General features: G+C 68.4%; 804 protein-coding genes, 7 tRNA genes, 1 other RNA gene, 7 pseudogenes and 5 riboswitches (1 of these 824 running past the window's edge). Of the genes and pseudogenes, 530 read left to right on the plus strand and 289 right to left on the minus strand.

What is annotated here, in order from left to right:
* Both V2J18_RS03395 and V2J18_RS03400 read left to right on the plus strand, forming a co-directional pair.
* On the plus strand, positions 1–214 hold the final stretch of the coding sequence (locus V2J18_RS03395; RefSeq protein WP_336130971.1) for a TSCPD domain-containing protein. Its footprint begins 572 nt before the window's first position; the window shows 214 of its 786 coding nt (coding positions 573–786); its start codon lies off the left edge, out of view; the stop codon is at positions 212–214.
* 572 nt (positions 215–786) lie between these two features.
* A complete protein-coding gene (locus V2J18_RS03400) occupies positions 787–2031 on the plus strand; it encodes a delta-60 repeat domain-containing protein (protein WP_336130972.1) in 1245 nt (414 codons plus the stop codon).
* Between the two features lie 203 nt (positions 2032–2234).
* Here the strand turns inward: V2J18_RS03400 and V2J18_RS03405 are convergent, their stop codons facing one another.
* Complete coding sequence (locus V2J18_RS03405) at positions 2235–3563, minus strand: S41 family peptidase (protein WP_336130973.1); 1329 nt, start codon at positions 3561–3563, stop codon at positions 2235–2237.
* 673 nt (positions 3564–4236) lie between these two features.
* On the opposite strand from V2J18_RS03405, the gene V2J18_RS03410 reads away from it, so the two are divergent.
* Together V2J18_RS03410 and V2J18_RS03415 are read left to right on the plus strand one after the other, a co-directional pair.
* The gene (locus V2J18_RS03410) at positions 4237–4530 is read left to right on the plus strand and encodes a hypothetical protein (RefSeq protein WP_064748044.1); all 294 of its coding nucleotides are present in this window, start codon (positions 4237–4239) and stop codon (positions 4528–4530) included.
* A gap of 428 nt (positions 4531–4958) precedes the next feature.
* Complete coding sequence (locus tag V2J18_RS03415) at positions 4959–5780, plus strand: hypothetical protein (RefSeq protein ID WP_064748043.1); 822 nt, start codon at positions 4959–4961, stop codon at positions 5778–5780.
* A 27-nt stretch (positions 5781–5807) separates the two neighbouring features.
* Here V2J18_RS03415 and V2J18_RS03420 read toward each other — a convergent pair whose 3' ends face one another.
* The gene (locus V2J18_RS03420; protein ID WP_186442585.1) at positions 5808–6602 is read right to left on the minus strand and encodes a CPBP family intramembrane glutamic endopeptidase; all 795 of its coding nucleotides are present in this window, start codon (positions 6600–6602) and stop codon (positions 5808–5810) included.
* Between the two features lie 254 nt (positions 6603–6856).
* Here V2J18_RS03420 and V2J18_RS03425 point away from each other — a divergent pair, with 254 nt between their 5' ends.
* From V2J18_RS03425 to V2J18_RS03445, 5 genes are all read left to right on the plus strand, one after another.
* Positions 6857–7336, plus strand: a complete 480-nt coding sequence (locus V2J18_RS03425) for a hypothetical protein (protein WP_064748041.1) — start codon at positions 6857–6859, stop codon at positions 7334–7336.
* Between the two features lie 653 nt (positions 7337–7989).
* Positions 7990–10041 carry a hypothetical protein gene (locus tag V2J18_RS03430; RefSeq protein WP_064748040.1) on the plus strand — a complete coding sequence of 684 codons (2052 nt, stop codon included), beginning with the start codon at positions 7990–7992 and terminating at the stop codon, positions 10039–10041.
* Positions 10042–10097: 56 nt separating this feature from the next.
* On the plus strand, positions 10098–11141 hold the full coding sequence (locus V2J18_RS03435; RefSeq protein WP_261370112.1) for a glycosyltransferase family 2 protein: 1044 nt from the start codon (positions 10098–10100) through the stop codon (positions 11139–11141).
* Positions 11138–12187, plus strand: a complete 1050-nt coding sequence (locus V2J18_RS03440; RefSeq protein ID WP_064748039.1) for a glycosyltransferase family 4 protein — start codon at positions 11138–11140, stop codon at positions 12185–12187. The genes V2J18_RS03435 and V2J18_RS03440 overlap by 4 nt, the downstream gene beginning before the upstream one ends.
* The gene (locus V2J18_RS03445) at positions 12174–13157 is read left to right on the plus strand and encodes a hypothetical protein (protein ID WP_336130974.1); all 984 of its coding nucleotides are present in this window, start codon (positions 12174–12176) and stop codon (positions 13155–13157) included. Before V2J18_RS03440 ends, V2J18_RS03445 begins: the two co-directional genes overlap by 14 nt.
* Here V2J18_RS03445 and V2J18_RS03450 read toward each other — a convergent pair.
* Together V2J18_RS03450 and V2J18_RS03455 are read right to left on the minus strand one after the other, a co-directional pair.
* Entirely contained in the window at positions 13133–14320 is a 1188-nt protein-coding gene (locus V2J18_RS03450; protein WP_064748037.1) for a hypothetical protein, read from the minus strand. The genes V2J18_RS03445 and V2J18_RS03450 overlap by 25 nt on opposite strands.
* Before the next feature lie 127 nt (positions 14321–14447).
* Entirely contained in the window at positions 14448–14933 is a 486-nt protein-coding gene (locus V2J18_RS03455; RefSeq protein ID WP_336130975.1) for a hypothetical protein, read from the minus strand.
* Positions 14934–15722: 789 nt separating this feature from the next.
* Here V2J18_RS03455 and V2J18_RS03460 point away from each other — a divergent pair.
* The 11 genes from V2J18_RS03460 (at position 15723) to V2J18_RS03510 (ending at position 33261) form a co-directional block, all read left to right on the plus strand.
* The gene (locus tag V2J18_RS03460) at positions 15723–17360 is read left to right on the plus strand and encodes a ShlB/FhaC/HecB family hemolysin secretion/activation protein (RefSeq protein WP_336130976.1); all 1638 of its coding nucleotides are present in this window, start codon (positions 15723–15725) and stop codon (positions 17358–17360) included.
* A gap of 66 nt (positions 17361–17426) precedes the next feature.
* Positions 17427–27938: a hemagglutinin repeat-containing protein gene (locus V2J18_RS03465; RefSeq protein ID WP_336130978.1), complete on the plus strand. Its 10512-nt coding sequence runs from the start codon at positions 17427–17429 to the stop codon at positions 27936–27938.
* Between the two features lie 384 nt (positions 27939–28322).
* Positions 28323–28730: a hypothetical protein gene (locus V2J18_RS03470; protein ID WP_336130979.1), complete on the plus strand. Its 408-nt coding sequence runs from the start codon at positions 28323–28325 to the stop codon at positions 28728–28730.
* Positions 28731–28930: 200 nt separating this feature from the next.
* Entirely contained in the window at positions 28931–29563 is a 633-nt protein-coding gene (locus V2J18_RS03475; RefSeq protein WP_141233447.1) for a hypothetical protein, read from the plus strand.
* Position 29564: 1 nt separating this feature from the next.
* Complete coding sequence (locus V2J18_RS03480; RefSeq protein WP_141233446.1) at positions 29565–29831, plus strand: hypothetical protein; 267 nt, start codon at positions 29565–29567, stop codon at positions 29829–29831.
* Between the two features lie 108 nt (positions 29832–29939).
* Positions 29940–30434: a hypothetical protein gene (locus V2J18_RS03485; RefSeq protein ID WP_141233445.1), complete on the plus strand. Its 495-nt coding sequence runs from the start codon at positions 29940–29942 to the stop codon at positions 30432–30434.
* Complete coding sequence (locus V2J18_RS03490; RefSeq protein ID WP_336130980.1) at positions 30431–30880, plus strand: hypothetical protein; 450 nt, start codon at positions 30431–30433, stop codon at positions 30878–30880. Before V2J18_RS03485 ends, V2J18_RS03490 begins: the two co-directional genes overlap by 4 nt.
* 187 nt (positions 30881–31067) lie before the next feature.
* Positions 31068–31454, plus strand: a complete 387-nt coding sequence (locus tag V2J18_RS03495; protein WP_336130982.1) for a hypothetical protein — start codon at positions 31068–31070, stop codon at positions 31452–31454.
* A 277-nt stretch (positions 31455–31731) separates the two neighbouring features.
* A complete protein-coding gene (locus tag V2J18_RS03500; protein ID WP_336130983.1) occupies positions 31732–32187 on the plus strand; it encodes a hypothetical protein in 456 nt (151 codons plus the stop codon).
* Between the two features lie 254 nt (positions 32188–32441).
* Positions 32442–32972: a tetratricopeptide repeat protein gene (locus V2J18_RS03505; protein WP_336130984.1), complete on the plus strand. Its 531-nt coding sequence runs from the start codon at positions 32442–32444 to the stop codon at positions 32970–32972.
* 127 nt (positions 32973–33099) lie between these two features.
* Positions 33100–33261 carry a hypothetical protein gene (locus V2J18_RS03510; protein ID WP_336130986.1) on the plus strand — a complete coding sequence of 54 codons (162 nt, stop codon included), beginning with the start codon at positions 33100–33102 and terminating at the stop codon, positions 33259–33261.
* Positions 33262–33473: 212 nt separating this feature from the next.
* Here V2J18_RS03510 and V2J18_RS03515 read toward each other — a convergent pair whose 3' ends face one another.
* Positions 33474–33923, minus strand: coding sequence for an RrF2 family transcriptional regulator (locus tag V2J18_RS03515; RefSeq protein ID WP_064747698.1), 450 nt, complete (start codon positions 33921–33923; stop codon positions 33474–33476).
* 106 nt (positions 33924–34029) lie between these two features.
* Here V2J18_RS03515 and V2J18_RS03520 point away from each other — a divergent pair, with 106 nt between their 5' ends.
* Both V2J18_RS03520 and V2J18_RS03525 read left to right on the plus strand, forming a co-directional pair.
* Positions 34030–34962, plus strand: a complete 933-nt coding sequence (locus V2J18_RS03520; RefSeq protein WP_336130987.1) for an NAD(P)/FAD-dependent oxidoreductase — start codon at positions 34030–34032, stop codon at positions 34960–34962.
* Between the two features lie 68 nt (positions 34963–35030).
* A complete protein-coding gene (locus V2J18_RS03525) occupies positions 35031–36458 on the plus strand; it encodes a phospholipase effector Tle1 domain-containing protein (RefSeq protein ID WP_064747696.1) in 1428 nt (475 codons plus the stop codon).
* Between the two features lie 73 nt (positions 36459–36531).
* Here V2J18_RS03525 and V2J18_RS03530 read toward each other — a convergent pair whose 3' ends face one another.
* A complete protein-coding gene (locus V2J18_RS03530) occupies positions 36532–36816 on the minus strand; it encodes an NO-inducible flavohemoprotein (protein WP_336130988.1) in 285 nt (94 codons plus the stop codon).
* A 305-nt stretch (positions 36817–37121) separates the two neighbouring features.
* Between V2J18_RS03530 and V2J18_RS03535 the strand changes: the two genes are divergently transcribed.
* Positions 37122–38255, plus strand: a complete 1134-nt coding sequence (locus V2J18_RS03535) for a peptidoglycan DD-metalloendopeptidase family protein (protein ID WP_336130989.1) — start codon at positions 37122–37124, stop codon at positions 38253–38255.
* Between the two features lie 18 nt (positions 38256–38273).
* On the opposite strand, the gene V2J18_RS03540 is transcribed toward V2J18_RS03535, so the two are convergent.
* The 16 genes from V2J18_RS03540 to V2J18_RS03615 all read right to left on the minus strand — a co-directional run bounded on the left by V2J18_RS03540 (position 38274) and on the right by V2J18_RS03615 (position 59511).
* Positions 38274–39041, minus strand: a complete 768-nt coding sequence (locus tag V2J18_RS03540; protein ID WP_336130990.1) for a class I SAM-dependent DNA methyltransferase — start codon at positions 39039–39041, stop codon at positions 38274–38276.
* 16 nt (positions 39042–39057) lie between these two features.
* Positions 39058–40266, minus strand: a complete 1209-nt coding sequence (locus V2J18_RS03545; protein WP_336130991.1) for a cytochrome P450 — start codon at positions 40264–40266, stop codon at positions 39058–39060.
* Between the two features lie 11 nt (positions 40267–40277).
* On the minus strand, positions 40278–41000 hold the full coding sequence (locus V2J18_RS03550) for a tRNA-dependent cyclodipeptide synthase (RefSeq protein WP_336130993.1): 723 nt from the start codon (positions 40998–41000) through the stop codon (positions 40278–40280).
* A 452-nt stretch (positions 41001–41452) separates the two neighbouring features.
* The gene (locus V2J18_RS03555) at positions 41453–42220 is read right to left on the minus strand and encodes a YdcF family protein (protein WP_336130994.1); all 768 of its coding nucleotides are present in this window, start codon (positions 42218–42220) and stop codon (positions 41453–41455) included.
* A 4-nt stretch (positions 42221–42224) separates the two neighbouring features.
* Positions 42225–43478 carry a glycosyltransferase family 4 protein gene (locus tag V2J18_RS03560; RefSeq protein WP_336130995.1) on the minus strand — a complete coding sequence of 418 codons (1254 nt, stop codon included), beginning with the start codon at positions 43476–43478 and terminating at the stop codon, positions 42225–42227.
* A gap of 5 nt (positions 43479–43483) precedes the next feature.
* Positions 43484–45136, minus strand: coding sequence for a heparinase II/III family protein (locus V2J18_RS03565; RefSeq protein ID WP_336130996.1), 1653 nt, complete (start codon positions 45134–45136; stop codon positions 43484–43486).
* A complete protein-coding gene (locus V2J18_RS03570; RefSeq protein WP_336130997.1) occupies positions 45133–47292 on the minus strand; it encodes a bi-domain-containing oxidoreductase in 2160 nt (719 codons plus the stop codon). Before V2J18_RS03570 ends, V2J18_RS03565 begins: the two co-directional genes overlap by 4 nt.
* An 86-nt stretch (positions 47293–47378) precedes the next feature.
* Positions 47379–48482, minus strand: a complete 1104-nt coding sequence (locus V2J18_RS03575) for a glycosyltransferase family protein (RefSeq protein WP_336130998.1) — start codon at positions 48480–48482, stop codon at positions 47379–47381.
* Positions 48479–49810, minus strand: a complete 1332-nt coding sequence (locus V2J18_RS03580; RefSeq protein ID WP_064747686.1) for a hypothetical protein — start codon at positions 49808–49810, stop codon at positions 48479–48481. Before V2J18_RS03580 ends, V2J18_RS03575 begins: the two co-directional genes overlap by 4 nt.
* 16 nt (positions 49811–49826) lie before the next feature.
* On the minus strand, positions 49827–50360 hold the full coding sequence (locus V2J18_RS03585) for an acyltransferase (protein ID WP_064747685.1): 534 nt from the start codon (positions 50358–50360) through the stop codon (positions 49827–49829).
* Between the two features lie 7 nt (positions 50361–50367).
* The gene (locus tag V2J18_RS03590) at positions 50368–50889 is read right to left on the minus strand and encodes an acyltransferase (RefSeq protein WP_079248142.1); all 522 of its coding nucleotides are present in this window, start codon (positions 50887–50889) and stop codon (positions 50368–50370) included.
* On the minus strand, positions 50886–52178 hold the full coding sequence (locus V2J18_RS03595; protein ID WP_064747683.1) for an oligosaccharide flippase family protein: 1293 nt from the start codon (positions 52176–52178) through the stop codon (positions 50886–50888). Before V2J18_RS03595 ends, V2J18_RS03590 begins: the two co-directional genes overlap by 4 nt.
* A gap of 37 nt (positions 52179–52215) precedes the next feature.
* The gene (wecC, locus tag V2J18_RS03600) at positions 52216–53475 is read right to left on the minus strand and encodes a UDP-N-acetyl-D-mannosamine dehydrogenase (RefSeq protein WP_336130999.1); all 1260 of its coding nucleotides are present in this window, start codon (positions 53473–53475) and stop codon (positions 52216–52218) included.
* A 144-nt stretch (positions 53476–53619) separates the two neighbouring features.
* Positions 53620–55983: a non-hydrolyzing UDP-N-acetylglucosamine 2-epimerase gene (gene wecB, locus V2J18_RS03605; RefSeq protein WP_336131001.1), complete on the minus strand. Its 2364-nt coding sequence runs from the start codon at positions 55981–55983 to the stop codon at positions 53620–53622.
* 841 nt (positions 55984–56824) lie between these two features.
* The gene (locus V2J18_RS03610) at positions 56825–59044 is read right to left on the minus strand and encodes a polysaccharide biosynthesis tyrosine autokinase (protein ID WP_064747681.1); all 2220 of its coding nucleotides are present in this window, start codon (positions 59042–59044) and stop codon (positions 56825–56827) included.
* A 32-nt stretch (positions 59045–59076) separates the two neighbouring features.
* Entirely contained in the window at positions 59077–59511 is a 435-nt protein-coding gene (locus V2J18_RS03615; protein WP_064747680.1) for a low molecular weight protein-tyrosine-phosphatase, read from the minus strand.
* Positions 59512–60340: 829 nt separating this feature from the next.
* Here V2J18_RS03615 and V2J18_RS03620 point away from each other — a divergent pair.
* Both V2J18_RS03620 and V2J18_RS03625 read left to right on the plus strand, forming a co-directional pair.
* Positions 60341–61444: a polysaccharide biosynthesis/export family protein gene (locus tag V2J18_RS03620; RefSeq protein WP_336131003.1), complete on the plus strand. Its 1104-nt coding sequence runs from the start codon at positions 60341–60343 to the stop codon at positions 61442–61444.
* Positions 61445–61924: 480 nt separating this feature from the next.
* Entirely contained in the window at positions 61925–62428 is a 504-nt protein-coding gene (locus V2J18_RS03625; protein ID WP_336131004.1) for a GNAT family N-acetyltransferase, read from the plus strand.
* 56 nt (positions 62429–62484) lie between these two features.
* On the opposite strand, the gene V2J18_RS03630 is transcribed toward V2J18_RS03625, so the two are convergent.
* The 3 genes from V2J18_RS03630 to V2J18_RS03640 form a co-directional block, all read right to left on the minus strand.
* Entirely contained in the window at positions 62485–64593 is a 2109-nt protein-coding gene (locus V2J18_RS03630) for an NHL repeat-containing protein (RefSeq protein WP_336131005.1), read from the minus strand.
* Positions 64594–64854: 261 nt separating this feature from the next.
* The gene (bla, locus tag V2J18_RS03635; RefSeq protein WP_336131006.1) at positions 64855–65754 is read right to left on the minus strand and encodes a class A beta-lactamase; all 900 of its coding nucleotides are present in this window, start codon (positions 65752–65754) and stop codon (positions 64855–64857) included.
* A gap of 267 nt (positions 65755–66021) precedes the next feature.
* A complete protein-coding gene (locus V2J18_RS03640) occupies positions 66022–66375 on the minus strand; it encodes a winged helix-turn-helix transcriptional regulator (RefSeq protein WP_336131007.1) in 354 nt (117 codons plus the stop codon).
* A 123-nt stretch (positions 66376–66498) separates the two neighbouring features.
* Between V2J18_RS03640 and V2J18_RS03645 the strand changes: the two genes are divergently transcribed.
* The 7 genes from V2J18_RS03645 (at position 66499) to V2J18_RS03675 (ending at position 74227) form a co-directional block, all read left to right on the plus strand.
* Entirely contained in the window at positions 66499–67062 is a 564-nt protein-coding gene (locus V2J18_RS03645) for a GFA family protein (RefSeq protein WP_336131008.1), read from the plus strand.
* 375 nt (positions 67063–67437) lie between these two features.
* A complete protein-coding gene (locus V2J18_RS03650; RefSeq protein WP_336133051.1) occupies positions 67438–69081 on the plus strand; it encodes a M28 family metallopeptidase in 1644 nt (547 codons plus the stop codon).
* 388 nt (positions 69082–69469) lie between these two features.
* On the plus strand, positions 69470–70105 hold the full coding sequence (locus V2J18_RS03655) for a hypothetical protein (RefSeq protein ID WP_141233440.1): 636 nt from the start codon (positions 69470–69472) through the stop codon (positions 70103–70105).
* A 56-nt stretch (positions 70106–70161) separates the two neighbouring features.
* On the plus strand, positions 70162–71541 hold the full coding sequence (locus tag V2J18_RS03660; protein WP_336131010.1) for a hypothetical protein: 1380 nt from the start codon (positions 70162–70164) through the stop codon (positions 71539–71541).
* Between the two features lie 17 nt (positions 71542–71558).
* Positions 71559–72071 carry a hypothetical protein gene (locus V2J18_RS03665; RefSeq protein WP_336131011.1) on the plus strand — a complete coding sequence of 171 codons (513 nt, stop codon included), beginning with the start codon at positions 71559–71561 and terminating at the stop codon, positions 72069–72071.
* 116 nt (positions 72072–72187) lie between these two features.
* Positions 72188–73102 (plus strand): LysR family transcriptional regulator, encoded by a 915-nt coding sequence (locus V2J18_RS03670; protein ID WP_064747705.1) that lies wholly within the window; start codon positions 72188–72190, stop codon positions 73100–73102.
* A gap of 144 nt (positions 73103–73246) precedes the next feature.
* A complete protein-coding gene (locus V2J18_RS03675) occupies positions 73247–74227 on the plus strand; it encodes a cyclase family protein (protein WP_064747671.1) in 981 nt (326 codons plus the stop codon).
* 24 nt (positions 74228–74251) lie between these two features.
* Here the strand turns inward: V2J18_RS03675 and V2J18_RS03680 are convergent, their stop codons facing one another.
* From V2J18_RS03680 to fabR, 4 genes are all read right to left on the minus strand, one after another.
* A complete protein-coding gene (locus V2J18_RS03680) occupies positions 74252–74725 on the minus strand; it encodes an SRPBCC family protein (protein ID WP_336131015.1) in 474 nt (157 codons plus the stop codon).
* Entirely contained in the window at positions 74722–75069 is a 348-nt protein-coding gene (locus V2J18_RS03685; protein ID WP_336131016.1) for an ArsR/SmtB family transcription factor, read from the minus strand. The genes V2J18_RS03680 and V2J18_RS03685 overlap by 4 nt, the downstream gene beginning before the upstream one ends.
* On the minus strand, positions 75066–75755 hold the full coding sequence (locus V2J18_RS03690) for a glutathione S-transferase family protein (protein ID WP_336131018.1): 690 nt from the start codon (positions 75753–75755) through the stop codon (positions 75066–75068). Before V2J18_RS03690 ends, V2J18_RS03685 begins: the two co-directional genes overlap by 4 nt.
* Before the next feature lie 334 nt (positions 75756–76089).
* Positions 76090–76788, minus strand: coding sequence for an HTH-type transcriptional repressor FabR (fabR, locus tag V2J18_RS03695; protein ID WP_064747667.1), 699 nt, complete (start codon positions 76786–76788; stop codon positions 76090–76092).
* A 69-nt stretch (positions 76789–76857) separates the two neighbouring features.
* Between fabR and V2J18_RS03700 the strand changes: the two genes are divergently transcribed.
* A complete protein-coding gene (locus V2J18_RS03700; RefSeq protein WP_336131019.1) occupies positions 76858–77964 on the plus strand; it encodes a ferredoxin reductase in 1107 nt (368 codons plus the stop codon).
* Positions 77965–77971: 7 nt separating this feature from the next.
* Entirely contained in the window at positions 77972–79111 is a 1140-nt protein-coding gene (locus V2J18_RS03705) for a fatty acid desaturase family protein (RefSeq protein WP_064747665.1), read from the plus strand.
* Positions 79112–79420: 309 nt separating this feature from the next.
* On the opposite strand, the gene V2J18_RS03710 is transcribed toward V2J18_RS03705, so the two are convergent.
* Positions 79421–80158 (minus strand): glutathione S-transferase family protein, encoded by a 738-nt coding sequence (locus V2J18_RS03710; protein ID WP_336131020.1) that lies wholly within the window; start codon positions 80156–80158, stop codon positions 79421–79423.
* An 88-nt stretch (positions 80159–80246) separates the two neighbouring features.
* Here V2J18_RS03710 and V2J18_RS03715 point away from each other — a divergent pair, with 88 nt between their 5' ends.
* The gene (locus V2J18_RS03715; RefSeq protein WP_222423747.1) at positions 80247–81179 is read left to right on the plus strand and encodes a LysR substrate-binding domain-containing protein; all 933 of its coding nucleotides are present in this window, start codon (positions 80247–80249) and stop codon (positions 81177–81179) included.
* A gap of 282 nt (positions 81180–81461) precedes the next feature.
* Here V2J18_RS03715 and V2J18_RS03720 read toward each other — a convergent pair whose 3' ends face one another.
* Complete coding sequence (locus V2J18_RS03720) at positions 81462–81938, minus strand: Lrp/AsnC family transcriptional regulator (RefSeq protein ID WP_064747662.1); 477 nt, start codon at positions 81936–81938, stop codon at positions 81462–81464.
* Positions 81939–82181: 243 nt separating this feature from the next.
* Here V2J18_RS03720 and V2J18_RS03725 point away from each other — a divergent pair, with 243 nt between their 5' ends.
* Both V2J18_RS03725 and V2J18_RS03730 read left to right on the plus strand, forming a co-directional pair.
* Complete coding sequence (locus V2J18_RS03725; protein WP_336131022.1) at positions 82182–82799, plus strand: glutathione S-transferase family protein; 618 nt, start codon at positions 82182–82184, stop codon at positions 82797–82799.
* Between the two features lie 143 nt (positions 82800–82942).
* Positions 82943–83395: a hypothetical protein gene (locus V2J18_RS03730; RefSeq protein WP_336131023.1), complete on the plus strand. Its 453-nt coding sequence runs from the start codon at positions 82943–82945 to the stop codon at positions 83393–83395.
* On the opposite strand, the gene V2J18_RS03735 is transcribed toward V2J18_RS03730, so the two are convergent.
* The 3 genes from V2J18_RS03735 to V2J18_RS03745 all read right to left on the minus strand — a co-directional run bounded on the left by V2J18_RS03735 (position 83368) and on the right by V2J18_RS03745 (position 85566).
* Positions 83368–84258 carry a sterol desaturase family protein gene (locus tag V2J18_RS03735; RefSeq protein WP_336131024.1) on the minus strand — a complete coding sequence of 297 codons (891 nt, stop codon included), beginning with the start codon at positions 84256–84258 and terminating at the stop codon, positions 83368–83370. The two genes, V2J18_RS03730 and V2J18_RS03735, sit on opposite strands and share 28 nt — an antisense overlap.
* Positions 84258–84752, minus strand: coding sequence for an SRPBCC family protein (locus V2J18_RS03740; protein ID WP_064747658.1), 495 nt, complete (start codon positions 84750–84752; stop codon positions 84258–84260). Before V2J18_RS03740 ends, V2J18_RS03735 begins: the two co-directional genes overlap by 1 nt.
* Before the next feature lie 133 nt (positions 84753–84885).
* Entirely contained in the window at positions 84886–85566 is a 681-nt protein-coding gene (locus V2J18_RS03745; RefSeq protein WP_064747657.1) for an SIR2 family NAD-dependent protein deacylase, read from the minus strand.
* A gap of 175 nt (positions 85567–85741) precedes the next feature.
* Between V2J18_RS03745 and V2J18_RS03750 the strand changes: the two genes are divergently transcribed.
* The 5 genes from V2J18_RS03750 (at position 85742) to V2J18_RS03770 (ending at position 90540) form a co-directional block, all read left to right on the plus strand.
* The gene (locus V2J18_RS03750) at positions 85742–87259 is read left to right on the plus strand and encodes an amidohydrolase family protein (protein WP_336131026.1); all 1518 of its coding nucleotides are present in this window, start codon (positions 85742–85744) and stop codon (positions 87257–87259) included.
* A gap of 362 nt (positions 87260–87621) precedes the next feature.
* Complete coding sequence (locus V2J18_RS03755) at positions 87622–88314, plus strand: HAD family hydrolase (protein WP_336131028.1); 693 nt, start codon at positions 87622–87624, stop codon at positions 88312–88314.
* A 146-nt stretch (positions 88315–88460) separates the two neighbouring features.
* Positions 88461–88883, plus strand: coding sequence for a RidA family protein (locus V2J18_RS03760; protein WP_336131029.1), 423 nt, complete (start codon positions 88461–88463; stop codon positions 88881–88883).
* A 142-nt stretch (positions 88884–89025) separates the two neighbouring features.
* On the plus strand, positions 89026–89577 hold the full coding sequence (locus V2J18_RS03765) for an HD domain-containing protein (protein ID WP_336131030.1): 552 nt from the start codon (positions 89026–89028) through the stop codon (positions 89575–89577).
* Positions 89578–89661: 84 nt separating this feature from the next.
* On the plus strand, positions 89662–90540 hold the full coding sequence (locus V2J18_RS03770; RefSeq protein WP_336131031.1) for an aldo/keto reductase: 879 nt from the start codon (positions 89662–89664) through the stop codon (positions 90538–90540).
* Positions 90541–90561: 21 nt separating this feature from the next.
* Here V2J18_RS03770 and V2J18_RS03775 read toward each other — a convergent pair whose 3' ends face one another.
* Complete coding sequence (locus tag V2J18_RS03775) at positions 90562–90963, minus strand: YciI family protein (protein ID WP_336131032.1); 402 nt, start codon at positions 90961–90963, stop codon at positions 90562–90564.
* Positions 90964–91219: 256 nt separating this feature from the next.
* On the opposite strand from V2J18_RS03775, the gene gnd reads away from it, so the two are divergent.
* The 4 genes from gnd (at position 91220) to V2J18_RS03795 (ending at position 95320) form a co-directional block, all read left to right on the plus strand.
* Positions 91220–92161 (plus strand): phosphogluconate dehydrogenase (NAD(+)-dependent, decarboxylating), encoded by a 942-nt coding sequence (gnd, locus tag V2J18_RS03780; RefSeq protein ID WP_425605935.1) that lies wholly within the window; start codon positions 91220–91222, stop codon positions 92159–92161.
* A 327-nt stretch (positions 92162–92488) separates the two neighbouring features.
* Positions 92489–93742, plus strand: a complete 1254-nt coding sequence (locus V2J18_RS03785) for a family 8 glycosyl hydrolase (RefSeq protein WP_336131034.1) — start codon at positions 92489–92491, stop codon at positions 93740–93742.
* Positions 93743–93962: 220 nt separating this feature from the next.
* Positions 93963–94439: a hypothetical protein gene (locus V2J18_RS03790; RefSeq protein ID WP_064747650.1), complete on the plus strand. Its 477-nt coding sequence runs from the start codon at positions 93963–93965 to the stop codon at positions 94437–94439.
* A 101-nt stretch (positions 94440–94540) separates the two neighbouring features.
* Positions 94541–95320, plus strand: a complete 780-nt coding sequence (locus V2J18_RS03795) for an N-acetylmuramoyl-L-alanine amidase (RefSeq protein WP_186442566.1) — start codon at positions 94541–94543, stop codon at positions 95318–95320.
* A gap of 93 nt (positions 95321–95413) precedes the next feature.
* Here V2J18_RS03795 and V2J18_RS03800 read toward each other — a convergent pair whose 3' ends face one another.
* Both V2J18_RS03800 and V2J18_RS03805 read right to left on the minus strand, forming a co-directional pair.
* Positions 95414–95989: an NADPH-dependent FMN reductase gene (locus tag V2J18_RS03800; RefSeq protein WP_064747649.1), complete on the minus strand. Its 576-nt coding sequence runs from the start codon at positions 95987–95989 to the stop codon at positions 95414–95416.
* Between the two features lie 280 nt (positions 95990–96269).
* Complete coding sequence (locus V2J18_RS03805; protein WP_336133053.1) at positions 96270–97556, minus strand: APC family permease; 1287 nt, start codon at positions 97554–97556, stop codon at positions 96270–96272.
* 468 nt (positions 97557–98024) lie between these two features.
* Here V2J18_RS03805 and V2J18_RS03810 point away from each other — a divergent pair, with 468 nt between their 5' ends.
* Entirely contained in the window at positions 98025–98216 is a 192-nt protein-coding gene (locus tag V2J18_RS03810) for a hypothetical protein (protein ID WP_064747648.1), read from the plus strand.
* 167 nt (positions 98217–98383) lie between these two features.
* Positions 98384–99187 carry a lytic transglycosylase domain-containing protein gene (locus V2J18_RS03815; protein ID WP_336131037.1) on the plus strand — a complete coding sequence of 268 codons (804 nt, stop codon included), beginning with the start codon at positions 98384–98386 and terminating at the stop codon, positions 99185–99187.
* 132 nt (positions 99188–99319) lie between these two features.
* Here V2J18_RS03815 and V2J18_RS03820 read toward each other — a convergent pair whose 3' ends face one another.
* Positions 99320–100456, minus strand: coding sequence for a PQQ-dependent sugar dehydrogenase (locus V2J18_RS03820; protein WP_425606096.1), 1137 nt, complete (start codon positions 100454–100456; stop codon positions 99320–99322).
* A gap of 252 nt (positions 100457–100708) precedes the next feature.
* On the minus strand, positions 100709–101212 hold the full coding sequence (locus tag V2J18_RS03825; protein ID WP_064747645.1) for a hypothetical protein: 504 nt from the start codon (positions 101210–101212) through the stop codon (positions 100709–100711).
* A gap of 263 nt (positions 101213–101475) precedes the next feature.
* Here V2J18_RS03825 and V2J18_RS03830 point away from each other — a divergent pair, with 263 nt between their 5' ends.
* The 5 genes from V2J18_RS03830 (at position 101476) to V2J18_RS03850 (ending at position 118699) form a co-directional block, all read left to right on the plus strand.
* Positions 101476–101664, plus strand: coding sequence for a CPXCG motif-containing cysteine-rich protein (locus V2J18_RS03830; protein WP_064747701.1), 189 nt, complete (start codon positions 101476–101478; stop codon positions 101662–101664).
* A gap of 61 nt (positions 101665–101725) precedes the next feature.
* Positions 101726–102892 (plus strand): winged helix DNA-binding domain-containing protein, encoded by a 1167-nt coding sequence (locus tag V2J18_RS03835; protein WP_336131040.1) that lies wholly within the window; start codon positions 101726–101728, stop codon positions 102890–102892.
* 297 nt (positions 102893–103189) lie between these two features.
* Positions 103190–103555, plus strand: a complete 366-nt coding sequence (locus tag V2J18_RS03840; RefSeq protein ID WP_336131042.1) for an EF-hand domain-containing protein — start codon at positions 103190–103192, stop codon at positions 103553–103555.
* A 952-nt stretch (positions 103556–104507) separates the two neighbouring features.
* The gene (locus V2J18_RS03845) at positions 104508–114992 is read left to right on the plus strand and encodes an OmpA family protein (protein ID WP_336131043.1); all 10485 of its coding nucleotides are present in this window, start codon (positions 104508–104510) and stop codon (positions 114990–114992) included.
* Positions 114993–115009: 17 nt separating this feature from the next.
* The gene (locus V2J18_RS03850; RefSeq protein ID WP_336131044.1) at positions 115010–118699 is read left to right on the plus strand and encodes a TonB-dependent receptor; all 3690 of its coding nucleotides are present in this window, start codon (positions 115010–115012) and stop codon (positions 118697–118699) included.
* On the opposite strand, the gene V2J18_RS03855 is transcribed toward V2J18_RS03850, so the two are convergent.
* On the minus strand, positions 118654–119007 hold the full coding sequence (locus tag V2J18_RS03855; protein WP_336131045.1) for a hypothetical protein: 354 nt from the start codon (positions 119005–119007) through the stop codon (positions 118654–118656). The genes V2J18_RS03850 and V2J18_RS03855 overlap by 46 nt on opposite strands.
* A gap of 39 nt (positions 119008–119046) precedes the next feature.
* Between V2J18_RS03855 and V2J18_RS03860 the strand changes: the two genes are divergently transcribed.
* The 3 genes from V2J18_RS03860 to V2J18_RS03870 all read left to right on the plus strand — a co-directional run bounded on the left by V2J18_RS03860 (position 119047) and on the right by V2J18_RS03870 (position 123849).
* Positions 119047–120894, plus strand: a complete 1848-nt coding sequence (locus V2J18_RS03860) for a prealbumin-like fold domain-containing protein (protein WP_064747814.1) — start codon at positions 119047–119049, stop codon at positions 120892–120894.
* Between the two features lie 1579 nt (positions 120895–122473).
* Positions 122474–122857, plus strand: a complete 384-nt coding sequence (locus V2J18_RS03865; RefSeq protein ID WP_141233455.1) for a transposase — start codon at positions 122474–122476, stop codon at positions 122855–122857.
* Positions 122858–123138: 281 nt separating this feature from the next.
* Complete coding sequence (locus tag V2J18_RS03870) at positions 123139–123849, plus strand: HAD family hydrolase (RefSeq protein WP_064747816.1); 711 nt, start codon at positions 123139–123141, stop codon at positions 123847–123849.
* Between the two features lie 157 nt (positions 123850–124006).
* On the opposite strand, the gene V2J18_RS03875 is transcribed toward V2J18_RS03870, so the two are convergent.
* Positions 124007–124240 (minus strand): hypothetical protein, encoded by a 234-nt coding sequence (locus tag V2J18_RS03875; protein WP_141233456.1) that lies wholly within the window; start codon positions 124238–124240, stop codon positions 124007–124009.
* A 122-nt stretch (positions 124241–124362) separates the two neighbouring features.
* On the opposite strand from V2J18_RS03875, the gene V2J18_RS03880 reads away from it, so the two are divergent.
* From V2J18_RS03880 to V2J18_RS03905, 6 genes are all read left to right on the plus strand, one after another.
* Complete coding sequence (locus V2J18_RS03880) at positions 124363–125586, plus strand: Insecticial toxin (protein ID WP_186442574.1); 1224 nt, start codon at positions 124363–124365, stop codon at positions 125584–125586.
* Between the two features lie 107 nt (positions 125587–125693).
* Positions 125694–126251 carry a relaxation protein gene (locus V2J18_RS03885; RefSeq protein ID WP_425605936.1) on the plus strand — a complete coding sequence of 186 codons (558 nt, stop codon included), beginning with the start codon at positions 125694–125696 and terminating at the stop codon, positions 126249–126251.
* Positions 126252–126683: 432 nt separating this feature from the next.
* Positions 126684–127163 carry a hypothetical protein gene (locus V2J18_RS03890; RefSeq protein ID WP_336131046.1) on the plus strand — a complete coding sequence of 160 codons (480 nt, stop codon included), beginning with the start codon at positions 126684–126686 and terminating at the stop codon, positions 127161–127163.
* 228 nt (positions 127164–127391) lie between these two features.
* Positions 127392–127862, plus strand: coding sequence for a hypothetical protein (locus V2J18_RS03895; RefSeq protein ID WP_064747819.1), 471 nt, complete (start codon positions 127392–127394; stop codon positions 127860–127862).
* 56 nt (positions 127863–127918) lie between these two features.
* Positions 127919–128536 (plus strand): hypothetical protein, encoded by a 618-nt coding sequence (locus V2J18_RS03900; RefSeq protein WP_064747820.1) that lies wholly within the window; start codon positions 127919–127921, stop codon positions 128534–128536.
* A gap of 81 nt (positions 128537–128617) precedes the next feature.
* Positions 128618–129148, plus strand: a complete 531-nt coding sequence (locus tag V2J18_RS03905; protein WP_064747821.1) for a GNAT family N-acetyltransferase — start codon at positions 128618–128620, stop codon at positions 129146–129148.
* Positions 129149–129153: 5 nt separating this feature from the next.
* Here V2J18_RS03905 and V2J18_RS03910 read toward each other — a convergent pair whose 3' ends face one another.
* A complete protein-coding gene (locus V2J18_RS03910; RefSeq protein WP_336131048.1) occupies positions 129154–130986 on the minus strand; it encodes an ABCB family ABC transporter ATP-binding protein/permease in 1833 nt (610 codons plus the stop codon).
* Between the two features lie 225 nt (positions 130987–131211).
* Here V2J18_RS03910 and V2J18_RS03915 point away from each other — a divergent pair, with 225 nt between their 5' ends.
* On the plus strand, positions 131212–131991 hold the full coding sequence (locus V2J18_RS03915; protein ID WP_064747823.1) for a penicillin-binding transpeptidase domain-containing protein: 780 nt from the start codon (positions 131212–131214) through the stop codon (positions 131989–131991).
* 79 nt (positions 131992–132070) lie between these two features.
* Here V2J18_RS03915 and rtcR read toward each other — a convergent pair whose 3' ends face one another.
* Positions 132071–133678, minus strand: coding sequence for an RNA repair transcriptional activator RtcR (gene rtcR, locus V2J18_RS03920; protein WP_336131049.1), 1608 nt, complete (start codon positions 133676–133678; stop codon positions 132071–132073).
* Positions 133679–133910: 232 nt separating this feature from the next.
* Here rtcR and V2J18_RS03925 point away from each other — a divergent pair, with 232 nt between their 5' ends.
* The gene (locus V2J18_RS03925; RefSeq protein ID WP_336131050.1) at positions 133911–135143 is read left to right on the plus strand and encodes an RtcB family protein; all 1233 of its coding nucleotides are present in this window, start codon (positions 133911–133913) and stop codon (positions 135141–135143) included.
* Positions 135144–135234: 91 nt separating this feature from the next.
* Positions 135235–136257 carry an RNA 3'-terminal phosphate cyclase gene (gene rtcA, locus V2J18_RS03930; protein WP_336131051.1) on the plus strand — a complete coding sequence of 341 codons (1023 nt, stop codon included), beginning with the start codon at positions 135235–135237 and terminating at the stop codon, positions 136255–136257.
* A gap of 47 nt (positions 136258–136304) precedes the next feature.
* On the opposite strand, the gene V2J18_RS03935 is transcribed toward rtcA, so the two are convergent.
* Together V2J18_RS03935 and V2J18_RS03940 are read right to left on the minus strand one after the other, a co-directional pair.
* A complete protein-coding gene (locus tag V2J18_RS03935) occupies positions 136305–136754 on the minus strand; it encodes a hypothetical protein (RefSeq protein WP_336131052.1) in 450 nt (149 codons plus the stop codon).
* 136 nt (positions 136755–136890) lie between these two features.
* Positions 136891–138099, minus strand: a complete 1209-nt coding sequence (locus tag V2J18_RS03940) for a polymorphic toxin type 44 domain-containing protein (protein WP_064747827.1) — start codon at positions 138097–138099, stop codon at positions 136891–136893.
* A 384-nt stretch (positions 138100–138483) separates the two neighbouring features.
* Here V2J18_RS03940 and V2J18_RS03945 point away from each other — a divergent pair, with 384 nt between their 5' ends.
* Positions 138484–138717: a hypothetical protein gene (locus V2J18_RS03945; RefSeq protein ID WP_141233458.1), complete on the plus strand. Its 234-nt coding sequence runs from the start codon at positions 138484–138486 to the stop codon at positions 138715–138717.
* Positions 138718–138815: 98 nt separating this feature from the next.
* Here the strand turns inward: V2J18_RS03945 and V2J18_RS03950 are convergent, their stop codons facing one another.
* Positions 138816–139262: an SAM-dependent methyltransferase gene (locus V2J18_RS03950; RefSeq protein ID WP_064747829.1), complete on the minus strand. Its 447-nt coding sequence runs from the start codon at positions 139260–139262 to the stop codon at positions 138816–138818.
* Between the two features lie 94 nt (positions 139263–139356).
* Entirely contained in the window at positions 139357–140805 is a 1449-nt protein-coding gene (locus V2J18_RS03955) for a hypothetical protein (protein ID WP_336131053.1), read from the minus strand.
* Between the two features lie 494 nt (positions 140806–141299).
* On the opposite strand from V2J18_RS03955, the gene V2J18_RS03960 reads away from it, so the two are divergent.
* Genes V2J18_RS03960 through V2J18_RS03970 form a run of 3 tightly spaced genes read left to right on the plus strand, consistent with a single transcriptional unit; the run spans position 141300 to position 143066 of the window.
* On the plus strand, positions 141300–141461 hold the full coding sequence (locus V2J18_RS03960) for a hypothetical protein (protein WP_336131054.1): 162 nt from the start codon (positions 141300–141302) through the stop codon (positions 141459–141461).
* A 35-nt stretch (positions 141462–141496) separates the two neighbouring features.
* Positions 141497–142450 (plus strand): DNA-processing protein DprA, encoded by a 954-nt coding sequence (locus V2J18_RS03965; RefSeq protein WP_336131055.1) that lies wholly within the window; start codon positions 141497–141499, stop codon positions 142448–142450.
* Positions 142419–143066 carry a hypothetical protein gene (locus V2J18_RS03970; RefSeq protein ID WP_336131056.1) on the plus strand — a complete coding sequence of 216 codons (648 nt, stop codon included), beginning with the start codon at positions 142419–142421 and terminating at the stop codon, positions 143064–143066. Before V2J18_RS03965 ends, V2J18_RS03970 begins: the two co-directional genes overlap by 32 nt.
* 131 nt (positions 143067–143197) lie before the next feature.
* Here the strand turns inward: V2J18_RS03970 and V2J18_RS03975 are convergent, their stop codons facing one another.
* Both V2J18_RS03975 and V2J18_RS03980 read right to left on the minus strand, forming a co-directional pair.
* Positions 143198–143410, minus strand: coding sequence for a hypothetical protein (locus tag V2J18_RS03975; RefSeq protein ID WP_336131057.1), 213 nt, complete (start codon positions 143408–143410; stop codon positions 143198–143200).
* A 339-nt stretch (positions 143411–143749) separates the two neighbouring features.
* Positions 143750–144202: a helix-turn-helix domain-containing protein gene (locus V2J18_RS03980; protein WP_336131058.1), complete on the minus strand. Its 453-nt coding sequence runs from the start codon at positions 144200–144202 to the stop codon at positions 143750–143752.
* Between the two features lie 560 nt (positions 144203–144762).
* Here V2J18_RS03980 and V2J18_RS03985 point away from each other — a divergent pair.
* The 33 genes and pseudogenes from V2J18_RS03985 to V2J18_RS04145 all read left to right on the plus strand — a co-directional run bounded on the left by V2J18_RS03985 (position 144763) and on the right by V2J18_RS04145 (position 190254).
* Positions 144763–145092, plus strand: coding sequence for a hypothetical protein (locus tag V2J18_RS03985; RefSeq protein WP_336131060.1), 330 nt, complete (start codon positions 144763–144765; stop codon positions 145090–145092).
* Positions 145089–145610 carry a hypothetical protein gene (locus V2J18_RS03990; protein WP_336131061.1) on the plus strand — a complete coding sequence of 174 codons (522 nt, stop codon included), beginning with the start codon at positions 145089–145091 and terminating at the stop codon, positions 145608–145610. Before V2J18_RS03985 ends, V2J18_RS03990 begins: the two co-directional genes overlap by 4 nt.
* A gap of 905 nt (positions 145611–146515) precedes the next feature.
* Positions 146516–146884, plus strand: coding sequence for a hypothetical protein (locus V2J18_RS03995; protein WP_336131062.1), 369 nt, complete (start codon positions 146516–146518; stop codon positions 146882–146884).
* Between the two features lie 295 nt (positions 146885–147179).
* Positions 147180–147929, plus strand: a complete 750-nt coding sequence (locus V2J18_RS04000) for a replication protein RepA (RefSeq protein ID WP_336131064.1) — start codon at positions 147180–147182, stop codon at positions 147927–147929.
* A gap of 729 nt (positions 147930–148658) precedes the next feature.
* Positions 148659–149186, plus strand: a complete 528-nt coding sequence (locus tag V2J18_RS04005; protein WP_336131065.1) for a hypothetical protein — start codon at positions 148659–148661, stop codon at positions 149184–149186.
* Positions 149183–149614 carry a hypothetical protein gene (locus V2J18_RS04010; RefSeq protein ID WP_336131066.1) on the plus strand — a complete coding sequence of 144 codons (432 nt, stop codon included), beginning with the start codon at positions 149183–149185 and terminating at the stop codon, positions 149612–149614. Before V2J18_RS04005 ends, V2J18_RS04010 begins: the two co-directional genes overlap by 4 nt.
* Positions 149611–149988, plus strand: coding sequence for a hypothetical protein (locus V2J18_RS04015; protein ID WP_336131067.1), 378 nt, complete (start codon positions 149611–149613; stop codon positions 149986–149988). The genes V2J18_RS04010 and V2J18_RS04015 overlap by 4 nt, the downstream gene beginning before the upstream one ends.
* On the plus strand, positions 149985–150365 hold the full coding sequence (locus tag V2J18_RS04020) for a hypothetical protein (protein WP_336131068.1): 381 nt from the start codon (positions 149985–149987) through the stop codon (positions 150363–150365). Before V2J18_RS04015 ends, V2J18_RS04020 begins: the two co-directional genes overlap by 4 nt.
* Positions 150365–150826, plus strand: a complete 462-nt coding sequence (locus tag V2J18_RS04025) for a hypothetical protein (RefSeq protein ID WP_336131069.1) — start codon at positions 150365–150367, stop codon at positions 150824–150826. Before V2J18_RS04020 ends, V2J18_RS04025 begins: the two co-directional genes overlap by 1 nt.
* Positions 150827–151135: 309 nt before the next feature.
* The gene (locus V2J18_RS04030; RefSeq protein WP_336131070.1) at positions 151136–151831 is read left to right on the plus strand and encodes a terminase small subunit; all 696 of its coding nucleotides are present in this window, start codon (positions 151136–151138) and stop codon (positions 151829–151831) included.
* Between the two features lie 104 nt (positions 151832–151935).
* Positions 151936–153015: a hypothetical protein gene (locus V2J18_RS04035; RefSeq protein WP_336131071.1), complete on the plus strand. Its 1080-nt coding sequence runs from the start codon at positions 151936–151938 to the stop codon at positions 153013–153015.
* A gap of 90 nt (positions 153016–153105) precedes the next feature.
* Positions 153106–154548, plus strand: a complete 1443-nt coding sequence (locus V2J18_RS04040; RefSeq protein WP_336131072.1) for a terminase large subunit domain-containing protein — start codon at positions 153106–153108, stop codon at positions 154546–154548.
* A gap of 9 nt (positions 154549–154557) precedes the next feature.
* The gene (locus V2J18_RS04045) at positions 154558–156636 is read left to right on the plus strand and encodes a portal protein (protein WP_336131073.1); all 2079 of its coding nucleotides are present in this window, start codon (positions 154558–154560) and stop codon (positions 156634–156636) included.
* A 17-nt stretch (positions 156637–156653) separates the two neighbouring features.
* A complete protein-coding gene (locus V2J18_RS04050; protein WP_336131074.1) occupies positions 156654–157637 on the plus strand; it encodes a hypothetical protein in 984 nt (327 codons plus the stop codon).
* 194 nt (positions 157638–157831) lie between these two features.
* On the plus strand, positions 157832–158896 hold the full coding sequence (locus V2J18_RS04055; RefSeq protein WP_336131076.1) for a nucleoid-associated protein: 1065 nt from the start codon (positions 157832–157834) through the stop codon (positions 158894–158896).
* Positions 158850–160172, plus strand: coding sequence for a hypothetical protein (locus V2J18_RS04060; RefSeq protein ID WP_336131077.1), 1323 nt, complete (start codon positions 158850–158852; stop codon positions 160170–160172). Before V2J18_RS04055 ends, V2J18_RS04060 begins: the two co-directional genes overlap by 47 nt.
* Positions 160173–160364: 192 nt before the next feature.
* Positions 160365–161480 (plus strand): phage capsid family protein, encoded by a 1116-nt coding sequence (locus V2J18_RS04065; RefSeq protein WP_336131078.1) that lies wholly within the window; start codon positions 160365–160367, stop codon positions 161478–161480.
* A gap of 48 nt (positions 161481–161528) precedes the next feature.
* Positions 161529–161924, plus strand: coding sequence for a hypothetical protein (locus tag V2J18_RS04070; protein ID WP_336131079.1), 396 nt, complete (start codon positions 161529–161531; stop codon positions 161922–161924).
* Between the two features lie 53 nt (positions 161925–161977).
* The gene (locus V2J18_RS04075) at positions 161978–162376 is read left to right on the plus strand and encodes a hypothetical protein (RefSeq protein ID WP_336131080.1); all 399 of its coding nucleotides are present in this window, start codon (positions 161978–161980) and stop codon (positions 162374–162376) included.
* Positions 162377–162403: 27 nt separating this feature from the next.
* A complete protein-coding gene (locus tag V2J18_RS04080) occupies positions 162404–163072 on the plus strand; it encodes a phage adaptor protein (protein WP_336131082.1) in 669 nt (222 codons plus the stop codon).
* A 2-nt stretch (positions 163073–163074) separates the two neighbouring features.
* Positions 163075–164406, plus strand: a complete 1332-nt coding sequence (locus V2J18_RS04085; protein ID WP_336131083.1) for a hypothetical protein — start codon at positions 163075–163077, stop codon at positions 164404–164406.
* A complete protein-coding gene (locus tag V2J18_RS04090; RefSeq protein ID WP_336131084.1) occupies positions 164403–164597 on the plus strand; it encodes a hypothetical protein in 195 nt (64 codons plus the stop codon). The genes V2J18_RS04085 and V2J18_RS04090 overlap by 4 nt, the downstream gene beginning before the upstream one ends.
* Positions 164598–164606: 9 nt before the next feature.
* Positions 164607–165221 carry a hypothetical protein gene (locus tag V2J18_RS04095; RefSeq protein WP_336131085.1) on the plus strand — a complete coding sequence of 205 codons (615 nt, stop codon included), beginning with the start codon at positions 164607–164609 and terminating at the stop codon, positions 165219–165221.
* Positions 165222–165223: 2 nt separating this feature from the next.
* Positions 165224–167116: a hypothetical protein gene (locus V2J18_RS04100; RefSeq protein WP_336131087.1), complete on the plus strand. Its 1893-nt coding sequence runs from the start codon at positions 165224–165226 to the stop codon at positions 167114–167116.
* A gap of 36 nt (positions 167117–167152) precedes the next feature.
* The gene (locus V2J18_RS04105) at positions 167153–167641 is read left to right on the plus strand and encodes a hypothetical protein (protein ID WP_336131088.1); all 489 of its coding nucleotides are present in this window, start codon (positions 167153–167155) and stop codon (positions 167639–167641) included.
* Positions 167642–167643: 2 nt separating this feature from the next.
* On the plus strand, positions 167644–168540 hold the full coding sequence (locus V2J18_RS04110; RefSeq protein ID WP_336131089.1) for a hypothetical protein: 897 nt from the start codon (positions 167644–167646) through the stop codon (positions 168538–168540).
* Positions 168537–169991, plus strand: coding sequence for a hypothetical protein (locus V2J18_RS04115; protein WP_336131090.1), 1455 nt, complete (start codon positions 168537–168539; stop codon positions 169989–169991). Before V2J18_RS04110 ends, V2J18_RS04115 begins: the two co-directional genes overlap by 4 nt.
* Positions 169991–170746: a hypothetical protein gene (locus V2J18_RS04120; RefSeq protein WP_336131091.1), complete on the plus strand. Its 756-nt coding sequence runs from the start codon at positions 169991–169993 to the stop codon at positions 170744–170746. Before V2J18_RS04115 ends, V2J18_RS04120 begins: the two co-directional genes overlap by 1 nt.
* An 820-nt stretch (positions 170747–171566) precedes the next feature.
* The gene (locus tag V2J18_RS04125; protein WP_336131092.1) at positions 171567–173456 is read left to right on the plus strand and encodes a hypothetical protein; all 1890 of its coding nucleotides are present in this window, start codon (positions 171567–171569) and stop codon (positions 173454–173456) included.
* Positions 173457–173459: 3 nt separating this feature from the next.
* Complete coding sequence (locus V2J18_RS04130; RefSeq protein WP_336131093.1) at positions 173460–174884, plus strand: hypothetical protein; 1425 nt, start codon at positions 173460–173462, stop codon at positions 174882–174884.
* A complete protein-coding gene (locus V2J18_RS04135) occupies positions 174881–188320 on the plus strand; it encodes a PLxRFG domain-containing protein (RefSeq protein ID WP_336131095.1) in 13440 nt (4479 codons plus the stop codon). The genes V2J18_RS04130 and V2J18_RS04135 overlap by 4 nt, the downstream gene beginning before the upstream one ends.
* Positions 188321–189189: 869 nt before the next feature.
* Positions 189190–189657 (plus strand): annotated as a pseudogene (locus tag V2J18_RS04140) (7TM diverse intracellular signaling domain-containing protein); the annotation flags it as partial.
* Complete coding sequence (locus V2J18_RS04145) at positions 189634–190254, plus strand: GGDEF domain-containing protein (RefSeq protein ID WP_336133056.1); 621 nt, start codon at positions 189634–189636, stop codon at positions 190252–190254. The pseudogene V2J18_RS04140 and the gene V2J18_RS04145, both read left to right, overlap by 24 nt.
* Positions 190255–190537: 283 nt before the next feature.
* Here V2J18_RS04145 and V2J18_RS04150 read toward each other — a convergent pair whose 3' ends face one another.
* The 12 genes from V2J18_RS04150 to V2J18_RS04200 all read right to left on the minus strand — a co-directional run bounded on the left by V2J18_RS04150 (position 190538) and on the right by V2J18_RS04200 (position 204277).
* Complete coding sequence (locus V2J18_RS04150; protein ID WP_336131096.1) at positions 190538–191014, minus strand: hypothetical protein; 477 nt, start codon at positions 191012–191014, stop codon at positions 190538–190540.
* Positions 191015–191017: 3 nt separating this feature from the next.
* Positions 191018–195577 (minus strand): RHS repeat-associated core domain-containing protein, encoded by a 4560-nt coding sequence (locus tag V2J18_RS04155; RefSeq protein WP_336131097.1) that lies wholly within the window; start codon positions 195575–195577, stop codon positions 191018–191020.
* On the minus strand, positions 195564–196187 hold the full coding sequence (locus V2J18_RS04160) for a DUF416 family protein (RefSeq protein ID WP_336131098.1): 624 nt from the start codon (positions 196185–196187) through the stop codon (positions 195564–195566). Before V2J18_RS04160 ends, V2J18_RS04155 begins: the two co-directional genes overlap by 14 nt.
* 112 nt (positions 196188–196299) lie before the next feature.
* Complete coding sequence (locus V2J18_RS23125; RefSeq protein ID WP_425605937.1) at positions 196300–196524, minus strand: carbon storage regulator; 225 nt, start codon at positions 196522–196524, stop codon at positions 196300–196302.
* A 332-nt stretch (positions 196525–196856) separates the two neighbouring features.
* On the minus strand, positions 196857–197516 hold the full coding sequence (locus tag V2J18_RS04165; protein WP_336131099.1) for a hypothetical protein: 660 nt from the start codon (positions 197514–197516) through the stop codon (positions 196857–196859).
* A gap of 86 nt (positions 197517–197602) precedes the next feature.
* Positions 197603–200026: a Tle-like phospholipase domain-containing protein gene (locus V2J18_RS04170; RefSeq protein WP_336131100.1), complete on the minus strand. Its 2424-nt coding sequence runs from the start codon at positions 200024–200026 to the stop codon at positions 197603–197605.
* 27 nt (positions 200027–200053) lie between these two features.
* Positions 200054–200947, minus strand: a complete 894-nt coding sequence (locus tag V2J18_RS04175; RefSeq protein ID WP_336131101.1) for an ankyrin repeat domain-containing protein — start codon at positions 200945–200947, stop codon at positions 200054–200056.
* Between the two features lie 91 nt (positions 200948–201038).
* A complete protein-coding gene (locus tag V2J18_RS04180; RefSeq protein ID WP_336131102.1) occupies positions 201039–201554 on the minus strand; it encodes a hypothetical protein in 516 nt (171 codons plus the stop codon).
* Positions 201555–201570: 16 nt separating this feature from the next.
* Positions 201571–202068, minus strand: a complete 498-nt coding sequence (locus V2J18_RS04185; RefSeq protein WP_336131103.1) for a DUF4189 domain-containing protein — start codon at positions 202066–202068, stop codon at positions 201571–201573.
* The gene (locus V2J18_RS04190; RefSeq protein ID WP_336131104.1) at positions 202065–203213 is read right to left on the minus strand and encodes a TrbL/VirB6 family protein; all 1149 of its coding nucleotides are present in this window, start codon (positions 203211–203213) and stop codon (positions 202065–202067) included. Before V2J18_RS04190 ends, V2J18_RS04185 begins: the two co-directional genes overlap by 4 nt.
* Before the next feature lie 28 nt (positions 203214–203241).
* A complete protein-coding gene (locus V2J18_RS04195; protein ID WP_336131105.1) occupies positions 203242–204003 on the minus strand; it encodes a hypothetical protein in 762 nt (253 codons plus the stop codon).
* Positions 204004–204151: 148 nt separating this feature from the next.
* A complete protein-coding gene (locus tag V2J18_RS04200; protein WP_336131106.1) occupies positions 204152–204277 on the minus strand; it encodes a hypothetical protein in 126 nt (41 codons plus the stop codon).
* Positions 204278–204737: 460 nt separating this feature from the next.
* Here V2J18_RS04200 and V2J18_RS04205 point away from each other — a divergent pair, with 460 nt between their 5' ends.
* Positions 204738–205364 carry a response regulator gene (locus tag V2J18_RS04205; protein WP_336131108.1) on the plus strand — a complete coding sequence of 209 codons (627 nt, stop codon included), beginning with the start codon at positions 204738–204740 and terminating at the stop codon, positions 205362–205364.
* A 202-nt stretch (positions 205365–205566) separates the two neighbouring features.
* Positions 205567–205911, plus strand: coding sequence for a helix-turn-helix domain-containing protein (locus V2J18_RS04210; RefSeq protein ID WP_336131109.1), 345 nt, complete (start codon positions 205567–205569; stop codon positions 205909–205911).
* A gap of 98 nt (positions 205912–206009) precedes the next feature.
* Here the strand turns inward: V2J18_RS04210 and V2J18_RS04215 are convergent, their stop codons facing one another.
* A complete protein-coding gene (locus tag V2J18_RS04215) occupies positions 206010–207077 on the minus strand; it encodes a site-specific integrase (protein ID WP_336131111.1) in 1068 nt (355 codons plus the stop codon).
* A gap of 120 nt (positions 207078–207197) precedes the next feature.
* Between V2J18_RS04215 and dusA the strand changes: the two genes are divergently transcribed.
* Both dusA and V2J18_RS04225 read left to right on the plus strand, forming a co-directional pair.
* The gene (gene dusA, locus V2J18_RS04220) at positions 207198–208187 is read left to right on the plus strand and encodes a tRNA dihydrouridine(20/20a) synthase DusA (protein ID WP_336131113.1); all 990 of its coding nucleotides are present in this window, start codon (positions 207198–207200) and stop codon (positions 208185–208187) included.
* A gap of 13 nt (positions 208188–208200) precedes the next feature.
* Positions 208201–209139 carry an arginine deiminase-related protein gene (locus tag V2J18_RS04225; protein WP_336131115.1) on the plus strand — a complete coding sequence of 313 codons (939 nt, stop codon included), beginning with the start codon at positions 208201–208203 and terminating at the stop codon, positions 209137–209139.
* Positions 209140–209194: 55 nt separating this feature from the next.
* Here V2J18_RS04225 and V2J18_RS04230 read toward each other — a convergent pair whose 3' ends face one another.
* Positions 209195–209365: a hypothetical protein gene (locus tag V2J18_RS04230; RefSeq protein ID WP_336131116.1), complete on the minus strand. Its 171-nt coding sequence runs from the start codon at positions 209363–209365 to the stop codon at positions 209195–209197.
* On the opposite strand from V2J18_RS04230, the gene V2J18_RS04235 reads away from it, so the two are divergent.
* The 3 genes from V2J18_RS04235 to V2J18_RS04245 all read left to right on the plus strand — a co-directional run bounded on the left by V2J18_RS04235 (position 209364) and on the right by V2J18_RS04245 (position 212081).
* Positions 209364–209711 carry a hypothetical protein gene (locus V2J18_RS04235; RefSeq protein WP_425605938.1) on the plus strand — a complete coding sequence of 116 codons (348 nt, stop codon included), beginning with the start codon at positions 209364–209366 and terminating at the stop codon, positions 209709–209711. The two genes, V2J18_RS04230 and V2J18_RS04235, sit on opposite strands and share 2 nt — an antisense overlap.
* A gap of 60 nt (positions 209712–209771) precedes the next feature.
* Positions 209772–210455 (plus strand): response regulator transcription factor, encoded by a 684-nt coding sequence (locus V2J18_RS04240; protein WP_031372686.1) that lies wholly within the window; start codon positions 209772–209774, stop codon positions 210453–210455.
* Positions 210456–210671: 216 nt separating this feature from the next.
* The gene (locus tag V2J18_RS04245) at positions 210672–212081 is read left to right on the plus strand and encodes an ATP-binding protein (RefSeq protein WP_064747833.1); all 1410 of its coding nucleotides are present in this window, start codon (positions 210672–210674) and stop codon (positions 212079–212081) included.
* A 325-nt stretch (positions 212082–212406) separates the two neighbouring features.
* Here the strand turns inward: V2J18_RS04245 and V2J18_RS04250 are convergent.
* Both V2J18_RS04250 and V2J18_RS04255 read right to left on the minus strand, forming a co-directional pair.
* A pseudogene (locus V2J18_RS04250) lies at positions 212407–213208 on the minus strand (M90 family metallopeptidase).
* Positions 213175–213459, minus strand: coding sequence for a hypothetical protein (locus V2J18_RS04255; protein WP_336131119.1), 285 nt, complete (start codon positions 213457–213459; stop codon positions 213175–213177). Before V2J18_RS04255 ends, V2J18_RS04250 begins: the two are co-directional and overlap by 34 nt.
* A gap of 165 nt (positions 213460–213624) precedes the next feature.
* Here V2J18_RS04255 and V2J18_RS04260 point away from each other — a divergent pair, with 165 nt between their 5' ends.
* The 9 genes from V2J18_RS04260 (at position 213625) to V2J18_RS04300 (ending at position 221321) form a co-directional block, all read left to right on the plus strand.
* Complete coding sequence (locus V2J18_RS04260; protein ID WP_336131120.1) at positions 213625–215463, plus strand: DegV family protein; 1839 nt, start codon at positions 213625–213627, stop codon at positions 215461–215463.
* A 95-nt stretch (positions 215464–215558) separates the two neighbouring features.
* Positions 215559–216230, plus strand: a complete 672-nt coding sequence (locus V2J18_RS04265) for a glycerol-3-phosphate acyltransferase (protein WP_336131122.1) — start codon at positions 215559–215561, stop codon at positions 216228–216230.
* On the plus strand, positions 216230–217225 hold the full coding sequence (gene birA / locus V2J18_RS04270; RefSeq protein WP_336131124.1) for a bifunctional biotin--[acetyl-CoA-carboxylase] ligase/biotin operon repressor BirA: 996 nt from the start codon (positions 216230–216232) through the stop codon (positions 217223–217225). Before V2J18_RS04265 ends, birA begins: the two co-directional genes overlap by 1 nt.
* Positions 217222–217980 carry a type III pantothenate kinase gene (locus V2J18_RS04275; protein WP_064747838.1) on the plus strand — a complete coding sequence of 253 codons (759 nt, stop codon included), beginning with the start codon at positions 217222–217224 and terminating at the stop codon, positions 217978–217980. Before birA ends, V2J18_RS04275 begins: the two co-directional genes overlap by 4 nt.
* A gap of 22 nt (positions 217981–218002) precedes the next feature.
* The gene (locus V2J18_RS04280; RefSeq protein WP_336131125.1) at positions 218003–218788 is read left to right on the plus strand and encodes an SPOR domain-containing protein; all 786 of its coding nucleotides are present in this window, start codon (positions 218003–218005) and stop codon (positions 218786–218788) included.
* Positions 218789–218895: 107 nt separating this feature from the next.
* A tRNA-Thr gene (locus V2J18_RS04285) sits at positions 218896–218971 on the plus strand.
* Positions 218972–219449: 478 nt separating this feature from the next.
* Positions 219450–220373 carry an arginase gene (gene rocF / locus V2J18_RS04290; RefSeq protein WP_064747249.1) on the plus strand — a complete coding sequence of 308 codons (924 nt, stop codon included), beginning with the start codon at positions 219450–219452 and terminating at the stop codon, positions 220371–220373.
* Positions 220374–220625: 252 nt separating this feature from the next.
* Complete coding sequence (locus V2J18_RS04295; RefSeq protein WP_064747248.1) at positions 220626–220775, plus strand: entericidin A/B family lipoprotein; 150 nt, start codon at positions 220626–220628, stop codon at positions 220773–220775.
* Between the two features lie 345 nt (positions 220776–221120).
* Positions 221121–221321 (plus strand): CsbD family protein, encoded by a 201-nt coding sequence (locus V2J18_RS04300; RefSeq protein ID WP_064747247.1) that lies wholly within the window; start codon positions 221121–221123, stop codon positions 221319–221321.
* Positions 221322–221415: 94 nt separating this feature from the next.
* On the opposite strand, the gene V2J18_RS04305 is transcribed toward V2J18_RS04300, so the two are convergent.
* Positions 221416–222237: a hypothetical protein gene (locus V2J18_RS04305; RefSeq protein ID WP_064747246.1), complete on the minus strand. Its 822-nt coding sequence runs from the start codon at positions 222235–222237 to the stop codon at positions 221416–221418.
* Between the two features lie 246 nt (positions 222238–222483).
* Here V2J18_RS04305 and V2J18_RS04310 point away from each other — a divergent pair, with 246 nt between their 5' ends.
* From V2J18_RS04310 to V2J18_RS04325, 4 genes are all read left to right on the plus strand, one after another.
* A complete protein-coding gene (locus V2J18_RS04310; RefSeq protein ID WP_336131126.1) occupies positions 222484–223815 on the plus strand; it encodes a tryptophan--tRNA ligase in 1332 nt (443 codons plus the stop codon).
* Positions 223812–224135 carry a hypothetical protein gene (locus V2J18_RS04315; RefSeq protein WP_336131127.1) on the plus strand — a complete coding sequence of 108 codons (324 nt, stop codon included), beginning with the start codon at positions 223812–223814 and terminating at the stop codon, positions 224133–224135. The genes V2J18_RS04310 and V2J18_RS04315 overlap by 4 nt, the downstream gene beginning before the upstream one ends.
* A gap of 88 nt (positions 224136–224223) precedes the next feature.
* A complete protein-coding gene (locus V2J18_RS04320) occupies positions 224224–225162 on the plus strand; it encodes an MBL fold metallo-hydrolase (protein ID WP_336131128.1) in 939 nt (312 codons plus the stop codon).
* Positions 225163–225259: 97 nt separating this feature from the next.
* Positions 225260–226426 (plus strand): GGDEF domain-containing protein, encoded by a 1167-nt coding sequence (locus V2J18_RS04325; RefSeq protein WP_336131130.1) that lies wholly within the window; start codon positions 225260–225262, stop codon positions 226424–226426.
* A gap of 31 nt (positions 226427–226457) precedes the next feature.
* Here V2J18_RS04325 and V2J18_RS04330 read toward each other — a convergent pair whose 3' ends face one another.
* From V2J18_RS04330 to V2J18_RS04370, 9 genes are all read right to left on the minus strand, one after another.
* Positions 226458–226844: a VOC family protein gene (locus V2J18_RS04330; RefSeq protein ID WP_336131131.1), complete on the minus strand. Its 387-nt coding sequence runs from the start codon at positions 226842–226844 to the stop codon at positions 226458–226460.
* Positions 226845–226923: 79 nt separating this feature from the next.
* Positions 226924–227850 (minus strand): hypothetical protein, encoded by a 927-nt coding sequence (locus tag V2J18_RS04335; protein WP_141233402.1) that lies wholly within the window; start codon positions 227848–227850, stop codon positions 226924–226926.
* Between the two features lie 34 nt (positions 227851–227884).
* Positions 227885–228694, minus strand: coding sequence for a M23 family metallopeptidase (locus V2J18_RS04340; RefSeq protein ID WP_222423731.1), 810 nt, complete (start codon positions 228692–228694; stop codon positions 227885–227887).
* Between the two features lie 298 nt (positions 228695–228992).
* Positions 228993–230354 carry a dihydrolipoamide acetyltransferase family protein gene (locus V2J18_RS04345; protein WP_336131134.1) on the minus strand — a complete coding sequence of 454 codons (1362 nt, stop codon included), beginning with the start codon at positions 230352–230354 and terminating at the stop codon, positions 228993–228995.
* Between the two features lie 67 nt (positions 230355–230421).
* A complete protein-coding gene (locus tag V2J18_RS04350; RefSeq protein WP_064747239.1) occupies positions 230422–230787 on the minus strand; it encodes an SH3 domain-containing protein in 366 nt (121 codons plus the stop codon).
* Between the two features lies 1 nt (position 230788).
* On the minus strand, positions 230789–231820 hold the full coding sequence (locus tag V2J18_RS04355; RefSeq protein WP_336131136.1) for an alpha-ketoacid dehydrogenase subunit beta: 1032 nt from the start codon (positions 231818–231820) through the stop codon (positions 230789–230791).
* Entirely contained in the window at positions 231817–232890 is a 1074-nt protein-coding gene (gene pdhA, locus V2J18_RS04360; protein WP_064747237.1) for a pyruvate dehydrogenase (acetyl-transferring) E1 component subunit alpha, read from the minus strand. Before pdhA ends, V2J18_RS04355 begins: the two co-directional genes overlap by 4 nt.
* Positions 232891–233353: 463 nt before the next feature.
* A complete protein-coding gene (locus V2J18_RS04365) occupies positions 233354–236914 on the minus strand; it encodes a Calx-beta domain-containing protein (RefSeq protein WP_336131137.1) in 3561 nt (1186 codons plus the stop codon).
* A gap of 256 nt (positions 236915–237170) precedes the next feature.
* Positions 237171–240740 (minus strand): lamin tail domain-containing protein, encoded by a 3570-nt coding sequence (locus tag V2J18_RS04370; protein WP_336131138.1) that lies wholly within the window; start codon positions 240738–240740, stop codon positions 237171–237173.
* A 176-nt stretch (positions 240741–240916) separates the two neighbouring features.
* On the opposite strand from V2J18_RS04370, the gene V2J18_RS04375 reads away from it, so the two are divergent.
* Together V2J18_RS04375 and V2J18_RS04380 are read left to right on the plus strand one after the other, a co-directional pair.
* Complete coding sequence (locus V2J18_RS04375) at positions 240917–241795, plus strand: tryptophan 2,3-dioxygenase (RefSeq protein ID WP_336131140.1); 879 nt, start codon at positions 240917–240919, stop codon at positions 241793–241795.
* A gap of 378 nt (positions 241796–242173) precedes the next feature.
* A complete protein-coding gene (locus V2J18_RS04380; RefSeq protein ID WP_064747234.1) occupies positions 242174–243712 on the plus strand; it encodes a peptide MFS transporter in 1539 nt (512 codons plus the stop codon).
* Between the two features lie 322 nt (positions 243713–244034).
* Here the strand turns inward: V2J18_RS04380 and V2J18_RS04385 are convergent, their stop codons facing one another.
* On the minus strand, positions 244035–244601 hold the full coding sequence (locus V2J18_RS04385; protein WP_336131142.1) for a MarR family winged helix-turn-helix transcriptional regulator: 567 nt from the start codon (positions 244599–244601) through the stop codon (positions 244035–244037).
* Positions 244602–244699: 98 nt separating this feature from the next.
* On the opposite strand from V2J18_RS04385, the gene hppD reads away from it, so the two are divergent.
* The 6 genes from hppD to V2J18_RS04415 all read left to right on the plus strand — a co-directional run bounded on the left by hppD (position 244700) and on the right by V2J18_RS04415 (position 251402).
* The gene (gene hppD / locus V2J18_RS04390; protein ID WP_064747233.1) at positions 244700–245791 is read left to right on the plus strand and encodes a 4-hydroxyphenylpyruvate dioxygenase; all 1092 of its coding nucleotides are present in this window, start codon (positions 244700–244702) and stop codon (positions 245789–245791) included.
* A 156-nt stretch (positions 245792–245947) separates the two neighbouring features.
* A complete protein-coding gene (gene hmgA / locus V2J18_RS04395; RefSeq protein WP_336131143.1) occupies positions 245948–247246 on the plus strand; it encodes a homogentisate 1,2-dioxygenase in 1299 nt (432 codons plus the stop codon).
* A gap of 221 nt (positions 247247–247467) precedes the next feature.
* Complete coding sequence (locus V2J18_RS04400; protein WP_064747231.1) at positions 247468–248106, plus strand: hypothetical protein; 639 nt, start codon at positions 247468–247470, stop codon at positions 248104–248106.
* 120 nt (positions 248107–248226) lie between these two features.
* Entirely contained in the window at positions 248227–249240 is a 1014-nt protein-coding gene (locus tag V2J18_RS04405; RefSeq protein ID WP_064747230.1) for a sodium:calcium antiporter, read from the plus strand.
* Positions 249241–249300: 60 nt separating this feature from the next.
* A complete protein-coding gene (gene nhaA / locus V2J18_RS04410) occupies positions 249301–250539 on the plus strand; it encodes a Na+/H+ antiporter NhaA (protein ID WP_336131145.1) in 1239 nt (412 codons plus the stop codon).
* Positions 250536–251402, plus strand: a complete 867-nt coding sequence (locus tag V2J18_RS04415; protein ID WP_064747226.1) for an SDR family oxidoreductase — start codon at positions 250536–250538, stop codon at positions 251400–251402. Before nhaA ends, V2J18_RS04415 begins: the two co-directional genes overlap by 4 nt.
* A gap of 637 nt (positions 251403–252039) precedes the next feature.
* On the opposite strand, the gene V2J18_RS04420 is transcribed toward V2J18_RS04415, so the two are convergent.
* A complete protein-coding gene (locus V2J18_RS04420; RefSeq protein ID WP_336131146.1) occupies positions 252040–252912 on the minus strand; it encodes a DMT family transporter in 873 nt (290 codons plus the stop codon).
* Between the two features lie 68 nt (positions 252913–252980).
* Between V2J18_RS04420 and V2J18_RS04425 the strand changes: the two genes are divergently transcribed.
* Positions 252981–253394 (plus strand): hypothetical protein, encoded by a 414-nt coding sequence (locus V2J18_RS04425; RefSeq protein ID WP_336131147.1) that lies wholly within the window; start codon positions 252981–252983, stop codon positions 253392–253394.
* A gap of 6 nt (positions 253395–253400) precedes the next feature.
* Here V2J18_RS04425 and V2J18_RS04430 read toward each other — a convergent pair whose 3' ends face one another.
* The 3 genes from V2J18_RS04430 to V2J18_RS04440 all read right to left on the minus strand — a co-directional run bounded on the left by V2J18_RS04430 (position 253401) and on the right by V2J18_RS04440 (position 255408).
* Positions 253401–253886: an Mpo1 family 2-hydroxy fatty acid dioxygenase gene (locus V2J18_RS04430; protein WP_336131148.1), complete on the minus strand. Its 486-nt coding sequence runs from the start codon at positions 253884–253886 to the stop codon at positions 253401–253403.
* Between the two features lie 73 nt (positions 253887–253959).
* Entirely contained in the window at positions 253960–254295 is a 336-nt protein-coding gene (locus tag V2J18_RS04435; RefSeq protein ID WP_336131149.1) for a DMT family transporter, read from the minus strand.
* A gap of 183 nt (positions 254296–254478) precedes the next feature.
* Positions 254479–255408 (minus strand): phosphoribosylaminoimidazolesuccinocarboxamide synthase, encoded by a 930-nt coding sequence (locus tag V2J18_RS04440; protein ID WP_064747219.1) that lies wholly within the window; start codon positions 255406–255408, stop codon positions 254479–254481.
* Positions 255409–255594: 186 nt separating this feature from the next.
* Between V2J18_RS04440 and V2J18_RS04445 the strand changes: the two genes are divergently transcribed.
* The 13 genes from V2J18_RS04445 to V2J18_RS04505 all read left to right on the plus strand — a co-directional run bounded on the left by V2J18_RS04445 (position 255595) and on the right by V2J18_RS04505 (position 267599).
* Positions 255595–255933 carry a J domain-containing protein gene (locus V2J18_RS04445; RefSeq protein WP_064747218.1) on the plus strand — a complete coding sequence of 113 codons (339 nt, stop codon included), beginning with the start codon at positions 255595–255597 and terminating at the stop codon, positions 255931–255933.
* A gap of 113 nt (positions 255934–256046) precedes the next feature.
* Positions 256047–256721, plus strand: a complete 675-nt coding sequence (gene rpe, locus V2J18_RS04450; protein ID WP_336131150.1) for a ribulose-phosphate 3-epimerase — start codon at positions 256047–256049, stop codon at positions 256719–256721.
* Between the two features lie 219 nt (positions 256722–256940).
* Positions 256941–257414: a ribonuclease E activity regulator RraA gene (rraA, locus tag V2J18_RS04455; protein WP_336131151.1), complete on the plus strand. Its 474-nt coding sequence runs from the start codon at positions 256941–256943 to the stop codon at positions 257412–257414.
* A gap of 295 nt (positions 257415–257709) precedes the next feature.
* Positions 257710–258675 carry a lipid kinase YegS gene (yegS, locus tag V2J18_RS04460; protein ID WP_336131152.1) on the plus strand — a complete coding sequence of 322 codons (966 nt, stop codon included), beginning with the start codon at positions 257710–257712 and terminating at the stop codon, positions 258673–258675.
* A gap of 145 nt (positions 258676–258820) precedes the next feature.
* Positions 258821–260296 (plus strand): anthranilate synthase component I, encoded by a 1476-nt coding sequence (trpE, locus tag V2J18_RS04465; RefSeq protein WP_336131153.1) that lies wholly within the window; start codon positions 258821–258823, stop codon positions 260294–260296.
* 542 nt (positions 260297–260838) lie between these two features.
* On the plus strand, positions 260839–261021 hold the full coding sequence (locus V2J18_RS04470) for a hypothetical protein (RefSeq protein ID WP_064747212.1): 183 nt from the start codon (positions 260839–260841) through the stop codon (positions 261019–261021).
* Positions 261022–261273: 252 nt separating this feature from the next.
* The gene (locus tag V2J18_RS04475) at positions 261274–261948 is read left to right on the plus strand and encodes a winged helix-turn-helix domain-containing protein (protein ID WP_336131154.1); all 675 of its coding nucleotides are present in this window, start codon (positions 261274–261276) and stop codon (positions 261946–261948) included.
* The gene (locus V2J18_RS04480; RefSeq protein ID WP_336131155.1) at positions 261945–263303 is read left to right on the plus strand and encodes a sensor histidine kinase; all 1359 of its coding nucleotides are present in this window, start codon (positions 261945–261947) and stop codon (positions 263301–263303) included. Before V2J18_RS04475 ends, V2J18_RS04480 begins: the two co-directional genes overlap by 4 nt.
* 482 nt (positions 263304–263785) lie before the next feature.
* Positions 263786–264367, plus strand: a complete 582-nt coding sequence (locus V2J18_RS04485; protein WP_064747210.1) for an anthranilate synthase component II — start codon at positions 263786–263788, stop codon at positions 264365–264367.
* 120 nt (positions 264368–264487) lie between these two features.
* Complete coding sequence (gene trpD, locus V2J18_RS04490) at positions 264488–265522, plus strand: anthranilate phosphoribosyltransferase (protein ID WP_064747209.1); 1035 nt, start codon at positions 264488–264490, stop codon at positions 265520–265522.
* A gap of 201 nt (positions 265523–265723) precedes the next feature.
* Positions 265724–266065: an antibiotic biosynthesis monooxygenase family protein gene (locus V2J18_RS04495; RefSeq protein ID WP_064747208.1), complete on the plus strand. Its 342-nt coding sequence runs from the start codon at positions 265724–265726 to the stop codon at positions 266063–266065.
* On the plus strand, positions 266062–266856 hold the full coding sequence (gene trpC / locus V2J18_RS04500) for an indole-3-glycerol phosphate synthase TrpC (RefSeq protein WP_064747207.1): 795 nt from the start codon (positions 266062–266064) through the stop codon (positions 266854–266856). The genes V2J18_RS04495 and trpC overlap by 4 nt, the downstream gene beginning before the upstream one ends.
* Positions 266853–267599 carry a haloacid dehalogenase-like hydrolase gene (locus V2J18_RS04505; RefSeq protein WP_336131156.1) on the plus strand — a complete coding sequence of 249 codons (747 nt, stop codon included), beginning with the start codon at positions 266853–266855 and terminating at the stop codon, positions 267597–267599. Before trpC ends, V2J18_RS04505 begins: the two co-directional genes overlap by 4 nt.
* A gap of 159 nt (positions 267600–267758) precedes the next feature.
* Here the strand turns inward: V2J18_RS04505 and V2J18_RS04510 are convergent, their stop codons facing one another.
* Positions 267759–268220 (minus strand): global regulator CLP-associated N-acetyltransferase, encoded by a 462-nt coding sequence (locus V2J18_RS04510; RefSeq protein WP_075575036.1) that lies wholly within the window; start codon positions 268218–268220, stop codon positions 267759–267761.
* 6 nt (positions 268221–268226) lie between these two features.
* The gene (gene crp, locus V2J18_RS04515; protein WP_079248094.1) at positions 268227–268916 is read right to left on the minus strand and encodes a cAMP-activated global transcriptional regulator CRP; all 690 of its coding nucleotides are present in this window, start codon (positions 268914–268916) and stop codon (positions 268227–268229) included.
* Positions 268917–269131: 215 nt separating this feature from the next.
* On the opposite strand from crp, the gene speD reads away from it, so the two are divergent.
* On the plus strand, positions 269132–269926 hold the full coding sequence (gene speD / locus V2J18_RS04520) for an adenosylmethionine decarboxylase (RefSeq protein ID WP_064747203.1): 795 nt from the start codon (positions 269132–269134) through the stop codon (positions 269924–269926).
* 204 nt (positions 269927–270130) lie between these two features.
* Here speD and coq7 read toward each other — a convergent pair whose 3' ends face one another.
* Both coq7 and V2J18_RS04530 read right to left on the minus strand, forming a co-directional pair.
* The gene (coq7, locus tag V2J18_RS04525; protein WP_064747202.1) at positions 270131–270772 is read right to left on the minus strand and encodes a 2-polyprenyl-3-methyl-6-methoxy-1,4-benzoquinone monooxygenase; all 642 of its coding nucleotides are present in this window, start codon (positions 270770–270772) and stop codon (positions 270131–270133) included.
* Positions 270773–270964: 192 nt separating this feature from the next.
* A complete protein-coding gene (locus V2J18_RS04530) occupies positions 270965–272119 on the minus strand; it encodes a (Fe-S)-binding protein (RefSeq protein ID WP_336131157.1) in 1155 nt (384 codons plus the stop codon).
* 169 nt (positions 272120–272288) lie between these two features.
* On the opposite strand from V2J18_RS04530, the gene rplM reads away from it, so the two are divergent.
* From rplM to V2J18_RS04545, 3 genes are all read left to right on the plus strand, one after another.
* Positions 272289–272717, plus strand: coding sequence for a 50S ribosomal protein L13 (rplM, locus tag V2J18_RS04535; protein WP_064749136.1), 429 nt, complete (start codon positions 272289–272291; stop codon positions 272715–272717).
* A 15-nt stretch (positions 272718–272732) separates the two neighbouring features.
* The gene (gene rpsI / locus V2J18_RS04540; RefSeq protein ID WP_064749137.1) at positions 272733–273125 is read left to right on the plus strand and encodes a 30S ribosomal protein S9; all 393 of its coding nucleotides are present in this window, start codon (positions 272733–272735) and stop codon (positions 273123–273125) included.
* A 75-nt stretch (positions 273126–273200) separates the two neighbouring features.
* Positions 273201–273275 (plus strand) — tRNA-Gln (locus tag V2J18_RS04545).
* 99 nt (positions 273276–273374) lie between these two features.
* Here V2J18_RS04545 and V2J18_RS04550 read toward each other — a convergent pair.
* Entirely contained in the window at positions 273375–273854 is a 480-nt protein-coding gene (locus V2J18_RS04550) for a GNAT family N-acetyltransferase (protein ID WP_336131158.1), read from the minus strand.
* Between the two features lie 216 nt (positions 273855–274070).
* Between V2J18_RS04550 and V2J18_RS04555 the strand changes: the two genes are divergently transcribed.
* Both V2J18_RS04555 and V2J18_RS04560 read left to right on the plus strand, forming a co-directional pair.
* Positions 274071–274643: an ECF-type sigma factor gene (locus tag V2J18_RS04555; RefSeq protein WP_075575218.1), complete on the plus strand. Its 573-nt coding sequence runs from the start codon at positions 274071–274073 to the stop codon at positions 274641–274643.
* A 37-nt stretch (positions 274644–274680) separates the two neighbouring features.
* On the plus strand, positions 274681–277509 hold the full coding sequence (locus V2J18_RS04560; protein WP_336131159.1) for a protein kinase domain-containing protein: 2829 nt from the start codon (positions 274681–274683) through the stop codon (positions 277507–277509).
* Positions 277510–277649: 140 nt separating this feature from the next.
* Here the strand turns inward: V2J18_RS04560 and V2J18_RS04565 are convergent, their stop codons facing one another.
* On the minus strand, positions 277650–279626 hold the full coding sequence (locus V2J18_RS04565) for a M23 family metallopeptidase (protein ID WP_336131161.1): 1977 nt from the start codon (positions 279624–279626) through the stop codon (positions 277650–277652).
* A 388-nt stretch (positions 279627–280014) separates the two neighbouring features.
* On the opposite strand from V2J18_RS04565, the gene V2J18_RS04570 reads away from it, so the two are divergent.
* Entirely contained in the window at positions 280015–280995 is a 981-nt protein-coding gene (locus V2J18_RS04570) for a fumarylacetoacetate hydrolase family protein (protein WP_336131163.1), read from the plus strand.
* Positions 280996–281273: 278 nt separating this feature from the next.
* Positions 281274–281933, plus strand: a complete 660-nt coding sequence (maiA, locus tag V2J18_RS04575; protein WP_336131165.1) for a maleylacetoacetate isomerase — start codon at positions 281274–281276, stop codon at positions 281931–281933.
* A 92-nt stretch (positions 281934–282025) separates the two neighbouring features.
* Here the strand turns inward: maiA and V2J18_RS04580 are convergent, their stop codons facing one another.
* Positions 282026–283141, minus strand: a complete 1116-nt coding sequence (locus V2J18_RS04580) for a PilT/PilU family type 4a pilus ATPase (RefSeq protein WP_064749144.1) — start codon at positions 283139–283141, stop codon at positions 282026–282028.
* Between the two features lie 96 nt (positions 283142–283237).
* On the opposite strand from V2J18_RS04580, the gene V2J18_RS04585 reads away from it, so the two are divergent.
* The 12 genes from V2J18_RS04585 (at position 283238) to V2J18_RS04640 (ending at position 297392) form a co-directional block, all read left to right on the plus strand.
* Complete coding sequence (locus V2J18_RS04585) at positions 283238–283615, plus strand: DUF4398 domain-containing protein (RefSeq protein WP_075575217.1); 378 nt, start codon at positions 283238–283240, stop codon at positions 283613–283615.
* The gene (locus V2J18_RS04590) at positions 283612–284235 is read left to right on the plus strand and encodes a hypothetical protein (protein ID WP_336131168.1); all 624 of its coding nucleotides are present in this window, start codon (positions 283612–283614) and stop codon (positions 284233–284235) included. The genes V2J18_RS04585 and V2J18_RS04590 overlap by 4 nt, the downstream gene beginning before the upstream one ends.
* A gap of 434 nt (positions 284236–284669) precedes the next feature.
* Positions 284670–284888, plus strand: coding sequence for an HP1242/YdcH family protein (locus tag V2J18_RS04595; RefSeq protein WP_064749147.1), 219 nt, complete (start codon positions 284670–284672; stop codon positions 284886–284888).
* 324 nt (positions 284889–285212) lie between these two features.
* The gene (locus V2J18_RS04600) at positions 285213–286583 is read left to right on the plus strand and encodes a pyridoxal-phosphate dependent enzyme (protein ID WP_336131169.1); all 1371 of its coding nucleotides are present in this window, start codon (positions 285213–285215) and stop codon (positions 286581–286583) included.
* A gap of 239 nt (positions 286584–286822) precedes the next feature.
* Positions 286823–288004, plus strand: coding sequence for a cystathionine gamma-synthase (locus V2J18_RS04605; protein WP_064745887.1), 1182 nt, complete (start codon positions 286823–286825; stop codon positions 288002–288004).
* Positions 288005–288052: 48 nt separating this feature from the next.
* Entirely contained in the window at positions 288053–289396 is a 1344-nt protein-coding gene (locus tag V2J18_RS04610; protein ID WP_064745921.1) for a glycosyltransferase family 4 protein, read from the plus strand.
* A gap of 87 nt (positions 289397–289483) precedes the next feature.
* The gene (locus tag V2J18_RS04615) at positions 289484–290278 is read left to right on the plus strand and encodes an ABC transporter permease (RefSeq protein WP_087960642.1); all 795 of its coding nucleotides are present in this window, start codon (positions 289484–289486) and stop codon (positions 290276–290278) included.
* Positions 290275–291507, plus strand: coding sequence for an ABC transporter ATP-binding protein (locus V2J18_RS04620; protein ID WP_064745888.1), 1233 nt, complete (start codon positions 290275–290277; stop codon positions 291505–291507). Before V2J18_RS04615 ends, V2J18_RS04620 begins: the two co-directional genes overlap by 4 nt.
* Before the next feature lie 99 nt (positions 291508–291606).
* Entirely contained in the window at positions 291607–292998 is a 1392-nt protein-coding gene (locus V2J18_RS04625) for a methyltransferase domain-containing protein (RefSeq protein WP_336131173.1), read from the plus strand.
* The gene (locus V2J18_RS04630) at positions 292995–293915 is read left to right on the plus strand and encodes a GDP-mannose 4,6-dehydratase (protein WP_336131174.1); all 921 of its coding nucleotides are present in this window, start codon (positions 292995–292997) and stop codon (positions 293913–293915) included. The genes V2J18_RS04625 and V2J18_RS04630 overlap by 4 nt, the downstream gene beginning before the upstream one ends.
* Positions 293912–294886, plus strand: coding sequence for a GDP-mannose 4,6-dehydratase (locus V2J18_RS04635; protein ID WP_064745891.1), 975 nt, complete (start codon positions 293912–293914; stop codon positions 294884–294886). The genes V2J18_RS04630 and V2J18_RS04635 overlap by 4 nt, the downstream gene beginning before the upstream one ends.
* Before the next feature lie 46 nt (positions 294887–294932).
* Positions 294933–297392, plus strand: coding sequence for a glycosyltransferase family 4 protein (locus V2J18_RS04640; protein WP_336131176.1), 2460 nt, complete (start codon positions 294933–294935; stop codon positions 297390–297392).
* 96 nt (positions 297393–297488) lie between these two features.
* Here V2J18_RS04640 and V2J18_RS04645 read toward each other — a convergent pair whose 3' ends face one another.
* The 7 genes from V2J18_RS04645 to V2J18_RS04675 all read right to left on the minus strand — a co-directional run bounded on the left by V2J18_RS04645 (position 297489) and on the right by V2J18_RS04675 (position 305091).
* The gene (locus V2J18_RS04645; protein ID WP_336131178.1) at positions 297489–299633 is read right to left on the minus strand and encodes a DUF7024 domain-containing protein; all 2145 of its coding nucleotides are present in this window, start codon (positions 299631–299633) and stop codon (positions 297489–297491) included.
* Positions 299634–299779: 146 nt separating this feature from the next.
* Positions 299780–300205: a GtrA family protein gene (locus V2J18_RS04650; RefSeq protein ID WP_075574902.1), complete on the minus strand. Its 426-nt coding sequence runs from the start codon at positions 300203–300205 to the stop codon at positions 299780–299782.
* Entirely contained in the window at positions 300202–301155 is a 954-nt protein-coding gene (locus tag V2J18_RS04655; protein WP_336131180.1) for a WxcM-like domain-containing protein, read from the minus strand. The genes V2J18_RS04650 and V2J18_RS04655 overlap by 4 nt, the downstream gene beginning before the upstream one ends.
* Positions 301152–302102 carry a glycosyltransferase family 2 protein gene (locus V2J18_RS04660; protein WP_064745895.1) on the minus strand — a complete coding sequence of 317 codons (951 nt, stop codon included), beginning with the start codon at positions 302100–302102 and terminating at the stop codon, positions 301152–301154. The genes V2J18_RS04655 and V2J18_RS04660 overlap by 4 nt, the downstream gene beginning before the upstream one ends.
* Positions 302090–303184, minus strand: coding sequence for a DegT/DnrJ/EryC1/StrS family aminotransferase (locus V2J18_RS04665; RefSeq protein WP_064745896.1), 1095 nt, complete (start codon positions 303182–303184; stop codon positions 302090–302092). The genes V2J18_RS04660 and V2J18_RS04665 overlap by 13 nt, the downstream gene beginning before the upstream one ends.
* Positions 303185–303403: 219 nt before the next feature.
* A complete protein-coding gene (locus V2J18_RS04670) occupies positions 303404–304345 on the minus strand; it encodes an electron transfer flavoprotein subunit alpha/FixB family protein (protein WP_064745897.1) in 942 nt (313 codons plus the stop codon).
* A complete protein-coding gene (locus tag V2J18_RS04675; RefSeq protein ID WP_336131182.1) occupies positions 304345–305091 on the minus strand; it encodes an electron transfer flavoprotein subunit beta/FixA family protein in 747 nt (248 codons plus the stop codon). Before V2J18_RS04675 ends, V2J18_RS04670 begins: the two co-directional genes overlap by 1 nt.
* Before the next feature lie 457 nt (positions 305092–305548).
* On the opposite strand from V2J18_RS04675, the gene V2J18_RS04680 reads away from it, so the two are divergent.
* Complete coding sequence (locus V2J18_RS04680; protein WP_336131183.1) at positions 305549–307123, plus strand: glycosyl hydrolase family 28-related protein; 1575 nt, start codon at positions 305549–305551, stop codon at positions 307121–307123.
* Positions 307124–307134: 11 nt separating this feature from the next.
* Here the strand turns inward: V2J18_RS04680 and V2J18_RS04685 are convergent, their stop codons facing one another.
* A complete protein-coding gene (locus V2J18_RS04685; protein WP_075574904.1) occupies positions 307135–307944 on the minus strand; it encodes a D-hexose-6-phosphate mutarotase in 810 nt (269 codons plus the stop codon).
* Positions 307945–308078: 134 nt separating this feature from the next.
* Between V2J18_RS04685 and V2J18_RS04690 the strand changes: the two genes are divergently transcribed.
* Positions 308079–309491 (plus strand): mannose-1-phosphate guanylyltransferase/mannose-6-phosphate isomerase, encoded by a 1413-nt coding sequence (locus V2J18_RS04690; RefSeq protein ID WP_064745900.1) that lies wholly within the window; start codon positions 308079–308081, stop codon positions 309489–309491.
* 88 nt (positions 309492–309579) lie between these two features.
* On the opposite strand, the gene V2J18_RS04695 is transcribed toward V2J18_RS04690, so the two are convergent.
* Positions 309580–310491 (minus strand): ATP-grasp domain-containing protein, encoded by a 912-nt coding sequence (locus V2J18_RS04695; RefSeq protein WP_336131184.1) that lies wholly within the window; start codon positions 310489–310491, stop codon positions 309580–309582.
* Positions 310492–310623: 132 nt separating this feature from the next.
* Between V2J18_RS04695 and V2J18_RS04700 the strand changes: the two genes are divergently transcribed.
* On the plus strand, positions 310624–311364 hold the full coding sequence (locus V2J18_RS04700; RefSeq protein ID WP_336131185.1) for a CoA transferase subunit A: 741 nt from the start codon (positions 310624–310626) through the stop codon (positions 311362–311364).
* Positions 311365–311467: 103 nt separating this feature from the next.
* Positions 311468–312100: a CoA transferase subunit B gene (locus V2J18_RS04705; RefSeq protein ID WP_336131186.1), complete on the plus strand. Its 633-nt coding sequence runs from the start codon at positions 311468–311470 to the stop codon at positions 312098–312100.
* A 116-nt stretch (positions 312101–312216) separates the two neighbouring features.
* On the opposite strand, the gene V2J18_RS04710 is transcribed toward V2J18_RS04705, so the two are convergent.
* Positions 312217–313869, minus strand: coding sequence for an electron transfer flavoprotein-ubiquinone oxidoreductase (locus V2J18_RS04710; RefSeq protein WP_336131187.1), 1653 nt, complete (start codon positions 313867–313869; stop codon positions 312217–312219).
* A gap of 232 nt (positions 313870–314101) precedes the next feature.
* Here V2J18_RS04710 and V2J18_RS04715 point away from each other — a divergent pair, with 232 nt between their 5' ends.
* Positions 314102–314692, plus strand: a complete 591-nt coding sequence (locus V2J18_RS04715) for an alpha-ketoglutarate-dependent dioxygenase AlkB family protein (protein ID WP_336131189.1) — start codon at positions 314102–314104, stop codon at positions 314690–314692.
* 9 nt (positions 314693–314701) lie between these two features.
* Here the strand turns inward: V2J18_RS04715 and V2J18_RS04720 are convergent, their stop codons facing one another.
* The 6 genes from V2J18_RS04720 to V2J18_RS04745 all read right to left on the minus strand — a co-directional run bounded on the left by V2J18_RS04720 (position 314702) and on the right by V2J18_RS04745 (position 320675).
* On the minus strand, positions 314702–315889 hold the full coding sequence (locus tag V2J18_RS04720; protein ID WP_336131191.1) for a glycoside hydrolase family 16 protein: 1188 nt from the start codon (positions 315887–315889) through the stop codon (positions 314702–314704).
* A 169-nt stretch (positions 315890–316058) separates the two neighbouring features.
* Positions 316059–316718: an ABC-type transport auxiliary lipoprotein family protein gene (locus tag V2J18_RS04725; RefSeq protein ID WP_336131192.1), complete on the minus strand. Its 660-nt coding sequence runs from the start codon at positions 316716–316718 to the stop codon at positions 316059–316061.
* Positions 316715–317656, minus strand: coding sequence for an MlaD family protein (locus V2J18_RS04730; protein ID WP_064745907.1), 942 nt, complete (start codon positions 317654–317656; stop codon positions 316715–316717). Before V2J18_RS04730 ends, V2J18_RS04725 begins: the two co-directional genes overlap by 4 nt.
* A gap of 46 nt (positions 317657–317702) precedes the next feature.
* Entirely contained in the window at positions 317703–318626 is a 924-nt protein-coding gene (locus tag V2J18_RS04735) for a CPBP family intramembrane glutamic endopeptidase (RefSeq protein ID WP_336131193.1), read from the minus strand.
* Positions 318623–319474 carry an ABC transporter ATP-binding protein gene (locus tag V2J18_RS04740; RefSeq protein ID WP_336131194.1) on the minus strand — a complete coding sequence of 284 codons (852 nt, stop codon included), beginning with the start codon at positions 319472–319474 and terminating at the stop codon, positions 318623–318625. The genes V2J18_RS04735 and V2J18_RS04740 overlap by 4 nt, the downstream gene beginning before the upstream one ends.
* 79 nt (positions 319475–319553) lie before the next feature.
* Positions 319554–320675 carry an ABC transporter permease gene (locus V2J18_RS04745; RefSeq protein ID WP_336131195.1) on the minus strand — a complete coding sequence of 374 codons (1122 nt, stop codon included), beginning with the start codon at positions 320673–320675 and terminating at the stop codon, positions 319554–319556.
* 200 nt (positions 320676–320875) lie between these two features.
* Between V2J18_RS04745 and V2J18_RS04750 the strand changes: the two genes are divergently transcribed.
* Positions 320876–322144: a threonine/serine exporter family protein gene (locus V2J18_RS04750; protein ID WP_425605939.1), complete on the plus strand. Its 1269-nt coding sequence runs from the start codon at positions 320876–320878 to the stop codon at positions 322142–322144.
* A gap of 81 nt (positions 322145–322225) precedes the next feature.
* On the opposite strand, the pseudogene V2J18_RS04755 reads toward V2J18_RS04750, so the two are convergent.
* The 3 genes and pseudogenes from V2J18_RS04755 to V2J18_RS04765 form a co-directional block, all read right to left on the minus strand.
* Positions 322226–322705 (minus strand): annotated as a pseudogene (locus V2J18_RS04755) (H-NS histone family protein); the annotation flags it as partial.
* Positions 322706–323183: 478 nt separating this feature from the next.
* Positions 323184–324899 (minus strand): proline--tRNA ligase, encoded by a 1716-nt coding sequence (locus tag V2J18_RS04760; protein WP_336131201.1) that lies wholly within the window; start codon positions 324897–324899, stop codon positions 323184–323186.
* 150 nt (positions 324900–325049) lie between these two features.
* Positions 325050–325535 (minus strand): DUF4124 domain-containing protein, encoded by a 486-nt coding sequence (locus V2J18_RS04765; RefSeq protein WP_425605940.1) that lies wholly within the window; start codon positions 325533–325535, stop codon positions 325050–325052.
* A gap of 111 nt (positions 325536–325646) precedes the next feature.
* On the opposite strand from V2J18_RS04765, the gene pssA reads away from it, so the two are divergent.
* The 3 genes from pssA to rimI are packed head-to-tail and all read left to right on the plus strand — an operon-like array spanning position 325647 to position 327270.
* On the plus strand, positions 325647–326429 hold the full coding sequence (pssA, locus tag V2J18_RS04770; RefSeq protein ID WP_336131202.1) for a CDP-diacylglycerol--serine O-phosphatidyltransferase: 783 nt from the start codon (positions 325647–325649) through the stop codon (positions 326427–326429).
* Entirely contained in the window at positions 326426–326776 is a 351-nt protein-coding gene (locus V2J18_RS04775) for a hypothetical protein (RefSeq protein ID WP_336131203.1), read from the plus strand. Before pssA ends, V2J18_RS04775 begins: the two co-directional genes overlap by 4 nt.
* Positions 326773–327270 (plus strand): ribosomal protein S18-alanine N-acetyltransferase, encoded by a 498-nt coding sequence (rimI, locus tag V2J18_RS04780; RefSeq protein ID WP_064745915.1) that lies wholly within the window; start codon positions 326773–326775, stop codon positions 327268–327270. The genes V2J18_RS04775 and rimI overlap by 4 nt, the downstream gene beginning before the upstream one ends.
* Positions 327271–327606: 336 nt before the next feature.
* Here the strand turns inward: rimI and V2J18_RS04785 are convergent, their stop codons facing one another.
* The 3 genes from V2J18_RS04785 to V2J18_RS04795 all read right to left on the minus strand — a co-directional run bounded on the left by V2J18_RS04785 (position 327607) and on the right by V2J18_RS04795 (position 332557).
* Entirely contained in the window at positions 327607–330429 is a 2823-nt protein-coding gene (locus tag V2J18_RS04785) for a valine--tRNA ligase (protein ID WP_336131204.1), read from the minus strand.
* 111 nt (positions 330430–330540) lie between these two features.
* Positions 330541–330966 (minus strand): DNA polymerase III subunit chi, encoded by a 426-nt coding sequence (locus tag V2J18_RS04790; protein ID WP_064745917.1) that lies wholly within the window; start codon positions 330964–330966, stop codon positions 330541–330543.
* Between the two features lie 118 nt (positions 330967–331084).
* On the minus strand, positions 331085–332557 hold the full coding sequence (locus tag V2J18_RS04795) for a leucyl aminopeptidase (protein ID WP_064745918.1): 1473 nt from the start codon (positions 332555–332557) through the stop codon (positions 331085–331087).
* A gap of 235 nt (positions 332558–332792) precedes the next feature.
* On the opposite strand from V2J18_RS04795, the gene lptF reads away from it, so the two are divergent.
* On the plus strand, positions 332793–333875 hold the full coding sequence (gene lptF / locus V2J18_RS04800) for an LPS export ABC transporter permease LptF (RefSeq protein ID WP_064745919.1): 1083 nt from the start codon (positions 332793–332795) through the stop codon (positions 333873–333875).
* Positions 333872–334972 carry an LPS export ABC transporter permease LptG gene (gene lptG / locus V2J18_RS04805; protein WP_336131205.1) on the plus strand — a complete coding sequence of 367 codons (1101 nt, stop codon included), beginning with the start codon at positions 333872–333874 and terminating at the stop codon, positions 334970–334972. Before lptF ends, lptG begins: the two co-directional genes overlap by 4 nt.
* Positions 334973–335607: 635 nt before the next feature.
* Here lptG and V2J18_RS04810 read toward each other — a convergent pair.
* Positions 335608–336081: an RDD family protein gene (locus V2J18_RS04810; RefSeq protein ID WP_064748865.1), complete on the minus strand. Its 474-nt coding sequence runs from the start codon at positions 336079–336081 to the stop codon at positions 335608–335610.
* Positions 336082–336204: 123 nt separating this feature from the next.
* Between V2J18_RS04810 and xerD the strand changes: the two genes are divergently transcribed.
* The 19 genes from xerD (at position 336205) to V2J18_RS04905 (ending at position 358649) form a co-directional block, all read left to right on the plus strand.
* Positions 336205–337146, plus strand: coding sequence for a site-specific tyrosine recombinase XerD (gene xerD, locus V2J18_RS04815; RefSeq protein ID WP_425605941.1), 942 nt, complete (start codon positions 336205–336207; stop codon positions 337144–337146).
* A gap of 560 nt (positions 337147–337706) precedes the next feature.
* The gene (locus V2J18_RS04820) at positions 337707–338591 is read left to right on the plus strand and encodes a DsbC family protein (protein ID WP_064748863.1); all 885 of its coding nucleotides are present in this window, start codon (positions 337707–337709) and stop codon (positions 338589–338591) included.
* Positions 338592–338809: 218 nt separating this feature from the next.
* Positions 338810–342838, plus strand: coding sequence for a phosphoribosylformylglycinamidine synthase (gene purL, locus V2J18_RS04825; RefSeq protein ID WP_336131207.1), 4029 nt, complete (start codon positions 338810–338812; stop codon positions 342836–342838).
* A gap of 113 nt (positions 342839–342951) precedes the next feature.
* Complete coding sequence (locus V2J18_RS04830; protein WP_336131208.1) at positions 342952–343173, plus strand: hypothetical protein; 222 nt, start codon at positions 342952–342954, stop codon at positions 343171–343173.
* Positions 343173–343703 carry a hypothetical protein gene (locus V2J18_RS04835; RefSeq protein ID WP_336131209.1) on the plus strand — a complete coding sequence of 177 codons (531 nt, stop codon included), beginning with the start codon at positions 343173–343175 and terminating at the stop codon, positions 343701–343703. Before V2J18_RS04830 ends, V2J18_RS04835 begins: the two co-directional genes overlap by 1 nt.
* A 775-nt stretch (positions 343704–344478) precedes the next feature.
* Positions 344479–346194, plus strand: a complete 1716-nt coding sequence (gene gspE / locus V2J18_RS04840) for a type II secretion system ATPase GspE (protein WP_064748876.1) — start codon at positions 344479–344481, stop codon at positions 346192–346194.
* Positions 346195–346320: 126 nt separating this feature from the next.
* Complete coding sequence (gene xpsF, locus V2J18_RS04845; protein ID WP_064748859.1) at positions 346321–347538, plus strand: type II secretion system protein XpsF; 1218 nt, start codon at positions 346321–346323, stop codon at positions 347536–347538.
* A gap of 215 nt (positions 347539–347753) precedes the next feature.
* Positions 347754–348188, plus strand: coding sequence for a type II secretion system major pseudopilin GspG (gene gspG / locus V2J18_RS04850; protein ID WP_064748875.1), 435 nt, complete (start codon positions 347754–347756; stop codon positions 348186–348188).
* 146 nt (positions 348189–348334) lie between these two features.
* Positions 348335–348769, plus strand: a complete 435-nt coding sequence (gene xpsH / locus V2J18_RS04855; protein ID WP_336131211.1) for a type II secretion system protein XpsH — start codon at positions 348335–348337, stop codon at positions 348767–348769.
* Positions 348766–349221, plus strand: coding sequence for a type II secretion system protein XpsI (gene xpsI, locus V2J18_RS04860; protein ID WP_064748858.1), 456 nt, complete (start codon positions 348766–348768; stop codon positions 349219–349221). The genes xpsH and xpsI overlap by 4 nt, the downstream gene beginning before the upstream one ends.
* Positions 349218–349895 (plus strand): prepilin-type N-terminal cleavage/methylation domain-containing protein, encoded by a 678-nt coding sequence (locus V2J18_RS04865; protein WP_064748857.1) that lies wholly within the window; start codon positions 349218–349220, stop codon positions 349893–349895. Before xpsI ends, V2J18_RS04865 begins: the two co-directional genes overlap by 4 nt.
* Positions 349895–350881, plus strand: coding sequence for a type II secretion system minor pseudopilin (locus V2J18_RS04870; RefSeq protein ID WP_079248255.1), 987 nt, complete (start codon positions 349895–349897; stop codon positions 350879–350881). The genes V2J18_RS04865 and V2J18_RS04870 overlap by 1 nt, the downstream gene beginning before the upstream one ends.
* Entirely contained in the window at positions 350878–352041 is a 1164-nt protein-coding gene (locus tag V2J18_RS04875) for a PilN domain-containing protein (RefSeq protein ID WP_064748856.1), read from the plus strand. Before V2J18_RS04870 ends, V2J18_RS04875 begins: the two co-directional genes overlap by 4 nt.
* Positions 352031–352702 carry a type II secretion system protein GspM gene (gene gspM, locus V2J18_RS04880; RefSeq protein WP_064748855.1) on the plus strand — a complete coding sequence of 224 codons (672 nt, stop codon included), beginning with the start codon at positions 352031–352033 and terminating at the stop codon, positions 352700–352702. The genes V2J18_RS04875 and gspM overlap by 11 nt, the downstream gene beginning before the upstream one ends.
* Positions 352692–353522, plus strand: a complete 831-nt coding sequence (locus V2J18_RS04885; protein WP_336131213.1) for a hypothetical protein — start codon at positions 352692–352694, stop codon at positions 353520–353522. The genes gspM and V2J18_RS04885 overlap by 11 nt, the downstream gene beginning before the upstream one ends.
* Before the next feature lie 9 nt (positions 353523–353531).
* Complete coding sequence (gspD, locus tag V2J18_RS04890) at positions 353532–355787, plus strand: type II secretion system secretin GspD (RefSeq protein WP_075575194.1); 2256 nt, start codon at positions 353532–353534, stop codon at positions 355785–355787.
* A 74-nt stretch (positions 355788–355861) separates the two neighbouring features.
* Positions 355862–356701, plus strand: coding sequence for a glycosyltransferase (locus tag V2J18_RS04895; protein ID WP_336131214.1), 840 nt, complete (start codon positions 355862–355864; stop codon positions 356699–356701).
* On the plus strand, positions 356685–357596 hold the full coding sequence (locus tag V2J18_RS04900; RefSeq protein ID WP_425605942.1) for a glycosyltransferase: 912 nt from the start codon (positions 356685–356687) through the stop codon (positions 357594–357596). The genes V2J18_RS04895 and V2J18_RS04900 overlap by 17 nt, the downstream gene beginning before the upstream one ends.
* A 159-nt stretch (positions 357597–357755) precedes the next feature.
* Entirely contained in the window at positions 357756–358649 is an 894-nt protein-coding gene (locus tag V2J18_RS04905; RefSeq protein ID WP_064748851.1) for a DUF1444 domain-containing protein, read from the plus strand.
* On the opposite strand, the gene pyrF is transcribed toward V2J18_RS04905, so the two are convergent.
* From pyrF to lpxO, 5 genes are all read right to left on the minus strand, one after another.
* Entirely contained in the window at positions 358633–359445 is an 813-nt protein-coding gene (gene pyrF / locus V2J18_RS04910) for an orotidine-5'-phosphate decarboxylase (RefSeq protein ID WP_064748850.1), read from the minus strand. The genes V2J18_RS04905 and pyrF overlap by 17 nt on opposite strands.
* Positions 359446–359537: 92 nt before the next feature.
* Entirely contained in the window at positions 359538–360275 is a 738-nt protein-coding gene (map, locus tag V2J18_RS04915) for a type I methionyl aminopeptidase (protein WP_064748849.1), read from the minus strand.
* Between the two features lie 28 nt (positions 360276–360303).
* The gene (locus V2J18_RS04920; protein WP_336131215.1) at positions 360304–360618 is read right to left on the minus strand and encodes a hypothetical protein; all 315 of its coding nucleotides are present in this window, start codon (positions 360616–360618) and stop codon (positions 360304–360306) included.
* Positions 360619–360632: 14 nt separating this feature from the next.
* Positions 360633–362294 carry an energy-dependent translational throttle protein EttA gene (gene ettA, locus V2J18_RS04925; protein WP_064748848.1) on the minus strand — a complete coding sequence of 554 codons (1662 nt, stop codon included), beginning with the start codon at positions 362292–362294 and terminating at the stop codon, positions 360633–360635.
* Positions 362295–362602: 308 nt separating this feature from the next.
* A complete protein-coding gene (gene lpxO / locus V2J18_RS04930) occupies positions 362603–363505 on the minus strand; it encodes a lipid A hydroxylase LpxO (RefSeq protein ID WP_064748847.1) in 903 nt (300 codons plus the stop codon).
* A 235-nt stretch (positions 363506–363740) separates the two neighbouring features.
* On the opposite strand from lpxO, the gene glyA reads away from it, so the two are divergent.
* From glyA to thiL, 9 genes are all read left to right on the plus strand, one after another.
* The gene (gene glyA, locus V2J18_RS04935) at positions 363741–364994 is read left to right on the plus strand and encodes a serine hydroxymethyltransferase (protein ID WP_336131218.1); all 1254 of its coding nucleotides are present in this window, start codon (positions 363741–363743) and stop codon (positions 364992–364994) included.
* Between the two features lie 132 nt (positions 364995–365126).
* On the plus strand, positions 365127–365645 hold the full coding sequence (gene nrdR, locus V2J18_RS04940; protein ID WP_064748845.1) for a transcriptional regulator NrdR: 519 nt from the start codon (positions 365127–365129) through the stop codon (positions 365643–365645).
* Between the two features lie 182 nt (positions 365646–365827).
* Positions 365828–366922 carry a bifunctional diaminohydroxyphosphoribosylaminopyrimidine deaminase/5-amino-6-(5-phosphoribosylamino)uracil reductase RibD gene (gene ribD, locus V2J18_RS04945; RefSeq protein WP_064748869.1) on the plus strand — a complete coding sequence of 365 codons (1095 nt, stop codon included), beginning with the start codon at positions 365828–365830 and terminating at the stop codon, positions 366920–366922.
* Between the two features lie 74 nt (positions 366923–366996).
* Positions 366997–367776, plus strand: a complete 780-nt coding sequence (locus tag V2J18_RS04950) for a class I SAM-dependent methyltransferase (RefSeq protein ID WP_064748844.1) — start codon at positions 366997–366999, stop codon at positions 367774–367776.
* Positions 367777–367941: 165 nt separating this feature from the next.
* Positions 367942–368109, plus strand: a riboswitch (FMN riboswitch).
* 170 nt (positions 368110–368279) lie between these two features.
* Positions 368280–368888, plus strand: a complete 609-nt coding sequence (locus tag V2J18_RS04955) for a riboflavin synthase (protein ID WP_064748843.1) — start codon at positions 368280–368282, stop codon at positions 368886–368888.
* Complete coding sequence (gene ribB, locus V2J18_RS04960; RefSeq protein ID WP_064748842.1) at positions 368885–370030, plus strand: 3,4-dihydroxy-2-butanone-4-phosphate synthase; 1146 nt, start codon at positions 368885–368887, stop codon at positions 370028–370030. The genes V2J18_RS04955 and ribB overlap by 4 nt, the downstream gene beginning before the upstream one ends.
* Before the next feature lie 88 nt (positions 370031–370118).
* Positions 370119–370586, plus strand: coding sequence for a 6,7-dimethyl-8-ribityllumazine synthase (gene ribH / locus V2J18_RS04965; protein WP_064748841.1), 468 nt, complete (start codon positions 370119–370121; stop codon positions 370584–370586).
* On the plus strand, positions 370583–371044 hold the full coding sequence (nusB, locus tag V2J18_RS04970; protein WP_064748840.1) for a transcription antitermination factor NusB: 462 nt from the start codon (positions 370583–370585) through the stop codon (positions 371042–371044). Before ribH ends, nusB begins: the two co-directional genes overlap by 4 nt.
* Positions 371045–371117: 73 nt before the next feature.
* Positions 371118–372122 carry a thiamine-phosphate kinase gene (thiL, locus tag V2J18_RS04975; RefSeq protein ID WP_064748839.1) on the plus strand — a complete coding sequence of 335 codons (1005 nt, stop codon included), beginning with the start codon at positions 371118–371120 and terminating at the stop codon, positions 372120–372122.
* Positions 372123–372209: 87 nt separating this feature from the next.
* On the opposite strand, the gene V2J18_RS04980 is transcribed toward thiL, so the two are convergent.
* The 4 genes from V2J18_RS04980 to V2J18_RS04995 are packed head-to-tail and all read right to left on the minus strand — an operon-like array spanning position 372210 to position 375963.
* Entirely contained in the window at positions 372210–373595 is a 1386-nt protein-coding gene (locus V2J18_RS04980; RefSeq protein ID WP_064748867.1) for an FAD-binding oxidoreductase, read from the minus strand.
* The gene (locus tag V2J18_RS04985) at positions 373592–374137 is read right to left on the minus strand and encodes a metal-dependent hydrolase (RefSeq protein WP_064748838.1); all 546 of its coding nucleotides are present in this window, start codon (positions 374135–374137) and stop codon (positions 373592–373594) included. The genes V2J18_RS04980 and V2J18_RS04985 overlap by 4 nt, the downstream gene beginning before the upstream one ends.
* 40 nt (positions 374138–374177) lie before the next feature.
* Positions 374178–374588 carry a YraN family protein gene (locus V2J18_RS04990; RefSeq protein ID WP_064748837.1) on the minus strand — a complete coding sequence of 137 codons (411 nt, stop codon included), beginning with the start codon at positions 374586–374588 and terminating at the stop codon, positions 374178–374180.
* On the minus strand, positions 374572–375963 hold the full coding sequence (locus V2J18_RS04995) for a penicillin-binding protein activator (RefSeq protein WP_425605943.1): 1392 nt from the start codon (positions 375961–375963) through the stop codon (positions 374572–374574). Before V2J18_RS04995 ends, V2J18_RS04990 begins: the two co-directional genes overlap by 17 nt.
* Positions 375964–376038: 75 nt before the next feature.
* On the opposite strand from V2J18_RS04995, the gene rsmI reads away from it, so the two are divergent.
* The 17 genes from rsmI to lpxC all read left to right on the plus strand — a co-directional run bounded on the left by rsmI (position 376039) and on the right by lpxC (position 395641).
* Positions 376039–376869, plus strand: coding sequence for a 16S rRNA (cytidine(1402)-2'-O)-methyltransferase (gene rsmI, locus V2J18_RS05000; RefSeq protein WP_064748836.1), 831 nt, complete (start codon positions 376039–376041; stop codon positions 376867–376869).
* Positions 376870–376992: 123 nt separating this feature from the next.
* An RNA gene (gene rnpB, locus V2J18_RS05005) (RNase P RNA component class A) lies at positions 376993–377352 on the plus strand.
* A gap of 807 nt (positions 377353–378159) precedes the next feature.
* Complete coding sequence (gene mraZ, locus V2J18_RS05010) at positions 378160–378606, plus strand: division/cell wall cluster transcriptional repressor MraZ (RefSeq protein ID WP_064748834.1); 447 nt, start codon at positions 378160–378162, stop codon at positions 378604–378606.
* A gap of 11 nt (positions 378607–378617) precedes the next feature.
* Positions 378618–379715, plus strand: coding sequence for a 16S rRNA (cytosine(1402)-N(4))-methyltransferase RsmH (gene rsmH / locus V2J18_RS05015; RefSeq protein ID WP_087960739.1), 1098 nt, complete (start codon positions 378618–378620; stop codon positions 379713–379715).
* Positions 379712–379975 (plus strand): cell division protein FtsL, encoded by a 264-nt coding sequence (gene ftsL, locus V2J18_RS05020; protein ID WP_031371593.1) that lies wholly within the window; start codon positions 379712–379714, stop codon positions 379973–379975. The genes rsmH and ftsL overlap by 4 nt, the downstream gene beginning before the upstream one ends.
* A gap of 119 nt (positions 379976–380094) precedes the next feature.
* Positions 380095–381948: a peptidoglycan D,D-transpeptidase FtsI family protein gene (locus V2J18_RS05025; protein WP_075575193.1), complete on the plus strand. Its 1854-nt coding sequence runs from the start codon at positions 380095–380097 to the stop codon at positions 381946–381948.
* Complete coding sequence (locus V2J18_RS05030; RefSeq protein ID WP_336131226.1) at positions 381945–383417, plus strand: UDP-N-acetylmuramoyl-L-alanyl-D-glutamate--2,6-diaminopimelate ligase; 1473 nt, start codon at positions 381945–381947, stop codon at positions 383415–383417. The genes V2J18_RS05025 and V2J18_RS05030 overlap by 4 nt, the downstream gene beginning before the upstream one ends.
* Positions 383414–384805, plus strand: coding sequence for a UDP-N-acetylmuramoyl-tripeptide--D-alanyl-D-alanine ligase (locus V2J18_RS05035; protein WP_336131227.1), 1392 nt, complete (start codon positions 383414–383416; stop codon positions 384803–384805). Before V2J18_RS05030 ends, V2J18_RS05035 begins: the two co-directional genes overlap by 4 nt.
* Positions 384795–385880 carry a phospho-N-acetylmuramoyl-pentapeptide-transferase gene (gene mraY, locus V2J18_RS05040; protein WP_064748825.1) on the plus strand — a complete coding sequence of 362 codons (1086 nt, stop codon included), beginning with the start codon at positions 384795–384797 and terminating at the stop codon, positions 385878–385880. The genes V2J18_RS05035 and mraY overlap by 11 nt, the downstream gene beginning before the upstream one ends.
* The gene (ftsW, locus tag V2J18_RS05045; protein ID WP_064748823.1) at positions 385880–387157 is read left to right on the plus strand and encodes a putative lipid II flippase FtsW; all 1278 of its coding nucleotides are present in this window, start codon (positions 385880–385882) and stop codon (positions 387155–387157) included. The genes mraY and ftsW overlap by 1 nt, the downstream gene beginning before the upstream one ends.
* Positions 387154–388230: an undecaprenyldiphospho-muramoylpentapeptide beta-N-acetylglucosaminyltransferase gene (gene murG / locus V2J18_RS05050; protein WP_064748822.1), complete on the plus strand. Its 1077-nt coding sequence runs from the start codon at positions 387154–387156 to the stop codon at positions 388228–388230. The genes ftsW and murG overlap by 4 nt, the downstream gene beginning before the upstream one ends.
* A 181-nt stretch (positions 388231–388411) precedes the next feature.
* Complete coding sequence (murC, locus tag V2J18_RS05055) at positions 388412–389857, plus strand: UDP-N-acetylmuramate--L-alanine ligase (RefSeq protein ID WP_064748821.1); 1446 nt, start codon at positions 388412–388414, stop codon at positions 389855–389857.
* Positions 389854–390831 (plus strand): D-alanine--D-alanine ligase, encoded by a 978-nt coding sequence (locus tag V2J18_RS05060; protein WP_064748820.1) that lies wholly within the window; start codon positions 389854–389856, stop codon positions 390829–390831. The genes murC and V2J18_RS05060 overlap by 4 nt, the downstream gene beginning before the upstream one ends.
* Entirely contained in the window at positions 390828–391568 is a 741-nt protein-coding gene (locus V2J18_RS05065) for a cell division protein FtsQ/DivIB (protein WP_075575192.1), read from the plus strand. The genes V2J18_RS05060 and V2J18_RS05065 overlap by 4 nt, the downstream gene beginning before the upstream one ends.
* Complete coding sequence (gene ftsA / locus V2J18_RS05070; RefSeq protein WP_064748818.1) at positions 391565–392800, plus strand: cell division protein FtsA; 1236 nt, start codon at positions 391565–391567, stop codon at positions 392798–392800. The genes V2J18_RS05065 and ftsA overlap by 4 nt, the downstream gene beginning before the upstream one ends.
* 331 nt (positions 392801–393131) lie before the next feature.
* Complete coding sequence (gene ftsZ, locus V2J18_RS05075; RefSeq protein ID WP_064748817.1) at positions 393132–394361, plus strand: cell division protein FtsZ; 1230 nt, start codon at positions 393132–393134, stop codon at positions 394359–394361.
* Between the two features lie 365 nt (positions 394362–394726).
* Positions 394727–395641 (plus strand): UDP-3-O-acyl-N-acetylglucosamine deacetylase, encoded by a 915-nt coding sequence (lpxC, locus tag V2J18_RS05080; protein WP_064748816.1) that lies wholly within the window; start codon positions 394727–394729, stop codon positions 395639–395641.
* A 256-nt stretch (positions 395642–395897) separates the two neighbouring features.
* Here lpxC and V2J18_RS05085 read toward each other — a convergent pair whose 3' ends face one another.
* Positions 395898–396344 (minus strand): DciA family protein, encoded by a 447-nt coding sequence (locus tag V2J18_RS05085; protein WP_064748815.1) that lies wholly within the window; start codon positions 396342–396344, stop codon positions 395898–395900.
* A 7-nt stretch (positions 396345–396351) separates the two neighbouring features.
* On the opposite strand from V2J18_RS05085, the gene V2J18_RS05090 reads away from it, so the two are divergent.
* The 3 genes from V2J18_RS05090 to V2J18_RS05100 all read left to right on the plus strand — a co-directional run bounded on the left by V2J18_RS05090 (position 396352) and on the right by V2J18_RS05100 (position 401667).
* Complete coding sequence (locus V2J18_RS05090; RefSeq protein WP_064748814.1) at positions 396352–397281, plus strand: peptidoglycan DD-metalloendopeptidase family protein; 930 nt, start codon at positions 396352–396354, stop codon at positions 397279–397281.
* 608 nt (positions 397282–397889) lie between these two features.
* A complete protein-coding gene (gene secA, locus V2J18_RS05095; RefSeq protein WP_064747894.1) occupies positions 397890–400607 on the plus strand; it encodes a preprotein translocase subunit SecA in 2718 nt (905 codons plus the stop codon).
* A gap of 106 nt (positions 400608–400713) precedes the next feature.
* The gene (locus tag V2J18_RS05100) at positions 400714–401667 is read left to right on the plus strand and encodes a Nudix family hydrolase (protein WP_064747895.1); all 954 of its coding nucleotides are present in this window, start codon (positions 400714–400716) and stop codon (positions 401665–401667) included.
* Positions 401668–402302: 635 nt separating this feature from the next.
* Here the strand turns inward: V2J18_RS05100 and coaE are convergent.
* Genes coaE through pilB form a run of 4 tightly spaced genes read right to left on the minus strand, consistent with a single transcriptional unit; the run spans position 402303 to position 406830 of the window.
* Complete coding sequence (gene coaE, locus V2J18_RS05105) at positions 402303–402917, minus strand: dephospho-CoA kinase (RefSeq protein ID WP_064746434.1); 615 nt, start codon at positions 402915–402917, stop codon at positions 402303–402305.
* Between the two features lie 4 nt (positions 402918–402921).
* The gene (locus V2J18_RS05110) at positions 402922–403809 is read right to left on the minus strand and encodes a prepilin peptidase (protein ID WP_064746435.1); all 888 of its coding nucleotides are present in this window, start codon (positions 403807–403809) and stop codon (positions 402922–402924) included.
* A 21-nt stretch (positions 403810–403830) separates the two neighbouring features.
* Positions 403831–405102, minus strand: a complete 1272-nt coding sequence (locus V2J18_RS05115) for a type II secretion system F family protein (protein ID WP_064746436.1) — start codon at positions 405100–405102, stop codon at positions 403831–403833.
* A gap of 3 nt (positions 405103–405105) precedes the next feature.
* A complete protein-coding gene (gene pilB / locus V2J18_RS05120) occupies positions 405106–406830 on the minus strand; it encodes a type IV-A pilus assembly ATPase PilB (protein WP_075574968.1) in 1725 nt (574 codons plus the stop codon).
* Positions 406831–406964: 134 nt separating this feature from the next.
* Between pilB and V2J18_RS05125 the strand changes: the two genes are divergently transcribed.
* Genes V2J18_RS05125 through V2J18_RS05150 form a run of 6 tightly spaced genes read left to right on the plus strand, consistent with a single transcriptional unit; the run spans position 406965 to position 412421 of the window.
* Complete coding sequence (locus tag V2J18_RS05125; protein WP_064746437.1) at positions 406965–407816, plus strand: glycosyltransferase family 2 protein; 852 nt, start codon at positions 406965–406967, stop codon at positions 407814–407816.
* A 14-nt stretch (positions 407817–407830) separates the two neighbouring features.
* The gene (locus V2J18_RS05130) at positions 407831–408937 is read left to right on the plus strand and encodes a UDP-N-acetyl glucosamine 2-epimerase (protein ID WP_064746438.1); all 1107 of its coding nucleotides are present in this window, start codon (positions 407831–407833) and stop codon (positions 408935–408937) included.
* Complete coding sequence (locus tag V2J18_RS05135) at positions 408928–409773, plus strand: polysaccharide deacetylase family protein (RefSeq protein ID WP_336131236.1); 846 nt, start codon at positions 408928–408930, stop codon at positions 409771–409773. The genes V2J18_RS05130 and V2J18_RS05135 overlap by 10 nt, the downstream gene beginning before the upstream one ends.
* On the plus strand, positions 409770–410450 hold the full coding sequence (locus tag V2J18_RS05140) for a class I SAM-dependent methyltransferase (RefSeq protein WP_141233329.1): 681 nt from the start codon (positions 409770–409772) through the stop codon (positions 410448–410450). Before V2J18_RS05135 ends, V2J18_RS05140 begins: the two co-directional genes overlap by 4 nt.
* Positions 410447–411502 (plus strand): hypothetical protein, encoded by a 1056-nt coding sequence (locus V2J18_RS05145; protein ID WP_336131238.1) that lies wholly within the window; start codon positions 410447–410449, stop codon positions 411500–411502. Before V2J18_RS05140 ends, V2J18_RS05145 begins: the two co-directional genes overlap by 4 nt.
* Positions 411495–412421, plus strand: a complete 927-nt coding sequence (locus V2J18_RS05150) for a lysylphosphatidylglycerol synthase transmembrane domain-containing protein (protein WP_336131239.1) — start codon at positions 411495–411497, stop codon at positions 412419–412421. The genes V2J18_RS05145 and V2J18_RS05150 overlap by 8 nt, the downstream gene beginning before the upstream one ends.
* A gap of 82 nt (positions 412422–412503) precedes the next feature.
* On the opposite strand, the gene V2J18_RS05155 is transcribed toward V2J18_RS05150, so the two are convergent.
* From V2J18_RS05155 to V2J18_RS05175, 5 genes are all read right to left on the minus strand, one after another.
* Positions 412504–414396 (minus strand): hypothetical protein, encoded by a 1893-nt coding sequence (locus V2J18_RS05155; protein ID WP_336131240.1) that lies wholly within the window; start codon positions 414394–414396, stop codon positions 412504–412506.
* A gap of 126 nt (positions 414397–414522) precedes the next feature.
* Positions 414523–414936, minus strand: coding sequence for a pilin (locus tag V2J18_RS05160; protein WP_336131241.1), 414 nt, complete (start codon positions 414934–414936; stop codon positions 414523–414525).
* A 371-nt stretch (positions 414937–415307) separates the two neighbouring features.
* Positions 415308–415739: a pilin gene (locus V2J18_RS05165; protein WP_064746445.1), complete on the minus strand. Its 432-nt coding sequence runs from the start codon at positions 415737–415739 to the stop codon at positions 415308–415310.
* Positions 415740–416511: 772 nt separating this feature from the next.
* Complete coding sequence (locus tag V2J18_RS05170) at positions 416512–417927, minus strand: sigma-54-dependent transcriptional regulator (RefSeq protein ID WP_336131243.1); 1416 nt, start codon at positions 417925–417927, stop codon at positions 416512–416514.
* Between the two features lie 93 nt (positions 417928–418020).
* On the minus strand, positions 418021–419646 hold the full coding sequence (locus V2J18_RS05175) for a sensor histidine kinase (protein WP_336131245.1): 1626 nt from the start codon (positions 419644–419646) through the stop codon (positions 418021–418023).
* A gap of 219 nt (positions 419647–419865) precedes the next feature.
* On the opposite strand from V2J18_RS05175, the gene sucC reads away from it, so the two are divergent.
* From sucC to V2J18_RS05200, 5 genes are all read left to right on the plus strand, one after another.
* The gene (sucC, locus tag V2J18_RS05180; RefSeq protein WP_336131247.1) at positions 419866–421032 is read left to right on the plus strand and encodes an ADP-forming succinate--CoA ligase subunit beta; all 1167 of its coding nucleotides are present in this window, start codon (positions 419866–419868) and stop codon (positions 421030–421032) included.
* Between the two features lie 12 nt (positions 421033–421044).
* Positions 421045–421920: a succinate--CoA ligase subunit alpha gene (gene sucD / locus V2J18_RS05185; protein ID WP_336131249.1), complete on the plus strand. Its 876-nt coding sequence runs from the start codon at positions 421045–421047 to the stop codon at positions 421918–421920.
* A 119-nt stretch (positions 421921–422039) separates the two neighbouring features.
* Positions 422040–422330, plus strand: coding sequence for a CopG family ribbon-helix-helix protein (locus tag V2J18_RS05190; protein ID WP_064746453.1), 291 nt, complete (start codon positions 422040–422042; stop codon positions 422328–422330).
* On the plus strand, positions 422327–422623 hold the full coding sequence (locus V2J18_RS05195; protein WP_336131250.1) for a type II toxin-antitoxin system RelE/ParE family toxin: 297 nt from the start codon (positions 422327–422329) through the stop codon (positions 422621–422623). The genes V2J18_RS05190 and V2J18_RS05195 overlap by 4 nt, the downstream gene beginning before the upstream one ends.
* Before the next feature lie 21 nt (positions 422624–422644).
* On the plus strand, positions 422645–424282 hold the full coding sequence (locus tag V2J18_RS05200) for an NAD+ synthase (RefSeq protein ID WP_336131251.1): 1638 nt from the start codon (positions 422645–422647) through the stop codon (positions 424280–424282).
* Positions 424283–424526: 244 nt separating this feature from the next.
* Here the strand turns inward: V2J18_RS05200 and V2J18_RS05205 are convergent, their stop codons facing one another.
* The gene (locus tag V2J18_RS05205; RefSeq protein ID WP_087960661.1) at positions 424527–425429 is read right to left on the minus strand and encodes an outer membrane protein assembly factor BamD; all 903 of its coding nucleotides are present in this window, start codon (positions 425427–425429) and stop codon (positions 424527–424529) included.
* Between the two features lie 106 nt (positions 425430–425535).
* On the opposite strand from V2J18_RS05205, the gene rluD reads away from it, so the two are divergent.
* From rluD to clpB, 7 genes are all read left to right on the plus strand, one after another.
* Positions 425536–426510 (plus strand): 23S rRNA pseudouridine(1911/1915/1917) synthase RluD, encoded by a 975-nt coding sequence (rluD, locus tag V2J18_RS05210; protein WP_064746460.1) that lies wholly within the window; start codon positions 425536–425538, stop codon positions 426508–426510.
* Positions 426507–427280, plus strand: a complete 774-nt coding sequence (gene pgeF / locus V2J18_RS05215) for a peptidoglycan editing factor PgeF (RefSeq protein WP_064746462.1) — start codon at positions 426507–426509, stop codon at positions 427278–427280. Before rluD ends, pgeF begins: the two co-directional genes overlap by 4 nt.
* Before the next feature lie 8 nt (positions 427281–427288).
* Positions 427289–428104, plus strand: a complete 816-nt coding sequence (locus tag V2J18_RS05220; RefSeq protein WP_336131252.1) for a PA3715 family protein — start codon at positions 427289–427291, stop codon at positions 428102–428104.
* A 14-nt stretch (positions 428105–428118) separates the two neighbouring features.
* Complete coding sequence (locus tag V2J18_RS05225) at positions 428119–428805, plus strand: DUF4166 domain-containing protein (protein WP_336131253.1); 687 nt, start codon at positions 428119–428121, stop codon at positions 428803–428805.
* A 278-nt stretch (positions 428806–429083) separates the two neighbouring features.
* Entirely contained in the window at positions 429084–430679 is a 1596-nt protein-coding gene (locus tag V2J18_RS05230; RefSeq protein WP_261369995.1) for a hypothetical protein, read from the plus strand.
* A 54-nt stretch (positions 430680–430733) separates the two neighbouring features.
* Complete coding sequence (gloA, locus tag V2J18_RS05235) at positions 430734–431264, plus strand: lactoylglutathione lyase (protein WP_064746466.1); 531 nt, start codon at positions 430734–430736, stop codon at positions 431262–431264.
* 332 nt (positions 431265–431596) lie between these two features.
* Positions 431597–434182 (plus strand): ATP-dependent chaperone ClpB, encoded by a 2586-nt coding sequence (clpB, locus tag V2J18_RS05240; RefSeq protein WP_336131254.1) that lies wholly within the window; start codon positions 431597–431599, stop codon positions 434180–434182.
* A 492-nt stretch (positions 434183–434674) separates the two neighbouring features.
* Here the strand turns inward: clpB and V2J18_RS05245 are convergent, their stop codons facing one another.
* Positions 434675–437050, minus strand: a complete 2376-nt coding sequence (locus tag V2J18_RS05245; protein WP_064746469.1) for a TonB-dependent receptor plug domain-containing protein — start codon at positions 437048–437050, stop codon at positions 434675–434677.
* Positions 437051–437283: 233 nt separating this feature from the next.
* Positions 437284–437522: riboswitch (cobalamin riboswitch) on the plus strand.
* A 113-nt stretch (positions 437523–437635) separates the two neighbouring features.
* On the opposite strand from V2J18_RS05245, the gene btuB reads away from it, so the two are divergent.
* The 15 genes from btuB (at position 437636) to V2J18_RS05320 (ending at position 454710) form a co-directional block, all read left to right on the plus strand.
* The gene (gene btuB, locus V2J18_RS05250; protein ID WP_425605944.1) at positions 437636–439510 is read left to right on the plus strand and encodes a TonB-dependent vitamin B12 receptor; all 1875 of its coding nucleotides are present in this window, start codon (positions 437636–437638) and stop codon (positions 439508–439510) included.
* Positions 439511–439558: 48 nt separating this feature from the next.
* Entirely contained in the window at positions 439559–440209 is a 651-nt protein-coding gene (locus tag V2J18_RS05255) for a hypothetical protein (protein WP_425605945.1), read from the plus strand.
* A gap of 43 nt (positions 440210–440252) precedes the next feature.
* On the plus strand, positions 440253–440864 hold the full coding sequence (locus tag V2J18_RS05260; RefSeq protein WP_336131255.1) for a hypothetical protein: 612 nt from the start codon (positions 440253–440255) through the stop codon (positions 440862–440864).
* A gap of 23 nt (positions 440865–440887) precedes the next feature.
* Complete coding sequence (cobO, locus tag V2J18_RS05265; RefSeq protein WP_336133066.1) at positions 440888–441511, plus strand: cob(I)yrinic acid a,c-diamide adenosyltransferase; 624 nt, start codon at positions 440888–440890, stop codon at positions 441509–441511.
* Between the two features lie 104 nt (positions 441512–441615).
* On the plus strand, positions 441616–442884 hold the full coding sequence (locus V2J18_RS05270; RefSeq protein WP_425606097.1) for a cobyrinic acid a,c-diamide synthase CobB: 1269 nt from the start codon (positions 441616–441618) through the stop codon (positions 442882–442884).
* A 64-nt stretch (positions 442885–442948) separates the two neighbouring features.
* Positions 442949–443866 carry an adenosylcobinamide-phosphate synthase CbiB gene (gene cbiB, locus V2J18_RS05275; RefSeq protein WP_336133067.1) on the plus strand — a complete coding sequence of 306 codons (918 nt, stop codon included), beginning with the start codon at positions 442949–442951 and terminating at the stop codon, positions 443864–443866.
* Between the two features lie 140 nt (positions 443867–444006).
* Positions 444007–444154: riboswitch (cobalamin riboswitch) on the plus strand.
* A 242-nt stretch (positions 444155–444396) separates the two neighbouring features.
* Positions 444397–446499, plus strand: coding sequence for a TonB-dependent receptor (locus V2J18_RS05280; protein ID WP_336131257.1), 2103 nt, complete (start codon positions 444397–444399; stop codon positions 446497–446499).
* On the plus strand, positions 446481–448019 hold the full coding sequence (locus V2J18_RS05285; RefSeq protein ID WP_336131258.1) for a PepSY domain-containing protein: 1539 nt from the start codon (positions 446481–446483) through the stop codon (positions 448017–448019). The genes V2J18_RS05280 and V2J18_RS05285 overlap by 19 nt, the downstream gene beginning before the upstream one ends.
* Before the next feature lie 119 nt (positions 448020–448138).
* On the plus strand, positions 448139–449155 hold the full coding sequence (gene cobD / locus V2J18_RS05290) for a threonine-phosphate decarboxylase CobD (RefSeq protein WP_336131259.1): 1017 nt from the start codon (positions 448139–448141) through the stop codon (positions 449153–449155).
* A complete protein-coding gene (locus V2J18_RS05295; protein ID WP_064746476.1) occupies positions 449152–450636 on the plus strand; it encodes a cobyric acid synthase in 1485 nt (494 codons plus the stop codon). Before cobD ends, V2J18_RS05295 begins: the two co-directional genes overlap by 4 nt.
* The gene (cobU, locus tag V2J18_RS05300; protein ID WP_336131260.1) at positions 450624–451181 is read left to right on the plus strand and encodes a bifunctional adenosylcobinamide kinase/adenosylcobinamide-phosphate guanylyltransferase; all 558 of its coding nucleotides are present in this window, start codon (positions 450624–450626) and stop codon (positions 451179–451181) included. The genes V2J18_RS05295 and cobU overlap by 13 nt, the downstream gene beginning before the upstream one ends.
* Complete coding sequence (gene cobT, locus V2J18_RS05305; protein WP_064746478.1) at positions 451178–452266, plus strand: nicotinate-nucleotide--dimethylbenzimidazole phosphoribosyltransferase; 1089 nt, start codon at positions 451178–451180, stop codon at positions 452264–452266. Before cobU ends, cobT begins: the two co-directional genes overlap by 4 nt.
* Positions 452267–452312: 46 nt before the next feature.
* On the plus strand, positions 452313–452948 hold the full coding sequence (locus V2J18_RS05310; protein WP_075574969.1) for a histidine phosphatase family protein: 636 nt from the start codon (positions 452313–452315) through the stop codon (positions 452946–452948).
* Positions 452945–453688, plus strand: coding sequence for an adenosylcobinamide-GDP ribazoletransferase (locus tag V2J18_RS05315; RefSeq protein WP_336133068.1), 744 nt, complete (start codon positions 452945–452947; stop codon positions 453686–453688). The genes V2J18_RS05310 and V2J18_RS05315 overlap by 4 nt, the downstream gene beginning before the upstream one ends.
* 98 nt (positions 453689–453786) lie before the next feature.
* Positions 453787–454710, plus strand: a complete 924-nt coding sequence (locus tag V2J18_RS05320; protein ID WP_336131261.1) for an AraC family transcriptional regulator — start codon at positions 453787–453789, stop codon at positions 454708–454710.
* A 281-nt stretch (positions 454711–454991) separates the two neighbouring features.
* Here V2J18_RS05320 and V2J18_RS05325 read toward each other — a convergent pair whose 3' ends face one another.
* The gene (locus V2J18_RS05325) at positions 454992–456596 is read right to left on the minus strand and encodes a PKD domain-containing protein (protein WP_336131262.1); all 1605 of its coding nucleotides are present in this window, start codon (positions 456594–456596) and stop codon (positions 454992–454994) included.
* A gap of 414 nt (positions 456597–457010) precedes the next feature.
* Between V2J18_RS05325 and prmC the strand changes: the two genes are divergently transcribed.
* Both prmC and pip read left to right on the plus strand, forming a co-directional pair.
* On the plus strand, positions 457011–457895 hold the full coding sequence (prmC, locus tag V2J18_RS05330) for a peptide chain release factor N(5)-glutamine methyltransferase (RefSeq protein ID WP_336131263.1): 885 nt from the start codon (positions 457011–457013) through the stop codon (positions 457893–457895).
* 233 nt (positions 457896–458128) lie between these two features.
* On the plus strand, positions 458129–459070 hold the full coding sequence (pip, locus tag V2J18_RS05335; RefSeq protein ID WP_336131264.1) for a prolyl aminopeptidase: 942 nt from the start codon (positions 458129–458131) through the stop codon (positions 459068–459070).
* A 165-nt stretch (positions 459071–459235) separates the two neighbouring features.
* Here pip and V2J18_RS05340 read toward each other — a convergent pair whose 3' ends face one another.
* The 4 genes from V2J18_RS05340 to V2J18_RS05355 all read right to left on the minus strand — a co-directional run bounded on the left by V2J18_RS05340 (position 459236) and on the right by V2J18_RS05355 (position 461903).
* A complete protein-coding gene (locus V2J18_RS05340; protein WP_336131265.1) occupies positions 459236–459577 on the minus strand; it encodes a hypothetical protein in 342 nt (113 codons plus the stop codon).
* Positions 459578–459723: 146 nt separating this feature from the next.
* Positions 459724–460221, minus strand: a complete 498-nt coding sequence (locus V2J18_RS05345; protein ID WP_064749723.1) for an NUDIX hydrolase — start codon at positions 460219–460221, stop codon at positions 459724–459726.
* A gap of 144 nt (positions 460222–460365) precedes the next feature.
* Positions 460366–461295, minus strand: coding sequence for a 5'-3' exonuclease (locus V2J18_RS05350; RefSeq protein WP_336131266.1), 930 nt, complete (start codon positions 461293–461295; stop codon positions 460366–460368).
* A gap of 23 nt (positions 461296–461318) precedes the next feature.
* A complete protein-coding gene (locus V2J18_RS05355; protein WP_336131267.1) occupies positions 461319–461903 on the minus strand; it encodes a nitroreductase family protein in 585 nt (194 codons plus the stop codon).
* Positions 461904–462078: 175 nt separating this feature from the next.
* On the opposite strand from V2J18_RS05355, the gene V2J18_RS05360 reads away from it, so the two are divergent.
* Positions 462079–464328, plus strand: a complete 2250-nt coding sequence (locus V2J18_RS05360; protein WP_261370211.1) for a DUF1631 domain-containing protein — start codon at positions 462079–462081, stop codon at positions 464326–464328.
* 246 nt (positions 464329–464574) lie between these two features.
* Positions 464575–465690, plus strand: a complete 1116-nt coding sequence (locus V2J18_RS05365) for an NAD(P) transhydrogenase subunit alpha (RefSeq protein WP_336131268.1) — start codon at positions 464575–464577, stop codon at positions 465688–465690.
* A gap of 344 nt (positions 465691–466034) precedes the next feature.
* Here V2J18_RS05365 and V2J18_RS05370 read toward each other — a convergent pair whose 3' ends face one another.
* The 3 genes from V2J18_RS05370 to V2J18_RS05380 are packed head-to-tail and all read right to left on the minus strand — an operon-like array spanning position 466035 to position 467530.
* Positions 466035–466493: a DUF3106 domain-containing protein gene (locus V2J18_RS05370; protein WP_064749718.1), complete on the minus strand. Its 459-nt coding sequence runs from the start codon at positions 466491–466493 to the stop codon at positions 466035–466037.
* Positions 466494–466499: 6 nt separating this feature from the next.
* Positions 466500–466919 (minus strand): hypothetical protein, encoded by a 420-nt coding sequence (locus tag V2J18_RS05375; RefSeq protein WP_141233595.1) that lies wholly within the window; start codon positions 466917–466919, stop codon positions 466500–466502.
* Positions 466916–467530, minus strand: a complete 615-nt coding sequence (locus V2J18_RS05380; RefSeq protein WP_079248351.1) for an RNA polymerase sigma factor — start codon at positions 467528–467530, stop codon at positions 466916–466918. Before V2J18_RS05380 ends, V2J18_RS05375 begins: the two co-directional genes overlap by 4 nt.
* A gap of 224 nt (positions 467531–467754) precedes the next feature.
* Between V2J18_RS05380 and V2J18_RS05385 the strand changes: the two genes are divergently transcribed.
* Positions 467755–468051, plus strand: coding sequence for an NAD(P) transhydrogenase subunit alpha part 2 (locus tag V2J18_RS05385; RefSeq protein WP_336131269.1), 297 nt, complete (start codon positions 467755–467757; stop codon positions 468049–468051).
* A 142-nt stretch (positions 468052–468193) separates the two neighbouring features.
* Positions 468194–469630, plus strand: a complete 1437-nt coding sequence (locus tag V2J18_RS05390; protein WP_064749721.1) for an NAD(P)(+) transhydrogenase (Re/Si-specific) subunit beta — start codon at positions 468194–468196, stop codon at positions 469628–469630.
* A 192-nt stretch (positions 469631–469822) separates the two neighbouring features.
* On the opposite strand, the gene V2J18_RS05395 is transcribed toward V2J18_RS05390, so the two are convergent.
* Entirely contained in the window at positions 469823–470329 is a 507-nt protein-coding gene (locus V2J18_RS05395; RefSeq protein WP_336131270.1) for a hypothetical protein, read from the minus strand.
* 94 nt (positions 470330–470423) lie between these two features.
* Positions 470424–471293: a helix-turn-helix domain-containing protein gene (locus tag V2J18_RS05400; protein ID WP_336131271.1), complete on the minus strand. Its 870-nt coding sequence runs from the start codon at positions 471291–471293 to the stop codon at positions 470424–470426.
* 284 nt (positions 471294–471577) lie between these two features.
* Between V2J18_RS05400 and pdxR the strand changes: the two genes are divergently transcribed.
* Positions 471578–473023: a MocR-like pyridoxine biosynthesis transcription factor PdxR gene (pdxR, locus tag V2J18_RS05405; RefSeq protein WP_336131272.1), complete on the plus strand. Its 1446-nt coding sequence runs from the start codon at positions 471578–471580 to the stop codon at positions 473021–473023.
* A 593-nt stretch (positions 473024–473616) separates the two neighbouring features.
* Here pdxR and V2J18_RS05410 read toward each other — a convergent pair.
* The gene (locus V2J18_RS05410) at positions 473617–474069 is read right to left on the minus strand and encodes a hypothetical protein (RefSeq protein ID WP_336131273.1); all 453 of its coding nucleotides are present in this window, start codon (positions 474067–474069) and stop codon (positions 473617–473619) included.
* 101 nt (positions 474070–474170) lie between these two features.
* On the opposite strand from V2J18_RS05410, the gene sufT reads away from it, so the two are divergent.
* From sufT to V2J18_RS05460, 11 genes and pseudogenes are all read left to right on the plus strand, one after another.
* Complete coding sequence (sufT, locus tag V2J18_RS05415; RefSeq protein WP_064750028.1) at positions 474171–474722, plus strand: putative Fe-S cluster assembly protein SufT; 552 nt, start codon at positions 474171–474173, stop codon at positions 474720–474722.
* 399 nt (positions 474723–475121) lie between these two features.
* The gene (locus tag V2J18_RS05420) at positions 475122–476921 is read left to right on the plus strand and encodes a S8 family peptidase (RefSeq protein ID WP_425605948.1); all 1800 of its coding nucleotides are present in this window, start codon (positions 475122–475124) and stop codon (positions 476919–476921) included.
* 506 nt (positions 476922–477427) lie between these two features.
* Positions 477428–479200 (plus strand): S8 family peptidase, encoded by a 1773-nt coding sequence (locus V2J18_RS05425; protein WP_336131274.1) that lies wholly within the window; start codon positions 477428–477430, stop codon positions 479198–479200.
* Between the two features lie 523 nt (positions 479201–479723).
* Positions 479724–481499, plus strand: coding sequence for a S8 family peptidase (locus V2J18_RS05430; RefSeq protein WP_064749773.1), 1776 nt, complete (start codon positions 479724–479726; stop codon positions 481497–481499).
* Positions 481500–481791: 292 nt separating this feature from the next.
* Complete coding sequence (locus V2J18_RS05435; RefSeq protein ID WP_064749771.1) at positions 481792–482289, plus strand: hypothetical protein; 498 nt, start codon at positions 481792–481794, stop codon at positions 482287–482289.
* Positions 482290–482684: 395 nt separating this feature from the next.
* A pseudogene (locus V2J18_RS05440) lies at positions 482685–483989 on the plus strand (M12 family metallo-peptidase); the annotation flags it as partial.
* Positions 483975–484604 carry a PKD domain-containing protein gene (locus V2J18_RS23130; RefSeq protein ID WP_425606098.1) on the plus strand — a complete coding sequence of 210 codons (630 nt, stop codon included), beginning with the start codon at positions 483975–483977 and terminating at the stop codon, positions 484602–484604. The pseudogene V2J18_RS05440 and the gene V2J18_RS23130, both read left to right, overlap by 15 nt.
* Before the next feature lie 282 nt (positions 484605–484886).
* Complete coding sequence (locus V2J18_RS05445) at positions 484887–486902, plus strand: PKD domain-containing protein (protein ID WP_336131276.1); 2016 nt, start codon at positions 484887–484889, stop codon at positions 486900–486902.
* A gap of 624 nt (positions 486903–487526) precedes the next feature.
* Positions 487527–489539 carry a proprotein convertase P-domain-containing protein gene (locus tag V2J18_RS05450; protein ID WP_186442614.1) on the plus strand — a complete coding sequence of 671 codons (2013 nt, stop codon included), beginning with the start codon at positions 487527–487529 and terminating at the stop codon, positions 489537–489539.
* A gap of 251 nt (positions 489540–489790) precedes the next feature.
* Entirely contained in the window at positions 489791–492073 is a 2283-nt protein-coding gene (locus V2J18_RS05455) for a M14 family zinc carboxypeptidase (RefSeq protein WP_336131277.1), read from the plus strand.
* 439 nt (positions 492074–492512) lie between these two features.
* A complete protein-coding gene (locus V2J18_RS05460) occupies positions 492513–494171 on the plus strand; it encodes a M20/M25/M40 family metallo-hydrolase (protein ID WP_336131278.1) in 1659 nt (552 codons plus the stop codon).
* A gap of 262 nt (positions 494172–494433) precedes the next feature.
* Here V2J18_RS05460 and V2J18_RS05465 read toward each other — a convergent pair whose 3' ends face one another.
* The 5 genes from V2J18_RS05465 to wrbA all read right to left on the minus strand — a co-directional run bounded on the left by V2J18_RS05465 (position 494434) and on the right by wrbA (position 500049).
* Positions 494434–497343: a serine/threonine-protein kinase gene (locus V2J18_RS05465; RefSeq protein WP_336131279.1), complete on the minus strand. Its 2910-nt coding sequence runs from the start codon at positions 497341–497343 to the stop codon at positions 494434–494436.
* Between the two features lie 9 nt (positions 497344–497352).
* Positions 497353–497973, minus strand: a complete 621-nt coding sequence (locus V2J18_RS05470) for an ECF-type sigma factor (RefSeq protein ID WP_336131280.1) — start codon at positions 497971–497973, stop codon at positions 497353–497355.
* A 525-nt stretch (positions 497974–498498) separates the two neighbouring features.
* Positions 498499–498984 (minus strand): asparaginase domain-containing protein, encoded by a 486-nt coding sequence (locus V2J18_RS05475; protein WP_064747348.1) that lies wholly within the window; start codon positions 498982–498984, stop codon positions 498499–498501.
* Between the two features lie 115 nt (positions 498985–499099).
* Positions 499100–499459 (minus strand): DUF2069 domain-containing protein, encoded by a 360-nt coding sequence (locus tag V2J18_RS05480; protein ID WP_064747347.1) that lies wholly within the window; start codon positions 499457–499459, stop codon positions 499100–499102.
* Positions 499456–500049: an NAD(P)H:quinone oxidoreductase gene (gene wrbA, locus V2J18_RS05485; RefSeq protein ID WP_336131281.1), complete on the minus strand. Its 594-nt coding sequence runs from the start codon at positions 500047–500049 to the stop codon at positions 499456–499458. The genes V2J18_RS05480 and wrbA overlap by 4 nt, the downstream gene beginning before the upstream one ends.
* A 98-nt stretch (positions 500050–500147) precedes the next feature.
* Here wrbA and V2J18_RS05490 point away from each other — a divergent pair, with 98 nt between their 5' ends.
* From V2J18_RS05490 to V2J18_RS05500, 3 genes and pseudogenes are all read left to right on the plus strand, one after another.
* Positions 500148–501413, plus strand: coding sequence for a YihY family inner membrane protein (locus V2J18_RS05490; RefSeq protein ID WP_064747345.1), 1266 nt, complete (start codon positions 500148–500150; stop codon positions 501411–501413).
* 2 nt (positions 501414–501415) lie between these two features.
* A pseudogene (locus V2J18_RS05495) lies at positions 501416–501988 on the plus strand (TlpA family protein disulfide reductase); the annotation flags it as partial.
* 107 nt (positions 501989–502095) lie between these two features.
* Positions 502096–502365: an acylphosphatase gene (locus V2J18_RS05500; protein ID WP_064747344.1), complete on the plus strand. Its 270-nt coding sequence runs from the start codon at positions 502096–502098 to the stop codon at positions 502363–502365.
* 100 nt (positions 502366–502465) lie between these two features.
* Here the strand turns inward: V2J18_RS05500 and V2J18_RS05505 are convergent, their stop codons facing one another.
* Entirely contained in the window at positions 502466–503311 is an 846-nt protein-coding gene (locus V2J18_RS05505) for a DUF2145 domain-containing protein (protein WP_064747343.1), read from the minus strand.
* A complete protein-coding gene (locus tag V2J18_RS05510; RefSeq protein WP_064747342.1) occupies positions 503308–503661 on the minus strand; it encodes a hypothetical protein in 354 nt (117 codons plus the stop codon). Before V2J18_RS05510 ends, V2J18_RS05505 begins: the two co-directional genes overlap by 4 nt.
* Positions 503662–503863: 202 nt before the next feature.
* On the opposite strand from V2J18_RS05510, the gene V2J18_RS05515 reads away from it, so the two are divergent.
* The gene (locus tag V2J18_RS05515) at positions 503864–504625 is read left to right on the plus strand and encodes a helix-turn-helix domain-containing protein (protein ID WP_064747340.1); all 762 of its coding nucleotides are present in this window, start codon (positions 503864–503866) and stop codon (positions 504623–504625) included.
* 209 nt (positions 504626–504834) lie between these two features.
* Here V2J18_RS05515 and ppk2 read toward each other — a convergent pair whose 3' ends face one another.
* From ppk2 to hemA, 7 genes are all read right to left on the minus strand, one after another.
* Positions 504835–505632: a polyphosphate kinase 2 gene (ppk2, locus tag V2J18_RS05520; RefSeq protein WP_064747338.1), complete on the minus strand. Its 798-nt coding sequence runs from the start codon at positions 505630–505632 to the stop codon at positions 504835–504837.
* Positions 505629–506006, minus strand: a complete 378-nt coding sequence (locus tag V2J18_RS05525; RefSeq protein WP_064747357.1) for a helix-turn-helix domain-containing protein — start codon at positions 506004–506006, stop codon at positions 505629–505631. Before V2J18_RS05525 ends, ppk2 begins: the two co-directional genes overlap by 4 nt.
* Positions 506007–506011: 5 nt before the next feature.
* Entirely contained in the window at positions 506012–506530 is a 519-nt protein-coding gene (gene moaB / locus V2J18_RS05530; protein ID WP_064747336.1) for a molybdenum cofactor biosynthesis protein B, read from the minus strand.
* Between the two features lie 47 nt (positions 506531–506577).
* Positions 506578–508302 carry an O-linked N-acetylglucosamine transferase, SPINDLY family protein gene (locus tag V2J18_RS05535; protein ID WP_336131282.1) on the minus strand — a complete coding sequence of 575 codons (1725 nt, stop codon included), beginning with the start codon at positions 508300–508302 and terminating at the stop codon, positions 506578–506580.
* Between the two features lie 22 nt (positions 508303–508324).
* Positions 508325–508783: a GNAT family N-acetyltransferase gene (locus tag V2J18_RS05540; protein ID WP_064747332.1), complete on the minus strand. Its 459-nt coding sequence runs from the start codon at positions 508781–508783 to the stop codon at positions 508325–508327.
* Between the two features lie 286 nt (positions 508784–509069).
* Positions 509070–510152 carry a peptide chain release factor 1 gene (gene prfA, locus V2J18_RS05545; RefSeq protein WP_064747331.1) on the minus strand — a complete coding sequence of 361 codons (1083 nt, stop codon included), beginning with the start codon at positions 510150–510152 and terminating at the stop codon, positions 509070–509072.
* A gap of 60 nt (positions 510153–510212) precedes the next feature.
* A complete protein-coding gene (gene hemA, locus V2J18_RS05550) occupies positions 510213–511523 on the minus strand; it encodes a glutamyl-tRNA reductase (RefSeq protein ID WP_064747329.1) in 1311 nt (436 codons plus the stop codon).
* Positions 511524–511855: 332 nt separating this feature from the next.
* Here hemA and V2J18_RS05555 point away from each other — a divergent pair, with 332 nt between their 5' ends.
* The 54 genes from V2J18_RS05555 to V2J18_RS05820 all read left to right on the plus strand — a co-directional run bounded on the left by V2J18_RS05555 (position 511856) and on the right by V2J18_RS05820 (position 556213).
* Positions 511856–513511: a tetratricopeptide repeat protein gene (locus V2J18_RS05555; protein ID WP_425606099.1), complete on the plus strand. Its 1656-nt coding sequence runs from the start codon at positions 511856–511858 to the stop codon at positions 513509–513511.
* A complete protein-coding gene (gene lolB / locus V2J18_RS05560) occupies positions 513508–514509 on the plus strand; it encodes a lipoprotein insertase outer membrane protein LolB (RefSeq protein ID WP_075575044.1) in 1002 nt (333 codons plus the stop codon). The genes V2J18_RS05555 and lolB overlap by 4 nt, the downstream gene beginning before the upstream one ends.
* Positions 514510–514547: 38 nt before the next feature.
* Positions 514548–515435 carry a 4-(cytidine 5'-diphospho)-2-C-methyl-D-erythritol kinase gene (ispE, locus tag V2J18_RS05565; RefSeq protein WP_336131283.1) on the plus strand — a complete coding sequence of 296 codons (888 nt, stop codon included), beginning with the start codon at positions 514548–514550 and terminating at the stop codon, positions 515433–515435.
* A gap of 18 nt (positions 515436–515453) precedes the next feature.
* Positions 515454–515530 (plus strand) — tRNA-Gln (locus tag V2J18_RS05570).
* A 105-nt stretch (positions 515531–515635) separates the two neighbouring features.
* On the plus strand, positions 515636–516595 hold the full coding sequence (locus tag V2J18_RS05575) for a ribose-phosphate diphosphokinase (RefSeq protein ID WP_064747326.1): 960 nt from the start codon (positions 515636–515638) through the stop codon (positions 516593–516595).
* A gap of 174 nt (positions 516596–516769) precedes the next feature.
* Positions 516770–517429, plus strand: coding sequence for a 50S ribosomal protein L25/general stress protein Ctc (locus V2J18_RS05580; protein WP_064747325.1), 660 nt, complete (start codon positions 516770–516772; stop codon positions 517427–517429).
* Between the two features lie 59 nt (positions 517430–517488).
* Entirely contained in the window at positions 517489–518070 is a 582-nt protein-coding gene (gene pth, locus V2J18_RS05585; RefSeq protein WP_336131284.1) for an aminoacyl-tRNA hydrolase, read from the plus strand.
* A gap of 83 nt (positions 518071–518153) precedes the next feature.
* Positions 518154–519245: a redox-regulated ATPase YchF gene (gene ychF, locus V2J18_RS05590; protein ID WP_064747323.1), complete on the plus strand. Its 1092-nt coding sequence runs from the start codon at positions 518154–518156 to the stop codon at positions 519243–519245.
* Between the two features lie 136 nt (positions 519246–519381).
* Positions 519382–519467: transfer RNA gene (locus V2J18_RS05595), tRNA-Tyr, on the plus strand.
* Between the two features lie 99 nt (positions 519468–519566).
* Positions 519567–519640 (plus strand) — tRNA-Gly (locus tag V2J18_RS05600).
* Positions 519641–519684: 44 nt separating this feature from the next.
* Positions 519685–519760: transfer RNA gene (locus V2J18_RS05605), tRNA-Thr, on the plus strand.
* 71 nt (positions 519761–519831) lie between these two features.
* On the plus strand, positions 519832–521022 hold the full coding sequence (tuf, locus tag V2J18_RS05610) for an elongation factor Tu (RefSeq protein WP_064747322.1): 1191 nt from the start codon (positions 519832–519834) through the stop codon (positions 521020–521022).
* Between the two features lie 147 nt (positions 521023–521169).
* Positions 521170–521245, plus strand: a tRNA-Trp gene (locus V2J18_RS05615).
* A gap of 97 nt (positions 521246–521342) precedes the next feature.
* Positions 521343–521723, plus strand: a complete 381-nt coding sequence (gene secE, locus V2J18_RS05620; RefSeq protein WP_064746590.1) for a preprotein translocase subunit SecE — start codon at positions 521343–521345, stop codon at positions 521721–521723.
* A 13-nt stretch (positions 521724–521736) separates the two neighbouring features.
* A complete protein-coding gene (gene nusG / locus V2J18_RS05625; protein WP_064746589.1) occupies positions 521737–522312 on the plus strand; it encodes a transcription termination/antitermination protein NusG in 576 nt (191 codons plus the stop codon).
* A gap of 252 nt (positions 522313–522564) precedes the next feature.
* Entirely contained in the window at positions 522565–522993 is a 429-nt protein-coding gene (rplK, locus tag V2J18_RS05630; protein WP_057948565.1) for a 50S ribosomal protein L11, read from the plus strand.
* Positions 522994–522996: 3 nt separating this feature from the next.
* On the plus strand, positions 522997–523695 hold the full coding sequence (gene rplA / locus V2J18_RS05635) for a 50S ribosomal protein L1 (RefSeq protein WP_064746588.1): 699 nt from the start codon (positions 522997–522999) through the stop codon (positions 523693–523695).
* A 569-nt stretch (positions 523696–524264) separates the two neighbouring features.
* Positions 524265–524798, plus strand: coding sequence for a 50S ribosomal protein L10 (rplJ, locus tag V2J18_RS05640; protein WP_064746587.1), 534 nt, complete (start codon positions 524265–524267; stop codon positions 524796–524798).
* Positions 524799–524869: 71 nt separating this feature from the next.
* Positions 524870–525244 carry a 50S ribosomal protein L7/L12 gene (rplL, locus tag V2J18_RS05645; protein ID WP_064746586.1) on the plus strand — a complete coding sequence of 125 codons (375 nt, stop codon included), beginning with the start codon at positions 524870–524872 and terminating at the stop codon, positions 525242–525244.
* Positions 525245–525581: 337 nt separating this feature from the next.
* Positions 525582–529745 (plus strand): DNA-directed RNA polymerase subunit beta, encoded by a 4164-nt coding sequence (gene rpoB, locus V2J18_RS05650; RefSeq protein WP_064746585.1) that lies wholly within the window; start codon positions 525582–525584, stop codon positions 529743–529745.
* A gap of 118 nt (positions 529746–529863) precedes the next feature.
* Positions 529864–534087, plus strand: coding sequence for a DNA-directed RNA polymerase subunit beta' (rpoC, locus tag V2J18_RS05655; RefSeq protein WP_064746584.1), 4224 nt, complete (start codon positions 529864–529866; stop codon positions 534085–534087).
* Positions 534088–534541: 454 nt separating this feature from the next.
* Positions 534542–534916, plus strand: a complete 375-nt coding sequence (rpsL, locus tag V2J18_RS05660) for a 30S ribosomal protein S12 (protein ID WP_064746583.1) — start codon at positions 534542–534544, stop codon at positions 534914–534916.
* A gap of 80 nt (positions 534917–534996) precedes the next feature.
* A complete protein-coding gene (gene rpsG, locus V2J18_RS05665; RefSeq protein WP_064746582.1) occupies positions 534997–535464 on the plus strand; it encodes a 30S ribosomal protein S7 in 468 nt (155 codons plus the stop codon).
* A gap of 141 nt (positions 535465–535605) precedes the next feature.
* Positions 535606–537723, plus strand: a complete 2118-nt coding sequence (fusA, locus tag V2J18_RS05670) for an elongation factor G (RefSeq protein ID WP_064746581.1) — start codon at positions 535606–535608, stop codon at positions 537721–537723.
* Positions 537724–537877: 154 nt separating this feature from the next.
* A complete protein-coding gene (gene tuf / locus V2J18_RS05675; RefSeq protein WP_064747322.1) occupies positions 537878–539068 on the plus strand; it encodes an elongation factor Tu in 1191 nt (396 codons plus the stop codon).
* 516 nt (positions 539069–539584) lie between these two features.
* Positions 539585–539896: a 30S ribosomal protein S10 gene (gene rpsJ, locus V2J18_RS05680; protein ID WP_022968186.1), complete on the plus strand. Its 312-nt coding sequence runs from the start codon at positions 539585–539587 to the stop codon at positions 539894–539896.
* A 10-nt stretch (positions 539897–539906) separates the two neighbouring features.
* Complete coding sequence (gene rplC, locus V2J18_RS05685; RefSeq protein ID WP_064747321.1) at positions 539907–540560, plus strand: 50S ribosomal protein L3; 654 nt, start codon at positions 539907–539909, stop codon at positions 540558–540560.
* Between the two features lie 6 nt (positions 540561–540566).
* Complete coding sequence (gene rplD, locus V2J18_RS05690) at positions 540567–541178, plus strand: 50S ribosomal protein L4 (RefSeq protein WP_425605950.1); 612 nt, start codon at positions 540567–540569, stop codon at positions 541176–541178.
* Entirely contained in the window at positions 541175–541471 is a 297-nt protein-coding gene (gene rplW, locus V2J18_RS05695; RefSeq protein WP_064747320.1) for a 50S ribosomal protein L23, read from the plus strand. The genes rplD and rplW overlap by 4 nt, the downstream gene beginning before the upstream one ends.
* A 10-nt stretch (positions 541472–541481) precedes the next feature.
* Positions 541482–542309 carry a 50S ribosomal protein L2 gene (rplB, locus tag V2J18_RS05700; protein WP_221671602.1) on the plus strand — a complete coding sequence of 276 codons (828 nt, stop codon included), beginning with the start codon at positions 541482–541484 and terminating at the stop codon, positions 542307–542309.
* 6 nt (positions 542310–542315) lie between these two features.
* Positions 542316–542585, plus strand: coding sequence for a 30S ribosomal protein S19 (rpsS, locus tag V2J18_RS05705; protein ID WP_057943874.1), 270 nt, complete (start codon positions 542316–542318; stop codon positions 542583–542585).
* 10 nt (positions 542586–542595) lie between these two features.
* Entirely contained in the window at positions 542596–542931 is a 336-nt protein-coding gene (gene rplV / locus V2J18_RS05710; RefSeq protein WP_056176302.1) for a 50S ribosomal protein L22, read from the plus strand.
* Positions 542932–542944: 13 nt separating this feature from the next.
* A complete protein-coding gene (gene rpsC / locus V2J18_RS05715) occupies positions 542945–543688 on the plus strand; it encodes a 30S ribosomal protein S3 (RefSeq protein ID WP_064747317.1) in 744 nt (247 codons plus the stop codon).
* Positions 543689–543694: 6 nt separating this feature from the next.
* The gene (rplP, locus tag V2J18_RS05720; RefSeq protein WP_055902334.1) at positions 543695–544108 is read left to right on the plus strand and encodes a 50S ribosomal protein L16; all 414 of its coding nucleotides are present in this window, start codon (positions 543695–543697) and stop codon (positions 544106–544108) included.
* Positions 544108–544293: a 50S ribosomal protein L29 gene (gene rpmC, locus V2J18_RS05725; protein ID WP_064747316.1), complete on the plus strand. Its 186-nt coding sequence runs from the start codon at positions 544108–544110 to the stop codon at positions 544291–544293. The genes rplP and rpmC overlap by 1 nt, the downstream gene beginning before the upstream one ends.
* Before the next feature lie 9 nt (positions 544294–544302).
* Positions 544303–544572, plus strand: coding sequence for a 30S ribosomal protein S17 (rpsQ, locus tag V2J18_RS05730; protein WP_064747315.1), 270 nt, complete (start codon positions 544303–544305; stop codon positions 544570–544572).
* A 15-nt stretch (positions 544573–544587) separates the two neighbouring features.
* On the plus strand, positions 544588–544956 hold the full coding sequence (gene rplN, locus V2J18_RS05735; protein WP_064747314.1) for a 50S ribosomal protein L14: 369 nt from the start codon (positions 544588–544590) through the stop codon (positions 544954–544956).
* Between the two features lie 16 nt (positions 544957–544972).
* Positions 544973–545287 (plus strand): 50S ribosomal protein L24, encoded by a 315-nt coding sequence (rplX, locus tag V2J18_RS05740; RefSeq protein WP_064747313.1) that lies wholly within the window; start codon positions 544973–544975, stop codon positions 545285–545287.
* A gap of 11 nt (positions 545288–545298) precedes the next feature.
* Positions 545299–545841, plus strand: a complete 543-nt coding sequence (rplE, locus tag V2J18_RS05745; RefSeq protein WP_057948545.1) for a 50S ribosomal protein L5 — start codon at positions 545299–545301, stop codon at positions 545839–545841.
* 15 nt (positions 545842–545856) lie between these two features.
* Complete coding sequence (rpsN, locus tag V2J18_RS05750; protein ID WP_064747312.1) at positions 545857–546162, plus strand: 30S ribosomal protein S14; 306 nt, start codon at positions 545857–545859, stop codon at positions 546160–546162.
* A gap of 152 nt (positions 546163–546314) precedes the next feature.
* The gene (gene rpsH / locus V2J18_RS05755) at positions 546315–546713 is read left to right on the plus strand and encodes a 30S ribosomal protein S8 (RefSeq protein WP_064747311.1); all 399 of its coding nucleotides are present in this window, start codon (positions 546315–546317) and stop codon (positions 546711–546713) included.
* Positions 546714–546728: 15 nt separating this feature from the next.
* Entirely contained in the window at positions 546729–547256 is a 528-nt protein-coding gene (rplF, locus tag V2J18_RS05760) for a 50S ribosomal protein L6 (protein ID WP_064747310.1), read from the plus strand.
* A 66-nt stretch (positions 547257–547322) separates the two neighbouring features.
* The gene (rplR, locus tag V2J18_RS05765; RefSeq protein WP_064747309.1) at positions 547323–547676 is read left to right on the plus strand and encodes a 50S ribosomal protein L18; all 354 of its coding nucleotides are present in this window, start codon (positions 547323–547325) and stop codon (positions 547674–547676) included.
* Between the two features lie 166 nt (positions 547677–547842).
* Entirely contained in the window at positions 547843–548382 is a 540-nt protein-coding gene (gene rpsE, locus V2J18_RS05770) for a 30S ribosomal protein S5 (protein WP_064747308.1), read from the plus strand.
* Positions 548375–548572, plus strand: a complete 198-nt coding sequence (gene rpmD, locus V2J18_RS05775) for a 50S ribosomal protein L30 (RefSeq protein WP_064747307.1) — start codon at positions 548375–548377, stop codon at positions 548570–548572. The genes rpsE and rpmD overlap by 8 nt, the downstream gene beginning before the upstream one ends.
* Positions 548572–549015, plus strand: coding sequence for a 50S ribosomal protein L15 (rplO, locus tag V2J18_RS05780; RefSeq protein ID WP_064747306.1), 444 nt, complete (start codon positions 548572–548574; stop codon positions 549013–549015). The genes rpmD and rplO overlap by 1 nt, the downstream gene beginning before the upstream one ends.
* Positions 549016–549022: 7 nt before the next feature.
* Positions 549023–550396 carry a preprotein translocase subunit SecY gene (secY, locus tag V2J18_RS05785; RefSeq protein ID WP_064747305.1) on the plus strand — a complete coding sequence of 458 codons (1374 nt, stop codon included), beginning with the start codon at positions 549023–549025 and terminating at the stop codon, positions 550394–550396.
* A 232-nt stretch (positions 550397–550628) separates the two neighbouring features.
* Positions 550629–550985, plus strand: coding sequence for a 30S ribosomal protein S13 (gene rpsM, locus V2J18_RS05790; protein WP_064747304.1), 357 nt, complete (start codon positions 550629–550631; stop codon positions 550983–550985).
* A 13-nt stretch (positions 550986–550998) separates the two neighbouring features.
* Positions 550999–551391 (plus strand): 30S ribosomal protein S11, encoded by a 393-nt coding sequence (rpsK, locus tag V2J18_RS05795; protein WP_057948535.1) that lies wholly within the window; start codon positions 550999–551001, stop codon positions 551389–551391.
* A 14-nt stretch (positions 551392–551405) separates the two neighbouring features.
* Positions 551406–552035: a 30S ribosomal protein S4 gene (rpsD, locus tag V2J18_RS05800; RefSeq protein ID WP_036111747.1), complete on the plus strand. Its 630-nt coding sequence runs from the start codon at positions 551406–551408 to the stop codon at positions 552033–552035.
* Positions 552036–552190: 155 nt separating this feature from the next.
* A complete protein-coding gene (locus V2J18_RS05805) occupies positions 552191–553189 on the plus strand; it encodes a DNA-directed RNA polymerase subunit alpha (RefSeq protein WP_064747303.1) in 999 nt (332 codons plus the stop codon).
* A gap of 283 nt (positions 553190–553472) precedes the next feature.
* Positions 553473–553847 (plus strand): 50S ribosomal protein L17, encoded by a 375-nt coding sequence (gene rplQ / locus V2J18_RS05810; RefSeq protein ID WP_064747302.1) that lies wholly within the window; start codon positions 553473–553475, stop codon positions 553845–553847.
* Positions 553848–554223: 376 nt separating this feature from the next.
* Positions 554224–554724, plus strand: coding sequence for a disulfide bond formation protein B (locus tag V2J18_RS05815; protein WP_336131285.1), 501 nt, complete (start codon positions 554224–554226; stop codon positions 554722–554724).
* Between the two features lie 97 nt (positions 554725–554821).
* Positions 554822–556213 (plus strand): class II 3-deoxy-7-phosphoheptulonate synthase, encoded by a 1392-nt coding sequence (locus V2J18_RS05820; protein WP_336131286.1) that lies wholly within the window; start codon positions 554822–554824, stop codon positions 556211–556213.
* Positions 556214–556441: 228 nt separating this feature from the next.
* Here the strand turns inward: V2J18_RS05820 and V2J18_RS05825 are convergent, their stop codons facing one another.
* The 8 genes from V2J18_RS05825 to typA form a co-directional block, all read right to left on the minus strand.
* On the minus strand, positions 556442–558073 hold the full coding sequence (locus tag V2J18_RS05825; protein ID WP_425605951.1) for an amidase: 1632 nt from the start codon (positions 558071–558073) through the stop codon (positions 556442–556444).
* A 59-nt stretch (positions 558074–558132) separates the two neighbouring features.
* Entirely contained in the window at positions 558133–559302 is a 1170-nt protein-coding gene (pqqE, locus tag V2J18_RS05830; RefSeq protein ID WP_336131287.1) for a pyrroloquinoline quinone biosynthesis protein PqqE, read from the minus strand.
* Positions 559299–559601 carry a pyrroloquinoline quinone biosynthesis peptide chaperone PqqD gene (gene pqqD, locus V2J18_RS05835; protein ID WP_336131288.1) on the minus strand — a complete coding sequence of 101 codons (303 nt, stop codon included), beginning with the start codon at positions 559599–559601 and terminating at the stop codon, positions 559299–559301. Before pqqD ends, pqqE begins: the two co-directional genes overlap by 4 nt.
* Complete coding sequence (gene pqqC / locus V2J18_RS05840; protein WP_336133071.1) at positions 559598–560338, minus strand: pyrroloquinoline-quinone synthase PqqC; 741 nt, start codon at positions 560336–560338, stop codon at positions 559598–559600. Before pqqC ends, pqqD begins: the two co-directional genes overlap by 4 nt.
* Positions 560339–560406: 68 nt before the next feature.
* Positions 560407–561321 (minus strand): pyrroloquinoline quinone biosynthesis protein PqqB, encoded by a 915-nt coding sequence (gene pqqB / locus V2J18_RS05845; protein WP_064747352.1) that lies wholly within the window; start codon positions 561319–561321, stop codon positions 560407–560409.
* Between the two features lie 64 nt (positions 561322–561385).
* Positions 561386–561469 (minus strand): pyrroloquinoline quinone precursor peptide PqqA, encoded by an 84-nt coding sequence (gene pqqA, locus V2J18_RS23135; protein WP_036111709.1) that lies wholly within the window; start codon positions 561467–561469, stop codon positions 561386–561388.
* A gap of 142 nt (positions 561470–561611) precedes the next feature.
* On the minus strand, positions 561612–562085 hold the full coding sequence (locus V2J18_RS05850) for a DUF2127 domain-containing protein (RefSeq protein WP_064747297.1): 474 nt from the start codon (positions 562083–562085) through the stop codon (positions 561612–561614).
* A gap of 268 nt (positions 562086–562353) precedes the next feature.
* Positions 562354–564183, minus strand: a complete 1830-nt coding sequence (gene typA / locus V2J18_RS05855; protein ID WP_064747296.1) for a translational GTPase TypA — start codon at positions 564181–564183, stop codon at positions 562354–562356.
* Positions 564184–564800: 617 nt separating this feature from the next.
* Here typA and V2J18_RS05860 point away from each other — a divergent pair.
* The 5 genes from V2J18_RS05860 (at position 564801) to V2J18_RS05880 (ending at position 569234) form a co-directional block, all read left to right on the plus strand.
* The gene (locus tag V2J18_RS05860; protein WP_064747294.1) at positions 564801–565295 is read left to right on the plus strand and encodes a peptidylprolyl isomerase; all 495 of its coding nucleotides are present in this window, start codon (positions 564801–564803) and stop codon (positions 565293–565295) included.
* 347 nt (positions 565296–565642) lie between these two features.
* Positions 565643–566848 (plus strand): pyridoxal phosphate-dependent aminotransferase, encoded by a 1206-nt coding sequence (locus V2J18_RS05865; RefSeq protein WP_064747928.1) that lies wholly within the window; start codon positions 565643–565645, stop codon positions 566846–566848.
* A gap of 50 nt (positions 566849–566898) precedes the next feature.
* Positions 566899–567288 carry a glutaredoxin family protein gene (locus tag V2J18_RS05870; RefSeq protein WP_064747929.1) on the plus strand — a complete coding sequence of 130 codons (390 nt, stop codon included), beginning with the start codon at positions 566899–566901 and terminating at the stop codon, positions 567286–567288.
* Positions 567289–567382: 94 nt separating this feature from the next.
* Complete coding sequence (locus V2J18_RS05875; RefSeq protein ID WP_336131289.1) at positions 567383–568369, plus strand: malate dehydrogenase; 987 nt, start codon at positions 567383–567385, stop codon at positions 568367–568369.
* Between the two features lie 190 nt (positions 568370–568559).
* Positions 568560–569234 (plus strand): LuxR C-terminal-related transcriptional regulator, encoded by a 675-nt coding sequence (locus V2J18_RS05880; protein WP_336131290.1) that lies wholly within the window; start codon positions 568560–568562, stop codon positions 569232–569234.
* A gap of 31 nt (positions 569235–569265) precedes the next feature.
* Here the strand turns inward: V2J18_RS05880 and V2J18_RS05885 are convergent, their stop codons facing one another.
* The 4 genes from V2J18_RS05885 to V2J18_RS05900 form a co-directional block, all read right to left on the minus strand.
* Positions 569266–571908 (minus strand): hybrid sensor histidine kinase/response regulator, encoded by a 2643-nt coding sequence (locus V2J18_RS05885; protein WP_336131291.1) that lies wholly within the window; start codon positions 571906–571908, stop codon positions 569266–569268.
* 138 nt (positions 571909–572046) lie between these two features.
* On the minus strand, positions 572047–573258 hold the full coding sequence (locus tag V2J18_RS05890) for an OprO/OprP family phosphate-selective porin (protein WP_336131292.1): 1212 nt from the start codon (positions 573256–573258) through the stop codon (positions 572047–572049).
* A 124-nt stretch (positions 573259–573382) separates the two neighbouring features.
* Complete coding sequence (locus tag V2J18_RS05895; RefSeq protein ID WP_425605952.1) at positions 573383–574705, minus strand: dicarboxylate/amino acid:cation symporter; 1323 nt, start codon at positions 574703–574705, stop codon at positions 573383–573385.
* A gap of 74 nt (positions 574706–574779) precedes the next feature.
* Positions 574780–576132, minus strand: coding sequence for an MFS transporter (locus V2J18_RS05900; RefSeq protein ID WP_261370107.1), 1353 nt, complete (start codon positions 576130–576132; stop codon positions 574780–574782).
* A 317-nt stretch (positions 576133–576449) separates the two neighbouring features.
* Here V2J18_RS05900 and V2J18_RS05905 point away from each other — a divergent pair, with 317 nt between their 5' ends.
* The 6 genes from V2J18_RS05905 (at position 576450) to V2J18_RS05930 (ending at position 585324) form a co-directional block, all read left to right on the plus strand.
* Entirely contained in the window at positions 576450–578795 is a 2346-nt protein-coding gene (locus V2J18_RS05905) for a TonB-dependent receptor (RefSeq protein WP_336131293.1), read from the plus strand.
* A gap of 326 nt (positions 578796–579121) precedes the next feature.
* Positions 579122–581017, plus strand: coding sequence for a propionate--CoA ligase (gene prpE / locus V2J18_RS05910; RefSeq protein ID WP_336131294.1), 1896 nt, complete (start codon positions 579122–579124; stop codon positions 581015–581017).
* 124 nt (positions 581018–581141) lie between these two features.
* Positions 581142–582200 (plus strand): suppressor of fused domain protein, encoded by a 1059-nt coding sequence (locus V2J18_RS05915; RefSeq protein ID WP_336131295.1) that lies wholly within the window; start codon positions 581142–581144, stop codon positions 582198–582200.
* 88 nt (positions 582201–582288) lie between these two features.
* Positions 582289–583176, plus strand: coding sequence for a methylisocitrate lyase (gene prpB, locus V2J18_RS05920; protein ID WP_336131296.1), 888 nt, complete (start codon positions 582289–582291; stop codon positions 583174–583176).
* 169 nt (positions 583177–583345) lie between these two features.
* Entirely contained in the window at positions 583346–584497 is a 1152-nt protein-coding gene (prpC, locus tag V2J18_RS05925; protein ID WP_336131297.1) for a bifunctional 2-methylcitrate synthase/citrate synthase, read from the plus strand.
* Positions 584498–584802: 305 nt separating this feature from the next.
* On the plus strand, positions 584803–585324 hold the full coding sequence (locus V2J18_RS05930; protein WP_064747939.1) for a hypothetical protein: 522 nt from the start codon (positions 584803–584805) through the stop codon (positions 585322–585324).
* 279 nt (positions 585325–585603) lie between these two features.
* Here V2J18_RS05930 and V2J18_RS05935 read toward each other — a convergent pair whose 3' ends face one another.
* The 3 genes from V2J18_RS05935 to V2J18_RS05945 form a co-directional block, all read right to left on the minus strand.
* On the minus strand, positions 585604–586215 hold the full coding sequence (locus V2J18_RS05935) for a glutathione S-transferase N-terminal domain-containing protein (RefSeq protein ID WP_336131298.1): 612 nt from the start codon (positions 586213–586215) through the stop codon (positions 585604–585606).
* 181 nt (positions 586216–586396) lie between these two features.
* The gene (locus V2J18_RS05940) at positions 586397–586855 is read right to left on the minus strand and encodes a cell wall hydrolase (protein WP_064747941.1); all 459 of its coding nucleotides are present in this window, start codon (positions 586853–586855) and stop codon (positions 586397–586399) included.
* 778 nt (positions 586856–587633) lie between these two features.
* Positions 587634–589700: an oxidoreductase gene (locus V2J18_RS05945; RefSeq protein WP_336131299.1), complete on the minus strand. Its 2067-nt coding sequence runs from the start codon at positions 589698–589700 to the stop codon at positions 587634–587636.
* Positions 589701–589880: 180 nt separating this feature from the next.
* Here V2J18_RS05945 and V2J18_RS05950 point away from each other — a divergent pair, with 180 nt between their 5' ends.
* The 4 genes from V2J18_RS05950 (at position 589881) to fusA (V2J18_RS05965) (ending at position 597780) form a co-directional block, all read left to right on the plus strand.
* Positions 589881–591323, plus strand: a complete 1443-nt coding sequence (locus V2J18_RS05950) for a hypothetical protein (RefSeq protein WP_336131300.1) — start codon at positions 589881–589883, stop codon at positions 591321–591323.
* 3 nt (positions 591324–591326) lie between these two features.
* Entirely contained in the window at positions 591327–592346 is a 1020-nt protein-coding gene (locus tag V2J18_RS05955) for a hypothetical protein (RefSeq protein WP_336131301.1), read from the plus strand.
* The gene (locus V2J18_RS05960; RefSeq protein ID WP_336131302.1) at positions 592339–595146 is read left to right on the plus strand and encodes an AAA family ATPase; all 2808 of its coding nucleotides are present in this window, start codon (positions 592339–592341) and stop codon (positions 595144–595146) included. Before V2J18_RS05955 ends, V2J18_RS05960 begins: the two co-directional genes overlap by 8 nt.
* Positions 595147–595719: 573 nt before the next feature.
* The gene (fusA, locus tag V2J18_RS05965) at positions 595720–597780 is read left to right on the plus strand and encodes an elongation factor G (RefSeq protein ID WP_336131303.1); all 2061 of its coding nucleotides are present in this window, start codon (positions 595720–595722) and stop codon (positions 597778–597780) included.
* 56 nt (positions 597781–597836) lie between these two features.
* On the opposite strand, the gene V2J18_RS05970 is transcribed toward fusA (V2J18_RS05965), so the two are convergent.
* Together V2J18_RS05970 and V2J18_RS05975 are read right to left on the minus strand one after the other, a co-directional pair.
* Entirely contained in the window at positions 597837–598859 is a 1023-nt protein-coding gene (locus V2J18_RS05970) for a zinc-binding alcohol dehydrogenase family protein (RefSeq protein ID WP_064747945.1), read from the minus strand.
* Between the two features lie 97 nt (positions 598860–598956).
* Positions 598957–600204, minus strand: a complete 1248-nt coding sequence (locus tag V2J18_RS05975; protein WP_336131304.1) for an SGNH/GDSL hydrolase family protein — start codon at positions 600202–600204, stop codon at positions 598957–598959.
* A gap of 137 nt (positions 600205–600341) precedes the next feature.
* Between V2J18_RS05975 and V2J18_RS05980 the strand changes: the two genes are divergently transcribed.
* Positions 600342–601250 carry a LysR family transcriptional regulator gene (locus V2J18_RS05980; protein WP_064747947.1) on the plus strand — a complete coding sequence of 303 codons (909 nt, stop codon included), beginning with the start codon at positions 600342–600344 and terminating at the stop codon, positions 601248–601250.
* A gap of 10 nt (positions 601251–601260) precedes the next feature.
* Here the strand turns inward: V2J18_RS05980 and V2J18_RS05985 are convergent, their stop codons facing one another.
* Complete coding sequence (locus V2J18_RS05985) at positions 601261–602517, minus strand: MFS transporter (protein ID WP_186442578.1); 1257 nt, start codon at positions 602515–602517, stop codon at positions 601261–601263.
* A 101-nt stretch (positions 602518–602618) separates the two neighbouring features.
* Here V2J18_RS05985 and V2J18_RS05990 point away from each other — a divergent pair, with 101 nt between their 5' ends.
* A complete protein-coding gene (locus V2J18_RS05990) occupies positions 602619–603533 on the plus strand; it encodes a LysR family transcriptional regulator (RefSeq protein ID WP_064747948.1) in 915 nt (304 codons plus the stop codon).
* 905 nt (positions 603534–604438) lie between these two features.
* Here the strand turns inward: V2J18_RS05990 and V2J18_RS05995 are convergent.
* Positions 604439–605230, minus strand: a complete 792-nt coding sequence (locus V2J18_RS05995) for a DODA-type extradiol aromatic ring-opening family dioxygenase (RefSeq protein ID WP_336131305.1) — start codon at positions 605228–605230, stop codon at positions 604439–604441.
* Between the two features lie 224 nt (positions 605231–605454).
* Between V2J18_RS05995 and V2J18_RS06000 the strand changes: the two genes are divergently transcribed.
* From V2J18_RS06000 to V2J18_RS06025, 6 genes are all read left to right on the plus strand, one after another.
* Positions 605455–606909: a bifunctional 2-methylcitrate dehydratase/aconitate hydratase gene (locus tag V2J18_RS06000; protein WP_336131306.1), complete on the plus strand. Its 1455-nt coding sequence runs from the start codon at positions 605455–605457 to the stop codon at positions 606907–606909.
* Between the two features lie 248 nt (positions 606910–607157).
* Entirely contained in the window at positions 607158–608252 is a 1095-nt protein-coding gene (locus V2J18_RS06005; protein WP_425605953.1) for an OmpA family protein, read from the plus strand.
* A 470-nt stretch (positions 608253–608722) separates the two neighbouring features.
* On the plus strand, positions 608723–609802 hold the full coding sequence (locus V2J18_RS06010) for an OmpA family protein (RefSeq protein ID WP_425605954.1): 1080 nt from the start codon (positions 608723–608725) through the stop codon (positions 609800–609802).
* Positions 609803–610049: 247 nt separating this feature from the next.
* Positions 610050–610574 (plus strand): hypothetical protein, encoded by a 525-nt coding sequence (locus V2J18_RS06015; RefSeq protein ID WP_336131307.1) that lies wholly within the window; start codon positions 610050–610052, stop codon positions 610572–610574.
* Positions 610575–610687: 113 nt separating this feature from the next.
* Positions 610688–611425 (plus strand): pseudouridine synthase, encoded by a 738-nt coding sequence (locus tag V2J18_RS06020; RefSeq protein WP_336131308.1) that lies wholly within the window; start codon positions 610688–610690, stop codon positions 611423–611425.
* A 266-nt stretch (positions 611426–611691) separates the two neighbouring features.
* Positions 611692–612210, plus strand: a complete 519-nt coding sequence (locus V2J18_RS06025; RefSeq protein WP_336131309.1) for a hypothetical protein — start codon at positions 611692–611694, stop codon at positions 612208–612210.
* Positions 612211–612333: 123 nt separating this feature from the next.
* On the opposite strand, the gene V2J18_RS06030 is transcribed toward V2J18_RS06025, so the two are convergent.
* The 4 genes from V2J18_RS06030 to tdh form a co-directional block, all read right to left on the minus strand.
* Positions 612334–614997 (minus strand): prealbumin-like fold domain-containing protein, encoded by a 2664-nt coding sequence (locus tag V2J18_RS06030; protein WP_336131310.1) that lies wholly within the window; start codon positions 614995–614997, stop codon positions 612334–612336.
* Positions 614998–615949: 952 nt separating this feature from the next.
* On the minus strand, positions 615950–616354 hold the full coding sequence (locus tag V2J18_RS06035; protein ID WP_064746169.1) for a hypothetical protein: 405 nt from the start codon (positions 616352–616354) through the stop codon (positions 615950–615952).
* Between the two features lie 77 nt (positions 616355–616431).
* Positions 616432–617628 carry a glycine C-acetyltransferase gene (kbl, locus tag V2J18_RS06040; RefSeq protein ID WP_336131311.1) on the minus strand — a complete coding sequence of 399 codons (1197 nt, stop codon included), beginning with the start codon at positions 617626–617628 and terminating at the stop codon, positions 616432–616434.
* 112 nt (positions 617629–617740) lie between these two features.
* Positions 617741–618775, minus strand: a complete 1035-nt coding sequence (gene tdh, locus V2J18_RS06045) for an L-threonine 3-dehydrogenase (RefSeq protein ID WP_186442487.1) — start codon at positions 618773–618775, stop codon at positions 617741–617743.
* Positions 618776–618921: 146 nt separating this feature from the next.
* Here tdh and V2J18_RS06050 point away from each other — a divergent pair, with 146 nt between their 5' ends.
* From V2J18_RS06050 to V2J18_RS06060, 3 genes are all read left to right on the plus strand, one after another.
* On the plus strand, positions 618922–621075 hold the full coding sequence (locus V2J18_RS06050) for a S46 family peptidase (protein WP_336131312.1): 2154 nt from the start codon (positions 618922–618924) through the stop codon (positions 621073–621075).
* Positions 621076–621296: 221 nt separating this feature from the next.
* Positions 621297–623396, plus strand: a complete 2100-nt coding sequence (locus V2J18_RS06055) for a S46 family peptidase (protein WP_186442489.1) — start codon at positions 621297–621299, stop codon at positions 623394–623396.
* Positions 623397–623850: 454 nt separating this feature from the next.
* Positions 623851–626046: a S46 family peptidase gene (locus tag V2J18_RS06060; RefSeq protein WP_064746164.1), complete on the plus strand. Its 2196-nt coding sequence runs from the start codon at positions 623851–623853 to the stop codon at positions 626044–626046.
* A 471-nt stretch (positions 626047–626517) separates the two neighbouring features.
* Here V2J18_RS06060 and V2J18_RS06065 read toward each other — a convergent pair whose 3' ends face one another.
* On the minus strand, positions 626518–626745 hold the full coding sequence (locus V2J18_RS06065; protein ID WP_064746163.1) for a DUF6289 family protein: 228 nt from the start codon (positions 626743–626745) through the stop codon (positions 626518–626520).
* A 239-nt stretch (positions 626746–626984) separates the two neighbouring features.
* Positions 626985–627215 carry a DUF6289 family protein gene (locus V2J18_RS06070; protein ID WP_064746162.1) on the minus strand — a complete coding sequence of 77 codons (231 nt, stop codon included), beginning with the start codon at positions 627213–627215 and terminating at the stop codon, positions 626985–626987.
* A 400-nt stretch (positions 627216–627615) separates the two neighbouring features.
* On the opposite strand from V2J18_RS06070, the gene serA reads away from it, so the two are divergent.
* The 18 genes from serA to V2J18_RS06160 all read left to right on the plus strand — a co-directional run bounded on the left by serA (position 627616) and on the right by V2J18_RS06160 (position 645613).
* Positions 627616–629178 (plus strand): phosphoglycerate dehydrogenase, encoded by a 1563-nt coding sequence (serA, locus tag V2J18_RS06075; RefSeq protein ID WP_064746161.1) that lies wholly within the window; start codon positions 627616–627618, stop codon positions 629176–629178.
* Positions 629179–629180: 2 nt separating this feature from the next.
* Positions 629181–629825 (plus strand): histidine phosphatase family protein, encoded by a 645-nt coding sequence (locus V2J18_RS06080; protein WP_064746160.1) that lies wholly within the window; start codon positions 629181–629183, stop codon positions 629823–629825.
* A 91-nt stretch (positions 629826–629916) separates the two neighbouring features.
* Positions 629917–630522: a hypothetical protein gene (locus V2J18_RS06085; RefSeq protein ID WP_064746159.1), complete on the plus strand. Its 606-nt coding sequence runs from the start codon at positions 629917–629919 to the stop codon at positions 630520–630522.
* A 143-nt stretch (positions 630523–630665) separates the two neighbouring features.
* Positions 630666–631946, plus strand: a complete 1281-nt coding sequence (folC, locus tag V2J18_RS06090) for a bifunctional tetrahydrofolate synthase/dihydrofolate synthase (protein WP_064746181.1) — start codon at positions 630666–630668, stop codon at positions 631944–631946.
* Positions 631947–632081: 135 nt separating this feature from the next.
* On the plus strand, positions 632082–633197 hold the full coding sequence (locus V2J18_RS06095; RefSeq protein WP_064746158.1) for an SPOR domain-containing protein: 1116 nt from the start codon (positions 632082–632084) through the stop codon (positions 633195–633197).
* Positions 633198–633329: 132 nt separating this feature from the next.
* Positions 633330–634133, plus strand: a complete 804-nt coding sequence (locus V2J18_RS06100) for a CvpA family protein (RefSeq protein ID WP_064746157.1) — start codon at positions 633330–633332, stop codon at positions 634131–634133.
* A 236-nt stretch (positions 634134–634369) separates the two neighbouring features.
* Complete coding sequence (gene purF, locus V2J18_RS06105; protein ID WP_064746156.1) at positions 634370–635839, plus strand: amidophosphoribosyltransferase; 1470 nt, start codon at positions 634370–634372, stop codon at positions 635837–635839.
* A 22-nt stretch (positions 635840–635861) separates the two neighbouring features.
* Complete coding sequence (locus tag V2J18_RS06110; RefSeq protein ID WP_064746155.1) at positions 635862–636665, plus strand: ferritin-like domain-containing protein; 804 nt, start codon at positions 635862–635864, stop codon at positions 636663–636665.
* A gap of 98 nt (positions 636666–636763) precedes the next feature.
* Entirely contained in the window at positions 636764–639199 is a 2436-nt protein-coding gene (locus tag V2J18_RS06115) for a S9 family peptidase (protein WP_336131313.1), read from the plus strand.
* A 292-nt stretch (positions 639200–639491) separates the two neighbouring features.
* Positions 639492–640100 carry a DUF416 family protein gene (locus V2J18_RS06120; RefSeq protein WP_336131314.1) on the plus strand — a complete coding sequence of 203 codons (609 nt, stop codon included), beginning with the start codon at positions 639492–639494 and terminating at the stop codon, positions 640098–640100.
* Between the two features lie 53 nt (positions 640101–640153).
* Positions 640154–640648 (plus strand): DUF7919 family protein, encoded by a 495-nt coding sequence (locus V2J18_RS06125; RefSeq protein ID WP_064746152.1) that lies wholly within the window; start codon positions 640154–640156, stop codon positions 640646–640648.
* A gap of 38 nt (positions 640649–640686) precedes the next feature.
* On the plus strand, positions 640687–641067 hold the full coding sequence (locus V2J18_RS06130; protein WP_064746151.1) for a hypothetical protein: 381 nt from the start codon (positions 640687–640689) through the stop codon (positions 641065–641067).
* Between the two features lie 13 nt (positions 641068–641080).
* Positions 641081–641431: a hypothetical protein gene (locus tag V2J18_RS06135; RefSeq protein ID WP_064746150.1), complete on the plus strand. Its 351-nt coding sequence runs from the start codon at positions 641081–641083 to the stop codon at positions 641429–641431.
* Between the two features lie 62 nt (positions 641432–641493).
* On the plus strand, positions 641494–641868 hold the full coding sequence (locus tag V2J18_RS06140) for a hypothetical protein (RefSeq protein WP_064746149.1): 375 nt from the start codon (positions 641494–641496) through the stop codon (positions 641866–641868).
* A gap of 22 nt (positions 641869–641890) precedes the next feature.
* A complete protein-coding gene (locus V2J18_RS06145; RefSeq protein WP_064746148.1) occupies positions 641891–642106 on the plus strand; it encodes a hypothetical protein in 216 nt (71 codons plus the stop codon).
* 241 nt (positions 642107–642347) lie between these two features.
* Positions 642348–642578, plus strand: coding sequence for a hypothetical protein (locus V2J18_RS06150; protein WP_064746147.1), 231 nt, complete (start codon positions 642348–642350; stop codon positions 642576–642578).
* 84 nt (positions 642579–642662) lie between these two features.
* Positions 642663–642989 (plus strand): hypothetical protein, encoded by a 327-nt coding sequence (locus V2J18_RS06155; protein ID WP_064746146.1) that lies wholly within the window; start codon positions 642663–642665, stop codon positions 642987–642989.
* 356 nt (positions 642990–643345) lie between these two features.
* A complete protein-coding gene (locus V2J18_RS06160) occupies positions 643346–645613 on the plus strand; it encodes a TonB-dependent receptor (protein WP_336131315.1) in 2268 nt (755 codons plus the stop codon).
* A 106-nt stretch (positions 645614–645719) separates the two neighbouring features.
* Here the strand turns inward: V2J18_RS06160 and V2J18_RS06165 are convergent, their stop codons facing one another.
* Together V2J18_RS06165 and lpxH are read right to left on the minus strand one after the other, a co-directional pair.
* Complete coding sequence (locus tag V2J18_RS06165) at positions 645720–646856, minus strand: lysozyme inhibitor LprI family protein (RefSeq protein WP_336131316.1); 1137 nt, start codon at positions 646854–646856, stop codon at positions 645720–645722.
* Positions 646857–646877: 21 nt separating this feature from the next.
* Positions 646878–647612, minus strand: a complete 735-nt coding sequence (gene lpxH / locus V2J18_RS06170) for a UDP-2,3-diacylglucosamine diphosphatase (RefSeq protein ID WP_336131317.1) — start codon at positions 647610–647612, stop codon at positions 646878–646880.
* Between the two features lie 136 nt (positions 647613–647748).
* Here lpxH and gltX point away from each other — a divergent pair, with 136 nt between their 5' ends.
* Positions 647749–649146, plus strand: a complete 1398-nt coding sequence (gene gltX / locus V2J18_RS06175; protein ID WP_064746142.1) for a glutamate--tRNA ligase — start codon at positions 647749–647751, stop codon at positions 649144–649146.
* Positions 649147–649186: 40 nt separating this feature from the next.
* Complete coding sequence (locus V2J18_RS06180; protein WP_064746141.1) at positions 649187–649684, plus strand: transcriptional repressor; 498 nt, start codon at positions 649187–649189, stop codon at positions 649682–649684.
* On the opposite strand, the gene V2J18_RS06185 is transcribed toward V2J18_RS06180, so the two are convergent.
* From V2J18_RS06185 to V2J18_RS06195, 3 genes are all read right to left on the minus strand, one after another.
* Complete coding sequence (locus V2J18_RS06185) at positions 649681–650925, minus strand: MFS transporter (RefSeq protein ID WP_064746140.1); 1245 nt, start codon at positions 650923–650925, stop codon at positions 649681–649683. The genes V2J18_RS06180 and V2J18_RS06185 overlap by 4 nt on opposite strands.
* 151 nt (positions 650926–651076) lie before the next feature.
* The gene (locus V2J18_RS06190; protein ID WP_064746139.1) at positions 651077–651517 is read right to left on the minus strand and encodes a MarR family winged helix-turn-helix transcriptional regulator; all 441 of its coding nucleotides are present in this window, start codon (positions 651515–651517) and stop codon (positions 651077–651079) included.
* Between the two features lie 193 nt (positions 651518–651710).
* Positions 651711–653882 (minus strand): TonB-dependent receptor, encoded by a 2172-nt coding sequence (locus V2J18_RS06195; protein ID WP_336131318.1) that lies wholly within the window; start codon positions 653880–653882, stop codon positions 651711–651713.
* Between the two features lie 100 nt (positions 653883–653982).
* On the opposite strand from V2J18_RS06195, the gene V2J18_RS06200 reads away from it, so the two are divergent.
* From V2J18_RS06200 to V2J18_RS06210, 3 genes are all read left to right on the plus strand, one after another.
* Positions 653983–654393, plus strand: a complete 411-nt coding sequence (locus tag V2J18_RS06200; protein ID WP_064746137.1) for a MerC domain-containing protein — start codon at positions 653983–653985, stop codon at positions 654391–654393.
* Between the two features lie 173 nt (positions 654394–654566).
* Positions 654567–654752: a 30S ribosomal protein THX gene (locus tag V2J18_RS06205; protein WP_064746136.1), complete on the plus strand. Its 186-nt coding sequence runs from the start codon at positions 654567–654569 to the stop codon at positions 654750–654752.
* A 179-nt stretch (positions 654753–654931) separates the two neighbouring features.
* On the plus strand, positions 654932–655570 hold the full coding sequence (locus tag V2J18_RS06210) for an autotransporter outer membrane beta-barrel domain-containing protein (protein ID WP_064746135.1): 639 nt from the start codon (positions 654932–654934) through the stop codon (positions 655568–655570).
* A 244-nt stretch (positions 655571–655814) separates the two neighbouring features.
* Here V2J18_RS06210 and V2J18_RS06215 read toward each other — a convergent pair whose 3' ends face one another.
* The 3 genes from V2J18_RS06215 to hutI form a co-directional block, all read right to left on the minus strand.
* Entirely contained in the window at positions 655815–656669 is an 855-nt protein-coding gene (locus tag V2J18_RS06215; RefSeq protein ID WP_336131319.1) for a DUF6348 family protein, read from the minus strand.
* A complete protein-coding gene (locus tag V2J18_RS06220; RefSeq protein WP_336131320.1) occupies positions 656666–657805 on the minus strand; it encodes a dipeptidase in 1140 nt (379 codons plus the stop codon). The genes V2J18_RS06215 and V2J18_RS06220 overlap by 4 nt, the downstream gene beginning before the upstream one ends.
* Positions 657806–658076: 271 nt before the next feature.
* On the minus strand, positions 658077–659330 hold the full coding sequence (gene hutI / locus V2J18_RS06225) for an imidazolonepropionase (protein ID WP_261369974.1): 1254 nt from the start codon (positions 659328–659330) through the stop codon (positions 658077–658079).
* 79 nt (positions 659331–659409) lie between these two features.
* On the opposite strand from hutI, the gene V2J18_RS06230 reads away from it, so the two are divergent.
* Positions 659410–660714 (plus strand): formimidoylglutamate deiminase, encoded by a 1305-nt coding sequence (locus tag V2J18_RS06230; RefSeq protein ID WP_336131321.1) that lies wholly within the window; start codon positions 659410–659412, stop codon positions 660712–660714.
* 177 nt (positions 660715–660891) lie between these two features.
* Here the strand turns inward: V2J18_RS06230 and V2J18_RS06235 are convergent, their stop codons facing one another.
* The 3 genes from V2J18_RS06235 to V2J18_RS06245 form a co-directional block, all read right to left on the minus strand.
* Positions 660892–661413, minus strand: coding sequence for a methylated-DNA--[protein]-cysteine S-methyltransferase (locus V2J18_RS06235; RefSeq protein WP_064746131.1), 522 nt, complete (start codon positions 661411–661413; stop codon positions 660892–660894).
* A complete protein-coding gene (locus V2J18_RS06240) occupies positions 661410–663017 on the minus strand; it encodes a DNA-3-methyladenine glycosylase 2 family protein (RefSeq protein ID WP_079247976.1) in 1608 nt (535 codons plus the stop codon). The genes V2J18_RS06235 and V2J18_RS06240 overlap by 4 nt, the downstream gene beginning before the upstream one ends.
* Before the next feature lie 360 nt (positions 663018–663377).
* On the minus strand, positions 663378–664619 hold the full coding sequence (locus V2J18_RS06245; RefSeq protein ID WP_336131322.1) for an alkaline phosphatase family protein: 1242 nt from the start codon (positions 664617–664619) through the stop codon (positions 663378–663380).
* Between the two features lie 143 nt (positions 664620–664762).
* Here V2J18_RS06245 and V2J18_RS06250 point away from each other — a divergent pair, with 143 nt between their 5' ends.
* Together V2J18_RS06250 and V2J18_RS06255 are read left to right on the plus strand one after the other, a co-directional pair.
* The gene (locus tag V2J18_RS06250) at positions 664763–665323 is read left to right on the plus strand and encodes a YybH family protein (RefSeq protein WP_336131323.1); all 561 of its coding nucleotides are present in this window, start codon (positions 664763–664765) and stop codon (positions 665321–665323) included.
* Positions 665324–665424: 101 nt separating this feature from the next.
* Entirely contained in the window at positions 665425–665739 is a 315-nt protein-coding gene (locus V2J18_RS06255; RefSeq protein WP_336131324.1) for a hypothetical protein, read from the plus strand.
* A 117-nt stretch (positions 665740–665856) separates the two neighbouring features.
* Here V2J18_RS06255 and V2J18_RS06260 read toward each other — a convergent pair whose 3' ends face one another.
* The 3 genes from V2J18_RS06260 to V2J18_RS06270 all read right to left on the minus strand — a co-directional run bounded on the left by V2J18_RS06260 (position 665857) and on the right by V2J18_RS06270 (position 668559).
* Positions 665857–666852 (minus strand): hypothetical protein, encoded by a 996-nt coding sequence (locus V2J18_RS06260; protein WP_336131325.1) that lies wholly within the window; start codon positions 666850–666852, stop codon positions 665857–665859.
* A 111-nt stretch (positions 666853–666963) separates the two neighbouring features.
* The gene (locus tag V2J18_RS06265; RefSeq protein ID WP_064746128.1) at positions 666964–667821 is read right to left on the minus strand and encodes an N-acyl homoserine lactonase family protein; all 858 of its coding nucleotides are present in this window, start codon (positions 667819–667821) and stop codon (positions 666964–666966) included.
* 153 nt (positions 667822–667974) lie between these two features.
* On the minus strand, positions 667975–668559 hold the full coding sequence (locus tag V2J18_RS06270) for a TetR/AcrR family transcriptional regulator (RefSeq protein WP_064746127.1): 585 nt from the start codon (positions 668557–668559) through the stop codon (positions 667975–667977).
* Positions 668560–668703: 144 nt separating this feature from the next.
* On the opposite strand from V2J18_RS06270, the gene hutU reads away from it, so the two are divergent.
* Complete coding sequence (gene hutU / locus V2J18_RS06275; protein ID WP_064746126.1) at positions 668704–670374, plus strand: urocanate hydratase; 1671 nt, start codon at positions 668704–668706, stop codon at positions 670372–670374.
* Between the two features lie 201 nt (positions 670375–670575).
* Here the strand turns inward: hutU and V2J18_RS06280 are convergent, their stop codons facing one another.
* Positions 670576–671019 (minus strand): SRPBCC family protein, encoded by a 444-nt coding sequence (locus V2J18_RS06280; RefSeq protein ID WP_336131326.1) that lies wholly within the window; start codon positions 671017–671019, stop codon positions 670576–670578.
* Positions 671020–671257: 238 nt separating this feature from the next.
* Here V2J18_RS06280 and V2J18_RS06285 point away from each other — a divergent pair, with 238 nt between their 5' ends.
* Positions 671258–672682, plus strand: a complete 1425-nt coding sequence (locus tag V2J18_RS06285) for an MATE family efflux transporter (RefSeq protein WP_064746124.1) — start codon at positions 671258–671260, stop codon at positions 672680–672682.
* Between the two features lie 37 nt (positions 672683–672719).
* Here V2J18_RS06285 and V2J18_RS06290 read toward each other — a convergent pair whose 3' ends face one another.
* From V2J18_RS06290 to V2J18_RS06305, 4 genes are all read right to left on the minus strand, one after another.
* Positions 672720–672956 (minus strand): hypothetical protein, encoded by a 237-nt coding sequence (locus V2J18_RS06290; protein WP_141233297.1) that lies wholly within the window; start codon positions 672954–672956, stop codon positions 672720–672722.
* Between the two features lie 65 nt (positions 672957–673021).
* Entirely contained in the window at positions 673022–673372 is a 351-nt protein-coding gene (locus tag V2J18_RS06295) for a VOC family protein (RefSeq protein WP_064746122.1), read from the minus strand.
* A 43-nt stretch (positions 673373–673415) separates the two neighbouring features.
* Entirely contained in the window at positions 673416–674291 is an 876-nt protein-coding gene (locus V2J18_RS06300) for an alpha/beta hydrolase (RefSeq protein WP_079247975.1), read from the minus strand.
* Positions 674292–674485: 194 nt separating this feature from the next.
* Entirely contained in the window at positions 674486–675451 is a 966-nt protein-coding gene (locus tag V2J18_RS06305; RefSeq protein WP_064746120.1) for a CsgG/HfaB family protein, read from the minus strand.
* Between the two features lie 401 nt (positions 675452–675852).
* Between V2J18_RS06305 and V2J18_RS06310 the strand changes: the two genes are divergently transcribed.
* The gene (locus tag V2J18_RS06310; protein ID WP_064746177.1) at positions 675853–677013 is read left to right on the plus strand and encodes an AAA family ATPase; all 1161 of its coding nucleotides are present in this window, start codon (positions 675853–675855) and stop codon (positions 677011–677013) included.
* A 74-nt stretch (positions 677014–677087) separates the two neighbouring features.
* Here V2J18_RS06310 and V2J18_RS06315 read toward each other — a convergent pair whose 3' ends face one another.
* Positions 677088–678029 (minus strand): LysR family transcriptional regulator, encoded by a 942-nt coding sequence (locus V2J18_RS06315; RefSeq protein WP_064746119.1) that lies wholly within the window; start codon positions 678027–678029, stop codon positions 677088–677090.
* Positions 678030–678174: 145 nt separating this feature from the next.
* Between V2J18_RS06315 and V2J18_RS06320 the strand changes: the two genes are divergently transcribed.
* From V2J18_RS06320 to V2J18_RS06330, 3 genes are all read left to right on the plus strand, one after another.
* Positions 678175–679185 carry a zinc-dependent alcohol dehydrogenase family protein gene (locus V2J18_RS06320; protein WP_336131327.1) on the plus strand — a complete coding sequence of 337 codons (1011 nt, stop codon included), beginning with the start codon at positions 678175–678177 and terminating at the stop codon, positions 679183–679185.
* 202 nt (positions 679186–679387) lie between these two features.
* The gene (locus V2J18_RS06325; protein ID WP_064746117.1) at positions 679388–679939 is read left to right on the plus strand and encodes a GNAT family N-acetyltransferase; all 552 of its coding nucleotides are present in this window, start codon (positions 679388–679390) and stop codon (positions 679937–679939) included.
* A complete protein-coding gene (locus V2J18_RS06330; protein ID WP_336131328.1) occupies positions 679936–680502 on the plus strand; it encodes a GNAT family N-acetyltransferase in 567 nt (188 codons plus the stop codon). Before V2J18_RS06325 ends, V2J18_RS06330 begins: the two co-directional genes overlap by 4 nt.
* Positions 680503–680571: 69 nt before the next feature.
* On the opposite strand, the gene V2J18_RS06335 is transcribed toward V2J18_RS06330, so the two are convergent.
* From V2J18_RS06335 to V2J18_RS06350, 4 genes are all read right to left on the minus strand, one after another.
* Positions 680572–681657: a DNA methyltransferase gene (locus tag V2J18_RS06335; protein WP_336131329.1), complete on the minus strand. Its 1086-nt coding sequence runs from the start codon at positions 681655–681657 to the stop codon at positions 680572–680574.
* The gene (locus V2J18_RS06340; protein WP_064746114.1) at positions 681644–682780 is read right to left on the minus strand and encodes a radical SAM family protein; all 1137 of its coding nucleotides are present in this window, start codon (positions 682778–682780) and stop codon (positions 681644–681646) included. Before V2J18_RS06340 ends, V2J18_RS06335 begins: the two co-directional genes overlap by 14 nt.
* Positions 682781–682954: 174 nt before the next feature.
* A complete protein-coding gene (locus tag V2J18_RS06345; protein ID WP_336131330.1) occupies positions 682955–684379 on the minus strand; it encodes a nicotinate phosphoribosyltransferase in 1425 nt (474 codons plus the stop codon).
* A 73-nt stretch (positions 684380–684452) separates the two neighbouring features.
* Positions 684453–685508 carry a bifunctional nicotinamide-nucleotide adenylyltransferase/Nudix hydroxylase gene (locus tag V2J18_RS06350; protein ID WP_064746112.1) on the minus strand — a complete coding sequence of 352 codons (1056 nt, stop codon included), beginning with the start codon at positions 685506–685508 and terminating at the stop codon, positions 684453–684455.
* 135 nt (positions 685509–685643) lie between these two features.
* On the opposite strand from V2J18_RS06350, the gene V2J18_RS06355 reads away from it, so the two are divergent.
* Entirely contained in the window at positions 685644–686639 is a 996-nt protein-coding gene (locus V2J18_RS06355) for a hypothetical protein (protein WP_261369973.1), read from the plus strand.
* Positions 686640–686894: 255 nt separating this feature from the next.
* On the opposite strand, the gene V2J18_RS06360 is transcribed toward V2J18_RS06355, so the two are convergent.
* Positions 686895–687122, minus strand: coding sequence for an RNA-binding S4 domain-containing protein (locus V2J18_RS06360; RefSeq protein ID WP_064746111.1), 228 nt, complete (start codon positions 687120–687122; stop codon positions 686895–686897).
* 185 nt (positions 687123–687307) lie between these two features.
* On the opposite strand from V2J18_RS06360, the gene V2J18_RS06365 reads away from it, so the two are divergent.
* Positions 687308–688300 carry a zinc-dependent alcohol dehydrogenase family protein gene (locus tag V2J18_RS06365; protein WP_064746110.1) on the plus strand — a complete coding sequence of 331 codons (993 nt, stop codon included), beginning with the start codon at positions 687308–687310 and terminating at the stop codon, positions 688298–688300.
* Positions 688301–688349: 49 nt separating this feature from the next.
* Positions 688350–688739, plus strand: a complete 390-nt coding sequence (locus tag V2J18_RS06370; RefSeq protein WP_336131331.1) for an MAPEG family protein — start codon at positions 688350–688352, stop codon at positions 688737–688739.
* Between the two features lie 3 nt (positions 688740–688742).
* Here V2J18_RS06370 and V2J18_RS06375 read toward each other — a convergent pair whose 3' ends face one another.
* The gene (locus V2J18_RS06375; protein WP_064746108.1) at positions 688743–689000 is read right to left on the minus strand and encodes a GIY-YIG nuclease family protein; all 258 of its coding nucleotides are present in this window, start codon (positions 688998–689000) and stop codon (positions 688743–688745) included.
* Positions 689001–689217: 217 nt separating this feature from the next.
* Between V2J18_RS06375 and V2J18_RS06380 the strand changes: the two genes are divergently transcribed.
* On the plus strand, positions 689218–690237 hold the full coding sequence (locus tag V2J18_RS06380; protein ID WP_336131332.1) for a fatty acid desaturase: 1020 nt from the start codon (positions 689218–689220) through the stop codon (positions 690235–690237).
* Between the two features lie 141 nt (positions 690238–690378).
* Positions 690379–690693 carry a metalloregulator ArsR/SmtB family transcription factor gene (locus V2J18_RS06385; RefSeq protein ID WP_064746106.1) on the plus strand — a complete coding sequence of 105 codons (315 nt, stop codon included), beginning with the start codon at positions 690379–690381 and terminating at the stop codon, positions 690691–690693.
* 164 nt (positions 690694–690857) lie between these two features.
* Here V2J18_RS06385 and V2J18_RS06390 read toward each other — a convergent pair whose 3' ends face one another.
* Positions 690858–691901: an SRPBCC family protein gene (locus V2J18_RS06390; RefSeq protein ID WP_336131333.1), complete on the minus strand. Its 1044-nt coding sequence runs from the start codon at positions 691899–691901 to the stop codon at positions 690858–690860.
* The gene (locus tag V2J18_RS06395) at positions 691898–692905 is read right to left on the minus strand and encodes an acyl-CoA desaturase (protein ID WP_336131334.1); all 1008 of its coding nucleotides are present in this window, start codon (positions 692903–692905) and stop codon (positions 691898–691900) included. Before V2J18_RS06395 ends, V2J18_RS06390 begins: the two co-directional genes overlap by 4 nt.
* A 146-nt stretch (positions 692906–693051) precedes the next feature.
* Here V2J18_RS06395 and V2J18_RS06400 point away from each other — a divergent pair, with 146 nt between their 5' ends.
* Both V2J18_RS06400 and V2J18_RS06405 read left to right on the plus strand, forming a co-directional pair.
* Positions 693052–693927 carry a helix-turn-helix transcriptional regulator gene (locus V2J18_RS06400; RefSeq protein WP_336131335.1) on the plus strand — a complete coding sequence of 292 codons (876 nt, stop codon included), beginning with the start codon at positions 693052–693054 and terminating at the stop codon, positions 693925–693927.
* A gap of 30 nt (positions 693928–693957) precedes the next feature.
* Positions 693958–695028 carry a serine hydrolase domain-containing protein gene (locus tag V2J18_RS06405; RefSeq protein ID WP_336131336.1) on the plus strand — a complete coding sequence of 357 codons (1071 nt, stop codon included), beginning with the start codon at positions 693958–693960 and terminating at the stop codon, positions 695026–695028.
* A 10-nt stretch (positions 695029–695038) separates the two neighbouring features.
* Here the strand turns inward: V2J18_RS06405 and V2J18_RS06410 are convergent, their stop codons facing one another.
* Positions 695039–695533: a GreA/GreB family elongation factor gene (locus V2J18_RS06410; protein WP_336131337.1), complete on the minus strand. Its 495-nt coding sequence runs from the start codon at positions 695531–695533 to the stop codon at positions 695039–695041.
* A gap of 106 nt (positions 695534–695639) precedes the next feature.
* Entirely contained in the window at positions 695640–696209 is a 570-nt protein-coding gene (locus V2J18_RS06415; protein ID WP_336131338.1) for a hypothetical protein, read from the minus strand.
* Positions 696210–696402: 193 nt separating this feature from the next.
* On the opposite strand from V2J18_RS06415, the gene dbpA reads away from it, so the two are divergent.
* Positions 696403–697824, plus strand: coding sequence for an ATP-dependent RNA helicase DbpA (gene dbpA / locus V2J18_RS06420; protein WP_336131339.1), 1422 nt, complete (start codon positions 696403–696405; stop codon positions 697822–697824).
* A 30-nt stretch (positions 697825–697854) separates the two neighbouring features.
* Here dbpA and V2J18_RS06425 read toward each other — a convergent pair whose 3' ends face one another.
* Positions 697855–698250, minus strand: a complete 396-nt coding sequence (locus tag V2J18_RS06425) for a DoxX family protein (protein WP_064746101.1) — start codon at positions 698248–698250, stop codon at positions 697855–697857.
* Between the two features lie 366 nt (positions 698251–698616).
* On the opposite strand from V2J18_RS06425, the gene V2J18_RS06430 reads away from it, so the two are divergent.
* From V2J18_RS06430 to V2J18_RS06440, 3 genes are all read left to right on the plus strand, one after another.
* Positions 698617–700038 (plus strand): M1 family metallopeptidase, encoded by a 1422-nt coding sequence (locus V2J18_RS06430; protein WP_336131340.1) that lies wholly within the window; start codon positions 698617–698619, stop codon positions 700036–700038.
* A gap of 160 nt (positions 700039–700198) precedes the next feature.
* Entirely contained in the window at positions 700199–702631 is a 2433-nt protein-coding gene (locus tag V2J18_RS06435; RefSeq protein WP_064746100.1) for a TonB-dependent receptor plug domain-containing protein, read from the plus strand.
* 132 nt (positions 702632–702763) lie between these two features.
* Entirely contained in the window at positions 702764–703123 is a 360-nt protein-coding gene (locus V2J18_RS06440; protein WP_336131341.1) for a TfoX/Sxy family protein, read from the plus strand.
* A 583-nt stretch (positions 703124–703706) separates the two neighbouring features.
* Here the strand turns inward: V2J18_RS06440 and V2J18_RS06445 are convergent.
* A complete protein-coding gene (locus tag V2J18_RS06445) occupies positions 703707–704606 on the minus strand; it encodes a LysR substrate-binding domain-containing protein (RefSeq protein WP_064748664.1) in 900 nt (299 codons plus the stop codon).
* 135 nt (positions 704607–704741) lie between these two features.
* Between V2J18_RS06445 and V2J18_RS06450 the strand changes: the two genes are divergently transcribed.
* From V2J18_RS06450 to V2J18_RS06460, 3 genes are all read left to right on the plus strand, one after another.
* Complete coding sequence (locus tag V2J18_RS06450; RefSeq protein WP_064748663.1) at positions 704742–705038, plus strand: cupin domain-containing protein; 297 nt, start codon at positions 704742–704744, stop codon at positions 705036–705038.
* 296 nt (positions 705039–705334) lie between these two features.
* Positions 705335–706270 (plus strand): DMT family transporter, encoded by a 936-nt coding sequence (locus V2J18_RS06455; RefSeq protein WP_079248239.1) that lies wholly within the window; start codon positions 705335–705337, stop codon positions 706268–706270.
* A 304-nt stretch (positions 706271–706574) separates the two neighbouring features.
* Entirely contained in the window at positions 706575–707471 is an 897-nt protein-coding gene (locus V2J18_RS06460; RefSeq protein ID WP_064748662.1) for a cyclase family protein, read from the plus strand.
* Positions 707472–707489: 18 nt separating this feature from the next.
* Here the strand turns inward: V2J18_RS06460 and V2J18_RS06465 are convergent, their stop codons facing one another.
* The gene (locus tag V2J18_RS06465; RefSeq protein ID WP_336131342.1) at positions 707490–708419 is read right to left on the minus strand and encodes a LysR family transcriptional regulator; all 930 of its coding nucleotides are present in this window, start codon (positions 708417–708419) and stop codon (positions 707490–707492) included.
* 85 nt (positions 708420–708504) lie between these two features.
* On the opposite strand from V2J18_RS06465, the gene V2J18_RS06470 reads away from it, so the two are divergent.
* Positions 708505–709155 carry an NAD(P)-dependent oxidoreductase gene (locus V2J18_RS06470; RefSeq protein WP_064748661.1) on the plus strand — a complete coding sequence of 217 codons (651 nt, stop codon included), beginning with the start codon at positions 708505–708507 and terminating at the stop codon, positions 709153–709155.
* Between the two features lie 84 nt (positions 709156–709239).
* Here the strand turns inward: V2J18_RS06470 and V2J18_RS06475 are convergent, their stop codons facing one another.
* Positions 709240–710142: a DUF72 domain-containing protein gene (locus V2J18_RS06475; protein ID WP_336131343.1), complete on the minus strand. Its 903-nt coding sequence runs from the start codon at positions 710140–710142 to the stop codon at positions 709240–709242.
* Positions 710139–710564, minus strand: a complete 426-nt coding sequence (locus V2J18_RS06480) for a VOC family protein (RefSeq protein WP_336131344.1) — start codon at positions 710562–710564, stop codon at positions 710139–710141. The genes V2J18_RS06475 and V2J18_RS06480 overlap by 4 nt, the downstream gene beginning before the upstream one ends.
* A 114-nt stretch (positions 710565–710678) precedes the next feature.
* On the opposite strand from V2J18_RS06480, the gene V2J18_RS06485 reads away from it, so the two are divergent.
* Positions 710679–711029, plus strand: a complete 351-nt coding sequence (locus V2J18_RS06485) for a GFA family protein (RefSeq protein ID WP_336131345.1) — start codon at positions 710679–710681, stop codon at positions 711027–711029.
* Between the two features lie 239 nt (positions 711030–711268).
* On the opposite strand, the gene V2J18_RS06490 is transcribed toward V2J18_RS06485, so the two are convergent.
* From V2J18_RS06490 to V2J18_RS06505, 4 genes are all read right to left on the minus strand, one after another.
* Positions 711269–711538, minus strand: coding sequence for a hypothetical protein (locus V2J18_RS06490; protein WP_064748659.1), 270 nt, complete (start codon positions 711536–711538; stop codon positions 711269–711271).
* Positions 711522–713873, minus strand: a complete 2352-nt coding sequence (locus V2J18_RS06495) for an FdhF/YdeP family oxidoreductase (RefSeq protein ID WP_336131346.1) — start codon at positions 713871–713873, stop codon at positions 711522–711524. Before V2J18_RS06495 ends, V2J18_RS06490 begins: the two co-directional genes overlap by 17 nt.
* On the minus strand, positions 713870–714745 hold the full coding sequence (gene fdhD, locus V2J18_RS06500; RefSeq protein WP_336131347.1) for a formate dehydrogenase accessory sulfurtransferase FdhD: 876 nt from the start codon (positions 714743–714745) through the stop codon (positions 713870–713872). Before fdhD ends, V2J18_RS06495 begins: the two co-directional genes overlap by 4 nt.
* A gap of 172 nt (positions 714746–714917) precedes the next feature.
* Positions 714918–716792 (minus strand): DUF885 domain-containing protein, encoded by a 1875-nt coding sequence (locus V2J18_RS06505; protein ID WP_064748670.1) that lies wholly within the window; start codon positions 716790–716792, stop codon positions 714918–714920.
* A 1092-nt stretch (positions 716793–717884) separates the two neighbouring features.
* Here V2J18_RS06505 and V2J18_RS06510 point away from each other — a divergent pair.
* Complete coding sequence (locus tag V2J18_RS06510; protein ID WP_336131348.1) at positions 717885–720536, plus strand: TonB-dependent receptor; 2652 nt, start codon at positions 717885–717887, stop codon at positions 720534–720536.
* Positions 720537–720849: 313 nt separating this feature from the next.
* Entirely contained in the window at positions 720850–721698 is an 849-nt protein-coding gene (locus V2J18_RS06515; protein WP_336131349.1) for a DUF4349 domain-containing protein, read from the plus strand.
* Between the two features lie 356 nt (positions 721699–722054).
* Here the strand turns inward: V2J18_RS06515 and V2J18_RS06520 are convergent, their stop codons facing one another.
* Positions 722055–722351, minus strand: coding sequence for a hypothetical protein (locus V2J18_RS06520; RefSeq protein WP_336131350.1), 297 nt, complete (start codon positions 722349–722351; stop codon positions 722055–722057).
* Between the two features lie 104 nt (positions 722352–722455).
* Between V2J18_RS06520 and speG the strand changes: the two genes are divergently transcribed.
* Entirely contained in the window at positions 722456–723073 is a 618-nt protein-coding gene (gene speG / locus V2J18_RS06525) for a spermidine N1-acetyltransferase (RefSeq protein WP_336131351.1), read from the plus strand.
* Between the two features lie 36 nt (positions 723074–723109).
* Here speG and V2J18_RS06530 read toward each other — a convergent pair whose 3' ends face one another.
* Together V2J18_RS06530 and V2J18_RS06535 are read right to left on the minus strand one after the other, a co-directional pair.
* Positions 723110–724063 (minus strand): peptidylprolyl isomerase, encoded by a 954-nt coding sequence (locus V2J18_RS06530; RefSeq protein ID WP_425605959.1) that lies wholly within the window; start codon positions 724061–724063, stop codon positions 723110–723112.
* Between the two features lie 58 nt (positions 724064–724121).
* Complete coding sequence (locus tag V2J18_RS06535; RefSeq protein WP_336131352.1) at positions 724122–724586, minus strand: DUF1579 family protein; 465 nt, start codon at positions 724584–724586, stop codon at positions 724122–724124.
* A gap of 196 nt (positions 724587–724782) precedes the next feature.
* On the opposite strand from V2J18_RS06535, the gene V2J18_RS06540 reads away from it, so the two are divergent.
* Positions 724783–725148, plus strand: a complete 366-nt coding sequence (locus V2J18_RS06540) for a PadR family transcriptional regulator (protein ID WP_064748652.1) — start codon at positions 724783–724785, stop codon at positions 725146–725148.
* Positions 725145–726116 carry a sensor domain-containing protein gene (locus V2J18_RS06545; protein WP_261370141.1) on the plus strand — a complete coding sequence of 324 codons (972 nt, stop codon included), beginning with the start codon at positions 725145–725147 and terminating at the stop codon, positions 726114–726116. Before V2J18_RS06540 ends, V2J18_RS06545 begins: the two co-directional genes overlap by 4 nt.
* A gap of 86 nt (positions 726117–726202) precedes the next feature.
* On the opposite strand, the gene V2J18_RS06550 is transcribed toward V2J18_RS06545, so the two are convergent.
* The 3 genes from V2J18_RS06550 to V2J18_RS06560 all read right to left on the minus strand — a co-directional run bounded on the left by V2J18_RS06550 (position 726203) and on the right by V2J18_RS06560 (position 729108).
* Positions 726203–726595 (minus strand): hypothetical protein, encoded by a 393-nt coding sequence (locus V2J18_RS06550; protein ID WP_336131353.1) that lies wholly within the window; start codon positions 726593–726595, stop codon positions 726203–726205.
* 294 nt (positions 726596–726889) lie between these two features.
* On the minus strand, positions 726890–728134 hold the full coding sequence (locus V2J18_RS06555) for a polyhydroxyalkanoate depolymerase (RefSeq protein WP_064748666.1): 1245 nt from the start codon (positions 728132–728134) through the stop codon (positions 726890–726892).
* A gap of 365 nt (positions 728135–728499) precedes the next feature.
* Positions 728500–729108 (minus strand): class I SAM-dependent DNA methyltransferase, encoded by a 609-nt coding sequence (locus V2J18_RS06560; RefSeq protein ID WP_336131354.1) that lies wholly within the window; start codon positions 729106–729108, stop codon positions 728500–728502.
* Between the two features lie 299 nt (positions 729109–729407).
* On the opposite strand from V2J18_RS06560, the gene V2J18_RS06565 reads away from it, so the two are divergent.
* Positions 729408–729830: a CopD family protein gene (locus tag V2J18_RS06565; RefSeq protein WP_064748649.1), complete on the plus strand. Its 423-nt coding sequence runs from the start codon at positions 729408–729410 to the stop codon at positions 729828–729830.
* 174 nt (positions 729831–730004) lie between these two features.
* Here the strand turns inward: V2J18_RS06565 and V2J18_RS06570 are convergent, their stop codons facing one another.
* Positions 730005–731714 carry an alkaline phosphatase gene (locus tag V2J18_RS06570; protein ID WP_064748648.1) on the minus strand — a complete coding sequence of 570 codons (1710 nt, stop codon included), beginning with the start codon at positions 731712–731714 and terminating at the stop codon, positions 730005–730007.
* A 258-nt stretch (positions 731715–731972) separates the two neighbouring features.
* Between V2J18_RS06570 and V2J18_RS06575 the strand changes: the two genes are divergently transcribed.
* The 4 genes from V2J18_RS06575 (at position 731973) to V2J18_RS06590 (ending at position 735372) form a co-directional block, all read left to right on the plus strand.
* A complete protein-coding gene (locus V2J18_RS06575; protein ID WP_075575177.1) occupies positions 731973–732377 on the plus strand; it encodes an ArsR/SmtB family transcription factor in 405 nt (134 codons plus the stop codon).
* A gap of 177 nt (positions 732378–732554) precedes the next feature.
* Positions 732555–733889, plus strand: coding sequence for a dicarboxylate/amino acid:cation symporter (locus tag V2J18_RS06580; protein ID WP_064748647.1), 1335 nt, complete (start codon positions 732555–732557; stop codon positions 733887–733889).
* Between the two features lie 158 nt (positions 733890–734047).
* Positions 734048–734650, plus strand: coding sequence for a hypothetical protein (locus V2J18_RS06585; protein ID WP_141233513.1), 603 nt, complete (start codon positions 734048–734050; stop codon positions 734648–734650).
* Positions 734650–735372 carry a hypothetical protein gene (locus V2J18_RS06590; RefSeq protein ID WP_064748645.1) on the plus strand — a complete coding sequence of 241 codons (723 nt, stop codon included), beginning with the start codon at positions 734650–734652 and terminating at the stop codon, positions 735370–735372. Before V2J18_RS06585 ends, V2J18_RS06590 begins: the two co-directional genes overlap by 1 nt.
* Positions 735373–735411: 39 nt before the next feature.
* Here the strand turns inward: V2J18_RS06590 and V2J18_RS06595 are convergent, their stop codons facing one another.
* On the minus strand, positions 735412–735900 hold the full coding sequence (locus V2J18_RS06595) for an NUDIX hydrolase (RefSeq protein WP_064748644.1): 489 nt from the start codon (positions 735898–735900) through the stop codon (positions 735412–735414).
* Positions 735901–736153: 253 nt separating this feature from the next.
* Here V2J18_RS06595 and V2J18_RS06600 point away from each other — a divergent pair, with 253 nt between their 5' ends.
* Entirely contained in the window at positions 736154–737566 is a 1413-nt protein-coding gene (locus V2J18_RS06600; protein WP_064748643.1) for a M16 family metallopeptidase, read from the plus strand.
* Positions 737567–737576: 10 nt separating this feature from the next.
* Positions 737577–738998: a M16 family metallopeptidase gene (locus tag V2J18_RS06605; protein ID WP_087960733.1), complete on the plus strand. Its 1422-nt coding sequence runs from the start codon at positions 737577–737579 to the stop codon at positions 738996–738998.
* Between the two features lie 91 nt (positions 738999–739089).
* Here V2J18_RS06605 and V2J18_RS06610 read toward each other — a convergent pair whose 3' ends face one another.
* The gene (locus tag V2J18_RS06610) at positions 739090–739536 is read right to left on the minus strand and encodes a hypothetical protein (protein ID WP_064748642.1); all 447 of its coding nucleotides are present in this window, start codon (positions 739534–739536) and stop codon (positions 739090–739092) included.
* A gap of 16 nt (positions 739537–739552) precedes the next feature.
* The gene (locus V2J18_RS06615) at positions 739553–739963 is read right to left on the minus strand and encodes a hypothetical protein (protein ID WP_336131355.1); all 411 of its coding nucleotides are present in this window, start codon (positions 739961–739963) and stop codon (positions 739553–739555) included.
* Between the two features lie 115 nt (positions 739964–740078).
* On the opposite strand from V2J18_RS06615, the gene V2J18_RS06620 reads away from it, so the two are divergent.
* From V2J18_RS06620 to V2J18_RS06640, 5 genes are all read left to right on the plus strand, one after another.
* A complete protein-coding gene (locus V2J18_RS06620; protein WP_336131356.1) occupies positions 740079–740678 on the plus strand; it encodes an NADPH-dependent FMN reductase in 600 nt (199 codons plus the stop codon).
* Between the two features lie 2 nt (positions 740679–740680).
* On the plus strand, positions 740681–741175 hold the full coding sequence (locus V2J18_RS06625; protein ID WP_064748634.1) for an acyl-CoA thioesterase: 495 nt from the start codon (positions 740681–740683) through the stop codon (positions 741173–741175).
* A 199-nt stretch (positions 741176–741374) separates the two neighbouring features.
* Positions 741375–741655: riboswitch (cobalamin riboswitch) on the plus strand.
* Between the two features lie 199 nt (positions 741656–741854).
* Entirely contained in the window at positions 741855–746243 is a 4389-nt protein-coding gene (locus V2J18_RS06630; protein WP_336131357.1) for a cobaltochelatase subunit CobN, read from the plus strand.
* Between the two features lie 73 nt (positions 746244–746316).
* The gene (locus V2J18_RS06635) at positions 746317–746751 is read left to right on the plus strand and encodes a MotA/TolQ/ExbB proton channel family protein (protein WP_336131358.1); all 435 of its coding nucleotides are present in this window, start codon (positions 746317–746319) and stop codon (positions 746749–746751) included.
* The gene (locus V2J18_RS06640) at positions 746748–747044 is read left to right on the plus strand and encodes a DUF2149 domain-containing protein (protein WP_064748631.1); all 297 of its coding nucleotides are present in this window, start codon (positions 746748–746750) and stop codon (positions 747042–747044) included. Before V2J18_RS06635 ends, V2J18_RS06640 begins: the two co-directional genes overlap by 4 nt.
* A 526-nt stretch (positions 747045–747570) precedes the next feature.
* On the opposite strand, the gene V2J18_RS06645 is transcribed toward V2J18_RS06640, so the two are convergent.
* Positions 747571–748305 carry a C40 family peptidase gene (locus V2J18_RS06645; protein WP_261370140.1) on the minus strand — a complete coding sequence of 245 codons (735 nt, stop codon included), beginning with the start codon at positions 748303–748305 and terminating at the stop codon, positions 747571–747573.
* Between the two features lie 152 nt (positions 748306–748457).
* Complete coding sequence (locus tag V2J18_RS06650) at positions 748458–749036, minus strand: C40 family peptidase (protein ID WP_079248233.1); 579 nt, start codon at positions 749034–749036, stop codon at positions 748458–748460.
* Between the two features lie 132 nt (positions 749037–749168).
* Here V2J18_RS06650 and V2J18_RS06655 point away from each other — a divergent pair, with 132 nt between their 5' ends.
* Together V2J18_RS06655 and V2J18_RS06660 are read left to right on the plus strand one after the other, a co-directional pair.
* Positions 749169–749648, plus strand: coding sequence for an FKBP-type peptidyl-prolyl cis-trans isomerase (locus V2J18_RS06655; protein ID WP_064748629.1), 480 nt, complete (start codon positions 749169–749171; stop codon positions 749646–749648).
* Between the two features lie 143 nt (positions 749649–749791).
* Positions 749792–751048, plus strand: a complete 1257-nt coding sequence (locus V2J18_RS06660; protein ID WP_064748628.1) for a DUF418 domain-containing protein — start codon at positions 749792–749794, stop codon at positions 751046–751048.
* A gap of 79 nt (positions 751049–751127) precedes the next feature.
* Here V2J18_RS06660 and V2J18_RS06665 read toward each other — a convergent pair whose 3' ends face one another.
* Positions 751128–752726, minus strand: a complete 1599-nt coding sequence (locus V2J18_RS06665) for a M4 family metallopeptidase (RefSeq protein WP_425606100.1) — start codon at positions 752724–752726, stop codon at positions 751128–751130.
* Positions 752727–753318: 592 nt separating this feature from the next.
* On the opposite strand from V2J18_RS06665, the gene V2J18_RS06670 reads away from it, so the two are divergent.
* The 5 genes from V2J18_RS06670 to V2J18_RS06690 are packed head-to-tail and all read left to right on the plus strand — an operon-like array spanning position 753319 to position 760294.
* Positions 753319–754614, plus strand: coding sequence for an NAD(P)/FAD-dependent oxidoreductase (locus V2J18_RS06670; protein ID WP_064748627.1), 1296 nt, complete (start codon positions 753319–753321; stop codon positions 754612–754614).
* The gene (gene gorA, locus V2J18_RS06675) at positions 754611–756005 is read left to right on the plus strand and encodes a glutathione-disulfide reductase (RefSeq protein WP_064748626.1); all 1395 of its coding nucleotides are present in this window, start codon (positions 754611–754613) and stop codon (positions 756003–756005) included. The genes V2J18_RS06670 and gorA overlap by 4 nt, the downstream gene beginning before the upstream one ends.
* Positions 756006–756062: 57 nt before the next feature.
* The gene (locus V2J18_RS06680; protein WP_336131360.1) at positions 756063–758180 is read left to right on the plus strand and encodes a S9 family peptidase; all 2118 of its coding nucleotides are present in this window, start codon (positions 756063–756065) and stop codon (positions 758178–758180) included.
* Positions 758181–758190: 10 nt separating this feature from the next.
* On the plus strand, positions 758191–759009 hold the full coding sequence (gene hutG, locus V2J18_RS06685; protein ID WP_064748624.1) for an N-formylglutamate deformylase: 819 nt from the start codon (positions 758191–758193) through the stop codon (positions 759007–759009).
* Between the two features lie 31 nt (positions 759010–759040).
* Entirely contained in the window at positions 759041–760294 is a 1254-nt protein-coding gene (locus V2J18_RS06690) for a winged helix-turn-helix domain-containing protein (protein ID WP_064748623.1), read from the plus strand.
* A gap of 24 nt (positions 760295–760318) precedes the next feature.
* On the opposite strand, the gene V2J18_RS06695 is transcribed toward V2J18_RS06690, so the two are convergent.
* Positions 760319–760672 (minus strand): hypothetical protein, encoded by a 354-nt coding sequence (locus V2J18_RS06695; RefSeq protein WP_336131361.1) that lies wholly within the window; start codon positions 760670–760672, stop codon positions 760319–760321.
* A gap of 216 nt (positions 760673–760888) precedes the next feature.
* On the minus strand, positions 760889–762790 hold the full coding sequence (gene parE, locus V2J18_RS06700; protein WP_064748621.1) for a DNA topoisomerase IV subunit B: 1902 nt from the start codon (positions 762788–762790) through the stop codon (positions 760889–760891).
* A gap of 345 nt (positions 762791–763135) precedes the next feature.
* Here parE and V2J18_RS06705 point away from each other — a divergent pair, with 345 nt between their 5' ends.
* The 12 genes and pseudogenes from V2J18_RS06705 (at position 763136) to V2J18_RS06760 (ending at position 772329) form a co-directional block, all read left to right on the plus strand.
* Entirely contained in the window at positions 763136–763546 is a 411-nt protein-coding gene (locus V2J18_RS06705; RefSeq protein WP_336131362.1) for a globin, read from the plus strand.
* 236 nt (positions 763547–763782) lie between these two features.
* Positions 763783–764010 carry a hypothetical protein gene (locus V2J18_RS06710; protein WP_064748619.1) on the plus strand — a complete coding sequence of 76 codons (228 nt, stop codon included), beginning with the start codon at positions 763783–763785 and terminating at the stop codon, positions 764008–764010.
* Positions 764011–764215: 205 nt separating this feature from the next.
* On the plus strand, positions 764216–764602 hold the full coding sequence (locus tag V2J18_RS06715; RefSeq protein ID WP_064748618.1) for a DUF488 domain-containing protein: 387 nt from the start codon (positions 764216–764218) through the stop codon (positions 764600–764602).
* 172 nt (positions 764603–764774) lie between these two features.
* A complete protein-coding gene (gene pyrG / locus V2J18_RS06720; RefSeq protein WP_336131363.1) occupies positions 764775–766433 on the plus strand; it encodes a CTP synthase in 1659 nt (552 codons plus the stop codon).
* Positions 766434–766535: 102 nt separating this feature from the next.
* Complete coding sequence (kdsA, locus tag V2J18_RS06725) at positions 766536–767369, plus strand: 3-deoxy-8-phosphooctulonate synthase (protein WP_336131364.1); 834 nt, start codon at positions 766536–766538, stop codon at positions 767367–767369.
* 120 nt (positions 767370–767489) lie between these two features.
* Positions 767490–767750 carry a helix-hairpin-helix domain-containing protein gene (locus tag V2J18_RS06730; protein WP_336131365.1) on the plus strand — a complete coding sequence of 87 codons (261 nt, stop codon included), beginning with the start codon at positions 767490–767492 and terminating at the stop codon, positions 767748–767750.
* Positions 767747–769033, plus strand: a complete 1287-nt coding sequence (gene eno / locus V2J18_RS06735) for a phosphopyruvate hydratase (RefSeq protein WP_336131366.1) — start codon at positions 767747–767749, stop codon at positions 769031–769033. Before V2J18_RS06730 ends, eno begins: the two co-directional genes overlap by 4 nt.
* 20 nt (positions 769034–769053) lie before the next feature.
* Positions 769054–769413 (plus strand): annotated as a pseudogene (gene ftsB / locus V2J18_RS06740) (cell division protein FtsB); the annotation flags it as partial.
* A gap of 142 nt (positions 769414–769555) precedes the next feature.
* Positions 769556–770233: a 2-C-methyl-D-erythritol 4-phosphate cytidylyltransferase gene (ispD, locus tag V2J18_RS06745; protein WP_336131367.1), complete on the plus strand. Its 678-nt coding sequence runs from the start codon at positions 769556–769558 to the stop codon at positions 770231–770233.
* 115 nt (positions 770234–770348) lie between these two features.
* A complete protein-coding gene (gene ispF / locus V2J18_RS06750; RefSeq protein WP_336131368.1) occupies positions 770349–770828 on the plus strand; it encodes a 2-C-methyl-D-erythritol 2,4-cyclodiphosphate synthase in 480 nt (159 codons plus the stop codon).
* Positions 770825–771922 carry a tRNA pseudouridine(13) synthase TruD gene (truD, locus tag V2J18_RS06755; RefSeq protein ID WP_336131369.1) on the plus strand — a complete coding sequence of 366 codons (1098 nt, stop codon included), beginning with the start codon at positions 770825–770827 and terminating at the stop codon, positions 771920–771922. The genes ispF and truD overlap by 4 nt, the downstream gene beginning before the upstream one ends.
* A 173-nt stretch (positions 771923–772095) precedes the next feature.
* Positions 772096–772329, plus strand: coding sequence for a hypothetical protein (locus V2J18_RS06760; protein ID WP_064748611.1), 234 nt, complete (start codon positions 772096–772098; stop codon positions 772327–772329).
* Positions 772330–772376: 47 nt separating this feature from the next.
* Here the strand turns inward: V2J18_RS06760 and V2J18_RS06765 are convergent, their stop codons facing one another.
* A complete protein-coding gene (locus V2J18_RS06765) occupies positions 772377–772955 on the minus strand; it encodes a Smr/MutS family protein (RefSeq protein WP_079248232.1) in 579 nt (192 codons plus the stop codon).
* A 256-nt stretch (positions 772956–773211) separates the two neighbouring features.
* Positions 773212–773979, minus strand: coding sequence for a helix-turn-helix transcriptional regulator (locus tag V2J18_RS06770; protein WP_064748610.1), 768 nt, complete (start codon positions 773977–773979; stop codon positions 773212–773214).
* 105 nt (positions 773980–774084) lie between these two features.
* Here V2J18_RS06770 and surE point away from each other — a divergent pair, with 105 nt between their 5' ends.
* The 5 genes from surE (at position 774085) to V2J18_RS06795 (ending at position 777570) form a co-directional block, all read left to right on the plus strand.
* Positions 774085–774882 carry a 5'/3'-nucleotidase SurE gene (gene surE / locus V2J18_RS06775; protein WP_336131370.1) on the plus strand — a complete coding sequence of 266 codons (798 nt, stop codon included), beginning with the start codon at positions 774085–774087 and terminating at the stop codon, positions 774880–774882.
* Positions 774879–775559 (plus strand): protein-L-isoaspartate(D-aspartate) O-methyltransferase, encoded by a 681-nt coding sequence (locus V2J18_RS06780; protein ID WP_064748608.1) that lies wholly within the window; start codon positions 774879–774881, stop codon positions 775557–775559. The genes surE and V2J18_RS06780 overlap by 4 nt, the downstream gene beginning before the upstream one ends.
* Positions 775560–775584: 25 nt before the next feature.
* Entirely contained in the window at positions 775585–776196 is a 612-nt protein-coding gene (locus V2J18_RS06785) for a YqaA family protein (RefSeq protein WP_336133073.1), read from the plus strand.
* 82 nt (positions 776197–776278) lie between these two features.
* On the plus strand, positions 776279–777076 hold the full coding sequence (locus V2J18_RS06790; RefSeq protein ID WP_336131371.1) for a peptidoglycan DD-metalloendopeptidase family protein: 798 nt from the start codon (positions 776279–776281) through the stop codon (positions 777074–777076).
* 14 nt (positions 777077–777090) lie between these two features.
* On the plus strand, positions 777091–777570 hold the full coding sequence (locus V2J18_RS06795; protein WP_336131372.1) for a hypothetical protein: 480 nt from the start codon (positions 777091–777093) through the stop codon (positions 777568–777570).
* A 55-nt stretch (positions 777571–777625) separates the two neighbouring features.
* On the opposite strand, the gene V2J18_RS06800 is transcribed toward V2J18_RS06795, so the two are convergent.
* From V2J18_RS06800 to yhbY, 3 genes are all read right to left on the minus strand, one after another.
* Positions 777626–778231, minus strand: a complete 606-nt coding sequence (locus V2J18_RS06800) for a hypothetical protein (protein WP_336131373.1) — start codon at positions 778229–778231, stop codon at positions 777626–777628.
* Between the two features lie 759 nt (positions 778232–778990).
* On the minus strand, positions 778991–779365 hold the full coding sequence (locus V2J18_RS06805; protein ID WP_336131374.1) for an Mth938-like domain-containing protein: 375 nt from the start codon (positions 779363–779365) through the stop codon (positions 778991–778993).
* A gap of 113 nt (positions 779366–779478) precedes the next feature.
* Positions 779479–779784, minus strand: a complete 306-nt coding sequence (gene yhbY / locus V2J18_RS06810) for a ribosome assembly RNA-binding protein YhbY (protein WP_064748604.1) — start codon at positions 779782–779784, stop codon at positions 779479–779481.
* 78 nt (positions 779785–779862) lie between these two features.
* On the opposite strand from yhbY, the gene rlmE reads away from it, so the two are divergent.
* From rlmE to V2J18_RS06895, 17 genes are all read left to right on the plus strand, one after another.
* Complete coding sequence (rlmE, locus tag V2J18_RS06815) at positions 779863–780510, plus strand: 23S rRNA (uridine(2552)-2'-O)-methyltransferase RlmE (protein WP_336131375.1); 648 nt, start codon at positions 779863–779865, stop codon at positions 780508–780510.
* Positions 780511–780677: 167 nt separating this feature from the next.
* Positions 780678–782525, plus strand: a complete 1848-nt coding sequence (ftsH, locus tag V2J18_RS06820) for an ATP-dependent zinc metalloprotease FtsH (protein WP_425606101.1) — start codon at positions 780678–780680, stop codon at positions 782523–782525.
* A gap of 283 nt (positions 782526–782808) precedes the next feature.
* Positions 782809–783711, plus strand: a complete 903-nt coding sequence (gene folP / locus V2J18_RS06825) for a dihydropteroate synthase (RefSeq protein ID WP_336131376.1) — start codon at positions 782809–782811, stop codon at positions 783709–783711.
* A 1769-nt stretch (positions 783712–785480) separates the two neighbouring features.
* Positions 785481–785801, plus strand: coding sequence for a hypothetical protein (locus V2J18_RS06830; RefSeq protein WP_336131377.1), 321 nt, complete (start codon positions 785481–785483; stop codon positions 785799–785801).
* 427 nt (positions 785802–786228) lie between these two features.
* Positions 786229–787218 carry a tRNA (adenosine(37)-N6)-dimethylallyltransferase MiaA gene (miaA, locus tag V2J18_RS06835; protein WP_336131378.1) on the plus strand — a complete coding sequence of 330 codons (990 nt, stop codon included), beginning with the start codon at positions 786229–786231 and terminating at the stop codon, positions 787216–787218.
* A 161-nt stretch (positions 787219–787379) separates the two neighbouring features.
* Positions 787380–787652: an RNA chaperone Hfq gene (hfq, locus tag V2J18_RS06840; RefSeq protein ID WP_064748599.1), complete on the plus strand. Its 273-nt coding sequence runs from the start codon at positions 787380–787382 to the stop codon at positions 787650–787652.
* A 91-nt stretch (positions 787653–787743) separates the two neighbouring features.
* Positions 787744–789042 (plus strand): ribosome rescue GTPase HflX, encoded by a 1299-nt coding sequence (hflX, locus tag V2J18_RS06845; protein ID WP_064748598.1) that lies wholly within the window; start codon positions 787744–787746, stop codon positions 789040–789042.
* 137 nt (positions 789043–789179) lie between these two features.
* Complete coding sequence (gene hflK, locus V2J18_RS06850; RefSeq protein WP_064748597.1) at positions 789180–790289, plus strand: FtsH protease activity modulator HflK; 1110 nt, start codon at positions 789180–789182, stop codon at positions 790287–790289.
* Positions 790286–791149, plus strand: a complete 864-nt coding sequence (gene hflC, locus V2J18_RS06855; RefSeq protein ID WP_064748596.1) for a protease modulator HflC — start codon at positions 790286–790288, stop codon at positions 791147–791149. Before hflK ends, hflC begins: the two co-directional genes overlap by 4 nt.
* A 6-nt stretch (positions 791150–791155) precedes the next feature.
* On the plus strand, positions 791156–791344 hold the full coding sequence (locus tag V2J18_RS06860; protein WP_064748595.1) for a DUF2065 domain-containing protein: 189 nt from the start codon (positions 791156–791158) through the stop codon (positions 791342–791344).
* 497 nt (positions 791345–791841) lie between these two features.
* The gene (locus V2J18_RS06865) at positions 791842–793590 is read left to right on the plus strand and encodes a hypothetical protein (protein ID WP_336131379.1); all 1749 of its coding nucleotides are present in this window, start codon (positions 791842–791844) and stop codon (positions 793588–793590) included.
* 378 nt (positions 793591–793968) lie between these two features.
* Positions 793969–795261 carry an adenylosuccinate synthase gene (locus tag V2J18_RS06870; RefSeq protein WP_064748593.1) on the plus strand — a complete coding sequence of 431 codons (1293 nt, stop codon included), beginning with the start codon at positions 793969–793971 and terminating at the stop codon, positions 795259–795261.
* A gap of 747 nt (positions 795262–796008) precedes the next feature.
* Positions 796009–796887 carry an ankyrin repeat domain-containing protein gene (locus V2J18_RS06875; RefSeq protein ID WP_336131380.1) on the plus strand — a complete coding sequence of 293 codons (879 nt, stop codon included), beginning with the start codon at positions 796009–796011 and terminating at the stop codon, positions 796885–796887.
* Between the two features lie 29 nt (positions 796888–796916).
* Positions 796917–799325: a Tle-like phospholipase domain-containing protein gene (locus tag V2J18_RS06880; RefSeq protein WP_336131381.1), complete on the plus strand. Its 2409-nt coding sequence runs from the start codon at positions 796917–796919 to the stop codon at positions 799323–799325.
* A 273-nt stretch (positions 799326–799598) separates the two neighbouring features.
* Complete coding sequence (locus V2J18_RS06885; RefSeq protein WP_336131382.1) at positions 799599–800429, plus strand: NAD(P)H-dependent oxidoreductase; 831 nt, start codon at positions 799599–799601, stop codon at positions 800427–800429.
* Positions 800430–800722: 293 nt separating this feature from the next.
* Positions 800723–801385 carry an ankyrin repeat domain-containing protein gene (locus V2J18_RS06890; protein WP_064748591.1) on the plus strand — a complete coding sequence of 221 codons (663 nt, stop codon included), beginning with the start codon at positions 800723–800725 and terminating at the stop codon, positions 801383–801385.
* A 123-nt stretch (positions 801386–801508) separates the two neighbouring features.
* Positions 801509–802717, plus strand: a complete 1209-nt coding sequence (locus V2J18_RS06895) for a Tle-like phospholipase domain-containing protein (protein ID WP_336131383.1) — start codon at positions 801509–801511, stop codon at positions 802715–802717.
* Positions 802718–802781: 64 nt separating this feature from the next.
* On the opposite strand, the gene V2J18_RS06900 is transcribed toward V2J18_RS06895, so the two are convergent.
* Positions 802782–803246, minus strand: a complete 465-nt coding sequence (locus tag V2J18_RS06900) for a carboxymuconolactone decarboxylase family protein (protein WP_222423768.1) — start codon at positions 803244–803246, stop codon at positions 802782–802784.
* 266 nt (positions 803247–803512) lie between these two features.
* Between V2J18_RS06900 and V2J18_RS06905 the strand changes: the two genes are divergently transcribed.
* Positions 803513–804424 carry a sigma-70 family RNA polymerase sigma factor gene (locus tag V2J18_RS06905; RefSeq protein WP_336131384.1) on the plus strand — a complete coding sequence of 304 codons (912 nt, stop codon included), beginning with the start codon at positions 803513–803515 and terminating at the stop codon, positions 804422–804424.
* 45 nt (positions 804425–804469) lie between these two features.
* Here the strand turns inward: V2J18_RS06905 and V2J18_RS06910 are convergent, their stop codons facing one another.
* Entirely contained in the window at positions 804470–805312 is an 843-nt protein-coding gene (locus V2J18_RS06910; protein WP_336131385.1) for a type 1 glutamine amidotransferase domain-containing protein, read from the minus strand.
* Positions 805313–805338: 26 nt separating this feature from the next.
* On the minus strand, positions 805339–806031 hold the full coding sequence (locus V2J18_RS06915) for a type 1 glutamine amidotransferase domain-containing protein (protein WP_336131386.1): 693 nt from the start codon (positions 806029–806031) through the stop codon (positions 805339–805341).
* 95 nt (positions 806032–806126) lie between these two features.
* Between V2J18_RS06915 and V2J18_RS06920 the strand changes: the two genes are divergently transcribed.
* Both V2J18_RS06920 and V2J18_RS06925 read left to right on the plus strand, forming a co-directional pair.
* A complete protein-coding gene (locus V2J18_RS06920; protein WP_064748583.1) occupies positions 806127–807026 on the plus strand; it encodes a LysR family transcriptional regulator in 900 nt (299 codons plus the stop codon).
* Between the two features lie 206 nt (positions 807027–807232).
* Positions 807233–808036: a MipA/OmpV family protein gene (locus V2J18_RS06925; RefSeq protein ID WP_222423767.1), complete on the plus strand. Its 804-nt coding sequence runs from the start codon at positions 807233–807235 to the stop codon at positions 808034–808036.
* A gap of 150 nt (positions 808037–808186) precedes the next feature.
* Here the strand turns inward: V2J18_RS06925 and V2J18_RS06930 are convergent, their stop codons facing one another.
* A complete protein-coding gene (locus V2J18_RS06930; RefSeq protein ID WP_064748582.1) occupies positions 808187–808678 on the minus strand; it encodes a hypothetical protein in 492 nt (163 codons plus the stop codon).
* A gap of 166 nt (positions 808679–808844) precedes the next feature.
* On the opposite strand from V2J18_RS06930, the gene V2J18_RS06935 reads away from it, so the two are divergent.
* Positions 808845–809189, plus strand: coding sequence for a hypothetical protein (locus tag V2J18_RS06935; RefSeq protein ID WP_064748581.1), 345 nt, complete (start codon positions 808845–808847; stop codon positions 809187–809189).
* A gap of 19 nt (positions 809190–809208) precedes the next feature.
* A complete protein-coding gene (locus V2J18_RS06940; protein ID WP_141233509.1) occupies positions 809209–809577 on the plus strand; it encodes a hypothetical protein in 369 nt (122 codons plus the stop codon).
* A 240-nt stretch (positions 809578–809817) separates the two neighbouring features.
* Here the strand turns inward: V2J18_RS06940 and V2J18_RS06945 are convergent, their stop codons facing one another.
* Positions 809818–810171 carry a hypothetical protein gene (locus V2J18_RS06945; protein WP_064748580.1) on the minus strand — a complete coding sequence of 118 codons (354 nt, stop codon included), beginning with the start codon at positions 810169–810171 and terminating at the stop codon, positions 809818–809820.
* A gap of 280 nt (positions 810172–810451) precedes the next feature.
* Positions 810452–811234, minus strand: coding sequence for an AraC family transcriptional regulator (locus V2J18_RS06950; protein ID WP_186442603.1), 783 nt, complete (start codon positions 811232–811234; stop codon positions 810452–810454).
* A 327-nt stretch (positions 811235–811561) separates the two neighbouring features.
* Here V2J18_RS06950 and V2J18_RS06955 point away from each other — a divergent pair, with 327 nt between their 5' ends.
* Both V2J18_RS06955 and V2J18_RS06960 read left to right on the plus strand, forming a co-directional pair.
* Positions 811562–812236 (plus strand): hypothetical protein, encoded by a 675-nt coding sequence (locus V2J18_RS06955; protein WP_075575170.1) that lies wholly within the window; start codon positions 811562–811564, stop codon positions 812234–812236.
* Positions 812237–812480: 244 nt separating this feature from the next.
* A complete protein-coding gene (locus tag V2J18_RS06960; RefSeq protein ID WP_336131387.1) occupies positions 812481–813659 on the plus strand; it encodes an alpha/beta fold hydrolase in 1179 nt (392 codons plus the stop codon).
* On the opposite strand, the gene V2J18_RS06965 is transcribed toward V2J18_RS06960, so the two are convergent.
* On the minus strand, positions 813660–814175 hold the full coding sequence (locus V2J18_RS06965; RefSeq protein WP_064748576.1) for a GNAT family N-acetyltransferase: 516 nt from the start codon (positions 814173–814175) through the stop codon (positions 813660–813662).
* 259 nt (positions 814176–814434) lie between these two features.
* Here V2J18_RS06965 and V2J18_RS06970 point away from each other — a divergent pair, with 259 nt between their 5' ends.
* From V2J18_RS06970 to V2J18_RS07040, 15 genes are all read left to right on the plus strand, one after another.
* Positions 814435–814905 (plus strand): hypothetical protein, encoded by a 471-nt coding sequence (locus tag V2J18_RS06970; protein ID WP_064748575.1) that lies wholly within the window; start codon positions 814435–814437, stop codon positions 814903–814905.
* A gap of 220 nt (positions 814906–815125) precedes the next feature.
* The gene (locus V2J18_RS06975; RefSeq protein WP_186442602.1) at positions 815126–816013 is read left to right on the plus strand and encodes an alpha/beta hydrolase family protein; all 888 of its coding nucleotides are present in this window, start codon (positions 815126–815128) and stop codon (positions 816011–816013) included.
* Between the two features lie 422 nt (positions 816014–816435).
* The gene (locus V2J18_RS06980; protein WP_336131388.1) at positions 816436–817116 is read left to right on the plus strand and encodes an HvfX family Cu-binding RiPP maturation protein; all 681 of its coding nucleotides are present in this window, start codon (positions 816436–816438) and stop codon (positions 817114–817116) included.
* A 91-nt stretch (positions 817117–817207) separates the two neighbouring features.
* Complete coding sequence (locus V2J18_RS06985) at positions 817208–817783, plus strand: HvfA family oxazolone/thioamide-modified RiPP metallophore (protein ID WP_336131389.1); 576 nt, start codon at positions 817208–817210, stop codon at positions 817781–817783.
* A gap of 73 nt (positions 817784–817856) precedes the next feature.
* Positions 817857–818699, plus strand: coding sequence for an HvfB family MNIO-type RiPP peptide maturase (locus V2J18_RS06990; RefSeq protein ID WP_336131390.1), 843 nt, complete (start codon positions 817857–817859; stop codon positions 818697–818699).
* A complete protein-coding gene (locus tag V2J18_RS06995; RefSeq protein ID WP_336131391.1) occupies positions 818699–819472 on the plus strand; it encodes an HvfC family RiPP maturation protein in 774 nt (257 codons plus the stop codon). The genes V2J18_RS06990 and V2J18_RS06995 overlap by 1 nt, the downstream gene beginning before the upstream one ends.
* Positions 819469–820137 (plus strand): ferric reductase-like transmembrane domain-containing protein, encoded by a 669-nt coding sequence (locus V2J18_RS07000; protein ID WP_336131392.1) that lies wholly within the window; start codon positions 819469–819471, stop codon positions 820135–820137. Before V2J18_RS06995 ends, V2J18_RS07000 begins: the two co-directional genes overlap by 4 nt.
* Complete coding sequence (locus V2J18_RS07005; protein ID WP_336131393.1) at positions 820134–820967, plus strand: alpha/beta fold hydrolase; 834 nt, start codon at positions 820134–820136, stop codon at positions 820965–820967. The genes V2J18_RS07000 and V2J18_RS07005 overlap by 4 nt, the downstream gene beginning before the upstream one ends.
* Positions 820968–821018: 51 nt before the next feature.
* The gene (locus V2J18_RS07010) at positions 821019–821516 is read left to right on the plus strand and encodes a thioredoxin family protein (RefSeq protein ID WP_064748568.1); all 498 of its coding nucleotides are present in this window, start codon (positions 821019–821021) and stop codon (positions 821514–821516) included.
* 74 nt (positions 821517–821590) lie between these two features.
* Entirely contained in the window at positions 821591–822331 is a 741-nt protein-coding gene (locus V2J18_RS07015; protein WP_336131394.1) for a response regulator, read from the plus strand.
* Complete coding sequence (locus V2J18_RS07020) at positions 822328–823656, plus strand: ATP-binding protein (protein WP_336131395.1); 1329 nt, start codon at positions 822328–822330, stop codon at positions 823654–823656. The genes V2J18_RS07015 and V2J18_RS07020 overlap by 4 nt, the downstream gene beginning before the upstream one ends.
* A gap of 186 nt (positions 823657–823842) precedes the next feature.
* Entirely contained in the window at positions 823843–825432 is a 1590-nt protein-coding gene (locus V2J18_RS07025; RefSeq protein ID WP_336131396.1) for a hypothetical protein, read from the plus strand.
* Between the two features lie 484 nt (positions 825433–825916).
* A complete protein-coding gene (locus tag V2J18_RS07030; protein ID WP_336131397.1) occupies positions 825917–827002 on the plus strand; it encodes a hypothetical protein in 1086 nt (361 codons plus the stop codon).
* Positions 827003–827067: 65 nt separating this feature from the next.
* Positions 827068–827427 carry a hypothetical protein gene (locus V2J18_RS07035; RefSeq protein WP_336131398.1) on the plus strand — a complete coding sequence of 120 codons (360 nt, stop codon included), beginning with the start codon at positions 827068–827070 and terminating at the stop codon, positions 827425–827427.
* A gap of 47 nt (positions 827428–827474) precedes the next feature.
* Positions 827475–827930, plus strand: a complete 456-nt coding sequence (locus V2J18_RS07040) for a GFA family protein (protein ID WP_336131399.1) — start codon at positions 827475–827477, stop codon at positions 827928–827930.
* Positions 827931–827979: 49 nt separating this feature from the next.
* Here V2J18_RS07040 and V2J18_RS07045 read toward each other — a convergent pair whose 3' ends face one another.
* Positions 827980–828627 carry a class I SAM-dependent methyltransferase gene (locus V2J18_RS07045; RefSeq protein ID WP_064748561.1) on the minus strand — a complete coding sequence of 216 codons (648 nt, stop codon included), beginning with the start codon at positions 828625–828627 and terminating at the stop codon, positions 827980–827982.
* Positions 828628–828812: 185 nt separating this feature from the next.
* On the opposite strand from V2J18_RS07045, the gene V2J18_RS07050 reads away from it, so the two are divergent.
* A complete protein-coding gene (locus tag V2J18_RS07050; RefSeq protein WP_064748560.1) occupies positions 828813–829082 on the plus strand; it encodes a hypothetical protein in 270 nt (89 codons plus the stop codon).
* A gap of 8 nt (positions 829083–829090) precedes the next feature.
* Complete coding sequence (locus V2J18_RS07055; RefSeq protein ID WP_336131400.1) at positions 829091–829456, plus strand: hypothetical protein; 366 nt, start codon at positions 829091–829093, stop codon at positions 829454–829456.
* 147 nt (positions 829457–829603) lie between these two features.
* Here V2J18_RS07055 and V2J18_RS07060 read toward each other — a convergent pair whose 3' ends face one another.
* The 4 genes from V2J18_RS07060 to V2J18_RS07075 form a co-directional block, all read right to left on the minus strand.
* Positions 829604–830767: a cystathionine beta-lyase gene (locus tag V2J18_RS07060; protein ID WP_336131401.1), complete on the minus strand. Its 1164-nt coding sequence runs from the start codon at positions 830765–830767 to the stop codon at positions 829604–829606.
* A 350-nt stretch (positions 830768–831117) separates the two neighbouring features.
* Positions 831118–831450, minus strand: coding sequence for a hypothetical protein (locus tag V2J18_RS07065; protein ID WP_064748557.1), 333 nt, complete (start codon positions 831448–831450; stop codon positions 831118–831120).
* Positions 831451–831517: 67 nt separating this feature from the next.
* Entirely contained in the window at positions 831518–832294 is a 777-nt protein-coding gene (locus tag V2J18_RS07070; protein ID WP_064748556.1) for a LytR/AlgR family response regulator transcription factor, read from the minus strand.
* Complete coding sequence (locus V2J18_RS07075) at positions 832287–833573, minus strand: sensor histidine kinase (RefSeq protein WP_064748555.1); 1287 nt, start codon at positions 833571–833573, stop codon at positions 832287–832289. Before V2J18_RS07075 ends, V2J18_RS07070 begins: the two co-directional genes overlap by 8 nt.
* 449 nt (positions 833574–834022) lie before the next feature.
* Between V2J18_RS07075 and V2J18_RS07080 the strand changes: the two genes are divergently transcribed.
* The 11 genes and pseudogenes from V2J18_RS07080 (at position 834023) to V2J18_RS07125 (ending at position 845215) form a co-directional block, all read left to right on the plus strand.
* Complete coding sequence (locus tag V2J18_RS07080) at positions 834023–838810, plus strand: RHS repeat-associated core domain-containing protein (protein WP_336131402.1); 4788 nt, start codon at positions 834023–834025, stop codon at positions 838808–838810.
* Positions 838811–838879: 69 nt separating this feature from the next.
* Complete coding sequence (locus tag V2J18_RS07085; RefSeq protein ID WP_336131403.1) at positions 838880–839248, plus strand: hypothetical protein; 369 nt, start codon at positions 838880–838882, stop codon at positions 839246–839248.
* Positions 839249–839336: 88 nt separating this feature from the next.
* Positions 839337–840161 (plus strand): annotated as a pseudogene (locus V2J18_RS07090) (RHS repeat-associated core domain-containing protein); the annotation flags it as partial.
* Entirely contained in the window at positions 840153–840662 is a 510-nt protein-coding gene (locus tag V2J18_RS07095; protein ID WP_345786512.1) for a BPSL0067 family protein, read from the plus strand. The pseudogene V2J18_RS07090 and the gene V2J18_RS07095, both read left to right, overlap by 9 nt.
* Positions 840663–840684: 22 nt before the next feature.
* Positions 840685–841041 (plus strand): STY0301 family protein, encoded by a 357-nt coding sequence (locus V2J18_RS23140; protein ID WP_425606102.1) that lies wholly within the window; start codon positions 840685–840687, stop codon positions 841039–841041.
* A gap of 207 nt (positions 841042–841248) precedes the next feature.
* Positions 841249–841743, plus strand: coding sequence for a hypothetical protein (locus V2J18_RS07100; RefSeq protein ID WP_336131404.1), 495 nt, complete (start codon positions 841249–841251; stop codon positions 841741–841743).
* A gap of 415 nt (positions 841744–842158) precedes the next feature.
* Complete coding sequence (locus V2J18_RS07105) at positions 842159–842419, plus strand: hypothetical protein (RefSeq protein ID WP_336131405.1); 261 nt, start codon at positions 842159–842161, stop codon at positions 842417–842419.
* Between the two features lie 14 nt (positions 842420–842433).
* On the plus strand, positions 842434–842628 hold the full coding sequence (locus V2J18_RS07110; RefSeq protein WP_336131406.1) for a hypothetical protein: 195 nt from the start codon (positions 842434–842436) through the stop codon (positions 842626–842628).
* 608 nt (positions 842629–843236) lie between these two features.
* The gene (locus V2J18_RS07115) at positions 843237–843473 is read left to right on the plus strand and encodes a hypothetical protein (RefSeq protein ID WP_336131407.1); all 237 of its coding nucleotides are present in this window, start codon (positions 843237–843239) and stop codon (positions 843471–843473) included.
* 285 nt (positions 843474–843758) lie between these two features.
* Complete coding sequence (locus V2J18_RS07120; RefSeq protein ID WP_336131408.1) at positions 843759–844511, plus strand: hypothetical protein; 753 nt, start codon at positions 843759–843761, stop codon at positions 844509–844511.
* Positions 844508–845215: a DUF2846 domain-containing protein gene (locus tag V2J18_RS07125; protein ID WP_336131409.1), complete on the plus strand. Its 708-nt coding sequence runs from the start codon at positions 844508–844510 to the stop codon at positions 845213–845215. Before V2J18_RS07120 ends, V2J18_RS07125 begins: the two co-directional genes overlap by 4 nt.
* Before the next feature lie 85 nt (positions 845216–845300).
* On the opposite strand, the gene V2J18_RS07130 is transcribed toward V2J18_RS07125, so the two are convergent.
* Positions 845301–846302 carry a diguanylate cyclase domain-containing protein gene (locus V2J18_RS07130; RefSeq protein ID WP_336131410.1) on the minus strand — a complete coding sequence of 334 codons (1002 nt, stop codon included), beginning with the start codon at positions 846300–846302 and terminating at the stop codon, positions 845301–845303.
* Between the two features lie 817 nt (positions 846303–847119).
* Between V2J18_RS07130 and V2J18_RS07135 the strand changes: the two genes are divergently transcribed.
* The 3 genes from V2J18_RS07135 to V2J18_RS07145 are packed head-to-tail and all read left to right on the plus strand — an operon-like array spanning position 847120 to position 853898.
* Positions 847120–849957, plus strand: coding sequence for an RHS repeat domain-containing protein (locus V2J18_RS07135; protein WP_336131411.1), 2838 nt, complete (start codon positions 847120–847122; stop codon positions 849955–849957).
* Positions 849958–849966: 9 nt separating this feature from the next.
* Complete coding sequence (locus tag V2J18_RS07140) at positions 849967–853629, plus strand: RHS repeat domain-containing protein (RefSeq protein ID WP_336131412.1); 3663 nt, start codon at positions 849967–849969, stop codon at positions 853627–853629.
* Positions 853626–853898, plus strand: coding sequence for a hypothetical protein (locus V2J18_RS07145; protein WP_064750079.1), 273 nt, complete (start codon positions 853626–853628; stop codon positions 853896–853898). Before V2J18_RS07140 ends, V2J18_RS07145 begins: the two co-directional genes overlap by 4 nt.
* A 138-nt stretch (positions 853899–854036) precedes the next feature.
* Here V2J18_RS07145 and gcvP read toward each other — a convergent pair whose 3' ends face one another.
* Positions 854037–856907 carry an aminomethyl-transferring glycine dehydrogenase gene (gene gcvP, locus V2J18_RS07150; RefSeq protein WP_064750078.1) on the minus strand — a complete coding sequence of 957 codons (2871 nt, stop codon included), beginning with the start codon at positions 856905–856907 and terminating at the stop codon, positions 854037–854039.
* A gap of 210 nt (positions 856908–857117) precedes the next feature.
* Positions 857118–857211, minus strand: a riboswitch (glycine riboswitch).
* A 263-nt stretch (positions 857212–857474) separates the two neighbouring features.
* On the opposite strand from gcvP, the gene V2J18_RS07155 reads away from it, so the two are divergent.
* From V2J18_RS07155 to V2J18_RS07180, 6 genes are all read left to right on the plus strand, one after another.
* Positions 857475–857930: a VOC family protein gene (locus V2J18_RS07155; RefSeq protein ID WP_336131413.1), complete on the plus strand. Its 456-nt coding sequence runs from the start codon at positions 857475–857477 to the stop codon at positions 857928–857930.
* Positions 857930–859216 carry a multidrug effflux MFS transporter gene (locus V2J18_RS07160; RefSeq protein WP_064750076.1) on the plus strand — a complete coding sequence of 429 codons (1287 nt, stop codon included), beginning with the start codon at positions 857930–857932 and terminating at the stop codon, positions 859214–859216. Before V2J18_RS07155 ends, V2J18_RS07160 begins: the two co-directional genes overlap by 1 nt.
* 144 nt (positions 859217–859360) lie before the next feature.
* Complete coding sequence (locus tag V2J18_RS07165; protein WP_064750075.1) at positions 859361–860044, plus strand: vWA domain-containing protein; 684 nt, start codon at positions 859361–859363, stop codon at positions 860042–860044.
* Positions 860045–860057: 13 nt separating this feature from the next.
* The gene (locus V2J18_RS07170) at positions 860058–860816 is read left to right on the plus strand and encodes a PP2C family serine/threonine-protein phosphatase (protein ID WP_336131414.1); all 759 of its coding nucleotides are present in this window, start codon (positions 860058–860060) and stop codon (positions 860814–860816) included.
* A gap of 4 nt (positions 860817–860820) precedes the next feature.
* The gene (locus V2J18_RS07175; RefSeq protein WP_336131415.1) at positions 860821–862251 is read left to right on the plus strand and encodes a hypothetical protein; all 1431 of its coding nucleotides are present in this window, start codon (positions 860821–860823) and stop codon (positions 862249–862251) included.
* Positions 862248–863843 (plus strand): hypothetical protein, encoded by a 1596-nt coding sequence (locus V2J18_RS07180; RefSeq protein WP_336131416.1) that lies wholly within the window; start codon positions 862248–862250, stop codon positions 863841–863843. The genes V2J18_RS07175 and V2J18_RS07180 overlap by 4 nt, the downstream gene beginning before the upstream one ends.
* A gap of 90 nt (positions 863844–863933) precedes the next feature.
* Here V2J18_RS07180 and V2J18_RS07185 read toward each other — a convergent pair whose 3' ends face one another.
* Positions 863934–865331, minus strand: coding sequence for a hypothetical protein (locus V2J18_RS07185; RefSeq protein WP_336131417.1), 1398 nt, complete (start codon positions 865329–865331; stop codon positions 863934–863936).
* Between the two features lie 398 nt (positions 865332–865729).
* On the opposite strand from V2J18_RS07185, the gene V2J18_RS07190 reads away from it, so the two are divergent.
* Entirely contained in the window at positions 865730–866125 is a 396-nt protein-coding gene (locus V2J18_RS07190; protein WP_336131418.1) for a ribonuclease domain-containing protein, read from the plus strand.
* Positions 866126–866854: 729 nt separating this feature from the next.
* Here V2J18_RS07190 and V2J18_RS07195 read toward each other — a convergent pair.
* Positions 866855–868240: a hypothetical protein gene (locus V2J18_RS07195; RefSeq protein WP_336131419.1), complete on the minus strand. Its 1386-nt coding sequence runs from the start codon at positions 868238–868240 to the stop codon at positions 866855–866857.
* A gap of 388 nt (positions 868241–868628) precedes the next feature.
* On the opposite strand from V2J18_RS07195, the gene V2J18_RS07200 reads away from it, so the two are divergent.
* Positions 868629–869150, plus strand: a complete 522-nt coding sequence (locus tag V2J18_RS07200) for a hypothetical protein (RefSeq protein WP_064750069.1) — start codon at positions 868629–868631, stop codon at positions 869148–869150.
* A 56-nt stretch (positions 869151–869206) separates the two neighbouring features.
* Here the strand turns inward: V2J18_RS07200 and V2J18_RS07205 are convergent, their stop codons facing one another.
* The 5 genes from V2J18_RS07205 to V2J18_RS07225 form a co-directional block, all read right to left on the minus strand.
* Positions 869207–869641, minus strand: a complete 435-nt coding sequence (locus tag V2J18_RS07205; RefSeq protein ID WP_064750068.1) for a hypothetical protein — start codon at positions 869639–869641, stop codon at positions 869207–869209.
* A gap of 27 nt (positions 869642–869668) precedes the next feature.
* Positions 869669–872992, minus strand: a complete 3324-nt coding sequence (locus tag V2J18_RS07210; RefSeq protein WP_336131420.1) for an nSTAND1 domain-containing NTPase — start codon at positions 872990–872992, stop codon at positions 869669–869671.
* A 344-nt stretch (positions 872993–873336) separates the two neighbouring features.
* Positions 873337–873558: a hypothetical protein gene (locus V2J18_RS07215; RefSeq protein WP_064750066.1), complete on the minus strand. Its 222-nt coding sequence runs from the start codon at positions 873556–873558 to the stop codon at positions 873337–873339.
* Positions 873559–873720: 162 nt separating this feature from the next.
* Positions 873721–874362, minus strand: a complete 642-nt coding sequence (locus V2J18_RS07220) for a peroxiredoxin family protein (RefSeq protein WP_336131421.1) — start codon at positions 874360–874362, stop codon at positions 873721–873723.
* A 134-nt stretch (positions 874363–874496) separates the two neighbouring features.
* Complete coding sequence (locus V2J18_RS07225; protein ID WP_336131422.1) at positions 874497–875396, minus strand: DMT family transporter; 900 nt, start codon at positions 875394–875396, stop codon at positions 874497–874499.
* A gap of 97 nt (positions 875397–875493) precedes the next feature.
* Here V2J18_RS07225 and V2J18_RS07230 point away from each other — a divergent pair, with 97 nt between their 5' ends.
* Complete coding sequence (locus tag V2J18_RS07230) at positions 875494–876276, plus strand: helix-turn-helix domain-containing protein (protein ID WP_064750064.1); 783 nt, start codon at positions 875494–875496, stop codon at positions 876274–876276.
* 86 nt (positions 876277–876362) lie between these two features.
* Here V2J18_RS07230 and V2J18_RS07235 read toward each other — a convergent pair whose 3' ends face one another.
* Complete coding sequence (locus V2J18_RS07235) at positions 876363–877841, minus strand: amidohydrolase family protein (RefSeq protein WP_336131423.1); 1479 nt, start codon at positions 877839–877841, stop codon at positions 876363–876365.
* A gap of 205 nt (positions 877842–878046) precedes the next feature.
* Here V2J18_RS07235 and V2J18_RS07240 point away from each other — a divergent pair, with 205 nt between their 5' ends.
* Positions 878047–880242, plus strand: a complete 2196-nt coding sequence (locus V2J18_RS07240; protein ID WP_336131424.1) for an AAA family ATPase — start codon at positions 878047–878049, stop codon at positions 880240–880242.
* Positions 880239–881198 carry an HNH endonuclease family protein gene (locus V2J18_RS07245; protein WP_336131425.1) on the plus strand — a complete coding sequence of 320 codons (960 nt, stop codon included), beginning with the start codon at positions 880239–880241 and terminating at the stop codon, positions 881196–881198. Before V2J18_RS07240 ends, V2J18_RS07245 begins: the two co-directional genes overlap by 4 nt.
* 284 nt (positions 881199–881482) lie before the next feature.
* On the opposite strand, the gene V2J18_RS07250 is transcribed toward V2J18_RS07245, so the two are convergent.
* Positions 881483–883492, minus strand: coding sequence for a M2 family metallopeptidase (locus V2J18_RS07250; RefSeq protein ID WP_336131426.1), 2010 nt, complete (start codon positions 883490–883492; stop codon positions 881483–881485).
* Positions 883493–883628: 136 nt separating this feature from the next.
* On the opposite strand from V2J18_RS07250, the gene V2J18_RS07255 reads away from it, so the two are divergent.
* Both V2J18_RS07255 and V2J18_RS07260 read left to right on the plus strand, forming a co-directional pair.
* A complete protein-coding gene (locus V2J18_RS07255) occupies positions 883629–883898 on the plus strand; it encodes a hypothetical protein (protein ID WP_141233636.1) in 270 nt (89 codons plus the stop codon).
* A gap of 107 nt (positions 883899–884005) precedes the next feature.
* Positions 884006–884314 (plus strand): hypothetical protein, encoded by a 309-nt coding sequence (locus V2J18_RS07260; RefSeq protein ID WP_064750059.1) that lies wholly within the window; start codon positions 884006–884008, stop codon positions 884312–884314.
* A gap of 267 nt (positions 884315–884581) precedes the next feature.
* Here the strand turns inward: V2J18_RS07260 and V2J18_RS07265 are convergent, their stop codons facing one another.
* The 5 genes from V2J18_RS07265 to V2J18_RS07285 form a co-directional block, all read right to left on the minus strand.
* On the minus strand, positions 884582–885055 hold the full coding sequence (locus tag V2J18_RS07265) for a hypothetical protein (protein WP_064750058.1): 474 nt from the start codon (positions 885053–885055) through the stop codon (positions 884582–884584).
* Positions 885056–885168: 113 nt separating this feature from the next.
* The gene (gene minE, locus V2J18_RS07270; RefSeq protein ID WP_064750057.1) at positions 885169–885447 is read right to left on the minus strand and encodes a cell division topological specificity factor MinE; all 279 of its coding nucleotides are present in this window, start codon (positions 885445–885447) and stop codon (positions 885169–885171) included.
* Between the two features lie 4 nt (positions 885448–885451).
* Complete coding sequence (gene minD, locus V2J18_RS07275; protein WP_064750056.1) at positions 885452–886261, minus strand: septum site-determining protein MinD; 810 nt, start codon at positions 886259–886261, stop codon at positions 885452–885454.
* Positions 886262–886286: 25 nt separating this feature from the next.
* Positions 886287–887213, minus strand: coding sequence for a septum site-determining protein MinC (gene minC / locus V2J18_RS07280; protein WP_425605963.1), 927 nt, complete (start codon positions 887211–887213; stop codon positions 886287–886289).
* A complete protein-coding gene (locus tag V2J18_RS07285) occupies positions 887126–887752 on the minus strand; it encodes a GNAT family N-acetyltransferase (RefSeq protein ID WP_064746293.1) in 627 nt (208 codons plus the stop codon). Before V2J18_RS07285 ends, minC begins: the two co-directional genes overlap by 88 nt.
* A gap of 142 nt (positions 887753–887894) precedes the next feature.
* Between V2J18_RS07285 and V2J18_RS07290 the strand changes: the two genes are divergently transcribed.
* From V2J18_RS07290 to V2J18_RS07310, 5 genes are all read left to right on the plus strand, one after another.
* The gene (locus tag V2J18_RS07290) at positions 887895–889085 is read left to right on the plus strand and encodes a sensor histidine kinase (protein WP_064746292.1); all 1191 of its coding nucleotides are present in this window, start codon (positions 887895–887897) and stop codon (positions 889083–889085) included.
* Positions 889082–889735, plus strand: a complete 654-nt coding sequence (locus tag V2J18_RS07295) for a response regulator (RefSeq protein WP_064746291.1) — start codon at positions 889082–889084, stop codon at positions 889733–889735. The genes V2J18_RS07290 and V2J18_RS07295 overlap by 4 nt, the downstream gene beginning before the upstream one ends.
* A gap of 353 nt (positions 889736–890088) precedes the next feature.
* Positions 890089–891180: a polyketide cyclase gene (locus V2J18_RS07300; protein WP_336131427.1), complete on the plus strand. Its 1092-nt coding sequence runs from the start codon at positions 890089–890091 to the stop codon at positions 891178–891180.
* Positions 891181–891572: 392 nt separating this feature from the next.
* Positions 891573–891953, plus strand: coding sequence for a DUF423 domain-containing protein (locus V2J18_RS07305; protein ID WP_064746289.1), 381 nt, complete (start codon positions 891573–891575; stop codon positions 891951–891953).
* 1 nt (position 891954) lies between these two features.
* A complete protein-coding gene (locus tag V2J18_RS07310; protein WP_064746288.1) occupies positions 891955–892653 on the plus strand; it encodes a DNA-3-methyladenine glycosylase family protein in 699 nt (232 codons plus the stop codon).
* Positions 892654–892929: 276 nt separating this feature from the next.
* Here V2J18_RS07310 and V2J18_RS07315 read toward each other — a convergent pair whose 3' ends face one another.
* The 6 genes from V2J18_RS07315 to V2J18_RS07340 all read right to left on the minus strand — a co-directional run bounded on the left by V2J18_RS07315 (position 892930) and on the right by V2J18_RS07340 (position 896489).
* Positions 892930–893733 carry a M15 family metallopeptidase gene (locus V2J18_RS07315; protein WP_336131428.1) on the minus strand — a complete coding sequence of 268 codons (804 nt, stop codon included), beginning with the start codon at positions 893731–893733 and terminating at the stop codon, positions 892930–892932.
* 62 nt (positions 893734–893795) lie between these two features.
* On the minus strand, positions 893796–893978 hold the full coding sequence (locus V2J18_RS07320; RefSeq protein ID WP_064746286.1) for a DUF4177 domain-containing protein: 183 nt from the start codon (positions 893976–893978) through the stop codon (positions 893796–893798).
* The gene (locus V2J18_RS07325) at positions 893975–894160 is read right to left on the minus strand and encodes a type II toxin-antitoxin system antitoxin (RefSeq protein WP_064746285.1); all 186 of its coding nucleotides are present in this window, start codon (positions 894158–894160) and stop codon (positions 893975–893977) included. The genes V2J18_RS07320 and V2J18_RS07325 overlap by 4 nt, the downstream gene beginning before the upstream one ends.
* Entirely contained in the window at positions 894157–894522 is a 366-nt protein-coding gene (locus V2J18_RS07330) for a hypothetical protein (protein WP_064746284.1), read from the minus strand. Before V2J18_RS07330 ends, V2J18_RS07325 begins: the two co-directional genes overlap by 4 nt.
* Positions 894523–894533: 11 nt before the next feature.
* Entirely contained in the window at positions 894534–895397 is an 864-nt protein-coding gene (locus V2J18_RS07335) for an SPFH domain-containing protein (RefSeq protein ID WP_064746283.1), read from the minus strand.
* 156 nt (positions 895398–895553) lie between these two features.
* Positions 895554–896489, minus strand: a complete 936-nt coding sequence (locus V2J18_RS07340; RefSeq protein WP_336131429.1) for a hypothetical protein — start codon at positions 896487–896489, stop codon at positions 895554–895556.
* 161 nt (positions 896490–896650) lie between these two features.
* Between V2J18_RS07340 and purT the strand changes: the two genes are divergently transcribed.
* From purT to V2J18_RS07355, 3 genes are all read left to right on the plus strand, one after another.
* Complete coding sequence (gene purT, locus V2J18_RS07345) at positions 896651–897850, plus strand: formate-dependent phosphoribosylglycinamide formyltransferase (RefSeq protein WP_336131430.1); 1200 nt, start codon at positions 896651–896653, stop codon at positions 897848–897850.
* A 40-nt stretch (positions 897851–897890) separates the two neighbouring features.
* A complete protein-coding gene (locus tag V2J18_RS07350; RefSeq protein ID WP_064746280.1) occupies positions 897891–898277 on the plus strand; it encodes a hypothetical protein in 387 nt (128 codons plus the stop codon).
* A 144-nt stretch (positions 898278–898421) separates the two neighbouring features.
* Positions 898422–898781: a hypothetical protein gene (locus tag V2J18_RS07355; RefSeq protein WP_064746279.1), complete on the plus strand. Its 360-nt coding sequence runs from the start codon at positions 898422–898424 to the stop codon at positions 898779–898781.
* Between the two features lie 759 nt (positions 898782–899540).
* On the opposite strand, the gene V2J18_RS07360 is transcribed toward V2J18_RS07355, so the two are convergent.
* The 3 genes from V2J18_RS07360 to V2J18_RS07370 all read right to left on the minus strand — a co-directional run bounded on the left by V2J18_RS07360 (position 899541) and on the right by V2J18_RS07370 (position 902213).
* On the minus strand, positions 899541–900770 hold the full coding sequence (locus tag V2J18_RS07360; RefSeq protein WP_336131431.1) for an endonuclease/exonuclease/phosphatase family protein: 1230 nt from the start codon (positions 900768–900770) through the stop codon (positions 899541–899543).
* Positions 900771–900900: 130 nt separating this feature from the next.
* Positions 900901–901347 carry a hypothetical protein gene (locus tag V2J18_RS07365; protein WP_336131432.1) on the minus strand — a complete coding sequence of 149 codons (447 nt, stop codon included), beginning with the start codon at positions 901345–901347 and terminating at the stop codon, positions 900901–900903.
* Positions 901348–901478: 131 nt separating this feature from the next.
* On the minus strand, positions 901479–902213 hold the full coding sequence (locus tag V2J18_RS07370) for an arginyltransferase (protein WP_064746277.1): 735 nt from the start codon (positions 902211–902213) through the stop codon (positions 901479–901481).
* A 151-nt stretch (positions 902214–902364) separates the two neighbouring features.
* Between V2J18_RS07370 and V2J18_RS07375 the strand changes: the two genes are divergently transcribed.
* On the plus strand, positions 902365–902997 hold the full coding sequence (locus V2J18_RS07375) for an EF-hand domain-containing protein (protein WP_064746276.1): 633 nt from the start codon (positions 902365–902367) through the stop codon (positions 902995–902997).
* Positions 902998–903214: 217 nt separating this feature from the next.
* Here the strand turns inward: V2J18_RS07375 and V2J18_RS07380 are convergent, their stop codons facing one another.
* The 5 genes from V2J18_RS07380 to V2J18_RS07400 all read right to left on the minus strand — a co-directional run bounded on the left by V2J18_RS07380 (position 903215) and on the right by V2J18_RS07400 (position 908806).
* On the minus strand, positions 903215–904501 hold the full coding sequence (locus V2J18_RS07380; RefSeq protein WP_064746275.1) for an RNA polymerase sigma factor: 1287 nt from the start codon (positions 904499–904501) through the stop codon (positions 903215–903217).
* A gap of 391 nt (positions 904502–904892) precedes the next feature.
* Positions 904893–905744 (minus strand): hypothetical protein, encoded by an 852-nt coding sequence (locus V2J18_RS07385; RefSeq protein WP_075574940.1) that lies wholly within the window; start codon positions 905742–905744, stop codon positions 904893–904895.
* A 1-nt stretch (position 905745) separates the two neighbouring features.
* A complete protein-coding gene (gene tesB / locus V2J18_RS07390; RefSeq protein WP_064746274.1) occupies positions 905746–906645 on the minus strand; it encodes an acyl-CoA thioesterase II in 900 nt (299 codons plus the stop codon).
* A gap of 84 nt (positions 906646–906729) precedes the next feature.
* Positions 906730–908052, minus strand: a complete 1323-nt coding sequence (locus V2J18_RS07395; RefSeq protein ID WP_336131433.1) for a TolB family protein — start codon at positions 908050–908052, stop codon at positions 906730–906732.
* A gap of 181 nt (positions 908053–908233) precedes the next feature.
* Positions 908234–908806 (minus strand): N-acetylmuramoyl-L-alanine amidase, encoded by a 573-nt coding sequence (locus V2J18_RS07400; protein WP_064746272.1) that lies wholly within the window; start codon positions 908804–908806, stop codon positions 908234–908236.
* Between the two features lie 40 nt (positions 908807–908846).
* Between V2J18_RS07400 and V2J18_RS07405 the strand changes: the two genes are divergently transcribed.
* From V2J18_RS07405 to V2J18_RS07430, 6 genes are all read left to right on the plus strand, one after another.
* A complete protein-coding gene (locus V2J18_RS07405; RefSeq protein ID WP_336131434.1) occupies positions 908847–909347 on the plus strand; it encodes an MOSC domain-containing protein in 501 nt (166 codons plus the stop codon).
* Positions 909348–909414: 67 nt separating this feature from the next.
* A complete protein-coding gene (locus V2J18_RS07410) occupies positions 909415–909960 on the plus strand; it encodes a YqiA/YcfP family alpha/beta fold hydrolase (protein WP_336131435.1) in 546 nt (181 codons plus the stop codon).
* On the plus strand, positions 909957–912128 hold the full coding sequence (gene rlmKL, locus V2J18_RS07415; protein WP_336131436.1) for a bifunctional 23S rRNA (guanine(2069)-N(7))-methyltransferase RlmK/23S rRNA (guanine(2445)-N(2))-methyltransferase RlmL: 2172 nt from the start codon (positions 909957–909959) through the stop codon (positions 912126–912128). The genes V2J18_RS07410 and rlmKL overlap by 4 nt, the downstream gene beginning before the upstream one ends.
* 55 nt (positions 912129–912183) lie before the next feature.
* Complete coding sequence (locus V2J18_RS07420; protein WP_064746268.1) at positions 912184–912777, plus strand: class I SAM-dependent methyltransferase; 594 nt, start codon at positions 912184–912186, stop codon at positions 912775–912777.
* A gap of 296 nt (positions 912778–913073) precedes the next feature.
* Positions 913074–913934: a pirin family protein gene (locus tag V2J18_RS07425; protein ID WP_064746267.1), complete on the plus strand. Its 861-nt coding sequence runs from the start codon at positions 913074–913076 to the stop codon at positions 913932–913934.
* A gap of 287 nt (positions 913935–914221) precedes the next feature.
* A complete protein-coding gene (locus V2J18_RS07430) occupies positions 914222–914470 on the plus strand; it encodes a hypothetical protein (RefSeq protein WP_064746266.1) in 249 nt (82 codons plus the stop codon).
* 300 nt (positions 914471–914770) lie between these two features.
* Here V2J18_RS07430 and aqpZ read toward each other — a convergent pair whose 3' ends face one another.
* The 7 genes from aqpZ to mfd form a co-directional block, all read right to left on the minus strand.
* Positions 914771–915481 carry an aquaporin Z gene (aqpZ, locus tag V2J18_RS07435; protein WP_064746265.1) on the minus strand — a complete coding sequence of 237 codons (711 nt, stop codon included), beginning with the start codon at positions 915479–915481 and terminating at the stop codon, positions 914771–914773.
* A 218-nt stretch (positions 915482–915699) separates the two neighbouring features.
* The gene (locus V2J18_RS07440; protein WP_141233306.1) at positions 915700–916137 is read right to left on the minus strand and encodes a hypothetical protein; all 438 of its coding nucleotides are present in this window, start codon (positions 916135–916137) and stop codon (positions 915700–915702) included.
* Between the two features lie 138 nt (positions 916138–916275).
* Positions 916276–917133, minus strand: a complete 858-nt coding sequence (locus V2J18_RS07445) for a pirin family protein (RefSeq protein ID WP_064746263.1) — start codon at positions 917131–917133, stop codon at positions 916276–916278.
* 181 nt (positions 917134–917314) lie between these two features.
* Complete coding sequence (locus V2J18_RS07450; protein WP_064746262.1) at positions 917315–917704, minus strand: hypothetical protein; 390 nt, start codon at positions 917702–917704, stop codon at positions 917315–917317.
* 116 nt (positions 917705–917820) lie between these two features.
* Positions 917821–918384: a histidine phosphatase family protein gene (locus tag V2J18_RS07455; protein WP_064746261.1), complete on the minus strand. Its 564-nt coding sequence runs from the start codon at positions 918382–918384 to the stop codon at positions 917821–917823.
* Between the two features lie 26 nt (positions 918385–918410).
* On the minus strand, positions 918411–918902 hold the full coding sequence (locus V2J18_RS07460; protein ID WP_336131437.1) for a GlcG/HbpS family heme-binding protein: 492 nt from the start codon (positions 918900–918902) through the stop codon (positions 918411–918413).
* Positions 918903–919264: 362 nt separating this feature from the next.
* Positions 919265–922711, minus strand: coding sequence for a transcription-repair coupling factor (gene mfd, locus V2J18_RS07465; protein WP_064746259.1), 3447 nt, complete (start codon positions 922709–922711; stop codon positions 919265–919267).
* Between the last annotated feature and the right edge of the window lie 35 nt (positions 922712–922746).

Genomic DNA, 922746 nt, shown 5'->3' on the forward strand with positions numbered 1-922746 from the left:
CCGCGCCTACGAAGACCGCGCAAAAAAAAACTCTGACGTAAGCCAGACGGCCCCGCTCGCCGACGACGCCCGCAACGAAGACGTCGCCGTCACCGGCGAAGGCGCTTCGTTCCCGCCCACCGCGACCATGTGCCACAAGTGCAGCACCAAGGCGGTGGTGATCATGGACGGCTGCGCGACCTGTTTGAACTGCGGGTACAGTAAGTGCGGTTGATGCGCGGCGGGTGAGGCGGGCGCTGCGGCCTTTTACGCGGGCGCCTAAAAGTCGCTAGTACTCCATGGGGCTCTCCGGGGCCCCATTTCTTTTCCGACGAATTCCTTCTGCCAGATAAGGCGGTCGCGCTGGCTGCGACAGGTCGCGATGCGAAGTTCGTTTCCCTGTCCGCGGATCGTCTCAACGACGGAGATTTGCCTGGCGCATACTTACCGAGGGGACGTTGAATGTTCGCGCGAATTCGGGGTCTGCTCGCCGTCGCGCACCTAGGCAGGGTCCGGGCCGAGAAGCAGGGCCACGGGTGAGGCAGGTCCAGTGCATGCGGTGAGTGCGGCTGCCAGGAATGGTTCGTCGGTGCGATGGGCCAGGCTACGCCGCGTCGCACGGCCGCTTGCGCGATGTCTGTCATCAAGCACGGATACCTTTGGCGGACGATGCTGCCGTCGCAGCCGCTTTCATGATATTGCGCGCTCGGCGCGCCGCCGCCGCACAACGCAAGCGGCGGCGGTGGGCCGAACCAAGAACGGACTCAATCACATCAACAGGGAGAAAACGCAGTGATCAACAATACGATGAAGGTATCGTTTGGCATGGCCCTCGGCGCCATCGGCGCATTCGCAATGCAGGCACAGGCCGCATCGCTGGACCCGACGTTCGGTACGGGAGGCATCACCTCCACTGCGTTCGGCAACTACGGCGCCGCCGCCCGGGTGGCGATCCAGCCGGACGGGCGGATCGTGGTCGCCGGCCAGACGGCGCTCGGCGAATTCGCGCTGGCGCGTTATACCGCCAATGGCGTACTGGATACGAGCTTCAACGGCACCGGCAAAGTCGCTACCGCGCCCTCCGGCAGCTGCTCGGGGCAGGCGCGCGCGCTCGCCCTGCAGGCGGACGGCAAGATCGTCGTGGCCGGCACCTCGTGTCCGAACTTCACCTCCACCCGCAACTTCACGGTTTATCGCTACAACGCGGACGGTTCGCTGGATGCCAGCTTCGGCAGCTCGGGCAAGGCGACGGTCAACTTCTACGCCGGCGCTTCGGAGGCCTATGCCGTCGCCGTGCAGGGAACCTCCATCTGGGTCGCGGGTTATGCCGGCTCCGGCTTTGCGTTGGCGCGCCTCACCAGCGGCGGCACCTTGGACTACAGCTTCGGCGGCGGCACCGGCACCGTCACCTCGGCGGTCGGCACCGGCTCCGCGTTCGCCAACAGCCTGGTCATCCAGGCGGACGGCAAACCCGTGCTGGCCGGCTACGCGTCGAGCGGCGGCACCGTGTTCGCGTTGACGCGTTACACCACGAAGGGCGTGCTGGACACCACGTTCGGCACTGGAGGCAAAGTCCTGACCCATGTCGGCGGCACCTCCGCCGGCAACGCCGCCATCGCCACCTCGCTGGCGATCCAAAGCGACGGCAACCTCGTCGCCGCCGGCTACGCGAAGGGTGCGAGCGTCGACACCTACCGATTCGCCGTGGTCCGTTACACCAGCGCCGGCGCGCTGGACAGCTACTTCGGCTCCGGCACCGGCAAGGTGCTGACCGCCATCGGCAGCGGCGATGCGGTCGGCAGCGATGTCGCCATCGACGCCAACGGCGGAATCGTCGTCGGCGGCTACTCCCAAGCGGGCATCTACCGTCAGTTGACCTTGCATCGCTACGATTCGTTCGGCAATCCGGACGCCAGCTTCGGCCCGGTCGTCACCGCCGTCGGCAGCGCGAATGCCGCGGTTCAAGGGCTCGCCATGCAAAGCGACGGCAAGATCGTCGTAGCGGGCTACGGCAACTCGCCGGCGGCTTTCGTGGTGGCGCGTTACCAGTAGGCCGACGCTCGCAATCGCAGACCCAATGGCTGCATCGGGAAAGCCCCTTCTCGCCCCCCTCCCGCACGCCGCGGAGGGGGCGGGTTCGTGGCCCGGCTGATTCCGAGCCGACCGCGCGGGCCAGCGAATGCGCCGGCCCGCGCCAATCAATCGGGACGGAGGGATCTGTCGATTCCCTTCGCCCCTGCAGTCCGCAACGTCGGCTACCGCTTCGACGTGGTTCCTGCCGATTGCAGGCTATGCCCCCGGCGATGGCGCTGCACGTCTCCGTCCGAGTGGCGCACTTCCAGCGCTTCCACCCGGCCGTTGGCATTGCGCTGGAACACCACGCGCTGGCTCGGGTTCTCCAGCACGGCGAAGCTGTCGTTGCCCAGCGGCAGCAGCGTGCGCACGGGCCGACGTCCCTGCTGCAATACCAGGCGATCCTGGGCGGTGCCGACGGTCATCATCCCGTAGGTGCCGGCATAGTCGTCGGCTGGTACAGGCGGCGATGCCCCGGCTTCGGCGCGCAACGCGTCCAGGGCCCAGCGGGTGTCGATGGCCGACTCCGGCGGCAGGCCTTTGCCGAGCGCCGCCTCCAGCGCCAGGCGACGCGCCGTGACCAGGGCGGCCGCCGGCTCCGCCACGACGTCCGGCGTCACGCCGCGACCCTCCCAGTTGGTCTTGGTGATCGGATTGATCGGCGTGGCAAAGGACACGAACACCGAGAACCCACGCCCCGCATCGACGTCGCCGCCCGGATTGGCGGCGCCCATGCTCGCTTCGCCGACGACGGTGGCGCGCTTGGCGCTCTGCAGCGTGTACGCGAACGCCTCCGCAGCCGACGCGGTGCGCGCGCTGGTCAGTACGAACAGCGGCGTATCCAGGCGCGGCTGCGGATACCAGTCGAGCGGCGCTTCGCTCATCGTGCGATCGCGGCCATGGAAGGTATTGAAGATGTCCGCGTCCTTCCTGACGAAGGCGCTGCTGAGGTAGCCGACCATCTGCGGGGCGCCGCCGCCGTTGTCGCGCAGATCGATGATCAGCGCATCGGTACCGGCGAGCAGCTGCAATGCCGCTTCGATGGCCTGGCGCTCGGGCTGCCCGGCGACGCCGAATTCGAACGGTGCGAACCCGCGCAGATCGATATAGCCGACGTTGCCAGGCAGCACCTCCGCGCGACGCACCCCGTAGTTGCCGCGACGGTGCTTGGCCTGCGGCTGCGTCGGCGACATCACCGGGCTATCCGCGGTCGCCTGCGCACGCGGTGCGTCCGTCCAGCCCACGCGGAAGTGCCGGTCGAACGGCTGCAGTTTGACGGTCAATGCGGACGCGAGTTCGCGTTTTTCGGTGAGCGTGTCGAACTCGCCCTTCGCCGCTGCGCCGCGCAGGTCGGCCGCGATCCGCCTGGCCCGCGCTTCGTCGAAGTAGTTCTGCTCGATCGCGCGCGCCACGTCTTCCACGTGCGAGCGAGGCGACTCGCGTGCCAGGCCGGGAAAGGCGTATGACAGAAGGGCAAGTGCAAGCCCGGCAAAGGCGGGAGTATTGCGCATGAGGTTCTCCTTGGTCGCTGGTGAGCGGTGCGATCAGGGAGATACCGGGACGTGTCGCCCGGTTGCAGCTCGAGGCGGCGGCGGTGAGGGTTTGGGACGAACCGTCGTTTCCGAGGGCCGAACGGCCATCTTTGGGAAGAAGGGAGTTGCCGTTTCGGCATCGGTGCGCACAGCGCGGAGGGCGCCGGTCGGGCTGTAGGCGTTGGGGCCGCCAGGGCGGGCGGCACAGGGCCGCCGCCTTGTTCGGAATGAGCGTGTCGCTCGAAGTCATCGGCGAAACCATCGGCCGCGCGCTCGGCCCGTCCGTTGAATCGCGTGGGCGCGATCGACTCGGTTGATTCGCCGATTTCGCTGGCGCGAGTACGGCGGCTTCCAGCGCGCGCTTGCGAGTCACTGGCTGTCGATGCGGCCGGACCTGCTCGCCGATCTCGAGCGGCCCGACTGTTACCTCGCCCGATCGCAGCGCGTACCGAGGCGGGCTCGCCTGCGGCGCAGGGATCGGGACCTTCGCGTATCGGAAGCCCTCGCGCATGCGCCGTCGGACGGCCGTCCTGTGTAGAGTGAGTGCCTCTCCGGCGATGCGTCCTTACGCGGCGGGCCTCGGGCAGCGGTTCCCGGCTTGTGCGAGGCGAGCGTCGGCCCGGCCCCAGCATTCGGACCAGGACGTCGACCCGTGCGAGCCAAGATCGCCTTCTTCTCCGGTTTCCTCGTTGCCGCCGCCGTCGCGGTTGCGGTCAACGCGCTGCCGTACTGGCGCACCCGCCAGGCCTATCGCTACGACGGGCAGGAAGTGGCCGGATTTCCGTTCGTGTTCCGCCGGATCGGCGGCGACTGCGCTGCCGGGGCCTGCGAGAACTACGGCTTGCACCTGGGCTATTTCGCCGCCGATCTGGCCTTGGGACTGGCGTTCGCGGTGCTGGCCGGCGTCATCGCTACGGCGATAGCGCGCAGGCCGCGCGCCGCCTGAAGGCGGATTCCGGCCGCATCGCGGCTCTGTGCCGGCTGCGACGCACACAGCGACGTGTATCGACAGGTCTCGTGCCGGGAACCCGCTCGTCGAGGCGGGCCCTGCGCCGTCGGACTGTCCCGCAGCGCAGGCCAAGGCCATGACGATGGGACTGGGGTCCGCTCGAGCCTGCGCCGCGCGGTGCCGCGTCGTTGCGCTCGCCCGATGCGCGGGTCTGCTTGTCCGCCGCGGCGGCGGCACGCTTCACGCTCATCGCGTCGGGGCGTTGTTACCGACGAGTTCGTGCCGCCGCCGGCCGCAACCGCCGCCGCAGCGCGGCTGTCGCCGACGACCGCGGCCACGGCTTCGGACCGCTGCGCACGGTAGAAGGGTCGTGTCTTGCGCGTCATCCGGCCATCCCGCCGCCCACGACCCGACAGGACACTGCCATGAGCCGCATCATCTATTCCGGGTCACCGAACAACCCGCGCTGGAGCACCGATCAGGTCATCTTCACGATGACGCAATACCAGACCGGCGGTCTGGCGCCGCGGCAGCAGATCAATTTCGGCGCGGCCAGCGCCGCGGCGATCCTCGGCCCCGACCTGTGCATGCCCGGGGTGCAGGGCAACAACGTGCCGACCGCCGTGGGCGCGCCATGGGATGCGCAACTGCCCGCCGGACCGGCCGAAACGTTCACCACCGACGGCAATAACAACTGGGTGCGCGCGCATCTGATCAACGGCCGCTGGGGCGGGCCGGGCAATACCTGGCAGAACCTGACCCCGCTGACCGCGACCGGCAACGCCAACCACGCGACGGTCGAGGGTTATATCGATGCCTATCTCGCCGCCTGTCGGCAATTCGAGACCTCAGGCCAAGGCCAGCAGCCGGTCTGGTACGGCGTGTACTACTGCGTCCAGGCTTCGCAGGACCCGTGGTCGGACGCGAACACTACCGCCGATACCAACCTGTACTCCTATGCGCCGGCGTTCATCAAGATTTCCTGGCGCGCCGTCACGATCACCAAGCCGGTCAATGTCTCGCCCCAGGCCGCAGCGGCCAACATCGACAACTACCCCATGGCGGGCGTGGTGAATTTCCCGCAGGGCTTCCAGCTGCCGCAGTTGCCGGCGGTCATGAACGGCGCGGCGACGCTGCCGGCGGCCGGCAACGTCGCCGGCGGGGCGGTGCTGGGCGCATTGCCGGCCAACTTCCCGGTCGCGCAGGCCAACGGTTTCGACGGTTGGATCGAGGTCCATCAGGACTGAACCACCGCGACGAGGCGGGCCGGGCACTCAGCGCTCGGCCTGCCTGGTCGGGCCCGGCGCCGCGGCTTCGGCCGCGACCGGCATCGCCGCATCGCGATGGGCGAAGAAACGCCAGTGCACGGCGACGAACGCCGCCGTCACGATCAGGTACGTTCCGAGGCCCTTGGAACCGCCGGGCAACAGGCTGCCGTCGACCGACGGGAACAGCGCGCCGAGCACGTTGGCGTGCACATTGGCCGCCCAGTGCAAGGCGACCGCCGGCCACACCGAGCCACCGCCGCGCTCGACCAGGTAGACCAGGAACACCGACCAGACGGCCAGATAGCCGACGTAGCGCAGCGACGATTCGACGCTGCCGAACACCGCCGCGCCGAACAGCGGCACATGCCACAGCGACCATGCCGCAGCGATCAACAGCGCGGTGGCCAGCGGGCTCAGGCGCTGCAGCAGGGCGGGTTGCAGATAGCCGCGCCAGCCGAACTCTTCGGCCAGCGGCCCGGTCACGATCGCCGCAGCCAGCGTCGTCGCCAGCCCGATATCGAACGCCGGCCGCAGCGCGTTCAACGGTATGCCCTGTATGAGCAGATAGCCCGCGCCCAGTGCCGGCGGGATCAGCGCGGCCGCCAAGATCCAACGCAGCGTGCCGCGCAGGCGCAGGGTCCGCCGGCACAGCGCGGCCAGGCCTGCGCGGCCGCCTTCGGCCCAGGCGGCGGCGAAGCCGGCCAGGCTGACGAACAGCGGGAACAGCCACAAACTCAACGCGGCGTGGTCCAGCAGGGACCAGCCCAGCCAGGGAACGGCGAAGGCGACAGCGAAGAACACGGATACACCGACGAGCTGGCGACGCGGCATGAAGTCCCCGTAAGACGATGCGCCCGGCGACGCCCGAGCGAACGACGATGGTCGGCAACTGCGCCGGCAAGGTCAATCTGTTCCGTCGCCGCAGTCCGGGTTTCGTCGCCAGCGGCGCAGGCACGTCGTGGCCGACCTCGCGACGGCGCTTGCTATGATCCGCAGCGCCGGCGCGCCGACCCCGGGTGCGCCGTCTCCATCCCCTCCAATGACGAAGGAACGTTATGAGCAGGAAGCGGTTTTTCGGTTCGATCTGGCTGGCCGCGGCGTTGTGTTCGTCGAACGCATCGGCCGAGGACACGCCGGCGCCCGCGATGGAGCCCGCCGTCGCCGCGCCGACGGACCCGCGCCACGTGCCGAAGTTGAACATCCGCTGGGATTGCGGCGAATGCGAGCGCAACGACAAAGTGCCGCCGCTGATCGAACAGGCCTACGCCGAGGAAGCGGCGGAGAACCAGGCCCGCGTATCCGACAGCGACGTCGCCGAGGTCGCCATCGTCGACATCCGCCAGCGACCGCCCGGCGTGCGGGTGATGTTCGGCGTCATGGCCGGCCGCGATCGCCTCGGCTTGCGCGTCAAATACCGCGACCGCGTTTTCGAAGTGTCCGACACCTCGGCCAATATCGTCATGGGCCTCAACCACTTGTCGGCCTCGGTGGGCAAGAGCGTGTTCGAGGAATTGAGTACGAACGCGAGTCGTTGACCTGCGTCAGGCAATGAATCGAAACGCATGTGTCGCGATATTCGTGACACATGCCTTTGGCCAGCACACACCGAACATCCGATAAGTCGCGCCATATGGCCGGTTGCGCTGTGCACTACCGATGCGGCAACCGGTCGGTACCCTGTTGCGGCGCCGGCCGCGGATCAGTCGGGTCGGCGCAGCCTGCAAGCGATGCGGAATCGAACAGGCTGGATGCGATGTCGCGTCCAGCGTTGTGCCGCGTTGCATCGGCGTACGTCGTGTCGCTGAGCCCTGGGATAAAGAGCGCTATGCCAGCAGTTGCTGGTGTCTTGAAGCTCGCGCCTTGCGGCTGTGCCGGGCGGCCATCGTATCGATCGCGTCGCGGCGGGTGGGCGCTGCCGCGCGAGGTCGGTAAACGGTGTGGTCGGCGAAGGAACGGCGCAATCTTGGCGCTGCCCACGGTACAGGCAAGGCGAGTGTGGGTGGCCGCCATCGGCGCGAAAGTGCGTTGGGTGCCGATCGCCGCCGGAAGGCAGTCTTCTCCTCGGCGACGCGCAGCGCTTGAACCTGCGACCGCGGTATCAATTTTACGGAGATGGCGAAGCTTGACGCACTATGTAGTTCGCCGTTTTTCCGCTGAGTAGACTCGTTTGCACAGGCGAGGGGATTCGATGGAATACCTGAAAGCACTGGCGGAGTTCGGCATATGGACGGCCATTTACCCGTCGGGGCTGGGAGTCATCGCTCTTGGCGGCGAGAAGATTCGCGTTCTAGCTCGCAATGCTTTGGTCACTCTATGCGTTGGCAGCGCGGCATGGACCGTATTGCTGATCGCGTTGGCGCTGTCCGGGCTGTTCTTCCCGGTAGCGATCGGCATTCTGGGGTGGGGGGTGACGATAGTCTTTCTCGTCGATCCGCATCGCCGTCGCGCGATGCGCGACGCGCTTCCGGATTGGCGGTGGTCGCTCGTACCGGTTGCGCTGATCGTTGTGGTCGCGGGGTTCCTGTATGCAGGCTTCCCCAAACAGAGTCTGCTCGGGGAGCGCGACGAAGGCATCTACGCCCAGCACGCGCTGCACTTGCTGCGTGCCGGAACATCCAGGATCGACCTGCAGCGGCTCGGGATCGCAACCGATCCGGCGGTGGAAGCGATCGAACAAGGGCGATCGCCGGAACTACCCGGTATCTACCCCACCGGCACGGCTTGGACTTACCAGTTCTCGGCGGCGACGCCGGTCTGGATGGCGATGCTTGGTGCGCTGCTGGGGCCGTTGGCCATCTTCCGTCTCAACGCGGTGATCGGCGTGCTCAATTGCCTGGCTTTCTATGCCTTGGCGGTACGCTGCCTCCCCCCGGGACGGCGACATTGGGCGGTGGCGGCCTTGGCCGCGTTCGCATTCCAGCCGGCGCAGGTCTGGATATCGCGTAACAGTTTGAGCGAGCCGTTCTGCGCTTGGTTCGTTCTAAATGGATTGTGGATCGCTGCGTTCGCGATTTCGCGACGGTCGGCTGCGCTGGGTTGGTTCGGCGGCGCCATGCTGGGCATGTCGACGCTGGTGCGCATCGATGCGGTCGTATTCTCGCTGACGGCATCTTTGGCTGCGGTGTGCTTCGTCGCGATCGACCGGACGCGCGGTCGAAGCCTGGCCTCGGTCGCCATTTGCATCGCAGCGGGATGTTCGTTATCGACCGTTCTGGCCTTGCTCTATTTCGCCGTCTTCGTGCGTCCCTATCTGATTGGGTTGGCCGATCTCGTATTGCCGGCATTGTCGGCGTCGCTGTCCTGCTTACTCGGCGCCTGGTTGTGTTCGCGAATGCGGTTTCAACCGCTGTCGCTGCGCGCGTCGAACGCGATGGCGTGGTGGGCCGCTGCCGGATTTCTCGCGGTGTTCGTCTATGCGATGTGGATTCGGCCGTCGGTGCAACCCTACGCGCTGATCGAATCCAAGCTGGTTCCGCATCTGAACGGAACCCGAGACTATCGAGAGATCAGCCTGGGCAATCTTTCGGCCTATCTGGGCACCTGGGTGGTTCTTGCCGCAGCTTTAGGGGCGGGGGTTGGGTTGTGGCGGGTGCTGAGACGGCCGACCGCGATCGCAGCGGACTGGATGATGCTGTTCTTGTTCGTCCCGATGACGATCTATCTTTGGCGGCCGATGATTTCGCCGGATCACGTCTGGGCTGCGCGCCGCTGGGTGCCGACGGTTTTTCCCGCGATTCTGGTGTTCGCGGCGATCGGGGCGGCGTTGGTCGGCTCGCTGGCGCCTCGTCGGGTGCGGACCGTCGCGATCGCTGCGGTGTCGCTGGCGCTGAGCGCGCATTTGCTGTGGCAGCAACGTGAGTACCTGTTCTTGCGCGAAGACCGCGATATGGTGGCGCAGATCGAGGCGATCGCCGGTTTCCTTCCGGTCGACAGCGTGAGCTATGTCGCCGGCTCCGGTCCTCTGGCCAGCGCCTTGCTCAGCGGCTTCGGCCGGCCGGTAGCGATGTTGCCGGCACAGCCGCAACCGCTGAGTGCCGAGCGTTTGGCGCGCTACGGAGGTTGCGCCGGTAGGCCCTGCGTCATCGTGCATCCCAGCAACCAGGCGATTGCGGGTTCCGGCGCGAGAACGCTGGCCGAGCTTCCGATCGTCCGTGTCCGTCGCAATACCGCTTTCCATGCTCCTGCACGCGGCGTTCACCAGGAGCGAAGTGATTGGCGCATCACCCGGATTGAACCGTAGGCGGGACCGCGCTCGGCGCGGCTCCGGCTTGCCATGGACTCTGCGAGGTAGTCGCTATGAACGTGCATCGCTTCGTTCGTTTCGAGAGCGTCGCGGGACCGCTCACGCCGGCCGCTCAGGCAGCGGAAGCCGCCGCCGCCGCGCGCAAGCCGATCAAGCTCGTGATTCAGATTCCATGCCGAAACGAAGCCAGTCAATTGCCGGCGACGCTGGCCGCGCTGCCTCGAATACTGCCCGGCGTCAACGAGGTGGAATGGCTGGTGATCGACGACGGTTCCGACGACGGTACCGCAGCCGTTGCGGTCGAGCATGGCGCGCATGTGGTGCTGCGCCTGAGCGAGCATCATGGCCTTGCGCGAGCGTTCGCGGCCGGATTGGAGGTCGCCTGTCGACGCGGGGCCGACATCGTCGTCAACCTCGACGGCGACAACCAGTACGATGCCCGGGCGATGCCGGCGCTGGTCGCCGAAATCCTCGAGGGGCGTGCCGACATCGTGATCGGCTGCCGGCCCATCGATCGCATCGCGCATTTCTCCTGGGCCAAGAAGCGCTTGCAAAACATCGGCAGCAGCGTGGTCCGGGCCGTGGCCGGCGTGCGAGTCGACGATGCTACCAGCGGTTTCCGCGCGTACAGCCGCGAGGCGGCGCTTCGGCTCAATGTGTACTCGCGCTACACCTATACGTTAGAGACGCTGATTCAGGCCGGGCAGACCGGGTTGCGGGTCGGTTCGGTGCCGGTCGGGGTCAACCCGCCGACCCGTCCGTCGCGTCTCATCCGCAGCATTCCTGTATATGTCGGTCGTTCGGGGCTCGCCATTCTGCGTGCTTTTCTGACCTATCGGCCGCTGGAGTTCTTCCTGTTGCCTGCAGCCTTCAGCGGTCTGGCCGGCGTGGGAATCGGCGCGGGGTTCCTGTTCGAGTATGCGCGCGGCGACGGGCAGGGCCATGTGCAGTCGCTGATACTCGCGGCGGTGCTGATCCTGTGCGCTGGCGCAGCGACGACGATCGGCTTGTTGGCGCACCAGTTGGCGGTCAATCGGCGGTTGCTCGAGGAGCTGCAGCAGGATCGGAGGCGAAAGGAGTGGCGGGCGGCTCCATGAAGTCGGTTTGGTACCTGTCGCGGAAATTTCCGCCCAGTCAGGGCGGCATGCAGCGGCTCAGTTTCCATATCGCCGATCAGCTGCGCGCGCGCTCGCCGGTCACGGTAGTGAAGTGGGGGCGGGGGCAATGGGGCGTGCCTTGGTTCGTGCTGTGGGCCTCGATGCGGCTGGTTTGGGGATTGGGGCGCGGTGAGGTGCGGCTGCTGCTGCTCGGCGATCCCGCGTTGAGTGCGTTGGCCTGGCCGGCGCGCTGGATGGGCGTACCGACCGCGGTCGTGGTGCACGGTCTGGACATCGCGTTCCCGGCGGGCTGGTATCAGAGCTATCTGCGGCGACACTTCGATCGTCGCTTCGACCGCTACATCTGCATCAGCCGCCATGTCGGGGGGATGTTGCGGGAACGCGGCGTCGCGTCCGACCGGCACACCCTGATCCATCCGGGCGTAGATACCCTGCCGCCGTCCGGAACCGAGCGCGATCCCCAGTCGCCGGTGCGATTGTTGATCCTGGGGCGTTTGGTGCGCCGCAAGGGCGCTCTATGGTTCCTGCGCGAAGTGATGCCACGTCTGCTTGAGCGCGCGCTGCCGGTCACGCTGGACATCGTAGGCGACGGGCCCGACCGAGCGGCGTTGGCGACGGCGATCTCGGAACTGGACTTGCGTGCCACGGTGAGTCTGCACGGGGCGGTCGACGAATCCGTCAAACTGGGCTTGTTGGCGCGCTGCGATCTGGTGCTGATGCCGAACATCCGCGCTCCCGGCGATCCGGAGGGCTTCGGCCTGGTGGCACTGGAGGCGGGCGTCAGCGAACGCTACGTCCTGGCCGCGGACCTGGAGGGGTTGCGCGATGCGATCAGCGAACCCCACAACGGCCGTCTGTTGCCCAGCCAGGACGGTGCCGAGTGGTGCGCGACAATTGCGAAACTGTGCGCGGATCGCGATGCTCTGCGAGCGTTAGGCCGCCAAGCGCGCGAGTTCGTCGGCTTACATCATTCCTGGAGCGAGATGGGTCGGCGTTACCACGAGTGCCTGAATGAGCTGCTCTGAAGCCCGGCGCAGCCGCTTGCGCGGGTTCGGCCTGTTCCTCGGCCTGGCGGCGCTGGTCTGGGTGGTGACAGAAGCGTCCGGACGCAGTCGCGAGTTGGCCTGGCTGCTGCAGGATCTGGCCGCCGGTCGCTTTGCGGCATCCGTCGCCTGCTGCCTGGCGAGCCAGATTTTGTTCGCGGCCGCATGGCACGTGCTCGCCCGCAACGGCTGGATCGGAGCTCGCGCCATCGGCGATATGTCTCGCTGGGCGCAAAGCCTGCCGGGGAAATATCTGCCCGGCAAGATCTGGCAAGGCGTAGCGCGCGGAGCGCTGTACGCCGACGGCGATACCGCTCCGCGCGGCGTGCTGTTGTTGTTCCTGCGCGAACAGTGCCTGTCGCTGGGATTGTGCGCGGCGATCGCGGCGACATACGCGCCTGCGGCTCTCCCGCCGAGAGCGGGCGCATGGTTGCAAGTGGGGCTGGCATGCGGCGCGGTCGCGTTGACCTGGGCGGGCATCTGGCGCCGATGGCCGATAGCGATATCGCCGCGTTCGTCGCGATTGTGGAGCGGACGGTCCCGCGTCGGCCCGTCCTATCGCGCGTCGGCGCTGGCCTGGTTGTTGCAAGCCGGAGCGTACTCGGCCATGAGTGCGGGGTTCGTCGTGCTCGCCGGCGGTGGGGACATGCCGCTTGCTGGTTCGCAGGCGGCCGCTGCGATGTGCCTGTCGGGTCTGATCGGCGTCGCCGCCCTGTTCGTGCCGGCCGGTATAGGCGTGCGGGAGGCCGGTCTGGTATGGGGGCTGGCGCCATGGGTCGGTACGGCCGAGGCGGCCGGCCTAGCCCTGATGTGGCGTCTGGCGATTACCGGTGCCGAAGTGATGTTCTCCGGCGCCGGTTTTCTGCTGCCGCTGGTCCGGCCCTTGCGAGCCGCGGGTCCCGGACCGGGCCGGGACCTGCGGACCGATCAGAACTCTTCGACGCCCGAGTGACCGACGAAAAGAGGCGGGTTGGAGCCGTTTCCGCTTTCGCAGGTCAGCGAGTACGACAACAGCAGCGCCAACAAGCCTCGCGACTCGACCTTCAGTACCCACAAGCCGTTAGCGCCGTCGTTGCGGGTACTGCGTTCGCCCAGATATACCTTCTGGAACGAGCTGATGTCGTTGCCGCCGGCTACGACGTTGCCTTGCGGATCTTCCAAGCGCATTTCCAGCTGCGAGGCGTTGGCGCCGTTGATCCGGCATTGCACCCAGTCGGGATGCTGTAGGTACAGGCCGTACCGGTCCTGGCCGCTGATCAGGCCGAGCACCGAGCCTAGCGCGCTGGTCGTGGACAGGCCGACTTTCTTGCTCCTCAGGTCGTCCGGATCACTTTCCTTGGCGATGCGGAAGTCGCCGTCGAAGCGCTGATTTTCCTGCAATGTGCAGTATGCGACGAAGCCCGGGTTGGAGCCGGCCGTGGTCTCATTGAACACCGCCTGCACGTTCTCGTAGTCGCCGGCCGGCGCGCCGACGTGGCTGTGCACGTCGAGGAAGCGCAAGGTCTCGTTGGCGCTCAGGCTGGTGACCTGCTGATTGCCGAGCTGCGCGCCGCTGGCCGTGCGCAGCGACCAGGTGACCTCGACCGGTTCGCCGAGAGAACCGACGAAACAGTTCGACTGGTAGCCCGGGGCCGCCGCCTGGCGACGCAATCCGGCGACGATCGACGAACTCGCGCCGCCGCCGGTCAGCGAACCGATCTTGAACCCTTCCACCGAATAGCCGGCGCCGGTGAACGATTGCACGCGCGCATAAGCCGAAATCGGAACCGTGGTGGCGCTCTGTTCTGTCAGCGAAAGCTGGCCGTAATTGCTGGTGGAGCTCGGCGTGATGCCGCACAGCGATGCCAGCGATCCTTCGACGACGGCGCCAGGGGCGACGCTGAGCGTGGTGCAAAGGCGCGGACCCGGAAGAGGGGTTCCGGTCGCGCCGTAGTACTCGACGCGCACGCTCGCGTTGGTGGTTCCGGCATTTCGGACATAGATCGTCGATACATAGCTGGTGCTGCTGACGACTAGCGGCATGCGCACGGTGGTTCCGTAGCCGTCGCTGCTTTGCGCGAACGCATTGCCGGCCAAGAGCGCGCCGACCAGCAGGCAGTGCTTGTAGGCTTTCATTCGCATCCTCTCCTGTACTTCATCCTGTCCATTCGTGGCCGTGGGCCTCGCCCACGGGTCGTTGCTCCACCGAGGCGCCTGTTGTCGGTCGCCCGGTCTTGCCCGCATCGCCGCCGGACCGGAGGCGTCACTGATTCAACAGCGATTCGGGGAAGGGCTTGGTACCGTCGAGTACGGCGGCGATGTCGGCGCGGCTGACGCCGTAGATCTGAGACACGGCCTCCGGGTGGGCGCGCATCTCGGCCAGCAATTGTTGTTTGAGCTGATCGCGTGCGCCCGGGGAAAGGGCAAGCCCTTGGTTGTAGACGATTTCCTGCGGTTTTCCGTCCGGGCCGATGAACGTCCGCGGCGGTTGAGCCTGCGGCGCAGCGCTGCGGACACGCTCTTCCAATGCGGCCTGAGCCGGCGCCACCGCGGAGCCTATGGGCTCGTCAGCGTGGCGCGCGTCCGCGAGGTCGCGTTGGGCGTCGTGCGCAGTCGGCTGGATGGCGGACGCGGAATCTGTCGTCGAACGGTCGCTGTAGAACGGAATCCGGACGGTACTGGTTAAGAGAAACAAGGCAGCCAATGCGATGGTTGCGGCCAACAGTGCGCGTATCCGCGTCGATGCCATGAGTTGCTCCTGTCTTGGGCGGCGATGGCCGGTCGCGACGCGATACGCGTCGGCGTTCCAATACTGATCCGCAGGCTTGCGTACGTTTCCGGTTTTATCTTTTCGGTAAAACGAAGAACGTGACCAGGCCGGGCAAAGCGGTCCGAGCCCGAACGGTCGTACCGAAGACTGGAGACGCGAGCCAATGTGAACTGAGCTTCGTGTCGCGCGCCGGTCCGCGGCGGGATGAGACCGGTGCGTGGCGCTTCATCGATGGAAATCGTCTGCGATCCGAAGGGTCGGATAGGAACGGTGAGCGAGCGTGAGCTGAGCCCTTGCCGGTGCGAAACCCGTCGACTCGCTCGTAGCTGAGCGCGATGCGGGGCAGTCCGTGCGCCGATGCATCGATGAACGGCGGGACGGACGAGATGAGATCCATCGTCGACCGCATTGGATAGCGACACCAGGGTCTTTGACGAATGTGTCGCATAGCCACACACACTAAACGCCGGCTATACGACGGCGACGAATCAATGTGACTTCACTTGGTCTGGACCGACGCTGCCGTTGCGGCTGCTAGATTCGATTCGACGTGACCTTCGTAACGAAGCGAGATGAATGTGCTTCGGCGAAGGCGGGTAAGTCGTTGCAGGCAGTCGAGTCGGTTGCGTCATTGCCTGGCTCGCCGTTGCTGAGCCAACGGCTCGAACGGAATCGGGCTACAGGAGCGATCGAGTGAAGCAGGGGGCGCGGGGCAACCACGACCGCCGTTGGCGGCGGTGCTGGGCCGGATGTGTACTTGGTGGGGTCGTGGCGACGGCCGGCGCGCAGACGATCGATCCGGGCGAACGCGAGTTGACGCGGCAACGCGAGCGCGAGCGCGCCTTGCGCGAACAACAGGAGCGGCGGCCGGACGTGCGCCTGGAATCGGGCGCGGGCCGTGAGCAGGAGCGATTGCCCGATAACGAAACGCCGTGCTTTCCGATTCGCGAACTGCGTCTGTCCGGCGACATGGCCCACGAGTTCGCGTGGGCCGTGCGCGCGGCCGAGTTGCCGGCGGCCGGCCCTTGCCTGGGCGCCGGCGGCATCGATGTGCTGATGAAGCGGGTCCAGAACGCGATCATCGCCCGCGGCTACATCACCACCCGCGTGCTGGCGCCGCCGCAGGATCTCAACAATGGCGTGCTGACCCTTGCCGTGGTCCCGGGGCGGATCGAACAAGTGCGCTATGCCGAGGGCGCGGATGCGCGTGCCCACTGGTCGAATGCCTTGCCGGTACGCTCGGGCGAACTGCTCAACCTGCGCGACATCGAGCAAGGGCTGGAGAATCTGCAGCGCGTTCCTACCGCGACCGCCGACATCCGCATCGCGCCCGCCGACGGCGAGGGCGCGGCGCCGGGCGAAAGCGATCTGATCGTCGCCTGGCAGCAGCGCTCGCCGCTGCGCGTCAATCTCGGCCTGGACGATGCCGGAAGCGAAGCGACCGGCCGCTTGCAGGCCAATGCGACGCTGTCGGTCGACCACGGATTGGCCCGCAACGACCTGTTCTACCTCAATCTCGGCCACGACGCGTTCAACGGTCGCGGCCGCGGCACCTCCAGTTGGACCGCGCATTACGACGTCCCGTACGGCTATTGGTTGCTCGGCGCGACCGCCAGCGGCTACGAGTATCACCAGACCGTCGCGGGCGACCGTCAGGACTATCGCTACAGCGGGTCGAGCCGGAACGCCGAACTGCGCCTGGCGCGACTGCTGTTCCGCGACGCCCGCAGCAAGTTCGGCGCCTACGCGCGCGGCTGGTGGCGCGAGTCGGACAACTTCATCGACGACACCGAGATCGAGGTGCAGCGCCGGCGCAACGCCGGCTGGGAAGCGGGGCTGACCTACAAGCGCTTCATCGGCCGCGCCATCGTCGACGCCAATCTTTCCTATCGTCGCGGTACCGGTGCCTTCGGCGCCCTGCCGGCGCCGGAGCAGGCGTTCGGCGAGGGGACCTCGCGCATGAAGTTGATCGCCGCGGAGTTGCAGTTGACGGCACCGTTCCAGGTCGGCGCGCAGTCGCTGCGTTACACCGGAAGCTGGCGCGGGCAGTGGAATCGCACGCCGTTGGTCCCGCAGGACCGCTTCGCGATCGGCGGCCGTTACACCGTGCGCGGTTTCGACGGCGAAGCCGCGCTCAGCGGCGAACGCGGCTGGCTGTGGCGCAACGAGCTGGCGCTGTCCCTGGGCGGGCCGCACGAACTGTATCTGGGCGCCGACGTCGGCCATGTCGGCGGGCCGTCCGTGGCATGGCAGTCGGGCGACCGCCTCGTCGGCGGCGTGATCGGTCTGCGCGGGCGCTGGCGCCGTTTGAGTTGGGACGGTTTCGTCGGCGCACCGATCTCAGCGCCGCGCGGTTTCCCAGGCGCCTACACCGTCACCGGCTTCAACCTCGCCTGGTCGTACTGAGCGGCAACGTCCGCTCACGGATTTTCCCTCGGATTTCAGCTGTATTCGCAGTCAAGGAAGCACGTCATGAACCGCATCTACCGCCTGGTCTTCAATTGCGCCCTGGGCGTCTGGCAGGTCGCCTCGGAACTGGTGAGCGCGCCGCGCGGCGGCCGCAGCGGCGGCGGACGCGCAACGGCCCCGAGGCTGCGAGCGATGACCGGCGCGCTGTGGATCGTCTTGGGGGCCGCGACGACGTTGCCGGCCTGGGCGCAGATCGTGGCCGACCCGAACGCGCCGGGTAGCCAGCGGCCGACCGTGCTGCAGGCGCCCAACGGCGTGCCGCTGGTGAATATCCAGACCCCGAGCGCGGCCGGCGTATCGCGCAATACCTACCGCCAGTTCGATGTCGACCGCGAAGGCGCGATCCTCAACAACGCGCGCGGCAGCGCGCAGACCCAGCTCGGCGGTTGGGTGCAGGGCAATCCCTGGCTCGCAGGCGGCGGCGCCAGGGTGATTCTCAACGAGATCAACAGCGCCAACCCGACCCGTCTGAACGGTTATGTCGAAGTCGCCGGGCCGCGCGCGGAGGTGGTGATCGCCAACCCGGCCGGCATCCAGGTCGACGGCGGCGGCTTCATCAACACGCGCCGCGCCACCCTGACCACCGGCGCGCCGATCCTCACCGGCGGCAGCCTCGACGGCTATCGGGTCGAAGGCGGGGCGATCGGCATCGGCGGCGCCGGGTTGGATGCCGGAACGACGGACTACACCGACCTGATCGCGCGCTCGCTGCGGATCAACGCCGGAGTGTGGGCGCAGCAGCTGCAAGTTACCGCGGGCGCCAACACGGTCAGCGCCGATCACCGCAGCGTCGTCGCGACCGCCGGCAGCGGCGCCGCTCCGGCGTACGCGCTCGACGTCGGCGCCCTGGGGGGCATGTACGCCGGCAAGATCGTCCTGCTCGGCACCGAACACGGGCTCGGGGTGCGCAATGCCGGCGCGATCGGGGCGCAGGCCGGCGAACTGAGCCTGAGCGCCGATGGTCGGCTCAGCAACAGCGGCCGGATCCAGGCGCAAAGCGATGCGGCGCTCGATCTGAGCGGCGGGGTGAGCAACGCCGGCACCGTCAGCGCTGGCCAACAGCTGCGCATCGCCACTCCGGCCGATCTGGACAACAGCGGCGGCACGCTCAACGCGCGTCGCCTGGAGCTGAGCGCACAAAGCCTGAGCAATCGCGCGGGCGCGATCGAACAGACCGCGCTGCAGGCGCTGCGGCTGGAGGCGGGTGCGCTGAGCAATCGCGAAGGCGGACGGATCGGTCTGGCCGCGTTGTCTTCGGGAGGCGGAACCGGCGGGGCCGGCGGTACCGCCGGCGGCGACAGCGGCAGCGGTACCGCCGCCGGCAGCGATCCCAGCGCACCGGCGGTGGCGCCGCCGCCGATCGTGCCGCTGGCCGATGGCGTGCTGCGCATCGGCGGGTTGCTGAACAACGATGCCGGTTCGATCCAGGCCGGCAGCGGCATCGTCCTGAACAGCGGCAGCGGTTTGAACAACGACGGCGGCGAACTCGGCTTGGCCTCGTTGACGGTGACCGCAGGCGATGTGAGCAATCGCGGCGGCACGCTGGCGGTGCAGGGCGAGGCGCAGCTGCAGCTCGGCAACCTGATCAACGACGCCGGCCGGCTCAGCGTCGGCGGCGCGCTTGGACTGAACTCGCAAAGCTTCAGCAACCGCGGCGGCGAGCTGCTGCACGGCGGCGGCGCGGCGAGCCAGTGGCGGGTCGCCGGCACGCTGGACAACCGCGGCGGCCGGGTGGCGAGCAACGCCGACCAGCTCCAGCTCGATGCCGGCCGTTTGCTCAACGAGCAGGGGCGGATCGAACACGCCGGCAGCGGCGGGACGATTCTGAACCTCGGCGACTTGAACGGCGCTGGGGGTCGCATCGCCGGCGCGGGCGCGTTGCGACTGCGCGCCGGCGTCGTCGATCACCGTGGCGCGACTCTGAGCGGCAACGCCGTCGACGTCGCGGCCATGCACTTCGACAACCGCGGCGGCACGGTGCAATCCGGCGGCGCAGCGATGTTCGCAGTCGACGGGCGGTTCGACAACGACGCTGGGACCGTCGCGGCGACGAACGACCTGAGTTTGCGCGCCGCAAGTCTCGGCAACGCCGGCGGCAGCCTGCAATCGGCCGGCAATGCCGCGATCGAAGCCGCCACCGTGCAAGGCGCCGGCGGCACGATCGGCAGCAACGGCGCACTGTCGCTGCGTGGCGGCGACGTCGATCTCAGCGCCGGCACCACCTTCGCCCGCAACATCGATGTCGCCGTCGACACCTTGTCGACCGCAGGCGGCACGCTGCAGTCGGCCGGCGAGCTGACCATCGCCGCGGCCACGGCGATGGACAACGCCGGCGGCCGCATCGTCGGCGCCGGCGACATGGCGCTCGCCAGCGCCGCCTTGAACAATCGGGCCGGCACCATCGAGCACGCCGGCGCCGGCACCCTGGCGATCCAGGCCACGAACCTCACCGGCGCCGGCGGGACGATCGGCAGCAACGGCGCGCTCGACCTGCGCGGAGGAACCCTCGATCTCAGCGGCGGCCAAACCTATGCGCGCACGATCGCGCTGCAGGCCGATGCGCTGAACCATGTCGGCGCCACACTGCAGGCCGGCGACACCGCGTCGCTGGCCGTTCGCGACACCCTCGACAACAGCCAAGGCCGGATCGCGGCCAGCGGCGATACCCGGGTGCAGGCCGGCACCCTGGTCAACCGCGGTGGCGCCATCGAGCACGCCGGTACCGGCACGCTCGATCTGCAGGCGATCGTCGTCGACGGCGCGGGCGGCCGCATCGCCGGCAATGGTCAACTCAATCTCTCCGCGCAGTCCGTCGACTTGCGCGCCGGCGACACCTACGCCCAGCGCATCGACCTGCGCGCCGTCGACCTGGTCACCGCCGGCGGCCAGCTCAGCGCCGGCCAGGACGCGTTGCTCGCGATCCAAGGCCGCCACGACAACACCAGCGGCCGCATCGCCAGCGGCGGCGAACTGCAACTGCAATCGAGCGCGCTGATCAACCAGGCCGGCCTGATCGCGGGCGCGGCGACGGTGCGGCTCGACACCGGCACGCTCGACAACCGCCAGGGGCAGATCCAGAGCGGCGGCGCCGCCGCGGTGACGGTCGCGGGCGCGTTCGACAACAGCGCCGGCAGCGTGATCGCCCAGGACGACCTTAGCGTCGCCGCGGCCAGCCTGGACAACGACGGCGGTACCCTGGCTTCGGTTGCCGGAGCGGTCGCGCTCGATATCGGAGATGCGTTCTCCAACGTCGGCGGCCGGGTTCAATCCGCCGGCGTGCTGTCGCTGCAGTCGCAAGGCCTGGACAACCGCGGCGGCGACATCGCCGGCGGTGCGGTTACGCTCGACGCCGGCAACGGCGCGTTGCTCAACGACGGCGGGCGTATCGCCGGCGCGCAGAGCCTGCGCATCGACAGCGGCGCGCTCAGCAACGACGCCGGCCTGATCCAGGCGGGCACGGCGCTGGCGATCGACACCCACGGCCAGGCCCTGAGCAACGCCAACAGCGGCAGCGACAAGGGCATCAGCAGCGGCGGCACCTTGCAGGTAAGCGCGGGCGCGCTCAGCAACAGCGCCGGCACCGTTTATGCCGGCGGCGCCGCGACGTTGCAGGCCGTGAGTATCGTCAACAACGGCCAGATCGGCGGCCGCGACACGCTGGCGCTCACCGCCGGCGGCATCGACAATCGCGGCGGGCAGATTCAGGCCCTGGGCGATACCCGGCTCGATGCCGGCGCCGGCGTCGTCGACAACCAGGCGGGCCTGATCGGTTCCGCGACGAATCTGAGCCTCAGCGCGGCGAGCCTGATCAACCGCAACACGCTCGGCGCCAACCAGGGCGTGGTCGGCGGCAGCGTCACGGTCGTCGCGGATACGCTCGACAACGCGAGCGGCCTGCTCAGCGCCGACCGCGATCTGCTCCTGCGCGGCGGCGGCACGATCGACAACCGCGGCGGCCAGGTCGCCGCCGGCGGCACGCTCGATGTCCGCGATCCCGGCTTCACCCGCACCCTCGACAACGACAGCGGCCGCCTTGCCGCCGGCGACCTGCTGACCCTGCAGCTCAAGCGCCTCAGCGGCAACGGCAGCCTGGAATCGGGGCTCGACGCGACCATCGCGCTTGCCGACAGCTACGACCACCAGGGCAGCCTGCTCGCCAACCGCGACCTGTCGTTGTCCACCCAGGGCGACCTGCGCAACGCCGGCCGGATCGCCGCCGGCGGCAACCTGAACCTGAGCGCGAACGCACTCGACAACGCCGCCAGCGGCGAAATCACCGCCGCCAACGGCAGCGCGCGGATCGTCGTCGCCGGCAGGGCGACCAATCGCGGTGTGATCGACGGCGCCGATACCCGCATCGACGCCGCGCGCATCGACAACCTCGGCAGCGGCCGGCTGTACGGCGACCATCTCGCGCTGGGCGCGGCCGAGATCAACAATCTCGAGGAAACCGTCGCCGGTACCACCCGCGCCGGCACCATCGCTGCGCGCCAGCGCCTGGACATCGGTGCCGGCACGCTCAACAACCGTCGCGAAAGTTTGATCTACAGCGGCGGAGACGCGGCCATCGGCGGCGCGCTCGACGCCGCCGGCCTGGCCGCCGGCACCGCCGGCGCGGTCAACAACACCAGCGCGCTCATCGACGTCGCCGGCGATCTGAGCATCGATGCCAGCGCGATCGTCAACCTGCGCGAGAACGTGTCGATCGCCCAGTCCACCACCACCCGTGCGCCGACCCGCCTGGACCAGCCGTACTGGCGCAACAACGGCAGCAACGCCACCACCAACATCCGCAGCAGCAGCAACTACACCGCCTACGAGGTCTACTACCTCGACCCGGCGGATATCCTCGAAGACACGCCGCACATCACTCCCGATGGCGTGCAGCTGCGCAAGGCAGTGGTGCGGCTGAATCCGCAGACCAGCGCCTACTACTTCGCTCGCGGCGGCATGTACGCCGCGCTGGGCGAGCGCTCGCGCCTGAGTGCGGTCGACGGCACGGTGACGATCTACTACACCGGCCGTCAGGAGGCGCAGTCCAACCCCGACCAGGGCGGCAGCGACGATCCCTTCGCCGAACTGGCTCAGCCGCAGCCAGGATCGCCGGCCTTCGTCTACCAGAGCGACAGCCTCAGCTACTCCAGCGCCTACGGCACGTGCAGCAACGACTGTGTGCAGCTGTGGACCGCGTTCGACTACGACGACCCCGACCACACCCTACTGGTGCCGCAAGGCACCGGCGGCGGCAGCCTCGGCGACAACGAGGAATACCGGATCGCCACCCCGACCGTCACCGAGGACACGATCGCGCCCGGTATCGGCAGCGATGCGGCGATCCGCTCCGGCGGCGCGATGAATCTGCGCGTCGACGACCTGCAGAACCGCTACGGCCAGATCGCCGCCGGCGGCGATCTGAGCATCGCCGGCCACGGCGGCGCCAGCCAGGTCGTCAACGTCGGCCAGACCCTGTACCGCACCTACGACTTCAACAACGTCAGCCACGGCTACAACGGCACCACCCGCGCCTGGACCGCGCCCTCGCTGTCCGAGCAGATCGGCCAGCTCGGCGGCACCATCACCAGCAACGGCACGCTGAGCGTCGAAACCAGCGACTTGAGCAACCTCAACCTAGGCCGCAATGCGCCGGGCGTGGTCGATCCCTCCGTCTTGCTCAACCTCAATGCCGGCAACGCGCGCGGCAGCGGCGGCGCCAGCAGCTTCGTCCTGCAGCCGGGCGCGGCCGCGATCGAAGTCGCGGCCAACCCGGCCCCCAACGCCGGCGGTCCCGGCGGCGGCGCGGCGAGCGGCGGTGCGAACGAAGCGCCCGCGATCGTCCGCACCTTGCCGGCCCACTTCGCCCTGCCGGGCAGCAGCCTGTTCCGCCTGACCGGCAACGGCAGCGGCTACCTGGTGGAAACCGACCCGCGCTTCGCCAACTACCGCCAGTGGTTGGGCTCGGACTACCTGTTCGGCCTGCTCGGCGCCGATCCCACCCACCTGCATAAGCGCCTCGGCGACGGCTACTACGAACAGCGCCTGGTCCGCGACCAGATCGCACAGCTCACCGGCCGCCGCTTCCTCGACGGCTACGCCAGCGACGAAGACCAGTTCCGCGCGCTGATGAACGCCGGCGCCCTGTTCGCGCAGCAATACGGCCTACGCCCGGGCATCGCCTTGACCGCCGAGCAGATGGCCCAGCTGACCAGCGACATCGTCTGGCTGGTCGAACAGACGGTGACCCTGCCCGACGGTACCACCGCCACCGTGCTCGCGCCGCAGGTGTACGTGCGCGTGCGCAAGGACGACCTGCACCGCGACGGCAGCCTGATCGCCGGCGACGCGACCCGGCTGAAGCTGCAGGGCGACCTGGTCAACGGCGGCCGCATCGCCGGCCGCACCGCGGTCGCGATCACCGCCCAGAACGTGCACAACCTCGGCGGCCTGATCCAGGGCGGCGACGTCGCGGTGACCGCCCAGCAGGACCTGATCAACCGCGGCGGCGTCATCCGCGGCGCCGACCGCTTGGTGGTCGGCGCCGGCCGCGACCTGATCGTCGAAGGCAGCAAGGATTACGCTCCCGACCGCCTCGCCGGCCTCTACGTCAGCAACCCGAACGGCGTGCTGCTCGCCAGCGCCGGCCGCGACCTGTCCGTACTCGGCGCCGCGCAGGTGCGCAGCGCCGGCGACGCCGCCCTCAGCGCCGGCCGCGACCTGAGCATCGCCTCCCGCGCGGGCGAGGTCGCGACCACCGGCTACGGCAAGAACCGCGACAGCAAGCAAGGCCTCGATACTGCCGGCGTCAGCGCCGGCGGCAACCTGATCCTGTCCGCCGGCCGCGACGTGCAACTGACGGCGGCTCAGCTCGAAGCCGGCCAGTCCGCCGCGATCGTCGCCGGGCGCGACATCGTCAGCTCCACCGTCACCACCACCGACACCAGCGACCGCCACGTCGATGCGGGGCGGACGAAGACGACGGCGCATACCTCGGATGAGACCTTGCATGGGACGGCGATCAAGGCGGGGGGCGATATCGCGATGCAGGCCGGGCAGGACATCACCCTGCAGGCGGCTACGGCGGTGAGCGATGCGGGCGGCATCGCGTTGGCGGCCGGGCGCGATGTGAAACTGACGGCAGCTCAGGAGCGACACGATCAAGTCCAGGACAGCACGACCAAGAAGTCCGGCTTCCTGAGCAGCAGCACAAAGACCACCCACGACGAGTCGCACGCCAGTCTGGCGGTCGGCACCACGCTCAGCGGCGAAACCGTCGATATTTCGGCGGGACGCGACGTCAGCGCGCAGGGAGCGCAAGTCGTCGGCACCGGCGATGTGCTGGTGGCGGCCGGCCGCAATCTGACGCTGGATGCGGCGCAATCGACCTACAGCGAGGCGCACAGCCAGACCCAGAAGAAATCCGGACTGATGAGCACCGGTGGGGTCGGCATCATGCTCGGCAGCCGCAGCTTGGCGCAGACCCAAAGCTCGACCGCCACCGAAGCGGTCGGCACGCTGCTGGGCAGCACCGACGGCCGGGTCACCCTGGTGGCGGGCCAGGACGTGAAGATCCGCGGCAGCGATGTGATCTCGGCGGCCGGCACCGGCATCGTCGGCAAGAACGTCGTCATCGAAGCGGCCGAGCAGCAATCGCAGCAGACTTATACGTCCAAGTTCCAACAATCGGGCCTGGAGCTGAGCCTCAGCGGCACCGCCATGACCGCCGCCACCAGCGCGTATCACAGCGCGAAACGGGCCGGCGAAACCGACAATGGCCGCCTGAAGGCGCTCAACGCAGCGGCGGCCGGTTATGCGGCTTACGACGCCTATGAGCTGGGCCAGAGAGCCGCCAGCAATGGTGGGAAGTCCGCTGGCGGCCCGCAGAACGAAGCGATCAATCTCAAGCTCGGCATCGGCAGCCAGAGTTCCAGCAGCAAGACCGAGCTGAGCCAGACCACCCAGCGCGGCAGCAACATCCGTAGCGGCGGCGATGTCGCGATCGTCGCGACCGAGGGCGATCTGACCGTCACCGGCAGCAAGGTCGCCGGCCAGAACGTGCTGCTTGATGCCGCGCGCAATCTGACCCTGCAGTCGGCCAAGGAGACCAGCAGCCAGCACTCGACCAGCAAGAGCGGCGGCGGTGGGGTCGGCGTGCTGGTCGGCCAGAGCGGCATGGGCTTCTACGTCGAGGCCAACGCCAGCCGCGGCAAGGCCGATGGCGACAGCGTCACCCACGCCGAGACGACCATTGATGCGGCCAACACGCTAGTGCTGCGCAGCGGCGGCAACACCACCTTGCGAGGCGCGCAGGCCCGCGGCGAGCAGGTCATCGCCCGCGTCGGCGGTGATTTGAGCCTGATCAGTCAGCAGGACACCGATCACTTCAAGAGCAAAGACCAGTCGGCCGGCGGTCAGGTCGTGATCGGCGTCGGCAGCAGCGCCAGCGTCAGCTACAACCAGAACAAGATCGACAGCGACTACAAGAGCGTCACCGAGCAGACCGGCATCGTCGCCGGCAAGGGCGGTTTCGATATCGAGGTCGGCGGCACCACCACCCTGACCGGCGCGGCGATCGCCAGCGCAGCCGATGCGGCGCGCAACCGCCTCAGCACCCAGGCGCTGGTCGCGACGGACCTGCAGAACTCCGCCAAGTACAGCGCCAGCAGCGTCGGCGGCACGGTCGGCACCAACGGCGGTTCGCCCAATCTCGGCATGCCGCAGAAGGACGATGCCAGCAGCACCACCCGCAGCGGCATCAGCGCCGGCACCCTCGACATCCGCGGCGGCGATACCGGCGCGGTCGCCAAGCTGGATCGCAGCCTGACCGATTTGCAGCAAGCCGGGCTGAAGCCGATCTTCGACGAAAAGGAAGTTCGCGAGCGGCAAGAAGTGGGTGCGTTGGCGCTTCAGGTCGGCATGCAGACGGCCGGCACTATCGCCCAAACGATGCAGACGCGCGCCATCGGCGATCTGCAGGCCGCCGAAGCCAGCGGCGACCCGGCCGCGATCGACGCCGCCCAGCAGCGTTTGCAAAGCTGGAGCGACGGCGGCACCTACAAGGCCCTGCTCCACGGTATGACTGCGGCAGCGGCAGCGGCCCTGGGCGGCGGCGACATCGGCGCCGCCGCGTTGGGCGCGGCCGGCGCCGAGCGGACCAAGGGAGCGATGGCGAGCTATCTGGACCAGCAAGGCGTCGCCTACGGCAGTCCTGCCTACAAGACCTTGATGGAACTCGGCAGCGCTGCGCTGGGCGGCATGATCGGTAGCGGCAGTGGTGCGGCGTCGGCGCTGGCGGGGGATCAGTACAACCGGCAACTGCATCCAGATGAGATCGCCTGGATCAATGCCAACGCTTCGCAGTTCGCTTTCGAAGCAGGCAATATTCCGATCGACGAAGCCAAGCGTCGATTGATTCTGGAGGCAGCGGCGCAGGTTGATGCTACGACCAACCAAAGACTCAACGAGCATCGCCCCATCACCGATCAGGTCGATGAAGAAGCATTGTCGTTCTTGACTAAGAATCGCCCCGGATTCGATTGGGGTAAAGGATTCGAAGAGCCTGACACAACCCGGTATCTCGACCACGCCCGGTTCCGCGACCAGCTCGCTGGTGATGTCGACGCGTTCCAGCAGGTCTATAACACGCTGCAGGGAGGAGGGCTAAGCCAGGGCGACTTGCGCTACATCTATGGCAGCAGCCTGCTCAACTGGGCAGATGGCGTTCACGCCAGGAGCGGTTTACAGCTAACTGCCGCTCTTGGTGCGAGCGGAAGCGCTGGAGCGTTGGCGGCAGCGGGAACCCTGAGCGCCGGTGCCGCAATGAGTCTGGGGAACAGTCTCGTCGTTAGGTGTTTGAGCAATCTGCTCGGATGCAACGGAATTGGTATCGCAGGAATGGAAATCCTGATGGGCGATGCTGCGCCATCTACCGGTCTAGCTATTCCGGTCGGAAATCCGGTGGGGGCGGGTGGTGCGGCATCTGTAGTCGACGATTTGGCGAAGCGCGTGGCCAACAAAGTTGACCGTATCGTCTACGAAACTGATGCCCTCAATGTCTTAAGGGACGATATGCTGGCCGGGGCGGGCGGAAAATGGCCGGTAGTTAACGAGGCGGTCAGCGCTTCAACCGTTCAGCAGAGTACGCCAACATCGTGTGGTCAGGCTTGCGCCCAAATGCTGCTTGCTGATCGTGGAACGGCGATCGACCAAACGCAATTTGGGCTGGGATTGACGTCTCCTCAAGGGTTGGCTGCAAATCTGAACAGGATAGATGATGGGTGGATAGGGGCAGGTGTTGATCCATCTAGTTTTGATGCCTTAAACAAGACGGGCTCGTGGGCGGCGATGATGTGGGAAAGAGGTAGCAGCTACGGCCATTGGGTAGTTGTTGATGGGTTAAATGATGGTGGAATGGTGGTGGTGCGTGATCCGTTCAGTGCAACCCGCTATCTGATGAAAAAAGACGATTTCGATAATGCATGGAGTGGTTACAGTGTATTCAAGCCAGAATCGAAGCCTTGACCTTGTGTTGAACTCAATAACTTATACGGAGAGCGAGTCGGTGGTGTATCGCGCATCTGTTGACGGCGCGGAGATTGAATTCCGTGCGGCTGTATCAGACATTGCTGGGATTAGGTCCGTGGTAATGTCTGATGACTTTGAGAGCTTTCTCAGGCCTTTCTGTAGAGCCGACCCAGCCATTGTTAAGCGATTGATTAAGCTGACATGGGCTGTGATCGAAGGAGACTCGCCGGTTTACCCTGTGCATGTCTAGCAACTCGAATACACGTTGAATTTTTGACGTCGCCCAACAGCGCCTGCGGAACTGGAGCGGCGGCAACAACAAAGCTCCGCTGCACGGCGTGACCGCGGCGGCGACATCGGTGCCGCGCTGCGCTGGGCGGCATGATCGGTAGCGGCAGTGGTGCGGCGTCGGCGCTGGCGGGGGATCAGTACAACCGGCAGCTGCATCCGGACGAGATCGCCTGGATCAATGTCAACGCTTCGCAGTTCGCTTTCGAAGCAGGCAATATTCCGATCGACGAAGCCAAGCGTCGATTGATTCTGGAGGCAGCGGCGCAGGTTGATGCTACGACCAACCAAAGACTCAACGAGCATCGCCCCATCACCGATCAGGTCGATGAAGAAGCATTGTCGTTCTTGACTAAGAATCGCCCCGGATTCGATTGGGGTAAAGGATTCGAAGAGCCTGACACAACCCGGTATCTCGCCACGCCCGGTTCCGCGACCAGCTCGCTGGTGATGTCGACGCGTTCCAGCAGGTCTATAACACGCTGCAGGGAGGAGGGCTGAGTCAGGGTGACCTGCGCTACATCTATGGCCGCGGCCTGCTCCATTGGGCCGACAACGTCACTTCCAGAAGTGCTGGCCAGGTCGGCTTGTTCCTTGGGGCCACAGGCGCTACCGGAGTGACCGCAGCGTTGGCCGGCCTGACTCTTCCAGGAGTTGCTGCCCGATGTTTTTCCAGCCTCGCTACGTGCAACGAGCTGGCCGTGGCTGCGATGGAAATGGGAATGGGCGATGCAGCTTTTGCGTCTGGAATAGCCATACCTGCAGCTATTGGGGGTAGTAAGGTTGTCGCTGGTGTATCAGATGATCTAGTGAAACGTGCTGCTCAAGCAGCAGACGACCTGGCAAGAGAGATTGAAGGCATAACGCAGGGAGGCACTGCACTCGTTACCCGCGCCGGCAACGCTACGTTTGAGGTCGGAAAGGCAATGGATGATCTCAGTGCTACTGAGCAGCAAGGGTTGAGAATATTATTAGCTCTTGGATATGACGTGCATGTGCCGTTGGAGGCAAGTAAAAGAGGGGTTTCTGGAATGCCGACTTCGGAGTTCGTAGTGGAGGGGTTGGGGAGGGTGGATGTATACGCGCCAGAAAAACCTAGTGTTATTGCAATTGCTAGGGAAGTTGAGGCGAAGGTTTTTTCCGGGCAGGCTGATTCTGTTGTGGTTGTAGTTCCTGTTGGCTTCAGTAATTTCGACATGTACAAGGCTGCTGCGGCTGCTTTCATGAAAGTAAGGCAAGGGCGCCAAATACCCCTTGATAGACTAATTTTCTCGCAAAGGGGGAGGGTCGTGCAGTTCGATCGGATGGTTGTTGAAAACCTATTGAGGCGGTGAGATGGCAAAATTTCTGTGCAAATGTTTGCATGTAATTGGCCTGGTGCGAACGCCAGCGCCTGAGCAGTACACGATGATTCCAAATGTTGTCTTGTATGATTTGGTGGATCGCGTCGAGAAAAAAGATATGAGTGGAAATGCCCTGATTGCCGAAGTGGATAGGACTGGGCAGGATGTTATTCATTGCCCGAAATGCGGCCGGGTGTGGATTAAGGGTTTTGATGAGGTTGTTTACAAAGCTTATGTTGTGGAGGTTGATAGCGAATGACCGCCTCCCTTTCTGATTTCTAATTCTGGGTTCGCGGTAGTCGCCGGCACCCACCTGCGGCTATAGAGCTGGAGCAAGGGCGGCGCCAACAAGGCTGTGCTGCACGACATGACCGCGGCCGCAGCGGCGGCCCTGCGCGGCGGCGACATTGATGCCGCCGCGTTGGGGGGCATTGCAAACAGTGTAGGAGCTGCTGAAGGTCTGACGCTTCCCGGAATGTCTAGGCCGGTGCGAGCGATCAACCCCAATTTCCCACCAAGTCAGGCCGGCGTCGACGCGATGAACAGTGTGGGCATTCGCAATATGGCGAATGACATACGGTGCGTTGATTGCAACGAAATCGCTGAGTCGATGCTTCGGACGAGCAATGGCGAAGGGCGAATACTTGAAGCCCGGCCGTTGTCGTCCGGTAATCTGAATGTCTTTGAGAACGGCTCGTTAGAGCCTGGGCAGTGGTATCACCAGGTCTACACGGATGGGCGATATGTCTTTGATCCTCGCTTGTCACCGACTCCGGTCCCGAAGGGCGACTGGTTGCAGCACATCCGTGGGATCAATCCTGATAGGGTAATTTTCCCAAGCAAACCAAAGGGATTTCCGTGAGCAAGAATCTTGCTAAAGGCGACGAGATTGTGAGCCTGTTGAGGGAGGTTTCTGAACTCGACTGGGCCAGAAATTCCTTCAGTCGGGTTGTGTATAGAGCGGCGCAGGGAGAAGTTGCTGAGGATCGTTCAGCGGAGCCTCCGTATACGAGCTTCAGATTTAAATCCGAGCAGCCAGGACTGTTGGAGGCTCTCGGTCGCGCTGTAAAAAGCTACACCGGAAAGGTTGACTGGGTTCTAGTCTCTCATGATCGAAGCCCTTCAGCAGGTATCAATTGGACCATCTGCCCAAAGCTAACCGTGGGCTTGGATGCTGAGATCAGGAGCAGTGGTCTCACAGTACAGCAGTATTTTCGAGAGCGGATGCCCGAGTTCGGCGTTTCGGCCTATGAGGATATGGTTGATTTTGTTGCCTATTTGAGGCAGTGCACTGTTCCTGCATGCTGAGTTCGACCGGCATAGCCGGGCAGTGGTGTTTTGGCGCGTCAATGTTGAGGGGCCTCTTCGTTATCGATCAGCTCGGAAAGCCAATTTCAAATAATGTGCCATTGGTGAAGCCAACAGAAACTGTTCACACCGGGATTCCCTTGGATGTCCGTAAGGCTCTCACGCATTTCACGAATTCAGATTAATTATGAATTCATCATATTTTAAAATGATAATCGACGCGGGGTGCGGTTCCGAGAAGGGGTTGTCGCTTCCCTCGGATGTGTCTGAATGGTTGTTTTTTCGGCATTTCTGGGGTCAGGTTAATATTCGGTTTGGTGTTTCTTTTTCTCAGTATGAAGAAGTCATGCCGGAACGCTTAGTCGGAGAGGTTGTGGATGCTGCTCGTAATTTAATCATGGAGGCGCTGAGTGCGTTACCGACGTCTGTTCGTTTCTGCTGCGGTTGGGATGGTGATAAGAATGAGCTGTTCTGCGAGATCGCAAGAGACGCCATTGTAAAGGCGCTTTTGGAGCTGGCAGCTTTCCTCGATGAGGCCAAGTTATTAAAGGCGGGCGTGTACTGTCAGCTTTGAACTTTGTTGTGCGATGTTTTCGATCGCTGTACACGATTCGGGTGCGTCAGGGGGGTATCTGTCGAGGTGTTTTATATGAAAAATAGCGAATAATTGATATTTTTTATTTGGTAGGCTTGGAAAGTTGGGAGGTAAAATGGATAGTGGAGGCGTATCAGGTAACGGGGTCGTTCCTTCGCGCCTTCAGGTCGATCTGCGCTCGCTTGTGGGATATAGGGTTGTGAGCCTAATAAGGTACAGTTGGTGGGCTCCCGATGAGGCGGAGCAGGAGTGCCGATTGGCTAGCAAGGATGTTTTTTCGTTGACATGTGGTCCGGCAGCAATCGCATTTGATTCAGGCATTATTCTGGGGGTTGCGAGCGATCCGTCCAAGAACTCGGTGTCTGTTTGGGTAGAGCGAGATCGGGCTGATCTGTCCGTCTGTGGGGGCACGCTCTCCTGCGATGAAGAGCTGCATCCAATTTCCGCCAATGATCCAAAGTTCGCATCTTCATTTTGGCATCGAGTGATTGGTGCGCAGGTCAGAGCAATTTCCCTCCTTGTTCGAAAGCCTAGAACCGCTCGACTTGCCGAGCTTCCGAACGAAGTTGGATTATGCTTCTTGTTGGATTCAGGCGCGAGAGTGATTGCGGCTCACGGGCTTCACGATGACTCAGATGATTTTGCGATCATCCAAGATGATTTTGTTTTGGAACGAATTTGCGCGGAGCTGAATGAGGTTCAGATAGGATAGTGTCGCAAGAATGCACTCCGTCTTTGACCGCCGAGCAGATCGCCCAGCTGATCAGCGACATCGTCTGGCTGGTCGAACAGACCGTGACTCCGTCCGAGGGCCGCACCGAGACCGTGCTCGCACCGCAGGTCTATGTGTAGCCGAACCTTGGTCAGAGCGGTCCTCGCTTTTCGTTGATTGCGCTCAATGGCACACATTCAAAACGCATATAGCAGCGTGCTAGTTTCGCGTTTCTGCGCCACTAAGGGGGAAACATGAAGGCGTTTATCGCCGCCGCTGCGGCGGCCTTGTTCGTCGTCGGTACTGGTCCAGTCCACGCCGCAAAGAAACCCCAGCCCACGCCTACGCTTTATCAGGGCAAGCCCAACGAAGACGCCGCCAAAGCCCTGCTCGAAGTAGCGTTAGTCCAGTCCGGAAAAAACGGCAGCTGGGAGCGCATCGGCGCCGGTCGGGTGTATTACCTGGGCGGGTTCAAGGCCGAGGGGCAGGCGGTGTTCGATGCGATCCTGGCGGGCGAGCACGAGGACAGCGATGTATATCGGATCGCCCGGGTATATGCCGAGGCCGGCGAGTGGGCCCGGGCGAAACCGTTGTTCGACAAATTCCTGGCCGGCAATCGCGACGATGCCAAGGCGCTGGCCGAGGTCGGTGCGCATTATCTGATGCAGGGCGACCGGGCGACGGCCGAACGAATGTTCGAGCAGGCGTTCAAGCTGAGCGACGACGATCCCTGGGTCACCGAAAACGTCGCCGGCGCTTATCTCGGGGTGAAACCGCAGGAGTAAGCTTCCGCTGCGCAGACCTTCAGCGGCGAGGTCTGTGCACCTTCGTCCTTTCGATCCATCGCGCTGTCGGAGCTGCCATGGCCGATTATTCCTGCGTGATCCGCCTTCCGGGGCCGATCGAAGCATCATGCGAGCGGGTGTTCTCGGCCGTGCTACGTCTCGGCGCGGGTTTGGCGAATCCGGCGACGGCAGGATCACCTCGTGGGGCGAGGAGGGCGACTACGTCGAGTCGCTGGACTACCACGATGTGCTGTCGAAAGCGTTGCGTGGACGCATCCGCAACGTGTAGTTCTGGGCCGGACCCGGCGAGGGCCTGTTCGTTTGCTGGGCGCCCAGCGCCGCCGGCGTGGTTTACGGCATTCCCTTGAACGGCGTCTCCGAGCCGCTGCCGCGGCGATTGGTTGCCGCATTGTCGGAACCGGTCTGGGCTGAGCGGGCGCAGGGGGCGTACGGGAGCGCGCTGTTGGAACTGCGCAAGGACTGAGCGTCGGGCCGGTTCGCTCAGAGTTCGTGCGTCCAGCCGCCGCGTGCCTTCAAGCGGCGGTGGAAATCGGCCGCCAGGTCGGCCAGCTTGATCGCGGCGAAGCGGGCCAGGACGGTGGCTTCGGCTTCGGCCAGGGCCGAGTCGATGCGTTCGTTGACCGCCTGTTCGACCAGGCATTTGGCTTTGCGGTCGGCGACGCCGATCGCGAACAGGCTGGGACTGCCCAAGGCCCGGTGCACGTCGAGCAGGCTGATCTCGGACAGTTCGCGCGCCAGGACCCAGCCGCCGCCGGGGCCGCGTTCGGCGGTAACGATGCCGTGTTCGCGCAGGCCGGCCAGGGTGCGGCGGACCACGGTGGGGTTGGTGCCGAGCATGCCGGCGATGGTCTCGGAGGTCGCGCGCTGCTCATGGCTGTCCATGTGCACCAGCACGTGCAGCATCCGCGACAGGCGGCTGTCGAGTCTCATGGGCGGTCGCCGGATCGGGTCCAGCCAAATCATATCATATGAAGTTGCATATTGCCGTGGTGCATCTTATATTGATCCTTCAATTGTTACGAATTGGAGATCCGTCATGGGTGTCGAGGGTTCGGACTACGAGGTCGTGGTGGTCGGCGGCAGCTTCGCCGGCCTGTCGGCGGCGTTGATGTTGGCGCGGGCGCGCAAGCGGGTGCTGCTGATCGATGCAGGGCGGCCGCGCAACCGTTTTGCCGCGCACTCGCACGGGGTGATGGGGCACGATGGCAAGGCGCCGGAGGAACTGATCGCCGAGGCGTTGGCGCAGTTGATGGGCTATCCCAGCGTGAGCCTGAAGCAGGCGACCGCGACCGCGGCCGAGCGCACGGCCCTGGGCTTCGCTCTGCGACTGAACTCCGGCGAGCGCGTGTCCGGGCGCAAGCTGGTGCTGGCGACCGGCGTCCGCGACGTTCCGCCCGATCTGCCCGGCCTGCGCGAGCACTGGGGCCGCAGCGTGCTGCATTGTCCCTACTGCCATGGCTTCGAATACGCCGGCCGTCCGCTCGGCGTGCTCGCGACCGGCGACATCAGCCTGCATCAGGCGCTGCTGATTCCGGAGTGGGGGCCGACCACTTATTTCACCCAGGAGCTGACCGACCCCGACGAGGCTGCGCGCCGGCAACTGCAGGCGCTGGGCGTGCGGATCGAGCCGGTGCCGGTGATTGCCCTGCAAGGCGAAGGGGCCGCGCTGTCCGCGGTGCTGCTCGCCGATGATCGAACGCTGCCGATAGACGCCATGTTCGTCGCGCCGCGGATCGAGCTGACCTGCGATTTGCCGCTGCAATTGGGCTGCGAACTCGCGGACGGTCCGCTCGGGCCTTATCTCAAAGTCGACGAACTCAGGCGGACTTCGGTGCCGGGCGTGTTCGCCGCCGGCGACTCGGCCGCGCCGATGCACAGCGCGGCGATGGCGTTGGCGGCCGGTGCGATGGCGGGGCTGAGCGCGCACCGGGCGCTGCTGGAAGAACGGCCCGGAATGCTGGCGGCCTAGCCTTGTCGTTCACGCCGCCTGCGTCCGCTCGTTAAGGGAAGCGTCCCTTATACGAATACGAGGCTGCGATGTCCTGGGTACCCCAAGCGGAAGATCTGGCGCTGTACGATGCGGCGCGCGAAGAAATGCTGGGGCTGCGGATTCCGCTGTTCCTGCAGCCGGACGGCGTCAACGAGCGCATGTTCGTCGCCGCCTTCGACGGCACCGGCAACGATGTCGCCCAGCAGCCCGACGCCCCGACCAACATCGCCGCGATCGCGCGCCAGATCGAGGTGCGCGACGATCCGCGCATCGTCGTGTCGTACCTGGCCGGTCCGGGCACGCAGAGCAGCGCCCGCGAGCGCGTGCGCGACAAACTGACCGGATCGACCTATGGCGCGCGCATCGACGAGATGTATGCGCGCTTCGCGCGTCAGGCCCGGGCCTGGATCGAAGAAGATCCGGCCGCGAAGATCCGCCTGGTCACGATCGGTTTCAGCCGCGGCGCAGTGCAGGCGGCCGGCTTCGCGGTGCTGGTCGGCGAACGCGGCGTGACCGCCAGGAACGGCCAGCAGTTGCGCAAGCCGGCCGATGTGCCGCAGGCGATCGGCCTGTTCGACCCGGTCGCCGCCGGCACGCCACAGAAGAACGACCGGCGCTTGCCGGACACGGTGGTGTCCGGTTTCCAGCTGCAGTCGCGCGACGAAGAACGCATCGACTTCCCGCTCAATCCGATCCTGCCGCCGGGCTTGACCGAAAACGGCCGCTTCCTGTCGGTGGTGCTGCCGGGCTCGCATTCCGATGTCGGCGGCGGCTACGCCGGCGGCGGCCTGGAAGCGCAGGCCGGCGATCTGATGATCGACTACCTCAACGGTCTCAGCGCGGTGCCGTTCCTGGCCCGGCGCAGCGTTCCGCTGGACGATGCGAGCAACAGGCCTCATCAGGAAGAACTGGTGCCCGGCTCCGGCGACTGGCGCCGCACCAAAGGCAATCGCCAGCTCGACGGCGGCCGCGACAAGAACCTGGCGCCGCCCGACATGTATCGCGACGGCAGCCTCACCTGGTGGGGCAAGCCGCGCATGCAGGATCGCAGATACGTTTACAACACCGGTGCGTGGCCGCTGGAAGGCGAACGCCGCAACGACACCAAGGCCGGTCTGCAGTATCGATTCATCGATCCGTTCCGCGGGCCGCCGACCGTAGCGCCGCGTCGTCGGCGCGGCAATGCCGTCGACTTGCTGCTGCAGAGCATGCAGAAGGCGGCGACCCTGCGCGACGAGAACGGCCTGGTCAACCTCTTCGACGGCGAGCGGGTGCGTCTGGCGGCCTTCGCCGCCTGGGTCGCGGCCTCCGCCGGCATGACCCGGATCGACCGGATGCGGCTGGAGGGGCCGACCGAAGTGGTGATCGAGCAGAACGTCGACGGCCAAGGCTCGGCCGGCTTCGATTTCGACCGGGCCGTGCGGACGCCGGTGGAAGACAGCAACGCTGCGCTGCAGAACGCGCTGGACGGCTGACGTTTACAAGACGATGCCGCGAACGGGCCGGGCCGTACGGCCCGTGCGCGGCGGCGTAGCTATCGGGGGCGATTCACGCTGCCAGGGCCTCGTCGCTGGGACCGAAGAACTCACAGCGGATGCGTTCGCCCGGCACGCCGGCATCGACGGGTTCGCGCACGAAGCGGCGCATGAACGGGTGCGGCCTGCACAAATAGACATCGGCCTGGTCGAGCGGCGTGTGGGCGCGCAGCCAGCCGCTGTCGATCAGGGCGCCGACATCGACATTGCGGGTCTTGCCCGCGACATCGCCGATGCTCGATTCGCAATGGACCCTGGCCGCGCGGAGGCGGACGTAGCCGGAAGCGAGATGGCGCACACCGTGTCCATGGCATGGCTGGCGCTGTTGGCTGTGCCGTGGAATCAGTAGATTCCGACTGCGGATGATGGCAGTACGGGCAGGAATCGATAAAGGTTGAAGCAGAGCCCGACCTGCTTTGGACTTCTCCCGAATCCCGAATCCCGAATCCCGAATCCCGAATCCCGAATCCCCGCCAAAAGGCTTAGTACGACAGTCATGCAGCGCGACCGGGCCGGGCGTGGGATCATGCCTTGACTCGTGCCGGCCCGACGGTTGCCGGCGCGGTCCTCCGCCTCCTTGTCGCCTCCCCGGAACCCTTCACGATGCTGCGCTCGCTCGCCTGCACTTTAGTGTTGCTGCTGTCCGCATCGCCCGCCGGCGCCGCGGCGATGAACGAATCCCTGGACATGGCCGTGCCGCAGGCGCCGGCGCCGTTGCGGGTCGAGGGGCGGCAGCGGTTGATGTACGAGCTGCACCTGACCAATTTCAGCAGTGCGCCGTGGGAGCTGCGGCGGGTCGACGTGCTGGACCGCGACGGCGGAGCGGTGCTGGCCGGTTTCGCCGGCGCCGAACTGGCCGCGCGCCGGCAGTCGATCGGCGCTGCGGCGGCGACGCCGGCCGATGCCGCGTTGCGGCCGGGCGAGCGCGCGGTAGTGTTCGTCGAATTCGATCTGCCCGCCGGGACCCTCGCGCCGGCGGCCTTGCGCCATCGCATCGGCTTGCTCGGCGCACAGGGCGAAGACGAGATCGAGGGCGCGCCGGTAGCGGTAAGCGAGCCTTCGACCCTTCTGCTCGGTCCGCCGCTGCGCGGCGGTCCTTGGGCGGCGGTGCATGCGCCGCAGTGGCCACGCGGCCACCGGCGCGTGTTCTACACCTTCGACGGCCGCGCCCGCCTGCCCGGACGGCATGCGATCGACTGGGTCGCGGTCGACCGCGCCGGCCGTATTTTCCGCGGCGATCCGGACCGCACCGCGAACTCGCTGGGCTATGGCGCCGATGTACTCGCGGTCGCCGACGCCGAAGTCGTCGCCGCGCGCGACGGCGTCGCCGAGCGCGCGACCATCTCCGGCCACCGCAAAAATACGCTGGACCTGGCGCCGGGCAACTATCTCGTGCTGGCCCTGCCGGATGGACGCTATGCCACCTACGAGCACCTGCGTCCGGGCAGTCTGCGCGTGCGGGTCGGCGAGCGCGTGCGCCGTGGCCAGACCCTCGCCGCGCTGGGCCACACCGGCGATTCCACCCGCCCGCACTTGCACTTCCATGTGTCCGACGGCGCCCGCCCCCTGGCCTCGGAAGGGCTGCCGTTCGTGTTCGAGCGTTTCGAACTGCTCGGGACCTATCCGCAGATCGATCGGCTCGGACGCGAGCCCTGGCAGGCGCTGGCGGCCGGCACCGAGCGCGAACGGCTCGGCGAGGCGCCCGCTTCCAACAGCGTGGTGATGTTCGCCAAGTGACCGGCGCGCGGGTACGCGTCAGCGCTGCGCCTCGACGATCATCGCGTGCGGGCAGTGCAGGTAGTTGTGCCAGAACTCGCTCGGCTGCACCTCGCGCCCGCTCTCGGCCAGCACCGGCGCGTGCCAGCGCAACTGGGCGAAACCGGCCTCGGCGAAGGCGCGCTCGTGCGCCTCGCGCGACCAGTAGAACGCGTCCAGGTCGAGTATGTGTCCGCCGAACCAGGCGTGCAGATGCACCGGTGCCCCCTCGTACAGGGCCGGTGGCGCGCTGAGTTCCATGCCGTAATTGCGATACCAGCCCGGTTCGCGCGCGAATTCCGGATTGAGCACTGCGGCGACGAAGCGGTCGCCGGGCGCGGACAGGGCGTGGAAGGCGGTGCGGCAGATCGAGGTGAGGCCGTGCAGGGTCGGCGCGTAAGGCAAGACGTAGATCGCGGTGACCAGATCGAAACGCTCGCCCAGATCGTCGGCGATCGTATCCGCGGCGCGGGTGGCGTCGCGCCAACGGTAACCGATGCCCAGCGGCGTGCGGTCTTCGCGCCGACGGGCGTAGTCGATCATGCCTTCGGATACGTCCAGTCCCATGACCCGGCGCGCGCCGCGTTGGGCGATGGCGCGGGTGTACAGCCCGCTGCCGCAGCCCAGGTCGAGCACGCGCAGGCCGCCGGTATCGCCGAGTACACGCAGAACGCTGTGCATCTCGATGTGCTTGCGGAACGGCATCTGCTCGATGCTGTCTTCGTAGGCGTCGGCCAGGGCGTCGAACTGACTGTCGGCGTGGTTCATGAACGGCTCCTCGTGATTACCAGGCGACCGGCAGACTGACCGGGCGGATGAACAGGATGTTGCGCTCCCATGGAATCTCGCTTGCCGGCAAGGCCAGGGCGAGGCGGGGGAAGCGCTCGAACAGCAGGCGGTAGGCCGATTCCAGAAACACCCGGGTCAGCGACGAGCCCAGGCAGAAATGCGGGCCGCTGCCGAAGGTGGCGGTGCCGTCGGTGTCGCGGTGGATGTCAAACTTTTCCGGATGCCGGTAATACTTCGGGTCCCAGGTGACGCCCAGCATGGTCGCGCACACCGCTTCGCCGCGGCGGATCAGGCCGTCGCCGACCGTCACGTCCTCGGTCGCCACGCGCGGCAGGCCGAGCACGCCGTTGTGGTGGTAGCGCAGAACTTCCTCGACCGCGCGCGGCCACAGCGCGGGGTCGTCGATGCATTGGCGCAGTTGCTGCGGGTGTACGAGCAGGGTCAGCAGGCCGGTCGACAGCGGCGGGATCAGCGGTTCGGAACCGGTGACGAACAGATAGCAGACCGTGCCGACCAGTTCCTGCTCGCTGATCCGGCCTTCGCGTTCGGCCTGGATCAAGGCGCCGATGGGATCGTCGTGATGCGGCTGATCGCGGCGCAGTTCGATCACCCGGCGGGCGAAGTCGATCACCTGGGCCGTGGCCTGGGCGACCTCCTCGGCGCTGGCTTCGTAGTTGGTCTGGGTATGGAAGTATTCCAGGTAACGGGCGCGGAACTCGACCGGAACCTGCAGAATGTCGCAATTGCTGTGCAGCGGCAGCAGGTTGGAATAGGCCTGCATCAGGTCGACCGGATTGCTGCCGGCGGCCATCGCATCGAGCAGGGATTGCGCGTGGCGTTCGATCAAGGGCCGGTAGCGTTCGGCGCCGGCGCGGGTGTAGAACGGACCGATCACCTGCCGCACACGGGTGTGGTCGGGCGGGTCGAGGTTGAAGATGCCGCCCGGCACGGCGGTGAAATCTTCGCCGACGAAGCGCGGCGCGCCGTGAAAGGTGAGGTTGCGCGAGAAACGCCGGTCGCTGAGCACCATCGCGATGTCCTGCTTGCGCGTAAGCATCCACGCCGGGGTGCCGCTGGGCAGGCGGATCGGGCACAGCGGTCGGTGCTTGCGCGCCCAGGCGATGGTTTTCGGCGGCGTGCCCAGCGGGCCGATCGGGAAGGGGTAGTCGATCAACTCGGTTTGCTGTTCCAGCGAAAGCGTCATGGCGGCGGCACTCACGGCAGGCGGTGGACACTGACATAGCCCTGGCCGCGGTGGCGCGGCAGGGCGTCGTCGCGTTCGAGCAGGGCATGGACCAAGGGGATCGGACGCGGATAGACGAACACCGAGCTGGCGGCGCCGAAGATCGACGGACTGTCGACGAGGAACGGCAGCTCGGCCAGCGCGTACTGCACGGCGTACTGCACGGCGGAATCCGACGCCGCTGCTCCGCCGCTGCCTGCGACCGCGCTGCGGGCGGCGCTCTCGCAGGCCTGGTGCAGCCAGGGCTCGCGGCGGCTGCGTCGTTCCAGCTCGCGCCGCAGATCCAGATAGGCGGCGCGATCCTGCAGCCGGGTCCAGGTATGCACCCGCTGTTCCGGCCGGTCGATGCCGCATTCCTGCAATTGGCGGGTCGCGGCATTGCGCAGGGCGTTGAGTGCATGACGCAGGCGGCGCACGGCATCGAGCGGACGCGCGCCCGCGGCGACCAGAGTGTGGGCGGCTTCGTAGCCGGGCAACAGCACGTCGATGCGGCGGAAGTGACCCACGCCCCAGGCGACCAGGCCTTGCACCGTGTGAGGATTGAACCCGCCGTTGAACGGACTCAGCCCGATCACGGCATGCTCGGCGATGTCGAACAGACGACGGCAGTGTTCGGTATAGGGCTGGGCCCGTAGCGAGGTTGGCGGCGATGCAGGAATGCAAACAGCGGACACATCGGCGTTCGGCAGATTCATCGCGGGACTCCGGTGGCGTAAAAAGGACGACGTCCCACCGCTGCAAACGCATCTGGCACGGAAGCGACAGGCGTCGTTGCGGCCGCGGCTGGCGCCGCGCTGCGCAGGTGCAGGTGCAGGACGGGGACGAGAGCGAGCACCGCGACGCGACGCGCCCATCGGCGTCGCGTCGGACGGGGTGCATCTCCACTTCGTTCGGCGCAGAACTTACTCGCGCACGCAACGTCGAACCGTGATTGAAATCGCCGGATCGCGCGCGCCGATAGTGTGCTATCTGACTGAATTCAGAGATAAGTGAGCGTCGGTGATCGGCCATCGCGAAGCGTCGTGCGAAAGCCGATCGGCGTCACTGCTATCCCGAAAGATTCGCTCTCCGGGCACGGACTGGCGCGGTGCGACGCAGTTTCGCGGTGCGCCCTGTTCGCAACGCGTGCATTCAGCGGCGGGCTTCGCTAATGCAGCGTGTCCAGTCTGGCGACGCACAGGCCGGCGGCTTCCTTGAGAAAGCGCCCGCTGCGTCGCAGCGCGCGTGGCGACGGTCGCCACGGCGGCAGTGCGTCGCTGAGCGGCGTCGCCGCGGTGGCGATGCCCTGCACGCGCCAGCCGGCGCGTTCGAACGTGCGTACGGCGCGCGGCAGGTGCTCGGGCGAGGTGACCAGAATGATGTCGTTCCAGCCGCGCGCCGCGCCGATCGTCCGACTGAAGCCCGCGTTGTCCGCGGTGTTGCGGCTGCGGTCCTCCAGCACCAGTGCCGACGCCGGCACGCCGAAGGCTCGGATCGAATCGGCCATGCGCCGTGCTTCGCTGCTGCCGGGCGTATGCGCGGTCGGTCCGCCGCTGAGCAGGATCTGCGGCGCCAGGCCGCGTTGCCACAAGCGCGCGCCGAGCGCGAGCCGATTGCCGGCCAATTGCGGCGCGGCCGCGTCAGCGGCCTCGTACTGGTCGGCGCGGCCGATATCGCCGCCGAGTACGACGATCGCGTCGGCGCGCCGCGCCCGGGTTTCGCTCAGCGCGGGATAGCCGCGTGCGAGCGCCGCGGCGAGGCCGTCGGCGGCGACCGGCAGCGACCACCACAGCGTCCACAGCGGTGCGATCAGCAACAATGCCAGCGCGCAGCGCCGCCAGCGCAGCGCCGCGGCGAGCAGCGCCAGCGCGGCCAAGCCGAGCGAGCCGTGCAGCGGCTCGAGCGGCCAGCGCAGCAGCTCGCCGAGCCCGCTCATCGGCTCACTTGGAGGCGCGCAGCAGTCCGCCGCTGTCGTCGTCGAGCAAACGGCTGAGCGCGTCGGTCATCAGGGTCGCCTGGCGATCGCGGGAGTAAGCCGGTGCCGCGGCCAAGCTGGCCTCGCGCAGGCGACGCATGCGCTCGGGGTCGGCGGCCAGTTCGCGGATGGCCTCGGCCATCGCCGCGCCGTCCTCCGGCGGCACGCACACGCCGCAGCCGGTGCTCTCGACGATCCGTGTGGCCTCGCCGCGCGGAAGCGACATCAGCGCCGGAATGCCCATGCCCATGCCTTCGAACAGCTTGGACGGGATCACGCTGCTGAACACAGGCGTGTCGCGCAGCGGGATCAGCGACAGATCGCACAGGCTCCACAGCCGCGGCATCATGTCCTTGGGCTGACGCGGAATCATGCGCACGTTGTGCAGCCCGCGCTCGGCGACCAACTGCTCGACGCGGGCGCGTTCGGCGCCGCTGCCGGCGAAGAAGAAGGCGATGCGCGGCTCGTCGCGCAGGCGCTCGACCGCGTCCAGCACTTTTTCCAGGCCGTGGGCCATGCCGTGAGTGCCGAGGTAACCGACGACGAAGCGGCCGTCCAGGTCGTACTCGCGCGCCAGGGCTTCGTCGCGCGGGCCGGGCCGATAGCGTTGCAGGTCGACGCCGTTGAGCACCACATGGATCTTGCCGGCGTCGACGCCGCGCTGGATCAGCTCGTCGCGGAAGCTCTGGGTGACCGGCACGATCGCGTGGGCGCTGCGGTAGAGGAACATCTCCAGCTTTTCCAGCACCCGGATCGCCGGGCTGCGTTGCATCGCGCCGACCGCGGTGATCGATGCCGGCCACAGGTCGCGCAGTTCGAACACGAACGGGCGTCGGCGCAGCCGTGCCAGCGCCCAGCCGCCGAGCGCGCAGAAGAACTGCGGCGAAGTAGCGACGATCACGTCGTGGCGGCGCTCGAACAGGCCGAATCCGACCGAGGCCGCCATGAAGCTGAGGTAGTCCAGGGTGCGCTTGGCGAAACCCTCGTTGGCGGTGATGTAGGTCTTGACCCGGACCACGCGGATGCCGTCCAGCGTTTCCATGCTGCGCCAGGCGTTGCGATAGCCGGGAAACAGCTTGCCCTCGGGGAAGTTCGGCGCGCAGGTGATCACCGTGACCTCGTGCCCGGCGCGCACCCAGCGCACCGCGTGTTCGTAGGTACGCGTGGCCGGCGCGTTGCCTTCCGGCGGGAAGTTGTCCGTGAGAAACAGAATGCGCATGAGCTTCAGCTGGTCCAGGTGAACACGATGGCGGCGCTGCCGGTGTCGCGCGGCACGGCGACTTCCAGCACGTCGCAGGCTTCGCTGCGGCCGAAGCCGGCGTGATAGGTGCTGGCGGCGACGTGGGTGCTCAGCCCCTCGGGCTCGCTGCGCCAGCGCAGCGCCTCGATGCCGTCGCCGGCGACGCGCGCAGCGCCGATGCGCAGGCCCGGCGGAGTACGATAGCGCGCGACGGCGCGGGCGAAGCGGCCCTCGATGCGGTCTTCCACCCGCAGTTGGTCTTCCTGCAGGCGCCACCGGCGGCAATGCACGGCGCGGCCGGGCAGGCGCTTGTAGCCGTCGTGCGCGGCTTCCAGCCAGACCCCGCCGCTGTCCTGGCCATGGCCGATCGCGAACGGCAGGGCGCGGCGGGCGACGCGGAAACTGCTCCAGACCTCGGAGGAGTCCTGGTCGTCGATCTGCACCGTGTTGTGCGCGGCGGTGCCGCGCTGCCACAGGCGCTCGGCGCCGATGTCGTAACGCGAGGTGCCGGCGTTCACCAGCACCCGGCGCCCGCGCAGGGACAGCTCGAAGCTCAGGGTATCGGCGTGAGCGTGGCCGGGCAGGTAGTTCGGACCGACTTCGCCGATATCGGCGATCAGCACCGCCTCGCCGTACTCCAGGCGCGCGTAGCCGGACTCGGGCAGCAACTGCAGGGCCTCGCCGGAGCGCTCCGGCGGAGTCAGCCCGAGCGAGCGCGCATAGTCCTGCAACGGCGCCAGTTCCGGCGCGATGCCGTGGGCGGCGTCGTTGAAGAAGGCGATGCCGCCGTCGGGATGGGTCATGACCGCGAGCCAGCCGAGCATCGATGCGGCGCGTGTCCGCCACAGTTCCAGATCCTCGCGCGACACCGCCGGAGCGTAGCGTTCGCCGAGCTGGATCAGGTCGAGCAAATCCTCGAGCAGGATCGCGTGGTACATCGGGCTGCGTTCGAAGTGACCGCCGTCGGCGAGGATCTGCTCGCCGATTTCGCGGCGCATGCCGCGCAGGCCGATGTCGAGCCAGCGCGCGCCTTCCTCGCCGTCGAAAAACAGGCCGGCGAACAGCAGGGCTTTGTAGTTGGCCCACAGATGATTGCCGAGCAGGTGCCGTTCCAGGCGGCCGGCCAGATAGCGGGCCTGTACGGCGAGGCTGTCGAGCGCGGCTTGGCGGGCGGCGTCGTCGGCGGGCGCGTGACCCGACAGCAACCACTTGATCCAGTTGACGGTGCGCAGCGACAGGCAATACGGCTCCCAGCCGTTGCCGGCGCCGGGTGGATTGGACGCGATCCAGCCGCGCACCAGGTCGGCGTGCCAGCCGGCGCGCGCCGCCGCGCCGTCGGCGACCAGATCGTCGAAGTAGTGCAGGTTGTACAGCCACAGCTTGGGCAGGGCGCGATCGTTCCAGTCGCCGTTGCGCAGATCGTGCTCGGCATTGAGAAAACGGAACCGGTTCGGGCCCAGCATCGACGGCGCGCGCGCGCAGCCTTGCCACTGGCCGCGCGCCGGCATCGCCGGTGGCGCGGGCGACAGGTCGATGCGCGGCCGGTGCAACCGGTGCCAGGCACGGCCGTAGATCTGCACCGGGCGCAGATGGCGCACGGTGTACCACAGCCGCAGGGCGCGCGCCGAGGCGTTCATGCGCGGACCGCTGCGTCCAGTTCGATGGTCGCGCGGGCGACTTCGAACAGTTGCTCGGCCGGGATCGGCGAGTCGCCGCGCGCCTTGACCGCGGCCATGAAGGCCTGCGCGCAGTCGTTCTGGCCCTTGTCCTGGCGCCACAGGTTCATCGATTTGAAGCCCGGCCAGCCGTAGCCCTTGAGGCGGCGGAAGTTGTCCAACTGCAGCACCCGGCCCGCGGTGAAGACTTCCAGGCGCTCCTTGGGGAAGCTCTTGTCGCCGTTGGCCAGGTAATGCACGGTTCCGAACGAGCCGTCGGCGAAACTGAGGCTGAAGCTGACCCGGTCGCTGCGGATGCCGACGCCGGGCACGTTGCCGACCGCGGTCAACTGGTGGCCGACGATCGGCGCGCCGGCCAGGAAGCGCAGCAGGTCGACGAAGTGGCAGGCTTCGCCGATCAGGCGGCCACCGCCGGCCTTGGGGTCCTGGGTCCAGTGGTCGGCCGGAATCGCGCCGGCGTTGACCGTCATGATGAAGCTCTTGGGTTCTTGGACGCCGGCTAGCAGCGCGTGCATCTTGCGCACCTGCGGGGCGAAGCGGCGATTGAAGCCGACCATCAGCACCGGCGGACGGCCGTACACCGCGCAGTCGGCGTAGGCCTTCTCGATCTCGGCCAGCTCCTCGAGCGTCATGCACAGCGGCTTTTCGACGAAGACATGCTTGCCCTGGCGCAGCGCCTTGGTGGTCAGCGCGGCGTGGCTGCCGTGCTGGGTCGCGATCACCACCGAATCGTTGCCGCTGTCGCGCAGGGTCGCGTCGGTGTCGGTGCTGGCGTTGCGGAAGCCGAACTTGCGGCCGAAGTGCACGCTGCTGACCCCGCCGCTGGAGACCACGGTGTGCAGCGAGGCGCCGGCCTTGGCGAAGGCGGGGATCAGCACCCGGCCGGCATAGTTGCCGGCGCCGATGAAGGCCACCGAGCCGTTGCCCGGAGCGGCCGGCGCGGCGGGCGCCTGCACCGCGGCCGGCAGCGGCACGGTGCGGCGCAGCGGCGTGGCCAGCGCGTCGTCGGGACGGCCGTAGTCGAGCAAGATGCCGAGCGAAGGTTCGGCGCCGCCGAGCACGGCGTAGGCCTGCTCGGCCTCGGCGATGGCGTAGCGATGGCTGACCAGCGCCTGGGTCTGGATCGAACCGGCCGCCATCATGTCGAGCATGGCCTCGAAGTTGCGCTGCTCGGTCCAGCGCACGAACGCGACCGGGTAGTCGTTGCCGCGTTCTTCGTAGGACGGGTCGTAGCGGCCCGGGCCGTAGGAACAGGAGACCTGGAAACTCAATTCCTTCTCGTAGAAGTCGGCGCGCGACAGTTCCAGGCCGGTGACGCCGACCAGGACGATGCGGCCGCGCTTGCGGCACATGTGCGCGGCCTGCGAGACCGGTTCGTTGCTCTTGGTCGAGGCGGTGATCAGCACCGCGTCGACGCCGCGGCCGCGCGAGAACGTCTGCGCCGCCGAGACCGGGTCCTCGCCCTTGGACAGGTCGACGGTGTCGGCGCCGTAGCTGCGCGCCAACGCCAGCTTGGCCGGGTCGAAGTCGATGCCGAGCACGCGGCAGCCGTGCGCGCGCAGCAGCTGCACGGTGATCAGGCCGATCAGGCCCAGGCCGGTGACGACCACCGCCTCGCCGAGGGTCGGCTGGACCAGGCGAATGCCCTGCAGGGCGATCGCGCCGAGCACGGTGAACGAGGCGGCCTCGTCGTCGACGCCGTCGGGGATGCGCGCACACAGGTTGGCCGGCACCGCCACCACTTCGGCATGCTTGCCGTTGGAGGCGACGCGGTCGCCGACCTCGAAGCCGTTGACCCCGGCGCCGACGCCGATCACCGTGCCGACGTTGCAATAGCCCAGCGGCAGCGGCTGGTCGAGTTTGCTGCGCACCGCGTCGATGGTGGTGGCCAGGCCGTCGGTGCGGACCTTCTCCAGCACCATGCGCACCTTGTCCGGCTGCTGGCGCGCCTTCTGCAGCATGTTGGCCTTGCCGAACTCGACCAGCATGCGTTCGGTGCCGGCCGAGACCAGGGTGGTGCCGGTTCGGATCAGCAGATGGCCGGGCTTGAGCGCCGGGACCGGGACGTCGACGACTTCGGTGCTGCCGTCGCGCAGATTTTGCAGGACCTGTTGCATGGTGGTTCCAGTACGAAGGGGGAAGGTGGGGCGTCGCGGCGGGGCGGGCGGCGATGCGCTATCGGTTGACGGGCGTCATGGCGGCCTCAGCGTTTCCGGCTCAAGCCGGCGCATTCGGCGATGACCCGCGCCATCGCCGTGTCCCAGGCCTCGTAGCGCAGGGTGCGCAGGCCCGCGCGGCGCCGTTCCAGCGCCTGCGGATCGGCGTCGATGCGCAGCAGTTCCTGGGCCAGGGCGCGACCGTCGCCGTACTCGCACAGGAAGCAGGCATCGGCGGCTTCGAACGGCTGCGACGTGTCCAGGCCGGGATTGGTGACGAACGGAATCTGCAGCGCCGCGCAGTCGAACCACTTGTTGGGTTCGGCCAGGCGGTTGATCTCCAGCGCCGGGTCGTAGAAGGCCAGCACCAGGTCGGCGCTGAGCAGCAGGGCCAGCGCGTCCTCGTTGCTGACGATGCCGCGGTAGCGTTCGCCGAGCAGTTCGGCCAGACGCTTGGCGTCGTCGCCGAGCAGGCGACCGGCGGCGACGAAATCGATCCGGTCGCCGACCGCTTCGACCGCCTCGCGCATCATCTTCGCGCCGCGTTCGGGCGAGATCAGGCCGCTGATCAGCACCCGCAGGCGGCCGTCGCGCGGCGGCATGCCGGCGACCAGGCCGCGCGCGCGCTGGATCACATCGCTGTGCGGGGTATTGTGGACGATGCGGATGTTGCCGCCGTCGCCGTCGACCGCGCGCGAGGCGCCCGGCACCACGTGCAGGGTGGCGCGGCGGCCGACGAAACGTTCGATCGTCTCGATCAGGCGCTTGACCGGCTTGGGCCAGGCATAGCTCTTGGACAGCTTGTCGCGGTCCAGGAACACGTACTGGCAGTCGCGCAGGCTGGCGACCAGCGCGCAGGGCAGGGCCGCGTCCAGGCGCGAGCAGAAGTACACTCCGGCGCGCGGTTGCAGGAACACGCGCAGGGTCAGCCAGGCCACCCACAGCGCATAGCCGAGCGCGTTGATCGCGCCCCCGCCCCAGGAACCGAAGCTCAACAGCACCCGCACCTTGGGCAGCGCGGCGGCCTGCTTGTCGCGGCTCCAGATCCAGAACTCGTACGGGATCGCGGCCGCGTCCAGCACCTGCGACAGCTTGCTCAGGTATGGATTCTTCAGATAAGGATTGCCCTGGCCGAGGATGATTGCGTTCATGCCGTCACCCCGCGCATGCGGATCGGGCGATTGCCCAGCCAGGTGACCGCGAACAGCAGCAGCACGGTGATGAAATAGCGACTCCAGCCGCCGAGCAGTTCCATATACAGAAATCCGGAAGAGAACATGAAGATCGAGAAGCTGTAGACGACCACGCCGACCGGCGTGACCTCGCGCCGTCGCGCGTAGAGATTGCGGATGCCGGCCAGGCAGGCGCCGTTGACCAGGCCGAACAGCACCAGGCCGAGCAGGCCGAAGTTCATGTAGCCCTCGGTCGGCAGTCCGGTGGTGTAGGAGGTCAGCTTCTCGCCGTCGAGGGTGTAGCTGCCGGGGTAGATCATGTTGCGCAGCGCCGGGCCGCCGCCGAACGGCTTGTCCGGCCAGAACGCGCGCGGAATCGGGTTGAGCGCGGCGGCGACCACGGTGGCGCCGTAGACCGGGTCCCAGTCGCGTTCGTGCTGGGCCAGCCAGACCAGGTTCTCGGCGTTGCCGAACGCGCCGTTGAGGCCGTACACCAGCAATTGCACCGGCCCTTCGCTGGTCACGCTGGAGGCGTCGGCGCTGTCCAGGGTGGTGCGGATCTTGGCCCAGGCCGACAGGCCCAGGGCGATCGCCAGCATCACCGGCAGCAGCATCAGTGCGCGGCTCATCCGGCCCTTGAAGATCGACAGCGAGGCGAACAGCACGATCGCGATCAGGATGAAGACGAAGTTGCGGTTGCCCATGGCGACGAAGGCCACCGCGACCACCAGCACCACCGCGCCGATCGGCAGCAGCCGCCAGCGCGACATCGGCCGTCCCGGCGCGCGCCGCGAAGCGAAATAGTTGGTGACCAGGATCGCTGCGTAGCAGATCGCCGCGAACGCCAGCACCACCGCCGGGCCCATGCCGCGGCGGATCATGATCCGGTCCTTCATGTAGTCGGCCAGGTCGTAGGCCGACACCGTGCGCGCCAGATACAGCACCGCACACATCGCCGGAATGCCGACCAGCACCAGCACCCGCCGCCGTTCGCGCTTGGTCAGCGCGCGCACCTGCGGCAGGGCGGGGCGCGCGCCGCCGCCGGCGAGCAGATAGCCGCCGATGCCGGACAGGCAGAACACCAGCGAGAACAACAGGGCGAACAGCTTGGCGTCGGTCGAGTAGTAGAACGGATAGGTCTGGACTTGCTGCAGTTCCTTCAGCCAGGGAATGAAGCCGTAGATGAAGGCGACGGTGAGGACGAAGGCCAGGATCGGATTGACGAACAGGCGATCGAAGCGGCCGCCGATGCGCGCGAACGCCAGCAGTCCCAGGCTCATGAAGAAGATGACGTAGAGCGTCGCCAAACCGGTCCGGCCTCCCTCAGTCCTGCTCGGTGATGTCGCGGCGGAAGATCTCGCGCGCGGGGTTGCCGGCGTAGACGGCGAAATCCGGCACGTCCTCGGCCAGCACCGCGCCGGCGCCGACGATGGCGCCGCGGCCGATCCGCCGCACCCGCGGCAGCACGGTCGCGCCGGCGCCGATCCAGGCGTAGTCCTCGATCTGCAGCGGCGAGAACTCGATCGGATTGCGGTGCCAGTCGGCATGGCCGCGCCGCACCGCGTGGTTGTGGGTGAACAGCTTGGCGCCTTCGGACACCGCGACGTGATCGCCGATGCGCACCCCGCCGGAATAGTCGATGTAGCTGTCGGCGCCGAGCTCGACGCCGCGGCCGAACGAGATCGCGGCGCTGTCGCTGCGATGCGCGGCGACCACCATCACCCGGTCGGACACGCTCATCCCGGCGGCGCGGAAATGCCAGGCGTAGATGCGCGTGCGCAGGCCGCGCAGCCCCGGCAGGCCGAAGGCCGACAGGGTGCGGGCGATCACGTAGGCGGTCTTGGACAGGGACGACATGCGCGCCTCAGCCGGCCCGGACCCGGTCGGGGTAGAGCTTGGCCACGTACTCGGTCACCGAGCCGACGATCTGGCCGGGGCTGCCGACCACGATGCTCAGCGGCGGGATCTTGCCGCGCACCACGCTGCCGGCGCCGATGATGCAGCCCGGGCCGATGTCGGCGCCGGGCATGATGATCGAACCGGTGCCGACGAAACTGTAGCGGCCGATCGAGACCGGCTTGACCCGGATCTCGGGCCGTTCGAAGCGCAGCCCCAGTTCCTTGGCCGCGGTGTGCACCGCGGCGTCGTGGGTCAGGATGCGCACGTTGCTGGAGATCGTGCAGCCCTCGCCGAGCCGGATCAGCGAGTAGTCGGTGCCGTCGAACCAGATCTTGGCCGACAGGTAATTGGGCATGCCGTCGATCTGCGCGCCTTCCGACTTCAGGTACCAGGTGAACAGGCGCGTGACCAGGCCCGGCTTGATCAGCCAGCCGACCCGGATCGCGCCGAGGATCACGGATTTCTTCAGCAGACGTACGACTCTCATGGGTTACTCCGTGCCACGGCCTTCCAGCGCAGCTCGTTGCGGTTGAACAAAGCGAAGGTCAGCAGCTGCAGCACCGAGGCGACGAAATAGGCCTGGGCCAGGCCGGCCGCGCCGCCGTGCATACGCAGGGCGACCGCGGCGGCGGCGAGCAGAACCACGCAGAACACCGCGTTGCCGGCCAGCAGGATGCCGGGCCGTCCGTCGGCGGTGGCCTTGCGCATCAGGATCGTGGTAGGCGCGGTCGCCACCACCGAGGCCAGCAGCCATTGCAGCGGTTGCACCGAGCCGGCATAGTCCGGGGCGAAGGCGTGGATCGCCGGCGGTGCGGCGAAACCGGCGAACAGGGCGATGCCGCCGGTGATCGCCAGCAGCAACAGCATCGAGTGGCGCAGCACCGTCGAGGCGCTACCGCGGTCGCCGCGCGCCAGCGCCGAGGACAGCATCGGCAAGGCCGCGTTGGCGACCACGCCGATGCCGAACAGCAGGATCGAGCGGGCCTGATTGCCGAGGGCGAAATTGCCCAGCTCGACCGCGCCGTCGCCGGTGTGCGACAGCATCACCATTACGATCCACATCGCGGGCACGGTCAGCAGGCCGGCCAGCGAGGACGGCAGGCCGAGCTTCCACAGCACCGTCCAGTCCTCGCGCCGGGTCGCGCGCAGCGACAGGCGCAGGCCGTGTTCGCGCCGGTAGCGGCGCAGGCCGCGTTCCTGGCCGAGCGCGATCACCGCCTGCGAGAGCACGTAGCCGTACACCGCCCAATGCAGGTCGTGGCGCATCGCCGCCAGTACCATGATCGCGAACGCGACCGGGGCGCTGGCGATGTTGGCGTAGGCCTGTTCCTTGACCCGATGCAGGGCCAGGGCGACGCCGTTCTGGACTGCGGTGACGAAGCCGGCCAGCACCAGCAGGCCGGCGCTGGCGTAGACCGGCGTCAGCGCCGCCGAATGGCCGACCCAGCGCGCCAGCAGCGGCGACAAGGCCACGATCAACGCCGCGAACCCCAACGCGATCAGCAGCGCCGAGCCGTACGACACCGACAGCGCCACCTGCAACCGCTCGCGCGGGCCGTCCACCGCCTCGGCGACGATCTTGGTCGCCATCTGGCCCAGGCTGAGGGCGCAGAAGGTGGTGAACAGCAGCGCGGTGGTCTGGATCAGGGTGAACTGACCGAAGGCCTCCGGCCCCAGCAAGTAGGCGACCAGCAACACGCCGGCGAAGATCGCGCCGCGCGAGGCCATGGCGCTGATCGCCGAGAGGCTGGCGGTGGTGATCAGGCGGCGGATCATCGGAGATCGGTCATGTCGGTGCGGCCGGCCGGCGGGCTCAGGTCCAGATGCCCTTGGTGTCGACCAGGCGCAGATGGGTCGGCGCGGCCTGTTCCTTGAACGGCTTGTGGTCGACCAGCAGCAGACCGATGTCGGCCTGGGCGCTGGCGGTGGGGAAGTCCACCAAGATCACGTTCGGCGACGACTTGAGCTTGTCCGGCAGCGCGTCGATGTGCGGCTCGACCGCGAGCACCTTGCCCGGATGGCGCGCGGCGAGCTCGATCGCGATGTCCAGCGCCGGGCTTTCGCGCAGGTCGTCGATGTCGGGCTTGAACGACAGGCCGAACACGGCGATGGTCAGGTGCTTGTCTTCCTTGCCGGCGGCCTTGGCCTCGGCGATCGCGGCGTCGACCTTGTCCATGACCCAGTGCGGCTTGCTGTTGTTGACCTCGCGCGCGGTGCGGATCAGGCGCGCTTCTTCCGGTGCGCTGTCGACGATGAACCAGGGGTCGACCGCGATGCAGTGACCGCCGACGCCCGGGCCCGGCTGCAGGATGTTGACGCGCGGATGGCGGTTGGCCAGGCGCACCAGCTCCCAGACGTTGATGCCGAACTTGTCGCTGATGATCGACAGTTCGTTGGCGAAGGCGATGTTGACGTCGCGGAACGCGTTCTCGGTCAGCTTGCACATCTCGGCGGTGCGCGCGTCGGTGACGATGCATTCGCCGCGGACGAAGGCGCGGTAAAGCTCGCACGCGCGCTCGGCGCAGCGCGGGGTCATGCCGCCGATGATGCGGTCGTTCTCGATCAGCTCGCGCATCACGTGGCCGGGCAGCACGCGCTCGGGGCAATAGGCGACGTTGACGTCGGCTTCGACGCCGGTCTGCTGCGGGAAGCTCAGGTCCGGACGCGCGGCGGCCAGCCACGCGGCGAGTTGTTCGGTGGCCCCGACCGGCGAGGTCGACTCGAGCACGATCAGATTGCCCTTGGCCAGCACCGGCGCCAGCGCCTTGGCGGCGGCTTCGATGTAGCTCAGGTCGGGCTGGTGGTCGCCCTTGAATGGAGTCGGCACCGCGATCAGGAACGCATCGGCGGGCTGCGGCGTGTCGGTCGCGCGCAGCAGGCCCTTGTTGACCGCGGCGTATACGGCGACGTCGAGCTCGGGCTCGAAGATGTGGATCTCGCCGCGGTTGATGGTCTCCACCGCGCGGGCGTTGACGTCGACGCCGATCACGCGCTTGCCGGCGGCGCAGAACGCGGCGGCGGTGGGCAGGCCGATGTAACCCAGGCCGATGACCGAAACGGTTTCGAATTGCATAAGAACTCCGAGGTTGCTCCCGTGGAGCGGGGGGATGCGGCGGCGCGGGCGGCCGGTTCGTTCAACGCACAAGGCGGCGAAGGATCTCGCCGCCTGTGCGTCGCGCGCGCCGGAGCGGCCCGCGCCCGATGGATGGGGCGCGGATCAGGCGGCCAACTGCGAGACCTCGACCTTGATCGCGGCCAGCGCTTCGACGATGCGCTCGCAGGCCTTGCCGTCGCCGTAGGGGTTGTGGGCGAAGCTCATCGCTTCGTAGGCCGAGCGGTCCTGCAGCAGGGCGCTGACGCCGTCGGCGATCAGCTGGCGGTCGGTGCCGACCAGCTTGACCGTGCCGGCGGCGACCGCTTCCGGGCGCTCGGTGGTGTCGCGCATCACCAGCACCGGCTTGCCCAGCGAGGGCGCTTCTTCCTGGATGCCGCCGGAGTCGGTGAGGATGATGTGGGCGGCGTTCATCAGGTACACGAACGGCAGGTAGTCCAGCGGCTCGATCAGGTGGATCTGCTTGATGTCGCGCAGCAGGCGGTTGACCGGCTCGCGCACCTGCGGGTTGAGGTGCACCGGATAGACGATGTCCACGTCCGGATGGCGCAGGGCGATATCGCGCAGCGCGTGGCAGATGCGCTCGAAGCCGCCGCCGAAGCTTTCGCGGCGATGGCCGGTGACCAGGATCATGCGCCGCTTCGGGTCGAGGAAGGCGAACTGCTGCGACAACTGCTCGCGCAGCGTATCGGTGCGCTCGATCCGGCTCACCACTTCCTTCAGCGCGTCGATCACGGTGTTGCCGGTGATCGAAATACGGTCGGCGGCGATGCCTTCGGCGCGCAGGTTCTGCATCGACAGATCGGTCGGGGCGAAGTGCATCGCCGCCAGCGCGCCGGTGAGCTTGCGGTTGGCCTCTTCCGGCCACGGCGAGTACAGGTTGCCGGTGCGCAGGCCGGCCTCGACATGGGCCACCGGCACCTGCTGGTAGTAGGCCGCCAGGGTGGTCGCCATGGTGGTCGAGGTGTCGCCGTGGACCAGCACCACGTCCGGCTTCAGCTCGGCGAGCACCTTCTTCATGCCGGTCAGGATGGCGGTGGTGATGTCGGTCAGGTCCTGGCCCGGTTTCATGATCGCCAGGTCGTAGTCGGGCTGGATGTCGAACAGGCTCAGCACCTGATCGAGCATCTGCCGGTGCTGGCCGGTCACGCACACGCGCGCCTCGAAGCGGGGGTCGGCGTTCAGCATCAGCGCCAGCGGCGCCATCTTGATCGCTTCCGGACGGGTGCCGAACACGCATAGGGTCTTGATCTTGCGCGGCGCGGCCACCGCGGCGGCGGCCGGCATCGACGACGGCAGCTTGGTCACCGCGGACGCGTCCTCGGCCAGACCGGTGCGCGCGAGGGCGGGCAAGCCGGCGCCGTCGGGCAGGCTCAGGCCCGGCGCGTGGGCGGCTTCCAGTTCCATCGCGTCGTTCTCCGGACGCCAGTTCGGCAAGCGCGGCTCGAATTTCCAGCCGTGGGTCAGGCCGACGGTGTAGGCGATCAGCAGAGCGGCGAAGATCGCCAGGTTCACGCCCAACGGCAGGTTGCGCAGGCTGTAGCCGATCGCTGCCAGCGTTGTCGCGGTCACCACCAGGATCGCCAACGCGATGCGCGGCGAGCAGCCGCTGTCGAGCAGCATGTAGTGCAAGTGCTGGCGATCGGGCTTGAACGGCGACAGACCCTTGCGCATGCGCCGGTACATCACCGCCAGTGTGTCCAGCACCGGCAAGGCCACGCACCACAGCGCGTCGGCCGCGTCCAGGCGCGCGCCGCCGCGCTGGCTCAGGTAGACCAGGCTCCAGGCGAGCAGGTAGCCGATCGCCATGCTGCCGGCGTCGCCCATGAAGATCTTGTGCCCGCGCCACAGGCCGAGATTGGCGAACAGGTAGGGCACGATCGCCGCGAACAGCACCGGCAACAGCGGCAGCGAGATCGCCGAAGGCGCGATGCCGTCGGCGAACAACATGATGGCGACGATCGAAGTCAGGGTCAGGCTGCCGGCGAGCCCATCGATGCCGTCGAGCATGTTGAAGGCGTTGATCAGGCCGACCACGCCGATCACGGTCAGCGGCAGGCCGAGCAGGCCGAGCGAGATCGGGCCGGTGCCGAACAGGTTGCCGAGGTCGTTCAAGTACAGGCCGCTGCCGGTCATCATCAGCACGCACGCGCCGGTCTGCACCAGCAGACGCGCGCGAACGCTGAGATCCTTGGAGTCGTCGATCGCGCCGACGATGACGATCAGCGCAGTGCTGCCGAGGAGCGACAGCGTGAAACGGTCGGCGAGACCGAGGAAGGCCGCGCCGCACAGCAGGCCGGCGAAAATCGCCAGCCCGCCGATCAGCGGGATGTCGCCTTGGTGCCGCTTGCGTTGCCCAGGGCGGTCGACCAGGCCGAAGTTCTTGGCCAGGGGGCGCATCGCGTATATGGCGATGCCTGTGATGCACAGCGCCAGCGCGCAGGCGATCGCGATCTTGGTGTCCAGCATGACGTGAGGTCCGGGGAATAAGTCTTCGTTAGACAAAGCCAACGATCGCCGCCCCCCGCGGTCGATCATCCATCCTGTGTACTGAGTTTTCTTGGAGTTGTGGTGGTGCCGCAGCCGGACGCAGCGGCGAAGCCGCGTCGGGCGAAGTGATGCCGGGTTGTCGCTGCAGTGGTTAGGGGTGAGTGAAGTGGCGCGTCCGTCCGCCGAGGGTTCGATGCGCTACGTGGTGCTTGTGGTGTTGCTTTGTGCCCGATCTTTATGACATCTCGTCGGTCTGCGTCCGCGTCGCGCTCCCCCTACGAGTGCGCGCGGACTGCTGTTTGGTGCGAATAGACTGCCATTCGTCGCGCGATCAATACTGTGAAACCGTAAGGCTTTTTGTTGAGCAGTCGCGGTGACGGGGTCGATTCGTGCGCGAATTTGATTTGTGTCAGCTGCGATTCATGCGAGAGATTACGGTTGCGGTCGTCTATCAAGTTGCGTCTGCGATCCATGGCGCGAAATAACGTCGGCGTTACGCCGCAATGTGCGATCCGACGACGACCTATCGCGTTTACGCATTGCATAAGTCGTCTTATGCGATTTCGCTATCCGCAAATGAATCCGCAAAAATGCCCTGTTTTCGTGGGGCTTTTCTTCACTCGGGCGCACGGAGGAGGGGCGTTGCCACGATTTTCGTTTTGCATCCGTTCATGGTGGCCTGTCGATTTTGCGAGCAGCTTCGCGAAGCCGGGTGAGCGAGCGTGCACGATGCGCGAGCGGCGGTGGTGCGTCGCTTAGACGAATCATGGATGGGCGATGCGTTCGAGCGCGGCTGCGGCGCGCTCGAACGCGGCGTCGATCATTTTTCGATCGGCGCGTACTCGTAGCCGTAGGCGTGATAAGCGCCGTGCCGGCGTTCGACCGCATTGAGGATCGAGCCCTTGAGTTCGATGCCGTTCTGCTCGAAGCGCTGCTTGGCCACTGCGATGTCCTTGACGGTGTTGAACCCGAAGCGCGCGACCAGCAGGTTGGTGCCGGTGTGGCGGCCGACGATGGCCGCGTCGGTGACCGCCAGGATCGGCGGCGTATCGACGATCACCAGATCGTAGCGCTGCGACACGCTGCTCAGCAGCGCGGCGAAGTTCGGGTGCATCAGCAGCTCGGACGGGTTCGGCGGAACCTGGCCGCGTGCGATGAAGTGCAGACCGTCGACCGACGAGGCGTGCACCGCCTTGTTGAAGTCGATGCGCCCGGTCAGCAGGTCGGACAGCCCTTCCTGTCCGTTCAGGCCCATCACCCGGTGCAGAGTGCCGCGGCGCAGGTCGGCGTCGATCAGCAGCACGCGCTGGCCGCCTTGCGCGATCACCGTGGCCAGGTTGGTCGAGACGAACGTCTTGCCGGCGTTCGGACTGGCGCCGCAGATCATCAGGACGTTGTTCTTGGCTTCCAGGCGCGCGAAGTGCAGGCCGGTGCGCAGCGCGCGGATCGCTTCGATCGCCAGATCGCCCGGCGCGTCCACCGCCAGCAGTCGCGCCCGGCCGGACTTCGACGGCGTACGCGACTTCTTGTCGACGCTTTCGTGGTCGCGTTGGTAGGAACTCAGCGGAACCGAGGCGTACACCGGCAGGCCGAGCTGCTCGATTTCCTTGGCGTCCTCGATGCCGCGGTTGAGCAATTGGCGCAACAAGATCCAGGCCACCGCCAGGGCGCCGCCGAGGAACGTGGCGATGGCGACGATCATCAGCCGCTTGGGCTTCACCGGCTGGCTGACGTCGACCACGGCGCGGTCGACGATGCGCGCGTTGCCGACCGTGCCGGCACGGGCGATATCGAGCTGCTGAGCCTGATTGAGCAGATTGGTGTAGGTCTGGGTGCCGACCTGGACGTCGCGGGTCAGGCGCAGCAGTTCCTGCTGGGTCTCCGGCAAGCCCTCGATGCGCTTGCTCATCTCGTTCTTGCGCCCTTCCAGTTCGCCCAGCTGCGCCATCAGCGCGCGATAGGCCGGGTGCGCCGGAGTGTAGCGGCGGCTGACTTCGGCCTGCTGCATCTTCAGCTGCGAGATGCTGGTGTCCAGCGAGACGATCTGGTCCAAGTAGGACTTGGTCTCCAGGCTGATGTCGACCGAATGCGATTGCGACTGGTAGGCGTTGAGCGCCTGTTCGGATTTCTCCAGCTCGCGGCGCACGTTCGGCAGTTGTTCCTTGACGAACACCAGCCGGTTGGCGGCTTCGGCGGAATTGCGTTCGACGTTCTGGCGAGTGTATTGACGGGTGATCGCGTCCAGCGTCGCGGTGGCCTTGGCCGGATCGCCGAGCTCGTAGCTGAGCTGGATGATGCCGGAGTCCTTGGCTTTCTCGCCGGCGGTGAGGTTGCGCTGCAGGGCGTTGATGATCGCCAGCGTCTGCAGCTTGACCACCTCGAAGCGCATGCCCGGATTGGCCGTCAGCTCCTTGACCGTAAGCTTGACGCCGCGGCCGCTGGCCTCTTCGCCGACCTTGCCGTTGAGCAGCAGGCCGCCGTCTTCGTCGTAGAGGCGGTACGCGCCGGCATTGTCGGCGATCAGCTCCAGCTCGGTGCCGACCAGCGCTTCGGGCACCGACAGCTTGAACACGTCCAGACGCTCGCCGCCCCAGCCGTAGCCGTCGAGACCGAACCAGGGTTCGGCGACCGAGCCGGGCGCGGCCGGTTCGTAGCGGCGCGAGATCACGCCGCCGATCAACGGAAACTGCTTGGGCTCGACCTGCACGTCCAAGCGCAGGTCGTCGACCGCCTTGCCGAGCACGGTGCGCGAGGTCAGCAGGGCGATTTCGGTCACCGCCTGCGGCGCCGAATCGGTCAGCACCTGCGAGACCGCGTCCAGGCCCGGCAGGGTCGGCGTATTCGGCTCGACCTGGATCATCGCGTTGGCCTGGTAGACCGGCGGCGCGAGCAGGGCGTAAGCGGTGCCGAGGGCGAAGCCGGCCGCGGTCACGCCGACGATCAGCCACTTGTGGTCGATCAGCGTACCGAGCAGCGCGGCCAGGTCGATTTCTTCGTTGCCGTCCCGTTGAGCGTCGAGGGCGGCGGAACTGGTCGGCATGGGGTGAGGGCCTTAAAAGTTGGAGTCCTACGTCATAAGTAGGGCACCCAGCTACTCACCCCTGAGTTGATCAGCTGGTAGGCCCGTTCGAACGCGCTGCGCGACTGGCGGTAGGGGTCCGGAATGCCGGCGTCGTCCAACCACTTGCCCAGCAGAAACGTTTTCCCCCGCGCATGCGGCGCAAGCGCCAGCACGCCGTCGAGGTGTTTACGTTCCATCGTAAGGATCAGGTCGGCGGCGTCGACGATCTCGCGATCGAGCTGCCGCGCCTTGTGCGGCGTGCCGTCCAGGCCATGCTCTTGGAGCAGCGCCTGGGCGGTGGCGTCGATCGGATAGCCGCGCAATGCCGCCAGCCCGGCCGATTCGACGACGATGTCCTTGCCTTGCATTCGATGCCGCAGCAGCACTTCGGCGGTGGGGCTCCGGCAGATGTTGCCGATGCAGACCATCAATACCCGTTTGAACACGCGCGTTACGTCTCACCGTTGAACTACGACGCGCGGACGCGCCGACAGCGTTTGCTTGATGGCGCGAACGGACCCGAAAGGCCGTTCGACCGACAGTGAACCGAACAGCGACGCATGCCGACACGCGGGGGCCGCGATGCTGCGGTGCATCGAATTACGACGGTGCGGAATGTACGAGCCGCCTCCGGCAGGGTCAACCGCCATCGCCGGCGCGACCGTCGAGACGTGACGCCTGTCACCAGCGAACCTTCGCCGAGCGCGCAATGGCGAACGCGACTTCGCGCGTGGCCGATCCCCGCGGCTGCGGCGTTTCGGGCCATCGCAGCGCGCCGCGGCCATGCAGGTGAACGAAAACCGAACGGCCTTCGCCGCGACGCATCGCGGCGCGACGGCGTCATCGTCGCGTCATGCGCTGTCGGCGCCCGCAATCGCCGCTGAATGAAGGCTCGCGGCGAGGATTCATAACTGTGATGCGATGCTCTTACCGAAGCCGCCGCATCCCGCCGCAGCCGCCGTCGCTGGCTATACTGCGCCCAGGGGCTAACTCGCGCGATCCGTTCGCACGCAACATCAGGAGTCATGTCCCGCCATCAAGATGCGTCCCCGACCGCCGTCCAACGCGCCGACCGATCGGGTTTCCGCCAAGGCTGCGCCAGTTCCGGCTCAGCGCTCCACTTTCGACGTCCGCTCTTCGCTGCCCAGGCGGCGCTTGGCGGGTTTTCGCGCTCGGCTCCGGTTGTCGCACCGCAAGGAAGGCGGTGCGGCCGGCGTCGCAGCGTGCGTTTGCGGCTCACCACGGCAAGACCACGACCTAGAGACAGATTCGTTCATGAGAAAGCTTTCAGTTGGCATGGCGCTGTTGGCCGCCATCGGACTCAACGGCTGCATGTGGGCGCCGGGCCAGCACATGAGCCCGAATCAGCTGCTGCGCGGCGATGCCCTGCAGGCCGACGAGGTCGAGTTGTTGCCGATCAACGCCCAGTTGGTCGCCAGCGAGCGCGCCGCGGTGGACACCGCGGCGGTGCCGGCGGAGCTGTTGGACTACCAGCCCGAGGCCTACCGCATCGGCGCCGGCGACACCTTGTACATCACCATCTGGGATCACCCGGAGCTGACTTCGCCGGCCGGCAACCAACAGCAGCCGGCCGCCAACGGCCGCCTGGTGCGCCCCGACGGCACCTTGTTCTACCCCTATGTCGGCGTGATCCAGGCGCGCGGCAAGACCATCGAGGAACTGCGCTCGCTGATCACCCAGCGCATCGCCGCGGTGGTCGAATCGCCGCAGGTCGACGTCACCGTGATCGACTACGGCAGCCAGCAGGTGACCCTGCAGGGCGCGTTCGTGAAGACCGAGCGCCAGCGCATCACCGCCACGCCGCTGACCCTGGCCCAGGCGATCGGCGCGGCGACCATCGACCCGATCCGCGCCGACCTGTCCGGGTTGGTGTTGACCCGCAACGGCCACCAGTACCCGCTCGACCTGGACGCGCTCAACCGCAGTTCGGTCGCGCCTGACATCTACCTCAAGGCCGGCGACCACATCTATCTGCCGTACAACGACCGCAAAGAAGTCTATGTGGTCGGCGAAGTGGTGCGCCCGGCGGCGATCGGCTTCAAGACCACCGACATGAGCCTGAGCCAGGTGCTCGGCCGTGCCGGCGGGCTCAACCCGCTGACCGCCAACGGCAATGCGGTGTACGTGATTCGCGGCGGCAATCAGGATCTGCGCGAGCAGCCGGCCAAGATCTATCACCTTGCGGCCAAGTCGCCGGCGACCTTCGCCCTGGCCAGCCAGTTCTCGGTCAAGCCCGGCGACGTGGTGTTCGTCGGCCCGGCCGGAGTCACGCGCTGGAACCGCTTCGTCAACCAGTTGCTGCCGTTCTCCAACATCCTGAACAACTCGGCCAATACCCAGGATCTGCTGGAGCGCTAAGTCGCCCCGCCTTCCGACTGGATCTTTTCCCCTTTGGAAGGGGCGGGGGGGATGGGTTCTTGCTTGTATGCATGATGACGAGCCCTTCTCCCGCTTGCGGGAGAGGGGGGGGAGGGCCCGGCAGCATCGAAGCACTCGCTTCGCGCCTGCGGCGCGACCCTCGCCCCGGGCCTCTCCCGGCAGCGGGAGAAGAGGGCGTAGCGATACATGACGCTGAGGCCTGTTTCGGCTACCGCTGCTGCCGAAGCGTCGCTACCCGTGCCCCCATCCCGCCGCGTGACCGAGGTCGTAGCCCGCATGTGCCCGGGGCGCGGAACGCATGCGCAGGGGGCGCGCGACGTGCCCGCCCGCACGAACGCAATGTGCCGATGTGGTCGCTCGCGATGTGCGCATTCGATGACTCCCGGCTGAAAGCGGACAAGCCGCCGCCGCGCACGCGGCCTACAATGCGGCTTGCACTCCGTCGTCGTAATACCGTCCATGATGCTGCGTAGCCATCGCCTGTCCTTGCGCCCCGTGCTCGCCTCCGATGCCGACGCCCTGCAGGCCGTATTCGGCGATCCGCAGGCGATGCGCTACAGCCGCATCGGCGCGCAGCCGGCGCCGTACGCAGCGAACTGGATCTCGCATCTGACCCACGAACGCGGGCTCGGCACCTGGGCGCTGGTCGAACGCGCCGGCGAACAGGTCATCGGCTATGCCAGCCTGACGGCGGTACGTCCCGGCGACGGCGGCCGCGAGGCCGAACTGATGCTGCGCCTGGCCCCGTCGTGGTGGCGGCGCGGCTATGGCCGCGAGGCCGCACAGGCCTTGCTCGATCATGGCTTCGGCAGCCTGGGCCTGCGCCGCATCGTCGCCTCGATCGACCCCGATCACGAGGCCGCCGACGCTTGGCTGCGCCAGCTCGGCCTGCAACCCGCCGGCGAACTGATGCTCGCCGGCGACCCGCGCCCGGAGCGGTTGTACGCGATCGAACGCGGCTAGGCCGCGCCCGTCCCGACCGGCAAAGGCCGGCGCGAAGCATCGCAGGCGCCGTCCGCTTATTGCACCCGCACCGCCAGATCGCGTCCGGCCGTGGCGACGTTGCCGCTGTAGTCGCGCGCGGTGATGCGCAGCAGGTAGTCGCCGGCCGGCAGTTCGCTCGGCGAGTACGAACCCGCGGTCAGGCGGCCGTCGCGCACGGTGTTGCTGACCATGTAGCGGAAACGGGTGATCGCGCTGCCGTGCACGGTGATGCCGCTGTCGGGCGCATAGGCCACCTTGACCGCGTCGTCGGCGGCCGGCATGCGGTCGAACTGGATGTTCATGCGCGGGCTTTCGTAGCCGGGCAGCGGCTGGCCGGCCGCGGTCAACCATTGATAGCCCAGCGCGTACAGGCCGAGCCGGCGCCGTGGCAGGTTGCGGTCGACCTGGTCCCAGGCCTCGACCACGATGTGCACGCCGGGCAGGGCGCGCGACAGCAGCAGGCGGCCGTCCTGGCGTTCGGCCAGCGGTTGCTCCGATGCATCGAGCAACTGGATGCGCTCGATCCGCGGCGGGTAGCGGTCGGCATAGTTGACGAATCCGAGCAGGGCGGCGTTGCGTTCGTAGCCGAACGGCCCGTAGGCCAGGTGCACGTGCGCCATCGGATTGATCGTGCCGAGCGCATCGCCGGCGGCGAAGCGGGCGCCGCGGCGCACGCGCACGCGCGGCTTGGCCCCGGCATCGTCGGTCAAGGCCTGGAAGCGCTGTGGATCCAGCGACTGGCCTTGCGCGGTGCGGCCGACGCGCATGTGGATGTAGCTCAGCGCATCCAGCATCAGGCCTTCGCCGAGTCCGCCATAGCCCCAGGCCGCGGCCGGGTTGCCGACCTTGGCGTCGGCGATCGCCAGCACCTGCTGGCCGATATCGCCGCGGATGTCGAGGCCGCCGTGCAGGTGATGGCGGCTCTCGCCGTGGCCGTCGCCGCGCACTTCGCCGAGCGTGCCGACCACTTCGTGCCAGCCGTCCTGCGGCCGCAGCGGCCAGCGACCGGCGGTGGCGGGCAAGGGATTGTCCAGCGACGGGCCGATTTCCAAGGGCAGCGCCGAAGCCGGCGTCGAGGCAGTGGCGATGCGGTGCACGCGATAGCTGGCGGCATCGTTGACGTAGAGGCCGCCGGCGCCGTCCAGCGCCAGGCCCGAAGGACGCGGCAGGCGTTGCGCCTGTTCGCGCCCGCTGATCGGCTGCCATTGCCCGCTGGGCTTGAATTGCAGCACTCGGCCCCAGGTCATTTCGCCGACGTAGAGCAGGCCGTCGTGGGTCAGCGCCAGGCTGATCGGGCGATGCGGTGCGCCGGTGTCGCTGTCCGGGCCGGTGCCGGGCAGGGTGCTGACCGTGCCTTGCGCATCGATGCGGCGGATCGCGTCGTTGCGGGTGTCGGCGACCCACACCGTGCCGTGGCGATCGACCGCGAGCGCGGTCGGGGTGTCGAAGCGCGCCAGCGCGCCGGCGCCGTCGGCGAAACCCGGATGGGCGCCGCCGGCGACGGTGGCGACGCTGCCGTCGCGGCCGATCACGCGGATGCGGTCGTTATAGGTGTCGGCCACGAAGATGCGGCCGTCGGCGGCGACTGCGACGCCGACCGGGCCGTCGAACTGAGCCTGTGCGCCGGGGCCGTCGCGGTAGCCCGCGATGCCGGTGCCGGCGACCGTGCTGACCACGCCCTGCGGGCTGATGCGGCGGATCGCATGATTGCCGGTGTCGGCCACGTAGAGATTGCCGGAGCGGTCGAAGGCCAGGCCGGAGGGGGTGTGGAACTTCGCCGCCGCGCCGCTGCCGTCGGCGAAGCCCTCGGTGCCGCCGGCGAAGCTGACGACCTGGCCGTCCGGCGCGATCCGGCGGATGCGGTTGTTGTCGCCGCCGTCGGCGATGTACAAGCTGCCGTCGCCGGCGCGCGCCAAGCCATAAGGATCGGCGAAACGCGCCTGCGCCGCGGCGCCGTCGCGCAGTCCGGCGATGCCGTCGCCGGCGATCGACTGCAACTGCCCCTGCCAGCCGAATGGCGTCGGCGCCGGGCCGCGCGGCGCGGCAGGCGCCGATTCGCGTCCCTGCCACTCGTAGACATAGGTTGCGGCCAGGGCCGCCGCGGTCAGGCCGATCGCCAGCCACAGCCAATGGGTTCGGGTCATGCGCATCCTCGTTGCGCGCGCCGTCCGGGCCGGCGGCGCCTTCGCGAATCGGCCGATTCTAGAACGCGGCGCGGGGTCCGTGTCCTGCTTTCCGCCCTTCCTGTAGGAGCGGCGTGAGCCGCGACCACCGAAGCGATGCACTGCCACGCGAGCCGCCGAAGCGATGAAGGCCCACATCGCGCGCGGAGTCGGGCGTCGGCAGACGCGCTTGCGCGCACCGCTGCGACTGTTGCCACTGACGCCGCTGCTACAAGGGCCGGTTTACAGCCAGATCTGCGCCAGGGTCCGCGCGACCTCGGCATGCACCTGATCGCGGCCGGCCGCGTCGATCTTGCCGGCGCCGGTCAGGTAACAGGTCAGCAGCACCGGCTTGCGCGGCGCGGCCGGCCAGATCGCGGCGAGGTCGTTGGCCGTCGTGTTCGCGGTGCCGGTCTTGTCGCCGACCTTGAGCCCGGCCGGCAACCCCGCGCGCAGGCGCTTGTCGCCGGTCTTGTTGGCCACCAGCCATGCGGTCAGCCGTTCGCGCGAGGCCGGCTTGAGCGCGTCGCCCAGCACCAGCGTGCGCAAGCTGTCGAGCATGGCATCGGGCGAGGTGGTGTCGCGCTCATCGCCGGGCCCCACTACGTTCAGCTCGGGCTCGATCCGGTCCAGGCGCGTGACCGGGTCGCCGATGCTGCGCAGGAAACGGGTCAGCCCGGCCGGGCCGCCGATCAGCGGCAGCAACAGATTGGCCGCCGCGTTGTCGCTGAGGGTCATGGTCGCCTCGCACAAGGTCGCGACACTGGCGCCGACACCGACTAGCGGCTCGGTCGTCGGCGAGTGGGCGATGATGTCGCTCTTGGCGATCGGCAGCGTGCGCTGCAAGTCCAGCTTGCCGCGGTCGACCTCGCGCAGCACGGCGGCGGCGAGCAGGAACTTGAAGGTGCTGCACATCGGGAAGCGCTCGCCGCCGCGCCAGCCCAGGCGCTGGCCGTTGCCGGTGTCCAGTGCGGCCACGCCCAGCCGGCCGCCGCTGTCGCGTTCCAGCCGGGTCAGCTGCGCGGTCCAGTGCGCGCCGATCTCTTTCGCCGGCGAACGCGCCAGCAGGGCGAAACTGGAGCCGCCGAAACCGGCGGCGAGCAATACGGCGCTGCTGCGTTGCAAAAAATCGCGTCGATGCATGGAAGTCTCTCCTCGGGGAGCGGCGATTATCGAAACCGCCGCGCGATCACCGCAAACGACGATTTCTAAGGGCTGCCGAAAGATTTTCTTGCGGCGCCCGCTGCCGTCGCGTGAGGACGCCGCCTTCCTTGTCGGAGCGGCGTGAGCGGCGACCGAGCGCAGCGATGAAATACCACGCCGACTGCCGAAGCGAGCATCGATGGATAAGGCCCGCGCATCCGGGGTTGGGCCAATACGCTCGCGTACATCGCTACGCTCGGTCGTCGCTCACGCCGCTCCTACAGGGGAGGCATCGCGCTGCGCCAGGCGCGCTTCGTGCGCCTTGCCCCAGGCCGACATCGCCGCGACCGCCTCGTTCAACCCGACGCCGTACTCGGTCACCGAGTACACGACCTTCTGCACTACGCCCGGAAAGACCTCGCGCCGGATCAGCCCGTCGGCTTCCATCTCGCGCAACTGCTCGGTCAACACTTTCTCGCTGATCCCCGGCAGCGAGCGGCGCAGTTCGCCGAAGCGGTGCGGCGCCAGGTTCACTTCCCACAGGATCATCGTCTTCCACTTGCCGCCGATCACATTGAGCGCGGTGGCCAGGCCGCAACCGTCGCCGGGCAGGCGTTTCATCGCGCGGGCTCCTTACGTGCAGGTAAGCGCTTACCGGAAAGTGGCTAATTTACAGGGCCGGGCGCCGGCGGGCACGCTGTGCGGCGCGCGGCGATCCGCCGCGGACGCAGCCAGGAGCAGGACGTGAAGCCCCATACCGCGATCGACGCCGATGCCGCACCTGCGGGCCGCCACTGCGATTCGGGAAATGCGCGAAAGGCCGCGGCTACCGATGTCGGCACTGCCCGAGGCGCAAGCCTGGAAAACACCGCATCCGCTGCGGCCCGGGCCGCCGAATCGACCGCAGTCGCCGAAGCGGCAGGGCCCGTACGCGTCGCCGGCTGCGCCTGCGGCGAGCTGAGCGCGACCGTCTACGGCGAGCCGCTCAGCGTTTACGCCTGCGCCTGCCTGGAATGCCAGCGCGCCACCGGCTCGGCGTTCTCCTATCGCGCCCGTTACGCCAAGGACCGCATCGTCGTCGAAGGCGAACCGCGCCGCTGGCGCCGCAGCAGCGACGCCGGCCGCTGGGTCGAGCATTGCTTCTGCGGCCGATGCGGCGGTCTGCTCTACATGGAAGCCGAAGCGCTGCCCGAGGCCGTGGTGATCTCCGTCGGCGCTTTCGCCGACCCCGATTTCGCCGCTCCCGGAGCGCTGCATCGGAGCGCGCGCCGCCACCGCTGGTACGACCCCGGCTGCCGTTTGCCGTAAAAACCGATGCCTCTGCAGGAGCGGCGTAAGCCGCGACAACCGGCGCGGCGGAATACCTCGCCGAGCGCCGAAACGAGATCGATGGACGGGACTGGCGGATCGCCGCTGCGACCAAGGCGCAGGCCTACACCGTTGCGTTGTCGCGGCTTACGCCGCTCCTACCAAAGCGGCCCTGCCGCGTTGCGCAGCGGCGCGTCTTCCCTCTCTGCCTTCACGCCAAACTACGCAAATTCGCCTGCCACCCCAGCACCATGCCCTCTGGCCGATGGACCCGCCCCGGGCGGCTGGCTAGTATCGGCCCGACCACCCGAGGGCCTCCCCATGAAGTTGCCGATCGCCACACCGTTGGCGGTGCTCTGCGCCGCCGTCCTGTCGATGCCCGCTTTCGCCGCCAAGCCGGCCAAGGCGCCCAAGCCGCCGAAGGCGCCGACCTTCGACACCAAGCGCCTGTCCGAGGAAGTGAAGGTGCTGTCCTCCGACGAGTTCGAAGGCCGCGGCCCCGCCACCGCCGGCGAGACCAAGACCATCGACTACGTCGTCGCCCAACTCAAGGCGGCCGGCGTGCAGCCCGGCGGCGACCTCAAGGACGGCAAGCGCCTGTGGACCCAGGCCGTGCCGCTGCTGCGCTCCAACATCGAGGGCTCGCCCAAGCTGACCGTGACGGTGAAGAAGAAGTCGCGCGCGCTGACCCAGGGCAACGAAATCGCCGTGCGCGCCGCGCTCAACGGCGCCGACAACGTCGCCTTCAAGAACGCGCCGCTGGTGTTCGCCGGTTATGGCGTCAGCGCGCCGGAGCGCGACTGGGACGACTTCAAGGGCGTCGACCTCAAGGGCAAGATCGCGGTCGTGCTGATCAACGACCCGGATTTCGACACCGGCGAAGGCGACTTCGGCGGCAAGGCCATGACCTACTACGGCCGCTGGACCTACAAGTACGAGGAGGCCGCGCGCCGCGGCGCGCTCGGCCTGCTGATCGTGCACGAGACCGAGCCGGCCTCCTACGGCTGGGCCACGGTCAAGAACTCCAACACCAACACCATGTTCGACGTGGTCCGCGACCAGCCCGGCAAGGCCCATCCGACCATGGAAGGCTGGATCCAGCGCGACCTGGCGGTGAGCCTGTTCAAGAGCGCCGGCCTGGACTTCGAAAAACTCAAGCAGCAGGCCTGGACCCGCGAGTTCAAGCCGGTGACGCTGAAGGGCGTGACCCTGTCGGCCAACTACGCGGTCAAGAGCGAAGTCATCACTTCGCAGAACATCGTCGGCCGCATCGACGGCAGCAAGAAGCCCGACGAGACCGTCATCTACAGCGCCCACTGGGACCACCTGGGCGTCGGCGCGCCCGACGCCAAGGGCGACACCATCTACAACGGCGCGGTCGACAACGCCACCGGCACCGCCGCCCTGATCGAGATGGGCCGCGCCTTCGCCAAGGGCAAGAAACCGCAGCGCTCGGTGGTGTTCCTGGCCGTGACCGCGGAAGAGAAAGGCCTGCTCGGCTCGGAGTACTACGCCTCCAAGCCGCTGTACCCGCTGGCCAAGACCGTCGCGGTGATCAACACCGACGCGCTCGACCCGACCGGCCCGGCGCGCGACTTCACCACCTCCGGCAGCGCCAAGCAGGAACTGCTGGACGAGCTGATCGCCACCGCCCAGCGCTGGGGCCTCACGTACGTCACCGACCCCAAGCCCGAGGCCGGCCACTTCTTCCGCTCCGACCACTTCCCCTTCGCCAAGCGCGGCGTGCCGGCGGTGTCGTTCGGCTCGGGCGAGGACAAGGTCGACGGCGGCGTCGAAGCCGGCAAGGCCGAGAGCGACGCCTACGTCAAGGACCGCTACCACCAGCCCGCCGACCAATGGGAAGCCAGCTGGAGCTTCACCGGCATGGCCCGCGACCTGCAGATCCTCTACACCCTCGGCAACGACCTGGCCAACTCGCGCCGCTGGCCGAACTGGGCCCAGGACTCGGAGTTCCGCGGGGCGCGGGATGAGACGGCGGGGGAGCGGGCGGGGAAGTAACCGGCTAAGCCAATCGGCATCCGCCGGCGCTCGATCGAGGCCGCGGGGAGCTTGGCTCCCCGCGGCTTTTCAATGTCCGGACTCGCTAGGAAATTCTTGCCACGGACATGTACTGCTCTTAGTTGAACTCATCGGCTCACGTCGGTCGGCACCTTATGTCCCGTACTCGGGTGAGCGATTTCGCGCAAGCTGTTATCCATAGCGCAACTGAAAGTACGCCTTGCAGCCTCACCGCGCTTAAGGCAGCCTCACCACAGCCCCATACGGCATGGAGTGATGTGTGAAACGGAGCCGATTCGCCTGGCCGCTATGGCTGACGCTGGGCCTGGGCGCGTTGTCCGCCTGCGCCCAGCCATCAGGACGCGAACCCAAGGACCAGGAGCCCGCCATGGCCGCGAACGACCCGGGCGTTGCCGCTTCGGTGGAGGCCGTCGAGGCGGCCGAACGCATTCACCAGGCACAGATGCGTGCCAATCCCAAGCCGCCGGTCAAGAAGATCCCGCGACGAAATGCGGTTGCTCCTGCCGTTTCGGTTGAACAGTTGCGCACCAAGCTGTTGCGTCTGGTATCCAGCTTGCACGCCCCGTTGGATACCGAAGCCGCTCACGTAGGCAGTGTGTTTAATATCGACTTCGTTCCCGAGTTGTTGGCTATCCGCGAAGGCGATGCCGTAGGCGAACTCCGTGATCTGGGGTCGTACTGGGTGAGCGTGATCGGCCTGTATAAGGGAGCGCCGGGAAAGAGCGTGGAAGTTACGTTCGGCCCGAAGCGGGTGCCGGGGCAGCGATCTACGCGCTGCACGTTCGATTTCAAGCCTTTCGCCGACGAACTGGCAGCGATGGGCTATAGCATGGGAAAGAGCGGCGTCAGGCATCTGGAGCGTTGGGGCTTCGTTCGTCCTTCGACCTCTGCCGGAACATCGATCTATGTCGGCGTGCACCTTTATCGTGTCGACGACGGCAGCGAAGAGGGGCGGGCATGTGTTTCGAGCGTAGATGTAAATGTTGATCGGAGCCAGGGATGAGCGATGTTCCTCCTAGGGTTCAGGGTCTAATCGAGGCAATGCAGAAACGGCCAGGCGTGAGCCGGGCCGATATCGACAAGGTCGAGGCCGCTATCGTCAATTCTCCGTATCTGGCGATCATGCTCGACCGAGCGGCGGCGAGCGGCAGGTTGGCCGGTATCGGCGTGAGCGACAAACCAAACCAGGCTGGAAGCTACGACCACCGCAGTCGATCCATTCTGCTGTCGCCCAGCACCCTGAATGATCCTGCATATACGCCGCTTCAACAGGGCGATCTGTTGACGGCGACCTTGGGTCACGAGTCCTCGCACGCCATACGGTCCGTGGTGGCGTTGCAGGCGCTCGATAGGTTCGCTCAAACCGTCCAGCTTCGCCTTCAGGAGTCGACCGGGAACGAGTCCCACATCGATCTGACATCCGCTGCGAAAGAGTATCTGAACGAGGTTCGGTACAACGAGGCTTTGGCGGAACAAACAGGCCTCAATGCGCTGGCCAGCAGGATTCGGGTTGAGAATGATCTCTCGTTCGATCCGAATGAATTCGCGAAACGTGCTGTCATGGTCAGCTCTTGCGCGACGCGCGAAACCGCTGAGCGGGCCGTGCTGGCCTCGGGCATCCGGCTCAACGCGGCCGGCTATCAGGATGCGAAAGACCCGACCGCTGTCGAGGCCATTGCGCGGTGCTACCACGATGCTGCCGATTCGTTGGGTCGGCACGGCGAGTCCGGCTATCGGAACTACAACGGCGTCGATGTGATTCGGGTGATCGCCGAACGTTGGCATGCCGAGGACGCTTACGCCCGCGCCAACGGCAAATCCGCCGCCGATGTCCGCTTGAACATGGCCGAGTTGGAGCTGGACATCGGCAAGATCGAACGCAATGGCCTGGACCTGGACGGGCGCTCGTTCGGATTCACCGACACCAGTCACGGCAGGCTGCAACTGGCGACGGCGCATCACACCGCGCTTGGCGAGGGGCCGGATGCGCTGCGTGCGCTGGCGGGCGAGGCCGAGGCCAAGAACGCCGTTCTGCCCGCCCAGCGAGCGTTCGCTGCTCCGGAGCCGCCCGAACTGGGCACGATCTTTTCCGCCCTGCGCGCCGATGGGCGCTGGGACGAAACGCAAAGCCGCAACATCGCCGCGGCTTTGCTGGTGGAGCACAAGGCCGATCCGCTCAGTCAACGGCTGGACCGGGTCACCGTCGGCCGGCCCAGCGCCGCCGGCGAGACCTATGTGTTCGCCGAGTATTTGCCGCATGGCGACCGCGAACCCCGGTTCGCGACCCGCGTGGAAGCTTCGCAGGCGGCGCAGGTTCCGGCAGAACGAAGCCTGGCCCAGGTGGAGCAGCTCGGTTTGCAGCAAGCGCAACAGCACGAGCGCTCGCAGGAATTGGACGCGCCGGCCCAGGGCGTGCCTAGGATGTCGCTCCAGCATTGAGGCCAGGCCGCGCCCGCATGCCTTTCAACGCCGAACGCACCGAAACCGCCGAAACCCTGCTGTGCCAGCCCGAGCGCTTCCCCAGCCTGCCCAAGCGCGACCGTTACTGCCGCCGGCTGTTGCTGTGGCGGTTCCCGGCGTTCGTTCCTTACTCGTCCTGGGCCCTGTTCGTCGAGCGCGAGGCCTGCTGGGTGCGGCGCCTGGAGCACGACCGCACGCGCGGGTTGGCGCTGGACGCCGCCGGCCCGGACCTCTACGGCGCCGAGGCCCGGATCGATCCGGCCGAAGCCGCCGAACTGTTGGCGCGCTTCACCGCCCTGTCGGTGCCGATGTTCCTGCCGACCCGGCGTTTCGGCCTCGACGGCGTTCGCTACGGCGTCGCCTTCGGCGACGGCTGGTGCGGTACCGAGGCGACTTGGTGGTCCGATCCGGGCGAGGCCTGGCGCCCGCTGGCGGAAGCCTATGAGCGCACGGTCGAGCGGCTGGAGGCCGTGCTGCCGACCAGCACCCTGCGCCGGTCCGTGGAGTAAGGACTCTGGCGGACGCAGAGCCGGCGCGCCATCGGGGCGGGCGCGACCGGAGCCGGCGTGTTGGCTGGATGCAGCGGGCCGCCGACAATGGCGGCCCGCTTTTTCTCGGCCGCCCCATGGACTCCTTCGCTCTCATGCGCTCGTTCCGACGCATCGTCGAACTCGGCGGGCTGGCCAAGGCGGCGGACGACCTGGGCGTGTCGGCGGCGGGCTTGAGCAAGCAGTTGCGCGCGCTGGAGTCGCACCTGGGCGCGGTGTTGATCCAGCGCACCACGCGGCGGATGGGCTTGACCGAGGTCGGCGAGGCCTACTACCGCGAGTGCGTGCGGTTGCTGGACGAACTGGATGCGCTGGAGGCTTCGGTGCGCGGGCAGTCGCAGCAGGTGAGCGGGCGCTTGCGGGTCAATGCGCCGCTGTCGTTCGCGCTCAGCGTGCTGTCGCCGTTGCTGGCGCGGTTCCTGCAGCGTTATCCGCAGTTGCAGTTGGACCTGGTGCTGGAAGACCGCTTGCTGGACGCGGTCGCCGAGGGCTTCGACGTGTCGATCCGGTTGCGCGCGCAGTTGCCGGATTCCTCGCTGATCGCGCGCCGGCTGGGGCAGGCCTGCCAGATGCTGTGCGCGTCGCCGTCGTACCTGGCCGCACACGGCGTGCCGGCCGATGCCGGGGCCTTGTCCGCGCATGCCGTGCTGCACTACAGCCTGGCCGAGCCGCCGGGCGTGTGGCCGCTGGAAGGACCGCAGGGGCCGGTGGTGGTGCAGGGCCTGCCGCGCGCGGCGGTCGGCAACAGCCTGGTGCTGCGCGACCTGCTCGAGGCCGGGCTGGGCATCGGCGCGCTGCCGTCGTTCCTGGCCCGGCCGTCGATGGCGGCGGGCAGGCTGGTGCAAGTGTTGCCGGATCATCGCTTCGCGCCGAGGCAGGTGTATGCGGTGTACCCGACCGCGCGCCATCTGCAGCCCAAGGTGCGGGCACTGGTCGAGTTCCTGGCCGCGGAACTGCCGCCGTTGCTGGAACCGCCGCCGGCCGATTGCTGAGCGCGGGCGAAAACTGTCGCAACCCGGGCGCGCTGTTTCGTCGCAGGGACGAGGCTCATCCTGACGTCGTTCCGGCGCTGCGGTTCGCGGCGCCGGCCCCCACGTCAGCGCCGCCCACGAGGCCGGCGCGTTTCAGGAGCCGAAATGAAACTGCGTACCCTTCTGCCGACCCTGGGCCTGCTGGCCCTGGGCGTCGCCGCTTCCGTCCAGGCCGCCGACCGCGTCGGCACCAGCCCCTGGGGCCCGAACGACGAGATCGGCCGGCTCAACCTCATCACCTCGCAATCGCGCGCGGCGATCCTGTCGCGGGTGCAGGGCGAGCGGGCCTACGACCTGGCCACCGATTACTACATCGGCATGCCGAGCTGGCAGGCCGCGGGCGACCCGCACTACCAGTTCTGGATGACCCACACCCCGCGCGGCACCATCGCCGACGACCCGATGGGCGTCGGCCGCGAGATGAACCACAAGGTCAGCTACACCGGTGCGGCGTTCTCGATGTACAGCCATAGCGGCACTCACATCGACGCGCTCAACCACTTCGGCCTGGACGGCAAGATCTGGAACGGTTTCAGCGCCGACGAGCACCTCGGCGACCGCGGCTGGAAGAAGACCGGCATCGAGAAGTTCCCGCCGCTGATCGCGCGCGGCGTGCTGATCGACGTGGCCGCGGCGCAAGGCCTGCCGATGCTGCCGGAGAACTACCGCATCACCCGGCAGGATCTGCGCAATGCGCTGGCCAAGCAGAAGCTGCGCCTGCAGCGCGGCGACGTGGTGCTGATCCGCACCGGACGCATGCAGCGCTTCGGCGACGCCGCCGGCTACATGGCCAACCCGCCCGGCCTGGGACTGGACGCGGCGAAGTTCCTGGTCGAAGAGGGCGGGGCGATGATCGTCGGCGCCGACAACCTGAGCCTGGAGACCTTCCCCTCGGAAGTGGCCGGCGACTACATCCCGGTGCATACCTACCTGCTGGCCCAGCACGGCGTGCCGATCATCGAACTGGTCGCGCTGGAGGAACTGTCGCGCGACAAGGTCTACGAGTTCGCCTTCATCGGCGGGCCGCTGAAAATTCGCGGCGGCGACGCCGCGCCGCTGCGGCCGATCGCGTTGCCGGTGCGCTGAGCGCGGCGAGTGCGGAGCGTGCGCTCAGTGCGCGCGCTCCGCCTCGTGCAACAGCAAAGCGAGCCGGTCCAGCCCTTCGGCGGTGCCGCGGATGCGCGCCTCGCGGTCGTGGTAGCCGTCGAGGAAGGCGACCTGCTCGGTGAAGCGCAGGCGCGTGCCGGCGCCGCCGGGCTCGAACTCGACCGTGGCCAGCGACACCGACAGGCGCTGTTCGCCGACCTGCATGTGATAGCCGTAGATGATCCGGCGGTCCGGCACGATGTCGAAGAATCGGGCCTGGAACAGGTGTTCGACGCCGTCCGGGCGGCGCACCCGGTTGAGCTCGTGGCCGCCCGGGCGGAAGTCGAGTTCGTAGCCGGTGTTGACCATGCCGTCGTGGCAGACGAACCAGCGCCGCTTGGCTTCGGGGGTGGTCCAGGCGCGGAACACGCGCGCGGGCGTCGCCGGCAGTTCGCGTTCGATGACGAACTCGGTGTGGACGGTGGTCGCAGCGGTCACGGCATGTCCTCGTCGGCGGTATCGAGCAGGTAGCGTTCCAGGGCGTCGAAGTGCGCGTTCCAGCGCGCCTTGCGTTCGCCGACCCAGGCCTCGGCGCGGGCCAGCGCATCCGGAGCGAGGCGGTAGGTGCGCACGCGCCCGTCCTTCTGCGACAACACGATGCCGCCGGATTCCAGCACGGCCAGATGCTTGACCACCGAGGGCAGGGCCATCGCCAGCGGCCTGGCCAGCTCCGACACCGACGCCGGGCCTTCGCTGAGCCGATCGATCATGCGCCGGCGGCTGTCGTCGGCCAGGGCATGGAACAGCCGATCCAATTGCTGCGCGTCCCGGCTGCGGTTCATGCCGGCGCGTCCTCGCGCAGGAACCGCGCCGGCATCGCCTCGCGGTAGGGGAACATATCGAAGTAAGGCCGCGCCTCGGCCAGCACGCGGCGCACCGAGGGCCGCGCCAGCAGGCGTTCGAAATAAGCGTGCAGGCGCGGGTGCCCGGCGGGGAACGGTTCGACGACGCCGGCGTAGAACAGCGCCGGCGTCGCCGCGCAATCGGCCAGGCCGAACTCGTCGCCGCAGATCCATTCGTGCTGCGCCTGGCGTTCGATCATCGCGTAGGCGGTGGCGAGGGTGGCGCGCGCTTCGGCGACCCCGCGCGGATCGCGCTCGTGTTCGCCGCGCAGGCGGTCGAGCACGATCTTCTGCATCGGCGCATGCACGTACAGATCGAAGAAGCGGTCCCACAGGCGCACGTCGAGCGCGCGCTCGGGGTCGGCCGGCAGCAGCGGCCGCGGGCCTGGGTAATGGCGTTCCAGGTACTCGACGATGATGCTGGTCTCCGGCACCGTGCGGGCGCGCGCTTCGTCGCGCAGCAGCGGCATCTTGCCGACCGGCCACAGCGCGAGGAAATCGGCCTTGGCGCCGGGGTCGGCGAGGTCGAGCAGGTGGTTCTCGAACGGCGTGCCGTGTTCGTACAGCGCGATCAGCACCTTGTGGCAGAACGAGGCCAGGGGATGGGCGTGCAGGTGCAGGGACATGGCGTGGGTGGCCCTATGGTTTCCTGTTTGGCTAAGTGTTGGCTCAAGCCGGCGGTCGGTGCAAGAATAGTTTCCGGGTTGGCTTAGTTTTCCGACAGGCGGTCAGAGGGCGGGCGTCGGTCGGCCCACGGGTGCGACGTCTGTGGTGGCGGCGATCGCGACGGGCGCGTTGCCGTTGGGCCCATTGGAAACCAGGCGGCGACCGCGCAGCGGGCGCCGGGAATTCGAGCTTTTGCGGTAGCTGCGGGGCTTAAGCGCAAAGGCAACGACGAATTCCCCCTGGTTCGCTTTCGAAGGGGGAATGCCTCGGTGGACGATGGACGAAGGCCGGCGATCAGCCCGCCGCGCGGCCCCGCTGCGCCATCGCCCGCGACCCGGCCAGGATCATCCGCACCATCGTGCTCATCTCTTCGATGAGTTCGCGGTCCTTTTCCGGCGTCATGTCCATCGCGGTGGCGCCCATCGCGAAGACCAGGCGGGTGATCGAGCGCGCGACCAGAGCCGGTTCGTGCAGGGTCACGCCGTCGTGGGCGGCCAGGCGGATCAGGTCGACGCGCAGTTCCTCTTCGAAGAACGACAGTTCGCGGTCGACCGCGCGCTTGAACGCGTCCGAGCCGACCGTGCCTTCGCGCAGCAGTACGTGCAGCAGTTTGTCGTCGGCGCGCAATTGCTCCATGAACGCCTCGATCGAACTGCGCACGGCGCTGCGGCGGGTCGCGACGCGCTGGCGCGCCTCGCCGACGATCTTGCGCAGCGACTGGCCGGCCAGGTCGATCAACGCCACCGCCAGTTCGTCGGTGTCGCGGAACTGGCGGTAGAAACTGTTCGGGGCGATGCCGGCTTCGCGCGCGACCTCGCGCAGGCTCAGGCTGGACACGCTGCGATGCGGGCCGATCAGCTTGAGCGCAGCGGCGATCAGGTCCTCGCGCGAAATGGTCGCCTTGCGGCCCGGGTGCGAATCGACGTCGATGTCGGTAGGAAAGCGTTGGCTCACGGGCGGCGGGCTGGCGGGCGCAGGGTCGGCAGCCGACATGATACTCCCTATGCTGAATTGCTATACACGTGTGCATATATATGTGCAGATATGTGTATAGTGATGCCCATGAACGCTGTCGTCCGCCCCTCCGCCCACCGTCCGCGCAGCCCTCTGCGGCGCCTGGTCGCCCCTTTCGTTAAGCCGCAAGTCTTTGATTTTTGGGCATCCAGGCTCCATCCGACCTGGAGCTGGGAGCGGCCGCTGGCGCGGATCGAGGCGCGCGAGTCGGCCTCGGCCGACGCGGTGACCCTGATCCTGAAGCCGAACCGGCACTGGCGCGGCTTCGTCGCCGGCCAGCATTTGATGATCGGCGCCCGCATCGACGGCGCCACCGTCTCGCGCAGCTACAGCCTGTGCGACGCGCCGCGCGCGGACGGCCGCATCGCGATCACGGTCAAGGCGATCGAAGGCGGGCGCCTGAGCCGGCATCTGCACGACCGCGCCCGGGTCGGCGATGTGCTCGAACTGGGGCCGGCCTTCGGCGAGATGGTGCTGCCCGAGCGCGTCGACGGCGCTTGGCTGTTTCTGGCCGCGGGCAGCGGCATCACGCCCCTGATGGCGATGCTGCGTGCGCTGGCCCAGCGCGGCATGCCGGTGCCGCTGACCTTGCTGTACTGGGCGCGCCAGCGCGAGGAGCTGTGCTTCGTCGACGAGTTGCGCGAACTCGCGGCGACCCATCCGAATTTTGAGTTGCGCCTGCTGCTGACCCGGCAGGCGCCGCAGCATCCCGGCGAGGCCGGCGGCCGCATCGACGCCGAATCGCTGGCGCAGCATGCGCCGGACTGGGCGCAGCGGCGCATCTACGCCTGCGGCCCGGGCGGCTTCGTCGCCACCGCGCGCGAACTCACCGCGGCGCGCGCCGTCGGCTTTGCCGCCGAAGCTTTCACCCCGCCGCCGCGTAGCGACGACGACACCGGCACGGTCGAAGTCGAACTGGCGCGCAGCGGCCGCCGCCTGCAATTGCCGCGCGGCCAATCCCTGCTGAGCGCGCTGGAAGCGCAGGGCCTGTCGCTGGCATCCGGCTGCCGCATGGGCCTATGCAATACCTGCGCCTGCGGCAAAGCCTCCGGCACCACCCGCCATCTGCACACCGGCGACGTCCACAGCGAGCCGGCGTCCGCGCTGCGCCTGTGCGTCAACGCCGCCAGCAGCGACCTCGTCCTCGATCTGTAAGCCGACCATGACTTCGAAACCACGCAACCGCGCGCTGGGCGCGCAGGAACTCGATCGCTTCGGCGAAGAACTCGACGCGCTGCGCGCGCGCACCCTGGCCCAGGTCGGCCGGGTCGATGCGGCCTACATCCGCCGCGTGGTCGCGGCGGTGCGCTGGTTCGGCCTGGGCGGACGGCTGCTGCTGTTCGCCGCCGCTGCGGGCCTGGCGTTCGGCCTGGGCTGGCTGCTGTGGACCGCCGCGGTGCTGGGCACGTTGTCGCTGGCGTTGTCGAAGATCCTGGAGAACATGGAGGTCGGCCACAACGTCATGCACGGCCAGTACGACTGGATGCGCGACCCGCACCTGGACGGCAAGACCTACGAATGGGACATCGTCGCCACCGGCGACAACTGGCGCAAAACCCACAACTACCAGCACCACACCTGGACCAACGTGCGCGGCATGGACGACGACATCGGCTACGGCCTGTTGCGCCTGTTCCCGGAGCAGCGCTGGAAGCCGTTCTTCCTGGCCCAGCCGCTGATCGCGGTGGTGTTCGCGCTGCTGTTCGAGTGGGGCGTGGCGATACAGGACCTGCGCCTGGGGCGCTGGCTGACCGGCAAGACCAAGCACCGGGCGATGTGGCGCAAGTTCGTGCCGGTCGGGCGCAAGATGGGCAAGCAGTTGCTGAAGGACTACGTGCTGTTCCCGCTGCTGGCCGGCCCGTTCTTCCTGCCGGTGCTGCTGGGCAACCTGGTCGCCAACCTGATCCGCAACGTGTGGACCTATACGGTGATCTTCTGCGGCCACTTCACCATCGACGCCGAAGTGTTTCCGAAGGAATCGGTGCGCAACGAGTCGCGGGGGCATTGGTACCTGCGCCAATTGCGCGGTTCGTCCAACCTCACCGGCGGCAAGTGGATGGACCTGATGACCGGCAATCTGAGCCATCAGATCGAACACCATTTCTACCCGGACATCCCGGCCTGGCGCTATGCGGCGATGGCGGTGGAAGTGCGCGAAATCTGCGGCCGCTACGGCCAGCACTACGACACCGGCTCGCTGCCGCGGCAGTTCGGCGAAGTGGTGTGGCGAATCCTGCGCCACGCCTGGCCGAGCCGCCCGCGCGCGCGGCGTCCCCTGGTACGGGCGGAAGCGCAGGCCTGAGGCCCGTGCGGCCGGCGATGGCCCGATGCGGTCTCGGGTGGATGGCTGTGCCCGCGACGTGAGCCAGAGCATGCGCATGAGCGCAGTCGCGACCCGCGCAGCGATCGCCGCAATGGCGAAAGCAACAGCAACGCCGCGACCACCGCACGCGGTCGCCGCGGCTTTTTCCAGAGCGGGCAACGGCAGCGGCGCTGTCGATGCGGCTACGCTCGGGCGGCGGCCAACTTCGCCGTAGCGTCCCCCTTCGAAAAGGGAGCGGGGGGGGGGCTGGCCTTCGCGTTCGCGCCAGCCCATCCCCCCGCGCATCGCTCAAGCCGCCAAACGGTAATCCGCGATCGCCTCCTCCAGCGCGACTTCGCCCTGGAAGCCGCTGGCGCTGACCGCCGGGCGCTGCTGCTCGATGGCGTGGGCGAAGATCACCGCCGGGTCGGCTTCGAGCTGATCGAACAGGCGCTGCAGGTTGGGGTAATCGCGGCGGTCGACGACGCTGTGGTACTTGGTCCAGCGCGCGATGCCGGCGAAGTAGGCGTCGGCCAGGGTCGGACGGTCGCCGAGCAGCCAGCGCTTGTCGCCGAGCATGGCCTCCAGCTTGGCGTGGGCCTGCACCACCCGGCCGCGGCCGTACTCGACCAGGGCCTCGCGCGAGGCTTCGTCGACTTCGTGCTCCAGCACATGCCACAGCGACGAGAACGAACCGAAGAAGGTGGTGTTGAGGAAGGCCAGCATCCGGTTGAGCTCGTCGAACTGCGGCGTGCCCTGGGCGAAGGCGATGCCGCGCTCGATCGCCCGCGCGCCGATGTGGTTGAGGATGGCCATGCTCTCGGTGACCACGTCGCCCTGGGCGCTGACCAGCACCGGGGTCTCGCCGACCGGGTTGAGGGATTTGAACGCAGTGGTGTGGATCTGCTCGGGCATCTCGACCCGGGCCAGACGGTACGGCTGGCCGGCCCATTCCAGGGCGACAAGGGAACCGAACGAGCAGCCGGACGGCACGCCGTAGAACAGGATCGGAACGGCGGCGGTCGGGGCGGTCTTGGCAGCGGACATTTGCATTCTCCAGTGAGAGGTGTGGGCCCGTCGTTGCGGGGTGAGCTCACTGTAGGTGCGTGGACTTTCGGCGTGTAGTAAGCGAAAAATGGACTCAAAGTCCACATATGTGTACTTTGCGGGCATGCTCAATCTCAACGATTTGGTCCTGTTCGCTACCGCGGTCGAGCAAGGCGGCTTCGCGGCGGCCTCGCGCCGGCTGGGCGTGCCCAAGTCCACGGTCAGCAAGCGCGTGGCCGCGTTGGAGGACGAACTGGGCGTGCGCCTGATCCATCGCACCTCGCGCAGCTTCGTCCTGACCGACACCGGCCAGGCCTTCCACGAGCACGCGCGCGCGGCGCTGATCGAGACCGAAGCCGCCGAGAGCGTGGTCCGCCGTCGCGCCGCCGAACCCAGCGGACGGGTGCGCATGACCTGCAACGTGCCGGTCGCGCAGGAGTACCTGGCGCCGCTGCTGCCGGAACTGGCGCGACGCTATCCGCGTCTGCATCTGCAACTGGACGTCAGCGATCGCATGGTCGACGTGGTCCAGGACGGCTACGACATCGCCGTGCGCAGCCATTTCGCGCCGCTGCCGGATTCGGGCCTGATCCAGCGCCAGGCCTCGGTCGAGGACATCGTCGTGGTCGCCGCGCCGGCGTATCTGGCCGAGCGCGGCGAACCGCGAACGCCGCAAGAGCTGGCCGGGCACGACGGCCTGCTGACCGGCCAATCGGGACGCGGCGCCTGGACCCTGAGCGATGCCGCCGGCGCCACGGTGCAGGTCGAACCGCAGCCGCGCATGACCGCCAACGAGGGGCGGGTGCTGACCGCGGCAGCGGTCGCCGGCATGGGACTGACCTGTTTGCCGGCGAAGATCTGCCGCGCCGAGCTCGGCGACGGCCGTTTGCGCCGGGTGCTGCCGGACTGGCATGCGGGTCGGGTGACCACGACCCTGGTGATGCCGCACCGCCGCGGCCAGTTGCCGGGCGTGCGCGCGACGGTCGAGTTCCTGATCGAGTGCCTGCGCGAGCCGGCCTGAGCGGCGTCGTCAGGCCGGCTCCGGCGCCGCGCCTTCGTGATCGTGAGCAGCACTACGCTGTGCGCGTCGAGCGCATGGCGCTGGCGCAACGCCGGATGGGCCGCGGCGCGCCACAAGCCGGCCAGGCCGGCGCTGCCGGACGGCGTGCTCGCCGGCCGTAGCCGGCCATCGCGTCGGCGACCACCGGGGCGTTCGGATCGTCGGAGGTGTCGGCGATCAGCAGCCCTTCGCCGCGCACGGCCGCGGCGCGCGCGACCGGCACCGCACGCGGCCGCGCCGTGCTCAGTCGTTTTCGTCGAGCGCGACCGGGATGGTCAGGCCGCGCTTGACCAGGCTCAGCGCCACATGGGTGGTGAAGCGCTTGATGTTGAGATTGTCGGCAATCATGCGCAGCATCAGCGCGTCGTAGTTCTCGGTGTCGGGGGCGGTCACCACCAGCACGAAATCGGCCTCGCCGGTGACGTAGAACACCTGCTGCACCTGCGCCTGCGCCGCCAGCCACTTGCGCAGCTGCGCCAGCAGCTCCGGACGCTCGCGTTCCACCTGCAAAGCGACGATGAAGAAGGTCGGCTTGCCGACCTGCCTGGGGTCGAGCACCGCCGCGTCGCGCTGGATCACGCCGTGTTCGCGCAGCTTGCGTAGCCGGCGCTGGATCGCCGAGGGCGACAGCGCGACCTGTTCGGCCAGGCGCTCGGCGGTCTGGCCGGCGTCTTCCTGCACCAGGTTGAGCAATTGACGGTCGAATCGGTCTAGTTTCATGGTCCAGGCATCTTAGGGCGGCGCGACGCGGAAAATCCGCATCGCCGGGCAGGCGATCGCGGCGAAACCGCGCCGCCGCGCGGCTAGGATTTTCGCCTCATCCCGGGGCGACGTCATGGACTTGCCGGCACTGCAGCGTTTCGTCGACGGCAACTGGCAGGAGCGGGTCCTGCACGACGCGGCGTATGCCGACACCGGCTGGCCCGCGCCTGCGGATTTCCAACGAGCTTGCGGAGACCGCCGATGCAATTGCTGTATCAAACCCACTCGCCGTATGCGCGCAAGGCGCTGGTATTCGCCCACGAAGTCGGCCTGGCCGAGCGGATCGAGGTGATCCACCACGAGACCAGCCCGACCCTTCGCAACGATGCGGTGTATGCGCAGAACCCGCTCGGCAAGGTGCCGGTGCTGTTGCGCTCCGGACTGCCGCCGCTATTCGACTCGGACATCATCTGCGCCTATCTCGACACCTTGCACGACGGCCGCAAGCTGATTCCGGCCGAAGGCGAGGCGCGCTGGCATGTGCTGCGGTTGCAGGCGATCGCCCAGGCCCTGGCCGATTTCGGCATCAAGGTACGCTGGGAAACCGTGCGCCGGCCGGAAGCCTTGCGCTACCCGGCGCTGCGCGACGGCTATGCCCGGAAGCTGATCGAAAGCTACGACTGGCTCGAGCGCGAGCTCGACGACCGGGCGCCGCTGCACGTCGGCCATATCGCGATAGCGACCGCGCTGAGTTGGCTGGAGTTCCGCGAACTGCCCGGCTTCCGCGCCGGCCGGCCGCGCCTGAGCGCCTGGTTCGACGCCTTCGAGCAGCGCGATTCGATGCGCGCCACGCCGCTGTCGGGCGAGACCCACGATTGAGTCCGCGCTGGCCTAAGCCGGCACGGCGCCGCGTTGGCTGGAGCAGACAGGGGCTCGGCGCGGCGCAAGCCGGCGCCGGCGAGGACGCGCGCCGCAGCGGCGCCGCCCCTGCGGCGATCGCGCGCGAGCGGGCTGGGGGGCGCATGAAAACTCTGTTCGGCGGTTTGATCTCGATGATCCTGCTGGGCGTCTACGTCCATCTGATCAGCGTGGCGGTGCGGGTGGTGGACTGCGTGTCCGGTCCGGGCTGCACGCTGTATCCGCTCAGCTATTTCAACGACGGCATGGCCCAGGCCTTGTCGGTGATCGGCGGCCTGGTGTCGGCATTGGTGATCGCCGAGCTGGCCTTGGCCAAGCCCGGCGAAGCGCCGGGCGCGCGGGTGCTCGATGCCGGCGCGTCGGCCAACGCGACGCGCGCGGTGACCGTGGTCTCGGTGCTGTACGTGCTGGTGTGGATCGGCGCCGGGCTGTGCGCCTTCCTGGTCGGCCTGTACCACCCCAAGGAACTGCCGGCGCTGACCACGCATGGGCAGGCCTGGCTGGGGCTGGCGGTGTCGGCCGCCTATGCCTACTTCGGGCTCTCGCCCAAGACCTGAGTCGCCGCCTCGGACGCCGCCGCGCTCGCGCGCAGGTGCGAGTGCGAGCGCTCCGGCGGACCGAACAACTGCCCCAGCGCGCCGAGCAGGCCGCGCGCGCGCCAGGCGTCGCCGAACATCGCGATCCACTCGTGGAAGGTCAGCCGGATCGGATTGTGCCCGCGCACCTGGCCGACGATGCCGTACTCGCAGGGCACGGCGTCGTCCTCTTCGGTGTAGGTGCCGAACAGCTTGTCCCAGACGATCAGCACGCCGGCGAAGTTGCGGTCGATGTACTGCGGGTTGCGGGCATGATGGACGCGGTGGTGCGAGGGCGTGTTGAACACCTTCTCCAACCAACCGAGCTTGCCCACCGCCTGGGTGTGGACGAAGAACTGGAACGCCAGGTTGATCGCGACCACCGCGACGATGTGGCGCGGCTCGAAGCCGATCCAGGCCAGCGGCAGCCAGAACAGCCACATGCCCGAGATCGGATAGGTCAGGCTCTGCCGGAACGCGGTCGACAGGTTGAGCCGCTCGGAGGAGTGGTGGGTGACGTGCGAGGCCCACAGCCAACGGATGCGGTGGCTGGCGCGGTGGAACCAGTAATAGAAGAAATCCTGGGCGACGAACAGCGCGGCCACGGTCCAGGGCGAGGCCGGCGGCAGGTCGAACAGGCGGTGCGCGTAGACCGCGTAGTACAGGCCGATCACCAGCAGCCAGGCGATCGCGTCGCTGGCCTGGTGCATCAGCGCCAGCGCGGCGTTGGAGGCGGTATCGCGCAAGCTGTAGCGTTCCGGCGCGCGCCGCCGCCAGTACCAGGCTTCGGCCGCGATCAGAATCAGGAATATCGGCGCCAGGCCGAGCAGGATCCACTCTTCCATCAACGCCGCTCCGCGCGCCAGGCTTGTTCCAGGGTCTGGGCGATGCGCTCCAGGCAGCCCCGCATCGCCGGCTGCATCGCTCCGCGCAGCACCGGCCACGCCAGCGGCCAGGCCCAGGGACCGGTCAATTCGAAATCGTAGCGCCAGCTGACCCGGGTCGCGCCCGGATCATCGGCCATCGCCTGGAAGCGCCACTCGGCGCGGCCTTCGCGCGCCAGCCACGACAGCGGCGCGGGCAGGTCGTACAAGGTGTAGGCATGGCGTTGGGGAGGTTCCAGCGCGGTGATGCGTTCGTGCAGTACCGCGCCGCGCAGGTCGCGTACTTCGCGCACTGCGCCGACTTCGACCGGGCCGAGCGGTTGGATCCGTTCCAGTCCCGGGATCGGGCCGTAGCCTTCGAACAAGGGCGCAAAGCGGTTGCCGTCGAGCACCAGCGCGTACACCGCGGCGGGGGCGGCGGCGATGCTGCGTTCGGCGAGCAGGCGGAGGTGCATGCGGCCAGTCTAGGCAGGCGTTGCCGGCAAATCCACGCACCGGCGCGGGTTCTGCGCAGGCCGGCCGGTTTCGCCGACGGCGAGGGGAGCGGCGCCGCGCCGCGGGCGCGCCCGGTACGGCGGCCGAACGGGCTCAAGCCAGCCATTGCTCGACCAGCGGCGGCACTACCGCGGTCGCGGTGCCTTCCAGGAAGCGGTAGCCGCGCGGGATCTCCTGCGGCTCGGGCGAGACGAACCAGCGCTCGGCCGAGAACGGCGCATAGGCCACCAGGCCAGCGGCGGGATAGACGCTCAGCGAGGTGCCGATCGCCAGCACTTTGGACGCGGTGGAGAAATGCATTTCCGATTCGTCCATGTGGCGCACCGCTTCGCCGAACCAGACCACGTCCGGGCGCAGCTGGCTGCCGCGTTCGCAACGGTCGCCCAGTTCGATGGCCGGGCCCTTGAGCGGATAGATCCGCTCCGGCAGCGCAGTGCTGCGCGCCTTGAGGATTTCGCCGTGGACGTGGACGACTCGGCTGGAGCCGGCGCGTTCGTGCAGGTCGTCGATGTTCTGGGTGATCACCACCACCTCGTACTTCTCTTCCAGCCGGGCGATGGCGCGGTGGGCGGCGTTGGGCCGCGCCGCCAGAACCGCCGCGCGGCGCTCGTTGTAGAAGCGCAGCACCGTGGCCGGGTCGCGCTGCCAGCCCTGTGGCGAGGCGACGTCCTCCAGCCGGTGCCGGTGCCACAGCCCGCCCATGTCGCGGAAGGTCTTCAGACCGCTTTCGGCGCTGACGCCGGCGCCGGTGAATACGACGATCTTGTCTTTCATGGGGCTCTCTCGCCGGGCGGCCGCATCGGCGCCGCCTTGCTCGAACTATCCTGTTTCAACTATATCGCCGTGCGGCGCATCTGTTGTTGCGCGGCCGGGCGGTCGCGGCGGCGCGGCGTGCGGGATGGCCGGCGCTGCGCCTATGCTTCCAATGGCGCAAACGGGAGAGAGCAGCATGAGCAAATGGGTCCGGATCGGCGTCTCCAGCCTCGTGGGCCTGTTGGGCATCGGGCTCGCCGCGGCGCCGCCGGCGGCCGCGGCGCCGCGCGACGAGGCGCGTTGGGCGATTCGCGACGTCACCGTGATTCCGGCCGACAACGACGAAGTGCTGCGCCATCGCACGGTGCTGATCCGCGACGGCCGCATCGCCCGTATCCTCGACGCCGGCGCGGTCTTGCGGCCGCAGGACGGCGAGGTGGTGGACGGGCGCGGCAAGTACCTGGTGCCCGGCTTCGTCGACGCGCACGTGCATCTGGCCAACGAGGGCGCGATCCGCGCCAGCAAAGACCCGGTGCTGGCGGGGCTGCCGCTGGACCAGGGCCATCGTTACGACCGCCGCATCCTGTTGAACCTATTGCGCGCCGGAGTCACCGGTGCGGCCAACCTCGGCGGCAGTGCAGCCAGCGACGACAACCTGCTGTGGCTGCGCGACGAGATCGCCGCCGGGCGCATGCCGGGCCCACGCCTGTATGTCGGCAAGCGCATCAACGGGCCGCGTGCGGCGGTCGCGGCCAAGCCCGACGGCGCGGTGCCGGCCTCGACCGTCGATGCGCCGACCACCGCCGCCGACGGCATCGCCGCGGTGCGTCGGGCGCGCGAACGCGGCTACGACTTCATCAAGCCGTACCAGTTCCTCAATCGCGAGACCTACCGCGCCGTGGTCGAGGAAGCGCAGCGGCAAGGGCTGATCACCACCGGCCATTTGCCCGAGCTGGGCTGCGCCGATTGCGCCGACCGCGCGTTCGCCTTCGCTCATCCCCTGAGCAACATCGCACACAGCGAAGAGCTGGCTCGCTACGCCCGCGTCGGCAGCGGCCTGGCGCCCGCCGACATCGACGCCCTGGCGCAGGCGGTGGCGGTCAGCGGCGCCTCGGTCACGCCGACCCTGGTCACGCTCAAGACCATCGTCGCGATGTACGTGCAGCGCGCGGTGCCGGCGGTGCCCGGCGACTGGGCGCAGCGGGTCGATCCGGTCACCCGACGCGAGTGGAACCCGCCGGCCAACCGATATCTGAGCGAGGCCTTCCGCGCCCAGGACGGCGCCGACAGCTTCTCCGCCGGCTACGACTTCGCCCGCGTGCTGACCCGGCAACTGTGGAAACGCGGCGTACCGCTCACCGTCGGCACCGATGCGGCGCTGCCCGGGCTGGCGTTCGGCGTATCGGTGCAGCAGGAAATGATCGAACTGCGCGAGATCGGCCTGAGCCCGGTCGAGGTATTGCGCGCGGCGTCGATCAATGCGCACCGCCTGTTCGATCCCGAGCGCGGCCGTGGCGCGGTGCGCGAAGGCGAGCGCGCCGATTTGGTGCTGTTGGACGCCGACCCGCTGGCCGACATCCACAACGTCGCGCGGGTCGCGGGCGTGTTCGTACGCGGGCAGTGGTGGCCGCAGACGCGGATCGAGGCGGCCCTGGCCGAGGATGCGGCGTTCGAGCGCGGCCTCGCCGAGCGGCTCGCGCCGCAGGCCGAATAGGCCGCCGCAGGCGGCGCTGAGCAGCGGTGCGCGGGCCGCGGGCGAGGGCAGAACGCGACCCCCTGCCGCGCGCCCCCGGAGGGGCGTCGCGGCAGTGCCGTCCTGGCAGGGATCGCAAAAGGCGACCGGCGCCCGCGACTGTCCATGTCTCTGTGGCGATCCATGCCATCGCATCGGTCTCGATAGAACAATCACGGGGTGCGCCGGCGCAAGCGGACAGCGCGACGCGTACGGATGTTTTGTAATGTGAGGTCCGTCACGCGCCGACCGATTCGCCGCGACCGCGCGCCGATCCGGCCACCGTCACGACGCGCAACGGCCTGGCTGCGGATAATCGGCGCCGGGCCAACGGGAACCACGGCGTGAAGCGATTCGATGCCCTGCTCATCGATTTCGACGGCGTACTGCGCCGGTGGCCGGACGACGACCACCTCTTGGAAGCCGCGCATGGCTTGCCGCCCGGCAGCCTGCGGCGCACGGCGTTCGCGCCGGAGCTGCGCGACGAGGCCTTGCTCGGCAGGATCAGCGACGAACAATGGCGCGAGCGGGTCGCGCATGACTTGCAGCGCGCGTATCCCCACAGCGCAGCGGAGCAGGCGGTGATGCGTTGGTCGGCCGCGGTCGGCGAGCTGGACCGCGAGGTGCTGGCCCTGCTCGACGCCTGCCGGCCGGAGCTGCGGCGGGTGCTGGTGTCCAACGCGACCTCGCGCCTGCCGCGCGACCTGCAGGCGCTGGGGCTGGCACAGCGCTTCCATGCGGTGGTCAATTCCAGCGAACTCGGCCATGCCAAGCCCGACAGCTACTGCCTGCTCGCGGCCTTGGCCTATGCCGGGGTCGAGGCCGGCCACGCCTTGTTCGTCGACGACGATGCGGCCAATGTCGCCGCGGCCGTGGCATTGGGCGCGCACGGCCATCATTACCGCGAGCCGGCCGGTTTGCGGCAGTGGTTGGAGGAGGCCGGCGCGTTGTGCCTGGATGCGCAGACGCCGATCTGGCGCACCGGGGAGCGATCGGCCAGCAACGACGACGACGAGCGCAGCCAGCGCCAGCGGTAAGCGGGCGCAACGCAGGCGCATCGGCGAAGATGCGCATGTCACGGGCGCGCGGGGTGGATCGTCGTATCCCGACAGGCGGCGGAAGCCGCCACCCGCGCGCCGGATTCTCGGCCGGGCCGAACCCATTCCCCATCGCAAGGATTCTCATGAACGCTGTCCGCAATGCATCCGTCGTCGCGCTTCGCAATCCCGCCGGTCTCTACGACCCGGCGCCGAACGGCTATTCGCACCTGGCCGAAGTCGCCGCGCCGGCGCGCTGGTTGTTCGTCGCCGGACAGGGCGGCGAGACCGCCGACGGCGCGCTCGATCCGGATTTCCGCGCTCAAGTCCGCCAGGCGCTGCGCAATCTGCTGACCGCGCTGAATGCGGCCGGGGCGCAGGCCGAAGACGTGGCGAAGCTGACCGTGCTGGTGGTCGACCACGACGAAGCGCGTTTGCACGTGTTCGGCGCTGAGCTGGCCGCCGCGTTCGGCGACCATCGCCCGGCCTGCACCCTGATCCCGGTGCCGCGATTGGCTCTGGACGGCATGCTGTTCGAGATCGAAGCCCTGGCCGCGATCGCGGCCTGAGCGGCCTGACGGCGCTACAATGGCGGCACGGCCTGCGCGGTTCCGCGCCTCGGCCGTCCCTTTCGCTCCCGACGCGCCGCGCAGCTTCCGCTGCGTGGCGCCTACGGCTGAGCGCAGGCCCGCGCACCGCCAGGAGAACGCCATGCCTTCCAGCCCGAACCCCCGCGACACCGCCTTGCTGATCCGCGCCGCCGCCTTCGCCGCCGAGCGGCACCGGCGCCAGCGTCGTCGCGACACCGAGGCGTCTCCCTACATCAATCATCCTATCGCGCTGGCCGACGTGCTCGCCAACGAGGGCGGCATCGACGATCCGGTGGTGCTGTGCGCGGCCTTGCTGCACGACACCATCGAGGACACCGAAACCACGGCCGCCGAGATCGAAGCCGCGTTCGGCCCGCGCATCGCCGCGGTGGTGATCGAGGTCAGCGACGATCGCGGCCTGCCCAAGAGCGAACGCAAACGCCTGCAGATCGAGCACGCCGCGCGGGCTTCGCGCGAGGCGCAATGGGTCAAGCTTGCCGACAAGATTTGCAACCTGCGCGATCTGCTCGCCGCCCCGCCGCAGGACTGGCCGCCGGAACGCAAGCGCGAGTACTTCGCCTGGTCGGCGCAGGTGGTCGCCGGGCTGCGCGGGGCGCACCCGACGTTGGAAGCGGTGTTCGACGGATTGCTGGCGCGGGTGGACGAACTCTAGCCGCCTGCGCCCGGCCGCCAGTCGCCGCTAGACTGAGCGCGAATCCCGAATCCCGAATCCCGAATCCCGAATCCCGAATCCCCAATGGCCAACCTGCAACTGTCCCCCATCGTCGCCGGCGCCTGGCGCATGCGCGACTGGAACTTCGACCTGAGCCAGCGCCAGCGCTGGATCGAGGCGGCCCTGGAGCTGGGCATCGACAGCTTCGACCACGCCGACATCTACGGCGACTACACGGTCGAAGGCCTGTTCGGCGAAGCGTTGGCGGTTTCGCCAGGATTGCGCGACCGGGTTCGCCTGGTGACCAAGTGCGGGATCAAGCTGACCTCGGCACAGCGCCCGCAGCATCGGATCAAGTCCTACGACACTTCGCGCGATCATGTCGTGGCTTCGGTCGAGCAGTCGCTGCGCGCTTTGCGCACCGATCGCGTCGACCTGCTGCTGATCCACCGGCCGGATCTGTTGATGGACGTCGACGAACTGGCAGCGACCTTCGATGCGCTCAAGGCCGCGGGCAAGGTGCTGCACGTCGGCGTGTCCAACCACAGTCCTTCGCAGCTGGCCCTGTTGCATGCGAAGCACCGGTTGGAGACGCATCAGATCGAATGCTCGCCGCTGCACCCGGCGCCGCTGGACGACGGCACCCTGGATCAATGCCAGGCCCTGGGGGTGCGGCCGATGATCTGGTCGCCGTTGGCCGGCGGACGCTTGTTCGGCGGCGGCGACGAACGCGCCGAGCGGGTGCGCGCGGTGCTGGCCGAGCTGGCGCCGCGCTACGGCGACGCCTCGGCGGCGACCCTGGCCTACGCCTGGTTGCTGCGCCACCCCTCGCGGCCGTGGCCGATCACCGGCAGCGGCCGCATCGAAGGCTTGCGCGAGGCGACCGCCGCCTTGTCGCTGCGGCTCAGCGCCGAGGATTGGTATGCGATCTGGCAAGCCGGGGCCGGGCGCGAGGTGGCCTGAGCCGCCTCGCGCCGCGGCCGCTCAGGCCTGCGCCGCTTCCGCGCCCGCTGCGGCCTGCAGCTCGGGCGGAAAGTCCTCGAACTCCTGCACCCGGCGCACTTCGATGATCTCGTTCGGCGAAGCGGGGCAACGCTTGGCCCACTCGATCGCCACCTCGCGCGAGGCGACGTCGATCATCCAGTAACCGCCGAGCATTTCCTTGGCTTGCGGGAACGGACCGTCGACCACCCGCGGCTTGCCGTCGGCGAAGCTGATCCGGGCGCCGGTCGCCGGCGGGTGCAGGCCTTCTCCGCCGATCAGTACGCCGGACTCGAACAGGGCGGTGTTGTAAGCGGTCATCGCCGCGACCTGTTCGACGCTGGGCACGGCGTCGGCGGCGGCGGTTTCGTAGCCCTGGGGGATCATCAGCAGCATGAAGCGCATGGAGGTATTCCGTTGAGGTGGGAAGGAGCGCGGCCGGATCGCCGCTCTTGCCTAGGCGACGAACCGGCGCAGCGCGGATCGACATCGGCGGTAAAGTTTTTTTCGATCTTTTCGGTGCGCGCCCGGATGGGAGCCTGGACCGCAGCGTTGCAGCGGTCGCGATTGCGGCCGGCCGGGCTGGACCCACGTGGGGAGCGATCACGACGGATTACCGCGCAAGCCGCGACAATGGCCGCGCACCGCAACGGCGCCGCCGTTGCGCAACGAACGCAATCAAGGAGACGGCATGGATCTGGGTATGGTCGGTCTGGGACGCATGGGCGCCAACATGGCCGAGCGCCTGGTGCGCGGCGGGCATCGGGTGACGGGCTACGACCCCGGCGCGGCCGCGCGCGAACAGGCTGCGGCGCGCGGCATCGCGCCGGCGGCATCGTTGCAGGAACTGGTCGCGGCCCTGCCGGCGCCGCGCGCCGTGTGGCTGATGGTGCCGGCCGGCGCGCCGGTGGACGCGACCTTGGAGGCCTTGTTGCCGCTGCTGTCGCCGGGCGACACCGTGATCGACGGCGGCAACTCCAATTACAAGGACACCCAGCGTCGCGCTGCGCGCCTGGCCGAGCACGGCCTGCACTCTGTCGACTCGGGCACCAGCGGCGGCATCTGGGGGCTGAAGGAAGGCTACAGCCTGATGATCGGCGGCGAGGACGCGGCGGTGGAGCGCTTGCGGCCGATCTTCGAAACCCTGGCGCCGGCGCCGGAGCGCGGCTGGGGCCGGGTCGGACCGAGCGGCGCCGGTCATTACACCAAGATGGTCCACAACGGCATCGAGTACGGCCTGATGCAGGCGTACGCCGAAGGCTTCGCCATCCTCGGCCGCAAGGCCGAGTTCGGCCTGGACCTGGAGCAGATCGCGCAGATCTGGCGCCATGGCAGCGTGGTCCGTTCCTGGCTGCTCGACCTCAGCGCCGAGGCCCTGGCCAAGAACCCGCGCCTGGACGGCATCGCGCCCTATGTCGAAGACTCCGGCGAAGGCCGCTGGACCGTGGCCGAAGCGATCGACCTGGACGTATCGGCGCCGGTGATCACCGCCTCGCTGATGGAACGGCTGCGCTCGCGCGAGAAGGATTCGTTCGCCGACAAGCTGCTGGCGGCGATGCGCAACGAGTTCGGCGGTCATGCGGTGCGCAAGCAGGGCGATTAGGGAGTCTGGATCGGGGATAGGGGATAGGGGATAGGTAAAAGCCGAGCCTGCAAAAACTCTCGGTTTTACCAATCCCCAATCCCCAATCCCCAATCCCCAATCCCCGCTTCACCGATTTGTGCAGGCCGGCATGCCGGCTTCACACGTGCGGTCACGGCGGCGGTAATACAGGCGCGTTAGCCTGCGCTCGCGTCCGTCGCGTCAGCGAACGGACGCCGTCGCCGTCCGCTTTCCCAATCCGTCGGTGCTCACGCGTCCGCCTTGTGCGGTCGTGCGCAGGAGGCTGCGCGCGGCGATTCGCCCCTCGTCCCCTTCGGAGAAGCCGCCATGTCCGCTCTATCGCGATCCCTCCCGCGCGCGCCGCTGCGCCGTGGTCTGTACGGCCTTGCCCTGGCGCTGTCCGCCGCCCTGCTCGCCGGCAACGCCGCGGCCGCGCCGAACTTCCCGTTCGGCAGTCATCGCCAGCCTTATGTGGCCGGCACGCTGAGCCCCAGCGTCGGCCGCGCCGCCGCCGATCAGTCGACGGCTTCGTTCTACCGTACCTGGAAGCAACGCCACCTCAAGCCGGGCTGCAAGGCCGGCGAGTACCGGGTGGTGGCGAACACCGACGATGCTTACGTGGTCTCCGAGGGCCAGGGTTACGGCATGCTGATCACGGTCATGATGGCCGGCAGCGACGCCGAGGCGCAGACCTTGTTCGACGGCCTGCACCGCTATAACCGCAACCATCGCAGCGAGATCGACTCGGACCTGACCGCCTGGGCGCAGGACGCGTCCTGCCGCAACGTCGGCGGCACCGCTTCGGCCACCGACGGCGACCTCGACATGGCCTATGCGTTGCTGCTGGCCGATCGCCAATGGGGCTCGACCGGCTCCGTCAATTACCTGGCCGAGGCGCGGCGGACCATCGCCGCGATCCGGCGCAGCAACATCCATCCGACCACCAAGCTCACCCACCTCGGCGATTGGGTCGATTCCGGATCGCCCGTCCGCTACAACGGCAGCCGCAGTTCCGACTGGATGATGGGCCATTTCCGCGCTTTCGCCTCGCGCCTGGGCGACAGCTATTGGACCGGCGTGCTCGATGCGCACCAGGCCGCGCTGGCCGACATGCAGAGCCGCCACGCTCCCAATACCGGCCTGCTGCCGGATTTCGTGGTCGACACCCACACCCGCGCGCGGCCGGCGCCGGCGGAGTTCCTCGAAGGCGCCTACGACGGCTATTACTCCTGGAACGCCGGCCGGGTGCCGTGGCGGATCGGCATCGACGCCGCCGCCAGCGGCGATGCCCGCTCGCGTACTGCGGCGCGCAAGCTCAGCCAGTGGATCCGCTCCAAGACCGGCAACGACCCGGCCCGGGTGCGTAGCGGCTACAAGCTCGACGGATCGGTGGTGGAGAACTACAACAGCATGTTCTTCACCGCGCCGTTCGCGGTCGCCGCGACGGTGGACCCGGACGGGCAAGCCTGGCTGGACCGGTTGTGGAATCACATGGCCACCAGCAGCGCCGGCGACTACTACGGCGACAGCGTGCGCCTGTTGTCGATGCTGGCGGTGTCGAACAACTGGTTGCGTCCTTGAGCCGCGCCGGCCGGAGCGGCGCGCACCGCTCCGGCCGGACTGCAACGACGCGCCACTTTGCCGATCATGGCGACAAATCCTATGGAGTGTGTCGCCAGTCGCGGTTAGGATCGAAGCGCCGCCGGGGGACGGCGGCACCATCATCCACGGAAATGCCGGGGTCGCTACGGCGATGGACCGGCTGCGGCATTCGCGCCGCCACAGACGAGGCAAAGGAACCATGCGCAAAATCGTACTGACCCTGATTCTGGCCGCGGCCTGTGCCGGCGCCGCGGTGGCCGCTCCCGAGCGCGTGCCGTTCGACGCCCAGGCGGTGATCACGCAACAGCAGCAGATCCGCGCCGATATCGAAGCCAAGCGCGGCGCTTACGGCAAGCTCGATATCGCCACCCGGCAGGAAGTGCGCGAGCGCCAGGACAAGCTGCTCGAACTGCTGAACGGTCGCAGCTACGAACAATTGAGCGCCGATGAGCAAGACCAGGCCCGCTTGCACATGGCGTGGATCGAATACGCCGGCAAGCAGGACGACGATCGCCTGGTCTGCGAACGCATTCGGACCACCGGCAGCAACCGGGTCGAGCGCGTGTGCAAGACGGTGGCCCAGCGTCGCGAAGAAAAGGCCGCAAGCAAGAAGAACGCCGACAGCGTCTTGCAAGGGCGCGGTTTGAGCCCCTGCGGGCCGGACGGCTGCCAGTAATCGCACGCACGCGCCCGGCTCGTAGCCGGCGGCGCGCATTGCCGTGATGGCGCGTCCGCGCCATCATCGGCGCTGCGACCGACCCCGAGAGCGATTCCGGCGTGAGCGCTTGCGTTTTCTCCAGACGAAACGTTGCCGCGCTGTGGCTGGCGGCGTCGTTGGCCGGCTGCGCCACCGTGCAGCCGGCGCACAACCCGTTGGCGCAGTGGCGCGGTTCGCCCAACCACAATGCGCGCAAGGCGCAGCTGATCGTGCTGCACCACACCCAAATGGAGAGCGCCGAGCGGGCTTTGCTGACCTTGCAGACGCGCAACTCGCAAGGTCCGGTCAGCGCCCATTATTTGATCGGCGAAGACGGCCGCATCTACCAGTTGGTCGCCGACGAAGCTCGCGCGTGGCACGCCGGCGCCGGCCGCTGGGGCGATCTGACCGACCTCAACTCCGCTTCGATCGGAATCGAGCTCGACAACGACGGCAGCGAGCCGTTCGCGCCGGCGCAGATCCAGAGCCTGCTGCGCCTGCTCGCCGACCTGACCGCGCGCCTGGGCATCCCGCCCCACGCCATCGTCGCCCACGGCGATCTCGCGCCCGGGCGCAAGAGCGACCCGAGCGCGCTGTTTCCCTGGCAGCAGCTGGCCCAGGCCGGCTATGGCCTGTGGCCGCGCGAGCCGCGCGCCGAACCGCCGCCGGGTTTCGACCCTTGGGCGGCGCTGCGTCTGATCGGTTACGACCTGAGCGATCCGGAGGCGGCGCTGGCCGCGTTCCATCGGCGCTATCGCGGCCACGAAGAGCGGCAATGGCAACCGGGGGACGCCGCGGTGCTGTACGACCTGCAGCTGCAACGGATGGCCTTGCCGGACTCGACGCCGACGGCCCGCTGAGCGTTCGGGTCCCCGTCCAAGCTCCGCTGCGGCGACGCCGCAGGGAATCGGACGCGGCGGGCGGTGTCCGCGAAGGCGCGCAACCCGCCGGAGTCAGGCCGCGGCCTCGTACGGCAGGACACTGCGCGCTTCGCGCAGGGCGCGCGACCACCAGCCCAGACGCGCGAGCAGCACGCTCATGGCTTCGTGCGCGGCTTGCGGATCGCGCAGTTCGCCGTCGGCGCCGAACAAGCGCCGCGCATGCATCAGGTGCACGCAATCGCGCAGGGTGACGGCATGCAGTTCGCCGTAGACCTGGCGCAATTGCTCGACCGCGCGCATGCCGCCGGAACTGGCGCCGTAGCTGACGAACGCCACCGGCTTGGCCCGCCAGGGCTCGTAGCAAGCGTCGATCAGCGCCTTCAGCGGCGCGGGATAACCGTGGTTGTATTCCGGAGTGACGACGAGAAAAGCGTCGGCGCCGTGCAGGCGCTGGCGCAGTTGCTGCAGGCGTGCCTCGTCGCCGCGCAGCAAGGGGCCGGCCAGGGGCCAGTCGGCCGGATCGATGCGCTCGACCGCGTAGCCGCCGTGGCGCTGGACCCGCCGCTGAGCCCAGTCGGCCACCACGTCGCAGAACCGGCCCTCGCGCGTGCTGCCGTAGATCAGCGCCAGTCGGATATCGGAATTCATCGGAAGTTTCGCGGCAGGGAACATGACCGCAGGCTAGGACCTCAGCTTTGGTTGAGGTCAAGCGGCGTCCGCGGCGGGGGCTCGCGCGCTGTCGCGGTCGTGTCCGCGAGCGCCGGCGCGCGAGGGTAAGGCGGGCGGTCCGCGCAGACGCTGAGCCGGGCGTCATCGTCGTCCCGGGGCCGCGCCGCTGCGGCCGCATCGGCCGGGGCGGTCGCGCCTAGACGGTCTGCGCATCGCCGCGCAGCGATGCGAAAACCCATGGACGAACGGGCGGCGGAACTCAGGCGCCCGGCGCGCGGCGGAACTTGTAGATCACCGCGCCGATCGCCAGCGCGATCGCCGCGGCGATCAGGTTCTGCGCGCTGGCGCTGGCCAGCAAGCCCAGCGACAGCGCGATCGCGGCCAACGGGATCAGCGGGCCGCCCGGCAGGTGCAGCGCGCCTTCGCGGCCGCGATGGCGCTTTTGCAGCACCAGCACCGATACCGCGGTGCCGATGTAGGTGCACAGGCGCGCCACCACCGACAGCAGCGCCAGTTGCTTGAACGAGCCGGTCAGGGCCAGCACCAGGGCGATCGCGCCGAGCAGCAGCACCGCCCGCGCCGGCGTGCGGAAGCGCGGATGGATCGCCGACAGCGCACGCGGCCCGTAGCCGTCCTGGGACAGGGCCAGCAGATAGCGCGGCCCCATCATCACCGTATTGCTGTTGGTGCCGAGGATGGAGATCGCCGCGCCGACGGTCAGGATCAGCGCCAGCGCGGTGCCGCCGAACTGCGCCGAGGCTTCGGCCAGCGGACTGGTGGACTGGGCGATCCCCGGCAGAGTGCCCAGCGCGACCAATTGCACGCTGAAATAAATGATGGTGACCAGGACGATCATGGTCAGCAGCGCGAACGGCACGTCGCGGCGCGGGTTGCGGTACTCGCCCGCCGCGGCCGGCAGGTTTTCGAAGCCGGCATAGGCGAACAACAGCAACAGGGCGGCTTCGCCGAGGTGGTCGACCGGCATCGGCGCGTCGCTGCGCAGCAGGCTGGGGTCGACGTAGAACGCGCCCAGCACCACGAACAGCAGCAAGGGCAGCAGCTTGCCGATCGCCAGGGCGACGCCGGCGCGGGCCGCGGTGCGTACGCCGAGCACGTTGATCAGCACCAGCAGGCCGAGCGAGCCGGCGACCACGAACACCCGCGCCGCGCCCTCGCGCGCCGCCGGCCAGAACAGCCCCACCGCTTCGGCCAGGCCGTTGCTGAGCGAGGCCGCGGTAGAGATGCGGGTGACCAGCAGCATCCAGCCCACCTCGAAGCCGGCAAAGGGACCGAAGGCCTCGCGGGCATACAGATAGCCGCCGCCGGGCTGGTCGAAATAGCTCGCCGCCTGGGCGTAGCACAGCACCAGCAGGGCCACGGCGAAACCGGCCAGCAGCACCGCCCACAAGCTGGCCGGGCCGAGCAGGGCGGCGGCGGTGGCCGGCAACAGATAGATGCCGCTGCCGATCACGTCGTTGATCGACAGACCGACGATCTGCCAGCGGCTGACCGCGCGGACGGTGCCGGTGCGGCCGTCGTCCGAGATCGGGGCCGCGTCGGCGGCAGGCAGGGACGAATCGGGCGCGTGCGGCGTCGGCTGGCTCAAACGATGGTTCCCCTCGCTCGTGGCGGATGCGGCCGAGGCTGCGGAGGAACGCAGGCGTGCCGGTTCCACGCCACCTTAGAGCCTGGGGGCGGCGGCTTTCAATCCGCACTGCGGCATCTGCGGCCAACGACGGGGCATAAGCCGCACCGGGGCCGGTTCGTAAACGTTGTGTTGGGTTCAGCGCGCCCGCGCGCCCGGCGGCGGCGTCGAACGCGCAAGCGGTCACGGTTCGGACGCGGGCGCTAGCGCGGATCGCCGCGCAGGGGGTTAAGGAATCGTCGCGATCCGATTCGCGGCGGCGGCGCGGTTCATTCAGGCGACGGCAGTGTCGAGACGCGCACCGCAACGGCGCGCACCGAACGGCGCTTCGCGCCGTAGCCAGGATTTCGAACGGAGGTAGACCGCACCATGAAGATCGATACCCGCACTCCGCTGTACGCCTTGGCCGTGTTCGGCCTGCTCGGCCTCACCGCCTGCGCGAGCAAGGGCGAGACCACCGACGCGCCGGCCGCATCGAGCACGCCGCCGGCCGCCGAGGCCGCACCGGCCGATGCGACCACGACCCCGCCGCCGGCCAGCGGCGACGGTTCCGGCACCTGAGTGCGAGGCGACGGGGCGGTGCGCCGCCCCGTCGCGTGCGGTTGCCGGTTCGGCGCCGGGGCGTGCGAGTCAGCAGGCTGAACCGGTCTTCGCGATCATGAACGTCCGTCGCCGGGCATGACCACCGGCGCTGGCGCGACGGCGGTGGCGGCCTAGAATCGCGCCCCATGAGCGCCTGTTCCGCCCGTGTCGTCCCCATCGCCCTGGCCGCCGTGCTGGCGGTCGCGGTATGGGCGCTGCCGGGCGCGGCGCAGGCGCGCACCGTCTACCGCTGCGTGCGCGACGGCACCGTCAGCCTGGCCACGGCGCCGGAGCCCGGTTCGCGCTGCGAGCCGCGCGAGATCGCCGACGACGCGGTCAAGCTGCCCAACCTGTGGGGCGAGATGGGCGTCATCAACGGCTCGCTGTACGAGCGGCAACAGGACGGCAAGACCGTCTACAGCACGCGCAAGTTGCCCGGCTCGGTAAGGGTGATGGGCTTCACCGTGGAAACCCCGCCGGGCGAACCGGCCCACACCGGCCTGGGCAAGGTCGGCAAGCCGCAGACCGACAAGTTCACCGGCCAGTTCCGCGCCGCGGCCAAGGCCAACGGTCTCGACGACGCCTGGCTGCGCGCCATCGCCCACGCCGAAAGCGGCTTCGACGCCAAGGCGGTGTCGAGCAAGGGCGCGCAGGGCGTGATGCAGCTGATGCCGGAAACGGCCAAGGAATACGGCGTGGTCGATCCGTTCTCCTCGGCTGAGTCGATCGCCGCCGGCGCGCGTCATCTCAAGAGCCTGATGCGCCGCTACAAGGGCGACCTGGTGCTGGCCGCGGCGGCCTACAACGCCGGCATCGGCACCGTGACCCGCTACGGCGGCGTGCCGCCCTACCGCGAAACCCAGGACTACATCGCCAAGGTGCAGGCGCTGCATCAGTTGTACCGCTTGGCCCTGGGTACCGGCACGCCGGCCTTGCGCGCGGCGCAGTGAGAGCCAAGCGCAGGGCAGCGAGGACGAAGCGAAAGCCGCCGCTTTTCTGCGTTCGTGCCGGTTTCGGGGCGTCGCAGCGAGAAGCGAGCGCGACCTGCCGCTCGCTTCTAGCTCCCTTACGCACGCCCTTGCTTACAACGGCGTGAGCCGCAGCAGTCGCGCATTGCTGCCGTCTTCCAGCAACCAGACATCGCCGTTCGGGCCTTGCTCGACTTCGCGGATGCGCTTGCCCATCGGGAAGCGTTCGGCCTCGGCGGCGCCGCTGCCGCTGAAGGTCACCCGGATCAGCGCTTGCGAGGCCAGGCCGCCGATCAGGCCGCTGCCGTTCCAGGCCGGAAAGCGGGTACCGGAGTAGATCACGAAGCCGGCCGGCGCGATCACCGGTGTCCACCACTTCTCCGGTGCGTTGAGGTCGGGGCGGGTGCTGTGGCGCGGAATCGGCGTGCCGTCGTAATGATCGCCCTGCGAGACCAGCGGCCAGCCGTAGTTGCTGCCGCGCTCGATCAGGTTCAGCTCGTCGCCGCCCTTGGGCCCCATCTCATGGGTCCACAAGCGGTTCTGCGAGTCGAAGGCGATGCCGAGCAAATTGCGATGGCCGTAGGACCACACCGTCGCCGCGACGCCGCCGCGGCTGTAGAAGGGGTTGTCGGTGGGCACGCTGCCGTCGTCGTTGAGGCGGATGACCTTGCCGAGCGGAGAGTTGAGATCCTGCGCCGGGTCGAACTTCTGCCGCTCGCTGGAGGTGATCCACAGCTTGCGGTCGGGGCCGAACGCGAGGCGGTGCCCGTAGTGGTTGCTGCCGCTGACCTTGGGCTGACGCCAGATGATCGTCTTCTCGGTCAGCCATGCGCCGGTAGCGCCATAGCCGAGCTTGGCCCGCATCACCGTCGCGCCGGCGGTACCGCTGGTGCTGCCGCGCTCGGCGTAGCTGATGTAGATCAGCTTGTTGGTGGCGTATTGAGGATGCAGGATCACGTCGCCGAGCCCACCCTGGCCGCCGTAGGCCACCGCCGGCGTTCCGCTGACGGTGATCGCGCTGCCGCCGAGGGTCTGCAGTTTGAGCGCGCCGCGCTTCTCGGTGACCAGCAGGCGGCCGTCGGGCAGGAAGGTCATCGCCCACGGTTCGTTGAAACGCGCGACTTCGGTCGCGGTGAACGGCGGCGCTTTGGCGGTTTCGGCGCCTGCGTCCTGCGCGGAGGCGTTGGCCGAATGGACCGCCGCCACGGCGGTGGCGCCGAAGAGCGCGGCGAAGCAGACGGTGGAGAGCATCGAGCGTTTCATTGCGGATCTCCGTGTTCGATGGCCAGGTCGGGGTGGGAAAGCCGGCCGAGATTGACATCGAACCCGACCCGGTCTTGCGACCGGTTCGGCAGTTCGCGGCGCAGGCGCAGGCGCCGCGGCGAACCGCAAACGCGATCACGCGCGCAATGCGGACACCGCGCTACGCAGATGTGAGGATGGTGCGCGCCGCGGGAGGCGGTGCGGCAAGAAAGCGGTCCGACCGGACGCCGGCCGACGGGCTCAGGCCAGCGCTTTGGGGGCGTCGAACGGCAGCAACACGGCGCCCGCGGTGCGCGCGAGCACGCTGGCTTCGGCCTGGGTCAACAGGTCGCGGTCGCCGTCGATCACCACCAGGATTCGGCCCTGGCGGATCTGATCGTCGAACTTGCGTCGAATCGGATCGGGCAACGCCGATCCCATCAGCGCCGAGGCCCAGCAACCGACCATCGCACCGGCGGCCGCGGCCGCCGCCGCACCGGCGATGGTCAGGCCGATCGGCGTCACCACCACGGCGACCAGGCCCGCGAGCAGCCCGGCCGCTCCGCCGTAACCGGCGCCGCGCAGCGCGGCCGGCATCAGGTCGGTGTCGGCCTCCTTGCGTTCGTTCGGTATCGATTCCAGCTCGATGTCGGAGCGGGCGATCAGCAGGATATCCGCGTCGTTCACGCCAGCGTCGCGGGCGGCGTCCATGGTGGCCTGCGCGGTGGCCAGGTCGGGCGTGCTGAATACGTGGCGGGTCTTCATGTCGGGTCTCCGGACACGAGTCGCTGCGCCGTCGTCGCGTCGCGGCGGACGCGGTTCGCCTGAACCGGCACGACGGCCGATGCCGGTCCGGGCCGTACTGCTACGAGCATCCGCCGCTTCGGGTTAGCGCGGGGTGAGCGGGGCGCGGCAGGCGACGGACGGCGCCGGGACGCCGCTGGGATGAGGGCCGTCACTGGACGCTGCGCGGCGGCCGTCGCATGCTGCCGCCGCGTTCCGTCGAGATCCGTCCGCAGGAGATCAGGATGTTGCCCGGCGTCGAAGTCCAATGCCCGTACTGCGGCGAAGCGATCGTGCTGCTGATCGACGACTCCGCCGGCGATCAACGCTATATCGAGGACTGCCAGGTCTGCTGCCGGCCGATCGTGGTCGATGTGCAGCTGGACGAGGATGGCGTACCGGACGTGACGGTCCATGCCGAGGACGAAGCATGACCGCGTCACTCGAGCGCTGCGCGAACCGTCTGCCGTTCGGGTCGTGCGGACGCCGGAGCCGATGAGCCCGAACGCGCGTCGCAGTTGTGCCGCCGCAACCGGCGGCGCTGCCGGGGGGCTGGATAGGCGAGCGCTCAATCGCGCGCTGCTGGCGCGGCAAAGCCTGCTCGAACGCAGCGACGAGTCGCCGCTGACGATGATCGAGCGCCTGGTGGGATTGCAGGCGCAGGCGCCGAATCCGCCGTATCTGGGCTTGTGGACGCGGCTGCGCGGGTTTCGCATGGAGCAGTTGAGCCAAGCTATGCGGGCGCGCCAGGTGGTGCGCGCGACGATGATGCGCGGCACCCTGCACCTGGTCAGCGCCGCCGACTACCGAGCATTGCGGCCGGCGCTGCAACCCACGTTGCAACGCCTGTCGTTGCGCAGTGGGCATGCGCGGGCACTGGACGGGCTCGATCTGGCGGACGTGCGCGAAGCCGGCCGCGCCGTCCTGCGCGGTACCGCGCTGAGCGCGAAAGCGCTCGGCGAAGCCTTGCGTGCGCGCTGGCCCGGGCACGATACCGGCGAGCTCGCGCTGCTGGTGCGCGGCGCCGAGCCGGTGGTGCATGTGCCGCCGGCGGGGTTGTGGGACGAGCATGCGCCGGCGCGTTTCGCCCTGGCCTCGGACTGGCTCGGCGTGGACATCGGCGAAGACGGCGGCGACGAGGCGGTCGATGCGCTGCTGCTGCGCTACCTGGCCGCCTTCGGCCCGGCCAGCGCCCGCGATGCCGCGGTATGGTCTGGCCTGACGGCCACCGGCGAGCGCCTGCAGCGCTTGCGTCCACGCCTGTGGAGCGGCTGCGACGACACCGGTACCGAACTGTTCGACCTGCCCGGGGCGCCGCGTCCGGATCCGGCCCTGCCGGCGCCGCCGCGGTTGCTGCCGGAGTTCGACAACGTTCTGCTTGCCCATGCCGAACGGTCGCGGATCTTCGACCCGGAACGGCGTAGCGCGATCTTCACCCGCAACGGCCTGGTTGCGGCGACCTTTCTGGTCGACGGCTTCGTCGCCGGCACCTGGAAGCTGCAACGCAGCGCGGCGTCGGCGACGCTGTCGATCGCCCCGTTCAAGCCGCGCCTGCCGGCGGCGGTGCGCGAGGCCTTGGAACGCGAGGCGCTGGATTGCATGACGGTGGTCGCCGGCGAATGCGCCCGGCACGAGGTGCGCTTCGTCGCCGCCGACCCGTGAGCGCCCAGCGTTCGTAAAGGTTGTGTTGTGTTCAGGCGCCAGGCGCCGCGGCTAGCGCCGCAAAGCTCCGCTCGGGTCACGTTTTAGCGTCCGCGGTGGACTCGCGGGCGGGGCGACCTAACGCCATTCGCCTGGGCTGTGGTTAAGCCAACGTAGCTTTAACGGTTACGGCGCCCGATCGGTTCAGAACCGCGGCGGCAAGGTGGGTCTCGTGCGGCAGGCGCCCACGGCGGACACCACGCCACCGGCCGAGGGCCGCGCGATCCGCATCCTCTTAATAAGCATCAGGAGACTCCGATGAATCTTCATTCCCGCAAGTCGCTGCTCGCTGCTCTGGCCGTGGTCGCTTCGTTGTCCGCCCCGCTGGCGCTGGCCCAGTCGGCGCCGACCGCGAGCGATGCGGCGTCCCCGGCGACCGCCGCCCAAAGCGAGACGCCCGCCGCCGGCCAGCCGGCCGCCGCGCCGCAGAAGAAGAGCTGGGCCGATGTGGACGGCGACAAGGACGGCAACCTGAGCAAGAGCGAGGCCGCGGCCGTGCCGGCCCTGGGCCAGGTCTTCGATCAGGCCGACGCCGACGCCAACGGCTCGCTGACCCCGGACGAATACAAGTCTTATGTCGCCAAGGTCCAATCCAGCGGCGGCCCCGGCAATAGCGGCGGCTGACCGCGCTGCCTTGGGGGCAGATTTTCCTGCGTGGTGTGAGGGCGGCCTTCGGGCCGCCTTTTTGTTGTGGGGACGGTCAGTCCGGAGCGGCCGGACGGGGCTGCGGCAGGCAGGGGCGCCGCGGACGCAACGCAATGGGGGCGGGGCAGCGGCCGGCCCCGAGGGCGGGTGGGGGTGGAATGATGGATTCTTCCGAGAGTCTCCCCAGCCATTGAGTTAAGTGACGCAGTAGACATTCAGGTGACGAACGGTCGCCATTTAGCACAGATTTGCGTGCAGGCTGGTTGCCATCGGCAATAGCAATCGGCCTCAGAGAGGCGGATCGTTGCACGGAAATTGAGCGCCCAATCATATTTCTGGGCCTAGAGCCCCTCGGCGCTCAAGCCGTCCCGTGCGATCCGACATCGGGCTCGATTCGGAAAGCCGGGGTCGCTCCCCTTGCGGAGCGCGCTGCTTATCAAGGAAAGACGCGATACGAGTCCCGGGGGGAGGGGTATGGCTCGTGGCGAATCTGAGTGCCCGTTCCTGATTTCTTCGTTCACGCGGACTGCTGCCGTCCCCGCGAGGGGGCGGCGTGCGCGCGTTTCTGGCCGCGATTCGGCAGGGGTGATTTTGAGACGCAAGTCTCTAATTGTCGAAAACTGTGACGGAACTGACGCTTTGCGGCAGTTGTCGTCAGCGGCGTTGATATCGGTATCACCGGTTTTACGAATTGAGACGCATGGCACGGAATTTGCGTTGGCAGGCTGCGTGGCCACGGCCTTTTTTCCTGATTTGCCGAATTCGCCTGTTCAGGCAGGTGAGGCGCGATATCGGGTCGAGCGTTGCAGCGGGATCCCGCCTGCGACGGTCGTCCCGGGCAGGAAAGCGGTTTCGGTTTTCTGAATCTGTGAAGTGACACGTCGCCCGTCCCTTGAGTTGGGGAACCGGCGACAACCCGGGAGTAGACAGCGTGATCGCCAAATTCCAAGCCCTCGCGACTGCGGTGAGCCGTCGCCTGATCATGCCGGCAGCGGTCGTTGCGACGTTGCTGTTCTCTTCCGGACCCGTTGCTGCGCAAACGGCTTCCAATACCGCGACCGTCCAGCCGCCCAGCGGCGTGACCGACCCGACCTGCAATGTCGCTAATCCGCCTTGCAACAGCGCGATCGACAGCGACTCGATCCTGCCGACGCTGACCCTGGTCAAGACGGTGACCAACGACAACGGCGGCACGGCCGTGGCCACCGCCTGGACCCTGCAGGCGGCCGGACCGACCAATATTTCCGGCGCCACCGGCGCCACCGCCGTCACCAACGCCCCGGTGCAACCCGGCGCCTACACCCTTTCCGAAACCGGCGGCCCCAGCGGCTATACCGCCGGGACTTACAGCTGCGTCGTCAACGGCGGCGCGCCGGTTTCCAGCAATTCCCTCACCCTGGCTTTCGGCGACGTCGCCACCTGCACCATCAACAACGACGACCAGGCGGCGACGCTGACCCTGGTCAAGACGGTGACCAACGACAACGGCGGCACGGCGACGATCAACGACTTCCCGCTGACCGCGACCGGTCCGACCACGATCACCGGCGTCAGCGGTACCGCGACGGTGACCAATGCGCCGGTCAGCGCCGGCGTGTACACCCTGACCGAAGCCAGCGTGGCCGGTTACACCGCCGGTAGCTGGAGCTGCACGGCGGGCACCTTGTCGGGCAACAGCCTGACCCTGGCCAACGGCGAAAGCGCGACCTGCACGATCGTCAACGACGACCAGGCGGCGACGCTGACCCTGGTCAAGACGGTGACCAACGACAACGGCGGCACGGCGACGATCAACGACTTCCCGCTGACCGCGACCGGCCCGACCACGATCACCGGCGTCAGCGGTACCGCGACGGTGACCAATGCGCCGGTCAGCGCCGGCGTCTACACCCTGACCGAAGCCAGCGTGGCCGGTTACACCGCCGGCGCGTGGAGCTGCACCGCGGGCACCCTGTCGGGCAACAGCCTGACCCTGGCCAACGGCGAAAGCGCGACCTGCACGATCGTCAACGACGACCAGGCGGCGACGCTGACCCTGGTCAAGACGGTGACCAACGACAACGGCGGCACCGCCACGATCAACGACTTCCCGCTGACCGCGACCGGCCCGACCACGATCACCGGCGTCAGCGGTACCGCGACGGTGACCAATGCGCCGGTCAGCGCCGGCGTGTACACCCTGACCGAAGCCAGCGTGGCCGGTTACACCGCCGGTAGCTGGAGCTGCACCGCGGGCACCTTGTCGGGCAACAGCCTGACCCTGGCCAACGGCGAAAGCGCGACCTGCACGATCGTCAACGACGACCAGGCGGCGACGCTGACCCTGGTCAAGACGGTGACCAACGACAACGGCGGCACGGCGACGATCAGCGACTTCCCGCTGACCGCGACCGGTCCGACCACGATCACCGGCGTCAGCGGTACCGCGACGGTGACCAATGCGCCGGTCAGCGCCGGCGTCTACACCCTGACCGAAGCCAGCGTGGCCGGTTACACCGCCGGTAGCTGGAGCTGCACCGCGGGCACCCTGTCGGGCAACAGCCTGACCCTGGCCAACGGCGAAAGCGCGACCTGCACGATCGTCAACGACGACCAGGCGGCGACGCTGACCCTGGTCAAGACGGTGACCAACGACAACGGCGGCACGGCGACGATCAACGACTTCCCGCTGACCGCGACCGGTCCGACCACGATCACCGGCGTCAGCGGTACCGCGACGGTGACCAATGCGCCGGTCAGCGCCGGCGTCTACACCCTGACCGAAGCCAGCGTGGCCGGTTACACCGCCGGCGCGTGGAGCTGCACCGCGGGCACCCTGTCGGGCAACAGCCTGACCCTGGCCAACGGCGAAAGCGCGACCTGCACGATCGTCAACGACGACCAGGCGGCGACGCTGACCCTGGTCAAGACGGTGACCAACGACAACGGCGGCACCGCCACGATCAACGACTTCCCGCTGACCGCGACCGGCCCGACCACGATCACCGGCGTCAGCGGTACCGCGACGGTGACCAATGCGCCGGTCAGCGCCGGCGTGTACACCCTGACCGAAGCCAGCGTGGCCGGTTACACCGCCGGTAGCTGGAGCTGCACCGCGGGCACCCTGTCGGGCAACAGCCTGACCCTGGCCAACGGCGAAAGCGCGACCTGCACGATCGTCAACGACGACCAGGCGGCGACGCTGACCCTGGTCAAGACGGTGACCAACGACAACGGCGGCACGGCGACGATCAGCGACTTCCCGCTGACCGCGACCGGCCCGACCACGATCACCGGCGTCAGCGGCACCGCGGCGGTGACCAATGCGCCGGTCAGCGCCGGCGTGTACACCCTGACCGAAGCCAGCGTGGCCGGTTACACCGCCGGTAGCTGGAGCTGCACCGCGGGCACCCTGTCGGGCAACAGCCTGACCCTGGCCAACGGCGAAAGCGCGACCTGCACGATCGTCAACGACGACCAGGCGGCGACGCTGACCCTGGTCAAGACGGTGACCAACGACAACGGCGGCACGGCGACGATCAGCGACTTCCCGCTGACCGCGACCGGTCCGACCACGATCACCGGCGTCAGCGGTACCGCGACGGTGACCAATGCGCCGGTCAGCGCCGGCGTGTACACCCTGACCGAAGCCAGCGTGGCCGGTTACACCGCCGGTAGCTGGAGCTGCACCGCGGGCACCTTGTCGGGCAACAGCCTGACCCTGGCCAACGGCGAAAGCGCGACCTGCACGATCGTCAACGACGACCAGGCGGCGACGCTGACCCTGGTCAAGACGGTGACCAACGACAACGGCGGCACCGCCATGATCAACGACTTCCCGCTGACCGCGACCGGCCCGACCACGATCACCGGCGTCAGCGGTACCGCGACGGTGACCAATGCGCCGGTCAGCGCCGGCGTCTACACCCTGACCGAAGCCAGCGTGGCCGGTTACACCGCCGGCGCGTGGAGCTGCACCGCGGGCACCCTGTCGGGCAACAGCCTGACCCTGGCCAACGGCGAAAGCGCGACCTGCACGATCGTCAACGACGATCAGGCGGCGACGCTGACCCTGGTCAAGACGGTGACCAACGACAACGGCGGCACGGCGACGATCAGCGACTTCCCGCTGACCGCGACCGGCCCGACCACGATCACCGGCGTCAGCGGCACCGCGGCGGTGACCAATGCGCCGGTCAGCGCCGGCGTGTACACCCTGACCGAAGCCAGCGTGGCCGGTTACACCGCCGGTAGCTGGAGCTGCACCGCGGGCACCCTGTCGGGCAACAGCCTGACCCTGGCCAACGGCGAAAGCGCGACCTGCACGATCGTCAACGACGACCAGGCGGCGACGCTGACCCTGGTCAAGACGGTGACCAACGACAACGGCGGCACCGCCACGATCAACGACTTCCCGCTGACCGCGACCGGTCCGACCACGATCACCGGCGTCAGCGGTACCGCGACGGTGACCAATGCGCCGGTCAGCGCCGGCGTGTACACCCTGACCGAAGCCAGCGTGGCCGGTTACACCGCCGGTAGCTGGAGCTGCACGGCGGGCACCCTGTCGGGCAACAGCCTGACCCTGGCCAACGGCGAAAGCGCGACCTGCACGATCGTCAACGACGACCAGGCGGCGACGCTGACCCTGGTCAAGACGGTGACCAACGACAACGGCGGCACCGCCACGATCAACGACTTCCCGCTGACCGCGACCGGTCCGACCACGATCACCGGCGTCAGCGGTACCGCGACGGTGACCAATGCGCCGGTCAGCGCCGGCGTCTACACCCTGACCGAAGCCAGCGTGGCCGGTTACACCGCCGGTAGCTGGAGCTGCACCGCGGGCACCCTGTCGGGCAACAGCCTGACCCTGGCCAACGGCGAAAGCGCGACCTGCACGATCGTCAACGACGACCAGGCGGCGACGCTGACCCTGGTCAAGACGGTGACCAACGACAACGGCGGCACCGCCACGATCAACGACTTCCCGCTGACCGCGACCGGTCCGACCACGATCACCGGCGTCAGCGGTACCGCGACGGTGACCAATGCGCCGGTCAGCGCCGGCGTCTACACCCTGACCGAAGCCAGCGTGGCCGGTTACACCGCCGGCGCGTGGAGCTGCACCGCGGGCACCCTGTCGGGCAACAGCCTGACCCTGGCCAACGGCGAAAGCGCGACCTGCACGATCGTCAACGACGACCAGGCGGCGACGCTGACCCTGGTCAAGACGGTGACCAACGACAACGGCGGCACGGCGACGATCAGCGACTTCCCGCTGACCGCGACCGGTCCGACCACGATCACCGGCGTCAGCGGTACCGCGACGGTGACCAATGCGCCGGTCAGCGCCGGCGTCTACACCCTGACCGAAGCCAGCGTGGCCGGTTACACCGCCGGTAGCTGGAGCTGCACCGCGGGCACCCTGTCGGGCAACAGCCTGACCCTGGCCAACGGCGAAAGCGCGACCTGCACGATCGTCAACGACGACCAGGCGGCGACGCTGACCCTGGTCAAGACGGTGACCAACGACAACGGCGGCACGGCGACGATCAACGACTTCCCGCTGACCGCGACCGGTCCGACCACGATCACCGGCGTCAGCGGTACCGCGACGGTGACCAATGCGCCGGTCAGCGCCGGCGTCTACACCCTGACCGAAGCCAGCGTGGCCGGTTACACCGCCGGCGCGTGGAGCTGCACCGCGGGCACCCTGTCGGGCAACAGCCTGACCCTGGCCAACGGCGAAAGCGCGACCTGCACGATCGTCAACGACGACCAGGCGGCGACGCTGACCCTGGTCAAGACGGTGACCAACGACAACGGCGGCACGGCGACGATCAACGACTTCCCGCTGACCGCGACCGGCCCGACCACGATCACCGGCGTCAGCGGTACCGCGACGGTGACCAATGCGCCGGTCAGCGCCGGCGTGTACACCCTGACCGAAGCCAGCGTGGCCGGTTACACCGCCGGTAGCTGGAGCTGCACCGCGGGCACCCTGTCGGGCAACAGCCTGACCCTGGCCAACGGCGAAAGCGCGACCTGCACGATCGTCAACGACGACCAGGCGGCGACGCTGACCCTGGTCAAGACGGTGACCAACGACAACGGCGGCACGGCGACGATCAGCGACTTCCCGCTGACCGCGACCGGTCCGACCACGATCACCGGCGTCAGCGGTACCGCGACGGTGACCAATGCGCCGGTCAGCGCCGGCGTCTACACCCTGACCGAAGCCAGCGTGGCCGGTTACACCGCCGGTAGCTGGAGCTGCACCGCGGGCACCCTGTCGGGCAACAGCCTGACCCTGGCCAACGGCGAAAGCGCGACCTGCACGATCGTCAACGACGACCAGGCGGCGACGCTGACCCTGGTCAAGACGGTGACCAACGACAACGGCGGCACGGCGACGATCAACGACTTCCCGCTGACCGCGACCGGTCCGACCACGATCACCGGCGTCAGCGGTACCGCGACGGTGACCAATGCGCCGGTCAGCGCCGGCGTCTACACCCTGACCGAAGCCAGCGTGGCCGGTTACACCGCCGGTAGCTGGAGCTGCACCGCGGGCACCCTGTCGGGCAACAGCCTGACCCTGGCCAACGGCGAAAGCGCGACCTGCACGATCGTCAACGACGACCAGGCGGCGACGCTGACCCTGGTCAAGACGGTGACCAACGACAACGGCGGCACGGCGACGATCAGCGACTTCCCGCTGACCGCGACCGGCCCGACCACGATCACCGGCGTCAGCGGCACCGCGGCGGTGACCAATGCGCCGGTCAGCGCCGGCGTGTACACCCTGACCGAAGCCAGCGTGGCCGGTTACACCGCCGGTAGCTGGAGCTGCACCGCGGGCACCCTGTCGGGCAACAGCCTGACCCTGGCCAACGGCGAAAGCGCGACCTGCACGATCGTCAACGACGACCAGGCGGCGACGCTGACCCTGGTCAAGACGGTGACCAACGACAACGGCGGCACGGCGACGATCAGCGACTTCCCGCTGACCGCGACCGGCCCGACCACGATCACCGGCGTCAGCGGCACCGCGGCGGTGACCAATGCGCCGGTCAGCGCCGGCGTGTACACCCTGACCGAAGCCAGCGTGGCCGGTTACACCGCCGGTAGCTGGAGCTGCACCGCGGGCACCTTGTCGGGCAACAGCCTGACCCTGGCCAACGGCGAAAGCGCGACCTGCACGATCGTCAACGACGACCAGGCGGCGACGCTGACCCTGGTCAAGGTGGTATCCGGCGGTTCGGCAACGGCGACTGATTGGACACTCAGCGCGACTGGGCCGACCACCATCAGTGGTGCCGGTGGAGCGACGGGTGCTGTCGATGCTGGTACTTACGTGCTGGCTGAAGCAGGCGGTCCCGCCAACGTCACCTACACGGCTGGCACCTGGAGCTGCACTGGAGGAACGCTTTCGGGTAACGATCTGACGTTGGCTATCGGCGAGACGGCAACCTGTTCGATCACCAATACCTATGTTCCGCCGGCGGTGACGGTGAACAAGACGTCGACCCCGGCCGGTCCGGTCGCGGTGGGCGACACGATCACCTACACCCTGACCACGGTGGTGTCGAACTCGCAGACCACCGGTGTGACCACGCTGACCGATACGCTGGGCACGGGCCTGACGTTCGGTGCGGTGACCAACGCCGGCATCTACACCTGCAGCAGCAGCGGTGCGAACAACGTGACCTGCACCCTGCCGGCCAACACGGCGCCGGGCAGCTATGCGGTGAGCTACACCGCGACGGTGAACGCGTCTGCGACGGGCAGCGTGGGCAACACGGTGGTGCCGACCGGCCCCGATAACCCGGGTTGCGGCACCTGCACGACCAACACCCCGGTGACCCCGTCGGCGGTGACGGTGAACAAGACGTCGACCCCAGCCGGTCCGGTCGCGGTGGGCGACACGATCACCTACACCCTGACCACGGTGGTGTCGAACTCGCAGACCACCGGTGTGACCACGCTGACCGATACGCTGGGCACGGGCCTGACGTTCGGTGCGGTGACCAACGCCGGCATCTACACCTGCAGCAGCAGCGGTGCGAACAACGTGACCTGCATCCTGCCGGCCAACACGGCGCCGGGCAGCTATGCGGTGAGCTACACCGCGACGGTGAACGCGTCTGCGACGGGCAGCGTGGGCAACACGGTGGTGCCGACCGGCCCCGATAACCCGGGTTGCGGCACCTGCACGACCAACACCCCGGTGACCCCGTCGGCGGTGACGGTGAACAAGACGTCGACCCCGGCCGGTCCGGTCGCGGTGGGCGACACGATCACCTACACCCTGACCACGGTGGTGTCGAACTCGCAGACCACCGGTGTGACCACGCTGACCGATACGCTGGGCACGGGCCTGACGTTCGGTGCGGTGACCAACGCCGGCATCTACACCTGCAGCAGCAGCGGTGCGAACAACGTGACCTGCACCCTGCCGGCCAACACGGCGCCGGGCAGCTATGCGGTGAGCTACACCGCGACGGTGAACGCGTCTGCGACGGGCAGCGTGGGCAACACGGTGGTGCCGACCGGCCCCGATAACCCGGGTTGCGGCACCTGCACGACCAACACCCCGGTGGCCGCGCCTGCGGTGAGTTACACCAAGACCGCAAGCACGGCTGGCCCGGTGGTGGTGGGCGACACTATCACCTACACGCTGACGGCGGTGGTGACCAACTCGCAGCTGACCACGGACCTGGTGCTGACCGACACGCTGGGCACGGGCCTGACGTTCGGTGCGGTGACCAGTGCAGGCTCGTACAGCTGCAACGGCGCCAATCCGCTGGTGTGCACGCTGCCGACGGGCACGTTGCCGGGCACTTACGCGGTGTCTTACACCGCGTCGGTGAATGCTCAGGCGACCGGTTCGGTGAACAATGCCGTGACTGCCAACCAGGGCACCTGCACCACCACCCCGTGCGGCACCGAGACCCCGGTGGCCACGCCTGCGGTGACCTACGAGAAGACCGTCAGCACCGCCGGTCCGGTCGTGGTGGGCGATACGCTGACCTACACCCTGACGGTCACGATCAGCAACGCGCAGACCACCGACGTGACCACCCTGACCGACACCATGGGTTCGGGTCTGGACTTCGTCGCGGTGACCAATGCCGGTCCGTTCACTTGCAACGCGGCCAATCCGCTGGTTTGCACGCTGCCGTCCGGTACGGTGCCGGGCAGCTACGCCATGAGCTACACCGCGCGGGTCAATGGCCAGGCGGGCGGTACGGTCAACAATGCAGTGGTCGGTACCGGTACCGATGCACCGAGCTGCTCGACGGTCGGTTGCGCCACGGTGACCGAAGTCGCGCCGCCGGTGGTGACCTACAACAAGACTGCGAGCACCCAGGGCCCGGTGGCGGAAGGCGACACGATCACCTACACGCTGACCACCACCGTGGGCAATGCGCCGACGCGCAATGCTCTGACCCTGACCGACACGCTGGGCTCGGGCCTGGACTTCGTCGCGGTGACCGGCGGCAACGGCTACACCTGCAATGCGGCCAACCCACTGGTGTGCACGCTGCCGGCCGGTACGGTCCCGGGCAACTACACGGTGACCTACACCGCGCGGGTCAACGCGCAGGCGTCGGAGACGGTCGACAACACCGTCGTCGGCACCGGCACGGACAACCCGACCTGTCAGGGCAGCTGCACCACCAGCACCACGGTGGCGCCGCCGCCGACCCTGCGGGTGATCAAGCAGGCCTCGCCGCGCGACGTGAAGATCGGCGACCTGGTCCGCTACACGGTCACGGTCGAGAACACCGGCACCGTCGATGCGACCGATGCGACCCTGGTCGATACGCCGCCGGCCGGCTTCAGCTTCGTCGACGGCTCGCTGAGCGTGGCCGATCGCGACGGCGCGGGCCGCCTGGTCGGTACCTATCCGATCCAGGTCGACCAGGTCGACATCGCCGCCGGTGAGCGGGCGACGTTCACCTACCTGCTGCGGGTCGGCGCCGGCGTGCGTCCGGGCATCCACACCAACCATGCGCTGATGCGCGACAACGGCAAGGTGGTCTCGAACGTGGCTACCGCCGAAGTCCAGCTGATCGCCGATCCGCTGCTCGACGAGTCGCTGATCCTGGGCACGGTGTTCGACGACCGCGACGGCGACGGCTGGCAGGACAGCGCGGCCATGGACGGGATCAAGGTCCAGGGCGGCTTCGCGCCGGAGGCTTACGTGCCGAACTCGACCACGGTTGATCGCGGCGCCGGTCCGACGCCGGAACCGGATGCGAGCTCGCCGATGCTGCACGGCATCGCCCTGGGCAGCATCGCCGGCCGGCAGTCCGACGCCGATCCGGTCTCGGCCCACACCGTGGTGATCCGTCAGCGCCTGAACGCGTTGAGCTTCAACGACGAGTTCACGCTGACCACCCAGCAGGGCGTGACCGTGCGCATGGACGCGGCCGGCGCCACCCGGATCGAGCGCAGCGGCGATGCGGCCAAGAACCTCACGGCTGCGGCGCCGACGGTGGAACGTCGGGTCAGCCAGGGCGAGGGCGGCTACGTGGTCGACTACGTCGTCAGCAACACCGGCGTGGACGAACGCGGCATCCCGGGCGTGCGCATCGCTTCGGTGGAAGGCCTGCTGATGGAGACCGACCAGTTCGGCCGTTACCACCTGGAGGGCGTCGATGTCGGCACCCTGGAGCGCGGCCGCAACTTCATCCTCAAGGTCGATCCCGCGACCCTGCCGCCGGGCAGCGTGTTCACCACCGACAACCCGCTGGTGCGTCGCGTCACCCCGGGCCTGCCGGTCCGCTTCGACTGGGGCGTCAAGCTGCCGGCCGGGCTGATCGAAGGCGGCCAGGAGCAGGTCGAGATGGAACTGGGCGAAGTCTTCTTCGCCCCGGGCAGCGCCGAAGTGCGGGCGCAGTACCTGCCGGCGGTGGAGAAGATGGCCGAGCAGGTCAAGCGTCACCGCGGCGGCGAGGTGGTGATCGTGGCCAACGGCGATACGCAGTCGCTGGCCTTCGATCGCGCCAGCGCGGTCAAGGATGCGCTGATCAAGCAGTTGCCGGCCGATGCGGCGCAGGCGCTGAAGGTCAGCGTGCGCGGCGACGCCGACGATCCGGGTTCGTTGATCGTCGGCCTGGGCGAGGGCGGCGCGCTGCTCGGCACGGTGTTGTTCGACACCGACAAGTCGACCATCAAGCCGCAGTTCGAGCCGTTGCTGGACAAGGTCGCCAAGGCCCTGGACAGCATGAAGGGCGGCGTCATCGCCATCGTCGGCCACACCGACGTGCGTGCGTCCTACGAGTACAACACCGCGCTCGGCATGCGGCGCGCCAAGGCGGTCTACGAGGCATTGGCTCAGCGGCTCAGCCCCGAGGTTCGCGCCAAGGTGCGGGTCGAGTCCAGTAACGATCCGACAGCCCCTGTCGGCGTGAAGCGGAACTGAGGGGGCGGATCATGAAGATGAAGATGAAACTGCTGGACTACACCCTGATCAGCCTGCTGGCGGGGGCGACCCCGCTCGCAGTCGCGCAGGAGTCCGGGCAAGCCGCCACTCAGGCCGAGCAAGGCGCCGCCGAAGCGGTGAAGTGCACCGAGGCGGCCTGCAGCGGCGAAGACGGCCTGCTGTTCAAGCTGCGCACGCGCAGCTACAGCAAGCCGGTGACCGAGGGCACCAACAAGCAGTCCTCGTCCGAGGCGCTGCAGCCGGACCGCCGGGTGTCGGTGGCGCTGGAGCAGCCGGGCAAGGCGGTGGCGATCGGCAAGTGGTCGGTCAGCCTGCCCAACGGCGGGGTGATCTGGGCGACCGAGGACCCCACCCTCGGCCGTCCGGAGATGAACGTCAGCGCGACCAGCCTGGTCTCGTTCGACGGCACCCGGATCCTCAAGCCGGTGCGCTTCTACGCCTACAACAACTACTCCTCGTTCATCCAGCGCGCGGAAGTGCTGATCTACCGCGCCACCGACACCGACCTGGTCGATCCGCTGGCCAAGGTCGAGCTGCCGGTCGCCGCGGTCAGCGACGTGGAATGGGACGGTGCCCTGCCGGCCGGCTACGCCGCCCGCGCCGGCGACGAATTGCTGTACCTGGTGCGCGCCTACGGCGCCGACGGCAGCGTCGACGAGACCTACCCGCAGCGCATGCAGCTGGTGCGCCCGGAAGAGGCCGAGCGCGGCCTGCAGACCTTGCGCAACGCGATGGAGCGCAAGGACGGCACCGCGCTGGGCATCGACGAGGCGCAGCGCCGCAGCCTGACCGAATCGACCTTCGGCAGCAGCACCCTGCGTCAGCAGAACATCGGCATCTACGGCTCGCGCATTCGCATCCAGGGCCGCAACATCCCCGAGAACTACGCGGTCACCATCAACGGCCGCAGCTTCCCGGTCGACCTGGAGCGCAAGCTGGTCGCCGAGTACCTGGAGCCGATCGGCCGCCACCGATACGACCTGAAGCTCAAGGGCGAGGGCGGCCAGATCGAGCACACGCTCGACATCGACGTCAGCGGCCGCTACATGTTCGCCGTCGCGATCGCCGACCTGACCGCGTCCAAGGGCAGCACCTCCGGCTCGGTCGAACCGCTGGCCGGCGACGAGCACTTCGACAAGGACCTGGTGGTCGACGGCCGCCTGGCGTTCTATCTGAAGGGCAAGATCAAGGGCAAGTACCTGGTCACCGCCCAGGCCGACACCCGCGAGCGCGAAGTCGAGCAGCTGTTCAACGGCTTCTGGAAGGCCGATCCGCAGAACATCTTCCGCCGCCTGGACCCGGACCTGTACTACCCGGTCTACGGCGACGATTCGACCACCTACCGCGACGTCGACACCATGGGCCGGCTGTACGTCCGGGTCGACTGGGACAAGAGCCAGGCGTTGTGGGGCAACTACGACACCGGCATCACCGGCACCGAGTTCGGCCAGTACAGCCGCTCGCTGTACGGCGGCGCGCTGAACTGGCGCAGCCGCCGCAGCACCGCGCTCGGCGAGCCGGGCAGCGAGCTGCGCCTGTTCGGTTCCGAAGCGCAGACCGCGCCCGGCCACAGCGAGTTCCTCGGCACCGGCGGCAGCCTGTACTACCTCAAGCACACCGACGTGCTGCCGGGGTCGGACAAGGTCGTGCTGGAAGTGCGCGACGCCACCACCGGCCGGGTCGAGAACCGCATCGACCTGGTCCGCGGCGCCGACTACGAGATCGACGAGATGCAGGGCCGCCTGCTGCTGACCCGTCCGCTGGCGCAGGTGACCCGCGAGAACATCCCGACCCTGACCCGCGACGCGCCGCTGGACGGCTTCAGCCAGGTGCTGCTGGTCGATTACGAATTCGTGCCCAACGGCTTCGACGCCGACTCGGTGACCGCCGGCTTCCGCGGCAAGCACTGGTTCGGCGACCACGTCGCGCTGGGCGGCACCTACATCGACGAGAACCGCGCCGGCGAGGACTACACCCTCAAGGGCGCCGACCTGACCCTGCAGGCCGGCCGCGGCACCTACCTCAAGCTCGAGCACAGCCAGACCGAAGCCACCAGCGCGCCGATCTTCTACTCCGACAACGGCGGCCTGAGCTTCAGCGAGATCAACTCCGGCCTGGGCGCCCGCGAGGGCAGCGCCAGCGCGGTGGAAGCGCGCGCCAACTTCAAGGAACTGGGCTGGACCCAGCTGGACTGGTCGGCCGGCGCCTGGTGGCGCCAGGTCGACGCCGGCTACTCGATCTCGCGCTACGACATCGGCCAGAAGGTCGAGGAACGCGGTTTCGAAGTGCTGGGCCAGTTCAGCCCGACCTTCAACATCTACGGCCGCTACAGCCGCGCGACCCGCGGCGAGGACGCGCTGACCCAGGCCCAGCTGACCGGCGAATGGCGCATCACCGACGCCACCACCTGGGCGGCGGAAATCCGCCGGGTCGAGGAAGACCGCAACGGCCTGGACGCCGCCGGCGTGCTCGGCGCGTTGCAGTACAAGCACCGCTTCGGCAGCAGCTTCGACCTGTACGGCACCGCCCAGGTCACCCTGGACGACGACGGCGGCCGCTACCGCGACAACGACGCCTTCACCCTCGGCGGCAAGTACGTGTTCGGCAACCTGTCCAGCGTCGGCGCCGAACTGACCACCGGCGACCGCGGCGACGCGGCCCAGGTCAACGCCGAGTACCGCATCCAGCCCGACCACACCGTCTACGGCAGCTACACCTACTCGACCGACCGCACCGACTACGACCCGCTGTTCAACAACCGCCTGAACTCCGGCTGGACCCTGGGCCAGCGCTGGCGCCTGTCGAACCAGGTCAACATGTTCAACGAAAGCCAGTTCCTGAAGGCGCCGAACGAGTCCGGCCTGGCGCATACCTTCGGCATGGATTTCTATCCCAGCCAGGGCTGGAACATCGGCTTCACCCTGCAGAGCGCGACCCTGGACAAGGCGATCGGCGAAGTCGACCGGCGCGCGGTCAGCGTCAGCGGCGGCCACACCTCCAACGACACCCAGTGGCAGAGCAAGCTGGAGTGGCGCGAGGACCGCGGCGCCGAGCAGCGCGAGCAGTGGGTGACCACCAACCACATCACCCACAAGTTCAACGAGAGCTTCCGCGTCGCCGGCCGCTTCAACTACTCCAAGACCACCGACGAGCTGAACCCGCAGGCCGGGGCCAAGTTCATCGAAGGCAACGTCGGCTTCGCCTGGCGGCCGTGGAACACGACCAAGTACGCGCTGCTGGGCAAGTACACGTACCTGTACGACGTGTCGGCGCTGCCGCAGATCGGCGACAACGTGGCCTTCTACGACCAGAAGACCCAGGTGCTGTCGCTGGAGGGCATCTACAACCCGAACCACCACTGGGAGTTCGCCGGCAAGCTGGCGCGCCGCGAAGGCGAGGTGCGCTACGGCCGCCTGACCGGGCAGTGGGCCGATTCGGCCACGACCTTCGCCGCGGTGCAGACCCGCTACGAGTTCGCCGAAACCTGGCACGCGCTGGCCGAGTACCGCTGGCTCGACGTCAAGGACGGCGGCACCCGCCGCGGCTTCCTGGTCGGCGTCGACCGCGACATCGGCCGCAACTTCCGCGTCGGCGTCGGCTACAACTTCACCGAGTTCAGCGACGACCTGACCAACTTCGACTACGACCACAAGGGCTGGTTCTTGAACCTGGTGGGGACGTACTGATAGCGCCGATTGCCGCGAAACGATGCGGTCTCCGACGCGTGAGCCAGGGGGCCATCGGTCGCGATGAACTTGTCGCGACCGGCGGTCCTGCGGTCGGCGACACAGAGATAGTTGGAGACGGTGGCATGAGAATTCGCGCCCGTGTGGTTGTCTGCGTCGGCCTTGGACTGGCGAGCGGCGGCGTTGCGGCCCAACAGGGCATCGGCATCGGAAATGTGGCGACAGCTCCCGGTTTGATCGGGTCCGCGCACCCCAACACGGCCAATCGGGACTGCGCCGCGAATACCGTCGTTGTCGGCGGCCGCCATACGGACCGGGCGATAGGGCCGGCGAATTCCGCCGATGGCATGACCGTCGACTACGATCTGCGCTGCGGGAGCATCAGCACCGACGGCGTGAGCGTCACGGTCGCCAACGACGCCACGTTTACCGATTTCCCGACCTACGACCAACGAGACGTCACGTTGCAGAACACCTGCGCCGCGAACCAGGTCGTCGGTCGGGGCGGCGGTTACGATCGAGATTACCTCGCCCAAGGAACCTGGACCAGTTCCGTCACCCACGTGTGCTATGCCCTGGTCTTGGACGCCAACGATTGGGTCAAGCGCTCCGGCACCGCCTCCGCGACGCAACTCATCGGCAACAACGAGGCCTACGCGGTGCATACGCTTCGCGGCCCGTTCTGCGCCGATACCATCGATACCGTGAAAGTCGGCTATTTGGGGCGTTTGGGCGGCGAGGGCATCGACGGTGTCCAGCAGCGTTGCGGGCAGTTCATCCAGGCGCGCTTTTCCGCTGCGCTGAACTTCGTCGATTTCGCCTGGAGCACGGCCCTCGGCGGCGCCGGCTGGAACGCGCAGCTGACCCACACCAGCGGCAACATGGCGGTACGCACGCCGCGGCCGGCGGGGGTCAACGACCTCACGCAGTTCGAAGGCGCGAACGAGCTCTACGTGATCCCCGGCGCCGGCTATTCGGCCACCCCGATCGCGCCGGCCGGCATCGCCGCCAACACCTATGCGGTGACCACTCCCTGCACCAACGCCACCCGCACCGACGAACAGGACCTGGCCTGCCCGCTGGTGGTGACCGGCCTGCCCGACATCGCGGTCGCGCTGACCACGCCGACGCCGGCCTACAGCAACTACGGCCAGTTGCAGAACATCGTGCTGACCGCGACCAACGTCGGGCCCGGCGCCACCGATGGCGACGATGGCTTCACCGTGGTCGCGACCCTGCCGGCAGGCTGGACGGCCGGTGCGCTGCCGGCCAACTGCACTGCCAACGGCGCCAACACGGTCGTGACCTGCGCGCTCAACCCGACCCCGCTGACCGGCTCGGCCGCGCCCGGCGGCAACGGCGGCACGATCGGCTTCACCATTCCGGTGACGGTCAATTCGCCCACGCTCAGCGGCGCTTACACCGCCAATGCCGCGTTGGGCCGCAGCGTGCCCGATGGCGACGCAGATGCGACCAACAACGATTACAACACTGCCAACGACACCACCAGCGGGCCGTTGGTGTTCCAGAAGCAGCCGATCCTGCGCCTGCGCAAGGCGCTGCCGCTGGGACGGTTCGTCGCCGCGGATCAGTTCCAACTGGATATCGCCGGCACCGGCGGACCGGTCAGCGCCACCACCACCGGCAGCGGCACCACCGCCAGCGGCGAAGCGCTGCTCAACGGCAGCATCGGCGCGGCCTACACCCTGTCCGAGGCCGGCGCGGCCGGCGCCAACCTCGCCAACTACGCCAGCGCCTACAGCTGCAGCAACGCCCTGGCCGGTGGCCAGGCCCCGAGCGGCAGCGGCGCCAGTTTCAATCTCACCGCAGTGGCCGGCGACGATCTCACCTGCACCTTCAGCAATACCCGCACGCCCTTGGCCGATCTGGCGATCACCAAGACCAATACGCCGGTATCGGGGCCGTCCGATCAGAGCAACGACACGCTCAATCGTGGCGCGGCGACGACCTACACCATCGTGGTGACCAACAACGGGCCCGATACGGTGAACGGCGCGGTGCTCAGCGATCCGGCCGGCAATCGCAGCGGCTTGAGCTGCACCGCGCCGCCGGTCTGCACCGGTACCGCCTGTCCGGCGGGATTGACCTTGGCCCAGTTGGAAAGCGGCGTGGCGCTGGGCGCCCTGGCGAACGGCGCGTCGGTGACGGTGACGCTGAGCTGCAGCGTCAACTGAAGCCGGGCGCAACCGTTGGCCCTCGGGGCCGACCCGTATTCCGTCGCGACACACTGCCGGCTTCATCCGCGACGACCATCGCAGCGGTGGTTACGTCAGAAGCGTTTCGCGATGTGATGGCACATTCGTCTACTTCTTGCAGGGCCCGGCGTGGCAGTCGCCGGGTCCTGCAAGACCATTATCGAACGATACGCGCGCAGGTTCGGCTGTCGTCGCCGCGATTGCGGCGGCGGCGATGGCGGGCCGGCTTCAAAATACTGACGTGCACGGTCAATTAGCGACCGACAGCGTTCAGAAGATTAAGTTCCGATGCCGTTCGGCCATCGAAAAACGACGTTTTTCCCACCGCCGCACGCGGCAATCGGCGATGTAAACGTTTCACCGGTCTGTGTCGGATTTATGACTGGGGCTGCTTCTATCTTGTGACGGTTGGCACAAAGTTTGCAGTGATATGGATATCAGCACAATCTGCAAAACGTGATGCGTCCAATGCTTCCATCGTCGATCTCATCGCTTCGCGTCTGCGCCCGCAGCCGTGGCGTGAGCGCGCCGGTGCGTGGCGTCGGCCGTGTGTGGAGCAGCGCGAACCGTGGCATCGGTTCGTTCTTTCACGGCGACAGTGCGATCGGGTTCGCTTTTGATTCGGCGGGCTCAATGCTTGGTCTGCGTTACTTTCGGCTGCGCGAGCGGCGTGTGCGTGAGGATGCGCGCCGGTCTGTGTCGAGCCTCGGTTCGCGCATCGGCCACGCGAGTCGCAACCTCGAATCGAGCTGGATTCGCTCGCGAAAAAAGCGACGACGGCGTGTGGACGAATGTTCCTACCCGTTTGCCGATAAAGAACGGTAGCGTCTGGTAATCGTTGTCAATCCCCCAAGAGTACGTGCGTCCTGCCGGATGCCGTATTCACGATGTCGCTTTGCCTTGTGAAAGACAGCGGCGTCAAATACTTGTGAACACGCGCATGTCGATGCACATATCAATTTTTCATTTCGAATCGCCTCCGGCAGAACGCAGGCTTTCGCGGCTTGGTTTCGATTTCTCACTCGCAAACGGAAGTTCGTTCAATTCTGCGTTGCGTACCGGGGCGCGCTCCGGCGAGGGTACGGGCAGCGAGGCTTCGTCGATTCGATCGTCGATTCGAACGAGCGCAGTGGGTGGAATCGGGTGGAGCCCCCTGTCGCCGAAGCCGTCGCTGGACGCCGTGAGGAAAACGGATCAGTGGGTCCGGCCGCGACACGGGGGAAGGAATCTCCCATACACGTCGGTGCCGGCAGGCTCAACTGAAAAAGCGCCACGGAAGGCGGGCGCAGCCCGTACGTCCATGCCGGCCCTGGAGGTGCCGGCCATCGCGAATGTCGCCGACCGAAGTCGGCCGCTGCCCGAATCGAAGCAGTCCGATTCCAGGGAGGTCATGCACTGCGTCCAGTCGTCCGATCCGTATCGCGTGCGGGATATCGCCCGCCGCTGCGCGGCCGGATTCCCCCATAAGACCTCGAAATATAAGTAGAACGCCGTGTGCACTATCCATCCTTATAACGATCATGTTGACGATGTCGTGGATCAAACGGAGATCGCCGCGATGATTCCCGACGAACACGAAGAATCCATCTACACCCGGCTGGACGCAAAGCAGTGGGCGGCGATCGAAGCCGTGCTGCCGCGTACCGTCTATACCCGCAATACCGACACCGAGGACGCGCGTCGTTTCGTCGAAGCCGCGTTGTGGGTAATGGCGACCGGCCGGTTCTGGACTGAGTTGCCGCAGGCCGTCTACGGTCCCTGGCGCAAGAACTACGTACGCAGCAATCGATGGATTTATCGCGGCATGTGGCAGGCCGTGATCGGCGCGCTGGGTCAGGACAGTGAGCTGTCGACGATGATTTCGCGCTACGTGAAAACCCAGGTCGAACGACACCAGAAACTCGGCCGGCGCAACGATTTCCGCCTCGACGGCGAGGACTGAACCGGCGTTGCGCGTTATGCAGGCGGGTCCGCGGTGCGGCCCGGCCGGCCCCGACAGGAGCGCTGTCCGTACGGGGCGGCGGCGTTCCGGCGTCCGTTCGGGCGCGGGCCCGCCTGCTTCGCCCGGTCCGGTCGTCCGGCCGCCCGCGCCATCCACCCAGGGCCGCACAGGCGGTCGGGGCAGGGCTGGGCGATAATTGCCGCTCTGCGATCCGATCCGCGGCAGGCGGCGGGTCCTCTTCCGGCGGGCGCTGGCCGACCGCCTTCGATCAGGGCGGGACTATGTTGCAACTGGTGGGCTTCGACGGCGACGACACGCTTTGGCACAGCGAGGGGTACTACCAGGAGGCGGCGGTCGAGTTCGAACGCATCCTCTCGGCCTGGGTCGACATCGGCAACGCCGCCATCCGCCAGCGCCTGTACGCGGTGGAGCGCAACAATCTCGCTTTGTTCGGCTACGGCGTCAAAGGCATGGCCTTGTCGATGATCGAGGCGGCGATCGACATCACCCAGTCGCGGATCAGCGCGGCCGACATCCACCGTATCGTGGCTCTGGCCAAGGACCTGCTCGATCATCCGGTCGAGTTGCTGCCCGGCATCCGCGAGGCGGTGGAGGCGGTGGCGCGCGAGCACCGCATCGTGCTGATCACCAAGGGCGACTTGTTCCATCAGGAGAAGAAGGTCGCGCTCAGCGGCCTGGCCGACCTGTTCCACCGCATCGAGATCGTGTCGGAGAAGGACGAGGCGAGCTATTCGCGGGTCTTGGCCGAGTTCGGCGTGGCCCCGCAGGGGTTCGCGATGGTCGGCAACTCGCTGCGCTCGGACATCGAACCGGTCGTCGCCCTCGGCGGTTGGGGCGTGCACATGCCCTACCACGTGACCTGGGCGCACGAGATGGAACACGGCATGAGCGGCGAGCATCCGCGCCTGCAGACGGTCAGCGGCGCCGCAGCGATCGCCGAAGCGATCGCGCGCTTCGATCGCGGGGCTTAGGGCCGCTCGCCTCCGGCCGGATGGACGCCGGCTGCGATCGCCGGCGAGCACTCGACCGGGCGAACGACGGGCGCGCGAGCGTTTTCGACCGGATCGGGTCCAGCGCACCGGCCTGAATCGCGGCTGCGGTCGCGATTTTCTCCAGCAGCGTCCGACCTTATCGGTCCGCCTGTCGCGGACGTCGCCCGGCGATGGCGACATGCGGATGCGCCGTGTTGTGTGCTGCATTCGCGTCGCGCAAGGCGGGCGTCGTCGTCCGGTTCGACGCCGAAACTGTGCCGAATTTCGCGCCGCCGACGATGCGCGGAGCATCGTTCGCGTGCGCGATCCGCCTCGAAAAACGCCGCGCGACCGCATCGTGCGCGCGGTCGGCGGCGGCGACTAAGAACATTCCCCGTGCCCACATCCGGCGCAACGGCCTTTAATGCATATCGGCAGGCGGACGAGCCGCCGAGGGCCCAACACTTACGCGCAGCCCAGGGCGACGGCCCGGCGGTCGCAGGACAAACAGTCTTGGGCGGAAAGCCGCAATTCGAACAGGAGAGTTACATGGGTAAGAACGCCGGCGGCAAGAGCAATGGGGATGTCATCGACAAGGTCGAAAGCGAATTCGTGACGCCGCAGCACCGGCTTGCGATCGAAGAGGCTTCGGTCAAAGGCAAGTTCGCGGTCAGTTTCAGAGCGGCGGGCGCCGCCACGTTGGCCGCTCTCGAAGAAGGCGCGGCGGCCAAGGGGCACGACATTCTCGAGAAAACCATCAAGCAGTCGTCGCTCGCCAAGGCCTATCCGAACAACGCCGCGGAGATGCTGCAAAAGGTGCGCGAGGCCGGCATCGAGGGTTACGTCGGCCATTGGGACAAGGCCAGCGGAGAGCTGAAAGGCATCTATCTCAGCAGCGGCCACGGCTTGGGCGACAAGGTCCAGGGGAATATCTACCCCATCGACATGAACCGGCTGGACGAATCGCTGGCCCCGCTCAAGCAGAACCCGGGCTGGAAGGCGTTGCCGTTCACCGGCGACTACGACATGCACGACATGCTGACGTTCCGCGGTGCCGGTCGGCCGCATACGCCGTTGGTCGATTCCAAGGAGGAACTTGCGATCCGCAAGGGAATCAACCAGGCGGTCGCCGATGTCGACCCCCGGCGCCCGGTCGCGGATACCGAACACAACGTGATCCGCCACGGCCCGCAAGTGAACTTCTCCAGCTATATGCTCGACCGCGAAGCGGGAGTGGTGAAGCGCGACGGCGGCTTCCTCGGCGTGGTCGCCAGGCCCGGCGAGTTTCCGGTGGCGATGGTGGACCGCGGCAAATGGTCGATCATCAACGACTCGAACCAGCTGGCCGGTTACTACCGGAGCGTCGGCGCGCAGATCAAGGAAACCTGGAATCCCGACGGCGTCAGGACCTTCGCCGATGCGGACAAGCCGGGCATGGTGAAGTACGGCCGGCGCGACGAAACGCCCGCGAAACCGCCCGTTCCCGCCGCACCGAAGCCGGCCGGCAACGAGCCTTCCGCGGTGCTCGACCGTATGCTGACGGCCGCGCAGGGCGGCGACCGCGAAGCGTTCCGGCAGGCAACCCAGCAGGCCGCCGCAGCGGCGCCGGGGCGCGAGCTGCGCAACGAGGCGGCGGCGTCGGTCGACCGCCAGGAGCCGTCGCGGACTCAAGCGACGGCGCAACCGCAGCCCGTCGAACAGGCGCTGCCGGGCCCGAGCCAGCCGCGCGTGCGTTGAGCGGGCATCCGCGATCCGGCGCCGATGGGGTGCCGGGTCCGGATCGGAACCGGGATCGGGCAAATGCGGAACCGCCGTCGGAAAACGCCGTGATGCAGCAAGACGAGTTGACCGCGCTGATCGGCAGGACCGCGATCCTGATGGAGCAGTTCGAGCGCCGTTGCGAAGAAATCGAGGCGCATCAACGCACGCTGTGCGAGCAGTTGCAGCAGCTGTCGCAGCGCGCGGTGTGGGCGGTTTGCCAGGCGGCGGACGAGAGCTTGCGCGATCTGTCCGGGGCCGTGACCGGCAAGGTCGAGGACGGCCTGTCGCAACCGGTGGCGGCTTACGAACATCGCTTGCGCAAGGCCGGAACGCTGCTGCGGGAGGGTTCCCAAGGGCTGGCGGCGCAAATCGCCCGCTTGCAGTGGCTGCACCGGCAGTTGGTCTGGAAAGTGGTCGCCGTGGCGTTCGGCAGCCTGCTGTTGTTGCTGGCCGGCGGCGGCTGGTTGTCGTCGCGCTACCGGGCCGATATCGAACGTCAGCGGGTCGGGGCAGACCTGCTGCGCGCCTATAACCGGGCCGACGTGTCTCTGTGCGATGGACGGCTGTGCGCGAACGTCGATCTCAAGGGGCGGGCCTACGGTGAGGACAAGCAATACCGTCCGGTGCGGCCGCGGCGCTGAACCGTGCCTGGCGTGGGGCGGGCGGAGCAGGGCGTGTCGCGCTCGCGCCCGCGGCCCCCGCCGGCCGTTTCGAGGGCGCGGTTGGCGGGGGCGGGGCTTTCGGCACCGTCGCGCCGGGGGATGGGGCACCGTGTAGCCGGCGACGAGGCCGGCATTGCGTTCGCGTTGCGGTGCGTGCGGACGGGGTTCGACGGTCCGCCAGCCCCTGCGGGTTTCGAATCGCATGCCTGAATGCTTCGTGGGCGACCGGCGGGCCGGGCGCCTGCCTGGAGCGGCGGCGGGAGGCGGTTGCAGGCCTTGCGGGGCGCCCGTCCCAACCGCGACTGAGCGGCCGATGGCGACCCCGGAATTGTTCCAAGCCGGTTCACCGTGGCGAAGGCACATTCGCACCGTACCTGCCGCAGAGCAGGTCCCCCGAATGAGGAGACTGCCATGACCGTCCTGTCCCGCTGGCTTGCACCGTTCGTACTCGCCGCCGGTTTCGGCGCAGTCGCCATGGCGCCGGCGCCGGCCCGCGCCGACGACCTCGCCCGAGTGATCGTCGACATCGCCGACGTCATCGTCCGCAACAACACCCCGTACTACCGTTACGGCAATTTCGGCTACAACGACCGCCTGATCGTGGTCCGCGACCGCTACGGCCGTCCGACGTACTACCGCAACGTGCCGCGTTACGCCGACTATCGCTATCGTCCGGGCCCGCCGTACGGCGTCGCCCGCGGCTACTACAACCGCGATTGCAAGCACAACGGCAAGTGCCGGACCACTTACTACGACCCGCGTTACGACCGCCGTTACGATGGGCGCTATAGCCGTTACGACGACCGTTATCACCGCCACGATCGCCACGACCGGTACGGCCGCGACTACCGTTACGACGGCCGCCGCTGGCGCGATCGCGACGACGACTGAGTCCGTCGTCGTCCGGCCTCTCGCGACGGCGCCCTCGGGCGCCGTCGCCGCTTGAGTCGCGGCCGCCCCACGGCGCGAGCCGACCGCCGGCGCCGGCGGGTGCTAGCCTGCCGCTCGCGGTCCGTCGCCGCGACGCTGCCGTCCCGGAGCCGCTGCCGGCCGCGTTCCATCCCGAGCTGTCCACTTCGAGCCGTCCACCGACGGTCGTCCACTTCCGCGAGGCCCGCCATGCCGCATTCCAACCATCGTCGTTCGGTTAACCTCCGTCACCGCCTGGGCCTGGCCGCGGCGCTGGCGCTGGCCGCGACCGCCTTGCCGGGCGCCGCCAGCGCAGGCGGCTCGGTCGATTGCAAGCTCAAGTTCAACATGGCCGGCTGGTCGGTGTTCTACAAGACCGCCTCCGGCAACGGCACCATCACCTGCAGCAACGGCCAGAGCATGGCGGTGAAGATCAACGCCAAGGGCGGCGGGCTGAGCTTCGGCAAGTCGCGCATCGTCAACGGCACCGGCGAGTTCTCCGGCGTGCGCAACATCAGCGAGACCCTGGGCAGCTACGCCAGCGCCGAAGCGCATGCCGGCGCGGTGCGTTCGAGCAAGGCCCAGGTCATGACCAAGGGCGAGGTTTCGCTGGCCCTGGCCGGCACCGGCCAGGGCTGGGACGTCGGCGTCGCCTTCGGCAAATTCACGATCTCGCGCTGAACCGCCGCGCCCGGCGGGCGCGGGCGGGACCGGCGCAAGACCTCGGGAGGTCCGCCATGAACCACGCTTTCAAACGCCGTTTCTTCGCGCTCGCCGCGTCGGTCGCCGCGCTGATCGGCGCCGGCCCCTTGCCCGCGCAGCCAGCCGACAGCGGCTGGAGCCCGCGCAGCGGCGACGTCTGGGTCGATGCCTGGCTCGGCGACATCAACCGCTACGGCGCCCGCTATCGCGAGCCCTTCGTCGACGAGATGGTGCGCTACTACGGCGCGCCGCGCGAACTGGTCGGCGACTTGCTAGGCAATCGCGGTTGGACGCCGGGCGACGTCTATTACGCCTGCGCCTTGGCGCAAGTGTTGGGCCGACCCTGTCGCTACGTGGTCGACGAATGGAACCGCGACCACGCCCAAGGCTGGGGCGCAGTGGCGCAGCGGCTGGGCATCAAGCCGGGTTCGGCCGAGTTCCATCGGCTCAAGCGCGGCTTCGTGCCGACCTACGACCGCTGGGGCCGGCCGATCACCATCGACCGCGAACTGCGCCGCGACTACCCGAATCGGCCGTATCGCGATTACCCGCCGCCCGCGGCGACGGGCAAGGGCCGAGACAAAGCCAAAGACCCGGGCAAGCCGGCCGCCAAGGGCGCCAAGGCGCCGGCCAAGAACGAGCGCCGCTCCTGACACCGCCGACCGCGCAGGCGGGATGCGCGGTGGTCTCCTGCGCAGCGGCCGGGCGGTTCGCGCCCGGTCTATGATGCGGTCATGAACGACGCATCGCCCGGGCCCGGCCCGGCGCCGCTCTCGATCGCCGGCAATGTCCGCGTGGTCGGCTTCGAGCCGCGCTGGCGCGAGGATTTCGCCCGCCTCAACATCGAATGGCTGCAGCGCTGGTTCTCGGTCGAACCGATCGACCGCGAAGTGCTCGGCGACCCGGAAACCCATCTGCTCGCCGACGGTGGTCGGATCCTGTTCGCGGTCGACGACAGCGACCGAGTGCTCGGCACCGTGGCGCTGAAGCGCTACGACGATGGTCTGGTCGAACTGACCAAGATGGCGGTGAAGCCGGCGCTGCGCGGCGGTGGCATCGGTCGGCAGCTGATCGCAGGCGCGATCGCCGCCTTCCACGACATGGGCGGGCGCGAACTGTTCCTGGAGTCCAGCTCCAAGCTCGGCCCGGCGCTGCGCCTGTACGAAAGCGTCGGCTTCCGCCACCGCCCGGCGCCGCGGCCGGGCTCGCACTACCGGCGCGCCGACGTGTACATGGTCTGGGAAGCGGACGCCGCGGGCGATTAGAGGGATCAGGCCGGCGCGACGTCGGCCTGGCGCTGCTGCAGTTCCCACATCTGCGCATAGACGCCGCCGAGCGCGAGCAATTGCGCATGGCTGCCGCGTTCGATGATGCGGCCGGCGTCCATGACCAGGATCTGGTCGGCGTCCATCACCGTCGACAGGCGGTGGGCGATGACCAGGGTGGTGCGGCCGACCGCGAGCCGGTCCAGTTCGGCCTGGATCGCGCGTTCGGATTTGGAATCCAGGGCCGAGGTGGCTTCGTCGAAGATCAGGATCGAGGGGTTCTTGAGCAGGGCGCGGGCGATCGCCACGCGTTGCTTCTCGCCGCCGGACAGCTTGAGCCCGCGCTCGCCGACCGGGGTGTCGTAGCCGTCGGGCTGGTGGACGATGAAGTCGTGGATGTGCGCCGAGCGCGCCGCGGCCTCGACCTCGGCGTCGCTGGCCTCGGGCCGGCCGTAGCGGATGTTGTAGCCGATGGTGTCGTTGAACAGCACCGTGTCCTGCGGAACGATCGCGATCGAGCCGCGCAGCGAAGACTGGGTCAGCTGGCGCAGGTCGCGGCCGTCGATCTCGATCGCGCCGGCGTCGACGTCGTAGAAGCGGTACAGCAGCCGCGCCAGGGTCGATTTGCCCGAGCCGGAATGGCCGACCACGGCCACGGTGGCGCCGGCCGGGATGTCGAAGTCGATGCCTTGCAGGATTTCGCGCCGCGGGTCGTAGCCGAAGCGCACGCCGCGGAAACTCACCGTCGGCCGGCGCGCGTCCAGCACCTGCGCATCGGGAGCGTCGCGCACGTCCTGGCGCTCGTCGAGCAGGCCGAACAGCCGCTCCATGTTGGTCAGCGCCTGCTTCACCTCGCGGTACATCATGCCGAGCATGAACAGCGGCGCCGACAACTGCAGCAGATAGGCGTTGACCAGCACCAGGTCGCCGACGGTCATTTCGCCGGCGACCACGCCGCGCGCGGCCAGCCACATCATCGCGGTGACGCCGAGCGCGACCACCAGGCTCTGGCCGAGGTTGAGCACGGCCAGGGTCTTGATCGCCATGACCTGGGAGTTCTCCAGGTGGCGCAGGTTGTCGTCGTAGCGCAGCGCTTCGTGCTGCTCGTTGTTGAAGTACTTGACCGTCTCGTAGTTCAGCAGCGAATCGACCGCGCGCTCGTTGGCGCGGGTGTCGGCCTCGACCGAGGCGCGGTAGTAGCGGGTGCGCCACTCGGTCACCGAAAAGGTCCAGGCGGCGTAGGCGGCCAGGGTGCCGAGCGCGATCGCGGCGAAGCGCCAATCGTAGATCCACACCAGCACCGCGGTGACCATCACGATCTCGAACAGCACCGGGATGATGGTGTAGATGGTCCAGTCGAGCAGGTCGCCGATCGCACTGCCGCCGCGTTCGACGTCGCGGGCGACGCCGCCGGTGCGGCGGGCGAGGTGGAACTTGAGGCTGAGCCCGTGCAGATGGCGGAATACCTGCAAGGTCACCTGGCGCGAACTGCGCGCCATCACCCGCGCGAACACCACCTGGCGCAGTTCGGTGAACACGGTGACGCCGACCCGCGCCGCGCCGTAGGCCAACAGCAGGCCGACCGGCAGCAGCAGCGGAGTCGGCTGGATGTTGAGCCGGTCGATCAGCTGCTTCAGCGCCATCGGCACGTACAGATTCAGCAGCTTGGCCGCGACCACCATCGCCAGGGCGATCGCGATGCGGCCGACATAGGGGCGCAGATAGGGCAGCAGCGAGGCGATCACCGACCATTCGCCGCGGCGGCCGGCAGCGCGATCGACTGGCGCGGCGCCGTCGGTATCGGCAAGAGGGTCCGGAACGGGAGGAACGGCGGCCATGCGGTCCTGCGGCAGCGAGGGAAGGGCGCAGCATAGGACCTCGACTGTGCTCGAGGTCAAGCGCGGACGCCGCCGGGGTCGAATGCGGCCGGCGGACATGCCATTCTTGGGCCCCGCGGCGACGCCGGGGCAGCCGTTCGCGCCGTGGTCCGGGGCTGCGGCGCCTCAGCCCCAGCGTTCCAGCCCGCCGTTCAATCCCGCCGTCCAGCAAGGAGCTTCGCAGGCATGAGAGCCGTCGCCGCCGCCGCCGTATTGGCCGTTTCCGCATTCGCCTCCGCGCCGCAGGCGCGGGCCGCCGATGCCGAGCCGCGGACCCAGTCCTGCTTCCTGCTCTACGATCTCAGCGCCGGCAACATCGGCCGTCCGCCGACCCAGGCCTGCCAGCGTCAGGTCAGCCCGGCCGCGACGTTCGACATTCCCCATGCCCTGGCCGCGCTCGATGCCGGCCTGATGAAGGCGACCGCGAGCGGCAACGATCCGGGCGTGGAAAGCCTGCTGCGCTATTCGGCCGACGGTTATTTCATCGGCATCGCCGGCCGCCTCGGCCCGACCCGCGAGCGCGAGTACCTCAATCGTTTCGGCTACGGCAACGCCGACGTCGGCCGCGGCGCGGGCGCGTTCTGGAACGACGGCGCGCTGAAGATTTCGCCGAACGAGCAACTGGGCTTCCTGCAGCGGCTGTTCCGCAGCGAACTGCCGGTCGACCGCCAGGCCATGGCCGAAGTGCGTTCGGCGCTGCGCCAGCCTGCCGGCGTGGTGGTCGGCTCGTTCGGCGCGGCGCCGTTCGGGCCGATGCCGTGGCGGCACGATCTGATCGTCTCGGCCAAGAGCGGTTCGGTGGTGATGCAGGAGAAGAAAGAAGCGGTGCGCTGGCTGGTCGGCCATATCAAGCGCGGCACCCGCCAGATGGTGTTCGTCAGCTGCGTGACCGGGCCGCGCACCCTGCCGGAGAACGCCGCCGCTGTGCTGGCCAACCACGAGCTGCGCGAGGCGCGGGTGTTCTGAGCGGTGCCGGTTGCGGGGCGGGCCGGCCGCTCGGCGGGTCGGCTCCGAAGCCGGCGGATCTCGAGGGCGCGCGCCGACGTCAGTCGCGGCGGCGCACCCGCTCCCAATCCAGGCCGAAGCGCGCCAGGTACTTGCGCAGCCGGTCGGCGTCGTTGGTGCTGGCCCGTTGCGCGCGCGAGACCGCGAACAGTTCGCGTCCGGCCTGCGACAGCGAGGCCGCGCCGCGGCAGACCCGCAGTACGTCCTCGAGCTGGACCCGGTCGAAGCGGTCCAGCTCCGCGGCCTGCGCGCCGAGCAGGTCTTGCAGCAGCGACGGTCCGCCCGGTCCCGGGTCCTGCTCGCCGTCGTGCCACTGCCGGCGCAGACGCTGGATTTCTTCCTCGACCAGGTCGGTGCGGATGCGGCCGCCGTCGGCCAGGGTCGCCAGGCGCATCACCGACGCGCCCAGGTCGCGGAAGTTGCCGCTCCAGCGCGCCTCGCCGCTGCGGGCGAAGGCCAGATAACGCTCGCGCGCCTCGCGGTTGAAGGTGACCCGATGGCGGTGCTCGCGCGAATGCCGCTCCAGTTCGAACTCCAGGTTGGGCTCGATGTCCTCGGCGCGTTCGGCTAGGCCGGGCAGGCGGTAGGTCCATAGGTTCAGCCGCGCCAGCAGATCGTCGCGAAAACGGCCTTCGCGCACGGCCTGTTGCAGATCGCGATTGGTGCCGGCGATCAACTGGAAGTCGCTTTCGACCTCCTTGTCGCCGCCGACCGGCAGGAAGCGCTTCTCCTCCAGCGCGCGCAGCAGCATCGCTTGTTCGTCCTGGCCCAGTTCGCCGATTTCGTCCAGGAACAGCAGGCCCTGATGCGCCGAGCGCAGCAGGCCGGCGCGGTCGGCCGAGGCGCCGGTGTAGGCGCCCTTGATGTGGCCGAACAGCGTGCTCATCGCGCCGTCGCCGCGCAGCGTCGCGCAATTGACCTCGACGAAGCGTCCCGGCAGCTGGTGCTTCTGCTTTTTCAGCTCGAACACCCGCTTGGCCAACTGGCTCTTGCCGGCGCCGGTGGGGCCCATCAGCAGCATCGGCGACTTCGAGCGCGTCGCCACCGTTTCGATCTGCTCGATCATCCGGTTGAAAGCGGCGTTGCGGGTGGCGATACCGCTCTTGAGCAGTTCGCGGTCGTGCAGGCGTTGCTCGGCGAAACGCTGGGCCAGGCGGTCGTAACGCGACAGGTCCAGGTCGATCACCGCGTAGCTGCCCGGGGTCTGGCCGCTTTGCTTGCGCGGCGGCGCGGTCTGCAGCAACCGGCCCGGGAACAACCGGCTTTCGGCCAGCAGGAACCAGCAGATCTGGCTGACGTGAGTGCCGGTGGTGATGTGGACGTAGTAGTCCTCGCGCTCGGTGTCGAACGGGTAGGCGCGGACGAAGTCGTGCAGGGCGCCGTAGACGCTTTCGAAATCCCAGGGATCGGCGAGGAAGGTGTCGTGCCGGCGGACCTGGGTTTCCGGCGACACCAGGCCGAGATCGGCGACGACCGATTCTGCCAGCCGGCCGTAGCGGCGCTCGTCCAGCAGCAGCTCGACACGGTCCAGCAACAGGTCCTCGTGCATGCCCAGGGCCACGGTCGGCCGCCACTTTTCCCACCGTCCCGCGCCGGAGCCGGCATCGAGTTGGGTGCCGAGCATGCCGACCACGACCTGGCGTTTCATGGGCTATCCAAAAGTATAAGTTCGTATCTGAAAGTATAGGAATGCGGCCGGATAGAACGCCAATCGATCGATAGGTCTTGCATGAAATATGTTGTTAATCAACAGCTTGTGTTTTATGTCGGCAGGTTGGCACGGCGATTGCTCTAGTACAGGGCAAGTACGGACAGGCAGCATCCCCATCAGGGCTCGCAAGCGCCTGGGCCGGACGCCCGCAACGAAGAGAGCGAACCCCATGAACACCCAGAGCAGCCAGTACGACGTCATCCATGAGCAGGGCGCGGTGCCGATCAAGCACTGGACCCGCGGCGTGCCGCTGGAAGATGAAGCCCGGCGCCAGTTGCAGAACATCGCCAAGCTGCCCTTCATTCACCGCTGGGTCGCGGTGATGCCCGACGTGCACCTGGGCAAGGGCGCGACCGTGGGCTCGGTGGTGCCGACCGTGGGCGCGATCGTGCCGGCGGCGGTCGGGGTCGACATCGGCTGCGGCATGATCGCGGTGCGCACCACCCTGCACGCCGACGACCTGCCGGACCAGTTGGGGCCGCTGCGCGCGGCGATCGAGAAGGCGGTGCCGCACGGCCGCACCGCCGGCCGCGGCGTGCGCGACAAGGGCGCCTGGGCGAACCCGCCGCAGGCGTCGCTCGACCGCTGGTCGGCCTTGCACGAGGGCTTCGAGCGCATCGTCGCCAAGCACCCCAGGCTCGAGCGCAGCAACCATTTGAACCACCTCGGCACCCTCGGTACCGGCAATCACTTCGTCGAGGTCTGCCTGGACGAGGAGAACCGGGTCTGGTTCATGCTGCACTCCGGTTCGCGCGGCGTCGGCAACGCCATCGGCAGCCATTTCATCGAGTTGGCCAAGCAGGACATGCGCCGCTGGATGATCAACCTGCCGGACCAGGACTTGGCCTACCTGCCGGAAGGCAGCGACCACTACGCCGACTATGTGTTCGCGGTCGACTGGGCGCAGCAGTTCGCGCGCAGCAATCGCGAGATCATGATGCGGCACGTGGTCGAGGCGGCGCGCCGGGCGATCGACAAGCCGTTCCAGGCCCAGGCCGAGGCGGTGAACTGCCACCATAACTACGTCAACCGCGAGCATCACTTCGGCAAGGACGTGCTGGTGACCCGCAAGGGCGCGGTGAGCGCGCGCAAGGGCGAGCTGGGCATCATTCCGGGCAGCATGGGCACGAAGAGCTTCATCGTGCGCGGACTGGGCAACCCGGACAGCTTCCACAGCTGCAGCCACGGCGCCGGCCGAGTCATGAGCCGCACCGAGGCCAAGAAGCGGATCAGCCTGGAAGAGCACGCCCAGGCCACCGCGCACGTGGAATGCCGCAAGGACGCGGAGGTGGTGGACGAGTCGCCGGCGGCGTACAAGTCGATCGACGCGGTCATGGCCGCGCAGAGCGACCTGGTCGAGATCGTGCATACCCTGCGCCAGGTGGTGTGCGTGAAGGGTTGAGCCGGCGCGCCAGGGGCGCGCGGCACGACGAACGACAAGAAACAAGGAGCAAGGGCGGCCGGAGGCTCGCCCGAAAGTCATGGACCGCAAGATGGAAACGATACAAATCAGCGGCATCGAGGGCGGCGGGCAATTGCTGCGCACCGCCCTGAGCCTGAGCCTGTGCACCGGCACGGCCTTCGAAATGCAGCATATCCGCGCCCAGCGTTCGCGCCCGGGCCTGATGCGCCAGCATCTGACCGCGGTCGGCGCGGCGGCGCAGGTCGGCCGCGCCCACGTCGACGGCGCCCAGCTCGGCGCGACCGAGCTGCGCTTCATTCCGGGCGAAGTGCGTTCCGGCCGCTACCGCTTCTCGATCGGCACCGCCGGTTCGGCGACGCTGGTGCTGCAGACCGTGCTGCCGGCGCTGTGGCGCTGCGCGGAGCCGTCCGAGCTGAGCATCGAAGGCGGCACCCACAACCCGCTCGCGCCGAGCGCGGACTTCATCGCTACGACTTACTTGCCGGCCTTGCGTCGGTTCGGCGTGGAAGTCGACTTCGCTCTGCGCAGCTACGGTTTCTACCCGGCCGGCGGCGGCAGCGTGCAGGCGCTGGTGCGCCCCTGCGCGCAATTGCAGGTACAGACCTTCGCGCGGCGCGACCCGGCGCCGCGCCTGGAGGCGGCGGTGCTGCTGTCGGCGCTGCACGACGAAATCGGCCAGCGCGAGCTGCGCGTGCTCGGCGAACGCTGGGGCCTGGGCGAGGCGCAGCTGCAACTGCGCCGCGTCGCCCAGGCGCACAGCCCGGCCAACGTGTTGAGTCTGCGCGTCAGCGGCGAGGACCAGCACACCGAGTTGTTCACCGCCTTCGGCGAGCGCGGCGTCAGCGCCGAACAGGTCGCTACCGGCCTGGCGCGGCAGGTTTCGGCCTACCTGGCTTCGCCGGCCGCGGTCGGCGAGCACCTGTCGGACCAGTTGCTGTTGCCGATGGCCTTGGCCGGCGGCGGCGAGTTCACCACCGCGGCGATCAGTGCGCACCTGGCGAGCAATGCCCGCCTGATCGAGAAATTCCTGCCGGTGGAGATCGACTGGACGCGCGAGGCCGAGGATGTCTGGCGAGTGACGGTGCAGTCCTGAGCGCAATGAAGGCGCGGCGGCGTTCGCCGTCGCGCCGGAGCGCGCGGTCAAGGCGTGCGCGGCGCCATGCCGCCGGCCGCCGCGGCCGGGTTGGCGACGCCGGCGCGCAGCCGCACGGCGACGGTGCGGCCGGCGATCGCGGCCGTAGGTTTGTGGGCGATCACCAGGCGCGCTTTCAGGTAGTCGGCGTACAGCGTGTCGGCGCCTTGCCAGCGCAAGTCGACGCCATAAGCGCTGGCGTTGCGGGTGGCGCCGTGCAGTTCGGCCAGCGCCGGCGCGGCGCGCCAGTCTGCGCCGTGGGCGACCACCCGGATCCGGTACACGAACGAGGCGGTGGCGCCGGGATTGGCCTCGGTCAGCACCGCATCGGCGCGCGCGTCGGGCGAAGCGACGCGCGCGACTTCGACATCGGCTGCGGCCGGATCGCGCGCGCAGCCGGCGATCAGCGCCAGCGACAAGGCGGCGACGGCGGCCCAGCGGCGATGCAGCGTGGTCATGGCGAACGGTCTCGGGTGCAGGGCGATGCCGCGCGGCATCGGTGCGGCCAGCATAGAGCACGTGCGGCGCCGCCGGCGCGAAACGAAAACGCCGGCTGGGCCGGCGTTTTCGCAACCGATCCGGCCGGCGCTGCGGTCAATCCGACCACACCCGCCACATGCCCGAGTTGTAATACTCGTAGCCGGCCTTGATCTGCGCCTGGTCGCGCGGATCGTCGCCGTAGCTGCTGTCGCCCAGGTCGTAGGGCTTGCCCCAGCCGTCCTGGGTGGTGTTGGATTCGATCTGCACGTAGCCGGCGCCACGCAATCCGATCTGCTCGGGGATGTCCATCGCCGCGGCGATCACGCCGAAGTGGAAGTTGCCGTAGTTCTCGTACTGCGCGCCCTGGGTCTTGAAGTCCCACGGGCCGCCGCCCTGTACCTGCTCCTTGAACCACAGCATGTCGCCCGGGTTCGGGAACTCGTGCTTGTGGGTGTCGGCGATGTTGGCGTCCATCGACACGCCCGGAGGCGCTTCGGGCACGTTGATCAGCCCAGCCTTGGAGGCCTCTTCCATGCTCAGCACCTTGCCCATCGCCTGGGCCACGCCGTCGATGCTGGCGCCGGCGCCGAGCAGGCCGACGTCGTCGTTCTGCATGGTCTTGAGCTGCGGCATCGCCGCTTCGAACACCGCGGTGCGGGTCGGCAGGTCGGCGCCCTGGGCGGCATTGAGAATGCCGGTCAGGGCGCTGGGGTCGTACTGGTTGGTGCCGGCCGTGCGGCCGCTGAAGTCGACGATATGGCGCCGGCCCATGGCCACGCTCATCACGTCCTGCAGTTGTTCCTTGCTCAGCGAACCGACCGCTTCCTGGAACGCGGCCGGGTCGTTGCCGAGGCTGGCCAGTACCTTGCCGACCGCGACCGTCTCCGCATTGCCCCAGGTGCCCTGGGTGGCGCTGTACTCGTCGCCGATATCGCCCTTGACCGCGTCGATGAAGCCGGTCTTGGCGTCGCTGCTGCCGTGGCTGGCGATCGCGTCGGCCAGCGCTTCGCGGCCGCCGTTGTCGCCGTCGAAGGCGCGCACGAAGCGCGCGGTCTGGGTCGCGTCCATGCCTTCGGCGAGCTTGTTGAACAGATCGCTGCGCTCGCCCTTGCTCAGCGAGCCCATCATGCCGTCGATTTCCTGCGTCCAGTTCTTGATGTCGTCGTCGCTGAGCTTGCTGATGAACTCGTTGCGTTCTTGCGGCGAGAGTTTGTCGACCTCGGCGCTGATCGCGTCGAGGTCTCCCTTGCTGACGTCCCAGTCCAGCAAGCCCTGGCTGAGCCGGTCTTTGGCGGTGGATACGGCGGAGTCGACGCTGCTCATGGGGGAGCTCCTGGCGAAAGTGGCGGCGGCGCTCGCGGCGCGCCGGCGCGGTGCGGTACCGCAATGCAGGGCAGGCTAGGGCGACAGGCGGGCGGCGCGCATTCAGGGGTGACCCTAGGCGTGGCGGAAAAACATCGAATCCGTGACGTTCATCGCGGCCTGGCTGCGGCCGTCGGCCGTACGCGTCGGTGCGGTCGCGCGGCGCACACAGGGGGCCGCGCGATGCCGATGCAGACCGTTTGCGGCAGCGAGGTTTGCGTTGTTTGCCCGCCGGGGGGGGCGAGGGTGAACCACGACTGAGGTCCGGTCGCAGGGCCGGCCGGCCAAGATCGGCGCATGACCTAAGATCGGGTCTCAGTCCCGATGAGATCGAGCAAGACGGTCATGATCCGAATTCTCCTTGGCGCCGCGGCGATGAGCCTGTGTCTGGCTCTGTCCGCCTGCGCTACCGGCGCCGGTGGCGGCGTGGCCGAGCTGTCGCCGGTATGCGCGCAGCAATACCAGCAGGCCTCCGAACAGTCGCGCGGCGTCGGCGAACAGCAGCGCGCGGTCTACACCCACTACGTGTCGCCGAACTGCCGCGAGGAACAGGAGCGACTGGACAAAGCGCAGCGCTGATTCGTCGCGCCGCGCGATCGATACAGGGAGCCGCCGCTGCGCGCGCTCGGCAAGCGCGTGGGGGTGCTCCCCGTCGCCGAGTCGAACGGCGCAGCCGGTCAGATCGAACGCCGCTGCGCCGACAGCCGGATCTCGCGCAAGGGGGCGCCGCCGTCGACGAACAAGCGCCCCTGCGGGGTCAACGCGGCACGAATCCGCGCCAGCGCCCGTTCTGCGGTTTCGGGATGGCGCCCGTCGAGCGCGCCGACGCGCACTGCGAACGCCAGGTCGTAGCGCGCCTCGCCGTCCTCCAACACCAAGTCCTCCACCGCGATCCGGCGAAACTCCAGCCGCCCTCCGGCCAGTGATGCGCCCGATCCGGCCAGCGCTTGACCGATCGCCTTGGCCGAACGGTCGATCGCCAGCACCCGTCCGTCGCCGATCCGCTCCAGCACCGCGCGTGCGGCCGCGCCCGGCCCACAGCCGATTTCCAGCACGCGCAGGCCAGGCCGCAAGGGCAGGGCGCGGACGATCGCGGCCAGGCGGGGCGAGATCGGGGTGGGCATGGCATTCGCTGGCGCGGATGCCCGAAGCGGCGCCATCGGAACGCTGGCCGCCCGATCGGAGCGGCGCAGCGTTCGGGCCCGGGCGGGGATCAGCTCACATGCGCGGCCCGGTGCGCGTGGGCGCGCTGGGATCCGGCGGCTGCGTCGCTTGCTGAGGCGCTTGCTGAGGGGCTTGTTGGATGCGCGCCTGCTGCTCTTGTCGGTCGACCGTCGCCACCGCCTCGTTGCGCAGTTCGCGGCCCGGCGCCGCGGCGGCGGCTTGCTGGGTCGCCTGGCGCAGCGCTTCGCGATCGCCGCCCTGCGCGGCGGACAGCATGCGATCCAGACTCTGCGAGATGTCCTGGGCCGGGTTCGGTGCTTTGGGGACCGGCGGTTTGGGCGGCAGGTCGCTGCTCCATCCGAACTTCACCATGCCCGGCTTGTCCGCATCGGCGAACGACCTGACGCCGTCCGGCTTCCAGGTTTCCTTGAGCACCGCGCCGGACTTGGTGTAGTACTCGGACAGCTCCTGGGCGTTGTTCAGCACCGCCCACTTGCCGCGATTCACGAACGCGACCGGGAATTCGCCCGGCTTGGCGACGGCGCCGACGAATCCGCCGTCCTTTTTCACCACCGACGCTTCGTGATCGATCATGTAGCTGGGAAAATTGACCTGCGGGCCATGGCGGATCACGTTGTGCTCGGTGTCGCGGAACGGGCGCCTGCCGTCGACCTTGGCCACTTCCTCGTTGATCTTGTCGATGATCTGCTTTTCTTCCTTGGAGCCGACCAGCGGGGTATGCGGCCGGCCCGCGCCGCGGAAGGTCAGCATGTCGTGCATGTCGTAGTCGCCGGTGAACGGCAGCGCCTTCCAGTCAGGCTGCGCTTTGAGCGCCGACAGCGACTCGTCCAATCGGTTCATGTCGAGCGGGTAGATCTTGTCCTTGACCTGATCGCCCAGCCCGTGGCCGCTGCTGAGGTAGAGGCCTTTGAGTTCCCCGCTGGCCTTGTCCCAGTGGCCGACATAGCCCTCGATGCCGGCATCGCGGACTTTCTGCAGCATTTCGGCCGAGTTTTCCGGGTAGGCCTTGGCGATGGAGGACGGCTTGATGGTCTTTTCGAGGATGTCGTGCCCTTTCGCCGCCGCCCCCTGATCCAGTGCGGCCAATGTCGCCGCACCCGCCGCTCTGAAGCTGACGGCGAAATTCCCTTTGCGCGAGGCCTCTTCGATCGCGGCGCGGTGTTGCGGCGTTACGAACTCCCGCTCGACCTGGCCGATCACATCGTTCTTGTCGTTCTTTCCCATCGTGTCTTCCTGTTTCGATTCGGCTTTGAGCGTGGCGGCCGGCGGAAAGTTCGGCGATCGCCGCAGCGACGCTCCGTGCGGAGCGTTGGGTTCCGGTGCTGGTCGTGGCGATGCACGGCGAATAGAGCGCCGCAGCAGCGATATCGGAGCGCCTGATCGCGCGCCGGCCATGCGTGGTAGGACGATGCTCTGCATCGTGGTCCGTAGGGGGCGCAGAATAATCTTTGCGATCGCCGTCGTGGCCGAACTTCCGCTCACGCGCCGCATTTCGGCAAGCGACGCGTGTTCCGATCGCGAGACGCGTCACAAATCGATTCGACGTCTGCTCGGGCAGACGGGCGATCCGCGCCGGAACATCGGTGTCCAGGCGCAGCGCTCGGCGGCGGCCGATTAGAGAGCGCATGCGCGCGCCTCGCATCGTGGGAGGGGCGAAGATTTGTTCCGGCGCGATCGATGCGGGTGGCGAACCGCGGTCGGGGGCGTAGCGATCGGCCGGCCGGTACCCGCGCCGCTCGAGCCCCCAGGAACCGGCCCATCCGGCGAGGTCGGCTCCATCCCTCCCCCGAATAGTCTGTCTGTGCGGCTATCCGTCCGCACGTCCGAGTTTGGGTCTGGGGGCCTTTCGGCGGACAATGAGCCGATTCCTCCGCGCGGGCCGCGGCGTCGCGTCCGATCTGGCCGCTCTCGCCGCTCCCGATCCGGCTCGGCGCCCCGGCGGCCGGCTTGCGGGGAAACCCCAGGGACTTTCGTAAATGGCTGATATTTTGAGAGAAACCATCGATCCCGAGGCGTTGAAACTGTCGGTCGCGCCGATGATGGATTGGACCGATTCCGTTATTAATCATGGGTTTAAGATTGCATTGGTGTGCTCTTGGTACAGCTCCGGCGCATGCGGTGCGACCGGTTCGGTGTAGGATTCCCGTTTAGTTAGCCAATGGATCACATGCATATGCTGGCGAACTCATTGATCGCTGATGGGGCTCATAGCAGCCTGCTTGAAGGCGTGTTTACTGCTCCGCCCATCGAGCCCCGAGCCGAAATGTGCGCATACGAATCACTCTGGCTTGGTCAGGGAGCGTGGTTTGCCAACATCGCCACCCTCTTTCGAAACCATCCTGGTGCCGTGCCATCGGAGTTGGTCCCGTCAGCGGAGATCGACTCGATCTGGTCGCGCTTAAAAGGCTCGCTTGGTGACCAGCTTGAAGACGTAGGGATCCGAGTCAATGGTGCGGGCGAGTACCCGGCGAAGCTAAGGGACGCCGATCACCCTATCGAACTAGTCTACTTCCGAGGCGACTGGTCTTTGGTGGATACGCCATGTGTAGCTATCGTTGGTACGCGTTCGCCAAGCGATGAAGGAGCGGCCAACGCCGGGAGAATCGCAAAGGCCCTTGTACGCGAAGGCTTCACTGTTGTATCTGGGCTCGCGAGGGGAATTGATGCCGCCGCACACAGAGCGGCGATTAGCGCTGGAGGGCGGACAATAGCGGTAATTGGAACCCCTTTGTCAGAGGTCTATCCAAAAGAAAACGCCGCACTCCAGGCGCAGATTGCTGAGCAGCACCTAGTCATCTCCCAGGTTCCGTTTTTACGGTATAGCCAGCAGCACTACAAAGCTAACAGCTTGTTCTTCCCTGCGCGGAACGTAACGATGTCGGCATTGACGCAGGCAACGATTATCGTAGAAGCAGGTAATACATCAGGCACTCTGGTGCAAGCTCGTGCAGCGCTGAATCAGGGACGAAAGCTATTTATCCTTGAAAGTTGCTTCCGAGATCCGAAGCTCACTTGGCCTTCAAAGTACCAAGCTCAGGGCGCAATGCGCGTTCAAAACGTCACTCAGATACTTGAGGCTCTCAAGGATGAGACAGGTGGATTTGATGGCTCGGCTGACAAAAATTGAACAAGGATTTGGTCGGCTCGACGCAAGTGATTCATGTTGGCATATCGGAGAGTTCCAGTCCCATGGCGGATGGAGCGCCGGAGAGACAAATCAGCAGATTAAAAATCTCAAGATCGAAGTTCCTGTTCCTCCCAACCGCAAGCGATATAAAGACGAAGCTGTGCGGTATTGGGGTGGAAAGCTTGCCGAGTGTCTTAGCGCTGACGCCATTCGCCGCGATGTAACTTTTGTCCCTGCTCCTTGCTCAAAGCCCGTTGGTCACGCCGAGTACGACGACAGAATAAGGCGTGTGCTTGATGATCTTGCTGGGCGTATCGGTGTGTTAGATATTCGCGAACTTGTTGTCACGCATACCGAGCGTCAGGCACAACACAAGGGCGAGCATAGAAGTTCACCTGCGGAGCTTCTGCAGACGCTTAGACTCAATCCGGCTGCGCTACAACTTCCATTGCGACCAATCGTTTTGATACTTGACGACGTTTTTACGCAGGGGAGTACGTTCCGAGCGCTGAAGACACTCATCACACCTGTGCATGGTGTGCAAGAAGTGGGGGGGATTTTCTTGGCGCGAACAGTTTGGCCCAAGCCGCCAGAAATCGTTCTGCCCGTGTTTTAAGCTCGAGAAAAAGCGCCGAATATCCGGGGGGCGAATTTCGCGCTTCTTTGGTGATATCGCTAATTGGGTGCCTGCGCGACGGATCAGCCGCAGCAGCGCGTCCTGACTTGGGAGCGTCGACCTGCCGACGACTATGCTTTTCGCTGGTTGTCCCACCAATCCGCAACGTCGCGGATGTCTAGTACACCATTGATCGGTCGCGGTGCATCGCCGCGGGAAACCCGATTCTGGACTGCCTTCAACGTTAGATTCGGCAGGTATTCGTTGCGGAACTGTTCCAGCGTCATGCGCGGGCCGTAGTGGCCATACAGAAGCCAGAACGTCGATTTCTCAGCGGCAGCCATTTGCCGCCTCCTCATTGGGTGGCATGACACGCGTGCTCTCTACCGCTCGCTGCAGGTTGGCCAGGAGCGGGAACTGCCGCAAAGGCGTCGATGCGCGATCTTGAGCCGATTGGGTATTGGTCATCGAGCGGACGCTAGACGGGTAGTAGAACTGTCCGACAGTAGTCAGGCCGAGGAACAACTCGACTGTCGTGGTGTCTGCCATCACCTCGCGCCACTTGCTTCCGAGGTGCCAGGGGGAAGGAGCTTGCATCGCTGGCGCTTTGCCTTTAGGTTAAGTATTCTGTACCTTATGGGCCGAAAGGTGCCTCGTCAAGGCCGGGCAGGAAGGGAGGTGTGCTACTTGATGCTCTGAGCCATCTCTGCCAGCAGTGGCGGCGACATGCTCGGCGAATCGGCCAGGACTTTGTAGAGGAGCGCTATGGCGCGGGCTTCGCGTGGAATGCCAGTTCGATCAGGCGCGATAGCTTTAAGGATGAGCTTGAGTCGGTCGACGTCGAGTTCACTTGATCGGACGGTGGCGCGTTGATCGCCAGATCCCGTAGCCAGCCACTCGACGGAAAAGCCCGTTACGGCTTGAATTGCATTGAGGTTCGCGTGGCTTGGAGAGGCAATGCTGTCACTCTCCCATTGACTTACCAAGCTTTTGCTTATCTTGACCTTGGTAATGTTGGAAATGCCTGCCGCAAACGCTTCTTGCGACAAATTACAGTCTAGGCGTGCGTAACGAATCCTTGCGCCAGTCGTTCGTGGATGGGCGACTGCGGCGGTGCGGAGAGGACGCTTAGTCATAAGTTGCCGATCTTGTTAGAAAAAGGTTTATTAAAACGTACCTAAGACAGGATATCTTAACCTATCTATACGTCACCGATTTGCGAATTCCATTGAGGAAGGGATGGAGTCTTAGGTGGTCCAAACCTCGCTACCAATCATCTGTTCCTACATGCCTATAGCGCTTTCTAGAAGCATTCGTCTAGTGAGATAGGTCCGATCGTTGGCAAATAGATCGCGGCTAAGCGGCCCTAACTTAGGTCGCTACAAAGGACGAGTTGGTCCCATGACTTGGAAGGAACATCTGGGTTGAGCGAGCCGCCTAGCTGCCGGAACACATTGTGACGTACGGCACATTTTCAATTCGGGCGCGTAGCCGCTCGGGCTGACTGAGCGGCCAGCATTTAAGTGATGAGCATTGGTGGCATGCGCAGTGATCATTCTTGGCATCCTGACGGCCTGCTTAACGCCGTCGGAACCGCATGAAACTTTTAGTGTAGACGGCCGACGGGTGAATCATTGAAGCTCGCGACAGAAAGAAAGGGGGAGGCCCCCTGAAGAAGAACGAGAAAGGATTTCAAGTGAAGGACACCGAACGCAGCACCACCGTCATCCCGCTTCCTACGCGCCTCAATGTCACCCGGATTCGGCTGGGCAATATCTGGCTTACGGCTTCCGAACTGGTGCGAACCATGGCCCACGCCGAACGCAGCGTCAGCGATGCGCCTTATGTCCTGATGCTCGACTCACAGGGAGACGTTCATGCGCTGCAGTCCGGTGACGCGGACTACGCCACCAGTGTTGGCGCGGACGGATTTGTCTGCACCCTGGACGCGACTACTCAGGTTGACCAACTCGCGGCCAGTTTGCGTGCAGCGGCGCTGCGCCAGGGGGCGCAGGAAATCGCATGAGGGCGCAACGGCGCTATGGCAGCTCGTTGATCCGGAAGATCGAATCGACCGATCAGGTCAAACGCGAACGGGCAAAGCGGCGTGATGTAGAAGCGATGCACGGCCGCGCGCTAGTTCGCTGGGCGAATTTGATGGCTGTTGCAGGTCGCCCGGAACTGGCCTTCCTCCTTCACGTGCCGAACGGTGGAGCGCGCTCAGCGTCAACTGGAGCGGAGCTGAAGCGCCAGGGCGTTCGCAGAGGCGTCTGGGACTACTTTCTGCCCATGCAGCGCCGCCCTGATGAAGCCATGCCTTACGCGGGCCTCTGGATTGAACTGAAGGAGCCTAGTGAACGTCGATCGATCCGCGGTGGACTGTCCCCTCAGCAAATGGCGTTCGGACGGTTCGTTCATGGCCATGGCTTTGCCACAGTGGTCGCTTACGAGTGGACCGAGGCTCGCGATGCACTAGCGGCTTATTTGGACGCTCAGGTAGTGCCGTTTTTTTGGTGTCCATTAGGTACAGAAAACTTAACCTAATCACGGTCGGGTAATGGCTTTGACTGCCAGAGCCGGTCGAGTGATTCCACGTCAAAGGAGTGTCTTCGTGCACAGCGGAAGAAAGGTACGGGCAAATGATGTGACCACCACTCTCCCAAGGTCTGAAAGGGGGCGGGCATGAGCGGCTCTTTTATGACGCGTCCAGAGCGGTCGACCCAACGTCGTCAAGGCCGGGTGCTGGTGCAGAAGGTGAAGGCCTCCGGGGGGTGCTTCTGCTGCACCCATAGGGACCGAAGCAGCGAAGCGTGGGGGCGCGCGCTGTGCGGAAAGGAATCACCCGCCAGATTCCTCAAAGCCGGATGCGACTTCGATCCGGAATACAGCCGCATCTATGGGCCGGAGCAAGTCGAATGACGCCTCCCCAGTCTCATCCCCTCCGGCGCCGCAACGTGGCAAAAATGCTGGCTCGGCTGCATCCCAAAGGTATTACGGAGCCTTTCAACGGCGCGCGCAGTACCGCCCCGCAACGCGAGACCGCGATGGACATTGCTGGCGCATTGGGTGCAGCGGGGCAAGCCGGCCCCGCTCAGCGCCTTGCGGTCCATGTGCTGTGCTTACGGTGGTGGCCCGGGTTGTTCGAAGGCCCGGCCCGCGTTGTGGGTCACCGCACGGTGTTCCCGACCAGGCCGAGTTGGTCTTCTCCCCGCGCCAGCCTACGCGTACCGCGTGATCAACCGGCGCCGATAGAACGCATTCCCGTAGAGCGGCCCGCTGAGACGTCGGTGTTCCAGCACCTGGCGGATCTCGTTGGTGCTCGCATCGCGAGCCGAATTCGACGTGATCGTTCGCGACAGGACGAAGAGTTGATTGAGAGACTGTCTGCGTGGGTACATGGGGGCCCGGCGTCGCCTCTATCGGAAGAGCGATATGGCACGCGCGAATGCTTGGACGACGCGTTGGCCGAACGGGTGCTCGCGCCGGCCTTCCTCGGTGCTTGGTCGCGCGCGGTGATCGAAGAGTTCCGCCGCCCGAACCACTGTTCATCGTGCCATGGCTTCGGCGAGCGCCTACAGCTCATCGGCTTGGGTGGCAACCGCGCCCGCGCGGAAGTCGTCAGCTGCGAGCAATGCATTGGCCAGGGCGTCGTGCCGTGGTCAAAGAAACGCCGCGCGCGGCAGCTATCGATTGGCGAACACCCATACCGTAACTTCCTCAACCCTCATCACGAAGGTGCGTTGGCGTTGCTGCGCGAGTTGGAGCATCGGGGGGCGGTCTTGCTGTTGCGCCACCTGGGCACGGACGGCTCCACATAGGGCTATGGCGATCGACGAAGACCCGGCGGACGCCGGCGGCCGATCCGGGTCTCCCCGCCGCAGGGCACTGCGTAACAGCAAGTCGTTAGTCGCACGCCAAGCGTTTCTATCCGCAACGCGACAATCGCCGCCTAACGGTGGTCGGAAGCAAAGGAAGCTCGCCGAACTCGGCGCCGAGATCCTCGCAGTGCGACCCGCACGCCATGAGGTGGCGTTCTTGCACTCCGCGTTCTGCCGAGTGGGACTGCCCCGATCGCTGCCCGAGGGCGACGTCTTTGAGCGATGCAGTGGAAACGTGGGCCTGCACTTGGAGGCGGGCACCCTTTGGGACGGCACGAAAGACATTAGGCCGGGCATGCCGTACGGCACCCGACCGCGGCTGCTGCTACTGCATCTGATTCGGACTTACCTGCATACGCACCACCGGACCATCGACCTGAGCATGACGCTCCGGCATTTCATGACCCAGACGCTATCCATAGACGCTAGCGGCGGCGAGCGCGGCGGCGGTACGTCGTTCAATGAGCAACTGAGAGCTCTGGCGGCCTGCCGTCTGTGGATTGGGTACGCCGCGGCGTCTGCTACCAGCCGTGTCCAAAGTGCCGATGGCTGGGTATCGGTGTTTGAAGACTTCGCCGTTGAGACCAAGAAATCGGACCCGCGCACGCCGTGGCGAAAGACGATCACCCTCTCGCGCGAGTTCGTGGCCACCTTGCGTGAGTCGGCGGTACCGCTCGATATCCGCGCGCTGCGCGGCATCCAAGACAGCGCGTTGTCTTTGGACGTTTACGCGTGGCTGGCGCACCGACTGCATCGTTTGGAGCATTCGGTCGTCCTCCACTGGGCCAGCCTGCGCGGTCAGTTCGCGCACGAGTACGACGACAAGAAGGCATTCAAGAGGAACTTCAAGAAGAGCATGCACGACGTACTGACCGTGTATCCGCAAGCGAGTGTACGCCCGGTCTTTGGTGGCTACCTACTGCTGCCATCGCCTGCGCCTGTAGGTGTTCTGGAAAAGGATGAGGCCTTTGCGGCGATGAGATAACGCGCCTTCAACCTGGCTGGACGCCCGCATCGACGGATGAGGTGACCGCCAACTTTTTTGCGCTGTCCAAGGCGCATCACCATCCTCTGCGCGGCGTGCTGCGCGGAGGCATTGTCGTGGGTGACATGAAGATCGCGTTCGCCGAAGAAGCAATGACGTGCAATCCTAGGAAACTGTGGAAAAATCTGGGGATATGCTGTGAGTTTAGCGATGAATCAGGACCCCCAAGACGATGAATTAGGACCCCCGATTTGGGGGAATTAGGTCCCCTTCAATGCGATGAATTAGGTCCCCCCTAAAGCTTGTAGTTTTTGCTTGTAGCTTTTGCTTATAAGCTTTGCTTGGTAAGACAGCGCCGTTTCTGTGGATAACTACGGAGGCGACGCGGACGAAGCGAAACAGCGTTCGACGACGGCGGCGCATAGGCGTTGGGTAGGAACTTCTCGCGTGCGCGCCGAGGTCGCTACCGATCTTGAAGATCATTAGGTTCAGAATACTTGACCTAGCGCACCCGCATCCCCTACGCTTCGCCACGCTGGGTTGATTACGCCTCCCCCTCTACCCAGCACCGCCCACTCCCAAGCCTGGGATGGGTTCCCCCCGAAGCCCCCGACCGCCCCCCTCGGTCGGGGGCTTCTTCATTTCGGCCGCAACGGCCGCCTTCCCCAGCGCAGCACGCTACCCGCCAACGCGGTGCGGCGAGCGCAGCGCGTTACCCAGGACGATTCCATGCTCCGTTTACCGGCCACTCCCATCGCGCTGGTGCGCGAAGTTATCGTGCCCGCGCTGGCTCACTTTCCCGCCGCATGGGCGAGTCGAGAAGCCATTGCGCTGCTGGTGGCCATCGCCATCCAGGAGAGCAACTTGGCCACTCGCCGGCAGGGCACGCCGACGAAGCCCGGCCCCGCCCGTGGCCTATGGCAGTTCGAAGTGGCCGGGGCGAGTGGTGTCCTGCAACACCCTGAGTCCCACGCGCAGGCAGGAGCGCTCTGCCGACAAGCCCATATCCCCGCCAGTGCGGGAGCGGTGCATCGCCGCGTCGAAGTGGATGATCTGCTGGCCTGCCGATTCGCGCGCCTGCTGTTGCGCACCGATGCAGCGCCGCTGCCGCCAGCCAACGCGAACGCGGAAGCCGAGGCGTTCGCCTACTACCTGCGCAACTGGCGTCCAGGCGCGGCGCGCACACCGCAAGGGCGCGCGAAGTGCGCGAAGCGCTTCACGCGCGCTTGGCGACTCGCTCTGGAGGCCGTGGCATGAGCGGTCGCTCTACCCAGACCGCTGCTGCGCTCACCAGCCAGGTCGCCGCGGCATCGGGTGCGGCGACGGGCGCGACCCTGCTGGTGCTCGGCATCCCGCTGGAGGCTCTGCTAGCTGCACTGATCGGCGCAGCGTTGAGCTACGTCGCGCGTCCTGCGGTGTCGCACTCAAAAATCCCAGTGCGCCTGCTCGGCATCGTGTCCGACGCCCTGATTGGCGGCTGGCTGTTCGTGATCGTCGTGAAGTTGACGCCGCTCCACCGTTTCGGCGTGGCCGAAATCCCCATCGAAGCGGGAGCGGGCTTGCTGGCGCTCCTGTGGCGTGTGCTGCGCGTGTGGCTGCCGGCAAAGCTAGACCGCGCCTTCGATGCGGTGCTGGCGTTCTGGACGCGGGATCGTGGTCAAGACGGTGAGGGAGGTTCGCAATGATGGCGGTGCTGTCGGTCGTCGATGGCTTGGCCTGCGGGGTCATCGCTTGGGTCTGCGGCGCGCTGTTGTTGAGCGCACACGGCGACCGTGCGCGAGCGATCGCGGTCAACTTCGGGCTCCTGATGCTCGCGGTCGGCACGGTCGCCTTGGCCTTCCTGCCTTCCGCCCAATCTGCCGAGGCGGTATGGGCGCTGCGTGCCGTCAAGTTGGGTGGCGCCGTGGTCGCGGCGGATCTGTACGGCCAACGCCTGGGCTGGGCCGCGCAAGCGCGCGCTGTGTATGGCTGGCTGGCGAACTGTCTGATCCAGGCTCGCATCTTCTGGCGTCGCGTCCGCACGTGGTCTGCGCGCCCGCGCTCCGGCGGTGCAACGTGATCGCGGCCCTCGCCGCTGTCGCGACGGGTGCAGGTCGCTGGGCGGTGATCCTGGCGCTGGGGCTGCTGGCGAGCCTGTCACTCAACTTGTGGCAATGGGAACGCGCGCGCACCGCGCAGCTGCGAATCGAGAACCGCGCGCTGGGTGCGGCACTGACCACGGTCCAGGCCCTCGCCACCGACGCCACGCGCGACAACAAGGCGCTGCTGGCCGAGCTGGACGCGCTGATCGAGCGTGGCCGAACCACGCGTGCCGTCTATCGCCACGCAGCCACCCAAGCGCCTCTGCACGCGCAGTGCGCGCCGGGTGCGGAGCGCATTCAAGCCGTCAACCAAGGGCTCGGGCCGTCCGAGTCCTCTCCAGAGAGAGTGAAGTGATGCAAAAGAACACAGTGGCCACCCCGGTCGAGACCCATGTGCTGATGCTGATGGTGAAACCGGAGGGCGGCGAGAGGACAATGGGACACAAGCGGCCGGAGACCGGGCCAGCTCCGACGTTGGGCCATGGCGTAGCGAGAGCGGCGCAGGCCGAGACATCGCTCCCCATGTCGGCAGTGACCAGCGACCCGAACTCGTTGCCGAGTCCGATTGTCGCGACGTGCGTGGAACTCGGCGAGGAACAACTGATCAGTCATGACCTGATCGATCGCTTGGTCAAGCGTCTGCTGCCGGTGCTGGCGCGCGAGGCGCCGAGCGGCACGGTCACGCCCACCATCAACGCGCTTCCCCCGGTCCTGTCCGCGCAGTCGCCGCTACATTCGGACTTGCAAGACCGAGTGAAGCGGCAACGTGAGATCAATCGACGGCTGCGTAGCCTTCTGGAGCGGGTCGTCGTTTGAACCAGCGCTGTATTGCTTGGGTCGCGCTGGTGATCGCGCTGGCTGGATGCAGCACCGCTCCGAGCGCCGGGCCAACCCCGGCGCTGTGCGATGCGCGCTGCGTCGCTCCATGTGTCGGTGAGCGCGGCGATACCGGTATCCGCTGGCAGTCTGAGCCCGACGACCCGGCCGCATTCGATGCGCTCGGTGAGGCGGTCATCCCGGCATTGACCGAGAAGTTGCGGCGGTGCGAACTGCACCGACGCGCCTGTGAACAATGCTTGCGGCGCTTACACGAGCGCGGCGTGATCGCACTTTAGGCGGAACGTCATGAACGACCCTATCCAAGCCGCGCCCGATGCCGTTCGGGCCGCATACCAAAGGCTTACACCTAAGCGCGCCGCGTTCGCCCTCGCCATCCCTACCGCTCCGAGCTTGGTGCAGGCCGCCGTCAGTGCTGGTTACACCGACAAAGCCGCCAAGGCGAAAAGCAGTGGCTTGGCGCAGCATCCAGACGTGAAGGTTGTTGTGGATTGGCTGACCAGTACGACCCTGGCGGCGGCGCAACTAACGGTCGAAGGCGTCATGCGTGAGTTGGCCGCGCTAGTGTTCGCCGATCCCGCGGCTCTATTTGACCCGAACACGGGAGCGTTGAAGCCGCCCCGCGCTTGGCCAGAGGCGGCCGGCAAGTTCGTTACGGCCGTCGATGTAGCCGATCTCTACGAGGGCAGCGGAGACGACCGAACGAAGGTCGGCGAGGTCCATAAGCTCAAGTTCGCCGACAAGCTGGGGGCAGTCAACACCGCTCTGAAGTTGCTGAACGCATTCCCGGAAAAGAAGAAGGCTGTGACCCATACGCATCGGGTAGGTGTCGTCGTAGTGCCCGCGAAGCAGCCTTGGGGAGACGCGGGAACGGCTGCCCAAGGCTCGGCCGCCCCTCTGGTTTCGCCACCGCTGACCACGTCCACCCAGTTTAGGCTGACTAAATCTCTAATTCGAGACGATAACGGCTCAATTCCAGAATAAACGTCTGTAGCGAATTGCTAGCCTGTAGCCCCTGCTAGCGAAGAGTGGTTCTATTTATGGTGACATCGTTTGGGAAAATCCATTGCTGCAAAGCGTTTCGTCTAATGGACGAAACGCCACGCCTGGACTTTAGCCGGGTCAGCCTCAACATGATGACGGGTAGGCAGACGCAGCTGACCCTGGACACTAATGTGGTCATCAGCATGATCGATTGCTGTAAGACCGATGCCGCTGCTGATGACTCAACACTGAAGAAAAACGGGCTGCTGGAGTTCGTGAATTTTCTGCGTGACTGCAACAGACTGAATCTAGCCTATTGCATAAGCCCTTACTTCGCTCTGATCGAAATGCCTGCTGATCAAGCTGAGGTTGCCGCACAGGCGGTAGAGATTTTTCCTGTTAAGTTTGGACTGACATGGACCGACGCGGAGAATAGCTTGGCGCCTGATCTATCAAAAGTAGGGCGTCGCACAAAAACTGATCGTTACCTGGGGCTGAGGGATGATGAGAGTGTATTTATGTCGCAGTATTATGGCGGCCTTCTTATGCTTTTACTGGTAGCTCGGGATTTTCGCGAGTCGGAGCCATTCGATCAATTCAAGGCGTTCTTGCGTCTGTCGAGAGCCCATCTAGACATCGTTTCATCTCGCATCATCCAGATAGCGAGATTTGTGCTCGCTCCGGCCCAGGTTGAAGGAACGGAGCTCCACGAATTGTGGAAGGACATCGTGTTGAACTTTACTCAGCGCGAAAAGCCACTGCAGCGATACCCATCAAGCTTTCATCAGATGGACAAGGCCGCAATGAACGGTGCTCACGACCTCGTGGTGCTGGACTCAGCCCTTGTCGTGGAGAGCAGGGGATTAGGAGGAGTTGACGCTGATCCATGGCTAGTTACTGGTGATAGGAAGCTCGCTTCATTGGTGCGTGCTATTCACCATGTGGGTCGGGATAGGAGCGAAGCCGGAAAGAGGCTAGAGAGGGATATTCTCGCCCATCACGGCGATTACTGGACAAAAACTGAAATCGAAATTGCGGTCCAACAGCCGCGAATGAGCGGAAAGCTGGATTTAGATTGCCTCAAACGGCAGGCCTTAGCTATCAGGGCGCTCGCTGAAAGAAACACTAGAATTTCGCTCGACTTGCTTGACTCCGCGGTACCGGGTACTCGACGTTCCTTGTGATCCTAACGGTGCAGTCTCAATGGAAAGGCTGTTTCGCAGGTGGGCCTGTTAGAGGAAATGCCGCTGGGGCGACTTTCAAATTACTGACCTATGCAGACCACCTCTGTCGACGACGAGGTGGTTTGGCAGCCAACCGCAAAGCAAGCCGAATTCCTGGCATGCGACGACTTCGAGGTCCTGTATGGTGGCGCGGCTGGAGGTGGCAAGTCCGATGCACTTCTGATTGATGCGTGGGCGCTGGCGCATAACGGTCCCCAACACCCGCAGCACCGCGCGATCTTGTTCCGGCGTAGTTTCCCGGAACTGAAAGACCTGATCGACCGATCGCACGAACTGTATCCAGCGTTTATCGAAGGCGCGGTTTACGACAAGAACGAGCATCGCTGGCGCACGCCCTGGGGTGCGATGGTTGAGTTCGGCTACCTCAATCACGACAACGACCGCTTTAAGTACCGTGGCCGCGCCTGGAATGTCATTGGCTTTGACGAGCTGACGCTCTGGGCTACGCCGGTCTGCTACCTCTACCTGCTGTCGCGCAACCGCACCACGGCGCGCGATCTGCCGCGCTATATGCGCGCCACCACCAACCCCGATGGCGTCGGCCAGCGCTGGGTGATGGAACGATTCGCCATCGAGGAAGCTGGTGGCCCTGCGCGGCTGTCGGTGGAGATGGATTTCGAGGAAGAGGACGGCGCGGGTGGCTACCGCGAGGTAAAGCGAGCATTCCACCGAACCTTTATCCCCGCCAAGCTCGCCGACAACCGTCATCTTCGTGGTACCGGATATCGCGAGACTTTGATGATGCTCCCCCCGGAGGAGCGCGACGCGCTTCTGAGGGGACTCTGGCGCGGCAATCGCGTCGAGGGCGCGTTCTACTTCCGCGAGCTGCAGGCGATGCGTGCCCAGCATCGCGTCGGCAAGGTGCTGCATGTGCCCGGCGTGCCGGTCAACACGTTCTGGGATCTTGGCTACAGCGACTTCAATTCCATCTGGTTCCATCAGCAGATCGGGCTGACGCATCGCTTCATCCGCAGCTACCAGAACAGCGGCTACGGAGTCGATCACTACGTGACGTTGCTGCAAGAACTTCAGCAGCAGCACGGCTACCACTACGGCACGCACTACCTGCCTCACGACGGCGCGCATCACTCCGGTCAGACCGGAAAGACGATGTATCAGCTCCTCAACGAGTCCATGCCAGGGCACAACTTCCAGATCGTGCCGCGCGTCCACGCCCTAATCGTGGGTATTCAACAGACGCGCGCTGCCATGGCGTCTTGCTGGATTGACGACACGGAGTGCGCGGACGGACTGGCTTCGCTGGCCGCATACCGCAAGCGCTACAACAAGATCATCAGCGCATTCGCGGACGAACCCATTCACGACAGCCACTCCAACTACGCCGATGCCTTCCGCCAGTTCGCGCAGGGCTACGACGGCGCGCGGATGGTTATCACGAGTTCGTCGGCCGAATGGAAGCGTAAGTTGGCCTTGGCCCAGCGGGCCGCGCGCCGCAACCACATGACTGCCTGATCCGATTCGATGACCGACACGACCCGCCATCGCGACGTAGCGCGCGAGGTGTTCTGGCGTCTGGAGGAACTGCGCACACGCGGTCACGAGACCTACATGCTCCACGCGCGCCGCCTGGAGGACTACTACCTTGGTGGTGGGCGACAGTGGCGAGCGCAGGATCGCCGCGCCGTCGAGGAAGAAGGCCGACCGGCGCACGAGGTAAACGTCTGCTTGCAGGCCATCAATGCGGCTGCCGGCTATCAGATTCAAAACCGCGTGGACATGGCCTATCTGCCGAAGGGTGGTCGGGCCGACGAAGCACAGGCCAAGGTGCTCTCCAAGGTCATCAAGCACGCCTTGGAGAACACCGAGTATCGGTACGCCGAGACCGACGCCTTCATGGACGGAATCATCCAGCAGCGCGGATACCTCGATATCCGCATGGACTACTCGGATAACGAGGAGGGTGAGCCGCGCATCATTACCCTCGATCCGCTAGACGTGCTACCGGACGCCGACGCCAAGGGCTACGACCCGGATAGCTGGGCCGATTGCACGACCACTCGTTGGCTGACGGCCTTTGAGATCGAGCAGCACTACGGCCGCGCCGCGGCTCAGGAAATCGTGGGGTCGTCGCGCAACTACTGTGACACCGATAACTGGTGGACCGATGTGGGTGTGCGCCGGGAGGGATTCGCTTCGATGCCCCCCAGCTACGCGATGAGTGTGGGCTACTACGGCACGGAAGGTCCGTGGCGTCGCTACCGCATCGTGGATCGACAGGCGAACGAGTATCAGCCGACCTTGGTCGCGCGATGGCCTACGGGTGACCTGCGCATTGTGGAGGGGCTTCCGAGCGAGCATTTGGGCTGGCTGATCGACCAGGGCGTATATGTGACGCGTCGACGCATGCGCCGGGTTCGATGGCAGGTCTGCGCACCGGAGGTCTGCCTGTACGACCAGCTCAGTCCTTACGAGCACATCACGGTCGTTCCTTACTACCCCTACTTCCGGCGCGGTCGCACCATCGGGATGCTGGACAACGCCGTCAACGTCCAAGACATCCTCAATAAGTTCATCAGCCAGTACGCCCATATCGTTAATGCGAGCGCCAACGGCGGCTGGCAGGGCGAAGCCAACGCCCTGGCCAACATGACAGATGAACAGTTTGCCGAGGACGGGGCGCAAACCGGCTTGGTGCTCCTGCGCAAGCCCAATACCCAACCGTTCCAGAAGATCGAGCCGAACCAGCCCCCGACCGGCATCGAGAAAATGATCGAGTTCGCCGCCGGCCACATGCAGGCGGTCACGGCGATCAACGAGAGCTTGAACGGCCAGGGTGGAGCGGACATGAGCGGCGTCGCGATCCAGGCGCGGCAGCACGCGGCGCAGCAAGCGCTGGGCGTCACGCTCGATAACCTGGGTCGCACGCGCAAGCTGGTATCAACCCGAATGCGCAAGCTGGTGCAGCGCTTCATGGGCGGCCCTCGCATCATCCGAATCAGCGAGCCCGACCCGTATGGCGTGGATCGACGCGTTCCGCTTCTGCTGAACATGCCGCAGGAAGACGGCACGATCCTGAACGACCTGACGCTAGGCGAGTACGACGTTACCGTCACCGAGCAACCGTACACCGTCACGTTCGACAACAGCCAATTCGAGCAACTGCGCACGATGGTCAAGGAGATGGGGGTTCCAATTCCCCATCATTTGATCGTGAAGGCGTCGACGTTGGCGAACAAGTCGGAAATTGCGGACGCACTGCGCGAGGCCGAAGGCAAGGCCGATCCGGTGGCCGAGGCAGAAGCGGCGCTCAAGCAAGCGCAGGCGCGGCTGGCGCACAACCAGGCTGTCAGCGAGGCCGTCGAAACCCAGTTCAGCGCGCTGCGTACGGCCGAGATCATTACGACCATCCCCCAAACAGCGGCCATTGCCGACGCGCTGCTGCGATCGGCCGGCTTCGAAGACCAAGACGCCGCGCCCATCGTGCCGAGCGCACTGGCAGGTGGTGAGTCTGGAAGCATCGACCACGCCGAGAACACGTATCCCCTGACGCCCGACAACCCCAATAGGGGATTGACGGCCGGAATGACTGCAACTCCCTAACCTGAAGTCCGACACCTATGCCCGATATCGATCCGACTGACTTGAATCCCCACCGCATCACCGAGGAGCAGCGTGCGGCCTTACATGCCGCTGATCCCGATGCCTTTGATGATGACCTCATCGAGGAATCTGGCGAGGTAACGGTGAGCGAATCGCCGTCCCAGCCCTACGAACCGGTCAGCGTGCCGGAGACCGAGACGGCCCCGCCCGCGCGCGGCTCGGTCCCGATGATTCCGAAACCGCGCCTGGATGAGGTACTCAACCGCGTCTCGGAGCTAGAGCGACAACTGCGCGACCGCGATGCGCGTGACGCCGCGGTGGGCGTTGCCACGCAGGATCGGGACTTCGCTGCGGAGCGCGGTCAGGTCAAGGCGCAGTGGGATGCCGAGATTGCCACGCTGAAGAAGCAATGGGACGATGGCGATCTTGATGCGGACGAATACCATGATCAGCGTGACGCCCTCACCAACAAGTACAGCGAGCGGGGGCACGCGCTAACCGTCGAAGAAGCACGGCACGTCGCAAAGGCCGAACGTGTAGCCGCGAGTCAGCAAGCCGCGCAAGAGGCGGCACAGACGAGTTGGAACCAAAAGATCGCCGAGTGGGTTGCTGCGAACGACGCGTTCATGGCCAATCCGATCCGAAAGAAAGCAGTGGCCGATCTTCTGGCCGAGTTGGATACGCAGGGCGACGGCTCGCTCGACGACGATGCGCTCATCGCGCTGATGCAGGAGCAAGCCTTCGACGCATTCGGGTGGACCGCGCCGGCAGCACGCGCGCCAGTTCCGGCCGTCGACCCACGAACCGTTGCGATACAGGCACGTCATGCGGCTGCGGCGCGCGCGGCGGCAGCGGCATCCGCGGCCCCGCCCCACGTGGCGGGCGGCGCGGGCACGGGAAGCCGTGACCTGATCATCGATCTTGAACAGATCAAGCCGGGAGACTTCAAGAAGATCCCGGAAAGCACCCAGAGAGCTTTACTCGGGGAGGATTTGCCGTAGGAAACTGAGGTGGTGATCGTGTTTTGGCCTGGCCGTTACATGGTTTTGAGCCGCTGGTGGCCTCCTGCAGCCCCGACTTCCGTTTTGGCCAATTTTCTCGTTCAGGTGGGACCCCATCTAACGCTGTGAGACCCGGACTTGAAATAATCGTCGTGCGCGTGATTCCATGCCGACAGTAGCAAAAGGAGGCGCGCATGGGTTTTCTGTCGGATACGGAACTGGACGGGCTCTCGATAGTCCGAATGAATTTTCAAGTGGTTGGCGAGGGGGCGTTTACTCCGAGGCCGGCAATGCCGAGTGTCGAGCAAGCGGATTTTTTCCTCGGCAGGGTGCGCGACATTGACATCTCTGCGGCGTTTTCGTTTGAGCCAACGTCGGAAACGATGGAGATCATACGAGCGATCGCAGCCGGTGATCAAAGATTTGCTAACGGTGCGGTTGCACTGGCTCGTGATTTTGATCGCCAGCATGTGGGCCAGAGTAAAGCGGGGGCATTCTTCGCGTTTGAATTGTCTGCGAACGATCCTGCGGTAAAGCTCTATGCCTTGCTCAAGTATGACTATAGCGAAGTGCTCACTCTTCGCCAGAGCAGTGCGAGAGGGCAGTTGCGTAAGATAGTTCAAGCATTTGTAAAAGATAAGCGTGCGCTGCAAAAATCGGCGCTGATACGTGTCGTAAATGGAAACGTTGAGGCAGAAATATCGGCGACCGACCGCGGGGCTCGTTCGCCGAGCATTACGGATTTTTTCACGCGCTTTTTGCAGGTTAAACGAGAGCGTGATGACGTTGAGTTGAACAAGGCCGCAAGCGACGCATTGCTGGAGATCCTGAACACTGTGCCAGTAGCTCATTGGCCCAGCGGGCGGGCGACGGCGCTATCAACGATGCGAGAAGCATTGCGGACGTCTCGTGAGATTAGTGATGACGTGGTTATCAATGCTGTTTGGGTGGCAGCAGGTCGGCCTAATGACGAAGAGCTAACTGATGCGCTGCGCAAACGAGCGGTTGCAGCGCTGAAAAAGAAAAAAATTTCGGGCTTGAGCTTCCAAACGAACAGCACCGTTTTTAAGGTGGCTTCTAAGCGAAAGATCAGAACTGTGGAAAACGTTCGGATTGAGTTTCCGGATTCGCTCAGTGGAGTGGTCGTAGACACTGCTAAAGAAGCAGATGGCTCCGCTGTTATTACAATCAGAACACAGCAAATTGCGAGTGATGAAGTTGTCACTGAAACCATTGGGAACGTTCGTCAACTTACTTAATGAGGGTGGTCGGGCTGTCGTTTCTGAAAGTCATTTTGCTCAGGTAAGCATCAATGGGCTTTCTTTCGATGACGCAACGCAACTCCTGGCTCTCTTAAGTGGTTTTGGACTAGTAGCCAACATTGTTGATGATGCGGAGCAGGAGTTGGATGCCAACTCGCTGCTGGGAGGAATTGCGCCCTTCAGCGTGACGTTCGCCAAGCCGGAGATAAAAGGTGGAATTGGATTCATCACTACCTTTGCGTTTCAAGGTTGGCTGAAAAATCCGGACATCTCTGGTGTAACCCACGTAGCTGTTGCATGCGCAACCGCTGCATTTGCGACAGAGGCTTTTGTCGTCTCGCCTTGGGAATGGTCGGGGGAATTTACCCCAAAGCCGCAGCGAAAAAGTCCACGCTTGGTTGTAATTATGCGTGGCAGCTCCGCGGTAATTCCTGTGGATATTCGGCCATATCTACTTCACGGCGTGGACGATGCACTTTCGGACGACCCGGTGATGATCGCTTGGAGCGATGCCGCAGCGGATGTATGTGTCGCATCGTTAGCAAGTGAGATCGAAGGTTCTAACGGGAAGTTGACGTTCACAGGGCCGCCCCGACTGGAATTTGACGCGCCCGTGAATGTGGATTCCAAGCGCCTTGTTCAGAGCGATTTTTCGCTCTTACAAGGTGCGGTGCGGTGGGTCTATGCCGTTGAACGAGAGACAGACCTTAAGCATCGTCTGTTTGGACAGGAGTTCTCGCGACTGGCCAATAAGGGCGGAAATTTAGCGGACGAGATGTCCCGAGTTGTCGCCAGTGCCTTAGATGGCGCCAATATTGCGTATGGCTTCAGTGTTCAGGAGATGAGTCGTGAGGCATTAAAAGGCCTTGCTGATCTACGAAAAGCAGTCGCTGATGAAACACAAAAAGCATCAGAGGCAGCTCGGCAGTTGGCTCTCAACGCGGCCGGCGCAGAATTTTATGCGCTAGGCCTTCTCGCTGCGCGGGTAACATCAACAGTCGATCCGTTCATTATCGATTGCATGGCTGCGCTTGGTGTTTTTTACGTAATTGCTGTGCTGTATATCAACTGGCGCTATTTGATTCAGCAGGGCGATCAGCGCAAAGTTTGGAGGGCAAAGCTCTATCGATATCTTACTGACGACGATTACACCGCAATGGTAATTGCGCCAATTTCCCATTCGGAGCGCCTTTTAAGATGGATGATGGTTGTCATTGCTATTCTTTCACTCGTTACGTTTGCCGCTATCTGGGTGATTAATCACGCGGTATAGCTACGCTGGCGATTCGTCCCGCCACTCGCCCGTTGAGAACAACGCTTCCGCAGTGCGTGTCCTGCGATACCAAACGCGCCCCTGGTAGGGCATCCCCGGCCCGCAGCCCCGTCCTGGCTGCGCTTCCGCTTCGACCCGCGACAGAGGTCACGCCCATGACTTGAACCGATATCCCGCCAGGGAGGATTCCCCGTGTCCGTTACCGATTTCGGCCGGCAGCAGCCCCAGCAGAAGCTGGCCTGGGGCCATAAGGCGTACGAGGAGTACGTCGAGAAGTTTTTCTTCACCAAGATGCTGGGCCAAGGCTCCGAGGCCATCATCGAGCACATCACCGAACTGTCCAAGAATTCCAAGGGCGAGGTCGGTGCCTTCTTCCACCTGATTTCCCGCATCACCGGCGGCGGCGTCGTCGGCGACAACCAGCTCAAGGGCCGCGAGCGCACGCTCGACTCGCACTGGCAGCGCGTCAACTTCGACCAGTTGCGCAACGGCATCAAGAACAAGGGCCGCCTAGCTGACCAGAAGTCCGTCCTGCAATTTCGTCGTCCGACTCGCAAGGCGATGGCGCTGTGGCTGGCCGATACCTGGGAAGACCAGGCCATCCTCACGGCCTCGGGCATCAGCTACGCGTTCAACACGGATGGTAGTCCCCGCACCACGCCCGAGGGTCAAGACCCGTGGACGGAGCTGGAGTACGCCAACGATGTTCGTCCGCCGACCGCGAACCGGCATTTCCGCTGGGATGCGACCGAAGGGTTGGTCGCAGGCGATACCTCGGCTGTCGAAGCGGCCGATCTGCCCGTCTACGACATGCTGCCGGAGATCAAAGCGCGCGCCGCTACCAAGCGGATGACCCCGTTGCGGTTGGCGGGCAAGGACTACTTCATCGTCCTCGCGCACGAGAACACGATGGCGCGGTGGTACCGCAACCCGGACTTCCGCAGCGCCATCGTTAACGCGGACGTGCGCGGCGAGGCCAATAAGATCTTCACAGGCGCCATCGTGACGATGAACGGTCTCGTCATTCACCCCTACGCCCGCGTCTACAACACCCTCGGCGCCGCTGCGGGTTTGAAGTGGGGTGGCGGCAACGTCAACGGCTCGCGCACGCTGGTGCTCGGTGCGCAGGCGCTGGCGTTGGCCGACCTGGGCGTTCCGGGTTGGGAAGAGGAAGACGAGGACTACAAGAACCGCTACGGCGTGTCGATCAACAAGATGGGCGGCTGGTTGAAGCCGCAGTTCCCGTCGTCCTACGACGGCGGCAGCGTCGAGGACTTCGGCGTCATGGCGATCGATCACGCGATCTGATCCTTTCGTCGCCTGCAGGCGACTTTCTCCTTCTCCCAGGAATCTCTCATGAGCAAGCCCGATACCGTGGGCGTGCAGTACCTGCGCGTGCGCGTTTTCAACTACACCTTCGCTGACCTGCCTTCGGGCACGTTCGTACCGGCGCTCAAGCTGCCGATGGGTTCGATCCTCATCGCGGCATTCAATCTGGTCGAAAGCCCGTCCAACGCCGGTACGTCCGACGTACTCGACATCGGCACGGCGGCGGCCCCCGCGTCGTTTCTGGACAACAACGACTTCAAGATCGCAGCGAAGACCCAGTTCACGACCTTGGGCGGCCCGTTCGCCCAAGGGCTCGCCCTCGGGGTAACGCGAACGGCGGTCGGCACCTCCGCGACGGCCGGCCGCGGTTGCGTGGTCGTGCAGTACGTCGTGAAGGGTACTGCCGATGAAGTCTACGGCTAGCCCTCCGCTGCGCCTCGCGATTATTTCCTCTCTTACCTTTAAAGGAGAACTCCATGCAGTTTCGCCACCCCGATGGTGCGCGGCTGGCGCTGACGACCGGTCATGTGACGCATGTGGGGCCGGACTGGGCTCCGCTGCATCCGTTGTTTCATGCCGAAGCGCTTGCGCAGGGCTGCGAGTGCGATCAGCGCACGATCCGCACGCGGCAAGTTGTCGTGCCGCGCGCATCGGATTCGGCAGTCAAGGCGCTCGACGAGTCCGAGCTGATCCGCGGTGCGCTCATGACCCTGGCGCAGCGGCAGCACCCCGGCGATCTGACCGGCGATGGGATGCCCGACCTGAAAGTCGTCGCCAGCCTGTGCGGCTTCCGCGCCAAAAAGGAAACCGTCCACGCGATATGGCACGACCTCGTAGCCGCGAGTCTCGCCGACGACACGAACGATGACCCGTAAGCGTTTGCGATCGCCGGAGCCCGAGCGATGAATCTGGCCGCGCTGATCGCGATGGCGCGCGAGCGTCTGGACGACGAGATCGAGCCCTATTTGGTCGGTGACGCCTCGTTGGCCGGTTGGGCGACGGAAGGCGAGCGGGAGGCGTGTCTGCGGGCACGCCTTTTGTTTGACGACGAGCCCGGTGAAGTGACAACCGTGCCGCTCGCGTTGGGACAAGGCGTGTACCGCCTCGACCCGCGCGCACTGTTCGTTGTCTCAGCCAACATTCTTTGGTCGGGCGAGACACGCCTTCACGCCCTCGAACTGAAGGGGCTGGATTGGATTCGCGACCAATCGCGGCGCGTGAGTAGCTTCGGAATGCCAGAGGTACTGGCCGATGATGGGCGTGCTCGGGTGCATGTGTGGCCCCGTCCGGTGCGGCCGGGTCGGCTGCAATTGGCGCTGTACCGCGCACCGATGCGTGCGTTGCTCGATCCTGCGGACGAGCCCGAGATCGCCCCCGAGTATCACGATGGGCTGATCGACTGGATGTTGTATCGCGCCTTCCAGATCAAGGACCGCGAAATCGAAGATGTATCGCGCGCAGCTCTCGCTTTGCGGGACTTTACGTTGCGCTTTGGCGAGCGGCCCACGGCCGATGTGCTGCGCCGGCATCGCGAACGTCGTCGCACTACTACGCGGTACGGCGGTTACTGATCGTGAGCGTTCGCGACGACGAACTGGCCCCTCGGGCCGGTTGGCCGCTGGGTATGAACAACCTTGCGGGTGAGACCGCGTTGCCGGTGACCGACTCCGGGGCGCCGGCCGCAGTGCGCGAGGCCGACAACGTGGATTTCGATGTGGCCGGCAAGCCGCACCGCCGCGATGGCTACACCTTGGCGGTGCCCGGCACACGCGTCCATAGCGCGTGGGGCGACGCCACGTGGCCGTGGGGCTTGTTCGTGAGCGGTGACACGTTGACCGCGTTGCACCCAGACGAACGCTCCGAGCCTCTTGTCGACGGACTTGCGCCCGGTTGGCCAGTGGCCTTTGAGCGGCTCAACGACTCGGTGTTGTGGAGCAACGGCGTTCAGTGCGGTGTGCTTGGCCTGGACTTGGAGGCAATGCCGTGGGCGTGCCCCACGCCGGAGCGCGCCCCACGCATCGAGATAGAGGCCGATGGTGCCCTGGATGCGGGGCATTACCAACTCGCGATGACGTTTCTGGACGCGCGCGGTCGTGAGTCCGGTGCATCGAACCCGATTGCGTTTGAGATGCCGGCGAACAGCCGGCTGCGGCTTTCGCAGTTGCCGCAGCCGTTGGATGTCCTGCGCGTGCCTCGTGTTCGCGTGTACCTGAGTTCGGGACTAGATGGCGTCTTCCGTGTCGCGGCGACGCTACCCGTGGGCGTTACGGACCTGACGTTGACTGAGCCAGCCTCGGGCCGTGCGTTGGAGACATTGAACCTGCGCCCGCTGCCGGCAGGGCAGGGTGTGTGCGTCCACAACGGTCGCCAGTTTGTCGCGCGTGGGGCGGAGGTCTGGTTCTCGCCGCCGCTGCGGTACGGGCTTACTCACCCTGGTCGAGATCGCGTGGGCTTCGCTGGGCGCGTGGATTTGCTCGCGCCGGTCGCCGATGGCAGCGACGGTGCGGGATTGTTCGTCGCCGACGCCAAACGCACGTATTTCCTGGCCGGACCTTCGCCGGCCGAATGGCGCCAAGTCATCGCCTATCCCGTAGGCGCTATTCCGGGCGCTTTGATTCGATTGCCGGGCGAGGTGTGGAACCTGCCGACCAAAGCTCCGTTGCCCGTCTGGATCGCCCGCAATGGCCGCGTCTGCGTCGGATTGCCCGGCGGCCAGGTCATCACGCCGCAACCGCGCGAGGGCTCGCCCGACGCCGTTCTCGATGCCGCTTCGCGCGGCGCGCTGCTTTACCGCGAACACGGCGGAAAGCAACAGCTCATCACCACCCTGCGCGACGCGCAGCCCCAGTCCCTTGCGGTACGGGACCGAGCCATCGCGCGGGTCTACCGACACGACGACCCATGAAGCTGCTGATCCCACCCGAGACCGTGCAGGCCCGTCTGGCGCTTTGCCGCGCCTGCCCGCACTTCCAGGCGCAGTCCACGCCGCTCCCTGGCGGCGGCACCTTGCCGACCGCCAGTTGCGCGCGCTGCGGCTGTTTTCTCCACGTCAAAGCCCGGCTATTCGGACAGCGTTGCCCCGAAGGCAAGTGGTGAAGGAACCTCATGACTCAAGATATTTGGCGCACTCACGCCGACGAGATTGCGCGCGAGTTGCGCAGCCACCGCTACGAGCGAAGCGACGAAGGCCTGCTGTTGACGCGCATGGGCGTGTTCCTGGGCGGCGCCATGAAGGTGCGCGACCATCGCGACGGCCATCAGCAGTGCATAGCGATCGACGCCAACACGTTGCTCGATGAGGGGCTGAACCATTTGCTCAATGTGGGGTTCCCACCTACCGGCGGCTATCCGCAGATCACGCAGTGGTATCTGGCTCCGTTTAAGGGCAACTACACCCCCGACCCGACCCTCACGGCTGCGCAGTTTCCGGTGGCGGCGGACGAGTTCACCGCGTATACGGCCACCACGCGACCGGCGTGGGTCATCCCGCGATTGGCGAGCGCGAAAAGCACCGGCAATACCGGCAACGAGGCCTTGCTGGTTCTGGCGGCGGGTGGTCCCTACAACTTGTACGGGTGCCTGATCGTCTCGTCGTCGGCGAAGGGATCGACCACCGGCACAGGCATGGCGGCGGTGCGGTTCGATCATCCCCGTTTGAACATGGCCGGTGGCGACAAGCTCGGCATCGAGTACGTGCTGACCGCTACCGACGCGGGCTGACCGTGCCGGGTGCCCGCCACACCGACTGGACGCACGTCCATGTGGTCGGCGACCGCAGGCAGGCGGCGGGATACGTTCCGTTCGCGCGCAAGGTGCTCGGCGCGGTGGTCGCGGATGCGGCGCACCTGGGACTGCGCACGCACCAAATGACCCGGCATCTGCCCGATGGCGCGGTGGTGATCGGCGAGCTACGTGGCGGCATTCCGCGCATGACCATCGTGCCGCCGCCGCTGATCCAACGTCCCGTCGATCTGCCGCGCGGAAAAGACGACTTCGTAGTGTGGGCGCGCGACACCGCGCACCCGCAGGGGTTGGATGCCCGGTTCCCGCAGCAGATCCTGCGCCCGCGCTGGACGACCTACTTCCACGAGGCGGCGACCACGGGGTACGCCGAGTTCGCCGGCAAGAAAGGCACGTACCGCGCGCTGTTCCCGGATGGTGTGCGCTATGCCGCGAACGTGGACTGGCGTAGCCAGGACGACGAGCGCATTCAATGGTACGGCCCGTCCACCCGCTACTTCGTCGACGGCTATCGTCGACCGTTGGCGCAATACGGCCGTTGGGTGTTCGGCCTGGGCCAAGTTCTGTTGGACGTGGATCGCTACTGCGAGGCCAGCGAGGTCGAATTCCCGGAGCGAACGGTGATGGGCGCGGCCTTCGATGGTCGCTGGCTGATGGTGATCATGGCCGCCTTGTCCGAGGTGAGCTGGCCGCCTGCGCCACCGCTGGCCGAGCAGCACCCGGACGGCTGGGCCAGCCCGTCGTACTTCATGGGTGAGGTGCCGTTGGCGCTTCGCCGCTTTGAGATGGTCATCGATCCATCAGTGCCTGGGCCGATGAAGCGTCGCGTGGTCGCGCGTTCCCACGAAACACTGTGGGAAGGCGTTGAGGCGCGCGCCACGGTGCCCTGGCATTTTGATGCAACTGGTCGGGTCGCAGTCGCGCACGTGCCGCCGAGTTCGGCGCAGACCGTGCAGCAAGGCGAGGTGTGGTCGCGCCCCTCCGAGGCGCATACGCGGCTGGAGTTGAACGTGACGGCCACGGGCACTGTGCGATTCACGCGCGCGGCGGTCAGTTTGGCCGCTGGCGACGGGGCCGCGGCGACCCTGGCCGAGGACGGCGCGGCCGTGTTGCAGGTCGTGCGCCGTGGGCGGGGGTTCGCCTACCGACTGGACGGCGCTGAAACCGCCGCATGGGAGCTGGGCCTGGTGACGGACCCCACACCAGGCCGGATCGATTGGTGTCGCCGGCAAGTGCTGTGCGCGGATCTGCGCGAAGGCGCGTTGTTGTTGCTGGAGTCGCGGCAAACCTTCGCGGGCGGTCCGTCGCCGGCATTGCGCTTCATTCACCGCGTCGTGCTGTGGCAGCGGGGCGGCGAGACCGTCATTGCACACACGCCGATTGAACGCACCGCATTTACGATGGTTCCGACCTACACCGCCGTGCTGGCGCGGTTGTCGGAAGCGCCGGTTGCGCCGTTGGCATTGGTACATCTGCACGCGTTCGGGCCGTCAAATCTCGGGTTGACCACGAACTTCGGCATGTCGCTGCTTGCGGCGCATCTGACGACGCCCTTCCGAAAAGCCGACACGTTCGGTCAGACACGTATCGCCAACTCGGCGGGCGCATGGCTGGCCATTCGCGACACGTCAGTGAGCGCCAGCAACTCGGCTGCGAATCAACAGATTGACTTTGCCGGCCACACCACGATGCCGGGCTTCGCCAGCGTCGATGGCGTCACGGTGTGTTCGTACAACACCAACATCTACCTCAACGGCGCGGAAGTGATCGCGAACCACGCGACTGGCACGCCACTGAGCGCTTTGACCGGCATTGGCGGTGACCAAGCCCGCTACCACCCCGTGTGGTTGCTGGGAAAGCCCACGCCCGTCTAGTCCACCCCCCCCCCCCCGACCTCTCCGGACCTTTCCATGCTTCTGCTAACGCCAGCGTTGGCCAACTTGCTGTTGGCGCAAATCAAAACCCAGCTCGACGGGGGACGATTGATCCTCTTTGCCGGGGCGGTGCCGCGCAGCGCTGCCGAAGCGCTCGATCTGGTGAATGTGCATACGGAGCTAGTGCGAATCGGCCTCAATGGTTCCGGGAGCGGGCTGACGTTTGACGCACCGATCAATGGCGTCTTGAGCAAAGCGCCCACCGAGGTTTGGCGCGGTACAACCGTATTTGAAGGCGCCGAAGCCACGCAGACCACGCTGACGCCCACCTTCTACCGTTTCTGCACTGCCGGCGACGACGGCCGCGCGCTCGCGGACGCGCTCATCGGCGTGCGCCTGCAAGGCGCAGTGGGCGGCCCCAGCAGCGGGGCCGAGTTGCGCCTGGGCATTGCAACCCTGACGGCCGGCAACGAGCAGCCGGTCGGCGACTTCGGTTGGCGCTTGCCGCAGGCGGCAGGCGGCTAAGCGTGGGCGCGCTGACCAAAACGGCAACGGTCACGGTGACGCGAGGCACGCCAGCGTATCCCGCCGCCCCGGCGATTGGGTTTCATCTGTATGCGACGCCTTCACCGCGTTCGACGGCCTTTCGGCAGAAAGGCGATTTTCCGAATCGACCTGAGCATTTCCGTCAATGGAGCCAACTGGATGCCTCGCCGCCTGATGGCTGGTACGGGCCGATCCGCCACATGACGTTCGTGCGCTTTCCCGGTGTACGTGTGATCGGCAATGGGTATCCCGAGCCCGGTCACGATGGTCCGATTTGGGGTGTGTTTGACGTCCCCACAACGACGGGCGTTCATCGGGAGACGCGGAATTACTACCGCGAAGGCCCGCGTGGCCTGTGGATTCCACGCGACGGCACGTACACCGATCCGCCGGGATGCCAAACCGGAGGGCCGTGCCGCGTCGTCATGCTGTCGGGTTTTCCTGGCCGCGAAGCGGTCCCGGGCGTTCCCGAAGTTGTAACGGTAGACACGCACGACGGCTGGAATGCCGGTGCGAACAGCGTGGACCGTCTCGATGGGGATCTACGCACCGTGTTTCAGGTCGATATCGCAGCAGCCGGTGCCGTGGGGTTCGCTTTGGAGCGTCCGGACGTCGGTCGCTTTGATTTATTGTCGCATGCGTTCTATTTCGATACCGATCCCTTTGACGGGACACGTCGCGTGGCGTGCATGGAGTTCGGACGATGGATGACACCACCGTCCGCCTATACGCGCGACGACGAATTTGAGCTGCGGCGTGTAAAAGGGCTGGTGGCTTTCTCGATCAATGGCACAGGCATTTATGACTCGCCGAACCTATCGACCGGGCCGGTCAACGTCGGGGCTGCGCTGTACTGCGCGGAGGACCGGGTGCTTTGAGCACCATCTTGTTCGAGACGTTGGCGCCGCCGGCTTCACCGGACCCGGCGATTGGCGATAGCACGTTGACGCTGGGCGGCTTCGGATTCGCGCGTGGGTTTGGCGCGGGTGCGCTGGGTGACGGTGAGTTGTGGCTGCAAGCGGCGAATGGAGGCGTAGCGCCGCCCGCCGTCGCCTTCTGCATCGGTGACGGCGCGGTGCAACTGGCGGCTACGTACAGCTTTGGTCGGGGGGTGATGCCGCCCGCGCAAGGCGATGCGGTCGTGGCGGCCGACGGCCGCGGCTCGGCCGCCAGCCAAGTCGGCGACGGCGCGGTGGTGCTAGCCGGATTTGGTAGCGAGTTGCGCCAACCGCCCACCACGGGCGCCGACACCGTACGCTTGAATGCGGGCGTCGAGGCCCACACCCGGCTGTCGTCGATCCAAACCGCGTTGTTGCACGTCAATCTCGCCCTGGCGGCAGCGCCGCGCGCGCGCTGGAGCGGCACTCGGCACCTTCGGGCGCAGGCGAGATTGGGCGATGCGCTGGGCCTCATCCTGCGCGAACTGCTGGTCACGACCGTCGCGCTTGGAGAACACCACCATATATCCGCGATTGCGGTTGAGCAGATGGTCGATGCGCTGCTGCTGGGCGACGCGGTGGAATCCGAGTTGGAAGCACGTGCGCTGATCGCGGAAGCCATGGCCTTGGGTGCGACGCTCGATCCGCTTCGGATCGGCACGTTGGTCAGCGGGTTGATCGTGGGCGGCAGCGTGGCCGAGACCTTGACCGCGACGGTGCGTTGGCTGGACGAGCTGCGCCTGCAGGCGGTACTACGCCCCAGCGTGCTGCGCCTGGTCGTCTTGACCGACCGCGTGAAACTCGCTGCGGCGGTGAGTGAGCGCGCAGAAGTTCAAGTAGTGCTGCGCGACCACCTGGGCGCGATGGTTCGTTTTCACCTGGACTCAGGTGAGTACGTCGCCTGGGTCATGAATACACAAAGCAAGGCGATTTCCCGGTACACGAACTATCCCTTCAACAGCTTCCTGCCCTTGGCGGGCAACGTATACGGGGCGACGGATACCGGCTTGTATCGATTGGGCGGCGACACCGATGCCGGCGAGCCCATCCATGCACGCATCCGTCAGGGCATGTCGGCCTTCGGGTCGCAATTGAAGAAGGCGTTTCCGAGCATGTACCTAGGCTACACCGCCAGCGGCGACCTGCGCCTGAGTGTGGTGGCCGCCGACCCGCGAACCGGGCAGCGAATCGCGCACACCTATCGACTTCGTGCGCGCGCGGCCGACAGCGTGCGCGAGGGGCGGGTCAAGGTCGGGGCCGGTTTGCAATCGGTGTACTTCGACTACGTGATCGAGAACATCGACGGTGCCGACTTCGGTCTGGACGTGATCGAGTTCCTGCCGCTGCGGGTGGATCGCCGCGTGCGCGGTAACAGCAGTGGGAGACGTTGATGACGACCTCAACCAACGGCGGCGTGGCTGGCGAGCCCGTTTGTTTCTGGACGGACTTGCGGGGCTGCACGCAGGAGTGCGAGACCCCGTTGCCGCCGAGCGACTGGACGGCCTCGGGCACTAACGGCCATGTCTTCTTTGTCTCGCCGAACACGATCGGCAACCCGGTACGGATACCGGCCGGAAGTGAAGAGCCGCCCCCAGGTTTCCGGCAGTTGGTGGGCTTTGGGCATACCTTGCAAACGGAAGTAAGCGACGGGTTCTACGGGGCTTACGATGCCAATCCCGAGCAGTACACAGGGGGCGTCGAGAACATCCGGATCGTTCGGATGGCGCTGTTGGACGGCGCCATTCTTGAGACGACGCCGATGCCGGGCGTCTTTCCTGTTGAGCTAGTGAGCCAAGAATCCAACGCGAACACGTACACGTTTCGTGCGAGCTTCAGCGGGACGCTACCGGCCTTTGATCCTGCCTATGCCTGGGGTGTGCTGGCGGACCTTGCGCTGACGAGCACCGACGTTGGTGCACTGCCGATCCGGGTGACGTTCGGCGGCACCTACACGTTCGACGTGCCGACCGTGTTCGTTGTGAATACGGGGGCGTTGGCGTTCCCGCTTGGGCCGCTGGAAAGCGGCGGCATCTCGTACTCGGCTTGGATCAACACCTTGCCGTGCAGTCCGCCCGATGCGGTGGTGAGTATCCGCGTCAATGATGGGCCGCCCTTGTCGCTGGGGTTCTTCCATGGGTGCCATTGACCCACTCGCTAGAGCAGGTCGTCCAAAATCGGCGGAAAATCCCAGAGCCAAGTGATTCGCTTCCAGCCTGGGACCGAAGGGGGCGGCATAACACTCAACTCAGGGCGCCCATGCGGACGCCATTCGTTGTGGTAGCGGACCTCGCCAGTAGACTCATTCTCGAAAAAGGTTTGATAGAACCCGATATCGCGTGGGTGGAACTTTGGGTAAAGCATTGCTGCCGCAAGGGCTCGGTTTGTGTAGTGCTTCTGACTGTTCATAGTTGATTTCTCCGTAATTGGCGTCCACCAAAAAATTTGTGGCGCCTACAATCATTTATCGTCGGAGAAATGCCGAGAGCGGAAATGGTCAAAGTCAGCGGCAGTGGGGGTATCTCACCGTCCGCATTCCGCTCGACGGATGGCGACATTTATCCGTTTCTGATTGGAACTGCCGCAGACCGGGCAGGTCCGCCGCGGCCCGGGCGCTATCCACTTGTTGCCACTCCGACACGCAGCCCAAGCGTGGACGTGTCTGACGACGCTGATCACGCAGCGTGCGAGGTAGATCAGGGCGCGAAGGGTGGACGCGTCGTCTAGAAGATTTTCGATATTCATGGAGGTTGATGGCCTTTGGACGCTCCGTCGAGATGACGGGGCTCGCGTCATTACCTCAAAACGCCGGCTGCTTTCCCTCTTGCGCTTTTTCCGCGGGCTTCTAGCCGCTTGAGGTCGACAAGAACATGCCGATCCCGCGTATGCCTTAGCCATTCGTCTATTGGCTGAGCTGAAGCTGTCGGCGGTCAGCCTCGCCGCGACGGTTCATCCATCGGAACACTCCCTTGACTGATTTCTGCCCGGTCCTCTCGGCGGACCCGGCCGTGCTGTACGTCAGCGACGGCCACAAAACGTTCATGAATCTGGCAACGCGGACTTACGAACTCGCCATCCAACAAAGCGGACAACTCGCCGGGTTTACGGCCCTACCGACCACGTTCACGGTCAACTTCGACTACAACGCTGGTCAAATCCCCTTCCAGCGTCCGCTTCCGCCTCGTGTCGATGCTGCGGATTTCGAGCTGCGCACGCCGCCCGAGCCCGCGCGACCGCCGGTCTTTGAACCGCGAACGCCGGATTTGACCGAACTGCCCGACGAGTCCTTTCCTGCGCCCAGCCTTTCCTACGGGCCGAAGCCGAGCCATCCGAACCTCGTTGCGCCGACACCGCCCCGCCACCCTGGCGCCTTAGTGGTCCCGGAAACCCCTGGCTACGTCATGCCGGCGCTGCCGAGCTTCATCGAGCTGCGGCTGCCGGACGTGCCCGAGATACGCCTACCGCACTTCGATAGCGATCGGCCGGTTTTTGTGGAGCCGCCGTTCAACGAGGCCTGGGCGTTCTCGCCCCAGGCTTACGTCTCGGCATTGCTGGACAAGCTGCGCGGCAAGGTCGGCGCCTGGTTGGACGGCGAGGCCGCATTGCCTCTGGCCATAGAGCGCGCGCTGTTCGAACGCGGCCGTGGCCGCATTGAGCTGGAGACAGCGGCCAGCGTCGAGCAAGCCTATGAAGACTTCGCCGCGCGCGGGTTTACCCAGCCGCCGGGCATGTTGATCGCCCGCATCGATGCCACCCGCCAAGCCGGTCAAAGTCGCCTCGCCGAGTACAGCCGCGAAGTCGCGATCAAGCAGTACGAGGAATCCCTCGCCAACATGCGACTTGCCGTGCAGCAAGGCATCGCCCTGGAAGGCGTGGCGATCAACTTGCACACCGAGGAGCAACGCTTGGCTCTGCAGGCGGCGCAGTTCCTGCGCGACAGCGCCATCGCGGTGCTCAACGCCCGGATCAGTGCCTTCAATGCACGCCTGCAGGCGTACCAGACAGAGGCCCAGGTCTTCGCCGAGCGTATCCGTGCGGAGTTGGCGAAGGTCGAGGTGTTCCGCGCACAGATCGAAGGCGAACGCGCGCGCGGCGAAATCAACGAACAACGTGTGCGCCTCTACGCTGAGCAGATACGAGCGCTCAACGGCATGGCCGATCTGTACCGCGCCCGGGTCGAGGGCGTCAAAGCCCAGGCCGATGTGGAGCGATCGATCATCGAATCGTTCAAGGCCGAAGTCGATGCCTATGGCGCGCGATGGGATGCCTTCGGCAAGGAGTGGGATGGCTACCGCGCGAGCGTCGAAGCCGAGAACAGCAAGGTCACGGTCCATCGCAATTTGATCGAGGCGTTCTCCACCAAGGTCCAGGCGGTCAACGCCGGCAACGGTGCGCGGCTGGATCGTGAGCGACTGCGCATTGCACAGCACGGCCAGCAGATCGCGGTGTTCCAGTCTGATCTGGAGCGCATTCGCGCCTTACTCGCCGCCGAGCAGGCCCGTCTCGGCGCGGTGGCGCAACGCACGGATGCGCAGGCACGCATCTACAGCGCCCAAGGCAGCGTGGAGCAGTCGGCCAGTGCGGCGGCCGATCGCACCTTCCAACTCGGCCTGGAGCGCGAGAACGCGCGGGTCAACACGCAGCTTAAAGCCGCCGAGATCCGCGTGCAGGAGAACATCCAGCTCACCAGCTTGCTGCTGGAGGTTCGCAAGATGCTGGCGCAGGTCATGGGCCAGCTCGCCGCGTCGAGCGCGTCGGCCGTCAACTACAGCGCTGCGGTGAGTAGTTCCCGCAGCGAGGCCAAGTCGTGCAGCACCGACTTCAACTTTCAGGGCGAAATCGCCGATTCGAGTGTTTGATCCGTGGCCGAGAACCCCACACCCCCGCGCCGTCGTGCGCCCAATCCCGAGCTGGACACACTCAACACCGAGTACGGCAAGCTGCGAAGCGGCTTCGATGCCGCCTCGCAGCGCACCCAAACGCTTACCGGCGCACGTAGGCGTTTGGAGGAAACGGCCAGGCCGGAACTGATCGTGCCGCGCAACGAGTTTCAAGCGCCTTATGAAATTTCCAAGGTGCCCAATGGTGCGCGTGCGCTGCGGCAACTGGACGGCCAGCTGGCGCAAGCGGAGGCTGCAAAGCAAGCCTATGCCGCGCCATTACAGCAGATGGCCGGCAAGTACCGCGACTTTACGAATCGGACGCAGACACAAACATTGTTGCGCAGCGCTGGGGCTCCGGTCGCCGCGCCATCCCGAGGGTTGCCCGTCGCCAACGCCGCCCTTGCCCCAGCGTCCACCGACCCAGGCAACCGCAGTGCGAGCGCTGCCTCTGCGCTGCCTAATGCACCGCAGTTGCGGCCCGGTGATGCGAACACGTTCACGGGCGCGAACGGAATCACGCGCGCCGTACCGGGTCTGTTGAGCTCACAGGCGACGGCGGTGCCTCAACGTACCTTGCCGCCCGCGATGGTGGCGCCGCCTTCGACCGCGCCGCGCGTCGCCGATACGACCGGCGGTGCGTTGGAAGGCGCGCGCGTCGCCGCACTCCAGACACGCGCGGATGCGGGTTCGATGGTGACAGATGGCTTTGGTCCCGAGGCGGAATTGATGCGCCGCTTTGAGATTTCACAGGGCAGCTATCAGAACAAGGGGCGGCCGAGTTCGCGCGCCGCCGCCGCGCAGGCGTTGTTCGGGCAGCTGGGCGCGATGAACCAAGCCAGCGCCAGCGGGCAGCAAGCCGCGAATGGCCTGCTGCAATCCGGAGCCAGCGCGCAGAACCTCGCCAACGAGGCGTTTGCACAGCGTCGTCAGGACGCTCGCCGGCTGGAATTCGAAAGCGCAGCGGCGCAGCAGCAACAGGCCGTCGAAGGCCAACGCGTCTTGCGCACTCTCAATACGGCGGACGGCCGAACCGGTGCATTGCGCCAGGACGGCAGCTTCACCCCAATCACCGACGCCGGCGGCCACGCCGTGCAGGAAGTTGTCAAGGCCGACGCGGGTGGGCAGATCACTCCAAAAGATCAACTGGACTATTTGGGCCAGCAGCAAAAGGCCGTTTTGGACAGTTTGTCGCTCGATGAAGATCAGCGCGCGCAGCAGCTCGCCGCGTTGGATACGCGCGCGCAGGCGCTATTCGCGCCACCGGTAGCAGCGGCGCCAGCGCCGGCAGCTGCGACGGGCAAGCCGAGCTTGGATCAGTTTCTCGCACAAGCCCGCAAAGCCAACCCCTCGGCCACCGACGCGCAGTTGACCGCGTTCTATCAGCGTAAGTACGGCACCCCATGACCGATTTGATTGACCCCTTCGACACTCCGGCGACAACCGGGGTGGTGGACCCCTTTTCGCCCGCGGCCACACCGCCGACACCGAAACAACCCGCAACCGGGTTTCTGAGCGCCGCCGCGCGCGGCTTCAAGCGCAGCCTGCCGGAAACGCAGAGCCTCTTGTACGGTGCCGGCGCGGCGTTGGCCGGTGCAGTCGGCGCCGACGAGTGGCGCGATAGTACGCTGGCGAACTACCAGCGCATCGAGCGCGAGCAGGTTCAGCCGCTCCAGAACCAAGCCACGTTCAAAGGCGTGTTGGCGGGCGACGACAGCGCAGGCGAATGGGCCGGCGATGTGCTCGGCAACTTCGGCGGTCAGGCCCTGCAGAGCTTGGCCACGGCGGCGGCCGGCGCCGCGATCGGCAGCGCCGCACCCGGTGCCGGCACGGCGGCTGGTGCCGTGGGTGGCCTGGTTGCGCGTGGAGCAGCCAAGCGGCTGATTACGGAGTCGGTCGAGTCGCTGGTCGCCGATCAGATGCGCAAGGGCATCGCACGCGAGGCAGCCGAAGCGGCGGGCAAAGTCGCGCTGCAACGCCGCTTGCAACAGGTCGGCGGCGCGACCCTGGCAGGATTGGGGTTGAACACTGCGCAGGAAGCCGGCATCGCGTACACCGGCCGCGCCGACGACGCGGCCGAAGCTGGGGAGGGGCTCGATGCAGGCGACGCCTGGCGCGCGCTGGGCGCAGGCGCTGTCGCGGGCGCGGTGGACAGCGCCGCGGAAGGAATCGGCGTGGGGCGTTTGCTCAAGGGCGCGTCCAGCAGCCCGCGTGTCACCCGCCGGTTGCTGGCGGGTGCAACGCAAGGCGCGATCACGGAAGGCGGCACTGAAGGCGTCCAGGCCGCATTGGAGCGTTGGGGCGCACAGCGCGACCTGACCGGCGCCGAGGCGACCGACGACTACATCGAGAACATCGCGGCCGGCGCGTTGGGCGGTGGCGTCATGGGTGCGGCCGGTGGCGTGCGTCGATCGGTGCCGGAAGGTCAGCCGCCGAACGCGCCCACGCTCGCGCTGCCATCTCCTGTGATTTCGGTCGATGCGTCTGGCGAGGCCATCACGCCGGCCCAAGCCTTCCAACAACAGCAAGCGGACGTCGATTTCATACGCCGCCGCCAAGCAGTGGATCTCGCGGGCAACGTCAATCCGGCCCGGCCGTTCCACTCCGCAGCCATCCCTAATGTCGATGCGTTGGTCGATGGCGGGCCAATGGGCGAGTTGGAGCCGTTGTCGGGTGAAAATGGAAAGCTGAGACCACAGGCGCTCGCACCGGGCATGCCGCCGCCCCTGGCATTGCCGCCCCCGGACATCACGATCAACGAGGCGGGTGAAGCCGTCACGGCGGCGCAGACGTTCCAGCAACAGCAGGCGGACGCAGAGTTCGTGCGTAGCCGTCAAAGCACGGGACTCACGGCAGACGTCAATCAGGCGCGCGCGGCGCATCCGGGTGCGGCCCCCAACGAGAGCGACTCTGCGACCTCGCCGTCGCAGCGCCCCCTGCGGCGGTTGTCTATCCAAGGCGGGCCACGAAAGGGATACCTCAATCCCGCTGCGTTCGACGGGACGACCGGTCTTCCCGATCCGAACAATGGCCCGTTGTCGCGCGCGATCAATGTCGCCGCAGAACAGGGCGCTCTCCAAGGGGCGACTGATAGCGCTCAGACGGAACCCGGCACGATTCCGCCGACGCGAGGCTTTGAGTCGCGTCGCGCGGTGGGCGATTGGCGCGGCTCCGCCGCCCCGCAACGCGACACCGCAATGCCGAATCGAGGTGCGGAATCACGCAACGCGCTGCCTGCCGAACCCCCGCGCGCGCCGGTCACTCCCGATCTAGCCACGGTCACGCGCGTGCGCGAGTATCTGGCCGCCCAAGCCGACCGTGGCCCACTGCCGAAGACCGAGCAGTTGGTGGCGGCATTTGGCTTGAACAAGCGCCAGATGGGCGAACTGCGCAGCGAAGTGTTGGTGGAGCGTCGCAAGCGAGTGAATGCCGAAGACGCCGCGATACGGGCTACACGCGCGCAGCAGCCGGCAACGTCCGCCGCTCCGTCGAGCGTACAAGCGGATACGGCTTCCCAGCTTTCGAATAACCCGTCCCCCGCGGCCGTGGCCACGACCGACGAGGACATCCAGACGGTCAGCGCGCCGTCGTCATCGCCTGCGACAGACGCCGCCGCGCTTGAGCACCAGGCTCCCGATACTGCGTTGGCGGATGTGCAGGGCGAGAACATGGCGGCAAGCCACGCTTCGGCGGCGACAGAGCCTGCGAGTGAGATCCCACCAGCGGCATCGATCCCGACCGACTCCAGCTTCGTCACAGCGGACAATAGCGGTGCGACGCAGACCGCTTCGCCGCCTGATGATACGCCGCCGGCCACGGCGACTGTGCCGGTGGTCGCTGCGCAAGCGCCGAGTAAGACTGTTCGGTCGGAAGCGTCTGCAGGCGCCGTCCCCGCCTCTTCTGGCGAGTTTGTACGCGTGCGCGATGTATACGGCGATTCGCACCGCGTGCGCGCCGCCGATCTGAACGGCACCCGCGCCATGTTGCCGACTTATAACGTGGACGGTAAGCGCAGGCTTGGGCGTTCGGTGCTGCGCGATAACCTCGATCAAGACGGCAGTCGCGCGCGGGAAACGTGGAAGGACTTGCGGGAGATTAGCCGCAAGGGCGCCACGTCTGCGGAAAACGTAGGATTCCGCTCACGTCGCGCTGCGCTGGCGGCCATCGAGCAGCACGGTCAATCGCCCGACGACTTCGATTTGGTGTCGCGCGGTGGCGGTCTGGTGGCTGTGCGCAAGCCAACCGGTTCGAACACGCATGCGCCCCCGGCCGTCGCAGCTTCGGCTACGAAACCGCGGTACGACAAAGTGGAAGCGGTCACGCCGGCCGGGCCGCCTACAAATGCGCCGGCAGTTTATGATTCGGCGCCGAAGGCCAAGGAGCAGCGCGATGGGGAACTACCTGAATCAAGTCATCAAAGCGATCGGCCGGGAGAACTTCCAGGCGCTGAACACGAGCGACCTGCCGATTCTGGACGTGTGGAATCTGCTGGAGATCTGGTACGTGGGAAGTCCGAGGAAATTTCGGGCACTCGTGGAAAGCGGCGAACTCGTGCCGCTGTTGAAGAAGACACACCGACACGCGTTGGAAGACGCCTGCGAGACGCGGCTGACGAACCTGCATCTGACGCCGAGCGAGTGCTTGGAAATGGCCGGGCTGCCGCTGAAGCTGTAGCCGCTCCTGCGGACTTCAACCTGACCGACGAACTGGAGTTCCAGGGCGTCGGCGATGTCAAGAAATTCAACCACAACCTCAACGCCATTGCGGTACTGAAGGCCGTTGAGGCACGCGGCACGCCGGCGACGCCGGAGGAACAATCGGCCCTGGCGCGCTATGTCGGCTGGGGCGGTCTGCCGCAGGCGTTTCAACATCCCACTACCGGAGCGGTCAAGAAGGGGTGGGAGCAACGCGTGGCCGACCTAGCAGCGGCATTGTCTGCCGAGGAGTTGGCCGCCGCCGGTCGGTCCACGCAAGACGCACACTACACCGCCCGCAACGTCGTCGATGCGATGTGGAGCGCGGTGGTGCGGCTCGGGTTCACGCACGGCCGTGTGCTGGAGCCGAGCCTGGGCACCGGCAATTTCTTCGGCCGGATGCCCGCGTCCATACGCGCCGTGACCCAGCGAACTGGCGTGGAGCTGGACCCGATCACCGGGCGCATTGCGCGCCTGCTGTACCCCAGATCTAACGTGCAGGTTCGTGGCTTCCACGAACTGCGGGTCGTGCCCGAAAGCTTCGATCTTGTCATCGGCAATCCGCCGTTCGGCGCGCAGTCCGTCCATGACCCGCAGTACCCGGACCTGTCGCGTTTCAGCATCCACAACTATTTCTTCGCCAAATCGATTATGGCGCTGCGGCCGGGTGGCCTGCTGGCGATGGTGGTGTCCAATTCGTTCTTGGATGCGAACACGAAGACGACGCGCCAGTGGGTCTCCGAGCGGGCACGATTCCTTGGCGCGATTCGGTTGCCGCAAACCGCGTTCGCCAAGAACGCTGGAACCAATGTAACCACCGACATTGTTTTCTTGCAGCGGTTGGCGGAAGGCGTGGAATCCAATCCGGAAGATTGGGTGCCGGTGGAGCAAGCGCGGGATGAGCGAGCAGGACAATCGTTCTCGTTGAACCGTTACTACCGCGATCGTCCGCAACGCATGTTGGGTCGCATGGTGTGGAGCACGCACACGACGCATGGAGCGCAAGGTGCGGTGCTAGCGGCGTGGCAGGGCGTGGACCTGGGCCGTGCTCTGGACGTGGCGGTGTCTAAGTTGCCCAAAGCGGTGTACCTCCCGCCCGGCATCCCCATCGAGCAGATGGAGCAGGGCGCGCGGGATGCGGAGTCGGCCGCAATGCCTGCCACTGCGCCCGGCGATCACGTCAAGGTCTACGGCTACTACGTCGATGCCGATGGCACGTTGCGCCAGCGCCAGCCCGATCACAACGGCGAGAAGACTCAGGTCGACGCCGGTCTTAAGGCCACCGAATCCCAGCGTGTCCGCGGCATGGTTGGTATTCGCGATGCGATGCGGCGGTTGCTCGCCGCGGAATTGCTCGAGACCAGCACCGACGCCGAAGTCGCGGACCTTCGCGTTGAACTGAATCGGGTCTACGACGCGTTCACGAAGGTATCGGGCCTACTGTCACGCGATGCGAATAAGCGCGCCTTCCGATCCGATCCGGACGCGCCGCTGTTGCTGAGCCTGGAACGCGATTACGACCGGGGTGTGTCGCGCGAAGCCGCGAAGAAGGCCGGTACGACCGCGCGGCCGGAGTCGGCGCGCAAGGCCGACTTGCTGAGCAAGCGCGTGCAGTACCCGGTCAAGCCGGTGACGAAGGTCAGCGACGCCAAGAGCGCGATGCTCGCCTCGTTGAACGAGCGTGGACGCATCGATATGGACTTCATGCGCGCGCTGTATCCCAATACGACCGCCGATGATCTCATGCGCGAGTTGGGCGATCTGGCCTACGCGCTCCCAGACGGCACGGTGGAACCGTCCGACGCGTACCTGTCGGGCAACGTGAAGGCCAAATTGGTGGCGGCGCGCGCAGCAGCCGAGGCAGACCGCAAGTACCGCCGCAACGTTGATGCCCTGGAGAGGGTGCAGCCGGCCCATGTAGACCCCGCCGACATCTTCGTCCAGCTTGGCACGCCGTGGATTCCCACCAGCGACTACGCCGCGTTCGCAAAGGAGACCTTTGAAGGCGCTTTGAGTGGGCAGCATGTCGCGGCATTGGGCCAGTGGGTGGTCCAGGTCAAGAGTCAGAACCGCGTGCTCAACCACGACCGATGGGGCACCGACCGCATGGGCGCGGAGAAGTTGATGGCCGCGTTGATGATGAATAAGCCGATCACGGTCTATGACGCCAGCAGCTCGCGCGATCAGCCGCCCATCCTCAACAAAGAGGCGACGGCAGCGGCCCAAGGCAAGGCGGCCGAACTGGTGCAGGCCTTCGGCGACTGGATCTGGAAAGACGCGGACCGACGCGAGCGCCTGGCTCGGCACTACAACGACACCTTTAACACGAACGTGGAGCGGGGCTTCGATGGCGCCCACATGAGCTTCCCGGGCATGGCGCGCGGCATATTAGCCAATGGCGAGCTGCGACCGCATCAGTCCGGATTTGCCTACCGCATGATTCAGGACGGCGTGGCCCTGGCCGAGCATGTCGTAGGTGCGGGCAAAACCTACGCATCGATCGCGGGCGTCATGGAGATGCGTCGCCTGGGCCTGTGGCGAAAGCCGATGATCGTGGTGCCGAACCATCTAGTCGACCAATGGTCGGCTGACTTCCTGCGGCTCTACCCCGGCGCGAACGTCCTGGCCGCCAGCCGTCAGGACTTTGAACGCGGCAAGCGGCGGCAACTGTTCGGCCGCATCGCGACTGGTGAGTGGGATGCGGTCATTGTCGCGCATTCCTCGTTCGGCTTTATCCCGCTGCCTGCCGACGCAGAGGAGAACATTCTTAAGGCCGAAGTGCAGGAAATCGGCGAAGCCCTGGATGCGATCCGGGCGAGCGAAGGTAAGAACTCGCTGTCGTTCAAGCAGCTTCAAAAGCGCAAGGACCGCATCATCGAGCGTCTGGACCGCATCTCCGAGCGCAGCCGCGATGACCTGCTGGACTTCGCGGAGATGGGAGTGGACGCCTTGGTGGTCGATGAGGCGCACGAGTTCAAGAACTTGTTCTTCGTCACCACCCAGCGCAACGTCGCCGGCCTGGGCAGTCCCGAGGGCTCCAAGAAGGCCTTCGATCTGTTCGTGAAGATGCGTTATTTGGAAGGGGTCAACCAAGGTAAGAACCGCGTGTTCCTGACCGGCACCCCCGTGTCGAACACATTGTCGGAGGTCTACCACTTCCAGCGTTACCTTCAGTACGGCGCATTGAGCCAGCTCAACGTCACCCAGTTCGACGCGTGGTCGAGCACGTTCGGCGCGATGGTCACCGATTGGGAAATGGATGCGGCGGGGCGGTTCAAAGAGAAGAAGCGCTTCAGCAAATTCGCGAACCTGCCGGAGCTGCGCACGATGTGGCGACAGTTCGCCGATACCGTAACCCGAGCGGATCTGGTTCGCGACGCGCAGGCGCAAGGCCGTCGGTTCCCGCTGCCGAAGATCAAGACCGGCGGCCCGCAGAATATCGTGGTAGCCCGCTCGCCGTTGCAAGCGGCATACATCGGCATCCCGGAGCAACAGTTGGATGGCAACGGTCAGCCGATGCTGGACCCGGAGACGGGGACGCCCAAGGAGCGGTATCCGCGCGATTCGATCATCGGGCGCATGGAGAACATGCCTAAAGACCCGAGCATCGACAACCACCTCAAAGCGACGGGCGATGCGCGCAAGGCCGGGTTGGACTATCGCCTAGTCGATCCGTCGGCTCCCGACTTCGCCGAATCCAAGATCAATGTCGCCGCCGGCAACATCGTGCGGATATGGCAGGGGAACAAAGCCCGGCGTGGCACCCAGTTGGTGTTTTGTGATCTGTCGGTGCCGGCATCGGCGCGGGGCCGGGCGACTGAGGCAGCGCAGGCAAAGGGACCGACGTGGTTCGTGCGCAACGATGCCGGGCACTTGGAGCACGTGGATGGGGTGAAGGTCGCGCTGTCGGCCTGGCCGGAGCGCGTGTTCTTCCTACGCAAGATTCGGAACATCCAACTCATCGTTGATGCGGGCTCGGGCGCAACGGTCGCCCGTGAGTCGAAACGGCAGGATGTGATTGATCTGGCCAATGCCAGGCTGGCCAAGGATCGTGAGCAGTGGCAACGCAGGTTCGAGACCGAGGCGATTGCCTCTGAGGATATCGACGCCTATGTCGCGCGCTGGGAGGCTGAGCAAGAAGCCAAGGAAGGCGGTGCCGCCGACGAAGCAGGGGACGCAGAAGCCGATGCATCTCAGGCGGTGGTCAGCCTGGATGAGCTATTGGCAGACCAAAGCCGGTTCAGCGTCTACGACGATTTGAAGGCGAAGTTGATCGCACAGGGTATCCCCGCTGAACAAATCGCCTTTATCCACGACTTCGCCACCGACCAGCGCAAGGCAGACCTGTTCGCAAAGGTAAATCGCGGCGACATTCGGGTGCTCATGGGGTCGACGGCGAAGATGGGCGCGGGCATGAACGTGCAGCGCAAGCTGGTCGCCTTGCACCATCTGGACGCACCTTGGCGGCCGTCCGACCTGGAACAGCGCGAAGGGCGCATCGTCCGCCAAGGCAACGAGTTTTACGAGGTCGACCCAGACGGCTTCGAGATCGAGATCCTGCGCTACGCGACCAAGCAGACCTACGACGCGCGGCAATGGGAGATTCTGGAGCGCAAGGCGCGTGGGATCGAGTCGTTCCGCGCAGGCGATGCCAGCGTGCGCGAAATCGAGGACGTGACCAGCGAGGCCGCCAACGCGGCCGAGATGAAGGGCTCCGCGTCGGGCAACCCCCTGATTCTGGAATCGGTGCGGTTGCGGTCGGAGGTTCGCAATCTGGAGGCGCAGGAGCGCTCCCATAAGCGGTCGATCCACCAGATGGAAGCCGTGGTCCGTAAGTTCAATGCCGGCAACCACTACAGCTACACCGACCGGGATCGCACCCGCCGAGCCGTTGACCAGCTGGACCGTGACGGCCCCTTTGAGCTGACGTTGGGCGAGCGCACCTTTGACGAGAGAAAAGGCGTTAAGGCCGAACCCGTGCTGGCCGCTTTCAAGCGGGCTACCTCGGCAGACGGCCCGGTTCGCGCCGGCAGCTTCCGAGGGGCAGACATCTGGGTGGATCACCGGGGCGATGCCTTCCGAGTGACCTTGCAGGTAGGCGACTTCACGGTCGGCCAGACGGAGTTTGGACGGGAGGGCATCACGCCCGGTGGCTACGTCAGTCGCTTGGAAAACATGATTGAGCGTTCTGATCGTCTGGTCGCCGAGGCGGAAGCTCGGGTTCAGCAGTTTGAGCGCGAGGCCAAGCAGGCCAGCGAGGAAATGACGCGCGGATTTCCGCAGCAGGGCGAACTGGACGGCAAGCGCGAGCGGTTCCAGAAGGTCGTGGCCGCGTTGCGGGCGGGCAAGCAGGCGGTTGATGGCGACCCTGCGCCGACAGGGGCTTTCAGCCGTCCGCGGCGGCCGGTCGAACGTGGGACGCCAGCGGTGGCGGTCCGTCGAGCGATCGCGCCGATCATCGCGGGCTGGTCGCGCGCGGCCCCTCGCGTGATCGTGGTCGAGACGGGGGGTGACCTGCCAGCGTCCGCTCAATCCCAGGCCGGCTATGCGGACGCGGAAGGCTTTTACGATGGCGAGAGTACGGTTTATCTCGTCGCGGCCAATCTGACCGACGTCGAGCGAGCCAAAGCCGTTCTGGCCCACGAAGCGATTGGCCACTACGGCATCGAGGCCATCACCGGGCCGGTCCTGTGGGGGCAATTGGAATCCACCGTGGACACGATGCGGTCGAGTGGCCGGTATGCGGATTTGTTCGCTGAGATCGATCGCCGCTATCGCGGAGCCAATCGCGGAATCGCCACCCGTGAGGCGATTGCGGTCATGGCCGAGAAGGGAATCCGTAACAGCGTCATTGATCGTGTGATTGCTGCCCTGCGCCGCTTTCTGCGCGCGCTGGGGTTCGATGTAGCATTCAGTGCCGCTGAGCTACGGCAACTGATCGCACAGGCGGCGCGATATGTACGCGACGGTGCCCGCCCCCGTGCGGCACGGCTCGCCGAGGCTCCAGCCTGGTCCAGGCCGGCACCGCGTTTCTACTCGGCGTTCACCGAGTCGGTTCGCAACGCCAAAGGGGCGCCCAAGGTAGCCGCAGCGAGGCAATGGCAACAGTGGTTGGATGGCGCGCAACGTCGGGGCGAGTTTCGCCAAGGTGAGCGTGATTGGTCCGGGGTCGACGAGTGGTTGGCCGCCCGCGACAAAACCACGCGGCAAGAGTTGGCAGATTACGTAAATTTCAACGAACTGGTATTGCACGAAACCGTGCTGTTCGACCTGTCTAAGCCGCTCGGACCGTCAGAGTGGGAAAAGGTCAAGGTACCCGCGGCACTGCAAGCCGATGCCGACAAACTGGCTAAGCACGGATTTGAGGTGGTCCGGCTTCGGGATGATCCGCGTCGCTCCAAACGACTGCAGCACAAAGACAACCCCGGCGTCTTGGTGCCGGCCGATGACTTTTACTGGCTGGTTGACGAAGCGGCGTACCACGCCGCCAGCAACATTGAGATGCACCACGGCGGCTATCGCAAGCTCAAGGAATTGTTCAAGGAGTATTCGTCGAAGGAGGGTGAGCGCTATCGGGAGCTATTGCTGAGGCTACCGGTCACCCAGCGACGTCTTACTTCCGGGCAGCAGCAACGAATTCGCGCGCTCCAGCAGCGTCCCTACAATACGTTGTCCAATGTGGAGCGGATTGAACTGGACGACGCCGCTGAGCACGAGTATTTCTCAGGCCACTTTCCTCAAGACACCAACATCCTGGCGCACGTGCGGTTTAACGAGCGTGTCGATTCGGAAGGCCGCTCGGTTTTGTTCATTGAAGAAATTCAGTCGGACTGGCATCAGCAAGGGCGGCGGGAAGGCTATCGGCCGCGCGGCCCCGATACCGCTGAGGAAGCCGAGTACCGGTCGCTGGTGCAGCGGCTGCGAGCGAGCGAGGTATTGACGCCGGATGAACAGCGACGGCGCAAGGAACTGCACAAACGCGTTCAACCGGGCTGGGATGGCGTGCCAGATGCCCCGATGAAGAACGCCGCCGACTGGTCGCTGCTGGTCTTCAAGCGAATGGTGCGCTGGGCAGTGGATCATGGGATGGATCGGATCGCCTGGACATCGGGCGCGCAGCAAGCCGCTCGCTATGCGGGAACCGATGCCAACCAAGCGCGTCGCGAGCAGGGCTTGGGTACGTTCTACGACCAGTTGCTTCCCAGCACGATCAATCAGTGGGCCAAACGCTTCAATGGTCGGGCCGGTCGCCACGTGTTCGGACTGGTCGGTGAGGCGCAGGAAGGCTCTCATGTGATCGATCTCACACCGGCCATGCAGGATGCGGCGCGCGCGGGACTGCCGATGTTCAGTCGTCCTGACCCGAATCGTTCGGCTTCTCGGTTGGAGTTGTCGGACGAAGGGCGTGAATCCGTGAAGGACTGGCTTGCCAAGCGCGGCGCGGCCAAGTTGACCGATCTCAAGCCGGCGTTGCTGGGCGCGATTCCGATGAACGCCTTGTCGGACTTCGCGCCAAAAAAAATGCCAGGTATCGGCCACTATCTGGAATTGCGCTATCAGCTGGATGCCTATCGCCATCAGCGCTACGTCAAGACCGATGCCATAGCGCAGAAATGGCTCTCCTTTGCAACCGGCGGCGGTGCGCGCGCGCTGGTGCGCCGCGAGCCCACCGCGCAGGCGCGGGCCTTGGCCGACCTGATGCACGACAGCACCGTCGCCGGCGTCGATCCCACGTTGAAGGAGGCGACCTACAAGAAAGATCCGGAAAAGGTGCGGATACACCGTGAGCTTCGACGTCGCTTCGATGCGCTACCGACCGACGGGCAGGAGTTGTATGTGTCGGTGCGCAATGCCTACACCGAGCAAATGAAGCTGATCGAAAAGGCGCTGGCAGAGAATTTGGAGCGGGCCATCCAGATCAACCGAAACCGTGCGGACCGTGAGTATGAAGATCGGCTGGAGGAAATCGAAGAAGATCCCGAGCTGGACGATGCTGGGAAAGCAGAGCAACGGACGCGAGCGGCCCGCCTGCACGCGTCGAGCATTCGCAAAGCCAATCAGCGTGCGAATGCGCAAGTGATCAAGTTGCGGGAGAAATTCGAAGCCCAACGCGTTGACGCGCCCTATTTTCCGCTGAAGCGGTTCGGCCGCTATTTCGCCGTGGTCAAGCGGGACGGCCGCATGGTTGGATTTTCCAAGTTCGAAGGCCGGGCAGAACTGGATGCCTTTGCCGAGAAGATGCGTGAACAAGGGCTGGAAGTCCGGGCCGGTGTAGATGCCGAGAAGACCAGCCTGCGGCAGTCCATCGATCCAGGCTTTGTCGCCGACATTCAGCAAATCCTTGACGACGCGGGTGCGCCCGATTTCCTGCGAGATGAGGTCTATCAGCTTTATTTGGAGCGTCTGCCCGACCTGAGCTTGCGCAAGAGCTTTATCCACCGGAAGAAGGTGCCCGGCTATAACGCGGACGCGCTGCGGGCCTTCGGCAGCGCCATGTTCCATGGAAGCTACCAGCTCGCGCGGTTGAAGTACGCCCTGGAGATGGGTGAGGCGCTAGACGTTGCCGAGCAACAAGCTAAAGAGCACGCACCGATCGGTGGGATGCTGCTTGTCAACGAGTTGCGCAAGCGCCACGAGTTCATACTCAACCCGAAAGGCGGCGCCGCCGCCCAAATAGCCACCAGCGCCGCCTTCGTGTACCACCTGGGCGCGAACCCGGCGCACTTGTTCCTCAACGCCACTCAAACCTTGATGCTGGGGGTGCCGATCCTTGGTTCGCGATATGGGTTCGGTAAGGCGTCCAGCGCGCTGACCAAGGCGGCGCAGGACTTCGCGCGCGGCAAGGGCCATATCGAGCGTGCCGCGCTCACTACAGCCGAGCAGAACGCGGCCAAAGCTTTCGTCGAGATGGGTGTTTGGGAAAAGACCCAGGCCCATGACCTGGCCGGCGTAGGCGACAAGGGGGTCGAGTATTCGGCCGTGCGCCAACGGGTCATGAGTAAGCTGGGCTGGATATTTCATCAATCCGAGCGCTTCAATCGCGAAGTCACTTCCATGACGGCGTACCGATTAGCCCGAGAGGCCGGGGATACCCATGACGCAGCGGTACAGCGAGCGGCCAAACTGACCTACGAGGTGCATTTCGACTACTCCGCGGCGAATCGCCCGCGCTGGATGCAGAGCGACGTGGCCAAGGTGCTGTTCGTGTTCCGCAACTACAACGTCAACCTGATCTACCGCTTATTCCGGGACGTGCATCAATCCTTCCGGGCCGAGTCGCCGGAGGCGCGGGCCGAAGCCCGCCGACAACTGGGAGCCATGATGGGGATGTACGCCCTCATGGCTGGCGTTACGGGCGTCCCGCTCTATGGCCTGGCGGTCATGATGGCAGGGTTGTTTGAGGACGATGATGAGCCGCTCACGGCCGAGCAGCAGTTCGCGCGCGGCACTCGGGAGCTGTTGGGCGAGGATGCGGCGCGCTTGTTGCTCAGTGGTGTGCCTGGAAGCCTGCTGGGCGTGGACGTGTCCGAACGCATTGGTCTACCGAATCTGTGGTTCCGCAGTCCGGATCGGGAGTTGGAGGGCCGAGACGCCTACTTCTTCTGGATGGAGCAGGTGCTGGGCGCGGCCATGGCGATCCCTAAGAACCTGTTTACCGGCCTGCAGCAGGTGCATGAGGGGCATATCGAGCGCGGTATCGAGACTATGGTGCCGGCGTTCGTTCGCTCGCCCCTGCGCGCGTTGCGTTATGCCGGCGAGGGAGCAACGACACTGGACGGACAGTCCATCACCGACGTAACCCCGGCCGGCGTGCTCGCTCAGGCGCTGGGGTTGTCGCCGCTTGCGGTGGCCGAGCAGTACGAGAAGAACAGTGAGTTGAAAGGAGCGGATGCGCGACTGAACAAACGTAGGCAACAGCTCATGAATCGCTATTTCATGGCGGTGAAGCAACGGGACAATGACGGAGCGAAGGAGGTGCTGGCCGAAATTCGGTGGTTCAACCGAGGCAATTCGGCGTACGCGATCACCCGAGAAACGCTGCAACGATCGCAGCAGATGCGCGCTCGTCATGACGCTATGGCGGACCATGGCATTACGGTCACGCGCAGGATGAGGGCATTAGGCCAGGACGGTGCAACCGAACGATAAGTTTCGGTGTGGTTAGCGCGTCGGAAAATACTTAAATCGGCTCGGCGCGGGATAGCAAGACGTGTCCGTGCGCAGTGGGGCTGACCAATGGTCGGGATCGCGGCCAATACGCTGGTAACTGTCTAAACCTCACAAATTTGGCCGGCGCGAAGATCAGCCCCCTCTTGGCCGACGGAGAAACGTGACTCGATCCATCCTCTAGGCGTGGCCGGCTCGATATTCTCCCTATGTGAGATAGGGGAGTCCACCTGGACATGGAGTTGGTTTTGCGCCGCGGGTTGCAGGTCATGGTAATACTGCTTGCCTCCCTATTTACGGCAGGGGCCCATGAGGCTTCGTCATTCACGTTGTCCGAGTTAAACCGGACCGCAAGAGACCAGTCACCTGAGGCTGTGCTGTCGGGCCGCTATCGCGATCAGTTTCTGGCGCTACCTAGTCCAGAAATAAAACTTCAATCCACAGCGCCTCGGTGGTGGCGGCTCACTGCGGTCCGCGATATATCGGCGCAAGGTTCGCCCCAGCTAGTACTGAGCCAGCCGTACTGGAAGCAACTGGAAGTTTGGCGCCCAGGTGACCGAAAGCCAGTTCGCCGGTCTGTCTATGGCCCCGACAAAGACCTCACACATTCGTCGATCGCGCACGTTGTTCCTTTGTCCGATGGGCTACGCGCTGGCGAGTCGGTCTATCTCCGTGTTAGCTCTGCGGATGAAGTGTCATCGACAGTGGCTGTCATGCCGTTGGCAAGAGTTTATGAGCAAGATGTTCAGTTTGGCCGGATATGGACGTTCGTTCTTACATCTCTTGGTGGTGTGGCCGCGCTGGCCCTCATCTTCTGGGTCTGCCTCAGGCAGTGAGGTTACGCGTATCTCGCTCTTACGCTGATCGCGCAAATGATCAGCCTCTCAATTGATGGGGGCGAGTTCCGCAGCTCGGAGTGGCTGTCCGCATTCGCAATGGATCGTCGCACCAACATCCTTCTGAGCACAACGGCTGTGCTGGCGAGTGTGCGCTTCCTCATTTTCTTTCTGGGCTTACCCAGTCATCAGCCCGGCGTTGCTCGCCTGCTCAACATTTGCAGCGCCCTGCTTGGCGCGGTGTTGGTGGTATCGACCGTGCAAGTTTGGTATGCGACGGCGATGGTTGGGAATCTTGTGCTTCTGGTTGTGATCGCGGCCGTCGCCGTCGCCGGTACGAAGGCCATTCGCCGTAGGCAGCGCGAAGCGTACGTGTTACTCGCGGCTTGGTCCCCGCTAATGGTGATACTCGTCGTGAAGGTAGGCAGCCTGCAGCGCTGGTGGCCCATGTACGATTGGTTGCAGTTTGCTTATCCGGCGTCGCTAACGGTCGGTGGGCTAGGGTTACTGGCCGGCCTTTCTCTGAAGCTCTATCAACTGAGTCGTGACCGCGATGCTGCGCGACATCGAGCGACTTACGACGGATTGACGGGTGGGCTCAGTCGTGCCGCCATGGAAGATTCGCTACAAAGCGCCGTGGCTTCAGCCCATGGCAATGGCGTACCTTTGTCGGCGGTCTTTATTGATGTAGACCGCTTTAAGAAGATCAACGACGACTTTGGCCACGCCGTAGGCGATGAAGTCTTGCGTATTGTTTCACTCCGGATGCGAAACAGGCTGCGGGCCGACGACCTGTGTGGCCGATTTGGTGGCGATGAAATGGTAGTGGTGTTCGTGGGTGCTCCCCTAGCGGAGGCAACGAAACGAGCCGAGCAACTGCGTTCCAGCATCACTGACAGCCCGCTCTCGATTGGCGGCCAAATCATCCCGATTAGCTTAAGCATGGGCGTTGCGCAATTGCGACCCGGTGAAAGCTATCAAGACTTGCTGAAACGTGCGGACTCGGCGCTGTACGCAAGTAAAGAGGCGGGGCGAGGCAGAGTCACTGCGCACGATGCAGTGACGGGTGTTTTACTGTAGGCACGTTTCGGAATGCGCCGCGCATCTCAGCGGCCGCGGTGATTCCCGATAGTCTCAGCAGAACAACCAAGGGGAATCGCCATGAAGCCAGTCAAATGCCTTGTCGTATGTGTCGTATTCGTCGGGATGCTCGCGTGTTCGGCATGCCGGCCACCGACCGATCCGACGTTCGCCCAGCAACAGAACGAACAAAAGGGGCGCGGGTGAATACTCGGTCAAAAAAAAAGGCTTCGGACCTGACACCTCCGAAGCCAGTATGTTCACCGTGAGACCGGTGCCTATGCTAGTTCGCGGCCTTCTTGCCAACTTCGAAGCGGAAAGGCTGCGATTTATATTCGCAGTTCCTTTGGTCGCTCAATGTCAGTCTGAACTCGGTAGCCTGATCTTTGCGCGACTCGATGAGGAAACTGAAAGAGTCGCCCGGACGTACGGCCTTCAGGATAGCGGGGGGATAAGAGTCCAAAGTTGGATCTTCGTGCCGCCAGCCAGCAGGCGTGTTGGTTTCGAGATAAGTTGAGTGCGGATGAATCGCTAAAGGTTCGTCGCCATCGAAGGCGGCAAACTTCACTTTGGACTTGGAATTGTTTTGGAATACAAAGCGACTGAAGTCTATCGCCTTGCCCCTAACTTCCTTAGTGATCGGACCGACGTAACTTACTGAACTCAAACTTCGCTGCGCTTCAGAAAGGCTGCACTTTGCGGCAACTGATGCCTGAGGAGCGCCCAGCGCAAGGAGTAGAACGAAGTAGACAGCTTTCATTGCTCACTTGCTCCTATTGTAGAAGACGTGTCTTTTGGTTCGGTCGTATCGATTCCAAGATTCCCAGATCACTTGTTTGGCGCCAGCCGTCAGGAATTCGACCATTTTATTCTTGGCTGCATTGACACATTCCTGTTCGGTTGCGAAGGCCGAGCCCAGTTGGCTGCCTTCAACAGCCTCAGCGCCAGCCCTGGCTCCATCGATCCAGTCATTGATGTCGTTGACATGCTGTAGCTCCTCGCGCTTAGTTTGAGAGCGTTGCTTGTTATCGACCAAGTTCCTTCGCAGATTTATGACGGCGCCCACTTTCACGTCGTACTCGTTGAGAAAATATTGTCCGTCCTGGCATTTGCAAGGGGAATCGACTGTCCAGTCAATCGTGGTGCGTCCCATGAGACCAGAACCGACCTCGCTTCCTTTGGCTCCTGGGTAATTGTAGGTCGTGTCCAGGTTATCGAGGTTCCCAGGGAGCGTTTGATGCGGCAATCTGGTCCACTGGAGTAGACCCATTGGGTCTGCCCACATCAGGGGCGAGCTGGTTACATAATTGTACGTGTTCATGCCGCCAAACAGTCCGATGGGATCGCTTTGCAGATATCGTCCGCTAGAAGGATCGTAGTCGCGATGTAGGTTGTAGTGCGTGCCGCTAATCGAGTCAAATTGTTGCCCAGCGAAGCGCAGATCAAAAATGAACGTTTGGCCATCCAGATCGGGGTCTTGGTTCGGTAGTGAACCGCCGAACACATCCCCTGTCAGATCCCACTTCCATACGGCCTTCTGGCGAACAGGATCGATGATTGTCCGCGGTGTCCCCAGGTGGTCGGCCTGCACATACAGCAGCTTCCCGCCGGCTACGATGCCAATGGGCGCGTCGCCGAGCCAGATCACCTCCTGGCTTGCAATTCCAGCGGCATCGTAGCGACCCATGAAGCGACCGACCGTGTCGTAGGTCGTGTAGTCGATGGCGACGCCGTCCTGGCGCTGTACACGCTCGCCGTTACCGCTATATCGATAGGTCATCACCGAAACGCCGTTGACCTTGACCTCGCTCATCCGCCCAGCGGCGTTATAGACCCACTCCAGCGCAGTTCCCGCGTTGCTGATCGTGTTGCCCGTGGCATCGTAAGTGCGGGCAACACCGCCCCATTGCATCAGTCGATCTGTATCGGATGCATAGAACGATGTCGTGCTGGTGGCGCCGTTCGTTACCTCGGTCATTCGATTGCGGGTGAAGGCGTTGTAGATATAGGTTTTGAGCGGGGCGTTATCGGCGCCGTTCTTGACGGCCGTGAGCTGGTTGAGCGTGTCGTATTCGTACTTGCGTACAGGCGGATTGGATAGGTTTCCGGAGCGGAGCGAAATCAAATTCCCGACCTCGTTGAACTCGAAGCCCAGCGACAAACCATCCGCAGCGCTGTCCTGGATGGAGGTCGGCTGGTAGTTCAGGTTCATCGTCCGGTTGAGCGCACGGCCATTCCCGAACGTCAGCTTGCCCGCTGGGCCGAATGGGTAGTAGGTGATGCTGCTGAGCAGGTTCTCGCTGGCCTGACCCGGCCGAGTCACTACAACACTACCTACGTCGCCCGTGCCGCTGGCTGCGTAAGCGACGCGCATACCGCTGGGATAGGTCATCGCCAACAGTCGGCCGGCCTTCGAATATTCGTACCGCGATACGAAGGTCTTGCCGTTGATGATCTGTACTTTGCGGCTGATGCGGCCATAGCGGTTGTAGCAATACTCGGTGCTACCGCTTCCATCGACGGTACGGACTAATTGCCCGACCGTAAAACGCTCATCCGCAGCGCAGGCTGCCGGTGCGGTGTCGTAGGTATGAGTGACCGTCAAGGCCGCGTCGGCAGGATAGCTAGATGTCAGCTTGCGGCCGAGAGCGTCATAGGCAAAGACGCTGGTGCGGCCGGCCGCGTCTGTGCTCGATGTGAGATTTCCTGCGCTATCGTATGTGTTGGTCGTGGTTCCGGTGGCCGGGCTGGTCAATGACAGCAGATCGCCGAACCGATTACGGCTGTAGGCGGTCTCTCTGCTAAGGGCGTCACTGACAATGGCCAGGCCCCCGCCAGTGTCATAGTTGTAGCGCGATCCATTCGATGGGGGGTTGTTTACGTTCAATAGAGTCGCTGACGGTCGATTAAGCTCGTCGGTCTGCTGGACGGATTGAGTGCCCAGGGCATCCGTCGTGTAATTGGGCGTTCCATTTTTCCAATAGCTGGTCTTCGTGGTTCGACCGTAAGCGTCCTTGACGGCATTGATCCAGCCCAGCTGATTACGAAGCGTTGTGAGCGTTCGGGTGATGGTGCCGGCACTGTCTTTAACATCGGTCTTCTCCGGGCGACCCTCGTTGTCCAACGTGTACTGGATTCGGTCGCCCTTGGAGTTGTAGATGTCGGTGACTCGGCCGGCGGCGTCGTAGTCGAAGCGGGTATAGACCCCATCGGGATCGGTAGTCTTCTTCAAGCGACCGGCTACGTCGTACTCCATCAGGGTGATGGCATCGTCGGTCTCGACGGCGGCATTGCTTCCGCGGACGATTTGTCGCAGGAGGCGACCACGCGGGTCGTACTCGACCTCAGCGATCACCCCGGTGGCGTCCTTGACAGACACGGCCCGACCGGAACGGTCGTATCGCAAATACTCGGTGACGTGACCGAGGGCATTCGTTTCCTTCCAGACATCGCCCTTGCGATGGGTGCAACTACCGCCAGCCGTTGCGCAACCTGCATCATCCAGCGCGTAATAGCTGAAGGTACTGATGTCGCTCACGTCCGTGCGCGGACCGTTGACCCTGATGATCTGGCCAGCGATCGGGCATGTGCCCGCCTGAACGTCGCTGGATTCGCAGTAAACCGCACTGGTAGTCCGCGTCTCGCCTGTTGCGGGGTCAGTCCGCGTCGTTGTCAGCTCCTGACCCCGCGCGTTGTACGTCCACTGGAGCTTTGACCACAAGCTGCCGCTACGGTCATAAACGCGTTCCTCAGTGGGGAGATCGAAAACGGGGTGCCAATCGGTTTGCGTTTTACGCTCGTAGTTGCTGCCCGGAGCGTCGATGCGCTGAACGATCTGGCCCTTTGCGTTGTAGTCGAAATCAGTCTTGCCACCAAAGTCGTTGACTACGTCGGGATACCCGTTTGCGTCGTAGGTGAAGACCGCACTCTCGCTGCAACTATCGGTTGTGCAGACCCGTTGCTTGTCGGTCACCAGCTTTCGACCGTTGATCGTTGTGAACCGGTATTTCATGCGCAGACCGTTGGCATACACAACATCGTTGCCTTCGATGACATAGCGCTCGGCGCCGCCAGTATGCTCGGTTGACACCGGATTGCCGGCGTTGTCGTAGCCAAAGGTCGCTTTGACAGCGCCGGTTTCGTCCAAGATCTGGGTAAGCAGCCCAAACTGGAATGGCTCCGTGCCAGCGTAGTAGCGGTAATCGCGCTTGTACCCCGTAGGCGATAGCACGCGCTCCAGTCGGCGCTCCTTGAATTCGGGCAGTGTCGGGAACAGTGGCGATCCGTAGGTGTAGTCATAGCGGACACCATCGGGATCGGTCACCGACGAGATGAATCCGTCGCCATTGTGCGCGATCACCAGGGAGCGTCCCTGCGCGTCGGCTACCTGGCTGAGCAGACCGCCCGTGTACGTGAGCGTCAGGTGGTATCCATCGAGATAATCGACGGCCATCAAGCGGCCTTGAGCGTCGTAGGTCTCGGTTGAACCGTCTGCGGGGTTCTCCAGTTCCCACATCACCGGAACACCAGCTTCAAGGATGGGGCGCAGCACTACCTGCACTTCCGAGCTGGCTGTCCACAGTCCCCCAACCTTCTTAAAAACGAGCTGCCTTCCGTCGTCTCGGTGGATCGTCGCAATCTTGGCATCCGCCGACATGTCGCGAAATTCCAGGCTGCGGCTGTAGGTATGCCGCCAGTTCTCGCCCAGGCCGACCGTCAGTACCTCGGGCGCGCTGTTGTAGTAGCGGTGGAAGCTGAGGCCGCGACCACCGGTGCCGGCGTAGTCGACCTCGTCTTGGAACTTGTTTTGGGCATTGATAACAATTGGATTGCCGACAGGGTTGTTGCTGCAATCGCTGCAGCCCAGGTTCTTGCCGATGTCTTCTTCATCGGCCTTCAGCGGCCAATAGGAGTTCGCGCTACCATACCAATACGAATAGTTGGTGCGGTAGGGCGGCTCGATATTAGGCGGCAGGTCAAATCGGTTGCCGACTTCGAGATGCACACTCGTCAAAGGGGCGACGGTTTCGATCATCGCCTTCTGACAGTTGGTATGAACACGAATGGTCTGATTGAATCCTCTCGGATCGATAGGCCGCGACGCAGCTTCTTCTAGCACTTCCGCTCTATGTCTCTTGCATTTCTTCATTGCGTCGCGATACGTATAGGTCGGGCCAGCCCCCGCCCAGGTCAAGGGCGGAGCAGGAAACATGGCCTGCCCCGTCTCGGGTGGGAATGCAGCCAGCGCGGCGCTCGGATGCAGGCAGGCCAATGCCGCCGCCAATCCGGCGGTCAGTGGGTGATATCGATTAACAGCCGTCATGGTCCGTCCCTTTGAAAGCGATTGCCGGTGGAAGCATGCTGGGATGCGCGTTTGCTCCCACCATGCGAAGAGATTTAACGGTCGAGTCTCGGCAATCGTGAGATGCGGCCACCAATTGCTCAAAACAGCGTCGCTGCCTATGTGCCTCTAGTTGAAGCAGTTGTCTGATGATATCTGGTTGGTCGGACTCGTTGACCGAGAGCGCGCCGCCGTTGGCGTTGACGATCGTGCATAGCGCGACATTGCACACCTCTTCAAGACCGATCTGACTGCCGTCGTACTCCATGCTGAATCCGATCCCTGAGCAGGTATCAAAGGCCACTTCCTCTAGCGGCGACATCTCGCGAATACGAATTCGGGGAGGGCTTTGTCTGTAGACGCGCTCTAGGACTTGATCGGAATATCGCTTCGGCTTATCAAGCAAAGCGTTGTTCCACAGTTCGTCCAGCGATTGACGCAAAGCGCGCACGCTGCCTCGTTTGTACTCGCGTCGGTACAGTCGATAGTTCGCGAGCATCGGCTCGCAGCACGAGGCCATGAACGACGCACGCTTCCAGTGTGGCGCGTCGGCTAGGGCAAAAAGAACTTCAGATCTAAACTCTCTGAGCATCCTGTGCTTCCCTGCTTGGTCGTAGTTGTACAAAGTGCCTGTCGCAACCTATTGGCCCAGCCCGCCGGCCCCTATTGGCCGGCGGGCGGTCGTCCTGCACCGCGCTACCGCTCTACCGACGGGGGGTACGTCGGAGGGCGCAAGACTTCCTCGGCGGGGACGTACGCGGAGGAAGTTGCGGTACAGGCCGGCTTAAAAGTTCTTCGCGCAGGATGAGAACGTCTCGGGGAGCCGTTATGCCGAAGCGAACCAGTCCGTTTGCACAGCGGAACACACGGACCTCGATGTCTTGGCCGACCTTGATGGCTTGGACCGGCCGGCGGGAGAGAACCAGCATAGGCGCTTACCTCGGCCAGACGCACGGAAAGTGCAAGCCGTACTGATCGCAAGCCTCGCGAAGGTCCAGGCTCGGCACTGGGTCATGGAGCAAAGCCTCAAGTGCCGGCGGCGTCATGAACCGAATGATGCATTCACGCTTCCCGCCGAAGCCGGGCGCCCACACTTCGGTCGTAACGGAATGCTCTAGATGATGGCGCCGCGCACGCGCTCGCGCCGCGCCGATACAGGTCTCTTGGCTAGCGAATGGAATGTGGTCGTCCTCGCCATCAATCGACACACGCCAGTTCAATGAGCCACGGCAGACTGCTTCAAAGGTGACAAAATTGGCGTTTACCATTTTTCATACTCCTTAAGAATTCCGACCTTTCGGACGAATTCTTCGCCAACTAACTGCGGGTGATACGAACGGCCTTCGATCTGGCCTGGATGCCCGAACAGAACTTTGGACTCTTGCTCTTTGCGACTGCACAGCTCAGGGAACGCGGCCCAATAGGTAACGTCGATGATCTCGTGGCTGGACAAGGTCAGCCACGCATGCAGGTTGATCTGCGCAACTGCTGCATTGCCTGGTAGTAGCATTCGCTCCAGTTCTTCTAGGGGCGTATGAAGAAGCTTTTGATCGCCTTGCTGGACATAGCCCAAGGTGTAGACGAGCGGAACCCGAAGCATGCGTTCCAGAAGGCCGCGAACCGCGGTAGTAATTCCGAAACGTTCACGGGCCACCAGATCAGCGCTGATCTCTCCGATATCGTGGCTCAACTCTCGTCGGACCATGGCGATGACTTCTTGCGAGGCGAATCGCGCGGAGGTCGGATCGAAGCGAGACCGGTGTAGCCCCCAAACGAGGGAGCGCGCCTGAGCGGATTCGAACGCAACTTCGTAACGACGCGCGGCGTGCTGCGACGTGTCGCTGCGCTTAGAAGAAAAAAGCCGGCGTATCCAAGGAAGCGTCAGGGGTCGCATATACGCCGGGTGATCAATTCGTGACACAAAGCTCTCCTGGCCGCCCGTTACGGGGCGGTGTGGCTGAGGTCGGATTGGGAGTTGGCTGCGCCGGTGCGTGGAGCAGCGGTTAATCAGCTAATCGATAGCGCGCTCTTTTGCTGTGTCTGCTGCTGCGTTAGTTCGCGCTCGCGCTGCTGTTCCTGCGCGATGGTCTGCGTAGCCGCTTGCAACTTCTGATCAGACTGCTCGACAGGAGTCTTCAATGCCTGTTCGACTGATACCGTTGCGATCTTGCTGGCCGGATCGCCTAGCTTTCCTTCCACCGCATGCATGTTGCCATTCGACCCCAGCAAGACATGGTCAATGCGATTCAATGCATTGGCCGAGAGCGAAGTATTCGTGCTGCCGGGATGCATATCGCGATTGTCCTTGCATGCGGCGGTCAGGCAGCGACTGATGCGTTCACTGCCCTCGTCATAGGGCTTTCCGATGCTTTCATCGATTGCCCGAACGCCGGCACGGGCCTGCTCCAAGAGCGGATGGTTGGGGTTGCTCGGATTGGTGGGACTGTTGGCGCCGGGCGCGGAAGGCGCTGTCTCGGCAGGCTTCGGTGCAGTCAGGTTGGGGAACTGCGCTCGAACTGATTCCTCTTGCGACTGCACGCGGGATGCCATGCTCGGCAGCACCGTCTCGGTCATCAGGTGTCGATCGATGGCTTCGCCGCCTTTAGTCCAAGCGCCATAGGCGAAAACGGTCGTCTGTGTGATATCGACCGCGTTGAGGTTCGACGCCACCCCGGCTGCGCCACCTGCCAATGCGCCGACGCCGGCCCCGACAACGGGGGCGCGCCGCGATACGGCCTGCACGGCGTCACCGCTGGCATCCAGTGCTACATCGGCCGCCACGCCGCTTCCGGCGATAGCGGTGCGCTGCCCGCGCTCGACCACGGCCTGCACACGTTCCAGATCCGTGATGCGACCTTGGGTGAAGTCGCGAATCGCGGTTGCGTCCTCGCGAGCACCCTGTCGTGCCTGAGCAGCTTCGGCCTGGTTGATCTGCCGCGCCGCTTCTCCGGTCTTCTGCAAGTCCGAAGCATTCCGGTCCGCCCACTGTTGAACGCTGTCGGGCAGGATGTCCATGCCCCCGATGCCGCGCAGGACGCTAGCACCGGCATTGGCGCCGCGAGCCTGAACCTCGCCCTGCACTTTATCGACCAATGCTTCCGCATGCCCCGCGGTCTCGCGCACGCGAGCTAGTCCTTCGCCGCCCGTTCGCACGCCCGCCTGTACCGCGCCATGGGAAACGTTGGTAACCACGTCGGAGAAGTCCGCCGCCTTGGCGGTCACCGCGCGGGTTACATCACCGACTCCATCCATCGTCTTTGCCGTGGTTTGGCCCACTGCGTCCGCCACCTGACCCACGGTGTGGCCAACGTGAGCGGCCTGGGTGGTGAGGTACATGGTCTCCAATACAGGCTTGGCGAAGTTCGAGATTTCCGTCAGCGTCATGTCCTGCTTGCGATCGACCAGCTTGCCGCCCTCCCAGACCTTGACCGTGTCCAGGGGTTCGACACGACCGGCGGCCAGCGGCAACTCCCTGAGCAGCTTGCTGGTGTCTCCCTCAGCGAGTTCCTTCACGAACTCCCGGACGGCATCCTGAGCGTGCGCGGGCATCTTCGCGTTCAATTTCGCGGTCAGAAGTTCACGTCCTTCCGGCACGCTCTGCACAAGGTCGCACGCTTCCTTCAGTACACCGGCCAGTTCAGTGCGGTGAATGACATCGAGTCGATTGATGTTGTGCTGTACGCCGTCGTTCAGTAACTCGCCTTTGATCTGATACGAGAGGACTGTTTTAGATGTGTCGTAGACCTGCACGCCAGGATTCTCGCGGGCGAAGCGCGCTGCGGTCTCGGGGTGCAGGCCGGCGGCGTTCCACGTCGTGGCCTGCTGGCCGGTGACGGCCGACATGGCTGAGGACATGCCACCGCCAAGGGAGTGACCCGTGTATTCGGCTTTAAGACCAGCGCGCTGCATAAACGTCGCAAGTTCCATTGCGCGGTCGTAGTAATCGGTCTTGAGGCCAACAGACTGCGGAAAATTGTTTGCGACGAAGTCCTCTGCACTTGTTTCGTGGAGTTTTCCATCCGGCCCCATGACTTCGCCTGCCGAACCTTTTGGCACGATCACCGGCTTGTAGCCGGGACCAAGAATCTGCGGGTCGGGAAGGTAGATTTCTGCTCGGAAGCCCGAATCCGTTGGCTTTAAGTACTTAAGAAGCTCGGCGTCAGCCATATTCGCCAAGCCGGGAGCGGCCTTGCGCAGGAGATCAAGATTCTCGCTGGCACGAATCCAGCCGGGCGGCGATTTCTGACCTTCTTCCGGCGCTTCTTTGCCCATCGCCGACCAATAGGTGTCTTTTGCCAGCACCGCCATGTTGTCGTCGTGGTAGGTGCGTTGCAGTTCGTTGGCTCGGGCGACGGCGGCGGGATCGCCGCTATCGCGCAGGCGACTGACCAGGGCTTGGCGTTCCTTGAGTTCTTCTGCCGTGGGAAACATCTTCGACTCCGTTCGGATGGACCTTGTTTATAGAAGCGGGATCTGACTTTCTTCGTAGGGAAAGCCAAGGCGCTGCCGCATATCACGATACTGTTCGGACAGAGGCGGACGCTTGTAACCGTGCTGGAGTAGCCACTGCTGGCATTTACGTTGCCACGTCGGATCTTTCGGATTCCCCGGATGCCAGAAGATGGCGTCGATGATGTGTGACTGATCAGAGGGGGCGGCCGGATCTCTGATGAAGTTCAACTTGGGGTCGGCGCCATGTTCAAGAAGCCAGAAGGCTTGCATGAACCCGCCGCCCCCTGCGTAGTCCTCCAAAATCGTCGTTCCCTTACTGCGCGCATTGACGTTTGCTCGTCGCTCAACCAGCAGCTTCACGTTCTCCCATTGCTTCCCCGAAATGAATGCCTGAAAAAGCAATGTCTCGTTGTTGGAATTCCGGGTGTCGGGGTTGCCGCCATGATCGAGCAACGCCTTCAAGTAAACGGGGTCGTCAGCCTTTGCCGCCCAAACCATCGCGTTGTTCTTATAGGAAACGCTAACGCTGCCATCCTTGAACTTCTCCACTGTCGGCGTCGGGAAGCGGGCGTTAGGATCTGCCCCGCTCTCCAGCATCGCCTTCAATCCTTGAGGGCTTTTGGTGTAGATCGGCCAGATGAGTAGAGGTAGCCCCTCGGTGGAGAAGATTTTGTCGGGATTGACCCCCTCAACCTTCATCAGTCGCTGAACTTCGGCGACGTTGCCTTGTTCTGAAGCGGTTGCCAGAGCCTGAGCCTTCGGGTTGTTCGGAAACCATAAGGCGGCTTCGGCGCTCCCGGGCGACGATGGGGCAAGACAGCCGGTGAGCACGGCCAAAAGGACTGCCACCGCCCATCGTGCTAGTAGCCCACGGTTAAATTCAGAGCGGACGATGTGCAAGGTGATTTCCTTGTAGTGATAGGTTGTTGATTATCGAGAACAAAGCACATTGGACGTCTGTCAGCACTGATCAATCTAGAACTGGTCGGTGTTAAGAAGAGCGGATGCCTAGGTGGTTCAGTGCCGAGGTAGTCTCGATGTGGGCTGCGCCGAGTTGCAGCGACTTAACTGCTGAGTACAAAGCGCTACATACGAGTAGGAATCGCGCGCCATCTACTAATGCATTCTTCTCGGCGCCAGAGTTGTGGCCGGCGGACGCGACAAACAGGGCGCCGGCCGCTGAAAGGCAAAGAATCGTCGATACCGAGGCGAGCTGAACACTTCTCTTGTCGTACCGATTCAATCCCCGTCGTTCTTGTCCGAAAGCAGCGGGCGACTTGCAGAGAAGCAGGCACCGAATGCACAAAGCAGCGACAACGATCAGCATGATGCCGGTAGCGATAGAAGTCAGCATCGTGACTACCGGCATTCCCACACCGACCTCTGATGTTGCGTAGAGCAACAACCAAGCCGAATTCATGTGTAGGACGAGGGCTAGCAGTACCGCTATCCAGTTCGGACGCAGGAGACGCTCGGTCTCGGTCAGCTCGATCAGGGCCTTATTCATGTTGCTCGCTCCAGACCTATCGAGCCCTTACAGGCAAGCTGCATCCGCTGTAGTACACCCAGCATTCGCCGCTGTTGGACTCTCGGCAGCGCTTCTGACCCGCTGCGATGGCATCCGCCTCGTATGGTGCCCCTTGAGCGAAGGACTGCGTCTTTGAGCTGACGACTGCAGCGCATTGGTTTCGGAAGGTGAGCAGCGACTCACACGCAGTTCCACCACGTTTGACGCACTCGCCAATCGCAGCTTTCGTTGCTTGCCGCTCGGTCTTCATACCTGTGACGATGCCGAACTCACTACCTTGCTTTTGCGATGCAATGGCACCCCAGCGAGTTTCCCATTGAGGCTTGGCCGGCCCACTGTCTGGCATAGGGATACAACTCGCTACTGACTCATTGGAGCCGGTTGAAGCCCAGGCGTTGTTCGGCATCTCCCCCGGCGGGCAGCCACCTTCCGCGTAAGCCGGTCCGGCAATGAAAAACAGACTGGTTAATAGCGCGACAATGAGTCGGTTCATGGCTGATCCTTCCGGACTTCTTCAGGGGACTTGATGCGGTTCTCGTGCTTTGGCGTGGACTGATTCGCTGAATTGTTCATGTGTGTGTAGGTCGAGTTCGGAGTTTGGACCTTTTCCACTTGAGACTGCGGTGCATCGAGGCCTCGCGGAGCGGGACGGTCGTAACCCGCTGAAGACTGTCCGTTTGATCCGCCCTGCCCAGATCTACCGAACGACGAGTTCGCCAAGAAGCTACCAACCTGCCCCTGGAAGAAGTGCGCGGCAATTGGCGGAACCGAGACGATCAGCATAGTCATGATCATCCCGACGCTGCCCTGTTGCATAGCCTGATTGGTGATCCCCTCGGTACTGAGGCCGGGAATGTTCACCAGCTTAGTCAGCCACATGAAGGTCGCGATGCGTACGGTCAGGTCCAAGAGGAGATTTGCGACGAAGCTGAGGACCGCCATGGAGAACAGGGTGCCCAATCCATACTGTAGCCACTTGATGAACATCCCCTTCGTGGCGGGGAACGCAAGAGCGAAGATGAAGAGGGGACCAAGGCCGACCCATAGTGCGATGACGAACTTCCACAGCAGCAGCATCGTGCCCGCCGCGATAGCGGGAGCCGCGGACCCCATGGTTGCCATGAACTTTGCGTTGCGCTTTTCTTCCAGCAACTCGGGATCTGGCTGGATAAGCTGAACGCCGTCGATGGCGGTCATGGCGACTTGAACGATAGCCAGGGATTTATCGATGCTGTGCGACGTGGTCTCGTTGTCCTTGCCCGTGACAAGCTGATGAATCGCCTTGTCCATGTCATTGGTGAGGAACGAGTTCAGACGTATGTTGCCGAAGGCCATCGTCGTGGCGATGGCGAACACAAGCACGATTTTGAGGCCGTCGACGACGAGGCCCATCAGCGGATCGCGCAGTTGGCCGGTCAGCACGCGGTATCCCTGGAACAATATCCACAAGGTCACTAAGCCGAGGCCGATTCCGCCGACGAACCCCATCATTCGGCCCATGAGGGCCAGACCGAAGTCATCGACGCGGGAGCCGATCCAACCGCTGATGAGCCGGAAAAGGGCGTAGTCGGCAAGGCCGCTCTGAGTGGTGGGGGAGAGCCAACGCATCAGGTCGGCGGGGGCGTTCAACAGGTCCATTGCAAGATATCCGTAGGTGCGTGAGGGCTTACTGACCGAGTGCGGACTTGACTACGTCGGTGGGAACGATGCCGTCGAGCGCACCTTTCTTGCCGCGCATGGCACGTTTGGCCAGTCGGGTGTGATCCCACTTAAGCCCGTCGATGTAATCGTCGTATGCCTTCATTCGTGCTTGCCAGTAGTCCAGTTCAAGCTGGTTTCGGGCGACGAACCGGTACGCCTCATTGTCGTTCGCGGCCAGTGCGCCTTGGCTGCCGTTGACGCTATCGCGCTGCCCCTCGATCTGGGCGAACTCCCGACTGCGCTGCATCAGGTTCCGAAGCATGGACACGGACTCGTTGTACTTGGCGTTTTCGGCGTAGACCATGCGTTGGCACACGGCCATTTGCTCATCTACGACGTTTCCTTCCAGCTTCGGCATGGCCTGGCGGAAAGCGCTCGTGAGCTGGTCCCGGATACCGCGACCTGGGCCGGGGCACATATCTTCCATGCCGTAGTCGAGAGGGCGAGGTGGAAAGCTGTCCTCCATTCGTGCTTGGCCGAAATTCATGCGCTGGAGCTTGATGAGCTGCTGCTGGTAGTGGCTCGCGGTCTCCTTCCAGCGCGAGGCGTTCTTGCCGAACTCGGCCGCGTCCTTCGCTATCTGCTGGAGCTTGGCTGCATAGTTGACCGGGTCATTGACGATCATTTGTGCATTGGCTTGACCCCCGACCAAGGCGGACACGATGGCAATGACGAAGGCAGCCCCCCTGACGGAGCGACGATTCACTCTGCTGCATTGATTCTTCATTTCTGACTCCATGTCATATCGAAGGTGCGACGGATTAAGGCGACTTCGCGCTCTGGGGCGCCGTTGGCGGTTCTACGAACGTCAGCAGGGTCGTGGCCCTACTTTTTTAGGGAAAAGTTTCGGCCAATCGACCGCGCGCATCTTTATGTCAGCGCGCGCGCTGGCCCGTAACGGTTGGGTCGCTGAAATCGATTTGTGCGCCTTTCGTTACCGGGTAACGGTGGGCGAAAAAGGCGCCGGAGGCGTGGTCCGGCTTGGTGAGATGGTTGGTCACGCGTAACGCTCCTTGTTGGCTGAATGAACTCCTCCCGAGAACACCCAGCGCGACTACTCCGTGGGACGGTTGATACCTCAGCGACGATGTGGAATGCAAGCCACAGTTTTACGTTGATCGATTTTTGCGGAGAAAGTCGTGTTTTTCTCGACAGCGACTAGACACGGTGTCTAGTTGGTCTTGGACAACTGCGAAAGAGTGCGCGGCGGTCTGCGATTAGGCAGAGGTGATTTCAAATAAAGGCTTGTCTATTTCGAGGCACAAATAGTTACACCGCCACTAGCGCACTTCGCTTTGGCGTGTAGGAAAAATCTGAATCTTGGACGCACTGTCTAGCACTTCTCGTCATGGTGTCTAAAACCCGATGGACGAGAAGCAAATTTGAACAATTAAGTTGCTAGCTCTAGTTCTGATGCGGCTAATTCGCTCCCCCAACGGATAGACTACGCCAGGAGGGCCAATGATCCGCATATTCATCGTCGATGATCACCAACTTATTCGCTCAGGGTATCGGCTCTTGCTGACGAATGCTGCCGGTATTCAAATTGTTGGGGAGGCACAAAATGCATCAGAGGCGCTCACAATTATTCCTCGGGTATTACCCGATCTGGTGATCTGTGACTACGAGTTGCCTGATCAGAATGGCTTGTTCGTGGTGAAACACCTCCTGGATTTCGATCCCAAGCTGAAGATTTTGATTGTTTCTGTAATACGGACCGGGCTGGTTCCTCGGCAACTACTTGCAGCAGGGGCGCTCGGGTACGTAACTAAGGCGGGCGATGCTTCAGTGCTGCTACGAGCCATTCGTCAGGTGGCGAAAGGCGAGCGCTACATTGATGACGCTCTCGATGGGGCAGTGCTTTTCGGTGATCCGATCTTTGATGCACTTAGTGGTCGGTTGCGAGACGTCTTGATCCTGATGCTTGAGGGGAAGCAGAACCCAGAGATAGCGGCGGAACTCCGAATCACCGAGTCGACCATCCGTAGTCACAAGAGTGTGCTGATGGAGAAGGTCGGGGTGATCAGCGAACGCGCGCTGCTGGCTAAGGCCCGTGAGGCGGGGTTCGGAGCGAAGTACGGCAGGTAGCGCGTCGGTCCATGATCACGGGCACCTCTCAGACTGCGTTGTGTGTGTGGCCGCTGCCAGTCCGCGACGGCAGGACGGCTGGGGCTCACGTGGCTGGTGAGCGCCACTGGCGAGCGCCTTAAGGCTCGCATCTTTTGCTGGAAGTTTCCAGCCGGGACATTGCCAGCAGGAATTGGGCGGCCTTCCCCCTAGCCTTATGGGGATGAAGAAGTCCGCAGCGAGCCCTGCGCCTCGTAAGAAGGCGAAACCGAAGGTCAAGGCGCAACCGTCGCCGACGGTCGAGGGGCTGATTGGGCTGAGGATCAAGGAGGCTCGTATCGCGCGGGGTATCAGCCAACATCGGTTGGCTCATGGCATCCCGATGGATCGGGCGCATTTGGGGCAATTGGAAAATGGTCATCACGGTGCCAGCCCCGTGATCTTGGCCAAGATCGCTGTCGCGCTGGGATGTCAGATGGCCGAACTGTTTCCTGACGTCGCAGAGTTGGCCGAGATTGTCGATGTGCGGGCCATCGAGCACGGTCCGCGGCTTGTCGGTGGCCGCTGAAGGCGAGGGAGCTTCAAACCACTGTAATGGCGCGGCCGGTCACGGCCGAAAGATCGCTATGGGGTTGGAGGGCCGATCCGCCCCCCCCGAGACACAGATCAAGCTGCTTCTTCTAAGGCTTCTACCGAATCTGGCGCTCCTTGGGGGGCCAAGTGGGGTAGTGCAGGCTTGTCCCGGTGCAGTGACGCAGGTTTGAGGTTCGTATAGCGCTTGAGCGATTTCCAATCGCGATGGCCGGTCACGATGGAGACTTCGGGGATCTGATAGCCCGCTTCGAACAGCCGTGATGTGCCTTCGTGACGTAAGTCGTGGAACGTGAGGTCGATGATTTCCAGGCGCACGCACGCACGACGGAAGTTGGAGCCGATCGTGTCCTCTTTGTAAGGGAAAATACGCTTACCCTTCTTCGGCTGGCGATCAATGATCTCGGCGCAACGCCCTAGCAGCGGCACCCACTGATTATTGGTGGCCTTCTTCTTCGGGTCTTTTCGAGTACGGATTAGGACCACAGGCTTGTCGCCTGGGCGATAGTCTTCCCAGAGAATCGAAGTAATTTCGCTTAGTCGCATTGCGCTATCGATCGCGAACGGAATCAAGTCTCGCATTGGCGTCGGCGCGAAGTTGTAGCGATAGAACTCCTCAAGGCTCTTCAACTCCGCAGCGGTCGGACGCCGATCTCGCTCGTTCGGGTCTCCAATCATGCCTGTGCGCGCAAGGGTGGGCCGGGCCGCGGCAACGATGTCTGGGATGGTCATGTCCCACAAAGATCGCGCAGCCTTCAACGTCTCTGCGAGGTATCCGAGCTCGACTTGCATCGTCGCTGGTCCGATAGCCTCGCAGCGCTTGGCGGCATGATCGAGTACATCCTGACCAGTCAGGCTCGCAACTTCGCGCTCACCGAGTGATTCTTTCCAGCGCGTGAGATTGCCACGCTTGGTGTCGGCTACCGGCTTGAACTTTTCTAACTCTTTTATATAGCGGTCTATCAGGACCGAAAGGGTAGGGCTCGGGCCTGGCAAGACCTTGCCGGAGCGCAGTGCATCCTCCATGTCTCGCGCCCAGTCCTCTGCCGCCTTCCGGCCGTTGAAGGTCAGGGTCTTGGTAGGATGGCCCTTCAGTCGCACCATCGCGCGCCACTTCTTCCCGCGTTTTTCGATTACAGCCATCTGTTGGTACACCGGATTCCTTGTGGTGCAGTAACGGTACACTGGAGTGGGATTGGAAGGGAATATCAATGACTTAGCGGGATGAAATGCACCGCTTCATGGGTCGGAAAGTAACATAAGATGTTGAATATAAAAGAAATTATGCTTTCCGTCGCCCCGATGATGGACTGGACCGACACCCATTGCCGGGTGTTCCATCGCGCGCTGGCCCCGCATGCGCGGCTGTACACCGAGATGGTGCACGCCAATGCGGTGATCCACGGCGACCGTGCGCGGCTGCTGGCGCTGGACCCGGTCGAGCATCCGGTGGCCTTGCAGCTCGGCGGCAGCGAGCCGGCGTTGCTGGCGCAGGCGGCGCGGATCGGCGCCGAGCTCGGTTTCGACGAGATCAACCTCAATTGCGGCTGCCCCTCCGACCGGGTCCAGGCCGGGCGTTTCGGCGCCTGCCTGATGCGCGAGCCGGGGCTGGTGGCCGAGTCGGTGGCGGCGATGATCGGCGCCTGCGACGTGCCGGTCACGGTCAAATGCCGGCTCGGGGTCGACGACGATCACCGCTACGAGGTGTTCCAGGCCTTCGTCGACCGGGTCGCCGAGGCCGGTTGCGGGCTGTTCGTGGTCCACGCCCGCAACGCCTGGCTCAAGGGGCTGTCGCCGAAGGAGAACCGCGAGGTGCCGCCGCTGCGCTACGACTGGGCCTACCGGCTCAAGCGCGAGCGGCCGCAGCTGCAGGTGATCGTCAACGGCGGCATCGCCGGCCAGGACGAGGCGACGGTCCACCTGGACCATGCCGACGGCGCCATGCTCGGCCGCGCCGCCTATCACGACCCCTACCTGCTGCACCGGCTCGATGTGGCCTGGTGGGGCGGCGAGCTGCGCAGCCGCGCCGAGTTGCTGCGCTCGTTGCGCCCCTATGTCGAGGCGCAATTGGAGCGCGGCGTGTTCCTCAAGCACATGACCCGGCACATGCTCGGCCTGTTCCACGGCGAGCGCGGCGGCCGCGCCTTCCGCCAGGTGCTCAGCGAAGGCGCGCACAAGCCGGGCGCGGACTGGTCGCTGATCGAGCGCGCCCTGGACGTGACCGAATCCTTCGCCGCGCGCGACGCGGCCTGAGCCGGGTGCGGGCATGATCAGCCGCGACCCGCAGGCCTTCTTCGCCCACGCCCGCGGCCTGGCCGCCGATTTCGGCCCGCCGGTGGCGCGCGCTGCCTTCCTGGTCGCGCCGGACGGGTTCGCCCGGGCCGAGCAGTCGGCCGGCGACAATCGCTACATGGCCGCCGCCGAAGGCTTCGACCCCGGGCGCGCCAGCGCCCAGCATCGCGAACTGCACCGCTCCTTGGCCGAGGTCTTGCCGACGGTGTGCTTCGCCGGCGATCCGGACACCCCGGATGCCCTGTTTCCGAACAACGTCTTCGCCACCGGCCGGGCCGACGCCGCCGGCGATCCGGCGCCGGCGCGCTACCTGGTCGGGCGCATGCGCCATCCGGTGCGCCAGCGCGAGGCCGAGCGCGCCGACATCCGCGACTTCTTCGGCCAGGTGCTGGGCTATGCCGAGGTCGACCTGTCGTTGCAGCCGCATCCCTGCGAACTGACCGGTTCGGCAGTGATCGACCGCGCCCGCGGGCTGGGCTACATCGGCCTGTCCGAGCGCTGCGACGAGGCCGGCGCGCGGCTGATCCACCAGGCCCTGGGCCTGCGCGCCAGCCTGCTGTTCGAGCTGGCGCCGGGCGAGTACCACGCCAACGTGGTCCTGGCGGTGCTGGCCGGGCGGGCGGCCCTGATTGCGCCGGCCGGCTTCGCCGACCCGGCGACGGCGGCGGCGATCGCGGCGTTCTATGCGCCGCACGGGATCGTACTGTCGGCGGCCGAGCAGGGCGCGTTCGCAGCCAATGCGATCGCGCTGTCGTCCTATCGGGTCTGGATGAGCGGCGGCGCCGGGCGCGCGCTGAGCGCGGACAGCCGGGCGGCCCTGGCCGCGGCCGGGTTCGCGGTGGTCACCGTCGAGCTGGACGCGATCGAGGCCGGCGGCGGTTCCCTGCGCTGTTGCGTCGGCGAAATTTTCTAGGGGGCTTGAGGACTTCCGGGAAGGATCCGGACCGGGACGGGGCCGGGAATGATTCTCAGCCGCGCACCGGTTCCGGCGCGGCTTGTGACGCGCGTCGGTTCGGGCTGAACACCGGCCACCGCTGCGCGGAAAAGTTCAGATCGGATTCACCGCTGCGTTTCGAAAATGCCGACACGCCGCTAGGTTCGTCCATTATTGTTGCGCAGGGGTCTTCGCCGAACGTCATGAGCATCCGCTCCGCCCGAGTCCTGTCCTCGCTGCTGCTCGTCGCCTCGCTGGCGGCGGCCGGCCAGGCCATGGCCCAGCACGACGGCGACGGACGGCAGTGGCGCGGCCACGACCGGCGCGACGATCATCGCTCCCTGTCGGACGCGATCCGCCGGGTCGAGCGTGAAAGCGGCGGCGGGCAGGTGCTCAGCGCCGAGCGCATCCCCTTCGACGGGCGGGACGTCAACCGGGTCAAGGTCGTCGATTCCAGCGGCCGGGTCCGGGTCTACATGGACGACCCGCAGCAGCGCGGCGGACGGGAGAACGACCGTCCTACACGCCGCGAAGACAGCGATAACGACTAATCTTCGCTTCGACGGCCCTCACGATCCTGTCGGGGCGCCGCAATCATCTAGGGAGTGCCCATGCGAATTCTGCTGGTCGAAGACGAAGCGCCTCTGCGCGAGACCCTGGCCGCGCGCCTCAAGCGCGAGGGCTTCGCGGTCGACGCTGCGCAGGACGGCGAGGAGGGCCTGTACATGGGCCGCGAAGTGCCGTTCGACCTGGGCATCATCGATCTGGGCCTGCCGAAGATGTCGGGCATGGAGCTGATCAAGGCGCTGCGCGACGAGGGCAAGAAATTCCCGGTGCTGATCCTGACCGCCCGTTCCAGCTGGCAGGACAAGGTCGAAGGCCTCAAGCAAGGCGCCGACGACTACCTGGTCAAGCCCTTCCACGTCGAAGAACTGCTGGCCCGGCTCAACGCCCTGGTCCGCCGCGCCGCGGGCTGGAGCAAGCCGACCCTGGAATGCGGCCCGGTCATGCTCGACCTGGCGGCGCAGACGGTCAGCGTCAACGGCGGCAACGTCGACCTGACCAGCTACGAATACAAAGTGCTCGAATACCTGATGATGCATGCCGGCGAACTGGTCTCGAAGGCCGATCTCACCGAGCACATCTACCAGCAGGACTTCGACCGCGACTCCAACGTGCTGGAAGTCTTCATCGGCCGGCTGCGCAAGAAGCTCGACCCGGACGGCGCGCTGAAGCCGATCGAGACCGTGCGCGGCCGCGGCTACCGTTTCGCGATCCCCCGCAGCGGGGATTGAGCCCGACTCCCCGCCGGCGGCGGGGAGAGTGGACAGCGCGCGTGCGCGGGGTGGACGATACGCCCCGCAGCGGCGCTTGAAGACAGGCCGCGTTGCGGCGATTGAAGCGGGCGGGGCGGATGTTCGCCCCGGACCCAGAACCGGATCCAGGAGCGCAACCCGACCCATGCGGCCCGCGTCCCCAACCGAGGCGGGCCCGCCGGCCCCTGCGGCCCGATGAGCTGGGGCCAGCCGCGCTCGCTGCGCGCCCGCCAACTGCTCGCCGCCAGCCTCGGCCTGCTCGCTTTCCTGGCCCTGGCCGGCTATGCGCTGGACCGCGCCTTCCTCGAGACCGCCGAAAGCAATCTGCGCCAGCGCCTGACCAGCTACGCGCTGGCCTATGCCGCCGACACCGACTTCGGCCGCGGCGGCGAGATCATTCCTCCCTACGACCCGCCCGACCCGCGTTTCGACCGGCCCGGCAGCGGTCTGTACGCCGAAGTGATCCTGCCCAACGGGCACTGGGATTCGATGTCGGCGCAGGGGCCGGTGCTGCCCGACGGCGGCATGCTCAAGCCGGCCCAGGAGACCTTCGAGGGGCCGCTGCCGATCACCGAGATCAGCGGCCGCACCGGCGAGGCCTACCGCTACGGCCGCGGCCTGATCTGGAGCGTCGACGGCGACAGCAAGTCGGAATTCCAGTACACGATCTACATCCTGGAGGACACCAGCGCGTTGCGCGCCCAGGTCGCGGTGTTCCGCAAGGCCTTGTGGAACTACCTCGGCGGCGCCGGGGTGATCCTGCTGCTGCTGCAGGCGCTGATCATGCAATGGAGCCTGCGTCCGCTGCGGCGGGTGATCGAGGAGCTCAAGCGGGTCCAGCGCGGCCTGGCCTCGCGCATGAGCGAGCGCCATCCGCGCGAGCTGGAGCCGTTGACCGAAAGCATCAACGCCTTCATCGAGAGCGAGCGCGAGAACCTCGACCGTCAGCGCAACACCCTGGCCGATCTCGCCCATAGCCTGAAGACGCCGCTGGCGGTGCTGCGCGCGCGGCTGGACGACCGCAACGGCGGCGCGCCGATCGACGCCGACCTGCGCGAAGACCTGGACGTGCAGTTGCGGCGCATGAACGATCTGGTGTCCTACCAGTTGGCCCGCGCCGCGTCCGGCGGCCACGCCTTGTTCGCCGCGCCGATCGCGATCGAGCCGCACGCCGAGGAGATCGTGCGCGGGCTGGAGAAGGTGTATGCGAACAAGGGCATCCTGTGCGAGTTCGAACTCGCCGACGCAGTGCAGTTCCACGGCGAACCGGGCGATCTGCAGGAACTGCTCGGCAATCTGCTCGAGAACGCGTTCAAGTGGGCGCGCTCGCGGGTGCTGCTGACCGTGCAGGCCGGCGAGACCGCGGCCAACCGCCGGCCCGGCCTGCTGATCGCGGTCGACGACGACGGCCCGGGGATTCCGCCGGAAAAGGTGGCGATGATCTTGCAGCGCGGGGTGCGCGGCGACGAACGCGTGCACGGCCACGGCATCGGCCTGGCGATCGTGCAGGATCTGGTGCGCGGCTATCGCGGCACGCTCGACGTGACGCCGTCGCAGGAGCTGGGCGGCACGCGCTTCGAAGTGAAGCTGCCGCCGGGCTTGTAAGCGCGGCCGGCCGCCCGCGCTAAGCCGCCCGGCTTCCTGTAGGAGCGGCGTAAGCCGCGACCGCGATGCATCGATCTCGCGCTGTCCTGCATTGCGCATCGATTCTGCTTCGACCGCGAACGGACGAAGCGAGACCGCGGCGATGGGGCGCGGCTTGCGCCGCTCCTACCCCTGGGCCGTACCGCGTTCGTGGACGAGGCAAGCGTTGGCGCGACTGCGCTGCCGTTCTACCCGCGGCAGAGCGTAGTCTCGATGGCTGGAGTCGTCGCCGTTTTTTCTGCGCGGTCCGTGGTCGCGGCTTACGCCGCTCCTACAGAGGGAGGCTTCAGGCGAACGGCGAGGGGCCGTAGAAGCGCTCCAGATGCGCGGCGACCTCGGGCATTTCCTGGCGCAGCAATTGCGGATCGCTGAAGTGGTATTCGGTGGCGACGGCGAAGAATTCTTCCGGCGCTTCGGCGGCGTAAGGATCGATCGCGGTTTCGCGGCCGGCGTCGACCTCCTGCACGAAGGCGTCGTAGGTGCGCTGGAAATCGCGCGCCCATTGCCGCTGCCAGGCGCGCGGCAGCGGCGGGGTGCCGTCGAGCAGGCCGTCGAGCACGTCGAGCTTGTGCGCCATTTCGTGAGCGGCGACGCAGAAGCCCGCATGCGGGTCTTCGCAGTCGGCGCCGACGTCGGCCCAGGACAGGATCAGCGGGCCTTGCTCCCAGGCTTCGCCGATCAGTTCGTCCTGCCATTCGTGCAGCACGCCGGCGGCGTCGGTGTGGCTGCGGTTCACCCGGAACGCGTCGGGGTAGACGATCAGTTGCGACCAGCCGCGCAAGCCCTCTTCGCCGAACTCAAGCAAGGGCAGGCAGCACAGCGCGGCCAACCGGGCGCGCTGCGTCCCGTCCAGGTTCAGTTCGCCGATCGGGCTGATGGTCTTCTCGTGCAGGAAGCGCGCGCTGAGTTCGCGCAGCCGCTGCTGCCGCGCCGGATCCAGCGCCTGCGCCCACGGCAGGGTCGCGACCGTGTCGCGCCAGACGGCGTCGTCGATGGGGCGGGGCGGGCGCCGCAGCCGGCGCAGGAAATCGAACAAGGGCGAACCGTCAGCGGATCAGCGGAACATGCCCGGCAGGAAGTTGTGCCAGCGCGGCGACTGCAGGCGGTTGTTGCTCTCCGAGTCGCTGTGCACGCTGGGCTTGGCCTTGGTGTCGCGCGCAGTCGGCGGCGGCGCCGTGCGGCCGCCCGGCCGCGCCGCCGTGTCCTTGCGCGGCGCGCTGGCGTTGCTGGAGCAGGCGTCGTTCGGGCTGAGCTTGTTGACCTCGCGCGCACCGACCTCCGCAACGGCCAGGGTCGCGCTGGCGAAGGCGAACAGCAGGCACAGGCAGATCCGTAACATGGCGGAATCCCTTGGAGGTCGTCCCGGCCGGCGTCCAGCCACGGGAGATTGCCGACTATAGCGCGAAACCGGGACCGCGTCGGCGGCCCTTCGGCGGTGTGCGACCGGCGGTCGTTGTGCTGCGTCGCAGCAGGCGCCGGCGCGGGTTTGCGCCAGACTCGCGCCATGCCCGATGCCCGCCCGCCGTTGACCGCTCCGGCCCTGCGCCGGGCCCTGATCGCCGGTGCCCGCCGGGTCATCGCCGGGCGCGACCGGCTCAACCGGATCAACGTGTTCCCGGTCGCCGACGGCGACACCGGCAACAACCTCGCCCACACCCTCGGCAGCCTGCTGAACGGGGCGCTGAGCCGGCGCAGCCGGCACATCGGCGAACTGCTGCAACGGGTCGGCGAGGATGCCGTCGACGGCGCGCGCGGCAACTCCGGCGCGATCCTGGCCCAGTTCCTGTACGGCGTCGCCGAGTACGCGCGCGCCCAGCCGGCGCTCGACGCCGCCGCCCTGGCCGGCGCGGTCCGGCACGGCGCCGGGCAGGCGCGCGCGGCGCTGGCGCATCCGGTGGAAGGGACCATCCTCAGCGTCATCAACGCCTTCGCCGACGCCCTCGACGAAGCCGCCCGCGCCGGCGCCGACGGCGGCGACCCGCGCGCCGGTTTCGCTGTCGCGCTGGAGCACGCCCGCAGCGCCTTGGCCAGAACACCGCAGCAACTGGCCTTGTTGCAGCGCGCCGGCGTGGTCGACGCCGGCGCGCGCGGCTTCGTCGATCTGCTGGAAGGCATCGCCGAATTCGTCGACGGCGGCCCGCGCGCGCTGCGCATGCGCGGCGCGCACGGCGCCGCCAACGACGCTTGCGCCGGGCCTCTCGCCGCGGCGGTGCCGGCCGTCCACGACGCGGTCGACCCGCAGCGGCGTTGGTGTTGCGAATGCCTGCTGACCGGCGACGCGATGGATCGCGCCGCCCTGGCCGCGGCGCTGGAAGCGCTCGATGCCGATTCCGTGGTGCTGGCCGGCGGCGCCGCGCGGCTGCGCGTGCACGCTCACGTCGGTGCGCCGCAGCGATTGTTCGACGCCTGCGCCGCGCACGGCGAAGTTGACGGCATGAAGGCCGACGACATGCTGCAGCAGCAGCGCAGCGTCGAGCGCAACCAGCGCGTGGCGGTGGTCACCGACAGCGCCGCCGACCTGCCCGACGAACTGGCCGAACGCCACGCCTTGCAGGTGGTGCCGGTGCGGGTGTCGATCGACGGTCGCGATTACCTGGACAAGACCGCGCTGAGCACGGCCGAGTTCTATCGCCGCATGGCCGTCAGCGCCGACCTACCGCGCACCAGCCAGCCGCCGGCGGGCGATTTCCGCCGCTGCTTCGACTTCCTGCTCGGCCATCGCGCGCAGGTGCTGTACGTCGGCTTGTCGCGCGCGGTGTCGGGCACCCTGCAGGCCGGCGAACAGGCCGCCAGCCGATCCGATCCGCAACGGGTGCGGGTGTTCGACAGCGTCAACGCCGCCGGCGGCCAGGCCTTGCTGGCGTGGCGCGCGGCGGAGCTGGCCGAGGCCGGCTGGGACGCCGCGGCGATAGTCGCCGAACTCGAACGCCTGCGCCCGGCGACCCGGACCTGGGCGATGGCGCGCGACATCACGCACGCGGTACGCGGCGGTCGGATTCCGGCCTGGGCCGGCGCGCTGGTGCGCTGGACCGGCCTGACCCCGGTCGCGGCGATGCGCGGCGACGGCCGCCTGGGGGTGCGTACCGGCCTGTTCGCGCGCGCCGGCGCGGCGCAGGCCTTTGCCCGCTACGTCGCACGGCAGTTGCCCGCCGGCCAGCGCTGGCGGGCGATCGTCGGCCATTGCGATGCGGTCGGGGACGGCGAGCGCCTGCTGGCCGAACTGCGCCGCCGGTTGGCGTTGAGCGAGGCCTGGCTGGTCGAGACCGGCCCCGCGTTGGGGGCCCACGCCGGCCGCGGCGCCTTGCTGGTCTCGCTGCAGCCGGCGCCTGCGCAAGAGGACTGACCGTCCGCGGCGGTTCGCCGCCGGCGCGGCCCGAAACCGGCCGGGTCGGGCTCGGATCGGGCTCGGATCGCGGTCGCCTCGCGCATAATCCGCGCATGCTGCCCACTGCCTCCACGCCCGCCCTGACCGACCTCGCTCCGGCGACGTTGGCCTTGTTGCTGGTCGCCTACGCGATCGGTTCGGTTTCCGGCAGCCTGGTCCTGGGCCGGCGGCGCGGCGTCGATATCCGCCAGCAAGGCAGCGGCAACGCCGGCGGGACCAACGCCTTGCGCACCCAAGGCTGGCGCTTCGCCCTCGGCGTGGTCGCGATCGACATCGGCAAGGGCGCGTTGGCGGCTTGGCTGGCGCTGCGCTACGCCCCGGTCGGCACCGCGCTGTCGGTGACCGCGCACGGCTATCTGGCCGGTTTCGCCGCGGTAATCGGGCATATCTGGCCGATCTGGCACGGCTTCCGCGGCGGCAAGGGCGCGGCGACCGTGGTCGGCGCATTGCTGGTGCTGTGGCCGTTCGCGGTGCCGTGGCTGCTGCTGGTCTGGGGCGCGACCGTGGTGCTCAGCGGCTATGTCGGCCTGGCCACGGTGCTGGCGGCGGCCTGCCTGCCGCTGCTGGCCTGGCTCGGCGACGCCGGCTTGCCGCGCTGGTGCTTCGCGATCGCCGCGGCGCTGCTGATCGCTTTCACCCACCGCGGCAATCTGGCCCGGCTGCGCGCCGGCACCGAATCGCGGTTCGCGCGGGTGCGGCTGCTGCATCGCTGGCGGCGCGGCTGATGGACGACCGCGCTTTGTTGCAACGCCTGATCCAGGGGCCGGCGACCGGCGATGCGCTGGCCAGCGCGGCCGGGCAGACCCGCGCCGCGGTGTGGAAGCGGATCGAAGCCCTGCGCGAGGCCGGGGTCGCGATCGAGGCCAAGCCTGGGCGCGGCTATGCGCTGGCGCAACCGCTGGATCTGCTCGACGCCGAGGCGATCCGCGCCGCATTGCCGGCCGCGGCGCGCGCGCGCCTGGCCGAGCTGGACGTGGCCTGGAGCCTGGACTCGACCAACACCGAACTGCTGCGCCGGCCGACCCCGGCCGACGGGGCGCTGGTGCTGCTGGCCGAACGCCAGACCGGCGGCCGCGGCCGTCGCGGCCGGGTCTGGGCCTCGCCCTTGGCGGCGCATCTGTACCTGTCGCTGGCGCGCAGCTTCGGCGGCGGCCTGGCGCGGCTGGGCGGCCTGAGCCTGGTCGCCGGCATCGCCGCGGCCGAAGCCCTGCAGGGGCTGGGTTACGCCGACGTGCGGCTGAAATGGCCGAACGACCTGGTCGTGACCGACGGCGCCGGGCTGCGCAAGCTCGGCGGCCTGCTGATCGAAGGCGGCGGCGAGTACGCCGGGCCGGCGCGCGCGGTGATCGGCCTCGGCCTCAACGTGCGCATGCCGGCGCAGGCGGCGGCCGCGATCGACCAGCCCTGGTGCGACCTGGCCGGGCTCGCGCCCGGCCGCGCACTGTCGCGCAACGCGGTGGCGGCAGCGGTGCTGGCGCGCTTGCTGCCCGCGCTGGACGAGTTCGACCGCGCCGGGCTGGAGCCGTTTCTGGATCGCTACGCCGCGTTCGACGCACTCGCCGGCCAACCGGTCAGCGTGTACGGCGCCGAGCTGCGCCATGACGGCCTCGCCCTCGGCCTGGCCGACGACGGGGCGTTGCGGGTGCGCCTGGACGACGGCGAAGAGCGCCGTTTCCATGCCGGCGAAGTCAGCGTGCGCCGCGCGGAGCCGGCACGATGACGGCCTGGCTGTTCGACCTCGGCAACACCCGGCTCAAGTGCGCGCCGCTCGGCGCGGACGGTCGTCCGGGGCCGGTCTGCGCCCTGCCGCACCGCGAGGACGACGTCGCTGCGGCGTTGGGCGAGACCCTGCCGCAGGCGCGCATCGACACCGCCTATCTGGCCAGCGTCGCTCATCCGGCCTTGCGCATGGCGGTGCTGCAGGCGCTGACCGCGCGCTGTCGGCGGATCTCGCTGGCGCGCACCCAGGCCGGCTTCGCCCGCGACGGCTTCGGCCGCGTGCGCATCGCCTATGCCGATCCGCGCAAGTTCGGCGTCGACCGTTTCCTGGCCCTGCTCGGCGCGCACGCGCAGCAGCGTGGCGCGGCGCTGATCTGCGGCGTCGGCACCGCGCTGACCATCGACCTGATCGACGAGCAGGGCCTGCACCACGGCGGCCTGATCGCGCCGTCGCCGACCCTGATGCGCGAAGCGCTGCACGCGCGCGCGCCGCAACTGCCCGAGGACGGCGGCGATACGCTCGATTTCGCCGCCGACACCGAAGACGCGCTGGCGTCCGGCGCCAACGGCGCCGCGCTGGCCCTGATCGAGCGCAGTCTCGAGCGCGCGCAGGCGCGCCTGGGCCAGCGGCCGCGGCTGCTGCTGCACGGCGGCGGCAGCGAAGCCCTGGCGCGGTGGCTGCCGGCATCGACCCAGGAACCGGCGCTGGTGCTGGAAGGCCTTGCGATCTGGGCCGGCATCGAGACTCCGGCGTGACGGCTGACGCTAGAATCGGCGCATGCTCGCTCGTGCTCTCATCGTTCTGTTGATCGCGCTCAACATCGGCGTCGCCGCCTGGTGGGTCGCGCGTCCCGCGCCGGCCGTCCCCGCCGAAGAAGCGTTGCCGCTCGGCGTGGCCCGCCTGCGGCTGGTCGGCGAATCCGCCGCTCCCGTTGCTCCCGCCGCGTCGCCCGCGCCTGCGGCGTCGCCGACCGCGCCGGCGCAACCGCCGGCTGCCGCGCCGAAACCGCGGGAATCCGTCGTGCCGGAACCGGCCGCCGCCGCTCCCGCGACCGACCCGTCGGCCCCAACCCCGGCCGAGACCGCGCTGGCCGCGCAGCCCAAGCCGCAGTGCTACAGCCTGGGCCCGTTCGCCGACGCCGTGGCCGCCGACGCCGCACGCGCCAAGCTGCAGCCGCTGGCGCAGAAGCTGACCACGCGCAGCCAGGGCGCCGCTTCGGCCGCGCGCGGTTGGCGCGTGTACCTGCCGCCGGCGGCGAGCCGGGACGCCGCGCAGGCGACCGCGCAGCGCATTCGCGCCGCCGGCTTCGACGATCTGTTCGTGATGGGCGAGGGCGCCGACGCCAACGGCATCGCCCTGGGACGGTTCCGCAACGAAGACTCCGCGCGCAAGCGTGCCGCCTCGTTGAGCCAGGCCGGTTTTCCGGCGCAGGTGGAAGCGCTCGGCGAAACGGCGGCGGCGACCTGGATCGACGTCGCCGCGAGCGCGAGCGACGGCGATGCGTTGCGCCGCGCGTCCGGCGCACAGCGCTGGCGGAGCCTGTCCTGCTCGGCGATGGGCTGATCGCCGCCGCGCCGGCCTGCGCGCCGCGGCGACGCGAGAGACGGTAGAATGGCCGCGCCCCGGATCGCCGCAGGCGCATCTCCCGCGGGCCACGCGACACACAACTTGCCGCTTTAGCTCAGTTGGTAGAGCACTCGCCTTGTAAGCGAGCGGTCGTCCGTTCGATTCGGACAAGCGGCACCACGTGAATCCGGGAAGAAGACAACCGCCCGGCCAACCGCCCGAAGGCCGTCAGCCGACCGGCACTTTTCCTACACCCCCGCCATCGCATCCCCGGTTCTCAAGCGCGACGACCGCTTCCGCGCAACCGCCGGGCCGCGCGAGGCCGAGTGAAGCGAACCGCCCGGCCGGTGGTCCGAAGGCGGCGTGCCGTCCGGCGCGCTCGATCCACACCGATAGCCGCTGACGGCGTATCGTTCCGGCGGCGGGAGCCATGGCTGCTGCCTGCGTCGATCGGCCATATTCCCCCATTGCTCTGCACCGCAGCGCAGCCGCCGCTATTGCCCAGCTCAGCCCCACCCCTGCGCTAGAATGCCCGCATCGTCGGCGGCCGCAGCGCAACGCGCGGCCCTGTTGCGGCGATCGCGCGATGCCGCGGGCATCGTCTGCGTTCACCTTCGATACTGCGGCGCCGTCGCTGCGCGCCGCCAGAGGAATTCTCATGAGTCGTACCTATCCCCCGGTCTCGCTTATCGGCGCGCCCACCGACGTCGGCGCCGGCCATCGCGGCGCGCGGCTCGGGCCCGAGGCGCTGCGCATCGCCGGCCTTGGCGAAGCGCTGAGCGCGCGCGGCGTCGACGTGGTCGATCGCGGCAATCTCGACGGTCCGCGCAACCCCTGGCAGAAGCCGGTGGAGGGCTATCGCCACCTGCCCGAAGTGGTGGCCTGGAACCGGCTGGTGATGGATGCGGTCGGCGCCGAACTGAAGGGCGGGCGCATGCCGATCCTGCTCGGCGGCGACCACTGCCTGGGGCTGGGCTCGATCACCGCGGTCGCTCGCCATTGCCGCGACACCGGCAAGCAATTGCGCGTGTTGTGGCTGGATGCGCATGCCGACTTCAACACCAGCCAGGTCACGCCGTCGGGCAACATCCACGGCATGCCGGTGTCGTGCCTGTGCGGCCTCGGCCCGGAACCGCTGACCCATCTCGGCGGTTCGGCGCCGGCGATGCGCGCGGACGAGATCCGCCAGATCGGCATCCGTTCGGTCGACCCGGGCGAGAAGCAGCTGATCCAGCAGCACGGCCTGGACGTGTACGACATGCGCTATATCGACGAGATCGGCATGCGCCGGGTGATGGAGGAAGCGCTGGAAGGCCTGGACGAAAACACCCATCTGCACGTCAGCTTCGACGTCGACTTCCTCGACCCGAGCATCGCGCCGGGCGTGGGCACCACCGTGCCGGGCGGACCGAATTACCGAGAGGCGCAGCTGGTGATGGAGATGATCGCCGACAGCGGGCGGCTGGCCTCGCTGGACATCGTCGAACTCAATCCGATCCTGGACAAGCGCAACCGCACCGCCAAGCTCGCGGTCGACCTGGTCGAGAGCCTGTTCGGCAAGTCGACCCTGATGCGCGAGTGAGGGTCGCCGTCGCCGCCGCGGCGATGAATCGCGGCTGACGGCGACGCGGCAGGGCATGCGGCAAGGCCTTGTCCGGTCGTGGCGACGGTGCGGATTGCACGCCGGCTTCACATTCGCTCGCGTCTCATGATCGACAGGACGCGACGAGCGCGCGACCGGCACCGGCCACTCATCGACGGCCACCCACCGAACCCAGCCGGACCATCCGCTTTGGTCGTCGGCGGTTCGAATCAGACCGTTCAAGGAGATCCCATGAAGCGTTTGACTGCCCTGTTGCTGCTGGCCCTGTTCTCGATGGGCACCCTGTCCGCGTGCAACACGATCGCCGGCGCCGGCAAGGACGTGCAGAAGGCCGGCGAAAAGGTCGAGGAGACCGCCGAGAAGGCGAGCGACGGCAAGTAAGCCGCAAGCCGCGATGCCTCACGAAAAAGGCCGGAGCGATCCGGCCTTTTTCTTTGCCTGCGGATCATGCGTGGAACGCCGGGCGCCTGCCGATCCCCGGGGTGCGTCATGAGGTGCGGCTGCGCCTCACCTTCGTTCTCGTCATGAATGCGAACCCGCGCACGAATGCGGCTGAAGAGTTCATCCGGTTCACCGAGGTCAATCGCCGGCTAACGCAATCGTGATCGCTCGCGAACGGATGCGCTGCGACACTGGCCACGCGATATCGGCAAGCCCGGATGCGCGCCAGCTGCAATACGCACGCATCGCGCCGAAATCGACATCCCCCAACGAAGGAGTCGAACGATGAACAAAGACATCATTGCCGGCAAGTGGACCCAGCTCAAGGGCAAGGCCCAGGCCAAGTGGGGCGACCTGACCGACGACGTGTTCGATGTCGCCGAAGGCAATTCCGAATACCTGGCCGGAAAGCTGCAGGAACGCTACGGTTGGGAGCGCGAGCGCGCCGAGAAGGAAGTGCGCGATTTCGGCAAGACCTTGAACTGATCGCGCTGCACCGCGGCAGCGACGTCGCTGCGGTTCGACCAAGAACGACGAAGGGCCGGATCCGTCCGGCCCTTCGTCGTTTGCGTCCCCAACCTCACCAGCCGCGCGACGGCGGATCGGCGACGAAACCGTTGGGGAACGCGCGCGGCTGCGGATCGCGGTACGGTGCGCGGTAGCGCGGCACCACGCCGCGCGCGACCAGGCTACGGTAATCGTCGTAGCGCAGTTCCAGCACTTGCGCCGGCGAACGGCTGGCGCGCACGAACTGGGTCTGGCCGACCGGCGACCACTCGCGCGCGCCGTGGCCGGTGCCGATCGATTGCGCGGCGGCGTCGGCCGCGGCCTCGCTCGCCGCCGACGGAGCGGCGTTGCCGGCCGCGCGACGTTCGGCCTTGGCCGCTTCGTCGCGCGCGTACGGCGGGTAGGGCGCCGGCGCCGGGTAGGGATAGCGCGGCTCGCGATAGACCGGGCGCGACTCCTCGAACACCGCGACGCCGATCACGCCGACGTTGTCGGGGCGGCCGGTGCGCGCGGCATAGCTGTCGGGCAGGTCGGTGAACACGAACTGGGCGACGTCGTCGAGCGACTTGCGCCAGCCGTTGATCTCGGTGGACTGCCAGGGGTCGAGCACATAGCCGGCCTGGGACGGATGCGCGGTCTGGCCGGTGACGGCGTTGACGCCGTCGACCGACAACACCACCAGCACGCGTTCGCCGCTGGTGTTGGTCAGGCGCACCGAATAGCGATGGCCGGGCGTGCCGGCGATCCACTGCTGGCCGCGGTGCGGCCAGGCCGGCAGCCAGTCGCCGTTGTCGCGGTCGACCACCGCGACGTCGACCAGCGGGCGTGCGTGCAGCGGGGAGCAGGCGCTGGCGGTCAGGGCGGCAGCGGCGAGCAGGACGAGCGAGCGGAACATGGCGGCGTCTCCGGGGTGGTCGTGAGATCGAACGCGGCAGTGTCGGCAACGGGGTTGCGCGGTCGGCGCCGCGGCGGTCGCGGTCAGCCGCCGCTCAGCCGGGCGGACTTGGGACTGCGGCAGCCCCGCGTGCGCCAGGCGCGGCGGCACCGGCGCCCCGTGTCCGCGGTTCGCACGGCAGGGCGCACCGCCGCGGTCCGGCCCAGGCGGTACACTGGCCGGCCACACGTTGCACCCGCGCCGCCCATGACCCAGACCCGCGTTCTCACCGGCATCACCACCTCCGGCACCCCGCACCTCGGCAACTACGTCGGCGCGATCCGCCCGGCGGTCGCCGCCAGCCTGACCCCGGGCGTGGAAAGCTTTTACTTCCTCGCCGACCTGCATGCGCTGATCAAGGTGCAGGAGCCGGCGCGGGTGCAGCGCTCCACGCTGGAGATCGCCGCGGCCTGGCTGGCCTGCGGCCTGGACCCGGCCAAGGTGTGGTTCTACCGGCAGAGCGAGATCGTCGAGATTCCGGAACTGTCCTGGTTCCTGACCTGCGTCGCCGGCAAGGGCATCCTCAACCGCGCCCATGCCTACAAGGCGGCGGTCGACAAGAACCGCGCCGAAGGCGAAGACGACGACGCGGCGATCACCGCCGGCTTGTTCATGTACCCGGTGCTGATGTCGGCCGACATCCTGGTGTTCAACGCGCACAAGGTGCCGGTCGGCCGCGACCAGATCCAGCACATCGAGATGGCGCGCGATTTCGCCCAGCGCTTCAACCATCTCTACGGCGAGCATTTCGTCCTGCCCGAAGCGCAGATCGAAGAGGCGGTGGCGACCCTGCCGGGCCTGGACGGGCGCAAGATGAGCAAGAGCTACGACAACACCATTCCGCTGTTCGCGCCGCGCGAGCAGCTGAAGAAGCTGATCTATTCGATCGTCACCGATTCGCGCGCGCCGGGCGAGCCCAAGTCGACCGAGGGTTCGGCGCTGTTCCAGATCTACCAGGCCTTCGCCAGCGCCGACGAAACCGCGGCGATGCGCCAGGCCTTCGCCGACGGCATCGCCTGGGGCGAGGCCAAGCAGGCGCTGTTCGAGCGCATCGACCGCGAGATCGCGCCGCTGCGCGAGAAATACGAAGCGCTGATGGCGCAGCCGGAGAAGATCGAGGCGATCCTGATCGACGGTGCCAGGCGAGTGCGCGAGCGCTACGCCGTCGCCTCGATGAAGAAGCTGCGCGAAGCGGTGGGCTTGCGCGATCTGTCGCAGGCCTCTGGCGCGGCCGCGGCCGAGACCGAGACCCGTCGCGCGCTGCCGGTGTTCAAGCAGTACCGCGAGGCCGACGGACGGTTCTATTTCAAGCTCGCCGACGGCGACCGGGTGCTGGTGCAGAGCCAGGGCTTCGCTTCGCCCAAGGACGCCGGCCAGTTGATCGCCGCACTCAAGAGCGGCCGCAGCGATCTGGACGCGCTGCTGGCCGCGGCCGAACCGCTGCAGCCGGCGCAGCGCGAGGAGGCCGCGGCCGCGCTGGCGGCGATCGTGCAAGCCGAAGCGCAGGCCGAAGCGGCCAAGGCCGGCGCCGCGACGTGAGCCGTTTCGTCGAGCTCAACCTGGCGCTGATCCTGTTCCTGCCCTGGTTCGCGATTTTGGGCGCGCTGTTTTGGCTGTACCCGCGCCGGCCGCGCACGCCGGCGCGACAGTTGTTCGATGCCGTGTCGCTGATGGTCTCGGTGTGCGCCTTCGTGCTCGCGGTGCATTGGGCGCACGCCCACGCCGGGGCGAACTACGGTGCGATGTGGCCGCAGATCCTGGCCACGTCGCTCGGCTACGGCGTGTTCCTGGCGATGCTGGCCCTGGCCTGGGCCTTGCGCCGGCATTGGCTGCGGCGCGCTTATCCGCACGGCGATTGAGCCGTAGCGCGGGGCTTTCGACTCAGGTCGCATCGCCGCGCCGCGAGTGGCGGCTTAGACTGGGGCCTTCGTTCCCGCAGGCCCCGCCATGAACGCAGCCTCCGCCGACCACGGCATCGACACCGTCGATACCGGCTTCCACCGCCCGGCGTTCGACGCGGCCTATCTGATCGTCGAGCGCGGCCGCGCCGCCTTCGTCGACTGCGGCACCCAGCATTCGGTGCCCAGGCTGTTGCAGGCGCTGGGCGCGCGGGGGCTGGCGCCGGCCGACGTCGACTGGCTGATCCTGACCCACGTCCATCTCGACCATGCCGGCGGCGCCGGCGCGCTGATGCGGCAGTTGCCGAATGCGCGACTGCTGGTGCACCCGCGCGGCGCGCCGCACATGATCGACCCGGCGCGCCTGGTCGCCGGCGCCACTGCGGTCTACGGCGCGGAGGAAATGGCGCGCAGCTACGGCGACATCGTGCCGGTGCCGGCCGAGCGGGTGGTCAGCGCCGGCGACGGTTGCACGGTGGAGCTCGCCGGACGGCCGCTGCTGTGCGTCGACACGCCCGGTCATGCGCGCCACCACCTGTGCTTGTGGGACGAGCGCAGCCGCAGTTGGTTCACCGGCGACACCTTCGGCCTGTCCTATCGCGAGTTCGACAGTGCGCGCGGGCCGTACGCCCTGCCGACCAGCACGCCGGTGCAGTTCGAGCCGGAGCCCTTGAAGGCCTCGATCCGCGCGCTGCTGGCCCGCGATCCCGCGGCCATGCGCCTGACCCATTACGGCCCGGTCGGCGACGTGCAGCGGCTGGGCGCGGAACTGATCGTGCAGATCGACGCGATGGTGGCGATCGCCCGCGCCGCGCAGGCCGCCGGCGGCGACCGCCATGCGCGCCTGGTCGCGCAGTTGGGCGACTACTATGTCCAGCGCGTGCGTGCCCACGGCTGCGCCCTGGACGAGTCGCAGGTACGGACGATCCTGGCGGTGGACATCGAGCTCAACGCGCAGGGCCTGCAGGTCTGGCTGGATCGCGGTTGAGCCGCGGGCGCGGGCGCGGACGCCGCGCCGAATCCCAGCGCCGGCTGAGCCGGGAGGACGACCCGGTCGCAGTTCGCGGATGGAATCGTCACAGGACATGAATCGAGCGCGACTTAGGCTGGCGGCCGTCACCGCCTGGTCCGGCCCGCCGATGCCCATCGTGCCGCTGCGCCCCAGTCCGTTTCCGTTGCTGCCCGAGCCGCACGACGAGTCGGCGCGGCAATCGGCGTTGGAAGGCTACGAACTGCTCGACAGCGTGCCGGAGGCGGCCTACGACGATCTGGTGCGGCTGGCGGCGACGCTGTGCGACGCGTCGGCGGCGGCGATCGCCCTGGTCGACAACGGCCGCATCTGGTACAAGGCGCGCCACGGCCTGGGCGAAACCGAGCGCCTGCGCTCGCAAAGCATCTGCAGCCAGCTGATCGCCGACGCCGAGCCCGATCGGCTGATGGTGATCGCCGACACCGCCGAGGACCCGCGTTTCGCCGGGCTCGGCCTCAAACTCGACGGACGGCCGCTGCGTTTCTACGCCGGTGCGCCGCTGATGAGTCCCGACGGTTACGCCCTCGGCACGCTGTGCGTGCTCGACCACCGGCCGCGCGAGTTGCGCGCGGCCCAGCGCGACGGCGTGGCGGTGATCGCGCGCCAGGTGCAGCACCTGTTCGAGCTGCGCCGCTATGCGATCGAACAGCGCCGCTTGCTGTCCGAGCGCGAAGCTTTCGCCTTGCAACTGGAGTCGGCCCAGGCCGACCTGCAGCGGCGTCACGAACTGCTCCAGCACAGCGCCCGCCACGACGCGCTGACCGGGCTGCTCAACCGTTCGGCCCTGAGCCAGCTGTTGGGCAGCGAGGATGCGATGGAGCCCTTGCGCAACGCCGCCTACACCTTGCTGTTGGTCGACGTCGATCACTTCAAGCAGGTCAACGATCGCTACGGGCATCTGCTCGGCGACCGCGCCCTGCGCGCGGTCGGCGATGCGGTCGCCGCGTCGATCCGCGAGGGCGACGTGGCGGTGCGTTTCGGCGGCGAAGAGTTCCTGGTGGTGCTGCCGGGCACGCATCTGGCGACCGCGAGCGAAGTCGGCGAGCGCATCCGCCAGCGCCTGGCGCGCGCTTCGCTGCCGTTCGCGTTGACGGTGTCGATCGGCATCGCCGGCGGCGATCCCGCGCGCGACCGGCCCGAGCAGGTGTTCGACCGCGCCGACCGCGCGCTGTACCGGGCCAAGGCGCAGGGCCGCGACCGGCTCGCGGTCGACGAAGGTTGAGCGCGGCAACCACGCGCTCTCGACGCCGGGCTCAGTCCCAGACGTTGGGCGCCGGGCCGCGCTCGGGGTGCTTCATGCGCACGATGCAGAACCGGTGCCCGGTCGGCGCCTGCATCACCCACCAGCGCTTGACGAAGCCGATGCGCGTGGCGCCCAACGCCTCCAGGCGCGCGGCCTCGGCGTCGATGTCGTCGCTTTCGATGTCCAGGTGCACGCGCGAGGGGTGATCGACCATCTGTACTTCGATGTTGAGCCCGGCCGGGCCTTCGGCCAGCGGCGCGTACTGCGCGCCGTCGCCGTCGTAGGCCTGTTCGACCCGGGCCAGGCCGAGCGCGCGGCTCCAGAATTCGGCAGCCTGGTCGATCTCGCCGGTTTCGCAATCGATGATGAATCCGGCCAGGCGGCTGCGATGGGCCATGGCGCTGCTCCGCTGCGATGAGGGACGGCCAGAGTGCCGCGCCGTCGCCGATGCGGGAAGTGCCGGGCTTGCGGTCCGCTCAATGAGGCATCGCGGCGGCGTCGCGCTCGGCTTCGGCCGCGGCGATGCCGGCTTCGGCCTGGCGGTACAGCGCGTAGTCCGCGCGATCCAGGGCGAAGCGCTGCAGCGCGAACAGCGCCGCGCGTCGTTGTTCGGTGGTGATGCGCGCGTCGCCGGCCAGATCGAGCAAGGCGTCGCGCAGGCGCGGCGTGCGTGCGCCGGAGGCTTCGATCCCGGCGACCGCGGCGGCGCGGACGTCGGCCGCCGGATCGAGCAGCGCGCGTTCGAGCAAGGCGGCGCTGTCGCCGCTGCGGTTCCAGCGCGCCGACTGCAGCACCGCGCCGGCGCGCACCGCCGGGTCGGTGTGGCCGGTCAGGGCGACGGCGCGTTCCAGCAAAGGGGCGGCGTCTTCGTCGGCGAGCACGGCCGGTTCCAGTCCGCCGAGCAACTGTGCGAGCAAGGCCGGATCGGTTTCGCGCTGCAGGCCGTCGGCGATGGCGGCGCGCGCCTCGGCGCGATCGAGCGGGAACGCGCGCAGCAACGCATAGCCTTGGTCGCGCACCGCCGGATCGGCGTCGCCGGCGAGTCGGCGGCCGGCCTGCAGGACCTCGTCGTTGGCCACGCCCTGCAGCACCGCGAGCAGGGCGCCGCGGCGGTCGAGGTCGGCGGCGAAGGCGTATTCGCGCAGCAGTTCGCGCAGATGGGCGGGGTCCTGCGCGGCGCGGCGGATCGCGCGGTCGAGGTCTTCGCTGCCGCGTGCCGCGACAGGCGCCGTCGCGAACGACGGCGCCTGGGGGACGCGAACAGGGCCGGGCGTTGCGGCCGCTGCCGGCGTCGCGGCGACGGTGGCGGCGGTACCGGCGTCGTCGCGCGGCAGCAGGCGGCCGATGCCGATGCCGGCCGCCAAGGCGGCGAGCAAGGCGAATCCGAACCTGCGTGGACTCATGGGCGCTCCGTTCGCTGCGACGGGCCCGGCGCGATCAGCAATCCGGCGCGACCCGGCCGTCGGAGCCGGTGTAGGTGTAGGCGTCGGGAATATAGCGGTTGCTGCCGGCGGCGCCGACGTTGTTCCACAGATTGCTGGTGCCATAGGTGCCGGTCACCGACTCGCCGGTCTTCTGGCAGCGGATGGTGACGGCGGCGCCGTTGGCGAGCGAACCGACGATGCTGTAGCCGGTGCCCGGGCCGGAACGCACGTTCAAGGGCGAGCCGCTGGTGCGCACGGTGCCGGCATGGCCTCCGCCGCCGCTGCAGGCGTTGCGGCTCTTGTAGGCGACTTCGTATTGGTCGTAAACGATCGTCGAGCCGTTCCAGACGATCTTCTGGTCGTCGCCGTTGAGCCGCTGTTCGTAGTGCAGATGCGCCGAGATGTTGTTGCCGGGACGGCTGGTCTTGCCGAGCGTGCCGATCTTTTGGCCCTGCTCGACGCTGGCGCCGTTGGCGACGCTGATGCTGTTGAGGTGGGCGTAGTAGGTCTGCCAGCCGCCGCCGTGATCGATCACCACCAACTTGCCGTAGCCGGTGCCTTGGTGCGGGTTGTAGGTGTGGGCGACGCCCTTGGCCGAGGCGACCACGGTCGAGCCGAGGTCGGCGTCGCTGAGCGGACGCGGCTTGTGGTTGAGGTCGACCGCATAGCGCAGGCCGTGGCCGGGGTAGGTGTCGCCGTACCAGGTCTGGCCGCAGGGGAAGGGCATCTGGAAGGCCGGGCGGGCGGCGTGGGCCGTGGGCAGGGCCAGGCCGAACACGGCCAGCGACAGCCCGGTCAGCATCGGACGCAGGGAACGGATCATCGGAAAACCTCTCGAGGGACGATGAGGTGGACAGGCGGAACCGGCGCACGGGCGGCCGGCAGCGGGATTGCGCGCCGACGCTAGCGCGATTCCGTTGCCGTTATTTGAGGGAATTTTCTATTCCTGGATGCCGCGAACACGCCGAGCGTGATCGGGATCGCGGTCGCGGCCAGGGCGGACGCGCGCGGCTGCCGAGCCCCGAAACAACGACGCCGCCCCGAGGGCGGCGTCGCGAGGCCGGCGCTGACTCCGCCGGTCGATGCGAAACGGCGCGCCGTGGCGCACCGCTTGCGGCGACTCAGTTCGGCCGCGCCAGATCGTCGATCATGGCCTTGAGGAAGCGCGCGGCCTCGCCGCCGGTGCAGGCGCGGTGGTCGAAGGTCAGCGACAGCGGAATGACCTTGTGCGACTCGAAGCCGCCCATCACCGGAGTCATCTGATGGCGGCCTTTGCCGGCGGCGACGATGGCCACGGTCGGCGGCACCACCACCGGCGTGGCGTAGCGACCGGCGAACATGCCGAAGTTGGACAGCGAAATGGTGTAGCCGCTGAGCTCGGACGCCGGAATGCTGCGATCCTCGACTTGCGCGCGCAGACGGTTGATCGCTTCGCGCACGCCGCGCGTGTCCAGCACGTCGGCATTGCGCAGCGCCGGCACGAACAGGCCGTCGTCGGTGTCCACGGCGATGCCGATGTCCACGTGCGGGTGCAGGGTGCGGGTGAGCTTGTCGCCGTCGAACCAAGCGTTGAGCGCCGGCACCGCCTTGCATGCGGTCACGATCGCGCGCACCAGGCGGCCGGTGATGTCGTTGCCGGGCGCCCAGGCATGAATGTCGGCGTCGTCGGCCAGGGTGGTCGGCACGACCTTGCTGTGCGCGTCGGCCATGACCCGGGCCATGTTGCGGCGCACGCCCTTGAGCTGCTCGGGCTGGCCGGTCGCGGCCACGCCCGGCGGCTGGGTGCGCATCGGCCGGCCCGATTGCGACAGGGTGCTGCGCGCGGGCGCGGCGACCGGCGCTTCGGCGGCCGCGGCGGCGCGCGGCGCGATGGCGGCGGCCGGCGCGGAACCGATCTTGGCCGAGCCGTCGGCGCTGGCGCGCTTGACGTCGTCCATGCTGACCGTGCCGTCGGCGCCGGTGGCGCGGACCCGGCTCAGGTCGACGCCGAGCTTGCGCGCCAGCGCGCGCACCGCCGGCATCGCCTTGACCCCGCCGACCGCGACCGCCTGTTCGCTGCGCACCGCGTCGGAGGACTGCATGGCGCCGACCACGGTACCGCTGTCGGCGCGCTCGGCGCTTTCGGCCTTGGCCGGCGCGACAGGTTCGGCGGATGCGGTTTGCGCTTGAGGCGCCGGCGCATGACCGCCGCCGTGGTGATGGCCCGTGTCTTGGCCGTCGGCGCGCTGCGGCAGGTTCGGGTCGATCTGGAATTCGGCCAGCATGGTGCCGGTGACGATCACGTCGCCGGGGCCGCCGGCGAGCTTGAGTACCTTGCCGGACACCGGCGAGGGCACTTCGACCACCGCCTTGGCGGTCTCCATCGACACCAGGGTGTCGTCGAGGCGGACAGTGTCGCCGACCTTGACCGCCCATTCGACGATGGTCGCGTCCGGCAGGCCTTCGCCGAGGTCGGGAAGCAGGAAGGTCTTGGTATCGCTCATAACTCGTTGGTCTCTTGAGTAAGTTGGCGACGCGGTCGGGCCGGCGTCGTCCTTGGCATCGGCGCGGTCAGGCGCCGTCGTCGATCGTTCCCAGGTTGCGCGCCGGGACCCAGCCCTGCGCACCGTCCTCGCGTTGCGCCCACCACCAGCCGCCGAGCTCGTCGATCAGGCGCAGCCGCTGGCCGGCCTCGACGTCGAGCTCGCGCGCGTCGTAGTCGCGCAGCGCCTGCGCGCGCAGCGTACCGTCGACAGCGGGGTCGAGCGGGCGCAGCCAGTCCAGCGGCGCCCAGCCGGCGCGGCCGTCGTCGAGCGTGGTCCACACGAACGCCGGCCACTCGCTGTCGCGTTCGCCGAGCCGCACCACCGCGCCGCGCTCGAACGCGATCGGGTCGTGGTACTGGGCGCGGTAGCCGGCGACGACGAGTGCGCGCATGTCAGCCGTGGCCGAGCGCGCGCTTGGCCGCGGCGACGATCTTGTCGACGCTGGGCAGGTACTTCATCTCCAGGCGGAACAGCGGGATGTGGGTGTCGTAGCCGGTGACGCGCTCGACCGGCGCCAGCAGGTCGTACATCGACTCCTCGGCCAGGCGCGCGGCGATCTCGGCGCCGAAGCCGGCGGTCTTGGGCGCTTCGTGCACGATCACGCAGCGGCCGGTCTTGGCCACCGACTCGGCGATGGTGGCGAAATCCAGCGGCTTGAGCGTGGCGACGTCGATGACTTCGGCGCTGATGCCTTCGCCGGCCAGCTTGTCGGCCGCTTCCAGGGTTTCCTTGACCTGCGCGCCCCAGCTGACCAGGGTGATGTCGCTGCCGTCGCGCAGCACGTAGCACACGTCCAGCGGCAGCGCTTCGCCGTCGTCGGCGACCACTTCCTTGTACTGGCGATAGATGCGCTTGGGCTCCATGAAGATCACCGGGTCCGGGTCGCGGATCGCCGCCAGCAGCAGGCCGTAGGCGCGCGCCGGCGAGGACGGCAGCACCACGCGCAGGCCGGGCACGTTGGTGAACAGCGCTTCGTTGGCTTCGCTGTGGTGTTCCGGCGCGCGGATGCCGCCGCCCCACGGCACGCGCAGCACCATCGGGCAGCTCAGACGGCCGCGGGTGCGGTGACGGAAACGCGCGGCGTGGCAGATGATGTGGTCGAGCATCGGATAGACGAAGCCGTCGAACTGGGCTTCGGCGATCGGCTTCATGCCCTGCGCGGCCAGGCCGACAGTGAGGCCGGCGATGGTGGTTTCGTCCAGCGGCGTGTCGAGCACGCGCTCGGGGCCGAACTGCTGCTGCAGGCCGGCGGTGGCGCGGAACACGCCGCCGTTGACGCCGACGTCCTCGCCCAGCACCAGCACGCTGTCGTCGTGGCGCATCTCGTAGGCCAGCGCCTGGGTGATGGCTTCGATCAAGGTGATCGCCGCCGGGGTGGCGACCGGCTGCGCGGTGTCGATCTTGGCTTGGGTGGCGGCGTTCATCGGCGGCCCTCCTGGGCGAGCGCTTCGGCGCGTTGCGCCTGCAGATCCGCCGGCATGTCGGCGTAGAGGTAATCGAACATGGCTTCGACCGGTTGCACCGGCGTTTCCAGATAGGCGTTGATTTCGACGTCGACCTTGGCCGCGCATTCCTCGGCCCAGGCTTTTTCCAGTTCTTCGTTCCACACGCCCTGGGCGGTGAGGTAGGCCCGCAGGCGCGGCACCGGGTCGCGGGTCCAGGCGTCCTTGACCTCGGCCTCGTCGCGGTAGCGGCGCGCATCGTCGGCGGTGGTGTGGTCGTGCAGGCGATAGGTCATGAATTCGATCACGCTGCCGCCGCCGCCGTTGCGCGCCAGCTCGGCCGCGCGGCGCATGCCTTCGAGCACCGCGATCAGATCGTTGCCGTCGACCTGCAGGCAATGCAGGCCGCCGGCTAGGCCCTTCTGGGCCAGGGTCTTGGCGCCGGTCTGGGCCGAGCGCGGCACCGAGATCGCCCAACCGTTGTTGATCACGCACAGGATCAGCGGCAGCTGGTAGGCGCCGGCCGAATTCAGCGCGGCGTAGAAGTCGGTCTTGGACGAACCGCCGTCGCCGCAGCAGGCGACCGCGAGATTCTTTTCCTTGCGCAGCTTGAACGCCAGCGCGGCGCCGGCAGCGTGCAGGCATTGGGTGGAGATCGGCACCGACCAGGCGAAGTCCTTGCGCGGACCGGCGAAGTCGTTGCCGCGCTCGTCGCCGCCCCAGTACATCAGCACTTCGCGCGGCTGCACGCCGCGCATGAACTGCGCGCCGTATTCGCGATAGCTGGGCGCGAACACGTCGTCGGGCTTCATCGAGGCGCCGATGCCGACGTGGGTGGCTTCGTGGCCCAGGCAAGCGGCGTAGGTGCCGAGCTTGCCGGTGCGCTGCAAGGCGATGGCCTTGCTGTCGAAGGTCCGCACGAACAGCATCTGCTTGAACAACGGCAGCAGAACGTTGGCGTCCTTGAACGCGGCCGGAATCTCGGCGACGGGCTTGCCGTCGGCGCCGAGGTATTGGAGGTATTCGATTTCGAACGTCGCGGCGACGGTCATCGGGAAAGGTCCTCACGGAAAAGGGATGAGGTCCGAATCGTTCCGGTCCCGGATCCAGTGCCGGGCGCGCTGGTCAGCTTCAGACTGGCTGGGTCCGGATTCCGCGCATTAAGCCGGGAATTCCGGGCCGGGCTAAAGCCGCGGCGCCCGCTGGACGGGCGCTGCGTCATGGCGCGGATGATACCCAAAGGCGCGTTAAGCGCCGTTGCGCGGTGCGGCATGCAAGTTTCGCCGGAACGCGCTAGACGCCAAATAACGTCAGGACGGCGCGGTATGGATTCGGGCGCTGCCGCACGCCGCGAACGCGCCGCCGGTCGGGTTTCGATCCGCCGCCGGCCGGCGCGCGACCGGCATCGCGCAAAAAAAAGCGCGGCCGGAGCCGCGCTTGGATCTTGCATGCCGCGTTGGCGGGTTTTCGCTGCGGTCGGAACCGGGCGCGGACGCCCGGTTCCGCCGCGGCCGATCACCACCAGCGACCGGTCAGCTGCACGAGGTGGAAGTCGAAATCGTTGAACGGATTCGGATCTTCCACCGCCGACGCGGCCAGGCCGGTCAGCAGCAGTCGGCGATCGAACAGGCCCGGACGCGGCGCGACGATGGCGAAGTCGAAGCGTTGGCTCGCGCCGGCGGCCAGACGCGCGCCTTCGCAAGTGGCTTCGAAGCCGCTGCGCTGCGGCGCGACGGTGCAGTTCCAACCGGCCGGCGCGGCGATGGATACGTTGCCCGCCGGCGCATCGCCGTACAGGGTCACGCTCGGCAGCACCGCGACATCGCCGCCGCGATTGCGCAGGGCGACCGAGAACGCGCCGTTCTGGCCGCCGCGCAACACGCGCGGGCCGTCGACGTCGATCGCCAGGTCGGCGCGCGCGGTGGTCTCCACGTTGACCAGGGCCTGGTCGTTGCCGTCGTTCGGATCGAACGATTGCGCCTGCGCGGCGACCGCCAGGGTGGTGGTCTTGCCGATCATCGCTTCGGTCGCGTTCGCCGACAGCGCGAAGGTCGCGCCTTCGCCGTTGGCCAGGACATCGCGGTTGCAGGCGACGTGGGTCGAACCGGCGTTCACCTGCGGGGTGTCGCAGTTCCAACCCGACGGCGCGGTCACGTTCAGCGCCGGCAGTTCGGCGTTGATCGCGAAACCGATGCCCGGATAGTCGGCCTGTTCCGGACCGGCGTTGTTCAGCGTCGCGCTGAACTGCACCGGACGGCCGACGCGCACCGAGGCGGTCGAGGTCGAGGCGATCACCGCCAGATCGGCGCGCCGGCGCGCATCGACGTAGGCGACCACCGGGTCGTGGTCGGACAGGCGCGAGGGCGAATCGGCCAGGCTGCGGTTGATCTCCGGGAAGTCGGCGTTGATCCGCGCGTGGTCGAGCTTGAGCCCGGCCGCGGCGCCGACCAGGGCCTGGTTGGCGAGCACGTGGTCGATGGTCTGCGCGCTGCCGCCGAAGGTGTAGCTGTAGCGCTGATCCGGCGTTTCCAGATCGCCCAGCTTGACCAGGTTCGGTTCCACCAGGTCGGCGCCATCACCCGGCACCGCGGTCTGGTCGTCGGGCGTCGGCGTGCCGGCGACGGTGTTGATCACGTCGGTCAGGCCGTCGTTGAACTCGAACGCGTTGAAGTCGCCGAGGGTGACGATGCGTTCGGCCGGATTGGCGAGCTGGCGTTCCTGGATGAAACGGGCCAGGAACTCGGCCTGGGCCTGGCGCTTCATGCGCACGCGATGGCCGGCGGCGTCGTCGAGTTCGCTGTCGATCAGCGAGCGCTGATGGACCAGGATCACCGTGACCGGGAAGCTGCGGCCGTCGGCGCCGTGCACGGTCGCCTGCAGCATCAGCGGCGGGCGGTCGTTGAGCTGGCCGCTGCTGCCGTCGGGCTGGGTCCAGGTCGCGTCCTTGCCGACCTGGGTCACCGCCTGCACCTCGACCCGGGCCTGGCCGCCGAAGTCGGCGGTCTTGATCAGGTAGCCGACGTCGATGCCGCCGATGTCGTTGCCTTCCTGCAGGTAGGCGACGTACTTCGGATCGGGGCGGCCGGCGGCGACCGCATCGGCGTTGACGCGCGCGGCGATGTCTTGCAGCGCGGTCAGGTTCTCGACTTCGATCAGGCCCAGGATGTCGGGCTGCTGCAGGTAGGAGATGCCCTGCGAGACCTTGCCGAGGCGGCGCGCGTAGGCCTCCGGGGTCAGCACCGGTTCGCCGATCGCCGGGTCGTTGACCGCGTCGAAGAAGCGCTCGACGTTGTACGAGGCGATGGTGAATTCCCACGGCAGCGGCAGGCGCGAGGCGACCGGCTGCATGCCCTGGGTGATGGTCGACAAGGCGGCCGGATCGCGCAGGATGGTGTAGCGGCGGAAGCCGTAGTCCAGCGGGCCGGTGAGGTCGGTGACGACCGCGCCGGTCGACAGGTTGAAGGCGGTGCCGCCGAGCGCGTCGCTGTCGACGGTGATCAGTTCCGGATTGAAGTCCCAGCGCGGGATCGGCGGAATGCTGCCGCCGCCCGGCGCGGCGTCCGGCGCCTGAATGCCCGGTTCGCGGAACGGACGCGGCACGCCGGTGACGACCACGTTGAAGATGCCGTTGCCGCTGCCGGTGGCGTTGGTTTCGTTCTTCGAACCCTGGGTCGGCGAGACCACGGTGGCGCTGGGGATGACCACCCGCATGCCCTCGAAGCGCTCGAGCTGGTCCAGGCCGCCGTCCGGCGAGGGCAGGGAGGTGCTCAGCGCGACCGCCTGCGGCAGGGTGTTGGGACCCATCACCGCCGGCTGCGACACGAACACGACCTGCACGCCGTTGCCGAGTTCGGTCAGCGGCAACTGGCCCGGGTCGGCGGTCGGGATGTATTCGATCACCTGACCGCTGGCGCGCACGGTGTTGCCGACGGCGGCCGCGGCCGGGACCGGGCTGCCGGTGAACACGAACACGGCTTCGGAGGTGGCCGGGTCGGCGTCGATCTGGTCGTCCGGCGCTTGCAGGAAGAAACCGTTGCTCTTGCGGCCGGTGACGATGCCGGAGGTGTAGACGCGCTGGCCGACCAGCGGCGAGGTCTGGCCGCTGCCCTGGATGGCGTGGATCGCGGTCAGCTCGACTTCGTCGTTGACGATGGTGCCGATCGCTTCGCCGTCGCCGAGGCGGGCGCCGGTCGGCGAACTCAACCGGACGAAGAAGGTTTCGTCGCCCTCGGTGTCGCTGTCGTCGTTGACCTGCACGGCGACGGTGGCGCTGGTCTGGCCTTCGGCGAAGGTCACGGTGCCGTTGGCGACGTTGTAGTCGCCCGCGGCGCTCGCGCTGCCGTCGGCGGTGGCGTAGCGCACGCTGACGCCGCCGGCCGGCGCCGGTTCGGACAGGGTCACGGTGAACACGAACTCGCCGGCGTTTTCCAGCCGCAGCACGTCGCCGATGCTCAATACCGGCAGATTGGCGCCGCCGCACGAGAACGCGGCGCTGGCGCGGTTGCGCGGCGCGGCCGGCGCGGTGGCGAAATCGGCGCCGTTGACGTCGGTATCGGTGCAGCCGTTGTCGGCGCGCAGCGCGGCGAGAATCGCGCTGAGCGTGGCGGTGGGCTGGCTGCCTTCGGCGCAGTTGGTGCCGCTGCCGTAGCCGACGAAGTCGATGCTGCCGAGCGGGCAGGCGCCGCTGAGGGCGTTGTTGTGATTGACCAGGGCGACCTTGCCGGCGCCGCCGGCCATCGCCAGGGTGCCGATCGCGTCCGGCGTCGGCAGGGCGACCGTGCCGCCGCTGCCGTCGGCCTGCTTGATCAGGTAATAGCCGCCCGGCGCGATGGTGCCGGTCAGCGGCGTGCGCGACCAGTTCGAACCGGTGCTGGAGGCGTACTGCACGCTCCAGCCGGTCAGGTCGACCGGGTCGCTGCCGTTGTTGTGCAGCTCGATGAAATCGCTCTTGAGCGTGGCGCCGGAATTGCCGCCGCCGCCGTAGACCTGACTGATGACGACTTGGGCGTGGGCCGATCCAGCCGAAGCCAAAGCCAACAACAATGCCGCCGAAAGGCGGCTGAAGCACTTATCCATGTTTCTCCCCATGTGAACGCCTGGATCCCCCCGGACACGCAGACGGGGTGGATTGTGCCCTAATGCTCACTTCTTGGCGTTGCACGGCGATGACGCCGCGCCTGCGTTTTTTCGACGGCCGTCGCGAACTGCGCCGGCCCGGCCGACTGGCGCCGCTGGACGAGCCCGATTCGGGCCGAAACGGCCGGGGCCGTCCGTCGGCGAAGCCCCCCGGCCGGAGCCGGGGGGCGGTACCGCGGTTCAAACCTGGAGGAACTCAGGGCTGGGGCGTGCCGGCGGCGACGATCGGCAGCGCCATCCGGGCGGCGTTGTTGGCCGGGTCCGGATCGGCGGACGGGGAGGTCACCGAGGCCGCGAGTTCGACCGTGCGCCCGGCCATGGCCGCGTCGGTGGCGCTGCGCAGATGGAACCAATGGCTCTGGTGCCCGGTGCTGTCGACCGGCTCGCCGGTGCAGGCCACGCTGGTGTGATCGCCTACGATCGTGGGCGCTTCGCAGCGCCAGCCCGGCATGACCGCACTGACCTCCAGGTTCGGCCAGGCGCCGGACAGGGCCAGGCCGAGGCCGACCTGGCGCGCCCAGTCCGGGCCCTGGTTGTCCACCGACACCGACAGTTCCAGCGGGCGTCCGGCCTCCAACTGGGATTCGCCGTGCAAGGGGCCGGCCCAGACCCGCAAGTCGGCGTGGGTCCGCGGCACCAGCCGCAGGTGCAGCGGGTCGACGTCGCCGGCGCGCATCGGCACCGAGTCGTCGTCGCGCAGCACCGCCGGGTAGCCGGCATTGCTGCGCAGGCGCTGCACCTGGATCCAGTCGGTGGCGCCGATCAGGCGCTCGTCGGCGAAGGCGTGCTGCAGTTCCTGGCGGCTGCCTTCGTCGATCGAGGAATAGCGCTCGGACTCGGGTTCGGTCGCGGTGAGCTCGAGCAGGTCCGGATCGAAGCGGTCGATGCCGTCGCCGAGCACCATCGTGCTGACGCCCTCGCTCGGCCGGCCGGTCAAGGTGCCGATCGGATCGACCAGGCCGTCGTTGAACGCGTGCGCGTCGAACTTGCCCAGCACCAGCAGCGGCAGCGCGTCGGGGTCGCTTTGCTGTTGCCGCACCCAGCCGGCGATGAACTCGGCCTGCTGGTGGCGGCGGTCGCGCTGCAGTTCGGCTTCCGGCGTATCGGCGTCGCTGCCGGCCATCGGCGCCAGTTGCACCAGCAACAGGCGCTGGCGGAAACGGTGGCCGTCGAGGGAGTGGATGGAGGCATCGATGCTCAGCGGCGCCTGATCGAACAGCACTGCCGCCGGACCGCTGCCGCCCGGCAACAGCGCGTCGCGGCCGACTTGGGCGATGTGCTCCACCACCACCCGCGAGCCCCACGGGCCGACTTGCTCGCTGCGGGCAAGGAAACCGATCTGCGGCTTGAGCGGATCGACGTTGGACAGGGCGATGGCGCGGTACTGCGGGTCGGCATGGCCGAAGGCCACGGCGTCGCGGTTGATCCGCTCGGCCAGGCGCTGCAGCAAGGGCTCGTTCTCGATCCCGGTGATCGCGACCAGATCGGGCATCCGCAGGTCCTCGCGGATGCTGCGCGAGATCTTGCCCAGACGCCGCTCCAAGGCATGCGGCGGCGTCGCCGGCTGACCGGAGCCGGGCGGGCTGTACTCGTCGTAGAGGTCGCTCAGGTCGTAGCTGACCACATGGGTCTGGCGCTGCTGCGGATCGCCCTCCTCGATGCGCGGCGGTGCCGGCGGCGATTCGCGCACGATCAGTTGCGCCTCGCGCTGCAGCATCACGGCGTAGCGGCCGCTGCGTTGGTCCAGCGGACCGATCACGCCGTCGACGCGTGCGCCGACGCCGAGATCGACCGGCGCATGGCCGTCGGCGTCGCTGTCGACGCCGACCACCTCCTGATTGCCGTCCCAGCGCGGCAGCCAGCCCTGGACCTGACCGTGGAAGATCGGCGGATAGCGCGTGCCCGGCTCGCGCATCGGCGCCGGCTGGTCGTAGGGGCCGAGCGCGACGTGGAAGCGGCCGTCGCTGCGGGTGCGTTCCTGCGCGGCATCGAAGACGCCGCCGGTCGGTCCGACCACGCGCACCTCCGGCAGGCCCACGCGCATGCCTTCGAACGCTTCGTAATCCGGCGCGCCGGCGACCGGGGCCCAGGGCAGCAGCGGCGCCGGCGGCAACGGCCGCGGCGACGTCGTCAGCGCAACGACCGCCGGCGAGCCCGCGATCGCGGTCATGGTGCCGCGCATGGGATGGGCGCCGCCGTCGGACAGTTCCGCGACCGTGCCACCGACGCGCACGCGCAGGCCGCGCCATTGCGGATCGGGCCGAGCGCCGGTCTGCACGAACAGTCCCTGCGACGTGTTCGGATCGCCGTCGCTTTCGAACTCTTCGCTCTGCAGATAGAAGCCGTCCTCGCTCAGCGCGGTGACGATGCCTTCGACCGCGACGAACTCGCCGCGCAACGGCGAGATCGCGCCAGGCCCTTGCACCGCCGGAATCGGCACCACCCGCAGATCGTCGTCGAGGATCGTGCTGAAACCTTCCAGGGCGACGCTGCCGTCCTCGCCGATCGCGCCGGACAGGATCTGCGCCTTGATCTTGACCGTTTCGTCGCCTTCGTAGCGGGTGTCGCCGCGCACGCCGAAGCTGACGTGGACGCGGTCCTGGCCGGGGCCGATCATCGCTTCGTACTCGAACGGCAGATAATCCTCGTCCGCGCGGGCCGTGCCGCCGTCGGCCGAGCTCACCCGCACCCGCACGCCGTTGCCGTCGGCCGGGCGATCCAGGCGCAGTTCGATCGGGAACGGCGCGATGTCGGCGTCGCCTTCCTTGAGCGCGATCGGCTGCAGCGACAGCCGCGGCGGCGGTTGCTGCGGATCGTCGTTGACGATGACGGCCTGGAGGTTGAGGTAGTCGCCGTTGGCGGTCACCGCGCCGGAATGGACCTTGATCTGCAGGGCGACGGTCTCGTCGGCTTCGATCAGCGCATCGCCCTTCACCGGCAGGGCGAAGCTGGCTTCGGTCTGGCCGGCGGGGATGGTGCCGCGCAGGTCGATCGGCAGATAGTCCTCGCCCGCACGCGCCGTGCCCTGGCCGTTGCTGAAGACGCTCCAGCTGACGCCGCCGATGCCGGCGGGACGGTCCAGCTTGAGCTTGAACAGGAACGGCGCGATATCGCCGTGGCCTTCGGCCTGGGCGACATCCAGCGCCGACAGGCGCGGCGGCGGGCCGGGCGGGCAGGCGCGCACGGCCGAGTTGCGGGTGCGCGGCGTCGGCGAGCCGATGTTGAAATCGGCGCCGTTGACCTGGGTGTCGACGCAGCCGCCGTCCTTGCGCAACTGCGCGCTGGCGATGCCGGCGGCCGGCGTCGGCGCCGCGCCTTCGGCGCAGTCGATGCTGCCGTAGCCGACGAAGTCGATCGAACCGGTCGGGCAGGACACGTTGATCGGGTTGTTGTGATTGACCAGGGCCAGCTTGCCGTTGAGCTGATTCAACGAAAGATTGCCGGCGAGGTCGTAGGCGGTCAGCGGGCTGGAGCCGACCGAAACGCGCTGGCGGATCAGGAAGTAGCCGCCCGGGGCGATGACCCCGCTCAGCGGCGTGCGTTGCCACGCGTTGGCGCCGTTGACCGGCGCGTAGTGCAGGCTCCAGCCGCTGAGGTCGACCGGCGCGCTGCCGTTGTTGTGCAGTTCGATGAAATCGGCGTTGTAGCGTGCGCCGCTTTGGCCGGCGCCGGCATAGACCTGCGAAACGACCACCTGCGCCTGCGCGGCGCCGGCCAACGCCAAAGCGATGCCGGCCGCGAGGGCGCGGCTTGCGAATTTATGCATGGATTCCCCTTGAGAATGCGCCTGCGGGACGTGCTTGGCAGGCCCGGCCATTGTGCGCTGGGGGTGTCGCACCGGCCGCGACCGTTGCGCTCGTGCGGCGCCGGCGTTGCGCGCGCCGGGCCCTGCGCCGGCTGGGTTTGCGCTACGCTTTGCGCCCCTGCCGCGAGCTGTGCCGTATGTCCGTCGAAAAGAACCAGCGCGAACTGGAAAGCGGTATCCATACCGACCTGCACGGACGCATCACTTACGGCGGCTATCTGCAGCTGGACAAACTGCTGTCGGCCCAGCGCGGCCTGTCCGATCCGCCGCACCACGACGAGATGCTCTTCATCATCCAGCACCAGGTGTCGGAGCTGTGGATGAAGCTGATCATCCACGAGCTGACCGCCGCCCTGGAGCATCTGCGCCGCGACCAGGTCTGGCAGTGCCAGAAGGTGCTGGCCCGCTGCAAGCAGGCGCTGCGCCAGCTGACCGAGCAATGGTCGGTGCTGGAAACCCTGACCCCCTCGGAGTACATGGGCTTCCGCGAGACCCTGGGCCCGTCCTCCGGCTTCCAGTCGCTGCAGTACCGCACCATCGAGTTCATGCTCGGCAACAAGAACGAGGCCATGCTGCGGGTGTTCGCCTACGACCCGCAGGGCCAGGCGGCCCTGGAGCAGGCGCTGGCGGCGCCGAGCCTGTACGACGAATTCCTGATGTACCTGGCCCGGTTCGGCCACGCCATCCCCGCCGAACACCTGCAGCGCGACTGGCGCCGGCCGCACGTCAGCGACCGCGCCCTGCAGCCGGTGTTCGAGCGCATCTACGAGAACACCGACCGCTACTGGCGCGAGTACGCCCTGTGCGAGGACCTGGTCGACCTGGAGACCCAGTTCCAGCTGTGGCGCTTCCGCCACATGCGCACGGTCATGCGCATCATCGGCTTCAAGCGCGGCACCGGCGGCTCCAGTGGGGTCGGCTTCCTCAAGCAGGCGCTGGAGCTGACCTTCTTCCCCGAGCTGTTCGAGGTCCGCACCACGATCGGCGCCGGTCCGGAGCGCGGCGAGGGCTACTGAGCCCCTTCGCGCTGCGGCGGACCGGGTCCGCAGTCCGCCGGCGCGGCCCGCCCGACCGGGCGCCACAGAGGCGGTCGGCGAGCCCGTCCGCACGACCCGTCGGCGCGCAGTCGCCCCTCGACCGGCCTGCGTAGCCGTATTTGCGCGGCCGATCGCCGACGTTCGCCCTTCGCCAGCACCCGAACGGCGAACTTCGATCCGCCCGATGGCGCAAAAATCTCCCCTATTCAGCTGCTTGAGCGGGCGATTGTTGCATCGCAGCACGGCGCGGCGGCTACGACTAAGGTTTGACGGGACCGCCCCGGGCCGGTAAATCTCCCCGGCCCGTGCCGTCGGCGTGGGATTTTTATTCAGTTTCCACACGACAGGGGACACCGCATGAGCGGAGCCGCTACAACCACCTCGGGCCAGGCGCCCATTCCGGAATTCCAGCAGCGACTGGGGCATCCCAAGCCCCTGTGGATGCTGTTCATGACCGAGTTCTGGGAGCGCTTCGCCTTCTACGGCATCCGCTGGGCGCTGGTGCTGTACATCGTCCACCAGTTCCACGGCGGCGACGCCGCCGGCGAAGCGCCGGCCAACCGCATCTACGGCGCCTACCTGGCCCTGGTCTACGCCGCGGCGATCTTCGGCGGCTACATCGCCGACCGCGTGCTCGGCTACCAGCGCTCGATCCTGCTCGGCGCAGTGATCATGTCCGCGGGCCTGTTCATGATCGCCTTGCCCAACGAGCAGATCTTCAAGCTCGGCCTGGCCACGATCATCTGCGGCAACGGCCTGTTCAAGCCCAATATTTCGACCATGGTCGGCAAGCTCTACGCGGTCGGCGACGAGCGCCGCGACTCGGGCTTCACCATCTTCTACATGGGCATCAACCTCGGCGCGATGCTGGCGCCGCTGCTGACCCAGTACCTGGCGCAGAAGATCTTCGGCAGCGAATCGCTGCCGGACTACAAGATCGTCTTCATCTCCGCCGGCGTCGGCATGTTGATCAGCCTGGTGTGGTTCTGGATCGGCCGCGCCGGCCTGCAGGGCATCGGCCGTCCGCCGGAGAACCAGGGTGATCGCCGCAAGGTGCTGTACGTGTTCCTCGGCGCGCTGGTCGCGATCCCGATCGTGTACTTCCTGCTGGCGATGGGCGCCGGCGCGCTGCAGGGCGTGCTGACCGCGATGTTCCTGGGCCTGTGCGGTCTGCTGTTGGTCGAAGGCTTCCGCGAGGGCGCGGTGCAGCGCGACAAGGTGATCGCGATGCTGATCATCTTCACCTTCAACATCCTGTTCTGGATGTTCTTCGAGCAGGCCGGCAGCTCCTTCACCTTCCTCGCCGACAAGATCGTCGACCGCGACATCTTCTCCGGCGCGATGGCGGACTTCGTCTACAGCCTGAGCGGTGAGCGCGTGTTCCCGACCGCCTGGTTCCAGTCGGTCAACTCGATCGCGATCATCACCCTGGCGCCGCTGATCGCCTGGATCTGGGTGGCCATGGGCCGCGCCAATCCGTCGATCCCGCGCAAGTTCAGTCTCGGCCTGATCTTCAACGGCCTGGCCTTCCTGTTGCTGATGTTCGCCCTGGGCAGCCTGCTGGACAACGGCAAGATTCCGTTCTGGACCCTGTTCGCGGTGTATTGGATCCAGTCCATCGGCGAGCTGTGCCTGTCGCCGATCGGCCTGTCGATGGTGACCAAGCTGGCGCCGGTGCGCCTGGTCGGCTTCGGCATGGGCGGCTGGTTCCTGTCGACCGGCATCGGCAACAACCTGTCCGGCATCTTCGCCGGCCACGTCAGCGGCGAGGGCGGCATGACCACGACTTCGGCGTTGGGCGGCTACACCTTCGGGTTCTGGGCGCTGGTCGGCGCCGGCGCGCTGCTGTTCCTGGTCGCGCCGCTGGTGCAGAAGCTGATGCACGGGGTGAAGTAACGCCTCTGCGGCTGCGGCGTCCGCTGGATGCCGCGGTCCGCGCAGCGATCCAAAGGCGACGGCTGCGGCCGTCGCCTTTTTCGTTGGCCCGCCCGATCAAAGCGTCGCCCTTGTAGGAGCGGCGTAAGCCGCGACAACCGCAGCGATGTACGCAAGCGCAACGGCCGCAGCCCGGGTAAACGGGTTTTCGGTCCTGAAGGCGCGCCTGACTTCGGAATGGCGGCGTGGTATTCCACCGCTTCGGTTGTCGCGGCTCACGCCGCTCCTACATCAGCGGACACGCCGCCGGGAACCGCTTCGCGCGATTCCCCATTCCCATTCCCTATTCCCGCTGCCCCACAGCCGCCAACTCCGCCTCGGCCTGGATCTCCAGCTCGTCCAGGCGGTCGAGCAGGCGGAACAAGGCCTCGCGTTCGGCGGTTTCGATCCCGGCCAGCAGGCGCTGTTCGAAGGCCAGGGCCATCGGCGCGACCTCGTCGTAGATCTTGTAGCCGTCGGCCGACAGCTGCAGCACCGAGCGGCGGCGGTCGTCGTCGTGGGTGTCGCGCTCCAGCCGGCCGGCGTCGATCAGGCGCGCGACGGCGCGGCTGACCGCGACCTTGTCCATCGCCGTGCGCTGGGCGACCTCGTTGGCGGACAGGCCCGGGAAGCGGCCGAGCACGGCCATGACCCGCCACTCGGTCACGCTGAGGGCGAAGCGCTCGGAATAGACCCGGGCGATCGCGCCGCTGACCCGGTTGGACAGGACCGAGAGCCGGTAGGGCAGGAAGTGGTCCAGATCCAGTTCGGCATGGCGCGGTCCCGCGCCACGGCGGGCCGGCGCGGAGGCGGGGGCGCCGCTGCGCTGTTCAGGATCGGGCGATTCGGATTGGGACGGTGGTCGATTCATGCTGCACTGTGCCTTGCTTATGGTTTCATGTGAAACTATAACGACCCCTTAGCCAAGGCCGTCCGCAGCGGACCCGGCCGCCACCTGAGAACAATGCCATGAATGCGCAGCCCAACCTCGGCATGCAGGTCACCACCTTCGAGAACCCCCTCGGCATCGACGGGTTCGAGTTCGTCGAGTTCGCCGCCCCGCAGGGCCAGGGCGAGCGCCTGCACGATTATTTCCGCCGCCTCGGCTTCAGCGCGGTGCTGCGCCACAAGACGCGCCCGATCACGGTGTACCGCCAGGGCGGGGTCAACTTCCTGGTCAACGAAACCCCCGACAGCTTCGCCTCGGCCTTCGCCGACGCCCACGGCCCTTGCGCCTGCGGCTTCGCGATCCGCTTCCAGAAGCCGGCGCAGCAGGTCTACGACACCGTGCTCGGCAACGGCGGCGAAGCGGTGACCGAGCGCGCCGACACCCGCGCCATCGACGCGCCGGTGGTCAAGGGCATCGGCGACTGCATGCTGTACCTGGTCGACCGCTACGGCGCCAAGGGCGACCCCTATGCCGACTACGAGCCGATCCCGGGCGCCGAGCAGAACCCGGTCGGGTTCGGCCTGACCTTCATCGACCATCTGACCCACAACCTGTACTTCGGCAACATGCAGAAGTGGTCGGACTACTACGAGCGGTTGTTCAACTTCCGCGAGATCCGCTACTTCGACATCAAGGGCGCCAAGACCGGCCTGGTGTCCAAGGCCATGACCGCACCGGACGGCATCGTGCGCATCCCGCTCAACGAATCCAGCGACCCCAAGTCGCAGATCAACGAGTACCTGGACGCGTACAAGGGCGAGGGCATCCAGCACATCGCCTGCTTCACCGACAACATCTACGACACCGTCGAGGCCATGCGCGCCCAGGGCGTCGAGTTCCTCGACACCCCGGACACCTATTTCGAGGTGATCGACCAGCGCGTGCCGAACCACGGCGAGGACGTGCCGCGCCTGGCCAAGAACAAGATCCTGATCGACGCCGACCCGGAAACCCATCAGCGCAAGCTGCTGCAGATCTTCACCCAGAACGCGATCGGCCCGATCTTCTTCGAGATCATCCAGCGCAAGGGCAACGAAGGCTTCGGCGAAGGCAACTTCCAGGCCCTGTTCGAGAGCATCGAGCGCGACCAGATCAAGCGCGGCGTGCTGTAATCGCCAGGCTTGCGCCGGCGCGCCGCAAGGCGCGGCGACCCGCGCGCACGGCGCCCGCTAGGGCCGCTTGACGCGGCCGCGCGGGCCTCGGCACGTTTACCCGGTACTCGACCCCGATTCTTTCCACGGCTGCGAGCGCAGCGAGCGAAGCGACCCATGGCACCGATCAGCAATGGCTACCAAACCGGTTTCGGCAACGAGTTCGCCAGCGAGGCGATCGCCGGTACCCTGCCGCTGGGGCGCAACTCGCCGCAGCGCGTGGCCCACGGCCTGTACGCCGAGCAGCTGACCGGCACCGCCTTCACCGCGCCGCGCCACGCCAATCGGCGCAGCTGGTTGTATCGCATCCGCCCCGCGGCCATGCACGGCCCGTTCTCGCCCTACGCACAGCCGGCGTTCCACAACGATTTCGGCGACGGCGCGGTGAGCCCGGAGCAACTGCGCTGGAATCCGCTGCCGCTGCCGCAGGCGCCGACCGACTTCCTCGACGGGCTCTACACCATGGCCGGCAACGGCGGTCCGGCGGCGCAGACCGGCGTCGGCATCCACCTGTACGCCGCCAACCGCGACATGCGCGGGCGCTATTTCTACGACGCCGACGGCGAGCTGCTGATCGTGCCGCAACAGGGCCGGTTGCACATCGCCACCGAGCTGGGCGTGATCGAGGTCGAGCCGCAGCAGATCGCGGTGATCCCGCGCGGTGTGCGCTTCGCGGTGAGCCTGCCCGACGGCGCCTCGCGCGGCTACGTGTGCGAAAACTTCGGCGCTTTGCTGCGCCTGCCCGACCTGGGCCCGATCGGCAGCAACGGCCTGGCCAACCCGCGCGATTTCGAAACCCCGAACGCGGCCTACGAGGACCTGGAAGGCGAGTTCGAACTGATCGCCAAGTTCCAGGGCCATCTGTGGCGCGCGCCGATCGGTCATTCGCCGCTGGACGTGGTCGGCTGGCACGGCAACTACGCGCCTTACCGCTACGACCTGCGCCACTTCAATACCATCGGCTCGATCAGCTTCGACCATCCCGATCCGTCGATCTTCCTGGTCCTGCATTCGCCCAGCGACACCGCCGGCACCAGCAACATGGATTTCGTGATCTTCCCGCCGCGCTGGCTGGTGGCCCAGGACACCTTCCGTCCGCCGTGGTTCCACCGCAACATCGCCAGCGAGTTCATGGGCCTGATCCACGGCGTTTACGACGCCAAGGCCGACGGCTTCGCGCCCGGCGGCGCCTCGCTGCACAACTGCATGACCGGCCATGGCCCGGATGCGCAGACCTTCGAGAAGGCTTCGGCCGCCGACCTGTCGCAGCCGCACGTGATCGTCGACACCATGGCCTTCATGTTCGAGACCCGTGCGGTGATCCGGCCGACCCGGCAGGCGTTCGAGGCGGCGCACCGGCAGCGCGACTACCAGGCTTGCTGGGCGGGGCTGCGCAAGCATTTCGTCGCGGGCTGAGCGCGGCCCCGGTCGGCGACGCGCCGGCCCGCGTCACCGACGTGCCGTTTCGATGCGCATCGTTGCGTCGCGCAGGGGCCTCGTGTCGATGATCGCGGCCCGTGCGCGCCTGCACGAGTGCGGCGCCGCGGTGTGCGACGGCGCCGTTCGCGCTGCATTCACGCCAGCGGGCTAGGCTGCACCGGCCCTCGTACCGCGCCGTGCGCACCGGAGTTTCGTCGATGAAGTCGCTGCCGTCCTCGTCCGTTCCGACCTTCGCCTGCGCGGTACTGCTCGCGTTCGGCCTGAGCGCCTGCCAGCGCGAGGCCCCGCCCGCGGCCGAACCGGCGCCACCGGCCGCGAACGCTGCCGATCAGCCGGCCGAAGACGTGCCGCCGGCCACCGCGCCCGCGCCTGCGCCTGCGCCGGCCGATACCCTGGCCCGCTTCGACGGCTACGGCGACCTGCGGTTCGGCATGAGCGCCGAGCAGGCGCGCCAGGCCTGGGGCGGCGAACTCAAGGGCGAGGCCACCCCCGACGGCGGCTGCTATTACCTGCAGCCGCAATGGGCCAAGAACGCCGCCGAGTTCGGCCTGATGTTCGAGAACGGCCAGTTCGTTCGCGTCGACGTCGGCAACGACAAGGAAACCGCGCCCGGCGGCGGCCGCCGCGGCATGAGCGCCGAACAGATCCGCGGCCTGTACGCCGGCCGGATCGAAGAGCAGCCGCACAAATACGTGGAAGGCGCCAGGACCCTGCGCGTGAGCGACGGCGCCGGGGGCAAGGGCGCGCTGGTATTCGAGACCGACGCCGCCGGCCAGGTGACCGCCTGGCGGATCGGCCTGCCGCCGCAGGTCGATTACGTCGAAGGCTGTTCCTGACGCCCGCCGCGCTCGGCGCGGCACATTGGGGCGGAGCGCGGGGGCGGCGCAGCGCAACGACGCTCGGCCGCGGCCGAGTGTGGCTAGAATCCAGGCAACGACCGCAAGGGGAAGACCGTCATGTTCGAAGCCGTCGGCTTGTTCGTATTGGGCCTGCTGCTGCTGGCGCTGGGCGGCGATTCGATCGTCAAGGGCGCCTCGGGCCTGGCCCAGCGCTTCGGCGCCTCGCCGTTCGCGGCCGGGCTGATCCTGGTCGCATTCGGCACCTCGTTGCCGGAGCTGGCGGTCAACCTGCAGGCCTTCGTGCGCGGCCAGCAGGCGCTGGCGCTGGGCAACGCGGTCGGCAGCAACATCGTCAACTTCGGCCTGACCCTGGGCCTGGCCGCGCTGGCGGCGCCCTTGCTGGTGCGCTGGCGGGCACTGGCGCCGCTGCTGGTCGTGCTGTTGCTGGGTACCGTGGCGACCATCGTGCTGGGCCTGGACGGCGCGCTGAGCCGCGGCGAGGGTCTGGCGATGGTGTTGGCCTTCGTCGCCGTGGTCGCGTTCGCGGCCGCCCGCACCCGCCGCGAAGCGCCGGAGCTGCAGGACGCCATCGCCGCGTTCGCCATGACCCAGACCCACCTTGGCCTGAACCTGGTGCGGGTGCTGATCGCGGTGTTCCTGATGCACCTGGGGGCCTATCTGATCGTCGGCGGCAACGGCCTGTGGAACTTCGGCGCGTCGCCGGCGCTGAGCGGCGGCCTGGGTTCGCCGAACGCGGCCATCATCGGCGCGGCGATGGGCCTGTCGCCGCTGCTGACCGGCCTGTTGCCGGTGGCGATAGGCACCGCGCTGCCCGAAGTCGCCGCGGCGATCGCGGCCGCGCGCCGCGGCCAGGGCGACATCGTGGCCGGCCACGTGATCGGCTCCAGCCTGTTCAACCTGCTGATCGTGATCGGCGGCATGGCGGCGCTGCGCAGCGTGCCGCTGCCGGCCTCGTTCGTGCGTTTCGAGCTGCCGGCCGCGGCGTTGTTCGCCTTGATGCTGTATCCGATGCTCAAGGGCGATCTGCGGGTCAGCAAGCGCGAGGGCACGATCCTGCTGGTCGCGTTGCTGGTGTGGATCGGCTTCGAAGTGGCGATGCTGCACAGCTGAGCCGGTGCCGGCGGCCGGTTTTCGCCCGGCTTTGGCGGAGGCTGGCCCTATAATGGGCCGATGAGCGAAACCCACCTCCCACCGCGGCTGCCGCGGCGCGCGTTGCGCGCACTCAGCGAGTTCTTCCGCCTCGAGGCGGCCGGCGGCATCGTCCTGATCTGCGCCGCCGTGCTGGCGCTGATCGCCGCCAATTCGCCGCTGCGCGACGCCTACGAGGCGTTCCGCGCGATCCCGGTGCAACTGCGCATCGGCCCGCTGGACATCGACAAGCCGTTGTTGCTGTGGATCAACGACGGCCTGATGGCGGTGTTCTTCCTGTTGGTCGCCCTGGAAATCAAGCGCGAGGCGCTCAGCGGCCAGCTGGCCGAGCGCTCGCAGCTGGTGCTGCCGATGGTTTGCGCCAGCGCCGGCGTGATCGTGCCGGCCTTGCTGTTCTTCGCCCTCAACCGCGGCGATGCCACGGCCATGCGCGGCTGGGCGGTGCCGACCGCGACCGACATCGCCTTCGCCCTGGGCGTGCTGGCCCTGCTGGGCTCGCGGGTGCCGGTGGCGATGAAGCTGCTGTTGTCGACCATCGCGGTGGTCGACGACCTGATCGCGATTTTGATCATCGCGTTCTTCTATTCGCACGGCCTGTCGGCGACCGCGCTGATCTGGGCCGCGGTGGCGCTGGCGGCGATGTGGCTGCTCAACCGGCGCGGGGTGACCGCGCTGGCGCCGTACCTGGCGCTGGGGGCCGTGCTGTGGGTGTGCGTGCTCAAGTCCGGCGTGCACGCGACCCTGGCCGGCGTCGCCACCGGCCTGCTGATTCCGCACGTCGACAAGCGCAACGCCATCGACGACGAGACCGAGCACTCGCCGCTGGAAACCCTGGAGCACGCGCTGCATCCGTGGGTGGCCTACGCGATCCTGCCGCTGTTCGCCTTCGTCAACGCCGGCCTGGCCTTGGGCGGAATCCAGTTGCAGGACATGCTCGATCCGCTGCCGATGGGCGTGGTGCTGGGCCTGGTGGTGGGCAAGCCGATCGGCATCGTCGGCGCCGCGCTGCTGATGCGCGCGCTGGGCTGGGCGCGGTTCCCGTCCGGCATGGACCTGCGGGCGATGTTCGGGCTCGGCCTGATGTGCGGCATCGGCTTCACCATGAGCCTGTTCATCGCCTCGCTTGCGTATCAGGACCCGTCGCGCTACGACGAAGCGGTACTCGGCATTCTCGGTGCATCGCTGCTGTCGGCGCTGATCGGTTACTTCTGGCTGCGCGCGGTGCTGCCGGCGCGCGGCGGGCAGGGTTCGCACGAATGAAGCATGCGTTGGTGTTCGGCGGCAGCGGCCAGATCGGGATTCCGCTGCTGCAACGGCTCTATCACGCCGGTTGGCGGGTGACCGCGATTTCCCGCCACGAGCAGCACGACCGTCCCGGCCTGCACTGGCTGCACGGCGACCTGGACGCGATGCCGCCGTTGCCGGCGCGGGTCGATGCGATCTTCAGCTGCGGGCCGCTGCTGAAGTTCTCGCGCTGGTACGCGCAATCGGGCATCGAGGCCTCGCGGGTGATCGCGTTCGGTTCGACCAGCGCCGAAACCAAGCGCGGTTCGGCCGATGCCGACGAGCGCCGGGTCGCGGCCGAGCTGCGCGAAGGCGAGGCCAACCTGTTCGCCGCCGCACCGCCGCGCAGCGATGCGGCGACGGTGCTGCGGCCGACCCTGATCTACGGCGCCGGGCGCGACCAGACCCTGACCCGCATCGCCCAGCTGGCGCGTCGCTTGCGTTACTTCCCGCTGCCGCGCGGGGCCAACGGGTTGCGCCAGCCGGTGCACGTGGAAGATCTGGCCGAGGCGGCGTTCACGGCCTATGGCGCGCCGGCGACTTGCGGCCAGGTATATGCGGTGCCGGGCGGCGAAACGCTCACCTATCGCGAAATGGTCGCGCGGACCCTGGCCTGCCTGCGTCCGCCGGTGCGGCTGATCGAGCTGCCGTCGCCGATCTTCAACCTGGCCTTGCTCGCGGCGCAGGCGACCGGGCGCGCGACCGGCCTGGGCGAGGCGGCGGTGCGGCGCATGCGCAGCGACATGGCCTTCGACGCGGCGCCGGCGCAGCGCGATTTCGGCTACGCGCCGCGGCCGTTCCGGCCCACCGCCGAGATGTTCGACACGCCGAGCGAATGAGGCCGGCGCCAGTCGGCGTGGTTGCTTCAGGGGCAAGCAGCGGCGCAAGCCGCGACCGCCATCCCTCAACTTCGCCGCGTCTTGTCCTGCGCCCCCTGTAGGAGCGGCGTAAGCCGCGACCGCCATCCCTCAATCTCGCCGCGTGTTGTCCTGCGCCCCCTGTAGGAGCGGCGCAAGCCGCGACCGCCATCCCTCGATCTCGCCGCATCTTGTCCTGCGCCCCTTGTAGGAGCGGCGTAAACCGCGACCGCATTCTTGCGGTCTCGCGCCGTTGGTCGCTCTAAAGCTCTAAAGCACAGCTTCCGTCCGCAAGCGGCCGGGTTACTTTCTTTGTCCAAGGCGACAACGTCCTACGGGATTTCCTTCGGTCAAAAGTAACCAAAGAAAACGCCATGGCGGTTTCGGATCAAAAGCCACTATGGGGCGAGGTTTTCGCCGGGCTGCTCCGCACAAGCCATCCCTGGCCTGGCTGCACACGGGCCGCATCCCTGCGGCCGCCCTTCGGGGCTGCTGTTGTTCTCGCGAGTTCGTTGCGCCGCCAAGCTCTTACGGCAACGGCAACGGCAACGGCAACGGCAACGGCAACGGCAACGGCGATGGCGATGGCGATGGCGATGGCGATGGACGGCGACGGCGGTTACTTCCCCGTCCGCGACTTGGCCAGGGTGCGCAGGGCGATCGCCAGCACGCCGCCGAGTACCATCGCGCCGCCGATCCACAGCCGCGGGCCGGGGCGGTCGCCCCAGAAGGCGATGCCGAGGGCGATCGCGAACACCGGCACCAGCAGCAGCCAGGGCGTCACCTGCGCTACCGGGTAGCGCTGCACCAGCACGTAGTACAGGCCGTGGCCGAACAGCGAGGACACGAAGGCGGCGTAGGCCACGCCGAGCCAGGCGATCCAACTGACCGAACCCAGCGCAGCCAGGCCGCCGGGTTCCAGGACCAGACTCACGGCCAGCAACGGCGTCACCGCGATCAACGCCGTCCAGCCTTGCTGACTGACCATGTCCAACCCGCGCAGGCCTTTCATCAACACCGTGCCCAGGGCCAGGAACGCGGCCGAGACCAGCATCAGCACCAGCGCCAGCGGCCGATCCAGCACCAGCGGATCGAAGCCCAGCACCAGCACGCCGGCGAAGCTGATCGCGATCGCCGCGCCGGTGCGCCAGGCGAAGCGCTCGCCGAGCAACCACCAGGCCAGCAGCGCGGTCATCGGCACGTAGCTTTGCAGCACGATCGCCGGCGAAGACAGATCGCCGGCGGCTTTCAACGCGCTGAAGCTGAGGCCGAAATGCAGCACGCCGATGCACAGGCAGACCGCGATCAGGCGCGGCCACTGGCCCGGCGGCGGACGCTTGAGCAGGAACGCCAGCGGCAGCGCCAGCAGGGCGAAGCGCAGCGCGGTGAACAGGAACGGCGGAATCTCGCGCAGGGCGAAGGCCGAGGTCAGGAAATTGAGCGCCCAGGACAGGACGACGAGCAGCAGCAGGACGAGATCGCGGACGGGCATGGGGGCGGCGGCTGGGCTATCGTGGCCGGCTGGACGGCGGCCCCAACGGCGGGGCGGAGGACGGCATTGTGGCGCATGACTCGGTAACCCCGCTGCTCGCGGCGGCGGGCGTGTTGTTGGCGGCGATCGCATATTGGACGATCGCGGCCTGGTGGTTGCGCGCCGGCGTGGCGCGCGCGTTCGGCGCGCGGCCGGCGTTCGGTGCGGTGTTGTGGACGGTGCTGTTCGGCGTGGTGGTGTGGGCGATGCTGGCGGTGACCGGTTTGATCCTCGCCCACGGCAGCGCGCTGAGTTCCGGCCCGCTGTTCGCGGCCCTGGCCTTCGTCTTGTCGCTGCTGGCGCTGGCCCTGGGCGTGCGCCTGTTCCTGCCCGGGCCGGACGGCGCGCGCCTGCGCTGGACGCGCGCGTTGGCGGTGTCGCTGCTGCCGGCGCTGTGGCTGTGGGGCGCGGCTCTGGCGGCGGCACGCTATGCGGCCGCCTGAGGGCGCTCAGTAGCGCCAGCCGAGCTTGCGGTACAACTTGGCCAGCACCCAGGCCGGGCCGATCAGCAAATAGGTCAGGTCGGTCAGGAAGCTGGGCTTCTTGCCTTCGATCTTGTGGCCGACGAACTGGGCGATCCAGGCCACCACGAATACCGTCACGGCCGTCCACAGCAGCGCGCTCAGGCCGAAGCGCTGCGCGATCCACCAGGTCAGGGCCGAGAACACGGCGAACTGGATCAGCATGCCCAGTCCGAGCGAGCGCGAAGCGCGGTAGTAGTACAGCATCGCGCCGAACATCGCCGCCGCGGCCCAGATGCCGGGGCGGAACCAGGTGCCGGGCGCGGGGATGCACCACAGCAGGGCGATCACGCTCCACAGGATCGCCGGCACCGCGATCACGTGGATGCGTTGGTTGACGGCGTTGCGGTGGTCGCCGGAGTAGCTGGCGAACCAGCGGTCGATGGGGCGTTGCGTTTCGGCGGCGGTGCTCATGCTCGGCTCCCGGTGGGGCGGAACGGCGCCGGTGTCGGCGGGCGGACGCCCGTACGGCCGGCCAGGGCGACGCTCAGTGCGCCGCGGCTTTCGAGAATAGCTGGATCACCGCCACGCCGGCCACGATCAGGCCGATGCCGAGGACCGCGCCGGCGTCCAGGGTCTGCTTCATGAACAGCCAGCCGATGGCGGCGATCAGGACGATGCCCACGCCCGACCAGATCGCGTAGGCGACGCCGACCGGCACCGTGCGCAAGACCAGCGACAAAAAATAGAACGCGGTGCCGTAGCCGGCGGCGACGAGCAGCGACGGGACGGTGCGGGTGAAGCCGTCGGAGGCCTTGAGCGCGCTGGTGCCGACCACCTCGGCGACGATCGCGATCGCCAGGTAGAGATAACCGATGTTCATGCGATGCCCGTGCGATAGGAGGTGCGGGCAGGGTAGCGCGCATGTTCGGACCTGTATCCGTGACCGACGGGACAGGCGCAGTGTGGCGCGGATCGGTGCGGGCCGGCGCGGCGCGGCGGCAGGTTGGCCGCGGCGCCGCCCTCACTTGGCCGCGGACGCCCCGCGCCGGGGCGTCCAACGGGATCAGTCGACCGAAATCCCGGCCAGCTTCTGCAGCGCTTCGGCGTACTTGGCGCGGGTGCGCTCGATCACTTCCGCCGGCAGGCGCGGACCCGGCGGCGTCTTGTCCCAGTCCAGCGTCTCCAGGTAGTCGCGCACGAACTGCTTGTCGTAGCTCGGCGGGCTGGTGCCGACCTGATACTGGTCGGCCGGCCAATAGCGCGAGGAGTCCGGGGTCAGCATCTCGTCCATGACGTAGAGGCGGCCGTCGGCATCGGTGCCGAACTCGAACTTGGTGTCGGCGAGCAGGATGCCGCGCTCGGCCGCGTAGTCGGCGGCGTAGCGGTACAGGCGCAGGGTGGCGTCGCGCACCGCCTCGGCCAGCTCGGCGCCGACCGTGCGTACCGCGGTGTCGAAGTCGATGTTCTCGTCGTGGTCGCCGACCGCGGCCTTGGTCGAGGGGGTGAAGATCGGCTCGGGCAATTGCTCGGCCTGGCGCAGGCCGCTGGGCAGGGCGATGCCGCTGATCCGGCCGGTGCGTTGGTAATCCTTCCAGCCGCTGCCGATCACGTAGCCGCGGGCGATGCACTCGATCGCGACCGGCTTCAGGCGCTTGGTCACCACCGCGCGCTTGGCGTACAGCGCCGCGTCCACGCCCTCGGGCAGGACCGCGGCGACGTCGATGCCGGTGAGGTGGTTGGGAATGATGTGCGCGGTCTTGCCGAACCAGAAGTTGCTGATCTGGCACAGCATCTCGCCCTTGCCCGGGATCGGGTCGGGCAGGACCACGTCGAAGGCGCTGAGGCGGTCGGTGGCGACCATCAGCAGGCAGTCGCCGCCCGGGGCGGCGCCGGCCGGCAGGCGCTCGGCGGGCAGATCGAAGACGTCGCGGACCTTGCCGCGATGGCGCAAGGGCAGGCCGGGCAGTTCGGATTGCAGCAGTGTGGTCGTCAAGGTGGAAACCCCGATGGCGGTGCGTGGACCCCCTGTCGCCGGTCGCCGGAGCCCGCGAGAGCTCGCGCGCGTGCGCGACAGGGCCGGGCAGTGTACGCCGGCTGGGCGCCGCGTGCAGGTAGACTGGCGTCCGGCGGCCCGGGGCGGGCCTGGGCGGGGCCGCGAAGGCCCGGGACGGCGGGCGCGATGCAGCGCTGGTACGGCAAATTGCTGGGTTTCTTCGCCGGCGCGGCGCTGCTGCGCGCCAACCCCTTTCTCGGCGCGGTGATCGGCCTGCTGATCGGCCACGCCTTCGATTCGGACTGGTTCCGCCTGCGCGGCGACGACCCGTATGCGGCCCTGGGCCTGACCCGCGAGGCCAGCGACGCCGAGGTCGACCAGGCCTACCGGCGCCTGATCGCCCAGTACCACCCCGACCGGGTGGTCAACGCCGCCCCCGAGCTGCGCGAGCAGGCCGAGCGGCGGGCGCGCGAGCTCAATCGCGCCTACGACCGGATCAAGACCCTGCGCAAGAACAGGAAGTGAGCGCATCGGAGACGGCAAATCCCGAGGCCCGAGGCCGGCCGACGCCTGTCCCCTCCACGCTGGCGCCGGCCTTTTGCGGGACAATACCCGCCTGTCCTCCCCGAGCCGCGCCCATGCAATCCACCGTCATCGCCCCTTCGATCCTTTCGGCCAATTTCGCCAAGCTCGGCGAAGAGGTCGACAACGTGCTCAAGGCCGGCGCCGACTGGGTGCATTTCGACGTGATGGACAACCACTACGTGCCCAATCTGACCATCGGTCCGATGGTCTGCGAAGCCCTGCGCAAGCACGGCGTGACCGCGCCGATCGACGTGCACCTGATGGTCGAGCCGGTCGACCGCATCGTGCCGGACTTCGCCAAGGCCGGCGCCAGCCTGATCAGCTTCCATCCCGAAGCCAGCGCCCACGTCCACCGCACCGTGCAGCTGATCAAGTCGCACGGTTGCCAGGCTGGGCTGGTGCTGAACCCGGCCACGCCGGTCGAGGTGCTGGAGTGGGTGCTGCAGGATCTGGACCTGGTGCTGCTGATGTCGGTCAACCCCGGCTTCGGCGGGCAGAGCTTCATTCCCTCGGCGCTGGACAAGCTGCGCCGGGTGCGCGAGATGATCGACCGCAGCGGCAGGCCGATCCGGCTGGAGATCGACGGCGGGGTCAAGGCCGACAACATCGCCGAGATCGCCGCCGCCGGCGCCGATACCTTCGTCGCCGGTTCGGCGGTCTTCAACGCGCCGGATTACGCCGAGGTGATCGGCAAGATGAAGGCGGCGGTGGCGGGCGTGCGCGGCTGAGTGAGGCGCGCGGTTCGGCCGCGGCGAAACCAAACCGCGGCATGACCCGCTGCGCTTCCCTTGCCGCGGCGTACGCCGCAGCTGCGCAGCTTGGCTTCGATCGGCGCCGGTTTCCTCGTGCGGCGCCCGTCGCGGCTTGCGTCGCTGAGGCGCAGGCCGCGGTAGGCGCGGGCGCGACGGCGTGGCATGGTGGCGTCATCGGGCAGCCGGAGCGACGCGATGAACACCTGCGATCTGTGCGATCTCCACGAGGAGCGAGTGCGCGTGCTGGAGTTGCCGCTGCGCGATTACGGCGGACGTTTGGCGTTCGACGGCCGGGTCAGCACGATCAAGGCCTACGAAGACAATTCGCTGGTGCGCGAAGCGGTGGCCGAGGACGGCCGCGGCCGGGTGCTGGTGATCGACGGCGGCGGTTCGATGCGGCGGGCGATGCTCGGCGATCTGCTCGCGGCCAAGGCCTTGGACAACGGTTGGGCCGGGGTGCTGGTGTTCGGCGCGATCCGCGACAGCGGCGCGATCGGGGCGATGGCGCTCGGAGTCAAGGCGCTGGGCGCCTGCCCGCGCAAGACCGACAAGCTCGGCCAGGGCGCGCGCGATGTGGCGGTGGAGTTCGGCGGGCTGGTCATTCGCCCCGGCGAGTGGCTGTGCGCCGACCAGGACGGGGTGGTGCTGGCCGATGAAGAACTGCGCTAGGAGCGCTGGGCGCTAAGCCGCGGGGCGCGCTCGCCCGCACCGGATCGGTCCCGGCGGCCTGACGGTCTGCGTTCCTGCCGGTGCCTGCCGGCGCAACGAAAAAGACGCGGGCCTGGCGGCCCGCGTCCGGAAGATTTGGAGGCAATCCAGCCTCCGCCCGTCGTCCCTGATATGGCCTCCCATATTCCGGATCGACGATGACAAGTGTGTGACATTCGTAGCGAATCTTGATGTTCACCGCGGCTTGAGCCGCGGCTGCTAGCCTCGCCGGACTCCGATCCGCCCAGGAACCTTCATGTCCGCACTGCGTTGGCGCCTGATCCTCAACGGCAAGTCCGCCGGCGACGACTCGCTGCGCGAGGCGGTGGCGGCTTTGCGCGAAGACGGCGTGGCGCTGGACGTGCGGGTCACCTGGGAAGGCGGCGACGCCGAACGCTATGTTGCCGAGGCGATCGCCGACGGCGTCGACAGCATCGTCGCAGCCGGCGGCGACGGCACCCTCAGCGAGGTCGCCACCACGCTGGCGCATCGCGACGAAACCGCCGCGCAGTTGCCCAGCCTGGGCCTGGTGCCGCTGGGCACGGCCAACGATTTCGCCGGCGCGGCCGGCATTCCCGATGCGCCGCACGAGGCCTTGCGACTGATCCGGCGCCGGCCCGCGCAGGCGATCGACCTGATCCGTCTGCAGGCGCCGGACGGCGTGCATTGGGCGGCGAATCTGGCCAGCGGCGGCTTCGGCACCCAGGTCACCCTGGAGACCGACGAGGGCCTGAAGAAGATGCTCGGCGGCCTGGCCTACCTGGTGACCGGCATCGCCAAGCTGGGCCGGATCGAACCGCTGCGCGCGCGCCTGCACGGCGACGGTTTCGATTGGGAGGGCGACTTCATCGCCCTGGGCCTGGGCAATGGCCGTCAGGCCGGCGGCGGCCAGGCGCTGTGCCCGGACGCGATGATCGACGACGGCTTGCTCGACCTGACCATCGTGCCGGCGCTGTCCGGCGAAGTCGGCGCGACGGTGCGCACTTTGCTGACCGAAGGCAAGCACGCCGCCCTGGACCGGATCGCGACCCGCGCGCGCCTGCGCCGGGTCGAGATCGACGCCGCTGCGCCGCTGACCCTCAATCTCGACGGCGAGCCGGTGCAGGCGCGGCATTTCCGCGTCGACTGCGTGCCCGGACGGGTGCGCATGCACCTGCCGGCCGACTGCCCTTTGCTGGCCGCCGCCGGGCCCGCGACGCTGCCCGGCGCGCTCGCCGGCTGACCCGTCGCGCGGCGTGCGCGAAGCGGTTACAGTGTGGCCATGAACGCCTGGGCGAACCCGCACTCCTTCTGCGCCGACGTGGGTTGGCGATGGTGGCCGTCGGCCATCGTCGCTCCTGCCCACTCGCCCATGAAGGAACCGCCGCGTGATCTCGCACGAACTCTTCCAGCAGCAAGCCGCTAACGGCTACACCCGCATCCCGGTCGTGCGCGAGGTGCTGTCCGACCTCGATACGCCGCTGTCGGTCTACCTCAAGCTCGCCGACGGCCCGCATACCTACCTGTTCGAATCGGTCGAAGGCGGCGAACGCTTCGGCCGCTACTCGATCATCGGCCTGCCGGCGCAGCGCGTGTACGCCTTCGCCGGGCATACCCTGTTCGTCACCGAGCACGGCGAACTGGTCGACAGCCGCGTGGTCGAGGACCCCTTCGCCGAAGTCGAACGCCTGCGCACCGAGTACCAGGTGCCGAAGATCGACGGCCTGCCGGGCTTCACCGGCGGCCTGGTCGGCTGGTTCGGCTTCGAGTGCGTGCAGTACATCGAGCGCCGCCTGGCCGGTGGCGAGAAGCCCGACGAGCTGGGCACGCCCGACATCCTGCTGATGCAGAGCGAGGAAATCGCGGTATTCGACAACCTCAAGGGCCGGCTGTACCTCATCGTGCACGCCGATCCGCGCGAGCCGCAGGCCTTCGCCCGCGCCAACCGCCGCCTCGACCAGCTCGTGCACCGCTTGCGCATCGGCGGCGCCAGCTACCCCGAGACGCTCGATCCGGCCGGCCTGGACGAGGGCGACTTCGTTTCCGGCTTCACCCGCGAAGGCTTCATCGAGGCGGTGGAGAAGTCCAAGGAACTGATCCGCGCCGGCGACATCTTCCAGGTGGTGCTGTCGCAGCGCCTGAGCGTGCCGTTCAAGGCGCGCCCGGTCGACGTCTATCGCGCCCTGCGCGCGCTGAATCCGTCGCCGTACATGTATTTCCTCGACGTCGGCGGCACCCAGGTGGTCGGTTCGTCGCCGGAGATCCTGGTGCGCCTGCAGGACGGCGAAGTCACCGTGCGCCCGATCGCCGGCACCCGTCCGCGCGGCAAGACGGTCGAGGAAGATCACGCGCTGGAAGCCGAGCTGCTGGCCGACCCCAAGGAGCGCGCCGAGCACCTGATGCTGATCGACCTCGGCCGCAACGATGTCGGCCGGGTGTCCGAAGCCAGCACGGTCGAAGTCGGCGAGCAGTTCGTGATCGAGCGCTACAGCCACGTCATGCACATCGTCAGCGAAGTCACCGGCCGCCTGCAGCCGGGGCTGAGCTACGCCGACGTGCTGCGCGCGACCTTCCCGGCCGGCACGGTCAGCGGCGCGCCGAAGATCCGCGCCCTGGAAGTGATCCGCGAGCTCGAGCCGGTCAAGCGCAACGTCTACTCCGGCGCGGTCGGCTACATCGGCTGGCACGGCGACGCCGACACCGCGATCGCGATCCGCACCGCGGTGATCCAGGACGGCCGCCTGCACGTGCAGGCCGGCGCCGGCATCGTCTACGACTCCGACCCGCAGAAGGAGTGGGAGGAGACGATGAACAAGGGCCGCGCGCTGTTCCGCGCCGTGGCCGAGGCGGCGCGCGGCTTGTAAGCGTCGCGCGTGCCCCTGTAGGAGCGGCGTCAGCCGCGACCACCCGAAGAGAACGAATACCACCGCAGCCGCCGAAGCGAGGATGCTTGGCGGCTGTTTCGTTCATGCCCGCGGGCTTGCGGCTTCGGTTTCAGCGCTCGCGTACATCGCTGCGGCTGTCGCGGCTGACGCCGCTCCTACAGACGGCCATGCCTCGCGATCGGATGTCCGGGTCGTGTGTTTTTGTAGGAGCGGCGCAAGCCGCGACCACCCGAAGAGAACGAATACCACCGCAACCGCCGAAGCGACGATGCTTGGCGGCTGCTCCACGCCTTGCCCGCGGGATTGCGGCTTCGGCTCCGGCGCTCGCGTACATGGCTGCGGCTGTCGCGGCTGACGCCGCTCCTACAAAGAACGCGCGGCGCGGTTCGCAGCGCCGGCGGATTAAAAAAAGTTCATGCGCAGGAAAGCTGTGCGGCAGGGGCGAGGGCGCAATCTGAGCCGGCGATGGGGACACGCCCCACCGGCCCAGACTCCCAACCCCGAACTGCAAGGAGCTTCCCATGAACGTCCGCAACGCCCTGATCGCCGTCGCCCTGACCGCGTTCGCCGGTTCCGCTTTCGCTGCCGCGCCGACCACGGCCGCCGGCGCCGCGCCGGCCGCGAAGACGGTCAAGCACGCCCACCACAAGGCCAAGAAGGCGGCCAAGCCCGCGGCCGCCGCCACGGCGCCGGCGTCGAAGTGAGCCCGCGCCGGCCGCCGCCCGGCGCGGATCGTCTCCGTCCGCTGCGCACCGCACGACCCCACTGCGTCGGTCGCCGGCCGGCCCGCTCGCCCTGAGCCCCCGAGCCCCACGCATCGTCGGCGTGGGCCCGATGCCCCGCCGGCCGAGCCGGCGGGGCATCGCCTTTGCGTCGCGGCTGATTTACCTCGCGGCCTCGACGGGCGGCGTATCCTGTCGCCGTCCTTGTTGCGCCGTCGCGAGTCCGGAGTCGGCATGCGCGTCCTGATCGTCGAAGACGACCCCCATACCGCCGGTTTCATCGCCAAGGGCTTGCGCGAGGACGGCCATGCGGTCGACCACGCCGACAACGGCAAGGACGGCCTGTTCCTGGCCACCACCGACCCCTTCGACGCGATCGTGCTCGACCGCATGCTGCCCGGGCTGGACGGCATGACCGTGCTGCAGACCCTGCGCGGCGCCGGCAACCGGGTGCCGGTGTTGCTGCTGACCGCGCTCGGCGAAATCGATCACCGCGTCGAAGGCCTGCGCGCCGGCGCCGACGATTACCTGGTCAAGCCCTTCGCCTACGCCGAGCTGTCGGCGCGGCTGGACAGCATCGCCCGCCGCGGCCAGGCCGGCGGCAGCGAGCCGACCCGGTTGCGGGTGGCCGACCTGGAACTGGACCTGCTCAGCCGCGAAGCGCGCCGCGGTGACAAGCGCATCGAGCTGCAACCGCGCGAGTTCCGCCTGCTCGAATACCTGATGCGCCAGGCCGAACGCGTGGTGACCCGGACCATGCTGCTGGAAGCCGTGTGGGACTACCACTTCGATCCGCAGACCAACGTCATCGACGTGCACATCAGCCGCCTGCGGCAGAAGATCGACCAGGGCTTCCCGCGCCCGCTGCTGCACACCGTGCGCGGCGCCGGCTACCGGCTCGGCGCATGAGCCGCTGGCGGCCGTGGCCGCGTTCGACCAGCGCGCGGCTGGCGCTGGCGGTGACGGTGTCGTTCCTGCTCGCCTTCGTCCTGCTCGGCGTCGGCGTGCACTACGCGGTGTCGGCGATGCTGACCCAGGACGCGCGCGAACTGGTGCGGGTCGACGCCGCCGGCCTGGTCGAGTTGTACCGCGACGACGGCCGCGCCGCGCTGCTGAGCGAATTGCGCGAACGCATCGCCGGCGACGAGGACCCGGATGCGGTCTACGCCCTGACCGCGAACGACGGCCGCATGATCGCCGGCGATTACCCGCGCTTGCCCAACCATCGCCGCGGCGCGCGCTGGATCGAATTCACCGAGCGCGACGGCGACGGCGAGCGGCGCGTGGTCGCGCAGTTGCAGCGCCTGCCGGACGGCAGCGTCTTGCTGACCGGCACCCGTACCCGCAGCCAGGACCGGTTCCTGGCGCTGATGCTGCGCACGGCACTGATCGCGCTGGCGTTCGCGGCGAGTCTGGGCGCCTTGATCGGCTGGCTGACCTCGCGCTGGGTGTCGCGCCGGCTGCGCCATCTCGACGACACCGCGGCGCGGGTCGGCCGCGGCGAACTCGGCCTGCGCGCCACCCCCGACGGCAGCGACGACGCCTTCGACCGGCTCGCGCGCCGCTTCAACGCCATGCTCGACCGGATCGAGGAATTGCTGGGCGGCGTGCGCCACGCCACCGACCACATCGCCCACGACCTGCGCACGCCGCTGACCCGGCTGCGCAACCGCCTGGAGGAGTTGCGCGCGCGCGCCCAGGGCGATACCGGCGCGCGCCTGGACGCTGCCATCGCCGAGACCGACCAGTTGCTGCAGTCCTTCGGTGCGCTATTGCGACTGGCGCGGATCGAAGCGCAGCCGCCGGTGCACGACGAGCCGGTGTTGGACCTGGCGGCGTTGGTCGCCGACGCGGTCGAGCTGTACACGCCGATCGCCGCCGAGCGCGGCATCGCATTGCGTGCCGCCGCGGCGGCGCAGGCGCGGGTGCGCGGCGACGCCGACCAATTGTTCCAGTTGCTGGTCAACCTGCTCGACAACGCGGTCAAGTACGCGCCGCCGGCGACCGAGGTCGAGGTCGCCCTGCGGCGCGAACGCGACGAAATCGTGCTGGAGATCGGCGACCGCGGCCCGGGCATTCCGGCCGCGGACCGGGAGCGGGTGTTCGACCGCTTCCAGCGCCTGGAGGCGCACCGCGGCTCGCCCGGTACCGGCCTGGGCATGAGCCTGGTGCGGGCGATCGCGCACCGCCACGGCGGCCGCATCGCGCTGCTGGATCAGGCGCCGGGGCTGCGGGTGCGGGTGAGCCTGGCGAACGCGGACTGAGGCCGCGGCCTGCGGCCGGCCCGGGCGGCGCCGTACGGTCGGGCCGGCGGGGGGCGGAGGGGGGCGGAGGGGCCGGGCTCTCGCGCAGACCCGAGCCCAGCGGTTACAGTAGGGCCATGATCGTTCGCGCAATTCCGCAGAAATCCGCATGGGCCGGCCTGGGCTGGCGATGGTGGCGTGCCGCCTTCGTCCCCGCTTCGCCGACCTCCGAGGATTCGCTGCGTGACCCCGCCTACGACCCCCGTCCCGCCGGACGCTGAATTCCCCCGCCGCGCCCGCGCCCGCGCGCGCCGCCCCGCCGGTTCCGCGCCGGCCGGAGCCCGCTCCGCTTCCCGTAATTCCCCTCTCCACCGGCCTGCGCGCCGGCGCGAGCGCGTGCGCCCGTCCGCGGTCGCCGCGTGCGCCGGGTCGCAGCCGGCGCAACCCGCCGCCGGCATCCTGGCCGGCCCGCACCCCGGCATCCTCCGCATTCGAGGCGCGTCATGTCCGTCCTGATGATCGACAACTACGACAGCTTTACCTACAACCTGGTCCAGTACCTGCAGGCGCTGGGCGCGCAGGTGCGGGTGATCCGCAACGACGAGCTGTCGGCGGACGAGATCGAGCGCCTGGCGCCGGAGCGGATCGTGATTTCGCCCGGCCCGTGCACGCCGGACCAGGCCGGGGTGTCGCTGGACGTGATCCGCCGACTGGGCGCCACCACGCCGATCCTGGGCGTGTGCCTGGGCCATCAGAGCCTGGGCCAGGCCTACGGCGGCCAGGTGATCCGGGCCAAGCGGATCATGCACGGCAAGACCTCGCCGATCCGGCACGAGGGGCGCGGCGTGTTCGCCGGCCTGCCGGACGGCTACGAGGCGACCCGCTACCACTCGCTGGTGGTCGAGCGCGAAAGCTTGCCGGATTGTCTGGAGGTCACCGCCTGGACCGAATTCGAGGACGGCGGTTTCGAGGAGATCATGGGGCTGCGCCATCGCCAGCATCCGGTCGAGGGCGTGCAGTTCCATCCCGAGTCGATCAAGACCGAGCACGGCCATGCCCTGCTGCGCAATTTCCTGCAGCGATGACGGCGCGCCCGCGCTACTCGGTACGCGACCTGCGCCACGGACGCGACGGCGAACGATGGCGAGGCTGAGCCCGCCGTACCCGCCGACCGCCGCACCGTTCTCCTACCAGGCCCCGATCCCATGCCCTTGAATCCGCAAGAAGCCCTGCAACGCACCATCGAGCACCGCGAAATCTTCCACGACGAAATGGTCGAGCTGATGCGCACGATCATGCGCGGCGAAGTTTCGCCGACCATGACCGCGGCGATCCTGACCGGCCTGCGGGTCAAGAAGGAGACCGTCGGCGAGATCGCCGGCGCGGCCACGGTGCTGCGCGAGTTCGCCCGGCCGGTCGAGGTCGCCGACCGCAGCCATTTGGTCGACATCGTCGGCACCGGCGGCGACGGCGCGCACACCTTCAATATTTCCACCGCGAGCATGTTCGTGGTCGCCGCGGCCGGAGCCAAGGTCGCCAAGCACGGCAACCGCAGCGTCTCGTCCAAGTCCGGCAGCGCCGATGTGCTGGAGGCGCTGGGCGCGGCGATCGAGCTGCAGCCCGAGCAGGTCGGGCAGTGCATCGAGCGCGCCGGGATCGGCTTCATGTTCGCGCCGGTGCACCACCCGGCGATGAAGGTGGTGGCGCCGGTGCGGCGCGAGATGGGCGTGCGCACGCTGTTCAACATCCTCGGCCCGCTGACCAATCCCGCCGGCGCGCCGAGCATCCTGATGGGCGTGTTCCATCCCGACCTGGTCGGCATCCAGGTGCGCGTGCTGCAGGAGATGGGCGCGCAACGCGCGCTGGTGGTGTGGGGCCGCGACGGCATGGACGAGCTTTCGCTCGGCGCAGGCACCCTGGTCGGCGAGTTGCGCGACGGGCAGGTGCGCGAGTACGAAGTGCACCCGGAGGATTTCGGCATCGCCATGGCCGCCAGCCGCAACTTGCGCGTGGCCGACGCGGACGAATCCAAGGTGCTGTTGCTGCAGGCGCTGGAGAACCGCGACGGCCTGCCGCGCGAGATCGTCGCGCTGAACTCCGGCGCGGCGCTGTACGCGGCCGGCAAGAGCGAAAGCATCGCCGAAGGCATCGTCCTGGCGCGCCGGGCGATCGCTTCGGGCGCGGCGCGGGCCAAGCTGGACGAATTCGTCGCGCTGACCCGGGAATTGGCGGGGGCGTGATCGCGGCATGCAGGATCGAATCTCTCGTGACCGCACTTTTTCACAGGGGCGCAGGGACAGGGGGCAGCGAGCGGCTCGGCCCCGGACGCGCCGGTTCAACCGGCTCGATGCTGCCGTTGTCGTTCCTTCCTTTGAAAAAAACGGGCAGGGGGGACTTGCCGTTGCCCTTGCTTCTGCCTTCTTCCTGACCCGGGAGCCCGCATGACCGCCCGCTTCGCCCGACTGCCCAGCCCGCCGTACTACGCGGTGATCTTCAGCTCGCAGCGCAACGGCGAGGACGACCCCGGCTACGGCCAGGCCGCGCAGCGCATGGTCGAGCTGGCCGCGCAGCAGCCGGGTTTCCTCGGCGTCGAATCGGTCCGCGGCGACGACGGCTTCGGCATCACCGTAAGCTATTGGGCCGACGAGGCGGCCATCGCGGCCTGGAAGCGCCAGGCCGAGCACGCCGCCACCCGCGCCTACGGGCGCGAACATTGGTACGACCATTTCGAACTGCGCGTGGCCAAGGTCGAACGCGCGTATGGGAGCAAGAGCAGGGCATGAGCGACATCCTCAACACCATCCTGGCGCGCAAGCGCGAAGAGATCGAACAGCGCAGCCGGGTGCGTCCGCTGGTCGACGTGCGCGCGCGTGCGCAGGCGATGCAGCTGCCGACGCGCGGTTTCGTCGATGCGATCAAGCGCAAGCACGCCGCCGGCGAGGCGGCGGTGATCGCCGAGGTCAAGAAGGCCAGCCCGTCCAAGGGCCTGATCCGGCCCGACTTCAAGCCGGCCGAGATCGCGCGCAGCTACGAAGCCGGCGGCGCGGCCTGCCTGTCGGTGCTGACCGACGTCGATTTCTTCCAGGGCAGCAACGCCTATCTCGGCGAAGCCCGCGAGGCCTGCGCGCTGCCGGTGCTGCGCAAGGATTTCACCGTCGATCCGTACCAGATCTACGAGGCGCGCCTGATCGGCGCCGACGCGATCCTGCTGATCGTCGCCGCGCTCGAAGACGGGCCGATGATCGAGATGGCCGGCCTGGCGATGGAGCTGGGCATGGACGTGCTGGTGGAAGTGCACGACATCGACGAGCTCGAACGCGCGCTGCAGACCGACTGCGAGCTGATTGGGGTCAACAACCGCAACCTGCGCACCTTCCAGGTCTCGCTCGACACCAGCCTGGAACTGCGCAGCGCGGTGCCGCCGGACCGCACCCTGGTCACCGAAAGCGGCATCGCCACCCCGGCCGACGTCGCGCGCATGCGCGCGGCCGGCATCGAGACCTTCCTGGTCGGCGAAAGCTTCATGCGCGAACGCGACCCGGGCGCGGCGCTGCAGCGGCTGTTCGCGGCGTGAGCGCGGTCCGGCCCGCGCACTTCCCGCCGGTGCGCGAGGGCGCGCCGCTGGTGGTGTTCGATTTCGATCACACGCTGTACGACGGCGATTCCGGCAGTCATCTGTTCGCCTGGCTGATCAAGCGCTCGTGGTGGCGGATGGCGCTGGCGCTGCTGATCGCACCGGTGGCCGGGCCGATGGTGGCCTGGCTGCCGACCCGCCGGCGCGGCATTTCCGCCTTCGTCTGGATCGGCACGGTCGGCCTGAGCCGGGCGCGCGGCCTGGACGCGATGATCGACCGCTACGTGGCCCTGCACACCGCGCAGATCCGCGCCCGCCTGCTGCCGATCGCCCTGGACGTGCTGCATCGCCACCGCGTGCAGGGCGACCGGGTGGTGGTCGCGACCGGCGCGCCGCCGGAACTGGCGCGGGCGATCCTGGCCTTCGTCGCCCACGAGGACGTGCCGGTGGTCGGCACCCTGGTCGGCCCGCGCCTGGGCGCGCTGGCCGCGCGTCGCCACTGCCATTCGGACATGAAGATGACCATGCTGCGCGAGGTCGGTTTCGACGCGCCGGTGGAGATCGCCTACTCCGACAGCAGCGCCGACCTGCCGCTGTTGAAAGCGGCGCGCGCGCCGGTGGTGGTCAACCCCAAGGCCGGGCGGGTGGACATGTTCCGCCGGGTGCTGCCGCCGGGCACGCCGATCCTCAACTGGGGCTGCCCCGGCCGGGCCGGCGACCCGGTGGCCCCGGCCGAGCTCTGAGGCCGGCGGGGGGCGCCGGCGCCGGCGTGGCCCGGTGGAGGCCGGCATCGGCCCGACACGAAAGCGGTGATCCGCCCTGCGCGGCGGCTTCCCGGGGATTGGCCGGATCGGCCGATCCGCCGATTCGAGGCCGCTGCGGCGGCGCTTCGATAGACAGGGTCAATCGCCGAGGGTCTTGACGAACTTCACCGAGCCGTCGGCATAGCCGCAGCGGCGGTAGAACTCGTGGGCCTCGAGGCGGGCGCTGTTGCTGGTGACTTCGATCCGGCTGACCCCGTCGCGGCGGGCGCGGCGCTCGACCTCGCGCAGCAGCAGGCGGCCGATGCCCTGGCGATAGCAGGAGCGGGCGACCACCAGGGCGGTGATCCGGGTCAGGTCTGCGCCATGGGTCAGCGAATAGCGGGTATGGCTGGCGACCAGGCCGCAGGCGTGGCCGTCGAGTTCGGCCAGCAGCAGGTAGTGGCGCGGGTCGTCGCGGAGCACGGCGATGCGCTCGGCGGCCTCATCGCGGGTGCAGGGGTAGCCGAGCTGGCTCAGCAGCTCGGCCACGTCGCTGGCGTCGCCCAGTTCCGCGAGCCGCACCCGGGGTGCGGTCTCGGCGGACGGTGCGACTCGTCCCATCGGGACTTAGCGGGTCCCGTACAGAACGACGGTCTTGCCGCGGGCGTGGAGCTTGCCGTCGGCCTGCAGCTTCTTCAGCACGCGGCCGGCCATCTCGCGCGAGCAGCCGACCAGGCGCGAAAGCTCCTGGCGGGACACGCGCAGCTGGGTGCCCTGCGGGTGGCTCATGGCCTCGGGTTCCTTGGCCAGGTCGTGCAGGGCGCGCACGATGCGGTCGGTCACGTCGAGGAAGGCCAGGCGGCCGGCCTTGCGGCTGGTATCGAGCAGGCGCCGGGAAATCTGCGCGCCGATCGCGTACAGCAGCTTGGGCGCGTCCAACGACAGCCGGGTCAGCAGCAGGTCGTAGAGGCGCTCGTGGCCGATCTCGGCGAGCTCGCAGGTGCTGCGGGTCCGCAGGATCACCTCGCGGTGGTCGCTCTCGATGAACAGGCCGAGTTCGCCCACGAATTCGCCCTGGCCGAAATAGCCCAGGACCAGTTCGCGGCCGTCCTCTTCTTCGGTGATGATGCTCACCGAGCCGGAGACGACATAATAGAGGGTGCTGGCCGGGTCACCGGGGCGGAACACGTCCGTGCGGGACGGGTAGCGGCGGCGATGGCAGTGGGCCAGGAAACGTTCGATCGTTGCGCCGTCAGGCAACAACGGGCTGTTGGTTCGGCGCAGTGCGGTCAAGGGAGCTACCGGGTTGGCGGACATTGGGAGTGGGCTTCGTCTGTCGGCCGAGCTTAGGGCGATCCGGCCGCTGGGGCAAATCCTGCCCCTGAAAATCCCGGTCCGATAGAGAGCGATGATGGAAGCGCAGAAGCGGTCACGCTTTTGTAATCGACAACGCCCAAAAACGCGGTGCGTTTCCCCCCGGGGCCAATTGCCTCATAATCGCGGCCCTCGCCGTCCGTCCGGATCCTCCTACAGTGGTCAAGCCGTTGCCGCGCCTGCGGTTGCAGGGTTTCAACAACCTCACCAAGGCCCTCTCGTTCAATATCTACGATGTCTGCTTCGCCGCCTCGGAAGACGAGCGCAGGCGCTATATCGAATACATCGACGAGGCGTACAACGCCGACCGCCTCACCCAGATCCTCACGGATGTGGCGGAAATCATCGGCGCGAACATCCTCAACATCGCCCGCCAGGACTACGACCCGCAGGGCGCGTCGGTCACCATCCTCATTTCCGAGGAGCCGGTGATCGACAAGAAGGCCGCCGGCAAGGAGATCATCTCCGACGCCGTGGTCGCGCACATGGACAAGTCGCACATCACCGTGCACACCTATCCGGAAACCCATCCGGACAGCGGCATCGCCACGTTCCGCGCCGATATCGACGTCGCCACCTGCGGCGTGATTTCGCCGCTGAAGGCGCTGAATTACCTGATCGAAAGCTTCGAGTCCGACATCGTGGTGATGGATTACCGCGTGCGCGGCTTCACCCGCGACATCAAGGGCAAGAAGCACTACATCGACCACAAGATCAATTCGATCCAGGATTATCTGGCCAAGAACATCAAGTCGCGCTACGAGATGCTCGACGTGAACGTCTATCAGGAAAACATCTTCCACACGAAGATGCACCTGAAGGAATTCGACCTCGACACCTACCTGTTCGAGGAGAAGGCCAAGAACCTGTCGTTCAAGGAGCGGATGAAGATCGAGGCGCGCCTGCGCCGCGAGATCGAAGAGCTCTACCACGGCCGCAACCTGGCCGATTGAGTCGGTTGCTGCGCCGCAACGCCGAAGCCCGCCGCAAGGCGGGCTTCGCGTTTGCGGGCGGGCGATCGGAACGAGGCCAGGGTCAAGGCAGGAGCAAATCCCCAGTCCCCTGTTTCAACGGGGACTTCGGCGAGGCGGAAGGTCCTGGCCGGCGCTTGCCGCTTCAAGACCAATCCCGAATCCCCAATCCCCAATCCCGGCCGTTCAGATCCTGTAAGCGACCGACTTCATCAGCTTCGACGCCGCCGCCATCAGCGCCGGCACCGGCATCGGCAAGATGCGCGCGCCGGCGGCCTCGGCGTTTTCGGCATGGCGGGCTTCGTCGGCTTTCATCGTGCGCAGGATCGCGCGGCTGCGCTGGTCGCCTTCGGGCAGCGACTGCAGGTGCTCGTCGATATGGGCCTCGACCTGGCGCTCGGTTTCGACCACGAAGCCCAGGTTCCAGCCGTCGCCGCGCAGGCCGGCCAGGGCGCCGATGGCGAAGCTGCCGGCGTACCACAGCGGGTTGAGCAGGCTGGGGCGGCTGTCGAGTTCGCGCAGGCGGTCGGCGCACCAGGCCAGGTGGTCGGTCTCTTCCTGGGCGGCGTGCAGCAGGTGTTCGCGGGTGGCCTCGTCGCGCGCGACCGCGGCCTGGCCGCAGTACAGCGCCTGGGCGCAGACCTCGCCGACGTGGTTGATCCGCATCAGCCCGGCCGAATGGCGGCGCTCGTCGGGCTCCAGCACCAGCTCGGCGGTGCTGCCGGCCGGGTTGGGGCGCTCGGCCGCGGGCGCGCCGAACACGGTGTCGAGGGCGCGCTGCGCTTCGGCCAGCGTGCGGTCCAGGGGGGTGAGGCGGCGGGTCGTCATGAACGCGATTCTACGGCGCGCGCGTCAGGGTTGCGGGCCCGGAGGCGGGTGGACAAATCGTCCGGGACGGGGGCGGCCCGGCCGTCGCTGGGGCGAAAGCCGATGCTCGGGGCGTTGCCTCGGTGCGGCCCGGGTTCCCGCCTGCGCAGGACGGTCGGCAAGCGGATCGAGCCGGGGTGGGGCAGGCGGCGATTACGCCGCTTGCTCCGCGTCCAGGCATTGCGCCAGAAACTCCAGCGGATGCAGCACGGGCAGACCGGTGCCGCCGGCCAGATGCAGGCGGCAGCCGATGTTGGCGCTGAGCAATACCGTCGCGCCGCTGCGCGCGAACTGCTCCAGCAGCGGTGCGCGGAAATCGGCGGCGCGCGCCGGATCGGTCAGCATCTGGCTGCCGGACGCGCCGCAGCAGCCGTAGCCGGCGTCGAGTTCGACCACCTGCAAGTGCGGCACCCGCGCCAGCAGGCGGCGCAGGGCCGGCGCGGAGCGCGACAGGTTGCGTTGGCTGCAGGGCAGGTGCAGGGCCACGCGCTGCGCGGCCGGGCGGAAGCGCAGGCGTTCGCCGTGTTCGGCGAGGAAATCGATCGCGTCGCGGGCGCCGCCCAGCGATCGCGCCAGCGACTCGTGGCAGCCGCTGGCCAGGGTCAGCACGGTCCGGTGGCCGGAGAAGGCGCGGCGGTTGGCGTCGGCCAGCGCCTCCGCGCCGGCGGGGTCGCCGGCATGGGCGTGCAGGGCGCCGCAGCAGCCCTGGCCGGCGGGTGCGTCCAGGGCGATGCCGACGGCGGCCGCCAGGCGAGCCAGCGCCGTACGCAGCGGCCGTTCGTAGGCGCCGGCGACGCAGCCCACGAATACGGCGGCGCGGGCCTGTGGCGTCGGCGCAGACGGGCTGGCGGCGGTCCGCGGCGGCGCCGGCGGCCGCGGCAGCGGGCGCCAGGCCGCCGGCAGGGCCGGGTGGGCGAGCCGGTACAGGCTCAGCGCGGCGCCGAGCAGGCGCGGCCGTGCCGTGAGGGCCTCGATCAGGCGCTGTCGCCACGGCGGCGGCCGGCGCTCGCGCTGACGGCTGCGCGCGGCGACCAGCAGGCTGCCGTACTCGACCCCGGCCGGGCACACCGCCTCGCAGCTGCGGCAGCCCAGGCAGTGGTCCAGGTGGGTGTCGGCGACCACGGTCGCCGGCACGGTGCCCAGGGCCAGGGCCCGCGCCAGCGCGATCCGGCCGCGAGGGGACTCGGCTTCGAGCCGGTCGCGGCCGTAGGTGGGGCAGGCCGGCAGGCACAGCCCGCACTGCACGCAGCGGTCGGCCAGGGCGACCAGCGGCAACGGGTCCGGGGTCGGCGGGCGGGCGGCGGGCATCGGCGCATGCTAGCACCGGGCCGGGTCGACTTGCGGCGGCGGGGCGGGACCGCTATGATCTCGCCTCTTTCGCTCCACCTTTCCAAACGCGAGGCGAAGTTCCGCCCGCCCAGGCCACGCGGCCGGCGTCCGGAATCAGCCCGACCAGTCACCCATAGCAGAATCCTCAATGAAGACCTTTACCGCCAAGAACGAGACCGTCCAGCGCGACTGGTACGTCGTCGACGCGTCGGGCAAGACGCTCGGCCGCTTGTGCTCCGAACTCGCGCGCCGCCTGCGCGGCAAGCACAAGCCTGTCTACACCCCGCACGTGGATACCGGCGATTACCTGGTGGTGATCAACGCCGAGAAGATCGCGGTCACCGGCAACAAGCTGCAGGACAAGATGTACCACCGTTTCACCGGTTACATCGGCAACCTGAAGAGCGAGACCCTGGGCCAGGCGCTGGAGCGCCACCCGGAGCGCGTGATCGAGATCGGCGTGAAGGGCATGCTGCCGAAGAACCCGCTGGGCCGCGCCATGTACCGCAAGCTCAAGGTCTACAAGGGCTCCGAGCATCCGCATGCCGCCCAGCAGCCGCAGCCGTTGGACATCTAAGGTAAAGATACGAACATGGCTATCCAGCAGAACTACGGCACCGGCCGCCGCAAGTCCTCCACCGCTCGCGTGTTCCTGCGCAAGGGCGAGGGCAAGATCACCATCAACCAGCGTTCGATCGAAGAGTTCTTCGGCCGCGAGACCGCGCGCATGATCGTGCGCCAGCCGCTCGAGCTGACCCAGTCGACCGACAAGTTCGACGTTACCGTCACCGTCGCCGGCGGCGGCATCACCGGCCAGGCCGGTGCGATCCGCCTGGGCATCGCCCGCGCGCTGGTCGAGTACGACGAAACCCTGAAGTCCGAGCTGCGCAAGGCCGGCTTCATGACCCGCGACGCCCGCGAAGTCGAGCGTAAGAAGGTCGGTCTGCACAAGGCGCGTCGCGCCACCCAGTTCTCGAAGCGCTAATCTTCGATTACTGCACGTTCCGCGGCTTCGAATTGTTTTTGCAGCCGCGGAATTTTGCGCTAGAATCTGTTCCATAGCCCCGTCGCCAAGCGGTAAGGCATCTGACTCTGACTCAGACATTCGGTGGTTCGAATCCATCCGGGGCTGCCAAACAAGATCGCTGAGGACCGCCAGGTCCAGGCGCAACAAAAAACCCGCCTTTCGGCGGGTTTTTTGTTTTTCGTCCGCGCAAACCGCCCTGCGGCCGATTCAGCCCAGCGGCCGGATCAGGCTGATCTCGTCGCGAAGCGGGATGCCGTGCCGGCCGAGCAAGGGGATCGCGGGGTCGGCTTCGCGCTCCAGGTCGATCGCGCCCGCGACGAGGCGATGCAGGCGGAAGCCGCGCCGCTGATAGAAGCGCAGGGCGTCCAGGTTGTCGTTGGTGGTTCGGGTCAGCAGTGCGCGCAGGCCGAGCGCGCAGGCTCGCCGGGCGGCGAGTTCGACCAGCGCGGTGCCCAGGCCGGCCCGCGGCCGCACGGCGTCGAGAGTGACGATTTCGCTGTGCCCGGCTTCGTCGAGCAGGGTCGCCAGCGCGGCGATGCCGCCTTCGTCGTGGCCGATGAAGCCGGGCAGGGCCGCGGCGTCGATGGCGCGGCCGTCGAGCACGATCGTGGCGTTGCCCCAGCGCGCCACGAGGAAGCGACGGACGGCGTCGCGGTCGGCGGGGGCCAGCGGGCGCAGCGGAATCATGGGCGGCTCGTCGGTCGGTTCATGCGGTCGATCCGCGCGTTCGAATCGGCCGCGGAGGCAAGCCCGAGACTGTACTCGTCGCGGCGTCGCCGGGCGACGCGCGATCCGGCGGTTGGCGCACGCCGCCGCGCATCGCCGCATGCGAAATCGTGGCGGCCGTCGCGTCGGATTGCGCGCGACTGCGCGATGCTCGGCGCGCGCCCGACGTGGGCGCGCATGGACGGCGTCGAGGGGCGCGTGGACGAGGATCTGACCGTTCTGCTGCACGGCTGGCGCGCGGGCGATGCGGCCGCGCGCGACCGCCTGTTCGTCCAGGTCTACGACACCTTGCGCGGCATGGCTGCGGCGCGGCTGCGAGCGCGCGGCGGCGAGCGCACGTTGCAGGCCACGTCCCTGGTCAACGAAGCCTTGATGCGGTTGCTCGGCGGTGCGGTCGACTGGCAGGACCGCGCGCATTTCTTCGCCTTGGCCGCGCTGAAAATGCGTTCGGTGCTGGTCGACGAGGCGCGCGCGCGCGCCGCCGACAAGCGCGGCGCCCATCCGGTGATGCTGACCCTGTCGCATGCCGACCTCGGCGGCGGAGCCACCGCCGGATTGGACGTGCTGGCCCTGCACGAGGCCTTGCAACGTTTGTCCGAACGCGATCCGCGCGCGGCGCGTGCGGTGGAGATGGCGTACTTCGGCGGCATGGCGCAGAACGAGATCGCCTGCGTGCTGGAAGTGTCGCTGCCCACGGTCGAGCGCGACCTGCGCTTCGCCCGCGCCTGGTTGAGCCAACAATTGAGCTGAGCGGCCGGGCGTGCTCGCGCGCGGCGCAGGAGAGCACATGCAGACCGAGCATTGGCGGGAGTTGCGGCGCTTGTTCGATGCGGCCTGCGATCTGCCGCCGCCGCGCTGGCGCGAGACGCTGGCCGGGCTGAGCGAGGACCCGGCCTTGATCGAAGAGGCGCTGCAACTGCTCGGCGCGCAGACCGACGAACTCGGCGCGGTGGCGCGGCCGCTGCAGGCGTTGCTGGAGGCCGGCACGGGCGTGGCCGACGAGGGCGCCGGCGATCCGCTCGTCGAGCCGCGCATCGGCGATAGGCTCGGGCCCTGGTTGCTGGTCGAGCGCGTCGCCAGCGGCGGCATGGGCACGGTGTTCGTGGCCGAGCGCGCCGACGGCCTGTTCCGCCAGCAGGCCGCGATCAAGCTGCTGCGCAGCGACGGCCCGCATGGAGTCCGCATCGACCGCGACGAGTTCGCCCGACGCCTGGCCGCGGAGCGGCAATTGCTGGCCGAGCTGCAGCACCCCAACATCGCCCGCCTTTACGACGGCGGGACCACGCCCAACGGCCAGCCGTACCTGGTCATGGAGTACGTGCAGGGCGAGCCGCTGGACGAGTACTGCAAGCGCCGCCGGCCCGACCTCGAACAGCGCCTGCGCTTGTTCCAGCGCGTCTGCGGCGCGGTGCAGAGCGCGCACCAGCGCCTGATCGTGCATTGCGACCTCAAGCCGGCCAACGTGCTGGTGGCCGAGGACGGCGAGCCGGTGCTGCTGGATTTCGGCATCGCCCAAGCGCTGGACCGGCAGCAGGGCGATCCCGAGCGCGGCAACGCGTTCTGCACGCCCGCCTATGCCAGCCCCGAGCTGCTCGGCGGCGCGCGGGTCAGCGTGGTCAGCGACGTGTTTGCGCTCGGCGTGCTGCTGACCGAACTGCTGGCCTGCCGCACGCTCGGCCGCGGCGTCGGCGACCGCGACGTCGCGGTGCCGACGCCGAGCGAACTGGCCTCGCCGCGCTGCCCCTGGCGCGGCAAGTTGCGCGGCGACCTCGACGCCATCGCCCGGCGCGCTTGCGCGCTGGATCCGCGCCTGCGTTATTCCTCGGTCGAAGCCCTGGCCCAGGACATTCTGCGCCACCAGCGTCGGCGACCGGTGTCGGCGCGCGCGCCGAGCTGGAGCTATCGCTTCGGTCGTTACCTGCGCCGGCACTGGCGCGAAGCCACGGCGACCGCGGCCGTGCTGGCACTGGCGGTCGGTTTCGTCTGGCGGGTCAGCGCCGAACGCGCCCGCGCCGAGCGCGAGGCGGCGGTGGCCGGGCAGGTCAGCGAATTCCTGGTCTCGGCGTTCGACGCCGCCGACCCGAGCATGCGCGGCGCGCGTGCGCGCCAGGACGTCAGCGCGCGCCATGTGCTCGACGCTTCGGCCGCGCGCATCGAGCACGGTCTGGACGAAACTCCGGCGATCCGTGCCCGCCTGCGCGCGGTGCTCGGCCGCGCCTACCGCAATCTCGGCCAGCCGCAACGCGCGGAAGCGCTGCTCGATCGCGCCGCGCGCGAGTTTCTCGATCCGGCCGTGGCGCAGCCTGAGCGCGCCGCGCAGGCGCTGCTGGAGCTGTCGCGTTCGCTCAGCGAACGCCAGTACGGCGCGCAGGCGGTGGCCGCCGCGCAGCGCGCGCTGGCGTTGCGGCAGGGGCAGGCCGACGCGCGCGGGTTGGCCGAGGCCTACGACGTGCTCGGCCTGGCCCGCGTCGCCGACAGCCGCTACGATCTGGCCGCGGACGCGTTCGCGCAAGCGCAGGCCCTGCGGCGCAAGTACGCGATGCGGCAATCGTCGCAGGAGCGCGCGGCGATGCTGGGCCACCTCGGCCAGTTGTACCGCCGCCGCGGCGAACTCGGCCGCGCCGAAGCCGCGTTCCGCGAAGCCCTGGACTTGGCCCGCGCCGACGGCGCGCACAGCGTCGCCGCGCAGGTGCAGCAGTTCTACCTGGCGAAGGTGCTGTTCGGCCAGGGCCGTGTCGCCGAGACCCGGCGCGAGTTGGCGGACAACCTCGGCCTGGCGCGTGACCTGTACGGCGAGCAGAGCGACATGGTCGCCAACATCCACGTCGACATCGCCGATGCGGCTCAGGACATGGGCGATTACCGCGCCGCGGGCGATCACTACCGCGCCGCGTTGGCGATTATGGCGCGGGTGGCCGGCGCGCGCAGCCTGGACTATGCGCGGGTGCTCAACAACTACGCGACGCTCGCCGACGAACGCGGCGACGTCGGCGAAGCCGAGCGGCTGTGGCGCGAGGCGTTGTCGATCCGCCGCGAGCACCTGGACCCTCAGGAGCGACGCGTGCTGCGGGTGGAAAGCTACCTGGGCCGGTTGCTCGCCCGCGCCGGCCGCGGCGAAGAGGCGCGGCCGCTGGTCGAGCGCGCGTATGCGGTATGGCGCGAGCGCTACGCCGACGATCTGGCCGGTGTGCTGACCGCCGACCTGGGCCGGATCGAGTGGCTGCTCAGTCGCGACCGCCTGGACGCCGCCGCGGCCGGGCTGGATGCGATCGACCTCGGCCGCGGCGAGTACAACGCTTTCCTGCTGGCCCGGATACCGGCGCTGCGCGCGGAACTGGCGCAGCGCCGCGGCGACCGCGAGCGCGCGGTGTCCGGCTGGGCGCAGGTGGTGGCCGAGAGCGCCGGACGCAACGGCGAGGCGCAAGTCCTCACCGCCAAGGCGCGGATTCCGTATGCCGAATCGCTGCTGGCGCGCGGCGACCGCGCGGCGGCGCTGGCGCAGTTCGAAGCCGCAGCGCCGTTGCTGCGCAAGGAGTTGCACCGCGACGCGCCGTTGTTGCGGCGGGTCGACGCGCTGGAGCGCGCGGTAAAGTCCGAGAGCCTTGCCGCGCGTTGAGCCCCCCCCCCGCGACGTGCGCCGGCCGGGTGCGGCGCATCGGCGTCGGCATCGGCCTCGATTGCGCGAATGCGCCGTGGCCGAAACGACGAAACGCCGCCCTCGCGGGCGGCGTTTCGCGGCGACGCATCGCTCCGGGCTTACTCGATGGCTTGCACGTCCACCAATCGCAGGTTCTGGGTCGCGTACTTCTCCGACGACTGGAACAGCCCCTGCCAGCCCTTCACCGCCTCCAGCGCGGTGACGCCGCTGCCGGCGCGGTACACGCCGACGTAGTTGCGCACGCCGGCTTCGACGAAGGTGTCGACATCGATCAGGCGGTAGCCGGCATTGGACAGCTCGTGCCACTTGGCGACGAAAGCGCTCCACGAGGGCGAACGCGCCAGCTCGCTGTTGTCGCTGCCGGCGCGGTACACGCCGACGTACTGGCGCTGGCCGTTGCCGAGGTCGAAGCTCTCCATGTCGATCAGGCGCAGGCCCAGGCCCTCGGCGATCTCGCGCTGGTTGGCGAAGGCGCTGTAGCCGGTGTGGCTCCACAGGCCGGCGTGATCGTTGCCCGGGCGGAACACGCCGACGTAGTGGCGCTCGTTGCCGCTGAGATAGGTGGTGAGGTCGACCAGGCGCTGGCCGTCGTCGCTGAGCTCCTTCCACACCGCGGTGAACTGCTCCCAGCTGGCGCCGTTGTAGAGCGCGCCGCCGCCGCTGCCGCGCTTGAACACGCCGACGAAGTGGCGGTCGCCGTTCTCGACGAAGGTGTCGATGTTCTCCAGGCGGAAGCCGTCGCCGACCAGCTCGTTGCGCTTGGCGACGAAGCTGCTCCAGCTGGGCTTGTTGATCCGGATCTCGATCGCGTTGCTCGGGCGCCAGACGCCGATGAAGGTCTTCTCGTCCTTCTCTGCGGCGTCGAAGGGGAACGCGGCGCTGGAGGGATAGATCAGGCTGTAGGGATGCGGCGCGGAGTGGTTACTCAGCGCGGTCCAGTCGCTGGGGTCCATGCTGCCCAGCCCGGCCATCGTGTTGGCTTCGCCGCGGGTCAGGCTCTGGATCTCATCGAAGGTCATCGGGCGCGGACGCTTGTCGGTGCCGACGCACGGCGTGCCGCTTTCCTTGCTTACGTGCACGTGCAGGTGCGGGCCGCTGGAGGCGCCGGTGTAGCCGACCTTGCCCAGGTACTGGCCGCGCTTGACCGTCGCGCCCGGCACCAGCAGTTCGGCCGGGATCGAACCGGGCTGCAGGTGCGCGTACAGGGTGATCTCGTTGCCGTTCTTGAGGTTGAGGAAGTTGCCGCCGCTGGAGTATTTGCCGGTGCTCGGCGACACCGGTGCGGGCTCGAGTTCGTCGGACACGCGGGGGAAGTTCTTCCACTCCGGCAGGTCGTTGAGCGCGCTGCAGACGGTGCCGTCGGTCATCGCGTACACCGGCAGGCCGTAGGCGCGCTGGCCCTCGGTCTGGGTCGAGGTCGCGCCCGGACGCTTGGCGTCCCAGAAGCTGCCGTTCCAGCCGGCGACGCTGGTGTCCAGACCGAACGCCTGGGTGTTGCCGAGGTGATTGCTGGAGGTCTGCCAGGCTTCGTTGGGACGCAGATCGTTGGCGCGGGCGGCGTAGTTCAGCGGGCCGCCCTGGTTGGTGGTGGTGGCCAGCGGCAGCGTCTTCACCACCGGGTTGGCATAGCCCTGCAGATAGACCGCGATCTTGACCGTGGCCGGGTAGGGCGCATTGATCACGATCGGAAACGAGCTCGGTATCTTGGGCGCGGTCTCGTCGGGGTTGTACCAGTTGCAGCGGCAGTTCCAGAACTCGATTTCGGTGCCCGGCGCGATCTCGGCCGGGGTCAGGTAGTTGGAGGCGATCTGGTCCTGGATTTCGACCTTGACGACCTTGAGCGGAACCGTGTCGTTGTTGCGCAGGGTCATGCCCATCGAGATGCGGCCTTGCATGACGCCGCCGACCTTGGCCGGGCCGATCGGTTCGAGCACGACCTTGCCGGCCTCGAGCGGATTGAACACGGTGACGTTCAAGGCCTGGGCCTGGGCGCCGCCGGCGGCGCACAGGGCGAGCAGCAGCGCGGCCGGCAGCGAGCGCAGGGCCAGGAGGGAGGCGGAAGATTGCGATTTCATGATGACGAACTCCTTGTCGGGTTGGGATCGCGCGGGCGCAGAGGGACGTGCCCTCAACCGCCGCGGCGGACGCGCGGTCCGCCGCTACGGCTGGGCCTGCCCCGGTGGACCCGGGCGTGACCACGCCGCGCTTGATCCAAACAACCGGCGAACGGCGCCCGATCCCCTCACGGCGCAGCGAACTTTTTTCGGATTTTTTGCAAGTGTCTGATTCGAAAGGATCGGTCGCCGTCGTCACGGCCCCGGACTCGTCCCGGCCAGCGGCGGCCAGCCGGCTCGGGCGACAATCGCTGCCGCAGCGGGGGCCGGCGCGGCGCCATCGGAATGCCCGGCTAATCCGTTACAATTGAAACCAATCGACCCGAATGCACCGAACCTCGAGGCCTGGATGAAACTCGGATCCCTGAAGGAAGGCGGCCGCGACGGCACGCTGATCGTCGTCTCGCGCGACCTGACCCGCGCCGTGCGCGCCACCGGCATCGCCGACACCCTGCAGCGCGCGCTGGAGGATTGGTCGAACGCGGCGCCGCGCTTGAACGCACTGTCCGACGCGTTGAACGAGGGCCGCGCCGACGGCGCCTTCGAGCTCGACTTCGCCGCCCTGGCCGCGCCGTTGCCGCGCGCCTACGAATTCGTCGACGGCAGCGCCTACCTGCCGCACGTCGAGCGCGTGCGCCGCGCGCGCGGCGCCGAGGTGCCGGAAAGCTTCTACGTCGATCCGCTGATGTACCAGGCGGTCAGCGCCGGCTTCTACGGCCCGCGCGACCCGGTGCGCGTGCCCGACGAGGCCTACGGCATCGACCTGGAGGCCGAAGTGGTGATCGTCACCGACGACGTGCCGATGGCGGCGACGCCGGAGCAAGCCGCCGGGCATATCCAACTGATCGGCCTGGTCAACGACGTCTCGCTGCGCAATCTGATCCCGAACGAACTGGCCAAGGGCTTCGGCTTCCTGCAGTCCAAGCCGCGTTCGGCGCTGAGCCCGGTGTTCGTGACCCCGGACGAACTCGGCGTGGCCTGGCAGGACAGCAAGGTCCACCTGCCGCTGCTGACCCACATCAACGGCGAATGGTTCGGCGCGCCGGAAGCGGGCGTCGACATGCAGTTCAACTTCGCCCAGTTGGTCGCCCATGCGGCCAAGACCCGGCCGCTGTCGGCCGGCACCATCGTGGGTTCCGGCACCGTCGCCAACCAGGACACCTCGCTGGGCGCGTCCTGCTTCGCCGAGCGCCGCACCGTCGAGACCCTGGAGCAGGGCAAGCCGGTGACGCCGTTCATGAGCTTCGGCGACACCGTCCGCATCGAGATGCTCGATCGCGACGGCGTCAGCCTCTTCGGCGCGATCGAGCAGCGCATCGAAAGGCCCTGAGCCACCGCCGGCAGAGCCGCGAAACGGGCCGCGACTGCGGCCCGTTTTCGTTGCTGCGTCCGGCGCGCGCCGTGCGCCGGCGCGATGCGCCGATGCGCTTTCCGCCCGGCGGCGCCGTCGTGCGGCCGAGCGGCGGCCCGATCGCGTGTGCGCCCGGTTAAGGTGCGCGACGCCGGCCGCATCGAAACGGGGCCTGAGTCGCAGGCCGGCGCCGCGGCGACCCCGTGCGCGGCCTTTACTCGTTACTCTTCAACCGTTCCTCAGCCAAGGCAGTCCCGGTGAGCGATCAACTGCGTCTCTATTCGTACTGGCGGTCCAGCGCGTCCTATCGCGTGCGCATCGGCCTGAATCTCAAAGGCCTCGACTACGACATCGTTCCGGTGCATCTGGTCCGCGACGGCGGCGAGCAGCATCGGCCCGACTATCGCGCGCTGAATCCGCAGGGCCTGGTGCCGATGCTGCAGCACGGCGAGCGGCACATGACCCAGTCGCTGGCGATCCTGGAGTACCTCGACGAAGTCTGGCCGCAGGCGCGCTTGCTGCCGAACGAGCCCGGCCGGCGCCAATGGGTGCGCTCGATCGCCCAGACCATCGCCTGCGAAATCCATCCGCTGAACAACCTGCGCGTGCTGCAGTACCTCGACGGCACCTGGAACGTGCCGCAGCCCGAGCGCGACGAATGGGTCAAGCACTGGATCCACGACGGTTTCGCGGTGCTGGAGACGCTGCTCGCCGCGGGTGCGGCCCAGGCCGAGTTCTGCGCCGGCGATGCGCCGGGCCTGGCCGATTGCTGCCTGGTGCCGCAGATGTACAACGCGCGCCGATTCGGCGTGGCGCTGGAGCCGTTCCCGACCCTGCAGCGGATCGAGCAGGCCTGTCTGGCGCTGCCCGCGTTCGAGGCCGCGCGCCCGGAAAACCAGCCCGACCGGCCGGCCTGAGCCGGCGCCGCGCGCGCCAGGGCCCGCAAAACCAAACAGCCGGCGGTCGCAAGACCGCCGGCTGTCGTGTTTTCGTCCGTCCGGCCGTCCGCTCAGTGCGTCGCCGAAGCGTCGTACATGTCGGCGTAAGGATCGTGCTCGCCGCTGCCGCCTTCGGACAGGCGGAACTTCAGCGCCAGGCCGTCGCGCGAGTCGGCGGCCTTGAGCGCCTCCTCCATCTCGATCCGGCCTTCCTTGTACAGCCGGAACAGGCACTGGTCGAACGACTCCATGCCGTCTTCCAGCGATTCTTCCATCGCCTGCTTGATCTCGTGGACCTGGCCGCGACGCATCAGGTCGCGGATGTGCGGAGTGTTGATCAGCACTTCCGCCGCCGGCAGGCGGCGCCCGTCGGTGCCGACCACCAGGCGCTGCGAGACCACCGCCTTGAGGTTCAGGGCGAGGTTCATCAGCACGTTCTTGTGCGCGGCTTCGGGGAAGAAGTTGAGGATGCGCTCCAGGGTCTGGTCGGCGTTGTTGGAGTGCAGCGTCGCCAGGCACAGGTGGCCGGTTTCGGCGAACGCGATCGCCGCCTCCATGGTGGTGGCGTCGAGGATTTCGCCGATCAGGATCACGTCCGGCGCTTCGCGCATCGCGTTCTTGAGCGCGTTGTGGAAGGCGTGGGTGTCCAGGCCGACTTCGCGCTGGTTGACGATCGACTTCTTGTGCTTGTGCAGGTACTCGATCGGGTCCTCGATGGTGAGGATGTGGCCGGCGGTGTTGCTGTTGCGGTGATCGATCATCGAGGCCAGCGTGGTCGACTTGCCCGAGCCGGTGGAGCCGACGATCAGGACCAGGCCGCGCGGCGCCATGATGATGCTCTTGAGCACCTGCGGCAGCTGCAGCTCCTCGATGCTCGGGATGATGCTGCGGATGGCGCGGATCACCATGCCGACTTCGCCGCGCTGCTTGAACACGTTGATGCGGAAGCGGCCCGCGTCGGGCAGGGCCAGGGCCATGTTGAGCTCCAGGTCGCGCTCGAACTGCGGAACCTGGCCCTCGTCCATCAGCGAATAGGCGATCTTCTTGACCATGCCGGCGGGCAGGCCGGTATTGCCGAGAGGGTACAGCCGGCCCTCGACCTTGATGTACACCGGCGCGCCGGTCGTCAGGAACATGTCCGACGCGTTCTTTTCCGTCATCAGCTTAAGGAAATAGCCGATGTCCATGCATTCTTACCCCTTGTTGACGGCGCGTACCGTTGCAAGCACGCTGCCGGCTTCCGACAATGGCCGTGCGATATCCTTCCCGTACGGCGCTCCCCAATGACCGCAAGCTTCGCACACTTTCGTTTGCCGCTGCTGGCCGCAGTTCTCGCTTCGGCCCTGGCCGGCTGCGCGTCCACGCCGCCGCCCACGGGCGAGCTTTCCGCCGCCCGTCAGGCGGTGATGCGCGCCGACGACGCCGACGCCGACCAGTATGCCCCGCAGGACCTCAATGCCGCCCGCAGCGCGCTCAGCGCGGCCCAGGCGGCGATGTCGCAGGGCAAGGACGAGGACGCGCGGCGGCTGTCGCTGACCGCCTCCGCAGAAGCCGACCTGGCCTACGCGCGCAGCCGGGAGGCCGTGGTCCGGGCCGAATTCGACCAGCGCCAGGGCGAGATCGCCGAGTTGCGGCGCCGTCTGCAGGAGGGCGGCCGATGAACGCGCGCCTGTCCGCCTGCCGTCTGGCCCTGGGCCTGGCCCTGATCTGCGCCGGCGGCCTGGCCGCCGCGGCCCCGGCCGAGGACCCCGAGCTGGCCCGTCTCGGCCAGCGCCTGAGCGCGATCGAGGCCCGCCCCGACGCCGCCCAGTTCGGCGCCTACGAGCGCCTGCGCGCCCGCCAGGCCATCGACGCGGCGCGCGAGGCGCGCAGCCGCGACCGCGCCTGGGCTGTGCGGATCGCCGATCGCCGGGTCGAGACCGCGGAAATCGTGTCCCGCACCCAATTGGCCCAGCGCGAGATCGACCGCCTCGACCGCGAGCGCAGCGAATTGCTGGTCGAGGCCAGCCGCCGCGACGCCGAGCGCGCCCGCGCCGAGGCCGAACGCCTGCGGGTGCAGGCGCAGATCCAGGCCGAGGAGGCCGAGCGCCTGCGCCAGGCCGCCGATCAGGAGGCCCTGGCCCGGCAGGAGGCCGAGGGCCTGCTCGACAACGTCGCCAGCCAGCAGGCGGCCAAACTCAAGGCCGCGCGCGAACGCGACGCCGAGTTGGCACGGCAGGAGGCCGAACTGCTCGGTCAATCGCCGGCGGCCCCCAAGCCCAAGCCGAAAAAGAAGAAGTAAGCCCGCCGCCGTCCGGCGGGCGGCGGGGCGGCTCCCGACGAACGGCCGCGCCTGCCGTTGCGGGCAGGCGTCGCCTGCGGCGAGTCGCGCCTGGGGCCCTTGGCGGGGCAGAAATGCTAGTTAAAACAATGGTCTGGGCGGGCGATGGCGGTCGATCCCGGCGAATCTGGCTGGACCCTGAAAACGGTTGCAGCCGGCCTTGCCGGATGTCGGGGACAGGAGTAGGGTCAAACGACCAAGCGATTCCGCAGTCGCTTGGCGAGAGCCAGGCCGATGACCGATACGCCCCTGACGCAGGATCCCGCCGCCGCACACCCGCATGCGGCCGGGCGGCGTGAAGCCGGCGCCGTGTCCCGCCTGACCCACCTCACGCTCCCCCGCGACGCCCTGGTCTCACGGCCGGGGCGTTTGCATTAGTGCTGAAGGAGGCTTTCATGTTCGAAGAACGACCGCAGCCCGAAATCGACGCGCTCATCAAGAGCAATCCGGAGTTCAAGCAGCTCTACCAGCGCCACAAGGACCTCGACAAGAAGGTCATGGACGCCGAGCTCGGCGTGTTGCCGATCGACGACACCACCCTGGGGCAGATGAAGCGCGAGAAGCTGGCTGCGAAGGACCGCCTGGTGCAGCTTTACGAGCAGCAGCACCACTGAAGGATGCTGCGGCGCCGGCGCGAGGCCGGTGCCGCGACGGCGGGGACGGCGATGTCCCGGCCAGGATCGAAGCGGACCCCGACCCGCCCGCGGTCGCGGTCCCCGGCTTAGCGCGGGCGGCGGCGGTCATCCTCGTCGACCGCCGCCGCCCGCGGCTACCACGCCCGCGCCTTGGCGCTCATCGTCCGGATTCGTACCGGAACCGGCGAGCCCGTCGCGACCGCGGCGCCGGCACGCTGCGTTCTCCGCGGCCGGCGGGCGCAGCCCGCGGAGGCCCCGCTAGAATGGCCGGGAACCGCCGCATGGAGCGGCTGCAGGATCCGCATGGCCATTCACTCTTCCGTACTCGAACTCATCGGCAATACTCCGATCGTCAAGGCGCAGCGCCTGGATACCGGCGTCTGCGAGCTTTACTTCAAGCTCGAATCGCAGAACCCCGGCGGGTCGATCAAGGACCGGATCGGTCTGTCGATGATCGAAGCCGCCGAGAAGGCCGGCAAGATCAAGCCCGGCGACACCCTGGTCGAGGGCACCGCCGGCAACACCGGCATCGGCCTGGCCCTGGTCGCCCAACAGAAGGGCTACAAGCTGCTGCTGGTGGTGCCGGACAAGATGAGCCGGGAGAAGATCTTCAACCTCAAGGCGATGGGCGCGCAGGTCGTGCTGACCCGGTCCGACGTCGCCAAGGGCCACCCGGATTACTACCAGGACATGGCCGAGCGGATCGCCCGCGAGACCCCGGGCGCGTATTTCATCAATCAGTTCGGCAACCCCGACAACCCGGCCGCGCACGAGTTCGGCACCGGCCCGGAAATCCTCGCCCAGATGGACGGCAAGCTCGATGCGATCGTGTTCGGTTGCGGCAGCTCCGGCACCATGACCGGCCTGTCGCGCGCGTTCGCCAAGCTGTCGCCGTCGACCGAGCTGGTCCTGGCCGACCCGGTCGGTTCGATCCTGGAGGAATACATCAACCGCGGCACGCTGTCGGACAAGTCGGCGAGCTGGATGGTCGAGGGCATCGGCGAGGACTTCCTGCCGCCGATCTCGGACTTCACCCGGGTCAAGCGGGCCTATGCGATCTCCGACAAGGAAAGCTTCCTGACCGCGCGCGAACTGCTGGAGAAGGAGGGCATCCTCGGCGGCTCCTCGACCGGCACCCTGCTGGCCGCGGCGCTGAAGTACTGCCGCGAGCAGACCGAGCCCAAGAAGGTGCTGGTGTTCGTCTGCGACACCGGCAACAAGTACCTGTCGAAGATGTACAACGACTACTGGATGCTCGACAACGGCTTCATCGAGCGTCCGCGCCACGGCGACCTGCGCGATCTGATCCTGCGCCCGTACTCGCAGCGCGACACGGTCGTGGTCGGTCCCGGCGACCTGCTGGTGACGGCGTACCAGCGCATGAAGCTCTACGACGTATCGCAGTTGCCGGTGATGGACGGCGAGCACATCATCGGCATCGTCGACGAGAGCGACGTGCTGCTGCACGTCTACGGCGACGAGTCGCGCTTCCGCGACCCGGTGTCGACCGCGATGGTCAGCAAGCTCGACAAGATCCCGGTCGGCGAGCCGATCGAGTCGTTGCTGCCGGTGTTCGACCGCGGCCATGTCGCCATCGTCATGGACGGCGAACGCTTCCTCGGCCTGATCACCCGCATCGACTTGCTGAACTTCCTGCGCCGCCGGGTGCAGTGACCGGCCGGCGGGCGGGCGCGCCGCGACGGCGCGCCCGCGTTCAGGACGACCGGGCCGGGCGGCACGCCTTCCACCCGTTCAGTTCGCGACCGGGCGCACAGACTCGGTCGCGCCGGCCGCCACGGCCCGCCTGCACCCCGGCTGAAGTCCCGGCCGGCGCGAAGAGCCCCTCACCGCGGCAATGTTAGAATTCGCGGTTACGCCAAATGGCGCGACATCCAGCGAATGGGACGGATTCAATGAGCCAACAGCAGGCAAAGGGCGGGGCGTCCAAGCTCGGCCTCGGCACTCTCGCGATCCATGCGGGACAGTCGCCCGACCCCAGCACCGGCGCGGTCATGCCGCCGATCTACGCGACCTCGACCTACGCCCAGCGCAGCCCCGGCGAACACCAGGGCTTCGAGTACTCGCGCAGCCACAACCCGACCCGCTTCGCCTACGAGCGCTGCGTCGCCGGCCTGGAAGGCGGTAGCCGCGGCTACGCCTTCGCCTCCGGCCTGGCCGCGACCTCGACCATCCTCGAGCTGTTCGACGCCGGCAGCCACGTGATCGCGATGGACGACGTCTACGGCGGCACCTACCGCCTGTTCGAGCGCGTCCGCCGCCGCTCCGCCGGACTGGACTTCAGCTGGGTCGACCTCAGCGACGTCGCCGCCTTCGAGGCGGCGATCCGCCCCGAAACCAAGCTGGTCTGGATCGAGACCCCGACCAACCCGTTGCTGAAGCTGGTCGACATCGCCGCGATCGCCGCGATCGCGCGCAAGCGCGGCCTGGTGGTGGTGGTCGACAACACCTTCTCCTCGCCGATCCTGCAGCGCCCGCTCGAACTGGGCGCGCACATCGTCATGCACTCGGCGACCAAGTACCTCAACGGCCATTCCGACATCGTCGGCGGCATGGCCGTGGTCGGCGACGACGCCGACCTGGCCGAGCGCCTGGGCTTCCTGCAGAACGCGGTCGGCGGTATCCAGGGCCCGTTCGACAGCTTCCTGGCCTTGCGCGGCCTGAAGACCCTGCACCTGCGGATGAAGGCGCACTGCGAGAACGCGCAGGTCCTGGCCGAGTGGCTGGAAACCCATCCCGCGGTCGAGAAGGTGATCTATCCGGGCCTGAAGTCGCATCCGCAGCACGCCCTGGCCCAGCGCCAGATGCACGGCTACGGCGGCATGATCAGCCTCTTCGTCAAGGGCGGCCTGGACGGCGCGCGGCGGATGATGGAACGCTGCGAGCTGTTCACCATCGCCGAGTCGCTCGGCGGCGTGGAAAGCCTGGTCAATCATCCGGCGGTGATGACCCACGCCTCGATCCCGCCCGATCGCCGCGCCGCCCTGGGCATCGCCGACAACCTGGTGCGCCTGAGCGTGGGCGTGGAGGATGCGGCCGACCTGAAGGCCGAGCTCGAGCGGGCGCTGAGTGCTTAAGACCATGATCGTGGTGCGCTGGAAGCTCGCGTGCAGGAGCGCGCGCCCATGACCGCTGCCGCTTTCGACTCCACCCGCGGCCTGTTGGCGCTGTGGGCCTGGGGGCGCCGGCAAGCCTGGCTACAAGGCGTGTATCGGCTTGTTCCGCAGCGCGCCCGCTACAAGGTGTCGTTCGAACTGGCGCGCCGGGCGAGCCGACGCACCCGCTTCCCGCGAACCGAGTCCTGGTCGCGGCCCATAGCGACGTCCACGCCGGCGGCGCCGGCGGCGCCGGCGATCGGCGCGGGAGCCAACATCCTGGGCTACCTGCGCGGCCAGTTCGGTTTGGCCGAAAGCGCGCGAATGTATTCACGCGCGCTGCTCGATGCGCGTTATCCCGTGGCTCTGTTCGATGTCGCCATCGATCTGCCGCACGGTCTCGACGACCGCAGTGTCGAGGCGCATATCGGCGACGCCACGCCTTACTCAACCAGCATCCTATTCGTCAATCCCGATTGTCTGCAGCCGGCTATGGATCTCATCGGCCCGGCGCGCCTGCGCGGCAAGCGGTTGATCGCCTGCTGGTTTTGGGAGTTGCAGGACATTCCGCACGATTGGTTGCCGGCGATCGAGCTGGTGGACGAAATCATGGTCGCGTCCGAGTTCGTCAAGGACGCCTTCGAGCGGGTCACCGACAAGCCGGTGTTCTGCGTCCCGTTGCCGTTGAGCCCGGTGCCCGACAGCGGCCTGCAGCGTGGCGACTTCGGCTTGCCGGAAGATTCTTTCGTTTTCCTGTGTACGTTCGACTTCAACTCCTGGGTGCATCGCAAGAATCCGTTCGCGGTGATCGAGGCTTTTCGGCGGGCGTTTCCGCAAGGTCGCGATGACGTGCAGCTGCTGGTTAAGTCCAGCAACGGCCATCGCCACCCGGACAAGTTCCTCGAGCTGCTGGCGGCAAGCGCACAGGATCCGCGCATAGTGGTGCGCGACGAAGTCATCGACCGCGCGCATGTTCACGCCCTGCAGCGTTGCGCCGACGTCTACGTATCGCTGCATCGCGCCGAAGGCTTCGGCTTGGGGCTGGCCGAGTGCATGGCAATGGGCAAGCCGGTAATCGCCACCGGGTGGTCCGGCAACGTCGACTTCATGGACCAGGCCAACAGCTGTTTGGTTGGCTATCGGCTGGTGCCGGTAGGCGACGGAGAATATCCGCATCCCGATGGAGCGCTGTGGGCCGAGGCCGATGTGGACGAGGCAGCCGCGCACATGCGGCGCCTGGCCGACGACCGCGGCTATGCGGCGGGCTTAGGCGCGCGCGCGGCGCAGTCCGTTGCGGCGAGGTTATCTCCGCAAGCAGCTGCGGCGGCGCTGATCGCGCGACTCGAAGCCGGGTCGGTCGGAGGACTGAGCTGATGCGTTCCGGTTGCATCATCGGCGCCGCACGAATCGGATCCGCATCGTGCGGTCCGCGCGTCGCCTCGGATTTGGTTGGAGACCTCAATGCGTGACCTGATTCTCGCGATATGGCGCTATCGCTTCTTCATCGCCTCATCAATCAAGAATGATCTGCGTTCGCGTTTCGTGCGCAGCAAGCTAGGCGGCTTATGGATGATCATCCATCCGCTGATGCAGGTGCTGATCTTCGCCCTGATTCTGTCGGAGGTGCTGGCGGCCAAGCTGCCTGGCATCGACAACAAGTACGCCTATGCGCTGTACCTGATGGCTGGAATGACGTGCTGGTCGTTGTTTGCCGAGACCATCTCGCGCTTCCTGAGCCTTTTCGTCGATAACGGCAACCTGATGAAGAAGATGGCGTTCCCGCGCATCTGCCTGCCGATCATCGCGGCTGGCACCACGTTGGTGAACAACGTGTTGTTGTTGCTGGCGATCTTCGCGGTTTTTGCGGTGCTGGGGCATTTCCCCGGCGCCACGGCTTTGTGGTTGCCGTTGTTGATGTTGTTGACCCTTGTGTTGGCGATGGGCTTCGGCATGGTGCTCGGCGTGCTGAACGTGTTCATGCGCGATATCGGCCAAGTGGTGCCTGTGGTGCTGCAGGCGCTGTTCTGGCTGACGCCGGTGGTGTACGTGATCAAGGCCTTGCCGGAGCACTACCATCAGTGGTTCCGGCTCAATCCGATGTATCCGTTGGTGACCAGCTACCAGAACGTGCTCGTGTTCCAGAAGCCGCCGCTGCTGGCGGATCTGGCCTGGTTGTCCGTGTGGGCGGGAGCCTTCATGTTCATCGGTTTCTGGACCTTTCGGCGCGCCAGCCCTGAAATGGTGGACGTGTTATGAATGGCGGCGCATTGCAGGTTCATCGGCTTGGCAAGGCCTATCGGCATTGGCGCAGCGAGTGGCTGCGGGTGGCCTCGTGGTTCGGCCTCTACACCGGCGTCGCGGATGAGCATTGGGTGTTGCGCGACGTTTCGTTCTCCGTCGCGCCCGGCGAGAGCGTCGGTATCGTCGGCCAGAATGGCGCCGGCAAGAGCACCTTGCTCAAGTTGGTGACCGGCACCTCGCGGCCGACCGAAGGCGCGGTGGGCGTGCAAGGCCGGGTCGCGGCGATCCTGGAGCTGGGGATGGGCTTCAACCCCGATCTTACCGGCCGCCAGAACGCATTCCATTCGGCCGGTCTGATGGGCTATTCCGAGTCCCAGATCGCCGCCGTGATGCCCGAGATCGAGCGCTTCGCGGAGATCGGCGAGTACTTCGACGAACCGGCGCGGACGTATTCCAGCGGCATGCAGATGCGCGTAGCTTTCAGCGTGGCGACCGCGATCCGGCCTGACGTGCTGATCGTCGACGAAGCGCTGTCGGTCGGCGACGCCTATTTCGTCCATAAGAGCTTCCAGCGTATTCGCGAGTTCCGCGAAGCGGGAACGACCTTGCTGATCGTTTCCCACGATGCGGTCGCGATCCAGTCGATGTGCGACCGTGCGGTACTGCTGGATGCGGGGCGTTTGGTATTGGACGGGCCGCCGCAGGAAGTCTTCGACTATTACAACGCGATGATCGCGGACAAGGAAAACGCCTCGATCCGGATCGAGGCCAGCCAGGGCCACGTGGCCACCCATTCCGGCTCGGGCGAAGCGGTGTTCGAATCGGTCGGGTTGTTCGACGCACAGGGGCAGCCGGTCGAGTTCGTCGAAGTGGGGGCGCCGCTGACGCTGCAAGCGCGAGTCCGAGCGAACGAAAAAATTCCACGCCTGATTTTCGGCTACATGCTGCGCGACCGGCTCGGCCAGCCGATTTACGGCACCAACACCGACCACACCGCTCAGCCGGTGGAAGGCTTACGCGAAGGCGACGAAATTGTTTTCCGGGTGTGCTTCCAGGCCGATCTGGGCGTCGGGTCGTATTCAATATCGGTCGCTCTGTCGAGCACCGAAACCCATTTGGTCAAGAACTACGAGTGGCGCGACATGGCCGTGCTGTTCACCGTGGCCAACGCTGCCAAGCCGAGATTCGTGGGTCTTGCTTATCTGCCGGCCTCGATCGAGGTCCAGCATAAGCATGGAGCATGAGGCCTTAGCCGCTGGAGCGTGGTTCGCGGTGAGGGCGACCCTGCGATCCGCGCCGGCATCCAATCGAGATCGAGAGAGAGTGACATGAGTGCTTCATTTATGACGTTCGATGTCGGACACGTGCTTCGCCGCGTCCGCAACGAAGTGGCCCGGCTGGGTGGCAGCCCCGAGGCGTTGGGCGGGGATTTTCTCGACGGGGGAGAGGATTCCCTGCCGCGCTGGCGCCCGGTGACGCCTCCGCTCGAGCGCAAGGCAGCGTACACTCTGGGCGAGCTTCTGGCCTATTCGGACGAGGCTTTCATCGAAAATGCCTACATGGCGATCTTGCGCCGCCGGCCCGACGAAGGCGGCGGCCGCGCCTTGACCGAAGCATTGCGCAGCGGTCAGCTGACCAAGATCGGCGCGCTTGGCGAACTGCGCTGGTCGGCCGAAGGGATGCTGTATCAAACCCACATCGACGGGCTACTGGTTCCCTACACTTTCTTCAAATGGTCGCGCAAACGGCTGATCGGCCCGGCGCTGCGATGGGCCCACGCGGTGTTGCGGCTGGGCGACATGCCCAGGCGCGCCGCGGCCGGAGAGGCGGCGCAGAGTCGCGAGACCCGCGAACTGGGCCGCCTTGTCAACACGCTTTCGCTGGCAACCGAGGCGCGCCTGGCGCGCGTCGAGTCCTGGGTGGACGCCGCCACCATCGCCGCGCGCGAGGAGGCGCGGACCGAAAAGACCTTGTTCGAGCGTTTGGCCCGGGTCGAGGCCTGGATCGATGCCCAGGCCGCCGAGAAGGCGGCGAGCGAATCGCGCGAGCAGGCCTTGGCGCCGTTGTACGTGCGCTTCGAGGAGGCGTTTCGGGGCGCGCCGGATTTGATCCGCCAGCGCGCGCTGCCGTATCTGGGAATGGTACAGGCAGCCGGCTTGGGGACGGCTGCCGCGCCGATCGTCGACGTCGGCTGCGGCAACGGCGAATGGCTGGAATTGCTGCGCGACCACGGCCTGGTCGGACGCGGCATCGATACCAACGCGACGTTCGTGCAGAGCTGCCGCGCACGCGGGCTGGATGCAATGGAAGGTGACGCCCTGGCCTTGTTGGCCTCCATGCCGGACGAGTCGGTCGGCGCCGTCACCGGCATGCACATTGCCGAACATCTGCCGTTCCCGGTCCTGGTGCAACTGGTCGACGAATGCCGGCGGGTCATCCGTCCCGGCGGAATGTTGATCCTGGAGACGCCGAACCCGGAGAATCTGCTGGTCGCATCCCACTATTTTTACTTCGACCCGACTCACCGCAATCCGTTGCCGCCGCTGGCGCTGCAGTGGCTGGCTGGGGAACGTGGCTTCGAGCATGTCACGATCGAGCGACTGACCATCGGACGGGAAATCCAGGCGCCGCCGTTGCTGCCCGAAGATGCAGCCGGCGCGGCTTCGATCAACGTCATGCTGAGCTTGCTGCACGCCGCGCCGGATTACGCGATTGTCGCGAGGCGCGGACAATGAGCGCGGCCAAGCGATTGCTCGTGACCGGCGCGACCGGGTTCGTCGGTGAGCACGTCCGCCTGGCCTGCGTCGCCGGCGGCGCGTTCTCGGGGTGGGAGTTCTGTCCCGCGCCCAAGGGCTGGAATATCTTGGAGGCCGAGCGGGTCAAGGCGCTGGTGTCCGAGGTGCGGCCGGACGGTGTGCTGCACCTGGCCGCGCAGAGCTTCGTGCCGCGCTCCTTCGAAGCGCCGCGTGAGACCCTAGAGGTGAACCTGATGGGCACCTTGAACCTGCTGCAGGCGCTGAGCGCGACGGGGTTCAAGGGGCGCATGATCTATGTGAGTAGCGGCGACGTCTACGGCCGAGTCGCCGACGAGTCGCTGCCGGTCGACGAATCCACCCCGGTCGCGCCGCGCAGCCCCTATGCGGTCAGCAAGGTTGCGGCCGAGCACCTGTGCCTGCAGTGGCAGCGCAGCGAAGGGCTCGAAGCCATGATCGCGCGGCCCTTCAACCATGTCGGCCCAGGCCAGGACGCGCATTTCGTACTGCCTGCGCTGGCGCGCCAGGTGGCCGAGATCGAAAGTGGCCGGAAATCACCCGTCATCGACGCGGGTGACATCTATGCTACCCGCGATTTTACCGATGTGCGCGACGTGGTCGCTGCCTATGCGGCCATGCTGGCCTCCGGCGTGGCAGGGCAGACCTATCTCATTGCATCCGGAAGGGAGCGGCGCGTTCGCGACCTTCTGGATGCAATGTGCGATCTCGCCGGCGTGTCGCCGCAGATCAGGCAGGATCCGGACAAGCTCAGGCCCGCGGAACAGCGCCGGATGGTGGCCGACGCGGGCCTGCTGCGCCGGGATACCGGCTGGATGCCGCGTATCGCATTGGAAAACACACTACTCGATATCTTGAACGACGCAAGGAATAAACTATGAGCAGCACCAAGAGCGCATTGATCACTGGCATCACCGGGCAAGATGGTGCTTACCTCTCCCGTCTTCTCCTCGGCAAAGGATACGAGGTGTACGGCGTGCTTGCTCGGCGCAGCTCTGACACGCTGTGGCGGCTTCGCGAACTCGGCATCGACACCGAGGTCCGCTTGCTCGACGGCGACCTGACCGACCTTTCCTCGATGATCCGCGCCATGGAAATCTCGCGCGCCAGCGAGGTGTACAACCTCGGCGCCCAGAGTTTCGTCGGCAGCTCCTGGCAGCAGCCGCTGCTGACCGCGCAAGTCGACGGCGTCGGCGCGCTGAACGTGCTTGAGGCGGTGCGTATCGTCAACTCGCAGGCCCACTTCTATCAAGCCTCTACCAGTGAAATGTTCGGTCTGATCCAGGCCGAGATGCAAGACGAAAAGACGCCGTTCTATCCGCGCAGTCCGTACGGCGTGGCCAAGCTGATGGCGCACTGGGCGACGGTGAACTATCGCGAGAGCTTTGGTCTGCACGCTTCCAGCGGCATCCTCTTCAATCACGAATCCCCGCTGCGCGGCATCGAGTTCGTAACCCGCAAGGTCACCGACGCGGTCGCGCGGATCAAGCTCGGTAAGCAGAAGGAGCTGCGTTTGGGCAATATCGATGCCAAGCGCGACTGGGGCTTCGCTGGCGACTACGTCGAGGCGATGTGGCTGATGACTCAGCAGGACCGGGCGGACGACTATGTGGTTGCAACCGGGTTGACGACGACTGTGCGCGAAATGTGCGAAATCGCGTTCTCCCATGTCGGTTTGAAGATGGACGATCACTTGGTTATCGATCCCAAGTTCTTCCGTCCGGCCGAAGTGGATGTGTTGCTCGGCAATCCGGCCAAGGCAAAGGCCAAGCTTGGCTGGGCTCCTAAGACTTCGTTGGCCGAACTGATCACGATGATGGTCGACGCGGATCTGCGCCGGCTGTCGCCTTGAGGCGGACGCAGCGCGCGGTACACATACGGTCGAGACAGACAGAAATATGAGAATTGCAGTAGACCTTCAGTCTTGCCAGACCGATTCCCGGGACCGGGGCATCGGGCGTTACGCGATGAGTCTGGTCGCGGCGCTGGCGATGGCGTTGCCCGAGGGCGACGAGTTGGTGATCGCCATCGACGGCACCGACGATCGGCGCGCGAGTGAGGTTCGTCGCGAGCTTCGGCGCGCTGGCGTGGGCGCGAAGGTCGTCGCATACAACTATCCGGCGAGCCGTTTCACCGATCAGTCCCAGGATCTGGTGGCGGCCGCCGGAACGTTGCGATCGCAATTCTTCCGTTCTTTGGATCCGGATGTGGTTTTGGTCAGTTCGTTCTTCGAGCTGGGCAGCAACTTCACCACCGAGCTCGACGAAGCGGTGCTCGATGGAATCAAGACCGCAGTCATCGCGTACGATCTGATCCCGCTGCTGTACCCGGACCGCTACCTGCGTCCAGGCGAGTTTGTGTCCAGCTGGTATCCGGCGAAGATCGAACGGTTCAAGAAGTTCGATATGTTCTTTGCCATTTCCAAGGCGACCAAGCGCGATCTGATCGAGCATCTTGGAATCGAGCCGGAGCGCATCCACGTCATCGACGCGGGCTGGGACGACAAGCTCGCTGTGTCGGCGCACAGCGACGGAGTCGATCGGATCACGGAGCTGGGCATCGATAGGCCGTACGTTCTGATGGTCGGCAACGCCGACTGGCGCAAAAACTGCATGGGCGTCCTGCGCGCATTCTCGGATTTGCCGGCCAGCGTTTCCAAGGAACACCAATTGGTGTTCACCCAGGTCGGCCAAGACGTGCGCGATGCGCTGGAGAAGGAGTACGCCCACCTGCGCGACCGGGTGATCGTAGCGGGCAAGGTCGACGAGGCCACTCTGGCCCAGTTGTACCGCCGTTGCCGGGTGTTCTATTTTCCGTCGTTGTACGAAGGCTTCGGCCTGCCTGTGCTGGAGGCGATGGCGTTCAACGTGCCGGTGCTGTCGTCCTCGCTCGGTGCGTTGCCGGAAGTCGTGCACGACGAGCGCGTCCTGTTCGATCCTGCCGATGCGGCGGCGTCAGAGAGGATACTGCGCCGGGCTCTGCAGGACGAGGCGTTCCGCGAGTCGCTCAGCCGCGGAGCGCGCGAGCACGCGCTGCAGTTCACCTGGGAGCGCTGCGCGCGTTTGCTGCTGGATGGGTTGCGCGAGCGGAGCGTCGTCGGATGCGGCGAGGAGCGCTCACCATGGATTCCGCAGAACGAGGACGTTCAGCGCTTCGCTAGGGCGATGATGCAGACCGAGGCGGATTTCGCCGCAGGCTTGAAGTTCGGACTGGAGTCGATCGCCTCGCGCGGCCGGCGCCGCATTCTGGTCGACATCACCGAGGTGGTGAGGTTGGATGCGCGCAGCGGGATCCAGCGCGTGGTACGCAACTACATGGCCGGCCTGTTCCGCGCCGCACATTCATCGAACGACGCAGTGGTCGAGCCGATCTGTTGGACCGAAGACGGCGTCCAGTACGCGCGTAGTTTCGCCCGCGAGCGCTTCGGCCTGGACTGTGAGGGCGCCGACGATCTGGTTCAGGCGTTCGCGAACGACTTGGTCTTCATGGTGGATTCGTCCTGGTGGTCGCCCAGCCGCTTCGACGAGCTGCATCGGCAGGTCGGGCGGGCCGGCGGCGAGATCGTATGGATGGTATACGACCTCGTGCCGATCAATGCGGCGGAGTACTGCGATCCGGTCATGCCACCTGTGTTCTCTCAGTGGCTGGAACATGTCGCCGCGACCGCCGACGGATGCGTGTGCATCTCGGAAGCTACGCGCGCGGACCTGGAGAGGTTCTTCGACGAACTCAAGATCGAGTCGCGGCCGTGGACGCGGAGCCTGCACCTGGGCAGCGATCTGGAATCGGGGCGGGTAGCGGCCCCGAGCGAGCTGGCTGCGGAAGTGATCGAGAAGATAGGGGCGGCCCCGCTATTCGTCGCGTTGAGCACGCTGGAACCGCGCAAGGACTACGCTACGATACTGACGGCATTCGAAGGCCTTTGGGCGACAGGCGCCGATGCTGTACTGGTGATTATCGGCAAACAGGGATGGAACGTCGAAGCCTTGGCGGAGCGCATCCGCAAGCATTCCGAACTCGGCCGGAGGCTGTTCTGGCTGGACGCGGCCGGTGACGGCGATGTGCAGGCGTTGCTATCCAAGGCCACGGCCCTCATCCAGGCCTCGGTCGCCGAAGGCTTCGGGCTGGCGGTGGTGGAGGCCGGCAGCCTCGGCGTGCCACTGATTCTCAGCGATCTCGCGGTTTTCCGCGAAATCGCTGCCGATGAAGCCTCGTATTTCGCAGTAGGTGATCCGGATGGGCTGGCCGGAATAATTTCCCAAAGTCTGCTCACGGGACGGTGGCTAAAACCAGTGGGCATACGCACCATGACCTGGGCCGAGTCCAGCTCGAGATTGCTGGCGCTTCTGATGCGCTGAGCGGAGCGCATCTGTGAGTGGGTTGAGAACCCTTCACTGTGTCGGTCAACTCCTGTATCGGAGTTCATGGCGGCTTGACTGGCGCTTGAAGCGCAGTCAGTCATATTCTATGCGTAAGCGGATCATTCCGATTCCAAGCTTGCGTACGTCCGCGCTGACTCCAAGCCGCTGCGGAGATATCGGCGCCGCCGGAATGAACTCGATGGCGTTGGTGGATTCGCCAACCAAGTCGACAGGCAATCGCACTTCCTTGCCATCTCCGCCGATTCGTAAGGCATAGCTTTGAGTCCCTATTTTGACGACCACTTTGTCGTTCTCGGGCTGGAATGCTCGGGCCGTCAGTATTAGGGAGAACTTCTTAGGCAGCGGCGATATAAGCTCCAACTTGACGCTTGGAGCGATGTTGGCGTCAGACCAGCGCCCCCATTGCTCACGTCCTGAGAGCCCTGTTGCGTCCTTGACGAAATAAGGCCAGCCGTCCTTGGAAAAATCGACTCCCTCCTTGAACGCGAGCCGCTGGGGGGCGCGCGTGGACTCGCCGGCTGCTGCGGGGATGGGGCTGGAGTTCGAGTCATCTGCCGGCTGCGCGGCATCGTGCTTTGTCGGGCCGAACTTGAAGAAAATGATTTCCCCGTCGGTTCGCGACAGGGCTGCCTTAGAGCCGTAACGTGCGGTTAGCTGTGCTAAGAGTGTGTCCGCATGGTCAGCGAAACCGCGGCGATCGATGTAGATGCCGGCAAATCCCATGCGCTCGACAACTTGGAGTTGTGTGGCCAGTGGTTGGCTGGCGAGCGTCCTATAAAACAGGTCTCCTTTGCGACCTTTCATTCCTCCGAAACTCCAGTTCAGCGCCTTTGAATGCAAGAACCCGATGGCGAGCTCATAGCTGACCAATTGGTGCACCGGCGAGGATTCCGGGAACGGCATGTAGGGAAGCTGGTAGATTGCGCTGCCAGGGGGCAATTGCCGTTCTATTTTGGCTATAAACTCGCGATCTTGATCGAACGCCTGTTCTACCTGCACGTTACAGGGTCGGCAGACTGGGGTGGATTGATCGTAAAGTCCCAAGGATCCTAGCGCCAAGCCGCAGCAGCCCAGCGTCAGTCGGCGCTTTGACGTGGGTACAAGGCGCGCAGTGAGGATCTGTATTGCTAGGAAGCAAAGCGAGATCGAGGCGAAGGCGATGAAGACGCTGATGCGGTTCCAGCCACGAATAGACGCGGAGATTGTGGACGAAAAGAGCGTGCCTAGGCCACCGATGGTGCCGAAAGCGAATAGGACCAGGGCTAATAAGGTTAGGAACGCCAATCTTTGGTCGGTGCTGCCTCCGGAAAGCCGAATCAGCAAGATCGCCCCAGCCAAAAGAAATCCTACTGTTCCGAGCGCGCCCAGCGTGGCGGTCGAATTTTCGTTCACCAACGGAAAGCTGGCCCGATAGGTGTTTCCTATCGCCGCCAAACGCGGAACGCGATGATCGGCTCGAGGCAGGATGAGTTGCATCATCTTAAGCCCGTAAACTTCTGACTCCACCGGCGATCTGGCTGCGACCTCGGGGTTAGGGCCGTTAGCCGCTCTGTTCGCCAGGCTGGGCGCAAGGTTCAGCATAGTGCCAATCACAATCAATGCGATAGCGCCGACGGCAGGAAGCGCAACCGTCGCAGTGCGGTTTCGGATGCCGGCTGCTGCTCCGGCGATGCTAAGGACAATAATACCGAAAAACGCGTAATAGACGCCGAAGCAGGCCAGTAGGATTAAGCTGGCGCAGATGGAGATGAGCTTGCAGGGTCCCAGGGTCTTCAGGTTCCCAGACGGTTCTGCAAAAAAAATCCGCAACCCGACATAAAAGAAGAGCGGTACAACAAAGTACCAGGTGTAGAAAAGATGCGGCAGCCTAAGGAAATGAAAAGGTAGAAAAGCAAACGCAAGCGACGCGCTAGCTGCCAGGTTGCGAGACAGTCCCAATGTTCTGAGCACGCAGAACGCGGCGATGAACGTCGCTGGAAAACCCAGTAGGAAGTAGAGATTGAAAGCCGACTGATAGCTGCCGGTAATGGCGCCAAGCAGTTTCAGCAACGCGAGGTTGGCTGCGTCTGAGTTTGGATAGTCGAGAAAGTTCGAACCAAATGGGTAGCCGTTGCGGGGATTATCCGATAGCCAGCCCTCCATGACACGCTGGATCATCCAAGAATGGCTCAATCCATCGCCGGAATAGACGTAAGGATAGTTCAGGTTCGGCAGCAAACCTTCAGGCCATCCTGACATTAGAATGCTGGCGAGTACGAAGCTGAAGATCGCTCCTAGCGACCACCACCTCCAATCGGATGCAAACACGCCTCGTATCGACGCAGGCCTGAAGGGCTGTAAAGGAGGCTGGGCGATTTGTGGCTTCATCGTGTCCGGCTCTCGTCAGAACGTTGTTTGTCAACCAAGGCGCCGGCTTTGCGGAGCACGAACTTGTTCATCAGATAAGTTATTGGAACCATCGCTGCGGTCACGATTAGCGGCCCTAGCGATTCTGGGACATGGGCAAATTCGATTATTATTGCCAGAAGTGCCGCCGACGCTGCGTACTGGACGATATAGACGATAGGATAGGCCAGCAGTCCCTTCCACGACATCGGTACTTTGAACACGAGAGTCGAATTGACCCAGTACGCGAACAGGATGCCAAGCGCGTAAGCGATCAGGTAGGACACCTGATAGCTCATCAACGTGTTGAGTGCTAGGTAAACTGTGTAAGTGAAACCCGTGTTCGCGACGCCTCCGACCAGGAAGCGCAACCAGCGCTTGGTCTGGAATCGAGGTTCGATCATCGCTGGGACGCTTCGCGGCGCGCCAGTTTCATAAATTCGGAATAGTCTCGAATATAATCGTCGGCTTCGTACGGATGCGATGCGAACACCAGTAGAACAGCGTCGCTGGAGTATTTGTATTGAATGCCCCAGGTCATCGGCGGCAAGTATATGCCCTTGTCGGGCGAATCCAACAGCACCTCACAGCGGGACTCGCCGTCGTCGGCCACGACCGCGCAACTGCCTTTTACGCAAATCAGGAACTGTTCGCAGTGATGGTGCGCATGCTCGCCGCGAGTCTTTTCGCTGGGAACGTCAAACACCAGGAAATAGCGCTTTGGTTCGAACGGAATGTCCTTGAGGAACTCGCCGACGGTCAGCGCGCCTCGCATGTCTTGGACAGATTTGAAGCGGTGCAGGGTGACTCCCTTTACCCCCACGGAAACGATCGATGGGCCGCTGTCCGGATTGCTGTTGGTCGTTTTTTCGTTAGGCGCTGATGCGTTCTCTACGTAACCGGCAATGCGCGCTGGCGAGCCGTAGACGATGGCGTAGGGTGGAACAGACTTAGTTACAACCGCGCCGGCGCCGACCATCGCATGGCGGCCGATAATTACCCCTGGCAGTATCACCGCTCCGCCGCCGACCGATGCTCCGGTTTCGATATGGGTTTGAAGAAACCGATCCGGATAGACTTTTGAGCGTGGAAACTTGTCGTTAGTGAACGTCACGTTGGGGCCGATGAAGACATCGTCCTCCACGCAAATGCCGTCCCACAGGTATACGCCGGACTTGACGGTGACCCTATCGCCGATTACCACGTCGTTCTCGACAAAGGTATGGGCGCATAGATTGACGTCGGCGCCAATGCGAGCGCCAGCTAGAACTACTGCTGACTGCCATATCGTCGTGCCCGCGCCGATTTGCGTGGTCTGCACGTCCGCGGTTTCATGGATCTTGACATTGTTCATTGCGGTTCCCGATCGTTGGCGTGTTTCATGCTTACTACGGCGAGGGGGCGTTGTTTGCTGTTTTCATATCCTCGCCAAGCGTAAGTACCAACCAGCCCAAGTCCCAATAAATTCAGTGTGCCGAAAAACAGGACGACTAACATGGTTGCGGCGTAGCCCGGTACAGCGATGCGCCCGCTTAGCGATGCGATCAATACGATCGCGCCCAGCACAAATGACAAGGCTGATCCCGCCGCGCCAGCACGGATCAGTAGTTTGATGGGGTAGTCGGTGAAGGCGAACACGCTATCCATCATGTATTCGACTTTCTTGCGCAGAGTCCAAGCTGATTTTCCGTGCTCGCGCTGGAGGCGCTCATAGCTGACCAACTTGCGTCGGAAGCCCAGCCAGAAGATCAATGCGATCAGGGACGAGCGCGATTCCTCCAGCCGCAACAGCTGATCTCGGAAGATCTGGTTACACCCGAACACGTCCACGCCGCCTTCCGGCATTTCGCGCACTACCAAGCGACGGTACAGTCCCCAAAACAGGCCCGAGGCCATTCGGGACAGCAGCGGATCCTTGCGGCCTGTACGCGTTCCGATCGCAACGTCGCATTGGTCGGATTCCAGCGTCTTGAAAAAGGTGATCAGCAGTTCCGGCGGCTCCTGTAGATCGGCCGCCATGACCCCGAAATAACGGCCACACGCCGCTTCGAGCCCGGTGCGGATCGCCGGGAACGAGCCGAAGTTACGCGAGTGCGCCAACAATTGTGCGGGAAATTCGAGCCCGTCCAGCGCTGCGCTCAGCAGCGCGTACGACTGGTCAGGGCTGCCATCGACGACGAAGACTGCTTCCATTCTTCCGCTCAGCTCGCGGTTCATGGTTGCAAGTGTCAGCAGCAGCTGAGGAATCGACCCTTCGTTTTTGTAGACCGGGATGACCGTGCTGAAAGTTACGGTTGCCATGAGTTAACGCTCGCAACGACTTGTTCGATTTGCGCGTCGGTCATTTCCGGATAACAGGGGAGGGTCAGGATTTCCACCGCCAGACGCTCGGTGTTCGACAAGCGGACATCGGCGTAGCGGTCGCCGAATACCGGCTGGCGATAGTCGGGGACTGGATAGTGGATATCCGACGCGATGCCCTGCGCGCGCAAGTGCTGCCGCAAGGAGTCGCGCTGCGCGCTGCGCAATACGTACAAATGGCCGACGTATTCCGGGCCCGCGGCGGCGGGCGGTTCGACTTGTGGATGGCAAATGCCGGCGTTGTAGCGCGCGGCGATTTCGCGACGGCGCTCGTTTCCGGCGTCCAAGCCCGGCAGGAACGTGGACAGAATCGCGGCCTGCATTTCGTCCAGTCGGGTGTTGCGTGCGCCGTCGAATTCCACGTTGTACTTGTCGGTCCAGCCGTACTGGCGAAGGCGGCGGATGCGTTCGGCGACGTCGGCGTGCCGAGTGGTCGCAGCACCGCCGTCGCCAAGGGCGCCAAGGTTCTTGGTGGGATAGAAGCTGAAGCTGGCAGCGTCGCCGAAGGTGCCAACCATGCGGCCCCCGACCTGCGCGCCATGGGCTTGAGCGCAGTCTTCGAGCAGCTTTGCGCCGCTGCCGGCGCAGAGTTGGGCGATCTGGGAGATTTCCGGGGTCGCTAGGCCATAGAGGTGGGTCACCACGACGAACCTGACGCCGGCGGCGATTGCACGTTCGACTTCGATGAGCGAGACGTTGCGGGTATTCAGGTCGACGTCGAGGAAGAACGGCTCGGCGCCGATAGCTCGCACCGCAGTAGCGGTGTACATGCCGGCGTTAGCGACAGTGGCGACCTTATCACCGGGGCCAACGCCGAAAGCGCGCAACGCCAGTTCGATGGCGTCGGTACCGTTGCCCACACTGACGCAGTACTCGACGCCCAGGTACTGAGCGAAGGCCGATTCGAACTGCTTCACTTCGGGACCGAGCACCAACCAGCCGCTGGTAAGCACGCGCTGGATCGCACCTGTGATCGCCTGCTCATTGGCCTTGATGCGGGCGGAAAGGTCGTTGATTTGCATGAGCTCTCACTTCTGGTTGTGCTAGGTGGTGGGCGCGCGATTTGGACGATGGTTCGGTTGCGGGATTTTGTAGGCTCCGCGCGCCCTCATACATAACCGCATATAAGACGAAAACCGGCACGAGGCCGGTTAAGGAAGATATCTACTGCGGCGAACGGCAGGGGGCGTCGGGGCAAGCCGCAAACGCGCCAGCGGCGCGCTGCGGCCTGCTGACCCGGATCAGGCCAACGCCGCTTCCAACTCCGGCAACAGCTTGAACAGATCGCCGACCAGGCCGATATCGGCGATCTCGAAGATCGGCGCGTCGCCGTCCTTGTTGATCGCGACGATGGTGCCGGCGTCCTTGATCCCGGTCAGGTGCTGGATCGCGCCGCTGATGCCGACCGCGACGTACAGCTCGGGGGCGATGATCTTGCCGGTCTGGCCGACCTGCAGTTCATTCGGCACATAACCGGCGTCGACCGCGGCGCGCGATGCGCCGACCGCCGCGCCGAGCTTGTCGGCGAAGTCGTAGATGATCTTGAAGTTGTCCGCCGAGCCGACGCCGCGGCCGCCGGAGACGACGCGCTTGGCGCTCTGCAGGTCGGGACGGTCGGACTTGCCGGCGGCCAGGCCCCGGTAGCGGGTGTGGCTGGGCAAGGCGACGTCGACCGGCGCGGCTTCCACCGCGGCGCTGCCGCCCTTGCCGGCTTCCGGCCAGGACGCGGTGCGCACGGTGGCGACCACGGCGTGATCGGCCGGCGCTTCGACGGTGACGATGGCGTTGCCGGCGTAGATCGGGCGCTTGAAGGTGTGGCTGCCTTCGATCGCCATCACGTCGGAGACCTGCGACACGCCGAGCAGGGCCGCGACGCAGGGCATCAGGTCCTTGCCGAAGGTGGTCGAGGGGCCGAACACGTGGCTGTAGCCCTTGCCCAGCGCGGCGATCTGCGGCGCCTGGACCTGGGCGATGGCGTCGGCGTTGGCGGCGTTGGCCACGGTCAGCACGCGGGCGACGCCGGCGATCTGCGCGGCTTCGGCGGCTACGCCGGCCGGATCGGCGGCGAGCACGACGATGTCGATGGATTCGGGTTTGAGCGCCTGCGCGGCGGAGACGCACTTGGCGGTCGAGGCGTTGAGCTTGCCTTGCAGGTGTTCGGCGACGATCAAAACCTTACTCATCACAGCAACCCCTTCTGCTTCAGTGCGGCGACCAGTTCGGCCGCGTCCTTGACCATCACGCCCTTGCTGCGCTTCGCCGGCGGTGCGTAATGGGTGGTTTTCAGCGTGTCGCCGGTGTCGACGCCGAGCTCGCCGAACTGGATCGTTTCCAGCGGCTTGCTCTTGGCCTTCATGATGTCCGGAAGCTTGATGAAGCGCGGCTCGTTGAGGCGCAGGTCGGTGGTGACCACCGCCGGCAGATCCACTTCCAGGGTTTCCAGGCCGGCGTCGACTTCGCGCACGACCGTGGCCTTGCCGCCTTCGACGTCCAGCTTGGAGGCGAAGGTCGCCTGCGGACGGCCCCACAGGGTGGCGAGCATCTGGCCGGTCTGGTTGGCGTCGTCGTCGATCGCCTGCTTGCCCAGGATGACCAGGTCCGGCTGCTCCTTCTCGATCAGCTTGAGCAGGGCGCGCGCGGCGGTCAGCGGCTGGATCGGCTGCTCGCTGACCACGTGCACGGCACGGTTGGCGCCCATGGCCAGGCCGTTGCGCAGGTGGGCCTGGGCGTCGGCGGGGGCGATCGTCGCCACCACGACCTCGGTGGCGATGCCCTTGTCGCGCAGGCGCAGGGCTTCTTCCAGGGCGATTTCGTCGAACGGATTGGCCGACAGCTTGACGCCGTCGGTGACCACGCCGGAGCCATCCGGCTTGACCTGAATGCGGACGTTGTAGTCCACCACGCGCTTGTAACCGACGAGGATCTTCATCGTGCGGGGGTTCCTTGTGGGGGGGCTGGCCGGGCGGCCGACAGCCCTCGATTCTAGCGGAGACGGGGCTGTGGGGGCAGTGCACGCGGATCCGCTGTATCACGCGGCGAAGGGGAGGCAAATGGGGGGGGCTCGGTTGAAAGATGAACCTCGGCCAAGTAGTTCCACCGAGCAGGCTGATGGCTGAAGAGCTGAACAGGAGGTTGCGGCCTCTGTGGATAACGTGGTGGGGCAGGCTTGAGGCGGTACGGGGCGGCTTCAGTCTGGTTTTCGATGACTGTCTTTCCCAGGACGGTTGGACTGTGGCCGTCTCGCAGCGAGGGCCGCGCAAATGCCGCGTATGTCGCTTGATCGTTGCGTGTTGTCGCGTCGCAGGATGTGCGCACCGGATGGCCTAATCTTCATAAGACGCTCTATAAGGCGCTCTGCTCGCAACCGAATGTTAAGGAGGATGGCTATGATCAATATTTCCGATAGGGACAGTGTCATTGCTTCTGCTGATGGTACTGCTGAGGACAAATCAACAGAGCCTCAAGCTGCAGTCGGGAGTTTAATGTCGCCCGAGAGCTCTGCCGAGATAGGGTTTATTGGCGGCGCGAGTGCAGGTGCCGGGACTGTACAGGCCGAACTGCGAGAACGCGCGAGCATTGCGGACTTCGGTGCGGTCGGCGATGGCTTGGCAGACGACACGGCCGCAGTGACGTCGACGATCGCGTTCGCGCTCGACAATAATGTGCGTTATCTATTTGTTCCGTCAGGCGTTTATCGCTTGACAGCGCCGATAGTTATCGGTGGAAGCCTGTGGCTTGACGGCGATGGCGTAGAACCTTACGAAGGATTCAGTCCCGGTCCGGGGCCCAACCAGCGAGGCGGAGGCTCTTGGTTCTTTCTCGATCATGCCGGCAAAGGCTTCATCCTTCAGCGTCCATCGGTTGGCAATAGTGCGAGCGGCATCTCGATATCGTGGCTGGGGACCTTCCGCGCTCATACGGTCGGCGCACCGGGGACTACGTTCGTTCCCACGGTATACGACTACGATTTCACGGTTGATGACGCGGATGCGCTTTTCGACAACGTTACGTTGCTAAATGCCTACAATGGCATCCAGGTGCTCAACGGCAATGCCGGCCGCTTGACCACGAGCAACTTACGTGGACAGCCGCTCAATATTGGCATTTTTATAGACCAAGCCTACGACGTTGTAAGAATAACGGATACGCATTTCTGGCCTTTCTGGTCCCAGTCCGAAGATGTGGCAAAATATCAGCTCAATCACTCTCGTGCGATCGTTTCCGCGCGCAACGACAATCCTTTGATCGTCAATTTGTTCTGTATCTTCTACAAGATCGGATTGCATGTCGTAGGCAACGGTTTCGGCACCACTAATAAGTTGAAGCTGGTGAATGCGGACTTTGATCGCGGTCAGTATGGTATTTATGTGGAGCCATCCGCGGTCGGGCATACCGGCATGTATACCAACGTAACCGCACAGGGTGAGGTCGGATCGCTCGCGACCTTTGCGAGCAACAACTCTGGTGTTTCGGTCAACGCGATTAATTGCGTCATGAATTTTTCCGGGCTGGATTTGGCGGAGCATCGGGGCCCAAGTCTTGACGCGAACGCCGCCGGTATCGAGTTGAACGTGGCCCAGCTTCAAGCTGGAAACTGGAATGGTTCGGGGCTCGGATTCGGCTGTGTCCAGGCGGCCTCGGGCGCCGTGGTGGAAATTAGCGACCGGCCGAAATTTTTCGGTGGCGGAGGAGCGGCGGTATTTTCCGGAAACGGAGAAATCTCCGCGCCGTTGCGCGCAGGTACATCGAGTGCAAACACGGACGCGAATGGCGACGTCGTAATTACGCATAATTGCCCAATCACCCCGCGTAAAATCTTCGTGACGCCATCCAATTCCGTCGGGCTGATTTGCACGGTTCGCGCCCGTGGTCCGACGACCTTTATCGTGCGGCTATTCGATTCTGCCGGGAACGCGTGGGCCTCGGGAGACGCAAAATTCGACTGGAAAGCCGAATACTGAGGTACGGTGATTCAGCATCCCCGGTTGGATTGGACTGTGAGAATCTGCGCCCCGGTCCAGGTCTGACCGGGCTGCAACCTCACCGGCTGCAGCACCTGTGCGGCCTCGACGCAGACGAAGCGGCGGTACCCGTCGGGTTCCAAGTCGGACAGGCCTGCGGCCAGTTCGGCGCCGGGATTCCACACCACGGTGTCGGCGAAGCCCTCGGCTTCGAAGCGCAGCATATGCTCGCCGTCGGTGACGCGCAGCAGGCGACGGGTGTCGGCGTAGATGCGGTCGACCTCGCCGCCGAAGCGCACCGGTGCGCCGCTGGGCGGGCAGGGCGCGCCGCCGCGCGCGGAGTCGATGTAAGGCCGGTCTTCCAGGCCGTGAACCTGGGTCTCGGCGATGTCGCCGACAGCCAGGTAGGTATGCAAGGCGGCGCTGAACTCGAACGGGTCGGCATCGGCGTTGTGCACGGTCAGGGTGATGCGCAGGCGGTCCTCGCCGGGTTCGACGTCGAGCTCCGCCCCGAAGCGGTAGGGCCAGTGGCGGCGGGTTTCCTCGCGATCGCGCAGGCGAAAGCGTAGACGTTCGGGGTCGGGCTCGGTTTCCCAGGTGAGGGTGCGCGCGAAGCCGTGCCGCGGCCCGGGGCCGCGCGCGGCGAACTGCGGAAAGATCACCGGCACGCCGCCGCGGATCGCCGCGCCAGAAACGTCCGCCCGCGGGCTCAAATACAGGCGTTCGCGGCCGCGGCAATGCCAGGACAGCGCCTGGGCGCCGAACGCGGTGGCTTCGACTCGGCTGTCGCCCGGGCCGCTCATTAATAATGTGTTGTGCATGTGCGCTAGCGTGGACGCCCCAGTCAGGCGCCCATTTTAGCCTCGACCCGCCGCCAGTCAGGCGCCGTGAAGCCGGTCGTGACGAGGTTCGGCTATCCTTGGCGGCCCTTTCCGTTCCGAAATCTGGAGCCAGGATGCTTCATCCCGTCGTTCTCAGCGGTGGCAGCGGTTCGCGGCTTTGGCCGCTTTCGCGCCAGAACCAGCCCAAGCAATTTCTGACGTTGATCGGCGATCACTCGCTGTTCCAGGAAACCATCCTGCGCGCGAGCGCGCTGCCGGATGCCGGGGCGCCGGTGACGGTGTGCGCCGAAGACCATCGATTCATGGTTGGCGAGCAATTGCAGGAAATCGATGTCGCCAACGGCGCGATCATTCTTGAGCCGATCGCGCGCAACACCGCGCCGGCGATCGCCCTGGCGGCCCTGCACTTGGTCGCACAGGAGCCCGATGCGACCATGCTGGTGCTGCCGGCCGATCACCTGATCGAAGACGTGCAAGCGTTCCGCGAGGCGGTCGCGCGAGCCTCGACCCTGGCCGCGCAGGACTGGCTGGTGACGTTCGGCATCGAACCGGATTACCCGGAAACCGGCTATGGCTACATCGCTCGCGGCGATGCCCTCGACGGCGCCGGCTACCGGGTGGCGCGCTTCGTCGAGAAGCCCGACCTGGCGACCGCCGAGCGCTACCTTGCCGAAGGCACCTACGCCTGGAACTCAGGCATGTTCCTGTTCAAGGCGCAGCGCTATCTGGACGAGCTGACGCGCCTGGCGCCGGCCATCGTCGAAGCCGCGCGCGCGGCCTATTCGCAAGCGCAGACCGACCTGGATTTCATCCGCCTCGGCAAGGACGCGTTCGCCGCCAGTCCCAACGATTCGATCGATTACGCGTTGATGGAGAAAACCGAGCACGCCGCGGTGGTGCCGGTCAGCTGCGGCTGGAGCGATATCGGTTCGTGGTCGTCGCTGTGGTCGGTCGCACAGCGCGACGACGACGGCAACCGCTACGAGGGCGACGTGATTTCGGTGGACACCCGCGACAGCCTGGTGCGCGCTTCGGACCGGCGCATGATCGCGACCATCGGCGTCGAGGATCTGGTGATCGTCGATACGCCGGACGCTACCCTGGTCGCCCGCAAGGACCGGGTCCAGGACGTCAAGACCATCGTCGACAAGCTCAAGCAGGCCGGGCGCCAGGAGCATCTGTTCCACCGCAAGGTATACCGCCCCTGGGGCAACTACGATTCGATCGACATGGGCGACCGTTTCCAGGTCAAGCGCATCGTGGTCAAGCCGGGCGCGGCCTTGAGCCTGCAGAAGCACCACAAGCGCGCCGAGCATTGGATCGTGGTATCCGGCGTGGCCGAGGTGACCTGCGACGACAAGGTGTTCGAGCTGCGCGAAAACCAGAGCACCTATATTCCGCTGGGCAGCGTGCATCGCCTGCGCAATCGCGGCACCCAGCCGGTCGAGCTGATCGAGGTGCAGTCGGGCAGCTATCTGGGCGAGGACGATATCGTCCGTCTGGAAGACGTCTACGGCCGTTCCTGACCGGCGCGGCGAGTTTCGACGGAAGACCGGCTTCGGCTGGTCTTCTCGTTTGCGGGCTCCAAACGGCCGGGCGATACGCGCCCGCGGCTCAGGATGCAGCGCTGGTCTGCAGCAACTCCGCCAGCGCTTCGGCGAAGCGCGCCGCGCTGCCGGGGGCGTGTTCGAAAAACAGCGAGGGCTCGCACAGTTCGAGTTCGAGCAATTGCGGGCGGCCGTCTCCGTCGCGGATCAGGTCGACGCGCGCGTACAGCAGCGGGTCTTCCAGATCGAGTCGGGCGCCGGCGGCGCTGAGCGCGTGCAGGGCCGCGGTGAGTTCGTCCTCGCCGGGTTCGCGCGCGGCGATGCGCTCGGTCGCGCGCAGGTTCAAGGCCTCGTCGCGATGCAGCATCGCGCCCTTGCGGATCGCGTGGCTGAAGACGCCGTTGACGTGGATCAGCGCGGTCTCGCCGTCGCGGTCCACCGAGGCCAGATACGGCTGCAGCAGCACGCTGCGGCCGTCGTCGAGCAGGCGCGCGACGTGGTTGGCGGCGGCGAATTCCTGCGAACGGGCGTAGCGCTGGGTGTCGCGCGAGCCGGCGCTGACCGCGGGCTTGACCACGAACTCCTCGCACTCGGCATGCGCGGCGAGAAACTCCTGCAGCGCCGGCAGCGGATCGGCATCGGGTTCGACGAAGGCGCTGGGCACGACCGGCACGCCGCGTGCGGCGAGATCGGCGAGATAGTGCTTGTCGCTGTTCCAGCGCACCACCGCCAACGGGTTCAGCAGCCGGGTGGCGGCGTCGACGCGCGCGCACCAGTCGAGGAACTCGTCCAGGCGCTGGGTGTAGTCCCAGGGCGAACGCAGCAATACGGCGTCGTATCGGCCCCAGGCCACGCTGGGATCGTCCCAGGCGCGGATGTCGGCGGCCAGGCCGAGGTCGGCGCAGGCTTGCCGCAGCGGCAGCAGGTCCTGGTCTTGTCCGAGGGCGGCGATGGCGGTGACCAGGGCGATTCGGCTCATGGCGCAAGTCTAGCGTCGCTGCGGCGAAAGGGCGGGGGCGGCAACGGCATTGTCGCGGCATTGCCCGAAAGTCCGCTACGTCCGCCGCCTGCGGCAGGCTAAACTTCGCATATCCCGCAAAGGAGTTGTCCCATGGCCCAGGCCTCATCCGCGACGCCCGCCCGCGGCGGCGCGAACAACAAGCTGTACCCCGACGCGCAGACCGCCCTGCAGGGCGTGGTCGGCGACGGGCAGACCCTGGCCGTCGGCGGCTTCGGCCTGTGCGGCATTCCCGAGGCGCTGATCGGCGCGCTGCGCGACAGCGGCGCCAAGGGCCTGACCGCGATCTCCAACAACGCCGGCGTCGACGGTTTCGGCCTTGGCCTGCTGCTGGAAACGCGCCAGATCAAGAAGATGATTTCGTCCTACGTCGGCGAGAACAAGGAATTCGAACGCCAGTTCCTGTCCGGCGAACTCGAACTCGAGTTCAATCCGCAAGGCACCCTGGCCGAGCGCCTGCGCGCCGGCGGCGCAGGCATTCCGGCGTTCTTCACCCGTACCGGTTACGGCACGGTGGTGGCCGAAGGCAAGGAGACGCGCGAGTTCGACGGCCACCACTACGTGATGGAAACCGCGCTCAAGGCCGACGTGTCGCTGGTCAAGGCGTGGAAGGCCGACAAGGCCGGCAACCTGGTGTTCCGCAAGACCGCGCGCAATTTCAATCCGGCCTGCGCGATGGCCGGCAAGGTCTGCATCGCCGAAGTCGAGGAACTGGTCGAGATCGGCCAGATCGATCCCGACCAGGTGCATCTGCCGGGCATCTACGTCGACCGCATCGTGGTCAACGCCACGCCCGAAAAGCGCATCGAACAGCGTACGGTCCGCGCCGGTTGACGCTGCGCGTGCCGCGCCGCCCGGCTCCGAACGGCCTTACGGCGCAGCTCGGATTGTCCCCGTCGCAGCTTATCTCCGACCTCTCATACAGGTAGATCTATCCATGTCCTGGACCCGCGATCAAATGGCGCAGCGCGCCGCGCAGGAACTCACCGACGGCGCTTACGTCAATCTCGGCATCGGCCTGCCGACCCTGGTGGCCAACTTCATTCCCGACGGCATGGACGTGTGGCTGCAGTCCGAGAACGGCCTGCTCGGCATCGGCCCGTTCCCGAGCGAGGACGAGGTTGACGCCGATCTCATCAACGCCGGCAAGCAGACCGTCACCGCGCGTCCCGGCGCCAGCTATTTCGGCAGCCACGACAGTTTCGCGATGATCCGCGGCGGCCATATCGACCTGGCGATCCTCGGCGCGATGCAGGTCACCGGCAAGGGCGACCTGGCCAACTGGATGGTGCCCGGCAAGATGGTCAAGGGCATGGGCGGGGCGATGGACCTGGTCGCCGGGGTCAAGCGCGTGGTGGTGCTGATGGAGCACACCGCCAAGAACGGCGAGCACAAGATCCTGCCCGAATGCACGCTGCCGCTGACCGGCCTGGGCGTGGTGAACCGGATCATCACCGAACTGGCGGTCATGGACGTGACCGAGCGCGGCCTGGTGCTGGTCGAGACCGCGCCGGGGGTGAACGAAGACGAACTGCGGGCCAAGACCGGCGTGCCGCTGCTGGCCGCCTGAACGTCCCTGGTCTGCGCCGCCTAGGAAAACGCAAACGGCGCGATCGATCCGATCGCGCCGTTTGCGCATCTCCGGACCGGCGGCCGACGCAGACGCGCGCCACCGCCGCCGTTGTCTCACAGGTTCTGGTAGTTCGGCCCGGACCCGCCTTCCGGGGTGACCCAGTTGATGATCTCGTACGGGTCCTTGATGTCGCAGGTCTTGCAGTGCACGCAGTTGGCGGCGTTGATCTGCAGGCGCTTGGCGCCGGCCTCTTCGACGATCTCGTACACGCCGGCCGGGCAGAAGCGGGTGCAGGGGTTGCCGTATTCCTCGGCGCAGCGGGTCACGCAGACGTTGGTGTCGGCGACCTTGAGGTGCACCGGCTGGTCTTCGTCGTGCTCGGTCGCGGCGAAATACACCGCGGCCAGGCGGTCGCGCGGGGCCAGGCTGCGCTCCAGGTAATCGCGCTTGGGCTTTTCGGCCTCGCCGAGTTTCTGCAGCGAGGACCAGTCCGGCTTGTTCTTCAGCGTCCACGGCGAGGCGCCGCCGGTCAGGGTTTCCCAGGCCGCGTTGAGCATGCCGAACCACAGGCCGCGCTTGAAGCCCGGCTTGACGTTCCGCACTTTCTTCAGCTCGCTCATGATCTCCGAGCCGCGCAGCTTGGCGTCGAAGCCCTGCGGCGACAGCTGCGAGCCGGCCAGGTGGTCGGCGGCGAGCATGCCGCTGCGGATCGCCTGGTGGGTGCCCTTGATCTTGGGCACGTTGAGCAGGCCGGCGGTGTCGCCGATCAGCAGCGCGCCGGGCATTTCCAGCTTGGGCAGCGACTGGAAGCCGCCGGTGACGATGGCGCGCGCGCCGGCCGAGACGATGTTGCCGCCGTCCAGCAGCGGCTTGACCATCGGGTGGTTCTTCCACTGCTGGAACGCTTCCCAGGGCTTGTAGTCGGGATCGCGGTAATCCAGGCCGCTGACGTAGCCCAGCGCGATCCGGCCCTTGTCCAGGTGGTACAGGAAGCTGCCGCCGTAGGTGTGGCTGTCGGCCGGCCAGCCGAAGCTGTGCACGATCTTGCCCGGGGTCGTCCGGTCTTCGGGCACCTGCCACAGCTCCTTGATGCCGATCGAATAGCCCTGCGGGTCGCTGTCGGCGTCGAGCTTGAAGCGCTTGATCAGGCGCTTGGTCAGATGGCCGCGCGCGCCCTCGGCGAACACGGTGACCTTGGCGCGGATGTCGATGCCGGCGGTGAAGCCGGGCTTGTGGCTGCCGTCCTTGGCGATGCCCATGTCGCCGATGCGCACGCCGGCGACGCGGCCGTCGGCGTCGTGCAGGGTTTCGGCGGCGGCGAAGCCCGGGTAGATCTCGACCCCCAGCGCCTCGGCCTGCGGCGCCAGCCAGGCGCACATCGCGCCCAGGCTGACGATGACGTTGCCGTGGTTGTTCATGCCCGGCGGCACCGGCAGCTTGCGTCCGCCGGTCTTGCTGAGCAGCCAGAACTCGTCCTCGGTCGCCGGCACGCAGATCGGCGGCGGGTTGTCGCGCCAGCCCGGCAGCAACGCATCCAGCGGACCGGTCTCGATGACCGCGCCGGACAGGATGTGCGCGCCGATGGTGCTCGACTTCTCGATCACGCAGACCGAGATCTCGGGATTGAGCTGCTTGAGCCGGATGGCGAAGGACAGGCCGGCGGGACCGGCGCCGACGGTGACGACGTCGTATTCCATGACGTCGCGTTCGATTTCGATGGCTGGCGTGTCGGACGGCTGGACCGTGTCGATCGGCTGTTCGCTCATGCTGGCGGGACTCTGGCGTGCAATGCGACATTGTCGCGGGTTTGCGCCGGCAGCGCCAAGCCGGGGCCGTGCCGGCCCTGCGGCGGGCGTCGCGTTTAAAACGCGTTGAGCGCCGTTTCACGCTCGTTCCCGGACGTTGGCTCCGGCCGGCGTATGGAGGCCGCGTCGGCGGCGGGTGGGCGGGAGCCGGATCCGGAACGCGGTGCGCGCCGGCCGCGTGCTAGCGTGCGGCATGCCCTTGCAACGACTGCCGCTGGAAGACGCCGAACTGGCCTTCGACCCGCATTGGCTGGCGCGCGAAGACGCCGACGCGCTGTTCGCGGCGCTTCGCCAGGGCATCGACTGGGAAGTGCACCGCATCCGCCTGTTCGGACGCGAACACGATTCGCCGCGCCTGAGCAGTTGGATCGGCGACGCCGAGGCGCGCTACCGCTATTCGGGCGCGCTGTTCGAGCCGCGGCCGTGGCCGGCGGCGTTGTTGCCGGTGCGCGCCCGTTTGAGCGCCGAACTCGGCGCGAGGTTCAACAGCGTGCTGGCCAACCGCTACCGCGACGGCCGCGACGCGATGGGCTGGCACAGTGACGACGAACCCGAGCTGGGGCCCGCGCCGACCATCGCTTCGCTGAGCCTGGGCGCGCCGCGTCGGTTCGCGCTCAAGCACCGCCGCCGCGACGGCCTCAAGGCCGCGCTGGAACTCGGCCACGGCAGCCTACTGGTGATGGCCGGGCCGACCCAGGCCAATTACCGCCACGCCTTGCCGCGCACGGCGCGGCCGGTCGGCGAACGGATCAACCTGACCTTCCGCGCGATCCGGCCGCGCTAGCCACGCGGCTCAGGGCCTGCGCCAGGCGCGGATGTAGTCGACGTAGGTGATCGCCGACTGGGTCGCCGCCGCCGGCGGCTTGCCGGCGTAGACGAACTGGTCGACCAGGATCGAGGTTTCGATCTGGCTGGCGTTGGCGGTGGTGCGCACCAGGCGTCCGTCGATGTAGAAGCGGGTCGCGTCGGGGGCGATGTCGGCGCCGTAGACGTGGTAGTCGGCGCTGGGATCGAAGCCGGGCGTGTGCACGTGGCTGTCCAGCGCCTCCGCGCCGTTGCGGATCACGTACTGGTTCAAGTACAGCCGGGTCTTGTTGTCGGAGTAGTACTCGAACACGTCGGTTTCGTTCCACTGCTGCGCGCCGGGCGCCTGGAAGGTCCAGAACGCCGGCCAGAATCCGGCTGCGGCGGGCAGCTTCATGCGCGCCTCGATGAAGCCGTAGCGGAAGTTGTAGCTCGGGTGCGAGGACAGCAGGCAGGAGGTCCAGTCGTAGCTGCGTCCGGAGGGCGACACCACGCGTTCGCGTTTGGCCAGCAAGCGCAGCGCGCCGCCGGCGACCGAACAGTTCGCGGCCTGGTTCCACTCCAGTTGCTGATTGCCGGGGTTGCCGTGGCCGTGGTCGGACTCGGCCGAAGAGGTGTCGGCCCATTTGCTCCAGTTCACGGCCGTCCCGTCGAACTCGTCGCCGAAGGCGTAGACCCAGTCGTTGCCGGCGCCGAGCGGGCGAGTCGCGGCCGGATCGCCGCCGGGCGCGGCGACGACCGTGAAGCTGCGTTCGGGGACGAGGTCGGTCCAGCGGCCGCCGGCGTAGTACGACAGCCAATAGCGGTACTGGCCGGGCGGGAAGCGGCCGCTGCCGATGAGGGTACGTTCGCTGGCGCCGACGCTGTAGCCGCTTTGGTGGCCGAGGTCGAAATTGCGCCCGCCGCCGTCGCGCACCGCGAACACGATCTGGTCGTAGACCACCGGCTGGGGGTTTTGCAGCCGGGCGCCGAACAGCACGGTCTGCTCGGCGGTGGGGGCCGGCAGGTCGCGGCCGATCGCACGCAGCGGGGTCGCGCCGACGGTTTCGTAGTCGATCACGCCGGGCGGGGTAGCCCGGGTCGGACCGAGGGCCACCATCCCGCCGAAGGCCAGCGCGAGGGCGAGCAGGGCGGGCCGCGAAGCGGCGCGGCGGCGGTGCGGCGAGGGTGCGGACATGGCGCCTCCGGTGCGCGGCGAGGCTGGCCGCGCGCTCTAGGTTGCGCAGTCTAGGAGCGCACCGGGGCCCGGCCTGTGCCGGCGGTCACCCGATTACAAGCTCTCTCGAGCGGGCGTTTCGGGGGAGCTCTTCGCGGGCCGCGTCGCGCCGGCCCGAAACGGCGCGGCCTCAGCGCTTATGGCTCTTCTCGTGCGCCGAGCCGGTGTCCAGCGTCCAGCCGGCCAACTCGCCGGTGGTCGCGGCCAGCGAGTGCTCGAACGCGGCGACGACATCGCCGACCTCGGTCGTCGCCGCCGGCGTCGACTGCAGGAAGGTGCGCTGCGCGACCACTTTCTGGTCGGGGTTGTGCAGCAGCTTGGCGTTGAGTTCGATCACCGCCGACGGCAGGGCCTGGCCGGCGTAATCGGATTCGAACCGGCGCAGGTCCAGCACCAGTTTGTAGTCGGCGCCGATGCCGCTGCCCTGGCGCGCCACGGCGGCGATCTTGCCGGAGTCCTCCAGCGTGCGCAGCAGCGCGTCTTCGATCATGGCGCTGGGCAGCTTGGCCCAGGCCGCGCCCTTGTAGACCTGGAACTCGTCGCCGTTGGGACGCACGGCGATGCGCAGGCTGTCGATCATGCGCGCTGCGGTCGGCGCGGTGACCGACAACTGCCAGTCGGCCTGCGGCCAGGCCGGGTCGGCCGCCACGCGCGGGTCCGGCGCGTACTGGGTGGTCGGGTTCTTCGGCTTTTCGTCGAGGATCGAGCAGCCGCCGAGCAGGGCGGCGGCGGCCAGCGCGGCGGCGAACGCGCGCAGCGCGGGCGGGGTCAGGGTCGGGATGCGGATCATCGGGCGGCCGGCTCCGGTTCGAATTCCTTGGTGGCGTCGCGACCGAGCAGGTAGCGGGTCGGGTTGCTGTCGAGGCGGTCGCTGATCCGGCGCAGGTCGCGCACCAGCACGCGCAGCTCGGCCAGGGTCGGGCCGAGCTGGGCCAGGCCGTCGTTGGCGAAGCTGCTGATCGCGGCGCGATTGTCGTTGAGGATGCCGTTGGCGCCGGTGGCGGCCGAATCGAGCTTGGTCAGGGTGCTGTCGAGCTTGGCGACGATGCCCGGCAACTTGCCGGCGATCTCGCGGTCGACGGTCTCGACCGCGCGGTTGGTAGTGTTCAAGGTCGCGCTGAGCTGTTCGCTGGATTTGCGCGCGTTGGCGATCAGCGCGCGCAGGTCTTCGCGCTGGTCGGCGATCGAGCCGGTCAGCGATTCGATGTTGGCCAGGGTCTTGGAAACGTGCTCGACGTTGTCGTCGCTGAGCACCTGGTCCAGGCGCGCGACCAGGCGGTTGGCGGTGTCGGCGATGTTCTGCAGCGCCGAGGCCTCGGTCTGGATGATCGGGATCTCGCTGCCGCGTTCGGCGTCGGCCAGGGCCGGGCTGTTCGGGCTTCCGCCGGTGAGCTGGATGATCGGGCTGCCGGTGATGCCGGTCATCGACAGCTTGGCGCGGGTGTCGGTCTTGATCGGCGCGTCGGCCTGCAGGCGCAGCTTGGCGATGACCCGGCGCGGGTCGTCCGGCGCCAGGCTCAGCTGCTGCACGGTGCCGACCGAGATGCCGTTGTACTGCACGTTGCTGCCTTCGGACAGACCGGTCACCGGTTCGTTGAAGATCACCGCGTACTCGCGCCAGCCGCGCTCGGAGGAGTACTTCGCCGCCCACAACGCGAACAGCAACAGGAACAGCGTCACGAGAATCGTGAACGCGCCGATCAGGACGTAATTGGCCTTGGTTTCCATCAGGCACCTTCAGTACGACTGGGCGTCGCCGCCGCTTTGGCCGGCATCATGCCAGCATGGGATAGGTAAACGCGGTGAAATGAATGAAGTTCAGGCCGAAGTGAGCCAAAACCGCGCCGAACAGACCGCCGCGGCGGTAGGCCCAGCCGTAGGCCAGCCCGGCCAGGGTCGCCAGCAGCACCCAGCGCGCGCCGCCGCCGGCATGGACCAGGCCGAAGGCCAGCGCCGACACCACGATCGCCAGCGCATCGCCGTGGCGCAGCGCGCGCCAGCGCTGTTGCAATGCCTGCTGCAGATAGCCACGGAACATCGCCTCTTCGGTCAGCGCCACCAGCAGCAGGTTGTTGGCCGCCCACAGCGGGGCGAAGCCCGGCCATTTCGGCGCCCAGGCGACCACGCCCAGCAGCAGAGCCAGGCCCAGGCAGGCGAGAGCGGCGGCGCCGGCACCGATCGCGCCGGCGCCCAGTGCCGCGCCCCAGCCCGGACCGAACAATGGCGGATGCGCGGGCGCGGCGACATCGCCGCCGCCTTTGCCGTGCGCGCTGGCGCCGATCCAGCACAGCAGCAGCCAGAACCCGGCCAGCGGCTTGTCGAAGTTGAGGTACAGCGACATCGGCGCGGCGTCCGCGCTCAGGCGCAGGCCGTCGGCCAGTTGCGGGTTGCGGAAACCCGGCATCAGGTGCAGGCCGAGCGCGAAGGCGACCACGACGAACAGGGCGTGGCCGGCGACCCGCGCCGGTTTGGCCCGCGCCGGGCGCACCAGCCATGCAGCCAGGCCGAGCAGGGCGAAGGCGGCCAGTGCCGGCGGCGCGAGCAGGCCAAGCGCGAAACCGGCGCCGACCGCGACGGCGAGCAAGACCGCGCTGAGCGCATGCGCGCGCGGCCACCACAGCAGGGCCGCAGCCAGGCACAGCACGCCCCAGGCGGCGAGGCTCGGCAGCTGCGCAGGGTCCGGGGGCCAACCGCTCATGCGCCGGCCGCGTCCGCGTCGCGGAGGTTGCGCGCGCGCGTGACCTGGGCGGCGCGCGCGCGCGGGCCGTGGAAGTACTCCTGCACCCAGGGATGATCGAGCCGTTCGACGTCCTCGATCGGCGCGCAGGCGACGACCTTCTTGTCGGCCAGCACCGCGATGCGGTCGCAGATCGCGTACAGGGTGTCGAGGTCGTGGGTGATCAGGAACACGGTCAGGCCCAGCGCCTGCTGCAAGGTGCGGATCAGGCGGTCGAAGGCGGCGGCGCCGATCGGGTCGAGGCCGGCGGTGGGCTCGTCGAGGAACAGCAGCGGCGGGTCCAGGGCCAGTGCGCGCGCCAGGCCGGCGCGCTTGCGCATGCCGCCGGACAGCTGCGAGGGCAGCTTGTCGATCGCATCGGCGGGCAGGCCGGACAGCTTGACCTTGAGCAGGGCCAGTTCGTAGCGCAGCGAGTCGGGCAGTTCGCCGTGGTACTCCTTGAGCGGCACCTGCACGTTTTCGCCGACGGTCAGCGAGGAGAACAGCGCGCCGTCCTGGAACAGCACCCCGGTATTGCGCTCGATCTCGCGGCGCAGCCGCGGGTCGGGGCTGCGCGCGTCGATGCCGAGTACCTCGATCTCGCCGGCGTCGGGCCGGCGCAGGCCGAGGATGGAGCGCATCATCACCGACTTGCCGGTGCCCGAGCCGCCGACCACGCCGAGGATCTCGCCGCGGCGCACGTCCAGGTCCAGCCCGTCGTGCACGCGCTGTTCGCCGAATTGGTTGACCAGGCCGCGGATGCGGATGATCACGTCGTCGCCTTCGGCGCCGACGTCGGGATTGGGGAGTGGGGAGTGGGGAGTGGTCAAAGCAGGGCTCCGTTGGGGTACGGCAGCGCTCGGCTTTGGCCTTTAGCCAATCCCGAATCCCGAATCCCGGATCCCGGCCTCACCAGCCCATCTCCATGAACCAGATCGCGAAGAACGCGTCGAGCACGATCACCAGCGAGATCGCCTGGACCACGCTGGAGGTGGTGCGTTCGCCGACCGATTGCGCGGTGCCCTTGACCTGCAGGCCCTCCAGGCAGCCGATCAGGCCGATCAGCAGGGCGAACACCGGGGCCTTGGACATGCCGACCAGGAAATGGCGCAGCTGCATGGTGTCGTGCATGCGCGTCAGGTACTGCGGCGGCGGGATGTCCAGGCCGTAGGCGCCGACGGTGAGGCCGCCCAGCAGGCCGGCGACCATGGCGATGAAGGTGAGCAGCGGCAGCATCACCAGCAGCGCCAGCACGCGCGGGATCACCAGCAGGTCGATCGGGTCCATGCCCAGGGTGCGGATCGCATCGACCTCTTCGCGGCTGACCATCGCGCCGATCTGCGCGGTGAAGGCGCTGGCGGTGCGGCCTGCCAGCACGATCGCGGTCAACAGCACGCCGAACTCGCGCAGGAAGGAGATGCTGACCAGTTCGACCACGAAAATGGTGGCGCCGAAGTCTTTGAGGATGGTCGAGCCGAGGAAGGCCACCACCGCGCCGACCAGGTAGCAGAGCAGGGCGATCAGCGGCACCGCGTCGAGGCCGACCTGCTCCATGTGGTGCACGGTCGCGGTCGGCCGGAAACGGCCCGGGCTCTTGAACAGCCGCAGCATCTTGACCAGGGTTTCGCCGAAGAAGGCGACCAGGGCCAGCACTTCCTTCCAGTTGTCGGTGACCGCGAAGCCCAGGCGCGCGAGCGCGGCCTGGAAGCCGTACTCGCGCTTCTTCTTCGGCCGCTCGTCGGCGACGTCCTCGATCGCGCTGACCAGGGCGCGGTGGCTGTCGTGGAAGGAGAACGCGGTGTCGAAATCGAGTTGGCGGCGGCGCGCATAGCGCATCAGCTGCAGCACGCCGACCGAATCCAGGCGTTCGACCCCGCGCGCATCGATCTCGGTCGCGCCTTCCGGCGCATTCTTGAGCGCGTCGCCGATGCGCAGGGCGTGTTCCAGCGTCCAACAGCCGGACAGGCGCAGGCGCGAAGGCGCTTGGCCGTCGGCGGCGATTTCCGGCGCGTGCGAGGTCGATGCGGTCATAGGCTCTCGGGCGGGAGAATACAGGCTAGGAGCGGACAGGTGAGTGTCGGGTGTGCGGTCCATGCGGGGGCGTGCGGGGCCGCTTATGCGACAGCGCCTCGCTCGCGCGCGGCGGGATCGGGCCGGCGCGGCCGCATCCGCCTGACTCTGACTGCCGCATGCACCGGCGGCGCGCGGCGTCTGCCCAGCGACGCGCGCGCATGCGATGCTTCGCGGCTATGTCCGCCCCGCATCCGCTCAGCGCCACCAGCTACGCGGCCCGCATCGCCTTCGTGGTCGAGCTGGCCGAACGCCTGCACAGCTATGGCACCACGGCTCAGCGCCTGGAAGCGGCGGTGACCGCAGTGGCGCAGAAGCTGCGCCTGGAATGCGAGCCCTGGTCCAATCCGACCGGGTTGATCCTGACCTTCAGCGACCCGCAACGACCGCTGGGCGACAGCGACACCACCCGGGTCATCCGGCTGCCGCCGGGCGAGAACGATCTGTACCGGCTCAGCGAAACCGACCGCATCGCCGAGGAGGTGATGGCCGGCCGGCTCGACCTGGCCGCCGGGCATGCCGCCCTGGAGGCGTTGGACCGGCCGCGCACCCGGCGCTGGCGGGCGATGCAGGTGATCGCCTACGGCCTGGCCGCCGGCGCGGTCGCCAGCCTGCTGCGCCTGCCCTGGCTGGACATCGGCGTGGCCGCGGTGAACGGCCTGATGATCGGCCTGCTGGTGGACTTCTCCGGCCAGCGGCCGCGACTGCGCGAGGCGCTGGAAGCGATCGCCGGCGTGTTCGCCGCCGCCGCGACCGTGCTGGCGGCCAATTTCGTCGCTCCGTTGAACCAGAACACGGTGATCATCGCCTCGCTGATCGTGCTGCTGCCCGGTATGGCGCTGACCAACGCGGTCAACGAGCTGACCAGCCAGCATCTGGTCTCGGGCACCGCGCGTTTCGCCGGCGCGGTCACCACGGTGGTCAAACTCGCGGTCGGCACGGTGATCGGCCTGTACCTGGCCGACCTGATCGGGTTGGAGCCGGTGGTGCGGGCCTGGCGTCCGCAGGAGTCGTGGGTGGAATGGTGCGGCCTGGCGGTATCGGCCTATGCCTTCGCGGTTTTGTTCCGCGCCGATCGCCGCGATTATCCCAAGGTGATGGCGGCGGCCGCGGGCGGTTATCTGATTTCGCGTTTCGGCGGCCTGGCCTGGGGCAACCCGGCGGGGATCTTCCTCGCCGCCCTGGTCATGACCGCGCTCGGCAACGCCTATGCGCGCTGGGGCAACCGGCCCGGCGCGATCATCCGCGTGCCCGGCATCATCCTGCTGGTGCCCGGCAGCGTGAGCCTGCGCGGGCTGCTGACCATGCTGCAGCAGCAGGACGTCCACGTCGGCCAGGACGCGGTGCTGGCGGTGGTCAATATCCTGTTGGCGCTGATCGCCGGGCTGATATTCGGCAATCTGCTGTTGCCGGCCCGGCGCAATCTCTGATCCGGCTCCGCCGGGCGCCGATCCGGCCGCCTGCGTCCCCGGCCGAGTCCGGCCGGCTCCCATTCCCTGGCGGGTCGAATTCGCCGCACCGCTCCCCCGGGCAGCGGTGCGGCCGGTTTTTCGCCGACGCAATGGAAAACGCCGGCGGCTGCCGGCGCCTGCGGCCGAAGCCGGTTACTTGATCAGGAAATCGTCGAGCTTGCGGCCCGCGGCGGTGTAGGCGGCCAGCCAGCGCGGCTGCTTGCCGCGACCGGTCCAGGTTTCGCCGGTATTGGCCGGATTGCGGTACTTCGGCGCGACCTTGCCGAGCGGCTTGCGCGCCTTGCGCACGCCGGCGGCGGCCGGCTTGGCGGCCTTGGGGCCGGCCTTGGCGGCGCGCGGTGCGGACGCGGCGCCGAACAGTTCTTCGATGGTGTAGCCCTCGGCCTTGACCAGCTGGGCGATTTTCTTGCGCACTGCAGCAACCGGCTTGCGCTTGTTGAGCGTGGTTTTGCGCTTCTTGGCCTGGCTGATCAGGGATTCGAGTTCTTTGGCGGACAACGAGGAGATATCGATCGTCATGGAGCCTCCGGGAGTGTGGTCGGTTTACGGCCAGTCCCTGGCGCGCGGCCAGCATAATAGAGGGACATACCCCGGGCGTAAATGTGCCGATGGTCGCGATATATTCGTTCGCGATTCTGCAGCCGGTTGGCACGATTAGTGCTGTGCTATTAGTGCCGCGACGTGAGCGGGCCGCGATGGTCAATGGGGCGTGGGGCCAGCGGGACGCGGCGCAAAGCGGCGCGATACGGTGCCGTGGGCGCGCCGGGGTTCGCGCAACCGGCGGCGGATAATCCGCGCGACGCCCCCGGCGCGATTTTATCCGGGCGGTGGATTCGCGACGTGCGGCGGGCGCAGAAAATCGCCGCGCGGGGCAGGCGATAAAACGTGCCTGCCGTCATATTTTCGAACATTATTACCAGCGATGCGGCGGCATCGGCCGCCGCGGCGCCGGCGGGATGACCCGTGCGGTTTACCCGGGTAATCCGCCCCGGCCGGCTCAGCGGCCGGCGATGCGCGCCAGCACCGCGGCGCGATCGAGGTTTTCCGCCTCGGCGGCGCGGCGATGGCGGTATTCGAAGCTGCCCGCGGCCAGGCCGCGTTCGGACACCACCACCCGGTGCGGCACGCCGATCAGCTCCATGTCGGCGAACATCGCGCCCGGGCGCAGGCCGCGGTCGTCGAGTGCGGCGTCGACGCCGGCGGCGAGCAGGTCGCGGTACAGCGCCTGTGCGGCTTCGGCCACGGCGGCATCGTTCTTCGGGTTGATCACGCACACTACCGCCTGCCACGGCGCCATCGCGTCCGGCCAGGCGATGCCGGCGTCGTCGTGGTTCTGCTCGATCGCCGCGGCGACTATCCGCGACACGCCGATGCCGTAGCAGCCCATGGCCGGCGTCGCCGCCTTGCCGGTTTCGTCGAGCACGCTGAGCTTCATCGCTTCGGCGTATTTGCGGCCGAGCTGGAACACGTGGCCGACCTCGATGCCGCGGGCGATGCCGAGCGTGCCGCGGCCGTCGGGGGAGGGGTCGCCGGCGACGGCGTTGCGGATGTCGGCCACTTCGCCCGGTTCGGCCAGGTCGCGGCCCCAGTTGACTCCGGCCAGGTGGTAGCCGTTGTCGTTGGCGCCGACCACGAAGTCGGCGAGCGCGGCGACGCTGCGGTCGGCGATCACCCGCACCGGCTTGGCCGGCGCGACCGGGCCGAGGAAGCCCGGCTGGGCGCCGAGGTGTTCGAGGATCTCGGCCTCGCTGGCCAGGCGGTACTCGGCCAGGCCGGCGAGCTTGGACAGCTTGATCTCGTTGACGACGTGGTCGCCGCGCACCAGCGCCAGGGCGAACTGCGGCTGGCCGTCGGCGTCGGCGCCGACGATCGCGACCGACTTGACCGTGCGCGCCAGCTCGATGCCGAGCAGGGCGGCGACGTCTTCGCAGGTCTTCTGGGTCGGCGTATCGACCTTGCGCATGGCCTCGGCCGCGGCCGGGCGCGGGCCCGGCGATACGGCTTCGGCCAGTTCGACGTTGGCGGCGTAGTCCGAGCCGTCGGAGAAGGCGATCGCGTCCTCGCCCGAATCGGCCAGCACATGGAACTCGTGCGAGGCGCTGCCGCCGATCGCGCCGGTGTCGGCGAACACGGCGCGGAACTTCAGCCCCAGGCGGGTGAAGATGCGGCCGTAGGTGTCGTACATGTTGCGGTATTCGCGGCCCAGGTCCTCGTCGGTGACGTGGAAGGAGTAGGCGTCCTTCATCAGGAACTCGCGCGCGCGCATCACCCCGAAGCGCGGTCGGATCTCGTCGCGGAACTTGGTCTGGATCTGGTAGAAATTGACCGGCAGCTGCTTGTAGCTGGCCAGCTCGTTGCGGGCGAAATCGGTGACGACCTCTTCATGGGTCGGGCCGAAGCAATACCAGGCTTCCTTGCGGTCCTGCATCTTCAGCAACTGGCCGCCGAACTTCTCCCAGCGCCCGGTCTCTTCCCACAGCTCCTTGGGCTGCACCGCCGGCATCAGCACTTCGATCGCGCCCGCGGCGTTCATCTCCTCGCGCACCGCGCGCTCGACCTTGCGCAGCACGCGCAGGCCCAGCGGCGACCAGGTGTACAGGCCGGCGGCGAGCTTGCGGATCATGCCGGCCTTGAGCATCAGCTTGTGGCTGACGATTTCGGCCTCGGCGGGGGTTTCCTTGCTGGTACGGAGATGGAACTGCGACAGGCGCATCGGCAGGGGTTCGCGGATGGGGAAAGCGAACAGTTTGCCATGCCGGCGCGCCAGGCTCGTTCGCGAACCGGGCCGGCGGGGCGCCGGGGGCGCCCTGGAGGCGAGCGCCGAAGCCGCTGCGGGCGGGCTCCGGCGCTCAGCGGGCGCCGATCAGGCGTCGCCTTGCTTGGTGGTCGGGCGGCCCGTGGCCGGCGACCCGGCGGCCGGCGCCGCGGCCGGCTGGGTGCAGTAGGCGCGCACCGCGGCTTCGGCCAACTGGACCTGGGCGGCGCGCTGCTGGGCGTCGAGCACGTTGTCCGGCTTGCCGTCCTTGTTGGCGTCGACCCCGACCGAGCGCGAGCTTTGCAGCTGCTTGAGATTGCCGCGCGCGGTCACGCACTGCGGGTTCTCGGCGGCCGGCGCGTCGGCCGCGGTGGCGGTCTGCGCAGCCGTGCCGGAGCGGTTCTTGATCACCCGGTTCTTGACCCCGGCCTGGTTGGGCGGCGGCGAATCGGAGTAGTGAGTGACGCCCTTGGCGTCCTTCCACTGGTACAGCTCGGTCGCGGCGACCGGGGCGGCCAACAGGACGAGCAGGGCGGCGCTGAGGCCCAGCGCCGGGAGGGGGCGGCGGGCGGAAGGGCAGGTCGGGCGGGACATGACGGAGCTCCGGGGCAACGGGCGGAACGGGGCGGCAGGCGCCGGTGAGGCGGGGGGAAGCTACGATTGCAGCATCCTGTCCGGATGCAGGCAAGCGCTACACTTCGCAGTATGGAACCCCATCACACGCCCCGCCCCCGCGGACGCGGCATTTACCTGCTGCCCAACCTCTTCACCACCGGCGGCATGTTCGCCGGCTTCTACGCGATCATCGCCGCCACCCAGGGCCGCTTCGACGACGCCTGCGTGGCGATCTTCATCGCCGCGATCCTCGACGGCGTCGACGGCCGGGTCGCGCGCCTGACCAACACGCAGAGCGAGTTCGGCGTGCAGTACGACTCGCTGGCCGACCTGATCAGCTTCGGCCTGGCGCCGGCGCTGGTGATGTACCACTGGGCGCTGGAATCGACCAAGCTGGACGGCGTCATCCCCGGCAAGATCGGCTGGGTCGGTGCCTTCCTGTACGCCGCCTGCGCCGCGTTGCGCCTGGCCCGGTTCAATTCCCAGGTCGGCCAGGTCGACAAGCGCTGGTTCATCGGCCTGGCCAGCCCGGCTGCGGCGGGCCTGGTCGCCAGTTTCGTCTGGACCTGCCACAGCTTCGACCTCGCCGGCGAGCAACTGCGCTATGGCGCGTTGGCGGTGACCGTACTGGCCGGCCTGCTGATGGTCAGCCGGATCCGCTACGTCAGCTTCAAGGGCAGCGGCCCGCGCAACGACCGGGTGCCGTTCCTGGCGATCCTGGTGGTGGTGGCGGTGGTGGTGGCGATCGCGATCGACCCGCCGCGGGTGTTGCTGGCGATCTTCGCTCCCTACGCGCTGTCCGGTCCTGTGCAGGCGATCTACCGCCGCGTGCGCCGCCTGCCGCCGCCCCCGACCGAGGGCACCGCGCCATGAGCGGACTGTGGAGCGCGCAGCAGCGCGAGTGGCTGCAGGCGATGGACCACAGCGTGCTGAGCCTGGCCGGCGACGCCGCCGAGGCCGTGCCGCCGATGGAGCCGCGCGCCTCCGCTGCGTCGGCGGTCGGCGCGGTCGCTGCGCCGCCGGCCAAGGTGGCGAGCGCCGGCGCGCCGGCGCTCGACAGCCCGCTGCTGCGCAATCTGCTGCGCGCCGCCCGCCGTTCGCCCGGCGATGCGGCGGTGCTGGCCTTGTTCGACGCGGCCGCGCTGCGCGGCGACCCGCGCGCCAAGCGCGCGTTGTGGCCGCAGTTGCGCGCACTGCGCCGCGGGAGCGGGCGCCGATGATCGCGCTGGCCTCGGACCTGGAACGTCCCACGGCCCCGGCCGCGCTGCGGCCGATGCGCGAAGACGACTTGGATGCGGTCCACGCGATCGAGATCCGCGCCTACGAGTTCCCGTGGACCCCGGGCATCTTCCGCGACTGCCTGCGCGCCGACTACCCGGCTTGGGTGCTGGTCGAGGACGAGCGCATCGTCGGCTATTTCTTGATGAGCGTCGCCGCCGGCGAGGCGCACGTACTCAACGTGTGCGTCGCTCCGGAAGCGCATGGGCTGGGGTTCGGCCGCAAGCTGCTGCGCGCGCTGGTGATGATCGCCCGCGGCCGCGGCGCCGAACGGGTATTCCTGGAAGTGCGCCCGTCCAACGCCGGCGCGATCGCCCTGTACCACAGCGAAGGCTTCAACGAGATCGGCCGCCGCCCGCGCTACTACCCGGCCCGCGGCGGCCGCGAGGACGCGCTGGTGATGGCGATCGAGCTGTTGCCCGAGGGTGGGGATTAGGGATTAGGGATTAGGGATTAGGGATTGGGGATTGGGGATTGGGGATTGGGGTTTGGGGATTGGGGTTTGGGGATTGGCAGGAGCGGCGACGCTGCCCCCTGTAGGAGCGGCGTGAGCCGCGACAACCCAAACGACGAAACACCACGCCTCCTTCGGAAGCCCCGACCCTTCCCGCTCTGCCTGCCCAAATCGCGGATATCCGCGCTTCGGCTGCCACGCTTGCGTCCGTCGCTGCGGGTTGTCGCGGCTCACGCCGCTCCTACAGGAGCCACGCGCGGACGCAAAAAAGCCGCGGCATGACCGCGGCTTTTTCGCCTGTGCGACCGCAGCGGCCGCTCAGTCCAGCTTGGCTCGCTGCGCGACCAGCTCTTCCAGCATCGTGGTCCAGTCGATCAGGCGCTTGCGCTCCTGCTCGACCACCGCCGGCGGCGCGTTCTGGACGAAGGTCTCGCTGGCCAGTTTGCCCCGGCACTTGGCGATCTCGCCTTCGACCCGCTTCTTCTCCTTGTCCAGACGCACGCGCTCGGCGTCGAGCTTCTCCGCCGGCAGCGGCACCAGCAGGGTCAGCTCGCCGACCACCGCCGGCGCGGCCGGCGGCGCGGCGGCCACGTCGTCGACGAACTCGATCCGCTCCAGTTTGTTGAGGAACGTGAGCTGGCTGGCGAAGCGTTCGCTGCGCTCGCGGTCGCTGGCGTCGCCCTTGGCCAGCAGCAGCGGCACCAGGTCGGACGGCTTGACGTTGAGCTCGCTGCGCACCTTGCGCAGCGCCGACACCATCGCCTTGAGCCATTCCACGTCGGCCTCGGCGCGGGCGTAATCGCCGGCGAACTCGGCCGCTTGAGGGTAGGCGCGCAGCATGATCGTGCTTTCGGCCACGCCCAGCTTGAGCGCGACCTGCTGCCACAGTTCCTCGGTCACGAACGGAATCAGCGGATGCAGCAGGGACAGCAGGCGCTCGAGCACGTACAGCAGGGTGTGGCGGGTGCTGTCGGCGGCCTCGCGGTCTTCGCCCTGCAGCGCCGGCTTGGCCAGTTCGACGAACCAGTCGCAGAACGCGTTCCAGGCGAACTCGTACAGGCTCTGCGCGAGCAGGTCGAAACGGTAGGCGGCGAAGTGCGCCTCGGCCTCGGCCGCGGCCTTGGCCAGTTGCGCCAGGATCCAGCGCTCGGCGTCGGTGCGGGGCTGCGGCGCGCCGGCGAAGCGGGCGCCGTCGGTGTTCATCAGCACGAAGCGGGTGGCGTTCCACAGCTTGTTGCAGAAGTTCTTGTAGCCCTCGGCGCGGCCGAGGTCGAACTTGATGTCGCGGCCGTGGGTGGCGAGCGCGGCGATGGTGAAGCGCAGCGCGTCGGCGCCGAACGCCGGGATGCCTTCGGGGAATTCGCGGCGGGTGGCCTTTTCGATCTTCTCGGCCATCTTCGGCTGCATCAGGCCGCTGGTGCGCTTGGCCAGCAGTTCGTCCAGGGTGATGCCGTCGATCAGGTCGATGGGGTCGAGCACGTTGCCCTTGGACTTGGACATCTTCTGCCCGTCCTTGTCGCGCACCAGGCCGTGGATGTACACGTCGCGGAACGGGACCTGGCCGGTGAAGTGGTCGGTCAGCATGATCATGCGCGCGACCCAGAAGAAGATGATGTCGAAGCCGGTGACCAGCACCGAGGTCGGCAGGTAGCGCTCGAAGCCGCGTGCGCCCATCGCCGCCGCGTCCGGCCAGCCCAGGGTGCTGAACGGCCACAGGCCGGAGGAGAACCAGGTCTCCAGCACGTCGTTGTCCTGGGTCAGTCGATGTTCGGCGTGTTCGCCAGAAAGAACCTGCTCGTAATCGTCCTGTGTGAGGATGCCTGCGGGAACGTCCTTTAGATACTTCTCGTACGCTTCAGCGGCAGTCCGAGCGACGTAAATATTGCCCTGCGCGTCGTACCAGGCCGGAATGCGATGGCCCCACCACAGCTGGCGGCTGATGCACCAGTCCTGGATGTTCTCCATCCAGTGACGGTAGGTATTGATCCAGTTGGCCGGGACGAAGCGGACCTCGCCCTGCTCGACCAGCGCCAGGCCGCGCTTGGCCAGGCCGTCCATGCGCACGAACCACTGATCGGTGAGGTAAGGCTCGATCACCTGGCCGGTGCGGTCGCCGCGCGGCACCTGCAGCTTGTGCGGCTTGGTTTCGACCAGCAGGCCCTGCGCTTCCAGTTCGGCCAGCACGACCTTGCGCGCTTCGTAGCGGTCCAGGCCGACGAAGCGTTCCGGCGCGTTGCCGTTGACGGTCGCGTCGGGGGTGAAGATGTTGATCAACGGCAGCTCGTGGCGCTGGCCGACCGCGTAGTCGTTGAAGTCGTGCGCCGGGGTGACCTTGACCACGCCGGTGCCGAACTCGCGATCCACGTAGGCGTCGGCGATGACCGGAATCTCGCGGCCGGTCAGCGGCAGGGTCACGGTCTTGCCGATCAGGTGTTGGTAGCGCTCGTCGTCCGGATGGACCATGACCGCGGTGTCGCCGAGCATGGTTTCCGGGCGCGTGGTCGCCACGGTCAGGGTCGCGCTGCCGTCGCTGAGCGGGTAGCTGATTGACCACAGGAAGCCGTCTTCTTCCTCGTTGACCACTTCCAGGTCGGAGATCGCGGTCTTCAGCACCGGGTCCCAGTTGACCAGGCGTTGGCCGCGGTAGATCAGGCCCTGCTCGTGCATGCGCACGAAGGCCTCGATCACCGCCTGCGTGGCCATCGGGTCCATGGTGAAGGTCGAGCGGGTCCAGTCGCCGGAGGCGCCGAGGCGGCGCATCTGCCGTTCGATGGTGCCGCCCGAATGCGCTTTCCACTCCCACACCTTCTCGATGAAGCCGTCGCGGCCCAGGCCGTCGCGGGTCAGGCCTTCCTGGCCCAGGTTGCGCGCCACCACCATCTCGGTGGCGATGCCGGCGTGGTCGGTGCCCATCTGCCACAGCGTGTCGTAGCCGCGCATGCGGTGATAGCGGATCAGCGCGTCCTGCAGGGTGTGCTGGAACGCGTGGCCCATGTGCAGGGTGCCGGTGACGTTCGGCGGCGGCAGCAGGATCGAATACGTCGGGCCTTCGCCGCGCGGCTGGAATACGCCGCTGCTTTCCCACTGTTCGTAGAGGCGGGCTTCGAACTGTTTGGGGTCGTAGCTGGAGGCGAGGGACATAGGGGCGGAGATTCGGGATTGGGAATTCGGGATTGGGTACAGCGGGGATTCGGGATTGGAGATTCGGGATTCGTTAGGACAATGGCGAAAACCGAAGCGTGGGGCCGCCCCTCACATATCGTGCTTGTTCAACGCCAGCCCGCGCGCCTGGTATTGCTTCCAGCGCTCGCGCAGCGGACCGCGCGCGGAGTCGTCGGCGGGAACCACTTCGAGCACGCGGTCGAAGCCGTCGGCGACCGCGGCGTCGCGCAGGTTGATCACCAGCGGGCGCAGCGCGGCGTCGGACTCGGGCGCGGCGATCAGCACGTCGGCTTCTTCCTCGTCCTCGTCCAGGCCGGCGATCTGGTGCGGGATGTAGGCGTCCTCGCCCATGTCCCAGAGCATGTCGTCGAGTTGCTCGGCCTGCTCGGCGCTGCGCGCCAGGATCAGGGTCGGCAGCCCGGCGTCGTGGGCCTTGCGCGCCAGCTCGCAGACCAAGCGCATCGGCTCCTCGCGGAAGCGCGGCGATTGGATCAGGTAGAAGTCGGCACGGGGCATCGGGAAGCCGGGATTGGGGATTCGGGATTGGGGATTGGTTGGGGCAAAAGCCGAGGCGGAGCCGGTGGGGATTCGATGGCGGCGTCAGGAGCCGTCATCGAATCCCGAATCCCGAACCTCAAATCCCGGCCTGATCGAGCAACCACTGCGACAGCAGCCCCACCGGGCGGCCGGTGGCCAGGCCGCGCTTGCCTTCTTCGTTGGAGACGCCGGCGATGTCCAAATGGGCCCAGCGCTGGCCTTCGGTGAAGCGGGCCAGGAAGCAGCCGGCGGTGATCGCGCCGGCCCAGCGGCCGCCGATGTTGTAGACGTCGGCGAAGCTGGATTCGAGCTGGGTCTGGTACTCGTCCCACAGCGGCAGGCGCCAGGCGCGGTCGAAGACCTGCTCGCCGGCCTGCAGCAGTTCGCCGGCGAGGTCGTCGTCCTTGCTCATCAGGCCGCTGGCGAACTTGCCCAGCGCGACCACGCAGGCGCCGGTCAGGGTGGCCACGTCGAGCAGGGCCTTGGGTTCGAAGCGCTGGGCATAGGTCAGCGCGTCGCACAGGATCAGGCGGCCTTCGGCGTCGGTGTTGCCGACCTCGATGGTCTTGCCGGACATGCTGGTGAGCACGTCGGACGGACGGTAGGCGTCGGCGTCGGGCATGTTCTCCACCGCCGGCACCACCACCACCAGGTTGATCGGCAGCTGCATGCCGACCGCCGAGACGAACGTGCCCAGCACCGAGGCGGCGCCGCACATGTCGAACTTCATCTCCTCAATGCCGCCCTGGACCTTGAGGTTGATGCCGCCGGTGTCGAAGGTGATGCCCTTGCCGACCAGCACGTAGGGCTTGGCGTCGCCGCCGTTGTCGTACTTGAGCACGATCAGCTTGGGCGGATTGGCCGAGCCGCGCGCGACGGCGAGCAGCGAGCCCATGCCCAGCGCCTGCATCTGCTCGCGATCGAGCACTTCGCAGGAGGCCTTGTCGAAGCGGCCGGCGAATTCCTGCGCCTGCTGCGCCAGGTAGGCCGGGTTGCAGATGTTCGGCGGCAGGTTGCCGAGCTCGCGCGCGAACGCGACGCCGGCGGCGATGGCCTGGCCCTGCGCCAGCGCGACCGTGTCGGTGCCGCTGAGCGAGAGCTGGCGCAGGCCGGGTTCGTCCTTCTTCTTGCCCAGGGTGGCGGTGTAGCGATAGCAGGCGTGGTCGGCGGCGATCGCGGCCTGGCGGATCGCCCAGGCCGCGTCGCGGCCCTGCACCGGCTCTTCGGACAGGGTCAGCAGGGCGTGCTGGACCGGGCCGGCCTTGAGCGCGCGGGCGGCGTCGCCGACCGCCTTCAGGTACTGGGCGACGCCGAACTTGCCCGGCTCGCCGAGGCCGACCACCAGAACGCGCGGCGCGGTCACGCCGGGGACGTCGTGCAACAGAGCGGTCTTGCCGGTCTTGCCGCTGATGTCGCCGCGTTCCAGCAGCACGGTCAGGCGGCCGCCGCTGATTTCATCCAGCGTTCGCGCGGCAGCGGTCAGGGTCTTGTCGGCGAAGGCGCCTACCACGACGCAATCGGTTTGAGCGGCCGCGGGCGTGTCGCGGTTCAGGTCGAATTCGAGGGCCATCCAACAGATTCCCAGCAGAAAAGAGGAGTTGTCTCGTACAATCGGCCGGCTTTGCCTACGGCCGGAGGCCAAGGACTGAAGCCGGGGCCTGAAGCCCGCGCCGCCTGGCGCTCTTGTCGATCCGCAGCCCCTAGATCGGGGCGGGATCGGGCCAGCCGGCCGTCGAACGAACCCCCGAGTTTAAAGCAAGCCCGCCCGATGCCGAAGCCCAACCCGAAGCGCGCCCCCACGCCTCATGCAGAAGCTTGACCGTTACCTGACCGGCGAATTCGCCCAGGCCGTCTTCGCGACCCTGGTGGTGCTGCTGATCGTGAGCGTCGGCGGCGCCTTCACCGACGTGCTCGAGGACATCGCCAAGGGCAAGGTCCCGGCCGGGATGATGCTGATGCAGCTGGGCCTGGTGCTGATCAAGTGGCTGCCGCTGATCCTGCCCCTGGCGTTGATGCTGGGCCTGATGCTGGGCATCGGCCGGCTGTACCGGGACTCGGAAATGCCGGTGATCGCCTCGATCGGCGTCGGTCCCAAGCGTTTGCTGCGCCCGCTGCTGTACGTGGTCGGGCCGATCGTGCTCGTGGTCGGCGCCTGCTCGCTGTGGCTGGGTCCCTGGGCCGACCGCGTCTCGCGCGAAATGATCAACGAGGCCAGCCGCAGCCTGGTCGTGGCGGGGCTGGAGCCGGGCGCCTTCACCGGCCTGCCGAACGACAACGGGGTGATCTACGTCGGCGCCATGTCCGGCGACGGCAGCCGTTTCGAGCGGATCTTCATCTATCGCAACAAGCCCGAGCGGCAGACCGTCACCACCGCCAAGAGCGGCCATCTGACCGTGCGAGCCAACGGCGACCGCTACCTGACCCTGGACGACGGCTTCGAGGTCGACGGGCCGATGGACGGCGGCCTGGACTACCGGTTGATGCGCTACGCCAGCAACGACGTGCTGATGCCGGCCAGCGAAGACCGCTACGACCCGTCGCTGCCGGAAATGATGTCGACCCCGCAATTGCTGACCGACCCGCGGCGCGAGGCCGCGGCGCAACTGCATTACCGGATCGCGCCGCCGCTGCTGGCGCTGGCGTTCGCCCTGCTGGCGGTGCCGCTGGCCCGCAGCACCCCGCGCCAGGCCCGCTACGGCAGCGTGCTGATGGGCTTCCTGGCCTATCTGATCGGCAACAACTTCATGATGATGGGCACCGGCTGGATCGAGGACGGCAAGGTCCCCGGCTTCGTCGGCCTGTGGTGGCTGACCCTGCCGCTGCTGGCGGTGTCGGCCTGGCTGTACCTGCGCGACGGCCGCGTCGCCCGGCGGAGGAAGGCGCGATGAAGCCCTTCCCCAAGATCCACGACGTCTACGTCGGCCGGGCCGTGCTCGGCACCGTGCTGCTGACCTGGGCGGTGCTGCTGGGCCTGGACTTCATGCTCAGCCTGGTCGGCGAGTTCGGCGACATCGGCAAGGGCCGCTACGGGCTGATGCAGGCGCTGGCCTACATGCTGATGACCGTGCCGCGCCGCGCCTACGGTCTGTTCCCTTATGCCGCGGTGATCGGCGCGCTGATGGCCCTGGGCCAGTTGGCCTCGACTTCCGAACTGACCGTGCTGCGCGCGGTGGGCCTGTCGCGGCGCCGGCTCAGCCTGGCGGTGGCCGGCGCGCTGGCGGTGCTGACCCTGGCCATGGTGGTCAACGGCGAGACCCTGGCGCCGGAAGGCCAGCGCCGCGCCGATGCGCTGAAATCGGCGGCCAAGTCCAACAACCAGGTGGTGGCCGAGTATTCCGGCCTGTGGGCGCGCGAGGGCGACGTGATCCTCAGCGCCAGCCAGGGCCAGGAGCGCAGCAGCGGCCCGGACCGGTGGCTGGAGCTGCGCAACGTCAATCTGTACCAGTTCGGCGCCGACGGCCGCCTGGCCTCGTACGCGATCGCCAAGATCGCCGAGCACCGTCCCGGCGGCTGGCTGCTGCGCGACGTCACCCGCACCACCTTCCACGCCAAGTCGGCCGAGCAGACCCAGATCGCGCAGGAGCGCTGGGAGTCCAAGCTCGACAGCGCGGCGCTGATGAGCGGCACCAACCGGCCGCGCTACCTCAGCGCCAAGGCCCTGCACAAGGCGATCGAGGACCGCGAACGCAACGACCTCGACGCGGCGGAATTCGAGGCCCATTACTGGGGACGCTGGTTCTACCCGCTCAACGTGCTGACCCTGTGCCTGGCGGCGATTCCGTTCGCCTTCGGCAGCCTGCGCAGCGGCGGCCTGGGCAAGCGCTTGTTCATCGGCATCGTGTTCGCCCTGGTGTTCTGGCAGTTGCAGACCCAATTCGTCGAACTGGCCAAAGTGTTCCACTTCGACTTCCGCCTGGCCTATGCGATGCCGACGGTGGTGATGCTGGCGGTCTCCGCCTACCTGTTCAAACGCAGGTCGGGGTGAGCCAAGCCCGCTTAGGCGGCACTGCCGCCTGGGCTTGGCGAACGCCCGGCGCGCTGCGCCGGGCCGGGGCCGTACCCTCCAGTTCACGCATAGCCGCCCGAAGCCGCGTGCGGCACTGCTGCCTGGGCTTGGCGAACGCCCGGCGCGCTGCGCCGGGCCGGGGCCGTAACCCTCCAGCTCATGCATAGCCGCCCGAAGCCGCGTGCGGCACTGCCCCTGGGCTTGGCGAACGCCCGGCGCGCTGCGCCGGGCCGGGGCCGTACCCTCCAGTTCATGCATAGCCGCCCGAAGCCGCGTGCGGCACTGCCGCCCGGGCTGGTCGAACGCCCGGCGCGCTGCGCCTGGCCGGGGCCGTACCCTCCAGTTCACGCATAGCCGCCCGAAGCCGCGTGCGGCACTGCCGCCCGGGCTGGTCGAACGCCCGGCGCGCTGCGCCTGGCCGGGGCCGTACCCTCCAGTTCACGCATAGCCGCCCGAAGCCGCGTGCGGCACTGCTGCCTGGGCTTGGCGAACGCCCGGCGCGCTGCGCCGGGCCGGGGCCGTAACCCTCCAGCTCATGCATAGCCGCCCGAAGCCGCGTGCGGCACTGCCGCCTGGGCTGGTCGAACGCCCGCGGTCCCTACGCCCCCTCGCAACTAACGCTTCGGCAATCGCACCATCCGCGTCCCGCTCGCGCGGTCGTGCCAAGTCAGCCGTTCGCGATCGAACAGCGCCCACCAGAAGCCGAGCCCGCCGGCCAGCAGCGAGAGCGTGCCCACCGCGTAGCGGATCCACAGCGCCCTCCAGCCTGGGGCCGCACCGTCGGCGCCGATCACCCGCAGCCGCCAAGGCCGCATGCCCAGGGTCTGGCCGCCGCGGCGCCAGCTCAGCGTCGCGTAACCGCCGGCGGCCAGCCAGCACAGCGCCCACTCCAGCCACCACCAGCCGGTCAGCGGCCGGATGTTCTCGTGGGTGTCGTGGCCGGCCAGAGTGAAGGCCAGCACCATCAGCAGGCCGATCAGCATCCACAGCGCCAGCACCGGCCAGAAATCGTAGAACAGCGAGAACAGCCGCCAATGCAGCAGGGCGGCGGGGCGGGGCGGGGCAGCGGTGGGGGCGGTTGCGGTCATCGCGGCAGGATACGTGCAGGAACCGGCGCAGAGGAGTGAGAAGTGAGCGCGGGCGGGGACCGCTGTTCCCCTGCAGTTGCTGCCTCACTCCTTTCCACTCGCCCCTCGCCGTAAGCTTCCCCCATGCCCACGCCCGCCGATCGCCGCACGCTCGCCATGGCTCTGCCGCCGCTGGAGGAGCGCGACGACGCCGACATCGCCGCGTTCCTCGATGCGATCTGGGCCGAGAGCGGCTTGGCGCAGCAGACGTTGCACAGCTATCGCCGCGACCTGGAAGGGCTGGCGCGCTGGCGCGACGGCCGCGGGCTGGCCGGCGCCGACCGCACCGCGCTGTTCGAGTACCTGGCCTGGCGCACCCGCGAGGGCTACTCGCCGCGCAGCAATGCGCGGCTGCTGTCGGCGCTGCGCGCGTTCTACGCCTGGCGCCTGCGCCGCGGCCTGCGCAGCGACGATCCGACGGCGCTGCTGGAGCCGCCGAAACTGCCGCGGTCGCTGCCCAAGGCGCTGGCGGAAAGCCAGATCGACGCCTTGCTGGCCGCGCCGGAGACGGACGCGCCGCTGGGGCTGCGCGACCGCGCGATGCTGGAATTGATGTACGCCTCCGGCCTGCGCGTCAGCGAACTGGTGAACCTGCCGGCGACCGCGGTCAATCTGCGTCAGGGTGTGCTGCGGGTCACCGGCAAGGGCAGCAAGGAGCGGCTGGTGCCGCTGGGCGAAGAGGCCCAGCACTGGCTCGAGCGCTACCTGAGCCAGGCTCGCCCGCAACTGGCCGGCAAGCGCGCCCTGGCGCCCTTGTTCATCGGGGCTTCCGGCGAAGCGCCGAGCCGGCAGGAGTTCTGGCACCTGGTCAAGCGCTACGCTGCCGTCGCCGGCATCGATCCGGCGCGGATCAGCCCGCATGCCTTGCGCCACAGCTTCGCCACCCACCTGCTCAACCGTGGCGCCGACCTGCGCGCGCTTCAGATGCTGCTCGGCCACAGCTCGCTGTCGACCACCCAGATCTACACCCTGGTAGCCCGCGAGCAGCTCAAGCGCCTGCACGCCAAGCACCACCCGCGTGGGTGAGGATCAGCGCTCAGGCGGCACGGCCGCCTGCTGATCCGAACGCCCGGCGCCCCTGCGCCGGGCCGGGCGCATCGGATCAGGTCGCGAGTACCCCCAACGAAGCCGCGTGCGGCACGGCCGCCTGCTGATCCGAACGCCCGGCGCCCCTGCGCCGGGCCGGGCGCGCCGGGTCAGGTCGCGAGTACCCCAACGAAGCCGCGTGCGGCACGGCCGCCTGCTGATCCGAACGCCCGGCGCTCCTGCGCCGGGCCGGGCGCGCCGGGTCAGGTCGCCAGTACCTCCGCGTCACGGCGGGCGTCGAGCGGGCTTGCCCCCCTCCCTCCCTGGCTTCCGTCCGCCGGTCCTTGTCCCCCGCACATCGGCGCATTCACCCCGGCGGCCCCGGGCCGGCGCACACTCCACGCGACGGGCGGCCCGCGCCGCAAACCGCGACCGGCATCGCCACTCGCGCGGCGATCCGGTCGCGGTACCGCGATCGCGGCGCCGCCCGTGCCACAATCGGCAGAACCTATTCCCCGTCGGGCGGTCCAAGCCCGACCTCTGAACCAAGGATTCGATGGATGAAGCGCATCATTTTCGCCGTGCTCGGCGCGATCAGCCTGTCCGCCTGCGCCCAGGCGCCGCAGGGCGCCGCCGCCAAGGCTGAGCCGGCCGCCAAGGCCGATGCCGTCGCTGCCGCACCGACCGGCAAGGCGCCGGAGGTCAAGGCCGGCAGCGCCGAGGCGCGCGCGGTCGAGGCGATCCGCCAGCTCAACCCCAACATCACCATCGACAAGGTCGGCGCGGCACCGATGCCGGGCTTCCGCGAAGCCCTGGCCCAGGGCCAGGTGGTCTACATCAGCGACGACGGCCGCTACCTGTTCCTGCCCGGTTCGGGCGGCGCGCTGTTCGACACCCAGGCCAAGAAGAACCTCAGCGAGGACAGCCTGGCGGCGATGCGCAAGGACCTGCTGAAGACCATCCCGGCCAGCGAGCGCATCGTGTTCGCCCCGGCCAACCCCAAGCACACCGTCACCATCTTCACCGACGTCGAGTGCGGCTACTGCCGCAAGCTGCACAGCGAAATCGCCGAGTACAACCGCCAGGGCATCGCGGTCGAGTACCTGGCGTTCCCGCGCATGGGCATCGGCAGCGAGGACTACAAGAAGATGGTTTCGGTCTGGTGCGCGGCGGACCGCCGCAAGGCCCTGACCGACGCCAAGGCCGAGCACAGCGTGCCCAGCAAGGACTGCAAGAACACCGTCACCCAGCAGTACAACGTCGGCCAGCGCGCCGGCCTGACCGGCACCCCGATGATCCTCACCGCCGAGGGCGTCCAGGTCGGCGGCTACGTGCCGCCGGCGCAGCTGCGCCAGACCCTGGACAAGATCGCCGCGGACAGCAAGCCGGCGGCCGCCGGCGCCAAGCCCTCCGCCGCGGTCGCCGCGCCGGTCGGCGGCCTGTAAGCCGCGGGCCCTGCCGCGTTCGCCTCGACGCCGCCTTCGGGCGGCGTCGTCGTTTGTGGGGCGGGAAGGGGCGCACGGGGCGGGCGGGCGAGGCCCGTGCGGAGCGGGGCGACCGGGTCGGCCGGCCGCCGCGGACGCCGGCCGAAGCCTGGAGCCGCCCGAGCCGGGCCGGCGTTTTGGTTACAATACCGGGCCCTGCGTTGCACGGTTCCCCGGACATGATCGTCCTCGAGGGCCCTTCGGCCCTGTCTTCGTTCCGCCGCGATCGGCTTCAAGCCCGCCTGCAAGTCATCCACCCCGATGTGCGTCTGCTCGATGCCTGGCCCGTGTATTGGGTCGAGCCCGAGGCCGGCGCCGCGCCCGACGATGCGACCCTGCGCCGCATCCTGCAGGCGCAGCCTGAGGCCGCCGCGCGCGCCGACGGCGCGGTCTCGCGCTACGTCACCCCGCGCCTGGGCACCTTGTCGCCCTGGGCCAGCAAGGCCACCGAGCTGCTGCGCGGCGCCGGGCAGCCGGTCAAGCGGGTCGAACGCGGCACCCGCTACGACCTCCTGGGCTGGCCGGCCGATGCCGCCACCCAGGGGGCGCTGGCCAAGGCCCTGCACGATCCGATGACCCAGTCGCTGCTGGACGCACGCGACGATGCCGCGGCGCTGTTCGCGGTGCCGGCGCGCGGCGAACTGGAACGCATCCCGCTGGATCGGCTGGAGGCCGCCAACGCCCGCCTCGGCCTGGCCCTGGCCGACGACGAAATCGCCTACCTGCGCGAGCGTTACGCCGCGCTCGGCCGCGAGCCGGCCGACGTCGAACTGATGATGTTCGCTCAGGCCAATTCCGAGCACTGCCGGCACAAGATCTTCAACGCCTCCTGGACCGTCGACGGCCGCGAACAACCGCTGTCGCTGTTCAAGATGATCAAGCACACCCATGCGCAAACGCCGGAGAACACTCTGTCGGCGTACAGCGACAACGCGGCGGTGGTCGAGGGCTATGCCGCGCGCCGGTTCCGGCCGCAGCCGGGCAGCCAGGCCTACGCGGCCGAGGCGGAAATCCCTTCGGCGTTCTGCATCAAGGTCGAAACCCACAATCATCCGACTGCGATCGCGCCGTTCCCCGGCGCCAGCACCGGCAACGGCGGCGAGATCCGCGACGAAGGCGCGACCGGCCGCGGCGGCCGGCCCAAGGCCGGCCTGTGCGGTTTCAGCGTCTCGCACCTGCGCATCCCGACCCTGCCGCAGCCCTGGGAAAGCCCGCGCGCGCTCAATCCGCGCATGGCCCCGGCGCTGGAAATCATGCTCGACGGCCCGATCGGCGCGGCCGCGTTCAACAACGAATTCGGCCGGCCGAACCTGACCGGCTACTTCCGCAGCTTCGAACTGGGCCAGGGCGAGATCGCCCGCGCCTACGACAAGCCGATCATGCTCGCCGGCGGTCTCGGCGCGATCGACCGGGTCCAGGTGGCCAAGCTCGGCCTCAGGCCGGGCCATGCGGTCATCGTGCTCGGCGGCCCGTCGATGCTGATCGGCCTCGGCGGCGGCGCGGCCAGCTCGGTCGCCTCCGGCGACAGCGCGGAGGAACTGGATTTCGCCAGCGTCCAGCGCGACAACCCGGAAATGGAGCGTCGCTGCCAGGAGGTGATCGACCGCTGCGTCGCGCTGGGCGAGGCCAACCCGATCGACAGCGCTCACGACGTCGGCGCCGGCGGTCTGTCCAACGCCATTCCCGAACTGCTGCACGACTCCGGCCTGGGCGGCGTGATCGACCTGGCCAAGGTGCCCAGCGACGACCCCTCGTTGTCGCCGATGCAGCTGTGGTGCAACGAATCGCAGGAGCGTTACGTGCTCGGCCTGCCGGCCGATCGCGTGGCCGACTTCGCCGCGATCTGCGAGCGCGAGCGTTGCCCGTTCGCGGTGGTCGGCTACGCCACCGCCGAAGAGCGGCTGGTGGTCGGCTACGGCGCTACCGTCGAGTCGGTGTACGGCGACGGTGCCGAGCCCGCGGCGGACTGGCCGATCGATCTGCCGATGGACGTGCTCTTCGGCAAGCCGCCGAAGATGCACCGCGACACCCGCCATCCGGCCGCAGCGCCGTGGCCGGCGCTGGACTGGGACGGGCTGGACCTGCACCAGGCCGGCTTGCGCGTGCTCGCGCACCCGACCGTGGCGGCGAAGAACTTCCTGGTCACCATCGGCGATCGCACCGTCGGCGGCCTGGTCGCGCGCGACCAGATGATCGGCCCCTGGCAGCTGCCGCTGGCCGACTGCGCGATCACCCTGAGCGGTTTCGACGGCTTTGTGGGCGAAGCGATGGCGCTCGGCGAGCGCACTCCGCTGGCCCTGCTCGATGCGGCCGCGGCGGCGCGCATGGCGGTCGGCGAAGCGATCACCAACCTGTGCGCGGCGCCGGTGGAATCGCTGAACCGGATCAAGCTGTCGGCGAACTGGATGGCCGCGGCCTCGCATCCGGGCGAAGACGCGTTGCTGTTCGACGCGGTCAAGGCGGTCGGCCTGGAGCTGTGCCCGGAGCTCGAGTTGAGCATCCCGGTCGGCAAGGATTCGCTGTCGATGCAGGCGCAATGGAGCGACGGGATTCGGGATTCGGGATTGGGGATTGGCAAGAGCGATTCCCCGGCGACCGATGCCGAATCCCGAATCTCCAATCCCCAATCCCATAAGTCGGTCTCGCCGGTGTCGCTGATCGTCAGCGCGTTCGCGCCGGTGGTCGACGTGCGCCAGCAGCTGACTCCGCTGCTGTCGCGCGAGGCCGAGACCGAGCTGTGGCTGATCGGCCTGGGCGCGGGCAAGCAGCGCCTCGGCGGCTCGGTGCTGGCCCAGGTGCATCCGGAGGCCGGCGCGGCCGACGGACTGCCCGCGTTCGCCGGCCTGCCCGGCGAGGGCGCGCGCTTCGACACCGGCGTGCCGGACCTCGACAGCCCGCAGCGCCTGCGCGATTTCTTCGAGCTGATCCGCGACGCGCGCGAGGCCGGCCTGCTGCTGGCTTACCACGACCGCAGCGACGGCGGCGCCTTCGCGACCCTGGCCGAAATGGCGTTCTGCTCGCGCCTGGGCCTGGACATCAGCCTCGACGGCTGGGGCGAAGACCCGTTCCGCACTCTGTTCAACGAAGAGCTGGGCGCGATCGTGCAGATCCACGACGAGGACCGCGCCGAGTTCGCCGACCTCATCGCCCGCCACGGCCTGATCGACTGCGCCCAGCGCATCGCCAAGCCGACCACCGCCGCTTCGGTGCGGGTCAAGGAGGACGGCAAGGTGCTGGTCGAGTGGCGCTGGGAAGAATTGTTCGACGCTTGGTGGTCGACCAGTCACGCGCTGCAGAAATTGCGCGACAACCCCGACTGCGCCGACGAGGAGCGCGCGATCGCGCGCGACTTCAACGCCCCGGGGCTGAAGCCGAAGCTGGGCTTCGACGCCAACGACGATATCGCCGCGCCGTTCGTCTCCCATGCCGTTCACATCGGCGGCGCGCGGCCCAAGGTCGCGATCCTGCGCGAGCAGGGCGTCAACGGCCAGATCGAAATGGCGGCGGCGTTCCACCAGGCCGGCTTCGAAGCCTACGACGTGCACATGAGCGACCTGATCGCCGGCCGCTTCCGGCTCGAAGACTTCAAGGGCTTCGCCGCCTGCGGCGGTTTCAGCTACGGCGACGTGCTCGGCGCAGGCCGCGGCTGGGCCACCAGCATCCTCGAGCGCAGCGCGCTGCGCGACGCCTTCGCCGCGTTCTTCGCCCGCGAAGACAGCTTTTCGCTCGGCGTCTGCAACGGCTGCCAGATGCTCGCCCAGCTCAAGCCGGTCGTGCCCGGCGCCGAGCACTGGCCGGTGTTCCTGCGCAACCGCAGCGAGCAGTTCGAAGCGCGCCTGGGCCTGCTGGAAGTGGTCGAGTCGCCGTCGCTGTTCCTGCGCGGCATGGCGGGCTCGCGCATCCCGGTCGCGGTCGCGCACGGCGAAGGCCGCGCCGACTTCGCCAGCGGCCTGGACCAGGCCGCGGCCAACGTCGCGCTGCGCTACGTCGACGGCGACGGCCGCGTCGCCGACCGTTACCCGCTCAACCCCAACGGCTCGCCCGACGGCATCGCCGGCCTGACCAGCGCCGACGGCCGCGCCACCATCCTGATGCCGCACCCCGAGCGCACCCTGCGCAGCGCCAACTTCAGCTGGGCGCCGAAGGACTGGAGCGGCGACTCGCCGTGGCTGCGGATGTTCCGCAACGCGCGGGTGTGGGTGGGCTGAGACCCGTACCGCATCGACGCAAGCCAAGACGGGCGCCCTGCAAGGCGCCCGTCTTCGTTGTACGGCGACATGATCGGCAGGCCGAACGCACCGCTGTCGAAAGAGGCGGCTGCATGCAGGACCCACCCGAGTCTATGCACGACAGGACGCTGAGCGGAACCGAAGCGGACTGGGGCGGCGCGACGGCGACGATTCGTCTTCTCGACCGCGACTCGTCGCCGGTGGTCTTGCTCGCCGAAGGGTTGCGCACTGCGGCGGCGCTCGGCACAAGCGCAGAGGACCGGCCGAGCGGTCTGCCCATCGTTGTTCGGGACGTTCCGGAGTGCGGAATGTGATGTCCGGCCTGGCGTTCGCCAGTGTCTTTTGCGAGCGCGCCCATCCCGATTTTCCGTTCCGGGATCGCAGCTGGATCGCGGTCGCGTTCGAAAGGAACGCCTACGACCGCACGTACATGCCGGAATGGTTCTTCAGGGCGGCATCGAAGCGCTTAGGCGACCGCGTAGCGCTGCTTGTGGCCGGCGATGGCTTCGCCGATGCGGGGCTTGCGGAGGTGTGCGCGCTGCCCTTCGCGTGGGAAGACTATCGTGAGTTTATGGCGCGGCCGCGGGCGTACTCGCTGGCGTATCGAATGACGGGCGCCGATGCGGCGTTCGGCTGCGTCGCAGACGCCGACATGACCGTGTTCGCGGGCGAGGCTGCACGGATGGAGGCGTTGCTGGCCGATGTGGGCGGGGCCGGGCGCTTGCTGGAACACATGCGGCAAGAGTTCCTGCTGGGCGACACGGGCGGCTATCCGGAAATGGATCTGTTCTTTCAGCGGCTGTTGTTTCCGTCGAAGCGCGAGGGCAGCGATGCCGGCGCTTGAGCCGTTCCGGCGGCGCCCGCATCGGTCATCGCAGGCTCGATGAAACCCGCGGCCTACGGGCCCAGAAGATGCGCCGCCGCAGGCGATCGACATGGCCGCCGGGGCGGCCGGAGGCAGAGGCTGCGACGGGCCGGACTGGCCGCAAGCGCCGTCGCCGCATGGCTCACGCGGCCTTTCGTTTCCTCACCGATTCCCCCGCGGGCGGGTCCGGCCTTTGAATCGCAACCGCCCGCAGCCCGTCAAACCGCGCGGCGTTCTGATTGAGCGAGCCTTTTCCCAGGGGCGGCTCCGGTGCCCGCCCCCGAAGCCGTCGAACCGGCGACGGCTACGCGCAGGGTCGCCGCCGGGCCCCGGCCGACGTCCGCGTCCGCGTCCGCGCCCGGCTTGCGAGAAGCCGGGCCGCCGCGATCGCCGGCCTGCGCACGAAGTCGGCCGGCCCGGATGGCGACGGTACGGTACGCAACGCAGACCCGGATTCGAGCGTCCGAAGGGCGTAGCATGAATCCGCTGTCGACGGCCGGTTTGTCCGGCGCGGAGGGCCTGTGAAGTGTGATGATCCGAGCAGTCCGATCGTGCCTGGCCGCCTGAATCCGAATACGTGCGACAACTCTCGCACACTCTGTGCGAACGCGCGGCCGGACACGCCGGCAAGGAACCGGAGCGGTCGCGCGCGGTCTGGTAGAGACCATGAGCGAAACTGCTAAAGTCCAGGGTTCACGCGCAGGAGGGTGACGTGAACGCAGTAGTGAACAGTGCCGGCGCGGGCGCCGGCGGGATCGCGGACGGCGTGGCCGAAGACGGTCAGGCCGCGGTCGATGCGCGCATCGTCGATGCGCTGCTCGCCAAGGGGCGGCTCAAGGAGCCGGATCTGGCGCGGGCGCGGCGCTTGCAGGAAGAGACCGGCGGCAGCCTGCTGGCCTTGCTTGCCCGGCTCGGCCTGGTGTCCGAGCGCGACCACGCCGAGACCGTGGCCGCGGTGCTCGGCCTGCCCTTGGTCAACGTCAAGGACGCGCCCGAGCTGCCGCCGGAAGGGGTCAGCCTGACGCCGAAATTCATGAAACAGTTCGCCGTCTGCCCGGTCGCCGAGAGCGAGGCGCGGGTCGACGTGCTGATGGCCGACCCGCAGGACGCCTATCAGGTCGACGCCCTGCGCCTGGCCACCGGCCGCGAGATCCGGCCGCTGGTCGGCTTGCGCTCGGAGGTCGGCGATCTGGTCGAGCGCTGGTACGGGCAGGGCCGCAGCGCCATGGGCGCGATCGTCGAGACCGCCGAGGGCGAAGGCGCCGGCGATCTGGACGATGTCGAACATCTGCGCGACCTGGCTTCGGAAGCGCCGGTGATCCGCCTGGTGAACCTGGTGATCCAGCGTGCGGTCGAGCTGCGCGCTTCGGACATCCATATCGAGCCGTTCGAGAACCGGCTCAAGGTGCGTTACCGCATCGACGGCGTGCTGGCCGAGGGCGAAAGCCCGCCGGCCAACCTGACCGCGGCGGTGATCAGCCGGATCAAGATCATGGCCAAGCTCAACATCGCCGAACGCCGCCTGCCGCAGGACGGCCGGATCATGCTGCGGGTGCAGGGCAAGGAACTCGACCTGCGCGTCAGCACCGTGCCGACCGCGCACGGCGAGTCGGTGGTGATGCGACTGCTCGACCGCGAAACGGTGGTGTTCGACTTCTACAAGCTCGGTTTCACCGACGAGTTCCTGCCGCAGTTCCAGAAGGTGCTGGACCTGCCGCACGGGATCATGCTGGTCACCGGCCCGACCGGTTCGGGCAAGACCACCACCCTGTACACCGCGCTGAGCAAGCTCAACACCAGCGACGTCAAGATCATCACCGTCGAGGACCCGGTCGAGTACCAGATCGAAGGCATCAACCAGATCCAGGCCAAGCCGCAGATCGGCCTGGACTTCGCCCATGCGCTGCGTTCGATCGTCCGCCAGGACCCGGACATCATCATGATCGGCGAAATGCGCGACCTGGAGACCTGCCGGATCGCGATCCAGTCGGCGCTGACCGGCCACCTGGTGCTGTCGACGCTGCACACCAACAACGCCGCCGGCGGCATCACCCGCCTGCTCGACATGGGAGTCGAGGACTACCTGCTGACTTCGACCATCAACGGCATCCTCGCCCAGCGCCTGGTGCGCCGGCTGGAGCCGACCCACGCCGAGAAGTACCCGGCCTCGCCGGAGGAAATCGACAAGTTCGGCCTGCGCCGTTACCAGCCCGAAGGCGAGATCTTCCTGTACCGCCCGCGCGGCTCGGCCCTGGCGCCGTCGGGCTACCTCGGCCGCACCACGATCATGGAGTTCCTGGTCATGAACGACGAACTGCGCCGCGCGGTGATGCGCCATGCCGGCATGGGCGAGATCGAACAGATCGCCCGCCAGGCCGGCATGCGCACCATGTACGAGGACGGCATCGTCAAGGCTCTGGCCGGCCAGACCACAATCGAGGAAGTGTTGCGTGTTACCGAAGATGGCTGATCGTTCGGGATTGGGGATTGGGGATTCGCAAAGCGGATCCACCCGACTCGATCGTCTTCGACCCCTCCCGCTTTTACTGATCCCTAATCCCTAATCCCTAATCCCTAATCTCCAATCCCGGCCTCCATGCCCCTCTACCACTACAAAGCCCTGAACGCGCGCGGCGAGCTGCTCGACGGCCAGATGGAGGCCGCGAGCAACGGCGAGGTGGTGCAGCGCCTGCAGGAGCAGGGGCATTTGCCGGTCGAGGCGAAGCTGGCTTCGGAGGCGGGCGCGGCTTCGTCGTGGAAGGGCTTGTTCAAACCCAAGCCGTTCACCGGCGCGCGGCTGGTGCAGTTCACCCAGCAGCTGTCGACCCTGCTCGGCGCCGGCCAGCCGCTGGACCGGGCGCTGACCATCTTGCTCGATCTGCCCGAGGACGAGGCGGCCAAGAGCACCGTCGCCGACATTCGCGACGCGGTGCGCGGCGGCACTTCGTTGTCGGTGGCGCTGGAACGCCAGCACGGCACGTTTTCGCGCCTGTACATCAACATGGTCCGTGCCGGCGAGGCCGGCGGCAATCTGCACGAGACCCTGGCCCGCCTCGACGATTACCTGGAACGCAGCCGCCAGTTGCAGGGGCGGGTGATCAACGCGCTGATCTATCCGGCGATCCTGCTGCTGATGGTCGGCGCCAGCCTGCTGTTCCTGCTCGGCTACGTGGTGCCGCAGTTCGGCGCGATGTACGAGAGCCTGGACGCCGAGCTGCCGATGTTCACCCAGGTGGTGCTGGCGCTGGGCCTGTTCGTGCGCGACTGGTGGATCGTGCTGATCGTCGCGCCGGCGCTGGCCTTGTGGTGGTTCGACCGCAAGCGCCGCGACCCCGCGTTCCGCGAGGCGCTCGACGCCTGGCTGCTCAAGCGCAAGTTCGTCGGCCCGCTGATCGGCAAGATCGAGACCGCGCGCCTGGCGCGCACGCTGGGCACCTTGGTGCGCAACGGCGTGCCGCTGATGACCGCGATCGGCATCGGCCGCAACGTGCTCGACAACCGCGTGCTCGCCGCCGACGTCGACGCGGCCGGCGAAGAGGTCAAGAACGGCGTGGCCTTGTCGACCGCGCTCGGCAAGGGCAAGCGTTTCCCGCGCCTGGCCCTGCAGATGATCCAGGTCGGCGAGGAGTCCGGCGCGCTGGATTCGATGCTGATCAAGACCGCCGAAACCTTCGAGCAGGACACCGGCATGGCCCTGGACCGGATGCTGGCGGCGCTGGTGCCGGTGGTGACGGTGGTGCTGGCCGGCATCGTCGCCACCGTGGTCATGGCGGTGCTGCTGCCGCTGTACGACCTGACCAACGCGATCGGGTGAGCATGAGCCGCCTCTCGCCCCTGCCATCCGCCGCCGCCTGGTTGAACGCCGGCTGTACCGATGCCGGCGAGCGCCGAACTTTGCAAATCCACGCGGAACACACTCCAGGGCGGCCCAGGCCGCCGGCTCGACCCCGCGGCCGCTGCCGGCGCGTTTGATACCCAGGCCGGCTCCGCGTTTTATTCAGCTACCACCACCTACGGATGACGATCGAAATGCGCAATCCCCGTTCGATGACCCGCTCCCCGTCCCCGGCCCGCCAGCGCGGCATGAGCCTGATCGAGATCATCATCGTGATCGTGCTGATCGGTGCGGTGCTCGCCTTCGTCGGCAACCGCGTGCTCGGCGGCAAGGACCGCGGCGACTACAACCTGGCCAAGGGCCAGATCCAGACCCTGGCCGGCAAGGTCGATTCGTTCCAGATGGACACCGGTCGCCTGCCGGGCTCGCTGGAAGAACTGGTCAAGCAGCCGGCCGACGCCAATGGGTGGCTCGGCCCCTACGCCAAGGATGCCGAACTCAAGGACCCGTGGGGCCATCCGATCGAGTACCGCCAGCCGGGCGAGAGCGGTCCCTACGATTTGGTCAGCTACGGCAAGGACGGCAAGGCCGGCGGCAGCAGCGTCGACGCCGACATCAAGAACAACTGAGTCCAGCGCTCATGACGCGCCTGCGGCATAGCCCTTCCCGCGCCGGAGGGCGCGGGAACGGGGCCGCGGCGCGCAGCGCCCCCGGCCGCGCCGGGCGGACTCAGCGCACGCCGGGTGCGGCCACGGTGCGCCGGACTTCGCGCGGCATGTCCTTGCTGGAGATGCTGCTGGTGATCGCGCTGATCGCCGCGATCGGCGTGCTGACCGTGGCCGCGCTCACCGGCGGCGTAGCCGGCATGCAGTTGCGTAGCGCGGCCAAGGAAATCGCCGCGCAGTTGCGCTTCACCCGCAGTCAGGCGATCGCCACCGGGCGGCCGCAGAAATTCACCCTCGACCCCTCCGCGCACACCTGGAGCGCGCCGAGCGGTCGCCGCGGCGAGATCCCGAAAAAAGTGCGGATCGTGTTCACCGGCGCGCGCGAAGTGCAGCCGCGCCGCGGCGAGGGCGCGATCGTGTTCTTCGCCGACGGCGCCTCCACCGGCGGCCGGGTGCAGTTGGCGGTCGAGCAAGCGGCGTGGAACGTCGATGTCGCCTGGCTGACCGGCGAGGTCAAGCTCAAGCGCAGCGAGGCGCGGCGATGAGCCGGTCGCGGCGAACGCGCGCCCTGCTGTCGCGGCCCGCGCGAACGCGCGGCTATACCCTGTTGGAAGTGATCGTCGCTTTCGCTCTGCTCGCCATGGCCTTGACCCTGTTGCTCGGCACCCTGTCCGGCGCCGCCCGCCAAGTGCGCTGGTCCAACGATGCCGGGCGCGCGGCGATGTACGCGCAGTCGCTGATGGACCAGGTCGGGGTCGGCCAGGCGCTCAAGCCGGGCCAGCGCAGCGGCGATTTCGAACAAGGGCGTTACCGCTGGACGCTGGGAGTGAAGCCATGGCGCGATCCGGCGCCGGCCTCGACCCAGCCGATCGATCCCAACGCGCTGCGGCTGATGGAAGTGCAGTTGGCGGTGGAGTGGGGCGACGGCGGTTCCGGCCGGCGGTTGATGCTGCGCAGCCTGCGCAGCGCGCCGCCGTCCAACGAGATTTCGCCATGAACGGCGCCGTCGTCCGCCCGCGCCTTGCGCCGCGCGCCGCTGCGCGCGGCTTCACCCTGATCGAAGTGCTGCTGGCGATGGTGTTGCTGGTGGCCGGGCTGACCCTGGCCTTCGCCACCTTGTCGGCGGCGACCAAGACCGCCGCGCGCGGCGAGTCCCTGGCCCAGCGCAGCGAACGCGAGCGCGCCGTGGTCGGGTTCCTGCGCAAGCGCATCGCCGCGACCCGTCCGATCCCGTTCGCCTTCGACCAGAGCACGGCGGTGCCGCAGCGCTTCGTCGGCGAGCCCGACCGTCTGCGCTTCGTCGCCGACCTGCCGGACTACCTCGGCCAGGGCGGGCCGTATCTGCACGATTTCGCGATCGAGAGCGACGGCGACCAGGCGCGCATGGTGCTGTCGCTGTCGATGGTGCTGGCCGGCGAGACCATCAAGGACCCGCAGCCGCGCCCGCCGGAGTTGCTGGTCGACGGACTGAAGTCGGCACGCTTCCGTTACCGTTCGATCGACCCGCAGCGCGGCGAACTCGGCGAATGGCAGGAGCGCTGGACCACGCCGGAGCAACTGCCGCTGTTCGTCGAGGCGACCTTCGTCGATCGCGACGGCCGCCGCTGGCCGCCGCTGATCGTGTCGCTGCCGTTGGCCACCGCCAGCGGCGGCTTCGTGCCGGAGTTGTGATGAGGACGGCGCGAGCGATCGGGACGACAACGCAAGGCATCGCGCGACGCGCGGCGCCGCTGCCGGCTTGCGCCGGCGAGCGCCGCGATCCGGCAACCGCGCCTGGACGCTCGCGTGGGGCGGCGCTGCTGTTGGTGCTGTGGCTGATCGCGCTGCTGACCGCGTTGATCGGCGCCTTCGCCCTCACCGCCCGCACCGAGAACCTGCAAGGACGGGTGATGGTGCGCGGCCTGGTGGCACAGAACGCAGCGCGCGCCGGCCTGGAGTACGCCATGACCCGGGTCGCGATGAACGACCCCAAGCTGCAGTGGCAGCCCGACGGCCGCCCGCATCGTTGGCGTTTCGGCGACGCGCAGCTGGAGATCGGCATCGTCGATGAGAACGGCAAGGTCGACCTCAATCAGGGCGACGCCACCGTGCTGGCCGGACTGATGCAGAGCGCCGGCGGACTGGAGCAGGCCGAGGCCGCGCGCCTGGCCGCGGCGATCATGGATTGGCGCGATGCCGATACCCTGACCCAGCCGGCCGGCGGCGCCGAAGACGCCGACTACGCCTCGGCCGGTCGTCCTTACGGCGCCAAGGATGCGGAGTTCGAAAGCGTGGCCGAACTCGAACAGGTGCTGGGCTTCACGCCGGCGCTGTACGAAAAGATCGAGCCGCATGTCACGGTTTACAGCGGCCGCACGCGGCCCGAACCTGCGTTCGCGTCCAAGGAAGTGCTCGATGCTATCGGCATGAATGGCACACAAATCGTCGAGCAACGGCGCAGAACGCAGCCCGGATCACAATTGCCCGGCGGCACCGGCGGCGGAGATCTTCCCGGTCTCGTCGGCGAACGCAGCGGCACCTATAGTATCGACAGCCGCGCCCGGCTAGCGGATGGCCGCGAAGCGGTGTTGCGAGCGGTCGTGCGGGCGGGGGGAGGTTCCATGCCCGGCATGGCCTACACGCCGCTGCGTTGGGAGGAGGGAGCTTCGTCACGATGAATGCGCAGGTTGCCGAGGGTCGGTCGGGCAATGACCGGTTGCGACGTCTCAGCGCCCGGTTCGCGCCGGGTGCGGGCGGCTTTTTCTCTTGGTGGGGGCGCACGCTGGCGTCGTGGCTGCCGTTGCGGACCCGTCAGGCGCTCGGCGTCGACCGCGGCCGTCTGTTGCTGCAGGTCGACGGCGACAGCGTGCATCTGCGCCTGCAACAGGCCGGCGAAGTGCGCGACCTGGCGGTGCTGCCGAGCCTGGCCGACCTGACCGCAGCGGCCGCGTCCGATCCGTTGGAACCGTTGCTGCCGCCGCGCGTGGCCGAGCTGCCGCGCTGGCTGTTGTTGCCGCCGGCGTCCAGTCTGCGCCGCCGCCTGAACCTGCCGGCCGCCGCCGCCGAGCGCTTGCGCGACGTGGTCGGCTTCGAGATCGACCGGCAAACGCCTTTCACCGCCGATGCAGTGGCCTACGACGCGCGCGTGCTGGCGCGCCGCGACGCCGACGGCCAGCTCGACGCCGAACTGGTCGCGGTGCCGCGCCAGGTGCTGGACCCGCAGCTGGCCGCGATCGGCCCGTTGGCGTCGACCCTGTCGGGGATCGAAGTCGCCGGCGCCGACGGCGCACCGCTCGGGGTCAATCTGCTGCCTCCGGCGCAGCGCAGCACCCGCAGCGATCCGTTCCGCTACTGGAATCTGGCCCTGGCCGCGGTCGCCGTGCTGGCCCTGGCCGCGGCTCTGTGGCAGGTGCTGGAGAACCGCCGCGAAGCGATCGCCGACCTCAAGCAGACCATTTCGCGCAACGCCGCCGGTGCGCGCCAGGCCGCGATCCAGCGCCAGGAACTGGTCGACCTGATCCAGGGCCAGGCCTTCCTCGACCGTACCCGCAAAGCGCGGCCCAGCACCGTCGAGGTGATCGACGAACTCAGCCGCCGCTTGCCCGACGGCACTTATCTGGAAAAACTCGCGATCGAAGACGAGAGCCTGCTGATGATCGGCCTCAGCGGCGAAGCCTCGGCGCTGATCGGCAAGCTGCAGGGCACGCCGCTGTGGCGTTCGCCGGCGCTGACCGGCGCGGTGCAACCGGACCCGGCGACCAATCGCGACCGCTTCACCCTGACCGCCGAGATCGGCCCGCCCAAACCGCAAAACCCGGAGGCCGCGCGTGGCCCGTAACTGGCGATCCCTCGGCGCGGACCGCGAACGCTGGCTGGCCCTGGGCCTGCTGCTGGCGACGCTCGCGGTCGCCTATGCGGTGCTGATCCACCCCTGGTGGACGGTGCCGATGATGGAAGCCGGCGACGAACTGTCCGACCTGCAGCAGCGCGAACTGCGCCAGCGCATGGAGTTGCGGCAGGCGCCGCAGATCCGCAACCGCCTGGACGAGGTGCGCAAGCGCCAGGCCGACCGCCCCGGCTTCCTGCCCGAGGCCACCGCCGAGCTGGCCACCGCCGGCCTGGTCCAGCGCCTGGAAACCGTGGTGCTGCAGGCCAGCCCGGGCAACCGCAGCTGCGGCATCGTCAACCGCTCGCCGCTGGCCGAGCCGCGCCGCGACCGCTACGCGCGGGTGGTGGTGCAGGTGCGCCTGCGCTGCGGCGCGCCGGAGACCGCGGCGGTGCTGCATTCGCTGGAAAGCGGGTCGCCACGGCTGTTCGTCGGCAACCTCAACCTGCTCTCCACCCGCGGCTACTTCGTGCCCGGCACCGCCGGCCCGGCCAACGACGGCGGCCTCGACGTGAGTTTCGACCTGTACGGTTACCTGCGTCCGGGCCCGGGCACGGCAGGCGCTGCCTCCGCCGCCACCAACACCGCTGCGGGGGACGCCGATGCGCCTTGACGACGCCAGCCCGCGCACCTGGTTGTTGGCCACCGTGGCCGGCTGGGCGCTGTTGTCCTGGGTGCTGGCCTTGGCCGGCATGGGCCGCAGCGTGGCTCAGCTAGACGAAGACCCGACCCTGATCAAGCCGCTGCCGCAATCGGGCAAGAGCGCTGCCGATTCGCTCGGCCCGCTGGCCAAGTACAGCGAGATCGCGGCGCGGCCGTTGTTCGTCGACGACCGCCGGCCGAAGCCGTTCTTCATGCAGGGCAAGGGCGAAGGCGAGAACCAGGCCGCCGCGTTCGACTACCTGCTGACCAGCGTGCTGATCACTCCGCAGCTGTCGATGGCCTTCCTGCAACCGGCCGACGGCAGCGAGTCGGTGCGGGTCAAGCTCGGCGAAGTGCCCGAATCGCACCCTGCCTGGCGGCTGACGTCGCTGGAACCGCGGCGGGCGGTGTTCGAGGGCCCCGAGGGGCGGCGCGAACTGGACCTGCGCGTGTTCAACGGCCAGGGCGGCGAACCGCCGACCCAGGTCGCCGGGCCCACGCCGGGCAGCGTGCCGGGCGCGGTGCCGCAGCCGGGCCGGCCGATCCCGCCGCCGCAACCGCCGCAGCCGGTGCCGCAACCCCAGCCGCAGCCGCAGCCGCCCAATCGCAGCGTGTCGCAGGTGCCGCCGCCGCAGCCGGTCAAACCGGCCGAGGCGGCGCCGAACGAAGCCAGCAACGCCGCGCCGCTGACCGAGCAGGCGCAAATGGAAGCCATCCGCAAGCGGATCGAGGCGCGACGCGCGCAATTGCGGCAGCAGCAAGCCGCTCAACCCCCGGCCAACACGCCGTAGAGTGAACGCATGAAGCTACGTCCCCAGCAATACGCCAGCAATGCCCTGGTCGCGGCGATCATCGCCACGCAATTGGCCTCGTGCGCCAGCGTGGTGTCGCCGCGCGTGCATCGCGACGGCGATCCGTCCGCCTTGCGCGGCAACCAGGCCGGCGAGTCCGCCGCCGACAGCGGCGTGCGCGTCACCCGCGACGGCGTGGTCCAGCAGCCGCTGGAGGCCAAGGCCGACGAGGAGGGACCGCAGGCGCAGATCCGCCGCGGCACCGGCCAGACCATCAACCGGCGCGCCGCTTCGGCGCCGCCGCCGGGGCTGGGCGCGACCAGCGGCAGCGCCACCTTCAACTTCGAAGGCGAGTCGGTGCACGCGGTGGCCAAGGCCATCCTCGGCGACATGCTCGGGCAGAACTACGTCATCGCGCCGGGCGTGCAGGGCACCGTGACCCTGGCCACGCCCAAGCCGGTCAGCGCCTCGGAAGCGCTGAACCTGCTGGAGATGGTGCTTAGCTGGAACAACGCGCGACTGGTCTACACCGGCGGTCGCTACAACATCGTGCCCTCCGACCAGGCCCTGGCCGGCAACGTCGCGCCCAGCACCGCCTCGCCGGCCGCCGCGCGCGGCTTCGAGGTGCGCACCGTGCCGCTGAAGTTCATCTCGGCCACCGAGATGGAGAAGATCCTCAAGCCCTACGCGCGGCCGAACGCGATCGTCAACGTCGACAATTCGCGCAACGTCATCACCGTCGGCGGCACCCGCGCCGAACTCGAGAACTACCTGCGCACGGTCGAGGTGTTCGACGTCGACTGGCTGTCGGGCATGTCGGTGGGCGTGTTCCCGCTGCAGTCGGGCAAGGCCACCAGGGTGGTGGCCGACCTGGAGAAGGTGTTCGGCGAGCAGAGCAAATCGCCGGTCTCGGGCATGTTCCGCTTCATGCCGCTGGAAGGCGCCAACGCGGTGATGGTGATCACCCCGCAGGCCGACTACCTGGACGACATCAAGGACTGGTTGGACCGGATCGACAGCGCCGGCGACAACGTCCAGCTGTACACGCGCGAACTCAAGTACATCAAGGCCAAGGATCTCGCCGACCGCTTGGCCGAGGTGTACGGCGCCGGCCGCAGCGGCGGCGGTGGCGGCGGCGACGGCGCGCCCTCGCTGATGCCGGGGCTGGAGTCGGTCGAGCTGCGCGACGGCGACGGCGGCTCCACCGCCGACATCGGCAAGAGCTCCAGCGATGGCGGTTCCAGCGGCGGCAGCAGCGGTGGCGGCCTGGGCAGCGGCATGTCGCTGGGCTCGCGCCAGGCCGGCAACGGCGCGGTGACGCTGGAAGTCGACGGCGCCAAGGTCGGCGTGGCCGCGGTCGAGGAAACCAATTCGATCCTGGTGCGCAGCAGCCCGCAGGCCTGGAAGTCGATCCGCGACGTGATCGACAAGCTCGACGTCATGCCGATGCAGGTGCACATCGAGGCCCAGGTCGCCGAGGTCGAGCTCAACAACGGCCTGGAGTACGGCGTGCAGTGGTTCCTCGAGCGCGCCACCATCGACAACGGCTTCGGCGACCTCAACCGCCGCACCAATCCGCTGGTGCCGTCGAAGTGGAGCACGATCGCCGGCAGCATCGGCGGCAAGAGCGGCGAGGGCCTGGCCTGGTCGCTGATCAAGAACAACGCCGCGGCGGTGCTGACCGCGTTGGACCAGGTCACCGACGTGCATATCCTGCAGACCCCGTCGGTGTTCGTGCGCAACAACGCCGAGGCCACCCTCAACGTCGGCACCCGCATCCCGATCGAGTCGGTGTCGGTCAACGCCGGCACCGGCAACAACAACACCTACAGCCAGGTGCAGTACCTGGACACCGGCGTAATCCTCAAGGTGCGGCCGCGGGTCAGCCGCGACGGCATGGTGTTCCTGGACATCGTCCAGGAGGTCAGCTCGGCCGGCAATCCGCTCAACGCCAACAGCAGCAACGTCGTCATCAACACCAAGAAGCTCAAGACCGAGGCGGCGGTGCAGAGCGGCGAGACGGTGCTGCTGGCGGGCCTGATCGCCGACCAGACCGACCGCGGCTCCAAGGGGCTGCCGGGGTTGAGCCGGATCCCGGTGGTCGGCGGTTTGTTCGGCCGGCAGAACTCCAAGACCACCCGCCGCGAAACCATCATCCTGCTGACCCCGACCCTGGTCCGCAATCCGATGGAGTCGCGCGAGCTGACCGACGAGTACAGCCGCCGCTTCCGCGCCATGGAGCCGCTGCAGCCGAAGAAGAAATAAGCGGCGCCCCTCCGGTGACGGCCCCGCGGCCGCACCGGCTGCGGGACCCTGGGGGTTCGTGATAGAACCGCGGCATGACAGAACTGCCCATCGTCGTGGTGCCGGTCGGGGTCGACGACGACGCGCTCGACGCCTGCCTGGCCGCGCTGGACCTGTGCACGCCGCCGGGCGCGCGGGTCTGGCTGGCCGACGATGCCCAGGCCGGGCCGCGCGGCTACGCCATCGTCGAACGCTGGCTGGCGCGCACCGCCTTGCGTGCCGACTACAGCCGGCGCCAGCGCAGCATCGGCGAGGTGGCGCATCTGGACGAAGTGCTCGGCGCCTGCGGCGAAGCCGACGTGGCGGTGCTCGCGGCCGACGCCGTGCCCGCGCCGGGCTGGCTGACGCGGCTGAGCGCCTGCTTCGCCGCCGACGGCGCGATCGCCACCGCCACGCCCTGGTGCAACGCCGGCGAAGCCGCGGCCTGGCCGCGCGTCGGCGAGATCGCGCCGCAACCGGACGGCGACGACGCCGACCGCCTGGCGCGCGCGCTGGCGCAGATGCCGGCGGCGCATCCGGAGCTGCCGGCGGCGGTCGGCCATGCGGTGCTGTTGCGCGGCAAGGCGCGGCGCCGCGCCGGCGGCCTGGACGCGGCCAGCTACGGCTCCTGGTACGCGGCGCTGACCGATCTGTCGCTGCGACTGGCCGGATTGGGGTGGCGCAACGTATTGTGCGACACCGCCTATGTCGCGCGCGGCGGCGAAGGCCGTCCCTGCGACGGCGACATGGAGGCCCTGGCCGTGCGCTGGCCGGACTGGCACCCGCGCCTGGCCCATTTCCTCATGCAGGACCCGCTGCGCGGGCTGCGCGAACAACTCGCCGAGCGCCTGGAACGCATCGGCCCACCGGAACCGCAACGTGATTTTTTCCTCTGAGCCCGATCCGTCCGTCCGCCCCGAAACCGCCTCGGGGGTCGGATTGGGCGCGGTCGTGGTCAGCTACCGCAGCGCCGCGACCATCGACGAGTGCCTGACCCGGCTGCGCAACGGTCGCGGCGTCGGCGCGATCCGTGTGGTCGACAACCAGTCCGACGACGGCACCCTGGAGATCGTCCAGCGCCACGCCTCGCTGGACCCGCGCGTGCGTTTCATCGCCAACCCCGACAATCCCGGCTTCTCGGTCGGTTGCAATCAGGGCGTGGCCGAGCTGGAACCGCCGCCGCCGGGGAGCCACTGCGGCTGGGTGGCGTTCGTCAATCCCGACTGCATGGTCGAGCCGGACACCTTGCAGCGCCTGCACGCCGCCGCGGCCTCGCTCGGCGAGGCCCTGGTCAGCGCTGACCTGGTCAGCGAAGACGGCGAGCGCGATGCCGCGGTGCGCCGGCGCGATCCCGATTTCGGTGCGATGCTCGGCGGCCTGCTGCGCCCGTGGGCGGCGCCCAAGCTGGCGATCGCGCCCGACGACACGGCGGTACTGCAGCGGGTCGAGGCGACCTCGGGCGCCTTGATGCTGATGCCGCGCCGGCTGTTCGAGCGCATTGGCGGCTTCGACGAAGGGTATCGCCTGCACGCCGAGGACCTGGACCTGTGCCGGCGGGTGCGCCAGGCCGGCGCCGAGGTCGCGGTCGCCAACGGCGTGCGCGTGGTGCACGTGCGCGGCGTGTCCAGCCGTTCGCGGCCGTTCTTCGTCGAATGGCACAAGCACCGCGGGCTGTGGCGCTACTTCTGCAAGTTCGAGGCGCCGCGGCGCGGCGCGGCGATGCGCGCCGGGGTGTTCGCGGCGATCTGGCTGCGCTTCCCGATCGCGGCCTTGCGCGCCTGGTTGCGCTGAGCGTCGGCCGGGCAGGGCGGGCCGCGCCGGCCCGCGGCCTCGCCCCGCGGCGCGCGTCTCCGACGGCCTGTGCCGTCAGTCGGAAAACCGCGGCGGCGGCGATTGCGCCTGTCACATGCGCCGTATAGTCCGGGGACGCTGGCCCACAGGGGGTAGGTCATGTCGTTGTTCAGCAAGCTGTTCGGCGGCAGGCGCGAGGCTGCGCAACGCGCCGAGCCGATGGATCTGGTGGCGTTCGCCGAACGCTACGCGCAGGCGATACGCGCGGCCTGGCCCGAGGCCACGGTCGCGATCTCGCACGGCGCCGGCGCGGCCGACGCCAAAATCGACTGGCGCCTGCCGGACGGGTTTCAGGCCACCCATTTCCTCGGCAACAGTTACCAGCGTTACCTCGATGCGCCGGACGAGCCGGAAGCGGTGTTCGCCGATCAGATCGCTTCGGCGCGCGAGCTGCAGCTCGGCATCGGCCGCGGCAGCGACGCGGCGCGCTCGGCCATCCTGCCGGTGCTCAAGACTCGCGGCTGGCACGAGATCGCCTTGCAGCAGACTCGCTCGATGGGCATCCGCAACGCGATGCCGTTCATCGTCGAGCCGCTGGCCGGCGACCTGGTGCTGACCTATGTCGAGGACTCGCCGGATTCGATGAGTTATCTCTCGCCGGCCGAGGCCGAACGCCGCGGCCTCGATGCGCAGGCCCTGCGCGCGCAGGCGCTGGAGAACCTGACCCGGTTCCTGCCCGAACTGGACGTGCAGGGCGGCGGCGGCCGCTACGCCGCGCGCCTGGACCGCAACTACGACGCCAGCATGGTGCTGCTGTTCGAACACTGGCGCGACCGCCTGGAGATACGCGGCGAGCCGGTGTTCGCGATCGCCGCGCGCGACGAGCTGATGGTCTGCGGCAGCGAGGACGCCGACAGCCTGGCCTCATTGCAGGACGTGGCCGGCGAAATCGTCCAGTCCTCGGCCTACAACCTGTCGCCGCGGCTGTACGTGCACCGCGACGGGCGGCTGCACGAATTCGCCGGCGCGCAAGCGCTCAGCGATAGCGGTTGATCTGATCGCGCAGCTCGCGCGCAGCGGCCGCGGCGGCGGCCGCGTAGTCGTCGCCGGAAGAGGCGTACAGGATCGCACGCGAGCTGCTGACCATCAGGCCGCTGCCGTCGGCGGTCTTGGCGTTGCTCACCACCGCTTCGACGTCGCCGCCCTGGGCGCCGACGCCGGGCACCAGGAACGGCATCTCGCCTACGATCGCGCGCACTTCGCGCAACTGCGCCGGCCAGGTCGCGCCGACCACCAGCGCGCAATTTCCGTGCCCGTTCCACTCGCGCGCGACCTTCTCGGCGACGCGCTGGTACAGCGGGCGTCCGTCGACGATCAGATCCTGCAGATCGCCGGCGCCGGGGTTGGAGGTGCGGCACAGCACCACCACGCCGCGCTCGGCGCGGTCGAGGAAGGGCTGCACCGAATCGCGCCCGAGATACGGGTTGGCGGTGACCGCATCGGCGCGGTACCGGTCGAAGGCCTCGGCGGCGTAATGCTGTGCGGTGCTGCCGATGTCGCCGCGCTTGCTGTCCAGGATCACCGGAATGCCCGGATGCGCGGCGTGGATGTGTTCGATCAGCCGGTTCAGCGCCGCTTCGGCGCCGAGCGCGGCGAAGTGGGCGATCTGCGGCTTGAACGCGCAGGCGTATTCGGCGGTGGCGTCGACGATGTCGCGGTTGAAGGCGAACACCGCATCGGCGTCGCCGGCGAAACGCGCCGGAAACCGCGTCGGCTCCGGGTCCAGCCCCACGCAGACCAGGGTGCCGGCCTGCTGCCAGCGGTTGCGCAACGTCTGCATGAAGTTCATGGCGATCAAGTCCTATTCCAATGCAAGTTCAAACAACGAAAACCCGGCCCCGGCTTTTCCGAATCCCGAATCCCGAATCCCCATCCCGGCCTTCAAGTCACCACGATCGGTTCGCCCGAAGTCACCACCACGGTGTGCTCGAATTGCGCGGCGAAGCCGCGCCGGCACAGCATCGACCAGCCGTCTTCGCCTTCTTCGGTGCGGGTGGTGTGGGTGGCCAGGAACGGTTCGATCGTAATCACCATGCCCTCGTGCAGGCGGCGGGTGTCGCGCGGATCGTAGTAGCCGGGGATGTTGCCCGGCGCTTCGTGCAAGGCGCGGCCGACGCCGTGGCTGCCGAGGTTGCGGATCACCTTGAAACCGCGCCGGGCCGCGACCGATTCGACCGTGCGGCCGATGCTGTTGATCGGCTGGCCGGCGCGCAACTGCGCGATCGCGGCGTCGCGCGCCTCGCGGGTGGCATCGAGCAGCTTCTGCTGCGCGGCGCTGGCCTGGCCGACCACGAAGCTGCCGCCGGTGTCGGCGAAATAGCCGTCCAGTTCGGCGGAGACGTCGATGTTCACCAGGTCGCCCTCGCGCAGCACGCTGAGGTCGGGAATGCCGTGCGCGGCGACCTGGTTGATGCTGATGCAGGTGGCGCCGGGAAAATCGTAGGTCAGCTGCGGCGCCGATCGCGCGCCGGCCTCGCGCAGCATCGCCGCGCCGATCGCGTCGAGATCGCGCGATACCGCGCCGGGCACGGCGGCCTCGCGCATGGCCGCCAGGATCGAGGCGACCAGCGAGCCTGCGCGGCGCAGGCCTTCGAGTTCGAATGCGTGCAGTACGGTCATGTCGATGCTCCCATGCCGATGGCCGCGATCAACGCGGCGGCGATTGAGGGGGAATCAAGTCGGACTCATGGCGAACGCCGTCGTCGTCGATGTCCAGGTACCAACGTCGGCCGACAGGCCAGGGAGACGGCACGACCGTTCCGGTAGCGAACAGGCGATCGGGACGGCCGTCTTCGTCCGTATCTTCATCGAAGACGGTCAGCACCATCCCTTCGGTGAACACGACGGTCCGGCCTTGGACGTCCAAGGCCGCTCCGTCGTCGCCGCAGTGCAGCGGCAACAAATTGGGCCTCAGCATGCCGTTGAAGTCGCCGTTGTTCAGCCAGCGCTCGAACGGTTGCATGCCGAAGCTCCTTCTTACTTCAGCGCCTTGAAGCGCAGGCGATGCGGCTTGGCGCCTTCTTCGCCCAGGCGGCGCTTCTTGTCCTCTTCGTACTCGCGGTAGTTGCCCTGGAAGAATTCGACGTGCGAGTCGCCTTCGAAGGCCAGGATGTGGGTCGCGATGCGGTCGAGGAACCAGCGGTCGTGCGAGATCACGAAGGCGTTGCCCGGGAATTCGAGCAGGGCGTCTTCCAGCGCGCGCAGGGTTTCCACGTCGAGGTCGTTGGACGGTTCGTCGAGCAGCAGCACGTTGCCGCCCTGCAGCAGGGTCTTGGCCAGGTGCAGACGGCCGCGTTCGCCGCCCGACAGGCTGCCGACCATCTTCTGCTGGTCCTGGCCCTTGAAGTTGAAGCGGCCGATGTAGGCCCGCGACTGGATCTCGATGCCGTTGATGTTGAGGATGTCCAGGCCGCCGGACACTTCGTGGAAGACGTTGTGGTTGCCTTCCAGCTTGTCGCGGCTCTGGTCGACGTAGGCCAGGTTGACGGTTGGGCCCATGTCGATCTCGCCCGAGTCCGGCTTCTCCTGGCCAATGATCATCTTGAACAGGGTCGACTTGCCGGCGCCGTTGGGGCCGATGATGCCGACGATCGCGCCCGGCGGCACGACGAAGCTGAGGTCGTCGATCAGCAGGCGGTCGCCGAACTTCTTCGACACGTTCTTGAACTCCATCACCTTGCTGCCCAGGCGCTCGCCCGGCGGGATGAAGATTTCGTTGGTTTCCTGGCGGCGCTGGTAATCGACCGCCTGCAGCTCTTCGATCCGGGCCAGGCGCGCCTTGCCCTTGGAGCGGCCGCCCTTGGCGTTCTGCCGCGCCCACTCCAGTTCCTTCTGGATCGCCTTCTGGCGCGCCTTTTCCTGGTTCTCTTCCTGCTTCAGGCGCTCGTCCTTCTGCACCAGCCACTCGGTGTAGTTGCCCTTCCACGGAATGCCGCGGCCGCGGTCGAGCTCGAGGATCCACTCGGCGGCGTTGTCGAGGAAGTAGCGATCGTGGGTGACCGCCACCACGGTGCCGGTGTAGCGGGCCAGGAACTGTTCCAGCCATTCGACCGATTCGGCGTCGAGGTGGTTGGTCGGTTCGTCGAGCAGCAGCATGTCCGGCTTCTGCAGCAGCAGGCGGCACAGCGCGACGCGGCGCTTCTCGCCGCCCGACAGCTTGCCGACCACCGCATCCCACGGCGGCAGGCGCAGCGCGTCGGCGGCGACTTCGAGCTGGTTTTCCAGGGTGTGGGCGTCGCCGGCGGCGAGAATCGCCTCCAGCCGCTCCTGTTCCTTGGCCAGGGCGTCGAAGTCGGCGCCTTCCTCGGCGTAGGCGGCGTACACCGCTTCCAGCGCGGCCTGGGCGTTGAGCACTTCGCCCACGCCTTCCTCGACCGCTTCGCGCACGGTCTTTTCCGGGTCGATCTGCGGTTCCTGCGGCAGGTAGCCGACCTTGATGCCGGTGGCCGGGCGCGCTTCGCCGGTGAAGTCGGTGTCGACGCCGGCCATGATCTTGAGCACGGTGGACTTGCCGGCGCCGTTGAGGCCGAGCAGGCCGATCTTGGCGCCCGGGAAGAACGACAGCGAAATGTCCTTGATGATCTGACGCTTCGGCGGCACGGTCTTGCTGACGCCGTTCATGGTGTAGATGTATTGCATGCAGACTCCGAAGCAGAGGCGCGCGCCGAGCCCGGCCGGAACGGCCGGAAGGCGGGGCGGGGGGCGTTGCGAATAGCCGATTATCCCGCAGCCGGGGGGCGGGTTCCAGCGCGGGGCCTTGCGGGCAGGTGAACCTGCGGGCGCCGGGCCGCAGGGGCGGGCGGCGCAAGCCCGGGCCGGCCGTTGGATCCGTTAATGCCTTGCCGGCCGTCGCGCCTGCGCAGGCCGGCCTGCGCAAGCTTCAGCGCCAAGCTGCGTCCCAGCGACGTTTCCAGGCCGGCGCATCGGCGGTCGCGCCGTGCGGCGGCTCACCACCAGACGATCAGGGCCACCACCGCCAGCACCGCCAGGTACTTGATCGCGTAGTAGGAGCCCTTGCTGCGCTCCTTGAGCGCCTTGGTCTTCAGCCGCACCGCGTAGAAGTACTTGAACAGCTTGTTGATCGCGCCGGTCTTGTCGCCTTCCTGGTTGGGCGAGGCGCCGGCGGCGATCAGGCGCTGGGCGATGAAGCGGTTCAGCCCGCGCGCCCAGGCCCAGCGCATCGGCCGTTCGATGTCGCAGAACAGGATGATCCGGTTCTGGCTGGAGCCGTTCTGGGCCCAGTGGATATAGGTTTCGTCGAACATGGTCCACTCGCCGTCGCGCCAGCTGTAGCGCTGGCCGTCGACGTCGATGAAGCAGGCGTCGTCGTTGGGCGTGTCCAGGCCCAGATGCAGGCGCAGCGAGCCCGCGTAAGGGTCGCGGTGCGGGCGCAGCTCGCCGCCCGGCGGCAGCTCGGTGAACATCGCCGCCTTGACCCCGGGGATCTCGCGCAGCAACTGGGTGGTGACCGGGCACAGCTCGGCCGCCGAGGGATGGGCGTCGTCGTACCACTTCAGGTAGAAGCGCTTCCAGCCGCGGCGGAAGAACGAGTTGAAGCCGACATCGTTGTAGCCGTCGGCGGCCTTGATCTGCTGCAGCTCGCGCAGGTGCAGGGCCTCGGCGCGGATCTCGCGCCAGCGCGCGCGCAGCGGCTCCAGCTCGGGGAAGTGCTGGTCCGGGTTCAGGAAGGCGGTGGTCGGCACCCGCGAGCAGGCGTACATCAGCACGTTGATCGGCGCCATGAAGGTCGAATGGTCGAGCAACTGGCGGCCGAGCCGGTGCCGGACCCGGCCGCGGAAGTGCACGTACACGGCGCTGGCGAGGAACGCGAAGACGAAGACCCATTTCATGGTCGGGGCATCCAAGGTCGAACGGGCCGGCCGGGGAGCGGCGGGCCTGGGGAGGGGAGGTCGGCGCATTGTCCGCCGGGTCGGGGCGCTGCGGCAGCCCCGCTTTGGCGGTTGGCCGCCATACGCCCCTAGGCTAACATTTCAAGTCTTACGTCAAGCCCGCCCCCTGCCACGCGGGCCCGGCCTGACGCGGCGTACCTCCCCCTCCCGTCCGTACTTCTTTCCGAGGCCGCGAATGTTCCCCAGCCACACCCGTATTGCCGGATTCGACGACGAGCTCGCCCAGGCCATCGCGGCCGAGGCCCGCCGCCAGGAAGACCACGTCGAACTGATCGCCTCGGAAAACTATGCCAGCCCGCGCGTGCTGGAGGCCCAGGGCAGCGTGCTGACCAACAAGTACGCCGAGGGTTACCCGGGCAAGCGCTACTACGGCGGCTGCGAATACGTCGACATCGCCGAGCAGCTGGCGATCGACCGGGTCAAGCAGCTGTTCGGAGCCGACTACGCCAACGTGCAGCCGCATTCGGGCTCGCAGGCCAACCAGGCGGTGTACTTCGCCCTGCTCAACCCGGGCGACACCATCCTGGGCATGTCGCTGGCCCACGGCGGCCACCTCACCCACGGCGCCAAGGTCAACGCCTCCGGCAAGCTGTTCAACGCCGTGCAGTACGGCGTCGACGCCCAGGGCCTGATCGACTACGACGAAGTCGAGAAGCTGGCCCTGGAACACAAGCCGAAGATGGTCGTGGCCGGCTTCAGCGCCTACTCGCAGAAGATCGACTGGGCGCGCTTCCGCGCCATCGCCGACAAGATCGGCGCCTACCTGTTCGTCGACATGGCCCATGTCGCCGGCCTGGTCGCCGCCGGCGTCTACCCGAACCCGCTGCCGCACGCCCACGTGGTCACCTCGACCACCCACAAGACCCTGCGCGGTCCGCGCGGCGGCATCATCCTGGCCAAGGGCGCCGACGAGGACCTGACCAAGAAGCTGCAGAGCATCGTCTTCCCGGGCATCCAGGGCGGTCCGCTGATGCACGTGATCGCGGCCAAGGCGGTGGCGTTCAAGGAAGCGCTGGACCCGGAGTTCAAGGCCTACCAGGAACAGGTGGTCAAGAACGCCCAGGCCATGGCCAAGACGATCATCGCCCGCGGCTACAAGATCGTCTCCGGCGGCACCGACAACCACCTGATGCTGGTCGACATGATCGGCAAGGGCATCACCGGCAAGGACGCCGAAGCCGCGCTCGGCCAGGCCCACATCACGGTCAACAAGAACGCCGTCCCGAACGACCCGCAGAAGCCGTTCGTGACCTCCGGCCTGCGCATCGGCACCCCGGCGGTGACCACCCGCGGCTACAAGGAAGCCGACTGCGTGGCCCTGGCCGAGTGGATCTGCGACGTGCTGGACCATCCCAAGGACGCCAAGGTCATCGCCGGCGTGCGCGAGAACGTCACCAAGCAGTGCGCGCAGTTCCCGGTGTACGGCTAAGCGCCGGGATTCGGGAGTAGGGATTCGGGGATGGAGAGCGCATTCGCGGCGGCTTGGCACTATGCTGGCATCCGCCGCAAGCGCTTTTGACTTTCCGAATCCCGATTCCCGAATCCCAAATCCCGGCTTCCCATGCATTGCCCCTTCTGCCAGCACCAGGACACCCGCGTGATCGATTCGCGGGTGTCCGACGACGGCGCCACGATCCGGCGCCGGCGCGTCTGCGAGGCCTGCGGCGAACGGTTTTCGACGCTGGAGACCATCGAGCTCAAGCTGCCGATGATCATCAAGGGCGACGGCCGCCGCGAGCCGTTCGACGCGCGCAAGCTGCGTCTGAGCATGGACCGCGCGCTGCACAAGCGGCCGGTCTCGGAAGAGCAGGTCGAGGCCGCGGTGCGCGCGGTGGTGCACCGCCTGCGCATGACCGCCGAGCGCGAGCTGGCTTCGCGGCGGGTCGGCGATTTCGTCATGGACGAGCTGCGCAAGCTCGACCACGTCGGCTACGTGCGTTTCGCCTCGGTCTATCGCGCCTTCGAGGACGTGGCCGATTTCCGCGAAGAACTCGATCGGCTCGAACGCGACGCGCCCGGCGACGGGCAACTGCCGCTGCTCGGCGAGGAACCCGCGCACGAGCGCAACCGCAAGCGCTGAATCTGCGGCCGTTCGCTTCCGGCGAGAACCGCCGGCGCCCGCCGCTCGTGCGGCGGCCGCGCCGCTGCGCCGTCACGCGGGCCATCGCCGCGATCCCGATCGGCGCTGTCACGGCCGGCGCGATGACGCCCAGCGATGCGGACGCGGTCGCTATTCGCGCGCGTCGGGCCCAGAATGAGCCGATGACCGCCTCCTTCAGCGCTATCGATCACGCCCTGATGGCCCGCGCGTTGCGCCTGGCCGAGCAGGGTGCCTACACCACCAAGCCCAATCCCATGGTCGGCTGCGTGCTGGCGCACGGCGAAGAGGTCGTCGGCGAGGGCTGGCACCAGCGCGCCGGCGAGCCGCATGCCGAGGTGCTCGCGCTGCGCGCCGCCGGCGATCGCGCGCGCGGCGCCACCGCCTACGTGACCCTGGAGCCCTGCGCCCATACCGGCCGCACCGGGCCCTGCAGCGAGGCCTTGATCGAGGCCGGCGTGGGACGGGTGATCGCGGCGATGCGCGACCCGTTCCCGCAGGTCGACGGCGCCGGTTTCGCCCGCTTGCAGGCGGCCGGCATCGAGGTCGCCAGCGGCCTGATGGAAGCGCAGGCGCGCACGCTCAACCGCGGTTTCCTGTCGCGGATCGAGCGCGGCCGGCCGTGGCTGCGGGTCAAGCTGGCGACCAGCCTCGACGGCCGCAGCGCCTTGGCCAGCGGCGAATCGAAATGGATCAGCGGCCCGGCCTCGCGCCTGGACGTGCAGCGCTGGCGGGCGCGTTGCGGCGCGATCGTGACCGGTGCCGGAACCGTGCTCGCCGACGACCCCGAGCTGACCGTGCGCCTGGGCGACGACACGCCGTTCGTGGCGCCGCTGCGGGTGGTGCTCGACCCGGGCCTGGCCACGATCGCCCGCGGCCGCGTGCGCGGCGGCGAGGCGCCGACCCTGTACCTGCACGCGCCCGACGCCAAGCTGCCGCGCGGCTTCGCCGCCGAACACGCCGCGGTGCCGGTGCGCGAAGGCCTGATGGACCTGGAAGCGGTGCTCAAGCTGCTCGCCGCTCGCGGCGTCAACGAAATCCAGCTCGAAGCCGGCGCGACCCTGGCCGGCGCCTTCCTGGCCGGCGGCTGGGTCGACGAAGTGCTGCTCTACATGGCCCCGGTGCTGCTCGGCGAACGCGCGCGGCCGCTGTTCGACGGCCTCGGCATCGAGGCGATGGCGGACAAACGCAAGCTGGAGCTGGTCGATGTGCGCCAGCTGGGCGGGGATATGCGGGTGCTGCTGCGGCCCAAACCCTAGACGTCGGCGGGCCGGCGTCAGGAGCCCGCCCGAAGCGTCGCCGACTCTTGCCTCCTGACCGTTGGGCCTGCCTCATGAGCTCGAATCCCTTCAAGGACCATTTCTCCGCCCTGGCGCAAAGCTACGCCGCGTCGCGGCCGGAGTATCCCGACGCCATGTTCGACGCCATCGCCGCGCAACTGCCGGCGACGGCGGTGCGGGTGTGGGAGCCGGGCTGCGGCAGCGGCCAGGCCACCCGAGGCTTGGCCGCGCGGTTCGAGCGGGTGCACGCGACCGAGCCGAGCGCGGCGCAGATCGAGCGCCATTGGGCGCGCGAGGCGGCATTGCGCGGCGAGGGCCGGGTGAGCCTGGCGATCGAGCCGGCGGAGCGCTGCTCGCTGGCCGATGCCAGCGTCGAACTGGTCGCGGTCGCGCAGGCGATGCACTGGTTCGATCGCGAGCGTTTCTACGCCGAATGCGAGCGCGTGCTGGTGCCCGGCGGGGTGCTGGCGGTGTGGGCCTATGGCGATTTCCTGCCGCCGGAGGGCATGGTCGAGGCGGTCGAGGCCTTCCGTGCCCGCATCGGTCCCTATTGGCAGACGGAGAACGCCGAGGTCCGCGACGGCTATGCCGGCTACCGCTGGCCGTTCGCCGCCCTGCCGGCGCCGGCGTTGTGGCTGGAGGCCGAATGGAGCCTGAGCCGCTGGCTGGGCTATTTGCACAGTCTGTCGGCTGTCGAGCGCTGCCGAGCCGCCACCGGCGACGACCCGGTGGCGCTGCACCGCGCGGCGCTGAGCGCGGCCTGGGGCGCGGCCGAGGACGTGCGCACCGTCCAATGGCCGCTGCACCTGCATTTGCGGCGCAAGCCGGGCTGAGGCCAGCGGCCGGCGCGGCCGCCCGGAGGCCGCACCGGGGCGGCCCGCGACCGGTCCGGCCGCGCCGCGGCGGAACGCTGCATCGCGGCCGCGGCGGTGGGCCGGCTCCGGACGCTCGGGCGGCCGGTGCTAAACTGCGCGCGCCGGTTCGCCGGCACCCACAGGTAACGTCTTCAGGGCGGGGCGGAACTCCCCACCGGCGGTAGGCGCGGCGACGCGCGAGCCCGCGAGCGCTGCCCGGCCGCGCGTCCCAGGACGTCCCGGCCGGGCGGGTCAGCAGATCCGGTCCGATGCCGGAGCCGACGGTCACAGTCCGGATGAAAGAAGACGGCTACGCGCGACGCCCGCCGCAAGGACGGGCGCCCGAGGCTGCGGCCGCGCCGCGGCCCGTGCGTTGTCTTCGAGCCTTGAGGCGTTTTTCGCTCAACATCACGCGGGAAACGTTTCATGACCCAGTTCGTTCGCAACACCTGCCCGGCGGCCGCCCGCCAGGAGGCCGGCTGATGTTCACCGGCATCATCGAAGGCGTCGGCTCGCTCGCCGCCACGCAGGATCTCGGCGGCGACGTGCGCCTGCGCATCGCCACCGGCACGCTGGATTTCTCCGAACCCAGGCTCGGCGAGAGCATCGCCGTCAACGGCGTGTGCCTGACCGCGATCGCGTTCGAGCGCGATTGGTTCGAGGCCGACGCGTCCACCGAAACCCTGGCGCTGACCACGCTCGGCGCGCTGCGTCCCGGCGCCGTGCTCAACCTGGAACGGGCGATGCGCCCGACCGACCGGCTCGGCGGGCACATGGTCAGCGGCCACGTCGACGGCGTCGGTGCGGTGCTGGGCGTGCACGAGGACGCGCGCGCGCAGCGCTGGCGCTTCCGCGCGCCCGCGGCGCTGCTGCGCTACATCGCCAAGAAAGGCTCGATCTGCGTCGACGGGGTCAGCCTGACGGTCAACGAAGTCGACGCCGAAGGCTTCGAGGTCGCGCTGATTCCGCATACCGTCGCCCACACCGCCTTCGCCGCGACCTCGGTCGGCGACGCGGTCAATCTGGAAATCGATCTGGTCGCGCGCTACGTCGAGCGTCTGCTCGGCGCGCGCGCGGAGGAAACCGCATGAGCTTCGCCACCGTTCCCGAACTGCTGGAAGAAATCCGCGCCGGCCGCATGGTCGTGATCGTCGACGACGAGGACCGCGAGAACGAAGGCGACCTGATCATGGCCGCCGAGCTGGTGCGCCCGGCCGACATCAACTTCATGGTCACCCACGCGCGCGGCCTGGTCTGCTTGTCGCTGATGCGCGAACGCTGCCTGCAGCTCGGCCTGGGGCCGATGGTGCGCGACAACACCTCGCCGCACCACACCAACTTCACCGTCAGCATCGAGGCCGCCGAAGGCGTCACCACCGGCATCTCGGCCTACGACCGCGCCCATACCGTGCGCACCGCGGTGCGTCCGGACGCCAAGCCCAGCGATTTGGCCCAGCCCGGCCACATCTTCCCGTTGATGTCGCAGCCCGGCGGCGTGCTCAGCCGCGCCGGCCACACCGAGGCCGGCACCGACCTGGCCCTGCTCGCCGGCCTGGAGCCGGCGGCGGTGCTGGTGGAGGTGCTCAACCCCGACGGCAGCATGGCGCGGCGCCCGGAGCTGGAGGCCTTCGCCGCCGAGCACGGGCTCAAGATGGGCTCGATCGAGGAACTGATCCGTTATCGCCTGGCCACCGAGCACACGGTCGAGCGGGTCGACGCGCGCACCATCGAGACCGAGCACGGCCCGTTCCAGCTGCTGAGCTACCGCGACCGGCTCAGCCACGCCCTGCATTTCGCCCTGCTGCGCGGCGAGCCCGACCCGGCCGCGCCGACCCTGGTGCGGGTGCACGTGCAGAACCCGCTCGCCGATGCGCTGCACTGGCGCCGGCCGGACTTCGGCCCGGCGATCGGCGAGGTGCTCGGCGCGATCGCCCGGGAGGGCCGCGGCGCGCTGGTAGTGCTGGCCGACCATGCCGACGCCGAGGCGCTGCTGGCGCGAGTCCGCGGCCAGGCCGCGCACGAGCCGGCCGGCGAGGGCGGCCCCGACGAGGCGGCGCCGCCGACCCGCGGCCACGCTCTGGCCGAATGGCGCCGCAACGGCGCCGGCGGCCAGATCCTGGCCGACCTGGGCCTGGGCAAGCTGCGCGTGATCGGCACCCCGCGCCGGCAGATCGGCCTGGCCGGTTTCGGCCTGGAAGTGGTCGAGTACGTCGACCCGCACCGGCTCGGCTGAGCCGGCGCGTCCCATCCGCCGAGGCGGCCGGACCTGAGCCGGCCGCCAACCCGCTAAACTACCCCTTTCGTCCGGTCGATCCCCCACCATGCCCCATTACGAAGGCGACCTGCGCAGCCCCCAGGGCGCGCGCTACGCCATCATCGCCAGCCGCTGGAACCCGCGCATCACCGATACCCTGGTGGCCGGCGCGCGCAAGACCTTCGCCGATCACGGCGTCGCCGAGGACGCGATCGACGTGTTCCGCGTGCCCGGCGCCTGGGAACTGCCGGTGCTGGCCAAGCGCCTGGCCGCGGCGGGCCGCCATGCTGCGGTGGTCGCGCTGGGCTGCGTGGTGCGCGGCGACACCCGCCACTACGAGCAGGTCGCCGACGGTTGCTCGGACGGCCTGATGCGGGTTTCGCTCGACTACGGCCTGCCGATCGCCAACGGCGTGCTCGCGGTGGAAATGCACGAGGACGCCATGGCCCGCGCCGGCGGCAGCCACGGCAACAAGGGCGAGGAAGCGGCGCTGGCCGCCCTCGAGATGAGTCACTTGCTGGAACAATTGCCATGAACCGCCGTCGTCAGGATGGAATCGATCCGGTCGCGCGCTCGCGCGCTCGCCGCCGCGCGCTGCAGGCCGTGTACGCCTGGCAGATGTCGGGCGCCAAGGCCAACGACGTCATCGCCCAGTTCGCTCACGAGCAGGCGCACGAAGTCGCCGACCTGGCCTACTTCGAAGACCTGGTGCGCGGCGTCGATGCGCATCGCGCCGAACTCGACAAGGCGCTGACGCCGTTCCTCGACCGCGAGGTCGAGCAGGTCGATCCGATCGAGCGCGCCGCGTTGCGCATCGCCGCCTACGAGCTGCGCCACCGCGTCGACGTGCCGTACCGGGTGGTGATCAACGAAGCGATCGAGACGGTCAAGCGCTTCGGCGCCGAACACGGCCACACTTACGTCAACGGCGTGCTCGACCACGCCGCGGCGGACTGGCGCGCGGTGGAATTCGCCGCGTCGAAGAAGCGCTGATGCGCGGGCGCTGCGCCGCCGCGCAGCGCCGGAACGCGGCCGCGCCGACGCGCGCGCCGCGCCGGGCGGCACGATGAGCGCGGCCGAATTCGACCTGATCGCGCGCATCCGCGCGCGCGCCGGCGTGCGCGACGACGTCGCGCTCGGCATCGGCGACGATGCCGCGCTGTTGCAGCCGCCGCCGGGGCGGCAACTTGTGGTGGCCACCGACACCCTCAACCGCGGCGTGCACTTCGGCGAAGGGGCCGCGGCGGCCGACATCGGCTGGAAGTCGCTGGCGGTGAACCTGTCCGACCTGGCGGCGATGGGCGCCGAGCCGGCCTGGTGCACGTTGTCGCTGTCCCTGCCGACGCAGGCGGACAACGCCGCTTTCGTCGACGCTTTTCTCGACGGCTTCCTCGACCTGGCCGCGCAGCATCGCGTCGCCCTGGTCGGCGGCGACACCACCCGTGGCCCCTTGTCGGTCTGCGTGACCGTGCTCGGTCTCGTCGCGCCCGGCGCGGCCTTGCGCCGCGATGCGGCGCAGCCCGGCGACGAGATCTGGGTCACCGGCACGCTCGGCGATGCCGCGGCGGCGTTGGCCCTGGACGGCATCGCGCCGTACCGCGAACAGGCCGTGCGCCGCTGTGCCGGCGATCCGGCCACCGATGCGGCGCGCCTGCACGAGCGCCTGGCGCGGCCGACGCCGCGCGTCGCCGCCGGGCGTTCCCTGGCCGGGCTGGCCTCGGCCGGCATCGACGTGTCCGACGGTCTGCTGGCCGACCTCGGCCACGTTTGCGCGGCATCCCAGGTCGCCGCGCGGATCGAGTTGGCGCTGCTGCCGGTGTCGCCGGCCTTGGCCGCGGCCGCCGAAGGCGCCGCGCGCTGGCAGCTGCAGGCGGCCGGAGGCGACGATTACGAGCTGTGCTTCACCGCCGTGCCGGAGCGGCGAACCGCAATCGAGCGCGCGCTGGCCGAGGCCGCGGTGCCCGGCTGCAGGATCGGGCGCATCGAAGCCGGTCGCGGCGTGCGCGCCTTCGCGCCGGACGGCACGCCGTGGCGACCGGCGCGGACCGGCTACGAGCATTTCGCCGGCTGAGCGCCGCGGCGGCCGGTTCGGTCGCTGGGCCGGGGCGGTGCCGCACCGTCGGGCGGTGGCGGATTGGGTCGGCGCACTCCGCCGCGCTCACGCGTCCGGCAGCAGCTTGCCCGGGTTGAGGATCGCGTCGGGGTCGAACACCTGCTTGAGCTGGCGCATCAGCGCCAAGGTCTGTGCGCTCACCGCCTGCGGCATGAAGTCGCGTTTGGCCAGGCCGATGCCGTGCTCGCCCGACAAGGTGCCGCCGAGCGCCAGCGCCAGCGCGAACACCCGCGCCATCGCCGCGCGCGCGCGTTGGTCCTGCGCGACGTCGGCGGGGTCGTAGAGCAGGTTGACGTGCAGATTGCCGTTGCCGGCGTGGCCGAAGCAGACGATGGGCAGGTCGAACTCGCTCGCCAGCGCCTGCACGCCGTCGACCAGCTCGGGGATGCGCGACACCGGCACCACCACGTCTTCGTTGATCTTGCCCGGCGCCAGCGTGCGTAGCGCCGGCGACAGCGCCTTGCGCGCCGCCCATAGTTTTTCCCGCGCGGCCTCGTCGACGGCGTCGTCGAGCGCGAGCAGGCCGTCGCCGGCGGCGGCGCGGCGCAGCGCTTCCAGCGCGTGCGGCAGGGTATGCGCATCGCCGTCGGCTTCGATCATCAACAGCGCGCCGGCCTCGTGCGGCAGCTCGGCGCCGCCGACGTCGCGCGCCAGGCGCACGCATTGCGCGTCCATGAATTCCAGCATCGACGGCGTGACCGGCTGGGCCATCAGCCGCGCCACCGCGCGCGCCGCGCTGGACACGTCGCGATAGATGCCGCGCAGCGCCGCGCGCGCCGGCGCGCTCGGGGTCAGGCGCAGGCTGGCCTCGACGATCAGCGCCAGGGTGCCTTCGCTGCCGACCAGCAGGCGGTGCAAGTCGTAACCGGTGCTGCCCTTGGTGGTGGCGGTGCCGCAGACGATCAGCTCGCCGGCGCCGGTGACGGCGGTCAGCGCCAGCACGTTGTCGCGGCTGGCGCCGTACTTCACCGCGCGCGGACCGCCGGCGTTGCAGGCCAGGTTGCCGCCGACCGTGCTGAACGCCGCGCTGGTCGGGTCCGGCGGCCAGAACAGGCCGTGCGGCTTGAGCGCGGCCTGCAGGTCGCCGTTGAGCACGCCCGGCTCGACCACCGCGCAACGGTCGCCGGGGCGGATCTCGAGGATCCGGTCCATGCGTTCGAACGAGACCACCACGCCGCCGGCCACCGGCACCGAGGCGCCGGTGGTGTTGGTGCCGCGGCCGCGCGCGATCACCGGCACGCGATGACGGCGGCAGGCGCGCACCAGGGTCTGCACCTGCTCGCGCGTGCGCGGCAACGCGACCGCGTCGGGCAGGGACTGGCGGCGCGAATTGTCGTAGGCGTAGGCCAGCCGTTGCCCCGGGTCGGTCAGCCAGCCATCGCCGAACACCGCGGCCAGCTCGCGCTGCAGGGCGTCGGGCAGGGCGATCATGGCGTCGCTTCCGCGCGCGGCGCGGTCCAGCGCCGCAACGCCGCGCCGCACAGGCCCAGGGCGAAGGCCGGCAGCACGATCCAGCGCGCCTCCGACCACAGCACCTGCAGGCCGCGCAGGCTGAAGAAACGCGCGCCGATCGGCGAGACCTCGATCGGCCGCCACGGTGCGAACAGGCGCTGCTCCGACCACGGCCAGTACAGCGCGACGCCGAGGCCGCCGTTGGTCAAGGCGTCGAGCAGCGGGTGCGAAACCGTGCACAGGAACAGCCAGGCCGCGGCGCGCCACGGCGGGGCGCGCAGCCACGGCGCCGCCAGCGCGCCGAGCGCGGCGATCAACGCGGCGAATGCGAACGAGTGACTGGCGCCGCGGTGGCCGAAGCCGTCGGCGTAGGCGATGCCGAGCTTGAACGCGACCACATCCGCGTCGGGCAGCATCGCCGCGAGCGCGCCGGCGACCAGCAGTCGCGGCGGAACCGCGCGCGCGCCCAGGGCCAGGCCGAGGGCCAGCGGTACGGCGGCGTGGGTCATCACGGTCGGCATCGCGCGGCTCGGTCTCGATCGGGTATCGGCAGGAGAGGGGTCAGGCGTCGTCGGCGCGGAACGCGTCGCGCAGCCAGCGCAGTTGCGGCTCGGCCGGGTCGCCTTGGGCTTCGATCACGTCGAAACGGCAGGCGTGCTCGGCGTAGCCGGGGTGGGCGAGCAGGAACGACTGCGCCGCCAGCAGTAGTTTGCGCCGCTTGCGCAGGTCGACCGAGGCCGCGCCGCCGCCGTAGCGGGCGTCGCGGCGGTAGCGCACTTCGACGAACACCAGCACGGCGCCGTCGAGCATCACCGCATCGAGTTCGCCGCAGCGGTAATGGGCGTTCGCGGCGACTTCGCGCAGTCCGGCGCCGAGCAGATGACGGCGCGCGGCGGCTTCGATCGCGGCGCCGCGGGCGCGCCGTGAGGGCGCACCCGTGGAGCGGGCGTTGCCGTCAGCGGCGCGAGGCATCCGCCAGCGGCACTGCGACGCCGCTGCTGAAGGTCGACCAGGCCGGCGTGCGCAGCACGCTGCCGAAGCCGTCGACCCGCAGCACGCCGGTGGCGCCGGCGACGAAGGCGTCGGAGCGGCTGGCCAGGCGTTCCAGATAGGCCGACAGCAGCCACGCGTCGTAGCCGAATGCGAACAGGCGCGCGGCCGGACCGCGCGCGGTCGGCAGACCGGCCGCGACGCCCGGCGCCGGCGGCAGGCCGCGCACGCCGCCGCTGGTCCAGGATTCGGAGGGGAAGGCGATGCCGTCGAGCACCCGGTCCTGCTCCGGCTTGCCGGTGCCGGACAACAGCTGCGAGGTCGCCACGCGCGGCTTCTCGGCCAGGCCGGCGAGGGCGAGCTTGGGAATCAGCCCGCGCGCCGCGCTGCCCTTGACCGCCAGGAACACCGCGTCGATGCCGCCATCCTTGCTCGCGAACGGCGCCAGGTCCGCGGTGCCTTCGCCGATCGTGTCGGTGACCTGGGCACCGCGCGCGCTCAAGCGCTCCTTGAGCGCGGCGATGGCGCGGCGCTGGCTGTCGTCGCCGCCGCCGATGGCGAGCACGCGCGCGGCCTTGCGTTCGAGCAGGTAGTCGGCCGCGGCCACGCCTTCGTCCTCGGGCGTCAGCGAGAAGCTCACCGTGCCGCTGGGCGGGGCGACGTTGCCGCGGTTGAGCGCCAGCACCGGCACCGGCAGTGCGTTCTTGCCGAACAGGGCGCTGACCTCGTCGCGGCCGAGCGGCCCGACCACGAAGTCGTTGCCCTCGGCGGCGGCCTTGTCGTAGGCGGCGAGGGTGCCGCCGGCGGTGCCGTTGGTGTCGTAGAAGACGATTTCCGGGCGCCGCCGGGTTTCGCCGTAATAGCCGGCGAGCAGGCCATCGCGCACCGGCGCGGCGGCAGTGGCGAGCGAACCCGACAGCGGCAGCAGCACCGCCAGCTTGAGCGGCGGACGGTAGCCGTCGCTGTCGGCCGGCGGGCGCTGGGCCGAGGCCTGGTAGCGCCAGTTCGAGGTCTGGTCGAACGGCCGCGGCAGCGGCAGGCCGCGCTGCATCAGCTGGCGGCCGACGAAGTTGTACAGCGGGTCGCCGACCGGCAGGGCATCGGCTTCGCGCGTCAGCGCCGCATTGTCGAGCTGCGCCAGCAGGCGTTCGATCTGGCGTTCGTTCTCGGCACGCTCGGCGCCGCTGAGGTTGGCGTTGTTGTGCGCCAGATGCCCGGCCTGGGCGATCAGCGGATTGGAGGCGCTGACCGCGGCGGCGGGGCGGGTTTCGACCGTGGCGCAGCCGCCGAGCACGGCGGTGGCGGCCAGCAGGCTGAACATCCATGTCATCGCGGGCCGGTTCTTGCTCTGATTCATCGGCTTGCTTCCGCCGTCCAGCGGCGTTCCTGTGGGACCGGTTAGGATTCTACCCGGCCTCACCGCACCCGTACGATGCTCACTTCCGGCACCCTTCATATTGTCGCCACCCCGATCGGCAACCTCGGCGACCTGACGCCCCGCGCGCTGGAGACCCTGCGCTCGGTCGCGGCGATCTGTGCCGAGGATACTCGCCACACCCGCCAGCTGCTGGCCCATTTCGGCCTGGAGCGGCCCCTGTTGGCCCTGCATCAGCACAACGAGGACCAACAGGCGGCGCAGCTGGTGGCACGGCTGCAGGGCGGCGATTCGCTGGCCCTGGTGTCCGACGCCGGCACCCCGCTGGTCAGCGATCCGGGCTTCCGCCTGGTCCGCGCCGCCCGCGCGGCCGGCATCCGGGTGTCGCCGGTGCCCGGCGCCTGCGCCGCGATCGCGGCCCTGAGCGTGGCCGGGCTGGCCTCAGACCGGTTCAGTTTCGAGGGTTTCCTGCCGGCCAAGGCGTCGGCCCGGCGCGAGCGCCTGGCGCGGTTGGCGGCCGAGCCGCAGACCCTGCTGTTCTACGAATCGGCGCACCGGATCGAGGAAACCCTGGCCGACATGGTCGGCGCGTTCGGCGAACAGCGCCCGGCGGTGCTGGCGCGCGAGTTGACCAAGCTGTTCGAGACCGTGCTCGACGGCAGCCTCGGCGAACTCGCGCAGAAGGTCGCCGCCGACCCCAACCAGCGCAAGGGCGAGTTCGTGCTGATCGTCGAAGGCGCCGGCGACGACGCCGACGCCAAGGTGGTCGAGGGCCGGCGCATCTACGCCAAGCTCAGCGAGCACCTGCCGCCGTCGACCGCGGCCAAGCTGGCCGCCGAGCTGAGCGGGGCGCCGCGCAAGGCGCTGTACGGGCGCGGCGAGGAGTAGACGATGCTCATGAGCGCGACGCCGGAGCCGGCGCATCCGGCCCAGCGCGTGCCTGTGTGCGGCTGAGGCGGAGATGAAGCGTGCCGGCGCGCGAGCGGGTCGGGCGTGCGACAATGCGCCCGCGGAGTCGGCCAGGCAGTCGCGTCATCGGAGCGCAAGTTCCGGTGCCGAGGAAAGTCCGGGCTCCACAGGGCACGGTGCCAGGTAACGCCTGGGCGGCGCGAGCCGACGGAAAGTGCAACAGAGAGCAGACCGCCGAACGGCCCGCGAGGGCGCGTGGTAAGGGTGAAACGGTGCGGTAAGAGCGCACCGCGAGTCCGGCAACGGACCGGCACGGCAAACCCCACCGGGAGCAAAACCAAATAGGGAGACGATGCCGCGGCCCGCGGTGTCTCCGGGTAGGTTGCTTGAGCGTCGCGGCGACGCGGCGCCTAGAGGAATGACTGTCCACGACAGAACCCGGCTTATCGGCCGGCTCCGCGCTTTTTCAGGCTGCGCCTGAAAAACCCAAAGTTTGCTTTGCAAACTTTGGGCCCCGCTTCGTTCCCCCCAATCCCCGCCCCTTCGGGGTGGCGTTTTTCGGGCTTCGCCCTACAAACCCCAAAATTTGCTGCGCAAATTTCGGGCCCCGCTATGTGTCTCCAAATCCCCGCCCCTTCGGGGCGCCCCCCTTTACTAAAGGGGGCTCTCGGTTGCGGAAGAGTGTCGCTGCTTGTTGCCTTGCCCGAGTCCCGAGTCCCGAGTCCCGAGTCCCGAGTCCCGAAGCTGGGCTTGTCTCCCTCTCCCGCTTGCGGGAGAGGGGCGGGGTGAGGGCCGGCGGACTCGGCGGGAACGGCGGCCCGCCGGCGGGCGTCCCCTCCAGTCCGGGTGTCCCAGCGCGGCAGCTCCTGGCCGCCTGTGCGCCCGCGGATGTTCCGATAGCTGCCGCCGATCAGGGATCGAACTTCGACCTTTTGCGTCTATCGAGCCGGATTGCTGCTGCGCAACAAGGCCTTAACAACTGTGACGGACATCGCGCGAGGGTCACTTTGTGACGTTCAGAGTCTCAAAACCTGAGACGAAACAAAGGTTAGTGGATAACTCTTGAATAAGACTCTGAAGTTCGCTGCAAGCCATTGATGCGACAGGTGAAATTTGTCCCGGAAAGTTGTTGACAACCCTGTGCACCCTGCTAATGTGGACATCCGAGGGAAATCCTGGGTTTTAGTGGGATTTCGAGGCCAACCGCTCAGCCGGGCGGATGAACTGAGGTGACCCGTCCGGTAGAGACGGGAGCCGCAAAGGTGCGCAATGTTCCAAGGCGAAACCGCCATCACGATCGACGACAAGGGCCGGCTGGCGGTGCCCACCGCCTACCGTGATCTCGTCGCGCGCGAGTGCGGCAACCGCCTGGTCATCACCTACAACCCGTTCGAGTCCGGCTCCCTCTATCTGTATCCGCTGTCGATCTGGGAACGCGTCCGCGACCAGGTCAACAAGCTGCCCAAGGTCAAGCAGGTCAACCGCAACATGCAGCTCAAGCTGGTCGGAGCGGCGGCCTTCGTCGAACTCGACAGCAACGGCCGCATCACCGTGCCCCCGAGCCACCGTTCCGCGGTCGGCATCGACAAGAAAGCCGTGTTGCTGGGCATGGGCGACAAATTCGAGCTGTGGAGCGAGCAAGCGCATCACGCCCAGATCCGTCAGACGATTACCGACGACGATCTGAGCGACGAGCTGCTCGATTTGCAGCTATGACGGGGGGTGGCATGGAACGCACGCACGCGCGGTCCGGCCACCTTCCCGTGATGTATCGGCAGGTGCTCGAAGGCCTGCGGGTGCACGGGAACGGAGCCTATCTCGACGGGACGTTCGGCCGCGGCGGGCATGCCCGCGGCGTGCTCGACCAATTGGACGCCGGAGGCCGGCTGCTGGTGATGGACAAGGACCCGGAAGCGATCGCCGTGGCCGAACGCGAGTTCGGCGGCGATGCGCGCGTGTCCATCTATCGCGGCAGCTTCGCCGAGCTGGGTCGCTGGGACGCGACCGCCGCCGGCCTCGACGGCGTGCTGTTCGACCTGGGCGTGTCCTCGCCGCAGCTCGACGTCGCCGAGCGCGGCTTCAGCTTCGGCAAGGACGGCCCGCTGGACATGCGCATGGACCCCGACAGCGGCCAGAGCGCGGCGCAGTGGCTGGCGACCGCGGCCGAGAAAGAGATCGCCGACGTGCTGTGGACCTACGGCGAAGAGCGCCAGAGCCGCAAGATCGCCCGCGCCATCGTCGCCCGCCGCGACGCCCAGCCGCTGCTGCGCACCGCGCAACTGGCCGACCTGATCGCCTCGGTGATGCCGCGCGGCGACCAGAAGATCCACCCGGCCACGCGCAGCTTCCAGGCGATCCGCATCTTCATCAATCGCGAACTGGCCGATCTGGAAACCGGGCTCGACGCCGCGCTGGCGCGGCTCAAGCCGGGCGGCCGGCTGGCGGTGATCAGCTTCCACTCGTTGGAAGACCGCATCGTCAAGCAGTTCATCGCCCGCCATTCCAAGGCGCCGCCGGCCAACCGCCGGATGCCGGTGGAGCTGGCGTTCACCCCGACCCTGCTCGCCATCGATGGCGCGCAGAAGGCCGACGAGGCCGAGACCGCGGCCAACCCGCGCGCGCGCAGCGCGGTGTTGCGGGTGGCCGAGAAGCTGGGATTCGGGATTCGAGATTCGGGATTGGCTGAGCCGGGATCGGAGATTCGGGGTTCGGGATTGGGTAAGGCGAAGGCCGCGCCCGGCGCCGACTTCAGCGCATCGCCGCTCGTACGAATCCCCAATCCCCAATCCCCAATCCCCGCGTCTCCGCCAGGAGGCGCGCCATGATGCGCCTCCTGCTCGCCTTGCTGATCGTCGCCAACGTGGTCTCGGCGTTGCTGGTGGTGTTCGCCCGTCACGAGCATCGGCAGCTGTTCGTTCAGCTCAACAAGCTGCAGCGCGAGCGCGATGAACTCAATATCGAGTTCGGCCGGCTGCAGTTGGAGCAGGCGACCTGGGCGGAGAGCAATCGCATCGACCAAGTCGCGCGCGAGCGCATCGGGATGAAGTTTCCCGAGGGCGCCGAAACCGTGGTGATCCGTCCATGACCGGCCGCAACTCCCATCGTCCCCGCCGCAGCGGCCCGCTCGACCGGGTGCTCGGCGAGCGCGCCGGCCGCGGCGGGGTGAAGCGGCTGGCCGAATCGCTGCGCGAGCGCATCGCGCAGATGCGCGAAGAGCGCGGCCGCGGCGGCGCCAAGCCGCGCAGCCGCACGGCCCAGTTCAACCTGCGCAATCGCCTGATCCTGGTCGGCGGCACGCTCGGCCTGTGCGCGGTGGCGCTGGTGGTGCGCGCGCTGGACCTGCAGGTGATCAGCAACGATTTCTATCGCCAGCAGGGCGACGCGCGCTCGCTGCGCGAAATCCCGATCCCGACCTCGCGCGGCATGATCACCGACCGCAACGGCGAGCCGCTGGCGGTGTCGACGCCGGTCGAGTCGATCTGGGGCAATCCCAAGGAGCTGGCCAAGAACCCGGCGCGCCTGCCGGAGTTGGCCAAGGCGCTGGGCGTGACGCCGGACGAGCTGACCCGCAAGCTGGCCCAGCGCGCCGGCAAGGAATTCATGTACCTCAAGCGCCGGATCAATCCGGACGAGGCGCGCAAGATCCTCGCCCACAAGATTCCGGGGGTGTTCTCGCAGCGCGAGTTCCGCCGCTTCTACCCGCAGGGCGAAGCGATGGCGCATGTGCTGGGCTACACCAACATCGACGACCGCGGCCAGGAAGGCCTGGAACTGGCGTTCGATCACGAGCTGCGCGGCAAGCCCGGCACCAAGCGGGTGATCCGCGACGGCGCCGGCCGCATCGTCGAGAACGTCGACCTGGTGCGCAGCGCCGAGCCGGGCAAGGACATCACCCTGACGCTGGACCGCCGCATCCAGTACCTGACCTATCGCGAGCTGCGCCGCGCGCTGACCGACACCGGTGCGTCCAGCGCCTCGGCGGTGGTGCTGGACATCGAGACCGGCGAAGTGCTGGCGATGGCCAATCTGCCCACCTACAACCCGAACCTGCCGGGCGCGGGCAACCGCGATACCCATCGCAACCGCGCCATCACCGACGTGGTCGAGCCGGGTTCGACGATGAAGCCGATCACCGTCGCCGCCGCGCTCGCCGCCGGCACGGTCAAGCCCACGACCCTGGTCAACACCTCGCCGGGCTGGATGCCGAACGGCCGCTACCGCATCACCGACACCCACAACAACGGCGTGCTGACCGTCACCGGGGTGATCACCAAGAGCTCCAACATCGGCGCGGCCAAGCTCGCCTTGCCGCTGCCGAACGACTACTACTACAAGTTCATCCACAACTTCGGCTACGGCAGCAAGCCGGGCAGCGGCTTCCCGGGCGAGTCTTCGGGCCTGCTCGCGCCGCCGTCGCGCTGGAGCGGCACCACCAAGGCGACCATGTCCTACGGCTACGGTCTGTCGGCGACGCCGTTGCAGATCGCCATGGCCTACGCGGCGATGGCCAACGGCGGCCAGCTGATCCAGCCGACCTTCGTCAAGGGCCAGCGCAACGAGCCGCGCCAGGTGCTCGAGCCGGCCGTGGCCGGCGAGATCATGCGCATGATGCAGACCGTGACCGAGCCGGGCGGCACCGCCAAGCAGGCGGCGATCCTGGGCTATCACGTCGCCGGCAAGACCGGCACCACGCGCAAGTTCAGCGCCACCGGCGGCTACTCGCGCAAGTACGTGTCGCTGTTCGCCGGCGTCGTGCCGGTGGAGAAGCCGCGCTTCTCGATGGTGGTGGTGGTCAGCGAGCCCGATCCGACCAAGCGCGGCTACTACGGCGGCTCGGTGTCCGGGCCGGTGTTCCGCAACGTCATGGACGGCGCGCTGCGCCTGATGGACGTGGCGCCGGACGACATCGAAACCTGGCTGGCGGTACAGGCCGCGGCCGAGGCCAAGCGGGCAAAACAAAACGGCGGCAAGCCGGCCGGTCCGGTGTTGCCGGCGGCGACCGCCGCCGCGCCGCCGCCGATCGCGGCCGGTGCGCTGGCCCAGGGAGGCGCGCGATGAACCGCAGCCTGCCCCTGGCCGAACTGCTGCCCGACATCGCCGGCATCCCCGGCGATCTGCGCATCACCGGGCTGGTGATGGACAGCCGCGCGGTGCGTCCGGGCAACGCCTTCGTCGCCATCGCCGGCTTCGGCGCGCATGGGCTCGGCTTCGTCGAGCAGGCGCGCGCCAACGGCGCGAGCGCGATCCTGTTCGAGCCGCCGGCGCCCGCCGAGTTGCCGGCGCCGGCCGACGCCATCGCCGTACCCGGCCTGCGCGCGCGCCTGGGCGAGATGGGCGACCGTTTCCACGGCCGCGCCACCGCGGCGATGCGGGTGGTCGGCGTGACCGGCACCAACGGCAAGACCTCGACCGTGCAGCTGATCGCTCAGGCCTGGCACTTGCGCGGCATCGCCTGCGGCACCGTCGGTACCCTCGGCGCCGGCCTGTACGGCCGGATCGTGCCGACCGGCTTCACCACTCCGCTGGTGCTGCAGTTGCACGAACTGCTGGCCGACATGCACGAGGCCGGCGCGCAGGCGATCGCGATGGAAGTCAGCTCGCACGCGCTCGACCAGGGGCGCGTCGCCGGCGTGCATTTCGACGTCGGCGTGTTCACCAACCTCACCCGCGACCATCTGGATTACCACGGCGACATGGCCAGCTACGGCGCGGCCAAGGCGCGCTTGTTCGCGTGGCCGGGGCTGAAGGCGGCGGCGATCAATCTCGACGACGAGTTCGGCCGCGAACTGATCGCGTCGCTGCCCAAGGGCGTGCGCGCGCTCGGGCTGAGCTCGCGCGGCCGCGCCGGCGCGGCGCTGCGCGCGGAGCGGCTGAACTTCGACAGCCGCGGCATCGGCTTCGACCTGATCGTCGACGGCCAGAGCCACGCGGTGGCTTCGCCGCTGCTCGGCCGTTTCAACGTCGACAATCTGCTCGCGGTGGCCGGCGCGTTGTACGCATTGGACGAGACCCCGGCGCAGATCGCCGCGACCTTGTCGCAGCTGCAGCCGATCCACGGCCGCATGAACCGGCTCGGCGGCGACGGCGCCTTGCCGCTGGTGGTGATCGACTACGCACACACCCCGGACGCGCTGGAGCAGGCCCTGGCCTCGCTGCGCGCCCATGCCAATGCGCGGCTGATCTGCGTGTTCGGCTGCGGCGGCGACCGCGACCGCGGCAAGCGCCCGCAGATGGCGGCGATCGCCGAGCACGGCGCCGACCTGGTGGTGGTCACCGACGACAACCCGCGCGGCGAAGACGGCGACGCGATCGTCGCCGATATCGTCGCCGGCCTGCGCGACCCGCAGCGTGCGATCGTGCAGCGCGACCGTCGCGCCGCGATCGAGCATGCCATCGGCGAGGCCGGTCCCGACGACATCGTGCTGGTGGCCGGCAAGGGCCACGAGCCTTATCAGGAAATCCACGGCGTGCGCCATCCCTTCGACGACACCCAAGTCGCCCGGGCGGCGTTGGAGGCCAAGGCATGAAGCGCCTGCGGCTGAGCGAAATCGCGCGCATGACCGGCGGCCGCCTGGTCGGCGACGACGTCGTAGTCGACGCGGTCGTCACCGACACCCGCGCCTTGCCGGCGTCGGGTGCGGCGCTGTTCGTCGCGCTCAAGGGCGAACGTTTCGACGGCCACGATCATCTGTCCAAGCTGGCCGGCAGCGCCGCGGTCGCGGCGCTGGTGTCGCGCGAGACCGGCGCGGCCCTGCCGCAGGTGTTGGTCGCCGACACCGAGCGCGCCCTGGCCGCGTTCGCGGCCGCGGTGCAGGCCCAGCGCGCCGGCAACATCGTGGTCGCGATCACCGGCAGCAACGGCAAGACCAGCGTCAAGACCCTGACCCAGTCGATCCTCGAGCGCGCCGGCCGCACCTACGCGACCCCGGGCAACCGCAACAACGAGATCGGCCTGCCGCTGGCGGTGCTGGACGCGCCGGAAGACGCGCGTTATTCGGTCTACGAGATGGGCGCCGGCAAGCCGGGCGACATCGCCTACCTGGTGAATATCGCCCAGCCGCAGGTCTCCCTGGTCAACAACATCGCTCCCGCGCATCTGGAGCGCATGGGCAGCCTGCTGGGGATCGCCGACACCAAGGCGGCGATCTACGACGCGTTGCCGGCCGACGGCTTCGCCGCGGTCAACGCCGACGACGCGTTCGCGCCTTATTTCGAACAGCGTGCGGCGGGCCGCCGCGTGGTCCGCTTCGGCCTGGACGCCAGCGCCGAAATCACCGCGCGCGACGTGCGGCTCGGTACCGAAGGTTCAAGCTTCGTGCTCGTCACCCCGATGGGCGAGGCGCCGATCGCGCTGAAGCTGGTCGGCCGCCACAACGTGCGCAACGCCCTGGCCGCCGCATCGCTGGCGTTCGGCGCCGGCGTGCCGCTGGCGCAGATCGCCGAGGGCCTCAACGCCGCTCAGCCGGTCGACGGCCGCCTGATCACCCATCGCCTGGACAACGGCGCGGTGCTGATCGACGACAGCTACAACGCCAACCCGGGTTCGACCGCCGCGGCGATCGACACGCTGGCCGAGATGGGCGGGCAGAACTGGCTGGTGTTCGGCGCGATGCGCGAGATTGGCCATGAAGAGATCGCCATGCACGCGGAGATCGGCCGCCGCGCCAAGGCCGCCGGCCTGCGCCGGCTGTACGCGCTGGGGCCGTTGCCGGCCGCCGCGGCGGAAGCCTTCGGCGAAGGCGCGCAGGTGTTCGACAGCCACGACGCGCTGGCCGCGGCGCTGGCCGCCGAGCTCGGCGACGGCGTGCGGGTGTTGGTGAAAGGCTCGCACAGCAGTGCGATGGACAAGATCGTGACGGCGTTGCTGTCCGCACAGAAGCCCAAGCAAGGGGAGGGCACGACGCATGTTGCTTGAACTGACTCGATGGCTGGAACAGCTGCAAAGCCTGTTCGGCCTGTTTAGCTACCTGACCTTCCGCGGCATCCTCAGCGCGCTGACCGCGCTGGCGCTGTCGCTGTGGTGGGGCCCGGCGGTGATCCGCAAGCTCGGCCAGCTCAAGGGCGGCCAGCCGATCCGCAAGGACGGCCCGCAGTCGCATTTCTCCAAGGCCGGCACGCCGACCATGGGCGGCGCGCTGATCCTGTTCACGGTGATGGCCTCGGTGCTGCTGTGGGGCGACCTGCGCAATAAGTACGTGTGGATCGTGCTGCTGGTGATGCTGGCGTTCGGCGCGATCGGCTGGTACGACGACTGGATCAAGATCGTCAAGCGCGATCCCAACGGCCTGAAGTCGCGCTGGAAGTACCTGCTGCAGTCGATCTTCGGCCTGGCCGCCGGTCTGTACCTGTGGCTGTACGCCGACGTGCCGGCGGCGACGACCTTCTACGTGCCGCTGTTCAAGTCGGTGGCGTTGCCGCTGGCCGGCATCGGCTTCGTCGCCATCGCCTACTTCTGGATCGTCGGCTTCTCCAACGCGGTCAACCTGACCGACGGCCTGGACGGCCTGGCGATCATGCCGACCGTGCTGGTCGCTTGCGCCCTGGGCATCTTCGCCTATGCCTCCGGCCACGCCGAATTCTCCAAGTACCTGCAGATTCCGGCGGTGCCGGGCGCGGGCGAACTGGTGATCATCTGCGCGGCGATCGCCGGCGCGGGCCTGGGGTTCCTCTGGTTCAACACCTATCCGGCGATGGTGTTCATGGGCGACATCGGCGCGCTGGCGCTGGGCGCGGTGCTCGGCACCATCGCCATCATCGTCCGCCAGGAACTGGTGCTGGTGATCATGGGCGGCATCTTCGTCATCGAAACCCTGTCGGTGATGATCCAGGTCGCCTCGTTCAAGCTGACCGGCAAGCGCGTGTTCCGCATGGCGCCGATCCATCACCACTTCGAACTCAAGGGCTGGCCGGAGCCGCGCGTGATCGTGCGCTTCTGGATCATCTCGGTGGTGCTGGTCCTGGTCGGCCTGGCCACGCTCAAGGTGCGCTGATGGAAAACGCCGCACGCCAGGCAACGCGACTGGACGCCATCCACGGGCGCTACGACCCGTGGCTGATGGCCGTGTCCGTCGTGCTGGCCTGCGTCGGCGTGATCATGGTCGGCTCGGCCTCGCTCGGCGTGGCCTCGACCCACGAGGTCGAACCGTTGTACTTCCTCAACCGCCACCTGGTGTTCCTCGGCGTCGGCCTGGTGCTGGGCGTGTGGCTGATGCGCACCGAGCTGAAGACCATCGAACGCCACAACCAGTGGCTGTTGCTGGTCTGCGTGGTGCTGTTGTTGCTGGTGTTCGTGCCGGTGATCGGCCGTCAGGTCAACGGCGCCAAGCGCTGGATCAACGTCGGCCCGGTCGGTTTCCAGGCGGTGGAGGCGGTGAAGCTGCTCTACATCGTCTGGCTGGCGAGCTACCTCAAGCGCTTCAGCGAAGACATCTCGGCCACCTGGGGCGCGATGCTCAAGCCGATCGGCGTGGCCGCGGTGTTGGTGGGCCTGCTGCTGATGCAGCCGGACTTCGGCTCCTCCTCGCTGCTGCTGGCGATCACCGCCGGCATGCTGGTGCTGGGCGGGGTCAACATGCCGCGCATGTTCGGTCCGGTGCTGGTCGGCCTGCCGGTGCTGGCGATCATCGCCATCGCCGAGCCGTACCGAGTGACCCGCCTGACCTCGTTCCTCAATCCGTGGGTCGACCCGTTCGGCACCGGCTATCAGCTGACCAATGCGCTGATGGCGGTCGGTCGCGGCGAATGGACCGGAGTCGGCCTGGGCGCGTCGGTGCAGAAGCTGTCCTATCTGCCGGAAGCGCACACCGACTTCATCATGGCGGTGATCGCCGAAGAGTTCGGCTTCGTCGGCGTATGCGCGGTGGTCGGTCTGTACACCGTGCTGACCGGCCGCGCGCTGTGGATCGGTCTGAAGTGCGTGGAGATGCGGCGCCATTTCTCCGGTTACGTCGCCTTCGGCATCGCCCTGTGGATGGGCTTGCAGAGCTTCGTTTCGATCGGGGTGAACCTGGGCCTGCTGCCGACCAAGGGATTGACCTTGCCGATGATTTCTTCCGGCGGCTCCAGCGTGCTGATGAGCTGCGCCGCGCTCGGCGTGCTGCTGCGGGTGTCCTACGAACTCGATCGAGCCCAGCGCCAGGTCGCGCGCTTGCGCGGCGAAGCGGCGCAGGCGCCGGCCGTGCCGGCCAGCGCCGCGCCGGCGGCGGTCAGCCGCGGCACCAGCCGCCTGCAACAGCGGGTCGAACCCTCGCTCGGGAGGTCGGCATGAACGACCGCCCGGTCATGATTCTCGCCGGCGGCACCGGCGGCCACATCTTCCCCGGCCTGGCCGTGGCCAAGGCGCTGCGCGTGCGCGGCGTGCCGGTGACCTGGCTCGGCGCCGACGGCGGCATGGAAACCCGGCTGGTGCCGCAGCACGGCATCGACATCGACACCATCGCGATCAGCGCCGTGCGCGGCAAGGGGCTGGCGACGCTGCTGCGCGCGCCCTCGCGCCTGGCCGCCTCGGTGCTGGCGGCGCGCGCGGTGCTGCGCCTGCGCCAGCCGCGCGCGGTGATCAGCTTCGGCGGCTACGCGGCCGGTCCCGGCGGCCTGGCCGCGCGCCTGGCCGGGCTGCCGCTGATCGTGCACGAACAGAACCGCGCTCCGGGCATGACCAACCGGGTGCTGTCGCGTCTGGCGCAGCGCGTGTTGACCGGTTTCCCGGATACGTTCTCCGGCGGCCGCGAAGAAGTGGTCGGCAACCCGGTGCGCAGCGAGATCGCGTCCATCGCCGCGCCGGCGCAACGCCTGGCCGACCGCAGCGGTCCGCTGCGCCTGCTGGTGCTCGGCGGCAGCCAGGGCGCGCGCGCGCTCAATCGCGCCGTGCCCGCAGCGATCGCCGGCCTGCGCGGGCGCGTGCCCTGCGAAGTGCGGCATCAGTGCGGCGAGAAGCTGCTGGCCGACGCGCAGGAGGCCTATGCCAAGGCCGGCGTGATCGCCTCGCTGGAGCCGTTCATCGCCGACATGGCCGCCGCCTATGCCTGGGCCGACCTGGTCGTGTGCCGCTCCGGCGCGCTGACCCTGGCCGAACTGTGCGCGGCCGGCGTCGGCAGCGTATTGGTGCCGTTCCCGCAGGCGGTCGACGACCACCAGACCAAGAACGCGCGCTACCTGGTCGACCGCGGCGCCGCGCAGCTGTTGCCGCAGAGCGGCGACGACCTCGGCGCGCGCCTGTCGGCGACCATCGAAATCCTGGCCGAACGCGGCGTGCTGCTGCAGATGGCCGAGGCCGCCCACCACATCGCCAGGCCCGATGCGGCGGAGCGGGTGGCCGATGCGGTGTTGGAGGTGGCGCCGTGAGCCTCGCCGCCGGGATTCGGGATTGGGGATTCGGGATTCGCAAAAGCGGGTTCCGCGCGCTGCGGCGCGATTCGTACCGCCGCTCTGGCATCACTGGAGCGGTGTCCTTCACCCATCGATGCGATCCGCTCTTGATTTTGCCAATCCCGAATTCCCAATCCCGAATCCCGGAGTCAACCCGATGAGCACCGCCCTCCGCCGCCGCCTGCAACACACCGGCGACCTGGCCAAGGCGTTTCCGCGCGTGCATTTCGTCGGCATCGGCGGCACCGGCATGAGCGGCATCGCCGAAGTCATGTGCACGCTGGGTTATCAGGTGTCGGGTTCGGACATGGCCGACAACGCGGTGACCCGCCGGTTGGCGGCGATGGGCGCGAACGTGCATCGCGGCCATGCCGCGGCCAACGTGCTCGGCGCCGACTGCGTAGTGGTGTCCAGCGCGATCAAGCGCGACAACCCCGAACTGATGGAAGCGCGCGCGCAGCGCATTCCGGTGGTGCCGCGCGCGGAGATGCTGGCCGAGCTGATGCGCTTCCGCCGCGGCATCGCGGTGGCCGGCACCCACGGCAAGACCACCACCACCTCGCTGACCGCCAGCGTGCTAGCCGAGGGCGGGATCGACCCGACCTTCGTGATCGGCGGCAAATTGCTCGCCGCCGGCGCCAACGCCGGTCTCGGCGGCGGCCAATGGCTGGTCGCCGAAGCCGACGAGAGCGACGGCAGCTTCCTGCGCCTGAATCCGCAGATCGCCATCGTCACCAACATCGACGCCGATCACCTGGAGAACTACGGCGGCGACTTCGCCAAGGTCCAGGCGGCGTTCGAGGAATTCCTGCACCGGCTGCCTTTCTACGGCCTGGCGGTGCTGTGCATCGACGATGCCAACGTCGCCCGGCTCGCCGCCGAGACCCCGCGTCATGTCATGACCTACGGTTTCAGCGAAGAAGCCGACGTGCGCGCCGAGGACGTCAGCCAGCAGGGCGGAGCGATGCGTTTCACTCTGTGCCTGCCCGACGCCAGCCGCACCGCGGTGACCCTGGCCCTGCCGGGCCGGCACAACGTGCTCAACGCGTTGGCCGCCGCCTCGGTGGCCTGGCAGCTCGGCGTGACCAGCGACGCGATCGCGCGCGCGCTGGAGAAGTTCGCCGGCATCGGCCGCCGCTTCAATCTGTTGGCCCAGCTCCAGACCGAGAAGGGCGCGACCGTGCAGCTGGTCGACGACTACGGCCATCACCCCAAGGAGTTGGAGGCGGTGTTCGCCGCGGCGCGCGGCGGCTGGCCGGACAAGCGCCTGGTGGTCGCGTTCCAGCCGCACCGTTACAGCCGCACCCGCGACCTGTTCGACGACTTCGCCGCGGTGCTGTCCTCGGTCGACGCGTTGGTGTTGACCGAGGTCTACCCGGCCGGCGAGGCGCCGATCGCCGGTGCCGACGCCAAGTCGCTGGCGCGCGCGATCCGCGCCCGCGGGCGCATCGACCCGGTGGTGGTCGGCGGCGCCGCGGATCTGGCCGGCGTGCTGCCGGACGTTTTGAACGACGGCGACCTGCTGTTGCTGATGGGCGCCGGCGACATCGGCGCCGCTGCGCAACAACTGGCGTCCAATGGCTTCCAGGGAGAACCGAAGTGAGTCTGCAGTTCGCACCGCTGCGCGTGACCGACCCGGCCGTGTTCGGCCGCGTCGCCGTGCTCATGGGCGGCACCAGCGCCGAGCGCGAAGTGTCGCTGGATTCCGGCCGCGGCGTGCTCGAAGCGCTGCGCTCGCGCGGGGTCGACGCGTTCGCGGTCGACGGCATTCCGGCGCTGATCGAGGCGATCCGCGGCGACGGCGTCGACCGGGTGTTCAACATCCTGCACGGCAACAAAGGCGGCGGCGAAGACGGCGTGCTGCAAGGCGTGCTGGAAGCCTTGGGCGTGCCGTATACCGGTTCGGACGTGCTCGGTTCGGCGCTGGCGATGGACAAGATCCGCACTAAGCAAGTGTGGATGGGCGCCGGCCTGCCGACCCCGCGCTACAAGCGCATCGCCAAGGGCGACGACGTCCACGCCGCAGCCCGCGAGATCGGCCTGCCGGTGATCATCAAGCCGTCTTGCGAGGGTTCCAGCGTCGGCGTGTCGCGCGTGCTCAAGGACGCCGACATCGATGAGGCGGTCGCGCTGGCCGCGCGCTATCCCGGCGAGATGCTGATGGAGCAGATGGTGATCGGCGACGAGCTGACCGTGGCCGTGCTGATCAACGGCGACGGCTACACCGCGCTGCCGTCGATCCGGATCGTGCCCAAGGGCGAGTGGTACGACTACCACGCCAAGTACATCGCCGAGGACACCCAATACCTGTGCCCGGGCCTGGACGGCGCGGCCGAGGACGAAATCCGCCGCTTGGCGATGGAGGCCTTCGTCGCCGCCGGCTGCAAGGGCTGGGGCCGGGTCGACGTGATGCGCGACCGCAATAGCGGCCAGCTGTATCTGATCGAGGTCAACACCGCGCCGGGCATGACCAGCCACTCGCTGGTGCCGAAGGCGGCGCGCCAGGTCGGGATCGAGTACGACGAGCTGTGCTGGCGCGTGCTCGAGGCGACCGTGCAAGGAGGTGCCGCGGCGTGAACGCCATGCTCCGCCTCGTCGGTTGGTTGCTTGCGCTGACCCTGGTCGCGCTGCCGGTCGTCGCCGTACTCAACGGCTGGATCGGCGCGAACCAGTGGCCGCTCAAGCGGCTGCGCGTGACCGGCGAGTTCGAGCGGGTGGATGCGACGCAACTGCGCAAGACCCTGCTGCCGTACGCGCAGCGCGGGTTCTTCGCGGTCGACCTGCCGGCGGCACAGGACGCGGTGGCCAAGCTGCCGTGGGTCGAGCGCGCCGAAGTGCGCAAGCGCTGGCCCGACGTGCTGGAAGTCAGCGTGGTCGAGCACAAGCCGTTCGCGCGCTGGGGCGAGGATCGCCTGCTGTCCGAGCACGGCCGTTTGTTCCCGGTCGCCGGCATCCAGGTGCCGGACGGCCTGCCGCAGTTCTCCGGGCCGGACGCGCGGGTCGCCGACGTGGTTGCGCTGTACAACGAGTCGCGCGAACTGTTCGCGCCGGTCGGGATGGACGTGCGCCGGGTCGAGGTCGATCAGCGCGGCAGTTGGACCCTGGCCCTGGGCAACGGAGCCCAGATCGTGGTCGGGCGCAACGAGGCGCGCGCGCGGCTGAGCCGCTTCGTGCGCCTGCTGCCGCAGCTGCTGACCCAGCGCGCGCAGGTGTTGGCGCGCGCCGATCTTCGCTACACCAACGGTTTTTCGCTGTCGTGGGCGCCGGTGCAGGCGGCCGCGGCGGCACCGCAACAGCAGCAAGGACAGTCATGAATCGCAAAGGCGACAAGTCGCTGATCGTGGGCCTCGACATCGGCACCTCCAAGGTGGTGGCGCTGGTCGGCGAGTATTCCCCCGGCAACCCGATCGAAGTGATCGGCATCGGCTCGCACGAATCGCGCGGGCTCAAGCGCGGCGTGGTCGTCGACATCGAATCGACCGTGCAGTCGATCCAGCGCGCGATCGAGGAGGCCGAGCTGATGGCCGGCTGCGAGATCCGCTCGGTCTACGCCTCGATCTCCGGCAACCACATCCAGTGCCGCAACTCGCAGGGCATCGCCCCGATCCGCGACGGCGAAGTCACCTACGGCGACCTGGATCGGGTGCTGGAAGCGGCCAAGGCCGTGGCGATTCCGGCCGACCAGAAGATCCTGCATGCGATCCCGCGCGACTACGTGCTCGACGACTCGCAGGAAGGCATCCGCAACCCGGTCGGCATGACCGGCGTGCGCCTGGAGGTGCACGCGCACCTGGTGGTGTGCGCGCAGTCGGCCGCGGCCAACATCAGCAAGTGCGTGCAGCGCTGCGGCCTGCAGGTCGACGACCTGATCCTGGGCGTGCTGGCGTCCAGCAACGCGGTGCTGACCAGCGACGAGCGCGAGCTCGGCGTGGTGCTGGTCGACATCGGCGCCGGCACCACCGACATCTCGGTGTTCGTGCAGGGCGCGATCGCGCACAGCGCCAGCCTGCCGATCGCCGGCGACAAGGTCACCGAGGACATCGCCCACATGCTGCGCACGCCGACCCCGGAAGCGGAGCAGATCAAGGTGCGCTACGCCTGTGCGCTGGCGCAGATGGCCACCGCCGAGGAGTCGATCCAGGTGCCCAGCGTCGGCGACCGCCCGCCGCGGCGCATGCCGCGCCACTCGTTGGCGCAGGCGGTGCAGGCGCGCTACGAGGAAATCTTCGAAATGATCCAGGCCGAGCTGCGCCGCTCGGGCTTCGAGCATCACGTCCGCGCCGGCATGGTCCTGACCGGCGGCGCGGCCAAGATGGAAGGCGTGGTCGAACTGGCCGAGGAAATGCTGCAGATGCCGGTGCGGGTGGGCATTCCCCAGCACGTCACCGGCCTGGGCGAAGTGGTCGGCAACCCGGTCCACGCCACCGGCGTCGGCCTGCTGCTGATGGGCAGCCAGATCGAGAACCCGCGCCGTCCGGTGATCTCCACCGGTCGCGCCGGCAGTTTCTTCAACCGGATCAAGAATTGGTATCGCGGCGAGTTCTGAGCGCCGGGATTCGGGATTAGGGATTCGGGATTGGTTTGGAGCAAGGGCAAGGCAGGACAAAGCGGAACAGGGGCGGCGGACGTGACGAGACGTCAGCCGTAGCGGTTCAACCTGAAGTGGAAAACCGAGACGAGGCGGCGGGGCAGGGCGCGAATCCCGACTCCCCAATCCCGAATCCCGGCATGAGGCAAGGAAGTCGCAGCGAAGTCGTAAGTCGTTTTAGCTGTTCAACATAAAAACCATAAACGCCGGAAAGGTGATGTCGGATCGGATCGCGCTGTGCGAATCCCGACTCCCCAATCCCGAATTCCGGCTCACAGAGGACGAGGACATGGCACATTTCGAACTGGTTGAAAAAATGGCCCCGAACGCGGTCATCAAGGTGGTCGGCGTGGGCGGCGGCGGCGGCAACGCCGTGGCGCACATGGTCAGCGGCAACGTCGACGGCGTGGAATTCATCACCGCCAACACCGACGCGCAGGCGATCAAGAACTGCGGCGCCAAGCTGCAGCTGCAGCTGGGCAGCAACGTCACCAAGGGCCTGGGCGCGGGCGCCAATCCGGAGGTCGGCCGTCAGGCCGCGCTGGAAGACCGCGAACGCATCATGGACGCGCTGACCGGCGCCGACATGGTGTTCATCACCGCCGGCATGGGCGGCGGCACCGGTACCGGCGCCGCGCCGGTGGTGGCGCAGTTGGCCAAGGAGATGGGCATCCTGACCGTCGCCGTGGTCACCAAGCCGTTCCCGTTCGAGGGCCGCCGCCGCATGCAGGTGGCGCTCAAGGGCATCGAGGAGCTGTCGCACCACTGCGACTCGCTGATCACGATCCCGAACGAGAAGCTGATCACCGTGCTCGGCCGCAACGCGACCATGATCCAGGCCTTCCGCGCCGCCAACGACGTGCTGCTCGGCGCGGTCCAGGGCATCGCCGACCTGATCGTGCGCCCGGGCCTGATCAACGTCGACTTCGCCGACGTGCGCACCGTGATGAGCGAGATGGGTCTGGCGATGATGGGCACCGGCGCCGCGCGCGGCGACGATCGCGCCCAGGCGGCGGCCGAAGCGGCGATCCAGAATCCGCTGCTGGACGACGTCAACCTGGCCGGCGCCAACGGCATCCTGGTCAACATCACCGCCGGCCCGGACTTCACCATGGCCGAGTTCGACGAAGTCGGCCGCACGATCGAGAACTTCGCCTCCGAAGACGCGACCGTGGTCATCGGCACCGTGCTCGACCCGGACATGCAGGACGAGGTCAAGGTCACCGTGGTCGCCACCGGCCTCAACCGCGTCGCCGCCAAGCAGTCGGTGCGCGGCCACGGCCACAACCACGGCTACGAGCGCGAAGCGCAGCGCGCGCCGATCCAGCTGGTGCGCAACGCCACCACCGGCCAGGCCGAGTTCGGCATGGACGATGTCGGCCATGCGCCGATGCCGAGCTTCGGCGGCAGCCTGCGCGGCAGCGCCCGCCAGGAGCCGACCGGTCCGGCGGTGGCCGACTTCGGCAGCGACAACAGCTACCTGGACATCCCGGCGTTCCTGCGCCGGCAGGCGGACTGAAAGCCGGGCGTCGGCGGATAGGCAGGCGTTGGGACGCGGACCCGTTTCGCGGGCTGCGCCTGCCAGCCGCCGGTTTCTGCTCCGACACACCCCGGCCGGACTCGTCCCCGGCCCTAGGGCACCTTGCCCCGACGCTCAGGCGCCGGGGCTTTTGGACCGGTCGGCCCGCCCAGGGCGGGCCGACCGGTCAGTTTGTCCGCCGCTGTTGACAAGGGCAGGACAGTGTGTCTTTTTCGTTCAGGTTCAGGGACCCGCGTGCTAATCTTGCGCGGTTTCGTGACGCCCCCATCTGGTTCGTCGCCCTTTCGGGCCGTCGCGCCCCCGCCGGGCGTCGGCTGCCCCTCATCGCGGAAGTCCCCACGACCATGCTGCGCCAACGTACCCTCAAGAACGTGATCCGCGCCACCGGCGTGGGCCTGCACAGCGGCGAGAAAGTGTTTCTCACCCTGCGTCCGGCCCCGGTGGACACCGGCATCGTGTTCCGCCGCGTCGACCTCGACCCTGCGGTCGAGATGCCGGCGCGCGCCGACTTGGTCACCGAGACCACGCTGTGCACCGGCCTGACCTACGGCACCGGCAAGGTCATGACCGTCGAGCACCTGCTTTCGGCGATGGCCGGGTTGGGCATCGACAACTGCTGCATCGAGCTGTCCGCACCGGAAGTACCGATCATGGACGGCTCGGCCGGCCCGTTCGTGTTCCTGCTGCAGTCCGCCGGCATCGCCGAGCAGGACGCGCCCAAGCGTTTCATCCGCATCAAGCATGCGGTCGAGGTCCGCGACGGCGACAAGATCGCCCGTTTCGAGCCTTTCGAGGGCTTTCGCCTCGGTTTCACTGTGGTGTTCGATCACCCGGCGATCCCGGCCTCGCAGTCGCGCGCCGAAGTCGAGTTCTCGACCGAGAACTACATCCGTGAGGTCAGCCGCGCCCGCACGTTCGGCTTCATGCGCGATCTGGAGTACATGCGCGAGCGCAACCTCGGCCTGGGCGGTTCGATGGACAACGCCATCGTGCTCGACGAGTTCCGCGTGCTCAACGACGACGGCCTGCGCTACGCCGACGAGTTCGTGCGCCACAAGATCCTCGATGCGGTCGGCGACCTGTACCTGGCCGGCCATGCCATCGTCGGCGCCTACGAGGGCTACAAGTCCGGCCACGCCCTCAACAACAAGCTGGTCCGCGCCCTGCTGGCCGAACGCTCGGCCTGGGATCTGGTCAGCTACACCGGCTCGGAACCGACCCCGGTCGCCTACGGCGCGCCCGAACCGGCCTTCGCCTGAGTCTCTCTCTGCCGCCGGCCCCGCCTCGGGGCTGCGACGCGCGTCGCGCCCGCGATTCGATCGCGGGCCGAAAAAGTCAGGAACGTTAACCCGATCACAGTCGTGAACGGTACGTGACGGCTTAACTAATTTCTAACGAAACTTTTCCGGAATGCTTCCTTCCCTTTAACATTCCTGTGGATTGGGGTCAGTAGGATGCCCCGACCCGGCATTCGGAACCCCCGCCGGCCGCGCCGGTACGCGGCCCGTCCGAATGTCAGCCGGCATCGCTGGAACCCGACGGATCGGGCTTCTTCAGCGAGGCCAGCGCGGCCTGCAACGCTTTCTGCGTCGTGGCCGACATGGGTTTGGCCTTCCGCACCGGCGCTGCCGCCGGCGGCGGGATCGTCGTCTTGACGACGAATTCGGCCACCTCCAGTCCGATGGATCGGGCTGCGTCGAGCAGTTCCGGAGCCGCGAGCCGCAGTTTGGCGCGCCACACCGGAGCATCGACGACGTATACGAGCCTGCTGCGTTCGACGTTGGCCAGCCGCGCATGCGCGGCGAGCGAAGGCGGCAGGTAGGGGCGTAACCGACGGTCCAGTTCGTCGAGCCACAGCGCTCGGCGGATCGGGTTGCCGGCCGGGTCTTCGAGCAGCGCATCCAAAGCGATGCGGGCGTTCGAAGGACCGCGGGTCGGCCGCTTGGGCTTGGAATCAGACATCGGACACATGACCTATCAATCCATCGTAGACAACACGCGAGCCCGGCTGGGCGATTGGTTCCAGCACGCCGGCCGCCTCGGCGCCCGCCGACCGGCGCTCGCCATGGCCCTGCTGCTCGGCACCGGTCTGAGCATCGGCGCCGGCGCCGGCATCGCCGACAACCGCATGCTACGCGCGCAATTGTCGCAGCAGCAGGCGGAAATCGCGGCCACCCGCCGCGACGCGCAACGCGAGATCAACGCCCTGGCTGCGCGCATGGGCGAACTGCAGGCCGAGGCCAATCGCCTCAACGCGCTCGGCGAGCGCCTGACCCGCATCGGTCAGCTGCAGGACGGCGAATTCGACTTCGAGAAGCCGGTCGGCGTCGGCGGCGCCGGTCCGGTGCGCGACATGGCCAAGCCCGAGCTCGATGCCGGCATGGACCTGTTGCAGCAGCAGTTCAAGGCCTCCGGCGAACAGCTGTCGGTGCTGGAGTCGCTGCTGTTCAATCGCCAGCTGGACATGAACGCCGTGCCTTCGCGCGCGCCGATCGCCAACAGCTACATCACCTCCGGCTTCGGCGGCCGCGCCGACCCGTTCAACGGCGGCGCCGCGTTCCACAAGGGCATCGACTTCGAAGCCGACGTCGGCGATCCGGTGCTGGCCGTGGCCGACGGCGTGATCAGCTACTCCGGCGTGCGCTCGGGCTACGGCAACGTGGTCGAGATCGATCACGGCAACGGCTACACGACCCGCTACGCGCACAACTCGCGCCTGCTGCTCAAGGTCGGCGAGCTGGTCCGCGCCGGCCAGGAAGTGGCCAAGGCCGGTTCCAGCGGCCGCTCCACCGGCGCCCACGTGCACTTCGAAGTGTGGGAGAACGGCCGGGTGGTGAACCCGAAGCAGTTCCTCAGCCAGCAGTCCCCGCTTCAGGCCACGCTGAAGATTAAGGGGTGAGGCAAGGGCGTTAGCGAGCCACTGGCTCGCGCCCTTGCCGAACGCCCGCCGCGCTGCGGCGGGCTGGGTGAGACGAGGCCGCTTGCGAGCCACTGGCTCGCGCGCTTGCCGAACGCCCACCGTGCTACGGTGGGCCGGACGCGCAACCTGCCGACCGCACGTCACCGCCCGAGGCTTCGTCCGCAAGCTGGGAAGCCCTTGGCTCGCGCCCTCGACGAACGCCCGCCGCGCCCAAGCTCGCGTAAGGTCCCGTCGGTCCACGTCCCCACCGCCCCCGCCAAGCCGCAAGCAGCGGTTGAAGCGATAGCCACCCCCCTTCGCCCCAATTCAGCGACCCCATCCCGAACCGCGGCATTCGGCAAAGTTCCGCGATTCAGCGGCATCCAACCCCCTTGATACCGTTCAGGTCGCCCCCCACGCTAGAATGGGTGTGGCCAAAGACCAGGCTCGATCCGATCGGGGGCGCACGGCGCCCCCGATTGCGTTTCGGCGACAGCCGAACGCCCGGGAGAGCCGGTCGCTCTGGATTCCTGGGGAACTTGCCGCCGGCGGCGCGCTCTTAGATCGTCCCGCTTGCGCAACCCCGTTCGCTTTACACGGACCCGTTCATGCTCAACAGCTTGCTTACCCGCGTTTTCGGCAGCCGCAACGACCGCCTGCTGCGCCAACTGCAACGCTCCGTCGTCAAGATCAACGCGCTCGAAGCGGAGATGGAAAAGCTCTCCGACGCCCAGTTGCAGGCCAAGACGCCGGAATTCCAGAAGCGCATCGCCGACGGCGAATCGCTGGACAAGCTGCTGCCCGAGGCGTTCGCGGTCTGCCGCGAAGCGTCCAAGCGCGTGCTCGGCATGCGCCACTACGACGTGCAGCTGATCGGCGGCATGGTCCTGCACCTGGGCAAGATCGCCGAAATGCGCACCGGCGAGGGCAAGACCCTGGTCGGCACCCTGCCGGTGTACCTCAACGCCCTGGAAGGCAAGGGCACCCACGTGGTCACGGTCAACGATTACCTGGCGCGGCGCGACTCGGCCTGGATGGGCAAGCTGTACAACTGGCTCGGCCTGAGCGTGGGCGTGGTCTACCCGGGCATGCCGCACAGCGACAAGCACGCCGCCTACGCCGCGGATATCACCTACGGCACCAACAACGAATTCGGCTTCGACTACCTGCGCGACAACATGGCGCTGTCGAAGGACGACCGATTCCAGCGCGGCCTGCATTACGCGATCGTCGACGAAGTCGACTCGATCCTGATCGACGAGGCGCGTACCCCGCTGATCATCTCCGGCCCCGCCGACGAGTCGCCGGAGCTGTACATCAAGGTCAACCGCATCGTCCCGTCGCTGACCCGGCAGACCGCCGAGGACGGCGAGGGCGACTACTGGGTGGACGAGAAGGGCAAGCAGGTGCACCTGTCCGAAGCCGGCCAGGAACACGCCGAAGACCTGCTGCGCAAGGCCGGCATCCTCGGCGACGAGGACTCGCTGTACGCCGGCCAGAACATCAGCGTGGTCCATCACCTCAACGCCGCGCTGCGCGCGCACGCGATCTACCAGCGCGACGTGGACTACATCGTCCGCGACGGCGAGGTGGTGATCGTCGACGAGTTCACCGGCCGCACCCTGCCGGGCCGGCGCTGGTCGGACGGGCTGCATCAGGCGGTGGAAGCGAAGGAAGGCGTGCCGGTCCAGCGCGAGAACCAGACGCTGGCCTCGATCACCTTCCAGAACCTGTTCCGCATGTACAAGAAGCTGGCCGGCATGACCGGTACGGCGGACACCGAGGCTTACGAGTTCCAGAGCATCTACGGCCTGGAAGTGATCGTGATCCCGACCCATCGTCCGGCGCAGCGCAAGGACCATTCCGACCAGGTGTTCCTCAACCGCAACGGCAAGTACCGGGCGGTGCTCAACGAGATCAAGGCGGCGCACGAGCGCGGCCAGCCGGTGCTGGTCGGCACGACCTCGATCGAGGTCTCGGAAATGCTCAGCCAGCAGCTGACCGAAGCGGGCGTGAAGCATGAAGTGCTCAACGCCAAGCAGCACGAGCGCGAGGCCAACATCGTCGCCCAGGCCGGCCGGCCGGGCGCGATCACCATCGCCACCAACATGGCCGGCCGCGGCACCGACATCGTGCTCGGCGGTTCGCTGGAAGCCGAACTGGCCGAACTGGCGGCGCAAAACGGCGGCCAGCCGGTCGACGAAGTCACCCACCAGCGGCTCAAGGCGGCCTGGCAGGAGCGCCACGAGCAGGTCAAGGCCGCCGGCGGCCTGCACATCATCGGCACCGAGCGCCACGAATCGCGCCGCATCGACAACCAGCTGCGCGGCCGCGCCGGCCGCCAGGGCGACCCGGGCTCGTCGCGTTTCTACCTGTCGCTCGAAGACAACCTGATGCGCATCTTCGCCGCCGATTGGGTGCAGAAGGTGATGGCGCGGATGGGCCTGAAGGAAGACGACATCATCGAAAGCCCGCTGGTGACCAAGCAGATCGCCAACGCGCAGCGCAAGGTCGAAGCGCACAACTTCGACATCCGCAAGAACCTGCTCGACTTCGACGACGTCAACAACGACCAGCGCAAGGTCATCTACGGCCAGCGCGACGAGCTGCTGGAAGCCGAGAGCGTGCAGGACAACGTCGACGGCATCCGCTTTGATGTGGTCGCCGACCTGGTCCAGCGCCATGTGCCGGCCAACTCGGTCGACGACCAGTGGGATCTGCCGGGCCTAGAGGCGACGCTGGCGCAGGAACTCAACGTGCACGTGCCGTTGGTCGAGACCGCGCGCAAGGCCGAGGAACTGGACGCCGAGACCGTTGCCCAGCAGGTCCAGGACGCGGTCGCCGCGCATTTCTCCTCGCGCGAGCAGCAGCTCGGCAGCGAGACCATGCGCATGCTGGAAAAGCACATCATGCTCAACGTGCTCGACCAGAACTGGAAGGAGCATCTGGCGCGCATGGACTACCTGCGCCAGGGCATCCACCTGCGCGGCTACGCGCAGAAGCAGCCCAAGCAGGAATACAAGAAGGAAGCTTTCGAGCTGTTCTCGGAGATGCTCGACAAGGTCAAGCGCGAGGTGGTGACCATCCTGGCCCGCGTGCGCATCCAGAGCGAGCAGGAAATCGCCGAGCTGGAGGCTGCCGAGCGCGCCCAGGCCGAGGCGCAGGCGCGGCAGATGCAGTTCCAGCACGCCTCCGCCGGCGGCTTCGGCGCCGACGAAGAGGCCGCGCAGGTCTCCGAAGAGGCCTTCGCCAACATCGGCCGCAACGACCCTTGCCCCTGCGGCAGCGGCAAGAAGTACAAGCACTGCCATGGGCAGTTGGCCTGAGGAAGCGGGGATTCGGGATTCGGGATTCGGGATTGGCAACAGCAAGACCGAACCGACTTCGAGCGACGCGGCGGCCGCCGCCAGCGCCGTCGCTTCCCAATCCCCAATCCCCAATCCCCAATCCCGACTCGTGGACGTCGTCGCCGGGGTGATCCGCGACGCGCGCGGGCGGGTGCTGCTGACCCGCCGCACCGAGGGCCGCGATCTGGCCGGGCTGTGGGAATTCCCCGGCGGCAAGCGCGAGCCCGGCGAGACGCCGGAAGCGGCCCTGATCCGCGAACTGCACGAAGAACTCGGCATCGAGGTCGAACCCGGCGCCGAGCTGATCCGGGTGCCGCAAGCCTATCCCGACAAGCGGCTGGTGCTGGACGTGCGCGAGATCCGCGCCTGGCGCGGCAGCGCGCGCGGGCGCGAGGGCCAGGCCCTGGTCTGGGCGCCGCCGCACAAGCTGGCCAGCTATGCCATGCCCCCGGCCGACCGGCCGGTGGTGGCGGCGTTGCAGCAGGCGCCGTTGTATCTGGTCACGCCGACGCCGGGCGCGGACGATGATGCCTGGCTGGAGGCGCTGAGCCGCGCTTTGGCGAGCGGCGTACAGCGCGTGCAGCTGCGCGCGCCCGAACTCGACGAGGCGCGCTGGCGGCGCTTGGCGGCCTCGGCGGTGCAACGCTGCCGCGCGGCCAAGGCCGAGGTGTTGATCAACGGCGACGCCGCGCTGGCGGCCGCGCTCGGTGCGGGGCTGCACCTGCGCGCAGCGCAGTTGCGCGAATTCGAGCGCCGCCCGCTCGCGGCCGGTCTGCCCCTGGCGGCTTCCTGTCACGACGCCGACGAGTTGCGTGCGGCCCAGTCCCTGGAGTGCGATTTCGCCGTGCTCGGTTCGGTCCAGTCGACCCCGAGTCATCCGGGCCGGTTGGGCATGGGCTGGGAGGCGTTCGCGCGCCTGCGCGAGTCGGTGTCTTTGCCGATCTATGCGATCGGCGGACTGGCCGCGCACGATCTGGCCCAAGCGCGCCGCCATGGCGCCCAGGGCATCGCCGCGATCCGGTCTTTATGGCCGGTTTGAGGCCTCGTCTTCGAGGCCTCGTCTCGAGGTGCCGTTTCGGGCGAGTGTTTGCCGATGCGGCAGCAGCATGAGCCGCTCCTGCGGCCCTTCAGTCCCGCCATCTTTTCGCCTGGTGCCCACTTGTAGGAGCGACGTAAGTCGCGACCACAGGCCCGTAGAAATCCCAACGCCGACGTCATAGATCGAAGCCCGAAACTGTCGCGGGAGTAGGAGTGGCGTAAGCCGCGACCACGGGACGCGCAGAGAAATCAACGCCTTCGCTATTGATCGAAGCTACGAAACCGTAGCGCCGGCTTCTATGGACAAAAGCTTCAAAGCAAAGCTTCCGTCCGCAAGCGGCCGAGTCACTTTCTTTGTCCAAAGCGACAAAGCCCTACTGGATTTCCTTCGCTCAAAAGTAATCAAAGAAAACGCCATGGCGGTTTCGGATCAAAAGCCGCTATGGGACGTAGCGTGCGCAGGGCTGTTCCGCACCGGCCATCCTCGGCCTGGCTGCGCACGGCTCGCCTCCCTGTGGGCCGCCCTCCGGGGCTTCAGGGCATTCTCGCCAGGTCGATGCGACGCCAAGCTGTTACGGCAATTGCAATTGCAATTGCAGCGGCAACGGCAAGAAAGCCGCGCCACGAGGGCGGCGGTCAGGCGTCGGCGGCGAGGGCGCGGTAGCGTCGGTCCAGCGCCGCTACCTGGGTCTGCAAGTCATCCAACGGGCCGTCGTTGACGATCACGTCGTCGGCGATCGCCAGCCGCGCCTCGCGCGTGGCCTGGGCGGCGATCATGCGTTGGGCCAGTTCGGCGTCGATGCGGTCGCGCTGCATGACCCGGGCCTGTTGCACCGCCACCGGCACGTCCACGACCAGGATGCGCTGCAGCCAGGGATAGGCCTCGCGTCCGCCGCCTTCGGCCAGTAGCGGAATCGCCGCCACCGCGTAAGGGCCGGGCGCCAGCCGGCATTGCCGTTGCAGCATTTCGCGCACGAGCGGGTGGACGATGGCTTCCAGCCGCTTGCGCGCGTGATCGTCGCCGAACACGCGTTGGCGCATCGCGGCGCGGTCCAGACCGCCGTCGCGATCCAGCACCTGGGCGCCGAAAGCCGAGACTATTTCGGCTAGGCCGGTGCTGCCGGCCGCGACTGCGGCGCGTGCGGACACGTCGGCGTCGGCGACCGCGATGCCGAGCGCCTCGAACCGCCGGGTGACCTCGCTCTTGCCCGAGGCCACCCCGCCGGTAATGCCGACGCAGAACCCGGCCATCGGCTCAGGCCAGGCCGGCGAAGCGCAGATAGGCTTGGAGCAGGGCGTCGCCGGAGAAGAACACGATCGCACCGGCGATGGCCAGGTAGGGGCCGAACGGGATCGGCACGCCCATGTCGCGCCCCCTCGTCGCCAGCCAGATCGAGCCGATCACGGCGCCGACCAGGGACGACATCAGGATGGTCGGCAGCACGCCCTTTAGCCCGACCCAGGCGCCGATCGCGGCGAGCAGCTTGAAGTCGCCGCCGCCCATGCCTTCGCGCGGGTCTTTGACCCGCTTCACCACGACCTGGTACTGCTTGTAGATCCAATTGACCAGCCACAGGCTGAGGTAGCCGGCGATGGCGCCGAGCACGGCCGGCTTGACTGGGAAGTACAGGTTGTCGCTGGCGGCGATGATGCCCAGCCACATCAGCGGCAGGGTCAGGTTGTCCGGCAGGTACTGGGTGCGCAGGTCGATGCCGGACAGGATGATCAGGAAGCTGGTGAAGACCATCGCCCCGAAGCCCTGCCAGCCGAAGCCGAAACGCGCCACGCAGGCCAGCATCAGCAGCATGGTGATCAGCTCGACCGCCGGGTACTGCATCGAGATCGGGGTCTTGCAGTGGCGACAGCGCCCGCGCAGCGCCAGGTAGCTGAACACCGGGATGTTCTCGTACCAAGACAACTGGTGCTTGCAATGCGGGCAATGCGAGCGCTCGACCACGATGCCGGGCGGCGGCGGGTCGTAGACCTCGGGCTGCTCCAGCGCCTCTCGTGCGTCCTTCTTCCATTCCCACTCCAGCCGCTTGGGCAGGCGCAGGATCACCACGTTGTAGAAGCTGCCCAGCAGCAGCCCGAAACCGGCCACGAGCGGATACCCGAGGCCGGGGTTCTGATCTAGAAATGCCATGCGGTCAGGATACTTCGCCGGTCAGATCGTCGCAGCAAGCTTGAAGATCGGCAGGTACATGGCCACGACCATGCCGCCGACGATCACGCCCAGAATGATCATGATCAGGGGCTCGAGCAGGCTGGACAGGGCGTCGACGGCGTTGTTGACCTCCTGCTCGTAGAACTCGGCGACCTTGACCAGCATGGTGTCGAGCGCGCCGGCCTCTTCGCCGATCGCGGTCATCTGGATCACCATGTGCGGGAACAGGTTGACCTGCTTCATCGCCATGTTGACCTGGTAGCCGACCGAGACGTCGTCGCGGATGCGGTAGACGGCCTTCTCGTAGACCACGTTGCCGGTGGCGCCGGCGACCGTGTCCAGGGCTTCGACCAAGGGCACGCCGGCACGGAAGGTCACCGCCAGGGTGCGGGCGAAGCGGGCGATCGCCGCGTTGTGCAGGATCTGCCCGACCACCGGAATCTTGAGCATGGCCCGGTCGAGGAAATGGGCGAAGGCCGGCGAGCGGTTCTTGGCCATGATGAAGGCGACGGCGGCGCCGATCACTCCCAGCAGCACCGCCCACCACCAGGCGATCATGAAATCGCTCATGCCGATCACCATCAGGGTGAAGGCCGGCAAATCGGCGCCGAAGCTCTTGAAGGTGGCCTGGAACTGCGGCACCACGAAGATCAGCAGGATCGCGCTGACCAAGATCGCGACCGCGACCACGGTGGCGGGGTAGAACAGGGCCTTCTTGATCTTGCCCTTGAGGGTTTCGATGTTTTCCTTGTAGGTCGCGACCGTGTCGAGCACGGTTTCCAGCACGCCGGCCGATTCGCCGGCCTTGACCAGGTTGCGGTACAGCTCGTCGAACTGGACCGGGTGCTTGGACATGGCCTCGTACAGCGACAGGCCGCTTTCCAGGTCGCCGCGTACCGCGTTGAGCAATTTCTTCATGCGCGGATTCTTATGGCCCTCGCCGATGATCTCCAGCGCGCCGACGATCGGCACGCCGGACTTCATCATGGTCGCGATCTGGCGGCTGAAGATGGCGATGTCGCCCGGGGCGATGCGCTTGCCGGCGGCGCCGAACAGCGGCTTGCCCTTGGGTTTGACCACGGTCGGGGTGATGCCCTGGCGGCGCAGCTCGGCGCGCAGCAGGTTGGCGTTCTTGGCCGCCTGTTCGCCCTTCATCTTGATGCCGCGCTTGTCGGTGCCTTCCCAGACGAACACGTCCAACGGGTTGGCGCGGCGTATCTGGGGCTGCGGTTGTTTGGTGGCGGCGCGAGTGGCGGATCGGGTCGCGGACATGGCTTAGTCCTTGGTTACGCGGTTGATTTCGGCCAGGCTGGTGACGCCGTTCATCACCTTGATCAGTGCCGAGCGACGCAGGTCGCGCACGCCCGAGCGCTGGGCGGCTTCGGCGATCTGCATCGCATTGCCGCCCTCGAGTACGATCGCCTGGATTTCTTCGGTCATCGGCATGACCTGGTAGATGCCGGTACGTCCTTTGTAGCCTTCGGTGCAGTCCGGGCATCCCGCCGGCTCGTACAGCTTGAAGCCGGAAGCGATCTCTTCGTGGCTGAAGCCTTCGGCGAGCAGCGCGTGTTCCGGCAGGTGCACCTCGCGCTTGCAGTCGTGCAGACGGCGGGCGAGGCGCTGGGCGATCACCAGAGTGACCGAGGAAGTGATGTTGTACGGCGCCACGCCCATGTTCATCAGTCGGGCGATGGTCTGCGGGGCGTCGTTGGTGTGCAGGGTCGACAGCACCATGTGGCCGGTCTGGGCGGCCTTGATGGCGATCTCGGCGGTTTCCAGGTCGCGGATTTCGCCGACCATGATCACGTCCGGGTCCTGGCGCAGGAAGCTGCGCAGGGCCGCGGCGAAGGTCATGCCGCGCTTGACGTTCATCTGCACCTGGTTGATGCCCGGCACGCGGATTTCGACCGGGTCCTCGACCGTGGAGATGTTGCGTTGCTCGTCGTTGAGGATGTTGAGCGCGGTGTACAGCGACACCGTCTTGCCCGAGCCGGTGGGGCCGGTCACCAGGACCATGCCGTAGGGCTTGACCACCGCGCCGACGAACAATTCCTTCTGATCGTCCTCGTAGCCGAGCTTCTCGATGCCCAGGCGGGCCGCGCTGCCGTCGAGGATACGCAGCACGATCTTCTCGCCGAACAAGGTCGGCAAGGTGCTCATGCGGAAGTCGATCTGCTTGGTCTTGGACAGGTTGAGCTTGATGCGCCCGTCCTGCGGCACCCGCTTCTCGGCGATGTCGAGCTGGGCCATGACCTTCAGGCGCGCGGCGATGCGCGCGTGCAGCTTGTTCGGCACCTTGGCGACCTGCTTGAGCAGGCCGTCGATGCGCAGGCGCACCCGGTACTCGGTCTCGTAAGGCTCGAAGTGGATGTCCGAGGCGCCCCGGCGGATCGCGTCGACCAGCACCTTGTTGACGAACTTCACCACCGGGGTGTCGTCGCCCTTGGCGTCGATGCCGCTGTCGCCGACGTTGGCGATGTCTTCGTCCTTGCCGATTTCGAGGGTTTCCAGGCCCTCGCCGTCGCCGACCGTGGTGGCGAGGTTGTCGGAACTCTCCAGCCAGCGGTCCAGGGTGCGGCGGATCAGCTCCTCGTCGACCAGGATGGCCTCGACCGCGGCGTTGGTCTGGAACTTGATCTCGTCCAGGGCGCCGGTGTTGGTCGGATCGGCCAGGCCGATGAACAGCTTGTTGCCGCGCTTGAACAGCGGCAGGGCGTTGTGCTTGCGGATCAGTTCTTCGCTGATCGCGCGCACGGCCGACTGGCTCGGGTCCATGGCCGAAGGGTCGAACAGGGGCACGCCGAACTCGATCGAGTTGGCGGCCGCCAGTTGCCCCGACGTGACCAGGCGTTGCTCGGCCAGATACGTGGCGATCGGTTTGCGGTCGGCGCTGGCCGCGGTCATGGCCTCGCGCGCCTTGACCTCGTCCAGGGCGCCGTCCATGACCAAGCGCCGGGCAATGCCGGTGATTCCCACCAGATTGGCAGTTGCGATGGACATTGCAGCCCTCAGTTTTCCCCACCCTGACTTTACCTGAATCTCAGCGGATGGCGAGCTGACCTGTGTCGCTATTCTGGAGCCGGGTGGTTTGAGCCCCAGCGCACACCGGCTATCCTGCGCCCTGGGGAGGTGACATGCACGTATCCGTAGTATTGCCGGCCAAGAACGAGTCGGAGGGGCTGGGCCGTACCCTGCCGATGTTGCGCCAGGTCCTGCCTGGGGCCGAGATCATCGTGGTCGACGACGGCTCGACCGACGACACCGCCGCGGTGGCGGCCGGGTTCGGGGCCCGGGTCCTGTCTTCGCCCTATTCGATGGGCAACGGGGCGGCGATCAAGCGCGGCGCCCGCGAAGCCCGTGGCGACGTCATCGTGTTCATGGACGCCGACGGGCAGCACGACCCCGCCCATATTCCGCTGCTGCTGGAACGTCTGGAGGCCGGCTACGACATGGCGGTGGGCGCTCGCAACGCTTCCGGTCAGGCCAGCGTAGGGCGGGGGGCGGCGAACGCGTTCTATAACCGCCTCGCCAGTTGGATGACCGGGCACTCGGTCCAGGATCTGACCTCGGGCTTCCGGGCGGTCCGCGCGGGCAAGTTCCGCGAGTTCCTGCACCTGTTGCCGAACGGCTTCAGCTACCCGACCACCAGCACGATGGCCTTCTTCCGCAGCGCCTATCCGGTGACCTACGTGCCGATCGACGTCGCGCGCCGGGTCGGCACCCAGAGCCATATCCGGCCGCTGCGCGACGGCGTCCGCTTCTTGTTGATCATCTTCAAGATCGCGACCTTGTACTCGCCGCTGAAACTGTTCGCCCCGACTGCCGTCGCCTTCACCCTGCTCGGGCTGGGGCACTACGCCTGGACCTACGCCATGCACGGCCGCTTCACGAACATGTCGGCATTGCTGCTCAGCGCGGCGGTGATCGTGTTCCTGATCGGGCTGGTGTCCGAGCAGATCACCAGCCTGACCTACCGCAAGGACTAAGGGCGGAGTATCCGGTGCTGGTTTACCTCGTAGGGACCAAGGCGCAGTACATCAAGATGGCTCCGGTGATCCGCGAGACCATCGGGCAAGGGGTCGACTATGCGCTGATCCTGACCGGCCAGCACCGCGAAACCTTCGACGAGCTGCAGCGCAATTTCGGCCTGCCCGACCCCGACCTGGTGCTGGTGCCGGGCGAAGAGGCCAAGGACCGGTTGTCCCTGCTGGCGTGGGCGGTCAAGGCCTGGCGCCGCGCCGGCTCCCCGGAACTGCGCCGCATCTGGAGCCGGACCAGCGCGGTCGTGGTCCACGGCGACACGGCTTCCACCCTGCTGGGGGCGATGATCGGCCGGCGGTTTTCGCTGCCGGTCGCGCACGTCGAGGCCGGTCTGCGTTCGTTCGACATCTTCCATCCTTTTCCGGAAGAACTGATCCGGGTCGCGGTGTCCAAGGTCGCGACCCTGCACCTGTGCCCGGATCCGGTGGCCATGGCGAACCTGGATCGGGTCCGCGGCGAGAAGCTCATGACTCAGGGCAACACCTTGGTCGATGCGATGCGACTGGCGGTGGCCGCCGAAGCCGACGCCGGACCCCCGACCGAAGAGGCGCCTTATGCGGTGTTCTCGATGCACCGCCAGGAAAACCTGTTCAATCGCGACCGGCTCGATCGCGCGCTCGGCGTCCTGCAGGCCCTGGCACGGGACGTCATGCCGGTGCGCTTCGTGCTGCATCCAGTGACCCGGCGGCGCCTTGAGAAACTGGGTTTGCTGAGCCAAATCGGACAGTGGTCGGGGGTGACGCTGGTCGACCGGATGGACTTCCTGTCGTTCGGCCGGCTGATTCGCGGCGCCCGCATGGTGGCCACCGACGGCGGCAGCAACCAGGAGGAATGCGCGATGTTGGGCATCCCCTGCGTATTGCTGCGCCAAGCGACCGAGCGGCCGGACGGTTTGTCGGATTCGGTGTTGCTGGCCGACCTCGACGCGGACAAGATCAAGCGGTTCGCACAGCGTGCCGCCGACGAGCCCGGACGGATCAAATCATTGCCAGCCGCGTCGCCGAGCCGGGAAATCGTAGCCGCACTGCGCGGCTATCTGAGCGAGCGTCCCGGTCGATGCGCCTGACCGTTCGCTTCGATGTCGACACCTGGTCGTGCGCCCATCGCGGCATGCCCTTCTTGATGGATTTCGCCCAACGCCTGGAGGCGGAGTTCTGCTTCATGGTGAACATGGGGCGCGCGGTGTCCCGCGGCCTGCATTTGCGCAAGCTGGTCCGTTCGTCGTCCCCGGCCAACGTCAGCGAAGAGCGGGTGGACAAACTGGGCTCGATGCAGCGCATGGGGGTGTCCGGCTATCTGAGGACGGCTTTGCTCAATCCCGAAGTCGGCCTCACCGCCGGCGCCATCCTGCAACGGGCCGGGCGCGAAGGTCATGTGCTCGGCCTGCATGGCGGACGCAATCACGGCGAATGGCAGTGGGGAGCGCAGAATTGGAGCGGCGAGCGTCTGCGCGACGAAGTCCTCTGGGGCTTGCGGGCGTTCGAGCGGGTCGGTCTGGAACACCCGCGCCGGTTCTCTTCGCCGGGCTGGAACTCGCCCTCCGGCCTGCCCGCGGTGTTGGCGCAGTGCGGATTCGAGGAACTGCACGATCGCCATGAGCCCGGCATTCCCATCGACACGGTCGCGAGCGGCGGCATCCTGCGCGAAATCAATACCGCGTTCGCCGGCGAGCCCGGCGGCGTGGGGTACTTCGAAAGCTGCCTGGTGCGCGGGGTGGACGCCGCGAGCGCGGCCGAGCGCATCGTTTCCGAATTGCGGTCCGGGCCTGCGGCGCATGCGGTGGTCTACGACCATCCGGTGTTCTGCGCCGGTATCGGCCGCGATCTGTTCTGCTCCACGTTGCTGGCCTTGCGCGAACGCGGCGTCGGCTTGATTGGCTATGCCTCGGGGAAACCGGCATGAAATCTCATCATTGGGACGCGTTGTTCGACAGCAATATCGAACTGTATCGGGGCGCCAGGCCGAAGCGGGCCGAGCGGGTGCTGGAATTTCTCCGCGACATCGACTTGATGCCTGCCTCGGTGCTGGAAATGGGCGCGTTCAGCGGCAAGGACATCCGCTACCTATCGGAGAAACTGCCGCAGACGCTCTGCTGCAGCCTGGACAAGGAGCGGGGCGTGTTCGATCGCGCCGCATCCGCGGCCACTTCTTGCGTGGTGGCCGATGCCTTCCACATGCCGTTCAGGGACTCGGCATTCGAAATCACCTTCCACAGCGGCTTGATCGTGGTGTTCGACGACCGTCAATCCGCGAAGATCGTCGAGGAGCAGCTTCGGGTCACCTCCGGCTACGCGTTCGTTTTCGCCCATAATCGCTGGAATTTCATCGATGTGCTCGTTTCCGCGGCGAAGCGGCTTCGCGGCAATTCCCTGTTCCGCTATCGTCGTTTCACGAAGGGACTGCTGCGCGGCATGGTTCCCGACAATGGCGCCCTGGTCCGCATCGAGTACGTCGACAACATGCTCGTGAACGCGACACGGCGGCGTGCGCCGAAGCTCGTGGGCGTCGTTTCGCGCATGGCCGGGTTCGCCGACGCAGTGTTGTGTAACGAAATATTGATGATCGTCAAGGCGAAATGAAGCACATCGTTCTCGGCGGGCGTGCGAACGGGCTGGGGATCGCCAGGGTATTGCAGCGCGAGGGCTTTCGGTGCGACGTAGTGGATCTGGACTCGCGCGCCGTCTGCAGCGTGTCCCGCGCGGTAGCGCGCTTCCATCGGCCCGAGCCGACGGACGACGCCGTCAACGCCTTGATGCTTTCGCTGCTGGCCGATGGCGGCGGCGTGCTCTACTCCACCGACGATCGATGGAATGCCTATATCGCCCGCAATCGCGCGACGCTGCAGGCGGCCGGCGCGAGGTTTCCTTTCGCTGGCATTGCGGCCATCGAGCGCGTAGCCGACAAGCTCGCTTTGGCCCAGTTGGCGGCCGATGTGCCGGAAACCCGGCTGTACGCCGGAAGCGAGCCCGGCCGCGATTGGATCGTCAAGCCGCGCCATCCGTTTACGGGCTTCGAGATACGCAAGAAGGGCGCCGGCGCGGGCGAGATCGAGCAGGGGTATCGGGCCGGCGAAGAATTCGTCGTCCAAAAACGCTTGAGCGCGCCGCTGGGCGGGCATTTGTCGTTATGCGGCTTGCGTACCGATACGGTGATCGGCAGCGTGGTCTATGCCAAGGCGCTGGAGTATCCGCATCCCGGGGGGACTTCCACGCTTTCGGTGATCCATGAGCGCGGGGAGTTGCATCGCGAGCTGCTGGAGCGCGGCGCTGCGCTGCTGGCCGAGCTGGACTATCAGGGGATGTTCGAGATCGAGTTCATCCGTTGCTCCGAGAGCGGCCGCTTGTTCGTCATCGATGTGAACCTTCGGTTCTGGCTCCAGCACGAGCTGGCCCGTCTGTTGGGCATCGACTACGCCAATCTTTACCGGCGCTGGCTTTCGGGCGAGGCGGTGGGCGAGCCGGAGCGGTTGCCGGGCTCCGTGGCTTGGGTTCACGAAGGTTTCCCGCTGTCCTTGTTCTCCGACTGGCGCGATTCATTGGCGGCCGTCGGGCACTTGCTGACCCGGCGCTGGATGTGGGCGCATTGGCGGTGGAACGATCCCCGGCCTTTCGCGAGGTTCCTGGGTGTTTAAGCATCCCTGGCTACGCGCTTCGCTGTTCTTCGCCGCCCTTGCGGGGCTGTTTGCGTATGGCTGGCACAACCCTCAGGTGGTGCAGCGGGCGTTGGCTTTCGGCTGGGGCAATGTCGGGGTTCTGGCCTTGTCGTACGTCGCGGCGCAGGGCTTGAATGCGTGGATTCTCAAGGCAGGCCTGGAGCCGCCTTATCGGGGCATCGGCTGGTCCGACGCGGCCGGCATCAACATGACTTCGTCGCTGGCCGGCTATCTGACCCCGTTTCGGTTGGGAGGGATGGGCTCGCGACTGGTGATTCTGCGCCTCAAGTACGCGGTAGCACCCGGGTACGCCGTCGGCCAGTTCCTCCTGGTCACGTTGCTGACGATCGGTCTCAGCGCGGTCCTGTTCGTCGCGGCGGTGCTCATCCACGGAGGCGACGTTCTGGTCCGCTACCGGGCGCCGGTGTGGCTCATGGCCGCTGTCGCCGTTGGGGTGGCGTTGACTTGCGCAGCCTTGCTTCATGCGCGCAGCTACGCGTTCCTGCGTTCGTGGCTGCCGCCCGCACTGGTCGGGGTGCACGAGGCGATGGCCCGGCCGTGGCGTTGCCAGGCGAAGATCTTGCTCTTGTTGATAGCGTTCTTCGTGCTGCAAGTGCTGCAAACGCAATGGTTGCTGCATGCGGTCGGGCTGCGCGGGGATTGGGTGTTCTCGATCCTGGTCTGCGCGCTGGCCAATCTGATGTTGGTCCTCAGCGTGACCCCGGCGAACCTGGGGGTGAAAGAGGCGCTGCTGGGATCGCTCGCGTTCGTTTTTTCGGTGGACGAGCAGGCTTTCATCGGCGCCTTGCTGGTCGACCGTTTCGTGCAGTTGGGCGTACTGGCTCTGGGGACGGCCGCCTATGCCTGGTCCGCCGGGCGAGATCCCGGCGATACCTGAAGGGCAGGGCGCGAGGGCGCCTGCGTTGCCTGCGTCATCGCCCGCGCGGGCGCCCGCGAGTAACGGGCGCCGCGCCGAGTCGTCAAAGCTTGGCCAGCAGGGCTTGGACCTTGGCCAGTTCCGCCTGTCCCGTCTTGTCGTAGGGCTTCATGCGCTGACGTAGCGTGACCACCAGGCGTTCGGCTTCCGGCTTCATGCCGCGTCCGGCGTAGATCTGCGCCAACAGGACCCCGACCGGGAGATCGCCGCTGGCATTCCAGGCCAGCTCGGCCTGCTTCTGCGCCTCGGCGATCTTGCCGGCTTGGAGATAGGTTTCGGCGGCGAGGAAGCGGGTCAACCATTTGGCCCGGGCGCTATCCGGCTGCTTCGAGGCCCGGTCGAGCATGGACGCAATGGCGTCGGCGACATCCGAGTGGGTGACTTCGCCGCAACCCTGCTCTCGTACCACGCGCGCCAGCAATCGCAGAGCAGGAACCTCCGACGAGCTGAGGCTGGGGCGCGCATACGATACCGCGTGCTGCAGCTCCCTCTTGGTGACCGGCTTGCGGCTGATGCAGTCCAGGGTGACCCAGCTGATCCGGCCGACCGCCTGGACGCGCGGGTGCTTGCTGGCCACCAGGTCGGCGAAGGCATCGTAGGAGCCCTGCAGATTGCCCTGGCGCATCGAAATGGTGGCCCGGGTCAGTTGCGCGCGCAGCGACCCTGGATGATGCTTCAGCCCCTGCTCCAGGATCGTGTCTTCGGCCTGCCAGACATTGGCCCGGCCCAGGGTGCCCATGGCGAAGGCGGCGGCGAAGCCGCCGGCGATGAGGAAGCCCAGTTGCTTGGGGCTGAATACGTTGAGCGGCAGGTCATCCGGCAACAGCGCGGTCAAGCCGACCACGGCGAGAATCAGGCCGAAGCCAGGCAGGTAGTTGCGATGCTCGAAATACAGTTCCAGCGGCAGGATGCCGGATTCGACCGAGTGCGCAACCAGGAAGAAGAACCAGCCGGCGAAAAAGCTCGGCGCGCGCTTGCGCAATTTGATCGCCAAGGCGCTGATCAGCAGCAGCGCCAGGATCGATACGGCCGTCGTCGCCGGCGAGAAGAGGCCGGTCGAGGCGGCGAAGTCGTCGGTGTACAGGCCCATCAACGGCGTACGCGGGACCAACAGGGTGCCGACGTAATCCATCAACGCGCGCGACTGCGTCAGCAGGCGTTCGGCCAGGGTGAAGTCGCGTTCGGAATAGCTGCCGATCAGCTTGTCGGGCGCCAGGAACAGCGCGGCGAACACGGCGATGGCGGGCAGCGCCAGGAACACCCCGAAGAAGGCTTGGCGCACGCGCTTGTGTTCCGGCCGGGCGAGGAAGTAGGCCAGCTCGATCACCAGGCACAGCGCCGGAGCGACGGCAGCGTTCTCCTTGCTCATCAGGCCGGCCGCGACGAACAGCGGAAACAGCAGGAACAAGCCCGGCACTGCGAGACCGAGCCTGCCGGCGGCCAACTGGCGCCGTGCGGCCAGATAGGTCCAAAGCGAGGCCAGGACGAACAAGGTGCTCAGTTGCGCCATGCGCTGCACCGAATAGAGCACGGTGCTGGCGTTGATCGGATGCAGCAACCACAGGCCGACCACGACGCTGGCGAGCAGATCCGCGCGCGGCGCCAGCCTCGCGTCTTCGGCCAACAGGCGACGGATGACCTGCCATCCGACCAAGCCGCACAGCAGATGGACGATGAGGTTGCCGAGCTTGTAGGCGAACGTCGTATGGCCGCCGAAGTAGGCGCTCAAGACGAAGCTGCCCATCGATACCGGTCGGCCCAGCAGGCCGGATTCGTTGCCGAACACCACCGCTTGCCAGGTCGTGTCGCCGGCCAGCCAACGCTGGATCGGTTCCAGGTTGGGCTGGTCGTCGAAAATGAAGGGGCCGGACAAGCCGGCCCAATAGACGACCGCGGTGAGCACCATCGCGGCCAGCAGCACTACTCGAGCGGGCATAGTCCGTTCCGAAAAATTGAACCCCGGGCAGACTATACGGAGCGCATGCTGTTCTGCCGAGTGCCGCGCGGTCGTCGAGTGACTCCCGCCCCGTTTTTCATCCGCACTCAGGTCGGTGTTTGACTCTTAGCGGCACTCCGCGGGCACCAGCGTCAGATTGGTGCCTGCCGCCACGCTGCAGTCCCACTCCAGTCGGCCGGCCGAAGCGGTCGGACTCAGGGTGAACGTCACCGCGTTGCTGTTCTGCGGCGAGGACACGGCGGTGATCACCCCGTTGGCGCCAATAACGACGCTCGCGCAATAGCTCGACGCGATGAAGCTGTAGCCCGTGTTGGCGGCGGTGACCGCTGCGAGGCTGCCGCGGTCTTGCGCGGTCTCCGCTACCGCCAGCTTGGCGGCGGCGGCGACGTTGAGGCATTCGGAGTTCTTGGTCCGGGTGGTGTAGTCCAGATAGCCCGGCAAGGCGATGGCGATCAGGATGCCGAGGATCGCGATGACGATCATCAGTTCGATCAAAGTAAAACCCTTTTGCGGCTTCATTACGGTGTCCCCCTGGAGTTTGGCTGTGGCCCGCGTCGGCCGCGATCGGTCCGTCGGCGATCTTGCTCCGTGGTACGCGATACCATTTGGCAAGCATGCTCTGTGCCAATGCCGCGCGGCAGAAGATGTGATTGGGGGATTAAGAGTGACGAAAGTCGCTATTTTTCTCGGCGTGACTCAAGTCCGCCGATGAGCGGTACTTAGTGGTGCGTAAGCGGTTGCTGCTGGCATGAACCGATTCGCGAACGCGACTGCAGGGCGTCAGGGGGCGGGGGCGGCGGCGATCGCGATTGTCCGCGGAGTCGAGTGCGCAAAACAAAAGGCCCCGGCTTGCGCCGGGGCCTTCGTTGAAGCAGGCGGTAATCAGACGATTACGGGCGGCACTCGGCCGGGACCTGCGACATCTTGGTGCCGGCCGGAACCGAGCAGTCCCACTCGACGCGACCAGCGTCCAGAGTCGGGGCCAGGGTGAATGCCACCTGCGCACCGCCGGTGCCCGGGGTGTCGCCGTCGGTGGTCGCGGTGATCACGCCGGTGCCGTCCTCGATGATAACGCTCGTGCAGTAGCTCGAAGCGACGAAGCTGTAACCGGTGTTGGCCTGGGTGACCTGGGCCAGCGAGCCACGGTCCTGAGCGGTTTCCGACACGGCCAGCTTGGCGGCGGCGGCGACGTTCAGGCACTCGGCGTTCTTGGTGCGAACGGTGTAGTCCTGGTAGGCCGGCAGGGCGATGGCGATCAGGATGCCCAGGATCGCGATGACGATCATCAGTTCGATCAGGGTAAAGCCTTGCTGCTTCTTCATGGTGTATCCCCTAGGAGTGATTGAGTTGCTTCACGTGCCGGCAGGTCCGGTGTTCGGTCCTTCGGCAGCCGTGCGTGCCGCACGTGCACCAGGGAGTACGCATAACCCATGCCAACCGCGTGGCTGCGAAGGCCCCGGTCAGAAACTGGTAGCGAGGTCACGTATCGCTACCCGGAGCGGTCGTGCGGAGTGACGCGGAAGGTCAGTCACAAGGCCTTCACGGTGACCAAATGTGTCAGGTTAAACATTCGCCGTTAAAAAGCGTGAGCCTGATCGCGCAATGGATTCGCGCCTTGCAGGCGATCAGCTTGAGCTCGGCGCGCGATTTCGATGTTGCATTCGCGAATCGTGATTTGAATCGCATTTCACGCGCCCTGCCGGTGTCCGGAGGCGAGTGGATTTGCCGTATCCACCGGCTCGACGCTGCGCCGGAGAGCGGCGTTCGAACGCAAGCGCGGCAGCCGTCGCGACCCGGTGCGCCGCCGGTGTTGCCGAGCGTGGCCGCGAATGTACAAGTACGGTGGTGGACACGGAGCGGAGAGCGGTGTTGCTCTAGCGCGCCGGGGGCGGCGCAAGGCGTGGTGTCGGCGTCGGGTACGCCGGCGATGCTCGCAGGAGGCGGGTCGTCGCAACAGAGACGGAAGACGGCGGGCAAGGCTCCGGCGTCCTCGCCGCGAGCCCGGTTCGTAGGCGCCGGATGCCCCCGCAACGTTGCGGACGAAACGCGGCGGTCAGTATCGGGTCCGCGGCGACCGGCCACGGACCGTCGGCATCAGTCGATGCCGAGCTTCTTGAGCTTGTAGCGCAGGGCGCGGAACGTGATGCCCAGCGCCGCGGCCGTGCGGGTCTTGTTGTAGCGGTTTTCCTGCAATGCCTGCTGGATCGCCGCGCGCTCGATCTCCTCGATGTACGAGGGCAGGGCGCTGGTGGCGGTGTCGCGCGGATTGAGCGTGCGCGGATCGACGGCGGCGGCGGCCGCTGCGGTGGGCGCGGCGCTGCCGGCGTTCGCGCCGGCGTCGGCCGGGACGCCTTGGGTCGCCAGGCGCGGCAGGCGCAGGTCGCCGGCGTTGAGCACTTCGCCTTCGGCCAGGGCCAGGGCGCGTTCGAGGATGTTCTCCAGTTCGCGCACGTTGCCGGGGAAGCCGTAGGCGCGCAGCGCTTCCAGTGCGTCGTCGCCCAGGCGCGGCACCAGCCGGCCCTGATTGCCGGCCAGGCGCTGCAGGATCTTGGCGGCCAGGCCGGGCAGGTCGTCGAGGCGCTCGCGCAGCGGCGGCACGCGCAGCTCGATAACGTTGATGCGGTAGTACAAGTCCTGGCGGAAGCGGCCGTCGGCGACCAGCGCGGCGAGGTCCTTGTGGGTCGCCGACAGGATGCGCACATCGACCACCACTTCGGCCTGCGCGCCGACCGGGCGGATCGACTTTTCCTGGATCGCGCGCAGCAGCTTGACCTGCATCGGCAGCGGCAGCTCGGCAACCTCGTCGAGGAACAGGGTGCCGCCGTCCGCGGCCTGGAACAGGCCGGGCTTGTCGGCGTGGGCGCCGGTGAAGCTGCCCTTCTTGTGGCCGAAGAATTCGCTTTCCATCAGCTCGGCCGGGATCGCGCCGCAGTTGACCGGCACGAACGGGCCGTCGGCGCGGCCGCCTTCGGAATGTATGGTCCGGGCGACCAGCTCCTTGCCCACGCCGGATTCGCCGGCGATATAGACCGGCGCCTGGCTGCGCGCGACCTTGGCCAGGGTCTGGCGCAGCTTGATCATCGCCGGCGATTCGCCGTACAGGCGCGAGCCGACCGCTTCGCTGGCGCTGTGGCGGGTATCGTTGAGCTCCAGTGCGTGACGCACGAGATCGCGCAGCACGGCCAGGTCGACCGGCTTGGCGACGAAATCGAACGCGCCGGCCTTGAGCGCTTCCACCGCCGCTTCGACGTTGCCGAAGGCGGTGATCATCGCGACCGGGGTATTGGGGTATTTCTGACTGATTTCGGCGACCAGCTCCATGCCCGAGCCGTCGGGCAGGCGCATGTCGGTCAGGCACAAATCGTAACGATTGCGCAGCAGCTGACTGCGCGCCTCGCCGATGCCGGACGCGGTGTCGCAACGCAGGCCCATACGGCCCAAAGTCATGACGAGCAACTCGCGAATGTCGCGCTCGTCGTCGACTACCAATGCACTACGGGTTTCAGCCATGGGCCCTCCACCGACCACGATATCTTAACGTGGCGGTGGCGGCCAAGCATGGCGTGCTTGAATATGTCCGGAATGGGATGCGCAGCGGTACGGTCAACGCGTCGGCAAAGCGCTGGAACCGGCGAGGCGGATGCGGAAACAGCCGCCGCCGCCCGGCACCGGGACATAATCCAGCGAGGCTTGATTGGCCCGGCAAAGCTCCCGCGCGATATACAGCCCCAGGCCGGTGCCGTGGCTGGAGGTGGTGAAGAACGGCCGGAACAGGCGTTCGGCGACCGAGTCGGGAATGCCCGGGCCGCGGTCCAGCACGTCGATCGCCGGCAGGCCGACGTCGTCGAAATAGACGTTCACGGTGACGCGCGCCGGTTGCCCCGGCATGCGGCCGTAGGTCAGGGCGTTGTGCACCAGCACGGTCAGCGCCTGGTGCAACTGGCGCGGGTCGACCATGGTTTCGACGCGGTGCTCGGGTCCGGTCGCGCGCAAGGTGTCCTGTTCGATCGGGTGGCTGGCGCGGTATTCGTCGACGAACTGGCGCACGAAACCCATCAGCTCCACGTGCTCGGGCTTGGCCGGTTCGCGCCGGGCCATGCCCAGCACGTTCTCGACGATGCCGTTCATGCGCACGCCCTGCTGGCGCACGATCTCGAGCAGGCGGCGGTCGGAGACGGCGATGTCGCGGGACTCTTCCAGCAACTGCACAGCGTAGTTGATCGCCGCCAGCGGGTTGCGGATCTCGTGCGCCAGGCTCGCCGAGAAGCGGCCCAGCGCGGCCAGGGTGATCGATTCGGCGTGACGCGAGACCAGCGAGGTGTCGTCGAGGAAAATCAGGGTCTGGTCGCTGCCGGCGAGCAGGCGGGTGAAGCGCGGCACCACTTCCGGCAGGTCGGGGGCGAGCTGCATCGGGCTCTCGTCGGGCCGGCCTTCGGTGCGCCAGCGGCTCAGCCGCCGCGCCAACTCGGGCGCGGCCAGGGCCAGCACCCGATGGCCGTGGCGCGGGCCGTCGTACTCGCCGCTGTCGCCGAGCAGCAGCATCGCCGCCTCGTTGGCCAGGCGCAGCCGGCCCTCGCCGTCGACCAGCAGCACGCCGGTCCGCATGCGGCGGATGATCAGCTCGTTGACCTCGGCGTAGTTGGCCGCCTCGGCGCCGCGCCGCTCGGCCAGTTCCTGGCTCTCGCGCATCTGCCGGCCGAGCGCGCTGGTGAGCAGGGCGATCGACAGGTAGGCCAGGGCGAACATGATCGGCTCGGCGATGGTCCGGCTCAGGCTTTCGCCGCCGATCCAGTTCCAGACCCATTCGCCGATCAGCCCGGCGCAGGCCAGCACCGCGGCGCCGATGCCGTAGCGCGCCCGCAGCAGCAGGGCCGCGGCGCCGACGTTGAACATCAGCATCAGGGCGATGCCGGTGCCGGCGCCGGGCAGGGCGTGGATGGCCAGGATGCCGAAGAACAGGTCGCTGGCGATGCCGGAGAAGACCTGGGCGCGCAGCTCGCCGCGGCCGTTGAACAGGAACAGCAGGCCGGCGATGAACAGGTAGGCCAGGGCCAGCGAGCGCGCGAACAGGTCGTGGCGCGGCGTGCCGATCAGGTTCTCGACCGGGCCGAACAGGAAAAACACCAGCAGCGCGGCTTCCAGAAGCCGGTACAGGGTGAAGAAGTAGAGTTCGCGCCGGAGCGCGAGATCGGCATCGGCCGGACTGGAAGGGGCGAGACCTGACGGCAAGCGGAGTTTCCCGGCGCGGGCGGAATGCCACGCAGTATAGGGCGAGCGGCTTGGCCGGACCGGCGCCGACCCTGGCCGCTGCGGGCCCGGCCGGGCGGCCGGGCATCCCGGGGTTTTGCTCGGCCCGCCCCGATCGGCGACAATGCGGCCCCCTCGCGCGCGCTCCGGCCCCCTGGCCGGGCGTCCGCGCGGGACGTCTTTCACTCCCCTCGGTGACGCATGAATTTTCACGAATATCAGGCTAAGCAGCTGTTCGCCGACTACGGCATCGCAGTGCCGGCCGGGCGCGTAGCGCGCACTCCGGAAGAAGCGGTCGATGCTGCCAAGGCCATCGGCGGCGACTTCTGGGTCGTCAAGGCGCAGATCCACGCCGGCGGCCGCGGCAAGGCCGGCGGCGTCAAGCTGTCCAAGACCTACGACGAAGTGCGCGAGTACGCCAAGGGCATGCTCGGCACCAAGATGGCCACCTACCAGACCGCCGGCGTCGAGCTGCCGGTCGACAGCGTGTTGGTGACCCAGGCGACCGACATCGCCAAGGAACTGTACCTGTCGGTGCTGGTCGACCGCGGCACCCGTTCGATCACCTTCATCGCCTCGGCCGAAGGCGGCATGGACATCGAGCAGGTCGCGCACGAGAAGCCGGAAGCCATCAAGACCCTGAACGTGAACTACGTCCAAGGCCTGCAGCCCTACGAGTGCCGCAACCTCGGCTTCGACCTGGGCCTGAACGCCAAGCAGGTCGGCCAGCTGACCAAGATCATGCTGGGCCTGTACAAGCTGTTCAACGAGAAGGATCTGGCGCTGGTCGAGCTGAACCCGCTCGCCATCCTCACCGACGGCAACCTCGCCGTGCTCGACGGCAAGATCAATTCCGACGACAACGCGACCTTCCGTCACCCGGAACTGGCCGCGATGCGCGACATCCGCCAGGAAGACGAGACCGAGGTCAAGGCCAGCCAGCACGACCTCAACTACGTCACCATGGACGGCAACATCGGCTGCATGGTCAACGGCGCCGGCCTGGCGATGGCGACCATGGACGTGATCTCGCTCAACGGCGGCTCGCCGGCCAACTTCCTCGACGTCGGCGGCGGCGCCACCAAGGAGCGCGTGACCGAGGCGTTCAAGCTCATCCTGAGCTCGGACAAGGTCAAGGCGATCTTCGTCAACATCTTCGGCGGCATCGTCCGCTGCGACATGATCGCCGAAGGCATCATCGCTGCGGTCAAGGAAGTCGACGTCAAGGTCCCGGTGATCGTGCGCCTGGAAGGTACCAACGTCGAAGCCGGCAAGGAACTGCTGAAGAATTCGGGTCTGGCCATCACTGCGGCCGACGACATCAACGACGGCGCGAAGAAGGCGGTTGCCGCCGCCGCCGGTAAGTAAGAGGCCGATGACATGTCCGTTTTGATCAACAAGAACACCAAGGTCATCGTGCAGGGCTTCACCGGCTCGCAGGGCACCTTCCACGCCCAGCAGATGCTGGACTACGGCACCAAGGTCGTCGGCGGCGTGACCCCGGGCAAGGGCGGCACCGAGCACCTGGGCCTGCCGGTCTTCAACACCGTCGCCGACGCGGTCGCCGAGACCGCCGCCGACGCTTCGGTCATCTACGTGCCGCCGCCGTTCGCGGCCGATGCGATCCTGGAAGCCGCCGATGCCGGCATCAAGGTCATCGTGTGCATCACCGAAGGCATCCCGGTGCTGGACATGCTGCGGGTGAAGAACGTGCTCAAGGGCTTCGAGGACGTGGTCCTGGTCGGCCCGAACTGCCCCGGCGTGATCACCCCGGGCGAGTGCAAGATCGGCATCATGCCGGGCCACATCCACATGCCGGGCAAGATCGGCATCGTCTCGCGCTCGGGCACGCTGACGTACGAAGCGGTCAAGCAGACCACCGACGTGGGCCTGGGCCAGTCGACCTGCATCGGCATCGGCGGCGACCCGATCAACGGCACCAACTTCATCGACGCGCTGAAGTGGTTCCAGGACGACCCGCAGACCGAAGGCATCATCATGGTCGGCGAGATTGGCGGTTCGGCCGAGGAAGAAGCGGCCGAATTCATCGCCCAGTACGTGACCAAGCCGGTGGTCGGCTTCATCGCCGGCGCCTCGGCGCCGAAGGGCAAGCGCATGGGCCATGCCGGCGCGATCGCCTCGGGCGGTTCGGGCACGGCCGAAGGCAAGTTCGCCGCGATGGAGAAGGCCGGCGTCACCACGGTCAAGTCGCCGGGCGACCTGGGCGCGGCGATCGCTGCGCGCCTGGCCAAGTAAGACGGTTCCATCGGTCCGCTGCGGCGGGCCGGGGCCTCGGGAAAGCCGCCTTCGGGCGGCTTTTTCGTTTGTAGCACCTGTGTGCTACAGTGCGGGCAGTCCGATCCAGCGAGGGCGCCATGTCGACCACCACGATCCGTCTGTCCGACGAACTTAAGGCGCGCATCGCCCGCGCCGCCGAACACAGCGGCACCACGCCGCATGGCTTCATCCTCGGCGCGCTCGAGGAAAAGGTCGGCGAAGCCGAGCGCCGGCACGATTTCATCGACGAAGCGCAGCGCCGTTGGCAGGCGTTCGTCGCCGACGGCCAGAGCTTCGCCTGGGAAGAGATGCGCGATTACCTGTCCCAGCGCGCGCGGGGCGAAGACCCGGCGCTGCCGGCGAAGAAAACGTTCGGGCAGGGATCGTGACCCGGATCGTCCTGCCGCCCGCCGTGGCGGAGGACTTCGTCCGGATACTCGAACATCTGGACCGGCACGAGGCGACGCAGCGCGAACAACGGATCGACGGTATCGTTCGCGCCATCGACGTGTTGGCCGACAACCCCCTGATCGGGCGCGCGCTCGATGGCGACTTGCGCGAACTGATCGTCGGCCGCGACGCGCGCGGGTATGTCGCCTTGTACCGCTACCTGGCCGAATTCGACACCATTCTCATCCTCGCCGTCCGCGCCCAGCGCGAGGTCGGCTACACGCACGACTGAAGCTCTTTCGAGAATCGCCGCATGCCCAAGACCCTGCGCATCGCCCTGGCCCAGTTCGACTTCCCGGTCGGTGCGGTCGACAACAACGCGGAACGCATTGCGGCGATGATCGCCCAGGCCCGCGACGAACACGGCGCCGACGTGGTGCTGTTCCCGGAACTGGCGATCAGCGGCTACCCGCCCGAAGACCTGCTGCTGCGGCCGAGCTTCCTGGCCCAGTGCGAGGCGGCGCTGCAACGCATCGCGACGGCCGCGCGCGGCATCGTCGCGGTGGTCGGCTGGCCGCAGGCGGCCGGGGCGATCGTCTACAACGCCGCCAGCGTGCTGCGCGACGGTCGGGTCGAGGCCACCTACCGCAAGCGCGAACTGCCCAACTACGCGGTGTTCGACGAGCGCCGCTATTTCGACGTCGATCCGGACGGCGAGGCCTGCGTGTTCGAGGTCCAGGGCGTGCCGGTCGGGCTGGTGATCTGCGAGGACTTGTGGTTCGCCGAGCCGTTGGCGGCCACCGCCGCAGCCGGCGCGCGCCTGGTGCTGGTGCCGAACGCCTCGCCGTTCGAGCGCGACAAGCATGCCCAGCGCGACGCCCTGCTGGAGCAGCGCGCCCAGGAGACCGGCGTGGCGCTGGCCTATTTGAACGTGGTCGGCGGCCAGGACGCGCTGGTGTTCGACGGCGCCTCGGTGCTCGCCGACGGCGACGGCCATGTGCATCCGGCCGCGGCCGCGTTCGAGGATCACTGGCTGGTCGCCGACTACGACGACGGCGAACGACGCTTTGTGCCGGTGTCCTGGCCGGCCGAGGCCGATGAGGGCCGCGACGCGCTGGCCTGGCGCGCGGTGGTGCGCGGCACCCGCGACTACTGCCGCAAGAACGGCTTCGGCAAGGTCTGGCTGGGGCTGTCGGGCGGCATCGATTCTTCGCTGGTGATGGCGATCGCGGTCGATGCGCTGGGCGCGGAGAACGTGATCGCGGTGCGCATGCCCTCGCGCTACACCGCCGACCTGTCCAACGACCTCGCCGCCGAACAATGCGCGACCCAGGGCGTGCGCCTGCTCGCGCTGCCGATCGAAAAGCCGTTCCAGGGTTTCCTCGACACCCTGGCCGAGGCCTTCGACGGCAAGCCGGTCGACGTGACCGAGGAGAACCTGCAGTCGCGCACCCGCGGCGCGCTGATGATGGCGATGAGCAACAAGTTCGGCGGCCTGTTGCTGACCACCGGCAACAAGAGCGAGTACGCGGTCGGCTACGCCACCATCTACGGCGACATGTGCGGCGGCTATGCGCCGATCAAGGACCTGTACAAGACCGAGGTGTTCGCGCTGGCGCGCTGGCGCAACGCGATCGCCGGCGCGCCGGTGATCCCGTGGGCGGTGATCGAGCGGCCGCCCTCGGCCGAACTGCGCGAGAACCAGAAGGACCAGGATTCGCTGCCGCCCTACGACGTGCTGGACGCGATCCTGCTGCGGCATGTCGATCAGGAGCAGTCACGCGAGGAAATCGTGGCCGCCGGCTTCGATCCGGCTACGGTCGACAAGGTGCTGCGCCTGGTGCGGATCAGCGAATGGAAGCGCCACCAGGCCGCACCCGGGCCGAAGGTGTCGCGGCGTGCGTTCGGCCGCGAACGGCGCTATCCGATCACCAACGGCTACACCGGTTGAGCGGTGTCGGCCTGCCTCTGCAGGCGCGGCACGAGCCGCGACAGCCGCGGCGGTGTACGCGAGCGCCACGGCCGAAGCCCGGGCTGTCCGGGCTCGCAGTCTTGCCGCGGGCCGGCTTCGGCTGGGGCGTGGTAGCCAACCGCTTCGGTTGTCGCGGCCCGCGCCGCGCCTACAGGAAGCCGCGCCGCAACGAAAACGCCGCCCGAGGGCGGCGTTTTCGTGTCCGGCGTTGCGCGAGGGGCGCTTACTGCTTCTGGCGCTCGGCTTCCAGTTCGTCGCGGTTGTCCACCGCCGACTTCTCGCCCGCGAACGGGTTGAGCTTGCGCAGGTTGCTGGGGTAGTCCGGCCATTCGCCGTTCAGGGCGGGGTGGCTGGGGTCGTTCTGCTGCAGCACCCGACGCGCGTCCGCGGCCAGGGTCTCGTTGCCCAGGCGATTGTAGGCGGTCAACAGCACCGCCACCGCGTCGTACTGGTAGCGGCTCTGCGGGTAGGTTTCCAGCAGGTACTTGGCGCGGTCGGCGGCGGCGACATCGGCGGTGCGGCGCAGGTAGTACAGCGCGGCATCGAGTTCGTGGCGGGCGAAGGTGTCGCGCAGCACCAGCATGCGCTTGCGCGCGTCCTCGGCGTAGCGGCTGTTCGGGTAGCGCTCGACCACGATCAGGAAGTCGTTGTAGGCCTGGGTCGGGGTGGCCAGGTCGCGGCGGCTGACGTCCAGGCGCCAGACCCGCTGCAGGAACACCGTGTCGCGGCTGGAGTTGACCAGGCCGCGCAGGTAATAGAGATAGGCGATGTTGCGGTGGGTCGGATAGGTGCGGATGAAGCGGTCGATGCTGCTGATCGCGTCGTCGTGCTTGCCCGACTTGTACTGGGCGTAGGCGGTCTCGATCAGCGCCTGCTCGGTGTAAGGGCCGTACGGGTACTGGGCGACCAGGCGCTTGAAGCTGACCTCGGCCGAGGCCCAGTTGCCGTTGGTCATCGAGGTGTGGGCCTTCTGGTAGATGGCCTCGACCGGCTGCCCCTCGTCCGCGTCCTTGTCCTTCTTGAACATCTTGCCGACGCGGCTGCAGCCGGTGCCGGCGACGGCCACGACCAACAGCAGGGACAGCAGGCGAATGAAACCGCGGGACGGGGCAGAGCGTACGGTCATGGCAGGCATCGACGGGCGCCGGAGGCACGAAGAGCCGATAATAGCAGTCCGCGGGTCGAGCCCCTTAACCGAACCCGTACTCCCTTTCGCTGCACAGATCCCGACGATGACCCCGACCCGCGAGACCCTGACCGCCACCGTGCCCGACAGCGCCGCCGGGCGCCGCTTCGACGCGGTGCTGGCCGAACTGTTCCCCGACTACTCGCGCTCGCGGCTGGCGGCCTGGATCAAGTCCGGCGACGCCCGCCTGAACGGCCACGAGGCCCGGCCGCGCGACCCGGTCCAGGGCGGCGAGACGGTGGAGCTGGCGGTGGTGCTCGACACCCAGACCCACGCCGAGGCCGAGGACATCGCCCTGGACGTCCTGTACGAGGACGAGCAGGTGATCGTGATCGACAAGCCGGCCGGCTTGGTCGTGCACCCCGGCGCCGGCAACCCGGCCGGGACCCTGGTCAACGCGCTGTTGCACCGCGATCCGGGCCTGGCCGCGCTGCCGCGCGCCGGCATCGTCCATCGCCTGGACAAGGACACCTCCGGGGTCATGGTGGTGGCGCGCACGCTGCCGGCGCATACCTCGCTGGTCGAGCAGTTGTCGGCGCGCGAAGTGCACCGGCAGTACCTGGCGGTGGTGGTCGGTGCGCTGGTCTCCGGCGGGACCGCCAACGCCCCGATCGACCGCCACCCGCGCGACCGCCTGCGCATGGCGGTGCGCGAGGACGGCCGCGATGCGGTCACCCACTTCCGCCTGCGCGAGCGCTTCCGCGCCCACACCCTGCTGGAGTGCCGGCTGGAAACCGGGCGTACCCATCAGATCCGCGTGCACATGGCCCACCTCAAGCACCCGATCGTGGGCGACCCGCTGTACGGCGGCCCGCTGAAGCTGCCCAAGGGCGCCAGCGACGCCCTGGTCGAGACCCTGCGCGGCTTCAAGCGCCAGGCCCTGCATGCCGAGACCCTGGAGTTCGTCCATCCGGTCAGCGGCGAGCCGGTGCGCTGCACTGCGCCGGTGCCGGCCGACCTGCTGCACTTGATCGCCGAGCTGCGCGCCGATTCGCGCGCGGCGGCCGAGGCCGGGCGATGAGCGCAGCCGCCGGCGCGGCGCCCTGGATCGAGGCGGAGTGGCCGCTGCCGGCTTCGGTGCGCGGCTTGACCACCGTGCGCCGCGGACTCGGCGTCTCGGCCGCGCCGTTCGACGCGTTCAATCTGGGCACCCGTTACGGCGACCACCGCGACGATCCCGCCGCGGTGACCCGCAACCGCGAATTGCTGGCCGGGCGCGCCGGCCTGCCGGCCGCACCGCATTGGCTGCACCAGGTGCACGGCGCCGGCGTGCTGCGCTTCGACGGCCAGGCGCCCGGCGAGGAGCCGCAAGCCGACGCCGCGGTGACCTCGACCCCGGGCACGGTGCTGGCGATCCTCACCGCCGACTGCCTGCCGGTGCTGTTCGCGGCCGAGGACGGGCGCGAGGTCGGCGCCGCGCACGCCGGCTGGCGCGGCCTCGCCGGCGGCGTGCTGGAAGCCACGGTCGCGGCGATGCGCACAGCGCCTGCGCGCCTGCACGCTTGGCTGGGCCCGGCCGCCGGTCCGCTGCACTACGAGATCGGCGCCGAGGTCTACGACGCCTTCGTCTCCGCCGACCCGGCCGCGGCGGCGGCGTTCGTGGCGACCCGGCCCGGGCATTGGCGGGTCGACCTGTATCGGCTGGCGCGCGACCGTCTGGCGCGCGCCGGACTCAGCGCCGATCATGTCCACGGCGGCGGCCTGTGCACCATCGCCGACCGCGACCGCTTTTACTCCCACCGCCGCGACCGCATCACCGGGCGCATGGCGACCCTGATCTGGATGGAATGATGACTCCCATGGCTCCACGGACGGTCCTGTCCCTGTGCTTGTCCTTGGCCGCGCTGGCCAGCGCCGATGCCGCCGCCGCCGATTGCCAGGAACGCACGTACGATCTGCTGCGCGCCGCCTATCCCGGCGCGACCGGCGAAACCGGCGACGAGGGCGAGTTGCTGCGGACAGCCGGCGCCTCGGCCCGCTGGATCAACCTGGGCAAGGTCGTGTGCAAGGTCTGGCCGGCCTCGCCGGACAAGACCCTGCTCGCCGTGCCCCTGCAGCACGAGGCCGCCACCGGTCTGGACGTGGACACCGCCGACCTGGAAGTGCTGGTCGTCGACTCCGCCCGCCCGCGCATCCTGCAGCGTTACCGCGAAAACGAGGCCTTGACCTCCGATGCGGTGCAGATCACCGCGCTGACCCTGGACACCGCGCGTTACAAGCTCGACGAGCGCACCACCGCGTTCGGGCTGCGCATCGGCTACAGCGGTTCCTCGCGCGCCAACCCCTACAGCAGCACGGTGCTGAACCTGTACGCCGCCGACGCCGACGGCCAGTTGCGGCCGGTGCTGAGCAAGCTGGAGGTCGAGAAAGAGCGCGGCGAGTGGGACACCAACTGCGCCGGCGAATTCGAAAGCGTGCGCCGTACCGTCGCCATCGACTCCAAGCGCGACCACGGCTATGCCGGGCTGCGGGTCAACAGCGTCACCGAGCGTCGCCGCAACGTGGCCAAGGGCAAGGACTGCGCCGACGTGCCCGGCAAGACCGAGAAGCGCAGCGCGCGTCTGGCCTACGACGGCCGCCGCTACGTGGTACCGGAAGAACTGCGCGGGCTCTGATGCGGACGTCGGCAATGCAGCAGCCGCCGGCACGGGACGCGGCGCGGCTGGGCGCGCGCGAAGGTCTGTATCCGCGCGCGCTCGGCGTGCGTTTCGTATTCCTGCCGCCGACCCTGCGCCGAATCCACGGCAGCGCAGGGCGCCGCAGCTATCGCGGCGAGGCCCAGGTCGAGCGCGGCCAGGGGCTGTGCGCGCGGCTGTTCTCCCGCATCGCGCGGCTGCCCAAGGCGCACGCGGGGCCGATCGAGGTCGAGATCGACGCCCGCGCGCGCGCCGAAACCTGGACCCGGCGATTCGGCAAGTCGGCGATGCGTTCGCGCCTGATCGAGCGCGACGGCCTGGTGCTGGAGCGGCTGGGGCCGATGCGCTTCGGCTTCGCTTTGGACTTGGTCGGCGATCTGGCCGAAGCGTCGGCTTCGGGGGTGATGTCGCTGGACGGCGGCGCGCAGGTCACGGTGGTCTCGGCGGTCGCGCCGGCGCCGGTCGAACGCCTGGGCGAGGACGGGAGCGAAGAACCCGGCCTGTCCTGGCGCCTGGTGCGGGTGCGCGCGCTCGGCCTGCCGTTGCCGGCACGCTGGTTCGCCGGCGTGCGCGCGAGAGAGTTCGAGCGCGACGGCCGCTATCACTTCGACGTCGCCGCGCAGTTGCCGGCGGTCGGCCTGCTGGTGCGCTATCGCGGCTGGCTCGACGTCGGCGAGTGAAGCGCGGCCGGCGCCGGCCGCGCATCCCGACATAAGCCGATAACCCATTCGCCGGCGCGCAACCGCCCCAAGCCGGCCGAATCGCGGCACACTCGCGGCTGCGCACGGATCGCAGGCCCGCCCGGCACGGAAGCGTCCCTTTCCGCGTTACGAGTACCGTCGATGAGCTACGTTTCCGCTGGTTGGCCAGCACCGTGTTTCGAGTCCGCGCCGCAGTCGGCGTGGGCATGGCCCGCCTCGGCCGAGAGCTGTTGGGGGCGCGGACGATGAACGTCGACATGAGGCGTTCTCGTCGCTCGTGGATCGTCGCCGGCGACCTCAACGGCTTTTTCGGCCTGGTGGTCGACAACCTGTCGATCCTGGGCTTCATCGCCGCCGCACTGATCGGCATCTTCGGCTTTCCGGCCGAGGTCGTGTACACGCGCATGTTCCCCGGCACCGCGTTCGGCGTGCTGGTCGGCAATCTGATCTACACCCGCATGGCGCGGCGGCTGGCCGCGCGCAGCGGGCGCGAGGACGTCACTGCGATGCCGCTGGGCCTGGACGCGCCGACCAGCATCGGCATGGCCCTGTTGGTGCTCGGCCCGGCCTTCGTCGGCTTCAAGCAGGCCGGCATGGACGAGGCGGCGGCCGCCGACGCTACCTGGAAGCTCGGCATGGCTTCGCTGATCGTGATGGGCGCGCTGAAGTTCGTACTGTCCTTCGCCGGCGATGCGGTGACCCGGCTGATTCCGCGCGCCGGCCTGCTCGGCTCGATCGCCGGCACCGCGCTGGTGCTGATGGGCTTCCTGCCGCTGATCGAGACCCTGCGCTCGCCCTTGGTCGGCTTCATGACCCTGGGTCTGCTGTTGTACGTGCTGGTGGCGAAAGGGCGGTTGCCGATCAAGTTGCCGGGTGTGTTCGTCGCGTTCGTGTTCGGGACGGTATTGTTCTACGGCTTCGGGGCGGCTGGTTTGGGAGCGCCGGGCTTCCAGTGGCCGACGCCGCAGCCGCTGCAGCCGGTGCTGCCGCTGCCGACCCTGGGCTTCCTCGAGGGCCTGCCGTACACCGTGCCGTATCTGCCGTTGCTGCTGCCGTTCGGCCTGCTGATGGTGGTCGGCGGCATCAACGTCAGCGAAAGCGCGCGCGCCGCCGGCGACGACTACCGCACCCGCGACATCCTGCTGGCCGAAGCCTTCTCGACCCTGATCGCCGGCTGCGTCGGCGGCGTCGCCCAGACCACCCCCTACATCGGCCAGCCGGCCTACAAGCACATGGGCGCGCGCAGCGGCTACACCCTGCTGACCGGCCTGTTCGTCGGCCTCGGCGGCATGCTCGGGCTGATCTCCGGCCTGGTGCAGTGGCTGCCGCTGGCGGTGCTGGCGCCGATCATCGTCTACGTCGCGCTCGACATCACCACCCAGGCCTTCCAGGCCACCCCGGCCCGGCACGCCACCGCGATGGTGTTCGGCTTCCTGCCGCCGGTGGCCTACATGCTGTCGATCAAGACCGGCAATCCGGCCTGGATCGACCCGGCCCGGCACGCGCAACTGATCGGCGCGCTCGACGGCCACGGCCTGCCGGAACTGGCGGTGATCGTGACCCTCGGCAACGGCTTCATCATGACCTCGATGATCTGGACCTCGGCGGTCGCGGCGATGGTCGACGGCCGTCTGCGCCGCGCCGCGGCCTTCCTGCTCGGCGGTGCCGGGCTGAGCCTGTTCGGCATCATCCATTCGGTCGACGCGCGCGGCGGCGTTTACCTGCCCTGGGCCCTGGAAGGCCTGCAGCGCACCATCGCCTGGCAGTTCATCGGCGCCTATCTGGGGTTGGCCGTCTTGCTGGGTCTGCTGTCTTTGCAGCGCGATCCGGTGCCGTCCGCGCCCGCGGCTTGAGACCGGCGGCGGTTGCCCGCAGATAGCCGGTTCCCCGACGAACCGGCCAGCGCCATGTCCCTGCAGAACCAACTCGACGCCGTCCCCGGCGTGACCGCCGCGCCCGAGGCCGCGACCCGCGGCTTCGTGTTCAACCACACCATGCTGCGGGTCAAGGACCCGGCCGCCTCGCTGGACTTCTACACCCGCGTGCTCGGCTTCACCCTGGTGCGCCGGCGCGATTTCGACGAAGCCAAGTTCAGCCTGTACTTCCTGGTTCTGGTGGCCGACAAGAGCGCGATCCCGGCCGAGGAGCCGGCGCGCGGCGAATGGCTGCTGAGCCAGCCGGGCGTGCTCGAGCTGACCCACAACCACGGCACCGAAACCGATGCCGGGTTCGCCTATCACCACGGCAACAGCGAGCCGCGCGGCTTCGGCCACATCTGCGTCTCGGTGCCCGACGTGGAGGCCGCCTGCGCCCGTTTCGAGCGGCTGGGCGTACCGTTCCAGAAGCGCCTGACCGACGGCCGGATGAAGGACATCGCCTTCATCAAGGACCCGGACGGCTACTGGGTCGAGATCCTGCAGCCGACCTCACGGATCTGACGAGCTCGCGGATTTGAGCGCCGCAACCGCACAGCGGTCGCGCGGCCGTCTCAGCCGCCGCACTGCGGTCGCCCCTCGGAAAAACCGGGCCGAGAAGGGCGCTATCGCTCGCCGCTGCGAAGCCTGTCCGCCGGCCGCGCCCGCACGATCGATCTTTTCGCGGGTCGGGCACCCGGCGCTGCGCGTTGCGCCCTGATTCGAAGAGGCCCGGTCGAACGGGGTCGGGCCGCGGATACCTTGAAAGGCGTGGCGGCGGCCGCATTAACAGGTCATTCGCGGCCCCGGCGCGATACTCGCGCCGCAGCCGCCACCTACCTTTCGGAGAACCCTCCATGCGGATGGACAAGCTGACCTCGCGCTTCCAGCAGGCCCTGTCGGATGCGCAGTCGCTGGCGGTCGGGCGCGACCACAGCGTGATCGAACCGGCGCATCTGCTGACCGCCCTGCTCGAGCAGAGCGGCGGCAGCACCCGGCCCCTGCTGGCCCAGGCCGGCGTCAACGTGCCGCTGCTGCGCGAGCGCCTCGGCGAAGCGCTGGAGAAACTGCCCAAGGTGTCGGGCCAGGCCGGGCAAGTGTCGGTCGGCAACGACTTGGCGCGCCTGCTCAACGTCACCGACAAGCTGGCCCAGCAGCGCGGCGACGCTTTCATCGCCAGCGAACTGTTCCTGCTCGCCGCGCTCGACGACGGCGGCGATGCCGGCCGCGCGTTGAAGGCGGCCGGCGCGAGCAAGTCCAAGCTGGAGCCGGCCATCGACAAGCTGCGCGGAGGCGAAAGCGTGCAATCGGAAAACGCCGAGGAACAGCGTCAGGCGCTGGAGAAGTACTGCATCGACCTGACCGCGCGCGCCGAATCCGGCAAGCTCGATCCGGTGGTCGGCCGCGACGAAGAGATCCGCCGCACCGTGCAGGTGCTGCAGCGCCGAACCAAGAACAACCCGGTGCTGATCGGCGAGCCCGGCGTCGGCAAGACCGCGATCGTCGAAGGTCTGGCCCAGCGCATCGTCAACAACGAAGTCCCCGAAGGGCTGCGCGGCAAGCGCGTGCTCTCGCTCGACATGGGCGCGCTGATCGCCGGGGCCAAGTTCCGCGGCGAATTCGAGGAGCGGCTGAAGGCGGTGCTCAACGACCTGGCCAAGAACGAAGGCCAGGTGATCTTGTTCATCGACGAGCTGCACACCATGGTCGGCGCCGGCAAGGCCGAAGGCGCGATGGACGCCGGCAACATGCTCAAGCCGGCGCTGGCGCGCGGCGAGCTGCACTGCATCGGCGCGACCACGCTCGACGAGTACCGCAAGTACGTCGAGAAGGACGCCGCGCTGGAGCGCCGCTTCCAGAAGGTGTTCGTCGGCGAGCCGACGGTGGAGGACACCATCGCGATCCTGCGCGGGCTCAAGGAGCGCTACGCGGTGCACCACGGCGTGGAGATCACCGACCCGGCGATCGTCGCCGCGGCGACGCTGTCGCACCGCTACATCGCCGACCGCCAGCTGCCCGACAAGGCCATCGACCTGATGGACGAAGCCGCTTCGCGCATCCGCATGGAGATCGACTCCAAGCCCGAAGAGCTCGACCGCAAGGAACGCCGGCTGATCCAGCTCAAGATCCAGCGCGAGGCGCTGAAGAAGGAAAAGGACGCCGAGTCCAAGCAGCGCCTGGCCGACCTGGAGGCCGAGATCGGCGTGCTCGAGCGCGAGTTCAACGATCTGGAAGAAGTGTGGAAGGCCGAGAAGGCGACCCTGCAGGGCGCGACCAAAATCAAGGAGCAGATCGAGCAGGCCAAGCTCGACCTGGAGGCCGCGCAGCGCATCCAGGACTTCGGCCGCATGAGCGAAATCCAGTACGGCAAGCTGCCGGAGCTGGAGAAGCAGCTCAAGGCCGCGCAGGAGGCCGAAACCCAGGGCTTCAAGCTGCTGCAGGACAAGGTGACCGCCGAGGAGATCGCCGAAGTGGTCGCGCGCTGGACCGGCATCCCGGTGTCGAAGATGCTGGAAGGCGAGCGCGAGAAGCTGCTCAAGATGGAGCAGGCCCTGCACGCGCGCGTGGTCGGCCAGGACGAGGCGGTGCGGGTGGTGTCCGACGCGGTGCGGCGTTCGCGCGCCGGCCTGTCCGATCCCAATCGTCCCAGCGGCTCGTTCCTGTTCCTGGGCCCGACCGGCGTCGGCAAGACCGAGCTGTGCAAGGCCCTGGCCGAGTTCCTGTTCGACTCGTCCGATGCGATGGTGCGCATCGACATGAGCGAGTTCATGGAGAAGCACGCGGTCAGCCGCCTGGTCGGCGCGCCTCCGGGCTATGTCGGCTACGAAGAGGGCGGCTATCTCACCGAGGCGGTGCGTCGCCGTCCCTACAGCGTGATCCTGCTCGACGAGGTCGAGAAGGCGCACCCGGACGTGTTCAACATCCTGCTGCAGGTGCTCGACGACGGCCGCCTGACCGACGGCCAGGGCCGCACCGTGGACTTCCGCAACACGGTGATCGTGATGACCTCCAACCTGGGCTCGCAGATGATCCAGGAGTTGAGCAACGACACCTCGGCGGAGGCCTATACGCAGATGAAGGCGGCGGTGATGGGGGTGGTGCAGAGCCATTTCCGGCCGGAGTTCATCAACCGTCTGGACGACATCGTCGTGTTCCACCCGCTGGAGAAGGGGCAGATCCGCGAGATCGCCAAGATCCAGCTGCACGGCCTGGAAAAGCGCCTGGGCGAGCGCGGCCTGAAGCTGGCGCTGAGCGAGGCGGCGCTGAACCTGATCGGCAACGTCGGTTTCGACCCGGTGTACGGCGCGCGGCCGCTCAAGCGCGCGATCCAGCAACAGATCGAGAACCCGTTGGCGCAGCGCATCCTCGGCGGCGAGTTCGTCAACGGCGACACGATCCAGGTCGAGGCCGAAGGCGGGCACCTGGTGTTCCGCAAGGGCTGAGCCAAGCCGACGGCGATGCAGCGAAAACGGCCCGCGATGCGGGCCGTTTTTCGTTGTGCCGTCGATCCTGTAGGCGCGGCGCGAGCCGCGACCGGCGAAGCGGCGTATTTCCACACGGCAACCACGCGACAAGGCGAAGCAACCCCGTTGCCTGGGCTACGGGGACTACGCTCGCATACGTCGCGGCGCTGGGCCGAGGCTCACGCTGCTCCTAGACCGGGCGCATCGACGGGCTCCGGCGGGGTGTTCGGTGCGGCGGCGCGGGTGCGCCCCGGCGTTGTATGGCCGATCCGTCGCGGTGGGGATGTGCCGGAAACACGAAAACACCCGGGCCGGGCCCGGTGCGCTCGATTCGCGCCGGCCGGACCGGCGGCGCGCCTGGATCCCGGCCGCACCGAACGGCGCACGACGCTCCGCCGCAAACGCGAAGGCCCGGATCGCTCCGGGCCTTCGCGCATCCATTCCCGGCGTTGGATCGTCACGCCGGAAGGCTTACCACTTGTAGCCGACCTTGACGTAGCCGAACGCGCCGTTGAAGCCGAACGGCGAGGCCGTGTTGTACGGCAGGTAGTTGCGCGTGCCGCGGACCAGCTTGGACTCGTCCGGATAAGCGTCGAGCACGTTGTCGCCGCCGACGGTGAACTCCCAGCGATCCAGGCGGTAGGTCGCCGCCAGGTCCAGCGTCCACTCGGCGCCGAAGGTCTGGTCCTGGCGCGGATCGGTGGCGTGCAGCTCGGTGAACTGGCCGTAGCGGGTGGCGGTGGCGTTGAAGCTCCAGTGGCCGGTCTTCCAGTCGCCGGCGAGGAAGAACTTGTCCTTCGGCGCGCCCTTGGTGATGCGTCCGATCTCGGTGCGGCCGATGCGCACCGCCGCCGGGTCGATCGCCGCCAGTCGCGGCGGATTCGGCGCGATCTTGTCGATCTCGGTCTTGGAGTAGTTGTAGCCGGCGGTGAGGTTGAGCTTGCCCGCGGCCAGTTCCCAGCCGTAGGTCGCGATCACGTCCACGCCCTGGGTCTTGGTATCGACCGCATTGGTGAAGTAGCGGCCGCCGCCGATGCCCGGATAGCCGTTGGCCTGCAGGTAGTTGCGTACCGCGGCGCTGGTCAGGTTCTCCGACAGCAGGATGCGGTCCTTGACCTTGATGTCGTAGGCGTCGACGGTGATGTACAGCGCGTCGACCGGCTGCAGCACCAGGCCCAGGCTGTAGTTGGTCGATTCTTCGGCCTTGAGCGGCTCCGAGCCCAGCGCGACCGCGGCCGGGTTGTCGACCCGGAAGGTGCCGATCTCGTACGGAATGCCGCTGATGAAGTTGGTCGCGATCGACTGGAAGTACTGCTGCTGCAGCGACGGCGCGCGGAAGCCGGTCGAGGCGGTGGCGCGCAGGGCGACCTTGTCGGTGAAGGCGTAGCGGCCGGACAGCTTGCCCGAGGTGGTTTCGCCGAAGTCGCTGTAGCTCTCGTAGCGGGCCGCGGCGCCGATGGAGAACTTGTCGGTGACGTCGGTTTCCGCATCGAGGTAGAACGAGTAGCTGTGGCGGTCGAAATCGCCGGCGTCGCTGGCGCGGAAGCCGGAGAACACCTGCGCGCCGGGAATGATCTGGCCGTTCGGCGCGGCCACGCCGCCGTTGGCGTAGGACAGCGGCTCGCCGGCGCGCTGGCTGAACTCCTCGCCGCGCCATTCCGCACCCCAGGACAGGGTCAGCGGGTACTTCCAGCCCAGTTCGATCGCGCGGGTGAAATCGAGGTTGAGCACGTGCTGGGTGACCTCCAGCGCGCCGGCGTAGAACTGGGTCGGCGAGCTCGGGCCCAGGCTGCGGTTGAGGGTGTGCTCGATGTCGAAGGTCAGGCCGTTGTGGCCGTAGTTGTAGCTGAAATCGATCTGGGTGCCGCCGGCGGTTTCGCCGCGCACGCCGAACACCGCGGCGCGGTCCTTGCTGACGTTGTGGATCTGCGGCAGGAAGCCGTTGGGATAGATCGAGGGGATGTTGCGCGGGTCGCCGGCGAAGCGGAAATAGCCGTTGGACAACACGTCGCGTTCGCTGTAGCTGCCGAAGGAATAGAAGCTCAGGTAATCGGCCGGCGAGTACTCGCCGTTGTAGGAGAACGCGCCGTGGTCGATCTCGGGATCGCCGTAGCGCTGTTCGACCCGGCCCTGGAACGGGCGGGCGCGGTTGGTCTGGTCCTGATGGCCGCCCTGCGCGGCCAGGCGCAGCCAGCCGTTTTCGCCGAGCTTGAAGCCGGCGTCGCCGGAGAGCTGGTACTGCTCGCCGTCGCCGGCGCTGTACTGGCCGTAGCGCGCGGCGATCGAGCCGTTCTGGCCCGAGCCCTTGAGCACCACGTTGACCACGCCGGCGATGGCGTCGGAGCCGTATTGGGCCGAAGCGCCGTCGCGCAGCACTTCGACCCGCTCGATCGAGGCGATCGGGATCGCGTTGAGATCGACCGGCGAGGAGCCGCGGCCCTGGCTGCCGTTGAGGTTGATCAACGCGGTGGTGTGGCGGCGCTTGCCGTTGACCAGCACCAGCACTTGATCGGGGGCCAGGCCGCGCAACTGCGCCGGGCGCACCGCATCGGTGCCGTCGGTGATGGCCGGACGCGGGAAGTTCAGCGAGGGCAGGGCGCGCGACAGCGCGGTGGCCAGTTCGACCGTGCCGGTGGCTTCGAGGGTTTCCGGGGTGATGATGTCGATCGGCGCGGTCGACTCGGCGACGGTGCGGTCGGACACGCGGGTACCGGTCACGATCACCTGGTCCAGGGTCTTGGCGTCGCTCTGCGGCGCATCCTGCGCGTACGCCGGGGCGGCGAGGGCGAGCAGCAGAGCCAGGGCCAGGGGATGGCGCGGGCCGGCGGGGGTACGGCGGACGTGCATGGCGACTCCTTGAGGGATTGACAGCGATGTCATTGCGATTTAACACGCGCATAACAATTGGTCAATAAATCCGCCAAAGTCCGCCTATCGGCAATAGTCGAAAAGTGGTAGTGCGCAGCCGGTCACGCCTGGCCGCCCGTTAAGGCGCTTTTCCGCGCGCGGGACCGGGCGCGGGCGGCAGGCTGCGCGCCCATCGCGCGCCGTACGCTGGCGTCGCCACCGGGCGCGACTGTTAAGATGCCCGCGCTCAAGGTGATCGCCGGCACATTCGCCGGGGATTGAAACGGGAATCCGGTCGTCGTCCTGCCCCGCAGGCGGCCAAGCCGGAGCTGCCCCCGCAACGGTAGGCGAGTACACGTACCGCACGCAGCCACTGTGTTTCGACACGGGAAGGCGCGGTACGCGATGCCGGTTCCGCACAGGACCGCATCGGCTCGCGAGCCCGGAGACCGGCCCGGAGCGCGAACCGACAGGCGGTGGGCCGGTCTCGGGGCGAAGGCGCGCCTGCGCCGTCTCCTGGCCGTTTCCGCCTTCTGTCACGACCGATCACGGCCGCGCGGGAGAGCGCGGCCCTGGAGACCGCCTGTGACTTTGCCTTGCTGCGCCCCGCGCCTGCGTCTTGCTTCCCTGTGTTTCGCCGGCGGCGTGCTTGCCGCCCCCGGCCTGGCCGCCGCCGCGCCCGCCGCGGTCGATCTGGATCAGGTCGTGGTCACCGCCACCCGCACCGCCCAGACCCAGGACGCCACTCTCGCCGCGGTGACGGTGATCGATCGCGCCGAAATCGAACGGCGCCAGCCGGCCTCGCTGCCGGATTTGCTGCGCGGCGCGCCGGGCGTGTCGCTGGCCAATAACGGCGGCGCCGGCAAGCAGACCTCGCTGTTCCTGCGCGGCACCGAATCCGATCACGTACTGGTGTTGGTCGACGGCATCAAGCTCGGTTCGGCGACCAGCGGCGGAACCGCGCTGCAGGACATTCCGGTCGAACAGATCGAGCGGGTCGAGATCGTGCGCGGGCCGTTCTCCAGCCTGTACGGCTCCGAAGCCCTCGGCGGAGTGATCCAGATCTTCACCCGCCGTCCGCAGGGCGCGTTCGCGCCGAGCTTCAGCGCCGCGATCGGCAGCTACCAGACCCACCGCGCCAGCGCCGGCGTGGCCGGCAAGGGCGAGCGCGGCTGGTACTCGGTCAATGCCGCACACGAAGACACCGACGGCATCAATGCCTGTCGCGGCAAGCCGGCGCCGCGCGGCGCCGGTTGTTTCACTAACTCGCCCGACCGCGACGGCTACCGCAACCAGTCGTTGACCGTGCAGGGCGGCTACCGTTTCGGCGAGCGCTGGGAGGCCGAGGCGCGCGCGTTCCGCGCCGAGGCTCATAACGAATACGACGGCAGCCAGAACAATCAGGCCGACAGCGTGCAGCAGGTGCTCGGCGCCAAGCTGCGCTATCGCCCCAGCGAGCGCATCGGCGTCAGCGCCGGCGCCGGCCGCAGCGAAGATCTCAGCGAGGCCTATCGCAACGGCAAGTACTCCAGCACCTTCGAGACCCGCCGCGAGCTGGGCTCGCTGCAGGCCGACCTCGGTCTCGGCGAGGGCCTGTTGACCCTGGGTTTCGACTGGCAGCGCGACCGCGTCGACAGCAACGTCGCCTATGCCCGCGACGGCCGCATCCTGCGCGGTGCCTTCGGCCAGTGGCAGCAGGACGTCGGCGCGCATGCGCTGCAGGCCAGCCTGCGCCGCGACGAGGACAGCCAGTTCGGCGGCGAGACCACCGGCAGCCTGCTGTGGGGCTGGAACCTGAGCGAATCGCTGCGCCTGACCGCGAGCTACGGCACCGCGTTCAAGGCGCCGACCTTCAACGAGCTGTACTACCCCAATTACGGCAACCCCGATTTGGGCGCGGAAACCTCGCGCAGCGTCGAGCTCGGCCTGCGCGGCACCTGGGGCGAGCGCCGCCAGCACGTGTGGTCGCTCAACGCCTTCCAGAACAAGATCGACGATCTGATCGCCTACGACGCCTCGATCGGCCTGCCGGGCAACGTCGACAGCGCGCGCATTCGGGGGCTGGAGGCGGCATTGGACACGCAGCTGGCGCAATGGGATCTGCGCGCCAGCGCGACCTGGCTGGACGCGCGCAACCTCAGCCCCGGGGGCAATCGCGACAACTGGCTGCCGCGCCGTGCACGGCAAAGCGCGCGCATCGACCTGGACCGGCGGGTGAACGCGTTCTCGTTCGGCGCCAGTGTCTATGCCGCCGGAGAACGCTACGACGACCTCGCCAATAGCCGCCGCTTGGGCGGCTATGCCCTGGCCGATCTGCGTCTGGGCTATGCCTTCCACCCGTCGTGGAGCGTGCAGTTGAGCGCCGACAACGTGTTCGACCGTCGCTACGAGACCGCTGCGTTCTACAACCAGCCCGGCCGCAACTACCTGTTGAGCCTGCGTTACCGACCCGCGCGCTGACCCCATCACCATCGCCGGCGTGCGCGCCGGCTCCACCGAGGCCTGCCGATGAACCCGCCGACCCGCCCCCACGCAGCGAGCGCCGCTGCCTTGCCGAACGCGGACGCGGACGCCGCGGTCTGGTCGCGACCGGCGCGCGCCGCGGTGGCGGGCGCGCTGCTGGCCTTGATGCTCGGCACCCGTTTCCATCATCTGGGCAGCGCTTTGCATCTGCCGGACGCGTCGATGGCGGTGTTCTTCCTCGGCGGCCTGTTCCTGCGCCGGCATCTGGGGTTCCTGGCCTATCTTGGGATGGCGGTGGCGGTCGACTACCTCGCCATCACCGGGCGCGGATTGGGCTTCTTCCAGCACTACTGCGTGACGCCGTCCTATGCCTTCCTGCTGCTCGCCTATGCCGCGCTGTGGTACGGCGGGCGCTGGGTCGCGCCGCGGCTGGCGCCGGAATGGCGCGCACTGGCGGCGACCCTCGCGGTCGCCGCGTTGGCCGCCAGCGTCTCGTTCCTGGTTTCCAACGGCGCGTTCTACTGGTTCGGCGGACGCTACGCCGATCCGAACCTGGCCGAGTACCTGAGTCGGCTGTGGCGTTGGGGGCCGCTGTTCGTACGCACCACGCTCGGTTACGTCGTCGTCGCCCTGGGCTTCTACGCAGTGATCGCCCACCACCTGCGCCAGCTCGCCGTCGCCCGCCGCCACGATTGATCCGCGCATCGTCACTCATCCGTTCCGTCATCGGAGTCCGAGCATGTCCCCGACCCTAGAGCAAACCCCCGTCGCCCCCTTGCCGCTGCGCTCGCGCAGCGCCCAGATCGGCGTCGGCCTGGCCTTGGCCGTCCTGATGATCTGCACCCGCGGCCAGCACTTCGCCAGCGTCGACGCGCTGCCCAGCGCGTCGTGGGCGGTGTTCTTCCTCGCTGGCGCGATGCTGCGCCCGGCCTGGGGCTTTCCGGCGCTGTTCCTGCTGTCCTCGCTGTTGGATTTGGGCAGCCTGGCACAGGGGCGGATCACCGATTGGTGCCTGTCGCCGGCGTACTGGGCGTTGGCCTTCGCCTACGGTGCGCTGTGGTTCGGCGGCCGGATCTACGCGCGGGCGCATCGCGACGCCTGGAGCGCGGTGCCGCGGCTGGCGTGGGTGTTGCTGGCGACGTCGGCGGTCGCTTATCTGATTTCCAAGGGCGGTTTCTACTTCCTGTCCGGTCGCTACCCCGACGCCAGCCTGGCCGGCTTCCTCGAGCGGGTTCCGCAGTACTACCCGCGCAGCCTGGGCGCCCTGGCCGGCTATGTGGGCGCGGGCTTCGCAGCGTATTCGCTGGCGCGCCTGGTCGGCCAGCGCCCGCGCGTCGGAGCGGCGGCGTGAGCGCCGACGGCCCCGCCGAGGACATGGCGACCTCGCGCGCCGGTTATGCGGCGACCTCCGAAGAGCGTCATCGCGAGCGCATGCAGCGCAAGAAGGAACTGATCGACCGCAAGATCGCCCGCGCCACGGTCGAGCGCGGCGTGCTGGTGGTCAACACCGGCAACGGCAAGGGCAAGAGCTCATCCGGCTTCGGCATGCTGGCGCGCTCGCTCGGTCACGGTCTGCGTTGCGGCGTGGTGCAGTTCATCAAGGGCAGCTTCTCGACCGGCGAGGAGGCGTTCTTCCGCCGCTTCGAGGAGCTGGACTATCACGTGATGGGCGAGGGCTTCACCTGGGAGACCCAGGACAAGCAGCGCGACATCGCCGCCGCACAGGCGGCCTGGGCGGTGGCGGCGCGGATGCTGGCCGACCCGGACTACGACTTCGTCCTGCTCGACGAACTCAATATCGCCCTGGCGCACCGTTACATCGCCCTCGACGACGTGCTCGCCGCGACCGCGGCCCGGCCCGAGCGCCAGCACGTGGTGATCACCGGCCGCGGCGCGCCCGACGCGCTGGTCGAGGCCGCCGACACGGTCACCGAGATGCGCATGGTCAAGCATGCGTTCAAGGCGGGGATCAAGGCGCAGAAGGGGATTGAGTTGTGAACACGGGATGGGGGATTCGGGATTCGGGATTGGCGACGGCCGAAGCCGGCGACTCCGCGTTGCCGAATCCCGAATCCCCGATTCCGAATTCCAGCTGTCCGGCCCTGCTCGTCTCCGCCCCCGCCTCGGGCCAGGGCAAGACCAGCGTCACCGCGGCGATCGCGCGTTGGCACGCGCGGCAGGGGCGGCGGGTGCGGGTGTTCAAGACCGGGCCGGATTTTCTCGATCCGATGGTGCTCGAGCGCGCCAGCGGGCATCCGGTCTACCAACTGGATCTGTGGATGTGCGGCGAGGCCGAGGTGCGCGCGCGGCTGCATCGCGCCGCGGGCGAGGCCGATCTGATCCTGATCGAGGGCGTGATGGGGCTGTTCGACGGCAAGCCGTCCAGCGCCGACCTGGCAGTCGCGCTGGGCGTGCCGGTGCTGGCGGTGATCGACGGTTCGTCGATGGCGCAGACCTTCGGCGCGCTCGCCGCCGGCCTGGCGCGCTACCGCGACGACGTGCGCGTGTACGGCGTCGCCGCCAACCGGATCGGCAGCGAGTATCACGCGCGCTTGCTGCGCGAGAGCCTGCCGGCGGAACTGCGCTGGCTCGGCGCGCTGCCGCGCGACCCGGCGATGGCGCTGCCGGAGCGGCATCTGGGCCTGGTTTCGGCGGGCGAACTCGGCGATCTCGATGCGCGCCTGGACGCGCTCGCCGACGCCTGGGGCGCGCACGCCGACGCCGAACTGCCGCCGCCGGTCGAATTCGCCGCGGCCGCGCCGCCGCCGGTGCCGCCGGCGCTGCGCGGGAAGACCGTCGCGATCGCCCGCGACGCGGCGTTCTGCTTCCTGTATCCGGCCAATCTGGAGCTGTTGCGCGAGGCCGGCGCCGAGCTGGCATTCTTCTCGCCGCTGGCCGGGGACGCGCTGCCCTGCTGCGATGCGGTGTGGCTGCCGGGCGGTTATCCGGAGCTGCACCTGCCGGCCTTGTCGGCGCGCGCCGACTTGCGCGCGCAGTTGTGCGCGCTGCGCGACGCCGGCACGCCGATCCTGGCCGAATGCGGCGGCCTGTTGTATGCGCTGGACCGGCTCAGCGACCGCGACGGCGCGCAAGGCCGGATGGCCGGCCTGTTGCCGGGCCACGCCGCGCTGCAGCCGAAACTGGCGGCGCTGGGCCTGCAGTCGGTGGAACTGCCCGAAGGCGAGTTGCGCGGGCACACCTTCCACTATGCGCGCGCCGAGATCGCGGCCGCGCCGATCGCGCACTCGCACAATCCCAACGGCGGTCCCAGCCGCGAAGCGCTGTACCGCGACCGTCGGCTCAGCGCCAGCTTCGTGCATTTCTATTTCCCGTCCAACCCGGAGGCGGCGTTGCGTCTGTTCCTGCCATGAGCGCGCTGTCGTGAGCACGCTGTCGTGAGCATGCCTTCGTGAGTGCGCCCTGATGAGCGCTGCCTTGCTGGTGCTGAGCCTGTTCGCCGGGGTGATGCTCGACGCGGCGTTCGGCGAACCGCGGCGCGCCCATCCGCTGGTCGGCTTCGGCCGGCTGGTGCGGGCGATCGAAAACGCTGGGCATGCCGACGGGCGCCTGCGCGGCGTCTTGGCCTGGTCGCTCGCGGTGGCGCCGATCGTCGCCGCGACGGCGTATTTGCAGCTCATCCTGATGGCCCGATCGCCGTGGGCCGGGAGCGCGTTCGGCGCCGTCGTGCTGTATCTGTGCATCGGCTTGCGCAGCCTCGACGAGCATGCCGTGCCGGTGGCCTGCGCCTTGCGCGACGGCGATCTGCAGGCGGCGCGGGACGCGGTGGCGCGCATCGTCAGCCGAGATACCGCCGTGTTGGACGCCGAGCGCGTGGCGGCGGCGGCGACCGAGTCGGTGCTGGAAAACGGCAACGATGCGGTGTTCGGCGCGCTGTTCTGGTACGTAGCGCTGGGGCCGGCCGGCGCGGTCGGCTATCGGCTGGCCAATACGCTGGACGCGATGTGGGGCTATCGCACGCCGCGCTACGAGCGTTTCGGCTGGGCCGCCGCGCGCATCGACGACGTGTTGAACTGGCTGCCCGCGCGACTGACCGCGCTGACCTACGCCGTGCTCGGCGACACCGCGGCGGCGTGGCGCTGCTGGCGCGCGCAGGCGCCGCAGTGGGACAGTCCCAACGCGGGACCGGTGATGGCCGCCGGCGCCGGCGCCTTGCGCGTGCGCCTGGGCGGGGCCGCGCCGTATCACGGCCGGTGGGAGCCGCGCCCCGAACTCGGCGAAGGCGCGGCGCCGGATGCGGAATCTATCGAGCGCGCGCAACGCCTGGTCGGACGCGGCGCGATGCTGTGGCTGGCGACGATCGCTTTCGGCGCATGGCTCTGGCGCGCGCTCTGAGCTGCGGCGCATGCGGCGTGCGGCGTCGCGCGCGCCATACTGCGGTGTGCAGTTGCGGCGCCGCAGGCGCTCGCCTAAAGTCGCGCCGTCCACAGGGTTCGCCGCGCAAGCCATCGCGCGGCATCGGCCGCAAGGCCGAAGGGAAGTCCGGTGACGCCGGCGCCGCGATGCGGCCCGGCCATTCCGGCGCAGCCCCCGCTGCTGTAAGCCTGACGAATCCGCCCATACGCCACTGGTCGTCGCGACCGGGAAGGCCGGCGGAGGAGGTCGAAGGCGAGCCAGAAGACCGACCCTGCGGCGATCAGTCGAACATGCGCTCCGGGGTGCGGGCGCGGGACTGGAGTCGAATCCCGATCGCGTCGCATCCGGCTGTGGCCGGTGCGTCCGCGCGCGGGCCGGGTTCGTGCGTGGACGCGTCGCGGCACCGCGATGCGCCGGCGCCGGCCGCTCCGGGCCTGCGGGCATCCCGTGCGCGAGCACCGGAGACCGCCCGCTTGTCAGCCCGCCTCTTTGATCGCAGGACCCACCGCATGCCCATGCGCGGCGCCTTGCCGCTGCGTCGCCTGAGCTTGGCCCTGATCGGACTGGCCTTCGCCGACACCGCCTGCGCCGACGATTCCACCACCCTCGACGCGGTGCAGGTGCGCGCGCAGTCGCCGCTGGAGCGGGTCGCCGACGCCGGCAGCCGGCTCGGCCTGAGCCTGCGCGAGTTGCCGGCTGCGGTCGAAATCCTCGACGGCGAAACTTTGCGCGAGCGCGGCGACGACACGCCGCAGCGGGCGCTGGCGCGCGCGGCCGGCGTGGTGCCGATGGGCGCGCCCGGCAACGGCGGCTCTTCCTTGAGCCTGCGCGGCTTCTCCGGCCACGGTTCGGTGGCGCAGGTGTACGACGGAACGCGCGTGTTCGTCGCCTCCGGCACGCTGAGCTTTCCCGGCGATACCTGGCAACTCGACCGGATCGAGGTGCTGCGCGGCCCGGCCTCGGTGTTATTCGGCGACAGCAGCATCGGCGGCGTGGTGCATTACGTGCCGCGCGCGTTGCAGAGCGCGCCGCGGCGCGAGGCGATGCTGGCGGCGTCGAGCTGGGACGGGTACCGCTTCGGTCTCGGCGCGGGGCAGGGCGCGGGCGAGCGGGTGCGCTGGCGCGCCGACCTGACCGGCGCCGGCGGCAACGGCGATATCGACCGCGCCGGCTACGAGCGCTACGGCTTCTCCGGCGCGGTGGCCTGGGACCTCAGCCCGCGCCTGACCGCGACCCTCAAGTACGACGGCGGCCGTCGCCACGACCCGCGCTACTTCGGTACGCCGCTGGTCGACGGCCGGCTCGACCGGCGCTTGCGCGAGCGCAATTACGACGTCGCCGACAGCCATGTCCGCTACGACGACGGCCTGGCGCGGCTGCGCTTCGACTATGCGCTGGGCGCCCGCACCCAACTGGTCGCCGAGACCTACCACGTCGCGATCGACCGGCGCTGGCGCAATGCCGAGAGTTACGCCTTCGATCCGCGCAAGAGCACGGTCGTGCGCAGCGATTTCATCGCGATCGGCCACGACCAGGAGCAGTGGGGCCAGCGTTTCGACCTGCTCGCCGTGGGCGAGCTGTGGGGGCGCGCGCAGCGCCTGAACCTGGGCGCCGAAGCCACGCGGGTGCGCTTCACCCACAGCAACAACGGCCCCTACGGCGGCCGCGACACGGTGCCGGCGTTCGACTTCGCCCCCGGCGGCTTCGTCAACCTCGCCGGCACCCGGCCGCGCTTCAGCAGCATCACCCGCCAGCGCGCGCTGTACCTGGAGCACAGCATCGAACTGTGGCCGCGCTGGACCTTGGTCGGCGGCCTGCGCCGCGAGCGCATCGAAGTGCAGCGCAAGGAGCTGCCGGCCGGCACCGGCTTCGGCACGCAATTCGATTTCACCGCCTGGCGCCTGGGCACGGTGTTCGCGTTCGACGGGCGGACGTCGCTGTACGCGCAGACCAGCAAGGGCATCGATCCGATTTCGGGCTTGGTGACCCTGCCGCTGGCGCAGAAGGACTGGTCGCTGACCCCGGCGCGGCAGATCGAGATCGGCCTCAAGCAGGGCTTCGCCGGCGGCCGCGGCGACTGGTCGCTGGCGGCGTACCGGATCGAGAAGCGCAACCTGCTCAGCCGCGACGAGGAGGACCCCAACCGGGTCCAGCAGATCGGGCAGCGCAGTTCGCGCGGCCTCGAACTCGGCCTGGGCTACGCGTTTTCGCCGCGCTGGCGGGTCGACGCCAATGCCGCGGTGCTGGACGCGCGCTTCGACGACTTCAACGAAGTCGTCGCGGGCCGGCTGGTGTCGCGCAACGGTCGCACCCCGGCCAATACGCCCGAGCGCGTGTTCAATCTGTGGCTGGGCTTCGACCCGGTCGAACGCTGGAGCGCCGCGCTGGGGCTGCGCCGGGTCGGCCACCGTTACAACGACAACGCCAATACCTCGCGCATCGACGGCTACACCGTCGCCGACGCGCAACTGTCCTGGCGTCCCCGCACCGGCAGCCGGCTGACCTTGCGCGCGCGCAATCTCGGCGATGCGCTGTACGTCGGCTCGGGCCGCTCACAGGCGCTGCTCGGGCCGGGACGCGAGTTCGAGCTGGAATGGACGCAGCGCTTTTGAACGCGCTCAAGCGCCAGCTGCAGCTGTGGCATCGCTGGCTGGGAGTCGTCCTGGCCGTGCCGGTGCTGCTGTGGTTCCTGTCCGGCGCGGTGTTGTTGTTCGTGCCGTTACCGCGCTTGAGCGAGGCCGAGTCGCGCGCCGGGCGATCCGATCTGGCGCTGGCGGCGGTCCGCATCGACGCACGCCAGGCGGCCCGGGCCGCGGGTCTGGACGCCCCGCCGCAGCGCGCGCGGCTGGGCATGCTCGGCGCGCGGCCGGTGTGGCGGCTGCGCGACGGCGAGGAGCGCTGGCATCTGGTCGGCGCCGACGACGGCCGCGTGCTGCCCGAGCTCAATGCTTCGGCCGCCGCGGCCGTGGCGCGCGATTTCCAGCGTCGCCGCGGACAGGCGGAGTCGGCGCCGCAGTACCTGGGGCGGATCGAGCGCGACCAGTGGACGCTCAACGGTCTGTCCGGCCTGCGTCCGCCGCTGCACAAGCTGCGTTTCGCCGACGCGCAGGCGACCGAACTGTACGTGTCGGCGAGCACCGGCGAAGCGGTGCGCGACAGCACCCGCAGCGAGCGCGGCTGGAACTGGGTCGGCGCGATCGTGCATTGGATCTACCCGACAGCGCTGCGCGCGCAGCCGGCGTTGTGGCGCCAAGTGGTGATGTGGCTGTCGGGCGCGGCCTTGTTCGCGGCATTGGCCGGGGTGGCGATCGGTGCCTGGCGCAGCATCGATGCCTGGCGCCGGGTGCGCCGGATCAGTCAATACCGCGGCGTTTACGCCTGGCACCACTGGCTCGGCTGGGGCGGCGGCTTGCTGATGCTGAGCTGGCTGTTCAGCGGCTGGATGTCGATGGGTCCCATGCGCGCGCCGCCGAACCCGGCGTTGGAGCGCTGGCGCGACGCGTTTTCCGCGCCGCCGCCGGCGTGGCCGGCGCATTGGCGGCCGCGCCTGCCGGTGGGCGAGGGCTGGCTCGAGGCCGAGCTGGTCTGGCTGGCCGGCGAACCTTGGTTGCGCATGCAGTCGCGCCGGGGCGGAACGGCGTGGGCGCCGGCCCTGACCGGTGCCGCGTCCGCGCCGGATCTCGCCGCCGCGGTGCGGCGCGCCGAAGCCTACAGCAGGTTGAAGATCGCGGCGCGGCAGCGCTTGCAGACTTACGACGCCTACTATCTGCAGGCGACGCACCGCGATCCGCCGCCGCTGCCGGTGTGGCGTCTGCGTCTGGACGACCCGGCCGCGAGCTGGGTGCAGATCGCGCCCGCGCGCGGCGAGATCGTCGCGGTCAGCGACCGACGCAGCCGGGCCGAGCGCTGGCTGTATCACGGCCTGCACAGCTGGGACTTGCCGTGGCTGCTGGAACGGCCGCGCCTGCGCCTGGGCCTGTTGCTGGCCGGCCTGGCGATCGGCGCGGCCTTGGCGGTCACCGCGATCCTGGTCGCCTGCAAGCGCCTGCGCGCGCTCGTCCTGGCGCGGACGGCGCGGCGCGCGCGCAAACCCGCCGTGGTACCGCGGAGGCTGGCCGATGCGGCGGCCTGAGCGCCCGGCCGCGGATAGGGGGCGGGCGCCTGCGCCGCGGGCCTGCCGTTATGCTCCCCCGTCTTTTCGCATTGGCCGTCGCCATTGGCTGCGCGACGGCCCCGTTCCGGAGTCGACCCATGCTTGAACACGGCGGACGCTTGCTGCGCGCCGCGCGCCGCTACGGCATCGCGGCGGAGCGATGGCTGGATCTGTCGACCGGCATCAGCCCGACCGCCTGGCCGGTGCCGGCGATTCCGGCGCGCGCCTGGCAGCGCCTGCCCGAAGACGACGACGGCCTGATCGACATCGCCTGCGCCTACTACGGCGCGCCTGCGCTGTGGCCGGTCGCGGGCTCGCAGGCGGCGATCCAGGCGTTGCCGGAGCTGCGCGCGCCGGTGCGGGTCGGCGTACTCGCTCCGGGCTATGCCGAGCATGCGCATGCCTGGCGGCGTTGCGGGCACGCCGTGCAGTCCTTGCCGGCGGCCGAGTTGTTGCGCCACGTCGATGCGTTCGATGTGATCGTGCTGATCCATCCGAACAATCCCGGCGGCGATCGCTTCGAGCGCGAAGCCCTGCTGCAGGCGCACGCGGCGCTGGCCGCGCGCGGCGGCTGGCTAGTGATCGACGAGGCCTTCATGGACGCGACTCCCGAACACAGCCTGTGCGCCGACAGCGCGCGCGAGGGGCTGATCGTGCTGCGTTCGGTCGGCAAGTTCTTCGGCCTGGCCGGCGCCCGCGCCGGCTTCGTCTGCGCCGCGCCGCCGCTGCTGCGGGCGCTGCGCGAACGGCTCGGGCCGTGGACCTTGAGCGGCCCGGCGCGGCACGTGCTGCGCGCGGCGCTGGCCGATCGCGACTGGCAGGCGGCGCAGCGCGAGCGCCTGCTCGCCGACGGCGCGCGCCTGGCCGCGCTGCTGAGCGCGCACGGCCTGGCGCCGAGCGGCGGCAGCGCCTTCTTCCAATGGCGGCGCGGCGAGGATGCCTCGCCGCTGCACGAGGCCTTGGCCCGGCGCGGCGTGCTGACGCGCTTGTTCGAGCAGCCGCCGAGCCTGCGCTTCGGCCTGCCCGGCGACGAGGCGGAGTGGCGCCGGCTCGATGCCGCGCTGGCCGCCGCCGTCGACGAACTCGCCGCCGCTTCGACGCAGGGCGGGCGATGAGCGCGCGCGTGCTGATGGTGCAGGGCTGCACCTCCGATGCCGGCAAAAGCGCCCTGGTCACGGCGCTGTGCCGTTGGCTGCGCCGGCGCGGCGTGGCGGTGGCGCCGTTCAAGCCGCAGAACATGGCGCTGAATTCCGCGGTCGCCGCCGACGGCGGCGAGATCGGCCGGGCCCAGGCGGTGCAGGCGCAGGCCGCCGGGCTGGCGCCGCATACCGACTTCAATCCGATCCTGCTCAAGCCCAACAGCGACACCGGCGCGCAGGTGATCGTGCACGGCCGCGCCGTGGCCAACCTGGATGCGCGCGCCTACCACGACTACAAGCGCACGGCGATGGCCGCGGTGCTGGCCTCGCACGCGCGCCTGTGCGAGCGGTTCCAGGCGGTGGTGGTCGAAGGCGCCGGCAGCCCGGCCGAGATCAACCTGCGCGACCGCGACATCGCCAACATGGGCTATGCCGAAGCGGTCGACTGTCCGGTCGTGCTGATCGCCGACATCGACCGCGGCGGCGTGTTCGCGCACCTGGTCGGCACTTTGGCTCTGTTGTCGCACCGTGAGCGCGCGCGCGTGGTCGGCTTCGTCATCAATCGTTTCCGCGGCGATATCGCCCTGCTGCAGCCCGGCCTGGACTGGCTGGAACGCGAGACCGGCAAGCCGGTGCTCGGCGTGTTGCCGTATCTGCACGGCCTGCACCTGGAGGCCGAAGACGCCTTGCCGCGCGCAGCGGCGGCCAAGGCCGGCGCGCGCCTGCGCGTGGCCGTGCCGGCCTTGCCGCGGATCAGCAACCACAACGACTTCGACGCCTTGCGCGCACACCCGCAGGTCGATTGCCGTTTCGTCGGCCCCGGCGAAACCCCGCCGGCCTGCGATCTGATCGTGCTGCCGGGCTCGAAATCGACCCGTGCCGACCTGGACTGGCTGCGCCGCCACGGTTGGGGCGAGGCGATCGCGCGCCATCTGCGCTACGGCGGACGGGTGATCGGCATCTGCGGCGGGCTGCAGATGCTCGGCCGCGCGGTGCACGATCCGCACGGCATCGAGGGCGAGCCGGGTTCGAGCGCGGGCCTGGGCTGGCTGGAGCTGGAGACCACGCTGGAGCCGCATAAGCAGCTGCGCAACGTGCGCGGGCGGTTCGCGTTCGACGATGAGTCCGCAACCGTGGCCGGCTACGAAATCCATTGCGGCGTCAGCCGCGGTCCGGCGCTGCAGCGGCCGGCCTTGCGTTTCGACGACGGCCGCGACGACGGCGCGCTGTCCGCCGACGGCCAGGTGCTGGGCACCTACCTGCACGGCCTGTTCGACCAGCCGCAGGCCCTGGCCGCGCTGCTGCGCTGGGCCGGGCTGGAAGGGGCCGAGCCGCTGGACCTGGGCGCGCTGCGCGAAGCCGGCATCGAGCGGCTCGCCGATGCGGTCGAAGCGCACTTGGACACCGCGCGCCTGGCGCGATGGTTCGGACTGGAGGACGCCGCATGCACAGCCTGATCCTCGGCGGCGCGCGCTCGGGCAAGAGCGCGCTGGCCGAACGCATCGCCGGCGACTACGCCGACGTGGTCTACATCGCCACCGGCCAGGCCGGGGACGCGGAAATGGCCGCGCGCATCGATCATCACCGCGCGCGCCGACCGGCGCACTGGGGCTGCATCGAAGAGCCGGTCGCGCTGGCCGCGGCGTTGCGCGCGCAAGCGGCGCCGCAGCGTTGCGTGCTGGTCGACTGCCTGACCCTGTGGCTGAGCAATCTGCTGTTCGGCGCCGATCCGGCCGCGTTCGAGCGCGAACGCGCGGCCTTGCTGGAGACGCTGCCGGGTCTGCCGGGGCGGGTGCTGCTGGTCAGCAACGAGGTCGGGCTCGGGGTGGTGCCGATGGGCGAAGTCAGCCGTCGCTATGTCGACGAGGCCGGGCGGCTGCACCAGGCATTGGGCGCGTTGTGCGGGCAAGTCTGGTTCGTCGCCGCAGGCCTGCCCTGGGTCTTGAAAGGCGCGCCGCCCGCATTGGGCGAAGCGCGGGTCATCGAAGGAGTTGCAGAATGAACGACGATGCATCGTGGTGGCGGCGCGCCTGCGCGCAGCCGCAGAACGAAGCGCAGACCCAGGCGCAGGCGCGCCAGGGTCAGTTGACCAAGCCGCCCGGTTCGCTGGGCCGGCTGGAAGAGGTGGCGATCCGCCTCGCCGGCCTGCAAGGCACGCCGACGCCGGCGGTCGACCGGGTGTGGATTTCGGTGTTCGCTGCCGATCACGGCGTCGCCGCCGAGGGCGTGTCGGCGTTTCCGCAGGCGGTGACCGGCGAGATGCTGCGCAACTTCGCCGGCGGCGGTGCGGCGATCGCGGTGCTGGCGCGCGCGCTCGGCGCACACTTGGACGTGGTCGATCTGGGCACGGTCAACGACCCGGGCCCGATCCAGGGCGTGCGCCGTTGGTTGATCGCGCCGTGCAGCGCCAACTTCTGCGAACGCGCGGCGATGACGCCGGCGCAGCTGCAGGCCGCGCTGGCCGCCGGCGCCGACAGTGTGCGCCGGGCGCGCGAACACGGTGCGCAGTTGTTCGTCGGCGGCGAGATGGGCATCGCCAACACCACCGCGGCGGCGGCCCTGGCCTGCGCGCTGCTGGGGCGTGCGCCGGCCGAGCTGGCCGGCGCCGGCACCGGCCTGGACGCGCACGGGATCGCGCACAAGGTCGCGGTGATCGAGCGCGCTCTGGCCCTGCACGCGTCCGCGGCCGGACCGGGCGACGCGCAGGCCGTCGCGGCGGAGCGGTTGCGCCGGCTCGGGGGGTTCGAGATCGCCGCACTGACCGGCGCCTATCTCGCCGCCGCCCAGGCCGGGCTGGCGGTGCTGGTCGACGGCTTCATCGCCAGCGTCGCCGCGCTGGCGGCGCGCGCGCTCAACCCCGGCTGCGAACCCTGGCTGCTGTACGCGCACCGCTCGCAGGAGCGCGGTCACGCCGCGGTGCTCGATGCGTTGCAGGCGCACCCGCTGCTCGACCTGGGCATGCGCCTGGGCGAGGCCAGCGGCGCCGCGGTCGCGGTGCCCTTGCTGCGCCTGTCCTGTGCGCTGCATGGCGGAATGGCGACTTTCGTACAGGCCGGCGTCTCCACCGGTCACGCGGAGCGGGCATGATGAGACTCCCCACCGCCAGATCCGCACACGGAACGGAGCCGGAGCGATGACGCTTGCCCAGATCGACCTGCTGCGCCATGGCGACACCGGCCATCGCAGTTACCGCGGACAGCTCGACGACAGCCTGTTGGAACTGGGCTGGCGGCAGATGCGCGACGCGGTGCGTGGGCGCGAATGGGACGCGGTGGTCAGCTCGCCGCTGCAGCGCTGCGCCGCGTTCGCGCGCGACCTGTCGCAATCGCGCGGGCTGCCGCTGAGCCTGGAGCCGCGCCTGGTCGAATACGACTTCGGCGACTGGCAGGGCCGTTCCGTCGACGCCATCGCCGCTCACCAGGGCGAGGCGCTGGCACAGTTCTGGGCCGATCCGGTCGCCTTTCCGCCGCCGGGCGCGGAAACCTTCGACGCTTTCACCGCGCGGCTGCTCGCCGCCACCCACGAGCTGGCGCAGCGCCATGCCGGCCGGCGCGTGCTGGTGATCACCCATGGCGGCGTGATCCGTCTGCTGCGTTGCCTGGCCGCCGGCCGCCGCTACAGCGACATGCTGGCGATCGACGTCGGCCATGCCTCCCTGCATCCGCTGCCTTGGCCGCCGCCGGCGACCGCCGCGACCGCCGACACCGGCCGCCCCGCGCATCGCCACGAACGCGTCGAACGCGTCGAAGCGGACCCGGTCGGCGGCTGATGCGCGCCTTGCTGGCGGCGATCGGGTTCCTGACCCGGATTCCGGTGCCGGCGCGGGTGTTCGAGGATCCGCAGGCGCAGACCCGCTCGCTGGCCTGGTATCCGGCCGCGGGGCTGGCGATCGGCCTGTCGCTGTGCGCGCTGGCCTGGGCCCTGCAGACCCGGCCGCCGCTGCTGTCGGCGGCGGTGTTGCTGGCCGCCTGGGTCGCCCTCACCGGCGCCTTGCACCTGGACGGCCTGGCCGACAGTGCCGACGCCTGGGTCGGCGGCATGGGCGCGACGCAACAAGAGCGGCGCGAGCGCACCCTGGCGATCATGAAAGATCCGCGCAGCGGCCCGATCGGCGTGGTCGCGGTGGTGCTGGCGCTGTTGCTGAAATTCGCGGCCCTGGCCAGCCTGCCGGCACCGGCCTGGCCGGCCCTGCTGCTGGCGCCAGTGCTGGCGCGCGCGGCCCTGACCCTGGCCTTTCTGACCACGCCTTACGTGCGCAGCGGCGGGCTGGGCCAGGCCCTGGTCGCCGCACCGCGCGCGGCCTGCATCGCCGCGCTGCTGCTCAGCGCCGCCGGCTGCGCGGCGGCGGGCTGGCGCGGCGCGCTGGCTCTGGCCCTGGCGATGCTGGTGTTCGCGTCGTGGCGGCGAGCCTGGCGACAGCGTCTGCAGGGCATGACCGGCGATTGCTGCGGCGCCCTGGCCGAGGCGGTGGAAGTGGCCGTGCTGCTGGGGTTCGCGGTCAGCGTCTGAGCCGGGGCGGGCGCGAAAGCGCAAGATCGGAACCGCCGGCCGCTTCGGCGCGGGCCATCCTGGCCGCATCCCGCTCAGACCTCCACGAGGACACCGCGATGGCCCCCGTCAACGAAGCCGCCCGCCCCGCGCTCAAGGCCGGTACCCGCGACGCTCACGAGCGCCGCATCGACCGTGCGGTCGCCCTGATCGAACGCGCGATCGCCCAGGGCGAAGAGCCGCCCGAACTGGGGCGACTGGCCGAGGCGGCGGCGTTCTCGCCGTTCCACTTCCATCGCGTCTACCGCGCCATGACCGGCGAAACCACCGGCCAGACCGTGGCCCGCCTGCGCCTGCTGCAAGGGCTGCGGCTGCTGGCCAGCGAACGACGCAGCGTCACCGACGCCGCGCTCGCGGTCGGCTACCAGACTCCGCAGGCGTTCACCCGCGCCCTGCGCCAGAGCCTGGGCACCGCGCCCAGCGAACTGCGTGCCGAACCGGAGCGGCTGTGGCGCGAGATCGACCGCCTGGCCCAGCCGCCGCAGCCGGAGCAGGGCGAAGACGCGCCGCCGCTGCGGGTCGAAGTGGTGAGCATCGACCCGTTCCAGGTCGTGGCGCTTCGGGTGGAAGGCGGCTACGAGGCCAAGCACGCCGGCTACGAACGCTTGTTCGGCTGGGCCGGCGCGCATGGCCTGCTGGATCGCCTGCAAGGCTTGTACGGGGTCGCGGTCGACGACCGTCGCGACGTGGCGGAGCCGCAGTGCCGGTTCGATTGCATGCTGGCGCTGGGCGAGGGCGTCGACCCGACCGGCTTGCCCGGACTGCGGCTGACGCGGCTGGGCGGTGGGCGCTACGCCCGCATCCGCCATGTCGGCGCTTTCGACGGCCTGGAAGCGGCGACCGATGCGCTGCTCGCGCGCTGGCTGCCGGCCAGCGGCGAGCGCCTCGGCGACGCGCTGCTGTACCACGACTACCTGGACGATCCCGACCAGGTACCGCAGGCCTTGCTGCGCACCGACGTCTACCTGCCGCTGCAGTGCTGAGCCGCCGCTTACGCCGCTCCTGCCTCGTCCGGTTCCGGGCATGCTGCAGGAGCGGCGTAAGCCGCGATCCAGGGGGCACGCGTCGATCCCAAGGTATTGGCGGTCGAGCGAAGCGGGAATCTTGCGTCTGCAGGCGCGGCGTCCCACGGGGATTGCCTCCGGTCACAAGCCGCGACCGCGCTGCTTCCCGTTCGCGCCGCCTCCCCACGCAACCCCGTCCGCAGCCGCGGGCGTCGTTGCGCCGCGCCGACGGACCTGCGCGGTCCGCCGGCGTTCGTGCTTCAGCGCACTTCGAACTCGTAGATCCGCGTCGCCGGATCGCCGTTCTGGGTCGGGGTGGCGACGTTGAGTTTGACGTAGCGCGCCGAAGTGGCGCTGATCGAATGGGTCGACGTGCTGGCGGTGTTGGCGCTCACCGACACCGGGGTGCTCCAACTGGTGCCGTTGCTCGAGGTCTGGATGGTGAAGGCCTTGCTGTTCCAGTTGCTCGACTCGCCGCCGGCGCCGGCGTGCTTGACCACGAAACTGCTGACCGTCTGCGCCGAGCCCAGGTCGATCTGCAGCCAGGCCGGCGAGGCCAGCGAGCAGAACTTGTCGGTGTTGCCGCCGGAGACGCTGCCGTTGACCGCCTTGGCCGGGCCTTCGTTGGCGTTGCACGAGGCCGAGCCGGTAGCCGGCTTGTTGAGCGCGAGATTGACGTTGCCGGCGCCGACCGACACCGTCTGGGTTTTGGTGTGGGTGGCGCCGCCGTTGTCGGTCACGGTCAGGCTGACGTTGTAATTGCCCGCGCTGGCGTAGGTGCGGCTGGGGTTGGTCGCGGTCGAGGTGCCGCCGTCGCCGAAGCTCCAACTGCGCGAGGCGATGCTGCCGTCGGCGTCGCTGGAGGCGTCGCTGAAGTGGGCGGTCAGGCCGTTGACGCTGACGCCGAAGTTGGCCACCGGCGCGGTATTGCCGCTGAGCGCATTGTTAATCGCCGCCGCATATTGCGCGCTGGTGCCCTGCGCCCAGCACTTCTGGATGTCGTCGTACAGCCACAGGAAGCCGCCGCCGATGCCGGCGCTGGTCTTCCAGCCCGCCATGCGGGTTTGCACCTGCGAGGGACTGTCGCCGGCGGTGCAGCCGGTGCCGTGCTTGGTCCACAGGCCGGGCATGACGGTCATGCCCATCGCGGTGTTCCAGTTGGCCGGGTCGTTGCCGGCGCCGCCGTCGTACACCTGCAGATAGATGCGGTCGACCGAGCTGCCGAGGTTGTCCTTGACCCCTTTCCAGAAGCTCTGATTGGTGTACGGCGCGAAGGTGATCTTGTAGCCCAGGCCGACCAGCATCTGGCCGAACTGGGTGGTGTCGGCGACGTTGTAATGGCTCTCGTCGTCGAAGTTCACCGCATCGGCGCCGGTGGCGCTCTTCAGGGCCTGGAAGTTGCGGTAGAGGATGCTGCTGCTGCCGGTGCCGCAGACGATGGTGGTGCCGCAGCCGGCGGCGGTGCCGTTGGCCAGGTTGGCCATGCGTTCGAAATCCGGCACGCCCCAGGCGCCGATCGACACCTCGACCCGCTTGACCGAGGTCGGCGCGGTCTTGAGCGAGGCCAGCCGCGCCGGCCAGTCGGCGTCGGCGCCGATGTAGGCGCCGTTCTTGACGATGGGAATGTCGTTGTAGACCAGGTCGCCGTTGGCCTCGATGTGGATGCTCCACAGGAACACCGTGGTGAAGCCGGACGCCTTGAGGTCGTTGATGACGGTCTGGCCGCCGGAATAGAACGGACCGCCGCCGAAGATCGCCGACTCGGCGCCGAATGCGGCCGGCGCGGCGACGGCGAGGGCCAGGGCGGCCAGCCGGGGAACGAAACGGCGCAAGGCGGAGTTGGAACGCTGGGTCGGCTGGGTCATGGACGATCCCCTGAAGTGATGTGGGTGGTCGGCGGCGGCGCGCGATCTGACACGGGACGGCACAGGCTCGCGCGGCGGGTCGCCTTGGTCGGCGACGCGGCCGACATTGCGAGCGGCGATTTCGCGGTGTCAACGTTTGGATCGATTTAAACCCTGTCAAATCGTTTAAAAATCGGCCGGCGACGAAGTTTTTCCCGAGCAATCAACACGCTGGGCGGCAAGGCGCATTGGCGGGCCATGGCGACCGTGCGCACGCATCGCGGGCGGCCTGCGTTGCGTCGCAACACGGATGCGCGCGAAGCGCGGCGCAACGCTCCGCGGCCGGCGCGCAGGCGCGACGTCGCGCAGTAGGGGGACGCGCCGGAACTGCGTTGTTCGGGCGCGCCGCGCGAGGCGGGCCCTTACAATGCGCCGATGACTTCCTCTCACGACCCCGGTTCCGCGGCGAGTCCGCAGGAGGCCGGCGCGCGCCGCGTCGATGCCTTGCTGCGCGCGGCGCGCTTGCGCATCGAAGCGGCCGAGGCCGAACTGCTGCTGGCGCACGCGCTCGACCGCAGCCGCGGTTGGCTGTTCGCGCACGACGATCACCTCGTCGCCGACGACGCAGCGCAGCGTTTCGCCGACTCGCTGGCGCGGCGCGAGGCGGGCGAGCCGGTCGCCTACCTGATCGGCCGGCGCGGGTTCTGGCGTTTCGATCTCGAAGTCAGCGCGGCGACCCTGATTCCGCGTCCGGAGACCGAACTGCTGGTCGAGCTGGCCTTGGCGCGCCTGCCGGCCGGGCCAGCGGCGGCGGTGGCCGACCTGGGCACCGGCAGCGGCGCGATCGCCCTGGCCCTGGCCTACGAGCGGCCGCAGGCGCGGGTGGTCGCCACCGACGTCAGCGCCGCCGCGCTCGCGGTTGCGGGCGCCAACGCGCGCGCGCTGGGGCTGAGCAATGTCGTGTTCCGCCAGGGCGACTGGTTCGCCCCGCTGGCCGGCGAACGTTTCGACCTGATCGCCAGCAATCCGCCCTACATCGAGGCCGGCGATCCGCATCTGCAGCAGGGCGACCTGCGTTACGAGCCGGCCGCGGCGCTGGCCTCGGGCGCCGACGGCCTGGATGCGATCCGGGTCATCGCGGCCGCTGCGGCGTCGCATCTGCGGCCGGGCGGTTGGTTGCTGATCGAGCACGGCTGGAACCAGGGCCCGGCGGTGCGCGACCTGCTGAGTGCGGCCGGCTTGGTCGAGGCGGCGACCGAACGCGATCTGGAGGGGCGCGACCGGGTGAGTCTGGCGCGGATGCCGGACTCGTTGGATTGAATTCGACCGCCCGACGTCGCGTTCGCTGGGACGGCGGGCGGCGGTGAGGCGCGGTCGTGCCGGGTTCCGGCTTTGTCGGCCGCGTCGGCGTCGGTTCGCCTGCGCGTTCCCTGGCGCGGCTTGCGCCGCTCCCGCAGGAGCAGGCCGGCGAGCGGCGGCGCCATACGCCGGCGTTGCCGACGCGACGGGTCGTCGCCGGTAAACTGGTCGGCCTCACGACTGCGAGGCCTGCGATGCGCACGCTCTACCCCGAGATCGAACCCTTCGACACCGGCACCCTGCGGGTCGACGACCGCCACACGCTGTATTACGAACAGTGCGGCCACCCGAACGGCAAGCCGGTGGTGCTGTTGCACGGCGGTCCCGGCGCGGGCTGCAGCGCCAAGATGCGGCGCTTCCACGACCCGGCCAAGTACCGCATCGTGCTGTTCGATCAGCGCGGCAGCGGCCGTTCGACCCCGCACGCGGACCTGGTCGACAACAGCACGTGGGACCTGGTCGCCGATATCGAAAAGCTGCGCGCCAAGCTCGGCATCGAGCGCTGGCAGGTGTTCGGCGGCTCCTGGGGCTCGACCCTGGCTCTGGCCTATGCGCAAGCCCATCCGCAGCAGGTCACCGAGCTGGTCCTGCGCGGCATCTTCATGCTGCGCCGTTGGGAGCTGGAGTGGTTCTACCAGGAGGGCGCCTCGCGCCTGTTCCCGGACGCATGGGAGCATTACCTGCAGGCGATCCCGCCGGTCGAGCGCCACGACCTGATCAGCGCCTACCACCGCCGCCTGACCAGCGCCGACGAGAAGACCCGTCTCGACGCGGCGCGCGCGTGGAGCGTGTGGGAAGGCGCGACCAGCTTCCTGCATGTCGACCAGGATTTCGTCAGCGGCCACGAAGACGCGCAATTCGCGCTGGCGTTCGCGCGGATCGAGAACCACTACTTCGTCAACGGCGGCTTCTTCGAGGTCGAAGACCAACTGCTGCGCGACGCGCACAAGATCGCCGACATCCCGGGCGTGATCGTGCACGGCCGTTACGACGTGGTCTGCCCGGTGCAGAACGCCTGGGAGCTCAAGCAGGCGTGGCCGAAAGCCGAGCTCACGATCACCCCGGCGTCGGGGCATTCGGCGTTCGAAGCCGAGAACGTCGACGCGCTGGTGCGCGCGACCGACCGCTTCGCCTGATCCGCGCCCGTTGGCGGCTCGCGCAGCGCTCCTCAGGCGCGGCGCGAGCCGCGCCGCCGTCTCGCCCGTTCGCCGCGCTTTGTCCTTGGCCCCTGTAGGAGCGGCGTAAGCCGCGACCGCGCTGCTGCGGTCTCGCGGCGTCTGTGTTCGAAGGCATCTAAAGCTTCAAAGCTCAAAAGCAAAGCTTCCGTCCGCAAGCGGCCGGGTCACTTTCTTTGTCCAAGGCGACAAAGAAAGTAACCAAAGAAAACGCCATGGCTGTTTCGAATCAAGGGCCACTATGGGACGGGGCTTGCGCAGGGCTGCTCCGCACAGGCCATCCATGGCCTGGCTGCGCACGGCCCGCATCCCTGCGGGCCGCCCTTCGGGGCTGCAGGTCTTCTCGCGAGTTCGGTCCCGCGCCAAGCTCTTCACGGCAACGGCAACGGCAACGGCAACGGCAACGGCAACGGCAACGGCAACGGCAAGTGCAGCGTCGTTGTTTTTTGGGGCAGGAACGGCGTCCACGGAGATTTCCTTCGGTCACAAGCCGCGACCGCCATTTCCGGTCTCGCCGCGCTTCGTGCCGCAGGTGGTATGGCGTCTCTGCGGCTGTCGCGGCTCACGCCGCCGCTACAGGAAACGCCGACGCATACGGGGCGAAACCGTTCGTTTCAGCCCGCCGGGCTGCCGTCCGGATTGCGTTCGATCATCCACAGCCCGGCCCAGAGCTTGAGATCCAGTTCGTAGCCCTCGTCCTGCTTGGCCATCAACCAAGCAGGGGCGTGGTCGCGCGGCACTTCGTGGACGACGATGTCCTCGCCGTCGACGCCGCCGCCGTCGCCGACCCGGCGCAGGCCGGTGGCGCGGACGAAGGCGATGCGTTCGCTGCTCATGCCGGCCGAGGTCGGGCCGATCAGCAGCACTTCGACCTTGGCCGGTTCCCAGCCGGTCTCCTCGACCAGTTCGCGCCGCGCCGCCGATTCCAGGGTGTCGTGGTCGTGGTCGTCGCCGACCAGTCCGGCCGGCATCTCGATGGTGCGTGCGCCCAGCGGCACGCGTTGCTGTTCGACGAACAGCACCCGGTCGTCGGGAGTGACCGCGATGATGATCACCGCCATGCCCTTGCCGTGGGTGCGCTCGGCGTATTCCCAATGACCGCGCCGCATCATCCGCAGCCACTGGCCCTGGTAGAGCGTTTCCACGCCGTTGTCGGCGCGAGCCTGAGCCTGCTCTGGGGCAGCGTGTCCGTGGTCGGCCGGGGTCATTGCGGTCCTCGCGTCATTGCGTCGCCATGTGCATGCGGAAAGACGATGTTATGACGGAACCTGTGACGTCGCGAAGTCGAGCCCGACCGCTTCGTGCAGCCTGCGCCGGGTCATCGGCCCGAAACGCAGGCGGTCGCACAGTTCCAGCAGACCGGCCGGGTCGGCCGCGCTGCGCGCGAAGTGACCGCGGTCCTCGCCGAGCGGGGCGTCGATCGCGATCGTGGTCAGCTGTCGGCACAGCAGCGCCTGCTCGCGGTGGGCGCGCAGCTTGGCCGCGGCGCTGGCCGCGCCGCGCAGGCGCAGGAACGGCACTTCCTCGACCCGCGCCAGTAGCGCGTCGAGGCTGCCGAAGTGGCCGAGCAGGGCGGCCGCGGTCTTGGCGCCGATCCCGGGCACGCCCGGGATGTTGTCGACCGCGTCGCCGGTCAGGGCCAGGTAGTCGGCGATCTGGGTCGCCAGCACGCCGTGCCGCGCCGGCACGCCGTCGGCGCCCCAGCGCTGGCCGCGGGCGAAGTCCCACTGTTCGTCGTGAGCGTCGAGCAATTGCGACAGGTCCTTGTCGGCGGACACGATCACGCCGCGATAGCCTCGGCCGCGCATCGCGGTCAGCGCGCTGCCGATCAGGTCGTCGGCCTCGTATTCGACGTCGGCCAACACCGCCAGGCCGAGCGCGCTGCACAGGGCCTTGCAGTGGCCGAACTGGCGCTTGAGCGCGTCCGGGGCCGGATCGCGGTTGGCCTTGTAGGCCGGGTACAGGCGATTGCGGAAGCACGAATCCAGCGCTTCGTCGAACGCGATGGCGATGTGGCGCGGCCGCTCGCGCTCGATCAGCTCGAGCAGGAAGCGGGCGAAGCCGTGCACGGCGTTGGTCGGCCAGCCTTCGGCGTCCTGGAATTCGTCGGGGATCGAATGCCAGGCGCGGAACACGTACAGGCTGGCGTCGATCAGATACAGCGGGGGGCGCGGCGTCGGGGTCATCGGTGCATTCCAACACGCGCCGCTCAGCGCGGCGACCAGGTCCGGGTCAGTCCGGCGGGGTCGGGGCGCTCGCGCTCCGGTGCGTCCAGGCGCGCGGTGCCGATGTGGATGAAGCCGGCGATGCTTTCGTCGGCTTCCAGTTCCAGCCAGCGCGCGACCTGCTCGTCGTAGGCCGGCCAGCCGGTCAGCCAGACCGCGCCGTAGCCGTAGGCCTGCGCGGCCTGCAGCAGGGCGAAGCAGACGCAGCCGGCGGTGAGGGTGCGCTCGAACTCGGGGATCTTCTCGTCCGGGCCGAGTTTGGCGATCACCGCGACCACCAGCGGCGCGTGCGAGAAGCGGCTGCGGTCTTTTTCGACCGCGGCGGCGCCGGCATCGGGAAAGCGCTCCTGGCCGCGGCGGGCGACCCGTTCGCCGAGTTCGTGGCGCGCATCGCCCTGGATCAACAGAAAGCGGAACGGCACGCGTTTGCCGTGGTCGGGAACGCGCACGGCCGACCGCAACATACGCTGCAGCGTCGATTCGTCCGGACCAGGTTCCGTGAGTTGCTTGGCCGGCACCGATCGGCGGGAATCGAGTGCGTTCAGCAGTGCGGGGACGGCGGGGGACATAAGAGACAAGGGGACTCCGGTCACAAAAATGAACGACAACACATTAATGGACGCATATTGGCACTATCCTGCCTCTGCAGTCGGAAATCGACGCAGCAGCGTCCAGCTCATCAGGGGAAATTCGTAAGTGTCCGGCCACTTGCACGGCGTCGCTCAGGCAACGCGCACCGATCCCGTGCGCGTGCTCGAAGAAATCAAACGACAGACGCTCGAGCAACTCGGGGGGCTGCCGGGCAGCCTGTACCTGCCGATCGAGGAAGCCCTCAAGGCCGAGTCGCTGAAGGGCGACGGACGCAATCACCAATACGAAGACCAGGCCGCATTGTGGGTCCTGCGCCAGCAGCAGGCCAGTCACGTCATGGCGTTTCGGCAGCAGGTCGCACTGGGCTTCGACGCGTTCCGCGCGCCCGGCTCGGCGGTCGGCGGGCTGGGCGGCACGCCGCTGCAACTGGTCGGCGATCAGCAGCTGGCTTTCGATCTGGACGGCGAGCGCCTGACCGAAGCGCTGGACCACCGTTATCTGCGTCCGCTGGAGATGATCCAGGGCCGGCTCAAGATGCTGTCGCAGGCGATGGGCGCGCCGATCGGAATCAACCCGCTCGGGCCGTATCGCCTGGTGCGCGCCTTCACCGCGGTCTACAACGACGCGACGGTGACCGAAAGCCTGCGCCTGCGCCTGTTCCGCCAGTACGAACAAGAGCTGGCGCGACTGCTCGGCGATCTCTACGGCCGGGTCAACAATCTGCTTGCGACCGCCGGTTACGGCGTCGGCTTCGGCGCCCCCGCGCCTGGCGCGCCGGTGCGCGCGGCCGACGATCGCGCCCGCGAGCGCAACACGCTCGACGAGGTATTCGACACCGTGCCGCACCGCGAGCCCCACGCGCCCCTGCCCGATTACAGCGCCGCGATGGGCGGCTACAGCGACAGCCACGGCGGCTCCGCCGGCTACGGCAATTACGGCGCGCAGGCGCCGGTGTCGCAGGCCGATGTCGCGGCCATGGCCAGCGAACTGGCCGAGCTGCGTTCGCAGCTGCATGCCTGGCGCGAAGGCCTGGTCAAGACCGGCGGCCTGCCGCCGGCGCACATGCCGCAGCGCTCGATGGCGCCGCGCCGCGAGCTGCGCGTGGACGAAGTCGTCGGCATGGTCTCGCTGCTGCAGCCCGAGCCGCCGGATGCGTTCGCCCGCGCCCTGGCCGTGTCCGGCCGGCTCGGCGAAACCATCCGCGACCAGCTCTACGACGGCGCGCGCCGGCTCGGCTTCAACCCCGACCAGACCTGTTTCAGCGCCGAAGAAGACGACGCGATCGACCTGGTCGCGCTGTTGTTCGACTCGTTGTTCCGCAATCACGCCCTGCAGGACCGCGCGCGCCGCGTCTATGCGCGGCTGGTGATGCCTTACGTCAAGGTCGCGCTGACCGACAACGAGGTGTTCGTCAAACGCGAACACCCGGCGCGGCGCCTGCTCGACGCCATCACCGAGGCCTGCGAAGGCAACGACGGCGAGACCCAGCAGGACCGCGACCTGCTCGAGCGCGCTTCGTCGATCTCGCAGCGGATCGTGTCCGATTACAACGAAGACCTGGCGGTGTTCGAGCTGGCCCATGCCGAGCTCGACGCGCTGCTGGCCCAACACCGGCGCCGGATCGAGCTGCAGGAGCAGCGCGCGGCCAAGGCCACCTACGGCCGCGAGCGGCTCAACGCCGCCCGCAACCAGGCCGATCATGCGGTGCGCGAGCGGGTCGGCGATTCCGAACTGACTCCGGCGGTGGCCGAGTTCCTGGCCACGCCCTGGCGCCATCACGTGGTGCAGGTGCTGCTGCGCGAAAACGAAGACCCCAAGCGCCGCGCCCAGGCGTTGGCGCTGGGCGACGCGCTGGTCATGGCCGACCGCTTGGCCGCGGAGAACCGTGGCCGCGAGCTGGCCGACCAACTGCTCGCGCTGCAGCCGGTGATCGTGCAGTGCCTGGCCAGCTCCGGCCTGGACGACAACGCCGCCCAGCAGGCGATGGCCGAGCTGGTACGCGCCCTGGCCACGCCCGACCACGCCCGCCGGCAACATCCGCAGCCGAGCGCCGCCGAGGTCGAAGAGGACGTGGCCGAGGAGCGCAAGCTGTACCTGTCCGCAGGCATGGAGCAGGTCGCCCACGATCCGCTGCTGGCCCAGCGCATGCGCGAGTTGGAACCCGGCGACTGGCTGCGCCTGACCAACACCCAGGGCGAGACCCTCGCGGTCAAGGTCGCCTGGGTCAGCCCGCTGACCTCGCGCTTGCTGCTGGTCAACCGCCGCGGCGTGCGCGCGCTGGTCGCCTCGGCCGAGGAATTGGCCGTGCTGGCGGCCTCCGGCCGGCTGGTGGTCGGCGCCGAGCGCACCGCCTTCGACGAGGCCATGCGCCAGGTGCGGCGGCATCTGGACCGGGTCATCTGACGCCGGCAATCAGCGAGCGGGTACAGGCGATAGCGAAAGCGGCTTCGGCCATGATTTAGCCATCGCCATCGCCATCGCCATCGCCCGACGCCTGTTGGCCGTTGCCTGCCCGGCGATCTCCCCGTCTTGTGTGCCATCTGCTTGGGCCGTGACTGGCTGCCGCTTCCGCGCGGCCGTCCGTCCGGCGAGATCGCGCAGCCGCGGCCGCATCCGCTAGGATGCAGCGAACCGGGCACGGAGCGAAGCATGTCGGGCATCACGATTGGCGTTGCGAGCGAAACCGCGGCCGGCGAGAAGCGCGTGGCGCTGACGCCGGAAACCTGCAAGAAACTGATCGCGCGCGGCGCGCGGGTCCGCGTCCAGCGCGGCGCCGGCCGCGCCTCCAGCTTTACCGACGAGGCCTATGTCCAGGCCGGCGCGGAGCTGGCCGACGACGCGGCCGCCGCGCTCGGCGAAGCCGACGTGGTGCTGTGCGTGCAGGCGCCGGAGCCGGCCCGCCTGGCGACGCTGCACGAGGGCTCGGCCGTGGTCGGGTTGCTCGCGCCGCAGGCCGATGCCGCGCGCGGCGACGCCATCGTCGCGCGCAAGCTGCTCGCGTTCCCGCTTGAGCGCTTGCCGCGCACCACCCGCGCCCAGGCGATGGACGTGCTGAGTTCGCAGGCCGGCATGGCCGGTTACAAGGCGGTGCTGATCGCCGCCCAGTTGGCGCCGCGTTTCTTCCCGATGCTGACCACCGCCGCCGGTACGATCCGCCCGTCCAAGGTGCTGATCGTCGGCGCCGGCGTCGCCGGCCTGCAGGCGGTGGCCACCGCCAAGCGCCTCGGCGCCCAGGTCGAAGGCTTCGATGTGCGCCCGGAAACGCGCGAGCAGATCGAGTCGCTGGGCGGCAAATTCCTCGACCTCGGCGTCAGCGCCGCGGGCGAGGGCGGTTACGCGCGCCAGCTCACCGACGAGGAGCGCGCCGAGCAGCAGCGCCGGCTCGGCGAGCACCTGAAGAACATCGACGTGATCGTCTGCACCGCCGCGGTGCCAGGCCGGCCGGCGCCGAAGATCATTACCGCGGCGATGATCGCCGGGATGAAGCCGGGCAGCGTGCTGGTCGACCTGGCCGCCGAGACCGGCGGCAATTGCGAGCTGACCCGGCCCGGCGAAACCGTCGACGCCGACGGCGTGACCGTCGCCGGCCCGCTCAACCTGGCCAGCAGCGGCGCGGTCCACGCCAGCGAGATGTACGCGCGCAACCTGCTCAACTTCGTCAGCCTGTTCGTCGACCAGGGCGCATTGAAGTACGACTGGAACGACGAGCTGCTGGCCAAGACGGTCTGGCCGCAGCCGCCGGTCGCGGCCGCGGTGGCGGCCTGAGCCGCTGCCGCCGCGCGATTCCATCGCGGTGCGGCAAGAGCAGGGCAAGGGCGAATCCCGCCGTCGCCCCTTTTCCAGGGGGAATGGCGAAAGCGGTTGCGTCGGTGAGGTAGCCGAAGGCCGCTGCGCGGGGCGCCCGACCCTGTAGGAGCGGCGTAAGCCGCGACCGCCGCAGCGAGGCACGCTAGCGCTGCGGCCGCGGCCCCCCTGCACCGGGCCGGTGTGCTTTAGCCCCCGGCGCGGACGGCTGGGCTGTCTTCGGCCGAGGCGCTACCGGCTCGTTTCGTCGCTTCGATAGGCGCGGCTTACGCCGCTCCTGAGCGGGCGTCCAGCGCTCGGCGCGCTCAATCGCGCGGCGCGTCGTCGCGACGCCACGGCGGCGGGTTGGCCTTGACCCAGGCGCGGCGCTGCTCCGGGGTCATGTCGCGCCATTGGTTCATCAGCGCGCGCCGGCCGGTTTCGTCGAGCACGCGCATCTTGGCGTACAGGGCGCGCATCTGCTTGCGCTGCTCCGGGTCCAGGTGCTCCCAGTGCTTGAGCCCGCGGCGCGCGTTGCTGCGCTCCCGCGGAGTCATCTGCTGCCAGCGGCGCGCATGTTGCAGCATGCGCTGGCGTTCCTCCGGCGAGCTGTTCCAGCGTTCGCGCATCGGCGCGATCAGTTGTTCGCGCTGGGCCGGGCTCAGCTGCTCCCAGGCCGGCAACGGCGCGGCCGGCGGGTCGGCGGCGAACGCCGGCGCGGCGGCCAGCAGGGCGAGGCCGGCGAGGGCGAGGCCGGCGCGGCGGAGAGGGGCGAGGCGACGCATGGCGGGTTACTCCGGCTGAGTCGGCAGGGCGTCGCCATTGGACGCCAGCCACAGATAAAGATCGGGATTTTCGTCGAGCGCGGCGACCGAAGTGTCGGCGTCGTAGCCGATCGCGGGCGTTTGCTCGGCCAGGGCCGGCGCCGACGCGGTCGGGGCCGGCGGCGCGGGGCCGACGAACTGCAGTCCCAGGGCCAGGGCGACGGCGGCGACGCTGCCGCTGGCCAAGGCCCAGCCGAGCAGTCCGCCGCGTCGCGCCCGGGCATGCGCGGTGTCGTTGCGGATGCTGCGCAGGCGGGCGCGGGTGGCCGGTTCGACCCGGTCCAGGGCCTGTCGATGCAGGGCGCGCATGGCTTCATCGAAACGCGCGTCGCGCTCGTCGCCGGCGGCGGGCGCCGGCCCGGGGCTGTTGTGTGTGTTGCGGATCATCGCCATTCCTCCAATTGCCGCTGCAGGGCTTCGCGTGCGCGCGACAGATGGGTTTTCACCGCGCCTTCGCTGCAACCCATCGCCCGCGCGGTCGTGGCGACGTCGAGTTCTTCCAGCACGCGCAGGCTGAAGGCCTCGCGTTGGCGTCGCGGCAGCGCGGCCAGGGCCTGCGACAGCCGGGCATAGGCTTCGCGGCCGTCGTGGGCGCGCTGCGGATCGGGGCCGTCGTCGGCCCAGTCCAGCGGCGTGTCGTCTTCGCGCGCCGCCGGGGCCAGCCAGCGCAGCCGGAAGGTGCGCCGGCGCTGCAGGTCGACGATGCGGCTGCGCAGGATGCTCCAAAACAGCGGCGTCCATTCGGTGGCCGGGCGTTCGCGATAGGCCAGCATCTTCATCATCGCGTCCTGGACCGCGTCCAGCGCGTCCTCGCGATGGCGCAGGCCGAGTTCGGCGAAGCGGAACGCGCGCGCGCTCAACCCGGCCAGGAAAGCATCCAGGCTGGCCGGCGCACGGGCCGGCGCGCCCCCGGGCGGGACGGGGGCGGGCCGTTCCGGCGGGGACGGCGCAGGCTCCAGCGGCAGCGGTTCGGCGTCGACGCTCACTGGCTCCAGCATACGGGCGCCTGGCGGTTGCAGCACCTGGGCGGCTCCTCAGCGTGCCGCGCGCGGACGGCGGGCGCGACGGTGGGGGGACGGGTTCGGCATCGCGGGATCCTGGGCGACGTAATGGGCATCACATTCGGAACCGGAAACGCGCCGCCGGCTGGGCGGTTGACGAGGCTGGCGCTGTATTCAGGGCCGGTTATGATGCGGAAGACATCGCATGGGGACAGGTTCGGATGAACGACGGTTTCGTGGCGCTGTATATCTTCATGTTGGCCGCGATCGCCGGCCACGTGATCATCTCGCGGGTCCCGGTGATCCTGCATACCCCGCTGATGTCGGGCTCCAACTTCATCCACGGGATCGTCCTGATCGGCGCGATCATCGTGCTCGGCCACGCCGAAACCCCCCTGGAAAAGGCCATCGGCTTCGTCGCCGTGCTGCTCGGCGCCGGCAACGCCGCCGGCGGCTACGTGGTGACCGAGCGCATGCTGGAGATGTTCAAGTCGAGCAAGATGGCGGGTGGCGCATGAGCGGATCGTCGCTGGAGAACGGGGCTCAGGACTCGGCTCTCGGGTCCCGCAAGAGCGCCGATGGCGCCGCAGCCACCGGGGTTGTCGGGCTCGAACGCCGAATTACGAATCCCGAATCCCGAAGCCCGACGGAGGCGAACGCATGAGTGGGCTGGATATCCTGGTCAAGTCCAGCTACCTCGTCGCCGCCACCTTGTTCCTGCTGGGCCTGCAACGCATGGCCTCGCCGGTGACCGCGCGCAGCGGCATCCGCTGGGCCGGCGCCGGCATGGTCATCGCCACCGCCGCGACCTTCCTGCTGCCCGGGCTGCACAACCTGGGGCTGATCGCGCTCGCGCTCGGCATCGGCACGATCCTGGCCTGGGTTTCGGGCAAGAAGGTGGCGATCACCGACATGCCGCAAATGGTCGCGCTGTACAACGGCATGGGCGGCGGCTCGGCGGCGGCGATCGGCGCGGTCGAACTGCTGCGCCTGGCGGCGCGCTTGCCCGCCGATCCGCTGCAGGCGCAGCTCGAGCGCGGCGTGATCGAGATGCAGACGCCGACCGTGGCCCTGGTGCTGGCGGTGGTCGGCGCGGCGATCGGCGCGGTCTCGCTGTCGGGTTCGGTGATCGCCTGGGCCAAGCTCGACGGACGGCTCGACAAGCGCGTGGTGTTCCCCGGCCAGCAGGTGTTCAACGCCGTGGTCGCGCTGGCGATGGTCGTGCTCGGCGTGGCCGCGATCGCGACCCTCAACGTGCCGATCATCATCGCCTTTTTCGTGGTCGCGCTCGCCCTGGGCGTGCTGATGACCCTGCCGATCGGCGGCGCCGACATGCCGGTGGTGATTTCGCTGTACAACGCCTTCACCGGCCTGGCGGTGGCGTTCGAAGGCTATGTGCTCGGCAACGAGGCGCTGATCATCGCCGGCACCATGGTCGGCGCGGCCGGCATGCTGCTGACCCGGTTGATGGCCAAGGCCATGAACCGGCCGATCCGCAACGTGCTGTTCTCCAACTTCGGCGGCGGCGGCCAGGCGCAGGAAATCAGCGGTACGCAGAAGCCGATCGAGGCCGGCGACGTCGCGGCGATGATGGCCTTCGCCGAGCGCGTGGTGATCGTGCCCGGCTACGGCCTGGCGGTGGCGCAGGCCCAGCACAAGATCTGGGAACTGACCCAGAAGCTGATCGAGCGCGGGGTCAAGGTGAAGTTCGCGATCCATCCGGTCGCCGGGCGCATGCCGGGGCATATGAACGTGCTGCTGGCCGAGGCCGGCGTGCCCTACGACCTGATCGCCGACATGGACGACATCAATCCCGAGTTCGCCAACACCGACGTATCGTTGGTGATCGGCGCCAACGACGTGGTCAATCCGGTCGCCAAGACCGATCCGGCTTCGCCGATCTACGGCATGCCGATCCTGGACGTGGTCAATTCCAAGAACACCATCGTCATCAAGCGCGGCAAGGGCACCGGTTTCGCCGGCATCGAGAACGCCCTGTTCTATGCCGACAACACCCGCATGCTGTACGGCGACGGCGCCGAGATGGCCAGCGCGCTGGTGTCGGAGTTGAAGGCGCTGGATGGCGGCGGGCATTGACGCCGGAGGCGATCGGCGAGCGGCGAGAAACGAGCGACGAGGATGAGCGACGAGCCGCGGCACTAGCGGCTCGTCGCCGTTCACTCCGCACCTTATGGGTTGCAGGTTGCGTTGGCCGGCCCGCGGTACGGTCGTCCGGCAAAGAGCAGCGAGCCAGGGCGGCGACTCGTAGTCCGCGGCGTCCGCCGGCGCCTAGCGCCGGCCCCGCAGGCCTCGTCCGACCGCCCATGCGATCGGCCAGGCCACGCACATCACGTGCACCAGCACGCTGAGCACGATCCAGACCACGTCGTCCGGCAGGCCCTTGCCGCCCGCGCGCGACAGCGGCACGACGATGAAATTCATCGCCACGAACAGCCACAGGCCGTACAGGGTCGAGGCGATCCACGGATGGCGGCGCATCCACGCCAGCCGGACCGCGGCGACGGCGTAGACCGCGGCCATGACCAACGCGATGAAGTAGTGCAGGAACAGGCCCAGCGCCGCGGTCGGCGCGCCGCCGGCGAGCGCGGTCTCGCGGCCGACCAGCCCCGAGGCGACGCTGTGCAGCACGCGCTGCGCGGGGACGCCCACTGTCAGGCCCCAGTACGAGATCGCATAGGCGATATCGAGCGTGGCGGCGATCAGGCCGCCGACCAGGGTCCACAAGAGCAGATTCGACGACGGCGCGGAGCGATGCGAGCGAGAAACGTCGGTCATGGCGAGGCTCGATAAGAGGACGGCGGCCACCGCCAGGTCGGACCGCAGTGACGGCGCCGCGCGACGGCGGCGCCCATGATGTCGGCAGGGCGGGTCAGGCGACCCGTGCCGTCGGTGGTTCCAGCCGCCGCGCCTGGGTCGCGGTCAGGCCGAAAGAGTTCTTGAACGCGCGGCAGAACGCGCTCTGGCTTTCGAAGCCCAGCGCCTCGGTGATCTCGCATACCGGCATGCGGGTTTCGCGGACCATGCGCCAGGCCCGGTCCGAGCGCAGCCGCGAGGCGAACTCGGTCGGGGTTTCGTCGAACACTTCGCGGTAGATCCGGATCAGATGACACGGCGAATAGCTGGCGCAGCGGGCCAACCGGCCGAGGTCCAGACGCAGTTCGGGATGGCGCCGGATCAGGTGCTGGACCCGCAACAGGCGCAGCAGGGTCTGCTGGCGCCGGCGTTGAGTGCGGCCGCTGCAGCGCGGCAGGCGCGCCAGCAGGTCGCGCTGTTGTTCCAGCAGCAATGCGCACAGGGTGCGCAACAGCGCGCCGGCATTGCGCTCGCCGGCCGGCTCGATCCGCCGCGCCAGTCGCACCAGCAGGCGTTGCGCATCGCGCGGCGCGGCGCCCTCCCAGGGCAGCGGTTCCTCCAGCGCGGCGCCCTCGGCCGGCGCGGGCAGATGCGGGCGCCAGGCGGTCTCCGGGCCGCACAGGCACAGCCACCAGCACGGCACCCGCGCGCTGCTGCGCAGGCGGCCGTCGCGCCAGACCTGCAGGTGCCCGGGCGCCAACTCCCAGGTGCTGTCGGCGGTTTCCAGCCGCAGCGGACCGCGCAGCGGCAGCCACAGCGACAGCCAGCCGGCAGGCAGTTCCAATTGGACCGCGCGTCCCGAGGCGCGGATCAGGTGCAGGCCCGGCCGCGCGGCGGACAGGTCCAGGTGTTCGGCGAAATGGATCCGGTGGTGGTGCAGGTTCATGCGTCCCTCGTCCTGGTGGCGCAGCGGTGACCCGGCGATGGCTCCTACGCTAGCCAGCCGGCCCCCGCGGCTGGAGGGCCAATCAGCCCGGACTCGAAGGAGCCAATTGACGCCCGGCCAGTCGCGGCCGTTGGAGCCGCCGCCGTCGCATTGCGTTATGCGACGGGCAGGGCCGGCTTATGCAGAATTCGACCGACTGGCGGCAGTGGTCTCCCCGGCGGGACAATGGCTTGGCACTATCGGACGCTCGGACGGCCCGCGGGGGGCCAATCGGAGCCGCGCACATGTATCTGCCGCTCGACGGTCGCGGACCTTTGCACGGCCAATTGGTCCGCTCGCTCAAGGACGCGGTGCTCGGCGGGCGGTTGCCGGCCGGGCTGCGCTATCCGCCCAGCCGGCTGCTGGCGCAGCAGCTGGACCTGTCGCGCAACACCGTGCTGGCCGCCTACGAGCAATTGCGCGCCGAGGGTTTCATGCAGGCCCGGGTCGGGTCGGGCAGTTATGTGGTCATGCCGGGCGCGCCGGTGCAGCCGCGCAGCGAGCCGCCGCAGCGGGTACCGCCGCAAAGCGCCTATGCGCGCCGCTTGCGCCGCTATCACGATCATGGCGCCATGCCCGGCCGCGGCGTGCCGGGCGTGCTGCACAGCTTCCAGTACGGCGTGCCGTTCACCAATCCGCTGCTGACCTCGGCCTGGGCGCGCGCGCTGTCGCACGCGGCCGCTTACACCCCACCGAACTATCCCACCGCGCAGGGCCTACCGATGCTGCGCGCGGCGGTCTGCGAATACCTGTCGCTGCGGCGCGGAGTGCAAGCGCGGCCGGAGGACGTGATCGTGGTGACCGGCACCCAGCAGGCGGTGAGCCTGACCGCGCGGGTGCTGCTCGATGAAGGCGACGAGGTCGCGATCGAAGAGCCGCAGTATTTCGCCGTGCGCGAGGCCCTGCAGATCCACGGCGCGCGGCTGGTGCCGGTGCCGGTCGACCGCGAAGGGCTGCGCACCGACCTGTTGCCGGAGCGTCCGCCGCGGCTGATCTGCGTGACCCCGTCGCATCAGTTTCCGACCGGCGCGCTGATGTCGCTGGCGCGCCGGCGCGCGCTGCTCGACTACGCCTGCCGCCACGACTGCTGGATCTTCGAGGACGACTACGACGGCGAGTTCCGCTACGACGCGCAGCCCCACGCGGCCTTGTGCGGGCTCGACGACAGCCGGCGGGTGATCTACACCGGTACCTTCTCCAAAGTGCTGTTCCCCTCGCTGCGGCTGGGCTACATCGTCGCCCCGCCGGGCCTGCGCGACGATTTCGTCAGCGCCAAGTGGGTCGACGACTTCGGCTCGCCGGCGATCGAGCAGGCCGCGCTGGCGCATTTCCTCGCCGACGGCGGTTTCGAACGGCATCTGCGCCGCACCGCCAAGACCCTCAAGCAACGGCGCGACGCGCTGCTCGGCGCGCTGCGGCGCTCTTGCGGGGAGGCCTTGGACATCGACGATTCGAACGCCGGCATGCACCTGCTGGTGTGGCTGCGCGGGCGCAGCGCGGCGCAGGGCGATGCGTTCATCGCGTTGGCGCAGCGGCGCGGGCTGGGGCTGTATTCGATCGCGCCCTACTATTTCGATCCGCCGGACCGGGCGGGCTTGCTGCTGGGCTATGGCGCCCTGTCGGTGGCCGAAATCGAAGAGGCGGCGCGCCTGTTCGCCGCCTGCCTGGCGGAGATGGATTTCCCCGAGTGACGCGCCGCGGCCGTGCCGTCCATGCAGGCGCGGCGTGAGCTGCGACCCCGGGACGCGCAGAGAACCCAACGCCGGCGCCATCGATCGAAACCCGACATCGTCGCGGGGCGGGGTAGGCGCAACGCAAGTCGCGACCGCCCTCTCGCCCGGTCGCCGCGTCTTTGTCCTGGGCCCCTTTGTAGGAGCGGCGTAAGCCGCGACCACGGGACGCGCAGAGAAATCAACGCCTTCGCTATTGATCGAAGCTCAAAACCGTAGCGCCGGCGTCTATGGACAAAAGCTCCAAGCGAAGCTCCCGTCCGCAAACGGCCGGGTCACTTTCTTTGTCCAAGGCGACAACGTCCTACTGGATTTCCTTCGGTCAAAAAGTAGCCAAAGAAAACGCCATGGCCGTTTCGCATCAAGGGCCACTATGGGACGTAGCCTGCGCAGGGCTGCTCCGCACAGGCCCTCCCCGGTCTGTCCGAAGCGGCACCAAGCTCTTCATGGCAACGGCAACGCTGGGCACGGCGTCGTTGCTTTGGGGCAGGGGCGCAAGCCGCGACCGCGTTGCCGCGGTATCGCATCGTTAGCGCCCGCAGCCGCCAACCGCCTCAGCGCGAGGCGACCACCGCCACCGCCGCGGCCAGCGCCAGCCAGATCAGGTCGGTGCCGCTATTGGCCAGCTGGAACAAGGTCCAGGCGAAATTCGGGCCCAACCGGGTCGAGGACTCCAGCGGACCGAAACCGAGCATGCCGCCGTACTGGCTCGCGGCGATGCCCCAATTGGCGATCAGCACGATCAGCGCGCTCGCCGCCAATCCCAGACCGGCCCGGCGCGGGCCCGGGCGCCAGCCGCCCAGGCGCAGCATCCAGGCGATGTCCAGCGCGCCCAGCACCGCCATCCAGCTGCACTGGCGGTCCCAGGCCACCGCCAGCAACACCCAGAACGCGGCGAAACCGACCGTGCCCAGGGCCAGCAGCAGCCAGGAGAATGCGGTCACCCGGCGTTGCGCGCGCTCGGTCTGGCGGGGGGCACGGGGTTCGGTCGGCACGGCGACGGTCATCGGCGGAACACTGTGGGCGGGGCAAGCCCTACAGCATAGCCGGCCGGGGCCGGTAGAATAGGCCTTCTTGTGCTGCGGCACGGCGTCCCCATCTTTCCGGCATGTACTCCCGCAGCAGCGAACCCGTCCGTTTCGAGCGCGATTGCGCCGTCGTCATGGTCCCCCAAGGCGAGCAGGTGACCCTGCCGGCCGGCAGCGTGGGCTACATCACCCAGGCCCTGGGCGGCAGCTACACGGTGTTCGTCGAGGGCAACCTGTTCCGCATCCACGGCCGCGACGCCGACGCCATCGGCAAAGAACCGCCGGAACCGCTGGAGCTGCCCGAAGGCGCCGACGACGAAGCGGTCGAACGGCTGGTGTGGCAGCAACTGCGCACCTGCTTCGACCCGGAGATCCCGATCAACGTGGTCGAGCTGGGCCTGGTCTACGAAGCGGCGGTCAAGCATCGCGACGACGGCCAGCGCACGGTCGAGGTGCGCATGACCTTGACGGCGCCGGCCTGCGGCATGGGCGATATCCTGGTCGACGACGTGCGCAGCAAGCTGGAGATGATTCCGACCGTGGCCGAGGCCGATGTCGAACTGGTGTTCGATCCGCCGTGGAATCGCAACATGATGTCCGAGGCCGCGCGCCTGGAAACCGGCATGCTGTGACTGCATCGGCGCCGGGCGGATCCGGCGCCGATCGGCGAACCCGCCGGCGTCGCGCGCCGAACCGGATGAGCGCCCGCATCGCGATCGCAGGCCTTCGACTGTACGAACGCGTGCGCTGATACAAAAAGCACATTAATTCCCGTTGCGACGATCGCCGATCCGTCGCCAACCTGTCGCGATTCCGAAACGTATGGTGCCGATACGTGATCGGACGCACGGGTATGTCCGCAATCGCCCCCGAAGCGCGCCTTGTGAGCGCCGACGACGCACTCGTAGCGTGTGCCGCGCGGATCGACGAGTCCGCACGCACTGCGCGAGCCCGTCGCGAAGCCGCCATGCTTCGAACCGGCCCTCGCGCGCTTACGCCGCATCGCCGGCCTTCGCTTTGGGGGTTCCATCATGTCTTGCCGCAACAAGCCCGCATCCTCGCGCGTCCTGTCGCAACGCGCTCTTGCCGTCGCCACCGCGACCGCCCTGTCCTGCGCGGCGATGTCCGCCTTCGCCGCAGAGCGCGTCAATCTCTCGTCCTTGAATCAGCACGCGCAGGACGAGTTCATCGTCAAGTACCGCGACGGCAGCGCGCAGCGCAGCAGCGCCGCGAGCTTGCAGAGCGCGCTGAGCACGGCCGCGACCGGTTTCTCCGGCAAGGGCAAGGCGCTCGGCCTCAAGCACCTGCGCCGCATCGCCACCGGATCGGAACTGATCCGCGCCGGGCGCAAGCTCGACCGCGCCGAGGCCGAAGCGCTGATGCGCCAGATCGCCGCCGACCCGAACGTCGAGTACGTCGAGCCGAACGCGCGCATGTATCCGTTGATCACGCCCAACGACACCCGCTACGGCGAACAATGGGGCTACACCGACGCCGACGCCGGCATCAACGCGCCGAGCGCCTGGGACATCAGCACCGGCACCGGCGTGGTGGTGGCGGTGATCGACACCGGCATCGCCAGCCACAGCGATCTCAACGCCAACATCCTGCCCGGCTACGACTTCGTCAGCGACGCCGCCGCCGCGCGCGACGGCAACGGCCGCGATTCCAACCCGGCCGACGAAGGCGACTGGAACAACGCCACCGAGTGCGACTCGCTGTTCCAGGACGTGCCCGCGCGCAACTCCAGCTGGCACGGCACCCATGTCGCCGGCACCATCGCCGCGGTGACCAACAACGCCAAGGGCGTGGCGGGCACCGCCTACAACGCCAAGGTCGTGCCGGTGCGCGTGCTGGCCAAGTGCGGCGGCTCGCTGGCGGACATCGCCGACGCCGTTACCTGGGCCTCGGGCGGAAGCGTGTCCGGCGTGCCGGCCAACGCCAACCCGGCCGAAGTCATCAACATGAGCCTGGGCGGCGGCGGCAGCTGCAGCGCCACCTACCAGGCCGCGATCGACGGCGCCGTTTCGCGCGGCACCACTGTGGTGGTCGCCGCCGGCAACAACAACGGCAACGCGGCCAACATCCAGCCGGCGAGCTGCAACAACGTCATCACCGTCGGTGCGGTCGACAGCGCCGGCGCGCGTTCGGTGTGGAGCAGCGCGCAGAAGTCGAACTACGGCGCCGTGGTCGACGTCGCCGCGCCGGGCTCGAGCATCCTGTCCACGCTCAACGCCGGCACCACCACGCCGGGCGCGGAGAGCTACGCCTCCTACGGCGGCACCTCGATGGCGACGCCGCACGTGGCCGGCGTGGTCGCGCTGTTGCAGGCCAAGGCCTCGACCCCGAAGACGCCGGCGGAAATCGAGACGCTGCTGAAGAACAGCGTGCGCGCGTTCCCGCAGACCCCGGACCAGCCGATCGGCGCGGGCATCGTCAACGCCAAGGCGGCGCTGGACGCGCTCGGCGGTGGCGGCACCCCGGGCGCGCAGACCTACAGCAACAGCGCCGACTATGCGATCAACGACAACGCCACGGTCGAAAGCCCGATCACCGTGTCCGGCCGCACCGGCAACGCACCGAGCAATGCCTCGGTGTCGGTGAACATCGTCCACACCTATCGCGGCGATCTGAAGGTCGACTTGGTGGCGCCGGACGGCTCGGTCTACACCCTGCTCAACTACAACAGCAACGACAGCAGCGACAACGTGGTGGCCACTTACACCCGCGACCTGTCCAGCGAAACCTTGAACGGCACCTGGAAGCTGCGGGTCAACGACAACTGGGTCAACGACACCGGCCGCATCGACAGTTGGAGCATCAAGTTCTGAGCGTCGTCCGCGGCCGGGGGAGGCCGCGCTCGCCTTACGGACCCCGGCTGCGCCGGGGTCTTTTTTTGGGGGCGCGGATGGCACCGCAGTTCGATAAATGGAATCTATGAATCGTGCGGCCGGAACCGACCGCCGCCCGTACCGTCCGGAGCCGGCAAGGACGGCCCCGCCTGGCGCGGTTGAGGCCGGAGTGCGAACCTGAATTCAAGGAATTCATCGCATTTTTCGACGAGGGTAGGGGGTTTTGCCGCGTTTGCGTTGTGATGCCGCGCACGTGGACGCGCTTCTCAATGCGTGATTGACTTCACTCTTGAACGGGCCACGTCGGCAAGGCGACACCTTGCTGTCACCGCCCCGCAATCGTTAGCGTGAATCGAGGACGCACACCGGCGCAGGCCGGTGAGGCGTCCACGACCAGCCCGGGCACGGCGAATCTTCGCGGTCCGACGACGCACCGGGCGACATCCGCCGCGACCGCGGCCTTCCTGTTTCGGGGGTTAGTTCAGATGTCCGTTCGTGCCAACCGTCGTCGTACCCACCGCATTCACGTCCTCGCCGCCGCCACCGCCCTGGTGCTGGGCTCCGCCGGCTCGGCGTTCGCCGCCGAGCGCATCAACCTCGCCGCCCTGGCCAACGAGACCCAGGACGAGTTCATCGTCAAGTACCGCGACGGCAGCGCGCAGCGCAGCAGCGCCGCGAGCTTGCAGAGCGCGCTGAGCACGGCCGCGACCGGTTTCTCCGGCAAGGGCAAGGCGCTCGGCCTCAAGCACCTGCGCCGCACCGCGCTGGGTTCGGACCTGGTTCGCGCCGGACGCAAGCTCGACCGCGTCGAAGCCGAGGCGCTGATGCGCCAGATCGCTGCCGACCCGAACGTCGAGTACGTCGAGCCGAACGCGCGCATGTATCCGCTGGGCACCCCGAACGACACTCGCTTCGGCGAGCAATGGGGCTACACCGACGCCGACGCCGGCATCAACGCCACCACCGCCTGGGACATCAGCACCGGCACCGGCGTGGTGGTGGCGGTGATCGACACCGGCATCACCAACCACAGCGATCTCAACGCCAACATCCTGCCCGGCTACGACTTCGTCAGCGACGCCACCGCCGCGCGCGACGGCAACGGCCGCGATTCCAACCCGGCCGACGAAGGCGACTGGTTCAACGCCGGCGAGTGCGGCCGCACCTACGACAGCCCGTCGAGCTGGCACGGCACCCATGTCGCCGGCACCGTCGCCGCGGTGACCAACAACGCCAAGGGCGTGGCGGGCACCGCGTACAACGCCAAGGTCGTGCCGGTGCGCGTGCTGGCCAAGTGCGGCGGCTCGCTGGCCGACATCGCCGACGCCATCACCTGGGCGTCCGGCGGCACCGTGTCCGGCGTGCCGGCCAACGCCAACCCGGCCGAAGTCATCAACATGAGCCTGGGCGGCAGCGGCACCTGCGGCTCGACCTACCAGGCCGCGATCGACGGCGCCGTCTCGCGCGGCACCACCGTGGTGGTCGCCGCCGGCAACAACAACGGCAACGCCTCCAACGCGCGCCCGGCCAACTGCAACAACGTCATCACCGTCGGCGCGGTCGACAGCGCCGGCGCGCGTTCGGTATGGAGCAGCACGCAGAAGTCGAACTACGGCGCCGTGGTCGACATCGCCGCGCCGGGCTCGAACATCCTGTCCACGCTCAACGCCGGCAGCACCACGCCGGGCGCGGAAAGCTACGCCTCCTACGGCGGTACCTCGATGGCGACGCCGCACGTGGCCGGCGTGGTCGCGCTGCTGCAGGCCGCTTCGGCCACGCCGAAGACCCCGGCGCAGATCGAGACCATCCTGAAGAACACCGCGCGTGCGTTCCCGCAGACCCCGGACCAGCCGATCGGCGTGGGCATCGTCAACGCCAAGGCGGCGCTGGACTCGCTCGGCGGCGGTACCCCGGGCGCGCAGACCTATACCAACGGCACCGACTACACGATCAACGACAACGCCACCGTCGACAGCCCGATCACCGTGTCCGGCCGCACCGGCAACGCACCGAGCAACGCCTCGGTGTCGGTGACGATCTACCACACCTACAAAGGCGACCTGAAGGTCGACCTGGTGGCGCCGGACGGCTCGATCTACAACCTGCACAACCGCACCGGTTCCTCGACCGACAACGTCATCGGCACTTACACCGTGAACCTGTCGAGCGAGCCGCTCAACGGCACCTGGAAGCTGCGCGTCAACGACAACGCGGCGCAGGACACCGGCCGCATCGACACCTGGAGCGTCACCTTCTGATCGTTGTCGCGGCCAGGGACGGTCGCACCCGCTTCGAGCGAACCCCGGCTGCGGCCGGGGTTCGCATTTGCGGGCACGGCGGACACGGTCGGCGAACCCGGTTTTGATACAGGTTGCCTATTGAAATTCGTTTGAGAGCGGGCGAAATCCTCCTCCTGAGCGTTCTTTCGGACTCGCCCGGACCGTTCGCAGCGCGCAGTGCGAACGCGGGAGGTAATTTAGACGCACACCGCATTTTGAGCGCAGGGGTAGGGGGATTTGAGTCGTTTGCGTTGCGACTATGTGTGAGAAGGCACATTTCTGATACGTGATTCAACTCACTTTTGAAGGGGCGAAATAACGCCGCCGACATCTTGCCGACGCACGACTGCAATCGTTAGCGTGAATCGAGGGCGCGCACCGGCACACGGCCGGTGAGGGGCGCGTCCACGACCAGTCCGGGCGCCGCGGCTCCTCGTCGTGCCGTCGGTTCACCGGACCAGATCCGCCGCCATCGCGGCTTCCTGTTCGGGGGTTTCCTCAAATGTCCGTCCGTTCCAACCGCATCCACGTCCTCGCCGCCGCCACCGCCCTGGTGCTGGCGTCGACCGCCGCCGGCTCGGCGTTCGCCGCCGAGCGCGTCAACCTGAGCGGCCTGCAGACCGCCGCCAAGTTCGACCGTTTCATCGTCAAGTACCGCGACGGCAGCGTCGAGCGCAGCAGCACCGCCAACGTGCAGCGCGCGCTGAGCACCGCCGCCAGCGCCTCCGGCGCCAAGGCCAAGGGCGCCGCGCTGGGCCTCAAGCATCTGCGCCGCACCGCGATCGGCGCCGACGTGGTGCGCGCCGACCGCGCCCTGGACCGCGCCGAAGCCGAATCGCTGATGCGCCAGATCGCCGCCGATCCGAACGTGGACTTCGTCGAAGTCGACGTGCGCCGCCATCGCCTGCTGACCCCGAACGACACCCACTACGGCCTCCAGTACGGTTTCAACGGCACCAACGGCGGTATCCGCGCCGACCAGGCCTGGGACGTCGCCACCGGCACCGGCGCGGTGGTCGCGGTGCTCGACACCGGCATCACCCCGCACGGCGACCTGAACGCCAACATCCTGCCGGGCTACGACTTCATCTCCGACACCTTCGTCTCGCGCGACGGCAACGGCCGCGATTCCAACCCGAACGACGAAGGCGACTGGAACAACGAGACCGAGTGCGACCAGCCGGGCTACGACGTCGGCGCCAGCGATTCCAGCTGGCACGGCACCCACGTCGCCGGCACCGTCGCCGCGGTGACCAACAACGCCAAGGGCGTGGCCGGCACCGCGTTCAACGCCAAGGTGGTGCCGGTGCGCGTACTGGGCCGCTGCGGCGGCTACGACTCGGACATCTCCGACGCGATCGTGTGGGCCTCCGGCGGTACCGTGTCCGGCGTGCCGGCCAACGCCAATCCGGCCGAGGTCATCAACCTCAGCCTCGGCGGCGGCGGCGCCTGTCCGAGCAGCTATCAGAACGCGATCAACGGCGCGGTCGGCCGCGGCACCACGGTGGTGGTCGCCGCCGGCAACGAAAGCGCCAACGTCTCGACCTCGACCCCGGCCAACTGCGCCAACGTGATCGCGGTCGCCGCGACCACCTCGACCGGCGCCAAGGCCAGCTATTCCAACTACGGCACCGGCATCGACGTGTCGGCGCCGGGCGACCAGATCGCCTCGACCCATAACGGCGGCACCACCACTCAGGGCGCCGAGCAGTACGTGTACATGAGCGGCACTTCGATGGCCTCGCCGCACGTGGCCGGCGTGGTCGCGCTGATGCAGTCGGCGGCGACCACGCCGAAGACGCCGGCCGAGATCGAGAGCATCCTCAAGAGCACCGCGCGCGCGCTGCCGGGCGCCTGCTCCGGCGGTTGCGGCGCGGGCATCATCAACGCCAAGGCCGCGGTCGACGCGGTGCGCGGCGGCACCCCGGGCGGCGGCACCCAGACCTACACCAACGGCACCGACGTCGCCATCCGCGACAACGCCACGGTGGAAAGCCCGATCACCGTGTCCGGCCGCAGCGGCAACGCGCCGAGCAACGCCAGCATCTCGGTGACGATCTATCACACCTACAAGGGCGACCTGAAGGTCGACCTGGTGGCGCCGGACGGCTCGATCTACAACCTGCACAACCGCACCGGTTCCTCGACCGACAACGTCATCGGCACGTTCACCAAGAACCTGTCGACCGAAGCGCTGAACGGCACCTGGAAGCTGCGCGTGAACGACAACGCCGGCGGCGACGTCGGCCGCATCGACACCTGGAGCGTGACGTTCTAAGCCGCGCCGCTGCCTGGACAGCGACGCGATGGAAACCCCGGCTCCGGCCGGGGTTTCTTTTTCCGCCCGCGCCGTCCGCGCGCCGAGCGAGTAAGCTGAGGCGGCAGGACTCGCGCTTCAGCCGTGGTTAGGGCAGGGAGTTCTTAGATCGTCACGCCGATCGAGGGTTCATGCCCGCCGCCGCCGTCCACTGTCGTCGCGGCGTGCCGGTTCGATCCGATCGCCGACCCCGTCCGCCCACTTGGTGCGTTGTCATGAATCGCCCGACTCATTCGCCTCAGGAGACGCCCGCATGTCGATTTCGTCCCGCGCGCCGTGGCTGGCGGCCACGGCCCTGTTCAGTGCGTTCGCGGTAAGCGCCTGCATGGCCGCCGGAACGCCGCCGCCGTCAGGCGCCGCGCCCGCCCAACGCGCCCCGGCCCAGGTCGGCGCGCCGGTCGGCGCCGGCCCGTTCGCCCAATTCATCGTCAAGTACCGCGACAGCAGTGCGCCGCTGAAGCAGAAGGACCTGGTCCAGGCGCGGCTGAACCGCACCGCGGCCCAGGTGCCCGGCAAGCCGCTCAAGCTGACCTGGAAGCACCGCATGGGCATCAACGCCGACGTGTTCGCGGTCGAGCCCGCGCTCGACGCCGCAGGCGCGCAACGCTTGATGCAGGTGTTCGCGGCCGATCCGGACGTGCAGTTCATCGAGCCGGACAATCACATCGCGTTGGATCCGATCATTCGCGGACCGGCCATTCCGGGACCTGAAGTACGCAACCCGGAAGTGATCGAGAAGAGCGACAAATAGACGCGAGTTGCGTTGCGATCAGCGCAGCGCGCCAAGAAAGAAGCATCCGCGAAACCCCGGCCCAGGCCGGGGTTTTGCATTGTTAGGACGGCGCAAAAAACGTCTAAAAAGCGGCGGCAAGCGCGCGGAAAACGCTCAGGCGATGCGGTGCGGTTAGCGCGCCGCTCAGCAGTTTTCCGATGCATGACCACAGTCACGAACATGGCGTTCCGATCGCGGCGAACACCGTTGCCTGGGGATTCGCGCAGCCGCTAGCGTCGTAGTGCGGGCGAGACGACGAACTCGCGCGCAACCGACCGGACACGACGACGCGCCTGCGACGGCGCCGCCGCCGATGCGCCGGCGTTCGCCGCTTCGGCCGCCAGCGCGGCCTTCATCCATCGGGGGTTCCACAAATGTCCAACAGGTCCCATCGCCGCGCCTCGCGCGCGGTCCTCGCCGTACGCCTCACCGCGCTTGCCGCCGCCTTGGCCGCAGCGCCGGCCTTCGCCGCACAGCCTCTGTTCGTCGGCGACGCGCCGACCCCGCGCGCCGGCCTGAGCCGCGCCCAGAGCCTGGCCGCCGCGCCGGCCACCGCCGCGATGCAGCTCAAGCGCGCCAACGCCGCCGTGGTCAGCGCGGACACGCGCGAGATCGAACTGCAACTCGGTGCGCATCGGGTCAACGCCGTACTCGACCAGGCGCGCGATACCGGCCGCGGCAGCACCGTGTGGCTGGGCCACGTGCGCGAGACCGCCAAGGCGGCGGCGCGCGATGCGCGCGAAGTGCGCCACGACGAGCGTAACTCGGTCGCGCTGGTGCGACGCGGCAACGGCGTCACCGGCAACGTGCGCATCGACGGCCAGTTGTACCGCATCCGTCCGCTCGCCGACGGCAGCCACGCGGTGGTCGAGGTCGACGAGACCCGCATGCCGCCGGACCACCCGCGCGGCTTCCGCGACTCGGACCTGCCGCAGTTCGCGATGGACGCCACGCCGACCGTGCGCAGCGCCTCCGGCGGCATCGGCGCGGCCGCGGTCGACCCGGGCGCGACTGCGACCATCCGCGTGCAGGTGGTCGCGACCAATCAGGCCGTGACCGCATACGGCGGCGACATGCAGGCGCTGGTCGAACTGGCGGTGGCCGAAAGCAACCAGGGCTACGCCAACTCCAACGTCGGCATCCAGCTGGAGCTGGCCAACTACCGCACCGTCGAGTACACCTCGGCCGGCGACGGCCATTTCACCGACGAAGAACGCTTCGCCGATCCCAACGACGGCTACATGGACGACATCCATGCCAGCCGCGACGCCAACGCCGCCGACGTCAACGTGTTGATCATCAACGACGGCGGCAACTGCGGCCTGGCCCACTCGATCGGCTCGACCGCCGCGACCGCCTTCGCCACCGTCCACTACGACTGCGCCACCGGCTACTACAGCTTCGCCCACGAGATCGGCCACCTGCTGTCGGCGCGCCACGACCCCGCCGCCGACCCGACCAACACGCCCTACGCTTACGGCCACGGCTATCGCTACGAGCCGGCCACCGGCAGCAAGTGGCGCACGATCATGGCTTACAACTGCAGCGGCGGCTGCCCGCGCCTGAACTACTGGTCGAACCCCGACGTGACCTACAACGGCGTGGCGATGGGCACCGCCGACCGCAACCACAATCAGCGCGTGCTGGTGCAGACCAAGGCGGCGATGGCCGCGTTCCGCGGCGCGCCGGGCGGCAACACCGCGCCGGTGGCGAACTTCAGCGCCTCGGCGAGCGGCCTGACGGTGAGCTTCACCGACAGCTCGACCGACAGCGACGGCAGCATCGTCTCGCGCAGCTGGAACTTCGGCGACGGCACCACGTCGACCGCGACCAGCCCGAGCAAGACCTACGCCGCGGCCGGCACCTACACCGTCACCCTGACCGTCACCGACGACGACGGCGCGACCCACACCAAGACCGCTTCGGTCACGGTCAGCGGCAGCGGCGTGCAGACCTACACCAACGGCGCCGACGTCAACATTCCGGACAACAACGCCACCGGCGTGAGCAGCAGCATCGCGGTGTCCGGGCGCAGCGGCAACGCACCGAGCAATGCGCAGATCTCGGTCAACATCGTCCACCCGTACAAGGGCGACCTGATCGTCGACCTGATCGCGCCGGACGGTTCGGTGTACAACCTGCACAACCGCAGCGGCGGCAGCGCCGACAACGTCAGCGGCACCTTCACCAAGAACCTGTCGAGCGAGCCGCTCAACGGCACCTGGAAGCTGCGCGCCGCCGACCGCGCCGCGCAGGACGTCGGCAAGATCGACACCTGGAGCATCACCTTCTGATGCTTCGCCTCGCGAGCGCCTTCCGCCGCCGCGGCGGACAGGTTCGAGCGCGCGCTTAGGGGAGCGCATCGCCGCCGCACCGGCACCCAAGGTGCGGCGGCGGCAAGACAGCGGCCCGGACGCGGGCTGCCGCCCACGACGCCGCGTCCGGCCCGCCTCGGCCGGGCGCGACGGCGCGGGCCCGTTGCAATACCGCTGCGACCGCCCTCCAGCGGTCGTGCGCGGCCGCAGTCATCGCCTCATCGCCACCATCGCCTGATATCCCAACGGACGGAGACAGACATGAAACGCATGACCCTGACCCTAGGCCTGCTCGCGCTTTCGATCGGCACGGCGCTGGCCGGGCCGAATCAACGCCCGGCCGCTTTCGATCACGCCGGCCTGACCCGCATCGACCGCATCGGCGTGCGCAGCATGCCGGCCGTGGACGTGGCCAAGCTGCGCGCCGAAGACCTCAAGCGCGAACAGCGCCGCGAGATCCCGCGCTTCGCCACCGCGCTGGCGGTGGACATCGACACGCTCAAGGACGGCGTGTGGGAAGACCTGGATGCCGAGACCGCGATCTGGCGCACGCGCATCGAATCCAAGAACGCGCTGTCGCTGAACTTCCACTTTGACCGGTTCAAGCTGCCGGCCGGCGCGCGCATGCTGATTTATCCCGCCGACCAGACCCCGGGCGCCGCCGCCGGCCGCGTGCGCAGCTTCACCGCCGCCGACAACAACGCCTTCGGCGAACTGTGGACGCCGGTGGTGCTCGGCGACGAAGCGGTGATCGAAGTGGTGGTGCCCAAGGCCAAGCTCGGCGAACTGAAGCTGCATCTGGCCAAGGTCAACCACGACTACGTCGGCCTCGGCCGCATCGCCCGCGACGCCGCCGCGCTGGATTCGACCAAGGGCGTCTCCGGCAGCTGCAACATCGACGTGGTCTGCCCGGAGGGCAACGGCCACCGCGACATCATCCGCTCGGTCGCGGCCTACTCCAAGCAGGGCACCATGTGGTGCACCGGCTCGTTGGTCAACAACACCGCCAACGACAAGAAGATGTACTTTCTGACCGCGAATCATTGCGGCATGACCAGCGCATCGGTCAACAATTCGATGGTGGTGTACTGGAATTACCAGAATTCCACTTGCCGCGCCCCTGGTTCGGCCGCCAGTGGCGCCAACGGCGACGGTTCGCTGGCGCAGTCGCAGACCGGCGCCACCTTGCGCGCGACCAACGCCGCTTCCGACTTCACCCTGCTCGAACTCACCACCGCGGCCAACCCGGCGTACAACTTGTATTGGGCCGGTTGGGACCGTCGCGACCAGAACTTCGCCGGCGCGATCGCGATCCACCATCCGCGCGTGGCGGAGAAGCGCATCAGCCTGGTCGAGGGCACCACCACCTTCGGCGGTTTCGAAGGGCAGGCCGGTACCCAGGCGCTGCACGTTCAATGGTTCGCCAACGGCGGCGTGACCGAAGGCGGGTCCTCGGGTTCGCCGCTGTACAGCGCCGACCATCGGGTGATCGGCCAGCTCTACGGCGGTCCGTCGAGTTGCAGCGCCACCGGCGACCAGCGCAAAGACTGGTACGGCCGCATCTTCACCTCCTGGACCGGCGGCGGCACCGCCGCGACCCGTCTGAGCAACTGGCTCGACCCGGGCAATACCGGACAGAGTTTCATCGACGGCCTGGACTCGGGCGGAACGCCCGGCAACAACCCGCCGGTGGCGAACTTCAGCGCCTCGGCGAGCGGCCTGACGGTGAGCTTCACCGACAGCTCGACCGACAGCGATGGCAGCATCGTCTCGCGCAGCTGGAACTTCGGCGACGGCACCACGTCGACCGCGACCAGCCCGAGCAAGACCTACGCCGCGGCCGGCACCTACACCGTCACCCTGACCGTCACCGACGACGACGGCGCGACCCACACCAAGACCGCTTCGGTCACGGTCAGCGGCAGCGGCGTGCAGACCTACACCAACGGCGCCGACGTCAACATTCCGGACAACAACGCCACCGGCGTGAGCAGCAGCATCGCGGTGTCCGGGCGCAGCGGCAACGCACCGAGCAATGCGCAGATCTCGGTCAACATCGTCCACCCGTACAAGGGCGACCTGATCGTCGACCTGATCGCGCCGGACGGTTCGGTGTACAACCTGCACAACCGCAGCGGCGGCAGCGCCGACAACGTCAGCGGCACCTTCACCAAGAACCTGTCGAGCGAGCCGCTCAACGGCACCTGGAAGCTGCGCGCCGCCGACCGCGCCGCGCAGGACGTCGGCAAGATCGACACCTGGAGCATCACCTTCTGATCGACCCGCGACCCTCGCACGGTTCGCGACAGCGCCCCCGGGCAACCCCGGGGGCTTTTTTTTGGGCGGCGCGCATCAGGGCAACCGCTGCCGCTCGTCGCGACGAAGGCGGCCGGCACCGGCGCGCCGCGGCCGCAAGCCGGTCCGTGGCTCGGAAGATCGCGAAAAAACGAAGAAAACAGGTGCCGAAACCGTCCTCGTCGGCGCCGCTCGTACCCCCCAACGCACCGCTCGCCGGCGAAGTTCCGCTGTCGTGTGCGCGCAGCGACTTCATGAACGCGGACGGGTTCTCAGTTCCGATTTCCGCCCGCCGGTACCGATTTCAATCGAAACAAATCTTCGCCGTATGCGTGACGAAAAACACGGATGCGATGTGGACTCGGCGGATTTGCGTCTTGTTGTGCGCGACGGGCCTGCCTCAGAGTCGCGCCGTGGTCGCGCCGGCTGCGCACCGATCGGCCACGCGTCGTCGTCTTTGAACACGCACGCTTGGGGGAAGCATGCGGCATTGCCTGCATCACGTGCTGGAGCGTTCGATTCCCATCGCCTGACCCGCCGCCATCGCCACCGAAACGCCTCGTTCGGCGTCGCGGGTCTTCGCCTCTACTACGGACGGAGAGACTCATGAAACGATTCTGCGGTTCCCTGATGTTGCTCGGAATGTCGATTAGCGCCGCCCTGGCCGCACCGGCCTCGCGCCCGGCGGCGTTCGAACACGCTAATCTGTCCAGCGTCGACAGGATCAGCCTGCGTACCATGCCGGCGGTCGACGTTCCCAAGCTGCAAGCCGAGGATCGCGTGCGCGAAGCGCGCGGCGACATCCCGCGCTTCGCCCAGCCGTTGACCGTCGATATGACGCCGCAGAACTCCGGCGTCTGGGAAAGCATCGACGCCGACACCCTGGTCTGGCGCCAGCGCGTGCGCTCGAACAAGGCGCTGTCGCTGAACTTCGGTTTCACCCAATACCACATGCCGGCCGGCGGTCGCCTGCTGGTGTATCCGGCCACTCAGATGCCGGGCGGCGATCGCAACCTGATCCGCCAGTACGACGATCGCGACAACAACGCCCAGGGCCAACTGTGGACGGCGATCGTGCCGGGCGAAGAAGCGGTGATCGAAGTGGTCGTGCCGCGCGCCAAGGCCGCCGAGCTCAAGCTGCACCTGACCAAGGTCAACCACGACTACGTCGGCTTCGGTCCGCTGGCGCGCCGCCTGGCCGCGCAAAGCGGCGAGAAGGGCGTGTCCGGCCAGTGCAACGTCGACGTGGTCTGCCCCGACGGCGACGGCCGCCGCGACATCATCCGCTCGGTCGCGGCCTATTCGAAGAACGGCTCGCTGGCCTGCACCGGTTCGCTGGTCAACAACACCGCGAACGACAAGAAGATGTACTTCCTGACCGCGCACCACTGCGGCATGGGTACGGCCTCGACCGCGGCGAGCATCGTGGTGTACTGGAACTATCAGAACTCCACCTGCCGCGCGCCGAACACGCCGGCCAGCGGCGCCAACGGCGACGGCTCGATGAGCCAGAACCAGTCGGGTTCTACGGTCAAGGCGACCTATGCGACCTCCGACTTCACCCTGCTGGAGCTGAACACTCCGGCCAATCCGGCGTTCAACCTGTTCTGGGCCGGTTGGGACCGCCGCGATCAGAACTTCCCCAGCTCGATCGCGATCCATCATCCCAACGTCGCCGAGAAGCGCATCAGCCTGTCGGTGCAGCCGACCACCTTCGTCGCCTGGGGCGGCGGCGCCGGCACCACCCATCTGCGCTCGCAGTGGCAGCCCACCGGCGGTGTGACCGAGCCGGGCTCCTCGGGTTCGCCGCTGTACAGTCCTGAGCGGCGCGTGATCGGCCAGTTGCACGGCGGCCCGTCGAGCTGCTCGGCGACGGGCGACAATCGCAGCGACTATTACGGCCGCGTGTTCGTGTCCTGGACCGGCGGCGGCGCTTCGGGCTCGCGCCTGAGCGACTGGCTCGACGCCGGCAACACCGGCGCCCAGTTCATCGACGGTCTGGATTCGGGCGGCACCCCGGGCAACAACCCGCCGGTGGCGAACTTCACCTCGAGCACCAGCGGCCTGACCGCGACCTTCACCGACACCTCCACCGACAGCGACGGCACCATCGCCTCGCGCAGCTGGAACTTCGGCGACGGCAGCACCTCGACCGCGACCAACCCGAGTAGGACCTACGCCGCGGCCGGCACCTACACCGTCACCCTGACCGTCACCGACGACGATGGCGCCACCAACACCAAGACCGGTACGGTCACGGTGTCCGGCGGCCCGGGCGCGCAGACCTACAGCAACGAGACCGACTACCCGATCGCCGACCACAGCACTGTGGAAAGCCCGATCACGGTCTCCGGCCGCAGCGGCAACGGCTCGGCGACCACGCCGATCCAGGTGACGATCTACCACACCTACCGCAGCGATCTGAAGGTCGATCTGGTCGCGCCGGACGGCACGGTCTACAACCTGCATAACCGCACCGGCGGCAGCGCCGACAACCTCATCCAGACCTACACCAAGGACCTGTCGAGCGAAGCGCTCAACGGCACCTGGAAGCTGCGGGTGAACGACAACGCCACCGCCGATACCGGCCGTATCGACAAGTGGAGCATCACCTTCTGATCCACGCGGCTTGATCCGCACCGCGCCGCGGCTTTCGGGCCGCGGCGTTTTTTCAGGGCGTCCGCACCGCGACGAGCGGACGCCGCCGGCCTCCGGCGCCGCAGCGGCGTTCTGCTGCGGATATCACGAAAGCGCATCGGCCGCGCGCCGCGCGGCGCTTGCCAGTGCGTCGCGTCCATCCACAGCATGGTTGCGGCGCGCTGCCCCGCGACGCTGCCTGCCCACCGCACCGGTTCATGGAGAGTACCCCTATGCGCATCCGATATGCCGCACTGCCGCTGTTGCTGGCCCTGTCCGCCGGCGCCGCGGCCGCCGAAGAGTTGCCGGTTTTCGTCACCGCCCATTACCAGAATCCCGCTCAGCTGCAGCGCATCGCTTCGCGCTTCCAGCACCTGATCGTCGACCGCAACGCCCGCACCGTGAAAGTCGAGGCGATGCCGGAGGATCTGGACGCGCTGCGCCGCGCCGGCCTGCGCTACGAGATCGACCGCGAAGGCACCGAAAAGCTGCAGCGTCTGCAGAGTGCGTTGCAAAGCTCGGCGCTCGGCATCAAGAGCATTCCCGGCTACGCCTGCTACCGCACGGTCGAAGAGACCTACCAGACCATGGACCAACTGGCGGCGAGCAAGCCGCAGCTGGCCAGCGTGCGCGTGATCGGCCCGAGCTGGCAGAAGACCCAGAGCGCCGGCAGCGGCTACGACATGAAGGTGCTGAAGCTGACCAATTCGGCCACCGACGCGGCGCTTCCGAACAAGCCGACCCTGGTCCTGTTCGGTTCGATCCACGCCCGCGAATACACGCCGGCCGAGACCGTCACCCGCTTCGCCGAGTGGCTGGCCAACGGCTACGGCAGCAACGACGAAGCGACCTGGCTGCTGGACAATTTCGCCTTCCAGTTCGTGCTGCAGGCCAACCCGGACGGGCGCAAGAAGGCCGAGGCCGGATCGTCCTGGCGCAAGAACGTCAACAACACCAACGGCAGCTGCAGCGCTTCGGCCTACGGCACCGATCTCAACCGCAACTTCCCCTACCACTGGAACAGCGCCGCCGGCGGTTCCAGCGGCAACGCCTGCGCCGAGACCTACCGCGGCCCGACCGCGGCGTCGGAGCCGGAAACGCAGAACCTGATGCGTCTGGTCGCCGGCACCCGCGGCAGCAACGGCGTCTACACCGGCGGCATCTTCCCCGACCGTCGTCCCGACGACGTCAACACCGCCGCGCCGGAGGACTACCAGGGCATCTTCATGGACATCCACAGCGCCGCGCAGTTGGTGCTGTGGTCCTGGGGCGACACCAGCAACCCGGCGCCGAACAGCGCCGCGCTGCGGGCCTTGGGCCGGCGCATGGCCTATCACAACAATTATCGTCCCCAGCAGTCGGACGAGTTGTACGCCACCGACGGCACCACCGACGACACCATGTACGGCTCGCTCGGCGTGCCGGCCTACACGATCGAGCTGGGCGTGTCGTTCTTCGAAAGCTGCAGCACCTTCACCGGCACCACCTTGCCGGACAACCTCAAGTCGCTGCGCTACGCCGCGCGCAGTCTTTGGGCGCCGTACAAGCTGCCGTCCGGTCCGGACACGGTCGCGGTCTCGGTGGCCTCGGCGACGGTGCCGGCCGGCACGCCGGTGTCGCTGACCGCGACGGTCGACGACAGCGTGTTCAACCACAGCAACGGTACCGAGCCGGTGCAGAACATCGCCTCGGCCCGGGCCTACCTCGACGCGCCGCCGTGGGCGGCCGGCGCGGTGTCGTACCCGCTCAACGCCAGCGACGGCAGCTTCAACGCCAGCCGCGAGACCGTCACCGGCAGCATCCCCACCACCGGTCTGGCGGCGGGCGTGCACACGCTGTACGTGCAAGGCACCGACGCGTCCGGCAAGCCGGGTACGCCGAACGCGGTGCGCTTCACCGTCGGCGGCACCGGCCCGGGCAACAACCCGCCGGTGGCGAACTTCAGTTCCTCGGCCAGCGGCCTGACGGTGAGCTTCACCGACAGCTCGACCGACAGCGACGGCAGCATCGTCTCGCGCAGCTGGAACTTCGGCGACGGCACCACGTCGACCGCGACCAGCCCGAGCAAGACCTACGCCGCGGCCGGCACCTACACCGTCACTCTGACCGTTACCGACGACGACGGCGCGACTCACAGCAAGACCGCCTCGGTCACCGTCAGCGACGGCGGCGGCACCCAGACTTATCGCAACGACAACGACGTGCAGATCCTCGATAACGCCACCGTCGAGAGCAGCATCGCCGTGTCCGGCCGCAGCGGCAACGCGCCGAGCAACGCCTCGGTGTCGGTAACGATCTATCACACGTACAAGAGCGATATTAAAGTCGACCTGGTCGCGCCGGACGGCACGCTCTACAACCTGCACAACCGCACCGGCGGCAGCGCCGACAACGTCATCGGCACGTTCGTCAAGGACTTGTCCGGCGAAGCCCTCAACGGCACCTGGAAGTTGCGGGTCAACGACAACGCGACCCAGGACACCGGCCGCATCGACACCTGGAGCCTCACCTTCTGACCGGCGCTTTGCGCTTCATCGCCGTCGTCCAGAGCGAACCCCGGCTTCGGCCGGGGTTCGTGGTTTGGGATGCGCGACGGCGCGGCGGCAGCGCGCCGCAGCGCTTTTCGATCATGGAAATAGAGAAAATTCCGGGGTTTCGCGCGCATACCGGCCATTCGCCGACGCACCGTAAGCGATTACGGTGCATATGCATGACCGCAGTCACGGACGCGAATGTGCGCTAGAACAGGTTGTCGCTTGTCCGTCATATCGCAGCGCGCTTAGGGTCGAGTCCCGGGTGCCTCGGAACGTATCCCCCGCACGTTCCGGCACCGCTTTCGCACCCGGCAACTCTTTCGCGACGGCCGCCTCGCGCCGCCGTCATCCCAGACCATCGCGTCCCTGCGCCGGTGCCCGCACGCACTCGGCCGGCGACGCCGAACCCAGGAGCGCTTTCGTGAACAAGCACGTCGCCCCGCTGCCCGCTCTGCTCGCTCTCGCTTTGTCCGCCGCTATCGCGCCGGCCGCTGCGCAAACGCCCGCCGTCCCGGCCCATGTCCACGACCAGTCGCGGCTGAGCCCCGGCGAGGATCCGTTCAAGCCGGTGTTCATCGTCACCTCGCGCGCGACTTACGACGCCGGAGTCAAGACCCTGGCCAAGAATTCGCTCGGCGTGCAGAACGGCGCCGGTGCCAAGCTGGTGATCGCCGAACTCCAGACTCACCAGCTGACCGACGTGACCCATCACGTGCACGAGAAAGAGAAGCGCTGCGGCGGCTACATCGCCTTCGACAGCCGCGAAGAAGCCGAGGCTTTCGTCCGCAACGACCGCACCGCGCAGGCGATGGCGACCCAGTTCGCGACTTATACCATCGACAACCAGGCCACGGTGACGCCGTGGTTGAGCCAGGTCGCCGAAGCCAACATTCGCGGCACCATCAACCATCTGTCGACCTCGTACCCGAACCGCTACTACGCCTCCACCCACGGCCGCACTTCGGCGAGCTGGATCAAGGACAACTGGCTGAGCCTGGCCAACGGCCGCAGCGACGTCAGCGCCGAGCTCTATACCGGCTGCACGACCTGCTCGACCCAGCCTTCGGCGATTCTGACCATCCAGGGCACCGACCTGCCGAACGAGGTGGTGGTGCTGGGTGCGCATCTGGATTCGATCTCCAGCACCGGCAGCGGCGATTCGATGAACGCGCCCGGCGCCGACGACGACGCCTCCGGCATCGCCACCCTGACCGAAGTCGCGCGCATCGCCTTGGCCAGCGGCTGGAAGCCCAAGCGCACGATCAAGTTCATGGGCTACGCGGCCGAGGAAGTGGGCCTGCGCGGGTCCAAGGCGATCGCCACCGATTTCAAGAACCGCGGCATCAACGTGGTCGGCGTGCTGCAGCTGGACATGACCAACTACCGCACCAGCGGCACGCCGGAGGTGCGTCTGGTCAGCGACTACTCGAACGCGGCCCTGCAGCAGTTCCTGCGCGACCTGCATTCGACCTACCTCGGCGGCACCCTGGGCAGCTACACCTGCGGCTACGGCTGCTCCGACCACGCCTCCTGGACCTCGGCCGGCTTCCCGGCGGCGATCTACTTCGAAGGCGGCACCAGCAGCGGCGGTTACTTCTCCTCGATCCACACGCCCAACGACAAGCTGTCCAACATGGGCAACTCGGCGAGCAACAGCGTGCCCTTCGCCAAGCTGGGCCTGGCCTTCCTGGGCGAGTTGGGCAAGACCGCCGGTACCGGTCCGGGCCCGGGTCCGGGCACGCAGACCTACACCAACGGCACCGACTACGCGATCAACGACAACGCCACCGTCGACAGCCCGATCACCGTCTCCGGCCGGACCGGCAACGCGCCGAGCAGCGCTTCGGTGTCGGTGAACATCGTTCATACCTACCGCGGCGACCTGAAGGTCGATCTGGTCGCGCCGGACGGCTCGCTCTACAACATCAGCAACCGCGCCGGCGGCAGCGCCGACAACCTCAGCGGCACTTTCAACTTCAACCTGTCCAGCGAACCCCTCAACGGCACCTGGAAGCTGCGGGTGAACGACAACGCGAGCCAGGACACCGGGCGCATCGATACCTGGAGCATCACCTTCTGATCGCTGTGTGCGGTCCGGCAGGCGCGGGCCCACGGCCCGCACCTGCCGAAGCGGCGGTTGCGTCGGCATGAGGAGCCGGACGCGACGCTTTACCGCTGTTCCACGTTGTCGTAAGCGCCGGCGTTCGCCGCGCTGCGTACGCGTTTTCTGTGTCAGGCGCTGAAGCCTGGCGTCGCCACGCCGTCCCCCGGGCATCGTGAACGGACTTTTGTCGACGCTGCGCGACCGGCGCGACCGGCGCGACCGGCATGATACTGCGGGCTCAGGTAGGGAATCGGCCGGTACGCGCCAGCAAGTCCAGGTCGCGCTGGGCTTGCTTGACCCACGGATGTTCCGGTCCGAGCCAGCGCATAGCGGTATCGCGCAGGCGGATGAGGTGGTTGCGGGCACTGTCGCGGTCGCCGCGATGCAAGGCGATATTGGCGCGAACATTGAGAATGTTGCAAAGCACGAGCCGAAGGCGAAGATGGGGTGGGGCGGTTTCGGCTTGCGCCGCGATGTCCGCCATCTGCGCATCTGCGGTGGCCAAATCGCCCTGGATATAGGCGAGCAAGGCCAGATAATAGGAAATGCGCAGATGCAAGCCGCGCGAGTCGCCGAAATAGCGTTCGGCGTCCGTCTGGGTTTCGACGAGCAGTCGTCGCGCCGTATCGCGGTCATCGCCGCGATTGCGCCGGGCGATTGCGATGGCGTAGTACAGCTTGGGAGTGAAGATCGGCACCTTCTGCCGGTCGGACGTGGACAGCACCGAATCCAGCAGCGCCAGGCCTTCGTCTCGCAACCGCCGCTGCTCTTCGTCCGGGACGGATGCCGGCTTGCGGTGCAGCAGCATCACGCCCAGATCGGCTCGGGCCCGTAGCGCGGCTTCGTGTGCTGGTCCGTAAGATTCTTGCAGGATCGATGCCGATCGCCGCATCTCCGACAGACGTTCGGCGTAGCTGTGTTCGTCGAGGAAGTACAGTTGCGTCGAGACGCGCAAGGCCTCGGCGTACTCGGGATGCGATTCGCCGTAGCGCGCGCGCAGGATGTCCTTGCCGCGCTCGATCGAGGCCCGGCAATCCGCGGGGCGGCCGCCGCCGCACTGGCTGTCTGCCAGCGCCACCCAGGCGCGTCCGGTATCGGGATGGCGGTCGCCGAGCGAGCGGCGACGCTGTTCGAGCAGCTGCAAGGCCAGGCCCTGCGCTTCGGCGAAGCGTTCCTGCAGGGTCAGCAACTGGATGAGTTTCTCGCGCGCTTGATTGGCCAAGGCCGGTTGCGTGTCGGCGGCGACCGCGATGGCGCGGCGAAAATCGGCCTCGGCTTGAGGCAGGTTCAACAGGCGAGCGTTCCAGTAGCCACGCAAGGTCAGCAACTCGGCGTAGGGCCCGCGTTCGGGCTGATTCCGGGTCAATGCCAGTGCGGCGTCGAGCGCATCCTGCGCGTCGCGATGATGCAACAGTTCCCAATCGCTGCGTGCGATCTCGGTCAGCAGACGCACGCGCAGGGGCCGATGGAGCTGATCGTGGGGAACCTGATCTAAAGTCTGCTCGGCGACACTGCGCGCCTGGCGATGGCGCGCCTGCAGATTCAGCAGCGAGGCGAGGGTGGCGCGGGTTTCCAGCGAAGGTGCGCCGTCGCGGTCGAGCAGGCGAGCGGCTTCGTCGGCCAGGCGGGTGGCGCTGGCGTAGTCGCCGATCACGGCACGGCTGCGCGCCAGCGAGGTCAGCGCACCGGCGAGTGTGCGCGGTTGCGCCGATAAATCGAGTCCTCGGACCTTGGTTTCGACGTCGCGCAGCAAGGCACTGGAGGAGAACGGAGTGTCGCTGAGCCCGGACAGGGTCGCCGAGCCCAGGGTTTCCTCGAACAGCCGGCTTACGGCGAGGGTGGCCTGGGTTTCGCGTTCGACCCGGTAAGCCTGCCACCAGGTCGCGCCGCCGCCGATCGCCGCAGTCAGCGCGGTCACTCCCGCCAACCCCATCGCGAGCCGATGACGGCGCAGAAAACGCCCGGTCCGGTACAGTCGGCCGCCGTCGCGAGCGCGCACCGGCCGGTGCTGCAGCCAGCGTTGCAGATCTTCGCCCAGTTCGCCCGCACTGCGGTAGCGCTGCGTCGGATCGGCGCGTAGGCAGCGTTCGACGATCGCCGCAAGATCGCCGCTGATCTGCTTGGCCAGGGAGCGGCGGTCCGACAGCCCTCGGTTCGCTATCGCTTCGGACGTCGCAGTCGCGGCGGACCGGACCAGACGTTCGGCACCCGCCTCGGAACTCGTCGTCGCCAGCCATTGGCTGGCCTGTGCCAGTAGGGAGCGCGAAGGGCCGTCGCCGGTCAGCAGTTGTGCGAGGACCACGCCCAGCGAGTAAAGGTCCGAGGCGATGCACGGCGCGGCGCCTCGGAACACGATCTCCGGGGCGGTGTAGCCGGGCGTGAGAGCGACCGGCGGCGCCGGCGTGTCCGCGCCCAGGTTTAGCGGCGCGGACAGGCCGAAGTCGAGCAACTGCACCCGGCCGTCGTCGGTGACCAACAGGTTGGACGGTTTGAGGTCCTGATGCACCACGCCCTGGGCGTGCGCATAGGCCAGCGCGTCGCAGACCTGGCCCAGCAGCGCGACGCGATCGCGCAAACTCTTGCGGCGGCGATCGCACCATAGATCGATGGCTTCGCCTTCGACGTATTGCAGCGCGAACCAGGGATGGTCTTGGGCATCCACGCCGCCGTCGAGCAAGGGCACGATATTGGGGTGCTGCAGGCGCGCCAGATGGCGGCGTTCGGCCAGCAAGGCTTCGCTCAGGCGCGGCGACGACAGTTCGGCGCGTGCGCACTTGAGTGCGACGCGTTGCTCGTACTGGCGGTCGTCGCGCATCGCTTCGTAGACGATGCCCATGCCGCCCTGGCCGATCTTGCGCACCAACCGCCATGGTCCGAGCCGGGTGCCGATGCGGTTTTCGCCGTCGCTTTCGTCGTCCTCGTCGGCGTCGGCAGCGTCCTCGTTGCCGGTTCGCAGCCTGTCGGACAGCCACGGCAGCGACAGATCCAGCGCATGCTCGCCCGCGTCGGCGGCTATCATCGCCGCCAGCAAGGCATGCGCCTGCGGGTCGTCGCGGCGCGCATCCTCAAGGAAGCGCGACCGCCGCCGCGGCTCCAGGTCGACGTAGGCGCGGAACAGGGACAGGACGCGGGCGTCGACCGAGCTCATGCGCGCCGTTCAGTTCGCTGGAAGGTCCAGCGAGTCGCCCTGGCCCAGGCGTGCGATCAGATAGCTGCGTGCGGTACGCCACTCGCGTCGGATCCGGTCTTCGCCGACTCCCAGCAGATGGCCGATCTCTTTGTCGCTCAAGCCTCCGAAGTAGCGCAGTTCGACGATCGAGACCAGCCGTTCGTCGACTTTGCCCAGATGCTCCAGCAGTTGGTCCATCAGCACCAGTTGCTCCATCCGTGCGTTCTCGCCGATCCGATGCTCGCCCTCAAGGGGGACGAATTCGATCCGGCTGCCGCGCTTGTCGGCGACGGCCTTCTTGGTTTCGTCGAGGATCGCGTAGCGCATCGCGCGGGCGATCAGGGCGATGAGGTGGAAGCGGTTCTCGGCCGAGGCCGCGGCGCCGGCCATCTTCAGCCAGGCCTCGCTGATCAGCGAGGTCGGCGACAGGGGGGCGCGGCGTTGGCGCTGCCGCAACTGGGCGCGGGCGAGCCGGTGCAGGTCCTGGTAGATCCGGGTGTAGATCAGGTCCCAGGCATCGCTGCGCCCGTCGCGGGCCTGGTGCAGCAGGACGGTCACCGACTCGACCGTAGCATCCGGCAGGGACCACACGGGTTGGGCGGCGGGCATGGTAGGAGCGGCTCCAGGCGTGGACGCAATTCGAATTGTGATTTCTATCACCAAATTAGGCCACCCTTGGCCGTGCTCAGGGCGACGAGCGGGGTTTTGGGGGGGATCAGTGCGGAAAAGCCCATTCTTGCGCCCGGGCTGCCTGGGAACGCGAACCGCTCATCCGCACACTCCGCCAGCCCAACCCGCTGCTGGGACGGGTCAGACCCCGGGGCGGTACGCCGAGTATGCCCAGGCGCCGATGCATGGCGCTGCCAAGTGGGTCCGATGCGCCATACGCGTCGGCTTCCCGCCCTGCGCGTTGCGGGAGGTGACCGGGCAGGCGAGGGCGAGTCGCGGACCGGAAAAGGTCGGCGTTGCGGCTGGAGGAGGGGAGCTGCAGCTATCGCCGTGTGAGGGCGCCGCGATCCGGCGAGGGCTCGAGTAGCGGAGGATGCCCCAAGCGGCGTTGCGGAATCGTTTCGAAGAACGGGCGCCACTGGGCGGCGCCCGCTGGACCGGCAACCTGCGGGTGTCGTCCGCGGGTCAGATCGCTTCGAAGCGGTTGGCTTCGACGTTCTTGCGCACCTTGGCCGGATCCCAGATGCGGCCGTTCATGGCGATATAGACGCCGGCCGGCAGCGATTGCACGGCGCCGACCGCGGTGCCGATGTTGAACTCGGCGTCGGAGCCGCGGAAGCGCGCCGGGTTGAGCGCGCCGGTCAGGACGATGGTCTTGCCGGGAATGGTCGCCAGCACCTTGGCGGTCTCGACCATGCTGTCGGTGCCGTGGGTGACCAGCACGTGCTGCGCGTCCTGGGCGGCGATGGTGGCGCGGATCAGCTCGCGGTCCTGCGCGGTGATGTGCAGCGAGTCCTTGCGGATGATCGGAATCACGCTGTAGCGGAACGCGACGCCGAGCTCGTCGAGGATGTGGCCGATCTGCGGTTCGCCGATCTGGTAATCGGACTTGTCGTCGAAGTAGATCTTGTCGATCGTGCCGCCGGTGGTGACGATGCAGAGCTTGTCCATCTCGGGTGAGTCGCGTGGTCGGGAACGGGCCCCGATTATAGGCCCGCAGCGCGGGCGCCGGCCCGCGGCGGGCACCGTCCGCACGCGTATCCCCGTCAGGCGCGGCGGGACGGGGTCAGTGGCGGCCCCGTTTGCCGAATCGGGCGGCCAGGCCGGGCTGGTTGGCGGCGAAGATCACGGTCAGGGCCAGGACCAGTTCGATCCAGGCGTAGAGGCGTTCGGGCGGGGACGACCAGGCCAGCATCACGCCGTGGCAGAACCAGGCCAGGGCGCAGACGCCCGACCAGTAGGCGGCGCGGCGGCTGCGCCGCCACACGCCGAACGCCAGCAAGGCCGGCGGCAGCACGAACACCAGCAGCCCCGCCAGCACATGCCGCTGCGGCAGCAGATACCACAGCGAGAACAGCGCGCTCAGGGCGAGCAGGGCGGCCAGCAGCAATGTCTGTGCGAGGCTGCGCGGCGGTTGCGCGGTCACCGGCTCACCTTGACGACCAGTTCGGCGACGCGGCGGCCGAGCGCGCGCGCGAGGATGGCTTCGTCCTCGCTGAGTTGCGGGTCGTCCTGGGCGCCGGCGACGTGGCTGGCGCCATAAGGAGTGCCGCCGCTGCGGGTGTGGCTGAGCGCGGGTTCGGTGTAGGGAATGCCGAGCAGGACGCAGCCGTGGTGAAGCAGGGGCACCATCATCGTCAGCAGGGTCGATTCCTGGCCGCCGTGCTGGGTCGCGGTCGAAGTGAACACCGCCGCCGGCTTGCCGACCAGGGCGCCGCTGGCCCATTCCGCGCCGAGCCCGTCCAGCCAATGCTTGACCGGCGCGGCCATGTTGCCGAACCGGGTCGGGCTGCCGAGCACCAGGCCGGCGCATTCGGCCAGATCGCGCGCTTCCACGTAGGGGGCGCCTTCGTCCGGCACCGGCGGCGCCGCGGTCTGGGTGATCGCGGCCACCGGCGGCACGCTGCGCACGCGCGCGGCGACGCCGTCGACTTCGCCGATCCCGCGCGCGATCTGCCGCGCCAGTCGCGCGACCGAACCGCCGCGGCTGTAATAGAGCACCAGTACTTCGCTCATCGGAGTCTCCTCTGCGCCGCACAGGATACGGGAGCGGGCCGGGCTTGGCGCTGCGGCCTGCATGTCCCGCCCACGTCGCATCGGTTACCCTGCGGCGGATGGAACCCCTGGACTCGATCTACCGCTGGAGCGAACGGGTGCGCGACCGCGCCCGCATCGGCACGTTCTTCCGCTTCCTGGCCCGGCGCTTCCTCGACGACAACCTGTTCCAGGCCGCCGGCGCCCTGTCCTACACCACCGTGTTCGCGCTGGTGCCGTTGTCGATGGTGGTGTTCGGGGTGTTGTCGGCGTTCCCGATGTTCGGCGAGTGGAGCGACCGGCTCAGCGACTACATCTTCTCCAACTTCGTGCCCTCCGCGGCGCGTTCGGTGGAGAGCTATCTCAAACAGTTCTCGGCCAATGCCGGCCAGCTGACCACCGCCGGCGTGATCGCCCTGGTGGTGTCGCTGCTGATCACCCTCAACGGGGTCGAGGCGGCATTCAACCGGATCTGGCGCATCCACTCGCCGCGGCCGCGCCTGGGCCGTTTCCTGGTGTATTGGACCGTGCTGACCCTGGGCGCGCTGTTGGCCGCGGCCAGCCTGGCGATCTCGGCGCGTTTCTTCGCCATGGACGTGTTCGCCACCGAGCCCGGGCGCTGGCTGGAGGGCCTGCTGCTGCGCACCGCGCCGATGGCGCTGGAGTGGATCGCCTTCGCCGCGATCTACCGGGTGGTGCCGCACCGCACGATCAAATGGCGGCACGCGATCGCCGGCGCGTTCCTGGCGATGGTGTTGTTCGAGCTGATCAAGAGCGGCATCGGCTTCTACCTCGGCAGCTTCGGTTCGTACTCGAAGATCTACGGCACCCTGGCCTTCGTGCCGATCTTCCTGCTGTGGATCTACCTGAGCTGGATCGCGGTACTGCTCGGCGCTTCGCTGTCCTCCTCGATTTCGGCCTTCCGCTATCAGCCGGCGTCGATGCGGCTGCCGCTGGGCTTCGAGATGTACGGCCTGCTGCGCCTGCTGGCGCGCTTCAACGGCGCGCGCAAGCTCGGCCGCGGCCTGCACATCGACGAGATCCAGCAGCTCGAGCCGATGCTGACCGACGCCCTGATCCAGCAGATGCTGGAGCAACTCGGCGAGATCAACGTGGTGCGCCGGGCCGAGAACGGCGAATGGCTGCTGGCGCGCGACCTCGACGAGCTGTCGCTGGGCGAACTGTACGAAGCCTGCAACCTGCGCATCCCCATCGCCGAGGCGGTGCTGCCCTGCCGCGACGACTCGCTGGGCCAGTCGGCGATGGCGGCGATGGACGAGTTGCGGGTGCCGCTGCGCGCGCTGATGAAGCGGCGCGTGTCCAGCATCCACGCCGAAGAGGAGTGACCATGATCCGTCCGTACATCCGATGCCTGTTGCCGGTCGCCGCATTGGCGCTGGCGGCCTGCCAGCCGCAAACGCCGCCGGCCGACACCGCCAAGCCGGCGCCCGCGGCGCAGGCTGCGCCGGCACCAGCACCAGCACCAGCACCGGCACCGGCACCGGCAGCAGCGTCGACGAGCGACACCCCGGGGCTGCGCATCGCCACATTGGACGGCAAGACGTTCGATCTGGCCGAGCATCGCGGGCGCTGGGTGCTGATCAACTTCTGGGCGACCTGGTGCGGCCCCTGCATCAAGGAAATGCCGGAGCTGTCGGCGCTGGACGCCATGCGCGAGCACATCGAAGTGATCGGCCTGGCCTACGAGGAGATCGAGCCGGCGGACATGCAGGCCTTCCTCAAGGAGCATCCGGTGTCCTACCCGATCGCCTTGGTCGACGTGGCCTCGCCGCCGCCGGCCTTCGACACGCCGCGCGGCCTGCCGATGTCGTATCTGATCGCGCCGGACGGCAAGGTCGCCGAGAAATTCCTCGGCCCGGTCGACGCGAAGAAGATCGAAGAGGCGATCGCCAGGGCGGGTGGGCCGAAACCCGGCGAGGCGCCGGCAGCGCCGAAGCCGGGCGAGAAATCCGCAGCAGCAGCGGCGCCGCAAGCGGGCCGGGATGGAGGCCCTTCGGGCGGTAACACGTGAGCGCCGCGCGCTTCTTCGTCAGCGGCAAGGTGCAGGGCGTGTGGTTCCGCGCCAGCACCCGCGAACAGGCGCGAACCCTGGGCTTGCGCGGCTATGCCAACAACCTCGCCGACGGCTGGGTCGAAGTGCTCGCCGCCGGCGACGAAGCCGCGATCGAACGTCTGGCGCAGTGGCTGCGGCAGGGGCCGCCGAACGCGCGCGTGGACTCGCTGCAGCGCGAGCCGGCCGACGAAACCGAAGCCGGCTCCGGCTTCCTCTGCGGCTGAATCAGCCGCGTCGCCCTCCCGTCCTCGCGGGCGGTTCGTTCTTTGAAAAAGGGTCGGGACGCTGGGCTGCCGCCTGCGCGATCAGGCACCGGCCCACCGATCACAACGCCCCCAGCCGCTCCATTTCATACCCGCCGCGCCACTCCTGTTGCGCCTGCACCCGTCCGCTGCGTACCAGGTACTCGACGATCGCGCGCACCGTCACCACCGGATAGTCGCCGCCCAGCCGCGTGCTCACCGGGTGGTCGGTGAAAGCGATATTGCTGCCGAACAGACCGCCCAGCACGCGTTTGGAATAGGGGATGCGCACCCGGTCGGGACGAAAACCGTCGCGCTCGGCGGCGCGATAGGCCGGGCCGCGGCCGGCGCCGGAAACGCCTTCGTTCAAGGATGCGCCCACGGTTTCCAGCACCCAGGCGGTGGAGTTCTGGTACGCGGCGCTGCCCGGGCGAGCGATCAGGTTGTAATGCGGTTGATGCAGCGATTGCTGCGGCAGCGCACGCAGGCGATTGGCCAGGCGCTGCGCGAGTGCCTGCTCCAGCCAGACGATGCGCGCGTCCTGGTTGACCAGGTCGTCGGCGAAGAAATTCACCAGCCCCTGGGTGTACAGGCCGGAGCGATCGCTGCCGCACTCGTTGAGCAGATGCACCGCGGTCCAGCGCCCGGCGCGATGGTCGCGGACCACGAAGCCGATATGGCTGTAGACCAAGCCCTGCGCCGACAGGTCGGTGCCGACCCGCGCCACCAGGGCCAGGGGCGCATCGCGCCGCTCCAGCGCGTCGGCGACGGTCAGGGCGGTTTGCGCCGCGGCGGCGAGCTTGTCCGCGCCGAGGCTGCGGTGCTCGCAGCCGGTGCCGGCCGCGGCGGCGAGCGGATGCAGTGGCAAGGTCAATGAGGCGGCCCACAGCAGGGCGCGCAGTACGCGAGGGCGGAGGGCGGCGCTCATGAGCCCATGCGCTCGCTGTGCATCAGCGCGCGGGCGCGCTCGTTGGGGACGAAGCACAGCGCCTCGCCGGCGACGGTGCCGATCAGCCAGCCGGAGGCGACCACGGTCACCACCACCGCTTGGCCGACCTTGAGGCCTAGCCGTGCGGCCTGCTGCGCCGACAAGGCGATCACGATCGAGGTGCCTGCGGCGGCGGCCGAGACCGTGACCGCGGCGCCCTGGGCGCTGGCTTCGATCGCCGCGACCGAGAAGCGCGCCCCTTGCGACAAGGCCTGCGCCGCGGCGGCCGGGACGTCCACCGAGGCCGCCAGACTGGCCTCGGACTGACGGCTCAGGCCGTCGGACTGCACCGCCGCAAAGGCTGGCGTCCCTGCCAGCGGGCCAGCGGCGGCCGAAACGGCCAGAACCAGGGGAAGCAGACGGTCGGCAATCCTTGGCACTCGCGCCACCTCGTTCGGGACCGTGGCCAGACTCGGACGCCCCGCGGCGACTGGCAACAATCATCGACAAGGTGGCTCGGATTTCCATCGTCAGTAGCGTATTTTGCTACCCATGGCGCTTACCCTCGAACTCGTCGATGCCCTCAAGCGGTTCCTGCGCGCGCAGGAGCTGACCTATCGCGACCTGGCCGGCCGGCTCAAGCTCAGCGAGGCGGCGGTCAAGCGCATGTTCTCGCGCCGGGCGATGAGCCTGCGCCGCCTGGAGCAGATCTGCGAAGTGCTCGACATCGGCCTGGCCGAACTCAGCGCCGAGGCCGGGCGCGGCCGCGCGCCGATGGCCATGCTCAGCGAGGCGCAGGAACAGGCCCTGGTCGACGACCCGGCGCTACTGGTGGCGCTGTTCCTGACTCTGAACCGCTGGAAGCAGGCCGACGTGCAGGCGCATTTCGTCTTCGACGACGTGCGCTGGACCCAGCTGATGGTGCGCCTGGACCGGCTCGGCATCATCGAGCTGATGCCCGGCAACCGCGGCCGGCCGCTGACCGCACGCAACTTCCGTTGGCGCGCGGACGGCCCGATGGAACGCTATTTCCGCCACCATCTGCTCGGCGACTTTTTCGCCGACCCCTTCGACGGCGAGCAGGACGTGCTGTTGCTGCTCAGCGGCTCGCTGAGCATCGCCGGCATCCGCGAACTCAAGCAGCGCCTGGGCGAAGTGGCGCGCGAGTTCGACGCGCTGCTGGCGCGCGACGCGGCCCTGAGCGCGCAGGAGCGGGTCGGCGTCAGCCTGGTGCTGGCGCAGAAGCCCTGGCTGTTGCAACTGTTCCACCCGTTCCGGCGTTCGCAGGGCGACGGGCCGCAGCCGTCGGGCTGATAACCGGTTTCTCGCGTTGTCCGCCTTCCTGTAGGAGCGGCGTGAGCCGCGACCAACCGCAGCGGTGTACGCCAGCGTTTCGGCGGAAGACCGGATGCGGGCTTTGGATTCGCCGACGCGCGGCCGCAGATCCGGGCTTCGGGGGGAACGCGCTTTCGCACATCTCTTCGGTTGGTCGCGGCTCACGCCGCTCCTACATAAGGGCGGCGTCAATCGGTCTTCTTGCGCTTGTTGCCGGTCGCCGGGATCGGCTGCACCACCCCGTAGCGTTCCGTCGACGGCTTGCCCTTGAGCTTGGGGAACTTCAGCGGCGCCGGTTCGATCTTGGTATCCGGCAAGCGCGAGAGCAGATCGCGGATCAGGCTCAGCCGGCCTTGGCGTTGATCGTTGAAATCGACCAGGGTCCACGGCGCATGCGCGGTGTGGGTCGCTTCGAGCATGGCTTCGCGCGCCTGGGTGTAATCGTCGTAGTGCTTCCGCGCGCCCAAGTCGATCGGCGACAGCTTCCAGCGCTTGAGCGGGTCTTCCAGGCGTTCGGCGAAGCGCTGCTCCTGCTGTTCCTGGTCGCAGCACAGCCAATACTTGAACAGCAGGATGCCGTCGTCGGTCAGCAACTTCTCGAACGCCGGCGCCTGGCGCAGGAAGGCCTGGACCTGCTCCGGCGTGGCGAAGCCCATTACCCGTTCGACGCCGGCGCGGTTGTACCAACTGCGATCGAACAGGACGATCTCGCCGGCGGCCGGCAGATGCGGCACGTAGCGCTGGAAATACCACTGCCCGCTCTCGCGTTCGCTGGGCTTGGACAGCGCGACGATGCGGCACTGGCGCGGGTTGAGGTGGTCGGACAGGGCGCCGACCACGCCGCCCTTGCCGGCAGTGTCGCGGCCTTCCAGCAGCACCGCCACGCGCCGGCCGCTGTGCTGCAGCCAGCGCGCCATCGCCACCAGCTCCAGCTGCAAAGGTTCGAGCTGGGCTTCGTATTCCTTGCGCTTGAGCGGCTTGCTCATCGGGCGGCCTTCTTGCTTGCGCGTTTGCGCGGCGTGCGCGGCGGCGCGCTGCGGCGGGTGCCGGCCATGCCGGCGGCGACCTCGAGCAGGGCGCCTTGCTGGCGCGAGTTGAGCGCGCGGTAGGCGGCGAGCAGATCGTGTTCGCCCTGGGTGCGGGCCGGGTCCAGGGTGCTGGCCAGTTCGGCCAGCAGGGCGCCGGCCGGCACGCCGAAGGCGCGCGCGAGCGCATCGAGCTGATCCTTGCCGGGCAGTTTCTCGCCGCGCAGCCAGGCGCTGACCGTCGCCGCGCCGGCGCGCGGTATCGCGGTGGCCAGGTCGGCGACGCTGAGGCCGCTGGCCTTGGCCAGCAAACGCAAGGTCGTGTCCAACGACATGCCGATCACTCCTTCAGGCGCGGACGCAGGGTGGCGAGATTGCACGGCTTGGTACGCGCGTCGAGCTGAGCGCGGACGATCTTGTCCCAGGCGGTGCGGCAGGCCGAGGTCGACCCCGGCAGGCAGAACAGGAAGGTGGCGTTGGCCAGGCCGGCGAACGCGCGCGATTGCAGGGTCGAGGTGCCGATCTCATCGAAGCTGATCGCGCGGAACAGCTCGCCGAAACCCGGCATCTCCTTGTCCAGCAACGGCAGCAGCGCTTCCGGAGTCGAATCGCGACCGGTGAAGCCGGTGCCGCCGGTGACCAGGATGCCGTCGACCGCTGGATCGGCGATCCACTGCGAGACGACCGCGCGCATCCGGTAGCGGTCGTCGGGCAACAGCGCGCGCTCGGCCAGGCGGTGGCCGGCGTCGCTCAGCGATTGCACCAGATAGTCGCCGGAGCTGTCTTCGGCCAGGGTGCGCGTGTCCGACACGGTCAACACGCACAGATTCAGGGGAATGAAATCGCGTTCGGCGGTCATGCGCGCAGCCTAGCGCAAAACGCAGGCGGCGAAGTGGGCCGCGCGGGTCAGCGCTCCGGCCCCTGCAGCGGCGCCGGCGCCAGGCCCTTGCGCTGGCGCCGCGCCAGCGCAAGGGTCATCGCGGCGAAGTCGACCGCGAAGCCGTCCATGTCGAACAGGCCGCTGTCGGCGCGGCGCGCGGCCAGCTCGGCGCGCAATGCGGCCAGTGCGGCGGGGTCGTTGCCCAGCGCGGCGGCGCGTTCGACGAAGGCGGCATCGTCGGCGACGTTGAGCGAGTCCAGGCCGAGGTGGTGGTTGAGGCTGCCGGCGACGCGCGCGGCGAAGGTCGCGCCGGGCGCGGTCAGCACCGGGCAGCCGGCCCAGATCGCATCGGAGGCGGTGGTGTGGGCGTTGTAGGGACCGGTGTCGAGGAACAGGTCGGCGTGGCCGAGCCGGGCCAGGTACTCGGCCTGCGGTTGCTTGGGCATGAACACCAACCGCTCCGCGGCCACGCCTTCGGCCGCGGCGAATTCGCGCAGGCGCTGGTCGGCGCGGCCTGGGCCCGACAGCAGCCACAGCAGGCTGCCGGGCACGGCGCGCAGCACCGCCAACAGGCGCGCGACGCTGCGCGGGTTCAACTTGTAGCTGTTGTTGAAACAGCAGAACACCACGCCCGTGTCCGGCAGGCCGCACTCGGCGCGCGTCGGCGCCGGGGCCGGCACGCGGCGGGTGTCGGAGGGCTGGAAGCAACGCGGCAGCCAGGCCGGGGTTTCGCTGAAGTCGGCGGCCAGGGATTCGGGCAGCACGTAGCGATCGGCGAGCACATAGTCGATCCACGGCGCGCCCGAAGTGCCCGGATAGGCCAGCCAGTTGACCTGCACCGGCGCCGGCCGCATCGCCAGCACTTCCGGCGTGCCGCCGCCGCCCCAGCCGCGCAGGTCGTACAGCACGTCGATGCCGGCACGGCGGATGGTCGCGGCGATTTGCGCATGCGGCTGCTGGGACACGTCGTGCAATGCGTCGGAGGCGGCGTGCAGGCGCTTGCGGATCGCGCTGCCGTCGTCGCGGTTGAGCGCGAACAGATGCACGGACAGGCCGCCGCGGCGGTGCAGGGCCTCGAACAGGGCCACCGTCAGCAGGCCGGTGGGATGGGCGCCGAAACCGTTGGACAAAAAACCGGCGCGCACCGGCGCCGCGGCCTCGCGCGCAGGCGCCGGCGGCAGCGGTCGCACCGATTGCGCGACCAACTGCGCGCGCAGGCTGGCGCAGCGGCGTTGCTCGGCGGCGCTGGCGTCTTCGCTGAGAAAGGCGAAGGGTTCGACCGAGGCGCGGCCTTGCGCCACCGCTTCGCGAACCAGCCGCGACAGCGCCGGCAGCTCGCGCCAATCGCATAGTTTGCGCCGCCAGGCCAGCAGATAAGCCGCCAGTTGCGGCTCGCGCGGCGCCAGCGCATAGGCGCGGCCGTAGGCGTCGAGCGCGCCCTCGGCGTCGCCGACGTCTTCCAGCGCATGCGCCAGCCAGACCGCGATGCCCGGATGTTGCGGCGCCGCGCGTGCGGCCTCGCGCAGGCTGGCGACCGCGTCCTCGCGCCGCCCCTGCATCCATTGCGCGCGGCCCAGCCGCGCCAGCGCCTCCGGATGCCCGGGCCGCAGCGCCAGCGCGCGCCGCGCGGCGGTCTCGCCGCTGCGCGCGTCGCCGGCGTCGAGTTCGTGCTCGGCCAGAACTATCCAGGCCATCGCATCGCCGGGATTTCGCTGCAAGGCCTGGCGCAGCGGCAGGCGCGGATCGTTCATCGCGTCGAGTTCCGTGCGGCGCTCACGCCGCGGCCAGCGGCAGGTGATAGCGCTGGGTGCCGTCGTAACGTTGCCAGCCGGCGGCATCGTACAGCGCCTGGGCCTGGCGATTATCGTGGTCGGTTTCCAGTTCCAGCCGTACCGCGCCGTCGGCGCGGGCGAACTCGACCGCCGCGTCGAGCAAGGCGCGGGCGACGCCGCGGCGGCGCGCGTCGGCGTCGACGTAAAGATCGTTGAGCACCCACACCCGCGCCGCGCGCACCGAGGAGAACGTCGGATACAACTGCACGAAGCCGGCACCGTCGCGGCCGTCCAGGTTCGCCAGCCACAGCGCCGAATCGCCGCGTTGCAGGCGTTGGGCGATGAAGTCGCGCGAGCGGCCGGCGTCTTCGCGGCGGGTGTAGAAACAGCGGTAGCGCTCGAACAGCGGCGCGAGCAGATCGAGGTCGCCGGGGCCGGCGCGGCGGACGGAAAGGCTCATGCGGGAGGCGGTCCGATCGGGGAGGCCCGATTATGGCCGCAGCCGTCGTGCGGCGTCATGACCGCCGGCTGCGAATCCGCAGCGACGTTGTAGCACGGGCGTTGGCCGCGACCCACCGCAGCGGTGTGCGCAAGTGATGCGGTAGAAGACCGGGGGCGAGCGTGGCCGGAAAACCCACCGATCTTCCGGGCGGTGGATCGTTCGCTTCCGTTCGTCGCTGCGGTTGTCGCGGCTTATGGCCGGAAGAAATCCCTGGAGGGACGCCGCTCCTACAGCGGGAGCGGATTCAATCGGCCGACAGCCGCGCCAGCTCGTCGGCCTGGTGCTCGTGGATCAGGCGGCCGATCAGCGCGTCGAGATCGCCGGCGACGATGTTGGGCAGGTCGTACAGGGTCAGGCCTTCGACACGGTGATCGGTGATCCGGCCTTGCGGGAAGTTGTAGGTGCGGATGCGCTGGCTGCGGTCGCCGCTGCCGACCTGCAAGCGCCGGTCCTGGGCCTGCGCCGCCGCGGCCTTGGCCGCCGCGGCATCGGCGAGCATCGCCTGCAGGCGCTTGAGCGCCTTGTCGCGGTTGGCGTGCTGGCTGCGCTCGGTCTGGTTCTCCACCACCGTGCCGGTCGGGACGTGGGTGATGCGGATCGCCGATTCGGTCTTGTTGACGTGCTGGCCGCCGGCGCCGGAGGAGCGGAAGGTGTCGATCTTCAGGTCGGCCGGGTTGATCTCGATCGGCTCGCCTTCCGGCTCGACCGCGATGATCGCCACCGTCGCCGCCGAGGTGTGGATGCGGCCTTGCGACTCGGTTTCCGGCACCCGCTGCACGCGGTGGGTGCCGGACTCGAACTTGAGCCTGGAATAGGCGCCGCGGCCTTCGACCCGGGCGATGATTTCCTTGTAGCCGCCGTGCTCGCCGGGGTTGGTCGATTCGATCTCGACCTTCCAGCCCTGGCGCTCGGCGTAGCGCGCATACATGCGGAACAGATCGCCGGCGAAGATCGCCGCCTCGTCGCCGCCGGTGCCGGCGCGCACCTCCAGGTACAAATCGCCTTCGTCGCGCGGATCCTTGGGGATCAGGTGGGCGAGCAGTTCCACGTCCAGGCGCTGCAATCGCTCCTGCGCCGCGGCGATCTCCTCCTCCGCCAGCTCCCGCAGCTCCGGGTCCGAACGCATCGCCTCGGCCGCGGCCAGGTCGGCCTTGGCGCGGGTCTCCTCGGCCAACGCCAGCGCCACCGGTTCGAGCTGGGCGAACTCGCGCGAGAACTTGCGGAAACGCTCGCTATCGCCGATCACGCCCGGGTCGGCGAGCAGGCGCTCGAGTTCTTCGCGGCGTTCGACGAGCGCTTCGAGTTTGCGGCGCAGGGTGGGGGTCATTGGCGGGCCGGGAATGGGGAACAGGGAATAGGGAATCGAAACGGCAGCAGCGCAACGACGCTAACGCTCGTCGGCGTCCGGCGAATCCGCCGTATCCATTCCCCATTCCCCATTCCCCATTCCCGGCTTCACCGCCGGAAACATCTTGTCCGCCGCCCGCGCCAGCTCCGGATTGCCGGTCAGTGCCGCCTCGCGCAGGGCCACGGTCGGGGCGTGCAGGAGGCGGTTGGTCAGGGTGTTGGCGAGGAAGTTCAGCACCTGGGCCGGGTCCTGCCCGGCGGCGAGCTGGGCCTGGGCCTTGGCCAGGACTTCGGCGCGCGCGACTTCGCCGTGCTCGCGCAGGCGCTTGATCGGCGCGGTGCGGGTGCTGGCGGCGAGGGTTTCGACGAAACGCGCGACCTGCAGCTCGACGATGGCCTCGGCTTCGGTGGCGGCCTCGCGGCGGCTGCGGCGGTTGTCTTCGATCGCCCGCTCCAGATCGTCGACGGTGTACAGGAACACGTCTTCCAGGTCGGCGACGTCGGCGGCGATGTCGCGCGGCACGGCCAGGTCGAGCAGCAGCATCGGCCGATGCTTGCGTTGCGCGCGCGCGGCGGCGACGTCGGCGCGGCGCAGGATCGGTTCGCGGCTGGCGGTCGCCGACAGGACGATGTCGGCTTCCCCCAGGTGGCGGTCGAGTTCGCTCAGCGGCAGGGCGAAGCCGCCGTGGCGGCTGGCCAGGTCCTGGGCGTGGGCGAGGGTGCGGTTGGCGATCAGCAGGCGCTTGGCCTTGGCCTGGACCAGGTGGCGCGCGGCCAGCTCGATGGTCTCGCCGGCGCCGATCAGCAGCACGGTCGAGTCTTCCAGCCGGGCGAAGGATTCCTGCGCCAGCCGTACCGCGGCCGAAGCCACCGAGACGGGATTGGCGCCGATGCGGGTGTCGGTGCGGGCGCGCTTGGCGGTCGAAAAGGCTTGCTGGAACAGTCGGTCGAGCTGGCTGCCGAGGCTGCCGGCGGCGCGCGCCACCGCCCAGGCGTCCTTGACCTGGCCGAGGATCTGCGGCTCGCCGAGCACCAGCGAGTCCAGCCCGGTGGCGACCCGGAACAGGTGGCGCACCGCATCGGCGTCGCGGTGACGGTACAAATAAGCGTGCAGATCGCCGGCATCGTCGGGATGCGTAGCCAGCCACTCGGCCAGGGCGCCGCCGTCGTCGTCGGCGACCGCATAGACCTCGGTGCGGTTGCAGGTCGACAGCAGCGCGACTTCGCGCACCGGCGCCAGAGCGCGCAGCGCGGCCAGCGCCGCCGACACCGCGTCGCCGGAGAACGCCACCCGTTCGCGCAGGCTGACCGGCGCGGTCTGGTGGTTGATCCCGAGCACGAACAGGCTCATCGGTGCGAGCGGTTTCCCACCGTCGCGCCGGCCGGGCGCATCGCCGTCGCAACGCGGCGAAAAAGTTTCATCGTTCGGCGAGGGCGGCGGGACATCGGTTCAGGTGCTTGCGATAAGCTGCGGGCTGCTGAAGGCCGCCATTCTACCGGCCCACTGGTCCCGACGTGGTTTTCTACGCATCGATTTTCCCGATCGGTCCCATAGACGCCGCCTGCGACGCGGCCGGCGACGGCAGGAACGCCGCCCCCGCACCGCGCGCGACGGCGCTGGCCCGGCGCATCGGCGCCGCCCTGGTCGGCCTGCTGCTCGCCGCCCCGGCGCTGGCCGCGACCGTGCCCTCGGCGCCGTCCGCCGCCGCGCTGGCCGCCGCCCGGACCACCATCCGCGAGCGCGCCGCCGCCGACCCGACCGGCGCCTCGCTGGAAGCGCTGATGAGCGGCGAATTCGCCCTTCAGGCCGGCAAGCTGAACGATGCCGCCGCGGCCTATCTCAAGGCCGCGCGCGCGGCCGGCGACCGCGAGCTGGCCGAACGCGCGACCAACATCGCCGTGCTGGCCAAACAGGACCAGGTCGCCGGCGAGGCCCTGGCGCTGTGGCGCAAGCTCGGCGGCCAGGGCGGCGGGGTGGCCGCGGCCGAGGCCACTTTGTCGCTGCGCCGCGGCGACGATCGCGCGGCCCTGCGCCAGCTCAACGAATTGATGGCCGCCGACCCCGAGGCCGGCTGGCGCCAGGTGCTGGTGGTGCTGACCACCGGCTCGAAGAACCCGGAACAGGCCGGGCGCGTGCTGGAGAAGATCGTCGACGGCGGCAAGATCCCGCCGCGCAATCTGATGGCCTGGGTCGCCTTCGGCGGCTTGTCGCAGCGCCTGGACCGGCCCAAGCTGACCGAGCGCATCGTCGAGGAAGTGGTCGAGCGTTTTCCGGGCGAGCCGCGCGTGGCCCTGCTGCGGGTCAGCCAGTTGCGCGAAGACGGCAAGACCGACGAAGCGCGCAAGCTGCTGCAGACCCTGGAGCCGCAGGCCGACCGCGACACCAGCCTGCGCGCGCTGGTCGCCGAACAGTACGAGGCGCTGAAGGACTTCCAGGCGGTCGCCGCCGTGCTCGGGCGCGGCCCGCAGGACGAGCAGACCTACGCGTTGCGCGCGTCCTATCTGGCCCGCGCCGAAGACAAGCCGACCCTGACCCGGCTCTATGACGAGCTGCGCGCCAGCGCGGCCAAGCCCGATCCGGCGCGGCGTCTGTTGCTGGGGCAGTTGGCCGAGTTCCTGGAGCGCAACGAAGAGGCGCTGACCTGGTACCAGGGCGTGCCGGGCGGTTCGCAGCGTTCGCTGGCGCGCCTGCGCAGCAGCAACGTGCTGCACAAGCTCGACCGCGCCGACGAGGCCTATGCCAACCTGCGCGCGATGCAGGCCGACGCCGCGATCCAGGACGACGCGCGCCGCGACGCTTATCTGCTGGAAGCCAACCTGCGCGCCGACGACAAGAACGACGCCGGCGAGAGCGATGCCTTCGCCCGCGGCCTGGCGGCGTTCCCGGACGAGCCGGAAATTCTCTACGCCCGCGCTCTGAGCTGGGAGCGCCGCGACGACATCGCCCGCGCCGAGGCCGATCTGCGCCGGATCCTGGTCGCCGAACCGGACAACAGCGCCGCGCTGAACGCGCTCGGCTACACCCTGGCCGACCGCACCACCCGCTACCAAGAAGCGCTGGAGCTGATCGAGCGCGCCCGTGCCGCCGAGCCGAACAACTACGCGGTGATCGACAGCTACGGCTGGGTGCTGTATCGCCTGGGCCGGGTCGCCGAGGCCGAAACCGAACTGCGCCGGGCCCTGACCCTGCAGAAGGACGCCGAAGTCGCCGCCCACCTGGGCGAAGTGCTGTGGCAGACCGGCAAGCGCGAGGAAGCGCGCAAGTATTTCGATCAGGCCAAGCAGATCGATCCCGACAACCGCTCGCTGCTGCGCGCGCTGAAGAAGCTGGGTTTATGAGCGCCGCAGCCCCTCTGTCCGCGCCGCGTCCTGCGGCGCGCCTGTTCGGTGTCGCGGCCTTGGCGCTGCTGCTCGGCGCCTGCGCCAGCGCGCCGGGCAAGCGTTCGCCGCCGTCAGGGCAGGTCGTGCCGGCCGCCGACGCCGCTGCGCGCGAGGCCGCGCGCGTCGCCCGCCTGCGCGGCCAGGACGCGTGGGCGTTGAGCGGCCGCATCGCCGTGTCCAACGCCGGCAAGGGCGGCAGCGGCCGGATCGAATGGAACCAACGTGGCGACGCCTTCGACGTGGCGCTGAGCGCGCCGGTGACCCGGCAGAGCTGGCGGCTGAGCGGCGGCCCCGACGGCGCCCGCCTGGAAGGGCTGGACGGCGGTCCGCGCGAGGGCGGCGACGCCGCCGCGTTGCTGCGCGAAGCCACCGGCTGGGAGATCCCGGTCGCGGCCTTGGCCGACTGGCTGCGCGCGCTGCCGGCCGGCGGCGGCGCGCAGGCGCAGATCGCCCCGGAGGCCGACGGCCGCCCGCAATCGATCGAGCAGGGCGGTTGGCGGATCGGCTACGAATGGCCGGCGACCGGCGACTTGCCGGCGCGGCTGGACGCGCGCCGCGACGGTGCCCGGGTGCGCTTGATCGTGGACCAGTGGCAGGGGCTGGCCGACGCCGATTCCAGCATGCCCGAGCCCGCTGCCGAGAGCCAGGCCGAGCAACTGCAGCGCGAGCTGTCGCAGCTGGATCTGAACGATCCGGCCGCCGACCTGCGCCGCAACGTCGCCCGAGGCGACCGGCGCCCGATCGGCGTGTGCGGTTTCGCCTGCCTGGCGCCGGGGCTGCCTCAGGGCGAGCAGCCCCAGCGGCAGGGCCTGCGGATCTTGTCCGGTACCGGCGATGTGGTCGAAGGCGAGCGCCATGAACGCCTGATCGAACAGGCCCGGGCCTATGCCACCGCCTACAACCGGGCCCTGGGCGACTGGTTGCGCGCGCATCCGTCCCGCTCGCCCCGTCCCTGACGATCGCCGGTTCACCCGACTCGCCGTTGCGCCCCGCCATGTCCGATCCGCTTCCCTTCGCCGCCAACACCGAGCCTGGCTGGTCGATCTGGCCTGCCCCGGCCAAGCTGAACCTGTTCCTGCGCATCGTCGGCCGCCGCGCCGACGGGTATCACCTGTTGCAAACCGTGTTCCGTCTCCTGGATTGGGGAGACACGATCCGCCTGCGCCTGCGCAGCGACGGCCGGGTGGTCCGCCACGGCGGCTCGGTGGCCGGCGTGGCCGAGGCCGACGACCTCACCGTGCGCGCCGCTCGCCTGCTGCAAGTGGAGTCAAAATGCAGTCAAGGTGCCGACATCGTCGTCGAAAAGCGTATTCCGGCCGGCGGTGGCTTCGGTGGCGGCTCGTCCGACGCGGCGACCGTGCTGGTGGCCCTGGATGCGCTTTGGGGCACCAACCTCGGCGTCGAGCGCCTGGCCGCGCTGGGCTTGCGCCTGGGCGCCGACGTGCCGGTGTTCGTGCGCGGTGATAACGCCTGGGCCGAGGGGGTGGGCGAGGACCTGCGCCCGATCGCGCTGGCGCCGGCCTGGTATGTGCTCGCCGATCCCGGCGTCCATGCCCCCACCGCGGCCCTGTTTCAATCCCCTGAATTGACGCGGGATGCCGCGCCCGCGACAATATCGGACTTCGTTTCGGGTTCGCCGCTCGGGAATGCGTTCGAGCCGGTGCTGCGTCAGCGCGAGGCCGCCGTCGAGGCCGCTTTCGCCGCTCTGTCGCGGATCGGTTCGCCACGCCTGACCGGCTCCGGCAGCGGCTGTTTCGTCGAGTTCGCGAGTCGCGAATCGGCGCAGGCGGCGCTGGCGGAACTGCCCTCCGGCCTGCGGGCCTGGGCGGCCGGCGGCGCAGCGCGCTCGCCGCTGCGCGATGCGCTCGAAGCGAGAAGCTGAAAACACGCGTGAACACACAGGGGCGTCGCCAAGTGGCCCAAGGCACCGGGTTTTGATCCCGGCATTCGTAGGTTCGAATCCTACCGCCCCTGCCATTTCGTGGGATTGGAGATTTGGGATTCGGGATTCGTACCAAGGCACGACATCGCAGCCGCCGCTACGAATCTCGAATCCCAAATCCCGAATCCCGGTCAAAGACAGTGCAAAACGATCGCAACCTGTTGGTGTTCAGCGGCAACGCCAACCGTCCGCTTGCCGAAGCGGTGTGCAAGGAGCTCGGCATCCGGCTCGGCAAGGCCCTGGTGGGCCGCTTCTCCGATGGGGAAGTGCAGGTCGAGATCGAAGAGAACGTGCGTCGTCAGGAAGTGTTCGTCATTCAGCCGACGAACGCGCCGACGGCCGAGAATTTCATGGAACTGCTGGTCCTGATCGACGCGCTCAAGCGCGCCTCGGTGGCCAGCGTGACCGCGGTGGTGCCGTACTTCGGCTACGCCCGCCAGGACCGCCGCCCGCGTTCCTCGCGCGTGCCGATCACGGCCAAGGTCGCGGCCAAGATGTTCGGCGCGGTCGGCGCCGACCGGGTGCTCACGGTCGATCTGCATGCGGATCAGATCCAGGGCTTCTTCGACATCCCGGTCGACAACGTCTACGCCTCGCCGCTGCTGCTCGCCGATATCTGGCGCGCGCACGGCACCGACAACCTGATCGTCGTGTCCCCGGACGTCGGCGGCGTGGTGCGCGCGCGAGCGATCGCCAAGCGCCTGGACGACGCGGACCTGGCGATCATCGACAAGCGCCGTCCGCGCGCCAACGTCGCCACGGTGATGAACATCATCGGTGACGTGTCGGGCAAGACCTGCGTGCTGGTCGACGACATCGTCGACACCGCCGGCACCCTGTGCGCCGCCGCGGCGGCGCTCAAGGCGCAGGGCGCGCAGAAGGTCGTGGCCTACTGCACCCACCCGGTGCTGTCGGGCGCGGCCATCGACAACGTGACCAAGTCGCAGCTGGACGAGCTGGTGGTGACCGACACCATCCCGCTGACCGCCGCGGCGCGGGCCACCGGCCGCATCCGCCAGCTCAGCGTCGCCGAGCTGCTGGCCGAAACGATCCGCCGCATCGCCTTCGGCGAGTCGGTCAGCTCGTTGTACGTCGACTGATTTCGGGATTGGGGATTCGGGATTAGGGATTCGTTGAAGCAGGGGCGGCGCCACCGCCTTGCGAATCCCAAATCCCGAATTCCCATTCCCCGCTCCAAAGGCTCACCTGGTCGCGGGTGAGTCTCCAAAGCCGCCGCGAGGCGGTCTCAACGCTGTAAAACCGAGTACAAGCAAATGTCCGAACACATCATCAAGGCCACTGGCCGCAACGTCGAGGGGAAGGGTGCGAGCCGCCGCCTGCGTCGTGCCGCCAGCATCCCGGCCATCGTCTACGGCGGCACCGCCGCTCCGCAGCCGGTCCAGCTCGACCACGAGAAGATCTGGCTGGCCAGCCAGCACGAGTGGTTCTACTCCTCGATCCTGAGCCTGGACGTCGACGGCAAGGTCGAGCAGGTTCTGCTGCGCGACATGCAGCGCCACCCGTTCAAGCAGATCATCATGCACCTGGACTTCCAGCGCGTCGACGCCAACCAGGCGCTGCGCGTGGCCGTGCCGCTGCACTTCCTCAACGAAGACAAGTCGCCGGCCGGCAAGTCCGCCGATGTCGTGGTCACCCACGAGCTCAACGAAGTCGAAGTCAGCTGCCTGCCGAAGGACCTGCCGGAGTTCATCGAAGTCGATCTGTCGGCGCTCAAGGTCGGCGACATCGTCCATCTGTCGGAGCTGAAGCTGCCGAAGGGCGTGGAAATCCCCGAGCTGAAGCTGGGCAAGGAACACGACGTCGCCGTCGTGATCGCCAAGCACGGCAAGGAAGAGGTCGTCTCCGACGCCGAGGCCCCGGCCGCCGAAGTGCCGGCCGCCAAGGTCTCGAAGAAGGACGAAGACAAGAAGTGATCGCTCGCCGGCGCGCTCTTTCGGGCGCGCCGGCTCGCGTTCGCGGATTGTCTTGATCCATGGCGGGACTGCGCCTGATCGTCGGCCTGGGCAACCCCGGCGCCGAATACACCCGGACCCGGCACAACGCCGGGTTTTGGTTTGTGGACGCCCTGAACGAGAAGTTCGGCGGCCGCTTCGGCCTGGAGTCCAAGCTGTTCGGCGAGACCTCGAAGATCGAGATCGCCGGCCGGCCGGTGTGGCTGCTCAAGCCGGCCACCTTCATGAACCTCTCCGGCAAGTCGGTGGCCGCGGCGTTGCGCTACTGGAAGATCGAGCCGGACGAGGCGCTGTTGGCGCACGACGAACTCGATCTGGCGCCGGGCACCGCGCGGCTCAAGTTCGACGGCGGCCACGGCGGCCAGAACGGCCTGCGCGACACCGTCCAGCACCTGGGGCACGGCGAGTTCCACCGCCTGCGCCTGGGTATCGGCCATCCCGGCCACAAGGACAGGGTCACCCCCTGGGTGCTCGGCCGTCCCGGCAAGGACGACGAGGCCGTCATCCTGCGCGCCATCGACGAGGCCATCGACGTCATGCCACTGGCCGTGCAGGGCAATTTCCTGGACGCGATGACGCGTCTGCACACGCAGCGGCATTAGGGATTGGGGATTCGGGATTGGCAAGAGCCAACGCTGGGCTTTTGCGAATCCCGAATCCCGAATCTCGAATCACGGACCAAAACATGGGCATCAAATGCGGCATCGTCGGCCTGCCCAACGTCGGCAAGTCGACCCTTTTCAACGCGCTGACCAAGGCGGGCATCGCCGCGGCCAACTTCCCGTTCTGCACCATCGAGCCGAACGTCGGTGCGGTGCCGGTACCTGACCCGCGCCTCAATGCGCTGGCGGAGATCGTCAAGCCGCAGAAGCTGATCCCGACCGCGGTCGAGTTCGTCGACATCGCCGGGCTGGTCGCCGGCGCAGCCAGCGGCCAGGGCCTGGGCAACAAGTTCCTGGCACACATCCGCGAGGTCGATGCGATCACCCACGTGGTGCGGTGCTTCGAGCACCCGGACGTGATCCACGTCAACAACAAGGTCGACCCGATCGCCGACATCGAGACCATCGACACCGAGTTGGCCCTGGCCGACCTGGAGAGCGTCGAGAAGGCGCTGCAGCGCGCCGAGCGCTCGGCCAAGACCGGCGACAAGGAGGCCGTGGCGCGCAAGGAGATCCTCGGCCGGGTCCGTGCCGGGCTCGACGCCGGCAAGCCGGCGCGCGCGCTGGACCTGTCGGACGACGACAAGGCCGCCCTGCGCGACCTGTTCCTGCTGACCCTCAAGCCGGTCATGTACGTGGCCAACGTGCTCGAGGACGGGTTCGAGAACAATCCGCACCTCGACGCCGTGCGCGCCCGCGCGCAAGCCGAGGGCGCCCAGGTGGTGCCGATCTCGGCGGCGATCGAGGAGGAGCTGAGCCAGCTCGACGACGCCGACCGCGACGCCTTTCTGACCGACCTGGGCCTGGACGAGCCGGGCCTGAACCGCCTGATCCGTGCCGGCTACGCCCTGTTGGGCCTGCAGACCTATTTCACCGCCGGGGTGAAGGAAGTGCGCGCCTGGACGGTCAAGGCCGGCTCGACCGCGCCGCAGGCCGCGGCGGTGATCCACACCGACTTCGAGAAGGGCTTCATCCGCGCCGAAACCATCGCCTACGACGATTTCATCAAGTACAAGGGCGAGGCCGGCGCCCGCGACGCCGGTCGCCTGCGCCTGGAGGGCAAGGAATATCGCGTCCAGGAAGGCGATGTGTTGCACTTCCGGTTCAATGTTTGAGTAGACTGTGCGGCCTCGCGCGGCGCCCCGGTTTCGGGCGCCGGGCAGGGCGGCCGGAGGCGGCGGCGGTTTCGAAAAGTTTGCGTGAAAACGCGTTGACAAGTCGAAAATCGCACGCCAGAATTACGGGCTCTTCGGAGGGATACCCAAGCGGCCAACGGGGGCAGACTGTAAATCTGCTGGCTCACGCCTTCGGTGGTTCGAATCCACCTCCCTCCACCAGTTTCAACGCGACGGTCGGCAGTAGGATTCGGCGCGACGCTCCAGCGGTTCGGGGCGGGCAACAAAGCAAGTTCCAACGCTGTAACGGCAGTACGCGGCGCGGGAGTAGTTCAATGGTAGAACCTCAGCCTTCCAAGCTGATGGTGCGGGTTCGATTCCCGTCTCCCGCTCCATTGAATCGCCGCCGCAACGCGCCGTAGCAGTCACCGAGTTTCACGCTCACGTAGCTCAGTCGGTAGAGCACCTCCTTGGTAAGGAGGAGGTCGCTGGTTCGATTCCAGTCGTGAGCACCATTCATTGCAGTACCGGCTGCTTTACCAGCAGCCACCGCGACATCTAGACCCACATACGAGAAGCGACAGCCATGGCCAAGGGTAAATTCGAGCGCACCAAGCCGCACGTGAACGTCGGCACGATCGGTCACGTCGACCACGGCAAGACCACGCTGACGGCCGCTCTGACCAAGGTCGGCGCCGAGCGTTTCGGTGGCGAGTTCAAGGCGTACGACGCGATCGACGCGGCGCCGGAAGAAAAGGCTCGCGGCATCACGATCTCGACCGCGCACGTGGAATACGAATCGGCGACGCGCCACTACGCGCACGTCGACTGCCCGGGCCACGCCGACTACGTGAAGAACATGATCACCGGTGCGGCGCAGATGGACGGCGCGATCCTGGTGTGCTCGGCCGCTGACGGCCCGATGCCGCAGACCCGCGAACACATCCTGCTGTCGCGTCAGGTCGGCGTGCCGTACATCGTCGTGTTCCTGAACAAGGCCGACATGGTGGACGACGCCGAGCTGCTCGAGCTGGTCGAGATGGAAGTGCGCGAGCTGCTGACCAAGTACGAGTTCCCGGGCGACGACACCCCGATCATCCACGGTTCGGCCCGTCTGGCGCTGGAAGGCGACCAGAGCGAAATCGGCGTGCCGGCGATCCTGAAGCTGGTCGACGCGCTGGACACCTTCATTCCGGAGCCGGAGCGCGCGATCGACAAGCCGTTCCTGATGCCGGTGGAAGACGTGTTCTCGATCTCGGGCCGCGGCACCGTGGTGACCGGCCGTATCGAGCGCGGCATCATCAAGGTGGGCGACGAAATCGAAATCGTCGGCATCCGTCCGACCCAGAAGACCACGGTCACCGGCGTCGAAATGTTCCGCAAGCTGCTGGACCAGGGTCAGGCGGGCGACAACGCCGGTCTGCTGCTGCGCGGCACCAAGCGCGACGACGTCGAGCGCGGCCAGGTGCTGGCCAAGCCGGGTTCGATCACCCCGCACACCGAGTTCGAAGCCGAGGTGTACGTGCTGTCGAAGGACGAAGGCGGCCGTCACACCCCGTTCTTCAAGGGCTACCGTCCGCAGTTCTACTTCCGCACCACCGACATCACGGGCGCCGTGACCCTGCCGGAAGGCGTGGAAATGGTGATGCCGGGCGACAACGTGAAGATGACCGTCGCCCTGATCAACCCGGTCGCGATGGACGAAGGCCTGCGCTTCGCGATCCGCGAAGGCGGCCGCACCGTCGGCGCCGGCGTGGTGGCGAAGATCATCAAGTAATTGCTGTACCGCGGCGGCCTCCGGGTCGCCGCAGGCCGCGAACGGCGGGCCGGCAACCCGGTCCGCCTTCGTTGTTTGCAACACCCGACAACCGGCCGCCGGCCGCCCCTTGCGGTGGGCCGAATCGGGCCTAAGATTTCAAGACGTACGCCAGTAGCTCAATTGGCAGAGCAGCGGTCTCCAAAACCGCAGGTTGGGGGTTCGAGTCCCTCCTGGCGTGCCACTCGTTACCGAGCCGTATCGGACGATCCGGCGACTGGATAGCTATTGAAAGGGCCGCGCAGGGATGGGCGGGCTTTCGCGAGGGAATCGCCCCGAGAATGAACAGCAAGGCCGAACAAACCAAATCCGGCGGCGGTGCCGGCGATATCGCCAAGTACGCAGTGGCTCTGCTGCTCGCGGCCGGCGGCGTGTTCGCCTACCTGTGGTTCGAGAACTGGAGCGGTCCGTTGCGCGCCGGCGCGGTTGTCGCCGGTCTGCTTGCGGGCGCCGCGGTGTTCATGCTGACCGCCAAGGGCGCGCAGACCCGCGAGTTCCTGTCCGAATCCCGCTTCGAGCTGCGCAAGGTCGTCTGGCCGACCCGCGAAGAAGCGTTGAAGACCACCTGGGTGGTCATGATCGCCGTCGCCATCCTTAGCCTGATCCTGTCCGGTTTCGATTACGTGATCCAGGCCGCGGTCAAGTTCCTGCTGTCGCGTTGAGGAGACGACCGACGTGAATTCTCACGAAAACAAGCGCTGGTACGTGGTTCACGCGTACTCCGGGTTCGAGAAGTCGGTGGCGCAGGCGCTGCGCGATCGCATCGTTCGTTTCGAAATGCAGGACCGCTTCGGCGACGTCCTGGTCCCGACCGAAGAGGTCGTGGAAATGCGTTCCGGCCAGAAGCGCCGCTCCGAGCGCAAGTTCTTCCCGGGCTATGTCCTGGTCCAGATCGCCACGCACGACGAAGCGGGCATTCCGCGCATCGACAGCGAGAGCTGGCACCTGATCAAGGAAACCCCGAAGGTCATGGGTTTCATCGGCGGCACCGCCGATCGCCCGCTGCCGATCCAGGACAGCGAGGCCGACCGTATCCTGCAGCGCGTTCAGGAAGGCGTCGAGAAGCCGCGTCCGAAGGTGCTGTTCGAAGCCGGCGAAATGGTCCGGGTCATCGACGGCCCGTTCGTCGACTTCAACGGCGTGGTCGAGGAAATCAATTACGAGAAGAGCCGCCTGCGCGTCGCAGTGCTGATCTTCGGCCGCTCGACCCCGGTCGAGCTGGAATTCGGCCAGGTCGAGAAGGCGACCTGAGCCCCGCCGGCCTTCGGGCCGGCCCCGGGCTGCAAAGCCCAAAAAACCTGATATAGTGTGCGGCTCGCTACCCTGGTTGTGGCGGGCTTTGCCTGTTCAGCTGTCTCCTTGGTCCTTTTCGGGCCCCGGGGCGGCGCCAGCCCGAAGCCCGGTTTCCGTGGGCCGCAGGATTCAAACGCGATGCCGGAACGCGCGATTTCCGGCCCGATGGGGAGCCTGCGGTCAAGGCGCTAGCACCCGGAGAGCACATCAATGGCAAAGAAAGTAGTCGGCTACATCAAGCTGCAGGTCAAGGCCGGTCAGGCCAATCCCTCGCCGCCGGTCGGTCCTGCGCTGGGTCAGCGCGGCCTGAACATCATGGAGTTCTGCAAGGCGTTCAACGCCGCGACCTCCAAGCTCGAGCCGGGTCTGCCGACCCCGGTCATCATCACGGCCTACTCGGACCGTACCTTCACCTTCGTCACCAAGAGCACCCCGGCTTCGGTGCTGCTCAAGAAGGCGGCCGGCATCACCTCGGGCTCCAAGCGCCCGAACACCGACAAGGTGGGCAAGGTGACCCGCGCCCAGCTCGAAGCCATCGCCAAGCAGAAGGAAGCCGACCTGACGGCGGCCGACCTGGATGCGGCGGTGAAGACGATTGCGGGTTCGGCCCGCAGCATGGGCCTGGTGGTGGAGGGTTAAGACATGGCGATGACCAAGCGCGAAAAAGCAATCAAGGCCGCCGTGGTTCCGGGCAAGGCCTATCCGTTCGAAGAAGCGGTCAAGATCGTCAAGACCGCCACCAAGGCCAAGTTCGTCGAGTCCGTCGACGTCTCCGTCCGTCTGGGCGTGGACGCGAAGAAGTCCGACCAGCAGGTGCGCGGTTCGACCGTGCTGCCGGCCGGCACCGGCAAGAGCGTGCGCGTGGCGGTGTTCGCCCCGGCGGGCGCCAAGGCCGACGAAGCCCTGGCCGCCGGCGCGGAAGCCGTGGGCATGGACGACCTGGCCGAGAAGATGCAGGCCGGCGACCTGAACTACGACGTCGTCATCGCGACCCCGGACGCCATGCGCGTCGTCGGTAAGCTCGGCCAGGTGCTGGGCCCGCGCGGCCTGATGCCGAACCCGAAGGTCGGCACCGTTTCGCCGAACCCGGCCGAAGCGGTCAAGAACGCCAAGGGCGGCCAGGTGCGTTACCGCACCGACAAGGCCGGCATCATCCACTGCACCATCGGCAAGGTCTCGTTCGAAGACGGTTCGCTGAAGGACAACCTGCAGGCGCTGCTGCTCGACCTGATCAAGGCCAAGCCGTCCGCCGCCAAGGGCCAGTACCTGCAGAAGATCTCGATCAGCTCGACCATGGGCCCGGGCGTGATCGTCGACCAGGCTTCGCTGACCCTGAAGTGACGTCCCGGCGCGCTCGCGCATAGCGCGAGCGCGCTGGCCGAGACCTTATCCCCGCGAAGGCGGGGCCGGAGCCGCCGAACTCCGGTGGCAATCGACGAATACCGGGTTCCGCCTCGCCGCGGAACCCAAGCGAAACAAAAGGCGAACGGCGATCCAGTGCCGTCCGCCGAAACTTTTGAGGGCCATCGCCCAGGGGCAACCCGAAGCGATCGCCGTCAAAGACCGCAGGCGCGGTTCAGCGCGTACCGACGACGGGCAGGGAAGCTCGACACGGCAAGGAGTCGCCGTCGGTACTAGCGAAACCGCTTAATTCGGACTCTTCGGAGCCGGGCCGGCGTAGATGGTGCCGCCCCTGAATCTTTTTCAGGAAAGGCCACCACCGGGATGCCGAAGGGCATCCCCGGCGCCAAGGACGGTCGCCGCCCAGGACCGCAAGCGGCAGGAGCCGTGAGCGGAATAGAAGGAGCCGAGATTGGCCATTCGGGATCAAGGATTGGCAAAGCCGAGCGAAAGCCGGTTTCGCGAATCCCGAATCCCCAATTCCGAATCCCGGCTTTAGGAGGAGTGCAATGGCTCTTAATCTGTCTCAGAAGCAAGAAGTAGTCGCCGAGCTGGCAGAAGTCGCCGCGAAGGCCCACTCCTTGGTTGCTGCCGAGTACGCGGGCATCACGGTCGGTCAGATGACCGCGATGCGCAAGAAGGCTCGCGAAACCGGTGTGTACTTGCGTGTCGTCAAGAACACCCTGGCCGCGCGCGCTGTGGCCGGTACCGAATACGAGTGCGTCCAGGACAAGCTCGTCGGTCCGCTGCTGTATGCGTTCTCGACCGAAGAACCCGGCGCCGCCGGGCGTCTGATCAAGGAATTCGCCAAGGGTAACGACAAGCTGCAGCCGAAGGTCGTCGCCATGGGCGGTCAGGTCTATCCGGCCAGCCACGTCGAAGTCCTCGCCTCGCTGCCGACCCTCGACCAGGCCCTGGCCATGCTGGCCCGCGTCCTGTCCGAACCCGCCAGCATGTTCGCCCGCGCCGTCAAGGCCGTGGCCGACAAGCAGGGCGGCGGCGAAGTCGCTGCCGAAGCGCCGGCCGAGGCGGAACCGGCCTGATCGCCGGCCCGCATTCGCGACCGCTTCACTGAACCCGATTCGAAAGATCACAATTTCCTGAGGTAATACACATGTCCCTTTCCAACGAACAGATCGTCGACGCCATCGCCGAAAAGACCCTGATGGAAGTCATGGAACTGGTCAAGGCGATCGAAGAGAAGTTCGGCGTCACCGCCGCTGCTCCGGTCGTCGTCTCCGGCGGTCCGGCCGCCGACGCCGCTCCGGTCGAAGAGCAGACCGAGTTCAACGTCATCCTGAAGGCCGCCGGCGACAAGAAGGTCGAGGTCATCAAGGCCGTCCGCGCCATCACCGGCCTGGGCCTGAAGGAAGCCAAGGACCTGGTCGAAGGCGCTCCGCAGACCGTCAAGGAAGCCGTCTCGAAGGACGACGCTGCCAAGATGAAGAAGGACCTCGAAGCCGCTGGCGCGACTGTCGAAGTCAAGTAAGCGTTACTTGCGTCGCCGTTTTTCTTTGGCGACCACCGAAGGCTGGGGACGGAAGTCCCCGGCCTTTGGCCGTTCCACGGGATTGGAGATTCGGGATTCGGGATTCGCAAAAGCCTGGGCTTGAGCGAGTCCCGAATCCCGAATCCCCAATCCCGGCTTCACCGAGTTGTCAGTCGGAAGTAGCGGGAGAGGGCGTGCTGGTGCCGGCAATACCAGCGACTTCCCACTGGCAATTTTTACGTCATTAGTCCCCACGAGCCGCGGACGCGCGGTTCGCCCGGAAATCCGCCGACGGCGGTTTTCCCGGCCCATTAGCTAATCGAGGCGGTAGCTCACCATGACCACAGCTTCCACGAACTATTCGTTCACCGAAAAGAAGCGAATCCGCAAGGACTTCGGCAAGCGCAAGTCCATCCTCGAAGTTCCCTTCCTGCTCGCGATCCAGGTCGACTCCTACCGCGAATTCCTGCAGGAACACGCCGACCCGGCCAAGCGCGCCGATCGCGGCCTGCACGCGGCCCTCAAGTCGGTGTTCCCGATCTCCAGCTACAGCGGCAACGCCGCGCTCGAATACGTCGGCTACAAGCTCGGCGACCCGGTGTTCGACGAGCGCGAATGCCGCAACCGCGGTCTGTCCTACGGCGCCCCGCTGCGCGTGACCGTGCGCCTGGTGATCTACGACCGCGAGTCGTCGACCAAGGCCATCAAGTACGTCAAGGAGCAGGAAGTCTACATGGGCGAGATTCCGCTCATGACCGACAACGGCACCTTCATCGTCAACGGCACCGAGCGCGTCATCGTCTCGCAGCTGCACCGTTCGCCGGGCGTGTTCTTCGACCACGACCGCGGCAAGACCCACAGCTCGGGCAAGCTGCTGTACAGCGCCCGCATCATTCCCTACCGCGGCTCCTGGCTGGACTTCGAGTTCGACCCGAAGGACGCCCTGTTCACCCGTATCGACCGTCGCCGCAAGTTGCCGGTGACCGTGCTGCTGCGCGCGCTCGGTTACAACAACGAGGAGATGCTGAACGAGTTCTTCGAGATCAACACCTTCCACATCATGCCCGAGGGCGTGCAGTGGGAACTGGTCTCCGAGCGCCTGCGCGGCGAAACCCTCGACTTCGACCTCGCCGACGGCGACCGGGTCATCGTCGAGGCCGGCAAGCGCGTCACCGCCCGCCACGTCAAGCAGCTCGAGCAGTCGGGCATCGAAGCCCTGGCCGTGCCGGACAGCTACCTGGTCGGCCGCATCCTCTCCCACGACGTGGTCGACACCAAGTCGGGCGAGCTGCTGGCTTCGGCGAACGACGAAATCCACGACGACCACCTGGTCGCGTTCCGCCGCGCCGGCATCGAGTCGGTCGGCACCATCTGGGTCAACGACCTCGACCGCGGTCCGTACATCTCCAACACCCTGCGCATCGACCCGTCGAAGACGCAGCTGGAAGCGCTGGTCGAAATCTACCGGATGATGCGTCCGGGCGAGCCGCCGACCAAGGACGCCGCGCAGAACCTGTTCCACAACCTGTTCTTCACCTTCGAGCGCTACGACCTGTCGGGCGTGGGCCGGATGAAGTTCAACCGCCGCATCGGCCGCAAGGAAACCACCGGCGCGTCGGTGCTGTACGACGCCAAGTACTTCGCCGACCGCAAGGACGACGAATCCGTGCGCCTGCGCGGCGAGCTGGGCAACACCTCGGACATCCTCGACGTGATCCGCGTCCTGACCGAGATCCGCAACGGCCGCGGCGTGGTCGACGACATCGACCACCTGGGCAACCGTCGCGTTCGTTCGGTCGGCGAAATGGCCGAGAACACCTTCCGCGTCGGCCTGGTCCGCGTCGAGCGCGCGGTCAAGGAGCGCCTGTCGATGGCCGAGTCCGAAGGCCTGACCCCGCAGGAGCTGATCAACGCCAAGCCGGTGGCCGCCGCGATCAAGGAGTTCTTCGGCTCCTCGCAGCTGTCGCAGTTCATGGACCAGAACAACCCGCTGTCGGAAGTCACCCACAAGCGCCGCGTTTCGGCGCTGGGCCCGGGCGGCTTGACCCGCGAGCGCGCCGGCTTCGAAGTGCGCGACGTGCATCCGACCCACTACGGCCGCGTCTGCACCATCGAAACGCCGGAAGGCCCGAACATCGGCCTGATCAACTCGCTGGCGGTGTTCGCCCGCACCAACCAGTACGGCTTCCTCGAGACGCCGTACCGCAAGGTCGTGGACGGCAAAGTGACCGACGACGTCGAGTTCCTGTCGGCGATCGAAGAGAACGAGTACGTCATCGCCCAGGCCAACGCGCCGCAGGACGAGAAGGGCATGATCACCGCCCAGTTCGTCGCCTGCCGCTTCCAGGGCGAAACCCTGCTCAAGCCGCCGAGCGAGATCCACTTCATGGACGTCTCGCCGATGCAGACCGTGTCGGTCGCGGCCGCGCTGGTCCCGTTCCTGGAGCACGACGACGCCAACCGCGCGCTGATGGGCGCGAACATGCAGCGTCAGGCCGTTCCGACCCTGCGCGCGCAGAAGCCGCTGGTCGGCACCGGCATCGAGCGCGCCGTGGCGCGCGACTCGGGCGTGACCGTGAACGCCAAGCGCGGCGGCGTGATCGAGCAGGTCGACGCCGGCCGCATCGTGGTCAAGGTCGTCGATGAGGAGATCTCCGGCGTCACCGACGCGGGCGTCGACATCTACAACCTGATCAAGTACACCCGCTCCAACCAGAACACCTGCATCAACCAGCGTCCGCTGGTGAAGGTGGGCGACGTGGTGGCGCGCGGCGACGTGCTGGCCGACGGTCCCTCGACCGACATCGGCGAGCTGGCGCTGGGCCAGAACATGCTGGTCGCGTTCATGCCGTGGAACGGCTACAACTTCGAAGACTCGATCCTGCTCTCCGAGCGCGTGGTCGAAGAGGATCGCTACACCACGATCCACATCGAAGAGCTGACCTGCGTCGCGCGCGACACCAAGCTGGGGCCGGAAGAAATCTCCGCCGACATCCCGAACGTCTCCGAGCAGGCGCTGAACCGCCTCGACGAGTCGGGCGTGGTCTACATCGGCGCCGAAGTGCGCGCCGGCGACATCCTGGTCGGCAAGGTCACGCCGAAGGGCGAGTCGCAGCTGACTCCGGAAGAGAAGCTGCTGCGCGCGATCTTCGGCGAGAAGGCGTCCGACGTTAAGGACAGCTCGCTGCGCGTGCCGCCGGGCATGGACGGCACCGTCATCGACGTGCAGGTCTTCACCCGCGACGGCATCGAGAAGGACAAGCGCGCCCGCCAGATCGAAGAGTCGGAAATCCGCCGGGTCAAGAAGGACTTCGACGACCAGTTCCGCATCCTCGAAGCGGCGATCTACGACCGCCTGCGCTCGCAGCTGATCGGCAAGATCGCCAACGGCGGCGCCGGCCTGAAGAAGGGCGACACCGTCACCTCGCTGGTGCTGGACGGCCTGAAGAAGTCCGACTGGTTCACCCTGCGCATGAAGGACGAGGAAGCGATCGAGGCGATCGAGCGCGCGCAGAAGCAGATCGAAGTCCACCAGAAGGAATTCGAGCGCCGCTTCGCCGACAAGCGCGGCAAGATCACCCAGGGCGACGATCTCGCTCCGGGCGTGCTGAAGATGGTCAAGGTGTTCCTGGCCGTTAAGCGCCGCATCCAGCCGGGCGACAAGATGGCCGGCCGCCACGGCAACAAGGGCGTCGTGTCGACCATCGTGCCGGTCGAGGACATGCCGTACGCCGCCGACGGCCAGACCGTCGATATCGTGCTGAACCCGCTGGGCGTGCCGTCGCGTATGAACATCGGTCAGATCCTCGAGGTGCATCTGGGCTGGGCCGCCAAGGGCCTGGGCCAGAAGATCCAGCGCATGCTGGAGGCGCAGCAGAAGATCGCCGAGCTGCGCAAGTTCCTCGACGAGATCTACAACCACGACAACAAGCTGCACGGCCAGCGCGTCGACCTGAAGCAGTTCAGCGACGACGAGCTGCTGACGCTGGCGCGCAACCTGACCGACGGCGTGCCGATGGCGACCCCGGTGTTCGACGGCGCGGCCGAGGTCGAGATCAAGAAGATGCTCGAGCTCGCCGACCTGCCGACCGGCGGCCAGACCATCCTGCACGACGGCCGTACCGGCGAAGCGTTCGAGCGCCCGGTGACCATCGGCTACATGCACATGCTGAAGCTGAACCACCTGGTCGACGACAAGATGCACGCCCGTTCGACCGGTCCGTACTCGCTCGTCACCCAGCAGCCGCTGGGCGGCAAGGCGCAGTTCGGCGGCCAGCGTTTTGGCGAAATGGAAGTCTGGGCGCTGGAAGCCTACGGCGCGGCCTACACCCTGCAGGAAATGCTGACGGTGAAGTCCGACGACGTGCAGGGCCGCAACCAGATGTACAAGAACATCGTCGACGGCGAGTACGAGATGGTCGCCGGCATGCCGGAGTCCTTCAACGTGCTGGTGAAGGAAATCCGCTCGCTGGCCATCAACATGGAGCTGGAAGAGAACTGAGCGCGGTGATTGGGGATTCGGGATTCGGGATTGGCAAGGCGAACGCCTGCGGTCCCGATCCCTCGAGTCCCCGCTTCAACGAATCTCGATTCTCTAATCCCGAATCCCGGAGTCACACATGAAAGACTTGCTCAATCTCTTCAACCAGCAGCGTCCCGCGCTGGACTTCGATGCGATCAAGATCGCGCTGGCCTCGCCGGACCTGATCCGTTCGTGGTCGTTCGGCGAAGTGAAGAAGCCGGAAACCATCAACTACCGCACCTTCAAGCCCGAGCGCGACGGCCTGTTCTGCGCCGCCATCTTCGGTCCGATCAAGGATTACGAGTGCCTGTGCGGCAAGTACAAGCGCATGAAGCACCGCGGCGTGGTCTGCGAGAAGTGCGGCACCGAAGTGACCCTGGCCAAGGTGCGCCGCGAGCGCATGGGCCACATCGACCTGGCCTCGCCGGTCGCGCACATCTGGTTCCTCAAGTCGCTGCCGTCGCGCATCGGCCTGATGCTGGACATGACCCTGCGCGACATCGAGCGCATCCTGTACTTCGAAGCCTACGTCGTGACCGAGCCGGGCCTGACCCCGATGGAGCGCGGCAACCTGCTGACCGAAGAACAGTACCTGCAGGCGCGCCAGGAGCACGGCGACGACTTCGAGGCCGCGATGGGCGCCGAGGCGGTCTACGACCTGCTGCGCACCATCGACCTGCAGTCGGAAATGCTGCAGCTGAAGGAAGAGATCGCCTCGACCAACAGCGAAACCAAGCTCAAGCGCCTGACCAAGCGGATCAAGCTGGTCGAAGCCTTCCTCGAGTCCGGCAACCGTCCGGAGTGGATGGTCATGACCGTGCTGCCGGTGCTGCCGCCGGACCTGCGTCCGCTGGTGCCGCTGGACGGCGGCCGCTTCGCGACCTCCGACCTGAACGATCTGTACCGCCGCGTCATCAACCGCAACAACCGCCTGCGCCGCCTGCTCGAACTCAACGCGCCCGACATCATCGTGCGCAACGAGAAGCGCATGCTGCAGGAATCGGTCGACGCGCTGATGGACAACGGCCGCCGCGGCCGCGCCATCACCGGCACCAACAAGCGCCCGCTCAAGTCGCTCGCCGACATGATCAAGGGCAAGCAGGGCCGGTTCCGCCAGAACCTGCTCGGCAAGCGCGTGGACTACTCGGGCCGTTCGGTCATCGTGGTCGGCCCGACCCTGCGCCTGCACGAGTGCGGCCTGCCCAAGAAGATGGCGCTTGAGCTGTTCAAGCCCTTCATCTTCGCCAAGCTGCAGCGCCGCGGCCTGGCCACCACCATCAAAGCGGCCAAGAAGCTGGTCGAGCGCGAAGAGCCGGAAGTCTGGGACATCCTCGAAGAGGTGATCCGCGAGCATCCGGTGCTGCTGAACCGCGCCCCGACCCTGCACCGCCTCGGCATCCAGGCGTTCGAGCCGGTGCTGATCGAAGGCAAGGCGATCCAGCTGCACCCGCTGGTCTGCACCGCGTTCAACGCCGACTTCGACGGCGACCAGATGGCCGTGCACGTGCCGCTGAGCCTGGAGGCCCAGCTGGAAGCGCGCGCGTTGATGATGGCGTCGAACAACATCCTGTCGCCGGCCAACGGCGAGCCGATCATCGTGCCGTCGCAGGACGTCGTGCTCGGCCTGTACTACATGACCCGCGCCCTGGAGAACAAGGCGGGCGAGGGCATGGCGTTCGCCAACGTGGCCGAAGTCAAGCGCGCCTATGACAACCGCGTCGTGCAGCTGCACGCCAAGGTCAAGGTCCGCATCAGCGAGACCGTGATCAACGAGGACGGCACCCGCGAGCAGAAGACCTCGGTCGTCGACACCACCGTCGGCCGCGCCCTGCTGCGCGAGATCCTGCCGGAAGGCCTGCCGTTCGCGCTGGCCAACACCGAGCTGACCAAGAAGAACATCAGCCGCCTGATCAACTCCTGCTACCGCATGCTCGGCCTGAAGGACACGGTCGTGTTCGCCGACCGCCTGATGTACACCGGCTTCGGGTACGCGACCCGCGCCGGCGTGTCGATCGGCATCGACGACATGATCATCCCGGGCGAGAAGAAGGGCATCCTGGCCGAGGCCGAGTCGGAAGTGCTGGAAATCCAGCAGCAGTACCAGTCCGGCCTGGTCACCGCGGGCGAGCGCTACAACAAGGTCGTCGACATCTGGTCGCGCACCAACGAGCGCGTGGCCAAGGCGATGATGGACGCGATCGGCACCGACACCGTGACCAACGCCAAGGGCGAGTCGGTCCCGCAGAAGTCGATGAACTCGATCTACATCATGGCCGACTCGGGCGCGCGCGGTTCGCAGGCTCAGATCCGTCAGCTGGCCGGTATGCGCGGCCTGATGGCGCGACCGGACGGCTCGATCATCGAAACGCCGATCACCGCGAACTTCCGCGAAGGCCTGAACGTTCTGCAGTACTTCATCTCGACCCACGGCGCCCGTAAGGGCCTGGCGGATACCGCGCTGAAGACCGCGAACTCGGGTTACCTGACCCGTCGACTGGTCGACGTGGCCCAGGACGTGGTCATCACCGAAACCGACTGCGGCACGCTCGAGGGTCTGACCATGACCCCGATCGTCGAAGGCGGCGACGTGGTCGAACCGCTGCGCGACCGCGTGCTCGGCCGCGTCGTGGCCGAGGACGTGTTCCTGCCCGGCAACGACGAGGACCCGATCGTCACCCGCAACACCCTGCTCGACGAAGCCTGGGTGCAGAAGCTGGAAGACGCCAGCGTCCAGTCGATCAAGGTCCGTTCGACCATCACCTGCGAAAGCTCGTTCGGCGTGTGCTCGCACTGCTACGGCCGCGACCTCGGCCGCGGCCACCTGGTCAACCACGGCGAAGCGGTCGGCGTCGTCGCCGCGCAGTCGATCGGCGAGCCCGGCACGCAGCTGACCATGCGTACGTTCCACATCGGCGGCGCGGCTTCGCGAGCGGCGGCGATCGACAACGTCACGGTCAAGACCACCGGTTCGATCAAGTTCAACAACCTCAAGCACGTCGAACACGCCAACGGCCACCTGGTCGCGGTCTCGCGTTCGGGCGAACTGTCGGTGCTCGACCCGCACGGCCGCGAGCGCGAGCGCTACAAGCTGCCGTACGGCGCCACCGTCAGCGTCAAGGACGGCGCCGAGATCAAGGCCGGCCAGACCGTCGCCAACTGGGACCCGCATAACCACCCGATCGTGTCGGAAGTGGCCGGCTTCGTCCGCTTCATCGACTTCGTCGACGGCGTCACCGTCATCGAGAAGACCGACGACCTGACCGGCCTGGCTTCGCGCGAGATCACCGATCCCAAGCGTCGCGGTTCGCAGGGCAAGGATCTGCGCCCGATCGTCCGCATCGTCGACAAGAACGGCAAGGACCTGACCATCCCGGGTACCGACCTGCCGGCGCAGTACCTGCTGCCGCCGCGCTCGGTCGTCAACCTGCAGGACGGCGCGCCGGTCGGCGTCGGCGACGTGGTCGCCAAGATCCCGCAGGAAGCGTCCAAGACCCGCGACATCACCGGCGGTCTGCCGCGCGTGGCCGACCTGTTCGAAGCGCGCAAGCCGAAGGACCCGGCGATCCTGGCCGAGGTTTCGGGCATCGTCAGCTTCGGCAAGGACACCAAGGGCAAGCAGCGCCTGATCATCAAGCAGGCCGACGGCAGCGAGCACGAGGAGCTGATTCCCAAGTACCGCCAGATCATCGTGTTCGAAGGCGAGCACGTGGAGAAGGGCGAGACCGTGGTGGACGGCGAACCGAGCCCGCAGGACATCCTGCGCCTGCTCGGCGTCGAGCCGCTGGCCGTGTACCTGACCAAGGAAATCCAGGACGTCTACCGCTTGCAGGGCGTGAAGATCAACGACAAGCACATCGAGGTGATCGTTCGCCAGATGCTGCGCAAGGTCGAGATCGTCGATCAGGGCGACAGCAAGTTCCTCAACGGCGAGCAGGTCGAGCGTCAGCGCCTGATCGAAGAGAACGTGCGCCTGGCCGCCCGCAACGAGATCGTCGCCAAGGTCGACCCGGTCCTGCTCGGCATCACCAAGGCCTCGCTGGCGACCGAGTCGTTCATCTCGGCGGCCTCGTTCCAGGAGACCACCCGCGTCCTCACCGAGGCGGCGGTGCGCGGTACCCGCGACGGCCTGCGCGGCCTGAAGGAGAACGTGATCGTCGGTCGCCTGATCCCGGCCGGTACCGGCCTGGCGTACCACAACCAGCGCCGCAAGAACGCCTCGGGTCTGACCGACTCGGAGATGGAAGCGCTGGCCGGTCCGGTGAGCGTCGCGGCCGAGGCTCCGGCCGCGGCCGAGACGGTCGCCGGCGACGACGCCGAGTAAGCCGGGTCGTCGCGCTCCGGTCCGGCCACCAGGCCGGGCCGGCGCCGGTTCCAACACCAAGCTCAGGACAAGGCGGGCAGCGATGCCCGCCTTGTTTTTTGCCCGACGGCCTGGCCGTGAGGTGCTGAACAGGGCTTGGGGGGAGGGCGCGGGGCTGGCAAGTCTTGCCGGACGTGCTAGACTCGCAGATCGGATTGGACCTCATGGGCCTAATCCCAGATCACGAAATTAGGCGCAGGGAGCGCCTAGTGTTCGGCCCAGGGTAGGGCGGGATCAATCGAATAAGGATCGGAACTGGCGCTGCCGCAGCGCTGGTTTTGCCTGTTCGCGCTGCCTGCGTTGACGGAAACGTTAAGCGCGGGCTATACTTTTTCGTCTCGGCGGGTCGGGTGCATTCGGCTTGCCGTTCGTTTCTCACGAAGCGGCCGCCCGGCCCCTCAATCAAGAGTTCCAGATGGCAACCATCAATCAGCTCGTCCGCAAGCCGCGGCAGGCGACCACCTACAAGAGCACCTCGCCGGCGCTCGCGAACTGCCCGCAGCGTCGCGGCGTTTGCACCCGCGTCTACACCACCACCCCGAAGAAGCCGAACTCGGCGCTGCGCAAGGTCGCCAAGGTGCGCCTGACCAACGGTTACGAAGTCATTTCGTACATCGGCGGCGAAGGCCACAACCTGCAGGAGCACTCGGTGGTGCTGATCCGCGGCGGCCGCGTCAAGGACCTGCCGGGCGTGCGTTACCACACCGTGCGCGGCTCGCTCGACGCCGCCGGCGTCGCCAAGCGTCGCCAGGGCCGCTCCAAGTACGGCGCCAAGCGTCCGAAGTCCTAAGCGCGTCGCTGCCCAGGCGCGCGCGATGCGCCGCCGCCCGCAAGCACGTTTGTCAAGAATCACGAGAATAGGTACGCACCATGTCGCGTAAAGGTTCCACCCCGCAGCGTTCGGTTCTGCCCGATCCCAAGCACGGCAGCGAGACGATCGCGCGCTTCATCAATATGGTCATGCAGAGCGGCAAGAAGTCCGTCGCCGAGAAGATCGTCTACGGCGCGATGGACGTCATCGGCGAGAAGAATCCGAATGCCCTCGAGCTGGTCGAGAAGGCGCTGACCAACGTTTCGCCGTCGGTCGAAGTGAAGTCGCGCCGCGTCGGCGGCGCCACCTACCAGGTGCCGGTCGAAGTGCGCTCCTCGCGCCGCATGGCGCTGGCCATGCGCTGGCTGATCGAGTCCGCCCGCAAGCGCGGCGAAAGCTCGATGCCGCGCAAGCTCGCCGCCGAACTGCTCGACGCCTCCGAGAACCGCGGCGCGGCGATCAAGAAGCGCGAAGAAACGCACCGCATGGCGGAAGCGAACCGCGCGTTCGCCCACTACCGCTGGTGATCGCGGCGCCCTGACGACAGGGCCTTCGCAACATCCGCATGAGATGTTGCCGCGGCGGCTTCGAGGCCGCCTAGCGAACCGGAGGCCGCCGATAAGGCGGCGTCCGGCCATCTGGAATTCGAAAACTTACGAGAGGGTCCCGTGGCTCGCACCACTCCCATCGAGCGTTACCGCAACTTCGGCATCATGGCCCACATCGATGCCGGCAAGACCACCACGTCGGAACGCATCCTGTTCTACACCGGCGTCAGCCACAAGATCGGCGAAGTGCACGAAGGTGCCGCGACGATGGACTGGATGGAGCAGGAACAGGAACGCGGCATCACCATCACGTCGGCGGCGACCACGGCGTTCTGGAAGGGCATGGACAAGTCCCTGCCGGAACACCGCTTCAACATCATCGATACCCCCGGCCACGTCGACTTCACCATCGAAGTGGAGCGCTCGCTGCGCGTGCTCGACGGCGCGGTGTTCGTGCTGTGCGCCGTCGGCGGCGTGCAGCCGCAGTCCGAGACCGTTTGGCGCCAGGCCAACAAGTACTCGGTGCCGCGCATGGCGTTCGTCAACAAGATGGACCGCACCGGCGCCAACTTCGATAAGGTCGTCGAGCAGCTGAAGGCCCGCCTCGGCGCCTACGCCGTGCCGATGCAGGTGCCGATCGGCGCCGAAGACGGCTTCGAAGGCGTGGTCGACCTGCTGAAGATGAAGGCGATCCATTGGGACGTCGCTTCGCAGGGCACCAAGTTCGAGTACCGCGACATCCCGGCCGACCTGCAGAGCAAGGCCGAGGAAGCCCGCAACTTCATGATCGAAGCCGCGGCCGAAGCCTCGGAAGACCTGATGGAGAAGTACCTGGGCGGCGAAGAGCTGACCGAGGCCGAAATCATCGCCGGTCTGCGCGAGCGCACCCTGCGGGTCGAGATCGTGCCGGTGTTCTGCGGCTCGGCGTTCAAGAACAAGGGCGTGCAGGCCATGCTCGACGGCGTGATCAACCTGCTGCCGTCGCCGGCCGACCGTCCGCCGGTCCAGGGCATCGACGAAGACGAGAAGGAGGACACCCGCAAGGCGTCCGACACCGAGCCGTTCTCGGCGCTGGCGTTCAAGATCATGACCGACCCGTTCGTCGGCTCGCTGACCTTCTTCCGCGTCTACTCGGGCGTGCTGAACTCGGGCGACCAGGTGTACAACCCGGTCAAGTCGAAGAAGGAACGCGTCGGCCGCATCCTGCAGATGCACGCCAACCAGCGCGACGAAATCAAGGAAGTCCGCGCCGGCGACATCGCCGCGGCCGTGGGCCTGAAGGACGTGACCACCGGCGACACGCTGTGCGCGCAGGATCACATCATCACCCTCGAGCGCATGGTGTTCCCGGAGCCCGTCATCTCGATGGCGGTCGAGCCGAAGACCAAGTCGGACCAGGAAAAGATGGGCCTCGCCCTGGGCCGCCTGGCGCAGGAAGATCCCTCGTTCCGCGTGCGCACCGACGAAGAATCGGGCCAGACCATCATCGCCGGCATGGGCGAGCTGCACCTGGACATCATCGTCGACCGCATGCGTCGCGAGTTCAACGTCGAAGCCAACGTCGGCAAGCCGCAGGTGGCGTACCGCGAGACCATCCGCAAGTCGGACGTCAAGTCGGACTACAAGCACGCCAAGCAGTCGGGCGGTAAGGGCCAGTACGGTCACGTCGTGATCGAGCTGTCGCCGATGAACGAAGCCGACAAGGCCAATCCGGACGTCGAGAACGATTTCCTGTTCATCAACGACATCACCGGCGGCGTGATTCCGAAGGAATTCATCCCGGCGGTCGAGAAGGGCCTGCGCGAAACCATCACCAGCGGTCCGCTGGCCGGCTTCCCGGTCGTGGGCGTCAAGGTCAAGCTCGTGTTCGGCTCGTACCACGACGTCGACTCGTCGGAAATGGCGTTCAAGCTCGCCTCGTCGATGGCCTTCAAGGAAGGCTTCCGCAAGGCCGATCCGGTCCTGCTGGAGCCGATGATGAAGGTCGAAGTCGTGACGCCGGAAGAGTACGTCGGCGACGTGATGGGCGACCTGAGCCGTCGTCGCGGCCTGCTCCAGGGCCAGGACGACACGCCGTCGGGCAAGACCATCAACGCGATGGTGCCGCTGGGCGAAATGTTCGGCTACGCGACCACCATCCGCTCGCTGACCCAGGGTCGCGCGACGTTCACGATGGAATTCGATCACTACGCCGAGGCGCCGAACAACATCGCCGAGACCGTGATCAAGAAGGGCTGATAAAGCCGGGATTCGGGTACCGGGGTCCGGGATTCGCGAAGCGGGTTCCGGGTCCGGCCAGGCCGAATCCGATCACAGACAACGGGGCCGGGAGACGCGCTTGCGAATCCCGAATCCCAAACCACGAATCACCGCAATTTAAAGAGAGACAACCATGGCTAAGGGTAAATTCGAGCGCACCAAGCCGCACGTGAACGTCGGCACGATCGGTCACGTCGACCACGGCAAGACCACGCTGACGGCCGCTCTGACCAAGGTCGGCGCCGAGCGTTTCGGTGGCGAGTTCAAGGCGTACGACGCGATCGACGCGGCGCCGGAAGAAAAGGCTCGCGGCATCACGATCTCGACCGCGCACGTGGAATACGAATCGGCGACGCGCCACTACGCGCACGTCGACTGCCCGGGCCACGCCGACTACGTGAAGAACATGATCACCGGTGCGGCGCAGATGGACGGCGCGATCCTGGTGTGCTCGGCCGCTGACGGCCCGATGCCGCAGACCCGCGAACACATCCTGCTGTCGCGTCAGGTCGGCGTGCCGTACATCGTCGTGTTCCTGAACAAGGCCGACATGGTGGACGACGCCGAGCTGCTCGAGCTGGTCGAGATGGAAGTGCGCGAGCTGCTGACCAAGTACGAGTTCCCGGGCGACGACACCCCGATCATCCACGGTTCGGCCCGTCTGGCGCTGGAAGGCGACCAGAGCGAAATCGGCGTGCCGGCGATCCTGAAGCTGGTCGACGCGCTGGACACCTTCATTCCGGAGCCGGAGCGCGCGATCGACAAGCCGTTCCTGATGCCGGTGGAAGACGTGTTCTCGATCTCGGGCCGCGGCACCGTGGTGACCGGCCGTATCGAGCGCGGCATCATCAAGGTGGGCGACGAAATCGAAATCGTCGGCATCCGTCCGACCCAGAAGACCACGGTCACCGGCGTCGAAATGTTCCGCAAGCTGCTGGACCAGGGTCAGGCGGGCGACAACGCCGGTCTGCTGCTGCGCGGCACCAAGCGCGACGACGTCGAGCGCGGCCAGGTGCTGGCCAAGCCGGGTTCGATCACCCCGCACACCGAGTTCGAAGCCGAGGTGTACGTGCTGTCGAAGGACGAAGGCGGCCGTCACACCCCGTTCTTCAAGGGCTACCGTCCGCAGTTCTACTTCCGCACCACCGACATCACGGGCGCCGTGACCCTGCCGGAAGGCGTGGAAATGGTGATGCCGGGCGACAACGTGAAGATGACCGTCGCCCTGATCAACCCGGTCGCGATGGACGAAGGCCTGCGCTTCGCGATCCGCGAAGGCGGCCGCACCGTCGGCGCCGGCGTGGTGGCGAAGATCATCAAGTAATCCGTTCCGGCCGGCAGGTCCGGTCGGTCGGTTCACTCGATCGCTTTATTCCTGCGGCGACCCTCGGGTCGCCGCAGGCGTTTCCGGCCTCCCGCCCGTCGCTGGCGGGTTGGCTGAATGGGGTCAGGATTCGCCGCTAGGGCGGGGCAGGGCGTCGACTTGCGCTGCCCGGTTCGATGCGGTTAGAATGCGCGACCACCGCGTCCGGCTCGTTTTTAGGGTCGGGCGCAACCAGCGAAATGAGGGGCAGGATGCGCCTCGTATTCGCCAGACAGGGATATGTCGCACGGCCGCGCTCCGTACGTTCCGGGCCCCGAATTCAGGGCTTCCAAGGAACGCTAGACGGGGCGTTTCGTGCGTTCTGCTCAGTCTGGGCGGGCCGGGTGACCGGGCCGCCTTAGCTTTTCCAGGCAAGGAAGCTCCGGGGCGAGGGTGTTGCCCTGGAGTGTTTGCGTTTTCGTGGGGCCGGCGCACCCAGAAGCCGTCCCGTCGCTCTTTTAACCAAGGAATTCCGTCATGGCGGACCAAAAGATCCGGATCCGGCTGAAGGCGTACGATCATCGACTGATCGACCGCTCGGCCAGCGAGATCGTCGAGACGGCCAAGCGGACCGGCGCGCAAGTGCGCGGCCCGATCCCGCTGCCGACCAAGATCGAGCGCTACACCGTTCTCGTCTCCCCGCACGTCGACAAGGACGCGCGCGACCAGTACGAGACCCGCACGCACAAGCGCGTGCTCGACATCGTCGACCCCAACGACAAGACCGTGGACGCGCTGATGAAGCTCGAGCTCGCGGCGGGCGTCGACGTCCAGATCAAGCTGACCTGAGGCAACCACCATGACCGCGAAGAAGTATTCGTTGGGCATCGTCGGTCGCAAGGCCGGCATGAGCCGTTTCTTCACTGAAGACGGCAAGTCGGTTCCGGTGACCCTGATCGAGGCGACCCCGAACCGCATCACCCAGATCAAGACCGAAGACACCGACGGCTACAGCGCCGTGCAGGTCACGGTCGGCGTGCGCCGCGCTGCGCTCGTCAACAAGCCGGAAGCCGGTCACCTCGCCAAGGCGAAGGTCGAAGCCGGTCGCGGCCTGTGGGAGCTGCGCGTGGAAGCCGACCAGATCGGCGCTTTCGAAGTCGGCGGCGAAATCAAGGCCGACATCTTCGAAGCCGGCCAGCTGGTCGACGTCCAGGGCGTGACCAAGGGCAAGGGCTTCCAGGGCACGATCAAGCGCTGGAACTTCCGCATGGGCGACGCGACGCACGGCAACTCGCTGTCGCACCGCGCGCCGGGCTCGATCGGCCAGCGCCAGACCCCGGGCCGCGTTTTCCCGGGCAAGAAGATGTCCGGCCACATGGGCGCCGTGCAGCAGAGCACCCAGCGTCTTGAAGTGGTCAAGGTCGACGCCGAGCGCGGCCTGATCGCGATCAAGGGCGCCGTGCCGGGCGCGCCGGGTGGCGACGTCATCGTCCGTCCCTCGAGCAAGGCATAAGGAGAGATGACGATGGAACTCACCATCAACAACAGCAGCAAGACGCTGTCGGTCTCCGACGCGATCTTCGGCCGCGAGTTCAGCGAAGACCTGGTCCACCAGGTGGTCGTTGCCTACCGCAACGCCGGTCGCGCCGGCACCAAGGCGCAGAAGACACGCGCCGAAGTCAACGGCACGACCAAGAAGTCGAAGAAGCAGAAGGGCGGCGGCGCGCGTCATGGCGCGCTGACGGCTCCGATCTTCGTCGGCGGCGGCGTGACCTTCGCGGCCAAGCCGCGCAGCTTCGCGCAGAAGGTCAACCGCAAGATGTATCGCGCCGCGATCGCCGCGATCCTGTCCGAGCTGAACCGTCAGGGCCGCATCACGGTCGTCGAGAGCTTCGAGATCGATGCTCCGAAGACCAAGGGCCTGATCGAGAAGCTGAAGGGTCTGTCGGTCGGCCAGCGTCCGCTGATCGTCACCGAAGACGCGACCGAGAACCTGTACCTCTCGGCCCGCAACCTGCCGTACGTCGAAGTGCGTGATGTCCAGGGCCTGGATCCGGTCGCCCTCGTCGGCGCCGACTCGGTCGTGTTCACCGCCGAGGCGGTCAAGAAGATCGAGGAGTGGCTGGCATGAACGACGCCAAGCTCTACAGCATCATCCGCGCGCCGCGCGTGTCCGAAAAGACCGCCCGTCTGCAGGAAGTTTCCAACCAATACGTCTTCGAAGTCTCGACCGAAGCTACCAAGGCCGACATCAAGGTCGCCGTGGAAAAGCTGTTCGACGTCAAGGTCGAGGCGGTCAACGTGGTCAACGTGAAGGGCAAGAACAAGGCCTTCCGTTTCCGCATGGGCCGTCGCGGCGACTGGCGCAAGGCGTACGTGAAGCTGGCCGAAGGCCAGTCGATCGACGTGATGGCCAAGGCCTGAGGAAAGATCCATGGCATTGATGACTTTCAAGCCCACTTCCGCCGGCCGCCGCAACGCGGTCCGCGTCGTGACGCCGGGCCTGCACAAGGGCGCGCCGCACGCGGCGCTGGTCGAAAAGCAGAGCAAGAGCGGCGGTCGTAACCACCACGGCCGCATCACCACCCGTCATATCGGTGGTGGTCACAAGCAGCACTACCGCATCATCGACTTCAAGCGCGACAAGGAAGGCATTCCGGCGCGCGTGGAGCGGATCGAATACGATCCCAACCGCACCGCGCACATCGCGCTGCTGTGCTACGTCGATGGCGAGCGTCGTTACATCATCGCCCCGAAGGGCCTGAAGGACGGCGACCAGGTGATCGCGGGCCGCGACGCCCCGATCCGCGTCGGCAACACGCTGCCGCTGACCAACATCCCGGTCGGCTCCACCGTGTGCTGCGTCGAAATGAAGCCGGGCAAGGGCGCCCAGCTGGCCCGCGCGGCCGGCGCCAGCGCCTACCTGGTGGCTCGCGAGCAGGGCTACGCCACGCTGCGTCTTCGCTCCGGCGAAATGCGCAAGGTGCCGGTCGAGTGCCGCGCCACCATCGGCGAAGTCGGCAACGACGAGCACAACCTGGAGAAGCTCGGCAAGGCCGGCGCCAAGCGTTGGCGCGGCATCAAGCCGACCGTTCGCGGCGCGGCCATGAACCCCGTCGACCACCCGCACGGTGGCGGTGAGGCGAAGGCTGGCCAGGGCAACCCGCATCCGGTCACCCCGTGGGGTGTTCCGACCAAGGGTTACAAGACGCGCAAGAACAAGCGCACCACGCAATTCATCGTGCGCGATCGCAGGGGTTAATCGAACATGGCACGTTCACTGAAGAAGGGCCCGTTCGTCGACCATCATCTGATGAAGAAGGTCGAAACGGCGGGCAACAACAAGAAGCCGATCAAGACCTGGTCGCGCCGTTCGATGGTGCTGCCGGAGATGGTGGGCTTCACGATCGCCGTCCACAACGGCAAGAACCACATCCCGGTGCTGGTCAACGAAAACATGGTTGGCCACAAGCTTGGCGAGTTCGCCCTGACCCGTACGTTCAAGGGTCATGGCGGCGACAAGAAGTCGGGCAAGTAAGGAGATGACCATGGAAGCGAAAGCCATCCTGCGCACCGCGCGCATCTCCCCGCAGAAGGCCCGCCTGGTCGCCGACCAGGTGCGCGGTCTGTCCGCCGAGCGCGCCGTCAACCTGCTGAAGTTCTCGGACAAGAAGGCTGCTGCACTGATCCGCAAGGTCGTGGAGTCCGCCATCGCCAACGCCGAGAACAACCAGGGCGCCGACGTCGACGAGCTCAAGGTCAAGACCATCATGGTTGACGAGGGTCCCGCACTGAAGCGCTTCATGGCGCGTGCGAAGGGCCGCGGCACCCGCATCCTCAAGCGCACCAGCCACATCACTGTGGTTGTGGGCGCCGGCAAGTAAGGCGGAGTAGACAATGGGTCATAAAGTTCATCCGACCGGAATCCGCCTGGGCATCGCCAAGGATTGGAATTCCAAGTGGTTCGCCAACAAGAAGCAGTACGCCGAGTACCTGGCGGCTGACCTGAAGGTTCGCGAAATGCTGCGCAAGAAGCTGGCTCAGGCCGGCATCTCGAAGATCTTCATCGAGCGTCCGGCCAACAACGCCCGCGTCACGATCCACACCGCCCGTCCGGGCGTGGTGATCGGCAAGCGCGGCGAGGACATCGAGAAGCTGCGCAAGGAAGTCAGCGCGCTGATGGGCGTTCCGGCGCACATCAACGTGACCGAGGTCCGCAAGCCGGAACTCGATGCGCAGCTGGTCGCCGAGTCGATCGCGCAGCAGCTCGAGCGCCGCATCATGTTCCGCCGCGCGATGAAGCGTGCGGTCGGCAACGCGATGCGACTCGGCGCCCTGGGCATCAAGGTCAACGTCGCCGGCCGCCTGAACGGCGCCGAGATCGCGCGTTCGGAGTGGTATCGCGAAGGCCGCGTGCCGCTGCATACCCTGCGCGCCGACATCGATTACGGCTTCGCCGAAGCCAAGACGACCTACGGCATCATCGGTATCAAGACCTGGATCTACAAGGGCGAAGTGTTCGACTTCTCCCAGGTCGGCCAGGAGAAGCAGGACGATTCGCCGCGCAGCGAGCGTGGTGACCGCGGCGATCGCGGTGATCGTAACGACCGCCCGGGCCGTCCTGCCCGCGAACAGAGGTAATCCGCCATGTTGCAACCCAAGCGAACCAAGTACCGCAAGGTACACAAGGGCCGCAATGAGGGCCTGAGCTGGAACGGCAATGCCGTCAGCTTCGGCGAATACGGCCTCAAGGCGACCGCTCACGGCCAGCTGACCGCGCGTCAGATCGAAGCGGCCCGCCGCTCGATCAGCCGCTACGTCAAGCGCGGCGGCAAGATGTGGATCCGCGTGTTCCCGGACAAGCCGATCACCAAGAAGCCGATCGAAGTCCGAATGGGCTCCGGTAAGGGCAACGTCGAGTACTGGGTCGCCCAGATCCAGCCCGGTCGCATGATTTACGAGATCGAAGGCGTGGCCGAAGACGTGGCGCGCGAAGCGTTCCGCCTGGCCGCCGCCAAGCTCTCGGTGACCACCACTTTCGTTACCCGGACGGTGCGCTAATGGAACTCAAGCAACTGCGCGAGAAGTCGGCTGACGAGCTCAAGGCTCACCTGGTCGAACTGCATAAGGAGAGCTTCGCTCTCCGCATGCAGAAGGCCACCGGTCAGCTCGCCAAGACCCATGAGGCCCGCCGTGTTCGCCGCGAGATCGCTCGCGTGAACATGCTGCTGGGCGAGAAGAAGTAAGGATCCGCCATGACCGACAACAAGACAGAGAAGGCGCTGCGCACGGTTGAAGGCCGGGTCGTCAGCAACAAGATGGACAAGACCGTCACCGTGCTCGTCGAGCGCCAGGTCAAGCACGCGCTGTACGGCAAGTACATCCGTCGCTCGACCAAGCTCCACGCTCACGACGCCGAGAACGCCTGCAAGGAAGGCGATATCGTGCGCGTGAAGGAGATCGCTCCGCTGTCCAAGACCAAGAACTGGAGCGTGGTTGAAATCGTCAGCCGCGCGGCCGAATAAGAGGAGGGCTGAACCATGATCCAGATGCAAAGCTACCTCGACGTGGCCGACAACTCCGGTGCCAAGGAAGTGATGTGCATCAAGGTGCTCGGCGGCTCCAAGCGCCGTTACGCGCACATTGGCGACATCATCAAGGTCACCGTGAAGGACGCGATTCCGCGCGGCAAGGTCAAGAAGGGCGACGTCTACGACGCCGTCGTGGTCCGCACCCGCAAGGGCGTTCGTCGCCCGGACGGTTCGCTGATCCGCTTCGATGGCAACGCTGCGGTGTTGCTCAACAACAAGCATGAGCCGATCGGCACCCGTATCTTCGGGCCCGTGACTCGCGAGCTGCGCTCGGAGAAGTTCATGAAGATCGTTTCGCTCGCGCCCGAAGTGCTCTGAGCGGAGGAACTAGACCATGAACCGTATCAAGAAGGGCGATCAGGTGATCGTCACCGCCGGCAAGGACAAGGGCAAGAAGGGCGACGTGGTGCGCGTGCTCGGCGACAAGGTCGTCGTCGCGAACATCAACGTCGTCAAGCGCCACACCAAGCCGAACCCGCAGGCCAACCAGCCGGGCGGCGTGGTCGAGCGCGAAGCGCCGATCCACATTTCCAACGTCATGCTGTTCAACCCGGCCACCGGCAAGGGCGAACGCATCGGTTTCAAGGTGCTGGAGGATGGACGCAAACTGCGTGTGTTCCGCTCCAGCGGTGAGGCGGTCGACGCCTGAGGAATGCTGAAATGACCACCCGGCTCGAAGAGTTCTACAAGAAAGAAGTGGTTCCGGCGCTGACTGAAAAGTTCGGCTACAAGAACCCGATGGAAGTGCCGCGCCTCGTCAAGATCACGCTGAACATGGGCGTGGGCGAAGCCGCCACCAACAAGAAGATCCTGGAAAATGCCGTCGCCGACATGACCAAGATCGCCGGCCAGAAGCCGATCGTGACCAAGTCCCGCGTGTCGGTGGCTTCGTTCAAGATCCGCGACGGCTGGCCGATCGGCGCCAAGGTCACCCTGCGCCGCGCCAAGATGTTCGAGTTCTTGGACCGCCTGATCAACATCTCGCTGCCGCGCGTCCGCGACTTCCGCGGCGTGTCGGGTCGTTCGTTCGACGGCCGCGGCAACTACAACATGGGCGTCAAGGAACAGATCATCTTCCCGGAAATCGACTTCGACCAGGTCGACGCCCTGCGCGGCATGGACATCGCGATCACCACGACCGCGAAGACCGACGCCGAGGCCAAGGCCCTGCTCGAAGCCTTCCGCTTCCCGTTCCGCAACTGAGGCTAGGATCGAACAATGGCTAAGACCTCCATGGTCAACCGCGACCTCAAGCGGACCAAGCTGGTGAAGAAGTTCGCCGCCAAGCGCGAAGCGCTGAAGAAGATCATCTCCAGCGAATCGGCTTCGTACGAAGAGAAGATGGACGCCGTGGTCAAGCTGCAGAAGCTGCCGCGCGACTCCTCGCCGAGCCGTCAGCGCAACCGCTGCGCCCTGTCGGGCCGCTCGCGTGGCGTGTACAGCAAGTTCGGCCTCGGCCGCAACAAGCTGCGCGAAGCCACCATGCGCGGCGACGTTCCGGGCCTGCGCAAGGCAAGCTGGTAAAAGTCTGTTATGCTTGCCGGCTCCCCGGGCTCCGGCCCGGGGACGGACCCACCAGCGCGGCCTCCGGGCCGCGCTGGCGTTGTTGCAACGTTGCAAATACAACTGAAATTCGCAATCCCGCGGATATCGGTGCTACTCATAGGTGACTTTTAATGAGCATGACTGATCCCATCGCCGACATGCTGGTCCGCATCAAGAATGCGGCCGCTGTGCGCAAGCAGACGGTGAAGATGCCGTCGTCCAAGGTGAAGGTGGCCATCGCCGCCGTGCTGAAGGACGAGGGCTACATCCTGGATTCGCGCGTCACCGATCTCGGTGGCGGCAAGTCCGAACTCGAAATCTCGCTGAAGTACTACGAAGGCAAGCCGGTGATCGAGCGCCTGGAGCGCTACTCCCGTTCGGGCCTGCGTCAGTACCGCGGCAAGGACGCGCTGCCCAAGGTCCTCGGCGGCCTCGGCGTGGCCATCATCTCCACCTCGAAGGGCATCATGACCGATGCGCAGGCGCGCCAGCAGGGCGTCGGCGGTGAAGTCCTGTGCTTCGTGGCCTAAGGGAGGAATAGACCCATGTCCCGAGTTGCCAAGAAGCCGATCGCCCTGCCGAAGGGCGTCGAAATCAACGTTCAGGCCGACGCCGTCGTCGCCAAGGGCCCGAAGGGCTCGCTGTCGATCGCCAAGCCGGCCGCCATCAACCTGAAGGTCGAGAACAACGAGGCCGTCTTCGTGACCGAAGACGCCGCGCTGATCCCGCTGACCGGCACCCTGCGCGCCATCCTCGCCAATATGGTGAAGGGCGTGTCGGAAGGCTTCGAGCGCAAGCTCGAGCTGGTCGGCGTCGGTTACCGCGCCTCGATGCAGGGCAAGGACCTGAGCCTGGCCCTGGGCTTCTCCCATCCGGTCGTGTTCAAGGCGCCGGAAGGCATCACGCTGGCCACCCCGACCCAGACCGAGATCCTGGTCCAGGGCGCGGACAAGCAGCGCGTCGGCGAAGTCGCCGCCAAGATTCGCGGTTTCCGTCCGCCGGAGCCCTACAAGGGCAAGGGCGTGAAGTACGCCGGCGAAGTCATCATCCGTAAGGAAGCCAAGAAGGCCTAACGGGTAGGGCGCCGGCCCCTCGCCGGCCCCCGAGACACCAAGCTTTCAGCTTTCGGAGACCAGATCATGAAGAAGAACATCGCCCGCCTGCGCCGCGCCAAGTCGACCCGTGCGCACATCCGTGAACTCGGCGTGCCGCGCCTGACCGTGCTGCGCACCGGTCAGCACCTGTACGCCCAGGTCTTCACCCACGACGGTTCGCGCGTCCTGGCCTCGGCCTCGACCGTGCAGGCCGAAGTCAAGGAAGGCCTGAAGAACGGCAAGAACGCCGACGCCGCGACCAAGGTCGGCCAGATCATCGCCGAGCGCGCCAAGGCCGCGGGCATCGAGAAGGTCGCGTTCGACCGCTCGGGCTACCGCTACCACGGCCGCATCAAGGCGCTGGCCGAAGCCGCTCGCGAAGGCGGCCTGCAGTTCTAAGGCTTGAAGGCGTGGGGGCTCGCCCCCACGCCTAAACGCATTCCCCGCCGGCCCGGGTTCAGGGTCGGGCGCCGACAGGATTAGTGCCCCGTCGGCGAAACATCCGCTGCAGCCCACAACGATAAGCGGCCAAGCCGCAAATCCTTTCAACTAAAGAGATATAGCAATGGCTAACGAACGTGAACCGCGGGGTCGCGATCGCGATCGCAACCGCGAAGAGATCGACGACGGCATGATCGAGAAGCTGATCGCGGTCAACCGCGTCAGCAAGACCGTCAAGGGCGGTCGCCAGTTCACCTTCACCGCGCTGACGGTGGTGGGCGACGGCAACGGCAAGGTCGGTTTCGGTTACGGCAAGGCGCGCGAAGTGCCGGTCGCGATCCAGAAGTCGATGGAATACGCCCGCAAGAGCATGGCCAACGTCGAGCTCAACAACGGCACCCTGTGGCACTCGGTCAAGGCCGGTCACGGCGCCGCCCGCGTGTTCATGCAGCCGGCTTCGGAAGGTACCGGCGTGATCGCCGGCGGCGCGATGCGCGCCGTGCTCGAAGCGGTCGGCGTCAAGAACGTGCTGGCCAAGGCCGTGGGTTCGCGCAACCCGATCAACCTGGTCCGCGCTACCCTGAAGGGCCTGACCGACATGCATTCGCCGGCCAAGATCGCGGCCAAGCGCGGCAAGAAGGTGGAGGATCTCCTCAATGGCTAAGAACGAAGCCGGTACCGGCACCGTCAAGGTGCGTCTGGTCAAGGGTCTGCGTGGCACCCAGTCGCGTCACCGCCTGTCGGTGAAGGCGCTGGGCCTGAACAAGCTCAACGACGTGCGTGAACTGAAGGACAGCCCGCAGGTGCGCGGCCTGATCAACAAGGTTCACTACCTCGTCCAGGTCGAGGAGTAATCATCATGCGTCTCAACACTCTCAAGCCGGCCGACGGCGCTCGTCAGGAGCGTACTCGCGTCGGTCGCGGCATCGGTTCGGGCCTGGGCAAGACCGCCGGTCGCGGTCACAAGGGTTCGTTCGCGCGCGCCGGTAAGGGCAAGATCAAGGCCGGCTTCGAAGGCGGCCAGATGCCCATGCAGCGCCGCCTGCCGAAGATCGGCTTCCGCTCGAAGCTGGCCAAGGACACCGCCGAAGTGCTGCTGTACCAGCTGGACAAGCTGGACGCCGGCGACGTCGATTTCGCCGCGCTGAAGGCCGCCAAGCTCGTCCCGAGCACGGCCAAGCAGGCCAAGATCGTCAAGAAGGGCGAGCTGACCAAGAAGTTCGTGCTCAAGGGCGTGCTGGCCACGGCCGGCGCCAAGGCCGCGATCGAAGCGGCCGGCGGCAAGGTCGAGGAGTAACCGACGCATGGCGCGGAGCGGCAACGCGATGGCTGGCCTCGGTGGCGGGCTCGGTAAGTTCACCGAGCTCCGTCAGCGTTTGCTGTTCGTGATCGGCGCTTTGATCGTCTACCGCATCGGCAGCTACATCCCGGTGCCGGGCGTCAACCCGCAGGCGATGGTCGAATTCATGTCGACCAAGCAGGGCACGATCGTGGACATGTTCAACATGTTCTCGGGCGGCGCCCTGCATCGCTTCAGCCTGTTCGCGCTGAACGTGATGCCGTACATCTCGGCATCGATCATCGTCCAGCTGCTGGTGCAGATCGTGCCCAGCCTGAAGGCCATCCAGAAGGAAGGCGAATCGGGCCGGCGCAAGATCAACCAGTGGTCGCGGATGGGCGCGATTCCGCTGGCCGTGTTCCAGGCCTGGGGCATCGCCGCGGGCCTGCAGTCGAGCATGGCGCCCAATGGCGTGCCGGTGGTGTATTCGCCGGGCATGGGCTTCATCCTGACCGCGGTGATCGCGCTGACCGCCGGCACCATGTTCCTGATGTGGCTGGGCGAGCAGATCACCGAGCGCGGCGTCGGCAACGGCGTTTCGCTGATCATCTTCGCCGGTATCGTCGCGGGCCTGCCCGCCGCGCTGCTGCAGATGTTCGAGCAGATCCGCAACGGCGACATGAGCGCGATCGCGGCCATCGTCGTGGTCCTGCTGGTGGTCGGCTTCACCTACCTGGTCGTGTTCGTCGAACGCGGCCAGCGCCGGATCACGGTGAACTACGCCCGGCGTCAGGGCGGGCGCAACGCCTACATGAACCAGGCGTCGTTCCTGCCGCTGAAGCTCAACATGGCGGGCGTGATCCCGGCGATCTTCGCCTCCAGCATCGTCATGTTCCCGGCTACCGCCGCGACCTGGTTCGCCCAGAACAACAGCGGCAGCGGCTTCTCCGGGTTCCTGCAGCGGCTCAGCCAGTGGCTGAATCCGGGTGAACCCGTGCACATGATCCTGTATGCTGGTCTGATCGTCGGCTTCGCGTTCTTCTACACGGCGCTGGTGTTCAACTCGCAGGAAACCGCCGACAACCTGAAGAAGTCGGGTGCGTTGATTCCGGGCATCCGTCCGGGCAAGGCGACGGCGGACTACGTTGACGGCGTGCTGACCCGCTTGACGGCGGCCGGCGCGATTTACCTGGTGATCGTCTGCCTCCTGCCGGAGGTCATGCGTACCCAACTGGGCACCTCGTTCTACTTCGGCGGCACTTCGCTGCTGATCGTGGTGGTCGTGGTGATGGATTTCATCGCTCAAATCCAGGCTCATCTGATGTCGCATCAGTACGAAAGCCTGTTGAAGAAAGCGAACTTGAAGGGCGGCTCGCGCGGCGGTCTCGCGCGCGGGTGAGTCAGGACCGGTTCGCGCGCCAGAGTAGCGCGCGGGGCTGAGGGGGCAGGGCATCGCCTCATTCAGCCAGTTCAGACTCGTCGCCGGAGCATGGGCACACTCCCCATGCCGGAGTTCCGTGGCACCTCTGGTGCCGCGGGGCTTCCTATTAACCCGAGACCTAGATACAATTTCCAGTTCACTCCGCCAGGATTAATCCGTCCTGGCCGCCAAACCAGTTGGAGATCGCGTTATGGCGCGTATTGCGGGCGTCAATTTGCCTGCCCAGAAGCATGTCTGGGTTGGGCTCCAGAGCATCTACGGCATCGGCCGTACCCGTTCGAAGCAGATCTGCGAAACCGCAGGTGTGACCTCGACCACCAAGATCCGCGACCTGTCCGAGCCGGAAGTCGAGCGCTTGCGCGCCGAGGTCGGCAAGTTCGTGGTCGAAGGCGACCTGCGCCGCGAAATCGGCATCGCCATCAAGCGTCTGATGGACCTGGGCTGCTATCGCGGCCTGCGTCACCGTCGCGGCCTGCCGCTGCGCGGTCAGCGTACCCGGACCAATGCTCGTACCCGTAAGGGTCCGCGCAAGGCCATCAAGAAGTAAGGGGACCTAGACCATGGCCAAGCCGGCAGCAGTCAAGACCAAGAAGAAGATCAAGCGCGTCGTCACCGACGGCATCGCCCACGTCCACGCTTCTTTCAACAACACCATCATCACGATCACCGACCGCCAGGGCAACGCGCTGTCGTGGGCGACTTCGGGCGGCGCGGGTTTCCGCGGCTCGCGCAAGTCGACTCCGTTCGCCGCCCAGGTCGCCGCCGAAAAGGCCGGCCGCGCTGCGCTCGACTACGGCGTCAAGTCGCTGGAAGTCCGCATCAAGGGCCCGGGCCCGGGTCGTGAGTCCGCCGTTCGTTCGCTGAACAACGTCGGTTACAAGATCATCAACATCATCGACGTGACGCCGATCCCGCACAACGGGTGCCGTCCGCCGAAGAAGCGTCGCGTCTGAGGAGCTGAAGAACCATGGCTCGTTATATTGGCCCCACCTGTAAGCTCGCCCGTCGCGAAGGCGCCGACCTCGGCCTGAAGTCGTCCGCGCGCGCGCTCGACTCGAAGTGCAAGCTCGAGCAGAAGCCCGGCCAGCATGGCCCGACCGCCCGCAAGGGCAAGCTGTCCGACTACGCCACCCAGCTGCGCGAAAAGCAGAAGGTCAAGCGTATCTACGGTCTGCTGGAACGTCAGTTCCGCAACTACTACAAGAAGGCCTCGACCAAGAAGGGCAACACCGGCGAGAACCTGCTGCAGTTGCTGGAAACCCGTCTGGACAACGTCGTCTATCGCATGGGCTTCGCCGTCACCCGTCCGGCCGCCCGTCAGCTGGTCTCGCACCGCGGCGTCACGGTCAACGGCAAGTCGGTGAACCTGCCGTCGTACCAGGTCAAGGCCGGCGACGCGATCGCCCTGTCCGAACGCGCCCAGAAGCAGCTGCGCGTGCAGGAATCGCTGACCGTCTCCTCGCAGATGGACCTGTCGCCGTCGTGGGTCGAAGTCGACAGCAAGAAGTTCAGCGGCGTGTTCAAGGCGGTTCCGGATCGCGCGGACCTGCCGGCCGACATCAACGAAGCGCTGATCGTCGAGTTGTACAGCAAGTAATAGTGCTGGGCGCAGGCGGTTCCGCAACGGCACCGCCTTCGCCGGCAACCCAGGTCGGCGCGGCATACGCGCCGGCCGCTCCCTCGAATCGAGGGGGCTCCAAGAGCTAAAGCCTTCCGTCGCCCCCCGGCGGAGGTCATTGGAGACACCGAAACATGACGGTTACCGCCAACCAGGTACTGCGCCCGCGCGGTCCGCAGATCGAACGCCTCAACGGCAATCGCGCGAAAGTCGTGATCGAACCGTTGGAGCGCGGCTACGGCCACACGCTGGGCAACGCGCTGCGCCGCGTGCTGCTGTCGTCGATCCCGGGTTTCGCCATCACCGAGGTCGAAATCGACGGCGTGCTGCATGAGTACACCACGGTCGAAGGTCTGGAAGAGGACGTGCTGGAGGTTCTGCTGAACCTCAAGGACGTCGCCATCCGCATGCACACCGGCGAGTCCTCGACGCTGTCGCTGGCCAAGCAGGGCCCCGGCATCGTCACCGCCGGCGACATCAAGACCGACCACAACGTCGAAATCCTCAACACCGACCATGTGATCTGCCACCTGACCAAGGACACGGCGATCAACATGCGTCTGAAGATCGAGCGCGGCTTCGGCTACCAGCCGGCGGCCGCCCGCCGTCGTCCGGACGAAGAAACCCGCGCCATCGGCCGCCTGATGCTGGACGCCAGCTTCTCGCCGGTCCGTCGCGTCGCCTACGCCGTCGAAGCCGCGCGCGTCGAACAGCGCACCGACCTCGACAAGCTGGTGCTGGACATCGAAACCAACGGCACGATCGACGCCGAGGAAGCCGTGCGCACCGCCGCCGACATCCTCACCGATCAGCTGTCGGTGTTCGGCGACTTCACCCACCGCGACCGCGGTGCGCAGAAGCCGGCCACCAGCGGCATCGATCCGATCCTGCTGCGCCCGATCGACGACCTCGAGCTGACCGTGCGTTCGGCCAACTGCCTCAAGGCCGAGAGCATCTACTACGTCGGCGATCTGATCCAGAAGACCGAAGTCGAGCTGCTCAAGACCCCGAACCTGGGCAAGAAGTCGCTCACCGAGATCAAGGAAGTGCTGGCTCAGCGCGGCCTGTCCCTCGGCATGAAGCTCGAGAACTGGCCGCCGGCCGGTATCGCTTCGCACGGGATGATGGGGTGAGCCCAAGCCTCGCTGCGCGGCGCCGCCGCGCGGCCGGGGCGAACGCCCGACGCAGTGCGCCGGGCCGCGGAACGACAAGAGTCCACGCCGAGGTTAGCCGAAGCGTGGATTCTTGATTCAAGCGACACCGTAGTCCAGCACCACCGCACCACCGCCGACGGACCGAAGTCCGCGGCCTGCCGGTCAAGGATGGCCGGTTCGGACCACCCGCAGTCCAATGCTCCAACGCCTGGATGGCGACAGCGAAGTCCAACCGTCCCAACATTCATCAGGAATCACAGCCATGCGTCACCAGAAAGCCGGCCGTAAATTCAGCCGCACCAGCGCTCACCGCGATGCCATGTTCACCAACATGGCGGCCTCGCTGATCAAGCACGGCCTCATCCGCACCACCCTGCCCAAGGCCAAGGAACTGCGTCGCGTCGCCGAGCCGCTGATCACCCTGGCCAAGCAGGACGGCGTCGCCAACCGCCGCCTCGCCTTCTCGCGCCTGCGCGACAAGGAAGCCGTCGGCACCTTGTTCACCACCCTGGGCCCGCGTTACGCGAGCCGTCCGGGCGGCTACCTGCGCATCCTGAAGTGCGGCTTCCGTGCCGGCGACAACGCGCCGATGGCCTATGTGGAGCTGGTCGACCGTCCGGAAGCGGCGGCCGAGTAAGACGTCCGCGCCGCAGCCGGCGCGACGAACAGCCAGCACACTGGGTCTCGGCCGCACGACGGTCGGGGCCCATGCGAGCGAAAACCCCGGCCGAGAGGTCGGGGTTTTTGCTTTCCGGCGACGGTTACGCCGGCAACGGTTACCACGGTAAATGTCGCGAGCCGGTATGGTCCGACCTGGGACTACAAGAGGGCTTGGGCAGACGGGAATCCGGTCGCATCGATCCGCAGCATCGGCTGCGAGGACGAATCGTCGCAGGGCGGCAACTTTCGTGCCGCCGGCGCAGTCCATTCGGGCTGCGGCGCGACGCAGCGTTGCTCGAATTCATGCCGATTGGACATTGGCACGACCCAACCCCGACCCGTATGGTGTGTACATGAACCCTTTCAAAGCCTCCTTCCGGATCCAATTCCTGCTCGGCTTCCTGGCCTGCGCGGGTCTGCTTGCCTACGCCTTCTATCTCCAGCTCTACCAGCATCTGGAGCCGTGCCCGCTGTGCATCTTCCAGCGGGTGGCGTTCTTCGCTCTCGGCCTGGTGTTCCTGCTCGGCGCTATCCACGGCCCGCGCAAGCCCGGCGGCCGCCGCGCTTACGGCGTGCTGAGCCTGCTGGCCGCGCTGGCCGGCATCGCCGTGGCCGGCAACCATGTCCGCCTGCAGCACCTCCCGCCGGATCAGGTGCCGGCCTGCGGCCCGGGCCTGGACTACATGCTCGAGGCGATGCCCATCGCCGGCGTCATCCGCAAGGTCATGACCGGCTCGGGCGAGTGCGCGGCGGTGGACTGGACCTTCCTCGGTTTGGCCATGCCGGCCTGGAGCCTGATCTGCTTCATCGTGCTGGCCGTGTGGGCGGCCTATGCCGCGTTCCGCGGCCGTTGACCCCAGTAGTACCGACGCTTTCCCGCTACCCGTCCCGCCGCCCTCCCATTCACCCGACCACTCCCTCCCTCGCAAGCCCCAAACGGAATCCAAGGAAATGAGCGCCTCCGATCGCAGCAACCTCCGTGCCGTCAATCTGCCCGCCGACTGGAGCCCGACCTCCTGGCGCGAGCGCACCGCACTGCAGTTGCCGAGCTATCCGGACGCGGCCGAGTTGGACAGCGCCTTGCAGGAGCTGCGGCAGCTGCCGCCGCTGGTGACCTCGTGGGAGATCCTGTCGCTGAAGCAGCAACTGGCCGAAGCCCAGGATGGCAAGCGATTTTTGCTGCAGGGCGGAGATTGCGCCGAGAGCTTCGACCAGTGCAGCTCGGACGTGATCTCCAACCGGCTCAAGGTGCTGCTGCAGATGAGCCTGGTGCTGGTGCACGGCATGCGCAAGCCGGTGGTGCGCGTGGGCCGCTTCGCCGGCCAGTACGCCAAGCCGCGGTCGGCCGACACCGAGACCATCGACGGCGTGACCTTGCCGAGCTACCGCGGCGACATGGTCAATGGACCGGCCTTCAACGAGACCGCGCGCAAGCCCGACCCGCGGCGCATGATCAAGGCGCACGCGCGTTCGGCGATGACGATGAACTTCGTCCGCGCGTTGATCGACGGCGGCTTCGCCGACCTGCACCACCCCGAGTACTGGAACCTGAGCTGGGTCGGCCACTCGCCGCTGGCCGACGAGTACCGGCGCATGGTCAACGCGATCGGCGACGCGGTGCGCTTCATGGAAACCCTGTCGGGTTCGGAAGTGCACAACCTCAACCGGGTCGACTTCTACACCTCGCACGAAGCCCTGCTGTTGCCGTACGAGGAGTCGCTGACCCGGCAGGTGCCGCGCCATTGGGGCTGGTTCAACCTCAGCACCCATTACCCGTGGATCGGCATGCGCACCGCGGCGGTCGACGGCGCCCATGCCGAGTACTTCCGCGGCATCCGCAATCCGATCGCGCTCAAGGTCGGCCCGTCGGTCACGCCGGACCAGCTGCTGCGCACGGTGGACCTGCTCAACCCCGACGACGAGCCGGGCCGGTTGACCTTCATCCATCGCATGGGCGCGAGCCAGATCGCGGACAAGCTGCCGACCCTGCTCGACGCGATGCGCCGCGACGGCCGCCGCGTGCTGTGGGTGTGCGATCCGATGCACGGCAACACCGAGAGCACCAGCAACGGCTACAAGACCCGCCGCTTCCGCAATATCCGCGCCGAGATCGAGACCGCGTTCGAGCTGCACGCGGCCGCCGGCACGCGCCTGGGCGGCGTGCACCTGGAGTTGACCGGCGAGGACGTCACCGAGTGCCTGGGCGGCGCGCGCGAGCTGACCGAGAGCGATCTGGAACGCGCCTACCGCTCCACCGTCGACCCGCGCCTGAACTACGAGCAGGCGCTGGAGGTGGCGATGCTGATCGTGCGCAAGCAGGCGCAGATCGCGGCGCCGGCCTGAGCCGGATGCCCGAGAAAACAGCCCGCCTTTCGGCGGGCTTTTTCTTTTGGGCGGGATTTGGGGTTCGGGATTGGGGATTGGGGATTGGGGATTGCTTGGAGCGACGGTCCGAATTGCATTTGCGGCTTGGGCTCCGGGAGAAGATGCGGACAGCCGATGGGCTGTCCGTCTCGCTCGGCTGCCGCTGTCTCGGGTTTGGGAGAACGCCGGGTCGATGTGCTCTTGCTGCTACGGATTGACGCTGACCGGATACCGCGGCGCGCGGCGGGCGCCGGTGGCTTGCTCGAAGGCGTAGCCGAGCGAGAGCAGGCGCGCGTCGCTCCAGCGCGGGCCCATGAAGGCCAGGCCGACCGGCAGGCCCTGGGCTTCGCCCATCGGCACGGTCAGGCTGGGATACCCGGCGACCGCGGCCGCGCCCCAGCTGGCGCCGCCGAAGGCGTCGCCGTTGACCGGGTCGGCCATGAAGGCCGGGGTGGTCGCGGGCGCGATCAAGGCGTCGAGGCGGTGCTTGTTCACCAAGGCATCGATGCCCTGCGTGCCGGCGAGTTGGCGCGCCCGCGCCGCGGCCTTGCGATAGGCCGGCTCGGTCAACGGGCCTTTCTTCGCTGCCTGTTCGAACAGCTCCTGGCCGAAAAACGGCATCTCGCGCTCGGCCTGGGCGCGATTGAACGCGATCAATTCGTCCAGCGTCTTGATCGGCGCGTCGCTGTCGCGCAGATAGCGCTGCAGGCCGTCCTTGAATTCGTACAGCAGCACCTCGAACTCGGGCCCGTCCCATTTGCCCTGGGTCGGCATGCGCACCTCGACCACGGTCGCGCCGGCTTCGCGCATGCGCTGCAGCGCGCGCTGCAGCGCTGCGTCCTGGTCCGGGTGGCTGCGCACGCCGCTGTCGCGCAACAGGCCCAAGCGCGCGCCGCGCAACGCGTCGGCGTCGAGCGCGGCGACGTAGTCCGGCGCGCGCTTGCCGGCGGCGGCCTGTGCGGCGCGGTCGCCGCCGGCCTCGGCCGCGGCCAGGACGTTGAGCAACTGCGCGGCGTCGGCGACGCTGCGCGCCATCGGCCCGGCGCTGTCCTGGCTGGACGAGATCGGGATGATGCCGGCGCGGCTGACCAGACCGACGCTGGGCTTGAAGCCCACCAGGCCGTTCATCGCCGCTGGGCACAGGATGCTGCCGTCGGTTTCGGTGCCGACTCCGACCGCGGCCAGGCTGGCGGCGATCGCCGCGCCAGTGCCGCTACTGGAGCCGCAGGCGCTGCGGTCCAGCGCGTACGGATTGCGGGTCTGGCCGCCGCGCGCGCTCCAGCCCGAGGTCGAGCGGGTCGAACGGAAGTTGGCCCACTCGCTGAGATTGGTCTTGCCCAGGATCACCGCGCCGGCCGCGCGCAACGCGGCGACCAGGGGCGCGTCGCGGCGCGGGCGGTGTTCGGCCAGGGCTAGCGAGCCGGCCGAGTTGGCCATCGGCAGCGCGTCGATATTGTCCTTGAGCAGCACCGGGATGCCGTGCAGCGGCCCGCGCACCTGCCCGCCCTTGCGTTCGGCGTCGAGCGCGCGCGCTTCGCCGAGCGCGTCGGGATTGAGTTCGATCACCGCATTGAGGCGCGGACCGGCGTCGTCGAGCGCGGCGATGCGGTCCAGGTAGGCCTCGGTCAGGCGCGCGCTGCTGAGGTCGCCGCCGGCCATGCGCGCGCTCAAGGTCGCCAGGTCGGCTTCGACGATGCGCAGCGGGTCGGCCGGTGCCCGCCCGGCCGCCGGCTCGGCGGCGCCGGTGCGCGGCGCGGTCGAAGGCGCGCTGGCGCAAGCGGCCAAGCCCAGGACCAGCGCCAAGGCGCCGAGGCGGAGGACGAAGGACGGGCTGGGCATGCGAGCGCTCCCCTGCGTGGCTCGCCGTCGAGTATGCCCGGCGCCGGGCGGCCGTGCGCTCAGGCGGGCGCGTCGCCGTCCGCGTCGTCGTCCACGGCGGCGACCGGTCGCGACGGGCGGCGGTAGACGAAGTCCGGCGCCGGCGCCTGCGACTCGCGTTCGGCCAGCGCGCGCACCCGGGCATGGTCGGGCGAGCGCTCGCAGACCGGGTCGAGAGTATCGGCGCGGCCGCTCAGCGCCAGCGCCTGGCAGCGGCAGCCGCCCCAGTCGCGCTCGCGGTGTTCGCAGCCGCGGCACGGCTCGGGCATCCAGTCGCTGCCGCGGAAGCGCGCGAACGCTTCCGACTCGCGCCAGATCTCGCCGAGGCTGCGCTCGCGCACCGATTCGAAGCGCAGGCCGTCGATGGTTTCGGCGGCGTGGCAGGGCAGCACCTTGCCTTCCGGACTGATGTTGACGAAACGCTGCGCCCAGCCGCCCATGCAAGCCTTGGGGCGGCGCGCGTAATAGTCGGGGGTGACGTAGTCGATGGTCAGGCGGCCGCGCAGGCGTTCGCGCGCGGCTTCGACGGCGGCGGTCGCGGCCTGGAGCTGTTCGCGGGTCGGCATCAGCGCGGCGCGGTTCTTCAAGCCCCAGCCGTAGTATTGGGTATGCGCGACTTCCAGCCGGCCGGCGCCGAGTTCGAGCGCGAGTTCGATCATCGCCGCCACGCGTCCGGCATTGTGGCGATGGATCACCGCGTTGAGGGTCAGCGGCAGGTCCAACTCGCGGCACCATTGCGCCAGCGCGAGCTTGCGCCGGTGCGCGCCGTCGTAGCCGGCGATGCGGTCGGCGCCGGCGGCTTCGCTGTCCTGCAGGCTCAGTTGCAAATGGTCGAGCCCGGCCTGCTGCAGGGCTTGCAGGCGTGTGCGGTCGAGGCCGATGCCGGAGGTGATCAGATTGGCGTACAGGCCCAGCGCGCGGGCGCGCGCGACCAGTTCGGGCAGATCGCGGCGCAGGGTCGGTTCGCCGCCGGAGAAGTGCACCTGCAGCGCGCCGAGTTCGGCCGCCTGGTCGAGCACGCGCAGCCAGTCGGCGGTGGCAAGTTCTTCGCGCTGGCCGACCAGGCGCAGCGGGTTGGAGCAGTACGGGCACGCCAACGGGCAGCGATGGGTGAGTTCCAGCAGCACCGCCAGCGGCGGCGCCGGCGCGCGGCGCGCGATCGGGTCCGGCGCCGACGGCACGGCGTTCATGTCGCCGGCGCCAGGGCCAGTAGGCGGCGCTCGAGCAAGGTCGCGAACAACTCGCCGACGTCGGCGCCGACCTCGGACGGCTCGGCGCCGTATTCGGCGGCGAGTGCGGCCACGATCGTGTCGACGCGGGTCGCGCCATCCACGCGCGCGAGCACGGCGTGGGCGATCTCGTCGAGCTCGACGACGCGCTCCGGGGCGAGCAGCACCCACTGATCGCGCGCGCGGTCGTGTTGCAAGCGCACGCCGGGCGGGAAGCGCGGGATCGCGTCGGGCGCCGGCGTTTGCGGCAGCGCGCTCATGCGTCCGACTCCGGCGAGCATGCCTGCGGCAAAAACGCGCCGGGCGGCGGCAGACGCGGCTCGACATAGGCGAAGTGCAGCGCGTCGAGCATCGACCACAGCACATCGCACTTGAAGCGCAGCGCGGCGCAGACCGCGTCCTGCTGCTCGCGGGTGCGGGCGTGGCGCAGCACGTAGTCGAGGGCGAAGTTCGCGTCCTGCGGCGCCTGGTGCAGGCGCGAGTCGAAATAGGCCAGCGCCTGCTTGGACACGAAGTCGTAGTTGGCGAGCATGCCGGCGACGCGCTGGCCGATGATGGTCGGCGCGAACAGTTCGGTCAGCGAGGACGCGATCGCTTCGAGCAGGCTGCGCTCGCGCACGAACCGGATGTAGGCCTGGGCGGCGAAGCGGGTCGCCGGCAGCAGGGCGCGCCCGGATTCGACCAGCTCGCGGTCCAGGCCCAGCGCGTCGGTCAGGCGCAGCCAGCGGGCGATGCCGCCCTCGTCGGGGCCGTCGCCGTCGTGGTCGACGATGCGCTGGCGCCAGACCCGGCGCAGCTGCGGATCCTCGATCCGCGCCAGCAAGGCCGCGTCCTTGAGCGGGATGCAGCGCTGGTACTCGTAGCGGTTCAGCGCCCAGGCCTGGACCTGGCCGCGGTCCAGCCGGCCGCCGTGCAGCAGGGCGTGGAAGGGGTGGCGGTCGTGGTAGCGCTCGGCGCCGATCGCGCGCAGCCGCGCCTCCAGTTCCGCCGCGCTCAACGGGCGGGCGGCATCGGTATCGGCACGGGCGTCGCAGCGGTCGAGCGGCGAGGGGGCGGGGCGGGCGCTCACAGCTGGATCTCCATGCCGTCCTCGGCGACTTCCCAGCCTTGCGCGGCGGCGTGCGCGCGCTCGGACGAGGCGTCGTCGAGCAGGGGGTTGGTGGTGTTGAGGTGGACGAAGACCTTGCGCGCCACCGCCAGGTCGGCGAACGCCGCCAGGGTGCCGCGCTCGCCGGCCACGCTCATGTGGCCCATGCGCGCGCCGGTCTTGCTGCCGACGCCGGCGCGGATCAGTTCGTCGTCGTGCCAGACGGTGCCGTCGAAGAACACCAGCGCGGCGCCGCGCACGCGTTCGCGCAGGGCGTCGGTCATCGCCGCGCAGCCGGGGATGTAATAGCAACGCTCGCGGCCGTCGTCGATCTCCAGGCCCAGCGTGTGCTCGGCGTCGCCGGCCAGGTCCGCGACCCGCGACTCCATGAACAAGGGCACCTTGCCGGGCACGGCGAAGGCGGTGACGCGCAGGCCGAGCGGGCGCTCCAGGCCGTCGATCTCCAGCGGCGCGTCCAGCGCCAGCGCGCGCCGGCGCACGTAGGCCGGGTCCAGCGCGTCGAAGATCGGGTTGTCGCGCAGCAGCTGATGCACGCGCGCGCTGGCCCACAGGTCGAAACGCTGGCGTTCGCGCATCGACAGCAGGCCGGCGATGTGGTCGATCTCGCCGCTGCTCAGCAGCACCGCTTCGATCGGCGAATGGCGCAGGCCGTCGCGCGGCCACAAGGCGGGCGCGGCCAGCACCTGCTGGCGGAAATCCGGCGAGGCGTTGATCAGCAGCCAGCGTTCGCCGTCGGCGCTGACCGCGATGCTGGCCTGGGTGCGGCGCTTATGCCCCGGCGCCTGGCGCCAGGCCTGGCGGCTGCCGGGGGTGTTGCAGTTCCACTGCGGATAGCCGCCTCCGGCCGCCGCTCCGAGCACGACGATGCGCATCATCGCCGGCCTTGGGCATCGGCACCGGGCCTCGCGCGCGTCGCGGCGGCGGAAGCGGACATGCTCAGAACAGATCGCCGGACGAGTACGAATTGATTTCGCAGCCGACCGAGATCTCGCGGATCTGAGGCTTGGACCAGGTCTTCATGAGCGTTCCTCGTTGGGGAGTGGGCCGGTCGCGGCGCAGCGGCCGCGACTTGCCGACGATACACCGCGATCCGCGGCCGCGCCTGTGATTGACGGCCGGATCGCGGCCTCGCGCATGGCCGCCGGCGGCGGTCGCGGCGCGCTCAGCGACGCCGCTTGACCAGGTCGCGGGCGAGAATCCAGACCACGATCACGTTGATCGCCAGCACCGCGATCGACAGCCAGCCCGGGTGCTTCCACAGCGCGTACAGGTCGACCGGCAGGTAGATCGCCGCGCCGATGCAGCCCAGCCAGGAGGCCCAGGCGCGCGCCTTCCACAGGCCCCAGGCTTCGAGCAAGCGCAGCAGCGCGTAGCCGAACGCGATCGCCGCGGCCAGGTGGATCGAATCCGGGCCGATGCCGTTGGCGAGCCAGGCCAGCGAGCCGTGCCGCGGGTCGAGGTGGAAATGGCGGATCAGTTCGTCGATCCAGCGCCGCAACGGCGCCGGGCCGAGCAGTTCCAGGCCGCTCGCCGCCGACAGCGCCAGCACGCCCTTGGCCGCTTCCAGCGCGGCGATGGCGTGCAGGCCCGGGTGGGCCTTGGGATCGTGGTCGTAGGCGGGATCGGCCGGCGTCATCGCGGCGGCGCGCCGCAGGCGCGGGCGGGGCCGGGCGGCGGGCGCCGGCGGGAAGCGGGAGCGATCAGATCGTGCATGGGCATGCGGCGTTCGATCTTCGTGGCGCGGTGGGGGTTCCCGCTGGCGGCGCCGATTGTGTCGGGTCGATCGCGCCGGCGGCGAAAACCGGAACGCGCGCCGGAGCGCGCGTTTCCTGGCCCCTGCCTCCCCGCGCGGGCGGGAGAGGCGGGGCCCGGCCGCCTTGCGGGCAAGGCGACGGTAGCAAGGATCAGGCCGCGCGCGAGGCGCGCTTGCGATCGCTCTCGGTGAGGAACTTCTTGCGCAGGCGGATTTCCTTCGGGGTGACTTCGACCAGCTCGTCGTCCTCGATGAAGTCCAGCGCCTGCTCCAAGGTGTACTTGATGGCCGGGGTCAGCTTGATCGCGTCGTCCTTGCCCGAAGCGCGCATGTTGGTCAGCGGCTTGGTCTTGATCGCGTTGACGGTCAGGTCGTTGTCCTTGGAGTGGATGCCGATCAGCTGGCCTTCGTACACGTTGTCGCCTTCGGCGGCGAACAGGCGGCCGCGCTCTTCCAGCGGGCCCAGCGCGTAGGCCGGAGTGGCGCCGGCGGCGTTGGCGATCATCACCCCGTTCGGACGCTTGGCGATGGCGCCGGTTTCCTTCGGGCCGTAATGGTCGAACACGTGGAACAGCAGGCCCGAGCCCTGGGTCAGGGTGCGGAACTCGTTCTGGAAGCCGATCAGGCCGCGCGCCGGGATGGTGTAGTCCAGGCGCACGCGGCCCTTGCCGTCGGGTTCCATGTTCTTCAGCTGGGCCTTGCGGATGCCGAGCTTCTCCATCACGCCGCCCTGGTGCTGCTCTTCGATGTCGACCACCAACTGTTCGATCGGCTCCATCAGCTGGCCGTCGATTTCCTTGATGATCACTTCCGGACGCGACACGGCCAGCTCGAAGCCTTCGCGGCGCATGTTCTCGATCAGCACCGACAGGTGCAGCTCGCCGCGGCCGGAGACCAGGAACTTGTCCGGGTCGGAGCCTTCCTCGACCTTCAGCGCGACGTTGTGCAGGGTCTCGCGTTCCAGGCGCTCGCGCAGCTGGCGGCTGGTGAGGAACTTGCCGCCGCTGTATTCCTTGTGGCCGGCGAACGGCGAGTTGTTGACCTGGAAGGTCATGCTGATGGTCGGCTCGTCCACGGTCAGCGCCGGCAGCGCTTCCGGCGCGTCGAGCGCGCACACGGTGTCGGAGATCGACAGGTCGGTGACGCCGGCGATGGCGACGATGTCGCCGGCCTCGGCCTCCTCGGCCTCGATGCGTTCCAGGCCCATGAAGCCCAGCACCTGCACGATCTTGCCCTGGCGCTTCTTGCCTTCGCGGTCGACCACGCTGACCGGCATGTTCTTCTTGACCTTGCCGCGCTGGATGCGGCCGATGCCGATCAGGCCGACGAAGTTGCTGTAGTCCAGCTGGCTGATGCGCATCTGGAACGGGCCGTCGAGATCGACCTGCGGCGGCGGCACGTGCTTCATGATCGCTTCGTACAGCGGGGTCATGTCGCCCGAGCGGGCGGCGTCGTCGAGGCTGGCGTAGCCGTGCAGCGCCGAGGCGTAGACGATCGGGAAGTCGAGCTGCTCGTTGGTGGCGCCGAGCTTGTCGAACAGGTCGAACACCTGGTCGATGACCCAGTCCGGACGCGCGCCCGGGCGGTCGATCTTGTTGACCACCACGATCGGCTTGAAGCCCATCGCGAAGGCCTTCTGGGTGACGAAGCGGGTCTGCGGCATCGGGCCGTCCATCGCGTCGACCAGGATCAGCACCGAGTCGACCATCGACAGCACGCGCTCGACCTCGCCGCCGAAGTCGGCGTGGCCCGGGGTGTCGACGATGTTGATGCGGTTGCCCTGCCAGGTGATGGCGGTGTTCTTGGCCAGGATGGTGATGCCGCGTTCCTTTTCCTGGTCGTTGCTGTCCATCGCGCGCTCGGCCAGCACCGTGCGTTCGGACAGGGTGCCCGACTGCTTCAGGAGGCAGTCGACGAGGGTGGTCTTGCCATGGTCGACGTGGGCGACGATGGCGATATTGCGCAGGCGTTCGATGGACATGCGAAGGGGACGCCGCGAGGCGCGATAGCTGAGGAAGATAGCCGACCATTATAGCCGGCAACGGTGACCGTCCGCTCAATGCGGCGGCATCGGCAACCGAAACGGGCCACGTTCGGGTGGTTGAGGCGGGCCGGGCGGGGGAGGCGGGGGCGGATCGTCGTCGGAAGGGGGGCGATTCGCGGGCCGGAAGGTGCGGGCGAAGGGTACGAAAGGGTCCCTTCCTCCCCCCTGCAAAAGGGGCGGCGGTTCTGAGGGCTTCCCCGGTCGAACCGGCCCGGTCCGGGCAGGCTTTGTTCGAGAGGGTTCGCCAGAGCGGGCTGGGCCGGCAGGGGCTTGGTGGGGGCGAAACCGCAGCGGGTCAGGCCGCAGCGGGCTCCGTCGGAACCGGCCTCCGCGAAACCGCGGGCGCCGCCCTGCGCGGGCGCGGAGCCTGAATCCGCCGCGCTGGCGCAGGGCAGGCTGGCCCGGCACGGGCGCCGCCCAGGGCCGTACGCCTGTCCGAGCGGGCCGTGCTGGCGGTTCGCGCCGGCGGCCTGCGCCCGACGGCGGCGGCCGGCCAGCCCGGGGCCGGCATGGCGGTATGCTATGCGGCTCCCTCACCGAACCGAGTCCGGACCATGAGCCTGATCGCCAACTTCGACACCGACCGCGGCACCATCCGCGTGGAACTCGCCGCCGACAAGGCGCCGCTGACCGTCGCCAACTTCGTCAACCTGGCCCAGCGCGGCTTCTACGACGGCCTGAACTTCCACCGCGTCATCGCCAACTTCATGATCCAGGGCGGCTGCCCGCAGGGCACCGGCACCGGCGGCCCGGGCTATCGCTTCGAGGACGAAACCCGCAACGGCCTGACCCACCAGCGCGGCGTGCTGTCGATGGCCAACGCCGGCCCGGGCACCAACGGCAGCCAGTTCTTCATCACCCACATCGTCTGCGATTGGCTGGACGGCAAGCACACTGTGTTCGGCAAGGTCGTGGAAGGCCTGGACGTGGTCGATGCGGTCAAGCAGGGCGACAAGATCAAGTCGGTCAAGATCGAAGGCGACGCCGCCGCCGCGCTGGCCGCCAAGGCCGACCGCGTCGCCGAGTGGAACAAGATCCTGTCGGCGTAAGGCTTCGCGCCGAACCGCCGCGGTTCCGGCGACGGCCCGGGAGCGATCCCGGGCCGTTCGCGTTTGCGGGCCGCGGTTTCCGCCGCCGGCCGCCGCGCCTGCGTTCGCGCCGGGCGCCGGCCACGCCGCGCGGCCGCCGGTCCGTCCGCCACGCCGGGCACAGGCACCGGCCCGGCCGCGTATCGGCGCGGTTGCGCACGCCGCCGCGCGCATCGCGCCGCACGGCCGCCGGCGAGCGCTGTGCTACCATTTTGCGGCTCGATCCGGCGGTTTCGCAGCCTTCGGGAACCCCGTCGCGCACCTCTCCCGCACGCTCCCGACGTACCCGACCCCACGAGGTTTCTACGATGCCCCAGCTCGCCCGGCGCATCGGTCGCGCCAAGCCCAGCGCGATCATGCAGGTTGCCGAAAAGGCCAAGCGGCTCAAGGCCGAAGGCCGCGACATCATCAGCTTCTCGATCGGCGTTCCCAACTTCCTGCCCGGCGAGCACGTCTACGCCGCGGTGCGCGAAGCGCTCGCCAAAGACAGCGGCCAATACGGCAGCAACCGCGGTGCCGACGCGCTGCTGGATGCCTTCATCGAGCACATGGGCAAAATCGGCCTGACCGGCTACGGCCGGGTCAACTGCGCCACCGGCATCGGCGCCAAGCACGTGATCTACAACATCGCCGAGGCGCTGCTCGACGAAGGCGACACGATCGCGTTCCCGACGCCGTACTGGACCAGCTATCTCGACATCGCCGAGATCGTCAACGCCAAGATCGACCTGCTGCCTTGCCCCGCCTCGCAGGACTACAAGCTCACCCCGGAACAGCTCGACGCCGCGCTGGCGAAGAAGCCGAAGGTGTTCTTGTTCAACAATCCCTCGAACCCGACCGGCATGGTCTATTCGAAGGACGAAATCGACGCGCTGGCCGCGGTCGTCGCCAAGCATCCGGACACCTGGATCATCACCGACGACATCTACAACCGGATGGTGTTCGACGGCCTGGGCTACCACAACTTCGTCCACTCGCGTCCGGAACTGCGCGACCGGGTAATCTTCATCGACTCGCTGTCCAAGACCTACGGCATGCCGGGTTGGCGCGTGGGCTTCATGGCCGGGCCGGAATCGGTCGCCCAGGCCGTGACCACGATGAACTCCAACCACATCACCAACGTGCCGGAGATCGTCACCGCCGCCGCGGTGGCCGCGCTGTCCGGTCCGCAGGACGTGCCGACGCAGAAGTGCGCCGAGTTCCAGGCCAAGCGCGACCAGGTCATGGCGGTGATGAACGCGATCCCGGGCGTGGTCTGCCCGCGTCCGCAGGGCGCGTTCTACGTGTTCCCGGACATCAGCGTCGCCTTCGGCAAGACCCACCAGCCCAGCGGCCTGAAGATCGGCAACGACATGGACCTGTGCAACGCCCTGCTGGAAACCAAGGGCGTGGCCTGCGTGCCCGGTTCGGCGTTCGGCGAGCCGCGCGCGCTGCGCATCAGCTACACCTGTCCGACCCCGCAGCTGGCCCCCGGCCTGCAGCGCTTCCAGGAATTCTTCGCCGAGCTCGCCTGAGCCCGGCAAGAATTTCCAGGCCACCCAGACGATCCGGAGAAAGGAAGCCCATGCGTGTCACCACCGTGCTCTGGATCGTTCTGGCGGCCGCCGTCGGCATCGGCGGCGCCAAGGCGCTCAAGTCCGGCAGCCTCGCCGGCCTGTTCTCTTCGCGTCCGGCCGAACTGCAGCCGGACGACCCGCGCCGCAGCACCGGCGACAAGCGCATCGTGATGCTCGCCGCGGAGTGGTGCGGTTATTGCGAGAAGCTGCGCAAGGACTTCGAGCTGGCCGAGGTGCGCTACCGCATCATCGACATCGACACGCCCGAGGGCCAGCGCGCGATGAGCGCGGTCGGCGCGCGCGGCGTGCCGGTGACCATCGTCGGCCAGGACATCGTCTACGGCTACAACATGGACGAGATCAAGCAGCGGCTGGAGCCGCTGGGCTACCGCCTGTAAGCGCGGACGCTTCGTCCTCCCGTTCGCGGGCCGCGCGCCCGCATCCGTTCAACCTGCGATCCCATCTGCGATCCAATAGCGAAGGAAACACCCCATGAAGACTCCCGTCCGCGTTGCCGTTACCGGTGCTGCCGGCCAGATCGGCTATGCCCTGCTGTTCCGCATCGCTTCCGGCGAAATGCTCGGCAAGGACCAGCCGGTCATCCTGCAGATGCTGGAACTGCCGCTGGAGAAGGCCCAGGCCGCGCTCAAGGGCGTGATGATGGAGCTGGAAGACTGCGCCTTCCCGCTGCTGGCCGGCATGGTCGGCACCGACGATCCCATGGTCGCGTTCAAGGACGCCGACTATGCCCTGCTGGTCGGCGCGATGCCGCGCGGCCCGGGCATGGAGCGCAAGGACCTGCTGCTGAAGAACGCCGAGATCTTCACCGTGCAGGGCAAGGCCCTGAACGACGTCGCCTCGCGCAACGTCAAGGTGCTGGTGGTGGGCAACCCGGCCAACACCAACGCCTACATCGCCATGAAGTCGGCGCCGGACCTGCCGGCCAAGAACTTCACCGCGATGCTGCGCCTGGACCACAACCGCGCGCTGTCGCAGCTGGCCGCCAAGGCCGGCGTCGCCGTCGCCGACATCAAGAACATGGTGGTGTGGGGCAACCACAGCCCGACCATGTACCCGGACTATCGCTTCGCCACCGTCGGCGGCCAGTCGCTGAAGGACAAGATCAACGACGCCGACTGGAACGCCAACACCTTCATCCCGGTGGTCGGCAAGCGCGGCGCGGCGATCATCGAAGCGCGCGGCCTGTCCTCGGCCGCCTCGGCCGCCAACGCCGCCATCGACCACATGCGCGACTGGGCGCTGGGCAGCCACGGCGAGTGGGTGACCATGGGCGTGCCGTCCGACGGCAGCTACGGCATTCCGGAAGGCGTGATGTACGGCGTGCCGGTGATCACCGCCAACGGCGAATACACCCGCGTCGAAGGCCTGGACGTCGACGCGTTCAGCCGCGCCGCGATGGACAAGACCCTGGCCGAGCTGGAAGAAGAGCGCGCCGGCGTCGCCCACCTGCTGGGCTGATCCGCGCTGCGCGCAAGACCCGGAACGGGGCGGCTTCGGCCGCCCCGTTTCGTTTGGCGGCGGCGTGTTTCGACGGATCGCCCCGCCGTCGGCCCGGCGCCGCATTGCGGCGTCGTTCGGCGCGCCGCAGCGGCCGCCGCAGTGCGCAGGAAGCGTGTAGGATCGGTTCCGCCGTGTTTCAGGACCGCCCATGAGCGACGCGCTGCGCCTGTTGATCGCCGACGACCACCCGATGTTCCGGGCGGCGCTGCGGCATGCGCTGGGCGAAGTGCTGCCCGGCGCGGGCATCGTCGAAGTGGCCAGCCAGAGCGCGCTGGAGGCGGCCGTCGCCGGCGGCGAAGCCTTCGACCTGGCCATGCTCGACCTGATGATGCCGGGCGCGATGGGCTTTTCCTCGCTGGTGTTCGCGCGCGGCCAGCGGCCGGAACTGCCGGTGGTGATCATCTCCTCCAACGAGCACCCGCGCACGATCCGACGCGCGCAGCAGTTCGGCGCGTCCGGCTTCGTGCCCAAGTCGGCCCCGGCCAGCGTGCTCGGCGAAGCGGTGACCGCGGTGCTGGCCGGCAAGGTCTGGTTTCCGCCGCTGCAGGCCGAGCGCGACGAAGGCGACGCCCAGCTCGCCGACCGCCTGGCCCAGTTGACCCCGCAGCAGTTGCGGGTGCTGATGCGCCTGGCCGACGGCCTGCTCAACAAGCAGATCGCCTACGAACTGTCGCTGGCCGAAAACACGGTCAAGATCCACGTCACCGCGATCCTGCGCAAACTCGGCTGCCACTCGCGCACCCAGGCCGCGGTGCTGGTCAAGGGCCTTTCGCTGGAAGAGGAAAGCGGCGGCCTGCACGATCAGGGCAACGCGCTGCGCTGAGGCCGGCCTCTGGCGCCGCGCTCGACCCGCTTCATTCCCCGCGCGCCAACAAGCGCATCGCCAACGCGCGCAGCGCCGCCGGCTTGAGCGGCTTGGGCAGGAAATGCCAGCCGCGCTCGCTCGCGCGCGGGCGCAAGCCGGGGTCGGCGTCGGCCGACATCAGCACCACCGGCGGCAGTCGCTGCCACAGCGCCTCCAGTTGCGCGGCCAGTTCGAAGCCGGTGCTTTCGCCGAGCCGGTAATCGAGCAACAGCACCTCGGGCATGGGCGCCCCGACCGCGCGGGCCCGGGCCTCGGCCGCACTGCCCGCGGCCTCGACCGCGCAGCCCCAGTCGGCGAGCAACCCCTGCGCGGCCTGGCGCGAATGCGGGTCGTCGTCGACCACCCAGACCCGGCGGCCGTGCAACGCCGAGTTCGGCTCGGGCGCAGCCGCGGATGCCGGCATGGCCGCGGCCTCGGCCGGCGCTTGCCGCGCGTAAGGCACTTCGACCGAAAACACGCTGCCGCGTCCCGGCCAGGAGCGCACGGCGATGCGGTGATCGAGCAACTGCGCGACCCGGCGCACGATCGCCAGCCCCAGGCCGGCGCCGCGCGCCGGCGCCTCCACGCCGACGTCCAGGCGCTGGAACTCTTCGAAGATCAGTTCGCGCTTGGCCTCGGGGATGCCCGGGCCGGTGTCCCAGATCTCGATCCGCACGCCGTCGCGCAGGCGCCGCGCGCCGAGCACGATGCGGCCCGCGCGCGGCGTGAATTGCAGCGCATTGGAAAGGAAGTTCTGCACGATCCGGCGCAACAGCACTTCGTCGCTGTCGACGATCGCGCTGCTGGCGATGCAATGCAGGCGCAGCCCGTGCGATTCGGCGAGGATGCGGAACTGGCCTTCGATCGCGTCGAACACCCGCGCCAGCGGCAAGGCGCCGCGGCGCACTTCCAGCGCGCCCGACTCCAGCCGCGATATGTCCAGCAGGCTGGACAGGATGTCGTCCTGCGCGGTCAGCGCGGCCTCGATGCGGTCGGCCAGCTCGCGGCTGTCCGGGTCGACCCGCCGGCGCAGCGAGGACAGATACATGCGCGCCGCGTTCAAGGGTTGCAGCAGGTCGTGCACCGCCGCGGCGACGAAACGGGTCTTGTAGCGGTTGGCGCGCTCGGCCTCGCCCTTGGCCGCCTGCAGGTCGCGGGTGCGCTGCTCGATGCCGCGCTCCAGGCTGTCGGCGAGGCTGCGCAGATCGCGCGCGGCCTGCTTGTAGGCGGTGATGTCGGCGTAGCTGGTGACGAAGCCGCCGTCGGGCATCGGATTGCCGCGGATCTCGATCACCGTGCCGTCGGGGCGCTCGCGCTCGTGCAGATACGGCTGGCCGCGCTGCAGGTGTTCGAGCCGGCGCCGGATCGCCTCCTCGGGCTCGTTGCCGAGCAGGCCGCGCCGGGCGTTGTAGCGGATCAGGTCTTCGATCGGGCGGCCGACCTGCAACAGCTCCGGCGGGTAGCGGAACAGCTCGGCATAGCGCCGGTTCCAGGCCACCAGGCGCAGTTGCGCGTCGACCACGCTGATGCCCTGCGGCAGATGCTCCAGGCTCTGGCTTTCGCCGAGGCTGGCCTGCGCTGCCTGGACCACGCCGTCGCCGGCGTTGCGCAGCGCCTCGGCGTGCAGCTCGACCATCTTCTCCAGTTCCTGCCGGCTGCGCAGCCGCAGCGCGGCGATGCGGTTGCGCTGCAGGATCAGCAGCACCACCGAGACCATCAGCAGCCAGGCGCCGGCGGCGACCAGGCGCGCGATCCAGGCCGTGCGCAGGCTCGGCGTGGTATCGCGCAGCAGGTGCAGGGTCCAGTTCTCGCGCGGCAGGTGCAGCGACTGCCACAGCATCGGTTCGCGCATCGCAGGATCGCGCAGCCGCACCACCCGCGCGCCTTCGCCGACCTCGCGCTGGACCCGGAATGCGGCCGCTTGCAGGCGCTGGCCCTGGTACTGCCGGGTGAGGCGCAACTCGCGCTGCTGCGCCGGGGTTTGCGGCGCGAGCACGCGATAGCGCCATTGCGGATGCGCGCTGAGGAACACCACGCCGTTGGCGTCGCTGAGCAGGACCAGGTCGCCGCGCTCGCTCCAGTCCGAACGGATGTCCTCCAGTTCGACCTTGACCGCGACTGCGCCGACCGCGCCGCCGCGCTCGTCGTGGACGGCGCGGGCGATGAAGTGTCCGGGCACGTGGGTGGTGACGCCGATGGCGTAGAACTCGCCCGCGCCTTGAGCCATCGCGCGCTGGAAATACGGGCGGAAGGCATAGGAGTGGCCGACATTGCTGTTGGCCAGGTTCCAGTTGCTGGCGGCGATGCCGATGCCGGCCGCGTCGATCAGGGTCAGCGTGCTGGTGCGGTTGGCGAAATTGAGCTGGACCAGACGCTCGTTGGCGCGCTGGCGCTGGGTGCGGTCGTTCGGGTTCGCGAGCGTCGCGCGCAGTTGCGGGTCCAGCGACAGCACCGCCGGCATGATCCGATAGCGATCGATGTGCTGCTCGATCACCTGCGCCCGCTGCCCCAGCAACGCCCGCGCTTCTCCCGCCTGGCGCAGCAGCGCTTGCGAGTACGCCACCCGCCCGGCGACCCACGCCGACAGCAGTCCGCCGGCCACGATCAGGATCAGCCACAAGGCGTTGCGGAGTTGGCGGGGGTGGTTCAGCACGGTAGAGCCGGGATTGGAGATTCGGGATTCGGGATTCGCAAAGCGGTTTGCCGATTCTGTCAGCTTACTCGCCCGCGCCCGAGATCACCCAACTCTCCCGCACTGCTCTTGCCAATCCCGAATCCCCCATCCCGAATCTCAAAACTGCACCTGCGCCCGCATCTCCAGCATGCTCGGGTCCGCAGACAGCGGGCCCTTGTCGGCCTTCACGCGCACGTAGTTGGCCTGGCACTTGAAGTGGCTGGTCAGGTACCAGTTCATGCCCAGGGTCAGGTCGCGCTGGCGGCCGCCGGCGATGCCGCCGTCGTCGAGGTCGAGTTCGCCGTAGCGGGCCAGCAGTTCGACCGCGCCGTAGCGATGGGCCGGCTTGACGTTGCCGACGTTGTTGCCGTTGTAGGGACGCGATTCGCCGGTGAGCACCCAACTGCCGGTGAGGTAGTAGCCGTCGGCGCTGAAGTCGCGCGCGCCGTTCTCGCGTTGCGCGGTGGCGTGCAGGTACTCGGCCTGGGCCGACCAGGGGCCGTCGATCCACAGCGCTTCCAGGCCGTTGCGCACGATCTTGTCGGTGTTGCGCAGGGTGCCGGAGTCGACCAGGCGCACGCCGGTGAGACCGGCTTCGGGGCGGGCGCGGAAGCGCGCCGCGGGGCCGAAATACGCGCCGCGGCCGTCGCGGTAGCCGTGCGGGTCTTCGACCGAGCCGGTCATGCCCAGGTGCAGCACGCGCGCTTTCTCTTTGATCGGGGTCCACACCGCGCGCCCGGCGGCGGTGGTGCCGGGGTTGTCGCCCTGCAGGTCGTGGCCGAAGAAGTAGGCCGCGCTGAGCGCATAGCGCGGCCGTTCCAGCGACCACTCCACGCCGGTGCGGCGGCCCTGATAGATCGCCTGCGAGGCCGCGGACAACTCCATCAGGCTGCCGGCGCGCGAGGCGGCCACGCTCTCCATGCTGACCGGGGTCTTGAAGTAACCCACGCGCAGTCTGCCCAGGTCGGTGCCGAACAGCGCCTTGGTCTCCATGCGCAGGGCGACGTCGAGCCAGAGCTTGGATTCGAAGTCGTAGACCGCGGTGAAGTCGTAGACGTCCTTCTTCTTCAGGCTCATGCCGAACTCGCGCCGGCGGTAGTGACCGCTGTCGCGCAACGCGGTCGCGGCGCTGCCGTAGCCGCGGTCGCCGGAGAAATCGACCGTGTCGTAGGCCCAGTTGGCGGTCGCGGAAAGCTCGGTGCCGTCGGCGAAAGCGTGCTTGGTCGGCCAGTTTTCCAACGACCAGGGTTCGGCGGCCTGGACGAGCGGGGCGGCCGCGGCCAGCGCGGCGGCGGACAAGGCGAGGGCGTAGCGGGCGGAACGCGGCATCGGATGGGGCTCCATCGATAGGCGAGGGGCCGTCCTGGCCGCAGGGCGCCGTGCCGGACGCATGGCGTCCGGCGGCGGGCAGTCAAACGGGGCGATCCGGCCGGGGCGACCGGACCGGGGTCGATCAGGCGGTCTTGTCGGCCAGCGGACCGTGGTGATCGGAAGGCAGGTCGACGTCGAGGTCGGTCGCGCTGGGCGGGTTGAGCAGCTCGCGCTGCAGACGGTCGCGGTCCAGCTCGTTCTCCCAGCGCGCGACCACGATCGTGGCCACGCCGTTGCCGATGAAGTTGGTCAGCGCGCGCGCCTCGCTCATGAATCGGTCGATGCCGAGGATCAGCGCCAGCCCGGCCACCGGCACCGCGGGCACCACGGTCAGGGTCGCGGCGAGGGTGATGAAGCCGGCGCCGGTGACGCCCGAGGCGCCCTTGGAGGTCAGCATCGCCACTGCGAGCAGGGTCAGTTCCTGGGTCAGGGTCAGCTCGACGTTCAGCGCCTGGGCGATGAAGATCGTCGCCATGGTCAGGTAGATGTTGGTGCCGTCGAGGTTGAAGGAGTAGCCGCTGGGCACCACCAGGCCGACCACCGGCTTGGAGCAGCCCAGGCGCTCGAGCTTGCGCATCAGCGGCACCAGCGCCGATTCCGAGGACGAGGTGCCCAGCACCAGCAGCAGTTCGTCGCGGATGTAGCGGATGAAGCGCAGGATGCTGAAGCCGGTGAAGTAGGCGATGGCGCCGAGCACGAGCAGGATGAACACCGCGCAGGTCAGGTAGAAGCTGCCCATCAGCCGGGCCAGCGGACCGAGCGAATCCACCCCGTACTTGCCGATGGTGAAGGCCATCGCCGCGCCGGCACCGATCGGGGCCAGCTTCATGATCATGCCCATCATGCCGAAGAACGCCTTGGACACGGTCTCGAACAGGTCGATCACCTTCTCGCCGGACTTGCCCATGTGCAGCAGGGCGAAGCCGAACAGCACCGCCAGCAGCAGCACCTGCAGCAGGTCGCCGTTGCCGGTGAAGGCGTCGGTGAAGGTCTTGGGGATGATGTGCAGCAGGAAGTCGACTGTGCTCTGGTCCTTGGCCGCACTGGCGTATTTCTCCACCGCGCTGGCGTCGAGCGTGGCCGGGTCGGCGTTGAAGCCCGAGCCGGGCTTGAGCGTATTGACCACGATCAGGCCGATCACCAGGGCGATCGTCGAGACGACTTCGAAGTAGACGATCGCCTTGACCCCGACCCGTCCGACCTTCTTCACGTCGGATACGCCGGCGATGCCGAGCACCACGGTCAGGAAGATGATCGGCGCGATCAGCATCTTGATCAGCGAGATGAAGCCGTCGCCGAGCGGCTTGAGCTTGACCGCGAAGTCGGGGAAGTAATGGCCGACCACGCCGCCGAGGACGATGGCGCCGAGCACCCAGAGATAGAAGCGCGAGCCGGACTTTTTCATGGCGGGTACTCAGGCGGGGACGGATGGAGAGGGGCGGGGCGGAAAGGAGCGGGAGCGGGTGGGGCGATGAGCGATCAGTCGCGGTCGATGTGCGAGTGCTTGCGGGTGTCCGGCATCAGCACGTAGACCAGCAGCGAGCAGGCGATGCAGGCGCTGACGTACCAGAAGAAGCCGGTCTCCATGCCGATCTTCTTGAACCACAGCGCGACCGGTTCGGCGGTGCCGCCGAACAGGGCCACGGTCAGCGCGTAGGGCAGGCCGACGCCGAGGGCGCGGATCTCGACCGGGAACAATTCGGCCTTCACCACCGCGTTGATCGCGGTGTAGCCGCTGACCGCGCTGAGCAGGATCATGATCAGCCAGAACGCCTGCATCGGCGTCTGCGCGCCCTGGATCAGGTGCATCACCGGCACGGTCAGGGTCGCGCCGAGCACGCCGAAGGCGATCAGCAGCGGGCGGCGGCCGATCCGGTCCGACAGCGCGCCCACCAGCGGCTGCATCAGCATGTACACGAACAAGGTGGCCGCGTTGATCAGCGACGCGGTCTCCTTGTCGAAGCCGGTGCTGATGGTGAGGAACTTCAGCATGTAGTTGGTGTAGGTGTAGAACGCCAGCGTGCCGCCCATGGTCAGGCCGACCACGGTCAGCACCGCGCGCGGATGCTGCATCAGCGTGCGCAACGAGCCTTCCTTGCGCGCTGGCGTGTCGCCGGCCTTGAGCTTGGCGAAGGACTCGGTCTCCTGCATGTTGCGGCGCAGGTACAGGGCGACGACCGCGGCCAGCGCGCCGATCGCGAACGGAATGCGCCAGCCCCAGGACTTGAGCTGCTCCTCGTCGAGCACGAACTGCTGCAGCACGATCAGCACCAACAGCGCCAGCAACTGGCCCAGGATCAGGGTCACGTAGAGGAAGCTGGACCAGAAGCCGCGGTTCTCGCGCGAGGACATTTCGCTGAGGTAGGTGGCCGAGCTGCCGTATTCGCCGCCGACGCTCAGGCCCTGCATCAGCCGCGCCAGCACCAGCAGCACCGGCGCCAGCACGCCGATGGTTTCGTAGCCGGGGGTGAAGGTGATGATGAGCGAGCCGGCGCACATCATCAGCACCGACAGCATCAGCGCGGCGCGGCGGCCGTTGCGGTCGGCGTAGCGGCCGAACACCCAGCCGCCGAGCGGTCGCATCAGAAAGCCGACGGCGAAGATCGCGCCCGCATTGAGCGCCTGCGAGATCTTGTCGCCCTTGGGGAAGAACACGTGGGCGAAGTACAGCGAGAACGCGCTGTACACGTACCAGTCGTAGTACTCGACCAGGTTGCCGATCGAACCGGAGAAGATCGACTTCAGGCGCTGTCCGGCGGTCATCGCCGTAGCGGGCGTCGTGGTCTCGGCGCCGGCGGGGCCGGCGGCGGTGTCAGCGGTAATCGCGCTCAAGGCAAACGGCTCCAGGTCGGTGCGGACGGGGCCGGGCGGCGCGGGGGGAGGGGCGCGCAGCCGCGACGCAACGGCGGCACCTCCTGGCGCCGAGACGGATGGTGGGCCGGGCGCGCGGGGCGGCCAATAGCACCATCGGGTTAGAGCCCCGGCTCAGGTTCGGCCGGCCGCCCGTTCATCCGCTCAGCGATGAGCGCTGCGGCGCAGTCGCGGACCGTGCCGGCGCGCACGCTTCGCCATCAACGCGTCATCAAAGCCCGGCACCCTGCGCGCTTTGCATCGCGGCATTCCCTCTACGCCGCCCGGAGACGCACGCAATGACCCGAGTGTTCGCCGCCCCGACCTTGTCGGCCGCCATCTGCCTTGCCCTGGCCACGCTGCCGGCCTACGCCGCGACGGCGGATGCCGACGCGGCCGACGCCGATGCGGGCGTTGCCGACGCCACCACCCTGGACGCGGTATCGGTGATCGGCCTGGGCGAAACCCGCCAGGTGCAGCGGGTCAAGCTCGCCGACATCGAGCGCAAGGTGCCGGGCAGCAGCGCGCAGAAAGTGCTCAACAAGCTGCCGGGCATCTCGGTGCAGTCCAACGACGCCTACGGCGCCAACGAGGAATCGCAGACCATCAGCCTGCGCGGTTTCAGCCAGCGCCTGCTCGGCTACACCCTCGACGGGATCCCGCTCGGCGACAACAGCTACGGCAACTACAACGGCCTGGGCATCAGCCGCGCCCTGATCGGCGAGAACCTGGCCGGGGCCGAACTCGCCGCCGGCATCGGCTCGCTCGGCACCGCCTCGACCAGCAATCTCGGCGGCACCCTGCAGTACTACTCGGCCGATCCGGAAAGCGAGTTCGGCCTGCGCCTGGCGCAGACCTTCGGCAGCGACCGCACCCGCCGCACCTATGCGCGCGTGGACACCGGCGACCACGGCGGCTTCTCGATGTACTTGTCCGGTTCGCTGCTCAGCGCCGACATGTGGTCGCGCCCGCACGACAATCAGGACCAGAACCAGGTCAACCTCAAGGCCGTCTATCAGTTCGGCGAAGGCAACCGGATCAGCGCTTACTACGCCAGCGCGGACACCAGCCAGGCCAACTACGCTTATCTGTCCAAGGCGCTGCTGGCGCGTGGCGCCGATTGGGACTGGAACCTGTACAAGCCGGACTGGAAGCGCGCGCTGGCCGCCGCCTATTGCGCGCCGCGGCCGTGGCCGGCCAATCAGCACCGTGCCGGCGACCCGCGCTGCGCCTTCGTCGCGCCGGCGGCGACCATCGACGACGCCTACTACGCCAGCCGCGCGCTGCGCACCGATCACCTCGGCGCGCTGGCCGGCGAGTTCAACCTCGGCGAAGGCCTGTCGCTGAAGGCCCAGGCCTACTACCACGACGACCGCGGCCAGGGCCATTGGTGGTCGCCGGGCAATTACTCCTACCCGAACACCGCCAGGGCGATTCCGATCTCGATCCGCAGCACCAATTACGGCATCAACCGCCACGGCGCGATTAGCTCGCTGGTCTGGGAAGTCGGCCAGCACCGCATCGAGGGCGGCGTGTGGTACGAACGCAACCACCACGACGTGCAGCGAAACTTCTACTTCATCGACGGCCCGGTCAACGACGACCGCTTCCTCAACGACCCCGACCGTCGCCTGTTCTTCCAGAAGTACCGCATCCACACCCGTCAGGCTTATCTGCAGGACACCATCCGCCTGCTCGACGACCGCCTGACCCTGGACCTGGGCGCCAAGAGCACCCAGGTGGTGATGCGCGCGCGCCAGGTCGATCCGCGCGCGATGGAAGTGCCGAACGCGACCGGCCAGTTGCAAACCCGCGACCGCTTCCTGCCCCAGTTCGGCGTCGGCTACCGCCTCGCCGACAACCAGGGCGAGCTGTTCGCCGCCTACACCGAGAATGTCGCCGCCTTCGTCGGCGGCGGCGCCGGTGGCCCGCTGGCGATCAACCAGGCCGCGTTCGACGCGCAGAAGGCCGGGTTGAAGCCGGAATCGTCCAAGACCTTCGAAGCCGGCTACCGCCGCGTCGGCCAGGCCTATCAGGCCTCGTTGAGCGTGTACAAGGTGCGTTTCGACGACCGCCTGCTGTCGCTGAACCCTTGCTCCAGCATCGAAGCCGGCACCCGGCCGGAGTGCATCACCAAGTTCTTCAACGTCGGCTCGGTGGACAGCGTCGGCAGCGAGCTGGTCTTCATCTGGAAACCGAGCGAACACTTCGAGTGGTACAACGCGCTGTCGTGGAACAAGTCGACCTATCAGGACAACTACGTCGACGGCGGCAAGGCGGTGCAGACCCGCGACAAGCGCGTGGTCGACGTGCCGGACACGATGCTGTCGAGCGAGATCAGCTGGCGCCAGGGGCCGTGGCTGGCCAGCCTGAGCGGCAAGTACACCGGCAAGCGCTACTACACCTATACCAACGACAACGGTTTCGGCGGCGCGACCACCTTCGACGCCAGCCTGCGCTACAGCTTCGATGCGATGGGGCCGCTGCGGCAGTGGTCGATCGCCCTGCACGGCAGCAACCTGACCGACAAGCGCACCGCCAGCAATCTGACCGCGTTCAGCGCGTCCGATGCGCCGGGCAAGACCTATGCCTTCCACGCCAACGCGCCGCGGCAAGTGTTCCTGACCTTGGACGCGCGGTTCTGAGCCGGGCCGGAGCGCGGGAGGAGAGCCAATCCCTCGCGCTCCGGTCGCCGTCCCCACGTCGCGCTTGCGCCGGGCGCCGGCTCCCTTTTCGAAGGGGGCGCTGTTTTTCGCGCGGCCTTCGGCCGTTCTCTGCGATCCCTTTGTTATCCGCGTCGCCCCGCCATCTGGGCGGTTGCTCCTCTGAGAGAAGGGGGCAGGGGGTGCCGTTGTCGTTGCCTTCCTCTCCCCGCCGTTCCCCGCGCCTAGACCATCGTCGTAACGCAAGCCGCCTCGGCTTGCACTAGCCTCGGCAGCATCCGCCGCTACGCCCTGCGCGAGGCCGCCGCATGCGTTACCAGGACTTCCACCGCCGCTCGATCGAGCAACCCGAGGCGTTCTGGGCCGAGCAGGCGCAGGCGATCCACTGGCACAAGCCGCCGCAGGCGATCCTCGAATACGACCGGCCGCCGTTCCGGCGCTGGTTCGCCGGCGGCGAAACCAACCTCTGCTACAACGCCCTGGACCGTCATCTCGACGAACGCGGCGACCAGCTCGCCCTGGTCGCGATTTCCAGCGAGACCGGCCAGACCCGCGAACTCAGCTACCGTGAGCTGCATGCCGAGGTCAACGCGTTCGCCGCGGTGCTGAAGTCGCTCGGCGTCGGCCGCGGCGACCGCGTGGTGATCTACATGCCGAACATGGCCGAGGCGGTGTTCGCCATGCTCGCCTGCGCGCGCATCGGCGCGGTGCATTCGGTGGTGTTCGGCGGCTTCGCCGCGCACAACCTGGCCCTGCGCATCGACGATACCGCGCCCAAGCTGCTGATCTGCGCCGACGCCGGCATGCGCGGCGGCAAAGTCATTCCCTACAAGCCGCTGGTCGATGCCGCCTGCGAGCAAGCGCGGCAGCCGCCGCCGCACGTGCTGGTGGTCGGCCGCGGCCTCGACCCGGAACACCGCGTCGTCGCCGGACGCGATCTGGATTACGCGACCCTGCGCGCGCGCCACGAGGGCGCGCAGGTCGAGGTGCAGTGGCTGGAATCCAACGAGCCCAGCTATCTGCTCTACACCTCCGGCACCACCGGCAAGCCCAAGGGCGTGCAGCGCGACGTCGGCGGCTACGCGGTCGCGCTGGCGCTGTCGATGTGGTCGATCTACGACATCCGCGCCGGCCAGACCATGTTCTCGACCTCGGACGTCGGCTGGGCGGTGGGCCATTCCTACAACGTCTACGGTCCGCTCATCGCCGGCGCCACCTCGGTGCTGTACGAGGGCCTGCCGACGAATCCCGACCCGGGCATCTGGTGGCGGATCTGCGAGCGCTACCGCGTGCGCACCATGTTTTCCTCGCCGACCGGCATCCGCGTGCTCAAGAAGCAAGACCCGGCCTGGCTGAAGCGGCACGATCTGTCCGCGCTGCAATGGCTGTTCCTGGCCGGCGAGCCGCTGGACGAGCCGACCGCGCACTGGATCACCGACGGCATCGGCAAGACCGTCGTCGACAACTACTGGCAGACCGAGACCGGCTGGCCGGTGCTGGCCCTGATGCCGGGGCTGGATCTGCAGCCGGTCAAGTTCGGTTCGCCCGGCCTGCCCACGCCGGGCTATCGCCTGCGGGTGATCGACGAAGCCACCGGCCGCGACGTCGGCCCGCACGAGAAGGGCGTGCTGGTGATCGTGCCGCCGCTGCCGCCGGGCTGCATGACCACGGTCTGGAACGACGACGCGCGCTTTCTGTCCAGCTACTTCGGCCACTTCAAGGAATTGCTGTACAGCTCGCTGGATTGGGCGGTGCGCGACGAGGACGGCTACACCTTCATCCTCGGCCGCACCGACGACGTCATCAACGTCGCCGGGCACCGTCTGGGCACGCGCGAGATCGAGGAATCGGTGGCCAGCCACGGCAGCGTCGCCGAGGCGGCGGTGATCGGCGTGCACGACGAGCTCAAGGGCCAGATGCCGGTGGTGTTCGCCACCCTCAAGAGCGGCAGCGGCGAGGATGCGGGCGAGGCCGCGGCCGGCATGCAGCGCTGTGTGGTCGAGCAACTCGGCGCGGTGGCGCGGCCGGCGCGGGTGTACGTGGTCGCAGCCCTGCCCAAGACGCGTTCCGGCAAGCTGTTGCGGCGCTCGATCCAGGCCCTGGCCGAGCAGCGCGACCCGGGGGACCTGTCGACCCTGGACGACCCGGGCGCCTTGGAGGAAGTGCGGCGCGCGCTGGAACGCGGCGCCGACGCCGGCGGCTGAACGTCCGCGGGCCGGCGCGGTTCGTGCCGGTTCAGTCCCCTTGACGGATTTTTTGCCGGCGCCGCGTTAGCATCGTGAATACGCGGGATCCTCCGCGGCCGATGCGAGCGAGGCGGAACGCGCAATGACGGCAGAACAGGACAGCGCGCCGGGGTGGGACGCGATCGACCAGGCCCTGAGCCGGCTCTACACGCGTCAGCAGCCGCTGCACTACGGCAGCCCGATCGGTCCCGAGCTCGGCGGCGAGCCTTTGCGCGGCATCAGCGCCTACAAGCGCATCACCCCGGTGCCGCACTGGCACCTGGTCACCTACGGTTTCAGCGAACTCTACGAGAAGACCTCCGAAGACCCGGCGATCAGCGGTTTCGGCTTCGAACTGACTTTCCGTATCGCCGATCCCGAGGACAGCGAGCAGCCGCCGGCCTGGGCCCTGAATTTCCTGCAGAACCTGGCCCGCTACGTGTTTCAAAGCGGGCACGGCTTCCACGCGGGCCATTACCTGCACGCCAACGGCCCCATCGCCGCCGACACCCAGACTCATCTGCAGACGGTGGCGTTCGCGCACGACCCCGAGCTGGCGCCGATCGATACGCCCAACGGCCTGCTCGAGTTCCTGCAGGTGATCGGCCTGACCAACGAAGAAGAGTTCGCGCTCAAGCGCTGGTCGACGCTGAAGGTGCTGGACGTGTTCCAGGACTATCTGCCGCTGTGGGTGACCGACCTGGAGCGCGAGTCGTTGCTGGCCGATTCCGACATCGCCGCGCGCCTGGCCGCCGGTTCGGCCCACGAGGGGTCGAGTTCGGCGCTGATCTATACCGACCAGCTCGACTGGAGCCAGCGCAAGCGCCTGCTGCGCCAACCGGCGACGCGGATCGCGCTGGGCGCGCGTCAGGTCGGCGAGCTGCTCGCGCTGCTGCCGCTGCGGCTGCCCTTCGGTAAGCCGTTCAGCCTGGTCGGCCCGCAGGCGCGGATCGTGTTCGAGGCGGCGCCGCGCAACGGCGCCCAGGCCGTGGAGGGAGCGTTGCATCTGCGCCTGAACGAGGCCGCTTTGCGCAATCTGGTCGCCTGCCTGCGCGCCCAGGAGGGCTGCTACCGGGTCGAGGGCGTGGAATTCCTCGAGGTCCAGGTGCTGCGCAGCGAGATCCGCGACCGCGACGGCAACGTGGTGCAGACCATCGGCTAGCCGCGGCCGGCGCCCGGGCGGCAAGGACCGGGCCGGCGCGACGGGGTAAAATGCCGGATCGCCCGAACGGGTCCGCCGGAGTTTGCCGATGTCGTTCACCTCCGCAGGCGCGAAGTTCCGCGCCGCGCTCGCCGCCGAATCGCCGCTGCAGGTGATCGGCGCGATCAACGCCAACCATGCCCTGCTGGCCCAGCGCGCCGGCTACCGCGCGATCTACCTGTCCGGCGGCGGCGTCGCCGCCGGTTCGCTGGGCCTGCCGGACCTGGGCATCAACACGCTCGAAGACGTGCTGATCGACGTGCGCCGCATCACCGACGTCTGCGATCTGCCGCTGCTGGTCGACATCGACACCGGTTTCGGCCCCAGCGCGTTCAATATCGAACGCACGGTCAAGTCGCTGATCAAGGCCGGCGCGGCCGCTTGCCACATCGAAGACCAGGTCGGCGCCAAGCGCTGCGGCCATCGTCCGGGCAAGGAGATCGTGAGCGCGGGCGAGATGGCCGACCGGGTCAAGGCCGCGGCCGACGCCAAGACCGATCCCGACTTCTTCCTGATCGCGCGGACCGACGCGATCGCCGTCGACGGCGTCGATGCGGCGATCGAACGCGCCATCGCCTGCGTCGAAGCCGGCGCCGACGGCATCTTCGCCGAGGCCGCCTACGACCTGGCCACCTACCGCCGCTTCGTCGATGCGGTCAAGGTGCCGGTGCTGGCCAACATCACCGAGTTCGGCCAGACCCCGCTGTTCTCGCGCGACGAGCTGGCCTCGGCCGGGGTGGCGATCCAACTGTTCCCGTTGTCGGCGTTCCGGGCCATGAACAAGGCCGCCGAGAACGTGTACCAATCGATCCGCCGCGACGGCCACCAGAAGAACGTGGTCTACAGCATGCAGACCCGCGCCGAGCTGTACGACCGGATCGGCTACCACGCCTTCGAGAACAAGCTCGACGCGCTGTTCGCCAAGAAGGGCGGCTGAGATTTTCCTTCTCCCGCGACGCGGGAGAAGGCGGCCCGTAGGGCCGGACGAGGGCGAGCGAAACTTCAAGCCAGCGACGCAGCCGGAAGTTCGCCTGCCTTCACCCTTGCCCTCTCCCATGCATGGGAGAGGGAATAAGGAAAAGACCAACTCTATTCGAGGAAGGACCATGAGCGAACCGCAATCGACCCTGCCCAAACCCAAGAAGTCGGTCGCCCTCAGCGGCACCGCCGCCGGCAACACCGCGCTGTGCACCGTCGGCCGCAGCGGCAACGACCTGCATTACCGCGGCTACGACATCCACGACCTGGCGACTAAGTCGACCTTCGAGGAAGTCGCGCATCTGCTGGTGCACGGAGCGCTGCCGACCGTCTCTCAGCTCAAGGCCTACAAGACCAAGCTCAAGCGCCTGCGCGGCCTGCCGGCGATCGTCACCGACGCGCTGGAGCTGGTGCCGGCCAACGCCCACCCGATGGACGTGCTGCGCACCGGCTGCTCGGTGCTGGGCACCGTGCTGCCCGAGCGCGAAGGCCACGTCGCCTCGGAAGCGCGCGACATCGCCGACCGCCTGATCGCCAGCTTCGGCTCGATGCTGCTGTACTGGTGGCACTTCACCCGCAACGGCCGCCGCATCGACTGCGAGACCGACGACGACTCGGTCGCGGCGCACTTCCTGCACCTGCTGCACGGCGAGCCGCCGAGCGCGCTGCACGCCGACTCGCTGGACAAGTCGCTGATCCTGTACGCCGAGCACGAGTTCAACGCCTCGACCTTCACCGCGCGCGTGATCGCCGGCACGGGTTCGGACATCCACTCCTGCATCACCGGCGCGATCGGCGCGCTGCGCGGCCCCAAGCACGGCGGCGCCAACGAAGTGGCGATGGACATCATCTCCCGCTACGGCAGCGCCGACGAGGCCGAGGCCGACATCCGCGCCCGCGTCGAGCGCAAGGAAATCGTGATCGGCTTCGGTCACCCGGTCTATACGGTCGGCGACCCGCGCAACCCGATCATCAAGGAGATCTCGCGCAAGCTGTGCAAGGACGGCGGCAACCAGACCCTGTTCGACGTCAGCGAGCGCATCGAGACGCTGATGTGGGACAGCAAGAAGATGTTCCCCAACCTCGACTGGTACTCGGCGTCCGCCTATCACATGATGGGCATTCCGACGCCCATGTTCACCCCGCTGTTCGTGATCGCGCGCACCACCGGCTGGAGCGCGCACGTGATCGAGCAGCGCGAGGACGGCAAGATCATCCGCCCGAGCGCGAACTACACCGGTCCGGAAGACCGCGCCTACGTGACGATCGAGCAGCGCTGAGTTGCTGCGGCGCCGGTCCGCCGGCGGCGCAAAACGCAGGACGGCAATGCAAAAGGCCAGGCGATCCGCCTGGCCTTTTGTTTTTTATCGCGACTTCGGCGCAGCCGCGCAGCGTAGCGGCTGCGGCATACGACTAACGTCGAATGCGACACAGAATCCGCATCTGGCGACATGGCATAGTCCCTCGCCAAGCCGGCACGCCCGCACGGCCCGTCCGCGTGCGCACCGCGCATGCAGCGACTGGGTGCCGCGTCCGCAGGCGCCGCATCGGGGGCTGCGGTCGGGGAAGACTCAGAGGAAACACCATGCGCGAGAGCGATGTGCCGGTCAAAACCCAGGCCGGGCGCGACGAAATCCAGAACCGCACGCGCAAGCTCGCGCCGGTGTTGCGCTCGATCCTGCTGATCGTCGACGGCGATCGCAGCGCGCGCCATTTGCGCGGCCTGATCGCCAGCCTGCATGGGCCGGACGATGCGCTGGAGCAGCTCGAGGCCATGGGCCTGATCGCGTCTTCGGCGGCGGTCGCGGCGACCCAGTTCGCGCATTCGCCGACGCCGGGCGTGGCCTTCGCCGCGGCGGTGCCCGCGCCGGCGCCGCTGTCGGTGGCCGATGCGGCGCAGCGCTACCAGACGCTGTATGGCCTGATGACCGAAGCCGTGCGCGAGCACCTGGGGCTGCGCGGCTACTTCCTGCAGCTCAAGATCGAGCGTTGCGGCAACAGCGACGAGCTGGCCGAGCTGCTGCCCGACCTCAGCGCCGCGTTGGCCAAGGTGCGCAAGGACGACATCGCCGCGGAAATCGAAGCGCGTTTCGCGACCGGGGTCTGAGCGCGGGATTCCGCAATCGCACTGCGATATCACGTCGCCATCCGAAGTCGGATCGCACCGGATATGTCGCCACTCGACTGCACGAGCCTCGGGCGATCGCGCTTGCGTACGCGAGGCCATGCCATGACGCTGTCCGAAGCCCGGCGGCGCCGATGGAGGGCTGCACGGTGATTCGGGCTTCGGCGGCGGCGCTTGCGTACGCCGCTGCGGTTGTCGCGGCTTACGCCGCTCCTACCCCTGAAGCGCAGCGGTGCGGCCCTGGAGCCGCACCGCGGGTGCTTACAGCAGCCCTTCGGCCTTCAGCGCGGCCTGCACGCCGGCGTCGGCTTCCATACGGCGCTTGAATGCGGCCAGGTGTTCGTAGCCGGACAGATCGACTTTGGCGCCGTCGGCCCAGCGCAGGGTGATGTACAGGTAGGGATCGGCATAGCTGCGGAAACCGGCCAGCCACTCGCGATCGGCCAGGCGCCGGTCGGCCGCGGCGTACATCGCGCGCAGGCGCTCGCGCGCGTGCTGGCGCAGCGCATCGGCCTGGGCGGGGTCGGGGTGGAACTTGCCCGGCGCGAAGATCGGCAGGAAGGCCGGGTGCAGATCGGAGTTCACGAACGCCAGCCAGCGCGCGGCTTCGGCGTGCTGCTGCGCGCTGCCGTCGCCGGTCAGTCCCGCTTGCGGGAAGGTGTCGGCGATGTAGCCCATGATCGCCGCGTTCTGGGTCAGCACGAAATCGCCGTCGACCACCGCGGGCACGGCGCCGGCCGGATTGATCGCGAGGAAGGCGGGCGCCTTCATCGAGTCCTTGTCGAGCACTTCGACCTCGAACGCGCCGCCGGCCCACTGCAGGGCGATATGGTCGGCGGTCGAACACGCGCCGGGCTTGGTGTAGAGCTTCATGCGGGCCTCTCCGTTGTGGCGAAAAACAAAAAAACAGGCCGGCGACTATCACCGACCTGTTTCGCATCCTCAAGGAGGGTGCTGCAACGGATTGTTTCCTGGAGCGGGGATTGGGGATTCGGGATTGGTTAAAGCGGAGCGCTGAAGCTTCTACCGATCCCCAATACCCAATCCCGGCCGCTCAGCCGCGCCGGGACTTGAGCTTCTGCACCTTGTAGAAGGTGTGGTCGCCGATGACGGCGACTTGGTAAGCGTTGCGCCAGGACGGGCTGGCGATGGCGTGGGCGGCGAAGTGGCTCGCGCCGGGCACGATCTCCTTGCGCTGGCCGTTCGGCAGGGCCCAGTTGCGCTCGGCCGCCAGGGCGACGTTGACCGACTCGGCCCAGGCCTCGCTGTTGCTCAGGCGGGTGCCCGGCGACACCAGGGTGGGGGCGAACTGCTTGTTGGCGGTGACCACGTCGCAGACGGTATCGCCCCACAGGCCGCTGTCGCGGCGGCGCAGGGCGACCTCGGCGACGGCCTGTTGGCCGCGCAGGGACTGGTCGCGGGCTTCCAGGTACACGGTGGTGCTCAAACACAGCGAATCGGCGGTTTGTGGCGGCAGTACCGAGGCCAACCACAGGATCCAGGCCAGTTTCATCAGATGACTCCTTGCTCCGTTGCGCTGGCCGCACTGGGGTGTCCATCGCCCGCGGGGGGCGAGGGGAACCGCGGTAGGGCCAACATGGCGTACTGGGGAGGGCAGCGGCTCTAGCGGCGCGCTTTTGCCCCGTCACCGGAACCCTGGCCGAAAGGCGGCCTCGGGGCGGTGGTGGGTGCCGCTTCTGCAGGGGCGGCGGAAAAGTCGGCGAACGGTAGCGGCGCCTAACCAAACAAAACCTGAATGCCGAAAAGGCAAGTTCCTATTTTGGTTGGAGTTTTTATTCTGAACAGGCGGCAGGTCCTTGGTTTTACAGGGCTTTGTCCCGGCACGAAGCGTGCCCAGCTTGTCTCACCGCTTCATGATCTCACCCCCTAGGGCGTGCCTGAATGCGCGTTTCGGCGTCTCCAGCCCATCGTGGACTCCGACGCGACTGGGATTGGCGCCCGTCCGGGACAAATTCGCCCCATCGAGCGGCCGGCGGGGTGGGGCGGGGATGGCGCAAGCCGCGACCACGCGCCACTGCGCCGATCGGCGCCGCAGTCGGTCGGCGCTCTATCGACGACCCCGCGACGTCAGCCCCGCGCGCGGAATCCGGCCGATGCCGGACACTCCAACGCCCGCCGTGCGCCTGCCCGTTCGCGCACGCAAACGCAGCGACACTCACTCATACATATATATGTGTGCGCGCAGGCATCCGCGCGCACGGCGGCGCCGGCGCGATGCCGCCGCCGGCGCCGCGCGAAAGGCGGAAAAAACCGGCGTTTTATCGGGTGCGCTACAAGCGCGCCGCGAGCCGGCTGCCCTGTGCGATCGCGCGCTTGGCGTCGAGTTCGGCCGCGACGTCGGCGCCGCCGATCACGTGCACCGGCCGGCCGCTGTCGGCCAGTTCCGCGGCGAGCGGCTTGAACGGTTCCTGGCCGGCGCAGATCACAACATGGTCGACCGGCAGCACCTGCTGACTGCCGTCGACGCTGACGTGGAAGCCTTCGTCGTCGACGCCGAGATAGTCGACCCCGCCGATCATCTTCACCTGCTTGGCCTTGAGCGTGGCGCGATGGATCCAGCCGGTGGTCTTGCCCAGCTTCGCGCCCGGTTTGCCGGGGCTGCGCTGCAGCAGCCAGACCTCGCGCGCCGGCGGTTCCGGCCGCGGCTCGACCAGGCCGCCGCGGTTGTCGGCGTAGTCCAGGTCCACGCCCCATTCGGCGCGCCAGCGCGCCGGGTCGAGGCTGACCGAAGGGCCTTCGTGGACCAGGTATTCGGCGACGTCGAAGCCGATCCCGCCGGCACCGACGATGGCCACGCGCCGGCCCGGTGCGACCCGGCCCTTGAGCACATCCAGGTAGCTGATCACCTTGGCGTGGTCCGAACCGGGGAAGCTGACCTCGCGCGGCACGATGCCGGTGGCCAGGACGATCTCGTCGTAGCCCCGCAGGCTCTGTGCATCGGCCACCGTGCCCAGGCGCAGCTCGACCCCGGTCTGTTCGATGCGGCGGCCGAAATAGCGCAGGGTTTCGTGGAATTCCTCCTTGCCCGGCACCTTCTTGGCGAGGTTGAACTGGCCGCCGATCTCGGCGGCGGCGTCGAACAGGGTCACCCGATGGCCGCGCTCGGCGGCGACGGTGGCGCAGGCCAGGCCGGCCGGGCCGGCGCCGACCACGGCGACGCGTTTGGGCGCGGCGGTCGGCGGGTAGTTCAGTTCGGTTTCGGCGCAGGCGCGCGGATTGACCAGGCAACTGGCGTGCTTGTTCTCGAACACGTGGTCCAGGCAGGCCTGGTTGCAGCCGATGCAGGTGTTGATGTCGGCGCTGCGCCGGTCGCGCGCCTTGGCCACCCAGGCCGGGTCGGCCAGCAGCGGCCGCGCCATCGACACCATGTCGGCGTCGCCGTCGGCGAGGATGCGCTCGGCGACATCGGGCATGTTGATGCGGTTGGTGGTGATCAGCGGGATCCGTACCTCGGGCTTGAGCCGGGCGGTAATGCCGGTGAAGGCGCCGCGCGGCACCGAGGTGGCGATGGTCGGCACCCGCGCCTCGTGCCAGCCGATGCCGGTGTTGATCAGGGTCGCGCCGGCGGCTTCGATCGCCCGCGCCTGTGCGACCACGTCGCTCCAGGTCGAGCCTTCGCCGACCAGGTCGATCATCGACAGGCGGTAGACGATGATGAAGTCCGGACCGCAGGCCTCGCGGATGCGGCGGACGATTTCCACGCAAAAACGCATGCGCCCGGCGGCGTCGCCGCCCCAGGCGTCGTTGCGCTTGTTGGTGCGCGGCACGGTGAACTGGTTGAGCAGATAGCCTTCCGAACCCATCACTTCGACGCCGTCGTAGCCGGCCTCGCGCGCCAGCCGGGCGGCGTTGACGAAGGCCTTGATCTGGCGCTCGACCGCGCCGGCCGACAGCGCGCGCGGAGTGAACGGGTTGATCGGCGCCTTGAGCTTGCTCGGCGCGACCTGCAGCGGGTGATAGCCGTAGCGGCCGGCGTGCAGGATCTGCATGCAGATGCGTCCGCCGTGCTCGTGCACCGCGCGGGTCACCTGGCGGTGCTTGCCGACTTCCCAGGGCCAGCTGAGCTTGCCGCCGAAGGGCTTGAGCCAGCCGACCAGGTTGGGCGCGAAGCCGCCGGTGACGATCAGGCCGACCCCGCCGGCGGCGCGCTCGGCGAAGTAGGCGGCGAGCTTGGGAAAGTCGGCCGCCTTGTCTTCCAGGCCGGTGTGCATCGAGCCCATCAGCACCCGGTTGGGCAGGGTGCAGAAGCCCAGGTCCAGCGGCGCGAACAGATGCGGATACAGCGGGTGCGGGGCGGCGTCGGAGACGAGGGGGGCGGAGAGGGCGGCCGAGGACATGCTGGCTGGATACGCTGGCGTATGGAGTGTGCACGATGCCGGGAAAAGCGCCGTAATTCAAGCGCCGGCACGCTCCGCGTCGAGGCCGCGCGAGGACAGGCACCGAACGCCGCCGATTGCAACGGTTGTCACGGCCGGACCCATCGCCGAACATGCCCGACCCCTAGTCGTCCGGATTCCATGGACCCCGCCTTCGATCCCAGCCTTCAGGACTATCTGCGCGCCGACATGTCGGCCGCCGATCTGCCGGACCTGCAGCCCCTGCTGGGCGCACGCGACCTGCTGCGCGCGTTCTCGACCCTGTTCCACGGCGGCGAAGAGTCGGTGATGGTGCGCCTGCTGGTGCTGCGCGCGATCGGCGAGCGCGGCCAGGCCCCGGACTGGAGCCCGCAGGAGCTGCGCGAGCATTTCGCCTACCTGGAGCCGATCAAGTTCGACACCGTGCTCGGCCGCCTGCGCGAGAACGAGTTGCTGTTGTGGGACGGCGAGACCCAGCGCTACCGGATCAGCCCGGTCGGCCGCCAGGCCCTGGCCGCGATCGGTTTGTTGCTGCAGTTCAACCGCGAAGGCGACGAACTGGCCTACGTCACCGCCCAGATCGCGGCCGGCCAGGCGGTGGGACGGGTCAGCGCCGACGACCTGCAGCACCTGTTGTCGCGCCTGAACGAGCTGCGCGAAGACTTCGACCAGGCCGTGCTCAGCGGCTCGGAGCACCGCATCCTGCGCGCCGCCGGCACCTTGCAGCAGGCCTGGCGCTGGATCGAGAAGGGCACCGAGATCGTCGAGGACATCGCCGCCGACCAGGACCTGGACAGCGTCACCCACCGCGTCGCCCAGCAGATCGGCCGCGCCCAGAGCGCGATGCTGCGCCAGGCTTCGGTGTTCCAGCGCGCGTTGAGCCAGCTCGACCGGCATCGTGTGCACCTCGGCGCCAGCGGCCTGTCGTCCTCGGACGTCAACCGCTTCCTGCGCGAGCTCGACATCGATGCGCTCGCCGCATTGTCCGAGGACGTGCTCGCGCGCACCGCGATCCCGGCCTTCGTGCTGGCGCCGATCGCGCTGGACGTGGCCGAGTACGAACTGGTCGAGCGCGAACGCGAAGCGCGCGAGGACCAGTCGCTGCCGCCGGCGCAGGCCGCTCCCGACGCCGAGGGTTCGCCCGCCGCGGCCACCGATTTCCAGTTCGCCGAACGCTGGCTGGACGAGCTGGCCGCGCTGGCGGTCGATGCGGCCGGGCTGTCCGAGCTGGTGCCGCAGGACAGTTTCTCGGTCAGTGCCTATCGCCTGTCGTTGCTGGGCCTGATCGGCGACCCCGGCGCCGAGAACCGCGAGGGCGTCAGCGCGCAGATGGCGCGGCTGCCGTTGGCGTGGAAGATCGAGACCGAATTCGAAACCGTCGGCCGCGCCGGCGTCGCCTACATGAGCCGCGGCCGCTTGGAAGCGCTGAGCGAAGAACAACTGCGCCAGCAGCGCACGGCACGCCGCCGCGCACCCAAGCCCGACGAGGGCGAGGGCGAAACCGCCGCGCCCAAGCGCGCCAAGACCGGACACAAGAACAAGACCGCCTCCGCGGACGCGCCGGCCAAGCCGCGCCGCGCCAAGCCGGCCAAGGACACCGCCTAACCGATGAACGACCCCATCGCCTCTCTGATCGCGCGTCTGCTGGCCGAACGCTGGCTGCCGCGCGACGACGCCGCGGTCCGCGAACTGCTGACCGACGCCGAATTGCGCAACGATCTGGACCGGCGCCTGGCCGCCGCGGGCCTGCGTTTGCTCGAGCATCCCTACGCCGCCAACGTCGCCGTCGGCATCGCCCGGCCGCAGGAATCGGCCGCGTTCGGCAGCGCCAAGGCCTGGTCGGCCACCAACCTGCAACTGGACCGCGATGCGATCGCACTGTTGGTGGTGCTGTGGGCGCTGCTGGTGCTGCCCAAGCGCCAGCGCCAGATCGCCCGCCAGCAGGCCGACCGCGACCAGGACCAGGAACAGATGTTCGCCGAGCTCAAACCGATTCCGGTCGGCGCGGAAGTGGTCGAGCCGATCAACGAGCGCACCCTGCTCGCCGACTTCGGCGAGAAGCTCGGCGGCAAGACCCGGATCCAGTTCAACCTGGGATCGCTGGCGCGGCAGGGCTTCATCACGCGGCGCAAAGAGCGCATCCACGAAGGGCCGCTGCTGGACCTGGCCTTCGATTACGAACGCATCGCCGGCCGGGTCATGGACGGCGCGCTATCGTTCGTGGTGACCGAGGCGCGCCAGCATGCGAACGAACAGGCGCTGCTGGACGCGGCCGCAGGCCTCGACGGCGATGCCGAGGACGAGGCCGCCGCCGCGGCGATCCGCGTCGGCGCCTACGTCGGCGACGAGGAAGCCGCGTTCGCCGCGCTGGCCGCGGCCGCCGCGGCGGCCGAGACCGATGCCGCGCTGGACCGGGCGGCGGCTGCAGTCGCCGAAGACGAAACCGAAGCCGGCGACGACCTCGACGACGCGACCGGCGCGGTGCCGTCCGGCGACGAGGCCGCGGCCGAATCCGCGCCGACGGCGACGACGGACGCGGGCGGCGACGACCCAGACCACGGCGACGCTCATCGGGCGTCCGCCGGCACCCAGACCCAGCTCGACCAGGAGGCCGCGGCCGATGTTTGAATTCCGCTCGCTCGAAGTCGTGCACTGGGACTATTGGCAGCGCTTCCAACTGCCGCTGGATGCCTCCATCGTCACCGTGGTCGGCCCCAACGGTTCCGGCAAGACCACCTTGCTCGACGCCCTGCGCACCTTGCTGGCGATCGAGGACCGCGACACCGCGCGCGACTACAAGACCTACCTGCGCCACAACGGCAAACCCTACGCTTGGCTGCGCGCGGTGGTCAGCAACCGCCCCGACCGTCGCGGCGGCCGGCCGTTCTTCCCGATCAAGGACGACCTGGTCACCCTGGCCTGCCGGGTGCGCAAGCGCGGCGGCGACTGGAGCCGCGATTACCAGATCGTCGGCGGCGACGTGGCGGTGGAAACCCTGGAACAGGGCGGCGAATGGCTCGGCGTGCGCGACTACCGCGTGCGCCTGGCCGGCGCCGGCCTGACCCGGGCGATCTGCCGCGTGCTGACCCTGGAGCAGGGCGCCACCGACAAGCTCTGCCAATACTCGCCGCGCGAACTGCTGCAGCTGATCTTCGACGTGTTCGAGGACAAGGCGGTGCTGGACGACTACCAGCGCGCGCGCACCGAGCAGTTCGACGTCGAAAAAGAATTGCAGCAGCTCGGCCAGGACCTGGCCGGCCTGCACCTGCGTCTGGAATCGGCCAAGGCCGACGTGCGCTCGTTCGAGGAATACAACGCCCTGCGCAACCAGCGCCAGCGCCTGGAAACCGAGGTCGCGCCCAAGGTCGAGCTGGCCGAGCAGCGCGCGGTCATCGACGGCGCCAAACCGCGCCTGACCGGTCTGCGCCGCGCTCTGCGCGAGCGCGAGCGCGCGCTGGACGAGATGCGCGCGCAGGACGGCGTGGCCTCGCAGGGCCGCGACGCGCTGCAGGAGGCGATGCGCGAAGCGCGGCGACAGGTCGGTGCCAGCGAACAGGCCTTCACCCAGGCCCGCGATGCTGCGCGCGACGCGGAAATGCTGGTCAAGCGCCGCGACGAGCTGGCCAAGTTGCAGGCGCAACGCGGCGCGGTCGACGTCGACGCGCTCAGCGCCGGCGTCGAGAACGGGCGCCGCCGCCAGGCCGAGCTCAAGCTCGAGGCCGAGCGCGACCGCAAGCGCGCCGGCGAAATCGCCGCGCAGATCGCCGCGCTCAGCGGCGGCGGCCGCATCGTCGAGCCGTTCGAGCGCGACTTCCGCACCGCGCTCGATCGCGCCGGGATCGACCACCGGGTGCTGACCGAACTGGTCGAAATCGCCGACCCGCAGTGGACGGTGGCGGTGGAAGCGGTGCTGGCGCCGTACCGGCACTTGCTGGTGCTGGAGAATCCGAAAGACGCGCGCGAAGCCTGGAAGCTCGGCGAAAGCCTGCAGTACCGCCACTTCATCGTCGCCGAGCGGGCGCCGGTGTCCAAGGCCAGCGCCGGCTCGCTGCTGGAAGTGGTGCGTTTCTCGGCCGACCCGCCGGCGTGGTTGCCGCGCCAGCTCGACCGCATCCGCCGCATGACCGACATCGAACACGGTTCGCGCCTGCCGGCTTCGCAGGACTGGATCACCCAGAAGGGCTATCTGCGCGAGAGCCGCGGCGGCCGCCACATCGGCGGCAACCAGCAGCACTTCGGCAGCAGCGCGCGCCAGTCGCAACTGGCCGAACTGCGCGCCGAGCAGGTCGCGATCGCCCAGCGCGCGCAGGCGCGCGAGGCCGAGCTGCACGAACTCACCCAGCGCGTCGATTCCGACCAGTCGCGCCTGCTCGGCCTGGACGCGACCCAGGAACTGGTGACCCGCGCGGCCGAGTTCGCCGATGCCCAGGAGCGCCTGCCGGCGTTGGCCGAAGCCGCCGCCGAAGCGGCCGCCGCCCTGGCACAGGCGCGCGCGCAGATCGACGCGGCCGGCGAACAGGACAAGGCCGAAGGCATCGCCGCGGCCAAGCGCCAGGGCCAAATCGACGCGCTGGCGCGCGAGTTGCGCGAACGCGCGCAGCAGATCAACGGCGAGCGCCACAGCCTGATCCAGCGCATCCTCGACTACCGGCGCAAGCGCGGCCTGATGCCGGACGACTGGCGCAGCGCGGCCGCGCTGCAGGCCGCGCGCGAGGAATACGAAAGCGCCTCGGCGGTGCGGCGGGAGATGGAACGCATCGACGACCGTCTGACCCGCGGCGGTTTCGTGGTCGACGAATCCTGCGTACCGCTGCGCGACAAGATCGGCGCCGACCACGACGAACTGGCCAGCTCGATCATGCGTCGCGAGGCGCATCTGGAGCGGGCCAAGCGACTGACCGAGGAAGCGCGCGGCGCCTACATCAACGTGCTGCGCGCGACCGTGCGCCGCTACAAGAAGAACCTGGTCGCGCTGGGCGAGCTGGCCGGCATCGGCGTCGATGCCGACATGCCGGAGTTGGCCAACAACGACGTCGCGCTGGCCCAGGCCGGCCTGTCGGTGCGCTTCGATTTCGACCGCAAGGGCTGGATCGGCCTAGACGACGGCGAAGCCTCGGGCGGTCAGCAGGTGATGAAATCGCTGTTGCTGCTGGTCGCGCTGCTGCGCGACGAAGACCAGCCGGGCGGCTTCGTGTTCATCGACGAGCCCTTCGCTCACCTGGACGTGTTCAACATCGAGAAGGTCGGCCGCTTCCTGCGCGCCACCGACGCCCAGTACATCCTGACCACGCCGATCACCCACAACCTCAACGTGTTCGATCCGTCCGACCTGGTGCTGACCACCAGCAAGCGCCGCGGCGGCAATACGTGGGCGGAGCCGGTGGCGGTGCTCAAGCGGCAGGTCGAAGCCAAGGGCGAGGCGGCGTAACGCGGCTTCCCGATCTACCTGTAGGAGCGGCGCGAGCCGCGGCAACGCAACCATGACGAAGGTTGCGGCGTAGGTGCGTTGTCGCGGTCGCGGCTCGCGCCGCTCCTACAGGGAGTAAACGCGACACCGCGGAGTTTGGAACGATAAATCCCACCGCGCAGGCCCCCGCACGGCTTGACTCCCGCCGCGCCGCCCCTACGATATGCACACGCAGCACCCATCCCTTTCTTCAGGCCGTCCCATCATGCAGCGCTTCCCGCTCCTGATATCGCTGAACGCCCTGCGCGCGAGCGCGGGCCGGGTGCGCCTGCCTCCTGCGATCTTCGCTTCGCGGTCGAACTGACCGGCGTCGTCCGAAGCCGCACGAAAACAAGCACCCGACCGGGTGCTTTTTTATTGCCTGTTTTTCGTCCCGCCGCCGGCGCGCGCCGGCTTTCTTCTCATCGCATCGTCCGTAAAGCCAAGGAGAACGTGTCGTGACTACCACGGAAGACACCCAAGCCTAGCCGCGCGTCCCGTCGCCAACCGGGGCGTGCGGCGACCCTCCTGTTGGCCACGAATGCGAGTCCGCATATGAACACCCCGCTCAACCGCCTCTCCGTCGACCGCTGGCGCAATCTGGGCATCATCGCCCACGTCGACGCGGGCAAAACCACGCTCACCGAACGCCTGCTGTGGAAGACCGGCGCGATCCATCGCACCGGCGAAGTCCACGAGGGCGCCGCCACTACCGACTTCGACCCGATCGAACGCCGTCGCGGCATCACCATCGGCGCGGCCGCCGTGCAGGCGCGCTGGACGCCGCACGACGGCGCCGAGCATCGCCTGACCGTCATCGACACGCCAGGCCATATCGACTTCGCGATCGAAGTCGAACGCTCGCTGCGCGTGCTCGACGGCGCGGTCGCGGTGTTCAGCGGCGTCGACGGCGTACAGCCGCAATCGGAAACCGTGTGGCGTCAGGCGCGCCGCCACGGCGTGCCGCTGATCGCGTTCGTCAACAAGATGGACCGCGTCGGTGCGTCGCTGGAGCGCACGCTGGGGCAGATGCGCGACAAGCTCGACGCGGTGCCGTGGGCGCTGGGCGAAACCGTCGGCGAAGAATCCGAACTGCGCGGCTGGATCGACTACGTGGCGCGCGCGAGCCTGTCGTGGGACGAACAGGGCGCGCTGTCTCGCCGGGAATGGACCGAGCAGGAGGCGCAAGCGTTCGAACCGGCGCGCCAGCGTCTGGTCGAAGCCGTCGCCGATCACGACGACGCGCTCGCGCTGGCCTTCCTGGAAGGCCGCGCGGTCGACGCCGAACTGCTCAAGTCGGCGCTGCGCCGGGCCACCCTGGCCGGCGCCGGGACCCCGGTGCTGGCGGGTTCCGCGTTCAAGAACAAGGGCGTGGAAGCGCTGCTCGACGCGATCGTCGACTACCTGCCGTCGCCGCTGGACCGGCCGGCCGTGCTTGCGCAAAGCGAACGCGGCGAGGTCGAACTGGCGCCCGACGCCGAGGGGCCGCTGGCCGGCCTGGTGTTCAAGATCGTGCACCAGGAGCACGGTGCGCTCAGTTTCGTGCGCCTGTACTCGGGCACGTTGCGGGTCGGCGACACGGTATGGGCATCGCGGCGCGAAAAGGCGCTGCGGGTGGGGCGGTTGCAAGTCGTGCAAGCCGACCGCGGCCAGGACGTGGACGTGGCCCGCGCCGGCGAGATCGTCGCGATCGCGGGTTGGAAAGACGCGGTCAGCGGCGAGACGCTCAGCGGCGTCGGCGCGCGTCTGGCGCTCGACAGCATCCAGGCCCAGCCTGCGGTGTTGTCGTGGCGATTGACCGCGGCCAAGTCCAGCGACCTGATCCGCCTAGGCCAAGGCCTGGCGAGCCTGGCTCAGCAGGACCCGTCGTTCCGCGTCGGCACCGACGCGGATACGGGCGAGACCTTGGTCTGGGGCATGGGCGAGCTGCACCTGGAAGTGATGGTCGACCGCTTGCGCGAGTTGTGGAACGTCGAGGTGCGCACCGGTTCGCCGCGCGTGGCCTATCAGGAAACGCCGAGCCGCGCGGTGCGCGGCGTGGAGGGCAAGTTGTCCAAGCAAACCGGCGGTAGCGGCCAGTTCGCGCGCGTGGTCATCGACGTGACGCCGCGCGAGGACGGGCAGTTCGAGTTCGTCGACCGCAGCGTGGGCGGCGTGATCCCACGCAACTTCGTCGGCGCGACCGAGAAAGGCTTGCGCGCGGCGTTGGCCGAGGGACCGCAAGGTTTCCCGGTAGTGGGTTTGACCGTCGCGCTGACCGACGGCGAGACCCACGCGGTGGATTCCTCGGAGCTGGCGTTCCAGCGCGCCGCCGCCGAGGCCCTGAAGGCCGCGCTGGCGCAAGCCGGCACGACCGTGCTCGAGCCGGTGATGGCGCTGGTGGTGGACACCCCCGCGGCCAACGTCGGCGACGTGGTCGGCGACTTGCAGCGGCGTTCCGGCCGCGTCCTGTCCATCGAGGATAAGGGCGGGCGCAGCGATGTCGCCGCGCGCGCGCCGCTGGCGCAGCTGTCGGGCTATACGACGGCGCTGCGTTCGTTGACTCAGGGGCGTGCGTCGGCGTCGGTGGTGTTCGACGGCTACGAAGTCGCGCGCGGTTTGCCCAAGGCCGCGTAAATCTCGCCCAGGCAGGGGCCGGTTCGCCCGGCCCCTTTTTTTTGCGGCGCAGCCGTTTACCAGCCGGCCAGCACGAGCTTGCCGATGGTGCTGCCCGATTCCAGCCGCCGGTGCGCTTCGCGCAGGTTCTGCGCGTTGATCGTGCCGAGGGTTTCGCCGTGCGTGCCGCGCAGTTCGCCGGCGTCGACCAGGTCGGCGACGCGGTCGAGCAGGCGCCCCTGTTCGATCAGGTCGGCGGTGCCGAAGCGCGGCCGGGCGAACATCATTTCCCAGTGGATGCCGATGCACTTGGCCTTGTACGGATCGCCGATGTGCAGCGGACCGGTGGGCTCAACGATCAGGCCGACGTGGCCCTGCGGCGCCAGCAGTTGGCCCAGTTCGGTCCAGTAGCGATCGGTGTCGGCCAGGTTGAGCGCCGCGTCGATCTGCGCAAAGCCCAGGGCCTGCAGCTGCGGCGCCAGCGGTTGCGCATGATCGACCACGTGATCGGCGCCGAAGCGCCGGCACCATTCGGCGCTGGACGCACGCGAGGCGGTGGCGACGACCTCGAAACCGGCGCGCTTGGCGAGCTGGATCGCGATCGTGCCGACGCCGCCGGCGCCGCCGAGGATCAGCAGGCGGCGGCCGCGGCCGCCGTGCTCGCTGTCGTAGGGCATGCGCTGGAACAACAGCTCCCAGGCGGTGATCGCGGTCAGCGGCAAGGCTGCCGCCTCGGCCGCGCTCAGCGACGTCGGCGCGCGGCCGACGATGCGTTCGTCGACCAGTTGCAGTTCGCTATTGCTGCCGGGGCGGCCGATATCGCCGGCGTAATAGACCCGGTCGCCGACTTTGAACCGGGTCACCGCGTCGCCGACCGCCGCGACCGTGCCGGCGGCGTCGTAGCCGAGCACGCGCGGTTCGGCCAGCACCTCGGTCGCCGGCTTGGAGCGGCGCACCTTGGTGTCGACCGGATTGACCGAGACCGCCTCGACCCGCACCAGCAGATCGTGGCCGGCGGCGACCGGCGTGGGCAGGTCGAATTCGAGCAGCGACTGCGGATCGTCGATCGGCAGGTGGCGAAGGATGGCTACGGCTTTCATTGCGGACTCCGTGGGCAGGGGAGGAGAACCGGCATCGACGGCATCGACGCCGGATTGTGGATCAAGCGCCGGCTCGCCGCCGTACCGCGTCGGCGGTTCAGCGCCGGCCGAACAGCAGCGTGTCGTCGACCGCCGCGGCCATGGCGCGATAACCCGCGTCGCCGGGGTGCAGGCGGTCGCCGGAATCGTAGGCCGGCAGGAACCGGGTCGGGCGCTGCGGGTCGCGGACGACGGCATCGAAGTCGACCACCGCGTCGAACTCGCCGCTGTCGCGGATCCAGGCGTTGACCGTCTGCCGCACCCGCTCCTTGGCCGGGCTGTAGTAGTCGTGGATCGGCGAACCGGGCAGGGCGTCTTCGAACGGCGTCAGGGTGGCGCCGACGATGCGCACCCCATGCAGCCGGGCCTGGGCGATCAGCTGGCGGTAGCCGTCGATCAGGCGCTGCGCATCCACCGCCGCGCGCGTCGGTTCGAAGGTGCTGCCGGGCCAGGCGATGTCGTTGATGCCCATCAACAGCACCACGCTGTCGGGGCGTTGGCTGAGCACGTCGCGCTCGAACCGGGCCAGGGCGCTGACGCCCATGCCGTCGCTGAGCACGCGCGCGCCGGAGATGCCGGCGTTGAGCACGGCGACGCCGCGCGGGGCCAGGCGCTGGGCGAGCGCGTCCGGCCAGCGCCGGTAGCGGTTCGGGGTCGAGGCGGCGCCGTCGGTGATCGAATCGCCGAACGCGACCACGCGCCGTACCGGCTGCGCGGCTTCCACGTAGACGCCGCTGAGGAACGGCCGGGTCTGCAGCACTTGCCCGCCGTCCAGGCGCGCATCGGCGGTGCGGTCGCCGCCGACGAGGAACGCGTCCTGCCGGCCTTCCCAATGGAAGGTGCGCAGCGCGGTGTCCTGCGGCAGGTACAGGCTGACCGCGACCTCGCCGAGCGCGGCGACCTCCAGTTCGACCGGATCGCTGAGCACCGGCGCGCCCGGCAGCAGGGTCACTGCGCGCCGGCCGCCGAAGGTCAGCGCGCGGTCGCTGCCGGCTTGGATGCGCGAGCCGCCGGCGCTGCGGGCGATGCGCGCCGCGCCGATGGTCACCGGCGCATCGCCGTAGGCGTTGGACAGGGCGATGCGGACCCGGCCGCCGCCGACGCTGACCCGCGCCACCTGGCGCACGGTCTGGTCGTGCAGGCGCTCCGGCGCGCCGTTGGGCAGGGCGAAGCCGGCGCCCCAGGTGGCTTGCGGGCTGGCGCTCCAAGTGCCGACCCACTGCGGGGCGGCGACCGCGGCGGGCGCGGCCAGGCCGAGGGCGAGCGCGGCGGCGGCGAGCGGTTGGAGCAGGGACTTGGCGTTCATGAGGAAACTCGCAGAGGACGTCGGGAAGTCGACGCGACTCACGTTAGGTTCTTCCGATCTTGGCCAGTAGCGGGCAAGATCGCATAGGGCTCATTCCATATCGGAATGATGTCGCCGCTACCGGATCGGGATCGCTCATGGACACGCTTCGCGGCTTGCACACCTTCGTGCGCGCGGTCGAACTCGGCAGCCTGTCGGCGGTCGCACGCGAGCTCGGCACCACCCAGCCGACGATCAGCAAGACCGTCGCCGCACTGGAGCAGGAACTCGGCGTGCGCCTGCTGCAGCGGAGCACCACCCACCTGGCGCCGACCGAACAGGGCCGGCGCTTCTACGAACGCGCGCGGCGGGTGCTGGAGGAATACGGCGAAGCGGTGGCCGACGCGCGCGGCCTCAGCCAGACGCCGGCCGGCCTGCTGCGCGTGGCCGCGCCGGTCAGCATCGGCGTGCTGCGGCTCAATCGCCTGGTGCAGGCGTTCCTGGCCCTGCATCCGCAGGTCGAGATCGAACTGATCCTCAACGACCGCTACGTCGATCTGGTCGAAGAAGGCATGGACCTGGCCCTGCGCATCGGCGCCAACCTGCCGCCGAACGCGGTCGCGCGCCGCATCGCGTCCTCGCCGCGCGGGCTGGTCGCCTCGCGCGACTATCTGGCCCGGCATGCGCCGATCCTTCATCCGCAGGACACCGCCGCGCACGATTACCTGCGCTTCGCCTGGGCCGGCGACACCTACACCTTGCACGGCCCCGGCGGCGAGACCGCGGTGCTGCGCGGCGACGGACGCTACCGTATCAACAACTCGCTCGGCATCCGCGAAAGCTTCCTGATCGGCAGCGGCATCGGCCTGGCGCCGGCCTGGCTGGTGCAGGACCTGGTCGACGACGGAGCGTTGCAGTGGATCCTGCCGCAATGGCGGGCGTCGGCGCATGAGCTGTATCTGCTGTATCCGGCCCGCCGCTACCTGCCGGCGCGGACGCGGGCCTTGCTGGAATTCCTGAGCGAGCGCCTGCCGCAGCAGCCGGGTTTCGAGGCCGTCGCGGCGTGAGCGCGGCGGCTCAGGCGGCGCAATCGGCGACGGCCGCTTGCGGCGCTGGGATGCCGCGTTCGCGCGGTCGCGCATCCAGGCGCGCCGCCCACACCGCCAGCGCCAGGCCGGACAAGGTCACCAGCGCCGCGACCCAGGTCACCGCGCCGAGGCCGGGACCGTGCTCGATCACCGCGCCGCCGAGCCAGGCGCCGAGCGCATTGCCGAGGTTGAACGCGCCGATGTTGAGGCTGGAAGCCAGGTTCTGCCCGGCCGGGTCGGTCTTCTGCAGCACCCACAGCTGCAGCGGCGGCACGGTCGCGAACGCGGCCACGCCGAGCAGGCCGACGAAGGCCACCGCGGCGACGGCATGGTGCAGGGCGAAGGTCATGACGCCGAGCACCGCGGCCAGCGCGAGCAGGGTGCCGATCAACGCCGGCGCCAGGCGCTTGTCGGCGAAACGGCCGCCGATCAGGTTGCCGAGGATCATGCCGCCGCCGAACACCAGCAGGATCGGCGACACCGCGGCCTCGCCGAAGCCGCTGATGCGGGTCAGGATCGGCTGGATGAAGGTGTAGACGGTGAACACGCCGGCGAAGCCGAGCACGGTCATCAGCAGCCCGAGCAGCACCTGCGGATGCAGCACCGCCTTCACTTCGCGGCGCAGCGCCACCGGCTCGGGCTTGCTGCGGTCCTTCGGCACCAGGGTGGCGATCACCACCGTGGCGATCACGCCGATCGCGGCCACCGCCCAGAAGGTCGAGCGCCAGCCGAACTGCAGGCCGAGCCAGGCGCCGGCGGGCACGCCGAGCAGGGTGGCCACGGTCAGGCCGGTGAACATGATCGAGATCGCGGAGGCCTTCTTGTCGGCCGGCACCAGGCCGGTGGCGACCACCGCGCCGACGCCGAAGAAGGTGCCGTGGGCGAGCGAGGTGATGACCCGGGCGATCATCAGCACGGTGTAGTTCGGCGCGATCGCGCAGACGATGTTGCCGAGGGTGAAGATCAGCATCAACGCGACCAGCACCGCCTTGCGCGGCATGCGCCCGGTGGCGACGGTCAGCACCGGCGCGCCGACGAACACGCCCAGGGCATAGCCGGAGATCAGCAGCCCGGCCGCGGCCAGGCCGACCTGCAGGTCGGCGGCGACCTGCAACAGCAGGCCCATGATCACGAATTCGGTGGTGCCGATGCCGAACGCGCCGACGGTCAGGGCGTACAAGGCCAGCGGCAAGCGCCCGCCGGCGGCGGCCGGGGCGGCGGAGGAGGGAGCAGGGGAGGCATGCATGACGGCGCATCCAGGAGGGCGAGGCGGCAGTCTGGGCGCTTGCATATTGTGGAAAAACCGCCAGGATGACGAATCACTATCAACGAATAATTGAACGTGGCATGGACCGTATCGCCGACCTGCACCTGTTCCTGCGCGTGCTCGACCTGGGTTCGATCAGCGCCGCCGCGCGCAGCCTGGACCTGTCGGTCGCGGTCGCCAGCCAGCGCCTGAAGCGGCTGGAACGCGAACTCGGCGTACGCCTGCTGCACCGGACCACCCGTCAATTGCATGCCACCGCCGAAGGCCTGGCCCTGGCCGAGCGCGGCCGGGGACTGATCGAAGAGCTGGAGGCGCTGACCGCCGACCTGCGCCGCGCCGGCAGCGAACCGGCGGGATTGCTGAGGGTCACCACCTCGGCCGCGTTCGGGCGCCTGTACCTTTCGCCGTTGCTGCCCGAGTTCCAGCGCCGCTACCCGGCGGTGCGGCTGAGCGCGAACCTGACCGACCAGAACCTGGACCTGATCGCCTCCGGCATGGACCTGGCGATCCGCATCGGTGCGCTCGACGATTCCAGCCTGGTCGCGCGCAAGCTGGCCGACAATCGCCGCGTGCTGGCGGCCTCGCCCGAGTACCTGCGCCGGCACGGCGCGCCGCGCACGCCGGAGGATCTGATCGCGCACGAATGCCTGGTGCTGGTCGGCGGGCAGGGGCGGATGGAGGACTGGCGCCTGCTCGACCGCGACGGCGCGGCGAGCACGGTGCGGGTCAACGGCCGGATCGAAAGCAACTTCGGCGAAGTGCTGCGCGACGCCGCGATCGCCGGCCTGGGCATCGCCCACTTCTCGGTCTGGCACGTGCACGAAGACCTGCGCAGCGGGCGCCTGGTGCAGGTGCTGCCGGATTACCGGCTGCCGGACACGGCGATCAGCGCGGTGATGCCGCAGCGGCGCTTCGTGCCGTTGCGCGTGCGCGCCTTCATCGACTTCGTCGCCGAGTCCTTCGGCGATGTGCCGCCGTGGGAGCGCGGCGGCTAGCGCCGCACGCCTTTGCGTAAGCGGTAGGGGATGTCCTGCGGTCATAGGCCGCGACCCCGGTATCCGCAGAGAATCCAGCGCCGATGTCGTCGAGCGAAGCCCGAAACCGCCGCGAGGGTAGGAGCGGCGCAAGCCGCGACCCCGGGACGTGCAGAGAGCCCAACGCCGACGTCATCGATCGAAGCCCGCAACCGTCGCCGAGTAGGAGCGGCGCAAGCCGCGACCGCCATCGGTCATTCTCGCCGCGCCTTTGTCCTGGGCCCCCTGTAGGAGCGGCGTAAGCCGCGACCGCGCTCTTGCGATCTCGCGGCGTCTGTCGTTCGAAGGCCGTGAAGCTCCAAAGCTCCAAAGCTTCAAGCCAAGCTTCCATCCGCACGCGGCCGGGTCACTTTCTTTGTCCAAGGCGACAAAGTCCTACTGGATTTCCTTCGGTCAAAAGTAACCAAAGAAAACGCCATGACCGTTTCGGATCAAAAGCCACTATGGGACGAGGTTTTCGCCGGGCTGCTCCGCACAGGCTCTCCCTGGCCTGGCTGCGCACGGCCCGTCTCTCTGCGGGCCGCCCTTCGGGGCTTCAGGGCGTTCTCGCGAGATCGCTGCGGCGCCAGGCTCTTTACGGCAACGGCAACGGCAACGGCAACGGCAACGGCAACGGCAAGCGCTGCGTCGCAATTAGGGTAGAAGCGGCACAAACCGCGACCACCATGCGCCGACCTCACGGCGATCCCTTGTAGGAGCGGCGTAAGCCGCGACCACACGACGCGCAGGAAAACCACCGCCGCCGGAATGGATCGAAGCCGCGTTCCGTGGCCTTCGAATCGCCACGTCGTCGACGGACTGTCGCGGTCGCGGCGCGGTCAGAGGAAATTCCCGCAGGACGCCGCTCCTATCCTGCCGCTAGGCGCTCAATCGAACGCGAACGCATCCAGGGCCAGCGAGCCCATTTCGTGCGAGCGGTGCAGGCCGCGCGCGGTCGGCGCTTCGCCGGCGGCGCCGAGGGCGACGAACAGCGGCATCAGGTGTTCGACCGTGGGGTGGGCGCGATGTGCGTGCGGAGCCCGGGCCTGCCAGTCGAGCAGGGCGGGCAGGTCGTGCGCGATCAGGCGCCGGTGCATCCAGTCGGCGAACTCGGCCGCCCAGGACGGCATCGGCGCATCGCGGTCGCCCCAGTCCAGATCGCCGAGGTTGTGCACGAAGCCGCCGGAGCCGATCACCAACACGCCTTCGTCGCGCAGCGACGACAACGCTTGGCCGACCGCGTAGTGGCGCCGCGCATCGCCGTGCGGCATCACCGACAGCGGCACCACCGGGATATCGGCCTGCGGGTACATCCGCCGCAGCGGCACCCACACGCCGTGGTCGAGACCATGGTTGTCGCGCAGCCGCGGTTCCAGGCCGGCGTCGGCGAGGCGGTCGCGGATCTCCTCGGCCAGCCGCGGCAGGCCCGGCGCCGGGTACTGGATCCGGTACAGCGGCTCGGGGAACCCGCCGAAGTCGTGCACGGTATGCGGCCGATCGTGGCCGCCGACCATCGGCCGGTCGGTCATGAAGTGAGCGGACGCGATCACGATCGCGCGCGGCCAGGGCAGCTGCTGGCCGAGTCCGTCCAGGAAACGCCCGGCGGGCGAATCCTCCAAGGCGAGCATCGGCGAGCCGTGCGAGAGGAACAGGGTCGGCAGGCGGGTGGGGATGTCCATGCGCCCAGGGTGATCCCGCGCCGGGCGATTTCCAAGTCGGGCTGGCGCGCCTGATCGTTCCGCCCCTGTTCGCAATGCGGTCGCTGCGAAGCGATTGTTGACCGGCGGTGCCCGGCCGCGGCTTGCCGTTCCTGCCTGCGCCCGCGCCTTCCGGCCGGCCCGTGCCGCCGGCTCCCCGCCGTCTGGCAAAATAGCCGGCTCACTCACCCGCAGGCCTCTTGCACATGAGCCACTTCGACATCCGTTCGACCGTCCGCCCCGATCCCGACAAGCCGATGGTCGACATCGCCGACTACGTCGCCGACTACAAGATCGATTCGAAGGAGGCCTTTGATACCGCGCGCTACATGCTGCTGGACTCGCTGGCCTGCGCGGCGCTGGCGATGGACCACAAGGAATGCCTCAAGCACCTCGGCCCGCTGGTGCCGGGCGGCGAGATGAAGGGCGGCGCGCGCGTGCCGTTCACCTCCTACGAGCTCGACCCGGTCCAAGCCGCCTACAACATCGGCGTGCAAATCCGCTGGCTCGACTTCAACGACACCTGGCTGGCCGCCGAATGGGGCCATCCCTCCGACAACCTCGGCGCCATCCTCGGCGTCGCCGACTACCTGGGCCGCAAGGCCGAGGCCGAAGGCGGCCAGGCGATGACCGTGCGCGACGTGCTCGGCTACGCGATCAAGGCGCACGAAATCCAGGGCGGCTACGCGCTGAAGAACTCGTTCAACCGGGTCGGCCTCGACCACGTGATCCTGGTCCGCCTGGCCTCGACCGCGGTCGCCACCCAGATGCTGGGCGGCGGCAAGGACGAGATCGTCACCGCGGTCTCGCACTCCTGGATCGACAACGGCGTGCTGCGCACCTACCGCCACGCGCCGAACACCGGCCCGCGCAAGAGCTGGGCCGCCGGCGACGCCTGCCGCCGCGCCGTGACCCACGCGCTGAACGCCAACAAGGGCGTGGTCGGCTACCCGAGCGCGCTGTCGGTCAAGACCTGGGGCTTTTACGACATCGCTTTCAAGGGCAAGTCGTTCGAGTTCGAACGCCCGTTCGGCAGCTACGTGATGGAGAACGTGCTGTTCAAGATCTCCTTCCCGGCCGAGTTCCACGCCCAGACCGCGGTCGAGTGCGCGATGAAGCTGCACGATCAGGTCAAGGACAAGCTCGACCAGATCGAGCGCGTCGAACTGGAGACCCAGGAAGCCGGCGTGCGCATCATCGACAAGACCGGCCCGCTGGCCAACTACGCCGACCGCGACCATTGCCTGCAGTACATGGTCGCCGTGCCGCTGATCTTCGGCCGCCTGACCGCCGACGACTACGTCGACGCGGTCGCCGCCGACCCGCGCATCGACGCCCTGCGCGACAAGATGGTGGTCAAGGAGAACGAGCAGTTCACCAAGGACTACTTCGACCCGGACAAGCGCTATATCGGCAACTCGGTGCAGGTGTTCTTCAAGGACGGCAGCTCGACCGACAAGGTCTCGATCGACTACCCGATCGGCCACCGCAAGCGCCGCGCCGAAGGCATCCCGGTGCTGATGGCCAAGTTCGAAGCCGCGATCCGGGCCAAGCTGCCGGCCGCCCAGGCCGAGCGCCTGCTGGCCCTGGCGGCCAAGCCGGACGAACTGGAAGCGCTGCCGATCACCGAGTTCCTCGGCCTGTTCGCCGCCGCCAAGTAAAGCCTCGCCGCGGCGACTCATTCGAATGCGCAAAGCCGGGCCCTGCTTTGCGCACATCGAAACTGAACGAATCACGACTCGCAGCGGATTCGGTGACGCTGCGCGTCGATATGTTAGACGGTTGTTAACACCGCTTTCACGTTGGCAAACCTAACCTGCGCGGGATGGCGTCATCCAGGCGACCGTCCTGAACGGTAGAAACCTCGCAGACGCGGTTTTCCGAATTTTTTTGACTCAGGAGCTACAAGATGAATAAGAAACTCCTCTGCGCCGCCCTGCTGGGTGGCCTGAGCCTCGCCCAGGTCGCCAGCGCGCAGGACTTCGACGACCGCTGGTACCTGACCGGTTCGGCCGGCATGAACGTCCAGGACAACGACCGCGGCACCCGCAACGCTCCGTTCGGCGCGATCGGCCTGGGTAAGTTCCTCAACCAGAACTGGTCGCTGGACGGCGAGCTGAACTATCAGAACCCGAAGTTCGACGCCAACCAGGACGCCAACTGGAGCCAGTACGGCATCTCCTTCGACCTGCGCCGCCACTTCGTCACCGAAGGCCGCAACTGGAACCCGTACCTGCTGATGGGCCTGGGCTACCAGCGCTCGGAAGAAGAGTATCTGTCGGCCGTGAACCTGCTGCCGGCCGAGCGTAAGGAAGGCAACGTGGCCGCCAAGGTCGGCGTCGGCGTCCAGGGCGACCTGGGCCGCGTCGGCATCCGCACCGAGCTGGCCTACCGCGCCGACTTCGACGACAACAGCGTCAACGGCGTCGATCGCAACGGCAAGTCGGAAGACTGGTTCGGCGACGTGCTGGCTTCGGTCGGCATCATCGTCCCGCTGGGTCCGGAGCCGGTGGCTGCGGTGGCTCCGGCTCCGGTCGTGGAGCCGGGCTGCGCCGACAAGGACGACGACGGCGACGGCGTGAACAACTGCGACGACAAGTGCCCGGGTTCGCAGGCTGGCCAGACCATCGGTCCGGACGGCTGCCCGGTGCCGGTCACCATCGACCTGAAGGGCGTGAACTTCGACTTCGACAAGTCGACCCTGCGTCCGGACGCGGTGGCGATCCTCAACGAGGCCGTCGAGATCCTGAAGCGCTACCCCGACCTGAAGGTGGAAGTGGCCGGCCACACCGACCTGTGCGGTAAGGACGACTACAACCAGAAGCTGTCGGAGCGTCGCGCCAAGGCCGCTTACGACTACCTGACCAGCAACGGCGTCGACGCCGGTCGCCTGCAGGGTCCGGTCGGCTACGGCGAGAGCCGTCCGCTGGAATCGACCCCGCAGACCTTCCCGGCCTGCAAGAGCGAGGTCAACCGTCGTACCGAGCTGAACGTCCAGAACTAATCGTCTGGAACGGCGCAGGCTCCGGCCTGCGCACGGCAGCACCCACGAAGCCCGGCCTCGCGCCGGGCTTCGTTTTTTCGCGGGCCGAATCGATATTCGCGCCGCAGCGCAGCAACCCCGGCGGGGTGGCCTGCGGACATCGCGCCTGCGGGGTACGGCGCATGTAAATCGAAAAATACGACGGTTTACGCAAAATCTTCGGGCAACGTGACCGTTCGTCGGCCGAAACGTCCGCAAATGGGAGATCATCCCGCCGGCGCGTTAATTGACGCAGGTTTGGCGCCGTCCAGGCCGACGTTAAGTGGTATTAACAAACACCTTGACGGTGTATGATCCCCCCGCCAGTGACCGCGGCGCCGGCCCTGCCGGGAGCTGACCGTGTCTCTGTCACAGGAGCAGCGCCGCATAAGACTGTCCCGATCAAACAGTCCCGATCACCCCCCGTTCCGATCGATCTGAAGGAGTTAGAGATGAAGATCCGTATGTTGAGCACCGCACTGCTGGCGGGCTTGGCTTTTTCGCAGGTGGCCAGCGCGCAGGATTTCGATGACCGCTGGTACCTCACCGGCTCGGCCGGCATGAACGTCCAGGACAACGACCGCGGCACCCGCAACGCTCCGTTCGGCGCGATCGGCCTGGGCAAGTTCCTGAGCCCGAACTGGTCGCTCGACGGCGAGCTGAACTACCAGAACCCGAAGTTCGACGCCAACCAGGATCTGAACTGGAGCCAGTACGGCATCTCGCTCGACCTGCGCCGCCATTTCGTCACCGAAGGCCGCAACTGGAACCCGTACCTGCTGATGGGCCTGGGCTACCAGCGCTCGGAAGAGGAATACGTGGTCAACTCGCCGCTGTCGCCGGCCGAGCGTAAGGACGGCAACTTCGCCGCCAAGGTCGGCGTGGGCGTTCAGGGCGACCTGGGCCGCGTCGGCATCCGCACCGAGCTGGCCTACCGCGCCGACTTCGACGACAGCAGCGTCGCTGCTCCGCAGGAAGACTGGTTCGGCGACGTGCTGGCTTCGGTCGGCATCATCGTCCCGCTGGGTCCGGAGCCGGTGGCTGCGGTGGCTCCGGCTCCGGTCGTGGAGCCGGGCTGCGCCGACAAGGACGACGACGGCGACGGCGTGAACAACTGCGACGACAAGTGCCCGGGTTCGCAGGCTGGCCAGACCATCGGTCCGGACGGCTGCCCGGTGCCGGTCACCATCGACCTGAAGGGCGTGAACTTCGACTTCGACAAGTCGACCCTGCGTCCGGACGCGGTGGCGATCCTCAACGAGGCCGTCGAGATCCTGAAGCGCTACCCCGACCTGAAGGTGGAAGTGGCCGGCCACACCGACCTGTGCGGTAAGGACGACTACAACCAGAAGCTGTCGGAGCGTCGCGCCAAGGCCGCTTACGACTACCTGACCAGCAACGGCGTCGACGCCGGTCGCCTGCAGGGTCCGGTCGGCTACGGCGAGAGCCGTCCGCTGGAATCGACCCCGCAGACCTTCCCGGCCTGCAAGAGCGAGGTCAACCGTCGTACCGAGCTGAACGTCCAGAACTAATCGTCTGGAACGGCGCAGGCTCCGGCCTGCGCGCGGCAGCACCCACGAAGCCCGGCCTCGCGCCGGGCTTCGTTTTTTTCCGCTCGGCGCCGGCCGCGCCGAAGCTGACCAAGCTGAATTGAGCATCGCGCGAAAAAACCTCGATAACCGCCTGATTTCGCGGGTTGTCCGGCGCGTTCGCCGCGCCTACACTGGCGCATCGTTCAACGGTGCGGCGATGCGTTCGCGCCGAACCCGGGAGATCCACATGCGCCGAGTCCTTGCCGCCACGTCGTTGTTCCTGTTCGCCGCCGCGGCGCAGGCGCAGACCGCCAATTGCGCGGCGCTCACCGCCGCGCGCGCGCAGCCGGTCGAGCCGACCCTGATCGCGCCGATCGCGCCGGAACTGGTCGCGCCCGCGCACCAGCTCGGCGCGCCGAGCGGCGTGCTGTCGCAGGCGCTGGACGAAGCCCTGTCGGTCGACCAGGTGCTGCTGCGCATCCGCCTGGAAGGCTGCAACGTGGCCAAGGCCGCGCCGGCTTCGACCGGCATGCCCTCGGCCAACGACCCGGCCGCCTACAAGCCCAAGACCGAATTCGACAACACGCCGTGGCGCTTCAACATGAGCCAGGGCGGCAAGCGCATGACCGCCGACGAGTTCAGCGCCTGGATGAAGGCCAAGGGCGTGCGCGTGGCCAAGGGCAACGGCACGGCGGCTGCGCCGGCCGCGCCCGCACCGGCGCCGGTCGCCGAAGCCGCGCCGGCCGCGGCCGAGAAGGGCAAGAAGAAGTAAGCCGCGCCAGCGGCGCAAGCGATGCGGCCGCGGGCATTGCCTGCGGCCGTTTCGTTTTTGGCGCCGCGCGCGGCGGTCGCCGTCGTTTCGCAGCCGAGTACCGAGTCGTCGCCTTGAGTCCGCCTCCGCCCCGCCATGGTCTGGCCCGCGTGCTGTCCAAGCAGGGCCTATGCTCGCGCAGCGAGGCGGCGAAATGGATCGCCGCCGGGCGCGTCGCGGTCGACGGCCGGGTGGTGCGCGATCCGGAGTTTCCGATCGTGCAGGGACGTCAGCGCATCGCCGTCGACGGTCAGGCGATCGAAGCCGCGCAACGCCTCTATCTGATGCTCAACAAGCCGCGCGGCCTGGTGACCACCGCCCAGGACGAGCGCGGCCGCGACACGGTCTACCGTTGCTTCGACGGCGCTCAGCTCGACGGCTCGCCGTTGCCTTGGCTGGCGCCGGTCGGGCGGCTGGACAAGGCCAGCGAGGGCCTGCTGCTGTTCAGCAACGACCCGCAATGGGCGGCCGCGATCACCGACCCCGAGCGTGGCCCGGACAAGACCTACCACGTACAGGTCGACGCGATTCCCGACGCAGCCCTGCTCGCGGCCTTGCATGCCGGCGTCGCCGAAGACGGCGAGCTGTTGCGCGCCAAGTCGGCGACCCTGCTGCGCGCCGGCGAGCGCAACGCCTGGTTGGAGATCGTGCTCGACGAGGGCCGCAACCGGCAGATCCGACGCCTGCTGGCCGCGTTCGACCTGGAGGTGCTGCGGCTGGTGCGGGTCGCGATCGGCGCGCTGGCGCTCGGCGATCTGGCCAAGGGGCAATGGCGGCGACTGGACCCGCAGGACCTGCAGCGGCTGCGCTGAGCGTGCCGCGGCGCACCCCGGCGGCAGCGGAAATCCGACCGCAGTAACGGTCGCGGGCGCCGTCTGCGGCTTATGGTGGGCGCCGGAAACGCCGCTGCGCTCCGCGCGCGGCCATCGCGCGACAAGGAGGTGCGCCGCCGGCCCGGGCCATGCCCGCAGGAGGCCGGCCCGATCGGAGCATCGCAAACCCTAACGTGGTTCCCATCGCGCCTTGCGGCCCCCCGGCCCGCGGCGCGCCGACTCGTCATGCCAAGGAGAGACCTACGATGTCGCAGCAAACCCTCACGCCCGCGCGCAAGCCCCACGCCTGGACCCAGCGCCTGCGCGCTCTGCTGATCGCCGCATTGTTGAGCTTCAGCGCCGGCGCCATCGCCGACCCGGCGATCGCCAACCAGATCCTGCAGGCGGTGCGTTACGACCGGCAGATCCTGGACATGGATCTGCAGATCGCCAAGATCCACGTGCAGAACGGCAACGTCGCCCAGGCGCGGCTCTATTACACGCGCGCGCATATGGACGCGACCATGCTCAGCGTCCAACTGGCCAAACTGCAGCAGCAGAATCTGGATTCGCTCAACCGCGGCCTGTACAGCAACCGCACGGCGATGGAGTTGGCGGTCTCCAAGGGCCAGATGGCCAAGCTGCAAAGCCAGTACATCGAGATGGACCTGGCGATCCTGTCTCAGCTGCCGACCTCGATGGAACATCGGGTCAAGCTGGATATGGATCTGCTGATGTTCAACATGACCATGCAGCAATTGGAACAGGCGATGCGCGACGCTTGAGCGTGCCCGGCCCGACGGGGCGGCCGCTGTGGCCGCCCCGTCCTGATAGTGCACCCGCTCGGAGAAATAGGGTGATGGCCGACCGCTAGGATGAGTGAGCCGTACGAACTACGCCGCCTTGTCCTAATTCACCACGCAGGTGAGCGTTACCGTCACGCTCGCACCGTTAGCCAAGGTGCCCAACGCTACGCCGCTTCCCAATTGCGCCAGGGTCAACCCGGCCGGGCAGGCCGTGCCGCTGCAGGTCGGAGGCGCGGTGCAGGTCAGGCCGATGCGGCTGCCGGGCGGGTCGGTCAGGATCGCGCCGGTCACCGCGTCCGGGCCGTTGTTGGTGACGAGGATGGTGTAGGTCGTGGTTGCGCCCCGGGTCAGCGTATCGCCGGCCTGGTCGTTAGGCCCCGAGCCCGGCGTATTGGTCTTGCTGATCGACAGGTCCGACAGGCTGCGCGTATTGGTGTACGTGCAAGTGACCGTTTCGCCGGTAGCCAAGCCGATCGTCGCCGTCGCCCCGCTGGTCGTGGTTCCCCCGCTGGGATCGCTGCAACTCAAGCCGGTCAGGTTCCAGCCCGAGCCGGCCGCGGCCGCCACTTCCGTCACCGTGTAACTGCCTGCGGCCAGACCGGTGAAGGTCCTGGTATTGGACAGCGTAGCGTCGGCATCGTCGTCCAGGCTGAAGCCGCTCAGGCCCGTGCCGGTCGTAGTGAAGGCGAAATCCTGCGCATCGTTCGGCACCGCGTCCTTGACGATGGTGATCGTGCCCTGCTTGGTATTGGTGTACGTGCACTGCACCTGATCGCCGGTGCCCACGTTGCTGAGCGTCGCCACTCCCGTCGCCGGATCGGTGGCGATCGTCGGCTGCGTGCCCACGCTGCCCAGGTCCGTACAGCTCAAAGCGGTCAGCGCGAACCCCTCGGTCGGCATCTCGGTGATCGTTACCGTCGTGGTGTCGGCCCCTGTCAGCCCGCTCACGCTGGTGTTGGTCGCCGCCGAGCCCGTTGCCGTGGTCAGCACCTGCGGGCCGGCCGGGTTGATCGTCGTACCCGCCAGCGACGAGGTCTGGGTAAAGTTGAACGTCCCGTCGCCCCCCACCGTATTCTTCACGATCACGATGCGCGGGTTGCGCACGTTGTTGAACGTGCAAGTCACGTCAGCGCCGGGCACCAGAGTCACCGTCGCCGTGCCGTTCGGCGAGCCGCTCGGGGCGGCGTTGTCGACATTGGTCGAGAACAGGCTGCCTACCGGCGCGCCCGCAGCATCTGCGCAGACGATGTTGACTAGGTCGTACTGATTGATGTCGGCGCTATTCAACTCGTTGAGAGCGATGGTCCCTGCAGGAACAATGTTGCTGTAGGTCTGGGTCGCGGTCAGTGAAGATCCTGATGCTACCGAGGGATTGAGTTGGAAGTTGGTTGCTGTGGCCGCGTTCGGCGAGCCGGTCGCCGTTGCCGGTACTCCCGACTGGGTGAAATCGAAGGCCGTGCCCTGACCCGTCGGCACCGACTTCACGACGCGCAACGTCGCGTACTGGATCAGGCCGATATTGAAATTGGGATGGATGCCGCTGGGATCGTCGGAGCGCAGCACATTGAGGATGCCGTCGCGCGGCTGCACGCCGGTGGAGCCGTAGGTGGCATTGGGCGTCTCGCTGATCACGGTATAGCCGCTGGGCCAGGAGGCTGTGTTGATCGTCTGGCCTGGGGCGGGCGCTGAATTGAGCAGGACGAGCTTTTGCCCGATGTCGGCCGTGGACCACGCAGCCAAGTTGAGCGCGTAGGTGCCGTCAGCGGCTATCTGAACGAAATCGATGACTTTGCCGTTGTTTCCGATCGCTGCCACGTATGGCAGCGTTGCGCTGAACAGGCCGTCGCCGGCGTCGTAGAGGCCGTTCTGGTTGTTGTCCAGATAGATTCGGCCGCTGATCGTAGCGGTGGCCATTTCGATCAGGATGTCGTCGACCACCAAGTCGTTGCCGGAGGTGGTGACGAAAGCAGGCGCGGAATTGTAGAAATTGAAATACAGGGCCGAGCCGGCGTAATTGACCGGCAATTGGAACTGCAGGGAACGATTGATCCAAGGGATCACGTTCTGAACCGCAGGCACCGAATCATCCGGCGGCGGGGTGATCCCAAAAGCAGGGCCCCCGGCATTGGAAGCGCGCGGCAAGGCCGTTGCGCCGTTGGGGTCGCTGCCGTACAGGATGCCCGTGCCGTTGGCCCCGTCGCGCACGGTCATGCCGATGTACGCATCGAAATAACCGCCGCCCGCGTACGAGCGCAGGATATTGGCGGCCCAATAGTTCAAACGGTAGCTTGCGCCGGGGATGTCGGCCACCGCAGTGCTGTACAGGTAGTAGGTGCCGTTGGCCTCACCCAGGCGAGCCGGATTGGCGTTGAACAACGCCATGTAGCCGGTGCCGGTGGTGTGGTCCCCGCCGTGCTGCCATTGATTGCTGTACCCGAAGCCGAAGTCGTCGCTGTAGGTCGGGTTCTTGGTGACCGAGTATTGCCCGTCCGCCACCCCGCCCGTGCCGTTGTAAACGGTGGTGTTCGTGTTGGGCGCATAGTCGGTGGTGCCGGGGTTGAGTTCGACCGTCGGACTAGTACTGACGTTCGGCGCCCCCGTTCCGAATGTTTCGTCGACCAGCGCCCGCCAGGTCGACTGCGCGTGTGCGACCGGCATTGTCAGCAACGCCGCGGCCAAGATCGTAATTCGCCCGATCGGGTGCCGGGCGACGCTGCGGCTCCGGTAAGGCCGCGCTGCCGTCGCGCCGGCCAGGGCTGTATGCATGGTTCTCATCGAAGCGGCCTCTCTAGCTGTCCAGACGAATTCGCGACAGCGCTCGCCGCGGCGAGGGGCGTCCGGCCGTCGACTCGGTACCACCGGCCGAGCGGGCGAAGCGGGTCCCGCCCGGCGCCGCACCCGGCACCGGAAGTTCGGGCCATTGATAAAAAGGAGGAGACCCAAGCAGTTCGTGCGCTTGCAGATCCTGCGCGGTCAAACGGGCGCGAATTGGCGCATTTCGTCGCCCTGGGGCGACAGCCTTTGTGAGCATTCGGAGGTCGCCCCTCGGCGGTGGTTACGTTGCGAATGTAGAAACCGCTCGCCGCAGACCGCGGGAGGCATTTATTCGCCATTTATCCCGGTTTGCCGGGTCGGCTACGGCGGCCTTGGAACCCGGCCGAACCAGAAAGCCCCGCGACGTCCCGTCCTGCCGAAACGGGAAGGGAACTCGCGGTTGCGCTACAGGCGCTCGATTGCGCGCCCGATTGCTCAAGCACTTTTATCGGGCGACGGGTTGCTATCCCGAAGCCGGTCCTCAACCCTGCCGGCGAGAGGATGCTGTGCCGTGCGCGGAAGGCCCCGAAGGGGGCGAGCGAAGGGGGCATGCATGAGAACCAAGCCGAGTCCTTCGATACCCGCTCACGTAGGCGGGAAGGGGGTGTGGGTCAGGCTGCTCGTCTGTTTGGCTGGCTGGGCCGCGGTAATGGACTGGCGGGAGGGTTTTCGCCGTCGGCCGATCAGGCAGAGCGTCGAGAAGATCCGGTTGGCGGCACGGACACCAGGCCTTCCGCGAGCGGGGCCCGGTTACTGCGTCCGCATGCCCCACCTCAGCGGCGCACCCGCACCATTTCATTGGATGGATGCGCCATCGGAGCTCGGCCTGAGCTTCCATCGCGATGCGCGACAACGCGTCGGGCACCACACCGAACGACGCGTCCCGGCCTCTGCCCCTGAATCCCTAGTCTCCCATCCCGTCGCCTAGGGGCTCCCGCCAGCGCGCCAGGCGCGCATCGAGCAGCGCCGCGACCACGTCCCGCGCCCGCGCATCGCCGGGGCCGCGCGCGTCGTGGCTGGCGCCCTTGCCGTGATTGCAGGGCGCGCAGGCGAGGGCGAGGTTGCGCGGGTCGTCGGCGTCTTCGCCGACCTGTGCGGTCAGCGCCGCCGCGGCGCGACGGCCGAACCAGGCGCTGGGCACCACGTGTTCGAGCGAGGCCGAGCCGATCGCTGTGCCGTCTTCGCGCAGGGCGAGCGCGCGCCGGCAGTGCAGGCAGCGCGTGCGCCACACGCCGTCGGCAGGGGCGAAGCTCGCCAGCGCGTCGGTGCGCACGGCTTGCAGCAAGCGGCGGCGCAGAGCAGCGCGCACGGGCTCAACAAACGCGAACGGCGCCGGGAGTGCCGGCGCCGTCGCGGAAGCGGTCGGTGTCCGCCGTCACCGGTGGCTCAGCCCTGGATCACGCCGAGCTCGCGGCCGATCTTGACGAAGGCGTCGATCGCCCGATCCAGGTGTTCGCGGGTATGCGCCGCCGACATCTGGGTGCGGATGCGCGCCTGGCCCTGCGGCACCACCGGGTAGAAGAAGCCGATCGCGTAGATGCCTTCCTCGAGCAGGCGTGCGGCGAACTTCTGCGCCAGCGGCGCGTCGTACAGCATCACCGGGCTGATCGGGTGCACGCCGGGCTTGACGTCGAAGCCGGCAGCGGTCATGCGCTCGCGGAAGTAGGCGGTGTTCTGCGCCAACCGTTCGCGCAGTTCGCCGGCGGCCGACAGCATCTCGAAGGCCTTGATGCCGGCGGCGACCACGTGCGGCGGCAGCGAGTTGGAGAACAGGTAGGGACGCGAACGCTGGCGCAGCAGTTCGACCACTTCCTTCTTGGCGGTGGTGAAGCCGCCGAGCGCGCCGCCCATGGCCTTGCCGAGGGTGCCGGTGAAGATGTCGATCTTGTCCATCACCCCCTTGACCTCGGCCGAGCCGCGGCCGTGGGCGCCGAGGAAGCCGGTGGCGTGGCACTCGTCGATATGGACCAGGGCGTTGTACTTCTTCGCCAACGCGGTGATCTCGTCCAGCGGGGCGATGAAGCCGTCCATCGAGAACACGCCGTCGCTGGTGATCAGCTTGGTCTTGCAGCCGGCCGCGTCGGCGGCCTGCAACTGCTTCTCCAGGTCGGCCATGTCGCAGTTGGCGTAGCGGAAGCGCTTGGCCTTGCACAGGCGCACGCCGTCGATGATCGAGGCGTGGTTGAGCGCGTCGGAGATGATCGCGTCGTTCTCGCCCAGCAGCGGCTCGAACAAGCCGCCGTTGGCGTCGAAGCAGGCGGCGTAGAGGATCGTATCCTCGGTGCCGAAGAAGTCGGCGATGGTCTTCTCGAGCCGCTTGTGCAGGTCCTGGGTGCCGCAAATGAAGCGCACCGAGGCCATGCCGAAGCCGTGCGTGTCCAGCGCGTCCTTGGCCGCCTGGATGATGTCCGGATGATCGGCCAGGCCGAGATAGTTGTTGGCGCAGAAATTCAGCACCGTGCGCCCGTCCTCCAGCGCGATCTGCGCCGACTGCGGGCTGGTGATGATGCGTTCGGACTTGAACAGCCCGGCGGCGCGGATCTCGTCGAGGGTGTCGGCGTAGTGTTGGGTCAGGGAGGGCATGGGATTGGGGAGTTGGGATTCGGGGATTGGCAAAGCGAAACGGCGCAGCGGCGAGGAAGCGGTTGGGGAGGGATCGCGTCGACGAATCCCCATTCCCGAATCCCGGCTCTCGTCAATTCCAGCTAAGCACGACCTTGCCCGCCTTGCCCGCTTCCATCAGGTCGAAGCCCTTCTGGAATTCGTCGATCGGCAGCTGGTGGGTCAGCACCTTGCCGAGCGGGAAGCCGGACAGCACCAGCTGGGTCATCTTGTACCAGGTCTCGTACATCTTGCGGCCGTAGATGCCGTGCAGGGTCAGGCCCTTGAAGATGATCTTGTCCCAGTCGGCGCCGGCGCCCTTGGGCATGATGCCGAGCATGGCGATCTTGCCGCCGTGGTACATGCAGTCGAGCATGTCGTTGAAGGCGCGCGGGTTGCCGCTCATCTCCAGGCCGACGTCGAAGCCTTCCATGTGCAGGTCGGCCATCACGTCCTTGAGCGACTGGTTGGCGACGTTGACCACGCGGGTCGCGCCCATGTCGGCGGCCAGTTTGAGGCGGAAGTCGTTGACGTCGGTGACCACCACGTTGCGCGCGCCGATGTGCTTGCAGATGCCGGCGGCGATGATGCCGATCGGGCCGGCGCCGGTGATGAGCACGTCCTCGCCGACCACGTCGAACTCCAGCGCGCAATGCGCGGCGTTGCCGTAGGGGTCGAAGAACGCGGCCAGTTCGCTCGGGATCTGGTCCGGGATCGGCCACAGGTTGCTGGCCGGCATGACGATGTATTCGGCGAAGGCGCCGTTGCGGTTGACGCCGATGCCGGTGGTGTTCGGGCACAGGTGCTGGCGGCCGGCGCGGCAGTTGCGGCAATGGCCGCAGACGATGTGGCCTTCGGCCGAGACGCGCTGGCCCGGGCGGTAGCCGGTGACGCCGGGGCCGAGGTCGACGATGCGGCCGACGAACTCGTGGCCGATCACCAGGCCGGGCTTGATCGTGCGCTGGCTCCAGTCGTCCCACAGGTAGATGTGCAGGTCGGTGCCGCAGATCGCGGTTTTCTCCAGCTTGATCAGCACCTCGTTCGGACCCGGCACCGGTACCGGCACCTCTTCCATCCAGATGCCCTTGCCGGCTTCGCGCTTGACCAGTGCCTTCATCGTTTGCGTCATGGGGTCGTTACCTGAGAGCCGCGGCGCCGCCGCGCGGGAAAGAAGCGCGAATTATACGCCGCCGCCCCGGGGCGGGCCGGGCCCGGGTTTGCCGGGGTCGGCCGGCTTGGCCTATCGTCGCGGCTTCGTAATGTCCCGGAACGACCATGCGCCCCCGTGTGTTAGCCCTGTCCCTGGCCCTGTGCGCGACCGCCGCCCAGGCCGATGAAGGCATGTGGATGCCTTCGCAATTGCCCGAGATCGCGCGCCAGCTGCGCGCCGCCGGCTTCCAGGGCGATCCCGCCGATTTGGCCGAGTTGACCCGCGCGCCGATGAACGCGGTGGTCAAGGTCGGCGGCGCCACGGGTGCCTTCGTCTCCGCCGACGGCCTGGTGCTGACCAACCACCACGTTGCGTTCGGCGTGATCCAGTACAACTCCAAGCCCGAGCGCGACCTGATCCACGACGGCTTCGTCGCCGCCGACCGCGCCGCCGAGCTGCCGGCCAACCCCGACTTCCGGGTGCTGGTCACCACCGGCTTCGACAAGGTCACCGAGCGCGTGCTCAAGGACGCGCGCGGCAAACGCGGCCGCGCCTACTACGACGCGGTCGACGCGGCCAGCAAGGCGCTGGTCGCCGAGTGCGAGCGCGAAGCGGGCTATCGCTGCAGCGTCGCCAACATGTACTACGGCACCGACTTCTATCTGATCCGCCAGCTCGAGCTGCGCGATGTGCGCCTGGTGTACGCGCCGCCGGACAGCATCGGCAACTACGGCGACGAGGTCGACAACTTCGTCTGGCCGCGCCACAGCGGCGACTTCACCTTGCTGCGCGCCTACGTCGGCAAGGACGGCCAGCCCGCCGACTACTCGCCCGACAACGTGCCCTACGCGCCGCCGGGGCATCTGCAGGTCGCCACCGAGCCGGTGCGCGAGGGCGACTACGCCATGCTCGCCGGCTATCCGGGCGTGACCTTCCGCCACCGCATGGCGTCCGAGTTCGTCCAGCAGATCGAGTGGCAGCTGCCGTCGCGAGTGGATCTGTACGCGGGCATGATCAAGACCATCGAGGCCGCCGCCGGCAACGACCCCGAGGCCAAGGTGCGCTACGCCGCCCAGGTCGCCGGCTTCAAGAACACCCTCAAGCGCGCCCAGGGCGAGCTCGACGGCCTGCGCCGCAGCGACGCGGTGCGGGTGCGGCGCGAGGACGAGGCGGCGATGCTGGCGTGGCTGGACAAACAGGCCGGCGCGCGCGCGACCCGGGCCGATATCGACTCGACCCAGAAGGTCCTCGACGCCGGCGCGGCCACGCGCGAGCGCGACCAGTTGTTGACCGCGATCCGCAGCCAGGCGCAACTGCTCGGCGCCGCGTTGACCGTGCAACGCCTGGCGCTGGAACGGGCCAAGCCCGACGCCGAGCGCGAATCGGGCTATCAACAGCGCGACGAGACCTTGATCGCCGGGCGCCTCAAGCAGGTGCAGCGCCGCTACTGGCCGGCGGTGGAGAAGGAGCTGCTGCGTCATCTGCTGCTGCAGTACAAGGCGCTGCCGAAGACTCTGCGCGTGGCCGAAATCGACCGCGTGTTCGAAGGCGAGGACGAGGCCGCGCTCAAGCGCAGCATCGATGCGCTGTACGCGCACACCGGTTTCGGCGAAGAAGCCGCGCGCCTGGAGGCGATGAAGAGCGACGCCAAGGCGCTGCAGTCTTCGGACGATTCGCTGCTGCGCGCGGCGGCGGCGCTGATGCCGGCCTTCCTGCGCATCGAGGAAGAGGGCAAGGTGCGCGAAGGCGAACTGCTGCGCCTGCGCCCGGCCTACATGCGCGCCTTGATCGCGTACCGGCACTCCCAAGGCCGCGCGGTGTACCCGGACGCGAACTCGACCCTGCGGGTCAGCTACGGTGCGGTCAGCACGATGGACCCGCGCGACGGCGTGCGCTACCAGGCCCTGACCACGGTCCAGGGCATCCTCGAGAAACACACCGGCAGCAAGCCCTTCGACGCGCCGCAGTCGCTGCGCGAGGCCATCGCCAAGGGCGATTTCGGCAGCACCGCCGATCCGCAGCTCAAGACCCAGACCGTCGACTTCCTGACCAACCTGGACACCACCGGCGGCAACTCCGGTTCGCCGGTGCTGGACGCCCGCGGCCGCCTGATCGGCTTGAACTTCGACAGCAACTGGGAGGCGGTCAGCGCCAGTTGGATGTACGACCCGCGCTACAAGCGCGCGATCCACGTCGACATGCGCTACCTGCGCTGGCTGCTGGCCAAGGTGTATCCGGCGCCGCATCTGCTGAAGGAAATGCAGTTGCCGGCGGAATGAGGCCGGAACAGGAGGCGGCGGACAGCGGGGCGGCTTTCCCTGTCCCGTCTGCTGATCCTCGGCCAAGCGCTATCTCATTGATTCCGTTGCAAGTTAAACTCGCAATCCATTTTTCTTCGTCGATCAGGGGTATACGCATGCGCTACACGACATTGGCCGCGGCCGTCGCGGCCGGGACGCTGGGCTTGGGCCTGGCCACGACGGCCGGCGCCGTCGAAGGCATGTGGGTGCCGCAGCAGTTGCCGGAGATTTCCGCGCCGCTGAAGAAGGCCGGACTCAAGCTCGACGCCAAGCAACTGGCCAACCTCACCGGCGATCCGATGGGCGCGGTGGTCTCGCTCGGCGGCTGCACCGCCAGCTTCGTCTCGCCGCGCGGCCTGGTGGTGACCAACCATCATTGCGCCTACGGCGCCATCCAGCTCAATTCGACCGCGCAGAAGAACCTGATGCGCGACGGCTTCAACGCCGCCACGCCGGGCGAGGAAGTTTCGGCCGGTCCGGCCTCGCGCATCTACGTGCTGGATTCGATCCAGGACGTGACCGCGCAGATCAAGGCCGCGATCGACGAGGCGGTCGAGCCGATCGACCGCACCCATGCGCTGGAGACCGTGCAGAAGCGCCTGATCGCGCAGTGCGAGGCCGAACCGGGCTACGGCTGCGAGGTCTACAGCTTCTTCGGCGGCAGCACCTACCGCCTGTTCCGCCGCATCGAGATCAAGGACGTGCGCCTGGTCTACGCGCCGCCCGGCAGCGTCGGCAACTACGGCGGCGAAGTCGACAACTGGATGTGGCCGCGCCACACTGGCGACTTCTCCTTCTATCGCGCCTATGTCGGCAAGGACGGCAAGCCGGCCGCATACTCGAAGGACAACGTGCCCTACCAGCCCCGGCACTACCTGAAGATCGCCGACAAGCCGCTGGGCGAGGGCGATTTCGTCATGGTCGCCGGGTACCCGGGCCGCACCAACCGCTACGCCCTGGCGGCGGAGTTCGACGCCACCGAAGGCTGGGCGTACCCGACCATCGCCCAGCACTACAAGAACCTGGTCGCCCTGGTCGGCGAAACCGCGAAAAAGGACCCCGAGATCGGGGTCAAGTACGCCAGCACCGTGCGCGGCTGGCAGAACACGCTGAAGAACTACGACGGTCAGCTGGAAGGCTTCGAACGCGTCGGCGTGTCCAAGAAGAAGCACGCCGACGAAGACGCGGTGTTGGCCTGGCTGGGCAAGCGCGGCAAGGCCGGCGCGCCGGCGCTGGCCGGTCACGCCAAGCTGGTCGAGCTGATCGAAGCGTCCAATGCGCACCGCGACCGCGACCTGGTGTTCTCGCAGCTGCGCCGCTTGGGCGTGGTCGCCGCCTCGGGCACGCTGTACCGGCTCGCGGTCGAGCGCGCCAAGCCCGACGCCGAGCGCGAGCCCGGCTATCAGCAGCGCGACCTGCCGTCGATCAAGGCCGCGCTGGAGCAGATGGAGCGCCGCTACGACCCGCGCATGGACCGCGAGCTGCAGGCCTATTGGCTGCGCGAGTACCTCAAGCTGCCGGCCGGCGAGCGCATCGCCGAACTCGACCGTTGGCTCGGCGGCAACGACGAGAAGGCGATCAAGCGTGGCCTGGACAAGCTAGCCAAGACCAAGCTCGGCAGCACCAAGGAGCGCCTGGCGTTGCTCGACGACGACCGCGCCGCGATGGACAAGAGCCGCGATCCGGCGATCCAGCTGGCCAAGGCGCTGTACCCGGCGGTGCTGCGCCTGGAGCAGGAAGGCAAGGCCCGCGACGGCGAAGCGCTGGTCGCGCGCCCGGCCTACCTGCAGGGCGTGATCGACTACCGCAAGAGCAAGAAGCAGGCGGTCTACCCGGACGCCAACTCGACCCTGCGCATCACCTTCGGCAACGTCAAGGCGTACACCAAGCTCGACGGCAGCAAGCAGGCCGCGTTCACCAAGCTCGAGGAAGTCGCGGCCAAGGCCACCGGCGAAGAGCCCTTCGACGCTCCGCAGAGCCTGCTCGACGCGATCGCGGGCAAGCAGTACGGCGGCCTGAGCGACAAGCGCCTGAAGACGGTGCCGGTGAACTTCCTGTCCGACCTGGACATCACCGGCGGCAACTCCGGTTCGCCGGTGTTGGACGGCGAGGGCAAGCTGGTCGGCCTGGCCTTCGACGGCAACTGGGAATCGGTGAGCTCGAACTGGCTGTTCGACCCGACCATGACCCGGATGATCTCGGTCGACCAGCGTTACATGCGCTGGATCATGCAGGAGGTCTATCCGGCGCCGCAGCTGCTGACCGAGCTGGGCGTGCCGATGCAGAAGCCGAAGAAGTAAGACGCTTCGCGCCGCGGTACCATGGATCCAAAAACGCCGGCCGCCTAGCGGCCGGTTTTTTTTTGCGCCGGCCGCGTACGGCTCGTAGGAGCGGCGTGAGCCCCGACATCCGAAGCGGTGTATGCAAGCGCGGCGGCCGGGCTGCGGATACCGGAATTGCGGTGCCGAACCGTGTCGCGCCGCTTCGGCCGATGGCGTGGTATTTCACCGTTTCGGATGTCGCGGCTCACGCCGCTCCTACAGGGACAGGGTTCGCAAGGACTGCGCCTGCTCTTGCTAATCCCCAATCCCCGCGTTAACGGAAATTTAGCGCCCGTACCCGCGCAATCTGAGCGTTGGGTGAAGCCATGTCCCGGCCGGCCGCCGCGCGATCGCCGCCGGCCGCATCCGGCATGGCCTTGGCCGAAACAGCCGGGCTAGACTCGTCCTCCCTTCGAGTCGATCGGACGTCTGGATGCGATACACGGTGCTGGCCCGCGCGGTGGTTGTGGCAGGAGGCTTGTTCGGCCTGGCGGCCTGGAACGGTCCCGCGCTTGCGGTCGAAGGCCTGTGGACGCCGTCGCAATGGCCGGAACTGGCGCCGCAGCTCAAGCAGGCCGGCCTGCGCGCCACGCCCAAGCAACTGGCGCAGTGGGCCGATCCCAAGGGCGATCCGCTCGGCGCGGTGGTGCCGCTGGGCAGCTGCACCGCCAGCTTCGTCTCGCCCAAGGGATTGTTGCTGACCAATCACCATTGCGCGCTCGGCGCGATCCAGCTCAATTCCACCGCGCAGAAGAATTTGCTGCGCGACGGCTTCCGCACCGGCACCAACAACGACGAGGTCTCGGCCGGGCCGAACGCGCGGATCTTCGTGCTCGACTCGGTGCAGGACGTGACCGCGCGGGTGCAGACGGCGCTAAGCGCCGCCGCCGATCCGCTGGCGCGGATCGCCGCGCTCGACGCGCTGGAGCGGCAGCTGATCGCCGAATGCGAAGCCGAGCGCGGCTATGCCTGCCGCTTGTACAGCTACAGCGGCGGCAACCGCTATCAGCTCCAGCGCAATATCGAGATCCGCGACCTGCGCCTGGTCTATGCGCCGCCGGACAGCATCGGCAACTTCGGCGGCGAGAACGACAACTGGATGTGGCCGCGCCACACCGGCGACTTCGCTTTCTATCGCGCCTACGTCGGCCAGGACGGCAAACCGGCGGCGTTCGCCATCGACAACGTGCCCTATCAGCCCAAGCGCTGGCTCAAGATCGCCGACAAGCCGCTGGGCGCTGGCGATTTCGTCGCCGTGGCCGGCTTTCCGAGCCTGACCAACCGTTATGCGATGGCCGACGACTTCGCCGCCAACGCCGACTGGACTTATCCGACCGTGGCCGGGCATTACCGCCGCCTGGCCGCGCTGGTCGAAAGCGAGACGCGCAAGAGCCCCGAGATCGCCGGCAAGTACGCCGCGACCGTGCGCGGCTGGCAGGGCGCGGCGGTCAACTACGACCGCCAGCTCGAGGGTTTCCGCCGCGCCGGCGCGGTCCAGGCCAAGCGCGAGGAAGAAGCCGCGCTGCTGGCCTGGCTGCGCAAGCAGGGCGCGGCCGGCGAGCCGGCGCTGGCCGCGCATGCGCGCCTGCTCGAACTCGGCGCGCAGGCGCGCGCAGTGCGCGAGCGCGAGCTGATCCTGGGCCAGCTGTTCGCGACCGGCTCGCTGGGCGCGGCGACCCAGCTCTACCGCAACTCGATCGAGCGGGCCAAGCCCGATGCACAGCGCGAGGCGGGCTATCGCCAGCGCGACGCGGCCGCGTTCGAGAACGGCCTGCGCCAGGCCGATCGCCGTTCCGATCCGCGCGTGGACCGGGCGCTGTACGACTACTGGCTGCGCGAGTACCTCAAGCTGCCCAAGGAACAGCGCGTCGCCGCGCTGGACCAGTGGCTGGAAGGCGACGACGAGAAGGCGGTCAAGCGCGCCCTCGACCGTCTGGGCAAGGCGCGCCTGGGCACGCCGGAGCAGCGCGCCGGTTGGCTCAAGGCCGACAGCGCCGCGTTCGAGAAGAGCAAGGACGGCGCGATCCAGTTCGCGATCGCGGCGATGCCGACCCTGCTGCAATCCGAGCGCGACATCCGCAACCGCGCCGGCGAAACCCTGAGCGTGCGGCCGGCCTACCTCAAGGCGCTGGCCGATTTCCGCAAGAGCCAGGGGCGCGTCGCCTATCCCGACGCCAACGGTTCGCTGCGCCTGGGCTACGGCACGGTCGTCGCCTACACCAAGGACGGCGGCGCCAAACCATTGCCGTTCACCCGGGCCGAGGAGATCGCCGCGCGGCATACCGGCAGCGAGCCGTTCAAGGCGCCGCCGGTGCTGCTGGAGGGCGTGCGCACCAAGCGCTACGGCGCGCTGGCCGACAAGCGACTGGGCTCGTTGCCGGTGAACTTCCTGTCCGACCTGGACATCAGCGGCGGCAACTCGGGCTCGCCGGTGCTGGACGGGCAGGGCAAGTTGGCCGGCCTGGTGTTCGACAGCAACCTGGAGTCGGTGAGCGCGAGCTGGGTGTTCGATCCGGCCGCGACGCGGACGATCTCGGTGGATCAGCGCTATATGCGCTGGATCATGCAGGAGGTGTTCCCGGCGCCGCGCCTGCTGGCCGAGATGGGCGTGCCTGCCGGCGGCAAATAGCGCCGCTTTTGTAGGAGCGGCGTCCCACGGGGATTTCCTTCGGTCATAAGCCGCGACCAACCGCAGCGGTGCAATACCACGCTGCGGCCGAAGCTCCGCTGCGACAAGACCAATCGCCTTTGCCGGGTCGGTTCTGGCTTCGGAAAGTCTCGCTCGCGTACATCGCTTCGGTTGTCGCGGCTGACGCCGCTCCTACAGGGGCGAGCGAGGCCGGCTCGTGTAGGAGCGGCGTCAGCCGCGACCAACCGCAGCGATGCAATACCACGCCGCCGGCCGAAGCCCCGCCGCGACTAGACCAATTGCCTTTGCCGGGTCGGTCCTGGCTTCGGGAACTCCCGCTCGCATACATCGCTCCGGCTGTCGCGGCTCACGCCGCTCCTACAGGCGGCCGAGCGCATGCGGCGAATACAAGCGCGCCAACGACGAAGGACCGGCGAGGCCGGTCCTTCGATGCCGAACGCGCGCCAGGAATCAGCGCGGATTGCAGACCAGGTGGCCGACGCTGTACTTGGCGGTGCGGACGCCGGATTCGGTCAGCACGCCTTCGCAGCTCATCTGGGCCTGGCCGACGACGTTACCGCTGGCGTCGAAGTAGACGTAGAACTCGCCGATTTCGTCCGGACCCGGCGGGCGGGCGAGGGTGGTGGTGGCGACCAGGGCGGCGACCAGGCCGAGACCGAGGGCAAACGACTTACGCATGGCGAACTCCTTATCGAGCAGTGGCGTTGCTAGGAAGATCCGGCGCAGGGCCGGATGTCGGCGATGTCCGCGCAGCACGCGCGCGCTGCGCGCCGGGCGTCGCTCGCGCCGGGCGGCGTTCGTGCGTCGCGCGCTGTTAGGACCGGTACGTTCGGTACCGTAACGACGATGCGTCCGCGAGGTTGCGACGCGCGCGGTCCCGGCCGCGGCTGCGTGCGATGCGCGGACGCAGACCGCGATCAGTTCGGATCCGGATCGCAGATGAAATAGCCGTCGCTGTAGTTCTTGGTGAACTTGCCCCACGAGGCGCGGGTGTTGTCGCAGTTGATGGCCTGATAGCCGACCACGCTGCCGTTGTCGTCGTAGTAGTAATAGAACTGGCCCGGACCGGTGGGGCCGATCGCGGCGACTGCGGCGCCGACTGCGGCGATCGCCGCGAAGCCGAGCGTCAGAGCGAGTTTCTTGCGCATGGCGTTCTCTCTTCGATGCCGGCAGAGCGCCGGCGCGAAGACGCTAGGACGACGGTCGCGATTCCACAATGTGCCGGCGTGCTCGCAATCGTATCTTTGTGACGCGGGTCCGCGGCGCAATCGTAAATTGCTTATTCCTGCACACCTGCCCTTGCGTCGCCGGACGCGGTCCGGGCAGCGCGCGAACGCACTTGCACGCGCGAGCGCGCTGACTTAGGCTGCGCGGGCAGTCGCGGATTCCCATGCCAGCCGGCCCCGTCTCCCGACCCGTGTTCGATGCCGCCCCGCGCGGCGCCGCCGTCGGCGGCATCGCGGCCCGTCCGTTCAGGGCCCGAGATCTTTCCGTAGTGCCGGCTCGCATTCGCTCCGTCGTCTGTCCCCACACGACCTGGAGCTTGCGATGAAAGTACTGGCCTGCGATGGCATTCATGAAGACGGTCTGGCCCTGTTCCGCGAAGCGGGCTGGGACGTCGTCGTATCCGACCCGATCAAGGATCCCGCCGCGCTGGCGCAGGCGCTGAACGGGGTCGATGCCGTGCTGGTGCGCTCGGCGACCAAGGTCCCGGCCGAGGCGCTCGCCGACGCCGCGCAATTGCGCGTGATCGGCCGCGCCGGCGCCGGCGTGGACACCATCGACGTCGAAGCGGCCACCGAGCGCGGCATCGCGGTGATGAACGCGCCCGACGGCAACACCCTGGCCGCGGCCGAGCACGCGATCTCGCTGCTGTTCGCCCTGGCCCGCCACATCCCGCGCGCCGACGCCGGGATGAAGGCCGGCGAGTGGCCCAAGGCCGGCCTGACCGGCTTCGAGCTGGAAGGCAAGAAGCTGGGCGTGATCGGCCTGGGCCGCATCGGCGGCACGGTCGCGCGCAAAGCGCAGGGCATCGGCATGGAAGTCGCCGCGCACGACCCCTTCCTGCCCGCATCCGCGGCCGGCAAGGGCAGCGTGCCGCTGAAGACCCTGGACGAACTGCTGGCCTGGGCCGACGTCGTCACCCTGCACATCCCGCGCACCAAGGAAACCACCAACCTGTTGTCGGAAGCGCGCATGCGCGCGATGAAGCCGGGCGCCTATCTGATCAACGCCGCGCGCGGCGGCCTGGTCGACGAGGCCGCGCTGCTGGCGCTGATCGAGGAAGGCCACATCGCCGGCGCCGCGCTCGACACCTTCGTCACCGAACCGCTGCCGGCCGATTCGCCGCTGCGCGCCAATCCCAAGCTGATCCTGACCCCGCACCTGGGCGCTTCGACCAGCGAAGCGCAACAGGCGGTCAGCACCATCCTGGCGCGGCAGATCATCGATTTCGCCGCCACCGGCGCGGTCGCCGGCTGCGTCAATCTGCCGCCGCTGACCGCCGAGGCGGCGCGCGAAGTCGGCCCGTGGATGCCGCTGATGTCTTCGCTCGGCCGGCTCGCCGCGCGCCTGATTCCGGCGCCGACCCGGTTGGAGATCACCTACGCCGGCCGCACCGACGCGCTCGACACGCGCCCGTTGACCCGGCTGCTGGTGGCCGCACTGCTCGGCACCGCTTCGGGCCGGGTGACTCCGGTCAACGCGCTGCAGGAAGCCGCGGCGCGCGGCCTGACCGTGGCCGAGACGCTGGGCGGCGACGGCGACGGTTTCGATCGCCTGCTCAAACTGCGCGTGGTCGGCGAACAACGTACCCGCGAGATCGAGGCGACTCTGCACCGCGGCCCGCGCGTGGTCCGGCTGGACGGCGTGGAAATCGAGTTCGACCCGCAGGCGCACGTGCTGCTGCTGCGCAACGAGGATCGCCCGGGCATGATCGGCGCGGTCGGCTCCAAGCTCGGCGCGGCCGGCGTCAACATCGTCAATTTCGCCCTCGGCGCGGCCGGCGACGGGCAGGCGCGCGCGGCGATCACGGTCGACCGCCCGGTCGACGACGAACAACTCGCCGCCCTGCGCGCGACTCCCGGCATCCTCTCCCTGGCGCAGGTCTGATCATGCGGATATTGCTTGCCCGTCACGGCGAAACGCCGTGGAACGCCGAAGGCCGCTACCAGGGCCAGGAAGACATCGCCTTGTCGCCGGTCGGCGAATCCCAGGCCAAGGCGCTGGGCGCACGTCTGCGCGACGTGTCGATCACCCGCGCGGTGGCCTCGCCGCTGAGCCGCGCGCGCGCCACCGCCGAGCTCGCTCTCGGCGACGAGCGCGCGTCGATGCTCAAGCTCGATCCGGGCCTGATGGAGATCGCCCACGGCACCTGGGAAGGCCTGCTCGCCAGCGAGATCCGCGAGCGCGACGGCGACCGCCTGCGCGCTTGGCGCGAAACCCCGCACGAGGTGTTGATGCCCGGCGGCGAATCGATCGTCCACGTGCTCGATCGCGCCTGGCCTGCGTTCGCGCGCGCCTGCGACGGCCTCGGCGACGACGACACCTTGCTGGTGGTCGCCCACGACGCGGTCAACCGGGTGCTGCTGTGCAAAGTGCTCGGCATTCCGCTGGCCAAGCTGTGGACCTTCCGCCAGGCACCGACCACGCTCAACCTGCTGGAAGGCGACAACGTCGATCGGCTCGACGTGGTGCGGCTGAACGACTGCAGCCACCACACCGCGTTGTTCGGCGAAGCGGTGCACCGGGCGTTGTAAGCCGCCGCGGCCGCCGTTAGGGTGCGCGTGTCCGGACGGCCGGGCCCGCGCGCCGCGCGGGCGGCCGCCGGAGCGAAGAGGAACGGACTCGGTGGCGGATCAAGACGAATCCGGCGAGCGCGGCTCGCCGTTGTGGGTGCCGGGCGGCTGGGCCGGCCTGCTGTTGTTGCTGGTCGCGGGGCTGGCGGTGTTCGGCTACACCGCGGTGACCTTCGTGCCCGCGCCCTGGCTGGCCGGGCCGGTCGGCTACGGCTTGGCGATCCTGTCGGGGCTGGGGCTGCTGTGGCTGTTTCCGCGCCAGTCGCTGTCCGGCAGGCACAGCGTACAGTCGCTGCCGTTGCCGCAGCCGCTGGTCTTGGGCCTGTTCGGCATCGCGCTCAGCGCCATGAGCTGGTTCGCGCTGACTCTGGGCTTGCCGGGCTTGATCAACGAAGTGGCCGGTCATCGGGTCGAGGAGCCCTCGGTCATGCTCGGCCGGGTCCAGCACAGCCGGCGACGCTGCGATTACCGCATGGTCGGCGGACTGGCCGAGCGCACGCTGCGCGGCTATCTGTGCGTGGATCGCGACTTGGCCCTGCGCCATCTGAACGCGCCCGGCGCCGTGCGGGTCGTCGGCCGGCGCACGGCGCTGGGCTTGTCCGTGGTATCGGTCGAAGCCGAGCGTCCGGGCCGCCGCACCGATTCGACGACGCGCTGACCGCGGCGCTGGCGTCCGGCGGCATACTCGCCGCTCCGCCGCTCCGCCGCTCCGGTCCGCCGGCGCGGCTATCGTCGCTTTGCCCGCCTGGGCCGTCGCGGCCGGTGGCGCCGGCCGGCCTTCGCATCTGCGAAAATGCGCCGATGAACCGCACGCTCGCCGACTGGCTGTCCCACATCGAACGCATCCACCCCAAGTCCATCGACATGGGCCTGGACCGCATCCGCGAAGTCGCCCAGCGGATGCGCCTGGGCCGGCCCGGGCGCCGGGTGATCACCGTCGGCGGCACCAACGGCAAGGGCTCGACCGTGGCCTTCATCGAGGCCATGGCCCGCGCCGCCGGCTGGACGGTCGGCGCCTACACCTCGCCGCACCTGCTGGCCTACAACGAGCGCATCCGCATCGACGGGCGCGACGCCGCCGACGCCGACATCGTCGCCGCGTTCGAGGCCATCGAGGCCGCGCGCGGCGAGACCGCGCTGACCTATTTCGAATACGGCACCCTGGCGGCGCTGTGGTCGTTCGAGCGCGCCGGGCTGGACCTGGCGATCCTCGAAGTCGGCCTGGGCGGGCGCCTGGACGCGACCAATCTGGTCGACGCCGACGTCGCCGTGATCACCACCGTCGATCTCGACCACCAGGACTACCTCGGCCACGACCGCGAAAGCATCGGCTTCGAGAAGGCCGGCATCGCCCGCGCCTGGAAGCCGTTGGTGCTGGGCGACGACGACCCGCCGTCGAGCGTGCTGCGCCATGCCTATGTCATCGGCGCTTCGGCGGTGCGCGCCGGCTGCGACTTCTTCTTCGCGCCGACGCCGCCCGAGCCCGGTCAGCCGCCGCAGTGGCGCTGGCGCGAGGTCGGTTTCGGCGTCGACCTGCCGATGCCGGCGCTGGCCGCGCCGGTGCAGATGCGCAACGCCGCGGTCGCGATCGCCGCACTGCGCGCGCTGGGCAAGGCGCCGAACCGGCAGCAACTGGCCGAGGGCGTGGCCGCGGCGCGGGTGCCGGGGCGCTTGCAGCGCTTCGAGCGCGACGGGGTCGAGATCGTGGTCGACGTCGGCCACAACCCGCAGGCCGCGCGCGAGCTGGCCGCCTGGCTGACCGCGCAGCCGGCCGCCGGCCGCACCCAGGCGGTGTTCGCCGCGCTGGCCGACAAGGACGCGCCCGGCGTGGTCGCGGCCCTGGCCGAGCGCATCGACGCCTGGCATCTGGCCGGTCTGGGAGATGCCGGCGCGCGCGGACAGAGCGCGCAAGCGCTGGTCGAACGCCTGCGCGGCAGCGCCGCCGGCACCGGCACGGCGCATGCGGACGTGGACGCGGCCCTGGCCGCGGCGCGCACCGATGCACGCCCGGGCGACCGCATCCTGGTGCTGGGTTCGTTCCACACCGCGGCCGCGGCCCTGGCCTGGCTCGGCGCGCACTGAGCCGGGACGGCCGCAGGGCCGTGCCGAGTCGGGCGTTTCTGAATGCATCGCGCCGGCGCGCGTCCGAACCCCGGCCGGCGCCGCCGACGGGGGTATAATTCGCGCCGGTAACCGGTCCGCGAGCATCCCATAGCGATGGAACCTGCCCTGAAACAGCGATTGATCGGTGCGATGGTGTTGGTCGCACTGGCGGTGATCTTCCTGCCCATGCTGATCAAGGGGCCCGCGCCTGAAAGCGGCGCGTCCGACGTTCCGCTGTCCCTGCCCGACGCGCCCAAGGGCGACACCGAAACCCGCGAGCTGCCGTTGGTGACTCCGGGCGACGCGCCGCAAGGCGGCGTGGTCGGCCTGGACGGCGCCGCGCCGGCCGGCGACAGCCAGACCCTGCCGACGGTCGATACCGCGGCGCAGAACCAGGGCATGCATCCGGCCGCGACCGCGGGCGGCAACTACGCGGTCAGCTTCGGCAGCTACGCCAGCGCCGGCGACGCCGACAAGGTGATCGCCGCGCTGCGCGCCGCGCGCCTGCCGGGTTATCAGGAAACCGCATTGGGCGCCGGCGGGCGCACCGTGCACCGGGTCCGGATCGGGCCGTTCGCGACCCAGGCCGACGCCGAGGCCGCGCGCCTGGGCTCGACCAAGGTCCGCAACGACGTCAACGCCAAGGTGGTGGTGCTCGACGCCGACGCCGCCGAACCGGCCGGCGCCGCGCCGGTCGCGACCGCGCCGGCGGTCAGCGCGCCGCAACCCCTGGCCGACAGCCCGCCGGCCAAGCCCGCGCCGCTGCCGGCGGAAACGGCCAAGCCCGTGGCCGCCAAGCCTGTTCCGGCCCAGCCCCAACCCGTCAAGCCCGAACCGGCCAAGCCGGTGGCGAGCAAGCCTGCGGAAACCAAGCCGGCGTCCAAGCCGGCCGAAACCAAGCCGGCCGAAACCAAACCCGTCGCCGAGGCCAAGCCGGTGCCGGCCAAGCCCGCCGACGCCGCCAAGCCGGCGCCCAAGCCGGCCGCGTCCGGCACCGGCTTCGCCGTCCAGCTCGGCGCCTTCGGCAATGTGGAAGAAGCCAACAAGCTGCGCGATCGCGCGCGCGCCGCCGGCTTCAGCGCCTTCGTCGAACAGGTCCGTACCGACAAGGGCACGCTCAACCGCGTGCGCCTCGGTCCGGTGGTCAATCGCGCCGACGCCGACAAGCTCAAGGCCCAGGTCGCGGGCAAGCTGGGCGTCGGCGACGCGCTGGTCAAGCCGCACCCGTAAGCCAACGGGCGACGGCGCAGCAATCAGGGGCCGGCGCAGGGCGCGCCGGCGCAACGCGCATCGTGGACGCGCTTCGAGGCGGGGGATCGCCATGATCGAGGTCGCGCCGATGCGCAGAGGGAGCGGCACGCTATGACGGCATTGGATTGGGGTTTGGCGTTGATCGTCGGCTTGTCGGCCTTGCTCGGCCTGGCCCGCGGACTGATCGGCGTGGCGGCCTCGCTGGCGGCCTGGCTGCTGGCGGGGGTGGCCGCGGTCGTGTTCGGCGGCGACGTCGGCCGCAGCCTCGGCGACGGCCAGGTCGGCTGGGGCGAATACCTCGGCGGTTATGCGCTGTGCTTCGTCGTGGTCTGGGTGGGCGTGGGTCTGATCGGCTGGGTCGTGCGCCGGATCGCGCATTCCTATGGTCTGTCGGAGATGGACCGATTGCTGGGCCTGGCGTTGGGCGCGGTGCGCGGAGTGATCTTCGCCTGCGCCTTGCTGGTGTTCCTGGGCATGACCACGCTGCCGCGCGAACGCGCCTGGCGCGAGTCGGGCCTGGCCGCGGTGCTGATGCCGGGCGCCGAACTGATGCGCAGCGCCTTGCCGGAGGCGATGGCGCGCAAGGTCGACCTGGAGGGCCGCGGTACCTCATTGCAGGCCTCGGTGCAGGAACAGGCCGAAGGCCTGGAAAAGGAGTTGAAAGGCCGCCTGCCGAAAGGATTGCCGGATGCGCTCGGCGACCCGGCGGCGACTGCGGCCGGCAAGCCCCAGGGCGGAGCGCTGCCGCAGGCCTTGCCGGAAGATCTGGGCGGGCTGTCGCAGGCCTTGCCTGCAGCGGTGCGCGACCTCATACCGGGGGCGAACCGCGGCGCGGACCGCGCGCAAACGGGACGGGTCGAAGGCGATCCGGCCCAGGTCGATTCGGAACGGCGCGACGACAAGCAGGTGCAGTAACGGCCGCGCGCATCGGCGCAGCGGCCGGCGGACGACGGACCGGGACGACGGCAAGGCGAAACACGGCGGATGGCGCGGCACGGCGCCGGGCGGAGCGCGAACGGGCGCAGCGTGGAATCGCGACGGGGACGGCCCCGGCGCAAGGCAACACGATCGAAGCAAGACTTTCTTTCATCGCGGCGGTGCCGTCGACCGGCGCCGCGCAGACACCAGACTCTCAGCAGGATTCAAGCGCTATGTGCGGCATTCTCGGAATCGTCGGCAACACGGATGTCGCCGCCCAGCTCTACGACGGCTTGACGGTGCTGCAGCACCGCGGCCAGGACGCGGCCGGCATCGCCACCGCCGACGGCAGCCGCCTGCGCGTGCACAAGGGCAACGGCCTGGTCAGCGATGTGTTCGACGAAGCCTCGATGCGCCTGCTCGAAGGCCGGGTCGGCATCGGCCACTGCCGCTACCCGACCGCCGGCAGCGAAGGCTCGGACGAGGCGCAGCCGTTCTACGTCAACTCGCCGTTCGGCATCGCCCTGGCCCACAACGGCAACCTGATCAACACCGATACCCTGCGCCGCGAGGTGTTCGAGCAGGACCGCCGCAACGTCAACACCGAGTCCGACTCGGAAGTGCTGCTCAACGTGTTCGCCCACGAACTCGACCGCCAGCGCGCGCTGACGGCCGAGGCGGCCTTCGCCGCCATCGAGGGCGTGCACCGCCGCTGCATCGGCGGCTATGCGGTGGTCGCGACCGTGCTCGGCCTGGGCCTGGTCGCGTTCCGCGACCCGCACGGCATCCGCCCGCTGGTGCTGGGCAAGCGCAACGTCGGCGGCCAGGACGAATACGCGGTCGCTTCCGAATCGGTCGCGCTGGACCTGCTCGGCTTCGAGCGCGTGCGCGACGTGCGCCCGGGCGAAGGCATCGTGGTGACGCCGCGCGGCGAGCTGTTCGCGCACCAGTGCGCCGAGCCGCGCAAGCACACGCCGTGCATCTTCGAGTACGTGTACTTCGCCCGTCCCGATTCGATGATGGACGACGTCTCGGTGCACAAGGCGCGCATGCGCATGGGCCAGACCCTGGGCGAGAAGATTCTGCGCCTGCGTCCGGACCACGACATCGACGTGGTGATCCCGATCCCCGACACCTCGCGCGATTCGGCGCTGGAGATCGCCAACACCCTCGGGGTGAAGTACCGCGAGGGCTTCATCAAGAACCGCTACGTCGGCCGCACCTTCATCATGCCGGGGCAGGGCGAGCGGGCGAAATCGGTGCGGCGCAAGCTCAACCCGATTCCGCTGGAGTTCCGCAACCGGGTGGTGCTGCTGGTCGACGACTCGATCGTGCGCGGCACCACCTCGCGCCAGATCGTGCAGATGGCGCGCGACGCCGGCGCGCGCAAGGTCTACCTGGCCTCGGCCGCGCCGCCGGTGCGCTACCCCAACGTCTACGGCATCGACATGCCCTCGGCCGAGGAACTGGTCGCGCACGGCCGCAGCGACGAAGACGTGCAGACCTTGCTCGGCTGCGACTGGCTGATCTACCAGGACCTCAGCGACCTGGAGCAGGCGGTGTCCGGGCCCAAGCACCGGATCGAGCATTTCGATTCGTCCTGCTTCAACGGCGACTACGTCACCGGCATCGAGCCGGGCTATTTCGAGCGCATCCAGCAGCTGCGTTCGGACGACGCCAAGAAAAGCCGCCGCGCTTCGTAAGCGCGGCCTGGACGGACCCGGCATGGACTTGTTCGACGCCGCCCGCGCCTGCCTCGACGCGGATACGCCCGAAGCCAAGGTCGAGCTGAGCTTCGCCTATGCGGCGGCGTTCGAACGCGGCGAACTGGCGATTCCCGCCGATGCGCCGCCGCCGCAGCCGATCCGCATGCCGGGCCGGCCGCCGCGGCCGGCGCTGGTGCACCCGCGCGAACTGCCCAAGCGCGGCTTCGGCACCGCCGAGGGCCGCGCCGCCTTCATCCACGCCATCGCCCATATCGAGTTCAACGCCATCGACCTGGGTTGGGACGCGGTCTACCGTTTCCGCGGCCTGCCGGCGCAGTTCTACGCCGACTGGGTCGGGGTGGCCCAGGACGAAGCGCGCCACTTCGGCCTGCTGCGCGCGCGCCTGCGCGAGCTGGGCTACGACTACGGCGATTTCGACGCCCACAACGGCCTGTGGGAAATGGCCGAAAAAACCGCCCACGACGGCCTGGCGCGAATGGCGCTGGTGCCGCGCGTGCTGGAGGCGCGTGGGCTCGACGTCACGCCGGGGATGATCGTCAAGCTGCGCTCGCTCGGCGACACCGACACGGTGGCGATCCTGGAAACCATCCTGCGCGAGGAAGTCGCCCACGTCGCCGCCGGTTCGCGCTGGTTCCGCTGGTACTGCGAGCGCGCCGGAGTCGATCCCAATCCGCGCTTCCGCGAACTGCTGGCCGAGTACGCCCGCGCCGTGCTGTACGGGCCGTTCAATTTGGAAGCGCGCAGCGCCGCCGGTTTCGACGAGGAAGAGCTGCGCATGCTCGAGGCCTTCGTCGAGCGCTGATTCCGCGCTGCGCCGCAGCAGCCGGCGGGCAGGCCGGGACAAGCCAGCCGCCCGATGATGTGCCATCGTCGCGGTTCCGCACCAGGGAGAGGTAGGGGATGAAGCGATCCATCGCACTGGCCGCGCTGTGGGCGGCGAGCGCGGCCGCCGCGCCGCCGGCGCTGACCGGCGAGGACTATGCCCGCGCCGAAAAGCTGCTCGACTACCGCCTGCGCGGCACGATCAAGAACGCCCGCATCGAGCCGCAATGGCTGGCCGACGGCCGCTTCTGGTACCGCTGCGACGGCGAGCAAGGGCCGGAGTACGTGCTGGTCGACCCGGCCGCGCGCGGCCGCCAACCGCTGTTCGACCCGCCGCGCCTGCACGCGGCGATGCGCGCCGTCGTGCCGGCGGCCGCGGCGCCGCAACCGCTGGCGGTCGAAGCCGACGGCGATGCCCTGCGCCTGCGCCTGCGCGGCGACGGCGAGCGCGAACTGGACTGCGAGCTGCGCGAGTATCGTTGCCAAGCCATGCCGGCGCGCAGCGATCCCTTGGCCCTGGTCTCGCCCGACGGCGCCCGCGCGGTGTTCGTGCGCGATCACAACCTGTGGCTGCGCGACCTGCGCAGCGGCGCCGAGCGCGCGCTGACCCGCGACGGCGAGCCGCACTATGGCTACGGTACGCTGCCCGACTTCGCCCTGCGCGCGGTGCCCAGCCGACAAGGCCGCTGGCGCGCGCCGCCGTTCGCGCTGCGCTGGTCGCCGGACGGCCGGCGCCTGTTCGGCACCCGCTTCGACGAACGCCGCGTCCAGCCCTATCCGATGGTGGCGATGGCGCCGGCCGACGGATTCCGGCCCAAGGTCTACGATGTGCGCCTGAGCCTGCTGGGCGACGCCGAGAGCGTGCGCGACGAATGGTACGCGGTCGATGTCGACAGCGCCGCGGCCGACGGCGCTGCGGTGCGGCGGATCGCGATTCCGCTCGGCTGGAACAACGTCGCCGAAGCCGACGTGCTCGGCTGGTCCGGCGATGGCCGCCGCGCCTACGCGGCGATCGCCCGCTACGACCGTCCGGCGCGGATGCGCCTGGTCGAGGTCGACCTCGACCGAGGCGTGCTGCGCGAGGTGCTGGAAGAGCGTTCCGACACCCGCATCCAGCTCAACGACTACCTCTACAGTCGTCCGGCGGTGCGCATACTGGCGGCGCGCAATCGGGCGGTGTGGTTCTCCGAGCGCGACGGTTGGGGCCATCTGTACCTGGTCGATCTCGGCGACGGCCGGGTGCTGCGCCGGCTGACCCGCGGCGATTGGCTGGTGCGCGATCTGGTCGGGGTCGACGAGGCGCGCGGCGAGTTGTACTTCACCGCCGGCGGACGCGAGCCGGGCGATCCCTATCAGCGCCGGCTGTACCGAGCGAGCCTGGACGGCGGCGAGCCGGTGCTGCTGACGCCGGAAGCGGCCGACCACGCGGTCGACCCCGGCGCCAGCGCGATCCTCGGCGGCGCGCCGAAGCAATGGCTGTCGCCGAACGGCGACTACGTGGTCGACAGCTATTCGACGCTGGACGCGCCGCCGCGCGCCGTGCTGCGCTCGACCCGCGACGGCGCGGTGGTGATGGAACTCGAACGCGCCGACGCCTCGGTCGCCTACGCCGCCGGCTGGCGCCCGCCGCAACGGGTGCGGCTGAAGGCGGCCGACGGGCGCAGCGACATCTACGCGACCGTGTTCCTGCCGCCGGGCTATTCGGCCGACGACGCGCAGCCGAAGCAGTATCCGATCATCGACGGCTTCTACGGCGGCCCGCAGATCACCAATGCCCCGGTCGCCCTGGCCGATGCGGTCGCGGCGACCAACCCGGTCTCGCGCGCCAGCCTCGCCGCACTCGGGTTCGTCGTCGTCACCATCGACGCGCGCGGCACGCCGGGGCGCGCGCAGGCCTTCCACGACGCCAGCTTCGGCCCGTTCGCCGATCCGCAGATCGACGACCATGTCGCCGCGATCCGGCAACTCGCCGAGCGTTATCCCGGCCTCGACCTCGATCGGGTCGGCGTCTACGGCCATTCCTTCGGCGGCTATGCCTCGACCCGCGCGATCCTGCGCCGCCCCGAGTTCTACCGCGTCGCGGTGTCCTCGGCCGGCAGCCACAACTACCAGGGCATGTACGGCGGCGGCGTGCACGGCCTGGAGCGCCTGCTCGCTGGCCCGCCGGTGTACGGCGAGTCCGGCCCGCGCCGGCCCGCGCCCGACGCGGTGCCCGACAACTACCGCGCGCTCGACAACGCCAGCCTCGCCGACCGGCTGCGCGGCAAGCTGCTCTTGGTCTACGGCGACCTGGACGAGAACGCGTTGCCGGCGACCACGGTGCAGTTGACCGCAGCGCTGATCCGCGCCGACAAGGATTTCGATCTGCTTTACCTGCCGAACCAGGACCACGAATTGTTCCGCAACGACGCCTATTACACCCGGCGCATGTGGGACTACTTCGTGCGTCACTTGATGGGCAGCGAACCGCCCCGCGACTACCGCCTGCAGCAGCCGGCGAAACCGGGACTATGAGTACGCTAAGAATGGTCTCGTGGCAAAGAGGGCTTCAAGTTGTCTCGTTGATCAAAGATGTTCGAGATTTTTCTACGAGATCGTTGGCGTCGGCAAAAGAAGAGGTCGAAAGGCTGCTTGATGGTCATTCGGTCGTTCTTCATTTTTCAACCGACGAAAAGAAAGACGAATTCAAAAAAAGAGCAGAGCGTCTGGGGGTGGTTTTCGAATAAGAGCTGAGGCTCGACGACCTAATGCGAGTGCCTAAGCTGGGCTCGCGATTCGGGAGGGCGACGGGGCGAAGGGTCGTCAGATGAAACATGCGGCATTTGATAGGAATGCGCTGCTCAAGAAGCTGGCGCGATTGGATCGATGGCGGAAACTCGGATTCGGCATCCTATGCTGTGACAGGCTCATGCCCAACTATCAAAACTTCCAGCAAGACGCCGAGTGGGGCGATGTGCTGTTTCTGTGCCGCGCGCTGGAACTGGCCCGATCCGATCTCGGTGGTATCGGAAGTGATGCGAATTTAGTACGGCGGTTGATGACCGAATGCGAACAATTGGCGCCGAGCTCGGAGGATTTCACTGCGCTGCGGACTGCTTCGGCCCAGGATGCCTGTTTCGCTGTTTGCAGCCTGCTCGAGCACCTCGTCGATGGAGGAGCGGAGCGCATTGTTACGATTGCGACTTATGCTACGGATTCGGTGGATCTCTATGTCCAGGAGACCGAGGGCATGGATCCCGACGATGCAAGGCTTGAAGCCGGAATTCTCGAACATCCGCTCATGCAACAGGAGTTGGATCGCCAGCACTGCGATCTTGAACTCGTGTCGCGCTCGGCCCTGAGTCGTGCCGATCTCGCTCGCGCGATTTCTACCGATTCTTCAGGCAGTAGGGGGGGCCTTGAGCTGCCAGGTTGACGCTCCATCTTGAGGGGTAGGGCTCGATTCTTTAGTCGCACGCAGTCGGTGATATGGATATGGCGCACTTCCAGGACGGTTCCGATTACTGCTATTCCGAGTACTTCGAAGCTCCCGGCACGGTCAACGTGGGGTGGCTTGGGAACGGGATGTCGTTCCCTCGGTATCCTCCATCGGAAGAACTGCTGTCGTTGATTTGGCAGTACACACAATTCTCGGTCGCCCGAGCGCGGGGTGTGCACTATCGTGACCTGTGTACATCGGCGCGATGCGTCGAGGAGCGAGACGGGCTTGCCTTGTTGCTCGGAGCGGCGGAGATGAGGGTGTTCGGTTCGGAAGGCGTGATCTATGCCGCACCCAACATGCTCTATCACTACGTCAGAGTTCATCACTATCAGCCGCCCGAAGCCTTTGTGCGCGCTTTGCAGGAGCAGCCTGCGCCCCCGGACCCGTTCTACTTCGAGCGGTTGAGCGCGCTGGGGCTGGAGTGGAGCGAGGCGCTTGTGTACACGCCTTCGATGATCCGTCCTCGGCTTAGGCCGGACTGAGATGCCGACGATCTAGTGAGCTCGTGCCGACATCTCTTATGATTGCTCCCCAGTCGATCGAGTGGCTGGCGATCGGCGATGTAGCGTATCGCGCATACTTTGCTGGCATGATGCAGCGGTGTGCGACGGGCCGGTCGGGCTTTGTCCGAGACAGGCCTGAGGCGGATAGGCCGAATCCTGGCGTCTACTCGAAAGCCGTCAAGAACTGCATGGTGCTCGATCTTCCGCCCGTCGACGAGGTCGGGCCTATCGAGTTAGCGAGATTGCACGAACTACTTTCGGCGAGCATCGAAGTTTGGACTCCGGACGCGGCGATAGCCACATCGATGGAGCGGATGATGCAACGTGGGGGAGGGGTGCCTTGGACATCGAAGGGCTGGTTCAATTATGAGCGTCGCAGCGGCATCGCCCAAGGTTGATAGGGCGTCGAGCATGGTCCTGGCACCGGATCGATTGCCCACCGGCTTTGTCTACCCGGCGCAATTCCTGCGCATCGTGGAACTCGGCCTGCTTGATCTGGAGCCATGGTGCCTGCTCGGTGGCGAAGCGTTGCGCGCGGCGAACGAAGGTCTGCGTGCGCGCTACCCGCAGCGCTCGTTGGTGCCGTTCGCGCGGCGCCAGGACAACGACGATACCGCTTGCTGGGACGCCGCAGAGCCGGATCGGGTGGTGGTGATACACGACTTTGCATCGAGTGGCTGGGAACGGCGCGCCAGTTACGACAGTTTCTACGAATGGCTGCGGCAGGCTATCGACGATCTGATAGATTTCGATCGCGGTTGATTCGGAGTACCGGAAGATTGCAGCGAAAGCTGTTTCGCGAGTCGAAAAGCTAGGAGGTCGAGGTGCTCGAAAATGAAGTCTTCGGGGTCAGGGCGGCCGTTCGTATCTACTATCCGGGCGATATGCATGATCTGGCCGCCCTGCTTGCGGATGCCTTCGAGATCGACGGCTTCTCGATCGAGCCCGAGGAGTACGAGCCATTCGAGGAGGTGGGTTTCGCTGAAGCGTTCGGCTTCGAGGCTTGGCTAAGCCGATGGCCCGAGGAAGATGGGGCATGGTTTGGATTGGAACTGTGCACCGACGATTCGATCGAGGAAGTTCTGCACGGCAGGATGCACGATATTTCCGGGTGGCTTGCGCGATTTGTAGCCAACACGTGCAATCTGCCTGCGATTGCGGTGCATGAAAGATGGGGCGTTGATCGCGAGGGAGGCTAGGGTGTCCAGCATAGAATCCGAAATGATCGAGGCCTTCATTAGCGGCTTGAAAGACGGCGGTTGCTCGAAAACGGAAACGATCTCGAAGGTTGCTGAGAAATTCGAAGTCGACTTGGGGCGTGCCAAGTTGCTAGTCCACGAGAGCCTGGCCTGGCGAAAGCAGAAGATGGAGCACGACCGTTTTGTCGATACTATCGTCGAGGCCATCGAGGATGAGCGAAAAGGCCGCAGGAGCTAAACCTTGTTATGGATACTCATGAAACGGTCACCGAATGGAGCGACATCGAGTTCGGTAAAGCGTTTGGTTTCGCCCCGGGCGATCAAATCTGGCGACGCTACAATCGGGAAGTGTGGCCTCAATATCGCAGCCGCCGGAGTTCTTCTCTGTCGGGATATCCCACCTGTCGCCTTGAAGAATGTCGTAGCTTGAGCTTCGGTTGCATCGTCTATAGCTTGCTATCTGGATAAGGCAGGACGGAATGCCCGCAATCTGGTGCGCCTGCGGCGAAAAACTCGATTACAGCCTGATCCCCAACCCGATCGAATGGCTGGCGATCGGCGATGTGGCGTACGACGCTTATGCCGGCCAAGTCGACGCCGAAGCCTTGCATCGCGAGATGAAGAGCATCTTCGAGTGCCCAGCGTGCGGGCGGCTCGCAGCGTTCTGGGAGGGGTTCGGCAAACCGCCCAAGTTCTATGCGCCCGAATAGCCGCGGCACTCCCGCGCGATCGGTGCGGCCATTGAATTGGTAGTTGCGGAGCCGGTCTTGGGTTGGTCGGTAGGCTGATACGACATGGACAACAGTGCGAGTTCGGACCAGGCACGGGAAGTCGTGCTTGAATTGCTGCGAATTGGACTCCTGGCGATCCGCTGCCGCGCGGTCTTGTCCATACGTTACTGGAGTCGGAAGAAAGAACTGGAGGAATGGGGCGAGCTTTGCCACTCCTTGCCGGCCGTGTTGATGGGAGGTTGCAAGACTGAGGCCCTGCGGTACTTCCTCGAATGGAACGTCGCCAGCTTCGTGCAGCGGTACCCGAGCCGCGACGGCACAGACTTCAAGCAGGCCTGTGCGTTGTTCGAAGAGCTTGCTGCCGAGGTCGGTCCCGTCGAGCCAGCGTAGCCGGTGCGACCGGCGTAACGCGGTTCTTTGCGGACACTGGCTGAGCCGGCATCAGTGGTCCGGCGCCAGCGGGCTCGCTACCGATGAGGCGGCGGCGATCGGTCGGCGGGATCGTCCGATGTCCTCGGACTGCGGCTGCGGTCAGCGACGACGATTTCTTCGCGTGCCGCTGCGGGTCGATAGCGGCAACGCCGCATCGCCATCCCGCACATCCAATGCGCGGACTCGATCAACTGACGCGGATCTGAAATACCCCGTTCACACCGAGTCGACAGACTTCCGGGCTTCGCTCTGACGCCGCCCAAGAGCGGACTGCGCATCGCGCGGCGGCCACTTTGATCTGGAAGTCCCCTGAAATGACGACGACGAAGACGACGCTCCTCGCCGCCTCGATTTTGCTGTGCCTGTACGCCGGCCGCGGCCAGGCCGCCGAAGCCGCTCCCTTGCCCGCAGCGGCCGCCGACAGCGGCGCCGCCGCGGCCCCGGCCGACGACGCGACCACGCTGGACGCGGTGTCGGTGGTCGGCACCGGCCAGACCCGCCAGGTGCAGGCCCTGGGCCGCGCCGAACTGCAGCGCGAGGCCGCCGGCACCAGCCCGCTGAAGGTCATGGCCAAGCTGCCGGGCGTGCACTTCCAGAGCTCCGATCCCTGGGGCAACTACGAGTGGTCGAGCAAGCTCAACATTCGCGGCTTCTCGCAGCAGCAGCTCGGCTTCACCCTCGACGGCGTGCCGCTGGGCGACATGAGCTACGGCAACCACAACGGCCTGCACATCGGCCGCGCGATCAGCAGCGAGAACCTGTCCGGCGCCGAGCTGTCGCAGGGCAGCGGCGCGATCGACACCGCGTCCTCGGGCAACCTCGGCGGCACGCTGCGCTTCTTCAGCTCCGATCCCTCGGCCGAGTTCGGCGTGCGCCTGGCCCAGACCGTCGGCAGCGACGCCACCAGCCGCACCTATGCGCGCCTGGACACCGGCGACCACGGCGGCTTCAGCGCCTACCTCAGCGGCGTGTTCCACACCACCGACAAGTGGAAGGGCGAGGGCCCGCAGCGCAACTCGCAGTTCAACGGCAAGTTCGTGTTCTCCGGCGAAGACTTCCGCATCAGCGGCTATGCCGATTCTTCGCGTCGGCGCGAGACCGACTACGCCGACCTGTCGCTGGAATCGGCCAAGCGTCTGGGCATGGATTGGGACAACTACGCCAAGGACTGGCAGCGCGCGATCGACGCCGCACAGGGCCGCTTCCGCGGCGGCGTGACCAGCCTGGACGATGCTTACTACATCGCCCGCGGCGTGCGCGACGACGACCTGGCCTATGTCAGCGCCGACTGGAACGTCACTCCGGACGTGGTGCTGGCGGCGACCGCCTATTACCACCGCAACGAGGGCCAGGGCCATTGGGCCACGCCGTATTCGACTTCGCCGACCGTGCCGTTGCGCATGCGCACCACCGAGTACGACATCGAGCGCACCGGCTTCATGCCCAGCCTCAGCTGGCAGATCGGCAACCACCGCCTGCAGGCCGGCCTGTGGCTGGAGAAGAACGATCACGGCGTGCAGCGCAATTTCTACGATCTCAACCGCAATGAGCCGCCGAACGAGATCTTCTTCTACCGCAATCCGGACCAGCGCGTGTTCCGCCAGCGTTTCGACACCGATACGCGCATGTACTACGTGCTCGATCACATGGAGTTCGCCGATGGTCGCCTGGCGGTCGACGCCGGCTTCAAGGGCCTGCGCGTGGAGACCGACGGCAAGACCCTGATCGGCGGCGCCAGCCGCGCCAGCGGCAAGCTGGTCTCGGAGGACAATTTCCTGCCGCAGATCGGCGCGCGCTGGCAGCTCAGCGAACACGAGGAAATCTTCGGTTCGTACAGCGAGAACCTGTCGGCGTTCCGCACCGGCGTCAACGGCCCGCATTCGACCTCGCAGGCGGCGTTCAACGCTGCGGTGGCGACGCTGGAGCCGGAAAGCTCCAAGACCTTCGAAGCCGGCCTGCGCACCAGCCGCGATGCGATCGAGGCCTCGGTCGCGGTGTACCGGGTGAACTTCGAGAACCGCCTGCTGGCGATCGCCCGTTGCGCTGGCATTGTCGGCTGCGCCTCCAGCTTCGCCAACGTCGGCGACGTCGAGAGCCGCGGCGCGGAAGTGACCGTGCTGTGGAAGCCGCTGGCCGGCTTCAGCTGGTACCACTCGCTGGCCTTCAACGACTCGCAGTACGAATCCGACTACCTCGACGGCGCCACCTTGGTGCGCACCCGCGGCAAGCAGGTGGTCGACGCGCCCAAGCGCCTGTACGCCACCGAGGTCCGCTGGGAGCGCGACGGCTTGCAGCTGCAGCTCGGCGCCAAGTACACCGACAAGCGCTATCTGACATACCTCAACGATTCCAAGGTCGATGCGTTCTGGATATTCGACGCCGCCGCCTCGTACGAGTGGAAGGACCTGTCCTGGGCCGACGCGTTCAAGCTGCAGTTGAACGTGACCAACCTGTTCGACAAGGAATACTTCGGCAGCATCGGCACCAACGGCTTCGTCGCCTCCGATCCGCGCGGCTTGAACTACACCCTGCAGTCGGGCGCGCCGCGGCAGGTCTTCCTGACCGGCGAACTGAAGTTCTGATCGGAGATGAAGGATCGCGGCGGCGTTGCGGCGTCGTCGCGGCCGGCGTTTCATCGCGACGCCGGCTCCATGGCGCCGGCGTCGTCGTTTCGGACACTGACCGGTATCAGTCGGCGGCGACTTGCACCACCGCCGCCGGCGCACCGAATTCTTCCGGCCACGCCGCCCAGGCCACATCGGTCGGGCCGACGTCGAACTGCACCACCTTCCACGCGCTGCCGCGCCTGGAGAGCAGGGCATAGGTGCCGTCGCCGTCGAGGACGCCGTCGCGCTGGCGCTCGGCATAGCGCGTGCGCAGGAAGTCGATCGGCTTGCCGTCGGCGGTGCGTGGGCGCACCGAGGCGAAGGCCCAGCCGTCCTGTTCGCGCAGCAGATCCACCCGCAGGGTCACCGGTTGGCCGAGATCCTTGGCCAGCACTGCTTTCAATGCAGCCAACAGCGGCGCGCGGCGCGGATCGCCGATACCGACCTCGATCGGCGCGGCCGCGGCGGACGGCGCTGCGCCGGCCGCGACATCGCGCAATTGCGTGAGCACCCATTCGCCGCGCGTGGCCTGTTCGACCGTGCCTTCGACGGTGCAGCCGGTCGCGCAGGCGGCGAGCAGGCGCTTGCCCTCGGCGCTGCGCGCCTGGACTTGCAGATTCATGATCGAGCCGGCGGCACGCTCGACTTTGGGGTCGTTGCGGTCGCCGACCTGGATCACTCGTTCGTTTTCCATCGCCAGGTCGACCGCGTTGAAGCGCAGTTCGATCCAGTCCGCGCCGGTGCCGACCGACTCGACGACGAAGCGGCCGTCGAGGCGGTGCGCGGCGTCGCCGTCGGGTTGCAGGGCCAGATCGCGCAACGCCTGGAGGCGCCGATCGTAGGCGGCGCCGACGCAGGCCGGGCTGGTGCAGGCATCGCGCTCGCTGCGCCAGCGACGCTGCGCGTTGCGCACCGCGGCGTCCAGCAGGCCGCGTTCGGACAGGTCGCGCCAGGCTGCGGCCAGATCGCGGTCCTTGGCTGCGAGCGCGGCGTCGGCGCAGACCGTCGTTTCGCCGTAGCTGCGGGCGGCGGCGCAGTCGAAGCTGGCGCGGATCGGGCCGGCGGCCGCCACAGCCGCCGCAGGCGCAGTGGCCGGCGGCGCCGCGGGGGCGGTTTTCGCTGCGGTTCCCGGGGTCTCGGCGGCCGGCGCCGCGGCGCGCTCGCAGGCCGGCAACGCGGCAAGCAGGGACAGGCAGAGCAGGGCGGTCGGCAGGCGCATGCGGGCGTCCTCGGGGTTCGATCAGCTCAGGCTTTGCAGGCGCGCGCCGTCGCGGTCGACGCGCAGCACCGAGCCTTGCTCGTACCAGTCGCCGAGTACGATGCGTTCGCAGGCGCGGCCGCCGACTTCGAGCGCATGCACCGCCGGACGGTGGGTATGGCCGTGGATGATGCGGTCGGTGCCGTAGCGGGCGAAGGTCTCGGCCACGGTCTGCGGCGAGACGTCGGTGATGGTTTCCATGCGCCCGGCATCGCGCAGCCCGGCCTGGTGCGCCTTGCTGGCCGCGCGCGCCTGCTGAGCGAAGGCCAGCCGTGCCGCCAGGGGCTGGGCCAGGAACTGCGCCTGCCAGGCCGGATGGCGCGTCTGGGCGCGGAACTGCTGGTAGGCGACGTCGTCGGTGCACAGCTGATCGCCGTGGCCGATCAGGGTCGGGCGGCCGTACAGCAGCACCACCGACGGGTCCGGCAGCAGGCGCATGCCGGCGCGGGCGGCATAGTCGGTGCCGAGCAGGAAGTCGCGGTTGCCGCGAATGAAATGCACCGGCACGCCGCTCTCGGCCAGGGCTTTGAGCTCGGCCGCGACGAACGCGCCGGTCTCGGCCGGGTCGTCGTCGCCGACCCAGGCTTCGAACAGATCGCCGAGGATGTACAGCGCATCGGCGCCGCGCGCCTCGTCGCGGACGAAGCGGCCGAACAGCTCGGCGATCTGCGGCCGCTCGGGGTCCAGGTGCAGGTCGGAAATGAAAAGGGTGGTCATGGGTCTAGTTTAGGCCAGCCCGGCGCCCGCACCGGCATGGCCGCGGACCTCCCAGGGCCGGTTCCGGCGGCCCGACGGCCCCGGCCGCGTCCATCCGCTAAAATAGCCGGTCTTCCCGGATCCGCCCGAGCCCCGCATGACCCGCACCCGCTTCGCCCCCAGTCCCACCGGCTACCTGCACATCGGCGGCGCGCGCACCGCGCTGTACTGCTGGCTGGAAGCGCGCCGCGCGGGCGGGCAGTTCATCCTGCGCATCGAGGACACCGACCAGGAGCGCAGCACCCAGGCCGCGATCGATGCGATCCTGGAGGCGATGGACTGGCTGGGCCTGGACTACGACGAGGGCCCCATCTACCAGACCCACCGCCTGGCGCGTTACCGCGAGGTCGCCGAGCAGATGGTCGCCGCCGGCACCGCCTATTACGCCTACGAGACCAAGGAGGAACTCGCCGCTGCGCGCGACGCGGCGATGGCGGCGAAGGAGAAGCCGCGCTACAGCGGCGCCTACCGCGACCGCAACGAGCCCTATCGCGACGACCCGAACCGGGTGATCCGGTTCAAGAACCCGCTCGAGGGCACGGTCGCGTTCGACGACAAGGTCAAGGGCCGGATCGAGATCGCCAACAGCGAGCTCGACGATCTGGTGATCTTCCGCGCCGACGGCTATCCGACCTACAACTTCGCCGTGGTCGTCGACGACTGGGACATGGGCATCACCGATGTGGTGCGCGGCGACGACCATGTCAACAACACGCCGCGCCAGATCAACATCTACCGGGCGCTGGGCGCGCCGGTGCCGCATTTCTCGCATTTGCCGATGATCCTCGACGAGGAGGGCAACAAGCTGTCCAAGCGCACCGGCGCGGCCGACGTGATGCAGTACCGCGACGCCGGCTATCTGCCGCATGCGCTGTTGAACTACCTGGTCCGCCTGGGGTGGTCGCACGGCGACCAGGAAATCTTCTCCATCGAGGAGATGACCCGGCTGTTCCAGCTCCAGGACGTGAACTCCAAGGCCTCGCGCCTGGACGCGGCCAAGCTGGGCTGGCTCAACCAGCAGTACCTCAAGAACGACGATCCGGCCGAGGTCGGCAAGCACCTGGCATGGCATCTGCGCCAGCAGGGCTACGACCTGGCCGCCGGCCCGGCGCCGGCCGACGTGGTGATCGCGCTGCGCGACCGCGTGCAGACGCTCAAGGACATGGCCGAGCGCGCGGCGGTCTGGTACGGACCGTTGCGGCAGTACGACGAGGCGGCGGTGGCCAAGCACCTGACCGCGGCCGCGCACGCGCCGCTGAGCGAGGCGCGCACGCGTCTGGCCGCGCTGGCGGCGTGGACCGCGGAGAGCGTGGCGGCGGCCCTGCACGAGACGGCCGAAGCCTTGGGCCTGGGCATGGGCAAGATCGCCCAGCCGATGCGGGTGGCGATCACCGGCACTCAGGTCAGCCCGGACATCTCGCATACGGTCTATCTGGCCGGCCGCGAGCAGGCCTTGCAACGTATCGACGCCGCCCTCACTAAGATTCCGGCATAGGTCGAATCGATCAGGCCCGCGCCGCGCTACGGAGTCCGCCATGAGCACCCACACCGCCTGCACCGATCCCCAGCACCACGTCCACGATGGCGACGCCTTCGTGCACGAGGTCGAGCGGGCCTGCGAGCAGCGCGGCCTGCGGCTGACTCCGATCCGCGCCCACGCGCTGCGCCTGATCGCCGACGCCGGCCGGCCGATGAAGGCCTACGACCTGCTCGACCGGATGAAGGCGACCCACGACGCTGCGGCGCCGCCGACCATCTATCGCGCGCTGGATTTCCTGCTCGAGCACGGCTTCATCCACAAGCTGGCCTCGATCAACGCCTTCGTCGGCTGCCATCACCCGGGCGGCGCCCAGCACGCGGTGCCGTTCCTGATCTGCGACAGCTGCCAATCGGCGACCGAACTGGAAGACGAGCGCATCGTCGATCTGCTCGAAGCCCGGGCGCGCGCACTGGGCTTCGTGCCGCAGGCGCAGACGCTGGAAGTGCACGGCATGTGCGCGGACTGCGTGCAGGCGAAGGCGGCGCAGGGCTAGGCTTTCGCCGCCGCCAACCCGGCCAGCGCCGGCCGGCTCTCGCGGATCGGCAGGTTCGCCGCGGCGGCCAGCAGCGCCAGCACGATGTCGGCGTACCACATCCAGGTGTAGTCGCCGAACCTCGCCATCGCCAAGCCGCCGAGCCAGGCGCCGAAGAAGCCGCCGATCTGGTGCGAGAGCAACGTGAGGCCGAACAGCGTGCCCAGGTAGCGCGGGCCGAACAGCTTGCCGACCAGGCCGGCGGTCGGCGGCACCGTCGCCAGCCAGGTCACGCCGAGGCCGGCGGCGAACAGGTAGAAGGTCAGCGGCGTGGGCGGCGAGACCAGATAGATCGCGATCATCGCCGCGCGGCTGGCGTACATGCCGGCCAGCAGGTACTTCATGCGGAAGCGTTGGCCGAGCCAGCCGGCGGCGAGGCTGCCGGCGACGTTGAACAGGCCGATCAGGCCCAACGCCATCGCCGAAACGTTGTCCGACAGTCCGCACAGCGCGATTTCGCCGGGCAGGTGGGTGACCAGGAAGGCGATGTGGAAGCCGCAGGTGAAAAAGCCCACATGCAGCATCCAGTAGCTCGGCTCGCGTACCGCGATGCGCAACTGCTCGCGCAAGCCGATGCCCGCGGGCGCCGCGTTCGTCGCACCGGCCACCGCTGCGGGCGATTCGCGCCGGCGCAGCGGCCAGGCCAGCGGTAGCGTCGCCACCGCGGCCGCGGCCAGGGTCCACATCGCCGCCATCCAGCCGGCCGCCGCGATCACCGCTTGCACCAGCGGCGCGAACACGAACTGGCCCATCGAACCGCCGGCGTTGATCACGCCCGAGGCCAGCGAGCGCTTTTCCGCCGGAATCCGTTGCGCGGTCGCGCCGATCAGGATCGAGAAACTGCCCGCGCCCGCGCCGGCCGCGCCGAGCACGCCCAGCGTCATCAGCAGGCCCCATTGCGAGGACACGAACGGAGTCAGGCCCATGCCGGCGATCAGCAGCACGCCGCCGAACACCAGCACCCGGCCGGGGCCGCGCTGATCGGCGAGGGCGCCGAACACCGGTTGCACCGCACCCCAGACGAACTGGCCGATCGCCAGCGCGAAGCTGATTTCGGCGATGCCCAGGCCGGTGCTGTGGCCGATCGGTTTGACCAGCAGCCCCTGCGATTGGCGGATGCCCATGGTGATCATCAGCATCGCGGTGGCGGCGAGCAGCAGCGGCCAGTAGGACGCGGGTTTGGCGGAGGGCGCGGGGTTCATGCGGACGCTCGCTGACGAACGGCGGGGAAGGAGACCGGCGACCGATCGGGCGTCCGCAGGACGCGGAGCGATGTCGCGGCGAAAGCTTGGCCCCCGCTTTCGCGAGGATGACGGCAGGCGGGAAGCGAGGCAGGCGCGGCGCCGGCGGCGTTCATGGGGCGTCGCCCTGCAACTGCGCGATCGCGCGGTCCAACTGCGCGTGCAGGGCGGCGACGCCGTCGGCGCCGAGGCCGCGGTCGATTTCGTCCTGAGCCATGCGCCACAGCGGTTGCGCGCGTTCGATGGTGCGGCGGCCGGACGCGGTCAGGCGCAGGCGGCGTTGGCGCGCGTCATCGCCGGGCACCGATTCGATCCAGCCGGCCTCGACCAGCGGCTTGAGATCGCGGCTCAGGGTGCTGCGGTCCATGCCGAGTTCGCGCGCGATTTCGCCCAGCGGGCGCCCTTGGCCGCCGGTGCGGCGCAGGATCGAATATTGATTGAGATTGAGCCCGGCCGGCGCCAGCGCCTGGTCGTAGCGTTGGCTCATCAGCCGCGACAGCTTGCGCATGCGGAAGCAGGTGCAGACGCTCGGCGCGGTCGGAGGAAAGGCCATTGTGTGTATATACACCTATTTGTGCGGCCGACGCAAACGCCGGCGAGCGCCGGCGTCCGGTGGGTTGGGAGCAGGTGGGCAGCGCGCGCCGGTGGCGAACCCTGCCGGCCGGCGCTTCGCCGCTCCGGCGCTCCCGCCCGCAAGCCGAATGCGGGCGGCGCCAGGCCGCCCGATCCGGTGCCGCTGTCGGCCGTCAGAAGAACATGCGCACGCCGAACGCGACCCCGCGGCCGGGCAGGGGCGCCACGTCCTTGAGGAAGGAGGTGTGCGCGCGCGCTTCCTTGTCGAGCAGGTTGCTGCCGTCGAGGAACACTTCCCAGGCGTTGCCGGCGGCGGTGTCGGCGTGCCAGGCGACATGCGCGTCGACCAGGGTATAGCCCGGCGTTTCGCTTTCGAACTCGGCGACCCGGTCCTGGCGTGCGTAACGCACCGCACCCAGCGAAGCGCGCAGCGGGCCGCGCGCCCAGCGCAGTTCGCCGCCCAGGCGCCACGGCGCGATGCGCGGCAGGTTGCCGCTCTGCGCCAGGTCGGCGGTGTAGTCGTGGCTGTGATCGCCATGCGGCACCGCGAACGCGACCTCGCGCGTGCCGCGGCCGTCGAGCTTGCCGCGCACCACGTCGCCGAACACACGCAGGCCCCAGGTGCCGGTGTCGTTGTCGAGGAAGGTCCAGTCGGCCTCGGCTTCGGCGCCGCTGAAGCGCGCATCGCCCTGGGTCCACAGCCGCACCGGACCGTCGTGCTCTTCCACGCCGGTGTCGGCCAGGTAAATGAAGTCGTTGTAGCGCACGTGGTACAGCGAAGCGCTCAGCTTGAGCGGGCCGTTGTGCCAGTGCAGACCGAGCTCGGCGCGGTTGGCGGTCTCCACGTCCAGGTTCGGACTGCCCAGTTCGATGCTCGCGGTGGCCACGTGCAAGCCGTTGGAGTACAGCTCTTCGGCGGTCGGCGAACGCTGCGCGCGGTCCAGGCCGAACGACAGGTGGAAGTCCTCGCTCAGATTCCAGCGCGCCGAAGCCGACAGGCTGGTGGTATCGAAATCGCGGTCCGGTCCGATCGCGCCCTCGTCGACGTCGATCTTGTTGCGGTCGTGGCGCGCGCCCAGCTCCAGCTTGACCGGGCCGAACTCGCGTTCGCCGATCCAGAACAGGCCGCCGTCGCGCGACTGCGACGGCGGCACGAAGGCTTCGTCGCCGATCGCGCGGAAGTCGCGCTTGGCCAACTGCAGGCCGAACGCGCCGTTCCAGCCGCCCCAGGGGCGATGCACCAGTTCCAGCCGGCCCTCGGTGCTGGTGTTGTCGAACACGGTGCCGACGGCGGCGCCTTCGTATTCGGTATGGGTGTACTCGGTGCGGGCCACTTTGGCCCGGATCGAGGCGAACGGACCGACCTCGTTGAGGCCGCCGCGCACTTCGGTGCGGCGCTGGTCCATTTCGATCCGGACCGCGCCTTCCTCGCCCTCGGCTTCGTCGCCGTGATCGTGGCCGTCGTCGCCGTGCTCGTGTTCGTGGCCCGGCACGCCGTAGCGGGTGTTGAACAGGCTGTAGCTGGCGCCGAGGAAGCCGCGTTCGCCGACCCAGGAAATGCCGAGCGCGCCGGCGTCGGTGCGCACGGCGCTGTTGCGCAGCACGCCGCGGTCGGCCGGGTCGGCGACTTCGCCGGCTTCGGCGCGATGGGCCGCGCTCTCGGCATAGCCGGGGATGTCGTAGTCGCCGGTTTCGCGGTGCAGGGCGTCGAAGTGGAACACGACATGGCCGGAGGCCGAGGTGCCGTCGAGGCGGACCATGCCGGTCTTTTCGTCGTTGACCGTGCCGCCGCGCAGTTCGGCGCGGCCTTGCAGCGGCTGCTCGGTGGCGCGCTCGGGAATGCGGCCGTCGATGACGTTGACCGCGCCGCCGATCGCGCCGCTGCCGTAGAGCAGGGTGGCCGGGCCCTTTAGCACCTCGATCTGGTCGGCGAGGAAGGGTTCGATGCTGACGGCATGATCGACGCTGACCGTGGACACGTCGCCGGAGCCGAGGCCGTCGCTGAGCACCTGGACTCGGGCGCCGTCGAAACCGCGCACGATCGGCCGGCCGACGCCGGGGCCGAAGTAGGAGCTCTGCACGCCGGGCAGCTTGGCCACGGTCTCGCCGAGCGAGTTGGCCTTGGCGCGGTCGAGCTGTTCGCCGGCCAGCACATCGACCGGGCGAGTCAGGTCTTCCGCGGTGCCAGGCAAGGGCGTGGCCTTGACCTCGATCGCGTTGAGGTCGGTGGGCGGGTGGCGATCGGCCGGCACGGTGCCGGCCTCCTGGGCCTGAGCGATGAATGGAACAGCCAGTTGCAGGGCCAGGGCTAGCGGCAGCAGCCGCGGCAGGGGACGTCGGGGCATGGGTTCAGGTAAAGTGTTGGGAGCGATAGGTCGTAATGTTATATTATAACCAAGTCGCGATGTCCCCCTCCCAGAAGTCATCATTAACAAACCGTCATCCATGCCCGACCTGCGTCCCCGCAGCCTGATCGACCGCATCGGCGCCTTCGGCTCCCTGCTGTGCGCGGTGCACTGCGCGCTGCTGCCGCTGGCGATCGCGCTGCTGCCCTCGCTCGGCGTGGCCGGCTGGTTCGACGGCCGCTTCGAGCTGGCGTTCGTGATCTTCGCCACCTTGCTCGGCAGTTTCAGCGTCGCCTGGGGCTATCGCCGCCACCGTGCCGTGCGCGCGCTGGTCCTGCTGCTGCCGGGCGTGCTGGTGCTGTGGCTGGGCCTGCTGTATCCGCCGCTGCACCATTCGCTGTTGCCGCATGCGGTGGTGATGACCCTCGGCGGCACCCTGGTCGGGCTGGCCCATCTGGCCAATTTGCGCCTGAACCACGTTCACGTCCACGACGCCCACTGCGCTCATTGAGCCCCGCCGCGGGCCTGGAACCGACGCTTATGCTAGGCTTCGCAGCCTCGCGCGCGCCGTGCGGCGCCGGCACCGGTCCTGCGGACCTGCCCGGTGGCTGCGCCTGTCGCCAGCGCGGACACCATTCGAACCAATCGATTCAACGCACAACGTCTTAATTTAGGAGCACGACCATGGGTAAGGGCGACCGCAAGACCGCCAAGGGCAAGCGCTACAACTCCAGCTACGGCAACGCCCGCAGCAAGGCCGTGACCAAGGCCACCGGCTCGGCCGCGGCGCCGGCCGCCAAGAAGACCGCCAAGAGCGCGGTCAAGGCGCCGGCCAAGAAGGTCGTGGCGAAGAAGGCCACCAAGGAATAAGCCGGCCTCCAGGCCCGCAGGTTCGAACCGAAGCCCCGCCTCCGCGGGGCTTTTGTTTTGTCGCACGGTTTTGTCGGCGGGCGGCGCGATGCCGGCAGACAGGATGTAATTTTTTCATTAAGATGCGCGCCGTTCCCGAGGATGGGAACTTCATCGCCAATCAAGGAACAAGGGGATTTATGAAGAAGCAACTCGCGCTGGGCCTGGCCCTGGCCCTGGCGTCGACCGCCGCCGCTGCGGAAGGTCTGAGCTACACCCACATCGAAGCCGGTTATTCGGTGCAGCAGTACGAAGTGCGCAGCCTGACCCCGGGCCTGCGCGTGCAGGATCCGAAGGCCGACGGCGGCTACATCGACGGTTCGATCGCGTTCGGCGAAGCGCCGTTCTACGCGTTCGGCAGCTACCGCAAGGGCGAAGACAACAACGTCGGCGTGCGCTTCAACAACGTCGACCTGGGCGACATCGACGTCGATGCCGACCAGTTCAAGATCGGCGTGGGCTACCACCACACTCTGTCCGAGCGCGTCGACTGGGTCGGCGAGCTGAGCTACATCCGCACCGAGCTGGACTCGAACGTGCTGTCCGACGAGATCGACGGCGACGACTTCCGCGGTTCGGTCGGTCTGCGCGGCAACCTGGCCAAGAACTTCGAAGGCTGGGCCAAGCTGAACTACACCGACGGCGACATGTACGACAGCGAGTTCAGCGGCACCGTCGGCGCCCTGGTCAAGTTCAACCAGACCTGGGGCATCGTCGGCGAAGCCGAGTTCGGCGAGCACGCCAAGCAGTACACCATCGGTGTCCGCGCCAGCTTCTGATCAGCGCCTGCACGATGACAAAAGCAAAGCCCGGCCTGCGCCGGGCTTTGCTTTTTTGCGGGACGGGGATTCGCGATTCGGGATTCGGGATTCGGGATTCGGGATTAGGGATTAGGGATTCGCGATTAGGGATTCGGGAGGATTCCCCTGGGTGCCGGTTGGGCTTGCCTTCGCTATGCGGCGCGCGAGTTGCGGCGACGGCGGGCCGGCGCCGCAACTCGCTTCGGTTGGCGCCGCCGCGGGCTCAGTCCGGCGCGTCCTGCACGATCACGTACTGCTTGCGGAATTCCAGCCCCTGTCCGGCCGTGCTCGGCCAGGTCGCGGCATAGGCTTGCAGGCTGGCCAGCCCCGGCGCCCAATCTTCGCCGTTGACCCGGCAATCGGCCTGGCATTCGCCGTCGTGGTGATCGCGCGAGGCGAACAGACGCAGCGCGAACACGCCCTCGGCCTGCAGCAGCGGACGGAACGCGTCCAGCGATTGGGTGAACAGACAGCAGGGGCAGAAGCCGTGTTCGCAAGCTTCCGCGTCCTCGTCCGGGTCCGGGTTTGCGGCCTGTTCGGCCGGGGCCTGGCCGAAGTGCGCCACCGGTCCGAACACGACGCGCCGCGACCGTGCTTTCGACCCGTCCTCGCCGTCGAAGTCCAGGCGCATGCTCATGCAGGCTTCGGGTTCGACCCGCGTCGCGTCGAGCAGGGCGATCAGGTCGGTGCGTGCCCATTGGCCGAACCCGCGCCGTACGGCATCGTCGAAGCCTTCGCCGGTGGCGTGCTGGTACTCGAACAGGCCGAGCGGGAAGCAGCGCGGGTGGTGGCACTGGATGGTGCTGGCGGTACGGATGACGCCGTTGTCGAGCTCGGTGAATTCGGCCAGTTGGGGAAACGCGAACAGACCGTCGTCGCCGATCTCGATCCAGCCGTTGTCGTAGGCGTGCGCGCGATGGCCGGACTCGGCCAATACTTCGGCCAGGGTCTGGACCAGGTCGAACGGCTCCAGGAATTCCTCGCCGTGTTCGTCCAGCAAGCGCAGGTGACCGTCGGGCGAACCGCCGGGGTTGGCCTGGAGCAGCTCGAACGCCGGACCGGTCGCGGAAGCGCTCATCGACGCACCGCCTGAGCCTCGACCGCGCGCCATACCCGCAGCAGGTTGTCGCCGAGGATCTTGCGCACGGTGTCGTCGGAATGGCCGCGCCGCTTCAGGCCTTCGATCAGGTTCGGGTAATCGGCGACCGACGTGAGGCCGTCCGGCAGCGCGCCGGATACGCCGTCGAAATCCGAGCCGATGCCGACGTGGTCGGCGCCGAGCAGTTTCACCGCGTAGTCGATCTGATTCAGCACCGCATCGATCGGTACTTTGCGCGGCGGGTGCGCTTTCTCCCAAGCGGCGTCGAAATCGGCCTGGCTGCGCACCGCTTCGCCGCGTTCGCGCGCAGCGGCCTGTTCGCGCTCGAACTTGGCGTTGTCGACGAAGTAGGCCTGGGTGTCGGCGGCCGAGGCCGGGTCGACGAAGGCGTTGCCGAACACGATCTGGACCACGCCGCCCTTGGCCGCGACCGCCTTGGCGAGCTCGTCGCTGAGGTTGCGCTCGAAACCGGGCGTGAAATGGCGCAGCCCGGAATGGCTGGCGATCACCGGCGCCTTGCTTCGCGCGAGCACGTCGCGCACCGCGTCGTCGGACAGGTGCGAGACGTCGACCATGATGCCGAGCCGGTTCATTTCGTCGACGACTTTCTCGCCGAACGGGCTCAGCCCCTGCCAGGTACGCTTGCGGCTGTAGGAGGAATCGCTGATGCGGTTGTCCTCGCTGTGGGCGAGGGTGATGTAGCGCACGCCGCGGGCATGGAACTGGGCCAGCCGCGCCAGGTCGTCGCCGATCGGCGCGCCGTTCTCCATGCCCAGCGCGAGCAGCACACGCTGGCCGCGCGCGTGCAGGCGCTCGAAGTCGGCCGGCGAACGCAGCAGGGCGAACCGCTCCGGATGGCGGCCGATCATCGCCTCGACCGCGTCGATCTGGGTGTGCGCGGTCTGGGTGGCGCTGCCGGCGCGGTCTTCGCCGGGCGAGGTGTAGATCGACATGAAGGCCACGTCCAGGCCGCCCTGGCGCGCGCGCGGGTAGTCGAATTCGACCTTGGGCGTGTCCACGCCGAGATCGGCCCAGTTGCGCAGCAACAGGCTGGGCGCGTCGATATGGGTATCGACGATGGTCGCATCCTGGGCGAAGCGTTGGCCGGCGCTCAAGGGTTCGTCGGCCGATGCGGCCGACCACGACAGGGCAAGGGCTAAGGCGAGAGCTGCGATCCGCACACGACCTCCGGTTTGAGCGCGCGGCGGCGCGCAGGAGGGCTGAGGGTACAACAAGCGATGCGCGCAGTTTGCGGCGGCGCAGCGCACGCAAAGGCGCTTTGTACCGGCGCCGGGGAAACGGCGCCGGCGGCGGTCGGATGCCGGCGCGGCCGGTGCCGGTTTGCGGTCGCGGTTTGCATCGTTCCCGCCCCGGCTGGGGCGGCGCTCAGGCCGCGCTGCCTTCGACCAGCACGCCCGCGGCGTAGACACGCCGCGCCAGCCGGCCGCCGAGCCAGTAGCACAGCTCGGCCGGGTGGCCGATGTCCCATTGCACGAAATCGGCCTGCGCGCCGACCCGCAGCACGCCGCGATCGGCGCAACCCAATGCGCGCGCGGCGTGCACGGTGGCGCCGCGCAGGGCTTCCTCCGGGGTCAGGCGGAAGTGGCTGCAGGCCAGTTGCATGGCCTGGCGCAACGACAGCAGCGGCGAGGTGCCGGGATTGCAGTCGGTGGCTACCGCCATCGCCACGCCGTGCTCGCGGAACGCGTCCAGCGGCGGTAGCTTGGTTTCGCGCAATACATGGAACGCGCCCGGCAGCAATACCGCGACGGTGCCGTGTTCGGCCATCGCCCGCACGCTGTCCAGCGAGGTGTGTTCGACATGGTCGGCGGAGAGCCCGTCGAACGCTGCGGCGAGGGCGCCGCCGCCGAGATCGCTGAGCTGGTCGGCATGCAGCTTGACCGGCAGGCCGAGCGCGCGCGCGGTCTCGAACACGCGCCGGGTCTGCGCCGGCGAGAAGCCGATGCCTTCGCAGAACGCGTCCACCGCATCGATCAGGCCTTCTTCGTGCAGGCGCGGCATCCAGGCGCAGACCGCGTCGATGTAGTCGTCGCTGCGGCCGGCGTACTCCGGCGGCAGCGCGTGCGCGGCCAGATAGGTGGTGCGCACGTGGATGCCGAGCTCGCGGCCGATGGCCCGCGCGGTACGCAGCATCTTGCGCTCGTTCTCCAAGTCCAGGCCGTAGCCGGACTTGATTTCCAGGGTGGTGGCGCCGTCGCCGAGCAGGGCGCGTGCGCGCGGCAGCGACTGACGCAACAGCTCGGCGCCGCTGGCTTCGCGGGTGGCGCGCACGCTGGAGACGATGCCGCCGCCGGCGCGGGCGATGTCTTCGTAGCTGGCGCCCTGCAGGCGCAACTCGAACTCGCGCGCACGGTCGCCGGCGAAGACCAGATGGGTGTGGCAGTCGACCAGGCCCGGGGTGATCCAGCCGCCGGCCTGGACGACCTTGGCGGCCAGGTCCTGCGGTGCGCCGGGCAGGTCGGAGCGCGCGCCGACATAGGCCAGGCGGCCGTCGCGCCAGGCCAGCGCGGCGTCGGCGATCTCGCCGTAGCCGCGGTCGCCGTCGAGGGTGGCCAGGGTGGCGCCGAGTACGAGGCCGTCGTACAGGGGGCCGTCGGAGCGGGAGGACATGGCGGTCATGGCGGGATTTTAGCCGCTGGCGCCGGTCGTGACCCGGCCGGCGGTCGCGTCGCGGGCGCGCGCAGGCGAGAATGGCCGGATGACGACCTCCGACTCCTGCGCCACCTGGACCCCCGACGGCTGGCAGCGCGTCGCCGTACCTGCCGGTACGCACGCGCGCCGCCGCGTGCCCGGCATCGCCAACCTGCATTCGCACGCGTTCCAGCGCGCCATGGCCGGCATGGCCGAGCGCCAGACCGACCCGGCCGACAGCTTCTGGACCTGGCGCGAGACGATGTACCGCTTCGCCGCCCGTTTCACCCCCGAAACACTGCACGCGGTCGCCAGCCAGCTGTACGCGGAAATGCTCGAAGCGGGTTACACCAGCGTGTGCGAATTCCATTATCTGCACCATGCGCCCGACGGCCGCTCTTATGCCGATCCGGCGGCGATGTCGCGGGCGCTGATCGCCGCGGCACGCGAAACCGGCATCCGCATGACCTTGCTGCCGGTGCTGTACATGACCGGCGGTTTCGACGAGCGCCCGCTCGGCGAGCGCCAGCGCCGTTTCGGCCATGAAGTCGACGCCTACCTGCGCCTGCTCGACACCCTGCGCGCCGACAGCGATGCGATGCTGCGCGTCGGCTGTTGCCTGCACAGCCTGCGCGCGGTGCCGGCGGGGCCGATGCGCGAGGTGCTGGCGGCGATCCCCGCCGACAGCCGCGTGCATATCCATATCGCCGAACAGACCGCCGAAGTCGACGACTGCGTGGCTGCGCGCGGCGCGCGCCCGGTGCGCTGGCTGCTCGGCAACACCGAGGTCGATGAACGTTGGACCCTGGTCCATGCCACTCACCTCGACGAGGATGAAGTGCGCGGCATCGCCGCCAGCGGCGCGACCGTGGCGATCTGCACCACCACCGAGGCCAACCTCGGCGACGGCCTGTTCCCGCTGCGCGACTACCTCGATGCCGGCGGTGCCTGGGGCGTGGGCTCGGATTCGCATATCTCGGTGTCTCCGGTCGAAGAGCTGCGTTGGCTGGAGTACGGCCAGCGCCTGATCACCCGCCGGCGCAATATCGCCGTCGGCCGCGGCGACGAGGCGCATGCGGCCAGCGTCGGCGAAGCCCTGCTGCGCGGCGTGGTCGCCAGCGCTCCGGCTTCGACCGGTTTCAGCGCCGAAGCCTTGGCCGGCGACCGTCTGACATTGGACGCGAATGCGCCGATCCTGGCCGGCGCCAGCGACGAGGACTGCATCGATCGTTGGCTGTTCAGCGGCAACCGCAATGCCATCGACACGGTCGAGGTCGGCGGCGAGGTCGTCGTGTCCGGCGGACGGCACCACAAGCGCGATGAGATCGCCGCGGGGTATGCGGATGCGATGCGGCGGTTGATGGCGGGTTGAGACGGCGACAGCAATAGCAACGGCTTCAGAACAAACACCGACGGCAGCGCATCGGCGCGAAGCCGGCGTTGGCGCCTGCGGGCCCCACCCAAAGCGTTGCACCCTTGGAAAAACAGGGGCAGGGAGCGTGCCGTCGCTCCGCCTTCGAGGGGGACTTGGCTTGCGCGTACGCGCCCCTCAATGTGGCGCGAACAAATCCCCGATCGGCACCGCTTCCTGCGCCGGCAACGCGCCTTCCAGGGTCAGCAGGAACTGCTTGGTCGGCAGGCCGCCGCCGAAGCCGGTAAGGCTGCCGTCGGAGCCGATCACGCGATGGCAGGGCAGCACGATCGGCAGCGGATTGCGGCCGTTGGCGGCGCCGACCGCGCGGGTCGCGGTCGGACGGCCGATGCGCTGGGCCATCTGCGCATAGCTCCAGGTCTCGCCCCAGCGAATCTGCGCGAGCGTGCGCCAACACTGCAATTGGAACGGCGTGCCGTGCGGCGCCAGCGGCAGGTCGAATTCGCGCAGGCGGCCGGCGAAGTAGTCGCCAAGCTGGCTGCGCGTGCGCTGCAGGACTTCGTCGTCGCCCTCGCGCCAGTCGTCGCCGCGCTTGTACGGATGCCAGGGACGTTCGAATTCGATCAGGCGCAGGCCGTCGGCGGCGCTGGCGAGCAGCAGTTCGCCGACCGGGCTGTCGATGCTTTGATAGGTGATCATGCCGCCGCGCCTTCGTTGCGCGCGGTTTCGGCGCGGCCGCCGGCGACCCGGCGGCGCTTGGGGGCCGGGGTCGCCGCCGCGGCGGGCTTGGCCGCCGGTACCGGCATGCTGTCGCGCCAGACCTGGATCACGGCGTAGGCGCGCCACGGCCGCCAGGCTTCGGCGCGGGCGTTGAGCGCTTTGGCGCTGAGGCGCACGCCGTCTTCCGGCACCGCCTTCTGCAGCACCAGGTCGTCGGCGGGAAAAGCGTCGGGATGGCCGAGCGCGCGCAGGGCGATGTAGTGCGCGGTCCACGGGCCGATGCCCGGCAGGGCGACCCAGCGTGCGACGAAATCGTCGAGCGTGCGTTCGGCGCGGAAGTCGACCCGGCCATCGAGCAGGGCGCGGGCGACCGTGCGCACGGTGTCGGCGCGGGCGCGGGTCAGGCCGATCGAAACCAGGTCGGCGTCGGCCAAGGCGTCCGCAGTCGGGAACAGATGCTCCAGTCCCGGCGCAAACGGCTTCGGCAGCGGCTGGCCGTAGCGCTGCGCCAGACGCGAGGCCAGGGTGCGCGCGGCGGCGACGCTGACCTGCTGGCCCAGGATCGCGCGCACCGCGATCTCGAAGCCGTCCCAACCGCTGGGCAGGCGCAGGCCCGGCCGGCGGTCGACCAAGGCCTTCAGGCGCGGGTCGACCGACAAGGCGGCGCCGATCGCGTTCGGGTCGGCGTCCAGATCGAACATCCGCCGCAAGCGATTGGTGATGTCCAGCAGCCGCGCCGGTGCCGGCCCATGCAGTTCCAGGCGCAGTGCGTGTTCGGCCTCGCCCCTGCGCGACGGCCATGCGCTGACCCGCAGCCAGCCCGGCGCTTCGATCGGGCCGATCACCCGGCTGTAGCTGTGCTCGTCGACCAGTTCGACTCCGGGCAGGGCGCGGCCGCGCAGGAAATCGAGCATCGCCGCGAAGTCGTACGGCGGCCGATAACCCAAGCGCAGACTCAAGGTTTCGCCGCCGCCGGCGTCGACGCTTTCGTTCGGCCGCCGGCGCAACTCGCGCGGCGCCATCCGATAGGCCTCCTGGAAAGTCGCATTGAAGCGGCGCAGGCTGCCGAAGCCGGCGGCCATCGCGACTTCGGTGATCGGCAGGCGCGTCTCGGTCAGCAATTGCTTGGCGAACAGCAGCCGGTGGGTGCCGTGCACGCCGATCGGCGGCGCGCCGAGGCGGTCGACGAACAGGCGGCGTAATTGCCGCTCGCCCACGCCGACGCGCGCGGCCAATTCGGCCAACGGCTGTTCGGCCAGAAGCCCTTGATCGATCAGCTTCAGCGCGCGTGCGACGGCGGCATCGCCGCGCCGCCACGCGCCTTCGCCGGGCGACAATTCCGGCCGGCAACGCAGGCAAGGGCGGAAGCCGGCGGCCTCGGCCGCCGCGGCGTGGCCGAAATAGACCACGTTCTCGCGCTTGGCCGCGGGCGCCGGACACACCGGCCGGCAATAGATGCGGGTGCTGGTGACGGCGGTGAAGAACAGGCCGTCGAAGCGCGGATCGCGGCTCAACCGAGCCTGTTCGCAGACGCGCCAATGCGGCAGGGAAGCGGCCGGCGCGGGAGTGGGGGTGGCGTCCATACGAGGCAGCCTAGCACCGGCACAGGCTGCGGACTGGCCGGATTCGGACATGAACGTGGAGGCGTGACGGGTGGCCTGTGGGCGGAGCTTGCGTGGCGCGTGCGCCGGCGCGGTCGCGGCTCGCGCCGCTCCTGCCCTCGGGCGACGCGTTCGGCAACCGGCTTGTCCGGTTTGTGTAGGAGCGGCGTCAGCCGCGACAACCGAAGCGGCGAAATACCACGCCATCGGTCGAAGTCGCGGATGCGCCAATACGAAGCAGCCCGGTGGATGGGGCTGCGGCGGTTGCGCTTGCTTCGGTCGTTGCGGTGGGTCGCGGCTCACGCCGCTCCTACAGGAAGCGATGCAACCCGCAAGAACGATTCAGGGCTCGCGCAGGGCCGGCAGCAGCGGGGCGATGTGGCCGTCGTTCGGTGCCGGCACGATGCCGATCAGGCGCGCCAGCAGCGGATAGACATCGACGTTGTCGATCGGGGCGAGGGTCGCGCCGCGTTTGAACGCCGGACCGTGGGCGACGAAGATCGCGCGCATCGACGCCAGCGCCGGGTCGTAGCCGTGCGAGCCGCGCGTGCCGGGGTTCGGGGATTCGCGCAGCTTGCTGGCTTCGATCGCATCCCAGCCTTCGCGCATCTGGCACACGATCGGCGGCACCCGCGGGTGGCGGCCGTAGTGCCAGCGCGCGGGCAGGTCGCCCTTGCGCCAGCAGTCGTAATTCGGGTGCGCGCCGAGCAGGCGACGCTCGACTTCGGCTTCGCGGCCGCGCAGCGGGACGATGCCGATCGACTGGCCGACCGAAGTCACCACCGCCTGGTCCGGAGCGATCATGTCCTCCACCGCGATGCGCTGGCCGGGCGCCACTTCGGCCATGCCGTGGTCGGAAACCAGGACGATGTTGGTCCGGTCCGCCATGCCGCGCGCGGCCAGGCCATCGAGCAGGCGGCCGATCGCCGCGTCGATGCGGACCAGGGCGGCGCGCGCCTCGGGCGAATTCGGGCCATGGTCGTGGCCTTCGTGATCGAGCGCGTCGAAGTACAAGGTGGCCACGTGCGGCCGGGTCGAGGCCGGTTCGCCGAGCCAGCCCAGCACCTCGTCGACCCGCGCGTTCTCGTCGATCGAAGCGTCGAACGGGCGCCAGCGGTTCGGGCGCAGGCCGCGGATCGGCGCTTCGCTGCCCGGCCAGAACAAGGTGGCGCTGCGCAGGCCGGCCTTCTGCGCGCCGATCCAGATCGGCTCGCCGCCGTTCCACCAGCGCGTGTCGCCGACTGCGTCGCGATCGGCGACGCGGAAGCGGCCGAGCGCGTCGTCGCTCATGCTGTTGTGGACCACGCCGTGGCGATCGGGGCGCAGGCCGGTGACCAGGGTGTAGTGGTTGGGGAAGGTCAGCGACGGATAGGACGGCGTCATCCATTGCGCGCGCACGCCGTCGGCGGCCAGCCGCTCGATGTTCGGCGTCTGGCCCAGTTCGAAGTAGCCGGCACGGAAGCCGTCGATCGAGATCAACAGCAAGGGCGTGTCGGCGGGCGGCGGCTCGCGCGTCGGCGCGGTGCAGGCAGCGAGAACGGACAGGAGCAGGGCGGCCCAGGCCGCGGAGAAGATCGAACGCATCGGCGCATGATAGCCGCCCCGGATGGCAGGCCGATGGCGGCGGCCGCGACCGCGACGGGCGGCCAGATTCGGCATGACTTCCGTCGCTGGCGCCGCCGCAGCGAGCCGCCGATAGTGACCGCAACTTCCGCGGAGCCCCGTCCATGCGCACTCCCGTCCGCATCGTCTGCCTGGCCGCCGCCTCGTGGTGGGCCGTCGCCGCTGCGCAGACCCCCTCCGTGCCCGCGCCGGCTCCGGCGCCGCCGGCGGTGCTCGACGCGGACGAATGCGCGGTTTGGGCGCGCGAGCTGAGCTTCGCCCGTTCGGTTGCGGAACACGATGCCGAGGCTTTCGCCGAACACCTGCACCCGCAGGCGGCGTTCGGCGCCGGCAGCCCGCAGCCGACCCGCGGCCGCGACCAAATCGCGCGCCGCTGGGTCGGCTTGATCGAAGGCAAGCAAACCTTGCTGCGCTGGTACCCGACCCGGGTGACCATCGGCGGCGCGCGCGATGTGGCCTGGTCGACCGGCCCGGCGCTGTACCAGCGCGTGCAGCCGGGCGCGCAGCCGCGTTATGCGCTGGGCGCGTTCCAGTCGGTCTGGCATCGCGGCGGGGACGGCGTTTGGCGGGTGCTGTTCGACGACGGGCAGACCCCGCGTCCGGCCAGCGAAGCCGAGGCGATGGCGTTCCAGAACGGCCGCCGCGAGGCCTGCCCGAAACGCTGACAGAACCTTAAACGGCGATGGCCATTACGCCGCCGCTGCGGCGGCGCCGGCGTATCGTGGATGCGACCGCTCGATCCCTGTCCATTCACAGGAGGCGTTCCATGAAATCCGCGATGCTCGCCGCCACGCTGTGCGCGTTCGCGTTCGCCGCTGCCGCACAGACTCCGACAACCGACGTCGCCGCCGTCGCGCAAGACGCGCACGCCGGCCGCGATGCCAAGCAAGACGCGCAGACCGCCGCCAAGCCGCGCGCCGACGATCGCTATTGCCTGCGCCAGACCGGATCGCGTATCCAGTCGCGCGCCAAGCAGGAGTGCGCCGCGTACGGTCGCCGCTACGATCGCGACGACCTGCAGCGCACCGGCGAGGTCGACGTCGCCAGCGCGCTGCGCAAACTCGATCCTTCGGTGCGCTGAAGCGCGCCCACCCACCGCCGACCGCGCCGTCCGCGCGACCGTTCCGGTTCCGATCCCTTCTGGATCGATCGAACGCCCGGCTCGTGCCGGGCGTATTTTTCCGCTCCCGCGCCGGCGTCAGCGTTCGAACGTCGCCGTTGCGGACGGGTAGTCGACGCTGACCTTCAGGGTAGCGAAGGCGTTGCCGCCGATCGCGCCGTCGATGCGTCGGTCCATCCACTGCGACATGTACTCGTGGAAATTGCGGTCGGCGCGTTCGGCGAACCACACCGGGCCGACCCGATAGCCGCCGACTTCCAACTCCGGCACCTCGATCAGGCGTCCGCTGCCGTTGCGATCGCCGTGTTCGACCACCCGCCAGTCCGGATGCCGGTCGTGCCACCGCTGCAGAACTCCGGCGGCGATGAAGCTGCCCGCGCGATGGGCGGGGCCGCCGCCCAATTCGCGCGCGCCTTGCTCGGTCAGCATCAAACTGGCGCCGGTGTCGAACAGCAGCTGCAGGACCTCGCCGTCGATGCGCACCGGAATGCGCGCGAAATGGTTGGTCGGCCGGCCTTGCGCGTCCTTCTGGAAGCCCAGCTCGACCCGGTGCGCAGCATCGACCCGGGGTAGGGCACCGGCGGGCAACAGGCGCAAGCGGCCGCGCGGATAGTCGAATTCCCAGCTGCGTCCGCCGAACCAGGCTGCGCCGATCATGCCGTCGCCGAGCGAGTGCTGTTGATTCGGCGGCGCCGGCGCTACCGGTATGCCGCGTTCGACGTTCTGCGGTGCCGGAATCCAGGCGCGCGCGTCGAATCGAGGCCAGGTCAGCAACTGCGGCGGCGCGTTGTCGGTTCTGGACTCCGGTGCGACGCCGAGTGCGCGGGCGCCGGCGTGAGTGAACAGCAGTCCGCCGCCGCTGTCGGAGAACAATCGCAGTTCGCGCCCGCCGTGCAGTCGCGGATGCAGGTAGAACCGCCCGGCTTCGAGCGTGGCCGGCAAGGTCAATGGCAATTTCGGCGTAGGCTCGGCGGACGTTTCGGCGGACTGCGCACGCAGCGGCGCCCAGGCCGCCAGGCCCAGCAAGGCGACGGCCCATGGCAGGCGGAACGACGGCGAAGACGGCAACGGCATGGCGGACTCGCGATGGGCTTGAGGACGGTGATCAGGTTCGCCGCTGCCCGCGCCGCCCGTCAGTGCAGGAGGTCAGCCAACTTTCGGCAGCCCGTCTTCGCCGATCGCGGTTCAGTCCATATAGGCCGGGAACTTCGGCAGCGCGGCGAAATCCTCCGGCGCGTGCTGCACGACCACCTGGCCCGGATGGGTGGCGAGCAAGCGTTGGACCCGTTCGAACGAGGCCATGGTGTCGGCGCGGTTGTGATTGAACGCCGGCACCCGCGACCGCTGGTAGTTGGCTCGGGTATGCCAGAGGTCGCCGGACAGTACCAACGGGCCGAAGTGGGCCAGGCGCAGCATCAGCACGCGGTGGCCGGGCGTGTGGCCGGGCGTGCGCAGGATGCGCACGCTGCCGTCGCCGAACAGATCGTCGTCGTCGTTGCCGTCGCGCAGTTTGGCCTGGCGCCAGCCGGCGAACAGCTTGGGGTCGACGCCGATCGGTGTCGGCGTGGCCGAGGCCCATTCCAGCTCGGTGCGGTTGAGCACCCAGGTCGCCTTGGGGAACAGGCCGAGATTGCCGCTGTGATCGGCATGCAGGTGCGACAGGGCGACGTAGTCGATGTCGGACGGACTCAGTCCGAGTTCGGCCAATTGCGCGGCCAGGGTGCGTTCGACCGTGAAGCGGATGCCCATGCCTTCCAGCAACACGCCACCGGGCTTGGCCGCGATCGCGTCGCCCAGGCCGGTGTCCCATAGCAGCCGGCCTTTGGGATGCACGATCAGGAAGCAGGGCGCGGCCATGGTGCCGGGCTGGCCGGCGTACTCGCCGGCGTCGGAGAACATGTCCATGTTCTGCAGTTCGATGCGGCCGCAGTCCATGGCGTAGACGCGCAGCGACGAGGGCTTGGCGCTGGGCGGCGCGGCTTGCGCGGCGGCGGCGACGAGCAGGGTGGCGGTCAGTGCGGCGAGGCGACGGCGTAAGCGCATGGCGCGGATCCGGACGGTGGGGAGGGGGTGGATTATCGCCAAGCCCCGCCGCGCAGGCTGTGCCCGACAGCGGACTATCGTGCCGGACTGTCGAGACGCAAGCGCCGGTCGCCGGACCAGACGCCGGTGCGGCGGCCGCGATCCGCGCCCGGCTCAGCCGGCCAACAGGCCGTGCAGCAGGCGATCGAGCGAGGCGTCGTAGAAGGCGCGGAACTCCGCTTCGCCGTAGCTGAAGCGGCCGGCGCGGTACAGCGCGATCAACCCGTGGGTGTGCCCCCACAACGTCATCGCCAGATCCCAGGCGTCGCCCTCGCGCAGTCGCCCCGCGCGTTGCGCTTCGGCGACCAGGTCGGCGACCACGTTCAAGGTCGGCGACAGGCGCGCGCGGAAATCCTCGGGGAATCGCCGGGCGCGCTCGCGCCGCATCGAGAAGGCGTGATCGAACAGATGCGGATGGGCCAGGGCGTAGTCGAGGTAGATGCGTTGGGTCGCGAGCAGGCGCGCGATCACGTCGCCGCCGGCGCTGCGCGCGCTCCAGTGGCGCGCGATCTGCTCGAAGCTGTCGTCGCAGATGCGTTGCAGCAAGGCTTCGCGGTTGCGGAAATGGCGGTAGATCGCCATCGGGGTGATGCCGACCGCATCGCCGATGCGGCGCATGGTCACCGCCTGCGCACCGCCGCGTTCGAACAGCGTGCGGGCGGCACGCAGGATCCGGTCGGCGGTGGCGGCGGCGCTCATGTATACAGCGTATACATCGGCGGCCGGGAAGGGCAAATTCGCCCCGTTTTCCCGCCTGTACGGGCCGGTGCGGCGGCGCCGGCGCTGGCGGGCGCGCGCAACGCGGCGCGATAATTTCGCCATCCCACCCGCCGGAACCTCGTCATGTCCGCAGGCACCCGCCTCGATCCCTCCCGTGTCGTCCGCGCGCCGCGCGGCAGCGAAAAGAGCTGCAAGTCCTGGCTCAGCGAAGCCGCCTTCCGCATGATCCAGAACAACCTCGACCCCGAGGTGGCCGAGAATCCGGCCGCGCTGGTGGTCTACGGCGGCATCGGCCGCGCCGCGCGCGACTGGGAGAGCTTCGACGCCATCCTCAAGTCGCTGCGCGAGCTGGAAGACAACGAGACCCTGCTGATCCAGTCCGGCAAGCCGGTCGGCGTGTTCCCGACCCACGCCGACGCGCCGCGCGTGCTGTTGGCCAACTCCAACCTGGTGCCGCATTGGGCCAACTGGGAGCACTTCAACGAGCTCGATAAAAAAGGCCTGATGATGTACGGCCAGATGACGGCCGGCTCGTGGATCTACATCGGCTCGCAGGGCATCGTCCAGGGCACTTACGAGACCTTCGTCGAGATGGGCCGCCAGCACTACGGCGGCGACCTCAAGGGCAAGTGGATCCTGACCGCCGGCCTCGGCGGCATGGGCGGCGCGCAGCCGCTGGCCGCCTCCCTGGCCGGCGCCAGCTCGCTGACCATCGAGTGCCGCCAGACCAGCATCGACTTCCGCCTGCGCACCCGCTACGTCGACGAGCAGGCCCACGACCTCGACGACGCGTTGGCGCGGATCGCCAAGTACACCGCCGCCGGCGAGGCCAAGTCGATCGCCCTGCTCGGCAACGCTGCGGAGATCCTGCCCGAGCTGGTCCGCCGCGGCGTGCGTCCGGACTGCGTCACCGACCAGACCTCGGCGCACGATCCGGTGCACGGCTACCTGCCGATCGGCTGGACCGTGGAGCAGTGGCTGGAAGCGCAGAGCAGCGACCCGGCCCGAGTCCGCGACGAAGCCAAGAAGTCGATGCGCGTGCACGTCGAAGCCATGCTGGCCTTCCACGCCCGAGGCATTCCGACCGTGGACTACGGCAACAACATCCGCCAGATGGCCAAGGACGAAGGCTGCGCCAACGCCTTCGATTTCCCGGGTTTCGTTCCGGCCTATGTGCGCCCGTTGTTCTGCCGCGGCGTCGGCCCGTTCCGCTGGGTCGCGCTCAGCGGAGATCCGGACGACATCTACAAGACCGACGCGAAGGTCAAGCAAATCATCGCCGACGATCCGCACCTGCATCGTTGGCTGGACATGGCGCGCGAGCGGATCAGCTTCCAGGGCCTGCCGGCGCGCATCTGCTGGGTCGGCCTGGGCCTGCGCCACAAGCTCGGCCTGGCGTTCAACGAAATGGTGCGCAACGGCGAGCTGAAGGCGCCGGTGGTGATCGGCCGCGACCACCTCGACAGCGGCTCGGTGGCTTCGCCGAACCGCGAGACCGAGGCGATGCGCGACGGCAGCGACGCGGTGAGCGACTGGCCCTTGCTCAACGCCATGCTCAACGTCGCCGGCGGCGCGACCTGGGTCTCGCTGCACCACGGCGGCGGCGTCGGCATGGGCTATTCGCAACACTCCGGGGTGGTCATCGTCTGCGACGGCAGCGAAGAAGCCGACAAGCGCATCGCCCGGGTGCTGTGGAACGACCCCGGCACCGGGGTCATGCGCCATGCCGATGCCGGGTACGAGATCGCCCAGGCCTGCGCCAGGGAGCAGGGGCTGAAGTTGCCGATGCTCTGAGCGTCGCCGCCGGTCCATCGTTCGCCACGACGGCCCGCATTCGCGGGCCGTCGTCGTTTGGGACACGACAACCGCGGCGCTGCCGAGGGTAGACGCGACGCAAGCCGCGACCGCGGGATTTCAGCCCGCGGCGCAAGTTACGCCGCAGGCCCGGTGTCGCGGTCGCGGCTTACGCCGCTCCTACAGACAGACGGCTCGGGCTCAGCCCGGAATCGTCGGTTCGACCAGGCGTTCGAGCAGGGTCAGCGATTCCTGCCAGCCCAGGTGGCACTGGTCGGCCGGGATCACGTCCGGAATGCCTTCCTGCACGACCTGCACTTCGGTACCGCAGGACACGGCGCGGAAGGTGATGGTGGTGACCATGGTGCCGGGCAGGTTGGGGTCGTCGAAGCGGTCGTCGTGGACGATGCGCTCGCCGGGCATCAGCTCCAGGTAGGTGCCGCCGAAGCTGTGGCTGTCGCCGCTGCCGAAATTGGTGAAGCTCATGCGGTAGCGGCCGCCGACTTTGGCTTCCAGCTCGTGCACGGTGCAGGTGAAGCCGTCCGGCGGCAGCCACTTGCACAGGGCGGCGGGGTCGAGGAAGGCGCGGTAGACGCGCTCCGGCGGGGCGGTGAAGACGCGCAGCAGGCGAACGGTGTTGCTCATGGGTGATCTCCGTAACGAGGTGAAGCCCTCATCCATTGCGACGAACGGACGGAAGCGGAATCGACATCGGCGATGGACGCCGCCCGCGACGACGGCGCGACGCGCGGTTCAGGTTGTAGCGCAGGCCGTAAACCGGCCGAAACCGCCAAACGGCCCCCGATTCATCGGACTGTTGTCACTAGCCAAGCCGGGCAGGGCCCCTATCATCGGGCGGTGCCATCACTGCACGGAGCCTGCGATGACCCAGGACCTCTCCGCCGTCGAACCGACCGCCGCACCGCCTTCGCTGTGGCGCGAGCTGCGCGAAGCGGTGCGCGGCACCGATGCCGATTACACCAAGATTCCGTTGCGCCGCGCCGTGTTCCTGCTCGCAGTGCCGATGGTGCTGGAACTGGTGCTGGAGTCCACCTTCGCGGTGGTCGACATCTTCTTCGTCGCCAAGCTCGGGCCGTCGGCGGTGGCCACGGTCGGGCTGACCGAGAGCTATCTGTTCCTGCTGTATGCGGTGGCGATGGGCCTGGCGATGGCGGTGACCGCGGTGGTGGCCCGGCGCATCGGCGAAGGCAAGCGCGAGGAAGCCGGCATCACCGCGGTGCAGGCGATCTTCATCGCCCTGCTGGTATCGGTGTTGCCGGCGCTGACCGGCATCGTCTATGCCCAGGACCTGTTGCGGCTGATGGGCGCCGACGCTTGGAGCATCGAGCACGGCTACCGCTACACGCAGTGGATGCTCGGCGGCAACGCGGTGATCATGCTGCTGTTCGTGATCAACGCGATCTTCCGCGGCGCCGGCGACGCGGCGATCGCGATGCGGGTGCTGTGGCTGTCCAACGGCCTCAACATCCTGCTGTGCCCGATCCTGATCTTCGGCCTGGGGCCGGCGCCCGAACTCGGCATCGAGGGCGCGGCGATCGCCACCAACATCGGGCGCGGCATCGGCGTGGCCTACCAGTTGTGGGTGCTGTTCCGCGGCGGCAAGCACATCCGGGTGACCGCGGCGCAGCTGGTGTGGCGCGGCGCCATGCTGTGGAACATCGTGCGCACCTCGCTCGGCGGGGTCGGCCAGATGATCGTGGCGATGACCTCGTGGATCTTCCTGATGCGCATCCTCGCCAGCATCGGCAGCGAGGCCGTGGCCGGCGCGACCATCGCCATCCGCATCATGATGTTCACGATGATGCCGGCCTGGGGCATGTCCAACGCGGCCGCGACCCTGGTCGGACAGAACCTCGGCGCCGGCCATCCGGAGCGCGCCGAGGCCTCGGTGTGGCGGATCGGCTGGTACAACATGGCCTATCTGGTCGCGATCTCGGTGCTGTTCTTCGCCCTGCCGCGGCAGTTGGTGAGCATCTTCACCGCCGATCCCGAGGTGGTGCGGATCGGCGCCGAATGGCTGCGGATCCTGTCGTACTCGTTCTTCATCTACGGCTGGTGGATGGTCACCGTGCAGGCCTTCAACGGCGCCGGCGACACCATGACCCCGACCAAGATCAACGTGGTGTTCTTCTGGCTGATCCAGATCCCGCTGTCCTACCTGCTGGCGATCTCGCTGGACTGGCAGCACTCCGGCGTGTTCTGGGGCGTGTTCGTGTCCGAGACCGCGGTCGGCGTGTTCACTCTGTGGCTGTTCACCCGGGGGCGATGGAAGAACGCGCAGGTGTAGCGGCAGGCGGCGGCGCGTCGCGCGCGGCGGCCGGACGCTACCCGGGCGGATGCAGGTAGCGGTAAGCGAAGAAGGCCGCGGCCGCGAACGCGGTCCAAGCCGCGAGTCCGACCAGCGCGCACAATGCCTCGCCAGGTTCCTTCTTGCCGTAGAACGGCTTCAACAGCACCCAGCCGGTGCCGTGCAGCAACAGTTCGACCACGCCTTCGAACAGCACGCGTCCGAGCAGCCTCAAGGCGCCGCCCAATACGTCGCCTATCGCGTCCAATGCCATCGTGCGTTCTCCTGGAAAAGCGCCGCGCCGGCTGCGGTTTAGCCGGCGCGGCCCGGGACGGCGCTTCAGCGGTCCGACCACACCGCCAGTTCGTAGCCGTCGGGGTCGACGAAGTGGAAGCGGCGGCCGCCCGGGAATTCGTGCTCGGCGACGATCGGCGCACCGGCCGCTTCGACCCGGCGCCGGGCATCGGCGAGATCGTCGGCGCAGCTCACCACCAGCGCACCGCCCGGCTTGGGCGCGACATGGGCGTTGAAGCCGCCCTTCATGCGGCCGTCGTCGAATTCGCAGTAGTCCGGGCCGTAGTCGGTGAAGGTCCAGCCGAAAGCGGCGCCGTAGAAGGCCTTGGCGGCGGCGATGTCGGCGACGGCGGATTCGAGGTAGTCCAGGCGCAGGTTGCGGTCGGAAGCGGTCATGGCGGCTCCGTGGGCAGCGGTGGAAGGGGAAGAGACGGAAGGGTCAACCGGCCGGCCGGGGAGCGACGGACTCGGCAAGGAACGCGGACAGGGCTTGGCGGAATTCGGGCGAATCGGCGGCGTTAGTATGATTGCGCGCCGGCACGATCAGCAGGCGCTTGCGCCCCTCGGGCAGCGGCGTGGCCTGAAACAGGGCTTCGGCGAAGCGCGGCGGGGTGGCGACGTCGTGTTCGCCGGCGACGAACAGCACCGGTTCGTCCAGCGCTTCGACGACGGGGCGGTTGCCCTGGCCGACCAGCGCCCCGGCGGGAGCGACGCGCCGCACCAGCATCCGCGCCCACAGCTTCTGCCGCGAACGCATGTGCGCGCCCCAGTCCTCGAAGCTGGTCACCGAGCTTTCCAGAATCAGGCCGTCGAGGCGGCGATGGGCCGCCACCCGCCCGGCCATGAAGCTGCCCAGCGAGTGGCCGTGCACGATCAGCGGCAGGCCGGCCAGCTCCGGGTCCTCGCGCATGCGATCGTAGACCGTGCCGGCGTCGGCCAGCAGCGCCTCCAGCGAAGCCGTGCCGGTGCTCGCGCCGTAGCCGCGATGATCGACCAGGACGAAATTGACCGGCGCGTCGGCATAGGCCTTGGCGCTGGTCGCGGCGTGCCTGGCGACGGTGTAGCCGTTGCCGCCGAAGTACAGCACGGTGGCGACTGCGTCGCGGCGCAGGAAGCGCAGCGCATACAACTGCGCGCCGTCGGCGGCGATGCGGGTCTCTTCGATGCGGTAAGCCGGCAGTTGCGCGCGCAACGCGGCCAGGTCGGCCGCCGGCGCGGCGCGCGCGATCACGATGTTGTCCTCGCGCACGTGCCAGGTGCAGGCGGACAGCGCGGCGATCAGCAATAGCAGGCACAGACGAGGGACTGACTTCATGGATCCTCCTTGACGGCGTCGCCGCCGGCGGCGCGTTGCGGGCCGGCGACAGCCTCATGTATCGCCGTTCGCGCGCCGCAAGGGAAGGCCGCGTAGGCGACGCGGCCTGCATGCGCCGGCGCGCCGGCACGAAAAAGGCCGCCGGTCGCCCGGCGGCCTCCCTGCGCATCGAACGCGCCGTGGCGCGGCTCGGTTTACTTGGACAGTTCCATCGCCAGCGAAGACACCCAGCCCTTGTTGCCGAGTTCGTCCTCGACTTCCCACATCGCGCCCTGCTTGTTGCCGGTCGGGTACAGCATCATGCCCGGGTCGAGCGGACGCACGACCTTGCCGCTGCCCGACGAATTGGCGAACAGACGCGCGGCCTTGACCACGGTCACCGCCTGCTGCGAGTTCGAGGCCGAGGCGTTGCCCGACAGGCCGCCCAGTTCGGTGACCAGGTTGGTGTAGGCCTGCAGGTAGGCCATGGTGATGACCTGGCCGATTTCGGTGTTGGCGTAGCCGGACACGCCGGCGCCGCCCAGGCCGCTGCCGCCCCATAGGGTGCCGCCGGCGCCGAAGCCGATGTCGGTCTTCTTGGCGCTGCCCTCGGCCATCGCGACCTGCTCGGAGGAGCGCACGTCGGTCACGGTCAGGACCACGTCGGCGGTCTTCTTGTTGAAGTTGAGGTTGCCGGCGACCGCGCCGGCCTTGCCGCCGATCAGACCGCCGAGCAGGCCGCCGATGGCGTTGCCGCCGGCGTTGCTGTTCTTGGCGATCAGGTCCGGCACCAGGATGTAGTCGGCGGCGCGGATCTGGCCCTTGCCGATGTTGGACTTGTTGCGCAGCTGGCCGCTGGAGGCCAGGTCGCGCTCGCGCATCGCCATGTCCATGCCGGCGCCGCGGTCGACCAGGGTGAAGCAGCGCGACTTCTGCACGAACACCTTGATCAGCTTGCTCGGGGCCGGCAGCTGCTGGCCGCTCCACCAGTTGACCCCGTCCTCCGGCTCGATCACGGAGATGGCGCCGAGGTTCTTGGAGCAGGTGGGGATCTCGGTCATCTTCTGGGCGCGGATGTCCTGCGCGCTCTTGCGCTGGGCCCAGGTCGGCGCGGCGCTCAGCGCCAGGCCCACTCCGAGCACGCATGCCACCACTTGAATGCCCCTGCTTGCGGTTTTCATCGTCTAGTCCTTGAAACGGCCGCCTGGGGCGACCGTGCGTTCCTGAAAGAGCCGCGGTCTGCGCCGCGGTGCCTGCGCCACCCCATCGTCCCTCTCGCAGGCCATCGCTGCGTTGCAGCGGGAGGTCGGCCGGAGTCCCCAGAACGAAAGCCGCGGCGGCGGGCGCCGCGGTGGTGGTACGCCCGGCAATGATAACGGCATCACACTAGTTTTCAGGCCAGGCCGACCCGTCGACTTTGACAGGTGGCGACGGGCGGCCGGTTCGCGTCGGAGGGACGGGCGGGCGTCCGACGCGCGGTCGTTCGGACGCATCGTCGGCAGCGTCTCACCGGCTGCGAATACCGCGGCCGATACTGCCGCATTGCGGCCCCGGGCCGTCCGTTCACTGCCGGGTGTTCGCCATGCTGCATACCCTCGCCATCGCCAACTACCGATCGCTGCGCGAGCTGGTGCTGCCGATGGGGCGGCTCAACGTGGTCACCGGCGCCAACGGCAGCGGCAAGTCCAATCTCTATCGCGCCTTGCGCCTGCTGGCCGAAACCGCACAGGGCGGGGTGGTGCCGGCGCTGGCGGCCGAAGGCGGCCTGGGCTCGACCCTGTGGGCCGGGCCGGAGACGATCTCGCCGCGCATGCGCCGCGGCGAAGTGCCGGTGCAGGGCACCGGCCGGCAGGCGCCGGTGGCGTTGCGGCTGGGCTTCGCCGGCGACGACTACGGCTATGCGATCGACTTGGGCCTGCCCATGCCGAGCCGCTCGCGCTTCGCCCACGATCCGGAGATCAAGCGCGAGGCGATCTGGGCCGGGCCGTTCCTGCGCCCGGCCAATCTGCTGGTCGACCGCCGCGCCGGCCTGGCGCGGGTGCGCGAGGGGCGCGGTTGGCGGGTCGCGGCCGAGGGCCTGAACCCGTTCGACAGCCTGTTCGGCCAGCTCGCCGATCCGCAGGCGGCGCCGGAGGTGCTGAGCCTGCGCGAGACCATCCGCGGCTGGCGCTTCTACGACCATTTCCGCAGCGACGCGCAGGCGCCGTCGCGGCAACCGCAGCTGGGCACGCGCACGCCGGTGCTGAGCCACGACGGCCGAGATCTGGCCGCGGCCTGGCAGACCATCCTGGAGATCGGCGACCCGCAGGCTTTGGCGGCGGCGGTGAGCGATGCCTTTCCCGGTGCGCGGGTCGACGTCGCTGGCCGCGAGGCGCTGTTCGCGCTCGAATTCCATCAGCACGGCCTGTTGCGGCCGCTGTCGGCGGCCGAGCTGTCCGACGGTACGCTGCGTTATCTGTTGTGGATCGCCGCGCTGCACACGCCGCGGCCGCCGCCGTTGATGGTGCTGAACGAGCCCGAGACCAGCCTGCACCCGGACCTGTTGCCCGCGTTGGCGCGCTTGATCGCGCACGCGTCGCGGCGCACCCAGGTGTGGGTGGTATCGCACGCTGCGCGCTTGATCGCGGCCTTGGAGCAGGAAGCCGACTGCAACAGCATCCGGCTGGAGAAGCAGTTCAGCCAGACCGGCATCGTCGGACAGGGAATGCTGGATGCGCCAGCGTGGTACTGGCCGGAACGGTGAGGGGGCCGGCGGGATTTGTTGTTGACGGCACGCGGCCGACGGCCCCCACACAGGATCCGCGCCGTCCGCCGCACCTACCTGCACACGGCATTGCGATCGTTCCGATCCCACGCCACCAGATCCGGAATCCGCTCCACCAGCAGGTCGATCGCCGCGCGCGTACGCAACGGCAGGTAGTGGGTATGCGGCCATAGCGCGTGGATGCGGGTGCCGACCACCCGGTCGGCGTGCATCACCAGCTGCAGTTCGCCGGCGCGGATATGCCGCGACAGCATCCAGCACGGCAGCATGGCCAGGCCGGCGCCGGCCACCGCCGCGTCGGCGATCGCCTGCAGATCGTCGAAGCGCAGGCGCGCATTGACCTGCGGCTCGCGCACCCGGCCGTCGTCGTCGCGCAGTTGCCAGGCCACGTTCTGGCCGTTGCGGCCATAGAGGATCGCGTCGTGGCCGGCGAAGCCGTCGATGTCGCGCGGCAGTCCGCGCTGCGCCAGGTAGGCGGGCGCAGCGCAGATGCCCAGGCCCTCTTCGGTCAACCGGCGCGCGGCCAGCGTGGCGCTGTCGGGCAGGCGGCCGACGCGGATCGACAGGTCGTAGCCTTCCTCGACCAGATCGACATAGCGGTCGTTGAACGACAGGTCGATCTCCAGCCGCGGATGGCGACGCGCCAGTTCCAGCATCACCGGCGCCACGCAATGGCGGCCGAACTGCACCGGCGCGCTGACCCGCAATCGTCCGCTGGGTTCGCGCCGGCCGCTGTCGAGCGCGGCCTCGGCGGCGTCGAGCTCGGCCAGGGCTTTGACGCAGCGCTCGTAGTAGGCCTGGCCGTCGTCGGTCAGGCTCTGGCGGCGGGTGCTGCGGTGGAACAGGCGCACGCCGAGCTGCTGTTCCAGGCGCGCGATGCGCTTGCCGATCGCCGAGCGGGTCACGCCCAGGCGTTCGGCGGCGGTGGCGAAGCCGCCGGCCTCGGCGGATTGGACGAAGGCGACGATGCCGAGGAGTCGGTCGTTGACGGCCATATTGGTTCCTATGGGGATACAAATATCGGAGTGAAATGAACCACTGGATCGATATCGGAAGCGATATCGTACGCCCACTCGGTCGCCGCCGCATCGCCACGATGCTTCCGGCGCGCCGCGTCCCCCATTCCCTATCGAGACAGACATGAAGGCTTATCGCATCCGCGCCGGCGCCGGCATCGGCGCTCTGGAATCTTTCGAACGCGCATCCGCGCCGCTCAGCGGCGACCAGGTACGGGTGCGCGTGCGCGCCGTTTCGCTGAACTACCGCGACCTGATGGTCGCCGGCGGCAGTTATCCGGTGCCGTCCGACGCGCCGTTGGTGCCGGGCTCCGACGCGGTCGGCGAGATCGTCGAGATCGGTCCCCAGGTCGGCCGCTGGAAAGTCGGCGATCGCGTCGCCACCAGCTTCTTCCCGCATTGGCACGACGGCGCGCCGACTCCGCATGCGACCCGCGATGCGTTCGGCGGCGGCGCGGAAGGCGTGTTGAGCGAAGAGTTGGTGACCGGCGAACGTTCGCTGTTCGCAGTGCCGGCGCACTTGAGCGATGCCGAAGCCGCGACCCTGACCTGCGCCGGCGTGACCGCCTGGAATGCCTTGTTCGTCGAATCGCGGCTGGCCCCCGGGGCCAGCGTGCTGCTGCTCGGCACCGGCGGCGTGTCGATCTGGGGCCTGCAACTGGCCAAGGCCGCCGGCCTGCAGGCCTTCGTGACCTCCTCCAGCGACGACAAGCTGGTCCGCGCCAAGGCGCTCGGCGCCGACGCCACGATCAACTACCGCAGTCAGCCGGAATGGCAGCGCGACGTGCTCGAACTGACCGGCGGCCGCGGTGTCGACGCGGTGCTGGAGGTCGGCGGAAAGGGCACCCTGCAGCGCTCGATCGACGCGGCGACCATGGGCGGCACCATCGCCGTGATCGGCGGCGTCAGCGGCTTCGCCGGCGAATTCGATCCGTTCTCGGTGATCGCCGGGGCCAAGCGCCTGGCCGGCATCTACGTCGGCAGCCGGACGATGGGCGAGGACCTGTCGCGCTTCGTCGGCGTCAACAAGATCGTGCCGGCGGTCGACCGCGTGTTCGCCTTCGATCAGGCGAACGAGGCCTATGCCTACCTGCGCGATGGGGCGCACTTCGGCAAGGTGGTGATTGCGGTTTGAGGCGGGGATCGGGGTTTCGGGATAGGAGTCCGCAAACGCGGGCGCCGTGATTCGACGTCCCTCGTCGCTCTCACGACAAGACGCCGGGTTCGCCCGGCGTTTTGCTTCAGGCGTCGGCATGGGGCGGTTGCGACTTTTCGCCGATGCCTGCGGCGGCGTCTTCGTGCGATCTTCTGCGGATCGTCCCTGCGGCCTCAGCCCCATGACTTCCACCGATACCGACCTCGACGCCGTGCGCATCCGTCGCGCCGGCGCCGACGATGCCGCCGCCCTGGCCTTGGCCGGCGCGGCGACCTTCCTGGAAACCTTCGCCGGCATCCTCGACGGGCCCGATATCGTCGCCCATTGCCGCAATCAGCATGCGGCCGCGCTCTATCAGGACTGGCTGGCCGATCCGCAAGGCGCGGCCTGGTTGGCCGAAACCGCGCTGGGCGCGGCGCCGGTGGGGTATGCCCTGATCGCGCCGCCCAAGCTGCCCTTGGCCGACCTGGCCGAAGACGATCTGGAACTCAAGCGCATCTACCTGCTGTCGCGTTTCCACGGCGGCGGCGTCGGCCGCGAACTGATGCGGCATGCGGTGGAGGAATCGCACCGGCGCGGCGCGCGCCGGTTGTTGCTCGGCGTCTATGCCGGCAACGCGCGTGCGCTGGCCTTCTATGCGCGCAACGGTTTCCGCCCGGTCGGCGAACGCCGTTTCCAGGTCGGCGCCAACACCTACCAAGACGCGATCCTCGCGTTGGAGTTGAAAGCGTGAGCCCGAGCATCGTGGCACTGACGCCGGCGCTGGCCGCGGCGGCGTTCGCTTTCGATTCCAGCTTCGCGGTCGATTCGCGCCTGCGGCTGCGCAGCGAGGGCGGGGCGATCGCCTACGACATCGAGCCGCTGCCGCCGTATCGCAAGCGCTACGGCGACGAACCCGGCGACGAGGATCTGGACGAACACTTCGAAGGCGAGCAGGCCGCCGGTTTCCTCGCGATCCTCGACGGCACCGTGATCGGCCGCGTGCTGGTGTCGACCGCTTGGAACGGCCTGGCCCTGATCGACGACATCGCCGTCGACGCCGGACAGCGCCGCAGCGGCGCCGGCGCGGCCTTGCTGCAACGGGCGACCGATTGGGCGCGCGAGCGCGGCTTGCCGGGCGTGGTGCTGGAGACCCAGGACCGCAACGTCGCCGCTTGCCGTTTCTACGCGCGCCACGGTTTCGTGCTCGGCGGTTACGACCGCATGCATTACGCGCACGATCCGGCGCTGCGCGAGGAGACGGCGTTGTTCTGGTACCTCGATCTCGGCGGGCTGGGCCTGACGCCAGCGGCTTGAACCCGGCGGCTCGGCGCGTGCCGAGTCGGGTCTTGCCGGCGTGAATCCGACTGGCCTGAGTCCGACCGCTCAGCCGTCGCGCTGCAGCGGCACCGGCGGCAGTTGCGCGTGGCGGCTGGCCAGTCCCAGGTCCAGCCGCACCAGCCGGCCGAGCCGGTCGCGGCGCTGCGCGCGCAGATACCAATGCTCGGCCCAGCGTTCCAGCCGCAGCGGCGGGCGTACCGGCTCGCCCCACAGGCTCAGTTCGTAATGGCGTTCGTGCAGCCAGTGCAATAGCCGGTCCAGCGCCTCGGGGTCGCCGTCGTCGAGCAGCAGGTCGGCGTCGGCCGGCGGCCGCTTCAGCGCCTCCTCGCCGTGCGCCAGCCAATGGGCGAAGCTGCCGTGCAGGGTGTAGCCGAAACCGGCGGCGCGCATCGCGTCCAATTCGTCGCAGGTGCTCTGCAGGCAGATCGTCTCCGGCTGCTTCTGGAACACCAGCGCGTACTCGTGGCTGCGATCGCTGCGCGGGTCGCCCGGCGCGCGCGGCTGCGGCGGACGGGCGTAGCAGAGCAGGCGTTCCTCGCGCGCCACGAACAGGTTGCCGAGCACCCGGCCCAGGTCCCAGGCCAGCGGCAGCATACGGTCGCCGACGATCAGGTTCTCGGCCATGGCGATGCAGTAGCCGCCTTGCGGCAGCGCCTCGCGCACGGCGTGGAAGATGTCGCGCACGCGCTGCAGGTAGGCGGCGTAGTCGCGCTCCAGGTACAACTGTCCGGCCTCGTCGCGGCCCGGCCAACGGCAGCCGAAATAGGGCACGTTGGTCAGGCACAGCGAATACGCGCGCGGCGCCGGCGTGTCGGGCAGGCTGCCGGTGGCGATGGGTGCGTCGACGCCGTGGCGCGCCAGCCGCTCGCGACCGAGCGCGGCGCGTTCGGGGTCGATCTCCACGCCGCAGCCGCGACGGTCTTCGAGCGCGGCGGCGAGCAGCGTGGTGGCGAAGCCGCAGAACGGGTCGAACACGGTTTCGCCGGGGCGGCTGAAGTGGCGCACGAACGGACGCATCTGCGCGACCCAGCCGCAATCGCGGCCGCCCAGACCATCGCGGGCGCGCAGATCGTCGGGCAGGCGATGCTCGGGCGGATCGGGCTCCAACAGCAACCAGCTACGGCTGTCCATGCGGCGGCTCCCACAGAATGTCGCGGTCCGGCTGCCAGCCGGCGCAAAGCCGGCCATTGCCGTGGAACACCAGCTTGTACACGTCGCCGCTGGCATGGCGGCGGTGCATGGCGGCGTAATCGGAGGCTTCGAACACCACCTTCAGGCCGCTGCGCGGATCGTGCAACTGCAGGTTCCAGAAGTAATAGCCTTCGGTGATGCGCAGCGGCTGCAGGCGCGACCACCACGGCGCGTCCATGCACGCGGCCAGCACCTGCTCGATCGGCACGCGTTCGGCCTCGACGTAGCGGCGGGTGGCGTTGTCGCGATAGCCGGCGTCCAGACGCGAGAACTCGCGGAAGATCACCGTGCCGGCGCCGCAGCCGCGGGCCCAGTCGAGATAGGCGGCGACGCCCTCGGCATCGTCGATGCCGCCGCGCTGCAGGATGCACACCAGGCGCAGCGGCAGCGTCGCGGCCAGGCGCCGCGCCACCGTTTCGAAGCGCGCGCCGTCGGCGATCGGCTCGCCCTCGCGGAAACGCATGATGCGTTGGTTGCGCGCCGCATCGCAGTGATGCCGCGACAGTTCCAGCCAGGACAGGCGGAAATCCCGCAAGGCGGCGATCAGTTCTTCGCCGCGACCGCGGGCGAAGCCGGCGCCGTTGCTGTACAGCACGCGTTCTTCGACGATCGCGCCGTCGCGCTCGGCCGCGCCGAGGGCGTCCAGCAGGCGCAGGAACCAGTCCTCGTCGTCGCTGGTTTCCAGGCCCGACAGCGACCACGACAGCGGCAGCCCGCGCAACTGCGCCAACGCCGCGCTCAGGCGTTGGAAGTGGTCGGGGCCGGGGCGCAGGCTCTGCGCCATCGCGCCGTCGCCGTGAGGACGCAGGTTTTCCGAGCAGAACAGGCAGCGCGCCGAACAAGGACGCGCTGCCGCATAGGGGGTGAAGGTGACCGGCTGGGCGACGCGGTAGCGGCGCCCGCCGATGCGGTGCTCGCGCCAGCGCGCGGCATCGTGTTCGCCCGGCGCGCGCCGGGCCAGTTGCGGCGTGGTCGCGCGCAGGCGCTGGAACAGGGTAGAGGCCGCGCTGAGCGGGAGCGTGCCCGGATCGGCGGTCGCTAGCCCTTCGAGGGGGGCCGGCATGGAAGTCGTCCTGGAGTCGATGGTGGGCGGGTTGCCCTCACCCTAGCCCTGTCAGCTCTGCACTTCCCTCGGTCGCCGCAAGCGGGAGAGGGAACCCGAGGGCGTGATCTGAAAGCGGCGAGGGCTTGGAGCCTCTCTCCCGCTCGCGGGAGGGAGGCTGGGGTGAGGGGCGCCTCACAGCCGCGTCGCATCCGCCAACCCGCGCACCTGCGCGAACGTCCAGTCGGCGAGCAAACGGCCGTCCTCCCACACCGTCACCATCGCGTCTTCGTAACCCAGCGGCGGCGCCGCTTCGGCCACCGAAGGCGCGTCCTGCGGCACCGGCACGGTCTTGAAGTGGCCGTATTCGCGATGCCGCACCAGGGTCATGCGGCCGCGCTTGCTGGACTTGCCCTTGTCGGTGACCGGGTCCTTGTAAACGTCGATCCACTCGCCGTCGATCCGCGCCGCCGAGCACTTCAACGCGAACTTCTGCGTGTCGCGGTCCAGCCGCTGCAGCAGTGCGCCGCCCATGCCGAAGGCGAGGTTGTCGGTGGCGTAGCCGTAGCTGGTGATGCGCTCCAGGATCGCGCGGATGCTGGTCGGGTTGATGCCGTCGCCCTGGATCACCCGCACGTGGTTGAGCACCTTGTAGCCCTTGCCGTTGACGGTATGGCCGAAGGCCTCGTCGAGCAGGGTCAGGCACTGATGCACCACGTCGACCGGGTCGCCGGAGTCCGGCCGCACCACCAGGGTCGCGCCGGAGGCGATCACCTGCTCGCGCAAGGTCTTGCCCCAGTACTCGCGGATCGCATGGAAGATGTCGTAGCTGTCGGAGACCACCGCGACGATCGCGCCGGGCTTGGCGAACTGGGCCAGCATGTTGCGGTAGGCCTCGGCCTCGCGCTCGCGGCCCCAGCTGGTGATGGTGCTGTGCTCGGCGGCCGGGATCGAATAGCCGGCCATCGGTTCGTGGTAGTAGCGCCGCGCCAGCAACAGGCCGGAGACGGTGTCGGTGCCGAGGAAGTTGACCAGGTGCGCGGCGCCGCCGAGCGCGGCCGATTCGGTGCTGGACACGCCGCGCGCGCCGAAGTCGTGCAGCTTGAACGGCAGTTGCCCGGACGGGTCGTCGCTGGTGCGTTCGAGGAACTGGCGGATGGTCTGTTTGGCGTGCCAACTGATCGTCGCCACCGTCACCGGATACCACAGGCGCAACAGCAGGGTTTCCAGGTAGGAGGGCACCCAGTAGGCGGCGGGGTCGGTGGATTCGATCGTCACCAGGGCCTGATGGGTCGGCACCACCGTGCCTTCGGGCACGGCGCGCACGCGGATCGGCAGCAGGCCGCCGTGGCGGTCGACGATGTCGCGCCAGCCGGCCTCGTTGAACGGCTCGCCGTGCGCGGCGAACAGGTCGCGCGCTTCGTCGATGTCGGCGTGGGTGACCGGCTTGCTGAGGTACTCCTTGAGGATCGCCTGCAGGCCGAAGAACACCGTGCGGTCGTGCACGCCGCCGCGCGATTCGACGTAGAAGAACGTGGCGTCGGTGCCGGGCGGATACTGCAGCCAATGGCTGGCCTTGTAGCTGTCGGTGTTGAGCAGCAGGTTGTCGAGGCATTGCATGACGGAAGCTCCTTCGCGTCTGGGAGAAGCCGGCGGTCTGTCCACCGGCATGAAGGCCGGGCGGTCCCTTGGATCAACCGCGGCCGAGGAAGTATTCGAGGATGTGCAGGTGGTCTTCGAACAACTGCGGGCTCATCTCCAGCGCCTCGCTGACCGGGATCCAGCGCGCCTTGTCGGCGTCGTCGCCGCCGCGCACCGGCGGCAGTTCGCCGGCCGGGAACTCGAAGTGGTAGGCGTGGGTGATGGTGCGGCCGCGCGCGCTGCGTTCGGGATGGTCGAATACGCGCTGGCCCTTGAGCGAACCCTTCAGCACCGGCAGCGGCAGCTTGAGCCGGGTTTCTTCGCGCAGCTCGCGCAGGCAGGCGTCGAGCAGGCCCTCGTGCTGGCCGACGAAGCCGCCCGGCAGCGCCCATAGGCCCTTGCCCGGTTCGGCGCGGCGGCGCACCAGCAGCACGTGCCCGGAATGCACCACCACCGCGTCGGTGGTGACGAAGGTCGGCGGATAGGGCGCGTCGGCCCAGGCGGCGCGGTACTGCTCCAGGAACTGGTACTCGGCGACCAACTGGCGGAACGCCGGAGAGTTCTTGCGGAAGGCTTCGAGCATGTCGAACACCGGCCCGGGCACGTTGGCGCGGATCAGCATCAGCCCGCCGTGGCTGTCGAGCTGGTTGGCTTCGAACAGATAGCGGCGCAGCTCGGTCGCGGACAAGGTCGCGGTGTGGGTGACGTCGACCAGCGGCCACTGCGGGAACTCGCGCAGGTAGTAGCTGGAGGCGTCCTTGTCCATGCCGATCAGGCCGACCCGAGCCTGCTCGCCGCCGCCGTCCTGGCGCACCGCTTCGGCGACCGTGCGCTGTACCGCGGCGATCCACTGGCTTTCGTTGTAGAGATGATCGCGCAGCGGGCGCACGATCAGGCGATCGGCGGCGTCGGTCAGCGCGCTGTGGATCATCACCGCGCGCTCGGCGACGGTGAACGGGTTCTTGACGGTGCGGGGAGTGTCGGCGGAACCGACCAGGAAGACGACCTTCTTCGCCTTGCCCAGCGCGTGGCGGGCGACGGCGGCATGGCCGTTGTGGAAGGGCTCGAAGCGCCCGATGAAAACCAGGTAATCGTATTCGTATGCCATGAGAATCCCTCACGGAGTTGATTCGCCGCCGGTCTGTCCGAGGGCGTGAGGAAAATGCTACGCCGATCGCGACGGCCGTCAAGTGCCGCGGCGCTGCGTACAATCGGCCGGTCACGGACACAGGGGAGCGCAAGGATGGCGATGATCGTTCCGCAGTACTGGGCGGAAGCGCGGGTGCAGGAGAGTTTCGGGCGTGGCCACCCTTCGGGGCGGCGTTCGCTGACGGTGCGCCGTTTCGGCTGGTCCGACGCCAGTCTGGCCGAGGCCCAGGCGATGGCGGACGTGCGCGCCCGCGACGCTTTCGACCGCATGCTCGCCGGACAGGCCGGCGTGGCGCGCACCGAGCCGCGCGTGCCCTACGACGCCGAAGGCCTGCCGATCCGCGAACAGATCGTCGAGCGCGATGGCGAAACGGTGGTGACCCGCAACAGCTACGGCGCGCGCTGTCTCAACACGCCCGAGGTGCTGTTCGCCGACGTCGATTTCGACGCGCCGGTTTCGGCGTGGCGCCGCGGCTATCTGTTCGTGTCGTTGGCGATCGGGGTCGCCGTGGGCTGGTTCACTTATACCGGCTTCGGTCTTCTGGCCCTGTTTGCCGCCCTGTACGGTTTCTCGCTGATCGCCCGCGCCCAGTCCAAGCGCCGCCATGCCGCCGACGGCGGTCCCGAGAGCCGGGCGATGCGGCGCGTGCGCGCCTTCGTCGCCGGCCACCCGGATTGGCATCTGCGGCTGTACCGCACGCCGGCCGGGCTGCGCCTGCTGGCGATGCACCGCGTGTTCGACCCCAACGAACCGGCGGTGGCGGAGTTCTTCGCCGCGGTCGGCGCCGACCCGCGGTTCGCGCTGATGTGCCAGCGCCAGCATTGTTTCCGCGCCCGGCTCAGCCCCAAGCCGTGGCGGATCGGCATCCGCGAACCGCTGCGCCCGCGTCCCGGCGTATGGCCGAGCGATCCGGCCTACGTGCCGGAGCGCGACCAATGGGTGGCCGACTACGAGCGCAAGGCCGCCGGCTACGCCGCCTGCCGCTTCGTCGAAAGCCTCGGCAGCCGCGACTACGCGATCGCGACGCAACACGTGCAGCGCTTGCACGACCAGGCGTGCCGGGCGGAGAGCGCGTTGCCGTTGGCGTGACCTTGGCTTGGTTCGCCTGTCGCTAAAAGCGCTTCGAACCGCGCCTATGTCCTCCGGCGGCCGTTTTCCGTCCGCAAGAAAATCGCATCGCGGGTTCCGGTTCCCACGCGTTGGCATCGTTGCGAAGAGCGGACTCGCAAAGTCGTTGCGGCGACGACAGGACGCTGATGCGAACCTGTCGTTGCGCGCGCTTCAGGCCGCTGGCTGCGGATTCAACGAATCGGGTGGCATGCGGCGCCCTTGCCGGAAAAACGGTTAGGGCGCGGCGAAGACTTGGATCTGCACGCCCTCGCAGCTCACCCGCTGCCCTGCGCGGATCTTGCAGGTCTTGCGCAGCTCGACCTGACCGTCGACCCGGACCGCGCCGCTGGCGACCAGGGCCTTGCCGGCGCCGCCGCTGTCGCACAGGCCGACCAGCTTGAGCAGCTGGTTCAGTTCGACGTGGTCGTGGTGGGCATCGAGTTCGAAACGGATCGGTTGCATGGGCGGTGGGCGGTACGTGGCAGGGCAGGGTCGCAGCGCTGCGACCTGGACGCAAGACGCTTGCACCCTCGGCGGCGTAGGCTGAGGGCCTGGACCGGTCGGCGGCAACGCAGGGCCGGCCGCCGGTGGCGGGCCGTCGCGACGGTTCGCCGTGGCTTTCCCTGGCGTTCCGACGGAGGTGGGCGATGCTCAAGGCGCAATATTCCCATCGCGGCCCGGTGCCGCAGGACGTGATCGAGGCGGTACCGTTCGAGGCGCCGCCGTTGCTGCCCGGCCAGGTGCTGATCGAAGTATTGGCGGCCCCGATCAATCCTTCCGATCTGTTGACCCTGACCGGCGAGTACGGCCTGCTGCCGCCGTTGCCGGCGGTCGGCGGCAACGAGGGGATGGGCCGGATCGCCGCACTGGGCCCGGGCGTGGATTCGCTGCGGGTCGGCCAGCGGGTGCTGTTGCCGATCGGCGGCGGCAGCTGGACCAGTCATCGGGTGGCGCCGGCGCAAGGGCTGGTCGTGCTGCCCGGCGAGGGCGACCCCAAGCAGTTGGCGATGATCACCATCAACCCGCCGACCGCCTCGTTGTTGCTGAGCGAATTCGCCGTCCTGCACCCGGGCGACTGGGTGATCCAGAACGCGGCGAATTCCGCGGTGGGCGGCTATCTGGTGCAGATCGCGCGCCAGCGCGGCCTGCGCACGATCAACGTGGTCCGTCGCGAATCGGCGGCCGAGGCGGTGCGCGCGCTCGGCGGCGACGTGGTCCTGGTCGATGGCGACGACCTCGCCCGGCGCGCGCGCGAAGCGGCGCAGGGCGCACCGATCCGGCTCGGCATCGACGCGGTCGGCGGCACCGCCACCCAGCGCATCGCAGAGGCCCTGGGCGAGGGCGGGGTGGTGGTGAACTACGGCGCGATGAGCCGCGAGCCCTGCCAGATTTCGCCGGCGGCCTTCGTGTTCCGCGACGTCAGTCTGCGCGGGTTCTGGTTGTCGCGTTGGTTCCAGCAGGCCAGCCCGCAACGCCGGGCGCAGGTGTTCGGCGAGATCGCCCACGCGGTGGCGGCCGGCACCCTCAGCGCGCGGATCCAGGCCACCTTCGGCCTGGACCGGATCAAGGACGCGGTCGCCGCGGCCGCGGCCGGCGAGCGCGACGGTAAGATCCTGTTGCTGCCGAACGGCCCGGTCTGAGCCGGCGCGTTCGGCCCGAATCGAAACCCGGCGCTGCGAAGGAACGAGCATGAGCGCGGAACTGCAGATGCTGGCCTGGTCGATCGCGCTGGGCATCGCCCACCTGCTGGTCAACGCCGGCTTCATGACCGCACAGCGCGGTCTGCGCTGGAATGCCGGCGCGCGCGACGGTACGCCCGAACCGCTGACCGGGGTGGCGGCGCGGATGGAACGGGCCTGGCGCAACTTCCTCGAAACCTTCCCTCTGTTCGCCGCGGCAGCGTTGGCGGTGCAGCTGGCCGGACGCGGCAGCGACGACACTGCGCTCGGCGCGCAGCTCTATTTCTGGGCGAGGCTGGTCTACGTGCCGGTGTACGCGGCCGGCATTCCCTATCTGCGCTCGGCGGTGTGGGCGGTGGCGTTGTGGGGCCTGCTCAAACTGCTGTGGGCGCTGTTCTGAGCCTCACCCGGCGGGCGCGGCGGCGCACAGCGCGCGCTTGGCCGCCGGAGTCAGCTGCTTGATCGCGTATTCGGCGCGCAAGGCCGCCGAACGGTCGGGGTGCGGGAAGCGCGCCAGCAGCCGCGCCGGCGGGTGCGAGCGGGTGTAGCGCGCGCCCTTGCCGGCGGCGTGCTCGGCGTAGCGCCGCTCCACGTCGACGGCGATGCCGGTATAGAGACTGCCGTCGCGGCATTCGATGACATAGACGTACCAGGCAGGCATGCGCCATAGCCTAGCCCGGGCGTGCCGGCCGGGGATACGCCGGGCGGACCGGGCCGGCGGGGGCGATCCGGCGGGGCCGTGCCGCGCTTGCGCCGCACGATCCGTCGCGCGTCGGGTTGCGAAACATGGCGGGCGATCACAAACATACGTGACCGCACGTCATTGCCAGGTCGCAGTGCGCTCACCACAATGCGGCGTCCTTCTCGAGAGCCGCCGCTTGAACGCCGACGCCGATTCGCCCGTCACCGCCCGCAACCTGCGTCAGCTTTGCGCGCACTTCGCCCAGCCCCACCTCGGCCGGGCCGTTTGGCAGCTGATCAACACCCTGGTCCCGTTCGCCGCGCTGTGGGCGCTGATGGCCTGGAGCCTGATCGCCGACTGGGGCTACGGCTGGACCTTGCTGCTGGCGATCCCGGCCGCCGGTCTGTACGTCCGCACCTTCATCATCCAGCACGACTGCGGCCACGGTTCGTTCTTCGCCAGCAGCCGCGCCAACGACCTGGTCGGCCGCTGCCTCGGCGTGGTGACCCTGTTCCCCTACGGTTACTGGAAGAAGACCCACGCGATCCATCACGGCACCTCGGGCAACCTGGACCGGCGCGAGATGGGCGACATCGTCACCCTGACCGTCTCCGAGTACCGCGCCCTGTCCTGGTTCGGCCGCCTGCGCTACCGCCTGTACCGCAGCACGCCGGTGCTGCTCGGCATCGGCCCGGTCTACCAGTTCGTGATCAAGCACCGCTTTCCGTTCGACCTGCCGTTCACCTGGAAGCGCGAGTGGGCCAGCGTGTTGTTCAACAACCTCGCCCTGGCCTTGGCCCTGGTCGGGTTCGGCTATGCGCTGGGCTGGAAGACGGTGCTGCTGACCCACCTGCCGATCGTGCTGATCGCCGGCGCGGCCGGGGTCTGGCTGTTCTACGTCCAGCACACCTTCGAGGACGCCTACTGGACCCGCAAGGACGATTGGAACTCGCACGCTGCGGCGATCGCCGGCAGCTCCTATTACGATCTGCCGCGGATCGTGCACTGGTTCACCGGCAACATCGGCTACCACCACATCCATCACCTCGCCAGCCGCATTCCCAACTACCGCCTGCGCGAGGCCTTCGAATCCAGCCCGCTGCTGCAGGCGGCGCCGCGCCTGACCCTGTGGTCGAGCCTGAAGTGCGCGCGGCTGAAACTGTGGGACGAAGAGCTGCAGCGCATGGTCGGCTATCCCAAGCGCGTGCGCGCCTGAGCCGGCGGCGCGTTCCGCGGCCGGCCCGACGGGGCGGCCGCGGCGGGCGAGGCGCCGAAGCAATTAACTTATTCGCTAATTAAGCACGGCTATAATCGGCCGGTACGCGAGCGGCGTGCGGACCGGTCACGGCGGTGCCCCATGATGCAGGACAAGATCTTCGAAGCCCTGGCCTCGTCGCCGCGACGGCAGATCCTGGCCTTCCTGTCCGAGCGCGAGCTGACCGCCGGCGACATCGCCGCGCGCTTCGAGATGAGCGCACCGGCGGTATCGCGCCATTTGTCGGTGTTGGTCAACGCCGGCCTGATCGACAGCGAGCGGCGCGGCCAGTTCGTGGTCTACCGGTTGGTGCCGGACAACCTGGTCAATACCCTGACCCAGTTCGCGTTCGAGATCTGCCCTGTCGGCGGCCCGCTCAAGCGCGAAAGCCGGCGGGCGAAGAAGGCGGCGGGCTAGGGCGCGGACGCCCGCCGCGACGCGCTCGCCCAGTGACTTCCGCAGCACGGGGAATTCGCTCTGGCCTTGCCGGATGAGCAGTGGCAACAGCAAGCCCGCCCTGGCCCCTGGTTCGAGGAGAGCGGCGAAGCGGGCAGCGGCGAGGCCGGGCGGCCGCGGGCCGCTTACTCGCGCGCAGCCGGCCCCTTCGGCGCCGATGCCACGGCCTCCGCGCGACGGCGATAGAAGTCGAGGATGACCTCGCTGAAATCGCCGATCAGCCAATCCGCGACCGGCACCGCGTACCAGTTGAAGCCGGTGCTGACCCGATACTCCATGCGGATCGCCAGTTCGGTCGCCGGCCCGCGCGGAGTCAGGGTGTAGGTGGTGTCGCGCAGGTCGAAGTAGTGGCCGCCGATGCGGACATGGTCGTCGAGCGCGCGCGGCGGAACCGAATCGGCGTCGAACAGGTATTGCCAGCGCACCCGCCGCTGCGGCTGCCAGTCGGCGGACATCTGCCGAAAAGCGATGCCGCGGCCCATGCGCACCTCGCGCACCAGCCCGGTCGGGGTTTGGTGGGTCAGGCCGAACAGCGGCAGCGGCACGCCGATGCGGTACATCCAGGCGCGGTCGACCTCGCCGGCGCGGATGCGGTCGGCGTCGAGCAGGTGCTTCCAGACCTCGGCCGGCGGTGCCTGCACCAGCAATCTGCGTTCGACCGCGCGGTAGCGCACCGGCGTGTCCTGGCCGACGCCGGCCAGGCCGAGCAGCAACGGCAGCACGGCGATGCCGTACACGGTCGGGGTCTTGGACCAGCCGGCGTGGCGGCACAGCAGCCCCATCACCACGCCGCCCAGCGAGCCCAGCAGCAGGAACGCCGGCAGCGCCAGCAGCACGCAGATGATGCCTTCCCACAGCGCGGCCATGCTGCCGATCAGCACCAGCACCACCGTCGCCATCGGCGCGAACACGTGGTAGCGCACGCTGCGTGCGTGCAGCCGTTCGGCGACGAACACGGTGACCGCGCCGATCGCCGCCGGCGCGAGCAGGAAGAAGATCGGCAGCATCGGCGCGAAGCGTTCGCCGGGTTCGCCGTCGAAGATCCAGCGCAGCAACAGCCCGACGGCGGTGCCGATCAGCAGCGGGACGATCTCGGCGAGCAGCGGGGTTCGCGGCGTCGTCGGCGGAGTGGTGGACGGCAGCGGCGGGGGAGTCGGGAGATCGCTCATCGTGGTGTGGCCGAAGTCAGCGGGCAGTGGCGGGAAAGCGTCGCGGCGGCACGCGCGGGCAGGGGCGAAGCGGGAGGGGGATCGAGCGGGTGAAGTTCCGGGCGCGACGGCAAGTCCGCCGGCAGGCGCAGGCCGCGCACCAGGCCGATGCGTTCGCAGCCGCGCAACAGCCACCAGCCCGGGTCCCACTCGCCCGGATACAGCCCCAGCCGCGCCGAATCCGGAAAAGCGTGGTGGTTGTTGTGCCAGCACTCGCCCATGGTCAGCAGCGACACGAAGCGCACGTTGCGGCCCTGCACTGCGGCGCCGCGCACTTCGTGGTGCATGCCGCCGTGGTTGTGGGCGAAGTAGCCGATCAGCCAATGGCCGAACACGCCGGCGACCACGCGCGCGCACACGCCCCAGAACACCCAGCCCCAGCCGCCGACGGCGAAGAAGGCCAGCGCCCAGGGCAGGTGCTGCAGCATCCAGGTGCGCTGCAGGAAGCGATAGAAACGATCGCCGGCGATGCGCGGCTCCAGCTCGATCCGCGGCGGATCGTCCAGGCGCAGTTCGCAGTGCAATTGCCACCAAGCATCGATCAGCCACGGGCGGCGATGGGCGAGGTAGTCGTGGCAGTCGGGCAGGCGCTGGGCGTAATCGCGCAGATCGTGGGTGCGGACCAGGCCGATCGGCCCGGCCAGGCCGACCTGCACCCCGCAATACACCAGCAGGTATTCGAACCACTTCGGGCAGGCGAAGCTGTCGTGGATCAGCTTGCGGTGCATGCCCAGGGAATGTCCCAGCAGCAGCACCGTCGCGGTGGCGACGACGAACAGGGCGAACGCGCCCCAGCTGAAGGTCAGCGCGCCGCCGACGATCGCGCCCAGCGCCATGACCGAGAGCCACAGCGAGCGGATCGGCTCCCAGACCACCCGCCCTTCGCTGACGCTGGCGATGCTGGCGCGGGCATCGGCCTGCGGGCGGACCCGGTGCGCGTCGAGACTGACCGGCAATGCGTGCATGACCTCTCCCTGTCCTGGACGGCGGCGCGGGCGGCGCCCGGCGATCAATGGATCAGCAATTAACTAATTTGCTAAATATTTCGACGCCAGCGGACCCTGCCGTCAAGCACGTGCCGACGAACGGTCGCGGCGGCTAAGCTCGATCGATGTCCGCGACCCGTTTCGCCCATGGGGTTTTCCTAGGCCGCTGCGATCTGCGCCGCGAGGCCGGGGGGTTCAGTTTCGCCGAACTGTCGCCGACCGTGCCCGAGGCGCAGGTCCAGACCCACCGCCACGACGATGCGCATTACGTGCTGCTGCTGGACGGCGTCTATCTCAGCAGCGCGCGTGGCGCACCGGCGTTGTGCCGCGGTCCGGCGCTGATCTACAACCCGCCCGGCACCACTCATCGCGATTGCTTCCGCAGCGAGCACGGGCGATTTTTCACCCTGACCGTGTCGGCGACGCGCGAGCGCGAACTCGGCGCGGCGTTGAGCCTGCCGGCGCAGCCGCTGTGGCAGGACGACGCGGCCGCGCTGTTGCCGGCGCTGCGCCTGCTGGCCGCCTGCCGCGCCTGGGACGAGGCGGCGGCCTTGAGCGGCGAGGCGTTGAGCTGGGAGCTGCTGGCCCACACCGGACGACTGGCGCTGGAACGCAGCCTGCGCCCGGCGGGCTGGTTGCGGCGGGTGCGCGAACAGCTGCGCGACGAATGCGCGCGGCCGCTGCGCATCGCCGACCTGGCGCGCGCCGCCGGCGTGCATCCGGTGCACCTGGCGCGCGAGTTCCGCCGCCACTACCGCTGCGCGCCCGGCGACTACCTGCGGCGCCTGCGCCTGGAGCGCGCGCTGAGCGCGCTGGCCGACCCGCGCCTGCCGCTGGCCGAGGTCGCCGCGCAGGCCGGTTACGCCGACGCCGCGCATCTGGGCCACGCCTTCCGCCGCGGTTACGGCCTGACCCCGGGCGATTACCGGCGGCTGCGCGCGGCGTTGCTGCCGCGCGCGCAGGTTGCGCGCAGACAATCGCGCGCCGCCGCGCCGGGCTAATCTGCCGGCCGGACAACAGGATCGGAATCGATGGCCGCGAAAGTGAGTGGATGGACGGTGACCGTCGGGCTGGCGGTCGGACTGGCGTGGGCGGCGGCGGGACAGGCCGCACCGGTCGCGCCGCAGTGGCGCGAGCTGGACGCGGCGCTGCAGCGCGGCGACTACCAGCAGATCACCAGCGTGTTGATCGCCCGCGACGGGCGCCTGGTCTACGAGGGCTACTTCCGCGGCAGCGACGCGCAGACCCGGCACGACACCCGTTCGGCGACCAAGACCGTCACCGGCATGCTGGCCGGGCTGGCGATCGCCGACGGCCGCATTCCTTCGGTGCAGGCGCCGGTGCTGCCCTGGCTCGGCGCCGGAAGGACGATCCAGAACCCCGACCCACGCAAGCAGGCGATCAGCGTCGAGGACCTGCTGACCATGAGCTCGGCGCTGGAGTGCGACGATTGGAATACCTGGTCGCGCGGCAACGAGGAGCGCATGTACCTGATCGAGGATTGGGTCGGCTTCTACCTGGACTTGCCGATCCAGGGCTACCCGGCCTGGATGCCGAAGCCGGCCGATTCGCCGCACGGACGCAGCTTTCGCTACTGCACCGCCGGCGTCACCGCGCTCGGCGCGGCGGTCCAGGCCGCGGTCGGCCGGCCGCTGCAGGACTATGCGCGCGAGCGGCTGTTCGCGCCGCTGGGCATCGAGGCGCCGCAATGGCAGTTCTCGCCGCTGGGCCTGGCCCAGGGCGGCGGCGGCCTGGGCCTGCGCAGCCGCGACCTGCTCGCCCTGGGCCAGCTCTACCTCGACGGCGGCCGCCACCGGGGGCGCGCGTTGATTCCGGCCGAATGGGTGCGCGCCTCGATCGAGCCGCATGCGCGCATCGACGACGACACCGAGTACGGCTATCTGTGGTGGCTGCACCGCCTGGCCTACGCCGGCGGCACGATGCGCTCGTATGCGATGAACGGCACCGGCGGCAACAGCGTGCAGGTCCTGCCCGAGCAACGCGCGGTGGTGGTGATCACCACCACCAACTACCGGGTGCCGCAGGCGCCGAAGCTGACCCAGCGGCTGCTGTCGGAACGGGTGCTGCCGCCGTTGAAGTGAGCGCGGCGGCTCAGCCGTAATCGATCGCCAGCACTTCCACCGCCAGGTCGCCGGCCGGCCGTTTCCACAACGCGCTGTCGCCGACCCGGGCGCCGTGCAGCGCCCGCGCCAGCGGCGAGACCCAGCTGATCAGGCCGCGCTCGGGGTCGGCTTCGTCCTCGCCGACGATGCGATAGACATGTTCCGTGCCGGCGCTGTCGATCAGTTCGACCCGGGCGCCGAACGCGACCCGGTCCGCCGGCTGGCGTTCCGGGGCGATGGTGATCGCGCTGAGCACGCGCGCCTGCAGCCAGCGCAGTTCGCGCTCGACGTGGGCGCGTTCGAGCCGGGCGCCGGCGTCTGCGTCGTCGATCGCGCCGAGCCGCCGCTTGGCGTCGTCCATGCGCGCGCGCAACAGGCTCATGCCGCGCGGCGTGACGTAGTTCGGATGCTCGCTGACCGGCAGCTCGGGCAAGTCCGGGGACGAGGGCTCGCCGTCGCCCTCCTTGACGAAGGCTCGGCTCATGCGGGGAGGGGCAGGGCGGACATTGGCCGACGATAGTGCCAAAGATGTTGTGACCGGGTGAGCGGTTTCGGTCTTGATGTGACCTCGTTGCCAGCGCGCCGCGCGCTCAGCTGACGAGGTCGTACAGGCGGTAGATCCACGACAACTGGTAGACCAGGCTGGCGGCCACGAAGGCGCGGTGGAAGGCCTCCGAGCGGGTGCGCATCGCGACCAGGCACAGGACCACGTAAGCCAGGTTGCGCAGCGGGTATTCCAGGCCGAAGGCCTCGAAATAGCGCCGGCCCTTGATCAGGGTATCGCCGAAGTCGATCACGTAGGACGCGGCCATGATTCCGAAGAACCATTGCCGCCGCGACAGGAAGTAGTCGCGCCAGCCCTGGTAGTCGCCGATGTCGTCCGGGAACAGCAGCGTGCACAGCACGAACAGCACCACCACGTAGAGAATCAGGAAGGCGAAGGCGACGAAGCTCCACTGGGCGACGTGGACCAGGCGGAACTCCCACCACCAGAAATGCGCCAGCAGGGTGAACATCGACAGCGCCCAGGCGATGTGCACGCCGTAGACGCGTTCGCGCCCGGGGTGCTGGACGAACCGCGCCAGGCCCTTGAGCAGGGTGGTGATGGCCAGGCCGAGGACGATGCCGAGCAGGACGCGGATGTGCAAGAACTGCTCCATGACGGTCTCCGGGGCGGGGCGGCGGGCCCAGGATAGGCCTTCGCGGTGCGGCCGGCGGCCCGTGCTCGGGCGGAGGCGGCGGGCGCGGAGGGCCGCGCTCGCCCTGGCCCGGCTTCTCGAAGGCGGACGCCAAGCCGGCGGCGCGGATACGGCCCCCGAGCGCAAGCTCGGCGCGAAGCTGCGATCATGGCGCATGACCGATCTTTCCCCGAACGCCGGCGCCGACACGGCCGGCGCCGCTGCGGCGGCTTTCGACACCCTCGCCCTGACCCCGGCCCTGCTGCAGGGCGTGGCCGCGGCCGGCTATGCCACGATGACCCCGATTCAGGCCCGCGCCCTGCCGGCCGTGCTCGACGGCCGCGACCTGATCGCCCAGGCTCCGACCGGCAGCGGCAAGACCGCCGCCTTCGGCCTGGGCCTGCTGCAACACCTGGACCCGGCGGCGATCCGTACCCAGGCCCTGGTGCTGTGCCCGACCCGCGAACTGGCCGACCAGGTCGGCCAACAGCTGCGCAAGCTCGCTTTCGCCATCCCCAACGTGAAAATCTCGGTGCTGTGCGGCGGCATGCCGCTGGGCCCGCAACTGGCCTCGCTGGAGCACGCCCCGCATGTCGTGGTCGGCACCCCGGGCCGTCTGCAGGAACTGCTGAGCAAGCGCGCGCTGCAGCTCGACGGCCTGCGCACCCTGGTCTTCGACGAGGCCGACCGCATGCTCGACATGGGCTTCGAAGAGCCTATCCGGGCGATCGTCGCCAAGACCCCGAAGATGCGCCAGAGCCTGCTGTTCTCCGCGACCTTCCCCGAGGCGATTCGCGAGCTGGCCCGCGCCGCCCTGCGCGATCCGGTCGAGGTCACGGTCGAAGGCGCCGGCGCGGCGCCGACGATCGAGCAGTATTTCTACGAGATCGAGCCGGCCAAGAAGACGCCGCTGCTCGGCGCGCTGCTGCTGGAATACCGGCCCGAATCCTGCGTGGTGTTCTGCAACATGCGCCGCGATACCGAGGAAGTGGTCGGTTCGCTGAGCCACTACGGCTTCACCGCCCTGGCCCTGCACGGCGACATGGAGCAGCGCGATCGCGACGAAGTGCTGGTGCGCTTCGCCAACCGCAGTTGCAACGTGCTGGTCGCCAGCGACGTCGCCGCGCGCGGGCTCGACGTCGAGGACGTCGGCGCGGTGATCAACTACGAACTGCCGACCGACCCGGATGTGTACGTGCACCGCATCGGCCGCACCGGCCGCGCCGGCCGCGGCGGGGTCGCGCTGAGCCTGTGCGCGCCGCGCGAAGTCGCCCGCGTCGAGCAGATCGCCCAACGCCAGGGCCTGCCACCGAGCTGGCGGCGCGCCCAGCCGCTGGGCGGCAAGGCGCACAATGCGCCGGCGGCGCCGATGGCGACGCTGCGCATCGACGCCGGCAAGACCGACAAACTGCGTCCCGGCGACATCCTCGGCGCGCTCACCGGCGAGGCCGGGCTGAAGGCCGACGCGATCGGCAAGATCAACGTGTATCCCACCCGGTCCTACGTCGCGGTCGCGCGCGGCCAGGCCGCGGCGGCGCTGGCGCGCCTGCGCGAAGGCAAGATCAAGGGCCGCAAGTTCCGCGTCGCCCGGATCTGAGTCGCCCGGAGCTGAAACCTCCGGCCAGGATCATCGGCCGTCGAGGCTGTGGCGTCCGGGCCCGGCCAGGGCGATCGCGACCGCGGCGGCGAGGAACATCGCCTGCAGTTCGATCGCCCAACCGCCTTGCTCGTTGAGCTGGCCGAGCTGGCCCAGGTGGACCAGGCCGATCGCCGCCAGCATGTTGGCGGCGATCAGCGCCGCGCCGACGCGCGCATGCCAGCCCAGGATCAGCAGCAGCGGCGCCAGCACCTCGCCGACCAGCACGCCGTAGCCGAGGAAACCCGGCAGGCCCTGCGCCTGCACCATGCCGACGATGCCGTCGAGGCCGCCGCGCAGTTTGGCGATGCCGTGCAGCAGGATCAGCGCGCCCAGGCTCAGGCGCAGGACCAGCAGGGCGAGATCGCGGGACTTCTCGGCGTTCATGGCGGCTCCGGCGGGCGGCGAGGGCGCTTGCAGCTTACGCCCGCCGCGTGCGTGCGGTGCGAAGCGGCCGAGAGCTTCGCTGCGGCCGGACGTTGAAGTCCGTGGAGGCCCGCCTTCGCGGGTGCGGCGGCTTGGGCGGCGTAGAGATGCAGCGCAGGGCGCAGGAAGTTAAGCACGCTTAACTCCCAGCTTCCTCGTTGCGCGGCCCACCGCGCCACGCACGCGGTCGCGCCGGCGTTTCCCGAACGGCAGTCGAACCGCATGCGCGCGACGGGGTTCAGTCGCCGTTGCGCATCGGCGATCATCGGCGCCGGCTATGCCATCGCGGCTCGCCGGCGGCGTCCGGCACGGAACAGGAACAGGGACATGAGTCAGGCCACGCTGCAATCGAACCCGGCATCGCGCGCCGCGCGCGGGTTGCGTCGCTGGCGTTGGTGCATGGCCTGGGCCTTGGCCGGCCTCGGCGGCGCGGCGTTCGCGCAGGGCGGCGAAGCGCCGCGCGCGGGCAGCGGCATCGACGTGCTGCACTACACCGCGCGGATCGAACCCGATCTGAGCGCACGCAGTCTGCGCGGCCAAGTCGCGATCCGTTTCCAGGTGCTGGCCGCGGGCCAGCAACAGATCGATTTCGACGCCGGCGAGCTCGAGATCGAATCGGTGCGCGAAGGCGGGCAGGCGCTGGGTTTCGAGAAACTCGACCAGCGCTTGCGGGTGAAGCTGGCGGCGCCGGCCAAGGCCGGGCAACGGCGCGAGATCGAAATCGCCTACCGCGGCGCGCCCAAGTTCGGTTTGGAGTTCCATCCCGAGCGCAGCGAGGTCTATACCGTGTTCTCGACCAGCCAGTGGCTGGTCTGCGTCGACGCGCCGCGCGAACGCGCCACGCTCGACCTGAGCCTGACTGTGCCGAGCGGGCTCAAGGCGGTGGGCAACGGCCGCCTGGTCGCGCGCAATGCGCTCGGCGGCCATCGCGAGACCTACCGCTGGCGCCAGGACCTGGCGATGCCGAGTTATGTCTACGGTTTCGCCGCCGGCCGTTACCGCGAAGCCGGCGGCAGCGGCGAACGCGCCGAACTGCGCTATCTGTCGGCGGAAATGAGCGTCCCGCAGCTGCGTAAGGTGTTCGCCGATACCGCCGACATGCTGCGTTTCTTCGGCCGTCGCGCCGGCATCCGCTACACCGGCACCTACACCCAGGCCCTGGTCGCCAAAACCATCGGCCAGGAGCACGCCGGCTTCGCCCTGATGTCGGAGAGCTACGGCCGCGAGGTGCTGGCGCAGCCCGATGCGCAGGCGCTGATCGCCCACGAGGCCGCGCACCAGTGGTGGGGCAATGCGGTCACCTGCCGCGACTGGAACGAGTTCTGGCTCAACGAAGGCTTCGCCAACTTCATGGCCGCGGCCTATCTGCAGCACCGCTACGGCGAAGCCGCATACCGCGGCCAGGTCGAGGGCTGGAAGCGGCGCCTGGACAAGCTGCGCGAAACCGGCAAGGACCATGCGTTGATTTACGAGCGCTGGCTCAAGCCCAGCGCCGACGACCGCGCCGTGGTCTACCAGAAGGGCGCCTACGTGCTGCATCTGTTGCGCGAGGAACTCGGCGAACGCGCGTTCTGGCGCGGCGTGCGCGCCTACACCCGGGCCCACTACGGCCATTCGGTGACCAGCGCCGATCTGCGCCGCGCGATGGAGCGGGCCAGCGGCCGCGACCTCGGCGGCTTCTTCGCGCGCTGGGTCGAATCGGCCGAACCGGCGCCGGCGCGGGCCGCGGCCGGCGCGTCCGGCCGCTAGCCGGCGCCTCCTCGCGGACGGACGGGGATGTGTGCCGCCGGATCGACGGGCCGCGGCCGCCGGGCCTTTTTTGCGAATCCGGTGCCTGGACTGTGCACGAACTGTCGTCTTGGCGATAGGCTAGGCGGATGCCCCGCCTGCCACCGCCAAGGACCCCGCTATGACGCCTTACCGTTTCCGCCCCGGCCGCGCCCGCCTGTTCTGTGCCATTCAAGGCGCGCTGTTGGCCGGCGGCCTGTTCGCCGGTACCGCCGCCGCCCAGGACGCCGCCGCTCCCGCGCCGGCCCAGGAGAGCGAGGCGCGCACCCTGGAGACGGTCTCGGTGCTCGGCTCGCGCCGCAGCCAGCGTTCCTCGGACACCACCTCGATCTCGCCGGTCGACGTGCTGCCGATGGCCAAGAACACCGAAGAGGGCGCCCAGTTCGACCTCGCCCAGTCGCTGCAGTACGCCGCGCCCTCGTTCAACTCGACCCGCCAGAGCGGCGCCGACGGCGCCGACCTGGTCGACTCGGCCGCGCTGCGCGGCCTGGGGTCGGACCAGACCCTGGTCCTGGTCAACGGCAAGCGCCACCACACCACCTCGCTGTTGAACCTGTTCGGCGCGCGCAACCGCGGCAATACCGGCACCGACCTCAACACGATTCCGCTGATGGCGATCGACAGCGTCGAGATCCTGCGCGACGGCGCCGCCGCCCAGTACGGCTCCGACGCCATCGCCGGGGTCATGAACATCTCGCTGAAGAAGCGCAAGGGCTGCGAAGCGGTCGCCGGCTACGGCCAGTACTCCAAGGGCGACGGCGAGAACTGGCTGGCCAGCGCCTACTGCGGCTTCGCCCTGGGCAGCGACGGCAGCATCGGCATCACCGGCGAGTGGCAGGATCGCGGCCGTTCCGACCGCTCCGAGCCGGCCGGCAGCCCGCGCATCATCGGCGACTCCAAGGTCGAGAACCGCACCTTGTTCCTCAACGGCGACAAGCCGCTGGGCGAGAACCTGGACCTGTACTTCACCCTCGGCGTGCAGAAGCGCGACGCGTCCTCGGCGGCGTTCGCGCGCGACGGCCTGGGCTCGGAGGACATTCCCTCGCGCAATTCGGCGGCGATGTACCCGGACGGCTTCGTGCCCTTCATCGACGGCGAGCTCGACGACCGCTTCGGCATCCTCGGCCTGCGCTGGGCGATGGGCGACTGGAACGCCGACCTGTCCTACACCTACGGCTACAACAAGCTGCGCTATCGGATCAACAACACCCTCAACGCCTCGATCGCCAACCTCGACCTGCTCAACGGCGGCCGCGGCGTCAGCGCCGACAGTTTCGACGCCGGCGGCTTCTCGTTCGAGCAGAAGACGGTGAATTTCGACGTCAGCCGCTTCTACGACCAGGTCTTCAACGGCCTCAACCTGGCCTTCGGCCTGGAACGCCGCGACGAGCGCTACAAGATCTTCGCCGGCGAACCGGGCTCCTACATCGACGCCGACGGCGTCGGCGTCGGCGGCAACGCCGGCAGCCAGGGCTTCCCGGGCTTCCAGCCGGCCGACGCCGGCGGCCACAGCCGCGACAGCTGGGCGGCCTACGCCGACGTCGAGGCCGACTTCACCGACCGCTTCACCGCCGGCGTGGCGGTGCGCTACGAGGACTACAGCGACTTCGGCAACACCACCACCGGCAAGCTCGCCGCCGGTTTCCGCGCCACCGACACGCTGATGCTGCGCGCCTCGGCCAGCACCGGCTTCCGCGCGCCCTCGCTGCAGCAGAAGTACTTCTCCTCGACCATCACCGACTTCGTCAACGGCGAACCGGTCGACGTGGTGATCGCGCCCAACGGCGGCACCATCGCCAACGCCGCCGGCCTGCCGCTGCTGACCAAGGAGAAGTCGCGCAACTACACCGTCGGCCTGACCTGGTCGCCGACCGCCGACACCTCGCTGACCCTGGACGCGTACCGGATCGACATCGACGACCGCATCGTGCTGAGCGGCCGCTTCGACACCACCGACCCGACCATCGGCGGCATCCTGCAGTCGCTCGGCGTCGGCCAGGCGCAGTTCTTTGTCAACTCGGTCGACACCCGCACCGACGGCATCGACCTGACCTTCAATCACGAACGCGAGCTCGGCAACGAGTTCAAGCTCGGCACCTTCTTCGCTCTCAACCTCAACCGCACCGAGGTCAAGGCGATCCACGCGCCGCCGGCCCTGGTCGGCCGCGAGGACGTGCTGCTGTCCGAGCGCGAGCGCTTGTTCATCGAGCAAGGCGCGCCCAAGTCCAAGGCGGTGCTCGGCTTCGATCTGTCGCGCGGCCCCTGGGAAGGCAACCTGAAGATCATCCACTTCGGCCCGCAGACCCTGGGCACGTTCTCCGGCACCGCCGCCGGCGTGCCGAACGCGCACTACAAGGCCAAGACCTCGGCCGACCTCAGCGTGACCTACGCCTTCAGCGAGAACACCAAGCTGACCGTCGGCGGCGCCAACATCTTCGGGGTCAAGCCGACCCGGCAGAACCCGGACGAGACCGACAACGGCCACGTGTTCGACAGCGTGCAGTTCGGCCTCAACGGCGCCTCCTATTTCGTGCGCCTGTGGCACAAGTTCTGAGATCGCCCGGGTAAGGTCCGCCCATGGAAGAGCCCGGCGCACGCCGGGCTTTTTCTTCGCCGCCTGGCAGCCCTTGTCCGCCGGCCGGCGCGCAGGCTGACGGCGCGCCCGCGCGGCGCTACGATGCCGCGCATGAGCGACGACTTCATCGCCCACCTGCGCGACCTCGCCGCCGATTTCGGCGCGCTGAGCGCGCGGCGCATGTTCGGCGGCTACGGCCTGTACCACGACGGCCTGATGATCGGCCTGGTCGCCGACGAGACCTTGTACCTGAAGACCGACGAGACCAGCCGCCCCCGTTTTCTCGCCGCCGGCTGCGAGCCCTTCGTCTACGACCGCCAGCGCAAGCCGATCGAGATGAGCTACTGGACCGTGCCCGAATCGGCGATGGATTCGCCGCAGGACATGCGGCCGTGGCTGCGGCTGGCGTTCGAAGCGGCGCTGCGCAAGGCCAAGGCGCCGGCCAAGAAGAAGCCCTCGCGGCGGCGCTGACTCTTGTAGGAGCGGCGTCAGCCGCGACCGCCGAAGCGGTGGAATACCGCGCCGCTATCCGAAGCCTACGCTCGGAGCGTGCAACTGAGCGCCCGGATTTCGGCCGCCGCGCTTGCGTACGTCGCTGCCGTGGTCGCGGCTGACGCCGCTCCTACAGGCGAAGGGTTCGGGCTTCGATCGGTGGCGATGGCCTTGGGGCCTCTGCGCGTCCCGTGGTCGCGGCTGACGCCGCTCCTACAGGCGAAGGGTTCGGGTTTCGATCGGTGGCGATGGCCTTGGGGCCTCTGCGCGTCCCGTGGTCGCGGCTGACGCCGCTCCTACGGGCGAAGGGTTCGGGTTTCGATCGGTGGCGATGGCCTTGGGGCCCCTGCGCGTCCCGTGGTCGCGGCTGACGCCGCTCCTACAGGCGAAGGGTTCGGGTTTCGATCGGTGGCGATGGCCTTGGGGCTTCTGCGCGTCCCGTGGTCGCGGCTGACGCCGCTCCTACGGGCGAAGGGTTCGGGCTTCGATCGATGGCGGTGGCCTTGGGGCCTCTGCGCGTCCCGTGGTCGCGGCTCGCGCCGCTCCTGCCCCTTGCAGGCGCTCAGACCGGCGGCGGGTCGCCCTTGTCGACCGCCAGCAGCCAGTCGAGGAAGGTCTTGGCCGCCGGACGCAGGCGGCGGTGGGCGGGGTAGATCGCGTAGTAGCCCCAGCGCGCCGGCATCGCCGGTCCGGGCAGGCGCTGCAACTGGCCCGAGCGCAGATAGGGCACGGCGATCTGCGCCCGCGCCAGCGCCACGCCCAGGCCTTGCGCGGCCGCCATCATCGCGTCGGTGGTATCGCTGAAGGTGTAGCGCTCTTCGAGCTTGCAGCCGTGCACGTCGGCGGCGCGGAACCAGTCGTGCCAGCCCTGGCGCGCATGGTCGGCGATCAGCGGCAGCTCGGCGATCTGCGCCGGCGTGCGCACGCGTTCGATACCGGGCATGCGCGGCGAGGCGACCGGGAACAGGCTGTCGTCCATCAGTGGGTGTGCGGTCAACCCAGGCCAGTGGCCGGCGCCGTGGCGGATGCCCAGGTCGGGGCCGCCGTCGTCGAACCGGGCCAGGGCGATCTCGGTGTCCAGGCTGAGCTGGATCTGCGGATGGGCGCGGGTGAACTCGGGCAGGCGCGGCAGCAGCCAGGTGTAGGTCAGCGAGTGCAGGGTGGTGATGCGGACCCGGTCGCGGTCGTCGCGGGCCAGGCGCAGGCTGCGCAGCACCCCGTCGACATCGGCCAGCGCGGTGCCGGCGGCGTCGGCGAGTTGGCGGCCCTGCGCGGTCAGCGCCACGCCGCGGGCGTGGCGCTGGAACAGGCTGACACCGAGCCGGCTTTCCAACTTGCGCACGTGATGGCTGACCGCGCTGGCGGTCAGATGCAGTTCCTCGGCGGCGTGGGCGAAGTTCTGGTGCCGCGCCGCCGCCTCGAACGCCGCCAGGGCCGGCAGCCAGTCCGCGCGCAATGCCATCGTAGCCTCAAATATGGTTTGTGGCTGGAAGCGAAAGTATGCGCTTGCATCGGATTACGGGCCAGCGAGAATAAGCGCCAGGGAAAAGCCAGATTGTCGTCGCGGCCCGAGCGACCCGCCATCCAGTGCCTGCACATGAGCCTCATCGACCTGCTTGCGACCTCCGCCGAATTGCCCGCCGCCTGGCGCTCGACCGTGGTCGGCCGCTTCGGCAACGCCAATTTCAAGTTGTTGCGCATGGACGCCGGCGCCTACGAGGAAGAGACCCACGATTTCGCCGAGGGCCTGCTGGTGCTCGACGGATCGATGCGCCTGAGCATCGGCGAGGAGATCGTCGAAGTCGGCGCCGGGCAGTTGTACGTGGTGCCTGCGGGCGTGGCCCATGCGGTGGCGCCGGGCAGCCGCGGCACGCTGGCGATTTTGGACGTCTGATCCGGACGTCTGATCGGGACATTTGATTGGCACGTCCGATGCGGACGTTCGCGCGACCGGCCGGCGCCGCCCCCGACCCGAGGCCATTCGTCCGGTTGCGGATATCCGCGGGCGATCCGCGCGCCGATACTGCGCTCGGGGCCTGCGCCGAGCGCGCCAGCACCGGCGCCGGTCGCCCGTATCGCGCGACGACGCGCCTGGTCGCCGCACCCACCGCGCCGCCGCGAGGCCGTGCGCGGCCGTATTCCCCCGCAGGCGTCCGCATCGCGTGGCCGCCGTTTCCGAGGACTTAGCGCATGCGTTCCCCCGAACTCGCCGCCAGCGTGACTCCCGACGGCTCCGCCTCTTCGGCCGTCGCCGTCACCGATTCCGCACGCGCCGGCTGGCGCACGCCGTTGGAACTGACCGTGCTCGGCGCGATCTGGGGCGGCTCGTTCCTGTTCATGCGCGTGGCCGCCAAGGACTTCGGCGCGCTGCCGCTGGTCGAGATGCGCCTGGGCCTGGGGGCGCTGATCCTGCTGCCGTTCCTGTGGAAGGCGCGCGAGTCGTTCCGCGGCGCCGGGATCTGGGCCAAGCTGGCCATGATCGGCCTGATCAATTCGGCGGTGCCGTTCGTGTTGTTCGCCTGGGCCGCGCAGCGTGCGCCGGCCGGGATCGGCGCGATCACCAATTCGATGGCGGTGTTGTTCACCGCCCTGGTCGGGTTCTTGTTCTTCGGCGAGAAGATCGGCGTGCAACGCGCGATCGCGCTGCTGGCCGGCTTCGCCGGCGTGGTGGTGCTGGCCAGCGGCAAGACCGCCGGCGCCAGCATCGGCTGGGCGGTGGCCGCCGGCTGCACCGCGGCCTTTTTGTACGGCATCGGCGCCAACCTGGTGCGGCGCCAGCTGACCGGCCTGCCGGCCGCCGCGGTCGCCGCGGCGACCCTGGGCACGTCGGCCCTGCTGACCCTGCCGTTCGCCCTCGCGCAATGGCCGACCCACGCGATCCCGGCCAAGTCCTGGCTGTCGGCGGCCCTGCTCGGCGTGCTCTGCACCGGCATCGCCTTCGTCATGTACTACCGCCTGATCCAGCGCATCGGCGCCGGCCGTGCGGTCGCGGTGACCTACCTGGTGCCGCTGTTCGGCGTCGCCTGGGGCTGGATGCTGCTCGGCGAACCGCTGACCGCGACCATGCTGGCGGCGGCCGTGCTGATCCTCGGCAGCGTAGCGTTGAGCCAGCGCGCGCCGAAGTAGGCGCGCGGCCGGCGACAACGGCGAAAGAGTGCGCGCGGCGATCTCCCGCCGGCGCCGGTCACGGCGAACTCCCGACATCGCCGTTCTTGCGAAAGCAGGCATCCAAAGATTGCAGCGTCGTATCGCGGGAGCCACGCATCCCCGCCCGCGCGTGGATGGCGCGCAAAAACCAGGCTCCCCGCTTTAGCCTTTCGCGACTCCCGACTCCCGACTCCCGACTCCCGACTCCCGACTCCCGACTCCCGACTCCCGGCTCCCGGCTCCCAATCCCCAATCCCCAATCCCCAATCCCGGACCTCTCGCCTTGACCCCTCTCCAGCACCGCGTCCAGTTCGACTTCGAAATCGAGTTCAGCAACGGCGGCGGCCTCCAAGGCCAGGGTTTCCGCCTCGACATCGACGGCGACGACATCGGCGACGCCGAGTTGATCGACTACATCGTGCGCGACCTGCGTCTTCTGATGGTCGGACCGGCGCGTATCCTCAACAAGCGCATCATCGTCGAGGCGCACAAGCGCAAGGACGCCGCGCTCGACAGCGGCCGGCTGCGCTACGTCGACCTCAGCCACACTATCGAGGACGGGCTGGTGACCTATCCCGGCCTGCCCGCCGCGCACGTCTGCGACTACCTCAGCCGCGAGCGCTCGCGCGAGATCTACGAAGCGGGCACCGAGTTCCAGATCGGCCGCATCGACATGGTCGCCAATACCGGCACTTACATCGATTGCCCCTCGCACCGCTACGCCGACGGCAAGGACTTGTCGCAGATCGGCCCGGAAGACTGCGCCGACCTCGACGCGATCGTGGTGCGGGTGCCGGCGGGCGTGCAGGCGATCGATGTCGAACGCTTCCGCGACCTGGAATTGCGCGGTCGCGCGGTGCTGGTGCATACCGGTTGGGACCGTCACTTCGCCACGCCGGCCTACGCCGACGGCCACCCCTTCCTGACCGAAGCGGCGGCGCTGTGGCTGCGCGATTGCGGGGTCAAGCTGGTCGGCATCGATTCGATGAACATCGACGACACCCGCGGCAAGGCGCGGCCGGTGCACAGCGTGCTGCTCGGCGCCGGGATCTTGATCGTCGAGCACCTGCGCAACCTGGCCGCGGTGCCGGACCAGGGCTTCCGTTTCAGCGCGGTGCCGCCGAAGGTGAAAGGCATGGGCACCTTTCCGGTGCGCGCGCTGGCGACGTTGCCGGGCTGAGCCCGGCAACGTCCGGACTCAGGCACCGGCCAGGGACGAGGGCGTGTGCGCGTTGAGGTAAGCCTGCAGCGCGGCGATCGCCTGGCGCACCTTGGCCGGCTGCGAATCGCGTTGCGCGGTGACCGCGTACACGCCCAGCGACGGCAGCGACCACTCCGGCAATACCGGCACGGCGCGGCCGTCGGCCAACAGCGGCAGCGCGTCGGGTTCGGGCAGGCGGACGATGCCCAGGCCCTGCAACATCATCTGCAATACCGTGCGCGAATTGTTGCTGACGATGCGGCCGCCGACCCGCACTCGCTGCGCCGGCTCGCCGGGGCGGTGCAGGTCGACATACTCGGGCCGGTTGATGACGCTGAGGATGATCGTCTCGTGCCGGGCCAGTTCCGCCGGCGTACGCGGCAGCCCGCGGACGCGCGCGTACGCGGGCGCGGCGACCAGCAGATGCCGCCATTCGGCCATGCGCCGTGCGACCAGATTGGAATCGGCGAGCCGGCCGATGCGGATCGCCAGATCGATGCGCTCGGCGATCAAGTCGATCTGGCGATCGTCGGCGAACACCCGCAGCGACAGCGCCGGGTGGGCGTGCATCAACGGCGCCAGCGCCTGCGCCAAGTGCGCGGCGAAGCCGATCGGCACCGCGATGCGCAGTTCGCCGCGCGGCTCGTCGCGCAGATCGCCGAGCCGGCCGTCGGCGGCGCGGGCGGCCTGCAGCATGGCCGCGCAATCTTCGTAGTAGGCCTGGCCGACCTCGGTGGTGGTGAGCTTGCGGGTGGAACGGTGCAACAGCACCACTCCGGTCTCGGCCTCGAGCTGGCGCAGTTGCTGGCTGACCGCCGACGGGGTCATGTCCAGCTCGCGCGCGGCGGCGCTCATCGAGCCCAGTTCGACCACCCGGGCGAATACCGCCATGCGCTTTAGGCGATCTATCGTGAAGTCCAGCTTCATGGTCCTAGTCTAAACCAACCGATTATCGTCGTGTCTGTTAGTGGACAGACTAGGTTCCGTCCCCACTCGCTCAGACGGAGCCCCCATGAACATCGTCCTGATCGGCGCCACCGGCTATGTCGGCCGCGCCTTGCTCGAAGAAGCCCTGCAGCGCGGCCACCGGGTGACCGCGGTCGCCCGCGACCCGTCCGCGCTGCCGGCCCACGACGGCCTGACCGCGCGCGCCGGCATCGTCGACGGCGGCGACCCGTCCGCGCTTGCCGGGCTGGTCCGCGGCGCCGATGCGGTGATCGCTTCGCTCAACGTCGGCGGCTGGAGCAACCCGAACCTGGAAGCCGATACCGTCGCCGGCTACGCCCAGATCGTCGCCGGGACCAAGCAGGCCGGCGTGCCGCGCCTGCTGGTGGTCGGCGGCGCCGGCAGCCTGGAAGTCGCGCCGGGCCAGGAATTGCTCGACCAGCCCGGATTCCCCGAGCAGTGGCGCGGCGGCGCCGAAGCGATGCGCCGCGTGTTGCGCGACCTGCGCGAAGAGCGCGAACTGGATTGGAGTTTCCTGTCGCCGGCCGCGCATCTGGTGCCGGGCGAACGCACCGGCCGCTTCCGCCTCGGCGGCGATCAATTGCTGGTCGACGAACAGGGCGAAAGCACGATCTCGGTGCAGGACTACGCGCTGGCGATGATCGACGAACTGGAGCAGCCGGCGCACTCGCGGCGGCGGTTCACCGTGGCGTACTGAACGCAGCGGGGAGGCGGCGGCCAGGCGCGAGCAGCGGACCGGGGCGAACGCCGCTGCTGCTCGTCGTCCCGTTCCCGTTTCGGCTCACGTCCCGATTCTCTCGATCAGCCGCATCGCCGCCGCCGGATTGCGCGCCTTGGCGGCGCTGATGAAGTAGACGAAGACCTCGCGCGGGGCCGTGCCGGCCTGCGCGGCGCCGACGTGGGGCAGGTCGACGCAGTCGCCGCCGCGCGCCCAAAGGCGGGCGCGCTCGGTCCAGGCCTGCAGCTCGTCGTCGGGGTAGCCGGTGTCGACGGCGGCGCGCGAGCGCATCAGCCGTGCGTAGACGAAATCGCCGGTGAGGTCGGCCAGCGAGGGATACTCGTCGGAGTCGGTGAACACCGTGGCGATGCGCCGTTCGCGCGCCAGGGCCAGATAGGCCGGATCGAGGAAGCTGGGATGGCGCACCTCCAGCACGTGCTTGAGCGCGCGGCCGTCGAGCTCGCGCGGCAGCGCGTCGAGGAACGGCGCCAGATCGTCGGGATCGAACCGCCGGCTCGGCGCCAACTGCCACAAGATCGGCCCCAGGCGCGCGCCGAATTCGCTCAGCCCGCCGTCGATGAAGGCGCGCGCGCCGCTGCCGGCGCGGGCGAGGGCGCCGGACTGGGTGATGCGCCCGGGCGCCTTGAGCGAGAACACGAAATGCGCCGGCGTTTCCGCCGCCCATTTGGCGTAGGTCGCCGGTTTCTGCGCGCTGTAGAAGGTGCCGTTGATCTCGATGCTGCTGAGCCGGCGGCTGGCGTATTCCAGTTCGCGCCGCTGCACCAGCTTGTCCGGGTAGAAGTTGTTGCGCCATGGGGCGAAGGTCCAGCCGCCGATGCCGACGCGGATGCCGTCGACGGCGCCCGGTCCCGGGCCGAAGTCGTCGGCGGATGCGGCCGTCTTGGCCGGAGCGGGCGCAGCGAACAGATCGTCGGCCGGGGCGGTAGCGGAGCGTTTGCGGTTCATGGATTCCAGGGGTTGTAAGTGCCGAACCACCATAGCCGGCCTTCGAGGTCGCGGCAGATGTAGGCGCGTCCGCCGAAGTCCTGATCGGCGATATCGGCCACGATCCGGGCGCCGGCCGCGCGGGCGCGGGCATAGTGCTCGTCGGCATCGGCGACGATGACCGAACAGGCCTGAGTTTCGCGCCCGCCGATCTCATCGGGTTGGACGATGCGCCGGGCCCATTCGTTGTTTTCGTCCTCGACCACCGAGCCGAGCATGATCATGCCCGGCCCGTAGGTCAGCTGGGCATGGTGGACGATGTCGCCGTCGGCATAGACGGCGTGTTTCTCGAAACCGAAGGCGCGGCACAGCCATTCGATGGCGGCCGGCGCGTCCCGGTAGCGCAACGAAGGAATGATGGTGCTGCCGCAGATGGGGTCCATGAACATGCTCCTGGCCGAGCGGCGCGGGCGGCCCCGCGGATGACGAACATCAGGCGACGAGCATAGCGCGGCGGCGTTATTCTCGCGTCTTCGATGGCTCGGGAGAGAGCGCAGATGACGACGTACACCGGCGGCTGCCATTGCGGCAAGATCGCCTACACGGTCGAAGGCGAGATCGAGCAGGCGATGGACTGCAATTGTTCGATGTGCCTCAAGCGCGGCGGCCTGCTCTGGTTCGTGCCGCGCGCGGCGTTCGAGCTGTCCACCGACCCGGCCGACCTGGGCACTTATCGCTTCAACAAGAACGCGATCGACCACCACTTCTGCGCGAGCTGCGGCATTTCGCCGTTCAGCGAAGGCAAGATGCCCGACGGTTCGCCGATGACGGCGATCAACGTGCGCTGCCTCGACGGGATCGACCTGAGCCGGATCAAGATCGTGCCGATCAACGGCCGCGAGTTCTGAGGGGAGCGGCGCGATTCCCTCCCGTAGGAGCGGCGTAAGCCGCGACCGGCCAAGCGACGTCATACCACGGCGCTGTAGAAAACACGGTTCGTCCGGCCGCGGTTCGATTCGCGATGTCCAGTCCCGCGGCTTCGGCCGGTCGCGCTCGCGTCCGTCGCTGCGGTGGTCGCGGCTTGCGCCGCTCCTACAGGCAGGCGCGGCAGTCGCGGCTTGCGCCGCTCCAAGGGCGGCGTCGGCGGCTACCCGTCCGCCAGACGGGCGCGGCCGAGCTCGGTCAGCACGGCGACGCGGGTTTCGCCGCGCGCGTCGCTGCGCACTTCGATGCGTACCCAACCCAGGCCCGGGTGTTCGCCGATGGGGTCCTCGCCGATCCAGGCCAGTTCGCGCAGCAGCACGCTCATGCGCAGGCCCAGGCGCTTGCACAGGCGCGGCAGCGAGACTCCGCCGGGCTCGGCCGCGAGCGCGGCGAGCAGGCGCTGCGTGGGGCTGCCTTCAGTCCACCCGGACATGGCCGATATCCCGTGCCGATTGCAGCCCCGCGTCCGTCGCCCGCCGGTGCGGATGGACGACGACCGGGATCGATTTCGATGTCGGCGTACGCGCTTCGTCGGCGAAGCTCGACAACGGCACCAGGGCATTGGTCTCCGGGTAATAGGCGGCCAGACAGCCGCGCGGAATGTCGTACTCGACCAACAGGAAACGTCGGGCGATGCGTTGTACGCCGTCCTCGCCCAGGCTTTCCAGATCGACCCAATCGCCGGCCTGCAGACCGAGCATGGCGATGTCGTCGCGGTGGATGAACACCACCCGCCGTTCGCCGAACACGCCGCGGTAGCGGTCGTTCAAACCGTAGATGGTGGTGTTGTACTGGTCGTGCGAACGGGTCGTGGCCAGGTTGAATACCGGTTGCGCCTGCGCCGCCCGGGCGCGGTGCACCGGCAGATCGGTCGGCACCGCATGCGCCTTGAACAAGGCCTTGGCCTCGGGATTGAGCCAGCGCCGTTCGGCGGCGGCGTTGGGCAGGTGGAACCCGCCCGGCACGCGCACCCGCCGGTTGAAGTCGCCGAACTCGTCGAACACCTGCGCGATCAGGTCGCGGATGCGGTCGTAGTCGCCGACCAGCCAGCGCCACGGCAGTTTGCTGCGCGCGCCCAGGGTGGCTTCGGCCAGGCGCGCGACGATCGCTGGCTCCGACAACAGCATCGGATCGGCCGGCGCGTTGATGCCGGCGGACAGGTGGACCATGCTCATCGAATCTTCGACCGTGACCGCCTGCGGGCCGTTGTCCTGCAGGTCGATCTCGGTGCGGCCCAGGCAGGGCAGGATGTACGCGTCGCGCCCGTGCACCAGGTGGCTGCGGTTGAGCTTGGTGGTCACGTGCACGGTCAGCTCGCAGCGGCGCAGTGCCCGATGGGTCGCTTCGGTGTCGGGCGTGGCGGTGGCGAAGTTGCCGCCGAGGCCGAAGAAGGCCGTGCAGCGGCCGTCGAGCATGGCCTGGATGGCACCGACGGTGTCATGGCCGGGCGCCCGCGGCGGCTCGAAGCCGAACACCTGCTGCAAGCGGTCCAAGAACGCGGACGAGGGCTTTTCGTAGATGCCCATGGTGCGGTCGCCCTGCACGTTGCTGTGCCCGCGCACCGGACAGGCGCCGGCGCCGGGACGGCCGAGGTTGCCGCGCATCAGCAGCAGATTGCACAGCATCTGGATGGTCGCGACCGAATGCTTGTGCTGGGTGATGCCCATGCCCCAGCAGAAGATCGCGCTGCCGGCGCCGGCGTAGATATCGCCGGCGCGTTCCAGTTCGGCCCGACTCAGTCCGGATTCGGCGCAGATCGTTTCCCAGGACTCGGCGGCGACGTCGGCGGCGAAGGCCTCGAAGCCCTGGGTGTGTTCGGCGATGAAGTCCGGATCGATCCTGCGCTCGCCGCCGTCGCGCTGCGCCTGGGCATCGAGTTCCAGCACGCGCTTGGCGATGCCCTTGGCCGCGGCCAGGTCGCCGCCGATGCGCAGCTGGAAATAGTCCGAAGAGATCCGGGTCGAGCCGTTGTGCAGCATCTCCCGTTTGTCCTGCGGATCGGCGAAACGTTCCAGGCCGCGTTCGCGCAGCGGGTTGAAGGACACGATCGCCGCACCGCGCTGGGCCGCGCGGCGCAGCTCGCCGAGCATGCGCGGATGGTTGGTGCCCGGGTTCTGGCCGAAGATGAAGATCGCATCGGCGAGTTCGAAGTCGCGCAGTTGCACCGTGCCCTTGCCGACGCCGAGCTGGGCCTTCATCGCCGTGCCCGACGGCTCGTGGCACATGTTCGAACAATCGGGAAAATTGTTGGTGCCGAATTCGCGCACGAACAACTGGTACAGGAACGCGGCCTCGTTGCTGCAGCGGCCGGAGGTGTAGAACAGCGCGCGGTCGGGCGAATCCAGCGCCGCAAGCTGCGCGCCGATGCGGGCGAAGGCTTCGTCCCAGCCGATCGGCAGATACTTGTCGCTGGCCGAGTCCCAGCGCATCGGATGGGTCAGCCGGCCCTGATTCTCCAGCCAGTGATCGCTGTACTGCGCCAGCTCGGCCACGGTGTGACGGGCGAACAGGTCCGGCGTGGCGCGGTGCCGGGTCGCTTCGGCAGCCACCGCCTTGGCGCCGTTCTCGCAGAACTCGAAGGTCGAGGTGTGGTCGCGGTCGGGCCAGGCGCAGCCGGGGCAGTCGAAGCCGTCGGGCTGGTTGGCGGCGAGCAGAGTGCGGGCGCCGTGCACGGGCACCTGCTGTTCGAGCAGATGCCGGGCGACGCTGCGCAGCGCGCCCCAGCCGCCGGCGGGGCCGTCGTAGGGACGGATGGTTTTCTTGCTCATGGCGGCGTTCCGGTGGCGTCGGCATCGGCGCGCGCGTCGTCGAGCAGGCGCCGGGGATGGGTGTAGACGGCATAGCCGTCGTCGCGGGCGAAGCCGATCAGGGTCAGCCGCGCGCTGTCGGCCAGGGCGATCGCCAGCGCGGTCGGCGCCGACATCGCCGCCAGCAGCGGAATGCCGGCTTGCGCGGCCTTCATCGCCATCTCGTAGCTGGCGCGGCTGGTGACCACGGCGAAGCCTTGCGACGGATCGACGCCGGCCGCGGCGAGGGCGCCGATCAGCTTGTCCAGCGCGTTGTGCCGGCCGACGTCCTCGCGCACCAGCGCGATGCGGCCGTCGCGTCCGGCCCAGGCCGCGGCATGGGTGGCGCCGGTCAGCGCATTGAGTGGCTGTTGCGCGCGCAGCTCGCGCAAGGCGCGGGCGAGGGCGGCGCCGGCGATCGCCGCGCCGGCGCCGACCTGCGGCGGCACGCGCAACAACGCGTCCACGCTTTCGCTGCCGCACACGCCGCAGCCGCTGCGTCCTTCCAGGCTGCGCCGGCGGTGAGCCAGGGCCTGCGCGCGCGGCTCGGGAATGCGCAGGCGCAGTTGCGCGCCGTCCAGGCCGTGGGCGACGGCCTCGATACGCAGCTCGGCGGGATCGGCGACGATGGCTTCGCTGAGCGAGAAGCCGCGGGCGAAATCTTCCAGGTCGGCCGGGGTGGCCATCATCACCGCGAACGGCGTGTCGTTGTAGATCAGGCTCACCGGCACTTCGGCGGCGATTGCGTCGAGGCCGTCTTCGCAGCGATCGCCGCGCCGGCGGCGTACCTGTCGCCGTACCGCGCCGGGTTCGGCGGCGATGTCGGCGGCGGGCGGGTTCGGGTTCGCGATCATGGCAGCGGCCGCGGGGCGGCCTTCCTCTCGGCACGACGGTAGCATGCCCGCGGCGGCGGCGCGGACCGTGCGTCGGCGCCGCCCGGCGGGGCGGCTAGGAGGCTAGCGCAAGCGGCGCGCCGGAACCATCGCCGCCGGCACAAAGCGCGGCGGCGGATGGAACGGCGCCGGTTCAGCGGATCGGTTCGTCCAGCATCAGCTGGCGCACGAAGCGCACCGGCGGCGCGCCGTAGGACAGCACCTGGTCGTGATAGGCCTTCTGCTCGAACTTGTCGCCGAGCTTGGCCTGCACCGCCTTGCGCATGTCGAAGTGCTCCTGCGCGCCGACGAAGTAGGTCGGCAGCTGGGCCGAGGTCAGCTGCGCGCGCACCCATTTGCCGGCCGCCTCGCGTTCCTGCTGGAAGGTTTGCCGGGTCATGAATTCCATCGCCTGCTCGCGGCTCCAGTCCTCGACTTGCACGCCCTGGTCGAGGATGGCGTTGCCGATGCTGCGCAGGTAGAACTTGAGCTGGACCAGGCGGAACAGCGGGTCGCCGTCCAGGTAGCCGGCGTCGGCCATCATGTCCTCGGTGTAGACCGCCCAGCCTTCGGCGAACACGCCCGAACGCAGCACCGCGCGCAGGGTCGAGGGCGCCTTGGCCGAATGCGCGCCTTCCAGGTAGTGGCCCGGCATCGCTTCGTGGATCGACAGCAGGTGGACCATGCGCGAGTTGTACTCGCGCAGGAACGAGTCGACCTGCTGCGCGTTCCAGTCGTCGGGAATCGGCGAGATCGCGTAATAGGTGTCCAGGCCCTTGTCGAGCGGGCCCGGCGAGTCGCAGTACGCCAGCGCCACGCCGCGCTGGAACTCCGGCATCAGGATGATCTTGACCGGCGCGTCCGGCACGGTGACCAGGTTCTTGGCGCGGGTGAAGGCGGTGGCGTCGGCGGTGGTCTGCTTGGCGAAGTCGACCACCTTGTCGCGCGCCGGCTTGTCGGCGTAGGCCAGTTCCAGCGCCGCCTCGATCGCCTTCTGCTGCTGCTCGGGCGTCGGCTTGTCCGGCAGCGCGGGCGCGCCGGGCTTGTCCTTGAGCTCGCGCTGGGCGATGGCGTACATCTCCTCGCGCACCCGCGCCAGTTCGGCCTGGGCGCGCTGCTTGATCTCGGCGCGCGACAGCGAGGCGTTGAGCGAGAACTTCAGCTTTTCGTCGTACAGGGTCTGGCCGATGCGGAAATTGCCCTTGGCGTTCGGCACCAGGGTCTTGTCGAGCCAGTCCTGCTGTTCGGCCACCGCCTTGCGCAGCCCGGCGACCGCCGCGTCCAGGCGTTTGCGCTCGGCGCCCTTGAGCTGGCCGGCGTTGGGTGCGATGAAGGTGTCGATCAGGCTGAGCACGCCCGCGTTCTGCTTGGACACGGTCTCGGCGTGGATCTTCGGCACCCGCGCCGGGTCGAGGTTGGCGCGGGCCTGGGCGAAGATCTGCGGGATCTTCTCCATGCGCGCGGTCGCCGACTTCAACCGCTGCGGCATCGGCGCGAACTCGCGCGCCATCAGGTTGTAGATCGCATCGCCGGCCAGGCCGTTGTAGATCATCGGGTCCCAGGCCCAGCTCTGCAGGGTCTGCAGCGACCACACTTCCGATTCCAGACGGTTGCGCAGGATCGCCGCGTCGACCTGGTTCTCGCGCGACAGCTTGGCGGCGTCGATGGCGTCCAGCTCGGCCAGCAGCTTGCGGTTGAAGTCGAGCTGGCGCTGGCGGCCGGCGGCGCTGAGATCGTCGACCTCGCTGTCGAATCGGTGGTCGCCGATCTGGGTGGCGCTGACCGGGTTGAGCCGCATGACCTCGTCCAGCCAGCGCTTGGACAGCGCGGCGAAGGCGGTGTCGGCGGCCGGGTCGGAAGCGCCGGCCTTGGCGATCGCGGCCGCCGGGGCGGTGCCGGCCGCGGGCTCGGCAGTGTCGCGCGGACCGCAGCCGGACAGGGCCAGGGCGAGCAGGGCCGGTGCGAGCAGGCCGAACGCGAGCGGACGCGGAGCGGAGGCGAACGGGGTGGGGGAGGGGCGCAGACGCATGTCCATATCGGGTCGTGGCAGGCGGCGGTCGCCGCGATGCGCGGAGGATAGGCCAAGCCGCCGGCCCTCGCATGGGTCATTCGTGGGGGCGCGGCCTCCCGCGGCGCTGGCCTGGCCGCCTCTCCATGGCGATGGGGCGCGCGAGGCATGCGCGGACGGCGTCGTCGGCACCGGCGGCGGCCGCCTCCGGCACGGCCGGTCGCCCGGGTCGGCATGCGGCGGAACGACGCTCCCGGCGCACTTACCGTGCCCGGAGTCGGGTTTCGGCGTCGTTGCCGGCGGCGGCGTCATGAGCATCGGTAATGTCTACATGCGGTGCTCGCGGCCATGGTTCACGTGCCGTCCCGCCCGCCGAAAGCCCGCAACGGCGGGGCTTTCCGCGCTCCGCAGCGGCACGGCCCGCGCGGCGTCGCCGGCCAGGGTGCTGGCTGCGAGCGGCCGGCGGCGGCCCGACGTGGCGAAAAAATCGCCCATTCCGGCGTGGTGCGGTTTGACGTCGCTTTATCGCGATGCAACATATCTCTCGTCGCCGCCGCGGCGACATTCGAATCCCACGCAGACCGCTCCCGTGAACGCAGCCGCCCCGACCCGCCGACCGAACGCCGCACCGCGTCGAATGCGCGCGTGTCGTCGCTCGATGTGTCGCTGTTGATACGCGGCCCGTCCCTTCCTTCGTCAGCGACCCGGCTGCTGCGCGCAGCGGTGTTCGCGCCACCGGTCGTCGTCCTGGTTCGTTCGCCTCATGTCCGCCGAGTTTCGTCTTCCGCCTTCGCCGTCAGCATCCGCCGCCTGGTTTGCGCCCCGCACGCGGCATCTGCGCATCCCTCCTGCGTGCCTTGGTCAAGCGCGTTTTGGTCGGGCGTGTCTGGGTCAGATCTGTAGTCGGCGGGTGATGCCCTGACGGGCTGAACCTGCCGCCGATTTCGCCCGCTCCGGAACGGTGCGCGGTCTTGCGGTCGCTCCGCATCGCGTCGTCCCCCTCCCCAACGTGACCCCGCTGCGCACCGCGCAGCGCGGACGGCTGCACGCCGTTCCGGTCGGGCCTTTGTTCGCCTTCGTTTTGCCTCTTCCCTTCGACTCAGGAATCCGCCCATGTCTTTCGTTTTCGATGCTTCCCGCGCCGGCGTGCGTTACCGACGACTCGCCCTCGCGCTGTCCCTGGCGCTGGCCGCGCCGCTGGCCCTGGCCGCGGAGGCCGCGCCGCAACCGGATGCCGAACCCGGCGTGACCCTGGACGCGGTCCAGGTCACCGGGTCCAACCTCAAGCGCAGCGACGAGGCCGGGGTCAATCCGGTGCTGGTGCTAGACCGCGCGCAGATCGAGAAGAGCGGCAAGGTCACCGTCTCCGACCTGCTGCGCAGCCTGACCGTCAACAGCGGCAACAGCTTCAACGAGCAGTACACCGGCAGCTTCGCCAACGGTTCGGCCGGCGTGTCGCTGCGCGGCCTGAGCCAGAAGAACACCCTGGTGCTGGTCAACGGCTATCGCGTCGCGTCCTACGGTTTCGCCCAGAACACCCAGGACAATTTTGTCGACCTCAACGCGTTGCCGTTGGGCGCGATCGAGCGGGTGGAAATCCTCAAGGACGGCGCCTCGGCGCTGTATGGCTCCGATGCCATCGCCGGCGTGGTCAATCTGATCCTGCGCCGCAAGACCGAAGGCATCGAAGTCGACGCGGCTTACGGCGCGGCCACCGAAGGCGGTATCGATCAGCACCGCATCGGCCTGCGCGCCGGCCATGGCGATCCGGCGACCGACCGCTACAGCCTGCGTTTCAGCCTCGACGTGTTCCAGCGCGGCCGGCTCGATGCCGACGAACGCGACCTGACCCGCGACGGCGACTACCGCGATCAACCCGGCGGACGCCTGGCCGGCTGGTCGACCCAGGGCGGTGCGTACCTGCGCAACCCGCGCGCGCCGGTCGCGTTCCCGTGCCAGTCCGGTACCCAGTCGCGGCCGTACAGCGACTTCGGCAGCCCGCTGCCGGGCAACGCCTGCGCCTTCAATACCCAGCCGTTCCGCACCCTGGTGCCGGATGTGGAGCGCTACCAGGCGCTGCTCGCCGGCGACGTGTGGTTCAACGATTCGCTGCAAGGCTTCGCCGAGGCGCTGTACAGCACCAGCCACAACGGTACCTACTTCAGCGCGCCGATGACGGTGGGCGCCGGCCTGCGCGCCTACGACCGCAGCACCGGCCGCCTGGTCGACATCCCGGCGGTGTTGCCGGTCGGCCATCCGAACAATCCGTATGCGACGCCGACGCCGTTCGAGTATTCCTTCCTGGACCTCGGCGCGCGCTACAAGATCAACAAGTCCGAGTTCTCGCGGGTGCTGGTCGGCCTGCGCGGCAAGGGCGAGACCTGGGACTGGGACGTCGCCGCCAGCCATTCGGAAAGCCGCCAGCACGAGTACGTGCGCAACTTCCTCAACCGCTATGCGTTCGAGCGGGTTTTGCGCGACGGCAGCTACGACTTCCTCGACCCCGCGCGCACTCCGGGCGCGCTGGAGGCGCTGCGCCTGTCGACCCGGCGTCCGGGCACGTACCGTCTGAGCACGCTCAACGGCAAGATCTCCGGCTTCCCGTTGCAGTGGCGCGCCGGCGACGTCGGCGTCGCCGCCGGCGTGGAGTTCCGCAACGAGGCCCAGGACGCGCGCACCAGCCCGCAGGTGTTGTCGGGCACCGAACTGCGCCCGGCGATCAACCTGATCGACGGCGACCGTCGGGTCTCGGCGGCGTTCTTCGAACTCAGCCTCAAGCCTTGGCAGTCGTTGGAGGTGCAGTTGGCCGGCCGCGGCGACCACTACAGCGACTTCGGCAGCGCGTTCTCGCCCAAGCTCGGCCTGCGTTGGCAGGTCGGCGACGATGTCCTGGTGCGCTTCAACGCCTCGCGCGGGTTCCGCGCGCCGTCGCTGCCGGAAATCGCCCAGAGCACCACGATCAGCTACGGCAGCGTGATCGATTCCTTCGATCCGGTGCAGCCCGGCGCCTCGCGCGGGGTGACCATCCTGCGCGCCGGCAATCCGGACCTGAAGGCCGAGCGTTCCAGCAACATCAATCTGGGCCTGCTGTGGTCGCCGGATGCCGATACCAGCCTCGGCGTGGACCTGTACCGGATCCGCCAGGACGATCTGATCGCGCCGGACAGCGTGCAGTACGTGGTCTCCAATCCGCAGCTCAACCCCGGCCGGATCACCCGCGACGCCCAGGGCCGTCTGCAACTGGTCGAGAACCGCTACGCCAACCAGGGCACCCTGACCACCACCGGTTTCGACATCGAAGGCCGCAAGGTCTGGCGCGCCGGCGATGCGGCCTGGACTCTGGACGGCGCGTGGACCCGCCTGCTCAGCTACGAGCAGCCGCAGGTGGCCGGGCAGGGGGCGCTGGAAGGCGCCGGCGGCAACCGTTTCGGCGCGTTGCCCAAGTGGCGCGGCATCACCTCGCTGAACTACGGCCGCGGCGACTGGACCGCGCAGCTGTCGTGGCGCTACATCGGCGGCTATCGCCAGCAGGTGGTGGACGCGCGCAGCAACCCCGGCCTGGACGGCGAGGTCGACGACCACCACCAGTTCGACCTGTACCTGGGCTACGAGGGCCTGCGCGACACCACGGTGTATCTGTCGGTGCAGAACCTGGCCGACAAGGACCCGCCGTTCGACCCGGCCGGCGGCGCGCTGCCGTACGACATCAGCCAGTACGACGCGCTGGGACGGTTCGTGACGGTGGGGTTCAAGCACAAGTTCTGAAGCCTGCGCGGCGAGCCGCGGACACCGGGATGCAGGGGGAAAGCCGCTTAACCCCCTGCGTCCCGTCGCGGCTCGTCGTGCCCGCGCAGCCGAGCTGCGGTGTTTCGTCCAGGCATCGCCATCAAGTCTCTGGAGTCCCGACTGCGCGGGCACGGCCGCGGGAAGATCCAGCGCAGCGTCCCAACCCCGTTCCGCTTCGGCCTGCGTTGATGTATCCACGACAACGGCGGCGACGGGCGAGCCCGCGTCCGCCGGCGGCGATGGCATAGTGCCGGGGCCGAACGGATCACGGACAAAGGCAAGGAGAACGGATATGGCGTATGGATTCGCGAAGCGGCTGTTGGCCGCCGCGCTGGTGGCAGGGACCTTGGCGGGCGCGGCGGGCTGCGCCAAGCACAACAGCGAGGCGGCCGCCGACGGCGCCGCCGCATCGGTCGCCGCGCCGGCGGCGCCGCCGCCGGAAGGCGGCAGCGCCGACAAGGCCGACCTCGGCGTGCTGCTGGCCTACGAACATCGGGTGCAGGTGCGCCTGCCCGGCGAGCGCATCGCGACCCAGGCGCAGGCGGTGCAGGCCGCGTGCAACGCGGGCAAGTTCGGCGCCTGCGCCGTGTTGGAGATGAGCCAGAGCGGCGGCGATTTCCCCAGCGCGATGCTGCAGGTGCGGGTCGTGCCGGCCGGGGTCGAACCGCTGGTGGCGCTGGCCGGCAAGGGCGAGGAAATCGGCGACCGCAGTATCCAGGCCGACGACCTGGCCACGGCGGTGCGCGACAACGCCATGCTGCGCGATCGGTTGCAGAAGGAGCATGCGCGGCTGTTGGAATTCCAGCAGCGCCAGGACCTCAAGATCGCCGACGTGTTGACCCTGTCCAGCCGCATCGCCGAGCTCGAGGCGCAGTTGCAGGCGGCGCAGCAGGAAGCGGCGCAGCAGCAGCGGCGGATCTCGACCCAGCTGGTCACCTTCGATTTCGAAACCACCCGAAGCCAGGCCAGCCGCAGCGAAATCGGCGAAGCGTTCCGCGATTTCGGCGGCATCGTGGCGGCGGTGGTCGCGTTTCTGATCCGCGCCGTTGCGGTGTTGCTGCCGCTGACCCTGGCGCTGCTGCCGCTGTTGTGGCTGTTGCGCCGCTATCTGCGCAAGCGCCGACAGGCCCGCGGCGGCTGACGGCGCGCCGCGGCGTGCGTGCCGGCCCGTCGTTGCGAGGCAGCGACGGGTCTGGAGCCGCATCGTTCGTCGCCGCACGGCGGGTAGGCGAGACGAGCCGCATCACGCGCGCCGTCCGGCGCGAATGTTCGCCTCGCATGGACCCGATCCGCTGCTGCGCAACAGGCATCCCTCGTAACAGCCGATCCGCTGCTGCGCAGCAGGCATTCCTCGTAACAGCCGATCCGCTGCTGCGCAACAGGCATTCCTCGTAACAGCCGATCCGCTGCTGCGCAGCAGGCATCCTTCGTAACAGCCGATCCGCTGCTGCGCAGCAGGCATCCCTCGTAACAGCCGATCCGCTGCTGCGCAGCGGATCAGCGCGCCTCGTCGTGTTCGAATTCGACCAGCACGTCGAGGTCGAAGGCCAGCGCCTCCACCGCCTCGCGTACGCGCGCCGCGGCATGGGCGCTGGGCGCGTCGATCTCGATCTCGTGGATGCCGGGCCCGGCGTCGTCGGGCAGGCCGGCGGAACTGGAATCGGCATCGTCCATGTGCGGCATCAGGTCGGCGACCTCTTCGACGTGTTCGATGCCATCGAGGCTGGACAACAGGTTGCCGATCGCGCGGGCATCGTCCTCGTTGCCGGTGATACGCAATCGAAGCAGGGGCATGGCGTGGCCTCGGCGTTTGGGAGAGTTTCGAGGCTAGGCAGGGGCCGGCTAAGGCCTCGTGAAGCGTCACACCCTTGCCGCGGGCGATGGAGTAGGGTGGCGTCATGAATGCGAGCCCTGCCACCGAAACCGACACCGCCGGCGATTCAGGCGAAGCCGGCGGCGCGTCCGTGCCGATCGTGACCTTGCGTCCGCTGGAACGCGGCGACCTGCACTTCGTCCACGTGCTCAACAACAACCGCAGCGTGATGGGCTACTGGTTCGAGGAGCCCTACGAGTCCTTCGTCGAACTCGAAGAGTTGTACCGCAAGCACATCCACGACCAGTCCGAGCGCCGCTTCATCGTCCAGGACGGGGGCCAGGAGCGGGTCGGCCTGGTCGAGCTGGTCGAGATCGACCACCTGCACCGCCGCGCCGAGTTCCTGATCATGATTTCGCCCGAACAGCAGCGGCGCGGCTACGCCCGCGCCGCGACCCGGCTGGCGATCAACTACGCGTTCCGGGTGTTGAACCTGTACAAGCTGTACTTGCTGGTCGACGTCGACAACACCCATGCGATCCGCATCTACGAAGAGGCCGGCTTCCGCCGCGAGGGCGTGCTGATCGACGAATTCTTCAGCGACGGCCGCTACCACGATGTGGTGCGGATGTGCCTGTTCCAGCACCAGGCGTTGGGCCTGGGCGAGGACGGGCCGCTGTCGCGGCGCCAGCGCCGCGACTGACGCCGCGTCCGGGCCACGGCCGGGACGCGGCGTGCGTCAGCGCTTCTTGCTCTTGGCCGCGGCCGGCGTCGCGGCCGCGGCTTCGCGCACCGGCACCGGCACGTTGCAGATATTGATGTGGCCGGCCGGCTGCAGGTACCAGTCGTCGCGGCGGTTGCGGCGCGATTCGACCAGTTCGGCGAACAGCGGCGTGTCGGTGCGCAGCACTTCCAGATTGGCGCGTTCGGCCTTGGGCACGTCGCTGGCGAGGCGGATCGCGCGGATCGGCGTGCGCTGGGCTGGGTCGGCGTAGAAGCCCAGCGGGCCGGTGCCGCGCGGCAGCGCCGACAGCAGTTCGATGCCCTGGATGACCCGGCCGACGGTGGTGATGTTGCGGTCCAGATGGCGCGGCGACTGGCCGATCACCACATAGAGTTCGGCGCCGTTGCTGGAATCGGCGGCCATGTCGCGGCCGGCGCCGACCGTGCCGTAACAATGCGCCAGCCAGCTCGAACCGGTGGCGGAATCGCGCGCGGCCGGGAAGCCGGCGACGAAGCCCGCTTGCGGCGCCCAGCCATCGGCATCGGGCAGCACGGTCATCGCCAGGCCCTGGCTCTTGCGCGCGAACTCGGCCGGCAGCTTGGGCTTGATTCCGCGGCCCAGCGGCTTGCGCTTGGCCGCGTCTTCGGCGTTGCCGTCGCCCCATTGCACGACGTAGTTGTCCTGGACGCGGTTGATGCTCAGGCCGTTCCAGTAACCGTTCGACGCCAGGGCGCGGATGTTGGCGACGTGCGCCGGCGCGAACTGCGGCGCCAACTCGATCACCACCCGGCCGGCCGCCAGTTCCAGGTACAGGGTGTTCTTCGGGTCCAGCGTGCGCCAGTCGCCGGGTCGGCTGGAATCGAGCACTTGCTGCATGGTCCGGCCCTTGCCGGCGGCGGTCTGCGCCTGGGCGGCGGGCAGGGCGGCGGTCAGCAGGCAGAACAGGGCGGCGTGCGGCATCCAACGCATCGGGCGATCTCCGGACTGGGGCGAAACGGGCGGGGAGGCCGGCGTGCGGCCGGCGGTCTCAAGGCTGGCGAGTGTAGTCGCCGCGGATGAACTCGGCGAAGTCGGCCTGGCCCGGGAAGCGGTTCTCGATCACGAAGCGGTAGCGGTCGCCATCGAACTCGTAGCGGTAGCGCGACTCGCCTTGCGGGGTGACTTTCTCGAAATACAGGGTGTCGCCCTGCCAGCGGCCGCGCGCCGGCGCCGGTGGGAAGCCCATCGAGTCGAACCACCACCACAGCACGTCCTGGCTGTCGGGCTCGATCAGGAACACGCCGTGGCCGCGGAACACGACCCGGCCGTCCTTGACCTGTTCGTAATCCTGCAACAGCGCGCTGCCGTCCAGGCCGACCCGGTAGCGGCCGTGCCCGAGCGATTCGCCGCCGGCGCCCCAGGGCGAAGGCTGAGCCCGTTCGGGGCCGGTCCAGTCGCCGGCCAGGCGATGCAGCAGGGCGAGGTGGGCGGGGTCGGGGCGCGGGAAGTCCATGGCGGCGGGCTCGGCGGGGCGGTCGGGCGAGCATGGCATGGAGCCGGGAGCCGGCGGATGGGGGGAGCGCGAAAACGAAGCCGCCGGCCTGCTGGCTCCTGGCCGGGCCCGCTATCCCATGGCTATTACTATCAGCACATCCGCTATACCGAACTTAGTACTAGTCTGACCTCCAAGATAGCGGAAGGAGGCGGACGTGGACGAATTCGAAAGCCAACGGCGCAAGTTCCAGAAAGAGTTGAGCACCGGCACGGTCTCGCTGGCCCTGCTCGCGGTGCTCGGCGGGGCGGCCGAACCGATGTACGGCTACCAGATCGCCAAGCGCCTGGAACGCGAGGGCGAGGGCGTGCTGAGCGGCAAGCAGAGTGCGCTGTATCCGGTGCTGCGCAATCTCGGCACGGCCGGGTTGCTCGACAGCCATGTCGAGCCTTCGGTGACCGGGCCGCCGCGCCGCTACTACCGCATTACCGACGCCGGGCGGCAGGTACTGCGCGAATGGGTCTCCGCCTGGCGCGCCACCCGCGATTCCGTCGATTCCGTACTCCAGGGGCTAGACCTATGAACGCCACCACCACGAAAGCCGGCTTCGAGAACGCGCGCTCCGAGCACGAGCGCTCCGAACACGCCGCCGCCGGCTTGCCGCACTCCATCCCCGAGTACCTGGAGCGCCTGCGTGCGGCGCTGGCCGGCGCCGACCCGGCGCTGGTGCAGGACGCGCTGTACGACGCCGAGGAGTATCTGCGCTCGGAAATGGCCGAAAACCCGGGCCGCAGCGAGGCCGAGGTGATCGCCTCGGTCGCCGGCAGCTACGGCGCCCCCGACGAGGTCGCCGAGATCTACCGCGACACCGAGGTCAAGGTGCAGACCGCGCTGCGGCCGCCGGCGCCGCGGCCGCGCAAGTCGCTGCTCGGCCGTTTCTTCGGCGTCGCCGCCGAACCGCGCACCTACGCCGCGCTGTTCTACATGCTGCTGTCGCTGGCCACCGGCGTGTTCTATTTCACCTGGGTCACCACCGGCCTGTCGGTGTCGATGGGCCTGATGATCCTGATCGTCGGCCTGCCGCTGCTGATCCTGTTCGTGGGTTCGGTGCGGGTGCTGGCCCTGGTCGAAGGCCGCCTGGTCGAGGCCATGCTCGGCGAACGCATGCCGCGGCGGCCGCTGTACAGCCAGCGCGGCCGGCCGTTGCTGGAGCGGATCAAGGACATGTTCACCGACCCGCGGACCTGGGGCACCCTGCTGTACATGCTGCTGATGCTGCCGCTGGGCACGGTCTACTTCACCGTCGCGATGACCGGGTTGAGCATCTCGCTGTCGCTGATCTTCTTCCCGCTGCTGCGCCTGATGGGCATCGGCACGATCCAGGTCCACGGTTACGACGTGTTCGCCGCCTGGGAACCCTGGTCGTGGCCGGCGACGGTGCTGGCGGGCGTGGTGGCGCTGTTCCTGACCATGCACATCGCCCGCCTGGTCGGACACCTGCACGGCCAACTGGCCAAGCACCTGCTGGTGCGCTCAGCGCAGTACGGTTGATCGGCGGCGCTGCGCGACGCCGATTCGCGGGCACGAAAAAGCCGGCCGCAGGGCCGGCTTTTTCGTGCGCTTGGCTGAGCTGCGGCTCAGGGAACGAAGCAGCTCATCTTGACCTGCAGGAACGCCACTTGTTCGTGCTGCATCGCCGCCTGGCAAGTCGGGTCGGACGAGGAGCCGGCCTGCTGGCAGGTGGTTTGGCGCTGCTGCGAGCGGATGTTGTACAACTGGCGCTGCACCGCGCACATGCCGGTCGGCGCCGGACACTGCGCATCCATCATCTGCCAGTAGACGTTCTCGACCTGCTGGCTCTGCAGGCACAGCGGGCTGTTCGGCCCCTGGGTGGTGCAGGCATTGACGCGCTGGATGTGGCTGACCTCGACCTGGGTGCGGGCGGCCTGACAGGCGGGAGTGGCGGCGGACGCGGCGCCCGCGGCCAGCAACAGCGCGGACAGGGGGGCGGATACGATGGCGATCTTCATCAAGCTCTCCTTAGCTGATCGGGATGGGGGGACGCAGGACGCGGCGATCCCGGCGCCGCGCCGGACGCGACTGTAACCGCTGCGGCGACGGCCTCGCCCGTGCCGTTGGACCGATACGGGTCGCAGAAGCGCGGGCCGGATCGTCGTCATCGCGAGCAGCAACGGCGATAGCAGCAACGGCGATCCTGCCTGCGCGACCGTCGGGTGCGTTCCTGGCGCGGCCGGTCCGCCGGCAACGAAAAGCCCGGCCGGAGCCGGGCTGGGTTGGGCTGCCGCGCGTTCGGCGCGCTGCTTTCAGGCGGCGTATCTGGCGATGAAGTCGCGCACCTGCGGATACACCTGATCGCGCCAGCGGCGGCCGCTGAAGATGCCGTAGTGGCCGGCGCCGGCCACGGTGAGGTGCTCGCGGTCGGCTTCGGCCACGCCGGTGCACAGAGTGTGCGCGGCGCGGGTCTGGCCCTGGCCGGAGATGTCGTCGAGCTCGCCTTCCACGGTCAGCAGGGCGGTGTTCTTGATCGCGCTCGGGTCGACCCGCTCGCCGGCCACGTCCCACAGCCCGCGCGGCAGCAGGTGCTGCTGGAACACCACCCGGATGGTGTCGAGGTAGTACTCGGCCGGCATGTCGAGCACGGCGTTGTACTCGTCGTAGAAGCGGCGATGCGAATCGGCGTCTTCCAGGTCGCCCTTGAGCAGGTCCTGGTAGAAGTCCCAGTGCGACTGGAAATGCCGCTCCGGGTTCATCGCCACGAAGCCGCTGTGCTGCAGGAAGCCCGGATACACGCGGCGGCCGCGGCCGGGGAAATTGGCCGGCACGTGATGGATCAGATTGCCCTCGAACCACCACAGCGGCTTGTGCACGGCCAGGTCGTTGACCTTGGTCGGGCTTTCGCGGGTGTCGATCGGCCCGCCCATCATCACCAGCGAGCGCGGCGTGGCTTCGCCGCGCGCGGCCATCAGCGACACCGCCGCCAGCACCGGCACGGTCGGCTGGCAGACGCTGATGACGTGCAGGCTCTCGGCGCCGATCAGGCGGATGAAGTCCTGGATGTAGGCGACGTAGTCGTCCAGGGTGAAGGCGCCGTCCTCGATCGGCACCATGCGCGCGTCGACCCAGTCGGTGATGTAGACCTTGTGGTCGCGCAGCAGGGTCTTGACCGTGTCGCGCAGCAGGGTGCTGTGGTGTCCCGACAGCGGCGCGACCACCAGCACCGGCGGATCGTCCTTGAGCTCGGCGATGTTGCCGGCGTCGTCGGCGTAGCGCTTGAAGCGCAGCAGCCGGCAGAACGGCTTGCGCTGCATTTCGCGCTCGATCACCGGATAGGCGTTGCCGTCGATCTGCACCGAGTGGATGCCGAATTCGGGTTTTTCGTAGTCCTTGCCGACCCGGTACAGCAGCTCGTAGCCGGCGGCCAGGCGCGAGGCGCCGGGCAGCGACGACAGCCAGCTGCCGGGCGCGGCGAACATCTTGGCGCCGGCATCGGCCCAGTAGGTCATCGGGGCCATCCAGGCGCGGCCGAGTTCGTGCATTTGATAAAGCAGCATCGGGTCGGACTCTCAGTGGCGGACGAACTGGCGCCGGAGCGTAGCGGTTCCGGCGCGGGCGGTTTGCTGCGGCGCAGCATAGCGGATTGCGACGTCGGTCGCGTGAATGGCGGTCAGGGTTGCAGGGACCATTGAGACGCTAACCGTGCCTGCGCGCCGGTCCTGTAGGAGCGGCGTAAGCCGCGACAGCCGAAGCGATCGACGTCAGCGTGCGTCCCGAAGTTCGGTCGTCCGGCCAGCCGACGGTGATGCGCTGCGAATCCAGGCTTCGGGTCGAGGCGTGGTATCCGCACCGCTTCGGTTGTCGCGGCTTACGCCGCTCCTACAGAGGCGGCTTAGCCTCCGCGAAGACGAGGGGCGGCTCAGTCGGCGGTTTCCAGCGCCGCGGTGCCGCCGCGCAGGGCCGGGCCCAGCCACAGGTGCGAACCCAGGGCGGTGAAGCCGTGGGCGGCGAAGCGTTCGCGGTAGAAGCGGGCGGGGCGGCGCTTGAAACCCTCGGTGTCGCCTTCGATGCCGTCCTCGCGGGTGAAGGTCTCCAGGAACGCGACGCCGCCGCACAGTTCGGCCAGTCCGGGCAGGCCGCGGTCGAGTTCGCGCGTGTCCAGGTAGTGCATGACGTCGCTGCAGATCAGCAGGTCGACCGGCGCGCAGGGACGCAGGTACTGGAAGTCGCCGAAGCTGGCCAGGTGCAGGTTGCGGCTGCGGCCGAAGCGCGCAGTGGCGTACTGGCTGGCGTCGAATCCCAGATACTGCGCGCGCGGTCGCAGCTTCAGCAGCGGCGCGCGCCACGGGCCTTCGCCGCAGCCGATGTCGAGCACGCTGCGCAGCGGCCGCTCGAGATGGTATTCGGCGGTGGTCACGGCCAGCGCGACCTTGCGCGCCAGGCGCGCGGCGCCGCCGATCGCCTGGTCCTTGAGCGCGGGGTCGCGGTACCAGCGCTGGAAATAGTCGGCGTCGTACTGTTTGCTCATGCGGGGCGTGCGTTTGCGGCGGGCGTGGCATCCTAGCGCGCACCGCGCCCGTGCGCAGCGCCCGCCGGGCCGGTCGTCGCGGCCTTCAGGGCCGAGTCGTGCCGGCCTCGGCCCATTCGTTGCCCCGCGCCCCGTCGCGGCGCGACCGGCTTTCGATCCGTTCGCTCAACCGGTCCGTTAACTCAGTCCCTGCAAGCAAGCCCGTTCAAGCAAGTCCGCCCGCGCCAGCTCATACCCGCCGTTTCGTTTCCAACCGCTCCTCCGCCACGCCAGCCTCGTCCGCCCGCCAGGAATTCGCCATGACCGCCTATCTGTTGACCAAGACCTTCCATCTCGTGTTCGTGATGGCCTGGATGGGCGGGGTGTTCTACCTGCCGCGGATCCTGGTCAACATCGCCGAGGCCGGCGACGAGCCCGCGGTGCGCGCGCGCCTGGTGCTGATGGGGCGGCGGCTGTACCGCTTCGGCCACATCATGTTCGGCCTGGCCGCGATCCTCGGCGGCGTGTTGTGGTTCGTGTTCCACATGAGCGGCGGCTGGCTGCACGCCAAGCTGACCGTGGTCGCGGCCATGCTGGCCTTCTACATCGTCAGCGGCCGCTGGCTCAAGGGCGTCGACCAGGGCCGCCCGCTGCCGTCTTCGCGCGCTCTGCGCGTGTTCAACGAAATTCCCGTATTCGCCCTGATCGCGATCGTGTGGCTGGTGTTGGCTAAGCCGTTTTGAGCGGGGATTCGGGATTCGGGATTGGTTGGAGCGGGAGCCGGATGCTGGAGCTATGGCTCAACGAAAACGGCGACCCTTGTGGGGTCGCCGTTTTGCTGTTTCGCCCTTGGCTTTTGCCGTTGCCACCTTTGACGAAGGGGGCGGGGGATCGGCTGTTGCCGGCGCCTTCGCGCCTCAGCGTGGCTTGAAATCGTCCGGCTTGGGCAACATCACCGGCACCTGGTTGGCATCGCAATCGCCCTTGGCGCACAGCGCCGCGCGCAGGCTCGGCATCGACTGCAGCAGGAAGTGGTAGATCGCGTTCTGCTCGACGCTGCCGCGCACCGCGGCGCTGCCGGGGCCGCGCGCCCAGATGCCGACGTCGTCGCCGCCGTGGGTTTCGGCGTTGGTCGGCACCAGCGCTTCCTGCATGTAATCCGGATGCTCGGTGTCGACCCGGCTCAGGTCCGGCCGGCCCTTGGCGATCTCCTCGAAGCCGCTGGCGGTGTGCGGGAAGGTGTGCGGGCCCTCCGGCTGCTGCGCGCTGGCGCCGGTATAGCCCGGGCCGTTGCTGTAATTGAGGGTCGTGTAGGGGCGGCCGAGCGCATCGCGGGCGTATTCGTTGGCGTCGCCGTCCTCGCCGCTGGTGCCGCGCACCTTGCCCAGCATCGGATTGCCGCGGGTCGGGTAGCCGACGAAGCTTAGGGTGTGCGAGTGGTCGGCGGTGACCAGGATCAGCGTGTCCTCGGCCGAAGTGGCCTTATCGGCGGCGGCGACGGCTTCGCTCAGGGCGATGGTGTCGGTCAGGGCGCGGTAGGCGTTGCCCATGTGGTGGGCGTGGTCGATGCGGCCGCCTTCGACCAGCAGCACGAAGCCGCGGTCGCCCTTGATCGCTTTCAACCGCTCGATCGCGGCCACGGTCATCTCCGCCAGCGAGGGCTCGCCCGCGCGGTCCTGCGGACGGTCGTGGCTGAACTGCATGTGGTCGGGTTCGAACAGGCCGAACAGCGGGCGGTCCTTGGGCGCCGCGGCGAACTGCTTGGCGTTCCAGACATAGGCGCCGCCGGGATGACGCTGCTTCCAGGCCGCGATCAAGTCGCGGCCGTCCAGGCGCTGGCCGACCTTGTCGTCGTACTCCGGATCGCGCTGTTCGACGGTCATGAAGTTGCCGCGGCCGCCGCCGAGCAGCACGTCCGGGCCGGTGCCGAACGGCGACTCGATCATCTGCCGGGCGATGTCGACGCAGCCTTCGGCCTTGGCCTTCTCCGGCAGGTCCATGTCGTTTTCCCAGTTGCGGTCGGCCGAATGGCTGAAGGTCGCGCCCGGGGTGGCGTGGGTGACGCGGGTGGTGGTGACCACGCCGGTGGCCAGGCCGCTGCCCGCGGCGAGTTCCCACAGGGTCAGCATCGGCGCCTTCAGCGCCTCGGCGCAGTCGCCGCGCGCGCCCTTCTGGCCGATGCTGAGTACGCCGGCGCGGGTCTTCACCCCGGTCGCCATCGCGCTCATGGTGCCGGCCGAGTCGGGGGTCTGCGAATCGGTGTTGTACGTCTTGCTGAGCGCGGTGGCCGGGAAGCGCTCCCAGCTCAGGCGGTTCTCTTCGCCGGGAGCGCCGCGCTGCTGGCCGGCGAGGATGCGTGCGGCCGCGACGGTGGTCAGGCTCATGCCGTCGCCGACGAACAGAATCACGTTTTTGGCCTTGGCCGCGCTGGCCCCGCGTTGCGCGGCCTGGGCGGCGCCGTCGCGATACCACCAGGCCGGAGTCTCGCCCTGCGGATGCTGGATCGTCGGCACGTCGACGACCACGCCGGCCGAGGGCGCATCGGCGCGGGTGACCGGCGCGGCGGCCGCGCAGGCGGTCAGCAACGCGGGAACGAGGAGGGCGGAGGCGGAACGCAGCTTGGGCATGGACGGCCGGACTCGGGACGGACAAGCGGCCGATTATGCCCCGGGCGTGTGACGGCGCGAGCGCGCCCGGCGGGCGTCGGCTTTGCCGGCCCAGGCGGGAAAGGCCAGGCCCGCGCACGGCGGATTCGAGCGATAGACGGGCGGCAAAAAGCACAAAGTCCACCGGACCCTGACCGCCCCTATAGCTTTCCCGATTCCCGATTCGCGGAACTTCGGAACCTGTAGCCGCCCGCCCCCGCTTGTAGCAAGCTTGGCCGCATGAGGCCGCTGCACCACCCCGCCACCGACGACATCGAGCTGACCGCAGTGCTGTATGCGCTGGCCGATCCGGTGCGCCTGCGCCTGATCCGCGGACTGAGCCGCGACACGCCGGTGTCCTGCATCGCCGCCTGCGTCGAGGACGAGTTGCCGCGTGCGACCCTGTCGCGGCATTTCGACGTGCTGCGTTCGGCGGGGCTGGTGCGCACGGTCAAATCCGGAACGCAGAATCTCAACACCCTGCGCTGCGACGACCTGGAGCGGCGTTTCCCCGGCCTGTTGCGCGCGGTGCTGGCCGGGTGCGGCGCACCGGTCAAATCGGCGTCGAAGCCCGCTGCGAAAGCCGCTGCGGCGACCCGTCGCGGCGGCGCGGCGCGCCGGCCAGCGGCCAAGGCGCGGGGCTGACATGCGCCGGCGCGCGCGGCGGTTTGCCGAAGCGGTCGCAATTCATGACGTTTGGTTGCCGGCTTATGCCGCCGGATTAGCCGGGGCCGCCGCGAAGCTGTTTATCGTGGCGTCCCGCCATCGCCGGGCCGCTTCGCGCGGCGCGGCGCCTCTTTCGACTTCACCGGACGATACGCCATGACCGCAGTGTTCCAGGCCTGGTTCCGCATTCCGTTCTGGCAGCGCGTGGTCGCCGGCTTCGTGCTCGGCGCGCTCGCCGGCTGGGCGTTCGGGCCCGCGGCCGAAACCTGGTTCGGTCCGCTCGGCGATCTCTACGTCACCCTGATCAAGATGATCGCGGTGCCGCTGGTGTTCTTCGCGGTCATCAACGCGGTGGCCTCGCTGCACGGACAAAAATCGATCGCCGCGCTCGGCGGCCGCACCTTCGTCTGGTTCGCGATCACCGCGGTGCTGGCGGTCGCGGTCGGGCTGGCGGTCGGCACGATCCTGCAGCCGGGCACCGGCGTGATCGGGCTGGCGGTGGACTCGTCCTACAAGCCGCGCGACGTGCCCAGCGTGACCCGCGTGCTGCTCGACGTGGTGCCGAGCAATCCGTTCTACGCCCTGACCGGCATCGGCACGACCAAGAACGCCGCCGGCGAGACCGTGCTGGCCGCAGGCAAGGGCTCGATCCTGCCGGTGATCTTCTTCGCCGGCCTGCTCGGCTTCGCCATGGTCAAGCTCGGCGACAAGGTCGCCGGGGTGCGCAAGCTGGTCGGCGAAGCCAGCGACCTGATGATCCAGGTCACCCGCTTCGTGCTCGAAGTCACCCCGATCGGCACCTTCGGCCTGATCGCCGGCCTGGTCGGCGCCTACGGCTTCGAGAAGCTGCTGCCGCTGGGCAATTTCGTCCTGGCGCTGTACCTGGCCTGCGCCCTGCACATCGTCGTGGTCTACAGCGCGCTGCTGCTCGCGCACGGGCTCAATCCGCTCAAATTCTTCCGCGGCGCCGCGCCGGGCATGCAGGTCGCCTTCGTCAGCTCGTCGAGCTTCGCCGCGATGCCGGTGGCGATGCGTTCGATCACCCACAACCTGGGCGTCAACAAGGACTATGCCGCGTTCGCTTCGCCGCTGGGCGCGAGCATCAAGATGGACGGCTGCGGCGCGATCTATCCGGCGCTGTGCGCGGTGTTCATCTCGCAGTACACCGGCACGCCGCTGAGCGCCGACCAGTACTTCATCGTGCTGATCGCCTCGGTGTTGGGAAGCTTCGGCACCGCCGGCGTACCGGGCACGGCGGTGATCATGGCCACGGTGGTGCTCAGCGCGGCCGGCCTGCCGCTGGAGACCATCGGCTACCTGTACGCGATCGACCGCATCCTGGACATGATGCGCACGCTGACCAACGTCACCGGGCAGATGCTGGTGCCGGTGCTGGTGGCCAAGGAAACCGGATTGCTGGACCGCGCGGTCTACGAGGCGGCGCCGACCAACGTCGGCATCGAGGACGGCCCGGAGCAGGGCCGCACCTGAGCGGAGCCTGCCGGCCGCCGCGCCCGACGCCGCGGTTTTGTCGTCGCCGCGCGTCGCGGCGACGCCTTGGACGGGGATCTGCTACGCCATAAGGCCGTGGCGCATCGCCGCCGGCTTACGGCATCATCCAGCCCTCGCCACCGACACGGAGCGCAGGGATGACGGCAGGGACGTCGACAGAAAAGGCCAGCGGAACGGCCGCCCGAACGGCACGCGCGGCGATCCGCTTCGCCGGCGCGGTGTTCGCCCTCGGCCTGGCCGCCTGCGCCAGCGCGCCGCCGTCTTCGCAAGGCGACAATCGCTCCGGCGCGGTCGGCGTGCGCTCGATCGACAAGCAAGTGCTCGACGCCGAGCGGCTGCAACTGGCCGCCAACGAAACCTTCCAGATGCCGCTGGCCGAAGCCGGCAACGCCGCGCCGGCGTATCCCGACGAGCTGCTGGCGCAGCGCCTGGCGCCGCAGACGGTCTGCCTGAACCTGGCCATCGGCGCCGACGGCGCGGTCGCCGGCAGCCGTCCGGTCGAACGCGCCGAAGGCTGTCCGGCGCCCGCCACGGTCGACCCGCGCTTCTTCGCGGCGGCCCGGCGCGCGGTGGCGCAATGGCGTTTCGACCCTGCGTTCCGCTGCGTCTATCCCGGCGCCAAGCCGGTCGACGAACAAGGCTGCGTCAGCGGCCGCGAGGAACCGGTCGCGGTCAGCCTGGCGTTCCGCTTCGTGTTCGAGCAACGCGACGGCCGCGGCCTGGTCCGGATCGGCGGCTGATGTCGGCGCTGAGGGAAGCCGATCCGGGCGTCGGCGTCGCGCCGGTGCCGATGCAAGAGGAGGAGCGTCGGCGCCTGGCCCGGTTCGCCGGCCTGGATCGGCCGGCGTCCGGGCAGGGCCTGTGGAGGGGCGTGTTGCGGCCCTGGTTGAGTCTGATTCCGGCGAGCGTATTGCTGGCCTGGCTGGCGCAGCGCGCGCTGCTGTTGCCGTCGTGGCTCGAGAGCCGATTGCTGCCGGTGTTGGCGGCGTACCTGAGCGCGAGCGGGCTGGCCATCGCCGGCCGTTGGCTGTGGCTGCGGCGCCGGCGGGCGCAATGGCGCCGGCGCGTGCACGGGCCGTATCTGGCCGACTTGGACCGCGGCGACGTCGAGGAAGAGCGTTACGCCTTCGACGCCTGCAAATCCTGGCGCGAACCCGAACGCGGGGCGGTGCTGCATCTGTTGCGGATCGACGCCGAACGCTGCTTCGCCGTGCACGATTACCGCGACGAGGACTACGCCGCGTTTCTCGCCGGCGAAGCGCCGCGGCGGTTGCTGCGGCCGGCGCGCCGCGCGGTGCTGCGGCGCGCGCCGGTGTCGCGTCTGGCCCTGTCGCTGCGTTTCGACGACGACGCCTTCGCGACCGTGGTCGAGGACGGTCCCTACAGCGATCGTTGGCCGCCGAACCGGCAGGTCTGGCGGGTGCCGTGGGACGAGGTCGAACAGCGCCTGATGGCGGCCTGAGCGGCGCGCGCCGTTCCAGGGCGCAGGGCGCGGCCCGCTTCAGATGCGCGAGTAGCTCCACGACTGCATGCGCCCGTCGCGGTACGGCATCACGCCGTGGAACGGGCGCGGGTCGGCGTCGAACACCAGCGGCAGGAACTCGCGGTCGCCTTCCCACATCGGCAATTCGTGCAGGCGCTCGATCGGCACCCACTCCAGGGTGCCTTCGGCATTGCTGGCCGGCGGCGCGCCGGCGAAGGCGGTGACCACGAACACGAAGCCCAGCCAGTCTTCGCCGTGCTTGCCGAAGCCCGGCCAACTGATGGTGCCGCGCAGATTCATCGCCAGGCAGTCGATCCCGGCTTCTTCGCGGATCTCGCGGCGCATGCCGGCGACCACGTCCTCGTCGCGCTCGAGCTTGCCGCCCAGGCCGTTGTACTTGCCGAGCTGGTGATCGTCGGGGCGGGCGTTGCGATGCACCATCAGCACCTGGCGGCCATCGGGCGAGAGTACGTAACCGAGGGTGGCGACGATGGGCGTGTACGGCATCGGGAATTCCTGGACGGGGCGCGCCGCCGGCGGGCGGCGGACGTGGGCCGCACAGTGTCGGCCATTCGCCGCGCCCAGGCCAGGACCGTCGTCAACGCAGATCGCGGTCGTCGCCCTACGTGACTTTCGACCCATGTTTTTCGTCCGGCCGCGCGCCGTGCCGCGCCGGGTTAGCGTGCGGCCGCCTCCGTCACGTAGCATCGGGGGCCCGCCGCGGTTGCGGACGGACCATTCGACCAGGAAGGAGACATCCATGCGCAAGCGTCATCTGAGCGTATTGCTGGCCGGCCTGACCACGATCGCCAGCGCCGCGTCCGCCACCGCGCACGCCGCCGAGAGCGATCGCTGGCAAGTGCCGGTCGCGGTGAAGAAACTCGACAACGGACTGACCGTGGTCGTATCCCAGGACCGCAGCTCGCCGACCGTCGGCGTCAGCGTGGTCTACCACGTCGGCATGCGCCTGGAGCCGCGCAACCGCACCGGCTTCGCCCACCTGTTCGAACACCTGATGTTCCAGGGCACGCCGGTCGCGCCCAAGGGCGTGTTCGACAACGTCATCAGCGGCGGCGGCGGACGCAACAACGGCTCGACCCGGGCCGACTTCACCAACTACATCGAGGTCGCGCCGGTGTCGGCGCTGGACCGCATTCTGTGGCTGGAAGCGGACCGGATGAAGACCCTGGATTTCAACCCGGCCACGCTCAAGAACCAGCAGGACGTGGTCAAGGAAGAGATCCGGGTCAACGTGAAGAACAAGCCCTACGGCGGCTTCATGTGGATCGACATCGCCCAGCAGGCGTTCCAGAAGTGGGAGAACAACCACGACGGCTACGGCAGCTTCGAGGACCTGGAGAACGCCAGCCTCGACGACGTGCGTTCGTTCCACCGCGACTACTACGGCCCCAACAACGCCGTGCTCGGCATCGCCGGCGACATCAGCCCCGAGGACGCGTTCAAGCTCGCCGACAAGTACTTCGGCGCGATTCCGGGCCGGCCGACGCCGGAAGCGCCGGATTTCTCCGAAGGCCTCAACACCGAGGAGAAGCGCATCACCCAGAGCGACGCGCTGGCGCAGGTGCCGGCGGTGGCCGCGGCCTGGAAGATGCCCGCGCGCGGCAGCCGCGACCAGGCGCCGATGGCGGTGCTCGGCAACCTGCTCGCCGGCGACGAGGCTTCGCGGCTCTACCAGGGCCTGGTCAAGCAGCGCCAGATCGCGATCAACATCGATCCGCTGTACGGCCTGACCGACCCCTGGAGCTACAACGGCCCGACCCTGTTCACCCTGTTCGCGCTGTACCGCCCCGACAGCAGCGCCGACGCGGTGCTGGCGGCGATCGACGAGGAGGTCGCCAAGGTCGCCCGCGAAGGCGTCGACGCGGCCACCCTCAAGCGGGTCAAGACCCGCATGCTGGCCGACTGGTACAACGGCCTGGAAAGCTTCATCGAGCGCGCCGACACCGTCGCGCGCATGCAGACCCTGTGGGGCGACGCGCAGGTGGTGAACAAGGTGCCGGGCTGGATCGAAGGCGTGACCTCGGCCGACCTGCAGCGCGTCGCCAAGACCTATCTGACCCGCGCCAACCGCACCGTGATCGACCGCCGTCCGGCGGCGATGATGCCCGGCGCGGCCAAGCCCGCGGCCGCCGCGCCGGCCGGCCAGCACTGAGGAGACGACCATGACGATCCACAAGACTCTGCTCGCGTTCTCCACCGCGCTGGTGCTGTTCGGCAGCACCGCGGCGATGGCCGGTCCCGGCGTCAAACTGCCCGAGCAACTGCCGCCGTTGGCCGCCGACAAGGCGCTGCCGGTGCCGCAGATCGCGCAGAAGACCCTCGCCAACGGCCTGCAGGTGTGGGTGGTGCCGCGCCAGGGCGTGCCGCGCGTGGACTACGTGCTGGCGATGCGCAACGCCGGCCTGGCCGCCGATGCGGCCGACGCGCCGGGCTTCGCTTCGTTGTACGCCGGCTTGCTGACCCAGGGCACCGCCAAGCGCGACGCCAAGGCGATCGCCGAAGCGGCGCAGGGCTACGGCGGCGGCATCGGCGCCAGCGCCGCCAACGACGGCATCCAGCTCAGCGCCAACGCGTTGCCTTCGCAGGCCGAACCGATGCTGCGCCTGCTGGCCGAAGTCGCGCAGCAGCCGACCTTCCCCGACGGCGAGGTCAAGCTGGCCCAGGCCAATGCCTTGCAAGGCTTGAAAGTCGCGCAGTCGCAGCCGGGCTTCAAGGCAACCCAGGCGCTGCTCGCCACCACTTTCGGCGATCACCCCTACGCGCGGGTGCAACCGACCGAGGCGGCGATCAACGCGGTCACCGCCGAAAAGGTGCGGGCCGAGCATCTGCGCCGTTTCCGCCCCGACCGCGGTTTGCTGGTCATCACCGGCCGGATCGCGCCGGAGCAGGGCTTCAAGCTCGCCGAGGCGGCGTTCGCCGGCTGGAAGGCCGAAGGCGAGCCGATCGCCGACGCGGTGCCGGCGCGGCGCGAGGCGCCGCCGAAGCGCGTGTTCGTGCAGCGCGACGGCAGCGTGCAGTCGGCGGTGCGGCTGGGCCATCCGTCGATCGCCGCGACCGATGCCGACTACGTGCCGGCGCAATTGGCCGGGATCGTGCTGGGCGGCGGCTTCAGCAGCCGGCTGATGCAGAACCTGCGCGAGGACAAGGGCTACACCTACGGCGCGCGCGGCGGACTCAGCGCGATGCGCGCCGGCGGTCTGGTCCAGGCTTCGGCCGATGTGCGCAACGAGGTCACCGGCGAGGCGATCAAGGAGTTCCTGTACGAGTTCGGCAAGCTCAACGATTACAAAGTCGATGCGCCCGAGCTGGAGGACACCAAGCGCTACGTCGCCGGCGGCTATCTGATCAACAACCAGATGCAAGGCGCGGTCGCCGCGACCCTGGCCAACAACTGGCTGGCGGGACTGGCGCCGGAGTTCCTCGGCGAGTACGTGCCGAAGGTGCGCGCGGTCGGCGCCGAGCAAGTGCAGGCGATGGCGCGCAAGTACTACGCACCGAAGGACTTGTCGATCATCGTGGTCGGCGACGCCAAGGCCCTGGGCAATCAACTCAAGCCTTACGGCGAATTCGGTTCCGGTTTCTGAGCCGGATCGCTGGCGCAACGAACCAGCCCCGGTCGCCAGACCGGGGCTGTTCGTATGTGCGCCGGGGCTTCGGCGAACGCCGCTGCGGCGCTCAGCTCTCGCCGAACCACTTCAGCACCACGCCGACCGCGATCGCGGCGAACGCCAGCCCGGCCGCACCGTAGATCAGGCCGTTGAGGAAGAAGCCGTGGCCGCCCGGAAACGCGCCGACGACGGCGCCGGTCAGCGCCGCATAGATCGCGTAGACCGGTATGAAGATCAGCCGCGCCAGCCACACGCCGCGCTCGCCGCGGTCGCGATCCGGGGCCAGCGGTCGGCCGGTGGCGGCCCAGCGCAGCGCCATGCGCGCCAGCACCAACGGCGCCATCAGCAGAGCGACCGCTTCCAGCGTCTTGTAGCCGACGATCAGGCCGACCGCGAGCAGGCCGCCGCCGAGCCACATCGCGGTATCGTCGCCGGGCGCGCCATAGCGGGCCAGGGCGGCGCCGAGGGCGAACGCGGCCACGAACGCGCCGAATCCGTACAGCACTTGTTTCATCAGCGTTCCTTTTTCTTCAGGGGTCCTTCGGCCCGCGCGCGACGCAGCGGGCGCCCAGCCCACTGGCCGGCAACGGCAGCAGCAGGCCGGCGATCAGCATCCATAGCGGGTGGGCGAACATCGCATTGACCGCGATCACGCCGCAGACGATCAGCGCGCCGACGACCAGCGCGGCGCCGCGCCGGTGCCGGCGCGAGATCAACGCCGCGACCAGGCCGCCGTCGAAGGCGGCCACGGTCCAGCCGGCGACCACCGGGGCCAGGGCGGCGAACGGTGCGTCGGCCACATGCGCGGCCCAAGCCGCCATGTCGCGCGGGTCGGCGCCGGGCGGGAACGGGTGCAGGCGGGCCGAGCCGAACTCGAACAACTTCATCGTCGCCATCGCCACCAGCATGCCGGCGACCACTGCCAGGATCGTACGTGCCATGGTCCGCGCCTCCCCAGGGTCGGTGGCCGCGAGCATCGCGCCGCCGCCGTCGCCGCGCAAGCTCCCGCTGCCGGAGGGGCTCGCGCATAATTCCCGCTTCGCCACGGAGCCCGCCATGTCCGCCGCCATTCCTTCCGCCACCCCGCGCCTGCTGGCTTTCGCCGGCAGCCTGCGCCAGGGCTCCTTCAACCGCCGCCTGATCCCGGTCCTGGCCGAGGGGGCGCGCGCCGCCGGCGCCGAAGTGACCCTGATCGAACTGCGCGACTACGCGTTGCCGATCTACGACGGCGACATCGAAGCCGAGGCCATGCCCGACAACGCGCGCCGGCTGCAGGCGCTGATGGCCGAGCACGACGGCCTGCTGATCAGCACGCCGGAGTACAACGGTTCGATGCCGGCCCTGGTCAAGAACACTCTGGACTGGATCTCGCGCCCGCTCGCGGACGGCCGCTCCGGTACCGCGCTGTTCGCCGACAAGGTCGCCGGCATCGTCTCGGCGTCGCCGGGGCCGCTCGGCGGGCTGCGCTCGCTGCTGGTGCTGCGCGATGCGCTGGCCAAGCTCGGGCTGCTGGTGGTGCCGCAACAGGTCGCGGTCGGCCAGGCCGGCGACAAGCTCGCCGACTACGGCCAGCTCAACGACGAGCGCCAGCGCGAAGCCGTGCAGCGGGTCGGCGCCGCGGTGGTGCGGCACATCAAGGTCGTGCGGGAGGGCTGAGCATGAAAGGGCAGCAACGCGAACTGAACCTGCGCTTCCTGGCCCAGCCGACCGACGTCAACTACGGCGGCAAGGTCCACGGCGGCATGGTCATGAAGTGGATCGACCAGGCCGGCTACGCCGCGGCGGTCGGCTGGAGCGGCAAGTACAGCGTCACCGTCGCGGTCGGCGGCATCCGCTTCGTCGCGCCGATCCGGATCAGCGACCTGGTCACCGTGCACACCAAGCTGATCCACACCGGCACCAGCAGCATGCACTTCGCGGTCGACGTGAAGGCGCGCGACCCGGGCCTGGACGACGGCGTGGCCGAAGAGCGCCTGTGCACCCACTGCGTGATCGTGTTCGTGGCGATGGACGCCGAGGGCAAGCCGACGCCGGTGCCGGCGTGGACGCCGCTGACCGAGGACGACAAGCGCCTGGCCGAGTACGCGCTGAAGATCATGGAACTCAGCAAGGGCATCGAGGCGACGGTCGAGCGTTACGTGCACGAGGGGTGAGCGGCGTGCGGGGAGTCGGCGCGTCATCGATCGCCCCCTTCGAAAGAGTGGGCCAGCGCCCGGCGCAACTGGGTTGCTGAGCGGGGTTCGCAGCGCGGGAGGATGGGCTCCGCACGCCCAACGCGGCGCCCACCGGCTCGGCACGCTGCCGCCGTCTCCATACTCCCGCGTCCGCGCCGTGCCGGCGCGCTGTGCTAGATTGCGCGCGCTTTGCATCTGGTGCCGCCTCGCCCTCCGGCGACGCGGTTAAACGGGAAGCCGGTGCGTCCGCGAGGCTGCGGACCAGTCCGGCGCTGCCCCTGCAACGGTAGGCGGGTAAAGCATCGGCACGTCGGCGACGGCCGGCGGTCGCGTCCGGCGTGGATGCGAACCGCCCGCACTCGCCCAGCCACTGGAGCCTGCGCTCCGGGAAGGCGCCGATGCGCCGGGTTCGTCCCGGCCCCCGCAAGCCCGGAGACCGGCCGGTGCGTACGCGGTGGACGTCGCGGAGGGCGGCGTCGCGCGCCCGTGCACCGGGTCCGTGGCCTGTCTCTTCGTCCGTCGTTCGCCTCCTTCATCCAGCTCCGCACAGGGCGTGCGGCGAGCGAGGCCGTCGATGCGTGTTGCGCGTGGTGTTGTCGAGCGTGGTGTCCGTGAGCGCGGAGTCCTTGGGCATGCGGTCGCTCGCCGATGGCGCGCCTTGGGCGCCGCGGCCCTGCTGGCGTTCGCCGCCGCCGCCCCGGCCAAGACCGTGTTCGGCGTAGTCTCCGAGCGCGCCGCGCCGGAAGCGGCCGAGGCCGCACGCGAATTGTTGGCGACCCGACCCGGCGACCGCATCGTGCTGCGCACGCCGCAGCAGCTCGAAGCCCTGGATCGCGGGCAACTGCGCGAACTGGTCGGCGGCAGCGACGCGGTGATCGCAGTGGCCTTGTTCGGCGAACAGGGCGTGCGCCTGCGCGAGGCGGCGTCCTGGTTGCGTCAGCGTGGACGCGGTCCGCAGCGCCTGTACGCCTTTCACGGCGAAGCCGGCCTGACCCAGTCCAGCCATCGCGAAGGTCACGGCCTGGGCGCATTCAGCGCCGACGAACTGATCCGCGTCACCGCCGAAACGCCGCCGCCCGAGCTGGTCCGGCGCGCCCGCGGCGACGCCTTCGCCGGCGAATGGCTCGACCTGCGCGCGCTGTGGCGCGAAGGCGGCAACCGCAACCTGCAGCGCAGCTACGCCTTTCTGCTCGACGGCGGCGCGGTGCCGGCGGCGCAGCCGCAGCCGGATCTGGTGCTGCGCCAGAACGGCGCGGCGGTCGCCGCGCCGGCCGCCGATGCCCGGCCGCTGCTGGCGGTGCTGGACCTCAACAACGCCGACGTCGCCACCGGCGACGCGCTGTGCGCACAAGCGCAGGCGCAGGGACTGGCCTGCCTGGGGCTGTACGCACGCTGGGGCGAGGCGTCGCTGCAGGCGGTGCAGAACCTGCGTGCCATGCTCGGCGCGCAGCCGCTGGCCGGGCTGGTGGTGCTGCAGGACTTCGTGGTCGGCGCCGCCGAAGGCCGCGACGCGGCGACCCGCGCGATCGCCGCGCTCGACGTGCCGGTGTTCAAGGCGATCCGCCTGCTCGATCGCGGCCAAGCGCAATGGCGTTTGTCCGGCGACGGCCTGCCGGCCTCCAGCGTGCAGTACCGGGTCGCGATGTCGGAGCTGCAGGGCAGCAGCCAGCCGATGGTGCTGGCCGCGGCCGGCGCGCCGCGCATCGATCCGCTGACCGGGGTGCGCCTGCAGCGGCCCGAGCCGCTGAGCGGCGAGATGCGCGCCCTGGTCGAGCGCGCCCGGCGCTGGCGCGCGCTGCGCGCCAAGCCGGCGAGCGAACGGCGCATCGCCCTGATCTATTACAACCACCCGCCCGGCCGGCAGAACATCGGCGCCGACAACCTCGACGTGCCGGCTTCGCTGCACGGCATGCTGCGGACCATGCGCGACCACGGCTATCGCATCGACGACCTGCCGGCCACGCCGGAGGCCTTGCTCGAGCGGATGATGCAGCTCGGCGTCAACACGCCCGAGGACGGCGGCGAACTGGCGGCGATGGCGGCCCAGGCGACCACCCTGTCCGGCGACGACTATCGGCGCTGGTTCGCGACCCTGCCGGCGGCGGTGCAGGGCGAGGTCAGCGACGGCCCGCTGGCGCGCCTGCAGGCGCAGGTCGCGCTGGCGCGCGCCGCGCACGAGACCGAACTCGGCGAACGCCGGGTGCGCGATGCCGAACGCGAACTGCTGCATCTGCTCGAAGGCATCGATCATCCGGCACGCGACACGGCGTTGGCCGAGTTCCGCCACCTGATCCAAGCCCATCTGCGCTGCCTCAAGGCTGAGGCTGCGGCGGCCGAAGCGCCCTGCGCCGACGCCGGCGCCGCGCAGCGCCGCCTGCTGGCGCTGCAGGTGCCGGGCCTGCGCGGCTGGGGCCGCGCGCCAGGCAAGGTGATGGTGCACGACGACACCGTGGTGTTGCCGGGCCTGCGCCTGGGCAACGTGTTCATCGGCCCGCAGCCGCCGCGCGGTTGGGAGGTCGACGAGGAACTGCTGCACGCCAACACCCAGATCCCGCCGCCGCACCAATACCTGGCTTACTACCACTGGCTGCGCGACGTGTTCCGCGCCGACGCCATCGTCCACATCGGCCGCCATTCCACTTACGAGTTCCTGCCCGGCAAGGCGGTCGGCCTGGCCGAGGACGATTACTCGCGCCTGATCGCCGGCGACGTGCCCGGGATCTATCCCTACATCGTCGACGGCGTCGGCGAAGGCACCCAGGCCAAGCGCCGCGGCCTGGCGGTGATGGTCGATCACCTGACCCCGCCGTTGGCGGCGACCTCGCTGTACGACCGCCTGCTGACCCTGCGCCAGTTGGTCGAAAGCTTCGAGAGCAGCAGCAGCGAACCGCTGCGCGCCCAGGCCGCGAGCGAGATGCGCGCCCAGGTCGAGGCGCTGCAGCTGCGCGCCGAACTCGAGGCGAGCATGGCCGACGTGCTGCAGGTGCGCGGGATCGGCTTCGAGCAGGCCGACGACGACCTGCTCGCGCACGAGATCGGCCACTACCTGACCAAGCTGCAGGAAAAGTTCATGCCGCACGGCCTGCACGTGTTCGGCCAGGCCTGGGACGGGGGCCAGCTCGACACGATGCTCGACTCGATGCGCGGCCTGGGCGAACGCGAGGCCCTGCGCGGCAAACTGATCGAATCGCCGCCGGCGGAAATGGCCGCGCTGCTGCACGGCCTGGACGGCGGCTTCGTCCGGCCGGGCAAGGGCAACGACCCTTTGCGCGCGCCGGAATCGCTGCCGACCGGGCGCAACTTCCATGGCCTCGACGGCGACGTGCTGCCGTCGCCGCTGGCGCAGCGCCTGGGCGCCGAACAGGCGGCGCGGGTGCTGGCGCGCAGCGACGGCCGCAGCGGCAGCGAGGGCGTGGTGTTGTGGGCGTCCGACGCGGTGCGCGACGAAGGCGTCATGGTCGGCTTCTCGCTGGCGCTGATGGGCGTGCAGCCGCGCTGGAACGCACGCGGCATCGTCCAGGGGCTGGAACTCAAGCCGATGCCGCAGGGGCAGCCGCGCCGCGACGTCATCGTCACCACCTCGGGCTTGTTCCGCGACCTCTATCCGAACCTGGTGCAGTTGCTCGACCGCGGCGGCCGCCTGGCCCTGGCGGCGAGCGCCAAGACCCTGCGCGCGCAACGGCCGGAGTTGGCGCCGGCCTTGGCGGCGGCGTTGGCGCCGCTGGGCGAGCAGGTTGAATTCGGTGAGGAAGCGGTGGCCGGCAACGGCGTCGCTCGCGAATGGTTGCAGCGCACCGACGCCCTGCGCGCGCAGGGCGTGCCGTTGGCCGACGCCGGCCGCGAGGCGGCCTGGCGGGTGTTCGGCGATGCGCCCGGCGCGTACGGCGCCGGCGTCAATCGGCTCACCGAGCGCTCCGGCGCCTGGAGCGAACGGCGCCAGATCGGCCGCGCCTATCTCAATCGCATGGGGCATGCCTACGGTCTCGACGCCAACGGCAGCGCCGCGCATCGCGCGTTCGAGATCGGCCTGGGCCGAGTCGAGCGCAGCTACCACGGCCGCGCCTCGCACCTGTACGGCCTGCTCGACAACAACGATGCCTTCGACTACTTCGGCGGCCTGTCGCTGGCGGTGGAAACCCTGACCGGGCGCGTGCCGCAGGCGCAGGTGCTGTACAACGCCGACGCCGAGCGCGCCGACGTCGAGCCGCTGGAAGCCGCGCTGCTGCGCGAGTTCCGCGGCCGTTACCTCAATCCCGCCTGGATCCGCCCGCTGATGAAACACGGCTATGCCGGCGCGCGCACGGTCAGTCAGGAGTTCCTGGAAAACCTGTGGGGCTGGCAGGTGACCCGGCCGGACGTGATCCACGGCTGGGCCTGGGACGAAGTGCAGAGCGTCTACCTCGACGACCGCTACCGCCTCGGCGTCGCCGACTTCCTCGAGCGCGGCCACGCCCAGCAGGCCAAGGCGCACATGCTGGCGCTGATGCTGGTGGCGGCGCAGAAGGGCTATTGGAAGACGCCCGAGGCCAACCTCGCGCGCCTGGGCGAGCAACTGGCCGCGCTGGTCGCGCGCAACGGCCTGCCGGGCAGCGGCCACGCCGCGCCGGACCACCCGCTGTGGGGCTGGCTGCAACCGCGGCTGTCGCCGGCAGCGCAGGCGCAGGTGGCCGAAGTGTTGGCGCGTGCGCGCGGCGAGCGCGGCGCGGTGTCGACGTTCGCACGCGGCGAGACCGCGCGCGCGCAGCAGGCGGCGATGCGGGCCGCGGCATCGAATCGCCCGTCGCCGCCCGTGCCGGCGCCGCAGGCCGCACCGAAGCCGCCCGAATCGAAGCAGTCCGGATCGAAGCAGGCCGGTTCGAAGCAGGCGCCCGCCAAGCCGGCCGAGCCGGCGCGCAACGCGCACGTCAGCGAACTGTCGACCCTGGCGCCGGTGGCGCTGGTCCAGCGCCATCCGCTGCCGTCGGCGCTGATCGCGCTGGCGATCGCGCTGCTGCTCGGCTTCGGCCTGCGCCGCGGCCTGGCGGTGCCGGCGGCGCGGGCGGGATGAGGTAGAGCGCGGGCCGCTGCGCCCGCGCGATCGACCAGGTCAACGAATACGAGGTAAGACGACGATGGAGTGGATGACGCATTTCGACTGGCTGCACCACCTGATCGCGCGGCTGTTGCCGGTGGCGATGGCGGTGCTGTTGGCGGCCTGCGGCGCGGCCCTGATCGAGGCCGGCCTGGCGATCGGCGAACGCTGGCTGGGCCTGCGCCGGCTCGAGCGCGCCGGCGATCCGGCCCTGGTCGAGCGCCTGGCGCGGCGGCGCATCGAGCGCTGCGATCTGCTGGCGCGGGTGCCGCCGATGCTGGGCCTGATGGCGACCATCATCCCGCTCGGCCCCGGCTTGGCCGCGCTCGGCCAGGGCGATCCGGCCCAGCTCGCCAGCGCGGTCACGGTGGCCTTCGACGCTACCGTGCTCGGCCTGATCGCCGGCATCGCCGGACTGTGGATCGGCCGCCTGCGCCGGCGCTGGTACGAGGAATTGCTCGAACGCATGGAGGCGGCGGCATGAGCGTGCGCGCCTCGCGCGCGGCGCGGCGCCGGCTGCGCACGCGTTTCGACCACGACGACGAAGACCCGCGCGCCAGCCTGGTCAATCTGGTCGACGTGATGCTGGTGTTCGCCTGCGGCCTGCTCGCCGCGATCACCGCGGTGACGCCGCAGCGCACTCCGGTCGAGGTCGCGCGCGGCAAGGCGATCGAGCGCCCGCATCGCGGGCAGCAGGGCGCCGGGCCGGGCTACCAGGAGGTCGGCCAGGTCTACCGCGACCCCAAGACCGGCAAGCTGATCCTGATCGAGCGCTGAGCGGCACCGGCCCCTGTAGGAGCGGCGTAAGCCGCGACCACGGGACGCGCAGAGAAACCAACGCCATCGCCATTGATCGAAGCCCGAAACCGTCGCGGGAGCAGGAGCGGCGCAAGCCGCGACCGCTATCCTCCACTCTCGCCGCGTCCTTGCCCCATGCCCCTGTAGGAGCGGCGTAAGCCGCGACCACGGGACGCGCAGAGAAACTAACCCCATCGCCATTGATCGAAGCCCGAAACCGTCGCGGGAGTAGGAGCGGCGCAAGCCGCGACCGCCATCCTTCACTCTCGCCGCGTCCTTCCCCATGTCTCCCTGTAGGAGCGGCGTAAGCCGCGACCACGGAACGCGCAGAGAAACCAACGCCATCGCCATTGATCGAAGCCCGAAACCGTCGCGGGAGTAGGAGCGGCGCAAGCCATGACCCGGGCCTGGCAACCACGGCGCCACCGGCCGATCGCGCCGCCGCGGCCCCAAAACGAACAAGCCGCCCGAAGGCGGCTTGTGTTGGGATGCTCGGGCGGTCGCCTCAGATGCCGTCGACGCGGCGGGCTTCCATGAACTTGCCGCTCCAGTAGCCGGTGTCCAGGCTGGACACGGTGACGTCCTTGCCGGTGCGCGGAGCGTGGACGAAGCGGCCGTCGCCGAGGTAGATGCCGACATGGTCGACCCGGCCGCGGCGGCCGAAGAACACCAGGTCGCCCTCGGTCATCGAGGCGCGGTCGATCACTGCGCCGGTCTTGGCCATCTCGCGCGAGACGCGCGGCAGTTCGATGCCCAGGGCGTTGCGGAACACGTAGCCGACCAGGCCGCTGCAATCGAAGCCCTGGTCGGGGCTGCTGCCGCCCCAGCGGTAGGGCGTGCCGAGCAGGCCCAGGGCGCGTTGCAGCAGGCTCTTGATCCGGCTCTGTTCGGCGACCGGCAGGTCGGCCTTGCCCAGGTTGGCGTTCGGGCCGAGCAGGCGGTTCAGGTCGGTGGCCAGCAGCAGCGCGCGGTCGGACAGGGTCATCGCCTCCGGCAGCATGCTGCCGGCGGTGGACTCCGGCGCGTCGGCCGAATCGTTGCGCAGCGAGGGGCCGCCGGGCAGGGCGCCCATCGACAGGCCGGTGGCGGTCGAGGACTGGGCGAAAGCGGGAAGGGCGCAAACCGCCAGCGCGGCGGTGAGCAGGAGACGTTGGGTAGCCCGAGCGGTGCGGGTGCTCTGGGCCAGGGGGGCTTCGGGGGTAGCAGCCTGGCGGCGTTGGCGAGTGAATTGAGGCGTCACGCAGTCATCACGAAGTCGTCACCGGGGAAGGATGATGCCCGGGGCGCCGGAGACATTGGTTTAAATTTCGTTAGATGCTCGTTAACAAGCGCGTGATTTGATTCACATTTTTAACCGCGACCCGGTGCCGACCCCCGTTCAGGAAAGTCGGATCACTTGTTCAGCACTCGCTTGGCGCCGCTGTAGTGATCGACCCAATAAGGGCCGTCGAGCCGGTCCAGGCGAACCGTGCCGCCGGTGCTGGGGGCGTGGACGAAACGGCCTTCGCCGACGTAGATGCCGACATGGCTGACGTTGCCGCGGCTGCCGAAGAACACCAGGTCGCCGGCGGCCAGCCGGGTCGGTTCGATCCGCGGGCCCTGGTAGGCGGCCAGGTCGCGCGAGGTGCGCGGCAGGCTCAGGGCCAGCATGTCGCGATAGACGTAGTTGACCAGGCCGCTGCAGTCGAAGCCGCTGTCCGGGGTGTTGCCGCCGTAGCGGTAGGGCGTGCCGACCAGGCTGATGGCGCGCATCAGCACGGCATTGGCGGAGTCGGGGTCCTCGGGCTGGACGTGCGGCCAGTGCCGGATCGGGGCGCTCGGCGGGGCCGGCTTGCGGACCAGTTCGCGGCCGCCGCCGCATCCCGCCAGCAGCGCGCTCAGGGCCGCGGCCAGGGCCAGCGCCGGCAACGGCAGCGGGCCGCGCGCTGGCGCGGGAGCGGTGTTGCCGGGATAATGCGCGGCCTTCGTCACGTCGCTAGCTTGGCGGCTAACGGCAGCGGCGACAAGACAGCGTCCCTGTCGTTTTGTGGCGGTCCGCGCATTCTGCGCGGCGCCGTGTCCCCATTACCGACCGCAGCGTGCGGTCTCCATCCGGATCCAGCAATGAAAATCGAGAAAGATCGCGTCGTCCGTTTCCACTACACCGTCTCCGAGCAGGGCAGCGAGCCGCTGGAGAGCTCGGAAGGCCGCGATCCGCTGGCGATCCTGATCGGCCACAACAACATCATTCCGGGCCTGGAGAAGGCCATGGACGGTCGCGAAGCCGGCGACAAGTTCGAAGTCGACGTGGCCGCGGTCGACGCGTACGGCGCCCGCCAGGAAGGCCTGACCCAGCGCGTGCCGAAGAAGTACTTCAAGGACGCCAAGCTGAGCCCGGGCATGCAGGCGGTGCTGCCGACCAGCTTCGGCCCGCGCGCGGTGACCATCCAGAAGGTCGGCATGAGCGTGGTCGACGTCGATCTGAACCATCCGATGGCCGGCAAGGACCTGCATTTCGCGATCGAGATCGTCGAAGTGCGCGAGGCCAGCAAGGAAGAGGTCGAGCACGGCCACGTCCACGGCGACGGCGGCCACCAGCACTGACCGCCGCCGCGATCGATGTTCCGGACGGCCCGCTCGCGCGGGCCGTTCCCGTTTGGGCGGGGCGGTTTCCGCCTCCGCGTTGGCGGCGCTGTTTTGCGCGGCCGGGACGGGCTACATAAGAGCCGGCTACCTAAGGAACCGCGATGTCCACCGAGCCCGGCCCGATTGCGCCGCCCCTGCCGCCGCCCCTGCCGCTGGCGCCGGTCGCCGCCGGCGAGCGCCTGGATGCGCTCGACGCGTTGCGCGGCATCGCCCTGCTCGGCGTCCTGCTGAGCAATGCGCCGTTCTTCACCGCGCCGCTGGCGGATCTGTCCGACGGCATCGACCCGGCCCTGCGCGGCATCGACCGCTGGACGGCGATGACGGTCTATGTGCTGGTCCGGCACAAGTTCTGGACCGTGTTCTCGCTGCTGTTCGGGATCGGCTTCGCGGTGATGGGCGAACGCGCACGGGCCGCCGGCCGCGATTTCCGTCCGCTGTACCTGCGCCGCAGCCTGGGCTTGCTGGCGATCGGCCTGGTCCATGCCTGGCTGATCTGGTCCGGCGACATCCTGGTCACCTACGCGCTGTGCGCATTCGCGCTGTACGCCTTGCGCGGGCTCGGCGCGCAGGCGCAGTGGCGGCTGGGCGCCTTGCTGTACGCGGTGCCGTGCGCGTTCTTGCTGTTGCTGGCGGGGCTGCTGACCTTGCCCGGCGTGGCCGGCGACGACGCGCAGGCGCAGGCGCGCAGCGCCGCCGAACGCGCGCAGGCCGTGGCCGCCTACGCGCACGGCAGCTATGCCGATGCGACCGTGCAGCGCATGCGCGAATTCGCCGAGCTGACCCTGTCCGGCGCGCCGGTCATGCTGCCGTTGGCCCTGGGCCTGTTCCTGATCGGCGCCGGCCTGGCCCGCAGCGGCGCGTTCGCCGAGCCGCAGGCGCACCGTGGGTTGTGGCGGCGCCTGCTGTGGGGCGGGCTGGGCGCGGGCGCGGCGCTGACCGCCGCGAGTCTGGCGATCGACCCGACCGTCTCCAACGCGCACTTGACCGCGCGCAGTTTCCTCGCCGGCACCCTGCACATGATGGGTGCCTTGCCGCTGGCCCTGGCGCTGGTCGCGGCGGTGGTCTTGTCGCTGGCGCGCGGCCGGCGTTGGCCGCGGCCGTTCGTCGCGCCCGGCCGTGTCGCGCTGAGCCTGTATCTGATGCAGTCCCTGGTCGGCACCTGGGTCTTTTACGGCTACGGGCTGGGCCTGTGGGGCCGACTGGCGCCGGCGCCGTTGCTGGCGGCGGCCTGCCTGCTGTACCTGGCGCAGATGCGGCTCGCGCACCTGTGGCTGCGCCGGTTCCGTTTCGGCCCGGCCGAATGGCTGTGGCGTGCCTTCACCTACTGGCGCGTACCGCCGTTGCGGCGCTCGCGCTGACGAAGGCGCGAGCGCCGGGACGCCGACGCGGACCGGCCCGCGCGTGCGGGCCGGTCCGTGGAGCCAGGCCGAAGCGGGATCAGTTCACCGACACCGCGCTCCAGGCCCGAGCCACGGCTTTGTATTCGGCCGACGTGCTGCCGTACAGATCCGCCGCCGCCTGCAGGGTGCCGGTGCGCGCCTGCGGGTAGGTGGTGCTGGAGACGAAGTAGCGGGTCAGGGCGCGGTACCAGATCGCGCCGGCCTTGGCCCGGCCGATGCCGGCGATCGTGGTGTCGCCGTTGCAGACCAGCTGCGCCGGGGTGTAGCTGAAGCCCTTCGGCGTGACCGCGCCTTCGGCCAGCAGGTAGAAGAAGCGGTTGCCCACGCCCGAGCTCAGGTGCGGGTCGTATTTGCCGTTCTGGTAGGTCAGCGAAGCGGTGAAGCCGCCGCTGGGATAGCACGAGAACGAGCGGCCGTCGGCGTCCTGCTTGAACATCAGGCGCAACGCCTTGGTATTGCCCGGGTTGTTGATGTAGACCTCCTCGCCGAGCAGGTAGTCGCCCGGGTCGTTGGCGTTGCCGACGCTGTATTCGACCAGCGTGCCGAAGATGTCCGAAGTGGATTCGTTGAGGCCGCCGCTGTCCTTGATGTTGTAGTAGCCCAGGCGCGCGGTGGCGCCGGTCACGCCGTGGGCCATTTCGTGGCCGGCGACGTCGAGCGCGACCAACGGGCGATAGGTCACGCCGTCGCCGTCGCCGTAGACCATCGCCGAGCCGGTCCAGTAAGCGTTGACCAGGTTGGTCGGGCCGTAGTGGACGTAACTCTTGACCCCGCGGCCGTCGTTGAAGATGCCGTTGCGGCCGTGCACGTTCTTGAAATAGTCGAAAGTCGCGGCGACGCCGTAATGCGCGTCGGCGGCGGCCGAGGCGCGGTCGGAGGTGGCGTTGTTGCCCCAGACGTTGTCGGCGTCGTTGAACGCGGTGGCCGCGCTGGTGCCGGTCTGGTTGCGCGCGTCCAGGGTCTGGCCGTTGCCGCGGGTCGGGTCGGTCAGGGTGTAGCCGCCGCTGATCGAGTTGCTGACCAGGCCGACGTTGCCCAGGGTCAGGGTGCGGCCGGTGCCGTTGGCGGCGGCCGAGTGCACCCGGTCGTCTTCCTGCAGCAGCTCCCCGTTGCGCGCGTCCAGGTAGTAGCTGATCAGGCCCGGTGCGGGGTCGTTGCGGCGGTCGCCTTCGACGTCGACCTGCCAGGCCAGGGTCGGTTCGGTGCCGCGGGCGAAGATCACCAGGCGGGCCGGGGCGATCGCGGCGACGGTGCCGTCGAACGCGCCTCCGGCCTCGATGCCGGCCTGTTCGGCGCTGAGCTTCGGTTCGATCGACGGGCGGCCGAAGCTGCGCATGTTGTCGCCCTGGGTGACCGAGAGCAGTTCGCCGTTGCGCGAATGCACGACCAGGTCGCCGCCGACCACCGCCAGGCCGCGGTAGCTGCGCTCCATGCGCACGTGCTCGGTGCCGTCGCGATCGATCATCACGTCGCGGGCGACGAAGCCGTCGGCCTGGGTGCGGTGCACTGCGTCGGCGGCGACGGTTTCGAGCAGGCGGCGCGCGCGCTGGGCCGCGGGCGAAGCGGCGGCCTGTTCGGGCGAGGTCGAGGCGGCGAGCAGGTCGCTCTCGCGGCGGCTGCCGACGGCGAGCTGCATCGCCTGCACGGCGCGATGCGCGCGCGCGGCATCGGCGCGCGGTGCGGGCGCGGTTGCGCTGCGGCCGGCGGCGAAGCCGGTCGCGGCCCCGGCAGGCGTGGTTTCGGAGCCGGAGCGGGACGAGGCGGCGAGGAGGGCGATGCCGGCGACGACGGCGGCGCTGAGCAGAGCGGTCTTGGCGTGCATGGATGGATCCCTGAAGTGGTTTTTTAGGCCGCAGCCGTCCCTGCCGGCCGCGGCGGCGGTCGGTGCGGGTCATGGCGTCGGGTCCAGCGCTTCGACGCTGGAACGCGGGTGGCGGCCGCGATGCGCGTGTCGGTGGACGAATGCGACCTTAGGCGGAGGCGGCAAGCGGCTTGAACGCGAAACCCGCGTTCGTGGTCACACAACGCGGCGGACTTTTCTGCCGCTTATCACAGAACCGCGGCCGACTCGCCGCCACGGCCCGCCGCAACGCGCAAAGCCCGGCCCGGCCGGACCGGTCCAGTCTTAGTACTATGGGGCGTGTGCCGAACGGCTCCCCGACGGCACTGGGGCCGCCGGCGCACGCCGCGCGGCCGCACGACCAGACTCCGGACGGCTGAAAGGGCAGATGGGCGAAGCAGAAGTGGCGGAAGCGCAGGCGCGGACGGACCGCGGCCGCAGCGATGTGATCGTGGTCGGCGCGGGCGTGATCGGCCTGGCCTGCGCCCTGGCCCTGCTGGAAACCGGGCGCAGCGTGCGGGTGATCGACGCCGGTCGGATCGGCGGCGGCAGCTCGCACGGCAATTGCGGCACCATCACCCCCAGCCACGCCACGCCGCTGGCGGCGCCGGGGGTGATCGCCCAGGCCCTGCGCTGGATGCTGACCCCCGACGCGCCGCTGTACGTGCATCCCAAACTCGACCTGCAGCTGTGGGGCTGGCTGCTGCGCTTCGCCGCGCGCTGCAACGAGCGCGACTGGCGCGCCAGCGCGCAGGCCAAGTCGGCCCTGCTCAACGATTCGCGCGCGCGCCTGGAAGACTGGGTCGGCCGCTACGGCCTGGTCTGCGAGTTCGACAACGCCGGCGTCGACTACGTGTTCCGCGAGCGCAAGTCCTTCGAGGGCGGCCAGTTCGAACTCGACTTGTTGCGCGAGTTCGGCATCCAGGTCGAAGTGATCGACGGCGCCCGCTACGAAGCCCAGGACCCGGCGTTCAAGCCCGGCGTAGCCGGCGCGATCCGCTTCGAGCACGACGCTGTGCTGCGCCCGGATCGCTACGTCGCCGAACTCGCGCGCACGGTGTGCGCGCGCGGCGGCGACTTGATCGAGCAGTGCCGGCTGCAGGATCTGCAGCGCGACGGCGAGGAATACCGTGCACTGACTTCGCAGGGCGTCCTGCGCGCCGGCCAGGTGGTGGTCGCGACCGGCGCCTGGTCGCCGAAGCTGTCGCAGCTGATCGGCCTGAGTTCGCTGCCACGCGCCATGCAGCCGGGCAAGGGCTATTCGATCACTTACGATCGCCCGGCGCTGGTGCCGCGCCGGCCGGTGGTGCTGCGCGAGCGCAAGGTCTGCGTGACCATGTGGGACAGCGGCTTCAGGCTCGGCAGCACGATGGAATTCTCCGGCTACGACGAAAGCCTCAACCCGCGCCGCCTGGCGGCGCTGGAGCGCGGCGCGGCCGAGTACCTGCACCATCCGGTCGGCCCGGTCGAGCGCGAGCGCTGGTACGGCTGGCGGCCGATGAGCGTCGACGACGTGCCGATCGTCGGCGCGGTGCCTGGCCGCGACGGCCTGTGGCTGGCGACCGGCCACGGCATGATGGGCGTGAGCATGAGCGCCGGCACCGGCCAGCTGATCGCCGACCTGATCGCCGGCCGCGCGCCGGCGATCGATCCGCATCCCTATCGACCGGAGCGCTTCGCATGAACTCTTCCGACAGCGCCGACGGCCGCTACGACCTGATCGTGGTCGGCGGCGGTTCCGGCGGCCTGGCCGGCGCCTTCCGCGCCGCCGAGTACGGCGCGCGCGTGGCCCTGCTCGAACCCGGCGCGCTCGGCGGCACCTGCGTCAACGTCGGCTGCGTGCCGAAGAAGGCGATGTGGCTGGCCGCCGACATCGCCGGCAAGCTGCGCATGGCGCAAAGCCTGGGCTTCGGCCTCCACGCCGATCCGCAGCGGCCTTGCGCCCTGGACTGGCCGACCTTCATCGTCCATCGCCAGCGCTACATCGCCAACATCCATGACAGTTACCGGCGCCGCCTCGACGCGTCCGGCATCGCGGTGCTGCCGATGCGCGCGCAACTGGTCGACGCCAACACGGTCGAATGCGAGAACGGCGCGCGCCTGAGCGCGGCGCGGATTCTGCTGGCGACCGGCGGCCGGCCGCTGCGTCCCGACATTCCCGGCGCCGGGCTCGGCGCGGTGTCCGACGACTTCTTCCAATGGTGCGCCGCGCCGGCGCGGGTCGCGATCGTCGGCGCCGGCTACATCGCGGTCGAACTGGCCGGCGTGCTGCAGGCGCTGGGCAGCCAGGTCGAATTGTTCGCGCGCGGCGCGCGCCTGCTCGACGGCTTCGATGCCGAGCTGACCGCGCAACTGGCCGAGGACTACCGCCAGAACGGCGTGCGCCTGCATTTCGGCCACGCGGTGGCCGCGCTGGAGGGCGAGCCGGGGCGGGTGCGGCTGCGCGGCGCCGACGGTTCGCTCAGCGAGGCTTTCGATCAGGTCGTATTCGCCACCGGGCGCCGGCCCAACAGCGCCGGCCTCGGCCTGGAGCGCATCGGCGTGGCGACGGACGCGCGCGGCCATATCGCGGTCGACGAACTCAACGCGACCAATGTCGCCGGCATCGACGCGGTCGGCGACGTCACCGCCGACCCGCAGCTGACCCCGGTCGCGATCGCCGCCGCGCGGCGCTTGATGGACCGCGTGTTCGGCGGCCGCGACGGGCGCTTGAGCCGGCAGGACATCCCCAGCGTGGTGTTCTCCCATCCGCCGATCGGCAAGGTCGGGCTGAGCGAGGACGAGGCGCGGGCGCGGTACGGCGACGAACGACATGGTGACAATCTGCACATCTATCGCGCCGGCTTTCGGCCGATGCTGTACGCCCTGGCCGAGTCGCCGCAGCGCAGCCTGTTCAAGCTGATCTGCGTCGGCCAGGAGCGCCGCGTGGTCGGCATTCATTTGCTGGGCGAGGCCGCCGACGAAATCCTGCAAGGGTTCGCGGTGGCGCTCAAACGCGGCATCACCCTGGACGACCTGCGCGACACGGTCGCCATCCATCCCACCAGCGCCGAAGAAGTGGTGTTGATGCGCTAGCCCGGCGACGCTCGCCGCGCGGACGCAGGCCACGCGCGCGATCCGATAGGGGCTTCGATGAAACACAGGGAACGTCGTTGGATGGCGGCCGGCGCGATGGCCGGCGTGATGAGCATCGCGGCGGCCGTGGCGGTCGCCGCGCCGGCGATGGACATCGCCGATCTGCTGAGCGTGCCGCGGCCGGACCAACTGGTCGGCGCCAGCGATGCGCCGGTGCTGGCCTGGGTATCGAACGATCAAGGCGTGCGCAACGTATGGACGGCGCGCGCGCCGGACTTCGCGCCGAAACGCCTGACCGCGTACGGCGAGGACGACGGCCAGGCGATCGGCCCCCTGCAGCTCAGCGCCGACGGCCGCTGGCTGGCCTACGTGCGCGGCAGCGGTCCGGACGCGTCCGGCCACAACAGCAACCCGACCAGCGACCCCGACGGCCAGGAGCAGGCGGTGTGGGTGGTGGCCAGCGACGGTTCGGACGCGCCGCAACGCATCGCCGCCGGGCGCGGCATGCAGTTCGCGCCGCGGAGCGATGCGCTGCTGGTCCAAGGCCAGGCGCCGGCCTGCCATGCCTTGCCCGGCGTCCAGGCGCCGGCGTGGTGCAAGAGCGATTTGATCCGGACCCGCGGCAGCAACGGCAGCGCGGTGTTTTCGCCCGACGGCAAATCGCTGGGCTTCGTCAGCGGCCGCGGCGACCACAGCTTCGTCGGCGTGCTCGACCTGGCCGCGCGCACCGTGCGCTGGATGGGCGCGGACTTCAACCGCGACAGCCAGCCGGCCTGGTCGCCCGACGGCCGCCGCGTCGCGTTCCTGCGCACCGCCGCGGTGCGCAACGGCGAAACCTTCGACCTGACCGGCGCCCATCCGTTCGAAATCTGGGTCGCCGAGGTCGCTACCGGCCAGGCCAAGCGCGTGTTCCGCTCCAGCGACAGCGCCGGCGGCTACGCCCAGTTCGCCGAGCCCGATGCGTTGCAATGGAGCCGCGACGATCGTCTGGTATTCAGCTCCGAACAGAGCGGCTGGCTGCATTGGTACGCGCTTTCGCCCGACGGCGGCCAGCCGGTCGCGCTGAGCCGCGGCGAATGCGAGGTGGAAACCAGCGCGTTGGCCGAGGACGGGAACTTCTTCTTCAGCGGCAATTGCGCCGACCTCGACTACCGGCAGCTGTTCGTCGTCGACGCCAAGGGCGCCACGCAGACGCGGCTGACCGACAAGCACCAGATCGCCACCGAACCGGTCGCGGTCGCCGGCGGGCAATGGCTCGCGTTCCGCCACGCCGACGCGCGCCGTCCGACCGCGATCGCGCTGGTGCCGCGCAGCGGCGGCGAGCCGCGGCGGATCTTCCCGGCGCAATTGCCGGCGCGCTTCCCGATCGACCGCCTGGCCGAGCCCAAGACGATCAGCCTGCGCGCCGGCGACGGCGTGGTCTCGCATGCGACCGTGTTCGAGCCGCCGGCCGCGTTCAAGGGCAAGCGCGCGGCGCTGGTCTACGTGCACGGCGGGCCGATCCGGCAGATGCTGCCCGGTTGGCACTACGGCAGTTACTACTACGCCGATTACGCCAGCAATCAGTGGCTGGCGAGCCAGGGCTTCGTCGTGCTGGCGCTGAACTTCCGCGCCGGCACCGGCTACGGCCAAGCCTTCCGCCGCGCTGCCAAGCAGGGCCCGCGCGGCGCCAGCGAGTACCAGGACGTGCTGGCCGCGCACGCGTATCTGGCCAAGCGCGACGACGTCGATGCGCGCCGGATCGGCATCTACGGCGGCTCCTACGGCGGCTTCCTGACCGCTTCGGCGCTGGCGCGCAACTCCGACCTGTTCGCGGCCGGGGCCGACCGCCACGGCGTCCACGACTGGCGCGAAAGCGCCAAGGGCGGCGACAACAGCGGCCTGTGGGGCCTGCGGCCGGACGAACTGGAGCTGGCCTGGCAGTCCTCGCCGATGGCGCACGTGGACACCTGGCGTTCGCCGGTGCTGTTGATGCACGGCGACGACGACCGGGCGGTGAAGTTCGCCCAGAGCGTGGAACTGGTCGAGCGCCTGCGCGCGCGGGGAGCGCCGGTCGAAACCCTGGTCCTGCCGGACGAGGACCACTTCTTCCTGCGCCACGCGACCTGGCTGCAGGTGCATCGCAGTACCATGGCCTTCTTCCGCCGGCACCTGCAGCCCGGCGCCGCCGACTGAACGCCATCGCATGAACGCCGTCACCGTACCGCCGCCGACCGAGCCCGTGTTCCGACTGCACCGCGGCACGGCGCCCTTGCTGATCAGCCTGCCGCACGACGGTTCGCGCATTCCCGAGCCGATCGCCGCGCGCATGGTCGAGTCCGCGCGGCGCGCGCCGGATACCGACTGGCACGTCTCGCGGCTGTATGCGTTCGCGCGCGAGCTCGGCGCTTCGATCCTGGTGCCGCATTACTCGCGCTACGTGGTCGACCTGAACCGCCCGCCGGACGACACCTCGCTGTACCCGGGCCAGAACACCACCGGGCTGTGCCCGGCGGTGCAGTTCAGCGGCGAGGCGGTGTATCGGGACGGACAGGCGCCGCAGCCGGAAGAGGTCGCCGAACGGGTCGAGCGGTACTGGCGGCCATACCACGACACGCTCGTCGCCGAGCTCGACCGCATCCGCGGCGAGCACGGCCGCGCGGTGTTGTGGGAAGGCCATTCGATCCGCGGCGAACTGCCGTTCCTGTTCGAAGGCCGACTGCCCGACCTCAACCTCGGCACCGCCGCCGGCAAGAGCTGCCTGCCCGAGTTGCAGATGCGCCTGGAGCGCGCGCTCGGCGCGCAGACCGATTACGACTGGGTCGCCAACGGCCGCTTCAAGGGCGGTTACATCACCCGCCATTACGGCGATCCGGAGATCGGCGTGCAGGCGGTGCAGCTGGAGCTGAGCCAGCGCAACTACATGGACGAGGACAGCTTCGCCTACGACGAAGCCAAGGCCGCGCGCCTGCAGCCGCTGCTGCAGGCGCTGCTGCGCGCCGCGCTGGAATCGCAGGCGGCATGAACCGCGGGGGCGGCGGCATGGACGCGACCCCATGGACCTGACCCCGACGGCGCCGCTGCGCCCGGCGCAGGCGCGCGCGCTGCACCTGGCCGCGCAGGGGCTGCTGGCGCGGCCGCGCCGGCGCGCGCGCAAGGCCGACTTGGTGGCGGCGATCGAGCGCATGCAGCTGTTGCAGATCGACACCATCCACGTGGTCGCGCGCAGCCCCTATCTGGTGCTGTTCTCGCGCCTGGGCGATTACCCGCGGCAGTGGCTGGAAGAACTGCTGGCCGAGCGCGCGATCTTCGAGGTCTGGGCGCACGAGGCCTGCTTCGCCTCGATGCGCGACTACATCCTGCACCGCAACGCGCTGCCGCAGCGCGAGCATCACTGGGCGATCCGCAACGCGCGCAGCCACCGCGACAGGAACGGCGCGCACATCGACCGCCTGCTGCAGCACATCCGCGAGCGGGGCCCGGTCAAGTCCTCCGACTTCGAGCGCGAGGACGCCGGCGGCGGCTGGTGGGGCTGGAAAGACGAGAAACGCTGGCTCGAAGCCGGCTTCGCCCTGGGCGAGCTGATGGTCGCGCGGCGCGAGAACTTCCATCGCGTCTACGACCTGGCCGAGCGCGTGGCCGGCGTGGCGGTGGCGGACTGGGACACGGCGCGGATCGAGCCGGAAATCGTGCGCCGCGACACCGTGCTGCGCTCGGTGCAGGCGCTGGGCATCGCCCAGGCGCGCTGGATCGCCGATTACTTCCGCATCAAGCCGCGCCTGCGCGACGCCGATCTCGAGCCGCTGGTCGCCGAAGGCGCGCTGCTGCGGGTCCAGGTGCAGGGCTGGAGCGCGCCGGGCTACGTGCACCCCGCGCACGCGCCGGCGCTGGCGCAGGCCGCGGCCGGGCGCCTGCGCCCGACCCGCGCCACCGTGCTGTCGCCGTTCGACCCGGTGGTTTGGGACCGCGAACGCGCCAGCGAGCTGTTCGGCTTCGACTACACCCTGGAGTGCTACGTCCCCGAGCCCAAGCGGCGCTACGGCTATTTCGTCCTGCCGATCCTGGCCGGCGGCCGCCTGGTCGGGCGCCTGGACGCCAAGGCGCATCGCGCCGCCGGCGAGTTCGAGGTCAAGGCCTTGTACCTGGAGGGCGGCGTCGAACCGTCCGAGCGCCTGGCCGAAGACGTCGCCGCAGCGATCGACGAATGCGCGCGCTGGCACGGCACACCGAAGGTCAGGCTCGGCCGCTGCCGGCCGGCCGCGTTCGCGCCTTCGCTCAGGCGCGCGCTCAGCGCCGCAGCGGCGGAGTGAAGGATACGGCGCGCTGCGGCCGGCTCAGCCGAACTTGGAGATCAGCACGATCGCGCCGATCAACCCCGCCAGGGCGACCAGGTTCAATCCCAGCGCCGGCACCGCGGTGTCGTGCGGTTCGTGGCGGAACAGCGCGGCGATCGCCGACAGGCTGCCGAACAGCCAGCAGGCGGCGGTGCACAGAATCGCCTGGCCGGTGCAGCGCAGGTCCCAACTGCCGCATTGATCGTCGCTGGTGAAAGCGAACACCAGCATCCACGACAGCAGCGGGCCGAGCAGCAGCGCGCACCAGGCCAGAATCCCGAACAAACGGGTCTGCGCCGCAGGCGGCATGTGCATGTGGAGGCGGAAGGGGAGGTGCAGGCGTTCAACCGCCATGGCCGCGTCCTCCGCGACGGGGACCGCGCGCGGCGCGGCGGGCGATGCGGCAGCGTCCGTTCATATCGATCTCCGGGCCGGTATCGACGCGCCCAGCATGCCTTATCCCGGCGCACGGCGGCGTGAGCGCCGGACCGCAGAGGTGTTGCAAAAACGAAGCGCCGCCCGGAGGCGGCGCTTGCGTCGTCGCGGCGGAGCGCAGTCCGCAGGCGGAACTCAGACCTCCAGCGTGGCCAGGTCGCCCTTGGTCTCCAGCCACTGCTTGCGGTCGCCGGCGCGCTTCTTGGCCAGCAGCATGTCCATCAGCGAATGGGTCTGGGCGTTGTCGTCGACGGTCAGCTGGACCAGGCGGCGGGTGTCGGGATGGATGGTCGACTCGCGCAGCTGCGCGGCGTTCATCTCGCCCAGGCCCTTGAAGCGGGTGACGTTGACCGCGCCGCGGATCTTCTCGCGCTCGATCTTCTCCAGCAGGATGCGCTTTTCCTCTTCGTCCAGCGCATAGAACACCTGCTTGCCCACGTCGACGCGGAACAGCGGCGGCATCGCCACGAAGATGTGGCCGGCCGCGACCAGGGCCGGGAAGTGGCGCAGGAACAGGGCGCTGAGCAGGGTGGCGATGTGCAGCCCGTCGGAGTCGGCGTCGGCCAGGATCACGACCTTGCCGTAGCGCAGGCCGGCGATGTCTTCCTTGCCGGGGTCGCAGCCGATCGCCACCGCCAGGTCGTGCACTTCCTGCGAGCCGAGCACGCTGCCGGAGGCGACTTCCCAGGTGTTGAGGATCTTGCCGCGCAACGGCAGGATCGCCTGGAAGTCCTTGTCGCGGGCCTGGCGCGCGCTGCCGCCGGCCGAGTCGCCTTCGACCAGGAACAGCTCGGTGCGCGAGAGATCCTGCGAGGTGCAGTCGGCGAGCTTGCCGGGCAGGGCCGGGCCCTGGGTGACCTTCTTGCGGACGATCTGCTTTTCGGTCTTCAGGCGCGCGGCGGCGCGCTCGATCGCCAGCTGGGCGATCTTCTCGCCCAGTTCGGTGTGCTGGTTCAGCCACAGCGAGAAGGCATCGTGGGCGGCGCCCTCGACGAAGCCGGCGGCCTGGCGAGAGGACAGGCGTTCCTTGGTCTGGCCGCTGAACTGCGGGTCGGTCATCTTGATGCTGAGCACGAAGGCGACCCGGTCCCAGACGTCCTCCGGCGCCAGCTTGACCCCGCGCGGCAGCAGGTTGCGGAAGTCGCAGAACTCGCGCAGCGCGTCGGTGAAGCCGGTGCGCAGGCCGTTGACGTGGGTGCCGTGCTGAGCGGTCGGGATCAGGTTGACGTAGCTTTCCTGGACCAGTTCGCCGTCCGGCACCCAGGCCACCGCCCAGTCGACGACTTCGGTGTCCTTTTTCAGTTGGCCGACGAACAGATCCGGCGGCAGCAGCTCGCGCTGGGCCTGGCCTTCGCGCAGTTCGCCCGACAGGTAGTCGCGCAGGCCGTCCTCGTAGTACCACTCCAGGCGTTCGCCGCTGGCTTCGTCGAACAGCTTGACGTTCAGGCCCGGGCACAGCACCGCCTTGGCGCGCAGCACGTGCTTGATCGCGCGCAGGGCGAACTTGGGCGTGTCGAAATACTTCGCATCCGGCCAGAAGCGCACCCGCGTGCCGGTGTTCTTCTTGCCGACCGTGCCGACCACCTCCAGCGGCGTGGCGCGGTCGCCGTCGCGGAAGGTCATGCGGTATTCGCTGCCCTCGCGCTTGATGTGCACTTCCACCAGCTTGGACAGGGCATTGACCACGCTGACGCCGACGCCGTGCAGGCCGCCGGAGAAGGTGTAGTTCTTGTTGCTGAACTTACCGCCGGCGTGCAGGCGGGTCAGGATCAGCTCCACGCCGGGGACTTTCTCCTCCGGGTGGATGTCGACCGGCATGCCGCGGCCGTCGTCGGCCACTTCGCAGCTGCCGTCGGCGTACAGGGTCACCTCGATGCTGCGGGCGTGGCCGGCCAGCGCTTCGTCGACGGCGTTGTCGATGACTTCCTGCGCCAGATGGTTGGGGCGCGCGGTGTCGGTGTACATGCCGGGCCGGCGCTTGACCGGGTCCAGGCCGGAAAGGACTTCGATGTCTGCGGCGTTGTAACGACTGCTCATGAAACCTGCATCGGTAGTAAGGAGTGGCGTCCGGGCCGGCGCCGCGGGAGCGGCGCGCCGGCGGAGCGGGCCGGGCGGCGGCCATCTTGCCATCGGCGGGTGACGGCCGCGCATCGGCGGGCCCGGCGCGGGGCGCAGCGAGCATGGCGACCGGGGCCTGCCGGGTCAAGCCGCGCCGGCCGCGGGCGATATTCACGCCTGTCGCCGTCTCGCCGGTTGAGACCTGGGCCACGCCTGGGCGCAGGGACCGGCGCCTTCGCGCCGCGGATTGATCTGGCGCAAGCCGGGCCCGCGCCGGCACTGCCATCCTGCGCGCCGTTTCTTTCCGCGCCACAGGAGGGCAGGGTGTCCACCCAGGACCAGTATTTCGATCTGCAGCAGAGCTACGGCCGCTGCCTCATCCGCAAGGGTTTCATCGAACGCTTCTACGAGATCTTCATGGCCAGCCACCCCGACGTGGCGCCGATGTTCGAACGCACCGATTTCCAGAAGCAGCGCCTGGCCCTGCGCCGCGGCATCAGCGTGGCGATCTTCCAGGCGGCCGGCAGCGCCGTGGTCAAGCGCACCTGCGAGCAAATGGCCGATGTGCATTCGCGCCAGGGCCGCACGCCGGTGCCGCCCGCGCTGTACCCGTACTGGATCGACAGTCTGCTGCTGGCGATCGGCGAGTACGACGAGCGCGCCGACGACGCCCTGCTGGCGCGCTGGCGCACGGCGATGCATTCGGTCACGGCGATGTTCAGTTCGCGCTATTGAGATCGTCGCCGGCGCCCGCCGCGGTCGGCCGGCGGCTTGAACCGGGCCGGCGGCACCCCCATGCTGACGTCGGGTCCCACCCTGCCGGGCACGGCCGTTCAGGCGCGAGCGAGGCAGGCGGGACTAGGGTTCGCCCGACGCCGCAGGATGCGGCGCGACGACCGTCCGGCCCGGGAGCCGGGGCGCCCCGGGTGCTGCTCCCAACCGGCCGTTCCCCATCCGTACGGAGTCACCCCATGAAGATCCGCAAGCTGCTGCTCCCCACCGCCATCGCCGCCGCGCTGTTCGCCCTGGTCGCGCCGACCGCGTTCGCGCAGCAGGATCCGCAGGCCGACAAGAAGGCCGAAGAGGCCAAGAAGGCCGAGGACGCGAAGAAGGCGGAAGCCAAGAAAAAGGCCGAGGCCGAGAAGCGCCAGAAGTCCGGCGACCGCGGCGTCGAGCCGGAAGAAGAGGGCGACCGCTGATCGCAGCGGCCGCCGGCCCGTTCGAACTTCTGCGACGCCCCGGCTCTGCCGGGGCGTTTTCTTTGCGGCCGGTCGGTTGACCGGCGCTGCCCGCGTCCGGCCCGCGCCGCGTTGGCCGGCGCGGCTGCCCTGGGCTATGTTTCCGGGGACGCGTGCGCCGCCGCGCCCGCGAACGCCGGAACCTCGCCCGGCCAGGAGAACCCCGATGGCACTGCGCATCGTCAGACTCGGCAGCCCGCGCCTGCCCGGCGAGGGCCTGCGCATCGGCACCGTGCGGCGGCCGCCGCGCGGGGTGCCCAAAAGCGAGTTCGCGTCCCGGGACTGGTACGACGTCTGGTTCCCGAACCTGGCGCCGAGCCTGGAGACGATGAAACAGGCCCAGGCCGCGGCCACGCCGGCGCAGTGGAACGCCTTCGTGCGCAAGTACAAGGCCGAGATGGCCGCGCCGGAGGCGGCGCACGCGCTGGCACTGCTGGCGGCGCTGTCGCAGGCCAGCGAGGTCTCGGTCGGTTGCTATTGCGAGGACGAATCGCACTGCCATCGCTCGATCCTGCGCGAACTGCTGGCCGCGCGCGGCGCCCGCTTCGCCTGAGCCCGCGCCCCCGGGGGCCGGCCCGGGCGATCCGCGCCTGACCGCAAATGCCCCGCCCGACAAGGACTTGCGGCGGGACGCGCGGGGTCTGGAACGGTCCGTGCGCACTGTCAAGCCGTGCGGCTTCACCCGACTGTCGGTAAACTACGGCTTTCCAGCGGCTGCAAAATCCATGACTCCCCTGATCTTCGTCACCGGCGGCGTGGTGTCCTCGCTTGGCAAGGGCATCGCGGCGGCCTCGTTGGCGGCCATCCTCGAAGCGCGCGGGCTGCGCGTGACGATGATGAAGCTCGACCCCTACATCAACGTCGACCCGGGCACGATGAGCCCGTTCCAGCACGGCGAGGTCTATGTCACCGACGACGGCGCCGAGACCGACCTGGACCTGGGGCACTACGAGCGCTACCTGCGCACCCGGCTCAGCCGCAAGAATTCGATCACCACCGGCCGGATCTACGAGAACGTGATCCGCAAGGAGCGCCGCGGCGACTACCTCGGCGGCACCGTGCAGGTGATCCCGCACATCACCGACGAGATCAAGCGCTGCATCGTCGAGGCCACCGAAGGCTACGACGTCGCCCTGGTCGAGATCGGCGGCACCGTCGGCGACATCGAGTCGCTGCCGTTCCTGGAGGCGATCCGCCAGCTGCGCACCGAGCGCGGCCCGGAGCACGCGTTGTTCATGCACCTGACCCTGGTGCCGTTCATCGCCGCCGCCGGCGAACTCAAGACCAAGCCGACCCAACACTCGGTCAAGGAACTGCGCTCGATCGGCATCCAGCCCGACGTGCTGCTGTGCCGCAGCGAGCAGCCGCTGCCCGACAGCGAGCGGCGCAAGATCGCGCTGTTCACCAACGTGCCGGAGAAGGCGGTCATCTCCGCCGTCGACCTGGACAACATCTACAAGCTGCCGCAGTGGTTCCACGAGCAGGGCCTGGACGCGATCGTCCTCGACCGCCTGCGCATCCAGGCCGGCCCGGCCGACCTGAGCGAGTGGAACGAAGTCGTCGACGCCAGCACCCATCCGGTCGACGAGGTCACCATCGCGGTGGTCGGCAAGTACATCGACCACCAGGACGCATACAAGTCGCTGGCCGAGGCGCTCAAGCACGGCGGTCTGCGCCAGCGCACCAAGGTCAACCTGAAGTGGCTGGAATCCAGCGAGATCGAGCGCGACGGCGTCGGCTCGCTGCAGGGCGTGGACGGCATCCTGGTGCCCGGCGGCTTCGGCGACCGCGGCTTCGAAGGCAAGGTCGCCACCGCCCAGTACGCGCGCGAACACCAGGTGCCGTACTTCGGCATCTGCTACGGCATGCAGGCGGCGGTGGTGGATTACGCGCGCCACGTGGTCGGGCTGGACAACGCGAACAGCACCGAAAACGACAAGAACAGCCCGCACCCGGTGATCGGCCTGATCACCGAATGGCGCACCGCCACCGGCGAGATCGAACGCCGCAGCGAAGCCAGCGACCTCGGCGGCACCATGCGCCTGGGCCTGCAGGACCAGCGGATCAAGCCCGGTACCCTGGCGCGCGAGCTGTACGGCAAGGACGTGGTCGGCGAGCGTCACCGCCACCGCTACGAGTTCAACAACCGCTACCGCACCCAGCTGGAGGACGCCGGCCTGGTCATTTCGGCCAAGTCGATGGACGACCTGCTGGTGGAGATGGTCGAGCTGCCGCGCAGCGCGCACCCGTGGTTCCTGGCCTGCCAGGCGCACCCCGAGTTCCTGTCCACCCCGCGCGACGGCCATCCGCTGTTCGTCGGCTTCGTCCGCGCCGCGCGCGAGGCCAAGGCCGGCGGCAAGCTGCTGCGCGAGGTCAAGCAGTAAGCCCGCGGTGAACGACGGGCCGGCGCGACGCATGCGCCGGCCTTGCCGGCGCCGGCTTCGGCCGCCATCTGATCGACCCACGAACGCAATCGGAACTCAAGCATGAAACTCTGCGGTTTTGACGTAGGCCTGGACCAGCCGTTCTTCCTGATCGCCGGTCCCTGCGTGATCGAATCGATGCAGTTGCAGCTCGACGTCGCCGGCCAGCTCAAGGAGATCACCTCCGCGCTGGGCATTCCGTTCATCTTCAAGTCCAGCTTCGACAAGGCCAACCGCACCTCGGCCACCAGCTTCCGCGGCCCCGGCCTGGAAGAGGGCTTGAAGGTGCTGGCCGAGGTCAAGCGCCAGATCGGCGTGCCGGTGCTGACCGACGTGCACGAGTACACGCCGATGGCCGAGGTCGCCTCGGTGGTCGACGTGCTGCAGACCCCGGCCTTCCTGTGCCGGCAGACCGATTTCATCCAGAACGTGGCCCGCGCCGGCAAGCCGGTGAACATCAAGAAGGGCCAGTTCCTGTCGCCGTGGGAAATGAAGCACGTCACCGCCAAGGCCCAGGCCACCGGCAACCAGCAGATCATGGCCTGCGAACGCGGCGCTAGCTTCGGCTACAACAACCTGGTCAGCGACATGCGCTCGCTGGCGGTGATGCGCGACACCGGCTGCCCGGTAGTGTTCGACGCGACCCATTCGGTGCAGTTGCCCGGCGGCATGGACGGCAAGTCCGGCGGCCAGCGCGAATTCGTCCCGGTGCTGGCGCGCGCGGCGATCGCGGTCGGCGTCTCCGGCGTGTTCATGGAAACCCATCCGCGCCCGGCGGAAGCCTTGTCCGACGGCCCCAACGCCGTGCCGCTGCCGAAGATGCGCGCGCTGCTGGAGACCCTGGTCGAGCTGGACCGGATCACCAAGATGAACGGGTTCCTGGAGCAGGATTTCTGATGCCCGACCCGGCGCAGCCCTTCATGACGACCGCCGACGCGGCCGTGGCGTCCGCCGCGGCTATCGTCCTGCTTTTCCCCGGCCGCCGCCGCGCGCATTGTCATGCCTGAGCCGGCGCCGATGGCCTTTTCCGAGTTCGAACACCAGCGTCTGCTCGCCCTCAAAGGCGTCGGCGAAACCGTGATCGCGCGCTTGGAACAGGCGGGCTACGGCTCGCTGAACGACCTCGCCGGGGCCGACCCGGCGCGCATCTGCGCCGAAGTCGCCGGTATGCTGCGCGCCAGTTGCTGGGGCAACAGCCCTCAGGCGCGCGCCGCGATCTCGGCTATCGTTGGCCTGGCCAACACCACTTCTCACCCCTCCCTGACCCCTTCGACATGACCACGATCACCCAGATCCACGCCCGCGAAATCCTCGACAGCCGCGGCAACCCGACCCTGGAAGCCGAAGTCACCCTCGCCGACGGCAGCTTCGGCCGCGCGATGGTCCCGTCCGGCGCCTCGACCGGCAGCAAGGAGGCGATCGAGCTGCGCGACGGCGACAAGACCCGTTACCTGGGCAAGGGCGTGCGCAAGGCGGTGGAGAACGTCAACACCGTCATCGCCCAGGCCCTGAAGGGCATGGACGCGGGCGACCAGGCCGCGCTGGACAAGCGCATGATCGACCTCGACGGCACCGAGAACAAAGCCCGCCTCGGCGCCAACGCGCTGCTCGGCGTGTCGATGGCCAATGCGCATGCGCTGGCCGCTTCGAAGAAAGTGCCGCTGTGGAAGTCGCTGGCCGGCGACCGCGCGCCGGTGCTGCCGGTGCCGATGATGAACATCATCAACGGCGGCGCCCATGCCGACAACAACGTCGACCTGCAGGAGTTCATGATCCTGCCGGTGGGCGTGAGCAATTTCGCCGAGGCGCTGCGCGCCGGCGCCGAGGTGTTCCATGCGCTGAAGTCGGTGCTCAAGGGCCGCGGCCTCAGCACCGCGGTCGGCGACGAGGGCGGTTTCGCTCCCGACCTGCGCAGCAACGAGGAAGCGCTGGAAACCATCCTCGAGGCGATCGGCAAGGCCGGCTACAAGGCCGGCGAGGACATCCTGCTCGGCCTCGACGTCGCCTCCACCGAATTCTTCGACAACGGCAAGTACCACCTGGTGGGCGAGGGCAAGCGCCTGACCAGCGAGCAGTTCGTCGACTTCCTGGCCAACTGGGCCGCGCAGTACCCGATCGTGACCATCGAAGACGGCATGGCCGAGGACGATTGGGCGGGCTGGAAGCTGCTGACCGAGAAGATCGGCAACAAGGTGCAGTTGGTCGGCGACGATCTGTTCGTGACCAACCCGAAGATCTTCAAGGAAGGCATCGACCAGCGCGTGGCCAACGCCATCCTGATCAAGGTCAACCAGATCGGCACCCTGACCGAAACCCTGGAAGCGATCGCGATGGCCGACGCCGCCCAGTACGCGGCCGTGGTCTCGCACCGTTCCGGCGAAACCGAGGACACCACCATCGCCGACATCTCGGTCGCCACCACCGCGACCCAGATCAAGACCGGCTCGCTGTGCCGCAGCGACCGCGTCGCCAAGTACAACCAGCTGCTGCGCATCGAAGAGCAGCTCGGCGCGGCCGCCCGCTACGCCGGCCGCGACGCGTTCGTGTCGCTGCGCCGCTGATCGCGACGGGAGGCGGGGGCATGCGCTGGGTGCGGGTCTCGGTGGTGGCGCTGCTGGCGCTGCTCGCCCTCCTGCAGTACCGGCTGTGGTGGGCCGGCGGCGGGCGCGGCGGCAGCGTCGCCGCGCTGCAGGCCCAGGTCGATGGCCAGACCCGCGAAAACCAGGGCCTGCAGCAGCGCAACGACGCCCTCGCCGCCGAAGTCGAGGACCTCAAGTCCGGTGAGGCGGCGGTCGAGGAGCGCGCGCGCAGCGAGCTGGGCATGATCAAGCCCGGCGAAACCTTCTACCGCGTGGTCGAGGCCAAGCCGCAGGCGCCGGGGCCGAACGCGGCCGCGGCCGTCAGCGCGATGCAGAGCGGGGCGGCGGCCGATTCGGCCGACGCCGCCGAGCCTAGCCTGGAAGAGCAGGTCGACGAACCGCCGACCGAGCTGCCGCCGGCGGCGCCGGAACCGCAATCGCCCGCGCCGGCGCGGTGAGGCCGGTGGCGGCATTCATCCGTACCGATTCTTGGCGAGCGAGCGCATGATCTGGGCCGTTCTTCCCGCCGCGGGGCGCGGTCAGCGTTTCGGCGGCCCGATCCCGAAGCAATACCTGCACGCCGCCGGCAAGCCGTTGATCGAGCATGCCCTGGCCGCCCTGCTCGCGCATCCGCGCGTGAGCGGAGCGATGGTCGCGCTGTCGGCCGACGATGCGCTGTGGCCGGGCTGGAGCGAATTGCTCGGCAAGCCGGTGCTGCGCTGCATCGGCGGCGGCGAGCGCGCCGACTCGGTGCTGGCCGGCTTGCGCGCCTTGCCCGGGCACGCCGGCGACGACACCCTGGTGCTGGTCCACGACGCGGCGCGACCGAACCTGCGCCGCGCCGACCTCGACGCGCTGATCGCAGCGGCCGAGGGCGACCCCGCCGGCGCCATCCTTGGCGCGCCGCTGCGCGATACCCTCAAGCGCGCCGGCGCCGGCCGCATCCTCGCCACCGAACCGCGCGACGGCCTGTGGCGCGCGTTCACCCCGCAGGCCTTCCGCCGCGGCGCGCTGACCGCGGCCCTGGCCGAAGCGGCCGCCGCCGGCGTCGTGGTCACCGACGAGGCCTCGGCGATGGAGCGCATCGGCCTGCGTCCGCGCCTGGTCGAGGGACGCGAGGACAATCTCAAGGTGACCACGCCGGCGGATCTGGCTTTGGCCGAGTACCTGCTGGGCGCCTAGCGATCGGCCGATCGCTGTCGCAGGTTGGCGGAAGCGGCCCGCGCGCCGTCGCTCCCGCTTTCGCCGACGCCCGACTCCTATACGCTAGCTTCCGTCTTTTTTTCCGGACTCATTCATGAACATCCGCATCGGCCAGGGCTACGACGTGCACGCCTTCGGCGCCGGCGACCACGTCATGCTCGGCGGCGTGCGCGTGCCGCACGACCGCGGCGTGCTCGCCCATTCCGACGGCGACGTGGTCCTGCACGCGCTGTGCGACGCCATGCTCGGCGCGCTCGCGCTGGGCGACATCGGCCGGCATTTTCCGCCCAGCGACGAGCGCTGGCGCGGCGCCGACAGCCGCCAGTTCCTGCGCCACTGCAATGCGCTGATCGGCGAGCGCGGCTACCGGGTCGGCAATGCCGACGTCACCGTGGTCTGCGAACGGCCCAAGGTCGGCCCGCACGCGCAGGCGATGCGCGAGGCGATCGCCGCCGACCTGGGCATCGCGGTCGACGCGGTCAGCGTCAAGGCCACCACCACCGAGCAGTTGGGCTTCACCGGCCGCCGCGAGGGCATCGCGGCGATGGCGGTGTGCCTGTTGGTCGCGGCATGAGCGAGCACGACACCCAGGACGGGCCGGGGGCGGATCGCCCGGCTCAGGAACCGCTGTTGCCGCGCGCCCACGGCGCGGCGGTGCTGCGTGCGCGCCTGCGCGCGCGACCGGAGGATTTCCGGGTCGAAGAGCTGCCCGGCTTCGCCGCCAGCGGCAGCGGCGAGCACTTGTTGCTGACCATCGAGAAGCGCGGCATGAACACCGCCTTCGCCGCCAAGCGCCTCGCGGCCTGGGCCGGCGTCGGCGAGGTCGCGATCGGCTACGCCGGGCTCAAGGACCGCCACGCCGTGACCGTGCAGCGATTCAGCGTGCACCTGCCCAAGCGGGTCGCGCCCGATCTCGACGCGCTGCAAAGCGACGAACTGCGCGTGCTCGACAGCCAATGGCACGCCAAGAAGCTGCCGCGCGGCGCGCTGGCCGGCAACCGTTTCGTGCTGACCCTGCGCGAGCCGGCCGGCGAGCGCGAGGCGATCGAGGCCCGGCTGCGCCGGATCGCCGAACAGGGCGTGCCGAACTATTTCGGCGAACAGCGCTTCGGCCGCGACGGCGACAACGTCGCCAATGCGCTGGCGATGTTCGGCGGGCGCCGGGTGCGGCGCGAACAGCGCAGCCTGCTGCTGTCGGCGGCGCGTTCGGAACTGTTCAATCGCGTGCTGGCCGTGCGGGTGTCGGACCGCAGCTGGAGCGGCCTGCGCGACGGCACGCCGCTGGACGGCGAGGTCTGGGCGCTGGCCGGCAGCCGCAGCGTGTTCGGGCCGGAACCGTGGAGCGACGATCTCGCACGACGGCTGGCCGCGTTCGACATCCACCCCAGCGGCCCCCTGTGGGGGCGCGGCCCCCTGCGCAGCCGCGACGAAGTGGCCGCGCTGGAGTCGGGCGCGCTCGACGACGCGCAGGCGCTGGCCTTGCGCGCGGGGCTGGAAGCGGCCGGTCTGGAACAGGAGCGGCGCGCGCTGCGCCTGCGGCCGGACGCGCTGAGCTGGCGCTGGCGCGAAGACGGTGCGCTGGAAGTGAGCTTCGCGCTGCCCGCGGGCGCCTACGCCACGGTGGTCCTGGCCGAACTCGGCGAACTGCATTCCGGCGCCGCGGGCTGAGCGCGGCGCACCGTTGCGACCCTGCGGCCGACCGCTCGTCGGTTTGCAGCCGATGGCACTGGAACCCCGGTCCGGCCGGCGTATAAGCCGGAATTGACAGCCGGCACGGGCCGGTTGCCGTCCGGCCGCCGGGCGTACCGGGACCGGACTCCACCGCGTCAGGGAGCCTGGTCATGAACGCTACCGTGCGTGTCGCCGTCCTGTCGTTGTCGATCCTGGGCCTGGCCGCCTGCGCCGGCACCCAGACCAAGAGCAGCTATGTCGAGCCGGCCAGCGCGCCGCGCGCCGAATCGTCGATGTCGCGCGACGAGCGCTATATCGCCACCATCGAGCGCATCGCCCGCAACCGCGGCATCGATGTGGTCTGGGTCAATCCGCCGCAGCGCGAGTCCGTCCAGGACGAATGAATGCGCGGGACGGAGCCGTCTAGCGCGCTCGACTCCCTTCGTCCCTTTCAACGCCGGCGCGGCGCCAGCAGCACCAGCACCGCGCCGGTGCCGCCTTGCGCGGGCGGCGCCGAATGGAACGCCAGTATGTCCGCGCGCTGGCGCAGCATGCGGTCGACCAGGTTCTTCAGCACCGGCACGCCGCGGCTGTCGACGTAATCGCCGCCGCTGCCGCTGCGGCCCTTGCCGTGGATCAGGCGCACGCAGCCCAGGCCGTGTTCGCGCGCGTCGTGCAGGAACGCGCGCAGCAGTTGCTCGGCCTCGCGCACGTCGCTGCCGTGCAGGTCCAGTTCCTCCTGGGCCGAGATCTCGCCGCGGCGCAGCCGCGCGAACACCCGCGGCGGCAGTTCGTCGCGGCGGTAGCTGAGCGCGTCGCCGGCTTCCAGCAGGCTGTCTTCCAGGGCGTGACGGAATTCCTCGCGCGCCTGCGCCTCGTCGCGCTCGGCCATGCGCGCGCGCGGCCGCGGCTTCGGCCCGGCCGGCGGCGGCGCGGCGTCGGGCAGGCGCCGGACATCGCCGATCGCGGCCCGGAACAGGGCGGCATCGTCGGAATCGTCGTCGGCGGGGCGGTCGGGAGGCGGCATCATGGCCACAGGATAAAAGCCCCGGCCCGTCCTTGGGACCTGCGGCCCGTCGGTATCGGGCCGGCACCGGGGAAAACCTGCGCGCGGTGCGCGCCGGCCAGCCCCCTGGCGCTCTTCAGCGCCGCTGCGTCCGCGACACCGCATGGGCACAGTTCAACACGCGTCGCACCGCCGCCGTCGCCGCGCCTGTCAGAACAGACAGGTCGCCAAAAGGCACGCAAGGGTCGAGCGCCGCTCGACACTCGGTGTGCCTGCGGTTTCACAACGTGATCAGCCCCAGCGCGACCGCGCGCGCGCAGGCCGCGCGGCGGCCCTTGACGCCGAGCTTGCGCGAGGCCTGCTGCAGGTGGAAGTTCACTGTGCGCTCGCTGATCCGCAGGATCATCGAGATCTCCCACGAGGTCTTGCCGACCGCCGACCAGCGCAGCACCTCGCGCTCGCGTTCGCTCAGGGTCGGCAACGGCTGGCGCTGACGCAGCAGGCGGTCCAGCGCGGCCTGCATGCAATTGACGAAATACACCGCCGAGGCCACGGTCGGCAGCATCTCGCGCGGGTCGAACAGCGCGGTGTGGGTGAAGGTCATGAACGACCAGCGCATGCCCGGCGACCAGCTCGGTACGGTGATGCCGCCGCGCAGGCCGTGCTCGCCGGCCATCTGCAGGGTGCGGCGGGTGCGCTGCATCAGGTACACGCGCGGCCGCAGCTCGTAACTGGTCTCGCCGCGCGCGTTCCACGACGCCGCCGGCAGCCCTTCGCGCGACTGGATGATGCGCGGATCGGCGCGTTCGGCCTGCGGCGCGGCCAGCGCGGGGTAGGTCTTGGACCAGTCGCTGGCGAAATCCTCGAAGTAGAAGAAATCGTTGCCGGGGACCGCGGCGAGGCCGGGCAGGAGCGAGGGCTCCTGCAGTTTCATCGCATAGCCATGATGCTGAAACCCGAGCGCCTTGGTATAGGCGCTCGTCGCCGACTTCACGTCGTCCAGCGATCGGGCGCGGAACACGCGCTCGATATGTTCCCAGTACTGCATGCCTTGCCCTGCATTCAGACCGTACGGCGGTCATCTTACCGCCCAATGGCCGGCCGGGCCCCGTGCCGGATCGGGTATGATTCGGCCTTTCACCGCGGAATCCTCATGCGCGTATTGGTCAGCAACGACGACGGCGTCGACGCCCCGGGCATTCGCGTCCTGGCCCAGGGATTGCGCGATGCCGGTCACGAAGTGCTGGTGGTCGCCCCCGACCGCGACCGCTCCGGCGCCAGCAACTCGCTGACCCTGGACATGCCGGTGCGCGTGAACAAAGTCGACGAGGCGACCTGGCGCGTCTACGGCACGCCCACCGACTGCGTGCACGTGGCGATCACCGGCATGCTCGAGGCCGAGCCGGACATCGTCGTCTCCGGGATCAACAACACCGCCAACCTCGGCGACGACGTGATCTATTCCGGTACCGTCGCCGCGGCGATGGAAGGCCGCTTCCTCGGCCTGCCGGCGGTGGCGATGTCGCTGGTCACCGTCGACCACGTCGGCCGGCATTACGAAACCGCCGCCCGAGCCGCGGTCGAGATCATCGCCCGCCTGCGCACCGATCCGCTGCCCGCCGACACCATCCTCAACGTGAACGTGCCGGATCTGCCCTGGAGCGAGATCGTCGGCTTCGAGGTCACCCGGCTCGGCAACCGCCATCGCGCCGAGGCCTGCATTCCGCAGCAGGACCCGCGCGGCCGCCAGTGGTGGTGGATCGGCGCCGCCGGTCCCGAGGCCGATGCCGGCCCGGGCACCGATTTTCATGCTGTGCGTACCGGCAACATCTCGATCACCCCGATTCATGTCGACCTGACCCGCTACCAGGCCCTGGAACAGGTCGCCAGCTGGGTCGGCGGCCTGGCCGCCGCGCTCGAGCCGGGCGCGGCCGCGGAGCCGGCGGCATGATCCAGCGCATGCGCCTGCAGCCCGAGGCGATCGGCAGCGGCCTGACCTCGCAGCGCGTGCGCGACCGCCTGGTCGAGCGCCTGCGCGAGGCCGGCATCCGCGACGAGCGCGTGCTCAACGCGATCCGCACCGTGCCGCGCCACCTGTTCGTCGACGAAGCCCTGGCGATGCGCGCCTACGAGGACACCGCGCTGCCGATCGGCCACGGCCAGACCATTTCCCAGCCCTGGGTGGTGGCGAAGATGACCGAGGCCCTGCTGGCCGAACGGGTGCCGGCCAAGGTGCTGGAGATCGGCACCGGCTCCGGCTATCAGGCCGCGATTCTGGCCGCACTGGGGCTGGAAGTGCATACCGTCGAGCGCATCGGCGAGCTGTTGCGCACCGCGCGCAAGCGCTTCCGCCAGCTCGGCCTGAACGTGCGCAGCAAGCACGACGACGGCCGCATCGGCTGGCCCGAAAACGGCCCCTTCGACGCGATCATCGTCACCGCCGCCGCACCGGCCCTGGTCGACGCGCTGACCGAACAGCTCGCCCCGGGCGGCACCCTGATCGCGCCGGTCGGCGCGGCCTCGTCGCAATCGCTGCTGCAATTGCGCAAGGACGCCGACGGCAACCTCAGCCAAACCTCGCTCGCGCCGGTGGTGTTCGTGCCGCTGTTGTCGGGCATGATCGACTGACCCCCGCAGCCGACCCACTATGGCACTGAAGATCTTCGGGCCGCTCTACGAGCGCGCCATCACCTGGGCCCGCCACCGCCACGCGCCGGCCTACCTGACCGGCCTGAGCTTCGTCGAGGCGATCATCTTCCCGATCATGCCCGAGGTCATGCTGGCGCCGATGTCGGTGGCCCAGCCCCGGCGGGCGTTCTGGTTCGCCACCTTGAGCATCGTCGGCTCGATGGCCGGCGCCCTGGTCGGTTATTTCCTCGGCCACTACGCTTTCGAGGCGCTCAAGCCGATGTTCGCCGCGCTGGGCATGCTGCCGGCGATCGAGTCGGGCATCGCTACCGTCCAGGCCAAGATGGCCGAGTCGCCGTGGGCGGTGTTCTTCTTCCTGGTGCTCGGCGGCTTCATGCCGATTCCGATGAAGGTGTTCACCTGGGCGTCGGGCATCGTCGGCGTGCCTATGCTGCAATACGTGCTGAGCATGCTGATCGGCCGCGGCAAGCGCGTGTACCTGCTGGCGCTGGCGATCCGGATCGGCGGCGAGCGCGCCGAGGCGGCGCTGCGGCGCTATATCGAGCCGATCGGCTGGATCGCCACCGTGTTGGTGGCCGCGGCAGTGGCCTGGCTGATCTGGCGTTCACAACACTAAGCCGCGCCGGACGCGACACTGTCGCCGGCGGCCGCAATCAGGAACGAGTGCGCGCGAACCCAGGCGCAGCAAGAGGACGAGCATGAGCGAGACGCCCCGAACCCCGACCCTGGCGATGGCCGCCTGCGTACTGGCCTCGCTCGTCCTGATCGGTTGTTCGAGCACGGTCGTCCGCGAACCCTCGCGCGGCGGTTCCAGCCGCCCCGGCGCGCGCCCGCCGGCCTCGCGCCCGGCGCCGCGCCCGTCGACGCCGAAGTACGGCGCCACCGTCACCGTGCAGCGCGGCGAAGGCCTGTACCGCATCGCCACCAACCACGGCATCGCGATGAGCGATCTGGCCGCCTGGAACGGCCTGTCGGCGCCGTACAACCTCTATCCGGGCCAGCGCCTGCGCCTGTATCCGCCCGCCGGCCGCGCGCCGTCCGGCGGTTCGGGTTCCTCCTCCGCTTCGACCGGCACGCCGCCGCGCACGGCACCGGCGCCGGTGCCTGCGGCGCCGGTCAACAGCGGCATCCGCTGGCGCTGGCCGGCCGACGGCCCGCTGCTGGGTCGCTACGTCGCCAACGAACCGACCAAGCAGGGCATCGACATCGGCGGCGCCAGCGGCGCGCCGGTGCGCGCGGCGGCCGACGGCGTGGTGGTGTACTCCGGCACCGGCCTGGTCGGCTACGGCGAACTGGTCATCGTCAAGCACAACGAACAATGGCTGTCGGCCTACGGCCACAACCGCAAACGCCTGGTCAACGAAGGCCAGGTGGTCAAGTCCGGCGAGCAGATCGCCGAGATGGGCCGCAGCGGCGCCGCGCGCGACATGCTGCACTTCGAGGTCCGCTACAACGCCAAGCCGGTCGATCCGCTGCTGTACCTGCCGGCGAAATGATCCGCGGCGGGCCGATGCCGCTGCGACCGTACTTCACCGACGACGACGGCTCGTTGCCGGAAATCGAATTGCACTATGCCGATGCCGAGCGTTTGGTCGCCTCGTTCGTCTACCTCTACTCGTTGCCTGGGATGCGCGACATGACCCGCAGCGATCGCTTGTGGGATCTGCGCCAGGAACGGGAAACCGGGTTTGTCGGGCCGGAAGACTCGAGACGGGTAGTGAGCGGAGAAGTGTCGGCCTTCCATCGACTGCTCGAAGGGCTGCGCGTGGGCGACCGCCCGCTGCCGGCGCTGGGCGTCTTCGTCGATCCAGATCGGCTGGTGCTGGACTATCGCATGGGCGCCGAGTGGGGCGATGCCGAGATTTTCGCGCTGATGAGACTGCTCGCCGAGCTGCGTCGACGCGGCGCCCGTATTGCGGTCCCCGGTTGGGGCGCGGACGGCGATTGCGCGTTCCGCATGGCCGTGGATGAGGCTGCCACTGCCGTGTGAGCAGTGAACCAGGGACGGAGCGCAGCTGAGGCTTGCCGCAGGAACACCACGCCGCTCATGGCCGCGGCGGAGGCGGATCGTACTGGCGATCCACCGCGACGTAGCGGTAATCGCCGGCGATCAGGTTCAACAGCCGCAGCGACTTGGGCGAATAAGCGATGCGGACGCGGTCGCCGGGCCCGACCGCGTCGTAACAGCCCGCCGGCACCGAAAAACCGAGCAACGGCTGCGAACCTTCGCCATCGCTGGCATTGGCGTCGATGGAACCGCCGTCAGGGGCGCTGCCGTCGATGGCGATGTAAAGGCGGTAGATCGGCGGCCAGGTTTCGCCGTCCTCGCGGATCATCACCCCGTCGATGCGGCCGTCGCGCCACAGCTTGACCCCGGTCGCAACGTCTTCGCGCAAGGCCATCTCGTCGTCGTAGATCGCCAGCGCCCATACCAACAGGAACGCCGTCGCCGCGCCGACCAGCACGAACACCCACCACTGGCGCATCTCCGGCTCGAACACGAAGCCCGGCACGAAGCAGGCCAGGGACGCCAACGGCATCGAAAAGAACACCGAGGGCGGCCAGCGCAGGATCTGCTTGGCGCGCAGGTAATCGAGCTCGCGCGGGTCCAGCGGCGCGCGTTCATCGTCAGCGGTTGGGGAGGGGGCCATCGTGCGCCTCCATGCGCGGCCGCCGGCGGCGGCCGAGTGCGATGGGTTATAGCCCGCACGGCGCGGACGCGCCATCCGGGGTCGCCCCTTGGGGCGACCGCTGGCACAGCGAGGTCCCGCGCCGGAAATCGCCGCCCCAGGTGCGGAAGCCGGCGGTGTCGAGGTGGATATGGCGGCGGTCGTAGAAGCCCAGGCCGAAGCCGGCCGCCGCGCCGGCGCCAGAACGCGCACCACGCCCGCACCGGCGCGTCGGCGGCGAGATCGAAGTCGTAGGCGCCGCCGTGGCGATGGCGGCTCAGCCGGCTGCCGCCCTCGCAGTGGTTGAAGCGTTCGTCGCGATGGGCCGATTGCACGGTGGCCCCGTTCAGCCAGCCCTGCGCACGCAGTTCGCGGATCAGCCGCAGGCTGGGCACGGTCGCCGCCCACGCGTCCGCGGCGGCACGACGAACTCGTCGACCCCGCAGCGGCGCCAGTGGCGGTCGCTGCGCAGCAACTGGCGCCGCGGCAGCACGTCGGCCACGCCGTGGGTGCGTAGAAAGGCGCGGTAGGCCTCGGCCTGCGCGCGATGGCCGCGCGCCAGCCAGGCCTGGTAGCGCTGTTCGGGCGTGTCCGCTGCCGTCGCGGCGCAGCGACAGGGACATGGCGACCGCCGCCATCAGCGCCAGCAGCAAGACGACCGGGCGCGCGCGACCGGAGGGCGCAAGCGGGCGGCGCGAAAGACCGAGCGCGCCCGATTCCCTTCCCTGGGCGATGCCCGGCCTATGCGCCCAGGACGAAGCCCGCGACCACCCGTCGGCCTTCGCCGGCGAGCACGTTGAAGGTCCGCGCGGCGGCGGCGTTGGTCATGCTTTCCAGGCCGATCCCGCGACCCAGGCAGGCGGCCAGGGTGGCCGGCGGCGGGAATGCCTGGCTGGCGCCGCAGCCGAGCACGATCAGCTCCGGCTGCAGCTCGAGCAGGGGGGCGAGGTCGTCGATGCTCAGCGTGCGCACGTCGCCGACCGCCCAATCCTCGATCAGCCGGTTCGGCGCCAGCACGAAGCTGCGCTCGATCCGGCGGTCGTTGACCAGCGCGACCCGGCCGTCGGCCCCGCGCAGGAAGAACTCGTGGTCGGGGGTTTCGAGTGACAGGAGCATGGGGGCGGGGATTCGGGAGTTGGGATTCGGTCAAAGCGGGGGCGCGGGTGAGGCGACAGGTGAGGCCGGGCCGCGTGGCGAATCCCGAAACCCCACTCCCCAATCCCGGCCGTTCAGGCCCGCGGCAGCACGATCTGGCGCTTGTCCTTGCTCGGGCGGTAGAGCACGGCGGTGTGGCCGATGCGCTGGACCAGGGCCGAGCCGGTGCGGTCGGCGATCTCAGCGATAAGTGAGTCGCGGGCCTCGCGGTCTTCGGCGCCGACCTTGACCTTGATCAGCTCGTGATGCTCCAGCGCCAGGTCGATTTCGGCGATCAGCGCGTCCGTCACCCCCTTGCCGCCGACCTGGAGCATGGCCTTGAGATCGTGGGCCTGTCCGCGCAGGAAACGGGTCTGGGCGGAGGTCAGCAGGGTTGGCATCGGGTCACACGAACGGAGTAGAAAGGTCGCTCAGGGTATCATGGCGCCCCCAAACCCCACCGGGACGGCCGCCCGCCCATGGCGACCCGCAGCAAATCCAGCCATCGCTGGCTCAAAGAGCACTTCTCCGACCCCTTCGTGAAGAAGGCCAAGGCCGAGGGCCTGCGCTCGCGCGCGGCCTACAAGCTGGAGGAACTGGTCGAGCGCGACCGCCTGCTGCGGCCGGGCATGGTGGTGGTCGACCTCGGCGCCGCCCCGGGCGGCTGGTCGCAGTGGGTCCGGCAGGAGTTGGACCGGCTGAATCCGAAGCAGCCGGGCCGGATCATCGCCCTGGACATCCTCGACATGCCCGGTCTGGCCGGGGTCGAGTTCCTTCATGGCGATTTCAGGGAGGATGCGGTGTTATCGCAGTTGGAAGCCACCCTGGGCGGGCAGGCGGTGGACCTTGTGCTGTCCGACATGGCCCCCAATATGAGCGGTGTGGATGCGGTGGACCTACCGCGGGCGATGCACCTTTCGGAGCTGGCGATGGATTTCGCCGACCGGCACCTGAAAGTCGACGGCACGTTCCTGATCAAGCTGTTCCAGGGCGTCGGCTTCGACGAATACGTGCGCGAACTGCGCCGACGCTACGCCAAGGTCTCGATCCGCAAGCCGGCGGCCTCGCGCAAGCGGTCGCCGGAGGTGTACGCATTGGCGCAGGGCAAGCGCGCAACCGCCGCATGACGGCAGGTGCCGGCCACGCGCCGGTGTGACAATCTGGGCAATCTGGCGGTACCCGCCGGCGCACGAGGCGTCGGAGGACACGAGGCCCTGCGGGGCCGCAGGGTAGGAATTAAATGAACGATTTGGCCAAGAATCTGCTGCTTTGGGTGATCGTCGCCGTCGTGCTGATGGTGGTGTTCCAGGCGTTCGGCCCGCGGACCCCGGGCACCGACGTGCTGGCCTACGACCAGTTCATCAGCCAGGTCCAGTCGGACAAGATCAAGGAAGTGAAGATCTCCGACGACGGCACCACGATCACCGGCACGCGCAAGGACGACACCAAGTTCACCACCTACAGCACGCGCGACCCCTACCTGATCAACGACCTGATCAACCACAAGGTCGTCACCGAGCAGACGCCGCCGTCGAGCAGCCCCTCGCTGATCATGATCCTGGTCAATGTGCTGCCGTGGCTGCTGTTCATCGGCATCTGGGTGTACTTCATGCGCCAGATGCAGCAGGGCGGCAGCAAGGGCGCGATGAGCTTCGGCCGTTCGCGCGCCAAGCTGCAGGGCGAGGACCAGGTCAAGGTGACCCTGGCCGACGTCGCCGGCTGCGACGAGGCCAAGGAAGAAGTGGGCGAGCTGGTCGAGTTCCTGCGCGACCCGTCCAAGTTCCAGAAGCTCGGCGGCAAGATCCCGCGCGGCGTGCTGATGGTCGGCCCGCCGGGCACCGGCAAGACCCTGCTCGCCCGCGCCATCGCCGGCGAAGCCAAGGTGCCGTTCTTCTCGATCTCCGGTTCCGACTTCGTCGAAATGTTCGTCGGCGTCGGCGCCAGCCGCGTGCGCGACATGTTCGAGCAGGCCAAGAAGCACGCGCCCTGCATCATCTTCATCGACGAAATCGACGCGGTCGGCCGCCATCGCGGCGCCGGCCTGGGCGGCGGCCACGACGAGCGCGAGCAGACCCTGAACCAACTGCTGGTCGAGATGGACGGCTTCGAGGGCGGCGAAGGCGTGATCGTGATCGCCGCGACCAACCGCCCCGACGTGCTCGACCCGGCGCTGCTGCGCCCGGGCCGCTTCGACCGCCAGGTGGTGGTCGGCCTGCCGGACGTGAAGGGCCGCGAGCAGATCCTGCGCGTGCACATGCGCAAGCTGCCGCTGCACGACGACGTCGAGCCCATGACCATCGCCCGCGGCACCCCGGGCTTCTCCGGCGCCGACCTGGCCAACCTGTGCAACGAGGCGGCTCTGTTCGCCGCGCGCGAGAACGCCAAGGACGTGCGCATGGAGCACTTCGACAAGGCGCGCGACAAGATCCTGATGGGCGCCGAGCGGCGCTCGATGGCGATGAGCGAGGACGAGAAGAAGCTGACCGCCTACCACGAGGCCGGCCACGCCATCGTCGGCCGCATCGTTCCCGAGCACGACCCGGTCTACAAGGTCACCATCATCCCGCGCGGCCGCGCCCTGGGCGTGACCATGTACCTGCCGGAAGGCGACAAGTACTCGATGAACCGGGTCGCGATCGAATCGCAGCTGTGCTCGCTGTACGGCGGACGCGTCGCCGAAGAGCTGATCTTCGGCGTCGACAAGGTCACCACCGGCGCGTCCAACGACATCGAGCGCGCGACCAAGATGGCCCGCAACATGGTCACCAAGTGGGGCCTGAGCGACGAGATGGGCCCGATCGCCTACGGCGAAGAAGAGGACGAAGTCTTCCTCGGCCGTTCGGTGACCCAGCACAAGAACGTGTCCAACGAGACCGCGCGCCGGATCGACGAAGTCGTGCGCGGCATCCTCGACAAGGCCTATGGCCGCACCTCGCAGATCCTCAAGGACAACCTCGACAAGCTGCACGTGATGGCCGAAGCGCTGCTGCAGTACGAAACCATCGACGCGACCCAGATCGACGACATCATGGCCGGCCGCGAACCGGGCCCGCCGGCCGACTGGGCCAAGGCCGGCAAGCTGCCGCCGCCGAAGGACGACAACCGTCCGGGCGCGATCGGCGGGCCGGCGGCGCAGACCTGATCGGCCGGGATGGGGGATTCGGGATTGGGGATTCGTCAGTAGCCAAACCCCAAAACAAAACCTTGAAGCAGACGGCGTCCGGGCAACCGGACGCCGTTTGTTTTTGGACGGGGTTGGGGTTTTTGGGGAGCATGGGCGGAAGCAGGCAGGCGTGGTTCTGGAGTGCAGGTGAAAGCTGGGGAGGGCTTGCGTAAGCTCCGAAGGGACGAACACTCTCGCCCAATCCCCAATCCCCAATCCCCAATCCCCAATCCCCAATCCCCAATCCCCAATCCCCAATCCCATGTTCGACCTCTCCCCGATCCTCGACTGCAACGGCCGCCCGCTCAAGCTCGATCGCCCGCGGGTGATGGGCATCGTCAACGTCACGCCGGATTCGTTCTCCGACGGCGGGGCGCACGATTCGGTCGAGGCGGCGGTGGCGCATGCGCTGCGCCTGGCGGAGGAGGGGGCCGACCTCCTCGATGTCGGCGGCGAGTCGACCCGGCCGGGCGCCGGCGAGGTGTCGGTCGAGGAGGAATTGCGGCGCACGATCCCGGTAATCGAGCGGCTGGCGCGCGAAACCCCGCTGCCGATCAGCATCGACACCTCTAAGCCGGAGGTGATGCGCGCCGCGGTCGCCGCCGGCGCCGGCCTGATCAACGACGTCTACGCGTTGCGTCGCGAGGGCGCGCTCGACGCCGCCGCCGGACTCGGCGTGCCGGTGGTGCTGATGCACATGCAGGGCGAGCCCCGCTCGATGCAGCGCGAGCCGGTCTACGACGATGTGGTCGCCGAAGTGCACCGCTTCCTCGCCGAGCGCGTCTTCGCCGCCGAGATGGCCGGGATCGCCAAGAAGCGCATCGTGGTCGATCCGGGCTTCGGCTTCGGCAAGACCCTGGCGCACAACCTGAGCCTGCTGGCTCAGCTGGAACGCTTCGCCGAGCTCGGCGTGCCGCTGTTGGCGGGCTTGTCGCGCAAGCGCAGCATCGGCGAACTGACCGGGCGCGAGGACGCGCGCGAGCGGGTGCACGGCTCGGTCGCCGCGCATCTGATCGCGGCCCAGCGCGGCGCGATGCTGCTGCGCGTGCACGATGTCGCCGCGACGGTGGATGCGCTCAAGGTCTGGCATGCGGTCGCGGCGCAAGCCGTGCCGCGGCGCGCGACGGCATCGGTGCCGTCGCTGAAGTGGCCCGACGACGAATAAGCCCGCGGGCGGGCGAACATCGTCCGTGCCACCGACGGCCGCTTGCGATCGCCGCGTTCCGCCGTCGGCGGAGACACGCCGATCGGCGCGAGCGTGCCTGGGAGCGCGCTCCGCGCCGGAAGACCGCGCGCAAGGGCATCGCGCAGGCGGCTCCGGAAGCGGGCGAAACGCGGGTGTGCGCGATCCGGCGTTTGGCTTGCCCTTGCGCGCCGCGAGCGGCCGGCCGTCGTCGGAGGGAACCGCGACGGCGCGGTGCCGGGCGTTGGCGATAGTTTCGCCATAATCCCGCAGGCCTTGCGGCGTAAGGCGTGAAACCCTATTCGCGGACGCGTGTCCGCAGCTTTGTCCACAGCCGATGTGGACGAAGGCAGCGCCTCGTCGAAGCGGCCGTGCGGAGAGTTCGGTGCGCGATCCTCGAGCGATCGCCGCGCTCGTACCGAGCCTCGCGCCGCGGATCGTCCGTATTGGACAAAAAATCGCCAAAGTTCTGCGGGCCTTGACCTGCAAGGCGTGAAACACGCTTCGTCGCTGCGTGTCCGCAGGCTTGTCCACAGCGTTTGTGGGCAGTGTCAGCGCCATCTCGCCGTCGGGCACAACGGCACGAGGCTGTCAACGCCGGCGCCGCCGTGGCGATGTTCGCTCGGATTCGCGATGCGGCCTGGGCCGGATGCGGCGGCCGATCATTGGCGAATCTTTGTCCAATTTTGCGAATGCCTTGTCGCGCAAGGCGTGAAACCCGATTCGCGGGCGACTGTCCGCAGCCTTGTCCACAGTCGGTGTGGACAAGGCGCGCTCACGGTCCGTGGGCATGGCCGGGGGCGATGTCGCCACGGACGCGGCCTGCGCGCTTCGCGTTCCGTTGCCTCGACAAAGCATGGCGAAAAAATAGCCGAAATCCTGCAAGCCTTGTCGCACAAGGCGTGAAACCCGATTCTCCGGCGTCTGTCCGCAGCGTTGTCCACAGTGTCTGTGGACAGGCGTTGTGGCGGCCGGCGAGCCGATCCGGCCGACCGCCATCGCGCCGCACGGGCAGGGGCCGGGCGGCTGCGACGAGCGACGACGCGGCGACTAGAAGGGCGCCATTCCCGAGTCGCCCGGAGGCTGGCGAAATTTTGTCCAGAATCGTGCAAGCCTTGCCCCGCAAGGCGTGAAACCCGATTCCCGCATGCCTGTCCGCAACCTTGTCCACAGGCGGTGTGGACAAACCGCGCGCCGCACGGCAGGTACGTGCAGCGTGGTTCCTTGGCTAGCCGACGTATCCGTTCGGCCGCCGTGTTCCGCGCGCGCGGCGTAAAACGGCCGCGGCGATGGGGTTGGGCCGGCATGGCTAAAAAATGACCAAAAACCCGCAGGCCTTGGCGTGCAAGGCGTGGAACCCGATTCGCGGACGAGTGTCCGCAACCTTGTCCACAGCGATTGTGGACAGCGCGCTCATCGCGACGGGACCAACGCGCCGGAGGCCACCGCCGCGCGACTGCGAAGCAGATCGCCGGCGGATCGACATCGTGGGGCAGGGCGGCTGTCGCCGGCGACGCGTGCCGCACGGCCGGGCTTGGCGATATTTTGTCCAGAATCCTGCAGGCCTTGCGGCGCAAGGCGTGGAACCCGATTCCACGACGGCTGTCCGCAGCCTTGTCCACAAGCGATGTGGACAAGCGCGTTCGCGCAGTGGCCGTCGTTGCGGACGAATCGACGCAGCCGCCGCCTGTGCGCCGTCCGCAGCGGATCGCAGCTGCGAGGCGTGCCGGCTGTACTGCGGATGCGCATGCATGCGTGGCGCGCGCGAGGCTGGCGAATTTTTCGCCGATTTCTCCCGAGCCTTGCGGCGCAAGGCGTGGAACCCGATTCCACGACGGCTGTCCGCAGCCTTGTCCACAAGCGATGTGGACAAAGGCGCGAGCGCCTCCGTGTCGCACCGCGCCGCGGCAAAGGACGCATCGCCATCGCGAACGCGCGCGGCTCGCGATCCGGCCGGTCGCGGCGAGGCCAACGGCGCCGCGTCGACCGTCCGCGCAGGCGGCGTGCGCGAGGCGCCCGCACTTGGCTATTTTTTCGCCAATCTCGCGCGGGCCTTGCGGTACAAGGCGTGAAACCCGATTCGCGGACCGGTGTCCGCAGGCTTGTCCACAGCCGGTGTGGACAGCGCGCGCCGGCGCGCCGGCCGGCACGATCGGGCGCATGCGCGCAAGGCCCTGTAAGTCAAGCGAAATTCGCTGATCAAATTATCGCCAACCCTCTTGCAATCGTTGTGTCGCAACGGATTGCGCCGGCGTTTCGAAAACTGTCCGCAGGTTTGTCCACAGGCTGTGTGGACAACCGCAACCGATTGGTCATTTTCTCGCCAAACTCCCGCCAAGCCTTGCGGCGCCTGGGCGGAGCGGGCTTATCAACAGGCTTGCCCCAGTGCTTCTCCACAAGTCGTGTGGAAAGCCCGCGGCGGCGGCCGCGGCTTCCGTCGCCGCGCCGGCTGTGCGAGGCTGCCGGCTCTCGCCGCTGCCCCCGCCCCTCGTCCGCCGAATGGCCCGTTCCGCCGACCCGCGCCCGCTCGCGATCGCCCTGATGGGGCCGACCGCCTCGGGCAAGACCGCCCTGGCCCTGGACTGGGCCCAACGCCTGGACGGCGAGATCGTCAGCGTCGACTCGGCCCTGGTCTACCGCGGCCTCGATATCGGCGCGGCCAAGCCCAGCGCCGCCGAGCAGGCGCGGGTGCCGCACCATCTGATCGACGTGCGCGAGCCCTGGCAACCGTACTCCGCCGCCGAATTCGCCCAGGATGCTCGCCGCGCCCTGGACGCCATCGCCGCCCGCGGCCGCTTGCCGATCCTCGCCGGCGGCACCGGCCTGTACTTCCACGCCCTGCTGCGCGGCCTGGCGCCGATGCCCGAGGCCGACGCCGCGGTCCGCGCCCAGTTGGCGGAGGAGGCCGGCCGACGCGGCTGGGACGCGCTGCATGCCGAACTGGCCCGGGTCGACCCGGAGGCCGCCGCGCGCGTCCACGCCACCGATGCCCAGCGCATCCAACGCGCGCTGGAGGTGTTCCGCTTGTCCGGGCGGCCGATCAGCCAATGGCGGCGCGAGGCTCTCAACGCGCCGCGCCTGCCGTACCGGGTGCTGAAGCTGGCGCTGGCGCCGGCCGAACGCGCGACCCTGCATGCCCGGATCGAACGCCGCTTCGATCAGATGCTGGCCGACGGTTTTCTCGACGAGGTCCGCCGGCTGCGCGCGCTGCCGGCGTTGGCCGCCCATCCCGGCCCGCTGGATCTGCCGGCGATTCGCGCCGTCGGCTACCGCCAGGCCTGGGAGTACCTCGACGGCGCCGGCAGCGCGGACGAGTTCCGCGCGCGCGGTATTTACGCGACCCGGCAGTTGGCCAAGCGCCAGTTGACCTGGTTGCGCGGCCAGCTTGACCTGCGCTGGTTCGACCCTTTGCGCGATGCGGTCGAGTTGGAACGCACATTGGGCCTGTTCGCCGGCGCCCGGCTCGTAGGACGGGGCTCCGCCGCTTAGAATGGAGCGCGCAAACCCGGAACCGGGTCGCAATGTTTGTGTTCACTTGCGTTACCATCGGCCGGTCGCCCTGTGGGGACAACAGCCGGCGATACGGCCGCACCCGCATCCGTTGCTCGGAGCGCCGTCCTAATAACTAGAACATGCTGGGGAATTAGAAGATGTCTAAGGGGCAATCCCTCCAGGATCCTTTCCTGAATGCGCTGCGTCGCGAACGTGTGCCGGTCTCGGTCTACCTCGTCAACGGCATCAAGCTGCAGGGCACGATCGAATCTTTCGACCAGTTCGTGGTGTTGCTGCGCAATACCGTGAGCCAGATGGTCTACAAGCACGCGATTTCCACCGTGGTGCCCGCGCGCAACGTGCGCGTCGGACCGGGCGGCGGCTATGTCCAGTCGGCCGACGGCGGCGACGGCAGCGACGAAACCGAATAATCCGGAACGAGTGCGGAGGACGGGGCGCCGGCACGGCCTGGCCGCCTTTACTCGTTCCTCGTTCCTCTCCACTCGCGGTACCGGACCCTAGATGTTCGAACGTTCCAAGAAGGGCGAGCACGCCCTGTTGATCCAGCCCCACGCCGGCGGCGCGCCGGACGAGGACCTGCTGGAAGAGTTCGCCGACCTGGCGCGGTCGGCGGGCGCCACCGTGGCCGCGGTGCTGACCGCACGCATCGACCGGCCCAACGCGGCGACCCTGATCGGCAGCGGCAAGCTCGACGAGGTCAAGACCGCGGCCGACGCCAGCGGCGCCGACCTGATCCTGGTCAATCACCCCCTGAGCCCGGGCCAGGAACGCAACCTCGAGCGCGCGCTGCAGCGTCGGGTGGTCGACCGTACCGGCCTGATCCTGGACATCTTTTCCCAGCGCGCGCAGAGCGCCGAGGGCAAGCTGCAGGTCGAGCTGGCCCAGCTCAAGCACATGGCCACCCGCCTGGTGCGCGGCTGGACCCACCTGGAGCGCCAGCGCGGCGGTTCGATCGGCCTGCGCGGCCCCGGCGAAACCCAGCTGGAAACCGACCGCCGCCTGCTGCAGAAACGGGTCGAGCAATTGCAGCGCCGGCTCGACAAGGTCGAAGTGCAGCGCACCCAGATGCGCCGCGCGCGGGTGCGCAGCGAACTGCCGCGGGTGGCCCTGGTCGGCTACACCAACGCCGGCAAGTCGACTCTGTTCAATGCCCTGACCGGCGCGCAGGCCTATGCCGCCGACCAGTTGTTCGCGACCCTGGACCCGACCGTGCGCCGGACCGAGCTGTCCGGCGGCGCGGTGGTGCTGGCCGATACGGTCGGCTTCGTCCGCGACCTGCCGCACGAACTGGTCGCGGCGTTCCGTTCGACCCTGTCGGAGGCGCGCGAGGCCGACCTGCTGCTGCACGTGATCGACGCCGCCGACCCGCACCGCGACGACCGCATCGCCCAGGTCGACGAGGTATTGCGCGAAATCGGCGCCGGCGATTTGCCGCAATTGCTGGTTTTCAACAAGATCGACCGCCTCGAAGGCGCCCAGCCGCGGGTCGACCGGCCCGGCGAGGAGCGCCCGCGGGTCTGGGTATCGGCCCGCGACGGGCAGGGCCTGGACCTGCTGCGCGGCGCCCTGGGCGAGGCCCTGGAGCTGCGCCATATCGCCGGCGAGCTGCGGATCGCCCCGCAGGACGCGCGTTTGCGCGCGCGCCTGCACGAACTGGGCGCGGTCCGTGCCGAGCAGGCCGACGAGCACGGCTGGCTGCTGCGGGTCGACCTGGCCCTGGCCGATGCCCAGCGCCTGTTCGCCCAACCGCACGGCGAAGCGCTGCGCCCCTTGCTTGAGGCGGTTCAGGCCCCCACCTAGAATCGACGGGTTCGCGCGCGCTGGTTAGGTGCGCGGATTCCCGCGGCGCACCGGCGCTGCGGGCCGGCGGCACGCCGCCGGTGCAGCGGGCTGGACAGCGGAAGTCCCGCCCGGCGCCCAACTTCTTAGGAGCAGGCATGGCCTGGAACACCCCTGGCAGTGACAATTCCGGCGACAACCCGCGTCCGCCGCGCCGCAAACCCCAAGGACGCGGCCTCGACGCCGTGATCGAGCCGCTGCGCGGCCTGTTCGGCAACGGCGGTGGCGGCATCCTGCGCTGGGTCGCGCTGCTGCTCGGCCTGTGGCTGATGTTCAACTGCTTCGTCCTGGTGACCGAGCAGGAACGCGGCGTGGTCCTGCGCTTCGGCGTGTTCTCGCGCGTGCTGCAGCCCGGCCCGCATTTCAAGGCGCCGTGGCCGATCGAGAGCGTGCGCAAGGTCAACGCGACCCAGACCCAGGCCTACAGCGAAACCATCCCGGTGCTGACCCGCGACGGCAACATGGTCAACGTCGAGATCAACGTCCAGTACCGGATCGAGTCGCCGCGCCAGTACCTGTTCGGTTCGCGCAAGCCCGATGACGTGCTCAAGCAGGCCGCGCAAAGCGCGGTGCGCGAGCAGATCGGCCGCTCCGACCTGGACACCGTGCTCGGCGCGCGCAGCGTGCTGACCACCCAGGTGCGCCAGCGCCTGCAGGCCTCGCTCAAGGCCTACGAGACCGGCCTGATTCTGACCGAGCTCAACCTGCCCAACGCGCGTCCGCCGGAAGAGGTCAAGGACGCGTTCGATGAGGCCCAGCGCGCCAACGCCGAGAAGTCGACCTCGATCAACGAGGCCCAGGCCTACGCCAAGAAGATCGTGCCGGAAGCGCGCGGCGACGCGCAGCGCATCCGCACCACCGCCGAGGGCTACAAGACCTCGACCGTGGCCCGCGCCGAAGGCGACGCCACCCGCTTCTCGCTGTTGGTCGAGCAGTACAAGAACGCGCCCGACGTGACCCGCAAGCGCCTGTGGCTGGATACGGTGCAGGAAGTGCTGGCGCAGAACCGCACCATCGTCGGCGGCGATTCGCGCCAGATCCTGTACGTGCCGATGGCCGACCGCAACGCGGTGCCGACCACGCCGGGCCCGGTCAGCGTGCCGCTGCAGCCGGAAATGCTCAGCCCGGTCACCTCCACCGAGTCGACCACCATGCCCTACGTCGGCCGCCCGCCGCGCCCGAAGACCCGCGATGAGGTGATGCGATGAGATTCCCCGTCATTGTGGCCGCGGTCGTGGCCGCCCTGCTGGCCCTGCTCGGCTCGGTGTTCACCGTTTCCGAAGGGCACAGCGCGATCGTGTTCCGGCTCGGCACCGTGGTGCGCGAGGACATCGGCCCCGGCCTGCGCTTCAAGTGGCCGCTGATCGAGACCGCGCGCGTGTTCGACCGCCGCCTGCAGATCCTGGAATCGCCGCCGGAGCGCTACCTGACCGCGGACAAGCTCGACGTCAGCGTCGACTTCTTCGCCCTGGGCCAGATCGACGACATGCGCCGCTTCTTCCAGGCCACCGGCGGCGACGAATCCGTCGCGGTCGAGCGCCTGGCGCCGATCATCCGCGACTCGCTGCGCAACGAGATCAACTCGCTGAAGCTGCTCGACGTGGTCAAGGGCGACCGCGAAGCGGTGATCGGCAAGCAGCTGGAAGCAATCAACAAGGGCGCGGCGACGCTGGGCATCCGGATCAAGGACATCCGCATCAAGCGCATCGACCTGCCGCAGGACAGCAACGTGCTGGCCTCGGTCTACAACCAGATGCGCTCGCAGCGCTTGCAGGTCGCCAGCCAGTTGCGCGCCGAGGGCGTGGAGCAGGCGCAGGCGATCCGCGCCGCGGCCGAACGCGACCGCACCGTGATCCTGGCCGAAGCCGAGCGCGACGCGCAGCGCTTGCGCGGTGAGGGCGACGCCCAGGCCGCGCGCCTGTACGGCGAAGCGGCGAACAAGGACCCGGGCTTCTTCGCCTTCCAGCGCAGCCTGGAGAGCTATCGCAAGTCCTTCGCCGACGGCCAGAGCGTGATCGTGCTCGACCGCGACGATCCGTTCCTGCAGTACCTCAAGTCCGACCGCTGAGGCGACGTGGCCGGCGACGTGGTGCGGGCCTTGTGCCTGGTGGCGGTGTTCGAGGGCCTGTTCCTGTTCGTCGCCCCGCGCGGCTGGAAGCAGGCCGTCGAGCAGCTGCTGATGTTGCCCGACCGGCATCTGCGCCTGGTTGGGGCGATCGTGGTCGCGATCGGTACCGCCGCCTTGTGGATCGCGCGCGGCTGAGCCGCCTTACGACCGCCGCGCACCCGGCGCGGCGATGAACTCCGTCTTGACCTAGCGGCGACCGATCGCCGCCGTCGAACGCCGCTGTCGGTCGCGCCGCGTCGTTGCGCCCCCGCGCTGGCGGCGACCGGTGCGGATTCCAGTACGCCGTCCTCGCGCGCCAGCGCGACGCCGGTCGCGAACCGCGCCACCGGGGCCGCCCCAGCTCCGCTCCCCCGGGTTTTCCGCTTGCGACGTCGGTCAAGCCCGCGCGGAGATGCGCATCGCTTTTGCCCGGATTTCGCGAGCGCGATTGCGAATCCTTCCCCCGTCGTCCCGGTATCGACCCGTTTTCGCCCTGTCGCCGACCCCGTCCTCGGTCCTAGAACCGTCGGCGGCGTACGACGCATGCGGCCTCCGACTCGCTCTCTGCGGCGGCGACGGCGCCATGACGCCCGCTCCCATCACGCCCGTCCCAACCACGCCCCAGAACCGTCCATACGACCCGGAGTCGCGACATGAAGGAATCGCTGCAATTGCGTCGGACCGCACTCGCCCTGGCCCTGCTGTCGCTGAGCGGGTCGGCGCTGGCCGCCACCTGTCCGGCCTACAACCCGTCCAACAAGGCCAACAAACTCTATCTGGTGTTTCCGAATGCGCCGATCGCCTACCCCTCGTTCGGCTTCTCGGCCGGCTCGGTGACCAATCCGGCGGCCGCGTTCAACGCCGCCGACCTGCCCAGCTATACCGGCACCACCACGGCGCTGCGCGATGCGGTCAAGCACGTGGTCGAACTGGATTACTGCGAATTCAACGTGCAGGTGCTGCCGACCGCGACCCTGCCGCCGGCGACTTTTCCGCGCCGCAACGTGGTCGCGGTGACGACCAAGTCGGACATCGCCGACGGCCTGTTCGGCCTGGCTCAGGCCGTCGACACCGGCGACGCGGTCGCGGTCGACTATTCCTACGTCTGGGGCAAGACCTACCAGGACTGGACCGGCGGTCCCGGCGGCGCGCTCAACGGCGCCAACTCGACTCTGGACCGCTGGGCCAACTCGATCGGCGGCACCGCCGCGCACGAAGCCGGCCACAATTACGGTTTGGCCCACAACACCATCGTCGGCCCCGGCGAAGACACCTACAAGCATCACGTGATGCCGGCCGGCGGCGCGCTCACCGCCGAGGACCGCGCCGGTTACCGCCGCCATTTCAGCGACCACGAGTTCTCGGTGCTGGCGGCCAACGTCGGCCTATCGCTGCAGACCATGTGGAACTGGGACTTGGTCAACCCCAACGCCGCGCCGGCGCACAGCCTGGAATTGCGCGTGCTGTACCCGTCGGCGACCGCGCCGGTGATCGACTGGGCCTACGCCGGCTGCAACAGCCCGTGGATCAACCCGACCGTGATCGGCCCGATCGGCCCGGCGGAGACCTTCCAGGGCGGCACCTACTATCCGTACACGGTGAAGTGGAGCACGCCCAATCCGGGCTGGGGCACCGGCGCCTGCGTCGGCCTGCCGGGCCCGCCGGGGCAGGCGCCGGGCGGGGTCAAGTTCCACATCGGCGCCTCGTTCGCCGGGGTCAACTTCAGCCTGTCCACGCCCAACCCGATCGTGATCAAGGACATCACCCTGCGCGACGTGTCGAGCACGGCGATGGCGTTGAACCCGCGCCTGCACGCCTTCGACGCCGGCACCCTGGACACCGTCGGCGGCACCTTGAACCTGGGCGTGTTCAACCTCGCCGAAGCGCCGCTGCTGGTGCGCGACCTGCAGGTCATGGAACTGCCGCGCGTGCTCGCGCTCGACCAGATGGTGGTCGGCGGGCGCATCGCCGACTTCCTCGGCGAGCCGTTCCAGCCTTGGCCGGAAACCACTCGCACCCTGGTGCGCGAAGCCAAGCTGGACCCGCGCGGCAAGGGCCTGAGCTTGCCGATCGCGCAACTGAACCAGCGCCGGCACGTCTATGAGGTGATCACCGAGGAGGACTGCAAGAAGAGCCAGGCCGACCGCCTGACCGCCGGCCCGGACACCGCCGATTGCCGGCCAGGGACCAATATCGACCTGTTCCCCTCGACCACGGTCTATTTCACCGCCAATACCGTCGACCCCAACGCGACCTATTGGGATCCGGCCAAGCGCGCCTACGTGCGCGGCGAGCTGGCTACGCGTACCTATTACCAGCTCAGCGGGCGGCGCCTGGACCAGGACAAGAACGGCGTCGACGACTACATCGACGCGCGTCGGGGCGGCCAGAGCGGACGCTGAGCGACCGGTTTGCGGCCGCCGGGCGCGTCGGACCGTCCGGCGGCAGGCGGGCCCGGCATGACGCCGGGCCCGCGTTTTAGCGAGCGCAGGCCAGCGCGCAGACCCGTGTGGGGACGGCCGGCGGGCGGGGCGGGGAGGGCGGAGGATGAACGAAACCCGCCCGCCGGCCCCGACTCGCCGCCGGATCGGCCGATCCGACCGATTTGGGGTGGCCTTGCCCCCCCGAAACCCGGATAATGCACAAAAGCCGGACGGGGCCTTCCCCGCCGGCTTTTTTCCGTTCATGGCCCTGTGGCGCGGCATCGGCTGCGACTGGGCCGCGGGCGGACGCCGCGCGGCCACCGCCGCTATCACCGCAAGCGCAGGAGTTTGAAGGTCATGGGTCAGTCAGTCGTCGTTCTCGGTGCCCAGTGGGGCGATGAAGGCAAGGGCAAGATCGTCGACCTGCTGACCGAGCAGATCGGCGCCGTCGTGCGTTTCCAGGGCGGCCACAACGCCGGCCACACGCTGGTCATCGGCGGCAAGAAAACCGTTCTCCATCTGATTCCGTCCGGCATCCTGCGCGAAGGCGCGCTGTGCCTGATCGGCAACGGCGTGGTGCTGAGCCCGGCCGCGCTGCGCAAGGAAATCGAGGAACTCGAAGCCACCGGCGTGGAAGTGCGCTCGCGCCTGAAGATCAGCCCGGCCACGCCGCTGATCATGCCGTACCACATCGCCCTGGATCAGGCCCGCGAAAAGGCCGCCGGCGGCAAGGCCATCGGCACCACCGGCCGCGGCATCGGCCCGGCCTACGAAGACAAGGTCGCCCGCCGCGGCATCCGCGTCGCCGACCTGCATTACCCGGAACAGCTGGCCGAGAAGCTGCGCGCGGCGCTGGACTACCACAACTTCGTGCTGACCCAGTACCTCGGCGTGGAAGCGGTCGACTTCCAGAAGACCCTCGACGAGGCGCTGGAATTCGGCGAATACGTCGAGCCGATGAAGTCCGATGTCGCCGGCATCCTTCACGACCTGCGCAAGCAGGGCAAGCGCGTGCTGTTCGAAGGCGCGCAGGGCTCGCTGCTGGACATCGACCACGGCACCTATCCCTACGTCACCTCGTCCAACACCACCGTCGGCGGCGCGATGGCCGGCACCGGCGTGGGCGCGGACTCGATCGACTACGTGCTCGGCATCGCCAAGGCCTACGCCACCCGCGTCGGCGGCGGCCCGTTCCCGACCGAACTGGACGACGAAGTCGGCCAGGGCATCCGCGACCGCGGCCAGGAATACGGCGCCACCACCGGCCGTCCGCGCCGCTGCGGCTGGATCGACATCGTCGCGCTCAAGCGCGCGGTGGCGATCAACGGCATCACCGGCCTGTGCATCACCAAGCTCGACGTGCTCGACGGCATGAAGACGCTGAAGATCTGCATCGCCTACGAATACCGCGGCAAGCGTACCGAGTACGCGCCGCTGGACGCGGCCGGCTGGGACGAGTGCACGCCGGTGTACCTGGAGTTCCCGGGCTGGGACGAGAACACCCACGGCATCACCGAGTGGGACAAGCTGCCGCCGGCCGCGCGCGCCTACCTGCGCGCGCTGGAAGAACTGGCCGGTTGCCCGCTGGCGATCGTCTCCACCGGTCCGGACCGCGACCACACCATGGTCCTGCACGACCTCTGGGCCTGAGTCCGCTTCGGTTCCGCGTCGAAAAAGCCCCGCATCCGCGGGGCTTTTTTTGTGGCGGGGGTTAAGCGAGCTTGGCCCCCGCCGTCCCTGGGGCTCAAGTCATCGTGCCGCTTCCTGAAGCGGGCGGAGTGGTCTCTAGATTTGTCCCGGTTCGGTGATCGGTCAGTCGGGTCGGGCGGCCAGCGCCGTCGAACCGATCCGAGCCATGCTGCTCGGATGCGCATTTGATTCATACGGCTTGGCGCACCGTTCCGCGCATATCCCATGGACGAGTAGGCAATCGCCGTGAACCAGCGTCGGAAAAATCCGAATCGAGCTGAACGATCGGGAGTGGTTCGAGCGACTCAGGTCCTCTGTCGCGCGATCGCTCGCGAGGAAAGCTGCGCTTGATCGTGAAGAGAGTTCCAAACAGTCGCCTGCATGTGTGTCAACCGTTGCGGCTGCGTCACAAAACAGCGCGACCTACGATTTCTCTTCCACGGACAGGTCGATTGTTCAGCCGATGACAAAGCGCCGAAGAACGCTCAAGCCTATCGGCACATTATCGGCACATTCGATAGCTGCCGCTGCGCGTGGTTTTTGGGGCGCTTGTACGACAACGATCGCGCCATCTGCGCCCGAGCCCACGATCTGGATCGGCCATGCCAAGCTTGTCCACTGACGCCGCGACGGGGATAGTGGAGCCTGAGCCCGTTCCATGTCGGCGTAGCTGAACGCCTCTCGCTCCTTCGGACTTCACGGATGACTATGAACCGCCTGCTCCGGTTGTTGCCCCACGCTCTGCACCATTTTGCAGTCGGCCTTGCGGGCCTGTTGATCGCCTGCCTGCTGGCCGGCTGCCTGGCGCCCTACACCCCAGCGCAAGAATCCTCGTTGCCGGTCGCGGATTGGTTCCCGAACCAGCCCAAGGCGCAAGCACTCGCGGTCGCGTCGGAGTTTGGCCGGCTCGAGGAAGTTCGGCGCTTGATGAAGGTGGAGGGAGTCGACCCAGACAAAATCTTCTCCCCTGAGGGCTATCCGCTCTTGGCTTGGCCGGTCATCACGGAGAGCCCCGAAGGCCTGCGGGAGATGCTGAAGAACGGGGCCGACCCCAATGCGATGCGCCGCTCAATGACCACTGATCGTGGGATGCGCAACAACAACAACGCCATGGTGTGGGCCGCCAAGGCGAAAGACCCCATCTACCTAAAGATACTGCTCGATTACGGCGGTGACCCGAATACACGCAACTCGAATGACGAGACATTGCTTTTGCAGTCGATCCTGGGCGGTGGCGGATGGCCGAATGTCAAGCTCCTGGTCGAGCGTGGAGCGGACGTCAACTTGAAGACACGCAACTCGCCAATTATCACCAATTACGCGGCGCTTGGCGGTTTTGAGCCCGTCTATTGGTTGCTGCAACACGGTGCCAATCCGGACAACGATTCGGAAGATCCTCGCTTCAAAGCAACAATCAACTCCATCTTTTGGTACCCGAGCAAGCCCGGCTATGTCGAATGGCAGCGCAAGTGCCAACAGTGGCTGTTGGCACGCGGGTACAAGCGGCCACCTATGCCTGAATACCTTCGTGACATGCGTAAGGCATTCGGCTATCCCCACGAAGAAAAAGACATCCCTCTGCTTTAAAGCACTTGCGAGACTGACAAGGAGTCACCATGTTTCCCTCCGTAGAAGCCCTTAAAGAGCGCCAAGCGCTGCTGAAGCAGTTGCGCGAAAGCGGTGACCCGGCCGCAGTCGCCCGTGCCGACGAGCTGCAACGCACTTACCATGCCGACAACATGGCCGTGCTGGCGAAGGACACCTACTTGTCGGCGATGGAACCGAGAGCCCCGGATGAACGCACCCAGCCGCCGCCGGGCTGGATTCGCGCCAGCGAACACCTCGACAAGTTGCGCGAAGCGGCCCCCGCGCTCAGTGCGCTGAGCAATGAGCAGCTCTTGGACTATCTCAAGCCCGGGGACTCAGGCTTCCGCGCTGAGATCTACTTGCCCGACCCGACCATCCTCGGCCCCGGCTACAAGCCGGTGATCGTGCCCAAGGGCTCAGCGGGCGAGGTGATGGGGAAAGACGGCAAGCTCTATGGAACCACCAACGAAGACTTCATTGCCAACAACTTCCCGCAGTCGGTCGGTCTGAAGACCGACTACTACGACCGCGCGATGTTGTTGGCCACGCAAATGCAAATCAATGGCCTGGTTGCTGAATACTCCGGTCACTCCCTTGGCGGCGGCATGGCCTCGGCGATGTCGGCCGTAACCGGCAACCCCGCGACGACCTGGAATGCCGCCGGCCTGCACCCGGAGACGGCCAGGCGCTTCGCTCGCGAGAACCCGGGAACGCAGGTCCACGACACGTCCCGCTCGGTGGTTTCCTATCAGATCAAGGGCGAGTTGCTGAACGACGGCGTTCAGCACAACATCGACCGGCTCGATGCGCTTCATCGCGCTCAGTTGGCCGGAGTGCTGCGGGAGACCTGCAAACTGTTGCAGGACGTTCCCGAAGGCCGAGAGGTTCTGACCACGCAACTCAGCGCTATGTTGCCGCGCCACGCGCAACCTTCGGTACGCGAGTTCGTCAAGACGCTGGCCGAAGGCGATACGAATCAACTGCTGCGCGACCTGCCCCTGGCGGCCGGACGCATCGCACCGCTCGACGACGTCAAAGTATGGGAGAACGGCAGCCTCGCCGACCGCGAGCAACGCCTGACCCTGACCGAGATTTCCAACTTCGCCGCGCCCGTGCTGGAAACGGCCTACATCACCGCCCAGGGCGCCCGCGTCGGCCGCGTGGCGGGTCAGGCCACCGCCGCCGCGGGCGATATGGCCGCGGCGAACCTGGACGCCAGCGGCGACCTAGTGCGCACGGCGACGGCCAAGGCCGCCGACTTCGCGGATGTCGTGTCCGGCGTTCAGCACTCGGCGGTGCAAGCCGGCGTCCGGCTGACCGGCGAGGGCGTCGCTCAAGCGCGCGTCGCCGCAGGCCGGGTGGAAGCGGCCATCGACACCGTGCAGGGCGAAGTGCAACTGCGCGGCGCCCAAGCCGGGGCCGGTCTGTTGCGCGGTATCGGCGATCTGGACGTACTGCCGGACAGCATGCAGCGCTGGGCCAACGACGCAGCGGCCAATGTGGAACGCGGCGGCCAGGCGGCGCACGCGCGCAACCGGGCGGAGGCGGCCCAAGCACGCTCTGAGGCCCAATCCGATGCATCCGGAATTCGCCAGGCCACCTCGGACCGCGTCGTGGACCTGGAGCGGGTACAAGTGGTGGTCGAGGGCTCGCAGAGGGCCGTGATCGCCGGCAGCGGCCAGCAGGCGGACTTTGCGCTCGACTCGGGCAGCCGTGCGCTCGGCGAGGTCGCGCGCCACGCCCCGGTGATGGGGGCAGGCATCGGCGCGGCAGCCGGTGGCGTGGCGGGAATTCAAGCCAACACCAACCTGGTGGATCTGGTGCAGATCGGACGCTTCGCTCACGGCTATCACACCCAAGGCGCGGAGGGCATCGAACGCCACTTGATGACCGAGGCCGTCCTGCCGAGCATGGCCTCGCGAGTCCAGGCCGAGGAGCGGGCCATTCGTGCCGAGTTCCCGAACTTGAACCGGCCAGCGCACAGCGCTCCGGAACAGAAGCCGGCGTCCGGGCCGGACCAGCCCGCGCATCCCGATCACAGCATGCTGGAACAGATCCGCCAGGGCATGCGTGCCGCCGACGCCCGTATCGGCAAGCCCTACGACGAGGGCAGCGAGCGCATAAGTCGGTGCTTGTTGGCCGCCTGCAAGGACAATCGGGAGATGCATCCGGGCAGGGACTACTCACTGGCGGCCAATGCGCTGAGCCGGGTAGACCATGTGGTTCCCGGTCCGACCGGCAATATGTTCGCGGTCGAGGGCAAGCTGGACGACCCGGCCAGCAAGCGAGCCTGCGTGTCCGTCGAGCAGGCGCTGAAGACGCCGGTCGAACAGTCCGACCAGAAGCTGGCGCTCGCCAACCAAGCCATTGCCCAGGAGCAGGAACGCGAGCGATCGCTGACCCAGAACCAGCAGCGAAACGGCCCGAGCCTCGGCTAGTCGGCATGGGCTCAACCACATCGACTCGGCGCCCTGCGGCTGGGCGCCAGGCTTGGCTGCCCGGGCCTGGAGGAGCGGCGGTAGGACTGTCGCATCCGCATCTAAGCGGTACCCCACGCATCGCATGAGTGACCCGGCAAGCCGATTCGCCGGGTATGACCCAATCGCCAAGCCGATTGGTTCCAATTGCGACTCAATAAGGCGATAAAAATACGCCACTGCGGCGATATGCGCCGCGATAGTCTGGCCTTCCCTCATCCAGGCCACGCCGCCATGTCGATCGTCTCCACCGGCTCCATCGATGCCGCCCCGCGCAAGAAACGCGTGCTGATCGTCTACGCCCACCCCGAACCGCAGTCGCTCAACGGCGCCCTCAAGGACGCGATGCGCGAGCACCTGCTCGCGACCGGGCACGAGGTCGAAGTGACCGATCTGTATGCGCAGGGCTGGAAGAGCGCGATCGACGCCGACGACTTTCTGCAGCACGACCCGGACAGGCGTCTGCAGGTGATCGCCGCCTCCGGCCGCGCCTACGCCGAAGGCGCGCTGACCGAGGACGTGCGTCGCGAGCAGGACAAACTGCGCTGGGCCGACGCGGTGATCCTGCAATTCCCGCTGTGGTGGTTCTCGATGCCGGCGATTCTCAAGGGCTGGATCGACCGGGTTTACGCCTACGGCCTGGCCTACGGCGTCGGCGAACATTCCGACCGGCGCTGGGGCGACCGTTACGGCGAAGGTTCCTTCGCCGGCAAGCGGGCGATGCTGTCGGTGACCGCCGGCGGCTGGCGCGACCACTACAGCGCGCGCGGCATCAACGGCTGCATCGACGACATCCTGTTTCCGATCAATCACGGCGTGCTGCATTACCCCGGCTTCGACGTGCTGCCCTCGTTCGTGGTCTACCGCAGCGAGCGCGTCGATGCGGCGCAGTTCGAGCGGTTGCGCGCGCAGTTGCACGAGCGCCTCGACGGCTTGTGGACGCAGGCGCCGATTCCGTACCGGCAGCAGAACGCAGGCGACTACGAGTTGCCGTCGCTGCGCCTGAAGTCCGGTCTGGAGGCGCCCGGCACGCAGGGATTCCGCCTGCATCTGCGCGCCGAATGAAACGCGGACGGGACGCGCCGGCGCGATGCGGTCCGCATCGTCCGGCCGCGTCGCGCGCGTACGCGCAATCGTTCTTGCTGCGGCCACCGCAGCATTCTGTTTTGTGATGCAGGTCCGCCGCGGCTGCGCGGTCATCGGCTTCTTGCTAGGCTGGCCCCTGCCACGGTACGTGGCCGTATGTCGGGGACGACGCGGCTCAGGGGACGCTCCGTGCGCGTCGTTGGATTCGTACGTAGCCCGCCTGCGGCGGGCGCCAGGGGTGTAGATCCGGCAGTGCTCAGGAGGAGTGCAAGATGACAGTCGTAGTAGACGTGCGCGAGATATTCGCCGATCCGGCCGTGGCCGAGCTGGCCGAAGCGGTGGCCGAAGGGGATGCCGCCGAAATCCGTCGACGTGCCGCAGGCGTGGACCTGCGCGCGCGCGGCGACAAGAACGTGACCCTGCTCGAATGGGCCGTGCTCAACAAAAGTCCGGTCGGGCTGCGCAGCCTGCTCGAACTCGGCGCCGATCCGGCCCAGCCCGGCATCGACGGCAGCACCGTGGTGCATCTGGCCGCAATGGCCAACGATCCGACCTATCTCGAAGCCTTGCTCGAGTATGGCGCCGATCCCGACACCGCGCATTCGGAAACCGGCATGACGCCGCTCAGTTCGGCGCTGATGGGCAGCCGCGCGGTGCAGTTCAAGCGCCTGCTGATCGCCGGCGCCGATGTCGATCGCGCCGACCGCATGGGCAATACCGCGCTGCATGTCGCGGCCAAGACCAACCAGCCCGGCGCGGCGCTGGAACTGCTGCAAGCCGGTGCTGATCCGGCGCCGCGCAACGCCCAGAACGTCACCTTCCAGCGTTATCTGTTCATGACCCCGCCGACGGTGCTGAGCGCACAGGCGCGTCGCGATCGCGATGCCCTGGTGGCCTGGCTGCGCGATCGCGGCCACGCGGTGGAAGGCGGTTGATCCGGCCGCTCGCGGCGCCGCAGGCGGCGAGCCGCGGGCAACGGCCTGTCTAGGGATAGAGCCTGTTTAGGCGATACGGAGCCCAGCTTTGCGCGGGCTCCCGGGATTCAGGGAGAGAGCATCATGAGCGAGCAGTCCCCGCACGGCAACGTCGGGCCTTCGAAGAACGAGCCTTCGTTCGCCGATCAGGTCCGCGGTCTGGACGCCAAGCCGATCGACAAGACCATGGCGCGGCTGATGGACGATCTGTACGAACTCGGCCCCGGCGCCGATGGTTTCAAGCCGCTGAGCGCCGATCAGCTGCTCAAGGCCGGCATCGACCCGGCCTCGTTGGAAAACCCAGACAGCGGCTTCCGCGCGCGCATCTACGGCGACGACCAGGGCCGTTACGTGCTGGCGTATTCCGGCACCGACGAAGGCAAGGACTGGCTGACCAATTTCCGCCAGGGCTTGGGCTTCGAGGACGCGCAGTACAACCAGGCCATCGCCCTGGCGCGCGAAGCGAAGATCGCGTTCGGCGATCAGGTCGCGATCACCGGTCATTCGCTCGGCGGCGGCCTGGCCGGCGCGGCCTCGATCAGCACCGGCATTCCGGCGGTGACCTTCAACGCGTCGGGCGTGCACGACAAGACCCTGGAACGGATCGGCATCGATGCCGATGCGGCCAAGCAGGAAGTCGCGCACAACGGCCAGATCCGCCGATTCGCGGTCAAGAACGAGATCCTGACCGATCTGCAGGAGCACAGCATTCCGCTGAAGTGGGCGATGCCCGATGCGGTCGGGCACAAGATCGAACTGCCCGATCCGGACCCGCAGTCGTTCTGGCGGCGGATGATTCCCGGCAACGGGATCAAGCACGGCATCGACGTGCATTACATCGAGGCGGTGATCAAGGCGCAGGAAATGGCCTATCCCGAGCGTCGCGCGGCGGCGCTCGACGCGCCGTCCGCGCCGGTGCGGACGGCGTCCGACACCGATTGGGCGCAACCGGGCCATTCGCACCGCGCCATGTACGATCAGGCGCTGCGCGGCCTGCAGGGACTGGACGGCAAGGGGCTGGAATTCCGCGGCGAGCAGGGCGTGCGCAACGCCGCCGCGCATGCGGCCCTGGATGCGCGCGCCAACGGTCTGGAGCGCATCGATCACGTCGTGCCAGGGCGCGATGGCGGCGGATTCTTCGTGGTCCAGGGCGCGCTGGAAGACCCGAGCCACCGGCGGGTGTTTCTCGATCAGGCCCGCGCCTTGTCGACCCCGCCGGCGGCGCCGCTTGCGGCGCCGTCCGAACAGACGGCCGCGCAGCAGAGCGAAACCCGCCGTGCCGTGATGAGTTGATCCATCGCGCGCGACCGCATCGACGCGAACGGCGGCCTGCGGGCCGCCGTTCGCGTTGGCGGTTTCAGGCCGTCCATGCGCCGACCGGCTGACGCACGGCGACATTGAGCCGGTTCCAGACATTGATGTTGGCGATCGCCACCACCAACGCCGCTAGCGCGGCCTCGTCGTAATGGCGCGCGGCCTCGTTCCAGATCTCGTCGGAGACCGCATCGGGGCGATCGCTGATTCGGGTCAAGGCTTCGGTCAGCGCCAGCGCGGCGCGTTCGGCGGCATTGAAGTAGGGGGCCTCGCGCCAGGCCGAGACCGCGAACAGGCGCTCGTCGCTCTCGCCAGCGTTCTTGCTCATCTTGCAGTGCATGTCCACGCACGCGCTGCAGCCGTTGATCTGGCTGGCGCGCAACTCGATCAGCATCAGCGTGGCCTCGGCCACGCCTTTGCGCTCGACCGAGGCTTTCAGCGCCCACAGCGCCTTCATGGTGTCCGGGTGGACCAGGGCCGGGTTGTTCATACGGGGCTGGATCTGCATGGGTGTGTTCCTGTGGGGTGGGTGAGCTGGGATCGGCGCGATCGCGCCGCCTCGATGGGCTGACGGGGCAGGGCGCAAAAACGTGACGATGCCGGCGGGCGCATTGCCGGTGCGCGGTGCGAGGCGCCGACATCGGGTCCGACGCGGCGGAGCGCGGGAACGTGGCAAGTTAGGCGGTGCGTCGACAAGGTGGCCGGCCCGGCGGCTGTCACACCGCCGCCCGCTGTCGCGTCGAACCTTCGAACCCATTCACAGGACGCCGCTCCATGCACGACTCCCAATGGCTGGCCGCGCAGTTCGAAAGCCAACGCGGCCATCTGCGCGCGGTCGCGCTGCGCATGCTGGGGTCGGCCAACGAGGCCGACGATGCAGTGCAGGAGGCCTGGCTGCGGCTCAGCCGCGCCGACACTCGCGAGGTCGCCAACCTGGCCGGTTGGCTGACCACGGTGGTCGCGCGGGTGGCGCTGGATGCGCTGCGCGCGCGCAAGACCCGGCGCGAGGAGTCGATGCAGTGGGAGCCGGGCGCGGACGAGACCGAGTCGGCCGACGAACCCGGCCCGGAACAGCAGGCCGTGCTCGCCGACGCGATGGGCCCGGCCTTGCTGCTGGTGCTGGAGACCTTGAATCCGGCCGAACGCCTGGCCTTCGTCCTGCACGACCTGTTCGCGGTGTCGTTCGAGGAGATTGCTCCCATCATCGGCACCAGCGCCATCAACGCGCGCCAATTGGCCAGCCGTGCGCGGCGGCGGGTGCAGGGCGCGGCCGCGGCCGAGCGCGTGGCCGCGCCGGTCGATTCGCTGCGTCGGCGGCGGGTGGTCGACGCCTTCCTGAGCGCCTCGCGCAACGGCGACTTCGCCGGCCTGTTGACCGTACTCGACCCGGACGTGGTGCTGCGCGCCGATCCGACCGCGGTGTTGGCCAGCGTGGCGCGACAGGCCGATGGCGCGCCGAAGTTGGCCGCGTACGCGCGCGGCGCGCAGGCTGTGGCCGAGGCGTTCGAGGGGCGCGCTCAGGCGGCGCAGCCGGCGCTGATCGACGGCGAGATCGGCGCGGTATGGGCGCCGGGCGGCAGGGTGCGCGGCGCATTCCTGTTCGCCCTGGCCGGCGAGCGCATCGCCGGGATCGACGTGGTGGTCGATCCGCGGCATCTGCAGCGGTTGCGGATCGAGATCCTGTGATGCGGACCGCAAGGGGCGGCGCTGCGAGCGCGCCCTTTTTCGCGCCTACTTCAAGCGCTTGAGCAGTTCGTCGGCCACGCCCGTGGCCGAGGCCGGGTTCTGGCCGGTAATCAGTTCGCGGTCGACCACCACGTTCGCGGCCCACGGCTGGGCGTTGCTGAGGTAGGCGGCGCCGGCCTGTTCCAGGGCGGTCTGCGGATAGAAGCGCATCTGGCCGCCGCCGAGCTGCGGCTTGGCGATCTCTTCTTCCTGATTGCTGATCACGGTGACCCGGTAACCGCGATAGATCCAATGCGCCGGCGGCGCCGCCCGGCCGGTGGCGGTCAGTTCGGCGGTGAAGGCCGATGCCTGCGGCAGGGTCGACAACAGCGCGATCGGGCCGTGGCAGACCAGCGCCGTGGGCTTGCCGCGACTGTGGAAGTCGGAGAGCAGCCGTCCGAGCGCCGGGCTGTGCAGCAAGTCCTGCATCGGCGCGTGGCCGCCGGGGATGTAGACCGCATCGTAGCGCGCGTAGCCTTGCTGCTCGATGCGCGCCAGGCTGACCACCGGCGAGCGCTCGCTCGAGGTCAGTGCGAGCCGTTCGAGCAAGGCCTGGTGTTCGCGTAGCGCCGCGGCGTCGCCGCCGAAATACATCGGATCGACCGAGCCTCGATCCAGCGTCGGCGCGCGCCCTTGCGGCGTGGCGAAGGTGAGCCGGTGGCCGGCGTCGAGCAGGCGCTTGACCGGTTGCATCAGCTCGTTGAGATAGAAGCCGGTAGCGAAGGTCTTGCCGTCCTTCAGGTCGAGATGGTCGGCATCGGACAGCACGACCAGCACGTTGCCGGCTTGGGCGGCGCCGGCGGCCAGGGTCATCGCGAGCGCGAGGCTCAGTTTGGAAACAAGCGTCATGTCGGGGATTCCGTAGGCAGGGTGGATCAGGCGTCGGCCAGCACGCGATCGCGCAAGGCGGCGCCGACGCCGCTGGCCGATTGCGGGTTCTGGCCGGTGATCAGGCGGCCGTCGACCACGACCTGCGCGGTCCAGTCCGGCGCGGGCTGGTGCAAGGCGCCGCGTTCGGTCAGGGTGGAGGCGAGCAGGAACGGCACGACGCGTTCGAGTCCGACCGCGCGCTCTTCGCTGTCGGTGAACGCGGCCACGCGCTTGCCGGCGACCAGGGCGTGGCCGTCGTCGAGAACCACGTTCACCAACGCCGCCGGCCCATGACAGACCGCAGCGACCGCGCCGCCGGCCTGATACACCTCGCGCGCGACCCGGGCCACGGCGGCGCTGTTGGGGAAGTCCCACATCGCACCGTGGCCGCCGGCGAAGAACACCGCCGCGTAGCGCGAGGCGTCGACCTGGTCGAGGCGCCGGGTGGTCGCGACGGCGTGGCGGAATGCGGGGTCGTTCCAGTAGCCGGCATTGACCGGATCGTCGAGGTCGAGGCCGTCCACCGGCGGCTCTCCGCCCTGGATCGAGGCGAACTCCACCGCGATCCCGGCTGCGTCGAGCTCGGCCAGCGGGTGGGTGACTTCGCCGAGGTAGTAGCCGGTCGGCTGGCCGGTGGCGCCCTTGCGGTCGTGGCTGGTCAGCACGAACAACACCGGGCGGGGCAGGACGGGGGACATGGGCGGGATCTCCTTGAGGGTGGCGCCACTGTATTGGGCGCACTTGCGGCGATAAACTTCCGGTTCGGGAAATCATTCGTGCCGTGGAGGCAAAAATGAGCCGTCGCTTCGACCACCTCGGCGACGTCGAGGCCTTCGTCGCCGTGGTCGAACACGGCTCGCTCACCGCTGCCGCCGTGGCGCTGTCGACCACGCCTTCGGTGATCAGCCGCGCCGTCGCGCGCCTGGAAACCCGGCTCGGCAGCCAGTTGTTGCGCCGGACCACCCGCCGCCAGGGCCTGACCGATGCCGGACGCTTGTACCTGGAGCAGGCGCGCGCCGCGTTCGCGTTGATCGACGACGCCGAACGCAGCATCCAGGGCGAAGACGGCGAATTGACCGGGCGGGTCCGGATCAGCGCGCCGACCACGTACGGCCACTACCGCCTGCCGCCGTTGCTGCAGTGCTTCGCCGCGCGGCATCCGCGCGTGCAGATCGAGGTCAACATCGCCAACCGCAACGTCGATCTGGTCGCGGAAGGTTTCGATCTGGCGGTGCGACTGGGCGCCTTGCCCGACAGCGGTCTGGTCGCGCGCAAGCTCGAGGACGCGGCGTTGTGCCTGGTCGCCTCGCCGGACTATCTGCGCCGCGCGGGCATGCCGGACGATCTGGCGCAACTGCGCGAGCATGTATGCCTCCCGTTCGTGATGCCCAGCACCGGCCGCCTGGCGTCGTGGTGGCTGCGCGAGGACGGCCGCGATCTGGACTGGACGCCGCCGGCGCCGTTGCTGGTGTCCGACGACGTGCTCGGCGTAGTCTCGCTGGCCGAGCAGGGCGTCGGCATCTGCCAGAGCTACGATTTCGTCGTCGCCGATCGCCTGCAGCGCGGCCGCCTGGTGGAAGTATTGCCGCAGTTGCGCGGCCGCTCGCGCCCGTTTTCGCTGATCTACGCGCCGCACCGCAGTCTGTCGGCGGCGGCGCGCGCGTTGATCGATCTGCTGGCCGGCGCGGCCTGAGCGCGCGCGACCATGCGCGAGCGCACGGCGCGTCTGCGCCGCATGCCCATTGGCCGTGCATTCACTCTGGCGCGCCATTAGCGTGTCGCCGCGCACAGCTTTGACGCGCGCACGCCAGCGCGCTTAAAGAACTCTTAAAAATCGGCGCCTAGCGTGGCCGAACGACACCGCGCGATCGCGCCGTGCGCCCCCATCGAGCCCCCTACATGCGCATGTTACGAACCTTGCCGTTGCTGATGCTGTGCCTGCCGTTGGCCGCTTTCGCCCAAGTCCGCGAAGCCGGCGAAGACCGCGCCGACCTGGCGCCATCGAACTGGAGCCTTGGCGTCGCCGCCGGCGGCCGCGGCGAACTCTACGCCGGCGAAGGCCGCCACCATCGGGTAGTGCCGTTGTTCGGCTACGAAGGCGAGCGCTTCTACCTGCGCGGCATCACCGCCGGCTATCACCTGGTGCAGAACGAACGCTTCGTCCTCGACGGCTTCCTTGCCGGCCGCCTCGACGCGATGGACGCCGACGATTTCGGCCGCCGCGCCCTGGCTTCGCACGGCATCGATCGCGACCGGCTCGATGACCGCGACGACGCCGTCGACGCCGGTATATCGGCCAGCTGGCGCGGTGCCGCCGGCGAATTGCAACTCGATCTGCGCGCCGACATCGCCGACGTCAGCGGCGGCTACGAGGCCGACCTCAGCTACCGCTACCCGATGCAGGCCGCGGGCCTGCTGATCACCCCGAGCGTCGGTGTCTCGGTGCTGTCCGCGGACCTGGCCGACTACTACTACGGCACCCTCGACGAAGAAGTCGCGCGCGGCGTGATCCGCTACCGTCCCGGGCGCGCCACCGTGCCGCACGTCGGCGTGACGCTGGCCAAGCCCTTCGCGCAGAAGTGGCGCGCGATCGCCGACTTCAACTACCAGGCCCTGCCCGACGAAATCCAGGACAGCCCGCTGATCGAAGACGACACCGACGGCGTGGTCCGCGTCTTCGTCGGCATCGCACGCAGTTTCTGAGCGCGAACCGCCGCTTTTGCTTCTGTAGGAGCGGCGTAAGCCGCGACCATGGGCCCGCAATTGTCACAGCGAGTCGCGGCTGCGCGTCGTGGCACACGTGATATCCACACAGGGCTGCTGCTTTCGAGCCTCAGCCATAACGCACGCGGATTAATCGATCCGATACACCCGCGCCTTGGGCAAATCTTCGTCCACCTGCAGGAACCAGCGCCCGGCCACGCCGGGCACGACCACGATCTCCGGCGTGTTCATCGGCTTGCGCAACGTCATGCTGCCCTTGAGCACCTTCCACTGTTGCCCGTTGTCGAGTTCGAACACCGTGCCCGGCTCCCAGCCGGCGACATCGTGCTTGAGCCGGCTCTTGATCGGCTGATCGTCCAGACCGATGTACTGGGCCGGCCCGCGCCGCGGCGCTTGGCCGGCCGCGTCCGACGCCACTGCGGCCGGCGCGTTGGCCGCATCTTTCTCCGCCGCTTCGCGCAGCATCCGGTTCAGCGTCTGCAACTGGGTCGGCGTCAGCGCGACTTCGCGCAGTTGCTCGGGGCTGAGGCGGTCTTCGATCGGGGTGTAAGACGACTGGGCCAGCGCTGGCGTGGCGGCGACGAGCAGGAGGGTCAGGATCAGGGCACGGAAAGGGCGCATGGCGAAGGACGGTGGGCCAGGAGGGCCGGTCGCGCTCATGGTGTTTCAAAAGAATTGCGAAATTGTGACGAGCCAGTGCTCGGACTCGCGCCGTAGCCCTGGCAAGGCGGCTGGCCAGGCCTAGGGCGCCTCGGAACGTCGACATACGCACGCTCGATGTCGATCGATGCTCAACATAGGCATCGCGGGCAATCACGACGTTGGAGTCTTCGCTGGAATGGAAATCGATCACAATCCGATGCAGCTGCTGGAGGCAGAGGTCGGGCGGATCGTGGGGCTGCAGAGAGTCGCGGAGGCCGCGGAGTATATCCAGGATGCTGCTCCTCGGCCTGCGGAGCAGGCTGACATTGCTCGATTCAATGGTGTGATAAATGCAGTGAGCAATGCTGCCGGCCTGGAGATTCCTAATATGAGTGTCAAGATCAAGGCGGAGGGATTTCAGGGCGTCTTTCGTGTGGACGGTAGGTTGGACTCGCAGCGTCTGGATCGAGAGCTTGATAGGCGTAAGTGACCGCAGGGAGCTTTTTGAAATGGCGCTTTATCAGATTCTGGTGGAAGGGGTTTTTGTCACATCGCCGGAGCTTGGGAAAGATGTGGGCGGGTTCCATACGACCTTTTATGTAAAGGCCAATGGCGCAGCGAACGCTGTGCACCGTGTCGGCGATCCACTTGCTGAACGCATGTTGCGGCATCAAGTATTAGCTCGCCAGGCCAAATTACTGAAGGCGTATTTTTGGGTCGACGATTTGTGGGAGGTAAGCGAAGAGAAGTTTCTTCAGAACGAGGGGCGAGACTCCGGTTTCACCTTTTTTAGAATTGGACTTTTAGAGCGTGTACACCTTGCTCTTCGAAGGGAGCATTTCAAAATAGCTAAGCCATGGCTATTAATCGATGGGTAATTTTTCAGCGAAATGTAGGCTGTCGCTGATGTGGTATTTGCCGCTCTACCTGAGTTGGCAGAAGGAGCGCGTCGTAGAGGTTTCCCCTATCAATGTTGCGTTCTAAGAGCGGTTTCTGACCTCGGTCCGCAATGCGCTGGAAGAGATCTTGGGCGTTCCCTGACCGAGGCCCCTGCGAAGGTGATTGCGCCGTAGCAAACGCGGACGTCGCCAGGACGCCGCGTTCGCCGCTGCGCTCGCTCAAGCCGCATTCGCCGCCGCCACCGCCGCCCGGTTCGGCGTCGACCAGGCCCGCATTTCCACGTTGAAGCCGAAGTCCGTGGCCGGGTGCGAGTCGGCCACGCGCACGGCTTGCTCGTAGCTGTCGGCGACGAAGAACAGCAGGCCGGAGACGATGAGGTCGTCGCTGCGCACCAGATCGGAATGCGGGCCGGCGTGATGGCTGTCGGTGCTGAGCGAGTGCGGTACGAGGCGGTGGCCGGCGTCGATCTTCTGTTCGACCCAGAAGGCGATGTTCTGCTTCATGCGCAGTTCGTCGGCCGGGGCGAGAGGCTGTTGGCGGTTGCGGCGGAACAGCATGACGTAGGTGTTCATGGGGCGTGCTCCTCGTGTGGCGGTTACCGCATTGGGCGGTCAATAACTGTGATGCAGCTCTAGCGGTGGTGGTTGCATGCACTGCCGCTCGGTCGCGTTCGACCTGGGCCGTATGAGCTGCGCCGGGCGGGCGTACTTTGCGCCGGCCAGGCTGGGCGGGCTTGTAAGAATTCGGCGTTCGGCACCAAACGCTAGGCGTTCGAGCGTCGGCCGCCTTGCGGGCGTTGCGGCGTGCGTCGGGGCTGGGCGGCGCAGGTCGACTGGTTCGGGGCCTGCACGCTCAAGTCGTGCCGAAGTGGGCGCCGGGCGAGCGCCCGGTGGCGCGACGGAAGTCGTGGTTGAAATGGGCTTGGTCGTAATAGCCGGCGGCCAAGGCCAATCCAGCGAGGTCGATGCCGGGGCGGTAAGCCGCCAAAGCGCGCTCCAGCCGCAGGGTGCTGGCGTACTTCTTCGGCGTCACGCCGACGATGCGGCGGAAGCGGCGCTCCAGCGCGCTCTGGCTCAGGCCGATATGCCGGCTCAGCGTTTCGATGCGGGCGCCGGCGGGCGCGCGCTGCAGCCAGCCGATCGCCGCGGCAACCAGCGGATCGGGACGGGCGTTGCCGAGACGATGCAGCAGATAGGCTTCCAGCCGGTCCAGGCGCGCGGCCGCGTCGGCGGCGACGGCCAGTTGTTCGAGCAGGCGTTGAGTGCCGCAGTCGCGCTCGGCCAGATCGTCGAGGTCGACGGTGGTGCCGGCGAATTCGTCCTGCGGCGGCCGCAGCAGGGCCGCGGCGCCGACCGGGGTGAACTTGGCCAGGGCCAGGCCGTGGCCGCGCGGATGCTCGTGGCTGCGCAGGCGGTCGTGCAGGCCGGTGAAGGCGACGGTGGGCACGGCGCGCCCGTCGTCGAGCCGGCAGCGCTCGCGGAACGAGAACGCGAGCACCGAGGCGGTGTCGGGCAGATGGCTGTCGCGCACGTCCGCGACGCATTCGACGACGATCAATTGCTGCACGAACGGGCGCAACCCGGCGCAAGGCGCGCGTTGCAGCATGCGGACGTCGGTAGGCGAGGGCGCGGGCATGCGCTGATCCGGTTTCGGGAGGCGCCGTCCTGCGGAGCGGGTCGGCGAAGGCGTGGAGGTCGGACTTTGCCAAGCTAGGCCGCGCGCGAGGCGGCGGCAACCGACATTCGTCACCTCGAAACCCGCATCCGTGCAGGGCCGGGCGGCGTCGGCATGGCCGGGCCGGGTGGGGCGTCGGCGCCATGGCCGACGGGGCCGGGGCCGCGGACGGCGGTGCTCCATCGCGCAGGAGCCGCGATCGGCGTTGCGCCGGCTGCCGCATCACGCTACAAAGCGCCCAGCCCGCATCGGCCGCCGATGCGGGGCGCTTATCCGGAACTGTTCGCAATGGCCGTCCTCTCCGCTGTCCTGTACTTCCTCACCCACCACCCGTTCTGGGCGTTCGTGCTGCTGTGCGGGCTGGGCTTAGGGTTGGGCTGGCTGTGGGGGCGGCGGCGCGGCCGCGGCTGGTGGGGCGGGATCAGCATCGCCTTCCTGCTGCTGGCCCAGGCCAATCTGTTCGCCGGCCGCTATCTCAATGCCTGGTTCCTCAATGCGGCCGGCACCGAGGGCTCGGCGGTGGTGGTCGGCGCCAAGCGCACCGACGCCAAGCTCAACAACAGCACGGTCTATGCCTATGCCGCCGTGCTCAGGACGGCCGACGGACGCGATGTCCAGGTCGCGTTCGACACCTTGTCGGCGGCGATCCATCCGATCCGCAATGCGATCCTGATCCCTCCCCAGGGCGAGCGCTTCACGGCCAAGTACGTGCCGGGCTTCGAGCGCAATATCGTGATCCTGTCCGACCGTTCCGATTACGGCATTCGCCGCACTCTGATCGAGGATCGCGCCGCGGTCGATCAGGCTGCGGCCCAGCTTGCGGTCAGTCCGGCCAATCCCACGTTCCGTGCGGAGTACCGCGAAGCGCTGCGCGCCTTCCTGGCCAAGCACTACGGTTCGGACGATCCGGTGGTGAAGGAGTTCGAGCGCAAGAGCGCCGAGTTGGAGCGGGAGTCGCGCTGATTCCGGGCTGGTGCGGGCTGTGCGCGGCGAGGTTTGGCACCGGCTTTTCTGACCGAATCCCACGACGGCCGAAGCATCGCGACCTAGGCGCGCGCGAGTCTTGGCCGCCGTAAGGCACGTTGACCGTTCCCGCCCCTCGCGCACGTTATCGACAACGGGCCTCCGGATGCGCGTCGCGCATCGCAGCGGGGGACACGAAGCGATCGGCGGCAAAGGCCGCGGAGTGGCCACGGGGGAAGGACACATGAAAGCACGGACGATCATCGCGGCCCTGGCGATCCTGGGCTGCCTGGCCGGCAGCGGCTGCGTCAGCTATCCGGACAAGGCCTATTGGGATGTGCACGACGCCAGGCAAGTCGGCAGCCGCTCGCAACTGATGGCGATCGAGGTCAGCGAAAAGGGCGCCATCTTCCACCCCGAACAGCGCGAGCGCATGCGCCGCTGGCTCGGCGACGAATCGACCCGCGAACCGATCGTGGTGTTCGTCAACGGTTGGCACCACGACGCCAGCCAGGACGACCGGAACCTGCGCGATTTCACCGGCTTCCTGGGCAAGCTGGAAAGCCGGCTCGACGAGGCCGGCGTGCCGGTCGACAGCGTCGACGGGCTCTACGTGGGCTGGCGCGGCGACGAGTACGACCTGCGGTTGCCGGCGCAGTGGCTGGACTTTCCGACCATCTGGCCGCGCAAGCGCGCCTCGACCGAGGTCGGACGCAACGGCCTGAAGGAGATCGTGGCGATCTTGCAAGAGCTGCAAGGGCGGCAGTCGGCGCGACCGCTGGTGATCATCGGCCACAGCCTGGGCGGCTCGGCCTTGTTCCAGGCGATGCGGCTGAACCTGAGCGGCCCGGCCCTGGACGGCTCGGAATACATCATGCTCAATCCGGCGGTGTCCGAGCTGGAATTCGAAGGCCTGCAGACCGAACTCAAGAACGCGTTCGCCGCGCAACGCGCGGCGCTGGCCCAGGCCGAAGGCACGGCGGCCGACACCGCCGAGTACCAGCGCCAGCGCGAGTTCCTCGATCGCGACTATCGCAAGCTGGTGGTGCTGCAGGCGCAGGGCGACACCGCGGTCGGTTTCCTGCACCGGTTGGCGTTCAAGGGCACGCCGATCGGCTTCAGCGAATCCAGGCAGACCCATACCGCGCAGATCTGCGGCATCGGTGCGCCCTGCCCGGAAACCGACTGGCGCGGCTGTCAGCGCACCGTGCCGGCGCGGGTGCCGGCCGGGCGCGCCGGTTTCCTGATCACCGCGCGCGGTGCCGACGCCGAAGAATGCCGGGAGTCGACCCGAGAGCCGGTGTGGGTGATCGCCGGGCGCGATACGGTGTCGCGCAGCCACAACGACATCTTCAACGATGTGCAGGCCGACGCCCTGGCGGCGCTGGTGGTCGACTCGATCGAACGCCAGGCCCGGCGTTGATCAATCCCGCTCCGCGCCGGCTTCGACCGCCGGCGCGGGCCCACGCTCCTGCAGGTCCAGGACCAGGAATTGCGTGCCCGGTACCGGATTGAACACGTAGGGCGCGATCGGCGCGAACCCCAGCGAGCGATACAGTCGTTGCGCCGGCGCCATGCTCGGCAGGGTGTCCAGGCACAGGCGCGCGTAACCGGCGGCGCGCGCCTGCACGCAGGCACGCTCGGCCAGTCGCCGCCCGAGGTGTTCGCCGCGCGCCTGCGGGCGCACGTACAAGCGTTTCATTTCGGCGTCCCCGGCGGCCAGCGGACGCAGTGCGATGCAGCCCAGGGCCTGGCTTCCGCGCCAGGCGATCAGCAGCTCGCCGCGCGGCGGCGCGTACTTGCCGGGCAGACTGGCCAGTTCGTTTTCGAAATCCTGGAACGCGAGATCCACGTCCAGGCTTTGCGCGTATTCGCGCAACAGTTCGCGGACGCACGCCAGGTCCTGCGGCCAGCGGGCGGGACGGATGTCGATGCTCATGCCGGAACGATACGAATGAGGACGGAAGGACGCGGATGGGGCCGGGCCCGCGGTCGGCGCAAGCACTGTAACCGCTGCGGTCGCGGGCAACCGCCGGGTCGACACAGCGGGGACGGCATGCGTCGGGCCCGCCGCCTGCGAGCGGCGGTACGCAATCGCGCGCGATCCCTGTAGGCTGCGCCCTCGGCCGCCCATCGCGAAGCGGCAAGGGACGAAAACGATGCGGACAGGGACGGATCGGGCGCCGCGGCGCCTGCGGATGCGGGATCGGCTGGGCGCGCCCTTGCTGCTGTGCGCCAGCGCACTGTTCGCGCCGGCGCAGGCCGCGTGCCCGGCGACCGCGCAGGCTGCGACGGCCTGGCTGGCGCAACAGCCCGACCTCGGCCCACCGCTGTGCGAGCCGGAGTGCGTCGGCGAATCCAAGCTGTCCGGTCGCGGCTTGAGCGTGCTCGGCGTCGAACCGGTGCAGGTGCGGCGCGAGTTGCGCGACGGTCTGGTGCATCGGCTCGGGATCGAACTTCCGGGGCCACCGCAGCCTTACGTACGAGCGTTCCGCAGCGCCTGGGCCGACGCGCCGCCGAAAGGCAGCCGCGGCCGCTGCCGCGAGCGCGATTGCAATTGGGCGCTTGAAGGCGATGCCGCGGCCGCGCCGGCCGGCGCTTTGCGCGAAATGCGCCTGCTGCCGATGTTGGACGAGCCGACCTACCTGTTCTGCGAGTACGCGCTCTAGTCCGGCGCGCGCAGGCCGGGCCGCGTGCGGCTGGACGACACCGGCTGACCGGCGCAGCCGCGGGCCGTCAGCGCCGTTACAATTCCCGCGCGACCGGCGCTGCGAGGGGGCGTCGCCGATGCGCGGGACGCGAGAGCGTCCGAAGCCGGGCCGCTGCGGCGGCCCGATCAGCCGGCCGATCCCGTCGGTCCGTTGTTGCCGAACTCTGGAAGCCGCGCCCATGCCCCGATTCCCGCTCCGCACCGCGCTCGCCGCCTTGCTGGCGTTCGCCGCATGCCCGGCCTGGGCCGGCGAATCGCAGGCCGCCTATGTCGTTGCCGGGCGCAAGGTGATCGGCACCTTGAACCTGCCGGAGCGGGTGCGCAATCCGCCGGTGGTGCTGCTGTTGCCCGAGTTCGCCGGCAACCGCGACGAGCGCCGCGGCGGCGCGGTCAAGGAAGGCGTGTACGCGCGCGCGGCACAGCGCTGGGCCCAGCAGGGCATCGCCAGCCTGCGCATCGACTATCGCTTCAACGGCGACAGCGACGGCCAGTTCGCCGACGGCAGCCTGGATGCGTTCGTGGTCGACGGCGTACAGGCGCTGGAATACCTGGCCGGTTCGGGCAAGGTCGACCCGCAACGCATGGCGGTGGTGGGCTGGGGCATGGGCGGCGCGGTCGCCAGCGCGGTCGCCGCGCGCAGCCGCTATCCGCTCGACGGCCTGGCGTTGTGGAACCCGGACGTCGACGTCGGCGCGGCCTTCATCCAGCGCCTGGGTCGCGACAAGATTCGCCAGGGACTGGCCGGCGGCAGCGTGCCGACCACGGTCGATCTGGCGGTCGGGCGCACCGTCGCGCTGAAGCAACCGTTCTTCGTCAGCCTGTTCACGCTGTCGCCGCCGGCGGAGATCGCCCGCTACGGCGGCCCGCTGATGGTCGCCGTCGGCACCCAGGACGAAATCGGCGCGCCGCAGCCGGCGCAGGCGGAAAGCCTGATCCGCTACCACGGCGGCGAAGGCGAGTTGCTGGTGCTGCCGATGGACCGCATGTTCAACCTGGGCAAGAGCCGGCGCCAGGTCGATGCCTTGATCGAGGCCACCGAAAGCTTCCTGCAGAACCATTTCCGCTGAGCTTGGCGCCCAGCGACGCCGTCGGTCCGCGCATCGGCGGAGGCGGCGATCGCGGTGCGTTGCGAGCGGTCCGGCGCAGCGCCGGTCTGCGTTTGTGGACGAGCCGCCGCCCGCTGGCATGAGCCGCGGGGCTGAGCCGCGCGCGATGGCCGCAATCCCCAGCCCCAGCCAGCGGCGCATGCCCGATCGCGCCGGGCGCGCTTGACTGCCGGTCGAGGGCGGCGAGCCGGCGCGCCGGCGAAACCCGGCCGCGGATCGGTCTCCGGCCTGCGTAGCCGCAGCGGCTTTGTATCGCACTGTATCCGCGCCGGGGGCGAGCAGGGTCCGGATACAAAAAGCGGTTCCCGGCGACACGGTGCGGATACCGCGTGCGGGCGAAATGGCGCCTCCGAAACGCAGCCGCCAACGCCCAGGAGCGCACCATGTCGACCGTCGCGACCCGCACCGATTCTTCCGCCCGCGTGCCGTTCCTGGTCCGCATCGACGCGGTAGGCCGCTGGCTGGCGCCGCTGGGCCTGCGCGCCCTGTTGGCGTGGGAATTCTTCGAAGCCGGACGCGAAAAGCTGCACGGGCAGAACTGGTTCGCCGAACTCGGCGGGCGGTTTCCGCCGCCGTTTTCCTGGTTCGGCGCCGACCTCAACTGGCACTTGGCGACCGGTCTGGAACTCGGCGCCAGCGTGGCCTTGTTGCTGGGGCTGGGCACACGCTATGCCGCGGCGGCGCTGTGGGTGCTGACCCTCGTCGCGATCGGCGCGGTGCACTGGCCGCAGCACTGGGACAACCTGGCCGAGCTGTGGCGCGGCTACGCCATCACCGACGACGGCTACGGCAACTACAAATTGCCGCTGCTGTATCTGGCGATGTTGCTGCCGCTGATCTTGAACGGCGCCGGCCGGCTCAGCCTGGATGCGCTGATCGCCCGCCGCACGCCGGTTACGGCCAGCGCCGACCGCCGCGCCTGGGGCTGGACCGCATTGGCGATCGGCCCGTCGTTCGCGCCGCTGCTGCCGGTGTTCGGCGCCGCGCTGGCCGTGCTCGGCCTGGGGCTGCTGACGCTGAGCCGTTTACAGCCGCCCCGGCGGCTGGCCGCCGCTTCGCCCTGAGCGGCATTCGTTTTATCCATTCCGAATTCCCATCCCGTCGCAGACAGCGACTCACGCACGGCGCATCCGTGCTCTTCACTGGAGCAACCCCATGTCAGGTTCCGAAACCCGTACCTCCAAGACCTCCGAACGGCGTTCCGACCCGCGCGCCAATCCCGCATCGGCCGGCGTACTCGGCGTGGCCCTCGCCGCGACCGCCTTGACCGGATTGTTCGCCGGTTCGGCCTTCGCCATGCAGCCGCTGGCGCAGGGCTATCTGCTCGGCGCCAGCCATGCCGGCGCCGAGGGCAAGTGCGGCGAAGGCAAATGTGGCGCCAGCAAGGCCGGGAGCAAGGCCGCGCAAGCCGAAGGCAAGTGCGGCGAAGGCAAGTGCGGCGCCAGCAAGCCCGGCAGCAAGGCCGCGCAGGCGGAAGGCAAATGCGGCGAGGGCAAGTGCGGCGACGCTTCGTTCGCCAAGACCGACCGCAGCGGCGACGGCCGGGTGTCGCGTGCGGAATTCCTCGCCGTGGCGCCGCAACGCGCCGCCGACTTCGCCAAGATCGACCGCGATCGCGACGGCTTCATCTCCGAGTCGGAGGCCTACGAGTTCCTCAAGGCCACCTATGCCGCGAACGGCAAGCCGATGCCGCCGGGCCTGTTCGCCAAGCACCCCGCCGGCGGCCGCTGAGCGCGGTCTTCCTCCCCACGTCGCGCGATCGGTGCCGGGCACCGGTCGCGCGGCGACCCGCCCAGGACTTGCCATGGATACAACTCTCAATGCTTGCTCCGCCGGCCTCGGACTGCGCCGCGGCCTGCTGCCGGAACTGCTGGCGATGGACGCCGGCGCGGTGGATTTCCTCGAATGCGCCCCGGACAACTGGATCGGCGTCGGCGGCCGCTACGGCGAAGCGCTGGCCGAACTGTCCGCACGCTGGCCGATCAGCGCGCACGGACTGTCGCTGTCGCTGGGCGGCACCGCGCCGTTGGACACGCAGTTGCTGCGCCGCACCCGCGAGTTCCTCGACCGGCATGGGGTCGCGCTGTACAGCGAACATTTGAGCTACTGCACCGACGATGGGCATCTCTACGATCTGATGCCGATTCCGTTCACCGAGGAGGCGATCGGCCACGTCGCCGCGCGCATCCGCCAGGCGCAGGATGCGTTGGGGCGCCGGATCGCGGTGGAGAACGTGTCCTACTACGCCGCGCCCTACCAGGCCTTGAGCGAAGCGGACTTCATCGCCGCGGTACTGGCCGAGGCCGATTGCGATCTGTTGCTGGACCTCAACAACCTGAGCGTCAACGCGCACAATCACGGCTATCCGGTCGGCGAGTTCCTCGACCGACTGCCGCGCGGACGCATCGCCTCGTACCACATCGCCGGCCATTACGACGATGCTGAGGGGCTCAAGATCGACACCCACACCGCTGCGGTGCGCGAGGACGCCTGGGCGCTGCTGGGCGAGGCGTATCGCCGTTTCGGCGTGCGTCCGACTGTGCTCGAGCGCGATTTCAACCTGCCCCCGCTGGCCGAGCTGCTGGGCGAAACCGAGCGAATCCGCGCCATGCAGCGCGCCTTCGTCCCCGTCGCGGAGGCCGCGTGATGAGCGCGCGCCTGCAAGAGCAGCAGTGGGCCCTGGCCCGGCATTTGCGCAACCCGCAGGCGAATCCGCCGCCGCCGGGCTTGCAGCCGCGCCGGCTGCGGGTGTATCGCGAGTTGTTCTTCAACGCTGTCGACGGCCTGCTGGCCGGCAGCTTTCCGGTGTTGCGCCAAACCCTGCCGTTGCCGCGCTGGACCGGGCTGGTGCGCGCTTTCTACGCGGATCACCGCGCGCAGACTCCGCTGTTCCCGCAACTGGCCGCGGAGTTCGTCGCGTTCGCGCAGGCGCTGCCGGACGACGGCACTGCGCCGGCTTGGTTGGCCGAACTGGCGCATTACGAATGGATCGAACAGGAACTGGCGCTCAGCGATGCCGTTCCGCCCGACGACGAACCGCAGATGGACCTGCTCGAAGGCGTGCCGCAGTTGTCGCCGTTGGCGAGGGTGGTGGCGTATCGCTGGCCCGTCGCCGAGATCGGGCCGGACTTTCAGCCGGAACAGGCGCCTGCGCTGCCGACGATGCTGCTGGTCTATCGCGATGCCGCGCATGAGGTGCGCTTCGTCCGGCTCGCGCCGCCGGCCTATCGCCTGCTGCACGTGATCGCGCAGCGGCGGGCTCGTGGCCGCGAGCACCTGCTGGCCCTGGCGGACGAAGCCGGCCTGTACGGGGCCGAGGCGCTGCGGCAGTGGCAGGCGCAAGGCCTGGAGCTGCTGCAACGACTGCGCGCCGCGGGCGCGATGGCGGCCGTTCCCCACATTCAAGGAGTTTCGTCATGATTGCCTACCGATCCGGCTTACGGCCGCAGGGTTGGCCTTTGTTCTGGTTGCTGGCGGCACTGGTGCTGCTGATGTCCGCGACGCTGCTGGCGGCGCACGCCGACCCGGTGGCCGGCGTGCGGGCGGTGATCCGCGCCACCGCACGCAGCTCATTCGCGTTGTTCCTGAGCGTGTTCGTCGCTTCGTCGCTGACGACGTTGGTGCCGAACGGGCTGACCCGCGCGTTGCTGCGCGAACGGCGTTATCTCGGCCTGGCGTTCGCGTTCTCGCATCTGGTGCACGCGATCGCCATCGTCCGCCTGGGCCAGCTCGACCCCTCGTTCTGGCCCGGCCGCAGTGCGCTGACCAATCTGCCGGGCGGGCTCGGTTATGCCTTCATCGTCTTGTTGAGCGCAACCTCGTTCCATGCCCTGGCCCAGCGCATGGGCGCGCAGGCCTGGAAGCGGCTGCACACCGCCGGTGTGTGGGTCATCGCCCTGATCTTCGCGCTCTCGTACTTCAAACGCATTCCGACCGACCCGCTGTACGCGCTGCCGTTCGCGCTGATGTGCGCCGCGGTCGCGGTGCGCGCGGTCGGCAAATGGGCGCAATCGGAAAAGCGCCGCTGGGCGCGGCAACGCCGCGCACCGTCCCCTGTGTCCCCGAATCTGGAGCCTCAAGCATGAATCGCCATCTCCCGGCCGTTGCCGCCCTCGCGCGCCGTCCCCGTGCGCTCGTTCTCGCGCTGGCGCTGGCCTGTGCCGGTGCGGCGCCCGCGGCGTCGGCCGCCGATACGGTCGCGCCGGCGCCCGCCCCCACCGCGATCCTGGTCCACGGCGCGTTCGCCGATGCCGGCAGTTGGGCGCAGGTGGCCAAGCGTCTGCAAGCGCGCGGCCTGAACACCCTCAGCGTGCGCCTGCCGCTGACCTCGCTGCGCGACGATGCCGAAGCGACCCGGCGCGCGCTGCAGGCGGCGCCGGGGCCGGTGGTGCTGGTCGGACATTCCTGGGGCGGTACGGTCATCACCGAGGCGGGCGACGACGCCAAGGTGTCGGCGTTGGTCTATGTCGCCGCATTCGCGCCGGACGTCGGCCAGAACACGGCCGAGCAGGGCCGCGGCTATCCGACGCCGCCCGGGCTGGCCCATCTGGTCGCCAGCGACGGGCTGCTGCGCATCGACGAACAAGGCATGCGCGAGGATTTCGCGCAGGACCTGACGGCGCGCACCGTGTGCGAACTGTTCCGTACTCAGTCGCCGATCCACGCCCGCGCCTTCGACGACGCGGTCGCCCACGCGGCCTGGAAGGGGCGGCCGAGCTGGTATCTGGCCACGCGCCAGGACCGCATGATCGCACCGCAACTGCAGACCGCCACCGCGCAGCGGATCGGCGCGCAACGGCGGTCGGTCGAGGGCAGTCACGCCGCGCCGTTAGCGCATCCGGGCGAGGTCGCGGAGGTGATCCTCGAAGCCGCCGGCAAGCGCCCGCCGCCGGCGGCCGCGCACGAGGAGGGCTGAGTCGTGTCGGCGATGCGACCCTGGATCTGCGCCGCTGCCGCGGCCTTGACGATGGCGGCCTGCCTGCTGGCCGTCGCTTGCCGCGGTCAGGCGCAGGCCGAACCGGCAGGATCGGCGCCGGCGCCCGAGTTCGTCGGCATCGACCGCTGGATCAACAGCCCGCCGCTGACGCTCGCGGGCCTGCGCGGAAAAGTGGTGCTGGTCGAGTTCTGGACCTATGCCTGCATCAATTGCATCCACGTCACCCCGCACGTCAACGAATGGCACCGGCGCTATCGCGACCGCGGCCTGGTCGTGGTCGGCGTGCACACGCCCGAATACGAGGAGGAACGCAGGCCCGCCAACGTCCAGGCGGCGGTGAAGCGGTACGCAATCGAGTATCCCGTCGCGTTGGACAACGACTATCGGACCTGGAACGCTTATCGCAACCGGTTCTGGCCGGCGCTGTACCTGATCGATCGGCAGGGGCGGGTGGTCTACCGACATATCGGAGAGGGCGGGTACGAGGCCACCGACGCCAGGATCCGGGAATTGCTGGCCCGGGATTGACGCGGCCGGGTGGCATAATCGCAGCGGAGCCGGCGCCGCCAGGGCCGACGAGATTTGTTCGCAAGGTTGCCTGCATGGATCACGTAGATCACATCCTGGTCGTCGACGACGATCGCGAGATCCGCCAGATGGTCGCCGACTATCTGCGCAAGAACGGGTTGCGCGCCAGCGTCGCCGCCGACGGCCGCGAGATGCGCGCGGCCCTGGACGGCGATGCGGTCGACCTGATCGTGCTCGATCTGATGATGCCGGGCGAAGACGGGCTGGTGCTGTGCCGCAACCTGCGCGCCGGCAAGCATCGCGCGATTCCGGTCTTGATGCTGACCGCGCGCGACGACCCCACCGACCGCATCGTCGGCCTGGAGATGGGCGCCGACGACTATCTGGTCAAACCCTTCGCCGCACGCGAATTGCTGGCTCGGATCAATGCCGTGCTGCGTCGCACCCGCATGCTGCCGCCCAATCTGCAGATCAGCGAGGCCGCGCGCCTGATCGGCTTCGGCCGCTGGCGCTTGGATACCACCGCGCGCCATCTGCTCGATCCCGACGGCACCGCGGTAGCGCTCAGCGGCGCCGAATTCCGGCTGCTGCGGGTGTTCCTCGACCATCCCCAGCGCGTACTCAGCCGCGACCAGTTGCTGAGCCTGACCCAGGGCCGCGACGCCGAGCATTTCGACCGTTCCATCGACCTGCTCGTCAGCCGGGTGCGCCAGCGGCTGCAGGACGATGCGCGCGAGCCTAGCTATATCAAGACCGTGCGCAGCGAGGGTTATGTGTTCGCCATGCCGGTCGAGCTGATCGGCGGTGACGCGTGAACACGGCGCTGCGACGCGGCTGGCGACTGCTGCCGCGCACGATCGCCGCGCGGCTGTACCTGGTGCTGTTCGCCGGCCTGCTGACCGCGCACGCGCTGTCGTTCGCGTTGTTGTTCTACGAGCGCTACCAGGCCGCGACCTCGATGCTGATGAGCAATCTGGAGCAGGACGTGACCGTCGCGGTCGCGATCTTGGACCGGATTCCGGCGCAAGAGCGCGCCGACTGGCTGCCGCGGCTCAAGCGCCGCACCTTTCACTATCTGCTGGGCCCGGGCCAGGACGGCGCCGCGCTGGCCAGCGACGAGGCGCGCGAGTTCGTCGCCCGGGTCGGCGCCGCGCTGGGGCCGCGTTATCCGGTGCGAGCCAATGCCGTGTCCGCCGGGCCGGAGCGTTTCCAGATCCATCTGCGGCTGAGCGACGGCGAACCGGTGACCGTGGAAGTGCAGCCCTCGGCGATGCCGATCGCGCGCTGGCTGCCCTACGTGCTGGCGGCGCAGTTGGCGTTGCTGCTGGTGTGCACCTGGGGCGCGGTGCGGTTGGCGACCCGGCCGCTGGCGCAGTTGGCGCGTGCGGCCGAGTCGCTGAGCCCCGGCGGGCTGGGCCCGCGGTTGCAGGAAACCGGGCCGGTCGAGGTGGTCGGCGCGGCGGCCGCGTTCAACGCCATGCAGGACCGCATCGCCCAATACACCCAGGAGCGGCTGCAGATCCTGGCCTCGATTTCGCACGATCTGCAGACCCCCATCACGCGCATGAAGCTGCGTTGCGAGGCCATGGAAGAGGGGGGGCAGCGCGACAAGACCCTGGACGACCTGGGCGAAATGGAGCGTCTGGTGCGCGAAGGCATCGCCTACGCGCGCAGCGCCCACGGCGCCGCCGAGACGCCGTTGCGGATCGATCTGGACGCGTTCCTGCAGAGCCTGGTCTACGACTACCAGGACACCGGCCGTGCGGTGAGTCTGGGCGGCCGCAGCGGACGATTGCTGGTCACCCGGCCGAACGCCTTGCGGCGGATCCTCGCCAACTTGATCGACAACGCGCTCGCCTACGCCGGCAGCGCAGAACTGGAACTGGCCCGCGATGGCGATGCGGTGCTGCTGAGGGTTGCGGACCGTGGCCCCGGCATTCCGGAGGACCGGCTCGAACAGGTGACGCAGCCGTTCTACCGCCTGGAAGGGTCGCGCAACCGCGACAGCGGCGGTACCGGGTTGGGCCTGGCGATCGCGCAGCAGCTCGCGCCCTCGGCCGGCGCGCGCCTGCGTCTGCGCAATCGCGACGGCGGCGGTCTGGAAGCCCTGGTGCGCCTGGACGACGTCGCCGCCGTCTGAGCCGCGCATCGGCGGTTTGTAACCGATTTGTGCCGGCGTGATGCGCGCCGCTGTTGCCCTGGCGCGCGCGCGGCAGGTTGTTCCAGATTTGTGATTCTGTGGGCGGCGCAGCGCCGTTCATGACGATTCTGCACTCCGATAACGCGTTCGCCGATCGCGGCGACGTGTCCCCAGGAGAGAGAGTCCATGAATCGCCATCGTTCCATTCCCATCGTTCTTGCGTCGGCGACGCGACGGCTGTCCGCCGCCGCGCTGTTCGCCGGCGTCGTGTTGTTGAGCGGTTGTCCACGCCAGGACGCTGTGCCCGCGCCCGAGAGGGTTGCGGCGGCAGAAGCGTCCGCCGCCGTGGCGTCGCCGGCTCCGGTCGGCGGCATCGCCGATCGGGGCGTTTCGTCCCGACCCGGCGACGGCCGCACCGGCCGCGCCGTCGTCGCCGCCGAGCCGCCCGCACTGTGCAGCAGCGTGAAGCAATACGGCATCACCTTCGGCTTCGACCGCGCCTATCCCTGCGGCCAGTTCGCCAACGGCGACTTCTGGGTGGCGCCGGCGGGCGACAGCCAGGGCCGGGTGCGGATCATGTCGATCTCGCCGGGCTTCAGCAGCGGCCGCAACGGCTTCGAGGTCAACCCCTCCAGCGTCAGCCGCCACGGCTTCGACCGCACCGCCTACGGCTACGACGCGCGGCTGGTGCCGGCGCTGCCTTACTCCGCCGCGCCGAACCAGTCCATCGTCAAGGCGATCTCGCGCAGCGGCGACGAGAAGACCTCGCTGGAAACCGCCGCGGTACTGACCGTGCTCGCGGCGCCGCCGGCGGACAACGGCCGCGGCCTGTTCCGGCCGCCGTACTTCGGCAGCAAGAAGCCGCTGATCCCGGTCGCGCGGCTGCGCATGGACCGTCTACCGGCGTACGCGCCGCTGCCGATGATGCCGGCCTTGAGTGCGGTGTCCGACCGGTTCCGCCGTGTGCAGCTCGATCATCAGCTCGGTTGGTCGGCCGACCAGATCCATCCCAAACAGAACATGCCCGACTACGGCGCGCAGATCGCGATCGACACCGCCTCGGCCGCGCTGCGGCTGATGGTGCGCGACGACGACGCGCAGCGTCGGCAGTTGGCCATGTTCCTCGCCCAGTACGCCCTGGATCTGAAGGCGGCGATGGAAGGCGGCCTGCATTTCTATGCCGACGGCGGCCACCGTCACGGCCGCAAGCTGGTGTTGACGCTCGGTTCCCTGTTGCTCGACGATGCGGCGATGGCCGCGCGCGTGCGCGACTTCCAGCAGGACACCTACCAGGAAGACGGTCAGCTCAGCATCGGCGCGGGCAGCGGCAAGGTGCTGTTCGGCAGTCCGTGCACGGTCGAGGAGTACTGGGAGAACCAGAACAACGGCACCAGCACGCGCGACTGCCGCGACCCGTACGGTTACATCGACGGCGGCCAGGAGCCGGCCGGCTACTACCAGTTCTGCTGCACGGCCAAGGGCTACAAGGCGGCGGCGCTGGCGCTGAGGCTGATGCCGTCGCTGCGCTGCGTATGGACCGACACGCGCATCCTGCTCTACGCCGACCGCTGGGTGAACCACGGCGCCTGGACCCAGCCCGACCCCTATCAGCCGCGCGGCAGCGGCGCGCTCGACAGCAATCCGAGCGACGGCACCGGCCGCTGGCCGGCCCTGCACGGCGCCGGCCGCGACGACGGCTACTACGGCGACGACTTCGCCGACGCGATGTGGGCCGCCTACCGCGGCCAGGCCGGCGATACGGTGCAGTGCCAGTAAGTCGACCGAGCGCGCATGATCGCCCCCAGCCTGCATCCCCCCTTTGAAAAAAGGGGGGGATTTGCTCTTAGTCCAAAGCCAAAAGCAAACCTTCCGCGCGTCGAATTTTTGGATCGGCATCGATCAGCGCAGCGCGCAGCCCCCTTTTTTAAATAAGGGGGCTTTTTTTCGTCGCCCGATGAAGATTGGTTCGGCCCCGGAAAGGCGAGGGGCGTGGACAACCAGATCGCGCCAACGCGCCTGGGGCGCACACGTGCAGGCCATCTTCCTCAAACATGGGGCTTGAGTAGATCCACTCTCGCTTCCCTAGCCGGGCGCCCGGTGAACACTCATGGCCGCACCCGTCGCCTTATGACGTTTACGTCCCTGTGAGCGCACCCCGTTCCTCGGTCGCCGCGCTCGCGCCGACATGACGGGGTCGCAAGCCGCCCGACAAACCACGGTCGTACAGGGGGACCGAATGGCAAGAACGATCGCAGGATCGATGCGAGGCTGGGGCGGGGTCGCGCTGCTGGCGATGACGGCGCCGGCGTGGGCGCACAAGCTGGCGACCCATTCCACCGCGGAAGAGCGGCGACTGGCCGGAATCGGCAGCAGCACCTGGGTGTTCCTGGAACGACAACTCGCGCAGCGCTCGATGGTCGCCTTTACCGAGCCGGTGCACGAGGAAATCACCAATCGCATCTACGGCTGCAATGGCGACTGCGGCGGTCGCGAAGCGCTCGACGCGCCGGGTCCGGTGCTGGCCGGCGTGCGCTGGAACGACGATCCGCCGTTCCGGATGAGCGCTAATCAGGCCCGCGGCATGGGCTGCAAAACCCAGGAAACCATCCGCTTCGAAACCCAGCCCTTGTGCTGGGGCAGTCTGTTCGCCGACGCCAACAAAGGCGCCGCCGCCGGCAAGCGCTACGGTCCCGGCGACGCCATGCTGTACCGCACCCATTTCGGCGACTTACAGTTCCTTCATGCCATGGCCAGCCGCGACGGCGAGACCGCGGCCGAGACCAAGGCCAAGCTGATGGGCTGGATGGAGTTCGCCTGGCGCACGGCCCAAGGCGAATACAGCCTGGATACGCGATTGAAGGACTCGACCATCCCGGCGATCCAACAAGCCTTCGGCCGTAGCGAATGGCGCGTGCTGGACCTCTACACTCAGGGCGCCAGCGGCGGTTTGCGCCGCTACTACCAGGACGTCGCGTTCGGCTCCTTGCTGCATGCGCTGCAGGACAGTTACGCGGCCGGACATGTCGAGCGCGAAGCAGCCAGCGGCCTGCGCCAATGCACGATCGGCGCCGACCGGGTCGCGGCGCCGGGCGCGATCCTGGAATTCCATGCCTATAACCGCCAGGACCACGGACGCCACGCGGAAGCCGACACCCGCACGGCCTTCCTGCGCCGCTTCGAGGAAAAGGGCAACGTGGTCGAAGTGGGGCGCGTGCTGCTGCGCGCGCGCGACGAAAAGCGCGGCTGGGACGACGTGCGACCCTTCTTCGACTGCGTATTCGCCCTGCAGGCACCGAACGCGCCGGCCGGGCCGGGCGAATTCGGCCGCGGCCAGGGCACCGATTGAGGCGCCCGTATGCGGACGGCATCATGCTGTCCGCCACCCCCTTCGCCGCATTCCGGATCGCCGCCATGAACGGACATTCCCGCTGGAGCGCCCTGGCGCTGACCCTGGTCAGCCTGCCCGCCGCCGCGTCCTACAGCGACGGCGCCTACGGTCTGTTCCTGGCTTTGTTCTCGGTGCCGGTGGCACTGGTCGCGATCGTGCTGACGATAGTGCTGTACTGGAAGCGCGCGTTCCATTCTCGCGGCTTCGCCTATGGCTACGTCGCGGTGTTCTGCGCCGCCGCCTTGGGGGTGGTGGCGATGTCGACGACGGCGGGCGAGACCGTCTCGGTGCTGACGGTGGCGGTGGTCGAAGCGGTATTGTTGTTGCCGGTGGTCGCTCCGGCGCTGTTGCAATGTTGGTCGGCGAACGGGGACGACGACTGATCGGCGTGCCTGGGTTAGTCTGAGCCGACGCTTCCAAGAGTCCGGACATGCTCATCGAAGGCGCCTGCCATTGCGGCAACCTCCGCTACACCCTGGACTGGGCGCCGGAGCCGGAATCGATCCCGGCCCGCGCCTGCACCTGCACCTTCTGCGTCAAGCACGGCGGCGTGTGGACCGCCTGCGCGGGCGGCCGCCTGGATGTCGTCGTGCGCGATCCGCAGCGCGTCTCGTGCTACGTCTTCGGCACCCGCACCGCCGACTTCCATGTGTGCGCGGTATGCGGGGTCGTGCCGTTGGCGACCAGCGACATCGACGGCCGCCTGTACGCGGTGGTCAACGTCAACACCTTCGAAGCACTCGATCCGGGCCTGTTGCGGCATTCTTCATCCGACCTGGACGGAGAAACCCAGGCCGCGCGTCTGGAGCGACGTGCACGCAACTGGATCGGTACGGTGAGATTGCGCTTCGCCGACCGGGACGTCGTCGGCGCCGGCGAAGGCTGAGTCCGAAGGTCGCGCCAACAGCGGAGACCGGCCGGTCCGATCCGGATGCTCAGCGCTCGAAACGCATCATCCGCCCCGCATTGCGGCGACGCTCCAGTGGAATGTCGTAGCCGCGCGAGCTCAATGTGAAGCCGGCGGTCAGCATAGAGGCGGCGAAAGACGCGCAGTTTCCGCGGCCGGGGTCGGATATCAGCACTTCGGCTTCGGCCGTGGCGTAGTTGCGGATCAGATTCAGCAGCGAGCCGATATGGCCGCGTTCGTAGAGCACGTCGCTGCCCACGATCAGGTCGAATTTTCCCATGGAACTGTCCTGCGGACGTTCCCAGGCGAGATCGTTGAAGGGGATCGGCTTCAGGCCGTTGAGGCGGGCGTTGTGGGCCAGGAACTCGTTGGCGAGCGGATGATGATCGCTGGCGGTGATGTCGGCGCCGCGCTTCTTCAACACCAGGCTGGACAGCCCCAGGCCGCAGCCTATTTCCAGAATGCGTTTTCCGTCGATCCGGTACGACAAGCTTTCCCGGGCCAGCTCGATTCCCGCCGGCCACAGTTGCCCGAACAGGCTCCATAACGCCGCAGGAACGCCTGCGCGCTCGGCCGTGCGATCCGGATCGTGGAACTGCTGGCGATCCTTCAAGGCGCGAATGCGATAGACGACGTCGCCGATCGGGACGTCGATAAGTCGAGTGCAGAACGGCAAAAAACGCCTCGGATGACGCCATCGCGTCGGGTCAGGCAGAGGCGGGCGATGCCGCCGATGGATCGCGAGTGCTCGGGTCGCCACCCGACCATACGCGCATGCAACGCGAATAGCGAGCTTTATTTTCTTTCGCCCGTTCATGCGTCCCAGCGCGCATACTCGTTCGAAGATTGCAGAGAGCCGCTATGGAAGAACATGTCGAGTGGTTCCACTTCACCCTGTGCCGCGATCAATCGGTCGGTCCGATCGAGTTGCGTCGGATATGGATGGAGGCGAGCGGGACGACCAACATTTCGGTCGGCCGCGATCACCGCGCCATGCTCGGCAAGCGAGCGGTGGTGTATTCGCTGCGCGCATCCCCGCGCCTGGCCAATCTGCACGCGATCGAAGCCCGATTGCGTTTCCTGCTCGCCCAGGCGCGGTTGAACAGCGTGCTTACGGTAGTCACGCATTGAGGTGATGCATGCAATTGTTCGATATAGCGATCGGCCGGTGCCGGGCGATCGAAGGCGGAACGGTCACGATCGGTCTGGACAGCGCGATCGTCAGCCGTCTGGTGCCCGGCTATCCGTGGCGGATGTCCGGGACCAGCGTGTTGCGCCTGAGCCAGAGACTGTGCAGCAAGCGCTTTCCGCTGGAGCCGGGGCGCGAGACCTTTCTGCAGCGCGAAGAACTGATGCGCAATCCCAGCGCGAGCCTGGATTTGCTCGGCGACGGCAATTTCGTACCGGTCCGCCTGCGCGCGTTGAGCGACGGCGAGGAGCCGCAGATCGTCAAGCCCGCGACCAAAACCCCGCGTTCGAACCTGCCGCAGTCTCGCCGTTCCTGAACGCACTGTGGTAAGGATTTCCCGCCGTCGCGTGCGTATCCCGCCGGTGCGCTCGACAGATCGGAAGCGGACGCGATGCGGCGCGCGGCCCAGGTTGACGCATCGCCGCAGCTCGGCCGCAAGACATTCCCGACGGCGGAACCTCGCTCAATCGGCCAGATCGGCGAAGGCCTGGCGCAAATCCGCCAGCAGGTCCTGCGGCGACTCCAGGCCGATGTTGAAGCGCACCAGGTTGCGTCCAGGCGCACCGTGATCGCGGCGCAGGCCGAAGAAGGGCATGACCAGGCTGGTGACGCCGCCCCAGCTGTAGCCGATCTTGAACAGCTGCAGACGATCGAGTGCGCGCACGATCGCATCGACCGACAGCTCGGGCCGGAACAGCGCCGAGAACACGCTGGCCGAGCCGCTGAAATCGCGGCGCCAGATCTCGTGGCCGGGGCTGCCGGGCAGCGCCGGGTGCAGGACGCGTTCGACATCGGCGCGCGCCGCCAGCCAGTGCGCGACTTCCAGCGTGCTGGCCTGCAACTGGGCCAGGCGCACGCCCAGGGTTTGCAGGCCGCGCAAGGCCAGGCTGCAATCGTCCGGCGACACGCCCATGCCCAGCAGTTGATGGGTGTCGCCGATGCGCTCGTACAGTGCGCGGTCGCGCACGGTGACCGAGCCCAGCAGCAGATCGCTGTGGCCGCCGACATACTTGGTCAGCGCTTGCATGGTGATGTCGACACCGTGGCCGAAGGCGTCGAACAGAACGCCGGCGGCGTAAGTGTTGTCCAGCGCGACGGGCAGGCCGACGGCGTGCGCGGCCGCGGCGATCGCCGGCACATCCTGTACTTCCATGCTGACCGAGCCCGGGTTCTCGCACCACACCAATTGGGTGTTCGGACGCAGCCGCTCGGCGATGCCGGCGCCGAGCAGGGGCGGGTAGTACTCGGCGTCCACGCCAAGGCGTGCGAGCACGCGGTCGGCGAACTCGCGGTTGGGACCGTAGGCGTTATCGGGAATCAGCACATGCCCGCCTGCGGACAGCAGGCTGAGGCCGATCAGGCTGATCGCCGCCTGGCCGCCCGGGGTCAGGAAACAGTGCCGGCCGCCCTCGAGTTCGGCGATGCGCGCGCCCAGTTCCAGGCTGGTCGGCGTGCCGTACAGGCCGTAGCTGTACGGCGCCTGCTGTTGGTCCCAATGATCGAGCACGCGCCCCGCGCTGGAGAACAGCGTGGTCGAACCGCGATAGGTCGGAGTGGCCAGCGACTGGAAGCCTTCGGGAGCCCGCGCTTGCGGATGGATCAGTTTGGATTGCCAGGAAAGCGACATGGGAGCGCCGATGCGATGACGTGGACGGGGCGCGGCTTGGGCCGCCGAGCGAGTCTAGCGCCGGGCGAGCCGGGTGCGCCTGCGATTACGCCGCAGTTTGGCGGCGAGCGAACGCCGGCGCGCGCTCGCCGCCGATGCGCCGCATGGCGCCGCCGCGGCAGGCGCTTTTCAGGCGCGAGGTAAGCCGCGGGAGCCGAAGCGGTTCGAGGCTGCATTGCGATCCAACGCTGCCGCGCGCAGCGGCTCAAAGAGGCCGGACGGGTCGGCGCTCGGAGGCGAAGTCCAGCGCACGCGACCGTGATCGGCCGCGGCAAGTGCCGCTACGGCAACCGCCCGCGTGGTGGCGGCGATCACTTCGGGGCCGGCCGGCAATCCCGATCCAGGGCCTCCGGCCCGGCGCCGGCGCAGACTTTGAAGCCCGGTGCCAGGCCGACGATGTCGCGCCGTTCGCCCACGGCCACGGCGAAGCGTTCCGGCGCGGCCTCCGCCGAATACAGGCTGTAGTGGCAGTGGCCGCTGCGGCTGGCGGCGCATTCGAAACGGCTGATGTCGCCGGTGATGCGCACCTGGCTGTCGATGACGACGTGGCCGTCGGCGCTGACGCGGTGAGCGATCGTCTGGCCGCCGCCGCTGCAACCGAACAGCGCCAGCAGGTAGTAGAGCAGAGCCATCAGGTTGCGCATGGGGTCGTCCTTGGAAGAGAAGCTCACCGCTGCCGCATTGCGTGGTCCACTACGGCAGGGCGCGCCGCTACATGGCGCGGAACAGGGCCATGAACGGCTGGCTGACGCTCAGCGTTTCGCTGCGCTGGCGCAGACGCACCGTGCCCTTGCCGCTGTCGTCGCGCACGATCGAGGCGATCGCCTTGAGGTTGACGATGGTCGAGCGGTGGATCTGCTTGAACAGATTGCCGTCCAGCACTTCCAGCAGTTCGCGGATCGGCTTGCGCAGCACTGCTTCGCCTTCCGCGGTCACGACCGTGGTGTACTTGTTGTCGGCGCGGAAATAGATCACGTCGTCGACCAGGATCAGCCGGGTTTCGCGGCCGGCGCTGGCGGTGATCCAGGTCAGCGCCGTGGCGTCCGGCTTGCCGCGTTGCGCGCCCAAGCGCTGGCCCAACTCGGCGATGGCTTCGCTGTCGGCGGCGGTGCCGGCGCGTTGCTGCAGGCGCTGCACGGTCACTGCCAGGCGCTCGGCGGTGACCGGCTTGAGCAGGTAGTCGATCGCGCCGTGTTCGAAGGCGTCGATCGCGTACTGGTCGTAGGCGGTGACGAACACGATCCGGGTCAGCGGGCTGACGTCGCCGGCCGCGCCGGCGACATCGATCCCGGTCAGTCCGGGCATGCGGATGTCGAGAAAGGCGATGTCGGGCCGATGTTCGGCCAGAGCCTCCAGCGCCTCGGCGCCGTCTTCGCATTCGGCGACGATGCGCAGCTGCGGCCAGGCCTCGCCCAGCGTTTCGACCAACGACCGGCGCAGCAGTGCTTCGTCTTCGGCGACCAGCGCGGTCAGCGTGGGCTTAGCCATGGACGGTCTCCTCTTGCCGCGCCAGCGGCACGCTCAGGGTGGCGGCGACGCCTTGCGGGAAGTTGGCGACCACGGCCAGTTGCGCATCGTCGCCGTAGACCAGCTGCAGGCGTTCGCGCACGTTGCGCAGGCCGATGCCGGTGCCGCTGTTGGCGGCGTTGAGGCCCAGGCCGTCGTCGGCCACCGTGATCGCCGCGCGCTGCTCGTTGCGCCGCGCCAGGATCCACACCATGCCGCCGCCCGGTTTGGGTTCCAGGCCGTGCTTGATCGCATTCTCGACCAGGGTCTGCAGCATCATCGGCGGCAGCGGCAGGCTGCGCAGTTCGTCGGGCACGTCGATCTGCAAGGCCAGCCTTGCGCCCATGCGCAGCTTGAGGATTTCCAGATAGGCGCGCGAGCGGTCCAACTCCTCGCCGAGCGTCGACAGCGCGTCTTCGGTGCGCGGCAAGGACTTGCGCAGGAAGTCGATCAGATGGCCGAGCATCTCGTCGGCCTTGGCCGGGTCGTTGCGGGTCAGGTACTGGGCGCTGGCCAGGGTGTTGTAGAGAAAATGCGGCTCGACCTGGGCATGCAGCAGGCTGAGCTTGGCCACCGCCAGTTCCTTTTCGGTTTCGGTGCGGGTGACCGCGGCGCGTTCGTTGCGGCGGCGTTCGGCGATGCGTCGGGTGATGGCGCGGACGATGGCCTCGGCGTTCTCCAGATTGGTGCCGCCGTCGACCCGGAACCAGTCGCTCCAGGCGCCGGCTTCCGGTTCGCAGATCAGCACGATGCGGCCGCTGTCTTCGCCGGGCTCGACCGTGGCTTGGATCTGGTTGCGGCCGTGGCCGCGCATGCCGGTGAGGTCGCGGACTTCGCGATCGCGGCCGTACAGGTTGTGCCGACGCACCTTGGCGCGCACCTGCAGGCTGTCGCGCGCGCTTTCGATTTCCTCGACCCGCGGCAGCTCGCGGATCGCCGCATCGAGCAGATCGAAGGTCTCGCCGGCTTCGAACGGCACCTCGATCTCGCGCCGCTGACGGTTGTGCAGCGCGCCGCGGTCGATGTGGCCGGCGATCAGCCGCACGCGGCGCACGTGGCTGAAGGCGCCGGTGACCACGTAGGCCACCACCAGCATGCAGATCAGGAACAGCGGGGTGGGGTCCTGGTACTGCAGGCCCGGCGTCACCGAGGCGAACAGCGCCATCAGCAGGAACAGGCCGAACCAGGCCAGGGCGAGGCGGGCGATGAAGAAGAAGCTTCGGATCACAAGGGCGATGCCATGGCGGGATGGGCGCAGCATAGTGCTGCGGCGCCTGGGCGGAAGCGGGGCGGCGACGAAGGCCGGCTTGCGGCGACGAAGCCGGGACGGGGCGGAGCGAAGCCTGGCGGCGGTAAGCGCTGCAGTGGCGGGCTGCGGCGCCGCGGCCTTCGAAGGCGCCTTGCCCGGAAATTGTGATGCGCAACAAGGTTCGGGAACCCGTTCAGTCGCCGTCGCAACTTCCGCAATCGGTTTGACTAGGCTAGGCGACAACAACCCGGAACTGCGCAAATGGATTTGCCGCCCGAACAGCCGACGCCCGCCGTCCACGCCTCGCGCCCGCGTCGCTCCCGTCCTCCTTTCCCATCGCCGCCATCGCGGCCGGCCGCGATCGACCCGCGTCCGGTGCGCCGTCGCGACGCCCGCCGTTTTGCCGTCTCCCCCGGCCGCGCCTGCGGCTGCATCGCATGAACCGTCCAAGGAACCGACGCATGCCCCCCATCGAAGGATCGTCACCCCTGTCCGTACCACCGCGCGGCGCCGTGCCGCGCACCTGGCTGACCGGCCTGCTGTTGACCGCCGCCGCACTGTCGGCCGGCGGAACGGCCCAGGCCCAGGAGGCCGGCAAGCAATGGACCAGCACCTGGACCAGCAACGGCCCACGCCTGACCGAGCGCGAGATCCAGCAGGACATCGAGGCCTTGTTCGCGCCGTACTCGTCCTACGGTCCGCTGAGCTTCCAGGTCGTCAGTCAGGTTCACCTGCCGGACCGCACCGCCTATTACTACGGCATCGAACCGATGCCGCCGACGACGGAGCCGTGGTCCTACACGCATTCGACCGATCCCGACTACATCCCGGGGCCGACCCTGGAGGGGGTGGTCGATCAGCTCAGGCAGCACCTGGACCAGCGCAGCCTCGATGAAGGTTGCACGCCGAATACCGCGATCACGCTGGCGCCGGCTTGGGACGTCAGCCTGACCTGGGTCGACGACAAGACCAGCGCGGTCGAGACGCGCGCCTACGACGCCAACTACGTGATCAAGGACGCCGACGGCGTCTGCGGTTTCATCGCCAACGATAGCCAGTACCTCGAACGCACCCGCGACGTGCATTGCCCCAACACCGTCGCGATGGGCTGGGACGCCGCCGAGCAGGCTTGCGCCGGCAGCTTGCAGCCGATGGCTTACCTCAGCCCTCCGCTCGTGCCCGACTGCCCCGACGGCGGCTGCGACCCCGCTTCGGGCGACAAGATGCGCCCGGAGCCGGACTTCGACCTGGGCTGGGTCTCGTTCACCCGCATCTATCGTTCGTCTTCCTCGAGCCAACAGGGCGGTTTCGGCCTCGGCTGGACCCATTCGCACAACCTGCGCCTGAGCATCGGCGCCGATCCCGCCGCACCGTCCGACCCCACCCAGCATTTCGGCCTGATCCAGGCCGACGGCAGCCAGATCTCGTTCAAGCCGCTCGGCGCCGGCGTCTACGAGGCACGCGACGGCAGCGGCGATCGGCTGGTCGCCGATGGCAGCCAGTGGCTGTTGTACCGGGTCGAGGAAGTGCTGCGCTTCGACGCGCGTGGCCGCCTGATCGTGCGTCGCTTCGAGGACGGCAATACCCTGGCCTATGCCTATGACGATCTCGGCCGGCTGGCGACCATCACCCATCACAGCGGCCGCAGCCTGGTGTTCGAGTACCTGGGCGCCGGCCGCAACGCTCCGATCGCGGCGATCCGCTCGGCCGGCGCGTTGCTGGCCAGCTACGGTTACACCAACGGCACGGTGAGCAGCGCGACCTATGCCGGCGGCGGCGCACGCACGTATCACTACGAACATCCGCAGTTCAAGACCATGCTGACCGGCGTCACCGGCGAAGACAATCAGCGCCAGAGCACCTTCGGCTACGACGCCAAGGCCCGGGTCGGCTCCAGCCAGAACGCCGGCGGCGCCGACGGCCGCACCCTCAGCTACCCGGCCAGCGGCGGCGCGGTGATTACCGACGCGCTCGGCAAGCAGACCACGTACGCGCTCGGCCCGGCCAGCCCCAGCAACCAGCCGCGCAAGATCGGCGCTATCACCGACCCGCGCGGCACCGTCACGCGCACGTTCTATACCGAGACCGTCGACTTCCGCCGCCGCCTGGACACCGTCACCGACCGCAACGGCACCCAGACCAAGCACAGCTACGCCGAAGCCAACGACCCGGTCACCGGCCAGCCGGCGCGCACGCACACGGTCAAGGAAGCCGTGGGCCTGCCCCAGGAGCGCACCAGCCTGGAGCGCCGCGACATCGCCGCCAACCGCACCGTGCTGACCCAGCTCGGCAACCGCGAGACGCGGATCGTGCGTAACGCGCGCCTGCAACCGGTCACGGTCACCGTGCGCGATACCACCACTAACCAGACCCGCACCACCGCCTACGCCTACTGCGAAGCCGCCGACGTCGCCGCCGCCAACAGCAGCTGCCCGACCCTGGGCCTGCTGAAGTCGGTCGACGGCCCGCGCAGCGACGTCAACGACGTGGTGACTTACCAGTACTACGGCAGCGACGACAGCACCTGCGCCACCCAGCCGGCGCTGTGCACCTACCGCAAGGGCGACCTGCGCAAGACGATCGATGCGCTCGGTCGCGCCACCGAGATCCTCGGCTACGACCCGCAGGGCCGGCCGCTGTCGATCCTCGATGCCAATGGCGTGGTCACCGACTACGAGTACCACCCGCGCGGCTGGCTGGCCGCGACCAAGCTGCGCGGCGCCGACAACAGCGTCGAGACCGACGACCGCATCACCCGTATGGAGTACTGGCCGACCGGCCTGCTGCGCCGGGTCACCCCGCCGGGCGGCGCCTACGTCACCTACAACTACGACGCCGCCCAGCGCCTGACCTCGGTGACCGACAAGGCCGGCAACAAGCTCCAGTACACCCTGGACAAGGCCGGCAACCGCAAGCAGGAGGACACCCAGACCCCGACCGGCACGGTGCGACAGACCCTGTCGCGGGTGTTCGACAGCCTCGGCCAGTTGCACCAGGCCAAGGACGCCGCCGCCCACGCCACCACCTTCACTTACGACGCCGACGGCAACCCCGACCTGACCACCGACGCGCTGGGCCGGATCAGCGACCAGAACCACGACCCGCTCAACCGGCTCAGCCGGCTGTTGCAGGACGTCAACGGCCTGGCGGTCGAGACCCAGCTGGCCTACAACGCCTTCGACCAGGTCACCCAGGTCACCGACCCCAAGGGCCTGAACACCGTCTACGCCTACAACGGTTTCGGCGACCGCACCCAACTGAGCAGCCCGGATACCGGCGTCACCGACTACACCTACACCCCCGCCGGCCAATTGGCGACCAAGAAAGACGCCAACGACGCCGTCGCCCACAGCTATACCTACGACGCCCTGGGCCGGCCGAAGACGATCTCCTACGGCAGCGGTACGAACGATGTCGAGTACGACTACGACACCGTCAACGCGGTCTGCGCCGCCGGCGAAACCTTCGCCCTGGGCCGGCTGACCGCGCTGCGCACCGAAGGCACCGAGCTGAAGTACTGCTACGACCGCTACGGCCAGTTGGTGCGCAAGGTGCAGGTGGTCGACAGCAAGTCGTTCACGCTGCGCTATGCGTATACGACCTCGGGCCAGGTGCGCACGATCACCTACCCGGACAACGCCGTCGTCGACTACGTCCGCAACACCCTGGACCAGGTCACCGAAGTGGGCGTCAAGCCGGCCGGCGGCGTGCGCACGGTGCTGCTCAACGGCGTCGCCTACGAGCCCTTCGGCCCGGCCACCGGCTGGACCTACGGCAACGGCCGCAGCCTGGCCCGCAGCTACGACCTGGACTACCGCGCCAAGACGATTCATGACAACGCCGCCGGCGGCCTGTCGCTGGGCTACGGCTACAACGAAGTCGGCGAGCTGACCGAGCTCAAGGACGGCTTGCAAAGCGCCGTGCTGGCGAAGTACGACTACGACACCCTGGGCCGGCTCAAGATCACCCGCGACGGCCCCAGCAACACCCCGATCGAGACCTACAGCTACGACGCCACCGGCAACCGCACCAGCCTGCTGCACGCCGGCACGACCACGACCTACACCTATCCGACCACCAGCCACCGCCTGACCCAGGTCGGCGGCATCGCCCGCGGCTACAACGCGGTCGGCAACACCACCAGCATCGGCGGCACGGCCAAGGAGTTCGTCTACAACGGCAACGACCGCATGAGCCAGGTCAAGCTGGCCGGCGTGGTCAACCGCAGCTACCGCTACAACGCCAAGGGCGAACGTGTCGCCGCAACCAACGGCGCCAGCGGCCCGGTCGCGGTCTACACGCTCTACGACGAAGCCGGCCACTGGCTCGGCGACTACGACGCCAACGGCGCGACCCAGCAACAGGCCGTGTGGCTGGGCGATGCCCCAGTCGGCGTCCTCGCCGGCGCCGGCACCGCGCAGAAACTGCACTACGTCCAACCCGACCACCTCGGCACCCCGCGCACCGTCATCGACGCCACCCGCAACGTCGCCATCTGGAGCTGGAACGCCAAGGGCGAAGCCTTCGGCAACGATGCGCCGAACCAGGACCCGGATCAGGACGGCACTGCGTTCGTGTTCGACCTGCGGTTTCCGGGGCAGCGGTACGATGCGGCTACGGGGCTGAATTACAACTACTTCCGGGATTACGATGCGGCTAGCGGAAGGTATGTGCAGAGTGATCCGATTGGGCTTCGGGGAGGTTTGGGTACGTATGTTTATGCTTACGGAAGCCCGGGGAAATACAAAGACGAGGACGGAAGGATAGTCCGACTTTCCGGTGGCGCCAAAGATATGGGGGAATTTATATCTCTTGCAGAGAAATTTACTGGTTTGAAAATTTCACGCGGGAGCAATGGGATTCTCGCCACGAACCAATGTGCAGTCATTGGCGTTTCGACCTCGTTTCCAGGCGCGGCGAGCGCGCTTCTAGCTGCTATCAATTCAAGCGCAATTATCAGCATTACAGCGACGAGCAATGATCCAAGGGTTCAAATAGATCAATACTATACGGGGCTGGTGGATGTTGCTGACATTTCTGGTTTTGCGGGCCGCTCCAACGCTCTTGGTGCATCCGCATTCGCCCATGTGCTTGCTGAGTATAGGTATGCAATGGAAGCCGGAGGCAACTATAGGGCTAACTTCAATAATGCGCACGGCGCCGGGCTTCGCGCGGAAACTGCAATCATGGGGGGCGGATATAAGATACGACTACGGTACATTTTCTCCTGGTGGAACGCTTGGTATTGATTACATTAGGAGCAATGGGTCCATAGTAAGTTCGTTCAATTTTATCCTTGATGCCAATGGGACGCCAAAATGACCTCTAAAATCCGCTGTCAGTTCCTTGTTCTCACGGCTCTGGCGGTACTTCCTCTGTGCTCATGTGCGACATTGAGCGGAAAGGTGCAAGAGAAGAGAGGGGCGCTTGATGGGGTAAAAATTTTATCAAGGTCAAAGTTTCCGCCTTACACGGGATATATAAAGACATGGGTCGTTCTTGGCGCAATGCACGATTCAAGGCCTGTTGATTTCTTCTATCCGTATTTTGAGGATGGAGATCCGATTCCTGCAGAGGGGGATGTTTGCACTATTTCGTTCCATTCTGAGCTTGTGTCTGGCCAGGCTGGCGAAAAGATTGTTAACGAATTTTCGGCTAAAGTTGTTGATGATTTGAGGTGTAAATAAGATCTGCCGTGTTAATCAAATTGTTCGCTAAATAAACAGCCGGGTCAGAGCACCTTTCCGTCTAGATTTTCGGAAACTACTTTGCCCCGGTTCTTTTGCAATCGTCTGCGACGGCCCCAGCAACACCCCGATCGAAACCTACAGTTACGACGCCACCGGCAACCGCACCAGCCTGCTGCACGCCGGCACGACGACCACCTACACCTACCCGACCACCAGCCACCGCCTGACCAATGTCGGCGGCGTCGCCCGCGGCTACAACGCCGTCGGCAACACCACCAGCATCGGCGGTACGGCCAAGGAGTTCGTCTACAACGCCAACGACCGCATGAGCCAGGTCAAGCTGGCCGGCGTGGTCAACCGCAGCTACCGCTACAACGGCAAGGGCGAACGCGTCGCCGCGACCAACGGCGCCAGTGGCCCGGTCGCGGTCTACACGCTCTACGACGAAGCCGGCCACTGGCTCGGCGATTACGATGCCAACGGCGCGACCCAGCAACAGGCCGTGTGGCTGGGCGATGCCCCAGTCGGCGTCCTCGCCGGCGCCGGCGCCGGCACCGCGCAGAAACTGCACTACGTCCAACCCGACCACCTGGGCACCCCGCGCACCGTCATCGACGCCACCCGCAACCTCGCCATCTGGTCCTGGAACGCCAAGGGCGAAGCCTTCGGCAACGACACCCCGAACCAAGACCCGGATCAGGACGGCACCGCGTTCGTATTCGACCTGCGCTTCCCGGGGCAGCGGTTCGATTCGGCGACGGGGCTGAATTACAACTACTTCCGGGATTACGATGCGGTTAGCGGCAGGTATGTGCAGAGTGATCCGATTGGGCTGATTGGAGGACTATCCACCTACAGTTATGTAGATGGAAAGCCGGTTTCTGTCTCCGACCGACGCGGGCTGCAATCCTCGCTCAGAAGCCGGTTTGGAATCACGTGGTCGAGCGGCCCCATTGGGGGGCTGGATGGAACGCCGGGAAGCCATTTGCAAGAGCATGTCTATCCGAACATTGTTGATATTGTTGATCAACTTTCTTCTGGTGCTGAGCTACCGCCAGCAGATGAGGATGATAATGGCGTTAATTGGTGTGCAGAGCTGATTAAAGTCTGGTATCAAGCACCTCATACCACCGCATGGCGCGCAGGTCGGCGTCTGGTTCCGGGGCTGCCACTGGTGCCTGGTACCGCAATCGCAACCTTTGATGCTAATGGTCGGTTTCCGCAGAACGGGATTGCGCATGCGGCGATATTTGTGCGCTATACCCGTAACGGGGATGGCATAGTAGTTGTCGACCAGTGGAGAGAACGCTCGACCTTGCAGTATAGAAGTCTGGCTTGGGAGCGTGTCGACGCCGATCCCCATGTGAGCTATGTTAATTCCGCCAAAAATTTCTTTACGATCACTTGGTGAAATTATGTCTGTCTATGCCTTGATGCTGGCTTCGGCGATTCAGGTTGTTGGCTGTCCCGAAACAATTCAGGACAAGCAGGTCGTTAGCCCGACTCCGTCAGCGGAGTGGGAAGTTCGTATTAAATCTGCCAAGCGGCCGCTTTTGGAGGTAGATGTCTACAGTGGTCCTCCGGAGGACATAAGAATACTCGTAGGGAACACGCAGAAACCCGGTCGGGCCGAGTGGAGGTTCTCAAAGAACGAGGAGGTTTGGGTTGACTGTAAATATCGTCATTCGGCGGCAGTCCTAAGGCGGAAGCTTCAGGGTGTTAGCCAATGTGCTTTGGTGCGGCCAAAACAACCTAGTTCAGAGCCTCCGACTTTCATGTGTACTAAATAAGCCACCGCCTGATCCAAGTCGGCGGCGTCGCCCGCGGCTACAACGTGGGTGGCAACGCGACTAGCATCGGCGGCATCGCCAAGGAATTCGTCTACAACTCACCAGCAGTCCGCTTTACACACCGACGCCGCCGTATCCCAAGCCGCCGCAAAGCGTTCCGCTCTACGTTAGGCCGGATAGCGGTGCTCGGCTAACCCGGTTCAACGAATGCCCAATCAAGTGACCAGTATGAAAGCGATTGCTACCGTCCTGATGTCGGGCGCGCTACTGGCATTTAGCGCGCAGGTTACAAGCCAACCAATGCGGGCGAAGCCTGAAGACGTATGCGCCGGGCTCTCTTCGATTAAGAGCATTCCGTTGAACGAGGCGTGGCCTATTGACGATGAAAACTACAAGACACTCAAGGAAAAGCGAAAGCAGACCACGCCGTGCCTGATAGATCGGATCACCGACGGCACTTCGATGAAGGACCCTCGATCCGAGCCCACCAAGGTTGATGGGTTCGTGGCGGGAGATCTCGCGTTCTTTCTTTTGAGTGATTTCAATGTCGTCTCATTCGAAGGTGTGCTGCCACAGGAAGTGAGGTCTGAGCTGCCTTCAAAAGGGGTGATTGCGTACTTCGACTGGGTGCATAAGCCTGGCAATCGCGAAAAACTGCAGGCTGCCGCCAAAGAGTGGGTGCGCATCCACCCTATCAAGTAGCCAGTACTTGCATGGCCTAATGGCTACGGTTGCCCCTCGTTCTACCATCGTAGTCCCGCCGTAAGGCGGGGCTTTTTACGGTAAAAACCCGGTCAGGGCACCTTCCTTCTAGATATTTCGGAAGCCACTCTGCTCCGATTTTGGGTGGAACGGCAAGACCGGCAACCGCACCAGCCTGCTGCACGGCGGTTGGTAACGCCACCAGCATCGGCGCGCCGCCAAGGAGTTCGTCTACAACGGCAACGACCGCATGAGCCAGGTCAAGCTGGCCGGCGTCGTGAATCGCAGTTACCGCTACAACGCCAAGGGCGAACGCGTCGCCGCGACCAACGGCGTCGGCTGCCCGGTCGATATCTACACCCTTAAATAGGCGAACTAAGTAGTCAAGCTAAATGGACTCAGTCGAGGGGCGGCAATGAGAGCTATTTTTTTTGCCATGCTTTGCGTTTTTTCTATCATGGACGCAAGTGCTGGTGCGCTGAATCCAGGCACAGAGAAGGTCGACTCTGGAAATCCTGGGCGTCGCTTTTATTTGGATGAGAAAAAGTTGCAAAAGACCGTCGCAAGCGCGAAATCCGGAAATCTGTCGGCAATTTCCAAGCTTGCTAACCACTATCAGTGGGCTGTATCCGACCAAGTACAGGCAATTTATTGGCTGAGAAAGGGGCGCAATTGAACGATCCCTGGGCCATGGTCAACTTGGCCTCGTTGCTTGAGGTTCGGGCTGATGAAGCAGGTTGTAAGGAGGCTGAGGTCTGGTTGGTCAAGGCTTCAAAATTGGCTGCCTCGCCCGAGTTGAAGGCAATCGCATTGGATCATCTGGATACGCTGCGCGAGGGATTCGAAGGGCAGGGTGCCTGCTTTAAGTGGCTAACGAAAAAGTAGTTGGAGGAAACCAAAGCTGGGCCAGATTCGCTTTCCAGCAGGTTTGGGCGGAAATCGTTCTGGCCCGGTTCTTCACTCGTCGCTAACGGTGAGCTGGCAGCTTCGCTTCTGTGCTGCGTCATTGAAACGTCGAGAGCCGCGTTGAGAATACTAGTCTAATACCTATCGTCTTCGTCGTTTTAGCTGGATGCACCATGCGCACGGTCGCGAGAGCCGAATTGTCCCGGTTGGCCGTGATCCCGCTGCTGCACCTTCTGACTCGCATCTTCGCCGTGCTCGAAAAAGGTTACTCGATAACCAAAATGGACTGAAGTCTTGATGGCTCTACGTCGATCCAGGAGTTTTTGTATGCGAGCGACGTGGAAGGGCGGACGACTGAGTGGGGTGGCCTGCGATGCGTCGAGTGTTTTTCGTACAAGGACGATCTGCCGATAAGTGTCGTTGTAAGGGCGGCGACGGTTGAGTCCGATACTGCCGTTCGCCCGGTTGTCCAGCGGCGCCTACTAGGTGGCGTGGCGATGAGCCGGAATCTGTTGCTGCTGGCGATGCTAATGAGGTTGTCATGGGTTTCGCCGCGCCCGGCCTGAGCGGCCGATGCCGCGGCGCTGTTGCGATCGGTACCGCCCGGCGACTCGATCCGTTTCGGCCGCAGCGGCGACCGGCGTTGGGCTGAGTACTGCCCGGACAACACCTGCGAACGCATCGAGGTCGATGCGAAGGCGAGCCGGGCCAATTTCGAACGCTTCTTCGTCGGTTATCTCTGGCGCGCTGGATCTTATCTGCATCTGAAGGACTGGCAGCGGCGCTACGGCCTGGGTGCCGAGGTGCGAGAACGGCTGGCTTAGCCGGACCGCATTGCCCGCCCCGGGGCGTCGACTGCACGCTGGCCTCGTTCGCGCGGCGCTATCGGGCGCGCGGCGAGTTCGTCCGCTACGAGGGCGGGCGTTCGGTCGAGCGGTTCTCGGTAGCGGCGGCCATCGTCTCGCCAGGGAAGCGCTGATCGAGGTCCCTCGATTTGAGCGTTAGCCGGATGGAGGGGCTGGGCCAAGCCGCCACTGTGACCATATTGGCAAAACCCGGCCGTTCGGATAGTTTGGCGCCCGCCAAGGACGGTAGGGGGCCGCCTTTCGATGACTGCGATTTCAAGCGCGTTGATCGCGCTGGTGGCTATGGCGGGGGCATCGACGGTAGCCGGTGGTACAGCGCCGGGCGTCGCCGGCGAGTCGCGTCCGGCCAGTGTTACGGCTCTTGGCGAGGCGCCGTTGTCGCCCGCGGATCGGGCCGGCTCGGCTGACGCGGCGGTCGATACGGCGGTCTCTTCCGCGTCTGCAGCTGCGCCTGCTTCCCTGTCTGCTGCGGACATTCCCGCCAACACCCCCGTCACGCTGGAAATCGCGGCCGCATTGAGTTCGGCGAAAGCCAAGCGTGGCGATAGGTTTCCGTTGCGCCTGGCGCAACCGCTGATCCTGGCTGGAGCGACGGTGCTGCCGACCGGCACGCCCGGCATCGGCGAGGTCGTGCATGCCGCGCGTCGCGGCGCCAGCGGCAAGCCGGGCGAGTTGCTGCTGGCGCCGCGCTATCTCGAGCATCAGGGCCGACGCGTGGCCTTGCGCGGTTTCAGCCTGGGCGGTATCGGCAAAAGTCGCGAAGGCGTGGCGGTGTCGGTCGGCATCGCGCTGGGTATCCCCGGCCTGTTCGTGACCGGCGGCGAGATCGAGATTCCGGCCGGTACCCAGGCCGGTGCGCGTACGGCGCGAGCCGTCGACTCGGAGCGAAGCGCTGCGCCGGCCGCCTCAGATTCCATCGTTCCCGCAACGGCCGCGCCGACTGCGGGGGCCTCCATGTCCGCTGCATCGTCCATTACCGGGGAAGTCGTTCAATGAAGTCGTCGTCGCTGCGCGTCCTGCCGTTCGTCGTACTGCTGCCGCTGTCTGCGGCGGCCAATCCGGCAGGTTGGAGCTACAAGGCCGTGGACCCGGCCAAGCAGGTGCAGGCGCAGAGCGCGCCGGTGGTGCCGGTGGCCTCGAAGGGCGATTCTGCGCGGGCTGCCGCGCCGATGGCCGCGCCGGCGCCCGGCGCGGCCACGACTGCACCGGCGGCGACCGCCGACAACGCAGTGCAGACGTACGCGCTCGAAGGCGAAACCGAAGCCGAGCCGGCCGCGAGCGAGTCGGCGCCGGCGGCCGCTCCCGCAGCGGCCAGCGCGGCTGCGCCGATCGCCTACGCCGCTCCCACCGTCTCCAGCGGCCGGATCGCGCCGCCGCCGGCCGGCAAGGGCCAGGTGGTCTTCTTCCGTCCGTCGAACTTCGTCGGCGGCATGATCGGCTTCAAGGTCCGCGAAGGTAAGACCGAGCTGGGGAAGCTGCGCAGCGGCAAATACTTCGTCGCGGCGGTCGAGCCGGGCGCTCACGAATACGTCGTGCATTCGGAGGCCAAGGACGTGCTGAACCTGGAGGTCGAGGCCGGCGAAACCTATTACGTACAGGGCTCGATCACGATGGGTCTGCTGGTCGGCCGCCCCAACTTGTCGCCGTCCGATCGCGCCGCGTTCGAAGCGGTGGCCGACAAGCTCAAGCTCGCCCAGTAAGCCGCAGCCACGGAAGGCCGGAAACGCAAACGCCCCGCCTGGGCGGGGCGTTTGGTTTTCTCAGCGAGACGGCCAGGGACGGCCGTCAGGCCGGTTCGCGCGCGCGCTTTTTCCCGCGCTTGGCCCGGTACATCGCCTGGTCGGCTTTCTCCAGCAGTTCGCCCAGCTCCTCGCCGTCGTCGGGATAGACCGCATAGCCGATGCTGGCGTCCAGCGGGATTGGGCGGTGCTCGAATTCGAACGGCGGCTGCAGCGACTCGGCGAAGCGGCGGGCGCGGGTTTTGGCGCTGTCGCCGCGCTCCAGGCGCGGCAGGATCACCGCGAACTCGTCGCCGCCGACCCGGGCGACGGTGTCGCCGGCGCGCGAGCTGCGTTTCATGCGCTGGGCGAACTCGCGGATCGCGGCGTCGCCGGCGCGATGGCCGTGGCGGTCGTTGACCGGTTTGAGTCCGTCCATGTCCAGATTAAGCACGGCGATGCGGCAGGCGTCGCGCTGGGCCAGGGCCAGGCTGTGGCGCAGGCGGTCGTAGAACAGGGCGCGGTTGGGCAGACCGGTCAGGGCATCGTGAGTGGCCTGGTGGAACAACTCGTTGGTTTCGTACTTGGCGGCGTGGTACATGGCCGCGGCGATCAGCCCGGACATCAGGTCGAGGATATGCAGATCGGCATCGTCGAAACCGGCGACGTGCGCCGACATGACCTTGAGCACGCCGACCGTCGACTCGTGATGCTTCAACGGCACCACGATCATCGAGCGCAATCCGACCGCACGGCAGGCCGCGCGGTCCACCCGTGGATCGGTTTCCGAATCGTCGCAGCGCAGAGGCCGGCCTTCGGCGACGCACTGGCCGGACAGGCTGGCGCTGCGCCGCAGGCGCATGCCCAGGCTGGATTCGGCGATGCCGGCGGCGGCGCGATAGACCATGTCCTCGCCCTCGGCCAGTTCGACTACGGCGCCGATCGCGCCGGTCAGCGCCTGGACGCGCACCGCGACCAACTGCATCACGCCGCCCAGATCCAGGCCGAGTCGGGCGATGTCGGTCTGGGTCTGGATGACCTTGAGCAGGCGCTCGGAAGGGTCTTGCACGATCGGGTCCTGCATGTTCGCTACGCTGCCCGGACGACGGCCCAGTATAGACCGCGGGCTCGGCAGCGGAGGCGCGGACGCTGGGCCACATTCGGGCTGCGGCGTTCCAGGTCGGGGGTTGCGGCCGCCGTCGCACGCTCAAGGTGCACCAGCGCCAAGAAAGCACATTATCCGGGACGACGGACGGCGGTCTCCTGGCGCCGAATGGAAGGGCGGTGCGCGAGTGGTGGCGTTGAGTCGCCGCCGAGTGCTCGACCTGAGACTTGCCGGGGCGCGTTTGGCGGCCGGACAGAGTTCACACGGGATCTGGCTGCGCCGTGCCGCCCGCGACCTTCAAGCGCAGGCTCCCATGCACGCAGCCGGCCCGTAAGCGACGGGCGCTGCTGGCGGTATCGAAGGCGCAGCGATGCAAAGCTCGCCTGCGATCTTGCTCAATTTGGCGAAAGCAGGCCGGATTCCGCGGGCGTCTTCAAAAGCATCGCTGGACCGGCGAACCTTGGCCAAGGGAAAAGGGGCCGACATCCGTCTTCTATCAGGCCGGTGCGCCTGGCCGGTGCCGATCGGGCCTGGACGAAGTGGATTGAACGATACGCGCCGCGATCAGCGGCAGCGCGGCGCACGCCGCAACCGGAGAAGCACCGCAAGGACACAGCGACATGCCCGCCCCATATCGATAAACCTGACTTCGGCCGCCGTGTCGTTTGGCCTCCGCGCGTTTGTGCGCCTCGGCGGCGCGCGTGCGGCTGTGGATCGATCCGTCTCGGCCCGGCGCCGCTTCGCTGGCCGAGTTTTCGTATAGCTCAGTGAAGGACTCCACGTGACTTCCACACTTCGCCTGTCCGCCGCGGTCGCCGCCGCGCTCGCATTCGGACTCGCCGGGGCCGGCGGTGCCCGCGCCGAAATATCCAGTCCGACCGTGATCGAGGATTACGACGGTCTGACCAAAGGCGTGGCCGTGACCGCGCTTACCGCCGACGGCATGTTCGGCGACAGCACGAGCCTGTTCGATGGTGCGACCACGTTTACCGCGACCGATGTGGCGCTGAAGACCAACAGCGCGCTGACCGTGAGTATCGGCCGCAAGCTCAGCAACGCCGGTCTTTCGCTCAATACCTGGGCCAATACCGATCCGGACAAGGCGGTGTTCGGGCGCTACTGGGTGCTGGATATCCCCCATATCCACGGGGTTTTCGACCGCCGCACCGGTTGGGTTGTGCGCGATCGCGAATACCAGGGACCGGATTTTCCCGATAGTTGGCGAGGTTCGACCCAGCGCTGCAGCGTGACCGACTACACGCCCCCGACCGTGCCGGACAATGTTTCCAGCGGTCCGACCAAGACGCCGTCCTACGGCCCGACCGATTACTGGGCCGGCAACACGATCAATATTCCCGGGGCGGGCGAGGAACTCGTGCAAACCCTGTCTGGCGCTCACCTGCGACCGAGCGATGGGCTGGCTTACTACGGTGGCACCAAGTCGAACTGGAAGGTTTCCTGCCTGCCGAGCATCCGCAATGGCGCGGGCGAGGGATTCCTGGCCGTGCTGCCTAACGGCCACCGGTATGCGTTCGACTGGATGGTGGTGCGCAAGAGCAAGCGGATCATCGGTATCCCGACCGACACGACCGGATCGGTCGGCATCGACCGCGACGAAATTTTCCTGTACGCGACCCGGGTCGAGGATGGCCTGGGCAACTGGCTGAGCTACGAGTACGACCCGGCCAACCCGCACCGCCTGCTGTCGATCCGTTCCAACGACGGCGTCGAGGCCAGGCTGGGTTACAACGCCGCCGGAAAGATCGAGACCATTTCCAGCGCAGGACGGACCTGGACCTATGAGTACAGCAAGTACGGCAGCAACCCGGACGCCAACTATCTACTCGCCGCAGCGGTGCTGCCCGACGGAGGACGTTGGGGCTACCAGTACAGCGATCAGTTCGAGATCGTCAACGCCAACGTCAAGAACGTGTGGCAGCAGTGCTGGCCGAACGTAGGCACGATGAGTTCGGACAAGCAGCCGGGACCGGCCGAGACCAGTTTCTTGACCGTCAGCCACCCTTCCGGCGCGGTCGGCGAGTTCAAGTTCCGCAAGCTCATGCACGGCACCAACCGTACCGTGGGCAGTTGCATCACCCGGCAGGAGGCCAGTTGGCTTTCGGTGCGCCTGGTGGGGGCGCCGATGGCCTATACCGTGGAGTCGTTGTACTCGAAAACCGTGACCGGTCCCGGCATTGCGCCGCTGAGCTGGAACTATCGCTACAAGCCGTCCTGGAGTTGGCAGGCCGATTGCCAAGTGCCGGGCACCTGCTATGTCCCGTCCGAAACCACGGTGGTCAACCCGGACGGATCGATCAACGCCTACAAATTCAACAACGACTACACGTCCAACGTCGGCGAGTTGATCGAAGCATCGATCAAGGACGCCGGTGGCAGGGTACTGCGCACGGTCACGAACGCCTATGTGGAGAGCACGGAGGGCCAACCCTTCCCGGCGGCCAACGCGAACATTCCGGCATCGAATTCCATTTCGGGCAGCAAGGGCTATCTCGCCAACCGGCCCCTCAAGAGTCGCCAGATCGTCCAGGATGGAGTGACCTTCGTCACCGAGAACCAGATTTTCGACGGCCTGGCCCGGGTCCTGCGATCCACTGGGTACAACACGCTCGGCTATAGCCGCAACGAGGGAACCGAATACTACGACCATGCCGGCAAGTGGATTCTCGGTCAGGTATCGGCCACGTCGGTCAACGGCGTCGAGACCGCGCGTGTGGAATTCGATCCGGCCACCGCGTTGCCGATGCACGCTTTCGCCTTCGGCAATCTGAAGAGAACATTCGGCTACCGCGCCGACGGCACCCTGGAGTCGGTCAAGGACGGTAACGGCCATGTCACCTTCTATGCCGACTGGAAACGCGGCGTGCCGCAGAGCATCCGCCGGCCGGCCACCCCCGAGAGCCCGGCGGGCGCGACTGAAAGCGCGGTGATCGACGACCGCGGCTGGGCGACGTCTACGACTGACGAAAACGGATTCACCACCCAGTACAGCTACGACGGCATGGGGCGCCTGGCTGGCGTGGTCTATCCGCAGGGCGACACCGTCGACTGGCACCCGATGACGCAGGAGTTCGTGCGCGTCGCGACCTCGGAGTACGGTCTGGAAAGCAATCATTGGCGCCGGGTGTCGGTGTCCGGAAACCGTCGTAGCGACACTTACTACGACGCGTTCCTGCGGCCCGTGCTGGAAATGGAGTTCGATCTGGGCGATGCCAGCCGCAATACCCAGAAGCAAGTGTTTACGCGTTACGACAACATGGGGCGGGTCGCGTTCAAATCCTTGCCGACCCGGCACGTCGGCGACTTCCGCCAGTCGATGCCAGGCACGTCCTACGCCTACGACGCGCTGGGGCGCCAGACCGCCGCCGTCCAGGACTCGGAGTTGGGGCCTTTGACCACCTCCACCGAGTACCTGTCCGGCTTCCGGCGCAAGGTCACCAACCCCCGTGGCTTGGCGAGCGTAGAGACTTTCCAGGTCTTCGGCGAGCCTGGCTACGACGCTCCGGCGGTGATCGACGCCCCTGAAAGCGTGCGCACCCTGATCATGCGCGACGCCTACGGCAAGCCGCTGGAAATCCAGCGTACGTCGGTGGCTCAGTGAGGCCGCGCCATGGATAGCATCCGAGCGAACAGTAAAAACCGCTCCGCCGCCGCGCGTGGGGACCTGGTCCGAGTGGAGAACAAGGCGTTGAATTCTGCAGGAGTATTGGAGTGGGCGACCAACGCCAGGTCGTTGGCGTCGGCATGGTTGTTGGCGCTGCTGTCCGCGTTGCCGTCCTTGGCGACCGCGGCGCCGGCATGGATCAAACTCACGCCGCCGGTCCAAAGCAGCTATACGGTCCCGGTGTCGTACGAGATCGTGGCTTCCTCCGGCAACGGAACCAGCGGGTCGAGTGTCGAATCGATCGAGAACATCACGATCTATCGCAACGACCAGCCGGTAGCCAGCTACCGCAGGGGCGGAACCCTGGTCGAAGCCGGGCTGGCGCCGGGCACGTACACCTATCGGGCGACCGGCAAGGCCGTGAGCATCTATCAGGGCGAGGATCGGACCCGTAACCTGGCGACCCAGTCCTTCACCATTACGGTCAACCCGCCGCCTGCGTTGTACAACGAGGCCGAATTCGTATCGCAGACCTTCTCCGACACCTCGCCGACGATGTACTCGGGCGAGACCCGGACCCTGAGCGTGCAGATGCGTAATACGGGCACGACCACCTGGTCGCCGTCGCGCGCGTATGCGCTGGGTTCGCAGAACCCTCGCGACAACGGCAACTGGGGCATGGGGCGGGTGTATCTTCCGCACGACGTCGCACCCGGCCAAACCGTCGCGTTCAACATGACCTTGACCGCTCCGCAGGTCAGCAGCCGAATGGTCGGCTACTACGTGCAATGGCGGATGGTCCAGGACGGGGTAGAGTGGTTCGGTCAGCAGACGACCGCTCAGCATGTGTACGTCAATCCGGTTCCGACCGGCTCGTTGAGCGCGCAGCCCAATCCCTGCGAGTTGGGCAAGGGCGCCACCAGCTGCGGCACCACCTTGAGCTGGCAGGCCGTGGCCGGCTTGCCGGAGTTGTGGCGCAGCGACATCAACGGCAATGGCGCGGTACGGCTTCTGGCTCAGCCTGGAACCGGCGAGATCAAGACGTCGATCGCCGACATCACCGAGTCAGGCAGCCGCTTCGAGGTGCGCGGCGACGGCCGCGTACTCGCGTCCATCGATGTCTACGCACGTCGCCCGCAACCGGTGATCACCGGCAATATCGACGGCTTCACCGCCGACGGCAGCGCGTTGCTCGGTTGGGCCTGCGCGACCACCTACCAGGCGTCGGTGAACGTGCAGATGTACGTCGGCGGTCCCGCCGGTGCGACCGGCTCTGCACTGATCGGCACCTATCCCGCAAATCAGGCCAGCGAGGCGGGCGTCGCCGCGGCGTGCAAGGTCGATGGCGGCAGCTATCGCTTCGCGATTCCGATCAGCAATGAGCTGCGCAGCCAATACGCAGGCCGATTGGTCTACGTCTACGGCGTATCGCCGGTGGGCGGCGAGAACCTGGCGGTAGCCGCATCGGGCCGCTTCGGCGTTCCGGCGCCGCAGGTCCCGGTAGCCCAGCCGAACACCCGCCGCTACGTCTACGACGCGCAACAGCGCCTGTGCAAGGTCATCGAGCCGGAAACCGGGGCGACGGTGACGGACTACGACGGCGAGGGCAACGTCGCATGGTCGGCTTCCGGCCTTGACCTGCCGGCCACCGACAGCTGCAACCGCAGCGAAGCCGCGGCGTCCGGCCGCGTCGTTTCGAGAACCTACGACGCGCGCAACCGGCTCAAGGACCTGGCCTTCCCCGACGGGCGCGGCAATCAGAGGTGGGAATACACGCCCGACGGCCTGGCGAGCAAGGTCGTGACCTATAACGAACCGGACAACGGTGCGCCGGTCGAGAATCATTACCGCTACAACAAGCGCCGCCTGCTGATCGGCGAGGCGGTGGCGCAGCCGGGCTCGCATCGTTGGGACCTGGGCTACGGCTACGATCGAATCGGCAATCCGGCCAGCCAGGTCTACCCGACCGGTCTGGCGGTGACGTTCGAGCCGGATGCGCTGGGGCAGCCCAAACGAGTCAGCAGTCCTGGTGCGGTATACGCGTCGCAGATCGATTACTACCCGAACGGAGGCATGCAACGCTTCGTCTACGGCAACGGCGTGGTGCACACCATGTCGCAGAACCTGCGTCAGCTGCCGCAGCGCAGTACCGACGCCGGCGTGATCGACCTGGAAACCGTGTACGACGCCAACGGTAATGTCGGCGCCATTTACGACCGGGCACGAGGGGACAACTACAGCCGGACGATGGAGTACGATGGCCTCGACCGGCTCAAGTCGGCCGGCTCATGCAGTTTCGGCGGCGATTGCTGGCACCGATTTACCTACGATGCGCAGGATAATCTGCGTTCTTGGGTGTTGCCGGGGAGCAAGGACTATTCCGCCTACGTCTACGACGAGCGTTCGAGATTAACGAACGTTCGCAACAGTCGAGGCGAATCAATCGTTGGCTTGGGCTACGACCCGCAAGGTAACTTGGAGAACAAGAACGGGCAGGTCTATGCTTTTGACTATGGCAATCGCCTGCGCGTCGTTGCCGGAAAGGAAGGATACCGGTACGACGCCAACGGGCGCCGCGTTGCCAGTTTGTCGATGGCGAGCGCCGTGCGGGCGGTCTTCATCTACGATGCCTCAGGGCAGCCAGCGTACATCGAGAACAATGCCGCGGGCGCGACCAGCGTCAATATTTTCCTGGGCGGTAGCCTACTTGCTGCTCGCGAACTGGCGGGGGGCGTCGAAAGTACGAAGTACAGCCATAACGACGCATTGGGCAGCCCTGTGGCCGTGACTGCGGCGACCGGAGAGGTGCTTCAGCGCACCGACTACGAGCCGCTCGGTGAGACAATCGGAGATACGATCTACGATGGCATCGGTTACGCGGGGCACGTGATGGACGGGCTGACGGGCCTGGTCCAGATGCAGCAGCGCTACTACGACCCGCAGCTCGGGATATTTCTCAGCGCAGATCCCGTGTCTGCTCTGAGCGATCCTGTCGGAATGTTCAATCGTTACAGATACGCAGCAAGCAATCCCTACTCGTATGTCGATCCCGATGGACGTCAGTGTCAGAAGATAACCGGATCCAATATTTGCGGGGGAGAGAGCTGGGGCAAGCTCTCGATTACTCAGGTTAATCCAGCGGGCGAAGGGGAGGCGCAAAAAGGCGGTTCTTCGGCAGCCAACCAACGCACCGAAGCCGCGTCGCTCGCTAGGGCATCGTCTGGTGCACCGACTTCCGACGGCAGGATTCCGGTGCCGGGCGTTGTTGGGTGGAAGACCGGCGAGTACGACATGTCGAGGACTCCCGAACAGTTGGATTCCTCGGGCATGGTCATTACAGCGGCGGCAGCGTTAGGCGCAGGGGCTATGGCGTGGGAGGCCGGAGCCCCTTACGCCGCCGCGGCGACGAGCGGACTGATTTCCAGCGCCAAAGGTCTCTATAAGAACCTATCGTTTGATGGCCCGTCGGCGGGCGCTTGGCATGCTAATGGCCGGTTGTTCGGCGTTCGCTGGAAACAAAGCCAATGGGGCGCGCGTCTCGATCTGCACCCGCTCAAGCACAGTGGCAAGACTCCTATACTGCATATCAACTTTGGTCCTCCGTCGCGGGGCGAAGCGGCTCACCTGATTCTGTTCGATCCTCGTTGGATTAGAAGGGAAGGAAAATGACTGTTCAGGAAATCAAGCGGCAGCTCATCGCGATCGTGCGGGAGTTGTTGGATACCGAACCTGCCTCGAAAGCGGAAATGAAGGACTGGTACGAGAAGGCTCGCGAGGCTAAGGCCTTGATGGAGCTTGATGTCGGCGAGTTGGACGTGCCGCATGCGCTATGGCACTACTTGGAAGATGCCGATATTCGTCTGAAGGATCCGGAGTATTCGAAGGTGCAGATCGCCCATATCGAGGAAACCATCCGGGATTGGGCGACCAGGAGTTGATTGAGGCGACAGCGAGCGAGGACGATCGATAGGGGCCGTCGCCACCACATGACGATGATCGGGTCTTGATCAGGCATTGCAAACACAAAGGCCCCGCGCGAGCGGGGCCTTCGGTTCGAGCGAGATGGCTGCCGACGCTTACGCGGTTTCCTCTTCCTTGTACGCATCCACCGGGATGCAGGCGCACATCACGTTCTTGTCGCCGTAGACGTTGTCCACGCGCGACACCGGCGGCCAGTACTTCTGCAGCTTCAGCGAGGGCAGCGGGAACGCGGCCAGCTCGCGCGGGTAGGCGCGGGTCCACTCGCTGGCGGTGACCTGGGTGGCGGTATGCGGGGCGTGCTTGAGCGGGTTATCTTCGCGGTCCAGGCGGCCTTCCTCGACCGCGCGGATTTCGTCGCGGATCTGGATCATCGCGTCGATGAAGCGGTCCAGCTCGTGCAGCGATTCGCTCTCGGTCGGCTCGACCATCAGCGTGCCGGCGACCGGGAAGCTCAGGGTCGGGGCGTGGAAGCCGAAGTCGATCAGGCGCTTGGCCACGTCCTCGGCGCCGATGCCGGTGGCGTCCTTGATCGGGCGCAGGTCGAGGATGCACTCGTGCGCGACCAGGCCGTTGCGGCCGGTGTAGAGGGTCTCGTAGTGCGGGGCCAGGCGCTTGGCGATGTAATTGGCGTTGAGCAGCGCCACCTGGGTCGCCTTGCGCAGGCCGGCGGCGCCCATCATGGTGATGTACATCCACGAGATCGGCAGGATCGAGGCCGAGCCGAAGCTGGCGGCGCTGACCATGCCGACCGCGCCTTCGCCGCCGAGCGTGCGCGGTAGGAACGGGGCCAGGTGCGACTTGACCGCGCAGGGGCCGACGCCGGGGCCGCCGCCGCCGTGCGGAATGCAGAAGGTCTTGTGCAGGTTGAGGTGCGAAACGTCCGAACCCCACTTGCCCGGCTTGGCCACGCCGACCAGGGCATTCATGTTGGCGCCGTCGGTGTACACCTGGCCGCCGTGCTTGTGGATGATCTCGCAGATCTCGACCACTTCCTCCTCGAACACGCCGTGCGTGGACGGGTAGGTCATCATGATCGCGGCCAGGCGGTCGCTGTACTTCTCGGCGTTGCGGCGGATGTCGTCGACATCGACGTTGCCGTTGGCGTCGGTCTTGGTGACCACCACGGTCATGCCGCACATCTGCGCGGAAGCCGGGTTGGTGCCGTGCGCGGAGTCGGGAATCAGGCAGATGTCGCGATGACCTTCGCCGCGCGAGCGGTGATAGGCGCGGATCGCCAGCAGGCCGGCGTATTCGCCCTGCGCGCCCGAGTTCGGCTGCAGGCTGACCGCGTCGTAGCCGGTGCATTCCACCAGCATCGCCTCGAGTTCGTCGATCAACTGCTTGTAGCCCACGGCCTGGTCGGCCGGCGCCAGCGGATGCAGATTGCCGAACTCCGGCCAAGTCACCGGGATCATCTCGGCGGTGGCGTTGAGCTTCATCGTGCACGAACCCAGCGGGATCATGGTGCGATCCATCGCCAGGTCCTTGTCGGCCAGCGAGCGCATGTAGCGCAGCAGCTCGTGTTCGCTGTGGTGGGTGTTGAACACCGGGTGCTGCAGGAAGGCGCTCTGGCGGCGCAGGCCGGCCGGCAGGGCATCGGCGGTGGCGGCATCGAGCGCGTCGATGTCGTCGATGCGGGCGCCGAACAGCGCGGCCAACTGGACCACTTCGGCGCGGGTGGTGGTTTCGTCCAGGCTGATGCCGACCCGGTTCGGGTCGCCGGAGTAGTTGAGGTTGATCCGCGCCGCGGTCGCCTTGGCGCGCAGGGCGTCGGCGTCGACGCCGACCACGTCCAGGGTGTCGAAGAAGTCCGGACCGACGGTCAGCCCGGCCTGGCGCAACGCGCCGGCCAGGATCGCGGCCAGGCGGTGGACGCGGCGGGCGATCCGGGTCAGGCCTTCGGGGCCGTGGTAGACCGCGTACATCGAGGCCATCACCGCCAGCAGCACCTGCGCGGTGCAGATGTTGGAGGTGGCCTTCTCGCGGCGGATGTGCTGCTCGCGGGTCTGCAGGGTCAGGCGGTAGGCCGGCTTGCCTTCGGTGTCGACCGACACGCCGATCAGGCGGCCCGGCATCGAGCGCTTGTAGGCGTCGCGGCAGGCCATGAAGGCGGCATGCGGGCCGCCGAAGCCGAACGGCACGCCGAAGCGCTGGCTGTTGCCGACCACGATGTCCGCGCCCCACTCGCCGGGCGCGGCGATCAGGGTCAGGGCGAGCAGGTCGGTCGCGACCGCGACCAGGCCGCCGCGCGCGTGCACGGCGTCGGCCAGCGCCTTGTGGTCGCCGATCTGGCCGTAGGTGTTGGGGTACTGCAGCAGCACGCCGAAGCTGTCGCTGTTCAGCGCTTCGTTGTCGTCGCCGACCTTCAGCTCGATGCCCATCGCTTCGGCGCGGGTGTTCAGCACCTCCAGCGTCTGCGGGTGCACGTCCTTGGAGACGAAGAACAGGTTGGACTTGGACTTGGCCGAGCGCTTGGCCAGGGTCATGGCCTCGGCCGCGGCGGTGCCTTCGTCGAGCAGCGAGGCGTTGGCGATCTCCATCCCGGTCAGGTCGGCGACCATGGTCTGGAAGTTGATCAGCGCCTCCATGCGGCCCTGCGAGATTTCCGCCTGGTAGGGCGTATAGGCGGTGTACCAGGCAGGGTTCTCGAGGATGTTGCGCAGGATCACGTTCGGGGTCAGGGTGCCGTAATAGCCCTGGCCGATGAAGCTGCGGAACACCTGGTTGCGGGTGGCGATGGCGCGGACCTTGGCCAGCGCTTCCACTTCGCTGATCGCGGCCGGCAGGGCCAGCGGTTGGGTCGACTTGATCGAGCCGGGGACGATGGCGTCGGTCAGGGCTTCCAGCGAGTCGTAGCCGACCTGCTTGAGCATGTGGCCGATTTCGGCGTCGTTGGGGCCGATATGGCGCTCGATGAAAGCGTCGTGGTGCTCGAGGTCGCGCAGGGAAGTGGCGTTGTGGCTCATGGGCAGGGGCGTCCGTTGGCAGCGTGCGGTGCCGCACGCGAGGCGCCCCTCTGTCCTTTTGCCTGAGAGTTTGGAAGCGTGCCGCGGCTCAGGCCGCTTGGGGGAGGGGGGCGCTGTGGCCGCTCCTGTCCGCGCTCGCTTCGTGCACCTTCGGCGCCGGTTCCGTCGCGCGTGTCGCGTTGCGGGACGGTCGGTCTCTCCAGAGTTTTGTACCCGGCGGCGGTATGGGGCCTGAGCGATTACGGGCGTTGCGCCTTCGGCAGCGACGGGCCAGGGGGCCGGCCGCTTCTCCCACCGCGGGTTTCAAGCCGACGATTATAGCCGCTGGCGGGCAGCGAGGGGACGGTTCCCGTGCGGCCGCCCGAGGTCCCGCGGGCCGGGGGAAGGCTCCGTGCGCACCGCCTCCCGCGCCGGGGCGCACCGGCTTCGAACGGGCCGCTTGCGGGCGAATCCGCACCGGCGAGCCTGGGCACGCGGTTGCGGACAGATCGAAACAACTTCGGCGGCCATGCGGCGGGCCACGCGGGAGTATGCTGACGGCCCCCATTCATGCGATGAGGCCTGGCGATGTCCGCGCGACCGTTCAGCTTGCTGCAGCTCGACCATGTGGTGTTGCGGGTGCGCGATACCCCGGCGATGGTGGCCTTCTACTGCGACGTGCTCGGCTGCCGCCTGGAGCGGCGCCAGGACGAAATCGGCCTGGTCCAGCTGCGTGCCGGTCTGTCGCTGATCGACCTGGTCGATGTGGAGGGCAAGCTCGGCCGCATGGGCGGGGCGCCCCCCGGCGCCGAGGGCCGCAACATGGATCACCTATGCCTGCGCGCCGAGCCGTTCGACCGCGCCGCCATCGTCGCTTACCTGGAAGCCCACGGCGCGCGCATCGGCGATTTCGGTTCGCGTTACGGCGCCGAAGGCGAGGGCCCCTCGCAGTACCTGTACGACCCCGAGGGCAACGTGGTCGAACTCAAGGGCCCTCCCGACGAGGTTCCGATCGATACCGACGCATCCAACGCCGCCAGCTGATGAGCGCACCTTCCGAATCCCCCACGGCGCCCGCGCGGGCCTTGCCGCTGTCGCTCCGTCGCTTGGCCTTGCTGCTCGGCGGCCTGGCCATGTTCGGCCCGTTCTCGATCGACACGATCTTTCCCGCGTTCCCGGTGATGGGCGCCGAACTCGGCGCCGACAAGCTGGCGATGCAGCAGACCATCAGCGTCTACCTGGTCGCCTACGCGCTGATGAGCGTGGTGCACGGGCCGCTGTCCGACGCGATCGGCCGGCGCAAGGTGATTCTCGGCGGGCTGGGGGTGTTCACCCTGGCGTCGGCGGCGTGCGCGCTGTCGGAGCAATTGTCGACGCTGCTTTTCTTTCGCGCGATCCAGGGGCTCTCGGCGGGCGTCGGCCTGATCGTCGGCCGCGCGGTGATCCGCGACCTGCTGCACGGCGACGACGCGCAGCGGCTGATGAGCCAGGTGATGATGATCTTCGGCATCGCCCCGGCGATCGCGCCGGTGATCGGCGGCTGGATTCTGGGCTGGGCGCATTGGCCGGCGATCTTCTGGTTCCTGGTCGGTTTCTCGGTGCTGCTGTGGATCGCGGTCGCGGCCGGCCTGCCCGAGACCCATCCGCCGCAGGCGCGGCTGTCGCTCAAGCCCAAGCGGCTGCTGCGCGACTACGTGGCGATCTGGCTCAATCCGCGGTTCCAGCGCCTGACCGCGGTCGGCGCGTTCAATTTCGGCGCGCTGTTCCTGTACATCGGTTCGGCGCCGGCGTTCGTGCTCGACATCCTCAAGCTCAGCGAGCGCGAGTTCGCCTGGTTCTTCGTGCCGACCATCGGCGGCATGGTGCTGGGCTCGTTCGCCTCCGGCCGCGCCGCCGGCAAGATCGGCGGCGACCGCCTGGTCGGCATCGGCTTTGCTTTCTGCGCACTCGCCATCGCCCTGAACCTGGGCTATAACCTGCTGGCGCCGGCGCCGCAGGTGCCGTGGGCGGTGCTGCCGATGTGCATCCTCGCGTTCGGCATCGCCCTGGTATTCCCGATCGTGACCTTGTCGATCCTCGACATGTACCCGCACCAACGCGGCTCGGCCTCGTCGCTGCAGGCCTTCGGCGGCCTGGTGGTGAACGCGGTGTTGGCCGGCGTGATCTCGCCGCTGGTCAGCGGCAGCGCCATCGTCCTGGCGATCGTGTCCTCGGCGCTGACCGCGGCCGCCTGGGGCTTCTGGTGCTGGGAAGCCTGGGTCTCGCGCAGCGGCCGCTGCGCGCGGGTGCCGGAGGACGCACCGGTAATCGAGCCGCAGGATTCGCTGTAAGCCGGCGCGCGGCGCGACGCGGATCGCAGAATCGCCGCGGTCCGGCCGGGTTTCCTCGTTTGCGGGGGCGCCTGGGCCCGGCCCTGGCCCCGACCGGCCGAGGCGCGGCTATACTCGGGCTTTCCACCATCGCAAAGGAATGCCATGACGCAGACGGCGATCCCCGACGTATCCCTGGTCGACAACACCGAACAGCGCACGCCGCTGGTGTTGGTGCTCGACTGTTCCGGCAGCATGAACGGCCAGCCGGTGCAGCAGTTGAACGAGGGCCTGAAGCTGCTCGAGCGCGAACTCAAGGACGACGTCATCGCGGCCAAGCGGGTGCGCGTGCTGGTGATCCGCTACGGCGGCTTCGATCACGCCGAAGTCGTCGGCGACTGGTGCGATGCGATGGATTTCGCCGCGCCGGCGCTGGAAGCCGACGGCACCACGCCGACCGGGCGCGCGGTCGAACTGGCCCTGACCGAAATCGAGAACGAGAAGCAGCGCTTCAAGCAGGCCGGCGTCGCCTATACCCGGCCGTGGCTGTTCCTGATGTCGGACGGTTCGCCGACCGATGCCTGGGAAGCGGCGGCCAAGCGCGCGCGCGAAGCCGAATTGGCCAACAAGGTCGCGATTTTCCCGATCGCGGTCGGCGAGGGCTCGCAGGAACAGGCCATGGGCCAGTTCAGCAGCAAGGGGCTGGCCGGAGTGAAGCGCCTGCACGGTCTGCAATTCCGCGAACTGTTCCTGTGGCTCAGCGCGAGCATGCAGGTGGTGTCGCAGTCGCGGCCGGGCGGACAGGCGCAATTGCCTTCCACCGACACTTGGTCCGCGGTGCCGACCTGAGCGGCGCCGGGTCATGGGCTGGCAGGTACATGCGGCATCGGCGACCGGCAAATCCCACCTCGACAAAGGCATCCCGTGCCAGGACGCGTTCGCGTACCGGGTCGACGGCGAACGCCTGGTCGCGGCGGTATGCGACGGCGCCGGTTCGGCCGCGCACAGCGAGATCGGTTCGCGGTTGATCGCCGATGCGGTGGTCGCGGCGCTGGCCGAACGGTTGGCGGCGCAGCCGCAGTGGTTGCAGGCCGACGAGGACGGCTTCGCCGGGTTCGCGGGCGAGGCCGTCGCATTCGCCCGCGAGGCCCTGGTCGCGCGCGCGCGGCGCGACGGCGCGGCCTTGTCGAGCTATGCCGCGACTCTGGTGGCCTATGTCGGCGACGCGCAGCGCGGCTGGTTCGTGCATGTCGGCGACGGTCTCGGCGTGGCCGAGCCGGCACAGTCCGACGCGCCGGCGCGGATCTCGTTGCCGCACAACGGCGAATACGCCAACGAAACCTACTTCGTCACCGGCGAGGCCTGGCGCGGCTGCCTGCGAGTGCTTGCGGTGAGCGAGCCGGTGGAGCGGGTGGCGTTGATGTCCGACGGCGCGATGCCGTTCGCGATGCAGAAGGGCAATGCCGGTCTGTATCGTCCGTTCATGGACCCGGTCGAGCGCTATCTGCGCACGGTCGACGAAGCCGCAGGCAGCCGCGCCTTGCACGGCACGCTGGACGATCCGCGCACGCACGGCATCACGTCCGACGACAAGACCCTGCTGATCGCGCTGCGGAGTTGAACCGGTGACGACCAGTCCGGTCAGCGGCAGCGGCATCCGCATCGGCGACCGGCGCACCCGCCTGGGGGCGCTGATCAAGAGCGGCGGCGCGGGCAGCGTCTACCTGCTGCCCGAGTTTCCCGACCGGGTGGCGAAGATCTATCACGAGCGGGTCGATCCGCCGAGCTATACCGACCGCGTCGAGGCCATGCTCGAGCTGCGTCCGCAACTGCCCGACCAGTTCGAGGGCGGCAAACGCTACGTGCAGATCGCCTGGCCGGACGCGACCGTGCGCGACGAGCGCGGCCGCTTCGTCGGGTTTTCCATGCCGGCGCTGGACGTGCAGTCGACCTCCGAACTGGAGCAGGTGCTGCAGGAGCGGCAGGCGCGCGCCGCCGGCCTGCCGGTCGGGCTGGGGCCGAAGATCACCCTGGCGGCCAACCTCAGTGCGGTGCTCGCGGCTTTGCACGCGCAGCACCACTACGTGGTCGATCTCAAGCCGGTCAATCTGCGTTTCTACCGCGCCTCGCTATACATCGCCTTGCTCGATTGCGACGGCTTCAGCATCCAGGGCCGCGGCCGGCGCTACTCCGCGCCGCAGTTCACCCCGGATTACCTGGCGCCGGAGTTCCAGCAACGCGGGCCCGATCCGCTCGGCGAGGAGGCGCAGGATCGCTTCGCTTTGGCGGTGGTGATCTTCCAACTGCTCAATTTCGGCCTGCATCCCTATACCGGCAAGCCCGCGGCCGATCGGGTGCCTACCGACATCCCCAGCCGCATCCGCGAGCGCTACTACGCCTACGGTCTGCGCGCGCACCGTTTGATGGCACCGAGCCCGGTCAGCGCCCACGGCAGCGTGCCGCGCGAATTGCGCGAACTGTTCGACCGCGCCTTCGGCGACGGCGGCGAGCGGCCCAGCGCGGCCGATTGGAGCGCGGCGTTGCGCGATTACGCCAAGCCCTCCAGCGGCAAACTGGTGGTATGCAAACGCGAGCGCGAGCATCAGCATTACGCCGGCCAGGCCTGCGCCTCGTGCGCGCGCCAGGACTTGTTGGCCAAGACCGCGCGCAAGGCCAAGCCGCGGCCGGTGGCGGAGCCGCCGCGCGCGCCGCCGCAAGCCGCGGCCGCCCGGTTGCGTGCGCCGCGTTTGGGCCGGCCGCCGCCGCCGCGACTGACGCCCGCACCGCCGCCGGCGCGTATGCCGCAGCCGGCATGGCTGGCCAATCTGCGCCTGGCCACGCAATCGCGCGGCATGCTCGCGATCGCCTTTCCGGTGCTGTTCGCCTTCATCGCCCAGGGCCTGCATCGTCTGTATGCGGCCTTGCAACCGGACCCGGCCAATAAGCCGCTGGAAGCCTGGGTCGACGCGATGCTGATGACCGGATTGGGCGCGGTCTTCCTGGTGCTGTGCTGGGTATTCGCCGTGACCCTGCCGCGAATGCTGAAGAACCGATGATGCGCATCGTCCTGCCGATGCGTCTGCGTCCGTCGTGGTGGTCCTGGTTCAAACTGGGCGTGCTGGCGTTCTTCGTCGTACTGGTGTTGGCGCCGTATACCGGTTGGCTGATGTCGCTGCCGATGTGGGCGATGACCGTGTTCGGGCAATGGTTGTCGCCGCCGCAAGCGTCGAACGGCGAACGCTGGTTCCGCGCCGGTCTGGTATTGGCGGGCGTGCCGAGTCTGCTGGCGGTGGCTTGGCGCGCCTACGAGGACCGCGACCGCGAACTGGCCACGCGCACCGCGATCGCAGCCGCGGTGTTGGGCGCGTTGTTGCTCGGGCATGGCTATATGACGGTGCGGCGCGAGCGCGAGGCCGGGCAGGATGCGGCGCGCTCGCGCCTGACCGCGGCGCGCATGCAACAGGCCGGGGTCACGCCGGCGATCGATATCGACCCGCCGGCGGGCCTGAGCCAGGCCGACTACGAAGCCGAAAGCGCGCGCCTGATCCGCGAGTCGGCGCGCAACGCGGCGCGCGGCGACGGGTTCTATCGCCAGCAACTGGCGTTGCTCGGCCAGCTCGCCCGCGACCGGCCGCAGTCGGGCGATGCCGCGGAGTATCAAGCGGCGATGGCGGCCTACCAGCGCATGGTCGCCGAAGACGAACGTCGCCCCGGCCGCGATCCGCAAGGCGATGCGCCGATGGAGCGGCAACTGGCGATCGCGGTCGACGCCGATCCGCGCCGCGCGCTGGCCGCGCGCGAACTCGGCATCCGTCGTTTGCGCCGTTTCATGGACGATCTGTCCGCGCCGTCCGAAGCCGGGGACATCGGCTCGCTGAAACTGGCGCGATTGCGGCGCGAGCGCGATGCGGCGCAGGCGCTGTTCGAGCGTGCGTTGCGCGTCGATCCGGACTTCGATGGGGCTTGGCGAGGCTGGGCCTGGACCTGGCTCTACCGGCAGCCGGAGTTGGCGCTGGGGGCCCTGGTCATCGACGCCGAATTGCGCAACGGCGGCAGCGGGTCGCGCAAGCTGCGCGAACGCGTCGACGCCGCCGGCGGCCGTGAGGCGCAGCCGTATTTCGCGATCCTGCAGGCGCAGGCGGAGGTCGTGGCGCTGAAACAACGCCGCTCTTCGTTGTCGCCGGCCCTGCTCGAACAGGCGCGCCGGCCGTTGCCGGCGGCGCCTTCGGCGGCGCGCGCGATCGCCGGCGAAGGCGACGCGGGCAAGCCGGACACCAACGCCCTCAGCCGCGCGCTCGACGATTTTCTGAGCGCTGCGGACGAGGGCGGGCCGAACGTGGTCGAGCGCTTCTCCGAAGCTTGGCAGCGCGGCGCGCTGGTCGTGGCCAGCGACCAGGATCTGTTCCAGTGGCGTGGCTACGGCGAAGCCGCCAAGCGCTTCGACCAGCGCTTCGCCGGCGTGCCGCGGTTCCGCGTGGTGCGCGGCTTCGAACTGCCCGCCGGGCTCGGCCGCAGTACCAGCGCGATCCTGTTCGTGCCGATCGGGGTCGAACCGCCGCGCGGCGATCTCGGCCAGTCGGTGCTGCTGCACGAAGCCGGTCGCGAGTGCGAGGGCAGCAACTGCCCGCGGGTGTACGGGCGGGGCTGAACGGGGGCAACGCGGCGGCTGCACCGCTTCCCGGGAATGCAGCGCCGGCGGCGGTGCCTCGTTCCGGATTGCCGCGCGCCCGTTCCCGGCTCAAGCGTTCGGCAGTTCGCCGACTCCGACGCCGATGATCATCGGCACTTCCGAGGTCGTGGTGCCGGTAAAGGTGCGGGTGGCCGGATCGGCGCACCAGCCGGCGGCCCGGCTGCCGCCTTCGGCTTCGAAGGTGAAGGGCCCGATGCGCAGCCCGGTCGCGGCCTGGAAGGGATAGCCGAAGCGGCGGAAGGTCGAGGTGGTGGTGCGGATCGCGAAGCTGGGCTTGTAGCCGACGTACATCGAGCGTTTGACCAGGCCGAAGAAGCCTTTCTCGCCGAACACCGCCTGGCTGCGCTCGTCGCCGAACGCGCTGTAGCCGTGCGCGAACGGACCGTCGATCAGACTGCGGGCGAAGTCGCCGTCGTACCAGTCGCCGGGTGCGATGGCGATGCGGTCGACCGCGCGGAAGTCTAAGGACAGTTCGAGCTGGTGGTCGTATTCGAACTCGTCGATGCGTTCCCAGCGGTCGTCGATGCGCAATTGCCAGAACAGACGACGGACCTTGGTCTGTCGGCCGGCCCAGGTCTGGCTGAAGTCGTAGGGCGCTTCGCGGTTGCTGAAGCCGAGGGTCGCGCCGGCCGGGGCCTCGCCGCGGCGGGCGCGTTCGGTCCAATGTTCGGCGTGCTCGGCGATGCGCCAGTCCGGCACCTTCGGCATGCGCAGCAGGTCCAGGTCGGCCAGGCGCACCCGATGGGCTTCGTCGCCGCAGCGGCGCTGCGCGGCGCCGAGCTCGGCATGGTCGCACTGCGCGACCAGCGCGGCGTAATGCGCCTGTGCCTGGTTCATCGGCACTTCGGCGGCGACGATGCGATTCTGGTACGGGCGGCCGTCGCGGCTGCCCAGCCATTGACTGAAGCTCGGCGCGTCTTCGCCGCCGCGGGTGGCGTGCACCGATGCGGCCGAGGTCGCGGCCAGGGTGTACTGATTGGTCGCAGCGACCAGTTCGTCTTCGGCGTCGATCAGGTGCCGGCGCAGGCTCGGGTATTCGGTCTGCGTCTGGGCCACGTTGAGGCACTGCTGATAGGCCTGGTGCACCGTGTCGCCGCTGGAGACGAAGGCGGCGATCGCGCTCCATTGCGGCACGGTGGCGCAGAAATCGAACTGGGCGCCGGAAATGAAGCCGGCCTGGGTGGGCTTCCAGTCCCAGGGCTGGGCCGGGTAGATCAGCTGGAAGTCGTCCGGCGAGGCGTACAAGGAATCGATCAGGGCGCGATACAGCAGGCCCCAGGGCTTGTCGTCGAAGTCGACGTTGGCGGCCAGGCCGGCGTCGAGCCGGGCCAGTTCGAGCAGACGCCGGTCCTGGGCGCCGTGACGGAACTGCGAGAGCGGACCGAGATCGTCCTGCACGTCGAGGGCCTCTTCGGCGTCGGGCGCCAGGTAATCGGACTGGGACATGAGCGGCTCCTTGCTGCTGCCGCGCGATCGGCGGCCGTGCCCGGCCTCGCGCGCCGGACGGCGGCGCGATCCCGGCGGCGGCACGCGGCGGACCGGTGTCTCAGCGTTGCTTGAACCGGACACGTCCCACCTTACGGCAACCTTACGGTTGCTCTTTTTGAGATGGATCAATGCTTTAGCGGATCGCGCGCGACTGCGACGCCGCGTGCCGGCGATCGTAAGTTGTCGGTAAGGCGAGAGGTGCGCGGCGCCGTCATGGTCGATCTGCGGACGCCGATCCCCGGCGTCGCGGACCGCGCGGCCGGTCCGCTCGCACCCCGGCAGGGAGGCGGCCGTCCTCGTGTGCCGTATGTCGTCGCGCGCTGCCGACCGCTGCAGCGACCTCCAGGAGAACGCCCATGAACGCCAAGCTCGCCACCCCCGTGCTGCTCGCCGTACTGGCCGCAGCGCCCGCCCTGGCCCAGGCCGATGCGGCCAAGCCGCCGGTTTGCCGCAGCCTGCCGCCGGACATCAAGGAAGCCATGCGCACCATGTCGTACTGCATCACCAATCCGAATCCGATCCCGGAGTGCGCCCGCGCCGGCATGGACGTGCAGGTCTACAACAACGACCCGGCCAAGCTGCCGCGCGCGGCGCGCGGCCAGCAGTACTGGGAGGGCAAGATCCGCAAGGACGACGGCGCGGCCGGCGAGCGCCGTCTGGTCTATCTGGTGACCATGGGCGAGCGCAAGAACGTCGTGGCGATGCGCTATTACACGCCCGACCATTACCGGACCTTCTGCGAGATCCAATGATCGACCGGGCTACCGGTCCCAACCTGGGCCCGGCGCGGCTCGCGCCGGGCCTTTCCCGCGTTGGCCCGACGTGCGTCGCGCTGGGCCTTTCCTATGTTCGGGGTAGGAGCGGGCAAGCCGCGCCCCCCGCGGACGCGTAGATAAACCAGCGTCTTCTCTATCGATCGAAGCCCGAAACCATCGCGGGGGTAGGAGCGGCGCAAGCCGCGACCGCGGTCTCGCGGTCTCGCGGCGTTCGTCGTTCGCAGGTCTGTGAAGCTTCAAAGCTATAAGGCGCCAAAGCCAAGCTTCCGTCTGCAAGCGGCCGGGCCACTTTCCTTGTCCAAGGCGACAAAGTCCTACTGGCTTTCCTTCGGTCAACGTAACCAAAGAAAACGCCATGGTGGTTTCGGTATGGGACGGGGGTTGTGCAGGGCTGCTCCGCACAGGCCCTCCCTGGCCTGGCTGCGCACGGCCCGCTTCCCTGCGGGCCGCCTCCGGGGCTTCAGGGCGTTCTCGCAAGTTCGCTGCGGCGCCAAGCTCTTACGGCAACGGCAACGGCAACGGCAACGGCAACAGCAACAGCAACAGCAACAGCAACGTCCGGGCATCCGGCGAAGGATGCGACGAGGACGACCGAACGCATCCGCCGGGGATGCCGATGCTGCCTGCGCAAACGGCGACGCCGGCCGGGAGGCCCGGCCGGCGTCGCTTCGGTTTCTCCGCAGCGCGGTCGCGCCGGGTTTGCGCTCAGGGCAGCTTGGAGATCGTCACGCCGATGATCAGCGCCTGGTTCGAGCTGGTGGTGCCGCTGAAGGTCTGGCCGGAGGCGCTCGCGTTCCAGCCGGCATGCTCGCTGCCGCCGGCGGCTTCGAACACGAACGGCCCGATGCGCAGTCCGGTCGCGGAACCGAACTTCTGCCGGAACGAGTCGAAGGTCGACTTGCTGGTGCGGATCGTGAAGGCCGGCTTGAAGCCGACGATCATGCCGGTCTTGAGCAGGGTGAAGAAGCCCTTCTCGCCGAACACGGCCTTGTTGCCGTCGCCGCCGAACTCGCTGTAGCCGCGGGTGTAGGGACCGTCCGACAGGCTGCGCACCACCGGGCCGTTGTACCAGTCCGCAGGCTGGATCTGGATCTGGTCGATGGCCTGGAACTCCAACGAGACTTCGAGCTCGTTGTCGCTCTCGAACTGGGTCACGCGTTCCCACTTGCCGTTGACCTGCACTTCCCAGAACCACTGCAGCACCGCCGCCGAGCCGCCGGCCCAGGTCTTCTTGTAGTCGTAGGACGAGTCGCGCGAGGTGAAGCCCATCGTCGCCCCGGCCGGCCCTTCGTTCGCCATCACCGCATCGACCCAATCGGCCGCGTTCTGGGCCACGGCCCAGTACGGAACCATGGGGTAGTTCTGCAGCCCGGGGGACTCCAAGTGCGCATAGAAATCCTGGTTGGCGTACTGCTTCTGCGCTTCGGCCAGGCCGGGCGTGTTGGCTTCCGCAACCAGGGCGTTGTAGGTCGTCTGTGCCTGGGTCAGCTTGGTGTCGGCGGTGGCGAGCTTGGTCGCCCAGCCCTTGCCGGCGAGCGAGCCGAGCCAGTCCGAGAACGAAGGGTCGTTGTCCTTGACCTGGTCGCCGTAGCGGATTTCGGCTTGGCGATAGATGCTGTCGTAGTTGTTGCTCGCCGAGGTCATCTGCTGGTCCGCGTCGCGGATCTTCTGGCGCAGCTTGGCATCGTCGGTCGCGGCGACGATCACGTTGAGGAACTGCTGGTAGGCGTCGTTGAAGCGATCGCCGCTGGAAATGTAATTGCCGACCGCGCTCCATTGCGGCATGGTCGAACAGAAGTCGTATTGCGCCGAACCGATGAAGCCGGACTGGGCGGTTTCCCAGTTCCACTTGGTGAACGGGTACACCAGCTGGAACGTCTCCGGCGTCACGCCGAGCGAGTTGACCAGCGCGCTGTACAGCAAGCTCCACGGCTTCTGGTTGTAGTCGGCCGCGGCGGCGGCGTCGCCGGTGAGCGCGCGCTGTTGCACTCGACGCTCGTAAGCCTGATCGCGGAACGCGGAGACGATTTCGTCGTTGCCGTTGTCGCCCGGTTGGGCGCTGTTGGCGTCCTGAGGTTGGTTCTTGAGCATGGCCCTGACTCCCTGAGCCCGCGCTTGGCGGGTCCGTGCGGATGCCGCGCGCCGGACGGCGCCGCGGTCCCGGATGCGGCACGGCGCCGTCCGAGGACGCCGACTGTGCGCAGTCGCGCCGCGCGGCGCCTTACGGCAACCTTACTGTTCCAATCGGCCCGCGATTTCATGCGCTTGCGGCGATGTCCACGCGTGTCGGCAAGAAGCGGTGATTAACGGTGATTTCGCGCAACGGCCATTGCGGAAGCGATCGTCAGTTGCCGGTAAGGCGAGGTGCGGTCTGCGTCGCCAAAGTCGCCTTGCGATACCGCCAGGCGGTACGACGCGACGGTGTTGGCCGTCGCGAAATTTTTTGCCGATGAGAGAACTCGCCATGAAAACATTGCGATTGCTGGCGCTGCCGTGGCTGATGGCGTTGGCGACGGCGCCGGTTGCGGCGTCGCCGCGAATCGAGGCGTACGAGACGACGTCGCAGGCCGGAGACAGCGACGATCTGGACAAGAAGGACGTGGAGCGGCGATCCAAGCTCGAGGGCTGCCAGTTGGTTCCCTATGCATCGCGGCGCGATAACTGCGTCACGGAAAGCCTGGGGCTGGACGGGGGGCAGGCCTGCGGCGCCAGGCCGTGCTCGCGCGATACGCCCAAGCTGAATCCGGTCCTGTTGCGGGCGTGGAAGAATTGCGCGGACCGGCGCGGCTTCATCGTCGACGACTACCGCGATACGCTGGCCGCGATCGACCGCTACAAGGCGTCGGCGAAGTACAAGGATTGGACCGAGGACGAGCGCGCCGCCCTCGATATCCTGACCGGCAAGATCGAAACCGCGCGGCGCGCGAATACGAAAGGGCTGAGCAACGCCCACACGATGGCGTTCCAATGCGAGCGCCTGATCCGCGGCAGCGGCGGCTGAGCGCGCGGCGAAGGGCGTTCCGGGCATTTCCGTGCCCGGAACGCCGCGTACGGCGACTAGTTGGCTTTATTGCCGGCCTTCCTGACCTGGCCCGCCTGCGGAGTGATCTCCGGGTCGTTGCCGACTTGCGGATCGCAGGCCACCAGCACGCCGCGCTTGCCGTCGCGCACCAGCACGGAGAAGAAGATCAGGGTGGGGGTATCGTTGCGGTTCATCATGCTGACGCTGCGGCCGTCGGAGGCGATCTTGATGTCGTAGATCTGGTTCTTAGCGTCCGAGGTGAGCAGGCTCTCGATCACGAAGTGCTTGGAGACGCCTTCGTCGAGCTGATAGACCATCTGCACCGGACTTTGGCCCTTGTAAGCCATGACCACGTCCGGCGAGAAGCTGTAGAAGTATTCGCCGCGGCCGGCGTTGCCGCCGAACACGACGTAGGCGACGGTGAATTCGATGACGATGGGGGTCTTGGAGGCGGCTTGGGCCTTGGGCATGGTGGAGCTTCCTAGCGGGTGGATGAACTAGTGGGTGGATGCGTCGTAGAAGGCGATGAAGTCGGGGTGGCGATAGCCGCTGCTGTGCAGCCATTCGAGCTGGCGCGTCGCCGCGTCGCGCGCGCCGAGATGGATTTGCGCGCGGGACCAGGCATCCAGCAGGGAACGGTCGCTGGAATCGGCGACGCGTCCGGCGACCAGGTCGCGCACCCGGGTCCAATCGTTGCGGGCGAGTTCGGTCTGGCCGCGGGCGGCGAGCCGTTCGCCGCGCCAGGCCAGGGCCCAGGCCAAGGCGGCCAGGCTCTTGGCGTCGCCCGGCGCCTGCGCCTGCAGCGCGGCGAGTTCGGCGACGGCGCGATCCACCAATTCAGGCTGAGTCGCTGTCTGCGGGTCGACCTCGGCCAGGCGCAGGTTCAGCAGCGCGCCGACCCGACGCCACTCCGGCAAGGGCTCTTGCTCGGTCAGCAGCGGCGCCAGACTGTCGCGCCCCTCGCGCAGCAGCGCGACCGCGCGTTGGCGCGCGCCGCGCAAGGTCTCGATCCGGCCCGCATGCGCATAGGCGTGGGCGAGATCGCGGCGCCAGGTACTGTTGTCGGGTTGCTGGCGGACCAGCGCGCGCAACAGGCTCAGGGTTTCGCCGACTTCGGCCGCGGCCTGCTCGGTATGGCCGCGGTCGATGGACAGGATCGAGGTGCGCAGCAGCGATGTCGCCAGTTTGCGCCGCCAGGCGTCGGCATCGGGTTCGCTGGCGACCAGTTCGCGCAGCATCCGGTTCTGCAGTAAATAGCCTTGCGCGGCGTCGTCCAGTTGTCCGCGCGCCTCCTGCGAACTGCTGAGCCAGGACAGGCTGTCGACCAGATCGAAGCGCAGCGGCTTGTCGTCGGGCTTGTCCGCCAGCAACCGCTGCTTGATCGCCACCGAGCGCGCGAACAGGTCGGCGGCTTCGGCGCTGCGCTGGCGGGTGTGGGCGAGGGTGCCGAGATTGTTGAGCGCGTAGGACAACTCCAACTGCCAGCGCGGGTCGGCCGGCGCGCGCGCGACCAGCGTCTCGCTGGCGCGCAGATACTCGCGCCAGTGGGCTTGCGCAGCGTCGAGGCGCTTTTGCCGGAAGTCGTAATAGCCCTGCCAGTAGGCGACCGTGCCCGATTCGGCCAGCATCTCCGACGAGTCCGGGGTCGCTCGGCGAGCCTGGCGCAAGGCGGCCGCGGCGCGCTCGAAGGCCTGGTGGGCCTCGTCGAAACGCCCCTGGTTCATCAGCACTTCGCCCACCGTGCGCAGGGCGCGCACGTGGCTGAGCAGTTCGCGCGGCTGCATCCGCGCGTCCGGCATGCGCTCCAGATAGCGCAGGGCCTGGCTGCCGACGCTGTCGAGCAGCTTGAGATTGCCGAGCGGCCGCAGTTGCTCGGCCAGGTCGCCGAGCATGAAGCCGACCAATTGCTGGGCCTGGTCGCGATGGCGTTCGGCTTCGCGCCGCGCCTGCCAGGCCTGCAGGCCCAACCCGGTCGCGGTCAAGGCCAGGGCGCCGAGGCCGCCGAGAGCGGCGGTGCGCAGCCAGCGTTTGCGCTGTTGCTGGCGTTCGCAGGCGCGCAGGAACTCGCGTTCGCCGGGGCCGAGTTCGGCCGGCAGCCGGCGTGCGGCTTCCTGCGCTTCGGCCAAGGGGCGGCCCGGGTTGAGCAGGTGATCGGCACGGCGTCCGCCGTCGACCCAGCGCCGGGTCGCGCGCTGCAAGCGTTCGCGCGCCTGCAGCAACTGGCGGTTGTCGTGCGCCCATTCGCGCGCGCGCGGCCATTGCCGCAGCAGGGCCTCGTGGGCGACGCCGAAGCCGGGCTCGCCGCCGCTGAGTTCGCCGACGAACAGGCGCGCGCGGATGAAGGCCTCGGCCAATTCGCGTGCCGCCGGCGCTGCCAGCGACGACCACGATACCCGGCGCGCGGTGACCGCATCGCTGTCCGGGCGGATCACGATCAGCGCCGCCAGCACCTGTTCCAGGCTGGCCTGGGCATCGCTGGGCAGTTCGCTGTAGACCTGTTCGGCGCGGTGGGCGAGGGCGCCTTCCAGCCCGCCGATCTCGCGGTAGGCGGCCAGGCTCAACACGCCGCCCGGGGCCTGGCGTTCGTACAGCGCCTGCAGAGTGTGCTGCAGCAGCGGCAGCGAATCGGGGTGCTGGGCGGCGGCGTCGCGCAGCAGGTCGTCCAGGCGCACCGAGCTGTCGGGGTCCTCTTCGAAACTCAGGCCGGCCAATGCGGCCGGAGCGCGGATGATCTGGCCGATTTCGCCCAGGCGCGGGGTCAGCAGGTCGATATGGCCGTCGCCGGCCTTGAGCTCGGCGACGCCGGGCACCTCTTCGATCAGGCGCGGATAGAAATCGCTGCGGGTGATCGCGATCGCGGCCACGCCGGCGCAGCCGCACAGGTTGCGCAGCGCGGCGCCGAGTTCCTCGCGATCGCGATCGAGGATCGCCGGCTCGGCCACCGCCGCTTCGGCGTGGTCGATCACCAGCAGCAGGTGCGCATCGGCGGCGCGTTGCCCGCTCAGGCGCACGAAGGCGTCGGCGATGCGCGCCTGCACCGCGTCCGGCGCATCGCGCAACTGCAGCGCCAGCGTTGGCGCCTCCAAGGCCAGGAACACCGGGCGGCCGCCGAGGCTCCAGCCGCACAAGGCCTGGGCCAAGCGCGCGAGCACGTCGCCGCCGCGGCAGATGCCCAGATCGAAGTACACCGTCGACAGTGCGTGCAGGCCGTCGAAGCCGCCGGCCTGTTGCAGCAGCGGCATCACCCCGGCGCGCAGCAGCGAGGTCTTGCCGCAGCCGCTGGCGCCGGAGACCAGGACGAAACGGCGCTGGTTCTGCACCTGTTCGCGCAGGGTCGAGAGCAGGTCGGCGGTGGCGCGGGCACGGCCGAAGAACACGCCGGCATGGGCTTCGTCGAACGAGCGCAGGCCGACGTAAGGGCTGCCCTCGGTCCAGGCGGCGGCGCGCGGCAGCCCGCTGCGGTAATCGTCGGGAAAGGCCACCGGCGCGACCAGTCGATAGCCGCGCTTGCGGATGGTCTCGATGTACTCGGGTTCGCGGCTGCTGTCGCCGAGCCGGCGCCGCAGTTGGGCGATGGTCTTGTGGACCGGATTGTCGCCGTAGAAGGTGCCGCGCCAGATCTCGATCAGCAACTGCTCGGCGCTCACCACCTCGCCGGCGCGCTCGGCCAGCGCGACCAGCACTTCCATCATGCGCGGTTCCAGCGCGGTGGTCGTGCCGTCGCGGACGATGGCCAGGCGGTCGGGCTGGACCAGCAGGGCGCCGATGCGGAACTGCGACACCGCGGCGAGGTTTTTGATCCGATCGATGCGTTGTGGCATCGCAGCGCACGCTCGTGGTTGGTCGTCGACGAGGGGAGGGCGCATGCCGGTGCATGCCCGCCCCGTCGTCCGCGCGACCCGACATCGGTGCGGCAGGCGAGAGGCCGCGGCGCAGCGCCCCATCGCTAAGCCGGCGGAATCGGTGGAGCGCTAAAACTAGCAAAACCGTCGCTGCCCGTGTGTGTCCGCAAGCGGACTTTGCCGGCTGCGCCGGAATCGCGGGCGGTGGCCGCTATGGGGTCCGGTTTGCGTGAGCGCCGCGCGAGCGCGAGTGACGCGGCGGGATAAAAAAGCCGGCCCGGGGCGGCGCCCCGAAGCCGGCAGACGCTGGCGGCCGAGGGGGATCAGCCGCAGCAATAGCAGACCAGGGGACGGCCGGGGCCGCCGGGGCCGAGATCGCCGCCGAATTCCGGACACTCGCTGCGGCAGGCGAACGAGCTGCAGGATTCCGATTGCGCCGGCTCGGCGCCGTTGCCGGCGACGACCTGGAAGGCGCCGAATCCCATCGCAGCCGAGAACAGCAGGGCCGCGAAGACGACGCGGACGCCACGGTTACGCTTCTTCATTGCAGAGCTCCTGTCGAGGTACGCCGCCGGTCCGTCGGGGCCGGCGGCAGGGAACGCCGGAGCCCGGCACGATGCCGGTCCGGCCGGAACGGTGCGGCCGCGACCGCACCGCCTGCGGACGCGGTTGCGTCCGCGCAGCCGTCGCAACCGCCGACGGCGCAGTCATGGCCGCGCCGCCGCAGCGGCGACGGCCGGGGAGGACGCCGCGCGCGGCGGCGCGGGCCGTACCGCGAGCAGCAGCTCGCGCAAGGTCCGTTTGTCGTTCAGGGCCCCGACATGGCGATAGCGCACCCGGCCGTCGCGGCCGATCACCAGCAGTGCCGGCACCTTGCGTGCGCGGAACAGCGCGGCGGTGCGGCGGTCGTCGTGAGCGACCAGCGGGAAGTCGAGGGCGTGTTCGCGGGCGTAGGCGCGCGCCTGCCCGGGCGAGGCCAGGGCGACGCCGATCAGTTCGGCGCCGCCGGCGGAGGCTTGCGGCAACTGTCGCGCGACCCGTTTCAGTTGCGGCAGCGAGGCGCGGCAGTGGGGGCAGGTGGTGGTGAAGAAGAACAGCACCTGACTGTCGCCGCGCGGCTGGCCGAGTTCGATCGCCCGGCCGTCGAGGCCGTGCAGGGCCACCCGCGGCACGTACATGCCGACGTAGGGCGCGACGATGCGGTCGGCCAGCCAGCGCTGGTCCTCGCGCATGCGCCCGACCTGCCAGCCGAGGGCGACGACGAGAACGCTGGCCAGAGCCAGCGCGGCCCACAGCCAACGCTGGCCGGTCGGCGAAACCGGTCGGGGAATGTCGGGTGGCGACGACATGCCGCCGACCCTAGCAGCGGGTTCCGGCGGCGAACTTGACGCGCCTCACAATGGCGAGGAGTGCGCGCGATTGCGGTCGCAGCGTTTTCGCGCGCTGCGGCGCCGCTGCGTCCGCCCCGCTCAGTGCGGCCGGCTCAGCCGGCGCACTCGCGCGCTTCCAGCTGCGGAGCCGGACGTTGCTTCAGCATCTGCGCGACTGCGACCCCGAGCAGGGTCAGCACGCCGCCGACCCAGTGGTAGGCCTGCAAGGGCTCGCCGAGGAACAGCACCGCGAAGGCGGCGGTGAACACCGGGGTGAGGTTCATCAACACCGCGGTCTTGTCCGGACCCAGGCGCAGCAGGCCGCGCATCCAGAACCACGGCGCGACGGTCGAGGCGAGCAGGCCGGCGTACAGCACCAGCGGCAGGTTGTGCGCGGTCAGCGCCACCGACGGCGCCAGCAGGAAGCCGGGCAGGAGCAACACCGTGCCGCACAAGATCTGCAAGTACAGCGATTCGCCGTTGCCGATCGGCAAGGCCCAGCGCTTCACCAGCACGCCGTAGGCGGCGTAGGAGGTCGAGGCCAGCAGCATCATCAGTTCGCCGCGGCCCAGGCCCTGCTGCAGCAATTGCGCCGGATGGCCGGCGCTGAGCAGCCAGCTCAGGCCGACGAAGGAAATCAGCGCGCCGATCAGCATGCCCGGCGAGGGGCGGGTGCGCAGTACGATCATGCCGATCACCATCGTCATCGGCGGAATCGCGGCGATGATCAGGCCCATCGACATGGCGCTGACGCTGTGCGCGGCGAAGTAGGCCAGCGACTGGTACATGACCATGCCCAGCGCCGCCAGCACCACCAGCTTGCGCCAGTAGGGGCGGACCTGGACGCGCATCTTCCAGACTTTCGGCAGCATGAACGGCGTCAGCGCCAGCAGCGCGACCAGCCAGCGGTAGAAGGAAATCGCGGCCGGCTCGATCGCGCCGGCGGAGAGCTTGCTGACGATCGTGTTGCCGGCCCAGATCAGCGTGGCCAGGATCGGCAGTAACAGGCGCATCGGGTACATCCATACGACAACGTGGGGCGGCTCATTCTAGAATGTCGGGTAATCGACAGATATAGATAACCAGACATCGCATAGCGAGCTTCCGACAATGCCGCGCAAGCACCGTTTCCATTACCCCTACCGGACCCTGCCGGGCCCGCTGCTGCTGCGCTACGAGGCGCTGGCGGTGGACACCGAAAGCGCGTTGCACCGGCACCCCTGGGGGCAGTTGGCCTTCGTCGAGTCCGGCAGCATGGCCTTCCTGGTCGAAGGCCGGCCGTTCTTCGCCCCGCCGGGCTATGCGGTGTGGATTCCGCCGCGCATGGACCATAGCTCGCACAACCGGCGCGAGGTGCATTGCCGGCTGATCAACATCGCCGAGCGCTACACGCCGCTGCTGCCGGCCGCGCCGGGCATCGTCCGCCTGCATCCCTTGTTCATAGCCGGGGTCGAGGACTTGTTCGCGCGCGGGGTGGAAATCCCCGATACCCCGGCCGACCGGCGCCTGGCGCGGGTGCTGATCGACAAGTTGCTGGCCACTCCGATGCTGGCGCGCTTCGTGCCGCAGAGCGAGGACCGCCTGTTGGCGCCGATCCTGGACGCGCTGCAGCACCGCCCCGGCGACAACACCACCCTGGCGCAATGGGCGCAGCGCGTGCATACCACCGAGCGCACGCTGAGCCGGCGCTGTCGCGACGAGTTGGGCATGTCGTTCAGCCAATGGCGGCAGCGACTGCGTTTCCAGCAGTCGATCCCGCTGCTGGAGCAGGGGCGCAGCGTGCAGCAGGTGGCGGCCGACATGGGGTATGCCAGCGCCTCGGCGTTCATCGCCATGTTCAACGAACTCAGCGGCAGCACGCCGCTGAAGTTCCGTCAGGGAGCGGGGCGGTAAGGGGCTTCAGGAACGAGTGCGGGAAAGACAAATGCGCATTGCGGCGGCTGTCGCTCGTTCGTCGTTTCTTCGCATGGGCTCCGGCTTCAACGCTCGTCCGTCTTCGCCGCGGCCTGCGCCGCCTTCGCCGCCGCGCGTTGCTCGGCGACTTTGCGCCTGACTGCGTCGAGCAGCGCGTCCAGCGCCGCGCGATCGTAGACCTTGCCGCGCAGCACGAAGGCGTCGATGCGGCGGGTGGCGGCGATGTCGCGCAGCGGGTCGGCGTCGAGCAGGACGATGTCGGCAGCCTTGCCGGTATCGAGCGAGCCATAGTGGTCGTCGCGGCCGAGGAAGCGCGCGCCGTTGATGGTCGCCGCCTGCAGGGCCTGCAACGGACTCAGCCCGCTTTCGACGAAGCGCTGCATTTCGTCGTGCAGGCCGATGCCGGGGTAGTTGAAGGAGTTGAGGAAGCCGGCGTCGGTGCCGGCCAGGATGCGCACGCCGGAGCGCTGCAGCAGCGGCAGGATCGCCGCGTTGCGCCGGTAGCGCTGGTGGCGGCGCTCGATCGCCGCGGCGTCGTCCTTGGCCGCGCGCTCCACCCGCCAGGCGTAGGTCGCCTCCAGCCCCGGGCCGATGTATTGCAGATAGGCGTCGTCGCGGTGGTCGTCGCGGTCCAGGTAGGTGGCGACGTAGCTGCCGTTGAGGGTCGGGGTGATTGCGGTGCCGCGCGCGGCCAGGCGCCGGTAGGCGGCGAGGGCGGTATCGCGGTCGAAACTAGCCTGGACCCGGTTCCAGCCTTCCTTGGCGTCGATCTCGCCGCGGCGGACCATCGCCCCGATCTCGGCTTCCTTCGTCGAGCCGGCCTTGTAGGCGTATTCGATGTGCTCGATCGAGCTCAGCCCCGCGGCGCTGACCTCGTCGACGTTCAGCACGAACGGCAGGTGCGCCGACACCTTCAGGCCGCGCGCACGGGCTTGTTGCAGCGCGTCCATGAACAACTCCGGGCTGAGCGTGTTGTCGGTGATCTTGACGAAATCGACCTTCCACCCCTGCAGGCGGTCGAGTGCGGCGGAGATTTCCGCCGGGTTGCCGACCTCGATGTCGCCGGGCCAGATCGACTCGTAGCCTTCCAGTTTCGGCCCGGAGGTGAAGATGGTCGGCCCCTCGAGCCGACCGGCGGCGACGGCGTCGCGCCACTCGAACACGCTCGGGCTCAGGTCGCCGGCGGCGTCGCGTACCGCGGCGATGCCGTGGGCCAGATACAGCGGCAGCAGGTTCTTGTTTTCTTCGATCAGCGCTTCGCCGCCGCCGAAGTGGACGTGCATGTCCCACAGCGCCGGGATCGCGTACTTGCCGCCCGCGTCGAGGCTGCGCTCGGGCGCGTAGTCGCCGGCGCGGGCATCGTCGACGATGCCCGCGATACGGTCGCCGCGCACGGCGATGGCGCGGTCGCGGCGGATCTTGCCGGCGACCACGTCGACCACCGCGGCATGGCGGATCAGCAGATCGACGGGTTCGGCGGCGCCGGCCCCGGCAGCGAAGGCGCAGGCCAGCGTGGCGACGAGCAATCGGGTCGGTCGGAACATGCGCGTACTCCGGAATGCGGTGGCCGCCGCCGCAACGGTCGTGGACGACGGCACGGCGAGGGCAGGGCGGACCCATTCTGCCCCAGCCCCGTCGCCGCGGTCCGTCGCGACCGCCAACCCCGTCTTATTCCGCCAGACCCGGCCACTTCATAATGCCGTCCACGCCGCGGCGGGCGCGGCCGCCGGCGCCCAGCGGAGGGGCGGAATGAGGAAAGTCAAACGGATCGCCACGCCGCCGTCGTTGCGACGGCCCGAGCTGCTGGAATGGGCGCAAGCGCTGACCGAGTTCTACAGCCGGCCGGCCGACGAGCGCCAGCGCCAGCGCGTGCCGTTCGAGCGCTATGCGCGGCTGTTCCTGGCCGGGGACGTGCGCGAGGCCTTGCTGGCCCAGTTCGAGGGAAAATGCGCGTATTGCGAGTCGCGTCTGTCGGCCGAGGCGGCGATCGAACAGTTCCGGCCGGTGTTCGCCGCGGCCGATGCCGACGGCGGCGCGAGTCCGGACCATTACGGCTGGCTCGCGTTCGAATGGCGCAATCAGATGCTGGCCTGTCGCGAATGCAGCGCGGCCAAGCGCAACCGCTTTCCGGTCGACACGCCGCGCGCCCTGCCGATGATGCCTTGGCGGCAGGTGGTGGCGAGCGAAGGCGCGATGCTGATTGACCCTTGCCGGGACGATCCGAAACCGCATCTGGGCTTCCATCCGCGCGGCGAGCTGCTGGCCCTGAGCGATCGCGGCACGGTCGCGATCGAAGTGCTGGCGCTGAATCGCCCGGGCCTGATCGCGGCGCGGCGCGAGGCCGTGGAACGGATGCTGGAAGCGATCGTCGCCCAGCCCCACCGCCTGGACCAGGGCTTCGCGGTGTCCGAGTTGGACGCGCTGCGGCGCCGGGCCCATACCGCAGCGGTCGACCAGGCCCTGTTCTCGGTCTATCTGCTGTTCGCGCGCCGGGTTGGCTTGCGCGCGGAACGCGATTTCCGCCTGGCACGCGACCTGCCGCGCCTGCTCGGCCACGAGTGCGAGTGGGAACGGGCCGCGCAGGCCTACCTGGACGATCGCTGGGAAGCGGGGCTGGACGAGCCCGGCCCCGAAGCGCCGGCGTCGCCGCGCGCGGCGCAGGCGCACGAGCCGCGTTGGGCCCCGTCCTATGTCGAGCGGGTGCGGATCTTCCATTTCAAGGGCATCGAGCAGGTCGAACTGCGCTTGGGCAGCGTCGCCGCGCGCGACGGCGGCGCGCCCGGGGCGATGTTGCTGGGCGAGAACGCCGCGGGCAAAAGCACCGTGTTGCAGGCGTTGGCGCTGGCCCTGATGGACGACCGACAGCGCAACGGCAGCCGCGCCCAGGGGTTGGAATTCCTGCCGCGGCAGCGTGCATCCTGGGACGTATCGACCGAACGGCCGTATGTCGAGGTATTGCTGTCCTCCGGCGAGAGCAAGCGGGTCGAGATCGATTCGCTGGGGAGGTTTCGTTCCCATGCGGGCGGTCCGCCGACGATGGTGCTGGCCTATGGCGCGCGCCGGTTCTTCCGGGCCCACGGCCGCATCCCGCACCACGGCCTCCATCGCAGCCTGTTCGATCCGTTCGCGGTGCTGGAGGACCCGTCGAACTGGCTGACCGAAGCGCCGCGCGCCGCCTTCGACGCCGTCGCCCGGGCCATGCGCGAAATCTTCGCCCTGCACGGCGACGACGACATTTTCCGCAACCACAGCGGCCACGTGCTGGTGCGCGCGCACGGCCGGGTCACGCCGATCGAGCGCATGAGCGACGGCTACCGCGCCTTGTTCGCGATGGCGGTGGACATCATGCGGCGCATGGTCGAGGCCTGGGGCAACCTGGAATACGCGCAGGGCACGGTGCTGATCGACGAGATCGACGTGCACCTGCACCCGCGCTGGAAGATCGAAGTCATGTCGGCGCTGCGCCGGGCCATGCCGCGGGTGCAGTTCGTGGTCAGCGCGCACGATGCGCTGTGCTTGCGCGGCATGCGCGACGGCGAAGTGCACGTGCTGTACCGCGACGGCGACGACAGCATCCGCGCGCGCGAGGACCTGCCCAACATCGAGCTGCTGCGCACCGATCAGTTGCTGACTTCGGACATCTTCGGCCTGGCCAGCACCGCACGGCCGGAGACCGAAGCGGCATTGAACCGCTACGCCTACCTGCTGGGCCTGCCCGAGCCGCTTCCGCCCGAGACGCAGGAGCGCCACCGGCTGGCGGCTGCGCTGCAGGCCTTGCCGCGCGGCGACACGCCGGCCGAGCAACTGATCGGCGAAGCCACCGAGCGCTACATCGAAGGCCGTCGACGCGGTTCGGCGGTCGAACGCGAGGCGATGCGCGAAGACGCGTTGGACGAGATCGTGCGCCGCCTGGAACGGCAGCTGGGCGTGGAGGCGGGCGAGTGAGGCGGGTGGATCGCGAGCGGGTGGCGCCGCCGGCTTCGTTGACCGCGGCCGATGGCGCCGGGCCGCGCGAGCTCAAGCGCGCACGCGGCCATTACCGCGACAAGAACGCCACCGGCTTCGCCTTCGCCGCCTACAAGAGCGCGGACGTGGCCGAGGCGATGCGGGCTTTGTTCGGCGGCAAGTGCGCGTACTGCGAGTCGTTCCATAGCGCCAGTTCGCCTACCGACGTCGAGCACTACCGGCCCAAGGGCGGGGTCGAGGGCGAAGCCGGCCACCGCGGTTACTGGTGGTTGGCCGCCGACTGGCGCAACCTGCTGCCCAGTTGCGTGCTGTGCAATCGCCGCAACGGCCTGCGCATCGCCCAGCCAGGCATGGCGGGCGCCGACGTGGCGGCGTCGAAGCCGGTGACGGTGGGCAAGGGCAATCTGTTTCCGATCCGCGGCCGCCGCGCGACCGGTCCCCGCGGCGACTGCGAGGCCGAGGACCCGCTGCTGATCGATCCGACCCGGCGCGATCCCGCCGCGCATCTGGATTGGCCGCAGGACAAGCTGTCGTTGGTGACGCCGCGCTTCCTAGGCCGCGACCCCGACCCTTACGGCCGGGCCACCATCGATATCCTCGGCTTGAACCGACAGGACCTGGTCGAAGCGCGCACCCGGCATCTGGACGCGGCGCGCGTTCTGCTGGCCAACGCCGAATTCGCACTGACCGTCGCGAGCGTGCTGAGCGGCGACGCGTTGCAGGAAAGCCTGCGGCGTTTCGACGAGACCATGGCCTTGCTCAGCGGGATGTGCGCGCCCGACCGGCCGTATTCGGCCATGCTCGAGGCGCATCTGAAGCAGCGGCTGAGCGATCTGCTCGCGCAGTACCGCGCCTTGCGCGCGCAGCGGCGATCGGAGGCGAGCGTGCCGGCGGCGGGCGAACGGGAGCTCGCCGAAGACGCGATGGACGCCTGAACCGCGTCGGTTTTTTGGCGCTCTGGTCGCGGCTTACGCCGCTCCTACAAGGGCCGACTTCGCTTGGGGTAGGAGCGGCGCAAGCCGCGACCGCGGGGTTGCAGGTCGCGGCGCGGCCGGATGCGGGTTCGATGTCGCGACTTGCGTCGCTCCTACCCTGAGCGGCGGAGCGTCGCGCGTTCCAATCCCCAATCCCCAATCCCAAATCCCAATCCCGCCCCAAAGAAAAACCGGCCGAAGCCGGTTTCTCTTTGTCCGCATCGCGCGGCCGCAGCCGCGTCGTTTCAGCCCTGGGCCGGCTTGGCGGCCGCCGCCGGCTTGGCCGGGGCCGCGGCGCCCGCCGCGGAGGCCTGCCAGCCGCAGCTCTTGCCTTCGTTCTGCTGCTTGAGCCAGGTCTGCAGCGGGGCGAAGTACTCCAGCACCGCCGAGGCGTCCATCTTTTCGCCGCCGGTCAGTTCCTTCATGGTCTGCTGCCAGGGCTGGCTGGCGCCCTTGCTCAGCATCGCCTGGAACTTCGCGCCGGCGGCCTTGTTGCCGTAGAAGCTGCATTCGTACAGCGGGCCCTTGTAGCCGGCCGCGTCGCACAGCGACTTGTAGAACTGGAACTGCAGCACGTGCGAGAGGAAGTAGCGCGTGTACGGGGTGTTGCCCGGTACGTGGTACTTGGCGCCGGCGTCGAAGAATTCTTCGCCGCGCGCCTCGACCGGGGCCACGCCCTGGTACTTGGCCTTCAGGTCCCACCAGGCCTTGTTGTACTCGCCCGGCTTGATCGAGCCGTCGAACACGCCCCAGCGCCAGCGGTCGATCATCAGGCCGAACGGCAGGAACGAAACCTTGGCCAGGGCCATGCGCATCTGCGCGTTGATCAGGGCTTCGTTGCTCTGTTGCTGGGCGCCGACCAGGCCGATCGACTGCAAGTACTTCGGCGTCATCGCCAGGACGATGGTGTCGCCGATGGCTTCGTGGAAGCCGTCGTGGGCGCCGGTCTGGAACAGCGGCGGCTGGTTGTTGTAGGCCAGGTAGTAATAGACGTGGCCGAGCTCGTGGTAGATGGTGGTGAAATCTTCCTCGTTCGGCTTGATGCACATCTTGGTGCGCACGTCGCCGGACATGTTCATGTCCCAGGCGCTGGCGTGGCAGACCACGTCGCGGTCGCGCGGCTTGATGAACTGGGTCTTGGTCCAGTAGCTGTCGGGCAGCTTGGGCATGCCGAGCGAAACGTAGAAGTCTTGCGCGCGCTCGGTCATCTGCTTGGCGTTGGCCTGGGCGGCGTCGACGTCGACCTGCGCCTCGGCGCTCGGGCTCAGCTCATCGCCGGCCTTGGCGCGCTGGGCGTCGAGGTGCTTCTGGTACTGAACCGCCAGCGCGCCGGTGATGTCGAGGTTGCCGGCCTGCTGTTCGCTGTAAGGGGCGAGGATGTCCCACAGATTGCCCCAGTCCTGCTGCCACATGTTGCCGAGCAGATGCGCCGGCAGCAGGCCGCCCGCGACCTGGCCCTTGTCGGCGCCGTACTTGGTCTCCAGACGGGTGCGGGTGTAGCAGTGCAGTTGCTCGTACAGCGGCTTGACCTGGCCCCAGAGGCGATCGGTTTCGGCGGCCAGTTCGGTCGGGCTCATGTCGTAGCCGGAGCGCCACAGTTCGCCGGTGTCGGCGTAGCCCAGGTTGTGCGCGCCCTCGTTGACCAGTTCGACGAAGCGCGTGTAGTCCTTGCGCATCGGCTTGGAGATGCTGTGCCAACCCTTCCAGGCGTCGAGCTGGGCGTCGTAATCGCGGGTGGTGCTGCGCAACACGTCCTCGAGTTCGCCCAACTGGCGGCATTCGCTGTCGTTCGGGCCGGTGCAATAAGTGCCCGATCCGTACATGCCTTCCATGCGGGTGGCGATTTGGGTCAGCTCGGCGAGCTTGGCCGGATCTTTCGGCGCCGGCATCGCGGTGCCGATCTTCAGCAACTGGATGGCGCGCGCGGTGGCCGGCGACATCGGCTGGCCTTCGAACTTCTTGGATTGCTCGATCCAGCTGTTGAGCTGGCTGAGATAACGCTCGTTGGCCTTGGCCGAGAGCAACTGGCTGTCGTCGTTGATGTAGGTGGAAGACAACCACTGCGCCGCGGTCATCTCCGGGTACATCTTCTTGTACTCGTCGTTGACCCGGGCGATGAACTGGTCCGCGGTCTCGCCTTCGGGGGCGGCGGGCTTGGCGTCGCTGGAGGAGGGGACGGGTTCCTTCTTGCAGGCGCTCAGGCCGAGGACGGCCGCCGCGATGCCAAGCGCCAGCAAGGCGCGAACGTGTTTCATGAGTGCTCTCTCCGGGGATGTGCCGCGCTGCTCGCGCGAGCCAGAAGGCTAGAGGCCGGTTCGGCCGGACGCAAGCCGTGTCGCGCGAGTGTGCGAGACAGCTCCCGTCGGTGCTGCGCCGCGCCGGATGCGACCGATGGTTTCGCGCAAAGTCGGCATGGATCGGCGACTGGAAACGTTTACTCGTGAGGCGCCGAACCATGACGGTTGGCTGATTCGGGCGAGTCGCCGAATTTGCGGTGACGGCGAAAAGGTTATTTTTTGGTTATTTGTAAGCTCTGTTTCGTTAATTTTTTGGAAACTCATGGGCGGTGTTGCAACGATGTGGGCAAAGTCGCAGTGTTGTTCAGCTTTCGAAACGCCGGTCGCGCTCCTGGATCGAACGCTGTCACACAAATCGATTTGACCCATGACGCGAAATTGGAAAAAGTGACGTCCAGCGACAGCTGCCCGGCAGCTGCGCCACCGGCGGGGAAAGGCCGGCGGCCGACCAAGCTTCAACGTGGGAACGACATGAATCAGACGACCGGGGCAGCGCGCGAGCGACGCCCGACCGCATGGGTGCGCGGCCACGACGGCGGCGAAAGCCTGTTCAGCCAGGACCTGGAATGGCATCGGGAGGAACCGGTCGCGGTGTCTTCGCGCCGTACCGCCGATCTGGGACGGGTGTTGTTCACCGCCCTGCTGGCCCTGGCCGTGGTGGGCATCGTGATGATGAACGGTCCGGCCGATGCCGGTCCGGTGCGCCGGACCTCGTCCGCGCTGCCGGCGCCGGTGCTCGATGCCGAACCGGCGACGGTAAAGGTCCGCGGCGCGCGCTGAGCGCGGCCGCGACAGGCACTCGGTGGGGGTAGCGCCCGGAGGGGCGCAGTCAGGGGAAGGGAAGCAGCGAGAAGCGATGCCGGTTATGGGGATAGCCGGGTACGCACAGTTCGAATGGCGTCGACGCCACGGAGGGCGTCGGTGACCGCTGGCGTGGATCGTCCGGCGGCCGCTGCCCGACGGTTCTGCACCGTTCCGCCCGGCTTGCGAAACAGCGGCGCGCGGCCGGCCGGCGTCGCGCGGGACGATCCGCCGCGGCGGCCCCGCTCAGAAGATCAACGTGCGTTCCGGCATCCGCACCAGGCCGTGCTCGGCCAGCCATTGCCAGGCGCTTTCGGCGTCCTGTTCGACATAGGCGCGCGCCGAGCCGAGCCGGAAGCTGTAACCCCAGGCGTCCATGTCGGCGAGGATGCGCTCGCGCCCGGCGCCCGGGATGGCGTCGCCGAGCAGGGTCTGCAGCACGCACACCGCGTCCTCTTCGGCGACCGAATCGGTGGCGTCGGTATGCACCGCGGCGCGGCGCTCCGGCGGCAGCACGATCAGATGGCCGGCCTCGTGCAGCAGCGAGTGCACGGGCGTGTCGCCGCGCGCGTACACGGTGCTGCCGATCAGGCCGGCCTCGCTGTCGCCCCAGTAGCTGCCGGGGATGGTTTCGCCGTCGGCGACGCGTTCCAGGCGCAGGTCGTAGCGCGCCAGCAAAGCGGCGACATCGTCGAAGGCCACATCGGCGAGAGTGAGCATGAGCGGAGAGCGGCGGCGCGATGACGCCGCGGTAGCGGGGGAGAGGGCGGGCAGGCGAGCCAGGGCGGAGGGGGCAAGCGTGCTCGCCCCCTCCGTTCTCGGATGGCGCGGGCTCAGGCCTGGGCCGGCGTGCCCGGGTTTTCCGGCAAGGCCACCGAGATGTCGAGGACCTTGTTGTCGCCTTCGCCGATCAGGTCGACCTTGACCGATTCGGTATCGACGTTGACGTACTTGCGGATCACTTCGAGCAGTTCGCGCTGCAGCATCGGCAGATAGTCGGGACCGCCCGGGCCGCCGCGACCGGCGCGTTCGTGGGCGACGATGATCCGCAGGCGATCCTTGGCGACCGCGGCGGTCTGCTTCTTGGCCAGCAGGAAGTCGAACAGACCCATGAGCTCAACCTCCGAAGATCTTGCTGAAGAAGCCCTTCTTTTCCACCTGGGTGAAGCGCATCGGGCGCGAGTCGCCGAGCAGGCGGGCGACGGCGTCGTCGTAGGCCTGGGCTGCGTCGGACTCGGTCTCCAGGATCACCGGCTCGCCTTTGTTGGAGGCGTTGAGCACGTCGCCGGATTCGGGGATCACGCCGATGGTCTTCAGGCCGAGGATTTCCTCGACGTCGCCGATGCTGAGCATTTCGCCCGATTCGACCCGCTTCGGGCTGTAGCGGGTCAGCAGCAGGTGTTCCTTGACCCGCTCGCCGGCCTCGGCGCGGCGGGTCTTGGACGAAAGCAGGCCGAGGATGCGGTCGGAGTCGCGCACCGAGGAGACCTCCGGATTGACCACGACCACCGCCTGGTCGGCGAAGTACATGGCCAGGAACGCGCCTTTTTCGATGCCGGCCGGCGAGTCGCAGATGATGTAGTCGAAGCCGTCGGCGACCAGGTCGTCGAGCACTTTCTGCACGCCTTCCTTGGTCAGCGCGTCTTTGTCGCGGGTCTGCGAGGCGGCCAGGATGAACAGGTTCTCGAAGCGTTTGTCCTTGATCAGCGCCTGCTTGAGGCTGGCTTCGCCGTTGACGACGTTGACGAAGTCGTACACGACCCGGCGCTCGCAGCCCATGATCAGATCGAGGTTGCGCAAACCGACGTCGAAGTCGATCACGGCGACCTTGTGGCCGCGACGGGCGAGCCCGCAGGAGAGGCTGGCGCTGGTCGTGGTCTTGCCGACGCCGCCCTTGCCCGAAGTGACTACGATGATCTCGGTCAAAACACGTTCCTCCAATGGTGCGGCGTCAATCGAGCGCCGCAATTCTGATTTGCTCGTCTTCCAGCCAGACCTGCACGGCCTTGCCGCGCAACTCCTTCGGGATGTCTTCAAGCACCTTGTAATGGCCCGCGATCGCGACGAGTTCGGCATGGAACTCGCGGCAGAAGATGCGCGCCTTGTTGTTGCCCTGGGCGCCCGCCAGCGCGCGTCCGCGCAGCGGGCCGTAGATGTGGACCGAGCCGTCGGCGATGACCTCGGCGCCGGCGCCGACCGTGGTCAGCACGGTCAGGTCGCGGCCGTCGGCGTAGACCTGCTGCCCCGAGCGTACCGGGGCGGACTGGATCAGGCCAACCGAAGAGGACTGAACCCCGGCCGCTGCTCCGCCACCCGAACGCGACGCGCCGTCCGGCCCCGCGTTGCCGCCGCGCGCGGCCCCCTCCGCGGCGACCGGCCGCGCCCGCTCGGGCTCGGCGGCCCGTGCCGGCTCGGCGGCCCGCGCCGGCGCCGTTTCGGCCGCGCCGTCCGCGCGTTCGTACGAAGCGCGGAACTTGGCCAGCAGGGGCAGGCCCAGGGCCTGCGACAGGCGATCGGTCTCGCTGGTGCCGTAAGCCAGGGCGACCGGCAGCACGCCGGCGGCGCGCAGGCCGTCGATCAGGGCCTGGGCGGTGGCCGCGTCCGGGGTCTGGCTGAGACCGCCGAAATCGAGCACCACCGCGGCGCGGCCGAACATGTTCGGCGCGCGCTGGACCCGGGAACGCATCTCGGCGACCAGGCGGTCGACATCGAGGGTGCGGATGCGCAGGTTGGCGATGCCGACCTGGCCGATTTTGAGCTCGCCGGCCTGTTCGTAATCCACGGCCACGCTCACGGGCAGGTCCCGGTGGGGCGCGGGGCGAGGGCGGCTGCGGCCTGGGCGGCGCGCGCCGCCGGCACGCGCCGCCGGGTCAGCCACTCGACCTCCGGCAGGGCGTCGCCGTAGGTGTCGCGCACCCAGGGATAGCTGCACAGCGGCTTCATGAGCATCGCCGCGCGCACGCCGGCCTCCTCCATGACGTGCTGGCCGACCTCGCGGAAGCCGAAGCTGCCGTGGAACAGCAGGGCCGGGTCGTTGCCGCCTTCCAGGAACACCTCGCAGGCCAACTGCGGGTAGCGCATCTCGGCATAGCTTTGCGCATCGGCGTAGAACGCGCGGCCGACGCCGCCGCCGCGGCGGCGGCTGGCGACCACGATGCGGTCGATATAGAAGAAATCCGGGTAACGCTCGCGGAACCAGCGGAAATTGCTGCTGTCGTGCGCGCTGTCGGCGCCCATGCCGATCAGGAAGCCGGCCAGGCTGCCGTCGCGCTCGGCGACGCGGAAGTATTCGGCGGTGTCGAAAAAGTGACGCAGACGGGCCGCATCCAGCGGCAGGATCGCGGGTCCGGCGGCATTGTTGAGGGCAAGGACGGAATCCAGCTCGTGCTCGCGCACGTCGCGGACGACGATCGACATTCCAGGCTCCAGGTATTCAAAAACCGGCACGCGTTCCGTGCCGGCGCGCCCGATTATCGCATGGCACCGGCCCGGCGGCGAACGCCAAGTGCATGACTTTCGGACGGCTGTGCTTGGCCTCCCGTACCGTTAGCATGCGTTCATGCTGGCCCGCCTGACCCACACCCGATTGCTGCGCTACGCCGGCCTGTTTACCTGGGGCCTGGTCGGCTCCTGGCTGCTGTCGATCTGGCTCGACCCGGACTACCTCCAGCCCAGCCACGGCGAGCTGTACCTGCAGATCCTGCGCTGGGTCGCGGTTTACATCACCTTCGGCGCGGTCTACTGGTGGATCACCCGCTCGCTCGGCGAGCGCCGGACCGGGCTGCTCGATTATCTGCAGCTGCTGGTGCTCGGCGGCTGCGCGATCGGCATCAGCTATTACTCCGGCAGCGGCCTGGGCAGCGTCCTGCTGATGGTCCTGGCCGGGCTGTTGCCGTGGATGGTGCCGGTGCGGATCGGCGTGGCCGGGCTGATGGTGCTCAACCTGGTCATCATCCCGGTGTTCATCGAGGCGGTGCAGATGCCGCCGCTGGTGGCGGTGCTGCAGTCGCTGCTGTACACCGGCTTCTCCGGCTTCGTGTTCCTGACCGCGATGGTCGCCAAACAGCAGACCCAGGCGCGCGAAGACCAGCGCCGCTTGAACGCCGAGCTGCGCGCGACCCGCGCGCTGCTGGCGGAGAGCGCGCGCATCAACGAGCGCACCCGCATCTCGCGCGAGCTGCACGACCTGCTCGGCCACCACCTGACCGCGCTGAGCCTGAACCTGGAAGTCGCCGGGCACCTGTCCGAGGGCCGGGCCAAGGAGCACGTGCAGCAGGCCCATACCCTGGCCCGGCTGCTGCTGACCGACGTGCGCGAAGCGGTCAGCCAGCTGCGCGACAACGGCGCCATCGACCTGGCCCTGGCGCTGCGGCCGCTGGCGGAGAACGTGCCCTCGCTCGAGATCCGCATGGACATCGACGAACCGTTGACCCTGGACGACCCCGAGCGCGCCCACGTGCTGCTGCGCTGCGCCCAGGAAATCATCACCAACGCCGTGCGCCACGCCGGCGCCGAGCATCTGTGGATCGACGTGCGCCGCAACGGCGACCACATCGTCATGAGCGCGCGCGACGACGGTCGCGGCGCCGATCACCTGGTCGCCGGCAACGGCTTGCGCGGGATGCGCGAGCGTCTGCAGCAATACGGCGGCCGCCTGAGCATCGAAACCCGCGCACAGGCCGGCTTCTGCCTGCAACTGACTCTGCCCGCCACCGCGGCCGCGATGGCCCGCGAAGGAGCTCTGACATGATTCCCAATCCCATCCGCGTATTGCTCGTCGACGATCAGACCCTGGTCCGGCAGGGCGTGCGCTCGCTGCTGGCCCTGGCCGACGGCATCGAAGTCGTGGCCGAGGCCGGCGACGGCCGCCAGGCGGTCGAGATGATCCCGACCCTGCGTCCGGACGTGGTCCTGATGGACATGCGCATGCCGGTGATGTCCGGCCTGGAGGCGCTGCAAGCGCTGGCGCGCTCGGGCTATCTGCCGCCGACCATCATCCTGACCACCTTCGACGACGATCAGCTGGTGCTGGCCGGGCTCAAGGCCGGCGCCAAGGGCTACCTGCTCAAGGACGTGTCGCTGGAGCAACTGGTCGGAGCGATCCAGACCGTGGCCGAGGGCGGTTCGCTGGTGCAGCCGGCGGTGACCCAGCGGCTGCTGTCGGGGCTGGAACACATGCGCAACGACTTCGTCAGCCTGGACCGACCGGACCCGCTGACCGAGCGCGAGACCGAGATCCTGCGCCTGATGGCCGGCGGTTTTTCCAACAAGGAGATCGCCAATTCGCTGGGCGTGGCCGAAGGCACGATCAAGAACCACGTGTCCAACATCCTCAGCAAGCTCGGCGTGCGCGACCGCACCCGGGCGGTGCTCAAGGCCTTCGAACTGCAGCTGGTCTGAGCCGGCGCGGTCGGGCCGGCCAGGCCCCGGCGGGCCGGCCAGGTCCCGCGCCGTTTCCCGCGCCGTTGCGACGGCGTCGCGGCCGCCGGGGCTCGACCATCGCCGGCTTGCGGACTTGTCCGGATTTGTGCATCGGCATCGCCGGCCGCGCGGCATACCCGGGCGAATGTGCTGGGGATAACGCAGGAAACCCCGGTTTTCAGCGGGTTTCCGCCGCTCGCGCGGCGGGCGGGAACGGCGACGGAACCGGGCCTGAGATTCTTGTTGTGACGGGTGCCCCTGCCGGGATTTATCTTGCTACGATTGTGGGTCTGCGCCCCGGCCCGACCCGGGCCCGGCCCTGGAGAACCTGAATGACCCGTCTTATCGAGATTCTGATTTCGCTGGCGATCGTCGCCGTGCTGTTCCTGGTAGTCGGCGTGGTTCTGCCGTCGAGCCGCCACCTGTCGCACTCGGTTGAGACCAACCGCAAGCTGACCATCGTGTTCGATACCTTGAACAGCCTGCGCCGCTTCAAGGATTGGAACCCGCTGGCCCTGCGCGATCCGGCCATGGAAATGAAGCTGGTCGGCAAGGAAGAGGGCGTGGGCGCCCGCCTGGAGTACTCGTCCAAGGAACGCGGCCTGGGCAAGGGCAGCTGGGAAATCGTCAAGAGCGAGCCGGGCAAGCTGGTCGGCTACAAGATCAGCAATCCGGAGCGCGGCGACAACAAGCGCACCCAGTTCACCCTGCGCCCGACCGGCAAGAACAACCGCAACGTCGAGATCACCCAGACCTACGACGTCGATTACGGCTGGGATCTGCTGGGCCGCTACTCCGGCCTGTACGTCAGCAGCAACGTCGGCGAAGACATGAAGATGGGCCTGGCGCGCCTGAGCAACATGCTCGCCACCGTGCCGAACTACGACTACGCCAAGCTGTCGGAAACCGATCCGAACAACGCGCCGAAGATCGTCGACCGTCCGGCCGAGAACGTGCTGACCGTGACCGCCGCGGTCGAGCGCAACAACGACAAGATCAAGGCCCAGATCCACGGCAACATGGAGTGGATCAAGAAGGTCATCGCCGCCAACGGCCTGGAAGCGGTCGGTCCGGTCCGCATCGTGACCAACGAGTTCGGCAGCGAAACCTACTCCTTCGACGTGGCCCAGGTCGTGCGCAAGATCGGCGACACCAGCCCGGAAGCGGCCAAGCTCGACGTCAAGGTCGACGGCGCCGGCAACCCGGTCAAGGCCGAGTATTGGCCGGCGACCAAGGTCGTCGTCGCCAGCAGCGGCGGCCACAACTTCGCCGGCCTGCCGCCGGTCCGCGACGCCGTCCGCGCCTGGGCGCTGACCCGCGGCTACACCACCAGCGAGCGTCCGTACGAAGCCTGGAAGGCCGGCATCGATCAGAGCTTCGATCCGGCCCTGGGCCAGTTCGACGTCTACTGGCCGGTCAAGTAAGCCGACCCGGCCCGCGCCTGGCGCGGGCCGACTGCAGCACTGCGAAAGCGCGCCGCACCTGCGGCGCGTTTTCTTTTGTCCGCGCGCAATCGCCCACCCGCCGCCGTCCGCCTGTGGGGGCGGCGCAAGCCGCGACAATCGAAGCGATTGACGCAAGCGCCGTCGCCGACGACGGTGCGGCCGGCGGATCGGGCATGTCGGCGCCCGAGGTTCGAATGCTTCGGCCTGTGCGGGGATACAGCACCGCTTCGGCTGGCGCGGCTGGCGCCGCTCCTGCAGGAGCCGTGCGCGCCGCTTTCCGGAATCGCAACTTCCGCACAGCGGCGGCCAGCGCCCGCCGCGCGCGGCGGCTGCTATCGTGATCGCCCGCCGACCGTGCGCAATCCGAACGCATGAACGCTTCCGCCGTTCCGCCCGAAGCTCTTCCCCCGTATCCGCGCGCGCTCGCTGCTGCCGGCGCCGTACTCGCCGCGCTCGCGGTGGCTTTGTCCGCCTATGCCGCGCATGTCGCCGACCCGACCGCGCAGTCGCGCCTGCAGACGGCGGCGGTGTTCGCCTTCGGCCACGGCGTCGCGCTCGCCGCGCTGGCGCCGCGCGCGCGGCGCCGGCTCGGCCAGCTCGCGCTGGCGGCCTTGCTGCTGGGCGTGTTGGTGTTCGCCGGCGGGCTGGCGTCGGCCTACTTCGTCGGCACGTCGACCCGCCTGCTGCCCTACGGCGGCAGCCTGATGATCCTGGCGTGGCTGGCCTACGCCGCCGACGCGGCGCGTCGCTGAGATGCCGCGCCACGCCCGCGGTTTCGACACCGAGGCGGCGCATGCCTGGCTGAGCAAGCGCGACCGCAAGCTCGGCGCCTGGATGCGCAAACTCGATCGGCACCGGCCGCAGCCCGGGCCGATGCCGGCCGACCCGCGTTGGCGCCAGCGCTTCGACCCGGTCGACGCCCTGGCGCGCGCGATCCTGTTCCAGCAGCTCAGCGGCAAGGCCGCCTCGACGATAGTCGGGCGGGTCGAGGCCGCGATCGGCAGCGAGCGCCTGCATCACGACACCCTCGGCCGCTGCGACGACGCGGCCTTGCGCGCCTGCGGCGTATCCGCCAACAAACTGCTGGCGCTGCGCGACTTGGCCGCGCGCGAAGCCCGCGGCGAAATCCCCGACCTGCGCCGCATGGCGACGATGAGCGACGACGCCATCGTCGGGGCGCTGGTGCCGATCCGCGGCATTGGCCGCTGGACCGTGGAGATGATGCTGATGTTCCGCCTCGGCCGCGCCGACGTGCTGCCGGTCGACGACCTCGGCATCCGCAAGGGCGCGCAACGCGTGCACGGCCTGGACGCCATGCCGGCGCCGAAGGCCCTGGCCGAACTCGGCGAGCGCTGGGGCCCTTATCGCAGCTACGCCAGCCTGTACCTGTGGCGCATCGCCGACTTCGCCGACGGCGCGGCCAAGCCGGCGACCAACCGTTCGCAGGACTGATTCGCAGGATCGGCGTCCGCCAGCGCGCGGCGTGCTGCCGGCAGGCGCGACGTAAGCCCCGACCCGGAGCACGCGGAAAATCCCGGGCCTGCTCCGCGGCACAGCGCCGCCGCAAATCGCGGCCGAGGCCTCCACGCCAGGGCAGGGGCGGCGCAAGCCGCGACCGGGGCCGCGCAAAAAACCGAGCGGCTGCGTCTCGCTGGATGCCGGACGCCACCGCCGCACCGCCGTAAAGCGCCGGCGCGGGCCTGTCCGGTCACGTAGGACGCATCGCGCTCAAGCCGCCGCGCAACGCCAATGCCAAGGCTCGTACACGATCCCGTGCGGGTTGTCGCGCGGATAGCTCATGACGTAACCGTAGCCGCCGGCGTGTTCGCGCAGCCAGGCGAAGGCCGGGGTGGTTTCGAAAGATTCTTCGGCCGGCGGCTCGCCGGGAGCGCCGATGTCCAGGGCCAGGCCGCTGTGGTGTTCGCTGTAACCCGGCGCGGCGTTGACGGTGAGGATCTGCTCGATGCGCTGGCCGCGGGCGAGTTTGCGTTCGAAGATGCCGAGCTGGTAGTCGTGGCTGCGGTAGCCGGAGATCGCTTCCAGGACGATGCCGTCGCGCTGCGCGGCCTCGCGCAGATGGGCCCAGGCGCGCGCGGCGGCGGGGTGCAGCCACAACGGGCGCGCATAGCGATCGCGGCCGGCGTAGGCGAGGCGGTCGGGTTCGGCGATCAGCGTCAGACCGGTGCGGGCCTGGTAGGCGTAGCCGTCCAGGCCCAAGGCGACGAGCCGGTGTTCGATCCGGTCCAATGACAGCTCGCGCACCCGCAGCAGACCCTCTCGGCGATAGTCGGCGGCGCGCTCCAGCGCATCCAGCGCGGCATCCAGCCCGGCCTCGCGATTCAGCCGGGGAATCAGCGGTAGCAGGCCCTCCGCCAGGTCCGCGGCGAGGAAGCGGCCGTCGCGCTTGCGCCGCAGTACGTGCTGGGCGCGGGCCAGGGCGCGCGCGTCGTGGTTGCTGCGCGCGCGCAACAGGCCGCCCGGCCAGAGTTCGATCTCGGGCGTGTTGATCAGAATGTTGCCGTGGCCGCGCATGGGCTCAGGTTAGCCCGCGCGCCGCGGCGGCGCCATGCGGAGGGTGGCGGGGGCCATCGCGCTCACGCCGGGCGCTTGAAGTACAGGCGGGTGCCGAGGATGGCCGGATCGTGCTCGACCGCGACCAGTTCCCAGCCCTGCGCGCCGCGCGCATCGAGTTCGTCCTGGATGCGCTGGCGGGTCGGCGCTTCGAACAACTGGTAAGTGATCTCGGTAACGTGATGCGTCCACTTCGGGGCGGTCATGATTCGTTCTCGGCGGGCGGGGGCTCCGGCTGCCGCGGCAGCCGTCCGTTGCGACGCAGAGCGTCGCGCAGGACATATTCGATCTGAGCGTTGAGCGAACGCAACTCGTCGTCGGCCCAGCGCTGCGCCGCGGCGAGCACCTCGGCGTTGATCCGCAGCGGATAGGCCTTCTTCTCGCTCACCGCGACCGCTTCCGCTGGTTGTCGTCGGAATCGCGGTAGCTGCGCCGCGCCGCGGCGACGGCGCGGATCAGCAGCACGGCCAGGCCGTTGACTGCGACCAGCAGGGCGATGGTGACGCCGGCGGTGCGGCTCTGCTCGCCGTTCGCCCAGTAATACCCCAGGGCCGCGAACAGCATCGCCATCGCGGTCAGGGCCAGCAGGCGCGCGATGCGCGCGGCGACCGCGTCCGGGTCGCGCAGGCGCGCGGCGTCCAGGCCGTTGACCAGGTGCAGTTGACCGCGCGCGACCAGCACCGCGCAGACCAGGATCGGCAGCGCGGTGACGACCATGGCGCCGGGCAGGATGAAATCGTCCAGGTTCATCCGTCCGGCCCTCAGTACAGCGTGCCGGCGTTGACGATCGGCTGGGTGCTGCGGTCGCCGCACAGGACCACCAGCAGGTTGCTGACCATCTGCGCCTTGCGCTCCTCGTCCAGATGCACCACGCCGTTCTTCTGCAGCTCGGCCAGGGCCATTTCGACCATGCCGACCGCGCCGGCGACGATGCGGGTGCGCGCGGCGATCACCGCGTTGGCCTGCTGGCGCTGCAGCATGGCGTGGGCGATCTCCGGCGCGTAGGCGAGGTGGCTGATGCGCGCGTCGATCACGTTGACGCCGGCATCGGCCAGGCGCTCCTGCAGTTCCTGCTTGAGGTGCTGGGAGATCTCGGCGGCGTGACTGCGCAGCGACAGCTGGCCGTCCTCGTGCTGGTCGTAGGGATAGCTGGTGGCCATCGCCCGCAACGCCGATTCGGATTGGATGTGGACGAAAGTCTCGTAGTCGTCGACGTTGTAGACCGCCTCGGCCGAATCGACCACCTGCCAGACGATCACCGAGGCGATCTCGATCGGGCTGCCGTCGAGTTCGTTGACCTTGAGCTTGCCGCTCTCGAAGTTGCGTACGCGCTGGCTGACCTTGCGCTTGGAGTACAGCGGATTGTTCCAGCGCAGGCCGTTGTCCTTGACCGTGCCGACGTACTTGCCGAACAGGCTCAGCACCGCGGCCTGGTTGGGTTCGATCATGTACAGGCCGGTCAGGCCGAACACCGCCGCCAGGCCGATCAGGACCGCGACGACCAGCAGCACGGGCTGGCCGTTGTGGGCGCCGGCCAGGAAGCCGTAGACGGCCACCAGCAGTACGACGAGCAGGCCCAGCAGCGTCGGGATGCCGGGCAGGGATTGGGTGGGGTTTTCCTTCATGGCCGCGTCTCGTCCGTAGGTCTGGAAATATTGATATCAAATTGATATCAAATTTCCCAGGGCCGTCCGTCGGAGGGCAGCCCGGCCGGCGTGCGGACGCACCCGCCGGGGCGACAAAGGGCAGGGGAGAGGGGCGCCCGCGAGGCGGGGCGCGCTTCAGGGCGCGATCCGGTACAGCGGTGCCGGAATGAACTCGCCGGTGGCGTAGAGGCTGCGGCCGTCGGCCGACCACCCCAGGGCCTCGGCCTGCGGCAGCCAGGGCAGGTCGCTGATCCGCGGCTTGGCGGCGACGGCCTCGGCCCAGGTCTGCCGCGGCGCCCGCGGGTACAGCAGCAGGTAGCGGTAGGTCATCACCGCCAGCGTGCGGCCGTCCGGCGAGACGTCGGCCGCGGTGACCTGGCCCTGCAGCTTGGCCCGGGCCGGGCTGTTGCGCAGGGTCTGCGCGTCCGGCTCGGGAATGCCGGCCAGGGCGCCGAGCCGGGTCGCGGTCTGCAGCGCATTGCCCGCCGGCATCAGCGGCAGGGCGAACAGCTCCGGCGGCCGGCGCTTCTTGGAGATCAGCAACACTTGCTTGCGCTGGACATCGACGGCCACCGCCTCGCAATCGCGCGCGCCGTCGGGCCAGCGGAACGCGATCGACCAGGCCGGCTTGAGGCGTGCGTTCTCGAGCTTGGCCGGCTCTTCGATCACGTGCAGTTGCAGGCTGCGGCGCAGGCCGCCGTTGTCGCCGGTGTCGGCGATCAGTAGGTAGGCGCGGCCGTCGAGTTCGAACGCGGCGATGTCTTCCCAGTCGGTCTTGGTGACGCCGTCGATGCGCAGCGTCGCCAGCCGGTCGCCGTGGGTCGAGACCGCGAACAATCGTTCGGGGTTGCCGCCGTCGTCGTGCATCCACAGCACGTCGGCGTGGCGACGCGAGGCCGCCAGCCCGCTGATCTCCGACAACTGCGGGTCCAGCATCATCCCGGCCATCTGGCTGCTGCCGTGCGCCGGCGGCGGCGATTCGGCCGCGCACGCGGCCAGCAGCAGCGCCGCGCACAGCGGCAGCGCGCGGCGGGCGCGGGCGGCCGGCGGAGCGGAGGCGACGGTGCGCACGGCGGACCGAGGGCGGGGGAATCGCATGCGCCAAGGATCGCATGCGCGGCGCGCGGCGCCATAGCCCATCGGGCCGAGGCCCGCGGCCTGCGGCGCGCGATCCGGGGAGCGGGCGCTAAACTAGCGGCTCCATCGCCCGCCCGCTTCACTGAGGAATCCGCATGACCACGCTCGGCACGCCGCTGTCCCCGCACGCTTTCCGCGTGCTCCTGCTCGGTTCGGGCGAATTGGGCAAAGAAGTGGCGATCGAGCTGCAGCGCTTCGGGGTCGAAGTGATCGCCGCCGACCGTTACGCCGATGCGCCGGCGATGCAGGTCGCGCACCGCAGCCATGTGCTCGACATGCTCGACGGCCAGGCCGTCCGCGCCCTGATCGCGGCCGAGCTGCCGAACCTGATCGTGCCGGAGATCGAGGCCATCCACACCCAGACCCTGGTCGAGCTGGAACGCGAGTTCGCCGATCGCGGCAGCGACACCCGGGTCATTCCGACTGCGCGCGCTGCGCGCCTGACCATGGACCGCGAAGGCATCCGCCGCCTGGCCGCCGAGACCCTGGGCCTGGCGACCTCGCCCTACCGCTTCGTCGATACCGTCGAGGACTACCGCGCCGCGGTCGCCGCGCTGGGCCTGCCGTGCGTGGTCAAACCGGTGATGTCGTCCTCGGGCAAGGGCCAGAGCCTGGTGCGCAGCGACGCCGACATCGACGCGGCCTGGGACTACGCCCAGACCGGCGGCCGCGCCGGCGCCGGCCGGGTCATCGTCGAAGGCTTCATCGACTTCGACTACGAAATCACCCTGCTGACCGTGCGCCATGCCGGCGGCGTCACCTTCTGCGCGCCGATCGGCCACCTGCAGCGCGACGGCGACTACCGCGAAAGCTGGCAGCCGCAGCCGATGAGCCCGGTCGCGCTGGCGCGCGCGCAGCAGATCGCCCGCGCCATCACCGACGACCTGGGCGGTTGCGGCGTGTTCGGCGTCGAACTGTTCGTCAAGGGCGACGAAGTCTGGTTCAGCGAAGTCTCGCCGCGTCCGCACGACACCGGCCTGGTGACCTTGATCTCGCAGGACCTCAGCGAGTTCGCCCTGCATGCGCGCGCCATCCTCGGCCTGCCGATTCCGACCATCCGCGAGCACGGTGCGTCGGCGTCGTGCGCGGTGCTGGCGCAGGGCCATGGCGTGCCGGTGTTCTCCGGCGTCGATGCGGCGCTGGGCCAGGTCGACACCCAACTGCGCCTGTTCGGCAAGCCGCGGGTGGAGGGCCAGCGCCGGGTCGCGGTGACGCTGGCGCTGGGCGAGGACATCGAGGCGGCGCGCGCCAAGGCGCGCGAAGCCGCGGCGCAACTGCGGGTCGAGCTGCGCTGAGCGCGTGGCCTCATCCCTTTCCATCATCACCGGAGCGACGATGAACGAGACACGAGGCTATGCGGTGTTCTTCTTCCCGCAGGCGCTGGAAGTGCTGGGCGACGCGATCCGGCCGTACCTGCTCGACGGGCCGGTCGGGCCGCATCTGCTGTGCCGCGAGATCGACACCGGCGGCGCCTTTACCGAGATGACCCTGGAAGGCCGCGATGCGGACGGCCGGGTGGTGTCGCTGGAGTTGATGGTCCCCGGCAGCATGGTGCGGATGATCGTGTCCGCGCACGGCGAGGGCTCGTTCGGTTTCGGCTCGCGCCTGCGCGGCGCGGCGCCGGCCGGTGCGACGCCTGCGGATGCCGCGGCGCCTGCGCCCGCGGCGCCGGATTCGCTCGCGACGCCGACCGCCAGCGGGCGCGATGAGCCCGAAGGTTGAGCGATGGCGAACCGCTGCGGGGCTTCGGCGCTCGCGGCCAAATCGGGCGTTCGTCGCGACGACGCCGACGCGCTAAAACCCGCGCGGGCGCGGCCGGAGTCGCGCCAAGGAGGCGCCGCTGTCCGGCGCCGATGAGCCCCTAGGATGAGTACCGCCTCCACCGTCACCTTGTATCGCCCGGTCGGCCCGGAAGAACTGGCCCTGCTGCGCGACAGCGGCTTCAAGCGCTGGCCGCCGCGCCTGCCGGAGCAGCCGATCTTCTATCCGGTCACCAACGAACGCTACGCGGCGGAGATCGCCGAGCGCTGGAACGTCAAGGACAGCGGTTACGGCGCGGTGACCCGCTTCGAAGTCGATGCCGCTTTCATGGCCCGCTACCCGCTGCAGAGAGTCGGTGGCGCGCACCACACCGAGTGGTGGGTGCCGGCGGAGGAATTGGAGCAGCTCAACGACCACATCGTCGGCACGATCGAGGTGATCGCGGAGTTTCATCCCGGGGAGTAAGCGCGTCGCTGTGCTGAAGCGTACAGCGGTCGCCTGTAGGAGCGGCGCAAGCCGCGACCCCGGGACGTGCAGAGTATCCAAGGCCGACGTCATCGATCGAAGCCCGAAACCGTCGCCGGGGTAGGAGCGGCGCAAGCCGCGACCACGGGGCGCGCAGAGAAATCAACGCCTTCGCTATTGATCGAAGCTCGAAGCCGTAGCGCCGGCTTCTACAACAAAAGCTCCAAAGCCAAGCTTCCGTCCGCAAGCGGCCGGGTCACTTTCTTTGTCCAAGGCGACAACGTCCTACGGGATTTCCTTCGGTCAAAAGTAACCAAAGAAAACGCCATGGCTGTTTTCGGATCAAGAGCCGCTATGGGACGTGGCCTGCGCAGGGCTGCTCCGCACAGGCCCTCCCTGGCCTGGCTACGCACGGCCCGCATCCTTGCGGGCCGCCCTCCGGGGCTTCGATTTGTCCTCGCGAGATCGATGCGGCGCCAAGCTGTTCATGGCAACAGCAACAGCAACAGCAACAGCGACGGCAGACGGTGCGTGGCGATTGTCGGGAGGCCGTTCTCGTAGCAACCGGAAGGTCGTTTCGACGTCGCCCCGTAAGGCATGGGCACATGCCGCCGGTATCGGATGGAGATGATTAGGCGATGATCGGTGCCGCTGCACCCGGCGGCGCGGGGGCGGGCCAACCGCCTGTGTCCAGTGCGAAGGCGTCGAGCGCGGCGGTGAGGCCCTTGCGTGCGCTGAGTGGAGTTAGCCTCGCTGGGTTCAATCCGCCAGATCCACCCACACGAGATGATGATCGCTGGCATCGGCGATCTTGGCCGCTTCGCTGTCGGCCCGCGGCCAGCACACGCCGCGCTCGCGCACGCTCCAGCCGCGCGAGGGCAGGACGTAGTCCAGGCGCAGGGTGCCGGCCTTGGGGCCGAAGTCGCCGGTGTGTTCGGCGGTGTCGCCCTTGCGCGCGAAGCCGTAGGCGGCGGCGCGTTCGGGGGCGCCTTCGCTGCGCGGCGCCGGGCCGGGGGCGACGCGCGGGTGGTCGAGCAGTTGCCTGATCGCGCCGGGCATGCCGTCGCCGTCGAACGGGTCGGCGTTCATGTCGCCGACGATGACGAAGCGCGCGTCTTCGGCAAGGCCGCCGCAGCGGCCCTGGTCGTCGCACAGCCAGGCCGGTGCGCCGCCGTCGAGGTAGCGCGCCCACAGGCCGATCTCGTCGTAGTTGCGCGCGCCGTTGCGGTCTTCGGGACCGTCGAATACCGGCGGGGTCGGGTGTGCGGCGAGGACATGCAGGACGCCCAGCGGGGTGCGCACCGGCACGTCCCAATGCGATTTCGACGACAGCCGCATCTGCGGCCATACCGCCGGCGAGTACCAGGGCTTGCCGGTGGCCGGGTCGCGCGGCTGGCGCGCGTTCGGCAGGTCCGCCCACTTGAAGGTCTGGAAGCTGCGCACCGCGTCGTCGTCGATCGGGTACTTGGACAGCACCAGCATGCCGTACTGGCCCGGGTGCAGGCCGTAGCCCCAGGCGTCGTTGCCGCGCGCGCGGTCGCCGCGCGCCGCGGTGCCGGACTGGCCGTCGCCGTCCAGGTCCAGGCCGCTGGGCACGCCGGTGTTGACCGGCGCCAGGTAGCGATAGGGGTAGCGCAGCGCTTCGCCGCCGCCGTCCTGGGCGACTTCCAGGTAGCGGCGCTGGAACAGATCGGCGGCGCGCTGCTGCGGGTCGTAGTCGAACTCGTTGAGCAGGACCAGGTCCGGGCGCACGCGCTGCAGCACTGCGGCGATCTTGCGCGCGTTGTCGTCGCCGGCTTCCAGGCGACGGATCAATCCGCCGGCGGATTCGTCGTAAAGCGAGGTGTTGTAGGTCGCCACCCGCAACGTGGCGCTGGCGTCGGTCTGGGAGCGCAGCCAGCCTTGCGGATCGCCGTGAACGTTCACTTGGGTGCAGGCGCCGAGCAAGGCCGCGGCGAACGCGGCGCAGAGAAGAGGGAGTCGTGACATGCGCGCATGATGGCACGGTCCTGCGGCAGGGTTGATTACAGGGGCAGGCGGCGGGACGGGGGCGTAAGCGACGACGCCCCGGCAAGCCGGGGCGTCGCGGGTCGCAACGGGCGAAGCCGTCGCGGCCGGATTACAGGGTGCAGCCGAACGCGGCGTACTGCGCCTTGCTCTGGTCCAGCGCCATCTTGCAGGCCTGGGCCAGGCCGGCCTTGCCTTCCGGCGTCGCGGCGGCCTGCTTCCAGGCGTTGCGGCTGGAATCGATGCCGGTCTGGAACGCGGCGCGCTGGGCTTCCGGCACCTTGTCGGCCAGGCAGGCGGCGATCTTGTTGAGGTAGTCGTCGCACTCGGCGACGCCGACGCTGTCGGCGGCCGGAGCGGCAGCCGCGGCCGGATCGGTGGCGGCCGGGGTCGCGGCCGGAGCCGAGGCGTCGGCGGCCGGAGCGGCGGCGGCATCGGCGGCCGGAGCCGTCGCAGTGTCGGCGGCCGGGGCGGCGTCGGCCGGCTTGTCGGCCGGCTTGTTGCAGGCGGCCAGCACCAGAGTGATGGCGGCAGCCAGGAACAGGGTGTTGAACTTCATCGCGGACTCCATGTGGCGGTGAGTGAATCGGGTGGCGGCTCCATTGCCATGCCTGGGCGGCGCCTTCCCGCGTGTCGTGGATCTAAGGTCACGACCGGGCAACGTGATACACGACCTGAACGAGACGAGTGTTACAAATGTGTAAAAACGCGCCAGTCGCGGCCGTCGAAGGCCTCCAGCGGGCGGAACCGGCGCTTGTAGTCCATCTTCGGATGGCCGGCGATCCAGTACCCGAGGTACAGGTGGCCGCGGCGCTCGCGCCGGGCCCATTCGATCTGGCGCAGGATCGCCAGCGTGCCCAGGCCACGGTCGGCGTGGTCGGGGTCGTAGAAGGTGTAGACCGCCGACAGCGCGTGCTCGACCACGTCGGTGACCGCGACCGCAAGCAGGCGGCCGTGGCCGGGTTCGCGCAGTTCCAGGAAGCGGTTTTCGCTCCAACTGCCGATCAGGAACTGGTCGAACTCGATCGCGCCGTGACCGTCCATGCCGCCGCCGGCATGACGCGAGGCGAGGTAGCGCTTGTAGAGATTCAATTGCTCGGTGGTGCGCTCGGCGGCGTGGACGCGCATCTCGACGGCGGCATTGCGCGCCAGGCAGCGGCGCTGGCTGCGGTCGGGAACGAAGCGCTCGACCGGAATGCGCACCGCGACACAGGCGCGGCAGGCGGCGCAGTGAGGCCGGTAGACGATGTCCCCGGAGCGGCGGAAACCCCAGCCCAGGGCGTGCGGGTACCAGTCGCGCAGGCGCGGATCGCGCGGGTCCAGCACCAGGTCGCGGGCGGTACGTTCCGGCCAGTAGCCGCAGGCGTGCTCGCCGGTGTGGAACAGGCGGAGGTCGTCGCTGTCCGGCTGCGGTTGCGTGCCCATGCGACCAGCATAGCGCCGCCCGCACGCGCCGCGCATGGCCTGCGTCGCTGTCTTGCGACTGAACCCCGCCGGGACCGTGTCAACCGCCGTCCGGCGCGGGCGTTGATCCGTCTATCGGCGCCGCGGTGGCGCCTGTCGCAGGAGTCAACGCATGAACCGTTCCTCCCTCTACGTCGCCGCGCTGGCGGCGTTCGTGTTCGCCGGCGCGGCCGTGGCCGTGCCTTCCGCCGACGCAGCCGCGCAGCAGGGGCCGCGGAGCCGGCTGGACGCCAACCAGGACGGCGTGATCAGCCGTGAGGAAGCGGCCAAGCTTCCGCGCCTGGCGGAGAATTTCGACCGTTTGGACAAGAACCGCGACGGCAAGCTGGACGCGAGCGAGCGTCCGCAGCGCCGCGGCGGGCGAGAGCACGGTGGCCGCCACGGCGGTCCGGGCGGCGTCGGCGCGCTCGACGCCGACGGCGACGGACGCATCAGCCGCGCCGAAGCGGGCAAGTTTCCGCGCCTGGGCGAGTCCTTCGATCGCATCGACCGCAACCGCGACGGCTATCTGGTACGCAGCGAACTGCGCGCCCATCACGAAGCCGAGCGTCCCAAGCACGAGGCCGAGCGCGCCAAGCGCTTCGACGAACACTTCGCCGCGGCCGATCTCAACCGCGACGGCAAGCTGAGCAAGATCGAAGTCGAAGAGAAGATGCCGCGGCTGGCGCGCAGCTTCGCCTTCTACGACGAAGACCGCGACGGCTTCCTGACCCGGGCCGATCTCAAGCCGATGCCGCATCGCTGACATCGCCGCAGACACGGCCGCCGCGACGACCGTCGCATGCCGCAGGCGACCGGGCATGCACCCCCTTGGGCGCGCTCAGCGCGCCCGCTTTTTTTTTGCGAATGCGCGCGCTGCGCTTTTTTGAACGTGCAGCGCGCGACGCGCGGTTCCCCACTCGCCGTCGGATGCATACACCGGCCTTCGCCGAGCGCGTGCCGTTGCCGAGGCGCGCTCGGCCTCAGCCGAAGCGCCCGGCGTGGTGCAGCGCGTAGAGCACGGCGGCGACCATCACGGCCGAACTCCAGGCCATCGCCTGCGGCCCCAGTATCCAGCGGTATGCGCGGCTCTGGCGCGGATCGCGGCCGGTGTCGCGGAAGATGCGTTCCAGACTCGGCGCCAAGGCGCGAGGCAGGGTGACCATGTAGATCCATGTCCCGGCGGCCAAGGTGATCAAGGTCAGCACGATCGGCACGAACCAGCCGCGGCTGAGTTCCAGGGACACCAGCAAGGACAGCGCCATGATCAGGCTGAGAGCGGTCATCTGCCAGATCAGGCGGACAATGCGCGCGCGCTCTTGAGGCGTGGCGGCGAAGGACAGCAAGTAGCGAGAGGTGAGGACGGTCGCCGTGGTGCCGCCGATGAAGCCGCCGATCAGCCCGCCCATCGACGCGTCGGTCCAGCTTGCGATGCGCAGCGACAGCGCCGCCGCATCCAGCGGTGCGCCGGTCACCGCCTCCGTCACCGGCGAAAGCACCCGCTCGACCACGAACACGAACACGCTGCCGACGAAGCCGCCGACGGTGCTGGTGATGCTGGCGCCGAGCTTGCCGGCCAAACCCGAACCCAGCGTGCCGGCCGCGACCGCCGCCGTGGTCGTGCCGCCCGGGCCGATCACGCCGAGCGCGCTGGCGACCAGGGTGGTGAAGCCCACCGACGGTGCGCTGGCCTGGGCGAACACGGCGAAGCGGTCCAGCAGCTCGGCGCGCACCGCGCTGCGCGCGCGCGACAGGCGCTTGCGCACGGCCGCGTCGCTGAGCCCGAGCAGGGCCGCGACCTGTTGCGAGCTCTGGCCTTCGCGGTAGTACAGCAGCAACACTTCGCGGCTGTCGTCGGGCAGGGCCGAGATCAATTCGGCGGCGGCCTGGGCGCGTTCGGCCTCGATCAGACGATCCATCGCCGTCGGCGCCGGGTCGGCCGCGGCGGCGATGGCGGCTTCGACGTCGTCGGCCTCCCGCGGCTGGCGCGAGCGCGCGCGCAGGTGGTCGTGGGCGAGGTTGCGGGTGATCTGGCGCAGCCAGGGCAGGAAGCTGCTGGGGTTGTGCAGCTTGCGGATGTTCTGCCAGCCGCTGATGAAGGCTTCCTGGGCGATGTCCTCGCTGGCCGGCACGTCGCGCACCATCGCCAGGGCGATCGCGGTGATCGAGTTCTGGCAGGCGGAGACGATCCGCGAATAAGCCGCGGCGTCGCCGTTGGAGGCCGCCGGCAGGTCCTGGCCGATCAGCGAATTGAGCGCCTCGGCGTTCATCGCGCGCCCTCCGCCCTGCAAGGCGACGAGGCCGGTGCGGCCGGTACGGCGGGGCGGAACGAGTGCGGGCAGGACATCGGGTCGGTCTCCAGGCGGCGGCATCGCGCGATGCCTGTCTCCCCAGACGTCGCCGCTGCGGAAATGTGACCACGCCGGGCGAGCGGCTGTCCATGCCGCCCGAACGCCGCAGACGGCCGCTGCCCGGCCGGCGGCTGCGGAAGCCGCCGAGCGAGCGTTCGGTCGTTCGGGATCGAGCGGTTGGGGCCGATCGGCCGAGCCGGCCGGCCTAAATTGGCCGGTCTAAATTGGCCGGTCGAGATTGGCCGATCGGGGAGCGCAGCGATCCGACGCTCGCGGACGGCAGGACAGGCCGGGTGCGTCCCGTGCCGGCTCAGCCCATCGCGCGCACGGTCTTGACCACCCGTACCACCGTCCAGCGGCCGTCGACGCGCTTGACCTCCAAGGTCTTGTAGGCCGCGGCGAGGCGGTGGTGATAGGCGCTGTACTCGATGGTGCCGGCATCGGCCGAACTCGGACGGAACGCGTGCACTTCGATCAGTTCGGCCGGCTGGCCGTCGCGGGCGCGGCTGCCCTGCTCCTCGTCGGCGACTTCGACGCATTGGCTGGCCGGTAGCAGGCGCAGGCCCGGGCGGGCCAGGGCGGTCAGCAGCTTGCGCGGCGCGTCGCGGCGATCCACCCGCAGGCACTGGGTGGTCTGATCGGCCTCGGCGAGTTGATGGGCGAACACCGCCTGCGCCAGCGCAGCCGGGGTCGCCGCGGTCTTGCCGTCGAAGGCGTGCGCAGCCAGGGCGACCTCGGCCGGGTCTTGCGCCGGGACTGGGGCCGGGCGGTTGCGCAAGTTGTGGAACATGGCCAGGCCCAGCACCACGGCGATGCAGACCAGTAGGCCGACCTTGATCCGCAGCGCGCGCTTCTGCCCCGGCGTGCGGGCCTGGTCGATCCGCGATTCGAAGCGGAACGGCGCATGGCTGGGGGCTTCGGCGCGGGTGCTGTCGATCAGCCCGGCCTCGCGCAGCAGATCGCGGGCGCGCAGTTGGTCTTCCGAACGGATCACCCACACCGCCGGCCGTTCCGGCGCCTGCTCGCGGTAACTGAAATTGGAGCGGCGGTTGCCCTTGTAGGAGCGGTCGTTGGTGACCCGCACTTCGATCCCGGCGTCGCGCAGCAATTGCGCCACGCCTTCGACGTTTTCCAGCCGCGAACTGCTGAAGACCTGCCTCATGTCATTCCTTCGCCGGCACGTGGCTCGCGGTGGCGGCGTCCTTGACCACGCGGATCAGGCCTTCCTGCGCGCTGCTGGCGACCAGGCGGCCGTCGCGGTCGTAGATCTGCCCGCGCGCCAGACCGCGCGCGCCCTGCGCGCTGGGGCTGTCGATCGAGTACAGCAGCCATTCGTCGGCGCGGAACGGACGGTGGAACCACAGCGCGTGGTCGAGCGAAGCCATCTGCACGTTCGGCTGGTAATAGCTGATGCCATGAGGAAAGGTCGCGGTGCCGAGCAGATGGAAATCCGAAGCGTAGGCGAGCAGGGCGCGGTGCAGCTCGGGCGCGTCGCCGACCCGCTCGCTGAGGCGGAACCAGACCTGCTGGTACGGCGGGCGCTTGGGCGGGTTGAGCTCGTCGCGCGGGTAGACGTGGCGGAACTCGAACGGCCCCTGCCGCGAGAGCCAGCGCTGGACTTTGTTCGGCAGCGTGGCCATGACCTCGGCCGGCACCGCCGGCGCCGGCTCGATGTCCTCGGGCTTGGGCACTTCCGGCATCGACAGTTGGTGCTCGCCGCCTTCCTGGTCTTCCTGGAACGAGGCGGCGAGGAAGAAGATCGGCTGACCGTGCTGGATCGCGGTGACCCGTCGCACCGAGAAGCTGCCGCCGTCGCGGGTGCGGTCGGCCTGATAGACGATCGGCGCTTCGATGTCGCCGGCCTTGAGGAAGTAGGCGTGCAGCGAGTGCGCGGTGCGCGCGGTCTGCAGGGTCGCCTGCGCCGCCGACAGCGCCTGGCCGAGCACCTGGCCGCCGAACACGTATTTGGTGCCGATGTCGCGGCTCTGGCCGCGGAACAGGTTGTCTTCCAGCCGCTCCAGCGACAGCAGTTCGATCAGTTCGGAGACGGGCGAGGTGGTCATGCGGCCGGGGCCAGAGGGCGAGGCCGGCAGTATAGCGAAGGGGCAAGACGGGCCGGCCGCCGGGCCGGCCCGCCGCGTCGCGGTTCAGCGCGGGCAGTAGCGCGGCGGCACGCTGCTGCGCAGGTCGGCGAGGAAGATCGCCGGCGCGTTGACGCCCGGGATCAGCCGGCCGTAGCCGGAGACGAAGGCGGTGCGCAGGCCGTCGGCGCTGATGCTGGCGTAGCTGCTGTCCTGCGGCGAGCCGTCCTGGTGACCGGGCGAAAGCAGCTCGGTCGCGCCGTTGCTGCGGTCGCGACGATACAGGCCGGCCGGGCTCCACGGTCCCTGCGACGGCGAGCTGAACGCCACATGCCGGCCGTCGTGGTCCAGGGCCGACCAGCGGCTCTGGTAGGGCGCCGGTGCGTTGCCCGGATTGATCGTGATCATTTCCAGCGTGCCGGCGACGGTGTCGCGGACGAAAATCTGCGGCGTCAGCGGCGACGCGCTGCCGGTGAGGTCGGGCGCGGAACTGCGGAAGGACACGTAGCGGCCGTCGCCGCTGATCGCGTCGACGTCGGTGGCGCCCTGGGTCGGGATCTGGCCGTCGCTGCGGCGGTCGACGAGCTGGTTGCTGCCGGTGCCCAGATCGCGCAGGTAGACGTGCGGGGTCGTGGACCAGACGATGTCTTCGGCGATCAGGTTGAGCGCGCCGCTGCGGAACGCGAGGCGCCGGCCCTGGGCGTCGATGCGCGGGTATTGGCCTTCGGCCGGCTTGCCGTCGCGGTCGCGGCTGACCAGGGCGAGGCTGTCGGCCTGCACGTCGTAAACGAATACGTTGGTGCCGGAGTTGTCGTTCGCGACCAGATTGTTGGCGGCGGACTGGAAGGCCAGGTAGCGGCCGTCGGCGCTGATCGAAGGCTCGTCGCTGGGGCCGTCGCTGCCGGCGGCGCGCGCGGCGCTGACCCGGCGGATGCGTTGGGGATCGCCGACCGCGCGATGACGGTCGAGCAGGAACACGTCGGTGTGGCCGTTGCTGTCGTTGTCGCCGTAGACCAGATTGCTGGCGCGCGAGGCGAAGGCGACGTAACGGCCGTCGCCGCTGATCGAGGAGCGGCCGACCGAGCCGCCGGAGGAGTTGTTCGGCGCCTTGCCGTCCCAGGTGAGGCTGGCGATTTCGGTGCGGCGGCAGAACACGTCGTAGACGAACACGTCGGCGCCGAAAAAGCCGTCGACGCCGGGCGCGACGAAGCCCGATGCGGTCGAGCTGAACGACACCCACTGGCCGTCGGCGCTGAGTTCGGGGTAGTAGGCGTTGATCGCCGCGTTGGGGTTGTCGTAGGCGTGGCTGATCAATTGCAGGCGCGGTTGCGCGGCGAGCGGAGCGGCCGCCAGCGCGAGCGCGGCGGCGAGAGCGGAAATACGGGTCATGGTGAGGGCGTCCTTGATCCTGCGGGGAGAATGCGCGCCGCCGAGGCTGGCGCTGGCGCCGGCGCACTCCTGCCGGCGTGGGCCCAGTATCGAGCGGGGCCGGATCGCAGGGCGAGAACGAGACCGCGGTTTCGTCGCGTCAAAGCGGGGGGGGCGGTCGCAAGGCCGGCCGCGCGGTCGCTCAGGGCAGGCGTTGCAGCCCGCAGGCGGCCAGCACCTGCGGCCAAGGGAAACGCGGACCCGGATCGCGTTTGCGCGCGACTTCGACCGAAGCGTCGTCGCTGGCCGCGACCCGGGCCGTGTCCAGGTCTTCGTGCCCGGCGATGTAGCGCAGGCCGGGCAGGCGCGTGCGCAGGTCGGCGAGCAGGGCGATCAGGGCCTGGATCTGCGCCGGCGGGTAGTCCTCGTCCATCGCCTGATGGCGCGAGTCCAGCCAATGCGGATAGCGCCCGGTGTTGACCAGTTCGATGCCGACCGAGCGCGGGTTGTAGCCGCGCACGTGGTGGGCGATGCGGTCCTCGGCGACGTAGCGCAGGATGCGGCCGTCGCGGTCGAGGTAGTAATGGCCGCTGTTGCCGGTGCCCGAGGCCGGGTACAGCTCGCGTTCGCCGTATTCGCGCGCGGTCGCCAGGTCCGGCAGTTCGGTGCAGTGGATCACCGCCAGGTCGATCGCGCCGGGGTCGCGCGCTTCCAGGCGGGCTTCGTAGGGCAGGGGCTGGACGAGGATGTCCGGCGGCAGGTTCAGGGGCGGCATGGGCCCGGATGCTACCATTCGCTTTCCCACGGAGCCCGCCATGACCCTGCCGCCCGCCGACTCCGCGCTCGGAAAACTGATGGCCACGCTGCCGCGACCCGGCCGGGTCGAGTGGATCGGCGTGCGCCCGGCGCGTGGCGTCATCATGCAGGCATTGGACGAGGCGATCGCCTCGGCCGGCGGCGGCCTCGACGGCGACCGCTACAAGGGCGGCAGCGGCAAGCGCGGGATCACCCTGATCCAGGCCGAGCACCTGCCGGCGATCGCCGCACTGGCCGGCCGCGATGCGGTCGAGCCCGCGCTCTTGCGGCGCAATATCGTGATTTCCGGCCTGCCGCTGATCGCACTCAAGGACCGTCGCTTCCGCCTCGGCGAGGCGCTGTTGGAGTGGACCGAATCCTGCGATCCGTGCTCGATGATGGAAGCGGCGCTGGGCCCGGGCGGCTTCAACGCGATGCGCGGCCACGGCGGCGTGTGCGCGCGGGTGATCGAAGGCGGGCGCATCCGCCGCGGCGATGCGCTGGTGCCGGCGGACGCCTGACAGCGCCCCGGCGCGCCGTTCGCGCCCGAGGCGCGGCGAATTGAAACCACTTAACCAGATCGGATCGATGGGCATTACCGGACACTGCATTCTCTCTCACGGCTTCGAGAGCGGCCCCGACGCGACCAAGGTCACCGCCTTGGCCGAGGTCGCGCAACGCTGCGGCTGGAGCCACGAGCGCCCGGACTACACCGATCTGGACGCCAAGCGCGAGGTCAGCTCGCTCGGCGACGTCATGGCGCGCCAGCAGCGCCTGTTGGAGCTGGCCCGCGCCGCCGCCGCGCGCGGGCCGCTGTTGCTGGCCGGATCGAGCCTGGGCGCCTACATTTCGGCGCGGGTCTCGCTGCAAGTGCCGGTGGCCGGCTTGTTCCTGCTCTCGCCGCCGACCGCGATGGGCCCGGCGCCGGCGCTGGACGCCGCGCCGGTGCCGCTCAGCATCGTGCATGGCTGGGACGACGAATTGATTCCGGCCGCCGACGTGGTGGCCTGGGCGCAGCCGCGTCGCGCACGCCTGCTGCTGGTCGACGACAGCCATCGCCTGTCGGCGCACGTCGACGCCGGCGCCGAGGCGTTCGCGCGCTTGCTCGAGCGGGTGAGCGGGGCCGCGGCATGAACAAGTTCTACGCCAGCTGCGGCAAGGGCCTGGAATACCTGTTGGCCGACGAACTGGTCGCGCTGGGCTGCCGTCGCGCCACCGCCGCCACCGCCGGCGCCAACGTCGAAGGCACGCTCGCCGACGCGCAGCGCGCGGTGCTGTGGTCGCGCTTGGCCAGCCGGGTGCTGTGGCCGATCGCCGAATTCGACTGCGCCGACGAGCACGCGCTGTATCGCGGCGTGGCTGCGGTCGATTGGACCGAACACCTGGAGAGCGTGCACACCCTGGCGGTGGACGCGCATGTCTCCGGCGACGCGATCACCCATGCGCGCTACGCCGCGCAACGGGTCAAGGACGCGGTGGTCGACACCTTGCGCGCGCGCACCGGCGCGCGCCCCGACGTCGATACCGAGACTCCGGACCTGCGCCTGAACCTGGTCCTGCGCAAGGGGCGCGCCATCCTTTCGGTGGATCTCGGCGGCGGCCCGCTGCACCGGCGCGGCTGGCGGCAAAAGCAGGGCGAAGCGCCGCTCAAGGAAAACCTGGCCGCGGCGGTGCTGTTGCGCGGCCAATGGCCGAAGGTCTACGCCGAGGGCGGCGCGCTGTTCGACCCGATGTGCGGCAGCGGCACCCTGCTGATCGAAGCCGCGCTGATGGCCGCCGACGTCGCGCCGGGCCTGCAGCGCCACGGCTTGCTGCCGCCCACGCGCTGGCGCGGCTTCGACTTCGCCGGCTGGCGCGCCCTGTGCGACGAGGCGAGGACGCGCGAAAGCGCCGGTTTGGCCGCGCTGCGGCCCGCATTCGCTGGCAGCGACCTGGACCCGCACGCGATCCGGGCCGCGCGCGAAAACGAGGCGATGGCGGGCCTGTCCGGCCTGATCCATTGGCAAGTCGCCGATGTCGCGCAATTGCAGGCCTTGCCGATCGACGCCGGCGCTGCGCCGGGAGTCGCGGTCTGCAATCCGCCTTACGACGCCCGTCTCGCAGCCGACCCCGCGCTCTACCGCGCCCTCGGCGACGCGCTCAAGCGGCTGGTGCCGTCTTGGCGCGCCAGTCTGTTGTGCGGCGACGCCGGGCTGGCCCAGGCCACCGGCCTGCGCGCCAGCAAGAAGTACCAGATCTTCAACGGCGCGATCGAATGCGCGCTGATCGTTTGCGATCCGATCGCCCGCATCGGCCATGCCGAGCAGCGCGCGCAGGCCGAGGACGCCGCACCTGCGCCGCTCAGCGAAGGCGCGCAGATGGTCGCCAACCGCTTGCGCAAGAACCTGCGCAAGCTCAAGTCCTGGCGCGAGCGCGAAGGCGTGACCTGCTACCGCGCCTACGACGCGGACCTGCCGGAGTACGCCGCCGCGATCGACGTCTACGCCAGCGACGAAGCCGAGCCGCGCACTTATCTGCACGTTCAGGAGTATGCGGCGCCGGCGACGATTCCCGAGGCCGACCAGCGCCGGCGCTGGAACGAGCTGCTGGCGGCCGCGCGCGAGGTGTTCGCGGTGCCGCGCGAACGGATCGCGTTGAAGACCCGCGCCCGCGGCAAGGGCGGCAGCAAGTACGGCCAGTTCGACCAGCGCGGCGAGTTCGTGGCGGTGCGCGAAGGCGCGGCGCGGCTGCGGGTGAATCCGTTCGACTATCTCGACACCGGCCTGTTCCTCGATCACCGGCCGATGCGTCTGCGCATCGCCGGCGAGGCGCGCGGACGCCGGTTCCTCAACCTGTTCGCCTATACCGGCGCGGCGACCGTGCAGGCGGCGGTCGGCGGTGCCGCGGAAACCACCACGGTCGACCTGTCGGCGACCTACCTGCAGTGGTGCGCGGACAACCTGCGCGAAAATGGCATCGCCGGCCCGCAACACCGCTTGGTGCAGGCCGATGCGATGCAATGGCTGGAAGCCGACCGCGGCCGCTACGACTTGATCTTCTGCGACCCGCCGACCTTCTCCAATTCGGCCCGCGCCGACGACTTCGACATTCAGCGCGAGCACGTGCGCCTGTTGCGCGCGGCGGTCGCGCGCCTGGCCGACAACGGCGTGCTGTATTTCTCCAACAACTTCCGCCGTTTCCGCTTCGACGACGAAGCGGTGGCGCAGTTCGCCCGCTGCGAAGAGATCAGCGCCGCGACCATTCCGCCGGATTTCGCCCGCGACGCCCGGATCCACCGTTGCTGGCGCCTGGAGCCGCGTTGATGCCGTCGCATTCGTCTTTTCGTTCCGCCGGCCGCGGCGCGGCCGAGGCTTGCCGATGAAGTCCGTCCGCAAGCCCGGTGCCTGGACGTTCTTCCGCCAATGGCTGAAGAACCCTTTGCGCGTCGCTGCGGTGGCGCCGTCCAGCGCCGAACTGGCGGCGGCGATGATCGCCGAGCTGCCCGACGAAGCGCGGCGGGTGATCGAACTCGGCGGCGGCACCGGCGCGATCACCCGCGCCTTGCTCGGCGCCGGCATCCAGGAGCGCGATCTGCTGGTGCTGGAACTCAACGAAGAGCTGCACGCGCACCTGCAGCTGCGTTTCCCGCGCGTGCCGGTGCTGCTCGGCGACGCGCGCATGCTGCCGGCGCTGGCGCGCGAGCAGGGCTATCTGGAAGACGGGCCGGCCGATGCGATCGTGTCCGGCCTGGGCCTGTTGACGATGCCGCATCCGCTGCAGCGCGACATCCTTGCCGCCGCGTTCGAATGCCTGCGCGAGGACGGGGTGTTCGTGCAGTTCACCTACGGCCCGAGCGCGCCGGTCGCCGAAGCGGTGGCGCGCGGACTCGGGCTGCAGGTGCGCCGCGGCGAATTCGTGCTGCGCAACGTGCCGCCGGCGACGGTCTACGTTTACCGCAAGCCGCAGCGCTGAGCCCCGGCGACGCCCGGCTCCCCATGGAAGCGGCGCAAGCGGCGACAACCGAAGGGAACGGGGCGTAAGCGTCACAGCCGAATCTCGCATCGCCGGGCTTTGCCTCGCGCCTGCCGCTGGCTCCATCGTGAACGCAGCGCCGGCATCGCTGCGGCTGCCACGGCTTAGCCTGCCTCCTGCAAGACAATTGTTCTTTATTTGTAATTGATGATTGCAGTTTTGGCGGTATTGTTCTGAATTTGTCGTGACATCCTAGCCGCCATCGCCGATCCGGCGTGTCGAATCTGGAGCGTCCCATGGCCCCCGCCACCTCTACCGCTTACGCCCGCGTCGGCCGCAAGCTGCGCGGCCAGCCCACCTCGGACGGCGCCGGCGTGCGCCTGACCCGGGTCATCGGCGGCCCGCAGCTGCCCGATCTGGACCCGTTCCTGCTGCTCGACGAATTCGGCACCGATCGGCCGGAGGACTACCTCGCCGGTTTCCCCGAGCATCCCCACCGCGGCTTCGAGACCGTCACCTACATGCTCGACGGGCGCATGCGCCATCGCGACAACCACGGCAACGAAGGCGTGCTGGTGCCCGGCAGCGTGCAGTGGATGACCGCCGGCCGCGGCCTGGTGCATTCGGAGATGCCCGAACAGGAGCAGGGCCGCATGCGCGGTTTCCAGCTGTGGGTGAACCTGCCGGCGCGCGAAAAGATGACCGAGCCCAAGTACCAGGAGTTCGCACCCGATCGCATCGTGCAGCTGGCGCCGGCGCAGGGCGTGCAGGTCAAGCTGATCGCCGGCCGCCTCGGCGATCTGCGCGGCCCGATCGCGCAGCCGGCCACCGATCCGGTCTATCTCGATGTCGCGCTCGCCGACGGCGCCGCCTGGGAATACGACCTGCCCGAGGGCCATAACGCTTTCGCCTATGTTTACGAGGGCGAAGCGGCGATCGGCGAAGGCGAGGATGCGCGCACGGTGCAGGCGCAGGAGTTGGCGGTGTTGGCCGGCGGCAGCCGTCTGCGCTTGCGCGCATTGCAGCCGGATACGCGCCTGATCGTGGTCGCCGGGCGGCCGCTGCGCGAGCCGGTGGCGCGTTACGGCCCGTTCGTGATGAACACCAAGCAAGAGCTCATGCAGGCCTTCGTCGACTTCCAGGAAGGCAAGTTCTGAGAAGGCCAGTTCCGAGAAGGGAAGGTCTGAGAGGCGAGTTCTGAGTCGAACCGTCGCGGCATGGACGCCGGGCGGCGCTCTGCGAAGGGCTGCGCGCGAGCGCGGCCCCGGCCTGCAGCCACGGCGGAAGGACGCTGCCGGTCGGTCGCCGGCGCGCGGTTGCACTGTTGCAATGGCCGACCGCTGCGGTCCCGCGCGTTGATCGAGTATGGAACGCAGCGCGGCGGCGTCGGCCGGAGCGACTGCGATGACGCGCGGCCCGCCGCGCCCGCATGGAGCAACCGTCAATGGCCACCCGAATCGATCCCAAGCAATTCACCATCGTCGCCACCTTCGTTTCCGCCGGCGTCGCCGCCGGCGCGGGCGGTTTCGTCATCGTCGGCGGCAAGCTCAAGAAAGTGCCGCCGCGCGGCATCAAGCAATTGCAGGCGGCGTACCAGATGCTCGAAAGCGCCGATGGCCTGGCCGCCGGCCGGCTGAAGACGCAGCTGCAGCAGAACGCGGTGGACCTGGCGCAGCAGGCCGTCGGCGCCTGACGCATCCGCCGGCCGGGGCCGACGCCGCAGGGCGCCGTTGAGTTCCGGCCTGCCGGCGCAAGCCGGAGTCCATTCCGCTTCGCCCGTCCGCAGGCGCCGTTGCGCCGCGCGAGGCCCAGCCATGCGGCGAGCGCGGCCTGCGGGTCGGAATGGATTCCTGCTTGCGCCGGTACCTGCGCGGTCGAGGACGCCGCCGCGAAGCCGCGGATGCGGCGCCGGACCGCGCGTGCCGATGGCGCGCTCCGGCAACGAAAAAGCCGCGCTTTCGCGCGGCTTTTTCGTACCCCGATGCGGACCGCTTCAGTCCTTGCCGAGCCAGCGGTAGATCGCGCCGCCGAGCAGGCCGCCGAGAATGGGCGCAACCCAGAACAGCCACAGCTGGCCGATCGCGGCCGGGCCGGCGAACAGCGCCACGCCGGTGGATCGGGCCGGGTTCACGGAGGTGTTGGTGACCGGAATGCTGATCAGGTGGATCAGGGTCAGGCCCAGGCCGATCGCGATCGGGGCGAAACCGGCCGGCGCGTTGCGGTGGGTGGCGCCGAGGATGATCACCAGGAACATCGCGGTCATGACCACTTCGGTCAGGAACGCGGCGTGCATCGAGTAGCCGCCCGGCGACATCACGTCGTAGCCGTTGCTGGCGAAGGTGCCGGCCGCGGTCGGGTCGATCGCGAAACCGGCGGTGCCGCCGGCGATCTGCAGCAGGACGAAACCGGCGAGGATCGCGCCGACGACCTGGGCGACGATATAGGGCACCAGGTCCTTGGCCGGGAAGCGGCCGCCGGCCCACAGGCCGAAACTGACCGCGGGATTGAAGTGGCCGCCGGAAATGTGGCCGAGCGCATAGGCACCGGTCAGTACGGTCAGGCCGAAGGCCAGCGACACGCCGAGCAGGCCGATGCCGAGCGGATTGCCGGCACCGCCGAAGTTCGCCGCCAGCACCGCGCTGCCGCAACCGCCGAGTACCAGCCAGAACGTTCCGATGAACTCCGCACCGAGTCGCTTGATCATGTCGTTTTCCTCCGAGTGATGGGACTTGCCCTCGGCAGGGGATCGGACGGTTGTCCCGTTCAGGCGGGGAACGACGCGTCGCGACCCCATTCAGCCGAGTCGATTCTCATGCTGGCGGATAACGTGAAAATGAGCAACCGGTCACAAAAGTGTGCCGAATGCGACGCCGCGCGCGAGCGCGGCAAAATTGCCGCGTCGCGTGTGCACAGCGGGTGAGGTCAGCGGGCGCTGCTCAGTCGGGCCGAGGAAAATCGCAGCCCCTCGGCTTGGCCGAGCGCCTCCTTGAGCTGTTCCGACGAGTTCGCCTGCAGCCAGATGTGCGCGAGCTTGCCGTTGCCGACGTCGATCAGCGTTTCGCGCACCTGGACATTGGGCTTGCCGGCCAGTTCGCCGCGGTACCAATGCATGGAACGGCCGTCGATGGAGCCGGCCTCGGCGCGGTCGCCGCGGCGCGGTTCGAACGGCGACTTGGCGGCGATGTAAAGGCCGAAGGCCTCGCTGCCGTCGCTGTTGCGGATCGCCCGGCAGAAGTCCGAATCGGGGCCGGCCCGATACTCCCAGCGCAGATCGGTGCCGTCGGGCAATTGCGGGCAGGCGCCGCCGTCGGCGGCGGCAGGGTCCTGCGCCTGGGCGCAGGCGACGAAGAGCAAAACCAACCATGGCCAAGCGTGTTGGCCTTTCCCACCTGACTTCACGACACGTCCCCCTGAACCTGGAATAGGTCAAACGGTGTTGAGAGCCTTTGCAGGTTGTGACCTTAGTTCAGTTCGAGTCGGTTGACAAACGTTAAAGCACTATTCAGGTAACGGAATGAACTCATGCTCTCCGGGAATAAGGCCGAAGCGGCCTTCGGTCCAGTCGAGCTTGGCCTGTTCGATGCGCTCACGCGAACTTGAGACGAAGTTCCACCACAGGTGCCGCGGGCCGTCGAGCGGTTCGCCGCCCAGCAACATGGCCTTGAGCGGGGTTTTGGCGCGCAGCCGCGGACGGGTGCCGGGCTCGAGCAACACCAGGTGTTTTTCCGGCAGATCGGCGCCGTCGAGCTGGGCTTCGCCCTCGAGCAGGTACAGCGCGCGCTCGGCGTGGCTGTCTTCGATGTCCAATTGCGCGTCCGGGTAGAGATCGATCGCGACGTAGAGGGTGTCGGCGAACACCCGCACCGGCGATTCCTCGCCGAAGCCGCGGCCGGCGACGATGCGCAGCCAGGCGCCGTCGCGGCTCTGCTGCGGCAGGGTCGCGGCGGGGTGGTGGTGGAAGGCCGGCGCGGTTTCCTCGAACGAGCGCGGCAGCGCGACCCAGGTCTGCATGCCGTGCAGCGCATGGCCGTCGGCGCGCGGGCCTTGCGGGGTGCGCTCGGAGTGGGCGATGCCGCGGCCGGCGGTCATCCAGTTGACGTCGCCGGGAGCGATGTCCTGCACGCTGCCGAGGCTGTCGCGATGGCCGATCGAGCCGGCCCACAGGAAGGTCACCGTGGCCAGGCCGATATGCGGATGCGGGCGCACGTCGATGCCGCGGCCGGGCTCGAACAGCGCCGGGCCCATGTGATCGACGAACACGAACGGGCCGATCGAGCGGGCCTGGATGGACGGCACGGCGCGGCGGACCTGGAAGCCGCCGAGGTCGTGGACGCGCGGGGCGATGATCGTGGTCATGGTCGCGATTCCTGCAGGATGATGCCCGCAGGGTCGCACGAGTGCGCGGCAATCGCGCTACCGGCCCTGCAACTCGGTGTTGCGGCGACGGCGTCGTGCGGCGCGACAGGCGCGCCTCGTGCCGAGTCGCCGGGCGAGAGCCGCGGATGGAACGCGTGGCCCGCGCCGGACGGCGCCGCGTTCATTTCGCGTCGATCTTGAGCGTCGCGTTGGGCGGATCGGCGAAGTCCAGGCCCTGCACTTCGATCGTCCAGGCGCCGGCGCTGCGGCGCGGATCGCTGACGGTGTTGAACGACAGCGCCGTGCGCGCGCCGTCGGCGGCGGTGAATTCGAACGCCAGCACCGCGTCGCCGGCCCATACGCATTGCAGTTTCGGCGGACAGCGCGAGTCGGCGCTGACCGCGGCGAAGCGCAGCCGCGCGCCGTCGGGGAGGACCAGGCTGTCGCCGCGCGCCAAGGCCGTCGCTTGGCCGGGCAGGGCCTGGCGCGGCGCGTCGCCGCCGGAACCGGCGTGGGCGCAGGCGGTCAGTGCGGCGACGGCGAACGCGAGGGCGGCGAATCGGGCTTTCATCGGCGACTCCGGACGGCAGGGCGGGAGAGAGTCTAGCCCTTGCCGGCGCCGCGCTGCGCCGACGCCGTTACGGCGCCGGAGTCGGTTCGCTTCCGGTTCGGGCGTCGGCGCGCGCGTTACTGGCCGGACGAGGATGCCGGCCCGGCGTCGCGGCTCACGCGCAAATGCGCGCGGCCTTGCGCATCCACCCGTACCCACATGCGCCGGTCGTATTCGTTCTCGCTCATCGGCTCGACCGCGCAACCGCACAAGGCGGCGGCGATGCCGGGTGCGGTATTGCTGTGCGCGACCACCAGCACCGTGCCTTGCGGCCAGTCGCGGCGTAGGGCGGCGGCGAAATCGGCGGCGGGCTGCTTGGCGTCGTAGAGCGTGACTTGCAGGCCGTGCGCGGCTGCGGCCGGCGCGGCGGTGCCCTGCGTGCGGCGATAGCCGGTCGCGTACGCAGCGCGCAGCGGCGTGCGCGCCAGCGCCTCGATCAGGCGGCGTGCGCGCGCATGGCCGGCTTCGGACAGGCTGGGGTCGCGCGGGTCGTCGTCGGCTTTCTCTGCGTGGCGCACGATCAGATAGGTGGCGCCGGCGGCGGTGTCCGCCACGGCCGGCGCGTCCGGCTGGGGCGCCGTGGCGCAGGCCGACAGCAGCGCCGCGCACGCGGCGAACGAAAGGCGGCGTAGAACGTTCATGACGCAGTCCCGGTTCGCTGAGGAATTCATGGGCGCAACAGATCGGCGCCGGCCTGGGCGATGACACCGTCCTGCGCGGCCTGCGCGCCGGACACGCCGATCGCGCCGATCACCTGCTCGTCGAGCAGCAAGCGCACGCCGCCTTCGATCGGAAGCGCGTTCGGCAGGCCCAGCACCACCGTGTTGCCGCCTTCCAGCAGCTTCTGGTGGAAGGCCGAGTCGCGGCGGTAATTGGCGGCGTGGATGGCCTTGCCGATCGAGACCTCGACGCTGGAGTTGGGGGTGCCGTCCATGCGCTGGAAATGCAACAGCCGGCCGGCCTCGTCGACGATCGCGATCGCGACCTTCAGGCCGTCGGCGCGCGCCTTGTCCTCGACCGCCTGGGCGATGCGCTTGGCGGCGGCGAGGTTGAGCACGGTGCGTTGGCTCAGTTGCTCCTTCAGCGGCGGCGCGGCGAAGCACGACGAAGCGGCGCAGGCGAGGGCGCAGGCGAGCATTGCGGACGACAGGCGCGGCATGGCGGGCTCGGAGCGGGAGATGGGGCGAGAGTAGCCGCCTTGCGGCCGCGAGGGCAGTGCTGGTGGTCCTGCGAGGCGAAGGCAGAAGCAACTCCCCCCTGGCCTCTTTTCGAAGTCGGAATCGATAGGCGGGACGCCGTTGCGTGCGCTTTTGTGGGGATGGGCTGTCGGGGCCGGCCGACGGGATCGGCAGAGGAGAGCGCGAACGCTTTTCCCGCGGCCCTTTCGACGAAGGGGCGAGCGACCGCGCGGCGGGCGCGGCAGAGGTGCGGTTGCGGTCGCTCAAGGAGCAACGTCAGCAGCCAACCCTCCCGGCTCCCGCTTTTTTCCAAGGGGGAGCCGCAAGAGCGGAGCGGGGGCGCTCAATGCTTGGTGTCGAGCAAGGTCAGCAGGCCCTTGGCCGCGGCCAGGCGCGCCGGCGGATCGGGCAGGTCGAGCTTGATCCTGAGTTTGTCCGGGCCGTCCATCTGATAAAGCTTGGGCTGGCCCTGGATCATCTTGATGATCGACATGGGGTCGACGTTGGGCCGCTCGACGAATTGCAGGCGGCCGCCCTTGTCGCCGAGGTCGAGTTTGCGGATGCCCAGCGCGGTCGCGCCGAGCTTGAGTTCGGCCACCGCGAACAAATGCTTGGCCGCGTCCGGCAGCAGGCCGAAGCGGTCGATCATCTCGACCTGCAGCTCGCGCAGCTCTTCGCTGTCGCGCGCGCCGCTGATGCGCTTGTACAGCGTCAGGCGGGTGTGCACGTCGGGCAGATAGTCTTCCGGGATCAGCGCCGGAATATGCAGTTCGACCTCGGCGCCGCGCGCTTCGGCCGAATCCACGTCGGGCAGCTTGCCCTGGCGGATCGAGCGCACCGCGCGTTCGAGCAATTCGGTGTACAGGCTGAAGCCGACCTCGGCCATCTGCCCGCTCTGGTCCTCGCCGAGCAGTTCGCCGGCGCCGCGGATCTCCAGGTCGTGGGTGGCCAGGGTGAAACCGGCGCCGAGCTCGTCCATCGAGGCGATCGCTTCCAGGCGCTTCTGCGCGTCGGCGGTGATCGAACGCTGATCGGGAATCACCAGGTAGGCATAGGCGCGGTGATGCGAACGGCCGACGCGGCCGCGCAACTGGTGCAGCTGGGCCAGGCCGAATTTGTCGGCGCGGTTCATGATGATGGTGTTGGCGTTGGGGATGTCGATGCCCGATTCGATGATCGTCGTGCACAGCAGCACGTTGAAGCGCTGCTTGTGGAAATCGAGCATGACGCTTTCCAGCTCGCGCTCGGCCATCTGGCCGTGGGCGATGCCGATGCGCGCTTCCGGCACCAGCTCTTCCAGTTGGCGCTTCATCCGGCCGATGCTTTCGACGTCGTTGTGCAGGAAATACACCTGGCCGCCGCGCGCCAGTTCGCGCTGGAACGCTTCGCGCAGCTGCATGTCGTCCCAGGGCACGACGAAGGTCTGCACCGCCAGGCGGTGCGCCGGCGGGGTGGCGATGATGCTGAGGTCGCGCAGACCGGCCATGGCCATGTTGAGCGTGCGCGGGATCGGCGTCGCGGTCAGGGTCAGCAGGTGCACGTTGGCGCGCAGCGCCTTGAGCGCCTCTTTCTGGCGCACGCCGAAGCGCTGTTCCTCGTCGACGATGACCAGGCCGAGGTCCTTGAAGCGCACGTCGCTCTGCAGCAGGCGATGGGTGCCGACGACGACGTCGATCTTGCCCTCGGTCAGCTTCTCCAGCTCGGCCTTGATCTCCTTGCCGGTCTTGAAGCGCGACAGCACCTCGACTTTGAGCGGCCAGTCGGCGAAGCGGTCGCGGAAATTGCGGTAGTGCTGCTCGGCCAGCAGCGTGGTCGGCACCAGCACCGCAACCTGCTTGCCGGCTGCGGCGGCGACGAAGGCCGCGCGCACCGCGACTTCGGTCTTGCCGAAGCCGACGTCGCCGCAGACCACCCGGTCCATCGGCTGGCTGCTGGACAGGTCGCGGATCACCGCCTCGATCGAAGCGTGCTGGTCGGGCGTCTCCTCGAACGGGAACGCGGCCGCGAACGGCTCGTACATGGCCCGGTCCACGTCCAGCGCGAGGCCGGCGCGGGCCTGGCGCTTGGCCTGGATCTCGAGCAGTTCGGCGGCCACGTCGCGGACCTTCTCGGCCGCCTTGCGCTTGGCTTTGGTCCATTGTTCGCCGCCGAGCGAGTGCAGCGGCGCGGTCTCGACCGAGGCGCCGGAGTAGCGGCTGATCAGGTGCAACTGCGCGACCGGCACGTACAGCCGGTCGCCCTTGGCGTACTCGATTTCCAGGTATTCGCCGGGCTGACCGCCGGCTTCGAGCACGATCAGGCCGCGGTAACGGCCGACGCCGTGGTCCTCGTGCACGATCGGCGCGCCCTCGGACAACTCGCCCAGGTCGCGGATGATCGCTTCCGGCTCGCGCCCGACGCGCTTGCGCCGACGCGGCTGCGAGGCGCGCTCGGGGAACAGCTGCCGCTCGGTCAGCACCGCCAGCGGCGGCTGGTCGAGGGCGAAGCCGTCCTCCAGTGGCGCGACCGCGATCGCGAAGCGGCTGGCGCCGTCGCGGAACGCACGCCAGTCGGCGACCACCTCCGGGCGCAGTTGCGCGGCCTGCAGCACTTCCAGCAAAGCTTCGCGGCGGCCGGGGCTGTCGGCGGCGATCAGCACCCGGCCCGGGTAGTGAGCGAGGAAGGATTTCAGCGCTTCGGCCGGCGCGGCGTCGCGTGCGGCGACCGGCAGCGCCGGCGCCGGCTGGTCGCCGAGGGCGAGCGCGCGCTCGCGTTGCGCATGGCCTTCGCCGCACAGCTCGATGCGCCGGCCCTGGTTGAGCCGCTCGCGCAGGCCGACCGGGGTCAGGTAAAGCTGATCCGGCGGCAGCAGCGGCCGCTCGATGTCGTGGCGGCGTTGTTCGTAGCGCTCGCCGGTGTGGCTCCAGAACTGGTCGGCGGCGTCCAGCGCGCCGTCGGCGAGCACCGGCAGGACGGCTTCGTCGAGGTAGTCGAACAGGGTCGCGGTCTGTTCGAAAAACAAAGGCAGGTAGTACTCGATGCCCGACGGCGCCAGCCCGGCCTTGAGGTCCTGGTACAGGGCGCTGCGCCGGGTGTCGAGGTCGAAGCGCTCGCGCAGCGCGTCGAGCGCGCGCTTGAGCGAGGCCTCGTCCAGCGGCACTTCGCGTCCGGGCAGCATGCGCACCGCTTCGATCTTGTCGAGCGAGCGCTGCGATTCCGGATCGAAGGCGCGGATGGTTTCGATTTCGTCGTCGAGCAGTTCGATCCGGAACGGCGATTGCGCGCCCATCGGATAGACGTCGAGCAGGCCGCCGCGCACGGCGAAGTCGCCCGGGTCCAGCACCTGCGGCACGTGCCGGTAGCCGGCCGATTCGAGCCGGCGCTTTTCCGCGTCCAGGTCCAAGCGTTGGCCGACCGCGAGGTCGAAACTGCCGCCGACCACGTGGCGGCGCGGCGCCAGCCGCTGCAGCAGGGTCTGCACCGGCACCACGACGATGCCGCGCTTGAGGCCGGGCAGGCGGTGCAGGGCCGCCAGCCGCTGCGAGACGATGTCCGGGTGCGGGCTGAAGACGTCGTAGGGCAGGGTCTCCCAATCCGGAAACGCCAACACCGGCAAAGCCGGGTCGACGCCGAGCAGGGTGCGCAGGTCGGATTCGAGCTGGTGTGCGCCGTGATTGTCGCGGGCGATCGCGAGCAGCGGCGCATCGTGTTCGGCGGCGGCGCGGGCGAGCGCCCAGGCCAAGGCGGACGGCGAGGCCGGCGCGCGCCACCAGGCGCGCTGCTGGCCGGTCTTGGGCAGAAGAGAGGACACAGGGCAGCGTTGGTCGCGGGGGGCGCTAGGTTAGC

This window comes from Lysobacter firmicutimachus (assembly GCF_037027445.1).
Classification (GTDB): domain Bacteria; phylum Pseudomonadota; class Gammaproteobacteria; order Xanthomonadales; family Xanthomonadaceae; genus Lysobacter; species Lysobacter firmicutimachus.

Excerpts from the sequence above, each read along its gene's own strand:
- V2J18_RS05230 (WP_261369995.1), top strand. The coding sequence starts at position 429,084 with ATGAGGCGTTCTCGTCGCTCGTGGATCGTCGCCGGCGACCTCAACGGC.
- V2J18_RS06980 (WP_336131388.1), top strand. The coding sequence starts at position 816,436 with ATGTCGACCGTCGCGACCCGCACCGATTCTTCCGCCCGCGTGCCGTTC.
- V2J18_RS07035 (WP_336131398.1), top strand. The coding sequence starts at position 827,068 with ATGAACGGACATTCCCGCTGGAGCGCCCTGGCGCTGACCCTGGTCAGC.
- V2J18_RS03770 (WP_336131031.1), top strand. The coding sequence starts at position 89,662 with ATGGCCAACCTGCAACTGTCCCCCATCGTCGCCGGCGCCTGGCGCATG.
- V2J18_RS03785 (WP_336131034.1), top strand. The coding sequence starts at position 92,489 with ATGTCCGCTCTATCGCGATCCCTCCCGCGCGCGCCGCTGCGCCGTGGT.
- ppk2 (WP_064747338.1), bottom strand. The coding sequence starts at position 505,632 with ATGAGCAAGCCGCTCAAGCGCAAGGAATACGAAGCCCAGCTCGAACCT.
- yegS (WP_336131152.1), top strand. The coding sequence starts at position 257,710 with ATGTCCGCACTGCGTTGGCGCCTGATCCTCAACGGCAAGTCCGCCGGC.
- V2J18_RS06565 (WP_064748649.1), top strand. The coding sequence starts at position 729,408 with ATGACCGCCTATCTGTTGACCAAGACCTTCCATCTCGTGTTCGTGATG.
- rpsC (WP_064747317.1), top strand. The coding sequence starts at position 542,945 with ATGGGTCATAAAGTTCATCCGACCGGAATCCGCCTGGGCATCGCCAAG.
- murC (WP_064748821.1), top strand. The coding sequence starts at position 388,412 with ATGAGCACCGCCCTCCGCCGCCGCCTGCAACACACCGGCGACCTGGCC.
- V2J18_RS06395 (WP_336131334.1), bottom strand. The coding sequence starts at position 692,905 with ATGCACGCATTGCCGGTCAGTCTCGACGCGCACCGGGTCCGCCCGCAG.
- V2J18_RS04030 (WP_336131070.1), top strand. The coding sequence starts at position 151,136 with ATGAACGACCCTATCCAAGCCGCGCCCGATGCCGTTCGGGCCGCATAC.
- kbl (WP_336131311.1), bottom strand. The coding sequence starts at position 617,628 with ATGCCCTCCCTGACCCAACACTACGCCGACACCCTCGACGAGATCCGC.
- V2J18_RS06100 (WP_064746157.1), top strand. The coding sequence starts at position 633,330 with ATGACGGCATTGGATTGGGGTTTGGCGTTGATCGTCGGCTTGTCGGCC.
- V2J18_RS07050 (WP_064748560.1), top strand. The coding sequence starts at position 828,813 with ATGGAAGAACATGTCGAGTGGTTCCACTTCACCCTGTGCCGCGATCAA.
- V2J18_RS06180 (WP_064746141.1), top strand. The coding sequence starts at position 649,187 with ATGAGCACCCACACCGCCTGCACCGATCCCCAGCACCACGTCCACGAT.
- V2J18_RS06400 (WP_336131335.1), top strand. The coding sequence starts at position 693,052 with ATGTCCGCGACCCGTTTCGCCCATGGGGTTTTCCTAGGCCGCTGCGAT.
- V2J18_RS04480 (WP_336131155.1), top strand. The coding sequence starts at position 261,945 with ATGAGCCGCTGGCGGCCGTGGCCGCGTTCGACCAGCGCGCGGCTGGCG.
- V2J18_RS05945 (WP_336131299.1), bottom strand. The coding sequence starts at position 589,700 with ATGTCCTCGGCCGCCCTCTCCGCCCCCCTCGTCTCCGACGCCGCCCCG.
- rplX (WP_064747313.1), top strand. The coding sequence starts at position 544,973 with ATGAACCGTATCAAGAAGGGCGATCAGGTGATCGTCACCGCCGGCAAG.
- V2J18_RS04820 (WP_064748863.1), top strand. The coding sequence starts at position 337,707 with ATGAAGCGCATCATTTTCGCCGTGCTCGGCGCGATCAGCCTGTCCGCC.
- V2J18_RS03495 (WP_336130982.1), top strand. The coding sequence starts at position 31,068 with ATGAATTCATCATATTTTAAAATGATAATCGACGCGGGGTGCGGTTCC.
- folP (WP_336131376.1), top strand. The coding sequence starts at position 782,809 with ATGTTCGACCTCTCCCCGATCCTCGACTGCAACGGCCGCCCGCTCAAG.
- hutU (WP_064746126.1), top strand. The coding sequence starts at position 668,704 with ATGTCCGCAGGCACCCGCCTCGATCCCTCCCGTGTCGTCCGCGCGCCG.
- V2J18_RS04985 (WP_064748838.1), bottom strand. The coding sequence starts at position 374,137 with ATGCCGACCGTGATGACCCACGCCGCCGTACCGCTGGCCCTCGGCCTG.
- V2J18_RS06340 (WP_064746114.1), bottom strand. The coding sequence starts at position 682,780 with ATGCCGGCCCCCCTCGAAGGGCTAGCGACCGCCGATCCGGGCACGCTC.
- ispE (WP_336131283.1), top strand. The coding sequence starts at position 514,548 with ATGTCCGATCCGCTTCCCTTCGCCGCCAACACCGAGCCTGGCTGGTCG.
- V2J18_RS05990 (WP_064747948.1), top strand. The coding sequence starts at position 602,619 with ATGGACCGTATCGCCGACCTGCACCTGTTCCTGCGCGTGCTCGACCTG.
- V2J18_RS06790 (WP_336131371.1), top strand. The coding sequence starts at position 776,279 with ATGAGCGAGACGCCCCGAACCCCGACCCTGGCGATGGCCGCCTGCGTA.
- V2J18_RS05505 (WP_064747343.1), bottom strand. The coding sequence starts at position 503,311 with ATGAGCGCCGCCCTCCGCCCTCGCGTACTGCGCGCCCTGCTGTGGGCC.
- hmgA (WP_336131143.1), top strand. The coding sequence starts at position 245,948 with ATGGCACCGATCAGCAATGGCTACCAAACCGGTTTCGGCAACGAGTTC.
- V2J18_RS05535 (WP_336131282.1), bottom strand. The coding sequence starts at position 508,302 with ATGAACGATCCGCGCCTGCCGCTGCGCCAGGCCTTGCAGCGAAATCCC.
- kdsA (WP_336131364.1), top strand. The coding sequence starts at position 766,536 with ATGAAACTCTGCGGTTTTGACGTAGGCCTGGACCAGCCGTTCTTCCTG.
- gspG (WP_064748875.1), top strand. The coding sequence starts at position 347,754 with ATGCGCAATCCCCGTTCGATGACCCGCTCCCCGTCCCCGGCCCGCCAG.
- V2J18_RS05365 (WP_336131268.1), top strand. The coding sequence starts at position 464,575 with ATGTCGGGCATCACGATTGGCGTTGCGAGCGAAACCGCGGCCGGCGAG.
- V2J18_RS07220 (WP_336131421.1), bottom strand. The coding sequence starts at position 874,362 with ATGTCGTCGCCACCCGACATTCCCCGACCGGTTTCGCCGACCGGCCAG.
- V2J18_RS04215 (WP_336131111.1), bottom strand. The coding sequence starts at position 207,077 with ATGGCTGTAATCGAAAAACGCGGGAAGAAGTGGCGCGCGATGGTGCGA.
- rpmD (WP_064747307.1), top strand. The coding sequence starts at position 548,375 with ATGGCTAAGAACGAAGCCGGTACCGGCACCGTCAAGGTGCGTCTGGTC.
- V2J18_RS05490 (WP_064747345.1), top strand. The coding sequence starts at position 500,148 with ATGGAACCCCTGGACTCGATCTACCGCTGGAGCGAACGGGTGCGCGAC.
- rplA (WP_064746588.1), top strand. The coding sequence starts at position 522,997 with ATGGCGATGACCAAGCGCGAAAAAGCAATCAAGGCCGCCGTGGTTCCG.
- V2J18_RS06355 (WP_261369973.1), top strand. The coding sequence starts at position 685,644 with ATGGCGATGATCGTTCCGCAGTACTGGGCGGAAGCGCGGGTGCAGGAG.
- V2J18_RS04345 (WP_336131134.1), bottom strand. The coding sequence starts at position 230,354 with ATGAGCGATACCAAGACCTTCCTGCTTCCCGACCTCGGCGAAGGCCTG.
- V2J18_RS06310 (WP_064746177.1), top strand. The coding sequence starts at position 675,853 with ATGCTGCATACCCTCGCCATCGCCAACTACCGATCGCTGCGCGAGCTG.
- V2J18_RS03700 (WP_336131019.1), top strand. The coding sequence starts at position 76,858 with ATGAACGCTGTCGTCCGCCCCTCCGCCCACCGTCCGCGCAGCCCTCTG.
- V2J18_RS07290 (WP_064746292.1), top strand. The coding sequence starts at position 887,895 with ATGCTGGCCCGCCTGACCCACACCCGATTGCTGCGCTACGCCGGCCTG.
- V2J18_RS05985 (WP_186442578.1), bottom strand. The coding sequence starts at position 602,517 with ATGCATGCCTCCCCTGCTCCCTCCTCCGCCGCCCCGGCCGCCGCCGGC.
- V2J18_RS06960 (WP_336131387.1), top strand. The coding sequence starts at position 812,481 with ATGAAAGCACGGACGATCATCGCGGCCCTGGCGATCCTGGGCTGCCTG.
- V2J18_RS03525 (WP_064747696.1), top strand. The coding sequence starts at position 35,031 with ATGTCCTGGGTACCCCAAGCGGAAGATCTGGCGCTGTACGATGCGGCG.
- V2J18_RS05280 (WP_336131257.1), top strand. The coding sequence starts at position 444,397 with ATGCCCATGCGCGGCGCCTTGCCGCTGCGTCGCCTGAGCTTGGCCCTG.
- V2J18_RS03895 (WP_064747819.1), top strand. The coding sequence starts at position 127,392 with ATGCCGCATTCCAACCATCGTCGTTCGGTTAACCTCCGTCACCGCCTG.
- V2J18_RS04015 (WP_336131067.1), top strand. The coding sequence starts at position 149,611 with ATGATGGCGGTGCTGTCGGTCGTCGATGGCTTGGCCTGCGGGGTCATC.
- moaB (WP_064747336.1), bottom strand. The coding sequence starts at position 506,530 with ATGACCGCCGAACGCGATTTCATTCCCCTGAATCTGTGCGTGTTGACC.
- yhbY (WP_064748604.1), bottom strand. The coding sequence starts at position 779,784 with ATGCCAACCCTGCTGACCTCCGCCCAGACCCGTTTCCTGCGCGGACAG.
- V2J18_RS05245 (WP_064746469.1), bottom strand. The coding sequence starts at position 437,050 with ATGCACGTCCGCCGTACCCCCGCCGGCCCGCGCCATCCCCTGGCCCTG.
- V2J18_RS04835 (WP_336131209.1), top strand. The coding sequence starts at position 343,173 with ATGTCCGGCCTGGCGTTCGCCAGTGTCTTTTGCGAGCGCGCCCATCCC.
- V2J18_RS07460 (WP_336131437.1), bottom strand. The coding sequence starts at position 918,902 with ATGCCGCGCCTGTCGTCCGCAATGCTCGCCTGCGCCCTCGCCTGCGCC.
- V2J18_RS03735 (WP_336131024.1), bottom strand. The coding sequence starts at position 84,258 with ATGGAAGAGTGGATCCTGCTCGGCCTGGCGCCGATATTCCTGATTCTG.
- nusB (WP_064748840.1), top strand. The coding sequence starts at position 370,583 with ATGAACCGCCGTCGTCAGGATGGAATCGATCCGGTCGCGCGCTCGCGC.
- V2J18_RS04195 (WP_336131105.1), bottom strand. The coding sequence starts at position 204,003 with ATGAAGAATCAATGCAGCAGAGTGAATCGTCGCTCCGTCAGGGGGGCT.
- V2J18_RS07300 (WP_336131427.1), top strand. The coding sequence starts at position 890,089 with ATGACCCGTCTTATCGAGATTCTGATTTCGCTGGCGATCGTCGCCGTG.
- pdhA (WP_064747237.1), bottom strand. The coding sequence starts at position 232,890 with ATGACCGTCGCCGCGACGTTCGAAATCGAATACCTCCAATACCTCGGC.
- V2J18_RS06205 (WP_064746136.1), top strand. The coding sequence starts at position 654,567 with ATGGGTAAGGGCGACCGCAAGACCGCCAAGGGCAAGCGCTACAACTCC.
- V2J18_RS05085 (WP_064748815.1), bottom strand. The coding sequence starts at position 396,344 with ATGTCTGATTCCAAGCCCAAGCGGCCGACCCGCGGTCCTTCGAACGCC.
- V2J18_RS04700 (WP_336131185.1), top strand. The coding sequence starts at position 310,624 with ATGGCCCAGGCCTCATCCGCGACGCCCGCCCGCGGCGGCGCGAACAAC.
- V2J18_RS06625 (WP_064748634.1), top strand. The coding sequence starts at position 740,681 with ATGAAAGGGCAGCAACGCGAACTGAACCTGCGCTTCCTGGCCCAGCCG.
- V2J18_RS04745 (WP_336131195.1), bottom strand. The coding sequence starts at position 320,675 with ATGACCGCATCGACCTCGCACGCGCCGGAAATCGCCGCCGACGGCCAA.
- V2J18_RS06665 (WP_425606100.1), bottom strand. The coding sequence starts at position 752,726 with ATGCAGCTCGCCGTCGGCAGCCGCCGCGAGAGCGACCTGCTCGCCGCC.
- V2J18_RS06190 (WP_064746139.1), bottom strand. The coding sequence starts at position 651,517 with ATGGCCTTTCCTCCGACCGCGCCGAGCGTCTGCACCTGCTTCCGCATG.
- V2J18_RS05850 (WP_064747297.1), bottom strand. The coding sequence starts at position 562,085 with ATGACGCCGGCCGATCCCGCCTACGACCACGATCCCAAGGCCCACCCG.
- V2J18_RS05385 (WP_336131269.1), top strand. The coding sequence starts at position 467,755 with ATGAACGACGGTTTCGTGGCGCTGTATATCTTCATGTTGGCCGCGATC.
- rpsJ (WP_022968186.1), top strand. The coding sequence starts at position 539,585 with ATGGCGGACCAAAAGATCCGGATCCGGCTGAAGGCGTACGATCATCGA.
- V2J18_RS04710 (WP_336131187.1), bottom strand. The coding sequence starts at position 313,869 with ATGAGCGAACAGCCGATCGACACGGTCCAGCCGTCCGACACGCCAGCC.
- V2J18_RS06495 (WP_336131346.1), bottom strand. The coding sequence starts at position 713,873 with ATGAGCAAGAAAACCATCCGTCCCTACGACGGCCCCGCCGGCGGCTGG.
- V2J18_RS07360 (WP_336131431.1), bottom strand. The coding sequence starts at position 900,770 with ATGTCACGACTCCCTCTTCTCTGCGCCGCGTTCGCCGCGGCCTTGCTC.
- V2J18_RS04340 (WP_222423731.1), bottom strand. The coding sequence starts at position 228,694 with ATGATCCGTTCCCTGCGTCCGATGCTGACCGGGCTGTCGCTGGCCGTG.
- V2J18_RS07230 (WP_064750064.1), top strand. The coding sequence starts at position 875,494 with ATGCCGCGCAAGCACCGTTTCCATTACCCCTACCGGACCCTGCCGGGC.
- purF (WP_064746156.1), top strand. The coding sequence starts at position 634,370 with ATGTGCGGCATTCTCGGAATCGTCGGCAACACGGATGTCGCCGCCCAG.
- V2J18_RS04665 (WP_064745896.1), bottom strand. The coding sequence starts at position 303,184 with ATGCAAATCAACGACCTTTCCGCCCGCATCAAGGCCAATGAGCAGGCG.
- V2J18_RS03875 (WP_141233456.1), bottom strand. The coding sequence starts at position 124,240 with ATGTTCTTAGTCGCCGCCGCCGACCGCGCGCACGATGCGGTCGCGCGG.
- V2J18_RS06615 (WP_336131355.1), bottom strand. The coding sequence starts at position 739,963 with ATGGCACGTACGATCCTGGCAGTGGTCGCCGGCATGCTGGTGGCGATG.
- V2J18_RS07070 (WP_064748556.1), bottom strand. The coding sequence starts at position 832,294 with ATGGCTAAGCCCACGCTGACCGCGCTGGTCGCCGAAGACGAAGCACTG.
- prpE (WP_336131294.1), top strand. The coding sequence starts at position 579,122 with ATGCGTTACCAGGACTTCCACCGCCGCTCGATCGAGCAACCCGAGGCG.
- V2J18_RS03935 (WP_336131052.1), bottom strand. The coding sequence starts at position 136,754 with ATGACCACGCTGCATCGCCGCTGGGCCGCCGTCGCCGCCTTGTCGCTG.
- surE (WP_336131370.1), top strand. The coding sequence starts at position 774,085 with ATGCGCGTATTGGTCAGCAACGACGACGGCGTCGACGCCCCGGGCATT.
- V2J18_RS06670 (WP_064748627.1), top strand. The coding sequence starts at position 753,319 with ATGGGCGAAGCAGAAGTGGCGGAAGCGCAGGCGCGGACGGACCGCGGC.
- V2J18_RS05445 (WP_336131276.1), top strand. The coding sequence starts at position 484,887 with ATGAAACGCATGACCCTGACCCTAGGCCTGCTCGCGCTTTCGATCGGC.
- V2J18_RS03470 (WP_336130979.1), top strand. The coding sequence starts at position 28,323 with ATGATCGGTAGCGGCAGTGGTGCGGCGTCGGCGCTGGCGGGGGATCAG.
- speG (WP_336131351.1), top strand. The coding sequence starts at position 722,456 with ATGAATGCGAGCCCTGCCACCGAAACCGACACCGCCGGCGATTCAGGC.
- V2J18_RS04660 (WP_064745895.1), bottom strand. The coding sequence starts at position 302,102 with ATGGCAACCGTAACTTTCAGCACGGTCATCCCGGTCTACAAAAACGAA.
- V2J18_RS06950 (WP_186442603.1), bottom strand. The coding sequence starts at position 811,234 with ATGCCCGCGCCCTCGCCTACCGACGTCCGCATGCTGCAACGCGCGCCT.
- rplQ (WP_064747302.1), top strand. The coding sequence starts at position 553,473 with ATGCGTCACCAGAAAGCCGGCCGTAAATTCAGCCGCACCAGCGCTCAC.
- V2J18_RS06245 (WP_336131322.1), bottom strand. The coding sequence starts at position 664,619 with ATGCGTTCGATCTTCTCCGCGGCCTGGGCCGCCCTGCTCCTGTCCGTT.
- lptG (WP_336131205.1), top strand. The coding sequence starts at position 333,872 with ATGAAGCCCTTCCCCAAGATCCACGACGTCTACGTCGGCCGGGCCGTG.
- V2J18_RS03435 (WP_261370112.1), top strand. The coding sequence starts at position 10,098 with ATGAACGTGCATCGCTTCGTTCGTTTCGAGAGCGTCGCGGGACCGCTC.
- V2J18_RS07350 (WP_064746280.1), top strand. The coding sequence starts at position 897,891 with ATGAACGAGACACGAGGCTATGCGGTGTTCTTCTTCCCGCAGGCGCTG.
- V2J18_RS06765 (WP_079248232.1), bottom strand. The coding sequence starts at position 772,955 with ATGATGCCGCCTCCCGACCGCCCCGCCGACGACGATTCCGACGATGCC.
- V2J18_RS06520 (WP_336131350.1), bottom strand. The coding sequence starts at position 722,351 with ATGCCCCTGCTTCGATTGCGTATCACCGGCAACGAGGACGATGCCCGC.
- V2J18_RS06925 (WP_222423767.1), top strand. The coding sequence starts at position 807,233 with ATGCGCATGTTACGAACCTTGCCGTTGCTGATGCTGTGCCTGCCGTTG.
- V2J18_RS03565 (WP_336130996.1), bottom strand. The coding sequence starts at position 45,136 with ATGAACGCCTCGGCGCGCGCCCTGCGGCTGTGGTACACCGTGCGCCAT.
- pqqA (WP_036111709.1), bottom strand. The coding sequence starts at position 561,469 with ATGAAGACCTGGTCCAAGCCTCAGATCCGCGAGATCTCGGTCGGCTGC.
- pssA (WP_336131202.1), top strand. The coding sequence starts at position 325,647 with ATGGAACCCCATCACACGCCCCGCCCCCGCGGACGCGGCATTTACCTG.
- parE (WP_064748621.1), bottom strand. The coding sequence starts at position 762,790 with ATGAGCAGTCGTTACAACGCCGCAGACATCGAAGTCCTTTCCGGCCTG.
- V2J18_RS03655 (WP_141233440.1), top strand. The coding sequence starts at position 69,470 with ATGGCCGCGAACGACCCGGGCGTTGCCGCTTCGGTGGAGGCCGTCGAG.
- V2J18_RS04875 (WP_064748856.1), top strand. The coding sequence starts at position 350,878 with ATGAATGCGCAGGTTGCCGAGGGTCGGTCGGGCAATGACCGGTTGCGA.
- V2J18_RS05125 (WP_064746437.1), top strand. The coding sequence starts at position 406,965 with ATGCACGTATCCGTAGTATTGCCGGCCAAGAACGAGTCGGAGGGGCTG.
- V2J18_RS05285 (WP_336131258.1), top strand. The coding sequence starts at position 446,481 with ATGGACGCAGCGCTTTTGAACGCGCTCAAGCGCCAGCTGCAGCTGTGG.
- V2J18_RS07380 (WP_064746275.1), bottom strand. The coding sequence starts at position 904,501 with ATGAACGCCGAGGCGCTCAATTCGCTGATCGGCCAGGACCTGCCGGCG.
- V2J18_RS04260 (WP_336131120.1), top strand. The coding sequence starts at position 213,625 with ATGCCCGATGCCCGCCCGCCGTTGACCGCTCCGGCCCTGCGCCGGGCC.
- V2J18_RS04630 (WP_336131174.1), top strand. The coding sequence starts at position 292,995 with ATGAGCGCGGCCAAGCGATTGCTCGTGACCGGCGCGACCGGGTTCGTC.
- V2J18_RS06830 (WP_336131377.1), top strand. The coding sequence starts at position 785,481 with ATGCGTGGCGCGCGCGAGGCTGGCGAATTTTTCGCCGATTTCTCCCGA.
- V2J18_RS06130 (WP_064746151.1), top strand. The coding sequence starts at position 640,687 with ATGATTGCTCCCCAGTCGATCGAGTGGCTGGCGATCGGCGATGTAGCG.
- V2J18_RS06265 (WP_064746128.1), bottom strand. The coding sequence starts at position 667,821 with ATGCGCTTACGCCGTCGCCTCGCCGCACTGACCGCCACCCTGCTCGTC.
- V2J18_RS07305 (WP_064746289.1), top strand. The coding sequence starts at position 891,573 with ATGAACGCTTCCGCCGTTCCGCCCGAAGCTCTTCCCCCGTATCCGCGC.
- rpsS (WP_057943874.1), top strand. The coding sequence starts at position 542,316 with ATGGCACGTTCACTGAAGAAGGGCCCGTTCGTCGACCATCATCTGATG.
- V2J18_RS03520 (WP_336130987.1), top strand. The coding sequence starts at position 34,030 with ATGGGTGTCGAGGGTTCGGACTACGAGGTCGTGGTGGTCGGCGGCAGC.
- V2J18_RS06865 (WP_336131379.1), top strand. The coding sequence starts at position 791,842 with ATGAAGGAATCGCTGCAATTGCGTCGGACCGCACTCGCCCTGGCCCTG.
- V2J18_RS04695 (WP_336131184.1), bottom strand. The coding sequence starts at position 310,491 with ATGAGCCGAATCGCCCTGGTCACCGCCATCGCCGCCCTCGGACAAGAC.
- sucC (WP_336131247.1), top strand. The coding sequence starts at position 419,866 with ATGAATTTTCACGAATATCAGGCTAAGCAGCTGTTCGCCGACTACGGC.
- tuf (WP_064747322.1), top strand. The coding sequence starts at position 519,832 with ATGGCCAAGGGTAAATTCGAGCGCACCAAGCCGCACGTGAACGTCGGC.
- V2J18_RS04865 (WP_064748857.1), top strand. The coding sequence starts at position 349,218 with ATGAACGGCGCCGTCGTCCGCCCGCGCCTTGCGCCGCGCGCCGCTGCG.
- V2J18_RS23140 (WP_425606102.1), top strand. The coding sequence starts at position 840,685 with ATGCTGGCTTCGGCGATTCAGGTTGTTGGCTGTCCCGAAACAATTCAG.
- pqqD (WP_336131288.1), bottom strand. The coding sequence starts at position 559,601 with ATGAGCGCGCTGCCGCAAACGCCGGCGCCCGACGCGATCCCGCGCTTC.
- ftsZ (WP_064748817.1), top strand. The coding sequence starts at position 393,132 with ATGGCACATTTCGAACTGGTTGAAAAAATGGCCCCGAACGCGGTCATC.
- V2J18_RS06430 (WP_336131340.1), top strand. The coding sequence starts at position 698,617 with ATGAGTCAGGCCACGCTGCAATCGAACCCGGCATCGCGCGCCGCGCGC.
- V2J18_RS06515 (WP_336131349.1), top strand. The coding sequence starts at position 720,850 with ATGGCGTATGGATTCGCGAAGCGGCTGTTGGCCGCCGCGCTGGTGGCA.
- V2J18_RS06710 (WP_064748619.1), top strand. The coding sequence starts at position 763,783 with ATGAAGATCCGCAAGCTGCTGCTCCCCACCGCCATCGCCGCCGCGCTG.
- V2J18_RS03835 (WP_336131040.1), top strand. The coding sequence starts at position 101,726 with ATGAGCCCGAACGCGCGTCGCAGTTGTGCCGCCGCAACCGGCGGCGCT.
- V2J18_RS06315 (WP_064746119.1), bottom strand. The coding sequence starts at position 678,029 with ATGGCCGTCAACGACCGACTCCTCGGCATCGTCGCCTTCGTCCAATCC.
- V2J18_RS06480 (WP_336131344.1), bottom strand. The coding sequence starts at position 710,564 with ATGGACCCCATCTGCGGCAGCACCATCATTCCTTCGTTGCGCTACCGG.
- V2J18_RS03915 (WP_064747823.1), top strand. The coding sequence starts at position 131,212 with ATGAGAGCCGTCGCCGCCGCCGCCGTATTGGCCGTTTCCGCATTCGCC.
- V2J18_RS04795 (WP_064745918.1), bottom strand. The coding sequence starts at position 332,557 with ATGGCCCTCGAATTCGACCTGAACCGCGACACGCCCGCGGCCGCTCAA.
- V2J18_RS04495 (WP_064747208.1), top strand. The coding sequence starts at position 265,724 with ATGACCGCCCGCTTCGCCCGACTGCCCAGCCCGCCGTACTACGCGGTG.
- rlmKL (WP_336131436.1), top strand. The coding sequence starts at position 909,957 with ATGAACAAGTTCTACGCCAGCTGCGGCAAGGGCCTGGAATACCTGTTG.
- V2J18_RS05155 (WP_336131240.1), bottom strand. The coding sequence starts at position 414,396 with ATGCCCGCTCGAGTAGTGCTGCTGGCCGCGATGGTGCTCACCGCGGTC.
- V2J18_RS04105 (WP_336131088.1), top strand. The coding sequence starts at position 167,153 with ATGCTTCTGCTAACGCCAGCGTTGGCCAACTTGCTGTTGGCGCAAATC.
- V2J18_RS04255 (WP_336131119.1), bottom strand. The coding sequence starts at position 213,459 with ATGTTACGGATCTGCCTGTGCCTGCTGTTCGCCTTCGCCAGCGCGACC.
- V2J18_RS06050 (WP_336131312.1), top strand. The coding sequence starts at position 618,922 with ATGCGCCCCCGTGTGTTAGCCCTGTCCCTGGCCCTGTGCGCGACCGCC.
- ettA (WP_064748848.1), bottom strand. The coding sequence starts at position 362,294 with ATGCAATACATCTACACCATGAACGGCGTCAGCAAGACCGTGCCGCCG.
- V2J18_RS05400 (WP_336131271.1), bottom strand. The coding sequence starts at position 471,293 with ATGAACCTGCACCACCACCGGATCCATTTCGCCGAACACCTGGACCTG.
- secY (WP_064747305.1), top strand. The coding sequence starts at position 549,023 with ATGGCGCGGAGCGGCAACGCGATGGCTGGCCTCGGTGGCGGGCTCGGT.
- V2J18_RS06930 (WP_064748582.1), bottom strand. The coding sequence starts at position 808,678 with ATGCGCCCTTTCCGTGCCCTGATCCTGACCCTCCTGCTCGTCGCCGCC.
- V2J18_RS05860 (WP_064747294.1), top strand. The coding sequence starts at position 564,801 with ATGAGCCTGATCGCCAACTTCGACACCGACCGCGGCACCATCCGCGTG.
- lptF (WP_064745919.1), top strand. The coding sequence starts at position 332,793 with ATGCAGAAGCTTGACCGTTACCTGACCGGCGAATTCGCCCAGGCCGTC.
- xpsH (WP_336131211.1), top strand. The coding sequence starts at position 348,335 with ATGTCCTTGCTGGAGATGCTGCTGGTGATCGCGCTGATCGCCGCGATC.
- V2J18_RS04265 (WP_336131122.1), top strand. The coding sequence starts at position 215,559 with ATGCTGCCCACTGCCTCCACGCCCGCCCTGACCGACCTCGCTCCGGCG.
- V2J18_RS06335 (WP_336131329.1), bottom strand. The coding sequence starts at position 681,657 with ATGGACAGCCGTAGCTGGTTGCTGTTGGAGCCCGATCCGCCCGAGCAT.
- V2J18_RS06760 (WP_064748611.1), top strand. The coding sequence starts at position 772,096 with ATGAACGCTACCGTGCGTGTCGCCGTCCTGTCGTTGTCGATCCTGGGC.
- V2J18_RS03855 (WP_336131045.1), bottom strand. The coding sequence starts at position 119,007 with ATGGCGGCCGCCGACAACGACGGTATTCGCGGCGCAGTCCCGATTGGC.
- V2J18_RS04610 (WP_064745921.1), top strand. The coding sequence starts at position 288,053 with ATGACCGCTGCCGCTTTCGACTCCACCCGCGGCCTGTTGGCGCTGTGG.
- V2J18_RS04380 (WP_064747234.1), top strand. The coding sequence starts at position 242,174 with ATGAGCGGAGCCGCTACAACCACCTCGGGCCAGGCGCCCATTCCGGAA.
- V2J18_RS04920 (WP_336131215.1), bottom strand. The coding sequence starts at position 360,618 with ATGCAACCGTTCGAGCGCTGGCTGAACAACGGCGACTTCAACGGCATG.
- V2J18_RS03430 (WP_064748040.1), top strand. The coding sequence starts at position 7,990 with ATGGAATACCTGAAAGCACTGGCGGAGTTCGGCATATGGACGGCCATT.
- rsmI (WP_064748836.1), top strand. The coding sequence starts at position 376,039 with ATGCTCACTTCCGGCACCCTTCATATTGTCGCCACCCCGATCGGCAAC.
- rplD (WP_425605950.1), top strand. The coding sequence starts at position 540,567 with ATGACGATGGAACTCACCATCAACAACAGCAGCAAGACGCTGTCGGTC.
- V2J18_RS03900 (WP_064747820.1), top strand. The coding sequence starts at position 127,919 with ATGAACCACGCTTTCAAACGCCGTTTCTTCGCGCTCGCCGCGTCGGTC.
- V2J18_RS07420 (WP_064746268.1), top strand. The coding sequence starts at position 912,184 with ATGAAGTCCGTCCGCAAGCCCGGTGCCTGGACGTTCTTCCGCCAATGG.
- V2J18_RS03765 (WP_336131030.1), top strand. The coding sequence starts at position 89,026 with ATGCCTTCCAGCCCGAACCCCCGCGACACCGCCTTGCTGATCCGCGCC.
- V2J18_RS05135 (WP_336131236.1), top strand. The coding sequence starts at position 408,928 with ATGCGCCTGACCGTTCGCTTCGATGTCGACACCTGGTCGTGCGCCCAT.
- V2J18_RS05410 (WP_336131273.1), bottom strand. The coding sequence starts at position 474,069 with ATGACCGTCGCCGTGCCGACCGAACCCCGTGCCCCCCGCCAGACCGAG.
- V2J18_RS07295 (WP_064746291.1), top strand. The coding sequence starts at position 889,082 with ATGATTCCCAATCCCATCCGCGTATTGCTCGTCGACGATCAGACCCTG.
- V2J18_RS04365 (WP_336131137.1), bottom strand. The coding sequence starts at position 236,914 with ATGGATAAGTGCTTCAGCCGCCTTTCGGCGGCATTGTTGTTGGCTTTG.
- V2J18_RS06800 (WP_336131373.1), bottom strand. The coding sequence starts at position 778,231 with ATGGCCCCCTCCCCAACCGCTGACGATGAACGCGCGCCGCTGGACCCG.
- V2J18_RS03965 (WP_336131055.1), top strand. The coding sequence starts at position 141,497 with ATGCTGGCGAACTCATTGATCGCTGATGGGGCTCATAGCAGCCTGCTT.
- eno (WP_336131366.1), top strand. The coding sequence starts at position 767,747 with ATGACCACGATCACCCAGATCCACGCCCGCGAAATCCTCGACAGCCGC.
- V2J18_RS05110 (WP_064746435.1), bottom strand. The coding sequence starts at position 403,809 with ATGGCATTTCTAGATCAGAACCCCGGCCTCGGGTATCCGCTCGTGGCC.
- hflK (WP_064748597.1), top strand. The coding sequence starts at position 789,180 with ATGGCCTGGAACACCCCTGGCAGTGACAATTCCGGCGACAACCCGCGT.
- V2J18_RS07410 (WP_336131435.1), top strand. The coding sequence starts at position 909,415 with ATGGGCATTACCGGACACTGCATTCTCTCTCACGGCTTCGAGAGCGGC.
- lpxC (WP_064748816.1), top strand. The coding sequence starts at position 394,727 with ATGCTGCGCCAACGTACCCTCAAGAACGTGATCCGCGCCACCGGCGTG.
- V2J18_RS03625 (WP_336131004.1), top strand. The coding sequence starts at position 61,925 with ATGATGCTGCGTAGCCATCGCCTGTCCTTGCGCCCCGTGCTCGCCTCC.
- V2J18_RS04595 (WP_064749147.1), top strand. The coding sequence starts at position 284,670 with ATGTTCGAAGAACGACCGCAGCCCGAAATCGACGCGCTCATCAAGAGC.
- prpB (WP_336131296.1), top strand. The coding sequence starts at position 582,289 with ATGTCGTTCACCTCCGCAGGCGCGAAGTTCCGCGCCGCGCTCGCCGCC.
- V2J18_RS04155 (WP_336131097.1), bottom strand. The coding sequence starts at position 195,577 with ATGACGGCTGTTAATCGATATCACCCACTGACCGCCGGATTGGCGGCG.
- V2J18_RS05375 (WP_141233595.1), bottom strand. The coding sequence starts at position 466,919 with ATGATCCGCAACACACACAACAGCCCCGGGCCGGCGCCCGCCGCCGGC.
- V2J18_RS06590 (WP_064748645.1), top strand. The coding sequence starts at position 734,650 with ATGTCGGCGCTGAGGGAAGCCGATCCGGGCGTCGGCGTCGCGCCGGTG.
- V2J18_RS05450 (WP_186442614.1), top strand. The coding sequence starts at position 487,527 with ATGAAACGATTCTGCGGTTCCCTGATGTTGCTCGGAATGTCGATTAGC.
- V2J18_RS06640 (WP_064748631.1), top strand. The coding sequence starts at position 746,748 with ATGAGCGTGCGCGCCTCGCGCGCGGCGCGGCGCCGGCTGCGCACGCGT.
- V2J18_RS03665 (WP_336131011.1), top strand. The coding sequence starts at position 71,559 with ATGCCTTTCAACGCCGAACGCACCGAAACCGCCGAAACCCTGCTGTGC.
- V2J18_RS03830 (WP_064747701.1), top strand. The coding sequence starts at position 101,476 with ATGTTGCCCGGCGTCGAAGTCCAATGCCCGTACTGCGGCGAAGCGATC.
- V2J18_RS04185 (WP_336131103.1), bottom strand. The coding sequence starts at position 202,068 with ATGAACCGACTCATTGTCGCGCTATTAACCAGTCTGTTTTTCATTGCC.
- V2J18_RS04045 (WP_336131073.1), top strand. The coding sequence starts at position 154,558 with ATGACCGACACGACCCGCCATCGCGACGTAGCGCGCGAGGTGTTCTGG.
- secE (WP_064746590.1), top strand. The coding sequence starts at position 521,343 with ATGAACAGCAAGGCCGAACAAACCAAATCCGGCGGCGGTGCCGGCGAT.
- V2J18_RS03715 (WP_222423747.1), top strand. The coding sequence starts at position 80,247 with ATGGACTCAAAGTCCACATATGTGTACTTTGCGGGCATGCTCAATCTC.
- V2J18_RS05325 (WP_336131262.1), bottom strand. The coding sequence starts at position 456,596 with ATGACCCAGCCGACCCAGCGTTCCAACTCCGCCTTGCGCCGTTTCGTT.
- V2J18_RS04050 (WP_336131074.1), top strand. The coding sequence starts at position 156,654 with ATGCCCGATATCGATCCGACTGACTTGAATCCCCACCGCATCACCGAG.
- V2J18_RS03415 (WP_064748043.1), top strand. The coding sequence starts at position 4,959 with ATGAGCCGCATCATCTATTCCGGGTCACCGAACAACCCGCGCTGGAGC.
- V2J18_RS05170 (WP_336131243.1), bottom strand. The coding sequence starts at position 417,927 with ATGGCTGAAACCCGTAGTGCATTGGTAGTCGACGACGAGCGCGACATT.
- V2J18_RS04370 (WP_336131138.1), bottom strand. The coding sequence starts at position 240,740 with ATGCATAAATTCGCAAGCCGCGCCCTCGCGGCCGGCATCGCTTTGGCG.
- rpsK (WP_057948535.1), top strand. The coding sequence starts at position 550,999 with ATGGCCAAGCCGGCAGCAGTCAAGACCAAGAAGAAGATCAAGCGCGTC.
- rpsQ (WP_064747315.1), top strand. The coding sequence starts at position 544,303 with ATGACCGACAACAAGACAGAGAAGGCGCTGCGCACGGTTGAAGGCCGG.
- V2J18_RS05145 (WP_336131238.1), top strand. The coding sequence starts at position 410,447 with ATGAAGCACATCGTTCTCGGCGGGCGTGCGAACGGGCTGGGGATCGCC.
- glyA (WP_336131218.1), top strand. The coding sequence starts at position 363,741 with ATGTTCCCCAGCCACACCCGTATTGCCGGATTCGACGACGAGCTCGCC.
- V2J18_RS05260 (WP_336131255.1), top strand. The coding sequence starts at position 440,253 with ATGTCCCCGACCCTAGAGCAAACCCCCGTCGCCCCCTTGCCGCTGCGC.
- V2J18_RS04325 (WP_336131130.1), top strand. The coding sequence starts at position 225,260 with ATGAATCGAGCGCGACTTAGGCTGGCGGCCGTCACCGCCTGGTCCGGC.
- V2J18_RS05295 (WP_064746476.1), top strand. The coding sequence starts at position 449,152 with ATGAGCGCGCGCGTGCTGATGGTGCAGGGCTGCACCTCCGATGCCGGC.
- V2J18_RS06250 (WP_336131323.1), top strand. The coding sequence starts at position 664,763 with ATGCGCACTCCCGTCCGCATCGTCTGCCTGGCCGCCGCCTCGTGGTGG.
- V2J18_RS06305 (WP_064746120.1), bottom strand. The coding sequence starts at position 675,451 with ATGAAAACCGCAAGCAGGGGCATTCAAGTGGTGGCATGCGTGCTCGGA.
- V2J18_RS04620 (WP_064745888.1), top strand. The coding sequence starts at position 290,275 with ATGAATGGCGGCGCATTGCAGGTTCATCGGCTTGGCAAGGCCTATCGG.
- V2J18_RS04330 (WP_336131131.1), bottom strand. The coding sequence starts at position 226,844 with ATGGCCCATCGCAGCCGCCTGGCCGGATTCATCATCGATTGCGAAACC.
- rraA (WP_336131151.1), top strand. The coding sequence starts at position 256,941 with ATGAACACCTGCGATCTGTGCGATCTCCACGAGGAGCGAGTGCGCGTG.
- prmC (WP_336131263.1), top strand. The coding sequence starts at position 457,011 with ATGACTTCCTCTCACGACCCCGGTTCCGCGGCGAGTCCGCAGGAGGCC.
- V2J18_RS04720 (WP_336131191.1), bottom strand. The coding sequence starts at position 315,889 with ATGTCCGCACCCTCGCCGCACCGCCGCCGCGCCGCTTCGCGGCCCGCC.
- V2J18_RS07375 (WP_064746276.1), top strand. The coding sequence starts at position 902,365 with ATGAACCGTTCCTCCCTCTACGTCGCCGCGCTGGCGGCGTTCGTGTTC.
- V2J18_RS05255 (WP_425605945.1), top strand. The coding sequence starts at position 439,559 with ATGAACCCGCCGACCCGCCCCCACGCAGCGAGCGCCGCTGCCTTGCCG.
- V2J18_RS03815 (WP_336131037.1), top strand. The coding sequence starts at position 98,384 with ATGAGCGCCTGTTCCGCCCGTGTCGTCCCCATCGCCCTGGCCGCCGTG.
- V2J18_RS06270 (WP_064746127.1), bottom strand. The coding sequence starts at position 668,559 with ATGAGCGCCGCCGCCACCGCCGACCGGATCCTGCGTGCCGCCCGCACG.
- trpD (WP_064747209.1), top strand. The coding sequence starts at position 264,488 with ATGCCCTTGAATCCGCAAGAAGCCCTGCAACGCACCATCGAGCACCGC.
- V2J18_RS06600 (WP_064748643.1), top strand. The coding sequence starts at position 736,154 with ATGCGCAAGCGTCATCTGAGCGTATTGCTGGCCGGCCTGACCACGATC.
- V2J18_RS04995 (WP_425605943.1), bottom strand. The coding sequence starts at position 375,963 with ATGAATCAGAGCAAGAACCGGCCCGCGATGACATGGATGTTCAGCCTG.
- V2J18_RS03960 (WP_336131054.1), top strand. The coding sequence starts at position 141,300 with ATGGCTGATATTTTGAGAGAAACCATCGATCCCGAGGCGTTGAAACTG.
- V2J18_RS04420 (WP_336131146.1), bottom strand. The coding sequence starts at position 252,912 with ATGCCCGTCCGCGATCTCGTCCTGCTGCTGCTCGTCGTCCTGTCCTGG.
- V2J18_RS06945 (WP_064748580.1), bottom strand. The coding sequence starts at position 810,171 with ATGAACACCTACGTCATGCTGTTCCGCCGCAACCGCCAACAGCCTCTC.
- V2J18_RS03440 (WP_064748039.1), top strand. The coding sequence starts at position 11,138 with ATGAAGTCGGTTTGGTACCTGTCGCGGAAATTTCCGCCCAGTCAGGGC.
- V2J18_RS06895 (WP_336131383.1), top strand. The coding sequence starts at position 801,509 with ATGAGCGAGCAGTCCCCGCACGGCAACGTCGGGCCTTCGAAGAACGAG.
- V2J18_RS05540 (WP_064747332.1), bottom strand. The coding sequence starts at position 508,783 with ATGAGCCTTTCCGTCCGCCGCGCCGGCCCCGGCGACCTCGATCTGCTC.
- V2J18_RS06080 (WP_064746160.1), top strand. The coding sequence starts at position 629,181 with ATGCGGATATTGCTTGCCCGTCACGGCGAAACGCCGTGGAACGCCGAA.
- V2J18_RS05345 (WP_064749723.1), bottom strand. The coding sequence starts at position 460,221 with ATGATGCGGCGCGGTCATTGGGAATACGCCGAGCGCACCCACGGCAAG.
- V2J18_RS04335 (WP_141233402.1), bottom strand. The coding sequence starts at position 227,850 with ATGAGTCCACGCAGGTTCGGATTCGCCTTGCTCGCCGCCTTGGCGGCC.
- V2J18_RS07310 (WP_064746288.1), top strand. The coding sequence starts at position 891,955 with ATGCCGCGCCACGCCCGCGGTTTCGACACCGAGGCGGCGCATGCCTGG.
- V2J18_RS04120 (WP_336131091.1), top strand. The coding sequence starts at position 169,991 with ATGACGACCTCAACCAACGGCGGCGTGGCTGGCGAGCCCGTTTGTTTC.
- V2J18_RS07255 (WP_141233636.1), top strand. The coding sequence starts at position 883,629 with ATGGTTTCGCGCAAAGTCGGCATGGATCGGCGACTGGAAACGTTTACT.
- V2J18_RS06680 (WP_336131360.1), top strand. The coding sequence starts at position 756,063 with ATGAAACACAGGGAACGTCGTTGGATGGCGGCCGGCGCGATGGCCGGC.
- prfA (WP_064747331.1), bottom strand. The coding sequence starts at position 510,152 with ATGACCCCCACCCTGCGCCGCAAACTCGAAGCGCTCGTCGAACGCCGC.
- V2J18_RS06425 (WP_064746101.1), bottom strand. The coding sequence starts at position 698,250 with ATGAACGCCGAGAAGTCCCGCGATCTCGCCCTGCTGGTCCTGCGCCTG.
- V2J18_RS03690 (WP_336131018.1), bottom strand. The coding sequence starts at position 75,755 with ATGTCCCTGCACCTGCACGCCCATCCCCTGGCCTCGTTCTGCCACAAG.
- miaA (WP_336131378.1), top strand. The coding sequence starts at position 786,229 with ATGGCCCGTTCCGCCGACCCGCGCCCGCTCGCGATCGCCCTGATGGGG.
- tuf (WP_064747322.1), top strand. The coding sequence starts at position 537,878 with ATGGCTAAGGGTAAATTCGAGCGCACCAAGCCGCACGTGAACGTCGGC.
- V2J18_RS06695 (WP_336131361.1), bottom strand. The coding sequence starts at position 760,672 with ATGGCGGTTGAACGCCTGCACCTCCCCTTCCGCCTCCACATGCACATG.
- pip (WP_336131264.1), top strand. The coding sequence starts at position 458,129 with ATGCGCACGCTCTACCCCGAGATCGAACCCTTCGACACCGGCACCCTG.
- V2J18_RS05470 (WP_336131280.1), bottom strand. The coding sequence starts at position 497,973 with ATGCCCGCCGCCCAACCCGTGTGGTCCCTGCCGGATGCTACGGTCGAG.
- V2J18_RS06440 (WP_336131341.1), top strand. The coding sequence starts at position 702,764 with ATGAGCGACGACTTCATCGCCCACCTGCGCGACCTCGCCGCCGATTTC.
- purL (WP_336131207.1), top strand. The coding sequence starts at position 338,810 with ATGATCGTCCTCGAGGGCCCTTCGGCCCTGTCTTCGTTCCGCCGCGAT.
- wrbA (WP_336131281.1), bottom strand. The coding sequence starts at position 500,049 with ATGAGCGAAGTACTGGTGCTCTATTACAGCCGCGGCGGTTCGGTCGCG.
- V2J18_RS06995 (WP_336131391.1), top strand. The coding sequence starts at position 818,699 with ATGAGCGCGCGCCTGCAAGAGCAGCAGTGGGCCCTGGCCCGGCATTTG.
- V2J18_RS03940 (WP_064747827.1), bottom strand. The coding sequence starts at position 138,099 with ATGAGCAGCGTCGACTCCGCCGTATCCACCGCCAAAGACCGGCTCAGC.
- rplL (WP_064746586.1), top strand. The coding sequence starts at position 524,870 with ATGTCCCTTTCCAACGAACAGATCGTCGACGCCATCGCCGAAAAGACC.
- V2J18_RS04055 (WP_336131076.1), top strand. The coding sequence starts at position 157,832 with ATGGGTTTTCTGTCGGATACGGAACTGGACGGGCTCTCGATAGTCCGA.
- V2J18_RS07425 (WP_064746267.1), top strand. The coding sequence starts at position 913,074 with ATGGCCCCCGCCACCTCTACCGCTTACGCCCGCGTCGGCCGCAAGCTG.
- V2J18_RS03505 (WP_336130984.1), top strand. The coding sequence starts at position 32,442 with ATGAAGGCGTTTATCGCCGCCGCTGCGGCGGCCTTGTTCGTCGTCGGT.
- V2J18_RS07005 (WP_336131393.1), top strand. The coding sequence starts at position 820,134 with ATGAATCGCCATCTCCCGGCCGTTGCCGCCCTCGCGCGCCGTCCCCGT.
- V2J18_RS06195 (WP_336131318.1), bottom strand. The coding sequence starts at position 653,882 with ATGCCCCGACGTCCCCTGCCGCGGCTGCTGCCGCTAGCCCTGGCCCTG.
- V2J18_RS06580 (WP_064748647.1), top strand. The coding sequence starts at position 732,555 with ATGACCGCAGTGTTCCAGGCCTGGTTCCGCATTCCGTTCTGGCAGCGC.
- V2J18_RS03405 (WP_336130973.1), bottom strand. The coding sequence starts at position 3,563 with ATGCGCAATACTCCCGCCTTTGCCGGGCTTGCACTTGCCCTTCTGTCA.
- lpxH (WP_336131317.1), bottom strand. The coding sequence starts at position 647,612 with ATGACCACCCTTTTCATTTCCGACCTGCACCTGGACCCCGAGCGGCCG.
- ftsL (WP_031371593.1), top strand. The coding sequence starts at position 379,712 with ATGATGCGCCTCCTGCTCGCCTTGCTGATCGTCGCCAACGTGGTCTCG.
- V2J18_RS03705 (WP_064747665.1), top strand. The coding sequence starts at position 77,972 with ATGACTTCGAAACCACGCAACCGCGCGCTGGGCGCGCAGGAACTCGAT.
- V2J18_RS03730 (WP_336131023.1), top strand. The coding sequence starts at position 82,943 with ATGAAAACTCTGTTCGGCGGTTTGATCTCGATGATCCTGCTGGGCGTC.
- V2J18_RS06185 (WP_064746140.1), bottom strand. The coding sequence starts at position 650,925 with ATGAACCCCGCGCCCTCCGCCAAACCCGCGTCCTACTGGCCGCTGCTG.
- V2J18_RS03990 (WP_336131061.1), top strand. The coding sequence starts at position 145,089 with ATGAGGGCGCAACGGCGCTATGGCAGCTCGTTGATCCGGAAGATCGAA.
- V2J18_RS06435 (WP_064746100.1), top strand. The coding sequence starts at position 700,199 with ATGACGCCTTACCGTTTCCGCCCCGGCCGCGCCCGCCTGTTCTGTGCC.
- V2J18_RS07030 (WP_336131397.1), top strand. The coding sequence starts at position 825,917 with ATGCGAGGCTGGGGCGGGGTCGCGCTGCTGGCGATGACGGCGCCGGCG.
- lpxO (WP_064748847.1), bottom strand. The coding sequence starts at position 363,505 with ATGAAATGGGTCTTCGTCTTCGCGTTCCTCGCCAGCGCCGTGTACGTG.
- rpoC (WP_064746584.1), top strand. The coding sequence starts at position 529,864 with ATGAAAGACTTGCTCAATCTCTTCAACCAGCAGCGTCCCGCGCTGGAC.
- gcvP (WP_064750078.1), bottom strand. The coding sequence starts at position 856,907 with ATGAGCCACAACGCCACTTCCCTGCGCGACCTCGAGCACCACGACGCT.
- V2J18_RS03825 (WP_064747645.1), bottom strand. The coding sequence starts at position 101,212 with ATGAAGACCCGCCACGTATTCAGCACGCCCGACCTGGCCACCGCGCAG.
- V2J18_RS06875 (WP_336131380.1), top strand. The coding sequence starts at position 796,009 with ATGAACCGCCTGCTCCGGTTGTTGCCCCACGCTCTGCACCATTTTGCA.
- V2J18_RS06235 (WP_064746131.1), bottom strand. The coding sequence starts at position 661,413 with ATGATCACCTATCAAAGCATCGACAGCCCGGTCGGCGAACTGCTGCTC.
- V2J18_RS04650 (WP_075574902.1), bottom strand. The coding sequence starts at position 300,205 with ATGATCGAACCTCGATTCCAGACCAAGCGCTGGTTGCGCTTCCTGGTC.
- V2J18_RS05940 (WP_064747941.1), bottom strand. The coding sequence starts at position 586,855 with ATGAAACTGGCCTGGATCCTGTGGTTGGCCTCGGTACTGCCGCCACAA.
- V2J18_RS05865 (WP_064747928.1), top strand. The coding sequence starts at position 565,643 with ATGCCCCAGCTCGCCCGGCGCATCGGTCGCGCCAAGCCCAGCGCGATC.
- V2J18_RS06095 (WP_064746158.1), top strand. The coding sequence starts at position 632,082 with ATGGAACCTGCCCTGAAACAGCGATTGATCGGTGCGATGGTGTTGGTC.
- V2J18_RS05420 (WP_425605948.1), top strand. The coding sequence starts at position 475,122 with ATGTCTTGCCGCAACAAGCCCGCATCCTCGCGCGTCCTGTCGCAACGC.
- V2J18_RS03820 (WP_425606096.1), bottom strand. The coding sequence starts at position 100,456 with ATGCTCTCCACCGTCTGCTTCGCCGCGCTCTTCGGCGCCACCGCCGTG.
- V2J18_RS03945 (WP_141233458.1), top strand. The coding sequence starts at position 138,484 with ATGATCCGAATTCTCCTTGGCGCCGCGGCGATGAGCCTGTGTCTGGCT.
- V2J18_RS03555 (WP_336130994.1), bottom strand. The coding sequence starts at position 42,220 with ATGAGCGGGCTCGGCGAGCTGCTGCGCTGGCCGCTCGAGCCGCTGCAC.
- ispF (WP_336131368.1), top strand. The coding sequence starts at position 770,349 with ATGAACATCCGCATCGGCCAGGGCTACGACGTGCACGCCTTCGGCGCC.
- V2J18_RS06910 (WP_336131385.1), bottom strand. The coding sequence starts at position 805,312 with ATGACGCTTGTTTCCAAACTGAGCCTCGCGCTCGCGATGACCCTGGCC.
- V2J18_RS06010 (WP_425605954.1), top strand. The coding sequence starts at position 608,723 with ATGAAGATCCGTATGTTGAGCACCGCACTGCTGGCGGGCTTGGCTTTT.
- V2J18_RS06255 (WP_336131324.1), top strand. The coding sequence starts at position 665,425 with ATGAAATCCGCGATGCTCGCCGCCACGCTGTGCGCGTTCGCGTTCGCC.
- V2J18_RS06410 (WP_336131337.1), bottom strand. The coding sequence starts at position 695,533 with ATGAGCCGAGCCTTCGTCAAGGAGGGCGACGGCGAGCCCTCGTCCCCG.
- V2J18_RS06240 (WP_079247976.1), bottom strand. The coding sequence starts at position 663,017 with ATGGACGCCACCCCCACTCCCGCGCCGGCCGCTTCCCTGCCGCATTGG.
- V2J18_RS07330 (WP_064746284.1), bottom strand. The coding sequence starts at position 894,522 with ATGAACCTGGACGATTTCATCCTGCCCGGCGCCATGGTCGTCACCGCG.
- V2J18_RS04790 (WP_064745917.1), bottom strand. The coding sequence starts at position 330,966 with ATGCCCCGTGCCGACTTCTACCTGATCCAATCGCCGCGCTTCCGCGAG.
- rplC (WP_064747321.1), top strand. The coding sequence starts at position 539,907 with ATGACCGCGAAGAAGTATTCGTTGGGCATCGTCGGTCGCAAGGCCGGC.
- V2J18_RS06660 (WP_064748628.1), top strand. The coding sequence starts at position 749,792 with ATGTCCACCGAGCCCGGCCCGATTGCGCCGCCCCTGCCGCCGCCCCTG.
- V2J18_RS07015 (WP_336131394.1), top strand. The coding sequence starts at position 821,591 with ATGGATCACGTAGATCACATCCTGGTCGTCGACGACGATCGCGAGATC.
- V2J18_RS05140 (WP_141233329.1), top strand. The coding sequence starts at position 409,770 with ATGAAATCTCATCATTGGGACGCGTTGTTCGACAGCAATATCGAACTG.
- pqqE (WP_336131287.1), bottom strand. The coding sequence starts at position 559,302 with ATGAACGCCGTGCCGTCGGCGCCGGACCCGATCGCGCGCCGCGCGCCG.
- V2J18_RS04905 (WP_064748851.1), top strand. The coding sequence starts at position 357,756 with ATGTCGTTGTTCAGCAAGCTGTTCGGCGGCAGGCGCGAGGCTGCGCAA.
- V2J18_RS04580 (WP_064749144.1), bottom strand. The coding sequence starts at position 283,141 with ATGGACATCGGCTATTTCCTTAAGCTGATGACGGAAAAGAACGCGTCG.
- V2J18_RS06620 (WP_336131356.1), top strand. The coding sequence starts at position 740,079 with ATGTCCGCCGCCATTCCTTCCGCCACCCCGCGCCTGCTGGCTTTCGCC.
- V2J18_RS03630 (WP_336131005.1), bottom strand. The coding sequence starts at position 64,593 with ATGACCCGAACCCATTGGCTGTGGCTGGCGATCGGCCTGACCGCGGCG.
- V2J18_RS03485 (WP_141233445.1), top strand. The coding sequence starts at position 29,940 with ATGACCGCGGCCGCAGCGGCGGCCCTGCGCGGCGGCGACATTGATGCC.
- V2J18_RS06200 (WP_064746137.1), top strand. The coding sequence starts at position 653,983 with ATGCCCGACCTGCGTCCCCGCAGCCTGATCGACCGCATCGGCGCCTTC.
- V2J18_RS06770 (WP_064748610.1), bottom strand. The coding sequence starts at position 773,979 with ATGCAGTACTGGGAACATATCGAGCGCGTGTTCCGCGCCCGATCGCTG.
- V2J18_RS07320 (WP_064746286.1), bottom strand. The coding sequence starts at position 893,978 with ATGACCGCCCCGAAGTGGACGCATCACGTTACCGAGATCACTTACCAG.
- V2J18_RS04605 (WP_064745887.1), top strand. The coding sequence starts at position 286,823 with ATGAGCCAACAGCAGGCAAAGGGCGGGGCGTCCAAGCTCGGCCTCGGC.
- rpsL (WP_064746583.1), top strand. The coding sequence starts at position 534,542 with ATGGCAACCATCAATCAGCTCGTCCGCAAGCCGCGGCAGGCGACCACC.
- V2J18_RS05160 (WP_336131241.1), bottom strand. The coding sequence starts at position 414,936 with ATGAAGCCGCAAAAGGGTTTTACTTTGATCGAACTGATGATCGTCATC.
- V2J18_RS05090 (WP_064748814.1), top strand. The coding sequence starts at position 396,352 with ATGACCTATCAATCCATCGTAGACAACACGCGAGCCCGGCTGGGCGAT.
- fusA (WP_336131303.1), top strand. The coding sequence starts at position 595,720 with ATGAACACCCCGCTCAACCGCCTCTCCGTCGACCGCTGGCGCAATCTG.
- V2J18_RS04070 (WP_336131079.1), top strand. The coding sequence starts at position 161,529 with ATGAGCAAGCCCGATACCGTGGGCGTGCAGTACCTGCGCGTGCGCGTT.
- V2J18_RS07080 (WP_336131402.1), top strand. The coding sequence starts at position 834,023 with ATGCCCCCCATCGAAGGATCGTCACCCCTGTCCGTACCACCGCGCGGC.
- V2J18_RS06905 (WP_336131384.1), top strand. The coding sequence starts at position 803,513 with ATGCACGACTCCCAATGGCTGGCCGCGCAGTTCGAAAGCCAACGCGGC.
- V2J18_RS06955 (WP_075575170.1), top strand. The coding sequence starts at position 811,562 with ATGGCCGTCCTCTCCGCTGTCCTGTACTTCCTCACCCACCACCCGTTC.
- V2J18_RS04895 (WP_336131214.1), top strand. The coding sequence starts at position 355,862 with ATGACAGAACTGCCCATCGTCGTGGTGCCGGTCGGGGTCGACGACGAC.
- V2J18_RS05895 (WP_425605952.1), bottom strand. The coding sequence starts at position 574,705 with ATGAAAAAGTCCGGCTCGCGCTTCTATCTCTGGGTGCTCGGCGCCATC.
- rplF (WP_064747310.1), top strand. The coding sequence starts at position 546,729 with ATGTCCCGAGTTGCCAAGAAGCCGATCGCCCTGCCGAAGGGCGTCGAA.
- clpB (WP_336131254.1), top strand. The coding sequence starts at position 431,597 with ATGCGGATGGACAAGCTGACCTCGCGCTTCCAGCAGGCCCTGTCGGAT.
- ribD (WP_064748869.1), top strand. The coding sequence starts at position 365,828 with ATGACCGCCTCCTTCAGCGCTATCGATCACGCCCTGATGGCCCGCGCG.
- ftsH (WP_425606101.1), top strand. The coding sequence starts at position 780,678 with ATGGTGGTGTTCCAGGCGTTCGGCCCGCGGACCCCGGGCACCGACGTG.
- V2J18_RS06885 (WP_336131382.1), top strand. The coding sequence starts at position 799,599 with ATGTCGATCGTCTCCACCGGCTCCATCGATGCCGCCCCGCGCAAGAAA.
- V2J18_RS03870 (WP_064747816.1), top strand. The coding sequence starts at position 123,139 with ATGTTGCAACTGGTGGGCTTCGACGGCGACGACACGCTTTGGCACAGC.
- wecC (WP_336130999.1), bottom strand. The coding sequence starts at position 53,475 with ATGCAATTCGAAACCGTTTCGGTCATCGGCCTGGGTTACATCGGCCTG.
- V2J18_RS07125 (WP_336131409.1), top strand. The coding sequence starts at position 844,508 with ATGAAGTCGTCGTCGCTGCGCGTCCTGCCGTTCGTCGTACTGCTGCCG.
- V2J18_RS04725 (WP_336131192.1), bottom strand. The coding sequence starts at position 316,718 with ATGATCCGCATCCCGACCCTGACCCCGCCCGCGCTGCGCGCGTTCGCC.
- V2J18_RS04090 (WP_336131084.1), top strand. The coding sequence starts at position 164,403 with ATGAAGCTGCTGATCCCACCCGAGACCGTGCAGGCCCGTCTGGCGCTT.
- V2J18_RS07040 (WP_336131399.1), top strand. The coding sequence starts at position 827,475 with ATGCTCATCGAAGGCGCCTGCCATTGCGGCAACCTCCGCTACACCCTG.
- prpC (WP_336131297.1), top strand. The coding sequence starts at position 583,346 with ATGAGCGAACCGCAATCGACCCTGCCCAAACCCAAGAAGTCGGTCGCC.
- V2J18_RS04400 (WP_064747231.1), top strand. The coding sequence starts at position 247,468 with ATGAAGTCGCTGCCGTCCTCGTCCGTTCCGACCTTCGCCTGCGCGGTA.
- serA (WP_064746161.1), top strand. The coding sequence starts at position 627,616 with ATGAAAGTACTGGCCTGCGATGGCATTCATGAAGACGGTCTGGCCCTG.
- V2J18_RS06230 (WP_336131321.1), top strand. The coding sequence starts at position 659,410 with ATGACGACCTCCGACTCCTGCGCCACCTGGACCCCCGACGGCTGGCAG.
- V2J18_RS04640 (WP_336131176.1), top strand. The coding sequence starts at position 294,933 with ATGAGAATTGCAGTAGACCTTCAGTCTTGCCAGACCGATTCCCGGGAC.
- V2J18_RS04690 (WP_064745900.1), top strand. The coding sequence starts at position 308,079 with ATGCTTCATCCCGTCGTTCTCAGCGGTGGCAGCGGTTCGCGGCTTTGG.
- V2J18_RS06445 (WP_064748664.1), bottom strand. The coding sequence starts at position 704,606 with ATGGCATTGCGCGCGGACTGGCTGCCGGCCCTGGCGGCGTTCGAGGCG.
- V2J18_RS06780 (WP_064748608.1), top strand. The coding sequence starts at position 774,879 with ATGATCCAGCGCATGCGCCTGCAGCCCGAGGCGATCGGCAGCGGCCTG.
- V2J18_RS03860 (WP_064747814.1), top strand. The coding sequence starts at position 119,047 with ATGACCGTCGACTACGATCTGCGCTGCGGGAGCATCAGCACCGACGGC.
- V2J18_RS07215 (WP_064750066.1), bottom strand. The coding sequence starts at position 873,558 with ATGAAGAAGCGTAACCGTGGCGTCCGCGTCGTCTTCGCGGCCCTGCTG.
- V2J18_RS06115 (WP_336131313.1), top strand. The coding sequence starts at position 636,764 with ATGAAGCGATCCATCGCACTGGCCGCGCTGTGGGCGGCGAGCGCGGCC.
- V2J18_RS07405 (WP_336131434.1), top strand. The coding sequence starts at position 908,847 with ATGACCCTGCCGCCCGCCGACTCCGCGCTCGGAAAACTGATGGCCACG.
- V2J18_RS04240 (WP_031372686.1), top strand. The coding sequence starts at position 209,772 with ATGCGAATTCTGCTGGTCGAAGACGAAGCGCCTCTGCGCGAGACCCTG.
- V2J18_RS06150 (WP_064746147.1), top strand. The coding sequence starts at position 642,348 with ATGCCCGCAATCTGGTGCGCCTGCGGCGAAAAACTCGATTACAGCCTG.
- V2J18_RS07085 (WP_336131403.1), top strand. The coding sequence starts at position 838,880 with ATGACCTCTAAAATCCGCTGTCAGTTCCTTGTTCTCACGGCTCTGGCG.
- V2J18_RS05980 (WP_064747947.1), top strand. The coding sequence starts at position 600,342 with ATGGACACGCTTCGCGGCTTGCACACCTTCGTGCGCGCGGTCGAACTC.
- V2J18_RS05030 (WP_336131226.1), top strand. The coding sequence starts at position 381,945 with ATGAACCGCAGCCTGCCCCTGGCCGAACTGCTGCCCGACATCGCCGGC.
- V2J18_RS07060 (WP_336131401.1), bottom strand. The coding sequence starts at position 830,767 with ATGTCGCTTTCCTGGCAATCCAAACTGATCCATCCGCAAGCGCGGGCT.
- V2J18_RS04565 (WP_336131161.1), bottom strand. The coding sequence starts at position 279,626 with ATGAAATCGCAATCTTCCGCCTCCCTCCTGGCCCTGCGCTCGCTGCCG.
- V2J18_RS04680 (WP_336131183.1), top strand. The coding sequence starts at position 305,549 with ATGATCAATATTTCCGATAGGGACAGTGTCATTGCTTCTGCTGATGGT.
- V2J18_RS03445 (WP_336130974.1), top strand. The coding sequence starts at position 12,174 with ATGAGCTGCTCTGAAGCCCGGCGCAGCCGCTTGCGCGGGTTCGGCCTG.
- V2J18_RS06055 (WP_186442489.1), top strand. The coding sequence starts at position 621,297 with ATGTGGGTGCCGCAGCAGTTGCCGGAGATTTCCGCGCCGCTGAAGAAG.
- V2J18_RS04205 (WP_336131108.1), top strand. The coding sequence starts at position 204,738 with ATGATCCGCATATTCATCGTCGATGATCACCAACTTATTCGCTCAGGG.
- V2J18_RS03865 (WP_141233455.1), top strand. The coding sequence starts at position 122,474 with ATGATTCCCGACGAACACGAAGAATCCATCTACACCCGGCTGGACGCA.
- V2J18_RS06560 (WP_336131354.1), bottom strand. The coding sequence starts at position 729,108 with ATGAGCAAACAGTACGACGCCGACTATTTCCAGCGCTGGTACCGCGAC.
- V2J18_RS06975 (WP_186442602.1), top strand. The coding sequence starts at position 815,126 with ATGCCCCGATTCCCGCTCCGCACCGCGCTCGCCGCCTTGCTGGCGTTC.
- V2J18_RS04485 (WP_064747210.1), top strand. The coding sequence starts at position 263,786 with ATGTCCGTCCTGATGATCGACAACTACGACAGCTTTACCTACAACCTG.
- V2J18_RS06290 (WP_141233297.1), bottom strand. The coding sequence starts at position 672,956 with ATGGCATTGGACGCGATAGGCGACGTATTGGGCGGCGCCTTGAGGCTG.
- V2J18_RS04870 (WP_079248255.1), top strand. The coding sequence starts at position 349,895 with ATGAGGACGGCGCGAGCGATCGGGACGACAACGCAAGGCATCGCGCGA.
- V2J18_RS07160 (WP_064750076.1), top strand. The coding sequence starts at position 857,930 with ATGAGCGCACCTTCCGAATCCCCCACGGCGCCCGCGCGGGCCTTGCCG.
- V2J18_RS03890 (WP_336131046.1), top strand. The coding sequence starts at position 126,684 with ATGACCGTCCTGTCCCGCTGGCTTGCACCGTTCGTACTCGCCGCCGGT.
- V2J18_RS05915 (WP_336131295.1), top strand. The coding sequence starts at position 581,142 with ATGACGGCAGAACAGGACAGCGCGCCGGGGTGGGACGCGATCGACCAG.
- V2J18_RS05960 (WP_336131302.1), top strand. The coding sequence starts at position 592,339 with ATGTTTGAATTCCGCTCGCTCGAAGTCGTGCACTGGGACTATTGGCAG.
- V2J18_RS04735 (WP_336131193.1), bottom strand. The coding sequence starts at position 318,626 with ATGAGCGGTTGGCCCCCGGACCCTGCGCAGCTGCCGAGCCTCGCCGCC.
- V2J18_RS03535 (WP_336130989.1), top strand. The coding sequence starts at position 37,122 with ATGCTGCGCTCGCTCGCCTGCACTTTAGTGTTGCTGCTGTCCGCATCG.
- V2J18_RS06015 (WP_336131307.1), top strand. The coding sequence starts at position 610,050 with ATGCGCCGAGTCCTTGCCGCCACGTCGTTGTTCCTGTTCGCCGCCGCG.
- V2J18_RS06505 (WP_064748670.1), bottom strand. The coding sequence starts at position 716,792 with ATGCGTCTGCGCCCCTCCCCCACCCCGTTCGCCTCCGCTCCGCGTCCG.
- V2J18_RS03425 (WP_064748041.1), top strand. The coding sequence starts at position 6,857 with ATGAGCAGGAAGCGGTTTTTCGGTTCGATCTGGCTGGCCGCGGCGTTG.
- thiL (WP_064748839.1), top strand. The coding sequence starts at position 371,118 with ATGAGCGCGGCCGAATTCGACCTGATCGCGCGCATCCGCGCGCGCGCC.
- V2J18_RS03910 (WP_336131048.1), bottom strand. The coding sequence starts at position 130,986 with ATGGCCGCCGTTCCTCCCGTTCCGGACCCTCTTGCCGATACCGACGGC.
- V2J18_RS05320 (WP_336131261.1), top strand. The coding sequence starts at position 453,787 with ATGGCCCCCGTCAACGAAGCCGCCCGCCCCGCGCTCAAGGCCGGTACC.
- V2J18_RS06065 (WP_064746163.1), bottom strand. The coding sequence starts at position 626,745 with ATGCGTAAGTCGTTTGCCCTCGGTCTCGGCCTGGTCGCCGCCCTGGTC.
- ispD (WP_336131367.1), top strand. The coding sequence starts at position 769,556 with ATGATCTGGGCCGTTCTTCCCGCCGCGGGGCGCGGTCAGCGTTTCGGC.
- V2J18_RS05815 (WP_336131285.1), top strand. The coding sequence starts at position 554,224 with ATGAACCCTTTCAAAGCCTCCTTCCGGATCCAATTCCTGCTCGGCTTC.
- V2J18_RS05205 (WP_087960661.1), bottom strand. The coding sequence starts at position 425,429 with ATGACCGTACGCTCTGCCCCGTCCCGCGGTTTCATTCGCCTGCTGTCC.
- V2J18_RS06990 (WP_336131390.1), top strand. The coding sequence starts at position 817,857 with ATGGATACAACTCTCAATGCTTGCTCCGCCGGCCTCGGACTGCGCCGC.
- V2J18_RS05220 (WP_336131252.1), top strand. The coding sequence starts at position 427,289 with ATGGCTCCACGGACGGTCCTGTCCCTGTGCTTGTCCTTGGCCGCGCTG.
- V2J18_RS05035 (WP_336131227.1), top strand. The coding sequence starts at position 383,414 with ATGAAGCGCCTGCGGCTGAGCGAAATCGCGCGCATGACCGGCGGCCGC.
- hfq (WP_064748599.1), top strand. The coding sequence starts at position 787,380 with ATGTCTAAGGGGCAATCCCTCCAGGATCCTTTCCTGAATGCGCTGCGT.
- V2J18_RS04230 (WP_336131116.1), bottom strand. The coding sequence starts at position 209,365 with ATGACGTTCGGCGAAGACCCCTGCGCAACAATAATGGACGAACCTAGC.
- V2J18_RS06135 (WP_064746150.1), top strand. The coding sequence starts at position 641,081 with ATGGTCCTGGCACCGGATCGATTGCCCACCGGCTTTGTCTACCCGGCG.
- V2J18_RS06915 (WP_336131386.1), bottom strand. The coding sequence starts at position 806,031 with ATGTCCCCCGTCCTGCCCCGCCCGGTGTTGTTCGTGCTGACCAGCCAC.
- V2J18_RS06595 (WP_064748644.1), bottom strand. The coding sequence starts at position 735,900 with ATGCCGTACACGCCCATCGTCGCCACCCTCGGTTACGTACTCTCGCCC.
- V2J18_RS07335 (WP_064746283.1), bottom strand. The coding sequence starts at position 895,397 with ATGAAGGAAAACCCCACCCAATCCCTGCCCGGCATCCCGACGCTGCTG.
- rocF (WP_064747249.1), top strand. The coding sequence starts at position 219,450 with ATGAGTCGTACCTATCCCCCGGTCTCGCTTATCGGCGCGCCCACCGAC.
- V2J18_RS07190 (WP_336131418.1), top strand. The coding sequence starts at position 865,730 with ATGAACGCCAAGCTCGCCACCCCCGTGCTGCTCGCCGTACTGGCCGCA.
- V2J18_RS03740 (WP_064747658.1), bottom strand. The coding sequence starts at position 84,752 with ATGCACCTCCGCCTGCTCGCCGAACGCAGCATCGCCGCCGCCCCCGCC.
- V2J18_RS04555 (WP_075575218.1), top strand. The coding sequence starts at position 274,071 with ATGGACGGCGTCGAGGGGCGCGTGGACGAGGATCTGACCGTTCTGCTG.
- V2J18_RS06985 (WP_336131389.1), top strand. The coding sequence starts at position 817,208 with ATGTCAGGTTCCGAAACCCGTACCTCCAAGACCTCCGAACGGCGTTCC.
- V2J18_RS04950 (WP_064748844.1), top strand. The coding sequence starts at position 366,997 with ATGAGCTCGAATCCCTTCAAGGACCATTTCTCCGCCCTGGCGCAAAGC.
- V2J18_RS04750 (WP_425605939.1), top strand. The coding sequence starts at position 320,876 with ATGCGATGCTTCGCGGCTATGTCCGCCCCGCATCCGCTCAGCGCCACC.
- V2J18_RS04625 (WP_336131173.1), top strand. The coding sequence starts at position 291,607 with ATGACGTTCGATGTCGGACACGTGCTTCGCCGCGTCCGCAACGAAGTG.
- V2J18_RS04435 (WP_336131149.1), bottom strand. The coding sequence starts at position 254,295 with ATGAACATCGGTTATCTCTACCTGGCGATCGCGATCGTCGCCGAGGTG.
- V2J18_RS05455 (WP_336131277.1), top strand. The coding sequence starts at position 489,791 with ATGCGCATCCGATATGCCGCACTGCCGCTGTTGCTGGCCCTGTCCGCC.
- rpsG (WP_064746582.1), top strand. The coding sequence starts at position 534,997 with ATGTCGCGTAAAGGTTCCACCCCGCAGCGTTCGGTTCTGCCCGATCCC.
- V2J18_RS07385 (WP_075574940.1), bottom strand. The coding sequence starts at position 905,744 with ATGAGGCAGGTCTTCAGCAGTTCGCGGCTGGAAAACGTCGAAGGCGTG.
- V2J18_RS05975 (WP_336131304.1), bottom strand. The coding sequence starts at position 600,204 with ATGAACGCCAAGTCCCTGCTCCAACCGCTCGCCGCCGCCGCGCTCGCC.
- V2J18_RS07155 (WP_336131413.1), top strand. The coding sequence starts at position 857,475 with ATGTCCGCGCGACCGTTCAGCTTGCTGCAGCTCGACCATGTGGTGTTG.
- V2J18_RS06110 (WP_064746155.1), top strand. The coding sequence starts at position 635,862 with ATGGACTTGTTCGACGCCGCCCGCGCCTGCCTCGACGCGGATACGCCC.
- V2J18_RS03980 (WP_336131058.1), bottom strand. The coding sequence starts at position 144,202 with ATGACTAAGCGTCCTCTCCGCACCGCCGCAGTCGCCCATCCACGAACG.
- V2J18_RS04415 (WP_064747226.1), top strand. The coding sequence starts at position 250,536 with ATGAAGCATGCGTTGGTGTTCGGCGGCAGCGGCCAGATCGGGATTCCG.
- V2J18_RS07205 (WP_064750068.1), bottom strand. The coding sequence starts at position 869,641 with ATGCCCAAGGCCCAAGCCGCCTCCAAGACCCCCATCGTCATCGAATTC.
- V2J18_RS04320 (WP_336131128.1), top strand. The coding sequence starts at position 224,224 with ATGAACGCAGCCTCCGCCGACCACGGCATCGACACCGTCGATACCGGC.
- mraZ (WP_064748834.1), top strand. The coding sequence starts at position 378,160 with ATGTTCCAAGGCGAAACCGCCATCACGATCGACGACAAGGGCCGGCTG.
- V2J18_RS06350 (WP_064746112.1), bottom strand. The coding sequence starts at position 685,508 with ATGGCATACGAATACGATTACCTGGTTTTCATCGGGCGCTTCGAGCCC.
- V2J18_RS04280 (WP_336131125.1), top strand. The coding sequence starts at position 218,003 with ATGCTCGCTCGTGCTCTCATCGTTCTGTTGATCGCGCTCAACATCGGC.
- V2J18_RS06570 (WP_064748648.1), bottom strand. The coding sequence starts at position 731,714 with ATGCCCAAGCTGCGTTCCGCCTCCGCCCTCCTCGTTCCCGCGTTGCTG.
- V2J18_RS04385 (WP_336131142.1), bottom strand. The coding sequence starts at position 244,601 with ATGAATCGACCACCGTCCCAATCCGAATCGCCCGATCCTGAACAGCGC.
- V2J18_RS06025 (WP_336131309.1), top strand. The coding sequence starts at position 611,692 with ATGTCGCAGCAAACCCTCACGCCCGCGCGCAAGCCCCACGCCTGGACC.
- V2J18_RS03840 (WP_336131042.1), top strand. The coding sequence starts at position 103,190 with ATGAATCTTCATTCCCGCAAGTCGCTGCTCGCTGCTCTGGCCGTGGTC.
- V2J18_RS04670 (WP_064745897.1), bottom strand. The coding sequence starts at position 304,345 with ATGAGTAAGGTTTTGATCGTCGCCGAACACCTGCAAGGCAAGCTCAAC.
- V2J18_RS06450 (WP_064748663.1), top strand. The coding sequence starts at position 704,742 with ATGAGCCTCATCGACCTGCTTGCGACCTCCGCCGAATTGCCCGCCGCC.
- V2J18_RS04830 (WP_336131208.1), top strand. The coding sequence starts at position 342,952 with ATGCAGGACCCACCCGAGTCTATGCACGACAGGACGCTGAGCGGAACC.
- V2J18_RS07250 (WP_336131426.1), bottom strand. The coding sequence starts at position 883,492 with ATGAAACACGTTCGCGCCTTGCTGGCGCTTGGCATCGCGGCGGCCGTC.
- V2J18_RS06325 (WP_064746117.1), top strand. The coding sequence starts at position 679,388 with ATGACTTCCACCGATACCGACCTCGACGCCGTGCGCATCCGTCGCGCC.
- V2J18_RS03510 (WP_336130986.1), top strand. The coding sequence starts at position 33,100 with ATGCGAGCGGGTGTTCTCGGCCGTGCTACGTCTCGGCGCGGGTTTGGC.
- V2J18_RS05390 (WP_064749721.1), top strand. The coding sequence starts at position 468,194 with ATGAGTGGGCTGGATATCCTGGTCAAGTCCAGCTACCTCGTCGCCGCC.
- secA (WP_064747894.1), top strand. The coding sequence starts at position 397,890 with ATGCTCAACAGCTTGCTTACCCGCGTTTTCGGCAGCCGCAACGACCGC.
- V2J18_RS06550 (WP_336131353.1), bottom strand. The coding sequence starts at position 726,595 with ATGAAGATCGCCATCGTATCCGCCCCCCTGTCCGCGCTGTTGCTGGCC.
- wecB (WP_336131001.1), bottom strand. The coding sequence starts at position 55,983 with ATGCTGGACACCAAGATCGCGATCGCCTGCGCGCTGGCGCTGTGCATC.
- V2J18_RS03590 (WP_079248142.1), bottom strand. The coding sequence starts at position 50,889 with ATGAGAGTCGTACGTCTGCTGAAGAAATCCGTGATCCTCGGCGCGATC.
- V2J18_RS04510 (WP_075575036.1), bottom strand. The coding sequence starts at position 268,220 with ATGGGACGAGTCGCACCGTCCGCCGAGACCGCACCCCGGGTGCGGCTC.
- V2J18_RS06345 (WP_336131330.1), bottom strand. The coding sequence starts at position 684,379 with ATGCAATGCCTCGACAACCTGCTGCTCAACACCGACAGCTACAAGGCC.
- V2J18_RS04590 (WP_336131168.1), top strand. The coding sequence starts at position 283,612 with ATGAACGCGCGCCTGTCCGCCTGCCGTCTGGCCCTGGGCCTGGCCCTG.
- V2J18_RS04760 (WP_336131201.1), bottom strand. The coding sequence starts at position 324,899 with ATGCGCCTGTCGCAGTTCCATCTCCGTACCAGCAAGGAAACCCCCGCC.
- pgeF (WP_064746462.1), top strand. The coding sequence starts at position 426,507 with ATGAGCGCAGCCGCCGGCGCGGCGCCCTGGATCGAGGCGGAGTGGCCG.
- V2J18_RS03745 (WP_064747657.1), bottom strand. The coding sequence starts at position 85,566 with ATGAAAGACAAGATCGTCGTATTCACCGGCGCCGGCGTCAGCGCCGAA.
- minE (WP_064750057.1), bottom strand. The coding sequence starts at position 885,447 with ATGGGTCTGTTCGACTTCCTGCTGGCCAAGAAGCAGACCGCCGCGGTC.
- map (WP_064748849.1), bottom strand. The coding sequence starts at position 360,275 with ATGACCGTACTGCACGCATTCGAACTCGAAGGCCTGCGCCGCGCAGGC.
- V2J18_RS06320 (WP_336131327.1), top strand. The coding sequence starts at position 678,175 with ATGAAGGCTTATCGCATCCGCGCCGGCGCCGGCATCGGCGCTCTGGAA.
- xerD (WP_425605941.1), top strand. The coding sequence starts at position 336,205 with ATGCCCACGCCCGCCGATCGCCGCACGCTCGCCATGGCTCTGCCGCCG.
- V2J18_RS04170 (WP_336131100.1), bottom strand. The coding sequence starts at position 200,026 with ATGTTTCCCACGGCAGAAGAACTCAAGGAACGCCAAGCCCTGGTCAGT.
- V2J18_RS03675 (WP_064747671.1), top strand. The coding sequence starts at position 73,247 with ATGAAACTGCGTACCCTTCTGCCGACCCTGGGCCTGCTGGCCCTGGGC.
- V2J18_RS05395 (WP_336131270.1), bottom strand. The coding sequence starts at position 470,329 with ATGACCGACGTTTCTCGCTCGCATCGCTCCGCGCCGTCGTCGAATCTG.
- V2J18_RS06605 (WP_087960733.1), top strand. The coding sequence starts at position 737,577 with ATGACGATCCACAAGACTCTGCTCGCGTTCTCCACCGCGCTGGTGCTG.
- V2J18_RS06730 (WP_336131365.1), top strand. The coding sequence starts at position 767,490 with ATGGCCTTTTCCGAGTTCGAACACCAGCGTCTGCTCGCCCTCAAAGGC.
- V2J18_RS03610 (WP_064747681.1), bottom strand. The coding sequence starts at position 59,044 with ATGCCGACCAGTTCCGCCGCCCTCGACGCTCAACGGGACGGCAACGAA.
- V2J18_RS05935 (WP_336131298.1), bottom strand. The coding sequence starts at position 586,215 with ATGAAGCTCTACACCAAGCCCGGCGCGTGTTCGACCGCCGACCATATC.
- V2J18_RS06870 (WP_064748593.1), top strand. The coding sequence starts at position 793,969 with ATGGGTCAGTCAGTCGTCGTTCTCGGTGCCCAGTGGGGCGATGAAGGC.
- V2J18_RS05970 (WP_064747945.1), bottom strand. The coding sequence starts at position 598,859 with ATGAAAGCCGTAGCCATCCTTCGCCACCTGCCGATCGACGATCCGCAG.
- V2J18_RS03540 (WP_336130990.1), bottom strand. The coding sequence starts at position 39,041 with ATGAACCACGCCGACAGTCAGTTCGACGCCCTGGCCGACGCCTACGAA.
- V2J18_RS05350 (WP_336131266.1), bottom strand. The coding sequence starts at position 461,295 with ATGACCCCGACGCCGCGCCCCCCGCTGTATCTGATCGACGCCAGCCTG.
- V2J18_RS06365 (WP_064746110.1), top strand. The coding sequence starts at position 687,308 with ATGCTCAAGGCGCAATATTCCCATCGCGGCCCGGTGCCGCAGGACGTG.
- rplV (WP_056176302.1), top strand. The coding sequence starts at position 542,596 with ATGGAAGCGAAAGCCATCCTGCGCACCGCGCGCATCTCCCCGCAGAAG.
- V2J18_RS07395 (WP_336131433.1), bottom strand. The coding sequence starts at position 908,052 with ATGACCCGTATTTCCGCTCTCGCCGCCGCGCTCGCGCTGGCGGCCGCT.
- V2J18_RS04810 (WP_064748865.1), bottom strand. The coding sequence starts at position 336,081 with ATGACCGCAACCGCCCCCACCGCTGCCCCGCCCCGCCCCGCCGCCCTG.
- V2J18_RS06715 (WP_064748618.1), top strand. The coding sequence starts at position 764,216 with ATGGCACTGCGCATCGTCAGACTCGGCAGCCCGCGCCTGCCCGGCGAG.
- lolB (WP_075575044.1), top strand. The coding sequence starts at position 513,508 with ATGAGCGCCGCAGCCCCTCTGTCCGCGCCGCGTCCTGCGGCGCGCCTG.
- cobO (WP_336133066.1), top strand. The coding sequence starts at position 440,888 with ATGGCGACCTCGCGCGCCGGTTATGCGGCGACCTCCGAAGAGCGTCAT.
- V2J18_RS04040 (WP_336131072.1), top strand. The coding sequence starts at position 153,106 with ATGCAGACCACCTCTGTCGACGACGAGGTGGTTTGGCAGCCAACCGCA.
- V2J18_RS04075 (WP_336131080.1), top strand. The coding sequence starts at position 161,978 with ATGCAGTTTCGCCACCCCGATGGTGCGCGGCTGGCGCTGACGACCGGT.
- V2J18_RS06965 (WP_064748576.1), bottom strand. The coding sequence starts at position 814,175 with ATGAGCATCGACATCCGTCCCGCCCGCTGGCCGCAGGACCTGGCGTGC.
- rplB (WP_221671602.1), top strand. The coding sequence starts at position 541,482 with ATGGCATTGATGACTTTCAAGCCCACTTCCGCCGGCCGCCGCAACGCG.
- V2J18_RS06920 (WP_064748583.1), top strand. The coding sequence starts at position 806,127 with ATGAGCCGTCGCTTCGACCACCTCGGCGACGTCGAGGCCTTCGTCGCC.
- V2J18_RS04095 (WP_336131085.1), top strand. The coding sequence starts at position 164,607 with ATGACTCAAGATATTTGGCGCACTCACGCCGACGAGATTGCGCGCGAG.
- V2J18_RS05875 (WP_336131289.1), top strand. The coding sequence starts at position 567,383 with ATGAAGACTCCCGTCCGCGTTGCCGTTACCGGTGCTGCCGGCCAGATC.
- rplJ (WP_064746587.1), top strand. The coding sequence starts at position 524,265 with ATGGCTCTTAATCTGTCTCAGAAGCAAGAAGTAGTCGCCGAGCTGGCA.
- V2J18_RS04060 (WP_336131077.1), top strand. The coding sequence starts at position 158,850 with ATGAAGTTGTCACTGAAACCATTGGGAACGTTCGTCAACTTACTTAAT.
- V2J18_RS06145 (WP_064746148.1), top strand. The coding sequence starts at position 641,891 with ATGATCGAGGCCTTCATTAGCGGCTTGAAAGACGGCGGTTGCTCGAAA.
- V2J18_RS06470 (WP_064748661.1), top strand. The coding sequence starts at position 708,505 with ATGAACATCGTCCTGATCGGCGCCACCGGCTATGTCGGCCGCGCCTTG.
- V2J18_RS06165 (WP_336131316.1), bottom strand. The coding sequence starts at position 646,856 with ATGCGCCTGCCGACCGCCCTGCTCTGCCTGTCCCTGCTTGCCGCGTTG.
- V2J18_RS06795 (WP_336131372.1), top strand. The coding sequence starts at position 777,091 with ATGCCGCTGCGACCGTACTTCACCGACGACGACGGCTCGTTGCCGGAA.
- truD (WP_336131369.1), top strand. The coding sequence starts at position 770,825 with ATGAGCGAGCACGACACCCAGGACGGGCCGGGGGCGGATCGCCCGGCT.
- V2J18_RS23130 (WP_425606098.1), top strand. The coding sequence starts at position 483,975 with ATGGCCGCGTTCCGCGGCGCGCCGGGCGGCAACACCGCGCCGGTGGCG.
- V2J18_RS04530 (WP_336131157.1), bottom strand. The coding sequence starts at position 272,119 with ATGCCCGCCGCCCGCCCGCCGACCCCGGACCCGTTGCCGCTGGTCGCC.
- V2J18_RS03515 (WP_064747698.1), bottom strand. The coding sequence starts at position 33,923 with ATGAGACTCGACAGCCGCCTGTCGCGGATGCTGCACGTGCTGGTGCAC.
- V2J18_RS03650 (WP_336133051.1), top strand. The coding sequence starts at position 67,438 with ATGCCCGCTTTCGCCGCCAAGCCGGCCAAGGCGCCCAAGCCGCCGAAG.
- V2J18_RS04655 (WP_336131180.1), bottom strand. The coding sequence starts at position 301,155 with ATGAACAATGTCAAGATCCATGAAACCGCGGACGTGCAGACCACGCAA.
- V2J18_RS06125 (WP_064746152.1), top strand. The coding sequence starts at position 640,154 with ATGGATATGGCGCACTTCCAGGACGGTTCCGATTACTGCTATTCCGAG.
- V2J18_RS06120 (WP_336131314.1), top strand. The coding sequence starts at position 639,492 with ATGAAACATGCGGCATTTGATAGGAATGCGCTGCTCAAGAAGCTGGCG.
- V2J18_RS07450 (WP_064746262.1), bottom strand. The coding sequence starts at position 917,704 with ATGAAAGCCCGATTCGCCGCCCTCGCGTTCGCCGTCGCCGCACTGACC.
- V2J18_RS05430 (WP_064749773.1), top strand. The coding sequence starts at position 479,724 with ATGTCCGTCCGTTCCAACCGCATCCACGTCCTCGCCGCCGCCACCGCC.
- V2J18_RS03975 (WP_336131057.1), bottom strand. The coding sequence starts at position 143,410 with ATGGCTGCCGCTGAGAAATCGACGTTCTGGCTTCTGTATGGCCACTAC.
- V2J18_RS06210 (WP_064746135.1), top strand. The coding sequence starts at position 654,932 with ATGAAGAAGCAACTCGCGCTGGGCCTGGCCCTGGCCCTGGCGTCGACC.
- V2J18_RS06415 (WP_336131338.1), bottom strand. The coding sequence starts at position 696,209 with ATGGAGCAGTTCTTGCACATCCGCGTCCTGCTCGGCATCGTCCTCGGC.
- V2J18_RS04225 (WP_336131115.1), top strand. The coding sequence starts at position 208,201 with ATGATCAGCCGCGACCCGCAGGCCTTCTTCGCCCACGCCCGCGGCCTG.
- V2J18_RS07165 (WP_064750075.1), top strand. The coding sequence starts at position 859,361 with ATGACGCAGACGGCGATCCCCGACGTATCCCTGGTCGACAACACCGAA.
- V2J18_RS07400 (WP_064746272.1), bottom strand. The coding sequence starts at position 908,806 with ATGCCGCCCCTGAACCTGCCGCCGGACATCCTCGTCCAGCCCCTGCCC.
- V2J18_RS03570 (WP_336130997.1), bottom strand. The coding sequence starts at position 47,292 with ATGCAACAGGTCCTGCAAAATCTGCGCGACGGCAGCACCGAAGTCGTC.
- V2J18_RS06375 (WP_064746108.1), bottom strand. The coding sequence starts at position 689,000 with ATGCCTGCCTGGTACGTCTATGTCATCGAATGCCGCGACGGCAGTCTC.
- dbpA (WP_336131339.1), top strand. The coding sequence starts at position 696,403 with ATGACCGATCTTTCCCCGAACGCCGGCGCCGACACGGCCGGCGCCGCT.
- V2J18_RS07195 (WP_336131419.1), bottom strand. The coding sequence starts at position 868,240 with ATGCTCAAGAACCAACCTCAGGACGCCAACAGCGCCCAACCGGGCGAC.
- coaE (WP_064746434.1), bottom strand. The coding sequence starts at position 402,917 with ATGGCCGGGTTCTGCGTCGGCATTACCGGCGGGGTGGCCTCGGGCAAG.
- V2J18_RS05355 (WP_336131267.1), bottom strand. The coding sequence starts at position 461,903 with ATGTCCCCCGCCGTCCCCGCACTGCTGAACGCACTCGATTCCCGCCGA.
- V2J18_RS03775 (WP_336131032.1), bottom strand. The coding sequence starts at position 90,963 with ATGCGCTTCATGCTGCTGATGATCCCCCAGGGCTACGAAACCGCCGCC.
- V2J18_RS07430 (WP_064746266.1), top strand. The coding sequence starts at position 914,222 with ATGGCCACCCGAATCGATCCCAAGCAATTCACCATCGTCGCCACCTTC.
- V2J18_RS06000 (WP_336131306.1), top strand. The coding sequence starts at position 605,455 with ATGAGCCACTTCGACATCCGTTCGACCGTCCGCCCCGATCCCGACAAG.
- V2J18_RS04005 (WP_336131065.1), top strand. The coding sequence starts at position 148,659 with ATGCTCCGTTTACCGGCCACTCCCATCGCGCTGGTGCGCGAAGTTATC.
- V2J18_RS04310 (WP_336131126.1), top strand. The coding sequence starts at position 222,484 with ATGACCCAGACCCGCGTTCTCACCGGCATCACCACCTCCGGCACCCCG.
- V2J18_RS03465 (WP_336130978.1), top strand. The coding sequence starts at position 17,427 with ATGAACCGCATCTACCGCCTGGTCTTCAATTGCGCCCTGGGCGTCTGG.
- V2J18_RS04375 (WP_336131140.1), top strand. The coding sequence starts at position 240,917 with ATGTCCGTCGAAAAGAACCAGCGCGAACTGGAAAGCGGTATCCATACC.
- V2J18_RS06940 (WP_141233509.1), top strand. The coding sequence starts at position 809,209 with ATGGCGCTTTATCAGATTCTGGTGGAAGGGGTTTTTGTCACATCGCCG.
- V2J18_RS05370 (WP_064749718.1), bottom strand. The coding sequence starts at position 466,493 with ATGCGTCGCCTCGCCCCTCTCCGCCGCGCCGGCCTCGCCCTCGCCGGC.
- V2J18_RS07240 (WP_336131424.1), top strand. The coding sequence starts at position 878,047 with ATGAGGAAAGTCAAACGGATCGCCACGCCGCCGTCGTTGCGACGGCCC.
- V2J18_RS04675 (WP_336131182.1), bottom strand. The coding sequence starts at position 305,091 with ATGAAGATCCTCGTCGGTTACAAGCGCGTGGTGGACTACAACGTCCGC.
- V2J18_RS05950 (WP_336131300.1), top strand. The coding sequence starts at position 589,881 with ATGGACCCCGCCTTCGATCCCAGCCTTCAGGACTATCTGCGCGCCGAC.
- V2J18_RS07105 (WP_336131405.1), top strand. The coding sequence starts at position 842,159 with ATGAGAGCTATTTTTTTTGCCATGCTTTGCGTTTTTTCTATCATGGAC.
- V2J18_RS06280 (WP_336131326.1), bottom strand. The coding sequence starts at position 671,019 with ATGAGCAACACCGTTCGCCTGCTGCGCGTCTTCACCGCCCCGCCGGAG.
- V2J18_RS04615 (WP_087960642.1), top strand. The coding sequence starts at position 289,484 with ATGCGTGACCTGATTCTCGCGATATGGCGCTATCGCTTCTTCATCGCC.
- V2J18_RS03455 (WP_336130975.1), bottom strand. The coding sequence starts at position 14,933 with ATGGCATCGACGCGGATACGCGCACTGTTGGCCGCAACCATCGCATTG.
- V2J18_RS07180 (WP_336131416.1), top strand. The coding sequence starts at position 862,248 with ATGATGCGCATCGTCCTGCCGATGCGTCTGCGTCCGTCGTGGTGGTCC.
- mraY (WP_064748825.1), top strand. The coding sequence starts at position 384,795 with ATGTTGCTTGAACTGACTCGATGGCTGGAACAGCTGCAAAGCCTGTTC.
- V2J18_RS05930 (WP_064747939.1), top strand. The coding sequence starts at position 584,803 with ATGCGCGAGAGCGATGTGCCGGTCAAAACCCAGGCCGGGCGCGACGAA.
- V2J18_RS06485 (WP_336131345.1), top strand. The coding sequence starts at position 710,679 with ATGACGACGTACACCGGCGGCTGCCATTGCGGCAAGATCGCCTACACG.
- rlmE (WP_336131375.1), top strand. The coding sequence starts at position 779,863 with ATGGCGACCCGCAGCAAATCCAGCCATCGCTGGCTCAAAGAGCACTTC.
- rtcR (WP_336131049.1), bottom strand. The coding sequence starts at position 133,678 with ATGAAACGCCAGGTCGTGGTCGGCATGCTCGGCACCCAACTCGATGCC.
- V2J18_RS06890 (WP_064748591.1), top strand. The coding sequence starts at position 800,723 with ATGACAGTCGTAGTAGACGTGCGCGAGATATTCGCCGATCCGGCCGTG.
- V2J18_RS05475 (WP_064747348.1), bottom strand. The coding sequence starts at position 498,984 with ATGGACAAGCTCTGCATCGTCACCACCGGCGGCACGATCGACAAGATC.
- fdhD (WP_336131347.1), bottom strand. The coding sequence starts at position 714,745 with ATGATCGCGAACCCGAACCCGCCCGCCGCCGACATCGCCGCCGAACCC.
- V2J18_RS06935 (WP_064748581.1), top strand. The coding sequence starts at position 808,845 with ATGCTCAACATAGGCATCGCGGGCAATCACGACGTTGGAGTCTTCGCT.
- V2J18_RS06655 (WP_064748629.1), top strand. The coding sequence starts at position 749,169 with ATGAAAATCGAGAAAGATCGCGTCGTCCGTTTCCACTACACCGTCTCC.
- rpoB (WP_064746585.1), top strand. The coding sequence starts at position 525,582 with ATGACCACAGCTTCCACGAACTATTCGTTCACCGAAAAGAAGCGAATC.
- V2J18_RS04300 (WP_064747247.1), top strand. The coding sequence starts at position 221,121 with ATGAACAAAGACATCATTGCCGGCAAGTGGACCCAGCTCAAGGGCAAG.
- bla (WP_336131006.1), bottom strand. The coding sequence starts at position 65,754 with ATGCATCGACGCGATTTTTTGCAACGCAGCAGCGCCGTATTGCTCGCC.
- V2J18_RS05115 (WP_064746436.1), bottom strand. The coding sequence starts at position 405,102 with ATGTCCGCGACCCGATCCGCCACTCGCGCCGCCACCAAACAACCGCAG.
- V2J18_RS07455 (WP_064746261.1), bottom strand. The coding sequence starts at position 918,384 with ATGAACGTTCTACGCCGCCTTTCGTTCGCCGCGTGCGCGGCGCTGCTG.
- V2J18_RS07260 (WP_064750059.1), top strand. The coding sequence starts at position 884,006 with ATGAATCAGACGACCGGGGCAGCGCGCGAGCGACGCCCGACCGCATGG.
- V2J18_RS07365 (WP_336131432.1), bottom strand. The coding sequence starts at position 901,347 with ATGAAGTTCAACACCCTGTTCCTGGCTGCCGCCATCACTCTGGTGCTG.
- V2J18_RS06585 (WP_141233513.1), top strand. The coding sequence starts at position 734,048 with ATGACGGCAGGGACGTCGACAGAAAAGGCCAGCGGAACGGCCGCCCGA.
- pyrG (WP_336131363.1), top strand. The coding sequence starts at position 764,775 with ATGACTCCCCTGATCTTCGTCACCGGCGGCGTGGTGTCCTCGCTTGGC.
- V2J18_RS07285 (WP_064746293.1), bottom strand. The coding sequence starts at position 887,752 with ATGTCGATCGTCGTCCGCGACGTGCGCGAGCACGAGCTGGATTCCGTC.
- V2J18_RS04135 (WP_336131095.1), top strand. The coding sequence starts at position 174,881 with ATGACCGATTTGATTGACCCCTTCGACACTCCGGCGACAACCGGGGTG.
- V2J18_RS05425 (WP_336131274.1), top strand. The coding sequence starts at position 477,428 with ATGTCCGTTCGTGCCAACCGTCGTCGTACCCACCGCATTCACGTCCTC.
- V2J18_RS04570 (WP_336131163.1), top strand. The coding sequence starts at position 280,015 with ATGAAACTCGGATCCCTGAAGGAAGGCGGCCGCGACGGCACGCTGATC.
- ribB (WP_064748842.1), top strand. The coding sequence starts at position 368,885 with ATGAGCTTCGCCACCGTTCCCGAACTGCTGGAAGAAATCCGCGCCGGC.
- trpC (WP_064747207.1), top strand. The coding sequence starts at position 266,062 with ATGAGCGACATCCTCAACACCATCCTGGCGCGCAAGCGCGAAGAGATC.
- dusA (WP_336131113.1), top strand. The coding sequence starts at position 207,198 with ATGTTGAATATAAAAGAAATTATGCTTTCCGTCGCCCCGATGATGGAC.
- V2J18_RS06465 (WP_336131342.1), bottom strand. The coding sequence starts at position 708,419 with ATGAAGCTGGACTTCACGATAGATCGCCTAAAGCGCATGGCGGTATTC.
- V2J18_RS07445 (WP_064746263.1), bottom strand. The coding sequence starts at position 917,133 with ATGACCACGATCATCGCCCCGCGCGTCCACGACCTCGGCGGCTTCCAG.
- V2J18_RS06370 (WP_336131331.1), top strand. The coding sequence starts at position 688,350 with ATGAGCGCGGAACTGCAGATGCTGGCCTGGTCGATCGCGCTGGGCATC.
- V2J18_RS07100 (WP_336131404.1), top strand. The coding sequence starts at position 841,249 with ATGCCCAATCAAGTGACCAGTATGAAAGCGATTGCTACCGTCCTGATG.
- V2J18_RS04475 (WP_336131154.1), top strand. The coding sequence starts at position 261,274 with ATGCGCGTCCTGATCGTCGAAGACGACCCCCATACCGCCGGTTTCATC.
- V2J18_RS06030 (WP_336131310.1), bottom strand. The coding sequence starts at position 614,997 with ATGCATACAGCCCTGGCCGGCGCGACGGCAGCGCGGCCTTACCGGAGC.
- V2J18_RS04705 (WP_336131186.1), top strand. The coding sequence starts at position 311,468 with ATGTCCTGGACCCGCGATCAAATGGCGCAGCGCGCCGCGCAGGAACTC.
- V2J18_RS04010 (WP_336131066.1), top strand. The coding sequence starts at position 149,183 with ATGAGCGGTCGCTCTACCCAGACCGCTGCTGCGCTCACCAGCCAGGTC.
- V2J18_RS06490 (WP_064748659.1), bottom strand. The coding sequence starts at position 711,538 with ATGTCCGGGTGGACTGAAGGCAGCCCCACGCAGCGCCTGCTCGCCGCG.
- rpmC (WP_064747316.1), top strand. The coding sequence starts at position 544,108 with ATGGAACTCAAGCAACTGCGCGAGAAGTCGGCTGACGAGCTCAAGGCT.
- V2J18_RS06285 (WP_064746124.1), top strand. The coding sequence starts at position 671,258 with ATGACCCAGGACCTCTCCGCCGTCGAACCGACCGCCGCACCGCCTTCG.
- V2J18_RS05890 (WP_336131292.1), bottom strand. The coding sequence starts at position 573,258 with ATGCCGCGTTCCGCCCGCTACGCCCTCGCCTTGTCCGCCGCCGCGCTG.
- hflC (WP_064748596.1), top strand. The coding sequence starts at position 790,286 with ATGAGATTCCCCGTCATTGTGGCCGCGGTCGTGGCCGCCCTGCTGGCC.
- rpe (WP_336131150.1), top strand. The coding sequence starts at position 256,047 with ATGCAATCCACCGTCATCGCCCCTTCGATCCTTTCGGCCAATTTCGCC.
- V2J18_RS04350 (WP_064747239.1), bottom strand. The coding sequence starts at position 230,787 with ATGCGCGCACTCGTCGTCGCCGGCTACCGCGCCCAGTACCACGACCCG.
- V2J18_RS06160 (WP_336131315.1), top strand. The coding sequence starts at position 643,346 with ATGACGACGACGAAGACGACGCTCCTCGCCGCCTCGATTTTGCTGTGC.
- V2J18_RS07075 (WP_064748555.1), bottom strand. The coding sequence starts at position 833,573 with ATGCTGCGCCCATCCCGCCATGGCATCGCCCTTGTGATCCGAAGCTTC.
- rplK (WP_057948565.1), top strand. The coding sequence starts at position 522,565 with ATGGCAAAGAAAGTAGTCGGCTACATCAAGCTGCAGGTCAAGGCCGGT.
- V2J18_RS04190 (WP_336131104.1), bottom strand. The coding sequence starts at position 203,213 with ATGGACCTGTTGAACGCCCCCGCCGACCTGATGCGTTGGCTCTCCCCC.
- rpsN (WP_064747312.1), top strand. The coding sequence starts at position 545,857 with ATGGCTAAGACCTCCATGGTCAACCGCGACCTCAAGCGGACCAAGCTG.
- V2J18_RS05805 (WP_064747303.1), top strand. The coding sequence starts at position 552,191 with ATGACGGTTACCGCCAACCAGGTACTGCGCCCGCGCGGTCCGCAGATC.
- nrdR (WP_064748845.1), top strand. The coding sequence starts at position 365,127 with ATGCATTGCCCCTTCTGCCAGCACCAGGACACCCGCGTGATCGATTCG.
- V2J18_RS03750 (WP_336131026.1), top strand. The coding sequence starts at position 85,742 with ATGAGCAAATGGGTCCGGATCGGCGTCTCCAGCCTCGTGGGCCTGTTG.
- birA (WP_336131124.1), top strand. The coding sequence starts at position 216,230 with ATGGACGACCGCGCTTTGTTGCAACGCCTGATCCAGGGGCCGGCGACC.
- pqqB (WP_064747352.1), bottom strand. The coding sequence starts at position 561,321 with ATGCGCATCGTCGTGCTCGGAGCGGCGGCCGGAGGCGGCTATCCGCAG.
- V2J18_RS04080 (WP_336131082.1), top strand. The coding sequence starts at position 162,404 with ATGAATCTGGCCGCGCTGATCGCGATGGCGCGCGAGCGTCTGGACGAC.
- rplN (WP_064747314.1), top strand. The coding sequence starts at position 544,588 with ATGATCCAGATGCAAAGCTACCTCGACGTGGCCGACAACTCCGGTGCC.
- ftsA (WP_064748818.1), top strand. The coding sequence starts at position 391,565 with ATGAATCGCAAAGGCGACAAGTCGCTGATCGTGGGCCTCGACATCGGC.
- rpsD (WP_036111747.1), top strand. The coding sequence starts at position 551,406 with ATGGCTCGTTATATTGGCCCCACCTGTAAGCTCGCCCGTCGCGAAGGC.
- nhaA (WP_336131145.1), top strand. The coding sequence starts at position 249,301 with ATGAGCGAAACCCACCTCCCACCGCGGCTGCCGCGGCGCGCGTTGCGC.
- V2J18_RS05955 (WP_336131301.1), top strand. The coding sequence starts at position 591,327 with ATGAACGACCCCATCGCCTCTCTGATCGCGCGTCTGCTGGCCGAACGC.
- rluD (WP_064746460.1), top strand. The coding sequence starts at position 425,536 with ATGACCCCGACCCGCGAGACCCTGACCGCCACCGTGCCCGACAGCGCC.
- V2J18_RS03450 (WP_064748037.1), bottom strand. The coding sequence starts at position 14,320 with ATGAAAGCCTACAAGCACTGCCTGCTGGTCGGCGCGCTCTTGGCCGGC.
- V2J18_RS05825 (WP_425605951.1), bottom strand. The coding sequence starts at position 558,073 with ATGCCCAGCCCGTCCTTCGTCCTCCGCCTCGGCGCCTTGGCGCTGGTC.
- V2J18_RS03545 (WP_336130991.1), bottom strand. The coding sequence starts at position 40,266 with ATGACGCTTTCGCTGGAACAGCAAACCGAGTTGATCGACTACCCCTTC.
- tesB (WP_064746274.1), bottom strand. The coding sequence starts at position 906,645 with ATGACCACCTCGCCCGTCTCCGAACTGATCGAACTGCTGTCGCTGGAG.
- cobU (WP_336131260.1), top strand. The coding sequence starts at position 450,624 with ATGCACAGCCTGATCCTCGGCGGCGCGCGCTCGGGCAAGAGCGCGCTG.
- hflX (WP_064748598.1), top strand. The coding sequence starts at position 787,744 with ATGTTCGAACGTTCCAAGAAGGGCGAGCACGCCCTGTTGATCCAGCCC.
- V2J18_RS03725 (WP_336131022.1), top strand. The coding sequence starts at position 82,182 with ATGCAATTGCTGTATCAAACCCACTCGCCGTATGCGCGCAAGGCGCTG.
- murG (WP_064748822.1), top strand. The coding sequence starts at position 387,154 with ATGAACGACCGCCCGGTCATGATTCTCGCCGGCGGCACCGGCGGCCAC.
- V2J18_RS05435 (WP_064749771.1), top strand. The coding sequence starts at position 481,792 with ATGTCGATTTCGTCCCGCGCGCCGTGGCTGGCGGCCACGGCCCTGTTC.
- V2J18_RS05225 (WP_336131253.1), top strand. The coding sequence starts at position 428,119 with ATGCAGCAGCCGCCGGCACGGGACGCGGCGCGGCTGGGCGCGCGCGAA.
- V2J18_RS07265 (WP_064750058.1), bottom strand. The coding sequence starts at position 885,055 with ATGCTCACTCTCGCCGATGTGGCCTTCGACGATGTCGCCGCTTTGCTG.
- V2J18_RS07140 (WP_336131412.1), top strand. The coding sequence starts at position 849,967 with ATGGATAGCATCCGAGCGAACAGTAAAAACCGCTCCGCCGCCGCGCGT.
- V2J18_RS03905 (WP_064747821.1), top strand. The coding sequence starts at position 128,618 with ATGAACGACGCATCGCCCGGGCCCGGCCCGGCGCCGCTCTCGATCGCC.
- V2J18_RS03480 (WP_141233446.1), top strand. The coding sequence starts at position 29,565 with ATGGCAAAATTTCTGTGCAAATGTTTGCATGTAATTGGCCTGGTGCGA.
- V2J18_RS03760 (WP_336131029.1), top strand. The coding sequence starts at position 88,461 with ATGAACGCTGTCCGCAATGCATCCGTCGTCGCGCTTCGCAATCCCGCC.
- V2J18_RS06405 (WP_336131336.1), top strand. The coding sequence starts at position 693,958 with ATGGCCGCGAAAGTGAGTGGATGGACGGTGACCGTCGGGCTGGCGGTC.
- V2J18_RS06060 (WP_064746164.1), top strand. The coding sequence starts at position 623,851 with ATGCGATACACGGTGCTGGCCCGCGCGGTGGTTGTGGCAGGAGGCTTG.
- V2J18_RS06510 (WP_336131348.1), top strand. The coding sequence starts at position 717,885 with ATGTCTTTCGTTTTCGATGCTTCCCGCGCCGGCGTGCGTTACCGACGA.
- gloA (WP_064746466.1), top strand. The coding sequence starts at position 430,734 with ATGTCCCTGCAGAACCAACTCGACGCCGTCCCCGGCGTGACCGCCGCG.
- V2J18_RS05995 (WP_336131305.1), bottom strand. The coding sequence starts at position 605,230 with ATGGACATCCCCACCCGCCTGCCGACCCTGTTCCTCTCGCACGGCTCG.
- V2J18_RS06610 (WP_064748642.1), bottom strand. The coding sequence starts at position 739,536 with ATGAAACAAGTGCTGTACGGATTCGGCGCGTTCGTGGCCGCGTTCGCC.
- V2J18_RS05515 (WP_064747340.1), top strand. The coding sequence starts at position 503,864 with ATGGCGCTTACCCTCGAACTCGTCGATGCCCTCAAGCGGTTCCTGCGC.
- V2J18_RS04470 (WP_064747212.1), top strand. The coding sequence starts at position 260,839 with ATGAACGTCCGCAACGCCCTGATCGCCGTCGCCCTGACCGCGTTCGCC.
- crp (WP_079248094.1), bottom strand. The coding sequence starts at position 268,916 with ATGTCCGCCAACCCGGTAGCTCCCTTGACCGCACTGCGCCGAACCAAC.
- V2J18_RS03720 (WP_064747662.1), bottom strand. The coding sequence starts at position 81,938 with ATGAAACTAGACCGATTCGACCGTCAATTGCTCAACCTGGTGCAGGAA.
- V2J18_RS04405 (WP_064747230.1), top strand. The coding sequence starts at position 248,227 with ATGTTCGAAGCCGTCGGCTTGTTCGTATTGGGCCTGCTGCTGCTGGCG.
- V2J18_RS04715 (WP_336131189.1), top strand. The coding sequence starts at position 314,102 with ATGCCCTTGCAACGACTGCCGCTGGAAGACGCCGAACTGGCCTTCGAC.
- V2J18_RS03850 (WP_336131044.1), top strand. The coding sequence starts at position 115,010 with ATGAAGATGAAACTGCTGGACTACACCCTGATCAGCCTGCTGGCGGGG.
- V2J18_RS06155 (WP_064746146.1), top strand. The coding sequence starts at position 642,663 with ATGGACAACAGTGCGAGTTCGGACCAGGCACGGGAAGTCGTGCTTGAA.
- V2J18_RS04955 (WP_064748843.1), top strand. The coding sequence starts at position 368,280 with ATGTTCACCGGCATCATCGAAGGCGTCGGCTCGCTCGCCGCCACGCAG.
- V2J18_RS07170 (WP_336131414.1), top strand. The coding sequence starts at position 860,058 with ATGGGCTGGCAGGTACATGCGGCATCGGCGACCGGCAAATCCCACCTC.
- V2J18_RS04560 (WP_336131159.1), top strand. The coding sequence starts at position 274,681 with ATGCAGACCGAGCATTGGCGGGAGTTGCGGCGCTTGTTCGATGCGGCC.
- V2J18_RS07120 (WP_336131408.1), top strand. The coding sequence starts at position 843,759 with ATGACTGCGATTTCAAGCGCGTTGATCGCGCTGGTGGCTATGGCGGGG.
- V2J18_RS04600 (WP_336131169.1), top strand. The coding sequence starts at position 285,213 with ATGGCCATTCACTCTTCCGTACTCGAACTCATCGGCAATACTCCGATC.
- V2J18_RS03710 (WP_336131020.1), bottom strand. The coding sequence starts at position 80,158 with ATGTCCGCTGCCAAGACCGCCCCGACCGCCGCCGTTCCGATCCTGTTC.
- xpsI (WP_064748858.1), top strand. The coding sequence starts at position 348,766 with ATGAGCCGGTCGCGGCGAACGCGCGCCCTGCTGTCGCGGCCCGCGCGA.
- gltX (WP_064746142.1), top strand. The coding sequence starts at position 647,749 with ATGACCCGCACCCGCTTCGCCCCCAGTCCCACCGGCTACCTGCACATC.
- V2J18_RS04785 (WP_336131204.1), bottom strand. The coding sequence starts at position 330,429 with ATGTCCCTCGCCTCCAGCTACGACCCCAAACAGTTCGAAGCCCGCCTC.
- V2J18_RS06300 (WP_079247975.1), bottom strand. The coding sequence starts at position 674,291 with ATGAAGTCAGTCCCTCGTCTGTGCCTGCTATTGCTGATCGCCGCGCTG.
- xpsF (WP_064748859.1), top strand. The coding sequence starts at position 346,321 with ATGCCCCTCTACCACTACAAAGCCCTGAACGCGCGCGGCGAGCTGCTC.
- V2J18_RS07210 (WP_336131420.1), bottom strand. The coding sequence starts at position 872,992 with ATGCCACAACGCATCGATCGGATCAAAAACCTCGCCGCGGTGTCGCAG.
- V2J18_RS04160 (WP_336131098.1), bottom strand. The coding sequence starts at position 196,187 with ATGCTCAGAGAGTTTAGATCTGAAGTTCTTTTTGCCCTAGCCGACGCG.
- V2J18_RS06005 (WP_425605953.1), top strand. The coding sequence starts at position 607,158 with ATGAATAAGAAACTCCTCTGCGCCGCCCTGCTGGGTGGCCTGAGCCTC.
- V2J18_RS06385 (WP_064746106.1), top strand. The coding sequence starts at position 690,379 with ATGATGCAGGACAAGATCTTCGAAGCCCTGGCCTCGTCGCCGCGACGG.
- rtcA (WP_336131051.1), top strand. The coding sequence starts at position 135,235 with ATGGAAACGATACAAATCAGCGGCATCGAGGGCGGCGGGCAATTGCTG.
- V2J18_RS03550 (WP_336130993.1), bottom strand. The coding sequence starts at position 41,000 with ATGAATCTGCCGAACGCCGATGTGTCCGCTGTTTGCATTCCTGCATCG.
- V2J18_RS06900 (WP_222423768.1), bottom strand. The coding sequence starts at position 803,246 with ATGCAGATCCAGCCCCGTATGAACAACCCGGCCCTGGTCCACCCGGAC.
- V2J18_RS07185 (WP_336131417.1), bottom strand. The coding sequence starts at position 865,331 with ATGTCCCAGTCCGATTACCTGGCGCCCGACGCCGAAGAGGCCCTCGAC.
- V2J18_RS07145 (WP_064750079.1), top strand. The coding sequence starts at position 853,626 with ATGACTGTTCAGGAAATCAAGCGGCAGCTCATCGCGATCGTGCGGGAG.
- hutI (WP_261369974.1), bottom strand. The coding sequence starts at position 659,330 with ATGACCGCCATGTCCTCCCGCTCCGACGGCCCCCTGTACGACGGCCTC.
- V2J18_RS04445 (WP_064747218.1), top strand. The coding sequence starts at position 255,595 with ATGCAGCGCTGGTACGGCAAATTGCTGGGTTTCTTCGCCGGCGCGGCG.
- V2J18_RS04035 (WP_336131071.1), top strand. The coding sequence starts at position 151,936 with ATGGACGAAACGCCACGCCTGGACTTTAGCCGGGTCAGCCTCAACATG.
- V2J18_RS04245 (WP_064747833.1), top strand. The coding sequence starts at position 210,672 with ATGAGCTGGGGCCAGCCGCGCTCGCTGCGCGCCCGCCAACTGCTCGCC.
- ribH (WP_064748841.1), top strand. The coding sequence starts at position 370,119 with ATGCCCCATTACGAAGGCGACCTGCGCAGCCCCCAGGGCGCGCGCTAC.
- V2J18_RS06545 (WP_261370141.1), top strand. The coding sequence starts at position 725,145 with ATGAACGCCACCACCACGAAAGCCGGCTTCGAGAACGCGCGCTCCGAG.
- V2J18_RS05820 (WP_336131286.1), top strand. The coding sequence starts at position 554,822 with ATGAGCGCCTCCGATCGCAGCAACCTCCGTGCCGTCAATCTGCCCGCC.
- V2J18_RS07355 (WP_064746279.1), top strand. The coding sequence starts at position 898,422 with ATGAGTACCGCCTCCACCGTCACCTTGTATCGCCCGGTCGGCCCGGAA.
- V2J18_RS04305 (WP_064747246.1), bottom strand. The coding sequence starts at position 222,237 with ATGTTCCGCTCGCTCGTCCTGCTCGCCGCTGCCGCCCTGACCGCCAGC.
- purT (WP_336131430.1), top strand. The coding sequence starts at position 896,651 with ATGACCACGCTCGGCACGCCGCTGTCCCCGCACGCTTTCCGCGTGCTC.
- V2J18_RS06260 (WP_336131325.1), bottom strand. The coding sequence starts at position 666,852 with ATGCCGTTGCCGTCTTCGCCGTCGTTCCGCCTGCCATGGGCCGTCGCC.
- V2J18_RS04275 (WP_064747838.1), top strand. The coding sequence starts at position 217,222 with ATGACGGCCTGGCTGTTCGACCTCGGCAACACCCGGCTCAAGTGCGCG.
- rpsI (WP_064749137.1), top strand. The coding sequence starts at position 272,733 with ATGGCTATCCAGCAGAACTACGGCACCGGCCGCCGCAAGTCCTCCACC.
- gspD (WP_075575194.1), top strand. The coding sequence starts at position 353,532 with ATGAAGCTACGTCCCCAGCAATACGCCAGCAATGCCCTGGTCGCGGCG.
- rplP (WP_055902334.1), top strand. The coding sequence starts at position 543,695 with ATGTTGCAACCCAAGCGAACCAAGTACCGCAAGGTACACAAGGGCCGC.
- V2J18_RS03950 (WP_064747829.1), bottom strand. The coding sequence starts at position 139,262 with ATGCCCACCCCGATCTCGCCCCGCCTGGCCGCGATCGTCCGCGCCCTG.
- sufT (WP_064750028.1), top strand. The coding sequence starts at position 474,171 with ATGTACTCCCGCAGCAGCGAACCCGTCCGTTTCGAGCGCGATTGCGCC.
- rpsH (WP_064747311.1), top strand. The coding sequence starts at position 546,315 with ATGAGCATGACTGATCCCATCGCCGACATGCTGGTCCGCATCAAGAAT.
- V2J18_RS07370 (WP_064746277.1), bottom strand. The coding sequence starts at position 902,213 with ATGGGCACGCAACCGCAGCCGGACAGCGACGACCTCCGCCTGTTCCAC.
- rpsM (WP_064747304.1), top strand. The coding sequence starts at position 550,629 with ATGGCGCGTATTGCGGGCGTCAATTTGCCTGCCCAGAAGCATGTCTGG.
- typA (WP_064747296.1), bottom strand. The coding sequence starts at position 564,183 with ATGTCCATCGAACGCCTGCGCAATATCGCCATCGTCGCCCACGTCGAC.
- V2J18_RS06970 (WP_064748575.1), top strand. The coding sequence starts at position 814,435 with ATGCGGGATCGGCTGGGCGCGCCCTTGCTGCTGTGCGCCAGCGCACTG.
- V2J18_RS06575 (WP_075575177.1), top strand. The coding sequence starts at position 731,973 with ATGAGGCCGCTGCACCACCCCGCCACCGACGACATCGAGCTGACCGCA.
- V2J18_RS03685 (WP_336131016.1), bottom strand. The coding sequence starts at position 75,069 with ATGAACCGCAGCCGGGACGCGCAGCAATTGGATCGGCTGTTCCATGCC.
- V2J18_RS07235 (WP_336131423.1), bottom strand. The coding sequence starts at position 877,841 with ATGTTCCGACCGACCCGATTGCTCGTCGCCACGCTGGCCTGCGCCTTC.
- V2J18_RS03400 (WP_336130972.1), top strand. The coding sequence starts at position 787 with ATGAAGGTATCGTTTGGCATGGCCCTCGGCGCCATCGGCGCATTCGCA.
- V2J18_RS05165 (WP_064746445.1), bottom strand. The coding sequence starts at position 415,739 with ATGAAGAAGCAGCAAGGCTTTACCCTGATCGAACTGATGATCGTCATC.
- V2J18_RS06530 (WP_425605959.1), bottom strand. The coding sequence starts at position 724,063 with ATGCGTTGGATGCCGCACGCCGCCCTGTTCTGCCTGCTGACCGCCGCC.
- V2J18_RS06880 (WP_336131381.1), top strand. The coding sequence starts at position 796,917 with ATGTTTCCCTCCGTAGAAGCCCTTAAAGAGCGCCAAGCGCTGCTGAAG.
- V2J18_RS04635 (WP_064745891.1), top strand. The coding sequence starts at position 293,912 with ATGAGCAGCACCAAGAGCGCATTGATCACTGGCATCACCGGGCAAGAT.
- V2J18_RS07315 (WP_336131428.1), bottom strand. The coding sequence starts at position 893,733 with ATGCGCGGCCACGGCAACATTCTGATCAACACGCCCGAGATCGAACTC.
- V2J18_RS04730 (WP_064745907.1), bottom strand. The coding sequence starts at position 317,656 with ATGGAAACCAAGGCCAATTACGTCCTGATCGGCGCGTTCACGATTCTC.
- V2J18_RS03575 (WP_336130998.1), bottom strand. The coding sequence starts at position 48,482 with ATGAACGCAATCATCCTCGGCCAGGGCAATCCTTATCTGAAGAATCCA.
- V2J18_RS03810 (WP_064747648.1), top strand. The coding sequence starts at position 98,025 with ATGAAGATCGATACCCGCACTCCGCTGTACGCCTTGGCCGTGTTCGGC.
- V2J18_RS07110 (WP_336131406.1), top strand. The coding sequence starts at position 842,434 with ATGGTCAACTTGGCCTCGTTGCTTGAGGTTCGGGCTGATGAAGCAGGT.
- V2J18_RS04550 (WP_336131158.1), bottom strand. The coding sequence starts at position 273,854 with ATGATTCCGCTGCGCCCGCTGGCCCCCGCCGACCGCGACGCCGTCCGT.
- V2J18_RS07055 (WP_336131400.1), top strand. The coding sequence starts at position 829,091 with ATGCAATTGTTCGATATAGCGATCGGCCGGTGCCGGGCGATCGAAGGC.
- rplW (WP_064747320.1), top strand. The coding sequence starts at position 541,175 with ATGAACGACGCCAAGCTCTACAGCATCATCCGCGCGCCGCGCGTGTCC.
- V2J18_RS05580 (WP_064747325.1), top strand. The coding sequence starts at position 516,770 with ATGTCCGAACACATCATCAAGGCCACTGGCCGCAACGTCGAGGGGAAG.
- V2J18_RS05190 (WP_064746453.1), top strand. The coding sequence starts at position 422,040 with ATGTCGACCACCACGATCCGTCTGTCCGACGAACTTAAGGCGCGCATC.
- rplR (WP_064747309.1), top strand. The coding sequence starts at position 547,323 with ATGAAGAAGAACATCGCCCGCCTGCGCCGCGCCAAGTCGACCCGTGCG.
- V2J18_RS06215 (WP_336131319.1), bottom strand. The coding sequence starts at position 656,669 with ATGAGCGCTTCCGCGACCGGTCCGGCGTTCGAGCTGCTCCAGGCCAAC.
- V2J18_RS05380 (WP_079248351.1), bottom strand. The coding sequence starts at position 467,530 with ATGCTGGAGCCAGTGAGCGTCGACGCCGAACCGCTGCCGCTGGAGCCT.
- V2J18_RS04990 (WP_064748837.1), bottom strand. The coding sequence starts at position 374,588 with ATGCCTCGCGCCGCTGACGGCAACGCCCGCTCCACGGGTGCGCCCTCA.
- V2J18_RS23125 (WP_425605937.1), bottom strand. The coding sequence starts at position 196,524 with ATGCTGGTTCTCTCCCGCCGGCCGGTCCAAGCCATCAAGGTCGGCCAA.
- V2J18_RS03585 (WP_064747685.1), bottom strand. The coding sequence starts at position 50,360 with ATGTCGTCCCTGTCCAAGACCGCCTACGTGATCGCCCGCACCCTGTCG.
- sucD (WP_336131249.1), top strand. The coding sequence starts at position 421,045 with ATGTCCGTTTTGATCAACAAGAACACCAAGGTCATCGTGCAGGGCTTC.
- V2J18_RS04685 (WP_075574904.1), bottom strand. The coding sequence starts at position 307,944 with ATGCACAACACATTATTAATGAGCGGCCCGGGCGACAGCCGAGTCGAA.
- V2J18_RS03595 (WP_064747683.1), bottom strand. The coding sequence starts at position 52,178 with ATGATCCGCCGCCTGATCACCACCGCCAGCCTCTCGGCGATCAGCGCC.
- V2J18_RS03560 (WP_336130995.1), bottom strand. The coding sequence starts at position 43,478 with ATGCGCATTCTGTTTCTCACGGACAACTTCCCGCCGGAAGGCAACGCG.
- V2J18_RS07010 (WP_064748568.1), top strand. The coding sequence starts at position 821,019 with ATGGCGGCCTGCCTGCTGGCCGTCGCTTGCCGCGGTCAGGCGCAGGCC.
- V2J18_RS03800 (WP_064747649.1), bottom strand. The coding sequence starts at position 95,989 with ATGAATTCCGATATCCGACTGGCGCTGATCTACGGCAGCACGCGCGAG.
- V2J18_RS06475 (WP_336131343.1), bottom strand. The coding sequence starts at position 710,142 with ATGAACCGCAAACGCTCCGCTACCGCCCCGGCCGACGATCTGTTCGCT.
- V2J18_RS05465 (WP_336131279.1), bottom strand. The coding sequence starts at position 497,343 with ATGAGCTCGGTCGACGCCCGCGTCCTGTCCCTGTTCCGCGCCTACGTC.
- V2J18_RS04025 (WP_336131069.1), top strand. The coding sequence starts at position 150,365 with ATGCAAAAGAACACAGTGGCCACCCCGGTCGAGACCCATGTGCTGATG.
- V2J18_RS04775 (WP_336131203.1), top strand. The coding sequence starts at position 326,426 with ATGAGCGGACTGTGGAGCGCGCAGCAGCGCGAGTGGCTGCAGGCGATG.
- folC (WP_064746181.1), top strand. The coding sequence starts at position 630,666 with ATGAACCGCACGCTCGCCGACTGGCTGTCCCACATCGAACGCATCCAC.
- V2J18_RS04235 (WP_425605938.1), top strand. The coding sequence starts at position 209,364 with ATGAGCATCCGCTCCGCCCGAGTCCTGTCCTCGCTGCTGCTCGTCGCC.
- V2J18_RS06390 (WP_336131333.1), bottom strand. The coding sequence starts at position 691,901 with ATGAGCGATCTCCCGACTCCCCCGCCGCTGCCGTCCACCACTCCGCCG.
- aqpZ (WP_064746265.1), bottom strand. The coding sequence starts at position 915,481 with ATGATCAAGCGACTCGGTGCGGAGTTCATCGGAACGTTCTGGCTGGTA.
- V2J18_RS04210 (WP_336131109.1), top strand. The coding sequence starts at position 205,567 with ATGAAGAAGTCCGCAGCGAGCCCTGCGCCTCGTAAGAAGGCGAAACCG.
- V2J18_RS06360 (WP_064746111.1), bottom strand. The coding sequence starts at position 687,122 with ATGCAACCGATCCGTTTCGAACTCGATGCCCACCACGACCACGTCGAA.
- cobD (WP_336131259.1), top strand. The coding sequence starts at position 448,139 with ATGCTTGAACACGGCGGACGCTTGCTGCGCGCCGCGCGCCGCTACGGC.
- rsmH (WP_087960739.1), top strand. The coding sequence starts at position 378,618 with ATGGAACGCACGCACGCGCGGTCCGGCCACCTTCCCGTGATGTATCGG.
- V2J18_RS05200 (WP_336131251.1), top strand. The coding sequence starts at position 422,645 with ATGCCCAAGACCCTGCGCATCGCCCTGGCCCAGTTCGACTTCCCGGTC.
- V2J18_RS06455 (WP_079248239.1), top strand. The coding sequence starts at position 705,335 with ATGCGTTCCCCCGAACTCGCCGCCAGCGTGACTCCCGACGGCTCCGCC.
- V2J18_RS05525 (WP_064747357.1), bottom strand. The coding sequence starts at position 506,006 with ATGTCGTTGGACACGACCTTGCGTTTGCTGGCCAAGGCCAGCGGCCTC.
- hppD (WP_064747233.1), top strand. The coding sequence starts at position 244,700 with ATGAATGCGCAGCCCAACCTCGGCATGCAGGTCACCACCTTCGAGAAC.
- fabR (WP_064747667.1), bottom strand. The coding sequence starts at position 76,788 with ATGTCGGCTGCCGACCCTGCGCCCGCCAGCCCGCCGCCCGTGAGCCAA.
- cobT (WP_064746478.1), top strand. The coding sequence starts at position 451,178 with ATGAACGACGATGCATCGTGGTGGCGGCGCGCCTGCGCGCAGCCGCAG.
- hutG (WP_064748624.1), top strand. The coding sequence starts at position 758,191 with ATGAACGCCGTCACCGTACCGCCGCCGACCGAGCCCGTGTTCCGACTG.
- rplM (WP_064749136.1), top strand. The coding sequence starts at position 272,289 with ATGAAGACCTTTACCGCCAAGAACGAGACCGTCCAGCGCGACTGGTAC.
- V2J18_RS04295 (WP_064747248.1), top strand. The coding sequence starts at position 220,626 with ATGAAGCGTTTGACTGCCCTGTTGCTGCTGGCCCTGTTCTCGATGGGC.
- V2J18_RS03640 (WP_336131007.1), bottom strand. The coding sequence starts at position 66,375 with ATGAAACGCCTGCCCGGCGACGGTTGCGGCCTGGCCACCGCGCTCAAT.
- pdxR (WP_336131272.1), top strand. The coding sequence starts at position 471,578 with ATGTATCTGCCGCTCGACGGTCGCGGACCTTTGCACGGCCAATTGGTC.
- V2J18_RS04180 (WP_336131102.1), bottom strand. The coding sequence starts at position 201,554 with ATGAATAAGGCCCTGATCGAGCTGACCGAGACCGAGCGTCTCCTGCGT.
- rimI (WP_064745915.1), top strand. The coding sequence starts at position 326,773 with ATGATCGCGCTGGCCTCGGACCTGGAACGTCCCACGGCCCCGGCCGCG.
- V2J18_RS07025 (WP_336131396.1), top strand. The coding sequence starts at position 823,843 with ATGAATCGCCATCGTTCCATTCCCATCGTTCTTGCGTCGGCGACGCGA.
- V2J18_RS04585 (WP_075575217.1), top strand. The coding sequence starts at position 283,238 with ATGACCGCAAGCTTCGCACACTTTCGTTTGCCGCTGCTGGCCGCAGTT.
- coq7 (WP_064747202.1), bottom strand. The coding sequence starts at position 270,772 with ATGACGACCCGCCGCCTCACCCCCCTGGACCGCACGCTGGCCGAAGCG.
- V2J18_RS06535 (WP_336131352.1), bottom strand. The coding sequence starts at position 724,586 with ATGGACTTCCCGCGCCCCGACCCCGCCCACCTCGCCCTGCTGCATCGC.
- V2J18_RS06070 (WP_064746162.1), bottom strand. The coding sequence starts at position 627,215 with ATGCGCAAGAAACTCGCTCTGACGCTCGGCTTCGCGGCGATCGCCGCA.
- ychF (WP_064747323.1), top strand. The coding sequence starts at position 518,154 with ATGGGCATCAAATGCGGCATCGTCGGCCTGCCCAACGTCGGCAAGTCG.
- V2J18_RS03790 (WP_064747650.1), top strand. The coding sequence starts at position 93,963 with ATGCGCAAAATCGTACTGACCCTGATTCTGGCCGCGGCCTGTGCCGGC.
- V2J18_RS07000 (WP_336131392.1), top strand. The coding sequence starts at position 819,469 with ATGATTGCCTACCGATCCGGCTTACGGCCGCAGGGTTGGCCTTTGTTC.
- V2J18_RS06805 (WP_336131374.1), bottom strand. The coding sequence starts at position 779,365 with ATGCTCCTGTCACTCGAAACCCCCGACCACGAGTTCTTCCTGCGCGGG.
- V2J18_RS05025 (WP_075575193.1), top strand. The coding sequence starts at position 380,095 with ATGCGCGAAGAGCGCGGCCGCGGCGGCGCCAAGCCGCGCAGCCGCACG.
- V2J18_RS05870 (WP_064747929.1), top strand. The coding sequence starts at position 566,899 with ATGCGTGTCACCACCGTGCTCTGGATCGTTCTGGCGGCCGCCGTCGGC.
- V2J18_RS04355 (WP_336131136.1), bottom strand. The coding sequence starts at position 231,820 with ATGAACGCCGCCACCCAAGCCAAGATCGACACCGCGCAGCCGGTCGCC.
- V2J18_RS04885 (WP_336131213.1), top strand. The coding sequence starts at position 352,692 with ATGCGCCTTGACGACGCCAGCCCGCGCACCTGGTTGTTGGCCACCGTG.
- V2J18_RS03670 (WP_064747705.1), top strand. The coding sequence starts at position 72,188 with ATGGACTCCTTCGCTCTCATGCGCTCGTTCCGACGCATCGTCGAACTC.
- rpsE (WP_064747308.1), top strand. The coding sequence starts at position 547,843 with ATGGCTAACGAACGTGAACCGCGGGGTCGCGATCGCGATCGCAACCGC.
- pth (WP_336131284.1), top strand. The coding sequence starts at position 517,489 with ATGGCGGGACTGCGCCTGATCGTCGGCCTGGGCAACCCCGGCGCCGAA.
- V2J18_RS05905 (WP_336131293.1), top strand. The coding sequence starts at position 576,450 with ATGACCCGAGTGTTCGCCGCCCCGACCTTGTCGGCCGCCATCTGCCTT.
- V2J18_RS05880 (WP_336131290.1), top strand. The coding sequence starts at position 568,560 with ATGAGCGACGCGCTGCGCCTGTTGATCGCCGACGACCACCCGATGTTC.
- tdh (WP_186442487.1), bottom strand. The coding sequence starts at position 618,775 with ATGACGCAAACGATGAAGGCACTGGTCAAGCGCGAAGCCGGCAAGGGC.
- ftsW (WP_064748823.1), top strand. The coding sequence starts at position 385,880 with ATGGAAAACGCCGCACGCCAGGCAACGCGACTGGACGCCATCCACGGG.
- V2J18_RS07065 (WP_064748557.1), bottom strand. The coding sequence starts at position 831,450 with ATGCGCAACCTGATGGCTCTGCTCTACTACCTGCTGGCGCTGTTCGGT.
- V2J18_RS04765 (WP_425605940.1), bottom strand. The coding sequence starts at position 325,535 with ATGTCCCGCCCGACCTGCCCTTCCGCCCGCCGCCCCCTCCCGGCGCTG.
- V2J18_RS06635 (WP_336131358.1), top strand. The coding sequence starts at position 746,317 with ATGACGCATTTCGACTGGCTGCACCACCTGATCGCGCGGCTGTTGCCG.
- pilB (WP_075574968.1), bottom strand. The coding sequence starts at position 406,830 with ATGTCCATCGCAACTGCCAATCTGGTGGGAATCACCGGCATTGCCCGG.
- V2J18_RS07225 (WP_336131422.1), bottom strand. The coding sequence starts at position 875,396 with ATGCGCCTGTTACTGCCGATCCTGGCCACGCTGATCTGGGCCGGCAAC.
- V2J18_RS04150 (WP_336131096.1), bottom strand. The coding sequence starts at position 191,014 with ATGAAAGCTGTCTACTTCGTTCTACTCCTTGCGCTGGGCGCTCCTCAG.
- rplE (WP_057948545.1), top strand. The coding sequence starts at position 545,299 with ATGACCACCCGGCTCGAAGAGTTCTACAAGAAAGAAGTGGTTCCGGCG.
- hemA (WP_064747329.1), bottom strand. The coding sequence starts at position 511,523 with ATGAGCCTGTTCGTGCTCGGGATCAACCACCAGACCGCGCCGGTCAGC.
- V2J18_RS05310 (WP_075574969.1), top strand. The coding sequence starts at position 452,313 with ATGACGCTTGCCCAGATCGACCTGCTGCGCCATGGCGACACCGGCCAT.
- V2J18_RS04430 (WP_336131148.1), bottom strand. The coding sequence starts at position 253,886 with ATGAGCACCGCCGCCGAAACGCAACGCCCCATCGACCGCTGGTTCGCC.
- V2J18_RS03925 (WP_336131050.1), top strand. The coding sequence starts at position 133,911 with ATGAACACCCAGAGCAGCCAGTACGACGTCATCCATGAGCAGGGCGCG.
- gorA (WP_064748626.1), top strand. The coding sequence starts at position 754,611 with ATGAACTCTTCCGACAGCGCCGACGGCCGCTACGACCTGATCGTGGTC.
- V2J18_RS03620 (WP_336131003.1), top strand. The coding sequence starts at position 60,341 with ATGAGAAAGCTTTCAGTTGGCATGGCGCTGTTGGCCGCCATCGGACTC.
- V2J18_RS06295 (WP_064746122.1), bottom strand. The coding sequence starts at position 673,372 with ATGACCGCTTCCGACCGCAACCTGCGCCTGGACTACCTCGAATCCGCC.
- V2J18_RS04980 (WP_064748867.1), bottom strand. The coding sequence starts at position 373,595 with ATGATCGCCCTGCCCGACGCCCTGCAGCGCGAGCTGGCCGCGGTGTTC.
- V2J18_RS06690 (WP_064748623.1), top strand. The coding sequence starts at position 759,041 with ATGGACCTGACCCCGACGGCGCCGCTGCGCCCGGCGCAGGCGCGCGCG.
- pyrF (WP_064748850.1), bottom strand. The coding sequence starts at position 359,445 with ATGAACTTCATGCAGACGTTGCGCAACCGCTGGCAGCAGGCCGGCACC.